Origin of the sequence: Ilumatobacter fluminis, from assembly GCF_004364865.1 — a bacterium.
Classification (GTDB): Bacteria; Actinomycetota; Acidimicrobiia; order Acidimicrobiales; family Ilumatobacteraceae; genus Ilumatobacter; species Ilumatobacter fluminis.
The window spans coordinates 746,634-1,669,379 of record NZ_SOAU01000001.1 but is presented as its reverse complement, the minus strand read 5'-3'; the positions used below and the strand labels follow the sequence as shown (position 1 = coordinate 1,669,379).

Here is a 922,746-nt window from a genome sequence, read left to right as displayed (position 1 = left end):
CGGCCGCCTTCGCCGGCGAGGCCGCAGCTGCGGTGACGCCCTGATACGGCTGCTCACGGAACCACAGGTTGCACGCCCACTTCTCGCCGGCGCTGACCGGCAGGCCGCCGTGCAGTGACTTGCGGTGGCGTGTGCTGTAGCCCTCGTAGAGGTTGTGGAAGATGACCATGCGGCCGGGCTGCGCCTCGACCTCGAGGTCGAGCTTCGGGAAGCCGGTGCCGCCGCCTCCGTCGACCTCGTTGAGGTAGAGCAGGGCGGTGACGGCGCGGTTGCCGCCGCGAGCCGTCTTCTCCTTGCCCTTGTCGGTCTCGATGTCCCAGGCGTCGAAGTGCGACTGATACTCCTCGGTCTCGCCGTAGTGGATGACCTGGAGGTTCTCGGCGTGGTTCGCCGGAACGGCGACCAACTCGCTCACGCGCCCGATCACGCCCCGCACCACGTCGTCCTCGTCGTGTTTGACCCAGGCGACCTGTCCGGTGCGGCGCGTGCTGGCGGTGTTCGTGCCGAGCCGGCTGACGAGCGCATCGTCCATGCGCGGCTCGGCCAGCTCGATGATGTGGAGGCACTCGTCGGGCGTCAGGAAGTTGTCGAACACCCACACCTGGGGGTCGTCGGCGAGTTGCACACCCGTGTCGTAACCGTCCTTCAACGCCAGCGTCATGGCTGCATTGTCGCGCGCCGGACCGGCGGTCGCAGCGTCACCGACTCGACGTCGCGAACCATCGGAGTGCCAAGCTCGGCGGATGGCTCGCGACATCGACACCGGCACCGACGACCTCCTCGCACGCGTCGAGGGCAACGTCGGCATCATCACCTTCAACCGGCCCGAGCGGCGCAACGCGCTCTCCGACGCGGTGTACGACGGGTTCGACGCCGCGCTGCCGACGATGGCGGCCGACCCCGACGTGCGAGTCGTGCTCGTCACCGGCAACGGTGGCGCATTCTGTGCGGGCGGCGACGTCAAGCAGATGAACGACGCCAACCAGGCCGGCGGACAGCGCGCCGGCCGCCCGGCCGGGCTCGACGACGGCATCAACCATCTGCGAGGTCTCCAGCGGAAGGTGTCGCTGGCCCTCCACGAGTTCCCGAAGCCCGTCATCGCAGCCCTTCCCGGTGCGGCGGCCGGCGCCGGCTTGTCGATCGCACTGGCCGCCGACATCCGACTCGCCGCCGAGCGGGCGGTGTTGGTGACGGCGTTCGCGAACGTCGGCGCCTCGGGCGACTTCGGTGGTTCGTGGTTCCTGACCCAGTTGGTGGGCCCGGCCAAGGCCCGCGAGCTGTACTGGACGTCACCGAAGTTGTCGTCGGCCGAGGCGCTCGAACTCGGGCTCGTGAATCAGGTGCTGCCCGACGACGGCTTCGACCAGGCCGCGCTCGACTACTGCCGCGCGTTGGCGACCCGCGCCCCGATCGCGCAGCGGCTGATGAAGGAGAACCTGAACCGGGCGCTCACTTGCGACCTGGCCACGGCCCTCGACGCCGAGGCGACGAACATGGTCCGCACGATGCGGACCGCCGACCACAAAGAAGCAGCACTCGCCTTCGTCGAGAAGCGCCCCCCGAACTTCACCGGCACCTGACCAGGGGTCGGATACGTTTCGTCGGTCCCGACGAAACGTATCCGACCCCCTTCGTCGGTCAGCGGGAGGTGAAGCGGCAGTTGCAGATCGTGGTGTCGACGGGGTCGGCGCTGTCGGCGGCGGCGAGCGTGAAGCCGGCGACACCGTCGCCCCGCTCCCCCGCCTCGACGAAGGTCATGACGCCCTCGTCGAGTTCGATCCGACGATCGACCACCGGGCGACCCAACACCGCCGACCACCGCTCGGCCATGGCGTCGGGGTCGGCAGCCTCGATCTCCACGCCGAGCACGTCGGCCACGGTGCCGGTCCGCACGTGGTCGCGCCACTCGGGCCCGGCCCAGGGCCACTCCCCCCACACGTCGGTGCGGTCGATCGACACGATCGCGCCACCGACGTCGGCGGGGTGCAGGTGCAAGCCGAGCACGCCGTCGTCCTCGGCCTCGAACACGATGCGAACGCCGGCTTGCTCGAAGCGGCGGCGGGCTGCCTCGATGTCGTCGGTCTCGAAGATGACCATGTAGCCGCCGTCGCCGCCGCGCTTGTCGAGGAAGCGACCCGCCGTGGTGCCGTCCTCGATCGGCGACACCACCTCGAGCAACTTGTCGCCGATCGGGAACAGCGCATTGCGCAGTCCGAACACCCCGACGCCAGGGTCGCGGTAGCAGAGCTCGAGGCCGAGCTCGTCGCTGATCCGCTGCTCGGCGGCAGCCAGGTCGGCGGCCACCATCACGATCTGTCGAAGCCTGATCCGCATGCCCGAACCGTACGGTCCGTTACCGTCGACGAGCGTGTCGGACCGTCGTCAATGTGGACGTGTCTGGGTGAGGAACACCCCGGCCGACACGACGACGATGCCCACCAGGCCGAACGCACCGGGGGCCTCGTCGAGGAACAACCAGGCGAGCAGCGCGATCTGCACGAGCATCAGATTGTTGATGCCGGCCGACTCGACGGCGGTGAGCGACCGCAGCGACACGTTCCACAACGTGAACGCCAAGGCCGTGTTCACCACGGCCAGCCAACCGACGATGGCAATCGCCTCCCCGCTCAGTGTCGGCGCACCATCGATCACGAGGCCGACGACGATCAACGAGATGGCACCGACGGTCATCGACACCGTCGTCACGACCAGCGGCGAACTCGTCGAGCGTCGGTTGACGCTCCGGCCGGCGATGCTGCTCGTGGCGTTGGCGGCCAATCCGATGCCGGCCGCGACGAGTCCGACCGTCGTGGCACCCAGATCGCCTGCCAGGTAGAGCGCGGCGCCGCCGACGACCAGCAGCGCACCGACGATCTGGCGTCGGGTCACGGTCTCCCCGAGCGCGACGACGCCGACCCCGGCGACGATCAGCGGGGTGAGCGACAACAGCAGGCTGGTGGTCGCGGCCGGTTGTCGGTCGATCGCGACGAACTGGGCCCCTTGGGTCACGCCGTAGAAGACGAGTCCCAGCGCGGCGTACGCCGCCAGGTCGCGGCGGCTCGGCCTCGGCAGCGCGTCACCCCGCCGGGCGCGCACCGCCAGCGATGCCCACAACACGATCGCTGCGAGGCCGTACCGCAACCCGGCGAACGTGATCGGAGGGAGATCGGCGTCGTCGAGTCCGAAGCGGATCAGCACCCACGACGAACTCCAGAGGACGGTGACGAGGACGGCGAGCGCGATCGCTCGTCGATGGTCGAGATGGGACGGTCGGGACATGGGTTGCTCCTGGAGTCGGCACGCGTTGAACTGGTGCCGGATTCTCCACTCGAGGCTTTTGTCCCATGAGGTGCGAGCCCCGGTCGTGTGGGGCCTTCCGTGGCGCTCGGACCTGGCCCGCTCGGCCGATGACGTCGGAGAGACGATCGACGGAGCGGCGGAACCCTAGCCACCCTTCTTCCGGTGACGCCGAGGCTACTCCAGCGAGATCAGTGGCGCTCGAACATGGCGATTGTCTTGAGGTGGCGCTCGATGTGGTGTTCGAGTGCCTTCGTCGCCAGGCTGCCGACTTCGTGGGTGAAGGGCGACTCCTCCAGCGCCAGCGCCTGGTTGAGTCGCCCACCGAAGATGTCGCGCATGATGGCCAGCGCGCCCGGCGAGATCGCCGAGCCGGTGCGGCACTGGCGACACTGGACGCCGCCCTCGTTCAGGTCGAACGCGACGAGCTCGGTGCCCGGCTCGGTCTCACCGCACCGAACGCACGCGTCGAGCTGGGGTTCGAGCCCCTCGTTGCGGAGCAGCTTCCAGTAGAACGCCGGCACGTTGAGCGGTGCCGGACGGTCTGCGATGGTGCGGAGCACGCCGACGGTCATGCGGTACAGCTGCGGGTTCGGCTCGCGCTCGAGCGACATCTGGTCGACGGCCTCGATCGCCGCCATGGCCTGTGACGCTCGGTCGAGCGACGAGAGCAGCGGGGCGAGCGGCTCCACCGACTCGGCCTGGCTCACGATGTCGAGCTCGCGTCCGCGGTAGAGCAGGAGCCGCACGTGACTCATCGGTTCGAGTCGGGCACCGAACTTCGACTTCGTCTTGCGGACGCCCTTCGCGACGGCACGGACCTTGCCGTTCTCGGCGGTCATGAACACGACGATCCGGTCGGATTCGCGCAGCTTGTAGGTGCGCAGCACCACGCCGGTGTCGCGGTACAGCTCGCTCATCGGGACGACGCCGTCACTCGTCGAGCCCGCCGAAACGACGGCGGCGGTTGGCGAAGTCGTCGATGGCGGCGGCCACGTGATCGGCGGTCAGGTCGGCCCAGGCGACGTCGATGAAGACGAGTTCGGCGTAGGCGAGTTCCCAGACGAGCGACGGCGGCAGTTGTGTGGGCGGGCCGAGCACCACGACCAGGTCGGGTTCGCTGTCGGCCGGTTCGTAGAGCGCCGAGGCGACGGTGGCCTCGTTGACCTCGTCGTCGTCGTCGATGCGTGCCATGGCGTCGGCGAACCGCTGCCGGCCGTCGGGTTGCGGATCGGCGATCACCTCGACGTCACGCAGGCGGTGGCGTCGGTGTTCGGGCGGCGTCGCCGCCGAGCGGTCGCCGTGTTCGTACGCCCGGACGGTGAGCCACGTGACGCCGAGCCGTTCGCACAGCTCACCGAACGTCTCGAGGCGTCGCCGCCACTGCTCGTCGGTCAGGTCGGACCACTCGGCGAGGGTGCCGCCGACGACCAGGACGTGACGCAGCGACGAGGTCGACGGGGTCGAGCTCGCAGCCGGGGTCGCAGCCGAGGGGGACATGTCCCCATTCTCACACGTCGGACGTCGGTAACCTCGGTGGCCGTGGAGGAATCCCAGCGCCTGCACGTCGCCTGCATCATGGACGGCAACGGTCGATGGGCCGCGGCGCGCGACCTGCCACGGACCGAGGGCCACACCGAGGGTGAGGAGAATCTCGCCCGCATCGTCCGGGTGGCCGTCACGCGCGACATCGGCTGGTTGACCGTGTTCGGCTTCTCCACCGAGAACTGGGTTCGTCCCCGCGCCGAGGTCCGCCACATCCTCGGTCTCCACGAGAAGCTCTTCGGTCGCGTGAAGGAGCTGAACGAGTTGAACGTCCGGATCCAGTGGATCGGGCGACCGTTCGATTCGCCGTCGGCACGCACCCCGAAGTACGTCCAGCGAGCGATCCGCAAGGCGATCAACGACACGGCCTCGAACACGGGCATGACCCTCACCGTCGCGTTCGACTACGGCGGTCGGGCCGAGCTGATGAGCGCAGTGCGCCAGGTGCGGGCCCAGGGCCAGCCGGTCACCCCGGAGACCATCGAGAAGCACCTGTACCTGCCCGAGCTGCCGCCGGTCGACGTGATGGTGCGCACCTCCGGTGAGTTGCGGGTGTCGAACTTCCTGCTCTGGCAGGGCGCGGGCGCCAAGATCCACTTCACCGACGCGTCGTGGCCGGAGTTCGACGGCGCCGACCTCGACCGGGCGATCGCACTCGCCCGATGACCGACCCCACGGCGGCCTCGGCCGCGCTCGAGGCCCTCGCGGCCGTCACGGCCGCCCTGCCCGCAGCGGAAGACCGCCCGGGTCAGCGAGAGATGACCGAACTCGTCGCCGCGTCCATCGAACGTGGGCGGCACCTCGTGGTGCAGGCCGGAACCGGCACCGGCAAGACCCTCGCCTACCTGGTGCCGGCCATCACCTCGGGGAAACGGACGGTCGTCGCCACCGCGACCAAGGCGCTGCAGGACCAGTTGGCGACGAAAGACCTCCCGTTCCTCGCCGAGGAACTGTCCGAACTCGGACACGACCTCGACTGGGCCGTGCTCAAGGGCCGCAGCAACTACGTCTGCCTGCAGCGCCTGCGCGAGATGAGCCAGCCCTCGACCGGACAGCTCGAACTCGACGAACTGTCGGCCACCAACAAGCTCGAGATCAAGAAGATCGCCGAGTGGGCCGGCGAGAGCGAGACCGGCGACCAGGCCGAGATGGAGTGGAGCCCGAGCGACCAGGCGTGGCGCGCCGTCAGCGTCGGGAGCGACGAGTGTCCGGGCGGCGACCGCTGCCCGATGGGCCAGGAGTGCTTCGCCGAGTCGGCACGCCGCCGTGCGCAGACCTCCGACGTCATCGTCGTCAACACCTACCTGTACGGGCTGCACGTGGGCAGCGGCGGCGCGATCCTGCCGGAGCACGACGTCGTCGTGTTCGACGAGGCCCACGTGTTGGAGGACACGATGAGCGACACCGTCGGGGTCGACATCTCCCCCGGCCGCTTCGTCACCGTGTCGGCCACGGTGCGCCGCTTCCTCGACGACCCTCAGCTCGTCGGGACGATCGCCGACCTCGCCCCGCTCCTGCGCGACGTGTTCTCGCGGCACCTCAACGAGCGGCTCTCCACACCGCTGCCTTCCGACATCACCGACGCGCTCGAGGACGCCCGGCTCCGACTGACCCGGGTCGGTGAGGCGGTCGAGTCGATCCAGACCGACGTCGAGGACGCGAAACAACGCAAGCTCCGCGCTCAGAAGATGATCGCCCGCTCGATGGAGGCCGTCGAGGCGGCGCTCACCGCCGGCGACGACAAGGTGCCGTTCGTGTCGGGCGCACCCCAGTCGCCCCGGCTCGAGGTCGCTCCGCTCGACGTCGGCCCGGTACTCGGGGCGAACGTCTGGGGCGACCACACCGCCATCCTCACCAGCGCGACGGTGCCGTCGTCGTTGGCGGCGCGCGTCGGCCTCCCCGCCGAACGCACGCACAGCGCCGACGTCGGCAGCCCGTTCGACTACGAGCAGCAGGCGATGCTGTACTGCGCGATGCACATGCCGCAGCCCCGGTCGCCGAAGTTCCGCGATCAGGTCGCCGACGAGTTGATCGCGCTGATCGAGGCAGCAGGCGGCCGCACCCTCGCCCTGTTCACGAGCTGGGCGGCGATGGATCACGCCGTCGAGGCCGTGCGCGACGAGATCTCGGTGCCGATCCTCACCCAGCGCGATCTCCCCAAGCCGGCGCTGGTGAAGGCGTTCGCCGACTCGGAGGAAACCTGCCTGTTCGCGACGACCGGCATGTTCCAGGGTGTCGACGTGCCGGGCCGGACGCTGTCGCTGGTCGTGATCGACAAGCTGCCGTTCCCCCGTCCCGACGATCCGCTGCTGTCGGCACGTCGCGATCAGCTCGGGGCGTCTGCGTTCTCCGAGATCGACGTGCCGCGCGCCTCGACACTGCTGGCACAGGCCTGCGGCCGACTCATCCGCACGATGGACGACCGCGGCGTCGTCGCCGTGCTCGACCCCCGCCTCGGCACCGCCCGCTACCGCTGGGACATCGTCAAGGCGCTCCCTCCGATGAAGCGGACCCGCGAACGCGCCGACGTCGAGGCGTTCCTGCGCGAGCTGACCGCCGACGAGTCGCCCGAAGCCTCCTGACGTCGACCGTCTGAGTACGGTCGGGCGGATGGGAGAACTCGTTCGTCACGAACTCGCCGACGGCGTCGCCACGATCACGCTCGACTCGCAGCACAACCGCAACGCCCTGTCGTCGCACCTGATCCGCGAGCTCGCCGAATGCCTCGACGAGGCCGAAGCCGCCGACGCCCGGGCGATCGTTCTGCGTCACGAAGGCCCGGCGTTCTGTGCCGGTGCCGACCTGAAGGAGCGGTCGTCGGCGAGCGGTCCGCCCGATTCGTCGCCGATGGTCGATGTGATGCGACGGTTGATGGACACGGGCCGACCCACCATCGCCGCCGTCGACGGCGCGGTACGGGCGGGCGGCATCGGACTGATGGCCTCGTGCGACCTCGTCGTGGTCGACCGGTCGGTGACGTTCGCGCTCACCGAGGTGCGCATCGGCGTCGCTGCGGCGATCATCTCGGTGCCGATCCTGCGGCGCGTACCGCCGGGCAAGATCGCTGCAGCGATGCTGACCGGCGAGGTGTTCGACGCCGACGAGGCCCGATCGATCGGGCTGGTGACGCACGTGAGCGACGACGTCGCGGCGACGGTCGCCGAGCTGTGCGACGGCATCCGCGCCGGCGCACCGCGAGCCGTCCGCGAGACCAAGCACCTGTTGCACCGGGTGCCGACCCTCGACCGCGACGCGGCGTTCGACGAGATGCGAGCCCTCAGCGACGAACTGTTCGCCGGCCCCGACGCCCAGGAAGGCATGGCCGCCTTCAAAGAAAAGCGCCGCCCCACCTGGCCCGTCGGATGAGGTCAGACCCCAACCGACCGTCGGATGAGGTCAGACCCCAACCGACCGTCCCCAACCGACCGTCCCACTTCGGTGATCACGGCCACCTCGTCGGTTGGGGTCTGACCTCATCCGACTTGGCCTCATCCGACTCACGTCATGAGGCGATAGCCGATGCCTCGTGCGGTGACGATGAGCTTCGGGTCGTCGGGGTGGTCTTCGATCTTCAGGCGCAGTCGGCGCACGTGGGCATCGACCAGGCGGGAATCGCCGAGGTACTCGTAACCCCACACCCGTTCGAGCAACTGATCGCGCGACAACACGGCGCCGGCATGGTCGGCGAACTCGCACAGCAGTCGGTACTCGGTCTTGGTGAGACTCAGCTCGTCACCACCCTTCAGCACGATCCCCTGCTCACGACGCAGCTCGAGATCACCGAACCGGGTCGACGACGTCGATGACGTCGCCTCGTGCAGATGCACCCGGCGCAGCAACGCCCGGATGCGGGCGGCGAGCTCTTTCGGCACGACCGGCTTCGTGACGTAGTCGTCGGCGCCCGCCTCGAGTCCGGCCACCATGTCGTGGGTGTCGGTCTGTGCGGTGATCATGATGATCGGGGTGATCGACTCGGCGCGGATCGAGCGGCACACGTCGAAGCCCGACATGTCGGGCAGACGCAGGTCGAGCAGCACCAGATCGACGTCGTGCTCGGCGAAGGCGGCGAGCCCCGTCCCGCCGTCGACGGCCTCGTGCACGGTGTAGCCCTCGTCTTCCAGCGCGAGCCGGAGGGCGAGTCGGATGCCGTCGTCGTCTTCGATGAAGAGGAGGGTGTTCACGGTCCGGTCAGTCTGTCATGAATCCCGTTCCGTGGGAGAAACCCCTCTGAACTGGGGTGATGTGAGCGATTTCGTCGATCTTTGTTACAGAAATCGCACAGTTCGAACGCTCCACCGTCACACACGAACTTCACAATGATGACTGTTCACGCTGCCCCGGTGGGGTTCCTTCCTCCCCCTGGAGCCTCACCGGCAGCGAGAAACTCCTCGAGTCGAGTCCATCTCCTCGGGCGCAGGCACCGCACGGAGCACCTCCTCCGGATCCCGATCGCCGCACCATCGTGCCACACTGGTCCGCGCCATGGCTCGCCAGCGATCACTCCGCCTCAGCACGCGGGTCACCCTGTTCTTCGGCGCCATGGCCTTGATCGGCGGCATGGCGCTCGCCGTCGCCACGTTCTTGTTCGCTCGCAACTCGCTGCTCGAACAACGCATCGCCGACGCCCGCAACGACGCCATCTTCCACGCTCAGGACATCCGAGGCGCCTACGACGCCGACGCCGACATCGGCGAGTTCGTGATCGACCTCGACTACGAACCCGACGCGTTCGGGGTGCTCCTCCCCGACCTCGAGACCGAGCCGCTCCGACAGATCTCGTCGCGGTCCGGCTGGTCGATCGAGGATCTTCCGTCCGAGCTGGTCGAGGCGGTCGCGTCCCGCCAGTACGGGCAGCAGCTGTACGAGTACGAGGGCGACACCTGGCTCGCCGTCGGTGTGAACATCCGGGCCTACGACGTCGGCTACATCGAGGCGTTCCCGCTCGACAGCACCGAGAACGCCCTGCGAGTCCTGGCGACCGCACTGATCATCGGCACCGCGCTCGCCGCGATCGTGGCGACGTTCTTCGGCTGGTCGACCAGCCGTCGGCTCCTGCGCCCGGTCTCGCGCGTCGCCGATGCCGCCGGCGACATCGCGTCCGGTTCGCTCGAGGTGCGCATGGACGAGGAGTCCGACCCCGACCTCAACCGCCTCGCCGGCTCGTTCAACGAGATGGCCGACGCCGTTCAGGAACGGATCGAACGCGAGCAACGCTTCGCGTCCGACGTCAGCCACGAGCTCCGCTCCCCCATCACTGCGCTCACCGCCGCCGTCGAGGTGCTCGACGCTCGGCGGGACGATCTGCCCGAACGCACCCAGCAGGCGCTCGACGTGGTCGTCAGCCAGGTCCGCCGGTTCGACGACATGGTCATCGACCTGCTCGAACTGTCCCGTCTCGAAGCCGGTGCACAAGACCTCCACCGCGAACCGATCGACATCGTCGAGCTGTGCGACCGGGTGTCGCAGCGCTACGGGTACGGCGAGCTGCCGATCGAAGTCCACGCCAAGGCGCCCCGCAAGGCCCTCATCGACCGCATCCGATTCGAGCGGGTGCTCGGGAACCTGCTCGACAACGCCGAGAACCACGGCGGCGGACCGACCCGGATCGCCATCGAACCGGCCGACATCAAGCACGCCGTCCTGATCGCGGTCGAGGATGCCGGTCCCGGCGTGGCGGCGAGCGAGAAGACCCGCATCTTCGAGCGGTTCGCCCGCGGCAGCGCCGCCCGCAACCGGATCGGTACCGGTCTGGGCCTGGCGCTGGTGGCCGAGCACGCTGCGGCGCTCGGCGGTGAGGCGTGGGTGGAGGACCGACGAGGTGGGGGTGCACGCTTCGTCGTGCGGATCCCGACGGAGGACGCAGGATGACCGACCCCAACCCCCGAGTCGCCCGACGGACGGCGGCGCTCGTCGCACTCATGGCCTTCGTGTCCGTCGTCGTCGCTGCGTGCGGACTCCCGACCGACGAACGGGTCACCCCGTACAACGTCGACGACATCCCCGATCAGCTGACCGAGCAGACGACCACCACCACGTCGACGACCACCACGACGACCACCACGACCATGCCGCCGCCGACCGTGCCGGGCGAGACGGCGCCCCCGCCGCCCTCGAGCACGACGACCACGCTGCCCGCACAGGTCGAGCCGATCACCGTGTACTACACGATCGGGTCGTCCGATGACCTGAGCCCGCTCGAGGTGAACCGACGGCAGAACCCGTCGACGCAAGAGGTGGTCGCCGCCCTGGAGTCGACCACCGGTCTGTCGGCGCTCGGCCTGCGGACGTCGGTCAGGCCCGGCCTGATCGTCGACGTCGTCCCCGAACGGGGTGTCGCGACGATCATTCTCGACCCGACCGTGCTCGACCGCATGTCGGAGGCACAGCAACGGCGCGCCATCGCCCAGATGGTGCTCACGTTCACCTCGTTCCGTACACCGGATCAGGGGAACATCGCGTTCGTCACGTTCGAGTCCGACGGAGAGCCGTACGTGGTGTTCGTGCCGGCGGTCGACGACATGAGCGGCCCCGACGACCTGTTGGCCTTCGACGACTTCGCCGACCTGATCGTCAGCAGCTCGGCCGCGACCGAGACCACGACGACCACCACCACGACGACGGTCGCGCCGAGCCAGGACGGGTAGGCGTCAGTACCCGAGTCGCTCGACGCGGTCGGCTCGGCGCTGCCAGTCCTTGTCGACCTTCACGCGCAGTTCGAGATAGACGCCCTCCGGCATCTGGGCACGGGCGCGTTTGCCGACCTCTTTGAGCACCGAGCCGCCCTTGCCGATCACCATGCCCTTCTGGCTCTCGCGCTCGACCACGATGTCGACGCGTATGCGAGGCCACTCCCACTCGGTGACGCGGGTGGCGATCGAATAGGGGAGCTCGTCACGGGTGACCGCGAGCAGCTGCTCGCGAACCAGCTCGGCGACGAACTGCTCCTCGGGCATGTCGGACGCTTCGTCGTCACCGAAGAACTTCGGCCCCTCGGGCAGGCGACCCGTCAGGTGGTCGACGAGCGGGCCGATCCCCTTGCCCGACTTGGCCGACACCGGGAAGTACGCCTCGGCATCGAGCTCGGATGCGGCGCCGAGCATGGCGATGACCTGCTGTTCGGACGCCGCGTCGATCTTGTTGACGATCACCACCGCGCGCGGCAGGTGCAGGCGGTCGGCGACCCAGCGGTCGCCCTTGCCGAACGGCTTCGTGGCGTCGAGCACCAGGCACTGCACGTCGACGTCTTCGGTCGACTCGAGGGCCGTGGCGTTCACACGTTCGCCCAGCGCCGAGACCGGCTTGTGCAGTCCGGGCGTGTCGACGAAGACGAGCTGGGCGTCGGGTCGGGTCAGCACGCCCATGATCCGGTGGCGGGTCGTCTGCGGCTTGTCGGACACGATCGAGATCTTGCGGCCGCAGATCGCGTTGACGAGCGACGACTTGCCGACATTGGGCCGACCGACGAACGTGATGAATCCCGAGCGGAACTCCGACATGCCGACAGGCTACGGCGCACCGCCCATTCGTCCGCTCCCCCACACCGGTGGCAAGCTTGGCCGCATGACAGCACGCGTGATCAACGGTGCCGACGAACTCAAGTCGCTCGTCGGCGAACATCTCGGCTACAGCCCCTACGTCGAAGTGACCCAGGAACAGGTCAACCAGTTCGCGGAGGCCACCGGCGACCACCAGTGGATCCACGTCGACGTCGAAAAGGCCAAGGCCGGCCCGTTCGGCGGCCCGATCGCCCACGGCTACCTGACCCTGTCGCTCGGACCGATGCTCTACCCGCAGGTCGTCTCGATCACCGGGTTCTCGATGGGCGTCAACTACGGCGCCAACAAGGTCCGCTTCCCGTCGCCTGTGCCGGTCGGCTCGAAGGTCCGCCTCGGCGTCAAGCTGCTCCAGGTCGACGACATCGCCGGCGGCGTGCAGACCACGCTCGAGTTCACCTTCGAGTGTGAGGGCGCCGCCAAGCCGAGCTGCGTCGCCGAGATCATCTTCCGCTCGTACGAGTGAGGCCGTTGCCGGGCCTCGGCGAGGTCGTCAGACCTCGTCGAGGCGACCGGTGTCGACGTCGTACACGAAGCCGCGGATGTGCTCCTTGAACGGCAGGAACGGCGTCAGCTTCAACCGCTCGATCGACTGACGGGTGTCGGCGTACGGGTCGGTGAACGACTCGACCGACCACCACGGCTTGATGCCGAGCTCGGCTTCGAGCTCGCTCTTCAGCTGGTCCTCGGTCACCCGCTGCAGGCCGCAGTCGGTGTGGTGCATGAGGATGATCTCGCGGGTGCCGAGGTAGCGCTGCGACAGGGTCAACGAGCGGATGACGTCGTCGGTGATGACGCCACCGGCGTTGCGGATGACGTGCGCCTCGCCGTACTCCATGCCGAGGATCTGGAAGATCGGCATCCGCGAGTCCATGCACGCGACGATCGCGACGTGTCGGGCGGGCTGCACCGGCAGTCCGCCATGGGCGAAGTGCTCGGCGTACTCGTTGTTGCGACGCACGAACTCGTCGGCGCTCGGCGTGAACGAGGCGGCGTCGGCAGCGGTGGCGGGGTCGAGGTCCATGACCGGAAAATAGCCGAACCACCCCGGTTCCACACCTGCCCGTCGACCCGTCGCCCGGCGCGCCGGGAACACGATCGACCATGATGGCGGGGTGACCGACCAGGACCCCCTCATCGACGTCGACGAGATCGACCGGCTCGTTGCCGACTTCGCCGCTGGACGCACCTGTTCCTCGATCGCCTGGGGCATCGTCCGCCACGGCGAGCTGACGCTGACCGGATCGACCGGCGAGGTCGGCGAGTCGGCGCCGACCGAGCACACGGTGTACCGGATCGCGTCGATGACCAAGTCGTTCTCGGCGGCCGTCACGTTGCTGCTGCGCGACGACGGCGTCCTGCGGCTCGACGCGCCCCTCGGCGAGTACGCCCCCGAGCTGGCCGACGTCCGGTCGCCGACCTCCGACGCGCCGCCGATCACGGTCCGCGACCTGCTGTGCATGTCGAGCGGACTCGTCACCGACGACCCGTGGGCCGACCGGCACCTCGACCTCACCGACGACGAGTTCGACCGCATCATCGCCGGTGGCCTCGTGTTCGCCCGACCCACCGGATCCTGTCACGAGTACTCGAACTTCGGGTTCGCCCTGCTCGGACGGGTGATCCACCGCGCCACCGGGGTCCGGCTGCGGGAACACGTGTCGACGCGCCTGCTCGACCCGCTCGGGATGACCCGGACGACCTGGGACCAGCCCGACCACGACGATTGGGCGCGGCCGATGCGCTGCGACGACGGCGTGTGGGCGGAGGAGCTGCCGACCCCGCCCGACGGGCTGATCGCCCCGATGGGTGGCATCTGGACGACAGTCGCCGACCTCGCACGATGGGTGTCGTGGCTGGCCGATGCGTTCCCGGCCCGCGACGGCGCCGACGACGGTCCGCTCTCGCGGGCGTCGAGACGCGAGATGCAGACGCCGCAGCGCTACGTGGGGCAGCGCACCCTGCGCGGTGTCCGGTTCCCGTCGAGCTACGGCTACGGCGTGCGGATCCTCGACGAACCCGAACTCGGCACGGTCATCTCCCACAGCGGCGGGTTGCCCGGCTACGGCTCGAACATGCGGTGGACGCCGGGCGGCTCGCTCGGCATCGTGACCCTGTCGAACACCACCTACGCCCCGATGACCGAGCTGGGTGCTCGGATCCACGACCGGCTCCACGAACTCGGAGCCGACAGCGTCCCGACGCCGTCACCGAGCGCCGAACTCGACGACGCAGGCCGCCTGCTCGTCGACGTGCTGTCGAGGTGGGCCTCGGGCAGTGAGGTCGACGCCGACACGCTGACCGATCTGTTCGCCGACAACGTCGACCCCGACGATGCCCATACCCGCCGTGCCGAACGGGCGCGACGGCACGGCGCGTTGTCGATCGACACGATCGAGCCGACCAGCGACGCTGCGGCACGAGTCGTCTGCCACGACGGCGACGATCGACGGTTCGTCGTCACGTTCTCGCTGGCGCCGATGCGGCCGGCACGCGTGCAGCAGTACGAGGTGAAGCCCGCCGACGACTGACGGCGGGTCAGAAGCCGCGTCGACGCCGCTCGCGACGACCGCGGCGATCGGCGAGCCAGAGCCGCACGACCAGACCGGCCGCCTCTCGCACGATGCCGCCGGAGAGCTTCGACTCGCCCGCCGTCCGTTCCCGGAACGTGATCGGGAACTCGACGACCTTCCCCTCGGCGCGGACGAGCCGGTGCGTCATCTCGACCTGGAAGCCGTATCCCTCGGCTCGGACGGCCTCGAACCCCATCCGTTCGAGCGCTTCGCTCGAATAGGCCCGATAGCCGGCCGTTGCGTCGTTGACCGCGAGGCCGAGCACGCCGGCGGCATACCGGTTGCCCCAGCGCGACAGAGCCCGGCGGCTGCCCGGCCAGTCGACCGTGCGACCACCGGGCACGTACCGACTGCCGATCGCCAGGTCGGCACCCAGTTCGACGTTGGCGACGAGCACCGGCAACAGGGTCGGGTCGTGAGACATGTCGGCATCGAGCTGGACGCAGATCTCGGCGCCGTCGTCGATCGCACGACGGAAACCGTCGCGATAGGCGCTCCCGAGACCCGACTTGGCGGGCCGATCGACGACGTCGACCGCCCCGAGTTCGTCCGCCAGTGACCGGGCGATGTCGGCCGTGCCGTCGGGGCTTGCGTCGTCGACGACGAGCACGCGGGCGTCGGGCAACGAGGCTCGCACCCCTCGGAGCACCGCCTCGATGTTGCCCGCCTCCTGATAGGTGGGGATCACCACCGTCACTCGCACGGCCGCGAACACTATCGGCCACCCCCACCGGAAGATGTCGACCGGACCGAGCGGGGCACGCCTCGGACTCCTGCCTGCGGCGTCCAGGCGGCGTCGGTAGCCTCGGAGTCGTGAGCGAATCCCGACCCCTCTCCGCGATTCCGCCCGTTGCCGCCCGAGCGATCGCGTTCGTGACGATCCTCCTCGGCGGCCTGGCCGGCGGCCTCATCGGCTACGCACTCGTCGATCTCCAGACGAGCGGCGACAACACGGTCGCCAAGGGCTTCGGGCTGCTCATCGGTGCCGTCCTGTGCGCCGCCGGTCTCGCCATCGTCGCGGTGCTCGCCCTGCGTGCGATGGGCGAATGGCGCGAGATCAACGACCGCGAACGCGCCGGGCACGCTCCCCGATGAGCGTCTCCGACGACGAGCGCCGCGAACTCCGGGCGCTGGCCGAGCGCCTCGCACGCGAAGCCGGCGCCATCGCGCTCGACGGTCGACGGGCGGCCGGTAGCTCGTTCGGCGGCGACACCAAGTCGACCAGCACCGACCTCGTCACCGAGTTCGACCGCGCCGCAGAGGCCCACATCGTCGGTGAACTCCGCCGTATCCGTCCCGACGATGCGATCGTCGGCGAGGAAGGCACGGACGACACCGGCACGTCGGGCTTCGCCTGGCACGTCGACCCGATCGACGGCACGACGAACTACGTCTACGACCACCAGGCCTGGTCGTGCTCGGTCGCCGTCGCCCACGGTGACGAGATGATCGCCGGTGCGGTCGCCGTGCCACCGGTTGACGAGCTCTTCAGCGCCCACCTCGGCGGCGGCGCCACCCGCAACGGCGTCGCCATCGAGGCGAGCGACCGCAGCGACGTCGCGCTCGCCCTCGTCGGCACCGGGTTCGCCTACGCCGCCGACGTGCGTCGAGTCCAGGCCGGCATCGTCGCCGAGCTGATCGGCGACGTCCGCGACATCCGTCGGCTGGGCTCCGCCGCGTACGACCTGTGCATGGTCGCGTGCGGTCGCCTCGACGTCTACTACGAGCGTCACCTGAACTCGTGGGACGCCGCGGCGGGCGAGCTCATCGCCCGCGAAGCCGGCGCGATCACCAGCGACAGCGTGGGCGGCCGTGCCCGACCCGACGACACGGTGGCCGCCGCGCCGCAGGTCCACGCGGCGTTTCTGGCCGTGCTGCAGCGGGCGATCGACGCCTCACCAGGCACTTCCTGACCTATTGCCCGCCGAACGGCGTCGTTTTGCGGCATCATGGAGGCCGTGGGTACCCGCATCCTCGCCGTGGAAGACGACGAACGCATCCGTTCGGCGGTCAAACTCGCGCTCGAAGACGAGGGCTGGACGGTCGACGAAGCCGAGAGCGGCGAGGTCGCGATCGAGCTGTTCAACCAGGTCGTCCCCGACGTCGTCCTGATCGACATCATGCTGCCCGGCATCGACGGATTCGAGCTGTGTCGCACGATCCGCCGCACGAGCGACGTCCCCGTCGTAATGGTCACGGCGCGCAACGACACCCATGACATCGTCGCCGGTCTCGAAGCCGGCGCCGACGACTACCTCACCAAGCCGTTCCAGGCCAAGGAGCTGTCGGCCCGGATCCGGGCGCTGCTCCGCCGTGTGCGCCCGTCGGGCCCGTCGCACGCTCGCCTGGTGTTCGGCGACCTCGAACTCGTCCCCGAGGAGGGCAAGGTCCTCAAGGACGGCGACGAGGTGCACCTCACCAAGACCGAGTTCCGGTTGCTGTGCGAACTCGCCGAGAACCCGGGCAAGGTGTTCAGCCGTGAGGCCCTGCTCGACAAGGTGTGGGGCTACGACTACTTCGGTGACGGCCGTCTGGTCGACGTGCACGTCCGCCGTCTGCGCACCAAGGTCGAGAACGATCCCGCCAACCCCCGCCACGTCGTGACGGTGCGCGGCCTCGGCTACCGCCTCCAGACCTGAGCGGCGCGGTGGGCGCCTCGTTCGAGTTGACGCCGTGAGCACGATCGCCAGCGCCCCACCGGCCACGATCGGCTCGCTCCAGGACGGTCCCGCACCTCCCGCACGCGGCGGGTGGGGTCTGCGTCGCCGCATCCTGCTGACGTTCTCGTTCGGCGCACTGGGCCTGTCGGTGCTGCTCGCGTTCCTCACCTACGGCTTCGCCCGGACGTCGGTGGTGCAGCAGCACGACACGGCCTCGCGCGACGCCGCCAGGTTGCACGCCATCCAGACCCAGCAGGCGTTGCGAGCGGGTCCGCCGAACTCGGCGCAGGCGCTGGAGGCGCTCGAGAGCATCGGCGTCGACCGCCCCCTGATCTGGTACAACGCCGACTGGCGCGAGGGCGAGACGTTCTACGACGAGACCGAGGTCCCCGACGACCTGAGCGAGCGCGTGATCCTCGAGGGCGTCGCCTCCCGCAAGATCGTCGACGTTCGTGGCGAACCGAACCTGCTCGTCGGATACCCGCTCGACGACGACGAGTCCGCGTACTTCGAGTTCTTCAGCCTCGGCGAGGTCGAGGAGACGCTGCAGTCAGTGCGGCTGTCACTGCTGCTCGGCACCCTGATCACCACGGCGCTCGGCATCGCACTGGGGTCGTTCGCTGCTCGTCGAGCGGTGCGGCCCGTGGGTGTGGCCGCGCAGGCCGCCAAGGCGATCGCGGGCGGCCGGCTCGACACCCGACTCGAACCGACCGAAGATCCCGACCTGAGCGTGCTCGCCAACTCGTTCAACGACATGGCGAACTCGCTCCAGACGCGCATCGAACGCGACGCCCGATTCGCTTCCGACGTCAGCCACGAGCTGCGGTCACCGCTCATGACGCTCTCGGCCTCGGTCGAGGTGATGGACGCCCGGCGCGACGAGATGCCCGAGCGTGCGCAGGCGGCGCTCGATCTGCTCAAGAGCGACGTGATCCGGTTCCAGGGGCTCGTCGAGGACCTGCTCGAGATCAGCCGGTTCGATGCCGGCGCGGTCCGGCTTCACATGGAAGAGCTGCTCGTCGCAGAGTTCGTGCGGGCGGCGGTGTCGGTGAGCAGCCTGCCCGACACGTCGGTCGCAGTGAGCGAACGAGCCGAGATGCTGCTGATCAACGGCGACCGTCGCCGCCTCGCCCGCGTCGTCGCCAACCTGATCGACAACGCACGGGTCCACGGTGGCGGCCGGCCGGAGGTTGCGATCAGCGAGGTCACCCCCGACGGCGATGGGCCGATCACACTCGTCCGGATCGCTGTCGAAGACCACGGTGCCGGCGTCCCGGAGCACGAACGCGACCTCGTGTTCGAACGCTTCGCCCGTGGCGGCGTGGCAGGTCGACGGGCCTCGAACGACGGTGCGGGCCTCGGCCTGTCGCTGGTCGACGAACATGTCCGGATGCACGGTGGCAAGGTGTGGGTGACCGACCGTCTCGACGGCGAACCAGGCGCCCGGTTCGTGATCGAGTTGCCGGCGGAGGAACTCGACGAATGACCCGCATCCGACTCGCCTGCCTGACCATCGGGCTGCTCGCGGCCGCGGCGTGCGGCGTGCAGCCCGACTCGTCGCCGCGCGACCTGCCCGAGGCCGAGCAGGCACTCGAGACGTCCGACGAGTCGTCGGGAGACATCGCGGCGGGCGCCGACCGCATCTACCTGATCGGTCCGGGCGACGACCGCCTGCTCCGCTCGGTGCAGCGTGAAGCCGACTCGGCGACCGATCTGATGGAGACCCTGCTGCGCGGACCGAACGATGACGAGATCGAGGCGCAGTTCACGACGGCCATCCCGTCGACGACCGAACTCAACGACGCGACCATCCAGGGACAGAACCTGACGGTCGACCTGTCGGCCGACATCATCGAGCTCGACACCCAGAGCCTCGTGCGTGCGATCGCACAGATCGTGTACACGGCGACCGAGCTCGACGGCATCGAGACCGTCCAGATCGAGATCGACAACGAGCGCCTCTCCGCACCGACGCCGGGCGGCGACACGACGGCCTCGCCGCTGCGCGTCTACGACTATCCCGGTCTGATCCAGACCAGCCAGCCCGCCTTCCCGGCCGGGCCCGTCAGCAACGCCTGATCAGGCGAAGAAGATCTCGGCGACGTCGGTGTAGAGGGCAGGGTCGACCGGCCGGGTCCGGCCGATCACGTCGACGAGCGGGGTCTCCCCGATCTCGGCACCGTGCAGGGCCACCATCGTGCCGAACGCACCACGGTGGACGGCGTCGATCGCTGCGACGCCGAACCGGGTCGACAGCACGCGGTCGTACGCGGTCGGGGTGCCGCCGCGCTGCACGTGACCGAGCAGCACCGGCCGCGTCTCGAACCCGGTGCGGAGGCCGATCTCGGAGGCGAGCAGGTTGCCGATGCCGCCGAGCCGGACATGACCGAAGCGGTCGATCTCGCGCTCGCCGACGTCGAACGTGCCTTCCTTGGGCGTGGCGCCCTCGGCGACGACGATGATCGAGGCGAACCGGCCACGGTTGTGCCGACGGATGATGCGTTCGCATACCTCGTCGATGTCGAATGGGTGCTCCGGGATCAGGACGGCCGTCGCACCGCCGGCGATGCCGGCCGTCGTCGCGATCCAGCCACTGTGTCGGCCCATCACCTCGACGACCATCACACGGTCGTGACTCTCGGCGGTGGTGTGGAGCCGGTCGATGGCGTCGGTCGCGATCTGGACGGCGGTGTTGAAGCCGAAGGTGACGTCGGTGCCCTCGATGTCGTTGTCGATCGTCTTGGGAACACCGACGACGGGGATGCCGTGCTCGTTGTACAGCTTGCACGCGACCGACAACGAGCCGTTGCCGCCGATCACGATGAGCGCCTCGAGGCCGAGCTCGGCCATCGCGGTCTTGACGCGGTCGACGCCGTCGGGATGATCGAACGGGCTGCCGCGACGGGTGCCGAGCACGGTGCCACCGCGGGGCAGCGAGCCGCGCATCGTCTCGATGGTGAGCGGCGTCGTTCGACGTTCCATCACGCCGTCCCACGCGTCGACGAAACCGACGAGCTCGTCGCCGAAGACGCGTTCGCCCTTGCGGGCGATGGCGCGCAGGACCGCGTTCAGCCCTGGGCAGTCGCCTCCACCGGTGAGCACTCCGACACGCACGGCCGTTGAGCCTACGCGTCCGGGGTGGGGCTGCAACCGCTCCCGACCCGACGGGCGCCGCGTCACGTTCCGCCAGGGGTTTTCTGGCCGGTTTTTCGTCTCAGATGGTAGGAACGAGCCATGGCATGGGATTCCACCCGCCCGGTTCCGTGGCGACGGATGGTCAACGAATGGCTGATCTACGTCGCCATCATGTTCGTGCTGTTCCTGTTCGTGTTCGACAACTCGTCGATCGTCGGCGTGACGGCCGGCCTGCTCGTCAGCGGCCCGCTCTACCTGGGGTTCGGCTACGTGTTGGCGAAGTTCGGATATCGACGCAAGACGCTGAAGGAACTGCGCGCCGAGTCGGCCGCCAAGGCATCGTCGTCGAAGGCCGACGAGGCTGCCCCGGCCGGCCCCAAGCCGAAGGCGGCGCCCACCAGCCGCACCGGTGGCGGCCAGTCCCGCCCCGGCGGCAAGCGCAAGCGCCGCTGACCGGCGAACGGGCGTCTGCGCAGATCGGCGAACTACGGTGATCGGCCGTGAGTGATCGAGATGTGTGCGTCATCGCCATCGACGCCGGCACGACCGGCGTCCGCAGTCGAGCCGTGTTCCCCGATGGGCGGCCGGCGGTCGCGTCGTACCGCGAGTTCACCCAGCACTACCCGCAACCGGGCTGGGTCGAGCACGACGCCACCGAGATCTGGGAGGCGGCTCGCACGACCCTCGACGACGTGATCGCCGAGGTCGGGCTCGACCACGTCGCCGCGATCGGGATCACCAACCAGCGCGAGACGGTCGTCGCCTGGAACCGCACCACCGGCGAGCCGTACGGCACGGCGATCGTGTGGCAAGACCGTCGAACCGCCGGGCGCTGTGACGAGCTCGAAGCGGCGGGCCATCTCGAACTGGTCCGCGACCGGACCGGGCTCGTGCTCGACCCGTACTTCTCCGGCACCAAGTTCGAATGGCTGCTGCGCGAACGAGACATCCCGACCGACGACGATCTCGCACTCGGCACGATCGACTCCTGGCTGATCTGGAACCTGACGGGCGGCGACGTCCACGCGACCGACGTGACCAACGCCAGCCGCACGATGCTGTTCGACATCGGCGAACGCCGTTGGTGCCCCGACCTCTGTGAGCTGCTCCACGTACCGATCGACGCCCTGCCGGAGGTGCGTCCCTCGAGTGGCAGGTTCGGCGTCACCTCCGACCGGTGCGGTGTGCCCGCCGGTATCCCGGTCAGCGGAGTCGCTGGCGACCAGCAAGCCGCACTGTTCGGCCAGGCCTGCTTCGAGCCCGGCATGGCGAAGAACACCTACGGCACCGGCAGTTTCGTCCTGCTCAACGTGGGAGCCGACTACCCCGAACCGACCGAGGGCATGCTGACCACCATCGCCTGGGAGCTCGCCGACGGCACCGTCGCCTACGCCCTCGAGGGTGCCATCTTCGTGACCGGCGCCGCGATCCAGTGGCTGCGCGACGGGCTCGGCATCATCGACGAGGCGGCCGAGATCGGCCCGATGGCGGCGAGTGTCCCCGACTCCGACGGCGTCTTCGTGGTGCCGGCGTTCACCGGGCTCGGCTCACCGTGGTGGGATCCGTACGCCCGTGGCACGATCGTCGGCATCACCCGTGGCACGACCCGAGCTCACATCGCCCGGGCGGTCGTCGAGTCGATGACGTACCAGACCCGCGACGTCGTCGATGCCATGGTCGCCGCCAGCGGCACCCCGATCACCGATCTGCGGGTCGACGGTGGGGCGTCGGTGATGGACGACATGTTGCAGATGCAGGCCGACCAGCTCGGCGTCACCGTCCGCCGTCCGGTCGATCAGGAGACGACGGCGATCGGCGCGGCGTTCCTGGCCGGCCTCGCGGAGGGTGTGTGGCCCGATCTCGACGCCATCCAGGCCGCCTGGCAGCTCGACGCCACGTTCGAACCCGAGCCCGATCGCACCGTCAGCGACACCGCCCACGCCCAGTGGCTACGAGCCGTCGACCGCAGCCGAGCCTGGGCCGACTGACGACCGGTCGGTTGATGTCAGACATCAACCGACCAACCAGGAACTCGGGCTCGAACGACCTGGTCGGTTGATGTCAGACATCAACCGACATCAACCGACGAGGAGGGGGTCGGCGACTCGGGTGAAGAGGTCGAGGCGGACCCGTTCGCGTTCGTGGATCGGGCGGTCGCTCCGGCCGGCTGCGATCCACGCGCCGGCGAGGGGCAGATCGGCCCAGAACAGATCGCCCGTCGCCTGGCTCGGGTCGATGAGGTGGCTCCGCCCGGCCAGGAGCGACGACACGAACTCGGCGTTCGGCGTATCCCCTCGCGATGCGACGATCGCACCGTCGCGCACGACCATCGTCCACTCCGACTCCGTCAGGCGGAGCGCTGCGTCGGCGAACCGGTCGAGTCGCTCACTCGCGGCCGCCTCGGCGACCTCGGCGGCGAGCGACAGCGCCAGCAACCCGCCGTCGACGTAGCCGCCGTCGAGCGGGCGGACGTGCTCGACCGACACCCCGTCGATGGCGTGCACCTCGTTCATCATCAAGTCGACGAGGTCGGCATCGGGCAACGCCACGACGAGTTCGTCGATCACGCGGCCGCCGCCCGACTCGAGGATCTCGATCGCGAGCACGTCGCCCTTCACGGCACCGACGCGGCTGGCCACCTGGCCGAGCGCGCCGGGGCGATCGGGCAGCCAGACGCGGACGACGACAGTGTACACGGGCGGCAGGGTAGACACGGGATGTAACGCCTCTGTGTCGGCGACGTGACAGTCTCGCCCCGCCGCGGACGCGTGTGGAGCGTCGGCCTCAGCCGAGCTTGGTGAGGCCCTTGCGCAGATTGCGGATCGCCTGCTGGATCCGCTTCTCGTTCTCGATCAGTGCGAAGCGGGCGTATCCCTCGCCGCCGGGGCCGAAGCCGACACCGGGCGAGAGTGCGACGTCGCACTCGTTGACGACCATCGAGCAGAACTCCACCGAATCCATCTCGGCGTATGCCTCGGGAATCGGCGCCCACACGAACATGGTGCCGCCGGGCTTGGGGACGTCCCAGCCGATCCGTCCGAGCCCGTCGATCAGGGTGTCGCAGCGGCTCTCGTACGTGGCGCACACCTCCTTCGGGAAGTCGGCGGCCTCGTTGATCGTCACGGTCGACGCGATCTGCACCGGCTGGAACATGCCGTAGTCGAGATAGCTCTTCAGCTTGACGAGCGCCTGGACGACTTCGGCGTTGCCGAGCATGAACGCGCTGCGCCAGCCGGCCATCGAGAAGCTCTTCGTCATCGAGTACTGCTCGACCGCGACTTCCTTGGCGCCCTCGGCCTGGAGGATCGACGGGGGCTGGACCCCGTCGAAGCCGACGTCGGCGTAGGCGAAGTCGTGCACCACGATCATCTCTCGCTCGCGGCAGAAGTCGACGACGCGCTGCATGAAGTCGAGGTCGACACAGGCGCCGGTCGGGTTGTGCGGGAACGAGATGACGAGCACGCGCGGCTTGGGCCAGCCGACGTCGTACGCGGTGTGGAGGCTGTCGAAGAAGTTCTCCGTGAAGTTCTCGCGGGCCTCGGGGTGGCTCAGGCCCTTGATCGGCACCTGGCGCAGGTCGGCGCCGGCGAACAGCGGGCCGTACATGTGGATCGGGTAGCTCGGCGTGGGGACGATCGCGGCGTCGCCCTGTTCGAGCAGTACCCACATGAGGTGGCTGAAGCCTTCCTTCGAGCCGATCGTGTTGGTGATCTCGAGCTCGGGGTCGAGGTCGACGTCCCAGGTGTCCTTGTAGTAGCCGGCGATCGCCTCACGCAGCTTCGGCAGACCACGGCTGAGCGAGTAGCGGTGGTTGCGCGGGTTCTGGGCCGCCTCGGTCAGCTTCTGGACCGCGATCTCGGGCGACGGGATGTCGGGGTTGCCGAAACCCAGGTCGATCACGTCTGCGCCTGCTCGACGTGCTTCGACCTTCAGGTTGTTGATGATCGTGAACACGTACGGCGGCAGATTCGAGATCCGGCGGAATTCCATGTGAGCGACGCTACAGGCTCGGCCCCGCCCGCCCATGGTGCGATTGACGCAAAGTGAAGCAGCCGGGTTCGGCGGTCGTAAGCTCACCGGAATGAGCAAGACGCCTGCTGATGGCTGCATCTTCGTCGTGATCGAGATCCCGCGTGGGAGCCGCAACAAGTACGAGATCGACCACGAAGGCGGCCGGGTCTTCCTCGACCGCCGCCTGTTCACGGCCACCACGTATCCGGCCGACTACGGCTTCGTGCCCGACACGCTGGCCGGCGACGGCGACCCGCTCGACGCCCTCGTCCTGCTCGAAGATCCGGTGTACCCGGGGGTCTGGGTCGAGGCTCGCCCGATCGGTGTGCTGTACATGCGCGACGAGGCGGGCGAGGACGCCAAACTCATCTGCGTGCCGCCGAAGGAACCGCGCTGGGCGAACGTGCACGACATCGACGACCTCACCCCGCAGCTCCGGGCCGAGATCACGCACTTCTTCGAGGTCTACAAGGCCCTCGAGCCCGACAAGTACTCCTCCGCCCAGGGCATGGGCGGCCGCGACGAGGCCTGGGAAGAGATCAGGACCTCCCAGCAGAACTTCGCCGCCAACCCCCACTGACGACGGCGGTTCGCCGGCGTCGCGACGGCTTGCGTCGTCTCACCAGGCGTCGTGGGCCGCCCAGAGGAGGGAGGCGCCGACGGCGCCGGCTCGTTCGCTCCAGCGGGCGAACTCGATGCGCGGCATCGGGCGAAGGTCGGGCTGGTAGATCAGCTCCTGGTACCACGCCTTGATCGGGTCGAGGTACAGGTCGGCGCCCGCCGCCAGTCCCCCACCGAGCACGAACATCTCCGGATCGAGTGCGTTCGACAGTGAGACGAGTCCGATCGCGACCCACCGGCCGAAGTCGTCGATGACGGCGAGCGAGTCGGCGTCGCCTTCTCGGGCTGCCTGCTGCACCATCTCGCCGCGAACCGCTTCGGGGTCGCCGCCGGCGAGTTCGAGCACCCTGCTCACCCGCCGCCCGACCGCCGCTTCGCGAGCGAGCCGGGCGAGGCCGGAACCGGAGGCGTAGCGTTCCCAGCAGCCGCGTCGGCCGCACGGGCAGGGCGGTCCGGCCGGGTCGACCACCATGTGGCCGTACTCCCCCGCGAACCCGTTTCGACCGCGCTGGAGGTGACCGGATTGCACGAGTCCACCGCCGATGCCGGTGCCGAGGGTGACGAGCACCATGTCGGACACGCCCTGCGCGGCGCCGAACATCCACTCGGCCACGGTGGCGCACGTCGCATCGTTGTCGACGCGGACGCGATGACCGACCTCGGCGCCGAGCCGGCCGGCGATGTCGACGTCGGCGACGCCGTCGAGGTTCGGGGCGGCCCGCAGGACACCGGCTCGGGTCACGAGGCCGGGCACACCGACGCCGAGTTCGTCGTACGGTCCGAGCGCGTCGGCGAGTTCGGCGAGGGTGTCGATCAGCAGCGGGATCGAGCCGTCGCCGCGCGGGGTGGGTCGACGCTCTTCGGCGACGATCTCACCGTCGGCGTCGAGCGCGATGCCGAGGCACTTGGTGCCGCCGACGTCGATGCCGACGGACAGACCGGTCGACACGGGAGGCCCCTCAGGCCTCGGCGAACGTCTTCAGTTCCTTGATGGCGTTCAGGATGCGGCGCTCGGCGCGACGCTTCACGAAACCCGGCAGCGGGACGACCAGTTCGATGGCGAGGTCGTACTGCACGTGGGTGTTGCCGTCGTCGGTGGACTGGAACGTGAACGCGCCGTCGATCGATCGCTGGATGTCGCCCTTCACCATGCTCCAGGCGAGCTTCTTCGGTGCGGAGGTGTAGTCGTACTCGAGGGTGTAGTGCGTGCTGCGCCCGAGTGCGGACGTGCGGAACTCGACCTCGTGCGGGCGGCCTTCGTCGTCACGGTTGGTGATGACGACTTCCTTCACGTCGTGGGTCCACGTCGGGTAGTTCTCGAGATCGGTGGCGATCTCCCACACCTTGTCGAGAGGCGCCGCAATGGTGATCGATTCGGTCGCGGTCTCAGCCATGGTCTGCATTCTGCCTGATTTCCTCATCTGATGGGGTGGTTTGTCGGCGCGGCTCGAAGGTGCCGTGGGTCACCGCCCACAGTCCGTTCAGTCCGAACCCGAGCATCGGCACCAGGAAACCGACCGCCAGGGACGAGCCGGGGTTGCCCTCGGGGCCGTTCGGCCGCATGAACGTCGTCACGAGTGCGATGAGGAACTGGGCGAGCAGTGCCAGGTTCATCGTGCGTCGGACCACGCTCGGGATCGCCGCTCCCATCAGCATGTAGAGCTGGGTGACGGCGATCTCCTCGGTGCGGCTGCGCTGCACGGCCGACCAGTACGACCACAAGAACGCGAACACACCGATGGTGAACAGGATCATCGCCGTGATCGCACCGATCCACTGGGCTGTCGTGTCGAACACGACCGCGGCATAGGTGGCGGTGACGGCGAACACGAGCGTCAGCGCGATATCGACCCGGATGATCGCGTCGCGGTGCTCCATACCCCCAGGCTACGGGTGACGAGCCCGGTTGCGGGGGTCGGGCGATCAGACGTCGAGGGCGGCCCCGAGGCGGGCGGCCAAGACGTCGTAGCTGAAGTCGGTCAGCGCCCGTTCGCGTGCCGCCGCGCCCATCCGGGTCCGCAGCGCCTCGTCGTCGAGCAGGGTCGCGAACGCCTCGGCGGCGCGGGCCGGAGCGTCGTCGGCGCCCGGCTCGTCGAGCACCAGACCGGTCTCACCGTCGGCCACCGCTTCGGCAGCTCCGCCGCTCTGGCCGGCGACCTGGGGAACCCCGCAAGCGGCCGCTTCGACGAACACGATGCCGAATCCTTCCTGCTCGAGACCGCCCCACCGGTTGCGGCACAGCATGGTGAACACGTCGGCGCAGCCGTAGATGCGCGGGAGATCGTCGTTCGCCACTCGGCCGAGGAAGCGGACGGGTGCGTCGAGCTCGTCGGCGAGCTTGCGGAGGCGGTCGTCGTCGCGGCCCTTCCCGGCGATCGCCAACACGAGGTCGGGATGCGACTCGCGCATGCGAGCGACCGCCCGGATCGCGGTGTCGAATCCCTTGCGGGGTACGAGGCGCGACACGCCGACGATCACCTGACCGTCGACGGGCAGACCGAAATCGGCGCGGGCGGCGGAGCGCTCGGGGGCGGTCAGGGGGCGGAACCGTTCGGTGTCGACGCCGGGTGGCACGACGGTGGTCGGCAATGCTCGCCCGGCTGCACGATCGGCCTCGGCCGACGAGTACTCACCCGCTGCGATCACGTGCCGGGCGTTGCGGAGCACCCAGGCCAGCGCCTGCTTGCTGCCGGGGAGACGACCGGGCACGGTGACCTCGGCGCCGTGGAGCACGACGTCATACGGGAGGTCGAGGGTGGGCCCGATCAGCCCGAGCGGCACGGCAGGGTCGAGCACGACGAGTTCGGCACCGAACTCCTTCGCCATGTCGTTGACGCGCTTGGTCATGATCGGGTGCGGCAACAGCACCGGCTCGGGCACCCGGTCGACGCGGAACGCCTGCTCGGCATCGAACTCGGCGGCGCCGTCGTACGGGCTGGTGAGCACGGCGAACTGCTCGGGCGGCAGCCGACGCCACCACTCCCACAGGAGGGACTGGATGCCGCCGATCTTGGGTGGGAAGTCGTTGGTGACGAGGAGGTGCTTCACGGTCGTTCGCTGGATTGCAGGCCGAGCCGCCCGGCCGCCCAGTCGGCGTGCTCGCGCAGCAGCTCGCTGTCGTGGGCACGGTAGTGGTCGAGCACGCGGCGGGTGCGTTCATCGGCGGCATCGCCGACGTTGCCGAGTACGACGAGGGCGTTGCGTCGCCACCAGATGGGGTCGCGGCCGGCGAGGTACCAACGACCGAAGTGGGCGACCAGGTCGTCGTCGGACATCTCGAGCACGTCGAGCATGTCGACCCAGGCCTGCACCCCGCCGTCGGGTGGGTGCTGGCCACGGGGGTGCCGCGCCAGTTCGACGATGTCGACCTCGTGGCGGCCTCCCAGGCGCACCGTGGGCGGACACACCTCCTGGCAGTCGTCGCACCCGTAGAAGCGATCGCCGAGCGCTTCGCGATACTCGTGCGGGAACGTGCCCGGCTGTTGCACCAGCCAGGCGAGACACCGATTGGCGTCGACCACCCCGGGGGCGACGATCGCCCCGGTGGGGCACCCGTCGAGGCACCGGCGGCAGCTACCGCAGCCGTCCTTGACCGGCTCGTTCGGCTCGTAGTGGGCAGTGGTGATGATCGAACCGAGCACGAAGAAACTGCCGGCGCCGGGGAGGAGCAGGTTGGCGTTCTTGCCGAACCAGCCGAGACCGCCGCGGTAGGCGACTTCGCGGTCGACGATCGAGTTGTCGTCGGTGAACGCCGTGGCCCGGTGGCCGGAACGGCGGATGCGACGGGCGATCTCCTGCAGGCTCGTGCGCAATGGGCCGTAGTGGTCGACCCAGGCGTAGCGGCCGACTCGCCCCTGGACGCCGGGAGGGCGTTCCGGTTCGTGCTCGGCCAGGTACGGCTTGGCGAACACGAGCACCGAGCGGGCGCCTTCGACCGCTCGGGACGGGTCGGTGGATCGGTCGGGATTGCGGTACGTGAACTCCATGCCGGCGTGGAGACCGGCCTCCTTGCGTTCGACGAGCGCGATGCGGGCACGCTCGAGCACATCGGCCGGTGCGACACCGACGTGGTGGATGTCGTGCTCGGACGCGAGCGCGACCAGTTCGTCCCAGGTCGGGAGCGGCTCGGTGCGTCGCATGCGACCAGCGTACGAGCAGCCTCGCCGGGTCAGCTGGCGACGTCGTACCGCAGGTCGGGCACCAGCCCGGCCTTGCCGAGCAGGCGCACGACTCGCACCTGATCGAGGTCGAGCACGAGCGGCGTCTGCTCGACCTGTTCGTCGTCTCGTAGGAGGAAGCTGACGACGCAGTCGTCGCACGCCGAGGTGCTCTGCATCCGGCAGTCGTCGCAGCTGATGGTGATGCCCCAACCGTTCTTGTTCATGCACCCCATCCTGACGAAGGGCTGTCACACAGTTTCCGAGCCGCCCACCGTTCCCGGGTCAGGTGTCGGAGGTGACGAACGAACTCGGCCCGCCACTCCGGGTCAGGTGTCGGAGGTGACGGCGAACTCGGCCCGCCACTCCGGGTCAGGTGTCGGAGGTGGCGAACGAACTCGGCCCGCCACTCCGGGTCAGGTGTCGGAGGTGACGGCGAGGAACGAGCCGTTACCGGCAGATCACCTGACCCGGGACGGGTGCGCGACCGGACTCATCGTTCAGTGCTTGGTCGCGCGAAGGACGATGTCGTCGTGGTGGTGGGTGTTGTGGCCGGCGGGGCGGTTGCGGACACCGTGTTCGACGATCGTCCAGGTAGCGGTGTCGAGCCGGGCGGCGATGTCGTCGACCTGGACGTACGCCCGCTGGTCGAACGCAGGCGTGTGGCCGTGGTGGACGTGGCCGTCGAAGGAGTGCCCGACCACCAGCAGCGTCCCGCCGGGCGACACGGCGTCGAGCATCGCCTCGATCGCCTCGCCCTCCGGCGTGCGGGGAATGGCCGGGTAGAAGAGCGACACGAGATCGAACGATCCGGGCTCGAACCCGGCCGACGGCAGGTCGGCACACACCGTCTCGACCGACACACCCCGCGAGGCCGCGGCGGCCGACGCCCGCTCCAGGGCCGGCGCTGCGACGTCGAGCGCGACGACCTTCCACCCCTGCTCGGCCAGCCAGACCGAATCGGCGCCCTCACCACACCCGACGTCGAGCACCCGACCGGGCTCCATCGCGTCGACCTCCACGACCAGCGTCCCGTTCGGGTTCCCGCTCCACACCTGGTCGGCGGAGCCGTACCGGAGGTCCCACTCGTTCGGCGACGCCGCAGCGTCGGCCAGGTCGTCGTGCACCAACTCGGCGTTGATGACGGCGCCGGCCATGCTGCCCGCTGCCGCCGCCGGCAGCACCTGCAACATCGGGTTGGCGACGTTGCCGGCGGCGTACACGCCGCGCACCGCGGTCGCGCCCATGTCGCCGACCTCGATCGACGTCGCGATGCCGGACGGGTGGACGACCGGTTCGATGCCGAGCGGGGCGAGCATGTCGGCTCGGGCCCGGATGAAGGTGGCGACGGCAACCGCGTCGGCGTCGACGATCTGGCCGCTGCGGAGCTCCAGGCCCGTCATTCGACCGCCCGATGCCACGACCCGCATCGCCGGCTCGGCGACCACCTCGACACCGTGCTGCGACAGGTCGACCAGGGCTGCGAGCCCCTGCTCCCCCACCGCCTCGGGGTCGTGCACGACGACCGTGACGTCGTCGCTCAGCTGGCGGAACAGGCCGGCCTGGTGTGCCGCCATCGGATTGGAGGCGACGACCACGATCCGCTGGTCGCGCACTTCCCACCCGTGGCAGTACGGGCAGTGGATCACCTGGTCGCCCCAGTGGTCGGCGAGTCCGTCGATGGCGGGCAGCTCGTCGGTCGCTCCGGTGGCCACGAGCACCTTGCGTGCGCGCACGACACCGTCGGCGAGGCGGGCGACGAAGCGGTCGCCGTCGCGCTCGACCGTGTCGACCTGTCCCTCGAGGATTTCGACGCCGTAGCTGCGCACCTCTTCCCGCCCGGCGGCGACGAGTTCACTCGGCGACTTGCCCTCGTAGCCGAGGTAGCCGTGCATGTGGGCCGCCGGCGCATTGCGCGGCTCGCCGCCGTCGACGACGATCACCGACCGTCGTGACCGGGCGAGCATCAACGCTCCGGCCAGACCTGCGGCCGAGCCGCCGATCACCGCCACGTCGCACCAGCGCTGGAATCCGTTCGAATCGCTCATGTCGGAAACGGTAGAGGGCTTTTCAGTTTTCGCCGAACGACTTGCGGAATTCGCAAGGTTCGCCCGCAGACTGGATGCGTGAGCGACCTCGCCGACATCGAACAACTCGTACGCACCCGCGTTCGTAGCCTCCGGTCCACCTTCGGTTGGTCGCTCGACGATCTGGCCGAGCGAAGCAACCTGAGTGCGTCGACCATCAGCCGGATCGAGAACGGCAAGCGCTCGATCAGCCTCGACGTGCTCGTCGCCCTCGCCGGGGCACTGCAGGTCGACATGGACGCGCTGCTCGACGTGCGACGCGACGACGACGTGGTCATCCGACCGGTCCCGACCACGCAGCCGCACCGCACCACCTGGCTGCTGAGCCGACCGACCGGCAACACCTTCGCCATGAAGATGCGCCTCGAACCGGTGGCCCGGCGGAGCGAACCCCGCGTGCATCCCGGCCACGACTGGTTCTTCGTGCTCGAGGGTCGAGTCATGCTCGTGCTCGGTGATCGCGAGATCGTCGTCGAGACCGGCGAAGCAGCCGAGTTCGGCACGATGACACCGCACGCCTTCTGGGCGATCGACGAACCGGCCGAGGTCATCATGGTGTTCGACCGCGACGGGCAGCGCGCCCACGTCCACACCGATCACGACTGATCGACCGTGCGAGACTGGCCCGATGAGCGACCGTGAGTTCGACCTGATCGTGTTCGGTGCGACGAGTTTCGTCGGCCAGATCCTGACGAAGCACCTGGCCGAACGCGGCTCGGCGGTCAGCTGGGCGATCGCCGGTCGCAACGCCGACAAGCTGGCGTCGGTCGCCGACGAGGCCGGTGTCGACGTCCCTCAGATCGTGGCCGACGCCGCGGATGCCGATGCGATGCGGTCCCTCGCCGAGCGGACGAAGGTCGTCGCCTCCACCGTCGGCCCGTACGCCCTGTACGGCTCACCCCTGGTCGAGGCGGTCGCGGCCGTCGGCACCGACTACTGCGACCTCACCGGCGAACCGCAGTGGATGCGCCGCATGATCGACGAGCACCACGACGCCGCCGTCGCATCGGGCGCCCGGGTCGTGCACGCGTGCGGCTTCGATTCCATCCCGAGCGACCTCGGTGTGTGGTTCACCCAGCAACGCGCCCAGGAACAGTTCGGCGAACCGTGCACGTCGATCGCACTACGCGTGAAGGCGATGAAGGGCGGAGCGAGCGGTGGCACGATCGCCAGCGGACTGAACCTGATCGAGGAGGCCCGTGGCGACGCCGAGCTCCGCACCCTGCTCGCCGACCCGTACGCACTCGCACCCGCCGACCTCCGCAACGGCCCTCGTCAGCCGAACGTCGGGCGACCGCAGCGCGACGAGGCTTCCGGCCAGTGGGTCGCACCGTTCATCATGGCGGCCACCAACACCCGAGTCGTGCAGCGCAGCCACGCGCTGCTGGGCCGGCCGTGGGGACCCGACTTCCTCTACGACGAGGCGATGATGGTCGGCGGCGGGGTCGGGGGCGCCGTCAAGGCGTCGATGGTCGCCGGCGGGATGGGCGCGTTCGCCGGGATGGCGGCCTTCGGCCCGACCCGGTCCCTGCTCCGCAAGGTCGTCCCCGAGCCCGGCGAAGGCCCGTCGCCCGAGGCGCAGGAGGCCGGCTTCTTCGATCTGCGCCTCTACGGCCGCACCGCGGGAGGCGACGAGATCGTCACGAAGGTCACGGGCGACCGCGATCCCGGCTACGGCTCGACCGCCAAGATGCTGGCCGAGTCGGCGCTGGCGTTCCTCGACCTGTCGCACACCGACGTCGGCGGCGGCTTCTGGACGCCCGCGACGGCGTTCGGTGACCTCCTCATCGAGCGCCTCGAGGCCGAAGCCGGCCTCACGTTCGACGTCGTCTGACGACGCCGGCCTGCGCCGAGCCCGGGATCAGTGCTCGTCGCGGAGCGCAGCGCGCAGCTGGTCGATCGTGTACGCCGGCAGCGTCGAGTGGACGAGTTCGGCACCGGCGAATCGGTGCAGCTCCTCTTCGAGTGCCCGCACGTCGAGGTCTTCGGCGAGCAGCACCACCGTGGTGGTGCCGTCGGCGACGGCGGCACGGAACCAGTCGACCCATTCGTCGGGCACGCCGAGGTCGACCACCTTGGCGGCGACGGCACCGGCACCCGCACCGACGCCGAGCCCGGCGACCCAACCGACCGGTCCGCCGATCAGCAGACCGAGCAGCCCCGACCAGACGGCGCCGGAGAAGGCGGTGCGACCGGGCTGCAGGTCCATCGTCTCGCGCACCTTCACGTCGCCCCTGTCGTCCTTCGTGACGATCACGGCGTCGCGCAGCTTCAACGACTGCTTGCTCGCGAGCCGCGCCATGGCGGTGAGGAATTCCTGGGCACGGAACGCGTCGCGGAAGGAGATGCCGACCAGCGCCTGATCGGTCTCGATCTCGTCGATCGGGGTCGTGATCGGCGCCGTCTCGGGCGGATCGGAGGGCGGGTCCCAGCCGGAAGAGCTCATCGACGTCATGGTACGACGATTCCCCGCGCCGCCCTCCGTCGAACCCCGATCGACCGCCACCGTCTCAGGGTGGACCCAGTTACACTGCCCGGCGGCGCTGCGAGCGCCGACGGGATGTGGCGCAGCCTGGCTAGCGCACCTGCTTTGGGAGCAGGGGGTCGCGGGTTCGAATCCCGCCATCCCGACCAGCACGACCTGACGGTTCGCGTCGAGCGCTCGTCACGGATCGATGCCGACCGTGACCTGGATCACGGCGTCGACCTCCTCCGGTGCCAGGTCTGTGTCGAGGGTGGGGGTCCCGTCTCTGTCGATCTCGTAGAGAAACCACTGCACTCCCGACTCCGTCGGAGCCCTCAAGATCGGTGCTCCCTCGACCGGCACCGCTCCGCCACCGGGTTCGGCGCGGCGTATGAGTCGGAGCGACTCGCCCTGGGGAACTCGTCCACGAATGCTGGCGAGCCCGTTCCCGGCGGCGAACCAGCCCAGCGTTGTCGACCCCGCCAGGCTGTAGGCCTCTCCGTCGGTCACTCCCGACACCAGCACCGCCACGTCGGCGTACTCGACGCCATCGACTGGGCCGTCCGACGTCGCCGGAACCTGGTCGGCGTCGACGGACGACGCCGACGAATCTGCGCCGAACAACTCCACCATCATCGGCCCGTCGGCGGCACCCTTGCTGGCTGCATTCAGCTCGCTCGCCAGCTGAGCCAGCGCAGGAATCCGACCCGCTGCCGCCACATCGCTGGCACGGGCGAAGGCGTCTTCGGCACCCGGCAGCCCGAGTCCCGGCACCGGCTTGCCATCTTCATCGAACGCCAGATACGTCATGAGACCGCCGTCCGATTCCGGGGCCAACCAGAACTCGTACCGCGTTCCTACGGTGAACACCCCGACCGGAGCGAGGACCTCGAGGCTTCCGTCGCCGGCGGCAGCTTCCTTCGCCATCCGGTCGACCGACTCAGCTCGCTCCGAGCCGCCGACACTCTCGACGTGAGCGACGTCCGCCAGCACGACGACCGGCAAACCGAGCGGGGTCGTCCACTCGTCGGGCGACTCCGAGCGTCCCGCGTACTCCAGGCCGCCGAGCTCGTCCAGTGTGGCGGTCGGTCCTTCCAGAGCCTCGACGGTGGCGTCGACCACCGAGCCCACTCCCAGCAGCGGCTCGAACGGGCCCAAGCCACTGCTGTCGGCAATCCCCTCCTGGGCCGTCGCCGTGGGACCGGTCTCGTCGCTGTCCGAACACGCTGCGCACAGTGCGAATGGAACCGCCATCGCGATCATCGTTGCGACGGCTCGTCGGGAAGCGATATGTACCAAATCCAGCGTGACCACTCGGACGTCAACCTGGCACAGAAGTGAGGCCACGTCAATCTCGACCAGGAGGCCCGAAGTCATCGGCAGCGCTCCGGCTCGTCATCTTCGCTCAGCCGTTGCACCGCCCACCATCGAGTCGGCTCGACGAGATCCGAACCCGGCGACCCGTGAAGCATCCCGCAGTGACGCGATCGCTCGATCCTCAGAGGTTCCTCAGGGGTCCCCCAAGCATTCGTTGCGTCGGCAATCGATGATGAGGGACGAACCCAGCATCCCTCGACTGCCCGGAGCCCATCATGTTCTTCTCTCCAACATCCTTGCGACGCGCCCGGCGGGCGACCTGCTCGCTGATCGGCTCCATTGTCGCCCTCACGGCGGGGTTCGTGCTCGACACGTCGAGCGTCAGTGCCGCCTCGTTCGTCGTCACGAATCTCGACGTCAGCGGTGAGGGCAGCCTTGCCGACCGGATCGCAGACGCGAACACGGCAGCCGGGCCGGACGTCATCACCTTCGCCCCGGGGCTGAACGGCACCATCGACATGGCGGCAACCCCGGTGATCACCGACAACCTCACGATCGTCGGGCCGGGCGTGGCGCAGTTGGCACTGACCCATCCCGACGACGCCGTCGTCCGCGTCGCCGGAGCGGCCGACTTCGAGCTGTCCGGCGTGACCGTTGCGGGCTCGACCAGCCACGGCATCAGGGTCGACGGTGGCGGCGACGTCACGATCAGCCAGGTGACGGTCTCGGGGAGCGGCGACGAGTCCGGCGAGCACGGCGTCAACATCGTGGGGGCCGGCGCCGTCACGCTGACCGACGTCACGGCGCTCGAGTCCGCGAGCGACGGGATCTTCATCCAGAACGTCGGCGAGGTTCGCCTCGAGCGTCTCGCGTCGAACGACAACGGCAGCGACGGTGTCGTGGTCGACGGTGCCGCCGCTGTGACGGTCGCCGACGTCAGTGCGTCATCGAACCGCGATGATCATCTCGACGTCGACGACGTGGACGGCGGACTCACCGTGACGGACCTGGACTTCACCGAAACGGGCGCAGGCAACGGTGTCGACATCAACGAGGTCACCGGCGACGTGACCGTGAGCGGTGTCACCACGACCGCCCAGGACGACGAAGGCATCGAGATCACCATCGTGGGCGGCGACGTGTCCATCAGCGACGTCACAGTCGAGGACACCGACGACGAAGCGATCCGCCTCGGGACGATCAGCGGGAGCGTCGACATCCGCCGCGTCAGCGCGACCCGCAGCCAGGCAGAAGGGATCGAGCTCGACGGGATCGTCGGTGCGGTCACCGTCGCCGAGGTGGACGTCCGAGAGAGCGCCGACAACGGCATCGACATCGCCACGGCCGGTGGGGTCGTCATCGTCGAGTCGTTCGTCGCCGGCAGCGGCGAGGAGGGCGACACGCTCGACCGTGACGGCGTCGGCATCGTCCTGTCCGACTTCGGCGAGGGCCTGATCAACCGGTCGACGGTCATCGGCTCGGAGACGCACGCCGTGTTCGCCGAGACCGCAAGCTCGCTCCGGATCGTGAACTCGACGGCAACGCAGAACGCGTCGACCTCGGGCAGGCCGACATTCGGGGTGTTCGGCATCGAGTCGGTGGAGATCGATCACAGCACCGTGACGCAGAACGGTTCCGACACCGCACCGCTGGCCGAGTTCGTCGACACCAACACGATCGTCAGCGACTCGATCGTCACCGACAATGCATCGGCCGACAACCCGTTCCTGCTCCAGGACTCCTCGATCGCGACCTTCCACTCGGTGTTGCCGGTCGACAACCCCGACGCCGACATCAACGGCAACATCGCCGCCGACGACCCACGACTCTCGCCGCTCGGCGACTTCGGTGGGACGACACCGACGATGCGCCCGCTGGCGGGCTCGCCCGCGATCGATGCGGGTGATCCGGCGTTCGCCGCTCCCCCCGAGGTGGACCAGCGCGGCGTCGCCCGGGTCGCAGGCGGCCGCCTCGATGCCGGTGCCGTGGAGTTCGATGCCGGCGTCGTGTCGATCGCCCCTGCGACGATGACGATCGCCGAGGGCAGCACCGCTGCCGTCGAGGTCACCCGCGTCGGCGTCGCCGACGGCCCGGCCACGGTCGACGTGACCACGACGGCCGGTACGGCGGGTTCGACCGACTTCGTCGCCGTCGACACGACCCTCTCGTGGATCGACGGCGAGACCGGCCCCAAGACGGTCGACATCAGCGCCATCGCGGATGACGTCGTCGAGGCCGACGAGACGTTCACGGTCTCCCTGTCGAACCCGTCCGGTGTGAACGTCGGGACTGCGACGACCACGACCGTCACCATCGCCGACGGCAACGAGGCCGCTGCGATCGTGCCGGTCGTTCCGGCACGGTTCCTCGACACGCGAGATCAACCCACCTTCGACGGACAGTTCTCGGGCGTCGGGTCGCCCGGCGCCGGCAACATCGTCCGGATCGACGTGGCCGGTCGCGGCAGCATCCCCGGTGACGCCGTCGGCGTCGTCGCCAACCTGACGGCGATCCGACCCGCCGCCCCCGGTCACGCCACGATGTTCGGCTGCACCGACGATGTCCCGACGGCGTCGCACGCCAACTACGTACCCGGCGACGTCGTCGCCAACAACGCCATCATCCCGCTGAGCGACGACGGCGAGCTGTGCATCTTCGCCCTCGCCGACGCCCACTTCGCGCTCGACGTCAACGGCTACGTGCCCGCCGGGTCGCCCCTCGGCCTGCTCGATCCCGTGCGCTACCTCGACACCCGTTCGCAGCCCACGTTCGACGGCACGTCGTCCGGGCAGGGCCGGCTCGGCGCCGGCGCCGTCGTCGAGGTCCCGATCGCCGGACGCGGCAACATCCCCACCGACGCAACCGCGGCGATCGTCAACGTCACCCTGATCGGGGCCGACGGCCCCGGGCATGTCACGTTGTTCCCGTGCGGCACGCTCCCCGAGGCGTCGACGCTGAACTACGTCGCCGGGGACGTGATCCCGAACGGTGCACTCGTCGAACTGTCCGACGACGGCTCGCTGTGCGTCTTCACACTCGAGGCCGCCCACCTCGCACTCGACGTCGCCGGGTTCGTCCCCGCCGGTACCACCACCGTCGACACTGCTCGGCCGGCGCGTTTCCTCGAGACCCGGCCGAACCGGCCGACGGTCGACGGCGTCTCGAGCGGCGGTGGACCGATCGGGGCAGGCCAGCTCGTCGAGGTGCAGGTCGCAGGCCGCGGTGGCGTCCCCGCCGACGCAACCGCTGCGATCCTCAACGTCACCATCGTCCGGCCAGACCGAGTCGCCGGGCATGTCACGGTCTACCCCTGCGCCGAGGTGCCCACGACCAGCAACCTGAACCACACCCGAGCCGGCATCGTCCGAGCCAACAACACCATCACCAAGCTGTCCGACGACGGAACCGTCTGCCTGTACACGGTCGCACGAGCCGACTTCGTCATCGATGTGAACGGATGGCTGACCGGGGGTTGAGCGACGAGTGACGAGTGAGGACGGCTGTTCCGTTGACCGGGTCGGTCGTCCTCACTCCCCCTCGGCGAGGAAGTCGTCGATGAAGCGCAGGAACTCCGGCCAGGCCGGCTCGTCGGCACTGAGCAGGTGGTTGCTGCTGTCGAGCAGCGCCAACCGACTGTCCGGGATGAGGGCCGCGAGCTCCTTGGCCTGCGACGCCGGCACGCGGACGTCGTCCCGAGCGTGGAGCACCAGGGTCGGGCACGACACGGATCCGGCGATGTCGGAGACATCGATCCGGGCGAATGCCTCGAGGAAGCGAACCGCGTTCTCCGGCGACGTGGTCCGACGCTGGAAGTCGGTGAAGTCGGCCCAGTCGTCCGACGTGCCGTCCGGCAGGAACTGGGTCGCGAACACGCGGAGAAAGCTCGGATCCTGTCGAGCCCAGCCGACCCGGGCGAGGTCGAGATCGAGGGCAGCCTCGGCGCGCTCGTGGTCGTTCGAGGCACGCACCTGACGTCCACGGGCGTAGGAACCGGCCAAGATCAAGCGGCTCACCCGCTCGGGATGCCGGACGGCGTAGGCGATCGCAACGGCGCCACCCTGGGAAACACCCAGCAGTGGAAACCGGTCGAGGCCGACTGCGTCGACGACGGTTTCGAGATCGTCGACCCAGTCGTCGAACGTGAAGCTCGGAACGTCCCAGTCGGACATCCCGCAGCCCCGTTCGTCGTAGCGGATCAGACGTCGGTCGCGGGCCAGGCCGTGCAGCCAGTGCGACCACACCGGCGACGACCACTCCAGGTCGACGTGCGTCATCCAGTTCGCCGCCTTCAGGAGCGGCGGTCCGTCGCCCACGGTCGCATACGCGATCCGGGCACCGTCGGCAGCGGTGCAGTAGCGGATCGACTGGCTCGCACCTGCGGCGTCGACCCGTTCGACGGTCGTCTGACGGACTCCCCCGTCGACCCGTGCCTCGACCGCCGCGACGAACCGGTACCCACGACGCTGGATCGTCCGGATGACGCGCTGCTCGGCGCCGGAATCACCCACGGCGATCCGTGCCGTCCGCAACGCCGTCGTGAGCGCCGCCTCGCTGACGTAGGTGTCACCCCAGCACTGGTCGAGGATCTCCTCCTTCGACACGACCCGATCGCGGTGCTCGATGAGGTGCCGGAGCACGTCGAGCGCGCGTGGTTCGACGTGTACGGGCTGACCGTCCCGAAGGAGTTGGAACGACGAGGTGTGGAGCTCACAGTCGTCGAACCGATAGACCTCACCGCCCATCCGGCGACCATACCGGCGGCACAGCTCAGCATCCGTGAACGTGCCGTGAACTGTCACAACGGCGGCCACGACCACCGGACGACGGGGTGACGTCGTCGCTCGGTCGCACGATGCGACGAATCTGTCGCAACGACCAATCCGAAACCTGCTGCGCTTCGAAGCCCCGACATCCCGTGATGTTTGAGATCGGTGGTGTCGGGTAGGCCGCGACACACGGTTTCGACCGTTCCGGGGTCGGGGAGCCACTCGGCTTTCTGCCCACGATTCCCTACCACAGAGGAGATTCAGTATGTTGCGACGAGCCTTCGGGTCCGACGAACAACGGCGAGGCGGTGATCACCGAGCCGGTCGGCGAGGAAGACGAAGTCGCTTGGCTGCAGTCGCTGCAGCCGGTCTGGGGTTGGCCGTCGCTGCGCCGGCCGCTGCGTTCCACAACGGGGGCGCTTCACCCGGGAGCCAGCTGAACGAGACCGGCGCGTCGTTCGAGTCGTCGATCACCGTCGACGGCAACGACGTCACCGTCTCGGTCGAGGCCACCGGCGTCTCGCCGGGTCTGGCACATGCCCAGCACATCCACGTCCCTGACACCGGCTCCGCCGTGTGCCCGTCCCCGGCTGACGACGCCGACAACGATGGCGTCGTGACGACGGTCGAGGGCATCCCCTCGTACGGCAGCGTTCGCGTGGCACTGACCACGACCGGCGACGCGACCGCATCGTCGGCCCTGGCGCTCGATCGATTCCCGGTCGCCGACGCCGACGGCGCATACAGCTACACCCGCACGATCACCGTCGATCCCGAGATTGCCGAGCGAGTCGCGGCCGGCGCCATCGTGGTGCACGGAGAGGACTTCGACGACAGCGGGGCCTACGACGGCGACGCCCCGAGCTCGCTCGATCCGAGCGTGCCGCTCGAGGCCACCGTGCCTGTTGCGTGCGGCGAGATCGTCGCCCAGCAGTACGAGGCCGGTCTCGTCACCAGCGAGCTCAACTCCTCGGGCGTGACCCTCGACGGGATGGTGCAGCTCGACGGCAACAACGTGACCGTCACGCTGCAGGTCGACGGCGTCGATGCAGATCTTCCCCACGCTCAACACGTTCACATCCCGCTCGGCACGCAAGGCGTGTGCCCGACCCAGAGCGATGATCCCGACGACACCGATGGCGTGCTGACGACGCTCGAGGGTGCGCCCTTGTACGGCGGGGTTCAGCTCTCGCTCACCACGAGCGGCGACACATCACCCGCCTCGGCGCTGGCGATCGATCGGATGCCGGTGACCGATGACGGTTCGTACACCTACGTGCGCACGATCGAGACCACCGACGAGATCGTCGACCAGATCACCAACGGCGTCGTGGTCGTGCACGGCATCGATCAGGACGACAGCGGTTCGTACGACGGCGTGCCGAGCACGCTCGACGGATCGGTCCCACAGGAGGCGACCCTGCCGGTCGCTTGTGGTGAGATCACCGCGACGTCGTTCATCGCCTCGGCGACGGGCATGTCCCTCAACGACTCCGGCGCCTGGTTCGATGCCGACGTCTATCTGGAGGGCAACGAGGTGACGGTCAACATCAATGCTTATGGCGTGGCCCCGGGCCTTCCCCATGCACAGCACCTCCACATCCCCATCGGTCCACCGGCCATGACGGCGGTGTGCCCGACGATCGACGACGACGACAATTCGGACGGCATCGTCGACACCGTCGAAGGCATCCCGAGCTACGGCTCGGTGCAGGTCTCACTCACGACGACCGGCGACACCACGCCGGCATCGGCATTGGCCGTCGACCGCTTCCCGGTCGGTGGCGATGACGGTGAATACACCTACACCCGCACGTTCACGGTGTCCGACGAGGTCGCCGAGAACATCGTCAACGCCGCCGTCGTCCTGCACGGCGTCGACTTCGACGGGAGCGGAGCGTACGACGGTGACGCCGTCAGTTCGCTCGACCCGGACCTGCCGCTCGAGGCCACCGTGCCCGCCGCGTGTGGACCGGTGTCGCTCGACAACGCCTACACGGCGCTCAACCCGACCCGACTGCTCGACACTCGTGACGGCACCGGTGCCGATCAGGCACCGGTCGGTGCCGAAGAGACGATCGACATCAAGGTCACCGGTGAAGGCGGCGTTCCGTCGGTCGGCGTCGACGCCGTCGTGTTGAACGTCACCGCCACCCAGGCGACCGAGCCCACGTTCGTGACTGCCTGGCCGACCGGTGCGGAGCAGCCCTTCACGAGCAACCTCAACCCGGTTCCGGGCATCGACCTGCCGAATCTCGTGATCGTGCAGGTCGGAAGCAGCGGCGAGGTGTCGCTGTACAACGAGTACGGACAGGTCGAACTGGTCGCCGACGTCATGGGGTACTTCCCGGCCGGCTCCCAGATGACCGCCGTGCAGCCCGCGCGTGTTCTCGACACTCGCGACGGTACCGGTGCGCCGGACGAGGCGATCGGTCCAGGTGAGACCCTGGAGTTCGACGTCACCGGTGTCGGGGGCATCCCCGCCGACGGTGTCGATTCCGTGGTGGTCAATCTGACGCCTGCGACGGCGACCGAGGCGAGCCACATCACTGCGTGGCCCGGCGACGGCGATCGTCCGACGGCCAGCGCCGTGAACGTTCGACCGGACTTCATCCAGTCGAACCTGGCAGTCGTCAAGGTCGGAGACGACGGCAACATCTCCCTGTACAACCTGCAGGGCGAGACCGACATGGTCGCCGACGTGTTCGGCTACTTCCCCGAGGACACCGACTTCACCGGCCTCACCCCCGGCCGCGTCCTCGACACCCGAGAAGGGATCGGTGCCCCCGAGGGCACGGTCGGTCCTGGTGAGGTGCTGACCCTCGACGTCACCGGCGTCGAAGGAGTGCCCGAGGACGGCGTCGGCTCGGTGGTGCTCAACATCACCGGCAACCGGCCGACGATGCCGAGCCACGTCACCGTGTGGCCCGGCGGGTCCGATCGACCGCTGGCGAGCATCCTCAACCTGCTGCCCGGCGCCGACACGCCGAACTTGGCCATCGTCAAGGTCGGTCCTGACGGAACCGTGAACCTCTACAACTTCCAAGGCGACACCCACCTCGTCGCCGACGTCATGGGCTACTTCCCACGCTGACCTCATCGTCGGCGTTCACGGAGCCCCGAAGCGGGGCGGACGTGAACACCGACGCTGGTCGGCCGCGTAAGCCCACGACACACGACGCCCCGCCTGGTTCCAGGCGGGGCGTCGTCGGGTTCAGGCCCCGATGCGGTCGAGTTCCAGGGTGGCGATGAGCGCTTCGACGCAGGTGCGGATGTCGTCCCGGATCTCGCGCACCTCGTCGATCGACTGGCTCGACGGGCTGGGCAGATCCCAGTCCTCGTAGCGCTTGCCCGGGTAGATCGGGCAGGCGTCGCCGCAGCCCATCGACACGATGACATCGGCGGCCCGGGCGATCTCGTCGGTCCAGGGCTGGGGCAGGTACGACCCGATGTCGATCCCGACCTCGGCCATGGCGTCGACGACAGCAGGATTGAGTTCGACACCCGGATCGGTGCCGCCGGAGAACACGTCGACCCGATCGCCGACGAGGTGCCGCAGCCAGCCGGCGCCCATCTGGGATCGGCCGGCGTTGTGCACGCACAGGAACAGCACCGCCGGCTTGCCGAGCGTGCCGACCTCGAGACGAGCCAAGGCTCGCAGCCGGTCGCGCGTGAGCCGCTCGATGAGCAGTGGCAACCACATGGCGAACTTCGCCTTCGACTGCAGGAGCTCCTGCGAGTTCAGCATGTAGCGCTCGATCGTCTCGGCGTTGAAGGTGCCGTCGAACTCGCCGCGCAAGCGCTCGGCGGCTTGTCGGATGAGCATGATCTGTTCGGTCGTCAGCTCGAGGGGCGCCCGCTCGCTGTCGGGTGCTGGGTCATGGGTGGACATCGGTGACTCCTGTTCGTCGATGTTCAGGTGGCGACCGCACCGATGCGGTCGTCGAGTTGGGCGACCACGTCGTCGAACGCGGCGTCGGTGCCGCTGTCGACCGGGTCGGGCAATGACCAGTGCCACCAGTCGGCACCGGGTACGAGTTCTTCGTGGGCTCGGTCGCACACGGTCACGATGCGATCGGCGGTATCGGTCGGGGTGAGGAGGCGAGGCACGGCTGCGCTCAGGTCGAGCCCGACGCGCCGTCCTGCGGCGACGGCGCCCGGGTGCACCCGTTCGGCGGGATGCGTCCCGGCCGACGATGCTGCCTCTCCGGTGCGGGCGGTCCACATCGCCGCAGCGAGCTGCGAGCGAGCCGAGTTGTGGCTGCAGACGAACAAGACGGTTCCGGCCGACCGTGCGGTCGCGATGCCCAGTTCGGCGACCGGTTCGCGCACGAGGCGCACGTAGCGACGTCGCCGGTCACCCGACGACACGAAGCGCTCGATCAACCCGACGTTGGCGAGCACGTCGAGATGGTGCGCCAGCAGGTTGGTCGGGAGCGAGAACTGCTCGGCGAGTTCTTTGGGCGACCGGTCGGTCGTGGCGAGCTCGTCGACGATGGCCAACCGCACCGGTTCACCCAGTGCGGCGTACAACGCCGCCCGCTGTTCGAGAGGCTCCATATCATCATGCAATCACTCAATCTGAATTGAGTCAATATGGATAGAAAAGAATTCATCTTTCCGTGCGCGGGAACGCCTCACTGGGGCCGGGGCGTGGTGCTCGCAGCGGCGTGCCGCGTCAGGACACTTTGCCGGGCTCGGTCGCCGGGCGAGCCTTCGACTGCCACGGCCAGCGGCCTTCGAGTTCGACCACCAGCGACCAAGCAAGGAAGGTTCTCACGAGGACGAGCACGCCGAGCGCGCTCACGTTCTCGAGCGTCGGCTCGAGTGTCACCGTGCGGATGACGTCGGCAGCGATCAGCAGGTCGAGCCCGAGCAGCAATGCCCTGCCGATGTGCTGCTTCACGACCTCGACGGCTGCGGTCGCGCCCGAGCGGAACATCGTCCGGGTGCCTTGCACGAAGGCGACCACCACGGCGACCGCGATGACCGCGATGGCGACCGCTTCGATCCACTCCGAGACGTCTTCGGCGATCGCCCAATCACCGATCGTGAGCGCGAGCAGTGGTGGTCCCGTCATCGATCGGCCATCGTAGATCGTGAGGTGTGGCTCAGCGGACGACGACGAGGCGGTGCGAGTCGCTCCAGTCGACCGAGGCCGACAGTGGCGGGGCGAGCACGAGTTCGCCGGTCGAGCCGTCGCGCCAGCCGATCGCGAGCATGCCGTGTTCGCAGGCCCGATCGACGACGGCTCCCATCGTGACCGTGCCCGCCAAGCCGAGCGCTCCCCCGTCGACGATCACGAGATCGGGACGTGTCCGGTCGTAGAGCGAGAGCAACACGTCACGGCGCAGCGGCTCGATCGCGAGCTGGACGACGAACTTGCTGGCCAGCGCGTCGCTGATGACGAAGTCGTCGGTGCCGGTGAGGCTCGCTAGTTCGGCGCTGTCGGGGTCGAGCAACTCGACGACGAGACGCGGCCGTGCCGGCAGCGCGGCCAGACGGTGCGCAATACCGCCGGCGGTGAGGAGGGTGTCGGTGTCGACGTCGTTGGCCGACGAGCGTGGGGCTGGTCCGGCTCCCGCCCCGGCGAGTAAAACGACGACCCCGAGCGACCCGTCGCCCAGTCGATCGACCGCCTCGTCCGCCGTGGCGACGACTCGGATTCGGTCGTCGGCGCGTCGGTCGGCGAACCGAGCAGCCTCACTGTCGGCCGGAGCGATGAGGGTCAGCGTCGACGTCGGATCGGCGGTGCTGATCCACTCCGTGAGCATCAGAGCGCCGACCCGACTCCATCCGGCCACGACCACGTGGGCGGTGTCGCCGATCGTGTCGACAGCCGGATCGTGCCCGCTCCACGGCGATACCGGTCGGTCGCTCCGTCCGAGGTCGTCGTCCGCGCCGACCGACACGAGGCGGTCGTCGTCGCCCAGCGTCGCGTCGAACGACGGTGTCAGCTCGATCGCCCCGTCGGCGGCGATGCGACCGAGCGGACGTGACGTCTGCAGCCCGGCGACGAGCGACCCGAACGTGAGGCCGGCCGCTGCGCCGGGTGCGCTGATCCGGATCCCGACCTTCGGGGCGTCGATCAACTCGTCGACGACGGCGATCAGCCCGGGTTGACGGAGCGCGAACGCAGCGATGCGGGCGACGGCATCACGGCTCACGACGGGCTGCACCCGATGGCCGAGCGATTCGACGAGGCGGGTCGCCGTCTCGGCGTCGTCGACCTCGACGACCGTTGTCGCCGGGAGCACTCCCCCGCCCGTCGCCGCCACCGCGAGCGCGGTACGCACGGGCCGCACCGGGTCGGCTGCGTCGCCGAGCACGATCACGGAGCGAGCGACGTCGAGCCGGACGAGTTCGAGATCGCTCGGGCGGGTGGGATCACCCGAGCGGACCACGAGGCGGACGCCCTGCAGGTCGTCGACGATGCCGCGGCGTGCCGCATGGATGTCGGCGGGATCGGCGTCCGCCAGCACGACGATCACGGGCGGCCGGTCGGGCGCAGGGGCGTGGACGAGCTCGCGGATGACGAACGGCAGATGGTCGGCCGACCCGAGCACGACGACGTGGTCGCGCTCGATCACCACCGACCGGCCGCGGCGCATCCGGTCGACTCGGTCTTCGACACCGGCGGCGATCACACCGATCAAGGTGCCGGCGACCAGGATGCCGAAGATGGTGACGGCGAGCGCCAGGATGCGCCGCCCCCATCCGACGTCGCCCACCATCGTGCCGGGATCGATGACCCGCATCAGGGTCTGCCACAGGTCTTCGAGCCACGACGAGTCCTCGTCGCTCGTGTACGAGACCCCGAACACGGCGAGGAGCAACCCGCCGAGCAGGACGGTCAGGAACGTGACGACGCCGAGCCAGAGCAGCACGGCCCACGTGCCGCGCGCCAGCAGGTTGTCGAAGCGGTAGCGGAGTCGTTGCCGGAGACCGGGCGAGCCGTCGTCGCTCACCCGGACACCGTCGATGTGTCACGTCGGCCCATGCGGCTCATCATCCCACCCGGCGACCGGGCGGGCGTCCACGGCCGCACGCCGAGTCACTCGTCGCCGGCAGCCGCGGCGAGCTCTTCGAGGGCCTGCTCGACCTCGGCTTCGGCAGCCGTCACCGCGTCGTTCGCCGCTTCGATCGCGGCTTCCTGCACCAGCTCGGCGTCGACGAGCGCTTCGAGCGCTGCCGCGGCTGCCGTGTCGATGATGATGCCTGCGGCGATCAGGGCACGCACGGCTTCGACTGCCGCTGCCTGCTCGATGGCCTCGGCCTCGGCGACGGCGATCGCCGCGTCGAGCATGGCGGCACCGGCAATCGCGTCGGCGAGCTCGATCGCCGCCTCCGCCTCTGCCGCCGCGGTCACCTCGGCGCCGACCATGAAGGCGGCCTCGGGCGTGAGTAGACCCTGGGTGATCAGGGTGCCGCCGGTGGCCCGCAATGCCGCTTTGAGTTCGGTGGCCCAGGCGTGCTCGAACAGCAAGATGCCGATCGACTCGCCGACCGCGAGCTCGTCCGCCACCCGTTCGATCTCGGCACCGCCGATGCCCATCGGCGAACCGGTCGGCTCGCGGTCGGCGAGCTCGCGGAGGCGGTCGATGATGGCGCCGTACTCGGCGGCCTCGTCGTCGCCGAGATCGCTGATCTCGACGTCGGCGACCGTCTCCTCGTCGAGACGGGTCAGGAAGCGGAGGTCGATCACGCGGATCGTGCCGCGAGCGGCGAGCTCGTCGAGCTCGTCGATCACCTCGCCGGAGAAGTCGGCGTCGGGGCCGAAGCCGACCACGAGCAGGTGCAGGGGTCCGATGTCGTCGAAGGTCATGTCGTCGTTCCTCTCATCGGCCCTGGTGGGCCATCATGTCGATCACGACCGTGATCGCCAGCAACAGCGCGTCGTCCTGCCCGGGGGCGATCTCGACGCCGTAGGTGTCGCGCACCCGGAACCAGCGCCGCGACACCGTGGCGACCGTGGCACCGCCCTGCGAGATCGTGTACTCGTGGTTCACGATGTTGCCCTTGGTCGACATGTCGGCACCGCCGGGCACGTCGATCGTCCAGCGGTCGCGCAGCGGGGTGATCAGTGCGTTGTGCACCTTGGCCGCCGCCGACCCGTCGGCGCGCTCGATCGTCATCGAGTCGCGGATCCGGGCGATCTTCTCCTGGATCTTGTAGAGCTCACGCCCGTCGGGCGTCTCGAACTTGAGCGTCGAGCGGACACGGAGCACCTTGCCGTCGACCTTGAAGGCCCGGTTGCCCTGCTCGTCGGTGATGAAGAAGTCGTCGCCGAGCGCGAACATCCGCTGGCGCATCTGGTAGCGGTTCGCGGCCGGGCCGGCTCCGCCGCGGCGGCGGCCACCGCTCGCGGCACCGACCACGGCGCCGGTCGCTGCGGCTGCGGCGAGGGGTCGGCGAGCGACGGGCGCTGCGGCCCGCCGTCCGATTCGTCGTGGCATGTCTGGTCTCCTTCGGAGGTGTGAATCGAGTCGGGTGAGATCACTGACGGGCGACCGCGATGCGGTAGCGCTCCTCGGGATCGATGAAGTGGTCGTGGTCGTCGACGCCGACGTCGAGTTGCACCCAGTGGAGCTTGCCGTTGAGCTTGCTCGTCGCCGCCGTGTACGAGGGGCTGACGGTGGTACCCGACTCGTAGCCGATGTCGGTGGTCTCGTCGGCGGAGAAGATCATGGGCTGCGTCGCGTCGACCCGTCCGGCGCCGATCTGTTCGCCGTCGCAGTACAGCGTCACGTCGCCGCCCTTGGCCAGGCCGCCACCGTCGTAGGCGAACTCCATGCGCACCTGGTGCTTGCCGGTCGGCAGCACCGAGTCGGATCGGGTCGCGAACAGCTGGATGCCGAGCACGTTGTAGTCGAAGGCCAGCTTGCCCTCGTCGGCGAACACCGCCCAGCCGCCGAACTTGCCGCCCTGTGCGATGACGACGCCGCGCAGGCCGTCGTCGGGCACCTCGAGCTCGGCGGTGATCGAGAACGACTTGTTCTTGATGCTGACGACGCTGTTCTCCGACAGCCGACCCATGCCGGGGAAGAACAGCTGGGTGTTGCCGTGCACGAGTGTCGGACGCCCGGCGAGTTCGGGGTTCACGCGCTCGCCGCTGCGGTCGTCCATCGGGAGCACGTTGTACTTGACGGCTTCGATGAGCCAGAGGCGCTGCAGTTTGTGCAGTAGCTCGGGATGTTCGGCCACCAGGTCGTTGGCCTGGCTGAAGTCGCTGTTGCCGTCGTACAGCTCCCACACGTCGTCGTCGAAGTCGGGCAGCTGACCGCCGACGAGGATCCACGGCGTCTTGTGCTTGGTGACCGCGCTCCAGCCCTTGTGGTAGATGCCGCGGTTGCCGAACATCTCGAAGTACTGCAAGTCGTGACGCTCGTCGGCGTCGGCACCCTTGAAGGCGTAGAGCATGCTCGTGCCCTCGATCGGCGACTGCTGCACACCGTTGACGAACGTCGGCTGCGGCAGGCCGGCGGCTTCGAGCACGGTCGGGGCGACGTCGATCACGTGGGTGAACTGCTCGCGGAGGCCGCCCGGATCGTCGATCCCGTCCGGCCAGTGCACGATCGTGCCGTTGCGGGTGCCACCCCAGTGCGAGGCGACCTGCTTGGTCCACTGGAACGGGGTGTTCATCGCCCACGCCCAGCCGACCGAGAAGTGGTTGTACGAGTCGGGCGACCCGAACTCGTCCATCTTCGACAGCATGAACTCGGGCGTCTCGAGCGCCGCCATGCCGTTGAAGTTGGCCATCTCGTTGAAGGCCCCGTTCATGGTGCCCTCGGCGGAGGCGCCGTTGTCGCCGATGATGTAGTAGATCAGCGTGTTGTCGAGGATGCCGAGGTCGTCGATCGCGTCGATGACGCGGCCGACGTGATGGTCGGTGTGTTCGAGGAATCCGGCGTACACCTCCATCTGACGGGCGAGCACCGGCTTGAGCGCGTCGGGCATCTCGTCCCACGACGAGATCTCGTCGTGACGCTCGGTGAGGTCGGCGTCGGCGGGGATAACGCCCATCTCCTTCTGCTTCGCGAACGTGCGCTCGCGCTGCACGTCCCAGCCGTCGTCGAACTGGCCGGCGTACTTGTCGGCCCACTCCTTGGGCACGTGGTGCGGGGCGTGCGTGGCGCCCGGGGCGAAGTAGGTGAAGAACGGCCGGTTCGGCATCAGCGCCTTCTGCTGACGGATCCACGAGATCGCCTTGTCGGCGAGGTCTTCGGTGAGGTGGTAGCCCTCCTCCTCCGTCGCCGGCGGCTCGATCGGGGTGGTGCCCTCGTACAGCGCCGGGTCGTACTGGTTGTTCTCGCCGCCGATGAAGCCGTAGAAGTACTCGAAGCCGCCACCGGCCGACGGCCACGCATCGAACGGTCCCATGGGCGACGACTGCCAGACCGGCACCTCGTGGCACTTCCCGAACTGCGATGTCGAGTAGCCGTTCAGCTTCAGGGTGGTGGCGAGCGGCGCCTTGGTGTTCGGTCGCAGCGAGTTGTTGCCGGGCGCCGACGTCGCCGTCTCGGTGATCGACCCCATGCCGACGGAGTGGTGGTTGCGGCCGGTCAGCAGCGCCTGGCGGGTCGGGGCGCACAGCGCTGTGGTGTGGAAGCGGTTGAAGCGGAGGCCACCCTGGGCGAGGCGCTCGGCCGTCGGGGTGTGGCACGGGCCACCGAAGGCGCTCGACGCCCCGAAGCCGACGTCGTCGAGCAGGACGATGAGGACGTTGGGTGCCTCCGACGGAGGCAGGAGCGGCTCGATCGGCGGGTACGACGTGTCCGGATCCTTCGCGTCGTACGTCGTCAGGCCCGGGCGTGGCACGTCCGGGATCGGCAACGTGGCGCGTGCGTGGCGATCGGGTGCTCCGGTCATGGATGTCCTCCGTCGTCAGGACACAGCGACCCATCCGCCATGTCGTCGATCCCGACCGTACGACCGATCGAGTGGGTGGGTCATCACCCACATGGGACGATCCGCCTCACCCCCACCAGAACGCTGAAGGCGTGAACAAACTGCGGAACTATTCCGCAGTTTGTTCACGCCTTCGTCGGGTTTCGTCAGGTGTGGGAGAAGCCGGCGGGTGCTTCTTCGCGTGGTGGGTGCTGTTCGAGGTAGTCGACGGCTTCGCGGATGTCGTCGATCAGGTTCTCGGCGAGGTCGAGCCCGAAGCCTTCCCGGATGACGATCCGGAGCACGGCGACGTCGGTCGCGTCGGCGGGCATCGTGTACGCCGGCACCTGCCAACCGTTGCGGCGCAGCCGGTCGGAGATGTGGAACACGGTGTACGGGTGCTCGCCCTGCAGCCGGAACGCGAGCACGGGGATCGCGCTGCCGTCGCTGACCACGTCGAACACGTCCATGTCGCGCAGGGCCGCCGAGATGTGCAGTGCGGTCGCCCGCAAGCCCTCCATGATCTTGGTGTAGCCCTCGCGGCCGAGGCGCACGAAGTTGTAGTACTGGCCGACGATCTGGTTGCCGGGTCGCGAGAAGTTGAGCGTGAACGTCGGCATGTCGCCACCGAGGTAGTTCACGTGGAAGACGAGATCCTCGGGGAGGTCGTCGTTCGAGCGCCAGACCACGAACCCGATGCCCGGGTACGTGAGGCCGTACTTGTGGCCCGACACGTTGATCGACTTCACCTGTGGCAGGCGGAAGTCCCACCGGAGATCGGGGTGGAGGAAGGGGGCCACGAAGCCGCCGCTGGCAGCGTCGACGTGGATCGGGATGTCGAGGTCGTGTTCGGCGTTGTACGCCACGACCCGGTCGTGGATCTCCTCGATCGGCTCGAACTCACCGGTGTAGGTGGTGCCGAGGATCGGGATGACGCCGATCGTGTTCTCGTCGACCCGGGCCATCACGTCGTCCGGGTCGACGACGAAGCGGTTCTCGGTGACGGGCACGTAGCGAGCCTCGACGTCCCAGTACTTGCAGAACTTCTCCCACACGACCTGGACGTTGGATCCCAGGACCATGTTGGGTCGTGTGGCGTCGAGCCCGGCGGCCTCGCGACGCTGGCGCCAGCGCCATTTCATCGCGAGACCGCCGAGCATGACGGCTTCACTCGAGCCGATGGTCGAGACACCGACGGCGTCGCCGCCGCTCGGTGCGTTGAACAGATCGGCGACCATGTTCACGCAGCGCCGCTCGATTTCGGCGGTCTGCGGATACTCGTCCTTGTCGATCATGTTCTTGTCGAACGTCTCGGCCATGAGCAGCTCGGCTTGAGGATCCATCCACGTGGTCACGAACGTGGCCATGTTGAGCCGAGAGCTGCCGTCGAGCAGCAACTCGTCGTGGATCATCCGGTAGGTCGCCTCCGGTGACGACGAATCGTCGGGCATCCGGTGTTTCGGCACCGGTGACATGCCCAACCGCCCGGCGTAGGCCGGGGTGGAGACGCTGTCGTCGTCGGACTGGTGGACGTGGACCATCGTGGTGCTCCCGCGGCTGGATGGTGGATGGATCGGTTGTTCGGTTGGTGTCGGAAGTGTGTTCGCCTGCGCCGATCAGGCGAGCAGCTTGGCCTTCTGGGCCTCGAACTCTTCCGGCGACAGCACGCCGCTGTCGCGCAGTTCGGCGAGCTTGGCGAGTTCGGTGGCGGTGCCGCCGCCCGAGCCGGCCGCGTCCTGCACGTAGCTGCGGAACGCCGCTTCGTTCTGCTGCATCGTCTCGATGTCGCGCTTCCGCATGTCGTCACCGTTGGCGATGATGTAGACGAGCACGCCGAGGAACGGCAGGAAGATCACGAACAGCGACCACAGCGCCTTGCTCCAGCCGCCCATGCCGGAGCGGAAGATGTCCGCGAAGATGCGGAACAGCAGGAACAGCCAGGCGACCCACAGGAAGACCATGAGCATGGTCCAGAAGAGGCCGAGCAGCGGGTAGTCGTACGCGAGCATTGATGTCTCCTTGAGTGTTCGGTCGCGGCCATCCGACCGCGCACGGCGCTTACCTTAGGTCGCTCGACCGGGTGACGCCTCGTACACATCGGACGATTCGGTGCGATAACGGACGTGCTCGAAGCGCCTGCACGATCGGGCGAACCGGAAGCGTTCTCGGCGGACGCCGGGCTGACTACAGTGCGGGCGTCGGCCGACGATGCCGACGGCATCGAATGAGAGTGGGAACGTCGACGGCAGGGAGCGCAGTTCGGGACCGCGGACGGTTCGCGCCCCCGCAGCCGCTCGCCGGCGAGATCGAACGCCACCGCCTCGACACCGTCTACGAGGAGGCTCGTGGCCGGGTGCTCGTCCTCGCTGCACCGACCGGCTACGGGAAGAGCACGCTCGCTGCCCGCTGGACCCGTTCCGATCGACGGTCCGTCCGATGGCTCGACCTCGAGCCGGTCGACGACGACCCGGTCGCCTTGATGCGCTCGATCGGCGCCGCCCTCGACGGTCTCGACGGTCTCGGCGAGTCGCCGCTCGACGATGGTCTGCTCCACGAGTCGTTCGACGTCATGCTCGATGCGATCGACGAACCGTTCGTGCTGGTCATCGACGATGTCGACCACCTCCGGAGTCCCGCCGCCGCTGCCGTCGTCCAGCGCGTCGCGCGTGCGATCGGCGGCGAGTCGACGCTGCTGCTCGCCGGTCGCGACCTCGAGGAGGGTCTGGCGACTGCGCTGCGTCTCGCCCCCGGCACCATCGAGCTCGCGTCGGACCGGCTTGCGTTCAGCGACGCCGAGACAACGGCGCTGATGAACGCCCGCCTCCCGGCCACCGACGTCGGGTCGTTCGCCACCACGATCTCGAGGTACGAGGGCTGGCCTGCCGGACTCGCACTCGCGATCGCCAATCGAGGCGGCGCCACCTTCGACTCCCCTGCCGGCTCGGACGAGCCCGTCGTGTCGGTCTGGCTCGAACAGCTCGATCCCGACGATCGGGCTTTGCTGGCGGAACTCGCCTGCCTCGGTCGCTTCCACCCCGACATGTGTGGGGACGTCCTCGGCCGAACCGGCTGCCGATCCGACCTCCGTCGCCTCCGACGCCGCCAGTTCGTGGTCGACGCACTCGACGAACGCGGCGAGTGGTTCCGGCTCCACCACCTCGTCGCGGACTGGCTCTCACGGGAGCTCCGGAGTGAACAGCCGGAGCGGTGGGCCGAGCTCCATCGCCTCGCCGCCGACTGGTGGGAGCGGGAGGGCGACGTCGACCTGGTCTTCGAGTTCGCCCACACGATGGGCGACGTCGACCGCTGCGTCGGCATCATTGCCGAGCACGGCGGCTCGTTCGTCGCCGACGGCCGACACCGCACCGTGCAGCGTTGGTTCGAGACCCTCGGCGACGACGCCGTTCGGGCCAGGCCAGAACTGTGCGCGACGGCGGCCGTCATCGAAACGCAGTTGGGCGACTTCCCGTCGGCGTTGCGCTGGACCCGTGCCCTCGCTCACACCAACGGACGGACCCGCCTTCCCGACGATCTCCGCCTGCAGACCGACGTGCTGTCGGCAGCGTTCGAACTCCAGCCGACCACCGAGCTCAGGCCGCCACTCGAAGCCGCCGTTCGCGAGCTTCCGGGCGGGGCGTGGCGATCGTTTGGTTGTTGGGCGCTCGGCGCCTTCCGATACCTGCACGGCGACACCGCCGAAGCGCTGGCGATCCTCGACGACGGTGCGTTCGAAGCACAGGTCGCCGGTGTCCACCGACTCCAGGCCAACAATGCCGGCATGAAGGCGACGATCGAATTCCTCGAGGGCTCACCGACGGCATCGACGAACGCCGTCGCCGCCTACCGGCGCCTCGAACGGTCGGTACCCGACATCACGCCGCCGTCGGCCAACCTCGTCTCGATGGTGGCGCTCGACGAGGCCCGCTCCGGCCGGCGCGACGGCGCCACGGCCATGATCGACCGGTGCCTCCATCTGCTCGACGGCTTCGGACCGGTGTCGGCGTGGTATCAGGCGTACACCCTCGTCATCCTGGCCACCGCCTCGCTGCACATCGGCGACGCCAAGGCGGCGCGCCGCCACCTCGACCGCGCCGAGACACTGTTGCGACCCGAGGACACACCGCACGGGCTGACGCCACACGTCGACGACCTCCGAACCCGGGTCACCGCTGCCGAACAGCTCGGCCTCGACCCGGCCTGGACCCTCACGACCGCCGAGCTCAACGTGCTCCAGTACTTGCCGACGAACCTCAGCCTCGGCGACATCGCCTCGGAGCTGTTCGTGTCGCGCAACACGGTCAAGTCGCACACGGCGTCGATCTACCGCAAGCTCGGCACAACGTCGCGCGCCGAGACGGTCGACGCTGCCCGAGCAGCCGGCATGTTGTCGCCACTCCCCTGAGCGAGCGACCGAGACGCCGACCGTTCACGGAGCCAGCAGCAGCTCCTCCATCAAACCGAGTTCGTCGTAGTAGCACCGGACCGAACGAACCCGTTCGCCGTCGAACTCACAGACCAGCACACCCGACGACTCGACGGCGCGGTGCGACGGTTCGACGAGCACGTCGTCGTCGACGAACCCGGCGCGGTCGAAGATGCCCTGCAGTCGCCACTCGGTGAACGCGATCCGTTCGGCGGCCATCTGCCGAGTGATCCGCACCTCGATCCGACGCAACGCGTCGTCCCGGTCACGCAACGCACTGATGAGCGCCTCTCGTCCGCAGCGATGGAACGACGGGCTCCACACCTCGACGTCCTCGGTGAACACGGCGACCAGCTCGTGGTGCGACGCGTCGACCGTCTCGACATCGCCGAGCACGGTCCGCGTCACGAAGCGTGCGAGCGCGGCGGTCCGTTCACATCCGACCGGGATGACGTCGTCGGGTGCCGGCGCCGTCGGGACCGGCGACGTCGACGGTCTCGGCTCGGCGGCGCCCGACCGCCCGCTGCGCAACGGCAGTGGCCGGTCGAACGGTCCGAGGAGCGGCATGTCGGCTACGCCTCCGTCGGCTCGTTCTGTCGGCCGCTCGACTCCCAGCTGTTCTTGAGCGGCTTGTAGAGGAGGCCGAGCATGGCCGTCGTGACGATCACGGACACCACGATCGACAGCAACGGCTTGTCCTGGATCACCGAGGCGACCAGGTAGCTGAACACGCAGGTGTACGACGCCCAGAGCGTGCCGCCGATCACGTCCCACAGCAGGAAGCTGCGGTACGGATACCGGGTGAGGCCCATGGTGGCGCCGAGCATGAACCGGAGGCCGGGCACGAAGCGGCCGAACACGATCAGCAATGGCGCCGTCTGGCTCATGACCTCCATCGACCGGGCGATCTTGTCGTTGCGCTGAGCCCGTTCGACCTTGTCCTCCATGAAGCGGCGGAGCACGGTTCGTGAAAGCCAGTAGAGGAGCGAGTCGCCGATCGCGGCGCCGACCGAGCCGGCGAGGACGAGGCGCCACAGTTCGATGTCGGAGCCGTCCTGTGCGGCGAGGTTCGACGCCGTGGTGAGCAGCGATTCGCTCGGGAAGATCGGGATGATCGCGTCGAGCACCACGAAGCCACCGATGATGAGGTAGGGGTACTCGACGTTCTGGAAGTCGATCGCCGACAGCGCCGTGGCGATCGTCGGCGCGACCCAGATGAGGGCGAGGATGCCGAGCGCCCCACCGAGCAGGATCGGATAGCCCGGCAGCTGGAAGCGGCGTTCGCCGGAAGCTGAGTCGTCGGTCGTCGTCATGGCAGCAGTCTCGGCGAGTCGGACCCCCCGATCGCGGATCGTTCCCTCGCCCCGACGCAGACGCTACGGAACCCGCCACCTCCCGTGATCACCCAACCTGGATGATTCCGTCGGTTGATGTCAGACATCATCCGACAGCCCACGACGCGCCAGAGCGCGAACCCGGTCGGATGATGTCTGACATCAACCGACCGATGGGGTCTGACCTCATCCGACATCCGACCATCCGGGGCGTGGTCGGCTCCGAAGTACACACATGTCCCCCGACGCCCCGATCGCACCGAGCGACACCACCGACGACGACCAGGAACACCACGACGAGGCCGCCACGACCGGCGTGCCGTGGGTCATGGGCATCGTCGCCGGTCTGATCGCTGCCCTGGTCGGTCTGGGCGTGGCCGAACTCGTTGCCGGCATGTCGGCATCGCTCCAATCGCCGGTGCTCGACGTCGGCGACCGGGTCGTCGACAGCGTCCCCAACTCGATCAAGGAACTGGCGATCGACTGGTTCGGCACGAACGACAAGATCGCTCTCCTCGTCGGCATTGCCGCCATCCTCGCCGTGTACGCCGCCGTGCTCGGTGTGATCGCCCAGACCCGTCGGTGGCCGTTCGCGATCGTCGGGATCGCCCTGTTCGGCGTCGTCGGTGCGTACGCGTCGCAGTCGACCCGGCGAGACGTGCCCTGGTACGGCATCGTGCCGAGCATCGTCGGCGCCGTCGCTGCCGGCGTCGTGCTGTGGATGCTCCGAGTGCACCGCCACGACGACGAACCGGCGAACGACGACCGCTCCGACGACCGCCGCTCGTTCCTCCTCGCCGCCGGCGGCTTCGGCCTGCTGGCCGTGTTCACGGGCAGCGTCGGCCGCTGGCTGAACGGACGCAACAGCGTGAGTGGCCAGCGCAACGAGCTCGGGGTGCCGATCGCCCGTGACCCGCTCCCCGACGCACCCGACGCCGTCCGCATCGGTGTCGACGGCGTCGAGCCCTTCTACACGCCGAACAGCGACTTCTACCGGATCGACACCGCTCTCACCGTGCCGCAGGTGTCGGTCGACGGCTGGACACTGCGCATCACCGGCATGGTCGACGAGGAGATCGAACTGACCTACGACGAGCTGCTGGAACGCGAGATCGTCGAGGCCGACATCACGCTGTCGTGCGTCTCGAACGAGATCGGCGGCAACCTGCTCGGCAACGCCCGCTGGACCGGCGTCCGTCTCGACGATCTCCTGGCCGAGGCCGGGATCGCTGCCGACGCCGACCAGATCGTCGGCCGCTCGGTCGATGGCTACACGTGCGGCTTCCCCACCGCGGCGCTCGACGGTCGCAACGCTCTCGTCGCCGTCGCCATGAACGGCGAACCGCTCCCCCTCGAGCACGGCTATCCGGCACGCCTGATCGTGCCCGGCCTGTACGGCTACGTCTCCGCCACCAAGTGGCTGGAAGAGATCGAACTCACCCGCTTCGACGCCTTCGACCAGTACTGGGTCGAGCGTGGCTGGGTCGAGGACGCACCCATCAAGACACAGAGTCGCATCGACACGCCTCGCGGTCTCCAGACCGTGCAGGCCGGCACCGTGCCGATCGCCGGCGCCGCCTGGGCACAGACCCGCGGCATCGAGCGTGTCGAGATCCAGATCGACGACGGCGAGTGGGTCGAGGCCCGACTCGCCGACCCGTTGAACGACGTCACCTGGCGTCAGTGGTCGTACGCCTGGGAGGCCACTCCCGGTCGTCACGACATCCGGGTTCGCGCAACCGACGGAACTGGGGCAATCCAGACCGACGAGCGCACCGAACCCTTCCCGAGTGGCGCAACCGGCCGACACCAGATCGTGGTGATGGTCGAGTGAGCCACCGGGAAACAATCCCAACCAACACCGAAAGGACCACCGTGAACACCTCACACACTCCCCGACGCAGCCGTAGCCGGCTCGCCATCGCAACGATTGCCGGGCTCTCGCTCGTCGCCGCTGCGTGTGGTGACGACGGCGACGACGACGCCACTCCCGCCACCGAGGCGCCGAGCGAAGACAGCATGGCTCCGGAGACCACCATGGCTCCCGAGACGACCATGGCCGACGACATGGACGACATGGACGACGGCGACATGGAAGCCGACACGATGGGCGCCTTCGGACCGGCGTGTTCCACGGTTCCCGCCGACGGTGAAGGCAGCTTCGCCGGCATGGCCGACGACCCCGCCGCCACCGCCGCCAGCAACAACCCCGCCCTGTCGACCCTCGTCACCGCCGTCGGCGAAGCCGGCCTCGTCGACACCCTGAACAGCGAGGGTCCGTTCACGATCTTCGCGCCGGTCAACGACGCCTTCGCAGCGATCCCCGCCGACCAGCTCGACGCCGTGCTCGCCGACCAGGAACTCCTGACGAGCATCCTCACCTACCACGTCGTGGCCGGTCAGTCGTTGAAGGCCGCCGACCTCGCCGATGCCGGTGAGCTCGAGACCGTCAACGGTGAGACCATCACCTTCGGCGCCGAGGGCACGACCGTCAACGACGCCAGCGTCGTCTGCTCGGACGTCCCGACCGCCAACGCCACCGTCCACCTCATCGATGCGGTCCTGATGCCGCCGATGGGCGACATGGACGAGGGCGACATGGAGTCGGACGAGATGGACGAGGAGTCCATGGACGACATGGACGACGCCATGATGGGCGCTTCGGGCCCGGCCTGCTCGGCCGTCCCGACCGACGGTGAGGGCAGCTTCGCCGGCATGGCCGACGACCCGGCCGCCACCGCCGCCAGCAACAACCCGGTCCTGTCGACGCTCGTCACCGCCGTGAGCGAAGCCGGTCTCGTCGACACCCTGAACAGCGAAGGTCCGTTCACGATCTTCGCCCCCACCAACGACGCCTTCGCTGCGATCCCCGCCGACCAGCTCGACGCCGTTCTCGCCGATCAGGACCTGCTCACCAGCGTCCTCACCTACCACGTCGTGGCCGGTGAGATGCTGAGCTCGCAGGATCTGCTCGACGCCGGCACCGTCACCACCGTCAACGGTGGCGACCTCACCATCGAGATGGACGGCGACGCCGTGCTCGTGAACGACAGCGCTGCCGTGGTCTGCATGGACGTGCCGACCGCCAACGCCACCGTCCACATCATCGACGGCGTTCTCCTCCCCGGCTGATCTTCTCCCCCTTCCAGCCGTAGGAAACCAGCGGTGCCGACCGGAGCAATCCGGTCGGCACCGCCGCGTCTACGCCAGCACCCGGGTCGGGTGTCGTAGGGAACGACGACGGAGTCGGCGTTTCCGAAGATCACCCGACTCCGGGACCGGTGCGCTCACCCCGCACCCGACCCCGCACTACTCCCGCTCGAGCTTCGCCAACCGCCGCTGCACCGTCACGCACAGCGCCACCACCGGCGTCGACAGCGCGGCCCCGAGCAACCCGAGCGTTGCTCCTCCGGCGATCGTCGACCCGAAGATGACGATCGGGTGCAGTGACAGCCGCCCTTCCGACATCTTCGTCTGCACGATCGTCTGCACGACGTTCTGCGCGACCAGGATCACGAGCAGCATGATCAAGGCGTCTTCGAATCCGCCGGACCCGAGCGCGATCAGCACGGCGAAGGCGCCGGAGAACAGTGCCCCCAGGTACGGGATGTAGGCGGTGAGCATCGTCACCATCGCAATGGTGAACGCCAACGGCACACCGAGGATCGCGGCGGTCAACCCGACCATCACCGCCACGACCACACTCGCGACGGTGAGGGCGGCGAAGTACTGCCGCATCGACCAGGTGGCGTCGTCGACGATGCCTCGCCCGACCTCGGACGACACGCCGAGGTGGTCGCCGACCCAGTTCGCCAGGCGATTCCAGTCGGCGAGGATGAAGTAGAGCATGAACACCCCGACGAACGATCCGGCCAAGAACGCCGTCGCCGTCGAGAAGACGGTGCCGGCAAGACCGACCACGCCGGAGATCGCGAAGTCCCACACGTCTGCCAGTCCGTCGACGAGCTGACCGGATCCACCGACTTCGAGGTCGAGCTCTTCGGCCCACTCGATCAGCTGGTCGGATCCGGCTTCGAGCTGGGCAGCGATCTCGTCCGCCTGCCCGACGACGCCGGCGACCGACACGGCGATCGCGGCGACCGCCACCCCGACGAGTGCGGTCAGTACGATCGCCGCGGCCAACGCACGCGGCATGTACCGATCGAGGAAGTCGACGCTCGGGACGAACAGCATCCCGACCACCACGGCGACCACGAGGGGAACCACCAGCCCGGACACCGCACCGATCGCCCCGGCCAGGATCGCCGCCGCAGCAGCGATGCCGACGAACCACCAGCTCCGCAGCCCCCACGTGCGCAACTTCAGGTCACGGCGCTCGACCCGCAGCCGTTGCCGCTCCACCGAATCGTCCGACACCTCACTCATCGCCCCAGATCCTCGCGCACCGCGCAACGCCCCCAGGCGCTCCGGATCCACCGGGTCGGGTGTCGGAGGGGACGACTCGCCCCCGGGGCAACGCGTTCACGGAGATCACCCGACCCGGGTCGGGTGCGCGAACGACGAACGCCTACCGCAGGTCGATCCCCAAGACCGCCGCCAGATCGTCGATCGCCTGGTCGGCGCCGACGACCTTGATCGTCGTCATTCCCATCGCCTTCGCCGGCTTCAGGTTGATGCCGAGGTCGTCGAGGAACACGACCTCCCCCGGCTCCACACCGGCCATCTCGCACGCCTGCACGTAGAACGACTCCTCCGGCTTGCGCACGCCGACCTTGCTCGACTCGACGACGTGGTCGAAGCGCGCCATCACGTCGGCAACGTCGGGACGCGGTTCGGCCCGGACGTTGTTCGTGAGGCAGGCCGTGATGTAGCCGGCCTCGATCACCCGGTCGAGGGCGGTCACCATCTCGGGTCGGACGTCGCCGCTGAGCAGCGCCAGGATGTCTCGCCCGGGCACTTCGTGTCCGAGCGCCTTCGACTCGGCGGCGAACGCGGCGTCGAACTCGTCGGGCGAGGTCTCCTGCCGTTCGATGCGCGCCCAGGCGTTGGTGTCGGGATCGACGGTGTTGACCGACCGGATGAAGTCGTGCGGGAGCCCGTGCTCGTGTTCGTACCGGTTGAAGGCCTCGAACGGGCTGGTGAGGATCACTCCTCCGAAGTCCCAGAACACGGCGCGGATGGGGGTGGTCTCGGTCACCCGGTCATGTCTAGCCGTCGCGTCGGGCCGTGCCGAAGGCCGGCCTACAGCGCGATCGGTCCGCCGGTGCCGCCGCGGACGGGCGGCGCCGACCAGGTGCGGTCGCCGGGTTCGAGCCCGACGGCGGCGTATGCGTCGAGCAGCCATCCGGCCTCGGCGTCGCCGAACGCGTAGCCGACGAGGTCGACGTGGGCACGCCGGAACTGCTCACCGTGTCCGGCGCCGACTCCGGCGAGGACGTGTGCGAGTTCGTGCAGCAGGGTGGCCGGCGTCATCTGCGGTGCGGCGAGCCGTACGACGGCTGCTGCACTCCCCCGCTGCCGGGTCGACGACGACGAGGCATCGCGGCGGGCCTTGACCACCTCCGTCGCACCGCACGGCCACCACGTCGCCGCGGTGACGAGACGGGCCAGGTCGAGCAAATCGTCGAAGGGCACCACCGTCTCGTACGACGTCCCTTCGAACGCTGCGATCTCGGCCGCGTAGACCGCCTCCCGCCCGACGTCGGCGCCGCTCATGCCCCTCGACCGAGGGCTCGCAGCCCGACGACTCGCGGCCGGCCGAGGTCGGCGCTGCTCGCGGCTTCCATCCCGGCGACGAATCCTTGGGGCGTCGCCGCCTTCGGACGGCGTGCGGCGACGACTCGCCCGAACTGCTGGCGGGCGTACTCCTCGACCCGCCGTTCGCGTGCCCGCAGTGCCGGCAGCGCGGCGGATGCCGGGTGCAGCCGGTCGGTCGCCTCACGCATCGTTGCGTCGAGCATGATGCGGATCTGGTCGGCGTAGCCGAACAGGAACGACCGCCGCCACTGCTGCGTGGCCGCCGCCGTGGCCCGACGTTCACGGCCCATGCGGGAGCTCGCCTGGCTGTGGAGCGAGTGGTAGAGCAGGCCGACGGCCTCGAGGTCGGAGCGGAACCCGGCGACGAACGCCACCGTGCCGGTCTGTCGCGCCTGGAACACCACCTGGCAGGCGTGCGCGTCGGCGACGACCTGCAACAGCGCCAACCGGCCACGCACGTAGGCTCCGCGGCCCAACTCGTACTCGTCGACCCGCATCTCGCCCGACGTCGGCGCACTGAGCTGTTCGGGGCGGATGCGGTGCTCGGCGATGAGCTCGGCGGCTTTGCGACTGAACGCGTCGGCCTCGTTCGGGTTGCTCGTGCCCTCGGCCATGGCGAGGAGCTTGCGGACCTTGTCGATCAAGGCATCGGGACTCGGTGAGGTGGCGGCGCTCATGTGAACCCATCATGCCGCAGGGGTGTCACATCGTTCCGGACCACCCGTTCATGTCGGTCTCCGTCACTCGATGCCGGACTGAGCGCGACATGAACGATGCGGGGCTCGGCTCGCTAGGCTGCCGTGCCACACACGCGGATGTAGTTCAACGGCTAGAACCTCAGCCTTCCAAGCTGATGATGAGGGTTCGATTCCCTTCATCCGCTCCACGCGAAATCCCTGGTCGGGGCGCAAATCCTGACCAGGTGATCGTAACGCCGATGGGTCCGACGGGCCGTCGTGCCTTCACGTGCCTACCGAGTTTGCACCGAGCACGAGGAGCCTTCCATGGCCCGAGCCCGTTCGTTCGGCAGCATCCGCCAGCTGCCCAGCGGCCGCTACCAGCGCGCAGTACGTCCAGGACGTCGAGCCGGGCGCGCTCGTGTTCACGTCACTGCGGGGGGGCGGGCCACTGCCGAACACCTAGTTCGCCCCGCAGTGGTCGAAAACCCGCGATGCGGTCGGTCTCAGTCACGTCCGCTTCCACAACCTCCGCCACCTCGCCGGCACCGAGGCTGCGACGGCAGGAGCGTCGCTCCGAGAGGTGATGTCGATCATGGGCCACGCCTCGAGCGCGGCCAGCCTCCGGTACCTCAAGACCGCCGAACACCGAAGCCGCGAGATCGCCGATGCGATCGGCCGACGGATGGAGAGCTGACTCACTGCTGCGACGCGCGTCGCGCTTGCTCGAGTCGCCGCTCGAACTCCTCCTCATACCGGCGCCGCACGAGTTCCCGGTGCGGATCCTGAAGCCGCCCGATCCGCCTCGCCTCGTTCTCGCGCTCCCACTCGGCGAGATGCTCGACCAGCCACACGATGCCAGCCGGGTCGTGCGAGCGCATCCTGCCCAGTGCGTGCTCGTACTTCCGACTGAGCATCCACCGGCTCAGCACGAGGTCGTCGTAACGCTCCTCGAGATCGACCAGCTCGCGACGCAGTGCACCGATGGTCGCCTCACAGTCCTTGTGGTCCGCGACCGACTCGGGAGCAACGACGGACGCCCGCAGTTGGCTCGCTGAGGCGACCGGCGAGACGACCGCCACGGACGCCTTGCCAGACCGCCGGTCGGCGTCGTGAGTGTCCTTCTCGGCTCGCCGCGAGGCCGCCTCCCGCTCGGCTCGCTGCGCGGCGCGACTCGCCCGCATCCGTTCGGCGTCTGATGCCCACTTCCGCGCACGTCCAGGCTTCCGCTTCTCCTCCCCCATCTGACGCTCTTCTCACTCGGGAACCAATCAGACTCGAGTTCCCGATTCCCGGAAACCCTCCTGAATGCGCTTTCCGAGTTCCCGGAAACACTCGCAGCGACCGCTCCTGGTTCCCGGAGACCCTCCCGGATCGTGATCAGAGGAGGAGTTTCGTCCTACCAGTTCCTTCAGTCCGCTCACGCCCCCTGCCCAGACGCGTCGTCTGCCTCCCGACATTGCGCCCGTTCGCATCGTCCGTCGGAACCGAGGCCGTGCCAACTCCGTTGAGGTCTCGCCCCGTCTGCGATTCCATGCTGGCCATAATCTGACGAGATCACCCCAGTGGCGTGCGCCACAATCAGCGCATGAGGCAAGACCCGATCGATCCCGAGCTGCTCGACCACCTTGCGGTCGAGTTCGGTGGCCACGGGGAGCGCGCGGTCGGATTCCTGCAGACCGCCCACGCCCTTCTGAGCGGCGACTCGACGGAGTCGCTGCCACGTCTGCCCGAAGCGATCACGTACTGCCTACGCGAGGCAATGAAGACCATCCCTGCGTCCCAACCCGTCGGCGGCGGAGGCCTATGGCGATCAGCTTCGCGTGCGGTCACCGATGCCCGCCGCCGCTACGAACTCGTACGTGGCTTGCCCGGTGAGGATGCAGAAGGCGCCCTAGACGACCTCCTCGCGGCGATCGGCGATCTTGACCTCGTTCACTCTCAGGAGGGCATTCACGAACGTCGCCTAATTGCGGTCATGGTGAACCGCACGGGTGCGTTACCGGTTGCGTCGGGCACCGCACCGATCCAGGAGTATCAGGACCTGCTAGGTGAACTCGACGAGGCGCTGCATGGCGATTCGTCGATGGACCGTGCTCGGGAACTCTGGGGTGGTTGCGCAGCAATACTCCGGCAGTTGTTCCTCCCTCCGGAAGTGAGGCACCTTGAGTTGGAGTCGCTCGCCGCGGTCGAGTCACCCTCGGCGGACGACGTCCACCGTCTACTCCCATTGATTGCTGGGCCGAACCACCTACGGCACTTCCTCAGCAGGATCGCGACCCCGCAGTGGCTCTACGCCCTCATCGATACCGGCATCCTCGATCCGCCCGCCGACGGCGAGCCGTGGCCGGTGTTCGCTGCCGTGGACCGAGTGGCGCCCGATCACGGTCCACTCGTTGGGTCATGGCTCGACGCCATGTACGACCGTCATCCCACCGACGCCGGTAGAGCGTGGTTCGTGGCTCGAGCTGCTGCGGACGTGGGTCCCGATGCGGCGGCTGTTCTGCTGCGAGCGCTTGTTGACCACGGGTCGGTGTCGGGGATCGCAACGATCGGACCATTCGCCATCGAGGAGTTCGAGCCAGAGTCGCCACTCGTCGAACAGCTCGCCGATGTGCTTCTGAACGACGCACCCTGGCACGCGGCGTACCACGTCGACCCCGTTGTCGAACGGCTCGTCGACGGCACGGCGAAGTCGAACGCTTCACGCCGTATCCAGCTGCTCTCATGGAAGTTGCGGTCGGCAGCCTCATCCGAAGAAGGCCATGCGAGGTGGTTCAGCTTCGAGCGAGCCGGATCGGTTGCGGACTGGGCGGACGATCATCGGGATGACCGCTTCTCCAGTCTTCTCGAGGCTCTCGTCGACGTCATCCGGCGAGCTCGCGAATGGGTGTCGACCGACGAGATTCTCGCAATCATCGACTCGTTGCCGATCGAGGTCCGTGGTCGCCTTCGGGCGTGGGTGCTCTCCACATCGCCCGACACCACTCTCGACGTTCTGATCGAAGAGCTGTCGGTCGCTATCAGCCACCGGGACCCGACTGGGGATGACCTCCCGATCGTGGATCGGGTCGTCGCCGAAGCGGCGACTCGAGAGTACACGGAACCTTGGCTCGCTGCCCTCGGGCCTGCCCCCACGGTCGTTGAAGTCGCGCAGCGATTGCCCTCGCACGAGCTGACGGAGGAATGGCTTCGCGCCTACCACTGGACTGGACTCCTACCTGAGGAAGCGATCGGTTCTTGGGCACAGCCAGCCGCCGTGATCGCCGGCGCGTTTGGTCGACCCGTACGGGCGACGCTGGAGAAGCGGAGTCGCGTCGTGGGGGGAACCGGGCGAAGCCCGATCTCATTGGAGGAGTTGGCGGCCCTTCCCGTGTCGGAAGCCGTTCGCAGGGTCGCCGAATGGCGTCCGGACGGTTCGGAGTGGCTTGTGAGCGCGCGAGAGCTGGCTCGCACGCTCGAGGCATTGGTCAAGGCCGATTCCACGGCTTGGATCGCTTCCCCGGTTCAGATCGCGACGGAGCTACGCCAGCCCACGTACATCCACCACTACCTCCGCAGCGTTGCACAAGCAATCGAGGACGGCGCGCGCCCCCCGATCGCAGAGATTCTCGACGTCATCGGCCTAGTGCGCGCACACCCCTGGGTAATCGAACCGCTGGGCCGAGACGACTTCGACTACGACCATGACTGGAGCGGCGCCGAACAGGCTGCAGTCGATGTCCTCAAGGGGATGGCCGACAAGGACCTCGGCTTCGGCGGGCGTGACGACGAGGTGTGGCAAGTCCTCGCCGCTGAGGCTCGCAATCGTGGCGCTCCATCGGCGATCGTCAGTGAGGCGCGTGACCCGCTCGACTATGCAATCAACCGTCGCTGCACCCGAGCGCTCGAGGTAGTTCTCTCGTTCATGGCCCACGAGTTCCGGATCACTGGAACAGCGAGACAGGCGGCATTCGACCTGCTCGAGGAGGCGCTGCGTCTCGAGGGATCAGACGGTGCCGAACACCGAGCAATCATCGCAACCCGATTGGGCTTCCTCCGCCACATCGCACCGCAGTGGGTCGATGACGCCGCTGATCTGATGTTCGGCGACGACGCCCCGCCGGACCTTGCCCAGGTCACGGCCGACGTTGCCATCAAATGGGGGCGCCCCAACCGGTGGCTGTTCGAGCGATACCGCCCGCTCCTCCTCGATGCGGTCTCTCGCAACGTTGACAACGCTCTCGACCACCTCATGATCGCCATGCTGTGGACGGTCACCGGATACAGCGTGGAGGAGAACATCGCCTTCCTACGCCAGACGCCAGCGCTGCTATCCGATGCTGGCGAGGGCCTGGGGCGGCTGTTGCGGCATGACGATGCTGAAGAAGCACTGGTCGCAACGGCCGTGAGCTTCTGGGATGCCGCAAACTCAACGGCAGATCCTGATGCCCTCCCCGGCTTCGGGTGGTTCGCTGAGGTCGGCCAACTCGACACTGACTTGTGGGCCAGCCGAACGATGACCACGCTTGATGTAACGAGTGGTCGCATCGACTGGTCGCACAAGGTGGCGGAGCGAGCGGCATCGCTTCAACCTTCCACGACGACGCTCGCGATCATGAACGGCCTTATCCGAGGGCCGTCCGATGAGTGGGACAAGCGCAGGAACGTCGAGCGAGCCGTCGAGCTGATCCGAGCGGCTGACGAGCTCAGTGAGACGCCGGAGTACGCCCGCCTGCGCACGACCCTGCTTGAGCGGGGCGCGCTGTAATCACGACCTCCCGCGATGAACCCGCGAGCGGGACGTCTGCTGCGTGCATCGCCGGTAGCCACCCTCCACCCATCAGACGAGTCGCCCCAACGAGTTTCAGAACGGGTGCAGCACCTGCGGTGCATATGTGTATCGACCGAAGCATTCGTCGGAGTTCTGATACCCCCAGCGTCGGACTCCGGCGACATGAGACGCGCAGGACGAGGCACGGCATGAGGAGCGCGCTTGTGCACCATCGACAACTCCGGACGAACGGGCGACGACGCAGGAGACCGCGGGAGCGGCGGCGTCTCTCCCTACACCTGGACCGCAGCATCGCGACCTAAATGGAGGCCACCAGCGCGTTGGCAATGTCGCCAGCGATCGCGCCCGCGGTTGCTGAGGTCATCCCTTCGCGGGCATCAAGCCGCCATCGAGCGAGTATCCCCTTCGCTGTATCCGTGATCGTGCCAGCCGTCACGAACTGGCATGCGGGAAACGGCCTCGATTGGTGCAGCCGATACTGCGACCCGAGCCGCAACTCCGCAGCGAGGCCAACCAGATCACGAGCGGCGCCGGGCCCCTGGGCATCCTCATTCTTGCATTCGAGCGCGCCGCGCACGCGTGTCCAACGGGGAGTTCCGGACTGCCTCCCACGCTTCAGCACAGCGATGTCCAAGTCGTGTGTCCAGCCGCTCTTGCCTACTACAGTGACCGATGGAACCAGCCACGCCTCCGGCGAACGGACCGTCGAGTAGCGAGCCATTGCGAGATCGAGCGGGCATCCACTTCGGACAGAGAAGCGAAAGCTGTTTCCGGGCGGATGGTGCCATTGCCACCCATGGCCAATCCGCAACCGTTCGCCAACTGCGTGAAGCGTGAACGCCTCGTACGACGCGCCCTTCTTTGTGCTGAGACTTGCTTTGTCGGCTGCGTCCAACGGCCCAACCGCTCGTTCGAGAGAGGCGACAAGCGCCGTGGGGTCAATCACGGCTCGAACTCACGAGCTGCGGCCATTCCTCATGGACCGCTTCGCGCGCCAGCGATGTGAATGCTCGGAGCGTCGTCAACACGTCGCGGAGCGTTGCGCCACGCCCGTCGACGGGTCGAATCGATCGGGCGGTGGTTAACGAGGCTCGGCCATCCTGAAAGAGAGCATCCGGAGCGACCTCTTGAAGGTAAGCAAGTGCGTCGATCTCAGGGACCAGTACCTCGTCGAGCGTGTCGGCCAAGCTGAGTAGTTGCCTTGCTGCCATGGCCGTGTCGTCCTCAGCGATTGTCGCATCAAGATCGGCCAGGATCCAGCGGTTGACGACGGTTGCGATGAGCCAATCCAACTGATTGCGTCGAAGGACGTCGAGGAGGCCATCCAACGATTCAGCTTCGCCTGCCACACGCCAGTTCCTACCATGATGGACAAGCCGCTGCACGCGACGATCGTCCCAAGCCAGGCCGCAGTGCTCAACCTCGAAAAGTTCAATCACAGGTCTCGAACCGTGCCTAGAACGTGCCTGGAACAGCCGACATCAGCCGGACACAGCGGACAACACGGGGTAATCTGAGCGGCGACACATCCGACGTTCCGCCTGCTCAGCGCACGTTTCTGCAGGTCACGGCGCCGCCTGCCGAATCAGCTTCATGCCACTTCCAAGCTGACGATGAGGGTTCGATTCCCTTCATCCGCTCCAATCGCAGCCTGGCCCGAACGTCACGTCGTCGCCGGGCGGCCGACGACGTAGACGAACTGGTTGGGGTCGAAGGTGATCGAGCCGTCGGGTGCGACGAAGGGTTCGACTGCCTGTCGGTTCGCCTCCTCGACGGCGGCCGCTCCCGAATGGCCGATCGCCATCTGCGTCGGGCCGGCGGCGTGTGCGATCTGCCAGAACTCGTCCCAGCTCTCGTACGAGAACGGGCAGTTCACCGCTCCCTGTGCCCCGACGTCGAGCCCGGCGTCGGCGAACGCTGCTGCGAGCACGCCGGGCGACGAGAGCCGGAACGGACCACCGGGCTCGGCACCGGGCGGAGGCGGCGGCATGAACGGTCCGAGCGCTTCGAGCACCGGCCGGTAGGTGACGTCGTCCGGCGGCCCGAACAGACCGGCGACGACCGCACCGTCGGGCTTGCAGACTCGCTTCAGCTCGGCCAGCGCAGCGCCGAGGTCGGCTGCGTACTGCACCGAGTTCGCTGCGAACACGACGTCGAACTCGTCGTCGGCGAACTCCAGCTCCTCGATGCCACCGACGTGGAACTCGGCATCGCCGACCGTCCGGCGAGCGTGATCGATCAGACCCGCAGCCGCGTCGACACCGACGACCGAGGCGCCCGTCGCCGCGATCAGCCCACACGAATGGCCCGCCCCGCAGCCGATGTCGAGCACCCGATGCCCGAGCCCCACGCCGGCTGCGTCGATCATGGCGCCGAACAGCGGCGCGTGGCGACGCTCCTGACCGGCCCAACCCGCCGGCTCCGCGCTCCAGAGTTCGCCCTGCTTCACTTCCGATCCCATCGGCGCATCTCTACCACCACCGGTTCGGACGGACCTCCGCTGGGGTTCGGGTCGCCACCTTCGGCCGGCCGCCACAGCACCGCGCCGCCACGACACCCGGCGCGCGATGCTCGTCGCATGCGGATGACCTCGATCGCCACGGCCACGACCTCGTCGACGCTCGCCGCACTCTCGGCACTCCACGTCGGGTGGGGCCTCGGCGCATCGTTCCCGTTCGCGAGCCGCGAGCAGTTGGCCGACTCGGCCGCCGGTACGAGCGAGGTTCCCGGCCCACCGGAGTGCTTCGCGGTCGCAGCGATCCTCACCGGCGCGGCGGCACTGGTCGCCGACGTCGCCCCGGTCGGGCCGACCACGCGGCGCATCGGACTCGCGGGCGTCGCGCTCGTCCTCGGTGGTCGCGGCGCCGTCGGCGTCGCCGGACGAACGAGCTCGATCGTCCCGTGGACACCGTCGGCCCACTTCGACCGGCTCGATCGGCGGTACTACGGGCCACTGTGTCTGCTGCTCGCCGCCGGCGCACTCGTCTCCGCCCGCTGACCACCCTCCCACGGTCGCCCCTGCCACCCTCGCAGAACCAATTACTTGAACCTTGTTCAGTTAATCGGTACAGTCCTCTCATGACGCTGCTCGACGATCCCCGCCCGATCTCCGCCGACTCGCACGCGCTCGAGACCGCCGACACGTACGCCGGTCTGCCCGAGAAGTTCGGAGACGACGCTCCCCGCGTCGTCAACAAGGGCGACCAGGGCGACTACATCGAGATCCCGAACCAGCCGCACCGCTCCCGCAACGTGGCGATCATGTGCCTCGCCGGCACCCGGCTCGACTACGAGACCCCACTCCCCCGCGAGCACGCCACCAAGCCGAGCGCAGGCTCGATCACCGATCCCGAGATCCAGGCCTACTTCACCGGCGGCTACGCAGCCATGCGACCCGGCCTCCGCGACGGCGCCCGCCGACCCGACGACCAAGACATCGACGGCATCTCCGCCGAGGTGCTCTACCCCGGCTGGTTCCCGATGTTCAGCCTCCCCGACCTCGATCTCCTCGTCGCCACCCAACGCAGCTACAACGACTGGATGGCCGACCAACAGGTCCGCTCCGGCGGCCGCCTCGTCGGGCTCGCCGCGCTCCCGGTGCAAGACCCCGAGATCGCCCTCGCCGAACTCCAGCGGGCGATCGAGCTCGGCTTCAAGGGCATCGTCCTGCCGAGCAACGCACCGAAGGGACGCACGTACAGCGACGAGGCATACGACCCGATGTGGGCCCTCGCGCAGGAGGCGCGCCTGCCGATCGCGTTCCACGTGGCGTGCATGTCACACGTGCCCGACTGGGTGAAGGCGATGGCCGAGCGCGACCCGATCACCCAGTACTCAGGCGCCGCAGCGCTCATCCACGACACGATGGTTGAGCTCATGATCCGCGGCGTGTGCGCCAAGTTCCCCGACCTCAAGTTCGTCCTCGCCGAGTTCAACGCCGGCTGGATCGCCCACTGGCTCGACAAGGCGCAACAGGGCTGGGCTCGCGAGCACGCAAAGGATCCGTCGGCCGGCGCACCCGTCGACCTGCTCGAGATCTGGAAGCGTCAGTTCTACGCCACGATCGAGGACGACACCGCCGCCCTCTCCACCCGACAGTTGATCGGCGAGGAGACCCTGCTCTGGGGATCCGACTACCCGCACACCGACTCGACCTGGCCGTGCTCGGCGCAGGTGCTCGACGAGATGTTCGAGGACTACGCCCCCGAGACCCGCGACAAGGTCACCCGCACCAACGTCGCCACCCTCTACTCCCTCTGAGACCGCGACGGCCGGCGACGGAACGAGCAGGGATCGTCGATCGACAACCGTCGCTCGGTGCTCGGGCAACTTCGTTCAGGACACGATGCCGACGAGTAGATCGGGAGTCAGTTCCGGCACGAACGCCGGCGGGTCGATCGCAAGTGCGGCGTCCGTGGTTCCGTCGCTGACCACAACGCACGACATGCCGGCTCGCAACGCTGCCCGAACGCCGGGCACCGAGTCCTCGAACACCAGCACCTGCTCGGGTTCCACCTCGAGCAGGCCAGCTCCGGTCAGAAAACCTTCGGGGTCCGGCTTCCCGGCCCTCACGTCCTCCTCGGCGACGATGCGTCGGAAGCAGTCGTCGATCCCGCGACTCGACACGACGTTCACGACGTCGACGCGCTGAGCACCGGTCACGATCGCAAGCGGGATCCCCGCCTCGTGCATTCGGCGCACGAGCGCGACCGTCGCATCAGAGATCGGCGAAGCGCCCGCCACGGTGAGCTGGTATTCGGTGCGCCGCCGCTCCAGCAGCGACTCGACCAGGTGCCGGCCGCCGCCGCAACGCTCGACGGCCATCTCGACGATTTCACGGTCGCTGTGTCCGAGGAACTCGGCTCGATACTCGCCCGCGCTCATCTCCCAGCCGAGGCGCTCCGCGAACAGCTCGATGAAGATCCGTTCGAGGATCGGTTCGTCGTTCGACAACGTGCCGTTGAAGTCGAAGATCGCCGCACGGCCAGGTACCGCCGCCCACGCCTTGACGACGTCGGCCGCGTGCTGCCGCCCGGTTGCCACCGTGTGCTCGTGGTTCATCTCGACTCCTCGTCGTCGTGGATCGGCACCGCGCCTCACAGGGCGGCCAGGGCGCGCTCGCAGCGAGGGTCGAACATCATCGACAACGCCCCCAGCAACATGCCGCCACCGTGCTTGTCGTAGTCGTAGTCGGCGTCACGCACCGGGGAGTTCAGCAACGACCAGTGCCCCCACTTCACGAGCGCACCGATCCCCGACAGAAACACCCGCGCCCTCACCCCGTCGTCGACTTCGCCCCCGGTGTACGCCTCGAGTAACGACTCGAGGACGGCGCCGTCGTACCCGTACATCGCCACCAGACCGCCGAGCTCGTAGTACCGGTCGGTGTTGGCCGCGTACTCAAAATCGATCAGCTTCAACGTGCCGTCGGGGGCCTGCATGTAGTTCTGGGGATTCATGTCGTTGTGTCCGGGCACCAGGTCGATACCGGCGTCGACGTAGCGCCGCTGGATGGGGGCCCACCGACGCTGCACCTCGAGCTGGTACGGCAGCGGTGCTCGTCCCGACGCGGCGATCTGTTCGAGATGCTCGTCGATCATGTCGAACAACGTCTTCGTCGACCCGAGTGGCGCACCATCGTGCAACACGCCGTACATCGCGAAGAGCCGCCCCATGAAGTGAGGGTCGTTCATCTCGTCCCGACGCGTCGGTCGGTGGCCGGTCAGCATGTCGGAGATCTCGATGCCCGAGTCCGAATCGAAGAAGCGGACGGCCGGGCCGACGCCGGCCGATGCTGCACTCAGTGCGGCCTGGTTGGCCACCGCCCGGTCGATGAACGCATCGGTACCGGGGCCGGGCACCTTCACGAAGTAGTGGCGCCCCGCGGCCTCCATCTGCCAGTTGATGTTGGTGAAACCGGCGTGGATCCGGGTGAGGGCGACGTCGCTCCCGAACGGCCAACCGGGCAGTCCGGCGAGCGCGGCTCCGAGTTCGGTGGCCGTCATCGAGATCCACGGAGTCACGGGGGCCATGTCAGCGCCACGCTCCCCCGGCGGATCGCAGCAGGTCGGTCATCTCACCGCTCGCGAACGGCACGGTGAGACGCCACGTCTTACGCATCCGGTACCCGCCGAAGCTGACGGGCGAGGTCGGCTCGAGTGCATACGCCCGCTCGGCTCGCAGATAGTCGCGCAGGTCGGCGAGCACGCCCCACACTCGTGCCCGCGCGTACGCGCCAGGATGGAAGCCGCCCCACAGATCGGTGAACACATCCCGAGGGGCACCCGCCAACGGGCTCAGCTCCGTCAGCAGTGCACCCACGTCGGCCAGGGGGTCGGTAGACCCGGCCACGCCGCCGCCGGTGAGGCGAATCGAACCGTCCTCGTGGACGAGCACGTCGGAGATTTCCGCCGAGAGCCATCCGGGGACGGAGGCAGGACCATGGGCGACCGCGCTGCGCATCTGTGGAACGGCGTCGATCACACGCTGGTCGAGGCCGACGGCGGGCCCGACGTCGGGGCGGTCGCCGAGTAGTTCGGCCACCTCCGCACCGATGTCGTGGCCCGGCAGGGCCGCGCCGGAGTCGCGGACCCGGCGTCTGGCATCGCCGATCATGCGGATCGTCCGCCGGTCGCGCACACGCCACAACGTGGCGACACGCCACCCGGCGCCCAGTTCCCGCTCCACGGTCACGCCGGAAGCGGAGTCGGCGAACACGACCTCCGGGCCGACACCCAGTTCGCCGGCGATCGACCGTGCGGTTGCGCCGCGGCCGCTTCGGTCATGTGCACGCGGCGCCTTGGCCAGCAGTGATTCGCCGTCGTTGCCGATCGCCCGCCAGATATCGTGGTCGCCGCCCCACCAGCTCAGGTCGGCGGCAGCGATGCCTGCCGAAGCCCAGTCCAGATCCGCCCACGGAGAAGGCAAGACGTCGGCGAGGGCGTGCACGAGTCCGGTCAGCGGGTAGCGAACGGGTAGGGGACGTCGAAAGGACGAGATCGTTCGAGGAACGCGAGCACGGAGAGCACGCCGCCGTCGTCGAATCGCCGACCGCTGACCTGCACGCCGATCGGCGCGCCCGTCTCGGACATCGTGGTGCACACCACGCCTGCGGGCAGGCTCGTCAGGTTGTGCGGAATGGTGTAGATCAGGTTCTCGATCTCTTCACCATCGCGCGACGGCCGCGGATCCTCCGCCGGGAACGAGACGATCGGGGCCACCGGCTGGACGACGTAGTCGAACGAGTTGAGGACGCCGGCGGCGCGAGCACGCATCGCTTCGACCTTCTTTTCGTTGGTGACGTGCTCGACCGCCGTGAGTTCCTTGCACCTCATCAGTGTCGCGAGCAGCGGCTTCGGCAGGAACGTCCAGGCGTCCTCCGGAGCCGCGATCAGCTCGGGGAGACCCCGGGTCATGAGCACGGTCTCGAGCACCGCGATGTCGTCGTCCGACAGCACCGGGGCGCTGATCTCGGTGACGTTCGCTCCGGCCGCCGCGAGGAGCACGGCCTGTGACATCACGGCGTGTTCGATCTCCGGATCGAGCGGCGCCGCATTGCTCGCGACGAGCACGCCGATGTTCACCCCGTCGAACGACTCCGGTACGGCTCCGTCCCAGCTGAACTGTCCGGGGAGCGAGAGGTGATCGGAGTCGTCGGGCTTGCCGATCACCGACAGCAACGCGGCGACGTCGGCGACGGTCCGTCCCATCGGCCCGGCGTTGCCGATCAGCTTCGGCGGGTCGTAGGCGATGCGACCCTGCGTCGGCTTGAGACCGACCAGGCCGGTCAGTGCCGCCGGGAAGCGAACCGAACCGCCCATGTCGGTGCCGATTGCGACCGGTCCGCCTCCGATGGCGACCAGTGCCGCGGCACCCGAGCTCGAGCCGCCCGGACTCGTCGCCGGGTCCCAGGGGTTGCGGGTCACGCCGAACTGCGAGCTGACACCCGACCCGAGGAGGCCGAAGTCGGGCATCGCCGTCTTAGCGAACACGACTGCGCCGCCCTCACGCAACCGCTTGACGGGAGCGCCGTCGTGCTTCGACGGAGGCGACGCGTCGTTGAGCTTGCTGCCGTGCCAGCGCTTGAGTCCCTCCATGTGGAAACTGTCCTTCACCGAGACCGGGACACCGTCCAACGGTCCGAGGGGTTGGCCGTCGCTCCAGCGCTGCTCGCTCGCCGCGGCCGCTGCCAGGGCGACCTCCTGATCGATCGCCGCGATCGCGCTGAGGTCGCGGCCGGCGTTCTCGGCGAGTTCGATGATCGTTTGCGTTACCGCGACCGGCGACACCTCGCCGTCCGCGTAGGCGGCCGTGAGTGTGCCGACGTCCGCACGGGTCGGGTCGAAGGGCAGGGTGCTCATGCTGCCACCTCCGACGCCGCGAGCGCACTCTGTCGCTTTTTGGCCATGTCGGCCCACGCCGACTTGAGCACCCGCTGCAACGACTTGTCCAGCGAGATGGCGAGGATCAGCGTCAACCCGACGAAGACGGTCTGCAGGAACTGGCTGACACCCAGCAGCACGAGCCCGTTGCGCAGCACGCCCACGAACAGGAGCCCGGCCAGGACGCCGGAGATGCGACCGGAGCCACCGTCGAAGGCGACGCCGCCGAGCAGGACGACGGTCAGCGCACTGAACTCCATGCCGAGCCCGACGTTCGGTGATGCGGCCCCGAGCTTCATCATGAGCAGGACGCCGGCCATCGCCGCGCCGACGCTCGAGAGGACGAACAGGCGGAGTCGGACGGTCCGGACGTTGATGCCCATCAGGTGTGCCGCACGCTCATTGCCCCCGACGGCCAACGTCTGACGCCCGAATGGCCGACGATTCAGGAGCCACCAGGCTGCGACCGATGCGACGATCAGGAGCACGATCGGGAGGTGCAGGCCGAGGATCGAGAACTGGGCGACGGTGCGGGCCTGGGTGGGCAGCCCGGTGATGGTCTTGCCCTCGGACAGGTACAACGCCATGCCGCCCCACACGTTGAGGAACCCCAACGTGACGACAAGCGCATTGAGCTGGAAGTACTCGACGAGGATGCCGTTGATGACACCGCAGACGACGCCGACGAGCAGGCCGACGACGACACCGTCGATCACCCGACCGGTGTCGGTCATCACCTGCGCCGACACGATCGCCGAGAGGCTGGCGACCGATCCGACGGACAGGTCGACCGAGCCGCTCATCACGAGCAACGACAGTGGGATGGCGACGAGGCCGATCTCGACCATCGAGCCGACCACGGTCTCGAGGTTCGGACCGCGAAGGAAGCGATCCGAAGAGAGGCTGAAGAATCCGACCAGGACGATGAGCGCCGCGATCGAACCGTTCTCGGCCAGAACGACCTTGAGCTGGGTGAGCGTCATGCAATTGCTTCTTTCTCGGGGATGAGACCCAGCAACGCGTCGAGCATCGCTGCGTCGAAGTCGTCGGTACGGGCGAGTTCGGCGCTTTGGTGGCCGTAGAGGACGTAGGTGCGATCGCAGAGACCGGCGATCTCGTCGCTCTCGGCGCTCGCGACGACGACGGCCATGCCGTCGGCCGCGGCGCGGCGGACGACGCGGCGGATGTCGGCCTTCGCTCCGACGTCGACGCCCTGGGTGGGTTGAGCGAGCAGGAGCAAGCGAGGGGTGACCGGATAGATCCACATCGCCAGCAGGTGCTTTTGTCGGTTGCCGCCGGAGAACGCCGACATGGGCGATTCGGGGCCCGGGCCCTTGATGTCGAGGGCCTCACAGATCTCCCGGTACTGCTGCTGGCGGGCAGCAAGCGTGGGTGCGACGGGGCGACCTTCGTGGCGTCGCCCGCGCCACGGGGCGAAGACGTTGTCGAGGGCGCCCATTCCGGCGATCAAGCCGTCGGTGTCACGATCGGCGACGACCGTGTGGACCCCGAGACCGATCGCCGCCCTGGGGCTGCGCGGGCGGTACTCGACACCGTCCAGTGTCGCCTCGGCGTGACCGTCGAGCCCCTGGAGGGCGTCGAACAACTCGAACTGTTCACCGCCGGCGACGCCGAACAGTCCGACGACCTCGCCGCGCCGGAACTCGAGCGGGAACGGATGGCGGACCTCCATGATGACGTCGCCGGGGATGCCCGGTTCGAACGCCGACTCCTGCATTCCCGGGGCGAGGTCGTTGGCCAGCTTGGCGCTCGAGAGCCCTGCGACCGGTTGCTCGCCGACGACTCGTCCATCGCGAAGGATCACGACGCGGTCGCACACTTCGACGATGTCGGGAAGCCGGTGCGAGACGTAGATCACCGTGGTGCCACCGGCTGCGAGCCGTCGGATCAAGGCATGCAACGAGTCGGTCTCGCCCTTGCCGAGCGCTGCGGTCGGCTCGTCGAGCAGCAAGACCTTCATGTCACCGTGCAGCAGTCCGCGGGCGAGGTCGACCAGCTGTCGCTGCCCGAGCGGGAGGTTGCCGACGAACTCCCGGAGGTCGATGTCGTCGCCACCCACCTGCGCCAGCGCGTCTCGTGCGGTTCGCCGTTCGGCGGCGGTGCGACCCATGCCGGGTTGGCTCATGAACAGGTTGTCGAGCACGGACAGGTTGCCGGCGAGCGCCGGGGTCTGATGGATGACGGTGATACCGAGCTCGGAACTTCGGCTCGGTGAGGGAATCGACACCTCGTCACCGTCGAGGCGCATCAGCCCTTCCGTCGGGGCGACGGCACCGGTGGCGACGTTGAGCAGGGTCGACTTGCCCGCGCCGTTGTGGCCGAGCAGGCCGACGATCTCGCCGGGGGCAAAAGCGAGATCGACGTGATCAAGTGCACGAGTCACGCCGAAGTCGACGGTCATGCCCTCGAAAACCAGACGTTCAGGGGATATGGACACAGGCTCTCCGTTCGACCGACCGGGTCACCGCGGACCGCACCGGAGCGCGGCCCGCGGCAACTCGCCGGGGGGCTTGTTCGTGGTCGGACTGGCTGTTCGGCGTCGGATCAGTCGACGTAGAACTCGTCGGCGTTCTCTGCCGTGACCACCGTTCCGGGGACCACGATGTCCTGGGTCTCACGGCCTTCGGCGCCGTCGATCAGCAGCTTCGCATTGGCCTCGGCCAACATGCGGGCCGGGATCACGGTCGCGGTGCGGTAGATCGAGTTCGGGATCTTGATCAGGTCCAGCGTCTCGTTGGTGGCGTCGCGGCTCGCCAGGTAGAAGCGCTCGTCGTCCGGGGCGACACCCGAGTCGAGCAACCCCTGGTACACACCGAGGATCGAGTCGTTCGACATGCCGAGCCAGACGTAGATGTCGGGCTCCGCCGTGTACTGGGCCTTCGCGACGTTGTAGCCCTCTTCACGGGTACGCGCCGTCTGCTCGATCAGGGTCGCGTTCGGCATGACCGACAGCAACCCGTCCTTGAGGCCGTCCATCCCTTGGATGTAGATCTCGTTGTCGCGACGACCCGTCGTCACGACTTTCATGTCATCGGGAGCACCGTTCGCCTTCATCTCGGTGGCGGCGGTCGACGCGATGTCGAACGCTTCCTTGTAGGCGTCGACCTTCATCGCTGCCTGCGTTCCTTCCCAGGTGATGAGATAGCCGAAGACCGGAATACCGGCCTCGTTCGCCTCCTGCGTGACCGGCACGATCGAGTCGGCCTGGGCCGGGAAGCCCATGATCGCCTTGACGTCACCACGGTTGATCCAGGTCTGCCAGTTGTTGACCTGACGATTGATGTCGTACTGCGGGTCGTCGGTCAGGAATTCGTAGCCGGCCTCTTCGATGATCGGCTTCATGATTGCGAGCTGGTCGTTCCAGATCGTGATGTCGGCGCCGGGGAAGCCCATGGCGACGGCGCCCTTCGGCTCGTCCTCGTCCGGTGCATCGGTCTGGGCGGGTTCCGACTCGGTCGCCACGGTGTCGGACGACTCGTCGCCGGATGCCGCATCGGTGGATTCGGATGCTGCGCTGTCGGACGCCTCGTCTTCTGACGACTCGTTGTCGGACGAACCGGAACACGCACTCAGTGCGGCGACGGCGACGAGACCGGCGACTGCCTTGAGCATCGAGCGATGCTTCTTCATGGGGACTCCACTTTCATTTCGTTCTCTGAATTTGGGTGTTCTCGACGCCGAACCAGCGATACCTCCGCTGACCGATTCCCGGTGCTCCGGTTCGATTCGTTGGAATGTATTCACGAGAGTATACACTTTCGGCATGGCGCCGACGCAAGAGGTGAATCGAGCACAAGCCGAACATGAGGGCGACGGGCTCCGAGCGGGCCCGCTGGCCGGCATTCGGATCCTCGATCTCACGCGCGTCGTCATGGGCCCACTCGCCACGCAGACGTTGGCCGACCAGGGAGCCGACGTCGTCATCGTCGAGCCCAACACGCGCGACACCAACCGCGTGATGGGTCCGGGCCCGCATCCCGACCTGTCCGGGATCGCCTTGAACCTGCTCCGCAACAAGCGCTCGATCAGCATCGACCTCAAGTCGACCGACGGGCGCGCCGCACTCGAACGCCTCGTCCCCACCTGCGACGTGGTCGTCTCGACGATGCGACCACAGGTCCTCACTGAACTCGCCCTGGACTACGCCTCCCTCTCTGCGCTGAAGCCCGACCTGGTGTACTGCCAAGCGCAAGGGTTCTCGCTGACCGAGTCCCGTGCGGAGGAACCGGCGTACGACGACATCATCCAGGCGGCCAGCGGCGTCGCCGACGTGATGCAACGGGCCACCGGCGACCCGACCCTCATCCCGACGATCCTCGCCGACAAGGTGTGTGGGCTGGTCATCGCCCAGGCCATCACCGCCGGGCTGCTCGAACGGGAGCGAACCGGTCGAGGGCGCCACATCGAAGTCCCGATGCACCAGGCAATGACCGCGTTCATGCTGACCGAGCACGGAGCCGGCGGCATCAGCGAACCGCCGACGGCCCAGACCGGCCTGCCACCGATCGGGTACCCGCGGATCTTGTCGCCGCACCGACGCCCGCACCCGACGAGCGACGGCCTCGTCCACATGCTGCCCTACCTGCCGAAGCACTACGCCGCACTGTTCGCCGACGCCGGCGTCCCGGACGCCGACTCGGATCCCCGATACGCCGACCAACGCTCGGCGATCGCGAACTCCGACTCGCTCTATCAAGACATCCGGGCGATCGCGCCGAGCCGCACGACACAGGAGTGGCTCGACTACAGCCGATCGGTCGGCATCCCCGCCACGGCGGTCGCCACGCTCGACGAACTGGTCGCCGAGCTCCCGATCGTCGACCACCCGGTGGCAGGCCGATATCGCCTGATCCCGACGATGGCCAACTTCCACGGCACGGCGCTCACCGTCACGCACCATGCCCCGTTGTCGGGCCAAGACACCGACGAGGTCCTCGGCGAGTTGCCGGGCGCTTCGACTACACCGACGGAAGAGGTCGATCCATGAAGAGTCTGCGCCCGACGGTCCTGACCGCTGACGAGCGTGCCCTCCAGCGAACCGTCCGGAACTACCTGCAGGAGCGCCTCCCCGAAGGCGGCTACCCGATCGGACTCGGTATCTCCGCCGCCGTCGACCGCGACTTCACACGTGATCTGGCCGCTCGCGGCTGGATCGGCATGGCGTTGCCCCGACAGTACGGCGGAGGCGGCCGCACTGCGGTCGAACGCCAGATCGTGGTCGAGGAGTTGCTCACCCGGGGCGCCCCGGTCGGGTTCCACTGGGTCGCCGACCGCCAGACCGGCCCGAGCATCCTCGCCAACGGCACCGAAGCGCAGCGGTCCCATTACCTCCCCGGTATCGCGAGCGGCCAGTTCTCGTTCGCCATCGGCATGAGCGAGCCCGACTCCGGCTCCGACCTCGCGTCGGTACGTGCACGCGCGGTGCCGGCCGACGACGGGTGGCGGCTGAACGGCACCAAGGTGTGGACGTCCGGCGCCGACACGGCCACTCACATCCTCGGCTTGTTCCGTACGTCCGATGAGCGACACGGGGGCCTGACCCAGTTCATCATCGAACGCGACACGCCCGGCATGATCGTGTCGCCGATCGCCTTCATCGACGGCACCCAACACTTCTGTGAGGTCGTGTTCGACGACGTCCTCCTCCCCGACTCGGCCCGACTCGGCGACGTCGGTGCCGGGTGGGGACAGAACGTCGGAGAACTGGCGCTCGAGCGAGGCGGTGTCGACCGGTGGATCTCACTGATGCCGGTGCTCGAACGATGGGTAGCGACGATCGCCCCCGACGACACGCTCGCACTGACCGACCTCGGACGGATCACGGCCCGTCTTCGCGTCTTCCGAGGGATGTCGCTGTCGATCGCCCGACTCGTCGACGAGGGCGAATCCCCCGTGACCGAAGCGGCGCTCGTCAAGGAGATGGGCACCCGATTCGAACAGGAGTGCATCGAGATCGTTCGGCATCACTTCGGACGAAGTCCCCGCCCGGACAGCTCTGACACGTTCGAGTCGCTGCTCGCACAAGCGATCCTCGCCGGTCCGTCGTGGACGATCCGGGGCGGCACGACCGAGATCCTCCGCTCGGTGATCATGAAAGGGCTGACCGCACGATGAGCACGCACACGAGCGATCCGGGTTCGGAGATCGAGGCCGCACTGAGCGGGTTCTTCCGCGACACCTGGCCCGACGACATGTCGGACGATCCCGACGTGTTCCGCGACGATCAGTGGTCGGCCGTCACCGAGCTCGGCCTGACGACGATCGGTCTCCCCGAGCACCTCGGCGGTGCCGGCGGTTCGCTGTCAGACCTCGTCGCGGTCCTCCAGCTCGCCGGCCGTCATGCCGTCCCGCTCCCCATTGCCGAGGCGAACCTCGCCGCGTGGCTCACGAGCCGGTCCGGCCACACCGCCGGTTCAGGGCCGATGTGGTCGACGATCGCCCGGCCCGAACGCCGCGACCACCTGACCATCCGCGATGGCCTCGCCACCGGTGAGCTGTGCGACGTGCCCTGGGGCAACGAAGCGCCGCAGGTGCTCGCCCTCGGCAGTGCCCACGGCGCCGGTGCGGCGGCGGGCACGATCGTGGTCGATCCCGACCGGTGCACCGTCACCGTGCGCGAAGACCTCGCCGGACAGCCGATCGCCCATCTGACGCTCGACGACACGCCGGTGACCAGGTGGGACACCGATCTCACTGCGGACGAGTTCGCCCTGCGAGGGATGCTCGTGACCGCAGCCCTCATGAGCGGGGCGATGACCGGGGCCGCCGACCTCACCCGTGAGTACGTCGAGGTGCGGGAGCAGTTCGGCCGACCGATCAGCAAGTTCCAGGCCGTCCAACACCACGTGGTCGAACTGGTCCAGATGGCCGTCATGACTCGCTCCATGGTCGAGCGCGTCGCGCTCGTTGCCGATCCGACCGCCCAGCAGATCGACATCCGAGCGCTGAAGCTCACGAGCAACGAGAACGCGGCGCACGTGACTCGCGCCGCCCACCAAGCGCACGGGGCCATCGGCATGACCCGCGAGTACCGACTCCATCGGCTGACACGGCGGCTGCACCTGTGGCGAGACGCGTTCGGTACCGACCTCGAACTCGCCGGTCAGTTCGGCGAGTTGGCCGCCACCGCCCCGAGCCTCGCCGCGCTGCTCCTCGACGACACGCCCGGACCCGCTGGGGAAACGGTATGAGTTCCTCCGACCTCGACGTCCGAACCGACGGCCACGTCGGCGTCCTCGAGATCCAACGCGGACCGGCCAACTACTTCGACCGCGAACTCCTCGTGGCGATCAGTCAGGCCGCTGCAGCGCTCGAAGCGTCCGGCTACCGGGCCCTCGTGCTCTGCTCCGAAGACCGGCACTTCTGTGCCGGAGCGAACTTCTCGGTCACTGCGACCGGTCCGCAACGCGACACCCAAGCCACGGCGCTCTACGCCGAAGCGCTGCGGTTGTTCGAGATCCGCCTCCCGATCGTGGCGGCGGTCCAGGGTTCGGCGATCGGAGGCGGACTCGGGCTCGCATGCGCTGCCGACTTCCGCGTCGCCAGCTCGGCGACGCGGCTCCAGGCGAACTTCGCTCGGCTCGGCTTCCACCACGGGTTCGGACTCACCGCGACGCTGCCCCGGATCGTCGGCCACCAGATGACACAAGATCTGCTGTACTCCGGTCGACGCATCGATGGGCTCGAAGGCGCGTCGATCGGTCTCGTCGATCGGGTTGCCGATCCCGGCGCCGAACGCTCCGTGGCCGAAGCGTGGGCCCACGAGCTGGCCGCCTCGGCTCCGCTGGCCCTCCAGGCCATGCGAGCGACACTCCGAGGCCCGCTCGTCGCCGAGGTCGAGCAAGCCTTGCGCCGAGAGCAGACCGAGCAGGCCCGCCTGTGGCAAACCTCGGACAGCCAGGAGGGCATCGCCGCCAGCCTCGAACGACGACCGCCGGTCTTCACCGGGGAGTGACCGTGGACTCCCGGCCCGTGGCAGCGAACAGCATCCCCGGCACCGCTATGTTGACAGCAGAAGCGGTGACGAAGCCCAGGCTCGGTGGGGTCGCGAGAGCGAGGACGACAGTGTCGAACAGGAAGGGCGACAACGCCGACTCGAGTCTCTCCGAGATCCGCAAGATGATCCTCACCGGCGAACTCCTCCCCGGCGAGAAGGTCAATCAGGGCGAGATCGCCGACCGGCTCGGCGTCAGCCGGATCCCGGTGCGCGAGGCACTCGGCGCGCTCGTCACCGAAGGACTGCTCGATCACTGGCCGAACACCGGCTACACGGTCGTCCGGCCGACCGTGGAAGACCTCAGTGAGATCTACCTGATGCGTCAGGTGCTCGAGGCGGAGTTGTTCCGCTCCGTCGACCTGGCCGCTCTCGACCCAGGCGAACTCGAAGCCGTGAACGACGAACTACGCGAGCTCGGCACCGAAGCAGGCTTCTACGAGTACCGCGAGGCGAACCGACGATTCCACTTCGCCATCTTCGACCGCTCTCCGCTGCGGCTCGTGCTCCGCGAGGTTCGTCGGCTCTGGATCTTGTCCGAGTTCTACCACTCGCTCTACTTCCGTCACGACGGCGCGACCGAGCAGGTGCTCGCCGACCACGATCGGATCATCGAAGCGGTCCGTCAGCGAGACCAGGTTCTGCTCGTCGAAGCCAGCGCCGACCATCGAGAAGGTACCAAGCGCTCGATGACGCCGTCGCTGAGCCGGCGCCCGACTCGCAGCGAGACGCGTGCGTCCACCCCACCGGTCGACGCGCTCGACTAATCACCGGACGAGAGCGAACGGCCGGTCGAGGCAACGAAATGAGTCGGGCATACCGCTCCACGCTGGGCAGACGGAGTCACCACTTCGCATCGCTCGCCGAACTGATGGCCAAAGCGACCCCGGCGCGGTCCGGCGACCGGCTCGCCGGCGTCGCCGCCGACACGGCCGAGGAGCGCGTCGCCGCGCAGCTGTGCCTGGCCGACGTCCCGTTGGCCACCTTCCTCGAAGACATGCTCGTGCCGTACGAGCACGACGAGATCACACGCCTCATCGTCGACGACCACGACCCGATTGCGTTCGAGCCGATCGCCCACTTCTCCGTCGGCGACTTCCGCAACTGGCTGTTGAGCGATCTGGCCACGCCGGACGCGCTAGCCCGGGTCCGTACCGGCGTCACCCCCGAGATGGCTGCCGCCGTCAGCAAGCTGATGCGCAACCAGGATCTGATCCTGGCTGCACACAAATGCGAGGTGGTCACCTCGTTCCGGAACACGATCGGGTTGAACGGCCGCCTCTCCACCCGGCTCCAGCCCAACCACCCGACGGACGACGTGACCGGTGTCGCAGCGAGCATTCTCGACGGCCTGCTGTACGGGAGCGGCGACGCTGTGATCGGCATCAACCCGGCCACCGACAACGTCACCCAGAGCATGAAGTTGCTGCAACTGATGGACGACGTGATCAGTGAGTACGAGATTCCCACGCAGTCATGCGTCCTCGCCCACGTCACCACCACACTCGAGTGCATCGAGCGCGGAGCGCCCGTCGACCTCGTGTTCCAATCGATCGCCGGTACGCAAGCTGCCAACACGGGCTTCGGCGTGTCACTCGACCTGTTGGCCGAGGCACATGATGCAGCGCGGTCGCTGGGGCGAGGCACCGTCGGGAACAACGTCATGTACTTCGAGACCGGACAAGGCAGCGCTCTCTCCGCCGGCGCCCACCACGGTCTCGATCAACAGACCTGCGAGGTGCGTGCCTACGCCGTTGCCCGGAAGTTCGACCCGCTCCTGGTCAACACCGTCGTCGGCTTCATCGGCCCCGAATACCTTTTCGACGGGAAGGAGATCATTCGGGCAGGCCTCGAAGACCACTTCTGCGGCAAGTTGCTCGGCCTGCCGATGGGGTGCGACATCTGCTACACGAATCACGCCGAAGCCGACCAGAACGACATGGACAACCTGCTGACCTTGCTCGGCGTCGCCGGCTGCAACTTCATCATGGGGATCCCAGGATCCGACGACATCATGCTCAACTACCAGACCACGTCGTTCCACGACGCTCTGTACGCCCGGCGCGTGCTGGGGCTCGCACCGGCGCCCGAGTTCGCCGCCTGGCTGGAGGCGATGAACGTCTTCGCCGACGTCGAGCGGCCCGTACTCTCGACGACGATGAGCGACCGGTTCGCCCGCTCACTCCGGCAGGCGACCGGGTCGGACCGATGAGCGCCCCCGACGACGACCGGGACCGGCTCGAACCGGCGGACCGGCCGGCCATCGTCACGAACGACCCGTGGCGACGTCTCGACCGGTTCACGGACGCGCGCATCGGGCTCGGACGGGCCGGTGTGAGCCTGCCCACGAACCGAACGCTCGAATTCCAGCTGGCCCACGCACGAGCAAAGGACGCGGTGCATCTGCCGCTCGACGCCGACGCCCTCGTCGATCGACTCGCCGGCATCGAACCAACGGTGAACCGCCCGATCCGACGCCTACACAGCATGGCCGTCGACCGCACGTCGTATCTCCAGCGTCCCGACCTCGGGCGGCGCCTCGACGCCGCATCACGAGACGCGCTCATGGCGATCGGCGCGCCAGCCGCTTCCCTCGCGATCGTCGTCGTCGACGGCCTGTCGTCGCTCGCCGTTCAGCAGCATGCGGCGCCGATGGTCGACGCGCTCGTCGGGCTGCTCGCCGACGCCGGCTCCGACCCGAACGCTCACGGTTCTTGGACACTGGCGCCGGTCTGCATCGTCGAGCAAGGCCGTGTCGCCATCGGCGACGAGGTCGGAGCGCTGCTCGATGCGCGAGCCGTGGTGGTGCTGATCGGCGAACGCCCCGGATTGAGTTCGCCCGACAGCCTCGGGATCTACCTGACGTGGGGACCGCGCGTCGGTCTCTCCGATGCGAACCGTAACTGCATCTCGAACATCCGTCCCGGCGGGCTCGATTTTGGAACGGCCGCTGAACGACTGCTCCACCTGCTCGTCGGAGCAAGACACCTCGGGCGCACCGGCGTCGACCTCAAGGACCGCAGCGGAGACGAACCGTTGTCGAGTGGACCAGGGATCGGGAACTTCCTCATCTCCTGATCCGCCCGCACGCGGCTCGGCCGGTCGGCACGACTTGCGTGCTCGAACTCGCAGGTGGAACCGGCTTCCATCGACGTTCGACCCCCGACGTCCCCCGACGGGGGCAGCACCGAAGCGAATGTACGCTTCGGCCAACTACGTCACTTGCCGGCGGTGATCGCGAAGCCCTTCAGGAACGTCTTCTGGAGGAGGATGAACACGATCGTCGGCGGGATCGAGGCGAGTACGGCACCGAGCATCAGCGGCCCGTACGACAGGCCGCCACCCACGTTCTGGAGCGCACCGAGACCGATCTGCACCGTCTGCGCGTCGTCGTCGCGGATGATCAGGCTCGGCCACAGATACATGTTCCACGAGTAGAGGAACTGGATCACGGCCAGCGCGCCGAACACGTTCCACGACAGCGGCAGCAGGATCGCCCACAGGAACCGGATCGGCCCGGCACCGTCGATCCGCGCCGCCTCCGACAGTTCGGCCGGGATCGACAGGAAGTGCTGCCGGAACAGGAACGCACCGGTGGCCGACGCCAGGAACGGCACGGTGATCGCCAGCATCGAGTTCGTCCAGCCGAAGCCCGACACGATCTCGAACAGCGCCAGGATCGAGATCTCGGTCGGCATCATCAAGGTGACGAGCACGAACCAGAAGACCGGGCCTTTCAGGTTGAAGTTGAAGTAGACGAAGGCCATGCCGGCGAGCACGGCGGTGATCGACTTGCCGGCGGCGATGATCACCGACTGGATCAGCGAGGTCCGCATGTAGAGCCCGATGTCGCGCTGGTTCCACACGGTGTCGAAGTTGTCGCGCAGCGCGCTGCCCGGCGTGAGCTGGTGGGCGAAGTACTCCTGGTTGGTCTGGGTCGACACCAACATGGCGTACGCCAGCGGGAACCCGACGATCAGCACGATCACGATCAGGATCGCGTGCGTGTACCAGTGCGGTTGCTGCCCCGGGGCACCCTTGCGGCGACGGCGGGGTGACGGCGCGACGAACGCCGAGGCGGTGCCACCGTGCGTCGGGCCGGTCGTCGAGGCGGTGGGGGCGGTCTCAGCCATAGGTGACTCGTCGTCCTGTCGATCGGAACTGCCACATCGTCAACCCGACGACGCCGGCGAAGAGGATCATCGACTGCGCCGACCCGCGACCGAGGTCACCGCCGGTGTTGAACACCTGGATGATCTCGTACATCGCGACATTCGTCGCGCCGGCAGGCCCGCCCTTGGTGAGGTAGTCGATGGTGCCGTACGTCTCGAAGAAGGCGTACGTGAGGTTGGTGACGATCAGGAAGAACGTGATCGGCGACAGCGCCGGGATCACGACATAGCGGAACCGTTGCCAGGCACTCGCCCCGTCGATCATCGCCGCCTCGACCTGGTCGGGCGGGATGGTCTGCAGCCCGGCGACGTAGAACAGCAGGTTGTAGCCGAGCGTCTTCCAGATGCTCGCTATGATCACCACGAGCTGGGCGAGCACCGGCGTCGTGCGGTAGTCGGCGAGTCCCGTGTCGAGCAGGGTCGTCGTCCAGTGGTCGATGATGCCGGTGTTCGCGTCGAAGATGACGAAGAACAACAGACCGGCGATCGGCGGGCTGATCGCGTACGGCCAGATCAGCAGAGTTCGGTACACCGAGGCGCCGCGGATCGGCTGGTAGGCGATGAAGGCGATCCCGAGCGAGATGACCAAGCCGCCGACCACGGTCCCGACCGAGATGATCATCGTCACGACGTACACCTGCCGGTAGTCGTCGGTGAAGATGAACGCCAGGGCGGCGAAGAGCGAGATGGCGCTGACTGCCGACACGATCGTGCGGGCGCTGCGGGCGACCCGCCTGCCCTGCCGGTCGAGGAGCACCCCGGCGGCGATGCCGACCATGCCGAGGCCGGCGAGCACGAGTGCGAGCCACGGCCGGGACGGACCGATCAGCTCGGTGAAGTTGTAGACGCAGCGGTCGACCTGTTTCGGGTTCGACAGACGGGCCAGCTTCGTCGAGTAGCGGATGGTCTCGATCGCCGGCCAGTACAGGAAGACGACGAGGACCGCGAGCGTGGGTGAGAGGAGCAGCCACGGCATCCACCAGTTGCGCCACACGCTGTGGCTCGTCGCATTGGTGTCGGGCTTGCGCTCGGGCGCCATGGCGGCGCGGGCGGCGGCGATGCCGGCCGCAGCACCGGCAGCCATGAGGACGAGACCGAAGACGTAATCCTTCGTCTCGTACTCGTCGGAGAAGGTGCAGAAGTCGATCGGTGCGCTGACGGCCAGCGCTCCGAGCCCGCCGCCGAGTGCGCCCGCCAGTGCTCGGAGTGGCAGCGAGCGGGTGCCGCTGCGCGCGACGACGGCGGCGCCGACGAGCGCAGCGACGAGGATGGCGAAGAGGGCGGGCAGCGGCATGCGAAGGAACTCGGTCGAGGTCGGGTGGGACGAGATCGACCGCTGATCGGGAAGCAGGTCGCTCCCCGATCAGCGGTCGGTCGGACGTGGCTGATCAGCCGTCGGCGAAGAGCAGGTTGTACTCGTCGAGGAGCGCCTGGGCGTCCTCCTGAGCAGCAGCCATCGCCTCGGCCGGGTCGTCACCGTTGACGAGGACCGACTCGATCGACTCGGTGATCACGTCACGGATGGCGACGAAGTTGCCGACCAGGGCGCCGGTGGTGGCCGGCGTGTCGGGCGAGGCGGCGAGCTGCTCGCTGGCGATCCGCTGGTTCGGGTTCTCGTCGAAGTAGCCCTCGGCTTCGAGGTTCGACACGGCGGTCTCGGTGATCGGGATGTAGCCCGTGGTCTGGTGCCACGACGCAGCGTTCTCCGGGTTCGAGAGGAAGTTCACCCATGCGATGGCGCCGTCCTGGGTGGTCTCGTCGAGACCGTTGATGACCCAGTTGGTGGCGCCGCCGATGAGGGCGCCGCCGCCGGTGGCCTCACCGTTGCGGGGCAGGAACGCCGCCTCGACCTCGAAGCCGCCGTTGGCGCCTTCGTCGGTGAGCGCCGTCGTGTCGGACGAGGAGTAGAGCAGGAACGGGACGTTCTGGGCGGCGAACAGGTCGTACGTGCCGCCCCAGTCGCGCTGGGTGCCGGTGTAGGTGTAGTAGCCCTGGTCGGCCATGCCCTTCCACCACGTGACGTAGTCGACCATCGCGTCGGAGTCGATGAAGACCTCGTCGGCGCGACCCGAGCGACCGTTGTCGTTGTTGGCGAGCAGCTCACCCTGGAGGGCGATGTCCTGCTCCACGAACCAGCTGTGGTTCGGCCAGGTGACGCACGAGTCGGTCGCCGCGTCGGACGCCATGAACGCCTCGCACGCCGCCTCGAGCTCCTGCCACGTGGCGGGTGTGCCCTCGACACCGGCGGCGTCGAGCAGGGTGCGGTTCAGGAACATGATCGCCGACGACGTGTTCCACGGCATCGAGGTGTACGAACCGTCGAGCTGGTAGTACGTCGCAGCCGAGGCGACGACATCGTCGAGCACGACGGGAACGCCGGCGACTTCGGTGCGGCCGTCGATGATCGCCTCGAGGTCGGCGAAGACCGGCTCACCGTTCCCGGCGAGGGCGTCGCGGGCTTCCTGGGTCGCCGCTTCGAAGAAGTGGACGACCGCCGGCGGCTCACCCGAGTTGATCGCCTGGATGGCGGCATCGAACGCGTCGTTGTAGCTCGCGAAACCGGTGATCTCGACCGAGTAGCCGTCGACCTGCTCGTTGAACGCTGCAGCGACCTCGTTGGTCCAGTCGAGGCGGTAGTCCTCGAATGCGATCCACACCGGGATCACGGCGTCGTCGCCCGACGCTTCTTCGTCGTCACCAGCGGGCTCCGCGGCCGGCTCGTCGTCGGCGGCAGGCTCGTCGGCCGGCTCGTCGTCGGTGGCGGGCTCGTCGGTCGACTCCTCGGTCGCCGGCTCGTCGTCGGCGTCCGAATCGTCGTCGTCACCACAGGCGGCGAGGACCACGGTTGCGGCGAGTGCAAGCGCCGCGAATCGGCGAGTGCGTCGTTGTTCACGCATGGATTTCACTTTCGATGGGGGGTTGAGAACAGGCCGCAGAGGGCAGCCAGCCGGGGAACCTACGGGTCGCCACGACACCGAGCGGTGCTCGTCGCCAAGAGTTCACCCGTCGTTCCCCGCCCCGTCGGCGACCGATCACCGAGTGGCCAGGCGACGCCGACGGGGCGCCCATTCGATGCTGGTCGGGCCGTCACCTAGCCTTCGGGCATGTCCGACCGCGAGTCCGTCGACCTCTCCGACATCGATCTGCAATCGGTCGCCGAGTCGGAGATCCCGGAGGTTCGTCAGGAGGCGCGCGACTGGCTGCTCACCAACAACACGTCCGACCAGCGGTCGGTCGCACTCATGTCGCTCGGCGTCCTCGTGTTCGCGATCATTCTGCAGTCGTGGTGGGCGGCCGTCCTGGCGGGATGCATCGCACTCGTGCTCCCCTTCCGCTGGGTGGCGGGCCCGTACTTCCGCGGCGGCGACCTGCGGCGCGGCATCCTGTGGGCGAACCTCGGCTCCTGGTACCTGCTCTTCCCGCTGGTCATCATCATTCCCGAGACGCTCCCGATCGCCATCCAGAACGTGATCGGCCCGGTGATCCTCGCGGCGACCTACCTCGAGCGACGGTTCGTGAAGCAGCTGATCCCCGGCACGATCGCGATCGCCGTCGTCATCTCGCTGATCAGCTTCACGACGGACGGCGTCGGCCTCGACGAGGTCGCACCCGACGGTGTGTTCATCGGCGTCTTGGTGGCCTACATCGCCGCCAACCTGCTCATGGTGATGGGTGACATCCAGGAACTGAACCTCGTCCACCTCCGCAGCCTCGACCGGGCGGTGAAACAGAACCGGGAACTCCGTGCGGCGGAGCGGGCGCTGCGCGACTCTCGACGACGACTCGTCGTCGCCGGCGACGAGGAACGGGTGCGGGTCGAGCGAGATCTGCACGACGGGGCGCAGCAGCGTCTCGTGTCGTTGTCGATGCAGCTCCGTCTCGCCGCCGACCTGGCCGCGGACGGCCAACCGCCGTCGAGCGATTCGTTGATGGCGCTGCATCGATCGGCGAACGAAGCCGTCGACGAACTCCGCGATCTGGCACAGGGGCTGTACCCGGCGCGGTTGAAGGAGCTCGGGCTGGTCCGCGCACTGCACTCGCTCGCGCGACGCAGCCCGACGCCCATCGAGATCGACGATCGGACGACCACGCACCTCGACGACTCGACGCAGGTAGCGCTCTACTTCGTCTGCGCCGAAGCGATCCAGAACGCTTCGAAACACGCCGGAGCCGCTGCCCGCGTCACCGTGACGCTGGTGGACGACGATCCCGATCTCGTCGTAACGATCACCGACGACGGTCCGGGCTTCGACGCCGACGACCACGCCTCGTCGCGCGGCCTCCTCAACATGGCCGACCGCGTCGGAGCGCTCGGCGGCACGCTCGACGTCGACTCCGAACGTGGTCGCGGCACCGTTGTGTCGGCACGCATCCCCCACGCCGAACTCGCCGCGACCTCCTGACGACGGCGGCGCGGTCCGCGTTGCGGCCGGTGGCCGGGTGACAAGATGTCGCCGAACGAAGGAGACCACCGATGACCGACGACCAGTTCCCGAACGACCCGACCGAGCCGATTCCGCCGGTCGGTGGACCCACGGAACCCGTACCGCCGGTCGGCGGCCCCACCGACCCGACCGTGGCACAACCCGTCGTCCCCCCGCCCGGCCCGGGCGGCGAACCCGGCGAAGCCGAAGGTCGTCCGGCCTGGCTCGTTCCCGCCGGCGCCGGCCTGGCCATCGGCCTCGTCATCGCATTGATCGCCGTGCTCGTCGTCCGCGATGGCGATGACGACGACGAAGCGGCCACATCCACCACGGTGGAGACGATCGCCACGGTGCCCGAGACCACGACTGCGCCGACCACGGTGCCGGCGACCACGGCACCCGCGACGACCGCTCCGGCGACCACGGCACCCGCCACGACCGCTCCGGCGACGACGACCCCGCCGCCGACCACCGCACCGGCCACCACGACGCCGGCGACGACCGAACCGGCTCCGACCACCACGGCCCCGGGCGGCCTGACGCCCGCATCGCCGGGCTCCGTCCGCATCGCCGACGCCGAGTACCCGATCCAGCGTCTGTGCCAGACGTTGCCGTTCGTCGGGTTCACCGGCGACTACGCCGTCGACAGCTACCTCTACTTCGACGACGTCGGCAACCCGTGGGTGGTCGACCGCTGGTTCGACGAGGGCGGCGCCACCGGCGTCTACTTCGGTGACGAACTCGAGGTCGTCGACCTCGGCGCCGACGGCTTCGGCTTCTTCTTCTTCGAAGGCGACGGCGAGGTGCCGGCTGCGGTCAACCCGACCGGTGTCGCACCCGCCGAGTGCGGCGGCAGCGTCGTCGAGGTGGCGGCCAACGGTGCGCAGCGCACCTACACGATCGTCGACATCTGCCTCGGCAACGACCCGACCGACGGCACGCTCCGCTACGCCGCGAGCCTGTCCGAGCAGGGCTCGATGGAGCTGGCACCGAACGCCGACGCCTCGTACCGGGCGTTCCTGCTCTCGGCGATCGGCGACCCGTTCGCCGGCGTCGACGAGCAGGCGATCGAACCCGCCCCGCCGGCCGATGGCCGGTTCCAGGTCGACATGGTCCTGACCCAAACGGTCAACGGCTCAGAACAGCGCACCGCCCAGGCCGACATCATCGACGCCGCCGTCCGCGACTGCGGCTGACGATCGCGCGGCGTCAGCGGGTGGCCGAGATGGTTCCCGTCAGCGGATAGAGCGGCGGTCGGATCGAGGCCAACCGGCCGGCGTCGGCGACGACCAGCATCGACAGGTGGGTCAGGCCGGCGCGCAAATGGTCGCGGTCGACGAACCCGGCGTCGGCGATCACGTGCCCCGGCACGACGACGAGGTCACCGTCCCCGAGCTGGTCGAACGTCGCGCCGGCACGCAACTCGTAGCTGCCGTAGGTCGCTTCGGCCTCGAGGATCGGCCGCTCGGTGCCCTCGGCGACGAGGACATGGAGCGGCAGTTCCAGACCCGCTGCGGCACGCTGGGCGACCTCGGCGGCCAGGATCGTGTCTTCCGCCGTCATGAACGCTCGTGTGTCTCCGGTGATCACGACGACGCGCTGCCATTCCGGATCACCGATCGCGGCGGCGACGCACGGCACCTTCGCCGTCGCCCCGATACGCGCCAGTTCGTCCCCCAACCCGAGCTCACGCCGCAGCCGCTCGTGCGGCACGGGCAGGAACAGCACGCTGGCGTCCGACTCCTCGGCCAGCTCGGTGACACCTGCTCGCAACGACTCGGCGACACGCAACACGGCTTCGGTGTCGTGGCCCAGGTGGGTGAGCGCGTCCTCGAACCCGACGAGCAACTCCTTCGCCTCGTCGCGCGGCAGCGACCGGGTCGACACCGCGCACGGTGTCACCAGTCCGCCGTCCTCGTTCGCGACCGCTGTCGCCAGGCGAGCGCACCGTTCGGCCGTGCCGGTCTCGACCGGCGTGAGCGCGAGCACGTGGTCGCCGAGCCGAGACACCTGGACGGCCGGCGGCCCCATCTTGGCGGCGGCGAACCGGGTGCCGTAGGTGGTGATCAGCACGGAGATCACCACAGTGACCACGGCGGCATTGAAGATCCGCTCGTCGAACAGCCCGGTCGAGATCCCGACCTGTGCCACGGCCAGTGTGGCTGCTGCCTGACCCATCGTCAGCGCCGCCATCATCGCGGCCTCGGTGCGGTCGAGCTTGAACACCAGCCCGGCGATGAGCGCCGCCCCGCCCTTGCCGACGAGGACGACGACGGTGAACACGATCGCCAGCCAGAGCGTGGATGGGTCGAACGCTGCCGCCGGATCGATCGTCAAGCCGACCGAGACCAGGAACGCCGGCACGAACAGGGCGTTGCCGAAGAACTCGATTCGGTCCATCAACTCGCCGCGTGCGGGCACGTTGCGGTTGATGCCGAGCCCGGCGAGGAACGCACCGACCAGTCCCTCCACGCCGGCGAGCAGGCTGAGCACGCCGCCGGCCGCCATCGCCGTCAGCGCCCACATGAAGCGCTCCGTGCGGGCGTGCAGGAGGTGGGTGAACAGCCAGGTGGTGAGGCGCGGGATCACCACGAAGCAGAAGACCACCAGGATCCCGAGTCCCAGCCACAGCGGCACCGCTCCGTCTTCGCCTGCGCTGGCCTGGACCTCGGCGGTGTCGTCGATCGCGGCCGACGACGCAGCGACCGCCAGCACGACCAGCGCGAGCACGTCGGTGATGACGGTGGCGGCGACGGCGAGCCCGACGGCCGGATTTCGGTCGTGTCCCGATGCCTTGACCTCCGGGTACGCCACGAGCGTGTGCGACGCCCACATCGCACCGACCAACGCGGCACCATTCACGCCGAGATCGAGGTACCAGGCGCCGACGGCGACCGACAGCACGAACGGCACGACAAAGGTGAGCAACCCGAACGCGATCGCCTGGTTGCGGCGCTTGTTGAACTCCTTGAGATCGAGTTCGACACCCGCGATGAACATCAGGTAGAGCAGACCGGCGGCGCCCACCGTGGCGACGAACCCGCCGGGTCGGAGCCAGTGCAGCACGTACGGGCCGAAGATCGTGCCCATCGCGATCAGCCCGATCAGGGCCGGGATCCGCAACTTCAAGGCGACGATCGGCCCGAGGAGGATCGTCATGCCGAGCAACAACAAGCCCAGCTCCACCGAATACTTCAGCTCCGACGCGAGCATCACCGTCCACTCCTCCCGCCGACCCCGCGTCGACCGGACGAAGCGTAGATCGGTGCGCCTTCGCGATCGGTGATCCGCGCACGACCGCGTCCCGACCGACAACGGCGACGGGAAGGGACGCCTGCCCCTTCCCGTGACCGTCCTGGGAGATGTGCTCGGTCAGGCGATGTCGCCCTCGCGCCGGCGTCGGCCGGCGAGCAGCAGGACGCCACCGATCAGTGCGAGCAGCATCGCCACTCGGGCGAGATCACCGGCGCTGCCACCGGTGAAGGGCAGCTCGCGCTCGTTCGAGATCCGGATGACCGTCCGGGTCTCGACGAAGTCGTTGTCCTCCGAGTCCTCGCCGCCGCCGACCGTGATCGACGTGATGACGTCCGTGCCGTCGGCCGTACCGCCGGTCGAACCGGGGATGGCGGTGACGCTGCTGTAGCCGTTGGGCTGGGTCTGGGTGATCGTGTACGAACCGGCGACGATGCCGGGGAACACGTAGCTGCCGTCGCTGCCCGTGGTGGTGCTCTGCGCCACGAGGTCGCCGTTCACGTCGGTGCCGTTCAGGCTCACATCGACACCGGCGATCGGGTTGCCGTCGTCGTCTCGGACGACGCCGGACACCGTGCTGGTCTCCTCGACGAAGTCGTTGTCGACCGAGTCGACGCCGCCGGGCAGCTCGATCCCGACGATGTCGTTGATGCCGTCGTCGCCACCGGTGGAGCCGGCGGCGGATCCACCCGGGCCGTAGCCGTCGGGCTGCGTCTCGGTCACCGTGTAGTCACCAGCGACCAGGTCACCGAAGACGTAGTCACCGGTCGAGTTGGTCGTGGTCACCAGCTCGATGTCGCCGCCGTTCACGTCGGTCCCGGTCAGCGTGATCTCGACGTCGACGAGCGGTCGGCCCTGATCGTCGGTGACAGTGCCGGAGATCGAGCCGGTCGACTCCGAGAAGTCGTTGTCCTTCGACTCGTCGCCTCCCGAGAGTTCGATCGAGATCGAGTTGTCCGGGGTGACGGCGCCGGCGCCGTACCCGTCGGGCTGTGTCTCGGTGACGACGTAGCTGCCGGGGAGCAGATCGACGAAGGAGTAGTCGCCATCGGCATCCGTGGTCGTCACGATCTCCACCGGGTCACCGTTCACGTCGGTGCCCGTCAACGTGATCACGACGCCGGAGATGGGTTCACCGTCGCCGTCCACGAAGACCGATCCCTCGATCGACGCCGGGACGAACTCGTGGAAGTCGTGACCGTACGACGACTCGTTCGCTTGCAGCGGGATGTCGGCGATCACGTCGTTCGTGCTGATGTCGCCACCGGTGGAACCGGCTTCCTCGTGGCCGTCGAGATATCCCGACGGGTGGGTCTCGGTCACCGTGTACGTGCCGGGGAGGAGATCACCGAAGAGGTAGTTGCCGTCGGCGTCGGTCGTGGTCGTCGACGACACCGGGTCACCGTTCACGTCGGTACCGGTGAGCGTCAGGGTGACGTCAGCGATGCCGATGTCGTCCTGATCGACGACCGACCCGGCGATGCCCGACGGCCGGTACTCGGCGAAGTCGTTGTCGACGGAGTCCTGGCCGCCGGCGAGCGGGATGTCGGCGATGAGGTCGTTCGTGCTGATGTCACCACCGGTCGAGCCGACGGTCTCCGGGCCGTCGAGCAACCCGGACGGCTGGGTTTCGGTGACGGTGTAGTCACCGGCCAGCAGGTCGTCGAAGCGGTAGTCACCTTCGGCGTCGGTCGAGGTCGTGAGCGACACCGGTTCACCGTTCACATCGGTGCCGGCCAGTGCCACCTCGACGCCCTCGATGGGGTCACCGTTCTGATCCACGACCGAGCCCGAGATGGAACCGGTGGCCTCCGAGAAGTCGACGACGGCGTCGTCGCCCGCCGGGAGCAGCACGGCCTCGGTGTCGTCGCCGTTGACGGCGCCCTGGCCGTAGCCGTCGGGCTGGGTCTCGGTGACGGTGTAGTCGCCACCGAGCAGATTGTGGAAGGTGTAGTCACCGTTCGCGTCGGTCGTCGTCGTCAGCGACACGGGGTCGCCGTTGGCGTCCGTGCCGGTGAGGCCGATCTCGACGCCGGCGATCGGGTCGCCGTCGCCGTCGACCACGACGGTGCCCGAGATCGAACCGGTCGTCTCGGCGAAATCGTTGTCGACCGAATCATCACCGTCGGCGAGGGGGATGGCCGCGATCACGTCGTTGGTGGAGATGTCACCACCGGTCGAACCAGCCGTCTCGACGCCGTCGCCGTAGCCGGTCGGCTGCGTCTCGGCCACCGCATACGTCCCGGCCAGCAGGTTCTCGAAGACGTAGTCACCGTTCGCGTCGGTCGTCGTCGACGCCGACACCGGATCACCATTCACATCGGTCCCCGACAGGAGGATCTCGACACCGGCAATACCGTTGCCGAAGTCGTCCACGACCGAACCCGAGACCGAACCCGTCGTCTCGGCGAAGTCGTTGTCCGTCGACACCTCACCGTCGAGCAGCGGGATCGCAGCGATCACATCGTTGGTCGAGATGTCACCACCGGTCGAACCAGCAGTTTCGACACCGTCGCCATAGCCCGCAGGCTGCGTCTCGGCCACCTCATACGTACCGGCCAGCAGGCCGTCGAAGACGTAGTCACCGTTCGCGTCCGTCGTCGTCGACACCGACACCGGATCACCGTTCAGATCGGTCCCCGACAGGACGATCTCCACCCCGGCGATGCCATTGCCGAAGTCATCGACGACCGAACCCGAAATCGAACCGGTCGTCTCGGCGAAGTCGTTGTCGACCGAGTCCTGACCACCAGCCAGCGGGATCGCAGCGATCACGTCGTTGGTCGAGATGTCACCACCGGTCGAACCAGCAGTCTCCGCACCGTCGCCGTAACCGGTCGGCTGCGTCTCCACCACCGCATAGGTACCGGCCAGAAGGCCGTCAAAGACGTAGTCTCCATTGGCGTCGGTCGTCGTCGTGAGCGACATCGGGTCGCCGTTGACGTCGGTCCCCGACAGCACGATCTCGACACCCGCGATCGGGTTCCCGAGGTCATCGACCACCGAACCCGAAATCGCTCCCGTCGTCTCGGCGAAGTCGTTGTCGACCGAGACCTCGCCGTCGGCGAGCGGGATGGCTGCAATCACGTCGTTCGTCGAGATGTCACCACCGGTCGAACCAGCCGTCTCGGCACCGTCGCCATAACCCACAGGCTGCGTCTCCGCCACCTCATACGTCCCGGCGAGCAGGTTCTCGAAGATGTAGCCACCGTTCGCGTCGGTCGTCGTCGTCAGCGACACGGGGTCGCCGTTCACATCCGTGCCGGTCAAGACGATCTCGACACCGGCGATGCCGTTGCCGAAGTCGTCCACGACCGAACCCGAAATCGCTCCCGTCAGTTCGGCGAAGTCGTTGTCGACCGAATCCTCACCGTCGGCGAGCGGGATGGCTGCAATCACGTCGTTCGTCGAGATGTCACCACCGGTCGAACCAGCCGTCTCGAGACCGTCGCCATAACCCAAAGGCTGCGTCTCCGCCACCTCATACGTCCCGGCGAGCAGGTTCTCGAAGATGTAGTCACCATTGGCGTCGGTCGTCGTCGTCAGCGATACGGGGTCGCCGTTCGCATCCGTGCCGGTCAGAACGATCTCGACACCGGCAATGCCGTTGCCGAAATCGTCCACGACCGAACCCGAGACCGAACCCGTCGTCTCGGCGAAGTCGTTGTCGACCGAATCCTGACCACCAGCCAGCGGAATCGCAGCGATCACGTCGTTCGTGCTGAGGTCACCACCGGTCGAGCCGGCAGTCTCCGCACCGTCGCCGTAACCGGTCGGCTGCGTCTCCGCAACCTCATAGGTACCGGCCAGCAGGCCGTCGAAGACGTAGTCACCGTTTGCGTCGGTCGTCGTCGACGCCGACACCGGATCACCGTTCGCATCCGTGCCGGTCAGGACGATCTCGACACGCGCGATCGGATTGCCGAAGTCGTCCACGACCGAACCCGAGATCGCTCCCGTCAGTTCGGCGAAGTCGTTGTCGACCGAGTCCTGACCACCAGCCAGCGGGATCGCAGCGATCACGTCGTTGGTCGAGATGTCACCACCGGTCGAACCAGCCGTCTCCGCACCGTCGCCGTAACCGGTCGGCTGCGTCTCCGCAACGTCGTAGGCACCGGGCAGCAGGTTCGTGAACGAGTAGTCGCCGTTCGCGTCGGTCGTGGTCGACGCCGACACCGGACCGCCGTTCACATCGGTCCCCGACAGGACGATCTCCACACCGGCGATGCCGTTGCCGAAATCGTCCACGACCGAACCGGAGATGGAGGCGGGCTGGTACTCGGCGAAGTCGTTCCCGGTCGAGCTCTGATTCGCGCCGAGCACGATGGCGGCGATCACGTCGTTCGTCGAGATGTCACCGCCGAGCGAACCGGCGGTCTCGTCACCGTCCAGGTAACCGGCGGGCTGCGTCTCGGTCACGATGTACGTACCGGGCAGCAAGTCGGTGAACGAGTAGTCGCCGTCGACATCCGTGGTGGTCGTCAGGGTGACGACGTCGCCGCTCACGTTCGTTCCGGACAAGGTGATCCCGACCCCGGCGATGCCGACGCCGTCCTGGTCGACGACCGACCCGGCGATCGTCGACGGCAGGAACTCGGCGAAGTCGTTGTCGATCGAGTCCTGTCCACCGAGCAGCGGGATGGCGGCGATCACGTCGTTCGTCGAGATGTCACCGCCGAGCGAGCCGGCGGTCTCGTCACCGTCGAGGTAACCGGCAGGCTGCGTCTCCGTCACGGTGTACGTGCCCGCGAGCAAGCCGTCGAAGAGGTAGTCGCCGTTTGCATCGGTCGTCGTCGTGACGGCGACGGCGCCATCGACGTCGGTGCCCGACAGTGCGATCGACACGTTGGCGATCGGATCACCGTTCTGATCGACGACGGAGCCGGACACCGACCCAGTGGTCTCGGCGAAGTCGTTGCCGGTCGACGCGTCGCCCTGATCGACGACGATGGCAGCGATGACGTCGTTCGTCGAGATGTCGCCACCGGCCGAACCGACGGTCTCGATCCCGTCGCCGTAGCCGAGCGGTTGCGTTTCGGTGACGACGTAGGTCCCGGGGAGCAGACCGTCGAAGAGATAGTCGCCGTTGGCATCGGTCTGCACGACGATGAGCACCGGACTCCCGTCGTGGTCGATCCCGGTCAGCGTGATGTCGACGCCGGCGATGCCGTTGCCGCTGTCGTCGACGACCGAACCCGAGATCGAGGCCGGGATGATCTCACCGAAGTCATAGCCGGACGCACCCACCAAGGGGTCGTAGACGATCCCGGAGACCTGATTGGTCGTGTCGACGACGCCACCGATGGTGCCGGCGGTCGCCTCACCCTCGAGGTAGTTCGCAGGTTGCGTTTCCGTCAGCGTGTATCCGGTCAGGTCGGAGGCCGGCACCTGGACGAACACGTAGAAGCCGTTCTCGTCGGTCGTCGCCGTCATCGAGACCGGGTCACCCAGGTCGTCGGTACCGGTCAGGGTGACTTCGACGCCCTCGATGGGGGTGTCGACACCCGGCGTGAACACCCCGTCGGCGTCCACGTCGTGGTAGGTGGTGCCGCTCAGGACCGCTTCTTTCGCCGAGAAGACGAACAGTGACGCGGCATAGCGGTCGCCGGCAGTCTGAAAGGTCACGGGAAGGCCGTCGAGCACGGAGTTGAGCGCCGCTGCGGCGACCGGCACGGTCTTGATGTCGATCCCTGCGGCGTCGCGGATCTCGGGGTTCGAGCGGGTGAAGTCTCCGACGGTGGAATCGGTGAACTCACCGATCGTCGAGGCGTAGAAGTTGTCGGTCGCGACACCGCCACTCACTCGGGGCTCCACCACGGGGAGGCCGTTGAGCAGGAGCGAGTCGCCGGCGATCTGCTGGTCACCCTCGTAACCGACGGAGGCGGCACGAGGCTCGACGACCCAACCCGGGGCCGCCAGGAAACCGTTCAGGCTGAATGACTCGGAGGCGCCGTCGGCGACCTCGGCGAAACCGTCCCAGATCTGGACCCGGCGCAGTTCCGGCGCGTAGGTCGGTTCGAGCGTCGGGTACTCCCAGACGATGATCGTGTACCAGCCACCGGTGCAGTTGAATCCTTCGGGCGTGAAGATGTCGCCGACGGTGATCTCGAGCGGACTGCCATCGCCGGGGAGTGCGGCGGCGAGCAGGTCGGTGATGTCGGCGGACTCCTGATAGAGCTGGCCGCTCATGTGCGGCGAACCGATCTGGCCACTCGTCGACGTGACCGTTTGATAGCCGGCGCTGCTCCCCAGCTGCACCTGCACCTGTGTGCGGTCGCGGCCGGTCATCGCTGCCCAGGCGGCGTTCTGACGTGCGGCGACCAGCGGAGCGGTTGCCCAGGCGACCGGAGTGCCGTAGGTGCCCCAGTCGATGACCGTCGAACTCGATTGGCACGACGGCCACGGCGAGGTGCCGGCCGCACCGAACGCTGCCATCTGTTCTCCGGCGTCCATCAGATCGATCTGTGTCTGGTTGAGGCCGACACTGTTCGCTTCACCGTTGTTGCCGTGCCACACCAGCTCGGCCGACGCGATCGTGGCCCCCGGAGGAACGGCGATCGTCGCCGAGGACGAGTTGAACAGCCCGGCGCCCGGGTCGACGTTCTGATGGACCATCCAGCGCTGGTCGTTCGGTGCCTGCGGCGTGCCGAAGGTGTCACGCGTGGCGTCGTTCAGGCATTCGGCGTAGAACGACCAACCCACAGCCGAGCCGACGGGCTCCGTGGTGTTGCCGTCGCCGTCGACGTCGTTCACGTCGAGGTCGCCCGCCGTCACGCAGCGAACCTGCGTGTTGCCGGCCAGGATGAAGTCTCCCCAGACACGATCGTCGTAGGACACGTCGAATCCGGCGGTGGTCGCCGGTTCGGCGCCGGCATCGGACGCCGTGATCAGCGCGACCGACGCAGCGGCGACGGCGGCTGCAACGGCCAGCCGGCCGAGACGGTGCAATGGTGTGGTCATCGGTGTTCTCCCTGGTGTGTGGTGCGTGTGGCTCGCACCCGCTCCGGAGCACGACTGGTGCACTCCGGCAGCACACAAGGAAGCGACCGAACGTCAAGGGAGACTCAGGAACGCTTAGGGAGTTCAGAAAGCTGCAGAACGTGACCAACCCTCGACATCGACTCGAGGTCGAGCGTTGCCCGAGCTGCCGTCAGGGGAACAGATCGGGTCGCATCGACCGCATCTCGGCGGCCACGACGTGCTCGCCGTACTCGACCGCCAACGGGTAGACGGACTGACCGATCCGGATGTCGACGATGTCGCGCACGCGTTTGCCGCCGCACGCCACCATCTCGTCGGTCGGGACCACGTGCAAGACGTCGCCGCCGTGTCGCTCGACCCACCGACGCATCTCGCGCGTCGACTGCCAATCGCCCGCCTTCCCGGCGATGCCCTGCCCGTCGCGGGCGAACGGGGTCACCAGCAGCATGAACCTCGCAGCCGGGGTGAGATCGGCCGACGCCACGCTGATCGCGCCACCGTCGACGTACCACCGACCGTCGATCTTGTGCGGGCGGATCACCGGGAACGCCGCCGAACTCGCCGCGACGATGTCGTCGATGCCGTACGTCGCGCTGTTCAGCACCTCGCGCTTCCAGCCCCGGACGCGAACGGCCACCGCCGACACCTCCGGGTCGTGGAGATCTCGGTACATCCGATCCGCGAACGCATAGCCGTCACTCCACGGACGGCCGGTCTTCTCGCCGACCTGGTCGGCCCACTGCTCAGCGAACGCGTCGAAGTCGAGACCGAGGCGCATCGCAGCGACGGTGTGCGAACCGGCGGAGGTGCCGATCATCGGAAAGGCGGTCACGTCGATGCCGGCGCGTCGCAGCCCGCGAGCGACTCCCATGTTGAACCCGAACCCGAATCCGCCGCCACCGCCGAAGTTGGTCGCCAGGGCGGGAACCGTCTCGTGATGCCGCATGGGGTCACGGTAGCGATCGGCGGCGCCGTCCGACCACGCCCGTAGGCTCGACGTGGACCGATGGACACCGAACCGCTGCGATCCCCCACCCCGCCGTGGCAGCCGCTGCCCTTCATCCGGTGGATGTGGCGACTGGCCCGCGACGTCTTCGACGAGTACAGCGAGGACGGGGTCGGCGATCTCGCGGCTGCCATCACGTTCTGGACGATCTTGTCGATCCCGGCTGCTGCGCTGTCGCTGGTGAGCATCGTCGGATCGCTCGAGGCCATCGTCGGGCAGTCGGTCGCCGACGACGTGCAGCGGCAGATCGAACAGCGCGTCAGCGAGACGTTCACGGCAGAGTCGGCGATCAACGACACGGTCACCGACCTGTTCAGCCGCCCGGGCACCGGCGTCGCCACGTTCGCGACGCTGGTCGCCCTGTTCACCCTGTCGAGGGCGTTCGCCGGACTCATCCGAGCGCTCGACATCGCCTACGAGGTGGAGGACGGCCGCCCGTTCTGGTACGTCCGCATCATCGCGATCGGGCTGGGCTTCGCAACGATCGCCGTGGTCGCAGCAGGCGCCACGGCGTTGGCGCTCCTCCCCGAGTTGCCGTTCTCCGGGTTCCTGCGCTGGTTCGCGGCGCCGGCGGTCTTCGTCGGCTTGGTGCTCTGGGCGGCGACGCTGTTCCACATCGGCCCGTATCACCGGACGCCCTGGCGCTACGACGTCCCGGGTGCGATCGTCACCGCCGTCGGCTGGGTGGCAGCCACACAGGGATTCGCGTTGTACGTGCGACTGTTCCCCGGCGGCAACGACATCCGCACGAGCGTGGGCGCGATCCTGCTCGCCCTGACGCTCATGTACTTCTTGAGCGTGGTGATGCTCGTCGGTGCCGAGGTGAACGACGTGATCTCACGGCGCGCCGGCGTCGTCCACCAGCCGCCGCCGGTCAACGTGCGCGCCCGGCAGGCGCGAGATCGGTTGAAGGTCCGTCTCGACGATGCCCGCAACGGCACCGAAGAATCCTGACGGCCGAGGTCAGTCGCCGTCGGCGACGAGGTCCTTGATCGCTCCGACGATGTAGAGGAGCGACAAGATCAGGAAGACGGCGCCGATGACCGACTTGATCTGATCCTCGTCGAACGACGAGCGTCGCGACACCGGCGTCGCCACCGCCCCGGCGACGGAACTCCGCCACCCTCGCAATCCGGCCAATCCCACGTCCTTGGTACGCATGCTCCAGTCGTACCCGATTCCAGCCCGCTCAACCAGCCCGACCAACCCGGGTCGGGTGTCGTACGGAACGGCGAGGCGCAGCCGAGACGTTTCGGGAGATCACCCGACCCGGTCGCGAACCCACGTCACCGGAGTCGGGTGATCTCCGGAAACGTCGACTCCGTCGCCGTTCCCTGCGACACCCGACCCGGCTCGCTCCTCGCCGGTTCGTCGTCGGGGCCGATCCAGGTCATGGCGGCCCAGATGCCGGCGACGGTGATGAGCGCGCCGAGCGGCACCCACATCAGCACGCCGGCGATGTGTTGGTCGGCCAGCGCGTCGTCGGCGCCGAGCCGGTCGACGTACACGCCGTACCACGGCGACGGGGCGAACGTCAGCAGCGCGGACAGCAGGACCCCTTGGAGCCCCAGCAGGAACGCCACGAGTACCCGGATCGCAGGATCGGCGTTGCCGCCGGCACGTTCCGGACCGAGCACCGCCGACCACACCAACAACGCCGCGACGACGAAGGAGACGTGCTCGATCGTGTGCACCCACTCGTTCTCGACGGCAAGCGAGTACAGCCGCGCCGAGTGCCAGCCCCAGAACACGAACACGAACAGCAACCAGCGAGCGAGCGGACTCCGCAGTCGACGCATCCGCGCGACGTCGAGACCCACCAGTCGCCGTGCGGACGACACGGCGCCGACGCCGCGCACCCCCAGACCACGCGCCAACGCCGGCCACGGTGCCGCCACGGCGAGCAACGGTGCGGTGACGCCGATCAACAGCACGTGCTGGACCATGTGCCATGCCAACGACCGCTCGGCGGCGACGTGCAGTGGCGACACGACGGCGACGAACGAGACGAGGACACCGATCACGACGGCGGCCAGGCGCCAGGGCGCGTCGTGCCCCGGTCGCCGACCGACGACGTAGAGGCCGATGACCCCGACCGTGACGGCGATCGCGACCGGGTCGAGCGCCCAGTCGCCGAGGGTGCCGTGCTCGAGTGTGCCGTGTGAGATCAGCATCCGCCGACCACCAGCGTCGACGACCCGACGGCGATGACGCTGAGCGCCGAGCCGATCCCGAGGGTGATCGACACCCACCACAGCCACTGGCCGGGCTCGCGACGAAGTCGACGCCACGAGAGCGTTGCGACAGCGAGACACAGCGCGACTGCGACGACCGTCGACGCCACGACGAATCGGTCGAGCGTCGCGTCCGACCAGGGCTGGTCGTCGCCGATGAGCTTCGGCGTGCACACCGCTTCGGCTGCGAGGTAGACGATCATGAAGTGGGCGAACCACAGCGACGGCCCGCCGAGCAACAGCACCCACAGACGCCACGACGACGGTGCGGGAACCACCGGTTCGTGCGGCGCCTCCAGCGTGTCGACCGGACGGTGCGCCGTCGTCACGTCGCCCCCGATGTCATCCACGGCGTCCCGTACAACACCGCCAGACCGATGGCGGCGAAGACGGCGGTGGCAACCCAGAACCGCGACACGTTGTCGACCCACGAGAACCGTCGGGCCGAGAACCGTCCACGCAACGCGTCGACGAGGGTGACGACGCCCATCACGAACGAGATGAAGGTCACCACCACGACGAACCCTCCGAGCGTGTGGAAGATCGAGCCGTAGGCGTGATCGGACGCCGCGAACGGCGTCGTCGCCAGGTCGTACACGAGCAACGCGCCGGCAGCGAACAACACGAGCAGACCGCCGGCCAGTCCGGCGATCAGCCCGCGCCGGTCGTCACGCAACAGCGCACGGCGGCCCGCCAGCAGCACGGCCGCAGCAGCAGCGAACAACCCCGCGTCGACGATGGCGAACCAGATCGATGGATCGTCGACGCCGGCCGGCGGCCAGACCGAGTTCTCGATGCGCAGGTAGAAGTAGGCCAGCAGGAAGCTGCTGAACCCGATCGACAGGAACAGCAGGCTGATGCCGGTCCCCCATCGCGACACGATCAGGCTGCCGCCGGCGCGAACGGGCACACCGTGCTCCCGCTCGAAGGCGATCTCCTCGTCCTCGGTCATCGGCGCGGGTGACGGCCGGTTCCACATGATGACCGCGAACACGATCAGGGCTGCCGAGGCCAGCGCACCCCACCGCAGTTTCAGGAGTTCGGCGGCGAAGATGCCGACCGTGCCCATCGCGGTCACCAGCGGCCAGATCGACGTGTCGGAGACGCGGAAGATCTCCTCCGGCTCACCGTCGGTCGTCCGCACCACCAGCACGGCGCGCCAGTTCAGCGGCCACGACGCCAACGCTCGGACCAGCGACTCCTGTTTCTCGGTGCCGGTGTGGAGATCGTCCTGATCCCAGAGCGGATGGCGGCTCTTCACGATCGGAACCGTCGTCCACCCCTGTTGCGGCGGCGGGGAGGGCAGCGCCCACTCGAGGCTGTCGGCACCCCACGGGTTGTGCCCGGCGCGGGCTCCCTTGCGGTACGAGAACACGACGTTCCAACAGAACACGGCCAACCCGGGGATGATCAACAGCAACCCGAGTGACGAGATGAGGTTCCAGATCCCCCATCCGGTCTCTTCGGCGTAGGTGTAGATGCGACGGGGCATCCCGAGCAGCCCGACCACGTGCATCGGCCCGAACGTCATGTGCACACCGAGGAAGAGCAACCAGAAGTTCCAGCGGCCGAGGCGCTCGTTCAGCATCCGCCCGGTGTGCTTCGGGAACCAGTAGTAGACCCCGGCGAAGATCGGGAAGGCGACACCGCCGATCAGGACGTAATGGAGATGGGCGACGACGAAGTACGAGTCGTGCGCCTGCTGGTCGAACGGGACGGCAGCGACCATGACGCCGGTGATGCCGCCGATCACGAAGGTGACGAGGAAGCCGATGACGAACAAGAACGCGCTGTTGAAGCGCGGTCGTCCCTCCCAGATCGTCGCGATCCACGAGAAGATCTGCACGCCGGCAGGGATCGCGATCATCATGCTCGCCGCGGCGAAGAAGGCGAGGATCACCGCGGGCAGCCCCACCGTGAACATGTGGTGCGCCCACAGGCCGAACGACAAGAACGCGATGCCGATCATCGCAGCCAGCATCCAGCGGTAGCCGGCGATCTTCTTGCCGACCATGACCGGTAACACCATCGACACGATGCCGGTCGCCGGCAGGAACTGGATGTACACCTCCGGGTGTCCGAAGATCCAGAACAGGTGCTGCCACAGCAGCGAGCTGCCGCCCAGGTCGGGATCGAAGAACTGCATCCCGAAGCCACGCTCGAGCTCGAGCAGCAGGCTGCCGACGATCAACGGTGTGAAGGCGAACAGGATCATGACGCCGGTGATGAGCATCGCCCACGCGTAGAGCGGCACACGGGTCAACGACATGCCCGGTGCTCGCAGCTTGAGCACGGCGATGATGATCTCGATCGCGCCGGCGATCGCGCCCACCTCGGCAACGCCGAGGCCCAGCACCCAGAAGTCGATGTTGAGGTCGGGCGAGAACTCGGGTCCACTCAAGGGCACGTAGGCGAACCAGCCGGCGTTCGGCACGGCTTGGAAGAGCGTGGAGCTGTAGTACAGCAGGCCGCCCATCAGGAACGTCCAGTAGGCGAACGCCCCGAGCCGCGGGAACGGCATCTCGCGAGCGCCGAGGATCATCGGCAGCGTGAGGATCGCGAAGCCTTCGAAGATCGGCAGGATGACGAGGAACATCGTCACCGACCCGTGATTGGTGAACATCTCGTTGTAGAGCTCGGCACCGATCAGCTCGCTCTCGGGGCGAGCGAGCTGCAGCCGCATCACGAACGAGTCGACGCTGCCTCCGAGCAGGAGGAAGAAGAACCCGGTCAGCATCATGCGGAGGCCGACGGCGTCGTTCTGGACGGCCGTCAGGAACCCCCACACGCCGGGTTTGTCGTCCCACAACCGGTCGAGCGGTTCGACCGTCGACGGGCTCGCCGCGCGCGGCGTCGACAAATCGTCGACCACGTCGTTCGCCGCATCGCCGGTGGCGTCGCTGCGTTCGGGAGCGTCGCTGCTCACTCGAGTCCCTCCAGGTACGCCACGATGTCGGCGATCTCGTCATCGTCCAGGTCGGTGTCGGGCATCAACGCGCCGGGCTTCACCGAGTGTGGGTCGGAGATCCACTCGACGAGGTCGGGTGTGGTGCCGTCGACGGCACCGCCGAGGACCGACAACCGACTCGCGAGGTGCGTGAGATCGGGCGCCGGCGCTCCCCCGGTGCCGTCCGCCTCCGTGCCCGACACGTTGTGACATGCCCCGCAACCGGCGTCGGTGAACAAGGCTGCTCCACGCTCTGCCGCGGGTGACGACGGCGCGGCGGCAGGCCGGGCCTGTTCGTCGAGCCATCGCTGGTAGCCGTCGGCGTCGTGCACGACGAGCCAGAAGTCCATGTTGGCGTGGGAAGTCCCGCAGAACTCCGCGCAACGACCCTGATACTCACCGGGTTCTGCCTCGACGACGAGACGATTGGTCCGCTCAGGGAGCAGGTCCATCTTGCCGGCGACGGCAGGCACCCACCACGAATGGATCACGTCGGCCGACGTGAGGGTGATCTCGACGGGTGTGCCGGCCGGGATGTGGACCTCGTTCGCCGAGACGACGCCCGTCTCGGGGTAGCGAACCTCCCACCAGTACTGGTGACCGATCACGTCGACGGTCATCTCGGCGTCGTCGTCGGTCGCGGCGACCTGACGCATGGCGACGAGCGTTGCCCCGAGGACGACGGCGATCACGATCACCGGCAGCACGACGCCACCGCCCACGATCCATCGCGACGTCCGTCGTGCCGAACCGGCGTCGTCGGACGCCGATCGCCGGAGACCGACGACGAGGACGGCTGCCACGAGGACGAACACGACGATCCCCAGCACCAGCATGAACCACCACAGCGCAGCGATCGTCGATGCGTCGTCCCCGCGCGGCGCGAGAGCACTCCCCGTTCGGCCTCCCATCACGGCACTCGTACCCCACGACCGCGCCGACCAATCATCCCCACCCGAATCGCCACCCCGGGTCCTTCGGGTCAGGTGCCAGAGGTGACGGGTGAGGCGCAGCCGAACCCGTTACCGACGGTCACCTGACCCGGGGTCCTGCGACCTGGCCAAGCGACTCGTTCCCACCGGTTCGCGCACCGATCCCGGGTCAAGTGATCGCCGGTAACGGCTCGTTCCTCGCCGTCACCTTTGACACCTGACCCGAAGACGTCGCCCGGCGTCCGGTTCGGGCGCCCGGCCTCCACAATGGGGCGATGCACGGAGCGGGAGCAGACTGATGGAGCCGCAACCCTTGATCCTCGTCGCCGGCGTCCTGCTCCTGATCGGCGTCCTGGCCAGCAAGCCGTCGTCGCGGTACGGCGTCCCCGGGCTGCTCCTCTTCCTCGGACTCGGCATGCTCGCCGGCTCCGACGGCATCGGCGGCATCGAGTTCGACGACGTCGAACTCGCCCGTTCGTTCGGCATCGTGGCGCTGGCGTTCATCCTGTTCAGCGGCGGCCTCGGCACCAAGTACGTCGACATCAAGCGCGTCCTCGCTCCCGGTCTGACGCTCGCAACCGTGGGCGTCGCGGTCACCGCGCTCGCACTCGGCGGCTTGTCGTCCTGGTTGCTCGACATCAGCCTCCAGGAAGGCTTCCTGCTCGGCGCCGTGGTGGCGTCGACCGACGCCGCAGCGGTGTTCGCCATTCTCCGATCACGTGGGATCGCGATGGAACAACGCCTCGGGTCGATGCTCGAGCTCGAGTCGGGCAGCAACGACCCGGCAGCGGTGTTCCTGACGCTCGCCATGATCGACGTGATCGAGGGCGACGCGAGCGCCGGCAGCATCGTGGCGTCGTTCTTCCTCCAGATGTCGATCGGCCTCGTCGCCGGCTACGTGCTCGCCCGTGCGGCGATCTGGGTCATCAATCGGGTCGCGCTCGACTTCGACGGTCTGTACCCGGTGTTCACCTTCGCCTTCGTACTGATCGTATTGGAAGGCGTGTCGCAGCTCGGCGGCAGCGGGTTCCTCGCCCTGTACGTCGCCGGCGTCACCCTCGGGAGCCGCAACTTCGTCCACAAACGGAGCCTCATCCGCTTCCACGACGCCGTGGCCTGGCTCATGCAGATCGCCATGTTCGTCATGCTCGGTCTGCTCGTGTTCCCGAGCGACTTCCCCGACGTCGTGCTGCCCGCCCTCGCCGTGACGGCGCTGCTGATGTTCGTCGCCCGACCGCTCGCCGCCTTCGCGACCCTGCTGCCCTACCGGCTCCCCGCCCGGCAGGTCGCGTTCGTGTCGTGGGTCGGCCTTCGAGGGGCCACGCCGATCATCCTCGCGACGTTCCCCGTGGCAGCCGGGCTCGACAACTCGTCGGTGCTCTTCAACGTCGTGTTCTTCGTCGTGTTGACCTCGGTCCTGATCCAGGGCACGACGATCGGGACCGCCGCCAAGTGGCTGAAGCTCGGTGGCGACCCGCCTCCCCCGCGCGAGATCAGCTTCGACTCGGTGATCACCGGCGACGACGGGCCGCAGCTGCACGAGGTCACGGTGCCCGCGACGGCAGCGGCGACGGGACGCGCCCTGCTCGACCTCGGCCTACCCGCCGGTGTGCTCGTCGTTCTCGTTCGTCGCGGTGACCACTCGTTCATGCCGCAGGGCAACACGGTGCTCGAGGTCGACGACGACGTCTTGATCGTCGCCGAGCAGGAGCACCGGCCTCGCCTCGCCGAGCTGTTCGATGCGACACTCGTGCCCGCCGAGATCGACGAACTCGACGACCTCGACGACGACCACGACGACGACCAGCGCCCGGAAGGAACCATGTGATGCAGCTGACCCGAGACGGTGACGTCTTCCTCCTCGACCTCGGCGAGGGTGACATCCGATTCTCGCCCGACTTCCTCGACACCTACGAGCGAGCGCTCGACGACGTCGAGCACGCCGACGGGCACCGGGCCCTCGTCACGACCGCGAGCGGCAAGATCTGGCACAACGGGCTCGATCTCGAGTACATGGCGACGCTCGGCGACGATTTCCTCGGCTACCTGGGTCGGGTCCATCGTCTCTTCGCGCGGCTGCTCACGCTCCCGGTTCCGACCGTCGCTGCGGTGCAAGGGCACGCGTTCGCCGGCGGCGCGATGCTCGCGCTGAGTCACGACGTGCGGGTGATGCGGTCCGACCGCGGTTACCTGTGCCTCCCCGAGATCGACCTCGGGATGACGTTCACCGACGGGATGGCGTCGCTGATCGCTGCGAAGCTGCCGCAACCGGCGCTCCACCGCATGGCGGTGCTCGGCGAACGCATCGGCGGTCCCGACGCACTCGCGCTCGGTGCCGCCGACGCCGTCGTGGAGGGCGACCGTGCCGTACTCCCGGCCGCGCTCGATCGTGCCAGGGCGCTCACGGCGAAGGCACGGCCGAACCTGGCCGGCATCCGACGAGACTTCTACGCCGACGTCATCGACACGCTGGAGAGCTAGCGCTCAGGTTCGTCGGGCGAGCAGGACACCGACGTCGCCGGCGGTGTCGGTCCAGAACTCCTCGACGACGAGGCCGGCAGCAGCCAGCTCGGCGCCGATCTGTTCGCGGGTGAACTTGGTCGAGATCTCGACACGGAGCTCCTCGCCCTCGCCGAACTCGACGTCGACCTCGGCCCCGATGATCGCCACCGACTGCTCCCGCAGCGAGCGCAGCCGCAGGTCGACGCGGGTGTGGTTCGGGTCCCACATGCCGACGTGCTCGAAGCCGCTGAGGTCGAAGTCGGCGGCGAGCTCGCGATTGAGCACGTTCAACAGGTTGAGCGTGAACTGCGCCGTGATACCGGCGGGATCGTTGTAGGCCGCCATCAGTCGGTCGATCGGCTTGACGAGGTCGACGCCGAGGAGGAACCAGGCGTCGTCGGTCATCCAGTCGGCGACCTCGCCGAAGAAGCGAGCACGCTCATCGGGGTAGAAGTTGCCGATCGTCGAGCCGAGAAAGGCGAGCACCGGCACACCGTCGTTCGGCACGTCGGCGAGATGCTCGTGGAAGTCGCCGACGACGCCGTGCACGTGCAGCCCGGGGTGGCGCTCGGCGAGGATCGCCGCTGCGTACTTCAGGGTCTGTTCGCTGACGTCGAACGGCACGAACCGGCGAAGGCGGCCGGCCTCGTCGAACGCGTCGAGCAGCGCCCGGGTCTTGTCGGACGTGCCGGACCCGAGCTCGACGAGGGTGTCGGCGCCGGTGCGCTCGGCGATCTCACCGGCGCGGGTGAGGAGGATCTCGCGCTCCGCTTCGGTCGGGTAGTACTCGGGCAGGCGGGTGATCTCGTCGAACAGCTCGCTGCCGCGGTCGTCGTACAACCAGCGCGGCGTGAGCTGCTTCGGCGACGCGGTCAGCCCGCTGCGCACCTCGTCGATGAGGGCACGGACTCGCCAGTCGCCGTGGAGGTGGACGTCGAAGGTCGGGGGGACGGCGTGACGGGTGGGAGGGTTCATGGGTGGCTCCGGAGGGGCGGTTCAGGCGTCGGCGATGTCGGCGGCGAGCCGCACGCCCGACACCATCCAACGATTGCGAGCGGGGAAGAAGTTGCGGTAGGTCGGGCGTGCGTGACCGGTCGGCGTGTACGCACCGCTGCCGCGTAGCACCATCTGGCCCGACATGAACTTGCCGTTGTACTCACCGACGGCGCCGGGCGCGGTGCGGAAGCGTGGGTACGGCAAGTAAGCGGACGATGTCCACTGCCAACACTCGCCGTAGAGCTGCTCGAGCGAATCCGTGCCGGCGGCGGCGCGCGGCTGGAGGCGCTCGACGTCGAAGGGCCGTCCGGCGTCGGCCGCGCGGCCGTGGCGTGTCGCCGCGTACTCCCACTCGAACTCGGTCGGCAGTCGAGCGCCGGCCCACCTGGCGTAGGCGTCGGCCTCGAAATGGCTGACGTGGCACACGGGCTCGCCGTCGATGATCTCACGTGGACCACCCAACGTGTGAACGATCCAACTGTCGCCGTAGGCCTCCCAGTACAGCGGCGCGGTCCAGCCCTGTTCGCCGACGATGTGCCAGCCGTCCGACAGCCAGAGTTCGTGTCGTTCGTAGCCGCCGTCGGCGATGAACGCCGCCCACTCCCCCGCCGTCACGAGCCGGTCGGCGATGCGGAACGGCTCGAGGAACACCGTGTGACGGGGCGACTCGTTGTCGAAGTGGAATCCGTCGCCGTCGTGCCCGACCTCGACCTGGCCACCCGGGTCGCAGTCGGTCCACGTGAGCGGCGAGGTGACGGATCGATCGACTGCGTCGGGCCGGTACACCGCACCCTGCGGGTCGATCGACAGGACGTGCTTGATGTCCATCAGCAGCAACTCCTGGTGCTGCTGTTCGTGATGCACCCCGAGTTCGACGAGGGTGAGCAGGTCGGTGTCGTCGTCGGTCGCTCCGGCGAGCAGGTCGTCCATCGCCGCGTCGACGAACTCGCGGTACTTGCCGACCTCGTTGGCACCCGGCCGGCTCAAGAGGCCTCGGCGAGCTCGACTGAACTTCGGGCCGACCCCTTCGTAGTAGCTGTTGAACAGCATCCGGTACGCCTCGTCGTACGCCTCGTAGCCGTCGGCGAAACGATCGAGCACGAACGTCTCGAAGAACCAGGTGACGTGGGCCCGATGCCATTTCGTCGGGCTGACGTCGGGCATCGACTGGACCGTCTGGTCCTCGGGCGAGAGCGGGGCAGCGAGCAGCTCGGTGAGTCCGCGCGTCGCTGCAAAGCGATCGCGGGCTGCGGCAGCAGTCAGCATGACGTCAGCAACCCCCTCCGGCCGTCGGCTGTTCCCTCGAGACGAGAGTTCACCTCATGGTCGTACCACGGCTACCGCGCCGTCAACCGTCGCGCCGCGTCACCCCGTCGGGTGAACGGCTCGACGAGCGACGATCCGTTCGAAGATCCATTCGAACTCGAGGATGCCGTGCTGGTACTCGTCGCCCGCCGGCCGGTTGACGAGCTGCGATCCCTGGATCAATCGCCATCCGTCGGCGAGCACGTCGACGCCGCGCTGATAGTCGTGTTCGGTGAGATCGGCGGCCGGGTCGTTGCCGTCGAAGAAGCTCCATCCGATGATGCGGCCGTGCAGGCTCGATTCGTCGGTCCAGACGAACAACAGTTGCTGACGTTCGGTGTCGCAGTTCACGACGCCACCTCCCCGAGCGGGGCGCGGCGTGCGAGCCGGGAGTGGTACCAGTCGAGATCGAACTCGTCGTCGCCGGTCAGGTAGCGCCAGAGATCGGCACGTGCGACGAGCTCGAGACGGTGATCTTGCTCGCCCATCCAGTCCTCTCGATGGCGCAGCGCCATCCCGATCTTCGCGAGATCGAACGTCGCGAAGATGTGGTCGTTGGACGCACTCTGGCGTTCGGCCAAGTCGGACGTGTCCCACCGACGCACCTGCGGCTTCGTCGGGTTGAGGCGGATCTTGTACATCAGGCGATCGACCGACCCCGGGTTCTCCATGCCACGGTGCCAGAGACCGTGGTGGAACACGAGGATCGATCCGGCCGGTCCGCTCCAGCGACGCTCACCCCGCAGGTGCCGGTATCGGCCGACCTGGGTCTCGTGCACCCGTCGCAGGTGCGTCCCCGGGACGAAACCGGTGCCGCCGCCGTCGGGGTGCACCTCGTGCGGGAAGTAGAAGATCTGGATGTCGAACGCCGTGTTCGGGTCGATGATGGCGTCGGCGTGGAGCGGCTGGAAGCCGGGATCGCCTGCCGGCTTGAAGTGGACGAAATCGTGATCGAACACGGCTTCGGGTCCGACGAGGCTGTCGACGATGCGGGTGACCGACGGGTGGCGGAGCACGGCACCGACGGCCGACGGGTCGGGATAGACGTCGTGCCACGCGTCGCCCGACGACGGCGCGAACGGACGGTCGGGGCCGCCCCACGTCGCCATGATCGAGTGCAGTTCGTCGGTCGCCGCCGCGTTGAGGTCGTCGGGGATCACCCCCGGGAACTCCAAGAAGCCGCGTGCGACGAACGTCGCCATCTCGTCGGTCGTCAACAACTCGTTCATGTCCGTCCCCCCGAACGTCCCACCGGTTCGGGCCGATGGTAGAGGGTCGGCCGGGACGACGACTCAGCGAGCGGCGTCGAGCACGTCGCGGAGGCGTCGGCCGGGCGCCGGCCGTGCCCCGGTGTGCTGGATGACCCAGGCCGACACCTGGTTCGCGAATCGGGCCGCTTCGATCGGGTCTCCCCCGCCGAGCCAACGGGCGAGGAACGCACCGGCGAACGAGTCACCGGCGCCGGTCGCGTCGACCACGCTCGGCGCCGACGCCGGCGGCACGACGGTCGCCGCGCCGCCTCGGAAGACGAGCGCCCCGTCAGCGTCGAGTTTGAGCACGATCATGGCGCCCGGGTACAGCGCCGCCAGCGCGCGCGCGATCGGCTCGGGTTCGGTCTCGCCGGTGAGCGCCTCGCCCTCCTCCTTGTTCGGGAGGAAGATGTCGACGTCGAGATCGGTCGTGACGGCGAGGAAGTGGTCGACGCCCATCTCACCGATCATCTGGAACGAGCCGGGGTCGAGCGACAGGGTCGCGCCGCCGTCGCGGGCGATCACCGCAGCGGCCCGAGCGGCCGACCGTGGCGGGTCGGTGAAGAACGACCAGGCGGTGAGGTGGAGGTGACGGGCGGCGGCGATGGTGGGGCGTGGCAGCTCGCTCGGGAGCAGGAAGAAGTCGGCGCCGTGCCCGGACACCATCGACCGTTCGCCCGTGTGGTCGACGAACACGGCGACCGACCCGGTGAGGTTGGCGTCGGATTCGACGAGGTCGTGCGACACGCCTTCCTGCTCCAGGTCCTCGACGGCGAGTTGCCCCATCCGGTCGCGGCCGATCTTGCCCACGAAGTGGGTGGGGCGGCCACAGCGGGCGGCCCACACGGCGACGTTGGCGGCGCTGCCACCGGGCAGGAGAGCGACCTCGCCGAACGTGTCGCCCCCACGCATCAACTCGGTGTTGGTGCGGATCAGCACGTCCCACGCGAAGTCGCCCAACACACACAACTCGGCCGTCACGAGCCCGACCGTACCCCCGTCGGATGATGTCAGACATCAACCGACCAACCGACGGCTGCACCACCCGACACCCCGTCGGTTGATGTCTGACATCATCCGACGTGCAGCTGCGGGGGCCGCCGACAGCGACTATTTTCGTGGCCGTGCCAGAACGTCCTGCCGTCCCGTTTCCCGCCGACTTCCTCTGGGGAGCCGCCACCGCCAGCTACCAGATCGAGGGCGCCGCCGCGGAGGGCGGGCGCGGCCCGAGCGTCTGGGACGACTTCTCGCACACGCCCGGCAAGGTGGCGAACGGCCACACCGGCGACGTTGCGTGCGACCACTACCACCGGGTCGAGGACGACGTGAAGATGATGGCCGAAATGGGCCTGCAGGCGTACCGCTTCTCGATCTCGTGGTCGCGTGTCCTCCCGGAGGGTCGGGGCCGGGTGAACGACGAGGGCATCGCCTTCTACTCGAAGCTGGTCGATCTTCTCCTCGACCACGGCATCACACCGAACGCGACCCTGTTCCACTGGGACCTGCCGTCGGGGCTCGAGGCGATCGACGGTTTCCGCAACCGCGACACCGCCAGCTACTTCGCCGACTACGCAGCGCTCATGGTCGACGCCCTCGGCGACCGCGTGAAGATGTGGGCCACGTTCAACGAGCCGTGGTGCCACGCCTACCTCGGGCACGCGGCCGGTGTGCACGCTCCGGGCATGCGCGACCCGAAGGCGGCCGTCACGGTCGCCCACCACGAACAGCTCGCACACGGACTCGGCGTGCAGGCGATGCGTGCCGAGCGCAGCGATCTGCAGCTCGGCACCGTCATCAATCCGTCGAACGTGCGCCGGGAGGGGTCACCCGATGCCGACGAGGACGAGATGCGGACGATCGACGGGATCCACAACCGGTGGTGGTTCGACCCGATCCTGAAGGGCGAGTACCCCGCCGATCTGCTCGACGACCTCGGCCCACTGGCCGATGCGATCCGCCCGGGCGACACCGCCGAGATCCACCAGCCGCTCGACTGGATCGGGATCAACTACTACTACGACATCCTCGTCCGTGGTGTGCGAGCCGACGAGTCGTCGGTGAACCGGATGCTCGCTTACCCGACCGTGCAGAACACCACCGAGAGCGACCGCCGCCCGGTGCACACCGACATGGGGTGGCCGATCACGCCCGAGGGATTCACGAACCTGCTGGTCCGGCTCCACACCGACTACGACAACCTGCCGCCGCTCTACATCACCGAGAACGGGTGCGCCTACGACGACCCGATCGTCGACGGTCGGATCGCCGACCGACGTCGCATCGAGTACCTCGATCTGCATCTGCGTGCGGTACGCGACGCGATCGACCAGGGCGTCGACGTGCGCGGCTACTTCGAGTGGTCGCTGATGGACAACTTCGAATGGGCGCTCGGCTACGACAAGCGGTTCGGGCTCGTCCACATCGACTTCGACACGCTCGAGCGAACCCCGCGAGACAGTGCCGCCTGGTACCGCGACGTGATCAAGGCCAACGAAGTGCCCGCCGTCGAAGGCTGAACGCGACGACGGCGGAACTCGACGACGGTTCGGTCAGCCGACCTCGAGGAGGTCGACGACGAAGATCAGGGTCTCGTTGGGTGCGATGACGCCGCCCGCACCCTGAGCGCCGTAGCCGAGTTCGGGCGGGATGTGCAGGGTGCGGCGACCGCCGACCTTCATGCCCTGCACGCCCTGGTCCCAGCCCTGGATCACGTAGCCCTGGCCGAGCGGGAAGCGGAACGGCTCCATCCGGTTCCACGACGCGTCGAACTCCTCGCCGGTCGACCACGAGACGCCGACGTAGTGGACGGTGACCTGCTGTCCGGCGGCGGCTTCGTCGCCGTCGCCCTCGATGTCGTCGGAGATGACGAGTTCGGTCGGCGGGGCGGTCTCGGGCACGGTCACGTCGGGCTTACGCATGGCCGCCACGGTACCGGCTGGGTGGCGGGTCGCTGTCAAGAACCGGCGTCGCCGTCGACCGCGTCGTCGATGATGCGGCGCAGATCGGGCCACGCTGCGGCGAAGCCGGCGTGCAACGGACGTTGCTCGACCTCGTCGGGTGTGTCCCAGGCAACGGCGTCGGTCTCGAAGTTGATCGATGAGCCGAACTCGCCCGGCACCTCGACGACGTAGGTGGTGTAGGCCCAGTCGACGGCCGGCGCGAACACGGTCTGGCCGAGCACCCGGTAGCCGTCGGGGATCGCACCGACTTCCTCCGACGCCTCTCGCAGCGCCCCGTCGAGCGGTGCCTCGCCCTCGTCGAGAGCACCGCCGGCGCACGACCAGGTGCCGCCTTCGTGGGCAAACTGTGAACGCTTCTGCAGCATCACCCGCGGCCCGTCCGGGAAGCGGACGACGAAGACGACCCCGGCCGCCCCGAACACGCCCCACCGGACGTGACCGTCGGAACACATGAGAAAGCCGTCGCCGGTTCGTCGCACGCGGCCAGCCTAGGTGCCGGCGCGTCGACCGGGTCAGTCCGTCTCGACCGGCCGGCGCGAGCGGAGTGTGCCGATGCCGACCAGCACGAGCGCAACCCCCGAGCAGACGGTCCGGGCGATGTTCCAGATCTGCCAGTCGCCCGAGTAGTCGTTCCAGATCGCCTCGGCGGTGGCCCGGTCGGTGGGGATGACAGTCTCGGCGAGGTCCTCGTTCATCGGCACGTTGATCGCCATCGTGAGCAGGAGACCACCGACGAAGTAGACCGCCGACGCAGCCGCGAACCATGTGGCGGCGCGACGGTCGCCGGCGCGGCGCCAGGCGGCGGCGGTGACGAGCCCGACGAAGGGGGTGGCGAAGAAGGCGGGGGCGAACACGGCGTTGCGCACCGAGCCGTTCATCTCCTGCATCGCCTCGATGGCGACGCGCGGGTCGGCAGCGTCGAGACCCCACATCGTGGAGCAGACCCAGGCGTAGAAGAACCCGAAGATCGCTCCGAAGAAGACGATCGACGTCACCGACGCGGCACGGGCCACGGCGAGGCCTCGATCGGGACGAGGGGCGTCGGTGGCGAGCGGGCGATCGAGGGTGTCGGTCACGGTGGTTCCTCCGGGTTCGAGTGCGGTTCTGAGAACCGTACGATTGAGTACGGATAAATATACGTACGCATGGGTACGATTACAAGCATGAATCGTCCGCCTTCACCGCGTCGTGGTCGCCTTCCCGCCGACGAGCGCTCGCGCCGCGAGGCCGACATCCTCGACGCTGCCCTCGAGTTGCTCGTCGACGACGGCACCGGCCAGTTGACGATGCTCGCCGTGGCCAAGCGGGCAGGCGCCTCGAAAGAGACGCTGTACTCGTGGTTCGGCGACCGGTCCGGCCTGATCCGGGCCCTGATCGAGCGCAACGGCGAGCGAGCCGCCACCGCCGTACGTGCCGCGATGGACGACGACGGCCGAGACCCTCGAGACGTCCTGATCGATCACGCCGCAAGGCTGCTGCGACTCCTGACCAGCCCGGGTTCGGTCGCCCTCAACCGAGCCGCGATGGACGACCCCGAGCTCGCAGCGGCCCTCCTGGCAGGCGGCCGATACCGGGTCGGCCCGATCGTCGAGGAGTACCTCGCACGACTCGACGAGACCGGTCGGCTCCCGATCCCCGACCCGGCCGCTGCCTACCGACTGCTGTACGGGCTCACGGTCCGCGACGTCCAGATCACGGTGCTGCTCGGCGACGAGCCGCCGTCCGACCGGACGATCGCCGACGAGGCCGCACTCGCGGTCGACCGGTTCTTCACGCTGCTCGGAGCCTGAGAGCGGCTCAGATCTCCCAGAGCTGGCGGGCGGCCGTCACCGTGCGTCGGCCGATCTCGCCGTTGGTGACCGGCTCGGGCCGGTACATCTGCCCGGCCAGCGCACTCAGGGTCGCCCCCGTGCTGTAGGTGAGCGCCTCGAGGCTGTAGCCACCCTCCAGCACCACCATCAGTCGACGGGCCGGCACGAGCGATTGGAGTCGCAGCGCCAGGTCGGCGTAGTCGGCCGATGTGAGCGACAGACCCGCCAGCGGGTCGTCGCGGTGGGCGTCGAACCCGGCCGAGATGATCAACCACGTCGGCGCGAACCGCTCGACGAGCGGGATCACGACCTCGTCGAAGGCCGCCCGGAACGTGTCGCCGGCGGTGCCCGCCGGGAAGGGCAGGTTGACGTTCGTGCCGGCACCGGCGTCCTGACCGGTCTCGCGAAGGTGACCGGTGCCCGGGTAGAGCGGCGACTCGTGCGTCGAGACGTACAGCACGTTCGGGTCGTCGTAGAACATGTCCTGCGTGCCGTTGCCGTGGTGGACGTCCCAGTCGACGATCGCCACGCGCTCCCCCTGCGCGGTGAGCTTCGCGGCGCCGACGGCGGCGTTGTTGAACAGGCAGAACCCCATCGCCCGGTCGGGCACGGCGTGGTGACCGGGTGGGCGGCCGGCGGCGAACGCGACATCGCATTCGTCGCGCTGCAGTGCGTCGATCGCACCGAGCACCGCGCCGGCGCTGCGGCGAGCGGTCAGCCACGACCCCGGGGTGGCGGTGGTGTCGGCGTCGAGGTTGCCGCCACCGTTCGCGCAGAACGACTCGATCGACTCGACATAGGTGCGGTCGTGGACTCGGGCCAGGTCGTCGACCGAGGCCAGATCGGGGATCCGCCACTCGACCGCATCGGCCAGGTCGGCCTCGTGGATACCCGCCAGCGACGCGTCGAGGCGGGTCTTGTTCTCCGGATGCCAGGCGGGCGTGTCGTGCCCGTCCTGTTCCGGATCGCTGAACACGGCGATCGGCGCCCTCACGGATACAGCCTGCCACCGATTGGTCCGGACTGCGACATCGAGGCGACTTCGCACGGCGGTTCACCGTTTCGGGTGGACCGGCCGACCGAACTACGGTCTCGGCCGTGACGGCATCGACGATGTCTGCGACCACCGGAATCGGGAGGACCCCATGGGACGACTCGACGAGCTCGACCTGTCGGCGAAGCTGAGCAAGGACGAGTACGAGAAGCGGCTGTACAAGGCGCAGCGCCGGCTCGTCGAACTCCGGCTCGATCTGGCCGGTCTGCTCGAAGACCCCGAGCTCGGCCCGGGCGTCCTCGTCGTGATGGAGGGGTCGGACGCGGGCGGCAAGGGTGGCGCGATCCGTCGCATCGTCCAGCCGCTCGATCCACGCCACTACCGCGTGTCCGCGTTCGCGAAGCCGACCTTCGAGGAGAAGCGCAAGCACTTCCTGTGGCGGTTCTGGAAGGAAGTGCCGGGCCTCGGCGGCATGGCGCTGTTCGACCGGAGCTGGTACGGCCGTGTGCTGGTGGAGCGGGTCGAGAACTACGCCACGAAGGAGCAGTGGACCCGGGCCTATGACGAGATCGTCCAGTTCGAGCGCAACCTGGTGCTCGAGGGTGTCGTGATCGTCAAGTTCTGGCTCCAGGTCAGCCCCGACGAGCAGCTCAAGCGGTTCAAGAGCCGCGAGAACGACCCGATCCGGAAGTGGAAGCTGACCGACGAGGACTGGCGCAACCGCGACAAGATCGACCTCTACACCGACGCGGTCGAGGACATGTTCGAGTACACCGACCACGAGCTCGCGCCGTGGCACATCGTGTCGGGCGAACAGAAGCGCTGGGCGCGCATCGAGGTACTCGAGACCCTGATCCGACGGATCGAAGAGGGCATCGGCTCCTACAAGAAGCCGATCCCCGACGACGACAGCTTCGTCTGACTCCGAGCAACGACGACCGAGAGTCCGTCAGGTGAGCGGGCGCCAGCGCAGGACGGTGCTGGTGGCGCCGACCGCGCCGTACCAGGCGTCGAAGCCGGCCTCGCCCACGACGACGAGCGCCTCGCCCTCGACCTGGGACGCAGTGACGAACTCGATCTCGCCGATGCCCGCTCGCGACAGGCCGTGCTGCTGCACGACGACGTCGGCGAGCGCCCACTGGGCGGCGTTGTTGAGGTGTCCGAACACGTCGAGGTCGGTCGCTCGGAACGGGTTCGGCATCGGCGAAGCGTCGGGTGACGGCGACCGGTCGAGTGAGAACTTGGACGACACGGTGCGACCGGCCGCCGCCTCGCCGTACACCTCGACGAACTCGTCGGTGAGCCGGGCCGGCCGACCCGACTCGACGTCGATCTGCACCCACAGGCTGACGCCGTCGATCTCGGCACCGTTCGCGCCGCGCACCGTCGTTCGACGCTCGGCCCAACTCCGTCCGAAGCCGGTGCAGAACGTGGTCAGTTCGAGCCGCTCGTTGAGCACGGCCGGCGTGGCGACGCGGATCAGTGATCGTCGAACAAGCCACCCCATCGCGTTGGAGAAACCGGCATCGAGCGCATCGTCGGTCGCCACGTCTTGGAGATAGCGGGCGACGGCGTCGAGTCTGACGGCACCGTTCGGATCGACGTCGCCGAGGCGCGCAGTCCGTTCCGCCGTGAATGTGCGGCCGGCCGCAGGGAGCGGCAGCAGCTCGGTTGCGGGCAGCTCACTCATGACCATCTCGCAGCATCACGACCGAGTGTTCCCCGTCCACGCCGACGGTCGCGAATCCGTGCCGTTCGTAGAGCCGCATCGCCGGGTTGCGCCGGTCGCAGCTGAGGCTGCAACGAGGTACCCGTTCGAGCAATGCGACGAGCAGTAGTTCGCCGATGCCTGTGCTGCGCCGCTCGGGCGCGACGGCGATGGTGAGCTCGGGTGTGTCGGCGTCGACGAAGCCGTAGCCCCGGAGGTGGCGGACCCATGCGGCACCGAGTGGCACACCGTCGACTTCGGCGATCAGGCCGACGTCGCCGTCCCGTCGGCCGAACTCGGCGTGGTACGGGGCGATGTCGGGCTCGTCGACCAGGTCGCCCGGGAAGGCGGGCTCGCCCGGAGGCACGAACAGCGCCTCGTACAACATCGCCGTCACGAATCGCTGGTCGTCATGGGTGGCGTCGCGCAGTACCGGTGCCGTCACTCCGACGAATCTACGTCGGTCGACGCGCCGGACGACGGGGACGCCCACGCGACGACCATCGCTCGGGCACCGGCGCGGAGGCGTTCGGTGAAGGCCCCGTGGTCGTCGACGTCGCCGAGATCGAGCCAGTTGCAAATCCCGTCGTGGAGGTAGGCGACGAGGGTGGCCGATCCCCACCGCAGCGTCGCCGGGTCGTCGATGAAGCGCTCGATGATCGATTGTGCGAACTCGGCGGCGACGAGGCGGAACAGCTCGGCGTCGGCGGCGAACTCGGGCTCGTGGCGGGCGTGTCGCCACAGCAGGCGGAACGCATCGGGCTGTTCGGCCGCGATCTCGACCAGCACCGGGATGACCTCCGACTGCTGGTCGGGCTCGATCCGTTCCCGCAACTCGGTCGTCACCGACTGGAGGACCTCGCGGTAGAGGCCGTCCTTGCTCTCGAAGTGTCGATACACGATCAGCCGAGTCACGCCTGCTCGTTCGGCCACCGCCTCCATCGACGTGCCGGCGAAACCGCCCTCGCGGAATGCAGAGGCCGCCGCGAGCAGGAGCTGCGCGTGCCGGTCGGCCCACGGCATGCGGCGTGCGGTCTCGGCTGCCATTGACCAACATGTATACACCAGTGTTTACTTGTTGTCGATGAGCAACGGATTCAGCACCGTCGAACTGGCGGAACGGAAAGCGATCGTCACCGGGGGCGCCAGTGGCATCGGGAAGGCCACGGCGATCGCCATGGCCGAGGCCGGCGCCGACGTCGTGGTGACCGACATCGACGAGGCCGGCGGCGCGAACGTCGCTGCCGAGATCGGCGGCTCGTTCGCCATGCTCGACGTGAGCGATCCGTCGGCCTGGGAACGGGTCGTGGCCACCGCCGGCCCGTTCGACATCGCGTTCCTCAATGCCGGCATCTCCACCAACCAGGGCCTGCCGCCGATCGACGGCGACCCCATCAGCGCCCTCACCGACGAGGCGTACCGCCGCATCATGTCGATCAACCTCGACGGCGTCGTCTTCGGCACCCGGGCGGTCCTCCCCGGCATGACCGAGCGGGGCGGCGGCGACATCATCGCCACCGCATCGATGGCCGGTCTGTTCCCGATCTCGATGGACCCGGTCTACGGGCTCACCAAGCACGGCGTCGTCGGATTCGTCCGCTCGCTCGGCAACTACTTCGAGACGGCCGAGAACGCCGCCGACATCTGCGTCAGCGCGCTCTGCCCGGCCTTCACCGACACGAACATCATCGGCGACGAACTGCGCGAGGTGCTCGACATGTTGGCGGTGCCGGTCATGCCCGTCGACCACGTCTCGGGCGTCGTCATGCGGATGCTCGCCGAACGCAAACAGGGCAGTCAGTGGGCAGTCGAACCCGGAGCCGACCCGTACGTGTACGAGTGGCACGCGCCGAAGACCCTCGGGCAGCAGTCATGAGTGCCGCACCGACCGAACGACTCTGGGACCCGTTCGACCCGGCGTTCCGCGCCGACCCGTATCCGTTCTACGACCGGCTCCGCACCGAGGCGCCTGCATACCGCGACCCGGGCGGTTCGGTGGTCGTCACTCGTTACAGCGACGTGTTCACGACACTGCGGAGCAACCAGGTCAGCCGCGACGTCGAGAAGAACGCTGTGCTCGACACGTCCGACCCGGTCGCGGTCCGGCGACGCGAGCGGCGTCGCGGCAGCGCCAAGACGATCCTCAACCTCGACCCGCCCGACCACACCCGGCTCCGCCGGTTGGTGTCGAAGGCGTTCACACCGAGAGCGATCGAACAGCTCCGGCCTCGCATCGAGACGATGGTCGACGCCCGGCTCGATGACGCCGCCGAGCGCGGCTCGATCGAGCTGATCGACGACCTGGCGTTCCCCGTGCCGTTCCAGGTCATCTCCGAGCTGCTCGACATGCCGACCGACCGCGCCGACGAGCTGCGCGACTGGAGCCAAGTGCTCACCCAGGGCCTCGAGCCGACGTCGACCGTCGCCGACTTCGAGGCGAGCGACGCCGTGATCATGCAGCTCGTGCCATACCTCATCGAGGTCATCGAAGACCGGCGGCGCAATCCCGGTGACGACCTGCTGTCGGCCCTGCTCGCCGTGGAGGACGACGGCGACACCCTCAGCCACGAGGAACTGATCTCGTTCGTGATCCTGCTGTACGTGGCGGGTCACGAGACGACGGTGAACCTGATCGGCAACGGGATGTTGGCGCTGTTGCGCAACCCCGATCAGCTCGACCTGTGGCGCAACGACCCGTCGCTCGACGGTCCGGCCGTCGACGAGCTGCTCCGCTACGACGGACCAGTGCAGCACACGGTGCGGGTGGCCATGGAGCCAGTCGTGTTCGAGGGCGCCCACGGGGAAGACGTCGTCGTCGAGCCGCACTACACGATCCTCACGGTGCTCGGCGCAGCCAACCACGACCCGGCGATGTTCGACGACCCGCACCGACTGTGGCTCGCGCGCCCGAACGCCGGCAAGCACACGGCGTTCTCGGCTGGTGTGCACTACTGCCTCGGCGCCTCGCTCGCGAAACTCGAGGCCTCGGTGGCGATCACCCGGTTCATCCGCCGCTTCGACACGATCGAGTTGGCCGGCGATCCCCACTTCCGCGACCGCATCACCATCCGAGGCGTCGACCACCTCCCCCTCACCGTGAGCTGACCCCGGGTCGGGTGTCGCAGGGAACGGCGACGGAGTCAATCCGGGTCGGGTGTCGCAGGGAACGGCGACGGAGTCAATCCGGGTCGGGTGTCGCAGGGAACGGCGACGGAGTCGACGTTTCCGAAGATCACCCGACTCCGGTGATGTGGGTTCGCGCTAGGGCTGTTGCAGGAGCTGGACCAGCGAGCTGGTGTCCCAGCGGGAGCCGCCACGCTCGATGACGCGCCGGTAGAACTGGTCGACCAAGGCCGTTACCGGCAACTGCGCACCGAGCCGGTCGCCTTCGGCAAGGGCGATCGCCAGGTCCTTCCGCATCCACTCGACGGCGAAGCCGAAGTCGAACTCTCCCGCCGCCATCGTGCGCGCCCGGTTCTCCATCTGCCAGCTGCCGGCAGCACCCTTCGAGATGGTGTCGACCACCTCGTCGATGTCGAGCCCGGCCCGCTGGGCGAAGGCGATGCCCTCGGCCAGCCCCTGGACGAGACCGGCGATGCAGATCTGGTTGACCATCTTGGTGGTCTGGCCCGCGCCGGCACCGCCGAGCAGGCGGCACTCCTTCGAGTAGGCGTCGATGATCGCCTTCGCCGCATCGAACACGCCCTCGTCCTCCGAACCGCACATGACGGTCAGCTGCCCGTTCTCCGCGCCGGCCTGGCCACCGGACACCGGGGCGTCGACGAACCCGACACCACGTTCTTCGCATGCCATCGCAAGCTCGCGGGCGACGTCGGCCGACGCGGTCGTGTGGTCGACCAGCGTCGATCCCGTCTCCATCTGCTCGAGGGCGCCGTGCTCGCCGAGCACCACCTCGCGGACGTCGTCGTCGTTGCCGACGCACATCATCACGAAGTCGGCACCCTCGGCGGCCTCACCGGGGGTCGGTGCCGCCTGGTGCCCGTACTGGGCGACCCACGCCAACGCCTTGGTGGGGGTGCGGTTGTAGACGGTGACGTCGTGTCCGTTGGCGGCGAGATGCCCTGCCATCGGATACCCCATCACGCCGAGACCGAGAAACGCGACCTGTGCCATCCGCCGAGTCTCGCAGGTCGGCCGAGCTCGTCAGAACTGCACTCCCGGATGGGGCAGAATGCGGTCGTGCCCGCCGAGACCGTGCAACGTCGATGGACCGTGGCCACCTGGCTGCTCGCCGGTGTGGACGACTTCGAGACGGTCGCGCACGCGCTCGAACCGCTGTCGGCCGATGCGATCGCGCTCCAGTCGGTGCACGAGCGCGACGCCGACACCGTGGCGGCCGCGCTCGGCATGCAGATGGCGTGGGAGGTCTCGCACTATCCCCGGTCGCGCGTCTTCATCGGTTCGTCGGTCGGGTTGGCGGTGCTGACGCCGCACCGTGTGTCGGCATCGCACGCCACCGTGACGTCGGCGAAGTCGTCGCTGTGGTCGACGAGCCGCCGCATCGCCCAGTTCTGCACCGTCGAACGACACGATCACACGGCCTACACGCTCGTGCACGCCGTCGGCCCGACGCACGGGGCGATGGCCGATGCCGGCGGCTTCCCGCTCGTCCGGATGGTGCCCGAACAGGTCGGCGTCGACGAGACGAGGGCGATCGAGTTGCCGCCGGAGGCGAGTGCGGCGACGTCGACCGTCGCCGAGCCGATCGAGGGCGCGAACGGACTCCAGGCGACGAGTTTCGAGTTGCCGTGGGTGAAGGGCGACTTCCCCGTCATCTGACGGGGAGCCGGCTCACTTCTTGGCTTTCTCGGCCTTCTCCGGCTTGAGCACGCCCTTGGCGAGCGCGTCGTCGAGGTAGGCCTCGGCGTCTTCGGAGCTGACCTTCAGCGCCGGGCTGATCTCGGAGATCAGGTTGACGCGTGCACGCTCGTACATGGTGCGCTCGGCAGCCGACAGGCTGGCGTCGCGGTTGCGAGCGGCCAGGTTCCGGACCACCTCGGCGACCTGATACACGTCGCCGCTCTTCAGCTTCTCCTGGTGGTTCTTGAAGCGGCGGCTCCAGTTCGACGGCACGCGCGGGTCGGGCTTCGCGAGCACGGCCACGAGGTCTTCGAGCTCGTCGGCCGAGACCGGCGGGCGGACACCGACCTCTTCGGCCATGTCGACCGGCACCTTCAAGGTCATCTCGTTGATGACCGTCTCGAGAATCAGGTACTCCTTCTTCTCACCGAAGGCCTCCATCTTCTTCGTCCCCTTGACGACGCATGCGCCGTGCTGGGGGTAGATGACGGTTTCGCCCTTCTTGAAGTTCACTCGGTCCCCTTTTGGTGGAGTGGTCGACGTGCGTTCACCGGCGGAAACTCGGCGAACAGCCGTTTCAGGCTACAGCGCCCCCGACAGGATTCGAACCTGCGCACTTCGGATTAGAAGGCCGATGCTCTATCCAACTGAGCTACGGGGGCGCCGCCAGGCTACTGCCCCTCCCCATGGGGTCGGATACGTTTCGTCGGGACCGACGAAACGTATCCGACCCCATTCGCCGGGCTCACCTCCGTCACGGTTCGGCGACGAGGAGCCAGCCGCTGCCGAGGGGTGAGCGTTCGAGGGTTGCCGTCGAACCGTCGTGGTAGGTGATCACTGCTCGGTGGACGACGTCGGTGTCGTCGAGGTATCCGACACCATCTGTTCGTCAGGTGAGGGTGGTGCGGAGCCAGTTCAAGGAGTTGATGACGCTGAACTGACGCATCTGCTCGCGCAGGCCTGGGAGGCGGAAGTACTGGGTGGCTTCTCCGTCGGGCCACACCAGGCCGCAGAACAGGGTGCCGGCGGGCTGACCGTCCTGCGTGCCGGGTCCGGCGACACCGGTGAGCGACAGCGCCACGTCGCAACCGAGCACCCGGCGGGCGCCGTGCGCCATCGCCAGCGCCGACTCCTCCGACACGACCGGCCCCTCCGGCACGCCGAGCAGGTCGTACTTCACCTCGCTCGCGTACGACACGATCGAGCCACGGAACACGTCGCTGCAGCCCGACACGGCCGTGATGCGCCCGCCGACCAGACCACCGGTGACCGACTCGGCGCACCCGATCGACCACCCCTTCTGCCGCATCAGGTCGAGCACGACCGACTCGATCGTCTCGTCGCCGGTGCCGAACACCAGGTCGCCGAGTTCGGCCCGCAACCGTTCCTCCCACGGGTCGAGGATCCGGGCGGCCTCGACCGCGTCGGCGCCCTTGGCGGTGAGACGGACCTTCAGCCCGTTCCAGCCGCTGGCGAGGAACGCGAGCGTCGGGTTGCCCGCCTCGTCGAGTTCGGCGATCACGTCGTCGAGCCGCTCGTTCAGCCCGCTCTCGCTCTCGCCCCAGGTGAGCAGCACCCGACTGGCGATGGTGAACCGCTCCCCCGAACGTCGCTGCAACTCGGGGATGATGCCCCGGTGGAACATGTCGTGCATCTCGTGCGGCACGCCGGGCACGGCGAACACCACCTTCTCCACGCCGTCGACCGTCACGGGGCAGACGAGACCGGGTGCGGTGCCGCGCGTCTGCGGGATGATCGAGGCGCCGGCCGGCACCATCGCCTGGCGCAGATTGTTCTCGGGCATCCGGCGGCCTCGGCTGGCGAACATGTCGCGGATGACGTCGCCGAGCGCCTCGTCCAGTTCGAGTTCGACGCCCATCACCCGGGCGATCGCCTCACGGGTCAGGTCGTCGTGGGTCGGTCCGAGACCGCCGCACATGATGACGGCGTCGGCCTCGGCCAGGCGCCGCTCGAGCTGGAGCACGATCCGGTCGATGTTGTCGCCGACCTTGACCTGCACGAGCGAGTCGATCCCGTGGGCGGCGAGTTCCCCGCCGATCCACGCCGAGTTCGAGTCGATGATCTGGCCGAGCAGCAGCTCGGTCCCCACGGCCACCACGTCACAACGCATGCGCCAGTTCTACCGCACGCCAGAAGGGGTCAGGCACCTTCTGGCCACTGCAGGTCCTGTCTCCCCGAGGTGCCTCGCCAGAAGGTGCCTGGCTGGGTTCCGAGGGTCGTTGCAACACCTTGATCTTTTGGAGGTGTTCATGCCGAGGCAGCGTGTTGCTGATGAGGTTCGTTGTTGGGTGTGGTTGTTGGTGGCCGATGGTCACACACAAGCTGGGGTGGCTCGACGGTTCGGGTTGTCTTCGACAACGGTGCGTCGGATTGCTCATGATCCCGAGGTGGAGAAACAGGTTCGTGACACATCAGTGAGCCGGTTGACGTTGACCGGCCGGGAAGAGATCTCTCGTGGGATCGTGGAAGGGGTTTCCAACGCTGAGATCGCGCGTCGGATTGATCGGCATCGTTCAACGGTGGGCCGTGAGATCAACAACAACGGTGGCCGCGACGAGTATCGGGCGGTTGCTGCGCATCTGGCCGCTCAGCAGCGTGCGAAGCGACCGAAGTTGTTCAAGTTCGAGCAGTTCCCGTTGCTGGCGATGGTGGTTGCGTGCTGGCTTGATCTCGAGCAGTGGTCGCCGGAACAGATCAGTGCCAGGCTGGTGCTCGAGTTTCCCGACGACGAGACGATGCGAGTGTCCCCCGAAACGATCTATCGAGCGTTGTATGTGCATGGTCGGGGCGGGCTCCGTAAAGAACTCGCTGCGTGTCTACGTACTCAACGTCAGCATCGCCGGGCCCGCCCGGTCACGGCTCGGAACCGGGACCAGTCCTCGATCCCGGACCTGGTGTCGATCGCGGAACGTCCCGACGACATCGAGGACCGTCTGGTGCCTGGCCATTGGGAAGGCGATCTGATCATGGGTCGCAACAACGGCTCCCAGGTCGGCACGCTCGTGGAGCGCACCACCGGACTCGTGATGCTGTCCAAACTTGGCACCAAACAAGCCGATCACGTCGCGGACGCGATCGCAGCACGTGTCCGAACCCTGCCGGCCGTGCTGCAGGGAACACTCACCTGGGATCGCGGCACCGAAATGGCTGCTCACCGCCGGTTCACGATGGCCACCGACATGAAGGTGTACTTCTGCGACCCGCACGCTCCCTGGCAACGAGGCAGCAACGAAAACATCAACGGGCTGCTACGCCAATACCTACCCAGAGACAGTGACCTGTCCCAGTTCAGCCAAGAACAACTCGACGCGATCGCTCACAAACTCAACAACCGGCCACGCAAACGCCACAGCTTCCTGACACCATTAGAAGTCTTCGACCAACTCGTGTTGCACTGACCACTGGAATCCAGCCTGACCCCTTCTGGTCTGACCACGTCCATGCTAGGCGTTGGATTCGGCGAGAGCCTTCTCGGTGACCCTCGAGTACCAGAGGTACTGGATGCCGGACACGACCGACAGGGCGACGGCGATCCAGAGCAGCAGCTGCCAGGTCCACTCGTGGTCGACGGCGAACCACGGCCACAGGGCGAACGCAACCGCCAGCTGTTGGAACAACGTCTTCCACTTGGCGGTCTTGCTGGCCGGCACGGAGATGCCCTTCGACGCGACGAACGTTCGGTAGACGGAGATGACGAACTCTCGTGCGGCGATGATCGCCACCGGCACGATCCAGAACATGTCGGTCGCGACCAGCGTGAACATGGCGCCGAGCACCAGCACCTTGTCGGCCAGCGGATCGAGGAACGCCCCCGACGTCGTCGTACCGTGGCGGCGCGCCAGGTACCCGTCGATGCCGTCGCTCGAACACAGCACGAACCACATCGCGAACGCCACCCACGACCCCTGATTGTCCTTCGGGATCACCAGGAACATGACCGGCGACAGGACGATCCGCCCGACCGTGATCAGATTGGCCCACGTGGCGAGCTTGTCGGGCGGCACCGGCATCAGTCGTCGTCTTCCTCGAACGACGCGCCGGCGGCCACCAGATCGGGGCCGAGTGCATCGACGATCTCGACGTCGTGGAACTCCCGCACCGTCAGATCATGCCCCACATGGACGATGCCGTCGATCTCCGGTGCCTCGCGCACCGACCGGGCGACCCCCGGTTCGTCGACGAGCACCCGCACCGTGCGGCCGATCATCTCGTCGCGTCGGACACTCGTGATCTCGTCCTGCAGCTCGCGCAGCTCGGCCAAACGCTCGTCCATCAGACCCGGGTCGACGGCGCCGTCGAGATCGGCGGCGTAGGTGCCGTCTTCGCGGGAGTAGGCGAAGAATCCGCACCAGTCGAGCTGCGCTTCCTCGACGAAACGGAGCAGCTCGTCGTGATCGCGCTCGGTCTCGCCCGGGTATCCGACGATGAAGTTCGACCGGAACGCGGCGTCGGGCTCGCGTTCGCGGATGGTCGCGATGCTGTCGAGGAACCGTTGGCCGTCGCCCCAGCGGCGCATCCGGCGCAGGAGTGGTTTGCTGACGTGCTGGAGCGACAAGTCGAAGTACGGCACCTCGGTCGCGCAGATCGCGTCGATGAGCGCATCGTTGAGGTCGCTCGGGTACAGGTACAGCAGCCGTACCCAGTCGGTGCGTTCGGCCACGGCGTTGACGAGCGGCACGATCGAGCCGTTGCCCAACTCGTCGGGGCGATCGCGCCCGTAGGCGGCGAGATCTTGTGCCACGAGCACGATCTCGCGTGCGGCGAGTTCGTCGACCTCGCGCAGCACGGCGTCGATGTCGCGGCTGCGCTGCGGACCGCGGAACGACGGGATGGCGCAGAAGCCGCACGAGCGATCGCAGCCCTCGGCGATCTTCACGTACGCCCACGGCGACACCGATGTCGGCCGGGGCAGGTTGAGCAGGTCGAGCTCGGGCAGCGGCGCCGACGAGACCGGGATCAGCTTCTTGCCCACCGTGGACGGCGCCGGCGTGTGGACCGGCACACCGAACCCGGCGACCTGGTCGACCTCGGGCAGTTCGGCAGCCAGTTCGTCGCCGTACCGTTCGGCCATGCAGCCGGTCACGACGAGGCGAGCGCCGTCGCGGCGTTGCTCTTTGAGGGCGAGGATCGTGTCGATCGACTCCTGCCGCGCCTCTCCGATGAACGCGCAGGTGTTGACCACCACCAGATCGGCCTGTCCCGCATCGTCGGTCGCCTCCATGCCGTCGGCGAGCAGTGTGCCGATGAGCTTGTCGGAGTCGACCTGGTTCTTGGGGCAGCCGAGCGTCTCGACATAGAAGCGCTGCGACATGAGGTGCCCAGGCTATCCGTGACGTCTTTCCGGACGGCGGAAGGTGTGACGAGCGCCCGTCCCGGGCAGACTCGCCTCATGCCGTTGAGTGTGCAGTTCTGGGTCGACCCCGTTTGACCGTGGTGTTGGGTGACGGCCCGTTGGGTCGTCGACGAGGTGCAGCCGCACCGTGATCTCGAGATCACCTGGCAGCCGATCAGCCTGCTGAAGAAGAACCAACCCGAACCCGGCAGCCCCTACTACGAGGGCGCCATGCGCGGCCATCGGGCGCTGCGGGTGATGGAGGCGATCCGGGCCGAACTCGGCGACGAGCCGATCCAGGCGTGGTATTGGCAGTGCGCCACCCGCATCCACCACGACCGAGAGGAGGGCCTCGATCTCGAGGACGCCCTCACCAAGATCGGTCTCGACACGAAGTTCGCCGCTGCGGCCGACGACGAGCGCTGGGACGACGAGATCCAGACCCGCATGGACGCCGGTCTCGCCCTCGTCGGCGACGACGTGGGAACGCCGATCATCGCGTTCCCGTGCGACGACGGCACCACCCGTGGGATCTTCGGGCCCGTCATCACCCAGGTGCCCGACACCGAGCAGTCGCTGAAGTTCTGGGACGCCATGGTCGTGTTCACCACGACCGACGGCTTCTGGGAACTCAAGCGCACCCGCACCGAAGCACCCCAGTTCGGCGACCGCCCCGACGTCTGACCGTCAGCCCTGTGCGCGCACGGATGGGGTCAGACCCCATCCGTGCTACGTGAGGTCGGGCCAGGCCGGCTCGGCGCCTTCGGGGAGCGCGACGGCGAACAGGTTGAGCAGCATCGAGATCAGGCAGTAGTAGCCGGCGATCGACACCAACTCGACCAGGCCGGCCTCGCCCAACAGTTCGCGGCCGGCTGCGTACGTGGCGTCGTCGACGCGATGGTTCGTCAGCGACTGGCTCACGATCTCGTACACGACCCGCTCGTCGTCTCGCTCGAAGTCGGGACGCGATCCGGCCCGCAAGGCGTCGATCACGTCCGCAGCGACGCCGTGATCGGTCGCCATCGGCGCGTGCGCCCAGAACTCGAACTCGCTGTGCCAATGGGCGCCGACCGTGCAGATCGCCACCTCGGTGAGCCGTCGTTCGATCGACGTCCCGAAGCGGAGATGCGCCCCGAGTGACGACAACCTCCGACCGATCTCCGGTGCGTGCACGAACGCGTTGAACGGCCCGACCAGTCCCCCGTCTGGCCCGGTCATCCCGAACGCCCCGCTCCGGCTCTCGACCAGCGAGTCCCAGATGGCGGCGCCCGTCTCGTCGAGCTGGTCGCGGGTCAGTGGTGTGAGGCGTGTCATGGGATCACGGTAGACCCACCCCTGCTCGTGGGTATGGTCCGGGCATGTCGACCACGATGATCCCGACCGGCGAGTCGCTCCTCGACGAGGCGCGTGCCCGCGACCTGCGTCGGATGAAGCTGGTGGCGCTGTCGCTCCTGGTCGCCGCTGCGATCGTCTTCGTCTGGGCCTCGCTCGACGGGCGCGACGGCTGGGTCGGGTACGTCAAGGCGTTCGCCGAGGCGGCGATGGTCGGTGCGCTCGCCGACTGGTTCGCCGTCACCGCCCTGTTCCGCCACCCCTTGCGGCTCCCCATCCCGCACACGGCGATCATCCCGCGACGCAAGGATCAGATCGGCCGCAGCCTCGGCACGTTCGTCGAGGAAAACTTCCTCACCGCTGAGGTGCTCGGCGAACGTCTCGAGCAGGCCCAGATCGGCCGTCGGACCGGCGAATGGCTCGCGCGGCCCGAGAACGCCGCCAAGGCCTCCGAAGCGCTGGGCGATGCGCTCAAGGGCACCCTCGAAGTACTCGACGACCGCGAGGTGCAGCACGGCCTCGAGGGCGTGGTCCGCCGCCGCATCGCCGACACGCCCGTCTCCCCCGTCGTCGGCAAGGCGATCGACCTCACCGTCGACGGCGGCCACCATCAACGCCTGCTCGACGCCGTCCTCGTCGGCCTCGGCGGCTTCCTCGACGACAACCGGGCGACGTTCCGCCGTCGCCTCGACGAGGAGTCGCCATGGTGGGTTCCGGAACCGATCGACGACCGGGTCTTCGAGAAGATCTACACCGCCGTCGGCTCGTTCCTCCACGACGTCGGCGCCGACAGCGATCACGAGGTGCGCCACTCCATCGAGGACCGCGTGGTCGCGTTCGCCGAACGTCTGAAGCACGACCCCGAGCTCCTCGCGAAGGGCGAGGAGCTCAAGGCCGAGCTGCTCGACCATCCCGAGTTCCGAGCCTGGATCGAGTCGTTGTGGCTCGGGGCGAAGCGCAGCCTCATCGAGGCTGCCAACGACCCGACCAGTGAGCTCCGCATCCGGGCGACGGCCAGCCTCCAGCAGCTCGGCCAGCGGCTCGAGGCCGATCCCGAGCTGCAGCACAAGGTCGACGATTGGGTCCAGCGTGCGCTCGGTTACCTGGTCGAGCACTACCGGAGCGAGGTGAGCGATCTCATCGCGTCGACCGTCGAGCGGTGGGATGGCGAGTCGACCGCACGCCGGATGGAACTCCAGGTCGGGCGAGACCTGCAGTTCATCCGCATCAACGGCACCATCGTCGGCGGGCTCGCCGGCCTGGTGATCCACGCCGCCGCCGAACTGCTGTAGAACATCGGCCATGTCGACGACGTTGTTCCGCGGCGGGCCGATCATCACGTTCGGCGGGCCGCCCTCCGATGCGGTCGCCGTGTCGAACGGCCGCATCGTCGCTATCGGCGACGAGGCCCGCTCGTGGGCGACCACCTTCGACCGGGTCGTCGACCTCGACGGACGGCCACTGCTCCCTGCCTTCCGCGACGGTCACGCCCACCCGCTCCATGCGGGCACGAACCGGCTCGAACTCGACTTCACCGGCATCCACACGCTCGACGGAACACTCGATGCACTGCGGGCCTGGCGAGAATCGAACCCGGACGACGCCTGGATCGTGGGCCGCTGCTACGACCCCTCGATCCTCCCCAACGCCTTCGGTCGCGCGGAGTGGATCGACGCCGTCTGCCCCGACCGACCGGTCACCCTCTTCCCCACCGACAACCACGCGGTGTGGACCAACACTGCGGCGATGCGAGCGGCCGGCATCGACCGCGACACCGCCGAGCCGCCGCTCGGCGAGATCGTCCGCGACGCCGACGGCGAGCCGATCGGCATGTTCCTCGAGTTCGGTGGGATCGGCTTGTTCGGCGAGGTGATGCCGAAGATCGACCGCGCGATGCAGGACCGCGGACTGGTCGAGGCGATGCGGGCGATGAGCGCCGAGGGCATTGTGTGGGCGCAGGACGCCTCGGTGCGCCTCGACGAACTCGACGTGTACCTCGACGGCGCGAGCTCGGGCATCGCCACCTGCCGCATCAACGCCGCCTTCCGTGCCGACCCCGAGCGGTGGCGGCGTCAGCGCGACGGGTTCGTCGACGGACGGCGTCGAGCCGCCGAGCCCGACTCGAACGGGCTGGTGACGGCGAACACGATCAAGTTCTTCGCCGACGGGGTGATCGAGGCCGGCACCGGCTTCCTGCTCGAACCGTACGAAGACGCGCCGCACTCGTGCGGCCTCCCGAACTGGTCGGCGGACGGCCTGGCCGAAGCGGTTCGGGCGTTCGACGCCGACGGGTTCCAGATCCACATCCACGCCATCGGCGACGCGGGTGTCCGGATGGCGCTCGACGCGATCGAGTACGCCCAACGCGAGAACGGCCGACGCGATCGACGTCCCGTGATCGCACACACCCAACTCGTCCACCCCGCGGACCGGCCGCGATTCGCCGCACTCGGTGTGATCGCCAACTTCGAGCCGCTGTGGGCGTGCTGGGACGACGCGATGCTCGACCTGACGTTCCCTCGACTCGGCCCACAGCGATCGGCGCTGCAGTACCCGATCGCATCGCTGGCGTCGGGCGGCGGCCGGATCAGTTTCGGTTCCGACTGGCCCGTGTCGTCACACCGCCCGCTCGACGGGCTCGCGGTTGCGGTGACCCGTCAGAACGCAGCCGGCGAACCGGTGGGCGGCTGGCTGCCCGAGGAGCGTCTGCCGATCCTGCAAGCCATCCAGGCCTACACCGAGGGCAGCGCCTACCAGGCCTTCGACGACGACGCCGGACGGATCGAGGTCGGTCAGGCAGCCGACCTCGTCGTCCTCGACCGCGACATCACCGCGGTCGCCGGCAACGAGGTCGCCGACGCCCGAGTCGACCAGACCTGGCTCGCCGGCCAACCCGTCTACGAGCGCTGACGCACAGATGGTGTGTGTCAGACGGAACCGTTTTGTTGGAGGAGTTCGAACTCTTCCACGGTCATGAGGACCTCGCGGGCCTTGGAGCCCTCGGAGGGGCCGACGACGCCGCGCTGTTCGAGCAGGTCCATGATGCGGCCGGCACGGGCGAAGCCGACCTTGAGCTTGCGCTGCAGCATCGACGTCGAACCGAGCTGGCTGCGCACGACGAGTTCCATCGCCTGACGCATCATCACGGCGTCCTCGTCTTCCTCGCCGGCGGAAAAGGCGTTGGCATCGGACGTGACGTCGAGGCCACCGCCGGCACCACCGTCGAACGACATCTGCTGCGCGGGCGGTGACGCCGGGGCAGCACCTGCTGCGCCGCCACCTTCCTCGTCGCCTTCGACGTTCTGGGTGTACACCGGCTCGGGCGCCTGGGCACGCCAGTGCTTGACGACCTTGCGGACCTCGTCTTCGCCCACGAACGAACCCTGGATGCGGTTCGGGACCGACGAGTTGCCCGGCAAGAGGAGCATGTCGCCCTTGCCGACCAGCTTCTCGGCACCGGGCTGGTCGAGAATGACGCGCGAGTCGGTGAGCGACGACACGGCGAACGCCATGCGGGCCGGCACGTTGGCCTTGATGACACCGGTGATGACGTTCACCGACGGACGCTGCGTGGCGATGATCAGGTGGATGCCGACGGCACGCGCCTTCTGGGCGATGCGGGTGATCGACTCCTCGACGTCGCGAGCGGCGACCATCATGAGGTCGTTGAGCTCGTCGACGACGACCACGATGTACGGCATGTGCTCGTACGGGGTGTCGTCCGGATCGACGCCGGGCGGCGGATCGATCTCGCCCTTGACGACGGCCTCGTTGTAGCCGGTGATGTCGCGGTAGCCGACGGCCGACAGGATGTCGTACCGCTTCTCCATCTCCTTGACCGCCCACCCGAGCGCGTTGGCCGCCTTCTTCGGGTTGGTGACGGGCTCGGTGAGCAGGTGCGGCAGCCGCTGGTACTGGCCCATCTCGACCTGCTTCGGGTCGATCAGGATGAGGCGCACCTGGTCGGGCGTGGTGCGCATCAGCAGCGAGGTGATGATGCAGTTGATGCCGCTCGACTTGCCGGCGCCGGTGGCACCGGCGATGAGCAGGTGCGGGGTCGTGGAGATGTCGAGGAACACCGCCTTGCCGGCGATGTCCTTGCCGACGGCGACCTCGAGCGGGTGGCTCGCCTCGCCCGCCTCGGGCGACACGAGTAGGTCGCCGAGTGCGACCAGCTGACGCTGGTGGTTCGGCACCTCGACACCGATCGCCGATCGCCCCGGGATCGGGGCGAGGATGCGGACGTCGGTCGCCGCCATCGCGTAGGCGATGTCTTTCTGGAGGCTCGTGATGCGGGCGACCTTGACGCCCGGCCCCAGTTCGAGTTCGTACCGGGTGACCGTCGGGCCGACGGTCATGCCGATCAGCTCGGTGTCGACGTTGTGCTGGGCGAGCGACTCCTGCAGCGTCTGGCCGCGGCGTTCGATCTCGGCCATGTTGATCGCCTGCTGGCCCGCCTGCTTGAGGTGACCGAGCGGTGGCAGCACCCATTCGCCGACGGTCTCACCGTCGATCGGCAGCGCTGCCTGGGTCGAGGCAGCGGCGGCCGCTGCCTTCTTGCGACGCTTCTTCGGGGCCGACTTCGGCGCCGAGAAGATGTCGGCGTCGTCCTCGGCGCCGTCGTACAGCGCTGGCGACAAGGGTTCGCCGTGGACGCCCTGCGGACTCGACGGGCGGTCGTCGTCGGGCCGCTGGCGTCGGCGGCCGGGACGCTCACCGTCTTCGCGTTCGCTGCTGAGCGTCGACAGATCGGACAGCGCCTTCTTGGTCGCTCGCCCGACCGGGCGGGCGACCGCGGCGGCACCACGGCTGGCCGACTCGGCCATCGTGCGCAGCGACGTCTGGGTGATCAGCAGAGCAGCGCCCACCAGCACGGCGACCAGGACGACGATGCCACCGACGGGAGCGAGGAGGGCCTCGAGCGGGCCACCGACCAGCGCGCCGATCCAGCCGGCACCCTCGCCGAGGGTGGTGACGTCGTCGCCGTCCTGGAAGGTGGTCAGTGAGTCGGGTGTGCGGACGATGTGGATGATGCCGAGGACCGACAGCAGGATCAGGCCCCAGCCCAGCGCGATCGTGACCGGACTCGACGAGACGTGCTTGCGGACGAGTGCGCCGCCCGAGACCAGCAGCACGATCGGCAGCAGGTAGCGACCGACGCCGAGGAACCAGCCGATCGAGGTCTCGATCCCGGCGCCCAGCGGGCCGGCCAGGTCGAGATACATGGCGAGACCGAGGACGATGCCGGCGCCGATCAGGACCAGGCCGAGGAACTCGTGCTCGCGGCCGGACACGGCCTGACGGACCTCCGACTGCCCCTTGGGGTTGGGCTTGCCGTTGGTCGAGCCCTTCGCACCACCCGAGCTACCGCTCTTGGCGCGCGAAGAACCACGTGGCGGGGTCGCCGCCTTGCTACGGCCTCCCTTGGAGGAACCGCCCGATGAACGCGAAGAACTGGACATGGCTCGTTTCACGGTACCAACCCGGCGACCGCCGCTGGGGCCAATCCGGCACGAAACGTCCGTTCGATCGAGGCGACCCCATCGGGCACCGGCCGTGCTGTGACGCCGTTATTGCGCCTGGGCGCCGAGCACGGTGCCGTCACCGGCCAGCCGCACGAGCAAGACGCCGCCGACGTCGGACTGCACCGACGCGTCGTACGCCGCTCCTCCGGCACCGTCACCGACGATCGCGAAGTCGCCGATCTCTGGGTCGTCGAGTTCCTCGTCGATCCCGTCGAAGATCGTGTCCACGTCGAAGTCGACCGCACCGGGTGCGAACGTCGACCCCTGAGCCTCGCCGAGCGAGGTCGCGGGCACGTAACCCGCCGCAGCACAGTAGAACAGCTGCTCGGCGACCCCGTCGACCGACACGATCACCGAGACACGCTGACGATCGGCGCTGATCTCGAAGAACTCGGGGTCGCCGTACTCGTCGACGGCGAGATCGATCGCCGGTTCGATCCAGTCGATGACCGGACGATCCGCACGATCGCCATCGAGACAGAGCGCGTCGTTCTCGGGCAGGTCCGCGAGATCGGGAGCGTCGGCGTCATCGCCACCCGAGCAGCCGACGAGAGCGAACGCGAGCGGGATGGCGACGGCCAGCGACCGCCTCACGTCTCCATCACGACGGGCACGATCATCGGCCGCCGCTTGGTGCGCTCGTTCACGAACTTGCCGGCAGCTCGGCGCACGTCGCGCTCGAGGGCCTCGACGTCGCGTTCGCCCTTCTCGAGGGCCGACTCGACCGCCTCCGCGACGCGATCGCACGCCTCGTCGAGCAGGTCTTCGGCCTCGGGTGCGTACACCCAGCCGCGCGTGATGATGTCGGGTCCGGTGAGCACCTTGCCGGTCTGGATGTCGACCGTGACGACCACGACGACCACGCCTTCCTCACCGAGCACCCGACGGTCACGGATCACACCGCGCCCCACGTCGCCGATGATCCCGTCGACGTAGACGTAGCCGGCCGGCACACGGCCGGCGTGGGCCAGCCCCTCGTCGGACAGCTCGATCACGTCGCCGTCCTCGCACATCAGCACGTTCGTGCGAGGCACGCCCATCAACTCGCCGAGACGGGCGTTGGCCATCATGTGACGGAATTCGCCGTGGATCGGCACGTACCACTCGGGCTTCGCGAGCGACAGGTACGTCTTGATCTCGTCGGCTTGGGCGTGGCCGGTGGCGTGCACGTCGTAGATGCCCGAGTGGATGACCTCGGCACCTCGCTTGAGTAAGCCGTCGATCACGCCGTTCACGGCGCTCTCGTTGCCCGGGATGGCATGGCTCGACAGGATCACCGTGTCGAGCTCGCCCAACTTGATGAACTTGTTCTCACCCCGGGCGAGCAGCGACAGCGCCGACATCGGCTCGCCCTGCGAACCCGTGGAGATGACGCAGATCTCGCCGGGTTCGTACCGATCGATGTCCTCGATGTCGATCAGCGACGAGTCGGGGATCGTGATGACGCCGAGGTCGATACCGAGCCGGACGTTCTTCTTCATGCTCAACCCGAGCGTGGCGACCTTGCGGCCGGCGCCGATCGCCGCATCGGCGATCTGCTGGATGCGGTGCAGGTGGCTGGCGAAGCTGGCGGTGATGATGCGGCGGTCGCGGTGTTCGGCGAACAGACCGGCGAGCACGCCGCCGACGCTGGTCTCGCTCGGCGCGTGGCCGGCCTCCTCGGCGTTGGTCGAGTCACTCATCAACAACCGGATGCCGCGGCCCGACGTGAGCTGGCCGATGCGGGCGAGGTCGGTGCGACGACGGTCGACCGGGGTCAGATCGAGTTTCCAGTCGCCGGTGTGCAACACGACACCCTGGTCGGTGTGGACCGCGATCGCGTGCGCGTGCGGCACCGAGTGGGTGACCGGGATGAACTCGATCCCGAACGGGCCGATCTCGATGCGTTCGTTGTCGGTCACGGAACGCATGTCGCAGCGGCCGAGCAACCCGGCCTCCTCGATGCGGTTGCGTGCCAGGCCGAGCGTCAGACGGGCGCCGTAGATCGGCAGCGGCTCGTCGCGCAGACCGCCGATGCCGGCCTCGTCGCGCAGCAGGAACTGGATGCCGCCGACGTGGTCTTCGTGGCCGTGCGTCGCGACCAGACCGACGATCGAGTTCGCGTGCTCGCGCAGGTACGAGAAGTCGGGCAGCACCAGATCGATGCCGTGCATGTCGGGGTCGGGGAACATGAGGCCACAGTCGATGAGCACGATGGCGCGGTCGTCGCCGCTCCCCTGCTCGATCGCCATGCAGTTGCGGCCGATCTCACCGAGACCTCCGAGAAAGACGACGCGTACGGGCTCAGCCACGGGCTGCCTCCAGGTTCGCCCACACTTCGCGGGCTCGTGATTCGACCCAGTCGGGTGCGTCACCGACGGGGAGGCGGCACTGGCCGACCTGCCATCCGAGGGTCCGCATCATCGCCTTGGTCGGGATGGGGTTGGGTGCTTCGTCGCCCGTCTCGAACGCGAAGCTCTCGAGCATGCGGGCGTTCGCCGCCCGAGCGCCGGCGACATCGCCGCGCTCCCAGGCGTCGAACATGTCGACGTGGTCGGGGCCGGTCCAGTGGGTCGCGACGCCGATGGTGCCGACGGCGCCGACCGACAGGAACGGCAAGGTGAGCTTGTCGTCACCCGAGTAGTACTCGAAGTCGTCGGGCGTGGCAGCGATCACGCGGGCGGACTCCGCCGGATCGGCGGCTGCGTCCTTCACGCCGACGATGTTCGGCACCTCGTGCGCGAGACGGATCAGGGTGTCGCTCGAGACCTTGCGGCCGGTGCGGACGGGGATGTCGTAGATGATCTGCGGCAGGTCGGTCGCCTCGGCGATCGCACGGAAATGCGCCTCGATGCCGGCCTGCGACGGGCGGCTGTAGAACGGCGTCAGCGAGAGCACACCGTGCACGCCGAGCTTGGCGGCCTGCTTGGTCAGCTCGACCGAGTGGGCGGTGTTGTACCCGACCGTGCCGGCGATGATCGGCACGTCGACGGCCTCGACGATCGCCGCGAACATGCCGAGCTTCTCCTCGTCGGACAGCGTCGGCGACTCACCGGTCGTGCCGCACACCACGAGCCCCTCGTGTCCCTGGGAGACGAGGTGTTTGGCGAGCTGCTGCGCGACGTCGTAGTCGACGGCCCCGGCCGCATCGAACGGGGTGATGATCGCCGAAAGGATCCGGCCGAAACGTGGCATCAGAAAGTCTCCATCGCAGTTGCTGTGGACATGCGTCGCGCCACAGCTTGCCCGCTTCCATCAGCATCTCACAACGACGAAGTTGTTCCAGCAAACACCGTTCTTGGAACAGATGGTCTCGAAAGGGGTCGGATACGTTTCGTCGGGACCGACGAAACGTATCCGACCCCTTCTGTAGGGTGAGCCGGGTGGTGACGATCGAGGAGCTGGCGGCGGATTCGGCGATCGACACGGTGATGGTCGCCTTCACCGATCACTACGGCCGCCTCGTCGGGAAGCGATTCGACGCCGGGTTCTTCGTCGAGACCGTGCGCGAGGGCACGCACGCCTGCGACTACCTCCTCACCGTCGACATGGAGATGGAGCCGATCCCCGGGTTCGAGTTCGCGAGCTGGGACGAGGGCTACGGCGACGTCCACCTCGTGCCCGACCTCACGACGTTGCGACGTGCCGGATGGACCGACGGCGCAGCGATCGTGCTGTGCGACGTCGTCGACCAGACGACACACGACCTCGTCCCGATGGCGCCGCGAACCGTCCTTCGCCGCCAGGTCGAGCGGCTGGCCGAGCACGGTCTCGTCGCCAAGGCGGCGAGCGAGCTCGAGTTCTACCTCTACGACGACACCTACCGCCAGGCGCACGACAAGGGCTACACCGATCTGCAGCCGGCAGGCTGGTACGTCGATGACTACCACCTGCTCCAGGCCAGCCGTGTCGAGCCGTACGTCGGCGCCGCTCGACAGGCCCTGACGGCCTCCGGCATCCCGGTCGAGAACTCGAAGGGCGAATGCGGTCGCGGCCAGCACGAGCTCAACATCCGTTTCGCCGACGCGCTTACGATGGCCGACCGCCACACCGTCATGAAGCACGGCATGAAGGAACTCGCCGACGCGATGGGTCTGAGCGTGTCGTTCATGGCGAAGCCGACCACCGCCGACACGGGCAACTCGAGCCACCTCCACCTGTCGCTGTGGGCAGGAGACGTCAACGTGTGCGGTGCCGACGACGAGCGGGCCGCCGTGTTCGAGCAGTTCCTCGCCGGGTGGATGGCCTACGTCGACGACGTGATGGTCTGCTACGCCCCCACCGTCAATTCGTACAAGCGGTACGTCGATGGCTCGTGGGCACCGACCCGGGTGGCCTGGTCGTCCGACAACCGAACCGCCAGCTTCCGTGTCGTCGGCACCGGCCAATCACGACGCGTCGAGTGTCGCCTGCCCGGCGCCGACTGCAACCCGTACCTCGCCTACGCCGGAGCGATCGCCGCCGGCATCGCCGGGATCGAGCATCGGCTCACGCTCTCGGACGAGTTCCGTGGCGACGTGTACGCGGCCGCCGACCTACCTCGGGTTCCGCGCACGCTCGAGCACGCGACCGGCTCGTTCGACGCGAGCGCGATGGCACGAGCGGCGTTCGGCGACGACGTCGTCGACCACTACGCACACTTCCACCGCGCCGAGGTGGAGGCGTACCACGCCGCGGTCAGCGACTGGGAACGCCGGCGCTACTTCGAGCGCATCTGAGCCACGTCAACCGGGGCAGCCGGCGAGGCGCAGCGCGCCCGGGACGAGTTCGAGCCGGACCGGGAGCGGCCCGAGACGTTCACCGTCGGCCCACAGGTCGATCCCGGCGCCCTCGACCTCTGCCACGACACCGCTGTCGGCGTGTACCTCGGGACGGTCGACGTGGCGGCCGGAGAACACCGTGGGAAACACGCGGAGGAACCGGAGACGCGAGACCGCCTCGATGTCGATGACCTGGAACGTGCCGTCGCCCGGTTTCGCTGCCGGGCAGATGCGCATCCCACCGCCGAAGTACGCCGTGTTGCCGATCGCGAGCAGCATCGTCGAGCCGGACCCGACGCGCCGACCGTCGACGGTGACCGAAACCGGGTACGGCTGCAACCGAGGGAGCTGCAGCACGGTGGCGAGGGTGTAGCGGTGCTGTCCACGGGGCCACCTCAGTCGGTTGGCGTGCGCAGTGACGTCGCCACTGAAGCCGAGCGTGGCGACCGAGGCGACCCAGCCGTGGGTGCTCTTGATCGCATCGACCGCCGTGGCCTCGCCGAGCGCCCGCCCGACCTGGGCGTCCACGTCGCCGTCGAGCAGTCCGAGCGCACGGGCGAAGTCGTTGCCCGTTCCTGCCGGCACGACGCCGAGCACGACGCTCGACTCGGCCACGGCGTTGACGGCGATGTTGACGACGCCGTCGCCGCCGACGGCGATCAGACGATCGGCTCCGGCAGCGACGCTGCAGCGAGCGGCCTCCTGCGCTGCCTCGAGCGTCGGCGGATGATGCACGTCGGCGTCGACCCCACGACGCTCCAGCGCTGCCGCGACGTTCGCCAGTTGCTCCTGCCCGTGCGGGGCGGACGCATTCCCGATCACGTGGACGCTCGCCATCGGATCGCAGGGTAGGCGGTCGACCCGCGCCCGCGTCGACCCGTCAGGCCTTGCGCGCCCAGATCAGGATGCGTTTGAAGGCGTAGAAGTACGGCCCGTCGGTGCCGATGCGCGACAGCAGCTCCTCGCGGTAGGCGTCGACGAACGGCTCGTGCAGCTCGTGCGGCAACTGCTTGAAGAAGCGGGTCAGCGAGGTGCCGCGCGTCCACTCCACGACGTCGGCGGGCGAATCGAAGACATGGCCGTACACCTGCAACCGGACGTGTGGCTCGGCCAATCCGAGTTCGTAGAGCGTCGTCGCGTAGCTCTCGGGCGTGAGCACATTGGCGGCGACGGGGTCGGCCGGTGGAGCACCGCCGAACGACGAGGCGAACGGCTCCCGGTGCGCGACGTCGACGCTCGCCAGATGCGACGCGTGGTCGTGGTTCGCCGGCACCTGGACGGCGAGCTGACCCTGCGGCGCGAGTGCGGCGACCCACCGCTCGAGGACGCCCCGGTGGTCGGGCACCCATTGCAGGGCCGCGTTCGCGAGGACGAGGTCGTGATCGCAGTCGGAGGTCCAGCGGGCGATGTCACCGTCGACGAAGTCGACCGCCACGCGACCATGGCGGGCGGCACGCTCTAGCATCGCGGGCGAACTGTCGACGCCGGTCATCCGTCCGACACCGAGTTGGTCGGCGGCCGCCACCGTGAGCTCGCCCGTACCGCATCCGAGATCGACCGCGCGGTCGATGCCGCCGCGGTGGACGAGCTCCAACAGATCCCAGAACGGCTCGGCACGCTGTGCCTTGAACCGCTCGTATCGGTCGGGTTCCCAGTCGACCGTCATGCGCACGATCGTAAACGAGTCGATCGTCGTCGTCACGCGGAGATCGCCGCCGGGATCCGACCGTCCGAGCGAGATCCGGACGCGTCGAAGGGCCGGGCGAACCCGACCCTTCGACGTCAGCGCGCCTCGGCCGTGCCGAGCCCGTTCACTCGCCGGCGACCGGCTGCGGCTGCTCTTGCTGCTCGCCTTCGAGCTCGAACTTGATGTACTCGGAGCCGGTGTCCTCCCAGTCCTCGAACTGGATGACGCTCATCTCCTCGAAGCGACGACGGAGCCACTGGTCGTTGCGGTCGAGCAGGCCCAGCTTCTTGCAGTTCGGGACGATCTTGCTGAACAGCATCTGCTGGAACAGGTCGCGGGTCGGGTCCTTGAGCACGAGCGGCACCACGTCCTTCGGGTTCACACCGTGCTTCTCCCAGACCTCCTGCGACAGGAAGCGGTCGCGCATGCGGATGGCAGCCTCGAAGGCGAACTCCTGACGCTCCATCATCTCCTTGTCGGACATGCCGTCGTAGACCTCCTTGAGCGACAGCACGCCGAATGCGACGTGGCGGGCCTCGTCGCTCATGACATAGCGGAGCAGCTTCTTGAGGAGCGGCTCTTCGGTCATCTGGTGCATGAAGCCGAACGCGGCGAGGGCCAGACCCTCGACCATGACCTGCATACCGAGGTAGGTCATGTCCCAGCGGCTGTCCTCGATGATGTCGTCGAGCAGCATGCGCAGGTGGGCGTTGACCTGGAACTCGCCGCCCATCTTCTCGTCGAGGTAACGGTGGAACACCTCGACGTGGCGGGCCTCGTCCATCGTCTGCGTCGCGGCGTAGAGCTTGGCGTCGTACCACGGCACGGTCTCGACGATCTTGGCGGTGCAGAGCAGCGCTCCCTGTTCCCCGTGGAGGAACTGCGAGAGTGTCCAGCGACGCTGGTCGATGCCGAACTCGAGCCACTCCTTGTCGCCCCACTTCTCGACGACGGTGCCCTCGTAGTGGTCGGCGGTGAAGCCGGCCGACGATGCGGCCTGGTCGGCGCTGACGACTTTTTCGACGTCGATGTCGGCGTCCCAGTCGAGATCGGTGCTGCCGTTCCACTGGCCGGTCTTGGCCTTCTCGTACAGCTTGCGGAGCTGCGGCCGGGCGAGCGAATAGTCCCACGTGAAGATCGCGTCGGCGTTGTCCTTCACGATGTGGACGACCTCGTCGACATCGGTGTTCGTGACCTGCAGGATCGCCTCGATGTCGTTGATGTCGGCGCGGCCGATGATCTCTTCGTTGGTGGAGAAGGTGTCGGTCATGTCAGTGTCCTCTCGGAGGGTTGGGGTGTCAGCAAGGCCAGGCCCGGGCGCAGGAACGCACGGGCAGAGTCGGGGTCGCCGAGGTCGACGTGATCGCTCGGCGCCAGGAAGTAGGAGATGACGGTTCGGACGAGGAGCTCGATCAGCTGCTCGGCGAACTCGGGATCGAGATGGGGTGCCAGGAGCGGCATGAGGTAGTCGGTGGCGACCCGGATGATGCGCGGGAAGCCGGCGACGGTGAGCTGCGACAGCACGTCGCCCGGCTCCGACGCCAGCATCAGCGCCAGATGGTCGTCGGCACGCAGCTCTCGGGTGGCGACCACGACCAGCGACACGATCAGGTCGTCGACGTCGTCGTGCCCGTCGGCGCCGGCGGTGAGTACGTCGAAGAACTCGTTGAGCTCACGGACACGCAACGCCTCGAACAACACATCGCGACCGCCCGGGAAGAGCCGGTAGATCGTCGCCCGCGAGACGCCGCTCTCGTCGCAGATGTCGTCGATGGTCACCTTGGCCATGCCGAAGCGCTCGCAGCACGACTTGGTGGCGTCGAGTACACGCGTCTCCGGCTCGGTTGCCCCCATGGCGTGAGACACTAAGACAGATTGTGTCTCACCGTCAAGGGGTTTCGTGACATCCGTCTCAGCCGCTGACGCCGCAGGGGAGGTCGCGGTGGATGCAGTTGACGACCTCGTTGCGGAGCTTGTCCTGGTGCCAGGCGTTCCAGAAGTCGGCGTGACCGGACAAGATGTTTCCCGACGACAGCGCCAACTGGTCGAGGTCGTCGACCGGCGGCACCGGGAAGTCGATCGCCAGCTGGAGCTGCGGGATCGGCACCGGATGCGACTCCGGACACTCCCCCGCCGCCGAGTACGCGACGTGCATCGACGGCTTCGGCACGATCGGGCTGCGCTCGTCGACGCCGTTCCAACAGTCCTGGAACGTGATCCACATGCGCAGGCTCGGAGCGCCGGTGCAATCGAACGGCCGGACCTCGCGTCGACCACCCGACTCGCACGACCACGACACGATCGACAGCGGCTGCGGCTCGATCGCCGTGTGGTCGCCGGCGACCATCATCATCCCGGGCGGATACGGCACGACCGTCGTCGGGTCGATGTCGGGTCCGGCGCGGTAGTAGGCCACGGCACGCAGCGGCTCGACGGGCGCACCGTCGGCGCCGACCAGCGTCGGCGTCCAGTACGACGCGGTGTCGGCGAGCTGGTCGCACGTGGTGGCACCTTCGAGCATCTCGTCGTAGGTCGACTCGACCGACACGTCGACCGCACCGAAGAACTGGTGCAGATGACTCGCGCCCGCCGCACCGGGATGGACGATCGGGTCGTCCGGGAGGAATCGGTCGAAGCCGCACTCGACGACGAATTGCCCACGCGTGCCTTGCGGCCCGGTGAGCACCCGGTCGGGCGCGTCGACGGCGACGGCCGGTTCGTCCGACCCCGCAAGTTCGGGGTCGGACGAACCGCAACCGGCGAGCACCGCCACCGCCGTCACGACGGCGACGGCAGCGACGGCTGGTGCGGGACGATCAGCCGTTCGGGAGATCCGGAACGGTGATCGCATCGAGGTCGACGGTGAAGGGAACGTCGGTGGCCGGAGCGGGCGGAGCCGTCTCGGCGTCGGGCATGTTCTCGTGCTCGCCGAGTTCGGGCAGCGGCGCTTCCTGCCACGGCACCTCGCCCGGCAGGTCGGCCTGCTCGGCGAGCCAGCGGGCGACGGCGAGGTCGCCGGCGGCCCAGTCGCCCGATCCCTCACCGTCGCACGGCGCGAGGGTCTCGAGGTCGGTCGGCGCGGTCAGCGTGTGCTCGTTGCCCGAGAAACAGTTGCGGAACGTCGAGATGTCGCCACCGGCAGACGCGAGCGCCAGGTCCGCCTCGCCGCTGTTGGTCACCACGTTGTCGACGACCACGTTGTCGTAGCTGTCCCACAGCAGATCGCCGTCGGGGATGTTGATCGGCTCGTTCTTCTGCTGCTCACACGGCATGTCCCACTCGTCCTCTGTGGGGAGATCGTCGTTCGGCGTCTCCTCCAGGTACGGCACCAGGCCGATGCCGGTGCGGAAGTGGTCGTCGACGCGGTTGCGCTCGATCACGTTGCCGATGCCGCCGGCGATGAGGATGCCGTTGCCCTGGGCGAGCAGCGCCGTGTCGATCGCCGGGGTGTCGCCCTGGTTGTTGTCGTACACCAGGTTGCCGACGATCGTCGTCTCGCGTTCGGGGTAGCAGAGCTCGTAGCTGCCCGAGTTCGGGACGATGCCCGCACGGTTGTTGTGCCACGTCGAGTTGACGATGAGCAGGTTGCCGCCCGAGTTGGTACCCGAGTAGCCGAGACCGTTGTTCGAGGAGATGACGTCGGTGATGACCGCGTCGCACGGGTAGCACTGGCCGATGTAGATACCGGCGTCTCGGCTGCCGATCGTGTGCGAGTACTCGATCTGGCCCTTCACCGAGTCGAAGGCGTAGATGCCGTAGTCACCGGTGCGGTACGTGGTGATGTACGAGGCGCGGTAGCCCTCGGAGGACACCCAGAACAGGCCGTTGTTCGTGTAGTTGACGGTCGTCAGGTTCTCGACGGCGACGCCGTCGGCACCGAGCACGCGGATGCCGTTGTCGAGCTGGAGCTGGCCGTCGAGCACGACGGTGTCGCGGTCGACACCGCGGATCGTCAGCTCGTCGGTCGCCACGTCGACGGCTTCGACGTAGGTGCCGGGCTCGATCATGACGAGTTCGCCCGGCTGGGCCGCGTCGACGGCCGCCTGGATCGTCTCGTACTCCGTCGGGACCCAGTAGACGCCGTCGTCGTCACCCGCCGCAGCGGTCGTCTCCGGCGCCGACGTAGTGTCGGCGGAACCCTCGGTCGTGTCCGGCGTCGGCTCGGCGACGGTGGTCGCAGGCGCCTCCGTCGTGTCCGCAGGTGCGTCGGTGGTGGGCGCGTCGGTCGTGTCGGCCTCGGTGACAGCGGGCGACTCGTCGGTCGATTCACCGTCGCTGCCGCAACTCGCCATCAGCAAGCCCCCACACACAGCCAGTGTTGCGAGTTTCTTCAAGGGTCCTCCTCGGGTGGATGGATCGTGTTCAGCCCGTCACGACGACGGTGCCGACCATGCCCACGGTCTCGTTGCCGTGGATCGAACAGTAGTAACGGAACTCACCAGGCTCGGTGAACACGTGCGAGTAGAAGTCGCCGGGCTGGAAGTCGGCGACTTCGACGCCGAACGGTGCGGCGCTGTCCTGCACGAAGAGGACGTCGTGTTCGTTGATGCCCCGGTTCTCCCAGACGACCTCGTCGCCGACGTTCACCTCGACGACCTGTGGGCGGAACGAGTTGTCGAGCCCGATGACGGGCACGAGCACGCCGGTCGGCTCGACCGGCGCGAGGGTGGTGGCCGGCGCAGCGGTCTCCTCGACGTCGGCGGCGTCGATCGACTCGGTATCGGTGTCGTTGTTGGTGTCGGTTTCGGTGTCGTCGGCGACTTCCGTCGCAGCATCCGCGGGCTCGTCGGCGGGTTCGGCTTGCGCGGCCGCGAAACGCGCCTCGAGCTGTCGTGCGGCGACCCCGGCGTCGTTCGCGTCGTCACCGCAGGCAGCCAGCACGAGGGGCGCCGCGGCGGCGACGAAGGCGGCCTGTCGGAAAAACGTTGTTCTCACGGCGGCACATACTGGCAACGAGAACGCGTGTGTTGCACGTCACACATGCGTTATTCCGAAAACTTCGTTATTGACCAGGGAGGATGTAGGCGCCGAACTCGTCGCGCAGCGTCTTCTTCGAGAACTTGCCGACGCTGGTCTTGGGCACCTCGTCGATGAAGACGACGTCGTCGGGGAGCTGCCACTTGGCGACCTTGTCGGCGAGGTACTCGATGACCTCGTCCTTGGTCACCTCCTCCCCCGGCGCCACCACGACACAGGCGAGCGGTCGCTCCGACCAGCGGGCGTGTGGCACACCGATCACCGCAGCCTCGGCGATCTTCGGGTGCGCCATCAGCTCGTTCTCGAGTTCGACCGATGAGATCCACTCGCCGCCCGATTTGATGAGGTCCTTCGTCCGGTCGACGAGCCGGATCCGGCCGCGCTGGTCGACGGAGGCGACGTCGCCGGTCCGGAGCCAGCCGTCGGCGGTGAAGCTGTCGCCGGCCCGCTCGTCGTTGTAGTAGGTCGCAGCGATCCAGTTGCCTCGGCACTGGAGCTCGCCCGAACTCTCGGCGTCCCACGGCACCGGCTCCTGGGTGTCGGGGTCGACGACCCGCATCTCGACACCGAAGTTGATTCGTCCGACCATCGTGCGCAGCTCGGCCTGCTCCTCCACCGGCAGCGACAGCTCGTCGGCGTCGAGCTGGCACACCGCGGCGATCGGGCTCGTCTCGGTCATGCCCCACGCCTGCAGGATCGGCTTGCCGAGCTGCTCGCGGTACGCCTCCGACAATGCCTTCGGCACCGCCGAACCGCCACACGGGATCGCGCGCAGCGACGAGGTGTCGCGGCCCTTCAGCTCGGGCAACACCTGCATCCAGATGGTCGGCACGCCGGCGGCGACCGTGACCCGCTCGTCGACGACGAGATCGGCGATGGCCGGACCGGACAGGTCGGGGCCCGGCATGACGAGCGTCGAACCGGCGGCGACACCGGCATGGGCGAGCCCCCAGGCGTTGGCGTGGAACATCGGCACGACCGGCAGGATCACGTCGGACTCACGCGCGCCGAGCGAGTCGGCGGTCATCGCTCCCATCGTGTGGAGATAGGTGCTGCGATGGCTGTAGAGCACGCCCTTCGGGTTGCCGGTGGTGCCGCTCGTGTAGCACATGCTCGCCGCGCGGTGCTCGTCGTCGACCGCGAACTCGACCGGCGACGCCGCGGCCAGCAGCTGCTCGTAATCGAGCAGCTCGTGACCGTTCAGATCGTCGGGGATGTCGCCCACCCCGTCGTCCATCAACACGAGGTGCTTCAACCGCTCGAACGTCGGCAACAGCGGCGCCAGCAGCCCGAGCAGCGACCGGTCCACGAAGATCACCTCGTCGTCGGCGTGGTTGACGATGTAGGTCAGCTGCTCCGGGAACAGCCGGATGTTGAGCGTGTGGAGCACCCGGCCGGTGCACGGCGCAGCGAAGTAGAGCTCGAGGTGGCGTGCCGTGTTCCACGCAAAGGTGGCGACCCGACCGTCGTCGGTGATGCCGAGGTCGTCGAGCACGCCGCCGAGTCGGCGGGTGCGTTCGGCCCAGTCGCCGTAGGTGATGCGTTCTCGACCCGACCCGGTGGCCGTCACGATCTCCTTGTGACGGTGGTACTGCTCGGCACGATCGAACAAGTGCGTGATCGTCAACGGAACGTCTTGCATCAACCCCTGCATGACGGAAACGGTAGTCATGCTCCGAAGCGCCCTGCGTGTCGAACCGCACCGTCGGTGCGAGCGGTAGCGTCGGGTCGATGACCGAGGCCGAGACCGCGCCGCTCGAGGCGCCCGACGAACCCGTTCCCTGGTGGGGGCCGGTCGCCGTCGGTGCCTGGGTCGTCCTCGTGATCCTCGGGTACATCGGCACCGCCGTCGCTCCGAGCTGGGCGAACGACAACCCCGAGGGGTTGTTGATGCTCCACAGTCGGGTGCGCCACCTGTTGCTCGCGCTCGGATCCGACATCTCGTGGGTGTCGTACGGCGTCATCGCCGGGCTCCGACTCGGACTCGCCTACGCCGTCTGTCACCTGATCGGCCGTGCGTACGGCACGAAGGTGCTGGTGTGGATGGGGCGCTTCATGGGCGTGCAACGCGACCAGATGAACCAGATGATCCGCATGTTCCACAAGGCCGAGTGGGTCGTCGTCCCGTTCTTCACCGGATCGAACCTCGTCGCGGCGATCACCGGCATCGTCAAGACGAAGATCCCCCGGCTCGTGTTCCTGGTGACGGTCGGCATCGTCCTGCGGCTCTTGCTCTGGTGGTGGGTCGCCCAGATCGCCGACGACGAGATCGACACGGTGCTCGATTTCCTCAACCGCTACCAGACCCCCGCACTCGTGATCGCCATCGGCCTGACCGCTGCCACGGTCGCGCTCAACCTGTGGCGGGGCCGTCGGTTCGAACTCTGACGAACCGGCGGGGTTTCCTGCGTGCCACAATGCCCGCATGGCACAAGTGACCCTTCGCGGTAACCCCTTCAACACCAGCGGCGACCTGCCGGCAGTCGGTTCGTCGGCGCCGTCGTTCAGCCTGGTCGGCAGCGACCTGTCCGAGATCTCGAGCGGCGACCTGTCCGGCAAGAAGGTCGTCCTCAACATCTTCCCGAGCATCGACACCCCGACGTGCGCGCAGAGCGTGCGCCAGTTCAACGAGAAGGCGGCCGGCCTCGACGACACCGTCGTGCTCTGCGTCTCCGAAGATCTGCCGTTCGCCGCCGGCCGCTTCTGTGGCGCCGAGGGCATCGAGAACGTGAAGACCGGTTCGGGCTTCCGCAGCGACTTCGCCGAGCAGTACGGCGTCCGCCTCACCGAGGGCCCGCTCGCCGGCGTGATGGCTCGTGCGGTCGTGGTGGTGGACGAGAACGGCGACGTCGCCTACACCCAGCTGGTCGGTGAGATCGCCGACGAGCCCGACTACGACGCCGCCCTCGCTGCGCTCGGCTGAGCCGAGCCCGCCCGCTCGGCTCGTCCGAGCCCGCTGCTGGTCGTGTGTTCCCGCCGAATCACCCGACCAGCCCGTCCGCTGGTCGGGGCGCCCCCGCCCGGAGCGCCCCGACCCATAGCGGCCATGGTTCCCGCATGTGCACCCCCACAGAGGCACCCTGGGACCCCCTGATACACGATTCTCGAAATTTCTCCGGGTTTCTTCCCCGGCCCGCTCCACCACGCTCACCACCCACCCCGGAGCCCGGACACCCAGGCGATTAAATCCACCAGGCGTCCACCCGTGGACACCCAGGCGATTAAATCCACCAGGCGTCCGGGGCAGCGCCATGCCTCGCTACCCGACGCCACCACCCCCAAGGCCCGGACACCCAGGCGATTAAATCCACCAGGCGTCCACCCGTGGACACCCAGGCGATTTAATCCACCAGGCGTCCGGGGCAGGGCCGGGTCGGACCTCAGACGCCGAGATAGGTGTCGAGCCCGATGACCACGCCGGGGTGGTCGGCGATCCGGCGGCAGGCGAGCAGCACGCCCGGCATGAAGCTGCTGCGGTCGTAGCTGTCCTGACGGATCGTGAGCGATTGCCCTTCGGCACCGAAGATGACGTCCTGGTGGGCGACCATGCCGTGCATGCGCACGCCGTGCACCCGGATGCCGCCCGGACCCGCTCCCCCGCGCGCCCCCGGGTAGACCTCGTGCTCGGTGGGGTCGGGGTTCCACGGCGCGTCACCGCGTGCGGCGGCGATCCGGTCGGCGGTCACCGTCGCCGTCCCCGACGGGGCGTCGACCTTGCGGTCGTGGTGGTACTCGATGATCTCCGCGGTGTCGAAGTGCGGGGCCGCCAGCTCGGCGAAGCGCATCATCAACACCGCGCTGATCGCGAAGTTCGGTGCGATCAGGCAGTGGGCCGGGCCGTCGCCGAACGCCGAACGCAACTCGTCGAGATCGGCGTCCGACCACCCGGTCGTGCCGGTCACGGCGTGGATGCCGTGCATCGCCAGCCAGGGCAGTGCGACGCGGGCGGCATCGGCGACGGTGAAGTCGACAACGACGTCGCACTCGGCGTCGGCGAACGCCTTCAGTTCACCCGACACCGCGATCCCACCACGCTCCTCGCCCGGCGCCGCTCGATCGACGGCCGCGACGAGTTCGAGGTCGTCCGCCCCGGCCACGGCCTCACACGCCGCCGTCCCCATCCGCCCGACCGCTCCGTGCACACCGACTCGCATCATGGGGTGCACGGTACCCGCCCGGGCGCGACGACGCCCGGACGGCGAACCGTCCGGGCGTCGATCAGGATGTCAGGTCGTCAGTGACGATCAGCGGTGACGGCGACGGCCACGGCCGCCGCGGTCGCCACGGTCGCTGCGGGGCTTCTCGCCCGCCGGACCGAGGTCGCCGAGTTCGTCGGCGAGTTCCGCGTCGAAGCTCTCCTCGAACGAGACGGTCTCGACGTCGTCGGACGAGCCGTTGTCGCTCGAGTCGTCGTCCGAGCCACCGTCGCCGTTGCCGCTCGGGGCCTCGACGGCACCGGCCGGGGTCAGGCTGACCTTGCCGCGGTCGTCGATCTCCTCGACGACGACTTCGATCTCCTGGCCGAGCTCGAGCACGTCCTCGACCGACTTGATGCGCTTGCCGCCACCGAGCTTCGAGATGTGCACGAGGCCGTCACGGCCCGGGAGGATGTTGACGAACGCACCGAACTTGGTGATGTTCACGACGCGACCCATGTAGGTCTTGCCGATCTCGGCCTTCGGCGGGTCGACGATGTTCATGATCTGGGTCATCGCCTCTTCCATCCGCCACGCCTCGACGGCGCCGATGGTCACGAAGCCCTGAGCACCGTCGTCGTCGACGCTGATGTCGGCACCGGTCTCCTGCTGGATCGTGTTGATGACCTTGCCCTTGGGGCCGATGACCTCACCGATCTTGTCCATCGGGATGGTGATCGTCTTGATCTTCGGTGCCGTGTCGGCGACCTCGTCGCGCGGGGCGGCGATGGCGGCGTTCATGACCTCGAGGATCTCGGTGCGGGCGACCTTGGCCTGCTCGAGCGCAGCCTTCAGGACGTCGGCGGGGATGCCGTCGATCTTGGTGTCGAGCTGGAGGGCGGTGATCGCGTCGGAGGTACCGGCGACCTTGAAGTCCATGTCACCGAACGCGTCCTCGGCTCCGAGGATGTCGGTCAGGGTGACGTACTGGTCGCCTTCCTTGATGAGACCCATCGCGATGCCGGCGACGGCGCCACGGGTGGGCACACCGGCGTCCATGAGCGAGAGGCTCGAGGAGCAGACCGACGCCATCGACGTCGAACCGTTCGACGACATCACTTCCGACACGAGACGCAGGGTGTAGGCGAAGTCTTCCTGGGTCGGGACGACCGGCAGGACCGCACGGGCGGCGAGCGCACCGTGACCGATCTCGCGACGCTTCGGCGAACCGACACGGCCGGTCTCACCGTTGGCCCACGGCGGCATGTTGTAGTGGTGCAGGTAGCGCTTCTCGTCGTAGGGCGAGAGCGAGTCGATCATCTGGTTCATGCGGGGCATGGCCATGGTGAGGATGTTCATCACCTGGGTCTCGCCACGCTGGAACAGGCCCGAGCCGTGGGCGGTCGGCAGGACGCCGACCTCGGCCGAGACCGGGCGCAGATCGGCGGTGCCACGACCGTCGATGCGGAGGCCCTCGTCGATGATCCGCTTGCGGACCAGCTTCTTGGTGAGGCTGCGGACCGCTTCCTTGACGGCCTTCTCCTGGCCTTCGAACTCGGCGCCCTCGGCGCAGAGCGCCTCGAGAGCCTTCGCCGACGCGGCGTCGGTGGCGGCGTTGCGCTCGTGCTTGCCGGCGATCTTGACCGCTTCGGCGACTTCGTCGGTGACGAGACCCTCGACCGCAGCGAACACCTCAGGGGTGTAGTCGACGGCGGCGTTGAACGACATCGGCTCGATCGGGCCGTGGGTGGCGATGACGCTGGCGACCAGCTGACGCTGGAGGGCGATCGACTCCTTGATCCAGACCTTGCAGGCCTCGAGGGCGTCGGCGAGGACGGCCTCGTCGACCTTCGGAGCGCCGTCTTCGTAGTAGTAGAAGCTCTTCTCGGTACCACCGGCCTCGACCATCATGACGGCGACGTCGCCGTTGTCGAGTTCACGGCCGGCGACGACGATCTCGAAGGTGCCGTCTTCGACTTCCTGGTACGTCGGGTGCGGGATCCAGGTGCCTTCGGTGGTGTAGGCCATGCGGACCGAGCCGAGCGGGCCGTCGAACGGGATGCCCGAGATCGACAGGGCGGCCGAGGCGGCGTTGATCGACAGCACGTCGTGCTGGTTCTCCTGGTCGGCACCGAGGACCGTCGTGACGATCTGAGTCTCGTTGCGGAAGCCTTCGGGGAACGAGGGGCGCAGCGGGCGGTCGGTGAGACGGCAGGTGAGGATCGCTTCCTCGGTCGGGCGGCCTTCACGACGGAAGAACGAACCGGGGATCTTGCCGGCGGCGTAGGCACGCTCTTCGACGTCGACCGTCAACGGGAAGAAATCCATGCCCGGACGGACGTCCTTGGCCGCGTTGGCGGTGGTGAGGACCTTCGTGCCGCCGATCGACGCCACGACGGCGCCCTGGCTCTGCGGGGCGAACTTGCCCGTCTCGAAGGTGAGCGTCTTGTCGGTACCCGAGATGGGTCCGGAGACGCGGATGGGGTCAGCCACGAATGGCTCCTTTCCGGCGCGAGCGCATCGCTTGCGCCGCTCTGGAGCGATCGAGCCGGTTCCCAGTTGGCAAGCCCGTTCTGGCCCGGCGAGGGCCGACGGAGTCGGCAACCGGCAACCAACCCATTGATCGCTCGGTTTGCAGCCCGTGGACCTTCCACGAACCGGCGGTCATCTTACCTGACCTGCACCCCAATGGTGTCGACATGGTGTCGGCACCTCTCATCGGGTCGTCAGGAGCCCGACACGACACAACGCTCCGACGACTCCAACGGATCATGGGCCGACCGCTACCGGGCCGAGCCCTATCCGCTTGCCGGCGCAGGTGCGACACAGCTCACCCGGTGGCGAGTTGTTGGGCGAGCATCACGATGATGCCGCTGGGGCCGCGCACGTACGTCAGTCGGCAGAGGTCCTGGTAGTCGGCGACGCCTCGAAGCGGGTGGCAGCCGTGTTTCGCAGCGATCTCGAGCGCAGCGTCGAGGTCGTCGACCGAGAAGGCCACCCGATGCATGCCGATCTGGTTCGGCACGGCAGGCTCGGGCTCGATCGCATCGGGGTGGATGTACTCGAACAGCTCGATCACGCCGCCCCCGCCGGGAGTCTGCAGCATGGCGATCTTGGTGTGATTACCGTCGAGCGCGACGGCAGTGTCGACCCAGTCACCGCTCACCTCGTCGCGCCCGAGCACCGTCAGCCCGAGGTCGGTGAAGAACGCGATCGCCTCCTCGATGTCACGGACTGCGATCCCGACGTTCGCCAACTCGATCCCCACGCCCGGCACCGTACCCGTGTTCCGTGGCCGATCTAGGCTCACGAGCATGGCGAACCGACCGCGAGACCGCTGGACGCTGGCGGCGGCACTGCTCGGTCTGGTCGCTGTCGCCGCAGCGACGACGATCGCGGCCCTCGCCAACCTCGAGTCGCCATGGGGCTTCGTGGCTTGGGTCGGCGTCGCCGTCGCCATCCTGATGATCGGAACCGTGCTGCTCGTACCGTCGTCGACCCGGCGGTGAACCGATCGGCGCCGACTCGTTCGACGCCGCCCCTCACCGACACCACGGCCATCACCACCGACAACCCGTCGCTCTGACCGGTGTCGGGTTCGCGCGCTCGATGTTCGAGGCGGTCATGCTGGTCGGCGCAGTTCGACCGAGGAGGACCTCATGACGACCGACCAGCCGGGAGTGTTCGGGACACCGCCACCTCCCCCACCACCGCCGCCTCCCCCACCTCCCCCAACGCCGCCCGCACCGCCGATGGAACCCGGCGCGCCTGCCGGAGGCCCGTATCCGGCGACGCTCGAGGTCGACTACCCGGAGCGACTCGGCCGGGCCTCGACGGCGTTCCGGATCATCCTGGTCATCCCGATCGCGATCCTGTTCGACATCCTGTCCGGCGGCGGGACGCAGTGGACCCAGAGCGAGAGTGGCGAATGGACGACCGTGACGACCGGGGGCATTGCCGGCGGCCTGTTCATGGCCACGCTCCTGATGATCCTGTTCAGGAAGCGATACCCGCGCTGGTGGTTCGACTTCGCGCTCGAGCTGACGCGCTTCGGCTACCGCGTCTGGGCCTACGTGGTCCTGCTCACCGACCGGTACCCGTCGACGGAGGATCGCCAGTCGGTGGCCCTCGAGGTCGACTATCCGGACGCCGAGCGAGACCTGATGCGCGGCATGCCGCTCGTGAAGTGGTTCCTCGCGATCCCGCACTACATCGTGCTGGTGTTCCTGGCGATCGGCGCCTTCTTCGCCGTCGTCATCGCCTGGTTCGCGATCATCTTCACCGGCCGATACCCGCGAGGTCTGTTCGACTACGTCGTCGGTGTCGGTCGGTGGTGGCTCCGTGTCAACGCCTACGCCTTCCTCCTCACCACCGACCGCTATCCGCCCTTCTCACTCCGCTGACCGGCTGCTGTCCGAACCGTCGACCCGATGACGTCGGTCGGGGTCGGCTTGCGTACTGTCGCCGGCATGCGTGAAACCGAGGAGCACCGAGCCTTCCGGGCGATGGTGCGCGACTACGTCGAGCGAGAGATCAATCCCAACATCCCCGACTGGGAGGCGGCCGAGATGATGCCGCTCCACGACATCTTCTCGTCGATGGCGAAGCTCGGCATGCTCGGCCTCGAGTACGAACCCGAGTACGACGGCCAGGGCGCCGACCATTTCTTCACCGTCATCCTCGCCGAGGAGTTCGGGCGCTGCGACCACGGCTCGCTCCCGATGGCGCTCGGCGTGCAGGTCGACATGGCGACACCGTCGCTCGCCAAGTTCGGCACGCCGGAACAGAAGCAACAGTTTCTGGCGCCGGCGCTGCGGGGCGAGGCGGTTGCGTCGATCGCCGTCAGCGAACCCGACCACGGCTCCGACGTCGCCGGCATCCGCACCCGCGCAGTCCGCGACGGCGACGAGTGGGTGATCAACGGCTCGAAGATGTGGATCACCAACTCGCTCCAGGCCGACTGGCTGTGCGTGCTGGCCCGCACCTCCGACGAGGGCGGCTATGCCGGGATGAGCCAGATCATCGTCCCGACCGACACGCCCGGCTTCAGCGTGTCGAAGAGGCTCGACAAGCTCGGCATGCGAGCGTCCGACACGGGCCTGCTCAGCTTCGACGACTGCCGCGTGCCGGTCGCCAACACGATCGGCGAGATCGGTCGCGGTTTCCAGCAGCAGATGGCCCAGTTCGTCGTCGAACGGATGTGGGGCGCCTACTCGGTCGTCGGGGCCGGCGAGATCGCCCTCGCACGTACGGCGGAGTACCTCCGCGAGCGGCACGTGTTCGGCGAACCGCTCCTCGCCAAGCAGTACATCCAGTTCAAGCTGACCGAGCTGTCGGCCGAACTCGATCTGCTCCGCACGTACAACCATTCGATCGCCGAGCGGTACCAGGCCGGCGACGACACCACCCGGCAGGCGACGATCGCGAAACTCACCGCGGGTCGCCTGATCCGCAAGATCGCCGACGAGTGCCTGCAGTTCCACGGCGGTATCGGCTACGTCGAGGAGAACTGGACCGCCCGCTTCCTCCGCGACAACCGACTCACCAGCATCGGCGGCGGGGCCGACGAGGTCATGCTCCAGGTGCTTGCCCGCCTCGACGGCTTCACCGCCTAGCTTCGCGGAGATGAGGATCTTCTCATCTCCGTCTCATTCGGCGCCTGCCGTCGTCGACGACGGTGTGCCCATGCACCAGCCGGAGGCAGTCGACCGCACATGATTCGCGTGCTCGGCTTCGTCGGCGTGTTCGTCGCCGCTGTCCTGATCGGGATGGGCATCATTGCGGTCGTTGCTGGTGCCATCGACGACGACCCGACCGACGTCGCACCGATCGAGCTGAGCACGACCACCACCAGCAGCACCACCTCGACGACGACCACGACCGAGCCGACGAGCTCATCGGCCTCGTCCACCGTCGCTTCATCCACGACGACGACCACCACGACGGTGGCTCCGGACTCGACCCCGTCATCGAATCCGGCCGTCACCACCAGACCGTCGGAACAGCCCGCTCCGACCGCGCCGCCTCGGACCGCCCCGCTCCCCGCCCCGGTACCGGCGACGATCGCCGACGATGACGATGACGATGACGCGTATGAGGAACCGGACGAACCCGACGAACCGGACGAGCCCGACGAACCGGACGAGCCCGACGAACCGGACGAACCGGACGAGCCCGACGAGCCCGACGAACCGGACGAACCGGACGAACCGGACGAGCCCGACGAGCCCGACGATGACTGAGGAGGCCGGAGCGGCCCCGTCCCGGTGGTGGTCGTCGATCCGGATCCGGATCGTGGTCGGCTATGTCGTCCTCCTGGCGGCGGCGCTGGCGATCTCGATCCTGTTGACGCGCCAAGTCCTCATGGGCCGACTGGCGAACGAGGTCGATCAGGCCCTCACCCAGGAGGTCGAGGAACTCCGCAAGCTCGCCGAGGGTGACGACCCCGTGACCGGCGAGCCGTTCGGTACCGACGTCGAGGCGATCTTCGACACGTTCCTGCGTCGCAACGTGCCGGCCACCGACGAGGCGTTCTTCACGCTCGTCGGCGGTCAGGGCTTCCTGTCGAGTTTCGATGCACCACGAGCGGTCTGGAACGATCCGGATCTGGCCGCCGAATGGGCGGCCGTCACGGCGCCGTCTCGCAACACCGTGTCGACCGACGTCGGCGAGATGCGCTATCTCGCCGTGCCACTCGGCTCCGCCGGAGACGTGAGCGGGGTGTTCGTCGTCGCCCACTTCACCGACGACGACCGCGACGAGATTCTGGTCGTGGTTCGCGTGCTCACGGTGGCGGGCCTCGTCGTGCTCGTGGCGTCGGCGCTGCTCGCCTGGACGTTGTCGGGTCGCGTCCTGCGCCCGGTTCGTGAACTGACCGCGACGGCGCGCCGGATCTCCGAGACCGACCTGTCGCAGCGGATCGAGGTCACCGGCCACGACGAGCTCGCCCAACTCGGCACGACGTTCAACGAGATGGTCGACCGACTCGAAGCGGGCTTCGACCAGCAGCGTCAGTTCCTCGACGACGTCGCGCACGAACTCCGCACCCCGATCACGATCGTGCAGGGCAACGTCGATCTCCTCGGCGACGACCCGACGGAACGAGCGGCCGGGATCGAGACGATCAACGACGAACTCGATCGCATGAACCGATACGTCACCGACCTCCTGGTGCTGGCGAAAGCGGAGACGGGCGAGTTCCTCCGGTTCGAACCGGTCGATGTCGGCGAACTGGCGACCACGCTGGACGATCGGGTCCGAACACTCGGCGAGCGCGAGTGGGCACTCGTCGGCAACCCCGCTCCGGGCTCGGTGGCACTGCTGGCCGACCGAGCGCGACTCGTGCAGGCGGTGTTGAACCTCGCGTCGAACGCCGTCCAGCACACACGGGCGGGCGACTCGATCACACTCGGCGTCGACACGACTGCCGACGCGGTTCGCATCTGGGTTCTCGACTCGGGCCCCGGCATCGACCCCGACGTCGTCGATCAGCTCTTCGAACGCCGCTTCCGCGGTGCTGCGAGCCGAGCCCACCGCTCGGAAGGCATGGGGATCGGACTCTCGATCGTGGACGCCATCGCCCGCGGCCACGGTGGACACGCCGAGGCAGCCAACGATCCCGCCGGCGGCGCTCGCTTCACCATCGAACTGCCACTCGACCCGATCGCCGAGGAGTTTCCGTGACCCGCATCTTGATCGCCGAGGACGAGGAGCGCATCGTGTCGTTCCTCGAGAAGGGCCTGCGCGCCAACGGCTACAGCACGGTCGCTGTCGGCGACGGCCAGAGTGCCGCCGCCCTCGCGCGCGACGACTCGTTCGATCTCGTCGTGCTCGACCTGGGCCTGCCCGGACTCGACGGGCGAGACGTCCTGCGTGCGGTGCGAGCGCGAGGCGAGCGGCTGCCGATCCTCGTGCTGACCGCCCGCGACGGCGTCGAAGACACCGTCGGCTCGCTCGAACAGGGCGCGGACGACTACATCACCAAACCGTTCCGATTCGAGGAGCTGCTGGCTCGGATCAGGCTGCGTCTCCGAGCCGACGACGCCTCGACCGAGGCAACGGTGCTCGAGGTCGGCGACGTGCAGCTCGACCTGCGATCCCGCCGAGCGACGCACGGCGATCGCACCGTGGAGCTGACCGCTCGCGAGTTCGCACTGCTCGAGACGTTCATGCGCCATCCGAACCACGTGCTGTCACGCGAGCAGTTGCTGTCGCACGTGTGGGGCTACGACTTCGACCCCGGATCGAACGTCGTCGACGTGTACGTGCGGTACCTACGCCGCAAGCTGGGTGAGGACACGATCGAAACCGTGCGCGGCATGGGGTATCGACTGACGGGTTGATCGAGCAGGCGCGGTCGTCGACGGTTCCGTGAGAGGTTTCTCATCGAGTCGTCATCGAGCTCTTATCCCCGGCTCACACGATCGTCGTGTGTTGATCGCAGACCCACTGCTGCCGGCGGCCGTTCACCTCACCGGTGACGGCGCTCCTGATGTGCTCAGGCCTGCCGTGCACGCATCGGGCGGCCGTCTGGTCGACTGCCACACCAGTCAGGTCCAGTACCGGCCGGCATCCGACCTGGTGGTCCGGTATCGATGCCGGATCGAGCGCAATGGTTCGACGATCGACGACACCGTTCTCGCCGGCACCACGACGAACGGGATCCCGACCGGAACGTTGCCGGTGGAGGCCGTGTCGCCGAGCGGCGAGCACCTGAAGGTCGGCGTGTGGCGATGGCCGTTCGATCCCGTTCTGTCGGCCCTCGAGACGATGGTGACACCACACCTCGCAGTGCAGCACCTCGCCGGGCTGGTCGGCGGTCGGCCATCGCTCGAGGTCGTTGCGTACCGCCCGACCGAGCGAGCAGTCGTTCGCGCCACCGGCGACGGCCGGTCGATCTACCTCAAAGTCGTCGCGCCCGCCGCCGTCGACGGCCTCGTCACCCGACACGAGACTCTGGCGGCCGCCGGGCTTCCGGTCCCGAGGGTCGAGGCCTCCGGAACCGGGTGGATCGCGATGGGAGCACTGGAGGGCACGACACTGCGCGACCGGCTGAAGGCCGGCCGATCGGAGCACCCGCCGGCCAATGCCTACCGCGAGCTCATCGACACGATGTCGACGGTCGACCTCGGCGGGCTCCCACCCGTAAGGTCCCGGCTCGACGACGCACCGCACCACGCTGCGATGCTCGCGGCGGTCGAACCGTCGCTCCGCACACGGCTCGACGACCTGATCGGGCAGTTGACGGCCTCGGCGCCCGCCCCGACAGTCGCCACCGCACACGGCGACCTCCACGAATCGCAGCTGGTCGTCGACGACGAGCGGATCATCGGGTTGCTCGACATCGACGACGCCGGCCCGGGCGACCCGCTCGACGACGCCGGCACGCTCCTCGCTCACCTCCGGTTCCGCGCGCTCGCCGCCGACGATCCGTCGATCGACGCCGTCGCCGACGGGATCCGTTCGGCGATGTGCCGGCGGTTCACGCCAGCCGACCTCGATCATCGGGTCGCCGGTGTGCTGATCGGACTGGCGACCGGACCGTTCCGTCTGCAACACGAGGACTGGCGACGCACGACCGACGCCGTCGTCGATCTGGCCGAACGCCATCTGGAGGCCGCCACATGAGAGATGTCTCAGCGGCGCCTCACCGGCGTCACACGACCGCCCCGCACCATGAGTCTCAGCCCGGGCCAGCCGGGATCAGCCACCGAGAGGAACAGCCATGAACAGCAAGAAGATCGACTGGAAGATCGCAGCGACCGTCGGCACGATCACCGGCGTCGCGATCGGCGGCTTCGCCATCGCCGCACCGTCCGAATCCCCGTCCCTGCCCGACAGTGTCGTGCTCGACGAGCAGGTCGTGTCGGTGCCCCGGCTGTCGGCGCCGGTGATCCCGACGACGTCGACTGACTTCGCGTCGGCGGCAACGGTCGCCCCCACCACGACGGTGGTATCCGACTCCCCGACGACGTCATCGGTCCCGCCCACGACCGTCGCGGACGAGGTATCGGCACCGTCGCCGCTGTCGGCCCCGAGCGTCGCCGCCCCGACCACCACCGGTCAGGCCGACGAGGCCGACTCCCCCATGAGCCCGGTCAGCCCGATGTCGCCCGTGAGCCCGGTGTCCCCGGTCAGCCCCGTGTCACCCGTCAGCCCGGTCAGCCCCGTGTCCCCGGTCAGCCCGGTCAGCCCCGTGTCGCCGGTCAGCCCGGTCAGCCCTGTGTCACCCGTGAGCCCCGCGTCGCCGGTCAGCCCCGTGTCCCCGGTCAGCCCAGCATCGCCGGCGAGCGTCGACTCACCCGACTCGGCCGACTGACCGAACGTCCCGCAGAACCGAACGAGCCCGGGCCGCCCGCGCCCGGGCTCCTTCGCGCCCACGGCCGAGACGCCCGGTGTCTCCCCTGAAGCGGACACCTGGTCGATTGAATCGCCTCGGCGTCCACCCGTGGACACCTGGTGGATTGAATCGCCTGGGCGTCCGAGCCTCGGGGTGCGGCACCGCAGCGGCCGGGCCCCACACGCGGACGAACCCGGGCCCTGCGGGTCCCGGGTTCGTTCAGTTCACAGCGTTCGCTGACTCCGGATCAGATCGTGCGATCTGCCCGGCGTCGGGTCAGCGGCGCAGGCCGAGGTCGGCGATGAGGGCGCGGTAGCGCTCCACGTCGACCTCGTTGAGGTAGTCGAGCAGACGGCGACGACGACCGACCAGCATCAGCAGCCCGCGGCGGCTGTGGTGGTCCTTCGGGTGCGTCTTGAGGTGCTCGGTGAGGTGAGCGATGCGGTCCGAGAGGAGCGCGATCTGGACTTCGGGGGAACCGGTGTCACCGTCGGACTTGCCATACTTCGCGACGATGTCGGCCTTGGGCGTGAGCGCCATGGGGAACTGCCTTCCTGGTTTGGAGGTCGCGCCGCCCCGGTCGGAGCGGTCGCATCACGCCGAAGGTTTGGCCTCGACGGACCCTGCAAGGCTACGGCCGCCGGTGCCGCCAGACAACCGATACCCTCCGCGCCGTGACCACTGTGCCGGGCATCCGTGTCGATAGCGCATCGAAGCGGTTCGGCGACCTCGAGGCGCTGGCCCCCGTCGAACTCTCGATCGACGCCGGCGAGATCGTGACGCTGATCGGCCCCAGCGGATGCGGCAAGACGACGCTGCTCCGCATGATCGCCGGACTCGAACGTCCGACCGGCGGCTCGATCACGATCGACGGGTCGACGCCTGACGCCGCACGGAAGGCGAAGCGGATCGGGTTCATCCCGCAATCCCCGGCGCTCCTGCCCTGGCGCACCGTGGAGGCCAACGCCCGGCTGCTGCTCGATCTCAACTCGTCCGCGAACCCGGCGGCCCCGCCCGATCCGATCGATCTGTTGGAGCGGGTCGGGCTGGGCGAGTTCCGCCAGGCGTACCCACACGAGTTGTCGGGTGGCATGCAGCAGCGGGTGGGTCTGGTCCGGGCCTTCGCGCTCGGCGCGCGCTACCTGCTGATGGACGAGCCGTTCGCCGCGCTCGACGAGATCACACGGGCCGACATGCGACACCTGCTCGCCGAGCTGTGCGAGCCGACCGGTGCCGCCGTCGTGTTCGTGACGCACTCGCTCGCCGAGGCCGTCTTCCTCTCCGATCGCGTCGCCGTGATGCGCCCACGCCCGGGCTCGATCGTCGACACGATCGACGTCGGGCTCCCCCGCCCGCGCCGCCCCGAGCTGGAGGACGACCCGCGCTTCTTCGCGCTCGAGTCGTCGCTGCGCACGACGCTGATGTCCGGAGCCGGCCGTGAGTGAGCGTCGCAGCAACACCGCGCTGTGGACGGTGATCGGCACCGTCGTGCTGATCGGGTTCTGGGAGACGATCGTTCGACTGCTCGACGTGCGGCCCATGGTCTTGCTCGCTCCGAGCAGGATCGTGTCGACGTTCGTCGACGATCCCGGGCCGTACCTCCAGGACGCCTGGATCACCGGGCGCCATCTCGTATACGGGTTGGCGATCTCGCTCGCGATCTCGCTCCTGATCGGAGCGGCGCTGGCGGCGATCCGTCCGCTCGAACACGCCTCGCAACCGATGCTCGTCCTCATCATGGTCACCCCGTGGGTGGCCTACATCACCTCCGTTGTCCTCATCGTCGGGAGCGGCCAGCGCGCGGTCGTGTTCCTCGTGGCGTTCGTGACGATCCCGGCGTTCGTGTACGCCACGGTGGGCGGCATGCGATCGGCCGATCCGGCGGCTCGAGAGTTGTTCGCCTCGATCGACGCCTCGAAGTGGGAGGTACTGTGGCGACTGCGTCTGCCATCGGCACTGCCGTCGTTGTTCACGGCGATGCGCTTCAACATCGGTCTCGGGCTCGGCGCCGCCTATTTCGCCGAGGGGGCCGCCCTCCGACTCGACGGGCTGGGTGACACCGGCCGCCGCGCTGCCTCGTTCAGCGATGGCGAGGGCCTCTGGACGACGATCCTGTGCACCGCCGTGCTCGGGCTGCTCGCCCAGGTCATCGTCGCCGTCGTCGAGCGCTCGACGCTGCGCTGGCACCAGTCACAGCGCTGAGTGCGGCGGAGTGAGTTCGGTTTCCGAACCGAACCCTCCTACACTCCCCCAGACCATTCGCGCGACCTCGCTCGCACCGACCCGACGTCTGGAAGAACCCGATGATGCGTTCCACGATCGCCCTGCTGGCAGCCGCCTCGATCACCCTCGCCGCGTGCGGCGGTGACGACGACGCGTCGGCCGACACGACCGACACCGGCGATACGACCGACACGACCGCAGCGTCCGACACGACCACAGCGTCGGGCGGCGACTCGCTCGAGGTAGTCGCCGGCGAGGCGTTCCCCGAGGAGCGGTGCGAGGCGAACCAGGCTGCCGGCACGATCGGCTACCTGACCGGGTTCGACTACGCAGCGGCGGCATCGATCATCGAGGTCCTCGTCGCCGACCAGGCCGGCTACTACGACGACCTGTGCCTCGACGTCGAGATCACCCCGAGCTTCTCGACCGCGAACTATCCGCTCGTCGCTGCGAACCAGGCCCAGTTCGCGTCGTCGGGGTCGTTCTCCGAGCTCGCCACCCAGGCCGAGTCGAACGAGGCCGACCTCGTGGCGCTGACCGTCGACGGCTACGTGGCGGTCGACGTCCTCATGGTGAAGCCCGATCGGGCCACCTCGCTCGACGAGCTGGCCGGCCAGACGATCGGGATCAAGGGTGCGCTCGCTCCGGCGATCGCCGTCATGCTCCGACAGGAGGCCGACCTGGTCGAGGGTGACGACTTCCAGACCGCGTTGCTCGACGGCTTCGACCCATTCGCCCACTGGGCGATCGAGGAGATCGCGGCGCTGCCCGGTTGGCGCAGCAACGAGCCGGGCGCTCTGGAGCGCGGCGGCGAAGTGTTCGATCTCTACGACCCGGCCGACTTCGACGTGCCGGGCTCGTTCGGCCTCATCTACACGAACGCCGAGTTCCTCGCCGAGCACCCGACCGCCGCCGAGGATTTCATGCGGGCGACCTTGCAGGGTCTCGCCGACACGATCGCCGACCCGGCCGCTGCCGCCGCGGCCGCGTTCGAGCTGGTCGAGGCGAACGGCAACTCGAACTTCCTGACGATCGAGGGCGAGACCTTCCGAGTCGAGACCGACGCAGCGGCGATCGTCGCGTCGACGCCGGACGGGTCGTTCCCGGGCGTCGTCGTCCCCGAGGAGCTCGCCGCACAGATCGCCGCCTACGACGAGGTCGGCTTCTACGGCGACGCCGGCGCTCCGTCGGTCGAAGGCCGCTACGACGCCGACCTGGCTGCCGGCCTCTACGACGCCGACGGCCAGATCATCTGGCCCGGCTGACCCTCCAGCGACGAATGGGGTCGGATACGTCTCGTCGGTCCCGACGAAACGTATCCGACCCCATTCGTCCGGCGGTCAGACGCCGAGGAGTTCTTTGGCGTGGTCGACGTCGGCGTTGAGCTGGGCGACGAGGGCGTCGATGCCGTCGAACTTGCGCTCGGAGCGCAGGAAGTTGGTGAACCGGATCTTGGCCGCCTCGCCGTAGAGGTCGCCCTCGAAGCCGATCAGGTGGGCTTCGAGCAGTGACGAGTCGGCGTGCTCGTAGAACGTGGGACGACGACCGAGGTTGATCGCGCACGGATGCGTCGTACCGTCGGGCCGCTCGTACCATCCGGCATAGACACCGTCGGCAGGCAGGCAGGTGCGGTTCGGCACCTCCACGTTCGCCGTCGGGAAACCCAACAGCCGGCCCCGCTGATCGCCCTGGACGACCTTGCCGCGTGCCTCGAACGGACGGGTGAGCATCGCCGATGCCATCTCGACGTTGCCGCCGGCGAGCGCGCGGCGGATCGCCGTACTGCTGACCGGCTCGTCGACTCCGTCGGCGCGTGGGATCAGCACGACCGGCGCGACCTCGAAGCCGTATGTCTTGCCCACCTCACGGAGAAGCTCGACGTTGCCTTCCCGGTTGCGGCCGAAATGGAAGTCGGCACCGACCACGATCAGCTTGGTCGACAGGCACCGCACGAGCACCCGTTCGATGAACGAGATCGGCGCTTCCTGCGACTGCGCTTCGTCGAAGGGCAGCACGACCGCAGCGTCGATCCCGGTCGCCTCGAGCAGTTCCATGCGCTGCTCGTGGTCGGTCAGGAGCTTCGGCGCCGATTCGGGCCGGACGATGACGGCCGGGTGGCGGTCGAAGGTGACGACGGCGGATCGGCGCCCGGTTCGCTTCGCCTGTTCGACGACCTCGGCGATCACCGTCTGGTGTCCGAGATGGAGTCCGTCGTAGGCGCCGATCGTGATGACGGCGTCCTCGCCCGGAAACGGAATCAGGGAGCAATCGGTGACGACCTGCACGTCGCACGACGCTAGCGGCAGGCCGGCGCCACTGCTGATTCGGGCGATCTCCGGCGGTCAGCGCTGGGCGGTCGGGAGCACGACGGCCGGCTTGGCCTGACCGTCGCCGAACGACTCGTAGACGGCGATCAAGGTGTCGTCGGGTCCGAACACCGCCCACGGTCCGTCGCCCATCTCGATCGGGCGGGGCAGGACCCGGCCGTTGGCGACGAGCGCGGCCAGGTTGTCGTCGGCCGGGACCCGTGCCAGCCCGCGCACGGCGGTCGACACCGGAAGGAGTTCGCAGTCGTCCGGCCCGGCGGCCTCGGCAAGGGTGAACTCGCCGACCGCCGTCCGCCGCAGGTTGCGGAGGTGGGCGCCACCGCCGAGCAGGTGACCGAGGTCGGCGGCGAGCGTGCGGACGTAGGTGCCCGCCGACGAGGTGACGTCGATCGACAACACGCCGGGCTCGGGTCGGCCGGTGACCCGGAACTCGTGGATCGTGACCGGGCGTGGTGGACGCTCGACCTCGATCCCCTCGCGAGCGAGTTCGTGCAGCCGCTTCCCGTCGATCTTGATGGCCGACACCATCGGCGGGACCTGTTCGATCGGACCGGTCAGGTGCTCGTCGACGACGGTCTGGGCCTGCTCGACGCTGATGTCGCCCATGTCGTGCGTCGCCGTGACCTCGCCGGCTGCGTCGAGCGTCGACGTCTCGGTGCCGAGCACGACCTCACCCTCGTAGCGCTTCGTCGTCTTCTCGATGAACCGGAGGAGCTTGGTCGACATGCCGACGGCGACGACGAGCACGCCGGTCGCGTCGGGATCGAGGGTGCCGGCGTGGCCGACCTGGCGCTCACCGAACCGTTTGCGCAGCATGCCGACGACGTCGTGGCTGGTGACGCCGGCGGGTTTGTCGACGACGCACAACCCGTGGGTCGTCGCCGGCTTGCGGCGGGCCATCAGCTCTCGCTGCGACGCTGACGGTCTTCGCGGAGGATGTCGTCGATTCGCTCGGCCGAACGGAGGGCGATGTCGGCCTGGAAGTCGAGGATCGGGGTCTTCTTGGCGCGGATCTGCTTGCCGATCGACGACTGGAGTCGGGTGCGATGGTCGTTCAGCGCCTCGATGATCTCGTCGTCGCCTTCCTCACCGGCGAGCGAGTCGAAGTAGACGTGGGCGCGGTTCAGTTCGTTGTCGACGTCGATGCCGGTGACGGTGACGAACTCGAGACGTTCGTCGTCGATGCGAACCAGTTCCTCGGCGATGATCTCGCGCAGGGTCTCCCCCACCCGAGCCGACCGCGGGTATCGATGCCCACCGGAGTTGCGTCCACGTGCCATACCGAGACCCTACCGACGACAACGGTCGGTTGATGTCAGACATCAACCGACCGTGCTGGAACGTGACGTCCCGCCGCCTGGTCGGTTGATGTCTGACATCAACCGACCGTTCGTGGGATCTGGCCCGACTCAGCTGAGGGTTCGTTCGACCTGGACTTCGTCGAAGGTTTCGATGATGTCGCCGGGCTTGAGATCCTGGAAGTCGCTCAGGCCGATACCGCACTCGAAGCCCGCACGGACTTCCTGTGCATCGTCCTTGAAGCGCTTGAGCGAGGAGATCTCGCCCTTCCAGATGATCGTGCCGTTGCGCAGGAAGCGCACCTTCGAGCCACGGGTGATGACCCCGTTCTGGACCATGCAACCTGCGATCGCACCGATGCGCGGAACCCGGAAGATCTCGCGCACCTCGGCGTCGCCGGTGACGACTTCCTCGAACTCCGGCGCCAACATGCCGACCATCGCCTGCTCGATGTCTTCGAGCAGCTTGTAGATGATCTCGTAGGTACGGATCTCGACGCTCTCGGTGTCGGCGGCGTCGCGAGCCTTGCGGTCGGGACGCACGTTGAAGCCGATGATCGTCGAGTTCGTCGTCGCGGCGAGGGTGATGTCGTTCTCGGTGATGCCACCCACGGCGCGGTGCACGAACGTGACGTCGACCTCGTCGGTCGAGAGCTTACGAAGGCTCTCGGTGACCGCTTCGAGCGAACCCTGCACGTCGGCCTTCAGGATCAGGTTCAGCGTCGCGGACTCGCCCGACTGGATCTGATCGAAGATGTCCTCGAGCTTGACGCCGCTCTTGACACGAGCGTCGCCGCGCTGGTCGCGGACCTTGCGGTGGAACTCGCGAGCTTCACCGACCGTGCGGGCCGTCTTCTCGTCGGGAGCGGCACGGAACTCGTCGCCCGCTTCGGGGACCGACGACAGACCGAGCACCTCGACGGGCGTCGACGGACCGGCGACCTTGATCTGCTCACCGCGATCGTTGATCATCGCTCGCACACGACCCCACGAGGGGCCGGCCACGATCGGATCGCCGACCTTCAGTTCGCCCTTGTCGACCAGGATCGTCGCAACGGGGCCACGACCCTTGTCGAGGTTCGCTTCGAGCACGATGCCCTTGGCGCGACCCGTCGGGTTGGCGTCGAGCTCTTCGAGTTCGGCGACGACGTTGAGCTGATCGAGCAGGTCGTCGATGCCGAGGTTCTCGAGCGCCGACATCTCGACGACGATGGTGTCGCCGCCCCATGCCTCGGGGACCAGCTCGTGCTCGGCGAGTTCGCTGAGCGCACGCTGCGGGTCGGCGTTCTCCTTGTCGATCTTGTTGACCGCGACCACGATCGGCACCTCAGCCGCCTTGGCGTGGTTGATCGCCTCGATCGTCTGGGGCATGACGCCGTCGTCGGCCGCGACGACCAGGACGACGATGTCGGTGACCTGGGCACCACGTGCACGCATCTGGGTGAACGCAGCGTGACCCGGGGTGTCGATGAAGGTCAGCTTCTTGCCGTCCTTCTCCACCTGGTAGGCGCCGATGTGCTGGGTGATGCCACCCGCTTCGCCATCGACGACGTTGGCCGAGCGGATGCGGTCGAGGACCGTCGTCTTGCCGTGATCGACGTGACCCATGACGGTGATGACCGGCGGGCGCGGCGCGAGGAGCGTCTCGTCGTCGTCGTCGCTGTCGTCGAACATCGCCTGGAGTTCGATCTCCTGCTGCTGACCCGGGTCGACGAGGAGCAGGTCGGCGCCGAGTTCGAGCGCGTACAGCTCCATGTGATCGTCGGACAGGGCCATGGTCGACGCGACCATCTCACCGTGGTTGAGCAGGAACTTCACCACGTCGGCAGCGGTGCGGTTCAGCTTCGGGCCGAACTCCTGTGCCGACACACCACGCTCGACGACGATGGTGCCCTCGGGCACCGGCGCGTCGGCGGCGGTGTAGCTCTGCTCCTGCGGCTGCAACTCGTCGCGATCGCGACGACGACGGCGCTTGCTGCGGCGAGGTGGGCGACGCTGGCCGCTCGGGCGACCGCCACCGGGACGGCCGGGGCCGCCTCCACCGGGGCCGCCGAAGGGGCGCGGACCGCCACCACCGGGGCCACCGCCACCAGGGCGGCCGGCGTAACCGCCGGAACGACCGCCGGGGCTCGGACGCGAGCCGGCCGGACGGGCCTGGCCGGGGGGCGGCGGAATAGGCTTGCCCGACGCCGAGACCGGACGACCGGGCGGCGGCGGGATCGGCTTGCCGGACGCCGTACGCGGCGGACCGGCCGGGGCCTTCGGAGGTGCATCGCGCTTGGCCGCGGCGGGCGGCGGGGCGGCGGGCTTGGGCGGCGGACCCGACGGATCGGGGCGGCCACTCGAGATGACTCGTTCACCGGCCGACTCGGGACCCGGGCTCGAGATGACGCGCTGCTCTGCGGCCGGGGCAGGTGCGGGCGCCGGGGCCTCGGCGGCGGGCGCCTCGGCAGCGGCGGGTTCGGGGGCCGGCGCAGGAGCGGGCTCCGGCGCGGGCGAGCTCACGGGCTCGGGTGCCGGCTCGGGAGCGGGCGAGCTGACGGGCTCCGGTGCGGGCGAACTCACCGGCTCCGGTGCGGGCGAGCTCACGGGCTCGGGTGCCGGTTCCGGAGCGGGCTCGGGCGCCGGCGAGCTGGCCGGCTCGGGAGCGGGCTCGTCGGCTGCCGGCTCGTCGGCGGGTGCCGGTGCGGGTGCGGCAGCCTTCTTCTTGGCAGCAGCCTTCTTCTTCGCAGCGGCCTTCTTCTTCCGCGGCTTCTTCTCGGGCTCCGGCTCGGCAGGCTGCTCGTCGCGAGTGAGGCCGTCGCGCTCGGCGCGGCGGCGCACCATGTCGGCGTACGGCTCGTTCATCGACGACGAGTGGCTCTTGACCGGGATGCCCAGCTTGTCGGCGAGGTCGACAGTCTCGGCATTCGTCATGCCGAGCTCCTTCGCCAGTTCATGTACTCGAATCTTCTTCGCCACGCTCTCAGTGCACCCTTTCGTCGTCGTCAGTCTCGCAGGGGCGGCGACGTTCGCCACCCTCTCATTCGGTCAGTTCAGTTCGTCTCGGAGTCGGTCGTAGGCGTCGGCGGCGGACCGTACCCGCCACGCCCGTTCGAACCCGCGTGCCTTGCGGGCTGCGTCGAGGCACTCGACACCGCAGATCCAGCCGCCGCGCCCGGGCGCGGTGCGGCTGACACGAGCGTGTCCGTCGGCGTCGAGGACGCATCGGACCAGCTCGTGCTGCGGACGTCGTCGCCGACAGCCCACGCAGGTTCGGATCGGAGGATCACTCGTCGTCACCGTCTCCGTTGTCATCGTCACCGCTCTCGTCGTCGTCGCTCTCGTCGGTGTCGGCCGACTCGGCCTCGGCCGTCGCCTCGGCGACCGGCTCGTCGTCGCTCGACTCGGCAACGGCATCGTCGCCGGTCTCGTCGTCGCTCGGCTCGGCAACGGCGTCGTCGCCGGTCTCGTCGTCGCTCGACTCGGCAGCAGCATCGTCGCCGGTCTCGTCGTCGCTCGACTCTTCCTGTTCGGCCCACTCCGACTGGCTGATGACCGAACCGTCGGCGGCATGCCACTCCATCTCGCCGGTCTCGGCGTTCTCGCGCCACTCGCCCTCGGCGTACTCGACCTGCTCTTCGAGGTAGCCGCCGGCGGGAACACCCTCGGCGACCTGCGTCTCGGAACGGATGTCGACGCGCACCCCGGTCAGGCGGGCGGCGAGACGAGCGTTCTGGCCCTCACGGCCGATCGCCAGGCTGAGCTGATGGTCGGGCACGATCACGTCGGCGGCGGTGCCGTCCTCGGAGATGTTGACCTGGTTGACCTTGGCCGGCGACAGCGCCTTGGCGACGAAGTCGGCGAGGTCTTCGCTGAAGGGCACGATGTCGATCTTCTCGCCGCGCAGCTCGTTGACGACCATGCGCACGCGGGCACCACGGGCACCGACGCACGCGCCGACCGGGTCGACGTTGTGGTCGTTCGACCAGACGGCGATCTTGGTGCGGTGACCTGGTTCACGGGCACAGGCCTTGATCTCGACGATGCCGTCGGCGATCTCGGGCACTTCGAGCTCGAACAGCCGCTTGATGAGACCGGGGTGGGTCCGCGACACGACGATCTGCGGGCCCTTGGCGGTCTTGCGGACTTCGACGATGTACGCCTTCTGCCGGTCGCCGGGGTTGGGGCGCTCGTAGGGCACCTGCTCGGCCTGCGGGAGCAGGGCCTCGACACGGCCGAGGTCGAGCAGGGTGTAGCGGGTGTCGGTCTGTTGGATGATGCCGGTGACGATGTCGCCCTCGCGGTTCGCGTACTCCTCGAACTTGCGATCGCGCTCCACTTCGCGGATGCGCTGCGACATCACCTGACGGAACGTCTGGGCGGCGATGCGGCCGAGCTCTTCCTTCTTCGGGGTGTCGTCGCGCTCGTTGACCCACTGGCCGTCCTCGTCGAGGTCGTAGGCCGTGAACGAGAACTCCATCGTGGACGGGTTGACCTCGACGACGACTTCGTCGGCGGCGCCGGGGCGACGCTTGTAGGCGCTCGCCAGCGCGTCGACGAGGACGTGCAACAGGTCGTCTTCCGACATGCCTTTCTCGGATGCGAGGAGGCGGATGGCCTCACCCATGTCGAGATTGCTCACGATGACTCCTTCTTCTGAACGGATTGCTGAGCGGACTGCTTCGCCGGCTTCTTCTTCGCCGCCTGCTTCTTCTTCTTGCCCTTGCCGGTGCCCTTGCCGCCGGGCTTGGGCTGCGGGCCCCACTCGAACACGGTGCGGGCACGGTCGATGTCGTCGAGCTGGACGACACGGTCGACGAGTTCGCCGTCGACCTCGACACGCAACGTGGCGGTCGTGTCGTCCGCGGCGACGAGGACGCCCTGGACGCGACGCTGCTCGGCGTCGACGTTGGCGAGGCGGATGTTGAGCTCCTTGCCGATCTCACGCTGGAAATGGGCGGGCGTGCGCAGCGTTCGCTCGACGCCGGGGCTCGTCACCTCGAGGGTGTATTTGCCCGGCATCGGGTCGTCGTGATCGAACTCACGGCCGATGAGGCGCGTCGCGAGGGCGAGCTGGTCGAGGTCGACGCTGCTCTCGGAACCCGGCGGCGTGTCGAGGGTGACACGAAGGGTGCCGCCCCGCTGCTCGAGGTCGTACAGGTCGAGTTGGAGGTCGGAGGCGATCGGTTCGATCAGCGCCCGCACGCGCCGCAGCACCGGAGTGTCGGTCGTGTCTCGTCCCATCGAATTCGCCTCCTTTCACACAACAAGGCGTGGGCAGTGCCCACGCCTTGATCGATCACTCAATCAATTAGCGAGATCCGAGTATAGCCCGAATCCAGTGCTCTCGGCAGGGGGCGACTCCCCGCCGGGCGGGCGTGCGGTAGCGTTCCGACATGGCCGACGTGCTCCCATTCCCCAAGGTTCGACCCGATGCGGACCCGGCGGTCGAGCCGGCCGAACACGACCGCCCGCTGCGCGAGGTGATCGGCGACGTCCTGCGGGAGGAACGTCTCGATCAGGAGCGCACCCTGGCCGACGTCGCCGACGACGCGTCGGTGTCGCTGCCCTATCTCTCCGAGGTCGAGCGGGGCGTGAAAGAGGTCAGTTCCGACGTGCTCGCCGCCATCTGCGACGCCCTCGAACTCCCGCTCGCCGACGTGCTCGAGCGCGCCGCAGAACGCCTCCGCCCGATGGCAGGCGGCGGCTCCGCCATGGTGCTCCTCGCCGCCTGACACTGCGTTCGCTATGCGCCGGGGCGGAGTGCCTCCTGGTGGGCTGCCGGCAGTTCGGCCGGGCCGGGGACGGTGTCGGCGACGCCGTACTCGATGGCCTGAGGGCCCCGGAGCACCAGCGCTCGGTCGGTGTCGTCCCGGACCTGGTCGGGGGTCCGGCCGGTGTGGCGGGCGAGGATCGCTTCGGCCTCGCTGCGGATCCGCTCGAGTTCCGCGGCTTCGAGGGCGAGGTCGCTCATCGAACCACGACTGAGCTCGGTGTGGGGCTGGTGCAGCAGGATCCGGGCGTGTTCGAGCACCGCCCGCTTCCCCGGGGTTCCGGCGGCGAGCAGGATCGCCGCCGACGACGCCGCCTGGCCGACGCACAGGGTGGCGACGTCGGACGGCACGAACTGGATCGTGTCGTAGATCGCCATCATCGCGGTGAACGAGCCGCCCGGGCTGTTGATGTAGAGCTGGATGTCGCGTTCGGGCGCCGCAGCGGCCAGGTGGAGCAGTTGGGCGACGACGACGTTGGCGACGCCGTCGTCGATCGGGGTCCCGATGAAGATGATGCGATCGCCGAGCAGGCGTGAGTAGATGTCGGTGACCCGCTCCCCCTTCGCCGTCGTCTCGATGACCGTCGGGATGGTGTAGCTGCTCACGCCGCACCGCCTGCCGCGAGCCCGATGCGACGGATCTGGCGCTGTGGCAGCACCTGGTCGAGCGAGGCGACCACCTCGTCGACGAACCCGTAGTCGCGAGCCTGTTCGGCGTCGAACCAGCGGTCGCGCCCCACGTCTCGGGTGACCTCGCCGATCGGTCGGCCGGTGTGCCGGGCGATGATCGATCGCATCCGGTCGACGGTGGCGACCAGGTTGTCGGCCTGGATCGCGACGTCGGCGGCCGACCCGCCGATGCCGGCCGAGCCCTCGTGCATGAGGACCTGGGCGTTGGGCAGCGCGAACCGCTTGCCGGACGAGCCGGCGCAGAGGAGCACCTGTCCCATCGATGCGGCGAGGCCCGTGGCGACGGTGACGACATCGTTCGGGATGAGCTGCATCACGTCGTACACGGCGAGGCCGGCCAGCACCGAGCCACCCGGACTGTTGATGAACAGACAGATGTCGGATTGTGGGTCGTCGGCCGAGAGGGCGAGCAACTCGGAGACGAGTCGGTGGGCGGACTCGTCGGACACCTCGTCGGCCAGCATCACGATGCGGGCGTCGAGCAACCGGTCCGAGACCGTTCGGGCAGCGGTGATCGTCATGCCGCCAGCTTCACCCCCGCCTGCGACCGTGCCACCCCCTTCTGCCACAGGCAGAACCGTCGGTTGATGTCAGACATCAACCGACCAGGTCGCGGGCAGCCCGACGATCGGTCGGTCGGTTGATGTCTGACATCAACCGACGGGGGCGAAGGCGGCGTGGACCGGGGCGTAGTGGTCGGGGGTGGTGGCGACGAAGCGGTCGAGCGCGGCGTCGGCGAGGATCGCCCGCACGACCGGATCGTCGTTCAGGGCCAAGACGGCCGCCTGCATCTCCGCGACGGCGGACGGATCGAGGCCGGCACGAGCGACGAGCGGTTGCACGGGCCAGGGGCCGAGCCGATCGATGACACGCAACCCGTCGACGCCGGCGTCGTGACGGGCCCGGCCGGTCCGGACGACCGAATCGACGACGGCGGCATCGAGCTCGCCCTGCACCAGCGCGTCGAGCGACGCGTGATGGCCTCCGGTGAACACGAGCTCGGCGAACGTCGCCGGGTCGTCGCCGCTTTCGGTGATCGCGTGGCGTAGGGCGTAGTAGCCGCTCAGGCTGACGACGTCGTTGCAGCCGATCCGGCAGTGGCGCAGGTCGGCGAGTGCGACGGCCGGATGATCCGGCCGAACGACGACGTCGCCGAAATAGACCGGCCGGCCGCCGGCATCCGGATCGGTGGGCACCCAGCCGACCCCGGCGAGCTGCACCGAGGGCGCCTCGCTGCGCAGCGAGAGATCGACGAACGAGGTCGAGCACACCCACCCGAGGTCGTAGGTGCCATCTCGGAACGGATCGGCGCCGGGCGCCGGCCCGGAGGTGCGGCTGTCGAAGTCGACCGTCGCTCCCACCGCAGCGCCGACGGCCTCGAACAGCGCCTCGGGGAACCCGGGCGACATGTACGAGATCATCCGCATGCCGAGCCACCGTACCGACCCATCCGTACAACTCGCCGGTCGGGTGGGTGCGGGCGTACGGTCCCGCTCGTGGGGGGTACGACGGTTCCTGGGTTCACCAACCGGCAGCTGTGGTTGGTGCTCGGCTCACTGATGCTGTCGGTCCTGCTGGCGTCGATGGAGATCTCGATCATCTCGACCGCACTCCCGACGATCGTCGGCGAGTTCCAGGCGTTCGAGAGCTTCGCCTGGGTCGGCACGTCGTACATCGTGACCGCCGCGATCGGCACGCCGATCCTCGGCAAGATGAGCGACCTGTACGGGCGTCGGACCGTCTTCTTGTCGACGCTCGGCATCTTCATCTTCGGCTCGTTGCTGTGCGGCTTCGCCCAGTCGATGAACCAGCTGATCGCGTTCCGTGCCGTCCAGGGCTTCGGCGGGGGCGCCATCCAGGCGCTGGCGTTCGCGATCCTCGGCGACATCCTCCCGCCGCGCGAGCGCGGACGGTACATCGGCTACTTCACGCTCGCGTTCGTCGGTGCCGCCCTACTCGGCCCGCTGATCGGCGGCTTCATCATCGACCACTTCAGCTGGCCGTGGATCTTCTTCATCAACGTCCCGCTGGGTCTGCTCGCCGGCGCCGTTGCCTGGCGGGCACTCCAGCTGCCGTTCCCTCGCCGGAAGGCGAAGATCGACTGGTCGGGAGCGGCGACCCTGTCGATCGCGATCGGCGCCGTGATGATCGCACTCGAGGTCGGCCAGGACGGCTGGACCGAGACCCCCGTCCTCGTCTTGTTCGGAGTCGGGCTGCTGACCACGCTCGCGTTCGTGCTGATCGAGCAGCGGGCCGAGGAGCCCATCATCCCGCTCCGCCTGTTCTCCGATCGGGCGGTGCTGACCGCGACCCTGATCGGGATGAGCGCCGGCACGATCGCGTTCGGAGCCGGCCAGTTCCTGCCGCTCTACTTCCAGGACTCGCTGTTCGTGTCGCCCACCGAATCGGGGTTGCGCATGCTGCCGCAGATGATCGGCGTCACGCTCGGCACGTTCGGGATCGGCCGACTGATCGCGAAGACCGGCAGGTGCAAGCCGTGGCCGATCGCCGGCACCGCGATCGCCGTCGTGAGCGCGCTCGTGATCGCCGGGATCTCCGGCGACACCGCCTACTCCACACTGTTCTTCCCGATGATCGGGCTCGGGTTCGGCATGGCGTCGGTGTTCACCACGTCGTCGATCGTCGCCCAGAACGCCGTCGAGTTCCGCGACCTCGGCGTGGTCACGTCGACGATCATGTTCTTCCGGTCGCTCGGCGGCTCGCTCGGGTTGGCGGTCTTCGGCACGATCCTCAACGGGGCGATCCGCAGCGAGATCCCGGCTCGGATCGACGTGTCGGCCGAGGAGGCGAGCGATCTGATCCGTTCACCCGAGGAGATCGAGGCGCTCCCGCTCATCGAACGGACCGCCGTGATCGACAGCGTGGCGATCGGCGTCGGTCGGGTGTACCTGGTGTGCGCCGGCGTGATGGCGTTCGGGTTCGTGGTCGCGCTGCTGTTGCCCGAGCGACCGTTGCGCGCACGCGCCGGCATCTCCGACGCGATGGAGCAACAGCAACACCCCTCACCTGCAGCCGGCGAGTGACGCTCAGGTGCGTCAGCGGCGGCGGTAGGCGCCGGGCGACATGCCCACGACCCGTTGGAAGTGGCGGTTGAAGGCGCTCTGGTCGTAGTAGCCGCACCGGTGTGCGATGTCGGCGATCGGGTCGTCGGTGGCGTCGAGTTCGGCGAGCGCCTGTTCGAGCCGCAACCGGAGCACCAGCTGTTTCGGCGACAGCCCGAGTACACGGCTCATCGACCGTTCGAGTTGGGTGACCGTCATCTCGGCTGCGGCGGCGAGATCACCGACGGTCGTCGACGCATCGAGGTGGCGACGTGCGTACTCGACCGCCCGCGACAACCCCTCGTGGGGTGCGGCCGCGTCGGCGGGCGTGCGGAGGTCGACCGAGACGCTGACGATCCCGTCGGGCTCTCCGTCGTCACCCACGAGACGAGACTTCGAGGTGAGGTACCACCCGATGGTGCCGTCGGGCCGGGTGATGAACTCGAGTTCGTTCGTCAGCGAATGGCCGGACGTGAGAACCTCGCGGTCCTGCGCCACATAGCGGTCGGCCAGCTCGGCCGGGAACAGGTCGTGTGCGGTGTGGCCGATCACGTCGCCGGGACCCGCCACACCGGCCCGCTCGGCGAACGCTCGGTTCGCCGCGAGGTAGCGACCTTCGGCGTCTTTCACGCAGAACATCACGTGCGGCGTCGTGGCGAGCACGTCGGTCACGGCACGCAGCGATCGGTCCACGTTCCACATTCTGACCGACGGATGAGGATCTTTCCGACGGCCCGGGCGTCGGATCCGTACAAGACCGTGCTGGTTCGATGGACCCATGGGGAATGCCGTTCGAGCCGACCGCACCGTCTCGCACCGGGAGGTTTCGGTCGACGACGCCGTCGCGCTGGCCCGCCGGCTGATGGTCGCCGGCGAGGCCGAGCTGACGCGAGGTGAGCGCCGACGCCGCGATCGTCTCGGTCGGCTGATCGCCGACCCGGACGGGCGGGAGCTGCTGTTCGCGTTGACCGATCAGGTACTGCGCATCGAGGACGACCGGAGCGCGGCGAGACGATTCTCGTCGATCGTCCGACAACACCCGTCGAACGCGCTCGGCCCGATCGACCGGGTGCTCCTGCGGGTCGGGGCCACGGTGGCGCCGTGGTTGCCTCGGATGGTCATGCCGTTGGTGACCCGTCGGATCGTCGCCGAGACGCGCGGGGTCGTGCTGCCCGCCGACGACCCTGCGTTCGCACGCCACGTCCGGAAGCGGGCCGAGCAAGGTGTTCGGCTGAACGTCAACCCGCTCGGGGAGGCGATCCTGTCCGACGCCGAGGCCGACGCGCGGCTCGCGATGGTGCTGGCGCGGATCGAGCGGGCCGACGTCGACTACGTGTCGCTCAAGATCACGTCGGTGGTCGCCGACCTCGATCCGTTCGCGTTCGAGCAGTCGGTCGGCCGGATCGCCGAACGACTTCGGACCGTGTACCGCACGGCGACGAACGCCGATCCGGTCACGTTCGTGAACCTCGACATGGAGGAGTACCGAGATCTCGAGTTGTCGCTCGCCTCGTTCATGCGGGTGCTCGACGAGGACGAGTTCGTCGGCATCGACGCCGGGATCGTCCTGCAGGCATACATTCCCGACTCGCACGAGGCGTTGGAGCGACTGGGGGAATGGGCGGTTGCACGACAGGCGCGAGGAGGCGGCCACATCAAGGTGCGATTGGTGAAGGGCGCCAACCTGGCGATGGAGCGAGTGGAGTCCGAACTGCACGGGTGGGAGCAGGCCCCGTACACGACGAAGGCCGAGGTCGATGCGAGCTTCAAGGCAATGCTCGAGTCGGCACTCCGACCCGGGTGGGGTGACGCCGTGCGGGTCGGCGTGGCGAGCCACAACGTGTTCGACATCGCGTGGGCACTGGTGGTCGCGGACGCGGCGGGTGCTCGCGGGCGCATCGACCTGGAGATGTTGGAGGGCATGTCGCCGGCCCAGGCCCGGGCCGTGCTCGCCGAGGTCGGCGACCTGCTGCTCTACGCACCGGTGGTCGCCCGGGAGGACATCGACGCCAGCATCGCCTACCTGTCGCGCCGCCTCGACGAGAACACACAGCCCGAGAACTTCCTGCGGGCCTCGTTCGATCTCGTCGTCGACTCGCCGGCGTGGTGCGAGCAGGAGCGCAGGTTCAGGACGGCCGTGGCCGAGCGGTCAATGGTGGGTCGCGCACGACGGCGAGTGCCGCTACCGGGCGCCGATCAGGCGACCTTCCGGAACGAGCCCGACAGTGACGTGACCGACCCGTCGGTGCGCGACGGGATCGGAACGGCCACGGTGCCCGAGCCGGAGATCGTTGCGTTCACCGACACCAAGTCGATCGATCGAGCGGCCGGTCGCGCAGCCGACGGGTTCGACCGGTGGTCCCGACTCGGCGACGACGAACGGCGCCGGGTCGTCCGGGCTGCGGCGGCCGTGATGCGGCGTCGACGGTTCGAGACAGTGCGGGTGATGGCCGACGAGACCGGCAAGACGATGCACGAAGCCGATCCCGAAGTGAGCGAGGCGATCGACTTCGCCGAGTACTACGCCGGTCCGGGCCAGTCGCTGCTGTCATCGCTTCGCACCGACGGTGTGGCCGTGACCGGTCGAGGCGTCGTGGCGGTCGTCGGGCCCTGGAACTTTCCGTACGCGATCCCTGCCGGCGGCGTGTTCGCCGCGCTCGCCGCCGGGAACGCCGTGATCCTCAAGCCGGCGCCCGAGTCCGTGCGGGTTGCCGCCACCCTGGTCGAGCAGCTGCACGAGGCGGGAGTCCCCGACGACGTGGTGCAGCTGGTGGTGTGCGAGGACGGTCCCGTCGGACAGCACCTCGTCACCCACGACGGGATCGACACGATCGTGCTCACCGGCTCGCTGGCAACGGCCGATCTGTTCCGGTCGTGGAAGCCCGACCTGCGGCTCTTCGCCGAGACGAGTGGCAAGAACGCGCTCGTGATCACTGCCGCCGCCGACCTCGACCTCGCGATCGCCGACCTCGTCCAGTCGGCGTTCGGGCACGCCGGTCAGAAGTGTTCGGCGGCGAGTCTCGGGATCGTCGAGGCCTCGGTGTACGACGACCCCGAGTTCCGGCGGCGTCTACGCGATGCGGTGACGAGCTGGCGGGTCGGCTGGCCGTCGGACCGGGCGACGATGATGGGGCCGGTCATTGCTCCCCCGTCCGGGCCCCTGCTGCGCGGACTCACCTCGCTCGAGCCGGGCGAGCAATGGCTCGTCGAGCCGCGTCGACTCGACGACAGCGGTCGGCTGTGGTCGCCGGGTGTCCGTCTCGGCGTCGAGCCGGGGAGCTGGTATCACCGCACGGAGTGCTTCGGTCCGGTACTCGGACTGGTGCGGGCCGACGACCTCGACCATGCGATCGAGGTGCAGAACGATTCACTGTTCGGCCTGACGGGCGGCATCCATTCGCTCGACCCCGCCGAGATCGAGCGGTGGGTCGAACGAGTCGAGGTCGGCAACGCCTACGTGAACCGGGGCACGACCGGCGCCGTGGTTCAGCGGCAGCCGTTCGGCGGGTGGAAGCGATCGTCGGTCGGCCCGGGCACGAAGGCCGGCGGGCCGAACTATCTGCTGCAGTTCGCCCGGATCAACGACGACTGGCCGATCGACCGGGTACGGGCCTCGTACGAGACCGCGTGGGCAACCGAGTTCTCGCAGGAGCACGACCCGAGCGGGCTGCGAGCCGAGTCGAACATCTTGCGCTACCGCCCGGTGCCCCGGGTGATCGCGCGCCACGACGGGACACGGCCCGAGATGCTCGAGCGTTGCCGCGTCGCGTCGGTGGTGACGGGCGTGCCCCTCGTCGAGTCGGACGCTCGTGTCGTCGACGAGGCGAGCTTCGGGTCGGCGCTCCGTCCCGACGACCGGGTCCGGTTGCTGGTGCCGCCCGACGACGGGTTGCTCCGGTCGCTCGTCGACTCGGGCGTGTGGTTCGAGACCACCGCTCCGAGCGGGCACGGCCGGGTCGAACTGGTGAAGTGGGTTCAGGAGCAGGCGGTGTCGCGGACGCTCCACCGCCACGGTCGGCTGCCCGAGGGCGACCTTGGCTGAACGCACCCACCGGCCCGTCACGGGCGACCGGTATCGTCGCAGCGTGCTGCGAATGTCGAATCTGTTCCTGCGGACCCTGCGCGACGACCCCTCCGACGCCGAGGTGCCGTCGCACAAGCTGCTCGTGCGCGCCGGCTACATCCGCCGTGCCGCGCCCGGCGGCTTCACGTGGCTGCCGCTCGGCTTCATCGTGCTGCGCAACGTCGAGCGGATCGTCCGAGAAGAGATGGACGCCGCCGGTTTCCAGGAAGTGCACTTCCCTGCGCTCCTGCCGAAAGAGCCCTACGAGGCGTCGGGACGCTGGGTCGAGTACGGCCCCAACCTGTTCCGGCTCCAGGATCGACACGGCGCCGACCACCTGCTGGCCCCCACCCACGAGGAGATGTTCACCCTGCTGGTGAAGGGTCTGTACGGGTCGTACAAGGATTTGCCGCTGTCGATCTACCAGATCCAGACGAAGTACCGCGACGAGGCGCGTCCCCGCGCCGGACTGCTGCGCGGCCGCGAGTTCGTCATGAAGGATTCGTACAGCTTCGATGTCGACGACGAGGGCCTGCAGCGCTCGTACGATCGCCACCGCGAGGCGTACATCAAGACGTTCGAGCGGCTCGGTCTGCCGTTCGTGATCGTGTCGGCGATGTCGGGCGCCATGGGCGGCTCTGCATCGGAGGAGTTCCTCACTCCGCTCGACGTCGGCGAGGACACGTTCATCCGGTGCACCAAGTGCGACTTCGCGGCCAACACTGAGGCGGTCGAGGTGCCCGCTCCCCCGGCGGTACCGCTCGACGGGCTGGCCGACGCGGTCGTCTGCGACACGCCCGGTACGCCCACGATCCAGACGCTCGTCGACTTCTTCAACGGGAGCGACGAGTTGCGTCGTGCCGACCGGGAGTGGACCGCTGCCGACACACTGAAGAACGTGGTCGTCAAGCTGCGCCACCCCGACGGCAGCAGCGAGGTGCTGGCGATCGGTGTACCCGGCGACCGCGAGGTCGACCAGAAGCGGCTCGAGGCGCAGGTCGCCCCCGCCGAGGTCGAGCCGTTCGACGAGGCCGATTTCGCCGCGAACCCGGCCCTGGTGAAGGGTTACATCGGCCCGGGCGTGCTCGGGAGCGAGAGCGCGTCGGGCATCCGCTACCTCCTCGACCCTCGTGTGGTCGAGGGCACGCAGTGGATCACCGGTGCCGACGTGAACGGCAAGCACGTGATGAACCTGACGGCCGGCCGAGACTTCACCGCCGACGGTGTGATCCAGGCCGCCGAGGTGCTGGACGGCGACGCGTGCCCCAACTGCGGTGGCGACGTCGAGATCGCTCGCGGCATCGAGATGGGCCACATCTTCCAGCTGGGTCGCAAGTACGCCGAGGCGCTCGACCTCAAGGTGCAGGACGAGAGCGGCAAGCAGGTGACCGTGACGATGGGTTCGTACGGCATCGGTGTGTCGCGAGCCGTTGCCGCGCTGGCCGAGACGAACCACGACGACTCGGGCCTCGTCTGGCCGCGCGAGGTCGCGCCGGCCGACGTGCATCTGGTGATCGCCGGCAAGGAAGGCGGCCCGCAGCGTCCGGCCGCCGAGCAGCTCGCTGCCGAGATGGAGGCCGCCGGTGCCCGTGTGCTCTTCGACGACCGTGAGGGCGTGTCGCCCGGCGTGCGGTTCAAGGACGCCGAGCTGATCGGCGTGCCGACGATCGTCGTGTGCGGGCGCGGCATCGACGCCGACGACCCGAGCAAGAGCCTGGTCGAGGTCAAGGACCGCCGCTCCGGCGAACGCGTCGACATGCCCCTCGCCGACGTCGTCCCCCACATCACGACCCTCCTGTAACCCCCGCCGCGGCGCATCACTCAGCCGGGTCGGGTGTCGGACGGAACGCCGAGGCGCAGCCGAGGCGTTTCGGGAGATCACCCGACCCGCGCTCGCACCGTCATCACCGGAGTCGGGTGATCTCCGGAAACGTCGACTCCGTCGCCGTTCCCGACGACACCCGACCCGGTTCTTCTTGATCACGGTCATGATCTGGCCGCAATAGGGTGGACGATGTGGACATGCACACCACCACCCAGCAGTCCCCGTCGGCGGCGCCACCAGGCACTGCCGCCATCACCACCAGCGGGCTCGCTCGACGCTTCGGCGAGTTCGACGCCGTCGCCGGGATCGATCTCGAGATCCGGACCGGCGAGATCTACGGCTTGCTCGGCCCCAACGGTGCCGGCAAGTCGACGACCGTCCGCATGCTCTGCACCCTGCTCGGGCCGACGGGCGGTTCGGCCACCGTGGCCGGCTTCGACGTCACCGAGCAGCCGAACGAGGTCCGCCTCCGCATCGGAGCGGCGCTCCAGGAGGCTGCGCTCGACCCGAAGCAGTCCGGCATCGAGTTGCTCCGACTGCAGGGCCGCCTCTACGGGTTGCACCGCGACGAGGTCGACCGACGCGTCGCCGACCTGACGCAGATGATCGATCTGGGCGAGGCGATCGAGCGTCCGATCGGTACCTACTCGGGCGGGATGCGCCGCCGGCTCGATCTGGCAGCGGCGCTGGTACACAACCCCGACGTGTTGTTCCTCGACGAGCCGACCACCGGCCTCGACCCGGTGAGCCGGGCGAGGGTGTGGGACGAGGTGCGAACGTTGAACGAACAGCTGGGCATGACGATCCTGCTCACCACCCAGTACCTGGAGGAGGCCGACGTGTTGGCCCATCGGGTCGGCATCATCGACGGTGGCCGTCTGGTGGCCGAAGGCACGCCGGCCGAACTGAAGCGACAGGTCGGCGCCGACCTGGTGATCGCCCGCATCGACGGGGCCGCGTCCGATGCGGTGGCAGCGGTCGAGTCGATCGACGATCTCGAGGTAGTCGACGCGACCGACGGCGAGTTGGTGCTCGCCACGACGCACGGTGCCGCCAAGGTCGGTCCGGTCGCCGTGGCGCTGGCCGACGCCGGGGTCGAGTTGCGCGACCTCACGCTGCGCACGCCGACGCTCGACGACGTGTTCCTCGAGATGACCGGCAACCGGATGCAGCACGACGAGTTCGAGCACGCACACGACGAGCAGGAAGGAGCGGCGCGATGACCGCGATCTCGACGACCCCGTCCACCATCCGTGCCCGACCGACCGGATTCGTGCACGACGTGACGACCATCGCGGGCCGCGCTCTGCGGGCCGTGCCACGCGACCTCGAGGCGGTCATCCCGCCGGTGTTCATCGCGATCTTCTTCTTCGTGGTGAACATCGCCACGCTCGAACGACTGACCGAGGGAGCGATCGGCGGGTTCGACTACACGGCGTTCCAGATGCCGACCGCGATCCTGCTCGGAGTGACCGGTGTGTCGCGAGCGCCTGCCCTGGTGCTCGACGTGCAGAACGGCTACTTCGACCGACTGCTGATGACGCCGATGAAGCGGAGCGCGATCCTGCTCGGTCATCTCGTCGCCGACGTGTTCGTCGCCGCGTGCCTGACCGTGCCGATCCTCGTGCTCGGGCTGATCCTCGGTGCCGGCTTCGAGACGGGGGTGATCGGCGTCGTCGTGTTCATCTCGGCGGCGGCGTTCTGGAGCCTGGCGTTCGCCGGGTTCGGCTATGCGGTGGCGCTCAAGACGGGCAATCCGGCGGCGGTGCAGTCGATGTTCCTGCTGTTCTTCCCGTTCCTGTTCCTGACGACGTCGTACGTCCCTCGTGAGCAGTTGTCGGGTTGGCTCGACGTCGTTGCGACGTTCAACCCGGTCACGTACATCCTCGAGGGGATGCGTGCGCTGGCGATCGACGGCTGGACGGTCGACGTGTTGTGGGCCGTGGTGGCGATCGTCGCCGTCGGTGCGCTGAGCATGTCGATGTGCATGGCGGCGTTGCGAGGGAGGGTGCGCCGCGGATGAGCGACCCGACCGCCCGCACGCTCGCCCTGTTGGCCTTGCTCCAGACCCACCGCTTCTGGTCGGGTATCGAGCTCGCCGATCGTCTCGGGGTGAGCGCGCGGACGGTGCGGCGCGATGTCGACCGGTTGCGCGAGTTGGGGTACCGGGTCGATGCGGCGCCGGGCGTCGACGGTGGGTATCAGCTGGCTGCCGGGGCGGCGGTGCCGCCGTTGTTGGTCGACGAGGACGAGGCCGTTGCCTTGTCGGTCGGGCTGCGGGCTGCTGCAGGTGCATCGATCGAGGGCATCGACGAGACGACGGTGCGGTTGCTTGCGAAGCTCGATCAGGTGTTGCCCGATCGGTTGCGCCGGCGGGTGGACGCCCTCCACTCGAACGTGGAGGTGTTGCGGTGGGTGCCGCAGCAGACGGTGCGGGCGGCGTGGTTGACGGTGCTCGCGCAGGGGTGCCGTGACCGCGAGGAGGTGCGGTTCGGGTACACCCGCAAGGACGGTGAGGAGTCGAGCCGTCTCGTCCGTCCGTACCAGCTCGTGTCGGTCGGACATCGCTGGTATCTCGTGGCGTGGGATTGCCGCCGCGAGGACTGGCGGACCTTCCGGGTCGACCGGATGGTCGAGCCGCAGCTGGCCGGGGCTCGCTTCGACGAGCTGGCGCTGCCCGGGGAGAGTGCCGCTGATTTCGTGGCGGCCGGCCTCCGGGCGGTGACCGAACAGCACGAGGCGGTCGTCGTGCTCGGTGGTCAGCCCGACGAGATCGATCGGCTGGCGCACTGGTTCCGAGGCGACCTCACCGCCCAGCCCGACGGGCGGACGAGGATGCGCTTGACGGCAGAATCGCTCGAGTGGCTCGCCGGCATGGTCGCGATCCTCGCGACCAGCTTCACCGTCGACGTGGTCGACGCTCCGCCCGAGGTCAGGACGAGGCTCACCGACGCCGTGCGCAACCTGTCCACCAACACGGGTCGGGTGTCGTAGGGAACGGCGACGGAGTCGACGTTTCCGGAGATCACCCGACCCGGCTCGCAGTGACTACGAGACCCCGAGGGTTTCGGTGGCTTCGGCCTTGAGGCGCTTGTAGTCGACCTTGCCGTTGGGGGCCCGGCCGATCGTGTCGACGACGACGATCCGCTTCGGGCTCTTGTAGGCGGCGAGGGTTTCGCGGACGTGCGCGATCAGCGCCGACTCGTCGATCGACTCGCCCTCGCGGGGTTCGACCACGCCGGTGACGGCCTCACCGAACTTCTCGTCGGGCACGCCGACGACCACGGCGTCGAGCACCGCCGGGTGCCGCTTCAAAGCCTCTTCGACTTCCTCGGGGAAGACCTTCTCGCCACCGGTGTTGATGCACACCGAGCCGCGGCCGAGCAGGGTGATCGTGCCGTCGTCCTCGACGGTGGCGAAGTCGCCCGGGCACGAGTACCGCCCACCGTTGATGTGGAGGAAGGTACGGGCCGACTTCTCCGGGTCCTTGTAGTAGCCGAGTGGCTGACGACCGCCGACGGCCAGGCGGCCGATCTCGCCCGAACCGGCGGCGATCGGTTCGTCGTTCTCGTCGATGACGATCGAGTTCTCGGTGAGTTCGAACTTGGCGGTCTCGGCGGTCTGGCCCATGCCCGAGATCGACGAGCCCATACCGAGCGCCTCGCTCGAGGAGAAGGCGTCGAGCAGGAGCATGTTGGGGTGGTGGTCGAGCAGGCCCTGCTTCACTTCCTTCGACCACATCACGCCGCTCGAGGTGATGCCGACGAGGCTGGCGAGGTTCCAGCGCCCGCGGTTGGCGTCGAGCGCCTTGAGGATCGGCTTACCGAACGCGTCGCCGACGATCGAGATGACGTTGACACCTTCGCGTTCGATCGTGTCGAGCAGTTCGACCGGGTCGAAGTGGCGGTCGGTGAGGGTCACGATGCAGCCGCCATCGGTCAGTGCCGACAGGCCGGGGAAGTTGCCGGTGCCGTGCATCTGCGGGCACGCCGGCAGGAAGCTGCGTCCCGGCTGGTTGTAGGTGCCGCGCCGGTCGGCGGCCGATCCCTCGTCGGAGAGTGGGTTGCCGAGGGTCGCGGTGAGCACGACGGCGAGATCGTCCTGGCGCCACATGACGCCTTTCGGCATGCCGGTCGTGCCGCCGGTGTAGAGCATGTTGAGATCGTCGCCGGTGCGTCCCCAGTCGGGGATCGTGCGCTCGGTGGCCGATGCGGCGGCGTCCTCGTACGGCATGGCCCAGTCGGGGCACGGGCCCGATCCGTCGTCGACCCAGAGCCAGACCTTCACCTTCGGGAGTTGCTCGCGAATCGGGTCGATCGTGTCGACGAAGCAGCCGTGGAACACGACGGCGCCGGCGTCCGCGTTGTCCCACAGGTAGAGCAGCTCGTCGGCGGTGTAGCGGTAGTTCGTGTTGACCGGGACGAACGCTCCCTTGAAGCCGGCGAACATCGACTCCATGTACTCGGGACAGTTGTAGAGGTACTGCGCGAACGCCTGCTGCCGTTCGAGTCCGGCGTCGAGCAGCGTCTTGGCGACGCCGTCGGCACGTCGGTCGAAGTCGGCCCAGGTGATCCGTCGATCACCGTGGATCGCGGCCGGTGCGTCGGGCAGCTCGTCGGCGACGACCTCCCACAGATCAGCGAAATTCCAGTTCCCCACATTCCCCATAGAGGTGCTGTGTAGCACCGTCGCCGGAGCCGGGCCGAGTCAGACTCGTTTCGCGGGCGACCCGGGTCGTGAGGCTTCGGTCCGTAGGCTGGGCGGATGCGCTTGGTTGCCCTCGTCGTTGCTGCGATCGCCGCGGTGTGGGGAGCGGTCACCGATGCGTTCGAGGCGGGCTCCGGTGCCGAGGCGACCGAAGTGGCCGATCGCGGAGTGCAGCACGACCCGGCCGCCGAGTGCGACCTGACGACGGTCGAGGCGCTCTCGGCCGACCATCCCGACGTCGACCAGTTCATCGTCATGGCGACCGACGACTGGGGCGACACGACCGGGACGGTCGAGGTCGCCGCCCGCGGCGAGGGTGGCACCTGGCTCTGCCAGTTGGGCGCGATGGATGCGATGTACGGACGGTCGGGCACCCGGCCGCTGATCGACCGGCGGTCGGGCGACGGGACGACGCCGGCCGGCGTGTTCCCGCTCGGTGAGGTGACGGCGTGGGACGGCGAGGTGTTCTCGATGTTCGGCAACTCGGCCGACCCCGGCGTGCTGGTCCCCTACCGCGACGTGAAGCCGGAGGACTGCTGGGGTGCCACCAAGAACACGGCGAGGTACCAGCACCTGGTGAACGACTACCGCTGCCCCGGTCCCGACGACGAATGGCTGGCCGGCATCACCGAGTCGTACTCGCACGCCGCCGTGATCGGCGCCAACCTCGACCCGATCTCGGGCGACGAGCCCGGTGAGATCCCGTACGCGGCGGCGATCTTCCTGCACCGCTACAGCTACTACTCGAACGGCGTCCCGAAGCCGACGAGCGGCTGCGTGTCGCTCCAGTACGACGACCTCGTGGCCACCCTTCGCCTCATCGACCCGAGGCTGAACCCCCACTTCGCCATCGGCCCCACCGACTCCCTCCGCAGCTAAAGACACCCCCATGGGGTCAGGTGTCGCAGGTGACGGCGAGGAACGAGCCGTTACCGGAGATCACCTGACCCCGGCTCCGCAACGGACTCAGTCGGTCAGGAGCTCGGCCGCCACCGACACCAGCGCCGCCACGGCGACGCCGGCGGCGGCCAGCACGGCGACATGTCGGACGACCTGGGCGGCGGTCATCCGCTCCCCGTTGGCGTGCAGCATCTCGCCGTCGGTGCAGTGGCTCAGGATGCCGCCGGCCGAACCGATCGACAGGATCGAGCCGGCCGAACCGATCGACAGGATCGAGCCGGCCGAACCGATGGAGAGGATCGAACCCGCCGAACCGATCGACAGGATCGACCCTGCAGAGTTCAGCGAACGGATGGATCCGACCGAGGCGACCGAGTCGATCGATCCGACCGACCAGCGGGAGCGGATGGACGCGGTCGACATGGGACGATTCTGCCTCACCCGACGGTGTTGAAGTAGCGCCACCCGTTGACCTCGTCCATCGCGAGCCGGTGGCGAGGCCCGTCGATCGTGTGGTCGTCGAGGCCGTACGCGGCGTCGCCCTCCCAGAGGCAGAGCCGGGTATCACCGTCCATCAGCATGTGGGTGGCGAAGTAGCGAGGATCGGCGGCAGCCAGTGCTGATACCACGTCGCCGTAGCGGGCGAGTTGGGTGAGGGTGACGTAGGTGGGCGGGGCGATGAGGATCTCGCCGCGTTCCTGCATGTGGAGGGCGACGGCCGGTGGAACCCACTGGTGGGCGTGCACCTCGTTGCCGTCGACGTCGATGACGTGGTCGGCGTGGCCGTCGTGCGCTTCCGCGACGAAGAACCAGGTCGAGTACCGCTTCGGCGAGAGGGCGTTCTTGCCCGGCGGGAGCCAGTGGCTCCAGAACACGAGCGAGTCGGGATCGACCGTCAGCGAGATCTCCTCCTGGGTCTCGCGCACCGCCGCACGGCGGGCCGCCGGCAGCGGGTCGGGCTCGGTTCCGGCGGGGATGTCGTCGTCCTCGATGCCGCCGCCGGGGAACGCCCACATCCCACCGAACGCGGTCTCGGCGCCCCGATGGATCATGAGCACCTCGAGTTCGCCGTCGCCGTCCCGCACCAGCACCAACGTCGCCGCCGGACGGGCCGGCACCTCGGCGTCGGGCTGGTCGATCACGTCGATCCGCATGCGACCAACCTAAGCGACGCTCCCGGTCGCGTCAGAGCTTGAAGACGCGGGCGGCGTTGTCGTGGAGGAACAGCCGGCGGGTCTCGTCGTCGAGACCCAGGTCGTCGAGGTGTTCGAGACACTTGGCCGGCGTGATCATCGGGTAGTTCGTGCCGAACAGGACCTTGGTGCGCCCATTGGAGCGCAGGTAGTCGACGAGCTGCGACGGGTACCGCTTCGCTGTGTAGGCAGACGTGTCGATGAAGACGTTCTCGTGCTTGGTCGCGACGGCGATTGCCTCGTCGGTCCAGGGGTAGCCGATGTGGCCGGCGACGATGCGCAGCTCGGGGAAGTCGAGCGCCACCCGGTCGAGGTAGATCGGCCGCCCGACCTCGGACGACATGAGCGGGCCGGTGTGGCCGATCTGGGTGCAGAAGGGCACGTCGAGCTCCACGCACGTGGCGTAGATCGGGTAGAAGCGGGCGTCGGTGGGCGGCACCTCCCACAGCCACGGGAGCACCCGGATGGCCGCGAAGCCGAGCTCGTCGACGCAGCGGCGGATCTCGCGCACGGCGTCCATCGGCTTGGTGATGTCGACCGAGCCGACGCCGACGAGCCGATCGGGTGCCTGCTCGACGAACCCGGCGACGTCGTCGTTGGAGATCATCGTGACGTTCGGCTTGTACCAGGCGCTGATGAGTGCCTGGTCGACCCCGCCCTGGTCCATCACACCGACGGTGAGCGAAACCGGCAGCTCCTCGGTCGGGGCCTCGCTGCGGGTCCACCGGCGGAGCGAGTCGAAGATCGGGTCGGTCGCGTGCCGCAGCGTGGGGTGCTGCGCCCAGGCATCGATCGTCATGCCGGCCACGGTATCGGCGTCGCTACTCCAGGGTGTTTCTGGGGCGGTTCATGGTGACGAGCTTGTCGGGGTTGAGGATGCTGGTGATGCGGACGATCCGGCCGTCGACGACTTCGACGCCGGTTACCGACGAGACCTCGTCGCCGATCTCGATGACGAGCCCGGGAAAGCCACCGACGAGGGCCGGTTCGAACGTCCACGACTCGGGAAACCGTCGCCACAGGTTCATCAGCAGTCGGACGATCCGCGCCGGCTCCCGCACCGGTCTCCGGGCCGCACGATGGTCGGGGCCGCCGTCGCTCAGGTAGACCGCCTCCGGCGCCAGGCAGCGGACCGCCTCGGCTTCGTCGCCGGTGGCCAGCGCGGTGATGAAGCGGCGTGCCAAGTCGTTCGACGCCGCCGTTGCATCCCGCCGACGCTGCTCGGCGGCGCGCACCTTCCGGCGAGCGCGGCTGGCGAGTTGGCGGCACGACTCGGGCGTCCGCCCCATCGACGCTGCGATCGAGTCGTAGCGGTCGCCGAACACGTCGGCGAGGAGGAACGCGGCGCGTTCGTCGGGCGTGAGTTCCTCGAGCATGATCAGGAACGCCGACGTCATCGAATCGGTGAGCTCGGCCAGGTCGGCCGGGTCGGTCGACCGTTCGACGAGCGGTGTCGGCAGCCACGGGCCGGTGTAGCGCTCCTCGTCCCGCTTGCGCTGACGGAGCCGGTCGATAGCAAGGCGGGAGACGACCGTGTTCAGCCAGGCGTCTGCGTTGTCGATCTCGACCTGGTCGGCCGAGTCCCAGCGGAGCCACGCCTCCTGCACGACGTCGTCGGCGTCGGCGAACGAACCGACGATGCGGTAGGCGCGTCCGGTGAGCCGGGCCCGTGCTGCTTCGAAGACGTCGCTCACCCGATCCCCGTTCACACGGTCACCATCGCACGCTTCGCGGCTGCGGCACCAGCGGTCGCACCACTGACGAGCGATGCGTCGGCCAGCAGCGGCTTGCCGATCCAGTCGCCGGCGGCGAACAGGCCCCGATCGGCGAGTTCCATGCCGGTCGGTCTCGCGACGCCGACCTGCGGGCTCCCCCACGTCACCGTGCACGCTGCGAGGAAGCGCTCGAGCGTCCGGTCGTCGCCCGTCGGCAACCCGGCGATCGCTGCGTGACGTTCGAGCGCCGCCCGGTTCTCGTCGGCCGACGAGTCGTCGTCGGGGGCGAGGTACCGCATGACCGAGTAGAGCCACTGACCGTCGGGCGCCGTGTGCGACGTCGGTGCGTGCTGCGACAGGTACATCGGGGTGTCGGTGCCCTGCAAGAAGTCGAGGTCGCCCCGCGTGCCGCCCACGTCGAGGCACGAGGCCCGCAGTGCCGGGCCGGCGCGCTCCACCCAGTCGGCCGGGTCGTCGCCGAGCAGGTTCACCGCCACGTGCGGACCTCCGGAGGCGAGCACGACCGAACCGCCGGCGATCGTGTGATCGGGCGTCGCGACCGTCCAGCCGTCACGGTCGTGGGTCAGCCCGGTCGCCGTGGTGTGATCGAACAGGGCGACGCCGGCGGCTCTGGCACGGTCGGTCAGGTCGTCGACGATCGACTGCCAGCCGCCGTGCAGATACGCCACTCCCCCGCCGAGTGCGAACTGGCCCAGCACGGCCGACGCCGGCATGTCGCCCGGCCGTGCGCCGTACGTCACGAGACGTCCGAGCGCCGTGAGCATGGTGCGCAGGTCGGGGCGGGTGCCCTGGTCGTCCATCCACTGGTCGAGGCTCACGTCGCCCGCCTTGTGGGCGGTGCCGGCCATGTCGTTGAACCAGCCGGCGAACTTCGCCTTCGAGCGAACGCCGAGCAGGCGTGTCGTCAGGATGCCCTTCGCAGTCGTCGGCAGCGGTGCGACCTCGCCGTGCCACAGCACTCGGTAGCTCCCGGCGTTCGGGGTGACGCCGTGCGGCTGAACGCCGAGCGAGGTGAGCACGTCCCAGCCGCCACCACATCGGTAGAGCGCGTGCCCGCCCTCGTTGAGGATGAACCCATCTCGGTTCACCGAGCGGCCACGACCACCGAACGAACGAGCGTCGAGCAGCGCCACCGAACTCCCAGCGTTCACGGCGGTGACCGCCGCCACCAGCCCGGCGAGCCCGCCCCCGACCACCACGACGTCGAATGTGTCCTTCTCACGTTCCATACCCACCCCGACGACCACGACGACCGAAACGTGACAACAGGACCCCGAGGGGTCGGGTGTCGTCGGTGACGGCGAGGACCGCGTGGGGTCAGGTGTCGTCGGTGACGGCGAGGAACGAGCCGTTACCAGAGATCACCTGACCCCGGATCGGCAAACCAAGCCACGACCCATAACGCACCCCGATACCCATCACAAGATCCATCAGTAACCACAATGACCTGCCACCCCACGACGAGCGACTCGACCGCTACGACCCCCGAGCCGCTGAACCACATCTGGACGTGGCATCCCTTCGTCGGCATCATGGTGCGATGGAACAGGCAGAGACCTTCCGGCGGATCGCCGCCGATTTCACCGCCAAGGTCGAGGCCGTCGGACCCGACGGCTGGAACGCCGAGGCGCCGTGCGACGGGTGGGTGGCACGCGACGTCGTCCGTCACCTGGTCGAGTGGGTGCCGTGGTGGCTGAGCGAGGGCACCGATCATTCGATGACGATCACGACCAGCGTCGACGACGACCCGGCTGCTGCCTGGGCCGAGCTCCGAGATCAGCTCCAGGCGATCCTCGACCGGCCCGAGGCCGAGCAGGAGACGTTCGAGAGTCAGATGTTCGGCGGCGCGATGCCGCTCGGCGTGGCCACCGAACGCTTCGTGACCGGCGACGTTCTGGTCCACACGTGGGACCTGGCGAAAGCCACGGGCCAGGACGCGTCGATCGACGCGGACTTCGCCGCCGGGATGTACGACGGCATGCTCCCGATGGACGCCATGCTCCGCCAGAGCGGCCACTTCGGTCCCCGTGTCGACGTCGCCGACGACGCCGACCCCGTCACCAAACTGATCGCGTTCACCGGCCGCACCCCCTGACGGGGTGGTGCGTCAGCGGAGCTTTTCGAGTTCTTCGATCAGTTCGCTGACGGGGCGGTAGGTCAGGCCGGCCATGGCCTTGTGGACGTACCGGATGGTGCCGTCGGCGTCGATGATGAAGATGCTGCGACGGGGGAAGCCGATCGGGCCGAGGGTGCCGTAGGCGCCGGCGACTTCCTTGCCGGTGTCGGCCAGGAGTGGGAACTCGAAGCCGTGCTTGCCACTGAACGCTTCTTTGCTCTCGACCGACTGGGCCGAGATGCCGACGATCTGCGCGTCGAGATCGTCGAACTGGTCGAGGCCGTCGTTGTAGGCGTTGAGCTGCTTCGTGCAGACCGGGGTGTCGTCACCCGGGTAGAACACGAGCACCAGCGGTTTGCCGGCGAAATCGCTCAACGAGTACTCACGATCACCCGTGCCGGGCAGCGTGAAGTCGGGTGCGCGGTCGCCGACGCCGACACTCATCCGGCCGCAGCCTCCATGACATCGTCAGCGATGTCGAAGTTGGAGTAGACGTCCTGGACATCGTCGTTGTCCTCGATCGCTTCCATGATCCGCAGGATCTTCTTGGCGTCCTCGACGGAGGTGACCGGCACCAGGTTGTCGCTCACCATCGGGGTGTCGGCCGACATGATCGTGTAGCCGGCGCCCTCGATGGCGTCCTTGATGTCGTAGGTGTCGCTCGGGCTGCCGACCGTGACCTGCCAGGCGTCGCCGACGTTCTCGACGTCGTCGGCACCGGCCTCGAGGGCCGCCATCATCAGCTCGTCCTCGTCGACGCCCTTGCCTTCGACGAGGATGATGCCCTTGCGGCTGAACTGCCAGCCGACGGCACCCGGCTCGGCCATCGTGCCGCCCATCTTGGTGAGGGCGGAACGGATGTCGGCGCTGGTGCGGTTGCGGTTGTCGGTCAGCACGTCGATCAGGAGTGCGACACCACCCGGGGCGTAGCCCTCATAGGTGATGTCCTCGTACGCATCGGCACCACCTTCGCCGGTGCCACGCTTGATGGCCCGGTCGATGGCGTCGTTCGTCATCTGCGCGGCCTTGGCCTTCTGCACGGCCGTGCGCAGCGACGGGTTCATGTCGGGATCGCCGCCACCACCTCGGGCCGCCACTTCGATCTGGCGTGCCAGCTTGGCGAAGAGCTTGCCGCGCTTGGCGTCGGCCGCGCCCTTCTTGTGCTTGATCGTTGCCCATTTGGAATGGCCGGACATCAGGTGTTCTCCGTCTGTGCGTCGTGTCGCTCCGAGAACGACTCGTGCTGGAAACTGTTGAGGAAGGCGGCGTGCAGTCGGTGATCGCCCGCCAACTCCGGATGAAAGGATGCCACGTACACGGCACCCTGTCGCAAGAGCACTGGCACGCCGTCATGCTCGGCGAGCACCTCGACGTCGTCGCCGAGGCGGGTGACCTTCGGCGCCCGGATGAAAACGCCGTGGAACGGGGCGGCACCGGGCCCGAGCACCGAGACGGTCAGATCGGTCTCGAACGAGTCGAGCTGACGGCCGTAACCGTTGCGCTGCACCGTGATGTCGATGGCGCCGAACGACCGCTGGTCGGGACGTCCGTCGAGCACCTCGGTGGCGAGCAGGATCATGCCGGCGCACGTGCCGAAGACCGGCATGCCATCGGCGATCCGTTGTGCGAGCGGGTCGAACAACTCGCTCGAGAGGAGGAGCCGCGACATCGTCGTCGACTCACCGCCCGGCATCACGAGCGCGTCGACGCCCGCGAGGTCGCGCGGGGTGCGCACCTGGCGCGAGAGCGCGCCGAGTTCAGTGAGTCGCTGCTGGTGCGATTCGAAGGCACCCTGCAGTGCGAGCACGCCGATCATCGGCGCACCCACCTGGGGGCTCCTGACTGTCGTGACCCAAGGGTCACCAACCGCGCTCGGCGTAGCGCTGGTTGATCTCGTCCATGCCGATGCCGGTCATCGGGGCACCGAGGCCACGGCTGACCTTGGCCAGGATCGAGGCGTCGTTGAAGTGCGTCGTCGCCTCGACGATCGCGGCCGCACGGCGAGCCGGCTCGTCGCTCTTGAAGATGCCAGAGCCGACGAACACGGCTTCGGCGCCGAGCTGCATGGCGAGCCCGGCGTCGGCCGGGGTGGCGAGACCACCGGCGCAGAACAGTGGAACGGGCAGCTTGCCGGTCTCGGCGATCTCCTGCACGAGCGGGAGCGGCGCCTGGAGGTGCTTGGCCCAGTCGAACAGCTCGGCCGAGTCGGCTTGGCCGATCCGCTTGATGTCGCCGGTGATCGAGCGCAGGTGGCGCACGGCCTCGATGACGTTGCCGGTGCCGGCCTCGCCCTTCGAGCGGATCATGGCGGCGCCTTCGCTGATACGGCGAAGCGCTTCACCGAGGTTGGTCGCACCGCATACGAACGGCACGGTGAACTTCCACTTGTCGATGTGGTGCGCCTCGTCGGCCGGGGTGAGCACCTCGGACTCGTCGACGAAGTCGACACCGAGCGACTCGAGGATCTGGGCCTCGACGAAGTGGCCGATGCGGGCCTTGGCCATCACCGGGATCGACACGGCCGCCTTGATGCCCTCGATCATGTCGGGGTCGCTCATGCGGGCCACGCCACCGTCGCGGCGGATGTCGGCCGGCACCCGCTCGAGTGCCATCACGGCCGACGCCCCTGCGTCTTCGGCGATCTTGGCCTGCTCCGGCGTGACGACGTCCATGATGACGCCGCCCTTGAGCATCTCGGCGAGGCCGCGCTTGACGGGGAACGATCCGGTGACGTGTTCGGACATGGCGACAATCGTACCGCCTCGCCCCCGTCCTTTCCCTGGTGGGAATGGCACCAGGTCGGAGCGGGTATGCGAGGAGCCGTGCCACATTCCACTCGCACGATCGAGGGCGAAGCGCGTCAGACTGGGCCGATCGCCACCTCCGCCCCCACCGACAACGCCAGCGAACGCACGGCGACCTACGAGTCGTTGCGTATCCCGGCATATCGAACCCTGTTCATCGTCGGTGCGTTCGGGTTCCTCGCCACCCAGTCGCAGGTGGTGGCACGTGGCTGGCTCGCCAACGAACTGTCCGACTCGAACACCGGCCTGGGTGGCGTGTTCATGGCGTTCGGCATCTCGATGCTGGTCGCCACCCCGCTCGGCGGCGTCGCCGCCGACCGGTACTCGAAGCGGACCATCCTGGTCGTCACGTTCGGCATGTTGATGTTCACCTCGCTCTGGGTCGGCCTCGGCGTCAGCTTCGACTTCATCGAGTACTGGATGCTGCTCGCGACGTCGGCGATCCAGGCTGTCGCGTTCTCGTTCCTCGTCCCCGCCCGCATGGCGCTCACCGGCGAGGTCGTCGGCCGTGAGCTGCTCCCGAACGCCATCATCCTCGGCCAGATCACGATCAACGGCTCACGCGTCATCGGCCCGGCGTTCGCCGGTGTCTTCATCGGCGTGGCGTGGATCGGTGTGGCCGGCGTCTACTACGTGTCGGCGGCGCTGTCGGTCCTCGCACTGCTCCGCTGCTTCGCACTCCCGCCCGGCCTGCCCTCCGGCGAGCGCAGCGACCGGGGCGTCCTGCGGGAGTTCGGCGACAGCGTCCGCTACGTCTCGAAGCACCGTCACGTCGGCCTGCTGATCGTGGTGTCGTTCGTCTGCGTGATGGTCGGCTTCCCGTTCGTCGCCTTCCTCCCCCGCCTCGCCACCGAGGTGCTCGACGTCGGCTCCGCCGGCTACGGCATCCTCGCCGCCGCCTCGGCCGTAGGCGCCGTCATCTTGTCGATGGCGATCGCCGGCCGCTCCAAAGGCCGGGCCGCGTGGAAGATCCAGTCGGTCACCGGCTTCGCGTTCGGCGCGACCCTCATCGTGCTGGCGGTCGCCCCGAACTACGCCTTCGCGCTGCTCGCCGTCGCCGCGGTGGGCGCTGCCTCGGCCGGGTTCCAGGCGATGAACAACTCACTCGTGCTCGCTCTCTCCGACGTCGAGTACCACGGACGGGTGCAGAGCCTCATGATGTTGTCGTTCAGCGGCTTCGGCATGGCGGCGCTCCCGCTCGGCGTGCTCGCCGACGAGATCGGCCTCCGCCAGACGTTCGCGATCATGGGTGCGCTCGTGCTGGTCGCGATGAGCGTCTACGTCGTGGCCAGCCGCCGCACCCGCCGGCGCATCGGCGAAGCCGACTTGATCTGACTCGAAGTCGCTTTGATCTGACTCGGAGCCGGGTTAGTCCCAGTCGACGTCGGTCGCGTGGAGCGTCCAGACCTCGACGATGCGGCCGTCCTCGATGCGGTGGATCTGGATGAAGTCGATCCGGCGCGGCTCGCCGGTGATCGAGTGCTGGCCGCGCATCGAGGTGCGACTCCAGACCTTGTCGCCGTCGACCGTGCGCTCGTGGACCCGGATGACCGGTGTGCCGAGGGCCTTGCGATACTCGCGGAGGTCGTGCTTGAGCTCCTTGCGAGTTCGGGTGACGGTGCCTCCGACGCCGTGGCGGATGAACGGCTCGGCGACGAGTTCGTCGGCGGCGTTCAGGTCGCCGTCACCCCACGCCCGCTGCTGCCATTCGGCGACGATCTCGTCGGGTGACCGTGTCGAGGAGGACTCCGGCATCTCGCCCATGTGTCCAGTATCGCAGGTAGCGTTCGCTGACGTCATGGCGTCATTGGTCCTCACGGCTATCGGAGACGATCGGTCCGGCCTGGTCAGTGCGCTCGCCGGTGTCGTCACCGAATACGGCGGCAACTGGGAGCGCAGCCAGATGGCCGAGCTGGCCGGCAAGTTCGCCGGGATCGTGCTCGTGCGCATCCCCGACGACCGCGTCGACGACTTCACCGCCGCCCTCGAACCGCTGTCGGGCGTGCTCGACGTCGAGGTCCACGTCGGCGGCGACCAGATCGACGATGCGCAGCATTTCTCGCTCCACTTGTTGGGCAACGACCGTCCGGGCATCGTCCGGGAACTGTCGTCGGTGCTGGCCGAGCACGGCATCAACATCGACGAGCTCAACACCGAGACGTGGGAAGCGCCGATGGCCGGCGGCGTGCTGTTCGAAGCCGACGCCATGCTCGAGGCGCCCGCCGACCTCGACGAGGCGACCCTGCGAACCGCGCTCGAGCAACTCGCCAACGAGCTGATGGTCGAGATCGAACTCGATCGATGAGCTGCGACGACCAGGACCACGTCGACTTCCTCTGCGCCGCCGCGGACAAGATCGACGGCTGGGCGGAGACCGCCGAACTGATGGGCGACGACCAGCAGGCGGTCAAGCTCCGCGAGAAGGCCCGCCTCGCCCGCGAGCGAGCCATGCAGTTCCTCGACGACTGACGCCCGGTCACGCTGCCGGGCAGCGCGATGATGGCGGTGTGAGTGACGACATGCCGCCGTGGGAGCCGCCCTTCGCCGGGAGCGAGGTGGAGCACCTGCTCGGTGCGATCGACCGCCAGCGCGCCACCTTTCGCTGGAAGGCCGCCGACCTCGACGCCGCAGGCCTGGCATTCCGACTGCCTGCGTCCGACCTGAGCTTGGGTGGACTGCTGAAGCACTTGGCGTGGGCCGAAGACCTGATGTTCACCCGCAAGCTCGACGGCTCGTCGCAACACGAGCCGTGGGCGTCGGCCCCGTTCGCCGACGAGCCGAACTGGGAGTTCGAGTCCGCTCGGAGCGACACGCCGGAGGCGCTGTACCGCCTCTACGACGAACAGGTCGAACGGTCACGGGCGACCGTCGCGGCAGCGCTCGAGGCGGGCGGTCTCGATCAGATCGTGGCGCTGGGGCGCGAACACGGCATCAGCGTCACACTCCGACGACTCCTCTTCGACCTGCTCGAGGAGTACGGCCGCCACACCGGTCACGCCGACCTGTTGCGAGAGGCGATCGACGGCCGCACCGGCGAAGATCCGCCCTGGCCCACCTGACCGACGAAGGCGTGAACTCTTTGCGCATCGGGTGCGCAAACTGATCACGCATTGGCGGGGAGTGGGTGTCAGGCTGGGGTGGTGAGCGACGGGGCGTTCGACGAGACGGTGGCACCGCGGTACGACGACGACTGTGCCGACATGTTCACGCCGGAGGTGCTCGAGCCGACCGTGGCGCTCCTCGCCGAGCTCGCCGGCGGTCGACCGGCACTGGAGTTCGCCGTCGGAACGGGTCGGGTCGCGCTCCCCCTCGCCGACGCCGGTATCGAGGTGCACGGCATCGAACTGTCGCGCGCCATGGTCGCCGAGATGCGGGCCAAGCCCGGCGGTGACGCCATCCCGGTCACCATCGGCGACATGGCCACGACGCGGATCGGCGGCGAGTTCGGCCTCGTCTACCTCGTGTTCAACACGATCACGAACCTGCTCACCCAGAACGAGCAAGTCGACTGCTTCCGCAATGCCGCCGCCCACCTGGTACCGGGCGGGTGCTTCGTGATCGAGACCGGGGTGCCGCGCATCCAGGATCTCCCCCGTGGCGAACGCTTCCTGGCGTTCGACGCCGGAGACGAGCACGGCGGCATCGACGAGTACGACGTCGTCGGGCAGCGCCTCGTCTCGCACCACTACCGCACCGGCGACTGCGCCGGCCGCTTCTCGTCGGAACACCGGTGGGCATGGCCCGCCGAATACGACCTCATGGCACGCATCGCCGGCCTCCGCCTCCGAGACCGATGGGCCGACTGGCACCGCTCCCCCTTCACCGACACCAGCCGCACCCACATCTCCGTCTGGCACTCGACGAATGCGTGAACAAACTGCGGAATAGTTCCGCAGTTTGTTCACGCATTGGCGAGGGTGGCGGGGTGTGGTCAGGTGTGGCGGATGGACATGCCGCCGTCGACGGGGATGATCGCGCCGTTCAGGAAGCTGGCCGCCGGCAGGCACAGACTCACCGTCATCTGCGCGACCTCCTCCGGCACGCCGTAGCGGCGCAGCGGCACCCGCCGACGGGCGTAGGTCTCCTTCGCCTCGTCGGGGATCGCACTGGTCATCGCCGTGTCGATCGGGCCGGGGCAGATGCAGTTGGCGGTGATGCCATGCCGACCGAGTTCGACCGCCATCGACTTCGTCAGCCCGACGACCCCTGCCTTGGTCGCCGCGTAGGCGGCGAGACCCGGTGTCGTGACGATCGCCTCGGTCGACGCGATGTTGACGACCCTCGCTGCGTCCGACTCGAGCAAGTGCGGCATGGCGTACCGGACCAGGCGAGCGTGCGCCGTCAGGTTGATGTCGAGCGTCGTCGCCCAGTTCGACTCGAACTCGTCGTCGGTCTCGCCCTCCTGGGCGAGGAACGAGTTGATGAGCGACACGCCGGCGTTGTTCACGACGATGTCGATGCCGCCGAACCGCTCGACGGCAGCGTCGACCAACCCGCGCAGCGAGTCGGTCGACGCGACATCGCACACCCGTCCGAGCACCCGGTCGGCGCCGTGCACCGCCGTGATCTCGTCGACCACGGCCTGCACCCGGTCGGCGCCGAGGTCGGCAACGACCACCTTCGCCCCTTCGTCGGCGAACACGTGGGCGGTCGCACGCCCCATGCCGCTCGCCGCTCCGGTGACGATGGCGACGCGGTCGGTGAGCGACCGGGAGAGCTCCGAGAGGCGGTCAGGCATCGGCGTGGGCGATGATGCCGCGGATGTTCTCGCCGTCGCGCATGGCCCGGTAGCCCTCGTTGATGTCGGCGAGCGGGTACCGGTTGGTGATCAACTCGTCGAGTTTCAGTGATCCCGACGTGTACATCGACAACAGGTTCGGGATGTCGTGGCGTGGGTTGAGCGAGCCGAAGATCGTCCCCTTGATCTCCTTGTTCCACATCGCCATCTCGAACAGGTTCACCGACGACTCGGTCTGCTCCATCGGCGCAATCGCGGTGACGACGATCGTGCCGCCCTTGCCGGCGAGACCGGTGCCGAGCTGCATCATCTCGCCGTAGAGCACCCCCGGCGTCATGATCACCTTGTCGGCCATCTGCCCCATCGTCATCTCGGTGACGGCGGGGAACGCCTCCTCCATCGAGGCGAACGTGTCGGTGGCACCGAACTCCATCGCCTTCTCGCGCTTGAACTCGACCGGGTCGACGGCGATCACCTTCTTGGCGCCCGCCATCGCGGCTCCCTGGACGGCGTTGATGCCGATGCCGCCGATGCCGACCACGACGACGACGTCGCCCGGCCGCACCTCGGCTCGGCGGGTCGCCGACCCCCAACCGGTGGCGACGCCGCACGACACGAGCGCCACGACGTCGAGCGGCAGGTCGGCGTCGACCTTGATCACCTGCGAGGTCGCCACGCACGAGTACTCGGCGAAGGTGCCGAGCTTGGCGAACAGCATCAGGTCGTCGCTGCCCAACCGGTGACGGCTCGTGCCGTCGGTGATCATGCCCTTCACGAACGCGCCCGCACCCTGGTCGCACAGGTTCTGTCGACCGGTGACGCAGTACCGGCACTGGCCGCACGACGGGATGAACGACGCCGAGACGTGATCACCCGGCGCCACGGAGGTGACGCCCTCGCCGACGGCTTCGACGACGCCGGCGCCCTCGTGACCGCCGACGATCGGGAAGAAGCCGCCCTCGATGCCCATCATCTCGAGTGCCTCGGGTGACGGCACCATGTCGCCGGTGTGGACGTGTTCGTCGCTGTGACACATGCCGGCATGTGTCCATCGGACCAACACCTCCCCCGCTCTCGGGTCGTCGACCTCGATTTCCTCGACGGTCCAGTCCTGTCCGACGCCGTGCATGACGCCTGCGTTGCATTTCATCTCGAGACCCCCTTCTCGTGCCCGAAACGTTTCCACACGGCGGGTCGCGACATCGGGTCGGAGCGCCCTGTTTGCGGGAGCGTCGTTGTGGTTACGTCGATGCCATGGGCTACTCGCTCGAACACGACGAACCGGTGCTCGACGGCATTCGCCGGGTGTGCGGCGAACAGGTCGACGATGCGATCGCTGCACTCGGCGACGGCTTCACGGACGACCCCCATGTCGCCATCCACGAGGTCCGCAAGCACTGCAAGAAGATCCGAGGGGCCGTTCGCCTGGTGCGGCCGGTCGTCCACTCGAAGCGCTACCGGGCAGTGAACGAGTTGGCTCGCGACGCCGCCCGCGAGCTGAGCGACTTCCGCGACGCCCGAGCGCTGAGGGGCACGTTCGAGCGGCTGCGCGAGGTCGTCGAGTTCGATGCCGACCAGATGGCCGCCACACAGGGCGTCCTCGTCGCCGATCAGACCACAGCCGAGGAGGCGATCACCCCCGAGAACCCGGGCGTGGTGCGCTCGCGTGACCTGCTCGCCGAACTGCGGGACGCCGTCGACCGGTTGCGGGCCAAGGACACGGAGTGGGATGCCATTTCGCCGGGCCTCGTGAAGACCTACGAGCGCGGTCGCATCGCGATGGTGACGTGCATCGATCGCCCGACCGGCGAGTCGTTCCACGAGTGGCGCAAGCGAGCGAAGTACACGCGCTACCACCTGGGCCTGATCGCACCATCGGCTCCCGACCTGCTCGACCCCCTCGAGCAGGCGTTCCACCACCTGACCGACGCGCTCGGCGACGCTCACGATCTGTTCGTGCTCGAGCAGCGTCTCGACGACGTCGACGACATCGACGGAACAAGGCTGCTGATCGCCGGCGCCCGAGCCGACCTCGAACGCCGCGCCGTCCACCTCGGCCGACGGCTCTACGCCGAGTCGGGCAAGCGGTTCGAGCAGCGCCTCGGCACCTACTGGGACGCCTGGCGCTCCGAACCCGTCGACGCCGCGGCGGGCGGTCTCGGCAGCGTCTACGGCTGAGCGGTCGGTCGCGTCACGGCGTCAGGCCGAGACGGCCGTCGAGGGCGGCGACCAGTGCATCCGCGCCGGTCAGGACACCCGACGGCTGCTCGCCTCGACCGCAGAAGAGGGCCGTGAGCGTGGCCAGATCGCCGCGAATGGCGACCTCGTCGCCTCCGCCGTCGACCTCGAACTCGGTCGACAGGTCGGGACGTCCGGCGACGTCGATCGACACCGTCGCCGGCTGGTCGAGCAGCTTCGGGAGCACGTGGGTCCAACCGAGCAGACCCCGCTCCATCGAGATCTCTGCGGCGGCACAATCGACACGAGCCGGGAGGCCCACTGCCCGGCGGATGTCCTGTTCGTGCGCCCACAGGTCGAACACCCGGATTGGCATCGCCTTCGACATCGGCTGATCGCGAAACGGGCTCGACACCTCCGGATCGCCCTGCTTCGCCAGCGATTTCAGGGTGGGGATCCGGCGGCTCCGGAGCCCGGCGAGCTCGTCGGCGATCGACGACAGCGGCAGTTGACGGCGGATCTGGACGTGCTGCTCCATGTACTCGTCGAACTCGTTGACGACGTGATCGAGGTCGGGCAGGTCGACCGCCGGCTGCGGGGCACCTTGGAGCACCGCCTCGACGCCGACCATGTGGGCGAGTACGTCGCGCACCGTCCACCCGGGACAGTCGGTGGGGAGATCGGCGTCGGCCTCGGTCAGGTCACGCGCCAGCGACAACGTCTGGAGCATGACGTCGTCGATTGCCTCGACGAGATGGACGTTGCTGTGATCGGCCGCCATGTCGTCATCATCGCGCATCGACCGAGCCGAGCTTCGGGCCGAACATCGGTGCACTCAGTGGGTAGGTCGTGATCATCTCCAGGCGCTTCGCATGGACGGCGACACCGCGGCCCGGCGCCAGCTCGCCGACCACGACGCACTTGCTCCCCTGGTCGACCCCTTCGATCTCCACGTTCGAGTCGACCTGGCACTTCCACGCCGCCCGCGTCCTGCGGTCGCCGTCGGACGGATAGAGCCACACGGTGATCGTCGACTGTCCGAGGTCGCGGCGGTCGATCGAACCGCCCCACTCGCGCCGCCAGCGCAGGCGCATCGGGGTGCGCGGCGAGGTGATGATACGGGCGCGGAGTTCCTCGACGTCGTGGAGGAACCGATCGAGTGACACGCCGACAGTCTGCCTGCCGGAACCCTGGTCAGGCGAAGAACCCGCGTACCGCGTCGGCCATGTCGGCGCGGTGCGGGGTCGGCGAGATGAGCGCGTCGACGGCGTGGAACGCCGTGTGGGTCTGCCCGCGACACTCCTCGTGCGTCACCGGCACGCCGGCGTCCTCGAGCGCCTTCGCGTAGGCGTTGCCCTCGTCGCGCAATGGGTCGAACTCGGCGGTGAACACCGCTGCGGGCGGCAGGTCGGCGAGCGAGTCGGCCAGGAGCGGCGACGCGAGCGGCGACGAGCCGTCGGGTGCGTACTGCTCGATGAACCACTCCATGAGCGACTTCGTGAGCACGTAGCCCTCTGCGTTCTCGTGGATCGAAGGGTGCTGCTTCGACAGGTCGGTCGCCGGGCACACCAACAGCTGCCCGACGAGCGCCGGACCGCCGTTGTCGCGGGCGAGCTGTGACACGACGGCGGCCAGGTTGCCACCGGCGCTCCAGCCGGCCACGGCGATGCGTTCGGGGTCGCCCCCGAGCTCGGCGGCGTGTTCACCGACCCAGCGCAGTGCAGCCCAGGCGTCGTCGGCGGCGGCCGGGTACGGCGCCTCCGGCCCGTGGCGGTAGTCGACCGAGATCACCAGCGCGCCCGACCGATCGCACAGATCGCGGCAGAACGGATCGTCGGAGATCGCATCGCCGATCACCCAACCGCCGCCGTGGTAGTAGACGACGACCGGATGCGGCCCCGGCGTGGCGGGGCGATAGAGCCGGTACGCGAGGTCGCCGTCGGCGCCCGGGTACGTGCCGTCGACGATCTCGCCGACATCGGGACCCGGCGGGCGCATGACATTGGTGGCGGCCATGAACTCGCGTGCGCCGGCGGCACCGAGCGTCTCGATCGGGGGCAGCTCGAGCTCGGCCATCAGCTTCAACATCGTCGCCACGTCGTGTTGCAACCGGTTGACGACGCCGTCGTTGCACTGCTCGCCGTCGTCGCCGACGAGGCGGAACCCGAGGAAGCCCTCGGCGGTCACGCGGTCGCAGGTGTCGCGATAGTTGTCGACGCCGCCGACGTAGGGTAGGAACACACGCGGCTTGCCGGGCACGTTCGCACCCATGTACCACGATGCCGCCTGTGGGAACAGGGTGATGTCGGCGCAGTCGTTGACGTGCTGGCCCCAACCGGCCTCGGCCGTCGGCGTGGGTTCGATCGTGGTGAAGCCGTCCTTGCGCATCCGCTCGATCGTCTCGGTCACCCACTCGACGTGCTGCTCGATCGAGACCACCATGTTCGACAGCACCGAGGGGCTGCCGGGCCCGGTGATCATGAACAGGTTCGGGAATCCGACGCTCGTCAGACCGAGGTACGTGTGCGGGCCGTCGGCCCACTTCTCCTTCAACGAGATCCCGTTGCGGCCCTCGATGTCGACCGACACGATCGGACCGGTCATGGCGTCGAACCCGACCGCGAACACGATGTCGTCGAACTCGAGATGCTCGGTGCCGCCGTTACCCGCGATGTCGATGCCCTGCTCGGTGATCGTCTCGATCGGCGTCTCACGCAGGTCGACCAACCGGACGTTGTCACGGTTGTACGTCGCGTAGTAGTCGGTGTCGACGCACAAGCGCTTCGTCGACAACGGAAACGTGTTGGGGCACAGCGTCTCGGCCGTGACGGGATCGTCGACGATCGAGCGGATCTTGTTGCGGACGAACTCGGCGGCGGTGTCGTTGGCGACCGGATTCACGAGCAGGTCGTTGAACTTGCTCGACAGTCCGAACAGACCGCCTTCTTGCCAGCCGCGCTCGTACGCCGCTTCGCGTTCCTCGTCGCTGACGGCCAGCGCGCTGATCTCCGACGGCTCGATCGGGACGCCGACGGCCGACCAGCGCGCCGCCTCGCGGTAGGCCGCGGGGTCGGCGTCGTACTGTGCCCGTTTGTCGGCGTCGGTCGGACCGTTGTGCGCCGGCACCGAGAAGTTCGCGGTGCGCTGGAACACCGTGAGTTGCTCGGCCTGCGCGGCGATGATCGGGATCGACTGGATCGCCGACGAGCCGGTCCCGATCACGGCGACGCGACGACCGGTGAAGTCGACGCCCTCGTGGGGCCACCGACCGGTGTAGTAGGTGGGGCCGGAGAACCGGTCGGCGCCGGGGATGTCGGCGTCCTTCGGGACCGAGAGGCACCCGGTGGCCATCACGTAGTGCTGGGCGACGAGTTCGTCACCGCCTTCGGTGCCGATACGCCAACGCTGGGCATCCTCGTCCCACGTCGCCGCCGCCACCCGCGTCTCGAAGCGGATGTCGCGCCGCAAGTCGTGCTTGTCGGCGACGTGCTGGAGATAGCGCAGGATCTCGGGCTGGGTCGCGTACTTCTCGGACCACTCCCATTCCTCCTCCAGCTCCGGATCCCAGCTGAACGAGTAGTCGAGACTCGGCACGTCGCAGCGCGCACCCGGGTACCGGTTCCAGTACCAAGTGCCGCCGACATCGTCGGCGGCCTCGAGCGCCACCGCCGACATGCCTTGGTCGCGCAGTCGTTTCAGCAGGTACAGCCCGGCCATGCCGGCTCCCACCACGACGACGTCGAACTCCGAACGTTCCCCCGAATCGCTCATGCGTTGGATTGAAACACACGCCCGGCCTCCGGCTCCCAGCGGAGCGCCCCGGACCGAGCGACCATGGCGTGGCGACGGCGACGCCGCCTAGTGTCCGCGACATGGACGTCGATGCGCTGCTGTCGGAACTGACCCTCCAGGAGAAGGCGGCGCTGATCAGCGGCGCCGACATCTGGCACACCGTCGCCGTCGAACGACTCGACATCCCGGCGATCATGTGCTCCGACGGGCCCCACGGCATGCGCGCCCAGGTCGACGACGTGCAGGACGGCGAGATGCTCAAGGCGGCCCCGGCCACCTGTTTCCCCACCGCGTCGGCGATCGCCTCCTCATGGGACCGCGACCTCATCCACGAGGTCGGGGTCGCGATCGCGAACGAGGCACGACAGTACGGCGTGTCGGTCGTGTTGGGTCCCGGCGTCAACATGAAGCGCTCGCCCCTCTGTGGCCGGAACTTCGAGTACCTCTCCGAAGATCCCTACCTCGCCGGCGAGCTCGGCCTGGCGATCGTCGACGGCATCCAGTCGCGCGACGTCGGGACGTCGGTCAAGCACTACGCCGCGAACAACCAGGAGCACGATCGCCTGCGCGTCAGTGCCGAGATCGACGAACGCACGCTCCGCGAGATCTACCTCCCGGCCTTCGAGCGCATCATCACCGCCGGTCGGCCCTGGACCGTCATGTGCGCCTACAACCGCATCAACGGCACCCATGCATCACAGAACCCCTGGCTCCTCACCGACGTGCTGCGCGACGAGTGGGGGTTCGAGGGCGTCGTCGTCAGCGACTGGGGCGCCGTCCACGACCGGGTCGCCGCAGTACAGGCCGGGCTCGACTGGGAGATGCCACCCGATCTCGAACGCAGCCCTGCCGCCGTCGTCCGTGCCGTCGAGGCAGGCTGGCTCGACGAATCGGTCCTCGACACCAGCGTCCGGCGCATGCTCGACATGGTCGCCAAAGGTCGCCACGTGCTCGACCTCGACGAGACGGTCGACGTCGATGCGCACCACGAACTCGCCCGCCACGCCGCCGCGGAGTCCGCGGTCCTGTTGAAGAACGACGGCGGTCTTCTCCCGCTCATGGACGACGGCACGATCGCGGTGATCGGGGAGTTCGCCCGCACACCGCGGTTCCAGGGGTCGGGCAGCTCGCAGGTGACCACCACCCGGGTCGACGTCGCAGCCGACGAGATCGCCCGGTTGGTGAGCAGCGACCGGGTCCGGTTCGCGCCCGGCTACGGCGTCGACACCACCGAGGACGACGCAGCCCTCGCCGACGAGGCCGTCCGCGTCGCCTCGTCGTCCGACACCGTCGTGATGTTCATGGGTCTGCCCGACTCGTACGAATCGGAGGGGTTCGACCGCGCCCACATGGACCTGCCACCGAACCAACTCGCGCTGCTCGACGCCGTCCTCCAGGTCAACGAACGAGTGGTCGTGGTGCTCGTGAACGGCGCAACCGTCGTGATGGAACCCTGGTGCGAGTCGGTGCCGGCGATCCTCGAGTGCTGGTTGGGTGGTCAGGCGGCAGGTGGGGCGGTCGCCGACCTGTTGACCGGGGCAGCATCCCCGGGCGGTCGGCTCGCCGAGACGATGCCCGTATCGTTGAACGACGTCCCGTCGACACTCAACTTCCCGGGCGACCCCGGCGTCGTCCGGTATGGCGAAGGCATCTTCATCGGATACCGGGCCCACGATCATCTGGGCCAGCGCGTCAGCTTCCCGTTCGGGTTCGGTCTGTCGTACACGTCGTTCGACATCGCCGACCTCGAGGTCACGACGTCCGGGGCCGTGGCCGACGGCACGTTGGCCGCCGCCGTCTCGGCGACCGTGACGAACACGGGCGACCGCGCCGGGTCGCACGTCGTCCAGGTGTATGTCGGCGACGACGACGCCGAGGTCGCACGCCCGCCTCGCGAACTGAAGGGGTTCGCCAAGGTCCGCCTCGATCCCGGTCAGTCGGAGCGGGTCACGATCGATCTCGACCAGCGGGCCTTCTCGTACTGGTCGACGCGGCACCGCCGCTGGGTCGTCGAGGCCGGCACCTTCACGATCGCCGTCGGCGCCCATTCCCGCGACCTGCCGCTCTCGGCCGTCGTCGACGTCGAGGCGCCGTCGATCCGGCCCGCCCTCGACGCGATGTCGACCCTCACCGAGTGGGCCGACGACCCGGCCGGATGGGCGACGCTCGACGAGTTCTTGCCCGAGCGCCACCCCGCCCGGAGCCGCCGCTTCCGGAGCCTGCTCGGCTCGATGCCGATCGACACCCTTGCCGGCTTCGGTTCGATGGGATTCACCCATGCGGACGTCGACACCCTGCTGGAACGCGTTCGCGAGCACCAGGCCACCGCGCCGTAGGCTGGTGCGCCGGTATGAGCGCGCACACAGAATCCCCCGACACCCGAGACGACACTCCACCGTTCCGGTACACCGCCGCGCTCGCGAGCGATCTCGAAGTGCGCTGGCAGGACTGGTGGGACGAGCAGGGCACGTTCGAGACGCCGAACCCCGCCGGCTCGCTGGCCGACGCCGCACTGGCCGACGAGCGCGGCGGCAAGCTGTTCGTGCTCGACATGTTCCCGTATCCCTCGGGTGCCGGACTGCACGTCGGCCACCCGCTGGGCTTCATCGGGACCGACGTGTTCGCCCGCTTCAAGCGGATGACCGGCCACAACGTGCTGCACACGATGGGTTTCGACGCGTTCGGTCTCCCCGCCGAGCAGTACGCCGTCGAGACCGGCCAGCACCCCGCCGTCACGACCGACCAGAACATCGCCACCTATCGCCGCCAGCTGCGCCGCCTGGGTCTGGCCCACGATCCGCGCCGCAGCATCTCCACAACCGACCCCGACTACTACCGGTGGACCCAGTGGATCTTCGGCCAGATCTTCAACGCGTGGTTCGACCCCGATGCCCCACACGACGACGGCGTCGGGCGGGGCAAGGCGCGGCCGATCGCCGAGCTGGTCGCCGAGTTCGAGATCGGCTCACGTCCGACCCCCGACGGCCGCCCCTGGCACGACCTGAGCGCCACCGAACAGCGCGAGATCATCGACGGCCACCGCCTGGCGTACGTCAGCGACGCACCGGTCAACTGGTGCCCCGGCCTGGGCACCGTCGTCGCCAACGAAGAGGTCACCGCCGACGGCCGCTCCGACCGCGGCAACTTCCCCGTCTTCAAGCGCAACATGCGCCAGTGGATGATGCGCATCACCGCCTACGCCGACCGCCTGATCGACGACCTCGAGCTGCTCGACTGGACCGACGCCATCAAGGCGATGCAGCGCAACTGGATCGGCCGCAGCCACGGCGCCAACGTGCATTTCCCGTCTGCAGCGGGCGACATCACCGTCTTCACCACGCGCCCCGACACCCTGTTCGGCGCCACCTTCATGGTGCTGGCACCGGAGCACCCGTACGTCGACGAGCTGACCACGTCGGAGCAAGCCGACGCCGTCGCCGACTACCGCCGCCAAGCCGCCGCGAAGAAAGACGTCGACCGCCAGGACGAGAACCGGGAGAAGACCGGCGTCTGGACCGGTTCGTACGCCACCAACCCTCTGAGCGGAGAGCAGATCCAGGTCTGGATCGCCGACTACGTCCTGATGGGCTACGGCACCGGCGCCATCATGGCCGTGCCGTCGGGCGACCAGCGCGACTTCGAGTTCGCCCGGAAGTTCGACCTGCCCATCCCTGCGATCCAGCAGCCGCCGGCCGCATGGTTCGAGCAGCGCGACATCGAACCGACGATCGACACCACGCTCTGGCCCGAGGCGTTCGTCGGTGACGGCGTCTACGTCAACTCGTCGAACGACACCCTCGACCTGAACGGCATCGACAACAAGGCCGACGGCATCGCGACCGTCAACGCCTGGTTGGAGGAGACCGGCAAGGGCGAGGCCACGATCACCTACAAGCTGCGCGACTGGTTGTTCAGCCGCCAGCGGTACTGGGGCGAGCCGTTCCCCGTCGTCTACGACGCCGACGGTTTCCCGCACACCCTGCCCGACTCGATGCTGCCGGTCGAGCTGCCCGAGACCGATTCGTTCTCGCCGCGCACGTTCGACCCCGACGACGAGTTCTCGAATCCCGAGAGCCCGCTCGACCGTCTCGACGACTGGGTCACGCTGACGCTCGACCTGGGCGACGGTCCGCAGGAGTACCGCCGCGACACCAACGTGATGCCCCAGTGGGCCGGCTCGTGCTGGTACCAGCTGCGCTACTGCGACCCGTCGAACACCGAGGCCTTCATCGACCCCGCCGTCGAGCAGTACTGGGTCGGCCCGAAGCCCGACGCGCGACCCGATCACCCGGGTGGTGTCGACCTGTACGTGGGTGGCGTCGAGCACGCCGTCCTGCACCTGCTGTACGCCCGGTTCTGGCACAAGGTGCTGTTCGACCTGGGCCACCTGTCGTCGAAGGAGCCGTACGCCCGCCTGTTCAACCAGGGCTACGTGCAGGCCTACGCCTACACCGACGAGCGCGGCATCTACGTCGACGCGAAGGAGGTCGTCGAGCGCGACGGCTCGTACTTCCTGGGCGATCAGCCGGTGAACCGCGAGTACGGGAAGATGGGCAAGAGCCTGAAGAACTCGGTCAGCCCCGACGAGATGTACGACGCCTACGGCGCCGACACGTTGCGCCTGTACGAGATGGCGACCGGGCCGCTCGACGCGTCACGTCCGTGGGAGACCCGCGACGTGATCGGCATGTACCGGTTCCTGCAGCGCCTGTGGCGCAACATGATCGACGAGCAGACCGGTGCCTGCACCGTGGTCGACGAGCCGCTCGACGACGAGCTGACCAAGCAACTGCACCGCACGATCGACGTCGTCCGCACCGAGATGGACGCCCTCCGGTTCAACACGGCGATCGCCAAGCTGATCGAGCTGAACAACGCCGTGACGAAACTCGGTCACACGCCGCGGGCGGTCGCCGAGCCGATGGTGCTGATGGCGGCACCGCTGGTACCCCACGTCGCCGAGGAGTTGTGGCGCAAGCTGGGCCACGACGACACCGTCACCTACCTGCCGTTCCCCGAAGCCGACGAGCAGTACCTCGTCGACGACACCATCGAGGTGCCCGTGCAGATCAACGGCAAGGTGCGGAGCCGCATCGTCGTCGCCGCCGACGCCGACAAGGCTACGTTGGAGGCGGCAGCGATGGCCGACGACAAGGTCGTCGCCGCCGTCGACGGCGCCACGCCGAAGAAGATCATCGTGGTGCCGGGCCGCATGGTCAACATCGTCGTGTGACCGACCTCGACACGCGCCCGTCGGCGAGACCCGTCGTCGCCGTCTCGGTCTCCGCAGCGGTCGCCTCGGCGCTGCCCGGCTTCCTCGTCGGCGCACTCGCCGTGCAGATGCGCAGCGAGTTCGACGTCGGCGAGTCGGTCTACGCATGGGCGATGAGCGGCTACTTCCTCGCAGCGAGCTTCGCCTCGATCCCGCTCGGACGAGTCGCACAGCGGGTCGGCCCTCGCCGGCAGATCGTTGCCGCCCTGTCGATCGCAGCGGCAGCCAATGTGGCGATCGCCGCGACGGCGAGGTCGTTCGGGCTGCTCGTCGCCGTCATGGCGCTGATCGGTGTGTGCAACGCCGCGGCCCAGACCGCCGTGAACCTCGCCCTGGCGTCGGCTCGTCTCGAACGGCTCGGGTTCGCGATCAGCATCAAGCAGTCGGGCATGCCGCTGGCCTCGATGCTGAGCGGACTGGCCGTTCCCGTGATCGCGCTCACCGTCGGCTGGCGCTGGGCCTTTGTGACGGTGGCGGCGATCGGGTTCGGCACCGCCGCCGCCGTCATGCGTGTCCTCGGCCCCTACGAGGCACCCGACCGTGAGACGGACGACCATCACCGTCGATCCGGTTCTCCGTCGACGGCCCTGCTCGGGGCCGCCGTCGCGAGCGGTTTCCTGTCGTTCGGTGCCGGTGCGCTCAACGCCTGGGTCGTGGAATCTGGCGTCGACGCCGGTCTCGGTGAGGGCGTTGCAGGGCTCATGTTGGCGGGTGGCGCAGCGCTCGGTGTGGCCATCCGGCTCGTCTGCGGTGTGCGCCTCGACCGATCGCCTTCGCTCCCGTTCCGGCGCGCCGGCGTGATCGCACTGGTCGGTGCCACCGGCGTCGCCCTCCTGGCCGTCCGGTCGGCGCCCGTCCACGTGATCGCGACGCTCGTCGGGTTCGCCGGTGGCTGGATCTGGCCCGTGTTCACGAACTTCGGCATCGTCCGCACGAACGCCGGGCGCGCCGCAGCGGCAACCGGCATCACCCAGACAGGCGTGTACGTCGGCGTGTTCGTCGGCCCGCTGGCATCGGGCGTCCTCATCGAGCGCGCCGGCTACGGACCGATGTGGATCGTGACGGCCGTTGCGATGGCCGTCGGCGCCGTGGTGGCGATCCGGGTCGCCAGGCACTTCTGAGCCAGGGCGACCCGAGCCCGCCAGATCAGGTGGTGCTCGACTGGCGCCGCATGTGGACCAGGCCGGCGATCACCAGGATCAGGCACACCAAGGCCGCACCGAACGCGACCCACGCAGCGATGCCGGCGATCTGACCCACCGTCGCCCAGGCGTACACGTTCAGCAGGGTGCCACGCAGGATCTCACCCTTCAGCACCGTGTCACGGGTGCCGGTGATCTCGTCGGCCGCCGCCTGCAACTCGTCGATCTCGGCCTCGCTCGCTCCCGACGCCACGGCGTCCTGCACCGCAGCATTCGCCTCGGATTGCGGCGCGCCGAGTTCGGCGTACGAGAGCCCGCCGCCGATGCCCTCGATGTGGCCGGCGATGTAGCTCGAGTACGCCTCTGCCTCCTTGCCGGTGTCGACGAGTTCGCCGCCGTACTCGGCGAGGTCGTCGCGACCTTCCTCCGCGAGCGCCTCGGCCGAGGGGAAGGTGATGCCCTGTGCGGTCAGCTCGTCGGACACGTAGTCGGCAGTGAAGTTGCTGGCGTACATCAGGAGCGCTCCGGCCACGACGAGGACGATCGTGACGACGGCGCCGAGAGCGATCAGGAACTTGTCGACCCCGCTGCGCGTGATCGTGATGACGTCGGACGGGCCGTCCGGGCTCGCCGAGGACGGGTCGGTTGCTGGGTTGGTTGCCGTGTCTGACATGTCGCCTCCCGAGGGCGTCGTGGGTTACTCGCCGCGCAACCTAACCCACTTCCAGTCTCCACTGGAGAAACACCCGTTATCACCGCGTCGGGACCTTTTCCCCTTGCCCGATCGGTCCACCGGCGCGATGCTGTCAGCACAAGTCAGATCCACGAGGTGCCCATCGGGGACACAGACCCACGAAGCGATCACTCGGTCGCACAGCGTGGCTCCTGGTCCCGAAACCGATTCCGAGTTGAACGGATCACACCTCGTGGATCTGTCGCGTTCGGGCCCGGGCCCACCTCACACGAGGATGTCGTCGAGGCTCGCCAGCAGCAACTGCACGTTGCGCATGCGGGCGGTGTGGCCCATCAGGCCGATCCGCCAGCCCTTGCCGGCCAGATCGCCGAGTCCGCCACCGATCTCGACGCCGTAGTCGAGAAGCAGCGACCGGCGCACGTCGGCCTCGGTCGCACCGTCGGGCAGACGGTCTTCGGGCACCCAGACCGAGGTCAGTTGCGGCAGCCGATTGCCCTCGGCGGCGAACAGTTCGAAGCCACGATCCACCAGACCGGCCTGGAGTGCGTCGCCGACGGCCTGATGACGGGCGAACGACGCCTCGAGCCCCTCGTCGAGCAGTGCACCGAGCCCGGCGTGGATCCCGTACAGGCTCGAGATCGGAGCGGTGTGGTGATAGGCACGGGCCCCGTCGCCACCGGTGACGTACTTGGCGATCATGTTCAGATCGAGGTACCACGACTGCGGCGTCTCGCGGAGGTGGGTGAGAGCACGATCGGAGACGGTGAGCGGCGCGAGACCGGGCGGCACGCCGAGGCACTTCTGGGTGCCGGAGTAGGCGATGTCGACGCCCCACTCGTCGATCCGGAGGTCGATCCCGCCGAGCGACGTCACACAGTCGGCGAGGAGGAGCGCGTCGCCCTTCTTCGCCCCGAGCGTGGCGAGGTCGTTCCGGACGCCGGTCGACGTCTCGGCGTGCACGACCGCGATCATCTTCGGGCTCGGGTGTGCGTCGATCAGGTCGTTCGGGTCGATCGGCGCGCCCCATGGAGCGTCGACCCGGACGACCTCGGCGCCGCACCGGGCGGCGACGTCGCACATGCGCCCGCCGAACACACCGTTGACACCCACCACGACGGTGTCACCGGGTCCGACGAAGTTCACGAACGCGGCCTCCATGCCCGCCGAGCCGGTGCCCGACACGGCGAACGTGAGCTGGTTGGTCGTCTGGAAGACCTGACGCAACCGGTCGCCGACCTCGTCCATCAAGGCGATGAAGTCGGGGTCGAGGTGGCCGAGTACCGGTCGGGCGTAGGCCTCCATCACCTCGGGGTACGGGTTGCACGGGCCGGGGCCCATCAGCACGGGATCGCGATGCGTCATGGCGCGTCACCGTAGTGGGCGGCGACCGCCCGGGTTCAGGCCTCGGCGGCCGCCGAGACCGGAGCGACCGGTGCCGATGCCGCTGTTCGCATCGGCAACACGAGCAGCGCGGTACCGACACCGCCGATCACGATGACCCACCACACCTGCTCGAATGCGTCGAGCGATGCCTCGAGCGAGTCGGCTCCGGCCACGAGCGCCACCGCGATCGCGACACCGAAGGTGCCGCCGAACTGGCGCGCGGCCTGCAGCGATGCCCCACCGATGCCGGCCCGGTTGGGCGGCAGCGCCTGCGCCACTGCGCTCGACAGCTGCGGCCAGATACAGGCGACACCGAAACCGGTGAGCAGCATCGACGGGAAGTAGTCGACGAGGTAGTCGACGTCGGGTCCGAGCGCGACGACGCGCCAGAGCCCGCCGGCGGCGTAGGCGAGCGCGCCGGCGACGAGGATCGGTCGTTGCCCGATCCGGCCGGCGAGCGAGCCGAGGCGCGGCGCCAAGATGGCGACGAGCGCCGGGCCGGGTGCCACCCCGAAGCCCGCCTCGAGCACCGTCCATCCCCACACCGAGGTGAGGAACAGGATCGACGCCAGGAACATCGCCGAGAAGGCGACGCCGAACACGAGTCCGGCGAGATCCGACCAGGCGACGTTGCGGATGCGGAACAGATCGAGATCGAGCACCGGCGCCGCGGTGCGCCGCTGGTGGGCGACGAACACGGCGACCAGCACGGCACCGAGCACGAACCAGCCGATGGTGGCGCTGCTCCACCAGCCGTTCGTCTCGGTCTCGACCACTGCGTAGGAGATCGCTCCCGCCGCGGCAGCGACGAGCACGACCCCGACGGTGTTCGGGATCGCCGTGTCCGGGTCGCTCGACTCCTGGAGCGTGCGTCGCCCGGCGATGATCGTGTACGCACCGACAGGAAGGTTGATGAAGAACGCCCAACGCCATCCGAGCCCCTCGACCACGGCAGCGCCGAGCGTCGGTCCGAGTGCGCCGGCGACGGCTCCCGCGGCTCCCCAGATCGCAACGGCGCGCGGGAGTTCATGGCGCGGGTAGGCGCGCATCACGAGGGCGAGTGATGCCGGGATCAGGATCGCTCCGCCCACGGCTTGCACGATGCGTCCGGCGATGAGGAGTTCGGCGGTCGGCGCCAGCCCACACACCATGGAGGCGACCGTGAACAGGGCCGACCCGGCGAGGAACGATCGACGGTGCCCCACCCGGTCGGCGATCTTGCCCGCCGGGATCAGGAACGCTGCGAAGACGATGGTGTAGGCGTTCAGGACCCACGACAGCGTCGCCGGGCTCGTGTCGGAGAAGGTGGCGCCGATCTCGGGGAACGCGACGAACAGGATCGTCGTGTCGAGGAAGGTCGCGAGCGTTGCCAGCGAGGCGATGGTGAGGGTGCGTCGCCGTCGCGCCTCGTCGACGACCTCAGCCACGGGCGGCCGTCCATCGGGTCTGGATGGAGTCGGCGACGGCCAGGCCGTCGGGTGTCACGATGCGGCCCCGTTCGGTCGCGAGTCCGTCGTGGCTGGTCTCGATCTCGAACCACCCGCCGAGCCACCCGTCGTCGCCGGTCGGCGGGGTGGGCCGGTGGATGTGGGTCAGCATGTCGACGCTGATGCCACCGGCGGGCGGCATCACGTTCACGAACGCCGGCGGCGGGAACCAGTCGCAGATCATCGCGAGCCAGGCAGCGTCGACGCGCTCACCCGCGAGGGGGCGCACGTAGCCGCGCACCGACGTGTCGGGGCCGTCGCTGAACGGGAGGCTCGACGGATCGAGTCGTCCGTCGGCGCGCAGGAAGTGCGGCACCGGAGTCGGGGGGACGATGTCGACGCACTCGTCGACCGGCGGGATCGGCAGCGGCGTCCGCCGCTCCCACTCGACGCTCCGACCACCGTCGAGGGCGGCGAGCATCGTCACGTGGACGACCATCGCGTCGCGACCGTCCTGGCGGAGCACGACGTCGACGTTCGACGCACTCCTCCCCCGTCGCACCTCGGTCGCGTGCAGGGTCGCCGATCCGAGCGCCACGCTCGACCGGAAGCTCGTCGAGACGGTACGGACGGAACGGTCGGGCACCACCTGCTCCGCGGCTCGCACGGCCAAGCCGACCATGTAGCCGCCGTGGACACCGACGAGCGATGCCCAGCGGTCGGGCAGGTCGACCTCGAAACCGTCGCGGCCGTCGGGCTGCAGCACGGTTCCGGCGAACTCGGGGAGGGTGGGTTGCGTCATACAACTCAGCATGACATGTTGAGTTGCATGACGCAACCCTCGTATGATCGAGGACATGCGCAAGGTCTCCTTCGCCGACATGAACTGCTCGATCGCCCAAGCGCTCGAGATCGTCGGTGAATGGTGGACGTTGCTCATCCTCCGCGACTGCTTCCTCGGCGTCCGGCGCTTCGACGACTTCGTCGAACGGCTCGGCATCTCCCGCAATGTGCTGACCGACCGACTCGACAAGCTCGTCGCCGCGGACGTGCTCGAGCGACGGACGTACGACGAGGGGCGGCTGCGCTACGACTACGTGCTCACCCCCAAAGGCAAGGCCCTGTGGCCCGTCATCACGACGTTGCGGGAGTGGGGCGACGAGTGGATCACCGGCGAGGGAAACGAGCCGATCCTGCTCGAACACCGCACGTGCGGCAACGTCACCCACACCCGCCTCGTGTGCGACTGCTGCGGCGAGACGCTGCACGGCCGAGACGTCCGCGCAATCGAGGGCCCCGGCGCCGACTGAACGCCTGGCGGCCCTTCTCCGGCCGGCCGAACGGTCACTAGTGTCCGGGGCATGATCATCCATCGCAGCCCGGTGCCCGACGTCGAGATCCCCGAGACGACGATCACCGAACACATCCTTCGCCGCGCCGACGAGCTTCCCGACCGCGTCGCGCTGATGGACGGCCCGTCGGGCCGGTCGTACACCTACGCCCAGCTGCGCGAGATGATCCACCGATTCGCCGGCGGCCTCCAGGCACGCGGGTTCGGCAAGGGCGACGTGCTCGGCCTGATGGCGCCGAACATCCCGGAGTACGCGATCGCGTTCCACGGCACGGCCGTCGCCGGGGGCACCGTCACGACGATCAACCCGACGTACGGGGCCGAAGAGGTCCGCTTCCAGCTCAACGACGCCGGCGCAACACTGCTCGTCACGATCGGCATGTTCGCCGAGACCGCCAAGGAAGCGATCGAGGGCACCTCGATCGACGAGGTGATGACCCTCGACGGAGCGGAGGGCACCGCCAACGCACTCGAACTGCTGGCCGCCGATCCGGTCGAGCAGGTACCGGTCGACCTCCACGACCAGGTCGTGGTGCTCCCCTACTCGTCGGGTACGACCGGCCTGCCCAAGGGCGTCATGCTCACCCACCACAACCTCGTCGCGAACTGTGTACAGACCGAACCGTCGGTCAATCTGCGCGAGCACGAGGTGTCGCTCGCGTTTCTGCCGTTCTTCCACATCTACGGCATGCAGGTGTTGATGAACCTGCAGCTGTCGATCGGCGCCACCGTCATCACCCTGCCCCGATTCGATCTGCAGCAGGCGCTCGAACTCACGCAGAACGAGAAGATCACCCGCATCTATGCGGTGCCGCCGGTGATCCTGGCGCTCGCCAAGCACCCGCTCGTCGACGAGTACGACCTGTCGTCGCTCGTGCAGGTGTTCTCCGGTGCCGCCCCGCTCGGCGCCGAACTCGCCGCCGAGGCGGCCAAGCGCATCGAATGCGAGGTCGTCCAGGGCTACGGCATGACCGAACTCAGCCCGGTCAGTCACTGCACGTTCGAGGGCGACTTCCGTCCGGGCACGTCGGGCATCACCGTCCCGAACACCGAAACCCGCATCGTCGACCCGGAGACGGGCGAGGATCAAGACGTCGGCGGCGAAGGCGAACTGTGGGTTCGCGGTCCTCAGGTCATGAAGGGGTATCTCAACAACGAGAGCGCCACCCGGAACACGATCGACGACGACGGGTGGCTGCACACCGGCGACGTCGCCGTGGTCGACGAACACCACCACGTGTCGATCGTCGACCGGGTGAAGGAACTCATCAAGTACAAGGGCTTCCAGGTGCCGCCGGCCGAACTCGAGGCGCTCCTGGTCGCCCACCCGAAGGTGGCCGACGTGGCCGTCATCGGGATCCCCGACGAGGAAGCGGGCGAGATCCCGAAGGCGTTCATCGTCCGCCAGCCCGGCGCCGGCGACCTCTCGATCGACGAGCTGCAGGCGTACGTGGCCGAGCACGTCGCCAGCTACAAGCAGGTCCGCCTCGTCGAGTTCATCGACGAGATCCCCAAGTCGGCGAGCGGCAAGATCCTTCGACGGATGCTCCGCGACGGCTGACGACGCTCATCCACTCGACGATTCAGACACACCGCGTGGTCGAACGACCACGCGGTGTTTCGCGTCCCGGCCTGCCGTTCACGTTGGTTCAAGGAACCGCAAAATCGATGTACGTTCCCCGCACCTGTTCGCTACTGTGCGTCACAGACACCAGGGAGAGGTCACACAATGCAGCAGGCGACACCACAGCGTGGTTCATCCAATTCTCGGCGTACACGCGCGATCATCGGCCTCGTCGCCATGATCGTCGGTGCCCTCACCACCACGGTCGGGGCGACCCACGTCTCGGCCGTCGACACGCCCCCGACCCAGACGGTGCCCCTCAACAACCAGGGCGCCAACGGTGGGTCCGACTGCCCTGATGGCATCAACGACTACTGGCACTTCGTGACCGCTCCGAACAACGACTCGTTCGAGTTCGTCTCGATCACCCTGTCGCTCAGCGGCGACTCGTTCACCTTCTCGGGCGCCCAGATCATCCCCAACGGCTCCCAGCTCGACAACGTCTTCGTCGCAGTCCCGGGCGGCTACGACCTCGACGACATCGAGCAAGCCGGATCGTCGGCCGAGATCACGCCCGCGACCGGCGACGTGAAGTTCGTCCTCTCGCACCTCTGTGACGGCAGCGGCACGACCACCACCACGACGACCACAACCACGACCACCACCACGCTGCCGCCGACCACCACGACCACCACGACGCTGCCGCCGACCACCACCACGACCACCACGACGCTGCCGCCGACCACCACCACGACGACGACGACGACCACGACGCTGCCGCCGACCACCACCACGACCACCACCACGTTGCCGCCGACCACCACGACGACGCTGCCGTGCGAGTGGAACCCGCAGCTGCCCCCGGGCAGCCCGGACTGCGTGCCCGACGTGTCGGTCGAGGCGATCTGCTTCGACCTGTCGGTCGAGGGTGAGATCGAGCGCTACTGGCACCGGGTCACCAACAACGAGTCCGAGACCGTGACCGTGCAGTGGACGGGCGGCGAGGCGACCTTGGCAGCCGGTGAGAGCCTGGTGTTCTCGACCGACGCCGCCACGGTGACGATCACCTTCGACGGCAAGACCGCCGCCACCACACCGTCGGCGAGCGACGAGTTCTGTCAGAACACCGTCGAGGTCACCAAGGTGATCGACGGCCCCGAGACCGGCCCGGCCACCTACACGATCCAGATCTCCCGACTGGTCGGTGACAGCTACGTCCAGGAAGGCGACACCTACCAGCTCACGGGCGGCCAGACGATCTCGGTGCCGCTGCCGTCCACCTTCAACCCCGAAGGCGTCAACTACAAGATCGAAGAGGTCGACCCCGGCGACGCCCACGCCAACTCGGTCACGCCCGACTCGTTCGTCCTGAACGGTCACAAGAACGAGACGATCAGCGTCACGATCGAGAACACCTTCGCCGCCATCTCGCTCGAAAAGACGGTGTCGGCCACGTCGGTGCTGCCCGGCGGCGAGCTCAACTACGGCCTGATCGCCGAGAACACCGGCGCCCTGACACTCGACCCGGTCACGATCTACGACCGCCTGCCGGCCGACGTCACCTACGTCGACTACAGCATCGTCGGCGACGCCGGCACCTGCGCAGTCACCGAGCAGACCAAGCCACAGCTCGTCAAGTGCGACCTCGACGGCAGCATCGCCACCGGCGAGTTCACGCCCGAGATCACCCTGCTGGTGCAGGTCGACAGCGACGTCACGCCCGATGACACGATCGTCAACCAGGCCATGGCGATCGGCAACTACGACGGCGCACTCGCCGCCGAGAGCCAGGCCGACATCGCCGGTGTGTTCGGTGAAGGCCGCTTCTTCCTCGAAGCCGCCTCGACCGACCTGAGCTGCGACCCCGCTCCCGGCGAGGTGTGCGACCTGTCGGCCAAGATCGGCACGACCGTCGACGAGGTCGACTCGGGCGGGCCGACGACCACGACGACCGTCGTCGCCTCCAACAGCGCCACGACGACCCTGGTGCCCGAGCTGCCCAAGACGGGTTCCGACTCGACCCGGACGATGGTCCTGCTCGGCATGGGCCTGATGATGTTCGGCCTGACCCTGCTGCTCGGCAGCCGCCGCCCGCAGAACATCTGATCGAACACACCGCCAGTTGGAGGGGGTCGTGCCGCCGGCACGGCCCCCTTCAGCGCGGAAAGACCGCCTCGCGCACGGCCGGATGCAGACCGATCAAGCGCTTCACCCGCCGCATGTCGACGCTGCCGGTGTCTCCCGACGGTTGACAGTGCTCGCACCAGGTGATCGACCGCCCCCAGGCGGTCTCACGCTCGGGCAGGTAGCGCAACCGCTCGCCGCACATCGGACACGGACGTCGTCCCCGTCCGTGCATCCACGTCGCATCGGTCCGGAGTCGCTTCCCGACGGTGTTCTGGAAGCCGAGTCGGGCGTTCGTGCGGATCAAGGCCGTCCCCACCCCCGCGAGCTGTTCGAGCCCGTCGATCGAGTCGACGGGCTGGTGCGGCGACACGCCACAGATGAACGGGACGTCGTTGGCGTAGACATTGCCCCACCCGGCGACCAGACGCTGGTCGAGCATCGCCCCGGACAGCGGGGTCGCCACCCCGGTGCGGAGCCGCTCGGCCGACAGCGCTGGATCCGGCGGGCCGGCGGTGGCGCAGAGATCGGGGCCGAGCCGGTCGGTGATCTCGTGCTCGGCACCGGTGTCGATCAGCTCGAGGATCGGCACCGCCTCACCGACGAGCGATCCACCGTCGGCGAGGTGCAACTCGACCCGCCGCTTCCACTCGGGGGCCGTCGACCGCCGTGACACCTTGAACTTGCCGTCCATGTTCAGATGCGCGTGGAGGCTGCGACCGTCGTCGAAGCGGACGAAGAGGTGTTTGCCGTAGGCGTCGGCGTCGACCAGCGTCGTGCCTGCCAGCTCGCGTCCGGCGAGCCGTGGATCGCGCATGATCGATCGTTCGACCCGACGGCCCGACAGTCGGTCGTCGATCTTGGTCGCCAGGATCCGCAGGGTGTCACCTTCGGGCACGGAGGTGATCGTACGGGTTCGGTACCGTCCGTCCATGAGCACCGTGCGCACCGACACCGACGGCCCCGTTCGCATCATCACGATCGATCGCCCCGAGGTCCGCAACGCCGTCGACCGGCCCACCGCCGACGCGCTCGCCGAGGCGTTCCGCTCCTTCGAGACCGATGACGACGCGCTCGTCGCCGTGCTCACCGGTGCCGGCGGCACGTTCTGCGCAGGCGCCGACCTCAAGGGCGTGTCCGACGGTCGAGGGAATCGGGTCGTCGACGACATGCGCGTCGACGGTCCGATGGGACCGAGTCGGATGTCGTTCACGAAGCCGGTCATCGCCGCCGTCGAGGGTTTCGCCGTCGCAGGCGGCCTCGAGTTGGCACTCCTGTGCGATCTCCGGGTCGCCGCGACCGACGCGGTGTTCGGTGTCTACTGCCGACGTTGGGGCGTGCCGCTCATCGACGGAGGCACCGTGCGGCTGCCGCGCCTCATCGGCCACAGCCACGCGCTCGACCTGATCCTGACCGGACGCGGCGTCAGCGGCGACGAGGCTCGCTCGATGGGCCTGGCCAATCGGCTGGCCGAACCCGGCGGCGCCCTCACGGAGGCGATCGTGCTGGCCAAGCAGATCGCCGGATTCCCGCAGGGGTGCATGCGTTCCGACCGTCGATCGAGCTACGAGCAGTGGGGCATGTCGATCGACGAGGCCATGGCCAACGAGACGGTGCTGGGTCTGCAGGTCATCGCGTCGGGCGAAACGCTCGAGGGGGCGACCCGCTTCGCCGGGGGCGAGGGCCGCCACGGACAGTTCTGACGGTCGGCGTCACGCGCCGACCGTCGAGGCGCCCGAACCGAAGCACGAGAACGACGATGCGACCGCCCAGCGACTCAGATCGTCGTCGTCCAACCAGCGCGTCCGCACGTTCGCGAGGGCAACCGCCGCCGATTCGCCGCGAGCGAGTTCGTCGTGCACCTCGGCGACGAACTCGCCGCACTCGAGGTCGCGCACGGCGGTCAGCGGGGCGATCACCGACGCCGCGCCACGGGCGAGCAGCACGGCACCGAGCCCGAGCACCTCGGCACCGTCGGACGTGCCCTGTGCCCCGCCCTCGCAACTCGACAAGACGACAAGTCGGCTGGCGACCCGAGCCGGCACGGCGTCGTGCAGCGTGACCTCTCCCCCATCGAGCAACAACGTCGACAGGAGCGGTCGATCGGACCGGAAGCGCCCATGGGCGGCGACGTGTACCAGCCCGTCGCCCGTCAGCATCGACGCGAGTGCGGCCGCAGTGGCGCCCGCCCCGGATGCAATCGCAGCCGACGGGTGGCTCCGCTCGACGGCGGCACGCTCGGTGTCGGCACCGGCGACGTCGGGGCCGACCACGAGCGCCGCCGAACGGGCCGGCGTCCCTGCGCGGCGATCGGCTTCGAGCCAGAGCTGGGCGTTCGGTGCGAGCGCGAACGGTCGCCGCGACAAGGTGGTCATCCCCGACCATGGGACGCCGTGCAGCAGGTCGACGGGCACGACGACGATGCCGCCTTCGTGGGGCAGCTTCAGCGGTTCGAGCAGCAACGCGTCGAGCAACCCGATCGCCCGCTCGGCCCGAACGCTCGAACCGTCGGGGTCGGTGGCGGCGACGTCGAGCTGGACCAACACGCGATCGCGCGCTCGGACGACGTCGCCCACCGAAGCGACGTCGACGAGCCGGAGGCCGCTGGCGTCGACGACGACGGCGTGCACCCGACCGTTGGCCACGACCCACTCGATCAGCGTGCGTCGATCGAGACGGGACATCAGTTCTCGCCGGAGGCGGACGGCGCCGTCCTCGGTGAGCGGCCGATGCCGTTCGCGCTCGCTCAACTCGTCGTGGAGCGCTCGCGCCCGGGTCCCCTCGGCGGCGGCGAGCACGGTGTCGGCGTCACCCAGCTCGACGGCCACGTCGATGATCAGGTTGCTGAGGTCGGCGCCGACACGCATCATCGCCGATCGCTCCTCGAGCGTGGTCGTCTCGGCGACGATGCTGTCGAGGTGGCCGAGTCCGCGCTTCGCCGCCTCCATCGCAGCCGACGGTCGTCCGTCGGCCCGACGGGCGATCGCCTCGGCCAGCAGCCCCGACAGGGCAACGTCGCGCTGCGAACTCGTCGCACCGCTCCGCACGGTCTCGATGTCGTCCCGCACGAGCTCGACGCGATCGGTTCTCGCCGCCAGTCTGATGCGCTCGAGCACGAGATCGTCGGCCTGGCGGTCCCACCCGAGTGACCGGAACCGCTCGACGAACGGAGCGGCCTCGATGAGTGCGTCGTCGGCGCCGATGGCGTCCGCCGACCGCAGCCGTGCGTGCACGGCGACGGACGCAGCGTGGAGCACCATGTCGGGTCGCCGACTGGACTCGAACACCGCAGCGGCACGCTCGGCCGAGATCTCGGCCGACGACAGCCCGGCGGCCAGCTCGGCGCGTGCGGCGAGCAGCTGCGCGTCGCCGAGCATCACCCGGTTGCCCGTCGGCTCGACCAGTTCGACGGCACGTCTCGCTGCCGAGACGGCGTCGAGCACCATCCCGCTGTGCATCAGCACCTCGGCGCGGTCGATCTCGATGAGTGCGACGTGACGTGCCGGGCTGCCGATCGCGGCATACCGCTCGATCGCCTCGTCGAACGCGCGAACCGCGTCGGCGAGCCGACGCGACCGACCGTAGAGAACGGCGCGGTTGCCCACGCCGAGCGCTGCCGCAGCGGACATCCCGCTCTCGTCGGCGTATCGCTGCGCCACGACGAGGTCGGTCTCGGCTTCCTCGAACCTCCCCTGCTGGAGCAGGACGAGGCCGCGATGCCCGTGCAGCCGATTCCGGTCGCGGGCCTCCGCCTCGCCGCCGAACAGCGACTCGCCGCGATCGAGATGGGCGAGGGCATCGACCAGTCGGCCGGCGTGATGCAGGATGTAGGCCCGTTGCAGTTCGATCCTGGCCCGACCGATGTCGTCGTCGACCTGGTCCCACAGCGAGTCGAGCACCTCGAGGCCTCCGTCGACGTCACCCGACTCCGTGAGGAGCGCGGCCGAGCTGAGCACGACCGCATCGCGAACATGCGGGCCGACCGACTCGTCGAGCCCGGCGAGCGCCGCACGGGCCGAGGCCGTCGCCTCCGCCACCCGGCCCAGATCGAGCTGAGCCCGACTCCTCGCCCAGAGGGCGAGGACCAGCGCCTGGGGGTCGTCCGACCGTTCGGCGAGCCGTGACGCCGCGGCGATCGTGCCTAACGGATCGGCCTGGATCATGCGGTCCCAGTCGGCGACACTACGGAATTCGTCCGGGACGGAGGTGGGCACGTGACATGATCGCACGATCAGTGCTTCACCGTCGAAAGGTTCCGAGATGGCCGACATGCCCGTGACACCGTGGGACGACCGGGTTCAGTTCCGCTCGAACGACGCCGAGTCGTTCGCCTATCGCCCGAACCAGGTGATCGTCCGGCGTAGCTCCGTCGACCTGATCGCTCGCCGCCTCGGGCTCACCGCGAAGGACGGCCTGGTGGTCGACGACGTGTTCGGTGGCATCGAAGAACCGTCCGGCGACGATCTGGTGGTCGTGCGTGGCGTACCCGACCCGATTGCCGTGGTCGACGAGCTCCGCCGGGACGACATCGAGGCGCAGCCGAACCACGTCCTGTTCGTCCACCCGCACGCGTCACCATCCCCCGGCGGCACCCCGTACCCGGGCGGCACTCCCTACCCCGGCGGCACCCCGTACCCCGGCGGCACGCCGTACCCGGGCGGCACCCCGTACCCCGGCGGCACGCCGTACCCGGGCGGCACGCCGTACCCGGGCGGCACGCCGTACCCGGGCGGCACCCCGTACCCGGGCGGCACCCCCTACCCCGGCGGCACCCCCTACCCCGGCGGTCACTCGTCGTGCGGCTGTCAACCGCCGTGCGGGTGGTGGACCGGTCAGGTCGAGGGGCCCCGGTTCACCTCGGCGATGCCGTCGGTGGCGCTCTCGCACGACGAGCGGTCGCATCGGAAAGCGATCAAGGGCACGGCATGCAAGGTGCTCGTGCTCGACACCGGCGCCTGGCCCGACATCGTCTGTGCCGGCGCATCGATCAACCCGGCCGCGCAGGCTGCAAAGGATCTGCTGGCGACGTGTCTGATGGCGAGCGACCCGGACGACTGGGACGGCGACGACAACCGGGTACTCGACCCTGCCGCCGGCCACGGCACCTTCATCGCCGGGATCTTCGCCAACCTGGCTCCGGGTGCCAAGGTCGACTGCGAACGCGCGATCAGCTCCTACGGCGACACCGACGACGCCACCATCGCTCGCATCCTCCTCGACAAGTTCGATCTCGACGCCGAGGAGCCCTCGTACGACATCGTGACGATGTCGTTCGGCGGGTTCTGCGACGAGAACGACCCACCCGTGGCGATCGCCCACGCAATCGCCAAGATCCAGGCTCGCTACGCCCGTCCCGAGCCGGGGTCGGACGACCTCATCCAACAACGGGTCGTGTTCGTGGCGTCGGCCGGGAACGACGGTGTGTGCAGACCCACGTGGCCGGCGTCGTTCGAGAACGTGATCGGGGTCGGCGCGCTCGGGCCCGACGGCCCGGCGTGGTTCACGAACTACGGACCGTGGGTGAACGCGTGCGCACCCGGCGTCGACATCGTCAGCACCTTCTTCGACCTCGGTCCGGAGGCCCGTCTCGACGGCGACCACTTCGACGGCTGGGCCAAGTGGAGCGGCACCTCGTTCTCCGGCCCGATCGTCGCGGCGCAGATCGCGTGGGAGTGGATGTGTCGAGGGAACGAGGGACGTCCGGGCGACGCTGCCTCCTGGCTGCTCGACCGGCCCGGTCACTACCGCTTCCCGGGTCTCGGCACCGTCGTCAACTTCGCCTGACGGCCGGTCGACCGGCGCCCGGAGCCGTCAGCCGGTGATCCACGGGGTGGTGTACGTGCCACCCGGCAGGTCGAACTCGACTCGGAGGGGAAACGCCGGCGCATCGACGGCGAGTTCGCCGAGCTCGTCGGTGCGGTGCTCCTTCGTCGAGCCGTCGCCGGCACCGCTTTCCACTCGACAGGTCACCGACAGCGGTGGTTCGACCATCACGATCATCGTCGCGGCCGTCAGGTGCACCCGCACCACGGCATCACCGGCGGCATATCGGAACGAGCGACGCTCGGTGCTGGTACCGCGGATGCCGACCAGGTCTTCCTGCGCCGAGTCGAACAACAACTCGGCCAGCGCCACGTCGGCGCGCCGCCACTGGAACGCCTCGCTGGCGACCGACGACAAGCGACCGGGGACCGGTGGGAGGTCTCGGTCGAACGCGTCGGAGATCCGCAGGAGCAGATCGTCGTCGGGGATCAGCTCGTTCGTCATTCGGCATCTCCTTCGAGTTCGAGCAGCGTCCGGATCTTCTCCAAACACCGCTTACGCGTCGGCCCGAGCGACCCGATGGGCCGGCCGAGCAGCTCGCTCGCCTGGTCGTAGGCCAGCGGCGGGTCGGTGAGGACGAGCACGGTGATCACCTGTCGACACCCGTCGTCGAGGCGACGGAAGGCTGCTCTGACCTGTCGGGCGTCCTCGGCGGCGATCATGTCGCGCTCGTGGTCGCCGTCGTCACCGGGCAACGTGTCGAGGAGCGACCCGAGGCCGCCGCCCTGCTGATCGGGGCCGCTGTCGGGCAACCCGACCGGGAGCCGGCCCCGCTGGCGCAACAGCTGACGCACCTCGTTGGTGGCGGTCGTGGCGAGCCAGCCCGGAAGCTTCTGGGGCTCCCGGATCGTGTCGAGACGTTCCGCCAACCGCAGCCACGTGGCGGCGAAGGCGTCGTCGCGGATGTCGGCGTCGTAGGTCATCATGTTGACGGCCTTCCACACCACCCGTTCGAGACGGACCACGAGCGCATCCCACGCTGCCTGGGTCCCTGCGAGTGCGCCGTCGACCAGCTCGGCGAGATCGTCGCCGGGAGAAAACCGCTGGTCGGGGGACATGCGGTGCACTCTACGACGTCCTCGTCGTTGGGAAGCAGACTGCGGGACACGCCCCCAGAGATGCTCGTCGACGGGCCGTGATACGCGACCCGGGAGAAATTCTCCGTCGGTGCATCCGCATCGGCCGCCCGATTCGTAGGACCCGACATCGCCGACCCTCGGCGACCGCCAACGACGACGAAAGGCACACCCATGAAGAGATTGCTCGCAGGACTCGCCGTCCTCGCCGCTGCGGCCGCCCCGGCAGCCGTGTCGAACGCGCAGGACGCGGCAGACGTCACCTTGCTGCACGGTATCCCCGGCGCAACGGTCGACGTCGCCGTCGACGGTGAAGTCGTGATCCCCGGTTTCGAGCCGGGCGACACCCAAGATCTGTCGGCGTTCGCCGGCCAGACCCTCGCCAACCTCGAGGTCCGCGCCGCCGGCACCGAGGACGTCGTGATCGGCCCCGTCGAGGAGTTCGCCGTGCCCGCATCGGGCAGCTGGACCGTCGTCGCCCACCTCGACGCCGATGGCGCCCCGACGGTGAGCCCGTTCGAGAACAACGCCGCGCCGACCGCCGACGGTGAAGGCCGCCTGACCGTCCGCCACACCGCTGCGGCTCCGGCCGTCGACCTCGTCGTCGGCGACGCCCGCCCGATCGAGGGCGCCGAGAACGGTGCGAGCGCCGATCTCGACCTCCCCGCCGGCGAGATCGCCGGCGCCCAGTTGGCTCCGGCCGGCGGCGACCCGATCGTCGACGTGCCGACCGTCAACCTGACCGCCGGGACCAACCTGATCGTGTACGCCGTCGGCTCGCTCGAGGACGAGACGTTCACCTTCTACACGCAGGAGTACGAGGTCGGCACCGAGGCCGCCGAGGACGGCGGCACGACCGACGCCCCGGCAGCCGAGGACGGTGACGACGACAGTGACGGCGACGACGCCGCTGCAGAAGGCAGCGACGACAGCGACGGCACGCCCGCCCCCACTGCGGTGAACACCGGTTCGCCGCTCGCCGACTCCGGCATGATGTGGGCGTACGCGCTGGCCGCGGCCGCCATGGTCTTCGTCGCCGGTTCGTTCGTGGTGCGTCACCGCACCGCCGACGTTCGCAACGAGCGCTGAGCAACCCGACGAACACCATCCGACGATGAGCACCGACGCCCGACCCACCCGCACCCGTGGTGTGGGTCGGGCGTTGCTCGGTCTCGCCGTGCTGTGCGCCCTCGGCGCCGCATGGGTTGCCTGGCAGGCCCGGGACACCCCCGATCCCGACCAGGTCACCCTCGAGGTCGAGACCGTCGTCGCCACCGTTCCCCCGTCCACCATCGCCCCCCGAGGCAACGCCGCACCGGTCGAGAACAACACCGATACCGACACCGGCAACGACGACAACCCCGATACCGCCGACTCCGGCACCCCTGACACCGACGACGACGAAACCGACAACTCCGACTCCGACACCGCGATGTCCACCGCACCCACCACCACCGTGCCGCTCTCGCCGCTCGCCGAATTCCTCGGCCCGGCCGGATCGGCGATCCCCCCGGTCATCGAGCCACGCGCCCGCCCCACCGCACTCGTCATCCCCACGATCGACGTGTTGCGTCCGGTGCGAGCGGTCGGGCTCGAGGACAACGGTGAGCTCGAGGTGCCCGACGAGACCGAGATCGGGTGGTACCAGTACGGCGCCACGCCCGGCGCCCCCGGCGCCACCGTTCTCGCTGCGCACGTCACGTGGAACCGGAATCTCGGCCCCTTCTACCGACTCGGCGAGATGGAGCCGGGCGAGCGGATCGACGTCGTGCTCGACGACGGCACGACCCGCGTCTACGAGGTCGTCGAACGCACCATCTACGGCAAGGACGACCTGCCCCGCAACCGCATCTGGCGCAACACCGGTCCCGAATCACTGGTGCTGATCACGTGCGGTGGCAGCTACAACCCCGACATCCGCAGATACCGGGAGAACATCGTCGTCTACGCGGTTCCGGTCGACGAGATCCAGGCGGGCGCGACGTGAGCCTGGCTGCGCCGACCCCCGCCGGAACAGGTTGGGCCCGTGCCGCCTCTGGATACCATCGGAGCGTGCCCGCCGATCCGACAACGACGAGCGAGTCGCTCGACGCGGCGTTCGCCGCCGGTCACGCCGACCTGCGAGCGGTGTACGACGCCCACGGCAAGCTCGTGTACAACCTGTGCCGTCGAGCGCTCGACGCCGATACCGCCAACGATGTCACCCAAGAGGTGTTCGTCAGCGCCTGGAAAGGTCGCGAACAGTTCGACCCGGCCAAGGGCAACCTCGGGCAGTGGCTCGTCGGTATCACGAAACGCCGAATCATCGATCATCTCCGTTCGGAGCGTCGACACGCCGACCGTCGTGCCGACGAAGACACCTACATCCAAGCCGACGTTCACTCCGAACCTACGGTCGACCGGCTTGCCGACAAGATGCTCGTGGCGAACGTGCTCGAGCAACTCCCCGACCGCAGCCGGACCGTGATCCACATGGCCTACGTCGACGACCTCACTCATCAACAGATCGCAGAGCAAACCGGGCTCCCGCTCGGCACCGTGAAGAGCGACATCCGTCGTGGGCTCCAGCGACTCCGTCAGCAACTGGAGGTGAACCATGCCTGACGACTCGACCTTCGAACCGGAGTTCGCCGACATCGAAACGATGCTCCGCGACCTCGACCCCACCGATCTGGAGCTCGAGACTCCCCCTGATTCCGTTTGGGAGGGCATTGCCGCACAGCTCGCCCTCGACGAACCGCAGACCGTCGGCGGTGGCGCCACCGTCGTGGCTGCCCCGTTCGGGCGCCGGCGTTCGTGGATGCTGCCCCTCTCTGCCGCAGCCGCCGTCATCCTCGTGGTGGCGGTCGGTGTGTTCGCCGTGACGAACTCCCCGTCATCGACCGAACTCGCCAGCGCCGATCTCGCCTTCGCTCCCGGGTTCGACCCGGCCGGCGAAGACGCCGTGGCGAGCGCCGTGCTCGTCGACGACGACGGCGCAGAGTTCATCCGCATCGATGACGACGCACTCCCCTTCGACGCAGAAAGCGACGCGTCGCTCGAACTGTGGCTCATCGAGGCCGACGCCGACGGCAACGTCGTCGATCTGGTCTCGCTCGGCGACATCGACCCCGACGGCGATCGAACATTCGCCGTGCCGGCGGGCTACGACCCCGCGGTGTTCACGGTGGTCGACATCAGCATCGAGCCGCACGACGGCGACGAGACCCATTCGGGTCGGTCGATCCTGCGCGGCGCCCTCGTCTGATCATTCGCCGGGAAGTTCCGGCGGACGCTCGGGCACCATCGGCTCCGGCTTCGGCGGGAGCGGATCGGGGATGATCGGCGTCGGCGGCTCGGCCGGAGCCGGGCGGTGGGGCGGCGGCACGTCGGGATCGGGCGTCGGAACCGGCGGCACGGTCGGATCGGAGTCGAGCGAGCGCTGCATCGTGCGCCGGTGTACCCGGCGGCACGAACCGCCAAACCCCCTCAGGGTCGGGGTTCTCTCGGGAGCCCGAGCAGGCGTTCGCCGATGATGTTGCGTTGGATCTCGCTCGACCCGCCTGCGATCTTCATGCCCGGCGCATAGAGCATCCGGTCGGTCGACTCACCGGCCAGCATCCCGTCAGCGCCGCGAAGCGTCGCCTCGAGCAGCTCGGCATCGAATTCGAGTTCGGTGCGCAGCAGCTTCGCCGCCGACGCAGCGGCCGGGCCGGCGCCCGAGCGCATCAGCATCGCCTTCAGTGCATGGCCCCGAACGAGCAGCCTCATCAGCTCGTCGCCGAGCACCTGGTCGTCGCCCTTCAGCGAAGCGAGATACGCGAGCCGTCGCTCGAGGCTGATCAACCCCGACGCGCCGCTCGACCCGCGTTCGTCCTGGAGCACCTCCATCGCGACGAGCCAGCCGCCGTGCTCGGGACCGAGCAGGGTGTCGACCGGGGTCTCGGCATCGTCGAGGAACACCTCGCAGAACTCCTGGTCGCCGGTCATCTGGGTGAGCGGGCGCACGTCGACGCCCGGTGTTGCCATGTCGAGCAGGAAGAACGAGATGCCCCGATGGCCGGGTTCGGTCGGATCGGTGCGGGCGAGGAGGATGCCCTGCTCGGCGAACTGCCCGTTCGAGCACCACACCTTCTGCCCGTTCAGGACGTAGTGCTCACCGTCGCGTACCGCCGTCGCCTTCAGCCCGGCCAGGTCGGAGCCCGCGTCGGGCTCGGAGAACAACTGGCACCACAGCGTCTCCCCCGACAGCGTCGAGGGCAGGTAGCGCCGCTTCTGCTCGTCGGTCCCGCTCCGCAGGATCGCCTCCCCCGCGAGGATCAGTCCCTGGAGGTTCAGATACGGCTGCACGCGGGCCTTGGCACACTCCTCCGACCAGATCGCCGTGTAGCTCCGGTCGAGTCCGCGCCCGCCGTATTCCTCCGGCCAGTGGATGCCCGCGAAGCCGGCCTCGTGCACACGGCGCTGCCAGGCACGCGCTCGATCGTGGAGCGCCGGCGGCATGATCGCGCCGAAGCCGGGGCAGTGCTCGTCGGCCTCGACGGCAGCGGCGATGAACGCTGCTGCCGATGCTCGGAACTCGTCGTGAGATGGCGCTGAGGGGTTCGTGTCGATGGCACGACCGTAGGGCGAGCCCCGGGCCGATCCGGTGTCGGAGCGACGCTACGGTGCAGCGCGATGCATCCGTTCCGTTTCGCCGTTCAGGGCGGGCCGTGGCGCGACCCGGCAGCCACCGTTGCCCTCGCCCGCACCGTCGAGTCGCTCGGCTACGACGAGCTCTACTCCTCCGACCACATCGGTGGGGCCGACCCGTACGTGCCGCTCGTGCACGCCGCGGCGGCCACCGAACGGATCGCGTTCGGACCGCTGGTCCTCAACAACGAGTTCCACCACCCGGCGCTGCTCGCCCGCTCCGTCGCCACCGCCGACGTCCTGAGCGGCGGTCGCATGATCCTCGGCCTCGGCACCGGTTATGCCGCGAGCGAGCACGAGGCGATCGGCCTCGAGCTCCGCCCGCCCAAGGAACGGGTCGATCGATTCGACGAGTGCGCGGCGATCCTCCGCGATCTCCTCACCGACGGGTCGTGCCATCGGACGGGCGCCCATCACGACGTCGAGCTCGACGACCTCGGTATCCGCCCGGCTCGCCCGGTCCCGATCCTGATCGGCGGATTCGGACGACGAGTCGTCGCCGTCGCCGGCCGGTACGCCGACATCTTCCAGTTCACCGGACTCGTCCATGCGTCCGACGGGTCGCCGACCGCGGGCGGCTTCGCACTCGCCGCGGTCGAGCGGCGCGCCGAGTGGCTCACCGAAGCGTCCGACGGGCGCCGGATCGAGCGCTCGGCGCTCGTGCAGGCGTGCTTCGTGGGCGACGACGCGCCGAGCGCTGCCGAGCTCGGTGAGCGGTTCGAACTCGACGAGCAGACCGTGAACGACACACCGTTCGCCTTGTCGGGCTCGGTCGATCAGATCGTCGACAAGCTCCAACGTCTCCGTGACCGCACGGGCATCTCCCACTACGTGGTCCGAGAGCCCGAGGCGTTCGCCCCGATCGTCGAGGCGCTGTCCGGTCGCTGAGCCCATTCAGGTCCCGGCGGCGGGGAGGGCGTAGCCGTACGACTGGACCTCGGTGTCGCCGATGTCGCGCCGGGCGTAGAAGTCGCCGACCGCCTTCATGACCGCACGCTGCACCGGGTCGAGATCGTGCCGCCCGTGCAGCGAGCTGACATCGATGTCGATCTCGGGCCCGCGGCGCCGAACCTCGACCTCGATCCGGTCGTCACTCGTTGCATCGGCCAGTGCGGCGGTGAACATCTCACTGACGGCGAGCTCGGCGTCGGCGCTGGCTGTGCCGAGTCGCCGGAGGGACTCGCGAACGAACCGACGGGCGGTCCCGATCGACGACACCTCGGCGGTCAGGTCGATCCGGAATCGATACGGGCGACGCTCGTCGGATCGTTCGCCGTTCCCACTGTCGTCGTCGTTCATCTCGTCACGTTCGTCTCGTCACGTTCATGCGCCACTCGGGCCGAGGGGTGCCCACCACCGCTCTGCCCCAAACGTGCCGCACGACGTTCCCGCCCGCAACCCTCGTTCGGGTGATTCGATCGGTGCGGTCAGGACGCACGTGATCCGATGGCGATGAGGCGGATGACCGGCGAGCCTCGCTCGGCTGACTCGGCGAGATCGACCTCGGCGGTGATCGCCCACTCCCCCGTCTCGTCCGGATCATCGAGTGCCTGGACGACGTGCCCGGTCGAGCGGTCGAAGCGGAACAGCGCGCTGCCGCGTGCCAACGCACCGATGCCGATCTCGTCGAACTCGAGCCAGTAGGGCGCCATCGCCTCGGCGACCGACTCCGGACCGTCCCAGAGTTCCCGGCTCGTCTCGGCGAGCAGGGCGTCGTAGCCCTGGCGCCGGGCGAGTCGCTGCACCCAGTCGAACAGGGTGTTGCGCACCATGACGCGGAAGGCCCGCTCGTCGTCGACGATCGTCCGCTCGGCGGCACCCTCGGGACGCACCTGCTCCTCGGGATCGTCGTCGGGGTGCAGGAGCCGCTCCCACTCGTCGATCAGGCTGGAGTCGACTTGGCGGACCACGGCGCCGAGCCACGCGATCACATCGTCGAGATCGTCGGTGCGGTGCTCGTCGGGCACATTCTGGACGAGCCCCTTGTACACGTCGGACAGGTAGCGCAACACCACGCCCTCCGAACGCTTCAGGCCGTAGTCCTGGACGTATTCGCCGAACGTCATCGCCCGCTCGAACATCTCGCGGGCGATCGATTTCGGTCGCACGTTGTCGCTCCCGACCCATGGGTGCCGTTGCCGGAAGCCGTCGAAGTCGGCGTAGGTCCACTCACGGTTCGGTTTCGGGTTCTCGACCTGCGCGAGCCGTTCCATGCGCTCCTCGTACTCGACGCCCGATGCCTTCATCTCCGACATCAGCTCGTCCTTGGCCCGCTTCACCTGGGCGGCGATGACCACGCCCGGGTTCTCCTGCACCGCCTCGACAATGCTGAGCACGTTGAGCGCATGGGTGACGGGATCGACGTCGCCATCGGTCGCCTCGGCCTCCGCGGCGTCGAGCCGACCGATCGCCTCGAACGCCCACAGCGACAGGGGCTGGTGCAGCGCGAACTCGTCCTGCAGATCGAAGTTGACGCGAACGGAGCGGCCCAGCTCGTCCGGCTCATCGGGGAACTCGAGCAGGTCGGCGGCGACGAGGGACCGGTAGATCGCGATCGCCCGCCGGATGTGCTGCCGCTGACGCTTCCGCGTCTCGTGATTGTCGGTCAACAGCGAACGCAGCGCCCGGCATCCGTCGATCCGCTCACCCTCCGGGTCGTCGTCGTGCTCGACGTACTCGGCCGGACGATCGAGCATCTGCATCACCATCTGGTGGCTGACCTGGAAGTGCGATTGCAACGACTCGGGCTTGCCGTTGACGAGCTTGTCGAAGGTGTCCTCGGTCCAGTGCGCGTAGCCGCGGTCGGGCTGCGACTTCTTGACGACCTTCTTGCGTCCCTTCTCCGCTGCCTTGCGCTCCGCCTCGATGTTGTCGACGACGTGAGCCGGTGCCTGCACCCACACGTCACCGGCGTCGTCGAACCCCTTCCGGCCCGCCCGCCCGGCGATCTGGGCGAACTCGCGGTTCGACAGGATGCGCACCCCGTTGCCGTCGTACTTGCAGAGCTGGGTGAACAGCACCGATCGGATCGGCACGTTGACGCCGACGCCGAGGGTGTCCGTGCCGCAGATGATCTTCAGGAGGCCCTGCTGCGCCAGCTTCTCGACCAGGAGCCGATACTTCGGGAGGAGCCCGGCGTGGTGCACGCCGACGCCGGCGGTGATGAACCGTCGGAGATCGCGCCCGATCGGCGAGTCGAACCGGAACCCGGCGAGCGCGTCACGGACGGCGTCTTTCTCCGCCTTCGTGAGCGGGTCGAGCGACACATAGCTCTGGGCGGCATCGGTGGCGTCCTTCTGCGTGAAGTGGACGAGATAGATCGGGGCCTTGCCCGACTCGAGCAGGTCGCTGACGCTGGCGTGGAGGCTGCTGGTCCGGTACTCGAAGTGGAGCGGGACCGGTCGCTGCACCGATGTCACGAGCGCGGTCTCACGACCGGTTCGTTCGGTGAGGTCGCGACGGAAGAACCCGACGTCGCCGAGCGTCGCCGACATGAGGACGAACTGCGTCTGCGGGAGTTCGAGCAGCGGTACCTGCCAGGCCCACCCCCGCTGCGGGTCGCCGTAGTAGTGGAACTCGTCGACCACGGCGACGTCGACCGGTGCCCGTCGCCCGTCACGCAACGCCCAGTTGGCGAGGATCTCCTGGGTGCAGCAGATGATCGGCGCGTCGGCGTTGACCGAGGCGTCGCCCGTCACCATGCCGACCAGGTCGGGGCCGAACTCGCGCGACAGCGCGAAGAACTTCTCGCTCACGAGCGCCTTGATCGGCGCCGTGTACACGCTTCGCTTCCCCGCCGCCAGCGCTGCGAAGTGCGCCGCCGCTCCGACCATCGACTTGCCGGACCCCGTCGGCGTGTTCATGATCACGTGGTTGCCCAGCGCGACCTCGATGACGGCCTCCTCCTGCGCCGGGTACAGCTCGATGCCGAGCTGCGCCGTGTAGTCGGCGAACCCGGCGACGACGTCGTCGGGTTCGCCGGTTCGTGGGAGGTGTTCGATGACGGGGGCAACGGGCATCACTGCCGAGGGTAGGGGGCGCGGCGGTAGGTTGCCGCCCGTGGACGAGGCGGGGCGCGACGACGAGATGCCGACGGGTGGCATCTGGTCGCCTCGGTACGTCCGGGTGACGGTCGCGAACCTCACGATCGTGGCCATCGCCGCGTTCGACGGTCTCGCCCTCGTGGCTGCACTGCCGGCGATCGCCGACGACCTCGGCGACGTCGCCTTGCTGCCGTGGGTGATCACCGCCTTCCTCGCCACCTCGGCGGTGGCCGGGATCACCGCCGGACCGGTCATCGACGCGATCGGCGTGCGCCGGACTTTCCGGGCCACCGGGCTGTGGTTCCTCGGGTCGAGTGCCCTCGCAGCGATCGCGCCGACCATGCCGCTGCTCGTCACGGCCCGTGCACTCCAGGGCATCGGCGGCGGACTCGTGATCTCGGTGGCGCTGGCGGCGGTGGGTCTCGCCTATCCGGCCCGGCTGCGGGCCCGAGCGTTCGCCGCCAACTCGCTCGTCTGGGGCGTGATGGGGTTCGGCGGCCCGGTCCTCACGGCCGCGCTGTTGGCAATCGCCGACTGGCGCATGATCTTCGTCGTCCAACTCCCGATCACCGCGGTTGCGCTGGCGGCCGGCTGGTCGACGCTGCCGTCGACCCGTGACCGACCCCAGCGGATCGTGATGGACTATCCGGGCATCGCCTTGCTCACGGTGCTCGTCGCCGTGTCGTTGGTGGCAGTGTCCCAGGTCGGCGTTCGATGGTGGGCGTTCGGTGCTGGTGCCGCCGTTGCGCTCGTCTCTGCCCTCGCGTACTGGTCGCACTCGGGTCGGATCGCCGAACCGCTGCTGGCTCGAGAACACCTCACCCGCTTCCCGCTGAAACGGGTGCACATCACCTCGGGTCTCGTGCTCGTGGCCGGATTGGCTGCCGACAACTACCTCCCGCTCTACATGCAGACCACTCGCGGCCGCTCCGAGGTGTTCGCCGCGTTCTCCGTGCTGTTCCTCACGATCGGCTGGTCGGGCGCCGCGTTCGTCGTCAGCCGACTGCTCGACCACTGGCACGAGTCGGACGCCATCCTCACCGGGACGTGTGTCATGCTGCCGGCGACCGCGCTCGCCGGCACGGCGATCGCTCTCGGATGGCCGATCCCGGTCGTGTTCGCCGCCTTCTTCCTGATGGGGTGCGCGATCGGGTTCGTCTCGACGTCGGGCCTCACCCTGCTCCAGTCGGCAGCGAGCGACGACGAGATGGGTCGCGTCAACGCTGCCCACCAGTTCATCCGGACGCTCAGCATCACCTACGGCGTCGCGGTCGGCGGAGCGATCCTGCTCCTCGTCGTCGATCGTGAGGTGGGCGACGTGGAGGTGGTGCGCGACGTGCTCGGCGGCGAGGACGTCGACCCGTCCCCGGCGACGCTCCTTGCGATCCGCGACGGGTTGGCCTGGGTGCACGTGTTCAGCGGCCTCGCCGCAATCGCGGCGATCTGGGCGGCCAGCATCCTCTGGCGCCTGGTCCGCGCCGGTCGCACCGGTCGCGCCGAGGCAACCACGGTCGACGCTCCGTAGCCTCGACGGCGATGTTCGTCGAACCAGCCGGTCTGCCCGAGGTACTCCGTGGGCGCACGCTCGTGATGGGCATCGTCAACGTGACCCCCGACAGCTTCTCCGACGGCGGCCGCTACCTCGAGGTCGACGCCGCCATCGCCCACGCCCACCACCTGATCGACGACGGGGCCGACCTCGTCGACGTGGGCGGTGAGTCGACCCGGCCGGGAGCGACACGACTCGACCCGGCCGACGAGATGAGCCGTGTCGTCCCCGTCGTCCGTGCCCTCGCCGATGCCGGCGTGCCGGTCAGCATCGACACGATGAACGCCGCAACGGCGGCAGCGACCGTCGACGCGGGTGCCCTGATCGTGAACGACGTGAGCGGCGGCCTCGCCGACCCGGCGATGCTCCACACCGTCGCCGAACTCGACGTGCCGTTCGTCTGCATGCACTGGCGGGGGCACGCCGACCGGATGAACGACCTCGCGGTGTACGACGACGTGGTCGAGGAGGTGTACGCCGAGCTGGCGGCCCGGATCGAAGCGTGCGACCGGGCCGGCGTCGCGCTCGAACGTCTCGTGCTCGACCCGGGCATCGGGTTCGCCAAGGACGCCCATCACAACTGGGCGCTCTTACACCACCTCGATCGCCTCACCGCCCTCGGGCAACCGATCCTGATCGGCTCCTCACGGAAACGGTTCCTGGGGAGCGTGCTCGCCGACCCGTCGACCGGCGAACCGCGTCCGACCGACGAGCGGGACGTCGCCACCGCAGCGGTGTCGGCGATCGCCGCTCGCGACGGTGCCTGGGCCGTGCGGGTACACGACGCTGCCATGTCTCGCGACGCGGTCGCCGTCGGTACCGCCTGGCGTCAGGGCTGAGGCAGCGCGACGACCCGCACCCGGGCGATCGCCCGACGGTCGATCGATTCGACCGTCATCTGCACGCCTTCGTGCTCGACGGTCTCGCCCACGACCGGAATCGTGCCGACCAGGGTGAGGACGACACCGGCGACGGTGGTGACCTCGTCCATCGACAGCACGATGCCGTGCTCGTCCTCGAGCTCGTACAGCGTCGTCATCCCGTCGACCGACACGGAGCCGTCGTCGTGGACGACCGATTCGGTGCGGCCGTCGTGGGTGCCCATGAGGAGCGCGATCACGTCGTCGAACGTGACGAGTCCGAGGGTGTTGCCGAAATCGTCGACCACGAGGCAGGCGTGGACCCGCTCGCGCCGGAAGCGCAGGAGGAGCCGATCGGCCGTCGTGGACGCCACGACCGTCGGCAGCGGGCGCCGCAACCCCTTGAGGTCGGTGTCGAGACCGCGCTGCCGGGCACGGATGAAGTCCTTGGCGTGGAGGAGTCCGACGACCTGATCGAGATCGCCCTCGACGATCGGGAAGCGGCTCCAGTCCGAATTCTGGAGCTGGTGCTCGATCTCGTCGGCGGTCGCCGACACCTGGAGCGTCTCGAGCTTGGCGCGTGGCGTCATCAGTTCCTCGGCGTCGCGACGCTCGAGTTCGAACACATTGTGGGCGAGGTCGCGCTGGAGCGCTCCGAGCTGACCGTCGGCGGCGGCCTCGTCGGTGACGATCTCGAGTTCCTCGCTCGTGTGGAGCGACAGTCGGGCGTCGGGCTCGGGGATCCGCAGGAGCCGCATCAGGCCGAGCGCAAGCGTGTTGAGCACCCACACCATCGGCCGGAAGATCCAGCCGAACACCCGCATGACCGGGTTGACGCGGAGCGCCGTACCTTCCGGCGACTGGAGCGCGAGCGCCTTCGGGATCATCTCGCCGAAGACCACGTGCATGTAGGTGATGCCGCTCAGGGCCACGATGAAGCCGACCGTGTGCGACGCGTCGTACGACAGGCCGAGATCCTCGAAGGGGCCGTACAGCCAGTGGGCGACCGCGGGCTCGCCGTACATGCCGAGCCCGATACTGGCGAGGGTGATGCCGAGCTGGGCGATCGCCACGTAGCCGTCCTTGCCGGTCGGCTTCTCGATCACCGATACCAGCCACTTCGCCGCACGGCTGCCGTCGTCTGCCAGCGACTTCAGGCGACCGCTGCGGGAGCCGACGAGGGCGAACTCGGCGGCCACGAACACGCCGTTGACGGCGACGAGCAGGAGGATGATCAGGATCGGGAGGGCGACCCCGGTGAACCAGTCGACGGCGATCACGACGGCTCCTCCGGCAGGTCGAAGCTCACCCAGCGGACCTCGCGGCCCTCCATCTCGTCGACCCGCACGTGGAGGCCGGCCGGCTCGAGGACTGCGACGTCGCCGACCTCGGGCAGGCGGCCGAGCGCGTGCCAGACCAGTCCGCCGACGGTGTCGATGTCGGGGATCGTGACGTCGACGTCGAACCGGTCGGCGATCGTGTCGTCGAGCACGTCGCCACGAACGACGACCCGTCCCTCGTGGACGACGATCGGTTCGCGCTCTTCGTCGAACTCGTCGCGCACCTCGCCGACGATCTCCTCGATCGCATCCTCGAGGGTGACCATGCCGATGATCGACCCGAACTCGTTGACGATGAAGGCGACGTGGCGGTTCTCCTCACCGAGCCGGGTCCACAGCTTGGGGACCGACAGCGTCTCGGCGACGGCGACGACCGGCCGCATGATCTCGTCGACGCCGGCGTCGGGCCGGTCGGCGGCGGTGAGGTAGAGATCGCGCAGGTGGACCACACCGACCACGTCGTCACCCGACTCGACCGGGAACCGTGAGTGCGGCGACTCGACGACGGCCTCGAGCGCCGCTGCCACCGTCAGGTCGTCGCGAACCGTCACGAGGCGTCGGCGTGGCGTCATGATCTCGCGGACCATGCGGTGTTCGACGTTCAGGACCCCGGCGAGCATGTCGCGCTCGCTCATGTCGATCAGGCCGCCGGCGGCGCTCTCGCCGTAGAGATCGACGAGCTCTTCCGGCGAGTGGACGTGTGCATGCCCGTGGTCGGACTTGAGGCCCCACCACTTCATGAGGGTGAAGGCCGACCCGTTGAAGATCGCCACGAGCGGGCGGAACAACAGCTGGCTGACCTTCATCGGACGGAGCGTCGCCATGGCAAGGCGCTCCGGGTAGCGCAGCGCCGCCGTCTTGGGCAACAGCTCGCCGAGCACCACCTGGAGCGACGTGACGAGGATGAGGACGACGATGATGGAGACCACCGGGGCGGCTCCGCCGAACCAGTTCTCGAACACCGGCGTCAGCTGCGCCTGGCCGTACGCACCGGCCACGAGGCTCGACAGGGTGATGCCGATCTGGCACGACGCCACGTAGTTGTCGAGCCGGTGTGGCTCGCGCAAGATCTCGAACAGGGCACGTGCCGACTTGTCACCGCGCTCGGCCTGTTCCTGCACACGGGAACGGCGAGCACCCACCGTGGCGAACTCGGCGGCGACGTAGAGAGCATTGAACGCGACCATCACCAAGATGACCACGAGTGGCAGAACTGCCGACATATCGCCGCAACGCTAGCGAGCCGAGCCGGTCGGTTGCAGCCTCTGCACGAAGAACCCTGGGCTCCGCCGGTCACCTCCCCGCCTCCGATCCCGACCGCTAGGGTTCGGGCGGTGACCCCGGCCAGCGCCATCACCGACCCCGATCGGCTCGCCGCCGTTGACGAGTCCGGATTGCTCGACAGCGAACCGGAAGTCCAGTTCGACGAGCTGACCCAGGCGGCCGCAGCGCTCCTCGGAGCACCGTTCGCGTTCATGACCACCGTCGACGATCGCCGCTCCTACTGGAAATCGACCGTCGGCGTGGACGACGGCACCCGGGAGAACGCCGTCGGCGACTCGTTCTGCCAGTACGTCATCATGCGAGAGGACGATCTGCTCGTCGACGACGCTGCGGCAGATCCGCTCACCCGCGCCAACCCGTCGATCGAGTCGATGGGCGTGCGGGCGTGGGCCGGTTGCCCGGTTCGCTTTCGCGGCCAGGTACTCGGGTCGTTCTGCGTCGTCGACGTCGAGCCGCGGGCCTGGTCGGACGAAGACCGCCGGATCCTGCAACGGCTGACCAGCATCGCGGAACGCGAGATCGAGCTCCGAGCCCAACTGGACCGTGCGAGAACGGAATCGGAACGGAACGCCCGGCTCCTCGCCGAGCACCGAGAGCTGCTGTCGACGCTCCGTGCGAGCATGCTCCCACCGTCGACGCCGAGCGTTCCCGGTGTCACCGTCGCGACGTGGCACCGTGCTGCCGCCGACGGTCACGCTCTGCTCGGCGACTTCTTCGATCTCTTTCCGCTGCCCGACCGGCGTTGGGGCTTCGCGATCGGCGACGTCTGCGGCCATGGTGCCGCAGCGGCACGACTCACCTCGCTCGTGCGCTATTCGCTGCGAGCGGCAGCAGTACACGAGTCCGACCCTGCGACGGCTCTCCAGATCGTCGACACCGCCATCAAAGCCGATCAGACCGAGTCGAACCGGTTCGCCACGGTGTTCTTCGCGACGCTCGACGCCGAGACGCCAAAACGGTTGCGGTATGCCCGAGGTGGCCATCCCGTCCCGCTCGTCCGGCGCGCCGACGGCACGACGTTCCCGATGCAGGGCGGCGACGGACCGCTCGTCGGCATCGTGACCGATCCGACGTTCCGCTCCGACGCGGTCGACCTCGGCGAGGGCGACATCGTGGTGATGTTCACCGACGGCCTGCCCGAGTGCCGACGCCCCGGAGGGCCGCAGATCGGAGTGGACGCCATTCGGATGGCGGTCGAAGATGTGCCAGTGGGCGCCGGCGCCCACCAGGTGCTCGATGTGCTCGTTGGCATGCTCGACGCTCACGCTGAGACACTCGGCGACGACGCAGCGATCGTGGTCGTCGAAGTGCGCGCCGAGGGCTGAGTCAGACGGCGAGCTTCGCCATCAGCTCCTGCTTGCGCTCCTCGAACTCGTCGAAATCGATCTGCTCGTCGTCGAAACGCTTGTGGAGGGCGGCCAGCTGGGCCAGCACCTCGTCCTGGGGCGCCACCGGTTCGTCGGGCTCGGCGGCTGCGGCCTCGGCTTCGGCGGCGCGTTCTTCCTTGCGCTCGCGCTTCGCCTCCTTCTTCTCCTGCCGCTTCTTCTCCCGCATCCGCTTCTGAAAACTCGCCTGGCTCATTCGTGCTCCTCTCGTGCCCGGTGGTCCGGCACGAAGTGGTCGCAGTCGAGGCGTCGTACGCGGGGCTCACCCGGGGCTGTCTTCGACCCTACCGACGTCAGCGCCCGGATCGGCGGCAGGCTGCTCAGGTCCCGTCGGCGAGGAGGCCCTGCGCGGCGGCGTCGATGCCGTCGAGGAGGGCGGCGACCTCGTCGGCCTCCTCCGCAGTGGCACCGTCCACGGCGGCGACGGCGGCGCGGGTTTCGGCCATCAGCGCCGCCAGCGAGGCGATCTCGGCGTCGAGCACCTCGGTGTCGCCGGTTGCCGCTGCGTCCTCGGCTGCCGCTGCCGCCGTTTCGAGGTCGTGGAAGCTGCCGTGCAGCGCCGAGGCGAACGGGCCCGAGTGGGCGGCACCGCTCATCGCGGCGATCGCGTCGCTGATCGGCGTCTCCGCCGCACCAGCCGACTCGTCGCTCGATTCGTCGTCGGCCGACTCGGCGGGCGACAAGAACGCCTGGCCGAAGACCACACCGTCATCGGTCATGCCCGTGACGAACATCGACGTGCCAGCGGGGCCGTCGTAGAGCGTCGGGAGGCTGGCTGCGTCGGCGGCGACGAACACCGATGGCGCCGCGCCGACCGATTCCCAGGCCATGCCGGCGATGCTCCCGTCGGCGGCGACGGCAGTGAGCCCCGTCCCGGTGAAGCCGGGCAGTTCGTAGCGTTCGACGTCGTAGCCGTCGTCCCCCGGTGTCGCGACGAAGGCCGGGTTCTCCTCGCTCAGGTACCACGTGTCCTCGTCGATGCCCCAGAAGCCGACGATCACACCGGTGTCGTTGATCGAGAACGGGAACAGCCGGTAGGCGTCCGGATGGGTGAGATCGGTGAAGGCGCCGCCGTCGTACACGAACCCGAGGGTTCCGAAGTCGTTGAAGCCGGTGATCAGGCCCGAGGCGTTGACATCGGTGAACCCGATGTCGGAGTAGCCGTCGCGCACGACCCGCTGGTCCTCACCGGACTCGCCGAGGACGAAGCCGGCGGTCGAGTCGTCGCTGTCGTCCACCGGTGTGCCGCCGTCGTCGGCGAGCTTGCCGACGAACGACGTCGCCCCCGTCCCGCCCCGGAGCACCGCCCACGATGCGCCGTCCATGTCGATGTCGGTGAACTCGCCCGTGGCCAGATCGAGTTCCCACGACCACTCGGTCGCCGCCGGGTCGTCGACCGGCAGGTCGCGAGACCAGCCCCAGGCCGTTCCGGAGACCGGGTCGATGTGGGAGATCGATGTGTCCTCGGCGTCGGGGTGCGACACGAAGCGGAACTCGCCGTCGACGAGCACGAACGCCGCTGATCCGTGGTCGGTGAGCGAGTCGGCGCCGACGAAGGCGCCGGCCGACCAGTCGATCGTCGGCGCCGAGGCGGCGCTGGTCGGTGGAGCCGAGTCCGCGGTCGTCGTGGCCGGGGCGGCGCTGGTCGGAGCGGGCGAGTCGGCGGTCGTCGTGGCCGAGCCGATGTCGCCGTCGTCGCTGCTACAGGCGCCGGCTACGGCGATCAGCAACAGTGCGGCCGCTCCCGCCCAGGAGCGCGCGATCGGGTTACGGGGGGTCGATGTCATGTCGGTCGACGTCATGGCGGTCGACCATATTGGAACGATTCTCATTCCTGGAAATCGATTCGAGCACATCGGCCCGTGCCAGTGCCTCGACCGAAAACGACGAAACCCCCAGGTCGACGACCTGAGGGTTTCCGGGGTGGAGCTAAAGGGAATTGAACCCTTGACCTCCTCCATGCCATGGAGGCGCTCTGCCAACTGAGCTATAGCCCCGTTTGAAGCGAAGAGCACGATAGCGCCCTCGACAGCGTTGTCACACCCCCGCCGTACGGTTTCGTCATGCGCAGCACCCGACCAGGTGACCAAGGTGTCCGCTCAGAGGCGGCGGTCGCTTCCGCATTCGTCCGAGCTGGAGCGATGGTGTACCTCCCCGCATTCGGAAGCAACGGGAGAGTCGATCTCATCGCCGAACGGTCTGGCGAGCTCGTCCGGGTGCAATGCAAGACGGCTTGCCAAGTCGGCGGCTCGCTCCGCTTCTGGACGACCAGCAACACCGGCAATCAGCCGGTTCCGTACGTGGGTGAGGTCGACGTCTTCGGGGTCTATGCGCCATCGACGGATCTTGTGTACGTCGTTCCCGCGTCGGACGTACCGACCCGCGCGTGCTTCTTGCGGGTCGAGGAGACGACGAACAGGCAGCGGGCGCGCGTCCGCTGGGCCGTGGACTACGAGCTGGGCCCGCCTTAGCCCCTACGCCGATTCAGGGGCGTCGGGTTGCCAGGGGATCGTCGGGACGTCGGTGTAGAGGCGCTCGATCTCGTAGAAGTCGCGGATCTCGGCCAAGAAGACGTGCACCACGACGTCGCCGTAGTCGACCAGCACCCACTGCTGCTCGCGTACGCCCTCCACCCGGACCGGGGCCCGGCCGAGCTCGGCCTTCATGGCCGCCTCCACGTCGTCGACGATGGCGTTGACCAGGCGCCGGTTCGAGGCACCGGCGATCACGAAGTACTCGGTGACGCCGAGCACGTCACCGACGTGGAGCACCACGATGTCGGAGCCGTGGGCGTCGTCGGCGGCACGAGCGGCGGCCAGGGCGAGCGAGCGGGCGTCTTCGTCGATCACGAGTCCGAGCCTGCCACGTCGGTGGTCTCGGGCGTCGTTCCGTTCGACGAATCGTCGTCGTCGGCCGGTGTGTCCGGCTCGGCGAGCAGGCGCAGGTACTCCCGTCCGAGCGTGATCTCGGCGTCGATCCCGGAGATCGCCACCGGCGCAACGCGGACATCGAGCTCGCCGAACACGTCGCCGTAGAGCTCCCACACGCCGTCGATCAGAGCTGCGTCGGATACCAGCACCGTCGTGCGCTCGGGAACGGTGGCGCCGGGCTGGTCGACGACCGACAGGACGTTCGTCTTCGTGAAGAGCAGCACGTCGATCGCTCCGATCAGCAGGTCGGAGCGGTTGAACCCGAGCGGTGCGGCGTCGTCGTCGGTGTAGCCGCTGGCCATCCGGACCGTCGGCCCTTCGAGCGGCGCCGCCATGCGGGACGGGGCGACCGACGCGAACACGAGCACCACCTCGCCGCGGCGGAGCGTGACGACCGACTCCTCCCAACCGAGACCGATCACGTTGGAGTACTCGACCGGCAACTGGTCGGCGACCCGATCGGGGTCGATCTGCACCGTCTCGAGCCCCCGGAACGCCACCGGGGCCGAGAACAGCCCGTCGCTGAACTGGTCGAGCCCACTGGGCGGCGCCGCGCGGGTGAACACGACGCCCTCGGGCAGCGCACCGATGCCGGCGCCGACCCGATCGGCGATCGCGTCCCACACCGCGTTGCGGATGGGGTCGAGCTGCCAGTCGGGCCCGTCACCGTTGACCGACGTGATCACCCGGTAGGCCGCCGAGGTCGACAGCACGGAGGCGCCCGCCTCGAACGTCTCCTCGGTCGCGGCGTCGGTGAAGGCGAACGGGAACAGCGTCGGCAGATCGCCGAGCGGGCCGATCAGCTGGATGAACCGCTCCTCGTCGATCACTTCGGCGACGTCGAACGACAGACCGGTCGCCTGCTCGGCCGCAGCCCGCCACGCTTCCGGCCCGTCGACCTCGAAGACCGCGCCGAGCGGCCGGAGCACGACGTTGGTACCCGACGCCGTGTCGGCACTCGAACTGATCGGGGTCAACGTTCCGCCGCGACCCTCCGGGTCGAGCACGGCGACCGCGGACGACGCCAAGCGCCCGTTGTCGTCCATCACGCCGATCAGCGCCGTCGCCGTCCACGGGAGGCGCTGCGCTTCGACGACCCGGCCGGTGTCGTCGCTGGCATCTCGCCCGGCCCGGGAGTCGGCCATCTCGACCACGGCGAACGCCCCGAGGGCACCGGTCGCGAGCAGGGCGACCAGTCCGGCGACGAGTGCGAGCCACGTGTTGCGGCGTCGCGTGCGTCGGTCGGCGGTCATGCCACACCCTCGCTGGCGTACAGCCCCCGTTCGGCGACCACGGCGAGCACCTCGTCGGTGACGAGGTAGTCGAGCGGGCGCCCGTCGTTCCACCGTGCACGCAGATCGGTGCTCGACACCTCGAGACGCGGCACCTCGACGCGAACCCAGTCGACGTCGGCGTCGAGCTCGGCGTGCTCACCGGGACGATCGACGACGACCATCCGCGAACGCGAGATCACCTCGTCGGCCCGTTCCCAGGTGCGGATGCCGGCCGCTGCGTCGTCGCCGACGACGGTGAACAACTCGGCACCGGGGTACTCGGCGCCGAGCGTCGCGAGCGTGTCGGCGGTGAAGGAGTGCCCACCGGCCTCGATCTCGTGATCGCCGGCCTCCAGACCGTCGACGTCGGCCACCGCCGCGGCGACCATCGCCAGGCGGTCGCGTGCGGGCGTGATCGGCCGCGAACCGACCTTTTGCCACGGCACGTTGTTCACCATCAGCAGCATGAGGTCCAGGTCGAGTGCGTGACGAACGTTGACCGCCGTCACCAGATGCCCGACGTGGGGCGGATCGAACGTTCCGCCGAAGACCCCGATACGCAGGGGTTTCGCGTCTCCGGGCGGCACAACCGGTCAGTCTACGCCCCGATTCTGAGAAACGACTCAGTTCGAGCCGGAGGGGGCTTGACAGGTCTGTTACCGTGGATATCCGGTCAAAGCCTGAACTCCCAGCATGACGTGCAGAAATCCGGCATGAAATCCGGGGAGATCGGGAACAAATCGACGGCAGGTGAACGTTTCACCAACTGTCCGCACCGCCCAATCTCAAACCCCCCATCCACCCTTCCGGAGCCCGCCTCACCCGCGTCGGTTGCCGGTTCGAACACCAGGAATGGTTGCACCACGAATGAACGACTCCATCGGTCTCTACCTCAACGATATCGGCAAGGTCCCCCTCCTCACCGCCGAAGACGAGCGCGAGCTGTCGCGCATCATCGAAGCCGGCCGTGAGGCCCAGGAGCTCCTCGACAACGGCAAGCGCAGCGCCGACCTCAAGGCCAAGGTCGCTGCCGCCGCCGACGCCAAGGACCGCTTCATCCGAGCGAACCTGCGCCTCGTCGTCTCGATCGCCCGCCGTTACCCCCTCCCCCAGGGCATGGACCTGCTCGACCTCATCCAGGAGGGCAACCTCGGCCTCGAGCACGCCGTCGACAAGTTCGACTGGCGCCGCGGCTTCAAGTTCTCGACGTACGCCACGTTCTGGATCCGCCAGGCCATCGGTCGTGCGCTCGACCAGAAGGCCAGCCTCATCCGCATCCCCGGCGACCGCTCGGCGAGCCTGCGTGCCGCCCTGCGTCAGGCGTCGGGCGACGGTGAGACCCTCGACCAGACCAACGCCGAGCTGCACCGCCTCACCACCCCGGTCAGCCTCGACAAGACCGTCGGCGACGACGGCGACGCCACCCTCGGCGACCTGATGGCCAACGGCGACGCCACCCCCGAAGAGAACGTCATGGCGCTGGTCGACAGCGACCTGCTCGACGAACTGCTCGGCACCCTCGACGCCCGTGCCCGCTACGCCGTCGAAGCCCGCTTCGGTCTCCTCGACGGTGAGCGCAAGAGCTTCCGTGAGGTCGGCGAGAGCCTCGGCGTCACCGCCGAAGCCGCCCGCCGTCTCGTGAGCCGGGCCGTGGCCGGCCTGCGCGACGACGCCGAGCGCATCCTGGCCGTCTGAGCCACACCGCAACCGAACACTGACGAGAACCGGCCTGGGCGACCAGGCCGGTTCTTCGCGTCCGGAACCGAATTCATCGGGGTTTTCCTTCGCCGGTAGGCTTGCTCCCATGGCGAAGAGCTGGTCCCCCGACTCGTGGCGGGGTTTCCCGATCAAGCAACAGCCCCAGTGGCCCGACGAGGCAGAGCTCGACCGTGCTCTGAAGCAGATCCACTCGTATCCGCCGCTGGTCTTCGCCGGCGAAGCTCGGTCGCTGCAGGCAGGACTCGGACAGGTCGCCGCCGGCAACGCCTTCCTGCTCCAAGCGGGCGACTGCGCTGAGAGCTTCGAGGAGTTCTCCGCCGACAACATCCGTGAGAAGCTGCGCGTCATCCTGCAGATGGCGATCGTGCTCACCTACTCCATGGGCGTCCCGGTCATGAAGGTCGGCCGCCTCGCCGGCCAGTTCGCGAAGCCCCGCTCGGCCGACTTCGAAAAGATCGGCGACGAGGAGATCCCGTCGTTCCGCGGCCACATCGTGAACGCCGCCGGCGCCACCGCTGCGGCCCGCGTCCCGAGCCCCGAACGGCTCGTGCAGGCCTACCACCAGTCGTCGGCGACGCTCAACCTCGTGCGGGCGTTCACCAAGGGCGGTTTCGCCGCCCTCGATCGGGTGCACGCCTGGAACCAGGAGTTCGTCGCCTCGAGCCCGGCCGGTGAGCGCTACGAGCAGCTCGCCAACGAGATCGACCGAGCGCTCCGGTTCATGCGGGCCACGGGCATGGACACCGAGTCCAACTCGAACCTCAGCACGGTCGACATCTTCACGAGCCACGAGGCGCTCCTGCTCTCCTACGAAGAGGCCCTCACCCGGAAGGACTCGACGACGGGCGGCTGGTACGACTGCTCGGCCCACATGCTCTGGATCGGTGAGCGCACCCGCGAACTCGACGGCGCACACGTCGAGTTCCTGCGTGGCGTCGGCAACCCGATCGGTTGCAAGGTCGGCCCGACAGCGTCGGCCGACGAGGTGCTCGAGCTCTGCGAGGCGATCAACCCGGCCCGCATCCCGGGTCGCCTCACGCTCATCAGCCGCATGGGCGCCGGCAAGGTCGAAGACGGTCTGCGTCCCCTCCTCCGGGCCGTTCGCGACGCCGGCCATCCCGTGGTGTGGGCGTGCGACCCGATGCACGGCAACACCTTCACGAGCGCCGGCGGGCGCAAGACCCGCGACTTCGAGTCGATCATCTCCGAGATCGAGGGCTTCGTCCGTGCCCATCGCGCCGAGAACACCTGGCCGGGCGGCATCCACGTCGAGCTCACCGGTGACGACGTCACCGAGTGCGTCGGCGGAGGCGACGAGCTGCGTGACGCCGACCTCGACACCCGCTACGAGACGGTGTGCGACCCGCGCCTGAACGGGCGGCAGTCGATCGAGCTGGCGTTCCGCACCGCCGACCTCATCCGCAACGGCGACGCCTGATCGTGTCGGCGCTCCACCAGGTCACCTCGTGGCCGGTGGGCCGTGCCGCTGCCGCCATCGTCAGCGGTGATGGTGTCGTCGATACGATCGGCGAGACCGACCGGTCGTTCCGACTGGCCTCGCTGTCGAAGTGCCTCGCCGGCTGGGCGATGGCGATCGCCGTCGAGGAGGGCAGCGTCGAACTCGACGCGCCGATCGACCGAGCCGATGTGCCCGACGGCGCGACGCTCCGGCACCTGCTCGCGCATGCGTCGGGTCTGCCGTTCGACGGCGACGATCCGATCGCACGAGTCGGCCAACGCCGTATCTACTCCAACACTGGGATCGAACGCGCTGCGGCAGTGCTCGAGTCGGCCACCGACATGGCATTCGCCGACTATCTCGCCGAGGCCGTGTTCGCTCCCCTGTCGATGTCGAGCAGCGAACTGCGCGGTTCGGCGGCGCACGCCGTGCACAGCACCGTTGCCGACATGGCGTCGTTCGTCGCCGAGATGCTGTCGCCCCGCCTGATCGCTGCAGAGACGTGGGACGAGGTGGTCCGCATTCAGTTCCCCTCGCTCGCCGGTATCGTTCCGGGCGTGGGGTCGTTCGATCCGTGCCCGTGGGGGCTCGGCGTGGAGATCAAGGGTGACAAGTCGCCGCACTGGATGGGCCGCGCCAACTCGCCGGCCACGTTCGGCCACTTCGGCGGTGCCGGCACCATGATGTGGGCCGACCCGCACGCCGGTCTCGGCGTGGTCGGGCTCACCGACACCGCGTTCGATCAGTGGTCGGTCGAGGCACTCCGTCTGTGGCCGGCATTCTCCGACGCCGCACTGGCAGAGCACCGGGGCGGGGCCTGATGTTCCAGCCCGGCGATCGTGTGCGATGGCTCACCACCGGCGACGACGGGCTCCCCCTCACCCGCTACGGCTTCGTGGGCGGACTCAACGGTGATCATTCTCGGGTCGCCGTCATGCTCGACGGGCACCTCAAGGGTGACACCGTGATCCCGCACAGCGAGCTGGCTCCGGTCGAGGTCGGCACGGTCGAGCTGCGGCTCTACGGTGCCGATCTGCTCGACGACCCGTCGCTCCGGCAGGGGCTCGTGAGTCTGTGGGAGGCCGAGGCCGATCAGGCCGGCCTCGAGATCGCCCACGTCCGCTGTCTCGGCACCGGCGTGCGCGAGCACGAGAGCAGTTTCGCGCTCGCCGAGGTGATGGCGGTCGGCCGAGCGTGGGTGCTGGTCGCAATGCCCGATCACACCGCCCCCGACGTCATCTGCGTCAAAGCCGCCCCCCTCCGCTGAACCCAAAGAGCCGGGCCCCGAAGGACCCGACTCTCCACGAATCGATTCTGATTCTCTCGTGAGATCAGATGTGGGGCTCGCAAGGCGCGACGAACCCGAGCAGCCTTTCGGCTGCGAGCGGTGAGGCGGAACGCCGCGAGGGCGGAAACCGGCTCAGCTCAGACGTTGGATGATCATGGCCATGCCTTGCCCGCCGCCGACGCACATGGTCTCGAGGCCGTACTCCTTGTCAGCGGCCTGGAGACCGTGGATCAGCGTCGTCATGATGCGGGCGCCGGTCATGCCGAAGGGGTGACCGAGGGCGATCGAGCCGCCGTTCGGGTTGAGTTTCTCGAGGTCGATGTTCAGGTGCTTGGCCGAGGGCAGCACCTGGGCGGCGAACGCCTCGTTGATCTCGACGATGTCGATGTCGTCCATCGTCATGCCGGCGCGAGCCATGGCCTGACGGCTGGCCTCGATCGGGCCGAGGCCCATGATCTCCGGGTTGAGCGCCGAGACGCCCGAGGAGACGATGCGAGCGAGCGGGGTGAGGCCGAGTTCCTTGGCCTTGGTGTCGCTCATCACCATCACGGCGGCGGCGCCGTCGTTGAGCGGGCAGGCGTTGCCGGCGGTGACCTTGCCGTCGGGACGGAAGACCGGCTTCAACTCGGCGAGCTTCTCGGCGGTGGTGCCGGCACGGGGGCCGTCGTCCTTCGACACGACGGTGCCGTCGGGCAGGGTGAGCGGCGTGATCTCGTCGGCCCAGAATCCGTTCTCGACGTTGGCGACGGCGCGCTGCTGCGAGCGGGCGCCCCACTCGTCCATCTCTTCACGGCTGACGTTCTCGACCTGGACCACGTTCTCGGCGGTCTGACCCATGGCGATGTACATGTCGGGCAGGCCTTCGGGCGGGGTCCACGTGTCGGCGCCGCCCTGGGCACGCTCGGCGGTGCGGGCGCCGGCTTCCTTGTAGATGGGGTTCGGGGCGGTGTCGGAGGCACCGTTGCCGTAGCGGCTGACGGCTTCGACGCCGGCGGCGATGAAGCAGTCGCCTTCGCCGGCCTTGATGGCGTGGGCGGCCATGCGGATCGTCTGGAGCGACGACGAGCAGTAGCGGTTGACGGTCACGCCGGGCACCTCGCCGAGACCGGCGAGGTCGGCGACGACGCGGCCGATGTTGAAGCCGGCTTCGCCGGCGGGCTGGCCACAGCCCATGATGAGGTCTTCGACCATGGACGACTCGACCTGGGGCACCTTCTCCATGAGGGCCTTGACGATCTGAGCCGCCATGTCGTCGGGACGGAGGTCGACCAGCGACCCCTTTGCGGCGCGCCCGATCGGGCTCCGGGCGGTGGCGACGATCACTGCTTCAGTCATAGGAGTTCCAGCGTAGTTACCGAGCAGTAGACGAGCCCAAGCGAAGCCCTGTGACCCCCGTCGGCTCGGCCGCGGGTCAGCTGGCCCATTCCAGATCACCGCGGTCGAGTTGGTTGTGGAGGCGGAGGCGGATGATGTGGGCGAGTTCGTCTTGGGTGAGGTCGGGTGGGCGTGCGCCGACGGGGAGCATGATGCTGCCGTCGGGTCGGATGGTGAATTGTCGGCCGTGTTCGTCGCGTCGGCTCGACCATCGTTCCCGGTGTTTGTCCCGGTTGTGGGCACGACATCGGATGTCGGCGTTGTTCTGGTTGGTGCGACCTCCGGCCCACCATTCGATGACGTGGTCGACGTCGCATGCCTGCACCTTGACCGAACATCCGGGGTGTGAACACTCCCGATACAACAACCTGGCGGCGGCTCGGGCTTCGCCTTCGAACAGGCGGGCCGCCCGACCCCGGTCGATCACGACACCGGCCGAGTCGACCACGACCCGACGCACCAGCCCCGTCAACGATGCTTGCAGCACGGTGATCGGGTGCAGTGGGGTGCCGTCGGCGGTGTGGCATTGCCGATCGATCCACGCTTCGGGATCGGCAGCAACCGTGTCGATGATGTCGTCGATGGTGTCGTCGTCGAGTTCGACGACCTGTCCGTCACCGGTCGCGATCATCCCGGCCTGTTCGAGCGTTTCACCCCACGTCGAGAGATCAGCGACGATGTTCGTCACGACCTCCGCGGCGCCGGCTGGTTTGCCCTCGGCGAGATGAGCACGAGCGTGGCGGGCCATTGCGATCATCGCGTCGTAGCGACGCTGCCGGTCGGTGCGAGCCAGCGGGTATTCGTCGGCACGATCACCGTGTTCGGCACGGCGAGCGGCGACGTCGGCACGGAACTCTTCGTCGACGAACAGTTCGAAGATCGCCACGAACTCATCGGCCACCAACGGGTCGCCACCACGCACTTTGACGTCGAGAGTGCCGCCGACCACATGGACATGGGCGACGCGTTCGTTGATGTCACAGATCAGGTCGGCGAACGCACCGTCTTGGTCGGCGAGCTGCAGAAAGTCGTCGATCCGGCCTTTCAGTTCGAGATGCGAGTCGTGCTCCGCGAATCCGAGATAGATCGGTGCGACCTTGACGAAGTGGTCACGGGTCCGCGGGTTGGCATGGATCCGGGCGATCTCGACGATCTGGTCGACACCGACCCGACCGGCGAGCAACGCATCACCGAGCGCCGGTACCAGATCGCAGACCTCGGCCACCCGGCGGCGTTGCGACGCTGCGCCTTTCGACAGGTTCTCCGTGGCCCGCAGATACGAGATCACTGTGCGTTGCCCGTCGAGCCGGTAGGCGCCGCGCGCCGAGGACACCGACAGCAGTGCGGCGTGTTCGGCGGCGAGTCGCCGCTGTTCGAGTTCGTTGGCTCGGATGGCGGCGTCGAGCTCGGCATCGGACAACGCGAGGTTGCTCTCGATGAGCTCGGCGAACATGACCCAATGGTACCGAACATGCGTTTTGTGAGCAACCGCTGAGCAGCATATATCACAGTAATGTTTGTGCCCGGACGCTTCGCGCCGAGCGCCTGGCAGCAATCGAGGGTCCGCTCTGACGAGGTGCCCGGAACGTCCCGACGCCAAGGCAGGAGCCCGGTCGGCGCTCCGCAGCGGGACCGGTACCGGGCGCTTCGCCGAGACGTCCGGCCCGACCGTGATCCGGTCGTCGAACGACCTGTCGGATCCTGCCGGCGGGCGGGTGCTGGTCGCTCCGACGGTGGTTCGACTTCTGAGATACTCGGCGCTGTGGAGACTGAACCGACAGATCGGTCGGGCAGGACCTCGTCCCAATGGATCCTGGTCGGGGTCTACGTCGCGGCGCTGGTTTCCGTCTTCGTTCTCGCACTGACAGCTCCGATCACAACGGCTCGCTCGTGTGGGCCGTCACCGGAACACGCTGACATCGAGCTGTGCGTCGAAGCACAGCAGTTCTCGACCGGTCCGGGTTGGACGGTCGCGATGATCGCAACGCTGACCATTGGTGTCGTGGCCGGTGGATTGGCGTGGCGACGCTGGCGATCGATCGTGCACGAAGCTGAACGGAACACGGTCGTGGACACGTTGCCAGTTCGGACGGCGCGGCTGCGGCGACGTTTGCCGCTCGTGTTTCTCGCGGCGTTGCCGTTGTACGCAGGGCTGGGGACCGGTGAGATCTCGTCGTCGTCGTTCGTGCCCGGCGAGCGTGTCTGCGACACGCGCACGGCCGGTCCCGAGCTCGGGGATCTCGCTGGCTCGACGTTCGAGTCCTGTGAGCAGCACTCGGTCGAGTCCCAGCGGATCTCGAGACCAGCGAGTCGCTGGTCGCGTCCGTTGCTGCTTGTCGGTGGAGCGCTGATCGTTGCCACCATCGCTTGGTGGGTGGGGGCATGGAGGGTCGAACGAACAACGCGAATCCGCGAGTACCGCTACCGCGAGATGCCGACGAACGAGGCGTTCGAGTAGGACTCGCACCACCCGGCTGTCAGGGACCGTTCCGCTCGGCAGCTGTCCGTCGGACAGCCCGGGTCAGCGGCTGTCGGCGACGAAGAAGCGTTCGGCGAAGCTGCCGTCGGGCAGGCCGGCTTCGACCGCCATCGACCCCCACCACGTGCGTACCCGCTGCTCGAGACCGTCCGGGTCGCGGTGCTGGCTGACGTGGGCTCGCAGTGCCTGGATCTTGCGGTCGATCTGGCGGGTGATGTCGACGGTCTCCACCGGCTCGTTCGGCTGGCCCGACCCGAACATGATCCAGATCTCGTCGACCGACCACGGCTCGCAGCCCTCGATCAGCAGGTCGGGGAACTGGTACGGGTTGCGGGCGTCGGGGTAGACGGCGGCCCACGCGGCCTGGCCGGTGGCGACGTGGTCGGCATGGCTGCCGTACACCGAGGTCACGTTGATGGTCGGCGACTGGGTGATGACCACCTGAGGACGCACCTCGCGGATCACTCTCGACAGATCGCGTCGCAGGTTGAGGTCGAACTGCACCGAGCCGTCCATGTGACCCAAGAAGACCAGGTCGGTGACACCGACCTCGGCCGCAGCCTTGGTCTGCTCCTCGCGGCGGATGCGCGCCATCTCCTCGCGCGAGATCGAGTCGTCGAAGCCGCCGGCCTGGCCGTCGGTGACCAGGCAGTAGGTGACCTGCGCACCGGCATCGGTCAGATTGGCGACCGTGCCGGCGGCGCCGAAGTCGACGTCGTCGGGGTGGGCGGTGATGACGAGGGCACGTTCGATCTGATCGGGCTGCAGCACACCATCAGGCTACGAGCCGACGGACGTGACCTGCGTCACGTACTGTCGGGTCATGGAGCAGCACGGTTTCAAGAGCACGCCAGGGATCACGGTGCCCGAGGGGCTCCCCGACATCTCCGACTGGACGTTCTGGACGGGCGACCGTGCGGCCCGTGCCGAGGGCTTCCGAGTCCTCCGTGACACACCCGGCCTGGTGAAGTATCCCGAGGTCCTGCTCGCCGAGTCGCCGATGGAGCCCGGCGCCGGCTACTACGCCGTCACGCGCCACGAAGACGTCTGGCACGTCAGTCGCAACCCGCAACTGTTCTGCTCGGGTCGTGGCGGCGTCAACATCGGCGACCTCCCGCCCGAACTCAGCGAGTTCTTCGGCTCGATGATCGCATTGGACGACCCGAAGCACTTCCGGCTCCGCTCGATCGTGTCGAAGGGGTTCACCCCGAAACACATCGGCGAGATCGAAGACCACGTCACCACCGTCGCCGCTCGGCTCGTCGACGAGATGATCGAGCAGCACCCGGACCGCAGGGCCGACTTCGTCGAGTCGTTCGCCGGCCCGTTCCCGCTGGCGATCATCTGCGAGATGATGGGCATCCCACCCGACGACCACAAGAAGGTCTTCGACTGGACGAACAAGATCCTCGGCATCGGCGACCCCGAGTTCGGCGACACCTACGAATCGCTGCTCACCGCCGCCCTCGAGATCAACGCGTACGCCCAGGCGATCGGCGAGGAGCGGCGAGCGAACCCGACCGACGACATCACCTCCGCGCTGATGGCGGCCGACCTCGACGGCGATCAGCTCACCGCCCAGGAGTTCGGCTCGTTCTTCATCCTGCTCGTCGTCGCCGGCAACGAGACGACCAGGAACAGCATCAGTCACGGCCTGAAGGCACTCACCGATCACCCCGACCAGCGAGCGCTGTGGTTCGACGACTACGACGCACATCTCAAGACCGCGGTCGACGAAGTCGTCAGGTGGGCGACGCCGGTGATCCACTTCCGACGCACCGTCACCGAGGACACCGAGGTCGGTGGGCAGGCACTCGTCGAGGGTGACAAGGTCGTCATGTTCTACGAGTCGGCGAACCGCGACGAGCGGGTGTACGAGCGTCCGTACGAGTTCGACATCACCCGTCCGCTCAACCCCGGCCAGGTCGGCTTCGGCGCCGGCGGACCGCACTTCTGTCTCGGGGCGAATCTCGCTCGACGCCAGATCGCCGTCGCGTTCGACGAGATCCGGCGGCGCCTCCCCGACCTCCACGTCACCGCAGAGCCCGACTACCTGCAGAGCAACTTCATCAACGGCATCAAGCGCCTGCCCTGCGCCTGGTGATCCGGCTCGATCGGAGCCTCTGAAGCCGGTTCGGCCAGGCTGACGACCCGGTCCGGGTCAGTGTCGAGCGGCCGGTTTTCTGCAAGCATCGACACCGTGCAACCGCAGGTCGACGCCGATACCTCGCTGGTCGACGGCGTTCGCCTGTTCGACCCGCCACCGGCATTGCGTCGCTTCTCTCCCGGCGACGTCATGCGCATCATCTTCGGCGTCCTCACCCTGCTCGCTGCGCTGATCGCGAGCGCCGCAGCCGACAGCACGATCGACGGTGTCGAAGAAGACGTCATCAACGGGATCGCCCGTCTGCCCGAGTCGATCGAGCAGGTCGGCGTCGCCACCGCACAGCTCTTCGCCACGCTCGTGCCGCTGTTCGCCCTGGTCGTGATCCTCTGGCACCGCCGATGGCGCGTGCTCCTCCACGTGTGGCTCGGCTCGTTCATCGCGGCAATGGTCACCAATCCCGTGATCGCGCTGCTCGGCGAGCGAGGTGTCACGACCCAGGTCAACACCGAGGAACCGAGCTCGTCGCTGATCGACGCCGACTTCCCCACCACGTCGTACCTCGCGTCGGCGGTCGGGGCCGTCACCGTCGGCGCCCCGTACCTCCCCCGCCGCTGGCGTCGGGCCGCCTGGTTCTGGGTGATCGTGCTCGTGGCGCTGCGGTTCCTGGGACGCGGTCAGCCGCCGCTCGACGTCCTCATCGCCGTGTCCGTCGGCACGATCGTCGGCTCGCTCGTGCTGCTCGTCCTCGGTTCACCGAGTGCCGAACCGAGCCCGGTCAACGTGCTCGCCGGTGTGCGCAGCATCGGGCTGAATCCGGTCAGGATCGGTCGACTCGACACCTCGACCGGCGGGTCGGTCCACTACGTCGCGACTGATGACGACGCAGTCAGGACGTTCATCAAGATGCGAACCCCCGACGACCAGGACTCCGACCTCCTGAACCGCGCCTATCGCAGCATCCGTCTCCGATCGTCCGAGGTCCGCCGCCCGTACAGCACGCTCAAACGACGGGTCGAACACGAGGCGCTCGCGCTGCACACGGTCAACGACGGTGGCGTCGCCGCACCCCAGCTGATCGGGCTCGGCGTCACCCCGGACGGGGGTGTCCTGCTCGCCGAAGAGTTGATCCACGGCCGATCGATGTCGGCGCTGTCGTCCGCCGAGCTCACCGACGACCTGATCGCCCAGGTGTTCGAGCAGGTCGGGCTCATCCACGCGACCCGGACCGCGCATCATCACCTGACCCTCGACAATTTCATCGTCGATCCGGCCGGCCGCGTCCGCCCGCTCGACTTCGACGACGCCGAGTTGGCCGCCGACGACCGTGCACTGTCGCGCGACGTCGCCGAACTCCTCGTCGCCGTCGGCGCCGTCGCCGGCCCGCAGCGCACCGTCGCCGCAGCGATCGACGCGTTCGGCGAGGAGCCGGTCAATCGTTCGTTGCCGCTCCTCCAGCCGCTCGCCCTCAGCAGCTCGCTCGGCCGGGAGATCCGACGCCAACGCGGTCTGCTCGACGCGTTGCGGGCCGAAATCCACGATCGCACGGGCGTCGACGACGTCCCGCTCGAGAAGCTCGCCCGGATCCAGCCGAAGACGCTGATCATGATCATGGCCGGTGCGCTCGCCTTCTATTCGCTCCTCCCCCAGTTCGGCAACCTCGACGACACCGTCGACGCGTTCGGCGATGCCCGGTGGCAGTGGATCCCTGCCCTGCTCGGCGCCGCCGCCATCTACTACGTGTTCGCGACCATCTCGTTCATCGGATCGGTCGCACAACGGATGCCGCTCGCGCCGTCCGCGAGGAGCCAGGTGGCGTCGTCGTTCGCCCAGCTGGTCGGCCCGGCCGGTTCGGGCAAGATGGCGCTCGCCGGCCGGTTCCTGCAACGCAACGGGCTCACCGGACCCGAGGCCAGCGCCTCCGTCGCACTCAACACGATGGCCGGCGTCGCCACCCACCTGATCCTGATGGTCGGGTTCTTCGCGTGGGCCGGCGGCGCCGACATCGGCGGGCTGTCGCTCCCGAGCATCGGCACGGTGGTCGGCGTCGCCGTCGGTGCGCTCGTCCTGCTCGGCATCGCGGTCACCATCCCGTACACGCGCCAGCGCCTGATCATGCCGGTCGTGTCGGGGCTGCGAACGGCAGCCGGCTACAGCGGCCAGGTGCTGAAGAGCCCGGCGCGTGTGTCGGGCCTGCTCGGCGGTTCGACGTGCATCACGTTGAGCTATCTGATCGGTGCCGTGTTCGCCGTCGAAGCGTTCGGCGGCGGCCTCTCGTTCGCCCAGATCGGTGCCGCGTACCTCGGCGCGGCGGCGATCGCGAACATCGCCCCCACACCGGGCGGCATCGGCCCGCTCGAGGCGGCGATGATCGCGGCGTTCACCGGGTTCGGTCTCGACGGCGGCGTCGCGATCTCCGCGGTGCTGACGTTCCGACTCGCCACGTTCTGGCTCCCGATCCTGCCCGGCTGGATCACCTTCATGTGGATGGAGCGCCGGGGCGAGATCTGAGGGTTCGGGGTCGGGGCCGTGGTAGAACGCCCTGGTGACCGAACACGAGCGGATCCGGTGGGCGAAGGCCCTGGTCTTCGGCGGATGGATGTTCGTCCTCGCGTTCATCGGCATTCTGGTCATCCAGGTCCGCCGCGCCGCCGCCGTGAGCGACAGCCGGTTCGAGGACGGCGTGTGGGGTCAGCGGGCCGAACTGGTCTCGTTCGCGACGCTGCCCCAGAACGCCGTGGTCGTCGTTCCGGCACTCATCGCCGGGCTGGTCGCTGCCTGGCTGGTGCGGCCATTGGTCGACCCGATCGTGGTCCACACGCAGTGGCTGCTGCGGATCATCGCCGGTCTGGCCTACGTGATCCTGGCGTTGGCCGTGCTCGGCATCCTGGCCGTGTTCTTCCAGGGCAACTTCGACTCGGTCGGCGACGTCGGCTCGATCCTCGGCCGACTCGGCGGTGTCGCCGTCGGGTTGGCGATCGTGCGGCTCTGCACCGAGGCCGAGCACGACACCTGACGGCGCCGGCGGCCCGTCAGACGCCGAGTTCGCCCAGGTTGTAATGGCGGCGGCAGAGCAACTCGTACCGGACGGTGTCGCCGAACATCTTCTGGGCGCCGGGCCCAGCGGTGTCGCCGACGACCACCGTCTCGCCCTCGTACACGACGAAGTCGTTGACGACGCGGGCGTTGTGCGTGGCCCGCGCGCCACACCAGCAGCGAGCCTCGACGTGGAGCGGTTCGCGTTCGTCGGCGATCTCGAGCATCCGCTTCGTGCCCTCGAACAGATGGCCGCGGAAGTCGGTGATGAGACCGAACGCGTACACGTCGACCTCCATGTCGTCGACGATGGTCGCCAGTTGGTCGCACTGCTCGGGCGAGTAGAACTGCACCTCGTCGCACACCATGTAGTGCAGCGGCCAGTGCTGGATGGCGAGCTGATGGATGTCGAGGTCGTCGGTGACCTGGATCGCCGGCGCCGCGACACCCAGCCGGCTCGTCACCTGCTCGCCCTCTCGGTCGAGCTTGGTGAGCAGGAGGCCGTACATGTGTCGGGCCGCGAGGTTGTGGTGGATCTGCAGAGCCAGGGTGCTCTTCCCCGAACCCATCGTGCCGAAACTGAACCGCAAGGTCGCCATGTCGACCTGCGACCCTACCGTCGGGGTGTCACAACGTTCGCGGACGCCTGGCGACCCGGGGCGATCAGCGGAGGAGGGAGCGGACCTGGTCGATGGTGTCGGCGTCGGCCGCCGACTTGTCGTGGCGGTACTGGCGGACCCGGGCGAACCGCAGCGCGACCCCACCCGGGTAGCGGGTGCTGACCTGGACACCGTCGACCGCGATCTCGACCACCTGTTCCGGTCGGACGTGGACGATGTGCCCCTCCCGGCCGAGCTCGAGCCCGAGGAACCGCTCGGTCTGCCATCGCAGCAGCTCGTCGGTCAGACCCTTGAAGGTCTTGCCGACCATCACGAACTCGTTGTCGCTGCCACGAGCCCCGAGATGGAGGTTCGACAGCCACCCCTGCCGTCGGCCGTGACCCCACTCGACGGCGAGCACGACGAGATCGAACGTGTAGACCGGCTTGACCTTCCGCCAGGCGCCGCCTCGGCGGCCGGCGTCGTACGCCGACTCCAGGTCTTTCACCATGACGCCCTCGTGGCCGGCGGCGATCGCCCGGTCGAGGAAGGCCGCTGCGTCGTCGGCGTCGGCGGTGATGATCGACGGCAGTCGGCTCGTCTCCGGCACGGTCTCCGACAACACGTCGCGGCGCGTCGCCAACGGTTCGTCGACCAGTGACCCGCCCGCGTGCAACACATCGAAGAAGAACGCCCGCAGTCCACTCCCCCGCCCCGTCTCGTCGGCACCGAAGTCGCCCATCGTGTCCTGGAACCGGCGTGGCGCTCCGTCGGCGTCGAGGCCGAGCACCTCACCGTCGAGAACGAGGTCGCCGCCGGGCAGTTCGAGCACCGTTCGGGCCACGCCCTCGAGCCGATCGGTCACGTCGTTGAGGTTCCGGGTGAACAGCTTCACCTCGCCTCCCGATCGGTGCGCCTGGATCCGGGCACCGTCGAGCTTCCACTCGACCGAGGCGAGACCGGTGTTCGACAGGGCGTCGCCGACGTCGGTGGCAGGTGAGGCGAGCATCGGTTGGACCGGCTGGGCGGGTGTCAGTTCGATCGCCGCCAGGCCCGGCTGACCGGCGGTGAGCGCGACGCGTGCGGCCGCCGGCAGCGATCCGGCGAACATCGCGCCGCGCTGCACCTGCCCCACGGCCACACCCGCCGCTTTCGCGACACCGGCGGCCACCACGCCGTCGAGGGCGCCCTGGCGCAACTCGCCTCCGATGATGCCGACGATCAACCGCTGCTCCGGTTCGGTCGCTGCGGCGAGCAACTCGTGCAGCACGTCTCGTCGACGGGCCTGCGACCCGGCGCCCGAGATCGACGCCAGCGTGACCACGGCGCGATCGACGTCGCCGATGGTCAGCGACGGCGTGGTGGCCGGTTCGGGACGGACGTCGCGCAGGGTCGCCCAGCCGACACCGAGCCGACCGATCAGCGTCGAACCCGTGGCGAAGGCGACGGCCGGGGCGATCTCGTCCGGAGCCAGGCGGCCGAACACGTCGGCGAACGCCGCGACCTTGTCGGAGCGTTTCGACGTCGACGCCACGGCCGCCGACGTGCGGGCGAGCTCGACGAACAACATGGTCACAGTCTGCACCCGCCAGACTGTCGGCACATGGAAGCGACGCGATGGGCGAGCGAATGGGGTGTCGGCTCCGGCGATCTCGTCGCGGTGGCGATCGCTCCGGGGGTCGGGCTCGGCCTGGCCGCCCACGGCCGCGCGACGTGTCTCCAGACAGCCGACCCGACGTCGCTCGTCGCCGACCTCGAGGCCAACGTGGGACCGCGATGGTGCTGGTGGAGCCGGGCGACCGCCGACCTCCTGGTCGCCGACGGGGTGAGCGTCGCCCGCTGCTGGGACGTGCTGACGGTGCACCGGCTGCTGCACGGCGGGTGGCGGACGTCGATCGCCGAAGCGTGGGCCCGGCTCCACGGCCTGCCGGTCGATCGGCTCCCGGTCGAGGGACAACTCGACCTGCTGAGCGACCACGGCGACGACGGTGACGCCGACGATCCGGTTCGCCCCGACGGCTTCCTCCGCCCCGACTGGGCCGGTGGTGGTTGGATGTCGTTGCCCGACCGCACCGAGCGGTGGGCCGGTCTGGTGGCCGCGGTCGTCGGACTCCAGCAGGCTCGCATCGACGACACCGTCGACCCGGCTCGTACCCGCTCGACGGCCCACGCCGAGTCGGTCGCCGAGTTCTTGTGTGCGGAGCTCACCGCACACGGCCTGCCGTTCGACACCGGCGAGGCGCTCCGGATCATCGGTGACGCCGTCGGACCCAGAGCCGTCGACGAGCGAGCGGAACTCGAGGCGCGCACGGTGCGCGACGCCGAGGTCCTCCGCCACCTCGGCCCGGGCGCCACGTACGACCTGCGCAACCCCGCCGACGTCAAAGCGATGCTGCGACGGGCGTCGATCGACGTGCCCGACACCCGGGCGTGGCGCCTCGAACAGCTCCACGACGCGCACCCGGTCGTGCCGGCGCTGCTGCGCTGGCGCAAGGCCGAACGGATCGCGACGACGTACGGATACCGGTGGCTCGACGAGCACGTGCACGACGGACGGCTCCGAGGCGAGTGGACGTCGAGCGACGGGGCCGCCGGCCGCATGACCGCATCGTCGGGGCTCCACAACCTGCCCTCCGAGATGCGGCCCGCCGTCGCCGCCGACGACGGGTGCGTGTTCGTGCGCGCCGACCTCGGCCAGATCGAGCCTCGGGTGCTCGCCGCGGTGTCGGGCGACCCGGCACTGATCTCGGCCACGCGAGACGCCGATCTGTACGCGCCGGTCGCCGAGCGGTTGCGCGTGACGCGCGACGTCGCGAAGGTGGCGGTACTCGGCGCCATGTACGGCGCCACGACGGGCGAGTCGGCGCACGCCTTGCGCGGCTTGGAGCGGGAATATCCGACCGCGATGGGGTTCCTCGCCGACGCAGCGGCGGCGGGCCAACGAGGTGACGACGTGTTCACGATCGGTGGACGGCGGGTGCGCATGTGGATCGACGACACCGTCGACGACGAAGGTCGCGGCGACATCGACCGCGCCCGCAGGGTGGCGGCCGCCCGCGGCCGCTTCGCCCGCAACGCCGTGATCCAGGGCGCCGCCGCCGAGTTCTTCAAGGTCTGGGCGATCATCGTGCGTGCCCGGGGCGCTGCGCTCGGCGCCGAGGTCGTCCTGTGCCTCCACGACGAACTCCTCGTCCACGTGCCGGCCGACCGGGCCGCCGATGCCGCTGCCTTGGTCGACGACGCACTACAGGAAGCCGCCTACCGTTGGTCGCCCGCCCGCGAGGTCCGCTTCGTCGCCGACACCAGCACCATCGGCCGCTGGAGCGAGGCCAAGTAACCCGCTTCGTCTCGGGACCTTCGGCCTGTTCGGGGCGTTGGACTCGGCGTGCCGAACACGTGTGGCTAGGGTTGGAGACAACGCACCGATCCACCCGGCAACGGGGCCGGGCAAGGGGGAAAAACACATGAGCGACACGATCGACCGGTCGGACAGCACTGTCCTCGACCGACTCGTGGTTCGATTCGCCGGCGACTCCGGCGACGGGATGCAGCTCACCGGCGACCGCTTCACGTCCGTGAGCGCCTCGTTCGGCAACGACCTGTCGACGCTGCCCGACTTCCCGGCCGAGATCCGGGCACCGGCCGGCACCGTCAACGGCGTCTCGAGCTTCCAGGTCCACATCTCCGACCACGACATCACGACGCCGGGTGACGAGCCGAACGTACTCGTCGCGATGAACCCGGCCGCTCTCAAGGCCGATCTGCACCGGCTCGAGACCGGCGGCACCCTGATCATCAACGAGGACGCATTCGACGAACGCAACCTCGAAAAGGCCGAGTACGACTCGAACCCGCTCGACGACGGGTCGCTCTCGGGGTACCGGGTGATCAAGGTCCCGATGACCTCCATCACCAAGGAGGCGTGCGAGCCGCTCGGCGTGAAGCCTCGCGACGCCGAGCGCTCCAAGAACTTCTTCGCGCTCGGCCTGGTGTCGTTCATGTACACCCGTCCGATCGAGCCGACGATCGAGTGGATCTCGAAGAAGTTCGGGAAGAACGAGCAGGTCGTCGGTGCCAACACGGCGGCGTTCAAGGCCGGCTTCCACTTCGGTGAGACCACCGAGCAGGTCGGCCACCGCTACGAGGTGAAGCCGGCCGACTTGCCCGACGGCGAGTACACCAGCATCACCGGCAACACCGCCCTTGCCTGGGGCCTCGTCGCCGCCGGTCAGCTGTCGAAGCTGCCGGTCACGCTCGGTTCGTACCCGATCACCCCGGCGTCCGACATCCTCCACGAACTGTCGAAGCACAAGCACTTCGGTATCCGCACGCTCCAGGCCGAAGACGAGATCGCCGCCGTCGGTATGGCACTCGGCGCCGCCTTCGCCGGCCACCTCGGCGTCACCACCACGTCGGGTCCGGGCGTCGCCCTCAAGAGCGAGACGATCTCGCTCGCGATCGCGATCGAGCTGCCGCTGCTGATCATCGACATCCAGCGTGGCGGTCCGTCCACCGGCCTGCCCACCAAGACCGAGGCTGCCGATCTCAACCTGGCGATGTTCGGCCGCCACGGCGAGGCACCGATCCCCGTGGTGGCGAGCTACAGCCCGGCCCAGTGCTTCCACGCCGCGATCGAGGCGGCACGGATCGCGTTGAAGTACCGCACGCCCGTGATCCTGCTCTCCGACGGCTATCTCGCCAACGGCTCCGAACCGTGGCTGCTCCCCGACGTCGACGGACTGCCCGACATCTCGGTGCCGTTCCAGACCGAGTTCAACGGCACCGACGACGACGGCAACCCGATCTACCTGCCCTACCTGCGCGACGACGACACGCTCGCCCGACCGTGGGCGATCCCGGGCACGCCCGGCCTGATGCACCGGGTCGGCGGCCTCGAGAAGGCCGACAAGACCGGCAACGTCAACTACACGCCGCAGAATCACCAGCTGATGGGCGACCTCCGCCAGGCGAAGGTGGAACGCATCGCCGCCGACTACGACCCGACCGAGGTCCGCGGCGACGCCGACGCCGACATCTGCCTGCTCACGTGGGGCTCCACCTACGCCGCCGTGCACGCCGCCTGGCAGCGGCAGCGGCGAGACGGCCACAAGCTGGCCTGGATCCACCTCGAGCACCTCAACCCGCTCCCGAACGACCTGGGTGATCTGCTCCGCCGGTATCCCACGATCCTGGTCCCCGAGCTCAACAAGGGGCAGCTGTGCAACATCGTGCGCGGCAAGTACCTGGTCGACGCGAGGTCGGTCAGCAAGATGTCGGGGCTGCCGTTCCGCACCAAAGAAATCGAAGACGCGATCGAGGAGGCACGCTCATGAGCGAGACCGCCGTCCCCCTGACCACCAAGAAGGACTGGTCGTCCGATCAGGAGGTGCGCTGGTGCCCCGGTTGTGGCGACTATGGCATCCTCCAGGCCGTGCAGCAGCTCATGCCCGACCTGGGCGTGCGCACCGAGAACACGGTGTTCATCTCCGGCATCGGCTGCTCCAGCCGCTTCCCGTACTACATGAACACGTACGGCATGCACTCGATCCACGGCCGTGCGCCCGCGATCGCCACCGGGCTCGCCGTCGCCCGCCCCGACCTCGACGTGTGGGTGATCACCGGCGACGGTGACGGCCTGTCGATCGGCGGCAACCATCTGATCCATGCGCTGCGCCGCAACGTGAACCTCAAGATCCTGCTGTTCAACAACCGGATCTACGGCCTCACGAAGGGCCAGTACTCGCCGACGTCCGAGGTCGGCAAGGTCACCAAGTCGACGCCGTTCGGCTCGATCGACCCGCCGTTCAACCCGCTGTCGGTCGCGCTCGGCGCCGAGGCCAGCTTCGTGGCTCGCACCCACGACCTCGACCGCAAGCACATGATGGCGACCTTCCAAGCGGCCCACGACCACCGCGGCGCCTCGTTCGTCGAGATCTACCAGAACTGCAACGTCTTCAACGACGGCCAGTTCAACGACATCACGAAGCGCAACGTGCGCGACGAGATGATGATCGAACTGGTCCACGGCGAGCCGATCCTGTTCGGCGCCGACCGTCAGCGCGGCGTGATGATGAACCGCGACGGCTTCCTCGAACTGGTCGAGGTCGCCGAGGTCGGGCTCGACAACATCCTGCGCCACGACACCTCGTCGCCGTACCCGTCGCTGGCCTTCGCGCTGGCGCGGCTGAACCAGGACGACCATTCACCGACCCCGTTCGGCATCTTCCGCGACATCGACCGCCCCGAGTACACGTCGGCGGTCAGCGCCCAGCTCGCGCAGGCGTCCGAGTCGAAGGGCCCGGGCGACCTCGCCGCCCTGCTCCGCAGCAACGGCACCTGGACCGTCGACTGAACAGAAGGGGTCAGGCACACTCTGTTCCATCCGCACCCTGGTGCACCAGCCTCAGAACAGAAGGTGCCTGACCCCTTCTGTTCCGGCACACTCGACGTCGTGAACGAGCAGCACGACACCGACGCCGACCGGTCGTGTCGGTCCTGTGGGATCGACCCGGCCCCGGCGTGGGACACCCCCGACGGGCGGGTCCATCTGTGCCAACCGTGCGCCGCCATGCACGGTGTCGGCTGCCCCTGACTACTCGGCGAAGGCGATCGAGAGTTCGATGCCGGGGTTGGTCTCGGTCGCGGTCGGCTGCCGCTCGGCGAGCTCGACCCACGTGTTGCCGGGACGCAGCCCGATCGGATTGTCGTTCTCGTCGAAGAACTGCCACGGCTGATCGGCCGACTCGCGGATCCAGACCCCGTGGATCACCTCGCCGTCGGCGAACACCCAGAGCGGTCCGAAGCCGATCGTCTGGGCTTCGGGGCTGCGTGCGTCGATCGTGCTCGGCTTGTACTGGACACCGAGGACGACGACGTTGTGCGCCCCGATCCGACCGTGCTGCACGTCGACGTGCGGCGCGCCCTGCTGCGACCGGAGGAAGCGGCCGCTCTCGGGATCCCAGTCCCAGTCGACGTCGATGCCGCGCATCGCCAGGTCGAACCCGTCGACCGGGGTTCCGGCGAACTCGTTGCCCGGCCGCAGGTAGGGGAACTGCTCGGGCGGCGCACCCGGATGGTCGGGCGGCGTCTGAGCCCAGAGCCGCTCGGTCGAGTTGTAGAGGTTGTGGGGGATGCTGCCCGATCCGCGGTAGTAGCCCTGGCCGCCGGCCTGCCAGTTCAGGTCGACGAGCGTCGAGTTGGCGATCAGCGCCTCGACGCCCGGGTTGCCACCGCTCCACGCCAGCAGTGGCTGGTCGAGCGAGGTGAGCATGTCGACGTCCTGCGAGCGGCCCGACCGGATCGGACCCACCACCTCCGAGCCACGGCTGTGGAACACGGCCGCGAATCGGGTGATGCTGCCCTCGACGATCTCTTCGTAGACGATGTCGGCCACGGCGAGCCCGCTGTGGTTGCGGCGAGCCGGCGACGCGTTGTCGATCTTGACCGCGAGCGCCGGTCGGTCGATCGGCTCCTCGCCCTCGGCGAGCGGGATCCCGACCAGGGGTTGGCGCGGGATCGGGGGCAGTGTGGTCGTGGTCGACGTCGAACTGCTGCTCGCCGGTGCCGCGGTGGTGGGCGCCGCCGTGGTGGGGGCGGTCGTCGTTGCGGGGGGCTCGGTCGACTCGGTCTCGGTCGAGTCGGGCCCGAGTGGCAGCCGCGTCGTGCTGGGGGCCGAATCGTCGCCGCCGCCGCAGGCAGCGAGCACGAGGGCCGCGAACGTGACGGCACCGACGAGGCGGCGCCGTGAGGTGGAGGGGTGTCTCTGCATGGTGATGTGTGGCTGGTTCCAGCCGCCCGCTTCCCCGCAGTCTTCCACGCCAGACCCGGCGAAAGGTGTCGCTACGCGTGGCCGGTGACGGCGGGTTCGGTGGGTGCGGCCACGGGGGTCTTCGGGCGCCGGGCCCGATGTTCGCCGGCGAGCAGGTACGCACCGACGGCGAGGGCGATCATGATCACCGAGCACGTGGTGTACGCCAGCGTGCGACCGCCGACGTCGTACAGCACGCCGGCCAGAACGGCTGTCGCTCCCCCGGACAGGGTCTCGGCCGCACCGACCAGCCCCTGTGCCGCCGCCTGTCGCTCACGCGGCGCCGTCATCGCCACCGCCACGCCGGTGCTCGACGCGGTCACACCGTCGAACAGGGCGTGCACGACGCCGACCGCGAGCATGGCGTAGGCGGTCGGCATGACGCCGTACAGGAACATGAACACCGCACCGAGCGCGAGCCCGAGCGGACCGAGCCGGAACGGCCCGACCCGCTGCGCCAGACGTCCGCCGAACGGGCCGAGGAACACCAACGGCAGGGCGAAGATCGTGATACCGACGTTGGCGACGAACTCGGTCGCGTCGAGGTCGTCGAGCACGATCGCCCACAGCGCGTCGAACGTGCCGATCATCAGATACAGCGCAGCGCCCATCATCACGCCGGCGACGATCCCCCTGATGCGCAGCAGGTCGAACGCGAGCTGCGACCGGCGCCCGGTGTCGATCGCCGACTCGTCGATGCGGACACGCAGCGCGATCGGGAAGCACAGGATCGTCAGCCCGGCGATCGTCAGGAACGGGGCGGGGATACCGAACTCGGGGACGAGCAGGGCCGAGATCACGGGGCCGGTCGCGAACCCGGCGACGTCGGCGGCGAGCAGAGTACCCATGTTGTTGCCGACGTTGTCGGGGTCGGCCACCACGACGATCCGGCGCACCGCCGGCACGGTCATCCCGATCCCGATCCCGGAGATCAGACGACCGGCGAGCAGGACGATCAGCACCTCGCCGAACGCCATGATGACCAGCCCCGCCACGTTCATCGCCATGCCGAGCAGCACCAAGCGCCTGGCGTGCCCACGGTCGGCGAACGGGGCGAGGAACACCTGCGCGACGAACGACGCGAGGAAGCCGATCCCGACGATCGTGCCGAGCCAGGACGCCGCGATGCCGTACTCGTCGCGGAAGTCGTCGAGCACGGTGAACATGACGCCGTACCCCGACGCCAGCAAGGCGGTCAGCAGCCCGAACTGGAGCACCCCGAATCTCGACACGCGGTGAGGCTAACGGCGCGCCCACCCCGCCGACGGGTCGGTTGAGCAGCGCTGTCGGGTCAGCGCAATGCACCAGCGCCGCCGGTCAGCGCCGTGTGAACACGAGCGAGAGGTCGCCCTGCGGACCGAAGGCCCACTCGAGCGTCAGCGACGGCGTCACAGCGCGGCCTGTCGCTCCGTCGCCGTGGATCGTGGTGACGGTTTCGGGCGGGAACCCGAACGCATCGAGCAGCCCAGCCGTCGCCGCCATGTCGATCGCCTGGTGCCGCATGAAGACGACGGCACGATCGAACTCGCCGTCGACCGTCGCGTCCGAACCGGCGAACCGTTGGGTCGCAACGGCGCCGATGTCGGCCGACGGGACGGGGTCGACGAGCTCGGCGAGTGTCCCGTAGAGGCCTTCGATCTCCTCGCGCAGTGACGCATTCTGGGATCGCTCCACCCACCAGAGCCAGGCGAGCGTTACGACGGCCATCGCCACCACCGCGCCGACGACGAGGCGCATCCACCTGATCGGCGGCACGGCCGGGCGCTCCGCTGGCCGTTCGGCCGACGCCGGTTCCGCACGATCGCCCGAATGGGCTTCGCCAAGGGATGTCGCCCGATCGAGCGTCGACGAGTGATCGTCCCAGTCGACACCCGGCCGGGGCGCCCGCGACTCCTGCTGCGACGAACGGCCCCCGGGCCCCCAGAGCGCCGCGTCCTGGTCATGGTCCGCCATCGTGCGCGAACGTATCCGGCCGGCGTGGACGATTCCGGCATCCACCGTGCCGACCCGATCCGGAGTGTCAGCCGGCGAGCGAGTCGACGAGTTCTCGGGTGGTGCGGTAGGTCTCGTCGTCGTCGACGAACGCCGGGTCGAAGGCGGCACGGTCGAGTTCGGTCGCCGCGTTACGGGCGCGATCGTCGTCGGCCCAGGCGCGTGCGAGATCGGGGTTCGTGGCACCGGCCGACGCTCCCCGACCGACGGCAGCCGAGGTGAAGCGGTCCTGGAGGAGACCCCAGCGCCCTCGCCGCTGACGACGACGCATCTCCCGCACCACCCACCAGGCGCCGAAGGCGGCGGCGCCGAGGGCGATCACGGCCACGAGTTGGGCACCGTGTTCCTCGACGGTCGCCGACAGTCCCGACACCAGTTCCTCACCGACCGTGCCGGCTTCGGCGTCGGCCGACAGGGGCACGCCGGCGGTCGGGTCGAATGCCTGCCAGCCGGTTTCGGGGAACCAGACCTCGACCCACGCGTGGGCGTCACTGGCCCGCACCTCGAACACGCCGGTGACGCTGTCTCGTTCTCCCGGGATGTAGCCGGTCACCAGCCGGGTCGGGATGCCCTGGGTGCGGAGCATGATCGTGAGCGCCGAGGCGATCTGCTCGCAGAACCCGAGCCGGGTGTCGAACAGGAAGTCGTGGATGGCGTCCTCTCCCGGATCGGGCAGTGGCGCGTTCAGGTCGTACTCGACGTTGGCGTCGAGCCATGCCTCGTATGCCTGCACGACGTCGTACGAGTTCGTGGCGCCGGCGGCCAGTTCGTCGGCGAGCGCGATCGTCTCCGGGGTCGTGCTCTCCGGCACGGCGAGGTAATCGGCCAGCGCCTCTTGGCCGAACGCGGTGAGACGCTCACCGATCGGGCCCTGCTGGCGAAGTCGGTCGGCATCGATGCGCGGACGCGACGACACGACCGTGTACACCGCCTCGTCGGGCAGCGTCGTGGCGGCCCGCAACGCACCGTCCGGCCGCACGAACACGTCGGTCTCGATGAACAACCGCACCGGCCGCTCGGCATGGAACACGACGTTCGGCATGTCGCGTTCGAAGTAGTAGGTCTGCACGAACTCGTCGACCTCGACGTCGGGTGCGACCCGGATGTTGCCCATCGTCGACGGCAGGTCGATCACCGGACCGTCGTAGCGGCGACCGTACTCCTCGTCGGCGTACCAGCGGCGCCCGTCGAACGTGTCGAAGGTCTGGCCGCGCCAGAACGCCGCCTCCGGCGCACGAACCCGCATCACGACCTGGTCGCCCAGGTCGCCGCGCACCGAGGTGTCCATCGTCTCGGAGAACCCGACGTACCCGCCCGGTTGACCGGCCGGGGCGCGGTCGCCGTCGCTGTCGGCCGAGCCGTCGTTGCGGACCTCGCCGTCGGGACCGACGACGGCACCGGGCAGCGGCGTGTCGACCTCACCCTCCAAGAGGCTCGGTAGCGCCAAGACGGCCGGGCCCGACGGCACCGGGATCACGGCCAGGAGCGCCAGTGTGCCGGCGACCGCCGCAGCGAACGCGATCGTCGCGCTCCGAGTCCGTCGCCCGCCGGCAGCAGGCTGATCGGGCCGGGCGGCGAGCGACGACAGCGCGATCGTGGTCACCACGCCCCAGGCTGCGAGCCACCACACGAGTCGGTCGTCGACCCGGAACGCCGCGGCGTACATCACGACGACCGCCGACACCCCGAGCGAGACCCGAACCGAGCGGCGATCGCGACACTCGAAGCCGTGCAGGACCACGAGCACGACCAACACCTGCGGGAGCGGTCCGGACAGGAACTCGAGCAACCCGTCGACCCGACCGCTCGACGCGACCACCACGAGGAGTGCGAGCACGGAACCGACCCCGACGACCGCACGGAGCCAGACCGGTGACGGCCCGTCGTCGGCGAGTGCGCGGCCCGAAACCCAGGCCCCGAGCGCCGTCCCGACGGCAATGAAGGCGTACATGGCCGGTCCGGCCCCGAGCACGCCGGCGAGCAGGATCAACGAGATGCCAGTCGACCCGGCCGCCCACCAGCGGGCACGGAGCGTCGACCGGGTGTCGGGTTCGGGATTGCCGTGTTCGAACCAGGAGCGCGCCGGTCGTTCGATCACCACGTCGCCCAACTCGGCCGACGCCGACCAGCGAGCCGCATCGTCGGCGTCTCGCACCGGTTGTGACTCACCGTCCTCGATCGCCACGGCGACGACTGCGCCGCGCCGGAGCCCGGTCTCGAGCGAGTTCCGGACGGCACCGGCCTCGGCATCGGGATCGGGCATGTTCAGGCGGGCGCGGACGAGCCAGGACTCGTCGGCGTCCTGCCGACGGTCGTGGACCACGAGTTCACCGGCTCGCAGCGTCGACGCCCAGTGGACCCACTTGTCGCTGTCGCCGTCGCGCCACGGCCGGACGCCGTCGATCTCGCCGGCCACGGCGCCGGCACGACCCGCCCGCTCCCCGTCACCGTTCGATGACGTGCGCGCCACGAGTACCCGCCCGTCGTTCGGCGCCTCGGCGACGAGCACGTCGTCGATTGCAACGCATGCCGACCGACGCCACCACAGGAGACCGGTCGGGTCGGCGACACGAACGCGTACCTCGACCTCGTCGACGACACCGCGCCGTCCGGTCGTGGCGGTTCCGACGAAGCGCTCGCCATCGGTCCAACCGGAGGCCATCACCTCGTCACCGCGACGCACCTCCACCCACAGTGGACGCCCGCTGGCGACCGGGAGCTCGAGCGGGAACGGCCGCCCTCGCTCGACGAGCGACGGCACGGACAGTTCACCCACCCGAACCCTGCCGAGCGCAAGCCACCCTGCGACCGCAGCGACGATGCCGGCGACTGCAGACGCTGCGAGCACGATGAGCACGGCGACCGCACCGGTGAGTTGCACGATCGCGACCCCGCCCAGCCAGGCGAGGACCAGACCGGCGACACCGGCCGAGACGCCCAGCGGACGCCGGAGGCTCACGCCGTCGGCGCCGGGACCCGGTTCAGGCATTCGGCAATCACCTCGCGGCCGGCGTCGACCGACCCGGCGGCGTTGGCGACGATGACACGATGAGCGAGCGCCGGTACGGCGAGCGACGCCACGTCGTCGGGAACGACGTAGTGACGACCCGCCATCGCCGCCCGAGCGCGAGCGAGCGCCACGAGGGCGACGCCACCACGGGTCGAGGCACCGAGCCGCACCTGCGGGTGCGTGCGAGTCGCCGCAAGGACGTCGACGATCCACCGGGCGATCGGGTCGGCGACGAACACACCGTCGACCGAACGCTGTGCTCCGACGACGTCGTCGATGTCGACCACCGGCGTGACCGACGAGAGCTGCGAGCGGCCTCGCCGCCCGGTGAGCACGTCGACCTCGTCGTCGGCGCTGGCACGGCCGGGCGTGACCACTGCGGTGAACCGGTCGAGTGCCCCTTCGCCGAGGGGATACGTGCCCGCCATCTCGACCGGGTTCTGGGTCGCGACGAGCACGAACGGGTGCGGCAGTTCACGAGTCGTGCCGTCGACGGTGACCGCTGCCTCCTCGGTCGCCTCGAGTAAGGCCGACTGGGTGCGCGGGTTCGCGCGGTTCAGCTCGTCGAACACGACGATGTTCGAGAAGATCGGACCGGGTCGGAACCGCAGCTCGAACTCGTCACCGTGGGGCACCATCGTGCCGGTCACGTCGCCGGGGAGCAGGTCGGGTGTGCCCTGGATGCGATGGAACGAGCCACCGATCGACGCCGCGAGCGCCTGGGCGAGCAAGGTCTTGCCGACGCCGGGGATGTCTTCGATCAGCAGGTGGCCGCGCGCGAACAGGCACGCCAGCACCGTGTCGATCGTGTCGGTGCGACCGGCGATGACGCGCTCGACCGACGAACGGATGCTGCCCGCCACGTCGGCCACACGTGCGGCGGTGGTCGCGTCGATCGTGGCCGTGTTCGACATCGGTTCCATGCTGTCAGATCATCGGCAGGTTCGGCGCGCGCCTTGATGTGACGCTCACCGGGCGGTGAAGCCGCCGTCGACCAGGAGGGAATGACCGTTGACGTACGAACCGGCGTCGGTCGCGAGCAGGAGCAGTGCACCGTCGAGTTCGTGTTCCTCCCCCATTCGTGGCATCCCGCCGTAGGTGGCGATGTAGCGTTGGCTGCCCTCATCGGACTCCATGCCGGCCGTCATCTCCGACGGGAAATAGCCGGGCGACAACGCATTGACCCGAATCCCCTTCCGACCGAGCTGGAGGGCGAGTTCGCGGGTGAGGTTCACCACTGCTCCCTTGCTCGCGCAGTAGTTCGCCTGCTTGATCGGGGCCGAGCCGACGTGGCCGAGCATCGAAGCGACATTGACGATCGAACCGCTCCCCCGCTCGGCCATGTGGGGAACCACCAGCTTGACCAGATGCCAGACGGCGGTGGTGTTCACCGCCAGCACCTGCTCGAAGGTGTCGAGCGTCTCGTCGTCGATGCCGACCGTCACCCCGATCCCGGCGTTGTTGACGAGGACGTCGATGCGACCGGCACGATCGAGCGCTTCGGCGACGAGTCGCTCCCGATCAGCGGCCTCACCGACGTCGGCGGCGATCGCGATCGCACCGGGCAGCTCGGCGACGAGTGCGTCGAGGCGCTCGGCGCGCCGAGCGGTGACGACCACGGTCGCGCCGACGGCGTGCAGCACTCGGGCGAACCGGGCGCCGAGGCCCGACGAGGCACCCGTGACGACGGCGACCTTGCCGTCGAGTCGGAACTGCTGGAGAGGATCGACCATCTCCCGAGTCTGTCAGTGCCGCCTCGGGCGGGCCCGATCCGGCGGGGTACCGTCGCCCCATGGGGACCGAGTTCGACGACGCCCGAGCCACTGCGTTTCTCGACCAGATGCGCACCATCCTCAACCACGGCATGGCCGCCTCCATGATCGGCATCGGCCATCGGGTCGGCCTGTTCGACACCATGGCCCGACTCGGTGGCCGCGGCGCCCCGTCGACCGAGGTGGCCGATCTCGCCGGTCTGCACGAGCGGTACGTGCGCGAATGGCTCGACGCGATGACGGTCGCACGGATCGTCGAGTACGACTCGAACACCGACGCCTACCGACTGCCTCCGGAGCACGCGGCGTTCACCACCCGCTCGGCGGGCATGGCGAACATGGCGTCGTACGCGCAGTACATCTCGCTGTGCGCCGCCGTCGAGGACGAACTGGTCGAGTGTTTCCGGCACGGCGGTGGCGTCCCGTACGAGTCGTTCGACCGCTTCCATGCGGTGATGGCCGAGACGAGCGGCATGCGGTTCGACGCCCTCCTGGTCGACGTGGTGCTGCCCCTGGTCCCGGGCGTCGTCGAACTGCTCGAACACGGCATCCGCGTCGCCGACGTCGGATGCGGTCGAGGGCACGCCGTCAATCTGATGGCCGAGGCGTTCCCACGGTCCACCTTCGTCGGCATCGACTTCTCGGAGACGGCACTCGAGATCGGACGCGCCGAAGCAGCCGAGCGCGGCCTCACGAACGCGTCGTTCATCGCGGCCGACGCCGCCGAGCTCGGCGACGAGCACCGCTACGACTTCATCACCACGTTCGACGCCGTCCACGACCAGGCCCACCCGAGGGCGATGGTCGACGGCATCTTCCGATCGCTCGCTCCCGGCGGACACTGGCTGTGCGCCGACATCCGCGCCTCCAGCCACGTCGGTGAGAACCTCGATCACCCGATGGGGTCGTTCATGTACGGCGTGTCGTGCCAACACTGCATGACCGTGTCGCTCGCCTACGACGGCGAGGGGCTCGGAGCGATGTGGGGTGTGCACCGTGCCAAGGCGCTGTTCGCCGAGTCGGGGTTCACCGACATCGCCGTGCACAGCCTCCCGTACGACCCGTCGAACAACTATTACGTGTGCCGCAAGCCCTGAGCGACGCGCGGTACGGTGCCTCTGCACCGGACGGAAGGACACGCGCACATGGACGAGATGGCGATCGAGGTCGACGGACTGATCAAGGAGTTCGGGTCGTTCCGAGCACTCGACGGGCTCGACCTGAGCGTGCGGCGAGGCGAGGTGCACGGCTTCCTCGGGCCGAACGGGTCCGGCAAGTCGACGACGATCCGGGTCCTGCTCGGCATGCTGCGCCACGACGGCGGCACGGTCCGACTGCTCGGCGGCGACCCGTGGGACGACGCGGTCGAGCTGCACCGACGCCTCGCCTACGTGCCCGGCGACGTCAACCTGTGGCCCAAACTGACGGGTGGCGAGATCATCGACCTGCTCGGCCGACTCCGCGGTGACCTCGACGAGGACCGTCGACGTGAGCTCGTCGACCGGTTCGAGCTCGACCCGACGAAGAAGGCGCGCACCTACTCGAAGGGCAACCGCCAGAAGGTCGGCCTCGTCGCCGCGCTCGCCTCACGGACCGAGCTCCTGGTACTCGACGAACCGACGTCGGGTCTCGACCCGCTCATGGAGTCCGTCTTCCAGGAATGCATCAAGGAAGCACGTGACGAGGGACGCACCGTGCTGCTGTCGAGCCACATCCTCGCCGAGGTCGAGGCGCTCTGCGAGCGCGTCAGCATCATCCGGTCCGGACGCACCGTCGAGTCCGGCACCCTCGACGACCTCCGCCGGGCGAGCCACACCTCGGTGTCGGTCCGGACCGAGCGCGACGTCGACCTGGGCACGATCAACGGGGTTCGCGACGTGCGGACCGAACACGGCCATCTGCGGTTCGAGGTCGACAACGCTCAGCTCCCGACCGCGCTCGACGTCCTCACAGCCGGCGGCGTGCTGTCGCTCACCTGTAGCCCACCCACGCTCGAGGAGCTGTTCCTCCGCCACTACGACGAGCCCGGCACCGACGACGCGGCTGCGACGTCGTGAGTCGTTCGCGACACGACGAGGGCACGTTCGGCCTGGTCCGCGCCAACCTCCGGCGCGACCGCGTGCGGATCGGTGTGTGGATCGCCGGCATCACCGCGATGGTCGCCGTGTCGGCCCAGAGCGTCAAGGCGCTCTTCCCCACCCAGGCCGACCTCGACGCCGCCGCAGCGAGTTCCGACAACCCGGCCATCGTCGCGTTCCAGGGGCCGCCGTACGGACTCGACACGGTCGGCGGCCAGGTCGCCTTCCAGATCGGTGCGCCGGGTCTGGTCCTCGTCGGTCTGATGGCGCTGCTGCAGACCGGTCGGCTGACCCGGAGCGAAGAAGAAGCGGGGCGCCTGGAACTGGTCCGTTCGCTGCCGGTCGGTCGGCACGCGCCGACCCTGGCCGCCGGCATCGTCGTCGGGGCGATGTGCCTCGCCGTCGGCGTGCTGACGGCGCTCGCACTCGCCCTGCAGGGCCTCCCGCTCGCCGGCTCGGTGTGTTTCGGGGTCGGTTACGCAGCGGTCGGCGCCGTGTTCATGGCGATCACGCTCGTGACGGCCCAGATGAGCGAGAACCCTCGGGTTGCGAACGGGATGGCCGGACTCGCGCTCGGTGCGTCGTTCATCCTCCGAGCGGTGGGCGACGCCGGCGAGAACTTCTTGTCGTGGCTGTCGCCGATCGGATGGAGCCAACAGACCCGTGCCTTCGCCGACGAGCGGTGGTGGCCGTTCCTCCTCTCGTTCGGCGCCACGGCGCTCCTGTTCGTCGTCGCCACCAAGCTCGAGAACCATCGAGACCTCGGAGCGGGTCTCGTCGCTCCGAAGGCCGGGGCCGACCGGGCGACGCCGCGCTTGTCGTCACCGTTCGCGCTCGCCCTCCGTCTTCAACGTGGCTCGGTCGCCACCTGGGCCGGCGGCACCGCTGCGCTGGCGCTCGTGTACGGCGGGCTGACGTCGGCGATCGAGGACTTCATCGACGACAACCCCCAACTCGAGGACTTCTTCGCCCAGACCGGTGGGGACGTCGCCGACATCACGTCGTCGTATCTCGCCACGTCGGCACAGGTGACGGCGTTGATCGGGAGTGGCTACGTGATCCAGTCGGTGCTGCGGCTCCGCTCGGAGGAGACCCGTGAACGCACCGAGCCGGTGCTGGCGACCGCGACCTCACGGTGGCGCTACTGGGTCGGGCACCTCGGGGTCGCCGTCGGCGGAGCCCTCGTCGTCCTGCTCCTCTCGGGTCTCGTGCTCGGCATCAGTTCGGCGGCGGTGATGGGTGACGGGTCGCTGTTCGGCGACGGCGTCGCGGCGGTGCTCGCCTACTTTCCGGCCGTGCTCGTGATGGCCGGCGTTCCGGCGCTCACGGTGGGGCTGTTCCCGAGGTTCTCCGCCGTGGCCTGGGCGATGCTGATGCTGACATTCGTCGTGTCGTTCTTCGGCACGCTCCTCGAACTCCCCGACTGGGTCTTGGCCGTCTCGCCGTTCGACCACATCGCGCTGGTGCCGGTCGAGACGATGTCCGTGGCATCCGTCACCGGATTGTGCCTCGTGGCTGCTGCGCTCCTGGGTGTCGGACTGGCGACGTACCAGCGCCGTGACATCCCGGCCTGAGTCTGCTCGGGGCGCCGGGTTGCGCCGCTAGTCTCACGCGCCGTGAGCGAGGCACCCGTCGTCGAGCAACTGGTCCCGCCTGCGGTCGACCATGCCTCCGTCGACACCGGTGGGCCGGTGCGGGCGTCGCTCGTCTGGGCCACCTGGGCGCTGTTCGTCGGGCTCGGGGTGATGGTGGCCGGCGCCGGCCTGTATGCGACGACGGTCGGGATCCGGGCCGAGGCCGAGAGCTTCCCCACCGTCGCGATCGGCGCCATGAGTGCCGGGTACTACCTCGGTTTCCTCGTCGGGTCGCGGGCGGCGCTGTACGTGCTCACGACGGTAGGTCACATCCGCGTCTACACGGCGCTCGCCGCCCTGCTCACCGTCACGATCCTGGTGACCGGCATGGTCGTGCACCCGGCGGCCTGGATCGCGCTCCGGATGTTGGCCGGAGCGTGTCTCGCCGGCCAGTACGTCGTGGCCGAATCGTGGCTGAACCAGATCGTGACCAACGATCAGCGGGCGAGGGTGCTCGGGTTCTACACGTTGGTGACCGTCGTTCCCTACGGCGTCGGACAGCTCGGTGTCGGTGTGATCGACCCGGCCACGCTCACCATCTTCGCGGTCGCCGCGATCCTCATCTCGCTGGCGGTGACGCCGGTGTCGCTCTCGGCCGCCGCCGCCCCGCCGCTCCACCTCAGCAACGAGAAGATGACGTTGCGCGAGCTGTTCGCGCTGGTCCCGACGGGCGTCGTCACCTCACTGCTCGTCGGTATCGCCCACGGCGCGTTCATCGGCCTCGGTGCCGTGTACGGCGCTCGCGTCGGCCTGAGCGCCGCCGAGGTCGGCATCTTCGTCACCATGCCGACGCTCGGCAGCCTGCTGCTCCAGATCCCCATCGCCGGCGCCTCCGACCGCATCGACCGGCGGGCCGTCGGCGCCGCCAGCGCGTCGGTCGCCGCCGCAGGTGCGCTCGGGTTGTTGGTCTTCGGCGCCGACAACCCCGCCGGGCTGGCCGCGATGGTTCTGATCGGTGGCACCACCTACCCCCTCTACTCGATCGCCGGCGCGTACACGAACGACTGGGTGCCCGCCGAGCGGCTCACCGCCGTCGCCGCGCAACTCGTCGTGGTCTACGGCGCCGGCGCGTTCACGGGCCCGCTGCTCGCATCGGTGATCATGGGCGTCGTCGGCGACGACGGCTATGTGTGGACAGCGCTGATCGCGCACCTGACGATCGCGTGCTACCTGGCGATCCGCATCGCTCAGGCGCCGGCCGGCGTTCGTGCGAAGCCGTGGAACGACGTGGCGCTTACCGAACGGGCGCTCTACGTCCCGGCGACGGTGGCCAGCATGGGCCGCCGTCTCCGCCGCCCCAGCCGCAAACCTCGGCGCCGCCCCCGAGTCGGCACCCGCAAACACTGACAGATGGGGTCAGGCACCTTCTGTCACGACAGGTCGATCGACGCAACAGCAGCAACGACAGAAGGTGCCTGACCCCATCTGTTCCTAGGCGGAGGCAGGGATGGCGCCGAGCATGCGGGCGGCGGCGACGGTGTTCTCGAGCAGGCAGCCGATGGTCATCGGGCCGGTACCGCCGGGCATCGGGGTGATCGCTCCGGCGACGGCTTGGACGGCGTCGAAGTCGACATCGCCGACGATGCCGGCTTCGCTGCGCGAGACGCCGACGTCGAGCACGGCCGCGCCGGGCTTGACGTGGTCGGCGGTGATCATGCGGGCCTGACCCGCCGCCGCGACGAGGATGTCGGCCTCGCGGCACACCTCGATCATGTCGGGCGTGCGGGAGTGCGCCAGGGTGACGGTGGCGTCGACGCCCTTGCGCCCGAGCAGCAGCAGCTGCGGCAACCCGACGAGGGTCGACCGGCCGACCACCACGGCACGCTTGCCGGCCGTCTCGACGCCGTAGCGCTCCATCAGCCGCATCACCCCGAGCGGCGTGCACGGCACGTGACCGGGCAGGCCACGGATGAGGCGGCCCATCGACCGCTCGGTGAGACCGTCGACGTCCTTCTCCGGCGGGATCAGTGCCAACACCGGTTCGGGGTCGAAGCCGTCCGGGAGCGGGAGCTGCACCAGGATGCCGTGGACGTCGGGGTCGTCGACGAGCTCCTGCACCGCCGCTTCGACGTCGGCCTGGGATGCCGTCTCGGGGATCTCGACGTGGCGCGAGCGCATGCCGGCCTCTTCGGCCTTGCGCTGCTTCATCCGCACATAGATACGGCTCGGCTTGTCGCCGCCGACGAGGACCGTGGCAAGGCACACGTTCGGGCTTCCGAGGCCCTCCAGGTCGTCGCGGATCTGGGCGACGATCTCGTCGCGGAGCCGGTTGCCGTCGAGCAGGATCGCCCCACCGGCCGTACGTTCGAAGCTGTCGGTCACGCCCCCGAACCTAGCGTCAGCCGGGGTCAGGAGAGGCCGACGATCCGGCCGTCGTCGTCGAAGCCGATCCGGGTGGCGGCCGGCTGCTTCGAGAGGCCCGGCATCGTACTCATGGTGCCGCAGATCGGGTACACGAAACCGGCGCCGACGGACGCCCGCACCTCGCGTACCTGCAAGGTGTGGCCGGTGGGCGCCCCCTTGAGTGACGGGTCGCCCGAGATCGACAGGTGGGTCTTGGCGATGCACACCGGCAGATCACCGAAGCCGTTCGCCTCGTAGGAGGCGATCTGACGACTCGCCGGACCGGTGTACTCGACCCGTTCTGCGCCGTAGATGCGGGTGGCGACCTTTTCGATCTTGGTCTTCAGGGAGTCGGCGGTGTCGTACAGGAAGCGGAACTCGCTCGGCTCGTCGCACGCCTCGACGACCGCTCCTGCCAGGGCCTTGGCACCGGCGCCACCGTCGACGACGTTGGTGCACACCTCGGCGCGAACGCCCATCGATTCGGCGATCCGGCGGACGACTTCGTGCTCGGAGGGATGATCGGTCGGGAAGGCGTTGATCGCCACGACGGGCGTGATGCCGTGCGCCTGCACGTTCTCGATCTGCTTGCGCAGGTTCGCTGCCCCCGCCTCGACGTCGTCGGGACGTTCGGCGAACAGATCGTCCGGGAGCGGCTTCCCGGCGACGATGCGGTAGTTGCCGGAGTGCGCCTTGAGGGCGCGGATGGTGGCGACCACGACGGCGGCATCGGGCACCAGACCGGAGGTGCGGCACTTGATGTTGAAGAAGCGTTCGGCACCCATGTCGGCGCCGAAGCCGGCCTCGGTGATCAGGTACTCGCCGGTGCGGATGCCGATCAGGTCGCCGATCACCGACGAGTTGCCGGTGGCGATGTTGCCGAACGGGCCGGTGTGCACGATCACGGGCGTGTGCTCGAGCGTCTGAAGGAGGTTCGGTGACAGGGCGTCGCGCAAGATGACCGCCATCGAACCCGCTGCCTGCAACTGGTCGGCCGTGACCGGCTCACCCGACCGGGTATAGCCGACGACGATCCGACCGAGTCGCTCTCGCAGGTCGGCGGCGGAGGTGGTCAGTGCCAGCAGCGCCATCACCTCGGACGCGGCGGTGATGTCGAAGCCGGTCTGGCGCGGCACGCCGTCGATCTTGCCGCCGAGTCCGACCACGATGTTGCGCAGAGCACGGTCGTTCACATCGAGCACGCGTCGCCACGTGATGTCGTCGATCGCGAGATCGAGTTCGTTGCCGTGGTGCAGATGGTTGTCGACCATGGCGGCGAGCAGGTTGTGCGCAGCCGTGACTGCGTGGAAGTCACCGGTGAGGTGGAGGTTGAGGAGCTCCATCGGGATCACCTGGCTGTACCCGCCGCCCGCTGCGCCACCCTTGATCCCGAACGTCGGCCCCATCGAGGGCTGGCGGAGCGACAGGGTCGCCTGCTTCCCGATGTGCGCCATCGCCTGACCGAGACCGACCGCCGTGGTCGTCTTGCCTTCGCCCAACGGTGTGGGCGTGATCGCCGTGACGACGACGTACTTCGCCTTCGGGCGGTCGGCCAACCGATCGATCGCCGCCAGATCGATCTTGGCGACGTCGTCGCCGTACGGGCGCAACAGGTCGGCGTCGAGGCCCATGCCGGCGGCGATGTCGCGCACCGGCTTCGGCGTCACGGACCGGGCGATGTCGAGATCGGGCGGCAGCGTCATGTCGGTTCCCTCCAGGCGTCTCATGAAACGACGATCATGCTCGCACGATCGAGCATCCATTCGGCGCACGTGGCTCCGAAAGGGTCGAACGGCCCTCGGATACAGTCGTTCGTATGGCACGCCACCCGCATCGCCCCCATCGATTCCGTCCCCAGACCCGGTTGACGACGCCGCTCGTCCGCGACGCCGGCGTGCTGCGGCCGGCCACGTGGGACGAGGCGCTCGACCGCGCCGCCGACGGGTTCCGACGGACGCTCGACGAGCACGGCGGCGAGGCGATCGGCATGTTCTCGTGCTCCAAGTCGACCAACGAGATGAACTTCGTCGCCCAGAAGCTCGCCCGCACGGCGCTCGACACGAACAACATCGACTCGTGTAACCGCACTTGACACGCTCCTTCCGTGGTCGGTCTGGCCACTGTGTTCGGAGCAGGCGGCGGCACGTCGTCGTACCAGGAGGCAGAAGACGCCGACCTGATCGTCATGTGGGGATCGAACGCGCGCAACGCGCACCCGATCTTCTTCCACCACGTCCTCACGGCGATCGAGCGCGGGGCGAAGCTCTACTCGGTCGACCCGCGCCGCAGTGAGACCGCACAGTTCGCCGATCGGTGGCTGGGGCTGCACGTGGGCACCGACATCGCGCTCGCCCACACGGTCGCACACGAGATCATCCACGCCGGACTCGCCCACACCGAGTTCATCGAACGGGCGACGAGCGGGTTCGACGAGTACGCGGCGTCGGTCGAGCCGTGGACGCTCGAACGCGGCGAGGCGGTCACCGGGGTCCCGGCCGACGCGATTCGCGAGCTGGCTCACGCCTACGCGACCGCCGAGGCGGCGCAGCTGTGCTGGACGCTCGGCATCACCGAGCACCACAACGGGGTCGACAACGTGCTGGCGTTGTGCAACCTGGCGCTGCTCACCGGACAGGTCGGTCGCTACGGCGCAGGCCTCACTCCGCTGCGCGGCCAGAACAACGTCCAGGGCGGCGGCGACATGGGCGCGCTGCCGAACAAGCTGCCCGGGTTCCAGGACGTCACCGACGACGCTGCACGCGCGAAGTTCGACGCGGCATGGGGCGTGAGCGTCCCGCCGCACGACGGGTTGCACCTGACCGAGATGTTCGAGGCGATGGAACGCGACGAGCTGCGTTCGTTGTTCGTGATCGGCGAGAACCCCGCACAATCCGAGGCCGACGTCAGCAAGGCGATCGAGCTGTTGTCGAGCCGAGACCACCTGGTGGTGCTCGACATCTACCTCACCAAGACGGCCGAGCTCGCCGACGTCGTGCTCCCCGGTTCGGCCTCGTGGTGCGAGTCGGACGGCACGGTCACGAACTCGGAACGGCGGGTCCAGCGCGTGCGCAAGGCGATCTCACCGCCCGGCGAGGCACGCGACGACATCGACATCCTCGTCGAGCTCGCCCGCCGACTCGGGCACGACTGGCAGTACGACGACCACGAACAGATCTGGGACGAGCTCCGCCGACTGTCGCCGATGCACGCCGGCATGTCGTGGGGCCGACTCGAGGCGCTCGGCGGTATCCAGTGGCCGTGCTACACCGACGACACGCTCGAACCGCCGTTCCTCCACGGCCGACTGTGGGCCGACGACCCCGCCGAGCGCGGGCGTCCGGCGCCGTTCAGCGTGGTCGAGCACGATCCGCCGGTCGAGGCGCTCGACGACGAGTACCCGCTGCGGCTCACCACCGGACGACGCCTCGACTCGTACAACACGGGCGTGCAGTCGGGCGGCTACCGCAGTCCCAACCGGCTCGGCGAGACCATCGACGTGTCCCCCGCCGACGCCGAGCGGCTCGGCATCGCCGACGGTGAGGTCGTGCGCGTCACGTCTCGCCGGGGCTCGGTCGACGCGCCCGCCCGAATCGACGCGAACCTTCGTGCCGGGCTCGTCTTCATGACGTTCCACTTCCCCGACGAGGTCGACGTCAACCAGTTGACCATCGACGCCACCGATCCGAAGGCCGGCACCGCCGAGTTCAAGGCCGCGGCGGTGCGTATCGACCGGGTCGATGTGACGTCACCGGTGGCGGGCGAGTAGGAATCGACGGATGGACGTCACGACCCGCGGGATACCGCCGACCCTCGAGGAGCAGCTCGCGATCGAGTCGGTCCTCGGACCGGCGGTCGATCGCGGGGAGCACGACGCCGTCGGTGGACACGCGCTCCGGTCGAAGCGGCACCTGCTGCTGCCGACCCTCCACGCCGTCAACGATCGTGTCGGCTGGTTGAGCCAGGAAGCGATCGACCACATCGCCGAGCGGCTCGATCTCGGGCCCGCCGAGGTGTACGGCGTCGCGACGTTCTACTCGCTGTTCTCGCCGGCCGAGCGGCCGAAACACCAGGTGCACGCCTGTGTCGACCTGGCCTGTCGTTCGGCGGGCGGACTCACCGACGACGACCTGCCCGACGGCGTGCACGCATCGCCGTGTCTCGGCATGTGCGAGCGCGCCCCCAGCGCGTTCGTGATCGAAGCCGGTTCGCCGCTCCGACAGGCTGTCGCGGGTTACGTCACCCCGGTCGACGTGCAGCGGCTCGCCGACGGCGCCTTCCCGGGCCCGGAGGCGCACCCCGCCGCCGCCGTACCGCAGGCAGGCGGCGACGACCTCGTGCTGCTGCACCGCGTCGGACGGATCGATCCACTCGATCTCGATGCGTTCCTCGACGATCGTGGTTTCGAGGCGCTCCGCCTCGCCCGAGGACTCGGGCCCGAGGGTGTGATCGCCGCCGTTGCCGAGTCGGAGCTGGTCGGCCGCGGCGGTGCCGGGTTCCCGACGGCTCGCAAGTGGGAAGCGGTCCGCACCCAGGAGGCGGCGCCGCACTACCTGGTGTGCAACGCCGACGAGTCGGAGCCGGGCACCTTCAAAGATCGGACACTGATCGAGAACGACCCGTTCACCCTGATCGAGTCGCTGTGCATCGCGGCCTACGCCACCGGTTGCGACCACGGCTACATCTACATCCGCGGCGAGTACCCGAGGGCCCGTCTCACACTCGAAGCCGCACTCGACGCCTGTCGGGAGCGTGGCCTGATCGGCGGCGATACCGGGTTCGATCTCACCCTGGTCCGTGGCGCCGGCGCCTACATCTGCGGCGAGGAGACGGCGATCTTCAACTCGATCGAGGGGTACCGCGGTGAGCCGCGCAACAAGCCGCCGTTCCCGTTCCAGGTCGGTCTGTTCGGCAAGCCGACCGTCGTGAACAATGTCGAGACGCTCATGAACATCCCCTACGTGCTGCTCGACGGCCACGCCACCGAGCACCGCCTGTTCTGCCTGTCGGGCGCCGTGCAGCGGCCCGGTGTGTACGAGGTCCCGTACGGCGAGACCCTCGCCGAGCTGATCGAACTCGCAGGTGGGATGCGCGAGGGATCCGAGGTTCGAGCCGTGCTGCTCGGCGGCGCCGCAGGCAACTTCGTCGGCCCCGACGATCTCGATCTGGTGCTCTCGCCCGACGACGTGCGCGCGGCCGGGCTCTCGCTCGGATCCGGTGTCGTGATGGTGATCGACCAGCACGCCGACATCGACGACCTCGTCCGCCGCATCGCCGCGTTCTTCCGGGACGAGTCGTGCGGTCAGTGCGTGCCGTGCCGCGTGGGCACGGTCCGACAGGAGGAAGCCATCGAACGGATCCTTGCCGGCGGCGATCGCGAGCTCGATCGAGAGCTGCTCCACGAGATCGGTGTGGCAATGCGAGACGCCAGCATCTGTGGCCTCGGCCAAACCGCCTACAACGCGATCGAATCGGCCGTCGTCCGGCTGGGAGCGCTGCGATGACGGCAACCCCCGACGCGACTCCGGTGACGCTGACGATCGACGGCCGGGCCGTCACCGTGCCGGCGGGCACGACGATCTTGCAGGCCGCAGGCGGCCGTGACGAGAGCGACATCCCGACGCTCTGCTACGGCGAGACCATCACCCCGAAGAACGCGTGTCGCGTGTGCATGGTCGAGGTCGAGGGATCACGTACGCTCGTGCCGTCGTGCTCCCGGCCGGTCGAGCCCGACATGGTCGTGCGCACCCGCTCCGAACGAGTCGACCACTCGCGCAAGATGGTGCTCGAGTTCCTCGGTTCGTCGGTCGACCTGTCGCTGACCGACGGCGTCGACGAATGGAACGCCGAATACGGTGCCGACCCGACCAGGTACGGCGACGACGCTGCCACCGTCGCCCAACCGGTCAAGGTCGACAACGACCTGTACGTGCGCGACTACTCGAAGTGCATCCTCTGCTACCAGTGCGTCGACGCCTGCGGCGACCAGTGGCAGCACAGCTTCGTGATCGACGTCGCCGGGCGCGGCTTCGCCAGCCACATCTCGACCGAGAACGACGTCTCGCTCCCCGACTCGGCGTGCGTCTACTGCGGCAACTGCATCCAGGTCTGCCCGACCGGTGCCCTGATGTTCTCGACCGAGTTCGACATGCGCGCGGCCGGCACCTGGAGCGAGGACGATCAGACCGTCACCGAGACGATCTGTGCGTTCTGCGGTGTCGGCTGCAATCTCGAGCTGCACGTCCAGGACGACACGATCGTCAAGGTCACCTCACCGCCCGACTCCCCCATCACCCACGGCAACCTCTGCATCAAGGGCCGCTTCGGCTTCCAGCACGCCCAGAACCGATAGCGCTGCCGCTCAGCCGCGGCGCTTGTCGATGCGGTCGCTGCCGGCGTCGAAGCCGGGGAGTTGGGTCTCGAAGCGGCCGGTGTGCTCGGTGACGAGCCCCATCACGATCTCCTCGACGTCGGCCCAGGTCTGGGCCCGCGGCTCGCCCTCGAGGCCGCGGTTGTACGGCTGCTCGAAGGTGATCACCGTGTTGCCGGCGGCCCTGAGCTGCTCGATGTTGTGTGGGGCGTCGTCGATGTAAGCATCGGCTTCGACCTGCGGCTTGGCGCCGAGGAAGCACAGATCGCGGTACGGGATCTTGTTGATGTCGAGCCACGCCGCCGTGTCGGCAATCGCCTTCTCGTGCCCCCAGTGCACGTACAGGCGGTGCGTGATGATGCGGATCCAGACGCCGGCGTCGGACAGACGCCACAGCACGTCGGCGGCACCGTCCATGACCGGCATCGTGCGGAACATGTCGTGTTCCATCACCGCGATGCGGTGGTACACCGCGTACTCGTCCGCCTCGAACCCCCACTCGTGGAAGTCCCACGACCGCTCGAGGGGCAGCGTCTGCGGGTCGATGCCCTTGAGCCCGGCGTAGATCTCGCGAAAGCGCCAGGTGTGGTTCGCCACGACGCCATCCAGGTCGACGCCCAGGATGAAGTCGGGGCGGGCGCTCACGACAGCCCGCCGGTGTCGACGGCGTACTTCTGCGCCTCGCCGATGTCGATCGTGCGGCCGGCGACGATGCGGCGCCGGATCGCACCCGAGATGGTGTCGACGATGATCGTGCCGACGATGACGACGATCAAGGCCAGCCCGGCCACGCCGTACTCCTTGAACCGCACGGTGTCGGCCAGCACGCCGCCGATGCCGCCGGCGCCGACGACGCCGAGCACCGACGACGCACGGATGTTGATCTCGAAGCGGTACAGCAGGAACGAGGTCAGTTCGGGCGCCACCTGGGGCACGACACCCCACCGGAGACGCTGCAGACGGCTGGCGCCGACGGCGTCGGTCGCCTCGATCGGGCCACGCTCGATGTTCTCGATGATCTCGTAGAAGAGCTTGCCGAGCGAACCGATCGAACCGACGCCGATCGCGAGCACACCCGCCATCGGCGACAGGCCGAACATCGGCACGAACAGCAGTGCGAGGATGACTTCCGGCACGGCGCGCAGCACGTTGAACACCTGGCGGGTCACCCAGGCGACGGGCCGACCGACGAGGTTCTCGGCAGCGAGGAACGACAGCGGGATCGCGAACACGGCAGCGATCAACGTGCCGACCCACGCCATCGCGATCGAGTCCCACATCAGGCCGATCAGACGACTGAGCTCGTCCCACGGGATGTCGGAGTACATCGCCTTGAACAGGCGATACATGTCGGCCGGGGCTTCGAGCAGACGCGACCACTTGATGTCGACCGAGATCGCCGACCAGCCGAACAGGACGACGAAGATCGTGCTGACGACGATCTTGAACGTGTCGCGCGGCTTGGAGGGCAGCTCGACCGGCGGCGAAGCGCTCATCGAGCTCATACCAGCCGCCTCCGGATCCGGACCGACAGCCATTCGACGACGACCACCACCAGGAAGAACATCAGCACGAGGCCCCAGAGCTTGCCCCAGTCGCCACGGTTGCGGAAGAAGTCGAGTCGCTGACCGATGCCACCGGCACCGACGAGACCGAGCACGGCGGACGCACGAAGGTTGAGCTCGAAGTCGTACAGCACGTACGAGCTGTACGCCGGGAGGATCTGCGGCACGACAGCGGTGCGCAGCATCTGGGTGTGCGAGGCACCCGACGCCTTGGCCGCCTCGATCGGGCCCATGTCGATGCCGTCGAGGGTGTCGGCGGTGAGCTTGACGATCACGGCCATCGAAAAGAAGAACAGGGCGAGCAGGCCCGGCAGCGCGCCGATGCCGACGCCGAGCACGAACAGGCCGGCCCACAGCAGGTCGGGAATGGCTCGCACCACGTTGTTGAACGAGCGCAGCAGGACCCGTGGGATGAGGTACGGGTTGCCGACCTCGGTCGACCAGAGTGCGATGGGCAGCGACACGATGGCACCCGCCGTCGTGCCGAGCACCGCCATCTGGAGGGTCTCGAGGAACGCCTTGCGGGAGCGTTCGGAGAACATCTCACCCCAGGAGATCTCGAGCAGGCCCTTGGCGACCGGGTTGTTCCGGCCGAAGTCCTCGATGAGACCGGAGAACGAGAACCCGACGGTGCGGGCGCACACGACCGTGAACACGACCATGCCGATCGACAAGCCGACGGCCCACGGGGACGGTTTGGGTTTCGGCGGGAGCCGAAGTGGCGACTCGCTCACAGGGCGGCCTGCTTCGCCATGGTGTCGTCGGCGGTGAGGCTGCGGCCGTAGATGTCGCGGAACGTCTGCTCGTCGGCCTCGGAGCCCGGGCCGTCGAAGACGAGTTCGCCGTTGCGGAGGCCGATGATGCGGTCGGCGTACGCCGTGGCGAGATCGAGGAAGTGCAGGTTGACGATGGTCGTGATGCCGAGGTCGCGGCTGATCTGCTGGAGGTACTTCATCACGACGTGGCTCGTCGGCGGGTCGAGCGAGGCGACCGGCTCGTCGGCCAGGACGATCTTGGGTTCTTGGGCGAGCGCACGAGCGATGCCCACGCGCTGGCGCTGGCCACCCGACAGGTTGGTGGCACGAACGTACGCACGGTCGAGGATCTCGACCCGGTTCAGTGCCTTGGCGGCGATCTGGATGTCCTTCTCGGGGTACTTGCCGATCAGGGTCCGCCACAGCGGCACCTGGTGGAGGCGTCCCATCAGCACATTGTTGAGCACGCTCGTGCGGTCGACGAGGTTGAAGCCCTGGAAGATCATCCCGACCTCGGAACGCAGCTCGCGTCGCTCCTTCGCGCTGAGGTTCGGGACGTCGTGACCGTTGACGTTCAGCCCGCCACTCGTGAGCGGCACGAGACCGTTGATCGCACGGATCAGCGTCGACTTGCCGGCGCCGGACAACCCGACGATGACGACGAACTCGCCGTCACCGATCTCGAGGTCGAGGTCTTTCATGGCGCTGACGCCACCCTTGTAGGTGACGCTCGCCTTGTCGAATCGGATCATCGGGTTTCCTCAGGTGGTCGGTCGACGTCGGGTCGACGGCCCGTCATGGTCCCCTGGACAGTAGCGGTCGGCGCAGCGGGGACCGAATGGTGCGCCGAACGCGGACGGGCCCCGCCCACTGTGTGGACGGGGCCCGAACCGTGACAATGCGTCTCGAGGGCGATCAGCCGAGCAGGTCGCTCAGCTCGGTCTCGAGGTCGCGGATGATGTCGTACGAGCCCTCGGGGACCGGGACGAGACCGTCGATCTCGTACAGCTCGTCCATGACCACGGCGCCGTCCTCGCTCGAGGAGTAGGCGACGAGGGCGTCGGTGATGGCGGTCTTCAGGTCGTCGGGCAGATCGCCGGCGACGGCGAAACCGTCGTTCGGGATCGGAGCCGACCAACCGAAGACGACGACCTTCTCGCCGACGTCGGGCACGGTCTCGACGAGCTGGCCACGGGCATCGTTGAACGACACGCCGACAGCGGCGTCACCGTCGTACACGGCCTGGACCGACGAGTCGTGACCGCCGGCGAACAGCGACGTGATGTCGTCGAGCGGGTCGACACCGGCCTCGATGAGCGCCAGCGACGGGATCAGGTAGCCCGAGGTCGAGCCCTGATCGACGAACGAGATCGTCTGACCGGCGACGTTCGGGAGCTGGTCGCTGCCGATCGGGCCGTCGGACGGGCCCTCGGCCTCGTCGACACCGTTGCAGAACGACATGATCGTGCCGTCTTCTTCGTCGGTGATCTGGACGACGTCGGTCGCGCAGTACGTGTCGGGGTCGTTGGTGAACCACTGGGTGACGTACTGCGAGTCGCCGAAGCGGACGGCCTGCAGGATCAGGTCGGCACCGGCGGTGTCGGCGGCCTGGACCATTTGTGCGGGGCCGAGGCCACCGGCGATCTGAGCCTGACCCGACTGGAGGGCGACGATGACGCCCGCGTAATCGGACGGCACGATCGCCTCGACGTCGATGCCGAGCGCCTCTTCGAGGGCGACGGCGAGCGGCTCAGCGGTCTCGACGAGGCCACCGGCCTCCTGCGACGGCGTGAGCGTCAGGACGATCGACTCGGGCCAGCCCTCGGGCGTCTCCATGTCGTCGCCTTCGGCCATCGTGGTCTCGGTCGACTCGTCCATGTCGTCCTCGGCCATGGTGGTCTCGGTCGGCTCTTCCTCCATGTCGTCCATGTCCTCTTCGGCCATGGTCGTCTCGGTGGTCTCTTCGGCCGGCTCTTCTTCGGCCTCGGTGTCCGCGGTGGTGTCCTCGGACGGCTCGTCGGCGGCATCGTCGTCGTCGCCGCAGGCGGCGAGGACGAGCGAACCGGCAGCGAGCACGGCGACAAGCGAGCGTCGCTTCATAGTGTTCTCCCTTTGGGTTTGTTCAGCTGCGTGTGTCCCGCGTCCGCACGCCCGATATCGGGGGCTCAGGGGACGCGGCACAATCTAGTCGCGCGACGGGGTTTGCCTTGTCACGTCGCCGAATTCACGATGAACGCTCGGTAACGACCTGGTGGAAATCAGCCCATGAGGTGACGTCGGTCGCCCCCTCGACGGGGTGGTTCCAGGGTCGGATGAAGCGGCACACCGTGGCTTCCGGTCGGTGGCGCACCAGGCTCGGGACGACCTCGGGGCTGTCGTCGAGGTAGACGTCGCACGCCACCTCGTGCTTGGTGAACGTCATGTGCACCTCACTCGTCGGCAGCTCGTTGTCGGCGAGCCAGCGCAGGGTGTCCTGTCGGGCCCAGACCGGCTTCGTGGTGACGATCACGATGTCGTGGCCCGCTCGGTCGAGGCGGTGCAGGGTGTCGAGGGCATCGGGATAGACCTCGAGATGGCGGAAGATCGACGGCCGGTCGTCGTTGCCGCGGGCCCACGCCCAGAAGGCGTTCATGTCGGCGAAGCCGCCGAGCTGGTGCAGCCCGTCCCAGGTGGTGACCATCTCCGGATGCAGATCGCTGCCGAACTCGTCGCGGTGCAGCTTGATCCACCCCGCGTTGAAGTCGGCCACCACACCATCCAGATCGATCCCGAGACGCATAGGCGAGACAGGCTACGGGTGGTCGGTTCATGTCAGCCATCAATCGACACCGGCAAGGGGTGTCCAAAACCTGCCCGGTCGGTTGATGTCTGACATGAACCGACTCGTCCGCGGTCGGGAACTCGCTCCGGTCTCGGGACGACCTCCCAGATGTGAACGTGCTGCGACGAGGCCTGTCCGTGTTGGCGATCGCTCCGATCGCCCTGCTGTCGGCGTGCGGGGGCGATGAAGGCCCCGACGTGGAGCGGTCGTACGACGTGGAATTGAAAGTCGACGACTCCGGCGACGAGTACAAGTTCGTCGCAGTCGACGAGGTCCCCGACTTCCGGGTCGGCGACGAGGTCACGTTCATCGTCGAGAACACCGGCAACCTGAACCACGACCTCCAGGTCCAGGCCCCCGACGGCGACGTCGCCGGCGTCGCACCTGCCGTCGCCCCCGGCGACACCCTCGAGGTCACCGCCTTCCTGGGCCAGGTGGGCATCTACCGACTCAACTGCCTGGTCGACGACCACCTGACACAGCACAACATGCAAACCCTGATCGAGGTCGATCCCCTCATCGAGGAGTAGGTCGCGACGAGATCCCACGGCGTCGCCAGGTCACCGACGGTGACCGCCGAGCGTGCGAAACTCGTCGGTGCATGGGACTCGGCATCATCATCCCCGTCGTCATCCTGGCCGTCGTCGTGCCGGTCGGGTTGATGTGGGCGAAGAAGTCATTCAAGGACGCACCGAACGCTCGTGACGAGGTCGCGCCACCGACCGGGCGCCTGACCGGCGCCGCCCTCCGCGACCTCCCGGCGCCACCGTGGCGCGTCGTCTACGAGATCGCCGAGGACAAGCTCGGCAGCGCCGAGCACGTGTTGATCGGGCCGGCGGGCATCTTCGCGGTGCGCACGTCGCTGTCGCCGCTTCCCGAACCGCTCGACGTACCGCCGGAGGCGACCGAGATCGCCCGTGCTGCGATCGTGCGCGGGCCACTCGACGACGCACTCCGTCGTTGTGCGATGGAGAGCGACCGTCTGCTCGAGATCCATTGGGCACCGCCGGTCGACGGCAGCCCGGCCTGGGTCGAGGTGATGCCCGGTGTCACCGCCGTCGACGGCCGCCGCCTCACCGAATGGGCCGGCGGCCAACCCGATCGCCTGACCTCGGCCCAGATCGATCTCGCCTGGCAGACCGTCACCACCTCGATCGGCCGCCCCGACCCCCTCTTCTGAGCGGAGGGTCTCCTCGTCAGACGGCCGGGTCGAACGCTCGCACTCGCTCAACGAACCGCTGCGGCTCGATGAGGTGCGGGTAGTGGCCCTGGTCGGCCCAGACCTCGACAGTCGCGGACGGCAGCTTGCTCGTCAGCCACTCGGCGTACTCGGGGCCGGGGTCGATGCCGTGCAGCGACAGGTACGGCGCCGAGATCGAGCCGACCACGCCGTCGACGACCGCGTCGAGCTCGTCGGCGCTGGCGGTGAACACGAGGTCCCACACGCCGAGCACGACGTCCTGGTCGCCGCCGCGGAGCGTGTCGACCCGCTGGCGTTCATGGCCGGCGAGCGGGCCGGCCATCCCGTCGAAGATCGCGGAGATCGCACCGTCGAACTCCTCCGGTGATCCCTTCAACGCCGGTTCGAGATCGGCGAGCATCGCCTTGAAGCCAGACAGCAGCAGCGGCTGGTCGACGTTGACGACACCCCGACACGGCCCGCCGGCGGCGTAGGCCGACACGACGGCACCGCCGAGCGAGTGCCCGACGAGCAGGGCGTCGTCGAGCCCCTCGGCAGCGAGCACGGCGCCGACGTCGCCGGCCATCGTGGCGAGGTCGTACGGCGCCACCTTCGACGAATCGCCGTGACCCCGGAGGTCGATCAGGATGACCCGGTAGCCGGCCTGGAGGAACATCGGGAACAGCGGATCCCAGGTTCGGCGGCTCTCGGTGATGCCGTGCACCAGCACGACCGCCGGCCCCTCCCCCGCCGCGTAGTAGTCGATCGTGACGTCGTCGGAGGGGTGAACGTGCATGCCATGGGCGCCCATGCGCGCCGACGCTACCTCCTCGTTCATGTCGTGCTCAGTTCCGCAGAGGGAACTGAGCGCGACGTGAAGGTGGCCCGGCCCCCGGTGACCGCGGCGTCAGCGGAAGAGGTCGCGACTGGAGTCACGGATGACGGGGGCCATCGTGGCCTCGTCGTCGAACTCGAACTCGAAGCCGCGGATGACGGCGACGGGCACGCGACTGGTGTTGCCCTTGACCAGTTCGCCGGCGGCCGCCAGCTCGTCGGCGACGCAGATCTCCTGCACGCGGAACTCGTGACCGTGGGGATCGACCTCGCCGATGTACGACCGGAGCGGGTTGATGCCGGCGACGCCGATCGCGATGTCGGTCTGGCCTTCGCGCCACGGTCGGCCGAAGGTGTCGGTGACGACGACGGCGACGCGCACACCAAGTTCGGCGAAGCGGTCGCGAGCCCGGCGCGCCGACGCATCGGGATCGACCGGCAGGGTCAGGATCCGGTCGTGGGCACCGCTCGACGACTGGTCGACACCCGAGTTGGCGCACACGAACCCGTGCTTGGTCTCGGTGATCAGGACCGGTCCGATCTGGCGGACGATGCGGTTCGACTCCCTCAACACGACTTCGACCACCCGGGGGTCCTTCTCCCATCGCTCGCCCCACTCGACGGCGAACGTCGACGGGATGACCCCGTCGAGCTCGGTCGCACACCCCTCCGCCTTCGACACGATCTTGGAGGTGATGACGACCACGTCGCCGTCGGCCAGCGGCTCGAGGGCCGCGATCATCGCCGCCAGGTCGGCGCCGGCTTCGATCTCGGGCAGACCGACGACGGGAAGGATCGACACTCCGGACACGGGCGGCACCGTAGCCGCCGCCGTCGCCGAGCGCCCGTCTCGGTACCCTGACGCCGTGCTGCACGTGTTCGCCACCTGGTCGCCACGCCGCTGGCTGGCCGCGGCGGGCGGCGCAGCGGTCAGCGCACTCCTGATCGGGTTGCCGACCGATCTGATCCCGAATCCGGTGTTCGGTCGACAGATCGAAGCCGAGTGGTGGTCGATGCCGGTGCTCGTCGTGACCTCGGTGCTCGCCGGGCTGTTGTTCGCCACCTACGTCCGCAACGACGCGTCGTTGCCCGAGGCGAACGACGACGAACTCGACCGCCCGGCCAAGACGGGTGGGCTCGGCGGCTTGATCTCGTTCTTCGCAATCGGCTGCCCGACCTGTAACAAGGTCGTCCTCCTCGCCCTCGGCACGACCGGCGCCCTCGACTGGTTCGCTCCCGCCCAACCGATCCTCGCCGCCGTGTCGATCGTGCTGCTCGTCTGGGCGCTTCGTGCCCGACTTCGTGGCGAGGTCGCCTGCCGGATTGCTGCCTGACCACGCCCATCGGGGCAACATGGGGGCATGACGGCACAGGTCTCCGAGATTTTCGACCCGACGGCGTGGACCGAGGTCCCCGGGTTCGACTTCACCGACATCACCTACCACCGGGCGAACGACGTCGGTGCGGTGCGCATCGCGTTCGACCGACCCGAGATCCGCAACGCCTTCCGGCCCCACACCGTCGACGAGCTCTACACCGCGCTGGACCACGCCCGCATGTCACCCGACATCGGCTGCGTCCTGTTCACCGGCAACGGACCGTCACCGCGAGACGGCGGATGGGCCTTCTGCTCCGGCGGCGACCAGCGGATCCGGGGCAAGGACGGCTACAAGTATGCGGAGGGCGAGACGTCGGAGACGATCGACCCTGCCCGTGCCGGTCGCCTGCACATCCTCGAGTGCCAACGCCTCATCCGTTTCATGCCCAAGGTCGTCATCTGTGTCGTGCCGGGATGGGCGGCCGGTGGCGGCCACTCGCTGCACGTCGTCTCCGACCTCACGCTCGCCAGCGAGGAGCACGCCCGCTTCAAGCAGACCGACGCCGACGTGGCCAGCTTCGACGGCGGCTTCGGCTCGGCGTACCTCGCCCGCTTCGTCGGCCAGAAGTTCGCACGGGAGATCTTCTTCCTCGGACGCGAGTACACCGCACAACAGATGCACCAGATGGGCGGTGTCAACGAAGTCGTGCCGCACGCCGAACTCGAGAGCGTCGCGCTCGAGTGGGCCCGGGAGATCTGCTCGAAGAGTCCGACGGCGCAGCGCATGCTGAAGTACGCCTTCAACCTGGTCGACGACGGCCTGGTCGGCCAGCAGATCTTCGCCGGCGAGACCACCCGCCTCGCCTACGGCACCGACGAAGCCGCCGAGGGCCGCGACAGCTTCCTCGAGAAGCGCGCCCCCGACTGGTCCGACTTCCCCTACTACTACTGAGCCCACGAATGGGGTCGGATACGTTTCGTCGCTGACATGGACGACACCGGAGCTCCTCCCGACGAAACGTATCCGACCCCGTTCGTCGTCGTCGAGGAGGCGGACGATCCTCGGTTGGCGCCGTTCCGGCTGAACGAGCGGGGGCTGGCGTCGCGGGCCGACAAGCGTGACGACGCCGGGGCCGGCCTCTTCCTGGCCGAGGGCGATCTCGTGGTCGAGCGTGCGTTCGCCGCCGGATGCCGGCCCTTCGCCGTCCTCGCCGACGCTGCTCGGGTTCCGGACATCACCGACGATCTCGCCGCCGCCGGCGCCGAGGTCTATCTCGGTGGCGCCGCCGTCCAGACGATGGTGACGGGGCTCGGCATCCCGCACCCGATCGTCACCCTGTTCCACCGCCCCGCTCGCCCCTCGCCTGCCGAGCTGGCGGCCCGCTGTGAACGGCTCGTGGTCGTCGAGGGCGTCGACAACCCGGTCAACGTCGGCTCGATCGTGCGGAACGCGGCCGGGCTGGGCTGGGACGGCCTCCTGCTCGACCACACCAGCGCCGATCCGCTCGCCCGTCGGGCGCTCCGGGTCGCGATGGGCACGGCGTTCTCGCTCCCCCACGCCCGCACCAGCGACCTGCTCGGCGCCCTCGATCAGCTCGACGGCTTCGAGCTCTACGCACTGACCCCGGCAGCGGGTGCCATCGATCTGCGTGACGTGCGACCGTCGGGCAAGCGGGCCGTGCTGATCGGTTCGGAGCGGGCCGGTCTGAGCGACGCCGTGTTGGAGGCGACGACCCCGGTGCGCATCGAGATGGCGGCCGAGGTCGATTCGCTCAACGCCGCTGCTGCGACCGCGGTGGCCTGCTTCGCGCTCGGCTGAGTCAGTCGGCGCTGCGGCGACGGCGTCGCGTGGTGGTGCCGCCCGGATTCGGTTCCCAGGTGAAGAACTTCATCGCGAGCGCCAGGCCGACCAGGCCCCAGAGCGCCACGAAGCCCATCCGCGCCCAGTCGATGGCGGGTGCCTCGACGAACGGGTTGAACGAGTCCTGGATCGACACGACGAACGGCCGGAGCGGGAACAGGTTGCCGACCGTGGTCATCCAGCCGGGGGCGTCGTCGCCGGTCACGATGAACACGTTCGAGATGAAGGCCAACGGCAGGATCGTGGCGTTCGCGACGGCGGCGGCGGAGCTCGCCGTCGGCACCATGCCGGCGACCGCCATGCCGAGCGCGGCGAACGCCGACACCCCGACGAAGAACATCAGGATCGCGCCGGGCATCTTGGCGGCCTCGACCTGCAGGTCGTAGAACACGACCCCGACACCGATCATGAGCAGCGCACCGAGGAAGGCCAGCACGAGCGCCGAACCGACGAACCCGCCGATGTACACCGACGTCGGCAGTGGGGTGCTCCGCCAGCGCTTGAGGATGCCTTCCTCACGACGGATCGGGACGATGTTCGCCAGGTTCGTGTACGTGGCCGACACCGCTGTGAACGCGGCGAGGCCGCCCGTGAAGAACTGACGGGCAGGCCATTCGCTCCCCTGCACCGTCACGGTGGCGTCGCCGAACAGCGCGCTGAAGAGCAGCAGGATGAACAGCGGCAGCGCCAGGGTGAAGAACAGGGCGACCGGGGTCCGCCAGAAGATCAGCATCTGGTAGCGGATCTGGCGGACCAGGAGCGAGAACGTCGATGGCCAGCTCACTGCTCGCTCCCCTCACGCTCACCGGCGAGGCCGAGGAACACGTCCTCGAGCGACGGACGTCGGACGGAGATGCCCGCCAGCTCGTGCCCACGCGCCGCTGCAGCGCCCATCACCTCGGCCAACACTCGGGTCGGTTCGGCGGTCTCGATCACACACGTCGTGGCGTTGCCCGACGTGTCGAACGTCGAGTCGGCCGGGACGAGCAGGGCATCGGGATCGACACCCTCCGGGACCTCGAACGAGATCGTGGTGGTCGGCGACGCCGACATGAGTTCGGCCGGCGTTCCTTCGGCGACCATCTTGCCGCGGGCCATGACACCGACCCGGTCGGCGAGCTGTTCGGCTTCGTCGAGGTAGTGCGTCGTGAGCACGACGGTCGTCCCGAGCGAGCACAGTCCCTGGATCATCTCCCACGAGCGGCGGCGCGCGGCCGGGTCGAAACCGGTGGTCGGCTCGTCGAGGAAGAGCAGCTCGGGATAGCCGACGATGCCGAGTCCGAGATCGAGGCGACGCTTCTGGCCACCCGACAGCGATCCGACTCGCGCATCGACCTTCTCCTCGAGACCGACCAGCTCGACGATCTCGTCGACGGTGCGACGACGTCGGTAGGCGGCGCCGTAGAGCTCGATCGATTCCCGCACCGTCAACTCGACATCGGTGCCCGACGTCTGCAGCACGATGCCGATCCGGTCCCGGAGTTCGCGACCGCCCTGCTCGGGGTCGATCCCGAGCACCGTCACGTCGCCGCTGGTGCGCTCGCGGTGGCCCTCCATGATCTCGATCGTCGTGGACTTGCCGGCGCCGTTGTGACCGAGCAGGCCGTACACCTCACCGTCGGCCACCTCGAACGACAGGTCGTCGACGGCGACGTTGTCGCCGTAGGTCTTGCGCAGACCGGAGATCGTGATCGCGCTCATGCGCCTCCTCGGGGGTAGTTGCCGGGCGTGATCGGCAGGCCAGTGTCGTTGCGCATGTGTTCGGCGACGGGCACGAAGTAGCCCATGAGCTCGGCTGCGATGGCGTCGCCGTCGTCGATGCCGTTGCACGTCTCCTCGACGGCGGCGGCCATGTGCACCAGCCACCGGTCGCGTTCGAGCGGCCCGACGTGGAACGGGAAGTGTCGCATCCGCAGCCGCGGGTGCCCGCGCTCCTCGAGATAGGTCATCGGCCCGCCCCAGTACTGCTGCAGGAACAACGACAGCCGCCGTTCGGCGGGGCCGAAGTCGGGGGCTTCGGGGTAGAGCGGGGCCAGTACCTCGTCGTCGGCGACCCCTCGGTAGAAGGCCGCGACGAGCCGGTCGAAGAACTCGGCTCCTCCGGCCCGGGAAAACAAGCTGGGCGCCGTGTCCTCGTCGGTCACGGCGCCCAGCTTAGGGGGAAGGTCTGATTGTCGACCCGGTGTGTCGGGTCGGTCCGGCGTCAGCCGGGTCGGCCGATCAGGCCGGGATGAACTTGCGGTACTCGATCAGCTCGTCGCGCTTGACGACGAACGGGGTCGAGCCGTCGCAGGCGTCGAGAATGACGAATTCGTCAGTGGCGAGCAGCACCAAGGCGCTGGCGACGTCGTCGCCGAGCTTGACCTCGATCACGTCGCCGGTTTCGATCAGTTCGTTCAACAGGGTGGTCATCTTCTTCGTTCTCCGTGTGTGTGGCGACGGAAGTACCTCGTGCGTCGCCGTGTGAAACATTCATCGGAGTCAACCATCAAGTTCTTGAATCATTCCTGAGTGCCGATGTGCCGTTGGACACACGCTGCGTGGCGCCTGAGGAAGTCGTGACGAACTACTCGAACGCGGGGTCTTCCCAGCCCGGGAAGACGTCGGGCAAGCCGTCGCTGACCCGGTCGGGGTACACCGCAGCCCGCTTGTCGAGGAAGCTCTCGACGCCCTCCTTGGCATCGGCGCTGCGGCCCCGTTCGAGGATCGCACGACTGTCGGCACGGTGGGCGTGCATCGGGTGCGGTGCGCCGAGCATCCGCCACATCATCTGCCGGGTGAGCGACACCGACACGGGTGCCGAGTGCTGGGCGATGTCGGCGGCGATCTCGCGTGCGGCGGGCAGCAGCTCGTCGGGAGCATGGAGGCTGCGGACGAGCCCGCCCTGGAGCGCCTCGTCGGCCTCGAACACGCGCCCCGAGTACGACCACTCGAGTGCCTGACTGATCCCGACCAGACGCGGCAGGAACCAGCTGGAGGCCGCTTCGGGCACGATGCCACGTCGGGCGAACACGAATCCGAAGCGGGCGGCGTTGCTGGCGATCCGGATGTCCATCGGCAGCGTCATCGTGACGCCGACGCCGACCGCGGCACCGTTGATGGCGCCGATGACCGGCTTCTTCGAGTCGAACATGCGCAGGGTCGTCATGCCACCGCCGTCGCGCGGCACACCGGCGTCGGTCTGCACGTCGGAGCCGCCCTGGGAGAACGTGTCGCCGCGTGCCGACAGGTCGGCGCCGGCGCAGAAGGCACGACCGGCACCGGTGACGATCACGGCACGGACGTCGTCATCGGCGTCGGTGCGGTCGAACGCATCGATGATCTCGTTCATCATCGTCCCCGTGAACGCGTTCAGCTTGTCGGGACGGTTCAGGGTGATCGTCGCGATGTGATCCTCGACGTCGAAAAGAATCTGCTCGTACTCAGCCACGAAAGCGACCGTAGCCAGCAACCGGTTCGCCAGACGGATCGGGTTGAGATTGAGCGGACGGCCCTACTACTCGCCGTCGGGCACCGATCCATCCACCGGGACGAACCCCGTGCGATTGATCTCGACCACGACCTCCCCGATCGTGGTCGACGCGTCAGCGGAACCCGCCCTCTCCATCAGACCGGCGAGCACCTGCCGAGACCACGGGCTGTCGAAACCCTCGACCGGTCGGCCCGCCGCCAGGTCGTAGCCAAACATGGCCGAGAATCCCTCGCCCCATCCGCCGAGAACGATGACGTAGCGGCGGCCCACGTCGTAGGAACCGTTCGTGTACAGGAGCCTCATCGAGCTGCCGGATGCGATTTCGGTGCGAAGCGCCTGCATCTCGTCGACGAACTGTGCTCCGCGCTCGCCGTCGCGGATGAGCACGGTGTCGTCGACGACCAACACCGGCAAGTCGTCGAGAGCGGCGTCGTTCGGGATGCCGTCGAGGTACTCCTCGATGTCGAGTCCGTCCGTGGCGACGACGGTCGCCTCGATCGTCGCGATGCCGTTGGCCAGTCCGCTGAGGTCGCTCGAGACGTCCCCGTCGACGACGAGCGCGCCCTGCGAGCCGCTCGAGGAGCACGCAGCAACAGCGAGCAGCGCCACGAGGACTGCCCACAGCCCGTCGAGGTAGCGGCGCATGCCGGACGGATCGGGAAGATTCTGCGTCGGTCGGATCGGCACCGACGACCATCGATTCATGCCACCTCCCGGACCTCGGGTCCGAGAGCAGCGGCCCGGCCCTGCTGAGACGGTACTAGACGTCCAAGAACCTGCTGGCGGCGATACCGGAGCCGATCATGCCGACCAGGGCGCCGAAGGCGAGGATGATCAGCGCGACCCACCATTGGTAGCCGTCGACCACGACGAGCGCGGTCATGCCGGAGGAGTCCGGGAAGTCTTTCACGCCCTCGGTCCATCTCCAGTTGATGAACAGCATCGCCCCGATGGCGGCGAACGCTCCGAGGACGCCTTGGATCAGTCCTTCGAGCATGAACGGTATTCGGATGAACCAGTCGGTCGCGCCGACGAGCTTCATCACCTCGATCTCGCGACGTCTGGCGAACATCGCCGTGCGGATCGTGTTCCAGATCAGCAGGCCGGAGGCCGCCATCAGCGCGATCCACAGACCGGTGGTGTAGGTACTCACGAAGCCCTGCAGCTTCGAGATCAGATCGAGCTGGTCTTCGGCGAGGGTGACGGAGTGCACCGACGGCAGCGTCTGGTACGCCTCTTTCAACCCACGCAGGAACGTCACGTCGGTCGACTCGGACGGAACGACCTTGAACAGGGTCGGGATGTTGGTCTCGTCGAGCAGCTCGCGAGTGGTCGGGTCGCCGGCGAGCACGACGTCGGCGTCGGCGAGCGAACAGTCGACGTCGCAGTACTCGAACGACTGCACTGTGCCCGAGTTCACCTGTTCCTGCAGCGCGTCGCTGATGAACTGGAGCCCGTCCGGCTGGGTGCCTGCGTTGACGAAAACGATCATCTCGACGCCGCCTTCCCACCGCTGCAGCAGGTTGTCGAACCCGCGCTGGATGAGGAGGGTGAGGCCGAAGATCAGCAGCGACACCGCTGCCGTGATGATGGCGGCGACGGTGAGGGTGACGTTGCGGCGGAAGCTCGCGTACGTCTCACGGAACGTGTAGCCCAAACGGGAGAACATCTACTGGTACACCCCTCGTGCCTGGTCGCGGACGACGACGCCACGGTCGAGCTGGATGACTCGCTTGCGCATCGTGTTGACGATGCGCTGGTCGTGGGTGGCCATCACGATGGTGGTGCCCGTCTTGTTGATCCGGTCGAGGAGGCGCATGATGCCCTCACCCGTGCCGGGGTCGAGGTTGCCGGTCGGCTCGTCGGCGATGAGGATCAGCGGGCGGTTGACGAACGCCCGGGCGATCGACACGCGCTGCTGCTCACCACCGGAGAGCTGGTGCGGGAAGCGGTCTTCCTTGCCGGCCAAGCCGACGAGGTCGAGCACGGCCGGCACCTGCTGGCGGATGACGTGCTTCGGGCGACCGATCACTTCCTGGGCGAATGCGACGTTTTCGAAGACCGTCTTGTTCGACAGGAGCTTGTAGTCCTGGAAGATGTTGCCGATGTTGCGTCGCAGGTGCGGCACACGCGACGGCGGCATGTCGATGATGTTGCGCCCGGCGACCCAGACCGCGCCACGCTCGGGGCGCTCCTGACGGTTGAGCAGGCGGAGCATCGTGCTCTTGCCCGAGCCGGACGGTCCGACGAGGAAGACGAACTCGCCCTTGGCGACGTCGAAGCTGACATCGCGCAGCGCGACGACCTCGGTCGAGTAGCTCTTGGTGACGTTCTCGAGACGAATCATGAGGGGAACCTGCCCACAGCGGGCTCGTGGGCCGTCACGAGCGTATCGTCACCGAACCGTCATATGGCGGCAGCCGCGATGACTCCCACCACAGCGTGCCCTCAGAAGCCGACGTCGTGCGTCCTTCTCGGATCGGATCAGCGGGCCGATCGTTCACCCGACGGTGGTCGGCCCCGGGATCCGTTCGAAGGTCGGTGTGCCGAGTCGATCGCCGTACTTGGCCATGATGCGACGGTGCAGCTCGGTGCCGACCCAGGCCACGAACGCGTCCTCGTCGGCCCATGTGCTGTCGGTCGTGAACACGTTGCCGAGCAGGTCGGCACCGAGTTCGTACCGGTACAGCTCGCCGCGCTCGACAGCTGCGTCGAGCGACCGCTTTAACCGCAGGGTGTCGATCAGGAACGGCAGCGTCGAGCGACGTGACTCGAGTGGCAGACGACTCCGGAACGTGAACCCAGCTCGGTCGTCGGCGTCGGTGTGACGCAGCGTCGGCATCAGCCCGGCTCCGGAACGCTGCGGTCGCTCACCCAGTTGCCGTGGAATCCGAACGGGACCCGCTGCGGCAGCGGGACGCGTGCGACGTAGCCGCGGTCGAAGTCGGCGGCGTCGAGCACCACGAACTCGGCCGAGTTCCGCCCGAGGTCGTGCACGTACGTGACGAGCCAGCCGTCGTCCTCCTCGGTGCCATCGGGGCGGGCGACGAACGCCGGCTCACCGGCGGCACGGCCGGGGCCGTGATCGAACACCCGGCGGGCGCCGGTCTGCAGATCGTGCTTGATCGTCGGCCATCCGGCTGCCCCGTCGAGCGACGGCGACGCGCAGTAGCCGTAGCGGTACGGCTTGGCGGTGAGCGAGCCGCGATGGCGAGGGAACTCGTTCGACGTCTCATCGATCACCGTGACCGACACGCTTCGGGCGACCGGGTCGATCTCCCAGCGTTCGAGCTTCGCCATCGCCCGGTCGCCGAACGGGCCGAGGATGTCGGCGTCGAACATCTTCGGGTAGTTGCAGATGTCGATCACGACCTTGCCGTCGGGGGTGTCGTATGAGTTGAGCGGGTGGAACGCGTACCCGATGGGGATGTCGATCCAGATGATGTCGTCGGCCTGCCCGTCACGCGGCAGGAGCCCGATGCGGTTGCCGTAGTCGGGCGTCCATCGGAACGGGAAGCGGCCGGCGAACGCCAGGTCGATGTCGACCGTGACCGGCTGGTCGTACACCACGGCGTAGCGGCCGGTGAGCGACATGTCGTGAAGCATCGTCATGCCGAGCGGGATGTCGACCGTCCGGTTCACCCGGCCATCGCGTCCGACGACCACGTACTGGATGTGGTCGAGCCACTGGCCCCAGGCGTAGACCATCGCGTGCATCTCACCGGTGTCGGGGTCGACCTTGGGGTGGGCGGTGAACGCACCGGGCAGGGTGCCGAAAAAGTCGTTGCGGCCGACCGTGTCGAGTTCGTACGTCAACTCGACCGGGCAACCGCCGGCTTCGACCATCGCCCACGTGGTGCCGGCGAAGCCGCCCACGTTGGTGTTCGGGCCGTGCGGGCTGTCGTTCCAGTTCGGACCGGGGATGTCGGGCTGCCCTCGCAGCGTCTGCACACCCGCCGAGCCGACGTAGCGGTTGCGGTACCACTCGGCCTTGCCCTCGCGCAGGCGCATGCCGTGGATCATGCCGTCGCCCATGAACCAGTGATGCGTGGCCGGATCGACATCGCCCATCGGGTTGGGGCCGTTGCGGAGGTAGCGGCCGTTCAGCTCGACCGGCAGCTCACCGATCACGGGCAGATCGAACGCAGTCACCTCCTCGGTGACCGGTGCATAGTTGCCGGAGAGGTACAGGCTCGTGTCGGTGCCTGCGTGGGTGGACGTGTCGTCGGTCGTGCTCATGGTTCGTACTCCGTCTGGGTGGGTGACGTAACTTTGTTACGTGGTCACGACGGATATGGTGCGCAGATGAGCTTGACGGTGTCAAGATCGAATCCATCCATGCGCGACGAGCTGGTGCGTGCCGCGCTGACGGTGCTGCGTCGAGAGGGCGCCGCTGCCCTGACGGTGCGGAACATCACGGCCGAGGCGGGGTGCTCGACGACCGGGATCTACACCTACTTCGGTGGCAAGTCGGGGCTGGTCGAGGCCATCTTCGTCGAGGGGTTCGAGGGGTTCGACGCGGCGGTCGGCCCGTCGTTGATCGCCGGTGATCTCACGGCCGCGGGCCGGGCCTACCGCCGCTGGGCACTCGACCATCCCACCCAGTACATGGTCATGTTCGGCAGGGCGGTGCCCGACTTCGAACCCTCCCCCGCCGCGCTCGAACGGGCCGCAGCCTCGTTCGCCGGACTCACCGAGGGTGTCGCCCGCGCGTTGCAGCGCGACGACGCGGAAGACCACGCCTACCACCTATTCGCCACCGTCCACGGCTACGTCATGCTCGAGATGTCGGGCATGGGCCCCCACGACACCCCCGAGGCCGAAGCCAGGTACGAGCGCGCCCTCGCCACCCTCGCCGTCGGTTGAGGTCGGTTGATGTCGGTTGATGTCAGACATGAACCGACCGACCAGGAACGCAACATCACCTCACCTGGTCGGTTCATGTCTGACATCAACCGACTACGTTCGCCTTCGTGACGGCGATCGAGGCGTTGGTGGCGGAGTTGGGCGACGGCATCGTCGAGCTGCACGACATCAGCGAGCGATACCGGACGGACTGGTCGGGCTCCTCCCCCACCGCTCCGGTCGCGCTCGTCCGGCCGCGCACCACCGAACAGGTCTCGGCGGCGCTGGCGATCTGTGATCGCCACGGTCAGACCGTCGTGACACAAGGAGGCCTCACCGGCCTCGCGGGCGGTGCCGTGCCCCGACCCGGCGACGTTGCGCTCAGCCTGGAACGGATGACCGGCGTCGACGAGATCGACCCCGCAGCTGCGACCATGACCGTGTGGGCGGGCACGACGCTCGAAGCGGCGCAACTGGCCGCACTCGACGCCGGATTCGAACTGACCTACGACCTCGGTGCCCGCGGCACCGCAACGGTCGGCGGCAACGTGGCGACGAACGCCGGCGGCAACCGGGTGATCCGGTACGGCATGACCCGCGAGCACGTCCTCGGTCTCGAGGGCGTGTTGGCCGACGGCACCGTGGTGTCGTCACTCAACAAGCTGCTGAAGAACAACGCCGGATACGACCTGAAGCAACTGTTCATCGGGACCGAAGGCACGCTCGGCGTCGTCACCCGCATCGTCTTCCGGCTCCGCCCCGCACCCGCCTCGCGCACGACGGCCCTCCTCGCCTGCCCCGACTACGACGCCGTGTTGAGCAACCTCGCATCGTTCCGCCGTGTGCCGCACCTGTCGGCGTTCGAAGTGATGTGGCCGACGTACTACGACGTGATCGCCGAACGGCGCGGTGGCGTCACACCCCCGATCGACATCGGGGCCGGCCGTGCCGCCGTCGTCGAACTGTCCGGCGACGACCCCGACGGCGATCTCGGACTCATGGAGTCGATGATCGGCCAGGCCATCGAGCAGGGAACCGTCACCGACGCGTTCCTGGCCCGGTCGGCCGCCGACACGGAGGCGATCTGGGCGATGCGAGAAGCGGGGCCGACGGACGGGATCGTCGGTCTGCTGCACTTCGACGTCGGCTTGCCCACCGGTGACATCGACCGATTCGTCACCACGGTCGAGCAACGGCTCGCGGCACGGTGGCCGGACGTGGTGGTGTACCCGTTCGGCCACATCGCCGACGGCAACGTGCACTGCAACCCGACGGTCGGCAGCGACGATCCGGAAACCGTCGAACAGGTCGACCACGTCGTGTACGACACGGTCGCCGAGTTCGGCGGGTCGGTGTCGGCCGAGCACGGCATCGGCACCGTCAAGAAGCCCTATCTCGACCGGTCACGCTCGGCGACCGAGATCGCCCTGATGCGACGCCTCAAAGACGCCCTCGATCCGAACGGCATCCTCAATCCCGGCAAGGTCGTCTGACGACGTCCGCCGGGCGACGGATCAGTTCGCCTCGGCCTGTTCCTGGGCTCGACGCCACGAGAGGTAGCCCTCCATGAAGACGTCGATGTCACCGTCGAGCACCGAGTCGACGTTGCCGGTCTCGACCTCGGTACGCAGGTCTTTCACCATCTGGTACGGCTGCATGACGTAGGAACGGATCTGGCTCCCCCAGCCGACCTGCGCCTGCTTGCCACCGATCGCGTCGCGTTCGGCCTGGTGCTCTTCTTCGAGCTTGGCGGCCAGCAGACCCTTGAGGCGATTCATCGCTCGCTCACGGTTCTGGAGCTGGCTGCGCTCCTCCTGCGACGAGGCGACGAGACCGGTCGGTTCGTGGATCAGGCGGACGGCCGACGAGGTCTTGTTGATGTGCTGACCACCGGCACCCGACGCCCGGAACACTTCCATCCGGATGTCGGCGTCGTTGATCTCGAGGTCGGGCGCTTCCATCTCGGGCCACACCTGCACCGCAGCGAAGCTGGTCTGGCGACGACCCTGGTTGTCGAACGGGCTGATGCGCACGAGTCGGTGTGTGCCACGCTCCGAGGTCATCAAGCCGTACGCGTAGCGACCGGTGATCGTGAACTCGGCCGAGTTGATACCGGCTTCGGCCCCCTCGGACTCGTAGTTGAGCGTGATGTCGAACCCGCGCCGCTCGGCCCAGCGGGCGTACATGCGCACGAGCATCTCGGCGAAGTCCTGGGCATCGACGCCACCGTCCTTCGCGTTGATCTGCACGATGCACGGGCTGTCGTCGTGCTCGCCGGTGAACAGGCTGCGCAGCTCGAGCTCGTCGAGCTTGCCGCTGATCGCCGAGATCTCGGCCTCGATGTCGCCTTCCTGCGATTCGTCGCCCTCTTCGCGCGCCAGCTCGTGGAGCACCTCGGCGTCGTCGAGGCGGCCGGTGAGCCCGTCATAGAGCTCGATGTCGTCCTTGACGTTGGCGTACTCGGCGTTGACTCGCTTCGCGAGGTCGGCGTCGTCCCACAGGTCGGGGCGCTGCATCTCGGCCTCGAGCTCGACGAGACGGTTTCGTCCCTCGGCGATGTTCAGGTAGCCGGATGCCTCGTCGAGGCGCCGGCGCTGTTCGCGCAGATCGTCGGTGAAGTCACGCATGGCGGCTCAGCTGGCCGCGCCGTGGCACTGCTTGAACTTCTTGCCCGAACCGCACGGGCAGGGAGCGTTGCGGGGCGTCTTGTCGAACGCGTCCTTCGTCACCGTCTGCTGCTTGGTGGGCGCTGCCGCCTGCGCCGGAGCCGGCGCACCGGCGTCCTCGGCAGCGGAGGCAGCAGCGGCGGTGGAGAAGCCGCTCTGGGCCGGAGCGTCGTCGCTCGACGAGGTCTGCATGTTGAGGACCTTCGGCGTGAGCGTCGGCTGGGCGGGCTGCTCGGTGCGCACCTGGACGTGCATCACGTAGCGGACGAAGTCCTGGGCGATCGCCTTCATCATGGCGCCGAACATCTCGAAGCCTTCGCGCTGCCACTCGGTGAGCGGATCCTTCTGGCCCATCGCTCGGAGGTTGATGCCCTCCTTGAGGTAGTCCATCTCCTCGAGGTGCTCACGCCAGCGCTGGTCGATGATGCGCAGCATGACCTGACGCTCGACCTCGCGCATCGCGTCCTCGCCGATCTCGGCCTCGCGCTCCTCGTAGTGGTTCTGCGCCTCGGCCATGACCACCTGGCGGAGCTCGTCGGTGGAGCGGACGTCGGCCAGCGCCTCGGGAGTGAGTGCCGTCGGCCAGAACAGCGCGAGTTCCTTGCTGAGTCCCTCGAGGTCCCACTCGTCGGTGGCGACCGACTGGCAGTGGGTGGCGATGAGCGCCTTGACGGCCTCGTCGAGGTACTCCATGCCGGCCGCACGGAGGTCTTCACCTTCGAGGATCTGGTCGCGGCGCTTGTAGATCACCTTGCGCTGCTCGTTCATGACCTCGTCGTACTTGAGGACGTTCTTGCGGATCTCCGCGTTCTTCGTCTCGACGGTGGTCTGTGCACGCTCGATGGCCTTGGTGACCATCTTGGCCTCGATCGCCTCGTCTTCTTCGAAGCGACCCATCGCCCACTGCAGGGCACCGGTCGCGAACAAACGCATCAGCTCGTCGTCGAGGCTCAGGTAGAAGCGGCTCTCGCCCGGGTCGCCCTGGCGGCCGGAGCGGCCACGGAGCTGGTTGTCGATACGGCGCGAGTCGTGGCGCTCGGAACCGACGACGTACAGACCGCCGGCTTCGCGCACCTTGGCGCCCTCGGCGGCGCACTCTTCCTTGAAGCGAGCGAGATGATCCTCGTAGCGGGCGAGCGCCTTGGTGCGCTCCTCCTGGAACTCCTCGGGCATCTCGTCGATCGGGCGGGGCAGCGCGAAGTCGTCGACCAGCAGCTCCTCGCCGAAGCCCTCCTTGAGGGTTTCGCGGTGGGCCAGGAGGTCGGCGTTACCGCCGAGCTGGATGTCGACGCCTCGGCCGGCCATGTTGGTGGCGACGGTGACGGCACCCAGACGGCCCGCCTGGGAGACGACCTCGGCCTCACGAGTGTGCTGCTTGGCATTGAGCACGTTGTGCGGGATGCCGGCCTGGTTCAGCATGCGCGAGAGCAGCTCGGACTTCTCGACGCTGATCGTGCCGATGAGCACCGGCTGGCCGCGGTGATGCCGCTCCTCGATGTCTTCGATGACGGCGTTGAACTTGCCGATCTCACCCTTGTAGATGAGGTCGGCCTGGTCGACGCGAGCGATCTCACGGTTGGTCGGGATCGGCACGACGCCGAGCCCGTAGGTGTTCATCAGCTCGGCCGACTCGGTGGAGGCCGTGCCGGTCATGCCGGCGAGCTTGTCGTACATGCGGAAGTAGTTCTGGAGCGTGATCGTCGCGAGGGTCTGGTTCTCCTCCTTGATCTTCACGCCCTCCTTGGCCTCGACCGCCTGGTGGATGCCTTCGGACCAGCGTCGTCCGTCGAGGATGCGACCGGTGAACTCGTCGACGATCTTCACTTCGCCACCTTGGACGATGTAGTCCTTATCGCGCTTGTACAGCTCCTTGGCCTTGAGCGCCACCTGGAACTGGTGGACGAGGTTGGCCGAGACGTCGTCGTACAGGTTGTCGACGCCGAGCGCCGACTCGACCTTCTCGATGCCGTCCTCGAGCGGGACGACGACGCGCTTTTCTTCGTCGACCTCGTAGTCGATGTCGCGCTGCAGGGAGCGGACGATCGTCGAGAAGCGGTAGTAGAGCTTCGCGGCGTCACCGACGCGACCGGAGATGATGAGCGGGGTGCGGGCCTCGTCGATGAGGATCGAGTCGACCTCGTCGACGATGCAGAAGTTGTGACCGCGCTGCACCTTGTTGTCGAGCTTCGGCGCCATGTTGTCGCGCAGGTAGTCGAAGCCCATCTCGTTGTTGGTGCCGTAGGTGATGTCGGCGTTGTAGTTGCGCCGCTTCTCCTCCGGACGGGTCTGGAACCCGGGGATGATCAGGCCGACGTTGAGACCCAACCACTTGTGGACGCGACCCATCCACTCGGCGTCGCGTCGCGCGAGGTAGTCGTTCACGGTCACGAGGTGGACGCCGTCGCCCGACAAACCGTTGAGGTAGGCGGGCAGGGTCGAGGTGAGGGTCTTGCCCTCGCCCGTCTTCTGCTCGGCGACCCAGCCGAAGTGCAGCGCAGCGCCGCCCATCAGCTGGACGTCGTAGTGGCGCTGACCGAGTGTGCGGTCGGCGGCCTCGCGCATCGTGGCGAACGCCTCGATGAGGATGTCGTCGAGCGTCGCGCCGTTGGCGAGCTGCTGACGGAACTCGACCGTCTTGCCGCGCAGTTCGTCGTCGGTCAGGCGCTTGTACTCATCGCCGAGGGCATTGATGTCGGGGACGATGCCTTGCAGCGCCTTGAGCTTCTTTCCTTCGCCCGCACGAAGGATTCGATCCAGAATTCCCATGAGGCGGACCATGCTACCGGCGAGGCCCCAGCTCACCGGCTCAGCGGCCTCAACCGACCGCTTCCCGATCGGGCGGGGCCACTTTCACACGGCCTTCACGATCCGGCCCCCTGCCGACCACCCGGTGGCCGCCTGGCGTTCACCTGGGCGTGCTGACCTGGGCGCCCATGATCAACAAACGTGGATATCGCATCGGTGCGGCCCTGCTCCCGGCCGCCATCGTTGCATCGGTGGCGGCGGGCGGATTCGGATCGGCCTCGGCAGCCGACGGTGACGGGCTGACGGCCCTCGGCGTGTACGCCACGCCCGAAGGCGAGGGCGGCTCGGAGATCGTGGCGTTCGATGCCGCGACGACCCAGGTGTACAGCACCAACGGGGCGAGCAACTCGATCGACATCATCTCGATCCTCGACCCGTCGGCACCCACGCTCGTGACGAGCATCGCGCTCGACGCCTACGGCGACGGCGTTCAGAGCGTCGCGGTCGGCGACGGTGTGATCGCCGTCGCCGTGTCGGCCGCCGATCCGACCGACCCCGGTTCGGTCGTCATCTTCACCACCGCCGGCGTCCATCAGGCGACCTACACCGTCGGCTTCCTGCCGGACATGGTCACGTTCACCCCCGACAAATCCAAGGTGATCGTCGCCAACGAGGGTGAGCCCGTCTGCGAGGCCGAGTTCGACCCCGAGGGCTCGATCTCGATCATCGATCTCGGCGCCGGGACGGTCGCCAACGCCGACTTCAACGACTTCGACGACGACGAGGCGGCCTTGAAGGCAGCGGGCGTCCGCATCTTCTTCCCGGGCGCGTCGGTGTCGGAAGACCTCGAACCGGAGTACGTGGCCGTGAACGACGGTGGCACCACCGCCTACGTCACGCTGCAGGAGAACAACGCGCTCGCGGTGGTCGACATCGCGACCGCCACGGTGACCGACATCGTCCCGCTCGGCTACAAGGACCACTCGCAGGCCGGCAACGGCCTCGATCCGTCGAACGAGGACGGCGCCGAAGCGATCACGACCCGCAACGTGCTCGGCATGTACATGCCCGACGCGATCGCAGCCGCCGACATCGACGGTTCGACCTACCTCTTCACCGCCAACGAGGGTGATGCTCGCGACTACGACTGCTATTCCGAGGAAGTCCGCGTGAAGGACTTCGAGGCCGGAGAAGGGACGCTCGTCGACGGCGTCGAGGCGATGGGCCTCGCGGCGCCGTACGTGGCCGGCGACCTCGCCGACGAGGAACTCGGCCGACTGAAGACGACGACGGCGTTCCCGACCGAACTCGACGGCAGCCAGATGGTGCCGCAGATCTACGGCTACGGTGCCCGCTCGTTCTCGATCTGGGACGCGAGCGGCGACCTCGTGTTCGACTCGGGCGACGACTTCTCGCAGCTCCTGCTCGGCTCGCCGTTCTTCAATCTCGACGAGGACGAGACCGACGGCCGCTCCGACGACAAGGGCGCCGAGCCCGAGGCGATCGCCGTCGGCGAGGCCGAGGGCCGGACCTTCGCGTTCATCGGCCTCGAGCGCTCGGGCGGCATCATGATGTACGACGTCAGCGACCCGTCGGCGCCGGAGTTCATCACCTACGTCAACACGGCCACGACGCCGGCCACCGAACTGACCGAGGCCGCATCGGCAGCGGACATCTCGCCCGAGGGGATCGCCTTCGTGCCGGCGGCCGACAGCCCGACCGACAACCCGCTCCTGGCCGTGTCGCACGAGGTGAGCGGCACCGTCCGCCTCTTCGAGGTCGAGGTCGCGCCGGAGCCCGTCGAGTCGACGACCACGACGGCCGCGCCGACGACCACGGTTCCGGCTGCCGCCGTGCCGACCACCGTCGCACCGATCCTGCCGCCCACCGGCAGTGACGGTGAGTCGACGATGGCGTTGATCGCCCTCGCCCTGCTCGCGATGGGCGGCGGCGCGATCGCGATCGCCAAGCGACCCGGCTGATCGCGTTCAGGCGGCCCGCTGCCCGTGCACGAACGTGTGCGTGGCGGCGGGCCGCTTGCGCGCCCGGGGCGCCTCGCGGCGGCGGTCGGTGACGACGGCCGGCGTCGTGGCGACCGCCGACTTGATCACATCGACCGCACCAGCGAGCCGGAGTGCGTGCGTCGCCGAGCGGAGCGTGGCGCCGGTCGTGACGACGTCGTCGATCACCAGGACGCGCTGACCGTGCGCCGCCGGCGAGGCGGTGAAGACCGGGCCGTGGAGTCGCTGGGCGCGATCGAGGCCCGTCTGGGGCGGGGCCACACCGTCTCGGCGCAGCAGCCGGCGGCACGGCACCCCGAGCTGGAGCGCCACACGACGCGCCACGAGTTCGGCCTGATCGAACCCACGCCGGTGACGGCGCTTCGCGCTCGTCGGCGCCCACGTGACGACGTCGACCTCGTCGGGGCCGATGCCGCTCTCGAGCAGGCGGTTGACGACGAGACCGGCCAGGTGGTGACCGAGCTGGCGGCGATTGCCGTACTTGAAGTTGAGGAGCACCTGCCGCGGACGACCGACGAACGGCACGGCGGCGACGACGTCGCCGCTCGCCGGCATGGCGGGCGGCGCTGCGAGCACGAAACGACAGGTCCGGCACAACACCGGACCGGGGCGATGACAGCCGGCGCACGACGAGTTGAAGAACATGACGGCCATCATGATCAGGGGGTGTGACAGGGTTTCCGAGCGACGAGGACGGTTACCGTCGAGAGGTGACGATCTCGACGCCGAGCAGCGACCGCCGGGTGTTCCGCTCCGGGCTGGCGACCGGCGACGTCACCCACGATTCGTTCGTGCTCTGGACGCGCGCGGTACCCCCGGCCGGCGCCGCGGTCTCCGGGCCGGTCCGCTGGTCGGTGTGGGCGGAGGACGGCGCTGCCATCTCGGATGGCGTCGTCGACGTGAGCCCCGACAGCGACTTCACCTGCCATGTCGCCGTCGACGGGTTGCGACCCGCCACGACCTACCATCTCGTCGTCGAAGCGTTCGGTGACCGGGAGGTCGGCCGCACCACGACGCTCCCGCTCGCCGCCGACCGATTCCGGATCGCCGTGGCGTGTTGCTCACGATGGGGTTGGCCGGGCTTCGAGCTGTACGGGCGCATCGCGCGGGACGAACCCGATCTCGTGCTCCACGTCGGTGACTCGATCTACGAGATCGGCGAGACGACCCCGACGGGGCAGATGACCGACCCGCCGCACGAATGCCGCACCCTTGACGACTATCGCCGACGTCACGCGCAGCACCGGACCGACGCCGGGCTGCGAGCGCTGCACGCCGACCGGCCGTTCCTCGCCGTCTGGGACGACCACGAGGTGATCGACAACGCCCCCGACGAGGAGTCGGTCGCACGCCGTGCGGCCGGGATCCAGGCGTGGCACGAGTGGATGCCGATCGACCCGGCGGTCGCCGGCCTCGATCGTGTCCGCCACATCGACGGTCTGCTCGATCTCGTCCTCGTCGACGCCCGGTTCGGCGGACGCACCCCGACCGACACCGACGGGCCGACCACCGACCGGGCCGATGGCCCGATCCTCTCGGAGCGGCAGTGGTCGTTGGTCGAAGAGGCGGTCGAGCGGTCGACGGCCCCCTGGTTCGTGTTCGCCAACCAGGTGCAGGTGTCACCGATGACGCTCGCCTACGCGCCGACGTTCGGGTGGCCGCCCTGGCGCCGGGTCGTCAACCCCGACCAGTGGGACGGGTTCCCCGACGATCGGCGACGCCTGGCCGATCTGTTGCAGCGCGTGCGGGGAACGCCGATCGTCGTGTCGGGCGATCTCCACGCCGGCTGGTCACGCCGTTTCCTCGCCGACGACGGCAGCGCCGTCGCGCACGAGTTCACGTCACCGTCGATCGCCGGCGCCACTTTCGCCGAGGCGGTCCGCGACCGCACCCTGCTCCCGCAGCGGCTCGTGCACACGATCCTGACCCGGCTGAACCCGGGCATCGACCACCTCGACCTCGACCGCCACGGCTACCTCCTCCTCGACGCGACACCGGAAGCGTTGACGACGACGTTCGTCCACGCCGACGGAACCACCGTGGTCCGCACCCTTCGCCCGCGTTAGAGCGAGTCGAGAAACGCGTCGAGGGCGGCGTTGGTCTCGTCGGGGCGTTCCTGCTGCACCCAATGCCCGGCCCCGTCGATGATGGTGGTGCCGCGGAAGTCGGTGCAGGCGCCGGGTGCTGCGTCGTACAGGTCGGCGCCGGGGATGAAGTCGCGGACGGCGTCGAGCGCTCCACCGATGAACACCGCCGGCTGATCGATCTCGCCGCCTCCCAGTTGGCCGACGTCGGCCGCGTCGAGATCCTGCGCTCGATATCGGTTGATCGCACCGTGCCAACCGCTCTGCTCGAACGCCTCGACATACACGGCGAGGTCGTCCTCCGACAGATGCGACAGCGGCATCTCCGGATCGACCATCCCGTCGAGGAACGCTGCGTCGGCAGGCTTGTCGGCGAGGAACGTCCCACGGCCGTCGGCGCTGGCGCCGTGATGGATCATCCGCAACGATCGTGCGCTGTCGGCGCCGAAGTCGGCCTCGGCACGGCCGGGCTCCTGGAAGTAGAGCTGATAGAAGAAGCGGTCGGCGTAGAGCTGTCGGAAGATCTCGAGCGCCGAGGTGGGCCCGAGCGGCAGGTACGGCACGCTCAACCCGGCGACCGCCCGAACCCGATCGGGGTGCAGCCGGGCGGTGTTCCAGGCGATCGGCGCACCCCAGTCGTGTCCGACGACGATCGCCGGCTCGCCGTCGCCGAGGGCGTCGATCACGGCGGCGACGTCGCCGGTGAGCTCGCGGATCGTGTACGCCTCGACGTCGGTCGGGTTGGAGCTGCCGCCGTAGCCGCGCACGTCGATGGCAGCGGCTCGGTAGCCGCGCTCCGCGACGTGGGTCATCTGGTGGCGCCACGAGTACCAGAGCTCGGGCCAGCCGTGGACGAACACGATCAGCGGGCCGGAACCCATGGTCGCCACGCGGATGGTGATGTCGCCGTTGGCGACGTTCGTGAACTCGACGTCGATCATGGGCGTCAGCTTCGCAGGCTCGATCGGCTCGACACGCAGCGAGTCGTTACCGACGGGTACGGTCGCTGGCATGAGCGAGCTGCCGCACGTCGATGTCGTCGTGGTGGGCGCGGGGATCTCCGGGATCGGCGCCGCCTACCACCTCAACCAACAATGCCCCGACCGAAGCTTCGTCGTCCTCGAAGGGCGGGCCGACATCGGGGGCACCTGGGACCTCTTCAAGTACCCGGGCATCCGCTCCGACAGCGACATGCACACCCTCGGCTACAGCTTCAAGCCGTGGAAACACGAGAAGGCGATCGCCGACGGCCCGTCGATCATGGAGTACCTGCGCGAGACGGTCGCCGAGTTCGACCTCGAGCAGTACATCCGCTTCAACACCCACGTCGAGCGGGCCGAATGGTCGAGCGCCGACGCACGCTGGACATTGCACGCTCGCGACACGGCCACCGACGAGCCGGTCAGCTACACGTGCTCGTTCCTGTTCATGTGCTCGGGCTACTACTCGTACAAGGGCGGCTACCGACCCGACTTCCCGGGCGAGGAGCGCTTCGGCGGGACGTTCGTGCACCCGCAGCAGTGGCCCGACGATCTCGACTACCAGGGCAAGAAGGTCGTCGTGATCGGTTCGGGCGCCACGGCGATGACGCTGGTGCCCGCCATGGCTCGCAGCGGCGCCGGGCACGTCACGATGCTGCAGCGCTCCCCCACGTACGTCGTGTCGCGCCCGGCGAAGGATGCGATCGCCAACGGGCTCCGCAAGGTGCTGCCCGACGATCTCGCCTACAAGCTCACCCGGAAGAAGAACATCGCCATGGGGCAGTTCTTCTACAAGCAGACCCGCACCAAGCCCGAGAAGGTGAAGAAGCAGCTGCTCGACATGTCGCGCAAGCAGCTCGGCGACGATGTCGTCGACCAGCACTTCACGCCGAGCTACAACCCGTGGGACCAGCGCCTGTGCCTGATCCCCGACGGCGATCTGTACGAGACCATCAACGACGGCTCGGCGTCGGTGGTGACCGACACGATCGAGACCTTCGACGAGACCGGAATCCAGCTCAGCTCGGGCGAGCACCTCGACGCCGACATCGTCGTCACGGCGACCGGCCTCCAGCTCGTCACGCTCGGCGAGATGGACTTCACCGTCGACGGCGAACCGGTCGACTTCTCACAGACGTTCACCTACAAGGGCGTCGCCTACTCGAACGTCCCGAACCTGGCGTCGACGTTCGGCTACGTCAACGCGTCGTGGACGCTGCGGGCCGACATCGTGTGCGGCTGGGTCTGTCGGGTGCTGAACTACATGCGGGCCACCGACACCGACGTCGTCGTGCCACGGCTCCGCGCCGACGATCAGGAGATGGAGCAGCGTCCGTGGATCGACGACTTCTCGGCCGGCTACATCCAGCGCATGGTGCCGATGCTGCCGAAGCAGGGCGATCGTGAACCGTGGGTCGCCCTCCAGAACTACAAGGGCGACATCGGTCTGATCGTCGACTCCCCGATCGCCGACGACGCCCTCCACTTCGAACAGGCACACGTCCCCGCCTGAACAGAAGGGGTCAGGCACTATCTGTTCAGGGAGTGCGTGAACAGAAGGGGACAGGCACCTTCTGTTACAGGGAGTGCGGGGCCGTCACTCACCTGTGGAACAGAAGGTGCCTGACCCCTTCTGTTACAGGCCGAGCGACTTGGCGATGATGGTCTTCATGACCTCGTTGGTGCCGCCGTAGATGCTGGTCACGCGGGCATCGGCGTAGGCACGGGCGATCGGGTACTCGGTCATGTAGCCGTAGCCACCGAACAGCTGGAGACACCGGTCGGCGGCACGCTTCTGCAGGTCGGTGCACCAGTACTTCGCCTTGGCCGCGTCGGCGGCCGACAGCTGCCCGCGGTTGTGTGAGAGCACACACTGATCGACGTATGCCTGCACGATGTCGACCTCGGTGGCGACCTCGGCGAGCACGAACTTGGTGTTCTGGAAATCGGCGACGCGAGCCCCGAAGGCCTGGCGTTCCTGGACGTACTCGAGCGCCCAGCCGAGCGCGGCACGGGCGGATGCGATGCCGGTGATGGCGATCGACAACCGCTCCTGCGCGAGGTTGTTCGTGAGGGAACGGAAGCCGCTCCCCTCCTCCCCCAGCAGGTTGGCGGCGGGCACCCGGACGTCGGTGAAGAACAGTTCGGCCGTGTCGTTGCTGTGCATCCCGATCTTGTCGAGGTTGCGACCGCGTTCGAAGCCCTCCATGCCGCGCTCGACGACGAGCAACGACATGCCTGCGTGTCGCTCGTTCGGGTCGGTCTTGGCGGCGACGATCACGAGGTCGGCGTTGATGCCGTTCGTGATGAACGTCTTCGAACCGTTCACGACGTACTCGTCCCCGTCGCGGATCGCCGTCGTGGCGACCCCGGCGAGGTCGGAGCCGGTGCCGGGTTCGGTCATGGCGATGGCCGTGATCAGTTCCCCGCTCGCGATGCCCGGTAGCCAGCGCTCCTGTTGCTCGTCGTTGGTGAACTCAAGGAAGTACGGCGTCGTGATGTCGTTGTGGAGCGTGAGCCCGAGCCCGGCGCCGCCGATGCCCTTCGCCGAGAACTCCTCGGCGATCACCTGGTTGAAGCGGAAGTCGTGCGATCCGCCCCCGCCGAACCGCTCGGGGATCTGCATCCCGAGGAAGCCGTACTTGCCGGCGGAGGTGTACATCGACCGGGGCGCGATGCCGTCGTCTTCCCACTCCATGTAATCGGGGACGACCTCGTTGTCGATCCAGGTGGAGAAGCTGTCACGAAAGGCTTCGTGCTCGTCGTCGAACAGTGCGCGCATGCGGGCAACGCTAAGCGAGCGGGCACTGTGCACGGGCATCGGGAAGCGCCCACCCGGCTGCAGGGTTCTCACCTCATGGGACCACACCCGACCGCGACCCGTCGCTCGGCCGCCCTGGTCGCGGCAGCACTCTTCCTCGCCGCCTGCGGATCGTCCGACGACCCCGGCTCGACCGATGGCAGCTCGTCCGACTCGGACGACCCCTCGGGTTCGACGGTCACATCGAACGACACGACACATGACACGACGGACGACCCGCCGCGCTCCACGGACCCCGTCGTCATCGACCGGATCGAGCCATCACCGCCGGACGTGCAGGAGTCCGGGCTCGATCTGCTCCGGCTGGACCGCCAACCAGACGACAGCGCACTGCCGGATCCGATCGTGCCGCTCGCCGAGATCACGAGTGGCGGCCCGCCGCCCGACGGCATCCCGTCGATCGACGACCCGCAGTTCGCGCGACCCGACTCCATCGACTTCCTCGACGACGACGAACCCGTGCTCTCGCTCGACATCGACGGCGACGTGCGCGCCTACCCGGTCCAGATCCTGATCTGGCACGAGATCGTCAACGACACGGTCGGCGGGATCCCCGTCTCGGTGACGTACTGCCCACTGTGCAACTCGGCCGTGGCCTACGACCGTCGCGTCGGCGATCGCATCCTCGAGTTCGGCACGTCGGGAAGTCTCTGGAACTCGGCGCTCGTCATGTACGACCGCCAGACCGAATCGCTCTGGAGCCACTTCACCGGTCAGGCGATCGCCGGTGAACTCACCGGTACCGAACTGGTCGACTTCCCCCTCACCACGATCGGCTGGGCCGAGTGGCGCGAGCAGCATCCGGACGGCATCGTTCTCACTCGTGACACGGGCCGCGAACGCGACTACGGCCGCAACCCGTACCCCGGCTACGACGACATCGACGGCACCCCGTTCCTGTTCGAGGGGGAGGTCGACGGCCGCTTCACGGCGATGACCCGGATCGTCGGCGTCGAACGCGACGGCGTGGCACTCGGTATCCAGCTGGCGCTCCTCGAGGACGAACGCCTCGTCGCCACCGAGTTCGACGACGACGACATCGTCGCGTTCTGGACACCCGGCACGGCGTCAGCCCTGGATGCCAACACGGTGAGCGGAGGCGCCGACGTCGGCACCACCGGGGTGTTCGAGCGCGAGGTCGACGGTGTCGTGCTCGACTTCCGGGCGGAGGGCGACGGGTTCGTCGACGAGCAGACCGGTTCGACGTGGAACGTGTTCGGCCGGGCGACCGATGGCGAACTCACCGGGACCCAGCTCGAACAGCTCCCCCATGTCGACACCTTCTGGTTCGCCTGGTCCACCTTCCGGCCCGACTCGTCGATCGTGAGCTGACACCGGACGGCACGACCGAGCCGACCGCATGCCATAGCGTCACGACCACGCCGTGCGACCGAAGGAGCCGACATGCACCGTGTGACCGTGACACCACCGATCCCGATCGACGTCGAGGCGGTGACCGCCAAGTTCGAGACGAGCACACTGACTGCGACCGACCTTCTGGTCGCCGGCATCGCGATCGTCGCCGGGTTCGTCCTCGGCGCGATCACGAGGAAGGCGGTCGCCCGTCTCATCGCGACCGTTCCCGGCGTCCGTCCGACGACGGGCAGCATCCTCGCCCGACTCGCCGGCTACGTCGTGGTCGTGTTCGGCTTCGTGATCGCGTTCAGCGCGCTCGGGCTCAGCTTCGGCCCGGTGATCACGCTGCTGCTGATGATCGCCTTGATCGCCGTCCTGATCGGCCGGCCGATGCTCGCCGACCTGGGCGCCGGCGTCGTCCTGCAGGCGCGCCAACCGGTACAGATCGGCGATGTGGTGCAGGTCTGCGGCGGCCGTGAAGGCGTCGTGACGGAGATCGACGGTCGTGTCGTGCACGTGCGCACCTTCGACGGCTGGATGGTACGCATGCGCAACAGCCAGTTCATGGACGACCCGATCGTGTCGGCGGCACGTCCCGACCGCATTCGCGTCGAGTTCGTGATCGGCCTCGACTACTCGACCGACCTCGATCGCGCCGTCGCGCTCACGGCCGAGACCCTCGCCGGGGTCGACGGTGTGCTCGCGAGCCCCGGGCCACAGGTGCTGATCGACGAATTCGGCGACTCGACCATCAACGCCAAGGTCTGGATCTGGACCGATCCGATCACCCGCTGGTCGGTCAAGGATCGTGCCATGCGCGCCGTCAAGCGCGATCTCGACGCCAACGGCATCGTCATCGCGTTCCCGCAGCGCGTGCTCCACACCGCTCCGTAACGGGCCGGATCACGACCGACCTCAGCGCGGTGAGATGCTCAGCGTGTCACGGTGTCGATGGATGCTGAGGTAGCGGAGGTCGTCGAGCGCTGCGATCGACCGTTCGGCACCCTTGGGCACGACCGTGGCCACGCCTCGCTCCAGCTCCCGAGCGACTCCGTCGACGGTGAGTCGGCCGCTCCCGCTCCAGACGACGATCAGCACGTCGAGCTCGGCGTTGACGTGTGGGTCGATGACGGCCCCGGGGCGCAGGTGCACCAGGTTGCCGTCCAGGTCGCCGCCGTGCGGCAGGCTCCACACCACGCCGCTGCCGGGTCGGGCATCGTCGGCGTCGACGAGGTGCGCCCAACAGGCCGCCTCGCCGCCCTCGCCGGTCACGAGACCGCCTCGAGCGTGGCGACGACCACCAAGAGAACGACGACGCCGAGCATGAGGAGACCGGCGGCGAGCGCCGGGTGCGATGGCTCGTCGGCCCGATCGGGGCGCTCAGGCATCGACCCGATCCGTTCGTCCGAGCTCACTGAGCAACTCGAGCGCGTCGAGCCCACGGGCGACGGTGCCGGCGTCGGTGACGACGACCGGCACCGTGCCTCGGCCCACCTCACGCCACTCCGCCGTCCAGGTCCGCACGAAGAACTCGGCCACGTCGCTGCGCGACGACGACTCGTCGTCCGACAGCGACGACGGCACGTCGGCGACCAGCGATTCGATCACCGCGTCGTCGGTGACGTCGAGGTCACGGATCCAGTACGCGGCGAACAACGTCTGGCGGAGCCCCGCCCGACGCACCGAGTCGGCGGACGCGTAGGTGTGGTTGATGTCGCGCGTGTTGAGCCGGCGCGAGGGCACCCGAAAGCCATCGGCCTCGCCGTCGGAGGACAGCGCTCGAACGTGCTCGATCTCGGTCGCGTACTGGTCGTGATGCGCACCGGTCATCGGGAACTCGTCCGGGCCGATCGACGGATCGTGCTCGACGCAACGCCATTCGACCCGCGCCGCACCGTGTTGTTCGAGGCGAGCGGCTCGCTCGGAGGCCAGTGCGCTGTACGGACAGTTGAAGTCGCCGTAGACGACGAGTGCGGGGCTCACGACGGACACCATAGAGGTATTTCTGTGCTCTGCTAGAAATAACCGCAGTGCTATGGTCTCCGACCGACCACATATGACCAGTCTGCAAACCCAAGCACGTGCGCTGGGTGACCCGACCCGTCACGCGATCTTCCAGTACCTCGTCGAGCACTCCCGCGCTGTCGACGTGGCCGAGCTGACCGCGCACCTCGGGCTGCACCACAACGCCATCCGACAACACCTCGCCAAGCTCCTCGACGCCGAGTTGATCGTCGAGTCCACCGTTCCGAACGGCGGACCCGGGCGACCGAAGCTCGTCTACCGAGTCGACCCGTCCACCGACAGCAGATGGGGCCCGAACGGGCCGTACGAACGGTTGTCGTGGCTCCTCACCGAACTCGCCACCTCGGACACCACGCCGGTCGAGATCGGCCGGCGAGCGACGGCCGGTGATCCCATCGATCCCGAGACATCGGCCGTCGACGCCTTGACGGCACACCTGACCTCGACGGGATTCGACCCGACCGTCGAGGTCGATGACTCGACGGTGCGCTTTGTGCTCGGGCCGTGCCCGTTCGCGTCGACGGCAGCGCTGGCGCCGAAGGTCGTGTGCGAACTGCACCGCGGTATGGCAATGGGCATCGCGGAACGAGCCGGCTCGATCACCGTCGAGGATCTGGCGGTCGTCGACCCGCATCAGGGCGGCTGCGTCCTGACCTGCCGACTCGGCTGACCGGCCCGTCCGACGTCGGACACCGCATCGCTCGATCCGGTGGGACGGTGGCTCATGCGTGCCGGGCCGATCGATCGCGACCACCTCCCCGCAGAGTTCTCGGCCGGCTCCCTGCCGACTCACAGGTTCGGCGCGTACACCGGAATCACCAGATCGAACACCACAGATCGGACGATTCCATGCATCGCAGCACCCCCGCCCCCACCACCGACACCCGCTCGACGTCGAGCCGCAGGAACACTTGGTATCTGGCACCGCTCGTCGCCACGCTCCTGGTGATCGCCGGCTGTTCGGCCGGCGAATCGTCGCAGTCCGCGGCCGGAAGCGACGGCGCAGCGACGGTCGAGACCACGGGCGACGTCGAGACCGACACCGCTGGAGACACCGACGACGAGGCGACCGCCATCGAGGCGGCGACGACCGAGAACCAGGAGTCGCACTTCGACGAGGCCGACCTCGAGTACGACGACTCGGCGGTCGTGACGATCGCACTCGACGGCACCACGGCGACCGCCGACTCCGGCGATGTGTCGGTCGACGGTTCGACCGTCACGATCTCCGCCGCGGGCACCTACTCGCTGAGCGGAAGCCTGGCCGACGGCCAGGTGGTGGTCGACGTGGCCGACACCGACGACGTGATCCTGATCCTCGACGGTGTCGAGATCACCAACGCCGACGGCGCGGCGATTGCCGTGATGGAGGCCGACAGCGCCGTCGTGATGCTGGCCGACGGCACCACGAACCAACTCACCGACGGAGCCACCTACAGCTTCCCCGACGCCGACACCGACGAACCGAACGCAACCCTGTACTCGGCCGCCGACCTCACGATCGCCGGCACCGGCGAACTGGTCGTCGAGGCCAACTACAACGACGGCATCACGAGCAAGGATGGCCTGGTCATCGAGTCGGGCACCATCTCGGTCGTCGCCGCCGACGACGGCATTCGCGGCAAGGACTACCTCATCGTCGAGGGCGGCACGATCACGGTCGACGCCGCCGGCGACGGCTTCAAGGCCGACAACGAGGAGGATGCCGAGCGCGGCTATGTCCTCGTCGCGGACGGCGTGATCGGCATCACGGCAGGCGACGACGGCATCCAGGCCGCCACCGACGTCGAGGTGACCGGCGGCCAACTGACCATCGACGCCGGGACGGTGTCCGGCACCGGACGAGCCGTCCAAGGCGACGTCCTGGTGACCATCGGTGGTGGCGTGATCGACGCCACCTCGGTCGACGACGCGATCCACTCGAACAACGAGGTCGTGATCGACGGCGGCACCATCGTCCTGGCATCGGGCGACGACGGCATCCACGGTGACCTCGCCGTGACGATCAATGGCGGCACGATCACCGTCACCGACTCGTTCGAGGGCATCGAGTCGGAAGTCATCACCGTCAACGACGGGATCATCGACATCACCTCGAACGACGACGGCCTGAACGTCGCGAGCGCCGAAGCGAGCACGACGACAGAGGCCGGCGACCAAGGCCTCGGACGTGGCGGCGCTCCCGGTGGCGCCCCCGGCGACGAAGCCGTCGGCGACTACTACATCAACATCAACGGCGGGACGATCGCGATCACGGTCACCGGAGCGCTCGCCGAGCAGGGCGACGGCATCGATGCCAACGGCCACATCGTGATGACCGGTGGCGTGGTCGCCGTGAGCGGCCCGACCGACACCCGCAACAGCGCCTTGGACTACAGCGGTGGTTCGTTCAGCATGAGCGGCGGCCTCCTCATCGGCACGAACGTCGACGGTCGCAACTCCGAGGGCGTCGGCACCGGCTCCAGCCAGGCGTCGCTGTATCTGACCTCGGGTTCGACGATCGGCGCCGGCACCGTGGTCCAGATCGAGACCACCGATGGCGAGAGCCTCGTCACCTTCGCACCCGAGAACGACTACAGCGTGATCGTGTTCTCGTCGCCCGATCTCGTCGCCGGCGAGTCCTACGACGTTTATCTCGGCGGCTCGGTCGACGGCGACTCGGCCACCGGCCTCTACGACGAGGTCGCCGTGGCGGGCGAGCTGGCCGGCACCGTGACGGCGACCGTCTGATCGCAGACCGTCGATCTCCTCCTTCGACGGGCGGCGCTTCGGCGCCGTCCGTCGACACGTGCCCGGGGCGGGGCTCGAACCCGCACTCCACCGGAGCGGAAGGGGGGTTTAAGCCCCCCGTGTCTGCCAGTTCCACCACCCGGGCCAGACACGTACGGTACCTGGCGTGCGTGGCCCGACGTCAGGCAGTGCGGGGTTCGATCGACACGGTGACCGCCGACCAGGCGTCGTCGGCGGAGTCGGTCAACCGCAGACCGGCCGAGCCGATCTTGCCGACCATGGCCAGGCCGCGACCCGAACATGCGGTCGCCGTCGGCAGACACCAGGCATCGGGGTGCGGCACGCCGTCGAGCGGTGCGGCCGATGCCACCGTGACCGAGACCTTCTCACCGACGCCGGCGAGACAGAGCCGGACAAGATCGGCGTGCCCGTGTTCGATGCAGTTGGTCACCAATTCCGAGACCACGAGCTGGATGTCGACGACGGTCGATGCGCCGAATCGATGTCCGCACGCCTCATTGACTGCCGCTCGGGCAGCCTTCGGGGCTCGCTCGTCGCCGTCGAGTTCGACGCACGAACGCCAGACGTCGCCAATCGGGAGGCTCAACGAAGACGAGCTCACTGCACCGTTGATCGTGGCCGACGTGGTCATGTGCGGAGCGTCTCCCGCATCGACGCGATCCAAACGCCGGCGAGCCGATCTAGACCGAATCCAGATGTTGACGGCCGTCGACCGAGACTGGCAGCATCGAGTGACCGACCCAGTGAATCGGTCACGCATCGTGTTCGATAATGCACTTATTGCGTAAAGTGCCGAGTTTCCGTGTCAAACGCTGCCAGGATGGAGAGCGATGGACCACCAATCAGACCCGAGTGTGGACGACCTCTCCGTGGAGGCCGACGGCAACCGACTCCTCGTCCGTGGTGAGATCGACGCCCACACCGCCCCCCGACTGGGTCAGGCCCTCGAAGCGATCGACGGCGACGTCGTCCTCGACCTGTCCGAGACCGATTTCGTCGACTCGAGCGGCCTGCGCGTCCTCGTGCAGCACCACCAGGCGTTCGCTGCCCGCAACTCGTCGATGGTGATCGCCGATCCGTCGTCGCCGGTCGAGCGCGTCTTCGAACTGAGCTCGCTCGACGACTTCTTCGACATCCGCCACAGCTGAACTCGGCCCGTCGCCGACTCGTCAGCCCCTCAGCGAGAACACCGACCACGGCTCGATCTCGAACCGCTGCGCCGCACCGTCGACGACGACCTCGACCAGTAGGGGTTCCTCGGTGTCGTTGTGACCGAACACGCCGACGGTTCCGTCGGTGTTGGCGAACGCAGCCAACGGCAGACCGTCGATCGTCGGCGTTTCCACGACGTCCGCATCAGGATCGGCGGCGGCCGACAGGTGCCGCATCACCGCGTACTCGGGCGTCGCCTGCGCGGTGCCGGCGGACGGATCGACCGTCAGCAACCCCCGGCACTCCTCGCACCCGCCCGGCGCCTTCGGGCCGTGTTGCGGGTCGAGCGCCAGGTTCCAGGTCAACAAGCCCGTCGACCCGGCACGGACCGCCTCGCCGACGAGTTGTCGAGCCATCCACCCGACCGATGTCCGCCACCCGCCCGTCGTCGCCGTGCACTCGGTGATGATGGGTCGGTTGACCAGCGCCATCGACGCCGGATCGCCGTCGTAGCAGTGGAAGGCGGCACCGTCGAAGGCCCCTCGTCGGAGCAGACCGGCGGCCCGTTCGGCATCTGACCAGTTGTGGTCGAGGGCGAGGAGGTCGACGCCATGGGCGTCGAGGGCCGGGGCGATCCGTTCGGCGATGGCGAGCATCTGGTCGTCGGTCATGCCGAGCGTCGGGTAGTCGCCCACGTGGCCGGGTTCGTTGCCGACGCTGACCGCCCGCAGGTCGATGCCACGATCGGTCAGCACCGAGACCTGGTCGGCGAGCAGATCGGCGTAGGCGGCCACCGAGTCGTCTCGCAGGACGCCGCCGCGCTGGTCGGGCTGGGTTCGGAACGATGCCGGCGAGGTCCATGCGGCACCGACAACCCCGAGTCCTGGCCGAACGAGTTCGATCGAGTCGAGCACGGCGAGCGACGCTTCTGCTTCCGGAGATGGGATCGCGGTGCCGTCGTCGGTCGGTTGCCACGTCCAGTCCGTGAGCGAGAAGTCGGTCGCCGAGAGAGGCAGGCGAACCAGGTCGAGGCCCGCTCCCCCGTCGGCCGGCTCGGCGAAGAGACGGACAACGGCATCGGGATGCGCAGTGAGCAGCGCAGCGGACGAGTCGGTCAGGGCTGCGCCGACTCCTTCCCAGGTCTGCCTCGTCGCGGCGGTGTCGATCTCGATGCGGTGGTCGACGCCATCGCGGTCGGTGGCAGGTCGAGCGACCAGGAACTCCCACGAGTCGGCGGTCGACGAAGCAGATCCGGCCAGGACCCGCGTCGACACCGACGGCGTCGGCACCGTGGTCGCGGTCGTCGATGTGCTGGTCTCCGGCGTGCTGGTCGGCGTCGGTGCGGGAGGGGCGGACGGCTGCGACGCCGATTCGGCACCCGTCACCGGCACGACCAGGTTCGGGGACCTGTCCCCGGCGGCTACGACGACATCGCCGGCCGACGACGAGCGACTCGCGACCGCCCCGACGGCCACACCCACGACGGCCACGGCGGCGACGGCCGCCAGGCCGATTTCGGCGGGTCGCCGTGTGCGTCGGGGGGACGTGCTCACGTCCCGGGCCATTCCCGAAAATCGGGCGAATCAAACCCCTGACCTGGGGTTTTGTCGTCAAGAGGTCATCAAGGGAGGGTCCGAGATCGGTGGCGATACCCGGGTCAGGGGATCTCCGGAAACGTCGACTCCGTCTCCGTTCCCTCCGACACCGACTCGGATGAAGTCAGGCCGGGGGTGGGAAGGGGGCGCTGCCGTCGGAGGGCACGGCGACGACCGGTTGGCCGCGCCGCAGTTCGACCCGGACGAACGACGCGTCGTCGGAGCCGGCGGTCACCAGACGGTCGACGAGCTGGGTCACCGAGTTGTGCTCGGGTCCGGACACGGCGTCGAACATCCGGGCGAGGCCGGTGTCGATGATCTCACCGGCACGCTCGACGACGCCGTCGGTGTAGACGACGAGCGAGGCATCGCCGTCGACCTCGATCGTCTCCGACACTCGCTGCTTGTTCGACGGAACGCCGATCGGGGTCGATCGCGCCCCGCTGAGCCAGCGCCACGACCCGTCCCCCGAACCGACGAGGCCCGGCGGGTGGCCGGCGGAGGCGTAGTTCAGCTGACCGGTGGCGGGGTCGTAGTAGGCGACCAGACACGTGGCATAGGTGCCGCCCGTGCACGTGTCGGCGTAGTACGCGAGCCATTCGAGCACCTGACCGCTGTCGCGGCTCATCATGACGAACGCCTGAGCGGCGAAGCGCAGCTGCCCCATCTGGATCAGGGCTTCCTCACCGTGGCCGACGACGTCGCCGATGACGATGCCGACACGGTCGTCGTCGGTCTCGATGATGTCGTACCAGTCGCCGCCGACCTCGAGCCGCTGATCGGCCGACCGGGACACGCCCTCGGCGTCGGCGAACCGGCCGTGCATCTCGGTGTCAGGTGCAAGCGCCCGGCGCAGCAGCTGCACCGTCTCGTACTGGACGCCGGCCAGCCGGGACGCGGCCTCGAGTTCGGCCGCTTCGGCGGCGACGAGGAGCGCTGCGGCGGCCATCGTCAGCAGTTGCAGCTTGGTCAGCAGGACGCCGCCTTCGGCGGAGAAACCCGAGACGGATCCGTGTCCACCCACCCATGAGGCGACGACCACGGCTGTGATCAGCATCGAACCGATCGCTGCAGCTCGGGTGCCATTGCGAGCCGAGAGGAACATGAGAGGGATGATGGCGATGAAGCCGGCCGGCTGGGTCGTCCACCAGTGGATGACGAATGCGACGCCACCCGTGAAGGCAACCGTCAGCACCGTCTCCGGGAGCGAGAAGCGCGGCAGGTCGGTTGCGAACATCGAGATGATGAGTGCGCCGACGATCATGGCCCCGAGCGCATCACCGAGCCACCATGCGGCGGCGGTATCGACGAACGGTCGGGGGGTGGTCATCCACACCGTGGTGCCCCCGACCAGCCCGCTCACGAGTGGTCCGAGCAGCACACCGCCACCGATGAACCACATCAGGTCGCTCACGCGCGCCAGGTCGATGCGATGGGAGTGTCGCGTCACTGCGAAGGCGCCGACGAGGGGGCCGAGCACATTGGCGAGCGCGAATCCGGCGAGCGGTAGTCCGATGGCGACGCCGTGCTGGATGTTGACGAACGTCTCGGCGATCGCGACGGCGATCAAGATGGGGGCCCACCGTCGGGTCGGGCTCGCGATCAAGGCGGCGAGCGCAACGCCGGCGGGCGGGAAGAATGCCGCACCGAGGCTCGACAACTCGAGCATCTCGTAGGCAGCGACGGCGCCGACGTAGTACCCGATGAGGACACCGCACACGACGAGGGCGTCGGTGCGCAGTGTCGCGACGTCGGTACTGCCGAGCCGACTCTCGGTCAGGCTCTCAGCCGCGTCGATGGGCGTGGTCGAGGTGGCGATGCTTTTTCATCGGCCCGCAGCGACGTCTCTTGACCGTTTCAAACCCATTTCGAGCCGGTCTTGACCGAACCTTGCACCAACGCTGAGCTGGCATCATGCAGATGCATGAGGTGGCCAGTGCAATCGCGTGACGGCCGTCTCAGCCGATGCTGAGCGAGCGTCCCTGCACGGCGTCGGCGCCGGCGTCGTGGAGCTTCGCGAGGTCGCCGTCGCCGACCCCGACGGCGACGATGAACACACCGTGGCGACGGCAGTAGGAGAAGAAGTTGCGAGCAGCCGCCGTCTGGTGGCCGCCGGCGACGATCGCAGCGCTGAGCGGCGGATCGAGCTTGACCACGTCAGGGTTCGCGAGCATCAGGAGTCGGGTGATCTCCGTGCCGAACGACGAGACGTGCACGGCAACCCGCACACCGGCATCGCGAATGGCATCGAGATGGGGCCGCAGCAACGACAGGCTCGGCACCGACTCGTGGTCGGTCATCTCGACGACGAGTTCGGCGCCGTCGGCGCTCGAGAGCAGCGGCAGACAGCGCGGGTCGAGCAGCGTCTCGGGTGAGACGTTGACGCTGATGAAGCCGCGACCGACGGTTGTATTGCGGACGACCTCTTCGATGATGCGCATCTCGAGTTCGGTCTTCAACCCGAGCGCATCAGCGGTGTTGAACCACTCCTGCGTCGACGCCGAGCCGGGAAAGCGGGCGAGCGCCTCCCCGCCGACGCGGGTGCGCGACTGGATGTGGACGATCGGCTCGACCGCGACGGTCGGGCGGGTATCGCTGACGAGCCGGTACAACTCGTTTCGCAGACGGTCGATCTCGGCTTCCGAGAGCGGCGTGCGTCCCTCGACGATCGGCGAGTCGCTGTCGAGCGCCACGACGGCGCTCGGCGCGTCGCCGTGGTCGGGCTGGGGGGTGGTCGTGTTCATGGCTGCTTCTTTCCGCCTGTGTTCCCTGGTGTCGCGAAGGCGTTGTGGCGTCGCTTTTTCCCACCATGCTCCGGTCCGAAACCGGAATCTGCGGACCTTGCGGATCCCTTGATGACAGTGTTACGAGCCGTGGTGGCCACCATCACAGCGTCTCGCTGTGTGGCGACGTCCATGACCCGAACCGGTCAGCGGGTAAGCCGCACGTAGGTCGAGGTGGTGCCGGCTCGATTCGAGACGAGCCGCTCGCTGACGATCTGATCGACGATGATCAGCCCTCGACCGCCCGGGGTGCCGTCGTCGGCCGGCGGCACCGGCGGCGACGGCGGGAGCACGCGTCCGCGATGGAACGTCGTGATCTCGAGCTGCCGATTGGAGCACGTGACGACTGCCGAGAACTCGGGAGCACCGTCGTGTGTGAACGCGTTGGTCGCCAGCTCGGCCAGCACCAACTGGGCATCGGCGATCTCGCTCCGGAGCCATCTCGCCGACGTCATCGTCCGCTCGAGCTCGTGACGCATCGATCGGAGGCCGGCAACGGATCGAGCGGAGATCTCGACCGGGGCGCCCGACGACGCGGCGGTGCCGTAGCCCGTGGACAGGCTCGCGGCTCCCATCATCGCCGAGTTCGGTTCTGCACTCAATCGCATTGCAAGCGGGTCCTTCCGTCTCGAAAGCCTGCGAGTGGTGCATCGGTCGCTCGGCCGGGTGACTTGAGCCCGGATCACCAGAATCTGGGTCAGGCCACGCGGCGCTCGGGCTCGGACAACCCGGTCGCCGACTCGGCTCGCTCCCACAACTCGGAGCGAAGGCGGTCGGAGCGGGGCGGATCGAGCCGGTTCGCGACCACGACACCTTCGATCATGTCGGCGACGACGGCAGGCCACGGCCGCCCCTTGAGCCGCACCGACACGATCGCGCCCTCGCCCCGCCGTCGAATGGTGCGATCGACCCCCACCAGACGCGGTGGGCACCGGAAACTCGGCCCGACCAAGCCCATCCGGCGGGCCTCGGCCGACAGGAGGCGCGCGGCAGACGCGAAGTCGGCGGACGTGGGACCGGCGGGTCGGGGGGCGGACGGCATGGTTCCCATCATGCCGAAGGGGTGTGACGAGGTTTCTCAGGACTCCACACGAACGAGCACGTCGGCCGCCGGGGTGTTGCGCGGTGATGCCCGGAGCGACCGGGCGGTGCGAACCCCGGATGCGAATCCGCGGAGCCAGGCCCGCCGGTGCGCCACACCGGCGCGATCGCCGCGAAGCCGACTCCGGATCACTCCCCCGACCCGCCGAGTCACACTGCTCATCGCATAGATCGTCGACCACGTCCCCGGAGCGAGCACCATCAACCCGGACGTGCCGGCGCCGTACCGCCGTGCCTTGTCGTCCGGGGTCGACCCCAACTCCGGGTGGACCACGACATCGGCCGGGACGAACGCCTGACGCCCGCCCGGCGTACGCGACAGTCTGGCCAGGAGCCCAGCGCCTTCCTCGGCGCCGAGCCGGTTGGCCGGACCGAGCCGCTCGTCGAAGCCGTCGACGACGTTCATCGAGTCGGTGCGCCACACGGCTGCGGGCTCGACGAACAGACGGAACGCGTTCCACGGCCTGATACGGCGCGGCCGGTCCGTTCCCCGGATCGTCGTGCCCCCGCTCGAGATCATCCGCCCACAGACCACGTCGACCCCCGGCTGACGTGCGGCGTCGAGGAGCTCGGAGACCCCCGGGAGGAGTTCGGCGTCGTCGTCGACGAAGATGACGTAGGGCGTCTCGGCATGGGCCAGGCCCAGGTTTCGGGCGTACGACACGCCCGACCGGTGCGAGTACAACCAGCGACCCGAGAAGTCGAGCGGGATGGAATAGCTCGGTTCGGCGCCCTGTTCGACCACGATCAGGTCGATGTCGACGTCGATCACCTCGGCGACGCGTCGCACCGACGCGATCGACCGCCGGCAGAGGTCGGGCCGCTGATACGTCGGGATGACGACCGTGAGTTCCGCAGTCACGCGCCGAGCGTAGTGTCCGGGGCACATCGCTAGATTCGATCCGGTGCGCGTCGCCGTCACCGTCGGACCCACCGGCTACGGAGGTACAGCGACGTACGCGCGCGAGCTCGTCGCCGCACTCGACCGACGGCGCGACGTCGACGTCGTCGCCCTCGGCTCCGACGACGCGATCGCCGAACTCTCGGTGCAGCCGAGCGAGGTCATCGCTGTCCCGGCTCGTCGCAGCGTCGAACAGCTCGGCGTCGCCGTGGCGGCGCGGCGGCTGCACGACGCAAACGTCGACGTCGTCCATGCGACCCGGCAGCTCGTACCGTTCGGCCTGCGTGTCCCGACCGTTCTCACGTTCCACGACGACTTCGCGTTGACGCGTCCCGACGACTACGACCGACTCAAACGAGTCGTTCTCCCGCCGCTGTTCCGACGTTCGCTCCGGCACGCCGACGCCGTCGTCACGCTCGACGCACGGATGGCGAGCCTCGCGACGGAGTACGTGCCGGCCGAGACGCCGGTCGTCGACGCCGGTGCAGCGGTTCCGGGCGTGCTCGCGTCGGCAACGCCCACGAGTCCGGCGGTACGTCTTCCGGACCGGTTCGCCCTCACGGTCGGCGACGGAAACCCCCGCAAGGGCATCGCCGAACTCCTCGATGTCTGGCCGACGATCGCCGAGACGACCGGGCTCCCTCTGGTCGTGGCCGGAGCCAGAGTCGCGACGCCGGCGCTGCTCGAGCGGATCGAGGAGGAGAAGACGGCCGTCCTCGTCAGCCAGCCCGACTGGGGCGAGCTCGCCCATCTGTACCGCTCCGCGACCCTGGTCGTCGACGGTTCGTACGACGAGGGATTCGGGTTCGCGAGCATCGAGGCGGCCTGGGCAGGAACGCGCTTCGTCGCGGTTCGACGCCATCGGTCGATCGAGCAGGGCATCATCGACGCCCTGGCAAGCCCAGCGCCCGCCGCCTTCGTGTCGTCGTGGGACGAGGTCGCGGACCGTACGGTGGGGGTCTACCGGAGACTGATCACCGGAACCCCATCATGACCGACAAGGCTCCCCCCGAACTCACGCCGCTGCAGAACAAGACGCTCGGGCTGCTCCGGCGAGCGCCCGATCCGCTGGTGTTCGACCAGGCGTTCGTCGCTTCGATCCGCAGCGACGTCGACGACGCCTTCGCCGAGTTCGCCGAGCGACTCGGGACGACGACCCTGTTCCTGAGCAAGCACCGCGTCACGAGCGTGCTCGGATGCGAGGTCCAGCACCTCCTGCCCGACGACTTCTCGTGGTCGCCGGCCGTCGCCGGCGGGCAGGTCGCGCATCGTGCGATCCAGATCGGCATCAACTGGCGCGGCGATCCGGTCCCGGCCGACCTGGTCGACGAGGCGATCGCACGCCTGGCCGACGAGGACACGTCACTCGGCGAGTGGATCGAGCGGCTGAGCGAAGCGGACCGCGCTGACCTCACCGGCTTCGCGGTCGACAAGGTCATCAAGTTCGTCGAGTGCTTCCCGCCGCTCGACCGGCGGGCAGCGCCGACCACCGAATCATCCGTGCGGTGGCCCATCCAGGGCCCGATCGTCCTGTCCGGCAAGGTCGACCTCACGATCGGCCGGCCGGCCGGTGCCGAGAGCCGCAAGGTGATCATCGACCTCAAGACCGGGTGGGTGTCACCGAAGCATCGTGAAGACCTCCGCTTCTACGCCCTCGTCGAGACACTCCGCACCGGCGTTCCACCGCGCAAGTTGGCGTCGTTCTACCTCGATGCCGGCGAGCCGGTCGTCGAAGACGTCGACGAACGGATCCTGCTCACGGCAACACGACGCACCCTCGACGCCATACACGCCGAGATCGAACTCCAGGTCGAGGGGCGGACGCCGGTCAAGCGTCCGGGTGTGTCGTGCAAGTGGTGCCCGATGGCCTCGGAGTGCGACGAGGGCCAGGCCTACTTGGCCGCCGACGACGACCGGTCCTGACTCGCTCGCCGTCGAGCGCGGCGGCGGTACACCTCGAAGATTGCCCGATCGACGGCCTCCTCGTCCATCACGAGGTTGTCGCCATGGATCCGCCGCCTCACCACGACGTCGTCGATCGTCACCATCGACAAGCCCGCATCGGTGAGGCGGACGACGAGATCGATGTCCTCGCCGTAGCGGAGCGACTCGTCGTAGCCACCGATCGACTCGAAGTCGGACCGTCGGAGCAGCACCGACGAGAAGTAGGTACGTTCGCCGCGCTCTGCTCGCGCCGCCTCCTGACGGGGCAACTGGACTCCGTCGGCGACCACGAGTTCCTCCTGTCCGAGGACGAACGACCGGTCGGGTGAGGCGGTCAGCACCTCGATCTGACGGACCAGGCGGTCCGGGACCATGAGATCGTCGCTGTCGAGGAAGGCGACGACCGGGGCGACCGACGACGCCACGCCGGTGTTGCGCGCGGCCGACTGTCCCCGGTTCGGTTGGTGGATCGCCGAGACGGCGGGATGCGCCGCTGCCAGGCGATCGACCAGATCGGATGTCTCAGGCCCGGAACCGTCGTCGACGACGACGATCTCGACGTCGACCCCGATCGCAGCGAGGGCACTGTCGACCGCATCGGTGACCATCGGACGATCGAGGACCGGGACGACGACGGCGACGGACGGCGAGCGGGTCACGCTGCGCCTCGGAACCGTCGTGTTCGATCACGAAGCCGACGTGCGAGTCCGGCCGGCAGTTCGCCGACATGCGACAGGTGCCACCGTTCGGCGAGCAGTTCGGGGCCGGCTGCGACCGCTCGGCGTCGACCGAGTCGGCCCACGGTGGTCGACCACGAACGTCGGGCCGCCTCGAGCCGGCCGATGGGAGCGACGGCGTCGATCCAGCGGTCGTCGGTCGGGTCGAGCACCTGGTCGACGACCGTCGACCATCGGGCGGCCGCGTCGTCGAGACCCCAGCGACCGGCGACGGCCCGGACCATCGAACGGTCGAACGTCGCGCTCTGCCGGACGCGGCACAGGTCGAGCAGAGCGCTCGGCACATCGATGCCCGCTGCGAGATCACCGCACCGGGCGACGAAGGCTGCGTTGGGCTCGAGCGCATGGGCCTGGCGTTCGCCGACCTCGATCTCGACCGTATCCGTCCACCAGTCGGCCGTTCTCCGGACTCCGGAGGTCGGCAGCCACCCCAGCGTCGTCCATCGTTCGTCGACATGCAGCGGTGTCCCGACGTGCAAACGCACGCGTCGAGCGACGCGCTCCTCGGGACGGCCGTGCGCGCCGACGCCGACGAGCGCAGCATGGGCCCGCACCGCATCGTCCGCGCGAACCAGCAGATGGGTGTCGTCCGCCCACCGAACCCCTGGTCGGTCGGCATACCCCCATGCGTTCGCCGACCACGCGAGACCACCGGCGACGGCCACGTCGAGACCGGCCGATGCGAGGACGTCGATCGGCTCGGCGAGCCAGCGCGCCGTCAGCTGTTGCTCGACCCACCACTTGCGCTGGAAGCCTCGCAGTCTCGGCAGTTCGGGAACGTCGGCGCCGGCATCGGAGAGATTGCGGCCGATCGACGGCAGGAGTCGGCCGAGCTCCCGGTCCCAGATCTCGTCGAGGTCGAAGTCGTCGGGCAGCGACTGCCACGCGTCGATGGATGCGACGCCGGTCGAGGTCGCTGCCCGGAGCAACGCGGCGAGCCGCTGCCGCTCGCGCGGCGTCATCGCCGACCCGATTCCCTCGCCCGCTCTGCCCGACGCCGGAGGAGGAGGAACAGAGATCGCCCGACCGCCGGGTCGTAGACAAGGTTGTCGCCCAGGATCCGCCGGGTGATCACGACGTCCCCGAGGTCGACGACCTCGTTCCCCGCCTCTTCGAGCCTGATCAGGAAGTCGACGTCCTCAGCCAGCCGCATGGTGTCGTCGAACCCGCCGACCGCGTCGTACTGCGCCCGCGAGAGCAAGACCGATGTGTGGTACAGCGTCTGCCCGGTCGACATCCGGGTCGCGATGTGGTCGGGCGGCTCCACGCCGGGGGCGATCTCGACCCGCTCGTGGCCGATCACCACGACCTGGCCCGGCGCCTCACGCCACGCGTCGATCTGCCGCTGCAGCCGGCCGGGCTCCATGAGGTCGTCGCTGTCGAGAAAGGTCACGAGTTCGGTCGAGCTCGCCGCGACGCCGGCGTTGCGGGCAGCGGCGGGCCCGGCGTTGTCCTGGGCCACGACGCTCACCCGTCCCCCCGACGTCTCGGCGAGGCTCGTCAGGACGGCGAGCGTGTCGTCGGACGAGCCGTCGTCGACCAGGACGATCCGGGCGGGGACATCTTGTCGCACGATGCTGGCGACGGCGTCGCCGACGACGCTCCCCCGGTTGTAAACGGGCACGACGACCGTGACATCCGGCTGCGTCACTGTTTCCCGTCCTCACGATGTTGGGCTGCCGCCTGGCGTGCTGCGCGGAGCCACGCCTCGATCTGATCGGACGAGCGGGTGACCGCGCTGTGGTTGGTGAGGTGGAGGCGACGCCGCATCAGCACCTCGTCGACGGCGACCGAGGGAACATCGGGAGCGAGGCCCGACACCCACTCGACCCAGCTGCCGCTCTCCTGGAGGGTCGGCGAGGAGGTCGTGCACGTCGACCTCGTGGTGAGCAGCGACGACACGAGCCGTGCCGCGTGGTCGAGGAACGGTTCGCGTCCCTGATATTCGTCGGGGGACAGTTCGGGCGACACGAACTCGTCGAGCTTCGTCCAACAGAGCAGTGGTCCGGCCGGGTCGAAGTCGGCGACGGCATCGAGTTGGCGCTCGAGCTTGTGCGGCAGCCACACATCGTCGGCGTCGCAGAACGCGATCAGCTCGTGCGACGCCGATTGCACGCCGTAGCCGCGCGATCGTTCGGGATGGCCGAAGTCGGCGCGTTCGATCCGGACGCGCGGGAGGACGCGACGGGCGAGGTCGGCGGAGCCGTCGGTGGAACGATCGTCGACGACCAGGACTTCGGATGCCGGGCGGGTCTGGGCCCCGATCGCTTCCAACGTCTCGGCCAGGTACGCCACACTGTTGTGCATCGGGACGACCACCGTCACGGCCAGAGGGTCGGCGGTGTCCGTCATGACCAGTCCTCGATTCGGTCCCGTACCGCCGTGACCACGCCGGCCGTGTCGTGGCCCAGTCGAATGATTCCGGTCGGCACGCTCCGGAGCATCGTTGCGAACGCCCGAAGGCTTCGGGCTCCGACCCCTGGGAGCTGTTCGAACGTGGTCGGTGCCAGGGCCTGCAGGACGGTGCCGGCGTGACCGGCGGAGAACTCGGTCGTCGCTCCGCTGCCGACCTCGACGGAGGCGACGCCGAGGAGTCGGGCTCGGCCGATGACGGCGCCGCCGTGCCGATCGTCGACCGTGAGCACGATCTTGCGGCCCTCCTCGTTTCGCGTCAGCTCCGCCTCGAAACCCGGGCCGTCGACGGGTCGGAGCTTGGCCGTGCGATACAGCGACGCCACCACGTACCCATCATCGTCGCCGAACGTGCCGACGAGGCAATAGTCGTCGCCGAGGTAGTCGAGACCGGCACGTTGACACCGCAATGCCGTGGTCGACTTCCCGGAGCCGCCCGGACCCACCAGCAGCACGGCCCGATCGTCGACGGCGACCGCCGCACCGTGAGCGAAGTACCACCCCTGTGCCGTGAGGAACCAGGCGAGCATCGGGCGCAGCGGGGCTGCTTCCTCCCACCACGCGAGGCGGTCGGGGTCCTCGATCACCCAGTAGCCGGTCGCCTCGTCGGCGTCCCAGACCTGGATCGCCTGCTGAGGCCAGTCGTATCGGACCCGGACCTCGCCACCGGAGCGGGATTCGTCGTGGTCGCCGTCGACGTGGAACACGTCGCCGGCGAGGTGGGGCCGGTGCTCGGTGATCGACAGATCCCAGACGAGCACCGTGAGATCCGGGGCGACGGTCGTGTCCTCGACGGGCGGGTGATGTTCGAACGCCGGCACCAACCGTTCGAGCACCGTGCCCGCACCGTGCAGTCGGATCGTCAGGCCGCCGAGCCGGAACGCAAACGACGTGACCGGGCCGGTGCACGCTGTCCACGACGCACGCAGTTCGGCGATCGCCCGTCGTGGATCGGAGGTCAGCCGTCGGCCGGCTGTGGCCACCCGGCCTCCTGGGAAACGTCGTGCACGGGATCGATCTTGATCATGTCGGCCATGTCGTCGAACCGGTCGAACTGCAGCGGCTCGACGTCGCCGTCAGGACGTTGCGGCATCGGCTCGGGATCGCCGCCGTCGCGAGCGACGAGCAGGCCGGCGCTCGTGAGTTGTTCGACGAACTCGTCGATGCCGCCATGGTCGGCGAACACCGCAGCGATCTCGTCGCTGTCGGCGCCTGCGGTCAACGACTCCCACGCCCACGTGGTCCAGCCGGTGAAGCTGAAGTACGCCCCCGATGCGAGGTCGATCACGATCGCCTCGCCGTCGAGGATCTCGGCGGCGGTGGATGCAGAGGCGCGATAACGAGGCATGGAGGACAACGGTAGTGCGCGACCTCCTGCCGGAGGTCGATCACATCGGCGGCAGCGACGCCGCCGATCGGATCAGGCCTCGGCGTGTCGGCGTCGGAACGACGCCACGGCAAGCAGGCCGGCGCCCGCTGCGAGCAAGCCGACGGCGAGCGGCACCATCTGACCCGATTCGCCACCGGTACTCGGCAGCGTGACGGGCGTGGTCGGCGTCGGCGGCGGGGTGACCCCGGCCTCGACGACGATCTGGAACGGCAACGTCGCTTCGGTGGTGAGCAGTTCGGCGGTGCCCTGGTAGGTGCCCGGGCTGGCGGGTGCCTCGAGGTCGCCGGTGGCGGTTCCGTCGGCGACGGCGACCTGAGCGAACCCGGCGCCGTTGACTTCGACGCACGTGTCGGTGTCGGTGGAGTCGACGAGTTCGAACTCGACCGTCTCGCCGGGCTGGCACCCGGTGACGGTGGCGATCACCGGACCGCTCGGGTCGGGCGTCGGGTCGTCGACCGACACGGCCGGCTCGAGGGGCGGGTATGCCTGCGCCACGGCTCCTGTTGCCAGCAGGCCGCCGCCTGCCAACGCCATGAGGAGGCCGGCCCGCTTGAACACGCTCTTGTCCACCATGTCAGCCACTCTAGTCGTGCGGCATGTCCCCGAGTCCACCCTTTGTTCGTGAACGCTCGATGTCCGATCGCGCTCAGTGCGCATGTCCGACTTCAATCGCCACGGAACGTGTTATTCAGCTGCGCCCAACGTCGCCGGAGGAACGGACCGGCGCCTCCGCTCTCGCGAAACACCGCCCAACGGGCCGCGGCGTAACCGACCGGCGTCGGGCGGCGATCGAGCGCGCGGCTGATGTCGCGGTAGGTCCTGAGCTTGGCGTCCGTGCTGCCACCGCGTCGACGCCACGCCCACTCGGCGGCCAACCACCGATCGTACGGTTGGCGACACATCCGAGCGCACCGCTCGGCCTCCGGCCCGACCCCGGTCTCACGTCGGAGCCAGTCGAGCGACTCGCCGACGGGTCGCCCGACCCCGAGCGACTCGGCTCCCTGCTCGACACGGTCCCACACGTCGCCGCCGGCGTGTCGAGCCAGCACGGCGACATCGATCGGCCATCGCAGCGAACTCGCCTGGCCACCGTCGGGTCCCTGCAGCGCGGCGAGGACGATCGAGTCGGCCCAATCGAGACGGCGGGCACCGAACGGCCCGTCAGGCACGGCACGATCGATCAGTTCGACACCCGGCCGGCGAATCGAACGCGGGAACAGCACCCACCGATGCAGGTCGAGCGAGCGACCGTTCGGGCTCGCGAGCGCCACAGCCCGCGACACGTGCCGGTCGCTGACCCGGTCGACCGCCGTCCATCCCGCCTCGAGCAATCGTTCGATGGCCCCTTCGTAGGCGTCGGGCCCCACGACCAGGTCGGCGTCTCCCATCGCTCTCAGCCCTGGGGGGTACACCGTGTCGATCATCGCAGCGCCCTTGATCACGATCGGCTCGGAGACCAGATCGGCGAGCAGGTCGATCGCCGACCCGAGCGCGGCGAGGTCGAGCTGGTTGTCGGCCCAGATGCGACGTCGCTGCAGCTTGACCCAATCTCGCGTCGGAGCGTCGACCACATCGGGGCCAAGACGCTCGACGACGTAGGCGAGCAGCTGCTGCGATCGCCAGTCGGCGGCTGCGGGCGGCTGCTCGGCAGCCCAGCGGCTCCACGCAGCGCCCGCCTCGGCGGGCGGCGCGACCGCGGCTCGGATCAGGTCGAGCTCGCGCCCGCTCAGCGTGAGCGGCCCTCGTCGGGTCACCGGTCGAGCTCCGGGTACCGATCGAGGAGACGGGTACGGATCTCGTCGTTCGCATCGTCGCGTTGGCGGACCGTCGCGCCGACGACGTCGTCGGGGACCGGTCGACCGAGCGATTCGAAAACTCGTGCAACGGCCGAGCGGAGGTCGCCGACGAGCTGTTCGTACTCGAACTCGAGCGGCGTCACGCCGTGTCGATCGAACCACGCTCGCCACCACGAGTCACTGCGATCGAACCGTTCGACGAGTCGTCGGAGCTCGGCATAGTCGTCATCGACCAGACGGTCGGGATCGAACGTGGGCGTCCGTGTCCCGTCGGTGTCGATCCACGACGCCGTTGCATCCGCCCGGAGGTAGGAGATCGCCTGACCGACGCGATCGCGCCGCCACTGATACACCCAGTGCAGCCGTCCGGGGAGCACGTCGATCGGTGACAACTGGTTCCGACGCTCGAGCTGATCGAGGTGGAGCCGGAACACCTTGATCACGAACACGCCGTCGGGTGTCGAGCGATGCTGCTCGAGGAGACGCTGATAGCGGAGGAACTGGTCCGCGTCGAAGCTCCGGCTCAGCCACCAGCGTTCACGCCGGAGCAACGCCCGCTTCGTCTGGCCCAGTACGCCTCGGGTGTCGATCGTCGGCACCCCCCAGCGGGCTCGGCCCGCCCAGATCATCCGCTCGGTCCAGAACTCTTCACCCGCCCCGACACCGAGCTCCCGGAGGGTGTGGACGAGCAAGTTCGAACCTGTCCGCGGGCTTGCAGCGACGACGACGGTGTCGGTGACGCCATCCGGGCTCGGAGCGATGTCGTCGTGAGCGGCGAGGTCCTCGAACGCCGTGGGGCGCTGCGCTCGAGCGAGACGGCCCACCCACCGCGGAATCGGGTGGACGGCGAGCTCGTGCTCGCGGTCGCTCAATGGGCCTCCTGCGTCCGGGACAGCGCCGCGGGTGTCTTGCACAGGATCGCGAGGTCGTGGCGAATCGACGGCGCCCGAAGGTACTCCCGGTCGAGTTCGATCCGGTTCGCCGGCGTCAGCGACGAACGGCCGGCGATCTGCCACAGCCCCGTGAGCCCGGGACGCAACCGCACGTACAGGGCCCGGTCGGACGGGGCGCGTGCGGCGAACTCGTCGGGAACGAGCGGACGGACCCCGACCACGGACATCTGACCCGCGAGCACGTTCACCAACTGGGGCAGCTCGTCGAGCGATGTCTTGCGCAACCACCGGCCGATCCGCGTGATCCTGGGATCGTCCTCGCCCAGCTTGTATCCGTTCGCGACGTACGCCTCGTACGCCGCCGGATCGGTCAGCACTTCACGGTCGGTCCCCTGCCGCATCGTGCGGAACTTCACGACGAGGAACCGCTTGCCGTCGAGTCCGACCCGTTCCTGGCTGAAGAACACAGGCCCTCGGCTCGACGTGGCGATGATCGCAGCGACGACGAGGAAGAGCGGCAGGCTGCACACCAAACCGACGAAGCTCACCACGACGTCGGTCGTTCGCCTGAACGACCGATACAGCAACCCGACGGGCGGTTGGGAGACCCGTGCCGCAGCATCGACGCGCGTCGCATCGGTTGCTGCGTCGACGGTCGGGTGGGTCGCGGGAGTCATGGGGTCGTCGTTGTCACTCACGGGTCGCCAGTGGCTGGAGCCGCTCCAGTATCGCCGAATCCGTCGAGCGGGCCGGGAACTCGTACACGACCTCGGTCCGCTCCCCCGGCCCGAGCACCACGTAGTGGGCCGACGTCGACCAGCCGAGTTCGTCGCCGCGTTCGATGGCCGCCGGCGCGCCGTCGACCGTCGCCGTGTCGACCTGATCGCTCGTGTACGCCACCAGATACAGGCGGCTGGTGCCGGTCGGGAGCCCGGAGAGGTTGCCGATCACGTAGTCGGTGTACCCGTCGGTCGGCGCTTCGTTGGTGAGTTCGACCGTGGCTCGGACGACGTCGCCCGCACGCTCGAGGGTGACCTCCCGCTCGAGAAAGGCGTCGATCTTGTTGCCACCGCTGTTGTTCAGCGCGAGCGTGAAGGCGTCTCGGCCGGTCGGATCGGGCAGGCCGTCCCCGACACCGACCTCGACGAGCATCGCCTGTTCGGTCTCGTCCGCTGCCCAGACCAGCAACCGCTGCTCGTCGACGAGCGGCTCGAAGTCACGTGCGAGCCGGCGAGGCTTGGGAAGGGAGGAGTCCAAGAAGGCGTCGACGAGCTGGGTCGACAAGGTCTCGAGCTCATCGAGACGCTGCTCGGACGCGTACTGCCCGAGCAGGATGTAGTCGACGAGTTCGTCTCCTTCGAGCCGCTGCCCGTCGTTCGTCTCGACCGGCCCCGTGTACTCCGAGAGCTGTCCGAGCACATATGGATCCATCACGACGACGCCGTGGACGTCGTCGTCGTTGGCATCGTTGTAGAGCTGATGAGCAGCCGACGCGAACGACGGCCAATCGGGCTCGAGCGTGAGGTTCGACCAGCTCCGTGGCCCCACCGGCTCACCGTCACCGCCGAGACCGAACTTTCCGTACGTCGCCAGCAGGCCCGGTGGGCCGTCGATCACGACCTCTGCTTCGACCGCCACTCGCTCGAGTTCGGAGCGCCTGCCCGCCTCGTCGACTCGGAGCCGCCCGTCGTCGATCGACACGATCGCATAGTTGCCGATGAACCCGCCGAGCCCGCGCGCCTCCGACGGCGTGGTGAAGAGCAGCAGGTAGCGGCGAGCTTCGTTCTCCCCCAACATGGCCGGCAACGACTCGAGCGCCAGCTGCGCTCGATCGAGCTGTGGGCCGAGATCGACGAGCTCGTCGTCGACCTCGTCGAGCTTGTCCTTCACCGGCGGGGCGAGCCACACGCTGTCGACCTCGTCGGCGAGCGTGCCGAGGCGGTCGATCCGTTCCGCAAACCGTTCGACCGGCTCGGCGAGCATCCGGAGTGCGTCGATGTCGACCGCGCCATCGACGACCTGCAACCGATCGAGCGACATGTCCTCCAGGTCGTCGGCGGCGGCGTCGAGCTGGTCGGAGACCTCCTCGGTGAGGTCAGCAGCGGCAGTCCGGTGCTGGGCGACGATCGGCACCAGTCGAGCGGGTTGGGTCCACCACGCGTCGATTCGTTCGTTCGCCGCCTCGAGATCGCTCGCCGCGGTCCGCATGTCGTCGGCCGCAGCGTCGGCCTCCAGATCGGCAGCCTGCCTCGCAGCGGCGCGAGCGTTGTCGACACCGGAGCCGAGGTCGTCTCGAGCGCCGTTCGCCGCCACACCGAGCGCGGCGGTTCCGGCCACGGCAACCGCGACTGCCACGCCACCGACGACGAGCAGACGCTTGCGCACGAACGCCGTCAACGAACCCAGGCCTCCGACGATCAGCGCCAACCCGGTCCCGATACCGACCATCGCCGACGCGCCGGTGACGATGTCGAGCTCGCTGAGCGAGAACGAGACCATCGTCAACGAGACACTGAACGCGCCGACATCGGCACGTGCCGCCGCGTCGGCATCGACCGGCGACACCCACGCAGCCAGCGCGAAGGCCATGACGGCCACCAGGATCGGCCACACCGACAAGCCCACAGCACCCGCGATGCCGGCCGCGGCGACGAGCATCCACCACGGTGCTCGTGCCCCCACGACGACCACGACCGCAACAGCGATCACCGTCTCGATCAGATCGATCACCACATTGCCGGTCGGGCGGACGCCGGTCGCGAAGACGACGAGCCCGGCCACCAACCCGAGCGCGACGCGTCCCAGTGGCGCATCGGCCTGCCAGCCGCCCTCGAACTCGCTCGTGCTCACGTGGTGATCTCCCTGTCCCGCCGAGCCGCTGTGACGACGGCGGCCGCCGCGAAGATCATGGCATTCGAGACCAGCCCGAGACCGGTCGCCAGCACGCCACTGCTGACCATGCTCCCGGCGAAGGCCATCACGATCGTCGCCCGCGTGAGCAGTCGAACCTCATCGAGGCCGACGACACCCCCGTCATCGGGACCCTCGTCCCGCCGACGGGTCCGACGCCAAGCCATCATGTACGGAGTGGCGTACAGGGCCACGCCGAGCACACCGACTTCCTGCCCGAGGAAGAGCAGAACGTTGTGGGGTTCGTCGTCGCCGAACCGGTTCTCCCCCGATGTCGCGACGAAGACGACGTGTCGAACACCCTCGAACGCGAGGTCGTCGTCGTTCTGACGAAACACTCCGATACCGACGATCGGGCTGTCGACGAAATCTTCGGCAGCGACTCCCCAGAGAGCGACGCGCAACAAGATGTTCGCCTCGGGCGCAGAGTCGGACATGTCGCGGATGCCCTGCGTCCCACCGTTCGTGAACGAACGCCACACCTCGGACGGGAACTCCGGACGTGTCATCACGTCGACCGTGGTCCGAAAACGTGCGCTGGATGCGACCAGCGCGGCACCGAGGAGAGCGACGATGACGACGGCGATCACGAAGCGGCGACGGTCGAGCCGACGCCATGCGATCACGGCGCCACCGCACAGCAAGGCCAGCAACGAGGTGCGCGAGCCGGCCGCAACGATCGATGCCAACGCCACCAGACCGGCGACGGCCTGCTGCCACGACACGAACCACGACGGACACGACAGCACGATCATCAGCACGCCGACAGCCACGAAGCCGACCACGTGATGCGAGCTCGACAGACCCATGAACAGCCCGTTCAGATCGACGCGAAAGCCCGGGAGCGACGATCCGGCGCCGAACGCGACGAACGCCAGGACGTGGGCGGCGGTCACGGCCAGCACGATCGAACGTCCCGTCCAGCGAAGATCGACGATCGAGGTCACCGCCGACGCGATCGCGATCGTTGCGACCACGACGAGCACTCGCCCCTCGGTGCTCGCCCAGTCGGCGACGTCGCCGGTCGAGTTCGGCGACGGGAGGGACCCCACGATCAGCCCGTAGACGAGCCATGTGGCGACGATCGTCCCAGCGACGATGACGATGCGATCCCGCCGCATCGTCCATGCAGGCCAGGCTCCCACCAGCAGACCGACCGCGACCAGGAAGGCGCTCAACGCGTCCGCGTCCGAGATCGTCGCGGCGACGACGAGCACGACCAAGGCGATCGCCGCGAGCGAACTCGGTGAGCGGGCGAACCGCCCCGCACCAGTGGCAGGTGTGGTCATGGCGCCGTCCATCCGTTCTCGTTCTACCAGCTCGGCCCCGCCGTGCTCCCGAACCCGAACCGTGTCAGCGGTAGATTGCCCAGGCCGACGACGGCAAACGCCGCCGCACCATCTCGATGAGCTTCCTCCCGCCCACCTCCGTTCCGCGCAGGTCGACCCGATCGTGAACCGGGTCCTCGTCACCGGCTGCCCGCGCAGCGGGACGACGTTCGTCGGGAGCGTGCTCGCCTCGGCTCCGAGGGTGGCGTACCTCCACGAGCCGCTGAACCCCGACTGCGGTCTCCCCTCCGCATCGCACCGGTTCGCCGATCTCGCCGACCCGTCATCGGCGGCGGTCGCCGACGAGATGCTCGAGCTGTTCGAGTTGCGCGGCCGCCTGCGAGGCAACGTCTATCCGACCGACACGGCGATCGTTCGCCTCGGAAAGCGACTCGTGGCCGGTCGGGGTCCGCTCCAACTCGCCAAGGCTCGGGCGCTACCGAGACGCGAACACGTCGTGGTCAAGGACCCGTTCGCCATGCGTTCGATCGAGTGGTTCGAGGCTCAGGGTTGCACGGTGATCGTCATGGTTCGTCACCCTGCAGCGGTGGTCGCGTCGATGCGTCGGCTCGGCTGGAAGGCGGGCACCACCATGCGGCGGTTCGCGGCGGAAGGGCTCCTCGACGACGTTGAACTCGACTGGGTCGACCAGCTCGACGCCGATCTCGACGGCGTCGCGCTGTTCTGGCGGATGAACTACCGAGCCGCCCTCGCCGGTCTCGGCGACGGCCGGCTGGTCGTCCACGAACTCATGAGCGCCCGTCCCTCGGAAGCCATCGCCGAACTGCGTGCGGCGACCGGTATTCCGTGGTCGGATCGAAGCGAACGACGTCTCCGGCGCCTGACCTCCGGCGACGTCGCCGCTGCCGATCCGGCCGGGCGAACCCAGCAGTTCCGTCGGGCGAGCGCCGACATCCTCGGTTCGACCATCTCGACCCTGACCGCAGACGAACTCGATCGGATCTGGGCGATCGCCGGCGACATCGCGTCCCGCTGGTACCGTCCGGACGGCCTCACATGAGCATCGACACCGACCCCACGACGAAGCCACCGCCCGGTCAGGTCGTTCGGATCCTCGCCGACCTGCACGGGCACGCCCGTCGCGTCATCGCATCGTTCATCGGTGCGGGAGCCGTCGCCGGCAGCTTCGAAGCGCTCGCCCTCGTGCTGTTCACGGCCGGAGCGCTACGGGCCACCGGCAACGACGCTGCGACCGATCTCGGGCCACTCGATCTCGAGATCTCGACGTCGGCGACGCTGCTCGCGGCCGCGGTCGCGATCCTCTGCGCAGGAGGACTCCATGCCGTGCAGGCACGCATGGCCGCCGACGCATCATTGCGCGTGCTCGAGCAAGCTCGTCGACGTGTGTCGCGGGCCTTCCTTCGGGCGGACTGGTCGACCCAAGCCGAACAGCGCGACGGTGCGCTCTACGACTCGATGTTCCACCTGTCGCAACACGCCTCGATGGCTGCGTCGTTCGGTTCCAGCGTCTTCAACGGTCTTGTCATCATGCTCGCGCTCCTCGTCGCGGCGATCGTCATCTCGCCGGTGTTCACCGGCGTCTTGATCGTCTCGGTGATCCCGATCGTCGTGTTGCTCCGCCCGATCAGCGGTCAAGCTCGCCGACGGGCCAGCGAGAACATCGCGCAGACCGGCCATCTGTCCGAAGACGTCGCCTCGACCGACGCGCTCGCCTTCGAGCTCAGGGCGTTCGGTGTCACCGATCGTCAACTCGAACAGCTCGACGACGTCAACCACTCGACCGTGCACTCGATGCGTCGTGCCCGCTTCGCTTCGCGGCTGGCGGCCTACTGGTTCAAAGATCTTGCGCTGCTCATGTTCATCGTGGTCGTCGGCGTGATCAACCTGATCTGGGACCTCTCACAACCCTCGGCGGCCGCCGCGATCCTGCTCGTCATCCGCATGCTCGGCTATGCCCAGCAGGGTTACAACGCCTACCAGAACGTCGTCGAGGCAGGACCTGCGGTCGTCGAACTCGACCGCCGACTCGACGAGCTCGAGTCGGCGGTGGACGAGCACGGTGGCGACCCGGTCTCGACGATCGGCTCCATCGAGTTCGATCACGTGTCGTATCGGTACCCCAACGGTCGCTTGGCACTCGACGACATCTCGTTCCGCATCGAGCCCGATCGAGTGCTCGGCGTGGTCGGGCGTTCGGGAGCCGGGAAGTCGACGGTCGCCGAACTCCTGCTCCGGATGCGTCAGCCGAGCGCGGGGCGGCTGCTGGTCGATGGTGTCGACGCGAACGTCCTGTCGATCGACGACTGGCATCGGCTCGTGACGATCGTGCCGCAAGACCCACGCATCCGTCGAGCCTCGATCGCTGACAACATCGTCTTCCTGCGCGACGGTTTCAGCCGAGACGACGTCGAGCGAGCGTCGCGGGCGAGTCACCTGCACGCCGACATCGCACAGTTCGAACACGGCTACGACACGGAGCTGGGGTCCCGGAACCGAGGGCTGTCCGGCGGACAGCGCCAGCGCCTCGCCATCGCGCGAGCGCTGATCTCCGAACCGTCGCTCCTCGTGCTCGACGAACCGACGAGTGCCCTCGATCGCCACAGCGAGCGGGGGCTTCAACAGACCCTCGGCGAGCTGCGAGGCCGCGTCACGATGGTCGTCATCGCACACCGGCTGTCGACGCTCGATCTGTGCGACGACCTGCTGGTGCTCGACGAAGGGCGCGTGGTGGCGTTCGGCCCACGATCGGAGATCGTCGACACCGTCGACTTCTTCGCATCACTTCCCGCGAACGAACTCGACGACCGCTGATGCGCTCATCCAGCCGCGGGCCTGACGCCGACGCCGGCGGGCGAGCGCAGTGCGAACGACGCCGCGGGCAACGCTGAACGGACCACACCGCACGGTGGCGGCGAACACGGACGCCGCGCGTCGATACTCGCGATCACCGACCGACAGGTGGGCGAGTCGGATCAGCACGAACGCAAACCGGTCGGAACGCTCGGGCTCGTCACGCCAGGAGATGACCGACGAGCCGAGTTCGCTGATCCGGCGATACGTACAGAGCGTCGGAGCGTGCCGCTGCCGGAAGTCGGTCCGCAGCGATCGTCCGCGATCGACACCGGCTTGACGCCGCCGGTTCGTGACGGTGGTCGGCGAGATCACGTGCACGGCGACGAGGTCGGTGAGACCGACGAAGGTCATCCCGGCATCGAGGAGACGGAGCCACAGGTCGTAGTCCTCGATGATGTCGACACCGTCGACCCGGCGGTACCCGCCGACCTCGAGGACCGCCGACCTGCGGAACGCGCAGGCCGTGTGCTCGATCGGACAGTTCACCATGGCGACCAGCGCCATGTGGTCGGAGGTCGGAACGCTCATGTGGAGGTCGAGTTCGCGGCCGGCTTCGTCGACCGAACGAGCCGAGCCGCCGACCACGGCGACAGCGGGATCGGCCTCGAGGGGCGCGAGCAGTTTCTCGATCGAACCGGGGAGGTGCCAGTCGTCGGCGTCGACCTTCACGATGGAGTCACTGCGAGCCACCGCAAGACCGTGGACGAGTCCGTCGGCCATCCCGACACCCGGATTCTCCTCGACGCGCACACCGGCGAACGATGCAGCCGCTGCGCCGGTGTCGTCGTCGGAGTTGTCGTCGACGACGACGATCTCGATGTCGTCGACGTCCTGGTCGAGCACCGAACGGATCGCCCGCCCGATGTTCGCCTCCTCGTTGCGTGCGACGATCACGACCGAGGCGCGCGGAGACGACGGCATCGGTCGGACCCTAGCCGGTCGTCTCGACCGGACGACCGGCCACGACGGCACCGACCCGGCGGCGGAACACATCGGAACCGAACGACGCTGCGTGTGCCCGGATCCGCTCGGCGTCGAAGCGGTCCGGGTCGAACGCGCGGAGCACCTCGGCCCATCGGAGCGGGTCGTCGCCGTGCACGAGCGTTCCGCTTTCGCCGTCGATCACCGAGTCGAGGGCGCCGCCCTCGTCGCGAGCGACCACCGGCGTGCCGGTGGCTTGCGCCTCGACCGGCAGCATGCCGAAGTCCTCGACGCCGCAGAACAAGAACGCATCGGCAGCGCCGAGCAGTGCCCACAGGGTCGAGTCGTCCGGTTCGTCGACGAAGCGCACAGTCGGCCCGGCAGCGAGGCGGAGGCGGGCGGCGTCGGGACCTCCGCCTGCCACGACCAGTGTCCGTTCGGCGAGCACCGCTGCTTCGATCGCGAGGTCGAAGCGCTTGTAGGGCACCCAACGACCTGCGGTCACGAAGTACCGCACATCGGGCACGACATCGGCGTCAACCACCCGGCCCGGTTCCGGAGCAGCGACGTCGATCGGCGGCGGGATCACGACTGCATCGGCGCGCCCATAGGCCGCAGCGATGCGACCGGCGACGAACGACGAGTTCGCGATGTAGGTGTCGACCCGGCTCGACCATCGACGGTCGAGCCGCCTGAACGCCGCCGCACCGATCGGCATGAGCGGACGGAGTGGCCGCGGCATTCGTTCGCGTTCCAGCCGCCAATCCCAGGCGTATCGCATCGGTGTGTGGCAGTACGACACACGACGGGCGGCAGGTGTGCGGATCGAGTTCACGCACGAGTGTGAGCTCGTCACGACCAGGTCGGCGTGCCCGAGGTCGAGCGCCCACCACACGATCGGCATGATCGGCAGGAGCAGGGTGAAGCGCCTCGACCGGCCGGCCCATCGTCCGAGGCGCCAGGTCACGACCGGCGCGTCGAAGCCGAGCTCGTCCACACAACCCGCGTCGACTGCGAAGGTGTAGACGACGTCCGCCTCCGCGACCCCGGCGAGTTCAGCGGCGACCTTGTCGCTCCCTCCGAGTACTGCGAGCCATTCGTGGCACACCACGGTGCGAGCTCGACGGTGGGGCCGAGCGTCCGGCCAGATCAGTCGAGCGGCGAGGCCCCGGAAGCGATCGATCACCGTTCGGTCATCGTGACGGGGTCATGAACGCGACGGCGGTACCGAGGTCGGCTTCCCGGCGGACGGTGGCGATTCGACGGCCGGGCTGGACTGCGGTCTTCGGCGGGGCGACGAGATCCGGCTGTGCTCCGTGCAGCGCATCGATGTCGTCGACGATGACGACGAGGCCCCAGAACTCGGGGTGTGGCGTGCGCAGGTTCTCGACCAGTTCCAGAATGCAGCCCCGCTCCCCTGCGGCCGCAGCATCGATCGGGTCGGCGAATCGGTGGAAGGCCTGCCGGACGGTGTAGGTCTCACGGAGCCGGCGGCGCTCGAGCCCGAGCGATGCTTCGATCGCCGCCGACGTGCGGTCGAGCGAGTCGGTCATCACCACCACATGATCGATCGATCGGGCACCGTTGGGATGATCGGCGATCGACAGGTCGTCCACCGGCGTGATCGTGAGGCCGTCGGCGCTGGTCGGCGCTTCGATACCGGTCACGCCAATCGCGCCCAGCCCGGCTCGGTCGGTGACGAGTCGGATCGCCCCGTTGCGGAGGCCGATGACCCCGTCGGTGGTCGTGAAGCCGAGCGCCGCCCAGGCGTCGGCCGACGCGCCGACGTCGACGGTTGCGAGGCGTGTCACAGGCCCAGCTGCCATGAGAAGAACGCGAGCACGTCGGCCTGTTCGTCGGCCCGCTTGCCGACCGGCTTTCCGACGCCGTGGCCGGCCCGCCCCTCCTGGTGGAACAGGATCGGTCCGTCAGCCGCGCCGGGAACCTCGGCGGTGGCGTGCTGCAGCGCAGCCGCCATCTTCCGGGCGTGGAGCGGATCGACGCGGGTGTCTCCTTCGGCGGTCGTGAAGAGGACCGCGGGGTACCGCTGCCCTTCCTCGATGCGGTGATACGGCGAGTAGCTCCACAGCCACCCGAACTCCTCGGCGACGTCCGGATCGCCGTACTCGTCGGTCCAGAGCCTGGCGATCAGGAAGTTCGGGAATCGCACCATGTCGAGCAGCGGAACGGCGCACCAGACGGCACGGCACAGGTCGGGGCGTTGGGTGATCGCCGCGCCCATGAGGAGCCCTCCGTTGGAACCGCCGGCGATCGCCAATCGGTCACGGGTCGTGATGCCCTCGCCCACGAGCCAGTCGGCGGCAGCGTGGAAGTCGTCGAACACGTTCTGCTTGTTTGCTCGCTTCCCGGCGCTGTGCCACTCCTCGCCGTGCTCGAAGCCGCCGCGCAGCCCGGCGATCGCGTACAGGCCGCCACGGGCACACCACGCTGCGATCGTCGGCGACCAGATCGGCGACTCGGTGATCGCGAACCCGCCGTAGCCGTTCAAGATGGTGGGCGTGTCGGGTCCGAGATCGACGTCGGCCCGGTGGATGAGGAACAACCCGATCCTCGTGCCGTCGGACGACGGGTACTCGACGTGGCTGACCGATAGCTCCGGCACGATGTCGTCGTCACGGTCGGGATAGATCTCCCGGGCCGTGGTCCCGTCGATGCGGTGGATGGTCGCCGGTGCGTCGAAGCCCGTGACGATCGCCAGCTCGACGCCGTGGTCGAGGTCGGCGGCGAGCTGGACGACGGTCGACACGTCGACGCCTGCGACCGAGACCGAGGCGCCATCACGACCGTGCCGCTCGATCGCTCCGATCCCGGTCGCCGACGTCGAGAGCAGGAAGCCGTCGGCGGTGGGGACGAGTTGGTCGAGCACGACGTCACGCTCCGCGACCAAGGTGGTCCAGTCGCCGACGTCGTCGAGCGGGACTGCGATCACGCGTCCGCGCGGCGCATCGAGCGTCGTCGTGCCGATCAGGCGGTCACCGTCGAACGAGAGGTCGGTCACCGCGTCGATACCGACCTGGATGCCGGTCCATCGACCGGTCACCCGATCGAGCAGGTGCAGATCGGTCCGGCTCCAGCCGACCATGGCCTCGACGAGCAGGTAGTTGCCGTCGCTCGATGCCGAGACGTTGGGCCAGGTCTGCGGGGTCGGGTGGTCGTTCCAGACGACCGGATCGTCGTGCCAGTCGGCGCCGAGCGTGTGATGGTGGACCGTTCGGTGATACTCGTCGCCTTCGGGGTAGCGGGTGTAGTGGAATCCACCAGCGTCCGGATCCCAGGCAACCGAGGCGGCTCGACAGTTCGGGATGCGGTCGTCGAGCGCAGCGCCGTCGTCGGTCCGGGCCACGTGCAGGATCGAGTTCTCGGTGCCGCCCTCGCTGACGCCGTACGCGACGAGGCGACCGTCGTTGCTGGTATCGAACCAGTCGACCGCGGCGGCGGCGTCGCCGGTGCCGGCGGCAGGGTCGGCGATCACGGTGACCTCGCTCGCCGGGTCGGCGAGCGGGCGGACGACCAGGCGGGCCTGCTGGGCCCCGCGCTCGCGTTCGAGGAGGATCAGCCGGTCACCACGGACCTGGACCGCCTGGACGACCGGGAGTTGCATGAAACCGACCAGGTCGGCGTGCCACGCGCTTCTCGCCGGGATCGCGTCGAGGACCTCCCTGGTCGCTCGGTTCTGCGCATCGACCCAACCCTGCGTGTCCGAGGAACTGCCGTCTTCGAGCCAACGGTACGGGTCGGGGACCGACGTGCCGTGGTACTCATCGACGACGTCGTGGCGGGGCGTCGGGATCGATGGTGTGGACATCGGCCGCAACGGTACCCCCGCGGCGCCGGTTCGTCGGCGGTTTTCGCATCCGTGGCCGGACGCGACAATGCCGCCGGCATCTCCGCCGGCGGCACCGAAGGGAATCGTTCGATTCGTGGAGTGGCGCGAGTCAGCCGCGACCCATGTTGGGGCGCTTGCCGTGGTTCGCCTTGCTGCGACGCAGGCGAGCCTTGCGCTTCTTGGTCTTCTTCGACATAGGCAGAACAGTCTATGGAGAAACCGACGGAGTCCCACCCCTGGGCCGACGGGATCACCCATGCCGCTGTGCGAACGACCGGATGGCGTCCTGCTCCGACACCCGAGTGTTGCGGTCCATCAGCCGATCGGCGCACACGGCGGCCACCGTCTCCCTCGTCGGCCGCCCGGCCGACTCCAAGAACGACGTCAGCATCCGCCCACGGACCGCTCCGACGACGGGGCGGAGCCACGGTGCCAGATCGTCCACCTCGGCGATCTCCCCGAGCAGCCACATCTGCGCCGCGTCACGATCCGGCGGGCCGGCCTCCGCGCTCTCCCAGTCGATGACGACGGGCCCGTCGGCGGTGACGACGACGTTGCCCGGGTGCAGGTCGTTGTGCACGAGCACGGGCCCGTCGCCGCGCAGCCCGTCCGGCGCTGCCACCATTCGGAGCGCGAGGTGCAACCGAGCCAACTCGCGCCCGAACCGTCCGGCTGCCCACGGGCGGCGACCCAGCTCGTCGATCATCGTGCGTCCGACCACACGTTCCATCAGCAGGTCGGCCCCATCGACGTCGAAGACCCGAGGGGCCGGGACTCCGGCATCGCGCGCCACTCGCATCGCGATCACCTCATGATCGCCGATCGTGCCCACCCGCCGACGTCGCAAGACACGTCCGCCGCCGACGTCGTAGATGTCGGCGGATCGGCCGCTCGCCAGGAGTGGGCCGGGCGGGTCGTCCACCGCTACGACTCGGTCCAGGCGAGCAGCTCGTCGGCCGACCACGTGTTGACGATGCGGTCGATCGGTACCTCACGCTCGGCCGCCCGGTTGCAGCCGTACGGCTGCCACTCGAGCTGTCCGGTCGCGTGGGCGTCGGAGTCGATCGAGAAGTGGCAGCCGTACCCGATCGCCAGATCGATCAGCGCTCTCGGCGGATCGAGTCGTTCCGGTCGACAGTTGATCTCGACGGCCGTGCCGAACTGGGCACAGGCCGCGAACACGTAGTCGGCGTCGAACTGTGATTCGGGCCGCTTGCCGACCTTGCGGCCGGTGCAGTGACCGAGGATGTCGACGTGTGGGTTCGCGACGGCGGCGACCATGCGCCGGGTCATCTGGTCCGCGTCCATCCGCAACTTCGAGTGCACCGACGCCACGACGACGTCGAGTTCACCGAGGAGCTCGTCCGACAGGTCGAGGCTGCCGTCCTCGAAGATGTCGACCTCCATACCCGTGAGGATGCGGAAGTCGTGGCCGGCAGCGGCGATCTCGTCGTTGATCCGGTCGATCTCGACGAGTTGTTCGCGGAGACGTTCCTCGTTCAGCCCGTGGGCGACGGTCAGGCGAGCCGAGTGGTCGGTGAGCACCATGTACTCGTGGCCGAGGTCGATCGCCGTGGCGGCCATCGCCTCGATCGGCGCTCCGCCGTCGCTCCACGTCGAGTGCAGGTGGCAGTCACCCCGCAGAGCATCGAGGTACGGGCGGCCCGCATCGGTGAGTTCGATCTGCGACTCTGCCTCGACCTTGGCCAGGTAGCTCGGGGTGAGCCCGGCAAGGGCCTCGGTGATCACACCGGCGGTCGCATCGCCGATGCCGTCGAGTTCGATGAGTCGCCCGTCGCGGGCGCGCTCTGCCAGCTCGACCGGGTCGATGGCCCGCACGACGTCGAGGGCGCCGACGAACGCTCGGGTCTTGTACGGCGATGCCAGCGCCCGGTCGAGACAGTGGATCACTCGCAGCAGCGCGGCCTCGGGCGTCATCACCCAGACCGTAGTGGTCGACCGGGGAATAACGAGACCGGCCAGTCCGTTTCATTGCATGTCGGGCCTGACCCTCCGAGGCCCACACGAACGCAACGCTCCCCCAGCGACCCCCCAGCGAAAGGAAACACACATGGCGACGACCACGCTCTCGATGGACACCTTCGAAGAGACGGTGACCGGCGACGGCATCACCTTCGTCGACTTCTGGGCCGAATGGTGCGGCCCCTGCAAGATGTTCGGCCCGATCTTCGAAGAGACGTCGGAGGAGAACCCCGACGTCACGTTCGCCAAGGTCGACACCGAAGCCGAGCAGCAGCTCGCCGGCGCCCTCGGGATCATGTCGATCCCCACGCTGATGATCTTCCGCGACGGCATCCAGCTCTTCAGCCAGGCGGGCGCTCTCCCCAAGAACGCGCTCGACGACCTGCTCCGCCAGGTCCGTGAACTCGACATGGACGAGGTTCGCAAGCAGATGGCCGACGAGGCCGACAGCCCCAGCTGAACGACGCCGCCGGCCGAGCGGCACCAGTCTGCGCCCGGCGGTTCGGGCCCCTCCCCCCACCGAACCGTCGGGCGCTGTCGCGGACTGGCAACAGCACAGCTGTTGCCTCGTTGCGTCAACTTGCGGTGAAGCCCCAGGCAGGGCATGCTGTGCGGCGATGCCACACCACTCGTGGGCGGGAACCCCACGTGACCACTGGCTCGCATCGCCCCGCGTCCGGCGGCGCACCGTCTCGGTGCTGCTCGCCGGATGTCTCGTGGCGACGGCGTGTACCGGCGACGACGATCCGTCCGATGCCGCTGCAGCAGCCGACGAGCCGACCGACCAGAGCGACCCCGCCAGCTCCACCGACGCCCCGTCCGACACCGTCACACCGGCGACGGCCGAGCCGCTGTCGGAGGCGACCGAGCCGCCTCCGACCACCGAAGCGGTCCCACCGAGATGCGGCGACGGCATCGAACCCTCCGGCCCGGTCACGATCACGGTGTGGCACGGCCTCGGCGGTGACGCCGAGTCGAGCTACCTCCCGTCTGCCATCGGCAAGTTCCAGCAGCAGCACCCCGGCATCACCGTCGAGTTCGAGAAGGCCGACGCGCAGTACCCGAGCGGCCTCCTCGAGTTCGCCGACCCCGATGGTGTCCGACCGGACGTCCTGTACGGGTCGAACCTCACGGTCAAGGCCCAGGCCGAGTCCGGCCTGTTCATCCCCGTCGAGGCGTGCACCGGCGGTTCCATCCCGCCGCAGTTCGACGGCCTCCTTCCCGCGGTCGACCTCACCTACCGAGTCGACGGCACGCTGTGGGGCGCGCCGTTCAACGTGTCGACGCCGGTCCTGATGTACGACGGCAACGTGTGGAGCAACGCCGGGGTCGACCCCGACCGCCCACCCGAGACGGTCGATGAGCTGCTTGCGACCGCCGTCGAACTCCAGGAGGCCGGCGCTGCGAAGGCCGGCCTCGTGTTGTACAACAAGTCGGCACTCTGGTTGATCACCGAGACGGCGGCAAAGGAAGCCCGCCTCCTGCTCGAACCGAACAACGGCCACGACGTCGACACCGTCGAGATCGCGAAGATCGTCACCGACGATGCAATCGCCCTGCTCGACGAGCTCCGACGAATGAAGGCCGATGGCATCATCTCGTGGACCAAGGAGAACCAGAGCGACGAGGACCTGATCGCGCTGATCACCCCGCTCGAGGGCAGCGCGATGACGATGCACACCTCGGCAGCACTCGGAGAGATCTTCCGGCTGCAGGATCAAGGCTCGATCGATGTCGACGTGCGAGTCGCACCGATGCCCGGGCCGGCCGCCGGGGCGATCCCGGGCGGGGGCTCGTGGTGGCTCACCGACGGCGCCGACTCCGACAAGGTCGCCGCAGCGTGGCAGTTCATCGACTGGATGACCCAGCCGGAGCAGATCGCCGAACTCGCGGCGTTCACCGGCTACGTCCCGACGACTCCCGCCGCAGTCGCCGATCCCATCACCGTTGCGGCCTGGAACGAGCATCCGCAGTTCGAGGTCGCGTACGAACAAGTAGCGGCAACGCCAGGCACGCCGGCTGCCGTCGGCATCCAGGTCGGGCCGATGGTCGAGTTCCTGCAAGCGATCGAGCTCGGTGCGGCATACACCATCGACGCCGGCAACGACCCACGGACGGAACTGGAGAACGCAGTGTTCAACGCGATGGACATGATTCGCGTCTACAGCGGCGACTGAGCGCGCTCAGCCAGGAACGATGCAGACGGTCGAGAACGCTCCGTCCGCGGTGTTCTCTCGAGGGAGGGCCGAGGTCCCGAACTGCCAGACGCACAGGGCCTCGAAGTCGAGGGCGACCGGACTCCACATGCCGTTGACGAAGCCGCCGCACCGCCACCCCTCGGCGTCGTCGGCCACTCGGAGGGCTCGCCCGCCTTCTCGGATGGTCGCGCAATAGCCGTCGTGATCGAGGTCTTCCTGCACCACGACCCGCAACTCGGCGTCGACGTCGGTGCCGTAGCGATCGACGGCAAGAAAGGTCACGGCGGCGGCGCCGAAGCCCACGGCGAGGCCGACGGCGGCTCGGACCGCCGGGAAGCGCAGCAGGCTGGAACGGATGGTCAACGTCCTTCCAGCGAGGCCTCGACGTACGGCCGCAGGAACGAGCGACAACGCCACGCGAACTCCTGCATCTCGCGCAGGCTCGGGTCGTCGAGACGGTGCACGCGCAGTTCCGGCAGGAGCTGCGAGCGGTAGTTCTTGACCGTGTTGAGCTTGAGACCGGTCGAGTCGGAGACGTTCTTGTACGTCGCTTCGAAGTTGCGGTCCATCAGCACGTTCCACACCTTGGCATGTCCGTTGTGCTGGATCAGATCCGCGAACCGATCGGGCGTCCGCTCCGGATTGCGCCGAGCGGGCAGCAGCGTCTGGACGGCCGGGTCGGGCTCGACGTCACGACCGGCCAGCACCCCATCGATCATCTCGAGCTGATAGTCCAGCGGCGCCGTCTTCGAGATCACCGTCGCCACCGGCAGGAGGTCCCAGGCATCGCGCAGGAGGTCGCTGACCCACGCGTCACCCTGCGTCATGATCGCCAGCCGCGTGTCGCGATTGGCCCGGTAGATCTCGGCCATGGCATCGATGCCGTTGGCGTGTTCCTGCGGGAACGACAGGTCGACCAACGCCAGCTCGTAGGGGGCGCGAGCGAGCATGAGTTCGACGTCGGCCACGGCGACGCAGACGTCGACCTCGGCGTCGAAGCGCGAGGCCACCTCCTTCGAGAAGAGTTCCGCCATCGCGGCGGCGTCGTCGACCAAGAGGATGCGGGTCATGTGTTTTCCTTCGAGACGGCCCGGCGAGCGGGCTCGGGACTGAGCGGCAGCGTGACGGTGACCGCCGAACCGTTCTGGGTGTCACGCCGGCGGACGCGATCGGCGCCGAGGTCGGCGACGAGATTGGACAGTCCGCGACCGGCCGGAACGGCGTCGAGATCGAAGCCGCCGGCGTCGTCGGTCACGGTGAGACTGATCTGGCCCCCGTCGACCTCGAACAAGTCGATGGCGAGCCGCGTCGCGTCGGCATTGATCGCGTTCGACGTGAGCACGGACACGGCGCGGTGGAACAGCTGCGCGGATTCGGAGTCGGTGCGACGGTTGGTGAGCTCGAGTGGCGGCACCCGATACAACTGGATGCCGAGCGACTGGATCCGCCTCAGGTGTGGTTGCAGGATCTCGTAGAGGTGCGGCTCGCCGCCGCGCATCACCTCGTCGAGTTGTCGAAGGCGCAGCCGGTGGTCGAGTTCTTCGAGTTCGGCTCTCGCAGCGTCCAAGTCGCCGACGCTCTTGAGACGGAGCGTCGAGAGGTGTACCTCCGACAGCACGTCGTCGTGCAGCCAGTGAGCACGCATGAGCCGTTCACGCTCCCGGACCTGCTCTTCCTTGCGCGCCCGATCGACGTCGACCAGTGCGCTCAGCTTGTTCATGCCGAGCACGGCGATGCCAGCGACGATCACACCGAGCCACATGGCGACGTAGATGCTGAGCATCGTCGACAGCGTGCTCGGCTCGGCATCGAAGAACAGCGCCGCCAACATCGCACCGAGCACACCGAAGTGGACCGTCGAGAAGAGGAAACGTCGGGCCCACTGGCGCGGCGCCGGTTGGACGCCGATCGCCCAGAGGGTGAGGAGGGCATCGGAGCCGCCGAGTAGGCCCAGCGGGATCGCAGCGAGGAACCGGAACTGGCCGATCAGGGCGACCGTCGTCGCGATCAGGGTGAGGTAGGCGAGGCCGCGCCAGACGAGGCTGAAGAGGAAGCCGGGCGGCTTGGTCTGCCGGCCGAGGAGGAGCCGCACAGGGCGGATGGCGAGCAGGCCTGCGGCGACGACGCTGGCGGCCGACATGATCGCCAGTTGCTCACGGTCGCCGGTCGTGCGGCTGGCCAGGGCGACCCACTGCACGAGCAGCGTGCCGAGCAGCGCGACGAGCATGAACGCACAGACCGCCTGCTCGCGCGTCGAGGGGTCTTCGTCGCCGTCGCCCCAGACCCGATCACCGGCCAGCAACGCAAGCCACAGGTCGAGCCGGGAGGGTTCGTCACCGAGTGCACCCGCTGCACTACTTCCCACGGTCGACAGTCTCCCACCGTCGACGCCTTCCCCACGGCCAATCGACGACATGTACCGAAGTACACCTCGCCGAGTTCGCTGCTGCCTCAGCCGGCGGCGAGGTCGGCGTCGACCATCATCGTGACGAGCTGTTCGAACGAGGTCGTGGGTTTCCACGACAACTCGGTGCGTGCCTTGGTCGGATCACCCAACAGGTAATCGACCTCCGCGGGTCGGAAGAACTCCGGGTCGACCACCACGTACTGCTCCCAGTCCAACCCCGCGTGGCCGAACGCGATCTCACAGAACTCACGCACCGAATGCGCCTCACCGGTGGCGAGGACGTAGTCGTCGGGGGTGCCTTGTTGCAGCATCAACCACATGCCCTCCACGTAGTCGCCCGCGAAACCCCAGTCACGCTTCGCGTCCAGGTTCCCCAACCGCAACTCGGTCGCCTTGCCGTGCACGATGTCGGCCACACCACGCGTGATCTTGCGGGTCACGAAGTTCTCACCACGCCGCGGACTCTCATGATTGAACAAGATCCCGTTCGACGCATGCATCCCATACGACTCCCGATAGTTCACCGTCGCCCAGAACGCATACAACTTCGCGACCGCATACGGGCTGCGCGGATGAAACGGCGTCACCTCGCTCTGCGGCGGCGGCGTCGACCCATACAACTCCGACGACGACGCCTGATAAAACCTCGCCTCACTGCCGGCGACCCGCATCGCCTCCAACAACCGCATCGCACCCACACCGGTCACATCACCGGTGTACTCCGGCTGCTGGAACGAGATCGCCACATGCGACTGCGCCGCCAAGTTGTACACCTCATCAGGCCCGTACCGATCGATGATCCGCACCAACCCCAACGGATCCCCCAGATCCCCGTAATGCAGATGCAGATCCTCCAAATTCTCGGACTGCAAATGATCCAAACGCGAACGCGTCACCGAACTGGACCGGCGCACCACACCATGCACCTCATACCCCTTGTCCAACAGCAACTCGGCCAGATACGAACCATCCTGACCCGACACACCAGTGATCAACGCCGTCTTCGCCATCACGCCACCTCGGCGGCATCGAAACCGCGCAGATCATCGTGCGCCGCGAGCGACGCCAGAAACCAGTCGTACGTCGACCGCACACCCGCATCCAGGTCGTAACTCGGCGACCAACCCAGATCATTCAACTTCGACACGTCCAACACCTTGCGCGGCGTCCCGTCCGGCTTGGTCTTGTCGAACGTCAACCGCGCATCCGGATTCACCACGTCACGGATCTTCTCGGCCAACTCACGAATCGACAGATCCACACCCGTCCCCACATTGATGTGCTCGTCGGCCGAGTAGTGCTCCATCAAGAACAGGCACGCATCCGCCAGATCGTCCACGTGCAAGAACTCACGCAACGGCGACCCCGTCCCCCACACCACGACCTCCGGATCCGGCTCACCGATCGAATCATGGAACTTGCGCATCAACGCCGGCAACACATGCGACGACACCAAATCGAAATTGTCACCCGGACCGTACAAGTTCGTCGGCATCGCCGAAATGAAATCCCGCCCGTACTGACGCCGGTACGCCTGACACAACTTGATCCCCGCGATCTTCGCCACCGCATACCACTCATTCGTCGGCTCCAACGGACCCGTCAACAACTCGTCCTCACTGATCGGCTGCTCCGCCGCCCGCGGATAAATACACGACGACCCCAAATACAACAGCTTCGACGTGTCGTACTCATGCGCCGCATGCACCACCGTTCCGTGGATCATCATGTTGTCGTAGATGAACTCCGCCGGACGCGTTGAGTTCGCCATGATCCCACCAACCGTTCCCGCCACCAGGAACACATACTCCGGACGATTCGCCTTGAACCAATGCGACACCTCCGACTGATCCCGCAAATCCAACTCATCACGAGTCGCCGTCAACACATTCGAAAAACCCTCACCCTCCAACTTCCGCACCAACGCCGACCCGACCAAACCCCGGTGACCGGCCACGTACACCCGCGAATCGCGTGGAATCTCCATCCCGACAACCTACCGAGGCGGCGCAACCCCTCGATGCCGGGGCGCCCGGCCGCACCTGCAGCAACCCGGGTGATCCGAACGCTCAGACGCCCGACGACCCCAGGTAGCCTGGCGCACCTCATGGAACGGTTTGGTCTGGTCGGACTCCCCAACGCGGGGAAGTCGTCGCTCTACAACGCACTCACCGGCGGCGGTGCGCTCGCTGCCCCGTACGCCTTCGCGACGAAGGACCCGAACATCGGTGTCGCACGCGTCCCCGACGAACGGCTCGACCAGCTGTCGGCGATGTCGCAGTCGAAGAAGACCATCCACGCCTCGGTCGAGGTCGTCGACATCGGCGGACTCGTCGAGGGTGCCTCGCAAGGTGAGGGTCTCGGCAACAAGTTCCTCGCCAACATCCGTGAGGTCGACGCGATCGTGTTCGTGCTCCGTGCGTTCGAGGACGACGACGTCCCCGGTCCCTCCGATCCGCTCGAGCACCTTCGGGTCGTCGAACTCGAGCTCGCGCTGGCCGACCTCGAGACGGTCGAGAAGCGCAAGGCCGCCGTCGAGCGTCAGGCCAAGAACGACCGATCGCTCGCCGACGACGTCGAAGCACTCTCGATCGCCGAAGCGGCGCTGTCGGAGGGTCGTCCGCTGTACCGGGCCGGCCTCAAGCCCGACGTGCGCGAGACGCTGGCGCCCTACTTCCTCCTCACGAACCGCCGCGTGCTCGCCGTCGTGAACGTCGGCGAGGACGCCGTCGATCAGGCCGACGAGGCCGCAGCCCGCGTCGAAGCCGAGTTCAACGATGCCGGCGACAATGTCGAGGTCATCGGCATGTGCGTCCAGCTCGAAGCCGAGGCTGCGGCGATCTCCGACCCCGACGAACGAGCCGAGATGCTCGAGGGGTTCGGTCTCGGCGAGGGCGCCCTGTTCCGCATGGTCCGCTCGGCGTACCACCTGCTCGGCCTGCGCACGTACTTCACGACGGGCGACAAGGAGTCCCGAGCCTGGACGTTCTTCGAGGGCTCCACCGCCCCCGAGTGCGCCGGACGAATCCACACCGACTTCCAGCGCGGCTTCATCCGCGCCGAAGTCATCCAGTGGGACGAGCTGCTCGGTCTCGGCTCGTGGAACGCCGCGAAAGACGTCGGCAAGATCCGTCTCGAGGGCAAGGACTACATCGCCCAAGACGGCGACGTCATGGAGTTCCGCTTCAACGTCTGACCGTGCCAGTGCGTCCCCTGCGCCAGCCACGAACGCATCCGAGCGTCTGCGACAGGTCGTCGACCTGATGCGGCACGGGCGGGCATGCGTGTTGGGCGCAGGCGTACAGGGCACCAGCGCGGCACTTGCGCTCGCCCATGCCGGCTGGTCGGTCACCCTGATCGATCGCTCGGACGCGCTGTTCCGCGGCGCGAGCTTGCGGGGCGAAGGCAAGCTGCACCTGGGCTACGTCTATGCGAACGACCCGACCCGCCGAACGGCGGTTTCGATGGTCGACGCAGCCACATCGTTCGCCCCGCTGCTCGACCGGTGGATGTCGAAACCGATCGACTGGGAGGCGGCCCGCTCGTCGTGCTTCAACTACGCGGCGCTGCGCGACTCGATGGTCGCGAGCGAACGCCTCCTCGAGCACTACGCCTGGGTCGACGACCTGATCGCTGAGCGGCTCGACGAGGGAGGGTCGTACGCGGGTCGGCGCTCGCTGCAGCGAGTCCGGGTCCTCGACGACCACCGGCTGCACGGCTATACCGATCTGGTCGAGACGTTGGTCGGCACCGACGAGGTCGCCCTCGATCCCCGTGTGGTCCGTTCCGCGATGCTGGACGGGCTCCAGGCCGGCGGTGTCGAGCTGGTTCGGTCGACCACGGTCACCGGCGTCGATCGCCGAGCGGACTCGTTCCGAGTCTGCGGCCGACGGGCCGAGCGCGACGAATGCTTCGAGGCCGACGTCGTCGTCAACTGTCTGTGGGACGGACGTCTGGAGATCGACCGATCGGTCGGGATCGAACCGACTCGCCCGTGGACCTACCGGCTCAAGTACGGCGTCCATGGTCGAGCCAAGACCGGTGTGACGCCACCGCCCACCACGACGTTCGTCCTGGGCCCGTTCGGCGACATCGTGCGCCGGTCGGACGACCAGATCTACCTCTCCTGGTATCCCGATTGCCTGGCCGGGTTCTCCACCGACGCAACCATCCCCGACGACTGGCGGGTCTCGATGGGCGGCGACGATCCGGCCGACCGCCAGGACGACATCGCGGAGCGAACCATCGAAGCGATCGGCACGCTGGCACCCTCGGTGGGCGACGTCGAGGCGAGCACTGCGGCGGCCGGCGTCATCGTCGCGTGGGGCGAGACCGACATCGATGACCACGACAGCGGACTCCACCGACGCAGCGACATCGGCGTCCACGCACACGACGGCTACTTCTCGATCGACACGGGCAAGTTGACCTCGGCGCCCCGACACGCAGCCGACCTGCTCGAACTCGTGCAGCGATGACCGAACGCTTGACCGAGCAGGCGCCGGGTGTCTCGGTTGCGATCCCGCTCCACGCCTCCGCGCCATGGGTCGACAACATCGTCGGGAACATTCGTCGTCTCCCCGACCTCGTCACCGAGATCGTCGTCTCCGACCGCACCGTCGTCGACGACGCCGCGGACCAGCTTCGGCGGTTGCTCGCCGACGACCACCGGGTGGTCGTCCGGAGCGAAGCGCTCGACCTCGGCTGGCCCGAGCACTTCCAGCTCCTCATGGAGGAGGCGACCGGCGATCGCTTCATGTGGATGCCCCATGACGACATCTTCGAACCGTCGTGGATCCCCGTCCTGGACGCCGCCCTCGACCGCCATCCGGAGGCCTGGATCGCGTTCGGCCGGATCGAGCCCGTCGAGGCCGACGGTGTCTCGCCAGGTCCGCGCCCTCCCTACCACCCCCGTCCCGGGCCGATCTCGCCGGCCCGCGCCGCCCACCTCGGCATCCGGGGCATGGGCGTCGCATTCCGGGGCCTCGTCCGACGACGCGAGGTCATCGCTGCCGGCGTTCGTGTGGACAATCCGGCCGGCGATCTCGACGATCCGGCCGTCGACATCGCCTGGGTACTCGCCGTCGCACTGCGCTCGGGGCTCGTGTTCGACGACCGCACCGCCACTCGGAAGCGGTACTACGGATCGAGCACGAGCGCACAGTGGCGACGCGCCCCGTTCTCCGACGTTCGCCAGACCATTGCGGTCACCGACGCAGCAGTACCGGCCGGCCGTGAGGGTCTCCGGCTCCGCGCGCTGATGTGGCTCGGCATCGCCCGTTGGGGGGTGCGCCGGCCGATCGGGATGGCCATCAATCCGGCGCGCGACCGTCTTCATCGCCGACGATCCGCCGGCGCCCGCTGACCGTCACGACCGGCGACACCGGCGCCGCCCGCGTGTCATGATGACGCGATGAGTGACTGGGTTGCAGGGCTGCTGGCGATCGCGATCGGCGGGGTGTTCTGCTACCAGGGGTACATCGCGATGAGGATCGTGATCGCCATCTGGGGCGCCCTGGTCGGCTTCGCACTCGGGGCGAGCATCGGCGCCGACGACGGCGGCATTCTCGCCAACGCGCTGTCGTGGACGCTCGCTGTACTCCTCGCACTCGTCTTCGCTGCGATCGCTTACCTCTACTACGCGGTCTCGATCGCGCTCGCGATGGGATCGATCGGCTTCACACTCGGAGCCAGCCTCCTCGTTGCGTTCGGCGTCAGCTGGAACTGGCTCATCGTCCTCGCAGGGCTCGCGCTCGGCATCGCACTCGCGATCGTCGCGATCGTCGGCGATCTGCCGTCGATCCTTTTGATCGTGCTGAGTGCCATGGCCGGGGCGTCGGCGATCGTCGCCGGCCTGATGCTGCTCACCGGGCAGCTCGACAGCGAACAGATCACAAGGACCGCTGCGATCACCGACGAACTCAACGACGAGTGGTACTGGTACGTGATCTGGGCGATCGCAGCCGGCACCGGGCTGGTGACCCAGATCGTGTCGGGCGAACGCCGCGCCGCCGACATGCGTGCGGCGTGGGCGCAGGCCTGACCGTCAGCCGGGCGCTCCGGCCGGCCTCTCCGCGTTCGGCACCGAGGCGTCGGTGAACCAGTCGATCGTGCGGCGGAGGCCGTCGCTCAGATCGACGGTCGGGCTCCATCCGAGCCGCTCTGCCGCGAGCGAGATGTCAGGTCGGCGGAACCGCGGGTCGTCTTCAGGAAGCGGTCGGTTGACGACGCTCGACGACGATCCGACCAACTCGACCACGAGCGCCGCGACTTCCTGAACGGTGTACTCGCCCGGGTTCCCGATGTTCACGGGCAGCGACACGTCGGCGTGCACCGGCTCGTCGAGCAACGCGACGAGCCCGTCGACCTCGTCGTCGACGAAACAGAAGCTCCGCGTCTGTTCACCGTCGCCGTAGATCGTGATCGGGTCACCACGGAGCGCCTGATCGATGAAGTTGGTGATCACTCGCCCGTCCGCGGCACGCATGCGAGGGCCGTAGGTGTTGAAGATTCGCGCGGTTCGTGTGTCGACGCCGCGGGCTCGATGGAACGCCACCGTGAGCGACTCCGAAAAGCGCTTCGCCTCGTCGTACACCGACCGCGGACCGATCGGGTTGACGTTGCCCCAGTACTGCTCGGTCTGCGGATGGACCAGCGGGTCACCGTAGACCTCGCTCGTCGATGCGAGCAGGAAACGGGCGTCATGACGCTCGGCGAGCTCGAGGAGATGCCGCGTACCGGTGCTGCCCGCATCGAGGGTCTCGAGCGGGCGACGCAGGTACTCCGGCGGCGAGGCAGGACTGGCGAGATGCAGCACGGCGCTGATCACACCGCCCGCAGCGGCATGCTCGACCGCGGCGATGGCCCCCGGGTCGACCACGTCGCCCGGGACGAAGACGAACGCTTCACTGTCGTCGAGGTGTTCGACGTTGCCGTATCGACCGGTACAGCAATTGTCGAGCACGACCACACGGTCGCCGCGCTCGATCAGCCGGTCACACAGGTGCGACCCGATGAAACCGGCACCACCCGCGACCACCACCGTGCTTGCTTCCGCCATAGCCCGCCGACACTAGTGGTCGGCCCGTTCCCTCCGGAATCGGTCGGCCGGCGAGCGCGGCGGCGTGTGCGCCGAAGCCCCGACGTGGCACACTTCGCGTGTGGCCTGGTTGGTGACCGACGACAAGCGCGTGCTCGCATCCGCTGAGGTCGCCGACTCCCGAACCGCTCGCCGCAAAGGCTTGCTCGGGCGCGAGCACCTCGACGGCGCCATCGTGCTCACACCGTGCCGATGGATCCACACGATCGGGATGCAGTTCCCGATCGACGTCGCGTTCCTCGACGACGACGGCACCGTGGTCAAGACGATGCACATGAAAAGCCACCGGATCGGGGTGCCGGTGTGGTCGGCATCGCTCGTGATCGAAGCCGAAGCCGGTGCATTCGCACGGTGGGGCCTGCGGGTCGGTGACGTGATCGAGATCCGGGGCGACGACTCGTGACCGAGACGCCCGACCCGGCGTCGGGCCCCGGCACGTTGTGGCTCGTCGGCACGCCGATCGGCAATCTCGGCGATCTCACGCCTCGGGCGATCGAGGTGCTCGCCGGCGCCGAGCTCGTCTGCTGCGAAGACACGCGACGCACCGGCAAGCTGCTCCAGCACGCCGGGATTCGAGCGAACCGGTTGGCGGTCGCCAACGACCACACCGAGTACCACCGCATCAGCGACGTGCTCGACGTGCTCGGATCAGGCGGGGACGTCGCCGTCGTCACCGACGCCGGGATGCCGGGTGTGAGCGATCCGGGCGAACGACTCGTACGAGCAGCGATCGATGCGGGCCACTCGGTCTCGGCCGTGCCCGGCCCCGACGCCGTGACGACCGCGTTGGTGATCAGCGGCCTCCCGACCGACCGGTTCGCCTTCGAAGGGTTCCTCCCCCGATCGGGCCGCGATCGCAGCGCCCGGTTGCTCGGCCTCGCCGAGGAGTCCCGCACGGTGGTGCTGTACGAGGCGCCCCACCGCATCGAACGCACCCTCGCCGACCTGGCCGAGACCTGCGGGGGCGACCGCCGGGTCGCCGTGTGTCGGGAGCTGACCAAGCTGTACGAGGAGGTGGTGCGCGGCACGCTCGACACCATCGAGATCGGCGAGCCGCGCGGCGAGTACGTGATCGTCCTCGGTGGAGCCGTCGTGGACGACACTCCCCCGGACGACGACACGATCCGAGCTGCGTTGCGCGACGAGTTGGCGTCCGGCTCGTCGAAGCGGGACGCGATCGCCGCGGTGTCGAAGCGTCTCAACCTCCCGAAGAAGCAGGTCTACGCCCTCGCCATCACCGAGTAGCCCACGCCCGCCCGCTCGCCTGCCCCACGCCGGTTCTCGGCGGCACCCGTCCGGGAACCCGCACCACAGCCACCGAGAAACCACCGCTCCCCACACACCCCACGTTCCCGGCGGCACCCGTCCGGGAACCCGCACCACAGCCACCCAGAAACCACCGCTCCCCACACACCCCACGTTCCCGGCGGCTCTCGTCCGGATTCCCGGACCACAGTCACCGAGAACGGGGCGGGAGTGGCATCACAAAGGTGACGGTGTCGGCGGTGCGAGCGAACTCGGTGAAGCCGACCCGTTCATAGAAAGCTCGAGCGTTCTCGTTCCGCACGGCCACTCCCAGGTGGACACCGGGCGAACCGTCGGCGCTGAGCGACGCAACCAACGTCTCGATCAGGCGCCGACCCGCACCTCGGCCCTGGGCTGCGGGCAGCAGGTCGATGTGGAGGTGCGAGGGATAATCGGCCACGACCTCGTCGCTCGCCGTCGGAGGCGCATGGATGAACCCGATCTCGAGTCGGTCGCGCTCGGTTTCGCCCGACCCGACCGGATAGCGCTCCCGGAGCGAGGGCCACCACGCTCGCTCGCACCGATCCTCGAACGAACGTGAGTCGAGGGCGCCGATCACGTAGCCGATCGGAACGTCGCCGTCATCGACGAGGACGAACGCATGCTCGGGCTCGAGCGTCACATAGGCGCCGGCCCACACGTGCCCGGGCAGATCCGGGTCGCCGTGCAGCGGGCGGGCGTCTCCCCCGGCGTCTGCCGTCCGGACACAGATGTCGTACATCGCCGCCATGTCGTCCGAACGCGCACCCCGAATCCCCACCCACCCAGCCTGCCACCTTCTCGGCGGGTGTCGTCGGGCGCGCCTTGGGGGTGGAGTCGGGGCCGGTACCCTCTGGCGCATGAGCGAGTACGTGTCGGTGGCGTCGACGGGGCCGAGCGCTGCGTTCTTCGATCTCGACCGCACCCTGATCTCCGGATCGTCGGCCTTCGCACTCGCAACCGCGGCGCGGTCGATGAAGATGATGCCGACGCACGAGCTCGTCCGTGATGCGATGACCGCCGCCACCTTCAAGTTCCGGGGCGACCACGACACCGGCGCCAGCGACAACGCCCGCGACCGGATCCTCGGCTTCGTCGAGGGCCAGCGCCAGGACGACCTGCTCGCACTCAACGAACGGGTGCTTCCGACCCTGCTCGGCAAGATCCGTCCCGAGGCCCGGCGCCTCGTCGACATCCACCGCCACGCCGGGCGCGCCACCTACATCGTGTCGGCAGCACCGCACGAGATCGTCGAACCACTCGCCATCTCACTCGGCATGACCCACGGGATCGGCACGAAGGGCAAGGTCGTCGACGGGATCTACACCGGCGAGCTCGACGGGCCGTTCACCTACGGCCAGGGCAAGGTCGACGCGATCGAGGAGATCGCCCGGTTCGAGGGGTACGACCTCCGCCTCTGCTACGCGTATTCCGACTCGTCGAGCGATCTGCCGATGCTCAGCGCCGTGGGTCACCCGGTCGCCGTCAACCCCGACTCGAAGCTCGAACGCCACGCCAAGGATCACGGCTGGCCGATCGTCATCTTCAGCCAGCGCACCAAAACGGTCATCCGCCGAACGGCGACCGGCGTCGCCTCCGCCGGTGTGGCCGCAGCCACCTTCGCCGCCGGCCTCGAACTCGGCACCCGCCGAGCGGGCAAGGCGTTCTGGCGCTGACTCGACCGAGTGCGGCTACATCGGTTTGGGGATGAGGGCGAGCTGACGGGACTGGGCGACCAGAACGCCCCGGCTGTCCCAGACCTCGCCGTCTTCTTCGAACATTCCGTTCTGGATGAAGCGGCTCCGGAACACGCACCGCAGCGGGCCGGGCGACGGCGTCTCGCGGATGTGCGTGGTCAGCTCCAGGGTCGGCGCCCACGACGGGGGGAACTCCTCCCGGTTGAAGCACACGGGGGCGAACGCATCGAGCGCGACCAGCAGCCCGAAGGCGTCGATCGGGGAACCGTCGGCGAATTCGAACCAGCCGCGCATCATCGCCGTGCCGGTCGGGTTGCCCTCGCGAAACCCCATGTCGTCCGGGTGGTAGGCGCAGACGACGCGGTGGCCGAACCCCGAGACGTTCATCGCGACGGGCGGCCCGGCGGGCACGCACTCGTCGAACGGAGGCAGATCGGGCGGCGCTGCGTCGACGACCGATGGGCCGGCGCGTTCGGCGTCGGGCTGGTCGGCGAACGTGCCCAACAGCGCCATCACCGGACCGTGCTCGGGCGACACGACGGTGCCTCGCACCACCGCCATCCGGCGTCCGGCACGGACCACCTCGGTGTCGACGGTGACCGGCCCGACGCGCCCGGGCGACAGATAGTGGGCCGTGAGCGAGAGCGGCGGCCGGTCGACGGCATCGCCCATCGCTCGAGCCGCCAGAGCAATGAGGTAGCCACCGTTGGCGTTCCCCATGATGTCCCAACCCTCGTGGATGGTCGCGTCGTAGCTGCCGTCACCTCTCGGCGTGACCGTCGTCGCCTGCTCGAACTCGCTCATGGCGGGCAAACCTAGGAGTTGAGCCGGCACGGCCCCCGATCAGACGGATGGGAAACCCGTCACAGGCCGACCGCGACGGGCGACCGAGCGAACCGGCCGGAGCCCGGGTTGGTCCGGGCGGTAGCGTCGGTGGGGTGAGCAGGTTCTATGTGACCACCCCGATCTACTACGTGAACGCCGAGCCCCACCTCGGGCACGCGTACACGACGATCGTCGGCGACGCGCTGACGCGGTGGCACCGGCTCATGGGCGACGACGTCAAGTACCTGACCGGCACCGACGAGCACGGCCAGAAGATCCAGCAGGCCGCCGATGCCGCCGGCAAGACGCCCCAGGAGTTCACCGACGAGGTGGCGCCGAAGTTCGCCGATGCGTGGGATCGGCTCAACATCGCGAACGACGACTTCATCCGCACGACCGAGCCGCGTCACCGCACCGCCGTCAACGAGTTGCTCCAGCGCTGCTACGACGCCGGCGACATCGAGCTCGACACGTACTCGGGCTGGTACTGCGTGGGCTGCGAGGCGTACTACACCGAGGACGAACTCGACGAGGGCCACGTCTGCCCGATCCACAAGAAGCCGGTCGAGCACTTCGAGGAGGAGAACTACTTCTTCCGGCTCAGTCGCTTCCAGGATCGCTTGCTCGACTGGTATGCCGAGCACCCGGACGCGATCAAGCCGTCGCACCGAGCCAACGAGGCGATCGGCCTCATCAAGTCGGGCCTTCGTGACTTCTCCGTCAGCCGAACGACCGTCGACTGGGGCATCCCCCTGCCGTGGGACGAGAACCACGTCGCCTACGTCTGGTTCGACGCCCTCACCAACTACCTGTCGGCCGTCGGCTTCGGCGCCGACGACGCCGACTACACCGACTGGTGGCCGGTCGACTACCACCTGATCGGCAAGGACATCATCCGCTTCCACTGCGTCTACTGGCCGGCGATGCTGATGTCGGCCGGCGTCGAGCCGCCCAAGGGGTACGGCGTCGGCGGCTGGCTGTTGGTGGGCGGCGAGAAGATGTCGAAGTCGGGCGGCAACGCCGTCAACCCGCTCGATCTGGTCGACACGACCGGCGTCGACGGGTTCCGCTACTACGTCCTCGCCGAGACCCCGTACGGCTCCGATGGCGACTTCACCTACGACGGGCTCGTCGCCCGCTACAACGCCGACCTCGCGAACAACCTCGGCAACCTGGCGGCACGGGTCGCCACCGTCGTCGGCAAGAAGTGCGACGGCGTCGGACCCGCTCCGGCGGCCGACAGCTCGCTCGCGCAGGCAGCGGCCGACGCCTACGCCAACACCGCCAAGGGGTGGGACGACATCGCGCCCTCGAAGGCGCTCGACGCAACGTGGTCGCTGATCCGCGCCACGAACGCGTTCCTCGAGTCGAACGAGCCGTGGAAGATGGAGCCGGGCGCCGACGTCGAACGGGTGATGGGCGATGCGCTCGAGGCGCTGCGGATCGTCGCGATCCTCGCCTACCCGGCCGTCCCGGAAACCAGTCAGGCGATCTGGGAACGCATCGGCCTCGGCGGCAACGTCGTCGATCAGCGCCTACCCGACGCGGCGGCGTGGGGCGGCTATCCCGGCGGCCTCACGGTCACCAAGGGCGACCCGCTGTTCCCCCGCATCAAGGCCTGAGGGCCGCCCGCCGCAATGGAACTGTTCGATTCGCACTGCCACGTCTACGACGACCGGATGCCCGACGGTCCGCCCGCAGCGCTCGACGCTGCGCGGGCGGCAGGGGTCACCGGCATGGTCGCCGTCGGGTGCGACCGCCCGACCAGTGAGGCCTCGATCGCCGTCGCCCAGGCGAACGACGACGTGTGGGCGACCGTCGGGCTGCACCCGCACGACGCCGACCAGGGCGTCGACACGATCGTCGATCTGATCGGCAACTCGGGCGTCGTCGCGATCGGCGAAGCCGGGCTCGACTACTACTACGACAACTCACCACGCGACGTGCAGCGGACCGCGTTCGCCGCCCAGATCCAGCTGGCCCACGAACACGATCTCCCACTCGTGATCCACACACGCGATGCGTGGGACGACACCTTCGACGTTCTCGACGCCGAGGGAATGCCGAACGGCACCGTCTTCCACTGCTTCACCGGCGGCCCCGACGAGGCACGGCGATGCCTCGACCGAGGCGCCCACGTGAGCTTCTCCGGCATCGTCACGTTCAAGACCGCGACCGATCTGCAGGCCGCCGCGCGGCTCGTCCCGCTCGACCGGATGCTGATCGAGACCGACGCGCCGTACTTGGCACCCGTGCCCCACCGGGGCAAGACCAACCAGCCGGCCTACGTCGCCCACACTGCGCAGTTCATCGCCGACCTGCGCGATGTCCGCGTCTCCGAGGTCGCCGAGGCGACCGCTCGCAACGCCCGCCAGGTGTTCCGGCTCGGCTGAGCCGCCGCTGAGCCACCCCGTCGTCCCCGCGACGGTGCACAGCGAGCGGACCGAACCGTCAGTAGCCTGGAGAGGCCCCGAACGGCACCGACCACGACATGGACTACGAGTACGCACAACGCCGCCGAACCTTCGTCGCGATCGCGATCACGCTCGTCCTCGCGCCTGCTGCCTTCCTGCTGACCCGGGGCGACGACGAGGCCGCCACACCTACTGACGTCACGGTGATCGGGACGACACCACAAGCGGTGACCGATACGACGGTCGGGGCGTCGGCACCGACTGCGACCGATGTCATGGGCACGTCGCCCGTCGAGGTGTTGAGCGGTGATGCGTCGAGCTCGAACGACGATCCCGCCACGATCGCGATCCCGCGTCCACCGCAGGGTGTGGCCGGCACCGCCACGTTCAGCCGAGACATCGGCGACGTCGAGGACTGCCTGGTCGGAGCGCTCGGCGTGCCGTTCGACGCCCGCGTCACGGTGACGAACCTCGACAACAGCATGCGAATCGACTGCATCAACAACGTCGGCGGACCCCGGCCGGAGGAAGCGATCGTGCTCCACGCCGACGCCTTCCTCCAGATCGCCGACCTGACCGACGCACCGGTGCCGGTGCAGATCACCTGGTGACGCACTCCCGTCCGCACATCCACGAGCTGCTCGAACAGGGCGGCCTGGCACCGCGACGCGACCTCGGGCAGAACTTCGTCGCCGATCCGAACACGGTTCGACGCATCGCCTCGCTCGCCGAGGTCGGCACGGGCGACCACGTGGTCGAGATCGGCGCCGGGCTCGGGTCGCTCACGCTCGCGCTCGCCGACACCGGCGCCGACGTGCTCGCCGTCGAAGTCGACAGCGGCATCGTCCCGGTGTTGCGTTCGGTGGTCGCCGATCGCGCGAACGTCACCGTCGTCGAAGTCGACGCCATGAAAGCCGACTGGGACGAGATCCTGTCCGGATCCGACTCGTGGACGCTGGTCGCGAACCTCCCCTACAACGTCGGCACCCCGCTGGTCTGCGACCTCCTCGACGAGGTGCCCTCGATCACGTCGATGCTGGTGATGGTGCAGAAGGAAGTCGCCGAGCGCTTCGCTGCATCGCCGGGTTCGAAGCAGTACGGGGCGGTGAGCGTGAAGACGTCGTTCTGGGCGACGGCGCGCCTCGCCGCCACCGTTCCGGCGTCGGTATTCGTGCCGAAACCGAACGTCGAGTCGGCGCTGGTCCGCATCGATCGCCGGACACCTCCCGAGGTCGACACCGAGACCTTGTTCGGACTGGTCAAGCAGGCCTTCGGACAGCGTCGCAAGATGCTCCGGCGATCGCTGAACGGGGTGGTGACGCCAGGACAGTTCGATGCCGCCGAGGTCTCGCCCGAGGCGCGTCCCGAAACGCTCGACGTCGACGCCTGGGTCCGCCTCGCCCGCGCCGTCTCGGCCTGACACCGCAACCCGACCGGCCCGCTCGCACGGTTCTCGGCGGCACACGTCCGGGATCCCGCACCCAGATCACCGAGAACCCAGACATCCACAAACCCGCCGACATCTCGGCGGCACACGTCCGGAAACCCGCACCCAGATCACCGAGAACCCAGACATCCACAAACCCGCCGACATCTCGGCGGCACACGTCCGGAAACCCGCACCCACATCACCGAGAACCCAGACATCCACAAACCCGCCGACATCTCGGCGGCACACGTCCGGAAACCCGCACTACCGCCACCGAGAACCCAGCCCGAGCCGGCGAGACGATTCACCACAGGTCGCGAACCACCACCGCGAGACGATTCACCACAGGTCGCGAACCACCACCGTGAGACGATTCACCACGCCTCGCGAACCACCACCGCGAGACGATTCACCACGCCTCGCGAACCACCACCGTGAGACGATTCACCACAGGTCGCGAACCACCACCGTGAGACGATTCACCACAGGTCGCGAACCACCACCGTGAGACGATTCACCACAGGTCGCGAACCACCACCGTGAGACGATTCACCACGCCTCGCGAACCACCACCTGACGGCGTCAGCGGGAGCGGCCCCGGAGCCGATCGATCTGGCGACGGTCGCGTTTGGTGGGGCGACCGGCACCACGGTCACGCTGGGCGAACGCGGCTTCGAGCTCGTCGCGCTCGGGCGGCGCCGGGCTCTCGTCCTCGTAACACTCGACGGCGATCGCGGCGCCGACACGCTTCGACAGCACCCGACGCACGACAACGATGCGTTGTCGACGGTTGAGCAGCGCCTCCACCCGGTCGCCGACGACGACCTTGCTCGCCGGCTTCACGTCGGCGCCGTTCACCGTGACATGCCCGCCCTTGACCACTGCGGCCGCGTCGGACCGGGTCTTCGTCAGCCGCACCGCGTGCAGCCACTGGTCGATCCGAACCGCGTCGATCCGTCCAGCGTACGACGACGATGAGGGCCGGGAACCAGCGCATCGACGAAACGTCCTCGACCCCGGGGGATCGTCGTAGGGTGCCGGTCGTGGCGATCGTGCTCCAGGCTCCGGCGAAACTGACCTTGTCGCTCCGCATCACCGGGGTGCGCGACGACGGCTTCCATCTGATCGACGCCGAGATGGTCACCCTCGACCTCCACGACCTCGTCACCGTCGACCCCGACCGCAACGGCACCGTGATCACCGGCCGCTACGCCGACGGCGTCCCGACCGACGACCGCAACCTGGCGGTCCGAGCGCTCGGCGGTCGCAGCGTCGGTCTCACGATCGACAAACGGATCCCGCACGGCGGAGGCCTCGGCGGTGGATCGTCCGATGCGGCCGCCGTGATGCGGTGGACCGGCCACCCGACCGACGACGCCGGACTTGCCGATGCAGCGACACTCGGCGCCGACGTGGCGTTCTCGCTGATCGGCGGCCGGGCCCGTGTGCGAGGCATCGGTGAGATCGTCGAACCGCTCCCCCACCTCGATCGAGTCGTCACCCTCGTGATCCCACCGCTCCAGGTGTCGACACCGGCCGCCTACCGGGCGTGGGACGAGCTCGGTGCGCCGACGGCGCCCGGCCCGAACGATCTCGAACCGGCGGCGCTGCGCGTCGAACCGAACCTGGCGCGATGGCGCGACAAGATCGGCGACGCGACCGGGCGGACGCCGGTGTTGGCGGGGAGTGGCGCGACCTGGTTCGTCCACGGCGAGCACAGCAACGCCCTCGCTGCACTAGGCAACGAGGGCGCCGAGATCATCGCCGCGCGAACCACCCCGGCTTCGTGAATCGAAGGAGGAGCGGGTCGTCGGCAGTCGGACAGATTGCGGAAACTATTTGCGACGCTGGTGGCGCGTGCGGCGAAGCATCTTCTTGTGCTTCTTCTTCCGCATGCGCTTGCGGCGCTTCTTGACGAGCGAACCCATAAGGCTCGACACGCTACCGCTTGCCACGGCCCACCACCACCTCCGATCACGAGCGCGACGCGATCTCTCCGGCCGATCGTCGAGCGGCCCGATGTCATGTTCGCGACCGGGGGTCGGGGCGCTACCGTGGCACACGTCGGCCGGTGGTACGCCGTCGGCAGACCTTCCGGGGTCGTTCAATGGTAGGACAGCGGTTTTTGGTGCCGTTTATAGGGGTTCGAGTCCTCTCCCCGGAACGATGACAGTTTCAGCGATCGTGCTCGCCGCCGGTGCCGGCACCCGCATGCGCTCCGAGCGGCCCAAGCCCCTCCACCGCATCTGTGGACGCCCGATGGTGCTCCACGTCATCCATGCGCTCGAGCTCCTCAAGCCGGCTCACACCGTCGTCGTGGTCGGCCACGCCGCCGACCAGGTGACCGACAAGATCAGCGCCGAGTCGCCCGACTGGGCCAACGTGGCCTTCGCCGAACAGGTCGAACAGAACGGCACCGGCGACGCGACCGCGATCGGCATGGCCGCACTCTCGGGCGACGACTACGACGACGACGCCACCGTCATCGTCGTGCCCGGCGACACTCCCCTGCTGTCGGCCGACACCCTCGACGAACTCGTCGCCAGCCACGTCGCCAACTCGAACGCCGCCACCCTCCTCACGAGCGTCCTCGACGACCCGACCGGCTACGGCCGAGTCATCCGTGGCAAGGACGAACGGGTGCTGCGCATCGTCGAACAGCGTGATGCGGCGCCGGAGGAGCTCGACGTGCGCGAGATCAACACCAGCATCTATGCGTTCCGACGCGACCTCCTCGGCCCGGCGCTCCGCAACCTCACCGCCGACAACGCACAAGGCGAGCTGTACCTCACCGACGTGATCGGCCAACTCGCATCGATGGGCCACCGCGTCGGCGCTCTCCGGGCGTCGGGCGCCGAGACGCAGGGCGTCAACGACCGCTGGCAGCTCGCTCTCGCCGAACGCGAGTTCCGCAACCGCACCAACCGGCACTGGCTGCTCAACGGGGTCACCATGCTCGACCCCCGACAGACCTTCATCGACGTCACCGTCCAACTCGGGCGCGACGTCACGATCTACCCGGGCACCACGCTGCACGGCACGACGACGGTCGGCGACGGCTGCGACATCGGCCCGCACACCCAGCTCACCGACTGCACCGTCGGGGCGAACAGCCGCGTCCGTCAGACCGTCGCCGACGGCGGCGTCATCGGACCAGCCTCAGACGTCGGACCGTTCGCCCACATCACCGCCGACACCAACCTGCTTGCAGGCACCACGACGGGGCCGTTCTACACTGCTCCCGACGCCCGCTAGCGATCGCCCACGACCGCCGACCACACCACCGTTGCCCGGGGAGGGGCTCGCCATGGAGAAGGTCACCACCAAGAAACTCGCCCTCTACACCGGGCGCACCCACCCCGCCTTGGCCGAGGAGGTGGCGACCCATCTGGGACAGGGCCTCGGTGATCCGAACATCGTCGAGTTCTCGAACGGCGAGATCCGTCCGCGGTTCACGCAGAGCGTGCGCGGCGCCGACGTGTTCGTCATGCAGAGCCACTACGGCGTCGACGGCCGGTCGGTGAACGACTCGATCATGGAACAACTGACCATGATCGACGCAGCGTCGCGAGCGTCGGCCAAGCGCATCACGGCCGTGACCCCGTTCTACGGGTACGCACGCCAGGACCGCAAAGCAGAGGGACGCGAGCCGATCACCGCCCGTCTCGTCGCCGACATGTTCAAGGCGGCCGGCGCCAAGCGCATGATCTCGATCGACCTGCACTCGGGCCAGATCCAGGGTTTCTTCGACGGCCCCGTCGATCATCTGACGGCGGCACCGGTGCTCGAGAACTACATCCGCCAGCAGGCGCCCGACTCGCCGGTCATCGTGTCGCCCGACTCCGGCCGCATCAAGGTCGCCGAGCGAATGGCTCAGCACCTGCACGACTGCGACGCCGACATCGCCTTCATCTACAAGCGCCGGCCGAAGGGCCAGGCGAACGTGGTCGAGGCCAAGGAGGTCATCGGCGACGTCGACGGGCGCCTCTGCATCCTCACCGACGACATGATCGACACCGGCGGCACGATCGTGTCGGCCGCCGAGATCCTGCTCGAACGTGGCGCCACCGAGGTGTGGGCGATGGCCACGCACGGCGTGCTGTCGGGCCCGGCGGTCGACCGGCTGAAGAACTCGCCGCTGGCGCGCGTCGTCCTCACGAACACCCTGCCGCTGCCGCCCGAGAAACAGATCCCGCAGATCGAGGTGCTGTCGGTCGCCGAGATCATCGCCGAGGCCCTCTCGGCGGTCTTCGACGACACCAGCGTCAGCGACATCTTCGACGGCGAGAACCTCGCCTGACGACCCCTCCCCGGGGACGATGACCGACCGTCACGATCCTGCGGGCCCGAATCCCGACTCGGTTCGACCGGCGCTCTCCGTCGAACCCGACGACGTCCCGTCGACCGTCCCCGACGGGTACCGGATCGTCCCGCTGACCCGCGAGGTCCTGCTCGACACCACCGTTGTCCGCGCCGCGGCCGGCGTCGTCATCGGGCTGCTCGTGCTCGCGTGGCCCACTCGGACCAACGCCGTCCTGGGCGTGCTCGTCGGCGTCGGGTTCGTGGTCTACTCGACGCTGTCGTTGATCGACGGCATTCGACGGGGCCGACCGCGAGCCGACCTCGTGCTGTCTGGCGCCGGAGCGGCGCTCGGTCTCCTCTTGATGCTCGACATCGGGAACGCCCACTCCAACGTCGGCAGGCTGGCAGGCGTCGGCCTCGTCGGCATGGCCATCCATCAGCTGACACGTCGGCGCGGCGCTCCGAAGCGCGAGACGATCGCCGTGGCCGGAGCGTTCGCAGCCCTCGGGGCCCTGACGTTCGCGTTCCCCTCACAGGTGATCGCGACGTCGACGTCGCTCGTCGCGGCGTTGTGGGTCGTCATCGGCGTCATCGCCATCGTCACCACCCTCGACGCGCGACGACCTGGAACCGTCGGCTACACGGGGGCGGTCGAGGCGATCGGGTCGTGGCTCGAAGCCCAGTCGGCGACGATCGACCATCGCGATGAACTGGCCGACCGCCTGACGTACGCGGGCGTCGGCGCCCAGAGTCGCGTCGTGCGGTACCTGCTGTTGATGACGTTCGCCGCTGCGATCGCGTCCGGCGGGATCATCGCCGACTCGACCGCAGTGGTCATCGGCGCCATGTTGATCGCACCGCTGATGACACCACTCATGGGGATGGCCATGTCACTCGGCATGGGCTGGCCGAACCGGCTGGCTCGTGCGGCGGGCATCGCCGGGGCCGGCATCCTGCTGGCCATCGCGATCGGACTCGTCCTCGGATGGACCGCCCCCGTCGTGATCGACACGGCGGTCAACACCCAGATCACGTCTCGCATCGAACCCAACGTGCTCGACCTGATCATCGCCGTCGCCGCGGGCGGGGCCGGGGCATACGGACTCTCACGCCCCGACGTCTCCGACGCCCTCCCCGGCGTCGCGATCGCGATCTCGCTGGTCCCCCCGCTCGCTGTCTCGGGTATCGGCATCTCCCAGGGCGACGCCACTGCCGCGAGCGGTGCGCTGCTGCTGTTCGGCACCAACGCCGTGGCGATCCTGCTGGTCGGCGGCTTCACCTTCGTCGTGACCGGGGTCGTGCCGACGTACCGGGTGGCCGAGGGCCAGCGCCGGGTCACGACCTCGCTCGCCGCGGTCATCGCCCTGGCAGCGATGGTCGTCGGTGCACTGCTCCTCAACGGCCAGCAGGCCGCCACCGACCTCGTCAACCGCTCGACGCTCGAGACCACCGTCGACGAGTGGCTCGACGACTCCGGCCCGCGTGTCCTGTCGATCACGAACGATCGCAACCACGTCGACGTCGACCTCGTCGGCGAACTCGACGACGTTCCCGACGTCGATGACCTCGCGGCCGACCTGACCGAAGCGCTCGGACGGGACACGACGGTCGACGTGCGGATCCGGCTCGAGACGACGCTCTCGGGCGGCTGATCGGCGTTCTCGCTCGCGCCGCCGGTCGTCTACCGTCGCGACCATGGCCGCGACACCCGAGCACAAGATCCACCTCTCCGAGTCGGAGATGCCGACGACCTGGTACAACATCGTCGCCGATCTCCCCGAGCCGCCTCCCCCGCCGCTGCACCCAGGCACGCTCGAGCCGGCCACCCCGGACGACTTCGCTCCCCTCTTCCCGATGGCGCTGATCGAGCAGGAAGCGACCACGGAACGGTACGTCGAGATCCCGGGTGAGGTGCTCGACATCTACCGCATCTGGCGGCCGAGCCCGCTGTTCCGGGCGACCCGTCTCGAGCAAGCGCTCGGCACGCCGGCGCGGATCTACTACAAGTACGAGGGCGTCAGCCCTGCCGGCTCCCACAAGCCGAACACGTCGGTGCCCCAGGCGTACTACAACCACGCGGAGGGCATCACCCGTCTCACGACCGAGACCGGTGCCGGCCAGTGGGGCAGCTCCCTCGCCTACGCCACCGCCCAGTACGGCATGGAATGCGAGGTCTGGATGGTGGGCGCCTCCTACCGCCAGAAGCCGTATCGCCGGACGATGATGCAGGTCTGGGGCGCCGACGTGCACTCGTCGCCGTCCGACCGCACCGAGTACGGCCGCTCGCTCCTCGCCGAGGATCCCGATCATCCGGGCTCGCTCGGCATCGCGATCTCCGAGGCAGTCGAAGCCTGCGTCGCCGACCCCAACGCCCGTTACGCGCTCGGCTCGGTCCTGAATCACGTTCTCCTGCACCAGACGGTCATCGGCGAGGAGGCCCTGCTCCAGCTCGCCAAGGTCGGCGAGACGCCCGACGTCCTGGTCGGCTGCACCGGGGGCGGTTCGAACTTCGGCGGGCTGGCGTTCCCGTTCCTCCGGGAGAAGATGGCCGGGAAGATGAATCCGACCATCCGCTGTGTCGAACCGGCGGCCTGCCCGACTCTCACGAAGGGCGAGTACCGCTACGACTTCGGCGACACCGCCGGCATGACCCCGCTCATGAAGATGCACACCCTCGGCCACGGCTTCGTTCCCGAACCCATCCACGCCGGCGGCCTCCGCTACCACGGCATGGCCCCGCTCGTGTCGCACATCTACGAACTCGGCCTCGCCGAGGCGATCGCGATCCCGCAACGGGAGTGCTTCGCCGGCGCACTGCAGTTCGCTCGCACCGAGGGCATCGTGCCCGCGCCCGAGCCGACCCACGCCATCGCCGCTGCGATCCGCGAGGCGCTGGCGTGCAAGGAGACCGGCGAGGAGAAGGTCATCCTGACCGCGATGTGCGGCCACGGCCACCTCGACCTGTCGGCGTACGAGAAGTACCTGGGCGGCGAGATGGTCGACTTCGAACTGTCCGACGACGCCATCGCCGCCGCCATGGCGGACGTGCCGGTGATCGCCTGATCGCATCCCCGGGTCGGGTGATCTCCCGAAACGCCGACTCCGTCGTCGTTCCGTCCGACACCCGACCCGGTGGTTTCCCGTCGTCGTTCCGTCCGACACCCGACCCGGTGGGGGTTTGGCAATCCCGCGGTAGCATCGATCGCTGCCGTAATGACCCTTCTTCGAGGCTGACCAATGTCTGAGACCGTTCTTCTTGCCGAAACCGGGCGCGCCACGGGCAGCGCCGACGCTCGCCGCATGCGCCGCGACGACCAGATCCCCGCCGTCGTGTACGGCCAGGGCATGGAGCCGATCAGCGTGTCGGTCGCCCGCCGTGACCTGCGTCTCGCCCTGTCCGGCCCCGCCGGCATGAACACCGTGCTCGACCTCACCGTCGACGGCACCGTGTACCCCGCCATCGTGAAGGACATGCAGCGCCACCCCGTGCGCCGCACCGTCCAGCACGTCGACTTCCTCCAGATCAACCTCGACGCCGAGATCCGGGTCAACATCCCGGTCCGTCTCGAGGGCGAGGCCAAGGACGTCATGAACGAGAACGGTCTCGTCGACCTCACGATGTCGGAGATCGAGGTCGCCACGACCCCGAAGAACATCCCCGACGAGATCGTCATCGACGTCACCGACTTCACGATGGAGACCACGCTCACCCTGGGCGAGGTCGCACTGCCGTCCGGCGTCGAAGCCGTCGGCGACCCCGAGTGGACCGTCGTCACCGTGCTCACGATGCGCACCCCCGTGCTCGACGCCGAGGACGAGGCAGCCGAGGCTGCCGAGGCCGAAGCCGCCGAGGGTGAAGGCGACGCCGCCGAGGGCGACGCCGACGCTGCCGGCGACGACGCCGGCGAGTGATCCGCCCCCGGGCGCTCACACAGCACTGACCCGATGGGCCTGTTCGACCGGTCGTCTCGCAAGGGCACCCCGTTCGACTGGCTCGTCGTCGGTCTGGGCAACCCGGGCGAGAAGTACCGCCGCACGCGCCACAACGTCGGCGCGGAGGCGATCGAGCTGCTCGCCGAGCGCCACGACGCCCCGCTCAAGTCCGGTCGCGACAACTCCCTGATCGGAGAGGCCCGATTCGGCACCGGCGCCGACGCGCCGCGCGTCGTCCTGGCGTTCCCGCTCACGTTCATGAACGAGAGCGGCCGTGCGGTCTCTGCCCTCGTCCGTCGCTACGGCATCGAGACGCCCGACCGGATTATCGTCGTCCAAGACGAACTCGATCTCGATCCCGGCGTCCTGAAGGTGAAGAACGGTGGCGGGCTCGCCGGCCACAATGGCCTGCGCAGCATCACCCAGCACCTGAAGACGCAGGACTACCTGCGGATCCGGATCGGCGTCGGCAAGCCGCCGAACAAGGAGCGCGGCGCCAGCCACGTGCTCACCCGCGTGCCCACGCGACAGCGGGAGATCCTCGACGTCGCGATCGCCGACGCCGCCGACGCCGTCGAGTTGATCGTCGACGACGGTGTCGACACCGCCATGCAGCGGTACAACTCTCGTTGATGCTCCGTACCGCCCCGGATTCGGCATGACGCTCACCGACATCCCCCCGTTGCTCCGGAACGAACCGGGGATCACCCGCGCCCTCGGCGAACCGAGCGCTCGGCTGGCGGTCGTCGAGGTCGCACGACCCGTCTCGATCGCCGCCCTCGCCCACCTGAGCAACAAGCGACCGCTCGTCGTCGCCTGCCCGACCGGGTCGATGGCAGGACAGCTCTACGACGATCTCCAGCAGTTCGTCGGTGCCGACGACGTGGCCCTCTTCCCGGCCTGGGAGACCCTCCCGTTCGAGCGTGTCAGCCCGGCCGTGGAGACGATGGGCCAGCGACTCGAACTGCTCTGGCGTCTCCGGAACGACGAGCGCTGCCCGAAGGTGATCGTCGCCGGCGTCCGTGCCCTGCTCCAGAAACTGGGGCCCGAGGCGATCGACGTCGAACCGATCACCGTTCGTCCGGGCGCCGTCATCGATCCCGACGTGATCGCTGCGCAACTCGTCGAGTACGGCTATCGGCGCGAAGAGGTCGTCGAACACCGGGGCGAGTTCGCACGACGCGGCTCGATCGTCGACGTGTACCCGTCGACCGCCGACGCCCCGATCCGTATCGACTTGTGGGGCGACGAGGTCGACCGCCTGACGGTGTTCGGCGTCAACGATCAGCGCTCGACCGCCGACCTCGACGAGGTCCGCATCTTCCCCGCCCGCGAGCTCATCCCCACCGACGACGTACGCGACCGTGCCGCCGAGCTGGTCGGCACCGAGCCGTGGGGTCGGGAACAGTGGGAACGTCTCGCCGAGGGCGCCCACTTCGACGGCATGGAGTCGTGGCTCCCGTGGCTCGTCGACGACGACGTCATGCTCACCGACGTCCTCCCCGACACCGCCAAAGTCGTGCTGGTCGAACCGCGCCGGATGCGCGACCGTGCCAGCGACCTCCTCGCCGAGGAAGACGATCTCGCCCGTGCGCTCGCGAGCACGTGGGCCCGCGACCCCGACAAGGAGTTCCCGCGCCTCCACGCCGATCCCGATGCGCTGCTCGCCGGAGTCGGCTCGTTCTGGACGATCGACTCGACACCCGAGTCGCCCGACACCCCGATGGTCGAGGCGACCGGCTGGGGCCCGGTCGGCGGCGACGGCAGCGGCCTCACCGACCGGCTGAAGGACCTGCTGGCCAAGGGCCACCGCGTGATCGTCGCTGCCGACGGCACCGGTTCGGCCAACCGGCTGCACGAGATCCTGCTCGACCACGATCTCGACATCCCGGTGTCGGAAACCGCTGCGAATCGGATCGTCGTCGCACCGCTGCATCGCGGCTGCAACCTGCCGAACGCCCAGGTCACGATCGTCGCGGAGAGCGACCTGACCGGACGTCGGCGGGCGCATCGCAAGGCACGCACTCGCAAACGCGAGGGAACGACCACCTTCGAAGACCTCAAGGTCGGCAGCTACGTCGTCCACCACCAGCACGGCGTCGGCCAGTACGACGGGATGGTGAAGCGGACGATCGGCGGCGTCGAACGCGACTACCTGCTCGTCTCGTACAAGGGCGGCGACAAGCTGTACGTCCCCTCCGACCAGATCGACACCTTGCGCCAGTACGTCGGCGGCGAGGCACCGACGCTCAACAAGCTGGGCGGCGCCGACTTCTCGAAGGCCAAGAGCCGGGTCCGCTCCGAGGTCCGCCAGATCGCGCAGGAACTCGTCGTTCTGTACCAGCAGCGGGTGAACGCCGAGGGCTACGCGTTCGGGCAGGACACCCCGTGGCAGCACGAGATGGAGGAGGCGTTCCCGTTCGTCGAGACGCCCGACCAGCGCACGGCGATCGCCGACATCAAGGGCGACATGGAGCGCCCCTACCCGATGGATCGCCTCGTCTGCGGCGACGTCGGGTTCGGCAAGACCGAGGTCTCGATCCGGGCTGCCTTCAAGGCGATTCAGGACGGCAAGCAGGTGGCGGTGCTCGCTCCCACGACCCTGCTCGCGACGCAGCATGGCAACACGTTCGCCGACCGGTTCGCCGGGTACCCGATCCGGGTCGAGGTGTTGTCGCGCTTCCTCACGCCGGGCCAGGCCAAGAAGGTCATGCAAGGCCTCCGCGACGGTGAGATCGACTGTGTGATCGGCACCCACCGCCTCCTCGCGGCCGACATCACGTTCAAGGATCTCGGCCTGCTCATCGTCGACGAGGAGCAGCGATTCGGGGTGCAACACAAGGAGAAGATCAAGAAGCTCAAGACGAACGTCGATGTGCTCACCCTCTCCGCCACACCGATCCCTCGCACCCTGGAGATGAGCCTCGTCGGTATTCGCGACCTGTCGCTGCTGCAGACGCCGCCGGCCGAACGCCAACCGATCCTCACCTACGTCGGCGAGTACGACGAGCGTGTCGCGATCGAGGCGATCCGACGCGAACTGCTCCGCGAGGGCCAGGTCTTCTGGGTCCACAACCGGGTCCGGTCGATCGAGACCGCCGCAGCCCGCCTCCGCCAGCTCGTTCCCGAGGCGCGTATCGCCGTCGCCCACGGGCAGATGGACGAGGGCACGCTCGAACAGGTCGTCGTCGACTTCTGGGAGGGCCAGTACGACGTGCTGGTCTGCACGACCATCATCGAGTCGGGTATCGACATGCCGACCGTCAACACCCTCGTCGTCGAGCGCGCCGACCTGCTCGGCCTCGGCCAGATGCACCAGCTCCGCGGCCGCGTCGGCCGATCGGGTCAGCGTGCGTACGCGTACCTGTTCCACCCGCAGGACAAGGTGCTGAGCGAGGAGGCCTACGAGCGGTTGAAGACGATCGGCGAGGCGACCGACCTCGGTTCGGGCTTCAAGATCGCGATGCGCGACCTCGAAATCCGAGGCGCCGGCAACCTGCTCGGTGAGTCGCAGTCGGGCCACATCGCTGCGGTCGGGTACGACCTCTACACCCAGATGGTGACCGAGGCCGTGGCCGAGATGAAGGGCGAGCCGGTCAAGCAGCCGTCCGAGATCAAGCTGGACGTGCCCACCGATGCGTACCTGCCCGAGGACTACGTCGCCAAGGGCGAGCTGCGACTCGAGGCCTACCGTCGCCTGGCCGACGTCACGACCCAGGAGCAGGTCGACGACATCCGCACCGAGTGGGAAGACCGCTACGGGCCGTTGCCCGAGCCGGCCGAAGCGCTGCTCATGGTCGGTCGACTGCGTGCGGAGTGCCACCGACTCGGCGTGACCGACCTGCAGATCACGTCACAGCAGGCGCGCCTCGCGCCGCTCGACCTGAAGCTGTCGCAGGCGACCCGTCTCAAACGGATCGCCAAGGGTGCCATCCACAAAGAAGACCAGCGCCAGCTCGTCGTCCCGATCCCCCGGGGTCAGGATGCGGCCACCTACCTCACGGGCTTCCTGCGCGAACTGTTCCCTGCCGAGTGACGCGACGCCTCCGATGGGTAGGTTGTCGGGCGTGATCCGTCGCGCTCCCCTCGCCGTGCTCGCTGCTGCCGTCGCCCTCACCGGTTGTGGCACCTTCACCGACAACGACGTCGTCGCCGAGGTCGAAGGCGCCCAACTCGACAACGACCAGGTCAAGGTCCTCGTCGGCGAGGAGGTCGGTCTCGACCCCGACGAGGTCACCGTCGTCGACGGCGAGACCGGCCGGTTGATCGTCGGCTCGTTCGTGGGCACCGAGGTGCTCCGAGCCGACCTCGAGGCGCTCGACCAAGAGGTCCCCGACTTCGACGACGAGGGTCTCGGCGCAATCGAGGCCCTCCAGGGCGAGTTCCAGACGATGATCAACGCCTGGACCCAGCTCCCCGCCGAGGTCATCCTCGACGACGAGGTCGTCGCCTATTACGACCAGGGGCCTGTCGACTCCGGTCTGGTCTGCGCCTCGCACATCCTCGTCGAGACGGAGGCCGAGGCCGACGAGGTCGTCGACGCCCTCGCCGACGGCGCCGACTTCGCCGAACTCGCAGCCGCCACGTCGATCGACACCGGGTCGGCGGCGGCCGGTGGCAGCCTCGGCTGCTACCCCGTCGACCAATTCGAACTGCAGTTCATCCCCGAGTTCGTCGACGCCGCACTCGACGCCGAGATCGGTGTGCCGACCGAGCCGGTCGAATCGGAGTTCGGCTACCACGTGATCTACCTGCCGCCCGCCGACCAGCTCGACCCCAACTCGATCTTCGGTCTCCGACTCGAGACGTTCGACGACCGCTACGACATCACGATCGACGCTCGTTTCGGCGAGTGGGATCCGAACGCGATCGTCGTGCCCGTGACGTGACATGAACGGCGACCGGCCCCGCATCGTCATCGTCGGGCTCGGTCCCGGCGGCGAGCAGCACGTCACGACCGAAACGCTGACGGCGATCGAGCGCGCCGACCACCGCTTCCTGCGCACCGCCGTCCACCCGTCGGCGCACCTCGTGCCCGACCCGATCACCTTCGACGACGTCTACGAATCGGCCGACGCCTTCGACGACGTCTACCACGAGATCGCTCGACGGCTGATCGCCGCCGCCGATGTCGACGGCGAGATCCTCTACGCGGTGCCGGGTTCGCCGCTCGTGCTCGAGCGCACCGTTCGGTATCTACGCGATCAGCACGAGGTCGCGATCGAGATCCTGCCCGCCGTGTCGTTCCTCGACGTGGCGTGGGCCCGGCTCGGCATCGACCCGGTCGAGACAGGCGTCACCCTGATCGACGGGCACGAGTTCGCGACCGCTGCCGCCGACGCGAACGGCGCCGTGCTCGTCGCCCACGCCCACGCCAACTGGGTGCTCTCCGAGATCAAGCTGAGCGTCGACGACCCGTCCGGTGCGCTCGACGACATGCCGGCGGTGCTGCTCCAGTCGCTCGGCACGCCCGACGAACGCATCGTGGCGACCACCTGGTCCGAGATCGACCGCACCGTCGAGGCCGACCACCTGACGTCGCTCTACCTCCCCGAGTTCCGAGCCGGTCCGGGAGCGGGCTACGTGCGGTTCCATCAACTCGCACGGACGCTGCGTGAACAGTGTCCGTGGGACATCGAGCAGACCCACCAGACCCTTGTCCCGTTCCTCATCGAGGAGTCGTACGAGGTCGTCGACGCCATCCAGGCCCTCGACCCGGATGACCCGACCACCGACGAGGAACTGATCGAGGAACTCGGCGATCTGCTGTACCAGATCGAGTTCCACGCCACGATCGCCGAGCAGGAGGGCCGCTTCACGATCGACGACGTCACGACCGGCATCCACGACAAGCTCGTCCGGCGTCACCCGCACGTGTTCGCGACGACCGAGGTCGAGGACAGCGAGGACGTGGCTGCCAACTGGGAGGCGATCAAGCGGGCCGAGAAGGGCCGCACCTCGGTGTTCGACGGTGTGCCGTCGTCGCTGCCGTCGCTGTCGTACGCCCACCAGGTGCAGCGCAAGGCGGCCAAGGTCGGCTTCGACTGGCCGGATGTGCACGGTGCGGTCCCGAAGATCGCCGAGGAGACCGACGAGGTCATGGCGGCGCACGCTGACGACGACGCCGACGCGACCGCCGACGAGATCGGCGACCTGCTGTTCGCCGTCGTCAACGTGGCGCGGCACCTCGGGGTCGAACCGGAGGCGGCGCTGCGGGCGGCGTCGAACAAGTTCCGTCACCGTTTCGAGCAGGTGGAGTCACTCGCCCGGGAGCGAGAGATCGACCTCCGAGACGCCGGCCTCGACACCCTCGACGCCCTCTGGGACGAGATCAAGCAGCGCTGACCGACAGAAGGGGTCAGGCACCTTCTGTCAGGAATCGCGGAGTCCAGTCGATCTGGAACGACAGAAGGTGCCTGACCCCTTCTGTCAGGGGCGACGCTGGAGTTCGGCCTGGGCCAGGAGCGACTCGCTGAAGCGTGACCGCAGCTGGTACCGGTGCTGCGTGGCGTCCTCGATCGACCGGCAGGCCTCGTTCGCCGACAGGGTGCCGATGACCTGGAGCAGGGCACCGATCAACAGGTACGCGCCGAGCGTGCCCCAGTCGCCGTCGGTCGTGTCGCGGTCGATCGTCGACAACCCGCCGAGAAACTCCATGTGGGCCAGATACGCGGCACCGATCAGGTACGTCGCCCGCAGCGGACGGCGGCGTGCGTCGGCGGCGATCGCCACCCGCTCGAGGAACAGCAACGGGATCGTCAGCAGCGTGATCTGCAGGACGTAGCCCGCTGCCTGGGTGATGGCGTCGTCGCTGCCGCCGATCACCTCGCGTCCGATCAGCCAGGCGCCGATCAGGCCGACCGGGAGGCTGAGCGATGCCAGGACAGGGTTGCGGCTGTTGCCCGTGCCGCGGCCGACATTGATCGCAGCGAGGGCGATCCACGCCATCGCGATCGGGATCGCGGCGAAGGCCACGTACCGCTCGATGTCCTGCAACAGATCGAGGAGGTCCCACGTGCGGTCGAGCTGCGACGTGAGTACACCCGTGTCACGGCTCTGCTGCCAGAGCAGCAAGAGCAGCACGGCTCCACCGACCGTGAGCAGGCACAACACCGCCAACACCAACGTGAGCGTGACGCGCAAGGCATTGACGACCGGGAACGGTTCGCGAGCCGGGGGTTTGTCACCGCGCTGTTCGCCTTTGGCTCGGCTCGCGATGCGCGACAACGCCGACTCCGACGCCGGCTCGACCTTCTCGGCGGTGACCGTCGAGCGCGCCGCAGCGACGCGCGCTGTCGCAACGCGGCCGGCCTCGTCGATCGTCGGTTCAGGCTGCGCGCCCGACACCGTCATGGGTCCACCTCCACACAGCATCATCGTCGCACATCCGGCCGACCTTGAGACGGTTTCGGGCACTCGACGACATGTCGGCCCGGTCGGCCCCCTCCCGGTGCGACAATGACGTGATGCGCCTCCAGGTCGCTCATCCGGATCAGCACGAGGCGATCGTCGACCTCCCCTACCTCGAGCCACTCGAGTCGTGGAACATGCCGAACGTGCACCGCGTGCTCGGGCTGCACCGCCACGTCGTGAAACTGCTCGAGTTCGGCTCGGTGTCGTACGTCGTGAAGGAGATCCCCGATCACCTCGCCGAACGCGAGTACCGCCTCCTGCGGTGGGTCGCCGATCAGCGCCTGCCGACGGCCGAAGCGGTCGCGCTGGTGACCGAGCGCGAGATCGGCGACGGGCTCGTCATCACCCGCCACCTCGACTACTCGTTGCCGTACCGCTCGCTGCTCATGGGCCGGGGTCTCGAGATCCCCTACCTCGGCGACCGTCTGCTCGACGCGATGGTCGCCCTGTTGGTCCGCATCCACCTGAACGGCCTGTACTGGGGCGACTGCTCGCTGTCGAACATCCTGTTCCGGCGCGACGCCGGAGCGCTCCAGGCGTACATCATCGACCTCGAGACCGCGGAGCGGTACGACAGCCTCTCGGACGGGCAGCGCTCGATGGACGTCATGATCGCGACCGACAACATGGCTGGAGGACTGCTCGACCTGCAGGCCGGTGGTCGCCTGAAAGACGGCATCGACCCGATCACGGTCGCGCTCGCCGTCGAGGAGCGGTACCACGCCCTGTGGCACGAGATCACGGCACCGGCGAGTGCCCGTATCGGCGATGCACAGCCGATGCGCGACCGGCTCGACCGGCTGCATGCGCTCGGGTTCGCGATCGAGGAGATGGAGGTCGTCACCGGCGCCGACGGCAAGACGCTCAACTTCGTCCCGAAGGTGGTCGAACACGGCTACCACCGTGAACAGCTCCAGAGCCTCACCGGGTTGCGCGCCGGCGACAACCAGGCGCGACGGATGCTGCAGGACATCAAGCAGTACCAGGCGTTCCTCCGGACCGAGAAGGGGGCATCGGTACCCCTGAACGTCGCCGCAGTGCGTTGGCTCGACCGGGTGTTCGAACCCGTGATGGCCGCCATCCCACCCGAGATGTTCGAACGCCTGCAGCCCGCCGAGATCTTCCACCAGCTCCTCGAGCACCGCTGGTACATGGCCGAACAGACCGGTCTCGACCTGCCCCTCATCAATGTGCTCGACGACTACCTCCAGCTACTCGCCGACGCGCCGGAGGAACGGGTCAGCCTCGACGACAAGTTCCTCGCCGAAGGACCCGACGCGACCGGGGAGATCCGGATTCCGGCCCTCGACGACGACCTCCAGGAAATGCCCTCGGAAACAACCCGGGAAACGGACGAAGGACCCGAGACGAACTGACCGAACGGTTGGAATCGCTGCCGGGCCGAAACGGATACGGTGATCGGCATGACTGAGATCGTCCATGTTCTGGGCCGTGAAATCCTCGACTCGCGAGGCAACCCCACCGTCGAGGTCGACATCGTGCTCGACAGCGGTGTCGTCGGCCGGGCCGCCGTGCCGAGTGGCGCCTCGACCGGCGAGCACGAGGCCGTCGAGCTGCGCGACGGCGGCGACCGCTACGGCGGCAAGGGCGTCCAGAACGCCGTGGGATTCGTGAACACCGAGTTCCGCGACCTCCTCCTCGGCGCCGACCCGTTCGACCAGCGCGCCATCGATCTCGCGCTGCTCGATCTCGACGGCACCGACAACAAGGGACGTGTGGGCGCCAATGCGATCCTCGGCACCAGCCTGGCGGTGGCCAAGGCGGCGGCGTCCGACGCCGACATCCCGCTCTACCGCCACGTCGGCGGCGCGAACGCACACGTTCTCCCTGTCCCGATGATGAACGTCCTCAACGGCGGCGTCCACGCCGACAACTCGGTCGACTTCCAGGAGTTCATGATCATGCCCGTCGGCGCGGCCTCGTTCAGCGAGGCGTTGCAGATGGGCACCCAGACGTACCACGTCCTCAAGAAGGTCCTGCACGACAAAGGGCTCAGCACGGCCGTCGGCGACGAGGGCGGCTTCGCCCCCGACCTGGCGACGAACGAGGACGCCATCAAGCTGTTGCTCGAGGCCGTCGAGGCCGCCGGCTATACCCCGGGCGACGACATCGCGATCGCGCTCGACCCCGCCGTGAGCGAGCTGTACCGGGACGGCGCCTATCACCTCGAGGGCGAGGGCAAGGTCTTGTCGTCGAACGAGCTCGCCGAGTATTGGGCGCGCATCGTCGACACCTACCCCGTCGTGTCGATCGAAGACGGTATGCAGGAAGACGACTGGGACGGCTGGGCAGCACTCACCGCAGCCATCGGAGGCCGCTGCCAGCTGGTCGGCGACGACCTGTTCGTGACGAACGTTCGCCGCCTCCAGACCGGCATCGACCAGTCGGTCGCCAACTCGATCCTCGTGAAGGTGAACCAGATCGGTTCGCTCACCGAGACGCTCGACACCGTCGAGCTCGCGACACGCCACTCGTACACGGCCGTGATGTCGCACCGCTCGGGCGAAACCGAGGACTCGACGATCGCCGACCTCGCCGTCGCCACGAACTGCGGGCAGATCAAGACCGGTGCGCCCGCCCGTTCCGACCGCGTGGCGAAGTACAACCAGCTGCTGCGGATCGAGGCCGAACTCGGCGAGACCGCCGAGTTCCGCGGCCGAGCTGCCCTCGCGCCGCGCTGATCACCGGCTGAACGCCGGCCGACCACCGGCTCACCTCGGCCCAGGTGCATCTCGATCGGGAGCCCGGCTCGGCGACGTTCGTCACGGGCCGGTGCCACCGATCGGGCGGCTCCGGCTGACAGACTCTCTGCGTGCCCGATCAACGAACGACGCTCGACAAGCCGGCGCGCCCGGCGGCCGATGCCGGTCGTTCGCGCCTCGGCGACGTCACCCGGCCGGTGGTCCGCGACCGTCGGGTGCTGGTGGGCCCGCGCAGCAGCACGGTGCTCCTCGCCCTCGTGGCACTCGGCATCGCCGGCGCGCTCGCGTACGCCCTGTTCGGCATCCCGTTCCGCACCCTCTTCGAACAGGACGAGCGGATCGCCGAACGGACCGAACAGGTCGACGAACTCGAGGCGGTCGTCGCCGATCTCCGCAGCGAGGTCGACCGCCTCAACACCGAGGACGGCATCCGCGAGGCGGCACGTGAAGAACTCGGCTACGTCGAGACCGGCGAGATCCGCGAGTCGATCCTCGACTACCCCGATCTGCCCACCGACCTGCCGAACGGTTGGCCGTACAGCGTCGTGAACGAGATCACGACCGTCCGCCGAGGCGGGCTCCCGGCGCCGAGCGGCGCCGTCGCACCGGCTCCCACCACCGTCGCCCCCACCGACGACGGCTGACCACCGTGCCCGACACACCGCCCGACGAGGCGGGTCGCTGGATCGACCGTGGCGACACCGAGCTGTACGACTGTCCGTGGCTCCGACTCGTCACGACCGACGTCGAACTGCCGGACGGGACGCGGATCGACCATCACGTCGTGCGCCTGCCGCATCCGGCCGCCGGCACGATCATGGTGCGCGACGGCGCGGTGCTGCTGCTGTGGCGACACCGCTTCATCACCGACACCTGGGGGTACGAGCTTCCGGCCGGCGCGGTCGACCAGGGCGAATCGCCCGACGACGCTGCTCGCCGCGAAGCGGTCGAAGAGTCGGGGTGGCGACCCCGGACGGTCGAGCGGATCTGCTCGTTCCATCCGGCGAACGGCGTGCTCGACCAGGTGTTCCACATCTACGTGAGCCACGACGCCGAACACATCGGTCCGCCGAGCGACGTCAACGAGGCCGCACGCATCGAGTGGGTGCCGGTCGAACAGGTCCGGCACCACATCCTGAGCGGCGGCATCACCGACGGCCTGAGCTTCGGCGGTCTGAGCTTCGCCTTCACGGCCGGCATCCTCTGACCCGATCCGTCAGGATCGATCCCCCGGCGCCGGCGCCGATTAGCGTGACCGATCGATGAAGACCACGATCGGACGGCTGCGCATCGCCATCGCGATGGTCGTGACGATCTTCGTCGTCGGCACGATCGGCTACGTCATCCTCGGGCTCGCCCTGCTCGATGCGATGTACATGACGATCACGACGATCACGACCGTCGGGTATCGCGAGATCACCGGCCCCGACGTCACGGTGCCCGAGAAGATCTTCACGATGATCCTCATCGTGGTCGGGGTGAGCACGGTGCTCTACACCTTCACGCTCACGATCCAGTCGGTCGTCGAGGGTCAGCTGCGCGAGTTCGTCGGGAGGAGACGGATGGACAAGAAGATCTCCCAGATGCACGATCACGTCATCGTGTGCGGCTGGGGACGCGTCGGCAAGGCGGTCGCGACCGACCTCCACCACTCCGGCCGCGAGGTCGTCGTGGTCGACGTCGACGAGAACCGGCTCCGCGGCATCGCGCTGCCGACCGTCGCCGGCGACGCCACGGAGGACAGCGTCCTGCGGGCGGCCGGGATCGAGCGGGCGTTCGGGCTGATCGCCGCACTCGACGGCGACGCAGAGAACCTGTTCGTCACCCTGTCGAGCCGGGCGGCGCGACCCGACCTGTTCATCGTCGCCCGGGCGCGTCAGGACGAGAGCGTCGCCAAGCTGCAGCGCGCCGGCGCCGACCGGGTCGTGAACCCGCAGGAGCTCGGCGCCGCCCGCATGGCCTCGTTCGTCGTCCAGCCGAACGTCGCCGAGTTCATCGACATCACGATGCACGAGCGGTCGATGGACTTCCGGATGCAGGAGCTCGAGATCTCCGAGCACTCTTCGTTGGCCGGCGTCACGCTGCGGGAGGCGAACCTGCGGCAACGGGCTGGTGTCCTGGTCCTCGCTCTCCGCGGCGACGACGGGACGTTCAACACGAACCCGGATCCCGATACGGTGCTGCACGCCCGCAACGTGATCATCGCGGTCGGCACCGTCGACGCCCTCGAGAAGCTCGACGAGGTCAGCACGTGATCCGTCACCACGCGACCTCGGAGAAGCACTGATGTCACGCACCCACGTCCTGCTCGACCTCGACGGCACCCTGTCGCACTCCGAGCCGGGCATCCTCCGTTCGCTCCAGTGGGCCTTCGAACAGGAGGGGTTCCCCGTCCCGACCGAGGCCGAGGTCCGTTCCGTGATCGGTCCGCCGCTCGAGATCGGCCTCCCGTCGATCGGCGTGCCCGACGACGCCCTCGAACGGGTCATCAACACGTACCGAAGCCGCTACGAGACGACCGGCGCCTTCGAGAACACGCTGTACGACGGCATTCTCGAGATGCTCGACTCGATGTCCGCGCAAGGCCTGTCACTGTCGATCGCCACCGCCAAGCCGGAGAAGACCGCCCATCCGATCCTCGACTACTTCGACATCGCGCACCGGTTCGAGGTCAGGGCCGGTGCCACGATGACCTCGGAGCGCCGCACGAAAGCCCAGGTCATCGCGTACGCGCTCGACGGTCTCGGGATCTACGGCCATCCGGATCTGGAAGAGATGGTCATCATGGTCGGCGACCGCGACCACGATGTCGTCGGCGCGATGCACCACGGGATCCCCTGCATCGGCGTCACCTGGGGCTACGGCTCGATCGAGGAACTGCTCGGATCGGGCGCCGTCGCCCTGGCCGACACCCCCGCGGAAGTTGCAGAGCTCGTCGCACAGCCGTACCGTTTGCGGAGCTCATGACGCAACCCCTCGACGCCTCATCCCTCGACCCGGCAGCGCCGGCGCCCACCGCAGCACCGACGTCGCAGTCGGGCGCGGATCGCTTCATGCGGCGCCTGCTCAGGCTGCCGGTCGATGGGCCGAAGGCGACGGCAGCCGAAGCGCAGAAGGCGTTCCAGACGTCGATCCTGGTGGCGGCGTTCCGCTGCATCGTCATGTACATCTTCTTCCCGTTCGTGCTGCCGGCGATCGGCGTGGCGCGCGGGGTCGGGCCGTGGGTCGGTCTGACGATCAGCGTGGTGGCGATCGTGGCGATCGTCATGAGCATGCGCCGCTTCTGGCGCGCCGACCACTCGAAGCGCTGGCACTACACGGTGCTGGGCGGCGCCGTCATGGCGTTCATGGTCTTCGAGATCGTGCGCGACATCGCCGAGATCGCCGGCTGAACCCCTGCTGGTCGGTTGATGTCAGACATCAACCGACCGATCCGAAGCGGCCCCTCCGACGAACTCGTCGGTTGATGTCTGACATCAACCGACGTCGACGGACCGATGGGTCAGTCGTCGAAGGCGAGGAAGCTCGTGCCGGTCGCCTGCTCGCTCTTCGCACCGGCCTGACCCGACGAGCACGCCTTCCAGAACGCCCGGTAGCTCGGGTACTCGAGTTCGGGCGTGATCCAGCCGGTCGCGACCAACTCGTCGTGGAGGCGGGGCAGGTTCGTCCACGGCACGCCCATGTCGGCGTGGTGCGCCAGGTGCCAACCCGTGTGGTACGGCACCATCCAGTACCGGGCGAGGAGCGATTGCCGGATGATGTGGGTCGTCTCCCGACGGTCTCGTGAACGCTTCATGCCGCCGTGTTCGGCGATCGCCCTCAGTCGGTTCGAGAACTTCCACAGCGTCGACCACGACGCCAACCACACCACGTACGCCCACGGGCGCTGGAACGCGATCGCGAGCGCGATGAGGCCGGCGTGGAGACCGACGATCATCAGCGCCTCGGACTTGCCGTGGCGAGCGGCCGAGAACAGCACCTTCAGGTTCTTGTACGCGCTGACGCCGGTGAGGTCGCGGCGCAGCTTGCGGTGCCACGAGTCCTTCGGGATCGGATAGCCCGCGTACAGCGACAGGTCGGGTTCGTCGGGGCCCATCTCGTCGCGGTGGTGGGCGAAGTGGGCTCGGCGGTAGGCCAGCATCGCTGTGTACGACGAGTACGACATGAAGCGTCCGACACCGTCGTTCAGTCGACGGTTGCTGAACAGGAGTCGGTGCGCTGCCTCGTGACCGAGGATGTTGAGGCACACATGGCCGCGTGCCATGAGGAAGAACGCGATCACGTACCCCCACCACGTGTTGATCACCGCAGCGGCGATCACGACGCCGTACGACTGGAGCAGCGTCATCACGACGGCGACGGCGTTGCGTGCGTTCGGGATGCGTCGCAGGTCGTCGCGCAGCTCGCGCACCGGCATCCCTCGGGCGTTGAAGCGGTCGTTCGGCAGCACGTCGGGCAGCGCCTCGGCGGGCGGCACCATCGTGGGCGGAACGGTGCGCGGGACGGCGGTTGCGCTCATGGCCTGATGTTACACGAATTGATCACAGCGAGCAATGTTGTGTGACATCGGCCAGACTGGGCGACGATGCGACCGCTGAACGCACGATCGATCGCCCTGTCGACGCTGCTCGGCACCCACCCGCCGTCGTTGCCGGCGAGCTCCCTCGTCGCATTCGGCGAGCTCTTCGGCATCAACGGGGGAACGATGCGGACGGCGCTGTCGCGGCTCGTCGCGTCCGGCGACGTTGAACTCGACGACGGCCGCTACGCCTTGGCAGCCCGTCTCCGGGCCCGCCAGGCCGCGCAGGACTCGGGGCGCCGTGTCGCCGACACGGCATGGGACGGCCGATGGCACACGGCGATCGCCACGGTCGACCACCGCGACCTGGCCGAGCGACGCCTCGTCCGCGGCGTCATGGACAACCACCGCTTTGCCGAGCTCCGCCCGACGGTCTGGATGCGGCCGGCGAACCTCCCGGCCCCCGAACTGGGTTCGGATTGGATCGTCGTCACGGCCGAGCCGGACGGCACGCCCCCACAGCTGCTCGCGGACCGCCTCTGGGCCCTCGATGAACTCGCCACCCTCGCCGGCGATCTCCTCACACGACTCGCCGAGACCGAACGGGCGCTCCGCACGGACGATCCGAACGAGATCCCGCCGGCGTTCACGTTGGCTGCCGAGGCCCTCCGCTTCCTCAGGAACGAACCGCTGTTGCCGCCGGCGCTGACCCCCGCCGACTGGCCCGTCGACCGCCTACGAGACGACTACGAGCGGTTCGAAACGCGGCTGCAAGCGATGATGGCCCCGTTCCTCCGCGGCCAGACGACCAGCCGGTGAACGGCGGGTGACGAGACGAATCGCCGATATTCCACGTGCACGCCCGGAGTGACCTACAGTGTCCGACAATGTATTCGGGGAGGACCATTCTGAAGGGCCTGCTGGCGATCATGACAGCAGCGCTCACACTCCTCGGCCTCGCATCACCCACACTCGCCCAGGACTCCGGACCTGCGATCTTCGGCTCCCTCGACTACGAGGACCCAGAGCTCGAGGAAGACATCCCGGCAGCCGGGGTCGTGTTGACCGTGAGCGGCGCCGACGGGTTCGAGGCCACGGGGACGACCGACGACGCGGGTGAGTTCCGTGTCGAGGTACCCGCCGACGGCGCTTACAGCGTCGAACTCGACATCGAGACGCTGCCCGACGGGGTGAGCCTCCGCAACCCCGACAACAACCCGCTCGAGACCGAGGTCAACGACGGCCGCGACCGCCGGGTGCTCTTCCCGCTCGTCCTCGGGGAAGGCGGCGACGACGGCGGCAGCTCCACGTTCAGTGGCCGCCGCATCGCCCAGCTCACCGCCGAGGGACTCAAGCAGGGGCTGTACCTGGCGATGGCGGCGATCGGACTCTCGCTCATCTTCGGCACGACCGGCCTCACGAACTTCGCCCACGCCGAGCTCGTCACATGGGGCATGCTGACGACCTACTTCTTCAACTTCTACGGGTTGGCCGGCGTGATCGGCTTCCTCGCCCCACTGCCACCACCGTTCGGTGGCGGCGTCAATCTCGTGTTCGCCGCAGTACTCGGCATGATCTGCGGCGGTGCGCTCGGCTGGTTCATCAACCGCACGATGTTCCGACCCGCCCGCAGGGCCGGAGTCAGCCTCATCGCCCAGATGGTGATGACGATCGGCTTGTCGATCCTCCTGCGCTACTTCATGCTCTACATCTTCCGGGGCGGCCCCCGATCGTTCGGCGACTTCGCCGCCCAGCGTGCGAAGTCGATCGGCCCGATCGAGCTCACCGCGAAGGACATGATCGCCATGGGCTTGTCCGTGGTCATCCTCCTCGGCGTCGGGCTCTACCTGCAGATGACCCGGATGGGCAAGGCGATGCGAGCCGTCGCCGACAACCGCGAACTCGCCGAGTCGACCGGCATCGACGTCGAGAAGGTCATCAGCCAGGTCTGGGTGTGGGGTGCCGCACTCGCTGCCCTGTCGGGTGTGTTCTTCGGCCTCGACCAGGTCAAGTGGGACTTCGGCTTCCGCATCCTGCTGCTCGTCTTCGCCGCCGTCGTACTCGGCGGTCTCGGCTCGGCCTACGGGGCGTTGCTCGGGTCACTCATCGTCGGCCTCGTCATCAACCTGTCGACGCTGTTCATCGACGCGGAGGTGAAGAACATGGTCGCCCTCGTGATCCTCGCCGTGGCGCTCATGGTCCGACCACAAGGTCTGCTCGGTCGAGCGGAGAGGATCGGATAGCCGATGGATTGGGGATTCATTCTCGAACGCACCTTCTCGACGATGTTCGGCGTCGAGGTCATGGTGTTCGCGCTCGCCGCCGTCGGACTCAACGTCCACTTCGGCTACACGGGCCTGCTCAACTTCGGCCAGGTCGGCTTCATGGCCGCCGGCGCCTACGGACTCGGCGTCACCATCCACTACTTCGAGTGGAGCTTCATGGTGGGTGTCGCCTTCGGCATCGTCTACTCGCTGATCCTCGCCGCGATCCTCGGTCTGCCGACGCTGCGCCTCAGAGGCGACTATCTGGCGATCGTGACCATCGCAGCGTCCGAATCGATCCGGCTCTTCGTGCGCTGGCGCCGCATGAAGGAGTTCACCGGGGCCTCCGAGGGACTCGGCGAGTTCGCCGACCCGTTCTACGAGACCTCGCTCAATCCGTTCGACGTCGGCGTCCGATACGACTTCGGGCCGTTCAGCTACCTCGGCCGAGACCTGTGGGTCCTCACGGTCGGCTGGATCGTCCTGATCCTGACCGTGCTGTTCGTGAAGCGCCTGATGTCGTCCCCGTGGGGTCGAGCACTCAAGGCCATCCGTGAAGACGAGGACGCCGCCCGTGCGCTCGGCAAGAACGCCTACTGGTTCAAGCTCCAATCGCTGATGCTCGGCGGCGTCATCGGCGGCATGGCCGGCATGCTGCAGGTCATCCAGAAGGGTTCGATCCAGGCCGACACGTTCAACCCGGTCATCACCTTCACCATCTGGGCGATCCTGATCCTCGGCGGCCCCGGCCGCACCTGGTCGCCCGTCATCGGCTCGATGATCTACTGGACGCTGATCGCCTTCCTCGAGACCACGCTGCGCGAACTGCCCGACGGTGCGTCGAACGCACTCGAGGACACGATCGAGCTCAGCGACTTCAACATCAGCCAGGTGCGCTTCATCATGGTCGGTCTCGGCCTGATCCTGCTGGCCAGGTACCGACCACAAGGCATCTTCGGCTCACGAGAGGAGATGGCGCTCGATGACCGATGAACAGCGCCCCGGGATCGAATTCGGCAAGACCGCCGGTGGCGGCGGTGCCGCTGGAGCGATCCACGATCACGTGAATCCGGTGGCCGGCGTCTTCGACGACGTCGAGCCCGTACCGGGTTCGAAGAAGCCGGACCCGATCCTGATCGCCGACCACGTCACCAAGACGTTCGGCGGCCTGACCGCCGTCGACGTCGAGCACCTCGAGATCCAGCGTGGTGGCATCACCGCGCTGATCGGACCGAACGGTGCCGGCAAGACGACGTTCTTCAACCTGCTCACCGGCTTCGACAAGCCGAACACCGGTCACGTCGTCCTCGACGGTCAGTCGATCGACGGTGTGGCACCGCACAAGCTCGCGAACCGTGGCATGGTGCGCACGTTCCAGCTCACCAAGGCGCTGTCGCGCATGACCGTCATCGACAACATGAAGCTCGGTGCCGTCAACCAGACCGGCGAGCACTTCTGGCGGGCACTGCTGCCGATCTGGAAGCGTCAGGAGCAGGAGATCGAGGGACGTGGCGACGCCCTCCTCGATCGCTTCAACCTCACCCACATGCGCGACGAGTTCGCCGGCACCATGTCGGGCGGCCAACGCAAGCTCGTCGAAATGGCCCGAGCACTGATGACCGACCCGAAGCTGGTGATGCTCGACGAGCCGATGGCAGGCGTCAACCCGGCCCTCACGCAGTCGCTGCTCGGCCACGTCAAGGGGCTCCGCGCCGAGGGGCGCACGGTCATCTTCGTCGAACACGACATGGACGTCGTCCACGACATCTCCGACTGGGTCGTCGTCATGGCCGAGGGAGCGATCATCGCAGAGGGGACGCCGGACGACATCGCTGCGAACCCCGACGTGATCGACGCCTACCTCGGTTCGCACCACGACTCCGACTTCGAGAGCTGGAGCGACGACGAGATCGCTCAGGCCGAGTCGGCCGACGACACGCCCGCCGGCGAGGAGGGTTCCCCATGAGCGACGAATTCCTGATCCACGTCGACAACGTCCGCGCCGGTTACGTGCCGGGTGTCGACATCCTCAACGAGTGCTCGCTCGAACTCCGCCAGGGCGAGCTGATCGGCATCATCGGCCCGAACGGCGCCGGCAAGTCGACCCTCCTCAAGGCACTGTTCGGCCTGCTGTCCGTTCGCGAGGGCCAGGTGCTCTACAAGGGCGAGGACATCTCCGACGCCCCGGCGCACGAACTGGTCGAGAAGGGCATCGGCTACGTACCCCAGCGCGACAACGTGTTCCCGTCGCTGACGGTGCAGGAGAACCTCGAGATGGGTGTCTTCCTGCGACCCTCGATCTTCAAGGAACGGCTCGACTTCGCCACCGAGATCTTCCCGCGCCTCGCCGAACGCCTCGGCCAGCGCGCCGGGTCGCTGTCGGGCGGCGAACGCCAGATGCTGGCGATGGGTCGCGCGCTGATGATGGACCCCGAGGTCATCTTGCTCGACGAACCGTCCGCCGGCCTCTCCCCCGACCTCCAGGACCAGGTGTTCCTCCGGACCCGCGAGATCAACAAGGCCGGCGTGTCGGTCGTCATGGTCGAACAGAACGCACGGCGATGCCTGCAGATCTGCGACCGCGGCTACGTGCTCGACCAGGGCACCAACGCCTACAGCGACACGGGTCGCAACCTCCTGCACGACCCGAAGGTGATCGAGCTCTACCTCGGCACCCTCGCCCGAGTCGACTGACGCAACGCCAGCCCGGCCGGTTGGTCGGTTGATGTCAGACATCAACCGACACTGCGCATGCTGCTTCGCTCACCGGGCCGGTCGGTTGATGTCTGACATCAACCGACCGGCCCCAAAAACGACGAGAGCCCGCTGCTCCGGTCGGAACCGGAGCAGCGGGCTGCTCGATCAGGTGTTACCGATCAGCTGGCGAAGACGTACTCGTCGAGCTCGCTGTTCGGGGTGTCGGCACCGTCGTAGGTGGCGATACGGAAGCTGGCCGCAGCCGGCTCACCGGCGTCGACGAACTCGTACGGGCCACCCAGACCGTCGTAGTCGATGTCGGTACCGGCGTCGACGAGAGCGATGCAGTCCGCGAAGGTCGTGCACTTCTCGCCGTCCTTGGTGACGCCGTTGATCTCGGCAGCGATGGCCGACGGATCATCGGAGCCGGCGACCGCAGCAGCGAGCGCCGTGATGATGATCGAGTCGTAGGTCTCCGCACCGTATGCGTAGACGCCACCCATGTCGCCGGCCGCATCGAGGCGGTCGGTGAACTCGGTGATCGTCGTCAGGTCGACCGACGGCTCCGTGCCACGCATGCCGGCGATGATCGACGGGTCGGCGAGCTCGGCGCCGATACCACCGATGTTGCCGTCCGTGCCGTAGACCGCGACGTCGGCCGGGCCGATGCCACGCTCGTTCATCGTGGTCAGGATGCTCGCCGACTCGGCGAAGCCGATGACGATGATCGCATCACTGCCGGCCTCGACGAGGGCGTCGACTTCGGCGTCGAAGCTCTCGGTGTCGACCGCGTAGGCCAGGAACTCGTCGATGACGCCGCCGTTGGCGGTGAAGTTCTCCTGGAACGCCTCGGCCAGACCGATGCCGTAGCTCTCCTGACGGTAGAGGACCGACGCCGTCTCGGCGCCGTCTTCGAGCACGACGTTGGCGAGGACGCGACCCTGGAGCAGGTCGGACGGAGCCGTACGGAAGTACAGACCGTTGTCGTCGTAGGTCGTGAAGTCAGGCGAGGTGTTCGCCGGGCTGAACTGGATGGTGCAGGAACCGGTGATCTTGTCGATCACGGTCTTCGACACGGCCGAGGAGGCCGCGCCCATGATGGCGTCGGAGCCGGCAGCCAGGAGGCGGTCGACTTCGAGGTTCGCGGTGTCGGTCGTGGTGTCACCGGAGTCACCCTGCTCGAGGATGACGTCGGCACCCAGCACGCCGCCAGCGGCGTTGATGTCCTCGACGGCGAGATCGGCGCCGGCGATCTCGGGGGGTCCGAGGAACGCGAGGTCGCCCGTCACCGGGAGGATCGTGCCGATGGTGAGCACACCGTCGGAGTCACAGCCGGCAGCAGCCTCACCGTCACCCTCCTCGGCCGGCTCTTCGTCCATGGCCTCGGTGGTGTCGGTGGTCTCTTCGTCCATGTCCCCCTCGTCCATGTCTTCGTCCATGGCTTCGGTGGTGTCGGTGGTCTCTTCTTCCGACGGCTCCTCGGCGGGCTCTTCGGCCTCCGGGGTGCTGTCTTCGACCGGCTCGTCGTCGTCGTCATCGCCACACGCTGCTGCGATGAGAGACATGCCGACCAGCAGAGCGCCGACGCGCTTCACGCGTGATTTCTGCATAGGTGTTGTTCTCCCCCTGTTCTGGCACGGGCCGTATGCCCATGCACCGTTGGGTCCGACCACAGTACACCTTTCGACCCCGCGCGTTCAGGAGCACGCCACCAGGTCGCTGCACGGGCGACGTGTGTCGTCCCTGGTCAGCGAGGTGTCCGAGTCGTCGCGCACGACCGATATCGACGGTTCACACAGCCCCGTGTCGAGCAGGGGTCGACAGATGATGCATGATGTTCGGGCGCCGACTACGGTCGGCGGCGAACTGTTCCACGTTCACGACCGAGGGGAGTCCCAGTGGAAATCAGCGTCACCATCAACGGGGTCACGCACACGGGCGACGTCGAGCCGCGCACGCTGCTCGTCCAGTACATCCGCGAGCACGTCGGGCTCACCGGCACCAACATCGGCTGCGACACGTCGTCGTGCGGGGCGTGCAGCGTCCACCTCGACGGCGAAGCCGTCAAGAGCTGCACCGTCCTGGCCGTGCAGGCCGACGGGCACGAGCTCACCACGATCGAAGGGCTCGCGGCCGAGGACGGCACGCTGCATCCGATGCAGCAGGCGTTCATGGACAATCACGCGCTCCAGTGCGGCTACTGCACACCGGGCATGGTCATGGCGGCCACGAGCCTGCTGCAGGAGAACCCGAGCCCGAGCGAGGACGACGTCCGCATCGGGCTCGAGGGCAACCTGTGCCGTTGCACGGGCTACCACAACATCGTCCAAGCGGTCCTCTCGGCCGCCGGCAAGTGACCGCACCGAGCTCGGAGGAGACGCAACCATGATCCCAGCAGCATTCGAGTACGTCCGGGCCGGTTCGGCCGAGGAAGCGATCAGCCTGATCGGAGAGCACGGCGACGAGGCCAAGTTCCTCGCCGGCGGCCACAGCCTCATCCCCCTGATGAAGTTGCGCCTCGCTCAGCCGACGGTGCTCGTCGACATCGGTCGAGTGAACGACCTGTCGTACATCCGCGACGGCGGCGACCATGTCGCCATCGGCGCGCTGACCCGCCACATGGACGTCGAGAACAGCGACCTCGTCCGCAGCGAGGTGCCGCTCCTCGCCCACGCCGCGAGCCACGTCGGCGACCCGCAGGTGCGCCATCGCGGCACGCTCGGCGGCACGATCGCCCACGCCGATCCGGCGTCCGATCTGCCGGCGACGACGCTCGCACTCGGCGCCACCTACGTCGCCCAGGGCCCGAACGGCACCCGCGAGATCGCGGCGTCGGAGTTCTACCAGGGCTTCCTCGAGTCGGCGCTCGCTCCCGACGAGATGCTCACCGAGATCCGCGTCCCGAAGATGCAGGGTGCCGGGTGGAGCTTCCAGAAGTTCAACCGGCGCGCCCAGGACTGGGCGATCGTCGGCGTCGCGGCGTGGCGCCGCAACGGCGACTCCGGTGTCGCGCTCGTCAACATGGGTTCGGTCCCGATCCTGGCGTCGAGCGTCTCGTCGGCCCTGTCGAGCGGCGCGTCGATCGACGATGCCGCCGAGCAGGCGGCCGCCGAGGCCGAACCGCAGGCCGACCTCAACGCCAGCGTCGAGTACCGCACCCACCTGGCCAAGGTGCTGGTGAAGCGGGCCCTGAACGAAGCCACCGGCTGATCGCCGTTCGGGGTCGTGCCAGGCACGACCCCGACGATGCGAGCGGCGTACACTCCCGGTCCGAAGGACCAGGTGAAACCATGTCGCTCCCATCCGACGAGATCGATCAGCGCCACCTCGACGCGATCGCCGACGCCGACCAGTACCCCTACTGGTACGACGGCGCGAACGAACCGGACAGCAACCCGACCCTCGTTCGCACCGAGAACTGCGACCTGTGCGTCGTCGGCGGTGGGTACACCGGGTTGTGGACTGCGATCATCGCCAAGGAGCGCGATCCGTCGCGCGACGTCGTCCTGATCGAAGCCGGCACCGTCGGCGGCGCCGCCAGTGGCCGCAACGGCGGCTTCATGGACGCCTCGCTCACCCACGGTGTCGGCAACGCGATGGCTCGCTGGCCCGACGAGGTCGAGATCCTCGAGGAGCTCGGCTGGCGCAACCTCAACGACATCGAGGCGACGATCCGCAAGTACGGCATCGACTGCGACTACGAGCGCACCGGTGTGATCGAGGTGGCGAACACCACCCACCCCGGCGAGTACCTCGACGAGGTCCGCGCCGAGTACCAGCTGCTCACCGAGTGGGGCTACGACGTCGAGTGGCTCGACGCCGAGGCAATGCAGGCCCAGGTGCATTCTCCGATCTACACCGGCGGGCTGTGGAGCAAGTCGACCAGCGCGATCGTCGACCCCGCCAAGCTCGTGTGGGGCCTCAAGACGACCGCCGAACGGCTCGGGGTCCGTATCTACGAAGACACCAAGGCCACCGACCTCAAACGCGACGGCATCGGGGTCATGGTCACCACACCGCTCGGCGCCATCCGCGCCGGCAAGGTGGCGTTGGCGACCAACGCCTTCAAACCACTCCTGCGGCGTCTCGCCAACTACATCGCGCCGGTGTACGACTACTGCATGGTGACCGAGCCGCTCACCGACGAGCAGCTCGCGTCGATCGGCTGGGAGAACCGCCAGGGACTCTCCGACCTCGCCAACCAGTTCCACTACTACCGACTCACCGCCGACAACCGGATCCTGTGGGGCGGCTACGACGCCATCTACTACTGGGGCGGCAAGGTCTCGACCGAGCTCGAGAGCCGTCCCGAGACCTGGGCCAAGCTCAGCCAGCACTTCTTCGAGACGTTCCCGCAGCTCGCCGGCGTGCGGTTCAGCCACGTGTGGGGCGGCGTCATCGACACCTCGAGCCGGTTCTCGGTCTTCTGGGGGCGGGCGATGGGTGGCCGCGTCTCGTACGCGCTCGGCTACACGGGCCTCGGCGTCGCGGCGTCACGGTTCGGCGCCGCGGTCATGCTCGATCTGCTGCACGGCCGCAACTCGATCGCGACCCGCACCCAGTTCGTCCAGAGCCGCCCGCTTCCCTTCCCGCCCGAGCCGTTCCGGTTCGTCGGCATCCAGGCCACCCGCTGGTCGATGGATCGAGAAGACAAGACGGGCAAGCGCAACCTCTGGCTCAAGGGCCTCGACCGCATGGGCCTCGGCTTCGACTCCTGAACACATGGGGTCAGGCACCTTCTGTTCGGCATGGCTCGAACCACCGCAGCCCGCGGGAACAGAAGGTGCCTGACCCCTTCTGTTCCGACATCACCCGTGCGGTAGCGTCGACTCGATGACTCCGGCCGATGTTTCCGCCGCGCTGACGGCGCACGGGTACCTGCCGAACGACGGGCTCACCACGTCGGTGTTCCTGGCGATGCAGCTCCGGCGCCCCCTGCTGCTCGAGGGCGAAGCCGGCGTCGGCAAGACCGAACTCGCGAAGGTCCTCAGCGCCTGGACCGGCGGCGAGTTGATCCGGCTCCAGTGCTACGAAGGCATCGACGCCGCCCAGGCCGTGTACGACTGGGACTACGCCCGACAGCTGCTCCACCTACGCGCTGCCGAGGCGACCGGCGAGACGGCCGGCCGCTCGTCCGACGCGGTCGAGGCCGAGCTGTACCAGGAGCGCTTCCTGATCAAGCGGGCGTTGCTCCGGGCGATCGGGCACGGTGACGGCCCGCCGCCGGTGCTCCTGATCGACGAGGTCGACCGCGCCGACGACGAGTTCGAGGCATACCTGCTCGAGGTGCTGTCCGACTACCAGATCACGGTGCCCGAACTCGGCGTGTTCCGCGCCGCCACGCCACCGATCGTCATCCTGACGAGCAACCGCACCCGCGACGTCCACGACGCTCTCAAACGGCGGTGCCTGTACCACTGGGTCGAGCATCCCGACTTCGACCGCGAGGTCGCGATCGTGCGCCTGCGCGTGCCCGAATGCTCCGACCAGCTCGCCCGCCAGGTGGCCGCCGCCGTCGAGGCGATGCGCGACCTGAACCTCTACAAGCCGCCCGGGGTCGCGGAGACGATCGACTGGGCGACCGCCCTCGGCAAGCTGGGTGTCAGCACCCTCGACCAACACAGTGTCGAGACGACGCTGGGCACCGTGCTCAAGTACCGCGAGGACCACGATCGCGTGCGAAAGGGCGGCACCCAGCTGCTGCTCGAGCAGGCGATGGGTCACCGCTGACCAGGACGCGATGTCGGCGAACACGCGCGATGCCGGCGAGATCGCCGTGGCGTTCACCCGTGTCCTGCGCGGCGCCGGCGTTCGTGTCCCGACCAGTTCGACGATCGCCTTCGGCGAAGCGCTCGCCGAACTCGGCGTCGACCACCGGGACCACACCTATTGGGCCGGCCGGGCGACCCTCGTCCGCCGCCCCGAGGACATCGAGCTCTACGACCGCGCCTTCGCAGTGTTCTGGGAGCACGCGGCCGCCAACACGATCTTCGAACTGACCGAGGAGGAGGAGATCCAACTCGTCGTCGACAGCGACGACGAGGACGACGACGGCGACACCCCCGACGAGGCCGACCCGAGCGACGAGCCGACGATCGAGCTGCGCTTCTCGGCGACCGAGATCCTCCGCCGGAAGGACTTCGCCGACTACTCCCCCACCGAACTCGAACAGGCCCAGCAGCTGATGTCGCGTCTCCGCCTGGCCGGTTCACCTCGTCGGTCGCTGCGCCTCACGAGTGCCGACAGCCGGACGGCCCGTCCCGATCTCCGTCGCACCGTTCGGGCGGCGATGCGGGCGCACGGCGAACCGATGCGTCGCCACTATCTCCAGCCGAGCACACGGCCACGTCGACTCGTGCTGCTGCTCGACGTGAGCGGCTCCATGGAGCCGTACGCCCGCGCCCTGATCCGATTCGTCCACGCCGCCGTCGCCGGCCGCCAGAAGGTCGAGGCGTTCGCGCTCGGCACGCGGTTGACGCGGATCACGCGCGAACTCGCCTCCCGCGATCCCGACGAGGCGGTGAGCCGTGCTGCGGTCGCCGTGGCCGACTACGGCGGCGGCACCCGCCTCGGCGACGGCCTCCGCATCTTCAACGACGAGTGGGGGCAGCGGGGCATGGCGCGTGGTGCGATCGTCGTCGTGCTGTCCGACGGCTGGGACCGCGGCGACCCCGAGGTGCTCGCCGAACAGATGCAGCGCCTCCAGCGGGTCGCGTACAAGCTGATCTGGGTCAACCCGCTGAAGGTGACGCCGGGCTACGCCCCGCTCGCTCGCGGCATGGCCGCCGCGCTGCCGTTCGTCGACGAGTTCGTCGAGGGCCACTCGATCGATGCGATCGAGCACCTCGCCGACGTGATCGCCACGCCGTGACCCTGCGTCCGACCTGGTGTCGAGCCGCTCGACACGGCACACTGGCCCCATGAAGGACTTGCTGGACGACATCGACCGTTGGCGGGGCGACCGCAAGCGCGTGGCGCTCGCTCGTGTGGTCGACATCGAAGGGTCGGGGCCGCGCGACCCGGGCGCGGCGATGGCGGTCAACGAGGTCGGCGAGGTCGTCGGCAGCGTGAGCGGCGGTTGCGTCGAAGGAGCCGTCGTCACCGAGGCGCTGTCGATCCTCCAGGGCGATCGAGCACCCGGTGTCATCACGTTCGGCTACAGCGACGACGAGGCCTTCGCCGTCGGTCTCACGTGCGGCGGCACGATCCGGTTGTTCATCGAGGAACTCGACTGGTGAGCGTCTACGGCGACCTGTCGGCTGCGATCCGCGCCGAGGAACCGGTCGCGCTCGTCACGGTGATCGACGGCCCGTACACCGGCGCCAAGCTGCTCGTCCGTCCGGGTCACGAGCCGCTGGGCGGACTCGGCCATCCCGAACTCGACCGGGTCGCACATCGCGACGCCCTCGCCGAGTTGGAGGCCGGACGATCGGGCGTCCGCCACTACGGACCGGCCGGCGAGACGACGCCGGAGGATCTGGTCGACACCCCGCTCGTGCGCGTCTTCGTCGAGAGCTGGGCGCCGCCGCCGCAGATGTGGATCTTCGGCGCCGTCGACTTCACGGCGGCGCTGGCGAAGGTGGCCAAGGTGCTCGGCTACCGGGTCACGGTCTGCGATGCGCGCGAGATCTTCGCGACCCGACGCCGGTTCCCCATGGCGGACGAGGTCCGCGTCACGTGGCCCGGGCCGATGTTCGACGAACGAGGCACCGAGCTCGGACCCCGAGACGCCGTGTGCATCCTCACCCACGATCCGAAGTTCGACGTGCCGGCGGTGCAGGGCGCGCTGGCCACCGGCGTCGGCTACATCGGTGTGATGGGCAGCAGGAAGACGCACGACAAACGACTCGAGCGTCTCGCCGAAGCCGGCACCGACGATCCGGCCGATCTCGACCGACTGATGTCGCCGATCGGCCTCGATCTCGGTGCTCGCACGCCCGAGGAAACCGCGATCTCGATCTGCGCCGAGATCATCGCCCGACGCACCGGCCGGGTCACCCCCAGCCTGCGAGACGGCACCGGACCGATCCACCAGTAGCACCGTCGGTCGAGGTCAGACCCCAACCGACGAGCTTGCTCGAAGCACGTCGGTTGATGTCAGACATCAACCGACCGGTCCTGCCGGGTGCCCGACATGCGCACGTCGGTTGATGTCTGACATCAACCGACATCAACCGACCGGCTCTGCTCAGTCTTCGACGGTCATGGAGTCGCCCCAGCGGCTGGTGCGGCTGGCGACTTCGGTGACCTCGACGGTGCTGCCGGTGTACGGGCTGTGCACCATCATCCCCTCACCCACGTAGATCGAGATGTGGCCGGGGTAGTACAGCAGGTCGCCCGGCTCGGCGTCCGCTTCGTCGATGCGCTCGGCGGCCGAGATCTGATCGCCGCTGACACGCGGCAGGTCGATGCCGGCCTGGGCGAACGCCCAGATCGTCAGGCCCGAGCAGTCGAAGCCGACGCCGGGTTCGCTGTGGATCGAACGGTACGGCACGCCGAGCTGTGTCAGCGCGGACAGCATGGCGACCTGCTTCGGTTCGTCGGCGGTCGCCCACTCGTCGGCGAGTTCGTCGCCGGAGATGCCGAGATCGTCGGCGAGGAGGTCGGCGGCGGCTTCACGAGCACGGATGAACCGCACATAGTGAAGGGGCCGATTCGACTCCTGCCAGTGGTCGAGCGCGTCGAGGGCGCGGTCGGCTTGAGCAGCGACGGCGCCCGAGTCGGTGCGCACCGACGCACTGGCGTGGTTTGAACCGACGGCGAGCGTGGTACCGGCGAAGCCGGTGGCCAGAATCAGGGCTGCGGTCGCTCGTGACGCGGCGGAGCGGCGGGGGGTGTCTGATGAAGTCATGAGGAAAGGCGGGAGCTTTCTGTTCCGGACCGGGTCCCAACAACCCAGCCGTCATGTCGACGGACGACGTTATCGTCACGCGTCCGTAACATACAACTCGTTCTGTTCGTGGTCTCGTCATCTCTTCGACATGTTCGGGCCCGGACTGAAACATTTCGGGCCGAACGTCCTGTCGGTTCGCGAGACTGCACGGTGATGCTCTCGCCCACCATCGCCGTCTTGCTGGCCGCCGGAGCCGGGAGCCGCTTCGACGGTGGTGGCCACAAGCTCGACGCCGAACTCGACGGTGCGACGGTCGCCGATCACGCCGTTCGCGCTGCAGTCGCGGCCGGCATCGGCCCGGTGATCGTCGTGACCGGCGCCGTCGAGCCGGCACTGTCCGCCACGCATTTCGACCGTGCGGTCGACGTCACGCTCGTCGCCAACCCCGACTGGGCGGCCGGGCAGAGCACCTCACTTCAGGTCGCCGTCGACGCCGCCCAAACCCGACACGCGCATGCGATCGTCGTCGGCCTCGCCGACCAACCGTTCGTCGACCCCACGGCATGGCGATCGGTCGCCGCGTCGCGGTCGCCGATCGCCGTCGCCGAGTACGACGGGCGGCCACGGAACCCCGTACGGCTCCATCACTCGGTCTGGCCACTCCTCCCGACCGTCGGCGATCACGGCGCCCGCCACCTCATCAGGTTGCGACCCGAACTCGTCGAACGGGTACCCTGCCAGGGGTCGGACGCCGACATCGACACCCTGGAGGACCTCCGCTCATGGCAGAACAGATCGTCAACGAATTCACCGTGAACCGCCCGATCGACGAGGCGTGGCCGATCATCTGCGATCTCGAGCGGATCGCCCCGTGCATGCCGGGCGCCCAACTCGACGAGATCGAAGGCGAGATCCACCGCGGCCGGGTGAAGGTGAAGCTCGGTGCGGTCGCCACGGAGTTCAAGGGTGAGGCCCACTTCGTGGAGCGCGACGACGAAGCGCACACCGCCAAGCTCGTCGGCAAGGGCCGCGACACCAAGGGCCGCGGCAACGCGTCGGCCGACATCTCGGCGACCGCCGAGGCGCTGTCGCCCACGAGCACGAAGTGCACCGTGGTCGCCGACATCCACATCACCGGCAAGATCGCCCAGTTCGGACGCGGCATCCTCGGCGACGTCAGCAAGAAGCTCGTCGACCAGTTCGCCAACAACCTCAACGAGATGCTCGACGACCAGGGCACCGCCCCCGCTGCCGACGACGCATCTGCCGACGAGGCCGGGAGCGCCGAGACGCAGAGCACCGAGGCCGGCACCGCCGATGCAACCGAGACCGCCGCGGCCGGAGCGGCTGCGGCCGAGGAGGCGCCGAAGGTCCGCCGGATCGAGGGGCCCGCCGCCGAGCCGGTCGATCTCGCCGACATGGCCGGCCCCGCCGTCGCCAAGCGCGTCGTCCCGGTCGTCATCGCACTCCTGCTCCTGCTGCTCTTGCTCCGCCGCCGCGGTTCCTGACCCCGAGCGGCCACTCGCGAATGCCGACCGACGACGAACGCGTCCGCGAACTCCTCGGCCGTGAGCCGCGCGGCGACTACGAGATCGTCGTCCGCGACGCGACCGGGGATCCGGTCGTGCTCCGCAACGCTCCCCTGCTCCACGACGGCACTCCGATGCCGACGCGGTACTGGCTGATCGGGCCGGCCGAGATCCGGCGCGTCGGCCGACTCGAGTCGGAGGGCGGCGTCGACCGCGCCGAGGCCGAACTCGATCCCGACGTGGTCCAGGCGGCCCACGACCGGTACGCAGCCGAACGCGACGCCCTGATCCCTGCCGATCACGACGGCCCACGCCCGTACGGCGGTGTCGGCGGCACACGGATCGGTCTCAAGTGCCTCCATGCCCACTGGGCCTGGTACCTGGCCGGCGGCGACGATCCCGTCGGCCGCTGGATCGAGCGCGAGCTCGCGGCCCGCGAACGCTTCACCGTCCGACTCGACGACGCCGTGCTCCGGATCGACTGGGGCGACGACCGTTGGGATCTGCCGGTCGGCCTCGACCATCTCCTCACCACCTGGCTCGGCGACGGCGACCCGCCCCACCCGGCCGCGCTCACCAACGCACTCGGCGACGTGTCCGATCACGTCGACGACATCGTGCGCGATCGTCCCGAGGCAGAGGCGTTGGTGGAAGTCGGCGTCACCGGCCCCGCGGCGCGGGCGATCGCCCGGCTCGAGGTCGGTGTCGACGACCCGGCGATGCCGTGCGAACTCGACCGCGACACCGCGGAAGAGGTCTTCCGGCTGGTCGCCACCGAGTCACGTGCCGATCGGGCTCACAATCCCGGACTACCGTCTGCCGACGTGGACACCGTGCTCGCCGCCCTCTGCACCGTCGTCGCGGTGCTCCGTCGGCTCGGCCTCGACCGGGTCGAGCTCGTCGCGGGCGACGCCGGGTGAGCATCGTGCGACATCCGTCGTCGCTGTTCCGCCGTCAGCCCTCGCCCCGGCTCTACGGCAAGCGGATCATGCTCCGACCGATCGTCGCCGGTGACTTCCCGGAGTGGAACGAGGTGCGGACCCGCAACGAGCACTGGCTCGTGCCGTGGGAACCGAAGCGACCGGCGGCCTCGGCCGACCCGACACGCGACCGGTCGGCGTTCGAACACCGCTGCACGGCGCGAGAGCGCGAGCGCGCCGCCGATCACGCCTACCCGTTCGGCGTCTTCGTCGATCAGCGGCTGGCCGGCGAGGTCAACATCAACAACGTGACCCGTGGGGCGCTCCAGAGCGCCACGATCGGCTACTGGATCGACGAGGCACGCGCCGGGCGCAGCTACATCGCCGAGGCGGTCGTCGTCGTCGCGCGCTACGCGTTCGAGGAACTCCACCTGCACCGGTTGGAGATCTGCATCGTGCCGCGCAACACCAACAGCCGTCGGGTGATGGAGAAGCTCGACATCCGCGAAGAAGGCGTGGCGTTGCGCTTCCTCGAGATCAACGGGGTCTGGGAAGACCACGTCCGCTACGGCATCACCGTCGAAGAGTGGACGGCGCGCCGCGACGAGCTGCTCGCTGCCTGGGTGTCCGGCTGACGCCGGTCACGCAGATCGCTGCGACGCCCTTGGCGACAGTGCGACGGGAAACGACCGGGGGCCGGCCCTGCGGCCGGCCCCCGTTCGGGTCAGATCAGTTTTCTCCCGCCAAGCGGAACGCTTCGGCTTTCTCCTGGCGCATCTTCGTGCGCCGCTTCCACATCTTGGTCTTCCAGTGTCGCCGGTTGCGCTTGCGTTGCTTCGCAACCTTCTCCTTGGCGACATCGGCGTCATGGTGGTGGAGCGGCTTCCACGCCGTGCCGGGCTCGTGCAGATCCTCTGGATCGAGTCCGGCGCTCACCTCCTGCGCTACCTGATTGAGCTCCATCTGGATCCGTTGCCGTTCGCTGTGAGCGTGGGCTTTCAGCTCCTGTTTGGGCGGCATCTGCACCTCGCTGGTGCGGTGACGCTGGCTCATCTGGGCTACCTCCTTGCGGTCCGTAGTAGCCGTGGGAGTGGGTGTCCCTCCCACGTGAACTCACCATAGATCGCGGGTTACGTGCGGGAAAAGGGACTTCGGTAACAGTTCTGCGCGATTTCCGATCCGGGCCGTCTGCGCGCGTTCAGCGCATCGTCGGGCGCGATGAGCGCGCAGCCGCTTCGAGGCTGCCGCATCCGAACGGGAGGCTCGTCCCGCAGTACCGGTCGTGCATCCTGCGATCCCCCAGGCCGCCTCCGGCGTCGTCCTCACGGCGACCGACCATCGTTCTTGCGGCGGACGACCCGCCCTCGACGCATCGGTAGCGTCCCCACGATGACCTCCGACGTCGACGCCTCCCACGACGCTCACGAACGCCCCGAGTCCAATCGGCCCGCTCGTACGGACACCCATCCCGACACCGACGATGCGACCCGTAACCGGTCACCGTTGACCAAGCTCGCCGTCGCCTCGGCCGAGCACTGGAAAGTGACCCTCATCATCTGGGGCGTCGTTGTGGCGATCGGGCTCTTCGCGTACGGCGGTGGCCTGCGTCGTGAAGGGTTCCCACCGGTCAACCTCCCGATCGTCGTCGTCGACGGCAACTACTTCGTCGACGACAACGAGGTCGTCGACTCGGACGTCGCCGTGCCGCTCACCGACGCCTACTCGGCCGTCGACGGTGTCGAGCAGGTCCAGACCTTCTCGACCGCCAACTCGTTCGCCGTCGTCGTCGAGTTCACCGACGACTTCAGTTCGCCGGAAGGCGCCGCCATCCTGACCGACGTCAACGACTCCGTCGACCTCCCGAGCGAGGCCGACGTGGTCGTCCGCGAGATCGATGCCACCAAGTTCATCGAGGTGTACGACCTGCTGGTCACGATCAGCGGCCCCGACGACGCCACACCGGAGCAACTCGAGGCCGAGGCGGCCGAGCTCGAAACGTACCTCGAGACCGGCGACGGCGTCGAACGCGTCGATGTCCGCGAACTGCTGACCGAAGGGGTGAACCCGGCCACCGGCGAGGAGGAGATCCGACGGACCCGCTTCGTCCGCGTCGCGTTCGCCGAGACCGGCCGCTACGACGAGGCCATCGCGCTCGGCGTCGTGCGCGCCGACGACACCGATCTCGACTTGCTCGCATTCAGTGACGAGATCAACGGCCTGCTCGAGGACGAAACCGTCCTGAGCGACGGCTACCGCGCCGCGGTCACCGCCGACTTCGCCGAGGACATCCGCACCCAGATCAGCTCGCTCACCCGCAACCTCCTGCAGGGGCTGATCGCCGTGGCGATCGTCAGCCTGTTGTTGATCGGTTGGCGCGTGTCGGTGGTGACGGCGCTGTTCATGGCCACGGTGATGATGGCGGCCCTCGGCGCACTGTGGCTGATCGGCTACTCGCTCAACACGATCACCCTGTTCGGTCTCATCCTGACCCTCGGTCTGCTGGTCGACGACGCGATCGTGATCAGCGAGGCGATCGACGCCAATCGCGGCGAATCCGACGACCCGATCGGCGTCGTGCGAACCGCCATCAACCGGGTCGGGTCGGCGTCGTTCGCCGGCACCCTCACGACCGTGCTCGTGTTCGCCCCGCTGGCGTTCGTCGGCGGGGTGCTCGGCGAGTTCATCCGGGCCATCCCGATCACCGTCATCGTGACACTGCTGCTCTCGTTCCTGTTCTCGATCGTGTTCATCTCGGCGTTGAGCAAGCCGTTCTTCCTGCGCGGCAAGCACCCCCACAACCCGATCATCCGCGCCGAGGAGGCCGCGGCACGTGGTCTCGGCCGACTCGCCGAGTACCCGTCGAGCCACGGCGCCAAGGGCATCGGCGTCGGGATCGGCATCTTCGTCGGCGCCCTGGCGATGATCGTCGGGTCGTTCCAGGTCGCCGCCACGCTCGGGTTCAACATCTTCCCGCCGACCGACGACGCCAACGCGATGTTCGTCACCGCCGACTACGACGCCGGCACGACGATCGAGGAGGCACAGGAGATCGCCGGCGAGGTCGACGCGATCGTCGTCGACGTGCTCGGTGACGATCTTGTCTCGTCGCAGTACATCAACGCGAACGAACGCCAGCTGCTCTCGATCGTCGAGCTCACCCCGTTCGACGAGCGGGAGACGACGGCGCCGACCTTCGTCGAGGAGATCGAGAGCCGGCTGGAGGCCGTCGAGGGCATCCGCGTGACGGTGACACCGCTCGAGCAAGGCCCACCGGTGGAGGAGTTCCCGTTCGCCGCCCAGATCGACGTCGACGGCTCGACCGTCGACGCCGGCCAGCAACTCGCGAACGACCTACGCGAACAACTCGTCGGCGCCGAACTCGACAAGGCGACGGGCGACGACACCGTCATCGTCGACGCGATCGTGTCGACCGACGGCCAGATCTACCGGGTCGACGGAAACCGACAGATCGAGGTCCGCGCCCAGTTCTCGAACGACGACCTGACGAACAACCTCGATGCCACCGAACAGCTCGTCGGCGACCTGTACGGCGAGGCCGAACTCGCGGCGCTCGGGTTGCCCGCCGACGCCATCCAGTTCGACTACGGGCAGGAGTCGGACAACCAGGACGACTTCGCGTCGCTCGGTCAGGCGATGATCGTCGCGCTGGTACTGATGCTCGTCCTATTGGTGGTGCAGTTCCGCTCGATCGTGCAGCCGCTGCTGATCTTCCTGGCCGTGCCGTTCAGCTTCCTCGGCGTGTTCACGGCGCTGAGTCTGAGCGACAACCCGATCAGCTTCTTCGTCGGCGTCGGCTTCATCGCCCTCATCGGCGTGGTCGTCAACAACACGATCCTCCTCGTCGACGCTGCCAACCAGGCCCGTCGTCGCGGCCTCCGGCCCGGGCTGGCAATCGGTGAAGCCGTCGAGCGCCGGTTCCGCCCCCTGGTCGCCACGACGATCACGACGGTCGTCGGCCTCACCCCGCTCGCGCTGAGCGACCCCTTCTGGGAGTCGCTCGGGTTCACCCTCATCGGTGGCCTCGTCAGCTCGACGATCCTGGTGCTGTTCGCCTTCCCCGTGTTCTATCTCGCGGTCGAGAAAGTCCGGACGCCGGTCCGGAACCTCGCCCGCAAGCGCATGGGCAAGCCGCTGATCTGACGGGTCGACCGGCAGGCGGCCGCACGTCGCGACCGCCTCGCCGTCAGGACGTCTTCTTCGACGAGATCTTCGCCTTCAGCGCGGCGATGCGCTCCTCGAACCACGGCTGCTTGACGGTCCAGAGCTGCGGGTCGAACTCGCGCTGGACGGCGTCGCGGTGAGTGTCGATGTCGGCCATGTCCTGGATCGTGCGCTTGGTGAGGATCGCCAGTTCGCGAGGCGCCGTCGCCGCCCCCCGGGCGAACTCGTGTGCCGCCGTGAGCAACTCGTCGTCGGGGACGCACTTGTAGGCGAGTCCGACGCGCTCGGCCTCGGGCCCGTCGAGGACCTGGCTGAAGACGACAGCCGCCATCGCCGATTGCGGACCGACAATGCGGCGCTGCATCCAGGTGTGTCCCCCGCCCGGGTGGAGACCGATCTGGAGGAATCGCGTGTCGAAGCGGGCGCGCTGGGCAGCGATGCGAACGTCGCAGCCGAGTGCCAGGTTCATACCGGCGCCGACCGCGGGACCGTTCACGGCGGCGAGCGTCGGCAGGGGGCTGCGAGCGATCCGGAGGAAACCCTCGTACACGTTGCCGAGGCTCTCGCGGGTGGCCGTCTGGAGGTTGCCGAGGTTGGCGCCGGCGCAGAACGCCGAGCCGGCCCCGGTGACGACGACCGCACCGACCGACTCGTCGGCCTCGAAGGCGTCCATCGACTCGACGATCGCCGACACCATCTCGGCGGTCATGGTGTTGCGCTCGTCGGGGTTGTTGAGCGTCAGGGTCGCGACACCCTCGTTGATGTTGGTCAGCACGATCGACATGCGTGCAGTCTGACAAACCCGGGGTCCGACCGCTGGATCGGCGGAGCGCACGACGTTCATCTGCGTTCACGAAGGACGGCACGGCGCCGGCGAACCAGCGGGTAACCTTTCGCCGTTCACGTGAACATGTGCTGATACCCAGCACCGAAATATCCCGAGAAGGGGGAGAACATGATCAAGAGCAAGCGCCTGCTTGCCGCCGGTCTCGCTGCCTCGCTCGTCCTCGCCGCCTGCGGCGACGACGACGACACCGCTGACGAGCCCGCGGACGACGCCGAAGAGCCCGCCGAAGAGCCCTCGGACGACGCCGAAGAGCCCGCCGAGGAGCCCTCGGAGGAGCCCGCCGGTGAGTCGTTCAACGTCGGCCTCACCTACGACATCGGTGGCCGCGGCGACCAGTCGTTCAACGACTCGGCCGCCGAAGGCATCGACCGTGCCGAGTCCGAACTGGGCATCACCTTCACCGAGGCCGAGCCCAACGTCGACGGTTCGAACCGCGCCGAGCTGCTCCAGCTCCAGGCCGACCAGAGCGCCCTCGTCATCGGCGTCGGATTCCTCTTCGCCGGCGACGTCGCCACGGTGTCGGCCGAGAACCCCGACACCAACTTCGCCGTCGTCGACGACGCCATGCTCGACTTCGACAACGGTGGCGTGCCGGTGTGCGACAACTGCGCCGGTCTGACCTTCGCCGAAGAGCAGGGGTCGTTCCTCGTGGGTGCCGCTGCGGCACTCAACAGCGAGAGCGGCACCGTCGGCTTCATCGGCGGCGTCGGTGGCTTCGGCCTGATCGAGAAGTTCGAGGCCGGGTTCATCGAGGGCGTCAAGGCCGTCGATCCCGAGATCACGGTCATCTCGCAGTACATCACCCAGGCCCCCGACTTCGACGGCTTCACCGCCCCCGACCGTGCCCGCGAGATCGCTCTCGCCATGTACGACCAGGGCGCTGACGTGATCTACCACGCAGCCGGCGGTTCCGGCGCCGGCCTCTTCGAGGCCGCCGCCGAGCAGTCCGAGTCGTCGGGCTCGAAGGTGTGGGCGATCGGTGTCGACAGCGACCAGTACCTGACCGCTGCCCCCGAGGTCCAGGAGTACATCCTCACCTCGATGCTGAAGCGGGTCGACACGGCCGTCTTCGAGATCACCAAGGCCCAGCAGGACGGCACCTTCGCCGCCGGCAACACGGTCTACGACCTCTCGGTCGACGGCGTCGGCTACTCGACGTCGGGTGACTTCCTCTCCGAGGAGCAGATCACCCAGATCGAGGACTTCAAGGCCCAGATCATCGACGGCACCATCGAGGTCCCCACGACCCCGGCAGGCTGACCCGGCCTGACGCCGGCTGAAGCCGGTCGTCGAAAATCAAGGAACGGAGCGGAGGTCGACTATGTTCGGCCTCCGCTCCGTCGTTTTTCGACCCGATCCGACGACACCCGGATCGGTTGACGAGCGTGTGACAGGAGGAGGCGCCGCATGACGGCAGCGATCGAGCTCATCGGCATCACGAAACGGTTCCCCGGCGTCATCGCCAACGACGACGTCAACCTGCGCGTCGAACCCGGCGAGATCCACGCGATCTGCGGTGAGAACGGCGCCGGCAAATCGACGCTGATGAAGATCCTGTACGGCATGCAGCCCGCCGACGAGGGCGTCATGAAAATCAACGGGCAGGAGGTCCACTTCTCCTCCCCGACCGATGCGATCGAACAAGGCATCGGCATGGTGCACCAGCACTTCATGCTGGCCGATCAGATGACGGTGCTCGAGAACGTGATCCTCGGCTCGGAGCCCGCCAAGTACGGCGTCATCGACCAGGCCGAGGCCGAGCGCCACCTCCGCGAGGTCGGCGAGGCCTACGGGCTCACCGTCGACCCGAACGACCTCGTCGAGACGCTCGAGGTCGGCGAGAAGCAGCGCGTCGAGATCATCAAGGTGCTGTTCCGCGGCGCCAAGATCCTGATCCTCGACGAGCCGACCGCCGTCCTCGTGCCCCAGGAGGTCGAGGAGCTGTTCCGCAACCTGCGCGAGCTCCAGGCCGGCGGCGCGACGATCATCTTCATCGACCACAAGCTGCAGGAGGTCCTCGAGATCTCCGACCGCATCACGGTCATCCGCCGCGGCAAGACCGTCACGACGGTCGACGCCGACTCCGTCACCGCCGCCGACCTGGCCGAGCTGATGGTCGGCTCCGAGCTCCCGTCGCCCGAGACCACCGAGTCGACCGTCACCGACGAGGTCGCACTCGAGGTCACCGGCATCACCGTGCTCGACGACGACGGGCGCCCGGCCGTCAGCGACGTGTCGCTCAAGGTGCATCGCGGCGAGGTCCTCGGCGTCGCCGGCATCGAGGGCAACGGTCAAGCAGAACTGATCGAAGCCCTGATCGGCACCGAGGAGCCGGTCCGTGGCCGCATCCGTCTGATGGGCGACGACATCACGAAGGCATCGGTGCGGCACCGCCGTGAAGCCGGCATCGGGTTCGTCCCCCAGGACCGCCACGCCGAGGGTCTCCTGCTCGACGCCGCACTCTGGGAGAACGCCGCACTCGGGCACCAGACCAAGTCGCCGTTCTCCAAGGGTTTCTGGATCGACCGTGCCGGCAGCCGCGAACGCACCGAGGAGATCCGCCAGGAGTTCGACGTCCGATCACCCGGCGTCGACGTCAGCGCCCGTGCGCTGTCGGGCGGCAACCAGCAGAAACTGATCATCGGGCGCGAGATGACGAGTGACCCGGTCCTGCTCGTCGCCGCGCACCCCACGCGCGGCATCGACGTCGGCGCCCAGGCCGAGGTGTGGAGCGACATCCGCGAAGCACGCGCCAACGGGCTCGCCACCCTGCTGATCTCGGCCGACCTCGACGAGTTGATCGGGCTGTCCGACACGATCGTCGTGATGTTCCACGGCAAGCTCGTCGCCACCCTCGACCCGAGTGAGATCACGCCGCGAACCCTCGGCAGCTACATGACCGGCGCTGCGCTCCAGGACGGCGCCACCACAGGAGGAGACACCGTGACCGGAGGCCACGCATGAACGCCGGCACCCTTCGCCGGATCGGCTTGGCGGCCGCCGCCCCGCTCGTCAGCGCCGTCATCGCCATCCTGATCTCGTCGGTCGTCCTCGAACTGTCGGGATCCGACGCGATCGAGACGTTCAAGACGATGCTCGAGAACGGCACCAAGCTCGAATCGGTCATCGACATGCTGAACCGGGCGACGCCGCTGTACCTCTCGGCGATCGCCGCGGCGATCGGCTTCCGCATGAACCTGTTCAACATCGGTGTCGAGGGTCAGTACATCCTCGCTGCGTTCGTCGCCGCCGTCGTCGGTGCCGAACTGAACCTCTGGGGCCCGCTGCACATCACCGTCATCCTGCTGACCGCCATGCTGGTCGGCGCTGCCTGGTCAGGTCTCGCCGGCCTCCTCAAGGTGACGCGAGGCGTCAACGAGGTCATCTCGACGATCATGTTGAACTTCATCGCGGTCGGTGGCCTGGTCGCCGGCTTGCTGCCGAAGTTCATCGACGATCCGACCGCGACCAACCAGGGCACCACCCCGATCGGCGAGTCGGGCCGCCTGCCCGACCTCAACAGCTGGGTCGAGGTGTTCACCCGGGAGATCACCAAGGGCCGACGACTCACCGGCGTGTTCCTCATCGCCGTGATCGTCGGCGTGATCTACCACATCGTCATCAACCGCAGCCGCCTCGGCTTCGACATCCGGGCCAGTGGCATGAACCCGACCGCCGCCCGCGCCGGTGGTGTGCCTCCGAAGCGGATGGTGATGTTCGCCATGGTCGGTGGCGGTCTCGTCGCCGGCCTGGTCGGCATGCCGGAGATCCTCTCCGACACCCACGCCTACGACCAGGGCTTCATCCAGGGCCTCGGCTTCGCCGGCATCGCCGTCGCCCTGCTCGGACGCAACTCGGCACTCGGCATGGCACTCGCCGCCCTGCTGTTCGGCTTCCTCGACTCGTCGGCCGCCGTGCTCCAGGTGAGCAACCTCGCCTCGAGCGAGATCGTCGTCATCATGCAGGCCACCATCTTGCTCGTAGCGGTGATCGCCTACGAGGTCGTCAACCGGATCCGCCAACGTGACGAAGTCAGACGGGCGGCACAACTCGTGGAGGCAACGGCATGAGCAACGTGGCCGATCTCGACATCGCCGACGTCCACTCCGGTCCGCCCGGACCCGGCGGCCTCGGCGAGACCTACAAGTCGCTGCCCGGCTGGGCCCGGTGGATGATCACGGCGGCGCTCGGCATCCTCGTACTCTCGATCGTGCAGGAGATCGCCGGCACGTCGCTGCTCACCTCGAACGTGACGTCGAGCGCCATGCTGCGCTGGTCGATCCCGATCCTCCTCGCCGGTCTCGGCGGTCTGTTCTCCGAGCGTTCGGGCGTCGTCAACATCGGTCTCGAGGGCATGATGATCCTCGGCACCTGGTGCGGTGCGTGGGGTGCGCTCGAGTTCGGGTCGCCCTGGTGGGGTCTGCTCACCGGCCTGATCGGTGGTGCGCTCGGCGGCCTGCTGCACGCCATCGCCACCGTCCAGTTCGGCGTCGACCAGATCGTGTCCGGCGTCGCGATCAACATCCTCGCCCCGGGGCTCACCCGCTACCTGTCCGAGCGGGTGTTCGGCGAGATGCAGGGCGGCTCGGTGTCGCAGTCGCCCCGTCTCACCGGCGCCGGTTCGTTCACCATCCCCGGCGTCTCGGACGTGTTGGAGACGATCAAGGACTGGGGGATCTTCTTCATCTCCGACGTCGCCGACGTGTTACTCGGGTTCGTGTCGAACATGCGATGGTTCACCTTGTTGTCGTTGCTGATCGTGCCGCTGTCGGCGTTCGTGCTGATGCGCACACGATTCGGGCTCCGGGTCCGGATCTGTGGTGAGAACCCGTCCGCGGGCGAGTCGCTCGGCGTCGGCATCTACCGCCACAAGTACGTCGCCGTGATGATCTCGGGTGCCCTCGCCGGTATGGCCGGTGCCTACATCGCGATCGAGTTGTCGGGTCTCTACCGTGGTGGCCAGACGGTCGGTCGCGGTTTCATCGGCCTCGCCGCGCTGATCTTCGGAAACTGGCGAGCGTTCGGCATCCTCGCCGGTGCGCTCCTGTTCAGCTACCCGTTCGGCCTCCAGCTGATCGACTTCGACGCCAGCGGCAGCGGCGTCGCCACTCGAGCACTCCTGCTGGTCATCGCCATCGCCCTCTACGCCACGGCGATCTACCTCTGGAAGACCGGCGGTGACGAGGCGCCACCACCCGACATCGATGCAGCCGACTACGACACGCCCACGAGCTCGTACATGAAGATGGTCGCCACCCTGGGCGGCAAGGGCGGCGGCCTCACCCTGCTGGCCTTCGCACTGGGCACGATCTCGCTGATCTGGTACCTGCTCACCGAGCGTGCGGCCGCCTGGCTGCCCAACACGATGCCGTACATCGTCGTGCTGCTCGTCCTGATCTTCGCCGCACAGCGCCTCCGTCCGCCGAAGGCGGCCGGTGTGCCGTACCGCCGCGGCGACCACTGACGTGCTCGATTCCGCGACCGCCGTCGCGACACCGAAACCGGTGTTGCACGACCATCTCGACGGCGGCCTGCGGGTCGGCACCATTCTCGAACTCGCCGACGAGATCGGGTGGGCACTCCCCCACACCGATCCCGACGAGTTGCAGGCGTGGTTCACCGCCGGGGCGAACACCCGCGACCTCCTGCAGTATCTCGCCACGTTCGAGCACACCCTGGCGGTCATGCAGACCGCCGATCACATCGAGCGCGTCGCGTACGAGGCGGTGAGCGATCTCGCGGACGACGGCGTCGTCTACGCCGAGATCCGGTTCGCGCCCGAACTCCACCAGGAGCAGGGCCTTCCGCTCGACGTGATCGTCGGCGCCGTGACCGACGGGTTCCGGAGAGCCGAGCACGACGCCGTCCGACGCGGCCACGAGATCCACGCCTTCGCCATCCTGTGTGCGATGCGGACCGAGCACCGGTCGCTCGAGATCGCCCAGCTCGTCGACTCGATGCGGAGCGTCGACGACAAGGTCGTCGCGTTCGACCTCGCCGGCGCCGAGACCGGCTTCCCGCCCTCACTGCACGCCGAGGCACTCGCGTTCGCTCGCGAGCGGCTCCTGAACGTCACGATCCACGCCTCCGAGCCACCCGATCTCGAGCTGATTTCCGATGCGCTGGCCCACGGTGCCCACCGGATCGGGCACGGCGTGCGGTTGCAGGCCGACCTCGACATCCGCGACGGCGAGATCGTCGCGATGGGGCCGCTCGCCGCGTACGTGCTCGACCGCCAGATCCCCCTCGAAGTCGCCCCGACCTGCCACGTACACGTCGGCGCCGTCCCCGATCTGGCCAGCCATCCGATCGGGCCGATGCTGCGAGCCGGGTTCGCCGTGAACGTGAACACCGACAACCGGTTGATGAGCGACGTCATGCCATCGTCCGAGCTCGCGGCGGTCGCCGGCACGTTCGATCTCTCCGACGACGAAGTCGCGCGCCTGCTCCGCAACGGCATCATGGCCGGCTTCGCCCCCCTCGACCTCCGCACCCGCCTCGCCTCCCTGGTCGGTTGAGGTCAGACCCCAACCGACGGGCACGACCTCCGCACCCGCCTCGCCTCCCTGGTCGGTTGAGGTCAGACCCCAACCGACGGGCATGCCTGGACGTCGCAGACCAGCAATGTCGGTTGGGGTCTGACCTCAACCGACATCCACTAGCCTGACGACTTCCCCTGAAAGCCCCCCAGCAACCGGGAGTGTCCCGAATGTCTCTTGCTACCGCCGCGCGTCCGACGCGCGCCCCGTTCACCCGCGCCGAGTGGTTCGCGAACCCGAAGGCGAACCTCCTGTCCGGCCTCGTCGTCGCGCTTGCGCTGATCCCCGAGGCGATCTCGTTCTCGATCATCGCCGGCGTCGACCCCAAGGTCGGCCTCTACGCATCGTTCTCGATCGCGATCATCATCGCCTTCGCCGGCGGACGCCCCGGCATGATCTCGGCCGCCACCGGCGCCATGGCCCTGGTCCTGGTCCCGCTGGTCGAGGAACACGGCATCGAGTACCTCTTCGCGGCAACGATCCTCGCCGGCATCTTCCAGGTCGGGCTCGGCTACCTCGGGGTCGGTGAGCTGATGCGGTTCGTGCCGCGCACTGTGATGGTCGGGTTCGTCAATGCTCTGGCGATCCTCATCTTCATGGCGCAGGTGCCCCACATCCTGCTCAGCGACGAAGCCGACCGCGGCGACCTGATCGTCGCCAACACGATCGCGATCCTGATCGGTCTCGTGATCATCTACGGCCTCCCGCGCATCACCCGCGCCGTGCCGTCGCCCCTGGTGGCGATCGTCGCGATCACCGGAGCAGCGCTGATCTGGAACATCGACATGCCGACGGTCGGCGACATGGGCGACCTGCCGAGCGCGCTGCCCGTCGTGGCCCTGCCCGACCTGCCCTTCGACCTCGAGACGCTCGGCATCATCGCCCCGGTCGCGTTCACCCTCGCGCTCGTCGGCCTCCTCGAGTCGCTGCTGACGGCCCAGCTCCTCGATGACCTGAGCGACACCGACTCCGACAAGAACCGGGAGTCGCGCGGGCAGGGCGTCGCCAACGTGGCGACGGGCTTCCTCGGCGGCATGGCCGGCTGCGCCATGATCGGCCAGTCGATGATCAACTTCCGCTCCGGTGGACGTACCCGCCTGTCGACGCTGTCGGCCGGTGTGTTCCTCCTGGTGCTGATCCTGGCGCTCGGCGACCTCGTCGCACGGATCCCGATGGCGGCGCTCGTCGCCGTGATGATCATGGTGTCGGTCGGCACGTTCGACTGGCGCAGCGTGCGTCCGCACACGATCAAGACCCACCCTGTCGCCGAGACCGTGATCATGGCGACGACCGTGGCGATCGTCGTCATCACCCACAACCTCGCGTACGGCGTCGGCGCCGGCGTCGTGCTGTCGACGATCCTGCTCGCCCGCCACGTCAGCAGCCTCGTGAAGGTCACGAGCGTGCTCGACCCCGATCACACGAGCCGGCTCTACTCGGTCACCGGCGAGCTGTTCTTCGCCTCGACCCACGACATCGTGCACGCCTTCGACTACGACGCCGTCGAGGTGAAGCGGGTCGAGATCGACCTGACCGACGCCCGCATCTGGGACACGTCGGCGGTCGGGGCCCTCGACACGGTGGTCGAGAAGTTCGCCCAGCGCGACATCGAGGCCGTGCTGGTCGGCATGAACCGCCACGCCGAACGCCTCCACGCCAACACCACCGGCAAGGTCAGCGCCCACTAGGCCAGAAGGGGCCAGGCACCTTCTGGCGCTGCAGCTGCACCACGGCCAGAAGGGGTCAGGCACCTTCTGGCGCTGCAGCTGCACCAGGGCAGGACCTGGACGGCCAGAAGGTGCCTGACCCCTTCTGGTTACCGGTTGAGTTCGCTGACGACCTGGATCTCGATGCCGCCACGGGGTCGCTGCGTGAGCGTGACCTTGACCCAGCGAGGTGATGCGGTCGTCATCACCTCGCCGGCGATCTCGGCGGCGAGTGCCTCCGCGAACACGGCCCGGTCACGGAAACCCCACAGGTAGAGCTTGAGGCTCTTCGACTCGATGCACCACGCGTCGGGTTCGTACTCGATCACCACGGTCGACAGATCGGGCTGCTCGGTGACCGGGCACATCGAGTTCAGCTCGTCGTTCGTGAAACGCACGACCGAGACGTTCGGCGGCGCCGGGAACACCTCGACGTGCTCGATCGCGTGCCGCACGGTGTTGCCCAGCACGGTCAACTTCTCGGTCTGCTCACTCATCGGATCAGCCTACGGTCGCGATCATCCGCACCGATCGGAGCGCCCGACGAGGCGCCTACGATGGCCGCCATGTTGAGTGCTGAACAGGTCGAGGGGTTCCGGCGCGACGGGTTTCTCGTGGTTCCCGACTTCGTCGACGCTGCATCGATCGCCGAGCTGCGCACCCGCGCCGTCGAGATCGTGCACGAGTGGGAGCCGACCGGGGAACGCACCGTGTTCACCACCGAGGAACAGGAGCGCACGAGCAATCGTGAGTTCCTCTCGAGCGGCGACACCACCTGGTGCTTCTTCGAGGAGGAGGCGTTCGGCCCCGACGGCGATCTCGTCCAGGCCAAGGAGCTCAGCATCAACAAGCTCGGGCACGCGATGCACGACCTCGACCCCGTGTTCGAGCGTTTCACGTACACGCCCCGACTCGCCGACGTGGCCGCCGACATCGGGCTCGACGACGCCCTCGTCCTCCAGAGCATGTACATCTTCAAGCAGCCGTCGATCGGTGGCGAGGTCACGTGTCATCAGGATGCGACGTTCCTCTACACCAATCCGATCAGCGTGGTCGGGTTCTGGTTCGCGTTGGAGGACGCCACGCTCGACAACGGCTGCCTGTGGGCGGCACCGGGCGGCCACCGAACGGGCCTGCGACAGCTGTTCAAGCGGTCCGGGGCGATGACCGACGACGACGGCACGGTCTTCGAGGTGCTCGACCCGACACCGCTGCCCAGCCCGCCCGACGATCTCGTCCCGCTCGAAGTGCCCGCCGGCACGATGGTCGTGCTCGACGGGTTGCTCCCCCACTGGAGTGACGCGAACCGCTCCGGGCACAGCCGCCACGCCTACACCGTCCACTGCATCTCGGCCGCCGCCGAGTACCCGGACTGGAACTGGTTACGGCGCGACGACGGCCTCCCGCTGCGTCGGCTCGCTAGCGTGGCCGCATGATCGCCACGACGACCGACGACGTTCGCCGAGGTGCCGCATGATCGACCCGATGATCCAGCGTGCGCCGAAGGTGTTGCTCCACGACCACCTCGACGGGGGTGTCCGCCCGGCGACGGTCGTCGATCTCGCCCGGGAGTACGGTTACACGACGCTGCCGACCGACGACGTCGACGACCTCAGCGCCTGGTTCAACCGTGGCGCCAAGCGCAACGACCTGGTGCTCTATCTGGAGACGTTCGCCCACACCGTCGGCGTCATGCAGCACCGGGACGCGATCGAGCGGGTCGCCTACGAGTGCGCCCAAGATCTCGCCGCCGACAACGTCGTGTACGCCGAGGTGCGGTTCGCTCCCGAGCTGCACATCGAGGGCGGGCTCACCCTGCAAGAGGTGCTCGACGCCGTCCTGGCCGGATTCGAGCGGGGATCGGCCGGCACCGACCTGACCATCTACACCATCTGCTCGGCGATGCGCACCGCTGCGCACAGCCGCGACATCGCCGAGCTGGCGGTCGCCAACCGAGACCGTGGCGTGGTCGGCTTCGACATCGCCGGCGCCGAGGCGGGCCACCCGCCGTCGCGCCACCTCGATGCGTTCCAGTACGTGGCACGCGAGAACTTCCACTCGACCATCCACGCCGGCGAGGCGTTCGGCCTGCCGTCGATCTGGGAAGCCCTTCAGTACTGCGGTGCCGCCCGGCTCGGCCACGGCGTGCGCATCGTCGACGACATCACCGGCCCGCCCGGCGAGGAGCAGCTCGGACGGCTGGCGTCGTTCGTCCGCGACCGGCGCGTCTGCCTCGAACTGTGCCCGACGTCCAACGTCAACACCGGCGTCTGTGCCTCGATCGCCGACCACCCGATCGGTCTGCTCCGCCGTCTCCGCTTCCGCGTGACGCTCAACACCGACAACCGGCTGATGAGCGATACCTCGATGAGCAAGGAGATGCAGCAGCTCCACGATGCGTTCGGCTGGGACCTCTACGACTTCGAGTGGCTCACCATCAACGCTATGAAGTCGGCGTTCGCCCCGTTCCCGGAGCGGCTCAAGATCATCAACGGCTACATCAAGCCCCGCTACGCCCTGCTCCGCGCCGAGTCGACGATCGGCGCCAAGTGATGTCCCCGACCCCGAACGAACCTGCTCGAGGAGCTGTCTGATGCCTGTCGAAGTCCACCTGGTCGATCATCCGCTGGTCGCCGATTCGTTGCGACGGATCCGCGACAAGGAGACGCCCGACGCGCTCTTCCGACTCAACCTCGAACGGATCGGCACCCTGCTGATCGCTGCGGCGACGGAGAACCTGCCGACCGAGGACGTCGATGTCGAGACGCCGCTCACGACGGCGCCGGCGAAGCGCCTGTCGGTGCAGCCGGTCCTCGTCCCGATCCTGCGGGCCGGGCTCGGGTTCGTGCACGCAGCGCAGGAGCTGATGCCGGTGGCCGACGTCGGCTTCGTCGGCGTCGCCCGCAACGAGGAGACGTTCGAGCCCCACGCCTATGTCAACAAGTTGCCCGACTCCCTGGCCGGCCGGCCGGTGATCGTGCTCGACCCCATGCTGGCAACGGGTGGGTCACTCGCCTACACGATCCAGCTGCTCCTCGAGCGCGGCGCGCCGGCTCCGATCACGGTCGTCTGTGCGTTGGCTGCCCCCGAGGGCATCCAGCGGCTCGCCGACGACGGCTACGACCTGGAGATCTTCACGGCTGCGATCGACGATCACCTGAACGATCAGGCCTTCATCGTGCCCGGGCTGGGCGACGCCGGCGACCGCCAGTTCGGCACCGGCGGCTGATCGGACCACATGGACGGCCAGGTCGTCGACGACGCGCCTCCGGCGGTGCACGATGACGACCAGACCGTCGACGCGCCCCCACCCGACAGCCCCGAAGAGACGCCGCCCGACTCGGGCGCGACGCCGTGGTGGCGCCAGCCGCACCCGGTGCTCGTCGGTCTCGGCCTCGCCCTGATGGTGGGCGCCATGGCGGCGCTCATGTTCGCGAGCCACCGACCGGGCCACTGGTGGGGTGACGACTGGGCGCTGTACATCCGCCAGGCGAAGAGCCTGGTCGACGGCAACCCGGGTGCAGTGACGGCCGACAACGAGTTCACCGTCACCGAGTCGCTCGGCGCGCCGTTCAGTCCGCCGCTCTATCCGTGGGGCTTCCCACTCATCCTCGCCCCCTTCGTGGCCGTCGTCGGCGTCGACGTGGACGCACTCGCCGTCGTCCCGGTGCTCAGCGCATGTGTGTTCGCCTGCGCCTGGTTCGTCCTGGTGAAGCGCCGGCTCGGTCGTGCGGTCGCCTTTATCAGCACACCGGCGATCACCTTGACCCCGGCGCTGTTCTCGTGGAGCGAGTTGATCCAGTCGGAGTGGCCGTTCTTGGCCGTGACGTTCGCCATGCTCGTGGCGGTCGACTGCGCGGTCGATTCGAAGACGCTCACCGACGTGACCGCCCGATGGTGGCCGCTGGTCCTGCTCGGCGTCGGTGCCGCCGCGGCGTTCAGCGTCCGACGTGAAGGTCTGGCGATGACGGCCGCCATCGGTGGCGCCCAACTCGGACTCCTCACGACCGGCGCCCCACCGATGCGGGAGTGGTTCCGCGATCGTCTCCTCGTGCTGCGGGTGCTGGTACCGCACCTGTCGGCACTCGTCACGGTCTACACACTCCAGTTCGCGCTGCCCAGCACGCTCGTGCCGCAGTACGACGGCACCAGCATTCGCAACACGTACCGCTTCTCCGAGCGCCACTTCCGACACGTCGCCGACATCATCGGCCTCAAGCGGCCGTGGGATCGTTACGTCACCGTGCTCGGCAGCGAGGGGCTCGGGCTCGCGGCGATGTGGTTCGTCCTGATCTCGATGCTCGTCGGTGTCGTGGCGGCCGTGACGATCCATCGCCGACGCGACCTCCACCTCGTCGTGTACGGCCTCGTCGCATTCGCGATCGGTGGCAGCTTCCGGTCGGCGATCAATCGGTACATGACGACGGTCGGGCCGATCGTGCTCCTGCTCGCACTCGTCGGCGTGGCCACCCTGGTCGGCTACCGACGCCGATGGATGGGTCTCGCGGCAGCGTTCGTCGTCTGCCTGGCGATCGTCGCGGGCAACCTGGCGAACGTGAACCTGCGCGTCGAGAGCGCCGACCGAACCGCTGCGGCGGGCGCCGTCGAGTTCGGCCCGACGCACCCGTCGGCGGTCGAGATGTTCGATGCGGTCGTCGCCAACAGCGAACCCGACGACGTGGTGGCGGGTCCGAAGGCTCGAGCGCTCACCTTGATGACCGACCGGCGATCGATCCAGGTCGACCAGTGGCGGCCGCTCCCCGACGAGTGGTCACCGACGCTCGTCGTGGTCGAGGTCAATGCACCGATGGACGACGAGATGCTGACCGAGCACGGCGACCGCTACGAAGCCATCTGGTCCAACTCCCGGTTCCGCATCTACGCCCTCCGCTGACGAAAGGTGTCGTGAACAGATGGGGTCAGGCACCTTCTGTGCACGACCCCTTCGACCAACCCGCCTGCTCCGAACAGAAGGTGCCTGACCCCATCTGTTCGTCAGGTGAGGAGGGCGGCGAGGGCGTCGACGAAGGGGGCGGGGTCTTCGTCGACGGCTTCGCCGTAGAGCTTGACTTTGGGCTCGGTGCCGCTGGGACGGACCTGCACCCTGACGCCTCCGTCGAGATCGAATCGCAGCAGATCGGCCTCGGGATACTCCTCGGTGGCACGGACGGCTCGACCGCCGATCTCGGAGGGCGGGTTGGTGCGCAGCTCGAGGACCTTGGCCTTGGCCTCGGCGGGTGGCATCCGCACCGACGCATCGGCGAGCACGTGTTTGCCGTACCGGTCGGCGATGTCGTCGAGCCAGTCCTGCATCGTCCGGCCGTCGGCCGCGGCGACGGCCGCCATCTCGGCGAACAGCACGGCCGCCGTGATGCCGTCCTTGTCGAGCGGCTGACCGGCGACGAGATAGCCGAGCGCCTGCTCGTAGCCGAACACGAACCGGTGATCGGGATGATCGTGCACGGCGCGGGCGATCCACTTGAACCCGGTGAACGTCTCGACCGACGCGACGCCGTGCCGTTCGGCCATCTTGCCGAGCAGTGACGACGACACGAGGGTCGTCACCGCCAACCGGTCGTCACCCTCGGTCGTCGACAGGATGTAGTCGGCGAACAACCAGCCGATCTCGTCACCACCGAGGCGCCGCCACGAACCGTCCGGTTGGCGGATCGCCGCACCGAGTCGGTCGGCGTCGGGGTCGTTGGCGATCGCCACCTGGGCCTCGGCGGCGGCCGCCGTCTCGAGCAACAGATCCATCGCCCCCGGCTCCTCCGGATTCGGGAACGAGACCGTCGGGAACGTGCCGTCGGGTTCGAACTGGGCCTCGACGACGGCCGGCTTCGGCAGCCCCGCCGCCGCGAACGACCGGAGGATCGTCTCGCCGCCGACGCCGTGCATCGCCGTGTAAGCGACCGTGACGCCGGCGACGTCAGGGCGTCGCCGCACTGCCGGCACCGACGCGATGTAGGCCTCGACGAGCGGATCGCCGACCATCTCGATCAGCGGGTCGTCGGCGCCGGCCAGTTCGACGGTGGTCGGGTCGTAACGGTCGATGCACTCGGCGATCCCGGTGTCGTGGGGCGGCACGATCTGCGCACCGTCGCCGAGGTACACCTTGTAGCCGTTGTCGGCGGGCGGGTTGTGCGACGCCGTGACCACGACGCCGGCCGCCGACCCGGTTTCGGTGATCGACCAGGCCAGCACGGGCGTCGCCACCTGCTGGTCGAACAGCTTGACCCTGATGCCCATCTTCGCCCAGACCCGGGCCGAGTCGAGCGCGAAGACGTCGCTCTTGCGGCGAGCGTCGTAGCCGATGATGATGCCCCGGTCTCGTGCCTCGTCGCCCTGATCGAGCAAGTAGGCGCCGAGGCCGGCCGCGGCCTGTCGGACCACCAACCGGTTCATCCGCTGCGGGCCGGCACCGACGGCGGCGCGCAGCCCGGCCGTGCCGAACTGCAGTCGGCCGGTGAAACGGGCGGTCAGCTCGTCGGCGGCGCCGTCGACGAGCCGAGCGAGTTCGTCACGGATGTCGTCGTCGGGTTCGGCGGCGAGCCAACGCTCGGCGGCGGTGCGTGGAGATTCGGTCACGTCACCAGCGTAGGTCCGAACCGGCGGCGCGTCAGCCCCGGGCGGGGCCCGGTCAGGCCAGGGTGCGGAGTTCGACGAGCGGACGCGGCCCGACGTGGGAGATGACCTCCGACGCCGCGATCGAGCCCAGCTCGCCGCAGCGAGCGAGAGGCTGCCCGGACGTGAGCCCGTGGAGGAATCCGGCGGCGTAGAGGTCACCGGCGCCGGTCGTATCGACGACTTTCGGCACGGAACGGGGAGCCACCTCGATCAGCTCGTCGCCGGTGACGACGATCGATCCCTTGGCGCCGACGGTGATGGCGGCGAACTCACAGTGTTTGCGCAGTTCCGTCACGGCCTCGAAGAACGTCTCGGTCTCGTACAGGGCGATCAGCTCGGCTTCGTTGCCGAAGAGCAGGTCGACCTGGTCACTCACGAGGGCACGGAAGTCGTCGCGGTGCCGATCGACGCAGAACGAGTCGGACAGGGTGAGCGACACCATGCGACCGGCGTCGTGGGCGACGGTCGAGGCGTGCCGGAATGCCTCTTTCGCATCGTCGCGGTCGTAGAGGTAGCCCTCCATGTAGAGCACCCGGCCGTCGGCGATCGCCGTCTCGTCGAGGTCGGTGGTGCCGAGCAGGCTCGACGCGCCGAGGTAGGTGTTCATGGTGCGCTCGGCGTCGGGGGTGACGACGATGATGCAACGACCGGTCGGCGTGTCGGGATCGTGGCTCCCGGCACGGAAGCTCACCCCGACGGCGTGCAGGTCGTGTCCGAACACCCGGCCGAGCTCGTCGTCGGACACCTTGCCGATGTACGCCGCCGTGCCGCCGAAGCTGGCCACGCCGCACATGGTGTTCGCCGCCGAACCGCCCGACATCTCGACCGCCGAGCCGAGCGCCTGGTAGAGCATGACGGCTCGATCGGTGTCGATCAGGTCCATCCACCCCTTGGTGAGGCCGTGTTCGTCGAGGAACGCGTCGGGCGCGTGCGAGATCACGTCGACGAGTGCGTTGCCGATCCCGACCACGTCGAAGCGTGCGTCGTCACCGTCGAAGTCTGCAAGATGCCCGGTCACCGTCGAGACGCTAGCGGTACAGCAGCGATCACGAACAGATAGCGCCCGCTGGTGCCCGAACCCGAGGAAACGGTCGGCCGGTCGACCGATACGCTCGGCGGTGTGACTGCTGTCGATGCTCCGCACGCCGCCGACCCGTACCGCCTCCCTCGCCACACCCGGCCGAGCCGCTACGACGTCACCCTCGAGCCCGATCTGGGCGCCGCCTCGTTCACCGGCCAGGTGACGATCGAGGTGACGACCGACGAGGCGAGCGACGAGTTCGTCCTCAACGCGATCGAGCTCGACATCGCGTCGGTGACGGTCGACGGCACACCGGCGACGTTCGAACTCGACGAGGCGACCGAACGACTGGTCGTCCGTCCGGAGGGCGGCGTCACGACCGGCGATCACTCGCTGCACATCGTCTTCACGGGCATCCTCAACGATCAGCTCCGCGGCTTCTACCGCAGCACGTATCGCGACACCGACGGCAACGAGCAGGTCATCGCGACGACCCAGATGCAGTCGACCGACTGCCGCCGGGCCTTCCCGTGCTGGGACGAACCCGACTTCAAGGCGGTGTTCGGCATCACGTTGGTCGTCGAGCCGCACCTGCTCGCGGTGTCGAACGGTCGCGAGCTCGATCGCACCGAGCGCGACGGCAAGCTCGAGCTCCGGTTCGCCGACACGATGGTGATGAGTTCGTACCTGGTCGCGTTCGTGGTCGGTCCGCTCGAGGCGACCGAGTGGCACGACGCCGACGGCATTCCCGTCCGGCTCGTGCACGTGCCCGGCAAGAGCCACCTGACCGGCTTCGGCCTCGACGTCGCCACGTTCTGCCTGCGTTGGTTCCAGGACTACTACGGCATCGCCTACCCGAGCGACAAGGTCGATCTGCTCGCCCTCCCCGACTTCGCCGCCGGTGCGATGGAGAACCTCGGCTGCATCACGTTCCGCGAGAACCTGCTGCTCGTCGATCCGGCCACCTCGACCCAGAACGAACGCCAGCTCGTCGCCGACGTGGTGGCGCACGAGCTCGCCCACATGTGGTTCGGCGACCTCGTGACGATGCGGTGGTGGAACGGCATCTGGCTGAACGAGGCGTTCGCCACGTTCATGGAGATCGCCGCCTGCGACGCCTACGCCCCACACTGGGAACGCTGGACCAGCTTCGGGCTGGAGCGCAGTGTGGCCTTCGAGACCGACTCGCTCTCGTCGACGCGGTCGGTCGAGTTCGAGGTGCGAAGCCCCGCCGACGCCGAGGGCATGTTCGACGTGCTGACGTATCAGAAGGGCGGCGCGCTGCTCCGCATGCTCGAGCAGTACCTCGGCGAGGAACGCTTCCGCGACGGGGTTCGCCACTACCTCACCAGCCATTCGTACGGGAACACCGAAACCGGCGATCTCTGGGATGCGATCGAGCACACCTCTGGCGAGCCGGTGCGACGGATCATGGACTCGTGGATCTGGCAGCCGGGCTACCCGCTCGTGTCGGCCAAGCTCGACGGCGGCGACCTCGTGCTCTCGCAGCGTCGCTTCTCGTTCGACCGCGACATCGCCGATGCCTCGCTGTGGGCGGTGCCGGTGCGTGTACGCCAGGGCGACGAGTCGACCGACGTCCTCCTCGACGGTGACGAGATCCGTCTGCCCGCCGGCGACGGTCCGATCGTCGTCAATGCCGACGGCCACGGCTTCTTCCGGGTCGAGTACTCCGACGAGTTGCGCGAGCGGTTGACCGCCGAGGTGGTCGCGTCGCTGTCGACCCTCGAGCGCTACAACCTCGTCGACGACGCGTGGAACGCGGTGACGGCGGGCACGATGAGTGCCGCCGACTTCGTCGAGCTGGCTCGACGGTTCGCCGCCGAGCGCGACTACGGCGTCTGGCAGGCACTCGCGATCGGGCTGCGTGGCGTACGACGCCTCCTGCCGGAGGAGGGACCGTCGGTCGACGGGTTCCGTGCCGTCGTGAGCGATCTCGCCGGTCCGGCGCTCGCCGATCTCGGCGATCCTGCCGATGGCGAGTCCGACCTCACCGCCAAGGCCAGAGGCCTCCTGCTGGGCATGATGGCGATCCAGGCCGCCGACGCCGACGCCGTCGACCGAGCGACGGCGATCTACGCCGCCTGGAACGACGATCCGTCCTCGGTCGACGCCGAACTCGCCGCCGCGGCGACCGGCGTGGTCGCCGCGACCGGCGATGCCGACACCTACGAGCGGTTCCTGCACGTCGCGCAGCACGGCGACACACCGCAGGCGCAACTGCGCCACCTCTATCTGCTCGCCGAGTTCGACGACGACGAGCTGGTGCGGCGTACGTGCGAGTACGCCATGAGCCCGGCGGTCAAGACCCAGAACGCCCCGTTCCTGCTCCGGGCCTGCATCGGCAACCGTTCGCACGGCGAGGTCGCGTGGCGATTCGTCCGCGAGCACTGGTCGGAGGCCAACGAGCGCTTCCCGCGCAACACGATCGTCCGCATGGTCGAGACGGTGAAGCTGCTCGACCGTCCGGAGCACGTCCACGAGGCGCAGGCGTTCTTCGACGAGCATCCGATCGAACAGGCGGTCCAGACGCTCGAGCAGTTGCTCGAACGCCAGCGGGTCAACGCTCGCGTTCGAGTCGAGAACGAGGACGCGGTCCGCGACGCCCTGGCCGGCTGACCGGCGTCAGCCGGGCCGGGTGATGGCTCGCCACGTCGCCTCGATCAGTCGATCGAGCTCGGCCGAGGTGAGCGTCGCACCGGCAGCGACGAGACGAACCACGACGCCGAGTGACAGGCCGTAGACGGCCTGCCATGGCAGCTCGACGACAAGCGGCGCCAGGTCGTCCGCTTCGGCGAGTGCAACGAGCGGATCACCGCCCGCGATCAATCGATCGTGGGCCTCGGCGTAGAAGGGCGACTCTTCGAGCTGGGTGAGGAAGCGGGCGCGTTCGGGCTCGGCGGCGAAGAACTCGTATGCCCGTGTCATCACGTGACGCCAACGATCCGCCGGCGGCGCCGTCGGATCGATGCCGTCGAGCGCCGCCGACCCCAACGCGGCCTTGATCTCGAGGTACGTCGCGTACACGAGCTCTTCTTTGGAGGCGTAGTGGACGTAGGCCGTCCCGGCTGCGACGCCGGCTGCCTTGGCGATCGCTCCCATCGAGGCACCGTGGAACCCTCGCTCCGCCACGAGGTCGCGCAACGCCTTCCTGATCGCTGCCGGCCGGTCGACCGGGCTCACCCCGCCGCAGCCTCGACGTCGATCGACACGCCGGTCTCCCGTTCGGAGACGAGCCAGAGCTTCTCGATCGCCGAGTCGATGCCGGGCCGGATGATGGGCTTGCGGATCGGGGCCCCGTTGTTGACCCATCGCGGTCCGTAGAACTCGCCGCCCTTCGCGTTCGGGTCCGTCGCGGCCCGCAGTTGCGATCGGGCGCCGTCGTCGGCTGACATCCCGGTCTTCGAGGCGAGCCACTCGGACGCCGACGCCATCCAGCCGCCGCCACCTTCGGCCACGGTGTGGGTCTGGAGATCGGTGTTCGACAGCCCGGGGTGCGCGGCGAGGCTCTGAGCGGCGAACCCTGCCCGTTCGAACTCGCGCTGGAGTCCGATCGCGAAGTGGAGGTTGGCGAGCTTCGCTCGTCCATAGGCGCCCCAGGGCGAATACTCGCCCTCCATGTTGACGTTGTCGGGGTCGACGGCGCGACCCATGTGGTGGGCGGTGCTCGACACCGTCACCACGCGCGCTGCGTCGGCGGCGAGTATCGACGGCAGGAGCCCTGCCGTGAAGATCCAGTGCCCGAGGTGGTTCACGCCGAACTGCATCTCGTAGCCATCGGCTGTCCGACGTTCGGGCATCGCCATCAACCCGGCGTTGTTGACGACGATGTCGACCGTCGGATGTGCGGCGACGATCGTCGCGGCGGCCGCCGTCGTGCTCTCGAACGAGCCCAGGTCGAGCTCGACGATCTCGAGCGAGGCATCGGGCAGACCGGCGAGGATGTCATCGCGAGCGTTCGCGGCCTTGTCCTGGTTACGTGCCGCCATGACGACGTGTGCGCCAGCTGCAGCGAGCGCTCGGCTCGTCTCGAGCCCCAGCCCGCCGTTGGCACCGGTGACGACGGCGATCTTGCCGCTCAGGTCGGGGATGTCGTTCGTGGTCCAGCTCATCGTTCTCTCCTTACCTCGAACTGAATGAATGATCATTCATCCAATCGGCCGAACGGCTCGCATCCAACCTCCGTGCGCGACCGAGCAGGCAGGATCGAGAATTCGCCCACCGAGCGTGGTCGATGCGATACTGCCGACATGCCGATCGATCCGCCGATCGGACCGAAGCCTCCCATCGGGCGGGGATGGCTCATCGACCAGATCACCACCTTGGTCGACCGGGGCGGCCTCGGTCTCCTCACCCTCACCGGCCTCCCAGGGGTCGGCAAGACAACAGTCGTGCGGGGCGCCCTCGCCGACCGCCCACACCGTTGGATCGCCGCCACGACGCTCCCGCACCACCTCCCGTCCGCCGACGACGTCGGCGCGGGCGACCTCGTCGTCGTCGACGGTGTCACCGACGGCGAACAGCTGGCGGCTGTCGCCCGTCTCGTCGACCGAGGCGTCGATGTCGTCGCGACCGCCCGAGGCCCGCTCCGCCTCCCCCGGGAACGGATCGTGCGTGTCCCCGCCCTGCCGGTCCCCGAACCCGACGCCACGACCGAGACGCTCGCCGCCGAACCGACCATCGAGCTGTTCCGGCACGTGGCAGTGCGGAGCGGGAGCACCGCCGACTGGGACGGCACCGATCTCCGAGCGGTCGCCGACATCGCCCGAGCCGTCGGTGGGCATCCGATGGCGATCGAGCTCCTCGCCGCACGCACCCCGGCGTACTCCCCGACATCACTCGCCGAACAGCTCGCCTCCGATCGGCACTCGGCGGTGGCCGATCTCCTCGACGGCACCGACGACCTGCTCGGGACGATCCAGTGGTCGGCCGCCGACCTCGCCGACCGAGCGGTCTCGGTGCTGACCGCACTCAGCGTGTTCGAGGGCCCGGTCCCGGTCGAGGCGCTCGAGCGGGTCGTCGACGACCGATCCGACGACCTACTCGAGGTCGTGTCGAGCCTCGTCGACGCCCACCTCGTCGACGCCGATCATGCCGCCGACGGCAGCCTCTACTCGCTCCCCCCGCTGGTCGCCGAGGTACTCCGACATCGCGCCACCGACGTCGACGACACACGCCGACGCACGGCACGGCTCGGCTGGGCGACCGAACTCGCCGCCGAGGCGACGTCGACCTCCCGTGGCGAGACCGGACTACCCGATCCACGTCTCACCGCCGCCGAGGACGACCTCAGGGCCGCACTCGTCGACGCCCTCGACAGCGGCGACGCCGACGCAGCGGCGAATCTGACCGTGGCATTGGCCCCGGTCTGGCTCGGACGGGGCGTCCTGGCCGACGAGGTCGCTTTGGCGCGACGCACCGTCGAGCTCGCCGACGGAACCGTATCCGAACCCTCCACGGCGATCGCTCGCGGCTGGCTCGCGAACCTGCTCGCAGAACGGGTCGTCGTCGACGTCGAACTCGACGAGTTCATCGATCAGCGCGCCGGTTCACTCGCCCTGCTCGACCGGGTCGAGCCCGATGTCCGAGTCCGACTCCTGGCGCTCGCAGTCCGGCCCGCACGTGCACTCGCCGATCGCGCCGACGTCATCGACCTCGCCCGACTCGGTCGGTCCACGGCGTCAGAACTCGGCGACCAGGCGAGCGTCGTGCGCTTCGAGGTCTGGCTGGGCATGCTCGCCCATCAGGACGGCGACGTCGCCACGGCGCGGCAGTGGGCCGGCACGGCCCTCGGCCGGGCACGTCAGATCGGCGACGAGCCGGGGATGGTCGCAGCGGCCGGACTGCTCCGAACCCTGCCGCCCGGTCAGGCGACCGACATCGTGGTGCCGACGCTCGTCGACCTCGCCGACATCGCCCGCCGCAACGACGACACTCGCACCCTCACGTGGGTGGTGCCGGCGGCAGCGTCGGAGGCCCTCGCCGCGGGCGACGTCGGCCCGGCGCTCGATCTGACCGACGAGTCACTGTCGATCGCACGTCGTGCCGGCACCTGGACGTGGTACACGTGTCCGCCGTTCACCGCCCTCGCAACGATGGCCTCGATCCGGGAGCAGCACGTCGCCGCCGCGACCCTGCTCGGCGTCCTCGACGCGCAGGTCGACGGATTCGAGAGCAGCCTCCCACTCGACCTCGTCCGACGAGTCCGGTCGGCCATCGCCGACGCTCGCGCATCGGCCGACGCCGGGGTCGTCTCGGCGTTCACCGACGGCACCATGATGACGTTCGATCGGGCGACGGCGTTCGCTGCCCGAGTCGTGAGCGAGTTGCGTCGCGAGCACGAGACGGACCACGACGACATCGCGACCGACGACGGCGCCGACCTCACCGCTCGGGAAGTCGAGGTGCTCCGGGAACTCGCGAACGGTGGGACGAACAAGGACGTCGCCGCCGCGCTCGGCATCCGCCCGAAAACCGTCATGCACCATGCCGCCGCGATCTACCGCAAGCTGCACGTTCGAGGACGCGGCGAGGCGGTCGCATGGTGGTTCCAGCAGCGCCCGTGAACACTGCTCGAATCACGACCCTCGTCAGGGAGCTTCGGCGATACCGCCCGCCGCAGCCCTGAGCTGGCTGGCCGACCAGGCCGCCTTCGGCTCCTTCAGCACTCGGTAGATCTGGCCGCCCGGCAACTGACGCACCTCGAACACCAGGTTCCGGTTGGCGTCGAACTCCTGGATCATCGGCTGGACCGGCCCCCAACCCACGACGAAGGAGCCGTCACCCGCCGGATCGACCGAGCCGAGCCCGAATGCCGTCTGACCGGACGGAGCGCTCACCGACCACAACAACGTCGCCGTCTCGGCCACCGTGTCGATCCGATAGGCGACGGCACGCGACGCCTGCCCCATGTCGGTGCGATTGTCGAACAGCGTCACGACGTCGCCGTTCAGCTGGGCGTGGTGGGGGCGGCGCGGCCCGCCGAGCGGGTCGTTCAGGATCTGGAGGCGAGGCGCACCCGACAACTGCGGCGCGCTGACCGGGAGGGCGCCCAGGATCCAGTCGATCTGATCGGTCACCCGATCGACTCGGAAGGCCGCGTCGAGGTGTCGGGCGGTCACGATGTAGTCGCCGCTGCCGTCGTCGGTTGCGGTCAATGCGTTCATGTGCCACACGTCGACCGGTCCGCCGGCGTCCCACCGAACCGGGTACGGGACCTCGTCGTAGCCGAAGTGGTCGCTCAGCGTCCACGACCAGACGACGTTGCCGTTGGCGTCGAACTCCTGGATCACGTTGTCGGCGATCGTGTCGTTCGCCGTCCACCCGTTGCCCGGCAGCGCCGTGAGGTCGACCCCGGAGACGATCGGGTAGCTGATCAAGGCATAGCGACCGTTCGGCAGTTCGACGAAGTCGTGATGATCGGTCGGGTGTTCGACGCCGCCCTCGTCGTAGGAGATGTACTCGTCGACCAGTGTGCCGTAGAGGCTGATGGCCCGGTAGCCGGCGTCGGGCTCGATGCCGTACCGCGAACCGAGGTTCGGCACCCAGACGATCCGGCCGTCACTGCGTCGTTCGATGTCGGTCCCGCTGCGGTCGAGTCGCTTGTACCAGACGGGCCCGCCGTATTCGTCGAGGATCACGGCGAACGACCCGCCGCCCGTCATGCCGGTGAGCGTCAGGTACCAGCCCGGTGTGGGGGTACCGGGCCGGTTGGCCTCGAGACGGGGGAACCCGTCGGGGACACACCGGAAGTAGTACATCTGCGTCGTCGAGCCGCGTCGGAGCGACACGGTCGTGAGCCGGTCGTCGTCGCCGGGCAGCCGGATGGTGCCGCCGCTGACGGGCACGTTGTTGACTCGCATCGTGGTGCCGACGAGGGGGTCGAGTTCGAGATCGACCGGGGCGTCGTCGCACTCGACTGCGTAGTCGGTCGCCGCCGGCGAGTAGGCCGGCCAGGTGTGGGCATCGAACCGGAGATGCTCCACCAGCGAACCGCTCGGCGCCGCCATCACCCCGAACAGGTCGACGACCAGGTCGACCGGTGTCGAGGCGTAGAAGCAGATCTCACCGTCGGCCGACAGGTCGACCACGGCCAGGTTGGTCGCCTCCTCGCCGGCGGTGAAGTTGAGCACCGACGTCGACGGCACGTCGACGTCGCACGGGAAGATCGAGACGTGGCCCGGCCCCGATGCACCCGTCGCGACCGTGTTGACGACGACGGCAGTGGCCTGGGAATCGTCGGCGCGACCCGCGGTCGGGCGCAACGAGCGCACCGTCCCGGCACCGAACCGTGACGTCCACGGCGCTGCAGCCGTCCGGGAGTCGGCGAGGCGCGTGCCGGCGACCGGCGTCAGCGATGCGGTCGGACCGAACTGCGGAGTCGGCTCGTAGAAGCCCATCAGGTCGACGACGACGTGGTGGGCGACGTTCGATCGGGTGCAGAGCTTGAGGTCGTTGCTGATGCCGACCGTGATCGCCACGGCGCGGGCTTCGCCGGCCAGGAAGTTCAGGTTGGACGACGCCGGTGTGGCGCCGCACGGGAACGCCGTGACGTAGCCGGGTCCGGCGGGCCGGGCGACGGTCAGGTTGGCGACCACGGCCGAGGTTCCGGCGGGGACGATGCCGGACAGGTCGATCTCGTGGTTGGTCTCGGCGGGCACCGCTGCACCGCCGCCGAGGCGGGTGTCCTCGACACGTTCGGGCGAGATCGATCGGAACCGCGTCGCGCCGTCCGCGGTCCACCATCCGGTCATGTCGACCACGAGGTGAGCGGCCTTCTGGCTGAAGATGCACACGGTTCCGTCGTCGTCGAGCAGCGCGATCGCCAGGTTCGGCGTCGGCATCTGGTTGGTGCGGGCGTTGACGTTCGAGGTCTCGGGCCGTCCCGACGCACACGGGAACACGGTGAGGTAGCCCCGCTCGGTCGCCAGCGCCGTCACCGACAGGGCGAGCGCCTCGGCCGCCGTCGGCACGCCGGCCGCAGACGCGTCGATGCGCATGGTGCAGCCGGCACCGACCCGTCCGGTCACGCCGCCCGTGCCGATGCGGGTGTCGACCAGGCGCTGCGGCGGCTCCTGTGCCGTGAAGCTGGCCAACGGCGGCACGTCGGCGTCCGGCCCGGCCGGCGTGGGCGCGCAGCTGACACTGGCCGCCGCAGCGGCCGTTGCAGGGGTCACCGGTTGGACGATCGCCACGATCGAGGTCGCCAGAACCGCCCCGACCACGAACAGCGCCCGCCCACGCATGGAGCGCAGAATCATGGTCGGCAACGTACTCCACCGACGGTCGCTCGGGCACGCACGAACGGGGTTATGTCGAGCGGGTTCGGGCGCCCCGGCTCACCACGGCCCGAGACGACGAGATCCGGCCCCGAGGGGCCGGATCTTCACGGTTCTGGTGGAGCTGAGGGGAATTGAACCCCTGACCTCTTCATTGCGAACGAAGCGCTCTGCCAACTGAGCTACAGCCCCGTAAGTGACGGCCGCAGTGTAGCGGCGCCATGGACGGTTGCACCGCCCGGTTCGGCTCGCACGAGCCGGATCAGTGGCTCAGTGCTGCATCCAGTCGCTCGGCCACGAGCTGGTCTCGCGCTGGCGGGCCTGGGACAGCATGTAGCCGTAGGCACACAGGGCGAGGAACGCTGCGGCGAACACGTACAGCATGACGGCCGACTGAGTGGTCGCAGCGAGGAACAGGGTGGCAGCGACGGTGACGACGAGCATGAACAGCACGTTCGAGCGGCGACGACGGATCATCTCGTTCGAGGCGGCCGCCGGACGGCGCTCGTCGCGGTGCTGCGGACGGCGCTGGCCACCGGTCGGATCGCCGTGGCTCCGCTGACGGGGCTGTTCGTCGCGGTACTGGGGACGACGCTGGCCACCGGTGGGGTCGCCGTGGCTGCGCTGACGGGGAGCCTGCTCCCGCTCGCGAACCTGCGCGCCGGAGCGGGCGCCGTGGGTGCGACCACCGGCACCACGACGGAGCTGCGCCGGCTGCTGGCCGGGGCGTCCACCGGCGGCGGGACGCTGGAGCGGCGACTGGGCGAGCGGGCGGGCCATGCCGCGCATCGGGGCACCCGCCCGACTGGGCACGGTGCTCTGCAGCTTGTTGAGCTGACGACGGAAGTCGGTCACCGACGAGTTGGGTCGGTTCTCGATGCGGTTACGGAGCAGCGGCGGGATCAGCACGGCCGCCCAAGCGGCGGCGATCACCAGGAGGACGAGTTCGCCCATGTGTGTGAGTTCCTTCAGAGTCTTTCGGCGGGAGCGTTCGATCGGTTCCGGTTCGCGAGGCCGCGATCACAAGAACGACGTTTCATTACGATTCTACGACATTTGTAACAGGTACGGCAACGCAGGAGGTGTGATTCGTCATCTGTCGTCCATCTCCCGGACACCGTCGCAGGGTTGGTGCCGTCGGGGACATGTGCGAGAGCTTACGCAGTCTCAGTCCTCGACCCGGCGATAGGTGCCCGAACGGCCGCCCGTCTTCTCCCACAGCGCGAGTTCGCCGATCGTCATCGCACGGTCGGCCGACTTGCACATGTCGTAGATCGTGAGCGCCGCAGTCGCACAGGCGTGCAGCGCTTCCATCTCGACGCCGGTCCGGTCGACGGTGTCGACGAACGTCTCGACCGCCACGTGATCGTCACCGATGTCGAAGCTGATCGAGACCGCACCGACGAGGAGTGGGTGACACAGCGGGATCAGATCGGCCGTCCGCTTGGCGGCCTGGATCCCGGCCACTCTGGCGACGGCCAACACGTCACCCTTCTTGACCTCACGGTTGGCGATCGCCACCGTCGTCTCCGGTTTCATGAACACCTTGCAGCGGGCAACCGCACGGCGGTGCGTCGGCTCCTTCGGTGTCACGTCGACCATCCGGGCGTGCCCGAGCGGGTCGAGGTGGGTGAACTCGAGGTCGTTCGCGGCGTCACTCATGCGGCCACGAGGTTAGTTCGCCGCACCGGCCCCGGGCAGGGTCACCGTTGGATCGAACCCGTGTCGACGACCTCGAAGGCGGTGCCCGGCACCGCCTTCAGCTGGTTCAGGTCGTCGTCGTCCCAGCCCGGGTCGGGCGCTCCCTGGAAGTACCAGTTCGACCCGTTGTCGGCGACGATCAACCCGTACCGCTGCATGGCCACGGCGATCACCTTCGCCTGCCCCGACAGGCTGCTCACGTCGTACGACGCCTTCAGACGAAGGCGCAACCCCATCGGCGGCAGCGTCGGGTCGGTACGCGTGGAGGCGAAGTGGGTGGCGGGAGCGATGTAGCCCCGCTGCGTGCGCGAGAACGTGACCCGGATCGCGTGATGGATGGCGCCCGACGCCACCTCCTCGTAGCGGACCAAGCCGGGCAGGATCGGGAGCCCGGCCGCGTCTGCCGACGTCCAACCGGCGGGCCGGAGCGCGTTGGACGACAGGTCGAACCGGGCGCCGCTGTCGGCGCGCCAGCGGTTGCCGGTCGGGAAGGCCCGGTACAGCTCGAACAGCTCGCACGTGCCGGCTCGCACCGCCAGGACGTGACGGTCACCGGTGGCCGCGCTGCCACCCTCGACCGGCGCGTCGAGCGGGATCGGGAACGGACCCGGGTCGCTCTCGTCGCCGTACGCGACGTAGTCGACCGGCACCAGCGGTTGATCGGGTGGAACGACCACGTACGGGATGCCGTAGTCCGGGTTCTCGCCGAAGTCGGGGTGCAGCCGGGTCCCGCCGTTCGACTGGATCGTGGCGATGATCGCATCGGAGTCGGCACGGAGCGGGTCGGCCGAGACGTCGCGGTTCCAGGCGTTGTCGGCCGGGAACACGTCGCACCCCCCGACGGTCGGCACCGCCGATCGCACCCGCCTTGCGACGGTGTCGACGACCGCCGGTTCGTCGATGACGGAAAGGGCGGCGACGGCCGACGCCGAAACGCCGGCGGCGACCAGCATCCCGATCGCCGCGCCGCGTCGCACTCAGCCGCCGATCTGGCTCATGTTCCGCTTCGGGCGGATGAAGTTGACCTGGTTGATCTGGTGACCCGCCCACTTCGTACCGACGGCAGCCTCGATGCGAGCGGCGATCTGCTCGTCGGTCTCGCCGTCGCGCAGAGCGGCACGGAGATCGAACTCGTCGGTCGAGAACAGGCAGGTTCGGAGCTGACCGTCGGCGGTGAGCCGGACGCGGTCACAGTCGCCACAGAATGGCTTCGTGACCGTCGGGATCACGCCGACCAGTCCCCCGCCGTCGGTGTACCGCCACCGGTCGGCCGGCGCGGCGCCGCGGGCCGGCACCTGTTCGAGTTCCCACACCTCGGAGAGTCGGGCGACGATCTCGTCCTGGCCGACGACCTTCGACCGCTGCCATTCGTCGGTGGCGTCGAGCGGCATGAACTCGATGAACCGGACCTCGACGCCGGTGTCGCGCCCGAAGCGGGCGAGATCGACGAGCTCGTCGTCGTTGACGCCGCGTTCGATCACGGCGTTGATCTTCACCGGCTCGAAACCGGCGTCGATCGCCGCGTCGATGCCGGCGAGGACGTTCTCCAACTCGTCGCGGCGGGTCATCCGCTCGAATTTCTCGCGGTCGAGCGTGTCGAGACTGATGTTGATGCGGTTCAGCCCTGCCGCATGCAGATCGTGGGCCGTGTTGCGGAGCGTCGCAGCGTTGGTGGTCATCGCCACGTCGATGCCGAGCCCGGACAGCTGGCTGACCAGCCGGCTGAAGTGAGCTCGGATCGTGGGCTCACCACCCGTGAGCCTGATGCCGGTGAAGCCGTACTGTTCGACGCAGATGCGGGCGACGCGGGTGATCTCTTCGAACGTGAGGATCTCCGAGCGGGGCATCCACTCCATGCCCTCCTCGGGCATGCAGTACGTGCACCGGAAGTTGCAGCGGTCGGTGACGGCGATGCGCAGGTCGCGCACGACGCGACCGTACGGGTCGACCAGATCACGAGCTTCCCCTGCTCCCATGCGACCAGCCTACGGGCGATTCCCCGTACGGACGGGGTCAGCCCTGGAGCATGACGATGGCGACGTCGGCGCCGTCGGGGATGCCGTCGCCGTCGGGGACGATGGCGATCGCGTTCGAGAGGGCTGTGGCGGCGAGCTGGTGGCTGCCCTGGGCCCGGGCGGAGCGAACATGGCAACGACCGTCGTCGCCGAACTCGGCCAGCACCCGAACCAGGTGGACCTTGCCGTCGGAGCGGCGGGGCAACCCCTCGTCGGCGACGGCGACGAGGCTCGGCCGGGCGAGGCGTCGGTGCCCCATCATCCGGCGCAGAGCAGGACGGGCGAGCATCTCGAAACTGACGATCGAGCTCACCGGGTTGCCCGGCAGTCCGAAGATCGGCGTGCCCTCGATCTTGCCGAACGCGAACGGCTTGGCGGGCTTGATCGCGATCTGCATCCACGTCATGTCGGCGATCTGGCCGAGGACGGCCTTGACCACGTCGTAGTCGCCCATGCTGACGCCGCCGCTCGTGACGATCGCGTCGCACGACGCCGCCGCGTTCAGGAGCACGGTCTCGAGCGCGTCCTCGTCGTCTCGGACGATGCCGACGTCGACCACCTCGCAACCGGTCTCGCGCAGCATGCCGGCGAGCATCCGCCGATTGCTCTCGCGGATCTCGCCCGGCTGCAGCTCGCGCCCGTCCTCGACGAGCTCGTCGCCGGTCGACAACACGGCGACCTTCAGCCGGGGGTGAACGTGTACTCGCCGTGCGTTGATCGAGGCCAGCACGCCGACGATGGCCGGGGTGACCACGGTGCCCGCCTCGAACAGCAGGTCGCCGGGCTGGACGTCGTCACCGGCCCGGCGGACCGCCGCACCCGACTCGACCGACGCCGAGATGCGGACACGGTCGTCGCCGACCCGTTCGGTGTCCTCGACCATGACCACGGCGTCGGCACCGGCGGGCATCGGGGCGCCGGTCATGATCCTGATCGCCTCGCCGCGCTGCAGCACATGCGCGCTGTGGGCACCCGCCGCGATCTCGTCGACGACGGGCAGTTCGACCGGCGAGTCGGCGGCGCCCGCGACGTCGGCGGCGATCACCGCGTAGCCGTCGACCGCCGTGTTGTCGAACGGCGGCACCTGTTCGGTGGCGACCACGTCGTCGGCCAGGACGAGACCTTCGGCGACGACGAAATCGACGGCGACCGGGTCGTGCGGCGGGCACTCGGACAACACGAACGTCTGGGCGTCTTCGAGCGGTTTCACACCCGCACCGTACCGGCCACGCCACGGCACACTGGAACGGTGAATCCGCTCCACGAGCCCATCCCCGCCGACGGCTACGCCACGCGCTGGCAGACGTGGGACGGCAACCACGAGGAATCGTTCACCCTGGTCTGGGACAACGAGGCCTGGACGGCGACCGGCCAGGTCGGCAGCCACGACGTTCAATACGTCGTCCGCCTCTCCCCCATGTGGCAGGTGCGCCAGTTCCTGTTGTTCCGCGACCTCGCCGAGCCCGACCTGTGGCTCGGCACCGACGGACACGGACGATGGGGGGAGATGAACGGCGCCCATCGGGTCGATCTCGACGGCGGCATCGACATCGCCATGGCGGTCACGCCGTTCAGTCACGCCGGGCCGATCCGTCGGCTCGCCCTCGCCGTCGGCCAAGAGGCGCCCACGGTCGTGCTCGACGTCGACGTCGACACACTCGGCATCGTGCCGGCGGCGGCCACGTACCGCCGGACCGACGAACACACCTACGTGGTCGATCGTGCCGACGGCACCGCCACGGTGACCGTCGACGCCCACGGCATCCCCACCGAGGTCACCGACTCGTTCCGAACCCCCTGACCCGAATGGGGTCGGATACGTTTCGTCGGGCCCGACGAAACGTATCCGACCCCATTGTCGCTATCTTTTGTGACGCCATGCCCACCTACGTGTACAAGTTCGTCGAGACCGACGAAACCATCGAAATCCAGCAGTCGTTCGACGAGGACACCCTCACCGAGGCCGTGCACCCCGAGAGCGGGAAGACCATGCCGGTGAAGAAGGTCTTCCAGCCGGTCGGCGTCACGTTCAAGGGCCAGGGGTTCTACAAGACCGACAGCCGTTCCGGATCGAAGAAGAGCTCGTCGAGCAGCTCGTCGTCGACTGCCACCAGCACGTCGAGCGACAGCTCCTCGTCGAGCAGCGGTTCGAGCGACAGCTCGTCGTCGAGCAGCTCCACCGGTAGCTCGTCGAGCGACTGATGCTGATCCCCCTCGACGACCGGGCCAGCGAGTTCGGCATCGAGGTGGGCGTCATCGGCGGATCGGGGTTCTACGAATTCATCGACGACCCGGTCGACCTCGAGTTCGACACGCCGTACGGCGCGCCCTCCGCGGCGATCACGGTCGGCGAGGTCGCCGGACGAACCGTCGCGTTCCTGCCCCGCCACGGCCGCGACCACGACTACGTCGCACATCGTGTGCCGTTCCGGGCGAACATCTGGGCGATGGCGTCGCTCGGCGTCCGCTCCGTGTTCGGTCCGTGTTCCTGCGGCTCGCTGCAACCCGATCTGCACCCGGGAGATTTCGTCGTCGTCGACCAGATCGTCGACCGCACCTGGGGTCGCGACGCCACCTTCTTCGATCGCGGCGCACCCGACGACGCACCGGGATTCGACCAGCCGCTGCACCATCAGGCCTTCGCCGACCCATACGACCCGGGCCTGCGCCGTGCCCTCCTCGACGCCGCACGCCGGGTCGGGGTGACGGCCCACGACGGCGGCGCGATGGTCGTGATCAACGGCCCCCGCTTCTCCACCCGAGCCGAGAGCCGCTGGTTCCGGGAGATGGGATGGTCGGTCGTCAACATGACCGGCATGCCCGAAGCCGTGCTCGCCGCCGAGGCCGGCATGGCCTACGCGTCGGTCGCTCTGGTCACCGACTACGACGCCGGCGTCGACGGTCACGAACCGGTGACCATGGACGGCGTCCTCGCCGTGATGCGCGAGAACATCGCCCGGCTGCGCGACGTGCTGGAGCACGCCATCCCGTCGGTCGGCTGACGGCCCGCACGGGGCCGGGACACGGATAGCCTCGGACGCACCGACTTCCCCTCCCCCGTCTCGAGGAGGGTTGCGATGTCGATCATCGACCGAATGGGGAGCGGCATGGCGCTGCTCCGTCGAGTGCTGGCGCCGCGCCCGTGGGTGCGATGGACCGTCATGGTCGTGTGCAGTGCACTGTTCCTGGCGGCCTTGGCCGATCACCGCCGCCAGGTGACCTCGGCGCGGGACGGATGGGGCGAGACGCGAACGGTCTGGGTGACCGACCGCAGCGTCGCCGCCGGCGAGCCGATCACGGCGACGCCGACCGACCACCCGACGGTGGTCCTCCCCGATGATCCCGTCGGACACGACCCGTCGGGCACGGTGGCGCGACAGGCGATCGGTGCCGGTGAGGTCGTCGTGAACGTCGACGTCGCCCCGAACGGGGCACCCGCCGATCTGATCCCGGCCGGCTGGCTGGCGGTGCCGATCGTCGAGGCTGCGCCGTCGTCGGCCGCCATCGGCGAACGGGTGGTCGTGACCACCGACGGCGTCGTCGTGGCCGACGACGGACTCGTCGTGGCCGATCTCGGCGGAGCGCCGATGGTGGCGGTGCCGGCCGACGTCGCCCCGATCGTGGCACTCGCCAACGAGTCGGGCGTCACCTTGCTGCGGATGCCGTGAGCTCGGTCAGCCGGCGCCGAACGCGACCGCGATCAGGACGGCGACGCCGACCACGATGCGGTACACGACGAACGGCGTGAAGCTGAAGTTGCGCACCAGCGCGAGGGTGCCCCACACCGCGACCCATCCGGAGATGGCACTCGTGATCACGCCGATGACCAGTGCTCCGCCGAGCCCGTCGGGAACGCCGTCGGCGAACAGGCCACCGACCTTGAAGACGACCGCCCCGAGGATCACCGGCAAACTCAGGAGGAAGCTGACCCGTGCGGCGGTGTCGCGGTCGAAACCGATCCATCGGGCGGCCGTCATCGTGATGCCCGACCGCGACGTGCCCGGGTTGAGCGCGAGTGTCTGTGCCGCACCGACGATCAGGGAGTCCTTCAGGTGGAACTCGTCGATCGTGCGCTTGCCGTGCTTCTGGTCGGCCCACCACAGGAGCACACCGAACACGATCAACGACACGCCGATGATCGCCGGCGTGCCGAGGCGTTCGTCGATCCAGTCCTCGAGCACCACCCCGACCAGGGCCGCCGGGATCGTGGCGACGACGAGCAGCCACGCGATCCGTCCGTCCGGATCGATCGGCTTCTCGCGATTCCAGATCAGACGGACCCCTTCACGGATGTACCGCTTCAGGTCGTGACGGAAATACGCGACGACCGCCATGAACGTGCCGAAGTGGAGGGCGACGTCGAACGCCTTCTCGACCGACTCGTCACCGGGCGGGTCCCAGCCGAACACCCAGCGGGTCAGCAGGAGGTGGCCGCTCGACGAGATCGGGAGGAACTCCGAGAACCCTTGGACGAGCCCCAACACGAACGCCTGGTACCACGGCACGTCGGCCGAGCGTAACGGCGCGGGACGCCGTTACGCGGCAGGGCGTTCGCAGCTCAGGAGCCCGACATCGTGACGTCGTGGATCACGAGGCTGACGCCGGCGGCGCGCATCGGGAGCCAGTCGAGGTCGCCACCGATCTCCGCGATGTCGAGCAGCATTCGCTGCAGTGTCGACGCGATCGTGAACTCGCGGACCGGTTCGGCGACCGCACCGTTGCGGATCATCAGGCCGGCGGCACCGGTCGAGAAGTCGCCGCTGATCGGATTGACGCCCGAATGGAGGCCGGAGACGCTCTGCACGAGCAGCCCCTCGTCGATGCCGGCGATCAGTTCGCTCTGCGAACGGGTGCCGGGCACGAGCGACAACGCGAGGGCGCCGACGCCGGGGGTGCCGGCGAACCCGCCGCGAACGGCGTTGCCGGTCGACACCGTGGCGGCGCGACGGGCCGAGTACGAGTTGTGGGTGAACTGACGCAGGACGCCGTCCTCGATGAGGGGGTTGCGACGGGCCGCCAGGCCCTCGCCGTCGACGTCGGTCGCGGTGTAGGCGAGCGGGTTGGTGGGGTCGTCGACCAGGGTCACGTACGACGGGGCGACCTCGTCACCGAGGCGGTCCTTGAACAGGCTGCGCCCCTTGACGACGGCCTCGCCGTTGAGCGTCGACGCGATGATGCCGAGGAACTGTGCGGTCACGAGCGGGTCGAGCACGATCGTGGTGCGCTTCGACGCCGGCTTGGTGGCGCCCAGCAGGCGCGTCGCCCGCTCGGCGCCCTCGCGGGCGGCCCGACCGAGGTCGAGCGAGTCGGGGGTGCGTCCGACGCTGAAGCCGAAACCGGTCTGGGTCTCGTCGCCCTCGTCGGCGAGGGTCGACAGGCTCACGTAGCAGCCGTTCTCACGACCCCACTGCCGGATACCCGTCGTCGTGGCGACGGCGGCTTCACCGTGGGCGTCGGCGTAGTTCGCCTCGTCGATGCGTACGCGAGCGTCCTCACCGGCGGCGAGCCGTTCGAGTTCCATCGCGAGCTCGATCTTGCGATCGGTCGGGTACTCGGCCAGTTCGTCGTTCCACAACGACTGGTCGGTCATCGGCACACCGTCGGGTTCGGCCAGGCCGGCCCACTCGTCGGGGGTGCCGAACTCGACGTTGTCACGGGCCTCGGCGAGCACCTCGGCGATCGCCGACGACTCGAGCGTGCCGGCGTAGGCGAAACCGGTCCGGCCGTCACGGATGACCCGGATCCCGATGCCTTCGGCCTGGGCGGACACGAAGTGCTCGACCTCGCCCTGGTACACGCGGACCTCGGTGTCGCCGCCGCGAGACACGAATGCCTCGATCTGTTCGCCCGGCTTGGCCTGGGCGATCACCCGGTCGGCGAGTTCGAGGAGTTCGGCACCGTCGGCATGGCCGGCCGCGGGCCCGGTCGCGAGGTCGGTCATGACGCCGTCCCGCCGATCGTCAGCGACTTCACTCGCAGCGTCGGCTGGCCGTCGCCCACCGGCACGCCCTGGCCGTCCTTGCCGCACGTGCCCGGGTTGCCCATCGCGAAGTCGTTGCCGAGTAGGTCGATGTCGCGGAGGACCTGCGGGCCGTTGCCGATCAGGTTGCCCTCCCGCAGCGGCTCGGTGATCTCGCCGTTCTCGATCAGGTACGCCTCGTTCATGCCGAACACGAAGTCGCCGGTGGCGGTGTTGACGCTGCCACCGCCGAGGTGCGCGATGTACACGCCGTTCTCGGTGTCGGCGACGATGTCGTCGGGCTCCGACTCGCCGTTCATCACGTAGGTGTTGGTCATGCGGACCATGGGCAGATGCATATAGCTCTGCCGACGCCCGTTGCCCGACGGATCACGGCCGTCTTTGCGGGCACGAATGTGATCCCACATGTAGTCGACCAGCACACCGTCCTCGATCAGGACGTTGCGGCGCGTGCGGTGGCCCTCGTCGTCGATGCCCAGCGTGCCCCACTCGGTGCCCATCGTGCCGTCGTCGACCAGCGTGACGAGCGGCGACGCGACCAGCTCGCCGATCTTGTCGGCGTACACCGAGGCGCCCTTCTGGACGTGGTCGGCCTCGAGACCGTGGCCGCACGCCTCGTGGAAGAGCACGCCACCCGTGCCGTTCTTGATGACGACGGGCATCGCGCCGGACGGGGCGGGGCGTGCCTTGAGCTTGACGATCGCCTGGCGGGCCGCATCACGGGCGAGCGCCTCGACATCGAGCTCGTCGAAGGTCTCCCAGCCGACGGTCCGGCCCATCGACTGGAACCCGGTCTGCATACCGGTGTCGCCGCTCGCGACCGCCGAGATGCGCACGAGCAGCCGGACGACGTCGTCGTCGGCGAGGAGCCCGTCGCTGTTCGCGACCAGGACGCGCTTGCGGCTGTCGCCGTAGCCGGCCGAGACCTGGACGATCTCGCTACCGAACGACCGTGCCGCCTCGTCGACGCGCTGCATCAACGAGACCTTGTCGGCCTTCGCGATGTCTTCCGGATAGGTGACGATCGAGTTCGGCCGATGCGCCGGCGACTGGGAGAGCGCCACGGTGCGGACACCGCCGTCGCCCTGGCTGGCGGCCGCCGCTGCGGCCCGGGCGGCCTCGGCGAGGCCCGACTCGGACAAATCGCTCGTGTGCGCGAAGCCGGTCGTCTCGCCCTTGATGACGCGGATTCCGGCACCGCGATCGCGACCGGACGTCACCTGTTCGACGCGTCCGTCGTCGAGCGCGACCGAGGTGTTGCGTTTGTCTTCCGCGTAGACCTCGGCGAAGTCGGCCCCGGTTCGGAGGGCTTCGGCGATCGTGCGTTCGACGACATCGTGGTCGATCATGGTTCCGAGGATACGGACCACGCCGGGCCGTGCCCACGCGGGCGATCACCGCCATCGTTCCGTGACGAAACCGTCACCTGCCCGGTGCGTGTGTGAGTGCGCCGGAGGCGTTAGCGTGACTCGCCGTGAACGTCGCTGTCGGACTCAAGGGTGAAGCACGACTGGTGGTCGGTGAGGCCGACACCGCCAGCGCGCTCGGCTCCGGTGACGTCAACGTGCTCGGCACGCCCCGCATGGTCGCCCTGTTCGAACAGGCCACGATCGATGCGCTGCGCGGCATGCTCGAAGAGGGTCAGTCCTCGGTCGGCATGCGGGTCCAGATCGACCACCTCCAGCCGACCCCGGTCGGTGCCGAGGTCGTCGTCGAGGCCATGCTCGACAAGGTCGAGGGCCGTCGCATCACCTTCGCCGTCACGGCCAGCGACTCCGGCGGGCTCGTGGCTGCCGGCAAGGTCACCCGAGTCCTCGTCGACGTGCAGAAGTTCATGTCGAAGTGCTGCCGCGCCGACTGACCGCCTCGCTCGTCGCCTGCGGCGTCGCCCTGCTCGCCTCGTGCGGTGGCGGTGACGAGATCGAAGACGCCGTCGTCCGCCCCGGTATCACCGCCATCGAGGAAGCCCGCAGCGAGACCTGTGCGGCGAACGCATCGGTCTTGCGGCAGGCGATCGACACGTACACGATCCTCGAGGGCGAACCGCCCGTCGACGAGGCTGCTCTGGTGCCCGACTACATCCGGGAAGCAACGACCGACTGGGACATCGTCGACGGCGAGATCGTCGCCGAGAACCCGGCCTGTGGCGACGTGCCGGAGGTGGTGCCGCTCGACGACATCATCACGTCGTCGTCCGAGCTCCCGACCGGCGAGCAGATCCTCGCATCGTGGACCGACGACCAGATCGATGGTGTCGGCGGACTCGAGTGCGCGACCGAACTCACCGAGATCCTCGCTGCGGCACCGCGCTTCGCCGAGGAGCAGGGCGTCGACCCAGCCGGACTTCCCGACCTCGTCGACGCCGGCTACCTCGGCGAGCTGCCCGAGCTCTGGACCGTGTCGGACACCGACGAACTCGTCCCCACCGACGACAGCCCCTGCACGCCCCTCGCCGGCTAGGGGTCGGATCAGAAGGGGTCAGGCACCTTCTGGCGTGGCAGCGATCGCCTGCTCGACGTCGGGGGCCAGAGGGTGCCTGACCCCTTCTGGTCGCTCGAGCCCTAGGCGAGGTTGCTGGAGCGGGGGTAGACGTCGCTCGGGTCGGTCATGACGTTCACGAGGTACGGCACGCCGCTCGCGAAGGCTCGGTCCATCGCCGGGCCGATCTCGTCCGGGGAGGTGACCGTCTCGCCGGCACCACCGAGCGCCTTGACGACCTCGTCGTACCGGGTCTCGGGCTGCAGATCGCAGGCCATGTCCCAGCCGTAGATCATCTGCATCGGGTGCTTCTCGAGCCCCCAGATGCCGTTGTTGCCGACCACCATCACCACCGGCAGGTCGTGGCGCACCAGCGAGTCGACGTCCATCAACGAGAACCCGGCCGCACCGTCGCCGAGCATCACGACGATCTGACGGTCGGGGTGCACGGTGCGCGCCGCGATCGCATAGCCCATGCCGTTGCCGAGGCAGCCGTACGGGCCGGTGTCGAGCCAGCAGCCGGGTTGATACGTCTCGACGTACTTGCCGGCGTACGACACGAAGTCGCCGCCGTCGCAGATCACGATCGCATCCCGTTCGAGACGCTTGCGAAGTTCGCCGTAGATGCGGGTGGGCTTGATCGCCGCGTCGTCGGCCTCGAGCAGTGGCGCCTCCTTGGCACGTGCCGCCTCCTCGGCCTCGCGCAACTCGGCCAGCCAGCCGCTGTGATCGACCCGGTCGCCGGTGTGGTTCGCCAGACCGGCGAGGGTGACGGCGATGTCGCCGGCAACCGTCGTGGCGTCGACGTGCCCCGCCGCCTGCGACTCGTCGTCGACGACGTGGGCGACGGTCGCATCACCGAACGTGCCGAAGCCGACACGGAAGTCGAGCGGGGTGCCGATCACGACCACGAGGTCGGCACGCTGCTTCAGCACGCCGCGCGTCCGGAGGAAGGCGTGGGGATGATCGGCGGGCAACATGCCGCGGCCCAGGCCGTTGAAGAAGCAGGGCACGCCGAGCGCCGTCGCTGCGGCCTCGAGCTCGTTCCAGGCTCCGTCCCAGTAGGCGTCGCTCCCGACGAGGAAGGCGGGCCGCTCCGCCTTCGCGATCAGCTCGGCGAGGCGGTCGATCGCGGCGGGATCGGCGGCCGGCGACAGGTCGGCGCCACCGTCGGGCACCTCACCCTCGGTCGGAGCGAACAGGTCGAACGGGAAGTCGAGGAACACCGGGCCGCGGTGCGGCGACGCGGCCAGCGTGACCGCGCCGTGGACGATCTCACCGGCCAGTTCGGCCTGCTTCACCGTCGTGGCGAGCTTGGTGATCGGTTGGAGCACCGGGACGTGATCGAACTCCTGGAGCGACCCGGCTCCCCACCGACCCTCGGGTGCTCGCCCGCCGAGCACGACGAGCGGCGCGCCGTTGAACATCGCCGACGTGACCGCCGAGATGCCGTTGGTCACGCCGGGGCCTGCGGTGAGCGCGGCGAGTCCGGGCTTGCGGGTCAGCTTGGCGTACGCCTCGGCGGCGAACGCAGCGGCCTGCTCGTGGCGGGTGTCGACCACCCGCATCCCCCGATCACGTGCGGCGTCGTAGAACGGCCAGATGTGCGCCCCGTTCAGGGTAAACATCACGTCGGTGCCGAACTGCTGCAGTGCGGCGATCGTCTGCTGTCCGGCGTGTCCCTCGATCCGTGTCATGGCCCGAACCGTACCGATCCGGGCCGTGGCGTGACGGCACCTGCTGGACGTTCCCCGCGGGCGACGAGGTAGCGTTGAAGCCCAGATGTATCTGGAGCGCATCAACGAACCGGCCGACCTACGGGCCCTCGATCACGACGAACTCGACGCACTCGCCGGCGAGATCCGCGACTTCATCGTCGCGGCTGTGAGCGAGACCGGCGGCCACCTCGGCTCGAACCTCGGTGCCGTCGAGCTGTCTTTGGCGCTGCACCGCGTGTTCGACTCCCCGACCGACGCGATCATGTGGGACACGGGCCACCAGGCGTACGTCCACAAACTCGTGACCGGTCGTCGGACCCAGTTCGAACAGCTCCGCCAGGAGGGCGGCCTGTCGGGGTACCCGAGTCGCGAAGAGAGCCGCCACGACCACATCGAGAACAGCCACGCCTCCACCGTGCTCTCGTACGCGTACGGCATGGCGGTCGCGCGTGACACGGGCACCGACGACCATCGCCACATCGTCGCCGTGATCGGCGACGGCGCAATGACGGGTGGCATGGCCTACGAGGCGATCAACAACCTCGGCCACGGCAAACGCCGCGTCATCATCGTGCTGAACGACAACGGACGGAGCTACGCCCCCACCGTGTCGAACCTGGCCGCCAACGTGCAGGGCGCCGACGAACACGAGGCGCACCCGTCGTTCACCGACCGGGTCACCGACAAGCTCTCGCACGCGCTGACCGACATCCGTCTCAACCCGGTGTACGTCCGCCGTCAGCGGCGACTCGAGGACTTCCTCGCGAGCCTGCCGGCCGTCGGCCCGCAGGCCGAGAAGGCGGTCGAGGGCTTCAAGGCCGGCGTGCGCGAGTTTCTGCAGCCGCCGTCGTTCTTCGAGGCGTTGGGCGTCCGCTACACGGGCCCGGTCGACGGACACAACATCGACGAGCTCGAGCAGGCGTTCCACAACGCGATCGAGCTCTCGGCCGAGGGGCCGATCGTCGTCCACGTCCTCACCCAGAAAGGGCGCGGGTACTCACCCGCCGAGGACGACGACGAGAAGCACCTGCACGATGCGCCGGTGTTCGACCCGATGACGGGCCCGCCCAAGGCGGTCCCGACCGGGTACACCCAGGCCTTCGCAGAGGGCGTCATCAAGGCCGCCGAACGCGACGACCGGATCGTCGCGATCACGGCCGCGATGCCCGGCCCGACCGGCCTGCTCCCGTTCCAGGAGCACTTCCCGAAGCGCTTCTTCGACGTCGGCATCGCCGAGCAGCACGCCGTGGCCGGCGCCGCCGGCATGGCGATGGGTGGCCTCCGCCCGTTCGTGGCGATCTACTCGACGTTCCTGTCGCGGGCCTGGGACCAGGTCGTCTACGACGTCGCGCTGCACCGTCTGCCGGTCGTGTTCTGCCTCGACCGCGCCGGCATCACCGGCCCCGACGGTGCCAGCCACCACGGCGTCTACGACATGGCGTTGCTGTCGAAGGTTCCCGGCATGCGGGTCCTGGCGCCGTCGAGCGCGCAAGAACTGCACCAGATGATCGACGACGCCGCGACGCTCTCCGACGACGGTCCGGTCGTCATCCGCTACCCGCGGGGGTCGGCCCGCCAGGTCGCCGACGATCAGGTCGGCAGCGGCCTGTCGGCCCGACAGGTGCAGGCCGGCGACGGCACGCTCTGCATCCTCGCCGTCGGCCGGATGCTCGAGTTCGCCGAGAAGGCAGCCGCCGCACTCGCCGAGTCGGGGATCGACACGACGGTCTGGGACGTGCGCTCGTGCGCCCCGCTCGACCCGGCGATGATCACCGACGCCGCGACGCATCGGGCGATCGTCACCGTCGAGGACGGCGTCCGCGACGGCGGCATCGGCATGATGATCGCCGACCAGGTCGGAGCGATCGCCCCGGCCGTCCCCGTCGCTTCGCTCGGCACCCCGACCCAGTTCATCCCGCACGGCGACCCGAAGACGATCATGGCCCGCCTCGGTCTCGACACCGACGGCATCGTGCTCGCGGCTCGCGCCGTCCTCGATCCGGACGTCTGACGTGCGCATCCTGCGCGCCGCCGAGTACACCGGCGAACGAGCGTGGGACGCCGATCACATCGCGTCGATCGACGGCGCAACGGTCCGGCTGCACTGGACCGACGAGCCGTACGTGTGGCACGTCAACGACGGCGACGAGGTGTTCGCCGTGCTCGACGGCGTCGTCGACATGCACGTGCGCTCCGACGGCGAGGTGAGCGTGCACCGGCTCGAAGTCGGCGACGTCTTCTACGCCGACGCCGGGACCGAACACGTGGCGCACCCCGACGGCCCCGCCCGCGTCCTGGTCGTCGAGCGCGCCGGCTCGGTCTGAGCCTCGTACGCTCGCAGCGTGCACCCCGATCTCGAGTTCGCGCTCTCGCTCGCCGACACCGCCGACGCGTTCACCCTCCCCCGCTTCGAGGCGGCCGACTTCACCCTCGGGTGGAAAGACGACCGGAGCGAGGTCACCGAAGCCGACCGCGGCGCCGAATCACTGCTCGCCGACCGCGTCCTCGCCGAGCGCCCCGACCACGGCTTCTTCGGCGAGGAGCACGGTTTCCAAGGCCCGCCGGACTCACCGTGGCGTTGGATCGTCGATCCGATCGACGGCACGTCGGGGTTCGTCCGCGGGATCCCGGTGTGGGCGACGCTGATCGCGCTGCTGCACGACGAACGCGGACCGGTGGTGGGTGTCGTGTCGGCACCGGCGCTCGGCCGACGATGGTGGGCGGCGAGCGGTGAGGGCGCGTTCGCGAACGGACGGCGGTGCAACGTGTCCGATGTGGCGAGTCTCGACGACGCCCAGGTCAACGTCACCTTCAGCCCGGGTTGGGACGAGATCGGCAAGACGGGCGCGCTGGTGTCGCTCCTCCAGCGGGCACGACGGGCACGTGCGTTCGGCGATTTCTGGCAGCACTGCCTCGTCGCCGAAGGAGCGGTCGACGTGGCGGTCGACGCGATCGGTGTCCAGCCCTACGACCTGGCCGCAGTCCGGCTGATCGTCGACGAGGCGGGGGGTCGCTTCACCGACCGCCACGGCACCCCGACCCACGAACACGACTCCGCCATCAGCAGCAATGGCCACCTCCACGACGACGTCATCCGGCTCCTCACCTGAACAGATGGGGTCAGGCACCTTCTGTTCCGAGAGAGTCCGGCGGACAGTGACGGGATGGACAGAAGGTGCCTGACCCCATCTGTTCAGCCGGTGATGAAGCAGAACTCGTTGCCTTCGGGGTCGGCCATGACCTGGAACGGCCCGTCGTCGGTGTCGACGAGGCCGCCGATCTTGCGTGCACCGAGCTGTTCGGCCTCGTCGATCGCCCGATCGAGATCGTCGACGTCGACATCGAGATGGACGCGATTCTTTCCGGACTTCCGCTCGGAGACCTTCTGGAACCCGATGTAGAAGCCGTCCTCGTCGCCGTCGAGGACGACCCAGTCGTCGGCCTCCTCGATCACCTCGCCCCCGATCAGCGCTTGCCAGAACCGGGCGAGCGCGATCGGGTTGGAGCAGTCGACGACGATCTCATGCAACGAGCCGATGGGCATGAGCGGTACGGTACGCCCTGTGGCCGTGCGGTTCCAGATCACGATCGACTGTCAGGACGCCGATGCGATGTCGGCGTTCTGGTCAGCAGCGCTCGGCTATGTGGTCGAACCGCCGCCGGCGGGATTCCTCTCCTGGGAGGACTTCCTGCGTTCGAACGACATCCCACTGCCTCCGGCGCACTCGATCTCGGCGATCGTCGACCCCGACGAGATCGGTCCCCGCATCCTGTTCCTGCGCGTCCCCGAACCGAAGACGGTGAAGAACCGGGTCCATCTCGACATCCGTTCCGACCGCACCGACGACGGCAAGCGCCAGAAGATCAGCGAGCTCGTCGAGGCGGGGGCGACCGAGGTCCGGCGCGTCGACGAACACGGCGGCTGGTGGATGGTGATGCACGACCCCGAGGGGAACGAGTTCTGTGTCACCTGATCCGTCACTGAAGCCGTCGAGTCGGGCGATCAGGGCCGGCCGCGACGCGAGCGGCCGCTCCATGGCGCCGGCGCTGTGGGCATCGAGTGTCTGGGAGTCCGATGGCTTCGACGATGCCCATCGTCGTGCGACCGCCTTGCGCGCCGACGAGTTCTACGGCCGGTACTCGAACCCGACCGTCCGCAGTTTCGAGGAGGCGATCGCCGACCTCGAGGGCGCCGAGGACGCAATGGCGTTCGCGTCGGGCATGGGCGCGATCGCATCGACGGTGCTGGCGCTGTGCTCCTCGGGCGATCACATCGTGGCCACTCGCCAGCTGTACGCCGGCACGCTGGCGTTCCTGCAGGGTCCGTGCCAGCGCTTCGGGATCGACGTCACGATCGTCGACGGCACCGAACCCGGCGCGGTCGGCGCTGCCGTCGAGCCGGGCCGGACCACGATGGTGCTGATCGAGACCCCGTCCAACCCACGGCTCGAGCTGTGCGACCTCGACGAGATCGGGTCGATCATGAGCCCGTTCACCGTGGTCGACTCCACGTTCGCCACCCCCGTCGGACAGCAACCGCTCGCCCATGGGGTCGACCTCGTCGTGCACTCGGCCACGAAGGGGATCGCCGGGCACAACGACGCCACGATCGGCGTCGTCGCCGGCGAGCGCGAACTCGTCGATGCGATCTGGGGGTACGGCGTGCTGCACGGGGCGATGGCGTCGCCGTTCGACGCGCTCAACGCCCTTCGCGGGGTCCGCACGCTCGCCGTGCGCACCGCTCACCAGGCGGCAACGGCCCAGCATCTCGCCGAGTGGCTCACCGAGCACCCGGCGATCGCCGCGGTGCACTACCCCGGTCTGTCGTCACATCCCCAGCACGACCTCGCCAAACGACAGATGCGCCAGTTCGGCACCGTGCTGGCGTTCGACCTCGTCGAAGGCCACGAAGGAGTCCGGCGCCTGATCGACCGAATCGAGCTCGCTCGGCCCGCGACCTCGCTCGGGGGGCCCGAAACGCTGCTGTGCCACCCGCAGACGACGACCCACGCCAGCCTCACGCCCGACGAGCAGGTGGCGTGCGGCGTCACCGACGGGCTGGTGCGGATGACCATCGGCCTGGAAGACGCCGGCGACCTCGTCGCCGACCTCACCCGCGCCCTCGGCTGACGACGAGCCGAGCCGGCTACTCGACGATGTCGACGGGGTTCGGCCCGAAGCGGAACCAGGCGGCGAACACATCGTCGCCGATCGGCTCGCTCCAGTCCCACGATTCGACCTGACGTCGCGAGCGACGACCGAGCCGCGACCGTGCGACCTCGAACCCCGTCACTCCCGACAGTTGGAGCGGCTCGCCCTCGCCCTCGTTCGTCACCGCCGCCCTGTCGGTGCAGTCGATCGTGAGAGGACGGCCGAAGTCGTGGTGGAGCAGGGCGTCGACGATGACGCTCATCGCCTCGCTGTCGCGGTTGCCGGGGCGACCGACCGCGGTGCGCACGTCGTGTTCGTGACTGTGGCAGTCGAAGATCGGCAGCGGCTGGCCGAACGCCTCGATACCGTCGGCCGCCGGTCCGATGGCGGCGTTCCAGCGTTCGATCAGTTCGTCGACCGGAGTGTCGCGCCATCGGTCGACCTGGGCAGCCGTCCACGGATCGGTGGCCGCTCCCTCGACGTTGCCGTCGACGATGTCGATGCTCACCCCGGCGACGTGGGACAACACGTCGCGAACGGTCCACTCCGGCGTGCAGGGCGACGGGAGCGCCCACTGGTCGGCGTCGAGGTCGGCGACGAGTTCGACGAACGAACGCTGGACGTCACGGTAGAGGCGCGCGATCTCCATGGGTGGAGACTACGACACGGGTCGTCGGGCGAACCCCGACGGTCAGCTGGAGCGGGGGTCGCGGCGCGAACCCCGACGGTCAGCTGTAGAAGGGGTTCTCGCCGGTCGAGTGATCGGTGAGGTCCTTGACCCGCTGCACCTCGGGGAGCTGCTCGGTGAGCATGGTCTGCACACCCTCGAGCATCGTCATCTTGCTCATCGAGCAACCGTGACAGCCGCCGCCCATCGTCATGAAGACGGTGCCTTCACCGTCGTGACCGACGTAGGTGACGAAGCCGCCGTGCGCGGCGAGCGCCGGGTTGACCTCGGCCGACACGATCGTCTCGATCTGGGCCGACAGCTCGTCGTCGCTCGTGAGGCCCTCGACGTCGGGGGCCTGCGGCCGGTTGGGGTTCCGGATGACGAGACCCTGGTTGTCGGTGTAGTCGAGCGTGGCGTCGGTGAGCCGCTCGACGCTGTCGGCGGGGATCACGACCTTGAACGTCCCGGCGTCGCCCTCGTGGGTGCGCACCTCGTCGGTGAACGCCGCCTGGAGGTAGTCGTCGAAGCTCAAGTCGTAGCGGAAGTCCTCGCCCGGGCCGGACACGATCGAGAGACGCAGCCCGAGCTGGTCGGCGTCGGGCTCGTCGGAGCGCAACTCGATCAGCTTGGAGAGGGCGGCGTCGGTGATCGAGATGATCGGCTTGCTCCGACCGTCACCACTGTCCGCTGCGAGTGCTTCGAGGGGGCTCATGAGTTCGAGGCTACCGGCGACCTCCCCCGGGCACAGATGGCGGCCGACGGGTGCTCGCACTACGGTCCACCGATGTGAGTGACGCCCTGGAACCGCTGCACGACTCGAGCTGGTACATCCGGCATCTGACCGAAGAAGGCGCACGGTTCGCAGCGGCGGTCGAACGCGGGCCGCTCGACGCGGGTGTCGCTGCGTGCCCCGGCTGGCAGCTGACGAATCTCGTCGAGCACCTCGGCCTGATCCACCGGTGGGCGACCTACGTCGTCGAGCACGGCGAACCCCCGACCGCCGATGCCGGCCCTCCGCCCAAACCCGGTCGTGACGACCTGGCCGGGTGGTATCGCGAGAGCCTCGCCGGGCTCCTCGCTGCGCTCGATCGGCTCGACCCCGACGGCCCGACGTGGCACCCGTTCCCCGTCGAGCAGGTGGGACGCGTGTGGCCTCGTCGCCAGGCCCACGAGACGGCGATGCACCGATGGGACGCCGAACGCGCCGTCGGCGAGCCGTCGCCGTTCGACCCCGAACTGGCGAGCGACGGGATCGACGAGTACTTCGAGATCACCATCCCCCGCCTCATGGTCCGCGAGGGCATCGAGCTGCCCACCGGGAGTCTGCACGTCCACTGCACCGACGTCGAAGGCGAATGGCTCGTCTGGAACGACGGCGGCGAGTACCGGCTGAAGCGGGCGCACGAGAAAGGCGACGCAGCGCTGCGGGGTCCGGCGGCAGCGATCCTGCTCCGGCTGTGGGGTCGGGACTCGCCGCTCAGCGACGAACTCAGCCCGGTCGGTGACGAGCAGGTGCTCGCCGACTGGCTGTCGATCGCCGGGATGTGACAGCTCAGCTGCGGAACGAGCCGGCACCACCGTCGACGACGATCCGCTGCCCCGTCACGTAACCCGCAGCATCGCTGCAGAGGAACGTGACGACGTTCGCGATGTCGTCGGGCTGGCAGACGCGACCGAACGGAAACTGGCTGTCGAGCTCGCGCAGGTCGTCCATCTCACGCTTGCCGTACACCGCGCGTGCGAGCCGGACACCCATGTCGGTCTCGACCAGGCCCGGCGCCACGATGTTGACGTGGATGCCGTTCGGCAGCTCTTCCTTGGCGAGGGTGTAGGCGAGCGACTCGAGCGCCGCCTTCCCCATGCTGTACGGCGCCCCGTTCGCGCCGTGTGTGTGAGCGGCGACCGACGAGATCATGACGATGTCGCCACGGGCCGCCTGGCGCATCCCCGGCAGCACGAGGCGGGCGGCGTGGTGGGCCCCCACGGCGTGGGTGTTGATCACCCGCACGAGCTCGACCGGGTCGGTGTCGGCGACCGATTGGCCGCGTGATGCGATCCCTGCGTTGCAGACGAGCAGGTCGACGGGGCCGAGGTCGGCGGTGATCGCCTCGACCATCGACGCCATGGCATCGGCGTCGTCGACCGACGCGGCGTACGCAGCGGCTCGCCCGCCGCTCGCCTCGATCGCTGCGACCACCTCGGCGGCCGCGTCGGCGTCGCGTCGATAGTTGACGGCCACGGCTGCCCCGTGCGACGCGAGGTGCTCGCTGATGGACCGCCCGATCCCGCGGCCGCCACCGGTCACGAGTGCGATCCGGCCGGCCAGGTGCTGCGTCGTCGTCATGCCGCCACGATGGCAGGCCGCCGACCCGCACGACGGATCGGCCGACTGGCAAGCTGGCCCCTTCCATGGAAGCCGACCCCACCCGCTCGCAGCGTCTGCTCGGTCTGACCGCTGTCGTCGCCGCGATCATCTGCTTCGGCATGTCGTCCGGCATCATCAAGTGGCCGGGTGCGCCCGGGTCGGTGATCGCGTGGTGGCGGCTGATCGGATCGTCGATCCTGTGGTGGTCGCTGACCCTGACGCTGCGCGTCGCGCGTGACCGCCCGCTGCCGTCGCGTGCGAGCGTCGTGGCGAGTACACCCGCAGCGCTGTGTCTCGGCTTGCAGATCTCGCTCTTCTTCACGGCGGTGACGAAGACCTCCATCGCCCACGCCGAGTTCATCGCCGCGCTGGCGCCACTGCTCATCATCCCGACGGGCTTCCTCGTCTTCCACGAACAACCCAACTGGAAAGCGCTGCGTTGGGGCGTGCTGTCGGTCGCCGGCCTGGTGATCGTGCTGCTCTACGGGCCCGACGCCGGCGTCGCCACCTGGCAGGGCGACCTGCTCATGGGCGGCGTGCTCATCCTGACCGTCGCCTACTACTCGACCTCGAAGTACGCACGCGGCAAGGGGGTGCCGATCATCGACTTCATGTCGACGATCATGCCGATCGGGCTCGTGACCGCGACGCCGATCGCCCTGGTGCTCGCCGGGGACGAACTCTGGCCCCTGACCTGGCAGACGTGGGTGTCGATCGGGCTGCTGTCGGTGCTGACCGGCATGGCCGGGCACGGGTTGCTGTTCTACGCCCACCGGTCGGTGCCGATCGCCACCATCTCGGTCATGCAGGTCGGCCAGCCGGCGCTCGCCGCGTTCTGGGGGTGGCTCATCGTCGGCGAGGCGATCGCCCTCGCCCAGGTGCCGGGCATGATCCTCGTGATGCTCGGCATCGCCCTCGTCGTGTGGTCGAGCCAACGCGCCGTCACCCGCACCGCCACCGCCACCTCGAGCCCCGACCCCGGCTCAGACCCCGAACCCGGACGCCTGGTCGATTAAATCGCCTGGGCGTCCACCGGTGGACACCTGGTGGATTCAATCGCCTGGGCGTCCGGGGCCGGGCACCACACCCACGTCCGGCCGGACGCCTGGTCGATCAAATCGCCTGGGCGTCCACCGTCGGACACCTGGTGGATTCAATCGCCTGGGCGTCCGGGGCCGGGCACCACACCCACGTCCGGCCGGACACCTGGTCGATTCAATCGCCTGGGCGTCCGGGGCGGTTGGTGGTCGGGAGGGGGGCGGCGTTCATCGTGCGATGGCCGGTTGTTCACCGGGGGCTGGTAGGCAGGGAGGGTGCGCATCCTGGTGACGAACGACGACGGCATCGACGCTCCCGGCATCATGCATCTGGCCGAGGCGGTCGCCCCGCTCGGCGAGGTGACCGTGATCGCCCCGGCGAGCGAGTACTCGGGAGCCGGCGCAGCGATCGGCGCGATCTGGGAGAGCCACCCGACGGTGACACGCCGTCCCGACTTCCCCGTCGGCGGCATCGTCGAGGCGTGGGCGATCGACGGCCCGCCGGCACTCTGCACGTTCTACGCCCGCCTGGGAGCGTTCGGCGCCCCGTTCGACCTGGTCGTGTCGGGCATCAACCCGGGCGCCAACGTCGGCCGGTCGGTCTACCACTCGGGCACCGTCGGCGCGTGCCTCACCGGTCGCAACGGCGGCTGGTCGGGCGTGGCGATCAGCCAGCAGTCGACGTGGGCGACCGAGGGCCAGGCCTACCAGGACGCCATCTCCCAGCAGAAGTGGCCGACCGCCGCCGCGGTCGCCGCCCACTTCGTCGAGGGCATGCTCACCGATCTCCCGAGCGAGCCGGTGGTCGCGAACGTCAACGTCCCGAACGTCGAACTCGACGAGTTGCAGGGCTGGTCGATCACCGAAGTCGGACACCAGCCACCGCGTTCGATGACGAAGGCCCAGCTGGTCGAGCGTGACGGTGAACCCGGCGTGTTCGACTTCGACATCCGCTCCGGCGACCTCGTCGACCTGCCCGTCGACACCGACGGTGGCGCGGTCGAGGCCGGCATCGTCTCGGTCAGCTACCTCAGCCGGTTCGTCCACGAACCCCGCACCGACATGGGCTCGGCCGAAGCGTCGCTCGCCTCGATGTTCACCTGACGCACGAATGTGGTCGGAGACGACCCCGTTCGCTGTGTGACCGTTACGTCAGCTGCGGGCGGTGAGGGTGTTCCAGCCGACGGGTTGATCGTCGGTCACGACCGGGAACGTCTCGCCGGTCTCGACGTCGTACGCCGTCGGTGAGCCCATCGGCGTGAGCGAGATCACGAACCGGCTGTCGTCGGTCCACACCAGCGCCGGCGGGCCGGGTCGTCCACCTTCGAGATCGGTCGACGCACCCGTCAACAGGTCGACGAGGACGGCGTCGACGGCGCCGCCGTCGCGTTCGACGGTCGCGGCGAGCCACCGGCCGTCGGGCGAGAGGCCTGCACCGGGGTCGCCGGTCCACCACGCGGCCGGCAGGAGTCGCGTCCCCAACCGTTCGAGATCGATCGGCGCTCGCGTGGTCGTCCCCGTCTCCCGGTCGACCCGCCACAGGCCACAGTCGTCGAGCGTGACGCAGTCGTTCAGGACCAGGGTGTTCGCGTCGAGCGCGATCAGCTCGCCGACGCCGAGTGCGGCCGAATCCACCTCGTCGACGGTGAACCATCGACCGCTCGACTGGACGATCACACCGCCGCGCGGGTCGACGAATGCCGGCCAGACGTTCGACGGCAACAGGATCGTCCGGCCCGTCGGTTCACCGTCGAGGCCCACCTCCTCGAGTTCGAACCCGCCGCTCGGGAAGTACGACGACGGAGGTCGCCAGAACCGATCGGTGCCCTCGACATACAGCGTCTGGTGACCATCGGGAGCCAGACGGGACCGGTCGACCGTGCCGTCGTCGAAGACCACGTAGGCGTCGCGGCCGTCGTACATCGGCAGCACGATCCAGTCGTCGCCGGCGATCAGTGCGGAGCTGAGGTTGCGGGGCAGTCCGTCGAGCACGTAGTCGCTGACCGTGCCGCTCCCGAGATCGAGCTCGGCGACGTCGATGCCGGCCAGGGCGACGAGACGGAGGTCGTATCCGACGAGCCGTTCGTCGATCTCGACGTCGCGGGTCGAGATGGCGGCGCCGTTCTCGACCAGGTCGGTCGCGTTCTGTTGCCGGGACACGGGCGGCCACGACTCGAGCGGCCCGCGTTCGTCGAGCGGCTCGGGTTCGTCGAGTGGTGCGATCGTGTCGATCGGTGTCGCCGCGTCGTCCTGTTCGGTCGTCGGCGGCGAGGTCGCCTCGGCCGTGGTCGCAGGCTCTGTCGCCGTCTCGTCGCTGCCGCCGGCACGGCCGACGACCCATCCGAGCAGCAGCGCCACGAGTCCGACACCGGCTGCGATCGCGACGGTTCGGCTCTGGCCGTCCGAGGGTTCGTCCGGCGACTCGACGTCGGACGTGTCGGCCTCGAGCACGTGGGGCGATCCGGACGACGGGGCAGCCGACGAACTGGGTTGCCGGGTCGGCGGCGACGAGCGATGAGCGCCCCCGTCGGTGGGGACGAGTTCGATCTCGATGCGGTCCCCGTCCACTCGGCCATCCGATCACACCGGTGGTTCGCCGACAAGTCGCGGTAATGTGAACGGCAACCGAACGGGGAGCTCGCGGAACGACGGGCTGAGAGGGTGGACGCCTCCACCGACCCGAGAACCTGATCCGGATAATGCCGGCGGAGGAAGCGCATGAACGAAACCGTGGTCGTCGTCACCGGGGCAGCCCCGCTCGACGCCGACGCCGTTGCGCACATCCCGCCGAACGCGATCGTCATCGCCGCGGACGGAGCGCTCGACCATGCACTCGCCGCCGGCGTGACCCCTGCGGCGTTGGTGGGCGATCTCGACTCGATCTCGGCCGACGGCCTCGCCTGGGCCGAAGCACACACCACCATCGAGCGGCACGACCCGGCGAAAGACCTCACCGACACCGAACTCGCACTCGCGATGGCGCTGTCGTTCGCCCCCGCCCGAGTCGTGTTGATCGCCGGGCCCGGTGATCGGCTCGATCACACGTTCACCGCGATCGGTGCACTCGGGGCACCGGGTCTGACCGGAGTCCCGGTGCTCGAAGGGTGGTGGGGCGCCCAGCGGTTCCACGTGCTGCACGGGCCAGGCCGAATCCATCTCGTCACCGAACCCGGCGCGACGATCTCGCTCGTGGCGACCCACGGACGGTGCACCGGCGTGTCGATCACCGGCGCCGAGTGGCCGCTCCACGACGCCGAACTCGCACCCCTCGTCGGGCACGGCGTCAGCAACGTCACGACCGGCGCCGACACCGAGGTCACCGTCTCGACCGGCGTCCTGACCATCTTCTCCCATCCCCCTGCAACGACCAAGGAGTTGCCATGAGAGCCACCACTCGCCTGACTGCCGCCGTGCTCGCACTCGGCCTCGTCGTCGCCGCCTGCGGCGACGACAGCAATGACACCGAGGGCAGCGCCGACACCCAACCGAACGACGCCGCTGTCGAGGAGTCGGCCGACGAACCCGTTGACGACACCGTCGTGACCGACGAGACGACGTCGGCGACCGACGAAGCCGACGAGGAGAGCGACGACGGGGCCGGCGCCGAGACCGTCACCCTCGTGGCGTACGACTCGTTCCCGGCGGCCGACGACGAGAACCCCGTGCACCAGGCACTCGCCGAGTTCACCGCCGAGACCGGGGTCGAGGTCGAGCTGCTCGTCGCCGGTGACACCGGGACGATGCTCTCGAAGGCCGAGCTGACCGCCGGCAACCCCGAAGGTGACGTGATGTGGGGCATCGACAACACGTTCCTGTCGCGCGCCGTCGACGCCGGCGTGTTCGAACCGTACGTGTCGCCGGCGCTCGCCGACGTCCCCGCCGAGTTCACCGCCCTCGTGCCGAACGGCGAGGCGACCCCGGTCGACTTCGGTGACGTGTGTGTGAACTACGACATCGCCGCGCTCGACGAACTGGGCATCGACCCGCCGACCTCACTCGAAGAACTCGCCGAGGAGCACGCCGACCTGCTCGTCGTGGAGAACCCGGCGACGTCGTCGCCCGGGCTGGCGTTCATGATGGCGACCATCGCCGAGTTCGGCGACGACTGGACCGAGTTCTGGCAGGCGCTCGCCGACGGCGGCGTCGAGGTGGTCGACAGCTGGACGACCGCCTACTACGAGTCGTTCTCGTGGGCCGGCGGCGAGCGGCCGTTCGTCGTCAGCTACGGATCGAGCCCGCCGTTCGAGGTGCTGTACGCCGAGGAGCCGATGGACACCGCCCCGACGGGCGTGATCGCGGAGACGTGCTTCCGTCAGGTCGAGTTCGCCGGTGTGCTCGCCGGCACCGACGCACCCGAGGCGGCGCGTCAGCTCGTCGACTTCCTCGTGTCGGAGCGCTTCCAGCGCGAGGTGCCGCTCAACCTGTTCGTGTGGCCGGTGAACGAGACCGTCGAGCTCGACCCCGTCTTCACCGACTTCGCGACGATCCCCGACTCGCCGCTGTCGCTCGACCCGGCCGAGATCGACGCCAACCGCTCGGCCTGGATCGACGAGTGGACCGAGATCATGTCGTGACCTGACATGGCCCGGCCCGACCCGAACCGTCTGCCGCGCTGGTTCGTGGCGGCGGTCACGCTGCCGCCGTTGCTGTTCCTGGTGCTGTTCTACGCGTGGCCGTTCGTCACCCTGATGTGGCGCGGCCTGAGCGCCGACGCCGTGAGCGAGACGTTCGGTCGGGACTCGACGTGGGAGGTGCTCTGGTTCACGACCTGGCAGGCGGTCGCGAGCACCCTGCTCACGCTCGCCGCCGGGCTCGGGCCGGCCTGGGCCGTCTCCCGGTTCGAATTCCGCGGTCGTCGCGCTCTGCTCGGTCTGCTCACGGCGGTGTTCGTGCTCCCGACGGTCGTCGTCGGCGCCGCGATCATCGCCGTGCTCCCCGACTCGATGGACCGGGGCGTGTGGGCGATCCTCGGGGCCCACGTCGTGTTCAATCTCGCCGTGGTCGTGCGCACCGTCGGTGCAGTGTGGGAGCGACTGCCGCTCGGACTCGAGCAGGCCGCCGCCACGCTCGGCGCGGGTCCGTGGCGGGTGTTCCGCACCGTCACGCTCCCGCTGCTGCGTCCGGCGATCGCTTCGGCCACGGCGATCGTGTTCCTCTTCACGTTCACCTCGTACGGCGTGATCCGGGTACTCGGCACGACGGGGCGGGCGACGATCGAGGTCGAGGTGTGGCGGCGGGCGACCCAGCTCGGCGATCTCGGCGGTGCCGCTGTGCTCGCGGTCCTGCAGCTGATCGTCCTCGCCGCGCTCGTCGTCGTGTCGACCTCGATCCAGCGTCGCACCGCTCGCACCGTCGACCTCGTCGCCACCCCACAACGGCGCCGCCCCCGTGGGCGCGAGCGGTGGTACGTCGGCCTGTCGGTCGGGCTGGCGACCGTCCTCGTCGCGACACCGCTCCTCGCCCTGATCGAGCGCTCGTTGTGGAGTCGCGACGGATACACCCTCCGCGCCTGGCGCAATCTCGGCAACGACGAGATCCGGCCCGGGCTCACGCTCGGCATCGATCCGCTCGGCGCCCTGTGGCGGTCGGTGACGACGGCGATGTGGGCCACGATCTTCTCCGTGCTGTTGGGGGCGATCGCCATCGTGGCGATCAGCGCACTCGGCCGCGCCGGCAAGCTGCTCGACGCCGGGCTGATGCTCCCGCTCGGCACCTCGGCGGTGACGATCGGCTTCGGCATGCTGATCACGTTCGACTCCGACCCGTTCGACTGGCGCGCCTCGTGGTGGCTCGTTCCGATCGGCCATGCCCTCGTCGCGCTGCCGTTCGTCGTCCGGTCGGGGCTCGGGGTGGTGCGGGCGATCGATCCCGATCTGCGCGCCGCCGCCGCCACCCTGGGCGCACCACCGATCCGGGCCTGGGCGACCACCACCCTGCCGATGATGCGCCGCCCGCTCGCGATCGCCGCCGGCTTGGCTGCTGCGATCTCGCTCGGTGAGTTCGGAGCGACGAGCTTCCTGTCACGAACCGGGTCGGACACGCTTCCCATCGCCATCGAGCGGCTGCTCGGCCGCACCGGCGGCTCGTTCCAGGCGCAGGCGTTCGCGTTGTCGGCGATCCTTGCAGCTGCCACGATCACGATCGTGGTCCTGGTCGATCTGGCAGGTGGCGACGTGAGCGGCACGAAGCGAGGTGATCGTGCTCGACGTCGCTGATGTGAGCGTCGTCTTCGGCGACACCACCGTGCTCGACGAGGTGTCGTTGCGCGTCGCCGACGGTGAGATCGTCGCTCTGCTCGGGCCCTCCGGCAGCGGGAAGAGCACACTGCTGCGCGTCGTCGCCGGACTGGTGCCGCCCGACAGCGGAACGGTGCGGATCGGCGACGCCGACGTGACGCACGTGCCGACGCACCGGCGCGCCGTCGGCATGGTGTTCCAGGACGAGCAGCTCTTCCCACACCTCTCGGTCGGCGACAACGTCGGGTACGGCCTGAAGATGCAGCGCATGCCCGGTGGCGAACGCACGCGCCGGGTGTCGGAGTTCCTCGAGGTGGTCGGTCTCCCGGGGTTCGAGGGTCGCGACGTCGGCGACCTGTCGGGCGGTGAGGCGAAACGCGTCGCCGTCGCCCGCTCGTTGGCGCCGCACCCGAAGGTGCTGCTGCTCGACGAGCCGCTGACGGGTCTCGACCGAGAACTCCACGATCGGTTGATGGTGGAGATCGCTGCGATCCTCCGCCGGGTCGGCACGACGGCCGTGTGGGTCACCCACGACGCCGACGAAGCCGCCACCGTCGCCGACCGCACCGTCCACCTCGGCGACCTCTGAAACGACACGACCGTTCAGGGCCGGTGCCAGCGGGCACGGCAAGACGCACGACCACGTCGGGTCGGGTGATCTCCCGAAACGCCTCGGCGTTCCATCCGACACCCGACCCGGATCGCTCCGTCGCCGTTCCGTCCGACACCCGACCCGGATCGAACGGCATACTCCGGTGGTGAGGATCGTCGAGTTGACCGCGGGAGACACCCATCCGCTCCGACGTTCGGTGCTGCGCGACGGCACACGGAGCGATCAGGTGGTGTTCGACGGTGACGACGAGTCGACGACGTTCCACCTCGGTGTCCGCGACGGTGAGGCGCTGATCGCGATTTCGACGTGGATGGCCCGTCGGTACCCCGACCTGCCCGCCATCGCCGGCTATCAACTACGCGGTATGGCGATCGCCCCGTCGCGCCGCGGCAGCGGGGTCGGCGCCGCTCTCCTCGACGGCGGCATCGACCGATGCCGCTCGCAGGCTGCCGAGGTGGTGTGGGCACGGGCGCGCATCGCAGCCCTGGGTTTCTACGAGCGGCACGGGTTCGAGGCGAAGGGCCCGGAGTACACCGACCTCGCGACCGGCCTCCCCCACATCGACATCGTCCGGCACGTGTAGCTGCGCCCGTCGGCGCCACGATGCATCCCCGGAGGGCCGCGCTTTCGTACCATCCGTTCGTGCGCCGTCGTGACCAGGTCTCCATCATCGGCATCGTCGCCAGCATTGCGATCGGTGTGCTGGTCGCCCTCGCCGGCAGTTCGGGCAGCGTCGAGGTCGGCTCGTTCCCGGTCTTCGCGATCTGTGCCGCGCTCGCCTACCTCATCAACTGGATCGTGTTCGTCCCGTCGAACGCCGCCCAGACCGAGGCGTACTACGACCTGACCGGCAGCATCACCTACGTCAGCGTCGTCGCCGCTGCCGTCGTGCTGAGCGACGATCTCGATGCTCGTGCCTGGATCGCAGCGATCCTCGTCGCCGTCTGGGCCGGCCGGCTCGGCAGCTTCCTGTTCCGTCGTGTCAAGCGCGACGGGCGCGACGGCCGGTTCGACGCGATCAAGACGAACCCGCTCCGCTTCTTCATGACCTGGACGCTGCAGGGGCTCTGGGTGCTCTTCACCGCCGCCTGCGCCTTGGCGATCATCACCGCTGCCGACCGCGAGGAGCTCGAGTGGGTCGGCTACGTCGGCATCGCCCTCTGGGCAGTCGGCTTCGTGATCGAGGTCGTGGCCGATCAACAGAAGTCGGCGTTCAAGCGCGACCCTGCGAACGACGGCCGCTTCATCACCTCGGGGCTCTGGTCGTGGTCGAGGCATCCCAACTACTTCGGCGAGATCACCCTCTGGATCGGGATGGCGGTCCTGGCACTCCCGATCCTGTCGGGCTGGCGCTGGGTGATGCTGATCTCACCCGTGTTCGTCATCGTGCTGCTCACCCGCATCAGCGGCATTCCGCTCCTCGAAGCCCGGGGTGCGAAGCGCTGGGGCGACGACCCCGACTACCGGGCCTACGTGGAACGCACATCGGTTCTCGTGCCCCTCCCGCCCCGCTCCTGAACAGAAGGGGTCAGGCACCTTCTGTTCTGCCCGCTTGCCCGCGATTACGTGGTGGGGAACAGAAGGTGCCTGACCCCTTCTGTTCGCGCTGTAGGTTCCCGAACATGACGGAGATCGAGACCGACGTGGCGGATCTGGCGGGGGCACACGCCGGGCTGGTGACCCACCTGCGCACGCTGGAGCCGCTCGACCCGGCGACGGCGTCGGCGCTCCCCGACTGGTCCATCGGGCACGTGCTCACCCACCTCGCCCGCAACGCCGACAGCATCCTGTCGATGCTCGACGGGAACCCGCAGTATCCGCACGGCCGCGACGGGCGCAACGCCGACATCGAGGCGGGCGCCGACCGGAGCTGGGAAGAGCTCGTCGACGACGTCGAACGGAGCGCTGCCGCGGTCGACGAGGCGCTGGCGACGGTCGACGACTGGTCGGGAACGGTCGACACCATCGCAGCGGCACGCCCGAAGGAGATGCTGCCGTTCCTCCGCCAGCGCGAGGTCGAGGTGCACCGTGCCGACCTCGGGCTCGGTTACGGGTTCGACGATTTCCCGAGCCGGTACGTGCGCAAGGAACTCCGAGCGATGGAGATGCTGTGGCGGGCCGGCAAACCAATGGGGCTCACGCCGCTGCCCGAGGCCGCCTTGCGAACCCCACCACCGCGTCGACTGGCGTGGATGATGGGCCGCGCAGAGATCGACGGGCTCGGCCCGGCGAACATCTGGTGACGTCGCGCCGACCCGGTCGGCAACCGCATCGCGACGTGGCAGGCTGAGAGCATGCAACAGACGATGCAGTTGGGAATGGTCGGCCTGGGCCGGATGGGCGCCAACATGGTTCGCCGCCTGATGGCCGCCGGTCACGAGTGCGTGGTGCACGACGTGAGCGACGAGGCCGTCGACCAGATGGCGGCCGAAGGAGCGACACCAGCGCACTCGCTCGAAGAACTGGTCGCCGCACTCGAGCCGCCGCGCAACATCTGGGTGATGATCCCGGCCGCCTACGTCGGGAGCACGGTCGAACAGCTGGCTCCCCTGCTGTCGCCCGACGACACGATCATCGACGGCGGCAACTCGTGGTACCGCCACGACGTCGACCGCAGCGAGGCGCTGCGCGATCGGCAACTGCACTACCTCGACGTCGGCACGAGCGGCGGCATCCACGGTCTCGAACGGGGCTATTGCCTGATGATCGGCGGCGACACCGACGCCGTCGACCGGCTGTCACCGATCTTTTCGACCCTGGCACCCGGTGTCGACGCAGCGGAACGGACGCCCGGTCGCGAGGGCGACCCGACGCCCGCCGAGCAGGGCTGGTTGCACTGCGGCCCCTCGGGAGCCGGCCACTTCGTGAAGATGGTGCACAACGGCATCGAGTACGGCCTCATGCAGGCGTATGCCGAGGGCTTCAACGTGCTCGCCAAGGCGAACATCGGCGCCGTCGACCACGCCGCCGACGCCGAAACGGCACCCCTCGACGACGCGAAGTACTACCAGTACGACATCGACCTGTCGTCGGTGAGCGAGGTCTGGCGGCGCGGGTCGGTGATCACGAGCTGGCTCCTCGACCTCACCGCCGAGGCCTACCTCGCCGATCCACGACTCGAGGAGTACGCCGGCCACGTGAGCGACTCGGGCGAGGGCCGGTGGACGCTGCACGCTGCGATCGACGAGGGGGTCCCGGTCCCCGCGTTGTCGGCGGCGCTGTACGCCCGCTTCGAGTCGCGCGGGCGGGCCGACGACGCCAACAAGGTGCTGTCGGCGATGCGCGCCGGCTTCGGTGGCCACCACGAGCGGAAGGACTCCACCCGATGACGCTGCCGCTCTCGACCCAGCCCGAAGCCGACGCCCTCGTCCTCTTCGGTGCCACCGGCGACCTCGCCAAGCGGAAGCTGTTCCCGGCGCTCTATCACCTCGAGCGGACCGGTGTGCTCAACGTGCCGGTCATCGGTGTCGCTCGCTCCGACTGGACCGACGACGGTTTCCGCGAGCACGCCCGCGACGCGATCGTGGCCGCCGAGGCGCACGCCGACGCGGCGGTCATCGATCCGCTGAAGGACCGGATGGATCTCATCCAGGGCGACTACGCCGACCAGGCCACCTGGAACGAACTGCGCGACACCCTCGACCGACACGGCTCGAAGAACGCCGTGTACTACATGGCGATCCCACCGTCGATGTTCCCCGAGGTCGCCCGACGGCTCGCCTCGGTCGGCCTCAACCAGCGCGGCCGCATCGTGGTCGAGAAACCCTTCGGTCGGGACTTCGCCTCGGCATGCGAACTCAACCAGACGCTCGCCTCGGTCTTCCCCGAAGAGCGCATCTTCCGCATCGATCACTATCTCGGCAAGGAGTCGGTCGAGGACCTCCTGGTCTTCCGGTTCTCGAACACCCTGCTCGAACCGGTCTGGAACCGGCGCTACGTGCGCAGTGTCCAGGTGACGATGTCGGAGACGATCGGCGTCGAAGGGCGAGGGTCGTTCTACGACGGGGTCGGCGCGATCCGAGACGTGCTGCAGAACCACCTCTTGCAGGTCGTCGCCTTGCTGGCCATGGAACCGCCGGCCGGCTCCGACAGCCAGTATCTGCAAGACGAGAAGGCCAAGGTGCTCGCCGCGATGCAGGCGATCGATCCGACCGAGGTCGTCCGCGGCCAGTACGTCGGGTACCGCGACGAGCCGGGGGTCGAGACCGACTCGACGGTGGAGACGTACGTCGCCGCCCGGCTCGAGATCGACTCGTGGCGCTGGGCCGGCGTGCCGTGGTTCGTGCGCGTCGGGAAGGGGCTGACCGAGGCCGCGACCGAAGCGGTGATCGAGTTCCAGCCACCGCCGCGTCTGTTGTTCGACGAGGCCGGTGGTCCGCCGCCCGGACGGAACCTCGTGCGGCTCCGCCTCGGCAGCCAGGACGGCGTGACCTTCACGCTCCAGGCAAAGACGCCCGGTCCGCACCTCGACAGCCAGGACGTCGACATCTCCGTCGACTTCGCGGCCGCGCTCGGCGAACGGTCGTCCGCGTACGAGCGGCTGCTCGGCGACGCGATCCAGGGTTCGAACCGGCGGTTCGCCCGCCAGGACGTGGTCGAAGAGACGTGGCGGGTCGTGCAGCCGCTGCTCGACGAACCGGGCCCGGTGCATCCGTACTTCCGTGGCTCGTGGGGACCGGCCGAAGCCGACCGCCTCCTCGAGGACGGCGACCACTGGTACATGCCGAGCTAGGGGGTCAGCAGGCGGCGCGGACGGCGGGGTACGGGTTGACGGCCGAACCGCCACCCGGGTGGATCTCGAAGTGGAGGTGCGGGACGCCGGCGTTGCCGGTCGCACCGACGTAGCCGATCACCTCGCCCTTGGAGACCGTGCGGCTCGAACCCTCCCACGCACTCAAGTGGGCGTAGTAGTAGCTGTCGCCGTTGTTGCCGTAGAGCCACACGGCGTTCCCGCCGAGTGTGTTCGTCTTGAAGTTCACTCGGCCGGACGTGACGGCGACCAGCGGGGTGCCCGTGGCCGAGATCATGTCGACGCCCTTGTGCGTGCGCCCACCCGAACGGGGTGCACCCCACGTGTCGGCGAAGCCGGTGGCGCCACGCACCGGACAGGCGATGCCCGACGTGACGGGTGCCGGCGCGGGCTCGGGGGCCGGCGCCGGTGCCGGCTCGGGGGCGGGCGCTGGAGCGGGTGCGGGTGCAGGCTCGTCGTTCGAGCCGCCGGCGTCGTTGCTCCCGGCGTCGTCGCTGCTCGAGTCCGACCCACCGCTGTCGTCGCTCGATCCGCCGCTGTCGGCAACGGCCTGGGAGTTGCCGCCGCTCACCGCCTGGGGCTGATCTTGGGGCTGCGCGGCTGCGGCCGCCTCGGCCTGACGCTGCTGTTCGGCCTGTTCGGCGGCGAGCTGTTCCTGACGCTGGCGTTCGAGTTCGCGTTGGACGGCGACGTCCTGGAGCCGCTGCTCCTCGATCTCCTGCAACCGGACGACCTCGGCTTCGGCGTTCAGACGCAGCTGCTCGTACTCCTCGACGGCCGACAGCTGCTGCGCCCGCTGGCGTTCGAGGTCGGAGCGCGCGTCGTTGACCTCGTCGATCGCCGCGTCGAAATCGTCGACGCTCACGAGCACGTCGCCCGTCGCCGTACTGCTGAGCACGGCCGCACGAGACGACGCCTGGACCTCGTCGAGCGGGGTCAGCAGCGGGTTCGAGGTGACGCCACCCGAGACGAATCGTCTGACGGCGACATCGGCGAGGCTGTCGCGCATATCGCCGACCTCGGCCTCGAGATCGTCGAGACGTGCCTCGGCGAGTTCGATCTCACCCGAGAGCACGTCGATCTGCGACTCGGCGTCGAACAGCGCCTGCGCTGCAGCGTTGGCACGGTCGCGAGCTGCCTGGATCTCGCGTGCTGCCTGCACGGCAGCGGGGTCGTCGGCGCCCGCGACGACGACGTGGTGGGGCGCGAACGCCACCAGCAAGCCGACGATCGCGGCCCACGTCCGGGTTGTCGCTGTTCCAGGCACGAGCAACAACGTTACAGAACGATGACGAACAACGGGCAGCACCCCGCGACGTTCACACGAGAGCGGGAACCGGCCGACCGGCGCCGGCGATGCCCGGCGACGCATCGGGCGCCGGGCCGGGCACGACGTCAAGCACGGCGCCGTGAGGGGCGCCGGCCGGGTCCATCGACACGACCGGGGTGACCTCGACCTCAGGTTCACGGTTCGACAGCTCGCCTCGAGCGGCGATGAACCCCGCCAATACCGGCAACCACAGGTCGAGCACGCGGAACAGGGCGACGGCCAGGGCGGCCGGCCCTGCCTCGGCTCCGCCGGCGACGAGCAGGGCGACGAGCGACCCCTCGACCACGCCGACGCCACCCGGCACGATCGCCACCATCGAGGCAGCGAGGGCCGTGGCGTAGATGATCAGGGCATCGGAGAGCCCGACGTCGAGCCCGGTGGCGGCCAGCGCAGCGGTGAGCACGGTGGCTCCGAGCAGCTTGCCGAGCACGGCGTGTCCGACGAGACGCACGAGCCCGGTCGGGCGTCGGCGTCCGACGTCGAGGGCATCGAACCAGCCCGTCGGCATCGGCGTCGGCGGACGGCGTCGCAGCCGCTGCACCCGATCCCACGCCCACGACACCGTCGACCGGCTGCGGATCACGACGACGGCGCCGACGATCACGACGACGGCGTAGAGCGAGAAGCCGACGGCGGCAGCGATCCACCATCCGGTCAGACGATCCGTCGCTGCGAGGACGCCGATGGCGATGGCGAGCAGTCCGCCGAGCGCCAGGAAGGCAGCGACCGCCGTGAGAACGCAGGCGGCGACGACGGCGCCGGGCTGATGCCCGCGTCGACGTCCGTGCCGGACGAAGACGGCGAGCCCGGCGGCGCCGGCCGACTTCACGACCTTCTGGGCGGTGAACCCGACGGCTGCGGTCCGAGTCATCTCGGTCGCCCCGCATCGCACGCCGACCGCCTCGTGCGCGACCTGGTTCATCCATCCCCGGTTCCACATCGCCAGCATCGACACCGCGACGCCGACGACGACCGGAATCGGCCGCAGGTCGCCGATCCGTCCGATCATGAAACGGACCGGTTCGCCGTACCCCGACGCGAACACGGCGAGCAATCCGGCGGCGACGGCGATCATCAGGATGTGGCGCGTGCGGGATCGCATCGTGGGCTCCTCGTCGGTGTGCGGCGGCTGTCGCACTCCTTGGGTACCAGTGCATCGGCAGCCGATCGGGGCAATCCGAGCCCCGGAGCGCACTCGTGACCGAAGCTTGATCTCCCCGACATCCCGTCGTCACCGTCCGGTCACGACCGCCGCATTCCGGTCGATGCCCTGCGGTTCGCGCTCGCCTGGCCGACGCCGCTACAGTTCTTACACGTCGGGACAACCAGTCCCATATTTCGAGACAAGCCATGTGGATCCTCATCACGCTCGCGGCCGCAACGTTCCAGATCCTGAGGACGTCACGTCAGCACCAGCTCCGCTCGGTGCTCTCGACCGCTGCCGCCGGCTTCGTCCGCTACGCCTACGGCGCCCCGTTGGCTCTGCTGCTGAGCCTCGTCCTCTTCGGTGCGCTCGACCGCGACCTGCCCGGCGTCCCTGCCTCGTTCTGGCCGGCGCTCCTGGTCGGGGCCGTCGGACAGATCGCCGGCACCGTTGCACTCCTCCAGTCCTTCAAGGTGCGCGACTTCGCGGTCGGGACCGTCTACTCGAAGTCCGAGGTGCTGTTCGTCGCTGCGCTCGGCGCCATCGGCTTCGAGACCGCACTCCGTCCGGCCGGCTGGTTCGGTGCCGTGCTGGTCACGATCGGCGTCGCGTGGCTCGCGTCGAAGGGCTCGTTGGCCAGCCTGCTGGAACGGGCCGGCGATCCGGCCGCGCTGCTCGGACTCGCAGCGGGCGCCGGGTTCGCTGCTGCGTCGCTCGGCATCGGATCGGCCTCTCGGTCGCTGATCGATGCGCCCTCGTTCGATCGCGCCGTGCTCACCCTCACGGCGTTGCTCGTGGTCCAGACGCTGCTGAATGCCGGGTGGTTCGTGGCCACCGATCCCTCCCAGATCGCCCGGACCATCGGCGCGTGGCGACCGGCGATCCCGGTGGGCGTGTTGAGCCTGCTCGGCTCGATCGGGTGGGCGTGGGCGTTCACGCTCGAGAGCGCCGCGAAGGTGCGGACGCTCGGCCAGGTCGAGCTGATCATCGCGTTCGTCCTCGCCCGTGTGACGCTCGGCGAGCGTCACACCCGGGCCGACCATCTCGCGAGTGGGCTCGTCCTCCTCGGCGTCGTCCTCGTCACCGTGTGGGGTTGATCCGGCGGGGCACCCCGAGCCGGACGAGCGTCAGCACCACGGCGGTTGCCCACCACGTCTGCCGGGCGAGACGCACGGCCCGACCGACATCGAGCGACGTGGGAGGGCCTCCGTCACCGAGCGTGCCGCGGTCGTCGACCTCGGTTCCGTAGCGGTTGACGCCGCCGAGACGAACGCCCAGCGCAGCGGCGAACGCCGCCTCGACCACTCCCCCGTTCGGGGACGGGTGCGCACGGGCGTCGCGCCGAACGATCAGGACGACCTGGCGTGCGCGACGCGGCCGGACCGTCATCACGACCGCTGCGGTCAGCCGCGCGGGGAGCCAGGCCATGGCGTCGTCGATGCGCGCCGCCGACTTGCCGAACCGTTCGTAGCGGTCGGTGCGGTGGCCGACCATCGCGTCGAGGGTGTTCACCGCGCGGTGCGCCAAGACGGCCGGGGCACCACCGACCGCAGCGAAGAACAACGGCGCAGTGACCGCATCGACCGAGTTCTCCGCGAGCGACTCGATCGCTGCCCTCGCCACACCGCCGGCGTCGAGCGAACCCGTCTCGCGACCGACGATGCGGCTCACCCGCTGCCGAGCGAGCGCCAGGTCATCCGCGGCGAGCGCTGATCCGACGGAGGTGACCTCGTCGGCGAGCATGCGGCCGGCGACCGACATCGCACCGGCGACCACGGCAGCAGTGCGACGACCGAGCACGCGGTTCATCACGATCCCGATGCCGGCTGCGCCGCCGACGAGAACGGCGGAGTGGAGCACACCTGCTGCGACACCATCTCGATACAGCCGACGTTCGGCCTCGTGCGCGGCCCGGCCGAACCACACGACGGGATGCCAACGGGCGGGCGGCTCGCCGACCACCCGATCGGCGGCGAGCACGGCGAGCGGGGTCAGCATCCGATGAGACGCTCGAGCAGGTCGGTGTCGAGGTGCTCGTCGACGGCATCGGCGAGCAGGTCGAACGTGTCCGGCAGCGGGTCGACGACCCGCCGGGCGAACCACCGCTCGAGCAGCCGCTCGTCTTCGAACACCCCGTGCACGGTCGTCGCCGTGATGCCGCCCTGCTCGACCAGCGTTCCGATCGGTGCACCGTCGACGCCCACCAGCCGACCGTGGCGGATCTCGTAGCCGTCGACGTCGAGCCCGTCCACGGTCACCGTCGTCGGCGTCACGAGCTTGTCGCCGGCCATGTGGGTGTCGTAGGGCAGCAGACCGATGCCGTCGATCGTGGAACGGTCCGACTCGACACCGTCGGGATCGTGGATGCGACGACCGAGCATCATCGCCCCGCCGCACACGCCCACGACGCGACGTCCGGAGCGGGCGGCCGCTGCGACCGCCGAGTCGAGCCCTCGTCGACGCATCCAGTCGAGGTCGGCGGCGACGTGTTTCGATCCGGGGAGCACGATCCAGTCGGCACGTTCGAGTTCGGCCGGATCATCGGTCCAGATCGTCCGCGCAGCGAGCGGGAGCAGGCGGAACTCGTCGAGGTTCGAACCGTACGGGAACCGGACGATCGCCACCCGGTCACCGTCGACCGGCCCGAGCGAGCGGAGGGTCGCCCCTTCCTCGTCGGGTAGCTCGTGGCGGAGCATCGGTACCGTGCCGGCGTGAGCCATGCCGGTGAGGTCGGTGAGTGTCGTCGGTCCCGGCTCGAGCAGCGCCGGGTCGCCGCGAAACCGGTTGAGGACGAAGCCGTGCAACCTCGTTCGCGTCGCCTCCGGCACCAGCGACCAGGTTCCGAACAGGTGGGCGAACGAACCGCCCCGGTCGATGTCGCTGACCAGCAACGCCGCAGCGTCGGCGTGGACGACCATCCGATTGTTCACCTGATCGCGCAGATTGATCTCCGCCGGGCTCCCTGCCCCCTCGATGACGATCAGGTCGTGCCGGTGCCTCAGTTCGTCGAACGATTCCCGCATCGCCTCCCACATCAGGTCGTGTCGGTCGTCCCATGCGAGCGCGCTGATCGCCGGGTCGCGACGTCCACGGACGACGACCTGGCTCCGGGTGTCCGCCTCCGGTTTGACGAGCACGGGGTTCATCGACACGGTCGGCTCGACACCGGCAGCGCGGGCCTGGAGCCATTGAGCGACGCCGATCTCCCCGCCCGTCACGACCCGCGCGTTGTTCGACATGTTCTGCGCCTTGAACGGGACGACGTCGATGCCACGCCGGGCCGACCACCGGCACAGCGCTGCGGTGAGCAACGACTTCCCGGCCGACGACGTGCACCCGAGCACGATCAGGGGCGTGGTCATCGGAGCACCTCGTCGACGGTCGCGAGGAAGCGATCGGTTCCGGCGTCGTCGGCGACGGCGACGCGTAGCCATCCAGGCAACCCGTAGCTGCCCAGTTCACGCACCAGGACGTGCCGGCGGAACAGCGGCTCGACGAGGTGTCCACCGTCGCGCACGAGCACCCAGTTGGCGTCGGTCTCACGGACGTCGAGGCCGCGCGCCGCGAGCCCGTCGGCCAGATGACGGCGAGCGTCGGCGATACGGCGCGCCCAGCCGACGAGGTCGCTCGTCCCGGCCAGCTGTTCGACGACGGCGCACGCGGCGGCGCCGACCGACCACTCGGGACGCGATTCGCGGAACCGTTCGGCGTCGCCGGCGGTCGGAGCGACGACATACCCGATCCGGACGCCGGGGCACCGCCAGGTCTTGGTGAGCGACGCGAGCCGCCACGACGACGAGTCGCCGCGCGACCAGCGGCCGGCCGCCAACGCGTGGAACGACTCGTCCCACACGAACGCCTCGTCCGTCGTGGCGGCGAGCCGCCCGCACGGCGCCGAGGGGTTGCTCCGCCACCGCGGCGCCCCGACTTCGATCGCTCCCAGATGACGGCGGTACTGCGAGAACTCCGGATCGACGACCTCACCGACCGGGTGCAACGCCGCCAGGACCGCGATCGCCTCGGACGCTCCGTTGGTGAGAACGACGCGTTCAGGGGGTTCCCCGAGTGCAGCGGCCATCGCTGCGGTGGCCGCACGTTCCTCGGGATACCACCTCGACCGGCGAGCAGCCCGCTCCACGATGGGGGCCACGTCAGGGGCGAACGGGTTGAGGCTCGCCGACAGGTCGAGCAGGTCGTCGACGCCGCAACCGAGCTCTCTCGCCGCAGCGACGACCCGGCCGCCGTGGTCGTTCACGTGTCGAGCACGTCGCGACGCGGGATGACCACGACCGTGCCGTCGTCTTCGTGCTGGACGGTGACCCGGACGCCGTAGAACTCGCGCAACGTTTCCGCCGACAGCACGTCGATCGCCGAGCCCGACGCGACGACCCGACCGCCGTGCAACAGCACCAGTCGGTCGGAGTACATGCCGGCGAGCGTGAGGTCGTGCATCGCCGACACCACCGTGAGGCCGTGTTCGTGCCGGAGCCGTTCGACGAGTTCGAGCGCCTGCTGCTGGTGACCGATGTCGAGCGCACTCGTCGGCTCGTCGAGGAGCAGCACCGGCGCCTCCTGCGCGAGGGCACGGGCGATCGCGATCCGCTGGCGCTCCCCGCCGGACAGCTCGCCCAGCCGGCGCTCCGAGAAGTCGCCGAGATCGAGCCGATCGAGCACGTCGTGTGCGAGGGCCCGATCGTGCTTCGACTCGGTGGCGAAGTAGCCGACGTAGGGCGTGCGGCCGAGGAGCACGTACTCGAACGCAGTCATGTCGTCGGGCAGGATCGGCTCCTGCGGCACGTACGCGACGAGCGCCGCGCGGCGCCGGGACGAGTGCAGGTCGACCGACGCCCCGTCGATCACGACCTCACCGCGCCGCTTGACCAAGCCGACGATCGCCCGCAGCAGGGTCGACTTGCCTGCTCCGTTGGGGCCGATCAGCCCGAGCCACTCCCCGGGCGCGATGCGGTCGGAGAACGGGGCGAGGGCGTCGTGATCGCCATAGCTGACGGCGACGTCGCGCAGTTCGAGCGAACTCACGGCCCGATCCTCCGGGTGCGGAGCAGCACGATGAAGAACGGCGCGCCGAGGAAGGCCGTGACGACCCCGATCGGTGTCTCGGCCGGGCTCGTGAGGACCCGACCGGGCACGTCGGCCAGGATGAGGAACGCGCCGCCGATCATCAACGAGAGCGGGATCAGTCGCCGATATCCCACGCCGGCGGCGAGCCGGATCATGTGCGGGATGATCAGACCGACGAAGCCGATCAGCCCGCTCACACTGACCACGGCCGCGGTGCCGAGGGTGGCGGCGACGATGATGATCAGCCGTGTCCGTCGGACGTTCATGCCGAGCGTCGCCGCCTCGTCGTCACCGACTCGCATGACGTCGAGGTGGCGACGATGCAGCATCAGCACGAGCACGCTGATGGCGACGTACGGGAGCACGAGCGTCACGTCGGCCCAGGTGGCGGTGGAGAGGCGACCGAGGATCCACGAGTAGACCTCCTGGACCCGATCGACGTTGCGCTGGAGCAGGAACGTCTGGATCGCCGTCGTGAAGCTGACCACGGCGACGCCGGCCAACACGAGGGTGGCGCCCGACTGGGCTCGGCCGCCGAACGCACCGCCCACCAGGTAGGTGACCAGGACCGTCACGACCGACACGATGAAGGCGACCGCGACCACCGGGTCGAAACTCCACGACTCGGTCGCGCTGCGGCCGACGGTGAGCGCGATCGTGGCACCCAATCCGGCACCGGACGCCGCGCCCAGGAGATACGGGTCGACGAGCGGGTTCCGGAACACGCCCTGATAGCTCGACCCGGCTACAGCGAGCATGCCTCCGACGAGACCGCCGAGGATCACGCGCGGCATCCGGATCTGCCAGATGATCGCCCACTCCGAGTCGCTGACGCCGGAGTCGATGTCGATGAACGGCAGGTGGTCGATGAACGCCAGCGGCACCCGCCACGCGGGCGGGCCGGCGGGGCCGACCATCGCGCCGATCATGATCGCGACGAGGAGCGACGCGGCCGCGGTCAGGTACCACCCGACCGGTCCGAGTCGCTTCGTCGCCATGAGTTCGATCAGGCCGCTGCGAGCTGCGCCTGGACGGCGTCGGCTGCCGCCTGCAGGTACTCGACGATGCGCGGGCCCCAGCGCGAGGCGATGTCGTCGTCCATCTCGATGACGGCACCGTTCTCGACCGCTGCGATGGCGTCCCAGCCCGGGCGCTCGGACACGGTGTCGATCGACTCGCCACAGCACTTCGTGTCGGCGAGGAAGATCAGATCGGGGTTCGCCTCGATCAGGAACTCGGCGTTCAGCTGCGGGTACGAGGTCTCGTCGGCGGCGGCATCGGCGACGTTCTCGAGACCGAGCAAGCCGTAGACGGCACCGATGAACGTGTCGGAGGTCGCCGTGTACAGCTCGGGACCGAGCTCGTGGAAGTACGTGAGCGGTTGCTCGGGTGCCGGCGGCAACGACGCGACGATCTCGTCGATGTCGGCTTGCATGTCGGCGACGACCGCAGCGGCCTCGTCCTCGTTGCCGGTGAGCTCACCGAGCCCCTCGATCTGGGCGTAGGTGTCGTCGAGCGTGGTGGCGGCCGGACCGTCCCACACCTCGATCCCGAGCGGCTCGAGCTGGTCGCCGAGACCGGTGAAGTCGCCCGAGATCAGGACGACGTCGGGCTCGTAGCCGGCGATCGCTTCGACGTTCGGCTCGTACGCCGACAGCTCGTTCGGGAGCTCCATCGCCTCGGGCGGGTAGTTCGAGAACGAGTCGACGGCAACCAGCAGGTCGTCGGCGCCGATCGCGAAGACCATCTCGGTCAGTGCGGGCGACAGCGACAGCAGGCGCAGTTCGTCGTCGGACGGCTCGGTCGTGTCCGGCGTCGGAGCCGTCGTCGCCGGCGTCGTGTCGGGTGTGGTCGTGTCCGGGGTGGTGGTGTCGGGTGTCGTCGGCACCGTCGTGTCGGCCGGTGCCTCGGTCGTCGCGACGGTCGAGTCGGCGACGGTGTCGGTCGTGTCGGCGGTGTCGGTCGACGAGTCGTCGCCGCACGCGGCCACGACGAGGGACAGGCCGACGATGCCGGCCAGCAGTCGATGTTGCATGGAAGTTCCTCCACGTTGGGAGGACAAGTGGGTCAGCGACCGGTGTGACCGGCCTGCGAACCGCCCTTGCCTCGAGGGTCTGGGTTTCGCGCGACGGGAGGGTTCGACCGGGCTCGTTCGATCGACGCCCTCTCGGGCCTCGTCGACATCACCGTTGCGGGACAGCGCCGGACTCCCACCGGACTTCGCACCAACCGTGCAGCCAGCACTGTAGCGGCGACGTGATGCGCGTCGGCAACCGTCTTCGTATGCTCGCAGCCATGTCAGACGCCGAGACGACCGACGCGCTCACCGACGATCCACGGCCCGACGGCCTGCGCAGTGCGCCGTCGCTGGTGCTCGTCAACACCGGCAACGGCAAGGGCAAGAGCTCGGCCGCGTTCGGGGTGATGATGCGGGCGCTCGCCGCCGATTGGCCGGTCGCCGTCTGCCAATTCATCAAGTCCGGCGACTGGAAGGTCGGCGAGGAGAAGATCGGCCGACAGCTCGGTGTCGACTGGCATTCGTTCGGCGACGGCTTCACCTGGGACAGCGACGACCTCGAGGTCGACAAGGCCCACGCCCGCGAGGGGTGGAACACCGCCAAGACGGTGATCGAGTCGGGCGACTACAAGCTGGTGCTCCTCGACGAACTCACCTATCTGTGCTCGTGGGGCTGGATCGATCTCGACGACGTCGTCGCCACGATCCGGAACCGCCCCGATCACGTCAACGTGGTCGTCACCGGACGCGACGCCCCTGCGGAGATCGTCGAGTTGGCCGACACGGTGACCGAGATGCGCGAGGTCAAGCACGCATACCAGGCCGGCATCCGGGCCAAGCGCGGCATCGACTACTGAGCGCACGGTGAGCGGCGCCCGAATCACCGTCCTGCTCGGCGGGGCGCGCGCCGGCAAGACCTCGTTCGCCGAGCGGCTCGCCGGTGTCGGCGGCGAACCGGTGACGTACCTGGCGACGAGTCCGCGCATCGACGGCGACCTCGACCTGGAGGCACGCATCGCCCGACACCGAGCCGACCGACCCGCCACCTGGTCGACCGTCGAGGAGGAGATCGACCTCGCCGGAGCGATCCGAGCGATCGACCGCGGCGTGATCGTGATCGATTGCATCACCACGTGGGTGGGCAACCTCATGCATCACGGTCACGGCGAGGCCGACGTGCTCGCCTGCGCCGATGACGCCGTCGAGGCCTCGCTCGCCCGCGACGGTGCGACGATCGTGGTGACGAACGAAGTCGGGCTCGGCATCGTGCCGCCATCCGAACTCGGCCGCGCCTACCGCGACGCGCTCGGCCGGGTGAACCAGCGCTGGGTGTCGGCGTCGGAGCGAGCGCTGCTGATCGTCGCAGGACGTGCGCTGCCACTCCACGAGCCGGACGAGCTCGCATGAGCGGATTTGTCGGAGCCGTCCAGTTCCTCACCCGGATCCCAGTCCGCACCTCGTCGGCCATCCCCCACGAGCGAGTCCTGCCGTGGTTCCCGGTGGTGGGCGCCCTCATCGGCGTGGTCGTCGGTGGAGTCGCCGCCGGCCTCGGCGAACTCGTGCCGGTCTCCGTCGCTGCCGCACTCGCGGTGGTGACCGGCCTGTCGATCACCGGCGCGTTCCACGAGGACGGGCTGGCCGACATCGCTGATGCCTTCGGGGGCGGCGTCACGGTCGAACGCCGGCTCGAGATCCTCAAGGACTCGCGACACGGCACGTACGGCGTCGCAGCACTCGCGTCGTCGATCGTGGTGCGAGTCGTGGCCGCAGCGTCGATCGTGTCCGCGGCATCGGTGTTCGCCGCCTTCGTCGCTGCACACACACTCGGCCGCACAGCAGCCGTCGTTGCGATGAAGGCAGCACCGCCGGCCAGCGAGAGCGGCCTCGGGGCGTCGGCGGGCCGAGATCTCGCGCCGGTCGCAGCCGTGGTCTGCGGCATCACCGGCGTCGGCATCGCGACGCTCGCGACCGGATGGTGGGTGCTGCCGTTGGTGGGCGGCGCCGTCGTCGGAACGGCTGCGGTCGTCGTGCTCTCGGTTCGCAAGATCGGTGGTCTCGCCGGCGACGTTCTCGGCGCGATCGAACAGGTCGTCGAGTGCACCGTGCTCGTGGTCGCATCGGGCCTCGCGATGCGACACAGCCTCTGGTGGTCGTGAGCCGATCCGATCCGGTCGGCGACATCGACGCTCACCTACCATGCGCCCATGGGGGAACGAGGGACGCAGGTGGTCGTCACGACCGACCGCTTCGAGGACGATCTGGCGGCGCTGCTCGACGACTACGGGTTTCGTGTCGAGCAGATCTTTCCCGCCGACGCGCCCACCACGGCGGTCGTATCGCGTGACGAGGCGACCCTCCGGCTCGAGGCCGGGGTCCCGTCCCGACCGACCGAACTCCTCCTGACCGTCGACGCGCCCCGCGGACCGGTCCGGTTGCCGGGCGGCACGCGCGTGTCGTTCACGACCCCCGACTCGGGCATCGACATGCCGGAATGTCATCCGACGTTGACCATCCGACACCACGAGGATTCCGGACCGGCCGGTCGCGCCGGGATGCGCTACCACGACCTGATCCCCGATCGCTGGGGCGGCCGCTACATCGGGTCGATCATCACCATCCCGGACGGCGGGCCGGTGCCCGACTACGTGCACTACCACCGGGTGCGGTTCCAGATGATCGCCGTGAAGACCGGGTGGGTGAAGGTCGTCTACGAGGGCCAGGGTGAACCATTCGTCATGCACCCCGGCGACGTCGTGACCCAGCCGCCCGGCATCCGTCACCGGGTTCTCGAGGCATCACCCGGGCTCGAGGTGGTCGAGGTCGGCTGTCCCGCCGAACACGAGACGATCGCCGATTGGGAGCATCCGCTCCCCGACGAACTGCTGCCTGCCGAACACCAGTGGGACGGCCAACGATTCGTCCGACACGTCCACGCCGACGCCCGGTGGGAGCCCGGGCGGATCCCCGGCTGGGAGGCATGCGATACCGGCGTGGCGACCGGCACGAACGGCTACGCCGGCGTTCGCCTCGTGCGTCCGTCCGGCACCGGCGACATTCCCGACGAACTCCTCGCGTTCGACACACAGTTCGCGCTGATCGTAGTGCTCGACGGGAGCCTGCGGTTCGCGATCGAGGGACGGCCCGCCGTCCTCCTCACCGCCGGGAGCAGCGTCGCCGTGCCGTCTGGGCTGCCGCACCGCTTCCTCGACCCGTCCGACGACTGCCTGCTGCTCGTGGTGACGATCCCGGCCGGCCCGTCGTAGCGTCGGATAGCCTCACCGATCGTGCCGATCCCGACGCCTCTCGCTCAAGCCGGTCGCGGTTTCGCGATGGGTGCTGCCGACATCGTGCCGGGCGTCTCCGGTGGCACGGTGGCGCTGGTGCTCGGGATCTACGAGCGCCTGATCCGCAACGTCCACGCCGGCGCGCACGTGCTGAAGGAGGTCCTGCGAGGCCGGTTCTCCGAAGTGGTGCCGTCGCTGCGCAAGGTCGAGTGGGTCTGGCTGTTGTCGCTGCTCGCCGGGATCCTGGTGGCGATCGCCGCCCTGTCGTCGATCATCGAGACCCTGCTGCACGAGCAGCCCGTTCGCATGGCCGGGCTGTTCTTCGGCCTCGTCGTCGGCTCGATCACGGTGGCGTGGCGACTGGTCCGCCAGAAGTCGCCTCGCGAGTTCTCCGTGATGCTCGTGGTCGGCCTCGTGCTGTTCCTCGTGCTCGGACTGCGCAACAACACCGAGGTCGCCGACGACGCCGCCGAAGTCGTCACCCGTTCGCCGTGGATCTTCCTCGGCGCCGGAGCGATCGCGATCTGCGCCATGATCCTGCCCGGCATCTCCGGCTCGTTCATCCTCGTCATGCTCGGCATGTACACCGAGGTGCTGGGCGCCGTGAACGATCGCGACTTCACCTCGCTCGCCGCCTTCGGCATCGGCTGCGTGATCGGCTTGGCACTGTTCTCCACCGGGCTCAACTGGGCGCTCGAGCACCATCACGATCTCGTGATGTCGGCGATGATCGGGTTGATGCTCGGGTCGCTGCGCGTGCTGTGGGCATGGCCCGGCGGCACCGCGACGACCGAGCTCGGTTCGCCCTCGGGCGACGTGCTCGTGCCGATCCTGCTCGCCGTCGCCGGCGCCGTCCTCGTGATCGGCGTCGAACTCGTCGCCACCCGCCTCGACAAGGCCGACCCCATCGCCTGAGTCCAGACCCGTCGGTTGAGGTCAGACCCCAACCGACCGCCCAGCAGGGCGTGGTCCGAGTCACCCCGTCGGTTGGGGTCTGACCTCAACCGACTTGAGCGCCTTCGACTCCGACAGCGGGTGCGCGACGGGGACGTTCTAGCCTCGGCGCATGAGTGAGCGCATCGCTGTTCGCACGTGTCCGCTGTGCGAGGCCGGGTGCGGCCTCGAGATCACCCTCACCACCGGCGACGACGGCACCGAGGCGGTAAAGCGCATCCGCGGCGACCGGGACGACGTGTTCTCGGGCGGCTACATCTGCCCGAAGGGTTCGACGCTCGGCCACCTCCACGATGATCCCGACCGCCTGCGGCAGCCGGTCGTGCGGCGTGACGGCGAGTTCGTCGCTGTGTCGTGGGACGAGGCGTTCGCCACGATCGAGGCGGGTCTGATGCCGCTGCTCCAGGAGCACGGCCGGGACTCGTGTGCGATCTACCTCGGCAACCCCGGCGCACACAGCCTCGGCCCGATGCTGTACAACCGCAGCCTCATCACGGCGCTCGGGAGCCGCAATCGATTCTCCGCCTCGACGGTCGACCAACGACCGAAGGAATTGTCCGCCGGCCTGATGTTCGGTTCGGTGAGCGTGCCGGTGCCCGACCTCGACCGGACCGACTTCCTCCTGATGCTCGGCGCCAACCCCCACGCCTCCAACGGTTCGCTGTGCACCGCACCCGACTTCCCGGGGCGCCTCGATCGGATCCAGGAACGCGGCGGCACGATCGTCGTCGTCGACCCGCGACGCAGCGAGACGGCCGAACGGGCCGACCGACACCTCGCGATCCGACCCGGTGGCGATGCACACCTGCTCGCCGCGATCGCCAACGTGCTCGTCACCGACGGGCTCGCCGATGTCGGCCGACTCGCCGAACACACGAACGCGCTCGACGACGTGGTCGACGCGCTCGGTCCGTTCACGCCCGAACGGGTCGAAACGGCGACCGGACTCGACGCCGACACGATTCGCACCCTCGCACACGATGTGGCGGCCGCACCCACTGCCGCGGTGTACGGCCGAATCGGCACGTGCACGCAGGAGTTCGGCACGCTCGCCTCGTGGCTCGTCGACATCGTCAACCTGCTGAGCGGCAACCTCGACCGGGTCGGCGGCGCGATGTTCGCCAAGGGCGCCGTCGGCCAGCCGTCGACGAAGGGCGCTCCGGGCACCGGTCGCGGCATCCGGATCGGTCGCGTGACGAGTCGTGCCGGAGGGAGGCCGGAGTCGCTCGGCGAGTTCCCGGTGACCGCACTCCCGGAGGAGATCGAGACGCCGGGCGACGGCCAGGTGCGGGCGCTCATCACCGTTGCCGGCAACCCGGTGTCGTCGAACCCCAACTCGGAGCGTCTCGACGCAGCGCTCGGATCGCTCGAGTTCATGGTGTCGATCGACCCGTACATCAACGAGACGACCCGCCACGCCGACGTGATCCTGCCGCCGCCGTCCGCGCTCGAGAAGAGCCACTACGACATCGCGCTGCTCAACTTCGCGGTCCACAACGTGGCCAACTACTCCCCCGCCGTCATCGATGCGCCCGACGACCAGCCCGAGGAATGGGAGATCATCCTGCGCCTCGCCGGACTCCTCGGCGGCGGCGGGGCGAACACTGACATCGACGCAGTCGACGATCAGATCGCGGCAGCCGTACTCGGGTCGGCCGTTCGCGACGAGCACTCGTCGATCCACGGGCGCGACCCGGCCGAACTGAACGAGCAACTCGACGGTCGCCGGGGACCGGAGCGACTCCTCGACATCATGCTCCGCACCGGTCCGTACGGCGACGGCTTCGGCACCGATCCCGACGGGCTGTCGCTGGCGGTCCTCGAAGCCAACCCGCACGGGGTCGACCTGGGCGCGCTCGAAGCCGATCGGGTGCCCGACGTGTTGCGCACCCCATCGGGGAAGATCGAGGCGTTCCCCGACGCGATGCGAGCCGACATGGATCGCTTCACCGCGTCGCTCGACCGCGAGGCAGACGACATGGTGCTCGTCGGACGGCGTCACGTCCGGTCGAACAACTCGTGGATGCACAACGTGCGCGTGCTGACCAAAGGTCGCAACCGGTGCACCCTGCAGGTACACCCCGACGACGCCGACCGACTCGGCTTGCGTGACGGTGCTCCCGCCACGGTGCAGTCCCGTGTCGGCGAGGTGTCGATCGACGTCGAGGTCACCGACGGCATCCGTCCGGGTGTCGTCAGCATCCCGCACGGCTTCGGCCAGAACCTGCCCGGCGTCCAGCTGCGGGTCGCGCAGGAGTACCGAGGTGTCAACACGAACGTGCTGACCGACGAGCTGTTCTACGACGAGATCAGCGGCAACATCGCCCTCAACGGGGTCCCGGTGACCGTCTCGCCGAGCTGACCGGGTCGCGCACTCGCTGCCCATGCGACGGCGTACAGTTCGCGTTCGATGCACACTCGACGCCTCTCGACCCTGGCCCTCGCGGCCGCACTCCTGACCCCACTCGTCGCCGCCTGCGGCGGTGACGACGACAGCGGCGTGACGACCGACGACCTCGACGGTCGCACGTTCGTCGCCACCTCGTTCGAGCCCGACGGCATCGTCGAAGGTTCGGAGATCACCATCGACTTCGCCGGGGGTGGTCTGTCGGCCAACGCCGGCTGCAACGTCCAGAACGGCGGCTACTCGGTCGACGACGGCAACCTCCAGGTCGACACCATGACGAGCACGATGATGGCGTGCGACGACGCGCTGATGGCACAGGACGACCGGATCGTCGTGCTGCTGTCGTCGTCACCGTCGGTCACCCTCGACGGCGACACCCTCACCATCCAGGGCGACAGCACCCTCGTCCTCACCGAGCGCTAGCGAGCAATCCGACGCCGCCGGAGCGTCACACCAACACGACCACGAGCACGGCAGCGGCGTAGACCCCGAGCAGGAGGGTCGCAGCGACCGGCGGGTGCCTCACCGTCGCCACCACGAGCGTGGCAGCGGCGCAGCCCACGGCGATGACGATCGTCCCGGCGATCGCCGTGTCGGACACGGAGATCGAACGGATCAGCGGTCCGATGCCGGCCGCGAGCGTGGCGTCGACCAGCGACGAGCCGAACAGGTCGCCGATCGCCAGCATCCCGGCGCCCCGGCGGACCGCGGTCCAGTCGACGACGAGTTCCGGGAGCGAGGTGCCGAGCGAGAGCACGAGTGCGCTGGCGACGAACTCCGGGACCCCGAACCGGTCCGCCAGCTCGACGAACGAGTACACCACCACGGTCGCCGCTCCGGCCACGATCGCCAACCACAGCAGCGTCGTGCCGACCTCGAGGCCCACGCCCGAGCCACCCCGGGGCCGCAGCGGGGTCGGCTCGGACTGGCGGAGCAGGAGGATGCTGGCGAGCCAGAGTGTCACGAGGAGCAGGCCGTCGAGTCGGCTCAACGTGCCGTCGCTCACCAGCACCAGCAGGAGGACCAGGCCGATCACCGTGGCGACCCCGGTCGTCACCACCACGTCGAGACGCTCCCGGAGGTCGAGCCGGAACCCGCTCGCCGCGATCAGCAGCGCGAGGACGAGCGTGATCTGGGTCAGCGCCGATCCGGTCGCGTTGCCGACGTTGAGGTCGCCGTGACCGGTCACCGAGGCACTGATCGAGTTGGCGATCTCGGGAAGGTCGGTGCCGACGGCGAGCACCGTCACCCCGACCAGGCCGGCGCTCACGCCCAATCGGTCCGACACGACGAGCGCCGACGTGACGGCTCGACGGCTGCCGACCGCGGCGAGGACGACACCGCCGATCAGCGCGACGATCCAGACCACGACCACGTTTCGATCCTGACGCTGCGGGACTTCCGGCACAAGGGTCGAACGACCGGCCGAAAAGGTGGGAGCATGAGCCCGCCGTATGAACGCACCTGCATCCGCCCCGTGGACCATCACTGGTGACGAGGTCGTCGCCGCGCTCGACAGCGACATCGTTCGAGGCCTCGACGATGCACAGGCGTCCGGCCGGCTCGAACGCGACGGCCCGAACGAGTTGGTCGAGGCACCGCCCGTGCCGTTCTCGGAACGGGTCGTCGCCCAGTTCAAGGACCCGCTCGTCGCCCTCCTCCTGGCGGCGATCGTGATCTCGCTCATCGCCTGGATCGCGGAAGGGGCCGAGGGCTTCCCGATCGAGCCGGTCGTGATCGCGACGATCGTGATCCTGAACGCCGCGCTCGGCCTGTGGCAGGAGATGCGCACCGAGCAGGCGGTCGCCGCGTTGAAGGACATGACGTCGCCGCACGCGCTCGTGATCCGGAACGGACGCGTCGTCGAGATCCTCTCGTCCGAGCTCGTCGTCGGCGACGTGCTCGCCCTCGAGGAGGGCGACGCCGTGAGCGCCGATTGCCGCATGGTCGACAGTGCCGGCCTCGACGTCGCCGAGGCACCGCTCACCGGCGAGAGCCAACCGGTCACCAAGACCACCGATCCGCTCGCGACCGACACTGCGCTCGCCGACCGCACCAACATGGTCTACAGCGGCACCGCAGTCACGCGCGGCCGCGGACGCGCTGTCGTCGTGGCGACCGGCATGCGCACCGAGATCGGCAAGATCGCCGAACTGCTCGGCGCCGCCGACTCCGGTGAGACACCACTCCAGCGTCAGATCTCGTGGCTCGGCAAGATGCTCGGCATCCTCGTCGTCTGCCTCTCGGTCGTGGTGGTCGGATCGGTCCTGCTGACCTCGGACGACCGCTCGTTCACCGGCGTGATCGACGCCCTCGTCGTCGGCGTCTCGCTGGCGGTCGCAGCAGTGCCGGAAGGGCTCCTGGCGATCATGTCGATCGTCCTGGCGCTCGGGGTGCAGCGGATGGCGGAGCACGGCGCGATCGTCAAACGGCTCTCGTCGGTCGAGACGCTCGGTTCGGCCTCGGTGATCTGCACCGACAAGACGGGCACCCTCACCCGCAACGAGATGACGGTCGTGGCCGCCGTCGTCGGCGACGTCGAAATCGAGATCACGGGTGTCGGCTACCGACCGATCGGCGATGCGGTGCTGAACGGCGAACGGCTCCAGAGCGGGCCCATCGCCGCCGAGCTGCGGTATCTGCTCGCGGCCGGAGCGCTGGCGAGCGACGCCGCGATCGAGTCCGACGGCGACGATCAGTGGGACGTGCGTGGCGACCCGACCGAGATCGCCTTCCTCGTCGCCGAGCACAAGGTCGCAGACGTCGCCGCCCGTGAGGCCCGCTTCGACCGGCTCGACGTCGTGCCGTTCACGTCCGAGCGGAAGATGATGACCACGTTGCAGCGCGATGGCGACGACGAGCGCATGCTGATGATCTCGAAGGGAGCGCCCGACGTCCTCCTCGACCGGTGCACCCGCGAACGACGAGACGGCGACGACCTCCCCCTCGACGACGAGCGCCGAGCGGCGCTCCTCGCCACGGTCGACGGCCTGGCCGACCGGGCGCTGCGGACCTTGGCGGTCGCCTACCGAGAGGTCGAGCGGGGGGCGACCACGATCGGCCCCGACCACGAGGAGGACATGGTCTGGCTGGGCGTGGTCGGCATCGTCGACCCGCCGCGCGACGAGGTCGCCGACTCGATCCGTGAGGCACACGAAGCCGGCATCCAGGTCGTCATGATCACCGGCGATCATCCGCGCACGGCGCAACGGATCGCCGATCAGCTCGACGTCGACGCCGTTCACGCCCGCGTCGAACCCGACGACAAGCTGCGCATCGTCGCGGAGCTGCAGGCCGACGGCAACGTCGTCTCGATGACGGGCGACGGCGTCAACGACGCTCCGGCGTTGCGAACCGCCGACATCGGCGTGGCGATGGGGATCACCGGCACCGAGGTCTCGAAGGAGGCCGCCGACGTGATCCTGACCGACGACAACTTCTCGACCATCCTGCGGGCGGTCCGCGAGGGCCGGGAGATCTTCGCCGACCTGCAGAAGGTCATCCGCTACCTGCTGGCGTCAAACACCGGCGAGGTGCTCGTGATGCTGTTCGGCGTGCTGGGCGCCGGCCTGATCGGGCTCGACGCCGTCGAGGGCGAGCTGGCGGTGCCGCTCCTCGCCACGCAGATCTTGTGGATCAACCTCCTGACCGACAGCGCCCTCGCGATGGCACTCGGCGTCGACCCCGCTGTCGACGAGGTGATGTCTCGCCCACCCCGGGGCATGGAGGACCGGGTGATCGACAAGCCGATGATGGTCACGATCGGGCTGATCGGACTCGTGTCGTCCTTCGTGGCGCTGCTCGCGTTCGACCTCGAGATGCCGGGCGGGTTCATCGAGGGCGATGGCGACATCACCACGGCACGCACGATGGTGTTCACGACGCTCGTGATCGCACAGGTCGGCAACGCCTTCAACTCGCGCAGCGACGTGGTCAGCGCCTTCGTTCGGCCGTTCGAGAACCGCCTGCTCTGGCTCGCCGTGGCCGTCACGGTGCTCTTGCAGGTCGCGGTGGTGCACCTGCCGTTCCTGAACGATGCGTTCGACACGGTGCCGCTCGACGCCGAGCGTTGGGCCGTCTGCTGCGCCCTTGCCGCCGTGGTCCTTGCCGCCGGCGAGATCCGCAAGGTGTTCACCCGAGCGGCGATGCGTCGTCAGCCGGCGCTGAGCTGACGGCCGGTGATGTCGGTCGACTCGGCGTCGATCGCCGAGTACGGCAGGCGAGCGAAGAACTGGTCGGCGTTCCGGGCGAGGGCCCGCACGGCGAGATAGTTCGTCGTTCCCCCGACCGCCGCCCCGATGCCGGCCGGGAGGAGCCGGCCGATCGCTGCCAGACCCCGGCGTGAGCCGTAGGTGCGGAGCAGCGCCTTCGACATGAACCGGTTGGCCATCTGGATCGTGGTGATCGGCACTCGGCCATCGGCGGCGACCGACTTGCCGATCGTCGCCTCGTTCACGGCTCGCGAGAAGCCGTCACGGGCGGAGCTGCCGTAGATGAGGACGGCGAGCACCCAGGCGCGACGCTCGTCGACGCTCGGTTCTTCGCGACCGTGGATGGCCGCGATCGTCAAGACCAGGTCGCCGACTCGGCCGGTGAACCACACGAGCTCGCTCAGGGTGGCGACGAGGGTGGCGGAGGTACCGACGGTTGGCGCCGCCGCGGCGGCACCGGCAGCGGCACCGGTGGCCGCGAGCTCGCGAGCCATGCTGCGGGTGAGCAGGTCGATCTTCTCGGGCCGGAGCAGGCCGTCCATCGATTCGGCGCGCTCCTTGGCGGCTTCCCAGCGGTTGGCCGACACATCGTCGATGGTCGACAACATGTTGGTGGCGATCCGCAGCGACTCGGCGGGCCCGAGCTTGTTGACGAGCCGGTTCACCCACTCGTTCGCCTTCTGCTCAGCCCGGTCACGCACGGCCACACCCCCTGTCTACCCGACAACGACCACCACCCACCGTCGACCCGACGGCGCGAGGGAGTTCCTGCTCGCGCGACGATGGGTCCGGTATGGAGGCTCGCTCACATCATCCGGACCGGACGTACCCACACCTGGCGGCGGGACCGGACCTGACGCTCATCGACGTCGGGCCCGACTTCTGGGCCACGATCGACGACCGACCCGAGCTGCACACCGGCCGACTCGTCACCTCGTTCGAGATGAACGCCGACTGGGACGTGTGGGAGATGCACCCGAAGGGCGACGAGTTGATCCTGGTCACCGAGGGCAAAGTCCGCTTCCGCCTCGACGACGACGCCACCGTCGCAGAACTGGTGGTCGAGGCGCCGGAGTACGTGATCGTCCCGACCGGCGTGTGGCACACCGCCGACGCCATGGGCCCGGCCCGCCTCGTCATCATCACCTGGGGCGACGGCACCACCCACCGCCCTCGCTGAACAGATGGTGTGCGTCAGGCTGGCTCGAAGCGGCGGAGGCGGAGGCTGTTGGTGACGACGAACACGCTGGAGAAGGCCATGGCGGCACCGGCGATGGCGGGCGACAGGCGGCCCGACATGGCGACCGGGATCGCGATGACGTTGTAGGCGAATGCCCAGAACAGGTTGCCCTTGATGGTGGCGAGGGTGCGGCGTGAGAGGCGGATGGCGTCGGCTGCGGCGGTCAGATCGTCGCGGACCAGGGTGAGGTCGCTCGCCTCGATGGCGACGTCGGTGCCACTGCCCATCGAGATGCCGAGATCGGCCTGGGCAAGGGCCGCCGCGTCGTTGACACCGTCACCGACCATGGCGACGGTTCGGCCTGCGCCCTGCAATTCGGACACGACTGCGACCTTGTCGGCGGGGAGGACCTCGGCCCGCACCTCGTCGATGCCGACCTCGTCGGCGACCGACCGGGCCGTCGCCGCGTTGTCGCCCGTGAGCAGCACCGGTTCGAGCCCGAGGTCGCGGAACCGGGCCACAGCGGCCGCCGACGTCGCCTTGGGAGCATCGGCCACGGCGAGGTGGCCGAGTACCTCGGCGCCACGCCGGAGCTCGACGACGGTCTGTCCGGCACCGATCTCGACGTCGACCGACGGACGGCCGATCTCGTACCGGACACCGTCGACCGAGCCGGTCACGCCGGAACCGGGCAGGTTCACGAAGTCGTCGACCGACGCGACGGTCGTGTCGCGCTGGGCGGCCCCGGCGACGATGGCCCGGGCGATCGGGTGCTCGCTGGCCGACTCGAGGGCCGCCGCCACCTCGAGCAGCGCCTGGGGCGACACGTCGGTCGCCGGGCGAACGTCGACGAGGGTCATCTCCCCGGTCGTGACGGTGCCGGTCTTGTCGAGCACGATCGTGTCGACCTGTCGCGTCTGCTCGAGGATCTCCGGTCCCTTGATCAGGATCCCGAGCTGGGCGCCGCGGCCGGTACCCACCAGCAACGCCGTCGGCGTCGCCAACCCGAGCGCACACGGACAGGCGATGATGAGCACCGACACGGCGGCGGCGAACGACCGCTCGGCGTCGCCGGTGGCGATCAGCCAGACGACGAGCGTCGCGATCGCGAGCACGACCACGATCGGCACGAACACGGCCGAGACGCGGTCGGCCAGCCGTTGGACGGGCGCCTTGCCCGATTGAGCGTCTTCGACCAGCTTCGCCATCTGGGCGAGTTGGGTGTCACTGCCGACACGGGTGGCCTCGACGACGAGTCGTCCGTCGGTGTTGACGGTCGCCCCGGTGACGGCGTCGCCGACGACCACGTCGACGGGCAGGCTCTCGCCGGTGACGAGCGATCGGTCGATCGCTGATGCGCCCTCGACGATCACACCGTCGGTCGCCACCTTCTCGCCGGGGCGCACGACGAACCGGTCGCCGACGGCCAGCTGCTCGACCGGGATGCGACGCTCCACACCGTCGTCGAGGACCGCGACATCCTTGGCGCCGAGGTCGAGCAGGGCACGGAGCGCGTCGCCTGAGCGGCGCTTCGCCCTCGCCTCGAAGTAGCGACCCGCCAGGATGAATGCGACGACCGTGGAGGCGACCTCGAGATAGATGTGGGGTTCACCGGTGGCACCGACGTCCATCGACATCGACATCTCCATGCCGATCTCGCCGGCTGAGGTGAAGAGGAGCGCCCAGAGCGACCAGAGGTACGCGGCGATCACGCCGATCGACACCAGCGTGTCCATCGTGGCGCTGCGATGGCGGAGATTGAGCGCCATCGCCCGGTGGAACGGCCACGCCGACCACGTGGCGACCGGCGTCGCGAGCACGAGGGCGACCCACTGCCAGCCGTCGAACTGCAGCGCCGGGATCATCGAGAGCAGCAGCACCGGCAGTCCGAGCACGACCGCGACGACCAGCCGACGGCGGAGTTCGGCCGCGCGGTCGGGTTCGTCGGCCGCCGGGTCGGGTTCGTGGGCACCGTATCCGGTCGCCTCGATGGTGGCGATCAGTTCGGCCACGTCGACCGAGCGATCGGCGAGGGTGATGTGTGCACGCTCGGTCGCGTAGTTGACCGAGGCGCTGACACCGTCGAGCTTGTTGAGCTTGCGCTCGATGCGCGCCGCACAGGCGGCGCACGTCATGCCGGTCACGTCGAGGTCGACGGCGCCGGTATCGGCGGACGTCTCGGCGGCGGGCCGATCAGGCGACGTCGTAGCCGGCTTCATCGATGGCGGCGACGATCGCGTCGCGGTCGAGATCGGTGCCAGTCACGGTGACGTCCTTGGTATCGAGGTCGACGGCGACCGCCGTGACGCCCGGAACGTGTCCGACCTCGTTCTTGACGGCCGTTTCGCAGTGGCCGCAGGTCATGCCGGGGACGTTGAAGGTGAGGGTGGCGCTCATGACTTGACCAGCCTTTCGATGGCGTTGGTTGCTTCGGTGATGATGCGGTCGGCTTCACCGGGATCGTCGGACTGCACGGCATTGCTCACGCAGTGGCGGAGGTGGTCGTCGACGAGTTCGACGGCGACCGACTGCAGGGCGCGTGTGGCCGCGGACACCTGGGTGAGGACGTCGATGCAATACGTGTCGTTCTCGACCATCCGCTGGAGTCCGCGGACTTGTCCTTCGACACGCTTCAGTCGGGCGAGGATCTTCGCCTTGTCGTCGTGGTATCCGGGATTGGCCATACGGGTACCCTACGGGGGTACCCCATCTCGCGCAACCCCCCGCCCACCGGGCGGGATGTGTCAGGCGTCGAGACGGTCGAGGGCGTCGCGTGCCTTCGTCGCCAAGTCCTCGGTGGCCACCTTGAAGAGCTCGAGGGCGGTCTCGTCGGCCTGGTCGCCCATCGCACCGTGCAGGTACCGGGCGTAGACCCCCTCGCTGATCACGGCGAGCCGCCAGTGCGAGAAGGCGACGTAGTAGTCGATTCGGGAGACGTCGCGACCCGTCCGCTCGGCGTAGCGGGCGACGAGGTCTTCGTAGGCGGGGAAGCCGGGAGCACTCGACGGGTCGTTGTGACGACCCTCACCGTCGCCCTTCACCCAGTAGACGCCGAGGTAGCCGACGTCGGCGAGCGGGTCACCGAGGGTGCACAGCTCCCAGTCGAGCACGGCGGCGACGCGACCGGCGGCGGTGTCGACCAGGCAGTTGCCGAACCGGTAGTCGCCGTGGGCGATCGACACGCCCTGCTGTTCGGGCACGTCGGCGGCGAGCCGGGTCGCCACCTCGTCGACCACCGGGAGGTCCCGGGTCTTCGAGTTCGCCCACTGCGTCGACCACCGCTTGAGCTGGCGCTCGATGTACCCCTCGCGGCGGGCCAGATCGCCCAGGCCGATCTCGTCGATGTCGACGGCGTGCAGGTCGGCGAGCACGTCGATGAGATGGTGGCTGGCCGGTTCCCGCAGCTCGACGGGCAGCAGATCGGCCTTTTCGGGCGAGTCGAGCACCTGACCGTCGACATAGTCCATCACGTAGAACGGAGCGTCGTTCACGGACTCGTCGGTGCACAGCCCGAGCGTCGTGGGCACCGGCACGCCGGACTTGCCGACGGCGGAGATGATGCGATGCTCGCGTGCCATGTCGTGGGCGGTGGCGAGCACGTGGCCGGTCGGCGGTCGGCGCAGCACGAGCTTGCGGCCGTTGCCGTCGACCACGGCGAAGGTCAGGTTCGACCGACCACCGGTGATCAGCGAGAACTCGAAGGGAGGCTGGGCGCCGTCGATGTGATCGGCGAGCCAGGCGGAGACGCGGTCGTGGTTGATGCCCTGCACGGCGGCGACGGTAGCGAACCCGGCGCCCGGAGGAGAGATCGTGGCGGCTGCGGTGTGATCAGCCGGGGCGGCCGACGGCGGTGACCTTGTTCCAGCTCACGCTCGCCACCTTGACCACGGTGCCCGAGTTGGGGGCGTGGACGAGCTGACCGCCACCGACGTAGATGCCGACGTGGCTGATCGGCGAGTAGTAGAAGATCAGGTCGCCGGGCTGTGCGGCGGCCGGCGACACGCGGGGCGTGGCGGCAGCCTGGGCACGCGAGTTGCGGGGCAGGTACACACCGGCCTGACCCCAGGCGTAGTGCGTCAGACCGGAGCAGTCGAACGACACGCCCGGCAGGCTCGTCGCGTAGCGGTACGGGACGCCGAGCTGGCCGTAGGCGGCCTGAACGGCGATGCCGGCGAGACCGGACACGGCCGGGGCGCTCGAACCGCCGCCGGAGCTCCCCGAGCTGCCGGAGCTCCCCGAGTTGCTGCTGCCGGAGTTGCCGGAGCTGTTTCCCGAGTTGCTGGTGCCCGAGTCGTTCGAGCCACCGCTGTTCGAGTTCGACGTGCCGCCGGAGTTGCTGGTGTCGCCACCACCGCCGCCGCCACCGCCGTTGGAGCTGGTGTTGGCCGCAGCCTGTTGCTGGGCGGCGAGTTCGGCCTGGAGGGCTGCGTACGCCTCGGCGGCGCGTCGCTCTTCCTCCTTGCGGATCTCCTCACCGAGGCGAGCCTCGGCATCGACGCGAGCCTCGACGTACTGCGCCGTGAGCTGCTCGGTCTGTTCCTGCTTCTCGGAGATCGTCTGGGTGAGCGCTTCGACCTGGGCACGCTTCGACTCGAGGTCGGCCTTCTCCTGATCGAGGTCGGCGATCAGTTCGTCGAGGTCGTCGGTGGTGGTGGTGCCGACCGACAGGGCGACCCGGCTGTACTGATCGCGCTGCAAGCCTTCGCCGTACTGGGTCGGGCTCGAGAACAGCGGGCCGAGCACGTCGGCGCCCGAGCCGGTGAACGAGCGGATGGCCACCTCGGAGAGGTCGCCTCGCAGCTCGTTGAGTTCGGCCTGCTTGGCGGCGACTCGCTGCTCGGCCTCGACCACCTCGACGTCGAGCTGGCCCTTCTGGTCGACGGCCTCGGCGTAGTCCTCGGCGAGGATGTCGGCCTGGGTCTGAAGGCGCTCGAGTTCGTCGACGATGCGCTGCACCTCGGCTTCGGCCTCGCCGACAGCGGCGGAGGCGACTTCGGGGAAGACAGCGGGGGCGGCGAGCAGGATCGTGGCGGCGGCGACGGCGGTGCGGGAGAGGTGACGACGGAGCTTCATACGGGTCAGCGAGAGAGTGTAACGAGTATTACGAACGCGTTGCGAATACGGCGAGTGTATTGCGAGACGCCGTGATCCGGACGTCAGCGGGCGGGATCGGCAGGGGCGACGTGTGTCACGCCGGCCGACGGGACGGAGACGGCGCGGTCACTCCCATTCGATGGTGCCGGGCGGCTTCGACGTGATGTCGTAGACGACCCGGTTGACGCCGGTGACCTCGTTGATGATGCGCTGGGACATCGTCTCGAGCACCTCGTACGGAATCCGCGCCCAGTCGGCGGTCATCGCATCGTCGCTGGTCACGGCACGGACGACGATGGGGTGGCCGTACGTGCGCTCGTCGCCCATCACGCCGACCGAACGAACGTCGGACAGCAGCGCGGCGTACGACTGCCAGATCTCGCGCTCGAGGCCGGCCCGAGCGAGTTCTTCGCGCACGATGGCGTCGGCCTCCTGCAGCAGCGCCACGCGTTCCGGCGTGACCTCGCCGATGATGCGCACGCCGAGCCCCGGTCCGGGGAACGGCTGCCGCCACACCATCTCGTCGGGCAGCCCCAGCTCGGTGCCGAGCGCGCGGACCTCGTCCTTGAACAAGTCGCGCAGCGGCTCGATCAGTTCGAGTTCCATGTCGTCGGGGAGCCCGCCGACGTTGTGGTGGCTCTTGATCACCGATGCGGTGCCGTCGGTGCCGCCACTCTCGATCAGGTCGGGATAGAGCGTGCCCTGCACCAGGAACTCGGCGTCGGACACGCCACCGGTGTGGCGCTCGAACACCCGGATGAACTGTTCGCCGATCGCCTTGCGTTTCGCCTCGGGCTCGGTCACCCCGGCGAGTGCGTCGAAGAATCGCTGCCCTTCGTCGGCATGGATCAGTTCGATACCGAGGTTGCGGCGGAACGTCTCGACGACCTGCTCGCTCTCACCCTTGCGCATGAGGCCGGTGTCGACGTAGATGCAGGTGAGCTGCGCGCCGATCGCCTTGTGGACGAGAGCGGCGGCGACGGAGGAATCGACACCACCCGACAGTCCGCAGATCACCCGGGCGTCGCCGACGCGATGCCGGATCGCCGCCACCTGCTCGTCGATCACCGACGCCATGCTCCAGCTGGTGTTGCAGCCCGCCAGGTCGTGCAGGAACCGCTCCATCACCCGCATGCCGTACGGCGAGTGCACGACCTCGGGGTGGTACTGCACTCCCCAGATGCGGCGGGTGTCGTTCTCGAGCACGGCGACCGGCGCGTCCTTCGTGCTGGCCGTCGGGGTGAACCCGGGCGGCGCCACGGTGATCGCGTCGAAGTGGCTCATCCAGACGTCGTACTCGTCGGGCACCTCGTCGGGGACGAGCGACGACTCCGCCATCCGGGTGACCCGGGCGCGCCCGTACTCCCCCGCCAGGCCCCGCCCGACGGTTCCGCCGAGCTGGGTGGCGATGAGCTGTGCGCCGTAGCAGATGCCGAGGATCGGGATCCCGAGCTCGTAGATGGCCGGATCGAGGCGCGGCGTGCCGTCGATGTTCACGCTCGCCGGGCCACCGGAGAGGATGATGGCCGACGGTGCCTTGTCGGCGACCTCGGCGGCGGAGATGCGATGCGGCACGATCTCGGAGTACACGCTCAGCTCTCGCACCCGGCGGGCGATCAGCTGGGCGTACTGGGCACCGAAGTCGACCACGAGGGCCGTGTCGTGCGTTGCGGCGGGGGTGTCGGGCGCGGCGTCGGTGTTCAAGACTTCGATGGTAGACAGTCCTCGTGCTGGAGCGCGCGTTCTCGATCCTGCTGGTGTCGCTGGCGGTGTTGATCGGAGGCGCCACGGTCGCCGCGCAGGGCGAGCCGACGCCGCCCGAAACGCCGCCGCCGAGCACCTTCAACGTCTTCTACCCGGAAGAGCAGGCGTTGAGCGACTGCCTCTCCTCGCTGCCACGGCCGAACTGCGGCAGCGAGGCGCGAGGCGGGTGGGCCCAGTACTCGATCGCCCTCGCCATCGTGGCCGGGCTCGGCTTCATCGGGTGGCGGATCGTCAGGTCGGCACGGCGGTCGGGCGCTCCCCGAACGCCAGACGCCACCAGCGTTCCAGACGCTCCCGGTGGTGACCCCGCACCATGACGATGTGATTCCCGAGCGGGTCCTCGATCAGGTCGTCGATCCGCTCCACGTTCCGCAGGACCACCTGCGTGCGGCACAGGTCGCGCTCCGCCTCGCCGTGGTCGACCTCGGCCTCCGACAGCCACACCTGGTCGAGTGAGTCGCCGCCGAGTCTGAGCAACGTCACCGGTCCCGGCGGGAACGTCCCGCGGAGGCCGATGCCGAGACCCGACTCGAAGTGGGTGTGGAGCTCGAGGTCGTCGACCATCGACGGAGCAACCGTGCAGTGGGCCAACACAAGCTCGTCGCGCTCGGTGTCGATCCGAGCCGGATTGGCGATCCACGACGGCATCCCGAGCACCTCTCGCACCATCATCATGGCGACCGTGGAGGCGACGTCGCCTTCACAGCCGGCGACGATGCCGTCGTCGTTCAGCTGGGCGAGGGCGATACACCCGGACGTCCGCAGCTCCGTGATGAAGTCGAAGCAGCGCACCGCGACGGCATCGAGCCGGTGGGCGTCGATCAGGCGGGTGAGCGTCGGATGCATGGCCGCCGCGGCCACCGTCTCGGCGGTCGGTGTGGTGCCGCCCGAGAAGCGAACGGCTACGGGTTGGACGTCGACGTCGGGGGCGTCGCCGTGGTGCACGATCGCCTCGGCGACCGGCACGTCGACCAGCTCGAGTCCCCAGCGGGCGTGGAACGTCTCCCGGTCGGGCACGCTCGCGACGAGCCAGTCGGAGGGTTCGCCCACGAGGCCGATCCGGGCGTGCTGGAAGTGGTGGATGGCCTGCAGATCGGTGATCGTCGCCGCCGGTTCACCGCGACCGTCAACCTGGACGACCCGCCCCGGAATGCCCGCTCGACGGACGAAGGCGAGCGTCTCCAACGCTGCGGCGAGGCTGTTGTGGCGGCCGTGGGCCACGAGGACCACGGGTTCCCACGGGGCGTGGGCGTGCCGACGTTCGATCAGGTGGAGCGTCTCGCGTTCGGTGCCGCCCGTGCCGACCACGATGACGTGGGGCGTGTGCAGCTCGAGGTCGACGCTCGTGGCCCGTCGACCGCCGATCTCCTCCAGCGACATCACCACCGGTGCGAGGAGGCGACCGATCGACGCCGGGTCGTGGAGCGCCGACGCCACGACGGAGTAGGTGAAACCGCTCATGTGTCCAGGGTGCGCCGCACGTGGCGGGCGCCACAGGGTCGAAGGTCCGCGCCCCGGAGGCCGGAGGCCGATACTGCGGTGCGCCGAGCGGTACCGTCGGCTCGTGACCCCCGACGAGTTCCGACGTGCCGGCCACGAGTTGATCGACCTGATCGCCGACTATCTCGACCACGGCGTCGAGGCGCACTCGGTCCTCGACCGGGTCGCACCCGGCGATGTCCGGGCGATGCTGCCCGAGCATCCGCCGGCGGAGCCAGAACCATGGGAGGCGGTGCGCAGCGACATCGATCGGGTCGTCCTGCCGACGATCACGCATTGGCAGCACCCGAACTGGTTCGCCTACTTCCCCGCCAACGTCACCTACTCCTCCGTGCTCGGCGAGCTGCTGTCGGCCGGGCTGGGCGTGCAGGGCATGAGCTGGGTCACCTCGCCGGCCTGCACCGAGATCGAGACACTGATGCTCGATTGGATGCACGAGCTGCTCGGTCTCCCCGCCCGGTATCGCTCCACGAGCGAACGGGGTGGCGGTGTCATCCAGGGCTCCGCCAGCGAGGCCGTCCTGGTCGCGATCCTGGCCGCTCGCTGGAAGGCGACCGCCGGCGCGGTGAACGAGATCGGCGACACGACCCGGCTGGTGGCCTACACCACGTCGCAGGCGCATTCGTCGATCGAGAAGGGGCTCCGCATCGCCGGGATCGGCTCGGATCGGATGCGAATCATCGACCACGACGAGCAGTTCGCGATGCGACCTGACGCGCTCGCCGCCGCGATCGAGGCCGACACGCAAGGCGGCCTGATCCCGTTCTTCGTGTGTTCGACGCACGGGTCGACGTCGTCACTCGCATTCGACCCGACCCCCGAGATCGCCGCGGTCTGCGCCGGGTCGGGCGTCTGGCTGCACGTCGACGGTGCGATGGCCGGCATCGCCGCGCTCGAACCCGAGCTGCGGTGGGTCAATCAGGGGCTCGAACGGGCCGACAGCTACTGCACCAACGCGCACAAGTGGATGGGCGTCAACTTCGACTGCTCACTGTTCTGGACCGCCGATCGCACTGCACTGCTCGGCGCGCTCAGCATCCTGCCCGAGTATCTCCGGTCGGCAGCGGCCGAGACCGGTGCGGCGATCGACTACCGAGACTGGCAGATCCCACTCGGTCGGCGCTTCCGGGCGCTCAAGCTGTGGTTCAACCTCCGACTCGACGGGGTCGGCACGGCGCAGGGGCGCATCCGCCGCGACGTCGAACTGGCCCAGGAGTTCGCGGCCTGGGTAGCCGCCGACGACCGGTTCGAGTTGGTCGCGCCGCACCCGCTGAACCTCGTCTGCCTGCGGATCGTCGGCGACGACGATGCACCGACCGACGAGCTGATCGGCCGGATCAACACCGCCGGTGAGTTCCACGTCACCCGCACCGTCCTCGACGGTCGCAGCGCGCTCCGCGTCAGCATCGGAGCCGTCAACACCGACCGCTCCGCGGTTCAGGCCCTTTGGCAGGCACTCACCACCTGAGGAGCGAATGGGGTCGGATACGTTTCGTCGACCCTGGACGTCGAGCACCCAGACCTGGCGACGAAACGTATCCGACCCCCTGATCACATGCCGGGTTGTTTGGCGATCTCGGTGAGGAACTCGTCGTTGGTTCGGAACGTCTTGAGACGGTCGACCAAGAGCTCGAGGCCGGGCGCAGCGTTGCCGTCGGCGGCGAGACCGCTGAGCACACGACGCAGCTTCCACACCATCTGCAGCTGCTTGCGGTCGAACAGCAGCTCCTCGTGTCGGGTCGACGAGGCGTCGACGTCGATCGCCGGGTAGATCCGCCGCTCGGCGAGCTTGCGGTCGAGGCGAAGCTCCATGTTGCCGGTGCCCTTGAATTCCTCGAACACGGCCTCGTCCATGCGGCTGTTCGTCTCGACCAGCGCCGTGGCGAGGATGGTGAGCGAGCCACCCTCCTCGACGTTGCGAGCCGCACCGAAGAAGCGCTTCGGTGGGTAGAGCGCACCGGCGTCGATACCACCGGAGAGAATGCGGCCACTCGCCGGAGCGGCGAGGTTGTACGCACGCGACAGGCGGGTGATGCCGTCGAGGATGATGACGACGTCGTCGCCGTACTCGACCATGCGCTTAGCCTTCTCGATCGCCATCTCGGCGATCTGGGTGTGCTGATCGCTCGGCTTGTCGAACGTCGACGCGATCACCTCGCCACGCACGCTGCGCTTGAACTCGGTGACCTCCTCGGGCCGCTCGTCGATCAGGAGCACGATCGTCTTGCACTCCGGATTGTTCTTCTCGATCGACGCCACGATCGTCTTCATCACGGTCGTCTTGCCGGCCTTCGGCGGCGACACGATGAGGCCACGCTGGCCCTTGCCGATCGGCGACACCAGGTCGATGATGCGCGCCGTCATGTTCGTCGGGTCGGACGGATCTTCGAGGCGGAGCTTCGAATCGGGGAACAGCGCCGTCAGGTCCTCGAAGCGAGCTCGCTTCTTCGCCTGCTCGGGCGGGCGGCCGTTGACCGACTGGATCTCGAGCATCGCCGGGTTCTTCTCGTTGCGACCGGCCGGTCGCGACATGCCGACGACGTGGTCGCCCTTGCGGAGGCCGAACTGGCGGCTGAGCTTGACCGGGATGTACGAGTCGCTCTTGCTGGCGAGGTAGTTGTTGACCCGGAGGAAGCCGTAGCCCTCGTCACGCATGTCGAGGTAGCCCTCGACCTTGACGGGCTCGTTGCTGGTCGGCGTGTTGTCGTCGTCACCGTCGAGCAGGTCGCGGTCTTCGCCCTGCGGGCCGTCTTGGCCGCCGCGGCCCTTGCGACGACGCCGGCGACGCTTGCTGCGACCGCTGCCGTCACCGTCGTTGTTGCCTTGCTGGTTGTTCTGGTTGTTCTGACGGTTCTTGTTGCCGTCGTTCTTGTTCTGGCCGCCCTGACCGTCGCCCCTGGACTGGCCGTCGTTCTTCTGGCCGTCGTCCTTCGGACGGTCGTTCTTCTGGCCGCCGTCGTTCTTCGACTGCTGATCGTTCTGCTGGCCGTCGTTCTTGTTCCGGCCGCCACGGTCGTCGCTCTTGCGCTGATCGTCGCTCTTGGGCTGCTGGTCGGTCGATGCGGACGACGCATCGCCCGAGCGGTCGCTCTGCTTCGACTCGGCGGGCTCGTCGCCGCCGCCGTCGAGGTCGAGCGCCAGTTCCCATTCGGCTTTCGGCTCGTCTGCCGGCTCGGCCGGCGGTGTCGACGCCTTCGGTGCCGGCGCTTTCGGTGCCGACCCGGTGGCGTCGTCACCCGATGCGGGTGCGTCGTTCTTCGGCGCGGCAGCGGGAGCGGCGGCGTCGGCCGACGTGTTGCCGCCGGTCTTGGTGAGGATCTCGTCGATGAGGTCGGCCTTCTTCGTTCGGCTGTTGGCCTTGACGCCGAGTGCTTCGGCGATGGCGATCAGCTGGGCCTTGTCCTTCGACTTGAGGACGGATTGTTCGAGCGCCTGTGCGGTCACGGTGACGACTTTCTCTCGAGGCGGTCCCTGGAGGGGCTGGGAGCAGGGAGCGACCGACGTTGGTGGGACGGCGGCCCGCCCGACGGCGCGGAAGCCGTCGGACGTGTTGAGAACACACGGTGTTGTGATCGAGGAGCATCGCTCGGTGTTCACAGCGACGCACGTCGTTGCAGCACACCTGGTGAGGGAGCCCCGGCCGATCCCAACCGGACCGGGTGCCGCCCGGGGGAAGCCCTGGGCAGGCATCACTCTAACCGGCCGACGTCTCCGGACGCAATCATTCCGGCGAACACGTGTCCGGATACTGGGACGGACGCCGACGTCGCGGGTGTCGTTCAGCCGGCGCGCGACACGGACCGCACGAACTGTTGCACCGTCGCGAGATCGTTCGGCAGCGTCTGGGTGCGCTCGGGGCGATCGAACAGGTCGGCCAGGTGCGGCGGCAGCGTCGGCCGGACACCGGTCGCCCGCTCCACGGCGTCGGGGAACTTGGCCGGATGGGCCGTCGCGAGACTCACGACGGGTCGGTCGCCGGCCAGATCACGGGCGGCAGCGGTGCCCGTCGCCGTGTGCGGATCGACGAGCATGCCGGTCTCGGCGTGGATGCGACCGATCTCGGCGAGTGTCGCCTCGTCGTCGTAGCGGGCCGCACGGAACGTGCCGTCGATGAAGTCGGTCCGCTGGTCGGCCTCGACGTCGAGACGACCGCTGCTGCGGAACCGGCCGAGCTGCTCGGCGGTGATGCCGCCGTCGCGACCGTTCATCTCGAAGAGGAGCCGCTCGAAGTTCGACGACACCTGGATGTCCATGCTCGGGCTGAGCGTGGGAACGACCTCACGGGCCGTCATGTCGGCATCGTTGATGAAGCGGGTGAGGATGTCGTTCGAGTTCGAGGCGACGATGAAGTCGGCGATCGGGGCGCCCATCCGTTGCGCGATCCAGCCGGCGAGCACGTTGCCGAAGTTGCCGGTCGGCACACAGAAGGTCGAGGTGCCGTCGAGCGCCCGCGACGCGGTCACGTAGTAGACGACCTGGGCCATTACCCGAGCCCAGTTGATCGAGTTGACCGCCGACAGCCGCATCTCGTCGCGGAACGCGGCGTCGTTGAACATCGCCTTGACGAGGTCCTGGCAGTCGTCGAAGTTGCCGTCGATGGCGATCGCGTGAGCGTTCGGGCTGTCGACCGTCGTCATCTGACGACGCTGGACGTCGCTGGTGCGACCGGCCGGGTACAGGATCACGATGTCGACGTTGTCGCACCCCTTGACGCCGTCGATCGCCGCCGAACCGGTGTCGCCACTCGTCGCACCGACGATCGTGAGCCGCTCGCCGCGTTGCGCCAGCGCGTGGTCGAACATCCGGCCGACCAGTTGGAGTGCAACGTCTTTGAACGCCAGCGTCGGCCCGTGGAACAGCTCGAGCAGCCACTGCCGGTCGTCGATCTGGACGAGCGGGCAGGTGGCGGCATGCCGGAACGTGCCGTAGGCGTCGCTGCACAGGGTGCGGAGGTCGTCGGGGGCGATGTCGTCACCGACGAAGGTCTCGATCACGGCCACGGCAGTGTCGACGTACGACGTCGCCGACGACAGATCGGGGAGTTCGGGCCAACGCTCGGGCACGTACAGCCCTCCGTCGGCGGCCAGTCCGGCGAGGAGCACGTCGGTGAAGCCGAGCTCCGGGGCGTCGCCGCGGGTCGAGACGAACCGCACCGTCAGCTGCCGATCACCCGGATGAAGCCGCCGACCTTGAGGACGGCGTCGAGATCGCGCAGGCTCCGGACCGTCGCCTGCACGTCGGCCTCGCGGGCGGTGTGGGTGATGAACACGAGGCGGGCATCGGGGCCGATGCCCTCCTGCTCGGCGGCCCGGATGCTGACGCCGTTGTCGGCGAACGCGCCGGTGACGGCGTGTAGCACGCCGGGTTCGTCGGAGACGTCGAGGCTGATCAGGTACTCGGCGCTCGTCTCGTCGATCCCCATGATCGTCGCCCGACCGAACGACCCGAGCGTGGCGTGGGTGCCCTTGCTGAGGTTGACCGCCGCGTCGATGACGTCGCCCAGCACGGCCGACGCCGTGGGGGCACCGCCGGCGCCGCGCCCGTAGAACATGAGCTGGCCGACGGCGTCGCCCTCGACGAAGACAGCGTTGAAGCTCTCCCGCACGCTGGCGAGCGGATGGTGCTTCGGGACCATGGCCGGGTGGACGCGCACCGCGACTGCGCCCGTCTCGGGATCTTGTTCGACGATGCCGAGCAGCTTGACGACGTAGCCGAGTCGGGACGCGACACCGATGTCGGCGGCGGTGATCGCACTGATGCCTTCGTGGTACACGTCGCCGGCGACGACACGCGATCCGTAGGCGATCGAGGCGATGATCGCGGCCTTCGCGCCGGCGTCGTATCCCTCGACGTCGGCCGTCGGGTCACGCTCGGCGTACCCCAGTTCCTGTGCCTCGGCGAGCGCCGTGGCGTACTCGGCGCCTTCTTCGGTCATCTTCGTGAGGATGAAGTTCGTGGTGCCGTTGAGGATGCCCATGACGCGCGTGACGGGTTCGCCACGCAGGCTCTCGCGGAGCGGACGGATGAGCGGGATGCCGCCGGCGACGGCGGCCTCGAAGAGGAGGTCGACGCCCGCCTCGTCGGCGATCGCGAACAGTTCGTGACCGACGTTGGCGAGCAGCTCCTTGTTGCCGGTGACGACCGGCTTGCCGGCCCGGAGGGCGGCGGTGATCAGCTCGCGGGCGGGCTCGATGCCGCCGATCACCTCGATCACCAGATCGATGTCGGGGTCGGTGACGACGGCCATGGCGTCACGGGTGAGCACACCGTCGGCGAGTGTCACGCCCCGGTCGCGGGCTACGTTGCGGACGGCGACCCGGGTCACCTCGAGCCGGATGCCGGTGCGGGCCTCGATGACATCTGACTGCTGTTCGATGAGCGGGATCAGCGCCCCGCCGACGTTTCCGCAGCCGAGCAGGCCGATCCGGACGGTGTTCGTGTCGTTCGCCACGGCGGGAAGGTTAGAGGCCGAGGCGCCGGGCGCGCAGATCCGTTCCGAGTTCGGGGTCGGGAACCGAGCGTCGAACGTCAGTAGTCGTCGACGCTGCCGGTGTCGGGCAGCCGGACGTCGTAGTACTCGTCGACCGCTCGAACCAGCGACTCGAACCGCTGCACGTCGAGGACGGCACCTTCACGACGGCAGCGATCGGGGTCGATGTCGCACATCCGCCAGATTCGTGCGTAGCTGGTGCGCCGCTTCGGATCCCACCCACCGGTGCCCATGTTCAGCTGGGCTTCACGATGGTTGCGCTTCGTCGTGAGCGGCACACCGACCAGCATCGCACCGCGACGGCCGATGATGACGACGGGTCGGTCCTTGCCCTGGCTCGGGTCTTCCTCGAACGGCACCCATCCCCAGACGACCTCACCGGGGTCGGGATCGCCGTCGCGACGGGGGCTGTACTCGATCGAGACGACGCTCTCGCTCGCCAGTTCGGGCTGCTTGCGCCGACGAGCCGTGCTCGACACCTTGTCGGCGGCCCGCTTCGCGCCGGACTTGCTCTTCCCGATCGCGTCCTTGAGGGCGCCGGAGATGCCGCCCGACGAGTCGTCGCCGGCGTCCGACGACGGTTCGGTGTCGTCGGCGGTGTCGTGCCGGCGGCCGCCGCTCCCCCGCTTGGTGAGCTTCTTGAAGTAGCCGCCGATGTCGATCTTGCCGGGCATGGCCGACCATCGTACGTGGCCACGTGCCCACCCGGTCACGCCGTCCGGTGCGGTGACTCGGGGCGGGCTCTGTTTGGCTCTTGTCATGGACACGCCCCCGCTCTCGACGATCGAGCTGCGCCACGAGCCCGGCGCACCGGTCGCCACGCTGCTCCTCGACCGGCCCGACAAGCTGAACGCGCTGACACCGCAGCTCCTGAACGAGGTCATCGCGGCGTGCGACTGGTTGAACGGTGCGGACGACGTCCGGGTCGTCGTCATGCGCGGAGCGGGCCGGGCGTTCTGCGCCGGCTTCGATCTCGGCGCCTTCGGTGAGCCACTCGGCCCGGCCGCACAGCGCGATCAGGCCGACCTCGGTCGGCGGGCGACCAATGCGCTCGCCGACGTCCGACCGCTCACGATCGCCGCCATCCACGGCCACTGCGTCGGTGGCGGCGTCGTGCTGACGTCGGCGTGCGATCTCCGGCTCGCCGGCGACGACGCCCGTTTCCTGATCCCCGAGGTCGATCTCGGCATCCCGCTGGCGTGGGGCGGCATCCCTCGTCTCGTCCGCGAGATCGGCCCGGCGCTGACGAAGGAACTGGTGCTCACGTGTCGGCCGTTCGACGCCGTCGAGGCCCGCGACATCCGGTTCGTGAACCGGGTGGTGCCGACCGACGAACTGGTGGCGACAGCCGACCGGATGGCGGCCGAGTTGGCCGAGAAGCCGTGGTTCTCGATCAGGCAGACCAAACAGCACGTCAACGCCGTCATGGACGAGATCGCCGGTCTGGGGCGCAGCACCTCCGAGGCAGACGTCCTCATCTCGGCCATGGCCGACCCGGAGTCGGTCGAGTTCAGCCGGAGCTATCTCCGCCGTCGCGGCGGATCCTGAGCGCTCGACACTGAATCGACCCGCTCAGACGTCGTTGCCGTCCCACTCGACGACCCGGACGCTCCGCGGTGACGACATCTCGGTGCGGACCTGCACCGAGACCGAGATCTGTCCGGCGATGTGGCCGTCCGTGGTGCGCGCCACGAGTTCGTAGATCGCCGGCGACTCCGTCGTGGTGACCTTGCTGCACGCGACCGACACTGCGACATCGCCGGGGACGACCGAACTCGCCAGCACCTGCTGCGCCGGGCAGCCGGCCGGAGCACTCACCGACAGTTGCTCGACGACGAAGTAGATCCCGGCGGTCGCGGCCGCCGTTCGTTCGGTCCGTTCGGTGCTCACGTCGGACGTGGCGAGCCCGGCCATCGTGTAGCGGGCGAGGCCGACCACGATGAGCGACAGCACCATCGTCAGCACCAGCGTCAGGATCAGGATCGAGCCGCGGTCGGAGGAGCGAGATGTGGGTTGTTCCATCATGAGTCCCAATCGATGGTTCCGGAGAAGACGCGAGGTCCGTTGACTTCGCGGCTGTCGTGCGTCCACGACCGGGCGACGACGCCGCCTTCGATCTTCACCTCGGAGTGGACGTGGGCGAGGGGTGCGAAGATCGTCCCCCAGACGTCGTCGTTGTTCGAGAGCAGGTGGACCTCACTCGCATTCGGGAAGTTCCAGAGCGTCGAGGTGACCCACGAGCCGATTCCGCCCTGGCCCGGATAGTCGTCGAGGGTGACGACACCCGAGTCGGTGATGTTCACGATGAGTGGCTCGTTCGGACCGGGCGACGTCCCGATGAAGCTCATGTTCTTCATTCGTACGAAGTCGGCGGCCGCCACGTTCAAGACGTTGACCTTGCCGGGGACCATCCGGAGCTTCATGTTCGTTCCGGCCGACACGCCCGGGTAGGGGCCGGAGCCGTTCTGGTCGAGGATCTCGAGGTGTACCGCGCAGTTCGAGCAGGACGTGTCGGGGAGGTGGGCCAGGGCGATCGAGCACGACCGCAGCACCTCGAAAGCATTGTCGAAGTCGATCTCGTCGTCGATCGGGAAGATCCTGCTCTGGCCATTGGCACGGATCTCTCCGTTCGAGGGAGACCCGTTGAGCTGGTAGGCCGACTTGGCGCTGCCCGGGATGTAGGTGTTCGAACGATCGTCGATCACCATGTCCTTATTCGAGTGCATGGTGAGCGTGCCGGTCGTCGAGGCCCAGTCGACGCGATGCACGTACAGGGCGGTGCCGAACGGCTCGATCGACGGCAGCTCGTCGTCGCTGTTGATGTTCTGGCCGACGTTCACGCCGCCGGTGAACGAGAGGCTGCCGCCGATCCCCGACGTCCACTTGATCTGGGGGCCGTTCGTGAAGCGCACGTCGCCCTTGATGAAGGTCGAGAAGCCGAGCGTCTCCTCGAGCGGGTCGGCGGTGCAGTCACCCGCCACGACGGCATCGGCGAGCTGGTTCTCGGCCCGAGGGGAACCAGACAGCCGCTGGGGGCCGCCCGACTGCTGCAGCTCGATGACGACACGGTCGACCTCGGGCGCTCCGGCCGGAACCCCCTTCACCAGCAGGTTCGCCGAGGCCGGCGACACCGTTCCGTCGTCCACGAGGTGATCGGCGATGTTGATGACCTCGCGGACCGATCCGTCACTGTTGCATTCGTATCGGTCGAGTCGGGCGTTCGTGTCGGTCGTGTTCTCGACGCGATACGCCACGAACGTGGTTCCGTAGTCGATGCGCAAGATGTTGTCGGTGCCGCTCGCGGAGCAGCCGCTCCCGACGTCGAGGTGGGCGGCGGTGCGATACGCGAGCGGCGAGGCGGGGCCGGACTGGATGTCGCGGGCGACGTAGTTGACCGCCTGTTGCACGTCGTGCGACTCGGTCACCATCGTCGCCACACCGTCCTCCGTGCGGAAGATCACGCCGATGGCCGCGAGCAGGCTCACCGAGAGAATGCCGATCAGGCCGATCGTGACGACGATCTCGATCAGGTTCGATCCGCGGTCACGAACGGGTCGAATGCTCATGAGACCACCTCACAGGGGACCGGGTTCCCCTCGGCGGGGAGGTCCTCGTTCTTCGGCCCCTGGATACCGAACGTCACACTGGCGCCGTTCGACAGGTTGCCGTTGTAGCTCATCGACGAGCCGAAGGCGCTGTTGCCGCTCGTCGACACCGAAACGTTCCACGAATGGTTGACCTTCGCCTTGTTCGGATAGGTGATCTTGACGGTCCAGCCATTGGTCGAGCCGCCGCCGAAGTGGGTCACTGTTCCGTTGATCTGATAACCGCTGTTCCAGTTGCCGGCGACCGTCGCAGTGCAGCGCAACCCGCTCGCGACCGTCGTCGTCGGCACGACCGTCGTCGTCGTGGCAGGAACGGTCGTGGAGCTGGTCGTGGACGTGGAGCTGGTCGTGCTCGTGGAGCTGGACGTGGTCGACGTCGGCCCCGGGCCCACCACGGTGGTCGTCGTGCTCGTGGCGGCCGGGCCGGCAACCGTCGTCGTGGTCGTCGACGACGTCGTTGTCGTCGTTGACGTCGACGTGGTGGGTCCGTGAATCCATGGGTTCTCGTCGACGGCGACGGCATCAGGATGACCGTCGCCGTCGCTGTCGGGTTCGTGAGCGGCGGTCGGCACCTCGTCCTCGGTGAACGGGCGACGGAGGACCACGAACGTCTCGCGGTCGTCGCCGGCCACCGCTGCCGAGAGCACGATCTGCTGGAGTCGATGGTTCTGATTCCAGCGGCATTCGGTACCGAAGCCGGTGCCGTTCCAGTACTGCACGGCGTCGACGTGCACGTTCGGCGCTCCCTCGCTACCGGAGAGCAGCGCATCGACCTGCGTCTGATACTCCGCGATGATCTCCTGGTTCGACGCCTCGGAGCAGGGAACGTACCCCGGCACTTCGGAGTTGGTCGCTGCGTAGACGCTCTCGTCGTTCGCCGATGCCATGAGACGATCGCCGGTCGACGCCAACCACATCTGGACGGTTGCGATCTCGTCGTGGGTCCGGGCACCGATCGTAGTGGTCGCCATTGCCAGCAGGACCGCTACACCGGCCGTGCCGAGCAGCACGACCGCCACCAGGACCTCGATCAGCGAGGCTCCACGATCTCGTCGTCGTCCGCGCGCGGGCCGCTCCCGTCCCCTGCTGATCCTGCTCATTCCCGCCTCCGGTGATGTCTGGCGTCGCCGACTCGTACGGCGACCTGCAGTGATGTACCTGATTGTTTCCTCGTTCGGAAGCGCTTCCAGTGATTCGAAGATCGAGGGAACCGCACACCGTTATTGCACCTATCGGCAGCCGGCTGGCGGAAGGCGAGCGCGCCGAGCAAGTTCGTTACCGGAAAGACGAAGACTTGAGGAAACCGTCACCACCGACCGCGATCGGTGACCGGAACCAGGTCAGTGACCGACGTCAGTGGCGAGGAGGTCGTCGAAGGTCTCGCGGCGGATGACCAGCCGGGCATCGCCGTCGCGCACGAACACGACAGGCGGGCGGGTGATCTGGTTGTAGTTGGACCCCATCGATCGGCCGTAGGCGCCGGTGACCGGGGTGGCGACCAGATCGCCGACGGCTGCATCGGCGGGCAGCCGCGCCTCGCGGAGCAGTACGTCGCCCGACTCGCAGTGCTTGCCGACCAGCCGGCCTTCGGCGGTTCGGTCGGCGAACGGCGCTCGGGGCAGGAACGACTCGTAGCCCGATCCGTACAGGACGGGGCGGGGGTTGTCGCTCATGCCTCCGTCGACGGAGTAGTAGGTGCGAACACCGGGGATCGGCTTGATCGTCCCGAGCGTGTACACCGTGATCGCCGCCACTGCGACGATCGACCGGCCCGGTTCGACACCGACTCGAGACCGCACCCCGAGCGCATCGCACGCGTCGCGCAGCACGTTGCCCCACTGTGTCAACGTCGGCGCTTCCTCACCCTCGACGTAGGGAACGCCGAGACCGCCGCCGAGGACGAGTTCGGGCAGGTCGAACGGTGCGGCGAAGTTGGCCATCACCTCGGCGGCCTTGCCGAAGCTCGACGCCACGAACACGTTGGAGCCGATGTGGCAGTGCAGGCCGACGAGCTCGACACTCGACGAGCGGCGGGCACGCTCGACGGCCCGCAATGCGTCGCCGTTGGCGAGGTTGAACCCGAACTTCGAGTCGTCCTGCCCGGTCGAGATGAACTCGTGGGTGTGCGCCTCGACACCGGGCGTGATGCGGAGGAGGACCTTCGGCGTCGGTCCGACCTCCTCCGCCATCAGGGCATCGATGCGGTCGAGTTCGTCGAAGCTGTCGACGACGATGTGGCCGACGCGGTGTTCGATCGCCATGCGGAGTTCGGCCACGCTCTTGTTGTTGCCGTGCAAGGCGCAGGCCGGGGCGGGCACACCGGCCGAGATCGCGATGTGCAGCTCACCGCCGGTGGCGACATCGAGCTTCATCCCCTCGTCGTACGCGAGCCGGGCCATGGCCTTGCAGAGAAACGCCTTCGAGGCGTAGTAGGCGTTGCCGTGGCCGAACGCCTCGACCGCTTCACGGCAGCGGGCTCTCAGATGCTCCTCGTCGTAGACGAACAGCGGGGTGCCGAACTCGGCGGCGAGGTCACGGACCGAGCAGCCGCCGATCGTGAGCCAGCCGTCGTCGGCGACCGCAGCGTTATCGGGCAACAGATGGCGGGGCAACACGCTCACGCCGAGCCACGGTACCGGCTGGGCGACAAGGGCCCGAACTGGCTACGAGAACGATGTGACCGTGCAGGTCGGCACGGTCCGGTCGTTGCCCTTCCACTTGAACTGGCCCCCAGAGACATCGGCGCGAGTGGTCGATGCCGCAACCGTGCCGTTCCAACCCAGGTCGCTGTTGGTGATCACGCCGTCCTTGTCGGGCGTGGGCGTCCCGCCGTCCCAGTTGTAAGCACTGTCGACGGAGGTGCCAGGCCCCAGTTCGATGCGAACATCCCACGCTGAGATCGCCGTCGAACGACCGTTTACGATGTCGAGCTTGGCCCAGTAGTTCGCCCCGCTCTGGCTCGTGATGCGCAGCTGGCACGTGACTGTGCCGCTCGGCGTGACCGTGGTGGTGGTCGTCGTCGGAGCTGTGGTCGTCGTGGTCGTCGCGACCGGAGCCGTCGTAGTCGTCGTACCGGCTGGAGCCGCGGTCGTCGTGGTCGTGCCGGCTAGAGCCGCGGTCGTCGTGGTCGTGCCGGCTGGAGCCGCGGTCGTCGTGGCCGAGGCTGCCGCCGGGCTCAAGGGAGCGTCGGTGCTCCACTGGGTGACGTTGGCGACGTGGCTCGCTGCGGGGACCTGGACGAGGGCGTCGATCCGTCGGAACGTGCCATCGGGAAGCGTCGCGGTCGCCACGAGGTGAACGGTCGGGTTGCCATTGACCTCGGCCACGTTGGTGCACGCCACCGCGATGGTTCCGGCCTGCGGCAAGACCGCAACGGGAACACCGACGTCAGAACCGTCGCAGTCGGCGGGTGCGAGCTGCTTCTCGGCGAGCCGTTCGATGGTCCAGTCGAGACCCGCTGAGGCGTTCACATTGCTCTCGTTGCGACCATCAGTGACCCTCGACGTCCGCAACGCCGTTGCGGCGTAGGTGGCGAGTGCCAACACGATCACGGCGAGCACGATCGTGAGCAGCAACGTCAGGACGAGGACCATGCCACCGTCGCGGCCGGCGGTGGGTTCAGCTGTCGAAGTCGATGTTTCCATCGAACGGGTCCTTGTCGTTGTGGACGGTGCCGCCGGTGTGCGTCCACGAGCTGGCGATGACGGAACCGGAGAATTCCTGGCCGGTGGTGACATCGGCGAACGGGGCCAGGACGGCGCCGTTGAACCGGTTGGTGAAGTTCACCGTTGTTGCGTTCGGGAAGTTGACGAGCACGTTCTTCTGACTCCCCAGGTTCTGCCACGACGAACTCGGAACCGAAAAGTTGACCACGCCGTCACCGTCATCGATCACGTTCACGATGAGCGGCTTGGACTGGGAGAGTCCACCTTGGTGGCTGAACTCCTGGACGGTGCTGGACGAGATGTAGCTCTCGGGCAGGTTGAGGATGTTGCCCCCTGGCCCCGAGATGTCGAGCTTCATCTTGGAGCTTGAGCCGGGCACGTACTGGTTGTTCGGGGATGGCCGGTCAGGGTCGAGAATCGTCACTTCGTGGGCGCAGTTCGTGCACGACGCAGGCAGCGACGCGATCGCGCCCGAGCATGCGCGAAGCTCGTCGAACGCCGCCGTGAAGTCGAGCGGGTTGGCATATGAGGAAAGCGGCACGAACTTGGCGCCGCCGTTCATCTCGACGTATTGGCCTGCAGTCGAAGCGTCTCGGTAGACCTTCTTGCTCGACTCGTAGGCCGGGCCGCCGATCACGATGTCCCCCTTGAACACTGCGAGCTTCGTCGCCGAGGTGCCCCAGCCGATCGAACCGACATACAGCCCGACGCCGTGGTACTTCGCATTGGCCTTCGCCTGGGCCACGGTCGTATTCGGCGTCCAGGTGAGGGTGCCACCGGTGGCCAGCGGTCCCTCGATCATGCCGCCTGCGATGTGGACGTCGGTCTCGACGAACGCCCCGAAGTCGTATGCCGCGGCGACCGGATTGTCGGTCGCGCACGTCCCGCTGAGCACCTCCGGGTCGAGCAGGACGTCCGCGTTCGGACTCGCGATCACAGCGGGGGTATCGACGTCCTGCGTGAAGCGCATCACGACCTCGTCGACGATCGAGGCGTCAGACGACTCTGGGACGATCGTGACCTCGACCGGCGAGCCGTTCGATGCGTCCAGCGAGTCAGCGATGTTCGCGGACGAGGCGACGGTCCACCCGGAGCCCGACGGCTCGCACTCGAACCGATCGAGTGATGCGACCGTGCCCTCCGTCGTCGAGAGATAGGCAATCCGCCGGTCGCCACTCTCGAACGACACCACATTCGTCGCCGATGCATCTCCACAACCGGCTTCGATGGCGTTCGGTGCCGTCTCGTAGGCAGCGACCTCGATCGGGCCGGACTGCACGTCGAGCGGGAAGTAGTTCACTGCCTGTTGCACGTCGTGGGTCTCGGCGACGGTATTGGCAATGCCGTCCTCGCTGCGAAACACCACGGTGACGGCGCCGACGACGACCGCCGTGATGATGCCGAGCAGGGCAATGACGATCACGACTTCGGGCAACGTCATACCGACGTCACGACGCGAGGCAGAAGAAGTTCGATTCATGATCTCAGAGTCCCGAGTGAGGGGTCGGCGTCACCATGCCGCCATCACCGGCGTTCGGGGCGGCGGGGACGGTATTGAGGGTGGGAGATCCAGCGCGACGCTTGACGACCGCCAGGCTGGCGGTGTGGTCGCCGTCGGTGGCGGTCAGCGTGATCCGTTGGAGCCGGTCGGCTTCGCCCGACACGCACGAGGGCTGATACGTCTGCGTCGTCGAGTTCCAGAACTCCACCCGAGTCACGGACACTGTTGCGTCGGGCGAGGAACCGGCGACGAGCGGATCGTAGGAGTGCGGTGATGCGCACAGCGCGTAGTTGTCGTCGGCAGCGTCGACGTCGATGACCGCATCGGCGGCGCTGGCGAGGGCCGCTTGCGCAGTCGAGACCTCTCGCTGCACGGCGGCGCCGGTCGCCGATGCCGCCAGCGCCGACAGCACAGCGATTCCCGCGGTTCCGAGCAGGACGATCGAGACGAGCACCTCGATGAAGGTCGCGCCGACGTCATGGCCCGTGCCGAGCTGTTGTGGTGGATCGAGTGGAAGCTGCTGCATCTCTGTTCACTGAACTTTGCGTCGAGTTGACACAACGATGTGATCGTACAGAGATTTCTGACAGAGCGGGCTTCAGATTCGCGCAAGCATCAGGAGTATCGACCACACCGCGTGGCAGCAACACCACGCAACGTTCAGATCGGGCTACATCGCCTCAGGCGCCGTGATGCCGAGCAAGCCCAGGCCGTGCTCGAGGGTGCGCGCCGTCAGGTCGCTCAACGCCAAGCGACTGCTCCGAACCGGCTCGTCGGCCTTCATGACGGGGCAGTGTTCGTAGAAGCTCATGAAGTCCTGCGCAAGGTCGAACAGGTACGTGCAGAGCTTGTGGGGCGAGTAGGTCGCCAGCGTGTCGTCGAGCGCCGACGGGTAGGCCAGAAGACGCTTCGCGAGCTCGCGCTCGGGCGGCTCGCCGAGTGCGATCTCGGTCGACCGGACGCTGGTGCGATCGACCTCGGCCCGCCGGAAGATCGAGCAGATGCGGGCGTGCGCGTACTGCAGGTACGGCGCCGTGTTGCCCTCGAACGCGAGCATCCGATCCCAATCGAACACGTAGTCCTTGATGCGGTCGGTCGACAGGTCGGCGTACTTCACCGCACCGATGCCGATCGTGCGAGCGACCTCGTCGCGCTCGGCGTCGTCGAGGTCGGGGTTCTTCTCCGCCACGGCAGCGGCGGCGCGCTCGACCGCCTCGTCCAGCAACTCGACGAGCTTGACGGCGTCGCCCGAGCGACTCCGCAGCATCTTGCGATCCTCGCCGAGCACGGATCCGAACGACACGTGGACCGCCTCGGCCGGGGGTTCGAGCCAGCCGGCCATCTTGGCGACCTCGAAGACCATCTGGAGATGCTGGGCCTGCGGCGCGCCGACCACGTACAGCAGCAGATCGGCTCCGAGCCGTTCGACGCGATCGATCACGCACGTGAGGTCGCTCGTGGCGTAGTTGAAGCCGCCGGTGCGAGCCTGGACGATCAGCGGGAGCGGCTCGTTGTCACGGTTGGTGAACCCGGGCGGGAACACGACGGTCGCGCCGTCGCTCTCCTCGAGCAGTTCTGCGCTGCGGAGCCGGTCGATCGTCTCCTGCATCTTCGGCTGGTAGACGCTCTCCCCCATCAGGTCGTCGTCGGTCAGCAGCACGTCGAGTTTGTCGTAGACCTGGTTGAAGTAGGCCGTCGACATCTCGACGAGCCGTTCCCAGAGCGCAATCGTCTCGGGGTCGTAGCTCTGCAGCTTGACCACCCGGTCGCGTGACCGGGCCTGGAACTCCTCGTCGTCGGCGAACTTGGCGTTGGCGGCCTTGTAGAAGCCGTCGAGATCACCCTGCTGCATCCCTTCGGCAGCGACGTCTTCGCCGATGTCGAGGAGGTGCTCGATGAGCATGCCGAACGGGCGACCCCAGTCGCCGATGTGGTTCTCGCGGATGACGGTGTGACCGGCGAACTCGAGCATCCGGACGAGGGCATCGCCGATGACGGTGGTGCGGAGGTGGCCGGCGTGCATCTCCTTGGCGACGTTGGGCGCCGAGTAGTCGATGACGACGGTGCGCGGGTGTGGGTCGGCGACGATGCCGAGGCGGTCGCCGACGGCGATGGCGCCCAGTTCGGCGGCGAGGAATGCGTCGTCGAACGTCAGGTTGATGAAGCCGGGACCGGCGATCTCGACGTCGGTGCACACCGTCTGCAGCGCCCCGGAGTCGACGACCCGCTGGGCGATCTCACGCGGGTTCGTGCCGAGCTGCTTGGCGAGCGGCAGTGCGCCGTTCACCTGGGCGTCGGCACGGTCGCTCGGTCGCACCACCGGATCGGCGGGCGCGCCGGCGATGTCGGCGAACACGGGTGCGAGCAGGTCGTTGACGAGCGAAAGCGGGTCGGCCACGTCCCACAGTCTGCCGAAGATTGCCGCTCGTCACCGCATGTCTTCCGCCGGCGCGGTCACCGAGGCTCGATCAGGGCTTGGGATTCGAGTCGTTCGAGCGGTCTCGATCTTCGAGGTGGCGATAGGTCGTAGCGCCGGTCCAGTGCCCGGAGGTGTCGCGAATCTCGCGGGCGAGGCGGTCGGCGTTCTGCGCCGGTTGCTCTCGACGACTCGGCCCATCCCGGAACAGTTGGCGGAAGAATCCCCGGATGCTCATCGTCAGTCGTCGTCGGGGCGGTGTGGCTGCTGCTCGTGATCCTCGATGTAGTGGTACACCGACTCACCCGTCATGTGCCCACCGCCGCCACTTCCGGCCAACGGCCCCATCGTCTCGCGCACGTCGTCGGCGATGTGGTCTTCGGGCGACGCAGGGCGGGACTGTCCCTTCGTGGCTCGAAACGAACGCCAGAACTGCCGGAACCCCATGCGACCTTTCTACACCAACCTCGGCGAGGTGGCTATCGGCCGACGATCTCGTCGAAGTGGACGAGCCACTCGACGGCGAGGTCGTCGATCGTCTCGTCGTCGGCCTTGCGGACCAGCACGGACGCTCCGACGTACCTGGCTCCGGCGTCGAGCACGAGCGATCGGACGGCACGGAGAGAACTGCCGGTGGTGACCCAGTCGTCGACGACGAGCACCCGGTCCGCCGGCTCGATGTCCCACGAACGGGTCTGGAACGACTCGCTGGCGCCCCGCCACGTCGGCGACGACACGACCCGCCGGTCGGCGCCGGGGTGATTGCGGTCGTCCTTGCGGACCAGCACGAGCCCGGCGCCGAGCTCGACGGCGACGAGCGCCCCGAGGATCGGGCCGCGGGCTTCGGGGGCACACACGACCGACACATCCGCGTCGGCGTAGGGCGCGGCGAGGGCCGGGCCGAGTTCGGCGAGCAGATCGGGGCGCCGGAGCACACCGGCGACGTCGGGGTGATCGTTCACCAGCGGGAACCCGGCCAGGACAGCGGCGCGGGCGGTTGCGCGGTCGATCACCGGGCGATTCTCGCGCGGACCCGCTAGATTCGCCGTGCTGCGCCTGTTCGCCGGGAGCAGACCCCGCCCTCGTAGCTCAGGGGATAGAGCACTTGCCTCCGGAGCAAGGTGTCGCAGGTTCGAATCCTGCCGAGGGCGCCACGAACGGCCGCCGACGGGGCGGCCCGTTCCGCGTCTGGACGTCCGTTATCCCACCACGGACGGTGACCGGATCGTCAAGTTCTCGTCTGATTCGAACGTCCGGACTCGATCGCTCGGTCCGTCACGTCGATGGAATTTCGAGGCCGAGCATGCGACGAATCACCGAACTCGAGGTCGCCCGAGACCTGTGGGACCACCTGCCACTCGGCGTGTTGGTCATCGACGACCTCGGCGATGTCCGCATGGCGAACGAGCGGGCGCTCCTGATGACCGGTTGGAGTTCGATCGACGAGGTCGCCGGGCGCACGGTGTTCGACTTCATCGTCGACGACGATCTGGCGTTCGTGATGGCCGGCATGGACCGCAACGTCGACTTCTCCGGTGTCGTGCTCGGACCGTTCCGCTTGCGGTACATCGCTCGCGACGGCTCGACCCATTGGTCGGAGTGCTGGGCGTACGAGGCCCCACCATCGGTCGGCTTCGCCGGTCACGTCGTCACCCTGACCGGCGAGTCGGTCAGCGACGGCCTCAACACCGCCATGCGAGGCATTGCCTCCGGTGTCGAGTTGTGCACCTCGCTCGGCGAGATCGCGCAATCGCTCGAGAAGTTCCCGGTCGTCGCGACCTCTGCGATCCTGGCGATGGACGACACGAACGTCCTCGGCGTGGCCGGCACCTGGCCGCTCGACCTCGCACCGGCCGACCGGATGGACGGCACACCGTGGGCGGCGATCGCCACACACGGTGACGGTGGCGAGATCGGCATCGGTGAGCTCCCGCCGCAGTGGCGCGAGGCGGCACGACGCGCCGGTGTCAACGCTGTGTGGACCGCAGGGATCGACGTCGACGGGCGGCGGCGCGGCGTGCTGGTGATGTGGCGACGGATGTGTCCGCCGCCGACCCCGAACCAGCGTCGGCACATCGACGAAGCGCTCGCCGTCGCAGCGCTGGCCTACTCCCAACACGATCACCGAACGCATCTGGCCGAAGCGGCGCAACGCGACCACCTGACCGGCGTCGGGAATCGTGCCCGACTCGCTCAGGCGATCGACGACGGACTGGCACCGTCGGGAGTCCTGTACATCGACATCGACGACTTCAAGGCGATCAACGATCGGCACGGACACGCCGTCGGCGATCAGGTACTGCGCACGATCGCGACGCGACTCGACCACCTGCTCGGACCGCACGATCAGCTCTTCCGGATCGGCGGCGACGAGTTCCTGATCGTGAGCGGTGAGGCCGGCAGGCCCGTCGACGCCGGCCACATGGCGCACCTCGCTGAGCGAATGGTCGAGGAAGCATCGCAGCCGGCCCACGTCGGCGGCACGCACATCGACGTCGGGATCAGCATCGGGGTCGCCCACGACGCCGAGCGTCCGCACCTCGGCACGCTCATGGCGCGAGCCGATCGCGAGCTGTTCGGTGCCAAGCGCTCGGGCAAGCGCCGGTGGCAGGCCGACAGCGACCTGTTGCTCTGCTGACCCGTCAGGAGCGGCGGTAGGCGGCGGTCATCTGTTCGTCGACGAGTCGCTCGTACTCGGGATGCCGCTCGATCCAGCCGGAGACGAACGGACACAGCGGCACGATACGTCCGTTGCGCTCGGCGATGTCGTCGAGCGCCTCGCGGACGAGCACCGAGCCGAGACCTCGTCCTTCGCCGGCCGGAGCGATCTCGGTGTGGACGAAGATCCTGAGGTCGCCGGTCTGGGAGTACACGGAGGTGCCGAGCGGAACGCCGTCGACCGAGATCACGTACCGGTGGCGGTCCGGGTCGTGGGTGACGACCGGCGTCTCGCCCGACTCACTCGTCGAGCGGTCTGATCTTCCAGCGGCCATCGAAGAACCTCCATCGACGAGACGTCGACTGGAGGTTAGCCCGGGGGCGCGAGTGCGAGGGTCGGACGCAGTGCGTCGTTGCGACGGAACGATGGCTGGAAGAGATCCCCCAGCAGGACCGCTGCTGCTCCTCTGGCCCAGTCCTCGTCCTTCCACGGCTGCACGACCGTCTCGAGGTCGTCCGCGAGGCCGTCGAAGACCGCCGCCCGAAGGCTGTCGGCCAGGATGTCGCCGGTGGCGGTCACCAGTTCGACGCCTTCACCCGTCAGCACGATCCTGCCGGGGTTGAGGACGTTGACCAGGTCGGAGATCGCACGCCCGAGCACGGCTGCCGCGTCACGGAAGATCTCGAACTCGGCCTCGGCTGCGTCGGGCGACGATCGAAGCGCCGTGCGCAGATCGAGGTCGGAGCCGACCTCGATCAATCGCCGTTCGAGTGCCGGGTCGGCAACGATCGCCTCCAGACACCCGCGCTTGCCACACGCACAGTCCGGTCCCGCCGGGTCGATCGTGACATGGCCGAACTCACCGGCACCGCCCAGCGCCCCCCGATGGATGCGTCCGTCGAGCACCATGCCGAGGCCGATCCCTCGCCCGAGCGAGATGACGAGCAGGTCGTCGACGTCACGGCCGTGGCGGAACAGGTGCTCGTTGGCGACCAGGGCGTTGATGTCGTTGTCGATCACCGCCGGGAGCCCGGTCCGTTCGGCGACGAGGCCTGCGACGTCGACGTTGCGCCAGTCGAAGTACGTGGCATGGCGCACCGTTCCGGAACGTCGGTCGACGACGCCTGCGAGCCCGACGCCGATGCCGTAGACAGGGCGACCGTCCACCCGTTTCGACAGTCGAGCTGCGAGCCGGGCGATCGCGTCGACGACGTCGTGCTCGGAGCCGCCGGCGAGCTTGGTACGGGCACGTCCGACGATGTCGGCGTCGAGGTCGGTGAGGACGCCGATCGCCTCGCGCTCGGTCACCTTGACGCCGAGCACGAACCCGGCGCCTGCGTTGAGTCGGAGCAGGATCGGTTTGCGACCGCCGGCCGACTCTCCGGTCGCCGCCTCGTACAGCAGGCCGCGTTCGATCAGTTCGTTCGTGATGCCCGAGATCGTGGGCGCGCTGAGTCCGGTCATCGAGGCGATCTCGGTGCGTGACACGGACCGTTCGCGGCGCACCGCGTCGATGACGAGTGCCTGGTTGATCTCGCGGATCAGCTGCTTGCTGCCCGCCCTCACGTCCTGCACGTTCTCACCACCCCATCGCCCCGGCGGGGACGCTATCCCAGCCGGTGTTCGACGTCGTGCGTTGCGAGTCAGCCACGGATCACCCTGGCCAGAGCCTCGTGATCGGAGCGGACGAAGACGGGGATGCGGTGGAGCGGCGTGGCGACCTCGACGACCGCGTGAGCCTCGTGTCGCTCACCGGACGACGGGTCGATCCACGAGCCGGCCGGCAGTCGAACCGTCATCTGCTCGGTCCCCGGTTCGCACACGGGAGCGACGAACAGGCCGCGCCCGAAGAGGTAGTGCAGCGGTTCTGACCACGCCTGCTCGTCGGCCGGATCGTCGAACCACACCGGCCGCATCATGGGCACGCCGCGTTCGACGGCGTGGTCGGCTTCTGCGGCGAGATACGGCAGCAGCCGTTCGCGGAGGTGTGCGTAGTGACGGTAGATCTCGATCGGCGCCGGGTCGTCGTGCCGCTCGGCGAGGTTCCATGGCGTGCGGTCGCGATTCGGCAGCCGCCCGTGGTTGAACTCTGCGTGGTACTGCATGATCGGGCAGAACGCCGCCATGGCAGTCGAGCGGGCGAACAGTTCGACCGATGGGATCTCGCCGGAGAAGCCGGCGAGATCCCACCCCCAGAACGGGACGCCGCTCAGCCCGGCGTTGAGCCCGGCGAGGATCGAGGCGCGGAACGCCTCCCACGTCGAGTCCTCGTCGCCGGCCCAGTGGCACGGCACCGACCCGGCACCGGTGAAGCCGGCCCGGCTGAACGTGGTGCCGTCCACGCCACGATCGGTGAGCAAACGGTGGTAGGCAGCGGCGTACCGATTCGCGAACAGGTTGTTGGCGTCGACGCCGCGGCTGCCGTCGTGGTAGCGAAGCTCGTCGCCCCATGCGTGCTCGCCGCCGTCGGTCTTGAAGCCGTCGATGCCGACCTCGTCGAGCAGGTAGCGCCGTTTCGCGAGCCACCATTCGACCGCGTCCGGGTTCGTCCAGTCGGGCAACAACGCGTCGGTGAACCACCAGCCTCGGTTCCGGTACGGCGAACCGTCGGCTTCCTGGACGCACCAGCCGTTGGCGACCATGGTCTCGGCGTCCGCTGCGACTTGACCGGTGTCGCCGCGATCGGTCGGGACCAGCGGGATCTGCCACAAGAGCACCTTCACGTCGAGTTCGTGGAGTCGGTCGACCATCGCGACCGGGTCGGGCCAGCGACCATCCGCCGGGAAGGTGAAGTCGTCGAGGCGGTGGGGTGCTCCGTCTGGGTGCACGTCGTACTCGGCGTCGTTGAACGCGACGAACGTCGACTCGTCACTCCAGGCTTCGATCACGACCGCTCCGACCGGAATGTCGAGTTCGACGCTGCGTTCGACCTCGGCGAGCACGCGCTCCTGTGTGTTCCACTCGTTGCCGCTCATCCACGGGCGGAACACCCAGTCCGGCGGACGAACCGGCCGTCCGATGCGGTCGAGGTGCCGGTCGAGGAGTTCGGCGGGCGTTCCGTCGGGGATGTGGAGCGCAACGACGGGTCGGTCGTCGTCGATCGTCGTCTCGATCCAGAGGCGGCCGTTGTCGGTGTCGCCGACGTCGAACCAGACGCGGCGGGTGGTCGCCACGTGGAAACCCCACCCGGCGCCACCGATCACCATTGCGAACGGCGACGGGAGGTAGGTGCGGTTGCCCTGCTGCTTGTACTGCTCGAAGACGGTGGTGTCGAGGGTGTTCCCGCGCTGGTCGAGAGCGTCGAACCGTTCACCGAAACCGACGACCCGCTCGGCGGCGTCGAGCGGCAGTGCGAATCGGACACGGCGAGGTCCGTCGGCCGTGGTGAGGACCGAGACCGAGTCGGCCACGACGCGGTCGGTTCCCGTCACTGCAAGCACCTCGTCGGCTGCGGCAGCGACCCACTGCCCGGGCGCGGTCCTGTCGCCGTCGAACGAGATCCCGTCGACGGTGAACCGGTAGAGGAACGGCACGTCGGGCGTCGTCAGAACCGCCCGTCGAACGACCCGGTCGCCGATGTCGGGACGAGCGCCACTGGCGGCGGCGAGGTGCCCGTCGCCGGTCTCGCCGTCGCCGTACAACTCGTCCGGATCGACATCGACGAGGTCGTGAGAACCGAGTTCCGCGCCGGCGAGGTCGACGAGGTGGAGCCGTGCCGACGACGCCGAGGGGTCGGTCGTGACACGGATCTCGAGCGGCTCCCCCGCCACTGGTTGGACGGGGTGCCGCTGGTCGGGATCGATTCGATAGGGGTGACCGGATCCGAGCGGTCGGTGGGTGAGGGTCATGACGGGACTTCCGAGTCGAGTGGGTGGTGGTGGTCGGCGAGGCCGAGTGCGTCGGCGAGCGTGATGTACATGGCGTGTGACCAGAGCAGCGGGGTGGCGACCGGCCCCCACTTGTCGACCCAGACCGAAATGAAGTTCGGGTCGAGGACGTGATCGGTGGTCTGCTCGGGGAGCAAGCCGTCGGCGGTCGCCTGCGCGCACATCCACTCCAGGCGGTCGCGAGCGCGATCGTCGCGGCCGGTCGTCGCCTCGTACCAACCGACGAAGCCGGCGAGGACGACCCAGCGTCCACCGCCGAAGTACGTGTCGCCCAGATAGCGGTGCACGCCGTCGGGCGCGAGGTCGGCGACGATCCGGTCATAGGTCGCCTCGGCGATGTCGTCCTGCCCGTCGAGCGTTCGGAACGGGCCACACGCGGCGATCAGGCTCGCGTCGACGCGAGCGTCGCCGATCATCTTCGCCAGCCTGCCGTCGCCGACACAGCGTTCGAGGATCGTCTCGTCGAGATCGGCGAGCATGGTGGCTGCCGTCGACTCGGTGTCGGATCCGACGCCGAGTTCGGTCGCGGCGCGCACACCGGCGCCGATCGACGCGAGCGTCGACGTGTGCACTCGGTCGGCGTGTTCCTCCCACCAGTCGAAACACGGCTGGGCCCAGAACGCTGCGAGGTACTCGACGCACAGTTCGACGGCTGCGAGGAGATCGCCGTCGAGGCGGCCCCGGCCGTGGCGGCGCCGGTGCTCACCGAGCGCCCACATCCAGGTGCCGTACCCGTCGAGCTGGAAGTCCCACCACTCCTCGCCCGAATCGGCACCGTCGACCGTGAATCGGGTCGGCGGATGGTCGCCCTGCGGCACCGGCTCGCCGCGATCGGCTCGGCGCACGAGGGAACGGATGTGGTCCTGTCGGTCGAGCAGGGTGCGGGCGCACCAGTCGAAGAAGCGTTCTGCCGACCCGGTTTCGCCGACGCGACTCATCGCGTCGGCGATGAACGCACCGTCTCGCAACCACGAGAAGCGGTACACCGGGAACGTCGGCGACGCGAGGTACGCGCCGCCGACGTCCTGGTGTTCGGCGATGACCTGGACGCTTCGCGTCACGAGGTGACGCAGCTGGTCATCGTTGGTCATGAGGTCTCCGTTCAGCCGGCGATGGCGTCGACCTCGGCCGCCGCCTCGTCGAGGACCTCCTGCGGGTCGGCCCCGTCGAGCACGATCCGCTCGAGGGCCTGACCGACGATGTCCTGCATCTCGGCCTGACGTTCGATGACCGGCGGCAGGGCGATGTCGTCGAGCGCGTCGAAGACCGCCTGGCGGTTTTCCGGCGGGGTGATCTCGAGGTAGGTCGCGAAGGCTGCTTCGTCGTCGACGGCCGGCAGCTCCCAGCTCGACGCCAGACGGACGTCGACGGTCGTCGGCGAGCCGGTGAGGAACGCGATCCATGCGGCGGCGGCTTCGGGGTGATCGGTGCCCGCCGAGGCGACGGCTCCGTTCATGAACACCGCGTTGGCCTTCTGGGCCTGTCCGGGTTCGACGACGATGTCGTAGTCGACGCCGGACTCGTTGAGGCCGTTGAACTGCCAGATGCCGTTGTGCCACATGGCGAGCTTCCCGGACTGGAACAGGTTGGTGTCGAAGTCGGGTGTGCCGCCGATGTCGGCGAGCGTCGGCATGACCGTCCCGGGCTTGCCCGTCAGCCACTCCGCCGCGGCGACGCCTTCGGGGCTGTTGAACGTCGCGTTGCCGTCGGCATCGAAGAAGCTCCCACCGGCTTGTCCGAGCGCCTTGTAGAACTCGAAGAAGCTGACCGGCTGGTACGAGCCGTACACGCCGGCGTCGGCGTCGGTGAGCGCCTGCGCGGCGGCCATCTCGTCGTCCCAGGTCCAGTCGGCGGTCGGGTAGTCGAGGCCCGCCTCGTCGAACATCGTCTTGTTGTAGATCAGGACGACGTCGGAGAAGGTGGCGGGCAGGCCGTACTGGGTGCCGCCGTCGGTGAAGCCCTCCAGCGCGAGCGGGTAGTAGCGGGCGGCGTCGATCCCGCCGTCGCCGAGGTACGGACCGAGATCGAGCAGGGCGCCCGAGCGGGCATAGGTCACGAAGTTCTCGTAGTTGAGCTCGAAGGTGTCGGGTGCGGCACCGCCGGCGACCTGGGTCTGCAAGCTGGTGAAGTAGTCGTCGTACGAGGCGGTCTGCACCTCGATCGTGATGTCGGGGTACTCCTCGTTGAACGCAGCGATGATCGCGTCGAGATCCTCGAGGTGGTCGGGCGCCGCCGAGAAGGTGAAGTAGTCGATGGTGGCGGGTTCCATCGCGTCGGCAGGTTCGTCGCCGGACGACTCGTCGCCTGCCGGCTCGTCGCCGTCGTCGGCTGGTTCGTCCGACGTCTCGTCCGATGGTTCCTCGGCGGCGTCGTCGCTCTCGGCCGGTTCGTCGCTCGACTCGTCGTCGCTACCGCAAGCGGCGAGCACGAGCGTCGCAGCGGCGAGCGTCGCCACCACCGATCGGGTCCTACGTGTTGTCATGGTCGGGTCTCCCCCTGTGTCGTGGCGGGCGAACCCGCCGGAACTGAGATCGGGACGCGTCGCATCACTTCATGCCCGTGTAGGCGACGCTGCGGATCACCCATCGCTGGGTGAAGAGATAGAAGACGACGATCGGCGCGACGCTCATGACCGATCCGGCCATGACGACGTTCCAGTCGGTCGAGAACCGCCCGTTGAGCCGCGAGAGCCCGACGGGCAGGGTGACGTGTTGGTCGGAGGCCTGGGTGATGACGAGCGGCCAGAGGAACGAGTTCCACGTCGACATGAATGCGAAGACTGCGAACGTCGCGAGCGCCGGCTTGACGAGCGGCAACAGGATTCGCCAGAAGATCTGCAGGTGATTGGCACCGTCGATGACGGCTGCCTCGTCGAGTTCTTTCGGCAGCGCGAGGAACGCCTGCCGCATCAGGAACACACCGAAGCTCGACACGACGGTCGGGAGGAGCAGACCGGCATAGGTGTCGACGAGCCCCAGGTTGCGCATCTCGATGAAGAGCGGCACGACCACGACCTGGAGCGGGATCATCATGGTGGCGAGATAGAGGCCGAAGAGGAGACCGCGCCCTCGGAACTCGATCCGGGCGAAGGCGTACGCCGCCGTCGACGCCGTGAACAGTTGCAGCAGGGTCGACGCGATCGCGATCCCGATGCTGTTGAGCGTGAAGCGCCAAAAGTCGAACGCCTCGAGCACGCTGGCGTAGTTGTCGCCGGTGACCGGGTCGGGGATCAACGTCGGCGGGACCGCGCGGATGTCGGCGTCGGTCTTCAACGAGGCCAGCACCATCCACACGAATGGGCCGACCATCACGACGGCGCAGGCGACGAGCACGGCGTAGCGGGCGAATGATCGGGCTCGCCGGCGGTTCGGGCGCTGGCGTGCCGGAGGCGTGTCGACGGTCGAGGCGTCGGTGGCGGTCGCTGTGTCGCCGCCCAGGTGCACGGTCTCAGCCATAGAAGACCCACCGCTTCTGGAGCCGCATCTGGATCGCCGTGACCAGCAAGATGATGACGAACAGCACCACGCTCTGGGCTGCGGCGTAGCCGGCGCGACCGTACGAGAACGTGTTCTTCACGATCTGTTCGACCACCACCGTCGACGAGCCGGCGGGTCCGCCCTCGGTCATGACCCACACCTGGTCGAACACCTGGAAGCCGTTGATCAGGGAGATCACGACGACGAAGAACAGCGACGGGGTGAGGAGCGGCAAGGTGATCGAGCGGAGCTGACGCCAGCCGCTGGCGCCGTCGATCCGAGCCGCCTCGTACAGGGTCTCGTCGATGGCCTGGAGACCTGCGAGCAGGATGATCATCACGAAGCCGAGGTCTTTCCACGCCGAGGCGATGATCACCGACGGCATCGCCCACGTTCGCGAGGTCCACCAGCCCGGCCCCTCGATGCCGACCAGCCCGAGCCCCCAGTTGACGAGCCCGTCGCTCGGGTTGAGGAGCCACTTCCAGAGCAGGGCGACGACGACCCAACTGGTCACGACCGGCAGGAAGTAGATCGCTCGGAACACGGCGATGCCCTTCAGCTTGCGGTTGACGAGCACCGCGAGGGCGAGCCCGCCGACGATCACGAGCGGCAGGTAGCCGACGAGGTAGTAGAGCGTGTTCAGCAGCGCCCGGCGGAAATCGTCGTCCGACCACAGTTCGCGGTAGTTGTCGGCGCCGATGAACTCTGCCGGTCGGATGAGATTCCAGTCTTGGACGCTGACCCAGAGGGTGCCGAACATCGGCCCGATCGAGAAGGCGAGCAGAGCGATCAGGCTCGGCGCGAGGAACATCGACACGACCCCGAACTTCTTCCACCCGGTCATTCCGACCATGCCGTCACCCCCTCAGATGCGCTCGCTACTTTATTCACTGACAAAATAATCATGGCGTGCGCTTGCGGTCAACCCCACGGGGCGATCGGGGTCACTCAGTCGGCGACGAGGGCTTGGCAGGCGTCGATCAACGACTGGAGATCAGACTGCAAGCGCGGGTCGATCTCGAGCTGGTATCGGTGCGCCTCGGCATCGTCGACGCTCACGAAAACGGCGAGATCGAACGTGCGTGAGCTCTGACTGACGACATGAGGGTCGCATCGGGTGACCTCGATGCGGATCGGCAGATCAGCGCGGGTCCGGTCAGGATCGATCCGGAGAAGCGGCTCGCTGTCGGCCACCGGGACGAGCGCCAGGATGACGCTGCCGCTGAGCGACGAGACCTCGATGACCGGAACCCCCCGTCGACGGACGATCTCGATCGACGTCTCCATCGTCGGCCCGTCGATCGAACGCTGCGCCGACACGGCGATCGAAGCCGCGTCCTCGACGCGCTGCTCTGCGCATTCCCGATCTCGGATCTCGTCGAGCGGCGCCGGGTCGAGGCGAACCAGGTGCTCGACAGGTGGTCCGTCACCTTTGGTGAATGTCACGGCGACGGCAGCGGCCAGGTCGTCGCTCGAGGAGCATGCAACCAGCGCGCCGAAGTCGACCTGCACGTCGACCCGCTGGCCGGGCGCGATCACCGTGCGCTTCGACTCGGCAGCCAGCGGTTCGAAGTGGTCAGCTCGTACGGCGATCGACGAGATCGTGATCGGCTCGTCACCGAGGTTCGTCGTCGCGACGCTCAGGCGCCGGACGTGCCAGAGATACCTCGGGTAGTCGAAGAACATCTCGACGTCGATCGGCACTCCCCCGCCGATCAACGGGTCGGCGGTCAGCACGCTCGTCGGCGACACCGCCGTCGCCTCCGGCGGCCGCGGGTCGGCAGTGACGACAACGGACGGCATGTCGGTGCGCGCACACGACGCCGACACGGCTGCGCATGCGAGCGCTGACCCCACCGCCAGAACCCACCGCCGGTTCGTCACACTGCGACGGTATCGCAGGAGCGGACGACGAGATCAGCAGTCGGTGTCGACTGCTGAGCGCAGCGTCTCGATCGCCGCGGCCCCGTCGGCGTCGGCGTCGATCTCGGCTGCTGCGGCGAGCGCATCGCCCGGGGCCGTCTCGGCATCGGCCTCGACGGCAGCCGCCATGGAGCGATACCGGTCGGCGAGCAGGGTGGCTGCGCGGGCGGTGTCGGCGTCGGCGACGGCAGCCACGTCGTCGAGGCCGTCCGCGTAGGCACGGAACCCGGTTGCAGGGGTGCCCATGTCGTCGAGCGCATCGGAGACCCGGGGCAGGTCGGTGACGGCATCGCAGAACGCTGCGGCGTCGTACTCCGCCGGGACCGTCGTGACCACCGAGGCGTCGGCGTCGTCGGCCTCGTCTCCCCCGCCGGACCAGGCGACCACACCGCCGACGAGCGCCACCGCCGCGACACCCGCGCCGATCCCGTAGCCGACCCGGCGCCTGGGCGACTGAGCGTCCACGACGGCGTCTCCGTCGGGCTGATCGTCGTGGTTGTCGTTGCTCATGAATGAAGACTCCGGGGTGAGTTCGCTGGTCGTTCGATCATCGTCGCTACCACTTGGCATGGAACGGACCGAGGTGGAGGAAGCCGAAGGCGGTGAACCTGAACTCGAGGTAGACGTGCCCCTCGTACAGGTCGCTGGTGCCGATCTGCTCGAACTGCAGCTTGGCCGTCCCCTCGACCGACGCGAGCGTCGCATGGAGGTGCACCACCACCGCGCTCGCCGAAACGGCCACCTTGGCCTCGAAGCCGATCGTGATGGCGATCGTGTTCGGCCGTTCCGGACCGTGGAAGCCGAGGTCGAGCGCAACGAACACCTCGAAGTCGGCGGAGATCGCCACACCGAACCCGCCGGCGCTGAGACCCTTGTGGAAGCCGACGCCGACCGCACCACGGAGCCCGAGTTCGAAGTCGGTGACTTCCGCCGTGGGTTCCACTCGCACGTCGATCGAGGCCGACACGCCGAGCGTGGCCGACAACGGTCCGGCGATCGGCACGGTCACGGACCCACCGATCTCGATCCTCGCCTGGGAGTCACACGTCCCGCAGTAGGTGAATCCGAGTCGGAAGTAGACCTGCTTGGCCTTCTTGACCTCCTCGGCGGCCGCTTCGTTCTCCTCGGTCTCACGAGCCGCCTGCGTTGCCTCGGCGTCGGCGACCTGGGCCTCCGAGGTGGCGCGGTCGATGGATCGCGTCGCTTCGTCGTGCTCGACGATCGCACGCTGGACGTCGAGTTGGGCTTGGAACTGGTCGTGGAAGGCCTCGGCCGCATCCCGTTCGGCGAGCGCTCGGTCGAAGTCGTCGAAGCTCTCGCGTGCGCGGTCCTCGGCGTCCTGTCGACGGCGGGTCGCGTCGTCGGCTCGCTGCTGGGCGGCGTCGCGACGCTGCTCCGCTTCGTGCGACGCGTGTTCGTAGCGGTGTTCGCGACTGTGGGTCTCGAGGGCATGAGCGACGGCCAACCGCTCCCCCGACGACAACTCGCTGCCGAGGAACGACGTGAGATCGAGTGTGGCGCCGCCTCCTTGAAGGGCTCCGAAGCCGGCGTCGCCACCGCCCTCGCTGCTCACCATCACGAAGCCGTGCGCCGAGAATCCGCAACCAGCCGGGTAGTAGGCGAATCCGATCGATGCGGCGAGGAACTGGAAGTCGATGCCGAGCTCGAGCTCGAGGCCGTGCCCGAGGTGCTCCTCGAACTCGTCCTCGGGCTCTCCGTGCTCGGTCACGATGTTCGTGAGTTCGATCTGTCGAGTGTTGTCGTTGCCCGAGATCGCATCGACGGCGGCCTCGATGCCGTCGGGCAGCATCGGCACGACCTTGCCCTCGAGCTCGTACCACGTGTTGTCGTCGCCGGTTCGGTAGATCTCGCCGTGGAGCGTCGGCGGTTGCTGCCAGAACAGTGCGCACGTCACGGCGGTCGTGGCGAACTCGACCTCGGCACCGAACAGTCGATTCAGCTCGACGAGGTCGGTGCTGCTCGTGTCGCCCTCACCCGAGCTGTGGACCGGGTCGCTGCTCTCGCCGGTTTCGCCCGACTCGCCGGTCAGGGGTTCGAACCTGACCGAGAGCGACCCGCGCAGTCCGCGCATCGCGAACGCCTCGACGGTTGCCCCGAGTTCGGACTCCCTCGCTGCCGGATCGAACTCGCCGGTGAGCTTCACCGCGGCGCTGGAGTCGCCGATGCCGAGCGTGACGTTGCCGTCGACGGTGCCTTCGGGGACGCCGCCGATGCGTTCGATCCCGAGCGACGCCGTGACCGGGAGCCCGGCGAGCGTCGGCTGGAGCGTTGCCGTCGAGCCGTCGCCGGTCGCGAACTCGAGATCGCCGGCGACGTGTTCGCCACCGCCGAGGTGGTACTCGCCCGACAGCGCTGCGCTGGGCTCGCCGTCGAACGGTGTCGAGATCGCGATCGTCGCGACCAGTGCCGACTCCTCGGCGACCGCGCCGGTCATCGCGGCGTCGAGTGGCTCGTCGTCCCAGGTCACGTGCAGCGTGCCCCCGGCGAATCGGATCGAGAACGGCTCCTCGCTCGTCCCGTCGTACCGGACGAACACCAGGGTGTCGTCGAGGCGGTCGTCGCCGTGGAGGGGGAACGAGCGCTCGTCGAGGTCTCCCCAGAGCTGGGTGACCTCGCCGTTCGTGTACCAGCCGGTGAGTTCGACGTCGGTCGGCGTTCCGAGGATGTCGAGTCGCCCCCTCACGGTGAACGTGGTGTCCGTGTCGTCACCGGCGGTCACCGTGATCGTGACCGTCGCATCGTCGACGGTTCGATCGCCGAGCGGGAGCGACGCGACGTCGCCGGTGAACTCGATCGAGTCGCCCGAGTCGGCGCCGACGTGCGCAGCGACCTCGACGGGCTGATCGGCGATGGTGGTCGTTCCGGTGATCGCGGTCGACCAGTCGTCGACGGTCACGTCGAACTCGAACGTCACGTCGTCGAGCCTCACGTCGCCGAACCAGGCGGCGTCGGCCGATGTCGAACCGACGATCTCGAGCGGATCGACGCCCATCGCGGTCACGAGCGGATCGTGATCGGCGTCGGCAGCGACGAACCACGCGCCGCGGGGGCGGTCCCCGTCCGGCGTCGTGCAGTCGTCGGGGGCGATCACGATGGCGGCGTGCTCGAACATGACGAGGCCGCGTCCGCCGATGTCGACGGCCGGTCGGTCGGGGTCGTCGGCGTCGAGGTCGATCGTCGCACAGGGGACGGCGTCGCGCAGGCGCATGGCCAACGGGTAGGTCGTGCCCGCCAGCCCGAGTCCGTCGGCGAGGTGCTGTGGGAGCGTCGCGGTCGCCACGAGTCGTAACTCGTCGTGGTCGGTGGCGACCGTGAGTTCGACGGCGAGGTCATCGGCGTCGACACCCGCCAGACCGAACACGTCGACGAGTGCGCCTGCGTCATCGGTCGGCGTCAGTTCGGCGGAGAGGATGACCGCGTCGTCGTCGATCGTCGCTGCGCCGAGCGAGCCGGACAGGTCGAGTTCGACCGAGCCGGCGGGGCCGCTTCCGACCGACGCCGTCGACAGGACCGCCGTGCCACGCACGTGCGCCGTGACCACCGATCCATCGAGGGTCAGGTCGTACCCGACGTCGACGATCTCGACGCTCACCGCGGCGTCGTCGTCTCCGTGGACGAACCAGCCGTCGGGCGCTGCGACGTCGAGGGTGTACACCGTGTCGTCGAGCGAACCGTCGGCGGCGACGTCGAACGTGGCGAGGCCGCGAGTGACCTCGTCGGGGAGGCGTCCGGAGCGTCGGTACCGCTCCGGCAGCGAGAACTCGGCGATGCCGGTGACCACGTCGGCGGTGAGCGGCACGGTGACGTCGCCGTCGAACGCGAGCGGGTCGTACTCGGTGTCGGCGGTCGCGATGGCCAGAACCGTGTCCTCGAACACCCACCCGGGGCTCGGCTCGCGGTCACCGAGGGGTGTGGTCGCGACGGTCGCCGCGGGGCCGAAGTCGAGGTCGACCTCGTGTCGTTCACCGAGCAGGTCGGCAGATGCGGCTCCGGTTGCCGACACGACCCGGTCGGTGTCGATCGCGATCGAGAGGTCGACGTCGTCGAGGGTGACGGCCGGGGTGAGCGAGAGCGACGGGGCGCCACCGTCGAGTCGCCAGAGCCCGGAGGTCAGGTCGAAGCGTCCGGCGAGGGCGACGTCGGCTGCGTCGAGCACGGTCGCACGTGCGGTGAGGTCGATCGACGAGCCGCATCCGCCGGAGCACCCGACCGTGACGTCGACGTTCAGGTCGTCGACGACGAGGTCGCGAGCGAGCTGCCAACTGTCGAGCGCGCCCGTGGCGGTGAGGGCGAATGCGTCGCCAACCCCGGAGGCAGTTCCCTCGAACGAGACGGCCGGGGCACCATCGGTGAACGTCCACGGTCGGTCCGACGAGACGACGGCCGAGGGCGCCGTGGTCGGCGGGAACACGATGTCGAGCGCGAGGCTCGGACCATCGACCGGCTCACCGGGGGCCGGATCGTCGATGCGGGCCGGCGTCAGGGTCTCGGCGATGACGGTGGCGGTGCCGCTGCCCGTGACGCCGGCGCCGTCCCACGTGACGTCGAGTCGGTCGAGGCGGAGGCCGGGCGCCAGTGATCGGCTCGCTCCGAGTGCGCCGGCGACCTGCCATTGCCCGACCGAGTCGGACGCCGAGCGAACGGTGCCGACGAGCGGGACGTCGACATCGGCGATGCGGGCGACCCCGTCCGCGGCCACGACGAGGTCGGCCGATCCGTCCGGTGCGATCCGACCGTGCAGTTCGATCCGGCCCGTTCGGCCATCGGGAGCGTCGGCCGCCCCGTGCAGGACGACCGACTGTTGCGGGTGCGGCGGGTTGACCGGTTCGGGTTCGGGGTCGAGCGGCTCCAGCGGCTCGACGTCGTCGCCCGATTCCGGCACCGTCGTGTCCGGCGGCACCGTCGTGTCGGGCGGGATGGCCGTGTCGGTCGTGTCCGTCGGCGGCGCCACACGGAGACCGACCGGCTCGGCGGGCTCCAGCGCGCCGTACAGCACGGTCGCGGATCCGGGCCACCCCCCGAGCCCGGCGTAGGGAAGACCACCGACGGCGATGCTGCCGGTGACGGCCCCGAGTGCTGCGTCGGCTGCGAACGACACGCCCAACGGGGAGTCGAGCGGCGTCGGGGCGACACCCCAGGGGCCGGGGAACTCGACCTGTCCGGCGTCGAGGGTGAGACCGACGGCGGTGATGCGGCCCGAGGCGCCCGTCAGCGACGGCCCGCCGGGCAAGCGCGCAGTCGCGTCGGAGAAGGTGATGTCGATGGTCTCGTCGCACGGGCCGACTCCCGAAACGTTCGCGAGCGTCAGCACGAAGGTGGCGTCGGGGTTGGTCAGGGTGGCTTGGCCACCTGCGGCGAGTGCGTCGATCGCGTCACACAGGTCGTCGGGGAGCTGCGACGGGTCGTACGCCGTGAACCGGACGACGACGGACGACGACACCGTGCGACCGAAGTCGTCGGTCACCGTGACCGACACGGTCGCTTCACCGGGCTGCGGCGGCGCATCGAACGTCACGGACCCTTGATCGACGTCCGTCCCGGCCAGCAATCCGGAACCGTCGTCGGACCATGCCCATTGATACGGGGCGCCGGCCGACTCGGCGACCGCGCCGATGGAGACGGGATGGGCGACCTGGGCCAGGAGCACGGGTGCGCCGTCGGCGACGTCGACCGAGAGACCGTCGTCGGGCCACACGATGCGGTACGAGACATCGGCCGTGGCCGTTTGGCCATGGTCGTCCGTCGCAGTCAGCCGGAGTTCGAGGACGTCGGCGTCTTGTCCGGGGGCGAGGTCGGGCACGGTGAAGGTCCGGGTGGCCGAGTCGGGCTCGCCGTCCAGCTCGATCGTCGGCCCGGCGAGTTGCTCCCACTCGTACGTGAGCGGCTGGGTGCTGCTGCCGCCGGCCCAGATCGTGACACGGTCGCGAGAGGCGACGTCGCCGTCGGGGTTGCTGATGTACAGCTGGGGCGGGGCGATGACATCGGCCCAGTCCTGCGTTTCGGGTGTTGTGTCGGGCGTCGTGTCGTCGGGACGGGTGTCGTCTCCATCGGCTCCGCCATCGTCGCTGTCGTCGCTGCGGTCGTCGGACGAGTCGTCCGAGTCGCCGGAGTCGTCGGAGGTTCGATCGTCGTCGTCGGTCGCCGGCGACGACACGAAGACCGTCACGGTGTCGGCCGCCGGGCCGGCGCTCAGTTCGAACACGAACGGCACGGGGGCGTCGAGGTCGACGGGAAGCTCCGGCAGTCGGAACCGGACGGTGGGATCGTCGACCGATCGGACGGGGTCGTCGAGCCACTCGACCGGATCGGTCTCGACATCGCACTCGTCGCCGATGGTGTCGGACAGACCTGCGACGCACCGTTGGCGCCACGTCACGTCCGCCCGGCTCGTGAGGTCGACCTCACCGTGGAGGGTGACGACGGCGGGACCGACGGTGCCGTCGGATCGCCGAACGGGCGAAATGACGGAGACGTCGGGCCCGGCCGACACGGTCGCCTCCGCACCGGGATCCAGCGGGTAGCGGAAGCCGTCGCGCACGCCGCTCGTGTGGCGCTGTCCGGGTGCGTCGGTCCACGCCCACAGTTCGGCGCCCGGTGCCGGGTCGCCGATCAGCTCCAACGCCAGGGTGATCGTCGACGAACTCCCCGGGTCGAGCGTCTCAGTCCGAGCGCACACGGTGGTTCCGTAGGCGACACCGAGATCGGTCATCGTGCAGGTCCAGCCGTCGCCGGAGGCACCGACGAGGTCGGCGCCGGGTGGGGTCTCGACCACGACGAACTGTTCCGATGCGGCGGCGCCGCCCTCGTTGGCGATCGCCATCGAGATCTCGGTGGTCAGGCCCGGACGCGGTCGTTCTGCGGCGTCGAAGGCGACCGTGAGCACCGGGCCGTCGGCCACGGTCACGAGGTGCGCGTCGACGGTGTGGTCGTCGCTGATGTCGTCGTCTCCGGTGGTGGCACTGATCGAGATCGTCGAGGCGCCCGGCCCGGCCGGGGCGAGTGCGAGCGGGAGCCCGAGGGACTCACCGGGTTGGAGGTCGTCGTCCAGCACGTGGAGGCAACGAATCGTGCCACCGGGAGGAACCGATCCGGTGTCGCAGTCCCACGAGGGGCCTGTGGCCGCGACGTCGTCGCCGTCGCGGAACACGATCTCGGCGACGACGACGCTGGCGGCCGGGGCGTAGCGGCTCCCGGCGTTGTCGATCGTGATGACGAGGTCTCGGGGCTCGAACGCGCTGAACTCGATCTGTCCGCTGCGATCGCTCGGTGCGCCGTCGGCGCGAGCGACCGACGGGACGAGTTCCGTCGCCGTCGGGGTGGCGATGACGAACGACGCCGACATCACGCCGGCGTCGGCGTCGGTGGCGCCGTCGACCGAGGCCGCGAACACGACGTCCGCGACGCCCTCTGCTGCGTCGGTCGTGACGTCGATCGGCACGACGAGGTCGATTTCCTCACCGGCGGGGAGCGGCCCGTCGTGATCGAGGCGGCAGCTCGTGTCGTCGCAGTTCCACGACAGATCACCGGTCGCCGCCGGCCAGTCGAGTTCGACGCCGTCGGGTGCGGTCGCGGTGACGGCGAGCTCACCGTCGAGATCGCCGGTTCCGGTCGGTGTGATGGCGACCGTGACCGACTGCGATGCCGGAGCGAGCAGTGTGGACGATCGGAAGCGTGCGGTGACCGCCACCGTGTCGGTGACGTCGTCGACGACGTCGATCTCGTGCCGATGCGACGTGTCAACGTCGCCACCGTCCGACGTCGATGTCGCGTCGATGTCGATCGCGATCTCGGCATCGACGTCGAGGTGGTCGTCGAGGTCGGGTGCGACGTGGCTGATCGTGATCGGCGGGAGGAACTCGTACGGGGCGATCGTTCCGGTCCGGCGACAGAGTCCGTCGGCGCACGACCAGCCGTCGCCCGATGCGGTCGTGGGTTCCGTGAGGTCGAGGCCGGACAGGACGACCTCGGCGCCGTCCATCGGTTCGTCGCCGAGGCTCGTCACGGTCACGATCGTCTCGATCGGCGTTCCTTCGGCGACGAGTTCGACGCCGGTCACGGTCAGACCGAGGGCGGGCGATTCGAGCGGTGATGCGTCGTCCGGCCGATCGAGCGGCACCGAGATCGGCTCGAGGTCGTCGAATGCGGCCGTGACGCTCGAACCGGGTTCAGCGGTCTCGGGTTCCGACAACACCACGAGGACGGGAACGATGTCGGCACCACCCACGGGGGCGACATCGCCGCCGGCGGTCACGTACCGACACGTCGCGTCGTCGCAGCTCCACCCACGCCCGTCGGATGACCGATCGGGCGACGGCTCGGCACCGACCACCGTCGTGCCCGCCGGCAGGTCGGTGATCGAGATGGTGAGGGGTGCGGGAGCCCGACCGCCGGCGAGGAAACCGCCCGACAGCACCGTGGTGGCACCGTCGCGAACGCCCGTCGAGGATGCGAGCAAGCCGACCGGTTCGGTCGCCATTGGTTGGTCTGCGGCGAGGAGCGCCTCGAACTCGTCGAGATCGAGATCGAGGTCGCCGTCGTCACCGACCGGAACCTCGACCGGCGCGTCGGTCGTGGGCGGCGGTTCGTCGGGCGCGGCGTGCGCTGCCGTCGGAGCAACCGTCACCGTCGCGCACATTCCCATCACCACGACGAGCGCCATCCAGGCGCGCGTCGACCACCATCGTTTCACCTGAACCGCCGCGTTCACATCATCCACCGTAGATGGATCGGCACGCACCGAGGCGTCACTTGAGTGGATTTCCCGAAGAATCGCTTCGAGCGAGGGTTCGGGACCCGGCGGGCGGCGCGTCAGCGGATGCCGTCGGGGCGGAACGACGACCGCAGGCCGTCGCGCGAGAAGACGATCTGCCAGAGCTGCAGACCGCCCGAGCGGAAACTCCCGGCCGACGACAACAGATAGAAGCGCCACATCCGACGGAACCGCTCGTCGTAGTCGGGGAGGTCGGGCCAGGCCGCCTCGACGTTGTCGTGCCAGGCCATCAGCGTGCGGTCGTAGTCGGGTCCGAAGTTGTGCCAGTCCTGGAGTTGCAACACTCCCTCGGCGGCCGCGGCGATCTGCTTCGCCGAGGGCAGCATCGAGTTGGGAAAGATGTACTTGGCGACCCACGGGTCGGTCGCTCGTCGCGAGCGACTGCCGCCGATGGTGTGGAGCAGCGCGAGACCGTCGGGTTTGCGGAGGAGGCGTCGGCAGGTCTGCATGTACGCGCCGTAGTTCCGCACCCCGACGTGCTCGAACATGCCGATCGAGTAGATGCGATCGAACGGCTCGTCGACATCGCGATAGTCCTGGAGGTGGATGTCGACGGGCAGACCGGCGCATCGCTCGCGAGCCAGCGTGGCCTGCTGCTCGGAGATGGTCACGCCGACGATCTCGCAGCCTCGGGTCTCCGCGAAGTAGGCGGCGGCACCGCCCCATCCGCAGCCGATGTCGAGCACCCGCATGCCGGCTTCCAGGCCGAGCTTGGCGGCGATCAGATCGAGCTTGTGTTCCTGCGACTCGGCGAGCGTGGTCGCTGTCCGCCAGTAGCCGCAGCTGTAGAGCATCCGGTCGTCGAGCATGCGCCGGTACAGGTCGTTCCCGATGTCGTAGTGCCGGCGGCCGACCTCGCGCGAGCGTCGTTTCGACTGGCGGTTGCCGACGGTCGAGGCGACGGCCTGCGCCGGTGCCAGCCGCGTCGAGAGGCTTCCTGCCAGGCCGGTCCCCTGGGCACGTTCGACCATCTGGTCGATCGCATCACAATCCCACCACCCGTCCATGTACGCCTCACCGAGGCCGAGCGTGCCGGTCGCCAGCACGCGGGCGAAGGTGCGGTCGTCGTGCACCTGCACATCCCACGGACGATCGCCGCCGACCCGGATGTCGGCCGCCTCCGCCCATCGTTCGATCAGCCGAGTGGCGTAGGACGCCATGCCCGAACGCTAGTGCGCCCGGGCGCTCCCCTCGAACGGTGTTCAGCCGCCGAACGCCGATGCGGGCAGGTCGGTCGTCCCGTCGTCGATCGCGTCGCAGATCGTTCGGGCGACGCTGGACGGGTCGAGCCCCGTCGGCATCGACGGCGCCTGGCCGGCGATCGGGCGGGTGGCGAGGCCCGTCTCGGTGTGCGGTGGCCGAGCGTCGAGCACACGGACCTTTCGTCGCCGCGCCTCACGGGCGAGCGCCTCGTCGAACGACCGCACCGCTGCCTTGGAGGCGCCGTAGGCCGCCATGCCCGGCAGGTTCTGTTCGGCGATCACCCCGGACAGGTTGACGATGACGCCCCCGTCGTTCATGCGAGGAAGAGCTGCGCGGGCGAGCATGATCGGCACGAACGTGTTCGTGAGGAACAGCTCCTCCATCGTGTCGATCGAGAGCTCGTCGACCGAGCCGAACGCCACGACACCGACCGCGTTCACGACGACGTCGATCCCGTCGTCGGCCGCCGCCGAATCGACCGCTTCGTCGCACGCCGCCGGGAGTCGGAGGTCGAGCGCCAACCGACGCCCCTCGACCGCAACGGCGTCGAGGCGGTTCTGATCGCGGCCGACCAACGTGATTCGATCGCCTCGCTCGGCCAGGATCGACGCGATCGCCGACCCCAGTCCCCCCGAGGCCCCGGCGATGAGAACCGAACGGCTCACCGCCGTCCCCCACGCACGATCCGGGGTGTGTCGACAGGGAACGAGGCGGTGGTCATACCTGCTGCAGCGTCGACACGGCGCCTCGTATTCCATCGCCACTACCGTCAGGCGCGATGGGGATCTACCGCGACCACGTGCTGCCGAGGCTCGTCGATCGAGCCTGCGGCACACCTAAGCTCCAGCGGTGGCGCCGACGGGTGGCGACCGGGTTGTCGGGCGATGTCGCCGAGATCGGCTTCGGCTCCGGACTCAACATGCCCGCCTATCCGCCCGAGGTGACGACGGTCTACGCCGTCGAGCCGTCGGGCACGGCGCGACGACTGGCGGAGGAACGGGTCGAGCAGTCGACGATCCGGGTCGAGCACGTGGCGCTTCGCGGCGAGTCGATCCCCCTCGACGACGAGTGCTGCGACGGGGCGCTGTCGACGTTCACGCTGTGCACGATCCCCGACGTCGAGATGGCGCTCACGGAGCTGATGCGGGTGTTGAAGCCTGGCGGGCGCTTCCACTTCCTCGAACACGGGCTCGCCCCGGACGACGGTGTCGCCGACTGGCAACGACGGATCGAGCCGTTCCAGAAGCGACTCGCCGACGGTTGCCATCTCACCCGACGACCGGATGCGCTCGTCGAAGCGGCCGGCTTCGTGGTGGAACGGGTCGAGGCTCGCTACGGCGGCGGCCCGAAGCCGTGGACGTGGTTCACCGAGGGCTTCGCCGTCAAGCCGGGCTGACCAGACTCGCAGTGGCTACGGTTCGCCGACATGCCGAACCGGTTTGCTCGAGTGCTGATCGTCGTGGTGTCGGTCGTCGGCCTCGCCACTGCGCTGCCAGCGCGCACCGGCGATGTCGGCGCGATCGCCTCGACCGACCTGCTCGTCGGCGACTCGGTGATGGCCGGGATGAGTTCGGCCAGTCGCGCCTCGCTCCCGAATCACGTGTTCGACGCCAAGGTCTGCCGGCGTCTCGTCTCGACCAGTTGCAGCTACCGGGGAACCCGACCGGTGCCGGCGCTCGACGTGATCCGAGGGTGGAGCGGCGTGACCAACCGGTCGATCGTGGTGGCAGCCGGCTACAACGACGGCGCGATCTCGGGCGCGGTCGACGCCGTCGTCGCGGAGGCTCGGCGACAAGGTGTACCGAATGTGGTGTGGCTCACGTATCGGGTGGCGGGCGGGAACGCCGGGATCTACCGTTCGCACAACTCGGTGTTGTGGCAGAAGGCGGCGCAGTACCCGGAGCTGACGATCGCCGACTGGGCGTCGTACAGCGCAGGACGGAGTAGCTGGGTCGCCGCAGACGGGCTGCACCTCACCGGCTCGGGAGCGCGGGCGATGGCCGACCTGATCGGAGTCGTGTTGGCAGGCCTGCCGCCGCTCGGCCCGCCCCGCATCGACCCGGGTGCCGACGCCTGCTTCGCCGTGTCGGGCGGCGCCGGGTCGGCAGCGTTGGTGAACCTGACACCGGTGGCGGCCGGCGGCGACGGCCACGGCGTGCTCACGTCGAGTTCGGGCGAGGCGACCGCCACGGCGTCGAACGTGAACTACCGGCCGGCCACCGCCGACCCGAACGTGGCGGTCTCGCCGATCGGTGGTGACGGTCGGGTCTGCTACCGGAACGGCGAGCACGCGCCGGTGCACGTGGTCGCCGATCAACTGGCGGCGATCGACGGCGGGGCGTACACGCCGGCGGGCAGTGACGGGCTCCCGAAGCGACGACTCGACACTCGTCGCACCGGCCAGCGGGTCGCGGCGGGTGGATCGGTGTGTTTCGCCGTTGCCGGCGAACCGGGCGACGCGGCGATCGTGAACCTGACCCCGATCGGGCCGAACGGTTCGGGGCACGGCGTCTTGACGAGCGGCGACGCCGAACCTCCGACTGATGCCTCCAACGCCAACTACCGACCGGGCGCGGTCGATCCGAACGTGGCCCTCGCCCCGATCGGCCCGGACGGCACGGTGTGTTTCCATGCGTCGACGCACACCTCCGTCGACCTGGTCGCCGACCACCTCGGGTCGGTCGACGGCGACGCGTTCGAACCGGCGAACGCCGACGGTGTCCCGCTCCGACTGGTCGACACTCGCGACCTCGGCGCGGCGGTCGCACCGTCGGCACGACGCTGCTTCCCGGCCGGCGATGCCGGCGACGTCGCCGTGGTGAACCTGACACCCGTCCGGGCCACGGCCGCCGGTCACGGCCTCCTCGTCGGGAGCGCGACCGAACGTGCGGCCGATGCGTCGCACGTGAACTTCGCGCCGGGTTCGGCCGACCCGAACGTTGCGTTGGCGCCGATCGGGCCCGACGGTCAGGTCTGCTTTGTCAACTCGGAGCACGCCTCGGTCCATCTGGTCGCCGACCTCCTGGGCGTGCTCGACCCGTCGGTCGTCCGTTGGCCGTCGGCCGACGGCACACCGGTCCGACGACTCGACAGTCGCGCCGGCTGATCAGCGGATCCGTTTCCCCGTCACCCACTCGGGGTACGGGTGTCGACATGTCGGATCGAGCGGTGGAGACGCGTCCGGCCCGCGACGCCGGGCCGTGGGCCGTCCCGCACGTGCTGGAACGAGGTGCTGCGTGGTCGTGGCGGATCGTCGTGGTCGCCGGTGCGCTCGCCGTCGTCGCGTGGAGCCTCGCCCGCCTCAGCGTCGTGCTGATCCCCGTGTTCGTCGCCCTCGTCGCGAGCGCACTGTTGAGTCCGGTGGTCGAGCGATTGGCGACGAAGCTGCCGCGGCTGCTGGCGGTGTGGTCGACCCTGCTCACGTGCGCAGCGGCCGTTGCCGGACTCGGGTACCTGCTCTGGGGACCGCTCCGGAGTTCGTTCGACGACCTGAGCAGCCAGTGGGACGACGCGATCGCCGACGTCGAGCAGTGGCTGATCGACGGGCCGTTCGGTCTGTCCGCCGAGCGCGTCGATCGACTGTCGGAGAGCGCACGCGATGCCGCCGAGCGACTCGGCTCCGGCCTGTTGGCCGAGCCCGCCAGCGCGGCGCGGACCCTGACCGAGGTCGTCGGGGGCTTCTTCCTCGCCATCGTCCTCACCTTTTTCTTCCTCAAGGACGGCCCGACGATGTGGCGGTGGCTGGTCGACCGTGTCGCCACCTCGCGACGCCTGCTCCTCGACGATGCGGGATGCGCTGCGTTCTCGGCGATGCAGGGCTGGATCCGAGGTGTCGCGATCACCGGTGTTGCCGATGCGATCCTGATCGGCGCGGCGCTCGTGATCCTCGACGTGCCGGCGGCGATCCCGCTCGCCGTGATCACGTTCTTCGCCGCCTTCCTGCCCGTGGTCGGCGCAACCGTCGCCGGAGGCCTGGCGACGCTGATCGCATTGGTGTCCGACGGCCCCGGTACCGCCATCATCGTGGCGATCGTCGTGCTCGCCGTCCAGCAGATCGAGGGCGACATCCTGATGCCGCTCGTGATGCAGCGCCAGGTCTCGCTCCACCCCGTGGTCGTCCTGGTCGCACTTGCCGCCGGCGCTGCGATCGCCGGGATCGTCGGCGCCATCGTCGCCGTACCGATCACGGCGGCGCTGTCGGCGGCCGTGAGTTCGATCCGGTCCGCCCGCACGCAACACGTACTCATCGACGGCCCGGACACACCGGTCGGCGTCGACGGGTAGCCGGGGCGGGCGACGCCTCGTCGGCGCTACCCTCAGCCGCCTGTGACCTCCCCATCGTCCGCTCCCACCCCGGACGCACGCCCCTGGGTCCTGGACGTCGATCGTCGACGCCGGACCGGTGTGCCCGAGGCCGTCTACTCGCCCGGCAAGACACCAACCCACGTGCGAGAGATCGTGCTCGAACTGATCGAGCGCGGCGTCGAACCGGTGATCGCCACCCGGTGCGACGACGACCATCAGGCCGCCTTGGCCGAGATCGACGGCGCGCACGTGCTCGGTCGTACGTCGGTGTGGAACCCGACCGGGCCGACCGGACGGCGCGCCGGCGTGGTGACCGCAGGTACGGCCGATCACGTCGTCGCCGACGAAGCTGCGATCACCCTCGACGCGCTCGGGCACGACGTGACCCGGATCGACGACGTCGGCGTCGCCGGTGTGCACCGGCTGCTCGACCGGGCGGACGATCTCGCCGCGCTCGACGTCCTGATCGTCGTCGCCGGGATGGAGGGAGCACTGCCGACGGCGGTCGCCGGCCTCGTCGACACGCCACTCGTCGCCGTGCCGACCAGCACCGGCTACGGGTCGTCGTTCGACGGGATGACGGCGCTGGCGGCGATGACGGCGAGTTGTGCACCCGGGGTGTCGGTCGTCGGGATCGACAACGGCTTCGGGGCGGCCTGCGTCGTCGCGCGATGGATGCGGGAGCGTCATGTCGGTTCGTGACGCGCTCCCCCAACGGTTGATCGACGTGTTGACCGACATCGGGCCGATGACGGTCGCCTACTCGGGCGGGGTCGACTCGACGTTGCTCGCCATTGCCGCCACGGCCGTGGTCGGCGCCGAGCAGGCACCGGCGATCACGGCGGTGTCACCGTCGCTGGCGTCGGACGACTTCGATCGATGCGCCGAGCTGGCGCGCGACCACGAGCTGAACTGGCGCACCGTCGACACCGACGAGATGGCCGACGAGCGGTATCAGGTGAACGACACCGACCGCTGCTACTGGTGCAAGACGCACCTCATGGAGGCGCTCGAACCGGTCGCCGTCGGCACCGTCGTGCTGGGCGTGAACGTGGACGATCTCGGCGACCATCGCCCCGGCCAGCGGGCCGCCCGCGAGCGCGGCGCCCGGTTTCCCTTCGTCGAGGCCGACATGACGAAGGACGACGTGCGCGACGTCTCACGAGCGCTCGGGTTGAGCACGGCGGAACAGCCGGCGTCGCCGTGTCTGTCGTCGCGGCTGCCGTACGGCACGCCGGTCACGTTGGGTCGGCTGTCGCAGGTCGAACTCGCCGAGCGGGCGCTACGCCGGCTGGGGTTCGACGAGGTCCGCGTACGTCACCACGACCGGCTCGGCCTGGTCGAGGTGCCGGCCGAGCGGATCGCCGAGGCCGCCGATCTGCACGATCGGATCAGCGACGCGGTGCGTGGCGCCGGCTTCGACTTCGTCGCCCTCGATCTCGAGGGCTTCGCCTCGGGCAAGCTCAACCGCGTCATCACCGACGAGTCCAGTGTCGGAGGGAACGACGACGAATCCGACGGGTCGGGTGTCGCAGGGACCGACGACGGATCGAACGGGTCGGGTGTCGGAGGGAACGACGACGGATCGAACGGGTCGGGTGTCGGAGGGAACGACGACGGAGTCGGCGTTTCCGGAGATCACCCGACCCGGACCACGGTGCGCGGATGACCACCCACCTCCACCTCGACCCGACCACCGGCGTCAGCGGCGACATGCTGCTCGGTGCGCTGTTCGACGCCGGCGCACCGATCGATGCGGTCCGCGCCGACCTGGAGCGGCTCGAGGTCCCGGGCTGGACGCTCGACGTCGAGCCGGTCGTCCGCCACGGCATCAGCGGATCGCTCGCCAAGGTCGCGACGACCGACACGGCGACGCACCGGTCGGCGAGCGAGCTCCGCCGGATCATCACTGCTGCTGACCTGCCGGCGCCGATCACCGATCGGTCGATCGCCGTGATCGACCGGATCGCCGTCGCCGAGGCGGCGATCCACGGCGTCGACATCGAACAGGTGCACTTCCACGAGGTCGGTGCGCTCGACACGATCGTCGACGTGGTCGGCGTGTGCTCCGCCTGGCATCACCTCGGAATCGAGACGGCGACGTGCGCTGCCCTGCCGACCGGGTCGGGCACTGTGATGACCGCGCACGGCGAACTGCCGGTTCCCGCGCCGGCGACACTGCGTCTGGTCGAGGGCACCGGCCACACGTGGCGGTTCACCGACGACCCGATGGAACTCGTCACACCGACCGGCGCGGCACTCGTCGCCGAGCTGACGACACCGTCCGTCGGCGCCGAGATGACCGTGAGCGCAATCGGCTACGGCTTCGGCACGTCGACCAAGCTGCCCCGGGCGAACTGCCTTCGGGCCGTGCTGGGAACGGCGCCCACCACAGCGACACCGGCAACACGACCGGTCGTCCTGCTCTCGGCGACGATCGACGATCAATCGCCGGAACGGGTCGCCGCTGCACTCGATGCGTGCGTCGAGGCGGGCGCCCATGAGGCGTGGAGCGCCGCCGTCGCGATGAAGAAGCGGCGGCTCGGCACCGACGTCACCGTGGTGTGCCCGGTCGACGCCGAGCGGGCGGTGGTCGACGTGCTGTTCGCGTGGACGACCACGCTCGGGGTGCGTCGCCAACCGATCGACCGCTACGAGGCGGACCGATCGGAGACGACCGTCGAGATCGAGGGTCACGCCGTGCGGGTGAAGGTCCGCTCGTGGCGTGGCCGAACGCTCGGCTGGAAGGCCGAACACGACGACGTGGTCGAGGTTGCCCGGTCGCTCGGGGCCACACCGGACGAGATCGCAACAGCGGTCGAGCGGTCAATGCGGGCGTGATGCCGTGCCGGAGGGGGCTCTGACACGGCGGGAGGTACCCGCCCAGGTCCTCCCGCCGCATCGGATCCGCTCCCGCTGCGCAGCGTCATCATGCGACCACTCCCCCGCCGCTGACCAGACCACGCAGCGCATGTACCTCGGTACAGGTCAAGTGCGTCCGTTCAGGACGCACCCAATCGTTCGGCCACCGAGACCCTGAGCACATCGATGCGCTGGGCCAGTTCGGGTCGCATGTCGGCTCGATTCGCCTCGATGAACGCCGAGGTCAGCGTGTCGACCTCGGTGATGGTCTCCCCATTGACGAACTGACGACGGGTGAGATCGAGATCGGCGCCGTCGATCCGGTTCCAATAGTGGTACTCCTGAAAGTCGGTACCTGCGTAGACGTGGCCGAGTACGAGCTCGCCGCCGAGCAGCTCCCACGCCACGAAGGACGACACCTCGCACTGCCCTTTGGCCGGGTTGCCGAGCGACCAGTCGTCGGGTGATGCGCTGGACTCGTTGCTCCAGCTCGCGACGATCGCGGCGACAACCCGGTCGAGGGTCGATTCGCTGACGGAGACGTGTTCGAATGGCATCGATCGCACCCTACGGCGAGGGTGTCACACGGTTTCTGGACGATCAGTGGAACCGAAGTCGGCTGCGAGGAGTTGAGGGGTCGTGAGTGTGGCGGGACGAGCAGCACCCGGCGCACCTCGACTCGAGACGGCACGAACGGTGCCACGACACGGCGGCGTGTCGCGGTCGAATCCCCACCCCGGGCGGTGCGTTACGTCACCGTGAACAGGGGCACGATGCGGGCCGACTGCTTTACGAAACGTCTAGCGTGGGTCGCCACATGAGCGATCTGCATCCCGTCCAGCGGCCGCCCACTCGCGTGCCGTCGTACGTCGCACCCCGCACCCTCGGTGAGGCGCTCGCGCTGAAGGCCGAGCACGGGCCAACGGCACGCGCCGTCGCCGGCGGCACCGACCTCACGGTCGAACTCGACCGAGGCGCGCACACCGGTGTCGAGCTCCTGATCGACACGAGCCGCATTGCCGGGACGAGTGACATCGTCGTCACCGACGACGAGATCCGGCTGGGCGCCACGAGCACCCACCACGACGTGGTCGCGAACGAAACGTGCCGCACCGAAGCGCTCGCGCTCGCGCAGGCATGCCTCGAGGTCGGCTCGCCGCAGCTCCGTAACCGGGCGACCGTGGTCGGCAACATCGTCACCGCCAGCCCGGCCAACGACACCATCTCGGCGCTCACTGCGCTCGGTGCCACGGTGCACGTGGCCTCGGCCGATGCCGTGCGTGTCGAACCGCTCCACGACTTCATCACCGGATTCCGCACGACGACGCTCGCCGACGACGAACTCGTGACCGGCATCTCGATTCCCCGCATCAGCGGGGACGTTCGCTCACTGTTCGTCAAGTCCGGCCTCCGTCGGGCGCAGGCCATCTCCGTCGTCCACGTGGCGATGTCGGTCGCCTTCGACGGCGACACGGTGACCGACGCGACGATCGCTCTCGGCAGCGTCGCAGCGACCATCATCACCGCTCCTGCCGTCACCGAGCTGATCAGCGGCACGACGCTCGACGCCGACACATGCCGCGCCGCCGGACTCGCGGCCGCGGCGGCAGCGACCCCGATCGACGACCTCCGCGCCACCGCCGGATACCGCACCTCCCAGATCGCCACCATGGTCGAGCGGGGGCTGCTCGCGATCGGACGGGGCGAGCAGGCGGCGCGCTGGCCGGAGCGGCCCACCCTGCTGCGCTCCTCCGCACGGCCGGACGAACCGGCCGACGAGGCGCCGTCGACCGTCATCGATCACGACACCCCGATCGAGGTGACCGTCAACGGATCACCCGTCAGCGCGGCCGCCGCCACCGGGGTCACCCTGCTCGACTGGCTCCGCGACGAGGCCCATTGCACCGGCGTGAAGGAAGGCTGCGCCGAAGGCGAGTGCGGCGCTTGCACGGTGTTGATCGACGGCACCGCCGTGATGGGGTGTCTCGTCCCCGCCGCCCGCGCCGCCGGCACCGAGGTCACCACCGTCGAGGGCCTCGCCACCGACGGTGAACTCGCACCGATCCAACAGGCGTTCGTCGAGCACCACGCCGTGCAGTGCGGGTTCTGCACCCCGGGCTTTCTCGTGTCGTGTACGGCGCTGATCGCCGAGACCGGCACGCCGACGCCCGATCAGATCAAGTCCGGTCTGGCCGGCAACCTGTGCCGCTGCACCGGGTACCGGGCGATCGAAGCTGCGGTCGCCACCGCGGCCGCCCGAACCGGTGGCGAGCGAACGACCAGCGTCGACGTGAGGAGCGCGTCATGAGCGCCGACGCGACCACTCCCCCGCCCGTGAGCACGACCAGCGTCGGCGCGACACCGCTGCGGCTCGACGCCCACGACAAGGTCACGGGCGCCGCCACCTATCCCGCCGACCGGTTCCCCGACGACGCGCTCGTCGGCAAGGTCGTCTTCACCGACCAGCCACACGCTCGCCTGACACGCCTCGACGTCCGCGCCGCCGAGGCGGTGCCGGGCGTCGTCGCCGTGTTCACGGGCCGAGACGTGCCGGTCAACGAGTACGGCCTGACGATGTTCGACCAGCCGGTGTTCATCGCAGTCGAGCACACGGGCCGCAGCACGGTGCCGTGCGACGTCAGCCGTTGGGAAGCCGATCACCTGGCGTTCGTCGTCGCCGAAACCAAGGAAGCCGCCGACGCGGCAGCCCGGGCGATCGACGTCGAGTGGGAACAGCTCCCGATCGTCGGCGACATCGACGACGCGCTCGCCGACGATGCGGTGTTGCTCCACCCCGAGAACGGTGAGTCGACCAACAGCTACACCAACTACAAGATCCGCAAGGGTGACATGGACGCCGGCTGGGCGAGGGCCGCCGCGGTCGTCGAGGCCACGTACGAAGTTCCGTACCAGGAGCACGCCTACCTGCAGCCCGAGGCCGGGCTGGCGTACGTCGACGACGACGGCCGCGTCACCGTCGAGGTGGCCGGCCAGTGGACGCACGAGGATCGCGAACAGATCGCCCACGCGCTCGATCTCCCCGACGATCGGGTGCGCGTGATCTACCCGGCGATCGGCGGCGCGTTCGGCGGCCGCGAAGACACGTCGATCCAGATCGTGCTCGCCGTCGCCGCCCAACAACTGCACGCCCGCGGCGAGAACCGTCCGGTGACGGTGCAGTGGTCACGCGAAGAGTCGATCGTCGGCCACCACAAGCGACACCGCGGGCGTATCCACGCCAAGTGGGGCGCCGACGCCGACGGCAAGATCGTCGCCATCGAGAGCGAGGCCTGGCTCGACGCGGGCGCGTACAACTACACCTCGAACAAGGTGCTCGGGAACTGCCACTTGAGCCAAGCCGGACCGTACGAGGTGCCGAACGCCCACATCGACAGCCACGCCGTCTACACCAACGCCGTGCCGGGTGGCGCGTTCCGTGGGTTCGGCGGCCCGCAGGGCAGCTTCGTGTCCGAGATGCAGATGAATCGGCTCGCCGAGGCGCTCGGCATCGACCCGGTCGAGATCCGCCGCCGCAACACGCTGCGCGACGGGTCGATCGGCATCACCCAGGCGCCGCTGCCGCCGGGCGTCACCCTGCCCGAGGTGCTCGAGGCCTGCGCAGAGGCGGCGCAGTTCGATCAGCCGTTGCCCGACGCCGAACCGTTCTCACCGTTCGCGTCACTCGCACCCGCCACCGACGACCTGCTCCGCGGGCGAGGGTTCGCGTGCGCCTACAAGAACGTCGGATTCTCGTTCGGGTTCCCGGAACGGTGCGAGGCCGAGATCATCCTGCACGGCGACGGCGACACGCCCGAGTGGGCCGAGTTCTTCCACGCCGGCGCCGACGTCGGCCAGGGCGCCCACACCGCCTTCGTCCAGATGGCCGCCGAGGCAACGGGGCTCCCGATCGAGTCGGTGAAGGCGACGTTCTCCGACACCTCGACCACCGGCGACTCCGGTTCGGCGTCGGCGTCGCGTCTCACCTTCATGGCCGGCAACTCGATCCTGGGCGCGGCCGAGGAGGCCGAGAAGGCCTGGCGCAACGGCGATCGGCCGGCGGTCGGTTTCTTCCGGTACGTGCCGCCGCCCACCGAGGCGCTCGACCCCGAGACGGGCATCTGCCAGCCGAACTTCAGCTACGGGTACGTCGCCCAGGCGGTCGAGCTCACCGTCGACCGACGCACCGGGCACATCGTGGTCGACCGGGTCGTCAGCACCCACGACGTCGGCAAGGCGATCAACCCCGAACTCGTCATCGGCCAGATCGACGGTGGCCTCGCCCAGGCCCACGGCTACACGATGAGCGAACGGCTCCGGGTCGCCGACGGACGGGTGCTCAACCCGCGCTTGTCGACCTACCTGATCCCCGGCATCGGCGACATGCCGACCCGGATCGACGCGGTCGTGCTCGAACTCGCCGACCCGCGCGGCCCGTGGGGTGCACGCGGGATGGCCGAGATGCCGATGATGGCGTACGCCCCCGCCGTGCTCTCGGCCCTCCACGACGCGACGGGCGTTTGGTTCGACACCTTCCCGCTCACCCCCGACGTCGTCCTCGAACGCCTCGCCTGACCGGCGGCGACGTCGCGTCGCTCCGATTCGTTCCGGGTGGGCGTCAGCGGGGAAGCTGTCCCACATGAGCGAGACGGTTTCGCAGATCCCGTTCGTCGACTACCTCGTACTCGACGACGGCGCCCCCCACCTCCGTGCCCACGAATGCACCAGCTGTGGTGCCCGCTACTTCGATCGCCGCAACGCGTGCGCGGCGTGTTTCGGCACGGAGTTCGCCCCGGTCGACATCGCCACCGAAGGCATCGTGCGGTCGTTCTCGATCGTCACGTTCGCGGCCCCCGGCGTCGACGTGCCCTTCGTGGCGAGCGTGGTCGATCTCGACGGCACGACCGCCAAGGGCAACATCATCAACTGCCCGCCCGACCCCGAGCACGTCAAGCTCGGCATGAAGGTTCGCCTCGCGACGTACTCGATGGGCACCGACGACAACGGCGTCGAAGCCCTCAACTACGGCTTCGAGCCCGCCTGACCGAGCACGACCAGCAGACACCCGTTCGACGAGCACGACACACAGGAGCAGCACCATGAGCGCATCCGACGACATCTTCATCCTCGGCATCTCGATGACCAAGTTCGGCAAGCACCCCGACAAGGACGTCGTCGACCTCGGCTCCGAGGCGATCATGGCGGCACTGGCCGACGCCGGCGTCACCATGAGAGACATCGGCGTCTTCGCCGCCGGCAACCTCATGGGACGCGGCGGCATCGCCCAGCAGCTCCAGAAGCAGATCGGCCAGACCGGCATCCCCGCCTACAACGTGTCGAACGCCTGCGCCACCGGCGCCACGGCGCTCCGCACGGCGATCATGGCCGTGAAGGCCGGCGAGACCGACATGGGCCTGGCCTGCGGCGTCGAGAAGCTCGCCGGCGTCGGCCTGCTCGGCGCAGGGGGCCAGTCGAAGTCCGACGGCAACGAATGGGAGCGCAGCGGCCGCTACGGCGCCGTTGCCCCGGTCGACGGGCGCATCGGGACCGAGGCGATGCCCGGTGTCTTCGCCCAGGTCGGCATGGAGTACCTGCACGAGCACCAGTACGGTGGCACCGCCTTCGAACTGTTCGCCAAGATCAGCGAGAAGAACCACAGTCACTCCACGCTCAACCCGCTCGCGGCCTACTCCAAGGAGATGCCGCTCGAGCAGATCATGAACGACATCATGATCGCCTACCCGAACACTCGGCCGATGTGCTCGGCGAACTGCGACGGCGCCGCAGCCGCCGTGGTCGTCAGCGGCGCCAAGCTCCGAACGATGTCGCTCGAGCAGCAGCGCCGTGCCATCAAGGTGTCGGCGTCGATCCTCACGAGCGACCCGTACCAGGAGGCCTGTCAGGTACTCCCCGACGTGAACACGCTCACCCGGATGGCCGCAACGCAGGCGTACGAGCAGGCCGGCGTCGGCCCCGACGACCTCGACCTCGTCGAGTTGCACGACTGCTTCGCCACCGCCGAACTCGTCCACTACGACAACCTGAAGCTGTGCGAAGAGGGTGGCGCCGTCGACTTCTTCGAGTCGGGCGCTCCGTGGCGTGACGGCAAACTGCCGGTCAACGTGTCGGGTGGCCTGCAGTCGAAGGGGCACCCGATCTCGGCGACCGGCATCGCCAACATCTGGGAGATCTGCCAGCACGTTCGTGGCGAAGGTGGCCCCCGCCAGATCGAGGGCGCCAAGGTCGGCCTCGCCCACGTCATCGGCCTCGGTTCGGCGTGCGGCGTCCACATCCTCGAGAAGTCCGGCCTCGCGGCCTGACCGGACGAGCCCCGTGGCGCGCACGCCGCTGTCGGAGATGATCGCCGAAGCCAAGGCGGCGATCGAAGAGCTGTCCGTCGACCAGCTGCAGGCCGAGATCGACGCCGGCACGTGCACGGTGATCGACATTCGCGACGTTCGCGAGTTGTGGGACAAGGGGGCGATCCCCGGCGCCAAGTCGATGCCGCGCGGCATGCTCGAGTTCTGGTTCGATCCCGAATCGCCCTACTACCGCGGCGACGTCGGCTTCGACGACCGGTACGTCCTCCACTGCGCAGGCGGCCAACGCTCCGCACTGGCCGCCAAGGTGCTCCAAGACCTCGGCTACACCAACGTCGCCCACCTCGAGGTCGGCTTCAACGGGTGGGCGGCCGCCGGCGGCGCCGTCGACGAGGTGCACCCGAACCCCAAGTACTTCCAGCGCTGACCGGCGCACCGCGACCGTCGGCGGGAACGGCGGCACGAACACGACCGGGAGACCCGACATGACCCTGACCGACGCCGCCACGCCCGCGCCCTACCCGCCGGCACCGATCACCGACTTCGCCGGCCTCGTCGCCGTCATCACCGGTGGCGGCACCGGCATGGGTCGCGAACTGACGCGTCAACTGGCCGCGGCCGGCTGCGACGTCGCGATCTGCGACGTCTCCGACGAGGCAATGAGCGAAACGATCGAGCTCGCCTCGGCGGATGCGGAGTCGGCCGGTCGCGCCGGTGTGCGCCTGACCGCCTGCGTCGCCGACGTGTCGGACGCCGAGGCGATGAACGAGTTCGCCGCCCATGTCGCGAGCGAGTTCGAGACCGAGTCGATCAACCTGCTGTTCAACAACGCCGGTATCTCCGGCGCATCGAGCATCGTCACCGCCGATCACGCCGACTGGGATCGCGTCTTCGCCGTCACGTTCGGCGGGGTGCTCAACGGGATGCGCTCGTTCCTGCCGATGCTGATGCAGGCCGATCGAGGTCACGTGATCAACACGAGCAGCGTCAACGGCCTGTGGGCCTGCCTCGGCCCGACGGGCTCGCACAGCGCGTACAGCGCCGCCAAGTTCGCCGTTCGCGGCCTCACCGAGTCGATGCTCGTCGACTTCCGGATGAACGCACCGCACCTCACCGTGTCGGTCGTCATGCCCGGCCACATCGGCACGCAGATCGCACGCAACTCGATGATCGCCGCCGGCTACGACCCGAAGAACATGTCCGACGACGCCGTCGCACAACTCCGCCAGCAGATCGAGGACTCGGGCATCGATCTTGCCGGAGCCTCCGACGAGGACATCCGCAACCTGATGCAGATGCGGGCCGAACTGTTCGAGAACGCGGCACCGACGACCGCCGGCGAGGCCGCCACCGTGATGCTCGACGCGGTGAAAGCAAACACGTGGCGCGTCCTGATCGGTGACGACGCCGCAGCGCTCGACACCGCGCTGCGCGCCCAGCCGACCGAGGTCTACACCGAGTCGTTCATGGCCGGCCTGCAGGCCGACGGGCACTTCACCGGTGGCGGATTGATCGACGGCTGACCCGTTCGGGTGACACGGGCTTTCCCTGGGACACCGATGTCGGCAACAATGGTGTAAACGCTTTCAGTCGCGCCCCTGCCAATGACCCAGCAACGCAGCAGTCCGCCCGCCTCGCGGGCAACGATCGAAGACGTCGCCGCTGCGGCGAACGTCTCGGTCGCCACGGTGTCGCGCGCCCTGCGCGGCCTGCCGAACGTCGCAGCGTCGACCCGCAGCCGCGTCGTCGAGGTGGCCGGCCAGTTGAACTACCAGGCCGACCCGGCCGCTCGTCGGCTGGCCACCGGTCGCTCACATGCGATCGCGGTGCTCGTACCGTTCGTCAACACCTGGTACTGCGCCGAGGTGATGGCAGGTGTCGAGGCCGTCTGTGCCGAGGCCGGCTACGACATGGTCGTCATCGCGCTCCGCGCCGAGAACGGTGACCGACGCCCGATCGACGGCACCGAGGCGCTGCACCGACGGGTGGACGGGATCGTCGTCGTCGACGTCGCGCTCGAACCCGCCGAACTCGACGAGATGATCAGCCGCGGACTCTCCGTCGTGTCGATCGGGCCCCCACTGCCCGGCTGTGCCTCGACGGGCATCGACGACGTCGCCGTGGGCCGCATGGCGACCGAGCATCTGCTCGGCCTCGGACACCACCGCATCGCATTGATCGGCGACACCACCGACACCGTGTTCGGTTTCATGGTGCCGACGATGCGCCAGCAGGGCTACGAGGCGGCGCTGAACGCGGCCGGCGTCGAACTCGACGACGAACTGATCGTCGACGGTAGCTTCACGGTGCAGGGCGGCGCCGAGGCCTTCGACCAGTTGATGGCGCTCGACGATCCGCCGACGGCGATCTTCGCGATCGGCGACATCATGGCCCTCGGCGCGATGCAGCGGGCACGTGAGCTCGGCATCGACATCCCCGGCGACCTCTCGATCGTCGGCGTCGACGATCAGCCCGTTGCCGAAGTGTTGGGCCTGACCACGGTGCACCAGGACGTCGCCGAGCACGGGGCCCGTGTCGCTCGCTGGCTCGTCGATCTGTTGCGCGACGACGACCACTCGGTCGAACGCTTCATCGCGCCGATCACCTTGGTCGAACGCACGACGACCGCAGCACCAGCGACCGTCGTCGTCGGCTGACGAACCGGAGTCAGACGAGCGGGAGGAGTGCGCCGAGGAGGCTGCTCGCGCCGAAGCGGAACGTGGCGGGGGCGAGATAGTCGGCGCCCATCACCGACTCGGCCTGCACGAGGTAGGCGTCGGCCGCCTCAGCCGTGGAGATGCCGCCCGACGGCTTGAGACCGACGGTGCGACCGGCGTCGGCGATCGCGACGAGCATCGCGGCGACCGCCTCGGGCGAGGCCGATGTCGGCGACTTGCCGGTGGACGTCTTCACGAAGTCGGCGCCGTGTTCGATGGCGAACCGCGCCGCACGTTCGATCACGTCGACGTCGACGAGTTCACCGGTCTCGAGGATCACCTTGAGGTGTGCGTGGTCGCCCGTCGCCGCCTTCGTCTCGTCGAGCACGGCCGCACACCACTCGAGGTCGCCGGCAGCGAAGGCGCGATACGGCAGGACGAGGTCGACGTCGTCGGCCCCGGCGGCGACGACACGCTCGGTCAGGGTCCGAACCGCGAAGGGCCGCTCGTCGCCGGTCGGGAAGTTGACGACCGTCGCGACGTCGACGGTCGTGTCGGACAAGGCGGCAACCGCTCGCTCCACGAAGTCGGGCCACACGCACACCGCGGCGGTGCCGTGCTCGGCGGCGCGGGCGCACAACGCGTCGACGTCCGCGGCGGTGCACCGGTCGTCGAGGTTGGTCAGATCGACGAGGCCGATGGCGAGACGAGCACGAGCAGCATCCATGCCCGCGAGCCTACGCACTCGCCGCAGCCAACTCCGCCGGGCCGGGTCACCGGGTCAGGTGCCAGAGGTGACGGGTGAGGCACAGCCGAACCCGTTACCGGCGGTCACCTGACTCCGGGGTCCTGTGGTCTGGCCAAGAAGCTCGAGTGCTCCGGTTTCGCACCGGTCCCGGGTCAGGTGATCGACGGTAACGGCTCGTTCCTCGCCGTCACCTCTGACACCTGACCCGAAGCTCGTTCCTCGCCGTTCCCTTCGACACCCGACCCGGTGTTTCCTCAGGTGGCGCACTCGCTCTCACCGATTTCGGCGACGTAGGGACCCGTCTCGCCGAAGTCGATGTAGAAGTCCGGGTTGTCCTCGAACTCGGGGAAGGCGTCGAGTTCCTTCAGATCGGTACCGAGCGCCTTCGCCCCGCCGACCCGGTCGAGCCAGGTGCGGAACGTCTCCCCCGCTTCGCGCTCACCGGCGAAGCGTCGGATCACCCGCACCGCGGCCTCGGCCGCGTTCTTGGCCGGCAGGCGAGTCGCCTTGTCACCGAAGTGGATCTGCTCGTCGCCGACGTAGCCACCGAGCAACATCTGGTACCCGGGTGCCGACCGCCCGTTCGCACGACGCTCGGCACCGAAGAAGCCGATGTCGGCGACGTGGTGCTGACCGCACGAGTTCGTGCAGCCCGAGATGTTGATGCGGAGCCCGCCGACCTCGGCGAGCCCTTCCTCCTCGAGCCGGTCACCGATCGCCTTGGCGAGGCCACGGCTCTGGGTGACGGCCAGGTTGCAGGTGTCGGCGCCGGGGCAGGCGACGACGTCGCGCACCAGCTCGGCACCGGGCTGCGCCATATCGATCGCATCGAGTCGCTCGTACAGCGTCGGGAGTTGCTCGTCGGTGAGGTCGCGGAACACGACGTTCTGCCGGTTGCTGAGCCGGACGCCGGCGCCGAACTCGCGCTGGATCGCGGCGAGGGCACGGAACTGGTCGGCGGTGATGTCGCCGAGCTGGGCGTACGCGTAGGCGCTCACCGAGCCGTTCGCAGCGCCGCGGACGACGTTGGCATGGTGCCACCGAACGTACGGCGACAGGCCGCCGATCGAGACCGGGCGGGTGTCGATTCCCTGGCCGATCTTGGTGATCTCGCCGTCGGTCGTCGACCCGGCGGGATCGTCGCCGTGTTGCTCGACCTCGTCGGGGATGCCGCCGGGCCACGACGACGACGCCACGAGGAACTTGCGGCTGGCGAACACCCGCCGCTGCACCTCCTCGAAGCCGAGCGTGTCGACGAGCCACTTCATGCGGGCGCGCAACTTGTTGTCGCGGTTGCCGGCCTCGTTGAACACCCGCAGGATCGCCTCGATGGTCGGCATCAGCTGATCACGCGGCGTGAACTCTTCGAGCGCGAGCGCCGGATGCGGGGTCGCCCCGAGCCCACCGGCGACGTACACACGGAAGCCACGTTCCACGGTGCCGTCGTCGAGGGTGCGGGTCACCGCGATCACCCCGGCGTCGTTGAACATCGCCTGGCCGCAGTCGGTCGCGCAGCCCGAGAAGTTGATCTTGAACTTGCGGGGCAGGCGCTGACCGAGCGGGTTCCGCACGAAGTGCTGGTACGCCGCTTCGGCCCACTGGGTGATGTCGAGCACTTCCTGCGGGCAGGCACCGGCGAGGTGGCAGCCCTGGATGTTGCGCACGGTGTCACCGCAGGCCTCTCGGCTCGTGAGACCGACCGACGCCATGAGCTCCATCACGTCGGGGATGTCAGTGAGCTGCACGAAGTGGAACTGCAGGTTCTGGCGCGTCGTGATGTGCCCCCAGCCACGGCTGTAGCGCTCGGCGATGTGGGCCATCATCTCGAGCTGTTCCGGCGTCATCGATCCGTACGGCACCTTGACGCGCACCATCTGGTTCGTGCCACCCTGACGCTGGCCGTAGATGCCGTTCGTCAGTCGGAAGACGCGGAACACGTCCTCGGGCACATCACCCGACAAGTAGCCGGCGAGTTGGTCGCGAAACTTCTCGATGTCGGCCACCTGGCCGGCATCCCACTCCTCGACGGGGAGGACGTCGATGCCGTGTTCGTCACGGCGGTCGGTGTCGGGGCGGTCGAGAATCGTCATGAGGTTGCTCCTTCGACGAGCGAGGCGAGGACGGGCACGTCGCGGAGCACGTCGCGGGCGGCGACCTCTCCGACGACGATCACGGACGGGTTGGCGACGGGCTCGCTGCCGAGCCGGTCGAGGGTCAGGCGGTCGATGCACTGGTCGGGGCACGTGGCGTTCGTGACGACGGCGACGGGCATGTCGGGCCGCATGCCGCCGGCCACGAGCCGCTCGGCGATCGACCGGGCACGAGCGGCGCCCATCAGGATGACGAGGGTCGTACCGGCGTTGGCGAGCGCCGTCCAGTCGAGCTGGCGGTCGTTGTTCGGGTCCTGGTGGGCGGTCACGATGCTGACGCCGCTGGCGACACCGCGCATGGTGACCGGGATCCCGGCCGCCGCCGGACCGGCGACCGACGACGAGATCCCGGGGACGACTTCGACGTCGATGCCGGCGGCACGCAATGCTTCGGCTTCTTCGCCGCCTCGTCCGAACACGAACGGGTCGCCGCCCTTGAGCCGGACGACGGTCTCGTAGCGACGTCCACGGTCGACGAGGATGTCGTTGATCTCGTCCTGGCTGTTGCGGCGCGAACCCGGGGTCTTGCCGACGTCGACCAGTTCGGCCCACGACGACGCCGACGCCAGCAGGCGCGGGTCGACGAGCCGGTCGTGGACGATGACCTCGGCTCGGGCGAGCAGCGATGCCGCACGCAGGGTGAGCAGATCGGGATCGCCCGGTCCGGCGCCCACGAGATGGACGGTCATGACGGCACCTCCTGGTGCGTTGGGTCGTGCTCACCGTCGACGCCGAGCGCCCGGCGGAGCTGGTCGCGCGCGGCGTCGAGTTCGCCGGCGGCGACGAGATCGAAGAAGTGGTCGTCGAGTGCGTCGGTCCAGCCGTCGACCTCGGACGTGCCCCGTGCCTGCTGCACTTCGGCCCGCACCTCGGCGAGGACGTCGAGCGCCGCCCCGTGTGCGTCGGTGAAGAGCTGCTCGAGCCGGCGGCGCGCCCATTGGGCCATCGCCGGGCTCCGACCGTTCGTCGACACCGAGACCTGGAGCTGACCGCGCTGGACCACCGACGGCAGGATGAAGGCGCAGTTGGCCGGGTCGTCGGCCGAGTTCACCCACACGTTGGCGGCGTTGCCGTCGCGGGCGACCTGCCGGTTGACGGCGGGGTCGCTGGTCGCCGTGATCGCGATCGCGTACGAGGCGACCTCGCCGCGGCGGTACGGCCGCTCGTGCCAGCGAACGTCGGGATCCTCGGCGATCTCCGAGACGGCGTCGGGGGCGACGACGGTGACGTGCGCCCCGGCACGCAGCAGGCCGGCGACCTTGCGCGCCGCGACGGGTCCGGCTCCGACGACGAGCGCCCGCTTGCCGACCAGATCGAGGACGACCGGGTACGGCGCCTCGAAGACGCCGCTCACAGGTGGAGCCCGCATTCGGTCTTGGTGCCACCCCAGCGACCCGCACGACCGTCGGTGGACGGCTCGGTGCACGGCCAGCAGCCGATCGACGCGTAGCCGTCGTACTGGAGCGTGTTGACGATGACGTCGCGCTCGGCGATGTAGCGCTCGTACTCGTCGTCGGTCATGTTGGCCATCGGGTTGACCTTGACGAGGCCGCGGCGATCGATGGACACGATCGCTGCGTCGGCGCGCTCGGGGCTGTCGGCACGACGGACACCACTGAGCCAGGCGTCGACACGACCGGTCAGGTGCTGGTCGAGCAGGTCGACCTTGCGCGCTGCGCAGCAGGCGTCGGAGCCGTGTTCCCAGACGTCGGCAGCGTCCGCCGGCGGCCGCAGCACGGTCAGGTTCAGCGCATAGCGTTCCATCGCCCGCCGGACGGCGTTCAGGGTCTCGGCGAAGTGGAATCCCGTGTCGAGGAAGATCACCTCGACGTCGGGGGCGACCGACGTCGCGATGTCGATCAGGGTGGTGTCGGCGAAGGAGGCCGTCATCGCGAGGCGGGCGCCGAAGCGGTCGTGTGCCCAGGCGACGATCTCGCTCGGCGACGCCGTCTCGAGGCGGGCGTTGACGAGCGCGAGTTCGTGTTCGTCGAGCGACGGGCGGGATCGGAGGGTGACGGGGGTGAGGGTCTGCATCTGGGAGTTTGTCCGGATCATTCCCGACTAGGTTGGTCGGGATTTGCGACGACACTACGCTCGGGCCCGGTTCGATACAACATAATTCCGATCAATTTTGTCGGGTTTAAGTCCGGACAACCCGCTGACCAGGAGGAACAGGTGCGCCGATCGATCGACGACTACCCGGCGACGCCGGACGACATCCCACCGGGCTGGGAGGACGACCTCGCGCCGGTGTCGTGGGCGGTCGCCATCAGCGACGACTACGACGACGCCGAACCGCGCGTCGTGCTCACCGTCGAGGAGGTCGGCCAGGCCGGGGCCGGGCTCGTGACCCACCTCTCCCCCGACGTCGCCCGCCGCCTCCGGGTCGCCATCGCCGACGCCCTCAAAGAAATCGGCGAACCCGCCTGACCCACCCCCGCCGAACCCCGCAAGGCGTGAACAGTTTGCGCACCGGGTGCGCAAACTGTTCACGCTTCGGTCGGGTCGGGGTGGGGGTACGGTCGGGTTGTGGAGATCTCGGTCGAGGAGCGACGGCGGCGGCTGGCGGTGCGGCACCTGCTCACGCCGAACGCTCGGGTCGACACCGTCGACCAGGTCGCCGAGGCACTGGTGGCCCTCCACTCCTCCGACCCGGTGACGGTGTACCTGTCGGCGGCGCTCCGTCTCCGTCAGCCCTCGATCGACACAGTCGACCGAGCGCTCTACGACGACCGGCGACTGCTGCGCCACCACGCGATGCGCCGCACCCTCTGGGCGATGACTCCGGCGACGACGGTCGCCGCCCACGCCGGATTCACCCGCAAGATCGCCGCCGCCGAACGACGACGGACCGGCAAGCTGTTCGGCCTCGACGAGACCGGCATCGACGACGCCATCGAGCGGGTGACGACCGCCGTGCATGAACACGGCGGGCCGATCAGCACCCGTGCGGTCGGAGAGATCCTTCCCGACCTGGCCGAACCGCGGCCCGTCAACCAGGGCACCAACTACGGCGGCACGATGGCCGTCCACACCCGAGCACTGCTCGTCGCCGCGTTCGAGGGGCACATCGCGCGAGGACGGCCCGCCGGCACCTGGATCGCATCGCAGTACGACTGGTGGCCGGTCGAATCGTGGGTCGGACGACGCCTCGACGACCAGGACGACCACGACGAGCTCGCCGGAGCAGCCGCGGTGATCGGAGCGTGGCTCGCCACGTCCGGACCTGCCACGCTCGACGATCTCGTGTGGTGGACCGGGTCGACCAAGACGCTCGTCCGCCGTTCACTCGAGCAGATCGAGGCCGTCGAGGTCGTGACGAACGACGGACGGACCGACGTCACCGGCTACGTCCTCCCGGACGACGCGCTCGACGGGATCACCGGCGCCGACCCCGGACCGTGGGTCGCTCTCCTCCCGGGGCTCGATCCGACGGCCATGGGGTGGAAGCAGCGGGCGTGGTACCTCGACGACGAGACCAACGCCCGCGTGACCGACCGGAACGGCAACATCGGCCCGACCGTGTGGGTCGACGGCAGCGTCGTCGGCGGCTGGGCGCAGCGACCCGACGGCACGATCGTCCACGACGTCGAGCTGGCAACGCTCGGTGGCGTCCACCACGACCTCCTCGACGCCGAGATCGATCGACTCCGAGCCCTGGTCGGCGACACGCGGTTCACGCCACGTTTCCCGAGCCCCAACCAGAAGCAACTGCTCGCCTGACCCTCCGGTGCCGAGCGCTCAGCCACGGGGGCGGCGAGGCATGAACACGCTGTCGAGCCTCGCCGACCCGATGTCGAGGTCGGCCCAGTCGCCGTCGAACGACATCGAGACGATCGCGCCGGTGGGGAGCTTGCGCGTTAGCTGGTCGCGGTCGGCGGGGTCCCCGTCGCGGACGAGCCCGCACGCCAGGTCCTGCAGCGTCGGGTTGTGGCCGACGACGATCAACGAGGCGTGGTGGGCACCACGCCGACGGATCCGCTCCAGGAGTGACCGGGCGTCGTCGTCGTAGACGCCACGGTCGTGTTCGACCGCTGCGTCGTCCGGCAGCGACGAGCGGAAGCCGGCGAACGTCGACTCGGCCCGTCGGGCCGTCGAACACAGCACGACGAGGGTGGGCAGATCGAGGGCGGCGACGTGGGTCCGCATCGGTTCGAGGGCGCGCTGGCCCCGAGGAGCGAGCGGGCGGTCGTGGTCGTCGAGCGACTCGTCGTCCCACGCCGACTTCGCGTGCCGGACGAGCACGAGCCGACGCACGGCGTCAGACCGCCGGGATCTGTTGGGTGATGCAGTGGATGCCGCCACCGCCGAGCGCCAGGATCTCACCGATGTCGAGCCCGAACGTCTCACGGCCGGGGTACTGCTCGGCGATGATCGCGATCATGTCGTCGTCGGCCGCGTGGCCACACACGGGCACAGCGACGAAACCGTTGCCGACGTAGTAGTTCAGATACGGGACCGGGACGCGCTCGCCGTCACGCTCCCGGAACGGCAGCACCGGCACCTCCACGACCTCGACGGTACGGCCGCGGGCGTCGACCCAACCGTCGGCGATGCGGCGGTTGACGTCCATCAAGAGGTGGTCGGGCTCGGCCGGGTCGTCGCATCCCTGCACGACGAGCACGCCGGGGCGGGCGAACGCTGCGACATTGTCGACGTGGCCGTCGGTGTCGTCGTCGAGCGCCAGACCGTGCGGCAGCCACAAGACCGACTCGGCGCCGAGTGCTTCCGCCATCACGGCCTCGATCTCGCGCTGGGTCTTCGACGGGTTGCGGTTCGGGTGCATCAGGCACTGGATCGTCGTGACGAACGATCCCTCACCGTCGGTCGAGATGGACCCGCCCTCGAACACGAGGTCGACGCTCCGCACGTCGTGCCCGGCGTGCTCCGCCCAGCGCCGAGCGACGGCGGCGTCGTCGTCCCACGGCGGGAACTTCTCGCCCCACGCGTTGAACGCGAAGTCGACCGCGGTGCGCGAACCGTCGTCGTCGGCGACGTAGATCGGACCGCTGTCGCGGAACCACGAATCGTCGATCGGGATCTCGACCACCTCGACGTTGCCCCCGCACCGTTCGGTCGCGTCGTCGCCGGCGCCGGGTGGGGCGATCATCGTGACCGGTTCGAACGCGGCGATCGCCCGCGCGAGCTCGGCGTGTGCGTCACGGGCCTCGTCGAGACGCTCGCCCGGATACAACTCGGTGCGGGTCGGCCAACAGATGACCGTCCGTTCGTGAGGACCGAACTCCCCCGGCATGCGCGCCGTCACAGCGAACCGCTCCGTCGGCCGGAGCTCCCGTCGAGGGTGAGCAGCGGGCCGTAGAGGTCGGGGCGGCGGTCGCGGAACAGGCCCCACGAGTGCCGCATCTCCTTGAGTTCGTCGCGGTCGAACGTCGCGGTGAGCACCGCCTCGCTCGTGCGGTCGGCCTCGGCGACCTTGGCACCGGTCGGATCGGCGATGAACGACGAGCCGTTGAACGTGATCTCGCGTCGGCCGAGCGTGTCGTCGCCGCGTCCGACCTCGTGGCCGATGCGGTTGGCCGCGACGAGCGGGGTCAGGTTGGCACCGGCATGTCCCTGCATGACCCGCTGCCAGTGACCGGCCGAGTCCCAGGTCGGGTCGGGCGGTTCGGTGCCGATCGCCGTCGGATAGAAGAGGAACTCGGCGCCCTGCAGCGCCATGGCCCGAGCGGCTTCGGGGAACCACTGATCCCAGCAGATGGCGACGCCGATCGTGCCGAAGCGGGTCGGCCACACCCGGAAGCCCGTGTCGCCAGGGTTGAAGTAGTACTTCTCGGTGTATCCGGGACCATCGGGAATGTGGCTCTTGCGGTAGGTGCCGAGTACCGAACCGTCGGCGTCGACGATCACCACCGTGTTGAACGTCGCCTGGCCGGCGAGTTCGTACACACTGATCGGCAGGACCACTTCGAGGTCGCGTGCGACGGCCCGGAAGTGTTCCACCGTCGGGTGTCCCTCGATCGGCAGGGCTCGCCCGAAGTGCTCGGGGAGCTGGTCGATGCAGAAGTAGGGTCCCTCGAACAGCTCGGGGATGAGCACGATGTTCGCGCCCTGACGGGCGGCATCGCGCACGAGGCGTTCGGCGGTCGCCACGTTGTCGTCGACCGAGTCGGTCATCGCCATCTGGATCGCTGCGAGGGTCGTCACATCCGTGAGACTACGCCCGCAGGACGAGGGGTAGCGTCGGCCTCATGGCGACGATCGCGGAGCCCCCGTACCGGCCGTGGCTCCAACGCGGGTTCGTGGTCGACGGCGAGTTCCGCTGGCGGCTCGGCACCCGCCCACTCGACCTCGACGACTGGATCGAGTTCGACGTCGACGGTGCCGACTGGGTGGCCGAGAAGGCCGACGTGATGCGACACCACGCCGACACCGCGTTCGCTGCGATCGACGGGATCGAACCCGACTGCCAGGAGATCGCCGACGCCCTCGTCGACCACCTCGTCCGAACCGCACCCGAACGGACCGATTCGACGCAGCTCGACCCATCGCTGCACCCGCTCGATGCAGCGGCTCGGCTGGTGCCCGACGATCTCGTCGTGATGGTCGAGCGCGACGGCGAGCTGGTGTTCGGCGGCGGTTCGGTGTGCTTCCCGAACCGGTGGGATCTCCGATCGAAACTGGGCCGATCGATGGCCGCCGTCCACGCACCGGTCGCACAGCTCAACGAGCAACTCGAGCAGGCGGTCGACTCCTTCTTCGATCGGCTCGAACCCGACCGATCGTTCTGGCGTCTCGGCTGGGGCATCCTCGATACGGCCGACGGCTACGCGCCCATCGACGGCACGGCTGCGCCACGTCCGGCCCATCCGACGATCGACGACCTGCACGTACGGGTCGAACGCGAGACGCTCCGGCGGTTCCCCGTCCACCGGTCGGTCCTGTTCACGATCCGCACCTACGTCACCCCGCTGGCGACCGTGCTCGACGACGCCGACGACCGCCACGCGATCGCCCGCATCGTCGACGCCATGCCCGACGACGTCCGCGACTACAAAGACCTCTCCGCCACCATCCGCACCCACCTGGTCGGTTGATGTCAGACATCAACCGACCGTCCTACACACTCGCCCCCGCAACGCTGGTCGGTTGATGTCTGACATCAACCGACCGCCGTCACTCAGCGGTTCTTCCAGGCGACGGGGCGTTTGGCGAGGAAGCTCTGCATCGCTTCCTTCGAGTCGTCGGTGAGACTGGTCATGATCTGGTTGCGGTTCTCGATGTCCATGCCGGCAGTGAGGCTGGGGATCTCGAGGTTGGCCCAGAGCACCTCCTTCGTCATCCACGTGCCGAACGGACTGTTGCCCCGGATCTCCTCGGCGACGCCCATGCAACGATCGACGAGCTCGTCGGCCGGCACCGACCGGCTGACGATGCCGAGCCGATCGGCCTCCTCTGCGTCGAACACCCGGCCGGTCAGGATGAGCTCCCATGCCCGTGAGGCACCGATCAGGCGGGGCAGCAGCCAGCTCACGCCCATGTCGCAGCCGGAGATGCCGAGCCGGATGAAGGCGGTGCCGAACTTGGCGGTGTCGGCGCAGTAGCGGATGTCGCAGGCCAGCGCCCACGCCAGTCCCCCGCCGGCGGCTGCGCCGTTGATCGCGGCGATCACCGGCTGACGAACACCACGGATGCGATGCACCACCTCGGCGATGTGCTGCTGGACGGCGAAGCCGCGCTGGGCGTGTCCGAACTCCTCGGTTCCCGGCACCACGCCATAGCCCTTCAAGTCGAGTCCGGCGCAGAACGCACGCCCGGCACCGGTGAGGATCACCGCTCGGCAGTCGTGATCGGCATCGACAGCGTCGAGTGCCTCGTGCATATCGGTGACCAACTCGAGGTTGATCGTGTTCATGTCGTCGGGCCGGTTCAGCGTCAACCGCGTGACGCCATCGGCCGGGTGGTCGATCAGGACGGTGTCTCCCATCCGCTCATCGTCGCCGACCGGCCAGCCAGTATCCGACTCGGAGGGCCGCGTGTACGTCTCGATACGAGCGACCTCACATCGTGAGGACGAATCTCACGCCGTTCCAGATGTCCGGATCGCACGATCACACCGGGATCGAACGACCGGAACGAGTCAATCCGATACAGGAGGAACACCATGACCACGACGACCGAATACGACACCCTCGTCGAACAGACCGGCACCATCGTCGAACGATCCCCCGGGTCCAGTCGGCTGCGAGTGCGTGCCGCCACGCCCGAGGATGCGCCCGCGATGTGCACCATCCTCGAGGGCGACCAGGTCCTCGACGGAACCCTGCGCATCCCGCACACGACCGAGGCCTCGACGACCGAGTCGCTCCGGCAACACGCCAACCAGCAGGTGCTCGTCGCCGTCGACGGCGACGAGGTCGTCGGCATGCTGGTGCTGGTCACCCACCTCGAGGCCCCGCGCTTCCACCACGTGGCCCACATCGATCTGGTCGCCACCCACGAGGACCACCGGCATCGAGGTGTCGCATCGCTCCTCATCCGCTCGGTGATCGACATGGCCGAGCAGTGGATGGCGATCGAGCGACTGGAACTGATCGTGTTCGCCGGAAACGAGGGGGCGATCCGTCTGTACCGCCGGCTCGGCTTCGAACACGAGGGAACGATGCGGTCGTACGCCTTTGCGCGCGGCCGCTACACCGACGCACACATCATGGCCCGACTGACGTCGACGAACCGGCCATCGACCACATCGTGAGCCGCCGAGGCAACCGAGGACGCCCACGGCTCGGTGCCGCACCCTCGACCGTCGAATCCGTCCGACTCGATCCCGACCTCAAGGAGCGACTCGTGCAGCGCGCCGAAGACGAAGGTGTCGCCGTCTCGAAGTCATCCGACAGGCACTCCGCCATCACCTCGAAGCCAGCTGACAACCGCCGATCGCCGGCCCGAGAAGCGCATATCGACATCTCCCGTAACCGCCAGCGCCAACTCAGGAACCGGCACGGCGAGCGGCACGACGACGGCGACTGTCGGTCACGTTCGGTGAGCACGCTATGAGCGCTGCCGGTGACACGTTCCGCTCCGCCGTCGTGCCGTTACCGGATGAGTCGAGAAGTCGGATTCAGCGACGTTCTGGGCGGTTCAGAGGAGCGTGATCGCGAAGTCGAGTCTGAGCTTGCGCGCCGTGGGCCACTTGCGATCGGTCGTGATCAGTTCGTCGACTGACCGTCGTGCTGCGGTCGCGAGGACCAGCGCATCGGGGAGTCGCAGCGACCGGTGTCGTGCACACAGGTCGGCCGCGGCGAGCGCCGTGTCGGCGTCGAGGTCGACAACGTCGATCGGGAGGCGGTCGAACAGGTCCTGTACAACAGCGACGGCTCGGGTTCCACGTCGTGACGGTCCGACGAGACATTCGGCGAACGCTGACGCAGCCATCGCCAGCCGGTCCCCGGCGCGCTGAGCGGCAGTGAGCGCGGTAGTCGCTGCGCTGTGGTGGGCGTCGTTCGAATCGAGGAGCCCGATCACGACGCCGGCGTCGAGATGGATCAGTCCCATTCGTCGCGCAGGGAATCGAGCTCACGATCGGCGTACACGCCACTCAGTGCGCCAGCGAACTCAGAGACGACGTCTTCTTCGCGCTCGAGGACGACGCGTCCCGGACCATCGGCGCGGGCGACGAGGCGCTCGCCGGCTTCCAGTCCGGCGGCGCGAAGCTCCGCAGCGGGGATGGTGATCTGGTTCTTGGAGCTGATGGTCGTGGCGCCCCGACGTCGTTCCTTTACATTCCCCACAAATGTAAAGCTAACGCTGCGCCGTGCGTGTCGCAACGGCGATCTTGCATTCGCGAGGCTCAGCCTGCTCGACCGATCAACATCGACCCGCTCCTGAACGACCGAGCTGGGCCTGCGTGCGTCGGGGACACCCGACCGGCACGACGATCGCTGTGACTGGACGACCGCAGACGACCGTCGGTGGTCGCGTTACCGAGTGGGTCGTGACGCCGTAGCGCTCCGCCGAGGTGCCGAACCGTGCGTTGATTCGTGCCCGGGACGGGGCGTGTTATGTGCGGGCGAGGATGAGCATGCGTTCTTCGATGGTGGCGGGTGCGGGTTCGATGTGGTGGTGGATGCCGGCGGTGTCGAGGATGTGTTCGACGTCGGCGGGGGTGGTGTCGGCGACGCGGACGGTGCGTCCGTCGAGGATGACGGCGGTGCCGGCGGCGTTGAGTGCGGCGAAGGCGTCGGCCCAGTTGTCGGTGTGAACGACGGCCGCTGTGGTGTTGCCGATGATGTCGGTTTCGGTGCCCTGTGCGACGAGCTCACCGTGGGACATGAGCAGGAGCCGGTCGCATTCTTGGGCTTCTTGCATGTAGTGGGTGGAGACGAGGACGCCGACGCCGTTGTCGGATTGGGCGCGGATGGTGTCCCACAGGCGGGCTCGGGCGAGGGCGTCGACGCCGGAGGTGGGTTCGTCGAGGAGGAGGAGTTCGGGGTGGTGGGCGAGGGCGGCGGCGAACGCGGCTTGGCGTTGGGCGCCGAGTGGCATCGCGCCCACGAGGGTGTCGCGGTAGTCGGCGAGTTCGTCGGGGACGGGTGGTGGGGTCACGCCATAGGAGCCGGCGATGAAGTCGAAGTTCTCGGTGACGGTGAGGTCGCGGTAGAGGCCGAGGTTCTGGGGGACGTAGCCGAGTCGGCTGCGTCGTTGTCGGTTGGGGTGTCCGCCGAGGAGGGTGACGTGGCCGTCGCTGGTGGCGAGGACGCCGAGGAGCATGCGGATGAGGGTGGTCTTGCCGGCGCCGTTGGCGCCGAGCAGTCCGACGACTTCGCCGGGGGCGACGTGCATCGTCACTTGGTCGACGGCGGTGAAGTTGCCGAATCGTCGGGTGACGGCGTCGGCCTGCACGAGTGAAGTTCCACTCATGTCGGGGTGCCGGCTGGTGTGGTGCGGGCGAGGGACAGGGCGATGACGATGTCTTCGAGGTCGGGGTCGACGACTTCTGCTGTCGGGGGTGGGTCGTTGTCGGGCCAGTATTCGTGGCGGTGGTGGCCTCGGCGCCATGACCATTCGGGTCGGCTGGGCGTACCGCGGGTGACGGTGCCGTCGAAGTGATCGCGGACCTGTTGGTAGGTGCCTTCGGTGAGGATGTGGCCGGCGTCGAGGACGTGGAGTTGGCCGGCGCGTTCGGCTTCGTCGAGGTAGGTAGTGGACATGATCACGGCGGTGCCGCCGGCAGCGGCGGAGGCGATGAGCCGCCACAGGTCGATGCGGCTGACGGGATCGACGCCGGTGCTCGGTTCGTCGAGCACGAGCAGGTCGGGCTGGTGGACGATGGCCATGCAGAACCCGAGTTTGCGGCGCATCCCCCCGGAGAGCTGTGAGGCGAGACGGTCGGCAGCATCGGTGAGATCGGCCGCGCCCAGCAGCTCGCTGCGGCGGGTGTCGAGAGCGTCGCCGGTGAGTCCGTAGACGCCGCCGGCGAAGTCGATGTTCTGGGCGACGGTGAGCGACGCCCAACTGCCCGACGACGCCGGGAGGAACCCGAGGCAAGGCTTGTCCGGGGCGCGCACCTCACCGGAGTCGAGCGCAACCTCGCGGACGAGGGCGCGCAGCAGGGTCGTCTTGCCGGCGCCGTCGCCACCGACCAATGCGACAACGGTCCTGGCGGGGACGTCGACGGTGACGTCGTCGAGCGCGGTCACACCACCGAAGGTGACGGTGGCGTTATTGACCCCGAACGTCACGACGCCACCGCCGACGCGTCGGTCGACGGTGCCGGCGCACCATCGTCGTCGTTGTCGTGGTGTCCGCCGGGGGCGAGGTCGCGACGGAAGCGCAGGGTGGCGGCGGTGAACACGACGACGGCCATCACGGTGAGGATCAGGAACGACGACCACAGCGAGTCGATCGAGGCGCCGCGCAACATGATCCCTTGGGAGATGATCGTGAAGTAGGTAAGGGGCAGCAGGTAGCCGATCCAACGGACCCCGGCCGCCATCGCGTCGAGCGGGAAGATCATCCCCGACAAGAGGATCTGGGGCATCAGGATCATGAACGCCGCCTGAATCGCCTGCCCGGTCGTCTGGGAGATCGTGGAGATCAGCACCCCGAGTCCGAGGACCACGAACAAGAAGATCGCCGCACCGATCGCGAACAGGGCGACGTTGCCGACGAAGGGGACGTCGAACAACAGCACACCGAGCACCGTCACGACGATCATGTCCAGACCGGCGAGCAAGAAGTACGGGCTGATCTTGCCGAAGATCACCGTCGAGGGCCGGATCGGCATCACCGCCAACTGCTCCAACGTGCCGGCCTCGCGTTCGCGCACGAGGCCGATCGAGGTGATGATCGTGCCGATGAAGGTGAGGATCAACCCGATGATCGCCGGGACCATCACCCACGACGTCGTCAGGTCCGGGTTGAACAAGATGTCGATGGTGACGTTGTCGCCGGCCTGGCTCAACACCGCCACGCTCGACTGGGCGGCGAACAGGTTCGACCCGTCCACCAGCGCGGTTGCCGGCATCTCACCGGTCACGATCGCCACGTCGACGTCGTTGTCGACCAGCATCTCCTCCGCGTCTGACTCAGTGTCGTCGACCTCGACGGTCGTGACGTCGAAGTAGTCCGGCAACTGGCCCGCGACCTGTTCGGCCTGCGGGCCGACCACGGCGGTGTCGACGGAGGAGACGGTGAAGTTGGCGGCGTAGCCGAAGATCACCAGCAACAGCAGCGGCAACACCACCAGCATCGCCAACGTCCGCCGATCACGGACGAGCTCGCGGAACTCCTTGATGATCATCGCCTTCATCGGCCGGCATCCTTCCTCGTCGAACGCCGGAACTCTACGCAGGTTGAGTTTCTCGGGCAAGCACTAGCGTTGCCGCCGATGGGCGACGCGACCACCCCGACATCGCCACAGCAACCCAAACCCATCGGACGCCGACCCGGCTCGGTCGACACCCGCGGCCACATCGCCACCATCGCCCGACGCCACTTCGGAGAACGCGGCTACGACAACGCCACCCTGCGAGCGATCGCCGCCGACGCCGACGTCGACCCCGCCCTCATCACCCACTACTTCGGCACCAAACGCCAACTCTTCGCCGAAGTCGTCGAGCCGCCCGTCGACCCCGACACCATCATCACGGCGCTCGCCGAGGTGCCACCGGATGAGCTCGGTGAACGCCTCGCCGAACTCGTCGTCGGACTCCTCGACGACCCCACCTACGGGGCCACCTTCACCGCGCTGCTCCGCACCGCCGCCAACAACCCAGACATCGCCGTCATGCTCGGCGACCGCATCAAACACAGCATCCTGCTCCCACTCGCCGAACAACTCGACACCGACCGCCCCCAGCTCCGAGCCACCCTCACCGCCACCCAAACCCTCGGCCTCGTCGTCGCCCACCAGATCATCCAACTCGACACCCTCACCCACATCGACCGCCGAGAACTGATCGCCCTCGTCGCCCCCACCCTCCAGCGCTACCTCACCGGACCGCTCTGACCTGCCCCCGGTACGTGAGCGCGATATCGGGCGGCTTCGGCCCCGACAACGCTCCGCGGTCGTGCCGTTCTACTCGCGGCAACCGTCAGCGTCCTGTGCACGATATGGGCGCCCGTCGTTGCGCAACCGACACCCGATCAGATCCCGAGATCAGTCCCCGCCGTACATCGGAGGCGCCGCCGAGTCCGCAGCCCGAACCGCCTCACGAAGCCACTCCGCGATGCCTGCGGCCTCATCTGGGTTGAGAAGCACCGTTGCAGCCACGCCTCCGTCGACAACGTTGAAGTGACCATCGGACACGACCACGGTGAGCATGACGGCCGACCGCTGCTCGCCGCCGACGCCGAATGTCGCCGCTCGGACCCCGACGCGCATCCCGCTCATCGTGTCGTCGGTCTTGTCCATCAACGTTGTCGGCTCCACGTGCTCAGGTTGCCCGATGCAAGCCGCAGTGACAACGGTCCTCGTGTCATCGGTCGCCGCATCAGGTGCGCATATCGCCAGCGAATGGCGAGGCTCGGAGCAGCGCGCGATCCGGCACACCGAGCGCTATCCCGGTGGCCGCCGTCAGTGATCGCGTTGCGGGCGTCGCCGGTGACACGTACCGCTCCGCGGACGTGCCGTTGAAGGCGGCTGCCGTCAGCCGGCAGCGCCGCGATTGCGAGCGGTCAAGAGCGCAATGACGACGATGGCCAGCAAGGCAACCACCACATAGGTCGTGACAGCCCACGCCGGGCTGACGGTTGCAGCAAGAACGAGGACTGACGTGATCAGACTGGATGCCGCTCCTGCTCCGAACGCAGTGCGGCGGACCGCAGATCCGTTGTGCCGAGTCACCAGCCAGACGGAACTCCAGACGGCAAGCTGGAAGAGCGTGGCGGACAACCCGATCAGGATCACCGTCCCACCGTGCTCGCCGGAGTCCCAGCCCACGACGGTCAGGTAGACCACCGGGAGCAGTATCGCTCCCCAGCCGAGCACCAGCCAGACGCGACCGGCGGTCGCTATCGGAGTGGCGATCGTCTGGCTGTTCACAGGCACATCGTCCCAGATCTCGCAGACGGAAGCACCTGCTCAGTATCGGCACCCTTGTCCGCGCTGCTCCGCCCGCTCAGGAACCGGCAGGTGGGGCGTTTCGTCGTGCGCTCATCGACCGCGAAGAGCGGTCGCTGGACGGGGGATTTCGTAGTACAGTATTCATGTGTGGACATCCACTCCTCGGCCCGACGCCATGGCATCGCCGACGCCGACATGCTCCACGCCGTCGATCACTCGCTCGTGGTCGACGATCTCGGTGACGATCCCGACCGTTGGCTCGTCATGGGACCGGACCGAGCCGCCAACCTGCTCGAGCTCGTGGTGCTCATCACGACCGAGGGCGACGAGCTGATCATCCACGCCATGCCGCTGCGACCCGTCTACCGAAAGCTCCTCGAGCCATGACCAAGCGAACCTACGGACACACCAAGTCGGGCCGCCCCGTCGACGACGAAGTCATCGAGCAACTCGCACGCGAGGCCGAGGACGGCTACGACGTCAACGAGATCGTCAGCCGTCGAGGCAAGCGAGGCCGACCGCGACTCGGCGCCGCGCCGTCAACCGTCGAGTCCGTCCGTCTCGACCCCGAACTCAAAGAGCGGCTCGCACGCCGCGCAGAAGCAGACGGCGTTGCGGTGTCCGAAGTGATCCGAGAGGCGCTTCGACACCACCTCGAAGCCAGCTGAGCATGGCCCCACCATCAGGCCGACGAGCGCATATCAACACGGCGCGTAACCGCTGGCGCCAGCGCGCTATCCGGCACTATGAGCACACGTCGGCTGTCAGCGATCCGCCCATATCGCTCACACCGACCTGCTGCTGCTCGACGAGCTCGGCTCGACCGGCAAACGGTCCGCCTTGCACGACGTGACTCGGTCTGATGGTGGCGGTTGTCACGTTCGGGCGGGAACCGATCGGGGAACTGGTGCGTCCAATGCACATGAGCCCGACCGACGGGCTCCGAGCAACAGGACACCATCCCGATGAGCGCCACCCCAGCACCATCCCCGTTCGACACCGACCAACCGTTGACCTATTCCCTCGATCGACGTGGGCCGAACGACCCACGGATCGGCTCGATCCACGTGCTCCTCGCCGTCTTGACGTCGGCCCTCCTCGCGGCCGCCTACGTCGTCCTCTGACCGGCCCGTTCGGCCGGGACACGTCCTCAGCCGACGTCGATGACGGCGGGCTTGTCGCCGCTCGTGACGAAAGCCAATTCCTGCACGGCTCGCGTCATCGCCACGTACAGCAGGCGTGCCCCTCTCGTCGCCGGCGTGGCGTCGAGGATCGTGTGCGGTTCCGCCACGACCACTCCGTCGAACTCGAGCCCCTTGACCGCTTCGGCCGTGAAGATCGGGACGTCGTCGTGACCCAATTCGTGCACATGATCGACGGCCACCAAGCCGACCTCCGCGAGCGCCGCACCGATCGAGTCGTGGAGCTCGACGGGCGCCACCAGACCGGTGAGACGGTGCCTGTGCTTCACATCGCGCACCGTGGCGGCAACTGCTGACGGCAACTCATCCGGCGACGTATGACGCCAGGACGGCGCCTCGCCGTCGACGCGCACCGATCGACTCGGCGTCGCATCGACGCCGGTCAGCGGCAACAGCCGATTCGCCACCGTCAGGATCGGCTCGGGAACGCGATACCCGATCGTGAGATCGGCGATCGTGCCGTCGACCCCGGCACCCGAGCGACCCGAACCGAGATGGGCGAACACGTCGGCCCACCGTTCCTGACCGGCGGGCGTGGTCGACTGGGCGACGTCACCGACGAGCGTCAGCGACCCGGCGGGCGACCGTCGCCCGATCACCCGCAGCGCAACGGCCGACTGATCCTGCGCCTCGTCGACCACGACGTGTGCGTACGTGAACGGGGTGCCGTTGAGCAGGGTGTTCGCCTCGTCGACCAGGAACTGATCAGCCGGCGTCCACGCCCGCTTCTTTCCACGAGGGCCGTCGAGGTACTGGTCGACGAGCTTGACCGGTTTCTGGGTCGGCCAGCACTTGTTCAGCGCCGTCTTCAGCGGACCCGCCTCACGCCAGCGATCGTCGCCGTTGCAGCGCCGCCGCAGCTCCTGCTGTGCGAGCACCCGCAGGCGTTCGCGACGCTGGTTGATCGGCACGATGCCGTCCTTGGCGGTCTCGATCCACTCGGCGATCAGCGACGCCTCGAAGGTGAACTTGCGGGCACCCAGCGGCACGACCACATCGTCGTCGGGCGGCTGGATCGCTGCGAGGGCTCGCTCCTCGATCTCGGCGAGGCGTTCGGCCGACCCCTTCCACCGAGCCGCCTCGGGCTCGTCGATGCCGGTCACCTCGACCTTCGGGATGCAGAGGTCGAGCGCCGTGCACTGCCGCACCGCCTTCTCACCGAGTGACGGCAACACGTTGGAGATGTAGTCGAGGAACGCCTGGTTCGGCCCCACGACCAACACACCGTCGCGGGCGAGTCGGGCGCGGTGCTCGAACAGCAGGAACGCGGCGCGGTGCAGCGCCACAGCGGTCTTGCCCGTGCCGGGACCACCCTGCACGATCAGCGCTTGATCGATGTCGGCACGGATCACGATGTCCTGCTCGCCCTGGATCGTGGCGACGATCTCGCGCATCGCACCGGACCGTTCGGCTCCGATCTCCGCGAGGACCGGGTCGGGGATGCCGGCGGCGACCGAGCCGTCGGCGTCGGGGTCGTCGAGATGCTCGTCGAGGTAGGCGGTCATCTCGCCCTCGGACAGCGTGAAGCGGCGTCGGAACGTGACGCCCAACGGATCGATGGCGGTCGCGCGGTAGAAGGGCGCCGAGATCGGAGCCCGCCAGTCGACGACCACCGGGTCGCCGCGTTCGTCCTCGATGTGGCGACGGCCGATGTACCACTCCTCCGACTCACCGGTCGTGGGCGACGGCTCGTCGATCCGGCCGAAGAAGTCGCCGGCGCCCGGCGAACGCAGCGAGTCGAGCGCCTCCCACACCGTCATCTCGATGTACTCCGACGTGATCTCGTCGGCCGCGCTCGATGGATCGACGGTTCCGAGACGGTCGATCATGGAGTCGCGGCAGGCGCGCGCACGGGTCAGCCGGGCGCGCTCGAACTCGAGTTCGGGGAAGGATTCCGTCGACACAGGGCATGCCACGCTAGCGGAGCCCGACGCTCGTCCCGAGTCCGTTTCGTCGGCGCCGAGCGTCAGCGGGCAGGATGCTGGGCGTGAAGATCGACGATTTGTTCTCCGTGTCCGGCAAGATCGTCCTCGTGACCGGTGGGTCGCGCGGCATCGGCGAGATGATCGCCGCGGGCTTCCTCGCCAACGGCGCCAAGGTGTACATCAGCTCACGCAAGGCAGACGCCTGCGACGCCACGGCGAAGCGACTCATGGAGACGTACGGCGGCGAGTGCGTTCCGATCGCAGCCGACCTGTCCGGGCTCGAGGGGGCGACGGCGCTCGCCGACGAGCTGAAGCAGCGCGAGACCAAGCTCGATGTGCTGATCAACAACGCCGGTCAGGCCTGGGGCGCGCCGTTCGAGGAGTTCCCCGAGAAGGGCTGGGACCGAGTCCTCAACGTGAACGTCAAGGGCCCGTTCTTCGTCATCCAGCAGCTGATGCCGCTCCTCGAAGCCGCAGCGTCGGCCGACGACCCGGCCCGCATCATCAACATCGGTTCGATCGACGGGCTTCGTCCGCCCAAGCTGCAGACCTACTCGTACAGCCCGTCGAAGGCGGCGATTCACGCCATGACTCGTCAGCTCGCCGCCGAGTTCGCACCCCGCAACGTCATCGTCAACGCGATCGCTCCCGGCCCGTTCCCGACGTGGATGCTCTCCACCGGCGTCGGTGGCGGTGGCGACGTCGACAACACCGACTGGGACTCGCTGGCGCTGACGAACCCTCGTGGTCGCGTCGGCACCCCCGAAGACATCGCGGGCCTGTCGATCTTCCTCGCCAGCCGCGCCGGGGCATACACGGTCGGCGAGATCATCACCTGCGACGGCGGCGTCGTCGTCGGCTGATCGGCCGACCCGCCGGCGCACGATCGCACCGGCGGGCAGGCAGACTGTCGTGCCATGTGGGCACCACCCCTCGCCGATGCGCCGCTGCGCATCCGCGGGCTGACCAAGTGGTTCGGTGACAAACAGGCGCTCGACGAGTTGTCGCTCGACGTGCCCGCCGGGAGCTGCTTCGGCCTCGTCGGTCCGAACGGCAGCGGCAAGTCGACGACCGTCCGGTCGATCGTCGGCCTGGTCCGCCCCGACGGCGGTTCGATCGAGGTGTGTGGACACGACGTCGGCACCGACACACAGGGGGCTCGCGCCGCGACCGGCGTCGTGCTCGACCCGCTCCAACTCTTCGAGCGACTGACGGCCCGCGAGTTCGTCCGCACGATGGGTGATCTCCGCGGCCTCGACGACGAGGTGTCGTCCGGGCGCGCCGACCAGTTGTTCGTCGCGCTCCAGCTGATCGACGACGCCGATCGACCGATCTCGGGCTACAGCCACGGCATGCGCAAGAAGACGGCGTTGGCGGCAGCCCTGCTCCACCGCCCTCGCCTGCTGTTGCTGGACGAACCGTTCGAAGGTGTCGACCCCGTCTCGGCTCGCACGATGCGTTCGATGCTCGACCGGTTCCGGTCGGGCGGCGGCACGGTCGTGCTGTCGAGCCATGTCATGGACCTGGTCGAGCGGCTGTGCGACCACATCGGCGTGATCCACCAGGGCAGGGTCGTCGCTACCGGAACGACCGAGGAGCTGCGACGGGGCCGGCGCCTCGAGGACGTCTTCATCGACGTGGTCGGCGCCACCGACTCCGACACCACGTCGCTCGACTGGCTCGGCTGATGCGGTCGACCGCCCGCTCGTTCGCACGGTTGCGGTGGCGGCTGTTCGGCGGCGCGATCCGCCATGGCGGCGCCGAACAGCTCGGTGCGGTGCTGTCGGTCGTCGCGTCGGCGATCGTCGCGCTCGGTGGCGGTCTGGCGCTGCTCGCCGCCGGACGCAGCGACGAGTGGCAGACGCTGGCCGTCCTGATCTGCTTCACCGCGGTGCTGGCGATCCTCGCCATGGGCATCGTCGCCGGGGTGTCGCAGCCGATCGATCCGCGTGTGGTCGCAACCGAGCCGCTCTCCGACCGCAACCGCGCGATCGGCCTGTTGACCGCGGCCGCCGTCGGTCCGCCCGGCCTGGCCGGTGCTGTGCTCGGCCTCGCGCTGGCGGCGGGGATGACGCACCGACCCGAAGCGTTGCCGGCGGTGGCCCTGGCGACACTGTCCTGGCTCGCATCGCTCCTCCTCGTCGCCCGCACCGCGACGAACGGGTTGTCGCTGCTGCTCGTCCGTGCGCCACGGCTCGGCCAGTTCATCGTCGGTTTCGGCGGCCTCGCCTTCTACGGCCTGTTCCAGTTCGTCCCGGCGACGTTCGCCCGCATCGATGCCGACGAGCGCGCCGATCTGGCCGCTGCGCTGCAGTGGACCCCACCCGGCCAGATCGGCGAGGCGATCGCCGTGGCGCAGGAGTCGATCGCCGAGTCGCTCGCGCGCACCGTCGTCGGTTCGCTCTGGTTGATCCTGCTCTGGTGGGGCTTCGTGGTCTCCACCGACCGGCTCGCCGTGGCGATGCGGTCGGGCGGTCAGGCCGTCAGTGCCGACCGCAACGTCATCGCCCGCTGGGCTCATCGCGCGTGCGGGTCCGGTGCCGTCGGCACAGTGGCCTGGCGCAGCCTCCTCACCCGCTTCCGTACACCGCGGACCGCCATCGAGACGATCACCGGCGCGGGAGTCGGGCTCGCCGCCGCACTGTCGCCGGCACTGTTCCGGGACGACCCCGGTGCCGAGGCCGTGCTCGTCGGCGGCGCCGTGCAGCTCGGCGTGCTGTTCATGGCGGGCAACAGTTTCGGCAACGACGGCCCGGCAGTCGCCTACGAGATGCTCGCCGGTGCCGAACCGTCGGTCGCCGCGGCCGGCAAGGCGCGCAGCATCCTGATCGTCGCCGCGCCGCTGGCGGTCATCGGGCCGGTCGCCGCGGCCGCGATCACGGACACCTGGCGATTCCTGCCCGCCGGGCTCGGCGTCGGGGTCGGCGGGCTGCTGGCCGGGGTCGGCGCAGCCGTCGTGCAGTCGTGCCTCGTGCCGATCGCCGTCCCCGAGTCGGACAACCCGTTCGCGAGTGGCGAATCCGGACAGGGAATCCTGGCGGCTGCGCTGCTGGTGCTGGTGCTCGTCGGCTTGACGATCGTGACGGTCCCGATCGGACTGGCCCTCCTCTGGGCGGCCGATCGCGGTCATGCGTACGCCGTCGCCGGTTTGGTCGTGGCGGCGATCGTGCTCGGTGCGGCGGTGTATCGGGGTGGCGTCTGGTTCGCGACCCGCCGGCTGTCCGGACGCGACGAATCGTTCCTCGCGTCCGTCACCCCTGCACGCTGACGGCGGGCACTACGCTGCGGTCCGTGGGCACCGTCATCGCCATCATCGCCGTGGTCGTCGTCGTGGCGATCGTCGTCGGCGTCATGGTGATGCGTCGGCGGACCGCCTCGGCGCCCGCGCCGACACCTGACCCGCCGACGGCGCCGCGCACGCCCCGGCCCGATCCCGCTCCGATGACCGGGCTCGAGGATGCGCTGAACAAGGCGACCGACCGCACCGGCAGCACGATGGCCGATCGGCTCGACGCCGAACAGGACCACGTCGATCAGTTGCGCCAGACCGACGACACCGGCCCCCTCCTCCGTCGAGCCCTCGACAGCGTCGACCGCGGCCAGGACACCCCGGCCGAGGGAGACACGGCACCGGCCGCCGGAGGCGCAGCCGACAGCACCCCGGGCACCGACGAGCCCGACACTCGGCAGCCCTGACACCACACGCCGGGCCGCCGCCCATCGGGCCTGCGGGTTTCTCGGCGGCACCCGTCCGGAAACCCGCACCACCGCCACCGAGAACCCACGCAACGCCAGGCACCCCAAGTTCTCGGCGGCACCCGTCCGGAAACCCGCACCACAGCCACCGAGAACCCACGCAACGCCAGGCACCCCAAGTTCTCGGCGGCTCCCGTCCGGAAACCCGCACCCACCGCCACCGAGAACCCACGCCGCCACCCTCCCCGTCCAGCGCGAACACCGACACCACCTACCAACCGAAGCCCCCACGATCTCGGCGGCACCCGTCCTGAAACCCGCACCACAACCACCGAGAAACCAAGCCGCCACCCTCCCGACCAGCGCGAACACCGACACCACCCACCAACCGAAGCCCCCAACGATCTCGGCGGCTCACGTCCGGAAACCCGCACCACAGCCACCGAGAACCCACGCCGCCACCTGTCGACCAGGCTCGTGACCAGGGGGCCGAGTAGTGTCGGCGGGATGGAGAACGAGTCGACCATCGCCGACGTCACCACCACGAGCACCGAGACCGCCGCCGTTCAGGCGACCGCCGATGAGCAGGTCGTCGAGGAGCAGTTGATCGAGGAGATCTCGATCGACGGCATGTGCGGGGTGTACTGAGCCCGCCGTGCCCACTGTCGCCGCCCACCCGGTCTTGGGGCGTTCGCTCGGCCTGCATCCGCAGGTCGCGTTGCGCCCGGAGCCGTTCGGCGCGCTCGCCTATCACTACGACACGCGTCGCCTGGTGTTCCTGAAGCATCTCGACGTCGTGCGTGTGGTCGAGGCGCTCGACGACCACGACACGGTCGCCGACGCACTGGTGGCGTGCGACATCGATCCTGCCCGTCACGACGCGTTCGCGAAGGCGATTGCGTCCCTGCTCGATTCGGAGATGCTCCGTGACCGCACTGGTTGAGCAACTCAAAGGTGGCCTCGACGCCCCGATCTGTCTCACGTGGGAACTCACGTACGCGTGCAACCTGGAGTGTGTGCACTGCCTGTCGTCGTCGGGTCGTCGTGATCCGCGCGAACTGACCACCGCCGAGGCCAAGGCCGTGCTCGACGAGTTGCACGATCTGCAGGTGTTCTACATCAACATCGGTGGTGGCGAGCCGATGATCCGCCGTGATTTCTTCGAGCTGGTCGAGTACTCGATCGGCAAGGGCATCGGCGTGAAGTTCTCGACCAACGGCGCGTTCATCGACGCTGCCAAGGCGAAGCGACTCACCGAGCTCGATTACCTCGACATCCAGATCAGCCTCGACGGCACCGATGCCGTCACGAACGATGCCGTCCGCGGTGCGGGGTCGTACGCGACGGCGATCGCGGCGATGGACCACCTGCGCGACGCCGGATTCGTCGAACGCAACGGCCCGTTCAAGATCTCGGTCGTGGTGACGCGACACAACGTCGACCAGCTCGACGAGTTCAAAGCACTGGCGGACTCCTACGGCGCCCAGCTGCGCATCACCCGGCTCCGCCCGTCGGGGCGCGGCGCGGATGCGTGGCACGACCTGCATCCCACGAACGCACAGCAGCGTCAGATCTACGAGTGGCTGCTCGCCCACGGCGACAACGTCCTCACCGGCGACTCGTTCTTCCACCTGAACGCGCTCGGCGACGAGAACCTGCCCGGTCTCAACCTCTGCGGTGCGGGTCGTGTGGTGTGTCTGATCGACCCGATCGGTGACGTGTACGCGTGCCCGTTCGTGATCCACGACGAGTTCAAGGCCGGCAACGTCCGCGACACCGGTGGCTTCTCGCAGATCTGGAAGCAGAGCGAGTTGTTCACCGAACTCCGTCAGCCGCAGTCGGCGGGAGCGTGCGCGTCGTGCGGCTCGTACGACGCGTGCCAGGGCGGGTGTATGGCCGCCAAGTTCTTCACCGGGCTCCCGCTCGACGGTCCCGACCCCGAATGCGTCGGCGGCGACGGCGAACTCGCCCTCGCCGGCGTCGGGGCCGGCACCGCACCGCGCCCGATGGCCGACCACTCCAAGCCACCACGACCCGTCCCGGTCGCACTCGGCCGCCGGTAGGCCACCATGTGGTGGCTGTTGATCCCGATCGCCTATCTGGTCGGGACGTTCCCCAGCGCGATGTGGGTCGCGCGAGCGAACGGCGTCGACATCCGACAGGTCGGGTCGGGCAACCCGGGTGCGTCGAACGTGACGCGAGTCCTCGGGTGGAAGCGGGGCATCTGGGTCTTCGTGCTCGACGCCGCCAAGGGCGCCGTCGCGGCTGGTGCCGGTCTGCTGATCGACGGTCGCGTTGCGGGCTACGTCCTCGGCGCCGCGGCGATCGTCGGGCACGTTTTCCCGATCTGGACGAGGTTCCGGGGCGGCAAGGGCGTCGCCACCGGCGCCGGCGTCTTCATCGTGATCTCGCCACTCGTCATCCTTGCGCTCGCCGTGATCTGGCTGGCGGTGTCGAGGTTGACGAAGAAGGCATCACTCGCCTCGATCATCGGGATCGTGCTGCTGCCGGTCGGGGTCGGCGTGGTCCGCCAGGAGTGGTGGGAGGTGTTCGCCACGATCGGGCTGTGCCTGCTCGTGATGGCGCGCCACCTCGGCAACATCCGCCGCCTGATCGGCCGCCGAGAACACGCCCTGACCTGACGAGAGGGGGTCAGTCGAGGATGCCCAGGAGCGGCGTGAGGTCGAGGTCGTCGATCGCCGGGAGTTGCACGTCGACGGCGTCGTGCATCAGGTGCTGCCAGAACTCGTAGCGGAAGAAGTGGCGACCTTCGCGCACCACGTAGTTCAGCAGGAAGAACCGGTACGCCTCCTTGAGGAAGAGCACCTCGGCCTCGGTCAACGGTGCGACCTGGTGGTAGGCGTGCAGGAAGCGCCGGAAGCGGGGTTCGAGCAGGGTGTGCGAGCCATAGGTCCACACCGAGCGATCGCCCGTCGTCGACGAGACGCGCGACAGGAAGTAGAAGTCGAGCAGACGTGACTCGAGACGGAACCAGTCGTAGTCCCACCGGCTGAACATGTGGAAGTCGTCGGTCGATTCACCGAAGCGCACGGAGAAGTTGCCGAGGTTCCAGTCGATCAGGACCGGGATCTTCGGCCACTGGTCGTACCCAGCCTCCAGGATCGCCATGAGGAACCGGTGGGTGTGTCGACGCACCAGATCGATCCGGCTCTGGTCGAGGCCGAACACCTCGCCGGCGTTGCGGGCACCGAGACGCTCGTACAGGTTGACGGCGTCCGACTTGGCGGTCTTCGACGGCGCCGGCAACTGGGGCGCGATCTCGGCGCACGCGTTGTGGAATCGTCCGATCTCCCGGGCGAGCTGCTCGACCTGGCCGTCGGCCAGCTGGCGCGGCAGCGGATCGGCGAGTTCGATCGAGGCGTAGAACGCCACCCACATCTCGCCGTCGTACCAGATGTACGGCCGACCGTCGCGGGTCAGGACGTCGGCCATGAAGTGCTCGAACGGGCCGCCGACGAGCAGCTTGTTGACCTCGTGGAGCCGCTCGTGGTCTTCGGCGAACATGAAGAACGAGCCGTAGTTCGACGACTTCGCGATCACCTGCTCGCCGTCGGTCAGCACGAGCCGGTACACGCGGTTCGTCGACACCATGGCACTGAGCTCTTGGAGTTCGGCGACCTGTCGTCCGTCGTAGTCGTCCCAGGCAGCCTGCACCACGTGGCGGTGGCGGGCATCGATCGCATCCACGCCCCGAGCATCGCACACGGACCAATCCGGTCCGGCACGCGCTCCGAACTCTCCCTGTCAACAACATCAGGGAGGACCTCTCACATGGCACGCTCACGAACCGGACGGGCGCTCACCACAGCGTCCGGACTGCTCCTCGCCGGAGCAGTTGCGATCGGCGCCGACTCGGCGTCGGCCGCCGTCGAACATCAGCTGACCGTCGATACGACCGACGACACCGTCGACGCCGACCCAGGCGACGGAGCGTGCGCCGACGCCAGCGGCTCGTGCAGCTTGCGCGCCGCCGTCCAAGAAGCCGAGGCCTCGAGCGGCGCCGCACACATCTCACTGCCGGCGGGTGAGTACCGGTTCACGCTGGCGAACACCGGCGGCGACGAGGACGCAGGCGCGACCGGCGACCTCGACGTGTCGACCGACATCCGGATCTCGGGCTTCGGCGCGACGATCGACACCGACTGGCTCGATCGTGGCTTCGACGTCGCGGAGTCGGGCAACTTGGTCCTGAGCGGACTCAGCATCATCAACGGCTACGCGCCCGGCGGTGCAGATCCGGTCGTCGGGAGCGGTGGCGCCATCGCCAACGCCGGCTCGACCACCCTGCAGATCGTGTCGTTCGTCGGCAACCGCGCCGAGGGTCCGGCGGCGTCCGGCGGCGCGATTCTCAACACTGGCGAGCTGTCCGTCTGGTTCAGCACCTTCGACGGCAACCGTGCCACGCGTGCCGGCGGCGCAATCGAGGCGAACGGCGGCACCACGAACATCGTGGGCTCGACCTTCGTCGAGAACACGACCGGCCCCGAGCCGGGCAACGGCGGCGCCTTCCACCTGACCGGCGAAGGACAGGTCACGGTCAGCGGTTCGACGTTCCGGGGCAATACTGCGACCGCCGAGGGCGGCGCACTGTGGAACTCTGCGAGCGGCACCATGGTCGTCGCCAACTCGTCGATCGATGGGAACACCGCCAGTGGCGCCGAGGCCGACCAGGGTGGTGGCGGCGTCTTCAACGACGGCGGCACCATGACGATCTCCGGCTCGACCATCTTCGGCAACATCGCCGACGGTGAAGCAGGCTCCGGCGGCGGTGTGCTCAACAACGATGGCACCGTCGATATCGAGTCGACCGACATCGTCGGCAACACCTCGAATCGTGCCGGCGGTGGCATCGAGGCCAACGTCGGAACGACCGACCTCGACTTCGTTCGCCTGGAAGCCAACCGCACGGGTTCCGCTCCCGGCAACGGCGGCGGCTTCCACATCACCGGCGCCGGCAACTCCGACATCAGGAACAGCACCGTCATCCGCAACGAGGCTGCAGCCGAGGGCGGCGGTCTCTGGAACGGCGTCGGCACGATGACCGTCGTGGACACCCAGGTGTCGTTCAACACCGCGGCGGGTCCAGCGGCCGATCAGGGCGGCGGCGGACTGTTCAACGCCGGCGGCACCCTCGTCGTCGACGGAGGCAGCATCGATGAGAACACCGCAACCGGCGAGGCCGGTTCGGGCGGCGGCATCCTCAACGACCAAGGCACGCTCGAAGTGACCGGCACCGAGATCGCCGACAACAGCTCCGTGCGGGCCGGTGGCGGCATCGAAGCCAACGTCGGCACCACGACGATCGACGACGTGAACCTGTTCCGCAACACCACGGGCGGCTCGCCCGGCAACGGTGGCGGCCTGCACATCACCGGCGCCGGTGATGCGACCGTGAGCAACAGCAACATCTCGTTCAACACGGCAGCGGCCGAGGGCGGCGGCCTCTGGAACGGCACGGGCACCATGGTCGTGACCGACTCGTTCCTCAACACCAACACGGCGAGCGGCGACGAAGCCGATCAGGGCGGTGGCGGTCTGTTCAACGCCGGCGGCACCCTCGAGGTGAGGAGCACGAAGCTTTTCAAGAACGTCGCGGATGGAGCGTCGGGTTCGGGCGGTGGCATCCTCAACGATCAGGGTGACCTGACCGTCGAGGACTCGAACATCAGTCGCAACGAGTCGATGCGTGCGGGCGGCGGCATCGAAGCCAACATCGGCACGACGACCCTCGTCGAGGTCCGACTCGAGGCCAACTCGACCGGCGCTGCGCCAGGCAACGGCGGCGGCCTCCACATCAGCGGCGCCGGCACGGCCGACATCACCGATGGTCGGGTGTTCCGCAACAGCGCCGCCAAGGAGGGCGGCGGCCTCTGGAACTCGGCGACGGGCACCCTCACGGTCTCCGGCACCGACATCCGCAAGAACACGGCTCCGGCCGGCCCGGATGTCTTCACCGTCCCCGGTGGTGACACCACGATCGGCTGACCACACGGTCGGCGATCGTCAGCCGACGCCAGTCGCGAAGCGGCCCGCACCTCCTCGGAGGTGCGGGCCGTTCTCGCGTTCGAGGTGGGTTCGGGTCAGCCGACGAGTTCGGCGAAGCGACGGATGCCTTCGGCCATGTCGTCGTCGCCGAGGGCGAAGCTGAAGCGTGCGTATCCGGGCGCGCCGAACGCCTCACCCGGCACGAAGGCGACCTTGGCCTGCTCGAGCACCAGGTCGGCGAGCTCGAGCGTCGACGAGGCCGACTGTCCGTTGATGTCTCGACCGAGCAGGCCCGTCAGGTTGGGGAAGCAGTAGAACGCTCCCTGCGGCTCGATGCAGGTCACGCCGTCGATGTCGTTGAGCATGCCGTGCATCGTCGTGCCGCGGCGGGTGAAGGCCTCGCGCATCATCACGACGTCGTCGAGCGGACCCGACACGGCGGCGAGCGCGGCGCGCTGTGCCACGTTGGCGACGTTCGACGTGGCGTGGCTCTGGAAGTTGGTGCACGCCTTGGCGACGTCGGCGGGGCCGATCAGCCAGCCGACGCGCCAGCCGGTCATCGCGTACGTCTTGGCGACGCCGTTCAGGATCAGGCAGGTGTCGGCGAGTTCGGGGACGAGGGTCGGCATCGAGGCGAACTCGTTGTCGCCGTACACCAGGTGCTCGTAGATCTCGTCGGTGACGACCCAGATGCCGTTCTCGACGGCCCACTCGCCGATCGCCTTCACCTCGGCGGGATCGTAGATGGCGCCCGACGGGTTGTCGGGGCTGACGAACAAGAGCACCTTGGTGCGGTCGGTCTTGGCGGCGTCGAGCTGCTCGACCGTGACCTTGAAGCCGGTGTCGTCGGTGGTGTCGATCACGACCGGCACGCCGCCGGCGAGGGTGATCGACTCGGGGTACGTCGTCCAGTACGGCGCCGGGAGCAGCACCTCGTCGCCCGGATCGCACAGCGCGGCGAAGGCGGAGAACACGGCGTGCTTGCCGCCGTTGGTCACCACGACCTGACTCGGTTCGCACTCGAAGCCGGAATCGCGCTTCGTCTTGGCGGCGATCGCCTCCTTGAGCTCGGGCAGGCCACCTGCCGGCGTGTAGCGGTGGTTCTTCGGATCGCGACACGCCTCGACCGCCGCCTCGACGATGTGCGCCGGGGTCGGGAAGTCGGGCTCACCGGCGCCGAAGCCGATGACGTTCTCGCCGGCGGCCTTGAGGGCCTTGGCCTTGGCGTCGACAGCGAGCGTGGCGGAGGGGGCGATGGACGCGAGACGTTCCGAGACTCTGTTCACGGCATCACATCGTGCCAGCTTTCGGCGTCGTTTCCCCGCCCGGTTGCGAAGTGGTCGAACCGTTCCGGATCGTGACGGCGTGCGGACCGGAAGTGTCGTACGAAACATGAAGCAACTCGTTGTGCGACCGGGCCGGTGCGGTGCCATCCTGGCGTGCGTGAACCCGCAGGACATCACCCTCCCCGACTCGATGTTGCCCGCCGACGGACGCTTCGGTTGCGGCCCGTCCAAGGTCCGCCCCGAGCAGATCGACGCCATCGTCGCCGGCGCCTCCACGATCATGGGGACGTCCCACCGCAAGCCGCAGGTCAAGAACCTCGTCGGTTCGGTCCGGGCGGGGCTCACCGACCTGTTCTCGCTCCCCGACGGGTGGGAGATCGTGCTCGGCAACGGTGGCACCACCGTGTTCTGGGACGCCGCCACGTTCGGCCTGGTCGACCAGCGCAGCCAGCACCTCGTGTTCGGCGAGTTCTCCTCGAAGTTCGCGAAGGCGTGCGCCGAGGCGCCACACATCGGCGACCCGACGGTGATCGAGAGCGACACGGGCACCCACCCGCTCCCCACCGCCGAGGCGGGTGTCGACCTGTACGCCCTGACCCACAACGAGACCTCGACCGGCGTCGCCATGACCCCGACCCGCCCCGACGGCGCCGACGCCGGCTCGCTCGTCGCCGTCGACGCCACCTCGGCCGCCGGTGGCCTCCGCTGGAACACCGACGACGTCGACGTCTACTACTTCGCCCCGCAGAAGTGCTTCGCCGCCGACGGTGGCCTCTGGCTCGCGGCCTGCTCCCCCGCCGCCATCGACCGGATCGAGCGGATCGCATCGAGCGACCGCTGGGTGCCGGCGTCGATCGACCTCGGCATCGCGCTGAGCAACAGCACCTCGAACCAGACGTACAACACGCCGGCCGTCGCGACCCTGATCATGCTCGACGCCCAGCTCCGGTGGATGAACGCCAACGGTGGGCTCGAGTGGTGTGCGGGCCGCTCCGACCAGTCGGCGGCGACGATGTACGGCTGGGCCGAGGCGTCGTCGTACGCCACCCCGTTCGTCGCCGACCCGGCGCAGCGATCGTCCGTCGTCGCGACGATCGATCTCGACGACTCGGTCTCGGCCGACGACGTCAATGCGGCCCTCCGGGCGAACGGAATCCTCGACACCGACAGCTACCGCAAGCTCGGCCGCAACCAGCTCCGTGTCGGCATGTTCCCGGCGATCGACCCCACCGACATCGAGGCGCTCACCGCCTGCATCGACGGCGTCGTCGAACAACTCGCCTGACGCCGCGCCTGGCGGCATCGGGCGTGGATGCGTTGCACGGTCGGTCCGGGTGACGTTCGCGGCAGACTGTGGGCGTGAACGTCGACGACGTGCTCGAACTGGAGACCACCGGGCTGACCGAGCTGCGGTCGCCCGTGATGCTGATCGGCCTCACCGGGCTGTTCGACATCGGCGGCGCCGCCACGACGGCGCTCGACCGCTTCGCTCCCGCCGACACGGCGATCACGGTCGGCGAGATCGACCCCGATCCGTTCTACGACTTCACCCAGGAACGACCGCTCGTCGAGTTCGACGAGCGGGACATCCGGGTGATCCGCTGGCCCGAGAACCGCTTCGACGTCGTATCGGGCCGCGGCGGCCGCGATCTCGTCGTGCTGCTCGGCGTCGAGCCGCATCTGTACTGGCGCACGTACGCCGACTGCATCGTCCGCGTCGCCCGACAGCTCGGATGCGAGGCGGTCGTCACCGTCGGGTCGTCGGCCGAGGCCGTCCCCCACTCCCGCACCCCGCTCGTCACCGGCAGCACCACCGATGCCGATCTGGCCCGGTCGCTCGGCATCGGCCAGCCGTCGTACCAGGGCGTCACCGGCGTCGTCGGCGTCGTCCAGACCGCTCTGGCCGAGGCCGGCCTGCCGTCGGTGTCGTTGCGTGTCGGCATCCCGCACTATCTGATGAACGCCGAGCATCCCCAAGCCGTCGCGGCACTCCAGACGCACCTGTCGCACGTGCTCGGCGTGCCCGTCCCCGACGACGACGGTGAGCTGGTCGCCGACATCGGGCGGTGGCGCACGTTGCACGACGAGGTCGTCGAGAACGACCCGCAACTCCAGATGTACGTCCGGATGCTCGAGGCCGACCACGACCGCAAGGCCGAGGCGGCGATCCCGAGCGCCGACGATCTCGGCGCCGAGTTCGAACGATTCCTCGACGAACAACGCGGCGACGAGTAGCCGAACGTTCGGCGCTCGCTGCCTACTCCGACAGCCCCGTCTCGATCCGGCTCGTGCGTTCGAGCGTTCGGTGGACGGGGCACTTGTCGGCGATCCGGAGCACGTTCGCCCGGAGCTGCTCGTCGAGATCGCCGTCGACGGTGATCGACCGCCGGAACCGGTCGATCTTGCCGTCTCGGCCCTCGACCACGTTCCCGGCATCGTCGACGTGGACCTTGTCGTGCGACACGTCGACGGTCACCCGGCCGAGCGGGTAGCCCTTGTGGTCGGCGTACATCCGGATGGTCATCGACGTGCAGGCGCCGAGCGCCGCACCGAGCAGGTCGTACGGGCTCGGTCCGGCGTCGAACCCACCCATCGACTCGGGTTCGTCGGCCAGGAACCGGTGTTCACCCACGACGACGTGGTTGAGGAATTTGCCCTGGCCGGTCTCGCTGACCATCACCGGCGCAGACGCCGGCGGTGGCGGCTTCACGCCACTCTCGTCGACGAGATAGCGCTCGGCCCAGGTGCCGATGGTCTTCGCGGCGTAGACCGCATCGGCGACGTCACCGAGCAGGTGATCGGCTCCGTCCAACGAGACGAAGCTGCGTGGGTGCCGTGCGGCCCGGAACAGGGCGGCGGCGTGGTCGACGCCGACGACGTTGTCGATCGGTGAGTGGAGCACCATGAGCGGTCGGTGCAGCTCACCGGCCGCCTCGACGACCCGGCCCGAACGGAGATCGTCGACCAACTGCTTGGTGATGGTGAAGCGTCGCCCCGCCAACTCGACGTCGGCACTCCCGCGTTGCTCGATCTCGTCGGCGGAGTCGACGAACAGCTGATTGACGTGCCCCGACTCGGACGGTGCCCCGATGGTGGCGACGGCGCGCACCTCGGGAATCCGGTCGGCGGCGACCACGACGGCCGCCCCACCGAGCGAGTGACCGACGAGCAACTGCGGAGCCCGGTACTCCACACGGAGCCAGGCCGCTGCGGCGACGAGATCGTCGACGTTCGACGTGAAGTTCGTGTTCTCGAACTCGCCCTCGCTCCCACCGAGCCCGGTGAAGTCGAACCGGAGCACGGCGAAGCCCGCGTCGGTCAGGCCCGCCGCGATCGACGTGGCGGCGCGCAGGTCCTTGCCACACGTGAAGCAGTGCGCGAAGAGCGCGTACGCCTTCGGTGGGCCCGCCGGCAGATCGAGACGTGCGGCGAGTTCGTGCCCGAGCGCACCCGGGAACGTGACGCGTTGACGAGGGGTCGGCATGCCGCCGACGGTACCAAGCCCGTCGGCGGCGGTAACCGGTCAGCCGGCGGCGGCGAAGCCCTGCTCGAGGTCGGCCAGGATGTCGTCGATGCTCTCGAGGCCGACGCTGAGTCGGACGAGGCCCGGCGTGACGTCGCTGGCGGCCTGCTCCTCGGGCGTGAGCTGGCTGTGCGTCGTGCTCGCCGGGTGGATCACCAGGCTGCGGGCGTCACCGATGTTGGCGACGTGGCTGTGCAGCGTGAGCCCCTCGACGAACTTCTTGCCCGCCTCGAGGCCGCCGTCGATCTCGAACGCGATGACCGAGCCGTACCCCTTGCCACCGCCGAGCTTCTTGGCGCGCTCGTGCCACGGGCTCGACTCGATGCCGGCGTAGTTGATGCTCTTCACCTCGGAGCGACCCTGCAAGAACTCGACGACCTTGGCGGTGTTCGACCAGTGCCGCTCCATGCGCAGGCTCAGCGTCTCGAGGCCCTGCAGGAAGGCAAAGGCGTTGAACGGGGAGATCGCCATGCCGATGTCGCGGAGCAACTGGACGCGGGCCTTGAGGATGAAGGCGCCGTGACCGAGCGCCGGCCAGTACGCGAGCCCGTGGTAGCTCGGGTCGGGCTCGTTGAAGTTCTGGAAGCGGCCGGACTCGCCGTAGTCGAAGGTGCCGCCGTCGATGATCGCGCCGCCGATCGAGGTGCCGTGGCCGCCGATGAACTTGGTGAGCGAATGGACGACGATGTCGGCGCCCCACTCGAGCGGGCGGATCAGGTACGGCGTCGGCACGGTGTTGTCGACGATCAGCGGGATGCCGTTGTCGTGGGCGACACCGGAGACACCCTCGATGTCGAACACGTCGTTCTTCGGGTTCGGGAGCACCTCGCCGAAGAACGCCTTCGTGTTGTCCTGGATGGCGTTGCGCCAGGCGTCGAGGTCGTGAGGATCGTCGAGGAAGGTGACCTCGATGCCCATCTTCGGCATCGTGTAGTGCAGCAGGTTGTACGTGCCGCCGTAGAGCGATGCCGATGCCACGATGTGGTCGCCCGACTCGCAGAGCGTGAGGAACGCGAGCGTCGCTGCGGCCTGGCCGGAGGCGACGGCCAGCGCGCCGGGGATCCCGATCGCCGTGGTGCAGCCGCCCTCGAGCGCCGACAGGCGCGCTTCGAGCGCTCCCTGGGTCGGGTTCATGATGCGGGTGTAGATGTTGCCGACCTCGCTGAGTGCGAACAGGTTCGCGGCGTGGTCGGTGTCGCGGAACTCGAACGACGTCGTCTGGTAGATCGGCACGGCACGCGCACCGGTGGCCGGATCGGGATCGCCCCCGACGTGGATCTGCTTGGTCTCGAAGCCCCAGTTGTCGCTCATATCGGCGCACACTACGCGCCAGAATCCCGACCTGCCAAGTCACATTTCGAGATCGCCCCGCCCCGAAAAGCGTTCATGTCGCGCCGAGTTCCGTCATCGGAACTCAGCGCGACCTGGACGAGGTGCGGTCGGGCGGTGCCGACCGGGGTCAGATCAGGCCGAGTTCGCTGACCGCGTCGCGCTCACCGACGAGTTCGGCCGCCGAGGCGTCGATCTTGCCGCGGCTGTAGTCGTCGATGTCGAGGCCCTGCACGATCTCGTACTTGCCATCGGTGCAGGTGCACGGGAACGACGAGATGATGCCCTCGGGCACGCCGTAGCTGCCGTCGGACGGGATCGCCATCGACACCCAGTCACCCTCGGGCGTGCCGAGCGTCCAGGAGCGGATGTGGTCGACCGCAGCGCTGGCGGCCGACGCAGCCGACGAGGCGCCACGGGCGTCGATGATGGCGGCGCCGCGCTTCTGCACGGTCGGGATGAACGTGCCGTCGACCCACTCGTGGTCGTTGACGGCCTCGTAGGCGTTCTTGCCGCCGACCTCGCAGTGGAACAGGTCGGGGTACTGGGTCGCCGAGTGGTTGCCCCAGATCGTCATCTTCTTCACGTCGGTGACCGGCGTGCCGAGCTTCTGGGCGACCTGGGTCATCGCGCGGTTGTGGTCGAGACGCGTCATGGCGGTGAACCGGCCGGGATCGAGATCCTTGGCGTTCTGCTGTGCGATCAGGGCGTTGGTGTTGGCCGGGTTGCCGACCACGAGCACCTTGACGTCACGCTTGGCCGAGCGGGACAGCGCCTCACCCTGCGGCTTGAAGATGCCACCGTTGGCGGAGAGGAGGTCGGCGCGCTCCATGCCGGCCTTGCGCGGCATGGCGCCGACGAGCAGTGCCACGTCGGCGTCGCCGAATGCCACGTCGGCGTCGTCGGTGCAGACGATCTCGGTGAGGAGCGGGAACGCCGAGTCGTCGAGCTCCATCTTCACGCCCTCGAGCGCGCCGAGCGCCGGCGTGATCTCGAGGAGCTGGAGGGCGACCGGCGTGTCGGGGCCGAGCATCGACCCGGAGGCGATCCGGAACAGGAGGGAGTAACCGATCTGACCGGCGGCGCCGGTCACAGCAACACGAACTGGTGACGTCATAGCGCCGAGCGTACGCGCATTCCCGCCGGAACCCCAAGGGCAAGAAGACCCACGGAAGCAGTCATGTCGAACAGAAGGGGTCAGGCACCTTCTGTTCGCATAGCGACGACACGACGCCGGTACCTACCTGAACAGAAGGTGCCTGACCCCTTCTGTTCAGCGGCCGGTGTAGGAGCGGATGAGGTTGGCGTAGAAGGTGACGCCGTCGGACGACAGGTGGATGCCGTCGGCGGCGAAGCAGTTGCCGGTGCACTCGTACGACCGATTGGCCCAGTCGACCACGATGACGTTGGGCCGGCTGTCGGCAGCAGCGATGAGCGCATTGTTGCGAGCCGTCCACGACCGGTCGGCGCGCACGTTGAGCAACAGCACGTTCTTGTACTTGGGCGGGCTCAACGCGTCGAGGAGCGCGTTCAGATCCTCTTCCTCGATCGGGCCGTTGGTACCGAGGTGGATCGTGACCGGGCTGTCGCCGATCAGGTCCTTCTCGACGAGCTGTTGCACCGCCGGGACGATCTCACCGAACTGACGGCTCTTCTGGGCGTCGACGACGTAGCCACGCTCCGACAACTCGTTCGCCGCGCCGAGCATCACCGAGTCGCCGATCGCCAGATAGTCGACCGGCTCGGCCGGCAGCGTCGTCGTGGTCGTGGTCGTGGTGGACGACGTGGTCGTGGTCGTCTCGCCCGGCACCGTGTCGGGGACCGTCGTGGGCCCGGTCGCGACCGGCGGCGCCGTGGTGCCGGTGGCGGTGTCGCCGCCGAGCAGATCGTTGAGATCGGTGGTTGCGCCCTCGTTCTCCTCGAACGACTGCTCGTTGGCCGACTTCTCGACGTCGGCGAGCGACATGAACAGCGAACCGGCGACCAGCAAGCCGACGCAGCCGAACATGGTGCCGGTGGCCAGCATGCGAGGAACCGGATCTCGGCGTCGACGCAACCCGCGCCACCAGACACCGAACTGGCGCTTGCGGATCGGGGTCTCGATGAACCGGTACGACAGCTCGGCCAGGACGAAGGTCGCCACGATGCCGATCAGGAACTGCCATCCGGTGAGGCCGGCACGAGTCGGGTCCTTCAGGACCTGATAGATCGGCCAGGAGTAGAGATAGAGGCCGTACGAACGGGTGCCGATGTAGACCATCGGCCGGGCGCCGAGCCAGCGCGCCGACAGCGTGTACGGGTGCGTGACCGCGGCGATCATGAAGAGGGTCGCGATCGAGGTGAGCAGGAAGCCGCCTCGGAACAGGAACGAGTTCGTGCCGAGGCCGGGCTTGAAGCTCAACCACCAGCACGACACGGCGATGATCACCAGGCCGACGAGCGACACGAGGTCGAGCAGTCGGTCGGCCTTGCGGAGCGGTCCGCGCATGATGGCCACCGGACGCCACACCATGGCGAACGCGGCACCGAGGAGGATGCCGCTCGAGCGGGTGATGGTCGACAGGTACAGGAAGTTCTGTTTGGAGATGCAGCGGTCGCCGACCGTCCAGTAGGCGTCCGGGGTCGTCTCGCAGGTGCCGACGCTGCCGCCGTAGTTGATGAACGCCGTCGCGACCGTGATGAGGAGCGCCGCGAGTACCAGCCAGCGGGCCGTCATGCCGAGCTTGCGGGTGCCGGACCGCTTCAGGAACAGCACCATCACGAGCGGCCAGATCAGGTAGAACTGCTCCTCGACCGCGAGGCTCCAGAGGTGCCGCAGCGGTTCGAACTCGGCCGCCGAACCGTATTGCTGGCCGACCCAGATCTGGTACCAGTTCGAGACGTAGAAGATGGCGGCCAGGAAGTCGCCGCGAAGTCGACCGAGCGCCTCCCACTCGAAGATCCAGGTGTACGTGAGCACCAGGAACAGCATCGTGAACAGCGCCGGCAGCAACCGCCGGGCGCGACGCCCCCAGAAGGCCATCATGTCGATGCGGCCGTGCTCTTCCCATTCCGACATCAGCAGCAGCGTGATGAGGTAGCCGCTGATCACGAAGAAGACCTCGACGCCCAGGAAGCCGCCCGCCAGCCACTCGGCGTTGGCGTGGTACACGAGGACCGCGAGCACGGCGAGCGCGCGCATGCCGTCGAGGCCCGGCAGGTAGGGCACGTGGCTCAGATTCTCGGTGCGGCGGCCCCGCGGACGCTCGTACGTCAGGTCGGACATGACGGTCCTAGTATCGCTGGTGATCGGCGGATTCCGTGGGCATCCCACGGGAACGACCTGATCTACGGTGCGGGGCATGGCTCCCGATGCATCCGATCCGACCGACCCGGTCCTCGCGGCGGCCGCCGCGACCGGTCACCCGTTCGAGATCGTGCCGTGTGACCCCGATCTCGCCGACACCGCAGCGTTCTGCGAGGCGTACGGGTACGGGCTCGACCAGTCGGCGAACGCGATCGTCGTCGTCGGCAAGAGCGACCCGCGCGTCTACGTGGCGTGCCTGGTGCTCGCGACCACACGACTCGACGTGAACGGGGTCGTCCGCAAGCGACTCGGGGTGAAGAAGGCGTCGTTCGCCTCGGCCGATGAGACCAGCGAGCTGACCGGCATGCAGATCGGCGGCGTGACGCCCTACGGACTCGCCGGCACGCTGCCGCTGTGGATCGACGCTCGGGTCGTGCAGGTCGACCAGGTGATCGTCGGCGGGGGTTCGCGCGACCGAAAGCTGCTCGTCCCCCCGGCCTCGCTCGCCGCGCTCCCGGGCGCCGAGGTGATCGACGGCCTCGCCAAAGACGCTGCCGCCTGAGTCGATGGTCACACAGCCGTGACGGCGGTCACTAGTCTCGGATCGTCCGTTCGACCAGGAGGAACGCCATGGACCAGTTCATCGACGCCTACAAGCTCGTCGTCCTCAAGAACTACGCCAACTTCGAGGGACGGCTGGGTCGCGGCGCGTTCTGGCGGTTCGTCCTCGTCAACCTGGTGATCTCGATCGTGCTGAGCATCCTCGCCCAGACGTTCGGCGTCGTCTTCTGGCTCGCGTACGTGTTGTATGCCGTCGGCGTGGTGATCCCGGGCATCGCAGCCGGTGCTCGTCGCCTGCACGACACGAACAAGACGGCCTGGCTCCTCTTGATCGGCCTGATCCCGTTCGTCGGATTCATCGTCTTGATCGTGCTGTTCGCGATGGAAGGCGACAAGCAGGCCAACGACCACGGGCCGGTCCCGATCGACGTCTACGACGAGTACGCCTGAACCGAACGAGCGGCTTCCGTCAGTGGCGGAAGTGGCGCTCGCCGGTGAACACCATGGCGATGCCGTGTTCGTTCGCGGCGGCGATCACCTCGTCGTCACGGACCGAACCACCGGGTTGGATGACGGCCCGGATGCCGGCACCTGCGGCGGCGTCGAGTCCGTCGCGGAACGGGAAGAATGCGTCGCTCGCACACACGCCGCCCTCCGCTCGACCGTCCGAACGATCGGCGGCGATGCGCGCCGAGTCGAGCCGGTTCTGCTGACCGGCGCCGATGCCGAACGCCTGACGGTCCTTCGCGTAGACGATCGCATTGCTCGTCACCGCCGCACACACGCCCCAGGCGAACACGAGGTCGTCCCACTGCTCGTCGGTCGGCTGCGTCTCGGTGACGACCTGCCAGGTCGACCGGTCGAGTGACACCGGATCGGGCTGCTGCACGATGAAGCCCCCGTCGAGCGGCTTCAGGTCGAACGGCCACTCGTCCGGTGCCTCGGCCGTGATGACGCGCATGTTCTTCTTGGCGAGCAGCGTCTCGAGTGCGTCGCCGTCGAAGCCGGGAGCGACGACGACTTCGGTGAAGACCGAGGAGAGCGGTTCGGCCATGGCTTGGGTGACCGTGCGGTTGACGGCGACGATGCCACCGAACGCGCTCACCGGGTCGCAGGCGTTCGCCTTGACGTAGGCGTCGGCGATGAGGTCGTCGCCGGTTGTGCCGATGGCGACGCCGCACGGGTTGGCGTGCTTCACGACCACACACGCGGGGTCGTCGTAGCGATGGACGAGTCGCCACGCCGCCTCGGTGTCGTACAGGTTCAGATAGCTGAGCGCCTTGCCGCCGTGCTGCGTCATCGTGTCCCACCAACTGGTGGCACCGCTGAAGCGGTAGCGGGCTCCCTGCTGGTGCGGGTTCTCTCCGTAGCGCAAGACCTCGGCACGCTCGAGCGCCAGATGGATCGTCGACGGGAGCGGCTCGGGGTCGGTCGCTCCGTCGCCGCCGTCGCTGTCGAACCAGGTGACGATCGCCGCGTCGTACGCGGCGGTGTGGGCGAACGCATCGCGGGCGAGGCGGCGCCGGGTCGCGAGGGTGATCTCACCGTGTTCTCGGACGTCGGCGACGACCGTGTCGTAGTCGGACGGGTCGACGACGATCGCGACGTGGGCGTGGTTCTTGGCGGCCGCCCGCACCATCGCCGGTCCGCCGATGTCGATCATCTCGACCGCGCTCCCCGAGCCGTGTTCGAAGGCGGTGTCGCTCCCGAACGGATAGAGGTTGGCGACGACGAGGGAGATCGGCTCGATGCCGTACTCGGCCATGTCGGCGCGGTGCGACTCGCTCGTCGGGTCGGCGAGGATGCCGCCGTGCACCTTCGGGTGCAGGGTGACGACCCGGTGGTCGAGGATGGCCGGCACACCGGTCAGGTCGGCGACGTCGGTGACGGGCACGCCCTGTTCGGCGATCGCCCTGGCCGTGCCGCCGCTCGAGACCAGGCTCCAGCCCAGGTCGTGGAGTGAGGCGGCGAGCTCGGCGACGCCGGTCTTGTCGTACACGGAGAGCAATGCGGTTGGCACGTCCGCCGACCGTAGCGAGTCAGCCCGGGAGCCCCGTCGCCGCCGAACGAAATGTCAGCCACACACACCCACGGTGTAATTCGCCGACCCGGTCGGCCACGGTGAGTAGTGTCGATCACTGGGAAGTCACGACCGACATTGGAGGGTCCCATGGATTTCAGCAAGTTCAAGACGAACGATTGGCTCATCATCGGCGGCGGAGCGGGGATGATCGTCTTCGGCCTGTTCTTCGACTGGGCGAAGATCGAGAGCTTCGGGTTCTCGGCGAGCGACGGCAACGCATTCGACTGGTTCCGCGGCTGGTTCTCCCTGATCCTGGTGGTCGGTGCCGCGGTGGTGACGGTGTTGCGTGTGATGGAGAAGCTCGACGACAAGCTCCCCTGGCCGATCATCCTGATCGCAGCCACCGGACTGGCGAGCCTCCTCATGCTGTTCCTCATCGTCACCGGCCCCGACAAGGAAGGTGTCGATCTCGGCCGAGCGATCGGACTGTGGCTGTCGGCGATCTCGACGTTCGTCGCCACCGCGGGTGCCGTGATGAGCTTCACCGCTGCCGGCGGTGACCTCAAGGACCTGACCGACCCGAACAAGCTGAAGTCGGCGTTCGACAACGACGGCGACGCGGCCGGCGAGATGCCGCCGCCCCCGCCGCCCGCCGGCAGCTGACGACCACGGATCGAAAACGTCGAAGGCGGCTCCACCCTCGGGTGGAGCCGCCTTCTCGCGTTCGGGAACGGATCGGTTACAGACCGGCCACGATCTCGGCCATCAGCTCGCCGGCCTCGGTCGGGTTCTGACCGACCTTGACACCGGCGGCCGACAAGGCCTCCATCTTGCCCTGGGCCGTGCCCTTGCCGCCGGAGACGATGGCGCCGGCGTGGCCCATCTTCTTGCCCGGAGGCGCTGTGACGCCGGCGATGTACGCCGACATCGGCTTGCTGACGTTGGCCTGGATGAACTCGGCCGCCTCTTCTTCGGCGGAGCCACCGATCTCACCGATCATCATGATCGCGTGGGTCTCGGGATCGGCCTCGAACTCACGGAGGCAGTCGATGAAGTTGGTGCCCGGAACCGGGTCGCCACCGATGCCGACACACGTCGACACGCCGATGCCCTTCTGCTTCAGCTCGTAGAGCGCCTGGTAGGTGAGCGTGCCGGAGCGGCTCACGATGCCGACGTTCGGACCATCGGCCGAGGGCAGCTCGGCGATCTCACCGGCGGTGATGCCGATGTTGCACTTGCCGGGGCTGATGATGCCGGGGCAGTTCGGGCCGAGCAGCCGCGTGTTCGGGTAGTCACGGACGAGGGTGTTGTAGACCTTCGCCTCGTCCTGGGCCGGGATGCCCTCGGTGATGCACACGATGAACTCGATGCCCGCCTTCGCGGCGTCGAGGATGGCGCCGGCCGCGAACTTCGGCGGCACCACCACGAACGACGCCGTGGCGCCGGTGGCGGCGATCGCGTCTTCGACCGTGTCGTAGACGGGGATGCCGTCGACGTCCTGGCCGGCCTTGCCCGGGGTGACGCCGGCGACGATCTGGGTGCCGTAGTCGCGGTTGCGGAGGCCGTGGTACTTGCCCTGACCACCGGTCAGGCCCTGGACGACGACCTTGGTGTTCTCGTTGACGAAAATGGCCATGGGGGATCAGGCTCCTGCGGCCAGCGCGACCGCGGCTCGGGCGGCGTCGAGCATGGTGGGCTCGCTCCGCAGCTTGTCTTCCGGAATACCGGCGTCGGCCAGGATCTGTCGGCCTTCCTCGGCGTTCGTGCCGTCGAGGCGGATCACGATCGGGGCCTTCAGGTCGACACGACCGAGCGCCTCGACGATGCCCTTGGCGACTTCTTCGCCACGGGTGATGCCACCGAAGATGTTGATGAAGATCGACTTCACGTTCTCGTCGAAGTTGATGACCTCGAGTGCACCGGCCATCACGTCGGCGTTGGCGCCGCCGCCGATGTCGAGGAAGTTCGCCGCTGCGCCACCGACCTGGTTGACGACGTCGAGCGTCGACATCGCGAGGCCGGCGCCGTTGGCGATGATGCCGACGGTGCCGTCGAGACCGATGTACTGCAGGTCTTTCTCGGCCGCCATCTTCTCGCGGTCGTCCATCTCGGTGAGGCCCTTGAAGTCTTCCCACTCCGGATGGCGGAACTCGGCGTTGCCGTCGAGGGTGACCTTGGCGTCGAGAGCGTGCACCTCGCCGGTCGGCTTCAGGATCAGCGGGTTGATCTCGGCCAGGTCGCAGTCGCCCTCGGTGAAGCAGGTGTAGAGCTTGACGAGGATGTCGGCGGCTCCGTCGAGCGCACGCTCGGGCAGCTTGGCGTCGACCGCCGCCTGGCGGGCCGTCGCGAGGTCGAGCCCGTCGACGGGGTCGATGTGCAGCTTGACGATCGCGTCGGGGTTCGACTCGGCGACCGCCTCGATCTCGACGCCACCTTCGGCCGACAGCATCAGCAGGTGCTTCTTCGCCGCACGGTCGAGCGTGAAGCTGGCGTAGTACTCCTCCTCGATGTCGGAGGCGTGCTCGACCCAGAGACGACGGACCACGTGGCCCTTGATGTCCATCCCGAGGATGTTGCCGGCGTGCTCGCGCACCTCGTCGGCGTTGTCGGCCAGCTTGATGCCGCCCGCCTTACCGCGACCGCCGACCTGCACCTGTGCCTTGACGACGACCGGGTACCCGGCGTCCTCGGCGGCGGTGACGGCTTCGTCGACGGTGTCGGCCGGTGCACCCGGGCTCACCGGGATGCCGTAGCGGGCGAAGTACTGCTTGCCCTGGTACTCGAACAAATCCACGTGGGTGGTTCCCTTCTGGTCGGTTGAAGTCTCGGTCGGGGTCAGCCGGCGGGAGCATGCGCGACGGACGCAGATCCATCGACGCGAGACGAACGCTCCACGAGTCCAGCACCCTATTCGTTCCAGCCAGACGGTGCCCAACCGACCCCGTCCCCGGGTTCCGGTTCGGTCGCGGCGACGGCAGACTGGCACGGTGCCCCTCCCACGATTGCGTTCGCCATTCGCCCGGGCGGTCGTCCCGGTGCTCGGCGGCGTCGTCGTGCTCGGCCTGATCGCCCTGTTCCTCTGGGGAATGGCGGCGTGGATCTCGCGTGGTGGTGCCGAGGCCACCGAGCGCATCGCCCCGTCCGAGCTCACCGTCGGTCCCGTCGAGTCGTTGGCCGAGGAAGTCGCCGAGAGCGGTCCCCTGTTCTTCCCCGAGCTCGGCACGGCGATCGGGACTCGGTCGATCGTGGTCGATCACACCGGCGCCGTCGCCGCCGACGGCTGGCGGGTGTACTGGGCGTATCCGGCCGATCGCGAACCGACGTGCGTGGTCGAGCAGGTCGTGGGCACCCGGCTGTTCGTCGACTGCGACGGCCGCGAGGTCGACGTCAGCGAACTGTCCCCGCCCGACGAGGGCGTGTTCCCGCGGGTCGACGGTCGCGAGACACTCGTGATCGACCTGCGCGCCGCCGAGGCGAACTGACCCGACGGTCCGCTCGACGCGGGCCGTTCGGCCCTGCACAGCCATCCGCTCGTCGGCGCACGATCGCACACGCAACGGGTCGGGCCGCCCGTCACGGCACTCACATCGCATCACTCGCCGGGTGACGACGTCGCCCGCAGAACGACGAGAACCGAACCGTGTCGTCCACCTAAGCTCGCCGACGGCGGGCGTGCTCCCGCCGTCGACCACCGATGAGCACCGCAGACCGAACACCACTCCCCTTCCGTTTCGAACCCCCACGCTCCCCGGCGTGGACGCTGGTGCGTCCACGTCTCGTCACGGCGCTCGCCGAGCGGTTCGAGGTGCGGGTCGTCACGGTGACCGGCGGTGGCGGCTACGGCAAGTCGACCCTGCTCGCCCACGCGATCGACGAGAACCGGTTGAGTCCGGCCGGGCGCGACGCCTGGCTGCGTGTGATCGAGCACGACCGCGACCCGGACCATCTGCTGTCGGGCGTGTTCCGTTCGCTCACCGACCCCGCCGCCGAGCCGCCGTCCGCCGTCACGATCGACGACGTCCTCGACGCTGCGTGGGCGCTGGCACCCGAACGCGTCGCGATCCTGCTCGACGACGTCCACCGCATCGAACCGGGCGCACCATCGTGGTCGACGATCGAGATGCTCATCGAACGGCTGCCCACGAACGCGTCGCTGGTCCTCGCCGGACGCACCCGGCCGGCGATCCCGCTCACCCACCTGAAGAGCGCCGACCGACTGATCACCATCGACGAGTCCGACCTCGCGTACACGCCTGCCGAGGCACAGCACATCGCCGAACGACTCGGCGCCAACCCCGCCGCACGCGTGGCGACGTGGCCGGCGCTGGTCACCCTCCAATGCCGGGAGGACGCACGCTCGGGCCTCGACTACCTGTGGGAGCAGGTCATCGATTCGCTGCCGACCGACCGACGCGAACTGCTCGCCATCGCCGCGCAGTTCTCCAACATCAACGACAAGCTGCTCGCCGCGGTCGCGCCGTCGTCGGGGACGACCGCCGGCGAACTCGTCGCCGGGTTACCCCTCGTCGAGCCGGTCGACGACTCGACGTTCCGGCTCCACGATCTGTGGGCCGAGGCCTTGGTCGACGCGGTCGACGACGACCGTCGGCGCGACGCAGCGTGCCGCGCCGGCGAGCACCTGCTCGATGTCGGCGACCTCGTCGCCGCCGCCGAAGCGTTCGCCTTGGCAGGCGACCGCGAGCAACTCGCCGAGGTGGTCCGTCGGGCGTCGATCCGACCACTCGGCAGCGCCCTCGACACCGCCGAGATCATGGCCCTGCTCGACCTCCTCCCCGACGAACTCGCCGAGGGCGCCTCCGGCGAGCTGTTGCGAGCCGCTCGCCTGTTCGCGACCCAGCCGGAACTGTGCATCGACGCCTACCGCCGGGCCCTGACGCTCGCCGAGCAGGCGGGCAACGACGAGGACGCAGTCATTGCGCACTGGCGCATCACCCAGCTCGCCCCCGCCGAGAACCCACACGAGCTCTCGATCTCGCCCGGTCTGCAACGGCTCGCCGACGACGGTCACCGGATGGCCAAGTCGGCGTGTGCGATGCTCCGCTCCAACGCCGCTGCGGTTCGGGGCGACACCGCGACGGCGCTCGCCGAGATCGACGGCTACGAGATCGACGATCCCGATGCAGCGCGCGGCTCCGTGTCGAGCCGACTGCTGTCGCTCGGACGTCCCGAACTCGTCAACTCCCATCTCGACCAGGTGCTCGCCGACGGCGTCAGCGACCCGTTCGCCGGGCAGGCCGTGTGGTGGCGTGGGGAGATCAGCCCCGACCTGGCCTGGCCCATCGCCCGCGAGCTCCCGCAACGGTACGCCCGGCGGAACATGCGGGTCGTCCAGCTCGCCCTGTGCAGCATCGTCGCCCAGATCGGCGTGTCGGCCGGCGACCTCGACGGCGCGCGCCCGTTGATCGACCAAGCGCTCGACCTGGGCGCGACTGCGCAGCCCGGCGACCGACTCTTCGCCGAAGCGGCCGACGTCATGTGGCTCGCTGCCGCCGGACACCACGAACGAGCTGTTGCCGCGATCGCACGGATGGAGTCGGCGATCCCCGTACTCCCGTTCCCGGCCTGGCCGTACATGACGATCCTCGCCCCGATCCGCGCGCTGTGCGATCATCTCGACGACCTCGACCACATCCAGCTCGGCCCCTCGATGCAGCAGGCGGTCGCCGCCGGCGCCGCATGGCGGGCCGCGATGGTCGACGGCGACGTCGGTCCGGCCCGATCACTGTCGTGGTCGCAGCTCGACCTCCTGCGAGTCCACGTTCCGCCCGACATGCTGGTCGACCTGGCGATCGCCGCCTCCGACCCGCCGGTGGCACATCCGGCCCTCGCCTCGCTCCCCGACGCGGCCCGCGAGGTCCAGCGACTCGCGGCCGACGCGCCGGAGCCGGTGCGATCGCTCGCCAGAGCGCTCGGTGACACGTACCGCCCCCGCCCCTCGCGCCCGCTCCACGTCACCACGTTCGGCCGGTTCGCGATCTCCACCGTCGGCGGCGACGTCCTGATCGGCGACCGGTCGCGCGGCAAGGTACGCGAACTCGCCAGCCTCCTCGTGCTCGGTGGCACCGTCGATCGGGCACGACTGGCCGAGCAGATGTGGCCCGATCTCGAGCCGACCCGAGCCCGCGAGAACCTCCGGGCCAACCTCTCCCACCTGCAGAAGGCACTCTCCGTTCCTGGCGAGCCGCCCTACCTGGAGGTCACCGATCAGTTGCTCCATCTCGACCCGACCCTCCTCGTCGTCGACCGGGACCGATTCGAAGCCGAGTACGAAGCGGGGGCGCTGGCCGACCGCCAGTCGAACCCGTCGACGGCGCTGGCGGCGTACGAACGAGCCGTGGCGATCGTCGGCGGCGACTACGTCCCGCACCTCGACGTCGACGAGGTCCGGTTCGACCGGATCCGGCTGCACTCCCTCGAGCTGTCGGCGGCGTGCCGCGCTGCGGAGCTGCTGCTCGCCAAGGGCGAACCCGAGCGATCGCTCGAGCTGGCAACGTCGGTCCTCGCGCGCGATTCGATCTCCGAGCGAGCCGGGCGAACGGCGATCGGTGCTTATCGGGCGATCGGCGCGGCAGCGGGCGCCCGGCAGGTGGCCGAGCAGCTCGTCGCCGACCTGGCCGAGGCCGGCCTCGATGCGGAACCCGAGACGATCGCGGCGGCGGCGCGAGTCGGCGTGCGGGTCTGACCGACCGTCAGGCGGGGTGCAGCACGTCGAGCAGTCGCTCGACGAAGAGATCGGTGTGCTCGTCGAGGTGACTGCGCTTGATCTCGAGCCCGCCGGCGACATCGGCGCCCGTCTTGTGGAGGGCACCCGTGAGCTTGTCGATGCTCTTGCCGGCGTCGAGCGCGAACGTGAGGAAGCAGGCCGCCTTCTTGCCACGCATCGGCGGCAGGTTGGCGATCTTCGGGGCACCGAACGGCGCCTGACCGACGACGAACAGCCCATGGGTCCACGTGCCGACGAGCACGAGGTCGGCTTCCTGGATCGCCCGCAGGTCGGGCTGGCCGACCGACGACATGCCGCTGATCGACCAACGCTCCTGCTGGAGCTTGTCGGCGATCAGGTCGGCCGCCTTCCAGGTGTTGCCGGTGAGACTCTCGACGAGCAGTGCTGCCTTCATCGGTGGAAGAGTCTGCCAGATCGGAGCACCGCGCGGCGAGGGCCGAACGTCATGACCGTCGCGGATGTGACGATCAGAGCTTCTTGAGCGGTGCCCACGCCAGGGCGAGGTGCTTCTGCCCGACGCCCGGGAAGTTGATGACCGCTTCGGCCTTGTCGCCTGCGCCGGAGATGTCGATGATGACGCCCTCGCCGAAGGCCGGGTGGGCGACGTCGTCGCCGACCTTCAGCCCCAACTCCTGCGAGTTGGACGGTTCGGGGGTGTTGCGCGAGCGCATCGCCGACTCGACGATGCGGTCTCGGTGGGCGTCCTGGGCGGCGCTGTCGGTGCCGCGTCCGCGGCGACGGTACGCAGGCGGGTCGTCGTACGGGCGCTCGTCACGATTGCGATAGCTCTGGCGACCGTACGAGGATCGCCCGCTGACGTTGCCCTGCTGGTCGACGAGGGCCTCGGGGATCTCGTCGAGGAACCGCGACGGCGGGTTGTACTGCGTGTTGCCGAACAGCATCCGACTCCAAGCGTGGGAGATGAACAGCCGCTGCATCGCCCGGGTGATACCGACGTACGCGAGTCGACGCTCCTCCTCCATCTCGTCGGGTTCGGTGAGCGCACGGTTGTGGGGGAACACGCCCTCCTCGACGCCGACGATGAAGACGGCCGGGAACTCGAGCCCCTTCGCGGAGTGGAGCGTCATCAGCACGACCTGATCGTCGTCGTCGAGGTCGTCGGTGTCGGCGACGAGGCTCACCTGCTCGAGGAACTCGTCCATGACGGTGAACTCGCGGGCGGAGCCGACGAGCTCGCCGAGGTTCTCGATGCGGCCGTGCGACTCGACGGTGTCCTCGGCCTCGAACTCGGCGAGGTAACCGGAATCGTCGAGGCAGGCCTGCAACAGGTCGCCGGGTCCGACGCCCTCGGTGCCGGCCATGTCGCCGAGCCGATCGAGCATCTCTGTGAGGTGGGCCAGACCGCGTCGGGCCGGGCCGGTGACGCCCGCTTCGTCGGGGTGACGCATCGCCTCGGCGAACGTGATGCCCATCTCGGCGGCGTACGCGTCGAGACGGTCGACGCTGGCGTCACCGATGCCGCGCTTGGGCACGTTGACGATCCGTTTGACGCTGACCTCGTCGGCGGGGTTGATGACGGCGCGCAGGTACGCCATCGCGTCCTTGATCTCGCGCCGGTCGTAGAAGCGCGTACCGCCCACGACCTTGTACGGGATACCCGACCGCATGAACGCCTCTTCGACCACACGGGCCTGGGCATTCGTGCGATACAGCACCGCCATCTCTCGCCAGTTGTAGGCGTCGTCACGATGCAGTTGCTGGCAGGTGCCGGCCACCCACATCGCCTCGTCCCCCTCGTCTTCGGCGTGGTAGCGGACGATCCGGTCGCCACCACCGACGTCGGTCCAGAGGTTCTTCGGCTTGCGTTCGACGTTGTGGTCGATCACGGCGTTCGCCGCGTCGAGGATCGTCTGCGTCGACCGGTAGTTCTGATCGAGCACGATCGTCGTGACCTCGGGAAACGCATCTTCGAACTGCAGGATGTTCCGGAAGTCGGCCCCGCGGAATTTGTACACGCTGTTGTGGACGAGGAATCCGCCGGCGACATACGTGTGGACCCGATCGATCTCGAGGTCGAACACCGGTCCCGAGTAGCGCTCGTGCGCCACTTCGTCGACGGTCCGCACCTCGAAGCGGTCGCCGTCCAACACGAGCACCTCCATACCCGGATGGGCGTTCGCGATCGGCATGAGGTCGTACACGACCCCGCCGTGCGACAACCGGCGTCGGATGTCGAGCCCGCCCGCAGCGGCGAGTGCATGCGCCGATTCGAGCGCCTGGTCGTAGTCCTTGAAGACGGTTTCGTACCGCAGACTCTTCGACGTCTTTCCTTCGCGGAGCCGGAAACCGGCGGCCCGGAGTCGGTCGGCGACGTCGGTGCGGTTCGACGACCACTGGACCCGGTGGTAGCCGACCTCGGCCCGGAGGTCGGAGAACATGGTCAGGTTGACGGTGGCCCGGCGCGCTCCGTTCTGAGGGCGATGGTGCGGAGCGTCGGCCGTCAGCGCATGCTCGTGGAGCAGGTTCTTCGCGCGCGTCTCGGTGTCGATGCTGTCGTACAACCGCTGCAGCCACACCTCGTCCATGGCGAGCCCGCGACCCGTGTCGTGGAAGCACGCCGTCGGCAGGCCGAACTCCGCGGCGAGACGGGCTTCGTGATACGCCGCTTCGGAGAGTGAGTCGCAGATGCGAAGCACCCAGGCGGCGTCCGCGTGCTCCTGATTGGTTCGCACGAGGAGTCCGTGCTTCGCCAGGCCGGCACGTGCAGGACGCGATGCGACGGTGCGCCCGATACGCCACCCTCGGTCGGCTCGGTACATCAGGTAGACGAGCCATCGGTCGGCCTGTGGCACGAGGCGCATCGGGACGAGGTGGCCGGGCGTCGCGACGACCTCGTGCTCGCCGGCACGCAACCGCACGACCGTGCCTTCGTAGTGACCTGGCTCGACGTGTGTCACCACTTCGGACCGCGGCGTCGGGTGCTGCGCGGCACCGACGACTGCGTCGCCGACGGCGAGGGCCTCGATGGGCACGCGTCCGCTCGGAGTCGTCACGAGCGTGCCGGCCGGGAAGCACTGGTCGGTGTCGCCGACGACGGTGACGTTGTGGTGGTCGCCGGCCAGGAGGAGGACGATCTCGTTCTGGGCCTGGTTCGTGTCCTGGTACTCGTCGACCAGGATGTGGCGGAATCGTCGGCGATAGTGGTCGAGGATGTCGGGGTGCTCACGGAACAGCTCGACGACCTTCGCGAGTAGATCGTCGAAGTCCATCGCGCCGGCCTTCAGCAGGCGGGCCTGATACTCGGCGTAGACGTCGGCGTGCTTTCGGTCGAAGATGTTCTCCGCGTCGGCCGCGACCTGTTCGGGCGACTTCAGCTCGTTCTTCCAGAGGGAGATCAGACCGTGGACGCCGCGTGGGGTGAACCGCTTCGCGTCGAGCCCGAGGTCGCGAATGATGTAGCCGGTGAGGCGCACCGCGTCGGCCTGGTCGTAGATCGAGAAGGTTCGCGGGTAGCCGATCGCCTCGCCGTCGCGCCGAAGGATGCGGACGCACGCCGAGTGGAAGGTCGACACCCACATCGTGCGAACGACCGGGCCGACCAGTTCGGCGACGCGCTCGCGCATCTCGGCCGCGGCCTTGTTCGTGAACGTGATGGCGAGGATCTCGGACGGTCGGGCCCCCTGATCGATCAGGTGGGCGATCCGGTGCGTGAGCACTCGCGTCTTGCCCGACCCGGCACCCGCCACGACCAGCAACGGGCCCTCGGTGTGCACGACGGCGTCGAGCTGGTCGGGGTTGAGACCCTGGGTGAACGGCGATGGCCCGTCGCGGCGGGGCGCCGCCCGTTCGGCGAACGACTCGGCCGGATGAGGCATGTCGGCGTTCGGGTCGACCGGCGCTACAGGCTCGGATGCGGCGGGCGGCGCCGACGGTTCGTCGTCGGCAGGATCGGAGAAGAGCGTGGGCGGTTCCGACATCGTGCACCCATCCTAGGGAGGGGGTGTGACGCGCCCGGCGGTCAGCGTCGGGCGAGGGCTGCGACGCCGTCGATCTGGCCGAGCGCCACACCCAGATCGTCGCCCGGGAACACGTTGACGCTGGAGACGCCGGCCGCTTCGAGCGACTCCAGGTGGGCGTGGGCGTCGTCGAGCGTGCCGATCGCTCCGATCTCGCGCCAGTGGTCGGCGGGCATGTCGAGCAGTGCGTCGGCGCCGCCTCGCTCGACCCGCTCGAACATCTCGTCGAAGAACGGCAGCACGGTGAACGCCGGGCGCCGCTCGGTGATCAGACCGGCGACGAACGGCGCGACCCAGCCGTACGCCTCCCGCCGGTCGTCCGACACGGCCATCATCGTGAACGTCACCACCCGGAACGGGTCGGGACCGCCCGCCTGTTCGAGTGCCCAACGGACGTACGTCGGGCCGGCGCCCTCGACGAGGATCACCCCGTCGGCCACCCGGCCGGCGACCGCGAGCGACTTGGTCTGTTGCACCCCGGCGACGACGGGTGGCACCACCGCCGGCGGCTGGTCGAGCCGCACGCTGTCGAGGCGAACCTCCCGACCGTCGAGGGTCACCTCCTCACCGGCGAGGAGCCGCCGCACCGACGAGATGGTCTCGTCGAGCGCAGCGAGCGGCGATGCCGGACGGACACCCATCTGACCCATCCAGTCCTGAACACCGTGTCCGATGCCGGGGAAGAAGCGTCCCGGGGCGATGTTCGCCAGCGTCGCGATCTCCATCGCCGTGATCGGCACGGCTCGGGCAACGGCCGGCATGATGCCCAAGCCGACGCCGATCCGCTCGGTGCTCGCCAGCGCCGTCGCGGCGAGCGAGATCCCGGCGGTGTAGAAGCAGTCCTCGATCAGCCACAGCTGATCGAGCTCGGCCGCCTCGACACGTCGCGCGTAGTCGCCGACCGCGGCCGCGGGGAACGCCCGGTCGAACACCATCCCGATCTCGGCACGTGCCATGGCCGAACCGTAGACGCGATCAGAGTTCGACGAGCACGGTGACGGGGCCGTCGTTGACGAGCTCGACGCGCATCTCGGTGCGGAATCGCCCGGTGGCGACGACGGCGCCGAGTGCTCGGAGCCGCTCGACGAACCGGTCGACGAGCGGTTCGGCGTGCTCGGGGCGCGCCGCCTCGTTCCAGCTCGGCCGTCGCCCCTTGTCGGTGTTGGCGTACAGCGTGAACTGACTCACGACGAGCACCTCGGCGTGCAGCCCGGCCTCGTGGCGGGCGGCGAGCGACTCGTTCATCACCCCGGCGGCGTCGTCGAGGATCCGCAGGTGCCACACCTTCTCGGCGAGCTTGTCGGCGAGCTCCGCATCGTCCGAGTGGGTCGCACCGACGAGCACACACAGACCCGGACCGATCTCACCGGACCGCTCCGAGGCATCGCCGGTGACGACGTCGACACTCGCCCGGGTCACCCGTTGCACCAGCGCTCGCACGATCGAAGGATGCCACGACTCGCCCGGTGGGCGACAATGGCGGGGTGACGACCGCCCCCATCCAGCTGACGACCGAACGCATCAGCGCGACCATCGACCCACGTCGGGGCGGACGCCTCACACAGTTGACGGTCGACGGTGCGCCGCTGCTCGTGGGCTACGACGACGCGGCCGAGGTGCTCGCCGGCGGAGTTGCCGGGGAAGTCGGCGCCGACGATGCCGGCGAGGTGCCGGCCACGGGGTGGGGCTCGTTCCCGATGGTGCCGTGGGCCGGCCGTATCCGCCACGGCCGCTTCTCGTTCGGCGGCAGTGAGTACCACCTGCCGATCAACCACGAAGACCATGCGATCCACGGCGTCGGCTTCATCGCAGCGTGGGACACCGCTGCGGTCGACCCACGCTCGGCCCGGCTGCATTTCTCGATGCCGGCCGACCACACCTGGCCGTTCGGTGGCGAAGTCGCACAGCGATTCGAGGTGGACGCCACCGGCATCACGACGACCATGACCGTCACGGCCACCGACCGACCGTTCCCGGTCTCGTTCGGCTGGCACCCCTGGTTCCGAAAGCCGTCGGCGGTCGTGTTCTCCCCCACGTCGATGTACCGGCGCGACGACGACCACGTCGCCGTCGACGAGCTGATTCCGGTCCCCGACGGGCCGTGGGACGACTGCTTCGTCAATACCGAGCCGGTGACGCTGTCGGTCGGCGACATCGCCGTCCGCATCACCTCCGACTGCGATCACTGGGTCGTCTACGACGAGCGCTCGTACGCGACGTGCGTCGAGCCACAGACGGGTCCGCCCGACGCGTTCAACATCGCTCCTCGTCGGCTCGAGCCGGGCGAGTCGGTCTCCGCCTGGTATCGCATCGCCGTCGAATGACCGACCACCGACCGTCGCATCGCGCCTAGGGTCGTCGACCGAGGATTTCTCGAACGTCGTCCGCGAAAATCGCGAGATCCCCGCCTCCGACACCTCTGGACACACAGAGGAGGAGGCTCATGCATCATGTCGACCATCACGGATTCCCAGCTCGTCAGCGCGTATCTCTCCGGCGATCGGAGCGCGCTCGCCGGGATGTACGACCTGTACGGCGCAACGCTCTACGACACCGCGGCGGCGATGACCGGCAATCGGCACGACGCTGCCGACGTGGTGCAGGACGTGTTCGTGGTGGCGGCCGAACGGCTCGGCCAGCTGCGCGACCCCTCGCGTCTCAAGCCGTGGTTGTTCGCGATCTTGCGCAACGAGGTGTACCGACGCACCAAGAAGGGTCGACGGGCAGTCCCCACCGACTTCACCGAGGCGGCGGCTGAGATGCAGCTCCCGCCCGACGAGCACGACGCGACCGCCGGCGTCGAGTACGACGAGCTCGCCGCCCTCGTGCGCGGAGCGGCAGCCGGCCTCGACGAACGCGACCAACTCGTGCTCGAACTCAGCGTGCGCCAGGGTCTCGACGGCGCCGACCTCGCGGACGCACTCGGCGTCTCCGCCCAACAGAGCTACGGCCTGGTGCACCGGATGCGTCAGCGCACCGAGCGGAGCCTCGCAGCGTTCTGTGTAGCTCGGCGCGGCCGCAAGGAGTGCGACGAGCTGGCGAAGATCCTGCAGGGCTGGGACGAGCAGTTCTCGGTCCTGATCCGCAAGCGCGTCGCCCGCCACATCGACCAGTGCGACATCTGCGAGCGCACTCGGAGCAAGGTCGTTCCGCTCGCCCTGTTCGCCGGCGCTCCGGCGTTCGCCGCTCCCCCGGCCCTCCGCGACCGGGTGCTCGCAGCGACCACGAACATCACACCGGCCGGAGGCAGCGGCGCCGGCGGTGCCGCCTCGTACGGGTTCGGTCGCCCGGGTGGGTTCCCGTCCGCGCTGCGGCACCTCCACAAGCTGGCGCTCCTGGTCGTCGGCATCGCAGCGTTGGTCGTGCTGACGGCGGGCACCGCGGTCTACGTCCTGGCAGACGGATCGACCGAACAGGTGGCAACCGCACCGATCGGGTCCACGTCGACGACCACCACGTCGCCGGACCCGACCTCGCCCGCACCCGCCACGACGGTCGCCGCCGCTCCCCCGGTCGCACCGAGCACGACGACGACACCGAGCACCTCCACCTCGACCAGCACCTCGACCAGCACTTCGACCAGCACGACATCCACCACGTCGACCACGACCACGACGCTCCCGGTCACGACGTCGACCACACCGACGCTGAGCGCCAACCCGATCGCCCCGACGACCACCACCACGACCACCACCGCGCCACCCGCACCGCCGCCTCCACCACCCACCACGGTGCCCGCGACGACGAGGCCCACGACCACGACGACCACGCCCGGGTCGTTGCAGCTGTCGGCCGGCAGCGTCGACCTCGGTCGGACGAGCCCGTCGGCGACGGTCACGGTGTCCAACCCGGGCGGGGCGCCGATGACCTGGTACACGTTCAGCGGGCCGCTCGGCTTCCGAGGAGCATCGTCACCGTTCTCGATCTCACCGACGCAGGGCGAGCTCGCACCGGGCGCGTCGGCGACCATCACGATCTCGGTCGACCGGACATGGTCGACCGAAGGCCCGGTCGCTCAGTCGTTCACGTTCTACGGCGACGGAGCGGAGGCGACCGTCGACGTCACCGCTGCGATCGCCCGTCCCCCGGCCATGAAGCTCATCCCGCCGCCGACCCACGTGTGCCAAGCCTCACAGCTCAGCTGGATCTCGTGGCAGGCGGGCATCTCGGACGAGTCGCCACCGATCACCGCAGGCATCACGATCGTCACGCCCGGTGGCCAGACGGCGTTCGAGCCGCTCCTCCCCGATGGCAACACGTACTACGGGTCGTTCAACCTCGACCGCGACGGGGACACGGTGCCCGATCCCGGCATCCATTCGTGGACGGCGTCGGCGGTCGATCGTCACGGCTACCGCACCACCGAGAGCGGCACGGTCTCGGTCGGCACCGACGGCACCCACTGCTGACGGAATGCCACGCTGCGTGACCGACGTTCGGTTACCTCCAGGTAACTCAGGCCGGTAGTCTGTCCTGATGCCCCCGGCCGGACATGATCCCCACGCGCCCCTGTCGCTCGCGTATCTCACGTATCGCGGCAAGCCGCACGTCGGCGGCCAGGGCATCTACACCCGGCACCTGACCAAGGCGCTGGTCGATCTCGGCCATCATGTCGAGGTCTTCGCCGGCCAGCCGTACCCGGTGCTCGACGAACGGGTCCCGCTCACCAAGCTCCCCTCGCTCGACATCTTCAACGACCAGTACCCCGGTCGTTTCCCGGCGTACTGGGAGTTCAAGAGCCGCTACGACCTGCTCGAGGCGGCCGTGTTCTGCACGGGGCAGTTCCCCGAGCCGCTCGCCTTCAGCGCTCGGGTCGATGCCCACCTCTCGAAGCGACTCGGCGAGTTCGACCTCGTCCACGACAACCAGTCGCTCGGCTACGGCATCGCAAAGCTCGAAGAGAAGATCCCGCTCATCGTCACCCTGCACCATCCGATCACCCGCGATCGTGCGCTCGAGATCGAAGCGGCGCCGAACTGGTTCAAGAAGCGCGCCGTCGGCCGGTGGTACAGCTTCGTGCGGATGCAGGGCAAGGTCGCGTCGCGCGTCCCCCGAGTCGTGGTCGTGAGCGAGAACTCGATCAACGACATCCACACCGACATGGGCGTCCCGATGGAGAACATGCGGCTCGTACCGGTCGGTGTCGACCCCGAGCTGTTCCGTCCCCTCGACGGCGTCGAGCACATCCCCGGCCGTCTGATCACGACCGCGTCGGCCGACGTGGCCATCAAGGGGCTCGCCTATCTGATCGAGGCCATGGCCAAGTTGCGCGCCGACGGCGCCGACATCACGCTCACCGTCATCGGTCGCGCCAAGCCGGGCAAGTCGATGGATCTGATCGAGCAGTACGGGCTCGCCGATCACATCGAGTTCGTCTCGGGTGTGCCCGACGAACGCATCGTCGAGCTGTACTCGCAGGCCGAGCTCGCCGTCGTGCCGAGCCTCTACGAGGGGTTCTCGCTGCCGGCGATCGAGGCGATGTGCTCCGGCACGCCGCTCGTCGCCACCGACGGCGGCGCCCTCCCCGAAGTGACCGGACAGGACGGCGAGACCGTCTTCCGGTGCCGGAAGGGCGATGCCGACGATCTGGCCGCCACGATCCGCCGGGCACTCGACAACCCCGACGCACGTGCACGGGTCGGCGAGGCCGGTCGCCAGCGCGTGCTCGAACGCTGGACCTGGCGTCGTTGCGCGGAGCTGACCGTCGAGCAGTACCGCGAGGTGCTCGCCATGCCGCAGAACATCCAGAAGCTCGCCGCCAACGGCCGGATCTGACCATGCTCACCATCCGCTTCGACGAACTGGGCCTGCGGCCCGACGACCGAGTCCTCGACGTGGGGTCCGGGTTCGGTCGCCACGTCTACGAGTGCGCCCGCCGCGGCGCCCGCGTGGTCGCACTCGACTACGCCGCCGACGAGGTGGTCGAGACGCGAGACACCCTCGCCGCAATGGTCGAGCAGGGCGAGATCACACCCGACCGATTGATCGGTGTGCTGCAGGGCGACGCGACACGGCTTCCGTTCCCCGACGACACGTTCGACGTCGTGATCACGTCGGAAGTGCTGGAACACATCCAAGACGACGTCGCCGCGATCTCCGAGATGGTCAGAGTGCTGAAGCCGGGCGGCCGATTCGCCGCCACCGTGCCGGCCTGGTCGCCCGAAGTCGTCAACTGGAAGCTGAGCGACGAGTACCACGCGCCGAAGTCGGTCGGTGGGCACGTCCGCATCTACACCAAGACCGAGCTGCGGGCGAAGCTGCGTACCGCAGGCCTCGACGTCGACGGCTACCACCGGGCACACGCTCTGCACTCGCCGTACTGGTGGCTCAAGTGCGCCGTCGGCCCCACCAACGACGACCACCCGATCGTGGTCAAGTACCGCAGTTTCCTCGAATGGGACATCATCGAGCAGCCGGCCAGCACGAAGGTCGCCGAACGTGTGCTGTCACCCGTGTTGGGCAAGAGCTCGGTGCACTACGCGACGAAGCGAGATGACGGATGAGTCGCATCCCCGACCTGCCCGGCGTCATCTCGAGCGACGAGATCGTCGCATCGGCGGAGCACCTGGCAGGTCTGCAGACCGACAGCGGCATGATCCCGTGGTGGCCGGGCGGTCACTGCGACGCGTGGAACCACGTCGAGTCGGCGATGGCACTCGACGTGGCCGGCCTGCATCGTGAAGCGGAGCGGGCGTACGAGTGGCTCGCCGACATCCAGCGCCCCGACGGCAGCTGGCACAACTACTACCTGCCCGACGGCGACCGCGACATGGCGGTCGAGGACGACAAGGTCGACACGAACGTCGTCGCGTACATCGCAACCGGCGTGTGGCACCACTGGAAGTGCACCAGCGACCGCAGCTTCGTCGACAATCTGTGGCCGACCGTCGAGCGGGCGCTCGACCACGTCCTGTCCCTCCGCAAGGACGACGGACTCGTCCTCTGGGCGGTCGAGGCGGACGGCACCCGCCGCTGGGACTACGCACTGCTCACCGGCTCGTCGTCGATCCAGCACGCGCTCCGCTGTGGCGCCGCCGTCGGTCTGGCGACCGGCTCGCCCCGACCCGACTGGGTCGACGCCGCCGACCGCATGTGCTCACTGATCGCGAACGAACCGCTGGCCTTCCAGCCGAAGACCCGTTGGGCGATGGACTGGTACTACCCCGTCCTCACCGGTGCGATCGAGGGTGAGGCGGCCAAGATCCGCCTCGCCGACGGCTGGCCGACGTTCTCGATGGAAGGACTGGGCATCCGGTGCGTCAGCGACGAGCCGTGGATCACGGCGTCGGAGACCGCCGAGGCATCGCTCGCCTACGCGTCGATCGGTGAGTTCGCGACGGCGACCGATCTGCTCCGCTGGACCCGGTCACATCGCTGCCCCGACGGCAGCTACCTCACCGGTCTCGTCTACCCCGACAAGGTCGTGTTCCCCGAGGGCGAGACCAGTTCGTACACGGCGGCCGCCGTCGTCCTCGCTGCCGACGCGATCGCCGGCGCGAGTCCGGGCAGCGACCTGTTCGTCCGGTCGTCGCTGCGCCCGTCCTGACCGTCTGACCCGACGACCCGACCCCGAGGGGGCAGGCACCGGCCCCGTATGCTCGACGACGATGCTCTCGAGAACACTGTGGTCGGTTTGGACGTGGTTCGTACTCGTGGTCGCGATCATCGTGATCACGCCGCTGGTCGCGATCATCCGTCTGGTCACGATGCCGTTCGACCCCGGCGCCTACCGCGCCGGCCGGATGTTCCGCCAGATCGGCGTCGTCATGGAGAAGCTGAGCCCGCTGTGGACGTTCACGGTGTCGGGCACGGTCCCCGACGACCCGCGTCGCCCCTACGTCGTCGTGGCGAACCACGAGAGCTTCGTCGACATCCTGCTGCTGTGTCACGTGCCGATGGAGACCAAGTGGATGTCGAAGAGCGACTTCTTCAAGTTCCCGCTCGTCGGCTGGTGCATGCGGATGGTGGGAGACATCCGGCTCGACCGCGACGACAAGAAGTCGGGCATCGCCGCGCTCAAGCAGAGCCGGGACCGTCTCGACAAGAAGGTCTCGGTGATGATCTTCCCCGAGGGCACCCGGTCGAAGTCCGGCGAGCTGCAGGAGTTCAAGACGGGCGCCGCCCGCCTGGCGGTGCAGGCCGGCGTCCCGATCCTGCCGATCGCCGTCATCGGTACCCGCGACGCCCTCATCAAGCACGACTGGCGATTCGGCCGCAGCCACGCCGAGGCACGGGTGCTGCCTCCCATCGAGACCGACGGGATGACCAAGCACGACGTCGACGAACTCACCCGTCGAACGCGCGACGCGATCGCTGCAGCCCTCGACGACATGCGTGACGAGCGCGGGCTCCCGCCGCTCGACGCCGCCGCGAGCTGACGCTCGATGCCGTTCGCACCGGTTCGCGTCGTCCAGACGCTGCGTCCCGACATTCCCGCCGGCGTCTTCGCGGCCACGGCGGTCAGCACGGTCGTGTTCGCCGCCACGCCGTTCCTGATCCCGGCCATCGCCGGCGATCGCGATTTGAGCGTCGGCCTCGTCGGCATCGTGTCGACCGCGCAGCTGGCCGGGTTCATGCTCGCGTCGTCGCTCGCTCCACGTTTCCTCCGACCACGACGTCGTGTCATGACCATCGCGATCGTGCTCGGTGTGCTCGCCAACCTCTTGTCGGCCGTGGCACCGGTGTTCGCCTTCCTGGTCGGCACGCGGTTCGTGAGCGGCGTCTCGCTGGGGCTGATCGCCTGGATCGCCTGGGCCGAGGTGTTCGGCGACAATGAGCGCGTCGGCGACGTCGCGGTGATCGGCCCGCTGGTCGGCACGATCGCGTCCCCGATCATCGCGATCGTCGTCGACGAGGCAGGGCCCGACTGGATGTTCGTGGTGCTCGCCGGGCTCTACCTCGTACCGGCGGTCTTCGTGCGGTCGATGCATCTCGAGGCGTCGAAGCGCGAACGGGGCGAACGGCACCGACCGACCCGGGCGGCGTTCGCCATCCTCGTCGCCCTCGGCACGCTGACCCTCGGTGGTTCGGCCACGTTCGTCTTCGCCGGCGCGATCGGAACCGAGATCGTCGGGTTGCCGGCATTCACGGTGTCGCTCGTCTTCGCCGCGAACGCGCTCGCCGGGCTCCCGTCCGCACGGTTCCGCGGCGACCGACGGCTGGCCGGCCTCTGGCTCACCCTCACCGGGCTCGCCGCCGTGACGATCGGCGCTGTGCACGTGCCGGTGGCGTTCTGGTCGGCGATGATCGTCTGGGGATTCGCCTTCTGGATGGGCGTGCCCGGTGCGTTCTCGCTCCTCGCCGAGCGGTCGAGGTTCCCCGACGAACGCGCCGGCGACGCGCAAGCCGTCATGGCGCTCGGCCGGGTCGTCGGCCCGTTGATCGGCGGCGTGCTGTACGAGATCTCACCGACGATGCTGGGGTTCGGGGCCGGCGGCGTCATCATCGCCGCCGCCGTGCTGCTCGTCTATGTCGAGTGGAGGATCCACCCCGAGGTGTTGGGCGAGACGCTCGGCCGCCGGTCGGCCTGATCGGTCAGCGACGTCGCAGCACGCGAAGCGAGCCCGTCACCGACATCTCGTCGAAGCGGCCACTCGCCATGGCCGGGAGGTAGATCTGCTCGTACGGCGGTCGACCACCGTCGGCAGGGTCGGGGAACACATCGTGGATGGCGAGCGTGCCACCGGGCGCGACGAGGTGCGCCCAGCCCTCGTAGTCGAGACGGGCCGGCTCGTCGCCGTGGCCGCCGTCGATGAACAGGAAACCGATCGGCGTCGTCCAATGCCGGGCGACGCTCGGCGAGGCCCCGACGACGCCGATCACGGCGTCTTCGAGGCCGGCGTCGTGGATCGCCCGACGGAAGAACGGCAGCGTGTCCATCTTGCCGACGCCCGCGTCGACGACCTCGGTGTCGTGGTGTTCCCAGCCGGCCTGGTTCTCCTCGGAGCCGCGATGGTGGTCGACGGCGAACAGGTGCGTCCCCGCCGTCCGGGCAGCGGCGCCGAGCCAGATCGTCGAGCGGCCACAGTACGAACCCACCTCGACCCACGGAGCACCGTGCACGGCGGCGCCGGCAGCGAGCGCCGCTTCGAAGAGGGCGTCGCCCTCGTCGGGCGGCATGAAGCCCTTGGTCGCGAGCGCGAGCTGTCGGAGTTGCGGATCGAGGGGCACGCAGGGATCGTACCGACGTGCGGCGGTGGGCCGACCGGCCGCCCACGTGCCACGATAGGCCCGATGTCCCAGGCCCTCGACGAACTGATCGAACTGCTCGACCTCGAAGCGATCGAGGTCAACATCTTCCGCGGGACGCAGCCCGACGAGGATCGCCAGCGGGTCTTCGGCGGCCAGGTCGCCGGCCAGGCGCTCGTCGCGGCGTCCCGCACGGTCGAGGCCGACCGTCACGTCCACTCGCTGCACGCCTACTTCCTCCGGCCGGGCGACCCGACCGTGCCGATCCTGTACGAGGTCGATCGGCTGCGTGACGGTCGGAGCTTCACCACACGACGCGTCGTGGCGATCCAGCACGGACGACCGATCTTCAACCTGCAGGCGAGCTTCCACACGGTCGAGGACGGGCTCGACTACCACCTGCCGATGCCGAGCGGTGTCACCGCACCCGAGGAGCTCCCCACCTATCAGGAGCGACTCGAGCCGTATCGCGAGCGGGTCGGAGCGTGGCTCGACCGGCCCCGGCCGATCGACACGCGGTACGCCCCGCCCGATCACGCATTCGAGCCCGGCCTACAGACCGATGGTCAGTTGGTGTGGATGCGTGCCGACGGCAGCCTGCCCGACGACCCGGTGCTGCACGCCTGCATCGTCACCTACGCGAGCGACATGACGCTGCTCGACACGGCGTTGCGCCCGTCGGGCAAGTCGTCGTTCACCGACGACCTGATGATGGCGAGCCTCGACCATGCCATGTGGTTCCACCGCCCGTTCCGAGCCGATGACTGGCTGCTCTACCAGCAGCGAGCAATCTCGGCCTCGTCGGCGCGCGGCCTGGCGGATGGGTCGATCTACACCGCAGACGGCACTCTCGTCGTGTCGGTCGTGCAAGAGGGTCTGATCCGGGTGATCGACTGATGCGACGTCGATTCGCTGCACTCACCGGATTCGCACTGCTCGCCACGGCCTGCGGTGGCGACGACGACAACTCGACCGCCGTGATCGTCACGACGACCACGTCGGCCGAGGCGACGACATCACCCTCGTCATCGGTGACGGTGTCGACCGATCCGCCGACGTCCGCCGAGACGACCGACGTCACGGCGCCGACGTCGACCTCGCCCACGAGTTCCGAGACGACGGCGCCGCCGACCACTCAGGCGCCGGAGCCCGATCCGCCGGCGGCCGAACCCGAGGTCGGCGACCCGGATGTCGCGACCGAGCTGGTCGTCTCGCTCGATCGGCCGGTCGACCTCGCCGTCCGGCCCGGCGACGGCGCGCTCCACCTCGTCAACCAATCCGGAACGGTCGTACGCGTCGACCCGGAGACCGGAGCATCGACCACGACCCTCGACGTCACCGACCGCATCACGTACGGCGGCGAACAGGGCCTGCTCGGCCTCGAGTTCTCCCCCGACGGTTCGAAGGCCTACACGAACCACAATGCGCCCGACGGGTCCACCGTCATCACCGAGTACACCGTCGGTAACGACGGTGTCCTCGATCCGGCGTCGGCCCGCGAGCTGCTGACCGTCGCTCAGCCCTACCGAAACCACAACGCCGGCGACCTCGCGTTCGGCACCGACGGCATGCTGTACGTCCCGCTCGGCGACGGCGGCGCAGGCGGCGACCCCGAACGACGCGCGAGCGATCCGACGAGCCTCCTCGGTTCGCTGCTCCGCATCGATCCCACTCCCGATGGGACGTCGCCGTACTCCATCCCCGCCGACAACCCGTTCGCCGAAGGCCGTCGCGATGGGGTCGACGGCGCTCCCGAGGTGTGGGCCTGGGGGCTCCGCAACCCCTGGAAGGTCGCGTTCGACCCGACGACCGGTGCGCTGTGGATCGCCGATGTCGGCCAGAACCAGTACGAGGAGGTCAATCGCGTGATGGCGGGCGACCTCCCTGCGGGCTATGCGGTCGACTTCGGGTGGAGCGGCCTCGAGGGCACCGAGGTGTTCAACGAGGACGACCTTCGCGACGGCACGACGCCGCCGGTGTTGACCTACGAGCACGGTGCGGACGGCTGCTCGATCTCGGGCGGTGCTCCCTATCGAGGCAGCGCGATCGACGAACTCGAACCCGCTTACGTCTACAGCGACTACTGCTCCGGCATCGTGTGGGCGCTCGATCTCGCCGGAGGGCGCAACCTTCGGCTGCTCGACGGCCTGACCGAGGTGACCGCCGTCCGACCTGGACCCGACGGCGAACTGTACGTCTTGCAGGGCGACGGCGACGTGCTGCGCCTGGTCGCCGGCTAATCGGCGTTCGGGGACGCGGTCGAGTCGCCGACGACCAGCTCGACCGGGAGGACGACCCGCTTCGCTCGCCGGGTCGAGCCGGCCATCCGCTCGCCCAACAGGGTGGCGGCAGCGCGGCCCTTTGCGGCGACGTCCTGGCGGATCGTCGTGATACTCGGCTGGGCATAGGCGGCGAGCTGGGTTCCGTCGAATCCGACGACCGACAGATCGCCCGGCACGTCGAGTCCGGCCTCCAGGGCTCCTCGGATGACCGCTGCGGCGGCGACATCGGAGAAACACACGATCCCGGTCGGGCGCGGATCGAGCGCCAGGATGGCGCCGATCGCAGCGCTGTGCTCGCCGTGCTTCGGAGCCTGCACGACCGGCGCCTCGAGCCCGGCACCGTGAATGGCGTCGAACCACCCGAGGAGCCGCTGTTCGCTGACGACGTGGGTGGCGCCGAACGGGTCGTCGACCACCCCCACCTCGTCGCCGTACGACGTGGTGAACACGGCGAGGCGTTCGTGCCCCAGATCGATGAGATGCTGCGCAGCGAGGCGGGCCCCCTCGCGGTCGTCGATGTTCACACTGTCGTAGCCCGAACGGGGTCGGTGGTCGACGAAGACGATCGGCAACTGTCGGCGGATCAACCAATCGATGGCTTCGCTGTCGTCGACGCAGGCATACAGCACGGCGCCGTCGAGCGCGAGGTCTCTGGCCGGAACGAACGCCGCGGTCGTGTCGGACGTGAGCAAGGTGATCGCCGACCCCGTCGGCGCCAACTCGGCTGCGATCGCACCGACGAAGCCCGCGGCGACTTCGTCCTCGAACGCGTACGAGAAGGTGTCGGTGAACAACACGCCCACCGTGCCCGCCTTGCCCCGCGCCAGCGACCGTGCGGTCGGGTCGGGTCCGGCGTAGCCGAGCTCGGCGGCCTTCGAGAGGATCGTCTCGCGCAGCTCGGTCGACAACTGGTCGGGACGCGAGAACGCGTTCGACACCGTCATCCGGCTGACGCCCACCTGATCGGCGATCGTCTGGAGCGTCACGCGGCCCATGCCCCCATCATCGCGGCTGCGGGCCGGGTTTCCACGCCCCGGCCCGCACCCGTCGAGGTGTCACGCAGGAACGTGACGGAGCGTCGCTCGCCGCCGGGGGAGGAGGCGGCGGACGCGACCCAGGTCGGACCGCGCGACGCGGCGTCGTTCGACGACCGGTTGCACCGGGCTGTCCGGTCGGGCACTGAAGGCGATCATCTGCTGCATGTTCTGCTCGATCACGAGGCGAGCGGCGAGGTGCATCGATTCCATGGCTGAGTTCCTTTCACGACGTTGCTATACCGGTACAGTACCGCTTCGCGAGCCGAACGCCTATACCGGTACAGTGAGACATCCGGCACACGCGCTTCCGATGAACACGGCGATCTCGGCGGAACCAGTTGCGGAAACCGCAACCCCGGCCACCGGGAACGTCAGCCGACGCGTCGGAACGTCAGCCGGCGCGTTGAACGTCAGCCGACGCGTTGGAACGCCACGGAGCGTCGCTCGACGTCGACCGACTCGAGCCGAACCCGCACCTCGTCACCAGGATCGACACGGTGCGCCGACAGCCGCACCAGGATCGCGGGCTCGACGATCTGGACCTCGACCCCACGATCGGACTCGTCGATCACGACGGCGTCGAAGATCTCGCCTTCTCGGCCCGACAGCACCACGGCCTCGGCGAGGTCGAGCGCCATCCGTTCGGCCCGGTTCGCTCGCTGGTCGCCCTGCGACATCGCCGCCGGGAGTTCCTGGAACGCCTGCGAGATCTCGTCGGGAACCGGGTCACCGTTCGCCACGGCCAACGCGGCCTCGACGACGTACCGGTCCTGGAGCCGGCGGAGGGGTGCGGTGGCCTGGGCGTAGGTGGCGGCGACGGCGGAGTGCCACGGCCGGACACCGGGTTCGAACGGGGCGTACGAGGCACCACCGGCCGCCCGCCGGACGGCGATGAGGAACGCCGACGTGCGCGGATCGTCACGCGGCAGCGACCGCTCGAACGCGTCGAGCGGCGTCGACGCCGGCCAGTCGAGTCCGAACGCTCGCGCCGAGTTGCGGAGCTGGCGGTGCCGCCGTTCGTCGACATCGGGCATGACGCGGAACAGCCCGGTGCCTGCCGCGAACAACGCTTCGCCGACGGCCATGTTGGTCGCGAGCGAGAGCGCTGCGTTCTGCTCCTCCGACTCGAGCCGGGGGCGGAAATGCAATCGGAGCCGGCTGTCGGCCCGAGCGATCTCCTGCTCGGGGAACTCGACACGCGGTGCGCCGCGAGCCGCCTCGGCGATCTGGATCCGCCGATGGAGCTCGGCGAATCCGTCGGGGAGGTCGGCCGGGGTGACGGTGTCGTAGGCGAGCTTGGCCTGGTTGCGGATGAGGGCTCGTTCGACGCCATCGAGGCGGGGCGTGCCGTCGGGCGCGACCCGGACGGCGAAGACGACGGCGGGTCGATCGACGTCGGGCAAGAGGCTCGCCGCCCCCTCGGAGAGCACCGTCGGGTACAGCGTGGCCCGCTCGTCGGGGAGGTACACGGTGACCGCTCGCTCGAACGCCTCGCGATCGAGGGCGTCGCCGGAGCGGACGAACCATCCGACGTCGGCGATTGCGTAGTGCAGGATGACATCGTCGCCGGCCTGCTCGATCGCGAAGGCTTGGTCGAGATCGGTCGACGAGGCCGGATCGAGCGTGACGAACCGCTCCCCCGTCCGGTCGCGATGTTCGGCACCGGGCGTTCGGGCAGCAGCGGCGGCAGCGGCGTCGAGCACCTCGGGCGGGAACGACGTCGGGATGCCGCACTCCTGACGGATCCGGTCGAGCCCGTCGATCATCATCTCCCGAGCCCCATCCACCAACCGCATGACGCTCACCCTACAGATGGTGTCTCATACCTCCCGTGCAGCCAGGTCGAGCGCTGCAACGGTGAGCGGCTGGCCCGGTCGGGCGATCTGCCGGAACGTCCGCACGGCAAGTCCGAGAGATCAGACGTTGCGTATCAGCGACGGGCGCCCATGAACATGCCTTTGAGGGCGTCATAGTGCTCGATCACGTGACCGGCTCCCAGGACGACCGCCTCGAGGGGCACGTTCGACATCCGCACCGGCACCTCGGTCTCGCGTTCGATGCGAGCAGCGAGGCCGCGCAGCAGGCCGCCACCGCCGACCAGGTACATGCCGCGAACCAGGAAGTCCTGCGACAGTTCGGGCGGCGCCTTCGACAGGCAGCGCACCACCGAGGCGACGATCGACGACACGACGTCCTCGATCGCGTAGCGGATCTCCTCCGGCGTCAGGATGACGGTCTTCGGGAGACCGGTCATGAGGTCGCGTCCGCGCACCTCGGCCTGTGACTCCTGCGGCGTCGGGTCGGCGGAACCGATCGCCATCTTGATCTCTTCCGCCGTGCGTTCGCCGACGGCGATGCCGTGCTCGCGACGGATGTAGTTCTGGATGGCGGCGTCGATGTCGAACGAGCCGACCCGAACCGCTTCGAGCGCCACGATGCCGCCGAGGCTGATGACCGCGGTCTCGCTCGTGCCGCCACCGATGTCGATCACCATGTTGCCGACCGGTTCGTCGATGGGCAGATCGGCACCGATCGCGGCGGCCATGGGCTGCTCGATGAGGTTGGCGTCGGCGGCGCCGGCACGACGGGCGGCGTCGGTGACGGCGCGGCGTTCGACCTCGGTGATCGCCGACGGCACGCAGATGACGACTTTCGGGCGCGTGAAGCGGCTCACACCAACTCGTTGCAACAGCAACCGGATCATCCGCTCGGTGATCTCGAAGTCGGTGATTGCGCCACCGCGAAGCGGCCGAACGGCCACGATGTAGCCGGGCGTCCGACCGATCATCTGCCAGGCCTCTCGCCCGGTGGCCAGGACCTCTCCGGTCTGGCGGTTGAGCGCGATGACCGACGGCTCGTTCAGGACGATGCCGCGACCTTTCATGTACACCAGGGTGTTGGCGGTTCCCAGGTCGATCGCGAGGTCACGTGCCATCGTCGTCGTCTTCCTCGTCGGTGGCCGGCGGCTCGTTGGCTTCGGCGGCACTCTGCACCTGGTCGACCACGGGCCGGCGAGCTTCCGGCGAGAGTGCGTCGATCTGGCGGCGGAACGAATCGACCCCGTCACGGGATCGGCGATAGCGCGTCACGCTGACGATGATGGCGGCGACAACCGCAACGGCGAGCACGATGACGACGAGCTGCGTCATGTATCGACCTCCGACGACGCCGAAACGGATACATCGGCGACGTCGACGAGATCAGCAGCGTTGGTGCCCCAGTCGGAGCCGTCCGGCCACACTTCGCGCTTCCACACCGGGACCGCCACCTTGAGGGCGTCGATCGTGAACCGCGCTGCCTCGAAAGACTGCGGTCGGTGTGGGGCGGACACAGCGCAGACCACCGAGCTCTCTCCGAGCTCGAGGCGGCCCACACGGTGAATCATCGCGATGCGGCCGACCTCGGGCCAGCGGGCGCGCGTTTCCGCAGCGATCTCCGCGAGCTTCGGGACGACCATCTCGTCGTAAGCCTCGTATTCGAGGTATTGAACGTCTTGTCGCTCCACACCATCCGCATCGGCCGCGTGATCACGGACGGTGCCACTGAAGAGCACCACGGCACCGCAATCCGGCCTGACACACCAGTCGTAGATGGCGCCGATCGGCAGGGCGGCGTCGGTGAGTCCGAGCCATTCGTCGCCGCTGTCCGGTGGGAGCACAGAGGCATCGTAGCCGTGCCACCGGGCCTCGCGACGTCCACTGCCGTTCCACGTTCACTACGATCGTCTTCTCGTGGAGCACGGTCCGGTTCCCCCTCATGAACGCAGCTGGCGGCACCCGTCCGAAGTCGCTGCCGACGAGACCGCCGAACTGCGCGCCGTCGAGGTGCCCCGCTCCACTCGTGCGTTCGCCCTGGCCACGGGCTCACTCGGCTTGGTCGCACTCGGCGTCTTCGTGCTCGTCATGACGCCGTCGCGCGACGGCACCCCCATCGCGGTCAGCGCGACGACGACCGCCGTCGTGTCCGACATCGATGACGGATCCGCCGCCCCGACGGTCGCCGCGGTGCGCCGCCCGGTGGCCGATGTCACGACCGCAGCGCTCGCCACGCCGATCGGCGACGGCGACTACGCCGTGGTGGTCCGGACGACCCTCGACCGGTCGTCCGCCGACCGGGTCGACGTCGTGCTGCCGTCGGGCCGAACGGTGTCCGGGGCGATCGTCGACGAGAACGCCGATACCGCACTCGTCCACCTCTCGATCAACGAGCCCGGCCACCGGATCGCCGAGCGACGGCCCCACGATCACGACGTCGTGACCGTGCTCGCGACCCCGCCGGTCGAGGTCGCCTTCGCCGACGTCGACCAACTCGACGTCGCAGACGGGACCGCCGTCGTCGACGCCGACGGCGACCTCGTCGGCCTCTGCAGTCGCGGGACCGACGGGACGAAGGTGTTGATGGTCGACGACGACATGGCCGCGATGGACGACGACGCCGGCGACGAGCAGGCCGAGACGACCGCCGACGGTGACGGCGAGGACGGTGACACCGAGACCGGAGACGAGCAGGCCGGCCTCGATGACGTCGACGACGACGTGCTCGACGAAGTGACCGACGAGTTCGACGTCACGGTGCCGCCGACGACCTCGGCCGCCGACGACTGATCGTCGTCAGCGAGGGCGACGCCGCCACCAGCGGCGGGCGAACCACCCGGTCGTCGCGAGTGCGGCGACGATCGCCCCGACCATGGCGGCGAGCGCCAGCTCCTGGCGACGCTTCGGGGTGATCATGGTCCACCACTTGGCCTCGGTGCCCTCGACGTAAGCCTGCTCGTTCGTGACGGTCGGCTCCCAGCCCTCCGCACGCAGCTTGTCGTTCGCGACGATCCACGGCGCTCGGGTGTACGAACGAAGGCCTGGTGGGATCGGGCCGCGCTGGAACCGCCACCGCAGCGCCCCCACCACGTCGGCGAGTCTCCCCGGCAACGGCACGCGCAACCTGCGACCGGACAGGGCCCGGACCCGATCGCCTGGGATGCTGCCGTCGGGTGCGACGTTGTACACCCCGTCGAGCTCGCGTTCGACGGCCAACGCGACCGCACTCGCGACATCGTCGTGATGGACGAACTGGGTCGGCGCAGAGGCCTCGCCGAACACCTGACCGGACCCGGCCGTCAGCGCCCGCGCGAGCGAGGACGTCCCCTCCTCGGCGATCGGGATCGCAGGACGGAGCATGGCGACACGGCGGCCCGTTCGCTCGGCCCGCCACGCCTCGACCTCGGCCTCCGCCCCCGCGAGCTGCCGGGCGTAGACGAACGTCGGATCGGGTCGCAGCACGGCTTCCTCGGTGAGCGGAATCGGGTTGTTCGCGAGCGCCCCGTACACCATGGCGGACGACACGACGACGAGGTGGTCCGCGCCGACATACCGGGCGTCGCCCAACAGGCCTTCGGTACCGACCGTCACGCTCTCGCCTCGCTGGCCGAGCACGTCGTGGTCCGCGATCCCGACCTCGACGACCACGTCGAAGCGTCCGGCGACCGGCTCGTCGCCGGACGCGACCGTCAGGTCGATGCCGGGGACGTCGGCGAGTCGGTCGGCCACCCGCCAGCCGAGTGCTCCGCGGACGCCGCGCAGGTAGACGCGCCTCGCCGGCGCGGTCGTCGTCATGAACGCGACACTACCGGCCGGGCGTGTGGCGACCGCCGTGCCCGGACGGACGTCGAGTTGCCGTAGCCTCGACATATGGCAGACGACGACCAAGGCCAGGGCGACGAGCCGTTCAATCCGTTCGGGGCGTTCCCCATGTTCGGCGACATCGCCAAGGCGCTCCAGGGGCAGGGCCCGCTCAACTGGGACGCAGCTCGCCAGTTCGCGATGCTCGGCGCGACCGAGGGCCAACCGGAGCACAACGTCGACCCCGGCGACCGGATCGCCTACGGCGAACTCGCCCGGATCGCAGCGATGCACGTCAACGACGTGACCGGCAGCGACGACGACCCGCCCGAGCCGCGCATCGTCACCCGCGGCCAGTGGGCCGCCGAGACCCTCGAGGCGTACCGGCCGCTGTTCACCGATCTGGCCACGTCACTCGGTCAGCAACCCGGCACCGACGTCGAAGCCCCATCCGACCCGATGATGCAGATGATGGCCGGCCTCAGTCAGATGATGGGACCGGCGATGATGGGCATGTCGGTCGGATCGATGGTCGGGGCATTGTCGCAGCGGGTGTTCGGTCTCCACGACCTGCCGATCCCCCGCGCCAAGCAGGAGATCGTGCTCGTCGCCCGAAACATCGCCGAGTTCGCCGAGACCTGGGAGATCCCGACCGACCAGATGCGGCTCTGGGTGCTCGCCCACGAACTGTCGGGACATCGGGTGCTGTCGATCGAACACGTGCGTACGGCGCTCGCCGACCTCGTGCGGCAGCACGTCAGCGGGTTCCGCCCCGACCCGTCCGCCATGGCCGACTCGCTCGGCGGCATCGACCCGATGAGCAGCGACAGCGACCCGATGGAGGCGATCCAGCAGGCGTTCTCCGATCCGGAGGTGCTGTTGGGCGCCGTGCAGTCCGACGAGCAGCGGGCGCTCCAGCCCCGACTCGACGCTGCCGTGGCTGCCGTGGTCGGGTACACCGACTGGGTCGTCGATGCCGTGTCGGTTCGCCTGATCGGCGGCGAGTCGTTGCGCATCGCCGAGGCGGTTCGTCGCCAACGCGCGGAGCCAACGCCCGACGACGTGTTCGTCGAGAAGCTGCTCGGCATCCGTGTCGGCGAGGAGCAGGTGCGGCGAGGGAAGGCGTTCATCCAGGGTGCCGTCGACCGGGTCGGTGAGGACGGTCTCACCACCCTGATCGAAACCCCCGACTCACTCCCCACCCCCGCCGAGATCGACGCCCCCGGCCTCTGGATCGCCCGAGTGAGCGGCGACTGAGCGACACGTCTCTCCCGGGTCGGGTGATCTCCGGAAACGCCGACTCCGTCGTCGTCCCCTCCGACACCCGACCCGATTGGTTCCCACCGGTCCCGGACCCTTTCGAACGTGGGCCTCGACCACCCGCGCGATCGGACATGTCCACGGCCAGGGCCATGAGGGTCCGCGAAATTGCGACGTTAACGTCGGGCTTCGACGGCGTCGGTGAGCCGCTGGAAGACGTGTTCGGGTTGGCCGACACCGTTGACGACCGTCAGGGCGCCACGGCTCGAGTAGTACTCGATCAGCGGTGACGTCTGGCTCTCGTACAGATCGAGACGACGGTTGACGGCGTCGGGCGTGTCGTCGGCGCGTTGCTGGACGTCGCCGCCGCACACGTCGCAGATCCACGGCGACGGCTCGTTGCCGGTGGCGGTGTAGTTCGTGCCACAGTCGCGGCAGACACGGCGCGACGAGAGCCGTTCGAGGACGATCTCGCGCGGCACGTCGAGATCGATCGCGACGTGGATCGGCTTGGCGGCCGTGATCATGTCGAGCGCCTCGGCTTGGGCCACCGTTCGGGGGAACCCGTCGAGGATGTAGCCGCGCGTGTCGGCGTCGGGCTTGGCGAGCCGCTCGCGGACGATGCCGATCATGATGTCGTCACCGACGAGACCGCCGGCGTCCATGACCTCTTTGGCCATCTTGCCGAGCTCGGTTCCTTCGCGAACCGCGGCTCGCAACACGTCTCCGGTGGAGATGTGCGGCACGACGTAGTGGCGCGACAAGCGCACGCACTGCGTGCCCTTGCCGGCCCCCTGACGGCCGAGGATGACGATTCGAGCTCCGGGGATCAAGGCGCCTCAGACCTCCACGGCTGCCGGACGCGGCAACGCGACGAGGAAAGCGCCGACGACGAGTCTCACGGAGGGAGCGGGCGAAGCGCAGCGGAGCCCAGTCCCGGCCATTACTTCAGGAAGCCCTCGTAGTTGCGCAGCATGAGCTGGCTGTCGATCTGGCGCATCAGCTCGAGCGACACACCGACGGAGATCAGGATGCTCGTACCGGCGAAGGCGAAGCCGTTCACGTCGGCCGCCCACAGGATCAGGTACGGGGTGATCGCGATGAGTGCGATGAACACGGCGCCGGGCAGGGTGATGCGGTTGACGGCCTTGGCCAGGTAGGCCTCGGTCTGCGGGCCGGGGCGCACGCCCGGGATGAAGCCACCCTGGCGACGGATCTGGTCGGCCTGACGGACCGGGTCGAAGGCGATCGAGTTGTAGAAGTAGGCGAAGGCGATGATCAGCAGCGCGAACAGGCTGACGTAGACGATGTTCTGGCTGTTCAGGATGTACTGGTCGACGCCCTCTTGGATCTGGCCGCGGATCCACGCCCACGACCACTCGTCGGCGTTCGGGTCGCCGCTGCCGAAGAAGCTGGCCAGGATGGCCGGGAGCAGCAGGATCGAGCTGGCGAAGATGATCGGGATGACGCCCGACTGGTTGACCTTGAGCGGGATGTACGTGTTCTGGCCGCCCATCATGCGACGACCGACGACGCGCTTCGCGAACTGGACCGGGATCCGTCGTTGACCGAGTTCGACGAACACGACCGCCACGATGATCGCCAAGGAGACGATGATCATGACGACGAACCAGAACTCCTTGTTGACCTGCAGGATCGAGTAGAAGCCGCCCGGAACACTGGCGACGACGGAGGCGAAGATGATCATCGACATGCCGTTGCCGATGCCTCGCTGGCTGATCATCTCGCCCATCCACATCAGCACCGCGGTGCCGGCGACGAGCGTCGGGATGATCAGGTAGCCCCGTGGCCAGATGCCGTCGGGGAGCAGCGGCACCGAGGGTGCCTGCACGGCCGAGAAGAAGGCGCCGCCGCCACCGGTGCCGAACAGGAACACGAGCACCGTGGCCTGGAGCGTCGCGAGCGCGATGGTCACGTAGCGGGTGTACTGCGTGATCTTGCGCTGGCCGACCGCGCCCTGCTGCTGGAGTTCTTCGAGCTTGGGAATGACGACGCCGAGCACCTGCATGATGATGCTGGCGGTGATGTACGGCATGATGCCGAGCGCGAACACCGAGAACGACTCGAAGGCACCGCCGGAGAACAGGTTGAACAGGCCGAGCGCGCCGTCCTGGGAGCCCTCGCGGAGCTGGTCGATGGCCAGCGGGTCGACGCCCGGCACCCGGATCGCTGCGCCCACTCGATAGAGGGCCACGATCATGAAGGTGAAGAGCAGCTTGTTCCGGAGATCCGGGACCTTGAAGATGTTCAGGATGTTCGACAGCACTGGCGAAGAAGTCTTTCTGTCTCGTCAGACCCCGGAGAGACTACCGGCCGAGACCGCTTCGGGACGAAGCACCGGATTGCAGCTGGGCCGGGTCGGGGTTGTGCAGAGGGGGACGGGCGTCCCGTCCCCCTGCAGCACAGATTTCGTGGGCGTGTGCCCGATGGTCACCGGTTGGTGAACTGGTTGCCCTTGGCGGCCGGGCGACCGGCCTTGCCCTCGGCCTTGAACGGGAGCTCGATCAGGGTGAGCGAGCCGCCGGCGGCCTCGATGGCAGCCTGGGCGGCCTTCGACGCACCGTGGGCGTGCACCTCGATCTTGGCCGACAGCTCACCGCGGGCGAGCACCTTCACGAACGCGTCCTTGCGGACGATGCCGTGGGCGTGCAGCACCTCGGGGGTGATGGTCGACTCGCCGTCCTCGGCCAGTGCGGCCAGGGTGTCGAGGTTGACCGCGCTGTACTCGACGCGGAACGGGTTCGTGAACCCCTTCAGCTTCGGGACCCGCTGCTTGAGGGGGTTCTGACCACCCTCGAAGCCGCGACGGACGGTGTTGCGGGCACGCTGGCCCTTGGTGCCGCGGCCGGCGGTCTTGCCGCCCTTGCCGCCGGTACCACGGCCGACACGCTTGCCGCTCTTGCTGGCGCCGGGAGCCGGCGCGAGATCGTGAACGCGCATGATCAGTTACTTCCTTGTTCGTCGGCGGCCTGCTCGACGACGTCGGCGACAGCCTCACTGACGGCTTCGCCCGACTCGTTGGCCTTGTCGCTGCCCTGCGGACCGTCGGCGCCGATGGCGATGAGGTGCGGGACGCGGGCGATCATGCCGCGGATCTCGGGACGGTCGGGCAGGGTGTTCGTCTGGCCGATGCGGCCGAGGCCGAGCGCACGGAGCGTGCCGCGCGTCTTGGGCTTCGCGCCGATGGCCGAGCGAGTCTGGGTGACGGTGATGGTGTTCTCACTCATGGGTGGCTCCTGCGGCCATCTGCTTCTGACGCTCGTTGTAGGCGTTGAGCAGACCCTTGGGCACGAACGACTCGGCGGGGATGCCGCGACGCTTCGCGATCTCGTCCGGACGCTCGAGCTGCTTCAGCCCCTCGATCGTGGCGCGGGCCACGTTGATGTGGTTGGCCGAACCGAGCGACTTGCAGAGGATGTCGTGGATGCCGGCCTCTTCGAGGATGATGCGGGCGGCACCACCGGCGATGACGCCGGTACCGGCAGCGGCGGGCTTCATGAGCACGCGTCCGCCACCGGTCTCACCGATGACCGGGTGGATGATGGTCGAACCGGCGAGCGGAACCTCGAACAGGTTGCGCTTGGCCTCTTCGGTGCCCTTCTGGATGGCGAGGGGCACTTCCTTGGCCTTGCCGTAGCCGAGACCGACACGGCCGTTGCCGTCACCGACGACCACGAGCGCCGTGAAGGCGAAGCGACGGCCGCCCTTGACGACCTTGGCGACACGGTTGATCGTGATGACCCGCGACTCGCGCAGACCGCCCTCGTTCTCGTTGTCGTTGTTGCGATCGTTGCGATTGTTGTTGCGATCGTTGTTGTAGGCCATCAGAACTCCAGACCTGCCTTGCGGGCGGCATCGGCGATTGCGGCGATCCGGCCGTGGTAGGCGAACCCACCCCGGTCGAACACGACGGTGGTGACACCAGCGGCCTTGGCGCGCTCGGCGACGAGCTCGCCGACACGCTCGGCAGCGGCGACGGTTGCACCGCTCCCCTGCTCACGCTGGCCGGCTTCGGTGGTCGACGCGGCGGCGAGGGTGAGACCCTCGTCGTCGTCGATCACCTGGACCGAAATGTGCTTGTTCGAACGGAACACGGCGAGACGCGGCCGGGCGGCCGTGCCGTGCACCTTCTTGCGGACCCGACGGTGGCGGCGGATCCGACCTTGGCGACGTGCCTTCGCGATGTCACTCATCACTTCTTACCTGCCTTGCCGGCCTTGCGAATGATTCGCTCGCCGGCGTACCGGACGCCCTTGCCCTTGTACGGCTCGGGCTTGCGGATGCTGCGGATGTTGGCAGCCACCTGGCCGACGACTTCCTTGTCGATGCCGGTCACGATGACCTGCGTCGGCTGGGGCACCTCGAAGGTGATCCCCTCGGGAGCCGAAACGGCGACGGGGTGGCTGAAGCCGAGGTTCAGTCGGAGGGCGTTGGGGCCCTGCGCTTCGGCGCGGTAGCCGACGCCGACGATCTCGAGCTCTTTCTTGAAGCCATCGGTGACACCGATGACCATGTTGTTGACGAGGCTGCGGACCAGGCCGTGGAGGGCCTTGTTCTTGCGCTCGTCGTTGGGACGGGTGAAGGTGAGTGCACCGTCGTCCTGGGTGACTTCGATGCCACCGGGGATCTCACGGCTCAGCGACCCCTTCGGGCCCTTCACGGTGATGTTGGCGCCCGAGATGGTGACGTCGACTCCCGAGGGAACCGTCACCGGGGCGTTACCGATACGCGACATGTCGGCTCCTTACCAGACGTAGCAGAGGACCTCGCCGCCGACGTTGCGCTGACGCGCTTCGCGGTCGGACATGAGGCCGTGGCTGGTGGACAGGACAGCGACGCCGAGGCCGCCGAGCACGCGGGGCACGGCGGAGGCCTTGCGGTAGACCCGCAGACCCGGCGTCGAGATGCGACGGAGACCCGAGATCGTACGATCGCGGTCGTCGCTGTACTTCATCTGGATGGTGAGCACGTCACCGGGGCCCTTGGTGTTGGGGCTCACCTCGAAACTCGAGATGTAGCCCTCGTCCTGCAGGACCTTGGCGAGTGCCACCTTCTGCTTCGACGAGGGCATGCGCACCTCGTCGTGGAGAGCCGTGTTCGCGTTGCGAATACGGGTCAGCATGTCGGCGATGGGATCAGTCAGCATCGGGGTTCCTCCTCACCAGCTCGACTTGGTCAGACCGGGGACTTCGCCGGCGTGTGCCAGCTCGCGCAGGCAGATGCGGCAGAGACCGAACTTGCGATAGACGGAACGAGTGCGCCCACAGCGGCGGCAACGGGTGTACCCGCGCACCTTGAACTTGGGCGTCTGGTTCGCCTTGTTGACGAGTGCTTTCTTGGCCATGTCTTCTTCTTCTCTCGCCTACTCGGTCACTTCTTCTTCTTGCCGCCGTACTGGGGGCCACGGCGCTTCTTCTTGCGGGGGGCGGCGTCGGCGTCCGCACCCTTCTTGAACGGGAAGCCGAACGCATCGAGCAGGGCCTTGCCACTGTCGTTGTCGGTCGCCGTCGTGACGATGGTGATGTCCATGCCCCGCTGGTGGTCGATCTTGTCGACGTCGATCTCGGGGAACACCGACTGGTCGTTCAGACCGAAGGTGTAGTTGCCGCGTCCGTCCCACGAGTGGGCCGGCAGACCGCGGAAGTCACGGATACGGGGGATGGCGACGGCCAGGAGGCGGTCGAAGAACTCCCACATGCGGTCGCCGCGGAGCGTGACCTTGGTGCCGATGGCCTGGCCCTCACGGAGCTTGAAGCCGGCGATCGAGGTCTGCGCCTTGGTGACGACCGGCTTCTGGCCGGAGATCAGGGTCAGTTCCTCGACGGCCTTCTCGAGCAGCGACGGCTGCTGGGTCGCACGGCCGACACCCATGTTGATGACGATCTTCTCGAGCTTCGGGATCTGCATCTCGTTGTTGATGCCGAGATCCTGGGCGAGCTGCGCCTTGATCGTGTTGTTGTAGCGCGCCTTGAGGCGCGGCTGCGTTGCGGTTGCGGTCGCCATGATCAGACCTCGTCTCCACTCGGGCGAGCGATACGAACCTTCTCACCCTGCTTGTTGGTCGAGTAGCCGAGCCGAACCGTCTCTCCCTTGTGGAGGAACATGACGTTCGAGGCGTCGATGGGCATGTCCTTGTCGATGATGCCCGACTGCTCGTTGGCACGACGTGCCACCTGGTGCTTGGCTGCGGTGTTGACGCCGCTCACGAGCACCTTGTTGGTCTTGGGATAGACCCGTTCGACGACGCCTTCGGCGCCCTTGTCCTTGCCCGTGATGACACGCACATGGTCACCCTTGCGCAGTTTCATCTCAGATCACCTCCGGTGCGAGCGACACGATTCGCATGAACTTGCGGTCACGCAGCTCACGGCCGACGGGGCCGAAGATGCGGGTGCCGCGAGGGGTCAGGTCGTCCTTGATCAGCACGGCCGCGTTCTCGTCGAAGCGGATGTAGCTGCCGTCGGGACGACGCTTTTCTTTCTTGGTGCGCACGACGACGCACTTGACGACGTCGCCCTTCTTCACACCGGCGCCGGGGATGGCGTCCTTCACGGTGGCCACGAAGACGTCACCGATCGAGGCGTACCGGCGGCGCGTGCCACCGAGCACCTTGATGCAGAGCACTTCGCGCGCACCACTGTTGTCGGCGACGCGGAGTCGCGATTCCTGCTGGATCATCGGGCACGCTCCACGATCTCGACCAAGCGCCAGCGCTTGTTCTTGCTCATCGGGCGGGTCTCCATGACGCGCACGCGGTCGCCCACGCCGGCGTCGTTGGCCTCGTCGTGGGTGTACAGCTTCTTCGACCGGAGGACGAACTTGTTGTACTTGGCGTGACGGACGCGGTCGGTCACGGTGACGACGATCGTCTTGTCCATGTTCGTCGAGGTGACCATGCCCTCACGCACCTTGCGTGCGGCGCGGGTCTCGGCCGAATCGTCGGACAGCGTTGTGGTGTCTTCGCTCATCTTCTTCTCAGCTCTCTGCCTCGGCCGCAGCGATCTCGCGCTCGCGGATGAGGGTGTTGATGCGGGCGATCTGGCGCCGGACCTTGGTGATCTCGGCGGTGTTCTCGAGCTGGCCCGTCGCGTTGCGGAAGCGCAGGTTGAGCGCTTCGTGCTTCGTCTCGCGGAGCTCGTCGACGAGCTCGTTCAGGTCCATCTCGCGGAGCTTGTCCTTCTTCGCCATCTCAGATCGTCTCCTCACGGGTGATGACACGGGCCTTGATCGGCAACTTCTGGATCGCCTTGTTCATGGCTTCCTTCGCCTGCTCTTCGTCGGGGAACGACAGCTCGAACAGGACGCGACCCGGACGGACGACGGCGACCCAGAACTCGGGGTTGCCCTTGCCCGAACCCATGCGGGTCTCGGCCGGCTTCTTGGTGACCGGCTTGTCCGGGAAGATGTTGATCCAGACCTTGCCGCCACGGCGGATCGATCGGGTCATGGCGATACGGGCGGCCTCGATCTGGCGGGCAGTCAGCCAGCCGGGCTCGAGTGCCTGAATGCCGTATTCGCCGAAGTGCAGCTCCGTGCCGGCCTTGGCCTTACCACGGGTGCGGCCGCGGTGGTGCTTGCGGTGTGCGACCTTGCGAGGCATCAACATGATGGTCTCCTACCTTTCGCCCGGCTCAGTCGTCGCCGCGAAAGTGCGGCGTCTCGTGACCCTCGCGGGTCTGGCGGGCAATCGTCTCTTCTTCGTCGAGCAGCTTCTCGAGCTCGGGATCGGCGTCCTTGAGCAGGGGCTGGGTCTCGGTCTCGGGGGCCTCGGTGCGGTCACGCTGGGGGCGGTTGCCCGACGACACGACCTTGCGCGGCGAGTCGGCGGTCTGGCCCGAGGTCTCGCCGACGGCCATGGCGGCCTCGCGGGCGATCTTGTCCTCGTTCTGGCTCTTGTACGGCAGGATGTCGCCCTTGTAGAGCCACACCTTCACGCCGACCCGGCCGTTGGCGGTCTTGGCCTCACGGAAGCCGTAGTCGATATCGGCACGCAGGGTGTGCAACGGCACGCGGCCCTCGCGGTACCACTCGGTGCGGCTCATCTCGGCGCCGCCGAGGCGTCCACCGCACTGCACGCGGATGCCGAGGGCACCGGCGCGCTGAGCGTTCTGGACCGCACGCTTCATCGCACGGCGGAACGCGATGCGGTTGGCGAGCTGGTCGGCGACACCCTGGGCGATCAGTGCGGCGTCAAGTTCGGGGGTCTTGATCTCGACGATGTTGAGCTGGATCTTCGGGTTGCCGGTGATCTTGGTGATCATCGCCCGGAGCTCGTCGGCCTGGGCGCCACGACGACCGATCACGATGCCCGGACGGGCCGTGTGGACGTCGACGCGCAGCTTGTCGCGGGTGCGCTCGATCTCGATACGGCTGATCGCCGCCGACTCGAGGCGCTCCATGATCGCGTCACGGATCTTCCAGTCCTCGGTGAGGTATTCCTTGTAGTCCCGGTCGGAGAACCAGCGGCTCTTCCAGTCGGTGCTCACGCCGAGGCGGAAGCCGTACGGGTTGATCTTCTGGCCCATGGGTCAGTCCTCGTCCTTCTTCGAGCCGGGCTTGCTGAAGCCGGCGGCTTCGGCGTTCTCTTCGGTGTCGAACCACACCTCGGCCTTGGTCACCTTGTAGTACCGGCTGTCGGGGGTGTGGTACAGCATCGAGTCGGCGTTGCCCTTGATCGGGTGCGTGTCGGGGCCGTTGCCGTCGACGTCGGGCTTGATGCTGCCCGCCCACTCGGCGGCCTCGAAGTCGCCCGACGCGGCGGGTGCCTCGTCGGCGTCGTCGGCGGCGTCCACCTCGGCGGCGTCGACCTCGACGGTCTCGACTTCGGTCTCTTCGACACCGGCGAAGCCCTCGACCTCGTCGGTGGCGATGTCGTCGGCGTTCTCGTCCTCGATGGCGTCGGTCTCGGCCTCGTCGGCGTCGATCTGGTCGACGCCGGCCTTGGCCTGCTCGGCACGCTGGCGGCTGCGCTCGACGCGAGCACGGCGGTTCGCCGACTGGCTGGAGCTGCGGCCTTCGGCGCGAGCCTGCACGACCTCGAGACGATCCTCGCTCATGCGAGCGACGACGATCGTGATGTGGCAGGTGCGCTTTCGGATGCGGGTCGCACGACCGCGAGCACGCGGACGGAAGCGACGCAAGGTCGGGCCTTCGTCGGCGAAGCAGGCGAGCACGAAGAGCTCGTCGGCATCGGCGATGTAGGCGCCCGAGTCGGTGTCGGTCGCGTTGGCGACGGCCGAGGCCAGCACCTTGCGGATGTCGTGGGCGATCGCCCGGTCGGTGAACTGCAGCACCTCGTCGGCCTGGTGGACCGGGAGACCGCGGATCAGGTCGAGCACCACGCGGGCCTTGTAGGCCGAGGACCGCACGTACTTGGCGGTCGCCTTGGTGCCGTGACGCTCACCGATCGCGGTGGCGCCTTCGTTGAGCTTCGGACCACGCATCAGCGACGTGCCCCCTTCTCCTGCCCGGCGTGGAACTTGAACGTCCGGGTGGGGCTGAACTCACCGAGCTTGTGGCCGACCATCGACTCGGTGATGTACACCGGGACGTGCTTGCGGCCGTCGTGGACGGCGATGGTGTGCCCGACCATGTCGGGGATGATGGTGCTGCGACGCGACCAGGTCTTGATGACCTTGCGTTCGCCGGCCTCGTTCTGCTCGTCGACCTTCTTGAGCAGATGGTCGTCGACGAACGGGCCCTTCTTGAGACTGCGAGTCATGTTCTTCGGATCTCCTTCTCGGGCCTCAGCGGCGTCCCTTGCCGGTGCGGCGACGACGGACGATGAGCTTCTGGCTGGGCTTGTTCTTGTCGCGGGTGCGACGCTCGGGCTTGCCCCACGGCGAGCTGGCGGGACGGCCACCGGAGGTGCGGCCTTCGCCACCACCCATCGGGTGGTCGACGGGGTTCATGGCGACACCGCGGGTCTGGGGCTTGATGCCCTTCCAGCGGTTGCGACCGGCCTTGCCGATCTTGACGAGCTCGTGCTCGCTGTTGCCGACCTCGCCGACGGTGGCGCGGCAGTCGATCGGCACGCGGCGCATCTCGGTCGAGGGCATACGCACGGTGGCGTAGTCGCCTTCCTTGGCGACCAGCTGGACGGCGATGCCGGCCGAACGACCGATCTTGCCGCCCTGGCCGGGACGCAACTCGACGTTGTGGATCGTCGTACCGACCGGGATGTAGCGCAGCGGCATGGCGTTGCCGGGCTTGATGTCGGCGCCCTGGCCGGACTCGACCTGATCGCCGACGTTGAGGCCCTTGGGAGCCAGGATGTAGGCCTTCTCGCCGTCCGCGTAGTGCAGGAGGGCGAGGCGGCAGGTGCGGTTCGGGTCGTACTCGATGCCGGCGACCTTGGCGGTCACGCCGTCCTTGGTACGACGGAAGTCGACGACGCGGTAGCGCTGCTTGTGACCGCCGCCGCGGTGACGCGACGTCTTGCGGCCGTAGGCGTTGCGGCCACCGGTCTTGGACTTCTTTGCCAGCAGCGACTTCTCGGGCGTCGACTTCGTCACATCGGAGAAGTCGGACGACGTCTGGAAGCGACGGCCGGCGCTGGTGGGCTTACGGGAACGAATTGCCATGACGATGACCTCAGTTCTCGAACAGCGGGATCTCACCCGCTGCCAGCGTGACGATGGCGCGCTTGGTGTCGGGCTTGGAACCGCGGCGGTTCGAACCACGCACTCGCGTGGCCTTGCCCTTGCGGTTGAGGGTGTTCACCTTGAGCACTTCGACGCCCCAGATCGCCTCGACCGCATCGCGGATCTCGGGCTTGCTGGCGCTCGGAGCGACCTTGAACACGTACACGCCGGTCTCCATGAGGTCGTAGCTCTTCTCGGAGACGACCGGCGCCAGGATGATGTCGCGAGGATCCTTCATCACTTCTCGTCCTTCTCAGCGGCGGCGCCCGTCGGGAGCACGGCCTGGGTGAACACGACGTAGTCGTTGCAGAGGACGTCGTAGGCGTTGAGCTCGCCGGGGGCGATCAGCTGCACCTCGGTGAGGTTGCGGAAGCTGAGCGCTGCCGTGGCGTCGTCACGGCCGACGACGACGAGGACCTTGCCCTCGAGGCCGAGACCGGCGAGCGCCGACTTGGCGGCCTTGGTGCTGGGGGCGTCGAAGCCCCACTCGTCGACGACGACGACCTTGCCCTCGGCGGCGCGGTCGGACAGAGCCGAGCGGAGCGCGAGGTTGATCATCTTCTTCGGGGTCTTCTGGCCGTAGCCACGCGGCTTCGGGCCGAGGGCGACACCACCACCGCTGAACTGCGGTGCGCGGATCGAGCCCTGGCGGGCGTTGCCGGTGCCCTTCTGGCGGTACGGCTTGGCGCCACCACCGGCGACCTCGGAGCGGGTCTTGGTGCTCTGGGTGCCCGAGCGACGGGCGGCGAGCTGGGCGGTGACGACCTGGTGCATGACCGGGACGTTCGGCTGGATGCCGAACGTGTTGTCGTCGAGATCGACGGTGCCGGCGTCCTTGCCGGCGGCGTTCTTGAGGGTGATCTGCGCCATGGTGATCAGGCTCCCTTCACAGCAGCCTTGACGGCATTGCGGACGGACACGAGCCCACCGTTGGGGCCGGGGACCGAACCCTTGATGAGCAGCACGTTGCGCTCGGCGTCGGACTCGACGACCTCGAGGTTGAGGGTCGTGACCTGCTCGTGGCCCATGTGGCCCGACATCCGGAGGCCCTTGAAGACCCGGCCCGGGAACGAGCACGAGCCGACGGCGCCGGGGGTGCGGTGGTTCTTGTGGTTACCGTGGCTGGCGCCCTGGCCCTTGAAGTTGTGACGCTTCATGGTGCCGGCGAAGCCCTTACCACGGCTGGTGCCGGTCACGTCGACCTTGGCGCCGGCCTCGAGGGCCTCCACCGTGATCTCCTGACCGACTTCGAAACCGTCGACCGAGTCGAGGCGGAGCTCGACGAGCCGCTTGCCCGGCTGGACACCCGCCTTGGCGTAGTGGCCGGCGGCCGGCTGATTGAGCTTCTTCGCGTCGCGATGCCCGTAGGTGACCTGCAGAGCGCTGTAACCATCACGTTCGGCGGTCTTGATCTGGACGACGCGCATGGGCTCGACACGGACGACCGTGACGGGGACGACCTGGTCGTCCACCCACTTCTGCGTCATCCCGACCTTCTCGCCGAGAATCACTGTTTGTGCCATTGCGGCATTCCTTCGTTGATCGAGCCCTTCGGGGGCTATCCACTTGCATGGAGACCGTGCGTTCGGACGAACCGGCAGTTCGTCCGGTTCTCACGCAAATGCTCCGCCGCCCGTGCAGGGCGTGCGGAGCACTCGGTCAGGTTGTCGCCGTGGGGTATCCGGTCGATAGTGCTCGATCGGACCGTCACGGACATCGATTGCGAACTTGCGTGCCAGGGAGTCCCTGGACACGGCTATGAAATGCTATCGGAGCGGTTCCAGGTCCACAACCGGCCCGGAACGTCCGCACCAGATGTGACCGGAATCACGCCCCAGCCACCCAGTGTCGGATGATGTCAGACATCAACCGACACCGAAACTGGCAGGTGTCGGAGCGACCGGTCGGTTGATGTCTGACATCATCCGACCGGCTGCGGTGCTCAGCTGTCGGCGCGGCTGGCGAGGGTGACGGTGAAGTCCATCAGCTCGCCCTCGCGCAGCACGACGATCGTGGTCTGGTCGCCCGGTTCGAGGTCGCGGATGGCGGCCACCAGGCCGGCGAGGCCCTCGATCGGCGCGTCGTCGACCTCGATGACGATGTCGCCTTCGAGCAGCCCGGCGTCCGCAGCGGGCGTGTCCTCCTCGACCGTGGCGACGATGGCGCCCTGGCCGCCGTCGGTCCGGTCGGCGAGGCTGACACCCAGGAAGCCCTCTTCCCGAGGCTCTCCATCGGCCTGATCGCGGAGCGATTCGACGATGGGCAACGCCTCGGCGGTGGAGATCGCGAAGCCGATGTTGGTCGCCGCCGTGAACGTGTCACCGCGGGCGACGGCGGTGTTGATGCCGACAACCTGGCCGAGCGAGTTCACGAGCGGACCACCGGAGTTGCCCGACGAGATCGCGGCGTCGGTCTGGATGAGGCCGTCGAGCACGGCGTCGGAGCTCGTGACGATCGTGCGGTTCAGAGCCGACACGATCCCCTTGGTGACCGAGGGGTCGCCGTCGAGGTCGAGAGCGAAACCGATCGCCATCACCTCGTCGCCGATGTCGATCGCGTCCGGGTCGGCGAACTCGGCGGCGGCGAACTCGTCGCCCTCGATTCGGAGCAACGCCAGGTCGTTGCCGGGGTCGGCGGCGAGGAGGACCGCCTCGCGAGGCTCGCTCTCGCCGGCGAGACGGACCCGGATCTCGGTCGCGTCCTCGACCACGTGGGAGTTCGTCAGGATCTCGCCGTCGGTCGTGGTGATGACGCCGGTGCCCACCGACGTGCCGGCACCACCGACACCGCCTTCGACGTCGGCGCTGATCGTGACGACCGACGGGGCCACGTGCGCAGCGACGGCGGCGACATCGAGCGCCGGCAACTCGCGATCGCCGTCGGCGATCTCGAGCAATGCGCTGGAAGCGCGCTGCGGCGGCGTGGGGTCGCCGTCGTCGTCGAGCGAGACGGCGATCAGACCGCCGGCCACGCCGGAACCGATCATCGCGACGGCGAGCAGTCCGGCCATTGCGGCGCGACGGGGCCCTTGGCGAGGGGTCTTCTCCGGGGTCGGCGTCGGATCGGCCGTCGGTCCGCTCATCGGCGGGTTCCCGGGCGGGACCGCGACGTGTTCGATCGGGTCGTTCGGCGTGAGCTCGACCATCGTCGGCGACGTCGAGGTGGACACGGACGACGGGTCCGGCTGCGACCCGGGATGCACGGGCGGCTCCCAGGAGCCGGCTGACGGTGTGGCGCCGTCGTTCTCGCGGGGAGGGGGCAGTGCGGTCATGTCACTGGTCTACCAACGACAGCGCCGGCCCGCCATGGAGGCGGGCCGGCGCTTCTCAGTTGCGATTCAACCAGAAGGGGTCAGGCACCTTCTGGCCGGCCGATCGGAGTAACCGGTGCCTGCAGCGCCAGAAGGTGCCTGACCCCTTCTGGCGCTGGTCGCCTCAGCCCTTGGCTTCGATGAAGGCGTCCGAGAAGTTGATCTCGTAGTCGCCCGTGTCGCTGATGAACTCCAGCTTCTCGAGGTCGTCGGGGTAGATCGCCGGATCCTCGAGGATCTCGGGCAGGATCGACGCCTCGGCGGCCTCGTTCGGGCTGGCGTAGTAGTTCCAATTCGTCAGCGCGGCGCCATTCTCGGCATCGAGGATGAAGTTGATGAACGTGTGCGCCGTGCACGGGTGCGGCGCGTCGTGGACGACGGCCATGTTGTCCACCCAGCGGGTGCCGCCCTCGTCGGGCACGAAGTACTCGTACTGCGCGGGGTCGTCCGCCTCGTCGAACTGGACGAAGAAGTTGCCCGAGTAGCCGTGGGCCACGACCGTCTGGCCGGTGGCGAGGTTCTCGTCGTAGCCGTCGGAGTCGAACGCCTGGATCGGGGCATTCGCCACGAGTTCCTTCGCCTCGTTCAGCTCCTCTTCCGAGGTCGAGTTGAGCGAGTAGCCGAGGTACTTCAGAGCGGCACCGAGCGTTTCGCGCGGATCGTTCAGCAGCGAGATCGAACCGGCGGTGCCGTACTCGTCGGCGGTCGCCTGGTCGAACACGAGCGCCCAGGAGCGGGGGAAGTCCTCGCCCGTCACGGCCTTGTCGACACCCAACCCGGTCGTGCCCCACTGGTACGGGGCGGCGTATGCGCCCTCGGGGTCGTACGGCAGGCCGCTCTCGAAGTCGTCGGCGAGGTTCGAGTAGTTCGGGATGGCAGCCTTGTTGAGCGCCATCACGTCACCGTTCGAGATCATGATCGAGACCATGTAGTCGGACGGGACGATCACGTCGTAGCCCGAGTTGCCGGCCGAGATGATCGGCTGCATGGCTTCGTTCGAGTCGTAGGTGTCCTGGGTCACCGACACGCCGTACTGCTCTTCGAACGCCGTGAGCAGCTCGGGGTCGATGTACTCGGCCCAGTTGTAGAGGAACAGGTCGCCGTCGACCTCGTCGACGGCACAGTCCGGCCCGTCGCCCGCCGGCTCGGCGGCATCGTCGCCCGAGTCGGCATCGTCGCCCGAGTCGGCATCATCGCCGTCGCCCGAGTCGTCTGCTGCATCATCGGTGTCGTCGGCAGCCGGTTCGTCGTCGTCGCCACCGCACGCGGCGAGGGCGAGCGAGGCGACGACCGCTGCGGCGATCGTCCTGCGCTTGGTGATCATTGGTTCTCCCCTTGGGTTTGCGGGCCGCTCACGCGGCCGGTTCACGCCGGCGTCGGCCCTGGTTCGCGCGCTGCGCGAACAAGCTGCCGATCACCAACACCAGGGACGCGGACAGCATCACCACCGACACGGCGTTGATGAGCGGTGTCACGCCCTTACGAATGAGACTGAACACGTACACCGGCAGGGTGGTGCTGCCCGGGCCGGCGACGAACTGGGTGACGACGACGTCGTCGAGCGACAGGGTCAGAGCGAGCAGCGCGCCGCCCATCACGCCGGGCATGATCTGGGGCAGGGTGACGTGCACGAACGCCCGCCACCGGGTCGCGTAGAGATCGGCGGCGGCCTGTTCGAGCGTGGCGTCCATGCCGGCGATGCGGGCTCGCACGACGACCGACACGAAGGCGATGTTGAACGCGATGTGGCTGACGACGATCGTCGCGAACCCCTTGGCGATGCGCAGACCGAACCATGCGTCGAGCAGGTCGAAGGCCTGCGTGAAGAACAGCAGCATCATCACGGCCATCGTGACGTCGGGGATGATGATGGGCAGGTAGAGCAGCGCGTCGAACACCTTCTTGCCCCGGAACGTGAACCGTTCGAGTGCCAATGCCGCCATCGTGCCGAGCACGACCGAGACAACCGTCGACACCAGCGCGACCTTGATCGACACCCAGATCGCGTCCTGGACGCGGGTGTCGTCGCCGAGCGCTCGATACCAGTCGAGGGTGAAACCGCCCCACTGGCCGGGGTTGCGGGCGCCGCTGAAGCTGTAGATCGTGAGCAACACGATGGGCGCGTAGAGGAAGATCAGGACGACGACGACGTTCAGGCTGAGCCCGAACCTGGCGATGCCCCTGGCCTGGGCCGACGACGACCCGCTCACAGGTTCTTCCCCCCGGATCGGAAGTAGACGATCGTCGCGGACAGCATCACGGCCATCAGGACGAACGACACCGAGGCACCGACCGGCCAGTTCCGGGCGGTCAGGAACTGGGTGACGATGTAGCTGCCGAGCATCGTCTCGCGGCCACCGCCGAGGATCTCGGGTGTGACGTAGGCACCGAGGCTCGGCACGAACACCAGGATCGACCCGGCGATGACGCCGGGCAGCGAGAGCGGCAGCACGATCTTGAGGAACGACTGGACGCCGTTGGAGTAGAGGTCACGGCTCGCCTCGACGAGGCGCCAGTCGATGCGTTCGATCGACGCGTACAGCGGCAGGATCATGAACGGCAGGAAGGAGTACGTCAGCCCGAGGACGACGGCGGTGCGTGTGAACAACAGGTCGGTCTCGCCGAGCCCGACCGCCTCGGTCGCCGACGAGATCGGGCCGCCGGTCGACAGCAGCAGCCGCCACGAGTAGTTGCGGACCAGGAAGTTGGTCCAGAACGGGATCATCACCGCGACCAGCAGCAGGTTGCGCACGAGCGGGCGTCGAGTCGCCGCGTAGTACGCGTAGGGATACCCGATCACGAGACACACGAACGTGGTGATCGCTGCGAGCCAGGCCGAGCGGAACACGACGTTGCGCACGATCGGCTCCCCGAGCTTGCGGTACGAGTCGAGGTTCCAGCCCGACAGTGCGACGCTGCCCGAACTCGTGCGGGTCGCGAAGCTGTAGACGAGCACGATGACCAACGGCACCGCGAAGAACAGCACCATGTAGAGGTAGGCCGGGAGCGCCAGCAACAGGCCGCGTCGCCGGTCGGCCTTGCGCAGCCGCCGTTCGACCTCCTCGCCGACGTGATGATGTTCGTGATCCGGGTCGACGATGTCGAGCGGGTCGAGCGAACTCGAACTCACGCCGGCACCACCGCGACGGCATCGTCGCGCCACCACAAGCTGACGTCGTCACCGACCTCACGACGAGCGACACTCGGCCGGTTCTCGGCCCGGACCTCGATCGTCATCCAGTCGAGCGTGACGTGGTACACGACGCCACTGCCGAGGAACGTGACGGCGCCGATCGTGCCGTCGAGCGAGGCGTGGCCGTCGGGCACCGCGCCGCGGTCGACGAGTTGCACCCGCTCGGGCCGCAGACTGAGGGCGATCGCCTCACCAGTGGTTCCGGCGTGGTCGACCACGACTCGTGTCCCGTTCGTCAGGCACACGGTCGACGAGTCCTCGACCGTGCCCGGCAAGAAGTTGGAGCGGCCGATGAAGTCGGCGACGAACCGGTTCACCGGCTGGTCGTAGATCTCCTCGGGCGTGCCGACCTGGAGCAGTTCGCCGTCGCCCATGACGCCGATGCGGTCGGCCATCGACAACGCTTCTTCCTGGTCGTGGGTCACGAACACGAACGTGATACCGACTTCGCGCTGGAGCTGCTTCAGCTCGAACTGCATGCCCTGTCGCAACTTCAGATCGAGTGCGGCGAGGGGCTCGTCGAGCAGCAGCACCTTCGGCCGGTTGACGAGTGCCCGCGCGAGCGCGACACGCTGCTGCTGACCACCCGACAGCTGATTGGGGCGACGATGCTCCATGCCGGTGAGGCGGACCAGCTCGATCGCCTCACCCACGCGCCGGGCGACATCGGCCTTCGGCGTCTTCTGCATCCGCAATCCGAACCCGACGTTGTCCGCAATCGACATGTGCGGGAACAGGGCGTAGTTCTGGAAGACGGTGTTGACGGGCCGCTTGTTGGGCGGCAGCGTGCCGACCTCGTCCCCATGGATCTTGAGGCTTCCCGCGGACGGGATCTCGAGCCCGGCGATCATGCGGAGCGTCGTCGTCTTGCCGCAACCCGACGGGCCGAGCAACGCGAAGAACTCGCCGTCAGCGATGTCGAGGTCGAGCGCGTCGACAGCAACCACATCGTCGAAGCGCTTGGTCAGCGCTCTCATGGAGACGGCGGGAACCATCGACGGGAGATTACTCACCCAGAACATGTTTGTGACGCGAACGCGTCACGATCACACGCCGTTCACACAACCTCGGTCGACCGGCGCCGAGGAGCTCATCGCTTGATGTGAACGCACCGGTTCACATCGTCTACGGTCCCGTCGTGCGGCAGCAGCGAACCAGGTCAGGAGGTCACCAGCGAACGGGCCTCCGGCGGCAAGGGTTGCCGGAACCGCCCGGACGGCACCGGCGCGCCCGATCGAACGAGCGCGATGTGCCATGACGGCGACGAGCCGAGTGCCCACCGCAACGCGTCGACCGCCACGGCGCCGATGCGGTGGGCACCCGGACGTGGAGACAGACCCGTGATCTCGGCGATCCGCGGCGGCAGCGTCGCCACGGCCGCCTGCTGGAGCAGGGTGTAGCCGACCTTGACGGGCGGTGACAGCGGCGGCGACGCCAGGAAATCGATCGCCTCCCGCTGGGCTTCCGTGGGCTGGAGGTCGGGATGTTCGGTGATCCAAGCCGACAACTCGTCGGCGGTTTCGGGCATGGGGTCGGCACCGAGCAGCGCACCGATCTTCGTCTGTTCGAGCACGAACCGGTCGGCCTCGTCGTCGGTCAGCGGTTGCGGCCCGTAGTGCTGATACGCCGTGAGGAACGAGTCGGTGAGTGCGTTGTGGACCCACGCCGCGTGGGCCGGGTTGTCGGCCGAGTACGGGACGCCCCGTTCGGAGACGCCGCGCACCGAGCGGTGGACGCGTTGCACGATCTCGGCCGACCGCTCGACCTCGGGCATCGCTCCGTACGTCGTCTCGGTGACGTAGAAGGAGGTGCGGGTGAGGCGGCCGAGCGGGTCGTCGCGGTACGACGAGTGGTCGCCGACACCCGCGACCACTTCGGGGTGAGCGGTCTGCACGAGCAGGGCGCGGACGCCGCCGACGAACGCGGTGGCGTCGCCGATGACCCGCCACGACACGGAGTCGGGGCCGAGCAGGCCGGGGTCGCCGACGTGGTCGAGGGTGTGTTCGAGCGGTTGCGGCCCGTGCGAGAAGAGCGAGGTGGTCGCACCGACCACACGGTCACGGAGATCGTCGACGACCGACATGGCGCAGTCGTACCCGTTTCGCCACAGTTGCACGCCTCCCCCTACGTCCGAACACGGGCGACCGGATGCACCGTCGGTTGAGGTCAGACCCCAACCGACTGACCTCAACCGACAACCGACTAGTCCTCGATCACGTCGAGGCCTTGTTCGCGGAGCCTGGCCAGGTTGTCGAGCATGCCCTGGAGTACCTCGGGTGGGTGGCCGTCCCAGTCGTCGACCTCGCGGACGACGCGCATCGGCTGTCTCGTCCGGTACGACTGCGTGATGTTGCCGGGGAATCGCTTGTTGGTGACGTTGGGGTCGTCCTCGAACGGACCGGTCGGCTCGACGACGTACACGTGCCCCCGTTCGGCCGAGCCGGTGAGCGACGTGGCGAGTTCCGCACCCCAGACCGCCGTCTCGACGAGTGCCGAAAAGTAGACGTGGTTCGAGATCCGCCCGTCTTGGTAGTTCGACCGCTGTCCGACGAGGACGTCGTCGCCGGCGGCGAACGACCGAGCGGTGCCGTGGAAGAACGGTCCGGTGACATGGTCGCAGTCGTCGAACGTGACCGGAATCCAGTCGTCGGCAGCACCCGTCGGATCGTTCGTCATCGCAGTGACAGAACCAGAAAACCCGGCTTGCAACAAGCGCACCCTCCCGACCTACGGTGAGTGGTGGCGGGACCGTTCGTGCACGTAGGGGATGCCACGGAAAACGCAAACGGCCCGGCCCTCAAGAGAGGCACCGGACCGTTTGGTCAGAATTTTTCTGCGAAGCAGAGCTCGAGATTTCGTTCGCTCGCCAGGCAGACGAGCCCCGAGCAGCCTCTCGGCTGCGAGCGGGCGATGTCAACGCCGCGAGCGGGCGAGAGATCAGCTCTGCTGGATTTTGATTTCGATGTCGACACCGGCGGGCAGCTCGATGCGCTGCAGGGAGTCGATGGTCTTCGCGTTGGGGTTCACGATGTCGATGAGCCGCTTGTGGATGCGCATCTCGAAGTGCTCACGCGAGTCCTTGTCGACGTGCGGGCCACGGATGACCGTGTAGCGGTGCTTGTCGGTCGGCAGCGGGATCGGGCCACGGATGGTGGCGTCGGTCCGGTTGACCGTCTCGACGATCTTCTTCGTCGACTGATCGATGATCTCGTGATCGAACGCCTTGAGGCGGATGCGGATGTTCTGTGCCATGTCGGTTCTTCTCTCTCAGCTGGCGTCGGTCACTTGAGGATCTTCGTGACGCGGCCCGCACCCACGGTGCGGCCACCCTCACGAATCGCGAAACGCAAACCCTCATCCATCGCGATCGGCTTACCCAGCTCGACCGTCATCTCAACATTGTCACCAGGCATCACCATCTCGGTACCCGACGGCAACTCGATCGTCCCGGTCACATCCGTGGTCCGGAAAAAGAACTGCGGACGATAGTTGTTGAAGAACGGCTTGTGACGACCGCCCTCCTCCTTCGTCAACACATACACCTGACCCTCGAAATTCGTATGCGGCGTGATCGAACCCGGCGCACACAACACCTGACCACGCTCCACATCTTCCTTGTTCGTGCCACGAAGAAGCGCACCGATGTTGTCACCGGCCTGACCCTCATCGAGCAACTTGCGGAACATCTCCACACCCGTACACGTCGTCTTCTGCGTATCACGCAACCCGACGATCTCGATCTCGTCACCGGTGTGAATCACACCCTGCTCGACCTTGCCCGTCACCACCGTGCCACGACCCGTGATCGTGAACACATCCTCGATCGGCATCAAGAACGGCTTGTCCAGATCACGCTCCGGCTCCGGAATATACGTATCAGCAGCAGCCATGAGCTCCATGACCTTCTCCTGCCACTCCGCCTCACCCTCGAGCGCCTTCAACGCCGACACCGGCACGATCGGAGCATCATCACCGGGGAACTCGTACTCGTTCAACAACTCACGAATCTCCAACTCGACCAGCTCGAGCAGTTCCTCATCATCGACCATGTCCGCCTTGTTCAACGCGACCACGATGTACGGAACACCCACCTGACGAGCCAACAACACATGCTCACGCGTCTGCGGCATCGGACCATCAGTCGCCGCGACCACCAAGATCGCACCATCGACCTGCGCCGCACCCGTGATCATGTTCTTGATGTAGTCAGCATGACCCGGCATATCGACATGCGCATAGTGACGATTCTCGGTCTCGTACTCGATATGAGCAATCGAAATCGTGATACCACGCGCCTTCTCCTCCGGCGCCTTGTCAATCGTGTCGAACGCCGCAAAATCAGCCAAACCACGATCCGACAACGTCTTCGAAATCGCCGCCGTCAACGTCGTCTTCCCATGGTCGATGTGACCCATCGTGCCAATGTTCACGTGCGGCTTGTTGCGCTCGAACTTCGCCTTGCTCATCTTCGTTCTTCCTCTGTGACTTTCTTCGGGATCTAGTGGATTCGGGGGACGATCACTCGCCGCGCACGCGCTTGACGATCTCGTCCTGGACGTTCGTGGGGACCTGCTCGTACTGGCCGAACAGCATCGTGTAGTTGGCACGGCCCTGGGTCGCCGAGCGGAGGTCGGTCGAGTAACCGAACATCTCCGACAGCGGCACCTTGGCGCGCACCGTCTGGGTGTTGCCGGAGGCTTCCATGCCCTCGACCTGACCGCGGCGGCGGTTGAGGTCGCCGACGACGTCGCCGAGGTACTCCTCGGGGGTGACGACCTCGACCTGCATGATCGGCTCCATGAGGACGGCGCCGGCCTTGGCCGCCGCTTCCTTGATGCCGGCCTGGCCGGCGATCTTGAAGGCCATCTCCGACGAGTCGACGTCGTGGTACTGACCGTCGACCAGGGTCACCTTGACGTCGACCATCGGGAAGCCGGCGAGGACGCCGGACTCGAGGCCGGCTTCGACGCCCTGACCCGTCGGGTTGATGTACTCGCGGGGCACGCGGCCACCGGTGATCTCGTCGGCGAACTCGAAGCCCTCACCCGGGTTCGGCTCGACGCGGAGCTTGATGACGGCGAACTGGCCCGAGCCACCCGACTGCTTGACGTGGCGGTACTCGTAGCTGTCGACGGTCTTGGTGACGGTCTCGCGGTAGGCCACCTGCGGCTTACCGATCGTGGCCTCGACGTTGTACTCGCGCTGCATACGGTCGACGAGCACCTCGAGGTGCAGCTCACCCATGCCGGAGATGACGGTCTGGCCGGTGTCGTGGTCGGTGCGGATGCGGAAGGTCGGGTCCTCGTCGGACAGCGCCTTCATCGCCTTGCCGAGCTTGTCCTGGTCGGACTTGGTCTTCGGCTCGATGGCGACGTGGATGACCGGCTCGGGGAACTCCATCCGCTCGAGGATCACGGCGTTGTCGCGGTCGCACAGGGTGTCACCGGTGGTGGTGTCCTTGAAGCCGAGACCGGCGACGATGTCGCCGGCCATGGCGACGTCGAGGTCTTCACGGTTGTTGGCGTGCATCAGCAGGATGCGACCGAGACGCTCGCGCTTCTCCTTGGTCGAGTTGTAGACCTCTTCGCCCTTGTTGATCTCGCCCGAGTACACCCGGAAGTAGGTCAACTTGCCGAACGGGTCGGCGACGATCTTGAACGCCAGCGCCGAGAAGGAGGAGTCGTTGGCGTCGCGGGTGATCTCCTCGTCGCCACGCATGTTCGTGCCCTTGATCGGCGGCACGTCGAGCGGGCCGGGCAGGTAGTCGATGACGGCGTCGAGCATCGGCTGGACGCCCTTGTTCTTGAACGCCGAGCCGCACAGGATCGGCACGAACGAGTGCTCGAGCGTGCCCTTGCGGATGGCCGCCTTGATCTCGTCCTCGGTGATCTCTTCGCCGCCGAGGTACTTCTCCATGAGTTCCTCGTCCTCGGTGGCGAGGGTCTCCATCATCTCTTCGCGGTACTGGTTGGCCTGGTCGACCATGTCGTCGGGGATGTCTTCGATCTCGTACTTCGCGCCGAGGTCGCTCTCGTCGGTGTCACGCCACACGAGCGCCTTCATGCGCACGAGGTCGACCATGCCGATGAACGGGGTGTCGACTTCCTGTCCACCGGCGCCGACGGGCAGCTGGACGACGAGCGGGTTCGCCTCGAGGCGGTCGCGCACCATGTCGACCGTGCGGTAGAAGTTGGCGCCGATGCGGTCCATCTTGTTGACGAAGCAGAACCGGGGCACCTTGTACTTGTTGGCCTGACGCCAGACCTGCTCGGTCTGGGGCTCGACGCCAGCGACCGAGTCGAACACGGTCACGGCACCGTCGAGCACGCGAAGCGAGCGCTCCACTTCGATGGTGAAGTCGACGTGGCCGGGCGTGTCGATGATGTTGATGCGGTGGTTGTCCCACACGCAGGTCGTCGCGGCCGAGGTGATGGTGATACCACGCTCCTGCTCCTGCGCCATGTGGTCCATGGTCGCGGCGCCGTCGTGCACCTCACCGATCTTGTAGCTCTTCCCCGTGTAGTAGAGGATGCGCTCCGTGGTGGTCGTCTTGCCGGCATCGATGTGCGCCATGATGCCGATGTTGCGGGTGCGCTCGAGGGGGAACTCACGCTTGGCCATCGTCAGATCACTTCCGTCTTTCGGGGTTAGAACTCTCAAGGAACAGGTACCGACCGAACCGCAGTCCGGCCGGAAACACGATGTTCGAGTGTAGCGCCCACGATCCGGGAACCACCTGGGTGCATCCGGAATTCAATCCCCGTTCAGCACGGGCCCTCCGGCGGTCGGTCGATGTCAGGTGAACCCTGGGTGAATATCGTTCAATGACGGTTGAACGATTCGAAGGCGGGGCGTAGCGTCGGCGACGTGACCGGGATCTCTGCAGACGCCGAGCGACGCGCCGCCGTGCATGCGGCGCTCGGCGAACCCGTCCGCGTCGCGGTCGTCGACGAGCTGCAACGCAGTGACCGCTCCCCCAAGGAGCTGAGCGCCCTGCTGGGCGTCGCGCCGAGCCTGTTGGCGTTCCACCTCGACGCGCTCGAGCACGCCGGGCTGATCGAACGCATCGCGTCGAGCGGTGATCGACGCCGCCGGTACGTCCGGTTGCGCCCGGACCGGCTCGACCTTCGCCTCGGTGCCGCCCCCGTCGACCCGGCGACACCGATGTTGTTCGTCTGCACCCAGAACTCGGCCCGCTCACAACTCGCCGCGGCAGCGTGGCGGGCCGACCGGGGCGGACCTGCCGCCTCCGCCGGCACCGAACCCGCCGATGCCGTCCACCCCGGGGCCGTCGCCGCCGCCGCGCGTGCCGGCCTCGATCTCGGCCACGCCCGCCCGCAGCGGCTCGAGACGGTGCCGGAGGGCACGACGGTCGTCACGGTGTGCGATCTCGCCCACGAGCAACTGCCGTCGGTGCCGGCGTGGCACTGGTCGATCCCCGACCCTGCCGTCGACGGCACCGACGCCGCGTTCGATGAAGCCCTCGACCTCATTCGTCGCCGGATCACCACCCTCACCACCACCACCGGCACCACACCCACCAACGATCCCCAGGAGCAACGATGACCCGCATCGGCATCAACGGTTTCGGCCGCATCGGACGACTCGTCGTCCGCGGCCTCGCCACCCATCCCGAACTCGAACTCGTCCACGTCAACGACCCGAAGGCCGACGCTCCGACGGCAGCGCACCTGCTCGAGTTCGACACCGTGCACGGCCGCTACGCCGGCACCGTCGACCACGACGACAACTCGATCACCGTCGACGGCACCCGAGCGACGGTCTCGATGCACAGCACCCCCACCGACGTGCCGTGGGCCGACCTCGGGGTCGACATCGTGCTGGAGGCGAGCGGCAAGTTCAAGACGACCGAGGTGCTCCAGCCGTACCTGGAGAACGGTGTGCAGAAGGTGATCGTCGCCGCGCCGGTCAAGAGTGACGGTGTGCTGAACATCGTCATGGGGTGCAACGACGATCTGTACGACCCGTCGACGAATCACATCGTCACGGCTGCGTCGTGCACCACGAACTGCCTCGCTCCGGTCGTCAAGGTGCTCCACGAGCAGATCGGCATCGAGCGCGGTGCGATCACCACCATCCACGACGTCACCAACACCCAGGTCATCGTCGACGCGCCACACAAGGACCTGCGTCGCGCCCGATCGGCGCTCAACTCGTTGATCCCGACCTCCACCGGTTCGGCGACCGCGATCACGATGATCTATCCCGACCTCGTCGGCAAGCTGAACGGCATGGCGGTTCGCGTGCCCCTGCTGAACGCGTCGATCACCGACGCCGTGTTCACGATGAGCCGGGACGTCACCGTCGACGAGGTCAACGGCTTGTTCCGCACTGCTGCCCAGGGCGAGCTCGAGGGCATCCTCGGCTACGAGGAGCGACCGCTCGTGTCGGCCGACTACACGAACGACACCCGGTCATCGATCGTCGACGCCCCGTCGACGATGGTGGTCGACGATCGGATGGTGAAGGTCATCGCCTGGTACGACAACGAGTACGGCTACGCGTTCCGCATGGCCGATCTCGCGGCGAAGGTCGCCGGTTCGCTGTGACACCGCAGCACACCCCGGGATCGGACGCTGTGCGATGAACCTCCGCGACTACGTGCTGGTCACGGCCGGCTACTGGGCCTTCACCATCACCGACGGAGCGCTCCGGATGTTGGTGCTGCTCCACTTCCACGAACTCGGCTACTCCCCCGTCCAGCTGGCGTTTCTGTTCCTCCTCTACGAGGTCATGGGCATCGTCACGAACCTGGTCGGCGGCTGGGTCGGTTCGCGGACCGGCCTGAACAAGACGCTGATGGCCGGATTGGCGCTCCAGATCGTGGCGCTGACCGCGCTGACGATCCAGGATGCGAGCTGGGCCGAGTGGGCCTCGGTCGCCTACGTCATGGGTCTGCAGGCGCTGTCCGGCGTGGCGAAGGACCTCACCAAGATGAGCTCCAAGAGCGCCGTCAAGTTCGTGGCCGGCGAGGGCGGGCTGTTCAAGTGGGTTGCGATCCTCACCGGTTCGAAGAACGCGCTCAAGGGCGTCGGCTTCTTCGTCGGCGCTGCGCTGCTGTCTGCCATCGGCTACGACGAGGCGCTACTCGCGATGGCGGCTGCGTTGGTGGTCGTGCTCGCGGCGATCATGCTGCTGCTCAAGTCGGAGATCGGCAAGGCGAAGGTCAAGCAGCCGCTCCGGTCGATCCTGTCGAAGTCGACCGCGATCAACCGCTTGTCGATCGCCCGCCTGTTCCTGTTCGGTTCGCGCGACATCTGGTTCGTGGTCGCGCTCCCGGTCTTCCTCGACGATCAGCTCGGCTGGACGTTCGAGGGGGTCGGCGCGTTCCTGGCGATCTGGACCATCGGCTACGGCGCCGTGCAGTCGATCGCTCCACGTGTGCTCGGTCGGGACCATCTCCTCGGCGCCAAGGTCTGGTCGTTCGCGCTGCTGGTCGTGACGGCGGCGATCGCCGTCGGCGTCACGTTCGACATTGCGATCACGGCGACCGTCGTCGGCGGGCTGATCGTCTACGGCCTCGTGTTCGCCGTCAACTCGTCGTTGCACTCGTATCTGATCCTGGCCTACTCGAAGCACGACGACGACGTGTCGCTCGACGTCGGCTTCTACTACTCGGCGAACGCGACCGGCCGCCTCGTGGGCACCCTCCTCTCGGGTGTGCTCTATCTGTGGGGCGGCTTCGAGGGAGCGATGTGGGGATCGGCGACCTTCGTGCTGATCACCTGGCTCCTCACCCTCCGGTTCGAGCCGTTGCCGTCGACGCCGGCCCGCACCCCGACCCCCGTCCCCGCCTGACACAGATGGTGTCGGATACCTCCCGTGTGTCACCCTGGGCTGGCGAGCGGCCTTGCCGCACGGGAAGTATCCGACACCATCTGTGGTCCGGACTGGCGGGTCAGTGGCCGGAGATGTACTGGGTGAGTGCTTCGTTCTCGTGTTCGAGTTCGGCGAGGCGGGCCTTCACGACGTCACCGATCGAGATGATGCCGGCGAGGTGGCCGCGATCGTCGACGACAGGCAGGTGACGGATCCGACGGTCGGTCATCAACGACATCAGCTGGTCGACCCCGTCGCCACACGAACACGTGATGACGTCGGTCGACATCACCGAACCGACCGAGTTGTCGAGTGCCTCGGCGCCGCCCCCCGACGTGGCGCGGACGATGTCGCGCTCGGAGACGATTCCTTCGATGGCACGGCCGTCGCCCGACACGACGAGCGCGCCGATCTTGCGTTCACCGAGTTGTCGGGCCGCGTCGAACAGTGTCGCCGTCTGCGCGATCGTCTCGACCGCATTGCCCTTCGATCCGAGAATCGACTGCACGTTCATCGTGACCCCCTTCGATGTCGATATCGGCGTCGTCACCGACGACGCCCGTCGACGAAACCCCCATCTCGTCGACGCCTCCGAACGTAGTGCGTGAATCGGCGGGGTTCAATCCGCCACGGATGTCAGTTCGGGAACAGATCGGGTCGACCGACGATGATGCCGTCGGCACCGTCGGCCACGAGTTCTTCGTAGAACTCGGCGTTCTCCTGGGTTCGCCAGTCGTTCGGCCACACCCACACCTCGACCCCGGCTGCGTCGACGGCCGTCCAGAACTCGGGGCTGATGACCGGGACGTCACCGAACATCGGCGGCACCTGGACGATGCGGGTCCCCGGTGACAGATCGGCACCTTGGAGTAGCCACGCCGACATCTCCCCCACACCCGGCGACACGTCGACGTCCGGTGCGATCGAACGGAAGTATTCGACCGTCGGATCGTCGAACGACACCACGACGACGTTGTCGGTGAGGTCGTACTCGACGATCGCCGCGGCGAGCGCATCGGCGGTGGCTGCCGCCGATGCATCCGTGCCCTTGATCTCGACGTCGAGCGGCATGTCGGGGTAGCGCTCGACCAGCTCGGCGAACGAGACGATCCGCAGCGTGTCCGGGTCGACGCCGTCGGGCGCCGGGACCGCGCCCGTGCGAACGCCGCGCAGGACATACGCCTCGTCGTCCTGCTCACGGCAGGGCCAGCAGCCCGGCGAATACCAGTACGCAGCGTCGAGTTGGGTGATCTCGTCGAAGGTGAACGAGTCGACGCGTCCGGTGCCGTCGGTGGTGCCGTCGACCGTGTCGTCGTGCTGGACGATCAGCACACCGTCAGCGGTGAGTTGGACATCCATCTCCAAGACGTCGGCACCCGCCTCGACCGCCCGATCGAAGGCATAGAACGTGGAGTGCGGCCACGCCTGATCGCCGCCCGCGTGGGCGATGTTGAGCACCTCGCCCGACGCGATCAGCTCGTCGATCGTCGGACGGCTGACCGACGGCATGGTCGTCGCAGGCGCGTCGGTCGTGGCGGGCGCGTCGGTCGTTGTCGGCGTGTCGGTCGACGCCGGCGCGGTGACCGCCGACGCGGTCGTGTCCGGCACCGTCGCTGCCGACGCGGTCGTTTCCGGCACCGTGATCTCGGACGGTGTGGTGTCGGGCACGGTCACTGCGACCTCGGACTCGCCGTCGCAGGCGGCGAGCAGGAGCAACGACGAGGCCACGACGACGAGGCCGGCACGGGGGGACGAGCGCATCCGCTCAGTCTGACAGCGGCGACCGGTTCCGGACATGCACGTCGGGTGAAGAAACGACGAACGCCCCGGGCCGGAGCCCGGGGCGTTCGTTCGATGTCGGGGCGGCGACCGTCGGGTCGCCGTTCGCTCACCAGCGGTAGTGGGCGAAGGCCTTGTTCGAGTCGGCCATCTTCTGCATGTCGTCGCGACGCTTCATCGAAGCGCCGAGACCGTTGGCAGCGTCCATCAGCTCGTTGGCGAGGCACTGGGCCATCGACTTCTCGCGACGGTTGCGGCTGAACTCGACGATCCAGCGGATCGCGAGGGTGGTCGCACGACGGGGACGAACCTCGACCGGCACCTGGTACGTGGCACCACCGACGCGGCGGCTGCGCACCTCGAGCGGCGGCTTGACGTTGTCGACGGCGCGCTTGACGGTGTCGAGCGCGTCCTCGTTCGTCTTGGCGGCGATGATGTCCATCGCGTCGTAGACGATCTTCTCGGCGATGCTGCGCTTGCCGTGCAGCATGACCTTGTTGATCAGCTGGGTGACGAGCACCGAGCGGTAGATCGGGTCCGCGACGAGTTCGCGGCGGGGAGCGGGTCCTTTACGCGGCATGGGTCACTTCTCCGTCTTCGCGCCGTAGCGGCTGCGGGCCTGCTTGCGTCCCTTGACGCCAGCGGCGTCGAGCGCACCACGGATGATCTTGTAGCGGACACCGGGGAGGTCGCGGACACGACCACCACGGACGAGCACGATCGAGTGCTCCTGCAGGTTGTGGCCCTCGCCGGGGATGTAGGCGGTGACCTCGATGCCGCTCGACAAGCGGACACGGGCGACCTTGCGAAGGGCCGAGTTCGGCTTCTTCGGCGTGGTGGTGTACACACGGGTGCACACACCGCGACGCTGCGGCGAGCCCTTGAGCGCCGGCGTCTTGCTCTTCGTGAACTTCGAGCTGCGTCCCTGGCGGACGAGCTGCTGAATGGTTGGCATGTACTACCTCTCGTGAATCCCACCCGAGGAGAGCCGCACTCCGGCGGGTCGACGGGCATGTGGTGAGTTGTCCGACCGGCGAAGCCGCCGACCGGGCGCCGTACGCCGAGCCGCGAGGCCCGACGAGAGGACAGAGCAATGCTACGAGCGTGCGGGGCACTCGCCAACCCCGGTCACGCGCCGGGCCAACCGGTGGCGCCGACGCCGGCGCCGACCCCGACCGGCAGACCGATCGGCTGCGACCGGATCGGCGACCGGGCCGGAGCGGCGGCGACCGCTCCACCGGTGATCGCGCCGAGGCCGACGTCGTCTCCAGTGGCGTCGAACACACCGATCGGAGCGAGCTGGTCGACGAGTTCGCCCTTGTCGTTCCGCTTGCCATTGCCGCGCTGGCCGTCGTCGGGGTCGGAGACCGACGGGACGGCGGCCGGCACCGTGGTACTCGTCGCGGCGGGCTGACCGTTCTTGCCCTTGTCGACCTGCTTGTCGGTGTGGACGGTGTGGGCCGCTTCCTTGCCGCGGCCCGACTGGTTCCACGGGACGACCTCGAACCAGAACCGGCCACCGATCGGCAGATCGGGGATCCACACCTCGGTCTCCTCGGTGACCAGAACCAGCTCGGCGTCGCCCGAGATCGAGACCTCGTAGAAGACGGCCTCGCCGTGTCGCTCGGAGACCGTCGGGGCGTCCCAGGTGGCGTGCAGGGTCGTGGTGGTGCTGTCGACCTTCAGGTGCTTCGGCTTGTCGGGGATCAGCGGCAGACCGGTCGCGTCGCGTCGCCAACCGCCCTCGCCGGCTCGAGTGGGCGTGAGCACCTCGGCGGGCACGACCTCGATGTCGCCGTCGGGCACGCTCCAACCGACCTCGAGGTGGTCGAGGTCGAGACCGTGCACGCCGATGGCCTCGATGTAGTACGAGCGTCCGGCGTGCAGTCGGAAGGTCGCGCTCGACTGGCTGTCGTAGCGATCCCACTGGTACTGCTCGGTCCATCCGGCAACGGAGGCGATCGCCACGGCACCGTCGGCGTTCACCCCGTCGGGGTTGAACAGGAGCCGGGCGTCGTCGTCGCCCGACAGGTGGAACGTGTAGTCGTCGGTCTCGGTCGGCGTGAGCAGGGCACGAAGGCGGGCCGCGTGGTTCTCGCCCTGCATCGGGGGCGTCTCGAGCCCCCAGGCCAGTGTGGCCGTCGACACCGGAGCCAGGCCGTCGGGGATCGAGGTGAGAGTCCACCAGCCGGTGTCCCAGCGGTCCCACGCAACCGTCGGCCTCGCGTCGGGAGACGGCGCGTCGGGCGACACCGGCGTCGGGTACGGGCCCGGCTTCGTCACCAGGACGGTCGCGGTCGACGCCTGTCGGCCGCCGGCGTTCATCGGGGCCACTTCGAGGAGGTAGCGAGTGTCGGGCACGAGGCCGACGAACGACGCCTCGGGGACGTCGCTCTCGAACTGCCGCACCTGGCCGCCACCTTCGAGTCGGACGTGGTAGCCCTCGGCCTCGGCGACGGGGTTCCAGGCCACGAACGCCGCCTCGACCCCGATCTCGGTCGACCAGCCGGGTGCGTGCAAGGGGCCGGGCACCTCGGGAAGTCCTTGTGGCGTGGCGAGACGCCACCCACCCTCGCCGAGCGACGTCGCCTCGATCAGATCCGCCGGAAGCAGTTCGACCGGACCGCCGACCGTGCGCTGCATCCCGACGGCGACGCTGTCGTCGCCGGACCCTTCCTTGCCGATCGCCTCCAGGTAGTAGGAGGTTCCGGCTTCGAGTTCGTACCAGGCGGTTCGCTGGCTCGCGTATCGGTCCCACTGCTGGTAGGTGGTCCATCCGGCGATGTACGCAGCCATCGCGGCGCCCACCGGGTCGGGACCGTTCGGGTTGACGAACAGCCGTGCGTCGTCGTCGCCCGAGACGAAGAAGCGGTAGCTCCCGCTCTCGGCGGGCGTGAACAGGGTGCGAATCCGTGCTGCGTACTGGTCGCCCTGGTTGCGAGGCGTCTCGAAACCACCGGACAGATCGACGGTGCGGTCGGGCGCAGCGCCCGCCGGCATGTCACCGAGCGACTGTCCCCACCGGTCGAGCCAGACGTCGTACGCCAGGTCGAGCGGTGCGGGCTGGTCGCCACCGCCGACGACGGTCGTCGTCGACATCGCCTCGACCCCGCCGGGCTCGACGGTGCCGTCGGCCGAGGTCGACGATGGAACGAATACTGCACCAGAGATCATGCACCCCACCACGAGTGCACGTCCCGCCAGACGTGTACGCATGACTCTGTTATCGGCGCGGCTCGGGGTGGGACTGGAGTGGTGCATCGTTCAGATTCCGTCAAGGTCGTGCCGGTCGAGGTCGTGCCGGTCGAGGTCGTTGTTCCACGCCGCCCGGAGGTCGGCGAACCGCCGCGGCAGTCCGAAGGCGTCGGTCGGGTCGGGATCGGTCACCGGGTCGTCGAGGAGCGGGTCGAAGGTCGGTGCCGGTTCGTCGGCGACGACGCGGCAGTCGTTGCCGCCGTCGGCGATCACCGACTGGCCCGTGCGGGCTCGGCGCGGGAGCAGCGGTGCCGGGTCATCCCCTCGGGTGGTGTCCGGCTGGACACCTCGGGAGCGACGGGGCAGCCCGAAGGCGTCGGTCGCGTCGACGACGTAGTCGATCCGCCCGAGCAGCGGGTCGCCGTGGACGTGCGGATCCCGGAGTCCGGCGATCGATCCGTCGAGGTCGTCCGACTCCGATCGGATCACGGTGGCCGTCGCCCGCCGGGCGGCGATGCCTGGCCGTGCCGTCTCCGCTGGCTCCCCCATCTCCTGCGACTCGTCGAGGGCGGCCACGGCGATGCCGGCTGCGGCCAGCGGTCCGCGAACTCGCCGGGGCGACACCTCGTCGTCGCTGCCTCCGGCCTCGTCGTCGCTGTCGTCGCCCAGGTCGATGTCGTCGTCGAACTCGACCGGATCGTCGCTGCGGGGGGTGACCTTCCATGCCCGCTCACCGACGAACTCCTTGATGTGCGCGACGCGCGCGATGACGTTCTTGTACTCGGTGTAGAAGAAGGTCGAAAAGAGCAGGTAGCCCCAGAACCATGACTTGTGTTGTTTGATCTCGGGGTCGGCGAGCTTGTAGGCGTACCAGGTCTGGTGCGGACCGACGTGGAGCACGAACACCGTCGTGAAGAACAGGATCGGCCAGCCCGCCGAGATCATCTGCCCGCGACTCATGTACCAGTAGGCGACGAGCGGGAAGACCTGGAGCGACAGCCAGGGGTAGACCTCGCGCCAGCCGAGCAGGTAGGTCGCGCCGACCTTCTGCCGCACGTTGAGCCCCGCCGACCGCCAGACCCGGGCCGTGTGCATCATCGTGACCTGGAACCAGCCCTGTGCCCAGCGCAACCGCTGGTTCCACACCTGCTTCATCGTCGTCGTGGCGAGTTCGCGCGACACGACGTCGCGGTCGGACCTGATCTTGAGGCCGCGCTCGACCGTTCGCATCGACGAGTCGATGTCTTCGGTCAGCATCGAGCCCCGCATGCGCGTCTCGTGCAGGAGGTCGGTGCGCCAGTATCCGTTCGACCCGCCGAAGACGCCGAATCGGTGCAGCTTGGCGCGCCCCGGGTGAGCGACGGCGTAGATCGACTCGAATTCGACGGCGATCATCTTGGCGAGCCACGTCTCGTCGCCGTTGCGTGTCATACAGTGTCCCTGCACGACGTCGTAGCCGTTTGCGAGCCACCGCCACGACCGTTCGAAGCTGCCGGGACGCGGCATGTGGTCGGCGTCGAACATCCCGGTGAACTCGCCGGTCGCCATGTGCAGCACGGCGTTCACGTTCTGGGCCTTCGAGGTGCTGCCCTCGATCTTGACGACCTCGAGGTCGTCGTGTCGGTCGGCGAGCGCGTGCAACTCCCGCTCCACGGCCATCGGATTCGGGGTGTTGTACGCCAGGATGACCTGGAGGCCGCCCGGGTAGCCCTGGTTCAGGAACGCGTCGAGGGTGTCCATGATCGTCGCGGCCTCGTTGGGCAGGTAGGCGCAGATGATCGCGGACGCCGGCGGATACGACTCGACCTCCGGCGGCTCCTTCTGACGAATGGCGAGGCGCGCCTCGACCAGGATCATCACGCCGGTCGAGACGAGCGTGAGCACACAGAACAGATAGACCGCCCAGGTGATGTCGAACCCCACGACCCGGTCGAAGAACCAGTAGAGGCAGAACGGGACGAACAGGCCGAGCACGTAGGTGGCCAAGATCTGACTCGGAGCCCGCAGGCGTTCCTTGACCGTCTGCCAACCGAAGCGCTCGAAGGGCCGCCGTTCCGGTGGGGCCGTGTCGACCGACATCGCCGGCTCCCATCGGTGCACGCGAAGGTCGAGGTGGCCGCTCGCGACTTCACGTGCGTCGACGGCCCGCCTCACGATGGTTGCGGCGTCGGGTCCGTCGTCGAGCGTGGCGATGCCGGCGGACGGCGTCAGGAGCAGGTCGGCACTGCCGCCCCACCGCCGGCCGGCGATCTCGAGGCAGAGTTGTTGCACGCGCTCCACCGTCGAGGACACCGTCGAGTCACGGCCGAGCACCAGCACCTCGCCCGACTCGGCGACGTGATAGACGTCGGTCGGGGCCAGGTGGTATCGCAACACGTCGACGAGCTCGCTCACGAGATCGAACACGAACAGCGCCCCGTGACGATGCTGCAGGCCGGCGATCTCGAACACGGAGACCGACGCCACCCCGCAGTTCCGGCCACCGCGCTCGCGGCGGGCGAACTCGACGGCGAGCTCGGACGCGAACTGATCGGGGTCGACGATGCCGACGGAGTATCGGCGGCGATCGGACTCGAGTCGCCGCTGCACGTCGGATGGTTCCGGGGCGCGGTTGATCACCAACCGACGCGATCGCTGGCGCGGTGCCAACGATCCGGGAGTCATCGAGATGTCCGTCATAACGCGTGCGTGGTGCAGATGCACCACTGTTATCGACGCGTTCGTACGGCTTCTTGAGTCTGTCTTGACAGGTCGTGGACGGTTTCGTGACGGTCGAAAACGGCGACGGCCCGCCACCCCGGAGGGTGGCGGGCCGTCGTTCGGACGTGAACGTCGAGGTGGTGCCGGTCAGCCGACCGTCGTGCCACCTTCGTAGGAACCGTGCAGGCTGGCCAGGAACTCGGCCGGGTTCTGCTCGTCGTCCTCGCTCGAGTAGTACGTCATCGGCTCGTACTCGGGGGCCTCGATGCCGAACTCCCGGTACTTCATCATGCCGGTGCCGGCGGGGATGAGCTTGCCGATGATGATGTTCTCCTTGAGGCCGATCAGCGAGTCGGACTTGCCGTCGATCGCCGCCTCGGTGAGGACACGGGTCGTCTCCTGGAACGACGCCGCGGACAGCCACGACTCGGTGGCGAGCGACGCCTTGGTGATGCCCATGATCTCGGGGCGACCCTCGGCGGGACGCTTGCCCTCCTCGACCATGCGACGGTTCGTGTCGCGGAAGGTCTTGGAGTCGACACGCTCGCCCGGCAGGAACTCGGTGCCACCGGTCTCCTGCACGCCGACCCGGCGGGTCATCTGGCGCACGATGAGCTCGATGTGCTTGTCGTGGATCGACACACCCTGGTCGCGGTAGACCTTCTGGACCTCGTCGACCAGGTACACCTGCGTCTCGCGGATGCCCTTGATCTCCATCAGTTCCTTCGGATCGGACGGACCCTCGGTGATCTTGTCGCCGGCCTTGACGTCCTGGCCGTCGGTGACGATCGGACGGGCACCGAGCGGGAGCACGATCTCGTGCTCGTCACCCTGATCGTCGACGACGGTGACCGGGATGCCCTTGCCTTCGTCCTCGCCGAGACGCAGCACGCCGGTGGCCTTGGCCAGGCGGGCGACGCCCTTCGGGGTGCGAGCCTCGAACAGCTCGACGACGCGGGGCAGACCACCGGCGATGTCCTTGCCGGCCACACCACCGGTGTGGAAGGTACGCATCGTCAGCTGGGTACCGGGCTCACCGATCGACTGGGCGGCGATGACGCCCACGGCCTCGCCGAGTTCGATCGCCTTGCCGGTCGCCAGCGAACGGCCGTAGCACATGGCGCACACACCGAGTTCGGCGTCGCAGGTGAGGACCGAACGCACACGCACCCGGTCGATCGCCTCGTCGTCACGGAGACGGACCATCTCGTCCTCGCCGATGATCGTGTTGCGCTCGTAGATCGTGCCGTCGGAGAGGGTCACGTCGTTGAGCAGGGCACGGCCGAACAGCTTGGTCTCGAGGTACGCACGCTGGTTGGCGGTGTCCTCCTGGACGTGGTTGACCCAGATACCGAGGTTGGTACCGCAGTCTTCCTCGCGGATGATCAGCTCCTGGGCGACGTCGACGAGACGACGGGTCAGGTAGCCCGAGTCGGCGGTACGCAGCGCCGTGTCGACCAGACCCTTACGGGCGCCGGGCGTGGCGATGAAGTACTCGAGCGTCTCGAGACCCTCACGGAAGTTCGACTTGATCGGACGCGGGATCATGTCACCACGGGGGTTGGCCACGAGGCCACGCATGGCGGCGATCTGACGCATCTGCGTCATGTTGCCTCGTGCACCCGAGCCGACCATCATGTCGATCGGGTTGAACCGCTGAGCGCGGAACTCCTCCTCCATGATGTCCTGGAGCTTGGCGGTCGCCTCGGTCCAGATGCGGACCTCCTGCTGGCGGCGCTCGCCGTCGGTGATGATGCCTCGACGGAACTGGGTCTCGACCTTGTCGGCCTTGCCCTCGTAGTCGTCGAGCAGCTCCCGCTTGATCTGCGGGGTCTTCACGTCGTCGATCGAGACCGTCAGGCCCGACTGCGACGCGTAGCGGTAGCAGAGGTTCTTGATCGCGTCGAGCGAGCCGGCCACTTCGACGGCGTCGTAGTGGTCGGAGAGACGCTCCACGATCTCGCCCATGTGGCGCTTCTTGATCGTCTCGGTGATCGGACCGAAGCGCTCGGCGTAGTCGGCCGGAAGCGTGGCCTGGAACAGGGCACGACCCAGCGTCGTCTCGTACGGCTCGACACCGTTGCCGGGGCGGAACGTGATCGTGGCGTGGAGGGCGAGTGCGCCTTCCTCGTACGCACGCTGCGCCTCCCACAGGTGGCGGAAGACGCGACCTTCACCGGCGGCGCCTTCGACGTGCTCGGTCAGGTAGAAGCCACCGATGACCATGTCCTGGGTCGGGGTCACGATCGGACGACCCGACGCCGGCGACAAGATGTTGTTCGCCGACAGCATGAGGACGCGGGCCTCGGCCTGCGCCTCGGCGCTGAGGGGCACGTGGATGGCCATCTGGTCGCCGTCGAAGTCGGCGTTGAACGCGGTGCAGACCAGCGGGTGGATCTGGAGCGCCTTGCCCTCGACCAGCACCGGCTCGAACGCCTGGATGCCCAGACGGTGCAGCGTCGGCGCACGGTTGAGGAGCACCGGGTGCTCCTTGATGACGTCGTCGAGGACGTCCCACACCTGCGGGCGACGGCGCTCGACCATCCGCTTGGCGGTCTTGATGTTCTGGGCCAGTTCGAGGTCGACCAGACGCTTCATGACGAACGGCTTGAACAGCTCGAGCGCCATCAGCTTCGGCAGACCGCACTGGTGCAGCTTGAGGGTCGGGCCGGCCACGATGACCGAACGACCCGAGTAGTCGACGCGCTTGCCGAGCAGGTTCTGACGGAAGCGACCCTGCTTGCCCTTGAGCATGTCGGACAGCGACTTCAGCGGACGGTTGCCCGGTCCGGTGACCGGACGGCCGCGGCGGCCGTTGTCGAACAGGGCGTCGACGGCCTCCTGCAGCATGCGCTTCTCGTTGTTCACGATGATCTCGGGCGCACCGAGATCGAGCAGACGCTTCAGGCGGTTGTTGCGGTTGATGACCCGGCGGTACAGGTCGTTGAGGTCGGAGGTCGCGAAGCGGCCACCGTCGAGCTGCACCATCGGGCGCAGCTCGGGCGGGATCACCGGCACGACGTCGAGGATCATCGCCTTCGGGTCGTTGATGCGGCGCTCGTGCTCGTCGCGGCGGTTGAACGACGCGACGATCTTGAGGCGCTTGATCGCCTTCTGCTTGCGCTGGGCGCTGAGCGGCTTCTGACCCTCCTGCGGGTCGATCGCCGCACGCAGCTTCACTTCTTCTTCGTCGAAGTCGATGCGGTCGATGAGCTGCTTGATGGCATCGGCGCCGGTGCCACCCTCGAAGTAGTCGCCGTACTTGTCGCGCAGTTCGCGCCACAGCATCTCGTCTTCGAGGATCTTGCGGCTGTGCAGGCCCTTGAACTCGTCCCAGGCACGCTCGACCAGGTCGAGCTCCATCTCGTAGCGCTCGCGGATCGACTCGACTTCCTTCTCGGCCTCGCGCTTGAGCTTCTTGGTGTCGTTGCCCTCGGCCTCGGCGGCCTCGGCCTCGTCCTCGAGCTCCTTGTAGCGGCGGTCGATGGCGAGTTCGAGTTCCTTGCGGATCTCGTCGCGCTCTTCGAGGTACTCGGCCTCGAGGCTCTCGAGGTCTTCGTGGCGCTTGTCCTCGTCGACCCAGGTGACCAGGTTGGCGGCGAAGTAGATGACCTTCTCGAGCTGCTTGGCCTTGAGCTCTTCCTTCGGCTCGATGCCGGCGAGGAGGTAGGCCAGCCACGAGCGGGTGCCGCGGAGGTACCAGATGTGGACCACGGGAGCCGACAGCTCGATGTGGCCCATGCGGTCGCGACGGACCTTGGAACGGGTCACCTCGACGCCGCAGCGCTCGCAGATGATGCCCTTGAACCGGACGCGCTTGTACTTACCGCAGTAGCACTCCCAGTCGCGGGTGGGGCCGAAGATCTTCTCGCAGAACAGGCCGTCCTTCTCGGGACGGAGCGTGCGGTAGTTGATCGTCTCCGGCTTCTTGACTTCGCCGTGGCTCCAGAGTCGGATCTGGTCGGCGGTGGCCAGCCCGATCTTGAGCTGGTCGAACATGTTGACGTCGAGCATGTGCGTTGTGTCCTTGTCTCTCTCGTCAGTCCTGATCAGCGTGCGGCGCGCTCGGCGGCGCGACGCGCGTCGTCTTCGTCGGTCCCTCGTTCGGGCCGGGAGATGTCGATGCCGAGCTCTTCGGCGGCACGGAAGACCTCGTCGTCGAGATCACGCATCTCGATTTCGCGGCCGTCGTCGCCGAGCACCTCGACGTTGATGCAGAGTGCCTGCATCTCCTTCATGAGGACCTTGAAGCTCTCGGGCACACCCGGTTCGGGGATGTTGTCGCCCTTGACGATCGCTTCGTAGACCTTCACACGGCCGAGCACGTCGTCGGACTTGATCGTGAGCAGCTCCTGCAGGCAGTAGGCCGAGCCGTACGCCTCGAGTGCCCACACCTCCATCTCACCGAAGCGCTGGCCACCGAACTGGGCCTTACCGCCGAGCGGCTGCTGGGTGATCATGGAGTACGGGCCGGTGGAGCGGGCGTGGATCTTGTCGTCGACCAGGTGCGCCAGCTTCAGGATGTACATGTAGCCGGTGGTGATCGGCTGGTCGTACTTCTCGCCGGTGCGGCCGTTGTACAGGTACTGCTTGCCGTTGGTGCCGATCAGTCGCTGACCGGCGGCGCCTTCGGCGTTGAGGTTCTCGAAGATGGTCTGGATGGTCGGGTGCTTGCCCGACTTCTCCTCTTCGTCCCAGTTGGCGCCGTCGAACACCGGGGTGGCGATGAACGTGGCCGGCTGGGTGGTCGGGCGGGTCTTGCGCTCGGTGCCACGGATCGGGTTGTCACCGACCTGGTTGCCGTCCGGGTTGGTCCAGCCCCAACGTGCGCAGTAGCCGAGGTGCGACTCGAGCACCTGTCCGACGTTCATGCGGCTCGGCACGCCGAGCGGGTTGAGGATGATGTCGACCGGGCTGCCGTCGGCGGTGTAGGGCATGTCCTCGACCGGGAGGATCTTGGAGATGACGCCCTTGTTGCCGTGGCGACCGGCGAGCTTGTCGCCCACCGAGATCTTGCGCTTCTGGGCCACGTACACGCGGACCAGCTGGTTGACGCCCGGGGGCAGCTCGTCGCCGTCGTCACGGTTGAACACCTTGACGTCGATGACCTTGCCCTGCTCACCGTGGGGCACCTTGAGGCTGGTGTCGCGGACTTCGCGGGCCTTCTCACCGAAGATCGCGCGGAGCAGACGCTCTTCGGGCGTCAGCTCGGTCTCGCCCTTCGGGGTGACCTTGCCGACGAGGACGTCGCCCGGTCCGACTTCGGCGCCGACACGGATGATGCCGCGGTCGTCGAGGTCGGCGAGGATGTCGTCGCTCAGGTTCGGGATGTCACGGCTGATCTCTTCGGGGCCGAGCTTGGTGTCGCGGGCGTCGACCTCGTGCTCGTGGATGTGGATCGACGTCAGCACGTCGTCGCGCACGAGGCGCTCCGACAAGATGATCGCGTCCTCGAAGTTGTAGCCCTCCCACGGCATGAACGCCACGAGGAGGTTCTTGCCGAGTGCCAGCTCACCGTGGTCGGTCGAGGGGCCGTCGGCGAGGACGGTGCCCATCTTGACCTTGTCGCCCTCGGTCACCCGGGGACGGTGGTTGATGCAGGTGTCCTGGTTGGAGCGACGGAACTTCGACAGGCCGTAGACCTTCTTGCCGAGCGTCTTGTACTGCACGGTGATGGTGGCGCCGGTGACCTCGACGACCTCACCGTCGTCGGCGGCCTGGATCAGGTCGGCGGCGTCGCGGGCGGCGCGGTCTTCGATGCCGGTGCCGATGTACGGCGCCTCGGCCCGCAGGAGCGGGACGGCCTGGCGCTGCATGTTGGCGCCCATCAGGGCACGGTTGGCGTCGTCGTGCTCGAGGAACGGGATCAGCGCCGTCGCGACCGAGACGATCTGCTTCGGGCTGACGTCCATGTAGTCGACCTCGGTCGGCGGGACGTAGCCGATGTCGGTGGTCGCACCGAAGAAGCTCTCCTGTTCGAGCATCTTGCGGAGGTCGTCGAGGCTGGCGGCCTGCGGCGAACGACGAACGAGCACTCGGTCGTCGCGGAAGGTGCCGTCGGGGTTGATCGGCGTGTTCGCCTGGGCGACGACGTACTTCTCTTCCTCGTCGGCGGCCATGTAGACGATCTCGCCGGAGACCTTGCCGTTCTCGATCTTGCGGTACGGCGTCTCGATGAAGCCGAACTCGTTGACGCGGGCGAAGGTCGACAGACCGCCGATCAGACCGATGTTCGGGCCTTCCGGCGTCTCGATCGGGCACATGCGGCCGTAGTGCGAGAAGTGGACGTCTCGCACCTCGAAGCCGGCACGCTCACGCGACAGACCACCGGGGCCGAGCGCCGACAGGCGACGGCGGTGGGTCAGACCCGACAGCGGGTTGACCTGGTCCATGAACTGCGACAGCTGCGACGTGCCGAAGAACTCCTTGATCGCCGCCACGACGGGGCGGATGTTGATCAGGGTCTGCGGGGTGATCGCTTCGACGTCCTGGGTCGTCATGCGCTCACGCACGACGCGCTCCATGCGGCTCAGGCCGATGCGGACCTGGTTCTGGATCAGCTCGCCGACCGAGCGGATGCGACGGTTCGCGAAGTGGTCCTGGTCGTCGAGGCGGTAGCCGGGCTCCTGCTTGACGAGGTTCAGCATGTAGGTGACCGCTGCGAGGACCTCGATCTTGGTCAGCACGTGCTGGCCCTCTTCGGGCAGGTCGACGAGGGGCTCGCCCTCGCTGTTGGTGTGACCGAGCAGACCGAACTGCTCGGCGACCTTCTCGACCTCGTCACCGAGCTTGCGGTTCAGCTTGTAGCGGCCGACGCGGCTCAGGTCGTAGCGACGGTTCTCGAAGAACGCGTTGCGGAAGTAGGCCTTGGCCGACTCGACGGTGGGCGGCTCGCCGGGGCGGGCACGCTTGTAGATCTCGACGAGTGCTTCGTCCTGGGTCGGCGCGATGTCGCGCTCCTTGTCCCACTGGCCCTCGAGGAAGTCGAACTCGGCGACGAACCGCTCGAGGAATCCGGGGGCGTTCTCCTCGTCGTAGCCGAGGGCACGCAGGAGGGTGAAGATGCCGAGGCGACGCTTGCGGGCCACGCGGGTGCCGCAGGTGACGTCCTTGCCGGGGCGGTGCTCGACGTCGAACTCCATCCACTCACCGCGGTACGGGTGGATGGTGCCCTTGACGAGCTGGTGCTTGGTGAGGTTACGCAGGCGGTAGCGCTCACCCGGCTCGAAGATGACGCCGGGGCTGCGGACGAGCTGCGACACGACGACGCGCTCGGTGCCGTTGATGATGAAGGTGCCCTTGTCGGTCATCGCGGGCAGGTCGCCCATGAAGACCGTCTGTTCCTTGATCTCACCGGTGTTGCGGTTCATGAACCGGGCGCGCACGAAGATCGGCGCGCTGTAGGTCATGTCCTTCTCTTTGCACTCCTCGACCGTGAACTTCGGCGGGGGGCGCAGGTCTTCGTCGAAGGGGTCGAACTCGAGCTCGAGCTGGAGCGCCTCGGAGAAGTCCTTGATGGGGCTGATGTCGCGGAAGGTATTCGCGAGCCCTTCTTCCATGAACCACGTGAAGCTCTCTCGCTGGATCGCGATCAAGTCAGGCAGTTCGAGGGGTTCGTCCAGGTTCGCGAACGAGTAACGCTCACGAGAGGTCGAGCGAGTAGCCACAGATCACCTCGATGTTGTCGGCGTGGATGAGGGCGCGCGCGAAGTCCCCGGCCTGGAAAGGAAAAGAGGCACAACGACGCACGGCAACAGGCGATCCTATCCTGATCGTCACAGGATCGTCAACCGCTGCAGTGCGGGCGTCTCTGCATCGAACCGGCCCTGGCCTCCCGGCTGGGCGTCGAATTGCGGCACACGGTAAGGAAATCGGAGCCGGATGTCAAGCGTTCTCGACCGTTTCGGGACGAAGGTCCAGGTCAGGAGGGTGATCAACCCGCTTCGAGGGCGAGGATCCGCCCCGACTCGTGATCGGTGACGAGCACCCGGTCGCCGTCGACCAGCAGGTGCTGGGGCCGCTCGATCGTGTCGACGACCACGGCGGGGTCGTGCGGTTCGTCGCCGGGTTCGACCGGAACGGCGACGATCTCGCCCCGCACCCACAACGCGACCAGGGCCGTTTCGTCGTCCCACGGTGCGACGACCACGCCGGTCGGCGTCGCCTGGGCCTCGAACAGAGCCAGTGACGGCGGGCCGGTCACGCACTCGGCGGCCGTGCCGCCGGTCTCGGCCACGGGGACCCGGTCGCCGATGCAGCGCGGGTAGCCGAAGTCGTCGCCCCGCTCGACGATCGTCAACTCGTCGGGCGGACGCACGTCGTCGAGCCGACCGTCGGAGACCTCGGTGACGAGCCAGCGTACGTCGCCGAGCGGCGCATGGGCGTAGGCGTGCTTGAAGCCGACGGCGAACTCCTCGGGGTCGGCGTCGGGGCCGGCGAGGAAGAACAACCGGCCCGAGCCGTCGGCCAGGTCGCCGCCGTCACGGCGGCCCGAGGTGTCGAACAGGATGCCGCCGCCGTCGACCGCGCTGATCGTCCCCTCCGATCGGCCGTTGAAGGCCAGGTCGTCGAGCACGATGCGCCGGTCGGACGGGTCGTCGAGGGAGGCGACGCTCAGCGTGCGTCGCTCCATGATCCACAGCAGATCACCGTCGACGGCCACACCGGTCGGGGTCAGGAGCCCGTCGACGAGCACCGACGGCTCGGCATCGATCGACTCGAGGTGCAGCACCCGTCCCGTGCCGTCGCCCTCTCCCCCGTTCAGTTCTGCCAGCACGTAGCCGCCACGCCCGTCGTGGCCGATCTGGGTCGGCCCGTCGAACCCCTCGGCGACGACGGTCACCGAGAGTGCCGTCGGGTCACCGCCGGCAGCATCGTCACCGCAGCCCACGAGGATGACGGCCAGGGCGACGACGACGAGACGCATGGCGCCAGTCTCGCGACGATCGGGCCGAAAGCGCGGGCGAGCCCCGGGTTCGCACCCGGGGCTCGCTCCAGAAGATGCGTCGTACGACGCGTCAGCTCACTTGAGCTCGACGGTGGCGCCGGCCTCTTCGAGCTTGGCCTTGGCGGCCTCGGCGTCGTCCTTCGACGCCTTCTCGAGGATCGGCTTCGGAGCGCCGTCGACGAGGTCCTTGGCCTCCTTGAGGCCGAGGCTCGTGAGCTCACGCACGGCCTTGATCACCTGGATCTTCTGGCCGCCGGCCTCGGCGAGGATGACGTCGAACTCGTCCTGCTCGGCGGCGCCGGCATCGTCACCACCGGCAGCCGGAGCACCGGCAGCGGCGACGGCAACCGGGGCGGCTGCGGTGACTTCGAACTTCTCTTCGAACGCGTCGAGGAGCTCCTTGAGCTCGATGACGGTCATGTTGCTGATGGCGTCGAGGATCTCTTCCTTGGTGGCCATGATGGTTCTCCTTGTGGAATGGGGTGGCGCCGTCGTGGCGCCTCGAATGAATGAATCGCTTGGATGAAGGATGGGATGGGAAGCGGGCCGCTCAGGCGGCCTGCTTCTCGATGAGGGCGTTGAGGCCGTAGGCGAAGTTGCGCGGGAGCGCCTGGAGCAGACCGGCGGTCTTGACCAGCGGCGCCTGTAGCGCACCGGCGAACTTGGCCAGCAGCTCTTCGCGCGACGGCAGATCGGCGAGCGCCATGACGTCCTTGTCGGACAACGCGGCTTCTCCGAGCACGCCGCCCTTGACGACCAGGCTCGGCATCGCCTTCGACGACTCGCGGAGTGCCTTGGCGGCACCGGCGACGTCGCCCTTGACGAACGTGAGCGCGGTCGGACCGACGAGCAGGTCGTCGAGCCCGTCGAGTCCGGCCTCACGGACGGCCAGCTTGGCGAGCGTGTTCTTGTACACGGCCATCTGGGCGTCGGCGGGACGGAGCGCGTTGCGGACGTCGGCGATCTGGGCGACGGACAGGCCACGGTATTCGGTCACGAACACGGCCTGGCAGCCTTCCAGCTTCTCCCCGATCTCCTTCACCACCGCGACCTTGTCGGCACGGGGTTCACGGGTTGCAGTATCACTCATGTGTGTGTGCACCTCCTTTCGCTTCTACTCATGGCTCGCGAGTGCGAACGCCATGAGGAGCGAAACGTCGAAACGTGTCGTGTCTCGTGGAGCGTGCACCTCGGCTGGCGGGGAACCCATTCTCATCTCGGGAGATGACCAGCGGTCTTCGGCGAGCTGACCGGATATGTCAGCCCGCCACGATATCGGCGCCGACCGGCGATGCAACGGCCGGGCGCCGAGCGGCGGGTGTACCGGTGGGGCCCGGCGTGCCGGGACCGGGCCCCACCCGTCACCGTCGGTTCACGGCACGTAGCCGTTCACGTCGACGACCAGATGAACACCCGCATGGGAGTAGAAACACACCTTCCCACCAGCACCCACCTTCGCCAACACCGCATTCGGCACCACCTGACCCGCCACATAGTTCAGATTCGACGCCGTCGGCATCGACGAACCACACGGGAACACCGTCACATGACCCGCACCATCGGGCAGCACCGCCGTCACGTTCAACATCACCGCCGCCGCATCACCAGGCACACCACCACGACCCGTCACCGTCACCTCGGTCACCGACTTCGCAGCCACCGCACCACCAGCAGCGAACTTCCCATCCACCGTCGTCGACCCCACCGAAGCAGGCCGCGTCTCCAACAACCGAGCCGGCGACACCGACGCCACCGAACTCCCCGCCGGCACGTAGCCGTTCACGTCGACGACCAGATGAACACCCGCATGGGAGTAGAAACACACCTTCCCACCAGCACCCACCTTCGCCAACACCGCATTCGGCACCACCTGACCCGCCACATAGTTCAGATTCGACGCCGTCGGCATCGACGAACCACACGGGAACACCGTCACATGACCCGCACCATCGGGCAGCACCGCCGTCACGTTCAACATCACCGCCGCCGCATCACCAGGCACACCACCACGACCCGTCACCGTCACCTCGGTCACCGACTTCGCAGCCACCGCACCACCAGCAGCGAACTTCCCATCCACCGTCGTCGACCCCACCGAAGCAGGCCGCGTCTCCAACAACCGAGCCGGCGACACCGACGCCACCGAACTCCCCGCCGGCACGTAGCCGTTCACGTCGACGACCAGATGAACACCCGCATGGGAGTAGAAACACACCTTCCCACCAGCACCCACCTTCGCCAACACCGCATTCGGCACCACCTGACCCGCCACATAGTTCAGATTCGACGCCGTCGGCATCGACGAACCACACGGGAACACCGTCACATGACCCGCACCATCGGGCAGCACCGCCGTCACGTTCAACATCACCGCCGCCGCATCACCAGGCACACCACCACGACCCGTCACCGTCACCTCGGTCACCGACTTCGCAGCCACCGCACCACCAGCAGCGAACTTCCCATCCACCGTCGTCGACCCCACCGAAGCAGGCCGCGTCTCCAACAACCGAGCCGGCGACACCGACACGATCGCGTCGGAACCCGGACCCGGCCCAGGACCACCGGTGCTGGGCACACCCGCCGGGATGGCGATCATCTCGGCGACGTAGTGCGGATGCTGCAACGGCGCGGCGAACGTGAGCGGTGAGACGCTCGCGATCGTCGCGAACTCCTCGCCGGGGCCACCCGGGTCGACGACGACTCGATCTCCCGGTCGGAACCAGTGGGACCCGGTCGCGTTCATCTCGGCGAGCGAGAGCACGTCGACGTTGGTCGCCCCGGCCTCGGTGGGGCTGCCGAGGTAGGTGAACGGGACGAACTCGAGCGTGCCGTCGTCACCGAGCGCGTCGCCGACCGAGACCTCGACCCATCGTCCGCCGGAGCGCCCGACGACGTCGGGCTCGACGTACCCGGCTCCGACGACTTCGGCGAGTTCGGCGTCGATGTCGTCGCCGACGTCAGCAGCTGCGACGCGTTCGGTCAGCGCACCGGCCGACGTCGCCGTGTCCGGTGCAGATCCAGGGCTACCGGGCTGCCGGTACTGCTCGAGGGTGCCGTCGTCCGACGACCGGAACAATTGGCCGTCTTCGAAGAAGTCGCTCTTGACGGCATTCGACGTGAGTCCGTTCACCAGCTTCGCGATCGTCTCGGGCGATGCGATCGCCGCATCGGGTGAGACCTCCTTGCTCGGGAACAGCGCGAGCAGGTCGTCGAGCGAGAAGCCCTTCGACGGGCGCGGCGGCGACAGCGTCTCCGACAGCGCTCCCTCGAGCATCGTCTGCTTCGCTGCGACCTGTCCGACGTTCTCCAGCCGTGACAACGCGGCGTTGAAGTAGGTCGTGACCAGTCGCCCTGTCGGCGTGGTCGCGAGCAGCGTTTCTCCACCCGGCCCGTTCAGGCCCGCGGCCAAGTGGCTCTCCCGAGATGCGTGGTCGAACGTGAACGACTCGCCGTGCTGCATGCCGAGGAGCGAGCGGAGCTTCTCGTAGATCCGCTCCCGCTTGACGAGGTCGGTGATGATCGTGCCGTCGGCATTGAAGATCGCGAGGAAGTCGATGTCGCCCGTGATGTCGAGGATGCCGTACGGTCCGTTCATCTGGAGCCGGAAGCCCCGCCGAGCGAACGGGCGACTGGGATCACCGGCTCGCCCGGGCACGTCGATTCGGCTGATGTGGGCCGAACGACGTTGGTCGACGTCGTTCATCGCCGGATGCATGCCCTGCTTCTCCTGATAGAAGCCCACGTCGATGCCGGTCTCCTGGTACGCCTTGAACTTCTTGAGGTTCTTCGGCCATTCGTCGAGGCGGGTTTCGAGACGAGACCGGACGGCGGCCCGCATGTCGCGCGAGTAGGCCGACCCACCGGTCAGGTCGGGGAACGTGTCGAGGTATGCCTCGATGGCCGACGCTCGTTCGGCCGACTTCGCCGGGTGCCACGGAACCGGGGGCTCGAGGAGGTACACCTTGCCGTTCCATCCGCTCGGATAGCCGAGGTACTTCACGTCGAGGTCACTGACACCCTTCAGCGGCACGCTGCCCGGCTTGGCATACGCCAATCGTTTGGCGATCAGCTCGGCAGCGATCGGGGCACGCGAGCGAAACGCCGCGATGATGCCTTCGTCCTTGGCGATCTGGAGGAGCTTGTCGAGTTCCTGCTTGGCGATGCCGTACGAGTCACGCCAGACGATCGGGGCGTCGGTCACGTCGAGCCCGGACGGCAGGACGCGCTCCTCCGGAACGGCGCGTGCGCCCTTGGTCGTGATGACGTCCTCGACGTCCACCAGCGACTTCTGCAGCTGATGGTCGAGGGCATTACGGGCGGTCACCTCGAGCGACTGCTCGGCACCGGCGGCGACCAGCATCGACTTCTTCAGCGTCCGGGCTGCGACGAGCGCCTCCAGCGCCATGTCGCCGTTCTCGCCGACCGTCTCCGCCATCTCACCGAGGATCTGCTCGGTCGTACCGGTGGTCCACAGCACCTCCTGGCGCTGGAAGAAGCGGTCCATCGCAGGCGCGACGGACTCGGCCGTGATCGTGAAGCCCTCCAAGGCGACATAGCCCGTGTCTCGCAGGGCCGCGAGGTCGATGGCGATCTCCTGCGCCAAGCGGTTCCATGCGGCGTCGTCGCCGGCGAGTGCGCGAAGGGTCTGCTGAGCCCCCCACATGCCGGCGACGAGCGTGCCCCACGTCGCCTGGTTGATGTAGTAGATGCCCTGGGCGATCATCACGCCCATCTGGCAGAAGCCGGTGACCATCGACACCAGACCTGCCGCGAGCTTGCAGCCGATGAAGGCGAACATGATCACGTCATCGCTGCAGGCCCAGTTCGACACGGCCTCCGGCTCGGGTTGCTTGGCGGGCAGGCCGGCGAACAGCGAGGCCGAGTAGCCGTCCTCCTCGAGCACGTGGACGGTGGCGGGATCGACCTCGACCCACCGGTTCGAGTCGTTGCGCGTCGAGACGACGACGTCGTATTCCACGCGCGCCACCGAGTAGCGCTCGATCGCCGTCGTCTGGAGGATGGCGTCGAGGTCGATCGACTCGCCGGGAGCGAGTTGGTACATGATCGCTCCGGACGGGGTCGCGCCGCCCGGCGTCGTGAAGTAGCCACCTCCGGCATTGGCGTCCACCTTCGGGAAGACGGCGAACGACACATCGATCGGGTCCGGGGTCGTGTCCGACACGTTGCGGAAGTTGCCGTTGACGCGAACGACCTTGCCGGCCTCGTACGCCTGCGGCTCCAAATCGAACCGGGCTTCGAGGACGACGGAGGTGAACACCTTGACCTCGTCGTCGCCCGATCCGGTCACGAGCGCGTCGTTCAGCGAGCCGGTGGCGAACGCTTCGACGGTCGCGTCGACCTCGTCGTCGGCCCGGTACGTCCACTCACGGGTGGCGGTGGCCGCGGCGGCGAGGCTGGTCGGCCAGGCCTCGGGAGGCGGGTCCTGGGCGAACAGACGCACCTCGGGGTGCTCGGGGTCGTTCGATTCGAGGTCGAGCGGGTCGACGATCAGATCGGTCACCGGGTGGTCCGTGCTGACGTTCTCGATCTCGACGGTGACGGTGAGGTCGTTGTCCTCGGGCGTGATCTCACCGTCGTCGTTGTTGTCCTGGTCGAGCTGGAACGAGGGAGGGTCGAGCGTGACGGTGATCGCGAGACCGGACACGGACCCCTCGAACTCGCCCGTCTCCTCCACCGGACCCTCGGCGTTCGTGCCCGCCCAAGTACTGCGCACGGTGAAACGGCCACCCTCGATCGCACGAACCGGGATGTCGTAGGTGGTGATCATGCCTGGCGTGTAGGTGGTCGGAGCGACGACGAGTGGGTCGTCGACGAGTTCGAGTTGCGAGGGGAGGTCGAGGACGTCACCGACCGGCGCCACACCGGCGACATCGCCGACGCCGTCGGTCGCTTCGACGCGGAGCTGGACGGTGAACTCATCCCCTTTCGAGAACCGGTTGCCGCTGCCCTCACCGGTGAAGATCGCGTCGGGATTGATGAGCGACACGGCCAGTGTCGTGGCTTCGACCGAGACGTCGCGCGAGGTCGAGTCGGTTCGGCCGTCGGCGCCGCGCATCGTGAGTGTCACCGTGTAGTCGCCGGGCTGGGCGTACTCGTGGGAAGGGCTGACGGCCTCCGATGTCAAACCATCGCCGAAGTCCCACTCGTAACCGACCGTCGTGTCGGCGAACTCGACCGAGTTGTTCGTGAAGCTGTAGATGCCGTGTTCGACGTGGGTGACGTCGAACTCGGCGTGGGCGGCCATCGTTCCACTGACCGGCAGCCAGCCGTACTCGGTCCTGGTCTCGAGGGTGGCCCACGACTCGTCGCAGCCGTACCCGCCACCCGGCTCGATGCACTCTCGCACGGAGGTCCTGACCAGGAAGAAGGTGGGACCGTACAGGTTGTCGATCGTGACGGTGTCGGGCACCTCGTACGTGCACATCGAGAGGACGGCCGCCCTCACCACCCAGAACGTCTCCTGCGTGCCTCCGCCCGCGGCGTACGTGCTGCCGAGGCTGCCGCTGCAGCTCCCCTGGCGCTGCGCCGTCCATCCGGACACCGATCCGCTCGAACTGAGCGACGGACACGACCGAACCGCCGTGGGGTCACCGTTCTCGAGGTACACGCACCGCGAAATGCTCGGTGCGCTGAGGCTGTAGTAGCACCCCGTCGAGACGTAGGTGAAGCACGGCGCCAGGCCGTTGGGAGCACTCCGGACGACGAAGGTGCTGCCCGACGCGAAGTCGCCACTGATCATCGCACCGAACGCGTCGGGCGCGCAGCCGAGACCCTCGCTCCCCCCGTCCTCGACGACACATTGCGGCAACGGAGTGTTGGGAGCCGGCTCGGCAACCGATCGAGGCGCCGCCTCGACCGGCGACGCGGTGGAAAAGGTGAACCACATGGCCACGCCGAGGACCATGAGGACGGTGGCGAGCAGCAGGGAGACGCGACTGGTCACAGGGGTTGTCCGCATGCGGCCACCCTGCACGAGGGTGGTAACAGCGGGGTAACAGCACGTGCCAGACGGTGCGCCCGGAACGCGAACGAGCCCGGGCGCTCGGCCCGGGCTCGTTCGATTCGATCAGGTGATCGGGGCGATCAGTCGATCACTCCTCGACCTTGAGGCGGCCGGTGTCGACGCGGACGCCGGGGCCCATCGTGGTCGACAGCGAGATCTTCTTGATGTAGCGGCCCTTCGCCGACGCGGGCTTGGCGCGCTGGATCTCGTCGAGCACGGCACGGAAGTTGGCCTCGAGGGCGGCTTCGTCGAAGCTGGCCTTGCCGAGACGGACGTGCACGTTGCCGTAGCGGTCGGTGCGGTACTCGACCTTGCCGCCCTTGAACTCCTCGACCGCCTTGGCGACGTCGGTGGTGACGGTGCCGGTCTTGGGGTTCGGCATCAGGCCACGCGGGCCGAGCGTGCGACCGAGACGGCCGACGAGCGGCATCATGTCGGGGCTCGCGATGGCGAGATCGAAGTCCATTTGGCCGGCCTCGACCTCGGCAGCGAGGTCGTCGGCGCCGACCTTGTCGGCACCGGCCTCACGGGCGGCGTCGGCGGCCTCACCGGCGGCGAACACGGCGACCCGGAGGGTCTTGCCGGTGCCGGACGGCAGGGCGACGGTGCCGCGCACCATCTGGTCGGCCTTGCGGGGGTCGACGCCGAGTCGGAACACGACGTCGATGTTCTCGTCGAACTTGGCCTTGGCCGAGTTCTTCGCGAGCTTCAGCGCCTCGGTGGGGCCGTAGAAGGCGTCACGGTCGTAGGCCTTCAGGGAATCGGTGTACTTCTTGCCGGACATTGGTTGTCTCCCTCAGTGGGTTCAGGACTCCCCCGGCGAGGTACTCCGGGGCCGAGTCGGGTGTGTGGTGTGGGGGCCGTCAGCTGACGGCGATCCCCATGCTGCGGGCGGTGCCGCGGATCTGCTGCTTGGCGGCCTCGATGTCGTTCGCATTGAGGTCGGGCATCTTGACGTTGGCGATCTCTTCGACCTGGGCCTCGGTGATCGTGCCGGCGGTCTCGGAGCCGGGGTTGTTCGCAGCCTTGTCGAGGCCGGCAGCCTTGCGGATGAGCACCGCGGCCGGGGGCGTCTTCAGGATGAAGTCGAACGTGCGGTCTTCGTAGATCGTGATCTCGGTCGGGACGACCTGACCGGCCTGGGCCTCGGTCTTGGCGTTGTACGCCTTGACGAAGTCCATGATCGCGATGCCGTGCGGACCGAGCGCGGTACCGACCGGCGGCGCCGGGCTGGCCTTGCCGGCCTCGATCTGGATCTTGACGACCGCAGCAACCTTCTTCTTTGCCATCTTCGTGTCTCTCTATCTCAGGCGTTCGTGAGGGGTTTCGTGGGGATCACAGCTTGCTGACCTGGCTGAAGTCCATCTCCACCAGGGTCTCGCGGCCGAAGATGTTCACGAGCACCTTCAGCTTCATGTGATCGGCGTTGATCTCGGCGATCGTGCCGAGGAAGTCGGCGAACGGGCCTTCCTTGACACGCACGCTCTCGCCCTCTTCGTAATCGAGCTTGGGCTTGGGACGTGCGGCCTCGGCTTCGGCACCGGGGGCCTTGGTCGACAGGAACGTGCGAACCTCGCGACGACGCAGGGGCGTCGGCTTCTGGCCACGGTCGCTCTGACCGACGAACCCGGTCACACCCGGCGTGTTGCGGATGCAGTACCACGACTCGTCGTCCATCTTGCAACGAACGAGGAGGTAGCCGGGGAAGACCTTGCGCTGGACGGTCTGCTTCTTGCCGTTCTTGAACTCGACGACTTCCTCCATGGGGATCACGACCTCGTAGATCGTGTCCTCCATGTTCATCGACTGGATACGAGCGTTCAGGTTCGCCGTGACCTTCTTCTCGTACCCCGACTGGGTGTGGACGACGTACCACGAACCCGGGCGGGTCCAGGGGTCGTCCTCGTCGACGGCCGGTTCGGCGCTCTCGGCGAGGGCCTCTTCCTCGGTGACGACCTCGTCGTCGCTGCCCGACTCGTCGGCGGACGCGGTGTCGGCCTCGGCGTCGTCGGCAGTGGCGTCGGCATCGTCGTCGGCGTCGCCGGTCGGCAGCAGTGCCTCGGCTTCGTCGGTGTCGATCTGCTCGATCGCCTCGGGCTGATCGTCGTCGGCGATGACGGCGTCGCCCTTCGGCAACAAGTCGGCGGGCTGCGCCTCGACGGAGTCGTCGGCGGCCGCGTCGGTCGTCTCGTCGACCGTCTCGGTGTCGTGCTCGCTCATAGGTAGAACCAATCTGTGACGTACTGGAGCCCGAAGTCGAGGCCGCCGACGAAGGCGGTGAACACGAGCACGGTGGCCGTCACGATGATCGAGTACCGCACCACTTCGGGGCGGGTGGGCCACGCCACCTTGCGCATCTCTTCGCGAACTTCGCGGAGATACTGGACAGGACCGACCCGCTGCGTGGGCGCGGACTGACGCGGCGCCTTGGTGGGTGCACCCTGCTCGTCGAGGGCTCCCTGGCGCTTCAGCATGCGCTTCTGTTGGCGGTTCAGGTCGTCTAGTGACATGTGTCTTCTCTGGCGTGTGTCGTCTGGGCAGGGCAGGAGGGACTCGAACCCCCGACCGTCGGTTTTGGAGACCGATGCTCTACCAACTGAGCTACTGCCCTCGGTTTTCGGGAGGTGCCAGCGTACCAGCCTCTCCCCCGGGGGCGTCCCGGACGTCTGATCGTGTGATCAGCGCGTTTCTTTGTGCAGCGTGTGCTTGCGCTCGTTGCTGCAGTACTTGTTCATCTCGAGGCGCTCGCGGTCGTTGACCTTCGACTTCATCGTGATGTAGTTGCGCCGCTTGCATTCGGTGCACTCGAGGGTGATTCGCACCCGCTTGTCACTCTTTGCCATGTTTCTCTCGCTTCGTTCACCGGGCCGGCTCGTTCACCGCACCCGCTGGTTGTTCGTCGTTCGTGCGTTCCCTGCTCGAAACGGCAGTGCGCCCGGGCCGGAGAGCCGGCCCGGGCGACACCACCTCGTTCGAACGTCGGTTGAACGCGTCGACTGGTTGTCAGTCGGTCACTTGAGGATCTTCGTGACGCGGCCCGCACCCACGGTGCGGCCACCCTCACGAATCGCGAAACGCAAACCCTCATCCATCGCGATCGGCTTACCCAGCTCGACCGTCATCTCAACATTGTCACCAGGCATCACCATCTCGGTACCCGACGGCAACTCGATCGTCCCGGTCACATCCGTGGTCCGGAAAAAGAACTGCGGACGATAGTTGTTGAAGAACGGCTTGTGACGACCGCCCTCCTCCTTCGTCAACACATACACCTGACCCTCGAAATTCGTATGCGGCGTGATCGAACCCGGCGCACACAACACCTGACCACGCTCCACATCTTCCTTGTTCGTGCCACGAAGAAGCGCACCGATGTTGTCACCGGCCTGACCCTCATCGAGCAACTTGCGGAACATCTCCACACCCGTACACGTCGTCTTCTGCGTATCACGCAACCCGACGATCTCGATCTCGTCACCGGTGTGAATCACACCCTGCTCGACCTTGCCCGTCACCACCGTGCCACGACCCGTGATCGTGAACACATCCTCGATCGGCATCAAGAACGGCTTGTCCAGATCACGCTCCGGCTCCGGAATATACGTATCAGCAGCAGCCATGAGCTCCATGACCTTCTCCTGCCACTCCGCCTCACCCTCGAGCGCCTTCAACGCCGACACCGGCACGATCGGAGCATCATCACCGGGGAACTCGTACTCGTTCAACAACTCACGAATCTCCAACTCGACCAGCTCGAGCAGTTCCTCATCATCGACCATGTCCGCCTTGTTCAACGCGACCACGATGTACGGAACACCGACCTGACGAGCCAACAACACATGCTCACGCGTCTGCGGCATCGGACCATCAGTCGCCGCGACCACCAAGATCGCACCATCGACCTGCGCCGCACCCGTGATCATGTTCTTGATGTAGTCAGCATGACCCGGCATATCGACATGCGCATAGTGACGATTCTCGGTCTCGTACTCGATATGAGCAATCGAAATCGTGATACCACGCGCCTTCTCCTCCGGCGCCTTGTCAATCGTGTCGAACGCCGCAAAATCAGCCAAACCACGATCCGACAACGTCTTCGAAATCGCCGCCGTCAACGTCGTCTTCCCATGGTCGATGTGACCCATCGTGCCAATGTTCACGTGCGGCTTGTTGCGCTCGAACTTCGCCTTGCTCATGCTGGTTTTCCCTCTGTCTCTGATGTGTGTGGGATCGTGTGTGGCGGGACGGATGTCCAACCTCTGGTAGCGCCGATCGGGATCGAACCGATGACCTTCCGATTATGAGCCGGATGCTCTGACCGACTGAGCTACGGCGCCAGGCCTTGGCCCCCGCCCGGGCGAACCCGAACGGTTGGTCGAGCCCTCTGTGGGAATCGAACCCACGACACCAGCCTTACCATGGCTGTGCTCTGCCGACTGAGCTAAGAGGGCCTACGCATCGTCGGGCGGCGAACCGCTCGACGAAGCTATGTTCCGGTGCGCGGCAGCGCCACGGACCGGCGTGCAAGTGTAGCGGCCGCGTCGGCGATCACACCGCGCGATCGACGGGTTTTCTCGGCGTCCACCGGCGCTGAACCCCCAGGTCACCGGGCCGATCGGGGCGACGTCGCTACGCTGACGGCCGTGCCCACCCCCGACCGACCCATCGTCGTGCGTGCCGCGACCCTCGCCGACGCCGGGGCGATCGTCGAGATCTACAACGCGGAAGTGACGGGGTCGACCGCCACGTTCGACCTGGTCGAGCGAACCCTCGACGATCAGCGCCGGTGGCTCGCAGAACGGTCGGGTGCGTTCGCCGCCGTCGTGGCGGTCGACACCGCCACGAAACAGGTCGTCGGCTTCGCCTCGTTGTCGCCGTACAAGGAACGCGCGGCATACCGCACCACCGTCGAGAACTCGGTCTACGTGCACCGCGACCAGCATCGACGCGGCATCGCGCGGCTCCTCATGGAGTACCTGATCGAGCGGGCCCGCGAATCGGGGTTCCACTCGATCATCGCCCGCATCGAGGCCTCGGGCGAGGCGTCGCGAGCGCTCCACGAGTCGGTCGGGTTCGAACTGGTCGGTGTCGAGCGTGAGGTCGGCCGCAAGTTCAACCGCTGGCTGAGCGTCGCCGTCATGCAGCTCATGCTCTGACCACCGGAGCGGTCAGAAGCCCACGTCGATCGGGTCGCAGTCGGCGATCACGTAGTCGTCGATCTCGGTGACGCCGCCGTCGACGACGGTGCCGAACGCAAAGGCGTACCCGAAGTTGGCGTCGGCGACCGTGTCGTCGAAGTAGTACGGCCACGTGGCGATGTCGAAGACGACATCGAGCGTGCCGGGCGGCAACGCCACGACGGCGTCGATCTGCGAGTCGTCCCAGTACCAGTCACCGGCCGGGATCACCGGCATCGACAGCACCTCGGTCGCCGTGACGCCGGGCGAACCGACCTCGCCGTCGTAGGCGAAGACGGTGAGATCGAAGATGAACGGCTCGTAGCCGTAGGCGCATTCGTCGGTCCGGTCCTCGTCCTCGTCGTAGATCTCGACGAAGGCCGAGTACTCCAGCCGGTTCGCACTGTGGTCGATGTCGACCGACACCGACCACGGATCGGCCAGGCCACGAACGTCGAAGTTGCGGATGTACGGCACGTCGGGCGCGTCGGGGAAGATCACGGCGACCTGGATGAAGTCGGCGGTCGTGCCGACGTCGAACAGTTCGGAGAACGAGCCGTCGCCGGCGTCGGTCGAGACCGTGATCGATTCCGAGTCCTCCTCGCCGGCGTAGAACGGCCCGTCGCCGTCGTCCTCGGCGGTGATCGCCGTGACCGTGACCGAAGGCTGGGTGCCGACGATCGGGGCGCCGTCCTGGGTCAAGGTGCCGCTGACGGTCACCGAGCCGATCCCCGACGAGGAGAAGTCGACCGTGCGAGCGACGTGACCGGGCGACGGAAAGCCCGTCACCTCGACCGGCGCCACTCCCCCGAGCGACGTCGTGAGCACCAACCGGTCGGTCCCGGCCGGCAGGAACACCGTGGTGGAGTAGTCGCCGGACCCGTCGGTCGTGAGGTTCGCCATGCCGTCGCGGACGTCGGGGTCGAGCTCGACGGCGCCGTCGTACGCAGCGATCGCGAGCGCGAACGAGCCGTTGGTGAACGGGACACCGCTCTCGTCGACCGAGCCGCTCAGGTCGATCGACGTCGTGGCGGCGTCGAAGGTGAACGCGTGCGACGTGCCGGGGGTGAGCGGCGAGAACGACGACACGAAGCGTTCGTACGTCTCGAAGAACGTGCCGTACTCCAGCTGCACCGTGGCCTGCACGGATGCCGAGGGGATCTGGACCGTCGTGCTGTACGCACCGGTGACGTCGTCGGGGTCGATCGTCGCGTAGACGGTGCCGAGCTGCTGGCCGGGGAACCCGTCGTACGTGTAGATCCGGAGCGTCTCGGTGCCGCTCGGTGGGGTCCCGAGGTAACCGAGCACGCCTGACAGCTCGAGCGTCGTCGTCAGGTAGTCGACGTCGAACTCGAGCAGGTCGACGCCTGGAGCGATCGGATCGAGGACGACACTCGGATGATCCTCGGCGGTCACACCGATCTGCACGTCGACCCCGACCGCATTCGCGAGGCGGGCACCGTACAGATCGATCGAGTAGTCACCCTGGGCGTCCGGCGTCACCGTGTAGGTCTGGGTCTGCGGATACACACCGGAGCCCGGGAAGTACTGGCGCCACGTCACCGACAGCGTCACCTCGTCGGTGATCGGGTTGCCGTCCCGTTCGAACGTTCCGCTCATCCGGACGATGTTCGGGACGTAGTCCTCCGAGAAATCGATCTCGTTGTAGCCCGGAACCGCAAGATCGGTGGTCTGGTAGACGGCGTTGTTCCCCGACGTCCACGTCCCGCCGTTGCGCGGCAGCGGATAGTTGATCCCGACCTCGACTCGGGTGGTGTCGGCGGGGAGCACGACGACGTCGCCGACGTAGCCGCCGGACCCGTCGAGCGGCCCGGTCGCCGCGACCCTCGTCGTCGCAATGTTCGAGGAGCCCTCCGTATAGGTCCGGATCTGGAACGACTGTTGGGCCGACTGGGGAGCGCCGTCCTGGAGCAATGTGCCGCTGAGTCGGATCGCCCGGAGGTCGAACGTCGGATCGAACGCGATCGCGTTCAGGCCGCCGTCGAGCGGTCCGAACGTCTGGAGGACGATCGCGTCCGATCCACCACCGATGGGAAACACGCTGGCTCGCAGGTCGACCTCGGCAGCCTCCGCGGGGGTCTCGTACCGGTAGCTGTACGCGCCGTTCTCGTCGGGCTCGACGAGGAACTGCGGCGAGTCGATGTGCAGACCGTCGGTATCTCGGGTGAAGATGCGGAGATAGAAGGGCTGGTCGTACGCCGCCTCACCGAGTTCGATCGTGCCGCTGATATCGAGCAGCTGCACATCGGCGATGGCGTCGAACGTCACCAGGTTGGGCCCGGGCGTCAGCGCCGGGATCTCCTGCGTCGGCCAGTCGTCGGGGTCGAAGCCGATTCGTGCGGTGACGGTCGCCGACTCGACCCAGTGCGGGAGGAGTCCGGCGTCGAGCGCGTAGTCACCGTTGGCATCCGGATCGACGTCGAACGAGCGCTGTTCGTCGGGCTCGCCGCCCCGCAGCACCAGATCGAACTGCACGTCGCCGCTCGGCGGGGCATCGCCGAGCAGGGCGACGCCGGCGAGCTCGAGCTGCGGCCGCGCCGACACGAGGTCGAGGGAAGCGGTCTGGGATCCGTCGGAGAGCGCAACGGTCGCCTGGGCGACCGGGTCGCCCGAGTCGGGTGAGGTGATCGTCACGTCGGTCGTGGTCGTGCCGCGGGCGAAGATCCGCTCGACCGAGAAAGTGCCGTCGGGTCCGGGCGTGACCGTGGTCGCGAACGACGTCGCCCCGAGGGCACCGTCACCGACGGCGAACTCGAGCTCGAGGTCGTCGACGATCGGCTCGCCGTTGCGCGTGGCCGTTCCGGACAGCGTCAGCACGGGCGGGTCGTAGACGTCGACGAAGGTCACCTCGTTCGTACCCGGCCGAAGACCGGTGAAGGTCGTCGTCGGCGGCGGCTCCCCGGGGAGCCCGACGACGCGGGAGACCTCGATCGACCGGACCACGTTCAAGGTCTCGATGTCGACGACGGCGATGCCCTCACTGGAGGGAACGATGTCGATCGTCTCGTCGCCGATGACGATGTTCGAGCCATCGCGAGTGATGTATCGCAGTGATGTCGGCTCGGTCACGGGGCCGTCGGCGTCGGCGAGCACCGCCGTGAGCTCGATCTCGACCGACAGCGGAACGTCGCCGGTCAGTTCGGCGGGGTTGGTGCCCGGCGACAGCGGGTCGATCGTCAGTGTCGGGTAGTCGACGGGGTCAGGACCCACCTCGGCGACGATCGTCGCCGAGGAAGCGACTTCGGGGACCAACACGTCGACGGCGAACGTGCCGTCGGTGTAGCTCGCTGTCACCCGGCGCCGGTCGACGCGCTCGTCGGTACCACCATCGGGCAGGGGGATCTGCGACGTCACCACGAGATCGAGCGGTCCGGCGACGAAGCCCGAACCCGATGTGATCGAGCCCGTGATCGCGATCGACCTGGTCACCGCATGGTCGTCCATCTCGAGGTCGTTGCGTCCGGTGACGAGATCGTCGAACTGCTGCCAAGGACGCTGGTACGGGAACCATCCCACGGCCGCCCAGGCCTGCACCGATGCGACGTTCGGCGGGAACACGGTGGTTCCCTCGTAGTCGCCGTCGGTCGGCGTGACGACCGGGGTGCGGTAGGCGACGACGTCGCCGCCCGCATCGAGCCCGCGTAGGTACAACGACACCGGCGACGCGGCCGGGATGCCGTCGAGAGAAAGCGCTCCGGAGAGCGCGATACCGGTGGCGACGACCGCAGGGTCGAGGTCGCGGTCGTTCACGCCGGAGCCGAGACCGCTGAAGGTCGTGGCCACCCAGTCGTCGGCCGAGTAGCCGATCCGAGCGACGACGTCGACGTCGGTCGTGCCGAGCGGCAGGTCGACGTCGAGGCCGTAGGAGCCGTCGGCGGCCGGCGAGGCGTACGACGTCGTCGAGAAGCCGTCGGCCTCGACGACGACCGCGAAACCACTGGTCCACGGGACGCCGCCGCCGGTCGCGACACCGGACAGCCGGAGCGTCGGCGTTCCGAGATCGACGACGAACGCGACAGGATTGGCGCCGTCGACGAGGGACTCCACGGTCGTCTCGGGATGGTCCGACGCTGCGACCCCGATCAGCGCTCGCACCGTTGCAGCGGTGGCGGAACTCGGCAGGTCGACGTCGAACGAGTACGACCCGTCGACCGGGTCGGGATACGTGGTCCGGCGGTCGGTGAACTCTCCCGCACCGGTCGATGCAACGATCTCGAAGACGGTCGGGCGGACCACTGCCCCGTTGCGGTGCACGGTGCCCGACACGACGAGCACCGGAGCGTCGACGATCGCATCGAACGTCGTGGAGGCCGAGCCCGTCGCTGGTGGCGTCCAGGTGGCCGTAACCGGCGGGTCGACGGAGGATCCGAACACCCCGGAGAACTCGACCTCGGCCGCTGCGACCGGGAGGACGATGTCGACCGAGTACGCACCGGCGCCGTCGGCGGTCACCGGGTAACCAAGCGTTCGCGTCGATCCGTCCGATCGGGTGCTGCGCACGTCGATCCGGGCAGCGGGGTCGGGCTGACCGTTGTACAGCATCGTGCCGGAGAGTTCGACGGTCACCGGCTCGTACGCCGCGTCGAACCGTCGGCTGTTGGTGCCGGGAACGAGACCGTCGAACGACGCCGAGGGGAACGGGTCGCCCGGCATCCCGTACTTCCAGACGACCTCGACGTCGGTGACGTCGAGCGGGAGCGCGACCGCCGTGTCGTAGGCGCCGGTGCCGTCGGGAGTGACGTTCAGTCGGCGCGTCAGGACGGCCGTCCCGGCGTCGTCTCGGGCGACGACGTCGACACCGGTCGACTGGGTGACCGGTTCGCCGAGCGCTGTCAGGTCACCGGCGAGCAACAGCGTCTTGGTCGTACCGACCGGCACGACGATGTCGCCGGTGTCGACCGCCCGATAGCCGTTGAACGGCGCCGGCTCGTCGAGCGCGACGGCGACCGTGGCGGCCGGCGCGGCTGCGCCTCGAGGTGTGACGACAGCCGTCAGATCGACCGGCAACGTCAGTTCGCCGGCAGCGATCTCGGCCGAGTCGAGCCCGAGCCGACACCGGAATCCGCCGTCGGAGGCCGTGGTGACGACGCACGGGGCGAGTCCGGGGGCATCGATCTGCACCTCTGCCCTCGTGACGGGCAGCTGCGGCACATCGGTGACGACGCGACCGTTGACCTCGAACGTGCAGCCGAGCAGGGCCGGATCGTTGCCGATCGCGAGTTCGATGGCGAACACGTCGACGGCGTACGCCCCGGCTCCGGTGTCACCGGTGCAGAAGGCGTCGACCGCCGCGAGCATCTCGCGTGCTTGCACGCGATACGGCTCGAGCAACTCCGAACCGGGGCGCGGCGGGCTGATGTCGTCGAACGCGTCGGACGGGATCGAGAACGGGGACTCATCGGGTTCGGTGATCCGCCACGACTCGGCGATGGCGATGACGAGATCGCCGTCGGCGCGGGCGTCCGCAACGGCGTACGACGTCCACGACTCGACCGGGAGGTCGGGATCGCGTTCGATGATGTCGTTGGCCGGATCGCCGTCGGCGATACCGATGAGTCCGCCGAACGTGCCGTCGTCGTACACGGTGATCTCGACGTCGATGTGAGCCCCCGGTTGGATCTGGACGGTCATCAGCGGATGGTCGACCACGTAGTCGGTGCCGCTGCGGCGGAGCGTCGCCGTGTCGGACAACTCGACCGACTCACCGGAGGCGATCACGGTGGGCACCCCGTCGATCCGGAGTTCGTCCGCCTCGCGTCCGTACACCTCGACGACGTGGTCGTCGACGGCGACGGCAACGGCCGTGATCGACGTCGGGAGCAGCGCCGACGCCGCGGATGTGAACTCGTGGCGGGCGTAGACGCGGGGCGCGGCGGGGTCATCGTCGAGCGGGCCGGCGTACAAGTACTCGCCGAGGGTCTGGCTGTCGTAGGTGAGTCCGTCGAACGTGATCATGTGCGGGTCGCCCCAACCGCCGCCGGTGCTCGTGCCGGAACCACCGGATCCGCCGGATCCGCCCGGACCGCCGGTTCCACCCGTGCCGCCGGTGCCACCGGGACCTCCCGGCGGACCGGGCGGGGGCGGCGGGCACGGCTGCCCGGGCTCCGGCGGGAAGCCCGGACGCTCTTCCCAGATCACCGTGACCGTGTCGAATCCTCGGTGACTCGTCGTTGCCGAGACCGGGAACCGGAGTTCGGGTAGGTCGGCCTGCCCCGGGACGCCGGCGGCACACCCGGGCGGTGGGATCGGATCGGGGACGCGGTTGTCGGGCGGCGTCGTCGCCGACAGGACCGAGTCCTCGTCGGACGTGCTCGACTGCCCGCGCAAAAAGCCACTCGACGGATCGAGTTCGGAACTCGTCCACTCGTCGTCGAGGTAGCCGTCGGTGGCGAAGTTCACCGGCGAACCGCCGATCACCTCGTCTTCGACGATTCGGAAGAAGTCGCAGGTGACCGAGATCGGCAGCGTGTCGACGAGCGGTTCCTCGATGGCGTCGTCGTCCGTGGTCGCCGTCAGGGTGTACAACTGCGAGGAGGACCCGGAGTCGAGAATCGTCGCGCAGTCGACCGAGACGGTGATCGGCGTCGGCGTGTCCTGATCGTCGAACGTCCCCGTCGTCGGGTTGACGGTCAACCAGTCGGGGATCGGATCGGTGTCATCGATCTTCCAGAGCGTGTCGGCGAGGGCACCGGGAACGAGGTCGACGCTGGACGATGTAGCTCCCTCCGGCGTCGGGATCTGGAGTTGGTCCGCCTCGAACTCGAGCGAGGAGCCGCAGCGGAGCGCAAACTCCTCGAGGTATCCGAAGATGCCGAGCGGGCCCATCTTCTGCTCGGCGAGCACCATGGCGTCGCGAGCGCTGTCGCCCAGTTCCTCACAGAGGTCTTCGGTGATCGTCAGCGTGCCCGTCAGTTCCTCCACGTCCGGGTCGAATCCGGAAGGTGAGGTCGTGAACGACATCCCGCCCCGTTTGATCCACTCGCCGTCCGAGTCCTTGATGAAGAGAGCGCCATCGACGATCTCGGTCGGCAACAGAGGTCCTGGCAACAGGAACGCCCCGATCGCCGGCGCCTGGGCGAGGAATCCACCGACCTCGAGCTCGTCGTCGGGTTCGACCTGGACGACGAGGGCGCCCCCGGACTGAATCTCACCGTTGAGTGAGATCGTCGGCGATCCCGTCTTGTTGTACGTCGAGTAGAGCTGAGCGATCGGTTGTGTGTACACGAGGGCCGGGAACGACACCGTCACGGGGATACCGAGTGCCTCGAGCGCATTGTTGACGGACGTGAACAGGATCGATGCACCGACGTTGAGATGCACACCGACCTCGGAGGCGCCGGCCTTCGCCACGCGCACCTGATCCTCGTTCTCCCACTTTGCGCGCAGCTCGGTCGCCGCGCTCAGCCCGATCAGCTTGAGTCGGCCGAGGTCATCGACGTCGAACTGTCGACCGAGCCAGGTGAGCACGCTGCCACCGACGTCAATGCCGATCTCGCCGTTCAGGCTCGGCGTGATAGACACCTGGATCGTCGACGGTCCGGTTTCCCATTGGGCTGCGAGCTTGGGCGTGCAGGTCGGCTCCGGATGCTCGACGGTCTCGCGCGGGTCGAACCCGTCGCCCGGCACATAGGTGAAGCCGTAGGAGTACTCGAAGCTGACGCCGCATGTCACGGAGGCTTCGAGGCTGGGACCTCCAGACACCGAAGCGTTGAGTCCGAGCTTGACGGTCGGCTCCATCGTGGCAACGAAGACCGCTGCCAACGCCGGAATCACCGGGAACCTGGCGCTGGGCAGCGTCGTCACCGTGCAGGTGAAGTCGAAGGAGATGCTCCCCTGTGCCTTGACGCCCATGCCGAGGGTGAGCGACCCACCGATGCCGTACTGCATCTCGAATCGGTACAGCTCGTTGCCGGACACCGTGGCCCTCATGCCGCCGACCGGGGCGATGCCGTTGGTGATCGTGGGCGGAGTCAGCGATGTGATGCCGGCACCGAGACCCGCCACGCACCGAGGTTCGTCGTTCCCGTCGGCCTCCGGGAGCGCTTCGATCACTCGCAGTGCGCTCGCCGAGGGTGCGGCAGGCGGGCAGTCCGGCCCCGTGCAGACGAGTTCGCCACCACCGATCTCGCCGAGCAGTCCGGCTTCGAACATCTCTGCGGCATCGACGGCCCCGTCGAGTTCGGTGTACACGTCGGTGAGCTCGGCCAGCTCGACGGTAATGAGCGAGCGCCCGCCGCGTTCCAGCGTCGGCGCACCGGGACGTTCGATGACCCTTCCGAACATCGTGGACCCGTCGGAGGCCACGAAGACCGTGCCCGTGACAGGCGCCGCGCCCTCCAGGACGACGGGCGCGTATCCACCGGCCACGGCCCACGAGATGACATCGCCGGAACCGTCGAAGCTCGTTCGCGCCCCGATCTCAGCGGTCGTGAAGGGAGCGAAGCCATCCGTACCCGGGAGATCGTTCGGCGTGACGAAGTCGTCCGCAGGAATCAGCTCGACGCCCGAACGCAGGCGAGCCGACGTCGCCCAGAGCAAGAGCGGTTCGTCGACACCGGGAATGGCAACCGCAAACGGGGTCGCTCCGATCCCGCCCTCGGTGATTTCGATGTCGGCCCCTGCTCGCTCGACGTCGAACGGGTTCGCTCCGACCGGGGTGACCGTCGTACCGCTCGGGACCAACCTCCCGGACGGCTGCCCGTCAGCGCCGATGTGGACCATTCGGGCCGTGTCGGATTGACCGGGAGCGGTGAGGAACACGCTGTCGGGCATGATGTGCCACCCGGGCTCGAGTTCCTCGGTCGGGTATGGGTCCGGGTCGGGGTCGGGATCGTCGGGCACGGTGACGTAGCCGGTGATGTCGGCGATCAGGTGGGTGTCGGCATGGGTCCGCACACACACCGTCCCATCCGCAGACACCTTCGCCACGACCTCGTTCGCGACCACCGAACCCGCCACATAGTTCAACGACGACGCATTCGGCACCCCACCACACGGAAACACCGTCACATGACCCGCCCCCAACGGCGCTACCGCCGTCACATTCAACACCACCGCCGACACACCATCAGCCGGCACACCACCACGACCCAACACATCGAACTCCACACGACCACCAGCCTGAACACGACCACCACCCACGAACTCCCCATCCACCGTCGCAAACCCCGAACCCGACCGCGTCTCCAACAACCGGCCCGGCACCAACGACACCACCGACGCACCCTCCACCACGAACCCCGTCACATCCGCCACCACATGCGCCTCGGCATGACTGTGGATGCAGACGGTCCCGTCGGGTGACACCTTCGCCACGACCTCGTTCGCAACCACCGAACCCGCCACATAGTTCAACGACGACGCATTCGGCACCCCACCACACGGAAACACCGTCACATGACCCGCCCCCAACGGACCAACCGCCGTCACATTCAACACCACCGCCGACACACCATCAGCCGGCACACCACCACGACCCAACACACCGAACTCCACACGACCACCAGCCTGAACACGACCACCACCCACGAACTCCCCATCCACCGTCGCAAACCCCGAACCCGACCGCGTCTCCAACAACCGGCCCGGCACCAACGACACCACCGACGCACCCTCCACCACGAACCCCGTCACATCCGCCACCACATGCGCTTCGGCATGACTGTGGATGCAGACGGTCCCGTCGGGTGACACCTTCGCCACGACCTCGTTCGCGACCACCGAACCCGCCACATAGTTCAACGACGACGCATTCGGCACCCCACCACACGGAAACACCGTCACATGACCCGCCCCCAACGGCGCTACCGCCGTCACATTCAACACCACCGCCGACACACCATCAGCCGGCACACCACCACGACCCAACACACCGAACTCCACACGACCACCAGCCTGAACACGACCACCACCCACGAACTCCCCATCAACCGTCGAAAACCCCGAACCCGACCGCGTCTCCAACAACCGAGCAGGCACCAACGACACCACATCACCCACCGACGACCCACCAACCGCCTCCACCACACGCCCTGAACCGACCGACTCGCCACCGGACGCCGCGTCCGCCGACGTCGCCTCAAGGTCTGGCCCGTCCGACCCGACCGCGTCCACGACCGAAACAGCAGGAGCAGCCGCCGCGGTCGACGGTGAGCCGATCGACGGGACTGCGCACACAGCAGCGATCACGATTGCGCTCCGACGAATCCACTGCCCAGCCATGTTTCCCTTTGCTCCGTCCGATGCGGTCCGGCTGGAGGGACGCGACACCTGTCCGCCCGGGTCATGAACCCCGGCGGCCGGAGACGCGTCGCGATCCCGCCGGATCCGACGGCGAGTGCCCACCGAGCCGATCGGCCCGAGCGCACCCGCGATCTCGCTGTTACCTGTGACGCGCACCATACGAGTGCCGGGTAACAGCGGGGTAACAGCGAGCTGACGCGACGCTTCCCCGAGCTGGCTACGATCGTTTGCGTGCGGGATTCTGGCGGATCGCCCTCGGGTCGGTGGCGCGTGGTTCTGCGCGGGCGCACCCGGGTTTTCGCCGGCAGCGATGCGATCGAGTTACGGCCGAAGGAACGCGCCGTGGTCGCAGCACTCGCGGCGGCGCATCCGACTCCGCTGCCGTCGTCGCGCCTCGCCGAGCTGATCTGGGGTGATGCCCAGCCTGCGTCGGCGGTCAAGTCGATCCACAACCACGTCTCGCGGCTCAAGCGATCGGCCGACGGGCTCGTCGACAGCCACCCCGACGGCTATCGACTCGGTCCCGACGTCGTCGTCGACCTGGCGTCGGGCGACCCGACGGATCAGCTGCTCGCCGACCTCCCCGATACACCAGAGGTGCTCGAACTCCGAGCGCAGCTCCGCGTCGCCGCCACCGACGCCGACGAGGTGGCCCTGGCCGCGTCGGCCGACGTCGAACCGACACCGGAACTCGTCGAGCGACTGCGGCGAGCGGTCGAGGACGAACCGTTCCGCGAACACCGCTGGTCGCTGCTCGCGTCGGCCCAGATGCGACTCGGGCGGCGACGAGAAGCCCTCCTGACCCTGGCCGACGCCCGCCGTCAGCTCGCCGAGGTGGGCCTCACGCCCGGACCCGATCTGGTCGACCTCGAGAGCACGATCCTCGCCGCCGATCCCACGCCGGCCGCCGGCACCCCGCGCCCCGCCCCGCCGATCCATCCGCATCGCGACGACCCGTTCGTGGGTCGCGAGACCGAGCTCGATCGACTCGGTACGGTCTGGGACGAGACGTGCACGCTCGGCGGTCCACGGATGGTCGTGGTCCGCGGCCAGGCAGGGATCGGCAAGACCCGACTGGTCGACGAGTTCTGTCGCCGAGCGGGCGTCGACGATCCCGACGTGCGTGTGTTGTGGGGACGCCACCGACCCGACACCGGCCGAGCGTTGGGGGCGATCACCGAGGCCGTCGAACGCGCGGTCGCCCACGACCCGACCCTCGTGCCTGCCGACGATCCGCTCCGCATCCTCCTGGGTGACCATGCCCCCGAACCGGGACTCGCCGCCGATCTCGTGCGCACGCGTGTCGGCCGCTCACTGTCGCAACTCGTCGAGCGCTTGTCCGACCGGCCGACGATCTGGCTGTTCGACGATCTGCAATGGGCGTCGGCCGACTCCGTGGTCCTGCTCCAGGAGGCGATCGACGGGGCGTCGGCACCACTGCTGATCGTCGGCACGAGCCGCCCCGACGACGGCGACGGGGCCGGGCGATGGGGCGAAGTCGCCCGGTCGATCGGCATCGTCGACATCGCCCTCGAGCCACTCGAACGAGGCGACGTCGCTCGACTCGTGACCGAACGCACCGACCTGCCGGTCGACGAACGGGGCGCCGAGGCGCTGCACCTCCGCACAGGTGGTCTGCCGCTGTACGCGAGCGAACTCGCCCGAGCCGCATCGGCGACCGGGCGTCTCGACATCGACGAGGTCCCCGCCCCGATCAGGGAGTGGCTCCACCACCGCATCGCGACGCTCGACGACGACGCCGTCGCGGTGCTGCGTTCGGCAGCGGTCAGTGGTCAGTCGGTCGAACTGCCGGTGGTGGCGACGGTGTGCGATCTGACGGTCGACGACGCCGCCACCCGACTCGACCAGCTGGCACAGCGAGGCTTTCTCGACGTCGACACCGCAGCGAACGTCTCGTTCTCGCACGCCTTGACACGCGACATCGTCGAGGAGTCGATCGGACCCCTCGTGCGCATCCGGCTCCACGTCGCGACCGCGGAAGCACTCGGCGTCAGCCGACCGGACGAGCACGCCCGGATCGCCCGGCATTTCGATGCCGCCGGTGACGCCCGAGCCCACGGCCACGCATCGCTCGCCGGCGAACGCAGTCTGCCCGTCGGCGCCTGGTCGCACGCCACCGAGTGTTTCACCATCGCCGCCCGGCACGCCGTCGCACCGGCAGAGACGATCCGGGCGAACGTGGGGCTCGGACGAGCGTTGCTCGGGGCCGGTCGCGCCGACGACGCCTCGGCAGCATTGCTCGGGGCCGCAGCGTTGGCCGACGAACACGACGACGTCGTCATGCACGCGCGTGCCGCGTTGACCCTCGTCGGGCGCGCCGGTCGAGGAGCGCTCGCCCATGACGAAGCCGCCCAGTTCGACGTGCTCCGCCGCGCCCTCGACCACATCGAACGCACTGCGTCCCGGGATGACCGCGTCCTCGAGCCGTTGCGGAGCGACCTCGAACGCGAACTCGCGTTCCTGATGCTGCTCACCGGCCCGAAGGTCGAGCGAGACCGCCTCTTGCGGTCCGCACTCGACCGGGCGGAGCGGTTGACACCGCCCGACCCGAACACCCACGCCCGTGCCCTGCTCGGCTACCGATACGCGCAGCTCGGACCGAACGATCTGCCCGGACGGCTCGCCGATCTCGACCGGGTCGCGGCGCTCCCGGCGAAGGCCGTCACCCCCGAGGTCCGCATCACCACCGAGCTCTACCGGTGCGACGATCTCGTGCGCGCCAACCGTCACGTCGAGGCCGCCGAGGCGCTCGACCGAGCGACTGCGCTGCTCGCCGACTACCCCGACCCCTACTGGGCGTGGACCGTCGAGACCTGGCGCGGCCTCCTCCATCTCGTCGCCGGCGATCTGGAGCAGGCCGACGCCGTGAGCGCCCACGCCGTCGGTCTCCGCGAGGCGTTCGTCGAGGCGCACGTGTGTCGCGCCGTCAACCAGGTCGCAATCGCGCTCTACGCCGGCACGGTCGTTGGCATGATCGACCTACTCACCGCTGCCGTCGACGCCAGCCCGAACATCCCGACGTTCCGAGCCGTGCTGTCGCTGTGTGCCGCCGAAGCCGGCGACGACCGGCTGGCGGCACGTCACCTCCGCTGGTTCGTCGACGAACGGGTCGAGAACCTCCCGGACGACCCGAACCGGTTCCTCGGTCTCGGCGTGCTCGCACACACGGCGTCGATGCTGGGCGACGTCGAGGCCGCCGAAGCCCTGTTCCCCCTCCTCCGGCCGTACGACGGACAGTGGGTGTCGCTCAGTTGCTACGGCGGAGGAGGAGCGAGCTGGGGTCCGGTGTCGCACGGCCTCGGGGCGCTGGCCACGACGCTCGAACGCGACGACGCAGCCGAGTATCTGCAGCGTGCAGCGCTCGAAGCAGCTCACGCCCCGCTCGCTCGGGACAGGGTCGACCGGAACCGCAGCCGTCTCGACGCGGCCTAGCGCGGAACGCGCAACGGCGCCGCCCCACCGAGGTGGAGCGACGCCGTTGTCGAGTTCGATCGCTCGTGCGATCTGGTGGGCCGGGAAGGATTCGAACCTTCGAAGGCAATGCCGACGGGTTTACAGCCCGTTCCCTTTGGCCACTCGGGCACCGACCCAAATTGTCGAACGGGCAGCGTAGCGCCCTCGACCCGGATTGACGCAGAGGTAGCCTCGATTCCATGCCCAGTTTCGATGTCGTGTCCGAAGTCGATCGCCAGGAAGTCCGCAATGCCGTCGATCAGGCCCAGCGCGAGATCGCCAACCGCTTCGACTTCAAGAACACGAACTCGACGATCGAGCTGAACGAACTCGTCATCACGATGCACACCGCCAGCGAAGACCGCCTCGATGCGTTGCGCACGGTCGTCGAGGAGAAGCTCGTCAAGCGTGGTGTGTCGTTGCGCGGCCTCGAGTACGACGACGTCCAGGAGGCGACGCAGAACACGGTGCGTCAGGTCGCGACGATCAAGGTCGGCATCTCGTCCGACAAGGCCAAGGAGATCAACAAGATCATCAAGGCCGAGGCCCCCAAGGGCACGCAGAGCCAAACCCAGGGCGACACCGTCCGTGTGACGAGCAAGAAGCGCGATGCGTTGCAGCAGACGATCCAGATCCTCAAGGAGAAGGATCTCGGGATCTCGCTGCAGTTCCAGAACTTCCGCGACTGAATCGCCGGTGCACCGGCGCCGCCGGTGGCGATCAGCCGAGGGCGGCGAGCTGACGTTCGATCAGGCTCGTGATGGTGGCCGGGTCGACCGACTGCTCGGCGGTAGCGCCGGGGTCGCACGTCACGAACTCGACACGAGCCGGATCGGCGGGCGAGATCGAGATCGACGGTGACGCCTCGAGCGGGGCCGCCGTGGCCCAGGCAGTGAGCGCCGTGACGACTTCGCCGGCATTGATGTCGGCCTCGGTCTGGAACGCTGCGGCGACGCATCCCTTTCCACCCTGGACGAACGGCTGGTAGGCGTCGGCGCCGATCAGCGAGCGCAAGCGCACGGTGGTGGGGTCGGGCAGACGGTTTTGCCAGACGAGCTGCCAGGCGTCGGGCCCGAGCGCCGTCGGTTCTCCGATCGGCTCCGCACCGTCGGGGAGCGGGCCGAGCGTCGCGAGCTCATGGTCATCGACGAGGGCGTCGAGCACCGCGTCGGGATAATCGTCGCCGTACTGCGGCGCCGGGTCGAGGTCGGCGGCCTCGATGATCGGCTCGCCGAAAACGTCGACGGCGATCATCTCGTACAGGAGCGGCAGGGCGATCTGGGCGTCGGATGCGACATCGGGGACGTCGGTCGAACCGATGAGCAGTGCTCGGTCGACCGCCGCTGCCGCGACAGCCTGCGGCGACGAGACCCCGATGATGCCGGACGCTCCGTCGACCTCGGTCGGGTCGATACCCCGCTGGTCGTCGAAAGCCTGCAGCAGGGCGAGGCGCAGTGCGTCGTCCATCGAGGTCGTCGTGTCGGCGCTCGCCCCGTCCGTCGTCGCCTCGTCGTTCGTCGCCTCGTCCGTCGGGGCGGCAGCGGCTGCGCCGGACCGGTAGATCACGCCGGCGTCGGCGTCGTAGACAGCGGGACGCCAAGCGACCACGGTGTCGACGATGGTCGGGGCATCGACCGATCCACTCGCGAGGCCGAGGGCACGCCATTGCGGGAACGCCGCAGCCCAGTCGTCGCCGAACGTCGCCTCGAGTGCCTTCGCCGCGTAGTCGCCGCCCGACAGGTCTTCGACCGGCACCGGCTCGGCGAACTCGGCCTCGTTCTCCAGCTGGATCTCGTCGACGAGCGGAATGAGCTCCTCGTTCCACTGCGTCGGGAACAGCCAATCGCGTCCGAACAGCAGTCCGACCGCCACGACACCGGCCACCACGACGAACGCGAGGAAGGTGAAGCCGAACAGACGGCTCTTGCGCTTCTCACGCTGTTGCTTCAACTCGAACGAGCGGACCGCACTGACGTCCGGACCTTTCGGCGTCGCCGGGTTGTCCGCGACCGGCGGCGGCGCGGCCGGATTCGACGCCGGGAGGGTCGGCAACGCAGCGGTCGTTGCAGCAGGGAGGACCGGCGCGGCCGGCTCGTCGATCGGCGCCCGTTGCGGATTGCGGGGCAGGGCCGGCGCGGGATTGGTGGTGTCGAACACCGAGCGGTCGGGCGTCGACGGTGCCGGAGTGGCACGGGCGGCCGGGGCCGCCGGCGTCGGATCGATCGGGTCGTCGTCTCGTCGACGCGGCAGGCCTTCGACCGGGGCCGGGGAGCGCCGCTGTGGCAACTCGTCGGCCGGCGGCGCCGTCGGGGTGCGGCGCCGCGGCAACTGGTCGGCCGGCATCGGTTCGGGTGCACCGCGCTTGGGCAGATCGTCGGAGGTCGTCCGCTGCGGCAGCGGAGCGGACTCGGGTGCCGGCGCGGCTCGCTGTGGCAGCGGCGATTCCGCGGCCGGTGTCGCCGGCGCAGGTGCCGGTGCAGCCGGCGGTTCGGGAGCCGGCGGCGCCGCCGGCATGTCGGCGGCCGGAGCCGGTGCCGGTGCCGGTGTGGTGGGCATCGCAGGAGCGGGCGCCGGCGCGGCGGGGGCTTCAGGAGCCGGAGCGGCGGCGGGGGATTCAGGAGCCGGAGCCGGAGCGGCAGGGGCTTCAGGAGCCGATGCCGGAGGTGCTCCAGCGGCGTCGGGTGGCGCGGCGGGGTCGCCGAACTTGGCGAGCGCACCGCCCAGGTCGAACTGGAACGACGACTCCGAACGCGGCGTCGGGGCCGCCGGTGGTGCCTCGGTCGGCGGCTGGGGTTCGGCGTCGGCGTCGGTGACCGAACTCCAGCTCATCCGCGACGGTGCATCATTGCTCACAGAGGCATCATCGGCATCCGTGCCGTCCCGCTTGAGCCGGCCCAGCGCTCTCCCGAGCTCGGACGAGTCGTCGTCGGCGTCGTCGGGTCGAGGAGTCGGTGGGCCGGGTTCGGTCATGCGTGGTTCATTCGTCCGAGGGCGCTTCGTTGGCCCTGCGCTGCAGCTCGTCGACGACGGAAGCGTCGGCCAAGGTCGTCGTGTCGCCCAGATTACGGCCTTCGGCCACGTCGCGAAGCAGGCGTCGCATGATCTTGCCCGACCGGGTCTTCGGCAGATCCGGGGTGATGAAGATCGCCTTCGGCTTCGCGATCGCGCCGATCTCGCCGGCGACGTGGGTCCGGAGTTCTTCCGGGGTCACGTCGGCGGCGCCGCTCCGCAGGATCACGTAGGCCATGACCGCCTGTCCGGTGGTCGCGTCGGTGGCCCCGACGACGGCGGCCTCGGCGACCGACGGGTGCGAGACGAGCGCCGACTCGACCTCGGCGGTGGAGATGCGGTGGCCGGACACGTTCATGACGTCGTCGACGCGGCCCAACACCCACAGGTACCCGTCGTCGTCGATCTTCGCGCCGTCGCCGGCGAAGTAGCGATCGTCGAAGCGACCCCAGTACGTGTCGATGTACCGCTGTGGGTCACCCCAGATGCCGCGCAACATGCCGGGCCACGGCTTGGTGAGGGTCAGGTAGCCGCCGCCGGTCTCGACGTGGTTGGCGTCGTCGTCGACGAGTTCGGCCACGACACCGGGCAGCGGGTGCGTCGCCGAACCCGGCTTGGTGGTCGTGACGCCGGGCAGCGGGCTGATCATGATGCCGCCCGTCTCGGTCTGCCACCAGGTGTCGACGATCGGACAACGGCCGCCACCGATGTGTTCGTGGTACCACATCCACGCCTCGGGGTTGATCGGCTCGCCGACCGTGCCGAGCAGCTGCAGCGACGACAGATCGTGCTTGGCCGGCTCCTCCGCTCCCCACTTCATGAAGGTTCGGATGGCGGTCGGGGCGGTGTAGAACTTCGTGACGCCGTACTTGGCGACGATCTCCCAGAAGCGGTCGTTCTCGGGATAGTTCGGGACGCCCTCGTACATCACCTGGGTGCAGCCGTTCGACATCGGGCCGTAGACGATGTAGCTGTGGCCGGTGATCCAGCCGACGTCGGCGGTGCACCAGAAGACGTCGGTCTCGGGGTGCAGGTCGAACACGTACTTGTGGGTGTACGTGGTGTGGGTGAGGTAACCACCCATCGTGTGCATGATGCCCTTCGGCTTGCCGGTGGTACCGGAGGTGTAGAGCAGGAACAGCAGGTCTTCGCTGTCGTGCGGCACGGGCGGGCAGTCGGCCGACGCACCGTTCATCAACTCGTGGTACCAGTGGTCGCGTCCGTCGACCATGTCGACCTCGTTGCCGCCCCGCTTGACGACCACGACGTGCTCGATGGTCGACGTCTTCTCGACCGCCTCGTCGGCGGCAGGCTTGAGCGGGAAGACCGACCCGCGCCGATGACCGCCGTCGGCGGTGATGACGACCTTGGCGTCGGCGTCGTCGATCCGGTCGGCGAGCGACTGGGCGGAGAACCCGCCGAACACCACCGAGTGTGGGGCGCCGATCCGGGCGCACGCCAGCATCGCAACGGCGGCTTCGGGGATCATCGGCATGTAGACCATGACCCGGTCACCCTTCTCGACGCCGAGACCGGTGAGCACATTGGCGAACTTCGACACCTCGTCGAGCATCTCGGCGTAGGTGATGTCGCGCGAATCGCCCGGCTCACCCTCCCAGTGGATGGCGATCTTGTCGCCGTTGCCGGCGGCGACGTGGCGGTCGAGGCAGTTGGCCGACACGTTGAGCTGCCCACCGAGGAACCACTTCGAATACGGCAGATCCCATTCGAGCACCGTGTCCCAGGGCCGGGACCACTCGACGAGCTCCGACGCCTGCCGCGCCCAGAACCCCTCGTGATCGGCGGCGGCCTCGTCGAACAACGTCCGATCGTTCGTCAGCGCATTCGCCGCGAACTCGGCCGGCGGCGGGAACATCCGGTGCTCCGCTGACAACGCTTCGATCGACTGCTGGTTCCCCTCGCTCATGGGCGCCATCGTAGAACAGCTCCGCACGCGGTCATCTCAATCCGCCCGGCGTCCGGGCCATCTCGGTCGCCCTTCGCACCGGCTTGCTAGGGTGCCGAGACGGCGGCAGCGGGCTGCGTGGCGGAGGTTGAATCATGAAGAGCGTTTGTCGACCATGGGGTTGGGCGGCGACTGCGGGCGCAGCGCTACTCGCCACGACCGTTTTCGTCGCGGTGCCCGACACAGTGGCGCAGGCCGCGGGCACGACGATCGTCGTCGACACGACTGCCGACGACGTGGTCGTTGACGGCTCGTGCTCGCTACGCGAAGCAATCCTGGCAGCGAACACCAACTCGCCGGCAGGCGACTGCCCCGGTGGCTCCGACACCGATGAGGACACGATCGTCCTCGGCTCGGCCACCTACATCGGGTTGACCTCCGATCTTCCGGCACTGACCGGAGCTACCCACATCTCCGGCGAGTACGCGACCATCGACGGCCAGGACGCTGCACGAGGATTGTCGATCGCGTCCACTGCGGTCGTATCGATCGAGAACCTGTACATCGCAAACGGTGCCGGGACCGACGGCGGCGGCATCCACAACAGCGGCACTCTGACCATCGTCAACACCGACATCAGAGACAGCCAGGCAACTGATAGCGGCGGAGGGATCTACTCCGCCGGGCCGCTGACCATCATCGACTCCGACATCGGCAACAACACGGCCGCAGCGGATGGTGGCGGGATACGTTCGGACGCAGCGCTGACCGTGTCGGCAACCACCATCCGTTCGAACAGTGCCGGGGTCAAGGGCGGTGGCGTTGCGACCGTCACCCAGGAGCTGGTTGCCATCGAGAACAGCGATCTCTCCGCCAACAGCGCGACAGTCGGTGGCGGGTTCGCTCAGCTCAGCGCGGGCTCGACGTCGATGATCGTCAACTCGTCGATCACCGGGAACACCGCTTCGCAGCGCGGCGGCGGCGTGTTCAACGACTGGGGGACGATGCAGGTCGCGTGGTCGACCCTCGTGTGGAACAGCGCCCCGCTCGGGGCGAACATCTCCAACTACGGGGCGAGCGATACACAACTCACGCTGACCGCGTCGATCGTCGCCAACGGCTACGACGGCGGCTTCGACGTCGAGCTCCACACCGGGGGTGAACCTGCGGTCGCGTCCTTCGTGTCCGGCGGGTACAACGTGATCGAGAACCCCGGCCCGGACACACCTTTCTCCACCGATGGCACCTCGGTGATCGCCGATCCGATGCTCGACGGGATGTCCGACCACGGTGGCGGCACCTGGTCGATCCCGCTGCTACCGGGTTCGCCGGCGATCGACCTGGTGAGCGGTGCCGTCGTTCCGGTCGTGACCACCGACCAACGCGGCGCCACCCGACCGAGCGGTGTCGCCGCCGACGCCGGATCGTTCGAGAACGTGTGCTCCGGCACGTCCTGGACGGTCGCCACAGGCGGCGATCTCGGTGCGGCGATCGCCTGCTACAACCGTCTCGACGGCCCGGGGATCGCGACGATCGACATCGACGCCGACCTCGACCTCACCCGGCGCCTCCCGACCATCGTTAACACGACCCCCGATCTCGCACTCGTCGTCGACGGCGGCGGCCATACGATCGACGGCAACGGGAACGCACGCCAGCTGGTCATCCAGTCAGCAACGACGGTGCGTGACGTCACCATCACCGGATCGTACGCGCTCCAAGGTGGAGCGATCCTCGTGGCCGGCCCGACGACACTCGACGGTGTCACCGTGACGGGGAACCGCTCCGGGACCGGTGGAGGTCTGTACGTCTCGTACTCGACATTGTCGATCGTCGACAGCCTGATCTCCGACAATCTCGCCGGGTGGGCCGGTGGACTGTCGATGTACGACAGCACCGTCGAGATCGTCGACTCGACCTTCGCCGACAACGTCGCAACCGACGGCAGCGGCGGTGGTATCAACGTCACGTCGGGCACCCTCGACGTCAGCGGCACCACGATGACCGGCAACCGAGCAGAGTCCGGCGGAGCGATCGGGTCGGGCGGCGACCTCACCATCGTCAACAGCACACTGACCGACAACACCGCTACCGACAACGGTGGAGCGATCAGCATCGTCGGCGATGCCAGCATTCTGTTCTCCACGATCACCGACAACTCCAGCTCCGTCGGAGCCGGCATCGCAACTTTCGAGACCTCTTCGTCACTGGAGGTCGGCGGATCGATCCTCACGACGAACGTCGGTTCTTCCGACGTCCAGATCGGTAGTGGTGATCCGTCGTTCACCTCCCTCGGCTACAACCTGCTGGGCACCGTCGACTCCGGAATCACAGCGTTCGGGGGCACGGACCAGCTCGGGGTGTCCGATCCGGGGTTGGAGGCGCTCGGCGACGTCGGCGGACCGACATCGACCCGAGCACTCCGGCCTGGTTCCCCGGCTCTCGATTTCGTGACCGGAGCGGTGCCCGGGTCGCCGGCGACCGACCAGCGTGGCGTCTCCCGCCCCCAAGGGGCCGCTCACGACGCCGGAGCGGTGGAGGCCCAGGACGCCGACGGCGACGGCATCTTCGACCCGAGCGACAATTGCGTGAACGACGCCAACCCGGGTCAGACCGACGGCGACGGCGACGGGATCGGCGACGCCTGCGACCCGATCGACGACGACGACATCGACGGTGACGGCATCGACAACCCCGACGACAACTGTCCGGCAGTGTTGAACCCGGGCCAGTCCGACGTCGATGGTGACGGCGCCGGTGATGCCTGCGACGAGCGCAACGACAACAACGCCTACACCTCGGTCGACCCGGCCCGCTTCGTCGACACCCGCCCCATCGGCGACACCCTCGACGACCGCTACGAACGAACGGGCGCCAACCCCGCCGGCACGTTCATGGAGGTCGACATCGCCGGCCGCGGCGACGTCCCCGACGACGTCAATGCCGTCATCGTCAACCTCACCACGGTCGGCGCAACCGCCCCCGGCCACGCCACCGTCTACCCGTGCACGACCGACATCCCGACCGCCTCCACCGTCAACTACACCCCCGGCTCCGTCACCCCGAACGAAGTCATCGCCAAGGTCTCCGCGACCGGATCGATCTGCATCTACACCCACGCCGACGTCCACGTGATCGCCGACGTCGTCGGCTACGTCGCCCTCGGGTCACCCCACACCCCCATCGACCCCGCCCGCTACGCCGACAGCCGTGACCAACCCACCTTCGACAACCGGTCCCGCAACACCGGACCACGCCAAGCGGGCACCACCTGGAAGATCCAGATCGCCGGTCGGGGCGAGATCCCCGTCACTGCGACCACCGCCGTGCTGAACGTCACCGCCGTCAACCCACAGGCCGCGGGCCACTTCACCATCTATCCCTGCACCGACGAGGTCCCGACCGCGTCATCGCTCAACTACTTCCCCGGCCAGGTCCGACCCAACGAAGTCGTCGCCAAACTCTCCGACACCGGCCACGTCTGCATCCACACCCACGCCACCAGCCACGTGATCGTCGACGCCGTCGGCTACCTCACCCCCACCGACGGCCACACCCCACTCGAGCCGACCCGATACGGCGACACCCGCAACCAACCCACCTTCGACGACCAACACCGAAATACCGGCCCCATCCCCGCCGGCACCTCCTGGAAGGTACCCATCGCCGGACGCGGCGCCATCCCGGCCTCGGCAACGACCGCCGTGCTGAACGTCACCGCCGTCAACCCCCAGGCCGCAGGACACCTCACCGTCTACCCCTGCACCGACGAGGTCCCCAACGCCTCCCACGTCAACTACACCGCCGGCGACGTCCGAGCCAACGAGGTCATCGCCAAGCTCGATCCCGCCGGCCACGTCTGCATCTACACCCACGCCACCACCCACATCCTCATCGACGCCACCAGCCACAACGGGTGAGCCGCGAGCAAGCCGGTTGGTGACCGTGTCACCCGGGTATTGCACGTGTCATGTGGTTGCGTGCGACGGATGACCCGGCTGCGGAGATCGAGGAGTCGGCGTCGTCGCTGTGGGAATCGACGCTCGACTTCGTGCCGCGCATCGGCGTGGCGGCGGTGATCGTGGCGGCTGGGTGGGCCGCGAGCCGAGGACTGCGATGGCTGCTCCACCGGTACCTCCGACGACGCCAGACTCCGAGCTTTGCGACCGTGATGAGCAAGATCGGCGGTTGGATCTTCCTGACCGTGGTCGTGCTGATCGCGATGGCGATCACGTTCCCGTCGGTGCGTCCGGTCGACCTGCTGGCTGGTCTCGGCTTCTTCTCGATCGCCGTCGGCTTCGCATTCCAGGACATCCTCGAGAACACCCTCTCCGGGATGCTGTTGTTGTTCCGCCAGCCGTTCCGGTCCGGTGACCAGATCGAGGTGATGGGCCAGTCGGGCACCGTCGAGGGCATCACCATCCGCGAGACCCGCATCATCCGGTACGACGGCGAGCTGGTGGTCATCCCGAATCGCGACGTCTACAAGAACGAGATCGTGGTCCACACCTATCGCGACGACCATCGTCAGGAGTTCGTGGTGGGCATCGCCTACGAGAACGACGCCGAGGAAGCGACTACCGCGATCATCGCTGCCTTGCGTTCCGTCGACGGTGTCCGACTCGATCCGCCGCCGATGGCGCTGGTCGAAAATCTGAATGTGTCGACCGTCGACATCGTCGCCATGTTCTGGACCTCGGCCCGCCGGTTCGACTCACTCCTCGTCAAGGACGCCGCCATCAAGGCGGTCAAGCGCCGCCTCGACGACGCCGGCATCGAGATGCCCGCCGACATCGTCGCCTTGCAGGCCACCCCCAGCTTCAAGGCCGCCCTCCAGAACGAAGCCGACGTCACCCCCGCCGGCAGCATCCGGACCTGACCAATGGCCTGATGCAGCTCGAGGCTCGCCGGCTGTCAACCCGGATCGGGGTGGTGTGCGTGTTGGTGGTGTGAGAACGACGCATGATGGGGAGATCGGCGAACAACCCGATCTCCTTCGGACGACCACGCGGTCGTTCACCGACTGTTACCGGTCGGAATACCACCAAGTGGTGGCGCTCGTGTATGTGCTCTCCGGGAGCCGGTGGGCTGCCGAGGAGCTCGCACAGGACGCATTCATCGAAGCCCACCGAAAGTGGGGTGTGATCGCCGACTACGACGATCCAGGAGCGTGGGTACGTCGAGTTGCCGTCAACAAGGCTCGTTCGTGGGGACGGCGCCGCAGCGCTGAGGCGCGGGCCTACGCCAAGCATGCCGTCCGCAATCGTGATCTTCCGGGCGAACTACCCGAGTCGGCCGATCAGTTCTGGTCGGCCGTACGAGGCTTACCCGAACGGCAGGCACAGATCGTTGCCCTCCACTACCTCGACGATCGCCCCGTAGACGACATCGCCGCCGTCCTCGGCATCTCCGCAGGCACGGTCAAGACCCAACTGCACCGGGCTCGCGCCACCCTGGCCGCACGGCTCGGTGCCGACGACGCATCCCGGGAAGGCACCGAATCATGAAACTCGAGGAGATCGCTCGTAGTTCGTCGACCGCTGTACGAACAGCAGTCGCACCGCTCGAACGGCCACCGATCGGCGAGGCCGCGTCTCGATCAGCCCTCTGGCGACCGGTCTTCGCCGGCGCAGCCGTCATCATCGTGATCGTCGGCGGCCTCCTGGTCGTCAACCGAGGTCGCGACGACGTCGAACCCGTGACCGCACCCATCTCGCTGCCCGTCGACGTCGAGGTGCCGAAACTCGGCATTGAGTCACCGGCGTGGATCCCGGTGTTCGCAACCGATGGAACGCAGGCTTCGGAGGCAGAGCAGTTCCGGTTCGACTACTACGGCGACGACTCGGACGACACCGCCTTCGAGTCGGACGACCTCCTCGTCGCGTGGGGCGACTTCGGCGAGACCGGAAATGGCGACCCGGTCGACGTCCGAGGCGTCAGCGGCGTCATCGCGTCCGGCGAGGATGCCGGACTCGACGCGGGCGGCACGTCGCTCACATGGCGGGAGACCGATGGACCGTGGATCCTGCTCGCCAGCCATCACGCCGACGCCGACCGACTCCTCGAGATCGCCGAACAGCTGGTCGTCGATCCCGACGCCGGCCCGCTCCCGTCCTCAGTCGCCCTCGACCTCGTGGCATCCGATGCCGGGGCGCCGTTCTCGACGATGCGCGGCATGGAGCCCGACAGCTCGACGGTGGTCTACGAGCCGGCCGACGGCAGCGACCGTTCGCTCGTTCTGACGACGATGCGTGGATCGCTCGCAGCATCGGTGACGGCTGCCGAGTGGTGGCTCGACGAGCCGGTCGAGATCGAACTGGCCGGTGGCACGGGCTACGAGTTCGACTGGGGTCCGTTGTACGGCGGCGACGAACAGCAGGGCGGCCGACTCCTGATGTGGGCTCCATCGCAGGGAGTCGTTGCACAGTTGCTCTCCGCTGGGGCCGATCCGTCCGTCGAGCGCCTGGATTCGCTCGCCACGACCGTTGTGACGGTCGACGAACGGACCTGGGCGGAACTGCTGCGATCCGAATCGCCTCCCGACGCAGATGCGGCGTCGTTCGACGTGCTGTTCGGCGAAGGCGGCGGTGAGATCGACGACGTCACGTACGGGTGGGCCTTCGGCGAGATCGACGGACAACTGTGCGTCAACGTCGCAACGGGCAGCGGCTCGTCGGGAAGCTGCCAGGGGATGCCCGAGACGTTGCCCGACGGCGTGGCCGCCGCGACGGTCGACCAGGGCACCAGCGATCGCGTCGCCAACTGGCTCATCATGGCCGACCCGTCGGTGGCGACGCTCTCGGTGGATGACAGCTCCCGCATGACGATCGAACGGATCGAGGCGAGCGGATGGGTGTGGTTCATCGCGGTGACCGTCGACGTAGCCATGCCGACGTTCACTGCCATGTCGACCGACGGCGAGCCGCTCGGCGTCGTCGAACCGGGCGTCGTCGCTCACGACGAGTCGGCGGCACCGACTCCCGACCCAGCCCTGGCTGACAACCCGTCGGCCACCGAGCTCGGAGTGGACGACATGGTCGTCCTGACCTCGGGCGAGGACGGCGGCCTCGCGTACTGGTTCGGCATCGACGACGGCCAGTTGTGTGTCGTCACCGACGGCAACGCCGTGTCGGCCGGCTGTCAGCAGCCCGGTGACATCGTCGTGTTCCCGACGCGGCAGCTGGCGGACGGCACTCGCACCTTCGCGGTTCTGACCGATCTACCCGGCTGTGTAGCCGGGACCACCGTTCGAGGCGACATCAGCAGCATGGGATCGGTAACCGACGGTGCGGGTCCGATGTACGAGTTCATCGTCGGAACCGGTGCGACGGCCGACTGGGAGTTCGGTCTCATGATCGGTCCCGACACGGTCGTGCTTGACCTGCCGCCCGAGGGCGCAACGAGTTATCCGGCCGACCTCTGCCCCTGACCGGGCTGGGGACCGACGAGGTCAGGCCGGGGTGTCGTGGGGGAGGTTGGTTCGGGCGGCTCGGAGGTAGGCGTAGGGGGTGCGGGCGCCGAAGTTGGCGACCCGGCTGGTGTAGACGTCGGCGTACTTCTCGACCTGGCGGGCGAACAGGCTCTTGTCGTTGCCCGCCCGCATCAACGGACCCCACACATCGTTGCCGAGCGATCCGGAACGGATCGCCAACGGTGTGATCTTCTCGTCGAGTCGGGCGATCTCGCCGTACAACCGGTCGATGTCGTCGGAACGGCGGGATCCGGCACGGGCCGCGTCGAGCCGAGCCTGTGACAGCCGGGTCTCGAGGTCGACCTTGTCGAGCATCATCGATCGCAACACCGCCTCGTCGTCGGCGAACCCGACGGCGTCGACGATCTCGCCCTCGATCTCGCGCAGGATGAGCGCCGTCCGCCAGCGGACGAGGGTCTTGGTCACGTGGACGTCGCCGAACAGGTGGTCGCCGACGTACAGGATCTGATCGCCGGCGAGGTCGAGGCTCTGCTCGACCACCGAGGCGCAGCCGCCGTGGTACACCTCGCCTTCTGCGTACCGCCCGTGGTGCGGGATGAACAGGCCGCGATCGGGATCGACCATCCGGAACGACGACACGTTCGCCTCGAAGAACAGCGGCTTGGCCGCCGCGACCACGACGATGTCGAACAGGTCGCGCCACGTGCCCCCGGCGATCTCGTCGGCGACGGCACGATCGAACGCGTAGCGCATCATCGGCTGGGTGTAGGTCCACTCGCTGTTCGTGATGAGCAGGAGCCGCTTGCCGGCAAGGCGTTGATCGAGCAGGGTGCGGGCCGTCTCGTCGTCGAGCGAGCAGAACCGGTCGGGGTTGCTGATGATCTCCGACTTCAGCGCGCCGGTCTGGTGCACCTTGTCGATCGACCCCGACACGAGCCGGTACAGCTCGTCGTACCCCATCGGCGCCGCCCGCTCGCTCGTCATCAGCTCGCCGGCGTCGAGGCGGTCGACGAGCTGGGCGTAGAGCGACGCCTCCGAGATGGAGAACAGGGTGTTGAGGAACCGGAACCTCGGCTCGGCCAGGTCGACCACGACGTCGGAGTAGGCACGCCGGAGTTCGTCGAACGACAGCCGGGTGGTGCCGTGTGTGCCCTGGATGACGTAGCCGAATCGGGTGGCCTTGAGCAGGTTGCCGAGATCGAGGTCGATCACGAGCCCTTGGATGTAGGCGTCGGGCTCGAAGTGCAGGCCCTCCACGTTCACGCCGTGCCGCCCGAGCTCGATGCCGGCGTGGGCGAACGCGGCCGCCTCCCACTCGTCGGTGCGATACGGGATCAGCGTGTAGTCCATGTCGTACCCGATCGCCTCCACCGAACGCAGGTTGAGCGTGCGGTTGGCGAACATGCCCCGTTCGGGCGGCAGCGCGGGCAGATCATGGGTCACGACGACGAGTGTGCCACGCCCACGACCCGCTCCCCCACCGACCCGTTCACGGCCGGTTCACGGCCGCATGGTCGGCTCGTCGCATGGAAACGAGCGGAGCGAGTCGGCGGGGCCGGTTCATGGCCCTGATGATGGTGTTGGGAACGATCGCCGCCACGGTGGTCGTCCAGTTCTCGGGCCCCGAACCGGTGGCCCGAGCCGAGTCGGCGGTCTCGATCAGCGCCGGCGACGAACACACCTGCGCCGTTCTGAACGACGCAACGATCGAGTGCTGGGGCGACAACGGCCGGGGTGCGCTCGGCGATCCGATCGCCCCGGGTGGTGCCACGCCCGTGGCCGTGCCGGGACTCACCGACATCGTCGAGGTATCCGCCGGCTTCGGCATCACCTGTGCGCGTGACGACAGCGGCGACATCTGGTGCTGGGGAGCCAACAACCAGGGAGCCGCCACCGGTACCCCGGGGAGTGACGCCACGTCACCCGTCCAGATCCCGTTGTCCGACGTGATCGACGTGTCGGCCGGCTACACCCACAGTTGTGCGGTCGTCGCGACCGGCGAGGCCTACTGCTGGGGCAACGACAGCAGCGGTCAGCTCGGCGACGGTCCGGGCGGCGGATCGGGCATCGTCCAGGTGTCGGGCGTGACCGACGCGGTCGAGATCTCGGCGGCCCAGTTCTTCACCTGTCTGCGACACGCCGGCGGCACGGTGTCGTGCTGGGGCAACAATTCGTTCGGCAAGGCCGGCATCGATCCGGCCGGTGGCTTCGTACACGCCCCGAACCCGATCGCCGGCCTCACCGACGTGGTCCAGGTCGCGACTGAGCAGAGCCACGTCTGTGCACTGACCGGGTCGGGGACGGTGTGGTGCTGGGGCGCCGGCGACTTCGGGCAGCTCGGCACCGGCGCCAGCGGTGGCGGTTCTGCCAGTTCGGCCCCGCTCCAGGTGCCGGGCCTGCCCGAGATCGCTCAGATCGAAGTCATGTCCGTCTCCACGTGCGCGCTCGACGTCGACGGCGACCTGTGGTGCTGGGGATCGAACTATCGAGGGGCCATCATGCAGAGCGCCGGCGTGCCGTTCCTGGTCTCCCCCGTCGAGATCGAGCCGCCGTTCGACGTCGTCGACATCAGCAGCGGGGCCGGCCATTCGTGCGTCGCCTCGGGCACTGGTTCGGCGTGGTGCTGGGGATCGAACACCGGCGGCCAGCTCGGCGATCCGTCGCTGGCGACCGACACGGCGGCGACGCCGGTCGTGGTGCCCGGCGTCAGCGCGGACAGCGTCGCCGTCGGACAGGGCTTCGCGTGTTCGGTCGACGACGGCGATGTCACCTGCTGGGGCCAGCTGTACAGCACTCAGACCGGCCCGACGACGGTGGCCGGTCTGTCGGGGATCGAGGTCCTCGACGGCGGCGGCGGCGGCCAGCAGGTCGACCCGGCCTGCGCGATCGACGGCGACGGCACGTTCTCGTGCTTCCCGCCGGTCGCCACCGTCGACCTGTCGACGAAGGCTGCCGATGTCAGCATCGGCAACGACTTCTACTGCGCTGCGCTCACCGACGGAACCGTCGAGTGCGCCGGCCGCAACGACCACGGCCAGCTCGGGCGTGGGACGACGAGCTTCACCGAGACGACGCCGGCGGCGATGACCGGGATCAGCACCGCGACGCACGTCACCGCCGGCCAGAACCACACCTGCGTGCTGCTCGCCGACGACACGGTCCGCTGCGTCGGACGCAACTGGAACGGCAAGCTCGGCAACGGAGACGACACCGATTCCCCGACCAGCGTCGCCGTCACCGGCTTGACCGGCGTCGAGACGATCGCCGCCGGGAGCAACCACAACTGCGCCCAGAAGAGCGACGGCACCGTGTGGTGCTGGGGCTACAACTACGCCGGCGCAGTCGGCGGATCGAGTTCGGATGTCCCCGTCCAGATCACGGGCATCAGCGATGCCACCGAAGTGGCGTCCGGAGTCGACTTCTCGTGCGCACTCCGGTCGACCGGGGCGGTGGTGTGTTGGGGGCTCGGCGCCGACGGCCGACTGGGCGACGGGACTGGGCAGTCGACGTCGACCCCGGTCGTCGTGTCGCGCATCTCGACGGCGACCGACATCGACGCCCACGCGGGCACGGTGTGTGTCCGCCTCGCCGACAGCTCCGTCGAGTGTTGGGGCGCGAACGGACTCGGCAACCTCGGGCAGATTCCGGCGGCGTCGACGCCGGTCGAGGTCGCCACGGCGGCCCCGCTGGCGACGACCACCACGAGCTCGTCGTCCAGCTCGTCCAGCTCATCCAGCTCCAGCTCGTCCAGCTCGTCGTCATCCAGCTCCAGCTCGTCCAGCTCGTCGTCGTCCAGCAGCTCGTCCAGCTCCAGCTCGTCCAGCTCCAGCTCGTCGTCCAGCAGCTCGTCCAGCTCCAGCTCGTCCAGCTCCAGCTCGTCGTCATCCAGCTCCAGCTCGTCGTCCAGCAGCTCGACCAGTTCGGTGCCGGACTCCAGTTCGTCGACGTCGAGTTCGACGAGCTCGGTGCCGGGGTCGTCGACCTCGTCGAGTTCGAGTTCGAGTTCGACGTCGTCGACCACCTCGACGGTGCCGACCGAACCCGCCGCCTTCACGACGCTCGAACCGGGCCGCTTCGCCGACACCCGGCCGATCGGCGAGACCACGGACGGACGCTTCCGACGAGACGGCCGTATCGCCGCCGGATCGACCTACGAGGTCGACATCGCCGGCCGGGGTGACGTGCCGCACGACGCCGCAGCGGTCGTGATCAACGTGACGACGGTTCGTTCGTCGGCTCCCGGTCACGTCACGGTGTACCCCTGCACGGCCACGGTGCCGAGTGCGTCGTCGGTCAACTATCTCGCAGGTGCCGTCGACCCGAACGAGGTGATCGCCAAGCTCTCACCCACCGGCGCCCTGTGCTTCTTCTCGTTCGCCGAGACCGACCTGATCGTCGACGTCGTCGGCTTCGTGCCCGGCGACTCGGCATTCGTCCCGCTCGAGCCTGCCCGCTTCGCCGACTCTCGCACACAGGACACGATCGACGGTGCATTCCGCGACACCGGCCCGGTCGCGGCCGGCAGCTCGTGGAAGGTCGACATCGCCGGCCGAGGGAACGTGCCCGACGACGCCGTGACCGCGGTGCTCAACGTGACCGTCGCCGGAGCGGCCGCGTCGGGCCACATCACTGCATACCCGTGCACCGGCACGCCTCCGACCGCCAGCCACCTCAACTACTTCGCCGGCACCACTCGCCCGAACGAGCTCGTCGTCCGGTTGTCGGACGACGGCGAGATCTGCCTGTACTCACATGCGAGTACGCATCTGATCGTCGACGTCGTGGGCTACCTCGAGCAGACTCCGCGGTTCACGTCGATCGCCCCCGTCCGGTACGGCGACACACGCGACGAGGACACCTTCGACGGGCAGTTCCGCGACACCGGCCCGATTGCCGGCGGCACCTCGTGGGAGGTCCCGATCGCCGGACGCGGCGACGTGCCGGACGACGCGACGCTCGCCGTGCTGAACGTGACGGCGGTTCGTCCCGCCGGGGCCGGGCACCTGACGGTGTACCCGTGCACTCCCGAGGTGCCCAACGCCAGCCATGTCAACTATGTGCCCGGCGGGGTCCGACCGAACGAGGTCATCGCCAAGCTCGACGACGACGGCAACGTCTGCGTGTACACCCACGCCACGACTCATCTTCTGATCGACGTCACCGGCCACGACGGCTGACGCGCTATAGCGCCCCCTGACCGCGTCCGCCGTCAGGGGGTGAGCTCGGCGATGACGTGGCCGTCTTGGAGTTCGACGCGGTGATCGGCGTCGTCGATGATCGACAGGTCGTGGGTGGCGACGACCACGGCGATGTCGCGCTCTGCCGCCACGGCGACGATCAGCTTCATGATCTCGGCGCCGGTCCGAGAGTCGAGCTGGCCGGTCGGCTCGTCGGCGACGAGCAGCTGCGGATCGGCAGCGAGGGCACGCGCGATCGCGACTCGCTGCTGCTCGCCACCCGACAACTCGTTCGGACGGTGATCGGCCCGACCGCCGAGGCCGACGACGTCGAGCAGTTCCTCGACCCGCTCGCGGCGCTCGGTGATGCCCTGGAGCCGGAGCGGCACCTCGACATTCTCGGCGGCGCTGAGCATCGGCAGGAGACCGAAACCCTGGAACACGAACGCGACGCTGCGCCGTCGCAACTCGGTCAGTTCGGCGTCGGACGCCGACACGAGATCGAGGCCGCACACCTCGACCCGTCCGGCGTCGGGCCGGTCGAGTCCGCCGATCACATTCAGCAGGGTCGTCTTGCCCGACCCGGACCGTCCGTGCACCGCGAGCAGGGTGCCGGAACGAACCGACAGATCGACCGACTGCAGCGCATGGACGACCGAACGCCCGCCCGTGTACGTCTTGTCGACCCCGTCGAGCACGACGATGTCGGTGGGCTCCGCCGGCTCCGACGAAACGGTCTCGAACATGCTCACGACAGCCCGCCTTGGTCGTGCTCTTCCGGTTTCGCCCAGGCTGCCTCGTCGGTCTCGACGTCTCGCCACACGCCGACGTGGTCGGGTTCCAGCTCGAGCCGCACCCGTCGCTGCAGATCGAGGGCTGCCAGGTAGTGCTCGGGCAGTTGGAGACGGCCGGCCGAATCGAGCACCGAGAACTCGCGGGCAATCACCCGTGACGCGTCGAGCCCGGCTCCTTCCCGGACGATCTCGGAGCTGATGCGACCGTCTCTGATCGACACGGTCCGGTCGACCTGCTGGGACACGAGCGGATCGTGGGTGACGATCACCGCCGTCACTCCGAGTTCCTCGTTGACGCGACGGAGCACTCCGAAGACCTCGATCGCTGTGGCGACGTCGAGCTCGCCGGTGGGCTCGTCGGCGAGAAGGAGCTGCGGGTCGTTCGCCAGCGCGACGGCGATCGCCACGCGCTGCTGCTCGCCACCCGACAGTTCACTCGGTCGATGGTCGGCTCGGTCGATCAGACCCACGAGCTCGAGCAGCTGCTCGGCCCTGATGCGTCGCGTCCGCCGCGACACGCCGGCGATCGCGAGCGGGAACTCGACGTTGCGTCGGGCGTCGAGGTACGGCTGGAGGTTGCGCGACGTCTGCTGCCAGACGAACCCGACGACGTCCCGACGGAACTCGTTGCGTTCGGCGCCCGACATCCGCATCAGGTCGTGCGACCCGACGACGGCGGTCCCGGCGGTCGGCTCGTCGAGCCCGCCCAACACGTTGAGCAGTGTCGACTTGCCCGAACCGGACGCACCGACGACGGTGATGATCTCGCCGGGATCGACGTGCAGGTCGAGCCCCTGGAGCGCGACGACCTCGATCTCGGCCGTCTTGAAGATGCGCACCAGCCCCTCGCAGCGAACGCCGCTGCGGGTGCGGGTGCGTTCGTGCGTCACGAACTGGACCATGGGAACCTCCCCTTCGGAGTGTGGCACCGGATCGAGGGCGCGCTCATGCTGCACCGTCGATCCGGAGGATGTCGGCCGCGTTCGCCACGACGATGCGACGAGCGAGCACCGCCGCCACCATCACCGAGGCGAGCGCGACGGCTGCACCGGCGAGCGCGAGTGCGATCGGGACGGCCTCGATCGAGACCGGCGTGCCACCGGCGAACGCGGACAGGTCGTAGCGGCCCGCGTACGACCGGGCGACGAGCCAGCCGACGAACGTGCCGACGATCGACCCGATGACGGCGGCGGGAACCAGTTCGGCGACGACCGCTGCGACCGTTTCTCGACGACCGGCGCCGAGCACACCGAGGATCGCGACCTCGCGCTGGCGTCGTCGCGCGGTGGCGACGGCCACGGCGGCGAGCGCGACGAGTGACAGCAGCAGCGAGAACGCCGCCGCGACGGCGTAGCCGCGACGAACCATCCGACTCAGCGGGTCGTCGAGCTGTTGCTGCAGGACGTCGGCTCGCACCCGCAGCCGCTCGTCGGCCTCATTCGCAATCGTCTCGATCTCGCCCCGTATCGCCTCGGAGCCACCGACCAGCACCGTGTCGAACCCCGGCTCGACACCGCTGATCTCGGCCATGACCCCGCGGTCGGCGATGAGGAAGTCGATCGTGCGGCCGTAGGCAGCGCCGCGGACCTCGATCACCTCGTACACCTGCCCCGCGCGGGTGCCGACGCCGGCGAAGCGATCGCCGACCCGGACGAGTCGGCCGTTGACCCGATCGGCGGCTACGACGGGGATGGAGCCGTCGAGGCCCGGTTCGGCGAGTTCGAGCGGGAGCGACTGGTCCGCGGCGGTGCCCTCGGTGATCGACTGGACCGCCGCCACGTCGACGGCGTTGAAGGTGGCGCCGAACGCCTCGTCGTCGCGCTCGATGGTGATGCGGGTGTCACCGACGACACCGACGACCGTGTCGGAAACCGCATTCGCGGCCTCGCGGACGCCCGGCTGCCGGGTGTCGATCCGGTAGTCGGCCTCGACCTCGACCCAACTGGCGTCGACGGCGCCGTCGGCGAGCGCTCGATCGACCCCCACACCGAGGGCAGCGACCGTGAGGGCCAACACGATCACGGCGACCACGCCGATGGTCGACTGCGGGTCGGTCGCCACACGACGCAGCCCGACGAGGCGACCGGGACCGAGCGCCAGACCCCGGCGGGCCGCCCTCCCCACGAACGTCGGCACCGCGAAGCGCAGCAGGTAGACGACGCTGAGGGGGACGAGCACCGGGACGAGCACGACCAACAGGTCGGCGCCGTCGGTCGCTGCGGTCACGCCCCGACGCCGGAAGGTGATCACGGCGGCGAAGGTCACGGCGACCAGCACGGTGCCGCCGATCCTCCCCCACCGCCCGAGACCCGGATGTGCGGAAGGCCGGCCCGACACCGTGACCCGGCGGAGCCCTTCCGAGAAGGCGACCAAGCCGGAACACAGCACCGCACCGACCCAGGTCGCGACGACCAGCGGCGCCTCGAGATCGGAGGCATTCGACGAGAAGGCCATGAGGGCCAGACCTCCCCCGACCACGACGGCGATCGTCGCGAGCACCGCCATCTCGACCATCGACCCCCCGACGACCTGCGGCCGCGACGCACCACGAGCACGGGCCACGGTGAGCCAGCCACGACGACGGCCGGCCGCCGCAAGCAAGATCTGGGCGAGGGTGGCCAACACGACACCCAGCACCCCGGCCGCCGCCAGGACGATGGTGGAGCGTCCGGCGTCACGCTGGGCGATCTCGGTCTCGATCACGGGGCGCAACGAGTTGGCGACGCCGGGACGGGTCAGGGTCGGCTGGGTCGAGAACGACGCCTCGAGGGCGAGCACGCCGGCCAGGGTTCCGTCGACGCTGTCGAGCGTGACCGACTCGACGTCGAGATCGCGCCGCTGTTCGAGCGCGAACGGACTCCGCCCGGCTGCGACGAACGGACGCGACGGCAGCTGCTCCGGGTGCACGAGGCCGAAGGCGAAGACGTTGGCACCGATGCCGGTGTCGGCCACGGTCGGGCGATGCGCTCGTGCGTCGCCGAACCAGTACGACTCCAACGGATCGCTGAGTTCGCGGAGCCCGACCAGCTCACCGACGAAGTCGGCCGGCAGCCCGGCATTGAACGAACGGGTCACGACATCGCTCGGATCGACCGTGAGGAGCAGTTGATCGCCGATCTCCCAGCCGAGTTCGGCAGCGGTCTCCGGTGTCACTTCGAACTCGAACACGGCGGCACCGTCGACCACCCGATCGGACGGGGCGGCGCGGCGACCGGCGACGAGTTCGGAGTGGTCATCGATTTCCGGATGCACCCGGAACGTGAGGAACGTCGGGAGCGCCGGCACCTCGGCCGCGTCGGGCTCGGTGCCGGCACGGGCGGCGACGGTGAACCTGCTCGTGTCGGCGACGAACCGCTCGTCGACGAACCGCTCGAGCAGCTCGGGCGAGAGCTGGTCGTCGATCTCGGCGAGACGCTCCCGCTGCAGCTCGAGCGGATCGCCGGTGTCGCCGAGCGGATAGTCGGAGATCACCCGAACCGCGAGCTGGCGTGCCCCGAGCGGTGCGTCCTCGAGCGCTTGCTCGAGGCTGGCTTCCTCGGCGCCGCGCAGCAGGCGCGGCGCCGCCACGGCGCCGAACGCGACGATCGTCAGCAGGGTGAGCATCATGGCCCACACGGCCACCTCGGTACGCCGCCCCATGCCGACGAGGACACTCCAGCCGATCACGTCGTATCCCCGATCCGGAGTTCGTCGGCGGTGCGGTGGCGGCGCAGGAGTCGCGCCGTGACGACCGGCAGGGCCATGCCGGCGGCGACGGCGATCGCCACGATGATCGCCAAGGTCCCCCACGGCACGACCAACTGCGGCGACGGGATCGCCGACGAGCCATCCCGCCCGACCCCGAGGCTCGGCAGCGCGAGTCGGGCGAGCGCGATCCCCGAGACCAGGCCGGCCAGGGCGGAGAAGCCGACCAGCGGCACCGTCTCGAGGAGGAGCCAGCGTCGCAGCTCCGAGGCACGTGTGCCCATCGCTCGCAGGACGGCGAACGCCGGTCGTCGTTCTCGACCTCCGACGACGGCGGTCAGGACGAGGCCGATGGCTGCGACGACGAGTGATGCGGCGAGGGCGAGCGCGAGGCTGCCCGAGAGCCCGACCGTGACCGGTTCTCGGCTCAGCGTTCGTGCGGTCTGGCGGCGCTCGACCGCCGAGACGACATCGTAGGGAGGGCCGGCCAGTTGGCGCTGGATCTCGAGGGCCGTCTCCTCGTCGGCGGCGACCGCCCACGAGTCGGGCGTCTCCACACGACGGGACCGGTCGTACAGATCGAGGGCGACCGTCTCCCAGTCGGCGACGAACGCGATCGGTTCGTCGATCAGGAACGGCACGACCGGCACCACACCGACGATCCGCAGGTCGACCGCTGCCCCGTTCAGACGGGCGACCAGACGGTCGTCGACACCGAGCGATGTGGCATCGAGGAGGCCCGGCGTCACCACGATGGGGATCTCGCTCCCCGCTCCCCCGCCGAACGGACCCGTGTCGATGGTGAGGGTGTAGGCAGCGTTCACGCGCTGGGTCGAACCCGAGTCGGCGACGATGCGCATGCCGGCGTCGGTGCCGGTCACGTCGTTCGACGGTGGGCTCAACACGTCGCCGAGCGTCGCACTACTCACCGTCCACGAAGCCTCGAGCGAGAACGATCGGTCACCCACCCCGGCCGGGCCGAGCTCGAGGGTGTACTCGGCCGGATCGAGCGGTTCGTCGGTGAACGGGACGTCGCGGACCGACGGAAAGGCCACGTCGAGCGAGACGAGGCGGAGCGGGCCGTCGAGGCCGAGCGACACACCGGGCACCTCCTCGTTCCGGAGGGGGAAGGTGACCGATCCGCTGGTGGTGTCGAGCGGGATCCGATCACCGTCGATGTACACCGGCGTTCCCGTCCGGTCGAGCACGGTCGCGGACAACCGGATGTCGCCACGCGCCGTGGCGGGACGGGCCTCCAACTCGTAGTCGACGACCAGATCGGCGGTCGCGTCGCCCAGATGGATTCCTCCGATGTCGACCGGATCGTGGAGTCGCGCGAACGAGCCGGCGCTGCCGAGGTCGCCGTAGAGGTCACTCCGGAGGCGGAGCGTTCCCTCGAGCGCGGCGGCGTCGGTGAGGACGACCGGCACCGCGCTGAGTTCGGCCGACACGGCGGCGGTCGGACGGTCGACGGGGACGACCTGTTCGACGCCGTCGAGCTGCAGGTACGCGTCGGCCACGTAACGCTGGGGCAGCGTCGCGGCCGGTCGCGGGTCGGGGGTGATCACCAGGTCGGCCGAGACCTCGGCGTCGGCCTGATCGGCGAGCGATCGTTGCCACGACGCACCGTGCACGGCAGCGAACGTACCGACGGTGACGGCGAGCACGATCAGCACCGACGTCCGAGCCGTCCGTGCCGGTCGGCGGGCGATCTCCCACCCGGCGAGCGCGAGCGACAAGCCGCCCTGGCGGGCGGTCACCCGTTGGGCCAGGTCAGCGACGACGGCGATGAGACGCAGGGTGATCAGTGACGCAGCGATCACGCCGAGGGTCGGAGCGAGCACCAGGACCGGGTCGGTGCCGAGGCGACCGCTCAGATCGCTCGTGGCCGCCGACGAACCGCCGAGACGCCACAGACCGAGGATGGCGAGCGCCGCGATGACCAGATCGAGGCCCGAGCGTTGCAACGGCAAGGAGCGGTCGGGGCGGGCACGGGCCGCTTGTGATCGAGCGAACCCGCGCGCCGACCGCACCGCCGGCCACGTGACGATGGCGACGACGAGCACGCCGACGATTCCTGCGCCGACCCACGCCGTCACCGAACGCTCGGGGCGCAGATCGAGCGCCGTCTGGGCGACGGGCCCCCACCGTTCGATGAGTTCGACGACGCGGCCGCCGAGGATCGGGCCGAGGATGACCGCGGGCACGGCGATCACGAGCGACTCGACCGCCGCCATCGCGCCGAGCTGCTCCGCCGTCGCACCTCGCGACCTCAGCATCGACGTCTCGACGGCTCGCGACGAGACGAGCACGGCCGCAGACAGACCGACGCCGTAGAGGGCGATGCCGACGAGCTGGAGGAGGATGGCGGCGATCACGGCACCGGTGGCGCCGATCGCCGTGTCGGTCGTGGTGAGCAGATCGGGTAACTCGGTGTCGACGACGAGTGTCGTCGCGTCGATGCGGTCGCCGATCGCAGTCCCCATGCCGGCGACGCCCCGTCGAAGTCGCTGGATGTCGTCGGTGGTGATCGAGACCGGTTCGGGGACGACCCGCCACCGGATGTTCGCCGTGCCGCCGAGTTCGGCCAACGCCTCCGGTTCGACGAAGAACGGACCGATCTCGGTGAACGACCCGTTGGGGCTGACGCCGTCGCGGAACAGTGGCTGGTCCCACCACACCTTGTCGAGTCGATCGGCGGGCTCGACGAGTGCAACGACCTCGACGGCGACGGGTTCGTCCGAGCCACGGGCCAGCACGATCACGTCGCCCGGAGCGAGCCCGAGCAACTCGGCTGCTTCGACGTGGATGCGTGCGGGGATGGCGTCGGGGTCCTGCGGCGGCGTCGAGGCGGTTTCGACGAACACGTCCCCGTCGGCGACGCCGAGGGTGGTGATCCAGCCGTCCGCGGTCCGGTTTGCGGGCAGCTGGTACGTGTCGGAGCGGACGAGCAGAAGGTCGTCGCGCTCGCCGGGGAGGCGGGCATCGGCGAGCCGTGTCAGCGACCGGTCGACTGCGACCACGTCGGCGGCCGGGGTCCGGAACGACGCCTCGAAACCGCTGGCGGCCGGACGGGCGTCGAGCAGGGTGCTGCGGAGCCCTGCTTCGACGATCGCGGAGGAGTACATCGGTACGGCGGCGACGAGTGTGGTGGCGACGGTCGCCATCACGAGCGCGGCGACGAGGAGCATCACCGATGCCCTGCTGCGCGGCAGGACCGAGAACATGGGTTGGGTCAGGTTCACGCTGAGAACGGGGCCTCCCCCAGCCCCGTGCGCATCGTACGCGATCGTGACGACGTCGGCGGCGCACGCTCGACCGGCCCGACGGGAGCGCTGGCTATCGTGCAGCGGCATGCGTGATCAGCTCGCCGCCGCGCTCGGATCGCCCGTCGTGGCCATGGCGAGGCTCGGCGGGGGCGACGTCGCCGAGTCGTACCGGGTCGACCTCGAAGACCGTCGCAGGGTGTTCGCCAAGACGCACCGGGATCCTCCGGCACACTTCTTCTCGACCGAAGCCGAGGGATTGCGGTGGCTCCGGGAGCCCGGCGTGCTGCCGGTGCCCGACGTGCTCGCGGTCTCGGACGGCGACGACGGTGCAGCGTTCCTGGCGCTCGAATGGATCGACGAAGGCGGCCGGGCGGAGGACGAGGCGGCGTTCGGCCGATCACTCGCCCGACTGCACCGGTTCGGCCTCCCCACCTTCGGCCGCACCGACCGACGGACCACCGGCAGTCGGGCACTGCCGAACGACCCCTGCGACACGTGGGTCGAGTTCTTCCGCGAGCGCCGGCTGGTGCCGCTGCGGCGGCTGGCCGGCGACAGTGGGGCGCTCCCTGTCCGGACCCTGGAGAAGCTCGACGCGGTGATCGAGCGACTCGACGAGGTGGGCGGTCCGCCCGAACCTCCGGCTCGGTTGCACGGCGACCTGTGGGCAGGCAACCGCATCGTCGATCGAGCGGGTCGATCGTGGCTGATCGACCCGGCTGCGCACGGCGGGCACCGTGAGTTCGACCTGGCCATGATGCGGCTGTTCGGCGGGTACGGCGTTGACGCATTCGCCGCCTACGACGACGAGTTCCCGCTCGCCGACGGCTGGGAGCAACGCATCCCGCTGCACCAGTTGGCCCCGCTGACGGTGCACGCCGTCAAGTTCGGCGGCGGCTACGCCGGCGCGACCGAACGCGCCCTCGACGCCGTGCTGGCATCGTGACCGCGGCTATTCGCTGGTCAGGGCCCGCATCGCGAGCCAGAATGTCGGCATGCGTTGGATGGCGGTCCCGGTTCTTGTTCTCACACTCGCGGCATGCGGCGGAGGTGACGACGACGCCAGCAGTTCGATCGACGCTGTGACGACGTCCGCTCCCGAGACCACGGCGCCCGAGACCACCGCACCCGCTCCGACGACGACGGACGCCCCGAGCGGTGGCGGCGGCGGTGGGGGCGCAGCGACGACAGCCCCGGCGGAGACCACGACCGTCCCGACGACCGCACCGCCGACGACCGCCCCGGCACCGACGACCGTGCCCCCGACGACGGCCGCTCCCACACCCGGCGAGTGCCTGGTCGGCAACTGGGTGATCACCCAGGACGAGATGAACGCCTTCTACGACACCCTCGAAGCGACGGTCGGCGCCCCGCTCGACATCACGGTGTCGGGCCAGACGCTGCTCGACCTCACCGCCGACACCTACCTGTACACCGCGGACTTCGATCTCGTGGTCAGCGCGGTCGGCACCAGTGGTGAAGGGCAGTCGAGCGGCACCGTCAGTGGCACCTACACCGCTGATGACGGTGTCATCGTCACGACCCTCGGTTCGAGCAACCTGAGCGTGATCGTGACCGTCGGTGGCCAGACGCTCGACGAGAGCGCCTTCGCGAACGGCCTCCTCGGAAGCGTGCCGATCAACGATGCGCCGTACGACTGTTCCGGACCGACGCCGGTCATCATGTTCGAGACGGCGGATCCCGGGGTTCGTCACCCGGTGACGTTGACGCCGGCGTGATCAGCTGCGCCACTCGAGCACGCTGAACGAGCCGAGGCCTGCCAGGTCGAGGAGCGCCTCGGCCTCGCTCACGCGGCTGCGCATGCGCATCGCCGCGAGGTCGGGTCGGGCGGCGTGTTCGGCCCAGTACTGCTTGCCCTCGTCGACGAGGTCGGCGATGCCGTGGAGCTGCAGCCACTGGGCTTGCGAACGAACGGCGTCGGGGGTGGGCAGCTGGTCGATCGCGACCTCGGTCGTGATGTCCTGCTGGCCGGGATCGGCGAGGTAGTGGCCGCCGCGCTCATGGCCGCGGTAGGTGCGGAGCCACTCACGCCACGGCCGGGCGGCAAGTTCGGCCGTCGTTGCCGAGCAGTAGTCGATCGCGACGACCGAGCCGTTCCGCACGAGTGATCGCGCATGATCGACCCAGTCGCGTGCCCGCTGGTGGAGTGGGGCTCGCGCTCCGTGCGGTGCGGGCACGGGCAGGGTGGCCGGGGCCGGGTCGAACGGGGCGCTCAGCTGTTCGACGAGCTGGCCGTCGGGCAGTCGGACGACGAATGCTTCACGCCAGCCACCGTCGAACACGGCGAGACGGAACGGCAGGTTGTCGAGCAGTTCGTTCGCGACGACGACACCGTCGAACGGCGCGGTCGGCAGGTCGGCGACCGACTCGACCTCGTCGGGGTGCTGTTCGCGCTGATGATCGGCGATCTCGACGGCGACGTATCGCAGGGCCGATCGGCAGGCCGGTTCGGCGGCGAGCACCGACCGGGCGAGCGCACCGGGTCCGGCACCGGCGTCGACGACGGTGAAGGTGTCGGGACGTCCGATGCGTTCCCACTCGCTGTCGAGGTAGCGGGCGACCACGGCGCCGAAGAGGGGGCCGACCTCGGGCGAGGTGATGAAGTCGCCACGACGCCCGGCCTTGCCGCCTTGTGTGTAGAACCCGCCGGCCCCATAGAGCGCCACCTCCATGAACCCGTCGAACCCCAGCGCCTGCTCCGCCATCCCACAAACCCTACGACGAATGGTGTCGCTCACCCTGCAACGGGTACGGGATCAGATCCCTTTCTTCGCACCCCTTCTGAGGCCGAGTCGGTTTCGTCGAGTGCAAGGCGCGACGAACCCGGACCCTGCAGTTGGTGTGAACGCAGGCCCATTGTGCGTAGCTAGGCGGATCAGATCGTTCGAGTGCAAGGCGCGACGAGCCCCGTCGGCCTTTCGGCCGACGGCGGCGAGGCGGAACGCAGCAATCGGACGATCTGGCCGCTCAGCCGCCGAAGGCGCCGGTGAGATCGGGGAGATCGGCGAACCGCATGACGAGGCCCGGGAACAGTCCCAGCACGACGGTGCCGATGGTGCAGATACCCAGCGCAGCCCAGATCGGCTGCGGTACCGAGATCTTGCTCGTGTCGCCGTCGGGGACGGGCTTCATCCAGATCTCTCGCAGCACCCGCATGTAGTACGCCGCCGAGATGACGGTGTTGACGGCCGCGATGATGGCGAGGGTGTAACCCATGCCGGTCGCCGCGTCGACGACGGCCTTGAAGGCGGCGAGCTTGGCGATCCAGATACCGAGCGGCGGGATGCCGGTGAGCGACGCCAGGAAGATCGTCATCAGGGCGCCGAGGCCGGGTGCGTACGACATGAGGCCACCGAACGAGGAGATCTCGCCGCTCTTGGTCTTGCGGCTGACGGCCATCACCACGGCGAACGCACCGAGGTTCGACAGGGCGTAGATCAGGAGGTAGATCACGACCGCCTTGAGCGCCGACTCGGTGGCGTCGCCGGACGCCATGACGGCGAGCGGCATGAGGATGAAGCCACCCTGGCTGACCGACGAGTAGGCCAACATGCGGACGATGTTGGTCTGGCGGAGTGCGAGCACGTTGCCGACCGTCATCGTGAGTGCGGCGAGCACGAAGATGAACGGTTCGTAGACGCCATCGGCCGAGTAGAGCGCGATGAACAGCAGCGAGAGCAGACCGACGAAACCGGCGGCCTTCGAGGCGACCGACAAGAAGGCGGTCACCGGGAGCGGCGCACCCTGGTAGGTGTCGGGTGCCCAGGTGTGGAACGGCACGGCCGAGACCTTGAAGCCGAACCCGACGATCACGAACGCCACGGCGATGACCTGCATCGCGAGGAGGCCGCCGTCGGCGTCGGCGAGTGCCGAGCCGATCTCGGTGAGCTTGGTGGAGCCGGTCGTGCCGTACAGGTAGCTCATGCCATAGAGCAGGACGCCGGAGGCGAACACGCCGAGCAGGTAGTACTTGACGCCGGCCTCGTTGGAGCGGACGTCGCGCTTGCGCCACGCGGCCATCATGTAGGCCGGGATCGAGAGCAGTTCGAGTGACACGAAGATCGACACGAGGTCGCGGCTCGATGCCATGGCGACCATGCCGAGCACGCTGACGAGCATCAGCACGTAGAACTCGCCGATGTAGTAGCCGCCCTCTTCGAGTTCGGTCTGGCTCATCAGCACGATGAGGTAACCGATCACGAGGAACAGCGCCTTCAGGATGAGGGCGTACTCGTCGACCACGTAGCGGTCGAAGAACATCGATCGGGTGTCGTCGCCGACGACGGCGAGGGTCACGACCGGCACGAGGGCGCCGAGCATGACGAAGCCGGTCAGCGACGCGATCATCCACTTCTTGCTCTCGTCGATCCAGAGATCGACGAGGAGGATGAGGTTGATGCCCACGACGAGGATCAGCTCGGGCGCGATGCCGTGCCAATCGATGTCGGGCCGAGTCCACTCGGCCGCTTGGGCGAGGAGCGTGGCGATCATCAGCCGACGCCCGCCTCGATGACGTTGACGAGTTCGACGACGGCCGGGTCCATGATCTCGAACATGAGCTGCGGGTAGACACCGAAGACGACGATGGCGATCAGGAACGGCGTCCAGGCGATCCACTCGAGGGTGGTCACGTCGTGGATGTCGGCACCGTGATGGTCATCGTTGGCGGCGGCGCTGAGCGAGTGGGCGTGCTGGTTCGGCACGAACTCGGGGTTCGGGTTGCCGAAGGCGGTGCGCTGGTACAGCCAGAGCAGGTACGCAGCGGCGAGCACCGTGCCGAGGGCGGCGATGACGGTGAGCACCCGGTACAGGTCGAGCTGGTCGGCGAGGATCGCCTCGTTCGGGTTCCACGAGGCGAGCAGGGCCGGGAACTCGCCCCAGAACCCGGCCAGGCCGGGAAGGCCGAGCGAGGCCATTGCCGAGAAGCCGAGCAGCCAGCCGAGCTTCGGCATCTGGACGAGCATGCCGGACAGGCGGCTGATCTCGAGGGTGTGGTAGCGGTGCTTGACCGATCCGGCGATGAAGAAGAGCATGCCGGTGATCAGGCCGTGGGCGACCATGCCGAACAGGGCGGCGTTGATGCCGGTGACCGTGAGGGTCGAGATGCCGAGCATGACGAAGCCCATGTGGGCGACCGACGAGAAGGCGATCAGTCGCTTCATGTCGGTCTGGGCCAGACAGCCGAGGGCACCGTAGATGATGCCGATCACGGCGAGGATGGCGATGACCGGGGCCCACGCCTCGGCGCCCTGGGGCAGCATCGGCAGGGCGATGCGGACGAAGCCGTACGTACCGAGCTTCAGCAGGATGGCGGCCAGGATGACCGAACCTTGCGTGGGCGCCTGGGTGTGGGCGTCGGGCAGCCAGGTGTGGAACGGGAACATCGGCACCTTGACGGCGAAGCCGATGAACATGCCGGTGAAGATCCAGATCTGGGTGTTGCGACCGATGCCGGCGCCCGCTTCGTACAGGTGCTGGAAGGCGAAGCTCTCGGCGCCGGTCTTGTAGTAGATGGCGAGGAACGCGACGAGCATCAGCGCCGAGCCGAACATCGTGTAGAGGAAGAACTTCAGCGAGGCGTACTGGCGGTCTTCGCCACCCCACACACCGATCATGAAGTACATCGGCAGCAGGACGATCTCGAAGAAGACGAAGAACAGGATCAGGTCTTGTGCGATGAACGAGCCCGCCATGCCGACCTGCAGGACCAGCATGAGCATCAGGAACATCTTCGGGTTCCCGGCATCGGGCATGTTGCCGTAGGTGTAGATCGCGACGAGGAACGTCACGACCATCGACAGGAAGTACAGCGGCAGGCTGATGCCGTCGAGGCCGATGTTGTAGTTGGAGTTGATCACCGAGATCCACTCCTCGTTGACCACGAACTGGAGCTGCCCGCTCGCGTCGTAGTCGTACTGGATCAGCGTGATGAGGCCGACCACCAACGTGGCACCGGCGGTGACGATGGCGATCATCTTGTGCAGCTGCTCTTCGGCTGCGGAGATGAACATCATGATCACCACGCCCACCAACGGCAGGAAGGTGCCGATGGTGAGGAGTTCGTTGTTCTTGAAAGGATCCATCTGTCGAAACTGCCTTAGCCGTTGAGGATGATCAGGAGGATGGCACCGATGCCGGCGGCGCCGAACAGCAGCGCGCCGTACTGGTTGACCTTGCCGGACTGGACGGGTTGGAGGGCGTGGCCGCCTTCGGAGGCGGCCTTCCCCGATGCGTTGACCGCGCCGTCGACCACTCGCTGGTCGACGTTGCGGTAGACCCAGCCGCCGAGGCGGCGGGTGACGATACCGACGGTGTTGACGATGCCGTCGATGACGTTCTGGTTGAACCAGTAGGCCGCCTTCGCGATCGGGTGGGCGATCGCGTGCACGATGACCTTCTCGTAGAGGTGGTCGAGGTACAGCTTGTTGACCAGGAACGAGTGGATCGCGCCGATCGGCTTGACCCGCTCGGTGAGTCCGACCGTCGGTGACAGGAAGTTCTTGCGTCGACCGAACACGGCCAGGCTCATGAACCAGCTCACGAGAATGCCGAGCGCGACCAGGATCAGACCCGGTGCAGCGTTGGCCCACGTGAACACCGGCGGTGCCGGGACCTTGAACGGGCCGGGCGCCTCGTACGAGTGGTCGCCGCCACCGGACTCGGCGGCGACGAAGCCGCCTCCGGCACCGAGGGCGAGCTCGTCGACGGAGCCGAGCAGCGCTTCTTCGTGCTCCTCGTCGTCGCCGTGCTCTTCTTCGTCGCTGTGGTCGCCGTGGTCGATCGGCAGTCCGATCGACGACTCGGTCTGGTGTTCGAACCAGTAGATCTTGAGCGCCGGTGCGTTGAGATAGCCGGCACCGATCGCCAGCGCCGCGAGGATGATGAGCGGGGCGGTGATCTTCCACGGCGAGTCGAACGGCGCGAACGGCAGCGGACGTCCGTGCGTGGCGTGGTCGTCGTGGTGGTCGTCGTGACCGTGATCGTCGTGCGCGTCGTGGGCGCCGTGCGTGTCGGCGGTGTGGAGCGGGGCGTCGACCGTCTCGTCGGGCAGGTGGCCGTCGGCGTGCTCGGCCTCGTCGGGGTGGGCCGAGTGCTCGTGCACCTCGCCGGTGGTGTCGTGCTCGACACCCATGAAGTGGGCGGCGGCGCCGCGCGGCTTGCCGAAGAAGGTGAGATAGGTCGCCCGCGTCATGTAGGCGGCCGTCATGAACGCACCGATGATGCCGGCGTAGTAGAACCACGTGTACTCGTAGTGCTTCGCCGAGTCGATGATCTCGTCCTTCGAGAAGAAACCGGCGGTGAAGGGGATGCCCATCAGCGCAGCGGTCGAGACCATCCAGGCACCGAACGTGACCGGCATCTTCTTCCAGATGCCGCCCATGTCTTTCTTCATGTCGAAGCTGTGGTGCGCCGCGGTGTGGCTGATCGAGCCGGCGGCGAGGAACAGGCAGCACTTGAAGAAGGCGTGCGTGAAGATGTGGAACACGGCACCGGTCCAGGCGCCGATACCCAGGCCCATCATCATGTAGCCGAGCTGCGACACCGTCGAGTAGGCGAGCACCTTCTTGATGTCGTTCTGGACGAAGGCGAGCGCGGCGGCGATCAGCAGGGTGATGCCACCGATGGCGGCGATCAGGTTGACCGACTGTCCGGCGGCGTTGATGTCGAGACCGACGTGGAACACCGGGTAGATGCGGGCGACGAGGAACACGCCGGCAACGACCATGGTCGAGCTGTGGAGCAGCGACGAGACAGGCGTCGGGCCGGCCATGGCGTCGGGGAGCCAGGTGTGGAGCGGGAACTGGCCCGACTTGCCGATGCAGGCGATGAACAACGCCACTGCGGTCCACATGAGCATGTTCTTGCTGTCGAACTCACCGGCAGCGGCGAGTTCGTTGATCTCGGAGATCTGGAGCGTGCCGAAGATCGCGAGCAGCATCGCCGTGCCGACCAGCAGGCCCATGTCGCCGACACGGACGGTGAAGAACGCCTTGAGCGCCGCACGGCTGTTGGCCTGTTCTTCCCACCAGTGTCCGATGAGCATGAACGAGCAGAGACCCATGATCTCCCAGCCGAGGATCAGCTGGACCATGTCGGGAGCCAGGACCATGGCGAGCATGCCCGACGAGAAGAGGGTGAGCGCGGCGAAGAAGTGGGTGTAGCGACGGTCGCCGTTGACGTACTCGGTGGAGTACAGCTGCACGAGCGTCGAGATGAACGCCACGAGCAGCAGGGCCATGATGGCGAGACCGTCGATGTGCTGGCCGAGGCCGAACTCGTACGGGCCCGACTGCCACCACACGATCTCGCGGATGACGGGTTCGACCTCGTAGTTGCCGGCTTCGTCGTAGTGGCTGGTGGTGGACGAGATCCACTGCCAGGTGGCGCCGGCGGCGACGAACAGCGAACCGAGCATCGCGACGATGCCGAACTCGCTGCCGCCACGGGGCAGCTTCTTGCCGAAGAACAGGATGAGGAAGAACGCGACGGCCGGGATGACCGGGATCAGCCAGGCGTTCTCGAGGAACCACCCGCTGGCTTCGCCGACGGCGTGGCCGGATTCTTCTGCGGCGAGCAACATGGAGGGTCGGCTCATCCCTTCATCTCCGAGAGTTCATCGAGCGCGATCGAACGCCGGTTGCGGTAGATCATCAGCACCATGGCGAGACCGACACCGACTTCGGCGGCGGCGATCGCGATCACGAACAGGGCGAACACGTGCCCGTCGATCGAGTTGTTCATCAGCGCGAAGGCGACGAGGTTCAGGTTGACCGAGTTGAGGATCAGCTCGATCGACATGAGCACCATGACCGCGTTCTTGCGGGCGAGGACGCCGTAGACACCGAACGAGAAGAGCGCGGCGCTGAGGAGGAGGAAGTTGAACGCGTACATCGGTCAGTCCTTCCGGGCCAGCACGATGGCGCCGATGGCGGCGGCGAGCAGGACGAACGAGACGGCGATCAGGGGTACGAGGTAGGCGCCGAGGTAGGCGTCGGAGATCGCCGTCGTCGCCGATGCGATCTGTTCCTCGGTCGGGTCGGTGAGGGTCGCGTCCTCGGTGAAGTCGAGGGTGACGTAGGCGAGCACGCCGAACATCAGGAGGGCGACGGGGATGCCGACGGCCCAGTTCTTGTTGTTGACGTCGGTCTCTTCACCGATCGTGGCCCGGGTGAGCATGATGCCGAACAGGAACAGCACCATGACGGCACCGATGTAGACGAGCACCTGCGAGATCGCCACGAACTCGGCGGCGGCGAGAATGTACTGCGCGGCGATGCCGCCGAGCACGACCACCAGCCACAGGGCGGCGTGGACGACGTTGCGGGTCGTGACGACCCGGAATGCGCCCCACAGCATCAGCGCTGCGATGATCCAGAAGCCGACGTTCTGGGCGACGTTGACCCCGTCGTTGGCTTGGGCGAGGAGGCTCATTTCTTGGCCGCCCCCGCTTCGAGCTCGGGCGCCTCGGGCACGGTCTCCATCCACTCACCGAGCTTCTCCTTGTCGTGGAGCAGGTCGGCGATGCGGGGCTCGGAGTACTCGTACTCGGGGCTCCAGAAGAGGGCGTCGAACGGACACACCTCGACGCAGATACCGCAGTACATGCAGAGCGCGTAGTCGATGTCGAACCGGTCGAGGTGGTTGACCTGGCGGGGCTTGCCGCCGGCGCGACGAGGCGGGGCGAGCTGCTTGTGGGCCTCGATGTAGATGCACCAGTCGGGGCACGAGCGGGCACACAGCATGCAGGCCGTGCAGTTGTCCTCGCGAAGCGCGATGACGCCGCGGGCGCGGACGGGCGGGGTCTCCTTGGCATGCGGATACTGGACCGTGGCCGCACCGTCTTTCGCGGTGCGGAACATGGTTCCCATCGTGATGCCGAGGCCCTTGATCAGGCCCGGGACTTTCGGCTTCGAAGGCATTAGACGGCGACCTTGAGGATTGCGGTGACGGCGATGTTCAGGATCGACACCGGGATGAGGACCTTCCAGGCGAACTGCTGGAGCTGGTCTTCACGGAAACGTGGGTAGGTGAAGCGGACCCACATGATGATCCCGACCAGCAGCATCATCTTGGTGAGCATGATGATCGGCCCGACGACGTTCATCCAGTTGTCGACCGAGTCGACCGTGTCCCAGCCGAACCAGCTGAACGGCACGCCCCAACCGCCGAGGAACAGCACGGCAGCGATGAAGGCGAACACGCCGGCGGTGGCGAACTCGGCGATGAAGAACGTCAGGAATCGGAAGCCCGAGTACTCGGTCATGTAGCCGGACACGAGCTCGGATTCGGCGATCGGCATGTCGAACGGCGGCTGGGTGAGCTCGGCCTGCACGGCGATCATGAAGATCACGAAGCCGACGCACTGGGTGATGACGAACGGCATGCCGATCCAGTCGAGCCCGAAGATCTCGTAGGTGTTCTGCGCCACCACGATCTGCTGCAGGTTCATCGAACCGGCCTGGATGACGACGCCGACGACGGCGAGCACCATCGGGAGTTCGTAGGCGATGAGCTGGCCGGCGGCACGCAGGCCACCGAGCAGCGAGTACTTGTTCGCACTCGACCAGCCTGCGACGAGGATGCCGATGACCGAGACCGAGCCGATTGCCAGGGCGTAGTAGATGCCCGCCTGGAAGTCGGTCATCAGGGCGTCGGGGCCGAACGGCACGACGACGACGAGCAGGAAGGTGGACGCGAGCACGATGAGCGGTGCGATCTTGAAGATCGTCCGGTCGGCGTTCTCGGGGATGATGTCTTCCTTCTGCAGCCACTTGCCGACCTCGGCGAGGAGCTGCATCGAGCCGTACGGGCCGGCCTCCATCGGGCCGAGGCGGCTCTGCATGAACGACATCATCTTGAACAGGAACAGGTAGACGATCGTGCCGGCGGGCAGGAGCACCGCGACGATGCCGCCCAAGACGCGCAACAGCGACTGTCCCCAGTACGGGACCTCAACAGCAAGCAGGGATGTCACCGGTCGATGTCTCCGAGGATGAAGTAGAGGCTGGCCAGGATCGTGATGATGTCGGGCACGTAGACGCCCTTGAGCACCCAGGGGGTGATCGAGATGTTGTTGAAGCTGGCCGAGCGGATCTTGACCCGGAACGGGCCGAGGTCGCCCTTGCTGATCACGTAGTAGCCCATCTCACCGAGCGGGTTCTCGGTCGAGATCCAGGCTTCACCCTCGGGCACCTTGATGATGCGGGGCACCTTGGCCATGACCGGGCCGGCGGGCAGGTCGTCGATCAGCTGGTCGACGATCTTGGTGGCCTCGCGAGTCTCCTGCAGACGGACCCAGCAGCGGGCCCACGAGTCGCCGTCGGGATGGGTCCAGACCTTGAAGTCGGCCTTGTCCCAGGCCATCGGCAGCGACTGGTCGCGGCGGAGGTCCCAGTCGACGCCCGACGCACGCAGGTTGGCGCCCGACAGGCCGAACGACTTGGCGACGTCGGCGGGGATGACGCCGATGCCACGGGTACGGCTCTGGAAGATCTCGTTGCCGAAGAGGAGGTCTTCGATCTCGTCGCAGAAGCCGCGCAGGCGCTTCATGACCTGCTTCGTCTCGTTGATCCAGCCCTTCGGCAAATCGTCCTTCAGGCCGCCGATGCGGTCGAAGTTCGGGTGGAAGCGGCCACCGGTGGCGCCCTCGATCAGGTTGAGCACGTACTCACGGTCGCGGAACCCGAAGAAGGCGGGGGTGACGGCGCCCATCTGGACGCCGAGGTCGCCGAGGAACAGGCCGATGTTGGCGATGCGCGAGAGCTCGAACAGGATCGTGCGGATGTACTGGGCGCGCGGCGGCGCCTCGATCTCCATGAGCTGTTCGGCGGCGAGGATGAACGGCACCTCGTTCGCGAAGCTGCCGAGCCAGTCGATCCGGTTGATCAGCGTGGTGACCTGCGGGAACGTGCGGACCTCGGTGAGCTTCTCGTAGCCGCGGTGCATGTAGCCGGGCACGGGCTCGGCCCACACGACCTGCTCGCCGTCGAGGCGGGCGATGATGCGGAGCGTGCCGTGCGTCGCCGGGTGCTGCGGACCGATGTTGAGGGTCATGCCCTCGGTCTCGAGCTCGACGTTGAGGCGGGCGTCGGCGGCCTGGGCCGCGATGTACGACAGCTGCTGGCGTTCGTTGAGCATGGTCATTCGCCGTCACCGCCTTCTTCGTCGTCGAATTCGGGCATCGGCTCGACGTCGACGATGCCGGGCCACGGCTTGATCATCCGGGAGAGGAGTGGGAAGTCCTTGCGGAGCGGGAACCCCTCGAACTCGCCGGGAAGGTAGAGGTTGCGCATGTCGGGGTGACCGTCGAAGGTGATCCCGAACATCTCGTGCGTTTCGCGCTCGTGCCAGTTGGCACCGGCGAAGCTGCCGATCCACGTGTCGATCGTCATCGACTCGGGAACGTCGGCCTTGATCGTGACGCCGACGTGGCGACGGATGTCGGTGAGGCGTGCGAACACCTGGAAGCGGGTGTCGCCGCCGGTGTAGCCCGACTTCATCTCTTCGGCTTCGGCCTCGTCGTCGTCGGCCGAGGGGTCGTCTTCGCCCTTGCCGTACGGCGACGGCATCCAGTCGATCGCCGACAGGAAGCAGAAGTAGTCGAAGCCCTGGTCTTTCAGCACGGCACCGGTCTGCTGCCATGCCTCGGGCGAGACACGGACCCAGAGGTCGGTCTGCGGAACCAGGTGGGTATCGAGTAGCTGGTCGCCGATCGCCGCACGCAGCGCGTCGACGATGCCGTCGCGCAAGCCGTCGCCGGGGAGCTCCGCCGGCGCTTCGTCGGTGGAGGTGTCACTCAATCGGGCCACCCCCGACCACGATCGGCTCGCGAGCGGCGTCGGACGCCTGCTGGTCGGCGGCCGGCGGGTTCTTCTTGGCGTTGCTGGCTTGCAGCGAGGTGTACTCCTCGTGACGCCACTTGGCGCCCATGTCCTCGTTGCGGATGCGCTGCTGGAGCAGGACGATGCCCTCGAGCAGGGCCTCCGGACGCGGCGGGCAGCCGGGCACGTACACGTCGACCGGCAGGATCTGGTCGACGCCCTTGGTGACCGAGTAGCTGTCCCAGTACGGGCCGCCGCAGTTGGCGCACGATCCCATCGAGATCACGTACTTCGGCTCGGGCATCTGCTCGTACAGACGACGCACGGCCGGCGCCATCTTGTCGGTGACCGTGCCGGACACGACGACGAAGTCGGCCTGGCGCGGGCTCGCAGGCAACGGGATGACGCCGAGGCGCATCACGTCGTAGCGGGGCGACGCGAACGCTGCGCCCATCTCGATCGCGCAGCAGGCGAGACCCCACTGGTACACCCACATCGAGTACGAACGCCCGATGTTGAACAGCTTGGTGAGTGGGGCGGGCATGCGCCCGCGGTCGACTAGACCCATCGGAGGAGTCCTCGCTTCCAGGCGTAGACGAGACCGTCGAGCAACAGCACGATGAAGATCAGCATCGTGATGAGGCCGAACCAGCCGTACCGCTCCATGGAGGTCGCCCAGGGGAAGATGAACACGGCCTCGACGTCGAAGATGACGAAGAGGAGGGCGAACACGTAATAACGAACTTGGCTCTGCGACCACCCCATGCCGACCGGGTCGACACCGGATTCGTATGCGATCAGCTTCTCGGCGTTGGGACGCGACGGCCTGACTGCGGCGGCAATACCGAGCAGCAGACTGCCGAGGACCAGCGCGGCGAGGCCGAACCAGACGACGGTGAGGTAATCGCGCAGAAACAGCGACATCGGGCAGCGAGGCTACCAGGGGTCGTGAATCGATTCCCAAACCCTCCTCCACCGTTTTCGACGTGAAACAGGGCTCATGCGGTCGCCCCGCACGACATCTCGTGCCGGGGAATGACGGTGCGACCGTTAGCGTCGGCCCGATGCGCGAGCAGGTGGGGGCGACGCGCCCGATCCTTCCCCTCGTGTTCGTCACGACGCTGACGAGCATCATGGGCAACTCCCTGCTCGCGCCGCTGATCCCCGACATCCTCGAGACGTTCGACCGACCCGACGGTTCGGCGGGTCTGCTCGTGGCGGCGGCGTCGCTGCCGGGCATCGCGATGGCGCCGATCATCGGCCTGCTCGCCGATCGTTTCGGACGGCGGCCGGTCTTGACCCCGTGCCTGTTCGTGTTCGGTCTCGCCGGCGTCTTCGTCGCGACCGCTCCCACGTTCGAGATCATGCTGATCGCGCGGTTCTGCCTGGGCCTCGGCGCCGCCGGACTCGTGAACCTCGCGATCGTGCTGATCTCCGACCACTTCGACGGCGACGAGCGGACGCGATGGATCGGCGCCAACTCGGGCGTGCTCACCGTGGCGCTGGCGGCTTTTCCGGTTGTGTCGGGCGCGATCGCATCGGCGTTCGGGTGGCGATGGGCGCTCGCTCCCCTGTCGCTCGGCGTGTTCTCGGCGCTGTTCGCGTGGCGCACCCTGCCACCCGGACGTCCCGAGGTGCAGGTGTCGTTGCGCGATCAGTTGGCCGGCGCCCGGATCGCCTTCACCGACCGAACGATCCTGACGAGCGTCATCGCAGCGGCGGTCAGTTTCGCGGTGATCTTCGGCGTGTTCCTGGCTGCGCTCCCGACCCACCTCGACGACGAGTTCGGACTCGACGCCTGGGGGCGCGGGATCGTGTTCGGGCTCCCGGCGATCACCTCGTCGATCGCCGCGTTCAACCTGGGCCGGATCCGTCGCCGGGTCGGCGCGTCCACCGTGGCGATCGTGTCGGCGGCGGCGTGGACCGGCTCGTTCCTCCTGCTCGGCCTGGCAGGTTCGCTCGTCGTGCTCTGCGTCGGAGCCCTCGCCTATGGCATCGCCGAGGGGGCGCTCCTGCCGACCCTGCAGGACGCCGCCATGTCCCGCGCTCCCGCCGACCAACGGGCGGCGGTGATGGCGGGCTGGACGGCCATGGCCCGGGCCGGACAGACCACCGGACCGCTCGTCGCGGGAGCGCTCCTCGCCGGGCCCGGATCGGGCGCTGCCCTCCTCTCCGGAGCGGTCGGCGCCGCCGCACTCGTGGCCCTGTTCGCGCTCCGTCCGTTCAGCGACGGAGCCACGCCGACACCGACGACGGACGAGACGACGAAAAAGGCGGCGCCGTGATGCTACCTACTGGTCGGTAGGGCGGTAGGGTGCACCTCGTGCGCCCGGATCAAGCAGTTCTCGACGATCTCGACACCACGGTCGAGCGGTTGCTCGAACGCCATCTGTCGACCACGAAGGAATGGTTCCCCCACGAGCACGTCCCGTACGGCCGTGGGCGCGACCCGATCCCCGGCGAAGAATGGTCGGCCGACGACGCCGACCTGGCCGGCGCCGAGATCGACGACGCCGTTCGCTCGTCACTGCTCGTCAACCTCCTCACCGAGGACAACCTGCCGTATTACTTCCGCACCGTCGAGAGCAAGTTCGGTTCGGAGAAGGCGTGGGGCGAGTGGGTCCGCCGCTGGACCGCCGAAGAGGGCCGCCACTCGATGGCGATCTACGGCTACCTCATGGTGACCCGGGCGATCGACCCGCACCACCTCGAGCGCTGCCGCATGGCACAGGTGTCGGGCGGCATCACCCCGAACCCGCCGACCGTCCAGAACGGGTTCGTCTACCTCTCGCTGCAGGAGCTCGCCACCCGCATCGCCCACCGCTCCACGGGGCAGATGATCGGTGATCCGGCCGGCTACGACGTCATGATGCGCGTCGCCTCCGACGAGAACCTCCACCAGCTCTTCTACCGCGATCTCGCCAAGGCGGCGATCGAGGTCGACCCGAGCGGCATGGTCATGGCGATGGAAGAAGAGGTCACCAAGTTCGCGATGCCCGGTGTCGGCATTCCCGGCTTCGCCGAGCACGCCAAGCGGATCGCCAACGCCGGCATCTACGACCTCGCCATCCACCACGAGCAGATCCTCGTGCCGATGGTGCTGCGCACCTGGGAGCTCGAGTCGATCGAGGGTCTCGACGCCGAGGCCGAACAGGCCCGCGAGCGGATCGTGAAGTACCTCGAGAAGAGCGGCCGCGTCGCCAAGCGCCTCAGCGACCGCAAGGCGAAGGCCAAGGCCGACGCAGAACTCGCCTCCGTCTGACATCAACCGGTCGGTTGATGTCAGACATCATCCGACCATCCGGAACGTTCGACCTCGCAGACCTGGTCGGTTGATGTCTGACATCAACCGACATTCACGACGGACCCCCTCCCGAGGCTGCGACGTCCCCGAACCCCGAACAGCGACGCACGGCTCGCGCATGCCACGCGTTCCCGCCGATCCTCGGAATGCCGCTGATCAGCCGGCCGATCACAGCGGCCGACCATCCGCTCGAAGGTCACCCGAAGGGGTGTTGGTACAACTCGAGGCGGGGAATCAACTACAGGAGGCGAACCCATGCGCTTACGTTCGATCATTGCGGCGGCCGGACTCGTCGCAGCAACCGTCACCGGGGCTCTCGCTCCGGCCAGTTCGGCATCGGCGGGAGACGGCTGGACCGTCCTCGTCGACGTGCAGGTCTACGCGCCCGATGCCGACACCGTCCTCGAAGGACTCACTCTCGAGCTCTGGGACATCGATGGCGCCGAGCCGGTCGCCGTCGCCGACCCGCAGTGCTCGACACTCGCGGCCTCGGGGGGTGGGCTCTTCGCCTACGACCTCGCCCCGACCTGCACCGCCCCACAGACGGGCGACTACGCGCTCGGGGTAGCGGGCCTTCCGGCCGGAGCGACACCGACGGCGTTCTGCAACGAGACGTCCGTGCCGAACGAACTGATCCCCGGCACCGACGCCGAGTTCACCGTCGACTTCGGCGTTGCCTACGTCGAGTGCGACCTCATCGTGGTTCAGCCTGCCGTGTTGATCGACAAGGAAGTCGTCGACGGGCCGTCGGCCGACGCTCCGGAGGACTTCACGCTCGAGGTGTACGACGATGGAGGCAGCGAGGTGGCGACCGGCACCGACACCTCGACGTTGTCGTGCGGGCAGGGCCAGCCACTCACCAACTGTGCGGTGATCCCGCTTGCTGCAGGCAGCTACCAGATCGGCGAGACCGGTCCTGACGGGTACGTGCCCAGCAACGTGTGGTGCACCACCTTCGTTCCGGACGACACGATCCTCATCGAAGCCTTTCCGACCGGTGTGGGCGAGTTCACCGTGGGCGACGTGCCCGAGGAGGGCGCCTATCCGTTCGCCCAGTGTGAAGTCACAAACCAGTACTACGAGGGCGACCTCGTGGTGACCAAGTCGGTCACCAACGACGACGGCGGTCTCCTCGGCCCGGCCGACTTCACCGCAGAGATCTACACCGAACCCGACGGTTCGCTCGTCACGAGCGCACCGTGTATGGCGGACGGCAGCTGCCTCGACGTCACCCTCCCCATCGGCGACTACCGCATCGGTGAAGCGGACCCGCAGGGCTACACCCCGAGTGTCACCTGCACCGTCACCCGAGAGCCAGACGGCCCGGGGCCGATCACGACGAACCCACCGGCCACGAGCAGCAGCATCCCGAACTTCGAGGCGATCGCCGGTGACGACGCAGTGGCGACGGTCGAGCCGTTCGGTGAGGTGACGTGCGAGATCGTCAACGACGACCCCACCACCACCACCACCACGATGGCACCCACCACCACCGACCAGGACGGTGGCGCCAACGTTCCCACCACCGTGGCACCGATCCTGCCGCCCACCGGCGACGACAACGGCACCATGGCCATCATCGCCACCCTGCTCATCGCCATCGGCGGCGCACTCCTCGTCGCCCGCCGACGCATCGCCTGACACACACCGGTCGGTTGATGTCAGACATCAACCGACATCGAGGACCCGAGCACGGCGACGGCCTGTCGGTTGATGTCTGACATCATCCGACAGGCCGTCTGACCGAGCCGGTCAGCAGTCGGCCGGCTTATTCACCGAGCCGCTGAGAGCCTTGTGCTAGACCGGATCGCTCAACAGCGGAAACCTTGTACAAGGAGGCGGGCATGCGGAAGCGGTCCATCTTCGTCGCGGCCGGCATGGCAGCGGCGACCATCATCGGGGCAATGTCCCCGGCAGCCCCGGCGTCGGCCGGAGTCGACCAAGACGTCGACGTCGACGTCCGTATCATCAGTCCCGACCCGGTCGGGACGCTCGAGGGCCTGACCCTCGAGCTGTGGGACGTCAGCTCGACGCCGATGCTGGTGCCTGGGAGTCCGTGCGGTTCCGGTTCCACACTCACCGGCTTCGCCGCACCCGGCGGGTTCAGCGCGTACGCCGGCGGCGATTGCGAAATCCTGTCGAACGGCACCTACGCGATCGGGCTCGACGGGGTCCCCGAGGGGATGACCGTCACCGGCTCGTGCTTCGTCGAAGACAACAACTACGAGGTCCTCGACGGTGACCAGTTCCAGTTCGAGATCGACGACCCGTTCCAACTCGTCCAGTGTGATCTCGACCTGATCCAACCCATGTTGCTCGTCGACAAGGTGGTCGCCAGCGGCACCGCCGACACCTCCGACTTCACGATCGAGGTCTACGGCGAGGGCGGCGTCAGCGTTGCGACCGGTCAGGATCTCTCCACCGACCAGTGCAACGACTTCGGTGAGCTCGAGAACTGCCTCGTCGTCCCGCTCCCGGCGGGCACGTACCAGCTCGGCGAGTCGGGACCGGACGGCTACGTCGCATCCAACGTGGGTTGTCGCGGACTTCAGGAGTTCCTGCTGGCCGAATCGTTCCCGGCCGGGATCGGCGAGTTCACGATCAGCGATGACCCGACGACCGAGATCGAGTCGGTCGCGCTGTGCGAGATCACGAACGACTACTACGAGGGCAGCCTCGTGGTGACGAAGTCGGTCACCAACGACGACGGCGGATTGCTCGGACCCGACGACTTCGTGGCCGAGATCTTCACCGAACCCGAGGGCACCCCCGTCACGAGCGCAACCTGCATGGCCGACGGCACCTGCCTCGACGTCACCCTCCCGATCGGCGACTACCGCATCGGCGAAGCAGACCCGCAGGGCTACACCCCCAGCGTCACCTGCACCGTCACCGTCGAACCCGACGGCCCCGGCGACATCACCACCACGCCACCCGACACGGTCGAGCCCAGGCAGAACGAAGCCATTCCCGGTGACGATGCAGTGGCGACGGTCGAGCCGTTCGGTGAGGTGACGTGCAAGATCGTCAACGACGACCCCACCACCACCACGACGATGGCACCCACCACCACCGACCAAGACGGCGGCGCCAACGTCCCCACCACCGTGGCACCCATCCTGCCTCCCACCGGCGACGACAACGGCACAATGGCCATCATCGCCACCCTGCTCATCGCCATCGGCGGCGCACTCCTCGTCGCCCGCCGACGCATCGCCTGACACACACCTGTCGGTTGATGTCAGACATCAACCGACATCGAGGACCCGAGCACGGCGACGGCCTGTCGGTTGATGTCTGACATCAACCGACAGGCCGTCTGACCGGACCGGTCAGGAGTCGCCGCGTAGCTCGGCGATGCGCTGCATCAGGAACTCGTAGGCGGTGCGATCCTCGGCCAACACCACGTCGTCGGCCGGGTGGAGGAAGAGCGGGAGCGACATGCGCGATACCTGCGCCGCCTCGCCGATCGGGTTGACCACCCGGTGCTTGGTCGCCGGGTAATACCCCTCGGTCGCCAGGTCGAGCATCTCCCCGCCGTTGATGGCGAGTGAGCCGGGATCGGTCGGCACCGGGAACCACTCGCCGTTCGCGCCGAGCAGCTCGAGGCCGGGCTGGTCCGACGCCGGGAGCACCGTGAGCAGGTTGATGTCCTCGTGGGCGGCGGCCCGGACGGCGCCTTCGGGCACCTCAGGCGGCAGCGGCGGATACCGGAGCACTCGCAACAGGGTGCGGGTGCTGTTGTCCATCATCTGCGACAGCGGCATCGAGAGGCGGCCGGCGATCTCGGGCGGCAGCTGGTCTTCGACCCAGTCGAGCAAGGTGAGGGCGACGTCCATTGCCTGGTCGCGGTAGCGCATGGCCACGTCGGTGACCTGGGTCGGATAGATCGACCACGGGTACACGTGGAAGAACTCCTTGAGGTCGCGGACCTCGAACCCCTTGGCGGTCTCGCTGACCTCGGGCGGGAAGTAGCCGGTGAGCGAGTCGGTGGTCGTGTAGTCGGCGACCGCCGGGTCGTCGAACAGGGCCGACCATTCGGCGTAGATCTGCTCGACCAGCGACCAGTCGAGTGGATGGTTGGTGATCACGCCGAAGCCCGTGTCGCGGAGGCTCGTGGCGAACTCCTCCGGAGCGGTGGGCGACGTGTAATCGACGACAGCGACGTCCATAACACCAGGCTACGGACCGGACGGGGTCGTGGCGACGCCGCGGCTTTGCAGAGCGGCGCGAGACTGCACTCGTGTCTCAGCGCCGCCTCATCTCGACGCTCGCCATCACCACCGCGATGACGCTCTGCGCCTGCGGCAGCGACGACGACTCCCCCACCGCCGACAGCGCTGCGACGCCGCCGAGCCCGACGATCGCCGAGACGACCGCCCCCACCGAGCCGACGACCACGACCGCTCCGGAAGCGTCATCCCCGTCCACGTCGCCGTCGAAGACGGCGCCCGCCGTGGCGACGACCACTCCCCCGCCGACGTCCACCCAGTCCACCGAGGAGACCACCGTGCCGACCGATGCCGAACCCGTCGAGATCGCGATCGCCGACCTCGCCGGCCGACTCGACGTCACCGCTGACGACATCGAGATCGTCAGCGTCGTGGAGGTCACCTGGCCCGACGGCGGCCTCGGCTGCCCCGAGCCCGGCATGGCGTACACCCAGGCCCTGGTCAACGGCAGCCGGATCGTCCTCTCGGTCGACGCCATCGAGTACGAGTACCACTCGGGCCAGAGCGGCGTCCCCTTCTACTGCCCCGCCGACCGGGTCACCCCGCCCGCAGCCGGCGGCTACGGCGACATCTGACCGGGTCGCTCCGCCGACCAGTCGATCGATGTGTCATCGGACGCGGCGAGGGGGCGCCCGATCGGGCGCCCCCTCGTTCCGATGTCGATCGGCTACCGCCGGTGGATCACCGGTTGTCCACCTCGACGAGCGTCAGGCCGATCAGACCCGAGCCGTCGGCGTGCGACACGGCACCGAGCGATCGCTCACCGGCGGCGGCGCCGGTCCAGCTCACGTCGATGGTCTCCGTTGCGCCGATCGTCGCTGCCGTGGGCGCACTGTCGATCGCCAGGCTGCCACCCGAGGCGAGCGGCACGACCCACGTCGACACGTCGAACGGCAACGGCTCGTTCGGCACCGACCAGCCGTGAACGATCAGCGTGTAGGTGTCGTCGGCCGGCAGCGTCAGCTCGATCAACTCGTCCGTGCCACCGTTCGTGCTCGATCCCACCGCGTTGCCACTCGAGTCCTCGAGGAACAGGTCGATGTCGTCGTCGCCCGGGATGACGAGCTCGAGCCGAGCGAACGCCGCCCCGGCGATCGGGAACGGGATCTCGACCACACCGGGATCGGCGTCGTCGAGCGACGGGTACGTCTGGTCGGGGTCTTGACCCACCGAGCCGCTGAGCAGCACCTCGGGCGCGAGGCCGTGCGGAGCGGCGCTGTAGGCACCGGTGTACCCGAACGTCACGTCGAACGACGTGCTGCCCGCTTCACCGGCGCCGGCGACGGCGTCGGGGGCGGCGAGCAGGGCGCCGTTGACCGAGATCGGGCTGTACACCTGGTAGTGGCCCGTCGTGTCGCTCCAGGTGAGCGAGCCGTGGCGCCATTCACCGGCCGGGGCCGACACGTTGGTGACGGTCACGTCATAGCTGACGCTCTGTCCCGGCTTGATCCGGAAGCTGCTCGGGTTCACCGTGACCTCGAAGCCTGCGGGGGCATCGACCGACACGTTGTAGGTGCGCCAGCCGTTGTCCTTGGCGACACTCGTGACGGTGCGGGTCACGGTCTCGCTCGCGGGGATCGAGTCGATGCCGATCGACGGCAGGTTCAACTGCGCCGGGTCGCTCGGGATGCCGAGCGAGTCGGTGTACGCGCAGGTCCCGGGTGTGAACACACCCAGCTCGGCGCCGCAGGTGAACGCCGCGTACTCCAGCAAGCCGGCGTCGTAGGCGAGTCCGGGTTCGAAGATCGAGCCCTTGCCGCTGGTCGACGGATCGACGTGTCCGGCGCCCATGTCGAACGGGTCGGCGGGCGTGGCGGCGTCTTCCTTCGTCACGTCCTGCCGCGACGTCGTCATGAGTGCCGACTTCGCGACCGCAGGGGTCCAGTCCGGATTCGCCTGCTTGATCAGTGCGAACAGACCGGCGACGTGCGGGCTCGACATCGAGGTACCGGAGATCGACTGGAACAGCTCACCACTGACGGCACCGGGTGCCGGGAACGGCGTGTTGCCGGCCAGGATGTTCACACCGGGGGCCGTCACGTCGGGCTTGACGATGTCGGGCGCCAGCGAGTTCGGACCACGCGACGAGAACGCCGCCATGACCGACCCCTGCGACGGCGTGAGCGCACCACCGTTGATCTGGGCGACGGCGCCGGCGCCGGCGCTGTCGATGTAGCCCTTGATGATCAGCCCGTTGGTGTTGTTGATGTGCACCGACGGCACGAAGTGCGTGTCGGTCACGAGTTCCTGGGTGTCGGTCTGGTTGAACAGGATCATGCCGGCGCCACCAGCGATGGCGACTGCCTCGCTCTTGGCGACACGAGCGATCGCACCGCGTTCGCAGAGCACGATCTTGCCGGCGACCACTGCCGGATCGAGTGCGCCCGGGTTGCACAGGTTGTCCCCGGCGTCCTCGGCGTCGACGAGCGGCAGCTCATCGGTACCGGCGGTGACCGATGCACCGAAGAACTCCCAGCCGTCACTCGACGACGCGGAACCCTGGAACGTGCGGTCCTGGGTGCTGGCACCGACGCTGGTCAACCACGGCACCGAGGCCGGGCTGCCGGTCGTGGCCGGGTTCGGGCCGCTGTTGCCGTTCGATGTCGCGACGAACACACCGGCGTCGGCGGCGAAGAGGAACGCCACGTCGTCGGGACCGATCGCGAACGAGCTGGAACCGATCGAGTAGTTGATGACGTCGACGCCGTCGGCGACCGCCTGATCGATCGAGGCGGCGAGGTCGGAGCCGAAGCCGCCGAGCGTGCCGAGTCCCTTGTAGGCGATGATCCGCGCGCGAGGAGCGACGCCGGTCACGACGCCGCGATCGACACCGAGGATCGACGCCGACACACCGGCGTTGCCGGCAGCGGTCGAGGCGGTGTGCGTGCCGTGGCCGTCGTCGTCACGAGCCGAGTCGAACTCGAACGGCTCGGCACCGATCAGGGATCGGTACGTCGGGATCGTCTGGCGAGCACCGATCAGCTTGTTGTTGCACTCGAACGGAGCGTCGTTGGCGTTGTGGGCGGTGTTGCCGAAGTCGCAGGCCGGGTACACCGTCTCGTCGAGCGTGATCCCGAGGTCGGCGTAGCTGCCGTCGTCGGCGAAGCTCGCATGCTCGGGCCAGATGCCGGAGTCGATGACGCCGATCACCACGCCCTCACCGTCGTAGCCCTTGGCGTACAGGCCACCGGGGCTCGTGAGACCGAGGAAGTCGCCGGAGTTGTCGGTCTGGGCGGTGCGCCACACGTCGGGGATGACGGCGGTGACACCGTCGACCGATTTCATCTTGGCGAGCTCGACGTCGGACAGCTCGGCTGCGAAGCCGTTCAGCGCGACCGTGTACTCCGCGGTGACCTGGCTGGCGTCGGCACCGGCGGCGGCCAGCGCCTTCTGGTGGCCCTTCTTCAGCCCGTTCTGGGCCTTCTTGGCGGCCTTGCTGTCGAGCTGGTCCTGACCGAACTGGGCGACCAACGGATCTTCGTCCATGATCACCACGTAGCGGCCGGGAATCACCTCGCCGTCGGTCAGTTGACTCACGTCGATCGTGTCCGGTGGCTCGGCGTTCACCCCGCCGGCGCTTCCGAATGCCGCCACCGTCGTGACGGCGAGCGCACCTGCGACGAGCGCAGCTGGCAGACGTCTCCTCATCATTTCTCCCTTGGTTGTTGTGCGGTCAACACCGCTCCGACAACGGGATCAACGACTCGGTCGTCTGGGCTCCCCGCCTCCGGAACGGATGTTTCACCGCCCGCTGGCGTGCGAACCTAGACGTTCCAACGGCTTGTGACCAAGGGCACAGCGTCAAGGGCGTGTGAGTTCTCGTGAACGCTCGGTTACAGGGTCACCGACCGTGAGAACGCCCGGTGAACGGTCACGCGCGGAGAAAGGTCAGCACCGCCAGCACACGACGATGCGCGCCGTCCTCGATGTCGAGGCCGAGCTTCATGAACACGTTCGAGATGTGCTTCTCGACGGCTCCGTGCGACACGACCAGCCGCTCGGCGATACCTCCGTTCGACAGACCCTCGGCCATCAGCTGGAGCACCTCACGTTCACGCGGCGTCAATCGCTCGAGTTCGTTGCTCCGTCGTGAACGCCCGAGGATCTGGCTCACGACCTCGGCGTCGACGGCGCTCCCGCCGCCCGCCACCCGCCGCAGCGAGGCGATGAAGTCGTCGACGTCGATCACGCGGTCCTTCAACAGGTAGCCGACACCGGAGACGTCGCCTTCGAGGAGCTCGCCGGCGTAGCGCTCCTCGACGTACTGCGACAGTACGAGGACCGCCGTGTCGGGCGACCTCCGTCGGATCTCGAGCGCCGCCTTCAGCCCCTCGTCGGTGTGCGTCGGCGGCATGCGCACGTCGACGATGCACAGATCGGGGTCGTGTTCGGTCACGGCGTCGAGCAAGGCGTCGCCATCGCCGACGGCGGCGAGCACCTCGAACCCGGAGTCGGTGAGGAGGCGCACCACGCCGTCGCGCAGCAGGACGCTGTCGTCGGCGACGACGACTCGGATGGGGGTCGATTCATCGGACATCGCTGGTCTCCGATCGTTCGTGGTCCGGTGGTTCGTCGGCGCGCACGATGTGGCGTGGCAGCTCGACGGTGATGGTGGTGGGGCCGCCGCCGGGCGACGAGACCTGCAGGGAGCCGTCGACGGCGTTGGCCCTGGCACGGATGCCGGCGAGGCCGGTACCGTGCGTGGGGTCGGCGCCGCCGACGCCGTCGTCGTGGACGATGACGCGGACGTTGGCCGCGACGCGGTGGACGTGCACGGATGCCGCACGCGCCGACGAGTGCTTGAGGACGTTGGCGAGCGCCTCGTTGGCGCAGAAGTAGACGGTCTCCGACACATCGGTGTCGAGGTCGAGGTCGGGATCGACGTGTACCGTGATCGGGATCGGCGCACCGCTGACGACAGCCGACAGCGCGGCATCGATGCCGCGATCTTCGAGGATCGCCGGGTGCAGACCGCGTCCGAGCTGGCGCAACTCACCGATCGAACCCTGCACCTTCTGGCGGGCGTTCACGACGAGCTCACGGGCACGCTCCGGGTCTCGATCGAGTTGCTGCTCGGCCATGCCGAGATCGAGCCCGATCGCGACGAGCTGTTGCTGCACCCCGTCGTGCAGGTTGCGCTCGATCCGACGGCGCTCTGCGGCGACGGCATCGAGGATCTCCTGGCGGTGACTCGACAGCTCCGTCACCCGCCGCTCGGCCTGCGCGAGCCGGTCGGGACCGAGGAACCACGACGTGATCTGTGCCTTGAGCATGCCGACCCAGACGGCGACACGGGGGGCTCCGCCGAGTGCGGCTGCGCAGACGGCGAGCGCGACGATGCCGGCGACTGCGTTGAACGGGAAGGTGTCGAACACCGAACCGGCGAGTCCGCCGAAGATCACGTTGATCGCGACCGTGTAGAGGAAGCTGCCGATGGCGAACAGGCCGGATGCCAGCACGGAGTTGATCGCGAGATACCCGACGATCCGCCACCGCTCCGGGTCGAGGATCGACCTGATCCCGAAGCGGCCGGCCGGCGCGAGCCGGCGCGGTGCGACGTCGACGCCGACCCAGCCGGCCATCGCCCGCTCGGCCCGGGCGAACACACTCGTGAGGGCGAAGAACGGGCCGATCAGGAGCAGCCCGACACCGACGAACGACAAGCCGAACACGACGCCTGCGGCGACGAACGAGACAGCGAAGAAGACCGCTCCCGACAGCATGCCGACGAAGAGGTATCCGAGGGCCCGCCAGCCCTCCGGCTGGATCAACGGACGGAACCATCGTTCGGCGAGGTCGCGGATTCGGTCCCAGTCCCAGTCGGACGGGTCCGAGGATCGCCGGCCGTCGTGCTCACCGGTCGGCGGTGCCGGGGGCGGCATCTGCGGCGGCGGGAGCTGGCTCACGTCGCCAGTCTCGCGCCCATCGGTCCGGTCGCGGTCGACCAGATCGGAGTCGAGCGAGTTCATGCTGCACCTCGCAGGGTCACGGCGATCGGCTTCTTCGCCGTCGTTCGCACCACGGCTGCCGACAGCAGCCACAGGGTCGCAACCGTGCCGACGACGATGAACGGGATCGCTCCGACGGCGTCGGTGACACCGATGTCGATGGCGTCGCCGGCTTCGAACGAGCCGATGATGGCGCGAGCGCCCACGGCACCGAGACCGAGCCCGATCGCAAGGCCGACGGCGCCGACGGGCAGCAACTCGCGGGTGAGGAGCCCTCGGAGACGACGACGCCTGGCTCCCACGGCCTGGAGCGCCGCGAGTTCGTGTCGACGTTCGAACAGGTTCACCGTCATCGTCGACAACACGGCGAGAGCGGCGACGCCGACGACGATCGCACCGATGGCGCCGAAGATCAGCACCACGGCGTCGCGACCGGCCTCGTCGTCCGCGGCCAGATCGGCAGCCGTGTTGACCCGCACGGCGGCGTCGATGTCGATCACCGGCGCCTCCGACGCCGACCACACGACGTTCGCCATCCCGGGTGCTCCGAGATCGGCGGCGACGTCGGCACGATCGACGTAGACCGCGACGTACGAGTCGTCGAGGGTGCCGACGATCTCGTACTCCGCGACGCCGTTCGCGAGTTCCAAGGGGATGGTGTCGCCGACCGAGACGTCGCGCCTGCTGGCGAAGCCGTCACTGATCATCGCCTCCCGCCGACCCTCACCGATCCATCGACCCGAGCGCAGTTCGGCCGAGAAGAACCGACTGTCCGGGCGCATGCCGTAGACGTCGACGCCCCAGTCGTCGATCGCACCGTCGACCCAGACGCCCGCCTCGGACGCGGCGCTCTCGTCATGGTCGTCCGTCGCCGTGATGGGGAGGCCGGGGTCGCGGGCGACCGACACCGACTCCCACGACCACGGCGCAAGGGTCGCGGTGTTGAAGTCGTTGACGGAGGTCACGAGGGTCGGGATGAGGAACGCCGCGGCAACTGCGGCGGAGATCTGGGTCGTCACGGCGATCGTCCGAGCCGGACGACGGACGGTCGAACGGACGGCGATCCGTTCGAGGAGTCCGCCGGTCGGCAGCTTGGCCAGGACGCGGTGCGTCCAGCGACCACCGAACGGCGCACCGTCGCGATCACGCAGGGCTTCGGGCAACGACAGCTTCGTCACCCGACGGGCGGCCCGGGCCGACACCAGACGTGCGGCGAGCAGCGCCCCGACGGCGCTGGCGACGACGACGGTCCAGTCGACGGCGAAGGAGGGCGTCACACCGACGAACTCCTCCAGCACCATCCGGGCCACGAGGTTGCTGATCGCGATGCCGAGTGGCAACCCGACGAGGAGCGACACGCCGGTGATGCCGAGCGCGATCCGACGGAGGCGTCGGCGGAGTCGACGCGACCGACCGCCGAGGGCACGCATGACGGCGACCTCGCGGGTGCGTTCGGTGATGAGCGTGTTGGTCGTGCCGGCGAGCAGGACGAGCGCGACGAGCCCGGCGAACACGCCGAGCATGCCGATCAGCGTGCTGACCTGGGCGATGTCGTCGTCGATCGGGGTCGAACCGTCGGGGAGCAACTCGGGGAAGGTCGTGAACTGCGCGCCGCTCGCGTCGAGCAGGGTGCGGATGTCGTCCGAGAGCGCCCGGAGCGCTTCCTCGCCGTCGTCGACGGCGGTGACGACCAGGTGGTTGGCGCCACCGGTTTCGGCGACGACGGCGTCGAAGGGCGCATACAGCACGTCGTTGCCCGACCACCACAGGGTCGACCCGTGGCCGACGATCTCGAACGGTTCGCCGTCGGCGACGACCGTGGAACCGATCGATCCGATCGCCGGCGTCGTGACCACCTCGTCGGTGTCGGCGGGCAGCCGGCCGGCGTCGAGCTGCACCAGGTCCATCGTCTGGCCATCGAAGTCGAGTCCGATGATCCGGGTCTGGAAGCCGTCGTCGAGTTCGACGGCGACGATCGCCTGTCCCTCGGCGGCGGCGACGTCGGGCAGGGCCACGATGTCGTCGAGTCGGTCTGCGTCGAGTGGTGTGGTGTCGACGATGATGTCGGCCAGCCCGTCACGGCCGACGGCGTCGTGGAGCGTTCCCTCGGAGACGGCCGGCACGGCGAGGACGCCGATGGCACCGATCGCCAGGGCGAGCGCCACGATACTCGCGAGGATGCGGCCCGGCGCTCGGCGGAACTGTCGCAGGATCGAGCGCATCAGGCACCGCCTCGCACGTCGTCGATGCGGCCGTCGATCATCGACACGACACGATCGCCGGCCTCGGCGAGGTGGAGGTCGTGGGTGATGAACACGACGGTCGTCCCGACGCTCGCCAGACCCTGCAACAGCTCGAACACGGCGTGACCATTGCGCTGGTCGAGCGCCCCCGTCGGTTCGTCGGCGACGATCATCGGCGGCCGGGTCACCATCGCACGGGCGATGCCGATCCGCTGCTGCTCGCCACCACTCATCTGGGCGGGGAGCTTCTTGGCATGTGCGGCGAGTCCGACCCACTCGAGCGCCTCGAGCGAACGTCGACGACGTTCGCGTCGTCCGACGTCGGTGCGTCCGAGCTCGAGCGCGAGTTCGACGTTCTCGACCGCCGTCAAGGTCGGGAGGAGGTGGAACTGCTGAAAGACGATGCCGACGTGGTCGCCGCGCCAGTCGGCGAGGCGATCGGCCTTCATCTGGTCGATCCGCGTCCCGTCGACGACGAGCGAGCCGGAGGTCGGCACGTCGATGCCGGCGATCAGCGAACCGAGGGTGCTCTTCCCGGAGCCGGACGGCCCGATGATCGCGAGCAGCTCGCCACGGTGGATGTCGAGCGACACGTTGTCGACGCCGATCTGTGCGGCGTGGCCCTTCCCCCAGACACGGGTGAGATCGCGCGCCTGGACGAGCGCCGGTGAGGCCGTCGAAGCCGCAGGGGGATCGAGGAGAGGCGTGGTGGTGTGCATGCCTCCATCGTGAAGATCACCGGGCAGTGGCGACATGGAGACCGCTGGCGAACGTGGGGTGGGGTTGCCCCCACCCCCGGTTCGAGCGTCAGAGCGCAGGCGCTGCCTGCGCGAGGTCAGCGGGCGTAGATGGCGACCGACTCGGCCGCCTCGAGCAGCCACTCGGGGTAGATGCCGACGACGACCGTGAACACCGCCGCGACGCCCACGGCGAGCGCCGTGGCGAACGGGACCTGCTCCTTCGGAGCGTCGGTGTCGTCGGTGGTGAGCCAGGCGCTGACCATGATGCGCAGGTACATGAACGCCGCGATCACGGCCGACAGCATGGCGATGATGCCGATCGCGTAGCTGTTGACGTCGACGGCGGCTTGGATCACGCCGAACTTCGCGACGAACCCGGTCGTGAACGGAACGCCGGCCTGGGCCAGCAGGAACACGGTCAGGGCCAGCGTGACGGCCGGACGGCGACGAGCGAGGCCGTTGAAGGCCGAGATCGACGTGTCGCCACCGTTGGAGTGGGCGACCACGGCGACGACGGCGAACGAGCCGATCGTGAGCACCGAGTAGAAGAGCAGGTACTCGACGACGCTCTCCATGCCGCTGTTCGGCCCGGCGTGCCCGGCGGCTTCGACGCCGACGAGGATGAACCCGGCGTGGCTGACCGACGAGTAGGCCAGCATGCGCTTCACGTCGGTCTGAACGGCGGCGAGCAGCGACCCGATCACCAGCGACAACACGGCCAGCACCCAGATGACCGGGCGCCAGTCGTCGCGCTGGAACGGCAGGGCGACGAGGAGCACTCGCAGCATCGCCGCGAAGGCGGCCGCCTTGCCGACCGACGCCATGAACGCCGTGACCTGGTTCGGGGCGCCCTGGTAGACGTCGGGTGACCACACGTGGAACGGCACCGCAGCCACCTTGAAGCCGAGGCCGACGATCAGCAGTGCCAGGCCGGCCAACACCAGCGTGGAGTCGCCGTCGAGCGAGACGTTCGTCGTGAACGATGCGGCGATCTCCGAGATGTTGGTCGACTGGGTGCCGCCGTAGACGAGTGCGATGCCGTAGAGGAACACCGCCGAGGCGAAGCCACCCAGCACGAAGTACTTGAGGCCCGACTCCTGGCTCTCCGGAGTGCGATACGACGCAGCGAGGACGTAGAGCGCCAGCGACAGCGTCTCGAGGCCGAGGAACAACACGATCATGTCGTTCGCCGACGCCATGACGATGCCGCCCGTCGCGGCGACGAGGAACATCGCGTACATCTCGGGCGCGTCCTTGCCGGCGATCGCGAGCTCGTCGATCGTCACGAGCGCGACCAGCACCAGCGCAGCGCAGATCGTCATCGTCAGGAACAGGGTCAGATGGTCGTAGGCCAGCGCACCGTCGACGATCGTGGCCGGGCCGTTGTCATCGATGTCACCCCACTGGAGGAACGCGAATACGCCGGCGACGGCGGCGGTCAGGATCGTCACGATCCCGTAGAGACCCTTCGGCCAGCGCAGAGTCAGCGCGCCGACGAGCAGGAGCAGCAGCGCACCCCCGACGAGTGTCAGGATCGGGCTGAGATGCCACCACTCGATCTCGGGGGCGACGAAGTTGGGGTCTTGGGCCAGCATCAGTGATCGCCCTCCTCGGTCTCCTCGGTGTCGTCGTGCTCGACGATCACCGGTTCATCGGGCGTCGGCGCCTCGAAGTCGGCGACCGACTCCATGTGGCCGATCAAGCGGTCGACGGCGGGCTCTATGCGGTCGAGCATCGGCTTGGGGTACACACCGGTGAAGACGATGATGCCGATGAACGGCAGCAGCGTCGCGGCTTCCTTGAGCTTGAGTTCGGCGAAGCCTTCGTTCGCTTCGCCGGGCTCGCCGTGGAACACCCGCTGGTAGGCCCAGAGCAGGTAGAGCGCTGCCAGGATCACGCCGGTGGCGGCGATCGCCGCGTACCACGGCTCGGCGAGGAAGGTGCCGATCAGGATCAGATACTCGCCGACGAACCCGTTCAGGCCGGGGACGCCGATCGAGCTGAGCATGACCACCATGAAGCCGGCAGCGAAGATCGGAGCCACCTTCTGGAGGCCCGACAGCTCGGCGATCTGGCGGGTGTGACGCCGCTCGTAGATCCAACCGACCATCAAGAACAGGGCACCGGTCGACACGCCGTGGTTGACCATCTGCATCACCGAACCGGTGACGGCCTGGCTCGTGAATGCGAACGTGCCGAGCACGATGAAACCCAGGTGGGCGACCGACGAGTAGGCGACGAGTCGTTTGAGGTCGGTCTGCATCGTCGCCGCGATGGCGCCGTAGATGATGCCGATGACCGCGAGACCGAGCCAGAGGTAACGGCTCCAGTACGACGCCTCGGGGAACAGGTAGAGCCCGAACCTCATCAGGCCGTACGTGCCGAGCTTCAGCATGACACCGGCCAGCACCACCGAACCGGCGGTCGGTGCCTGGGTGTGGGCGTCGGGCAGCCAGGTGTGCAGCGGGAAGACCGGCACCTTGACGGCGAACGCCACGGCGAAGCCGAAGAACAACCACCGCCCGGTCGACGCCGCGAACTCGGCGTTCTCGGCGATCTCGACGAGATCGAAGGTGACGCCCGAGACGCCGTTGCGGCTCGCGATGTAGGCGGTCGCCATGATCGACACGAGCATGAACGCCGAACCGGTCATCGTGTAGAGGAAGAACTTCGTGGCCGCGTAGACGCGCCCCTCGTAGCCCCAGCCACCGATCAGGAAGTACATCGGGACGAGGACGATCTCGAAGAAGACGAAGAACAGGAACAGGTCGAGGCTCAGGAACGAGCCCATGACGCCGGCCTCGAGCAGCAACAGCCATGCGAAGTACGGCTTGTCACGTCCCGGTTCGTCGTTGTGCGGATCGATGCCCAAGATGGCCAGCGGGAACAGCACGCCGGTGAGCAGGACGAGGAACAGGGAGATGCCGTCGACACCGAGGTGCCACGAGATGCCCCACTCCTCGATCCAGGGCTGCTTGGACACGAACTGGAAACCGTCGTCGTGCTGGTCGAACTCGGCGGTGAGCCAGATGGCCATGGCGCCGGTGGCGACCGAGGTGACGGCGGCGACGAACTTGGCGTACTGGGCCTGCCGCGAGCTGATGAGCCCGATGAGCGCGGCGCCGATCGCCGGCATGAGCACAAGCGCGGTGAGGATGGGGAAGGAGAGTTCGCTGTGGTGCATCACAGAACCCCCCGACCGATCACGAACCAGGCCAAGAGCAACACGACTCCGATGCCGACGATGCCGGCGTAGTTACGAATATTGCCGGTCTGGAGCTTGCGAACCCCCGCACCGGTGCCGCCGACGAGCTTCGCCGTGCCGTTGACGGCGCCGTCGACGATGTGTTGGTCGAACCAAGCGATCGCCTCGAACGCCTTGCGACCGGGGCCGCCCATGAAGGCGCTGATTGCGGCGTCGTAGCGCCAGCCGTCGGCGAGGATCTTCGGTTCGATCGGCTTGATCGCCTTCTTGCCGTAGACGGCCACCGCCAGGGCGATGCCTGCCAGCGCCACGGCGATGGCGAGCAGGGCGAGCAGCCCCTTTGCGTCGTACGCCGACGTGTCGGTGATGTGGTTTTCTCCCACCTCGACGACGGGGTGCAGCCAGTGCTCGAGCTTGTGCTGCCAGTCCTTCGGGATGAACGAGAACGACGGCAGGTTGAGTGCTCCGCCGACGGTCGAGAGGAACGCCAGCACGACGAGCGGGAAGAGCATGATCCACGGCGACTCGTGCGGCTTGAACTCGCCGTGGGCGCCGTGCGTCTCGGGCTGGTGGTCGTCGAGCGCCTCGGCCTCGGCATCGGCGGTGTCGGCTGCGGTGTCGGCCGAACCGTCGTCGGCGTCGACCAGATGCGCCGCTTCGGCCTCGTTGGCGTGGCTGCCCCAGCGGGCCTTGCCGAAGAAGACGAGGATGACCTGACGGGTCATGTAGAACGCGGTCAGCAGGGCGGTGACCAGACCGATGACGTAGAGCACCGTGGCGCTCGCCCCGCCCTTGGCCAGGGTGAACAACAGGATCTCGTCCTTCGACCAGAAGCCGGCGAACGGCGGCACACCGGCGATCGCCAACCAGCCGATGATGAACGTGGCGGCGGTGACGGGCATCAGCTTGCGCAAGGCGCCCATGTGGCGCATGTCCTGCTCGTGGTGCATGCCGTGGATCACCGAACCCGAGCCGAGGAACAGCAGCGCCTTGAAGAAGGCGTGGGTGACCATGTGGAAGATCGCAGCGACGAACGCACCCGACCCGACTGCGAGGAACATGTAGCCGAGCTGGGACACCGTCGAGTACGCGAGCACCTTCTTGATGTCCTGCTGGGCGACGGCGATCGTCGCGGCGAACAGGGCGGTGATGCCACCGACCCACGCGATGAGTGTCGACACCTCGGGTGCGGCGGCCGCCAGCATCGGGTTCATGCGGGTCATCAGGAACACGCCCGCGGTCACCATCGTGGCGGCGTGGATGAGCGCCGACACCGGCGTCGGGCCGGCCATGGCGTCGGGCAGCCAGACGTAGAGCGGCAGTTGGGCCGACTTGCCGACCGCGCCGATGAAGAGGAACAGTGCGATGCCGGTCGCCGTCGTCTCGCTGAGGGCGCCGAACTCGGCGGCCTCGTTGAGACCGAAGTAGCTGACCGTTCCGACGGCCTTGAAGCCGAGGAACATGGCGAGCATGAAGCCCCAGTCACCGATGCGGTTGGTGACGAAGGCCTTCTTGCCGGCGGTGGCGTTCGCGTCCTTGGTGTGCCAGAACGAGATCAGGAAGTACGAGCAGGTGCCGACGCCTTCCCAGCCGAGGAAGGTGACGAGGAGGTTCTCACCGAGCACCAGCAGCGTCATCGACAGCACGAACAGGTTCAGGTACAGGAAGAACTTCGAGAACTTCTCGTCGCCCTGCATGTACCCGATCGCGAACAGGTGGATCAGGAACGCGATGCCCGTGACGAACAGGCACATGACGATGCTGAGCGGGTCGGCCAGGAAGGCCATGTCGATCTGCAACGAGTCGACGGGCACCCACGAGAACAGCGTCTCGACATGGCTGCGATCGTGCTCGTCCATCGAGAGCAGGTCGAAATAGGCCCCGACCGAAACGACGAACGAGGCGAGGACCATGGCGGCGGCGAAGTAGCCGGCCTTCGGGTCGCCGAGCTTGCGCCCGAACAGCAGCAGGGTGAAGAACCCGAACAGCGGGAAGGCAGGGATCAACCAGATGACGTCGAGCACGGCTTATCCCTTCAGCTCTGCGAGATCGTCGGCGGTCGCACCGGGGCGACGCCGCAGGACCGAGATGATGATGCCCAGGCCGACCACGACCTCGGCGGCCGCGACGACCATCACGAAGAACACGGCGGTCTGCCCGTCGATGTTCCCGAAGCGTGTGGCGAGTGCGACGAAGGTGAGGTTCACGGCGTTGAGCATCAGCTCGATGCACATGAACATCACGAGCGGGTTGCGGCGGACCATGAGTCCGACCGAACCAATGGCGAACACGAGCGCGGCCAGGATCAGGTACCAGGTCGCGGTGGGCTCAGCGGCGGCGAGCAGCATCAGGACTCACCACCCTTCTTCTCCTTGCGGGTGAGCATGACGGTGCCGGCGACGGCGACGATCAGCAGCACCGAGGTGAACTCGAACGCGAACACGTAGTCGCTGAACAGGTTCTGGGCGAGCTGTCGGATGTTGCTGTCGCCGTCGGCCTCGAGCGGTGTGCCTTCGGGCAGGGTGTCGCTGGCGCGGAGAGCGGCGGCGCTGACGAGCGCAGCGAGCGACACGCCGATCACGATCGCGAGTGGGCGCTGGATCGGGAACGGTTCGACCGACAGGTCTTCGCTCTTGTCGACGCCCAGCAACATGATGACGAACAGGAACAGCACGACGATCGCGCCGGCGTACACGATCACCTGCACCGCCGCGAGGAAGTGGGCCTCCATCGCGACGAAGTGCACGGCGATGCCGAACAGTGTCAGGACGAGCGAGAGCGCGGCGTGGACCGGATTGCTCCGCAACACCACACCCAACGCCCCGGCGAGGACCATCGCCGAGGCGATGACGAACACGACGAGTTCCATCACTGGTCCGCCCCCGCGTCGATGGTCGGGACTGGCCTCCGCTGCGCTTCGGCCGCTCCCTCCGTGCAACTCGTCGCTGGCGCTTCCCTCGTTGCGTCGCTGTGAGAGGTCGTCATCATCGGTCGGACTCCTCTTGGGGCGGTTCGGGGGCACGCTCGCCGTGGCCGAGCTCGTTGCTCCAGCCGACGACGCCGCGGAACGTCGCGTCACCCGACGGCGACGTGGCACGCATCCAGCCGGACGTCAGCTCGTCCTCGCCGTCGCGCCAGTCTTCCCACGGCTGAGCGCGCGGCTTGCCCTCGTCGTCGACGAGCAGCTCGTTCTTGGTGTAGATCGCGTCCTGACGATTGGTGAAGCTGAACTCGAACAGCTTCGTCTCGGTGATCGCCTCGGTCGGGCACGCCTCGACACACAGGTCGCAGTGGATACACCGGAGGTAGTTGATCTCGTAGACGAACCCGAACCGCTCGCCGGGCGAGGTCGGGTTGAGCGGATCGTTGTCGGCGCCGCGCACATAGATGCACTTGGCCGGGCACACGCCCGCGCACAGCTCGCAGCCGATGCACTTCTCCATCCCGTCCTCGTACTTGTTGAGGACGTGACGGCCGTGCAGACGCTCCGGCTTGTCGATCTTCTCGTCGTGGTCGACGTCGGGGTCGGTCGCCTTGCCGCGCTTCTTCGCGGTGCGGCCGCCCGAGTACTCGGTCGTGACCTGCTTGCCGCCGAAGAGGCGGTGCTGGCGGATGGTGACGGCGAATCCGTCGAGGTATCCCATCAGATCCCTCCTTGTGCGGTTTCGAGCGCAGACATCGGTACGCCGATCTGAGCGGTATCGAGCGCAGACATCAGTACGCCGGCCCTTCCTGCTCTCGATTGCGTTTCGCCACGCCCATCGCGAGGCTGAAGAGTCCGTAGGCGATGCCGAGCACGACGAGGCTGATCACCACGGTGATCGCCAACGGCTCCCAGCCGTCGTAGCGATCGCGGACCATCTCGAGCGCCGCGAGCACGAGGAACCAGCCGAGCGCGATCGGGATCAGCAGCTTCCAGCCGAAGTCCATCAGCTGGTCGTACCGCAATCGGGGCAGGGTCGCACGGAACCAGACGTAGGCGTAGAGGAATGCGAGCGTCTTGAGGACGACCCAGATGGTGCCCGACAGCGGACCAGCCCAGGCGAAAATGTTGCCGTCCTCGATGATGCCGCCGAGCTGCAGATCGCCGAGCTTGAGCGGCTGCGGGCCACCGAAGAACAGGGTCACCATGATGGCGCTCATCGTGATGACGTTCATGAACTCGGCGAGGAAGAACAGGGCGAAGCGGATCGAGGAGTACTCGGTGTTGAAGCCACCGACGAGTTCCTGCTCGGCCTCGACGAGGTCGAAGGGGGGACGGTTGAGTTCGGCCGTCATCGCGATCAGGAAGACGACGAAGGGGATGAAGCCGGTGGCGACGACGTTCCAGTCGAGCAGGCTGTCCTGGCCCTGCACGATGCCGGCCGTCGACAAGGTGCCCGACATCAACAGCACGGCGGCGAGGCTCAGCCCGAGCGCGGCTTCGTACGAGATCATCTGGGCCGTGGCACGAACCGAGCCGAGCAGCGGGTACTTCGAACCCGACGCCCAGCCGGCCAGCATGATGCCGTAGACGCCGATGGAGCTGAGCGCCAGCACGAGCAGGATGCCGATCGGCACGTCGACGAGCTGGACACGCGTCTCGTAGCCGAACATCGTGACGGTGCCGTCGTTGCCGTTCGTGAAGTCGCCGCCGAGCGGGATGACCGCCCACAGCAGGAACGCCGGCACGAACGCCAGGAACGGCGAGAGGCGGAACACCCACTTGTCGGCCTTGTCGGGCAGCAGGTCTTCTTTGAAGAACAGCTTGGTGCCGTCGGCGAGCGTCTGGAGCAGACCGAACGGGCCGGCCTTGTTGGGGCCGACACGGTTCTGCATGCCCGAGACGATCTTGCGCTCGAACCACACCATGAACATGGTGCCGACGAGACCGATGACGAAGATCGCCAGGACCTTGCCGGCGACGATGGCGAGGACCTGCCACCACCAGTCGTCGGTGTCGAGGAGCGGATCGGCGGCGAGCAGTGATGCAGGCATCAGGTCAACCTCTCGATGCGGACGTCGGTGACGGGCGCGGTGGCGTCGACCAGATCGGTGACGTCGGCGCCGGCCATGTTGAACGGCGCCCAGATCGTGCCGCGCTGGACCGAGTCGTCGGCGATCAGCGGCAGGACGACCGAACCGGTCGCACTGATCAACTTCACGTCGGTGCCGTCGTCGACGCCTACCCGGGGCAGGTCGAGGGAGTGCACGCGGGCACCGGCGCCGATGTTGAGCTTGGCGATCGACGGTGCCATGACCGTGTTGACCGCCCGGTCGTACAGCTTGCGACTCACGACGAGTCGGAAGTCGTAGCCGCTCGGCACCTGGTCGTTCGTCGAGGCGTCGGGCAGCGCCGGCAGCGAGCCGGTGGCGAACCCGCCGTCGAAGGCCGGGGCGAAGCCCGGCAGTGCGGCGATCGCGGCAGTGATCTGCTCGATCGTCTCGAACCCGAGGTCGTGGCCCATGCGGAGAGCCAGTTCCGAGGCGATCATCCAGTCGGGACGGGCGGTTCCGTTGGCGGTGATCTTCTGGGCGACGTCGGTGACGCGACCCTCGAGGTTGGTCGTGGTGCCCGACTGTTCGGCGAACGCCGCAGCCGGCAGGACGATGTCGGCCTGCTGCGTCGACTCCGACGGGTGCGTGTCGATCGAGATGACCCGGCGGGCGCCTGCCAGACCACGGCGGGCGAGATCGGCGTCGGGGCAGTCGTTGAGCGGGTCGGCGCCGAGCAGGACGAGCACGTCGACCTTGCCGTCGGCGCAGGCTCGCAGGGTGGCGAGCGCGTCGTGGTCGGCATCGCTCGGCGCGAGGCCGAGCTGCAGCGCACCGACCACGTTCCCGCGTCGCAGCGCCGGGAGCACCTTCGCATCGGGGGCGGCGGCGCGGGCTGCGTGGATCGCGGCGACGGCGGTCGCCTCGCTTGCGGCGAGGTTGCCACGACCGGCGACGATCACGACCTCACCCGACGCGAGCTGGTCGGCCATCGCGGCGTCGGCGAGGGCACGGCTGATCTCGGTCGCTCCCATGCCCGGGGCATGGCGGACGCTCTTCCAGGCGTAGCGGGTGAGCCCGGTCTCCTGCGTCGAGAACTCGACGAGCTTGGTGGTACCGCTGACCGCAGCATCGCGGAGGCGCAGGTACAGCACCGGGAGCTCTTCTTTGAGGTCGGGGCCGAGCAGGATGACGGTCTTCGCGTTGACGGCGTCGTCGATCGTGGCGCGCGGCAGGTCGAGCACGCCCGCCGGGAGGCCGTCGCCGAGCTGGGCGTCGCGGAACGAGATCCCCATCGCGTCGGCGAGCTTGGCCCAGGCGAATGCTCCCTCGTTGGTGGAGCGGGCACCGCCGAGCAGCGCAACGCTCGACGCGTGGCGCAGGAGCTGCTCGATGATCGACATCGCCGACGCCCACGACGACTTGGCGAGGCCGGCTTCACCGCGGACCTGCGGGTCGGCGAGGCGGAGTTCGGACTCGACCGCTTCGAAGTTGAACCGACCGCGGTCGCACATCCAGCCGAGGTTGACCGAGTCGGTGTCGAGCCCGGTGTCGACGCCCTGGTAGCGGAGCAGCTGGTCGCGGCTCGAATGCACCGAGATCCGGCAACCGACCGAGCAGGTCGTGCACGTGGAGTCGGCCTGTTCGAGATCCCAGGGGCGGGCCTTGAAGCGGTACGGCTTGGCGGTGAGGGCGCCCACCGGGCAGATCTGGGCGACGTTGCCGGAGAAGTACGACGCGAACGGCTCGTCGGGGAACGTGGCGACCTGGGTGTAGTTGCCACGGTCGATGAAGTGGATCAGCTTGTCGCCGGCCACCTCGTCCGCGAAGCGGGTGCAGCGGTCGCACAGGATGCAGCGCTCACGGTCGAGCAGGATGTGATCGCTGATCGGGATCGGCTTCTCGTAGTGGCGCTTCTGCTCCACGTAGCGGCTCTCGCCGGGACCGTGGCTGAACGCCTGGTCCTGGAGGGGGCATTCGCCGCCCTTGTCGCAGACCGGACAGTCGAGCGGGTGGTTGGCGAGCAGGAGTTCGAGGATGCCTTCTTGGGCACGCTTGGCCGTGTCGCTCTCGGTCTCGACCTTCATGTCGGGGGCGACGCTCACCATGCAGGAGGGCTGCAGCATCGGGCCGCGACCCGTGTCGATCTCGACCATGCACTGGCGGCACATGCCCACCGACGACATGCGCGGGTGGTAGCAGAACCGGGGCACGTAGTGGCCGGCACGCTCGGCTGCGTTGATGACGAGTTCGCCCTGGTGGGCGTCGAAGGCGCGGCCGTTGATGGTGACCTGGACGAGGTTCGGGTCGGGTTCGGCCGGTGCCTCGTCGTCGGCGCCGTCGCCGCCCTGCGTCTCGTCGGCGATCGCGTCGGCGTCGTCCGCGGTGGCGGATGCTTCGGCGGGCTGATCGTCGTCGGCGGGGACGTCGGCTTCGGCGTCGGTGGCCTGGGTCTCGGGATGGGCTTCACCGCGCTCGGCGGCATCGGCGTCGGCAGCCCCGGTGTCGGGTTCTTGCGTGTCGGGCTGCTGTTCGTCTGCGTCGCTCATCTCACTCACCTCCCACGGGGACGGCCGTGACCGGGATCGTGGTGCGCACTTCGCGTTTCGTCACGATCGCTTCGAACTCTTCGGGGAACAGGGTCATCGCCGAGTGGATCGGCACGTACGCCGATGGTCCGACGAAGCAGATCGTCGTCATCTTGTACGGGAACGGCACGGCCTCGAGGCCGAGCCGTTCGCTCGACGCATGCGGCATCTCACCGGGGCAGATCGACTGCCCGACCTCGCGGATGGTCTCGAGGTCGGCGTCGGTGCCGTCGCCGGCGACGATGCGCTCGACGATGCGGTACAGCCAGGTGCCGCCCTCACGACAGGGGACGCACTTGCCGCACGACTCGTGGGCGTAGAACTTGACGAGTGTGAGCGCCGCAGCCGGGATGTCGGTCGTGTCGTCCATCACCATCACGGCGCCCGAGCCGAGCATCGAACCGGCCGAGCCCGCCTCGCGACCTTCGAACGAGATGTCGAGCTGGTCGGGCAGGAACCACGGCGCGGAACCGCCGCCGGGCACGAACGCCTTGAGCTCGCGGCCGTCGCGCATGCCCTGGCTGAACTCGTCGCCGTAGAGCAGGTCGCGGAAGGTGGTGGAGCCGTTCACGATCTCGAACACACCGGGTCGCTTGACGTGGCCGGACACGGCGATCATGCGCGTGCCGGGCGACGTCTCGGTGCCGATCGCCGTGTAGGCGGCCGAGCCGTTGAGTGCGATGAACGGCAGGTTCGAGAGCGTCTCGACGTTGTTGACGATCGTCGGCTTGCCGTACAGGCCGATCGCCGCCGGGAAGTACGGCGGCTTGAGGCGAGGCATGCCGCGCTCGCCTTCGAGCGACTCGATGAGTGCGGTCTCCTCGCCGACGACGTAGGCACCCGCACCCCAGTGCAGGACGATGTCGACGGAGAAGTCGGTGCCGAGGATGTTCGTGCCGATGTAGCCGTGCGCGTAGGCATCGTCGAGCGCCTTGGCGACCCGCTCGTGCGCGAGCGCCATCTCACCACGGATGTAGAGGAAGCAGCGGCTGAGTCCGGCGGCGTAGCAGGCGATCAGGCAGCCCTCGATCAGCTGGTGCGGATCGAGCTCCATCAGGAGGCGGTCCTTGTAGGTGCCCGGTTCCGACTCGTCGCCGTTGACGACGAGGTAGCGCGGCCACACGCCCTGGGGCGTGAAGCCCCATTTGACGCCGGCGGGGAAGCCGGCGCCGCCACGGCCGAGGAGGGTCGACTTGCGAACCTCGTCGTGCACCTCCTCGGGCGGCATCGACAGGGCCTTCTTCAGCCCCTCGTACCCGCCGGTGGCGTGGTAGCGGTCGATGGTGTGCGAGTCCTCGTACTTGAAGCGCGAGGTGACGATCTGCGGACGATCGCCGTCGTCGTAGTAGCCGGCGGCCCAGGGGTACGAACCGTGCGCGCTCATGAAGCGCCTTCTTCCTTTATCGTGACCCAGGCGGGTGCGCCGTCGACCTCGTCGGGCGGCACCGCGCCGACGGCCTTGTCGGCGGGGATGTGCTGGCGGTTGCGGCCGAGCGTGCCGTGCGGCGGGATCTCGTCGTCGAGCTTGCCCGCGCGCAGATCGTCGACCAGTTCGTCGAACTCCGCGGGCGTGACCCGGAACCGGTGGCGGTAGTTGACCTGGAGCGTCGGCGCCTCGGTGCAGGCGGCCTGGCACTCGGCGTGCTGCAAGGTGATGAGACCGTCGTCGGTGGTCGAACCGGCCTTCACGCCGAGCGTGTGCTCGGCGTGGTGCATGAGGTCGTGGCCGCCCATCAGCGCACAGCTCATGGTGCCGCAGATGTTGATGAGGTACTTGCCGGTCGGCTCGAACCGGAACATCTCGTAGAACGAAGCGGTGCCGTACACCTCGGCGGGGGTCACGTCGACGAGTTCGGCGACGTGCTTCATCGCCTCCTCGGTGACGTATCCGTTCTGTTCCTGGCTCAGGTGCACGAGCGGGATCAGCGCCGACTTCTTCTTCGGGTAGCGGGCGACGATCTCCTTCGCCAGCGCCACGTTCTGGTCATTCAAACGACTCATCGTTCCTACCTGTCGACGTCGCCGAGGACGGGGTCGGTGCTCGAGATGATCGCGACCGCGTCGGCCACCAGTCCGCCACGCAGCATGTGCGGCAGACACTGGATGTTGGCGAACGACGGGGCGCGCATGTGCATGCGGTACGGGGTGGGTGAACCGTCGGAGGCGATGTAGCAACCGATCTCGCCGCGCGGCGACTCGATGCCGACGTACACCTCGCCCTCGGGCACCTTGAAGCCCTCGGTGAAGATCTTGAAGTGGTGGATCAGCGCCTCCATCGACTCGTCGATGCGGGCACGCGGCGGCGGGGTGACCTTCTTGTCCTGGATGCGGTAATCGCCCTGGGGCATCCGGTCGAGGATCTGGCGGACGATCTTCATCGACTCGCGCACCTCGTTGAGGCGGATCGCGTACCGGTCGTACGCGTCACCGTAGGTGCCGACGATGACGTCGAAGTCGACCTCGTCGTACTTCAGGTACGGCATGTCGCGTCGGAGGTCCCAGGGGACGCCGGTCGAGCGAAGGATCGGTCCGTTCGCGCCGAGGGCGATCGCCTCGTCGGGCGTGATCACGCCGACGCCCTGCAGACGCTCGCGCCAGATCGGCTGGCCCGTCATGAGGATGTCGTACTCCTCGAGCCGCTCGGGGATGAGGTCGAGCAGACGGAGGACGTCGTCGCGCCAGCCGGGCGGCAGGTCGGCGGCGAGGCCGCCCGGTCGGATGAAGTTGTGGTTCATCCGCAGACCGGTGACCTTCTGGAAGAAGCGCAGGACCTCTTCTCGTTCGCGCCAGCCGTAGATCATCATCGAAACGGCGCCGAGGTCCATGCCGTTGGTGGCGAGGAACAGCAGGTGCGACGACATGCGGTTGAGCTCGGAGAGCAGCATCCGCATCCAGACGGCGCGTTCGGGGATGTCGCCGTCGATGCCGAGCAGCTTCTCGGTCGCCATCGAGAACGCGAGCTCGTTGTTGAACGGCGACAGATAGTCCATGCGGGTGACGTTCGTGCCGCCCTGCATGAACGTGAGCTGCTCACCGGTCTTCTCCATGCCGGTGTGCAGGTAGCCGATGATCGGCTTGCACCGCAGGACGGTCTCGCCCTGCAGCTCGAGCATGAGTCGGAGCACGCCGTGCGTCGACGGGTGCTGCGGCCCCATGTTGATGATCATCGTCTGATCGTCGTCGGGGTCGTCGGGCAGGTCGCCGAGCTGGGCGGCCTCGGCCTCGCTCATGCGCAGGACCGAGCCGATCTCGCGCATCAGCTCCTCGGCGGTCGTCTCCGACCGCGGCTTCATCTCCTGCTCGCCGGCCGTCGTCTGACCGACATTCGCATGCGACCACGGCTGCTGGGCCGTCACGGCCGGTTGTTCCGTCGTGCTCACGAGTGTGCTCCCTTGAACTGGACGGGGATCTTGCCGACGGCGTAGTCCTTGCGGAGGGGGTGGCCGACCCAGTCTTCGGGCATCAGGATGCGGGTCATGTCGGGGTGCTCGGTGAACACGACGCCGAACATGTCGTACGTCTCGCGCTCGTAGGCCTCGGCGCCCGGGTGGACGTCGAACAGCGTCGGGATCGTCGGCTCGGCTTCGGGCACCTGCACCCGCAGTCGGATGCGGCGACGGTGCGTGATGTCGAGGAGGTTGACGACCACCTCGAAGCGCTCGGCGACGATGTCGTCGGGCAACGGACGATCCATGTACTCGAGGTAGTCGACGCCGCAGAGATCGATGATCATCGAGTAGCCGTCGTCGGCCAGCTTCTTGACCAGGTCGACGTACTGCTCCCGCGTCGGGAACACGACGGTCTGGCCACAGCTCTCGCCGGCGATGCAGTCGTGCACCGTCGGGATCTCGGCTGAGATCTCGGGCGCGTCGGTGTCGTTGTCGATGTCGCTCATGGGTTGCTCACTTGGTCCCGAGCAGGACCGGCGTGGTGGTGGGCGCGATCTCTTCGATGTGCAGGTTCGCGCCGGCACCGGTCTCGGCACGACGCTTGAGGATCTCGCCGTCCTCGATCTTCTGGTGCAGGGTCTCGATCGCGTGGATCAGCGTCTCCGGCGTCGGAGGACACCCCGGGGCGTACACGTCGACCGGCACGATCTGATCGACACCCTGGACGACCGCGTAGTTGTTGAACATGCCGCCGGAGCTGGCGCAGACGCCCATCGAGATGACCCACTTGGGTTCCATCATCTGGTCGTAGACCTGGCGGAGCACCGGGGCCATCTTCTGGCTGACGCGCCCGGCGACGATCATGATGTCGGCCTGGCGCGGCGACGCACGGAAGACCTCCATGCCGAAGCGGGAGATGTCGTAGTGGGCACCGCCGGTGCCCATCATCTCGATCGCGCAGCAGGCGAGACCGAACGAGGCCGGCCACGACGAACGCGACCGGGCCCAGTTGATCAGATCTTCGAGCCTGCCCGTGATCGCGTTGTGTCCCAGCCCGCCGATGCCATCAGCGAGTACGTCGTCGACGAGCCCCATGTGGGTGTCCTCCTAGGCAGCTTCGTGTTCCGATGGCGTGTCGTCCGCTCCCCCAGCGGTGGCACGGTCGGTACGGCCTTCGAGGCCGACCCGACGGATGGTCGTGGTGGTGGTGCGCTCGGCCGACACCATCGCGGCGTCGGCTCGGAGATCTCGGTAGCGATGGATCGGGCCCCATTCGAGCCCACCGCGTGCGACCTCGTACACGAACGTCAGGAAGAAGATCACCGAGAACAGCGCGATCGCCCAGAAACCGAACTGGCCGAGCGCGCCGGCCTCGATCGCGTACGGGTACAAGAAGATGATCTCGATGTCGAACATGATGAACAACATCGCGACGATGTAGAAGCTCACGGGGAAGCGATCGGGCGGCTCGCGCGATGGCACGATGCCGCACTCGTACGGTGCTTCCTTGGCCATCGACGGACGGCGCGGAGCGAGCAGGCGCGACGCCAGGAAGCTGAGACCACCGAAGGCGATGGCCAGCACCATCAAGGCGACGAGCGGAAGGTACTGACCCATGGTGTCAGGCGGTGGCGTCCGCGCTCTTCCGGGCGAGGTTCTGGGCGACGAAGCGGTCGCGGCGGTGCAGCAGCCAGCACAGCATCAGGAACACGATGGTGGAACCGATCGTGATGTAGCCGGCCGGCTCGCGGAGCGAACCGAGGTCGCGGATCATGTACACGTACTGACGCTGACGCTCTTCGTCGATCTCCGGGGCGATCGGCGCACGGCCCGGCTCGGTGAGCACCTCGGCGTACGGGGCGACCTCGACGAGGGTGTAGTACGGCTTGTGGAAGAAGGCGAGCTGGTCGAACTCACCGTTCTCGCCGAACTTCGGGTACGCCGACTCGGCGGGCGGGTCGACCTCGTAGACGGCGGTGACCTGGTAGCTGCCCGCCTCGAGGGCGTCTTCTTCTTCGAGGAAGATCTCGGCCGACGCCTGCGCCTGACCGAACTCGGGTGCGGACGCGTCGACTTCGGTCCAGCCCTGCGACAGCATCTGTGCCTCGACGGCCTCGGCCGCTTCGGCCGACGGCGTCTCGACGGTGACCTCGATCGGCTCCTCGAGCACGCCCGCCTGGTAGAGCAGGTCGACTTCCTGGATCACGGTGCTGCCGGTGACGCCTTCCCACGAGGGAACGTCACCGGTGAGACCGATGCCGTAGATCCACCACACGGCGCCCATCAGCGCCATCCAGCCGAACAGGCCGGCCAGCGACACGAGGAAGCCGAGTCGGGCACCGAGGTTGGTGCCGAGGATCAGGTAGATCGAGCCCATCCAGACGGCGGCGCCGATCATCACGGTGAGCAGGCCGCGGAGCTCGGGCTCCCAGCCGATGGCCAACAACGTCGCCAACATCACAAACTCCGTACGTACTCGACGATGGCCTGGATCTGTTCATCGGTCAGCATGGCACCGAAGCCGGGCATGCGTCCGCTGCCCTGGCCCTGCACGCCGTAGCGGGCGCCGTTCTCCGAACCGTTCGCGATGAAGTCGATCATGTCGGCTTCGACCGGGAACTGGGTGTTGGCGCGGCCGCCGGTGAGGTTCCAGCCGAAGCCGCCCTGACCGGTGACGCCGGGCTCGTCCCAGCTCCAGCCGGGGGTGTGGCACCGGGCGCAGCTGTAGGCACCGCTGCTGAACTCGAGGTTGTAGAGCGCTTCGCCGTACGAGCCGTACGTGCCGTCTTCGACGGAGGCCATGGCGAGCTGTTCGATGTTGTCCTGGATCTCGACCGGGAGATGACCGGACGGGCATGTGCCGGCGTCTTCCTCGCCCTCACCACAGTCTTCGCGCTCGATCTGGATGCTGCGCATGTAGGCGATGAGCGTGTCGATCTGCTGATCGTTCATCGGGCCGCCGCCGTCGACGCCCCACGGCGACATCGGGCTGAACGGGCGACCGTAGACGAGGATGAACTTCACTTCTTCCTCGCTGAAGCGGTACAGCACCGAGTTGACCGCCGGCGCCTTCCAGTTGACCACTCGGACCTCACCGGTGGTGGGGTCGGTCAGGTTGTACTCGGCGACACCGCCGGCTCCGTCCATGCCACCGTGGCAGCCTGCGCAGTTGAAGCCGCCGTCAGCGGTGGGTGCGAACAGGTCGGCGCCCCATTCGATGAACTTCTCTTCCTTCTCGGCCTGCGCTCCGGCCTGCCGTGAGGGTTCGAGGATCCAGTAGAGCGGCAGCGCGATCGAGATCACGACCAGCAAGATGACGCCCATGCCGAGGACGCGCGTCAGGCGCGAGCCTTCGAGCGTCTCGTCGTCGTAGTACGGCTTGCGGTTGGCCGCGAGCTCGATCTCGGAACCGAGTTCGTCGCGCGACTGCCGGATGTTGAGGAACGCGTAGACGACCCAGCCGCCGAGGACAACGGCGAAGATGAGCCACGCGATCGATGTGGTGGTCAGGGCAATCATCAGTGATCAGCGGCTCCGACGCAGTGCGGACCCTCAGCCTCCTGGCCGGTCGTGTTCGTTCCGATTGGGGGACCCTGCCACACGGTGCCGGTGTCGATGATGACGTCGCCGGCGCCGGTGATCTCGGCGGCGAAGTGGTCCATGCCCCGCGGGGCGGGACCGGCCTTCTTCTCGCCGACACGGTTGTACTGCGAACCGTGGCAGCCGCACTCGAACCACTGGCTCGAGACGCACTGGGGCACGCGGCAACCGAGGTGCGGGCACTTCTGGTACGAGATGATGATGCCCTCTTGCATGTTCGCGAGCAGCGGGCCCTGATAGATGCCATCGGCCTTCGAGATCGCGTCGACCGGGTACTCGGTGATCCAGGCGCGGGCCTCGGGTGCGTAGAAGAAGCCGTCGCCGGACGCGATGCCGGTCTTGACGTCGGACAGCTTGCCGACGCTGACCTTGCCGCCGAAGCCGCCGGTCTTGGTCGGCCACAGGAAGGCGACGAACGCCGCTGCGGAGAACGCGCCGAGGCTGGCGGCCATCAGGCCGATCGTCGCACGGTTGAAGAACTGGCGGCGGCTGACGCCGATCTCTTCGGGGTCGGGCGGGGTGAACGGGGCCAGCCCGGTGTCGTCGGACGCCGGCACGACGGCGGTGCCGGTTCGGGCGACGACGCCTTCGGCCTCGGCGTCGGCGCCGGTGCGGGCCGCGGCGGCCTCGCCCTCGACGGCGGCGCGCTGCTTGCGGGCGGTCGAATCGCGTTTCACCGTCTCGGCACTGAGCGCGCCGGCCCCGCGCACGTCGCTGCGACGAGCCAGGGTGACGAACGCCAGTGCGGCGAGGACGACGACGGCGACGACGCCGATGATGATTGCTGCGGTGGTGCTCATGGTGGTGTTACTCCTTCCCGCTGCTCACAGTTCGAAGAACAGGCCGTCTTCCCACGGGAAGACGAAGTTGAAGCCAGGCCCACGGAAGAACGAACCGATCATCGTGAGGACTGCCCAGAACATGAGGTGGACGGTCATCAGCGAGATCGCGAACTTGCGATCTTCGGGCTTGTTGGACGGATTGCGATCGATGTACGGGGCGAAGATCAGCACGATCAGGCCCACACCGGGGATGGTCACGCCGGCGATCATCGGGTGGAACATCGTGAGCAGTTCCTGGAGGCCCAGGAAGTACCACGGCGCCTTCGACGGGTTCGGCGTCTGGTTGGGGTTCTGCGCCTGGAGCAACGGAGCGTTGACCCAGATCGAGAACAAGAAGGTGAAGGTGAGACAAGCGAGCGCCGCCACGAACTCCGCGGCGAGCAGGTGCGGCCAGGTGTGGACCTTGTCGACCGGCTGCGCCTTGACGTCCTGGATCGATCCGGACTTGACGACGGTCAGCAGTCGCTGGGTGTGGCCACCGGGGCCGGCACCGACGGGCACACCGCCGGCGGCGGGGCCGGCCTGGACGACCGAGGCGACCTTGTCCTGGACGGCAACGCCGCCGCCGGACTCGGCTGCACCGGCGTCGCCGCCACCCTTGTTGGCCTTCGCGGCCTTGCTGCGCTCGAGCAGGTGCGCCGGGATGCGCGAGTCTGCGGGCGACTCGGCGGCCGGTTCGGACGCGGCGGGCTCAGCCGCCGGTTCGCTGGTCGCAGCCTTTTCACGGGCGGCCTGCGCCCGCTTGAGCAAGTGTTCTGGGATCTCAGTCATGGATCAGCACACCTCCCGGATCAGAGCGGCCCCGAGATGCCGCCATCTTTTCGGACTCTCCAGAAGTGGATGGCCATGAAGATGACGGTGACGAACGGGAAGAACAACACGTGCAACACGTACCATCGGAGCAGGGTTTCCGATCCGATTTCCGCGCCGCCGAGCAACACGAATCTGACGTCTCGGCCGAAGACCGGTGTGTACCCCATCATGTTGGTACCCACGGCGACGGCCCACACCGCCAACTGGTCCCACGGGAGCAGGTAGCCGGTGAACGACAGCAGCAGGGTGAGCTTGAGCAGCATCACGCCGATGACCCAGTTGAACTCACGGGGCGGCTTGTACGCGCCGTGGTAGAACACGCGGGCCATGTGGAGGAACACCGAGATCACCATCAGGTGCGCGCCCCATCGGTGCATGTTTCTGACGAGCAGACCGAACGTGACCGAGGTCTGCAGGTTCGAGATGTCGTTCCAGGCCGCGGTCGATTCGGGCCGGTAGAAGAACATCAGGAAGATGCCGGTGACGGTCAGCAGGATGAACAGGAAGAAGCTCAGGCCGCCGAGGCAGAGCGTGTAGCTCACCTTGACCGCGTGGCGCTTCACCTTGACCGGGTGCAAGTGGTACAGCACCGAGTTCATGACCACGTAACTGCGGTTACGCGGGCTGTCGGAGTAGCCCTTGCGGAAGATGGAGCCGGGTCGGAAGATGCTGCTCCAGACCTGTCCGCCCTGCACACTGTCGACCGTCGATTGGAGTCGTTCCTTCGCGGTCGGCTTCGGGGTGTCGTCGATGATCTTGGCCATGTCGTTTTCGGGGTCGCTCTCAGAGCCTCATGCCATAGCCGTAGCCATGGTTGTTGGTTCGGGCATGGGAGTCGCCGGCAGCTGTGGGCTGGCCGGCCTTACCGAGGATGATGACCCCGGTCGGGCAGCGGTCGACGCACAGGGCGCACCGCGTACAGATGTCGTCGTCGATGACGAACATGAAGGCGTCGGAGGGATCGATGCCGGGCTGTTCGGTTCCGTCGGCCTCGACGACCGCCGACGTGTTCACCATGTGGATGCACTTCCACGGGCAGATGTCGACGCAGCCCTCGCACGCGATGCACTCGGACTGATCGATGTGGATGAACTGCTTCGGCTTGACCGCACGGCCGAGGTAGTCGGCGTCGACCTCGACGAGGGTGTACTCGTCGGTGTACGGCATCATCGGCGGATTGGCGTCGGTGGTTGCCATCTCAGCGCCTCCCTTCCTGGGCGCGCGTCGCGACGACGCCGGTGTCCGGCGTGGCGGTGAGACGCATCGAGGGGCGGGAACGGATCATGATGTGACGGTCAGGCCTTCTTGACGAGCGGTCGGCCGTACGAGCTGGTCGGCAGTTCCTTGGTGACGTTGTCGCCACGCTTCTGCCACCAGTTCCAGATGAAGATCAGGAGGCCGAAGAAGTACACGTGGATGAGGACGACCACGATGTCGCGGACGGCCTCGTACTGGAGGGTGATCGGGTTCCATCCACCGAGGCTGTCGGGCTTCAGGATGTCGAACGGCCCGTAGATGATGTTGGCACGGTCCCAGCCGAGTTCCTTGTCGGCGTGGTCGACGAACTGGTGCGGCACGATGCCGAAGGCGAGGAACATGACACCGAAGGCGTAGGTGGACCCGAGCATCGCCTCGCCCCACGAGAACGGGGTGCCCTTGGGCCGGCGCTTGCCGTAAGGAATCGCGATGAGCGTGAGCACCGTCGCTGCGACGAACGACGTGATGAACGCGACGTTGACGAAGGGGACGGCATATCCCTCCAGCGGATTCGCCCAGTTGATGGCGATCATCTCGGTCGTCGTGCCTTTCGATCTTGCGGATGTGTCGGTTCGGCCCGTCGTGGAGCCGTCGGTTGTGGGCGCTGCCGGGGCGTCGCCCGCGTTCGTGAACGGTCGCACGAACCAGTGGTTCGCACTGTAGTCGGCCGAGTCCGCCGCGCGGCATTCCCGGCCGGGTCGTCACCGAACCGTCAGCGGACGGATGGCAGCGACGCCGTACACGACTGTCTGTATCGACTCGTCGATCGGTTTGGCGAGTCGTCCGGACAGTGTGCAATGGAGTCTGCCCGTCCGACACCGCATGTGCATAAGTGCATTCGGAGCGACCGGCCGGCCTGGATGCATCGACCGGGGTGTCGGGCGACACGAACCGTCGCGAAACCCGACCGAACTCGGCTCAGGAATTCGGTTTACGGGACGCAGGCGTCTATCGTTGTGCCCGATCTCACCGGTCGCGCCGCACTCGCCCGCGCGCCGGAACCGAGCCGAGCCATCCGAACACCGTGAGAGGACGAGCGTGACCGAAATCCCCGAGCATCTGCTGAAGCGAAGCCGCGACCGCCGCTCCGCGCTCGGTCTCGGCGGCGACGACGCCGGCGACGGTGGCGACGCCACCGACAACAAGCCGGCTCCGACCAAGGCTGCTGCGCCGGCCGCTGCTGCGCCGGCCGCCCCGGCCGGTCGTGCCGCCGCTCCTGCTCCGGCCGCTCCCCCGCCGCCCAAGCCCGACACGCCCGTCGTCGCTGCCTACAAGAAGCGTCGCCGGGTCCCGTTCTGGGCAATGGCCGCGCTCGGCGTGCTCCCGGTGTGGGCGTTCCTCTACGCCCGTGCCCTCACCGAGGCGCCCGAAGAGGCCACGGGCCCGATCGGCCTCGGCGCCGAGGTCTACTCCAACTGCCAGTCGTGCCACCCGGGCGGCAACGAGGGCGCCGGCTACGCGTTCGTCGGTGGCGAGGTGCTCGACACCTTCCCGAACATCGAAGACCAGCTCCGCTACGTCTACTACGGCACCGAGCAGTACAACCTCGCCGGCGTCGAGATCTACGGCAACCCCGACCGTGAGGGCGGGGTGCACATCACCGGCGCCAAGGGCGTGATGCCGGGCTTCGGTGGCCAGCTGACCGAGTACGAACTCTTGTCGGTCGTCTGCCACGAGCGCTACACGCTCGGCGGGGCCGACCCGGCCGGCGAATACGCCGAGGAGTACGAGACCTGGTGCTCCGAGGAGTCGCCCGCGTTCGCCGATCTCGAAGCCGGCGGTCTGCTCGCCGACCTCGATCAGCGGATCGAGGGCATCATGCCCATCGGTTCGGAGCCGGCTCCCGGCTCGCCCGCCACCGAGTGACCGACCGTTCGGCCGGCGCAGTGTGACCGTCTCGGCCGACACGACCGCTCACGGGTCGGTCGACGTCCTCGTCGTCGGCGGCGGACCGGCCGGTTTCGCTACCGCGACCGAACTCGCACGTCGTGACCGCCGGGTCGTCCTCGTCGATCGCGGCGACACGCCCGACGACGTCACGACCGTCTTCACCCCTCGCGCCGTCGCGGCGGCGCGCCGGGTGGGTGTCGATCTGCTCGAGCACTTCCATCCGATCGAGCGTGTCCGGCTGACCGCCTCGGTCGCCGATCCCGCCCATCCGGGTGGCGCCGTCGGGCCGTCGACCTCGAGCGGCTGGCCACGCGTCCGTGTGGCTCCGGACGACGGCTGCGTCGGGACCCGCGGGGCGTTCGTCGGCCACCTCCGGTCGCTCGCCGACGAACTCGGCGTCGAGGTGCTCGACGGCCACGACGCCGTCGAGCCGATCGTCGAGCGCGGATTCGTACGCGGTGCGAGCGTTCGCTGCCCGAGTGGTGAACTGGCCGAGGTGCGTGCGGCGATCACGGTCGTCGCCGACGGCGCCAACAGCAACTTCGGTCGCATGCTCGGCACCTACCGCGAGCCCGACTGGCCACTGGCGGTCGCGCACGCCGCCGACTACCGATCGCCGCTCCATCTCGCGAACGAGGTCGAGATCGTCGTCGGCGTGACCGATCGCGTCGGCACGCCGATCGCCGGCTACGGCTGGATGTACCCGACCGGCAACGGCACGGTCGGGGTCGGCGTGATGTTGCTCTCGACCTCGCCGTCGTTCGCCGTCATCAATCCCGCCCACCTGCTCGAGCGCTTCGCCGAGCAGCACGCCGACCGGTGGCAGCTCGGCGACGAGCCGACCGCCCCGGCGGCCGGCGGCCGGATCCCGCTCGGTATGTCGGTCGGCCCCCTCGCCGGACCGACCTATCTCATCGTGGGCGACGCGGGCGGCGTCGCGAACCCCCTCAGCGGGCTCGGCATCGACACGGCGCTCGAGACCGGCATCATCGCCGGCGACGTCGTCGGCGAGGCGCTCGACCAGAACAGCGCGGCCGAACTCCAGCAGTACCCGAAGCTCGTCGACGACCGCTACGGCTCGTACTACAAGATCGGCCGACTCGCCGACCGCCTGGTCGGCCAGCCACCGGTCGCCCGCCGCCTGCACGGCGCGCTCGGCGCGCGGCCGACCTTCGCCGAGGGCGCGCTCCGGGTCGCGCTCCAGCATCTGCGCAGCGGACGCGGCGGCATGCCCGAGCTGGTCTACGGTGCCGCCCGCGCCGTCGCCTCCTTCGGCCCCGACGCCTGACGGCCCGCCCGCACCGCGTCAGTCGTCACGCCGGTCGACACATCGGTCGAGGCGTCAGTCGAGGCGCAGCTTGGAGTGGCGGCGGCGAAGCGTGACGACCGACAGCGCCAGGATGACCGGGTAGATCTCGAGACGACCCAGCAGCATCTGTCCCATCGTCACCCAGCGGGCGAAACGAGGCAGCTCGAGGAAGTCGTTCGTCGGCCCGACGTCGCCGAGGCCGGGACCGACGTTGCCGAACGCGGTCGCGGCCGCCGAGAACGACGTGATCAGGTCGGGCCCGGACAGGGCGATCAACAGCGCGCCACCGCCGAACGTGGCGAGCGCCAGCACCAGGAAGCCGACGATCTTGTTGGCCACGGCGTCGGGCATGATGCCGCCGCCGACGCGGACGGGACGGACCAGGCGCGGGTGGAGGTGTCGGAGTGCCTCGCGGTGGGTGTAGCTGGCGATCGCCAGGATGCGGATCATCTTCACACCGCCGGCGGTCGAGCCGGCCATGGCGCCGATCGGCAAGAGGATGATGATGAGGGCCTGCGCCGCCTGCGACCAGGCACCGAAGTCGTCGGTGGCGTAGCCGGTCGTCGACACGATGGTCAGCGTCGTGAACAGCGCTCCCCTGATGCGATCGGCGATCGAGCCGACGGCGTCGTTGACGATGAAGAGCAGGGTGGCGACGCCGAGCACGACCGCCGTGTAGAGCTGGAACTCCTTCGACTTGAACAGTGGCCCCGGTCGGCCGCGCAGGAGGCGATAGAGCAGCGTGAAGCTCGAACCGGCGATGAACATGGCAACGATGCAGATCCACTCGATCAGCGCCGAGTCGAAGTGGCCGAGCGACGAGTTGTAGGGCGAGAACCCGCCGGTCGACACCGTCGTGAAGCTGTGGGCGACGCCGTCGTACAGCGACATGCCTGCGGCGATGTAGGCGATCGCCAGGACGATCGTGAAGCCGACGTAGACCGCCCACAGCCGACGGGCGGTGTGGCGGACGCGAGGCGTCAGCCGCTCACCGGTCGGCCCCGGCGCCTCGGCCTCGAGCAGGCTCATCCCGCCCGATCCGACGGTCGGGAGCACGGCGACCACGAGCACGATGACGCCCATGCCACCCATCCACTGGGTGATCGAGCGCCAGAACAGCACGCCGGGACCGGTGCCCTCGATCGGGCGCAGCACGGTCGCCCCAGTGGTCGTGAACCCCGAGATCGACTCGAACAGGGCGTTGTCGATCGCCGGGATCCAGCCGGTGACGTAGTACGGGAGCGCGCCGACGACGGCGAGCACCGACCAGGCCAACGTCACGGTGACGAACACGTCGAGGATGCGGATCTGGCGCGGCAGCGTCGTGAACCGCCAACCGAACAAACCCACCACCGAGGTGCAGAGGCCGACGATCGTGAGCGGCACGACGTCGGGACCGCTCCGCAGCGCGTCGACGACCGCGGAGGCGAGGATGCCGAGTCCGGCGACGGCGACGGTCAGGCCGACGATGTGACCGATCAGGGTCTCGTACGACCGCCCCCACTTCTCGCCGAGATCGCCGGTGAGCGATCCCATCATCCGGTCGCTCATCGGCGCTCCCGATCGGCACGGTGCCGCGTGGCCGGCGAGACACGTCGACGGGTCGACGGTCGACGGGTCACGAACCGAAGACCTTGCGGACGTCGGAGAGCGCCGACGGGCGGGCGAACAGCACGATGCTGTCGCCCGCCTGGAGACGCGTGCTGCCGCGCACGATCTCGTTCGATCCGTCGGAGCGCACGATCGCGCCGAGGAGCACCGATCGCGGGAGGTGGAGGTCGCTCACGATCGCGCCGTCGCCGGGGCTGCCGGGTTCGATGACGAACTCGTCGACCTCGACGTCGGAGTCGAGGAAGGTCGCCACCGACGCGGTGCCGCCGCGCATCTCCTGGAGTACTGCGTTGGCCGAGGCGGTTCGCGGACTGAGCGCGGCGTCGATGCCGAACTGGCGCACCAGCGGCAGCAGGGCGAGGCGATGGAGCACCGCAACGGTGAAGGCGTCGGGGTTCTCGGCGACGGCGAATGCGCAGGCGAGGACGTTCGCCGTGTCCTCGCCGGTCGCGGCGATCACGACGTCGGTCGTGCCGACCGACTCCTCGGTGAGCAGGTTCGTGTCGGTGATGTCGCCGTGGACGATGGTGACGCGGCGCAGGCGCTCGGCGAGGTCCATCGCCCGTTCGCTGTCACGTTCGACCAACACCACGTCGGCGCTGTGCGACAGGTGCTCGGCCACCCGACCACCGACCGAGCCGCCGCCGAGCACCATGACCCGACGGACGCGCTTGCCCATCGCATCGAGGGTCTGCAGCACCTCCCGCTGGCGACTGGCCGCGCACAGGACACGCACGTGATCGCCTTCGGCCACCTCGAGGTCGCCGCGCGGGATGATCGTGGCGCCGTCGCGGGTGACCGACCCGAACAGGAACGTCCACTCGGCGGACTGCCCGACGTCGGCGAGAGTGCGTCCGACGAACCGCGAGTCGGGGCCGACCACGGCACCGAGCACCACGAGGCTGCCACCCGCCATCGGGTACACCTCGTCGGCGCCCGACACGCTGACCAGCCGGAGGATCTCCTCGGCGGTGTCGGCGTCGGGGTCGATGATCAGGTCGGCGTCGACCAGCTTGCGGAGTTCGGCACCTTCGGGCCCACGCAGCTCGTCGGTCTGGAGCCGCACCACGGTCTTCTTGGCGCCCATCTGCTTCGAGAGCGCCGAACAGATCATGTTGACCTCGTCGTCCTGGGTCACGCCGGCGACGAGATCGGCCCGTTCGACACGGGCGGCCCGCAACGTCGAGGGGTGGGTGCCGCTGCCGACGACGGTCTGCACGTCGAGTTCGTCGCCGAGCGCACGGGCGATGACCTCGTCCTGCTCGATGACGACGACGTCGTGGTTCTCGGCTCCGAGGCGTTGGGCGAGGTACCAACCGACCTCTCCGGCGCCGACGATGATCACGTGCACGTCGGTGCAACCTACCGAACGGGGACCGAACCCGATGTCACCGACTCGACGGCCGCGTCAGCGACGTCGCCTCGACCGGGACGAGTCGGGAGACGCGACGACGGTCGAGTCAGGAGACGCGACGACCCGTCGAGTCAGGAGACGCGACGACCCGTCGAGTCAGGAGACGCGTCGACCCGTCGAGTCAGGAGACCGAGGCCAGGAGCGCGGCGGGGGCTTCGCGGAGGGCGGGGATCACGTCGGCGTCGCCGAGGCGATCGCACGCTGCACCGGCCTCGTCGACGAATCGCTGCGCCGTCTGCAGCGCGCTGCCGATGCCCGAACCGTCGCGGACGATCGCCAACGCCTTGTCGCGCTCGGCGGCGTCGAGCGGCGAGCCGAGCAGATCGCGCAGCTCGTCGGCGGCGGCGCCGCCCGAGTCGAGCGTGCGGATCACCGGCAGGGTGTAGACGCCCTCTTCCATGTCGTGACCGGCCGGCTTGCCGAGCTGTTCGGCGGTGGCCGTGAGGTCGAGCACGTCGTCGACGATCTGGAACACCATGCCGTACGCATTGCCGAAGTCGGTGAGGGCGTCGATCCGGTCGCGGTCGAGGTCGGCGACGATGCCACCGATCCGGGCGGCCGTGCCGTAGAGGGACGCCGTCTTGCCGTGGATCGACCGGAGGTAGCTCGGTTCGTCGCGGCCCACGTCGTAGGTGTGGCGGAGCTCCTCGATCTGGCCCTCGCACAGCCAGCCGATGGTGCGGGCGAGGAGCCCGGCGACCTCGGTGCCGAGCGAGGCGGCGATCTCCGACGCTCGCGACAACAGGAAGTCGCCGGCGAGGATCGCCTGGAGATTGCCCCAGCGGGCGTTGACCGTCTCGACGCTGCGTCGAACCTCGGCCTCGTCCATGACGTCGTCGTGGTAGAGCGACCCGAGGTGCACCAGCTCGCAGGCGACGCCGCCCTGGACGACGTCGTCGCTCGCCGGTGCTCCTGCGATCTGCCCGGCGACGACGGCGAGGACCGGACGCAGGCGCTTGCCGCCGGCCACGATGAGGTGCGAGGCGATCTCGGTCAGGTAGTCGTCGGAGGTGACGACGGCCGCTCGCATCGCGGCTTCGATGCGCGCACGATCCTCGTCCATCCCCGTGATCTGCAGCAAGGGTGAGGTCACCGTGGCACCTGACACGGTGTTGAGGCTAGGCGCAAAGCAGCGAACCCGGAAACCTCGATCGGCGTCACCTGGTTCCGTCACGTCGCACGAGCAGCGCGCGAACCACGTGGGCACCCGATCCGGAACCTCCCGGTAGAGTGGGTACACGTATTCGCCAACTCCACGAAAGGCGACAGATGTTCGAACGCTTCACCGACCGGGCTCGCCGGGTCGTCGTCCTCGCTCAGGAAGAAGCGCGGCTGCTCAACCACAGCTACATCGGCACCGAGCACATCCTGCTCGGCCTCATCCACGAGGGCGAAGGAGTTGCCGCCAAGGCACTCGAGTCGCTGTCGATCTCGCTCGAAGCGGTCCGCAACCAGGTCGAGGAGATCATCGGGCAAGGGGGCTCGTCGCCCTCGGGCCACATCCCGTTCACGCCCCGCGCCAAGAAGGTGCTCGAGCTGTCGCTCCGTGAGGCGCTGCAGCTCGGCCACAACTACATCGGCACCGAGCACATCCTGCTCGGCCTGATCCGTGAAGGTGAGGGCGTTGCCGCACAGGTGCTCGTCAAGCTGGGGGCCGACCTGAGCCGTGTGCGCCAGCAGGTCATCCAGCTGCTGTCGGGCTACCAGGGCCCCTCGGGCAGCACCGGCCAGGGAGGCCAGGGCGGCAGCCGTGGCAGCTCGGGCGAGTCCGGCCAGGGTGCCGGCGTCGGTGCCGGTGCCAAGGGCGGCGGCGACGACGACAAGAACAGCCAGATTCTCGACCAGTTCGGTCGCAACCTGACGCAGATGGCCCACGAGAGCCAGCTCGACCCGGTCATCGGCCGCAGTCGTGAACTCGAGCGGGTCATGCAGATCCTCTCCCGCCGCACCAAGAACAACCCGGTGCTCGTCGGTGAGCCGGGCGTCGGCAAGACGGCGATCGTCGAGGGCCTCGCCCAGAAGATCGTCAACAACGACGTGCCCGACACGCTCCGCGACAAGCAGCTGTACACCCTCGACCTCGGGTCGCTCGTGGCCGGCTCCCGCTACCGCGGCGACTTCGAGGAGCGCCTCAAGAAGGTGCTCAAGGAGATCAAGACTCGCGGCGACATCATCTTGTTCATCGACGAGATCCACACCCTCGTCGGTGCCGGTGCCGCCGAAGGCGCGATCGACGCCGCCTCGATCCTGAAGCCGATGCTGGCCCGCGGCGAACTGCAGACCGTCGGCGCCACCACGCTCGACGAGTACCGCAAGTACGTCGAGAAGGACGCTGCGCTCGAGCGCCGCTTCCAGCCGGTCAAGGTCGACGAGCCGACGCTCGCCCACACGATCGAGATCCTCAAGGGTGTCCGCGACCAGTACGAGTCGCACCACCGGGTCACGATCACCGACCAGGCGATCGTCGCCGCGGCCAACCTGGCCGACCGCTACATCTCCGACCGGCACCTCCCCGACAAGGCGATCGACCTGATCGACGAGGCCGGGTCGCGTCTGCGCATCAAGCGCATGCAGACCCCGCCCGACCTGCGCGAGATCGAGCGCAAGCTCGAAGAGGTGCAGGAGTCGAAGAAGCGGGCCGTCGAGGAGCAGCAGTTCGAAGAGGCCGGCCGTCTCCGCGACGAGGAGAAGAAGCTCCTCGAGGAAAAGACCGAGAAGGAATCCGAGGTCCGCGCCGAGGGCGTCGACCTGTTCGACGAGGTCGACGAGGAAGCCGTCGCCGAGGTGCTGTCGATCTGGACGGGCATCCCGGTGTACAAGCTCACCGAGGAGGAGACCGAGAAGCTCCTCAACATGGAAGCCGAGCTGCACAAGCGGATCATCGGCCAGGAGAACGCCGTCGCGGCGGTCTCGCAGTCGATCCGTCGCACCCGGGCGGGCCTCAAGGACCCGCGCCGCCCGAGCGGCTCGTTCATCTTCCTCGGCCCCACCGGTGTCGGCAAGACCGAGCTCGCCAAGACGCTCGCCGAGTTCCTCTTCGGCGACGACTCGGCACTGATCACGCTCGACATGTCCGAGTACATGGAGAAGCACACGGTCAGCCGTCTCGTCGGTTCGCCTCCGGGCTACGTCGGTTACGAAGAGGGCGGTCAGCTCACCGAGGCCGTGCGGCGCAAGCCGTTCTCGGTCGTGCTGTTCGACGAGATCGAGAAGGCGCACGCCGACGTGTTCAACACGTTGCTGCAGATCCTCGAAGAGGGTCGCCTCACCGACAGCCAGGGTCGTTCGGTCGATTTCCGCAACACGGTGCTGATCATGACGTCGAACCTCGGCACGCAGGATCTGCGCAAGGCCAACGTCGGCTTCACCACCGGCGACTCGGCGATGTCGTACGAGCGGATGAAGGAGAAGGTCAACGATGCGTTGAAGACGCACTTCCGGCCCGAGTTCCTGAACCGCATCGACGAGACGATCGTGTTCCACGAGCTGTCGCAGCAGGAGGTCGTCGAGATGGTCGACCTGATGCTGAAGCGTCTCGTGGGTCAGCTCGAGGGCCAGGGTCTCGGGATCGAGGTCACCCAGGCGGCGAAGGAAGAACTCGCCAAGGTGGGCTACGACCCGCAGCTCGGTGCCCGTCCGTTGCGTCGTGCGATCCAGCGCAAGATCGAGGACATCTTGTCGGAGAAGATCCTGTACAAGTCGTTCTCGGCCGGCGAGATCATCGTCGTCGACGTCGAGGACGATCCGGAGAACCCGGGTCGCCAGCGGTTCACGTTCAACGCCGTCGAAGGCTTCGTGCCCCCGGCGTCGGTCGAGTTGGCCACCACGGCCACCGACGAACCGCAGCCCGACCCCGACAACTGAGTTCCGAGCCGACGCGGCCGCTCGCTCCCCCACCCGGGGTTGCGGCGGCCGCGTCGCCGCGTCCGACCCCAGGTCTCGACCAGGCCGCGGCTCCGCACCCACCCGTCACCCCGGACGCCCAGGCGATTGAATCCACCAGGAGTCCGCCACCACCCGACCTCGACCACCCACCACCCCGGACGCCAAAGCGATTAAATCCACCAGGCGTCCACCGGTGGACGCACAGGCGATTAAATCCACCAGGAGTCCGCCACCACCCCGACCTCGACCACCCACCTCCCCGGACGCCAAAGCGATTGAATCCACCAGGCGTCCGGCGCCGATTCGGGTCGGGTCAGCGGAGGAACGACCAGGTGAAGACGACGGTCGCGGCGAGGAGGAGCACGATGCCGACGGCCTGCTGAAGCCGTCGCGGCGTGCCCTCGAGCAGGCGGTAGAAGCCGTACACCCCGGCGACGAGCAGCATGGCGTGGAACAGCACGGCGATCGACACCCCGGCGATCACCCCGGCCGTTCGGACCGGCGCCCACAGCAGCACCCCGAGCACGACCGGGATCACGATCGCCCCGGCGAGCCCGAAGGCCGTCTCGACAAAGAAGCCGCTCACTCCCTCCTCGGTCCCCATCCACGGCAGGATCGTGACGTCGGTCGCCAGGTTCACGGTCGCCGCCGCACCGAGGAGGACGATCAGCAGCAGCGACCCGAACGTGCGCACCTTGGTCAACACGTCGGCACGTCGGCGGATGGTCTCGAGCGTGACCGCGGTCCACATCAACCAGCGCCGGATGAAACCGACCTCGAGATCGCCCATCCCGTCACGGAACAGTTCGTCGGCGTGGTATCGGTCGATGGCCGGGTCGTCGACCAGTGCGTCGTGCACGAGGGCGGCGGGCAGGTGCTTGCCCGACGTCGGCACCAGCCAGGTGAGCAACTGGGGCACGGAGGCGAGGTCGGTCACCCAGTCGGGCTCGTTCGCGGGCGGCACGGTGTAGACGAACGGCGACCCGTCGGCGAGCGTCGTCGCGTACGTGACGGTGCGGTGCAGCCGGAACTCCTCGCAGTCACCCTCCTGGATCGGGAGCCGTTCCAGGACGATGTTGCCGGTGTCGCCGATCGTGATCGTGTCGGTCCCGTACGTGAAGACCCCCATCCCCCGAGTGTCCCACGCCGGCCCCGGACACCCAGGCGATTTAATCCACCAGGTGTCCACCGGTGGACACCCAGGCGATCGAATCCACCAGGCGTCCGGTCGTCCCACGCCACCCCGGACACCCAGGCGATCGAATCGACCAGGCGTCCACGACACCCACCGCCCCGGACGCCGAGGCGATTGAATCCACCAGGCGTCCGGGTGGGGCGGCAGCTTTTTCGTGGGGTGGCGTCGGATCGGGGGGACGGGCTGCGAAGATTGGCCGTCGTGGTCCGCCGTCTGATGTTGCTCGTCGCCTGTGTGCTCGCGCTCAGCGCGTGCCGTCTCGACGTGACGGTCGACGTGGCGATCGAACCCGATGGCACCGGTACGGTCACCATGACCGCCGTGGCCGACGCAGAACTGGTCGAACAGGTCCCCGACCTGGTCGACGATCTCCGACTCGACGACGCGATCGCGAACGGCTGGTCGGTCGACGGTCCGACCGCCACCGACGACGGTGGACTCGAGTTGGTTCTCACCCACGACGTCAGTTCGGCCGAGGAGTTGGCGAATGTCCTCAACAGCATCGGACCGCCCCTCACCCGGATGGCAGCCGCCCGCACGACCGACCCCGACACCGAGCAGACCACGAATGCGATCAACGGCGTCATGCAGCTCACCGACGGCTACGCCGGGTTCGCCGATGCCGACCTGATCGACACCGTCGGTGGTCTGCCGTTCGAGGAACAGATCGCTGCCAGCGGGCTCGCGCCGTCCGACGCCATGTCGTTCACCTATCGGGTGTCGCTTCCCGGCGAGTTGGTGTCGGCCGAGGAGGGCACCGAGGTCGACGGTGTGATCGAGTGGCAGGCGCCGCTCGACGGGTCGAGCACGAACCTCTATGTGCAGACGGTGCAGATCCCGGCGAGCGGTGGCACGGCGTGGGCCGGTCCGCTCGCGACGATCTCGCTCGTGCTGCTCGTCGTCTGGGTGGTGATGGCGACCGGCTTCATCGTGTTCGTGGCACTGGCCCGACGCAAGAAGGCGCGCCGCCGCGAAGAGCGCCTCCGTCGACTCGACCGCGACCGCGTCACCTGACCCGAACCCGGCCGAGCGGTTCGATGCAGCGAGGTGATCGGTCGGCGTGTGTCGTCGCGGCCACCACGAACGCGTCGTCCACCGCACCTGACCGGAGCGGGTGAGCCGCCACCGGTGCTGCTCCGAACCTCCGCAGCGAACGCTGCCCATCGCACGGCCTCACCGAGCGCGTGGGTTCCGCCGGCGCCGAGCACGGAGCCATGGCAAGGCGTCGCGAACCGTCCCGGCACCGCCGACGCGACCGCGGTCGCGTCACGTGACACGACCGCGGCCGGCCGGGCGGCCACGAGGAGCACTGCTCCTCCACTCGAATCAGTTCAGCACCATGTTGGGCTCGCCGAGCGCATTGACACCACCGGTGCTCGTGCACTGGCCACCCTGCACTGCGCCGCCGTTGTAGGCCTGCCGCAGGCAGTTCCGCATCGCGAGCTGACCCCAGTAGTTGGCGTGGAGGTCTTCCTGGAGCTGGTACGGACCGAAGATCGTCGTCAGGGTCCGGATCTGGCTGACCCACTCCGCGGCGTCGGCGGCGCCGGCCTGCTGATAGTTCGCGATGCCGGTTTCCTCGAGCAACCCGACCCCTTGTTCGCACAGCCGATGGCCGTCGAGCGAGCGAGACATGTCGAGCACCACGTAGTTGGGCACGCCGGACCGTACGGCGCCCTCGGTCAGTGCCTGGTTCATCTTGACGACCGCCGTGTCGTTCGCCCAGTTGGCGTCGCGGTTCCAGACGCCACAGCCGCCGACGCTCTGCCGGGTCCAGCCGTTCTGCGAGTAGCGGAACTGGTTGCCTCGTGGGATCGGCGACCAGTAGGTCTGGACGATGATCGTGTAGTCGGACGGCTGGTATCCGGCCGACGACATCGCTTGCGCGACGTTCGAGATCGCGCCGGCGACCTCGTTCGTGCGTGCGTCGACCGCGTTCGACGTGAAACGGTTCCGGACGTACGAGTCGTCGGAGCAGTAGTTCTTCCACCACGACGGCGACGTCAGCCAGTTGCTGACGCAGCGTGTCACGATGTCGGCGAAGCCGAAGTTGTTCGCGCCGACGAGGACGACCACCGCGTCGACATCGTTCGACGCGGCGAACGACTGGAGCTGGACGACCTGGCTCTGGCGGCCGGCGCCGTCGTCGTACCAGTCGAGCCCGGGCTTGAAGTCGCCGCCCGTCTGGGTGTACGTGCGGGCGCCCGAGCAGGCGAGGTTGAGCGAGTTGATGCCCTCGCCGATGTGGGCCTCGGCCGACTTCGACCGGTGACAGTTCGGCGTCGTCTCGGCGGTGTTCGTCGCATTGTCGAAGTAGGCGTCGGCGCCGGTGTCGACCTTGCCCGACCACTGGTTGGTGTTGCCGGCCCATCGGCCGGCCTCACCGGAGATCGCCGAGTCGCCGAGTGTGACGACCCATCGTGCGTCGTCGGCTGATGCGCCGGTACCACCGACCGCCGCCGCCCCGACGAAGGCCACCACTGCAGCCAGCACCGTGATGGCACCGCGACGCCATCCGCTTCGTTCCAACATGTCGACCCCCGTCGATCGTTGCCCGCTGCGTCGCAGTTTCCCCCATCCGATCCGGTGCCGCAAGCGGATTCGCGACCTGTGTTCCGATGCACCTGTGTTGTGTCGTAGCATGAGAACAGGAGGACGGGCACGCCCGTCCGCTACGGTCCACACTCGTCAGCACTCGTCATCGACGATCAACCCAGATCGCGAGAGCAGCGTCCCATGGTTCCCGCATGTGGTCGATGCGCTCTCGTGCCGTCCGCCCGGCCTCGGCTCGGTGGACGACGGCGGTCTCGACGCCATCCCGCCCGGCGTCGAGACCGCCACCTTCGCCCCGCTACCACTCGGCGGCGACGTCCGTGGCAACGTGGTGAGATGACCGCTCCCGCCGCCCCGACCGAGGTCGATTTCCACTTCGACTTGATGTGTCCGTTCGCGTACCAGACGTCGGTGTGGATCCGGCGGGTCCGCGAGCAGACCGATCTGACGATCAACTGGCGGTTCTTCTCCCTCGAGGAGGTCAACCGTCAACCCGGCAAGAAGCATCCGTGGGAACGTGAGTGGTCGTACGGCTGGTCGATGATGCGCATCGGAGCTCGCCTGCGCCGCGACGGCATGGAGCACCTCGATCGGTACTACGAACGAGCCGGGCGAGCGCTCCACGAGGAGGGGCTGCGCGCTCACGACCCCGACGTCGCGCGTGCGCTGCTCGCCGAACTCGACCTCGATCCGGGACTGGTCGACGAGGCGATCGCCGATCCGACCACCCACGACGACATCCACCGCGAGCATGCACGCGTCGTCGACGCCGGCGGCTACGGCGTGCCGACGTTGTTCTTCGGCGATCACTGCCTGTTCGGGCCCGTGTTGATCGACCCGCCCGACGGCGACGCGGCGATGCGGCTCTGGAACGCGACCACCACGTGGCTCGAATTTCCGCACCTGTTCGAACTGCAGCAGCCGAAGACCCGGGAGCACAACGACGCGATCACGCGGACGTTCCGCCCGTACCTCGAGGCGCGCGACTGGGTGAGCATCAACCGTGGCGAAGTCGTCGAGTTCCCCGCCGCCGACCGGTCCTGAGCCACTCGACGTCGGCGACCGCGACGACGGCGCTACGTTGGGCCGGGTGAACCCCCACGACGGCGCACCCGCTCCCTCCGCCGACCCGGCAGCCGCACCGACCAGCCCGGGCGCCGAGCCCGTCGCCGAGACGGCCGATGGCCCACAGACGCCCGCTCCCGTCGGCCCCGACGAGGCACCCGACCCGCTCGATCTCGAACGGATCGGGCGAGACCTCGACGGCGTCGAGGCCGCCCTGCGCCGACTCGACGACGGCACCTACTGGAGCGACGAGGTGACCGGCGAGGCCTTGCCCGACGAGTTGCTCGCCGCCGACCCGGTTGCCCGGCGCGTCGAAGGCTGACATGTCGCGCAAGGCGTTGCCGATCGCAGGGCTGGTCGCCGCCGGTGCGGCGATCGCTGCGGCCGTCGCCGCGACACGGCTCGACGATCCGCCGCCGGCGGTCGGTCGCGCCGGGCGAACGCTGCGGGTCTGGCGGCTGTCGGCCCGCAACTCGGCACGGTTCGCGATCGCGAAGGCACGGGGCCTCGGGAGCGCCGACGAGCGACGAGCGCAGCTCGATCAGGAGTTCGCGATCCGCACGGCCGAGGACGTCGCTCGCGAGCTCGGGCAGATGAAGGGGGTGCTGATGAAGGCCGGTCAGATGATCAGCTTCATCCTCGAGTCGCTCCCCGAGGAGGCCCAATCGGCCCTGGCGACCCTCCAGTCCGACGGCGAGCCGATGTCGCCGACGCTCGCGGCTGCCGTGGTGGAAGCCGATCTCGGCGGTCCACCCGAACAGGTCTTCCTCGACTGGACCGATCGTCCCGTCGCCGCCGCCAGCATCGGCCAGGTGCACCGCGCCGTCACCCACGACGGCCGCGACGTCGCGGTCAAGGTGCAGTATCCCGGCGTTCACGACGCGATCGAACACGACCTCGACGCGGCCGAGGTGATGTACGGCATGTTCTCGTCGATGATGCTGAAGGGCCTCGACGCCAAGGGCTTGGTCGACGAGCTCCGCATGCGGATGCGCGAAGAACTCGACTACCGACTCGAGGCGCAGAACGTGCTGACGTTCGCCGAGGTGTTCGCCAACCATCCGTGGGCACGCATCCCGACGCTCGTGCCGTCGTGCTCGACCGACCGCATCCTGACGACCGAGTGGGTCGACGGCATGTCGTTCGATCAGTTCATGCGTGAGGCGTCGCAGGACACCAAGCAACGTGCCGGCGAGGTGCTGTGGCGGTTCGCCCAGCACGCGGTGAACCGGCACGGGATCTTCAACGGCGACCCGCACCCCGGCAACTACAAGTTCCACCACGACGGCAGTGTCACCTTTCTCGACTTCGGTCTCGTCAAGCGATGGGAACCGGGCGAATGGGAGTCGCTGCAGCCGACGCTCGACGCGGTGGTGATCGACCGCGATCCGGAGCTGGTGTGTGCGGCGATGGAGGGCAGCGGGTTCCTCCGGGAGGGGCACGGCCTCGATCCGCAGCTGATCTTCGACTACGTGAGCAGCCCCTATCGCCCCTACCTCGTCGACGAGTTCCGGTTCTCGCGGGAATGGATGATCGAGACGCTCGGACGGGTCATGGACGTGAAGGGCCCGAACGCCGCGGTGATCGAGGTGCTCAACATGCCGCCGAGCTTCGTCATCCTCGACCGGGTGGTGTGGGGCGTCAACGCGATCCTGGGCAAGCTCGAGGTCGAGGGGCCGTTCCGGGCGATGCTCCTCGAGTACGTCGCCGACGGTCCGCCCGCCACCGAGATCGGCGCCGCCGAGGCAGCGTGGATGAAGGCAGGGGCGAACTCATGAGCGCCGGCACCGAGTCGACCGGGACGCTCGGCATCGTCGACCTCGTCGACGTGTGCCGCGACATGAGGAGCCGCAACCAGGCGCTCTTCGAACAGGTCGGTGAGTGGGTCGCCGACGAGTCCGACCCGGCGCTGCAACGCTGGTTCGCGGTGGGTTCGCACCGTCATGCGTGGCACGCCGACCTGTGGGATGAGCGGCTCCCGAAGATCCCGATGGAGGGCGGGCGCGGCGATGTGCTGATCACGACCGGTCGGGCCGACGCCTACCGGCAACACCTCGAGCAGATGGTCGCCGACCTGGACGAGTTGTCGCCCCGCATCGACGCCACGCTCGACCCGAGCACCGCCAGGGTGATCACCCTCGTGCGAGCCGACCTCGTCGACCTCCTCGACCGCGCCCCCACCTGACCGCCGGACGCCCGGGTTCTCGGCGGCTCCCGTCCGAGATCCCGCACCACAACCGCCGAGAACACCAGCGCCCCAACCCCGGTCCACGTTCTCGGTGAACCTGGTCCGGAATCCCGCACCACAACCGCCGAGAAACGACAGCGCCCCGAATCCACCCACGATCTCGGCGGCGTTCGACGCACTTGCCGCAACCACCGCCGCCGAGAACCCCGGCGACGGCCACCGCCCGCCATCTCGGCGGCTCCCGTCCGAGATCCCGCACCACAACCGCCGAGAACACCAGCGGCCCGGAAACACCCACGATCTCGGTGAACCCCGGTCACCACCCCGAACCAGGACCACCGACAAGCCCCACCCCACGATCTCGGCGGCCTCGACGCACGCACCGCAACCACCGCCGCCGAGAAGCGTCCACCGACCCACAACACACACGTTCTCGGCGGCCCCGGTCCGAATCCCGCACCACAACCGCCGAGAAACGACAGCGCCCCCGGAACCACCCACGATCTCGGTGAACCCCGGTCACCACCCCGAACCAGGACCACCGACAAGCCCCACCCCACGATCTCGGCGGCCCTCGACGCACGCACCGCAACCACAGCCACCGAGAAACCCGACGACGAGCCCCACACCACGATCTCGGCGGCCCTCGACGCACATACCGCAACCACCGCCGCCGAGAACCCCGGCGACGGCCAACACCACGATCTCGGCGGCTCTTGTCCGAGATACCGCACCACCGCCACCGAGAAGGCGGCTGTGGTCGGGTGAGTGCCCGGGTCAGACGGGGCGGGATCGGCGGCTAGCGAGACTCTGGACGATGGGGCGCTGCCAGCCGACGTCGGCGAGCTTGCCCGATGGGGGCCAGTGGTCGTCTCGGCTGTACGCCCACCACTCGAACGGGTTCAGGTAGTAGCTGTAGGTCTCGACCAGACGGAACCACGAACGCCCGCGCCCGACGATCGGCCACGTCAGCGTGGCGACGAGGGCGGCACCGGCCATCCAGCCGCCGTACAGGAACGGATACAGCGGGCCGAACCAGCGGGCCTGCCAGACGTGGACGTCCTCGTGGTCGGTGACGAGCTTCGCCTTGCGCGGCCGGGTGACGTCGCCGGCGCCGTTCACGACGTTGCCGAGCGTGATCGCGAATCCCTTCCGCATCCGGAATCCGCGCCCGTACACGTGGCGGTTCTGCCGCCGGCTCAACGCCTTCTGGTAGGCGGCGTCGGGCTGGGTCGCCGCCACTGCGTGGGCGACGAGCCCGGCCGTGGTCGTGGCGAGCGCCCAGGTGGAGTCGAGCGCGAACGCCAGGCGGCCCTTCCCCGTCGACCAGTCGTAGACCTGGCGCGCTCCGGAGACGGCACCGTTCGCTCCGCCGGCGAGCGCGCCGATCACCGGCAGTCCGACGAGTGCGCCGGTGGCCGCGCCGAGCGCGGCACCGGCGACCGTCGTGAGCGTCGTCTCCGACGCCGACACGTCAGCGCTCGCGGAGCTTGGCGAGCAGGCGGAGCAGCTCGAGGTACAGCCAGATCAGCGTGACCAGCAGGCCGAAGGCGGCGTACCACTCGAAGTTCTTGTCGAGGCCCTGCTGCGCGCCACGCTCGATGAAGTCGAAGTCGAGCGCCAGGTTCATCGCCGCGAGACCGGCGACGAACACGCTGAAGGCGATGCCGAGCAGGCTCGGGCTGCTGAGGAAGCTGATCGAGTCGGCCCCGGCGAAGAGGCTGATGATGAAGGTCACGCCATAGAAGAGCATCACGCCGATCGTGGCCGTGACGACGATCTTGCGGAATCGGTTCGTGACCTTGATGATGTTCGTCCGGTACAGCACCAGCATCACCATGAACACGGCGACGGTCGCACCGATCGCCTGGACGACGATGCCGTCGTACCACGATTCGTACGCCTTGGAGATCGCACCGATGAAGAAGCCCTCGGCGATCGCGTAGACCGGTGCCACGAACTTGGCCAGGTGCGGCTTGAACATGAGGAGGAACGTCAGGCCGACGCCGACGATCATGCCGACCCAGGCGAGGGCCGGGATGCCCGACACGAACTCCTGGCCGTCGACCTCGACGGTCTCGGTCTGCATCCAGCCGACCGTCGCCGACACGAGCAGCAGCACGAACAGGACGGCGGTGGCCGAGATCGTGCCGTTGACCGTCATCACCTTCGGCGATCCGCTCAACGGCGTGATCGGCCCGTCGGTGACCGGCGGGAAGTGCTGGTTGGTCGGTTCGGGCGGCGCCCACGTGGTGGGTGCGTCCTTCATGACCCGCTCGTTCAGCACGGGATTCGACATGTGATGTCCTCCTGAGACGTTGAACGAAAATGCTATCGACGACGGCAGGAACCTGCTGGTCATCCGACCCGGGAACCGGTCGTGCGCCATCTGTGTCGGCGGCACCGAACCGGCACCTATCTGGAACAGTGATGGGACCGATCTGCGTATGCGGAACACAGCTACCGGTGCCCCGAGCGGCACCCGGACGTTGCTGTGGACAACGGGATCGGTATCGTTAGCACAACCTCGTCAACGGGTGGTGGATTGGCGATCGCTCCGCGACACCCACGCTGACCACGACCTTTGTCGAGGACAACCGACATCGCCATGGGTGCGAGCGCACCCTCCGAGCCTGAGGAGCCAACGTGGCCAAAGATCGCGTCGAACGAGACGACGAAGACCTCGTCCGGCTGTATCTGACCGACATCGGTCAGTACACGCTGCTGACGAAAGAGGACGAGGTACGTCTCGCGAAAGCGATCGAAGCAGGCAAGGAAGCGATCGAGGCACTCGACGCCGGCGGCAAGGAACTCACTGCTGCCAAGAAGCGTGAGCTGCGCCGCACCGCCCGCCAGGGCGAGGAGGCCGAGCGCCAGTTCGTCCAGTCGAACCTCCGACTCGTCGTGTCGATCGCCAAGAAGTACCAGGCGTCCGGCCTGCCGCTCCTCGACCTGATCCAGGAAGGCAACCTCGGCCTGATGCACGCCGTCGAGAAGTTCGACTGGCGCAAGGGCTTCAAGTTCTCTACATACGCCACGTGGTGGATCCGCCAGGCGATCACCCGCGGCATCGCCAACACCGGTCGCACCATCCGTCTCCCCGTGCACGCCGGCGACACCCTCGCCCGGCTGCAGAAGGCGCGGTCGCGCCTCGAGCTCAAGTACGGCCGTCCCGCCACCCTCGCCGAGCTGGCGAAGGAAGTCGAGATGCCCGAGGACAAGGTGACCGAGGCGCTGCGCTTCGCCGCCGAGCCGCTGTCGCTCTCCGAGCCGCTCCGCGAAGACGGCGACGCCGAACTCGGCGATGTCGTCGAGGACCGTTCGGCCGAGTCGCCGTTCGAGGTGGCCGCCACGGCGCTGCTGCCCGAGGAGATCGCACGCCTGCTCGCACCGCTCGACGAGCGCGAGCGCGAGATCCTGAAGCTCCGCTTCGGCCTCGACCGTGGCGAGCCCCGCACCCTCGAAGAGGTCGGCGAACACTTCAACCTCACCCGCGAGCGCATCCGCCAGATCGAGGCGCGAGCGATGAGCAAGCTGCGCCACCCCTCGAGCGACACCGGCGCCCGCGACCTCCTCGCCGTATAAAGAGGATTTCTCGGACTCGGTCCGACGGCGTCAGCGCGGACCAGCGATCCGTCGCTCCAGTTCCACCGTTGCGCGACGCCACAGCCTCTCCGCTGCGTCGAGTCCGACGCCGGGCGGTCCGACGAGTCCCGTTGGTACGACCACCTCGACGCGCCCGACCTCGGCGACAGCATCGCCGCCGCCGTTGCGATCATCGCCGTGCTGGTGTTGATCGTGCTCACGGTGCTGTTCGGATGGACGATCCTGCTGCTCGGCATCGACCTGTTGTGGTTGCTGCTGGTCGGCGCCGCCGGACTGGTCGGCCGCGTGGTCCTGGGGCGCCCGTGACGGGTCGAGGCCGCGACCGACGGGGAACGGCGCGACTGGTTCGTCCAAGGTTTCCGGAGTGCCGGCCGCGCACGAGACGAGATCGCCCGCCGCGTCCAGCACGGTCTCGACCCGACCCAGACGCCGCTCGTCTGAGCCTCACCCGCTGCACGCTCGCGACGAGTCGTACCACCCGAAACCCGGCGCTGCGGGATCGGCGGCGAGTGGCAGAATCTCGCGCATGGGATGGACCATTCGTGCTGCGGTTCGTGACGACGCCGACGCGATCGCCGACGTGCACATCGCGTCGTGGCGGGCCGGATACGGCCATGTCATCCCCGAGTCGGTGCTCTTCGCCGACGACTTCGAGCCGCGCCGACGGGCGATCTGGACCGAGTGGCGGTTCGGCCCGGCCCAGCGCATCATCGTCAGCGTCGACGAGACCGATCGCGTCGTCGGCTTCGCCACGTATGGCCCCGAACGCGAACGAGCCCGCGGGAACACCGGTCGCGGCGAGTTGTACGCGTTCTACTTCCATCCCGACACCTGGGGAAGCGGCGCGGCCGCCGACCTCATGAGCCGCGTCTACGAACGCCTCGGCGCCGAAGGCTTCGGCGAAGCAGTCCTCTGGGTGCTCGACGACAACCCGCGGGCGCGGGCGTTCTACGAGCGGCACGGCTGGTCGCCGACCGGCATCGACGCCGACTACGACGTGCACTGCGAACTCAGCGTGCCCGAAGTCGAGTACCGCACCATCCTCACCTGACCTTTCGGTCCGAACCTCGAAGGAACCTCATGACCATCGTCTTCCGGGCGACGCAGCCCGACGAACTGCGGCGTGCCGCCGTCGTCGTCACCACCGCGCTGATGGGGTCACCGCCGAGCGACGACGACTGGAACGAGCGCGGCCAGGCCTCATGGGAGGAGATGCCCTCGTACACGGCATGGGACGACGACCGCTGCGTCGGCCACGTCGGCCACTTCCTCGTCGAGACCGTGGTGCCGGGTGGCACCCGGCTGGGTACCGGGGCCGTCTCCCGCGTCGGGGTGCTCCCGACTTACCGACGTCGCGGCATTGCCAAGGGGTTGATGCACGAGCTGGTCGCCGACGCCGATCGTCGCGGTCTCCCGCTGATGAGCCTGCGTGCCAGCGAGGCGACGATCTACGAGCGGTTCGGATTCGGGCTCGCCGGCGAGTTCTGTGGGATCGAACTGATCCCGAGGCAGGCGGCGCCCATTCGCGGCGCTGCCACCGACGGCTCGATGCGTTTGCTCCGGCCGGACGAGATCGTCGACGTGCTCCCCGACCTGTACGACCGCGTCGCCTTCGGACGTCCGGGGGTGATCACCCGTCCGGCGAGCTGGTACCGGCGGCTGTTCAAGGACGCGATCGAAGGCAGCAAGGCGTCGTTCGTGGCGGTGCACACGAATGCCGACGGGATCGACGACGGGTACATCCACTACGAGAACGAGTGGGACGACGGTCACGCAGACGGCCCGACCGGCAAGGGCGAGGTCTACGACGCATACGGCGCCACGCCCGCGACCGAACTCGCACTCTGGCAGTACCTGTGCGACGTCGACCTCGTCACCCGGTGGAAGGCGACCGAGCGCCCGATCGACGACCTCGTGCGGACGGCGTGCCACGACACTCGTGCGTACCGGGTCCGCAGCGTCGACGACGAGCAGTGGCTGCGATTGGTCGACGTCGACATCGCACTGGCGGCCCGCACCTACTCCCCCGCCGACGGCGAGGTCGCGATCCGGGTCACCGACCCGCTCTTGCCTCGCAACGACGGCACGTTCGTGGTCTCGGCCGGCGGCGTGCGGCGCGACGATACGGCCGAGGCCGACATCGTGACCGACATCGTCGGTCTGTCGGCCGCGTACCTCGGCGGTACCAGCTGGTTCGCGGTCACGGCGACCGGTCGGGCGTCGACGGGCGACCCGGCGTCGGTCGCCCTCGCCGACACCCTGTTCCGCACCACCCCCGGCCCGTTCTGCGGCACCTTCTTCTGAGCCGGCCAGAACGGGTCGGGTGATCTCCCGAAACGCTTCGGCTGCGCCTCAGCGTTCCGTGCGACACCCGACCCGTTCTGACCCGACCCGGGGTTCGGTGAGTCGGCAGCGGGTTACGAACGGGAGCGGGCGGTGACCTGGACGGCTTCGATGATGCGGGCGTAGCCGGTGCAGCGGCAAAGGTTGCCGGACAGGCCGATGCGGATGTCGTCGTGCGACGGCTCGGGGTTGTCGGCCAGCAACGCCGTTGCCGACATGAGCATGCCGGGCGTGCAGAAGCCGCACTGGACCCCGCCCACCTCGAGCAGGTTGCGCTGCAGGTCGGCCAGCTCGTCGCCGTCGGCCAAACCTTCCACCGTCGTGACGGCGCGTCCTTGCGCCTGGACCGCCAGGTACGAGCACGAGTTGACGGGCTGACCGTCGAGCAACACCATGCAGGCGCCACACTCACAGTCGTCGCACCCCTCCTTGGTGCCGGTGAGACCGACCTCGTTGCGGATCACGCTCAAGAGGTTGCGCGAGACGTCGGCGGCGACCGGGTAGTCGACGCCGTTGACGGTGAGGACGTATTGCTCGCTCATGCGGTGGCTCCGATTCCGAAAGCGCGATTGACGGGGACGGTGATGTGTTCGCCTCGGGCGCGTCGAGCGGCGGCCTCGACCGCACGGCGGGCCATCACACCGACGGTGTGGCGGCGGTATCGGTCGCTCGCACGCAGGTCGCTGATCGGGGTCGCCCGTTCGGAGGCGAGGTCGGCGACCTCCGACAGCAGCGCATCGTCGACGACTCGCCCCGTGAGCGACGACACGTCGACCGACACGATCGTCGGCGCGACGGCGGACAGGGCGACGACGAGCGAGCCGATCGACCCGTCGTCGTCGAGCACGACCGACGCCGCTGCACCGACGACGGCGATCTCCATCGCACGGCGGTACTCGAGCCGCACGTAGGCACTCCCCGACCGGTCGGGCCGTGTCGGAATCACGAGTGCGGTGCACAGCTCGTCGGCGGTCGCCACGGTGCGTCCGGGTCCGGTCCAGAGCTCACCGACGGGCACCTCGCGGGTACCGTCGACCGACCGCAGTTCGGCCGTCGCCTCGAGCACCAGCAGCGGAGCACCGGTGTCCATGGCGGGCGACGCGTTCATCACGTTGCCGCCGAGCGTGCCGACGTGGCGTGTGGCCGGCGAGCCGACCAGAGCCGCGGCGTCGGCCAGGCCGGTGTACCCACCGACGACGGCGGCGTCGGTCATGAGCGTGGCGTGGGAGACGAGTGCGCCCACTCGCAGCCCGGCGTCGGTCTGTTCGATCGTTCGGAGGCCGTCGATCCGGTCGATGGCGACCAGGTCGGTCGGCAGCGGCGACTTGCCGTGTCGGGCTCCGACCACGAGGTCGGAACCGCCGGCGACCGGACGGGCGCCGGCCGCCAGTGCAGCGAGCGCCTCGTCGACCGTGGCGGCGATCGTGAACGTCATGGCGCCACCTCCGTCGACGTCGACCCCGACGCGGCATGGTCGTGCATCGTCTCCCACACCCGCTCGGCGGTCATCGGCAGTTGCCGCACCGGACCGCCGACCAGCTTCGCGATCGCATTCGAGATCGCCGCCGCCGTCGCGACGTTCGGCGCCTCGGCCAGCCCCTTCGCGCCCTTCGGGCCGGCGTTCGGCGTCGGGATCTGCACGAACTCGGTGGTGATGGTCGGTGCGTCGGCGCAGGTCTGGAGCTTGTACTCGAGCAGGCCGGCGTTGCGTTGGCGGCCCTCGTCGTCGTACTGGGTGCCTTCGGTGAGGGCCTGGCCGACGCCCATCATCACGCCACCTTCGACCTGACCGAGTGCGCCCTGCATGTTGAGGATCGTGCCCGAGTCGTGCGCCGCGCCGACGTGGAGGACCCGGACGACGCCGGTGTCGCGGTCGAGCCGGACCCGAGCGGCGTGGCACGAGAACTGGGGTGCGACCCATGCGGCCATACCGTTGTCGCCGAGACACGTGGAGCCGCGCAACTCCGGGAAGGTCGGCTTCGGACCCGACCCGTGGCCGATCAGCAACTCTCCGCCGGCGGCGATGCCGGCCAGCTCGTCGATCGACACCGCCCGGTCGGGGGTGCCGGCGACGTGTGCGGACCCGTCGGCCAGCACGATGTCGGCGGGCGCTGCCTCGAGCCGATCGGCCGCCAACTCACGGAGCTGCTCGGCGATCTGCCCGGCTGCCGCCAGCGCGGCGCGGCCGTTGTTGAACAGCGTCTGCGAGCCGGTGGCGCCCATGTCGTACGGGGCGACGGACGTGTCCTGGTAGACGAGCCGGAACCGTTCGGGGTCCATTCCCAACTCGTCGGCGACCAGCTGTCGCAGCGTCATGACCGCCCCGGTGCCGCACTCCTGCGCACCGGTAATTATCTGGCCGTAGCCGTCGTCGTCGATCTTCACGATCGCACCCGATGCAGCCGGGAAGCTCGGCCACCAGCCGACGGCGACGCCGATCGCCTCGTCGTCGGGCAGGTCGTGGCCGTAGCCGACGAGCCCCGGTGCGATGTCGAGACACTGCTGCAGCCCGATCTCGTCGTAGGTCTGACCGCTCGGGCCCACCTTGCCGGTGTCGACACCGTTGATCCTGCGGAGTTCGACCGGGTCGATGCCGAGTCGGGCGGCGATCTCGTCGGTGTGCGATTCGGCGGCCCAGCAGGCCTGCGGCGCCGTTGGCGCACGGATCGAACCGGACGGCTGATGGTTCGTGTAGAGCAGGTGCGCGTCGATCGCGACGTTCGGGATCGCGTACGGGCCGGCGACGTGCATGGCCGCGGTCTGTGGGAAGAAGGTGGCGTCGGCGCTGTACGCCCCGTTGTCGAGCAGGAGCGTGGCTCGGCGGGCGACGATCGTCCCGTCGCGCATCACGCCCGACTCGATCTCGATCACCATGCCCTCCCGACGACGATCGGGCGCGAGGAACTCCTCCATCCGGGTGAAGGTCAGCTTGACCGGCCGCTTGGCGGCGCGCGCGAGTGCCGCGACGTGCGCTTCATAGTGGAAGCCGCACTTGCCACCGAACCCGCCGCCGAGGTGCGGCACGATGATGCGCACCCGGTTGGTCGGCAGCTGCAGGGTCTCGCACACGCCGGCGCGGGCGTCGTACGGCACCTGGGTCGACGTCCAGATCGTGACGTGATCGCCTTCCCACTGCGCGACGACGGCGCGGGGCTCGATCGGGGCGCCGTGCGACGGGTCGGCGACGTAGCGGCTCGTCACGATCTCGTCGGCTTCGGCCATACCGGCGTCGACGTCACCTTTGACGATCGACGAGAACGATGCGTCGTTGCCGTCGCGAACCAGGTAGTCGTCGGCGCCGTAGTGCTCCCAGTCGGGATGCACGAGCGGGCTGTCGGGAGCGAACGCGGCTTCCAAGTCGTGGACGATCGGGAGCGGCTCGTAGTCGACCTCGATCGCCGCCGCAGCGTCACGGGCGATCTCGGGTGTGAGCGCGGCGACGGCGGCGACGACGTCGGCTTCGTACCGGACCACGTCGTTCGCGAACAGGTAGCGGTCCTGGATGAACGGTCCGTAGCGAGCGTCAGGCACGTCGTCCTGGGTCAGCACGGCGAACACGCCCGGCATCGCCTTCGCCGCCGTCGTGTCGAGCCGGGTGATCCGTGCGTGCGGATGATCGGCGTACCGAAAAGCGGCGTGCAGCATGCCCGTGAGCGTGATGTCGGCGGTGTAGCGCCCCGATCCCGTCACCTTGTCGGGCCCATCGGCCCGCACCAGCGTCGTCATGCGACACAGATTGGCACACGGGCCGCGCCCCGAGGCAAGGACGGCTCCGAAGGTGACGGACGACCGTCTACGGAGCCAAGAAATCGACGATGGCGGGCCAGGCGCTGCGGTCCTGGAGCAGGAACATGTGGCCACCTTCGAAGAACCGGAGCGTGGCATCGGGCAGTGCGGCGGCGAGCCGTTCCACGTTCTCGGGTGGGGCCTGCCCGTCGTGCAGCCCGCCGGCGACGAGCGTCGGCATCGTGATCTCACCGAGCCGGTCGTAGACGTCGTGATCAGCCCGCGCTTCGAGCTGGCGGCGTGCACCGAGCTCCGACGCCGGGTCGTCGGCGTTGAGCGGCGGAGCGGCCATGAACGGTGCGAGCCGGTCGAACAAGGGTGCCAGCGTCGGCGGATCGGTCGACAGGTCGTTGCGGGTGTCCATCACGGGCAGGAGCAGCTCGGCCCGCTCCGCACGCGGCCGATCGGCGAGCGACAGCAGGTCGAACGAGGAGCCGCCGGCACCACCGGACGACGTGCAACAGAGAACCAGCCGATCGACGAGCCCCGGATGGCGAAGCGCCAGGTGCTGGGCGACCATGCCACCGAAGCTGATGCCGACCACGTGGGCCCGGGCCCATCCGAGCTCGCGCATCAGGCCGGCGGCGTCGTCCGCATACTGCTCCATCGTGTACGGCTCGTCGGGTTTCGACGTCCGGCCGAGACCGCGCTGGTCGTACATCAGGACCTCGTGGCCGTCCGTGAGCGGGTGCGCCGACCGGTTCGCGTCGACGCGGAGGTCGCCACCGGTGCCGCTGATGAGCAGCACATGCGGTCCGGAGCCATGGACCTCGAAGCACACGTCGATGTCACCGACGCGAACTGCCTCCATCCGCGATGCCCGTCAGGCCGAGGCGTCGGCGATGCCGCCGGCCACCAGGAGTTCGGCGGTCATGTCGTCACGGCACGGCGCACAGATGCTCCACGTGATCGCCGGCAGCGCAGTGCGTTCGAGGAGCCGCTGGGACCGCAACAACTCGTCGATCTCCAACCAGTCGCCACCGTTGTCACCCCGACCACACCATGTGCACACCGTGACCGGATCGACATCAGCGGCTCGTTCGACGGTTGCGTCGAGCAGAGCGATCGGCGACCGTTCCTCCTCGAACACCAGCTCGGAACGGAAGTGAATCTGGCCCGCGGCCGCCGGCGCGACCGTCATCTCGAACCAGCGGCGAGCCTGAGGCGCGTCGCATCGGAACGGCAATCTCGCCGACGCCGCGTGCGCACGCACGTGGCTCACGACCATCTGCCAGAGCTCTCTGACCTCTGGCTGGTCGAAGTACGACCAGAGCGTCCGGTCGACCGGCGGCGCGACGAGCTCGGCGGCACCGTTGTCGGCCGCGAACTCGGCCCAGTGGCCGCCGACGCCGACGACGGCGTCGTGCTCGTCGATGGTGTACTCGACGACGGTCGACGGCACGGCCATCCGCCCGGGCGCACGGCGCGCCGCTTCCGAAGCAGCGGACGCATCGATGGCATTCCAGATCGACGGCGGCGGAATGTGCATCTCGACGTCGGACGCATCGAGATCGTCGAGCGCGGCACGGAGCGCGTCGAACTCGACACCGTCGAGTTCGTCAGCGTGCTCCGGTCGCATGGGATCCAGGCTAGCCAAGCGAACCGGCCGTCATCCGGCGCGAGCATCCACCCCGGCGATCGCCCTCACGAACGAGCGACGCCCTGCCCCCGATAAACGGGGGCAGGGCTCGCGTGGCGGAGGTGGACGGGAATCGAACCCGCCGGACGGGGATCGCCCGTCCCAACCGCTTTGAAGGCGGCGGAGCCCACCAGGTACCCAGACACCTCCGTCGACCACGGTAGCGGCGTCGTCGGCGAGTCGGTCGGTCGCAGCCGGCGTCACGTAGGGTCGACGGCGATGGGAGACGTGCTGCTGTGTTCGGACGAATTCTGGGACGCCCAGGGCGACGAGATCGTCGCGATCGACCCCACGATCGAGGTGGTACGACTCGTCGGTGACGAGCACGTCACGCCGGGCGATCTCGACCGGGTGACGATCGCGATCTTCAGCCCCGACCTCTATCCGCTCCGGTCGCGGCAGTTCATGGCGGCGGTCGTGCGGTGCCCGAACCTGCAGTGGTTCCAGGGTGCATTCGCCGGCACCGATCACCCGGTCTTCCAATCGCTCCTCGAACGGGGCGTGCAGTTCAACACCGGTTCGGGCGCAACTGCACCTGCCATCGCCGAGACGGTGATCATGTACCTCCTCGCCCTCAGTCGCGACCTGCCTGCGATGCTGCGCGATCAGGCGCAGCGGCACTGGAACCAGCGACGTGTCGTCGAGCTCGCCGGCCTCAACGTCGGCATCGTCGGCTTCGGAGCGATCGGGCACGAGGTCGCCACCCGAGCCGAGGCGTTGGGGATGCACGTGGTCGGGCTGCGGCGCACGCCCGACCCGACCGATCGGTTCGAGACGTGGAGCAACGACCGCCTCGACGAGCTACTCGGCTGGGCCGACGCGATCGTCGTCGCCGCTCCCCTGACCGACGCGACCCGCGGCATGTTCGGCGCCGCCGAGTTCGCCCGCATGAAGCCGGGCGCGTGGTTCGTCAACGTCGGGCGCGGCCCGATCGTCGACGAAACGGCGCTCGTGACCGCGCTCACCGACGGCCATCTCGGCGGAGCGGGGCTCGACGTGTTCGACGTGGAGCCGCTCCCCGTCGAGAGCCCGCTGTGGGAACTCGACAACGTGATCATCACCGCGCACTGCTCGGGCGACAGCGACACCGCCGACGTCCGAGCAGTCGACATCATCATGGAGAACGTCCGACGTCGGGCGGCCGGCGAACCGCTGCTCAACCCGGTCGGCTGACCGACGGCAACGCCTGACCGGTCGCCGTGCTCCGGCGCCGCTCGATCACCCAGGCGATCAGCTCGGGCGCCGACAACGGCCGGGCGATCCAGTACCCCTGCGCCACGTCGCAGCCCATCGACGCGAGCGCGTGCAGTGTCGCTTCGTCCTCGACGCCTTCCGCGACGACCGACAACCGCAGGTTGTGCCCGAGGTCGATGGTCGACCGCACGATCACCTCGTCCTGAGGGTCGAGCAGCATGCCGCTCACGAAGCTCTGATCGATCTTCAGCTCCTGCACGGGCAGGCGCCGAAGGTAGCTGAGCGACGAATAGCCGGTCCCGAAGTCGTCGATCGCCAGACGGAAACCGGCATCGTGGAGGTCGTCGATCGTGGCACGGGTACGCGGAGCATCGACGAGCAACGACGACTCGGTGATCTCGAGAGTGAGTTCGGACGGCTGCACCTGGTTGTACTCGAGCTGGGTGAGGACGCGCGCCGGCAACTTCGTGTCGAACAGATCGTGGGTCGACAGGTTGATCGCGAGACGCAGTCCCAGCCCGGCATCGTCGAACATGCGCAGCGCGGCGATGCCGCGCTTCAGCACGAGGTCGGTCAGATCCTTGATGAGGCCGGTGTCCTCGGCGACGCGCACGAACTCGGCCGGTGACACGCGGCCCCGGGTCGGTGACTCCCACCGCACGAGCGCTTCGGCGCCGACGACTCGGCCGGTGCCGAGCTCGAGCTTCGGCTGGAAGACGACGTCGATCTCGTCGCCCTCGATCGCTGCGCGAAGGTCGCCGAGCATCGACAGACGAGCCGGCGTCCGCCGATCGATCTCGTCGCGATACAGCTCGACGCCACTGCGCTGCCACTTGGCGTTGTACATCGCGATGTCGGCCCGTCGGATGGGCTGCATCGGATCGGTCTCGTCGTCGTCGATGACGGCGACGCCGACGCTGACGGTCACGACGATCTCGAGACCGTCCAGCACAACCGGGCTGCCACCGATATCGACACACCGGCGCGCCGCCTCGACGAGGCCGTCGGTGTCGTCGCGGTAGCAGAGCAGGGCGAACTCGTCACCGGCGAGGCGCGCCAACATGTCGCCCTCGCGCAGGATCGCCGAGATGCGCCTGCTGAACTCGACCAGCAGTGCGTCGCCGGCGTGGTGACCGAGGGTGTCGTTGACCTCTTTGAACCGGTCGAGGTCGAGCATCATCACGGCGGCCAACCGCCGGGAGTCGTCGGCCAGCGCCGAGCTCACCGCCCACTCGAACAGTGTGCGGCCCGGCAGATCGGTCAACGCGTCGTGGCGTGCCTCGTACTCGAGCTGCTTGTGCAGCAGACCACGGCGGAGGCTGACCGCGACCTGGTCGGCCATGTTGCGCAGCCGGGGCAGATCGGACTCGGCGAAACGGAACCGTTGCACGTTGCGCTCGGCGACCACCAACACGGCGAAGACGCGGCCCTCGTCGAGGATGGGAGCGACGGCGATCGTCCGGAGCCGTTGATCGGTGACGACACCGAGCGGTCGGAGGTCGTCGGACGACACCAGCCGCTCGTCGGCGAACGCCGTGAGGAGCCGCCAGAAGTCGTCGTCGACCGACTGGGGCAGACGCAGCGGGAGACGTCCGGCGATGTGGGTGTCGAGCTCGGACCCGTCGACCCGCAACAGGGCGGCACCGTCGGCGCGCATCAGCTCGACGATGTCGGCGACCGCGTGGGTGGCGATCGCGTCGGTGTCGAGCGAGCTCCCGACGCGACCGGCGAAGCCGTGGACGTCGTCGAGATCGCGCAGATCCTGGACGAGCGAACCGAACCGCCGCAGCACCGACCAGATACCGAACGACGCCGGCACCACGACGAGCACCAGCCACGGCTGCACCAGGGCGAGCGCAACGGCCATCGTGGCGTACACGTTGTTGAATGCGTAGTACCACCACATCGACAGGACCTCGACGCGGAGACCGGCGAGCAGGGTGCCCTCGAACCGGGAGACGACGAGGGCCACGGCGAAACCGACGGTCGCGCCGCTCACGACCATTGCGATCGCCAGAGCGCCGAGCAGGATGCCGTCGCTGTCGCCCCACCAACGGATGAGGAAGCGCGACACCAGCAGCGCGACCACCATCTCCATGCTGAACAGGGCGAGGTTGAACGCCAGCTTGACGCCGCGATTGCGGCGGGAGCGGTACATGTTCGGGATCGCGCCGACCAATCGGGCCGCAAGGGCGAGCGGCGGCGACAAGAAGACGACGGCGAACGCGGTCGGGATCTCCGACAGCGAGTACGAGTGGCCTTCCTCACCGACCTCGATGTCGAACGCCGCCCGTTCGGCGAGGGCGTGCGCGATGGCGATCGGGATGAGGATCCATGCCGGTGCGGACCGAAGCGGATCGGACGGCCACGGCATCACCAGCCCGCCGATGACGACGATCGCCGTCATCCCGACGACGATCATCCATGCCTGGGTGTTCGGTGACAGTCGACCGGCATCACGCTCTGGTCCGGCCACCTGCCGGACAGAGGCGGTGATGGGTTCGCTCACACAACAGCCCTCCTGGTCGCGATGCGACCCAAGCTAGCCGTCAGTGGCACACGCTGGGGGAACGGCGCCGTTCTGCCGGCGCCGTTCGGCATCGACGAGGTTCAGCTCCAGGCCTGGCCCGACCACGCCTGACCCGACCACGCCTGGCCCGACCATGCCTGACCGCTCCAGGCCTGACCCGACCATGCCTGACCACTCCAGGCCTGACCCGACCACGCCTGACCCGACCACGCCTGACCCGACCACGCCTGACCCGACCATGCCTGACCGCTCCACGCCTGACCCGACCACGCCTGACCCGACCACGCCTGACCCGACCACGCCTGACCCGACCACGCCTGACCCGACCACGCCTGACCCGACCACGCCTGACCCGACCATGCCTGACCGCTCCATGCCTGACCGCTCCATGCCTGACCGCTCCACGCCTGACCGCTCCACGCCTGACCGCTCCACGCCTGACCGCTCCACGCCTGGCCGGTCCAGGAGACACCGTCGCTGACGAGGTCGATGGCGACGAGGGCCGACGGGACGCCGGCACCGGTCTGTTCAGGAGTGCCGACCGGGGTCGACGCCGAGATGAGTGCGTCACGGACCTGATCGTTCGTCAGGTCGGGATTCGCCTCGAGCATGAGCGCCGAGAGGGCAGCGACCGCCGCAGCCGACTGCGACGTGCCGGTGCCCTTGAAGCGCACCTCGTCGACATAGCCCTCGGGGTGCTCCGTGTCGGCGTACGAGCCGGGCACACGGAGGCTCTGGATGCTCTTGCCGGGAACGGCGACATCCGGGTTGCGGAGGCCGTCACCCATCGAGCTGAAGTCGGTGATCTCGAAGCCGTACTCGGTGGCCTCGACCGAGGCAACGGCGATCGACGAACGGCTCGACGCCGGCGCCGTGAGGCCGACACCACCGTCGTTGCCGGCGGCCGTGATGACCACGATGCCGGCGTCCCACGCCCGCTCGACGGCGTCGAGCAGCATCTGCTCGGTGGCCGGATCGGTCGTCGGTGCGTTGAATGCGAGCGACAGGACGCTGATGTCGTAGCGGTCGGCGTTGGCGACCACCCAGTCGATGCCGTTGATCAGATCGAGCGGCATCACCGAGCCGTCACGACCGGCGACCTTGACCGACACGATGCCGGCCTCGGGGGCGAGACCGCTGATGCCGTTGGCCGGGTCGTCGGCAGCCACGATCCCGGCGAGGTGCGTGCCGTGACCGTAGGTGTCGATGCCGGCCGTCGTGGCGTCGGCCGCCTCGTCGGTGAAGTCGACCGCGACGACGACCTGGTCGGCGAGTGCGTCGACCGGTGCGACCCCGGTGTCGACCATCGCGATGTTGACACCGGCGCCCGTGAAGCCGTTGCCCCAGGCGGCCGGAACGTCGAGCTGCGCAGCGAGCGCCGACAGCGAACCCGGCGAGTCGGACGCGACCACCGGGGTGGCCGGGCCGTCGTCGAGGCGATCCATCGCCACGGCGCCGCCGGCGATCATCGCCACGGCGGCGACCAGACCGGCCCACGCACCGCGAGGCGTGCGACGACGCTCCTCATGCCGAGGCAGATCGCCACCTCGGGCGTCGAACTCGAGGAGTTCGGGGTGAGTGTCGGGGCGGTCGAGCGTCGAATTCATGGGTTGCACCTCTCCAGCGGGAAGCCGTCGTTGTGCGCGAGGTATCGGTCCGATTCATCGAGATCTCGACCCTCCGTGGCCCCATTTATCGATCTCTTGAGGTTTGAACGCGTCACGTCGGCGTTATCGACCTGTGATCCCACCGTGCGCGGTCAGGTCGCCCGTCGACCGTCGGTGCGAAGGAGGTTCCGGCTCGCTAGCGTGACCGCACCGACTTCCCCTCCCACGACTCTCGTGACTCTCGTGAGGAGGAATCATGATCACCCTCTGCTGGGGAGCAAAGGGTGGGAGCGGCGTCACCACCGTCGCTGCCGCACTCGCGCTCTCGCGCCGTCGTCCGACGGTGCTCCTCGACCTCGACGGCGACGCCGCACTCGCCATCGGCCTCGGTGACGACGGCGGCCCGACGCTCGACGACTGGTTGGAGTCCGATGCATCGGCCGACCGCGTCATGCGGCTGGCTCGACACGTCCGCGACGACGTTCAGCTCGTCCCATCTCGGCGACGGATCGACCGCGCACACGGCCGTTGGGGCGATCTCGCACGCGCCGCTGCGGCGATCGGGCACGACGTCGTCGTCGATGCCGGGACGGGTCCGCCGCCCGCCACTTTCCAGGCGATCGCCGACGTCTCCCTCCTCGTGATCCGGCCGTGCTACCTCGCACTGACACGAGCGCAGCGATCGTCGGCGCGCCCCCATGGCGTGGTCCTGGTCGACGAGCCCGGGCGAGCGCTCCGGCCCGACGACATCAGCGCAGCACTCGGCGCTCCCGTCGTCGCCGTCGTCTCGTACGACCCGAAGATCGCTCGAGCCGTCGACTCCGGACTCGCGGTCTCGCGGCTGCCCGCCACCTGCATCCGGCAGCTCCGGAACGCCGCATGAGCGCGCTCGACGACGACATCCTCGAGCGCGTCTGCGTCGCGGCGATCGAACACGAAGGCGACGTCCGCGACGTCGTGCGAGCACTCGCCGAACGCATGGCGCCACTCGCCGACGACCGGGCCCGCACCGACCTCGTCGACCGCGCCGTCGCGCGACTCGACGGTCTCGACGTGCTCGAGACCTACCTGGCCGACCCCGACGTCGACGAGGTAATCGTCCACCGCGGTGTCGAGGTCTGGGTCGAGCGGTCGGGTCGCCTGCGGCGGGTCGACCGCCTCCCGACCGGGTCGATCGACGTGATCGTCCAGCGGGCGATCGCCCCACTCGGACGCCGACTCGACCGGACCGAGCCGATCATCGACGCCCGACTGCCCGACGGCTCCCGGTTGTGCGCCGTCATCGAGCCCGTCGCCGTCGACGGATCGATCGTGGCCATCCGCCGACACCGACTCCGCAACGTCCCGGCGGCAGCGTTTGCCCCGCCACCGGTCCTCGACGTGATCGAGCAGCTGATCGGGCGTCGCTCCAACGTGCTCGTCACCGGCGCGACGTCGACCGGCAAGACGACCCTGCTCGCCGCCATGCTCCGCCGGTGTCGTCGCGACGAGCGGATCGTGGTGGTCGAGGACACTGCCGAGCTGGCGGTGCCCGACCGGCACGTCGTCCGGCTCGAGACCCGGCGAGCGACCGCCGACGGCTTACGGGCGATCGGTGCCGACGAGCTGGTCAGAACGGCACTCCGGCTCCGTCCCGACCGGCTCGTGATCGGCGAGTTCCGTGGCGACGAGGCCCTGGCGGCGATCCAGGCGCTCAACACCGGGCACGACGGGTCGTTCGCCACGTGTCATGCCAACTCGGCGATCGACGGGCTGCGGCGACTCGAAGGGCTGGTGTTGCAGGCCGCGCCGGCGTGGCCGATGACCGCGATCAGACGACAGGTGTCACGCACGATCGACGCCGTCGTCCACGTCGAACGAACCGCCGCCGGACGATCGATCGCCGAGGTGATCGAGCCGATCGAATCGGATGACGAACCGGCCGCACACGTGATCGTCGATCGCACAGGCGTCGTCGGTGCGCCGACACGGAGTCGGCGATGAACGAGATCGTCGCAGCCCTCCCGCTGGTCGGCTCGGTCATGTGGACGTGCCGCCCCAGACCTCCAGTCCGCCGCCTCACGCCGGGCGAGCCCACCGTCTCGACGACATCGACGACTCGACGCCGACCATGGCCACGACGACGTCCCCCGACGCCCGACCCGATCGCCCTCGCCCACTGGTGCGAAGGGATCGCTCGTTGCGTTCGAGGCGGCGACGCACTGCGAACGGCCGTCGACCGGCCACCCGACGACGCATCGATCACCGCGATCGTCGAGGCGATCAGGCGGCACATCGCCGACCCCCACCGCACCCAGCTGACGCCCGACGCCGCACTCGTCGCCGCCGTGGTGTCGGCGTGCCTCGACCAGGGCGGCCCCTCGGCCGAGCCGCTCGACCGGGCCGCTGGTGTCTTGCGAGCGCGGGCCGCCGAACGGGACGAGCGTCGGGTGCAGAGCGCCCAGGCCCGGCTCTCCGCGGTCGTGCTCACCTGGCTCCCCGTCGTCGTCCTGGTCCTGCTGGTCGTCACGTCCGACGAGGTTCGCCGCGTCGTGACGACACCCATCGGAGTCATGCTGGTGGCCGCCGGATCGCTGCTCAACCTCGCCGGCTGGTGGTGGATGCGCCGGATCGTCGAACGGGCATCACGATGACTCGGCAACAGACCGATCGGCGGCGACGGCGGGCCGCGCTCCCCGACGCGATCGAACTGATCGTGGTCGCGGTGCGAGCGGGCCGCACACCGACCGACGCCGTGCTCACGGCGTCGGTCGCGGCCGATGCCGTGCTCGCACCTGCCTTCGACGCGTTCGAACACCGTCTCCGACGAGGCGCTGCGTTCGCCGACGCCCTCACGGCGTTCGCCGACCAGGTCGGTGGCCCTGCCGTGCCGATGGCCGACGCCATGGCGACCGCCGATCGCTACGGGCTCCCCCTGGCACCCGTCCTCGACCGGCTCGTCGACGAGGCGCGTGCCGAGCGACGGCGTCAGGCGGCCGAGGCGGCCCGTCGGCTGCCGGTCGCGCTGTCGTTCCCACTGGTCGCGTGTTCGCTCCCCGCCTTCGTCCTCCTCGCCATCGTGCCGGCCGTGCTCGGCGCCGTGGCCAGCCTCGGCGACTCGTTGCCCTGATCGAGCTGACGCTCCCCACCGTCACACACCAGCAGGAGACACCATGTATCCGACCAGAACCACGTCCCGGACCACGCTGCGTCCCGGCAGTCGCCAGGCCCGCCGCAACACCGACCACGGCCGCGATGCCGTCGGGCGTCCACCGGTCCGAGACCGAGGCCAGGCCACGACCGAGTACGCGCTGATCCTGCTCGCCGCTGCGCTGGTGGCGGTGCTCGTCATCGGCTGGGCGACCGCCGGCGGCGGGGCGGCCGCCATCGGCCGCCTGTTCGACAGCGCCATCAACGCGGCGATCGACCAGCTCGGATGACGCGCCGACGCGATCGCGGCCAGGCGGCGGTCGAGTTCGCGATCGTCTGCCCGGCCGTGATCGTGCTCGCGCTCGGCATCGTCCAGGTGTCGATCATCGCGACCCGTCAGCTGGCGCTCGAACACGTCGCACGGTCGGCGGCACGAGCAGCGAGCGTGGCTGCCGATCCCGCTTCGGCGGCGTCGGCCCACGCATCGTCGGCGACCGGCCTGGCGCCGCTGGCCGTGACCACGACGGTGGCCGACTCCACGGTCACCGTCGAGGTCGAGTTCGTCGACCCGACGAGCGTCCCGATCGTCGGCGCGGCGATCGGCGATGTCAGGCTCACCGGGCGCGCCACGATGCCGCGCGAACCCCCATGATCACGGGCTCACGAGCCCGGCCACATGAGCCCGGCCACATGGTCACGGCCTGATGGGCCCGGCCACATGGTCGCGGTCGGTCGGCGGGGACGCCCGGTACATTCCGGAGCGTGTCACCCTTGGGCCGAATCCGAGAACGCGGCGACGGGACGACCGTCGTCGACCTCGACGGCGACGCCGACCTCGGCGCGCTCCCGACGCTCCACCAGCTGCTGACGCGCGCGGTCGATCGGGCGACGAACGTCGTGCTGGTCGATCTCGACGGCCTGACGGTGCTCGACGACGCGGCGCTCGGCCTGGTCATCGGCGCCGCAGCGGCGGCTCGACGTCGCGGGGTCGAGCTGCGGTTGGTGTGCACCGAACCCCGACGTCGTGAGCGTCTGGCCGACACCCGGCTCGACCAGATAGTTCCCGTCGACGACCGCACGACGCACTGAGCGGCCGAACCGCCCAGGCCGCGCGAGTGTCCACCGGGCACACTGGACCGGTGACCCCGTACACCGCCGTCATCTTCACGAACCACCGGACCGACCACGACGAGACCGGCTATACCGCGATGGCGGACGACATGGAACGCCTGGCCGGCGAGCAGCCCGGCTACCTCGGGATCGAGTCGGTGCGCGCTACCGACGGGGCCGGCATCACGGTGTCGTACTGGGTCGACCACGAGTCGGCTGCAGCGTGGAAGCTCGAGGCCGAGCATCTCGTGGCCCAGCGCGTCGGCCGGGAACGCTGGTACGACGAGTACCGGGTCCGTATCGCCACGGTCGAGCGCGAGTACGCCTTCGTCCGGCCGATCTTCCACCTCGCGTTGCCCACCGACTGGGCGGCCGCCGAACAGTCGGGCACGTACCCGCTGAGCACACGCGGGCTGACGTTCGAGCAGCAGGGGTTCGTGCACTGCTCGTTCGTCGACCAGATGGAGGGCGTCGCCAACCGCTTCTACGCCGACCTCGACGAGCTCGTCGTCCTCCACCTCGACCGAGGTTCGATCGCCGACACCCTTCGGATCGAACCGGCCTCCGACCTCGTCGACGAGCAGTTCCCGCACCTGTACGCCCCCATCACGACGAACGCCGTCACCTCGACCACGATGTGGCGACGTGACGGCGAGGTCTGGGTCGATCCGCCGGTGACGACGGACCGACCCCTCGGCTGAACCCGACGGGTCGGGCGATGCGGATCAGGGACCGCTGAAGATCCCGTCGGCGGACGAGTTCTCGAGGTTCTCGTAGTAGGTGACCTTCGGGTCGTAATCGCGCGAGGCCTCTTCGTGGCTGGCCGTCTCGGCGCGGCCGACGACGAACCAGTGCACCTCGTCGGGGCCGTCGGCCAGTCGGAGCGTGCGCTGGCTGGCGTACATCCGGGCGAGCGGCGTCCACTGCGACACGCCGGTGGCGCCGTGGATCTGGATCGCCTCGTCGACGATCGCACAGGTGCGGATCGGCACCATGGCCTTGACGGCGGACACCCACACGCGAGCCTCGGCATTGCCGAGTTCGTCCATGGCCTTGGCGGCGGTGAGCACCATGCGTCGGCAGGCCTCGATCTCGATACGAGCCTTGGCGATCACCTCGGGGTTCTTGCCCAGACGCGAGAGCGGCTTGCCGAACGCCTCGCGAGTGAGACCCCGCTTGACCATCAGCTCGAGCGCCCGTTCGGCCGCACCGACCGAGCGCATGCAGTGGTGGATACGGCCAGGGCCGAGGCGGAGCTGGCTGATCTCGAAGCCGCGCCCCTCACCGAGCAGCATGTTGCTCGCCGGCACGCGCACGTTGTCGAACCGGATGTGCATGTGGCCGTGCGGCGCGTCGTCCTCACCGAACACGTGCATGGGGCCGAGGATCTGGACGCCCGGGGTGTCGGCCGGGACCAGGATCTGCGACTGACGCTTGTGGGGCGGACCGTCGGGGTCGGTCTGCAACATGACGATGTAGATCTTGCAGCGCGGATCGCCGGCGCCCGATGCGTAGTACTTCTCACCGTTGATGACGTACTCGTCGCCGTCGCGCTCCGCGCGGCACGAGATCTGCTTGGCGTCGGACGAGGCCACGTCGGGCTCGGTCATCACGTAGGCCGACCGAATCTCGCCGTTCAGGAGCGGCTTCAGCCACTGCTCCTTCTGCTCGGGCGTGCCGACACGCTCGAGCACTTCCATGTTGCCCGTGTCGGGCGCCGAACAGTTGAGGCACTCGGACGCGATCGGGTTCTTGCCGAGCTCGATCGCGATGTACGCGTAGTCGAGGTTCGACAGGCCCTCACCGGTTTCGGCGTCGGGGAGGAAGAAGTTCCACAGGCCCTGCTCCTTGGCCTTCGACTTGATCGACTCGAGCAGTTCGAGCTGGCCCTCGCCGTAGCCCCACCGCTCGGCGCGTCCTTCGCCGAGCTTGAAGTACTCCTCGGTCTTCGGCTCCACCTCGTCGGCGATGAACTTCTTCACGGCTTCGTACAGGGGCTTGGCCTTGTCGGACATGCGGAGGTCGAACATGTCGACGGTCGATGGCAACGCTGTCATGCGGGGCTCCTCGTTTGGTCGGGATGAGAACGGGCGTCTGCGGCGAACTTAGCCACGCGGTTCGTTCGATCTCCCATCGGGCGACGGGACGCTCCGACGGCTCGAATGGCCGGGTCGATGGTCGGCCGGGCCGGCCGGGGCACCGCAAAGCAGACCAGGGGCCCGCCGGACAGCAGCGCTCCCGATGGGAACGATGTCAGTCGGTGGGGCGGGGCTTGCGGCGCCGGTCGGCTCGCCGCATGAACCGCTCCTGTTCCTCCTCGAGGGCGTGCTCCTCCGCGACCAGCCGCTCGAGGCTCGCCAGCCGTCGGGGGTCGAGGTCGCCGGCGTCGACCGCCGCTCGCACCGCACAGCCCGGCTCTCGATCGTGCTTGCAGTCGCGGAACCGACAGTGATCCATCAGGTCGAACACGTCGGCGAATGCCCGCTCGATGCCGTCGCCCGACAGCCACAGGCTCACGGCTCGCACGCCGGGCGTGTCGATGAGCCAGCCCTCACCCGGTAGCCGGAGGAGCTGCGCGGCGACGGTCGTGTGCCGGCCGCGCTGGTCGCCTTCGCGCACGTGTCCGGTGTCCATCACCTCACTGTCGAGGAGGGCGTTCACCAGGGTCGACTTGCCGACACCCGACGCGCCGAGGAAGGCCAGGGTCTTGTTGCCACGCGCGTGGTCGAGGACCGGGTCGATCCCGATGCTCTCGAGCCCGCTGACGATGAGCACCGGCGCACCGAGAGCGACCTCGGCCAGCTCGCGACGCGTCGGCTCGGGATCGGCGACGAGATCGACCTTGGTGAGGACGACGACGGGCTCGGCACCGGAGTCGTAGGCGAGGACGAGTTCGCGTTCGAGCCGGCGCTGGTTCGGCGGTGATCCGAACGCGTGCACGAGGAAGACGACGTCGATGTTCGCCGCGAGGACGTCGGCCTCGAACCGATCACCTTCGTGGGAGGCGCGGCGGGTGAACGCCGAGGTGCGCTCGATGATGTGGTCGACTCGTTCGCCGTCGTCGGACGGGACCACCCAGTCACCGACCGCGACGTCGACGAACAGGTTGCGCACCCGCAGCGGGTCGGTGTCGTCGGCGTGACGCATCACGCTGCTCCAGCCGCGGTCGATGCGCGACACGCGTCCGGGCGCGCCGAGCGCGCCGATCGACTGCCACGACGCGTCGAGCGCGTCGTTCCAGCCGAGCGAACGATCCGGTTCCACCGACGAGACGGTACCCAGTCGAGTCGGTTCGGAGCTCACGAGAACGCCGAGATCGATCCCGACGGTTCGAGCACGAGCAGGGTGCCCGGTGCAACCTCGAACGAGGCAGCAGGTGGGAGCGAGACGTGCCAGCGCTCGTCGCCGTCGAACCCGAACGCAGAGACGGAGCGACCGTGCTCGCCGAACGCCGTGGCGACGACGAAGCCGTCGGCGCCGATCACCGGGGTGCCCGCTCGGACGATGCCGGTGTCGGTCATGGCGATCGTCGAGCCGTTGCGTGCGTCGATCAGGGAATGGCCGACGTGTCCGGTCTCGGCGTCGACGATGCGGGTCGCGGCGACCGGGCCGATCTCGGTCTCGACCGGCGGGCGCACCCGGCCGTCGACTTCCCACACGGGCTCGATCCGGCCGCTGCTCACGTCGAAGCCGACCGAGGTGCCACCGGCGACGATCCCGAGCGATGTCCCCGGCACTTCGCCGACGAGTTCGGGGACGACGTCGACGGTCGTGCCCCGGCTGTCGCCGTCTTCGTCGTCTGGGCCGTCGCGGAGCGCGGCGGTGAGGTCGGCGAACGGTCGGCGATCGGCGACCTCACCGTCGGCGTCGAACAACACCAACTCGTTCACGTCACTCACCCCGACGATGTGCTGGCCGATCGGGGCGATCGCCTCCAGCCCATCGGCCGGCACGGCGGGGCCGACCCGAGTGCCGTTCCGGAGATCGAGCACGGCGAACAGGTCACCGACCAGGGCGACGACGTACGGCGTGGCCGTCGACATCGTCACCGCCTCCGCCGGATGACCGACTTCGTCACCGGTCAGCGGATCGAGGACCCGCATCACGACGGCGTCGCGCCGTCCGTCGAAGACCACGGGGGCGCCGGGCCCCGGCACGGCGATGGCGTGATCGTTACGCCGGCGCCAGAGCAGCGTGCCGTCGGCGGGATCGAAGCCGACGATGGTCACGTCGGTGCCGCCCGTCGTCGTCACGACCACCGCCGCCTCGTCGGAGAACGCGATCGCCGGGTCGGAGCCGACGAACGGAGCGCGCCACTTCAGGTCGCCGTCGGCGAGGTCGTAGACGATGATCTCGGCCGCCACCACCCGCGCCATGGCGGTGCGGCCCCACGCGATCGGCGCATCCCGGTCGGCGGTCGGATCGAGGGTCCATCGGGGCTCTGCGCCGGGCGGGATCTCGGGTGCTCCGGGTCCGGTATCGATCGACGGTGCCAGCGTCCAGTACCCGCCGGCATCGTCGGCGGCGCGCTCGTCGGCAGCCACGTCCCGGTCGGCGGATGGTTTCGTCGCCCAGACCGTCGTGGCCGCGACGGTTGCGACCACGACGGCTGCGGCGACGAGGAGCTGCCGACCAGACGGCCTCCACCCGCCGGGCGGATCGGTCGGCATACCGGGAGGCGGCGAACTCGGCGACAGGCTCCGCGACGACACGGCGATGTCGATGGGGATCTCGTCGCCGTGGCCGGACCACGACCGGGCGACCGGTGGAGCGACACGCGCCGGCGACGAAGTCGACACGTCCGAGGGCGACGGTCCAGCGGCGATCGCCCGCCACCGCGAAGGCCACGACACCCCGATGCGGCGGCGGCGAGCCGCTGAGGACGCCGGACGAGAACCCGGCCCGAGCGCATCGGTGTCCGTGTCTCCAGGCGCATCCGACGGCGCTGTCGGCGGTGCCGACGCTCCATCCGGCGGCCCGCACGACGGATGTGCCGCCTCGGACGACACACCGGATGACGACACACCAGACCACGACACACCGGATGACGACGCACCGGATGACGACGGACCGAACGTCGCGTCGTGGGCTGGTGCCGCAGTGTCGGGCGGGGCTCGGCGCGACCGGGCGGTGTCGGGTCGGTCGCCGATTGGTGGGTCGTGCCCCGACGAGGAACCCGTGCGCTGCGCCGACGAATCGACGGTGCTCGAACCCGGGTCGGAACCGTCGGGCTCACGACCGGTGTTGCGGGGCGACCAGGGGCCGGCATCGTTGCAGCCGATCGGTAGCCGGCGGCGAGCCGACGAGCGTGGCGAACGAGATGGTGTCGACGTTCCGGCGTCACGGACTCGAGCAGGACGAGTGGGCCGTGACGCGGTGGCCGACGTCGGATCCGCGCTCGGTCGCCACATCGCATCGGGATCGACCGGGGCCCCGGACCCGGCCGGTCCGGCGGCGTGCCCCGGATCGCCCACGACTCCATCGTAGGCGACCGTCGGACGGCAGTTATCCACAGGCCCGGCACGAGGTGACGCCGACCGGCGTCCCACCGTTCCGTGAGGTCCGGGGTGTCGTTCGGCCCTGGTTCGGGGCACACTCGCAGACGGACCATGACCACCGGTGTTCTTGACAAGGCGCCCGATATCCCCTACGCAAAGGCAGTTATGGCGAAGCCACTCGTCGTCGTCGAATCTCCGGCGAAGGCCAAGACGATCTCCAAATTCCTCGGCGACCAGTTCGACGTGCGCGCCTCCGTGGGCCACGTCGCCGACCTGCCGAGCAAGGGCCTCAACATCGACGTCGACAACGGCTTCAAGCCCACGTACGAGTTGACCGAGCGCGGCAAACAGGTCGTGAAAGACCTGCGTGCGGCCCTGAAAGATGCCTCCGAGCTCTATCTCGCGACCGATGAAGACCGCGAGGGCGAAGCCATCTCGTGGCACCTGGTCGAGTACCTGAAGCCCAAGGTGCCGGTGAAGCGGATGGTGTTCCACGAGATCACCAAGTCGGCCATCGATCAGGCGATCGCGAACCCGCGCGGCATCGACTACGGACTCGTCGACGCCGCCGAGACGCGCCGCCTCCTCGACCGTCTGTACGGCTACGAGGTGTCACCGGTGCTGTGGCGCCGCGTGAACCGCGGCCTGTCGGCCGGTCGCGTCCAGAGCCCGGCGATCCGCCTCATCGTCGAGCGCGAACGGGAGCGGATCGCGTTCGTCTCGGCCGACTACTGGGACATCGATCTGCTGACCGCCACCGGTCCCGCCTTCGAGGCCAAGCTGGTGTCGGTCGGCGGCACGAAGGTCGCCACCGGCAAGGACTTCGACGACCGTGGCCAGGTGAGCGCCAAGGCAGTCGCCGTCGACGAGGCCCGGGCCCGCGCCCTAGCCGACGGTCTCGACGGGCAGACCTTCACCGTCCGTTCGGTCGAGGAGAAGCCCTACCGCTCGTCGCCGCGTGCACCGTTCATGACCTCGACGCTCCAGCAGGAGGGCGGCCGCAAGCTGCGCCTGTCGTCGTCGCAGGTGATGCGTGTGGCGCAGGGCCTCTACGAGCGTGGCTTCATCACCTACATGCGTACCGACTCGGTCACGCTGTCCGACGAGGCGATGAAGGCCACCCGTGCGGCGATCGAGTCGGAGTACGGCTCGAATCATCTCTCGCCGCAGCCGAAGACCTACACCTCCAAGTCGAAGAACGCCCAGGAGGCGCATGAGGCGATCCGCCCGACGACGCCGTACCGATCGCCCAAGCAGGTCGAGGGCGAGCTGAACAGCCAGGAGCTGGCGCTCTACCGGCTGATCTGGCAGCGGACCCTCGCCTCGCAGATGGCCGACGCCACCGGCGTCACCGTCAGCGTGCGCATCGGCGCCGTGTCGCAGCACGAGAACACCGACTGCGAGTTCTCGGCCGCCGGCACCACCATCACCTTCCCCGGCTACCGGGCCGTCTACGTCGCGGCCGACGACGACGGTGACGGCACCAAGGAAGCACTGCTCCCGCCGTTGGCGCAGGGCGACACCGTGCCGGTCGACACCCTGACCCCGAACGGTCACACCACCTCACCGCCCGCCCGCTACACCGAGGCCTCACTCGTGAAGCGGCTGGAGGAGCTCGAGATCGGTCGCCCATCCACCTGGGCGTCGATCATCCAGACCATCCAGGACCGCGGCTACGTGTGGAAGAAGGGTCAGGCGCTCGTGCCGACCTGGACCGCGTTCGCCGTCGTCGGTCTGCTCGAGCAGCACTTCGGCAACCTGGTCGACTACGAGCTCACCGCGAAGATGGACGCCGATCTCGACGAGATCGCCAGCGGCGAGCAGCAGAAGGACGAATGGCTGCGACGGTTCTACTTCGGCGAGGACTCGCTCGGTGGTTCCGACAACGGCGACGGCGGTGACGCCGATCACGACGGTGACGCACTGATCGGGCTGAAGCGGCTGGTCGAGGAGAATCTCGACAAGATCGACGCTGCCGAGATCAACACGTTCCGGCTGGGCGCCGACGAGAACGGTGAGATCATCGTGGTCAAGCCCGGCCGCTACGGCCCCTACGTGAAGCGTGGCGACGACACGGCGTCGGTCCCCGACGACCTCCCGCCCGACGAGCTCGACGTCGCCAAGGCGATCGAACTGCTCTCGCTCCCGAAGAGCGACGAGCCGATCGGCGAGCTCGACGGCTACCCCGTGTTCGCCAAGAACGGTCGCTTCGGCCCCTACGTCCAGTGGGGTGCTCCCGACAATCTGCCGCCAGGACTCGAGAAGCCGAAGATGTCGAGCCTGTTCGCCTCGATGTCGCTCGACTCGATCACGATGGACGACGCCGAGAAGCTGCTCCAGCTCCCGCGCTCGCTCGGTGACGACCCCGCCGACGGCAAGGAGATCGTCGCCAACAACGGCCGCTACGGGCCGTACGTGGTGAAGGAGAAGGACTTCCGCTCGATCGACTCCGAGAACCAACTGCTCGAGATCACGCTGGAGCAGGCCGCCAAGATCTTCTCCGAGCCGAAGGTGTTCAAGCGGGGCGGTCGCAACATGGCCGCCAAAGGGCCGCTGCGCGAGTTCGGAACCGACCCGGTGTCGGAGCGTCCGGTGGTGGCCAAGGACGGCCGTTTCGGCGTCTACGTGACCGACGGCGAGACCAACGCGTCGATCGGCAAGGGCGACCGCATCGAGGAGATGACGCCCGAGCGTGCGTACGAGCTGATCGCGATCCGTCGCGAGGCCGTGGCCGCCAAGGGTGGGCCGACCAAGAAGAAGGCGGCGAAGAAGAAGGCCGCCGCCAAGAAGAAGGCGACCAAGAAGAAGGCTGCTGCGAAGAAGAAGGCGGCGGCCAAGAAGCCCGCCGCCGAGCAGGACGACTGACCCCGCCGCCCGAGCAACGGCGTCGCGGGCCAGGTGTCAAACGCGACGACACGCCCCACCGACCCGACCCAGGCGCCAAACGCGACGACACGCCCCACCACCCCGGGTCAGGTGCCAGAGGTGACGACTCGCCCCCAGGGCGAGGCGTGACCGGCGGTCACCTGACTCCGGAATCCTGTGACCCGGTCGACGCCTCGTTCCCCGAGCGCGCCACCCGGGCGCTGCCGCGATCGAACCAGTCGGGTGGCGTCGGACCGGATGAGTCGATCCGAGTGATCCTCGACATCGGGCCGCGGTGAACACGGTCCGGGGCACGCCGCTGTCCCAGCGGGCAGGGCTGGGTCGACTGTTCCGTTCGAGTCGGCGGACTCGGGTCGGGCGGCGCGCGTCACGCTGCGGGTTGTCGCTCCCGCACCCGTTCCGGTGCCGGTTCCTGTTCGGCGACGGTTCGCCGTCGGCGCCGCTGTGGCGGCACATCGGGCTCACTGACGGTGAACACCTGGCCGTCCGGTTGACGAACCGTGAGCGTGCGATCGTCGGCGAGTTCGAGCTGCCAGCCACCTTCGTGGACCACATGGTGATGCCGCGAGCAGAGCGGGATGAGGTTGTCGAGATCGGTGCTGCCACCGTGTTCCCAGGGGACGATGTGGTGCATCTCGCACCGGTCGAACGCCACATCACAGTCCCCGAACCCACACGTCCGATACATCGCCCTGAGGGCTCGCCGTTGGGCTCGGTTGGCGTGACGCACCGTCCGCCCAGCCGCGAGTGGGACACGGTCGGCATCGACGAGGATCGGGGTGACCTGTCCGTTGCAGATCATTCGTGACACCGCAGCCGGTGGGAGGGCGTTGCCGTCACCGGTTTCGCAGACGGTGTCATCGTCGATCTCGCCGGTCACGAGCGCCGTGGCGTCGATGATCGCGGTCGCATCGGCGGTGCCGGGATGCAGCTCATGGTTCCCGGAGGCGACGAGTTCGCCGAGTGCTTCGGCCGCCAACCGGTTGCGGTCGACGCTGCGATCGACACACTCCGGGTCACCCGCGGCCGCGCCCTCTGCAATGAGGGTGCCGACGTGTCGGTCGACCGGGCCGAACACCTTCGACGCGAGTTCCGGATGGAAAGCGAATCGTCCTTCGACCAGGCCGGTGGCGGTGTTCGTCTTGCGGGACAAGAACGTGCTCTTCCGCTGCCGCGTCGCACGCTCGATCCCATTGTCACGTTCGATCACCCGAGCCAGATCACGCACCGACCGACCGAACTCCTCCGGCGACAGACGCCTCGCATCATCCAACAGATCGGCTTCACGATCGAACAACTGACCCTTCACATCGTCGTCGAGCTTCGCTGTGGCATTCGCCAACGCATCGACATGCTCAGCACCGATCTCACCCGAGCCGAGAGCGTCTTCGAACGACGGCGCCTCGTCCAACGTCTTCGAGCGACGCTCCTTGCGCTTGCCCTCCGCCGACGACACACCACCGGTCTGCGCGTGCACATCCGCAGCCGGAGCCGCACCCTGCTGTTCGTGCAACTCGATCATCCGACGCGTCACACCCGCCTCGACCTGATCGATGAACCCCCGCAGGCGACGCGTCGCACCCAACACCGCGGCGCACCCGGTCGGGTCAGCAACCCTGACATCGACCGCGAAGATCGCCGCCAACTCGGCTGCGGGGTCGGGAGAATTCATACACCCCATCATGACGAAGGGGTGTGACAGAGTTTCCCGATTCCGGACCCTCCCGACGAAGAAATCTCGAAGTATTCGACGTACCGGTCCGACGGGGTTGGGCCGATGACCATCGGGCCGGTCCTTTCAGCCGACGAGCTACGGCGCTCCCGATACCCGCGGCGTCGCGCTCATCGACCGCCTGGCGGCTCCGGTTCACGATGCGACCAGCGACGCCTGACGCAAGACACGTCATCCTTTCCGCGGGCCTTTCGACGCACCGGCCGCCGAGCGTCACCCGCATCCCCGGGCGCGGCGCAGCCGCGCCCCGGCAGCTGCGGTGAGTACCGATGTGTGCGAATGAGACTGCACTCACCGGTCGACTCAACGACTGTCGCCCGTCACCGACGATCCCCCCGGGCGCGGCGCAGCCGCCGGGTGAACCCGGCGGCTGCGTGGGTACGGACGCTCCCTACTGGGTTACCCAGTTGAGGATGCCGTAGCTGGTGTCGGAGTTGATCTTCACCCTCGCCGTCGACGTGATGTTGCCGGACGTGGCCGTCAGGTCGACGGTGCGCTGCATGATCACCGAGGGGACGTACCCCATCGGCAGCGGGTCACGAGAGTCGCTGATGGCGATCCGGCCGGCGACGACGCCCCCGGTGAAGCTGATGGGATCGCCGCTCGGGTTGTTGATCGTCAGTCGCCCCATCGGGACCGAGATGTAGCCGGGGATCTCGATGTGCGTCGACCCACCGCCACTCGCGTCGATGTTGATGATCGACTGCTCGTAGTAGGGGAACCACACTCGGTCGAACGGCTCGTCGAGGGTGCCCGGTCCGCTGATCGAGCTGACGGTCACGCTCGAGTCGGACGTACCGACCGAGTTGATGGCGGTCACCTCGACCCGATACTCGCTGCCTACCGGCAACGGCGGGAGATCCTCGATGACGCACTGCGTCCGAGCCATCCACTCTTTGTCCTCGTATCCGACCCCGCCCATGATCGGCGTCGCCGTACACGAACCCACTGCCTCTTCCACAGTGGCGATGGGGGGTGGTGTTTGTTCGATGAGATGGCTGGCGAACGCACTCAGTCCGGTCGGTTGGCCCGACCCGGCGAAGCCGCCGGGTCGGTAACACCACGCCCGTCCGAAGGCGTAGACACCGGTCCGCCCACCGTTGCAGTCGATCTCGTCGCAACGCCAACCCCGGTCCCAGTACGGCTCTTCCCCGGCGGGACAACCCGTGGCGCAATACCAGTTGCCGTAGGTGTAGATCTGCTGCTCGCCGTTGTAGCAAGCAGGAGCGTCACAGCTCCACGAGTAGCGACGATTACCGCGCGGGCCGGTCCGGATGATGACCGGCGCTGCGCACGCCTGGAAACCCTCGTCGTCGCACACGCTGTTCGGTGCGACGTCACCGCAGGCGACCGGTGGCGGCGTCGGAACGTTGGCTGAATAGGTGAACGACGCTGCGTTGCTCGTTCCACCCGGCGTCTCGACCACCACGCCGACCGAACCGGCGCTGTGCGACGGCGTGGTGACCGTGATCTGCGTATCGCTGTCGACGGCGAGATACGGCGCCGCGACACCTTCGAAGCGGACGGTCGTCGCGTCGGTGAAGTGCTCGCCACTGATCACGACGGTCGTCCCACCGGAGGTCGTGCCGACGTCGGGGCCGATCGAGTCGATCACCGGTGCGGGGATCGGCTTCGGGTCGTACGTGTAGTCGACCGGGCCACTCGTGTCGACCGGAGTCGTGACGACGACCTCGACCGTGACGTCACCCGACGGGTGCTCGGGCACCGTGACGGTGATCTCCGAGTCGCTGACGACGGTCAGGTCGGTCGCCGGCACACCGCCGAACGTCACGAGACTCGTCTCACCCAGTGCGGTGCCGGTGATGGTCGCGGTGTTGCCACCCGCCTGCGGCCCTGAGGACGGGCCGATCCCCCCGACCGACGGCGGGACCGGCGGCGGCGTGTCGTACGTGTAGCCGGTCGGCGTGCTCGAACCGATCAGGTTGCTCACACTCACCGCGACCGTGCCCGAACCGGCGGGAACCGTGACCACGACCTCGGTCGGCGAAGTCGAGACGATCGACGCTGCGTTCGGCCCGAACGAGACCGACGTGACGAGGTCGAGATCAGTACCCGTGATCGTGACGGTGTCACCCCCAGCCTCGGGGCCGTTCGTCTGACTGAGGCCGGTGATCGCCGGCAGCCCCGGTAGCGGTGAGGTGACCGGCTGATAGTTGAAGTTCGCCGAACCCGACACGGTCGACCCGAAGTCGACGACGACGTCGACACCGCCGGGAGCGTGCGGCGGGGTGACCGCCGCGATCTCCGTGTCGCTCACCACGGTGAACGACGTCGCCGACAAGCCGCCGAAGGTGACATCATCGACCGGCGCTGACGTGAAGCCCGAGCCGGTGATCACCACCGGCAAACCGCCGGTCTCGAGCCCGAGGTCGGGCACGATGCTGTCGATCCTGACGTCGCCGACGCGATACACGGTGACCTCGTACGCCTGGACCGGCGCAAGGTTTGCGTCGATGGCTGCGTCCCAGCTGATCAACGCGTCGTCGGTGTCGTACGTCTCGATCGTGATGTTCGAGGCCGAGCCCGGTGGGAGGGCAGCCGGGGCGCCGAGAGCCACCGTGACCTCCGCCCGCGTGGCCCAATCGCTCCAGCCGACTTCGGAGTGGGCGCGTGCCGTGACCCAGTACGTCGCGTCCTCCGGCAACTCCGTGATCATGCACGAGTAGCCGTCGGGTGATCCAGCGTTCTCGCCGGACGGGTTGCCCCAGGGCGTCGTGCCGTCGGATCCTTCGTAGGTCGGCCACACCGTGCTCGTGGAGGCCGAGCAGGCGACCGTCGGATCACCGCCGGCGCTGGTCGCGATCCCGACCTCGTAGTCGTCGATGATCGCGCCGTTCGTGTTGGCACCTTCGACGCCCTCGAACGTGACGATGACGGCACCATCGTCGGGGCCCGACACCTCACGGATGGCAGCGACGGCGTTGACGTTGATCGGCGCGTCGGGGATGCGGGCCTCGTCGGTGAGCGACGGATGGCTCGGGACGTACGGTGCACCGGACAGGTACAGCGGTACGACGGTCTCACCGGAGATCACCTGGCTGCGCGGCACGAAGTTGACGTTCGTGACCGAGTGGTCGCCGTCGGCGTCCTCGAATCCGTCGTCGTTGTCCGGATCGGCATCGCCGTACGACCAGTCGCCGTTGACGGAGATGATGTTCGTCCAGGCGCCACTCTGGTTCTCGGCGTAGCGCTGGTTGAAGCGGACCGACGGTGCGCCCCCGGATTCCGACACGGAGAGACGGGCGTTGTCGCCGAGCACCCACGTCGCACCACCGGTGTTGCCGTCGATGCCGTAGGTCGTGCCGAGCGGGACGTCGACGTGGGCGCCGACCTGGATGTCATCGGCGCAGTCGTTCGTCACGCCGAAGTCGGCGAGACCCTGACCGACGACGATGTCGACGTTGCCGGAGATCGAGATCGGCTCCTCGAAGTAATAGACGCCGCTGGCGAAGTAGAAGTTGTTCGATCCGAAGCTGCCGTCCACGACGACCGGATCGGTGTAGTGACCCGGCAGGAAGACCTTGCAGTCGAAGCCGGGCATGTCGAGCGGACCCGAGTCACGCAGGACGCCGGAGAACGAAGGGAGCTCCGGCAGCGGCGCGACGCTGCGCGCCTCGCCGGTGGCCCCCGGGTCGAAGCCGAGCCACCATGCCCACGACGGCTCGAAACCGCTGTCGGTGTACGGCGGAGCCTCGCCCGAGGTCGCAACCACACCGCTGTAGCGATCGAGACCGGCCGGATCGGGAGCGATCTGCAACTGGGCCAGCCCGACGGGCACTTCGAGGCCGAATACCTCGTCGGCGCTGAGCTCGTCGACGTGGTTGCACGTCAGCGACACACCCGTCTCGGTCATGACACCGTCGGGGATGAGATCGGCGACGTTGTCGGGGCAGCCGTCGTCGGCGCGGTCGTCGTCACCGAACACCAGCGACGGCGAGTGCAGCGCGACACGAATGGCGCCCTTCGCCGACTCCGAGTTGCGTGTCTTCTCTTCCTCGACCTTGTTCGCACGAAGCACCGACGTGGTGTAGTGCGTCACCGGGATCACGATGAGCGCCCCGACGATGATCATGACGAGCACCAAGGGGAGCACGGCACCGCGGTCGCGCTGGTTGGCGACCCACTCGGTGGTGTACTGGCGCTCGAGCCGCTCGGCTCGGTAGCGGCGGAATCGACGGAACGTGTTCATGAGGGCACCACCCAGAGGACGCAGGCGACTGCTTCGTTGGCCGCAACGGTCAGGTCGATGCCGCCGGCCGGGCCTTCGCCGGCGTCGTGGAGCGACATCTTCGACGAGTCGGTGATCTCGACGTTCTTCGTACGGCAGGTCCAGCCGTCGGCTCGGTAGCCCGTTCCGTCGAGGCTGCGGGGCTTGAGCAGGATGTCAACCGAGGCACCGCCGTCGGTCGAGATGTCGAACGCTGCCGACTTGTTCACCGCCGAGGTCGACGCCTCGGTGACGGGCATGTCTTCGGCCGACACCTCGTAGCCGACGGTCTCGCGCAGCGGCGACGTGTTCGAACGGAGACGGGTCTGCACGGTCAACGTGCCGCCACACTCGCTCAAGGCGATCGAGTCGAGGGCACCGCCGAACTCGTTGAAGTTCGTCGTCGTCAACAGGTCGGCCTCGGCGACGGCCTCGGCGTTCCATCCACCGTCGTACGACACCTTGACGTACCGATCGGCAGTGTTGCCGTCGTAGTTCGAGATGTCGTTGCCGGCGATCAGGTCGCCGAGCGCGACCTCCGCGGGGAGCGCACGCGGGTGCGAGTAGCCATCACTCGGGCCGTTCGGCGCCGACCAGTCGGACGCGATGACCGAGTCGGGGATGGTCGTGTCGCGGTCGAGGTTGGCCGACATACCGAACGCCGTGCCGACGCCGACCCCGATGACCCGGGTCTGTGTCTGGCCGAGCAGCCACGCTGCCCGGTACCAGGCCAGCGGGTCGAACTGGGTGTAGGTCGCCTCGGTGGTGTTGTTGTAGTTGAAGTGCGACGGGACGTTGCCGCTCGGGATCTCGGGTGACTCGGGACCGGTCTGGTCCTCGTCCCGGTGATAGGTCGGCATGCCGTCGGTGAAGAACACGATCATCTCGGGTGCCGGGTTGGCCGGGTTGCCGAGCGCCTGATACGTCTGGCCCGACTCGGTGTAAAGGGCGCGGTAGATGGCGTCCTCCCAGTTGGTCGCACCGCCGTGTCCGAGTGAGTTGATCGGCGAAGAGCCGCCCAGCAACGAGTCGACCACCGACTGCTCGCTCAGGTCGTACCAGTTGTTCCATCCGGAGCTGCCGAGGACTCGTGCGTCGGAGTTGAAGCCGATGATCTGGAGCTGGGTCGGGGTGCCGGAGAAGGTGGAGACGAACGAACGGACGCCGTTCTGCACCTTGCCGGCATCGCTCGCCGTCAGCGAACCCGACTCGTCGACGATGAGGGTGATCGGGCCGCCGCAACCGCTGCGGGCCTGGAGGAACTCGGGAGGCTGGATCGCCGCCGGTTCGAGATCGACCCGCTCGGTACCGCCACCGGTGAACGAGAGCAGCTCGGTGCCGTCCATCGACTTGATGGTGACGCTCACCCGGCGACCGCTCGTGTTCACGATCGGGCTGCCGTTGGGGTCGGTGTCGAGCACGTCGGGCGGGAAGGACACCGAGATCGGCGGTTCGCCGCCACTCGACGGTTCTGGCATGTCACGAACGAGCGTCTGGGTCGAGCAGTCGCCGTTTCGGCACGCGACCCGGCGGAACTCGTACGTGCCGTCGTCGGCCTGGCCGTACCGATACGACACGTCGATGGCGACGCCGCCTTCTTCCCACGCGAGGTGGACGACGTTCTCGCCCCAGGTGCACTGCGCTTCCGCACAGGGCGAGTACAGGTCGTAGTCGACCGCTTGGGTCGGGTCGTCCGGGAGGCCGTCGCCGTCGTCGTCCGTCGGCCACTGGGCCGAGGCCAGGTCGGCCGGGAGCCAGGTGCCCAGGTTCTGTTCCCAGCGCGCCGTGTCGACCCGAGCCGTCGTCTCGGGCGACTGCCGGAGTACGACGGTGATCGTGGCGGCGAGCACCGTGGCGATGAGTCCGATCACCGTGATCGACACGAGCAGTTCGATCAGGGTCATACCCCGATCGCTGCGGGTTCGTGGTGTGGTCTCAGATGTCACCCTTGATCACCTCCAGTGATCGGGTCAGGCCGGTGTCGGGGCTGACCATCGTGATCGTGATTCGCTGCACCAAGTTCGGCTGATACACGCCACCGGGGCAGGCGCCGGGAGCCCACTGGCCCGAGCCGTCGAGGTGCTCGGTCGTGATCCAGGCGTGGTGCTCCACGTCGGTTTCGCTGACGCCGAGCTTGAGCTGCGCGGCAGCCTCGACCGGCGCCGGCAAGGTGTCGTCGCAGGGGAACTGCAGGCGGTCGGCTCGTTCGACGCGTTCGGCCGCAGTGAGGAGCGCCGACTCGACTCGTGCCGCTTCCTCGCTCGTCTTCGATGCGATGATCGACGTCTGCGTCAGCGTCAAGATGCCGGCGACGAGGGTCCCCAGCAGGACGATGGTGATCAAGACCTCGACGAGGGTCGCGCCGGCGTCGCGCGCTGTGGACGCGTCGGCCAGGGCGTCTGGCGTTCTGTCTGTTGCTCGTGCGCGTACCCGCATGGGCACTCCGATCCGTCAGGTCGAACCCCGCCGACGCCGTCCCTACCCAGCGCCCTGATCCGATCGGTTGTTCAGTTGTCGTGACCTCGCGCCGACACTGAAGTCTTCGCAAAGTCATCCGCTCGCTGTAACGAATCGGCACCGTCCGGAGAATCTTGAGTCAGTTTTCGCGATCAGGTGCCCCAGCGGACGAGTGCAATAGCGCCGCGATAGCCGCGAGTTGCGGTGCGTCCGGTCTCGGCAGGTGTGCGTCGGCAGTGCTCGCCGCCTGCTCGACGGCCAGCTCGGGACGACGCATCGCTCGGTTCCGGCGGGAGCGATGATCGAACCCGACGCCAGCCGACCGCTGTGCAGGTGTGGTCGGGCGCCCTCGATCGGCCGGGGCACGCCGCTGCCCCAGCGGGGGCTGGGTCGACTGTTCCGTTCAGGGTGTCGGGGTCGGGCGGCGTGCGTCACGCTGCGGGTTGTCGCTCCCGCACCCGTTCCGGTGCCGGTGCCGGTTCCTGTTCGTCGACGGTTCGCCGTCGGCGCCGTTGTGGTGGCACATCGGGCTCACTGACCGTGAACACTCGGCCGTCGGGTTGCCGGGTCGTGAGTGTCCGGTCCGGTGCGAGTTCGAGGGCCCAGTCGCCTTCGTGGACCACATGGTGATGCCGCGAGCAGAGCGGGATGAGGTTGTCGAGATCGGTGCTGCCACCGTGTTCCCAGGGGACGATGTGGTGCATCTCGCACCGGTCGAACGCCACATCACAGTCCCCGAACCCGCAGGTGCGATACATCGCCCTGAGGGCTCGCCGTTGGGCTCGGTTGGCGTGACGCACCGTCCGCCCAGCCGCGAGTGGGACACGGTCGGCATCGACGAGGATCGGGGTGACCTGTCCGTTGCAGATCATTCGTGACACCGCAGCCGGTGGGAGGGCGTTGCCGTCCCCGGTTTCGCAGACGGTGTCATCGTCGATCTCACCGGTGACGAGTGCGGTCGCGTCGACGATCGCGGTCGCATCGGCGGTGCCGGGATGCAGGTTCTGGTTCCCGGAGGCGACGAGTTCGCCGAGCGCTTCGGCTGCCAATCGGTTGCGGTCGACGCTGCGATCGACACACTCCGGATCACCGGCCTGGGCACCCTCCTTGATCAACGTCGAGACGTGTCGGTCGACCGGACCGAACACCTTGCTGGCGAGTTCCGGGTGGAACGCGAACCGTCCCTCCACCAACCCGGTGGCGGTGTTCGTCTTGCGGGACAAGAACGTGCTTTTGCGCTGTCGGGTCGCACGTTCGATGCCGTTGTCGCGTTCGATCGCCCGAGCGAGATCACGCACCGACCGACCGAACTCCTCCGGCGACAGACGCCTCGCATCATCCAACAAATCGGATTCACGGTCGAACAACTGATCCTTCACGTCATCGTCGAGCTTCGCCGTCGCATTCGCCAACGCATCGACATGCTCAGCACCGATCTCACCCGCACCCAACGCATCTTCGAACGACGGCGCCTCATCCAACGTCTTCGACCGACGCTCCTTGCGCTTCCCCTCCGCCGACGACACACCACCTGTCCGAGCATGAACATCCGCAGCCGGAGCCGCACCCTGCTCTTCGTGCAACTCGATCATCCGACGCGTCACACCCGCCTCCACCTGATCGATGAACCCCCGCAACCGACGCGTCGCACCCAACACCGTCGCGCACCCAGTCGGGTCAGCAACCGTGACATCAACGGCGAAGATCGCCGCCAACTCGGCTGCGGGGTCGGGAGAACTCATACACCCCATCATGACCAAGGGGTGTCACACACTTTCCGAACTATTCAGCTTCCCAGGAGTTCAGAGCCCAGCCACCGTTCGCGTTCACCTGGACGACCGCCTCGGCACGGGCGTCGTAGTCGCCGTTCACTGTCGTGACGATGAGAATTGTCTTCTGCGTCGACGGGTTCTCGAACTCGATGCGCGAGTTCGTGCCCAGATTTGCAACATCGATGCGAGCCGTCACGGCGCCGCCCGTGAGTCGCATCGCATGCTGCTCGGCCGACGAACCACCGTCGAGTTCGATCCGGCCTTGCGGCATTGACACGTAGCCGGCGATGTCGAGCTGTATCGGCGAGGCCGACGACGCCACGACCTCGATGATGGCAGGCGGTGTGCGATAGATCGCCGGAGTCGGCGGCGGTGGTGGCGGCGTGTACGGCGGAAGAGCGTCGACCTCCGAGTCCGAGAGACCGTCGAGGAAGACCAGCGTCGGCGGCGGCGACGGCGGCAACGACGACTCACCGAGTTCATTGATCGCATGCATCGTGATGCGGTACGGCGCACCCCTCACCAGACCCTCGAACGCCGGAGCGGGCGTGTCGGGATCATCGGCCGGAAGCAGACAGCTGGTCTGATCCCAGTTGGCACTGCACTCGACCAATGGATGGCCACCGGGGTTCGGACCGACGGGCGTCGCCACAACCCGGTACCCATCGATCGGCAAACCGCCGGAGTCACTCGGCTCGCCGACCGGATTCCAGGAGATCAGCTTGCCGTCGGCGAAGTTCGTCGTCGGCGACCCGAGATCGTTGATCGGCTGCACCGGATCCGCGACGGACAAGAGAGGGTCGACAGCAATCCCGCCGGAGTACGGGCGGGCATAGATACGCGTGTCGCCCGGCGACTCGGGCCCGGGGTCAGAGGAGCCGCCGTAGCTCACCGCAGTCACTCGGAACTGGTAATCGCTCTCGTTGGAGCTGAGCCCTGGATTCGAGTAGCCATTCAGCCCTTGGACCGTGCAGGACACTCTCGCCGCCGCTCCTGTCGCCCACGGCGCGTCCAGCGGGCACGGAGTTGGAGACCAGCTTCCGTACGAGCTCTGGTTCCGCCTCTTACTCCGGACTTCGACGACGTAGTCGGTGATGACGAAGCCATTGTCGTCAGGAGTTGCCCAAGAGAGAAACGCAGCCGCCTTGTCAGCGCAGTTCGTGGGGTTGCTGCACGTAGCGGAGATGTACTCGGCCACGCTCGGCGCCGCTGGCGCTTCAGGAGGGATCGGCTCGGGGGTGTGGACCGACGGCACGTAGCCGTCGTCGGCGACATTGACGATCTCGCCGTTCACCGTGACGTTGGCCGGCAGCGTCGCAAGGACGTCATCGACGAAGAGCGGCAGCACGTCTCCGGTCGGGTCACCGTCGTCGAGATCGCCGTTCACCGTCATGATCGAGACGCCGTCGCTCGGCAGCGCGCCCTCCTCGCTGTCGTCGGCATAGCGCTGGTTCATCACGACGTCGACGGCGCCGCCGGAGTTGTCGACGATGAACTGCCCTTCGTGCCCGAACACGAACGTGGCCCCGACCCCGCTGATCAGTGTCGACTCGGGCGGGTTGGACACGTAGTTGAGCGCATCGATGTCACCCGTGCAGCCTTCGGTTTCACCCGCACCGACGACGACGTCGGCGCCTCCCTCGAAGGTGATGGTCGACTCGAAGTAGTAGACGCCGGACACGAAGTAGGTCGGACGCGGACCGCGGACCGCAACGGGTTCGGTGTAGGTGCCAGGGAAGTAGACGTCGCACGTGCCGAACGACATCGCGCGGCTGTAGTCGCCGTCGCCACGAGCCGGCGTCGTCCGATCGATCTCCGGACGAACCGGAAGGTTCGGGACCCAAACCGTCCCGACCGCTGGATTTGGCGACCGGTCGGGCTGCCAGAGATCTTCGTCGTCGGGAGCCGCAGATGGGTTCGTGTAGTTCCGTGGATCCTCGAGCTCCGGAGGGATCGGCTGATCGATCTGCAACGTCGCCAGATGAAACGGCACTTGATCGTTGCTGAGATAGTTCGTCGTGCCGACGACCTGGCACGTCGACGACACGCCCGCCAGGTCGATACTCGCCAGGTTGCGAGGGACATCGCCCGCGAACCCGCCGCAGTTGTCGTAGAGCGAAGCCGTACTCGTGAGCGCCGTTCGGAGTCCCGCTCGTGCGTACTCGAGCGAGCGGGTCTTGTCCGACTCGACCTCGCCCGCCCGCATCACCGTGATCGCATAGTTCATCAGCGGCAGCACGACGAGCGCGCCGATCACCATGAGCACGAGCACCAACGGCAGCACCGAACCGGTGTCACGCCCGTTGGCCGCGACCCGCCTCCGTTGCGGCGCACCGACGCGCGTCACTTCGGGACGACCCACATCGTGCAGGAGGCGGCCTGGTTGGCGCCGAGCGTCACCTCGACGCCCTTGAAGTCAGCGACACCCTCGATGTCGGTCTCCGACGCGGCCAGCGTGGTCGGTCCAGCACGGCACTCCCAGCGGGACAACCGATAGCCGGCGAGGGCACTCGAGATCTGCGGCACGACTTCGGTGGTCACTGATGAACTGGCGAGCTCGAAGTCGAACGTCCCGGTCGGGAAGCTGCCGCTCGTCGCAACGGTGCGGGTGGCTCCGCCCTCGCTCGTCTCGCCGACGTTCTCGTACACGACCTCGGGTTGGAACTTCTGTCCATCGCCGCCGGAATCGATACGGGTCCGGATGGTGAGCGTTCCGCCGCAGTCCTTCAACGCAACGGTCTTGAGCGCCTCGGTGAGGCCGCCGAAGCCGTCCAAAAGATAGAGATTGGCCTGCTCAGCGTTGCTGCCGTTGTATTGAACACCCGAGTCGGTGCCATCGACCAACTGCGCCAGGATTTGACGACCGGTCTTGTAGGTGGCGTTGTAATTGCCGGGCGGATCGAAGTACTGAGTGTTGTTGAGACCGTTGTCGGGACCGTTGACCCCCACGCCGATGATCGACGGCGGGGTGGCCCGACGGAACGGAGCCGCCACAGCTTCGGCTTCCGCCCAGTTCGTGTACGTGAACGAGCTACCCGAGCCGCCGAGGTTGCCGGACGAGTTGACGTAGTACGTCGGGACACCGTCGGTGAAGAAGACCACAGTGTCCGGGGTCACCTGGTCGCCGGGCTTGCCGTCATTGACCAGCGCCCGGTACCAGGCGTGCTCCCAGTTCGTACCGCCGGCGCTTCCGCTGTTGCCGCTCAGGTTGGTCGAGTTGATCTGCGCCTTCACGGCGTCGACTTCGCTCGACTCGCTCATGTCGTAGTAGCCGTTGCCGGTCGTGCCGTTGCCCAGCACCTGCGCCCACGTGCCGAACTCGACCACCTGCAGCTGCACCGGAGTACCTCGAAACTCTTCGATGAACGCGCGGACGCTCGTACGCACCGTGCCCATCGCCGCCGTTCCGATCGAGTTGGAGTCGTCGACCATGATCACGATCGGGCCACCGCACCGAGACGGCTCGCGGACGAACGACGGCGAGCCGGTCGGCGCCGACGAGGAGATGGCGCCCATCGAGACGCCGCCGGCCGTCAGCGTGACGGTGTCCTGCCCACCCTCGGCCGCCGACAGCTCCTCGGACGCACCCAAGCCCCCGTTGATGGTCACCGACACTTGCTGGCCGGCAACGTTCTCGTACTCGACGCCCTCGCCCTCGAAGTCAGGTGACGACGTGGTCATGCTCCAGTCGGTGCCGAGATTCCTCAGCACGACGATCGACGAGCAGGTGGCCTGCGAACCGAGAGCACCCGAGCACTCGTAGCGAACGAGTTCGGAGCCGTCGGCGCCCGGCACCAGACGGTACGACACCGCAGTCTCCATGGTGGTGGGGCCGGCCGCCACCGTCCTCCAGCGAAGCACCACTTGGTTGTCCCCCTCGAACGAGAAACCCGGGGGGCAGCTGATGCCGGTCCCGCACGGTTGCGCCGTGGCAGAGGTATCGACCGGCACGAAACCCGAGACCAATCCGTACGGGTCTGTGCCGTCGTCCACTGGGGTGGTGCTCACTTCGAGATTGACCGAGGCCAGGTCAGCAGGCATCCACGTCGTGAACGATTGCTCGCTGCGCGCCAGCGTGAGGCGTCCCTCGGTCGAGTCGGTCGTCCGGAACGTCACGACGAGAGCGGCACTGATCACCGTTGCGACGAGCCCGAGCAAGGTGACGGTCACCAACAGCTCGACCAGTGTCATACCCCGATCCCTGCCGGTTCTTGGGTCAGACATTCGTTCCTCCGATTTTCGACTTGATGACCTCGATCGAACGGGTCACCCGGCCGTCAGGCCCGGTGATCGTGATCTCGACCCTTTGGACGCGCTGAGCAGTGGGATCGGTGGGGCACGCACCTGCGATCCACGACGAGGGGGCGAAGGCGCCGCCGTCGGCGTCGTAGCTGAGATGCGTCACGGTCGCGACGGCCGACCCTTCGCCCTCCCAGGTGGCGATTGCGGCCTGCACGAACGGGTCGTAGCCGCCGGCGGCGCACTTGAGTGGGGCGCGCGAAACCCGATCGCTTGCGTTGAGCAGTGCCGTTTCGACCTTGGCTGCCTCTTGCGCATTGGCGGACACGACGATGCTCGTTCGCATCGCGGCCAGGATCCCGACGATCACCGTGCCGATCAAGACGATCGCAACCAAGATCTCGATGAAGGTCACTCCCGGGTCGCGCGCGTGCACGGGTGATTCCTCATCCAAGTTGCCCGCCAAGTTGTGCACGTCGTCCTCCGTGGATCGATCTCGGTGCCCGCCGAAACGCCCGCCCGGCGCTCCATCGATCGGCAGGGACCTTTTTACTACAGGTCCACCCACACGAACGACAAATTTATGTGAAGTGGCTCGCCGACGAGTAACGAACACCGGAATTCCGACGAACGCCGATCCGAAACCTCACCATGCGCGGAACCGCACGCGCGCTCCGTCAAAACGTGGAACACTTCGCGCGTGCACGATGACGCCGCTCAGCGGTACCGATCCGTCAGCCGACAGCTCCACGACATCGCCAAGCCGATGCGGGTCCTGTCCCGACTCAACTGGCCCGGCCACATCCGCGAGGACTTCCTCGCCGGGGGCGCCACCGCCCTGCCGGCTCCTTCCTACGAGCCGTTCGACGCGACCGACACCGTGGCCGCCGTCGAGGCGGCCCGTTCAGAGCTCGAACCCGGCTTCGTGGTCGACGACTGGCTCGTCCGCGAGTGCGACGCCATCGAGGCGACGGCCTGCATGCTCGCCTCGGTCGGCACCGCCGACTTCCACGAGTACAGCGCCCGCCTGTACGGCTCGCCGACCCGACCACTCCCCTACGACCCGGCGACACCGCTCGACCTGGCCAACCGGATCCACACCGCACTCGACGAACTCGCCACCTCGAAGCTCCTGCCTCAACCGATCCGCGACCAGACGGCGCTCGACGTGGTCAGCACCCTCGAACCTGCGGTGCGCGACCACTTCGGTGAGCAGGCGCCCGAGATCCTGATCGTCGACGAACTGTCGGCCAACGCCGTGGCGTCGACCAGCCGGATCAAGGTCCGTCGCGATGCGCGGTTCACTCGCAAGGACGCCCTCCAACTCCTCAACCACGAAGCCCACATCCACGTGGCGACGGGGCTCAACGGCCGTGCGCAGACAGAGATCCCGATCCTCGCGATCGGCCACCCCGGCACGACCCGCACCCAGGAAGGCCTCGCCGTCTACGCCGAGTACCTGTCGGGGACCCTCGGTCTCGACCGACTCCGCCGCCTCGCCGATCGCATCGTGGCCGTCCAACTCGCCGCCGACGGCGCCGACTTCATCGAGGTGTTCCGTTGGTTCCGGGAACGGTCGGCCGACGACGAGCAGGCCTTCGAGTCGACCCGCCGCATCTTCCGCGGCGCTCCGATCGACGGCGGCGCGCCCTTCACCAAGGACTGTGCGTACCTGTCTGGATTCTTGTCGGTCGCGACCTTCGTCCGAGCCGCGTTCAACGCCGGCCGCGCCGACACGGTGGCACTCCTCTTCTCCGGCAAGCTCGACCTCTGGTCGGTCGCCGCCCTTGCGGAGCTACGCGCCGCCGGATTGGTCAACCCGGCCCGGTTCCTGCCGCCGTGGGCGAGCGACCCGTCGTGGGTACTGACCCACCTCACGCTGAGTACGTTCCAGGCCGGCATCGACCTCGACGTCGTGACGGAACACATCGCCGAGCTCCTCGCACAGGTCCCCGCAGTCGACATCGTCGCCGGCGCCCGGTTCCGCGCCGAAGCCCCCTGACCCGACCGAGGCCCGCCAGCTTCTCGGCGGCTCACGTCCGGCGAACCGCACCGCAGACACCGAGCAACGACCGGCCACCCCACCCCCGGAACGCGATCGAGCCCGGACGGGTCACCGTCCGGGCTCGATCGTGGTTGCACTCGCCGGCCACCCACCGGCGAGTACATCAGGGGAGAACTACGCCTCCTCGACGACGAAGGCGGTCACCATGCCGAACATGCCGTCGTCACGCTCGGCGTGGGTGAGGATGTGGCAGTGCCACGCCCACACACCGGGGTCGGTCAGCTTGTAGAGCACCGTGTACCGCTCACCCGGCGCCACGTTGATCGTGTCGCTCGGCACCGGCACGAGCAGCTCCTTGCCGTCCTTGGCGATGATCCAACCGAGCGGCTGGTGGAGGTGCATCGGGTGCGCCTGCAGGCCCTCGTTCTGGTAGTGCACCATGATCGTGTCGCCAACCGTGCCCGAGTAGATCTCGGTGGCCGGGAAGCTCTTGCCGTTGAGGGTCAAGCCGATCACGCCGGCGTCGTTGAGCACCATCTGGATCTCCTGATCCGGCTCGGCGGCGAAGCCCTGGTCGATGAGCACGTCGGGGGTCTGCATCTGACCGACGGTGAACGCTCCGAACAAGCCGTCGAGCACCTGACTGGCTCCGTTGTGGCTGTGGTAGATGCCGACGGCCGGCTCGAGCGCCTCGAACTCGTACACGAACTCCTCGCCCGGCGGCACGGCGTCCTGCGTAAAGGGCGGCACGCCGTCCATCGCGTTCGGCACCTTGATGCCGTGCCAGTGGATCACGGTCGGCGCGGGCAGCTCGTTCTTCAGGATGACCCTGACCATGTCGCCGACCTCGACGTGGATCTCGGGTGCCGGCACCACGCCGTTGTAGGTGTACGCCTCGACGATCTTGCCCGGCTCGATCTCCCAGTCGGCGAGCATCGCCGTGACCTCGAACTCCTTGTAGCCGTCGTCCGACATCGTGTACTCCATCAGCTGGCCGCCGAACTCGGACTTGGCCTCCTCGACGAAGCGCAGTGCACGGCTGTCCATCGCTTCCTGCATCTCCTGCCAGGTGTCGTAGCCGTGGAAGTGGTCGATCTCACCGTCGGACGAACCGGCACCGGTGTACGCACCCGGCTCGGCGTTCATGATGATGTGCAGGTTGCCGTTCATGCCGGCTTCGTTATGTCCGGGGATCTCGCAGATCATCGGGTACACCCCGACGCCCATCTCACCGAGCTCGAGATCTTGGGTCTCGCCCGGCTGGAGGTCGCGCGTCTTCGATCCCAGGACCTGCAGGTTGTGCACCTGCGAATCGGTGTTGGTGATGCGCAAGGTGACCTGGCCTGGGGGCGCCATGATGTGCTGCGGGCTGAACTTGAGCGCACCGAGTTCCATCTCGATGATCGAGGCAGCACCGGTTCCGCCGCCACCTTCACCGGCGGCCGACTCGGTCGAGCCGGAGCGGCCCAACGCGAAGAAGCCGAGGAACAAGGCGGCGAGTGCGACGAAAATCGCTGTCCAGTTCAGAAACGAACGGTCGTCAGAGGTCATAGCGGACAATCCTGGTGGCCCGCTGAGAATCGGACGTAGGGACCCCTGATCCGTGGCGATGGGACCAAAGTCCCGAAAATCGCCGGAAGTCGGGAACTCACGGCCGGCTCGAACCGACCGTTCCCGAGCCGTCAGGTGCGCCGGATCAGAACGGGACGGTCCAGCGCAGTTCGGCGCCGGGGGTGCCGTTGCGCCGCTGGAGGGTGCACGTCCCCCCGAAACCGGCCGCACGGGAGTGCAGGTTCTTCAGGCCGTGACCTGCCTGCACCGACGCCTGGTCGGCCGGCGGGCCGACCCCGTCGTCGACCACCGTCATCACCACGCTGCCGGCGTCGACGGTCACCAGGACCGCCGCCTCCGACGCCTTGGCGTGCCGTGCCACGTTGCCGAGCGCTTCGCGCATCGAGGCGATCATCTCGGTGCGAACCTCGTTCGTCAGCACCGAGTCGACCGGTCCCTCGAGCCGCAGAGCCGGCGTGAAACCGAGCACCCGGCTCGCCTGGGCGACCACGTCGGCGAGCTCCTGCCCGAGCGCGCCACGGGCCCCGGCCGTGCCGAGGGTGAACACGATCGTGCGCACCTCGGAGATGATCCGGTCGACGTCTTCGACGACGGCCTGGAGCTTGTCGGCCACCGCGTCGGGCGCCCCCACCCCGATCGCCTGAACCGTCAGGCCCATCCCGTACAGATGCTGCAGCACCACGTCGTGCAGGTCACGGCCGATCCGCTCACGCTCTTCGACCAGCGCCAGCTGCTCGTGCGCCACCGACAACCGTCGCTGCGCCTCCTGGCGATCGGACACGTCACGAACCGCCGTGATCACGAATCGGCCGTTGTGCTCGAACGGGCTTAGCGAGATCTCGACGGGCACCTCGCGCCCGTCGGCGTGCTGCAACGCCAGTTCGAGGCCGGCGCCCATCGGCCGCTGCGTCGGCTCGCTCATGTACCGCGCTCGCAGCGCGTCGTGCTGGCCTCGCAACGCCGAGGGCACGAGTTCGTCGACCGAGCGTCCCTCGAGGTCGGGATACCCCGACATGCCGAGCATCGCACGGTTCGCATAGACGACGGTGCCTGCCTCATCGACGATCAGCACCCCGTCGGGGGCGCGCTCGACGGCGTGGAGCAACATCGCAGTATCAGGTGCGGCAGACACGCCGCACACTGTACGTGGCGGGCCCGTTCCGCACCGAGGAACCCCCGGGTCCCGGCCCGATCCCGGCGTCGGGGGCCGAAGGTCCCTTGTGATCGCGCCGATCGCGTGATCGACTGTGGCGCATGGGAACGGAGATTCGCGCATTCCTCATGGACGACCATGAAGTGGTTCGTCAGGGCGTTCGCGCCCTGCTCGAGTCGAGTGGTGAGATCGAGGTCGTCGGTGAGGCGTCCAACGCCGCCGAGGCGTTGGCACGCATCCCGGCCCTGCAACCCGACGTCGCCGTGCTCGACGTCCGGGTGCCCGACGGCAACGGCATCGAGGTGTGCCGCGAGATCCGCAGCTCGGTCGGTACCAACTGCCTCATGCTCACCTCGTACAGCGACGACGAAGCCCTGTTCGAGGCGATCATGGCCGGCGCATCCGGCTACATGCTCAAGCAGATCCGCGGCAAGGAGCTGCTCGACGCCGTCAAGCGGGTCGCCGCCGGCGAGTCGCTGCTCGACCCGGCCATCACCGGTCGCGTGCTCCAGCGCCTCCGCACCCCCTCCGAGGAGGACGAGCGCCTCTCCCGCCTCACCCCGCAGGAGCGCCGCATCCTCCACTACATCGCCGACGGCATGACGAACCGCCAGATCGCCTCCGAGATGTACCTCGCCGAGAAGACGATCAAGAACTACGTCTCGAACATGCTCGGCAAGCTCGGTATGGAGCGCCGCACCGAGGCCGCCGTCTTCGCCACCAAGCTCGAGCTCACCGGCCACCCCATCGAGGGCTGACCGTTCGAGCCGGTTCGACACGTCCGTCTACCCGGGTCGCCGTTCCCGCCGGACCGTTCCCCGGTGGGTAGGGTGACCGGCCGATGGATCGACCGGTGTACATCGCCCTCGAGGGCTCCGAGGGCTGCGGCAAGAGCACGCAGTCGCGTCGCCTCGCCGACGCGCTCGGCGCCACACTCACCCGCGAAACCGGCGGCACCGCGGTCGGCCAGCGCCTCCGCGCCATCCTGCACGACACCGACGTCACCGACCTCGACGACCGCGCCGAAGCACTGATCGTCGCTGCCGATCGTGCTCAGCACATCGCCCAGGTCGTGCGTCCGTCGCTCGAGTCGGGCACGCCCGTCGTCAGCGACCGCAGCGTGTACTCGACCCTCGCCTACCAGGGCTACGGCCGTGGCCTCGACGTCGACGAGTTGCGCACCCTCAACGAGTGGGCGATCGGCGACACGACCCCCGACCTCGTGATCCTGCTGCGCGTGCCCGACGACGTCGCCCGCCGACGCATGGAGCGCCGCGAGCTCGACCGGTTCGAACGGGCGGGCGACGACTTCCACGCCCGCGTCGACGCCGGCTTCGCCGAGATGTCGGCCGCCGACCCCGAACGCTGGGCGATCGTCGATGCGTCGGCCCCGCTCGACGAGGTCGCGACGACGATCCGCTCGATCGTGCAGGACCGGTTGGGCGTATGAGCACCGTCTGGGATGGCGTCGTCGGCCAGCCGACCGCGGTCGACCTCCTCCGCCGAGCGGCCGCCAACCCGGTCCACGCCTACCTGTTCGTCGGCCCGGCGGGCTCGACGAAGAAGGAAGCGGCCCGGGCCTTCACCGCTCGCCTGCTGACCGGTGGCGACGATCCGACCACCCGCGACGCCGAACTCGTCCTCCGCGGCGAGCACCCCGACGTTCGCGAGGTGGAGCGCGAGGGCGCCCGTATCTCGTTCGATCAGGCTCGAGAGATCTCCCGCATCGCATCGCTCGCCCCGACCGAGAGCGATCGCAAGGTGATGATCCTCGACGAGTTCCACCTGCTCTCGCCCGAAGGCGCAGCCCTGCTCCTGAAGACCATCGAGGAACCGCCCCCGTCGACGACGTTCCTGATCCTGGCCGACACGATCCCGCACGACCTGATCACGATCTCGTCCCGGTGCGCCCGGATCGACTTCCGGGTCATCACCGATGGTGACATCGCCGCCCGACTCGTCGCCGACGGCCACGACGCCGAGGCCGCCCAGGTGGCCGCACGAGCGGCTGCCGGCAACCTCGACCGGGCACGGGTCCTCGCGTCCGATCCGGCCCTCGTCGAACGGCGCAACGCCTTCGCATCGGCGCCCCGAGAACTCGACGGCAACGGCACGACGGTCATGCGTCTGGTCGACCAGCTGCTCGCCCTGATCGAGTCGGCCGCCGGTCCGCTGTCGGAACGGCAGGCGACCGAGATCGCCGAGTTGGACGAGCGGATCGAGCGGTACGGCGAGCGGGGCTCGGGCAAGAAGGCGCTCGAGACACGCCACAAACGCGAGCAGCGACGCCACCGAACCGACGAGATCCGCTCCGGTCTGACGGTGATGGCCGGCGTCTACCGTGACGCGCTGGTGGGCGGCAGCGCCCGGCGACCCGACGAGATCGCGGACGCCGTCGACCGGCTCCACCAGGCGATGGAAGCGCTCGAACGGAACCCGAACGAGCCGCTCCTGCTCCAGAACCTGCTCTGGTCGCTCCCGTCGATCTGACGGCGAGCGCTGACCGGCGGAGCCGGCAACCTCAGGGGGCCGGCGTGAAGATCGCGGTGATCGTGCGGCCGAGCACGCTGCCGCTCGTCGACAGGTCCTTGTCGGAACAGGCGACGCTGTACGACACGGTCTGACCGGCGTCGATGTCGAAGGTCCGAGTTCCCGACAGCGTCCCCTCCGCCCGTGGCTGTTCGTGGCCGTAGTCGGACACAGTGGACGATCCGATGTCGCTGAGGTTCACGGATCCGGGGATCGAGGTCGTCTCGAACGGCGCGCACGTCGCGTACGTGAACGAACCGCTCGTCGAGACGGTCGCGTTGGTCGAGTAGTTGATCGTCACCTGACCGTCGACGGGCGCCGTGACGCTGACGTCGATGACCGACGCCGCCGTCGACGACAACGGCGTTCCTGCGGCGATCTCGTTCGAGACGGCGAACGAACGGCCTTCGGCGAGATCGGTCACCTCGGCCTCCAGTGATGCGACGTCGGACTCGACGGCGGCGAGGTCGGACTTCACCGCACCGAGCTCGTCCGCGAGCTCCTGCAACGACGACCCCGAGTAGTACCCGACCACGTCGATGATGATGTTGACCGAACCCGCGAAGTTGTACACCTTGATCTTGCCGTCGGGCGACAACTTCACATCGACCTTGTTCGGCGTCGCCGGCGCACCCGCAGTCACGTTCAGATTCGACAACGTCGGCGCCGACGACAGATTCGCCGGATACAACCGCACATTCGACGGCGCCGTCGCGTTCACCGCCGTCACGTTCAACGCCACACCGACCGCATCGGACGGAATCGCCAACGCACCCGTGCACTGACCATTCGAACCACGCACCGTCACCGTGACCGCCTCATCGGCACCGATCGGCGCACTACGCGGCCCGACCGTGTTCGGCGCCGGCCGCGTATCGGTCAAACGACAACCCGCCGTCGGCACGAACGTCGCATCGTCATCACCCGGCGCAGCATCGACCGACCACGCCTGCAACACCACCACGAAGGCCAACAGCGCAACCACCGCCGCACCAGCAACCCACACACCACGAAACCGCCACGTACTCATTCTCAACACTCCCGCCGAGCTATCAGGGCGCCCGGCTCCGCTGCCGAACGCGTTCCGCCCGAGGATGGCACACGCCGCCACGCGCACCGCGTCTTTGCGCCGGTGATGTTGATCCCCTGGTCGCTCCTGTCTATCGAGCGGCCGGTGCCGACCGTCGATCTCAGGGCGCCGGCGTGAACGTCGCCGTCAGGCTCGGGCTGAAGGCCCAACCCGAAGTCGACGACTGACTACGGCTGCAGGCGACGATGTACGTGACGGTCTGACCCGCAGCGATCTCGAACACCCGCTCACCGGTCGCGTTGCCTTCAGCGTTGTTGACCTCATGGCCGTAGGCCGAGACGAACCCGACCCCGACGTCGTCGATAGCGACTCGTCCGGTCGGCAAGGTCCCATCGACGAACGGTGCGCACGTCACGTAAACGGCGCCCGGACTTCCGGTCACGGTCACGATCGTCGAGTGGTGCACCGTCACGTGGCCATCGGCCGGCGCCGTCACCGACAGCTCCGTCACTGCTGCGGCACTCGATCCGATCGCCTGTTGAGGGCGGTCGCCGGCCGATACCGTGAAGGGCATGCGCGCGGCGAGCGACGCGACCTCGGACTCGACGGCGGCGAGATCGGACTTCACCGCACCGAGCTCGTCCGCGAGCTCCTGCAACGACGACCCGGAGTAGTACCCGACCACGTCGATGATGATGTTGACCGAACCCGCGAAGTTGTACACCTTGATCTTGCCGTCGGGCGACAACTTCACATCGACCTTGTTCGGCGTCGCCGGCGCACCCGCAGTCACGTTCAGATTCGACAACGTCGGCGCCGACGACAGATTCGCCGGATACAACCGCACATTCGACGGCGCCGTCGCGTTCACCGCCGTCACGTTCAACGCCACACCGACCGCATCGGACGGAATCGCCAACGCACCCGTGCACTGACCGTTCGAACCACGCACCGTCACCGTGACCGCCTCATCGGCACCGATCGGCGCACTACGCGGCCCGACCGTGTTCGGCGCCGGCCGCGTATCGGTCAAACGACAACCCGCCGTCGGCACGAACGTCGCATCATCGTCACCCGGCGCAGCATCGACCGACCACGCCTGCAACACCACCACGAAGGCCAACAGCGCAACCACCGCCGCACCAGCAACCCACACACCACGAAACCGCCACGTCGTCATGCTCAACACTCCCGCCGAGTAGATGGGGCGCTCAGCTCCACTGCCGAACGCATCGTCCACCGAGCATGGCACACGCCGCCGACCCCGTCGAGCGGCGTGCTGCGACGTTGGCGTGCCGAACCAAACGGGTACGGGCCCCGACATGACACTCGCCTCGATCCGACTCGTCTCCGATGCGCTCGATCTGTGGTTCGTTCCGATCGCCGCGCTGACCATGCTGCTCACCGTCACGCTGGCCGTGCGCATCGCCGACGTCCGCTCGTTGTCGAAAATGATGAGCTTTGACTTCGCCGTCACCGTCTCGTTGGGTTCGGTGCTCGCATCGATCGTGACGCTCTCGACGCCGCTGCTGGACGGCGTCGCCGCCGTCGCGGCCCTCCTCGGTGTGCAGGCGGCGCTCACCGCCATCCGCCGACGATCCAACGCCGCCCGGCGGGCTTCCGACAACGCACCGATTCTCCTCATGGACCGCGGAACGCCCATCGAAGAGAACCTGCGCGAGGTCCGCATGACCCTCGGCGACCTCTACTCGAAGCTCCGCATCGCCGGCGTGACCTCGATGGACGAGGTCGGTGCGGTCGTCCTCGAAACCACCGGCGACGTCGCCGTTCTCGCCGCGAACGACATCGACGACGAACTCCTCACCGACGTCCGCCGAGGCGCTGCGACCTGAATCGTCACGAGGCACACGAGGCAACCAGGTCGTGCACCACGTTTGCCTCTCCCCGGCGTATGTGGGACGGCGAATCCAGCGCTAACCTGTCGGACCGCTGCCCAGATAGCTCAGTCGGTAGAGCAACGCACTCGTAATGCGTAGGTCAGGGGTTCAATTCCCCTTCTGGGCTCTGCAGAACGGCCGGACCCTCGGGTCCGGCCGTTCGTCGTTCATCCCTGCTCGGGCGGAGCGATGATCGGATCGTCGCGGCGGGTCGGGGTCCGGAGGATCACGACGGTGCCGATGACGCCGGCGGCGATGATGACGCCACGGACCACCCAACTGTCGAGCAGGAAGGCGCTGATCGCGATGGCGATCGTCATCATCGCGATGGCCGTCACCTTGGCCTTCATCGGCATGCCCAGCCCGGCACGGTAAGCCTGCACCGCCGGCCCGACCTTCGGCAGACCCAAGACCCACTGTTCGAGGCGCGGGCTCGATCGGGAGAACGCCGCAGCGGCGAGGATCATGAAGCCGGTCGTCGGCAGGCCCGGCACGACGACACCGATCAAGCCCAAACCGACGCACACCAGACCCGCCACGGCCCAGAGTGCCCGAGCCAACCGTGACCGCACGACCGGCGTCGCGGCCAGTGCCAGCTCGTCTCGTTCGAGCGAGCCCTGGGGCGATCCGGGCGACATCGCCGTCATCGTACGGGCGGCCCGGCGAGGTGTCGACCGGACCTTGGTCCCCTCTCGGAGATCACCGCTCGGCGACGTAGGTTTCGGGTGCGCGACGGACGGGCACCGCGCCGTCGACGCCACCGATCGGAGATCCAACCATGACGACACGCATCGAAACCGACACCCTCGGCGAGGTCGAGGTGCCCGACGTGCGCTACTGGGGCGCCCAGACCCAACGCAGCCTCGAGAACTTCGACATCGGTGGGCAGACGATGCCGCGCGAGATCGTCATGGCCTTCGCGCAGCTCAAGAAGGCAGCGGCGCTCGTCAACGCCGACCTGACGGAGTTCCCGGCCGAGACCGCGAACGCGATCGCCGCTGCGTGCGACGAGATCCTGGCCGGCGACCACGACGACGAGTTCCCGCTCGTCGTCTGGCAGACCGGTTCGGGCACCCAGAGCAACATGAACGTCAACGAGGTCGTCGCCAACCGCGCCACCGAACTGCTCGGCGGCGACTTCCGGGCCGAGAAGCTCGTGAAGGCCAACGACGACGTCAACAAGAGTCAGAGCTCGAACGACACCTTCCCGACGGCGATGCACATCGCCGTGTACGACGCGATCGTCACTCGGATGCTGCCGAACGTGCGGCTCCTCCACGACACGCTCGCTGCCAAGTCGACGGAGTTCATGGATGTCGTGAAGACGGGACGAACCCACCTCATGGACGCCACCCCCGTCACGCTCGGCCAGGAGTTCAGCGGGTACGCGATGCAGCTGCAACGAGGCATGGAGGCGGTCGACGACAGCCTCGTGCGGGTGCGCGAGCTGGCCCTCGGCGGCACCGCCGTCGGCACCGGCCTCAACACCCCAGAGGGCTACGACGTCGCGGTCGCCGCCAAGATCGCCGAGCTGACCGGCCACCCGTTCGTCACCGCCGAGAACAAGTTCGAGAGCCTCAGCGCCCACGATGCAATGGTCGAGATCAGCGGCGCGCTGAAGCGGTTGGCCGTGAGCCTGATGCACATCGCCAACAACATCCGGATGCTGGCGAGCGGTCCTCGCACGGCGATCGGCGAGATCGTGCTCCCGGCCAACGAACCGGGCAGCTCGATCATGCCGGGCAAGGTCAACCCGACCCAGTGTGAGGCGCTCACGATGGTGAGTGCTCAGGTGATCGGCAACGACACGGCGGTCAGCGTCGCCGGCACGCACGGCCACTTCCAACTCAACGTCTTCAAGCCGGTGATGGCCGCCAACGTGCTCCACAGCATCCGACTGATCGGCGACGCCTGCAAAAGCTTCAACGACCACTGCGCCGTCGGCATCGAGCCGAACCGAGCGCGCATCGAGGAGCTGCTGGGTCAGAGCCTCATGCTCGTCACGGCCTTGAACACCAAGATCGGCTACTACGCGGCGGCCGAGATCGCGCAGGCGGCGCACGCCAACGGCACCACCCTGCGCGACGAGGCCGTGAACCTCGGGCACCTCACCGCCGAGGAGTTCGATGAGATCGTCGTCCCCGACAAGATGGTCGGTCGCACCGGCTGACGACGCCGAAGCGCGGGTCAGCGCTCGATGCCGAGTTGGGCGTAGAGGCTGTCGACGTTCCAGTACTGACGCAGCGCCGCGATCGTGTCGCCGTCGAAGTCGGCGACCGCGACGCCGTTCAGAAAGATCTTGCTCCCGTTCGGTTCGAGCACATCACCACTGGCGAGTTCGATCGAGCCGACGAGCTGGGTCGACATCGTCCACTCGGCGCAGGCCTGCAGTCCGCCGACGTCGAGCGGGCGCACCTCGACCGACACGTCACCGAACGCCTCGTCGCGCTGGTCGATGGCTGCGAGCAGTTCGTCACGCGTCGCCGTCGCCAGCTCGGGCGTCCACACCCGCACATCGGGTGCGAGCGTGCGTGTGAGCACGTCACGGTCGTACGTCGCGAGCGCCCGCAGTGTCGCCGCCAGCACGTCGGCGCGTCGTGCGGCCGTCACGATGACTCGAGCCGATCGATGGCCGCCCGATGTTCGTCGGGTGTGAGGGCACCGGCATCCAAGAGCCCGTCGAGATCGGCCCGGATCTGTTCGGGAGCCGGCCCGACCGCGTTCGGCGACTCGGGGGCGGCGGGCTGGTGCCGAGCCGACTCGAACTCCCGCTGCAGGCTCCGGTTGTACGCAGCCTGATCGGTGCGGTTCCGCGGCAGCGAGAACGGCATCCACGTCTCGCGTGGGCGATAGAGGAAGAGCATCGACGACCCGTCAGAGGCCGAGCAGCTTCGCCTTCTCGGCGGCGAACTCGGCCTCGGTGAGGATGCCCTGCTCCTTGAGCTCGGCGAGTTGCTTGAGCTGCTCGATCGGCACGGACGACGCCGGCGCCGCGGCGGGCGCAGCGGCGGGCGGCGCCTCGTAGACGGGAGCGGGTGCGGGCGCCGGGGCGGGCTCGTAGTACTGCGGTTGCTGTTGTTGCGACCAGCGATTCGCCTGGCGACGCGAGACACGGTTGGAAACGGCGGTCGCGGTCCCCGCCACCACGGCGGTTCGGGCGACGCCTCGGAGCAGTCCTGGCATGATCGGTCCTTCTTTCTGTCGTTCGCTCGTGGGTCAGTCGGTCTCGGTTGCGTCGAGCGCAGCGGCGATGTCGGCGAGGGGGATGTATCCGGCGGCGACCAGTTCGGCTCCGCCGTTGCGCAGCCCGGCGACGAACCGTGTGGCCCAGCAGTTCTCGAACAGCAGGATGCCCGCCGACGATCCGGGCTCGATCGCCGCGGCCGCGTCGTCGAAGTCGGACTGATCGAGCAGCCCGGCGGACACGCCATGGAAGACGGTCATGTCGAAGTCTCCGCTGTCGATCTCCTGGAGTTCGGCCGCGGTCACCGAGCCGTCGTCATGACGGGTGACGAAGGCCAGATCGAGCACGCGGATGATGCCCCGATCCGAGAGCTCGATGAGCTCGGCGAGCCCCTCGCCCGTCATCCGGTTCCCGGGGAACTCGACGATCAGGTAGCTGATCGGTCCCATGGTCGGTTCGGCGTCGGTCACGGCATGCTCCTCGCGGTCGGGTCGGATGTTCGACGTTCGAACCTTACGACGGGTCGCCGGTGCGGCGCCCCACCCGATGTGGGCGACTTTCGGCGTCGCAATCCCCCCGCTCCGACGGTCAGCCGGCCGCTTCCGAACGCTCGGCCCGCCGCATCTGGAGCTGCTTGTCGGCCCACACGATCAGCGGGGCGATGGCGGACAGGCCGATGCAGACGGCCCACTGGCCGCCGGTGAGCGGCGTGCTGAGCAGCAGACGCTGCAACATACCGAGTTCGACCGCGGCCCAGGTCAGCGTCCAGCCGAACAGGATCCAACCGAGATACGGGAACACCGGCGACGACCACACCGGCTCGCGTTCGCGTCGCATGACCAGCCCCATGTTCACCGAGCTGAGCGCCACGACGGCGAAGGCCATCGTCATCGATGCGCTGGGCAACTCGGTGCTGGGTTCGTCGGGCCCGAACGACAGCACGCACAGCGCTGCGACGGCGACGACGAAGCCGCTGACGACCCATCGGATGACCTGGTCGCGGTTGACGATGCGGGTGCCCGGCGCTCGCGGCGGCCGTTGCATCACCCCCGGGTCGGGCACGTCGACGACGATGCCGATCACGACCGTCACGACCACGAACAGCTTGCAGAACAGCAGCATCATCGGGAACAGCGCGACGCCCTCGTTGATGTCGAGGATCGTGGCGATCAGCATCAGCTGCAGCACCGACGACAAGATCGTGAGCTGGAGCTTCACGTACGTCGTGATGCGACGGTAGATGTCGCGCCCGAGGTCGACGGCGTGGACGAGCGTGGCGAAGTTGTCGTCGGTCAGCACCATCTTGGCCGCCTGCTTCGACACCTCCGAGCCGCTGCCCATCGCCACCCCGACATCGGCCTGTTTGAGCGCTGCTGCGTCGTTGACGGCGTCACCGGTCATCGCCACGACCTCGCCGGCGTCCTGCATCAGCCGGGCGAGACGAACCTTGTCCTCCGGCGCGACCCGCCCGAACACGTGCAGTTCGGGCAGCCGGTCGAGCACCTCCTGGTCGGTCATCGCTCCCAGCTCGGCCCCGGTGGCGACGCCGGGCCCGAGACCGAGTTCGTCGGCGATGGCTCGGGCCGTGATCGTGTGGTCGCCGGTGATCATCCGCACGTCGATGCCGGCGGCGAGTGCTTTGGTGACGGCGGCCTTCGCTTCGGTGCGAAGCGGATCGATGATGCCGACGATCGAGACGAACACGAGATCGTGCACCTCGCTCATTGCGTCGGTGTCGGCGGCAGCCATCACGTCGGCCGACACATCGCGCACGGCGAACGCCAGCACCCGGAGACCGTGCTCGGACAGGCGCCGGTTCGCGGCGAGGATGTCGTCACGCACCTGCTCGATCGGCACCTGCTCGCCGTGCCACAGCGCAGACGAGCAACGACCGAGCACCACGTCGGGTGCCCCCTTGACGGTCATGAAGTGCGGTTCGACGAACCGGCCACCGGAGATCCACGACGGCCGGTCGTGATAGGTCGCCATGAACTTGTAGTCGGAGTCGAACGGCACCTCCGTACGACGCGGCATGGCCCGTCGGGTCTCCTCGGCGTCGACACCGACCTTGGCGGCGAGCACCACCAGCGCCGCCTCGGTCGGGTCTCCGATGACGGTGCCGTCGTCGCCGACCGTGGCATCGCTACAGAGCACCAACCCGAGCGCCAACCGCTCGAAGTCGGGCGTCTCGACGCCGGCGACGCTCAGCACGGCGCCCGTCTTGTCGTAGCCGCCTCCCTCGATCTTGTACCAGTCCCCGGCGGCGAACATGCTCGTCGCCGTCATCGCGTTCATCGTCAGCGTGCCGGTCTTGTCGCTGTTGATGACCGTGGTGCCTCCGAGCGTCTCGACGTCGGTGAGCGTCCGCACGACGGCCTTGTCCTCGGCGAGCCGTCGCGCACCCGAACCGAGGATCGACTGGACGAACGTCGGGAGACCGGTCGGAATCGCCGAGATAGCCGTCGTCACGCACAGCAGCGCCAGCGTCTCGAGGTCCTGATCGCGGATCACCCCGGCGATGGCGATGATGCCGACGGTGATCGTGGCGAGCAGGCCGAACACCTTCGTCATCCCGTCGAGTTCCTGCTGGAGCGGCGACCGTGTGCGCGTGGTCGACGACACCATGCCGGCGATGCGTCCCATCTGTGTCGATGCGCCGGTCGAGGTCACGACGAACGTCGCCGAACCCCGCGTGATCTGGGTGTTCTGGAACACCATGTTCGTGCGGTCACCGAGCGCCGTCTCGGGATCGGGGATGGCGCCCGGCGATTTGGGGACCGGGGCGCTCTCACCCGTCAGGGCCGCCTCCTGCGCTTCGAGCGTCGCCGACGACAGGAGCCTGCCGTCGGCCGGGACGAGATCGCCCGCCTCGATCAGCGTGATGTCGCCGGGCACGAGACCGCTGGCCTCGACCAACGTCACCTCACCGCCTCGACGCACCCGCGCCTGGGGCACCTGCAAGCTCGCGAGCGCATCGACGCTCGCCAGTGCCTTCTTCTCCTGGCTGGCGCCCATCACCACGTTGAAGGTCACGAGCAGGGTGACGATCACACCGGTCGGGAACTGCTCGATGACGAAACTGACTACGGCGACGATCAGCAGCATGATGTTCATCGGGTTCGTGAGCTGACCGCGGGCGATCTCCCACGTGGTCGGAGGTGGCTCCTTCGCCAGCTCGTTCGGGCCGTAGCGGGCGAGCCGTTCGGCGACCTCGGTGTCGGACAGGCCCTCCACGGGGTCGACACCGAACTCCTCGGTCGCGGCGGTGCCGTCGACGGTCCACCACGACGTGGGTCCCGTTTCGACGCGCTCCACCGCGCTCACCTTCTCGCTCCGATCGACGCACACACCATCTCGGTTCCTCCTGGTCGCGAACGCCACGCTCGGTGTTCGACTGTCCACGCCGAACAGTAGGTCGATCGGACGACACGTGTCGTCACCTCATGTCATGATGAGCGCGAACGCCGGGCACCGACCGGCCGAGCGAGGAGACGGGCGTGAGTCGACCGGTGACGGCACCGCTGAAGGCGAATTGGTCGATCGTCGACGGGCTGCCGCTCTTCCACCGATCCGGCCCGGTCGAATCCGGTCGACCGCTCGTCCACGTCCACGGGTTCGGTGTGTCGGGCAGCTACCTCGAGCCGACCGCCGCCCGCCTGGCGAGCCGGTACCCCACGTTCGTCCCCGACCTGCCCGGCAGTGGACGAAGTCATCGGCCGGCCCGGCCGCTCGACATCCCCGGCCTCGCCCGGACGGTGATCGCCTATCTCGACGCGGTGGGCATCGAGCGCGCCAGCTTCGTCGGCAACTCGCTCGGCTGCGTCGTGCTGGTCGAAGTCGCCGCGGCGTGGCCCGATCGTGTCGATCGCATCGTGCTCGTCTCGCCTGCCGGCGGTGTGAACAACCAACCGCTGCCGCGAGCCCTGCGGCAGATGGTCACCGATTCGGTTCGAGAGCCACCGTCGCTGTGGCCGGTCGCCGCCGCCGACTACCTCCGGTTCGGCGTCACACGCAGCTGGCGGCTGTTCGCCGACATGGTCGCCTACCCGACCCTCGACCGACTCGAGTTACTGAACGCGCCCACGTTGGTCATCGGCGGCGATCGCGACCCGCTCGTCGACTTCGGGCGGGCGAGCGTGTTCTCAGGGCTTCCGCACGTCGACGTCGTCCGGGTGCACGGTGCGCACGCGCTCAATTACTCCCGCCCCGACGTCGTGTCGGCGCTGATCGACGCTCACCTCACCGGCAGTTCACTGGCCGACCCGGACGTCGACGTGATCGACGTCCCGGGCCGGTGACGCCCGGCAGGGTGGTCAGCACTCGACCTCGCCGTCGGGGTACTCGAGCACGAGGGTCTCGCCGGGCTCGACGAACGAGCCGGCGATGATGCACGACATCATCGAATCGTCGGTCGTGCCGCCGGGGAACACGAACCGGATCGTCGTACCGTCGACGACGATCTCGGGCTCGGGCTCGAGCTGGCTCGCCACGGCACCGAAACGGGTCTCGGGCGACAGCGACGAGATCGCATCGCTCAGCGTCCCGTCCTCGTCGACGGCGCCGAGGATGTCGTCGGCCACCTCCTGGCCCAGTTCGGCAGCGCCCTCCACCGACGCGTCGCCTCCGGATGTCGTGTCGTCGCCCGCCTCACCGGCGTCACCATCGCCCGAGTCGCTCGACGAGTCGTCACCCGAGTCGCTGTTCGAGTCGCTCGCCGAGTCGTCCGCCGGCTCCTCCGCTGCGGGCTCGGCGGCAGGTTCGTCGTCGTCGGAGCCGCACGCGCCGAGCAGGACGGCGCCGGCGAGGGCGACACTCGTGACGAGGCGGGCGGTTCGGTTGGTTCGGGTGGTGTGGTGACGCTGCATGATGGCTTCCTCGATCGTGTTGGGGGTCGGTCGGAGACTGTGCCAGATCGCGCATTGCGCGATCAGGGATTTCAGCGGGCGTCGAACACCACGTCGTCGGGCGGTGTCCCCGTCGCCTCGAGGACGGACGGCCCGTCGGCGAGCACCTCGTCGAGGAACGCCAGCACGTACGTGTCGAGCAGTTCGGCGACGCGGGCCGGGTCCATGTCGTCGTCGGAGCACCCCTCGGCACCCATCGTCTCGATCGTGTCGATCACGATCTCGGGGATGTCGGGCAGGTTCGGCACCTCGTCCTGATAGGCGCACAGATCGGTGAACGACTGGTGCTCGCCGGCGACCAGCTCGACGCGGTACGACGGCGAGCTGAGGGTCGCGTTGTCCCAGAGGCGGGTCACGTTGGGATCGACCGGCGTCGTGATGTCGTCAGAGCCGACCACGACCATCATCGGGACGTCGATCGTGGCGAGGGCCTCGTCGGAGAAGGCGTTCGAGCTCACGGCCGGGGCGAGCGGGATGATCGCGTCGACCCGCTCGTCGACGGGGAACTCACCCAACTCGTTCGAGAAACCGGTCGCCATGGCGATCGTCGTGAAGCCACCGAAGGAGTGTCCGGTGACGACCACCTGCTCGGCGTCGACGCCGGCGGCGGCAGGTCCGGCCGACGGATCGGCCGGGTCGGTCATCGCGTCGATCACCCGACGCACGTCGTTCGGACGGTTGAACGAGATGACGGCCGGGTCGGCACCGCCGCCGGCGATCCGTTCGATCGCCGTGTTGCCGGTGTGATCAGGTGCTGCGACGACGTATCCGTGGCTGGCGAGCGCCTCGGTGTATGCGCTGTGGATGTACCGCAGCCCACCGCTGCCGTGCGAGTACACGACCAACGGGAACGGTCCGTCGGCCGACAGGGCGTCGGGTGTGGCCGTGAAGGCGACCGGCGACTCGTAGTACACGCCGGGGATCATCGTGTACTGGACGGGGGCGAGCGTCGACACGTCGGTGGCGGCGTCGAGCGGGAACCACACGTCGACCGTCAGCGGCCGCTCGGGGTCGTCGTCGAGGGTGATGGTCTGCACGCCGACCTCGTACTCGCCCTCGCCCACCGGTGTGAACGGCTGCTCGGCGACGGTCGTCGCCGGTGCCGTCGTCTCGGGAGCGGCTGTCGTCTCCGGAGCGGTCGTGGTCTCGGGCGCCGTTGTCGTCTCGGGCGCCGTTGTCGTCGCCGGCACGGTCGTGTCGGTCGCCTCGGTGGTGTCGGTGACGTCGGTCGGTTCGGTGGTCGCGGGAGCGGTGGTGGTGTCGGCCGACTCGTCGTCCGATCCGCCGCAGGCGGATGCGGCGAGAGCGAGGGCGACGAGCGAGACGAGCGATCGGCGTGACATGACCAGATCATGGCCGAGGCCCGGCACCCGTGTCCCATCGCGCTCACGACGGTTCCGACCTAGCCTGCCTGGATGACCGACGACGTCCCGGGCCCCGACGTCCAGAGCGGCGGCGTCCACAGCGGCGACGTCCGGAGCGGCGACGGGTCGACCGGCTCCCCTGGGTCGCACGCCCTCCCGAACGGGCTCGCCGTCGCCCTCGTGACCGTCACCTCCGGGTCGGTCCTGGTGCTCGAGATCCTCGCCGGCCGCCTGCTCGCACCGTACGTCGGCGTCAACCTGGAGACCTACACGGCGATCATCGGCACGATCCTCGCCGGCATCGCGATCGGTGCCTGGGCCGGCGGTGTCGCCGCCGATCGATACGACCCGAACCGCCTCATCCCCCTGTTCCTCACCTTCGGCGGGGCCCTTGCGATCGCGTCGATCCCGATCGTCCGGTTCCTCGGCGGCGACCCCGGCCCCGATGGCGACAGCCGGTCGAGCATCATCCTGGCGCTGTGGGCATTCGGGCCCTCGGCCGCCGTGCTCAGCGCGGTTCCGCCGGCCGTCGTCAAGCTCCAGTTGCGTGATCTCGCCCGGACGGGCGCCGTCGTCGGCCGACTCTCCGCGTGGGGCACGGCCGGTGCCATCGCCGGCACCTTTCTCGCCGGCTACGTGCTCGTCGCGTTCGCCGCGGTCACGACCCTGATCGTCGCCGTCGGCGGCCTCCTGGCGCTCACCGGCGTGGCGATGTGGCTCGCCAACCGGTTGGTCGACGCCACCCTGATGCTCTCGGCGAGCGGCGTGGCGCTCCTCGGCCTGGCCGGCGTCGCCGTCACCGACACCCCGTGCGACGTCCAGACGGCCTACTACTGCCTCTCGATCGTCGACGATCCCGATGATGAGTCGGGCCGGATCCTCGTGCTCGACGATCTCCGCCACAGCTACGTCGACCCCGATGACCCGACCCGCCTCGAGTTCTGGTACACCCGCCGCATCGCCGACGCGATCGACACCCAGAACCCCGCCCCCGACATCGACGTCGTGGCGATCGGCGGCGGTGCACTGACGCTCCCACGGTGGCTGGCGACGACCCGTCCCGACACCGACCAGACCGTGCTCGAGATCGACCCCGAACTGATCGACGTCGTCGACGACGAGTTCGGTCTGCCACCGGTCGAGATCATCACCGGCGACGGCCGCCAGGCGGTCCGCCGCATGGCCGACGACTCGGCCGACGTCGTCGTCGGCGACGCATTCGGCAGCCGCTCCGTACCGTGGCACCTGACGACGGAGGAATTCCTCGCCGACGTCGACCGGGTACTCCGCGACGACGGCATCTACGTCGTGAACGTGATCGACGGCGGCGACCAGTCGTTCCTCCGTGCCGAGGCGGCCACCCTCCTCACCACGTTCGACCGGGTGGCGGTGATCCGCAGCGCCGGCGTGGTGGACGGTGCGATCGCGAACTCGGTGATCCTGGCCGGCGACGCGACGCTCGACATCGACGCGTGGGACGAGGCCCGACGTGCCGCCGGCGACGACGGCGAACTCGTCGACGATCTCGACACCTGGATCGGCGACGCCATGACGCTCACCGACGACTTCGCCCCCGTCGACCAGCTCATCGTCGGCACCGGCTGACCCGGCTTCGCCCTCGTCCGCCGATCGTCCTACGCTCCCGGGCCATGTCGAGCCACCGGGGCGCAGCGTGAGTCGCCCGCCGACCACCTCCGATCGGATCGCCCTCGCCTGGCGCGAGCTGCGACGAAACGCGACCGGCACAGCGATGCGGGCCCACCTGCTCGGCCCCGACGGGCCGAAGCTCGAACAGGCCCAGACCGACGCGCTCGAGATCATCGCCGCCCACCGCGGCGGCATCCGGATGAGCGACTTCGCCGACGCCATGCACGTCGACCCGAGCACGGCCACCCGCGCCGTCGACCGGCTCGTCAAGCTCGGGCTAGCGGAGCGACGCCAGATCGACGACGACCGACGCTACGTCCAGGCGATCGCGACCCAGCAGGGCGTCGACACCGTGCGCCGCATCCGCAAGCTCCGGACGATGGCGATGCGACGCATCCTCGAACCGTTCGACGACCACGAACTCGAGGAGTTCGCCTCCTATCTCGAGCGTTTCGTCGCGACGATCGACGAACTGCTCGACGACCTGAACAACGACCGTCTCGACGACTGACCTGCCGGCCCGATCGCCCTGAGCGGTCGAGGAACGGACGCGTTAGGGTCGCTGCCGTGGCCGATCAGAGCACGTTCGCCGACCAGGCGATGGAGTACGCACCGCAGCTCTACTCGGCGGCGTTGCGCATGACACGCAATCAGGCCGACGCGGAAGACCTCGTGCAGGAGGCGTACCTCCGCGGCTTCCGCAGCTTCCACACGTTCCAGGAGGGCACCAACCTGCGGGCGTGGCTGTTCCGGATCCTCACGAACGCCTACATCAACCGGTACCGGGCGAAGCAGCGCCGCCCACAGGAGAGCGACCTCGCCGACGTCGAAGACCTCTACCTGTACCGTCGACTCGGTTCGATGGAGACCGCTGCGGCGTCGATGTCGGCCGAGGAGCAGTTCCTCGACATCTTCACCGACGACGAGGTGAAACAGGCCCTCGAAGACCTGCCGGAGAACTTCCGACTCCCCGTCCTGCTCGCCGACGTGGAGGGGTTCGCCTACAAAGAGATCGCCGAGATGCTCGACATCCCGATCGGCACCGTGATGAGTCGCCTCCATCGGGGAAGAAAAGCGATGCAGCGCGCGTTGTACGACTACGCAGAGGCACGGGGCCTCACCGGCGCACCGAGTGGCGCCGACACCTGACCCAGCACGACACATGGCCGATTGCAACGAAACCATCCGCGAACTCGACGCCTATCTCGACGGCGAACTGAGCGAAGAACTGCGCGGGCACATCCACCTCCACCTCGACGGCTGCATGGACTGCCTGCAGGCGTTCGACTTCCACGCCGAGCTCAAGTCGGCGATCCGTCGGAAGTGCTCGAACGACGAGGTGCCGCCGGGCCTGCTCGCCAAGATCGAATCGTGTTTCGACACCGACTTCGACGGCGACGGCATCATCGGCGCCCCCGACCAGGCCTGAACCCGCTCCCATTCCGGTCCTGAACCGGCCGTCGATCGCGAGCGGATGCCGCGACCGGCGCCTCCGCTCGCTACGCTGACACCCATGCTTGCCGCCTACATCTGGCACTGGTGGATCGGTCTGGTCCTGCTCATCGCAGGAATCGCGGGCGCCGTCGCGCTCATCGGCGGCTACCTCAAGCAGGTGTCGTCGCAGCGCTACCCCGGCGGGAAGCGCGGCCGCGAGCAAGAGCTCTGAACGAGCTCGACCGGCTCCTCCCCCGCTGCACCTTCCCTGACGCGCCACGCCCCGTCGCTGCCGCCTTCTCCGGTGGCCCCGACTCGTCCGCGTTGCTGGCCCTGGCCCTCCACGCCGGCCTCGACGTCGTCGCGCACCACGTCGATCACGGCATCCGACCCGAATCCGCCGACGACGCCGCCCGAGCGTGCGCGATCGGTGACCGGCTCGGCGTCGAGGTCGTCGTCCACCGGGTCGAGGTGACACCGGGTCCGAATCTCGAAGCACGTGCCCGAGATGCACGCCGGGCGGTGCTCCCGACCGGGGCGATGACCGGCCACACCCTCGACGACCAGGCCGAGACGCTGCTGCTCCGCCTGCTCCGTGGCAGCGGTACGACCGGCCTGTCGTCGATCACGCCCGGACCGGACCACCCGCTCCTCGCGCTGCGGCGGGACGACACCGAGGCGGTGTGCCGCGAGGCCGGCATCGACCCCGTGGTCGACCCGTCGAACGCCAGCGACAGCATCTGGCGCAACCGCGTCCGTCACGAGTTACTCCCGCTGATGGGCGACATCGCCCGTCGCGACGTCGCCCCGATCGTCGCCCGCACCGCCGACCTGCTCCGCGACGACGACCGGGTACTCGATGCCCTCGCTGCCGAGATCGACCCCACCGACGCACGGGCCGTTGCCGCCGCCGACCCGGCGATCGCACGACGTGCACTGCGGCGGTGGCTGACCGAGTCCGGCTATCCGCCCGACGCTGCGGCGATCGACCGGGTGCTCGACGTCGCCCACGGGCGGGCGGTGGCGTGCGAGCTCCCTGGCGGACGACGTGTCGAACGTTCCCAGCAGGCTTTCCACATCGTTCCGCCGGCGCGGTAGCATCGACACCCGCATGTCGACGCGATCGAACACCGCCACCCGCCCCACGGAGACCGCCTGATGCCCCCGAAGCTGCGCGGCAAGTGGGCGCTCGGCATCCAGCCGCGCCATCTCACCTGGATCCTCCAGGACAAGCTGGCGATCTGCGAGCGCCCGGGTGGTTACGGCGAGAACCATCGTCGCGTCCGCCGCCAGGAGGAGATCATCTGGCTCCGTGAGAACGGGTTCAACTACGTGATCTCGATCATCCAGGCGTCGAGCAACCTGCACAACTACGAAGAACTCAACATGCCGTACCGGCACCGCCCGTTCCGCAACGACGAGCGCGATGCCTGGCTGCGGGCCTTCTACAGCGAGCTCGACGACCTGCTCAAGAACGGCAACAAGGTCATGGTGCACGGCGAGGAGCTGGGCGACCGCATCGTCGGCATCATGGGTGGCTACATCCGCTGGGCCGGCCTGATCGACGACCCGACCAAGGCGATCGAGATGACGGAGCGCCTCACCCACCGCAAGCTCGACCCCTGGGCGAGAGACGTCGTCAAAGACGCCGCCGGCCTCCGCTGACACCAGAAGGGGTCAGGCACCTTCTGGCGCTGACCTCGCGACGTCCTCGACCTGGAACGCCAGAAGGGGTCAGGCACCTTCTGGCACTGACCTCGCTACGTCCTCGACCTGGAACGCCAGAAGGTGCCTGACCCCTTCTGGTCAGTAGACGTTGCAGATGGTGGGGATGTCGAGCAGGGGTACGGGATCGACCGGTTCGGGCGACCCGTATCGCTGCTTCGGGCCCGGACGGACCTCGAAGTGCAGGTGCCAGCCGCCCGGTGATGCGTTGCCGGTGTCACCGACGTAGCCGATGACCTGCCCCTTGGTGACGACGCTGCCCTCTTCGAGCCCGTCGGCGAATCCGGCGAGGTGGTAGTAGCGGTACTGGACCGGGCCGTCGATCGGGTTGTCGACCCACAGACGCCATCCGAGTCCGGCGCTCGTGTCCGGGTCGGTGTGCTGGATCTCGAGCACACCGTCTGCCACGGCATAGACCTCCTGGCCTTCCATCGCCCCGATGTCGACCCCGTCGTGCTGACCCGCGCCTTGGGCCTTGCTGTGGCCGCCGAAGTTGTTCAGCACTTCGCACATGGGCGACGGCTCGATCGGGAACAGGAGCCCCTCGCCCGTGGTGATGACCCGTTCGGCGGCAGAATCGACCTCACCGGCGTCGGTGATGCCGCCCAATGCGGCAGCCGACCCGACCGACGCCGTGGCCAGGAACGTGACGGCCGCCACACCCGATCGGACGCGGCGACGGCGCGCTCGGATAGCGTGGTTCTCGATGGCAGGCGTACGGGTACTCGTCAGCGGCATGGGTGGGGAGCTGGGTTCGCGGGTTGCCAGTCTGCTCGAAGACGAGCCGTGGGTGGGATCGCTCGAGGGCATCGACGTCGATCCGCCCCGCAGGCGCCTTCGGCGGGCGGTCTTCCATCGTATCGTGCCCGGCCAGCACGACCGCACCGTCGACACCGTCACGGCGTTCAACCCCCACGTCGTGATCCACATCGCGGTGTGGGAGCCGAACGCCCGTGCCAGCACCGCGACGGCCCGATCGCTGACCGACGACGCCGCGACATCGATCCTCGGAGCCGCCGCCGAATGCCGGGCGCTCGAGTCGATCGTCGTCCGCAGCGGTATCGAGATCTACGGCCGCAACCGCAACTCGCTCACCCGCCCGACCGAGCGCGAACCGCGTGACCCCACCAGCGACTACGGCCACATGGTCGCCGACATCGAACGCACCGCTCGAGCGATCGGCCGCCGGGTCGGCGTCTCGGTCGGCACGCTCCGCCTGGCCACCGTGCTCGGGCCGCACGTCCCGAGCGCGCTCGGCCGCGTGCTGCGCATGCCGGCCGTGCCCTTCAGCGCCCTCGCCGATCCGCCGTTCGCGGTCATCCACCAGCACGACGCCGCCGAGGCGTTCGTGCTCGCCGCCAAGGCACGACTCGACGAACCGCTCAACGTCGTCGCTCCCGGCGCGATCACGGCGTACCAGGCGATCCGCCGCGGCCGTCGTCTTCCCGTCCCGCTCATCGGTCCCGAGTGGCGGGTCGCACGAGCGGTCAACCATCTCGCCGGCGCACCGATCCCCGATCACGTCCAGGAGATGTTCCATCGCGGACGCCTGGCAGACGGCCAGCGAGCCCGCGACGTGCTCGGCTTCGCCCCCACCACGTCGACCAGCGATGTCATCGACCAGCTCTACGGCTGGCCGAGCGTCGTCCACACCCCACCCACCGTCGCCTGGGAGTCAGCGTCATGAGCAATCCGGCACGCCAACTCGCCGACGTGATCACGATGCCCGCCCGCAACCTGGGCGGCCAGGCGGTCGACGCCGTCGGCACCGCAGCGGGCTCGGTTCGTGTCTGGACGGCCAACGAGGTCGACGACTGGGGCCGCGACAACGGCATCGTCAACCGGGCGTGGGCAGCCAGCCGTCTCCGCTGGAACATCTCCGTCGGCGGTGCCGAACACATCCCCAAGCGCAAGGGCGCGCTGATCGTCGTCAATGCCCGCCGGTTCGCGCTGGCACCCGTGTTCGCCGCACTGGCGATCGGCGCCGAGGTCGACCGGCCGGTGCGGTTCGTCGGCCGCCCCGACGTGGCACCGCTCGGTCCCGCCATGCAGCGACTCGGTGGACTCCTGCCGATCCCGCGCGAGATCGAGAGCGCCCTGCGGGCGAACGAGCTCGTCGTGCTCGGCGCCGCCACCGAGAACACGAACCGCAGCGCCGGTGTGGTCGACCACCGCATCGTCGGCTCCGCGGTGATGGCGAAGGTGCCCTCGATCCCGGCGGCGACGGTCTCCGTTCCGTTCCGTCGCGCGGCGCGAGTCGAGATCGGCGCCCCGATCCGGCTCTCCCGCAAGCGCCGCGGCCCGCTCGACGAACTCGAGACGGCCGACGCGCTCCAAGCACACCTCGACGCCCTCCTCGACGAGTTCGGCGGCGCCCTCACCGGCACCCCGCTCGACTGGATGCCGTTCAACGGGATCGGAGGCGTCTGATGCCGTACATCCGGTCGAGCGACGGCATCCGCCTCCACTACCGCGAGTCCGGCCGTCGCAGCGGCCCGCCGGTCTTGATGATCCAGGGGCTCGGCGCCGACAAGCACGGGTGGGATCTCCAGCGACTCGCGCTGGCCCCGAACTACCACACGATCGCGCTCGACAATCGGGGCGCCGGCCGCAGCGACAAGCCGTACGGCGCGTACTCGCTCGAACAGATGGCCGACGATGCGATCGCGGTGCTCGACGCCGTCGGGGTCGAGCGGGCGCACGTGATCGGCGCCTCGATGGGCGGCGCGATCACCCAGATCATCGGCATCCGCCACCCCGAGCGGGTGCGCTCGCTGACCCTGGCCTGCACTGCCTGTCAGCACCACCCGTGGCGGCGCGAGCTGCTCGCCGAGTGGGCCGAGATCGCCCAGACCCGAGGCGTCGGTGCCATGACGGCACAGGCCGCCCGCTGGGTCATCGGGCCGCGCTCGTTCCGCCGGCTCACCCCGGCGATCGGCTGGATGGGCCCGCTGGCGTTGGCCCGTCCGCCGCACGCGTTCGCCAGCCAGGTTGCCGGCATCTTGTCGATCGACGACGAGCTCAAGTCGCTCCTGCCCTCGATTGACGTGCCGACGCTGGTCATCGTCGGCAACCAGGACATCCTGACGCCGCGCGGTGACTCCGAGCAGCTCGCCGACCTCATCCCGACCGCCGAACTCGTCGTGGTGAGCGGTGCTGCGCACGGCTTCATGATCGAACACGCCACCACGTTCAACCGGGTGATGCTCGACTTCCTCGGGCGCGCCGAGCAGGCGTTCGTCGACCGCACCGCCGAGTCGGACGACGGCGTCGCCGCCCGGTCCGTCGGCTGATGCGCGTCGCGGTCGTCGGCGCCGGTATCGCCGGGCTGAGCGCGGCTGCTCGACTCGCAACGGATCATGACGTCGTCGTCCTCGAACGCAACGACACGATCGGCGGCCGACTCGGCACGATCGCGATCGGGGACGCCACGTTCGACGCCGGCGCCCAGTTCTTCACCGTCCGCGGCGACGACCTGCGGGCCCGAACCGACGACTGGCTCGAGCGGGGCATCGCCTTCGAGTGGTGTCGGGGATTCGGCGCTGCCGACGGCTACCCGCGATACGCCGGCACCGGCGGGATGTCGACGCTCGCCGTCGATCTGGCCGACGGGCTCGACGTTCGGACCCGCCACATGGTGTTCTCGTTGGAGCGCCTCGAGGACGGCTGGTCGGTGATGCTCGACGATGCGAGCCGACTCGAGGTCGACGCCGTTGTCATCACCTGCCCCGTCGCCCAGGCATGGGCGCTCCTGGCCCAATCCGACGTCGAACTCCCGGACGAGTTGGCGCGCAGCGACTTCCGGCGGATCATCGCTGCGCTCCTGACGCTCGACGGGCCGAGCACGGTGCCCGAACCGGGTGGGGTGCAACTCGATCCGGCCGACCCGGACGCCGTGTTCGGGTTCGTCGCCGACAATCAGCGCAAGGGCATCAGCGACGTCTCCGCCGTCACCGTGCACGCCTCGTGGGCGTGGAGCAGCGACCATTGGGACGACAGTGACGCCGACGTCACGGAGCAGCTGGTGGCCGGGTTGTCGGAGTGGGTCGACCCGGCCTCCATCGTGGCGACGACGATCCGCCGGTGGCGGTTCGCAGCGCCGGCCGACCCGTGGCCCGACCCCTGTTGGATCGACGAGGAGCACCGGGTCGTGGTCGCCGGCGACCTGTTCGCCGGCCCGAAGATCGAGGGCGCCTTCGATTCCGGCGTCGCCGCCGCTGCAGCCGTGGCCGGGTTCGTCGAGCCCTGATCGGCTACGAGCCCGAGTTCGTCGTCGGTGCCGCCGGTGTCGACGTCGACGACGGCACCGTGGTCGAAACCACGGGCGCGTACGGCACCCGTTCGCCGCACACGACGGCCTCGAGACGCCGACTCGTGATCGAGTAGATACTGGTGAAGTCGTCACCGAGCACCTCTCGGAACTCGCGATACGAATCGAACTCGACCTCGTCGCCGTCGGCGTCACGGCACCGGCGGTCGAGGACCGGCGCGTAGGGCAGTTCCCAGCCGTTCACGAGACGAGCTCGGCCGTCGTCGAGCACGTCGATCGCCGGGAACTCGACCGTGTCCCCGGCACCCATCGGCACGAGCGCGAACCACACCACGGCCTCCCCGAGGAGGTCGGCGACGACGGCGCAGACCCCGAGCTCGCCGAACTCGGGACACAGGTTCTCCCCCGGCGTGCCGGTGACGACGCGCAAGGAACGACTGCCGTCGATGATGAGCTCGGTGTCGCTCGCGGCGAGCCCGTCGTCGTCGAACCGGAATTCGGCGTTCCGCGACGAGAACACCCGGTCGACGAAATCGATCCGGTGCGGTTCGGAAGCACCGGAGCCGGCGTCATCGCCACCTTCGATCACCTCACGCGCAGCGAAGATCGTCGTGAGGAGGAAGAACAACCCCACGACGGCACCGACGGCCATGAAGAACCTGATGCTGAAGATCTGACGCATCCGTCAGCGACGTTAGCGACGCCGCACGCCCGCAGGGCGGCGCGATGCTCAGGCCACCGCCGCGGCGGCCGCGGCGTGGGCGCGTTCGGTGATGGCGTCGATCACCGAGTCGTCGTGCGCGAGGCCGACGAAGATCGCTTCGTACGCTCCGGGCGCCATCGCCACGCCCTGGTCGAGCATGGCGTGGAAGAAGCGGCCGTAGGCGGCCTCGTCGGTGCGCTTCGCCGACTCGAAGTCGGTCGGCGTGTCGACGTCGCCGCACACCATCCCGACGAGTGTGCCGACGACCGGGAACTGCGCGGCGAAGCCGGCTGCGGCGCAGGCGGCGGTGAGTCCGTCGGCCAGCCGACGGGCTCGGCGGCGGAGTTCGTCGTAGGTGCCGTCGTCGAGATGATCGAGCGCAGCGAGACCGGCCGCGGTGGCGAGCGGGTTGCCCGACAGGGTGCCCGCGTGGAAGACGGGGCCGAGCGGCGAGAGGGTCTCCATCAGTTCACGTCGACCGCCCACGGCGCCGACGGGCAGTCCCCCGCCGATCACCTTGCCGTACGTCGTGAGGTCGGGGGTGACGCCGTACGCACCTTGGGCACCGTCGGTGCCCAGACGGAACCCGGTGATGACCTCGTCGAACACCAGCACGGCGCCGACACGGTCGCATTCAGCCCGCAGCCCGGCCAGGAAGGCCGGGTCGGGGGCGACGACGCCCATGTTCGCGGCGACCGCTTCGACGATCACGCACGCCACGCTCTCGTCGAGCGTCGGCACCTCGTTGTACGGCACGACCATCGTCTCGGCGACGGCGCCGTCGGGGACGCCGGCGGTCCCGGGCAGGCCAAGGGTGGCCACGCCGCTGCCTCCGGCTGCGAGTAGTGCGTCGGTGGCGCCGTGGAAGTTGCCGTGGAAGATCACGACACGGTCGCGACCCGTGTAGCCGCGGGCCAGACGAACGGCGGTGCTGGTCGCCTCGGTGCCGGAGTTCATGAAGCGGACCTGTTCGCACGACGGCACCCGAGACGAGATCGCCTCGGCCAGCTTCATCTCGCGTGGCGTCGGCGCCCCGTACGACGTGCCATCGGCGACGGCGGCGGTCACGGCGGCGGTGATCGCCGGGTGAGCGTGACCGAGGATCACCGCGCCATAGCTCTGGACCAGGTCGAGGTACTCGGTGCCTTCGACGTCGTAGACGCGAGCGCCATCGGCCCGGGCGACGATGTACGGGCGCCCGCCGACCGATCGGAACGCTCGGATCGACGAGTTCACACCACCCGGAATCACGGCGGTGGAACGATCGAAGAACTCGTCGTTCGAGCGCAAACCGGCGCCGGTGCACACGGTCGGGACACACCCCGCCGCCTCGCAGGCGCCCGGGACGCAGACGTCGATCGTCATGATGTCGCCTTTCCGGCGGCCCGCTCGGCGAACCACCCGGTCAGATAGGTGAGGACGAGATCGGCACCCGCCCGCTTGATCGACGTCAGGTGCTCGAGGGCGACGACGTCGTGATCGATCCAGCCGTTGGCGGCCGCCGCCTTGATCATCGAGTACTCGCCGCTCACGTGGTACGCCGCGAGCGGCACGTCGACGTGGCGTCGGACCTCGTGGATGATGTCGAGGTAGGCCAGCGCGGGCTTGACCATCACCATGTCGGCGCCCTGTTCGAGGTCGGCCAGCACCTCGACGAGCGCCTCGCGGGCGTTGCGCGGATCTTGCTGGTATCCCTTGCGGTCGCCGCCGCCGGCGATCTCGACGTCGACGGCATCGCGGAACGGGCCGTACAACCCACTGGCGTACTTGGCCGAATAGGCGAGGATCGGGACGTCGGGGTGTCCGTGCTGGTCGAGTGCGCTGCGGATGGCGGCGACCTGACCGTCCATCATCCCGCTCGGTGCGACGACATGCGCCCCGGCGTCGGCCTGAGCAACGGCAGCCTTCGCGTACACCTCGAGCGTCGCATCGTTGTCGACGCTGCCGTCGCGCACGATGCCACAGTGACCGTGATCGGTGTATTCGTCGACGCACAGGTCGGCCATCAGCACGAGGTCGTCGCCGAGATCGGCGCGCAGCTGCCGGAGCGCGACCTGCACGATGCCGTCGGGATCGAACGCCCCGCTGCCGATCGCGTCCTTCTCCGCCGGGATGCCGAACAGCATCACCGACTTCACGCCGAGTTCGGCCAGACGGGCGACCCGGCGACGGAGGCTGTCGAGCGTGTCCTGATACACGTCGGGCAACGAGCGGATCTCGATCGGTTCGTCGATCGCCTCCCGAACGAACAGCGGCGCGATCAGGTCGGCGACGTCGACGCGGGTCTCGGCGACCAGCTCGCGCATCGCCGGCGTCGTACGGAGGCGGCGCGGTCGATGGGTCGGGAAACCGGCGGTCGCAGCGTCGACGGGCATGGCAGCAGGTTAGGTCCACGACGCCGGGCGCACACAGCCCCACCGGGCCCGACGGTACGCCGCCGGAGCGTGCGAGGCCTGTAGCGTCAGCGACGTGTCGGCACAGGCCTGGTTCTCACTCGACGAGGTGGCGGTCGTCCCCGGCGCGCCCACGTCGGTGCTGCTGACGGTCGAGAACGTCGGCGACACCACCGAGAGCTACAGCGTCATCCCGGCCGGGCTGACGGCACCGTGGACCACGATCACCCGACCCAACGTCACCCTGTTCGGTGGCTCGCAGGACGTCATCGAGGTCGTGATCCGGCCGCCTGCGATCTACACGACGACGGCCGGCCCGACCACGGTCGCCGTGCGCGTCGTCTCGCAGACCGACCCCGACGACGAGGTCATCGCCGAGACGATCGCCGAGGTCGCCTCGTTCGACGACCGGCGCATCACGACCCTGCAGCCGGTCCGACGTGCTCGACGCCGGGCGACGTTCGAGTTCATGGTCGAGAACCACGGCAACAACCTGGCGAACTGCCGGTTGCACCTGGTCGACCGCACCAACCGGATCGACGGCACCTTCGACCCGCCCGCCGTCGGCGTCGCACCCGGCTCGACCAGCCTCGTCCGACTCAACGCGAAGGTCGGAGGCAGCCGACTCCGCCGGTCCGAACGCCAGCTCGACTTCGAGATCGAGGCGACCGAACCCGACCACGAGCCGGCGAACGGTCTGGCGACGCTGATACAGCCGCCGACCCTGTCGGCACGCCTGATCGGGCGCGCCCTGGCGACGGCGGCGGTACTCGCCGCCGTCGTGCTCGCCTGGTTCGCCGTCGTCCGACCCGAGATCCGCGACGCCGCCGAGCGGGCGGTCGACGATCAGCTCGACGAGCTGACGATCGCACCCGCCACGACCGCACCCGAACCATCCGTCACCGTGCCGGTCGACGAGCCGGTCGTGGTGGCCGACGAACCGACCGGGACCCCGGTCTCGTACCGGATCGCCGTCGATGTCGGCGTCAACCAGGAACGCAGCGAGTCGGTCACCGTGCCGCCCGACAGCGAGTTCCGGATGACCGACCTGGTGCTGCAGAACCCGAACGGCGACCTCGGCACCGCCCAACTCCTGCGCAACGGCGACATCCTCTACGAGTTCGATCTCGGTTCGATGAGCTCGGCGAACGAGTTCCAGCCCCGCATCAGCCCGATCCCGTTCGCACCGTCGGACAACATCGTGCTGGCGGTCGAGTGCACCGTGGTCGGTCAGCCGTCGGGCACCGGATGCGACGTCGCCGTCCTGCTCGGTGGCGAACTCGTCGTCGCGAGCTCGACCGACTCCTGACCGCCCATCACACTCGTCCGTGGCGCGACCCGCTCGTGCCCCGACCAGGGCCCTGCGAGTTCGCTGCCGCGAAGGCGCCGTCCTAGCCCATGCCGAAGCCGGGGAGGCCCGGGGTCGGACGCTTCGGCGCCGCGACGAACTCGACCTCGACGGTTGCGATCGACGACTCACCAGCCGAGGCGACGAGCCGGTGGACCCCCGCCCGGATACGGGTCGGCGTCTGGAGCAGCGCCAGGGCCGCCCCAGCGTCGCTCGTGGTGACCTCCGCCCACGGCGCCGAACCGTCGTCGAACCCGATCGACACGGTCGTGTCGGCCGGGAACCCCTCGAGGCCGATGCCCAGCTGTGCGCCGACGGCGACCGAGTCGGTCGTGACCTCGAACGTCGGCTCGTAGCCGGCGTACCCGCCCACGAACGCTGCGGTGTACTCGCCGCCGGCTGTCGCCTGTGACGCTCCCGTCACAGCGACCAGCAGCGCGTTGCGATACCCGACGTCGGTCGGCTGGAACTCGATCTCGACCGCGCAGCTCGCGCCCGGATTGAGCGCCCGCCCGAGACAGCTCTGCTCCGTGATCACGAAGTCGTCCGGGTGGGCACCGGCCATGAACACGCGGCCTACCTCGGTCGGGAAGAACGCGATGTTCGAGATGTCGATCGCGACCCGCCCACCGGTCCCGCCGATGATGCCGGCATCCAGATCGACGCCGCCGGGCTCGGCCAGCAGGATCGGCTCACCCGCTGCGCCCCGAACGGTCGACGACACCGTCGGTGCGTTCCCGCCGTTGCCGCTGACGGTGAGTGTGCCCTCGTACCCTCTGACGGCCGTCGGCCGGAACGTCACGTGCACCGAACAGGTGGTGCCGGCGGCGACCAGAATGCCCTTCGCACACGTACCGCCGGTGACGCGGAACGGAGCATCGACGATGACCAACGTCGGTTCGAACGATGCCGGTCCGGCGTTCTGGACGCGCACATAGAGCTCGCTGCTCTCGAGATTGAGGATGGTCGAGCCGAAGTCGAGTTCGGCCAACGACAAACGCGGCGTCACCTCGACCGCGGCGATACCCCGGGCGCCGAGTTCGGTCGTGGGTTGACCGGAGAGCGGCCCGACGGCGGCGGTCTCGAACACGACCACCTGGCCGGTGCGCGACATCGCCGGGTTGCCGTGTGCCCCGGGCACGTCGGTGAGATCAGCGCCGTCGAGCACCCGCCGAACCGTGCCGAGCTCCATCTCGCTCACGAGCAGATCGCCGTCGGAGACGCGCCCGCCGCCGCCGCGACGGCTCGGCAGCAGGTTGGTGGCGTCGGTGACGAAGGCGACCTGGCTCCCGTCGGCGCTGACCGTCGGCGCCCACGACGACCCGTCGCCGGCGATCGGCACGCCGATCGCGATGTCGCCCGCATCGACGGCGGACACGATCGAGAGCGGTTCACCACGCGGCGCCTCGTCGAACACGCCGTTCGCGTCGGTGTCGCGATCGAAGCGGTACACCTGGGTCGGGCAGTCGGGCGTGCAGGGTGGCAGATCGGCAGGCACGAGCGTCCGGTCGTCGGACACGAAGGCGATGAACCGCCCGGCCTCCGACATCGACGGTGACGATGCACCGGTGGCGCTCGGCACGCCGCCACGCCCCGACACGAGGTGGACGGCGTTGCGCCGATCGAGGGTCGAGCGATCCCAGACGAACACCTGGGAGGTCGCCGCTTCGCCCGGCACCGGTCCGGCTGCCCAACCCGGCAGGGGCGCCGACGCCGTGGTGTCCGCGACGAACGCGAGGTGTCGCCCGTTCTCGGACAGCACTGGCTGGCGGGCCCCCTGGTACAGATACGCCCGATTGGGGGTCTCGACCGGCATGCCGGCGACCTCTTCTTCTCGCCCCACCTCGTTCACCGGCACGGTGATGTCGACGACCATGATCGTGCCGACGCCTTCGGGCGCGCCGGTGAGCTGGCGGACGTACGCCACGATCGCCCCTGAGCCGGAGAGCGCCGGCGGGGCGTCAGTGAAGACGCCGTCGATCGCCGTGCCGCTGCTGTTGGCCGACACCAGTTCCCAGCCGGCCGGCTGGCCGCCACACTCGGGGACGACGAGGCGATACACGTCCCATCGTTCGAGCTGATCGTCGTCGCGGAACAGGTCGTACGGGATCTCGGTGATCGCGACGACCACGCATCCGTCGGACGACAGGCGCGGCATCACCGTGTCGCCCGCCCGGACCGACGACGGGACCGGTGACAGCTCGACCGTCTCGCCGCTGTTCCGATCGGTCCGGAACACGCTTCGACGTCCGTCGACCGCACCCTCGAAGACGACCCAGCGTCCGTCCTGTGACACCGACGGCCGTGTTGCGTCGTCGACGTCGGCGACGAGCATGGAGACGCCGTCCTGAGCGCTCACCTCGGCGGGAGCGACGAGGGACACGCCCATGGTGGCGGTGACGAGGAGCGCCGCAGCGATCGACGACGCGCGCCACCGCGACCGTGCCGTTCGTGGTCGTCGCACCCTCGTGAATCCCTGCATCGTCGTATCCGTCCGAACGCCGCCCCGCTCGGCGGCCATGTTACGGGCCGCCGCCGAGCGTTCGTATGACCGTCTCGACGAGGCCGTCGATGGAGTGATCGGTCGCGGTCGCCGTCACCTGAAGGCCGTGTTCGGTCGCCGCCTTCGTCGTCGACGGGCCGATCGAGATCACGGCGGTCGGCGCCTCGGCACCGATGGCCTCCGACCACGAGATCGCGGCCGACCCGCTGGCGAACACCGCCGCATCGGCCGCCAGGGCCGCTCGGCGCTCTCGCCACGTCGGGACGCGCAGCATCGTCCGATACGCCGTGATCAGGGTGACGTCGTAGCCGCGCGCACGGAGGGCGTCGGCCGTGACGGGGTCGGCACGGTCGGCAACGGCGAGGAGCAGACGGGGTGACGGACCTGCGGCGTCGACGGCGGGCATCGCGGCGACGAGTTCGACGGCGAGCTGACGGTCGGGAACGACGTCGACGGGGCGACCACCGAGCCGTTCGGCGACCTGTGCCGTCTTGGTGCCGACGGTCGCGACCCGCAGATCGTGCCCGCGAGCTGCCGGCATCACCCGCTCGGCTCCGACCGGCGAGGTGACGACGACCCAGTCGTACGACTCGAGGCGGCCGAGTTCGGTTCGGAGCGTCTCGCCACCGTCGTCGGGGTCGGTCGTCTCGATGAGGGGAACGTGGACGACGTCGGCTCCGGCCCGGGCGAGCTCCGAGTCGAGCACACCGGGACGTTCGCGGGTGGTGACGACCGAGCGTCCGGCCAGCGGTCGGCGGGCGTCAGTTCGCATCGACACGCTCGCGTGCCGTATGAGCCACTGCTCGCGCCGTGCCGAGATCGCGTCCGTGGTCGCCCGACATCACGGTCGTCTCGGTGTGGACCCGTGCGACGTCGTCGGCGGCAAGGAACGTCGTGAGTCGGCCGTCGACCACGTGAGCTCCCACCGGGAGTGAGCAACCCGAGCCGAGTTCGCCGAGGAACGCCCGCTCGATCTCGACCGCGGTGCGCGTCGGCTCGTGGTCGATCGCAGCGAGCGAGGCCGTCGTCGCCGGGTCGTCGAGACGGCACTCGAGCGCCACACAACCCTGACCGATCGCCGGCACGAAACGGCCGGGGTCGAGCCGTTCGTCCAATCGCTCGGTCATACCGAGCACCTGCAGCGCGGCGACGGCCATGACGATCGCGCCGCCGTCGGGGATGCGCTCGAGGCGGGTGTGGATGTTGCCGCGCAGTTCGACGAACTGCAGATCGGGGCGGGCGAGCGCCAACTGCGCACGTCGGCGCACCGAGCCGGTCGCCACCGTGGCCCCCTCGGGCAGGTCGTCGAGCGTCGCCCCGATCAGGGCGTCGGCGGCGTCGCGGCGCTCGGTGTACGCACCGATCGTCAACCGTGGATCGGTCTCGGTCGGGAGATCTTTCGCGGAGTGCACGGCGACGTCGGCCCGTCCGTCGAGCACGGCGGCCTGGACCTCTTTCACGAACACGCCCTGCCCGCCGATCGTGTGCAGCGGGACGTTGGTCGCCTGCGTGCGGTCGCCGTGGGTCTCGATGATGACCAGCTCGGCGTCGACGCCGCGTTCGGCGAGTCGGGCAGCCACGAACTCGGCCTGTGTCCGGGCCTGAGCGCTCCCGCGGGTGGCGAGACGGAGCGTCGTCACGTCAACCGAGGTCGAACAGGTCGGCGACCGCTGCGGCGTTGCGTTCGCCCTGCGGGGTGCCGGCCTGCTGACGCAGGCGGACGGAGGGCTCGTGCAACAGCTTGGCGACGACGCCGCGGCTGATCTGTTCGACGAGTTCGCGGGTCTCGTCGTCGAGGCGATCGAGTCGTGCGGCGTGACGATCGAGTTCGGCGGCGCGCACCTCGTCGGCCCGGCGGCGCATCGACGAGATGAGCGGCGCGGCCTGCAGCGACGCTGCCTCGAGCGAGAACCGCTCGACCTCACCCTCGATGATCCGTTCAACGGCGGCGACTTCGGCGATCCGCTGCTGACGGCCCTTCTCCGCCCATGCGGTGAGGTCGTCGAGGTCGAGCACGCTGACGCCGTCGAGGTCGGCGACGTCGGGAGCGACGTCGCGCGGGACGGCGATGTCGACGACGAGCACGGGGCGCTCGGCTCGATCGCGGAGTCCGGCGTTGTCGGCCGTGATGATGTGGCCGCCGGCTCCGGTGGACGTCAGGACGACGTCGGCGGAGGCGAGCGTTTCGGCGAGCCGCTCGAAGCCGAAGGCGACGCCGTTGATCCGCTCGGCCAGCGCCTGGCCGCGCTCGGGGCTGCGGTTGATGACGACGACCTCGCCGACGCCTGCCGCGTGGAGGGCGACGGCGATGCCTTCGCCCATGGCCCCGGCACCGACGACGGCGACGTTGCGACCGTGCAGGTCGCCGAGGCGGTCGACGGCCATCTCGACGGCGGCGTGGCTCACCGATGCGGTGCCACGGCCGATCGCCGTGTCGGTGCGCACCCGCTTGCCGACCTCGATCGCATGCCGGAACAGCAGGTTGAGAGTCGTGCGCGAGCCGCCGTTGTGCTGAGCGACGTCCCAGGCGCCGCGCAGCTGGCCGAGGATCTCCGATTCGCCGATGACGGCGCTGTCGAGCCCGGATGCGACCTCGAAGAGGTGCCGGACGGCCTGGTCGTCGTGGTGCGAGTAGAGGTGCTCGTGCAGATCGTCGGCTGCGACGTGGGCCTGATCGCAGAAGAAGTCGCGGATGTCGGCGTAGGCCCCGTGGAATCGTTCGGTGACGGCGTAGACCTCGGTGCGGTTGCAGGTGCTGATGACGACGGCCTCGCGGACGTTGTCGCGTTGCACGAGCGCCTCGACGCTCTTGGGCACCTCGGTATCGGCGAGCGACACACGCTCGAGCAGGCTCAGCGGGCCGCTGCGATGGTTGATACCGAGGACGAGGATCGACATGTCGTGACCAGCCTAGGCCGTGACCCCGCGTCCGGGCTCGTTCGGAACGGCGTGAAGTTGGCCACCCTGGGCCGACGCCCGCCGCTGCTCGTGGTAACTCAGGATCTGGAGTTCGACGGCCAGGTCGACCTTGCGGATCGTGATACCGACCGGCACCGAGAGCACGACCGGGGCGAAGTTCAAGATGCTCGTGACGCCGGCCTTCACGAGGAGATCGGCTGCGTCCTGGGCGGCGACCGGTGGCGTCGCGATCACGCCGATCGAGACGTTCCGGGCGGCCACGATCTGGGGCAGTTCGTCGAGCGGGCGGACCCGCGCCCCGCCGACCACGGTGTCGACCTTGTCGTCGTCGATGTCGACGATGCCGGCGACGGGGAAGCCGCGCTCGGTGAAGCCGCCGTAGCCGGCGAGCGCCTGACCCAGGTTGCCGGCGCCGACGATGACGACCGGCCAGTCGTGGTCGAGGCCGAGTTCACGTCGGATCTGGTATACGAGGTAGTCGACCTCGTACCCCACGCCTCGCGTGCCGTAGCTCCCGAGGTAGGACAGGTCTTTGCGCACCTTGGCGGCGTTGACGCCGGCCAGCTCGGCGAGGCCCTCCGACGAGATGTTGGCCACGCCGGCTTCGGCCTGGTCGACGAGGATCTGGAGGTACACCGGGAGACGGGCGACCGTCGCTTCGGGAATTCGGCGTCGTGAACGATGTGGGGGCATCGTCCGTACAGCCTACGAACAATGTGCACAGATTCACAAGCTGACACGGCATGGGAGCACGGACGCCCCCGTCACCGCTGCCGGGACCGCGCTGCCGTCAGGCGAGGATCGTGCCCTCGAGCTCTCGGCGCATCAGCTTGCCGGCGGGGTTCCGCGGCAACTCGTCGACGAACACGATCTTGCTCGGGCACTTGTAGCGCGCCATGTAGTCGAGGCAGTGCTCGACCAGCTGGTCCTCGTCGGCGCTCGCCCCGTCCGCCAGCACCACGTACGCCTTGACCGCCTCGCCGTCGTGCGGGTGCGGCACCCCGAGCACACCGGCCTCGGCCACCGCCGGATGGCTCGCGAGCACCTCTTCGACCTCGGCCGGGAACACGTTGAACCCTGAGACGATGATGAGATCCTTGGCCCGGTCGACGAGGTACAGGAAGCCCTCGTCGTCGACGACGCCGACGTCGCCCGTGTGCAACCAGCCGTCGACGAGGACACGGTCGGTCGCCTCCTGATCGTTCCAGTAGCCCAGGAACACGTTCGGGCCCTTGATCCGGATCTCGCCGGCGTCACCGACCGGTACGTCGTTGCCGTCGTCGTCGACGAGTCGGACCTCTTGCGTGCCGAGCACGCGGCCCACCGACCCGGCTCGCCGACCCGACTCGATCGAGTTGGTCACGACGGGCGACGCCTCGGTGAGGCCGTAGCCCTCGAGGATCGTCAAGCCGAACTTCTCCTCCATCCGGTCGGCGACCGCCGGCGCCAGACGCGACGCACCCGACAGCGGCAACCGGACCGACGCGAACGCGTCGGGCGGCAACTCGTCGAAATGGCTGAACGCGATCCACATCGGCGGAGCGCCGGGCACGACGGTCACCTGACGCTGCACGATCGACTGCACGGCCGTGGCCGGATCGAAGCGCTGGACGAGCAGCACGGTCGCCCCGACCGACAGCGACACACCGAGCGCCACGTTGAGCCCGAAGATGTGGAACATCGGCAGCACCGAGTAGACGACGTCGCCCGCCCGCGTCCGGTCGGTGACGGTGCTCCCCTGCTCGATGTTCGACGCCAGGTTGCCGTGGCTGAGCATGGCCGCTTTCGAACGACCGGCGGTGCCGCTGGTGAAGATCAGGACGGCGAGATGATCGGGCTCGACGTCGACCAGCGGCGCCGGGTCGGATCGGAGCAGATCGGCGATCGTCAGGACGTCACCGTCGGGCTCGCCTTCGGCGATCACGACCCGCTCGACGCACGGGATCATCGAGCGATCGACGCGCGCCCAGGAGTTCATCGCGGTCGGACCGACGACGACGGTGGTCGGTTCGACCGTCGCCAACTGGTCTTCCAGCTCGTGAGCGGGACTCGCCGGGTTGAGCGGCACCGCCACGGCGCCGATGCCGATCGTGGCGAGATAGGTGATCACGAAATAGCGGTTGTTGCCGCACATGATCGCGACCCGGTCGCCCTGGCCGACGCCCGCCGACGACAAACCACCACGCAGCCGCGCCACCTGGTCGCGCAACTCGCCGTACGTCGTCTCACGGTTCCGGGAGATCAACGCGACGCGGTCGTCGACGTGTCCCTCGATCATGTCAGCCAGGTTCATCCGAGCCCCCTCTTCGGCGGTTCAGAATAGCCCGGTCGGGTCGCCGGCCGACGGTGCGGATGCGTCGGTCGCGCTACAGACGGACGAGCGAGATCACGCCTGCGATCAGGATCGCCGCGAGCAGCAGGCCGAGGGTGAGCGTGGTCGCAGGGCGCATGGCGTCACCCTACTGGGGGCGTCGTCCGAACTCGACGGCCGTCACCGACGGCTCCGGCTCACCCAGATCACGCAGCACGACCTGATCGCCGGGTCCGACGCCGAGTTCGTCGGCGGCCGACCGCTGGTCCATCGCGACCGCGAGCATGCCGTACGAATCGAGCACGAGGCCGATGGCGCCGCCCGCCAGCTCGGCGAAGCTCGTCGCCCTCGTCGCGGTCCGGGTCGCCGCGTCGGACGGGTCGGTCGGGTTCGGGATCGAGACCTCGAGCATCGATCCCCAGGCGGCCGGGAGGTCGTCGGGGCCGACGTTGAGCTGGGCGTTGCCGAACCGGTCGACCCACAACACCTCGGTGATCAACTCGTCGCCCTCGTCGCGCGGCAGCGGGATCGTGCCGGGCAGCAGCAGCGACGGGTCGATCGGCGTGCCGAGTTCGTACAGATCGACGCCGTTGCAGAGGTACGCCGCGGCCGGAGCGAAAACGTCGCGACCGGCGAAGGTCGCCCCCGCTGCGTCGAGCTGGTACTCGGGGTTGGTGAGTTCGACCGCCCGATCGGCACCACCCGCCATCGCCACGGCGGGTGCGAGCAGACCGTTGTCGGGGCCGACGATCACACCGGCACCGCCGGCGACCTCGATCGCGACAGCTCGACGGTTGGTCGCCACCCCGGGGTCGACGACCGCCAGCACGACGCCTCCCGGCACGTAGCCGATGCATCGCGCCAGGGCGAGCGCGCCGGCGCGGATGTCGAACGGGGCGATCTCGTGCGTCAGGTCGAGCACCGTCGAGTGCGGAGCCAGGTCGCGGATGACGGCCTTCACGACGCCCACGAACTCGTCGGCGGTGCCGTAGTCGGTGAGGAACGAGACGGTGTCGTAGCGAGGCTCGGTCACCTGTACGACGCTAACGGTTCGGGTCGTGGGTGCAGCTTCTCGACGTGACTGCTCGATCGTCCGCCCGGTCGGCGGGAGGCAGCCGACCGTGACGTGGAGGACGACGGAGGGCCGACGAGCCCGGAAAAAGGTCAAGGGCCGGTGCCAACCCCCCGATGGCACCGGCCCTTCGGCGCTGCCGGTCTTGCGACCGGTGCGCTCACCGAGGATCACTGTAGGGGAGAACCTGCGCTGAGAAAAGCGTCACACCCAAATTTGTTCGCGAAGTCAGTTTCAGTTCGATGACGACCCGAGCGCTCGACTACGGTCCGCCGCCGCCTGAACGGCATCGATCAGCGCCGCCCGGATGGCGCGTTCTTCGAGCACCCGGAGGCCGGCCGCGGTGGTCCCGCCGGGCGAGGTGACCTTGGCTCGCAGGCCGGCCGCATCACCGTCGCGTTGCAGCAGCGCCGCCGCGCCGACGAGCAGTTGGGCCACCATCGGCTCGACGTCGGTGCGGGGCAGACCCGCCAGCACGCCGGCGTCGACGAGTGCCTCCGCGATGAGGAACACGTAGGCCGGACCGGAACCGGTGAGTCCGGTGACCGCGTCGAGACGATCTTCGGCAACACGCACGACGAGTCCGACCGCACCGAGGATCTGCTCGGCCCAGTCGAGGTCGGCGTCACCGGCTCCGTCGGCCGGTGCGATCGCCGACACGCCTTCACCGACGAGCGCCGGTGTGTTGGGCATCGCCCTGACCACGGCGACTCCCTCCCCCGCCGCTGCGGCGATCACCGACGTGGTGACGCCCGCAGCGACCGAGAGCAGTCGGGTCGCTCCGGCCTGGGCGGCCGTGGCAGCAACGGCGCCGATCGTCTGCGGCTTGACGGCCAACACCGCCGCCCGGCACGGCGGGACGTCGGCCACGATCGCCACGTCGGGGAACAGATCGGTCAGTACGTCGCGTCGCGTCTCGGCAGGTTCGACCACGGCGACCTGGTCGCGCTCCACGACACCGCCGTCGAGCAGGCCACCGACGAGCGCAGCGCCCATGTTGCCGCCACCGATCACCACAAGTTCGAACGTCATGTCGGCCGAACCTACTTCGGCCGACGCCCACGGCAGCGGGTGACGAGACGTCGGGCGAGGTTCTGACCGATCCCCGCCCGACGGCTCGTGCGTCCGAGCGGTGCGAGGTACCGACTTCCCCGATCTGCCTTCGGACACCACACAGGAAGGTGGTGAGGAAGCCGTTTCGGAAAGGGTCAGGCGAATTTGCTGGCGAACGCCCGGTGCACCAGGTGCCGGAAGTCGGCCTCGACCGCCGTGTACAGCGTGCCGACGACACGGTCGAGCTCGTCGGCCGTCACGGCCGAATCGGGGATCTGCCCGCGCAGGTAGATCGCGTCCTCGTCGCCGACCGAGAAGTGCGCACCGACCAGCGCGTCGTTTCGGCGCAGCAGGTGATCGAGGATCTCGTCCCGGTTCTCGGGCGGGTCGGGCAACACGTACGTCTCGTACCGGAGCGTGCGTTGGCCGAGCGTGAGCCAGACCGTGATGAACTCCTTCTCCTCGCCGAGGAGTCGGACGTACCACCGGGGTTCGGCGAGCATCGTGCCGTCGCTCGTGCCTCGATCGACCGCCGCGACCAGCGGGTTGTCGGTCGCGAAATCGTCGAGCCAGGCATCGATCAGGCCGCGCAGATCGGCGAGGCGGGGTTCGTCGTGGAGGTCACTCATCTCGAACCCTCAGTGCCCGAGCACCAGACGACGGGCCGTGAGGTCGGCGTACAGGCGCCGGAGTCGGGCCGCGGCGAACGCCCACGTATACCGCGACGCCCGGACCGACGCCGCGGCGCCCATCGTGTCGGCGAGCAGCGGCTCGTCGAGGATGCGTGCGATCGCCTTGGCGAAGTGGGCCGGATCACGGTCGGTGATCAGAAAGCCGGTGTCACCGTGGTCGACGAGCGACTGCAACCCACCGACGGCGCTGGCGACCACCGGCGTGCCGCAGGCGGCCGCCTCGAGCGCGACCAGCCCGAAGCTCTCGCTCCGGCTCGGCACGACGACGACGTCGGCGGCGCGGTAGTAGGTCGACAGGATGTGGTGCGGCTGCGGCTCGACGAAGTCGACCTGGTCGTGCAAGCCCAACTCGTCGACCAGCTCGTGTGCCCGTTCGACCTCGCCGTCGCCGGTGGTGCCGGACGCACCGCCCACGATCACGAGTCGTGCATCGGGCCGGCCGAGCGCATGGAGCGCACGGATGGCGACGTCGGGGCCCTTGAGCGGCTGGATCCGCCCGACGAACAGCAGCATCGGCACGGCCGGATCGACGTCGATCGCACGACGCGCACCGGCGCGGTCTCCCGGACCGAACAGCGCGTGTTCGACGCCGGGGGCGATGATCTCGATCTGACCCTGCGGATCGCCGTACAGGCGACGGAATTGTGCCTCTTCCTCCGGGCACGACACACAGATCGCGTCGGCGCAGTTGATCAGTTCGGCTTCGGCACGATCGCGCCACGCCGGCTCCGGATCGCCACCCTCGGCCTTGACGCGAGCCAGGGTGTGGAAGGTGGACACGAACGGGATGTCGAGTTCGTGCTTGATGCGGTGGGCGGCCACGCCGCTCAACCAGTAGTTGGCGTGCACCACGTCGACCCCGCCGATGATGTCGAGGTGTTCGAGCACCCGGTCGGTGAACTCGTCGACGACGTCGCCGAGCGCCTCCTTGGGGAGGTGGTGGGGGCCTGCTTCGATGTGCACGACCGTGTGGTTCGGCTCGACCGTGACCTCGCACGGGAGCCCCTCGCGGTCGGCGCGCGTGTACGTGTAGCACTCGACGCCGGCCTGGGCCAGCGACGAGACGAGCTCTCGCACGTACACGTTCATCCCGCCACTGTCGCCGGAGCCCGGCTGCAGGAGCGGCGACGTGTGCAGGGAAATAACAGCCACGCGGCGCATCAGGACCTCAAACACTACCGATGGGGTCGGCATTCCCCGAGATCGGAGTCGCCAAACCCTCAGAAGGGGTCAGGCACCTTCTGGTCGGTCAACGGGAACGTCAGGCCGCTCAGGAACCAGAAGGTGCCTGACCCCTTCTGGTCACGCCTGTGGTTCAGCCGGACGCGAGGAAGCTCTCGTAGACGTTGAGCAGTGCCCGCTTCTGATCGTCGGTCAGGTACTCGTCGGCATCGATCGCCTCTCGCACCGAACTGGTCCGGTACTCGTCGTCGGGCAGGATGCCCGCTTTGACGTACAGGGTCTCGACGCTGATCTTGAGGGCGTGGGCCACCTGTTGGAGGATCTCGGCAGATGGCTTCCGGAGGCCCCGTTCGACCTGCGACAGATACGGGTTGGAGACGTCGGCGAGCTCGGCCAGCCGCCGCACCGACATCTCGGCTTGTTCGCGTTGGCGTCGGATGAAGGCCCCGACATCGAACGGATCGTCCTGATCGCCGCCGGTCTGCGCGTCGCTCGTCGCGCCACCGTCGGCGTCAGCCATCCGCGTCAGCTCCCGAGCAGGCCGTCGACCGACGCCTCACCGTCGCGGTAGCGACGGACGAGTTCGGCGCTGAGCGCGTCGAGCCGGTCGAACCGTTCGCGGCGGTCGTCGGACACGCGACGCTCGTACGCGGTCAGTTCGCGCTCGAGCGTGTTCAGCTCGTCGGGCGTCAGATCGTCGAGTCGGCTGAAGCCGTTCTCGGCGCAGATGCGGTCGAGTTCGTTCGACAGCTCATTGTCGCCGAGGTCTTCGACCGGTCGAGGCGGACGCGGTGCACCGCTGGTGAGGTGCGACGAGAGCACCACGCGCAGCTCGCTCGAGAGGTCTTCGGACCGCTCGCCCCGCTCGCGCCGATGCTGTTCGGCACGAACCAGGTCGACACGTGCCTGCGCGACGCGTCGAACGTAGGACACGACGTCGTCTTCGGCCTGGAGCTTGTTCCGCAAGGAACGCAGCTCATCGAGCGACAGCGACCGGGGATCGATCGTGTTCGTCATTGTTCATCCTCCTGATACCGGCGGCAGTACCGCCAGTTCGTCGGCCGTTCCGATGGAATCGGTCGGGCCGGCCGGCTCTCCGTTGACCCAGATCTTGCAGGTGCCCAGCACGGCCTCGAAGGCCGGGCCGTAGCGCTCGCGCGCCGCTGACAGAACGTCGCCGACGGTGTCACCCGGGAGTTCGTCCCGCCCGGTTCCGGCAGCGTCGCGTGCTGCTGCGAACAGGCGAACGGTAGCCACGACGACGATGGTAGTTCGCCGGTCGAGCCGTTCAGGGTTCTGCCGTGTCGGCGGTCGACCACGGCGGGCAGGTCAGCCATCGGCGGCCTCCCCTGCCGGGACCGACACCGTCGGTGCCGGTTCGGCGACCTGCTCCGTCGGGAGCAGACCGGCGACCAGGCCGACCATGCCGAGCACGACGGCGACGACAAGGACGGCCTGTCGTGCGGTGCGTTCTTCGAGATGTCGTGCCACGAGATGCGCGTCGACCTGCGTCGGCCGCGGCGATGTGGCGAGCGTGTAGAGGGCGCCGAGGATCAGCCCGGCGGCGATGGCGAGCAGCACGACGCGCTCGTCGTCGTCCATCGCCGGGAGCCCGTGCGTCCAGCGATCACTCATCCCGCGGAGGCCGACGGCGACGCTCACCGCGACGGCCGAGGCGATCGCCCCGACCCAACGGCGCGGCGCGAGCCCGTCGACATCGGCGCGTCCGACGACTTCGCCGATCGCCCCGTACGTCCATCGCGTTCGGTCGCCGTACCGGATCCTGCCGCGCCCCAACACGACGTGTGCGGTCGCGATGCCGAGGCAACCGGCGCCGAGCGCCACGAGCGCCCACCACGGCGGGGCACCGAACGGCGAGACGCCGAACAGGAGCCCGAGCGTGACCGCGACCACCATCAGCAGTCGACGAGGACCGTCGAGCAGGATCGCCACGACGGCGGCGTCCGCGCTGTCGCGCCACCGCCACCGCGGGGCGCCACGGACGGTCGACCGGACGTCGTGGTGCAGGTCGTCGGCGCGGGTGCGGCCGACGAGATCGGCGACCGAGTGGGCGAACCAATGGCTGTCACGCGGCTCGTCGACGAAGACCGAACGAGCGGTCCAGCGCTCGGCGAGACCGCTGGCGACGGCGAGGCCGCCGAGCAGCCCGGCGACCTCGGCGAGCAAGAACGCGACGCTGACCGGATCGAGCGTGAGACGGGTGACCCGCCACGCTAGCCAGACGAGCGTGCCGATGGTGCCGACCGTTGCCATCGCCACACCGGCACCGACCGCGAGGCTGCGCTCCTGCTCGTCGACGGCGTCGACACGGGCACGGCAACGGGCGCGCCGGTCACGGCGTTCGTCGGTCGCTTCGTGTTCGATGGTGGCCGTCGGCGGCATGAGTTCCGGTCGTGCAACAGCGACGCCGATCGTCGCTCCTGTCCGGATATCGGCGATACGCAGGCGCGACTTGAGTGCCGCCTGAGACACGTCCCCCACGACCGACCTCCCTGCCCACTCGTCCGGGCGGGGCGCCGATAGCCTCGCGCCCTCGTGGGCACAGAGAAACGTGAACGTCAAAAGGCCAACCGCCAGCAGCGCCTGATCGAAGAGGCGAAGGCCGAGCGCAGCGCCGCCGTCAAGCGCAACGTGTTGCGCTGGAGCCTCGCCGCGGTCCTCGCGATCGCTGCGGTCGTCCTGATCGCCTGGATCGGCGGCGCCTTCACCGGCGACGACGAGACCGAGACGACGATCCCCGAGATCACCGTGCCCGTCGAGACGGTGCCGGTCGACACGACGCCCGAGGTCACGACGGCGCCCGGCGACACCACGCCCGCCGACGAGGCGAGCGGCAAGCCGTCGGTGCTGGTGCCCGAGGAGACGCCCACGGAGCTGGTCGTCACGGTCATCGAGGAAGGCACGGGCGACCCGGCCGAGGCCGGCGACACCGTCGAGGTGAACTACGTCGGCGTCCGTTCCGAGGACGGTGTCGAGTTCGACAACAGCTACGACCGGGGCAGCCCGTTCTCGTTCACGATCGGTGCCGGCCAGGTCATCGACGGCTGGGACCAGGGCGTCGAAGGCGCCACCGAGGGCAGCATCATCCAGCTCGACATCCCGGCCGACCTCGCCTATGGCGACGCCGACCGTGGCGTGATCCGACCGGGCGACTCGCTGTCGTTCGTCATCGAGGTCGTCTCGATCACCCCGGGCGACGCCGAATGACCCGCCGCCTCGCCGCCGTCGGCATCGCCGCTGCGCTCGTCGTGAGCGCCTGCGGCAGCGACGACGAACCCGCCGCCGAGCAACCGGCTGCGAACGACACGACCGGCGACACCGCCGCAGACGACGGGGCCACTGGCGACAATTCGGCCACCGACTCGGACGACGAGGAGAGCGCGACCACCGCGGCCGGCGACGGCATCCTGGTGCCCGGCGACCCCGCCACCGGCAAGCCCGAGATCCAGCTGCCGGCCGAGGAGCCGGATTCGCTCGTCGTGACGGTCCTCGAGGAGGGCTCCGGCGACGTCGTCGAGGCCGGCGACTCGATCACGGTCGACTACGTCGGGGTGCTCACCGCCGACGGCACCGAGTTCGACGCCAGCTACAACTACGGCCAGGCGGCCACCTTCGCGATCGGTGTCGGCCAGGTCATCGCCGGTTGGGACGAAGGTCTCGTCGGCCTCACCGAGGGCTCGACGGTCCAGCTCGACATCCCCTCCGACCTCGCCTACGGCGACGAGGGCTACGCCGGCGTGATCCCCGGCGGCGCGGCACTCACCTTCGTGATCGAGATCCAGGAGCCCGCACCGCCGCCCACGCTGGCGCCGCAGGCCGACGCCATCGACTGCCCGGCCGTCGACGGATCGAGCGAGCAGCAGCAGAGCTTCGACGAGTACCCGCCGACGTGCATCGACACCTCGAAGACGTACACCGCCGAGATCGTCACCAACAAGGGCACGCTCGTCGTCGAGCTCGACGACGAAGCGGCGCCGCTGACGGTCAACAACTTCGTGACCCTGGCTCGTTACCACTACTTCGACGACACGAACTGCCACCGGATCATCCCGGGCTTCATGGCGCAGTGCGGCGACCCGACGGCGACGGGCACCGGCGATCCGGGTTACTCGTTCCCCGACGAACTGCCGGCGAGCAGCGATGTGTACGTGCCCGGCACGGTTGCGATGGCGAACTCGGGCCCGAATACCAACGGCAGCCAGTTCTTCATCATCACCGGCGACGCGACGTTCCTGCCGCCGAGCTACTCGGTGTTCGGCACCGTCGTCGAGGGGATGGACGACACCGTCCCCGCGCTCGATGCCGCCGGCAACCCGAACGACAACGGCGTCCCCCCGCTCGAAGAGGTCGTCATCGAGTCGGTCACCATCACCGAGTCCTGACAAACCGGTCGGTCGATGTCAGACATCAACCGACCGACAGGTCGTCGGTGGCCGTCACACCACCTGTCGGATGAGGTCAGACCCCAACCGACAGGTCATCGGTGGCCGTCACACCACCTGTCGGATGAGGTCAGACCCCAACCGACAGGTCGTCGGTGGCCGTCACACCACCTGTCGGATGAGGTCAGACCCCAACCGACAGGTCGTCGGTGGGCGTCAACCCCACCTGTAGTCGGTTGGGGTCTGACCTCAACCGACCTGACATCAACCGACACTTCAGGTCACTAGCGGCCGGAGTGGCCGAAGCCGCCACCTCGGTCGACACCGTCGAGTGACTCGACGACGTTCCAGGCAACCTGTTCGACCCGCTGGATGACCAACTGGGCGACACGGTCACCACGATGGATCTCGTAGTCGTGGTCCGGGTCGGTGTTGACCAGCACCGCCTTGATCTCGCCCCGGTAGGCGGCGTCGATCAGGCCCGGCGCGTTGACGATGCTGATGCCGTGCTTCAGCGCCAGACCCGATCGCGGCATCACCAGGCCGCAGTAGCCGACAGGGATCGCGATCGAGATGCCGGTCGGCATGAGCAGCCGGTGCCCGCCCGCTCGGATCACCGCCGACTCTCGTGCGTACAAGTCGAGCCCGGCATCGCCCTCGTGCGCGTAGGCCGGGAGCGGGAGTTCGGGGTCGAGCGGGACGATGTCGATCGGGAGGCTCACCGCAGCGACACTACGGCCTCGACCGGGCCGACCCGAAGGGCGCTCCCCGACCGCGAACTCCTAGGCTGCCCGACGTGACCACGCCCGCCGATCGTCCACCCTCGGTCGACACGCTGGCGCGCCGACTCGCCGAACATTCGTCGCTCCCCCACCCGATGCTCGTCGACGCTGCTCGGACGGCGATCGCCGACGGCGGCCGGTTCGACGAGGCGTTCGAACTCGCCCGCAACCTCGAGCGATCGCTGCTCACACCGGTGGTGAACGCCACCGGTGTACTGCTGCACACCAACCTCGGCCGGGCGCCGCTCGCCCACTCGCAGGCCGCACGCGCCCAGACCGTCGAGTTCGACCTGGCCACCGGCGAGCGAGGTTCGCGCCAGCGGGCCGTCGGCCAGTTGTTCGCCCGCCTCTGCGGCGCCGAGGACGCGATCGTCGTCAACAACAACGCGTCGGCCGTGCTCTTGGTGCTCGCCGCACTGGCCGAGGGCCAAGACGTCGCCGTCTCGCGCGGCGAGTCGGTCGAGATCGGTGGCGCCTTCCGCGTGCCCGAAGTGATGGAGCAGTCGGGCGCCCGACTGGTCGACGTCGGCACGACCAACCGCACCCGGTTGTCCGACTACGAACGAGCCATCGAGCGGCCCGACACCGACGTGGCGCTGGTGCTCAAGGTGCACCCGAGCAACTACCGCGTCGAGGGGTTCGTGGAGGACACCCCGGTCGCCCAGCTCGCGACGCTCGACGTACCCGTCGTCGCCGACATCGGCAGCGGCCTGATCGACGCAACGGTCCCGTGGATGAAGGGTGCGCCACCGGCGTGGCTGAACGGTGAACCGGCCGCGGTCCAGACCATCGCCGACGGCGCCGACCTGATCACCTTCAGCGGCGACAAGCTGCTCGGTGGTCCGCAGGCCGGCATCATCGCCGGCCGTCGAGACCTGGTGCAGCGCTGCGCTCGGCATCCGCTCGCCCGGGCGTTGCGCTGCGGCGGCTTGGTGCTCGCCGCGCTCCAAGACGTCGCCCTGTCGTACCTCCACAAGACGGTCTGTGACGATCTGGCCTTCTGGCGGATGGTCGCCCAGTCACCCGACGCCCTGCGAGCCCGCGCCGACGCCATCGTCGGGGCCGCCGGTGTCGGGGGCGTCGTCGACACCGAGGCCCTGCCGGGCGCCGGCTCGGCCCCCGGCATCACCATGCCCTCGATCGGTGTCGCCGTCGACGGCGACCGCCTCGCCGAACTCCGCTCGTTCGACCCGCCGATCATCGCCCGCACCCGCGACGGCCGCACCACGCTCGACCTCCGCTCCGTCGACCCCGCCGACGACCCCCACCTCATCGACGCGTTGGGTCAGCTGTGACCAGAAGGGGTCAGGCACCTTCTGGCACACGAGCGCCGATTTCCGACCGCCGGACTGCCAGAAGGTGCCTGACCCCTTCTGGTCGGGGTGCGCGATGAGGGTGGTGGCGACGGCGGGGCACGTCGATCACGGGAAGTCGTCGCTGGTGTTGGCGCTCACGGGCACCGACCCCGACCGGTTCGAGGAGGAGAAGCGGCGCGGGCTGACGATCGATCTCGGTTTCGCCCACACCGAACTGCCGTCGGGCGCCGGCGTCAGCTTCGTCGACGTCCCCGGCCACGTCCGTTTCCTGCGCAACATGCTCGCCGGGGTCGGCGGCGTCGACGCCTGCCTGTTCGTCGTCGCGGCGACCGAGGGCTGGAAGCCCCAGTCGGAGGAGCATCTCCGCATCCTCGAACTGCTCGGGCTGCGGCACGGCGTGATCGCCCTCACGAAGAAGGGCCTCGTCGACGACGAATGGCTCGAGATCGCCACCCTCGAGGTCGCCGATCACGTCGGCGGCACCTTCCTCGACGGCGCCCCGATCGTCGCCGTCGACTCGCTCGGTGGTGACGGCCTCGACGAGCTCCGAGCCGAACTCGACACGCTGGTGGCGGCCACCCCGGAGTCGGAGGACCGTGACCGACCGCGGCTCTGGATCGACCGGGTGTTCGCCGCCAAGGGCGCCGGCACCGTCGTCACCGGCACGCTCACCGGCGGACGGCTGCACCAGGACGACATCGTGGCGATCGAACCGGGTGGTCACGAGGCCCGCATCCGTTCGATCCAGACGCTGGGCACGAACGTCGAGCGGATCGGCGCCGGCAACCGGGTGGCGCTCAACCTGAACGGGGTCGGCCACGACGAGATCGGCCGTGGCGACGCCGTCATCACCCCGGGCCGGTGGCGCACGACCGACCGCTTCGACGCGTCGCTCGACGTGTTGGCGGCTCTCGACCACGAGGTGTCGCGGCGCGGCGCCTACGCCGCCTACATCGGTTCGCGCGAGCTGCCGGTGAAGGTGCGGGTGCTCGGGTCCGAGGCGCTCTCGCCCGGCACCACCGGCGCCGTTCGGCTGTTCCTGCCGGTCGAGCTGCCGCTCCTGCCCGGTGATCGTTTCGTGCTCCGCGAGTCGGGGCGCGACGAGACGGTCGGTGGTGGCGAAGTGCTCGACATCGATCCGCAGTTGCGGGCGTCGAAGGCGGCTCCCGACCGCTCGATCGACCGGGTGGTGGGCGAGCGTGGTTGGGTCGACGTCGACGAGCTGGAGCTGCTCACGGGCGAGCGGGTCGAGCCGACCGTCGGTCGCTGGGTCACCACGCCCGACGAGTTGGCAGCGACCGGCGACCGACTGCTCGCACTCGTCGACGACGCCGGTGAGGTCGGACTCGACCTGTCGACACTGTCGGAACCCGAACGCGCCGTGCTGGAGTGCCACGACGAGATCGAGGTCGACGGGGCATTGGCTCGACGAGCGGGGCAGATCGACCCGTTCGCCGATCATCCGCTGGCGGCCGACGTGCTCGCCGGTGGTTTCACGCCCGACGTGCCGGCCGACGCCGACCGCAACGTCATTCGCGAGCTGACGCGGCGCGGCATCCTCGTCGAGCGCGAGAAGGTCGTGTTCCACTCCGACACGATCGACGCCGCCGCACTGGTCGCCGCCGAGCTGTTGGCGGCCGACCCCGACGGCTTCACGGTCGCCCAGTTCCGCGACCGCACCGGCGCCAGCCGAAAGTTCGCCCTCCCCCTCGTCGCCGAGCTCGACGCCCGCGGCATCACGAGGCGCCGCGACGACCTCCGAATCGCCGGCCCGAGACTCCCACCCGTCGGTTGAGGTCAGACCCCATCCGACATCGCGTTCGGCCAGAGCCTCCAACACGTCGGTTGAGGTCAGACCCCATCCGACATCGCGTTCGGCCAGAGCCTCCAACACGTCGGTTGAGGTCAGACCCCATCCGACATCGCGTTCGGCCAGAGCCTCCAACATTCCGGTCGGATGGGGTCTGACCTCAACCGACCGCGCCCGTGGTTCAGCTGCGCAGGATGGCGCCGGCGAGTTCTTTCACTGTTTTGGCGGCGACCATGGCGGTCATGCCGACCAGGTCTCGTGAGGGGTTGAGTTCCACGACGTCGGCGCCGACGATCGGGCCGGGCAGGTCGTCGATGACGTCGAGCAGCTCCCGGTAGGTCATCCCACCCGGCTCGTGGTGCGACACACCGGGGGCGACCGACGGATCGAGCCCGTCGAGGTCGACCGACACGTAGATCGGGCCGCTCAACGACGAAGGATCGAACCGGCCGAGTTCGCGTGCGCCGTACATCTCGACGCCCCAACGGGCCGCCTGCTCGCGCTGGTGCGCCGTGGCGGTGCGGATGCCGAGCTGCACCAGGCGGGCCATGCAGCCGTCCTCGAGCGCACGGGCGAACGGCGAGGCGTGACTCAGCGGATTGCCGTCGAGATCGTCGTACAGGTCGGGGTGGGCGTCGATGTGCACCACCGTCAGCGGCGCATCAACCCGGTCACGGAACGCCCGCAGGATCGGGTACGTGACCGAGTGATCGCCGCCGACGGACAGCACCTGTCGACCGCGTCGGAGTTCGTGCGCGACCGCTTCGGTGATCGCATCGGCGTCGGCGGTGGAGCCGACCTCGTTCGAGAGGTCGACGTCGCCCAGATCGTCGAGCTTCGCGACGACGTCGACCGTCGCCTCGGTCACGTGGTTCCCGGAGCCGGAGTGCAGCGCCTCGCGCATCGCGGCCGGTGCTGCGGCGCAGCCGCGCAGGTGCGACGAGTTGGCGTCGAGCGGGATCCCGAGCAGCGAGATCATGGCGTTGCGGCCGTCCGGTCAGGACTCGGCGTCCTGCGGCTCCTTCTTGCGCATCTCGCGGTAGTCCTTGGCCGCGCCTTCGAGCGGCTCGACCTCGAGCGTGACCCCGTCGATCGCGACGACCTTCAGGGCTTCGCCGGCCTCGATCGGGGTCGCACGGTTGGTGCGGGCACGCCACTGGGCGTCGCCGACCTGCACGGTCCCCTCGGGGTCGATCGCCTGGATCGCGACGCCGTCGGCACCGACCATCCACTCTCGGCCGATGGTCGGCGTGGCGAAGCGGGTACGCACCATCGACGGCATGCCGACGATGAAGGCGAGCATCGTGCCGCCGAGCCCGGCGATCACGGCGAGCCACGACGGCCAGATCGAGGTGCCGGTGATCGGCTCGTACAACCAGAACGTGCCGACGATCGTGAGCACGATGCCGACGCCCGTCCAGAACCGGGGGATGCCGACCTGCACGTCGACGGCGAAGGCGATCATGGCGACGACGATCAGTCCGACCGCCCACCCACGGGCGGGGAGCGCTGCGAGGCCGTAGCAGGCGAGGATCGCCGACCCGGCGCCGACCACGCCGGCGATGCCGACACCGGCGGTGTAGAACTCGAAGATCAGCAGGGCGAGGCCGATCAGGAACAGCAGGTAGGCCACCGGCGGGCTGGCCACGGTGTGGAACAGCTGGTCGACGAGGTCGAGCTTGATGAAGCGGGCGACGGCGATCGTCTCGCGCTGCACCACGCCCGACTCGGTGACGACCTCGGTCGTCGTGTCGAGTTCGATGTCGCCTTCGACGTATCCGTCGAGTGCGTCGATCATGTTGGCGACGGTGGCGATGCCCTCGTCGGAGATGCGTTGCTTGAAGATGGCCAGATCGCGGGCGTCGGACAGGCCGACGGTGCGCTCGCGCAGCTGGTTCAGGCCGGGGCCGAGCGGGAACTCGTCGGTCAGCTGCGGGCCGACGTTGCCGATGCTGGCACCGGGTGCCATGCCGGTCACGTCGGCGACCAGGAGGAGCTGGGCAGGAGCGCCGTACAGGTGGGCGCCGGACTGGCCGACCCAGATGCCGACCGGGACGGGCGCTTCGTCGATGGCGTGCATCAGCTCGACCATCCGCTCGTCGGACACCACGGCACCCTTCGAGTCGGTCTGGAGCACGAGGGCCTGGCTGCCGTCGTCGACGGCACGGTCGATCGACCGGATGATCTCGTCGACGACGATCTCGTCGAACAGGCCGTTGACCTGGAGGATGTCGACCGGTGCGGCGACGATCTCGCGATCGGCCTCGGACGTCGGCTCGCCCTCGTCGGTCTGCGCGGCAGCGGGCGCGGCGAGCACGATCGAGACGGCCATGGCGCCGAGCAGGGCGATCAGTAGTCTGCGCAACGAGGTGCCTTTCGGATGTCGGACGATGTGGAGACGAAGTCGAACCCGCTCGGCGCGCTGATCACCTCGAGACTCGTCGTGGTGGCCGGCAAGGGCGGGGTCGGCAAGACCACGGTAACGGCAGTTCTGGCGCGTGCGGCAGCCGATGCCGGTCAGCGCGTGCTCGTGATCGAGCTCGACGGCAAGCCGACGCTCGACGGCTGGCTGCCCGATCTCGACGTGCGTCACATCTCGGCGTCCACCTCGCTCGAGGAGTACCTGCTCGAACACGGTTTCGGGCGGATCGCGAAGCGCCTGACGAAGACCGGGGTGATCGAGGTGATCGGTACTGCCGCTCCCGGCATCGACGACCTCGTCGTGCTCGGCAAGATCAAGCAACTCGAGCGATCAGGCGAGTGGGATCTGATCCTGGTCGACGGACCGGCCGCCGGACACGCCGTCACCTTCCTGACCACGCCGGCGGGTCTGCGCGACGCGGTCAGCAGCGGTCCGGTCGCCGATCAGGCCGACGAGGTGCTGGCGATGCTGGCCGATCCCGCGCGCTGTTCGATCGTGCTCGTGACCCTGCCCGAGTCGACACCGGTCAACGAGCTGATGGAGACCGCCGCTGCGATCCGTTCTCGCGTCGGTTCCGATCTCGGACCGGTGGTCGTCAACCGGCTCGACACCGGCGACGAGGTGCCCGATCCCGACGAGGTCGATTTCGGGCGCGCCACCGTGCAGGTCGACGACGCCCGAGCCGCCGCCGCGTTCCGGCGCGAGCGCCGCGACGTGCAGGTGCACGAACTCGAACGGGTCACCGACGAGTTCGACGCGGTGGTGCGACTCCCGTGGCAGCCCGTCGCCGACCTCGGCCCGACCGACATCGCCGAACTCGCCGCCGCGATCGACCCGTCGGACTCGTCTGGGCCAGCGGAGCCGACGTCGTGAGCGCGCTCGTCGAGGTGGTCGGTCGGTCGTCGGTCGTGGTGTGCTGCGGGTCGGGCGGCGTCGGCAAGACGACGTCGGCCGCCGCCATCGGCCTCGAGGCCGCCAAGGCCGGCCGCCGGGCGGTCGTCGTGACGATCGACCCCGCCCGCCGCCTGGCCGACGCGCTCGGCCTGCCCGACGGGCTCACGGGTGAGCCGCAGCGACTCCCGGTCGACACCGGCGAGGGCGAGCTATGGGCGATGATGCTCGACGCCCCGGCGATGTTCGAACGGGTCGTACGAGCCAACGCGACCGACCCCGAGCAGGCCGATCGGATCGTCGCCAACGCCTTCTATCGCAACATGGCCACCGCCCTCAGCGGGACGCAGGAGTACATGGCGTCCGAGGCGCTCTACGAGTTGCACACCGACGACCGGTTCGACCTCGTCGTGGTCGACACGCCGCCGAGCCGAAACGCGATCGAGTTCCTCGAGGCACCAGGCGTGCTGACCCGCTTCCTCGACCACAAGGCGTTCAAGCTGATGATGATGCCGACGCGCACCGGGTTGAAGGTCTTCAGCGCCGCTACCCAGCCGCTGCTGCGCTTGATCGGCAAGGTGGTCGGCTCCGACGTGTTGAGCGACGCCGTCGCCTTCTTCCAGACGTTCGCCGGCATGGAGGTCGGGTTCCGAGAGCGGGCCGACGCCGTCGCCAACCTCCTCCGAGCCGCCGGTACCGAGTTCGTCCTCGTGACATCGCCCCAGCACGACGCGCTGGCGGAGGCGGCGTGGTTCGCCGATCAGCTCGCCGAGCGCGGCTACGGCGTCGCCACCACGATCGTGAACCGGATGCACCCCCGCTTCGGCGACGGCTCGGTCAGCGACGCCCGGACACGCGCCGCCAAGGCCGCCGACACCGACCGGCCCGAGCTGGCCGCGATCTGGTCGAACCTCGCCGAGCTGCGCGCCGTCGCGGACGACGAGCGCGCCGAGGTCGACGCCCTGCTCGGCCACACCGGCGCCCCCGTCGTCGAGGTGCCACTGCTCCCGACCGACGTCCACGACCTCGAGTCGCTCGACCACCTCGGCCGGTACCTGTTCCCCTGATGGGCTTTGCCCCGCCGTCGACGGCGCCGGGTAACGTCTCTGCCGTGCACATCTTGCTCGCCACCGATGCCGACTGGATCGTCGCCGAGGTCACCGCCGCCCTCGGCGGCCCCGACACCTCGTTCACCGTTGTCCGGAGCGGCCAGCTGGTCGCCAAGGTCGCCGCCGAGCGCGAGCCCGACCTCGTCATCACCGACCTCCAGGTCGGCACGATGGGCGGCTTCGCCATCACTCTGGCGCTCCGCAACGACGAGTCGGTCGATGCACTCCCGCACCTGCCGGTCGTGATGCTGCTCGACCGCGAGGCCGACGTGTACATCGCCCAGCGCTCCGACGCCGAGGCGTGGGTCATCAAGCCGCTCGACGCCCTGCGTCTGCGCCGCGCGATGAACGCTGCCCTGGCCGGCGAGACGTACCACGAGGGCGTCCCGGTGGCGCCGGCCCCCGAGCCGGAGGCGACCGACGGCGAAGAAGATCCCGCCGCGGCCGAGGAAGAAACCGCCAACGCCGGATAGGATCGTGCACCGCCACGGGGTGTGGCGCAGCTTGGTTAGCGCGCGTCGTTCGGGACGACGAGGCCGGAGGTTCAAATCCTCTCACCCCGACCAGATAGATGACGACGGCCGGCCCACCGGGGCCGGCCTTCGTCGTTCACCGGGCCGGCAGCGAACCCAGGATCATATTGACGGTGGTCGAAGCGTTCGGGTAACGTATCGACCGACATCGAAACGATGTCGGCCGTCCGCGGCGCACCCTCTTCGCTCCCCCACCGAGGCATCGAGATGACCGACACCAGCATCGAACCGTCCGCCGACGCCCCCGCCCAGCTCTCCACCCTCGACCGATTCCTGCCGGTCTGGATCGGCGCCGCGATGCTGATCGGAATCGTGCTCGGCAAGGCGATCCCCGACCTCGACGAGACCCTCGATGCGATCAAGATCGACACCGTCTCGCTCCCGATCGCGATCGGGCTGCTGGCGATGATGTACCCGGTCCTCGCCAAGGTGAAGTACACCCGGATCGGCGAGTCGCTCGACCGCCGGTCGCTCGTCATGTCGCTCGTGTTGAACTGGCTGATCGGGCCGGCGCTCATGTTCGCACTCGCCTGGATCCTGCTCCCCGACCTGCCCGAGTACCGGACCGGGCTGATCATCGTCGGTCTCGCCCGCTGCATCGCCATGGTCCTGATCTGGAACGATCTCGCCTGCGGCAGCCGTGAACTGGCCGCCGTGCTGGTCGCGATCAACTCGTTGTTCCAGATCGTCGCCTACTCGATCCTCGGCTACTTCTACCTCGAGCTCCTCCCCGAATGGCTCGGGCTCGACTCCGACGGCATCGACGTCACGATGTGGGAGATCGCCAAGTCGGTGCTGATCTTCCTCGGGATCCCGCTGCTCGCCGGCTTCCTCACGCGCACGATCGGCGAGCGCGCCAAGGGCGTCGAGTGGTACGAGGAACGGTTCCTGCCGCGCATCGGCCCGGTCGCCCTCTACGGCCTGCTGTTCACGATCGTGATCCTCTTCGCGCTGCAGGGGGAGCAGATCACCGAGCAGCCGTGGGACGTCGCTCGCATCGCCGTGCCCCTGCTCATCTACTTCGCACTCATGTGGTTCGGGTCGTACTTCGCCGGTCTCAAGATGGGCTTCCCCTACGAGCGCAACACGTCGATCGCGTTCACGGCGGCGGGCAACAACTTCGAGCTCGCGATCGCCGTGTCGATCGGTGTGTTCGGGGTGACCTCGGGCCAGGCGCTCGCCGGCGTCGTCGGCCCGCTCATCGAGGTGCCGGTGCTCGTCGCACTCGTCTACGTCAGCCTCTGGGCCAAGCGCCGCTACTACGACACCGATGGGGTCCGACCACGTTCGTGACACGACCTCGACATCCGCGACCCTGACTCGGACCCGGTCTGACCCATCCGGTCTGACCCCATCCGTGCGGTTGGTCGGCATGATGGGGGAATGGAACGTGACGACGAGTGGAGCGACGAGACGTGGTTGGTGAGCGGCGGACGTCCGCACGCGCCCGGTGAGCCACTCAATGCGCCGATCGTGCCGGCGTCGAACTTCGAACTCGACGGCGACGTGCTCTACGCCCGCACCGACACCACGCCGACCTGGCATGCGCTCGAGACCGTCGTCGGCGGGCTCGAACAGGCCCAGTGCGTCTCGTTCGCATCGGGCATGGCGGCGGTCAGCTCGGTCTTCGCCCTGCTCCCGACCGGCGCCCACATCGCCGTCCCGTCCGACTGCTACCAGGCGACCGAAGGCATCGCCGCCGAGGGTGAGGCGCAGGGTCGCTGGACCGTCGACCGGATCGCCACCGCCGACACCGACGGCTGGCTCGCCGCACTCGCCACGGCCGATCTGGTCTGGGTCGAGTCGCCGTCGAACCCGCTCCTCGAGGTCGCCGAGCTCGCCACGATCGCAGCTGCCGACCGCAAGACCGGTTCGCTGTTCGCGGTCGACAACACCTTCGCCACGGCGCTCCTCCAGCGACCGCTCGACCTCGGCGCGGATCTGTCGGTGCAGTCGGCGACCAAGTTCATCGGTGGCCACTCCGATCTACTGAGCGGCGTCGTCACCACCCGCTCCCTCGAACTGGTCGAGCGCCTCCGGCGCAGCCGCACGCTGCACGGCGGCACGCCGGGCGCACTCGAGTCGTACCTCGCCGTTCGCGGCGCACGGACGATGGCGCTCCGCGTCCGCCACGCCCAGGACACGGCGCTCGAACTCGCCCGACGGCTCGACGACCACGATGCCGTCGCCAAGGTCCGGTATCCCGGCCTGCCGACCGACCCGAACCACGCACGGGCGAAGGAGCAGATGACCGGATTCGGGTCGATCGTCAGCTTCGAGGTGGCGAGTTTCCAGGCGGCCCACGACACGGTCCGTCGAACCCGCCTGATCCGGCACGCCACGAGCCTCGGCAGCGTCGAGTCGACGATGGAGCAGCGGGCGGCGTTGGAGGGACAGGAAGAGGTCCCTCCCGGCCTGATCCGCCTCAGTGTCGGCCTCGAACACGTCGACGACCTCTGGGCCGACCTCCAGCACGCTCTGTCCTGAGCACGAACCGACGAAGGGGGTCGGATACGTCTCGTCGGTCCCGACGAGACGTATCCGACCCCGTTCGCCGGTTGGGCGGTTGTACGGTCGCGCCATGCGCTGGGGTCGACTGTTCGTTGCCGGATCGATGCTGCTCGGGGCGATGGCGACCGGGTCGCCGAACGTCGTCGAGGCGGCCACCGTGCCCGCCGGGTTCACCGATGTCGCCGTCGGCGGGTTCGACTCACCGACGGCAGTGGAGTGGATGCCGGGCGACCGGATCGTGGTGCTCGAGAAGGCCGGCCGGGTGCGCGTCGGCCGGCCCGGATCGGCGACGTTCTCGACCGCCCTCACGCTGAGCGTCTGCACCTCCAGCGAACAGGGCCTGCTCGGCTTCACCCACGACCCGGGCTTCACGAGCAACGGAGCCGTGTACGTCTACTACAGCGCCGCCACCGCTGCGGGCTGCGTGAATCGGGTCAGTCGCTTCACCATGAGCCCGGACAGCAGCATCGACCCGGCGAGCGAGGTCGTCCTGCTCGACAAGATCTCGGCCCGGGGCGGCAACCACAACGGCGGCGACCTCGACATCGGCAGCGACGGCTACCTCTACGTCGCCGTCGGTGACGCCGGACGAGACCCGCGCGGCGACTCCGGGTCGGCCGGCAGCAACGACGCCGCCCAAGACTTGTCACTGCTGAACGGCAAGATCCTGCGGATCACGACCGACGGCTTCCCGGCGCCCGGCAACCCCTTCTCGGGCGCCGGCACCGCCCGGTGCGCCACGCGGGGCAACACCTCGCTGACACCGACCACGACCTGTCAGGAGATCTATGCGGTCGGCCTGCGTAACCCGTACCGCTTCGCGTTCGACCGCAACGACGGCAGCGGCCGCTTCTACATCAACGACGTCGGTCAAGGCACCTTGGAAGAAGTCGACGACGGCAAGCTCGGCGCGAACTACGGCTGGCCGTCGCGCGAGGGCAACTGCCCGCAGGGACAGACCGCGCCGTGCGCCGGACCGGCGGTCGGCCTGACCGACCCGATCACCGTGTACGGCCGCACGACCGGCCGGTCGATCACCGGCGGCGCGTTCGTACCCGACGGCCTGTGGCCGAGCCGGTACGACGGCACCTATCTGTTCGGCGACTACCTGTCGGGCGAGATCTGGCTGATGGAGGCGAACGGTTCGGTCGACTACGGCTCACCGTTCGTCTCGGGCGCCAACGGCATGACCGACATGACGTTCGGCTTCGACGCCGAGGGCCGTTCCGTCCTCTACTACACGACCCTCGGGTCGGTGCGGGCCGTCGTGCCACCGGCGCCGAACGACGCGTCGACCGGGCCGATGAAGATCGTGCCGACGTCGCCGGTACGCATCTACGACACCGGCAACACGGTCGGTGGTCCGGCGGGGCGGATGACGGCGATGTCGACGCGCGTCGTCGACGCCGAGCCGCCCGCCGACTACGAGGCGGCGCTGGTCAACCTCACGTTCGCGGCCACCGACGGTGCCGGTTTCCTCCGGGCGTGGCCGGCTCGCACGGCCCGTCCGGAAACGTCGTCGCTCAACGTCGACCGGTCGTTCGGGCTCGCTGCCAACGCAGCGATCGTGCCGTTGGCCGACGACGGCACCTTCGTGATCGAGACGACGGTCGGCGCTCGGGTCGTCATCGACGTGCTCGCGTGGTTCGACGAGTCGGGCCCGACCGACGACGGCCGGTTCGTCGCGCTCGAACCGACCCGGGTCGCCGACACCCGCGAAACCGCTGGGCAGCCCCTCGATTCGGGCAGCCCGAATCCGTGGACCGACACCGCGGCCGGGTGGGACGTCGACATCGCCGGACACGTCGGCATCCCCGACGACGGCACAGTCGAGGCCGTGGTGCTGTCGATGGTGGCGATCGCCGGCTCGGCCGACGGCGGCCATCTGAGCGTGTACCCGGGTGGCGGCGACGTGATCGAGACGTCGAACGTCAACGTGCGCGCCGGTGAGGTGCGAGCCAACCTGGTCGTGGTGCCGCTCGGCCCCGACGGTGGGATCACGATCGGCTCGGTGAACGTCGCGAACACGGTGATCGACGTCGCCGGCTATGTGACGTCGGACGCTGCGCCGAGCTCGGTCGAGGGCAGGTATCAGGCCGTCTCGGCCAACCGGATCGTCGACACCCGCGACTCGACTCCGTTCGGCACCATGCAGCCGGAGGCCGCGCAGGGGCTCACCGTGCCGGGCGCCGGGTCGGCGAGCGCCGTGGTGCACAACCTGACGATGGTGAACCCCGCCGAGGCGGGCCACCTGTCGGCGCACCCGACGCCGACCACGCCGGTCGTCTCGAACCTGAACGTCGACGGGGCCGGCCAGATCCGCGCGGTGCTCGCCGTGACCAAGCTCGGTGACGGCGGACGGATGAACTACACCGCGTTCCGCCGCACCGATCTCGTCGTCGACGTGCTCGGCTTCTTCACCTGATCGTCGGACCGCCGGCTCAGTCGAAGGCCCCGTTGACGTCGACGATCAGATCCGTCTCCGCCAACGAGAACACACACACCTTTCCACCGGCACCCACCCGACTCAACACCGCATTCGGCACCACCACACCAGCCGAATAATTCACATTCGACGCCGTCGGCACCGCACCACCACACGGAAACACCGTCAGATGCCCAGCCGCCGACGGACGAACCGCCGTCACGTTCAACGACACCGCCGACGCACCCACCGGCACACCACCACGACCAGCAACCACCAACTCCGTCACCGAACCAGCACCAACACGACCGATCCCCTCGAACCGACCATCCACCGTCACATTCCCCACACCCGACCGCGACTCCAACAACCGAGCCGGCGACAACGACGCGAACCCCGACTCGAAGGCCCCGTTGACGTCGACGATCAGATCCGTCTCCGCCAACGAGAACACACACACCTTTCCACCGGCACCCACCCGACTCAACACCGCATTCGGCACCACCACACCAGCCGAATAATTCACATTCGACGCCGTCGGCACCGCACCACCACACGGAAACACCGTCAGATGCCCAGCCGCCGACGGACGAACCGCCGTCACGTTCAACGACACCGCCGACGCACCCACCGGCACACCACCACGACCAGCAACCACCAACTCCGTCACCGAACCAGCACCAACACGACCGATCCCCTCGAACCGACCATCCACCGTCACATTCCCCACACCCGACCGCGACTCCAACAACCGAGCCGGCGACAACGACGCGAACCCCGACTCGAAGGCCCCGTTGACGTCGACGATCAGATCCGTCTCCGCCAACGAGAACACACACACCTTTCCACCGGCACCCACCCGACTCAACACCGCATTCGGCACCACCACACCAGCCGAATAATTCACATTCGACGCCGTCGGCACCGCACCACCACACGGAAACACCGTCAGATGCCCAGCCGCCGACGGACGAACCGCCGTCACGTTCAACGACACCGCCGACGCACCCACCGGCACACCACCACGACCAGCAACCACCAACTCCGTCACCGAACCAGCACCAACACGACCGATCCCCTCGAACCGACCATCCACCGTCACATTCCCCACACCCGACCGCGACTCCAACAACCGAGCCGGCGACAACGGGGTGAAGCCGGGGACCTCGGGCTGCTCGGGGGCGGTCGGAACGACGGCGTTCGACGCCGCCGACGACGGCGAGACGGAGCGCCCGTTGTCGGCGCGGACGGTGAAGGTGTACGACGTCCCTCCGGTCAGGCCGCTGACCGTGCACACCGTCGACGACGTCGTGCACGTCGCTCCACCCGGTGATGCGGTCACCGTGTACGACACGATCGGCTGCCCACCGTCGTCGACCGGCGCCGTCCACGACACCGTCGCAGCGCGTTGGCCGGCGACCGCCGAGACCGAACGAGGCGCGCTCGGCACGCCGGCGCCGACGTCGATCCGGAACGGTTCGTAGCCGAAGTCACCGGTGCTCTTCCTGTAGTACGCATGGTTCCCGGCGATGCGCAGCTCGGCGATCTCGTTGGAGTAGTTGAAGTCCTCGCTGACATCGACGACGTACGTGCCCCCGACGGAACCGTCGGTCCGGATCAGACGGCTCCGGTAGTGGTCGCCGTCGTCCACGGTCACGAAGTAGACGGAGTCGGCATGGAGGAGGTACTCGCGCTCTTCGATGTACGCGTCGGCGTCGACGCTGAACACGACCGTCGACGACACACCGGCGACCCGGATCAGCGCGGAGATGTGTCGGTCACCGTCGAGTGCCACCGGTACCACGGTTCCGCCGGCGACGGGCTCGGCCAGCGACAGCCGGGCCGAATCGACCGGCACGTCGCCGAGATCGACGACCGCGAAGTCCGGCATCGGTTCGTCGCTGGCGAGCAACCTCGACGGCGTTGCGTCGTCGAAGCTCTGCCACAGCAGCAGCTCGTTCCCGGCGCCGAGCGCATCGATCTCTGCGTCGGTGCCACCCGGTACCGGCACCTCGATCAGGTCGCCCGCAACGTTGGCGGTCCGCCACAAGCGACCGTCTGCGAGGAAGAACACGAAGTCGCCGTATTCGACGAAGTCGGAGGGGTTCGACGACGACGCTCCGGCTGCGAGATCCGCCAGCCGACGGGTACCCGCTCGCGTGCCGTCGCTGACATACGGCTCGTCGCCGTGCTCGGGTGTCCGACCCCCGAAGACGAGGCCGTAGCGAGTGGTCGTCCACCTTCCGACCTGTCCCGAGAACACACGTCGCAGGTCGCCAGGCGTTCCACCGGTGACCCACACGCCCGCGTCCGGGACGATCAGGAACGCAAGGCCTCGGGCCACGACGATCTCTTCGATATCGGCGTGAGCCGCGCCTGGTCCGATGTTGCCGATGAGAACGGTCCCCGATGCGGTGCCGTCCGTCACCCAGGGCTCCGAACCGTTGATGTCGTCGTAGGACCGGAACACGACCCGATCCCCGAGCGAGACGGCGTGATCGTAGGCCTGATCACCGGTGCCCTCGATTCGTTCCGGGGCGGACGCATGCGTGGGAGCGGTCCAGATGAAGGACGAAGACCCATCATCGGCCTCGAAGACGACACCGTTGCCGAGGCGAGCGAAGCCGCGCGGGTTGGAGCTTTCCGTCGCAGTGACGACATCGCCCATCGGCCCCGTCGAGGTTTTCGTGCTACGGGTGATCCATGGCTCGAGCCCGCGTTCGACGTCTGTGCCGGCGAAGGCCCAGGTCTTCGACGCCACCAGCGTGATGCCGAACGGGCTCGCCCCACCGCTCGAGATCGTCTCGGTACCGTCCGCCGTGCCGTCGGTCCGCCAGAGCTCGCGCACACCGTCGTCGGTCGTGGCCGTGAACACGGCGATCCCCGAATCGGGGTCGGCAACGAACTCGGAGGGATGGGAACTCGCGGGGCCGGGCAGCAGATCGGCGATCTGGGAGGTCCCCTCGCTCGTGCCGGTCGAACGCCACGGCTCGTTGCCGTCGCCGTCGTCGAGCGTGAAGACGAGCTGCGAGCCGAGCGACGTGAGGTGAGCGATGAAGGCGTTCTCGATCAAGGTGGTCGGTGATCCGGTCGGTTCGTCGAACACGAGCAGGTCGCTGGCCGGGGAGTCGAACGTCCGCACGAAGAGCCGGTCCCCGGCCGATGCGATCTCCATCACCCGGTCGGCGAGCCCCATGTCGACCGGCGCGAGCACCGTCGCATCGGCACCCGTGAGTCGCCAGAGTCGCTCGTCCGCGGCGACGAAGAAGGAGTCGTCCAGCACGGCGTGTCGCTCCGGCCAGCTGTCGGCCGATCCAGGCACCAGGTCGAATTCGGTCACGCCGTACTTGGTGTCGTATCGGATCAGTTCGACGCCGCGCGACGCTGTCCGGGCACGCAGATAGAGGGCCTCCAGGCCGTCCCCGACATCCAGAACGGCGAGCGGCACCGGGCTGCTCAGCGCCGATCCCGGATTCAGGTCCGCAGCCAACTCGAACGTCGAACCGTCGGTGCGCCAGAGCTCCTCTCCCGTCGCCGCCTCGTATGCGGCGAAGTAGAGATCTCCGTCGTACTCCATGAAGTTGCGCGGGTCCGAACCGCTCGCACCCGGTCCGACGTCACCGACCAACTCGGTACCCGCTCGCGTGCCATCGGTTCGCCACAGCTCGTTGCCGTGAACCCCGTCGTCGGCGCTGAAGTACACGAAGCCCTCGAACTCCGTGAGGTCACGCGGGGTCGACCCGATTCGCCCAGGTCGGATGTCCCGCACCAGCGTCACCTCGCCGGTCGAGATGTCGTGCGACCACAACTCTGCGCCGTGCGCCTCCGTGCGCGCCATGAAGACGACCCGGTCGCCGAGGCCGACGAAGTGCTCGGGCCTGCTCCCGACGCCGCTCTGGTCGAGATCGCCGACGAGTTGGGGCACCGCCGATTCGTCGAGCGCTGCTGCCCGACCCGGGATCGGGCCGGCGACTCCGAGGAGCGCCACGAGGAGTCCGGCGACGACTGCCCCGACGCCACGTCGAATGCATGACCCCCGGTGCGGGTGAAGATGAGAGATTCGATCGAAGTTCGTCACCCTCGTACGGTGCGCATCCGCTCTTCCGAAACCCTTTCGGAGCGGGATCGACCGTCGGGCACCGCAGTACCCTGGCCACATGACGGTGTTGCGTGTCGCGCTCGCTCAGCTCAACCCGACGGTCGGTGATCTCGACGGCAACCTGAAGAAGCTGATGGAGGCCTACGACCAGGCGGACGAGGCCGGGTGTGACCTCGTCGCCTCCCCCGAGCTGTCGATCACCGGGTACCCGCCCGAAGACCTCGTGCTGAAGCCGGGCTTCGTGGCCGACAACCGGGCGGCGCTCGAGTCGTTCGCCGCCCACACGAAGGAGTGCACGGCGATCGTCGGCTTCGTCGACAGCGACCGCGATCTCTACAACGCCATCGCCGTGTGCGTTCGAGGGGAGATCGTCGGCACGTACCGCAAGCGGATGCTGCCGAACTATTCGGTCTTCGACGAGCAGCGCTACTTCACCCCCGGCACCGAGAACGATCCACTGGAGTTGTACGAGATCGGCGGGGTCAAGGTCGGCGTCACCGTGTGTGAGGACATCTGGTCGCCGTTCGGGCCACTCGCCACGCAGGCCGCCGGCGGCGCCGAGCTGAGCGTCAACATCAACGGCTCGCCCTACCACTGGGAGAAGGACACCGGCCGCGAGCGGATGGTGGCGACACGGGCCCAGGACGCGCACACCCCGATCGTCTACGTGAACCAGGTCGGGGGGCAGGACGAGTTGGTGTTCGACGGTGGCTCGTTCGTCGTCGACGGTGAGGGTCAGTTGATCGCCCGTGCGCCACAGTTCGTCGAGGACGTGATGATCGTCGACGTCTCGATCCCACCCGTCTACCGGTCTCGGCTGCTCGACCCGCGTGGCAAGGCGACCGACACCCCCCTTCCCGTTGTTCACGTGTCTGCGGAGCCGCGTACGCGCGACCTCGTCGTCGAATCGCCGATCGCCGACGAACTCGACCCGCATCGCGAGCTGTACGACGCGCTCGTGCTCGGCACGCGCGACTACCTCCGCAAGAACGGCTTCACCGACGTCGTGATCGGCCTCTCGGGCGGCATCGACTCGACGATCGTGGCGTGCGTCGCCGCCGACGCACTCGGCCCCGAACACGTCCACGGCGTGTCGATGCCGTCGCGCTACTCGTCCGATCACTCCAAGAGCGACGCCGAACTGCTCGCCGAGAACCTCGGCATCGACTACCGGACGATCTCGATCGAGCCGGCGTTCCAGGCGTACCTCGACATGCTCGCCCCGTCGTTCGAAGGCCGCGAACCGGGCCTCACCTACGAGAACATCCAGTCGCGCTGTCGCGGGCAGATCCTGATGGCACTGTCGAACGAGATGGGTTGGATGGTGCTCACGACCGGCAACAAGAGCGAGCTCGCCGTCGGCTACTTCACGATCTACGGCGACTCGGTGGGCGGCTACGCCGTCATCAAGGACGTCCTCAAGCTCGACGTGTACGAGTTGTGTCGCTACGTGAACCGTGCGGCTGGCCGAGACGTGATCCCGCCCGACGTCATCACCAAACCGCCGTCGGCCGAACTACGACCCGACCAGCGCGACGACCAGTCACTGCCCCCGTACGAGGTGCTCGACCCGATCCTCGAGCTGTACGTCGAACACGACCGAACTGCCCAGGAGATCATCGAGCTCGGTCACGACGAAGCGCTCGTGCGCCGAATCACGCGGCTGGTCGACATCGCCGAGTACAAGCGACGCCAGTCGCCCCCAGGCGTGCGCGTGAGCCCGAAGGCGTTCGGCAAGGACCGCCGCATGCCCATCACGCACGGCTACCGCGGCTGAACCAATCGATCCCGCCGAGCCCCGGCCGACGTCCATGTCGCGCTCAGTTCCCTCTACGGAACTGAGCGCGACGTCAACGAGAAAATTGTTCCCGCAGGCGACATCCGGATCGGGACTCGCACCGAAGACTCGATGACCGGTGAGATCCGCCGGTCTCCTCCACATCGGGACAGCACGAAGGGACGGCCCTCAAGCCGTCCCTTCGTCGTGCGCCAGATGCGACGGTGCGTCGTCAGGCGGCGCGGTCGCGCAGCTCCTTGACCTCGTCGTGGACGAGCTCGACCTGGGTGGCCTGGCGCTCGACCACGGTGCGGAGATGGGCGGAGATGTCGGCCTTCAGCGCGTCGCGGTACTCGGCCTTGGCGTGATCATCGCCCTGCTCGGCGGCGTCGAGCACGCCTTGCGGGTCGTTGCCGGAGACGGCGTCCTTGATCGACATCCAGCCACGGTGCAACGCACCCAACAACGAGCTGTCCTCGTCGATCTGATCGCCGTACTGGGCCGCGAGGTCACGCAGCTCCTGGGCGAACGACGCCCGCTGGTCGGCGTAGCCGCGGAACTGCTGGGCGATGTCGGTGCGTCCGTCGGTTTCGAGCTTGTCGGCGGCCTTGCCGAACCCGACCTTGCCGTCCTCGAGGGTCTCGATGAGGTCCTTGGTGACCTTCTCGTCGGTGCTTGCCATGGATGGCTCCTTTCGATCTGACACCGGCGGCGGCATTGCCGTCCGGATGCAGGAGCCGTACCCGACGCGGCACGGGTGGAACCGGCGCTCGGCCGATTCCACCCGTTCGAGTGACGACGTGGGCCGTTCAGGCGCAACAGCCGCTGACGTCGCTGCTCGAACCACCACCCGAACCGCCACTCGATCCGGGGGTGTCCGCGTGGGCGACGACGAGGTTCTCGAGCTGATCGTCGTGGTCGGCCTGCTTGACGTACCACTCCCAACGACCACCCCACGGGTCGGTGACCCAGGTCTCCACCTTCTCGGCGAAGCAGCAGATCGTGTCGTCGATGCCGGTCGTGGCGAGTCCGGCCTCCGCGAGGCGGGCCTCGGCGGCGACCACCTCGTCGGACGAGGCGGTCTCGACACCGAGGTGGTTGATCGACCCGGGCGCCTCGTCGGGGCGCTCGAACACGACGAGCTTGAGCGGCGGCTCGGCGACCTCCCAGTTGGCGTAGCCCGGCTTCACCTTGGCAGGCCGGGCGGAGAACATGGCCGAGTAGAACTCGATCGCCTGATCGAGATCGGGGACGTTCAGGGCGAGCTGGAGACGCATGGTGGAGATCCTTTCGAGGTCGACCGCACCGGGCGTTTCGGGCGGCGCGACGTCACATTGATGATGATCGATACGATAGCAATACGCATCGAGATCTGTCAATATGTTTCTCGTGGACGAGATCGAAGCCTGCTGTGTCCTGACGACACCACTCGACGAGGACGAGGCCGATCGACTGGCGCATCAGCTCAAGGCCCTCGCCGACCCGGTCCGCCTGCGCATCGTGTCGATGGTCGCCACCTCGAACACCGGCGATGTGTGCGCCTGCGACTTCCCCTCGATCCTCGACCGTTCACAACCGACGATCAGTCACCACCTCCGCCAGCTCGTGACGGCCGGGATTCTCGAACGCGAGCAGCGCGGCAAGTGGGCGTGGTTCTCCCTCGTCCCGGGCGCCCTCGACGGCATCCGGGCTGCGCTCGGCGAAGGCGCCGACCGCTCCCCCGCCGACGCCTGACCCGGCCGAGCCCGATCCGAGGTGCCACAGTGGGCGGGTGAGTGAATCCGGGCCGATCGAGTACGGAGACGAATTGCGCGCCACATGGGCGTCACGACTCGACTCCCACGAACGCACCACGGTCGAGCTCGACGGTCGCAAGCACGCCGCCGTCGCGATCGTGCTCGTCGACTCCGACGCCGAACTCCACGACGGCGACCCCGTGTTCGCCGAGGGCCCCGATCCCGACTGGGATCCGACCGGCACCGTCCCCGGCGACACGACCGGGCTCGACGGACGGATGGAGGGCGTCGCCGGCGGTGCCGCCTTTCTCCTGTGCCGGCGGACGTCACGCCTGAACAAGCACGCCGGCCAGTGGGCGCTACCCGGCGGCCGCCTCGACCCGGGCGAGACCGCTCTCGACGCGGCGTTGCGCGAGGTCGACGAGGAGATCGGGCTGCGACTCGGCTCTGACAGCGTCGTCGGCTGGCTCGACGACTACCCGACCCGGTCGGGCTACGTCATCAGTCCGGTCGTCCTGTGGGGCGGAGCCGACCCCGACCTGCGGCCATCCCCCGACGAGGTGCTCGCCCTGTATCGGATCGGCGTCCACGCCCTCCGAGACGGCGAACCCCGGCAGGTCGCCATCCCCGAGAGCGACCGCCCGGTCATCCAGCTCCCGCTCGGCAGCGATCTGATTCATGCCCCCACGGGTGCCGTGCTCTACCAGTTCCGCCAGGTCGCCGTGCTCGACCGACCCAACACCCGGGTCGACCACCTCGAACAACCCGTCTTCGCCTGGGGCTGATCGCCCCGA

The 922,746-nt window shown here is 68.4% G+C and carries 825 protein-coding genes, 15 tRNA genes and 4 pseudogenes (1 of these 844 cut by a window edge); 355 read left to right on the top strand and 489 right to left on the bottom strand.

Translation table 11 applies throughout. From position 1 onward, the window contains the following. Positions 1-661, bottom strand: partial view of a prolyl hydroxylase family protein gene (locus tag BDK89_RS07525; RefSeq protein WP_166657441.1) — the 5' portion only. Its footprint begins 80 nt before the window's first position; the window shows 661 of its 741 coding nt (coding positions 1-661); the start codon lies at positions 659-661; its stop codon lies off the left edge, out of view. Positions 662-743: 82 nt separating this feature from the next. Here BDK89_RS07525 and BDK89_RS07520 point away from each other — a divergent pair, with 82 nt between their 5' ends. Beyond that, complete coding sequence (locus BDK89_RS07520) at positions 744-1,580, top strand: enoyl-CoA hydratase-related protein (protein WP_133868354.1); 837 nt, start codon at positions 744-746, stop codon at positions 1,578-1,580. Between the two features lie 58 nt (positions 1,581-1,638). On the opposite strand, the gene BDK89_RS07515 is transcribed toward BDK89_RS07520, so the two are convergent. The 4 genes from BDK89_RS07515 to BDK89_RS07500 form a co-directional block, all read right to left on the bottom strand. Further along, positions 1,639-2,334, bottom strand: a complete 696-nt coding sequence (locus tag BDK89_RS07515; protein WP_133868353.1) for a VOC family protein — start codon at positions 2,332-2,334, stop codon at positions 1,639-1,641. Positions 2,335-2,382: 48 nt separating this feature from the next. Further along, positions 2,383-3,279, bottom strand: a complete 897-nt coding sequence (locus tag BDK89_RS07510; RefSeq protein ID WP_133868352.1) for a DMT family transporter — start codon at positions 3,277-3,279, stop codon at positions 2,383-2,385. Positions 3,280-3,488: 209 nt separating this feature from the next. Next, positions 3,489-4,217: a DNA repair protein RecO gene (gene recO / locus BDK89_RS07505; protein WP_133868351.1), complete on the bottom strand. Its 729-nt coding sequence runs from the start codon at positions 4,215-4,217 to the stop codon at positions 3,489-3,491. A gap of 13 nt (positions 4,218-4,230) precedes the next feature. After that, positions 4,231-4,797, bottom strand: a complete 567-nt coding sequence (locus BDK89_RS07500) for an undecaprenyl diphosphate synthase family protein (protein ID WP_133868350.1) — start codon at positions 4,795-4,797, stop codon at positions 4,231-4,233. 42 nt (positions 4,798-4,839) lie between these two features. Between BDK89_RS07500 and uppS the strand changes: the two genes are divergently transcribed. From uppS to BDK89_RS07485, 3 genes are read left to right on the top strand one after another with little or no spacing between them, the layout of a single operon-like run. Next, on the top strand, positions 4,840-5,508 hold the full coding sequence (gene uppS / locus BDK89_RS07495) for a polyprenyl diphosphate synthase (RefSeq protein WP_133868349.1): 669 nt from the start codon (positions 4,840-4,842) through the stop codon (positions 5,506-5,508). After that, a complete protein-coding gene (locus BDK89_RS07490; RefSeq protein ID WP_133868348.1) occupies positions 5,505-7,424 on the top strand; it encodes an ATP-dependent DNA helicase in 1,920 nt (639 codons plus the stop codon). The genes uppS and BDK89_RS07490 overlap by 4 nt, the downstream gene beginning before the upstream one ends. A 28-nt stretch (positions 7,425-7,452) precedes the next feature. Further along, positions 7,453-8,208 (top strand): enoyl-CoA hydratase-related protein, encoded by a 756-nt coding sequence (locus BDK89_RS07485; protein ID WP_133868347.1) that lies wholly within the window; start codon positions 7,453-7,455, stop codon positions 8,206-8,208. A gap of 131 nt (positions 8,209-8,339) precedes the next feature. Here BDK89_RS07485 and BDK89_RS07480 read toward each other — a convergent pair whose 3' ends face one another. Beyond that, complete coding sequence (locus BDK89_RS07480; RefSeq protein ID WP_133868346.1) at positions 8,340-9,023, bottom strand: response regulator transcription factor; 684 nt, start codon at positions 9,021-9,023, stop codon at positions 8,340-8,342. 301 nt (positions 9,024-9,324) lie between these two features. Between BDK89_RS07480 and BDK89_RS07475 the strand changes: the two genes are divergently transcribed. Together BDK89_RS07475 and BDK89_RS07470 are read left to right on the top strand one after the other, a co-directional pair. After that, on the top strand, positions 9,325-10,710 hold the full coding sequence (locus tag BDK89_RS07475; RefSeq protein WP_133868345.1) for a HAMP domain-containing sensor histidine kinase: 1,386 nt from the start codon (positions 9,325-9,327) through the stop codon (positions 10,708-10,710). Then, a complete protein-coding gene (locus BDK89_RS07470) occupies positions 10,707-11,486 on the top strand; it encodes a GerMN domain-containing protein (protein WP_133868344.1) in 780 nt (259 codons plus the stop codon). The genes BDK89_RS07475 and BDK89_RS07470 overlap by 4 nt, the downstream gene beginning before the upstream one ends. Before the next feature lie 3 nt (positions 11,487-11,489). On the opposite strand, the gene era is transcribed toward BDK89_RS07470, so the two are convergent. Then, positions 11,490-12,338 carry a GTPase Era gene (gene era / locus BDK89_RS07465; protein WP_133868343.1) on the bottom strand — a complete coding sequence of 283 codons (849 nt, stop codon included), beginning with the start codon at positions 12,336-12,338 and terminating at the stop codon, positions 11,490-11,492. 64 nt (positions 12,339-12,402) lie between these two features. Between era and BDK89_RS07460 the strand changes: the two genes are divergently transcribed. Then, positions 12,403-12,861, top strand: coding sequence for a MaoC family dehydratase (locus tag BDK89_RS07460; RefSeq protein ID WP_133868342.1), 459 nt, complete (start codon positions 12,403-12,405; stop codon positions 12,859-12,861). A 27-nt stretch (positions 12,862-12,888) separates the two neighbouring features. Here BDK89_RS07460 and BDK89_RS07455 read toward each other — a convergent pair whose 3' ends face one another. Then, positions 12,889-13,419: a beta-class carbonic anhydrase gene (locus BDK89_RS07455; RefSeq protein ID WP_133868341.1), complete on the bottom strand. Its 531-nt coding sequence runs from the start codon at positions 13,417-13,419 to the stop codon at positions 12,889-12,891. A 91-nt stretch (positions 13,420-13,510) separates the two neighbouring features. Between BDK89_RS07455 and BDK89_RS07450 the strand changes: the two genes are divergently transcribed. Further along, positions 13,511-14,926: a serine hydrolase domain-containing protein gene (locus BDK89_RS07450; protein WP_133868340.1), complete on the top strand. Its 1,416-nt coding sequence runs from the start codon at positions 13,511-13,513 to the stop codon at positions 14,924-14,926. Positions 14,927-14,933: 7 nt separating this feature from the next. Here BDK89_RS07450 and BDK89_RS07445 read toward each other — a convergent pair whose 3' ends face one another. Beyond that, positions 14,934-15,671: a polyprenol monophosphomannose synthase gene (locus tag BDK89_RS07445; protein WP_208294001.1), complete on the bottom strand. Its 738-nt coding sequence runs from the start codon at positions 15,669-15,671 to the stop codon at positions 14,934-14,936. A 110-nt stretch (positions 15,672-15,781) separates the two neighbouring features. Between BDK89_RS07445 and BDK89_RS07440 the strand changes: the two genes are divergently transcribed. The 5 genes from BDK89_RS07440 to BDK89_RS07420 are packed head-to-tail and all read left to right on the top strand — an operon-like array spanning position 15,782 to position 19,707. After that, a complete protein-coding gene (locus tag BDK89_RS07440; RefSeq protein WP_133868338.1) occupies positions 15,782-16,063 on the top strand; it encodes a hypothetical protein in 282 nt (93 codons plus the stop codon). After that, positions 16,060-16,881 carry an inositol monophosphatase family protein gene (locus BDK89_RS07435; RefSeq protein ID WP_133868337.1) on the top strand — a complete coding sequence of 274 codons (822 nt, stop codon included), beginning with the start codon at positions 16,060-16,062 and terminating at the stop codon, positions 16,879-16,881. Before BDK89_RS07440 ends, BDK89_RS07435 begins: the two co-directional genes overlap by 4 nt. A gap of 45 nt (positions 16,882-16,926) precedes the next feature. Beyond that, the gene (locus BDK89_RS07430) at positions 16,927-17,607 is read left to right on the top strand and encodes a response regulator (RefSeq protein ID WP_133868336.1); all 681 of its coding nucleotides are present in this window, start codon (positions 16,927-16,929) and stop codon (positions 17,605-17,607) included. Positions 17,608-17,641: 34 nt separating this feature from the next. Then, positions 17,642-19,114 carry a HAMP domain-containing sensor histidine kinase gene (locus BDK89_RS07425; RefSeq protein ID WP_133868335.1) on the top strand — a complete coding sequence of 491 codons (1,473 nt, stop codon included), beginning with the start codon at positions 17,642-17,644 and terminating at the stop codon, positions 19,112-19,114. Further along, complete coding sequence (locus BDK89_RS07420) at positions 19,111-19,707, top strand: GerMN domain-containing protein (protein ID WP_133868334.1); 597 nt, start codon at positions 19,111-19,113, stop codon at positions 19,705-19,707. Before BDK89_RS07425 ends, BDK89_RS07420 begins: the two co-directional genes overlap by 4 nt. Here BDK89_RS07420 and BDK89_RS07415 read toward each other — a convergent pair whose 3' ends face one another. Beyond that, positions 19,708-20,742, bottom strand: a complete 1,035-nt coding sequence (locus tag BDK89_RS07415) for an ATP-dependent 6-phosphofructokinase (RefSeq protein ID WP_133868333.1) — start codon at positions 20,740-20,742, stop codon at positions 19,708-19,710. 120 nt (positions 20,743-20,862) lie between these two features. Here BDK89_RS07415 and BDK89_RS07410 point away from each other — a divergent pair, with 120 nt between their 5' ends. Next, positions 20,863-21,216 carry a hypothetical protein gene (locus BDK89_RS07410; protein WP_133868332.1) on the top strand — a complete coding sequence of 118 codons (354 nt, stop codon included), beginning with the start codon at positions 20,863-20,865 and terminating at the stop codon, positions 21,214-21,216. 47 nt (positions 21,217-21,263) lie between these two features. After that, the gene (gene glpK / locus BDK89_RS07405; RefSeq protein ID WP_208294000.1) at positions 21,264-22,751 is read left to right on the top strand and encodes a glycerol kinase GlpK; all 1,488 of its coding nucleotides are present in this window, start codon (positions 21,264-21,266) and stop codon (positions 22,749-22,751) included. A gap of 90 nt (positions 22,752-22,841) precedes the next feature. Here the strand turns inward: glpK and BDK89_RS07400 are convergent, their stop codons facing one another. Next, positions 22,842-23,459, bottom strand: a complete 618-nt coding sequence (locus tag BDK89_RS07400) for an ACT domain-containing protein (RefSeq protein ID WP_133868331.1) — start codon at positions 23,457-23,459, stop codon at positions 22,842-22,844. An 88-nt stretch (positions 23,460-23,547) separates the two neighbouring features. Next, positions 23,548-24,753 carry an aminotransferase class I/II-fold pyridoxal phosphate-dependent enzyme gene (locus BDK89_RS07395; RefSeq protein WP_133868330.1) on the bottom strand — a complete coding sequence of 402 codons (1,206 nt, stop codon included), beginning with the start codon at positions 24,751-24,753 and terminating at the stop codon, positions 23,548-23,550. 91 nt (positions 24,754-24,844) lie between these two features. Between BDK89_RS07395 and BDK89_RS07390 the strand changes: the two genes are divergently transcribed. Beyond that, a complete protein-coding gene (locus tag BDK89_RS07390; RefSeq protein WP_133868329.1) occupies positions 24,845-25,354 on the top strand; it encodes an inorganic diphosphatase in 510 nt (169 codons plus the stop codon). Between the two features lie 39 nt (positions 25,355-25,393). Here the strand turns inward: BDK89_RS07390 and BDK89_RS07385 are convergent, their stop codons facing one another. The 7 genes from BDK89_RS07385 to BDK89_RS07355 all read right to left on the bottom strand — a co-directional run bounded on the left by BDK89_RS07385 (position 25,394) and on the right by BDK89_RS07355 (position 31,600). Next, positions 25,394-26,344 carry an ROK family protein gene (locus BDK89_RS07385; RefSeq protein WP_133868328.1) on the bottom strand — a complete coding sequence of 317 codons (951 nt, stop codon included), beginning with the start codon at positions 26,342-26,344 and terminating at the stop codon, positions 25,394-25,396. Between the two features lie 10 nt (positions 26,345-26,354). Next, positions 26,355-26,789 (bottom strand): SRPBCC family protein, encoded by a 435-nt coding sequence (locus BDK89_RS07380; RefSeq protein WP_166657439.1) that lies wholly within the window; start codon positions 26,787-26,789, stop codon positions 26,355-26,357. After that, positions 26,782-27,273 carry a hypothetical protein gene (locus BDK89_RS07375; protein ID WP_133868326.1) on the bottom strand — a complete coding sequence of 164 codons (492 nt, stop codon included), beginning with the start codon at positions 27,271-27,273 and terminating at the stop codon, positions 26,782-26,784. Before BDK89_RS07375 ends, BDK89_RS07380 begins: the two co-directional genes overlap by 8 nt. 45 nt (positions 27,274-27,318) lie before the next feature. Continuing rightward, complete coding sequence (locus BDK89_RS07370; RefSeq protein WP_133868325.1) at positions 27,319-28,443, bottom strand: glycosyltransferase family 4 protein; 1,125 nt, start codon at positions 28,441-28,443, stop codon at positions 27,319-27,321. Further along, positions 28,440-29,534, bottom strand: coding sequence for a tRNA epoxyqueuosine(34) reductase QueG (gene queG, locus BDK89_RS07365; RefSeq protein ID WP_133868324.1), 1,095 nt, complete (start codon positions 29,532-29,534; stop codon positions 28,440-28,442). The genes BDK89_RS07370 and queG overlap by 4 nt, the downstream gene beginning before the upstream one ends. 29 nt (positions 29,535-29,563) lie before the next feature. Then, positions 29,564-29,779: a hypothetical protein gene (locus tag BDK89_RS07360; protein ID WP_133868323.1), complete on the bottom strand. Its 216-nt coding sequence runs from the start codon at positions 29,777-29,779 to the stop codon at positions 29,564-29,566. A gap of 273 nt (positions 29,780-30,052) precedes the next feature. Further along, positions 30,053-31,600, bottom strand: a complete 1,548-nt coding sequence (locus BDK89_RS07355; protein ID WP_133868322.1) for a bifunctional NAD(P)/FAD-dependent oxidoreductase/class I SAM-dependent methyltransferase — start codon at positions 31,598-31,600, stop codon at positions 30,053-30,055. A gap of 78 nt (positions 31,601-31,678) precedes the next feature. Between BDK89_RS07355 and BDK89_RS07350 the strand changes: the two genes are divergently transcribed. Together BDK89_RS07350 and BDK89_RS07345 are read left to right on the top strand one after the other, a co-directional pair. Beyond that, complete coding sequence (locus BDK89_RS07350) at positions 31,679-32,245, top strand: helix-turn-helix domain-containing protein (RefSeq protein ID WP_133868321.1); 567 nt, start codon at positions 31,679-31,681, stop codon at positions 32,243-32,245. 22 nt (positions 32,246-32,267) lie between these two features. Continuing rightward, positions 32,268-33,473, top strand: coding sequence for a saccharopine dehydrogenase family protein (locus tag BDK89_RS07345; protein ID WP_133868320.1), 1,206 nt, complete (start codon positions 32,268-32,270; stop codon positions 33,471-33,473). A gap of 27 nt (positions 33,474-33,500) precedes the next feature. Here the strand turns inward: BDK89_RS07345 and BDK89_RS07340 are convergent, their stop codons facing one another. Beyond that, a complete protein-coding gene (locus BDK89_RS07340; RefSeq protein WP_166657438.1) occupies positions 33,501-34,085 on the bottom strand; it encodes a DUF1269 domain-containing protein in 585 nt (194 codons plus the stop codon). A 110-nt stretch (positions 34,086-34,195) separates the two neighbouring features. On the opposite strand from BDK89_RS07340, the gene BDK89_RS07335 reads away from it, so the two are divergent. After that, positions 34,196-34,273: transfer RNA gene (locus BDK89_RS07335), tRNA-Pro, on the top strand. Positions 34,274-34,304: 31 nt separating this feature from the next. Here BDK89_RS07335 and BDK89_RS07330 read toward each other — a convergent pair. Next, positions 34,305-35,357: a hypothetical protein gene (locus BDK89_RS07330; protein WP_133868318.1), complete on the bottom strand. Its 1,053-nt coding sequence runs from the start codon at positions 35,355-35,357 to the stop codon at positions 34,305-34,307. Between the two features lie 338 nt (positions 35,358-35,695). On the opposite strand from BDK89_RS07330, the gene BDK89_RS07325 reads away from it, so the two are divergent. Next, positions 35,696-38,896, top strand: a complete 3,201-nt coding sequence (locus tag BDK89_RS07325; protein ID WP_133868317.1) for a right-handed parallel beta-helix repeat-containing protein — start codon at positions 35,696-35,698, stop codon at positions 38,894-38,896. Between the two features lie 51 nt (positions 38,897-38,947). Here the strand turns inward: BDK89_RS07325 and BDK89_RS07320 are convergent, their stop codons facing one another. Continuing rightward, positions 38,948-40,162 carry an alpha/beta hydrolase gene (locus BDK89_RS07320; RefSeq protein ID WP_133868316.1) on the bottom strand — a complete coding sequence of 405 codons (1,215 nt, stop codon included), beginning with the start codon at positions 40,160-40,162 and terminating at the stop codon, positions 38,948-38,950. Between the two features lie 370 nt (positions 40,163-40,532). On the opposite strand from BDK89_RS07320, the gene BDK89_RS07315 reads away from it, so the two are divergent. After that, positions 40,533-43,280 carry a hypothetical protein gene (locus tag BDK89_RS07315; RefSeq protein WP_133868315.1) on the top strand — a complete coding sequence of 916 codons (2,748 nt, stop codon included), beginning with the start codon at positions 40,533-40,535 and terminating at the stop codon, positions 43,278-43,280. Positions 43,281-43,400: 120 nt separating this feature from the next. Here BDK89_RS07315 and BDK89_RS07310 read toward each other — a convergent pair whose 3' ends face one another. From BDK89_RS07310 to BDK89_RS07270, 9 genes are all read right to left on the bottom strand, one after another. Continuing rightward, positions 43,401-44,078, bottom strand: a complete 678-nt coding sequence (locus BDK89_RS07310; protein ID WP_133868314.1) for an arsenate reductase ArsC — start codon at positions 44,076-44,078, stop codon at positions 43,401-43,403. Between the two features lie 23 nt (positions 44,079-44,101). Beyond that, positions 44,102-44,746, bottom strand: a complete 645-nt coding sequence (locus BDK89_RS07305; protein ID WP_133868313.1) for an arsenate reductase/protein-tyrosine-phosphatase family protein — start codon at positions 44,744-44,746, stop codon at positions 44,102-44,104. 118 nt (positions 44,747-44,864) lie between these two features. After that, positions 44,865-45,266, bottom strand: a complete 402-nt coding sequence (locus BDK89_RS07300) for a DUF1622 domain-containing protein (protein ID WP_133868312.1) — start codon at positions 45,264-45,266, stop codon at positions 44,865-44,867. Between the two features lie 31 nt (positions 45,267-45,297). Then, positions 45,298-47,154 (bottom strand): CASTOR/POLLUX-related putative ion channel, encoded by a 1,857-nt coding sequence (locus BDK89_RS07295; RefSeq protein WP_133868311.1) that lies wholly within the window; start codon positions 47,152-47,154, stop codon positions 45,298-45,300. A gap of 86 nt (positions 47,155-47,240) precedes the next feature. Then, positions 47,241-48,011: a hypothetical protein gene (locus tag BDK89_RS07290; RefSeq protein ID WP_133868310.1), complete on the bottom strand. Its 771-nt coding sequence runs from the start codon at positions 48,009-48,011 to the stop codon at positions 47,241-47,243. A gap of 13 nt (positions 48,012-48,024) precedes the next feature. Continuing rightward, positions 48,025-48,642 carry an LURP-one-related/scramblase family protein gene (locus BDK89_RS07285; protein WP_208293999.1) on the bottom strand — a complete coding sequence of 206 codons (618 nt, stop codon included), beginning with the start codon at positions 48,640-48,642 and terminating at the stop codon, positions 48,025-48,027. 40 nt (positions 48,643-48,682) lie between these two features. Next, on the bottom strand, positions 48,683-51,055 hold the full coding sequence (locus BDK89_RS07280) for an arylsulfatase (protein ID WP_133868309.1): 2,373 nt from the start codon (positions 51,053-51,055) through the stop codon (positions 48,683-48,685). Positions 51,056-51,240: 185 nt separating this feature from the next. Next, positions 51,241-52,614, bottom strand: a complete 1,374-nt coding sequence (gad, locus tag BDK89_RS07275) for a glutamate decarboxylase (protein ID WP_133868308.1) — start codon at positions 52,612-52,614, stop codon at positions 51,241-51,243. A gap of 75 nt (positions 52,615-52,689) precedes the next feature. Then, a complete protein-coding gene (locus BDK89_RS07270; protein WP_133868307.1) occupies positions 52,690-53,082 on the bottom strand; it encodes an SHOCT domain-containing protein in 393 nt (130 codons plus the stop codon). Between the two features lie 215 nt (positions 53,083-53,297). Between BDK89_RS07270 and BDK89_RS07265 the strand changes: the two genes are divergently transcribed. Continuing rightward, entirely contained in the window at positions 53,298-55,475 is a 2,178-nt protein-coding gene (locus BDK89_RS07265) for a LuxR family transcriptional regulator (RefSeq protein ID WP_133868306.1), read from the top strand. A 24-nt stretch (positions 55,476-55,499) separates the two neighbouring features. On the opposite strand, the gene BDK89_RS07260 is transcribed toward BDK89_RS07265, so the two are convergent. After that, a complete protein-coding gene (locus BDK89_RS07260; protein ID WP_133868305.1) occupies positions 55,500-56,063 on the bottom strand; it encodes a nuclear transport factor 2 family protein in 564 nt (187 codons plus the stop codon). A 5-nt stretch (positions 56,064-56,068) separates the two neighbouring features. Beyond that, positions 56,069-56,809 carry a DedA family protein gene (locus BDK89_RS07255; RefSeq protein ID WP_133868304.1) on the bottom strand — a complete coding sequence of 247 codons (741 nt, stop codon included), beginning with the start codon at positions 56,807-56,809 and terminating at the stop codon, positions 56,069-56,071. Positions 56,810-57,065: 256 nt separating this feature from the next. On the opposite strand from BDK89_RS07255, the gene BDK89_RS07250 reads away from it, so the two are divergent. The 3 genes and pseudogenes from BDK89_RS07250 to BDK89_RS22765 all read left to right on the top strand — a co-directional run. Further along, positions 57,066-58,664, top strand: a complete 1,599-nt coding sequence (locus BDK89_RS07250; RefSeq protein WP_208293998.1) for a molybdopterin-dependent oxidoreductase — start codon at positions 57,066-57,068, stop codon at positions 58,662-58,664. Positions 58,665-58,705: 41 nt separating this feature from the next. After that, positions 58,706-59,401 (top strand): annotated as a pseudogene (locus BDK89_RS22770) (fasciclin domain-containing protein); the annotation flags it as partial. Between the two features lie 93 nt (positions 59,402-59,494). Next, positions 59,495-59,962 (top strand): annotated as a pseudogene (locus BDK89_RS22765) (fasciclin domain-containing protein); the annotation flags it as partial. Positions 59,963-60,139: 177 nt separating this feature from the next. On the opposite strand, the gene BDK89_RS07240 reads toward BDK89_RS22765, so the two are convergent. From BDK89_RS07240 to BDK89_RS07225, 4 genes are all read right to left on the bottom strand, one after another. After that, positions 60,140-61,216 (bottom strand): AI-2E family transporter, encoded by a 1,077-nt coding sequence (locus BDK89_RS07240; protein ID WP_133868303.1) that lies wholly within the window; start codon positions 61,214-61,216, stop codon positions 60,140-60,142. A 142-nt stretch (positions 61,217-61,358) separates the two neighbouring features. Further along, positions 61,359-61,988, bottom strand: a complete 630-nt coding sequence (locus tag BDK89_RS07235) for an HAD-IA family hydrolase (protein WP_243839118.1) — start codon at positions 61,986-61,988, stop codon at positions 61,359-61,361. Between the two features lie 44 nt (positions 61,989-62,032). Then, a complete protein-coding gene (locus BDK89_RS07230) occupies positions 62,033-62,506 on the bottom strand; it encodes a hypothetical protein (RefSeq protein ID WP_133868301.1) in 474 nt (157 codons plus the stop codon). Next, a complete protein-coding gene (locus tag BDK89_RS07225; RefSeq protein ID WP_133868300.1) occupies positions 62,503-63,225 on the bottom strand; it encodes a DUF2786 domain-containing protein in 723 nt (240 codons plus the stop codon). The genes BDK89_RS07230 and BDK89_RS07225 overlap by 4 nt, the downstream gene beginning before the upstream one ends. Before the next feature lie 134 nt (positions 63,226-63,359). Between BDK89_RS07225 and BDK89_RS07220 the strand changes: the two genes are divergently transcribed. Together BDK89_RS07220 and BDK89_RS22560 are read left to right on the top strand one after the other, a co-directional pair. Next, a tRNA-Gly gene (locus BDK89_RS07220) sits at positions 63,360-63,434 on the top strand. A 281-nt stretch (positions 63,435-63,715) separates the two neighbouring features. Then, positions 63,716-63,922: pseudogene (locus BDK89_RS22560) on the top strand (tyrosine-type recombinase/integrase); the annotation flags it as partial. A 1-nt stretch (position 63,923) separates the two neighbouring features. On the opposite strand, the gene BDK89_RS07210 reads toward BDK89_RS22560, so the two are convergent. Next, on the bottom strand, positions 63,924-64,409 hold the full coding sequence (locus tag BDK89_RS07210) for a hypothetical protein (protein WP_133868298.1): 486 nt from the start codon (positions 64,407-64,409) through the stop codon (positions 63,924-63,926). 404 nt (positions 64,410-64,813) lie between these two features. Between BDK89_RS07210 and BDK89_RS07205 the strand changes: the two genes are divergently transcribed. Next, positions 64,814-67,975 carry a DEAD/DEAH box helicase gene (locus BDK89_RS07205; RefSeq protein ID WP_133868297.1) on the top strand — a complete coding sequence of 1,054 codons (3,162 nt, stop codon included), beginning with the start codon at positions 64,814-64,816 and terminating at the stop codon, positions 67,973-67,975. 962 nt (positions 67,976-68,937) lie between these two features. Here the strand turns inward: BDK89_RS07205 and BDK89_RS07200 are convergent. After that, positions 68,938-69,438, bottom strand: coding sequence for a hypothetical protein (locus tag BDK89_RS07200; RefSeq protein ID WP_133868296.1), 501 nt, complete (start codon positions 69,436-69,438; stop codon positions 68,938-68,940). 224 nt (positions 69,439-69,662) lie between these two features. Next, positions 69,663-70,460: a class I SAM-dependent methyltransferase gene (locus tag BDK89_RS22085; protein ID WP_133868295.1), complete on the bottom strand. Its 798-nt coding sequence runs from the start codon at positions 70,458-70,460 to the stop codon at positions 69,663-69,665. A 117-nt stretch (positions 70,461-70,577) separates the two neighbouring features. Between BDK89_RS22085 and BDK89_RS07190 the strand changes: the two genes are divergently transcribed. Next, positions 70,578-70,997, top strand: coding sequence for a DUF3995 domain-containing protein (locus tag BDK89_RS07190; RefSeq protein WP_208293996.1), 420 nt, complete (start codon positions 70,578-70,580; stop codon positions 70,995-70,997). Positions 70,998-71,077: 80 nt separating this feature from the next. Continuing rightward, positions 71,078-72,259: an amidohydrolase family protein gene (locus BDK89_RS07185; protein ID WP_133868294.1), complete on the top strand. Its 1,182-nt coding sequence runs from the start codon at positions 71,078-71,080 to the stop codon at positions 72,257-72,259. Between the two features lie 75 nt (positions 72,260-72,334). Here BDK89_RS07185 and BDK89_RS07180 read toward each other — a convergent pair whose 3' ends face one another. From BDK89_RS07180 to BDK89_RS07150, 7 genes are all read right to left on the bottom strand, one after another. Continuing rightward, positions 72,335-73,060, bottom strand: a complete 726-nt coding sequence (locus tag BDK89_RS07180) for an HAD family hydrolase (RefSeq protein ID WP_133868293.1) — start codon at positions 73,058-73,060, stop codon at positions 72,335-72,337. A gap of 35 nt (positions 73,061-73,095) precedes the next feature. Next, positions 73,096-74,031 (bottom strand): choline/ethanolamine kinase family protein, encoded by a 936-nt coding sequence (locus BDK89_RS07175; RefSeq protein ID WP_133868292.1) that lies wholly within the window; start codon positions 74,029-74,031, stop codon positions 73,096-73,098. A gap of 1 nt (position 74,032) precedes the next feature. Continuing rightward, positions 74,033-74,947, bottom strand: a complete 915-nt coding sequence (locus BDK89_RS07170; protein ID WP_133868291.1) for a hypothetical protein — start codon at positions 74,945-74,947, stop codon at positions 74,033-74,035. A gap of 8 nt (positions 74,948-74,955) precedes the next feature. After that, on the bottom strand, positions 74,956-76,359 hold the full coding sequence (locus tag BDK89_RS07165) for an amidase (protein WP_133868290.1): 1,404 nt from the start codon (positions 76,357-76,359) through the stop codon (positions 74,956-74,958). After that, complete coding sequence (locus tag BDK89_RS07160; protein ID WP_133868289.1) at positions 76,356-77,363, bottom strand: ABC transporter permease; 1,008 nt, start codon at positions 77,361-77,363, stop codon at positions 76,356-76,358. The genes BDK89_RS07165 and BDK89_RS07160 overlap by 4 nt, the downstream gene beginning before the upstream one ends. Beyond that, a complete protein-coding gene (locus BDK89_RS07155; protein WP_208293995.1) occupies positions 77,360-78,784 on the bottom strand; it encodes a sugar ABC transporter ATP-binding protein in 1,425 nt (474 codons plus the stop codon). The genes BDK89_RS07160 and BDK89_RS07155 overlap by 4 nt, the downstream gene beginning before the upstream one ends. A 161-nt stretch (positions 78,785-78,945) precedes the next feature. Further along, positions 78,946-80,031, bottom strand: coding sequence for a sugar ABC transporter substrate-binding protein (locus tag BDK89_RS07150; protein ID WP_166657437.1), 1,086 nt, complete (start codon positions 80,029-80,031; stop codon positions 78,946-78,948). Positions 80,032-80,164: 133 nt separating this feature from the next. Here BDK89_RS07150 and BDK89_RS07145 point away from each other — a divergent pair, with 133 nt between their 5' ends. The 7 genes from BDK89_RS07145 to eutC all read left to right on the top strand — a co-directional run bounded on the left by BDK89_RS07145 (position 80,165) and on the right by eutC (position 87,472). Continuing rightward, positions 80,165-81,388, top strand: a complete 1,224-nt coding sequence (locus tag BDK89_RS07145) for a CaiB/BaiF CoA transferase family protein (RefSeq protein WP_166657436.1) — start codon at positions 80,165-80,167, stop codon at positions 81,386-81,388. After that, positions 81,385-82,515, top strand: a complete 1,131-nt coding sequence (locus BDK89_RS07140) for an acyl-CoA dehydrogenase family protein (protein WP_133868286.1) — start codon at positions 81,385-81,387, stop codon at positions 82,513-82,515. The genes BDK89_RS07145 and BDK89_RS07140 overlap by 4 nt, the downstream gene beginning before the upstream one ends. Then, positions 82,512-83,591, top strand: coding sequence for an acyl-CoA dehydrogenase family protein (locus tag BDK89_RS07135; protein WP_133868285.1), 1,080 nt, complete (start codon positions 82,512-82,514; stop codon positions 83,589-83,591). The genes BDK89_RS07140 and BDK89_RS07135 overlap by 4 nt, the downstream gene beginning before the upstream one ends. Beyond that, on the top strand, positions 83,588-84,355 hold the full coding sequence (locus tag BDK89_RS07130) for an enoyl-CoA hydratase/isomerase family protein (protein ID WP_133868284.1): 768 nt from the start codon (positions 83,588-83,590) through the stop codon (positions 84,353-84,355). Before BDK89_RS07135 ends, BDK89_RS07130 begins: the two co-directional genes overlap by 4 nt. A gap of 110 nt (positions 84,356-84,465) precedes the next feature. Beyond that, positions 84,466-85,161, top strand: coding sequence for a GntR family transcriptional regulator (locus tag BDK89_RS07125; protein WP_208293994.1), 696 nt, complete (start codon positions 84,466-84,468; stop codon positions 85,159-85,161). A 38-nt stretch (positions 85,162-85,199) separates the two neighbouring features. Continuing rightward, positions 85,200-86,606, top strand: a complete 1,407-nt coding sequence (locus BDK89_RS07120; RefSeq protein WP_133868282.1) for an ethanolamine ammonia-lyase subunit EutB — start codon at positions 85,200-85,202, stop codon at positions 86,604-86,606. After that, positions 86,603-87,472, top strand: a complete 870-nt coding sequence (eutC, locus tag BDK89_RS07115; protein WP_133868281.1) for an ethanolamine ammonia-lyase subunit EutC — start codon at positions 86,603-86,605, stop codon at positions 87,470-87,472. The genes BDK89_RS07120 and eutC overlap by 4 nt, the downstream gene beginning before the upstream one ends. A gap of 140 nt (positions 87,473-87,612) precedes the next feature. Here the strand turns inward: eutC and BDK89_RS07110 are convergent, their stop codons facing one another. The 3 genes from BDK89_RS07110 to BDK89_RS07100 all read right to left on the bottom strand — a co-directional run bounded on the left by BDK89_RS07110 (position 87,613) and on the right by BDK89_RS07100 (position 91,463). After that, positions 87,613-88,527 (bottom strand): carbohydrate ABC transporter permease, encoded by a 915-nt coding sequence (locus BDK89_RS07110; protein ID WP_133868280.1) that lies wholly within the window; start codon positions 88,525-88,527, stop codon positions 87,613-87,615. Continuing rightward, positions 88,520-89,860: a carbohydrate ABC transporter permease gene (locus tag BDK89_RS07105; protein WP_133868279.1), complete on the bottom strand. Its 1,341-nt coding sequence runs from the start codon at positions 89,858-89,860 to the stop codon at positions 88,520-88,522. Before BDK89_RS07105 ends, BDK89_RS07110 begins: the two co-directional genes overlap by 8 nt. A 94-nt stretch (positions 89,861-89,954) precedes the next feature. After that, on the bottom strand, positions 89,955-91,463 hold the full coding sequence (locus tag BDK89_RS07100) for an extracellular solute-binding protein (protein ID WP_133868278.1): 1,509 nt from the start codon (positions 91,461-91,463) through the stop codon (positions 89,955-89,957). A 207-nt stretch (positions 91,464-91,670) separates the two neighbouring features. Between BDK89_RS07100 and BDK89_RS07095 the strand changes: the two genes are divergently transcribed. Both BDK89_RS07095 and BDK89_RS22080 read left to right on the top strand, forming a co-directional pair. After that, a complete protein-coding gene (locus tag BDK89_RS07095; protein WP_133868277.1) occupies positions 91,671-92,969 on the top strand; it encodes a sensor histidine kinase in 1,299 nt (432 codons plus the stop codon). Positions 92,970-93,040: 71 nt separating this feature from the next. After that, a complete protein-coding gene (locus BDK89_RS22080) occupies positions 93,041-94,186 on the top strand; it encodes a hypothetical protein (protein WP_133868276.1) in 1,146 nt (381 codons plus the stop codon). Positions 94,187-94,199: 13 nt separating this feature from the next. On the opposite strand, the gene BDK89_RS07085 is transcribed toward BDK89_RS22080, so the two are convergent. The 3 genes from BDK89_RS07085 to BDK89_RS07075 form a co-directional block, all read right to left on the bottom strand. Then, on the bottom strand, positions 94,200-96,203 hold the full coding sequence (locus tag BDK89_RS07085; protein ID WP_243839242.1) for a cation:proton antiporter: 2,004 nt from the start codon (positions 96,201-96,203) through the stop codon (positions 94,200-94,202). Between the two features lie 159 nt (positions 96,204-96,362). Further along, the gene (locus BDK89_RS07080; protein ID WP_133868274.1) at positions 96,363-103,202 is read right to left on the bottom strand and encodes a beta strand repeat-containing protein; all 6,840 of its coding nucleotides are present in this window, start codon (positions 103,200-103,202) and stop codon (positions 96,363-96,365) included. A 190-nt stretch (positions 103,203-103,392) separates the two neighbouring features. After that, the gene (locus tag BDK89_RS07075) at positions 103,393-104,169 is read right to left on the bottom strand and encodes a patatin-like phospholipase family protein (protein ID WP_133868273.1); all 777 of its coding nucleotides are present in this window, start codon (positions 104,167-104,169) and stop codon (positions 103,393-103,395) included. Between the two features lie 60 nt (positions 104,170-104,229). Between BDK89_RS07075 and BDK89_RS07070 the strand changes: the two genes are divergently transcribed. After that, positions 104,230-105,183 (top strand): YihY/virulence factor BrkB family protein, encoded by a 954-nt coding sequence (locus tag BDK89_RS07070; RefSeq protein WP_133868272.1) that lies wholly within the window; start codon positions 104,230-104,232, stop codon positions 105,181-105,183. A gap of 9 nt (positions 105,184-105,192) precedes the next feature. On the opposite strand, the gene BDK89_RS07065 is transcribed toward BDK89_RS07070, so the two are convergent. The 5 genes from BDK89_RS07065 to coxB form a co-directional block, all read right to left on the bottom strand. Further along, positions 105,193-105,390, bottom strand: coding sequence for a hypothetical protein (locus BDK89_RS07065; RefSeq protein ID WP_133868271.1), 198 nt, complete (start codon positions 105,388-105,390; stop codon positions 105,193-105,195). Positions 105,391-105,515: 125 nt separating this feature from the next. Then, positions 105,516-106,403 carry a cytochrome c oxidase assembly protein gene (locus tag BDK89_RS07060; RefSeq protein WP_133868270.1) on the bottom strand — a complete coding sequence of 296 codons (888 nt, stop codon included), beginning with the start codon at positions 106,401-106,403 and terminating at the stop codon, positions 105,516-105,518. Further along, positions 106,397-106,813, bottom strand: a complete 417-nt coding sequence (locus BDK89_RS07055; protein ID WP_133868269.1) for a hypothetical protein — start codon at positions 106,811-106,813, stop codon at positions 106,397-106,399. Before BDK89_RS07055 ends, BDK89_RS07060 begins: the two co-directional genes overlap by 7 nt. Further along, positions 106,789-109,389, bottom strand: coding sequence for a cbb3-type cytochrome c oxidase subunit I (locus tag BDK89_RS07050; RefSeq protein WP_133868268.1), 2,601 nt, complete (start codon positions 109,387-109,389; stop codon positions 106,789-106,791). Before BDK89_RS07050 ends, BDK89_RS07055 begins: the two co-directional genes overlap by 25 nt. Further along, positions 109,386-110,321, bottom strand: coding sequence for a cytochrome c oxidase subunit II (gene coxB, locus BDK89_RS07045; protein WP_133868267.1), 936 nt, complete (start codon positions 110,319-110,321; stop codon positions 109,386-109,388). The genes BDK89_RS07050 and coxB overlap by 4 nt, the downstream gene beginning before the upstream one ends. Before the next feature lie 319 nt (positions 110,322-110,640). On the opposite strand from coxB, the gene BDK89_RS07040 reads away from it, so the two are divergent. Both BDK89_RS07040 and BDK89_RS07035 read left to right on the top strand, forming a co-directional pair. Continuing rightward, positions 110,641-112,170: a potassium/proton antiporter gene (locus tag BDK89_RS07040; RefSeq protein ID WP_133868266.1), complete on the top strand. Its 1,530-nt coding sequence runs from the start codon at positions 110,641-110,643 to the stop codon at positions 112,168-112,170. Beyond that, positions 112,167-112,823: an enoyl-CoA hydratase-related protein gene (locus tag BDK89_RS07035; RefSeq protein ID WP_133868265.1), complete on the top strand. Its 657-nt coding sequence runs from the start codon at positions 112,167-112,169 to the stop codon at positions 112,821-112,823. Before BDK89_RS07040 ends, BDK89_RS07035 begins: the two co-directional genes overlap by 4 nt. A 3-nt stretch (positions 112,824-112,826) precedes the next feature. On the opposite strand, the gene egtD is transcribed toward BDK89_RS07035, so the two are convergent. The 5 genes from egtD to BDK89_RS07010 form a co-directional block, all read right to left on the bottom strand. Beyond that, on the bottom strand, positions 112,827-113,819 hold the full coding sequence (gene egtD / locus BDK89_RS07030; RefSeq protein WP_133868264.1) for an L-histidine N(alpha)-methyltransferase: 993 nt from the start codon (positions 113,817-113,819) through the stop codon (positions 112,827-112,829). A 21-nt stretch (positions 113,820-113,840) separates the two neighbouring features. After that, on the bottom strand, positions 113,841-115,106 hold the full coding sequence (gene egtB, locus BDK89_RS07025; RefSeq protein ID WP_133868263.1) for an ergothioneine biosynthesis protein EgtB: 1,266 nt from the start codon (positions 115,104-115,106) through the stop codon (positions 113,841-113,843). 99 nt (positions 115,107-115,205) lie between these two features. After that, positions 115,206-115,496 carry a hypothetical protein gene (locus BDK89_RS07020; RefSeq protein ID WP_133868262.1) on the bottom strand — a complete coding sequence of 97 codons (291 nt, stop codon included), beginning with the start codon at positions 115,494-115,496 and terminating at the stop codon, positions 115,206-115,208. Continuing rightward, entirely contained in the window at positions 115,493-116,374 is an 882-nt protein-coding gene (locus tag BDK89_RS07015; protein WP_133868261.1) for a phytanoyl-CoA dioxygenase family protein, read from the bottom strand. Before BDK89_RS07015 ends, BDK89_RS07020 begins: the two co-directional genes overlap by 4 nt. Before the next feature lie 63 nt (positions 116,375-116,437). Further along, a complete protein-coding gene (locus BDK89_RS07010) occupies positions 116,438-117,376 on the bottom strand; it encodes a carbohydrate kinase family protein (RefSeq protein ID WP_133868260.1) in 939 nt (312 codons plus the stop codon). Positions 117,377-117,483: 107 nt separating this feature from the next. On the opposite strand from BDK89_RS07010, the gene BDK89_RS07005 reads away from it, so the two are divergent. Then, positions 117,484-118,911: a GH1 family beta-glucosidase gene (locus BDK89_RS07005; RefSeq protein ID WP_133871011.1), complete on the top strand. Its 1,428-nt coding sequence runs from the start codon at positions 117,484-117,486 to the stop codon at positions 118,909-118,911. A 33-nt stretch (positions 118,912-118,944) separates the two neighbouring features. Here BDK89_RS07005 and BDK89_RS07000 read toward each other — a convergent pair whose 3' ends face one another. The 3 genes from BDK89_RS07000 to BDK89_RS06990 are packed head-to-tail and all read right to left on the bottom strand — an operon-like array spanning position 118,945 to position 120,431. Further along, a complete protein-coding gene (locus tag BDK89_RS07000) occupies positions 118,945-119,313 on the bottom strand; it encodes an FKBP-type peptidyl-prolyl cis-trans isomerase (RefSeq protein ID WP_133868259.1) in 369 nt (122 codons plus the stop codon). A 35-nt stretch (positions 119,314-119,348) separates the two neighbouring features. Further along, a complete protein-coding gene (locus tag BDK89_RS06995; protein WP_133868258.1) occupies positions 119,349-119,834 on the bottom strand; it encodes an NUDIX domain-containing protein in 486 nt (161 codons plus the stop codon). A gap of 33 nt (positions 119,835-119,867) precedes the next feature. Next, a complete protein-coding gene (locus BDK89_RS06990; RefSeq protein WP_208293992.1) occupies positions 119,868-120,431 on the bottom strand; it encodes an anthrone oxygenase family protein in 564 nt (187 codons plus the stop codon). 87 nt (positions 120,432-120,518) lie between these two features. Here BDK89_RS06990 and BDK89_RS06985 point away from each other — a divergent pair, with 87 nt between their 5' ends. Next, positions 120,519-121,145, top strand: coding sequence for a TetR/AcrR family transcriptional regulator (locus BDK89_RS06985; RefSeq protein WP_133868257.1), 627 nt, complete (start codon positions 120,519-120,521; stop codon positions 121,143-121,145). Between the two features lie 7 nt (positions 121,146-121,152). Here the strand turns inward: BDK89_RS06985 and BDK89_RS06980 are convergent, their stop codons facing one another. Then, positions 121,153-122,160 carry a histone deacetylase family protein gene (locus BDK89_RS06980; protein WP_208293991.1) on the bottom strand — a complete coding sequence of 336 codons (1,008 nt, stop codon included), beginning with the start codon at positions 122,158-122,160 and terminating at the stop codon, positions 121,153-121,155. A 151-nt stretch (positions 122,161-122,311) separates the two neighbouring features. Here BDK89_RS06980 and BDK89_RS06975 point away from each other — a divergent pair, with 151 nt between their 5' ends. Beyond that, positions 122,312-123,082, top strand: a complete 771-nt coding sequence (locus BDK89_RS06975; protein ID WP_133868256.1) for a polyphosphate kinase 2 family protein — start codon at positions 122,312-122,314, stop codon at positions 123,080-123,082. Between the two features lie 27 nt (positions 123,083-123,109). Here BDK89_RS06975 and BDK89_RS06970 read toward each other — a convergent pair whose 3' ends face one another. From BDK89_RS06970 to BDK89_RS06960, 3 genes are read right to left on the bottom strand one after another with little or no spacing between them, the layout of a single operon-like run. Next, a complete protein-coding gene (locus BDK89_RS06970; protein ID WP_166657435.1) occupies positions 123,110-123,850 on the bottom strand; it encodes an acyl-[acyl-carrier-protein] thioesterase in 741 nt (246 codons plus the stop codon). Continuing rightward, positions 123,843-124,313, bottom strand: a complete 471-nt coding sequence (locus BDK89_RS06965; RefSeq protein ID WP_133868254.1) for a GNAT family N-acetyltransferase — start codon at positions 124,311-124,313, stop codon at positions 123,843-123,845. Before BDK89_RS06965 ends, BDK89_RS06970 begins: the two co-directional genes overlap by 8 nt. Further along, positions 124,310-124,915: a TetR/AcrR family transcriptional regulator gene (locus tag BDK89_RS06960; protein ID WP_133868253.1), complete on the bottom strand. Its 606-nt coding sequence runs from the start codon at positions 124,913-124,915 to the stop codon at positions 124,310-124,312. Before BDK89_RS06960 ends, BDK89_RS06965 begins: the two co-directional genes overlap by 4 nt. A 37-nt stretch (positions 124,916-124,952) precedes the next feature. Between BDK89_RS06960 and BDK89_RS06955 the strand changes: the two genes are divergently transcribed. Then, positions 124,953-125,744, top strand: a complete 792-nt coding sequence (locus BDK89_RS06955; RefSeq protein WP_166657434.1) for an SDR family oxidoreductase — start codon at positions 124,953-124,955, stop codon at positions 125,742-125,744. Then, a complete protein-coding gene (locus BDK89_RS06950) occupies positions 125,741-126,973 on the top strand; it encodes a cytochrome P450 (RefSeq protein WP_133868251.1) in 1,233 nt (410 codons plus the stop codon). The genes BDK89_RS06955 and BDK89_RS06950 overlap by 4 nt, the downstream gene beginning before the upstream one ends. A gap of 156 nt (positions 126,974-127,129) precedes the next feature. On the opposite strand, the gene BDK89_RS06945 is transcribed toward BDK89_RS06950, so the two are convergent. Continuing rightward, positions 127,130-128,002 (bottom strand): NAD(P)-dependent oxidoreductase, encoded by an 873-nt coding sequence (locus BDK89_RS06945; RefSeq protein WP_133868250.1) that lies wholly within the window; start codon positions 128,000-128,002, stop codon positions 127,130-127,132. Positions 128,003-128,068: 66 nt separating this feature from the next. On the opposite strand from BDK89_RS06945, the gene BDK89_RS06940 reads away from it, so the two are divergent. After that, a complete protein-coding gene (locus tag BDK89_RS06940; RefSeq protein ID WP_133868249.1) occupies positions 128,069-128,668 on the top strand; it encodes a hypothetical protein in 600 nt (199 codons plus the stop codon). A gap of 12 nt (positions 128,669-128,680) precedes the next feature. Here BDK89_RS06940 and BDK89_RS06935 read toward each other — a convergent pair whose 3' ends face one another. The 3 genes from BDK89_RS06935 to BDK89_RS06925 all read right to left on the bottom strand — a co-directional run bounded on the left by BDK89_RS06935 (position 128,681) and on the right by BDK89_RS06925 (position 130,820). After that, positions 128,681-129,202, bottom strand: a complete 522-nt coding sequence (locus tag BDK89_RS06935; RefSeq protein ID WP_133868248.1) for a CarD family transcriptional regulator — start codon at positions 129,200-129,202, stop codon at positions 128,681-128,683. Positions 129,203-129,277: 75 nt separating this feature from the next. After that, positions 129,278-129,351, bottom strand: a tRNA-Arg gene (locus BDK89_RS06930). A 227-nt stretch (positions 129,352-129,578) separates the two neighbouring features. Then, positions 129,579-130,820 carry a competence/damage-inducible protein A gene (locus BDK89_RS06925; protein ID WP_133868247.1) on the bottom strand — a complete coding sequence of 414 codons (1,242 nt, stop codon included), beginning with the start codon at positions 130,818-130,820 and terminating at the stop codon, positions 129,579-129,581. Between the two features lie 139 nt (positions 130,821-130,959). On the opposite strand from BDK89_RS06925, the gene BDK89_RS06920 reads away from it, so the two are divergent. Then, positions 130,960-132,108: an IS30 family transposase gene (locus BDK89_RS06920; protein ID WP_279586797.1), complete on the top strand. Its 1,149-nt coding sequence runs from the start codon at positions 130,960-130,962 to the stop codon at positions 132,106-132,108. Between the two features lie 45 nt (positions 132,109-132,153). Here BDK89_RS06920 and pgsA read toward each other — a convergent pair whose 3' ends face one another. Both pgsA and rimO read right to left on the bottom strand, forming a co-directional pair. After that, positions 132,154-132,720 carry a CDP-diacylglycerol--glycerol-3-phosphate 3-phosphatidyltransferase gene (gene pgsA / locus BDK89_RS06915; protein ID WP_133868246.1) on the bottom strand — a complete coding sequence of 189 codons (567 nt, stop codon included), beginning with the start codon at positions 132,718-132,720 and terminating at the stop codon, positions 132,154-132,156. Next, entirely contained in the window at positions 132,720-134,021 is a 1,302-nt protein-coding gene (gene rimO, locus BDK89_RS06910) for a 30S ribosomal protein S12 methylthiotransferase RimO (protein ID WP_133868245.1), read from the bottom strand. The genes pgsA and rimO overlap by 1 nt, the downstream gene beginning before the upstream one ends. 129 nt (positions 134,022-134,150) lie before the next feature. Here rimO and BDK89_RS06905 point away from each other — a divergent pair, with 129 nt between their 5' ends. After that, a complete protein-coding gene (locus BDK89_RS06905; RefSeq protein WP_133868244.1) occupies positions 134,151-134,726 on the top strand; it encodes a mycothiol-dependent nitroreductase Rv2466c family protein in 576 nt (191 codons plus the stop codon). A gap of 45 nt (positions 134,727-134,771) precedes the next feature. On the opposite strand, the gene BDK89_RS06900 is transcribed toward BDK89_RS06905, so the two are convergent. Further along, positions 134,772-135,356: a carboxymuconolactone decarboxylase family protein gene (locus tag BDK89_RS06900; protein ID WP_133868243.1), complete on the bottom strand. Its 585-nt coding sequence runs from the start codon at positions 135,354-135,356 to the stop codon at positions 134,772-134,774. A 44-nt stretch (positions 135,357-135,400) separates the two neighbouring features. On the opposite strand from BDK89_RS06900, the gene BDK89_RS06895 reads away from it, so the two are divergent. Both BDK89_RS06895 and BDK89_RS06890 read left to right on the top strand, forming a co-directional pair. Continuing rightward, positions 135,401-136,666, top strand: a complete 1,266-nt coding sequence (locus tag BDK89_RS06895) for a DUF445 domain-containing protein (protein ID WP_133868242.1) — start codon at positions 135,401-135,403, stop codon at positions 136,664-136,666. A 10-nt stretch (positions 136,667-136,676) separates the two neighbouring features. Then, complete coding sequence (locus BDK89_RS06890) at positions 136,677-138,284, top strand: amidohydrolase (RefSeq protein ID WP_133868241.1); 1,608 nt, start codon at positions 136,677-136,679, stop codon at positions 138,282-138,284. 17 nt (positions 138,285-138,301) lie between these two features. Here the strand turns inward: BDK89_RS06890 and BDK89_RS06885 are convergent, their stop codons facing one another. The 4 genes from BDK89_RS06885 to dapA all read right to left on the bottom strand — a co-directional run bounded on the left by BDK89_RS06885 (position 138,302) and on the right by dapA (position 144,073). Then, positions 138,302-140,836: an FtsK/SpoIIIE family DNA translocase gene (locus BDK89_RS06885; RefSeq protein WP_133868240.1), complete on the bottom strand. Its 2,535-nt coding sequence runs from the start codon at positions 140,834-140,836 to the stop codon at positions 138,302-138,304. Between the two features lie 108 nt (positions 140,837-140,944). Next, entirely contained in the window at positions 140,945-141,493 is a 549-nt protein-coding gene (locus BDK89_RS06880) for a hypothetical protein (RefSeq protein ID WP_133868239.1), read from the bottom strand. Continuing rightward, positions 141,490-143,190 carry a ribonuclease J gene (locus BDK89_RS06875; protein WP_133868238.1) on the bottom strand — a complete coding sequence of 567 codons (1,701 nt, stop codon included), beginning with the start codon at positions 143,188-143,190 and terminating at the stop codon, positions 141,490-141,492. The genes BDK89_RS06880 and BDK89_RS06875 overlap by 4 nt, the downstream gene beginning before the upstream one ends. Continuing rightward, on the bottom strand, positions 143,183-144,073 hold the full coding sequence (dapA, locus tag BDK89_RS06870) for a 4-hydroxy-tetrahydrodipicolinate synthase (protein ID WP_133868237.1): 891 nt from the start codon (positions 144,071-144,073) through the stop codon (positions 143,183-143,185). The genes BDK89_RS06875 and dapA overlap by 8 nt, the downstream gene beginning before the upstream one ends. A gap of 188 nt (positions 144,074-144,261) precedes the next feature. Here dapA and BDK89_RS06865 point away from each other — a divergent pair, with 188 nt between their 5' ends. Next, complete coding sequence (locus tag BDK89_RS06865) at positions 144,262-145,596, top strand: glutamine synthetase family protein (protein ID WP_243839116.1); 1,335 nt, start codon at positions 144,262-144,264, stop codon at positions 145,594-145,596. A gap of 6 nt (positions 145,597-145,602) precedes the next feature. Here the strand turns inward: BDK89_RS06865 and BDK89_RS06860 are convergent, their stop codons facing one another. The 8 genes from BDK89_RS06860 to BDK89_RS06825 all read right to left on the bottom strand — a co-directional run bounded on the left by BDK89_RS06860 (position 145,603) and on the right by BDK89_RS06825 (position 153,956). Then, positions 145,603-146,475: a diacylglycerol/lipid kinase family protein gene (locus BDK89_RS06860; RefSeq protein ID WP_133868236.1), complete on the bottom strand. Its 873-nt coding sequence runs from the start codon at positions 146,473-146,475 to the stop codon at positions 145,603-145,605. Between the two features lie 43 nt (positions 146,476-146,518). Next, on the bottom strand, positions 146,519-147,304 hold the full coding sequence (locus BDK89_RS06855) for a methyltransferase domain-containing protein (protein WP_133868235.1): 786 nt from the start codon (positions 147,302-147,304) through the stop codon (positions 146,519-146,521). Positions 147,305-147,449: 145 nt separating this feature from the next. Then, positions 147,450-148,595: a ferritin-like domain-containing protein gene (locus BDK89_RS06850; protein ID WP_133868234.1), complete on the bottom strand. Its 1,146-nt coding sequence runs from the start codon at positions 148,593-148,595 to the stop codon at positions 147,450-147,452. Further along, positions 148,592-149,179, bottom strand: coding sequence for a TetR/AcrR family transcriptional regulator (locus BDK89_RS06845; RefSeq protein ID WP_133868233.1), 588 nt, complete (start codon positions 149,177-149,179; stop codon positions 148,592-148,594). Before BDK89_RS06845 ends, BDK89_RS06850 begins: the two co-directional genes overlap by 4 nt. A gap of 58 nt (positions 149,180-149,237) precedes the next feature. Then, the gene (locus BDK89_RS06840; protein ID WP_133868232.1) at positions 149,238-150,176 is read right to left on the bottom strand and encodes a DUF1996 domain-containing protein; all 939 of its coding nucleotides are present in this window, start codon (positions 150,174-150,176) and stop codon (positions 149,238-149,240) included. Further along, a complete protein-coding gene (locus BDK89_RS06835) occupies positions 150,142-151,617 on the bottom strand; it encodes a right-handed parallel beta-helix repeat-containing protein (protein ID WP_133868231.1) in 1,476 nt (491 codons plus the stop codon). Before BDK89_RS06835 ends, BDK89_RS06840 begins: the two co-directional genes overlap by 35 nt. Before the next feature lie 70 nt (positions 151,618-151,687). Further along, positions 151,688-152,260 carry a cupredoxin domain-containing protein gene (locus tag BDK89_RS06830; protein WP_166657433.1) on the bottom strand — a complete coding sequence of 191 codons (573 nt, stop codon included), beginning with the start codon at positions 152,258-152,260 and terminating at the stop codon, positions 151,688-151,690. A 67-nt stretch (positions 152,261-152,327) separates the two neighbouring features. Further along, positions 152,328-153,956: a long-chain fatty acid--CoA ligase gene (locus BDK89_RS06825; RefSeq protein WP_133868229.1), complete on the bottom strand. Its 1,629-nt coding sequence runs from the start codon at positions 153,954-153,956 to the stop codon at positions 152,328-152,330. A 77-nt stretch (positions 153,957-154,033) separates the two neighbouring features. Between BDK89_RS06825 and BDK89_RS06820 the strand changes: the two genes are divergently transcribed. Further along, positions 154,034-154,690 carry a hypothetical protein gene (locus BDK89_RS06820; protein ID WP_133868228.1) on the top strand — a complete coding sequence of 219 codons (657 nt, stop codon included), beginning with the start codon at positions 154,034-154,036 and terminating at the stop codon, positions 154,688-154,690. A gap of 37 nt (positions 154,691-154,727) precedes the next feature. Continuing rightward, positions 154,728-155,225, top strand: a complete 498-nt coding sequence (tpx, locus tag BDK89_RS06815) for a thiol peroxidase (protein ID WP_133868227.1) — start codon at positions 154,728-154,730, stop codon at positions 155,223-155,225. Between the two features lie 457 nt (positions 155,226-155,682). On the opposite strand, the gene dapB is transcribed toward tpx, so the two are convergent. From dapB to BDK89_RS06800, 3 genes are all read right to left on the bottom strand, one after another. Then, positions 155,683-156,456, bottom strand: coding sequence for a 4-hydroxy-tetrahydrodipicolinate reductase (dapB, locus tag BDK89_RS06810; protein WP_133871007.1), 774 nt, complete (start codon positions 156,454-156,456; stop codon positions 155,683-155,685). A gap of 90 nt (positions 156,457-156,546) precedes the next feature. Next, positions 156,547-158,931, bottom strand: a complete 2,385-nt coding sequence (locus tag BDK89_RS06805) for a polyribonucleotide nucleotidyltransferase (protein ID WP_133868226.1) — start codon at positions 158,929-158,931, stop codon at positions 156,547-156,549. Between the two features lie 337 nt (positions 158,932-159,268). Then, positions 159,269-159,706 carry a VOC family protein gene (locus BDK89_RS06800; protein ID WP_133868225.1) on the bottom strand — a complete coding sequence of 146 codons (438 nt, stop codon included), beginning with the start codon at positions 159,704-159,706 and terminating at the stop codon, positions 159,269-159,271. A gap of 46 nt (positions 159,707-159,752) precedes the next feature. Between BDK89_RS06800 and BDK89_RS06795 the strand changes: the two genes are divergently transcribed. The 7 genes from BDK89_RS06795 (at position 159,753) to BDK89_RS06765 (ending at position 166,065) form a co-directional block, all read left to right on the top strand. Then, a complete protein-coding gene (locus tag BDK89_RS06795) occupies positions 159,753-159,947 on the top strand; it encodes a hypothetical protein (protein WP_133868224.1) in 195 nt (64 codons plus the stop codon). A gap of 243 nt (positions 159,948-160,190) precedes the next feature. Beyond that, entirely contained in the window at positions 160,191-160,841 is a 651-nt protein-coding gene (locus tag BDK89_RS06790) for a DUF4389 domain-containing protein (RefSeq protein ID WP_133871006.1), read from the top strand. A gap of 66 nt (positions 160,842-160,907) precedes the next feature. Beyond that, positions 160,908-162,053 carry an acyl-CoA dehydrogenase family protein gene (locus BDK89_RS06785; RefSeq protein WP_133868223.1) on the top strand — a complete coding sequence of 382 codons (1,146 nt, stop codon included), beginning with the start codon at positions 160,908-160,910 and terminating at the stop codon, positions 162,051-162,053. Positions 162,054-162,152: 99 nt separating this feature from the next. Beyond that, positions 162,153-162,680 (top strand): hypothetical protein, encoded by a 528-nt coding sequence (locus tag BDK89_RS22380; protein WP_133868222.1) that lies wholly within the window; start codon positions 162,153-162,155, stop codon positions 162,678-162,680. After that, entirely contained in the window at positions 162,673-164,121 is a 1,449-nt protein-coding gene (locus BDK89_RS06775; RefSeq protein ID WP_133868221.1) for a sensor histidine kinase, read from the top strand. Before BDK89_RS22380 ends, BDK89_RS06775 begins: the two co-directional genes overlap by 8 nt. Then, positions 164,118-164,780 (top strand): response regulator transcription factor, encoded by a 663-nt coding sequence (locus BDK89_RS06770; RefSeq protein ID WP_133868220.1) that lies wholly within the window; start codon positions 164,118-164,120, stop codon positions 164,778-164,780. The genes BDK89_RS06775 and BDK89_RS06770 overlap by 4 nt, the downstream gene beginning before the upstream one ends. Before the next feature lie 88 nt (positions 164,781-164,868). Next, positions 164,869-166,065, top strand: coding sequence for a phosphotransferase family protein (locus BDK89_RS06765; protein ID WP_133868219.1), 1,197 nt, complete (start codon positions 164,869-164,871; stop codon positions 166,063-166,065). A 75-nt stretch (positions 166,066-166,140) separates the two neighbouring features. Here BDK89_RS06765 and BDK89_RS06760 read toward each other — a convergent pair whose 3' ends face one another. The 3 genes from BDK89_RS06760 to rpsO form a co-directional block, all read right to left on the bottom strand. Next, complete coding sequence (locus BDK89_RS06760) at positions 166,141-166,380, bottom strand: hypothetical protein (RefSeq protein ID WP_133868218.1); 240 nt, start codon at positions 166,378-166,380, stop codon at positions 166,141-166,143. A gap of 120 nt (positions 166,381-166,500) precedes the next feature. Next, a complete protein-coding gene (locus tag BDK89_RS06755; RefSeq protein ID WP_208293989.1) occupies positions 166,501-166,854 on the bottom strand; it encodes a hypothetical protein in 354 nt (117 codons plus the stop codon). Between the two features lie 199 nt (positions 166,855-167,053). Continuing rightward, on the bottom strand, positions 167,054-167,317 hold the full coding sequence (rpsO, locus tag BDK89_RS06750) for a 30S ribosomal protein S15 (protein WP_133868216.1): 264 nt from the start codon (positions 167,315-167,317) through the stop codon (positions 167,054-167,056). A gap of 134 nt (positions 167,318-167,451) precedes the next feature. Between rpsO and BDK89_RS06745 the strand changes: the two genes are divergently transcribed. From BDK89_RS06745 to BDK89_RS06735, 3 genes are all read left to right on the top strand, one after another. After that, complete coding sequence (locus tag BDK89_RS06745; RefSeq protein ID WP_208293988.1) at positions 167,452-168,222, top strand: ABC transporter ATP-binding protein; 771 nt, start codon at positions 167,452-167,454, stop codon at positions 168,220-168,222. Next, positions 168,215-168,979 carry an ABC transporter permease gene (locus tag BDK89_RS06740; RefSeq protein ID WP_133868215.1) on the top strand — a complete coding sequence of 255 codons (765 nt, stop codon included), beginning with the start codon at positions 168,215-168,217 and terminating at the stop codon, positions 168,977-168,979. The genes BDK89_RS06745 and BDK89_RS06740 overlap by 8 nt, the downstream gene beginning before the upstream one ends. A 101-nt stretch (positions 168,980-169,080) precedes the next feature. Beyond that, positions 169,081-170,265 (top strand): ABC transporter substrate-binding protein, encoded by a 1,185-nt coding sequence (locus BDK89_RS06735; protein WP_133868214.1) that lies wholly within the window; start codon positions 169,081-169,083, stop codon positions 170,263-170,265. A gap of 75 nt (positions 170,266-170,340) precedes the next feature. On the opposite strand, the gene BDK89_RS06730 is transcribed toward BDK89_RS06735, so the two are convergent. From BDK89_RS06730 to BDK89_RS06700, 7 genes are all read right to left on the bottom strand, one after another. Then, complete coding sequence (locus BDK89_RS06730; RefSeq protein WP_166657432.1) at positions 170,341-171,285, bottom strand: bifunctional riboflavin kinase/FAD synthetase; 945 nt, start codon at positions 171,283-171,285, stop codon at positions 170,341-170,343. A 57-nt stretch (positions 171,286-171,342) separates the two neighbouring features. Further along, entirely contained in the window at positions 171,343-172,227 is an 885-nt protein-coding gene (gene truB / locus BDK89_RS06725) for a tRNA pseudouridine(55) synthase TruB (RefSeq protein ID WP_133868212.1), read from the bottom strand. Beyond that, positions 172,227-172,607: a 30S ribosome-binding factor RbfA gene (gene rbfA, locus BDK89_RS06720; RefSeq protein WP_133868211.1), complete on the bottom strand. Its 381-nt coding sequence runs from the start codon at positions 172,605-172,607 to the stop codon at positions 172,227-172,229. Before rbfA ends, truB begins: the two co-directional genes overlap by 1 nt. Positions 172,608-172,736: 129 nt before the next feature. Then, complete coding sequence (infB, locus tag BDK89_RS06715; RefSeq protein ID WP_133868210.1) at positions 172,737-175,586, bottom strand: translation initiation factor IF-2; 2,850 nt, start codon at positions 175,584-175,586, stop codon at positions 172,737-172,739. A 69-nt stretch (positions 175,587-175,655) separates the two neighbouring features. Further along, complete coding sequence (locus BDK89_RS06710; RefSeq protein ID WP_166657431.1) at positions 175,656-175,874, bottom strand: YlxR family protein; 219 nt, start codon at positions 175,872-175,874, stop codon at positions 175,656-175,658. Between the two features lie 19 nt (positions 175,875-175,893). Continuing rightward, positions 175,894-177,249 carry a transcription termination factor NusA gene (nusA, locus tag BDK89_RS06705; RefSeq protein ID WP_243839114.1) on the bottom strand — a complete coding sequence of 452 codons (1,356 nt, stop codon included), beginning with the start codon at positions 177,247-177,249 and terminating at the stop codon, positions 175,894-175,896. Next, complete coding sequence (locus tag BDK89_RS06700; RefSeq protein WP_133868208.1) at positions 177,246-177,851, bottom strand: ribosome maturation factor RimP; 606 nt, start codon at positions 177,849-177,851, stop codon at positions 177,246-177,248. Before BDK89_RS06700 ends, nusA begins: the two co-directional genes overlap by 4 nt. A gap of 152 nt (positions 177,852-178,003) precedes the next feature. Between BDK89_RS06700 and BDK89_RS06695 the strand changes: the two genes are divergently transcribed. Continuing rightward, on the top strand, positions 178,004-178,342 hold the full coding sequence (locus BDK89_RS06695) for a helix-turn-helix domain-containing protein (protein ID WP_133868207.1): 339 nt from the start codon (positions 178,004-178,006) through the stop codon (positions 178,340-178,342). An 11-nt stretch (positions 178,343-178,353) separates the two neighbouring features. Here the strand turns inward: BDK89_RS06695 and BDK89_RS06690 are convergent, their stop codons facing one another. The 3 genes from BDK89_RS06690 to BDK89_RS06680 form a co-directional block, all read right to left on the bottom strand. Further along, positions 178,354-178,986, bottom strand: coding sequence for a ClpP family protease (locus tag BDK89_RS06690; RefSeq protein WP_133868206.1), 633 nt, complete (start codon positions 178,984-178,986; stop codon positions 178,354-178,356). Continuing rightward, the gene (locus tag BDK89_RS06685) at positions 178,983-179,591 is read right to left on the bottom strand and encodes a ClpP family protease (RefSeq protein WP_133868205.1); all 609 of its coding nucleotides are present in this window, start codon (positions 179,589-179,591) and stop codon (positions 178,983-178,985) included. Before BDK89_RS06685 ends, BDK89_RS06690 begins: the two co-directional genes overlap by 4 nt. 132 nt (positions 179,592-179,723) lie before the next feature. Then, positions 179,724-180,497, bottom strand: a complete 774-nt coding sequence (locus tag BDK89_RS06680; RefSeq protein WP_133868204.1) for a phosphate/phosphite/phosphonate ABC transporter substrate-binding protein — start codon at positions 180,495-180,497, stop codon at positions 179,724-179,726. A gap of 69 nt (positions 180,498-180,566) precedes the next feature. Between BDK89_RS06680 and BDK89_RS06675 the strand changes: the two genes are divergently transcribed. Further along, on the top strand, positions 180,567-182,114 hold the full coding sequence (locus BDK89_RS06675; RefSeq protein WP_133868203.1) for an MDR family MFS transporter: 1,548 nt from the start codon (positions 180,567-180,569) through the stop codon (positions 182,112-182,114). 12 nt (positions 182,115-182,126) lie between these two features. Here BDK89_RS06675 and BDK89_RS06670 read toward each other — a convergent pair whose 3' ends face one another. Continuing rightward, a complete protein-coding gene (locus tag BDK89_RS06670) occupies positions 182,127-182,825 on the bottom strand; it encodes an AraC family transcriptional regulator (protein WP_166657430.1) in 699 nt (232 codons plus the stop codon). Between the two features lie 85 nt (positions 182,826-182,910). Here BDK89_RS06670 and BDK89_RS06665 point away from each other — a divergent pair, with 85 nt between their 5' ends. From BDK89_RS06665 to BDK89_RS06645, 5 genes are all read left to right on the top strand, one after another. Next, complete coding sequence (locus tag BDK89_RS06665) at positions 182,911-186,174, top strand: bifunctional proline dehydrogenase/L-glutamate gamma-semialdehyde dehydrogenase (RefSeq protein WP_133868201.1); 3,264 nt, start codon at positions 182,911-182,913, stop codon at positions 186,172-186,174. A 52-nt stretch (positions 186,175-186,226) separates the two neighbouring features. Continuing rightward, the gene (locus tag BDK89_RS06660; protein ID WP_133871003.1) at positions 186,227-187,996 is read left to right on the top strand and encodes a proline--tRNA ligase; all 1,770 of its coding nucleotides are present in this window, start codon (positions 186,227-186,229) and stop codon (positions 187,994-187,996) included. A 221-nt stretch (positions 187,997-188,217) separates the two neighbouring features. After that, entirely contained in the window at positions 188,218-189,243 is a 1,026-nt protein-coding gene (locus BDK89_RS06655; RefSeq protein WP_133868200.1) for an ATP-binding cassette domain-containing protein, read from the top strand. Beyond that, complete coding sequence (locus BDK89_RS06650; protein WP_133868199.1) at positions 189,240-190,043, top strand: ABC transporter permease; 804 nt, start codon at positions 189,240-189,242, stop codon at positions 190,041-190,043. The genes BDK89_RS06655 and BDK89_RS06650 overlap by 4 nt, the downstream gene beginning before the upstream one ends. Next, complete coding sequence (locus BDK89_RS06645) at positions 190,040-191,014, top strand: helix-turn-helix transcriptional regulator (RefSeq protein WP_133868198.1); 975 nt, start codon at positions 190,040-190,042, stop codon at positions 191,012-191,014. The genes BDK89_RS06650 and BDK89_RS06645 overlap by 4 nt, the downstream gene beginning before the upstream one ends. A 54-nt stretch (positions 191,015-191,068) precedes the next feature. Here BDK89_RS06645 and BDK89_RS06640 read toward each other — a convergent pair whose 3' ends face one another. Then, positions 191,069-192,688: an acyl-CoA synthetase gene (locus BDK89_RS06640; RefSeq protein WP_166657429.1), complete on the bottom strand. Its 1,620-nt coding sequence runs from the start codon at positions 192,686-192,688 to the stop codon at positions 191,069-191,071. A gap of 96 nt (positions 192,689-192,784) precedes the next feature. Here BDK89_RS06640 and BDK89_RS06635 point away from each other — a divergent pair, with 96 nt between their 5' ends. Beyond that, complete coding sequence (locus BDK89_RS06635; protein WP_133868197.1) at positions 192,785-193,606, top strand: hypothetical protein; 822 nt, start codon at positions 192,785-192,787, stop codon at positions 193,604-193,606. Between the two features lie 87 nt (positions 193,607-193,693). Here the strand turns inward: BDK89_RS06635 and BDK89_RS22370 are convergent, their stop codons facing one another. From BDK89_RS22370 to BDK89_RS06610, 5 genes are read right to left on the bottom strand one after another with little or no spacing between them, the layout of a single operon-like run. Beyond that, complete coding sequence (locus BDK89_RS22370) at positions 193,694-194,050, bottom strand: hypothetical protein (RefSeq protein WP_243839113.1); 357 nt, start codon at positions 194,048-194,050, stop codon at positions 193,694-193,696. Positions 194,051-194,064: 14 nt separating this feature from the next. Next, a complete protein-coding gene (locus tag BDK89_RS06625) occupies positions 194,065-194,781 on the bottom strand; it encodes an NUDIX hydrolase (protein ID WP_133868196.1) in 717 nt (238 codons plus the stop codon). 31 nt (positions 194,782-194,812) lie between these two features. Then, the gene (locus BDK89_RS06620; protein WP_133868195.1) at positions 194,813-195,619 is read right to left on the bottom strand and encodes an amidohydrolase family protein; all 807 of its coding nucleotides are present in this window, start codon (positions 195,617-195,619) and stop codon (positions 194,813-194,815) included. Positions 195,620-195,641: 22 nt separating this feature from the next. Next, the gene (gene sigJ / locus BDK89_RS21685) at positions 195,642-196,514 is read right to left on the bottom strand and encodes an RNA polymerase sigma factor SigJ (RefSeq protein ID WP_166657427.1); all 873 of its coding nucleotides are present in this window, start codon (positions 196,512-196,514) and stop codon (positions 195,642-195,644) included. Between the two features lie 11 nt (positions 196,515-196,525). Then, a complete protein-coding gene (locus BDK89_RS06610) occupies positions 196,526-197,785 on the bottom strand; it encodes an FAD-dependent oxidoreductase (RefSeq protein ID WP_133868193.1) in 1,260 nt (419 codons plus the stop codon). Positions 197,786-198,096: 311 nt separating this feature from the next. Here BDK89_RS06610 and BDK89_RS06605 point away from each other — a divergent pair, with 311 nt between their 5' ends. After that, positions 198,097-198,651 carry a TIGR03086 family metal-binding protein gene (locus BDK89_RS06605; RefSeq protein ID WP_133868192.1) on the top strand — a complete coding sequence of 185 codons (555 nt, stop codon included), beginning with the start codon at positions 198,097-198,099 and terminating at the stop codon, positions 198,649-198,651. A 12-nt stretch (positions 198,652-198,663) separates the two neighbouring features. Here BDK89_RS06605 and BDK89_RS06600 read toward each other — a convergent pair whose 3' ends face one another. Genes BDK89_RS06600 through pdxS form a run of 4 tightly spaced genes read right to left on the bottom strand, consistent with a single transcriptional unit; the run spans position 198,664 to position 201,416 of the window. Beyond that, positions 198,664-199,116 carry a peroxiredoxin gene (locus tag BDK89_RS06600; RefSeq protein WP_133868191.1) on the bottom strand — a complete coding sequence of 151 codons (453 nt, stop codon included), beginning with the start codon at positions 199,114-199,116 and terminating at the stop codon, positions 198,664-198,666. Then, positions 199,113-199,868, bottom strand: a complete 756-nt coding sequence (locus BDK89_RS06595) for a YebC/PmpR family DNA-binding transcriptional regulator (RefSeq protein ID WP_133868190.1) — start codon at positions 199,866-199,868, stop codon at positions 199,113-199,115. The genes BDK89_RS06600 and BDK89_RS06595 overlap by 4 nt, the downstream gene beginning before the upstream one ends. Further along, the gene (gene pdxT / locus BDK89_RS06590) at positions 199,868-200,488 is read right to left on the bottom strand and encodes a pyridoxal 5'-phosphate synthase glutaminase subunit PdxT (protein WP_133871001.1); all 621 of its coding nucleotides are present in this window, start codon (positions 200,486-200,488) and stop codon (positions 199,868-199,870) included. Before pdxT ends, BDK89_RS06595 begins: the two co-directional genes overlap by 1 nt. 43 nt (positions 200,489-200,531) lie before the next feature. Continuing rightward, positions 200,532-201,416 (bottom strand): pyridoxal 5'-phosphate synthase lyase subunit PdxS, encoded by an 885-nt coding sequence (gene pdxS / locus BDK89_RS06585; protein ID WP_133868189.1) that lies wholly within the window; start codon positions 201,414-201,416, stop codon positions 200,532-200,534. A 78-nt stretch (positions 201,417-201,494) separates the two neighbouring features. Here pdxS and BDK89_RS06580 point away from each other — a divergent pair, with 78 nt between their 5' ends. Beyond that, positions 201,495-202,811, top strand: coding sequence for an MFS transporter (locus BDK89_RS06580; protein ID WP_166657426.1), 1,317 nt, complete (start codon positions 201,495-201,497; stop codon positions 202,809-202,811). 33 nt (positions 202,812-202,844) lie between these two features. Here BDK89_RS06580 and BDK89_RS06575 read toward each other — a convergent pair whose 3' ends face one another. Next, on the bottom strand, positions 202,845-203,240 hold the full coding sequence (locus tag BDK89_RS06575) for an ester cyclase (protein ID WP_166657425.1): 396 nt from the start codon (positions 203,238-203,240) through the stop codon (positions 202,845-202,847). A 34-nt stretch (positions 203,241-203,274) separates the two neighbouring features. On the opposite strand from BDK89_RS06575, the gene BDK89_RS06570 reads away from it, so the two are divergent. From BDK89_RS06570 to BDK89_RS06560, 4 genes are all read left to right on the top strand, one after another. Beyond that, positions 203,275-203,781 carry a glycine cleavage system transcriptional repressor gene (locus BDK89_RS06570; protein WP_133868186.1) on the top strand — a complete coding sequence of 169 codons (507 nt, stop codon included), beginning with the start codon at positions 203,275-203,277 and terminating at the stop codon, positions 203,779-203,781. Continuing rightward, positions 203,778-203,945: a hypothetical protein gene (locus tag BDK89_RS21680; RefSeq protein WP_166657424.1), complete on the top strand. Its 168-nt coding sequence runs from the start codon at positions 203,778-203,780 to the stop codon at positions 203,943-203,945. The genes BDK89_RS06570 and BDK89_RS21680 overlap by 4 nt, the downstream gene beginning before the upstream one ends. Positions 203,946-203,983: 38 nt before the next feature. Next, positions 203,984-204,535, top strand: a complete 552-nt coding sequence (locus BDK89_RS06565) for a mycothiol transferase (protein WP_133868185.1) — start codon at positions 203,984-203,986, stop codon at positions 204,533-204,535. Between the two features lie 78 nt (positions 204,536-204,613). Then, positions 204,614-205,348, top strand: a complete 735-nt coding sequence (locus BDK89_RS06560) for a class I SAM-dependent DNA methyltransferase (RefSeq protein WP_424955281.1) — start codon at positions 204,614-204,616, stop codon at positions 205,346-205,348. 59 nt (positions 205,349-205,407) lie between these two features. On the opposite strand, the gene BDK89_RS06555 is transcribed toward BDK89_RS06560, so the two are convergent. Both BDK89_RS06555 and BDK89_RS06550 read right to left on the bottom strand, forming a co-directional pair. After that, positions 205,408-206,214: an SDR family NAD(P)-dependent oxidoreductase gene (locus BDK89_RS06555; protein ID WP_133868184.1), complete on the bottom strand. Its 807-nt coding sequence runs from the start codon at positions 206,212-206,214 to the stop codon at positions 205,408-205,410. Next, positions 206,207-207,364, bottom strand: a complete 1,158-nt coding sequence (locus tag BDK89_RS06550) for an NDMA-dependent alcohol dehydrogenase (protein WP_133868183.1) — start codon at positions 207,362-207,364, stop codon at positions 206,207-206,209. The genes BDK89_RS06555 and BDK89_RS06550 overlap by 8 nt, the downstream gene beginning before the upstream one ends. 104 nt (positions 207,365-207,468) lie before the next feature. Here BDK89_RS06550 and BDK89_RS06545 point away from each other — a divergent pair, with 104 nt between their 5' ends. Next, positions 207,469-208,392: a CHAD domain-containing protein gene (locus BDK89_RS06545; protein WP_133868182.1), complete on the top strand. Its 924-nt coding sequence runs from the start codon at positions 207,469-207,471 to the stop codon at positions 208,390-208,392. Positions 208,393-208,405: 13 nt separating this feature from the next. Here BDK89_RS06545 and BDK89_RS06540 read toward each other — a convergent pair whose 3' ends face one another. From BDK89_RS06540 to BDK89_RS06530, 3 genes are read right to left on the bottom strand one after another with little or no spacing between them, the layout of a single operon-like run. Beyond that, the gene (locus BDK89_RS06540) at positions 208,406-209,191 is read right to left on the bottom strand and encodes a maleylpyruvate isomerase family mycothiol-dependent enzyme (protein ID WP_133868181.1); all 786 of its coding nucleotides are present in this window, start codon (positions 209,189-209,191) and stop codon (positions 208,406-208,408) included. Further along, positions 209,181-209,558, bottom strand: a complete 378-nt coding sequence (locus BDK89_RS06535; protein ID WP_133868180.1) for a hypothetical protein — start codon at positions 209,556-209,558, stop codon at positions 209,181-209,183. Before BDK89_RS06535 ends, BDK89_RS06540 begins: the two co-directional genes overlap by 11 nt. 28 nt (positions 209,559-209,586) lie before the next feature. Continuing rightward, positions 209,587-212,163 carry a flavin-containing monooxygenase gene (locus tag BDK89_RS06530; RefSeq protein WP_133868179.1) on the bottom strand — a complete coding sequence of 859 codons (2,577 nt, stop codon included), beginning with the start codon at positions 212,161-212,163 and terminating at the stop codon, positions 209,587-209,589. Between the two features lie 101 nt (positions 212,164-212,264). Here BDK89_RS06530 and BDK89_RS06525 point away from each other — a divergent pair, with 101 nt between their 5' ends. The 3 genes from BDK89_RS06525 to BDK89_RS06515 are packed head-to-tail and all read left to right on the top strand — an operon-like array spanning position 212,265 to position 218,577. Then, the gene (locus tag BDK89_RS06525; protein ID WP_133868178.1) at positions 212,265-214,520 is read left to right on the top strand and encodes a glycoside hydrolase family 3 C-terminal domain-containing protein; all 2,256 of its coding nucleotides are present in this window, start codon (positions 212,265-212,267) and stop codon (positions 214,518-214,520) included. Between the two features lie 14 nt (positions 214,521-214,534). Continuing rightward, positions 214,535-217,417 carry a leucine--tRNA ligase gene (leuS, locus tag BDK89_RS06520; protein WP_133868177.1) on the top strand — a complete coding sequence of 961 codons (2,883 nt, stop codon included), beginning with the start codon at positions 214,535-214,537 and terminating at the stop codon, positions 217,415-217,417. Further along, positions 217,414-218,577 carry an MFS transporter gene (locus tag BDK89_RS06515; protein WP_133868176.1) on the top strand — a complete coding sequence of 388 codons (1,164 nt, stop codon included), beginning with the start codon at positions 217,414-217,416 and terminating at the stop codon, positions 218,575-218,577. Before leuS ends, BDK89_RS06515 begins: the two co-directional genes overlap by 4 nt. 25 nt (positions 218,578-218,602) lie before the next feature. Here BDK89_RS06515 and BDK89_RS06510 read toward each other — a convergent pair whose 3' ends face one another. The 4 genes from BDK89_RS06510 to BDK89_RS06495 form a co-directional block, all read right to left on the bottom strand. Next, positions 218,603-219,271 (bottom strand): hypothetical protein, encoded by a 669-nt coding sequence (locus BDK89_RS06510; protein ID WP_133868175.1) that lies wholly within the window; start codon positions 219,269-219,271, stop codon positions 218,603-218,605. A 285-nt stretch (positions 219,272-219,556) separates the two neighbouring features. Next, the gene (locus BDK89_RS06505) at positions 219,557-220,654 is read right to left on the bottom strand and encodes a pyridoxal-phosphate-dependent aminotransferase family protein (protein ID WP_133868174.1); all 1,098 of its coding nucleotides are present in this window, start codon (positions 220,652-220,654) and stop codon (positions 219,557-219,559) included. Positions 220,655-220,689: 35 nt separating this feature from the next. Next, positions 220,690-222,102 (bottom strand): DHA2 family efflux MFS transporter permease subunit, encoded by a 1,413-nt coding sequence (locus tag BDK89_RS06500; protein WP_133868173.1) that lies wholly within the window; start codon positions 222,100-222,102, stop codon positions 220,690-220,692. Further along, the gene (locus BDK89_RS06495) at positions 222,095-222,904 is read right to left on the bottom strand and encodes a thioesterase family protein (protein ID WP_166657423.1); all 810 of its coding nucleotides are present in this window, start codon (positions 222,902-222,904) and stop codon (positions 222,095-222,097) included. The genes BDK89_RS06500 and BDK89_RS06495 overlap by 8 nt, the downstream gene beginning before the upstream one ends. A gap of 55 nt (positions 222,905-222,959) precedes the next feature. On the opposite strand from BDK89_RS06495, the gene BDK89_RS06490 reads away from it, so the two are divergent. The 3 genes from BDK89_RS06490 to BDK89_RS06480 all read left to right on the top strand — a co-directional run bounded on the left by BDK89_RS06490 (position 222,960) and on the right by BDK89_RS06480 (position 227,123). After that, positions 222,960-223,412, top strand: a complete 453-nt coding sequence (locus BDK89_RS06490; protein ID WP_133868171.1) for a winged helix-turn-helix transcriptional regulator — start codon at positions 222,960-222,962, stop codon at positions 223,410-223,412. Positions 223,413-223,463: 51 nt separating this feature from the next. Next, on the top strand, positions 223,464-225,014 hold the full coding sequence (locus tag BDK89_RS06485) for an AMP-binding protein (RefSeq protein ID WP_133868170.1): 1,551 nt from the start codon (positions 223,464-223,466) through the stop codon (positions 225,012-225,014). A gap of 240 nt (positions 225,015-225,254) precedes the next feature. Next, positions 225,255-227,123 (top strand): LPXTG cell wall anchor domain-containing protein, encoded by a 1,869-nt coding sequence (locus tag BDK89_RS06480; RefSeq protein WP_133868169.1) that lies wholly within the window; start codon positions 225,255-225,257, stop codon positions 227,121-227,123. A 49-nt stretch (positions 227,124-227,172) separates the two neighbouring features. On the opposite strand, the gene BDK89_RS06475 is transcribed toward BDK89_RS06480, so the two are convergent. Beyond that, on the bottom strand, positions 227,173-228,039 hold the full coding sequence (locus BDK89_RS06475; protein WP_166657422.1) for a DNA-formamidopyrimidine glycosylase family protein: 867 nt from the start codon (positions 228,037-228,039) through the stop codon (positions 227,173-227,175). 34 nt (positions 228,040-228,073) lie between these two features. On the opposite strand from BDK89_RS06475, the gene BDK89_RS06470 reads away from it, so the two are divergent. After that, positions 228,074-228,844 carry a crotonase/enoyl-CoA hydratase family protein gene (locus BDK89_RS06470; RefSeq protein WP_133868167.1) on the top strand — a complete coding sequence of 257 codons (771 nt, stop codon included), beginning with the start codon at positions 228,074-228,076 and terminating at the stop codon, positions 228,842-228,844. A 9-nt stretch (positions 228,845-228,853) separates the two neighbouring features. On the opposite strand, the gene BDK89_RS06465 is transcribed toward BDK89_RS06470, so the two are convergent. Then, complete coding sequence (locus BDK89_RS06465; RefSeq protein ID WP_133868166.1) at positions 228,854-231,355, bottom strand: CHAT domain-containing protein; 2,502 nt, start codon at positions 231,353-231,355, stop codon at positions 228,854-228,856. A gap of 46 nt (positions 231,356-231,401) precedes the next feature. Between BDK89_RS06465 and BDK89_RS22075 the strand changes: the two genes are divergently transcribed. Beyond that, positions 231,402-232,925: a S8 family serine peptidase gene (locus tag BDK89_RS22075; protein ID WP_208293986.1), complete on the top strand. Its 1,524-nt coding sequence runs from the start codon at positions 231,402-231,404 to the stop codon at positions 232,923-232,925. Positions 232,926-232,952: 27 nt separating this feature from the next. On the opposite strand, the gene BDK89_RS06455 is transcribed toward BDK89_RS22075, so the two are convergent. Continuing rightward, the gene (locus tag BDK89_RS06455) at positions 232,953-233,408 is read right to left on the bottom strand and encodes a hypothetical protein (RefSeq protein WP_133868164.1); all 456 of its coding nucleotides are present in this window, start codon (positions 233,406-233,408) and stop codon (positions 232,953-232,955) included. Continuing rightward, positions 233,405-234,022 carry an RNA polymerase sigma factor gene (locus BDK89_RS06450; protein WP_133868163.1) on the bottom strand — a complete coding sequence of 206 codons (618 nt, stop codon included), beginning with the start codon at positions 234,020-234,022 and terminating at the stop codon, positions 233,405-233,407. Before BDK89_RS06450 ends, BDK89_RS06455 begins: the two co-directional genes overlap by 4 nt. 192 nt (positions 234,023-234,214) lie before the next feature. Here BDK89_RS06450 and BDK89_RS06445 point away from each other — a divergent pair, with 192 nt between their 5' ends. The 4 genes from BDK89_RS06445 (at position 234,215) to BDK89_RS06425 (ending at position 237,287) form a co-directional block, all read left to right on the top strand. Further along, a complete protein-coding gene (locus BDK89_RS06445; RefSeq protein ID WP_133868162.1) occupies positions 234,215-235,129 on the top strand; it encodes a DUF4397 domain-containing protein in 915 nt (304 codons plus the stop codon). A 25-nt stretch (positions 235,130-235,154) separates the two neighbouring features. Further along, positions 235,155-236,027, top strand: a complete 873-nt coding sequence (locus BDK89_RS21670) for a class F sortase (RefSeq protein WP_166657419.1) — start codon at positions 235,155-235,157, stop codon at positions 236,025-236,027. Positions 236,028-236,092: 65 nt separating this feature from the next. Next, the gene (locus BDK89_RS06430; RefSeq protein WP_133868159.1) at positions 236,093-236,644 is read left to right on the top strand and encodes an RNA polymerase sigma factor; all 552 of its coding nucleotides are present in this window, start codon (positions 236,093-236,095) and stop codon (positions 236,642-236,644) included. Next, on the top strand, positions 236,637-237,287 hold the full coding sequence (locus tag BDK89_RS06425) for an anti-sigma factor (RefSeq protein ID WP_133868158.1): 651 nt from the start codon (positions 236,637-236,639) through the stop codon (positions 237,285-237,287). The genes BDK89_RS06430 and BDK89_RS06425 overlap by 8 nt, the downstream gene beginning before the upstream one ends. Here BDK89_RS06425 and BDK89_RS06420 read toward each other — a convergent pair whose 3' ends face one another. Both BDK89_RS06420 and BDK89_RS06415 read right to left on the bottom strand, forming a co-directional pair. Then, positions 237,288-237,467, bottom strand: coding sequence for a hypothetical protein (locus BDK89_RS06420; protein WP_133868157.1), 180 nt, complete (start codon positions 237,465-237,467; stop codon positions 237,288-237,290). Positions 237,468-237,508: 41 nt separating this feature from the next. Then, positions 237,509-238,633: an acyl-CoA dehydrogenase family protein gene (locus BDK89_RS06415; RefSeq protein ID WP_279586813.1), complete on the bottom strand. Its 1,125-nt coding sequence runs from the start codon at positions 238,631-238,633 to the stop codon at positions 237,509-237,511. Positions 238,634-238,696: 63 nt separating this feature from the next. Between BDK89_RS06415 and BDK89_RS06410 the strand changes: the two genes are divergently transcribed. Beyond that, positions 238,697-239,599, top strand: a complete 903-nt coding sequence (locus BDK89_RS06410; protein WP_133868155.1) for a TIGR03621 family F420-dependent LLM class oxidoreductase — start codon at positions 238,697-238,699, stop codon at positions 239,597-239,599. A 6-nt stretch (positions 239,600-239,605) separates the two neighbouring features. On the opposite strand, the gene BDK89_RS06405 is transcribed toward BDK89_RS06410, so the two are convergent. Together BDK89_RS06405 and BDK89_RS06400 are read right to left on the bottom strand one after the other, a co-directional pair. Beyond that, entirely contained in the window at positions 239,606-240,010 is a 405-nt protein-coding gene (locus BDK89_RS06405; protein WP_133868154.1) for an ATP-binding protein, read from the bottom strand. 128 nt (positions 240,011-240,138) lie between these two features. Continuing rightward, complete coding sequence (locus BDK89_RS06400) at positions 240,139-242,730, bottom strand: DEAD/DEAH box helicase (protein WP_133868153.1); 2,592 nt, start codon at positions 242,728-242,730, stop codon at positions 240,139-240,141. A 40-nt stretch (positions 242,731-242,770) separates the two neighbouring features. On the opposite strand from BDK89_RS06400, the gene BDK89_RS06395 reads away from it, so the two are divergent. Both BDK89_RS06395 and folP read left to right on the top strand, forming a co-directional pair. Continuing rightward, on the top strand, positions 242,771-244,279 hold the full coding sequence (locus BDK89_RS06395; protein ID WP_166657418.1) for an MFS transporter: 1,509 nt from the start codon (positions 242,771-242,773) through the stop codon (positions 244,277-244,279). An 11-nt stretch (positions 244,280-244,290) separates the two neighbouring features. Continuing rightward, complete coding sequence (gene folP, locus BDK89_RS06390) at positions 244,291-245,142, top strand: dihydropteroate synthase (RefSeq protein WP_208293985.1); 852 nt, start codon at positions 244,291-244,293, stop codon at positions 245,140-245,142. Here folP and BDK89_RS06385 read toward each other — a convergent pair. Further along, on the bottom strand, positions 245,133-246,443 hold the full coding sequence (locus tag BDK89_RS06385) for a hemolysin family protein (RefSeq protein ID WP_208293984.1): 1,311 nt from the start codon (positions 246,441-246,443) through the stop codon (positions 245,133-245,135). The genes folP and BDK89_RS06385 overlap by 10 nt on opposite strands. Next, on the bottom strand, positions 246,440-247,726 hold the full coding sequence (locus tag BDK89_RS06380) for a hemolysin family protein (protein WP_133868151.1): 1,287 nt from the start codon (positions 247,724-247,726) through the stop codon (positions 246,440-246,442). The genes BDK89_RS06385 and BDK89_RS06380 overlap by 4 nt, the downstream gene beginning before the upstream one ends. A gap of 111 nt (positions 247,727-247,837) precedes the next feature. Between BDK89_RS06380 and BDK89_RS06375 the strand changes: the two genes are divergently transcribed. Then, positions 247,838-249,112: a PP2C family protein-serine/threonine phosphatase gene (locus BDK89_RS06375; protein ID WP_166657417.1), complete on the top strand. Its 1,275-nt coding sequence runs from the start codon at positions 247,838-247,840 to the stop codon at positions 249,110-249,112. A 1-nt stretch (position 249,113) separates the two neighbouring features. On the opposite strand, the gene BDK89_RS06370 is transcribed toward BDK89_RS06375, so the two are convergent. From BDK89_RS06370 to BDK89_RS06360, 3 genes are all read right to left on the bottom strand, one after another. Continuing rightward, positions 249,114-249,368 carry a hypothetical protein gene (locus BDK89_RS06370; RefSeq protein ID WP_133868149.1) on the bottom strand — a complete coding sequence of 85 codons (255 nt, stop codon included), beginning with the start codon at positions 249,366-249,368 and terminating at the stop codon, positions 249,114-249,116. Positions 249,369-249,492: 124 nt separating this feature from the next. Continuing rightward, on the bottom strand, positions 249,493-250,974 hold the full coding sequence (locus tag BDK89_RS06365) for a hypothetical protein (protein WP_133868148.1): 1,482 nt from the start codon (positions 250,972-250,974) through the stop codon (positions 249,493-249,495). A 122-nt stretch (positions 250,975-251,096) separates the two neighbouring features. Continuing rightward, a tRNA-Ala gene (locus BDK89_RS06360) sits at positions 251,097-251,169 on the bottom strand. Positions 251,170-251,235: 66 nt separating this feature from the next. Between BDK89_RS06360 and BDK89_RS22655 the strand changes: the two genes are divergently transcribed. Next, positions 251,236-251,643: a group I intron-associated PD-(D/E)XK endonuclease gene (locus BDK89_RS22655; RefSeq protein ID WP_166657416.1), complete on the top strand. Its 408-nt coding sequence runs from the start codon at positions 251,236-251,238 to the stop codon at positions 251,641-251,643. A 3-nt stretch (positions 251,644-251,646) separates the two neighbouring features. Here BDK89_RS22655 and rsfS read toward each other — a convergent pair whose 3' ends face one another. The 3 genes from rsfS to nadD are packed head-to-tail and all read right to left on the bottom strand — an operon-like array spanning position 251,647 to position 253,963. Continuing rightward, positions 251,647-252,021 carry a ribosome silencing factor gene (gene rsfS / locus BDK89_RS06355; RefSeq protein WP_133868147.1) on the bottom strand — a complete coding sequence of 125 codons (375 nt, stop codon included), beginning with the start codon at positions 252,019-252,021 and terminating at the stop codon, positions 251,647-251,649. Beyond that, a complete protein-coding gene (locus tag BDK89_RS06350) occupies positions 252,018-253,355 on the bottom strand; it encodes a hypothetical protein (protein WP_133868146.1) in 1,338 nt (445 codons plus the stop codon). Before BDK89_RS06350 ends, rsfS begins: the two co-directional genes overlap by 4 nt. Continuing rightward, positions 253,352-253,963, bottom strand: a complete 612-nt coding sequence (gene nadD, locus BDK89_RS06345; protein ID WP_133868145.1) for a nicotinate-nucleotide adenylyltransferase — start codon at positions 253,961-253,963, stop codon at positions 253,352-253,354. The genes BDK89_RS06350 and nadD overlap by 4 nt, the downstream gene beginning before the upstream one ends. A 280-nt stretch (positions 253,964-254,243) precedes the next feature. On the opposite strand from nadD, the gene BDK89_RS06340 reads away from it, so the two are divergent. The 4 genes from BDK89_RS06340 (at position 254,244) to BDK89_RS06325 (ending at position 257,821) form a co-directional block, all read left to right on the top strand. Beyond that, the gene (locus BDK89_RS06340) at positions 254,244-255,071 is read left to right on the top strand and encodes a sigma-70 family RNA polymerase sigma factor (protein ID WP_133868144.1); all 828 of its coding nucleotides are present in this window, start codon (positions 254,244-254,246) and stop codon (positions 255,069-255,071) included. A gap of 109 nt (positions 255,072-255,180) precedes the next feature. Next, complete coding sequence (locus BDK89_RS06335; RefSeq protein WP_133868143.1) at positions 255,181-256,533, top strand: class II 3-deoxy-7-phosphoheptulonate synthase; 1,353 nt, start codon at positions 255,181-255,183, stop codon at positions 256,531-256,533. A 2-nt stretch (positions 256,534-256,535) separates the two neighbouring features. After that, positions 256,536-257,375: a serine hydrolase domain-containing protein gene (locus BDK89_RS06330; RefSeq protein ID WP_133868142.1), complete on the top strand. Its 840-nt coding sequence runs from the start codon at positions 256,536-256,538 to the stop codon at positions 257,373-257,375. Next, complete coding sequence (locus BDK89_RS06325; protein WP_133868141.1) at positions 257,375-257,821, top strand: hypothetical protein; 447 nt, start codon at positions 257,375-257,377, stop codon at positions 257,819-257,821. The genes BDK89_RS06330 and BDK89_RS06325 overlap by 1 nt, the downstream gene beginning before the upstream one ends. Positions 257,822-257,974: 153 nt before the next feature. Here BDK89_RS06325 and BDK89_RS06320 read toward each other — a convergent pair whose 3' ends face one another. After that, positions 257,975-259,177, bottom strand: a complete 1,203-nt coding sequence (locus tag BDK89_RS06320) for an acetyl-CoA C-acetyltransferase (RefSeq protein ID WP_133868140.1) — start codon at positions 259,175-259,177, stop codon at positions 257,975-257,977. 76 nt (positions 259,178-259,253) lie between these two features. Continuing rightward, positions 259,254-260,669, bottom strand: a complete 1,416-nt coding sequence (locus BDK89_RS06315) for an HNH endonuclease signature motif containing protein (RefSeq protein ID WP_133868139.1) — start codon at positions 260,667-260,669, stop codon at positions 259,254-259,256. Positions 260,670-260,735: 66 nt separating this feature from the next. Between BDK89_RS06315 and BDK89_RS06310 the strand changes: the two genes are divergently transcribed. Further along, complete coding sequence (locus BDK89_RS06310) at positions 260,736-261,674, top strand: hypothetical protein (protein WP_133868138.1); 939 nt, start codon at positions 260,736-260,738, stop codon at positions 261,672-261,674. A gap of 63 nt (positions 261,675-261,737) precedes the next feature. Here BDK89_RS06310 and BDK89_RS06305 read toward each other — a convergent pair whose 3' ends face one another. Next, on the bottom strand, positions 261,738-262,466 hold the full coding sequence (locus tag BDK89_RS06305) for a PIG-L deacetylase family protein (protein ID WP_133868137.1): 729 nt from the start codon (positions 262,464-262,466) through the stop codon (positions 261,738-261,740). A gap of 52 nt (positions 262,467-262,518) precedes the next feature. On the opposite strand from BDK89_RS06305, the gene BDK89_RS06300 reads away from it, so the two are divergent. The 3 genes from BDK89_RS06300 to BDK89_RS06290 all read left to right on the top strand — a co-directional run bounded on the left by BDK89_RS06300 (position 262,519) and on the right by BDK89_RS06290 (position 266,815). Then, entirely contained in the window at positions 262,519-263,799 is a 1,281-nt protein-coding gene (locus tag BDK89_RS06300) for a cytochrome P450 (protein ID WP_133868136.1), read from the top strand. Positions 263,800-263,895: 96 nt separating this feature from the next. After that, positions 263,896-266,310 carry a lysylphosphatidylglycerol synthase transmembrane domain-containing protein gene (locus BDK89_RS06295; RefSeq protein WP_133868135.1) on the top strand — a complete coding sequence of 805 codons (2,415 nt, stop codon included), beginning with the start codon at positions 263,896-263,898 and terminating at the stop codon, positions 266,308-266,310. A 34-nt stretch (positions 266,311-266,344) separates the two neighbouring features. Next, positions 266,345-266,815: a hypothetical protein gene (locus BDK89_RS06290; RefSeq protein ID WP_133868134.1), complete on the top strand. Its 471-nt coding sequence runs from the start codon at positions 266,345-266,347 to the stop codon at positions 266,813-266,815. A 16-nt stretch (positions 266,816-266,831) separates the two neighbouring features. Here the strand turns inward: BDK89_RS06290 and BDK89_RS06285 are convergent, their stop codons facing one another. Both BDK89_RS06285 and BDK89_RS06280 read right to left on the bottom strand, forming a co-directional pair. Next, the gene (locus BDK89_RS06285; protein WP_133868133.1) at positions 266,832-267,434 is read right to left on the bottom strand and encodes a thymidine kinase; all 603 of its coding nucleotides are present in this window, start codon (positions 267,432-267,434) and stop codon (positions 266,832-266,834) included. A 64-nt stretch (positions 267,435-267,498) separates the two neighbouring features. Next, a complete protein-coding gene (locus BDK89_RS06280) occupies positions 267,499-269,004 on the bottom strand; it encodes an ATP-dependent DNA ligase (protein WP_133870997.1) in 1,506 nt (501 codons plus the stop codon). A 33-nt stretch (positions 269,005-269,037) separates the two neighbouring features. Here BDK89_RS06280 and BDK89_RS06275 point away from each other — a divergent pair, with 33 nt between their 5' ends. From BDK89_RS06275 to BDK89_RS06265, 3 genes are all read left to right on the top strand, one after another. Continuing rightward, entirely contained in the window at positions 269,038-270,771 is a 1,734-nt protein-coding gene (locus tag BDK89_RS06275; protein ID WP_133868132.1) for a DNA polymerase, read from the top strand. 127 nt (positions 270,772-270,898) lie between these two features. Then, a complete protein-coding gene (locus tag BDK89_RS06270) occupies positions 270,899-272,767 on the top strand; it encodes a 2-oxoacid:acceptor oxidoreductase subunit alpha (protein WP_133868131.1) in 1,869 nt (622 codons plus the stop codon). After that, positions 272,764-273,786: a 2-oxoacid:ferredoxin oxidoreductase subunit beta gene (locus BDK89_RS06265; protein ID WP_133868130.1), complete on the top strand. Its 1,023-nt coding sequence runs from the start codon at positions 272,764-272,766 to the stop codon at positions 273,784-273,786. Before BDK89_RS06270 ends, BDK89_RS06265 begins: the two co-directional genes overlap by 4 nt. 240 nt (positions 273,787-274,026) lie before the next feature. Here the strand turns inward: BDK89_RS06265 and BDK89_RS06260 are convergent, their stop codons facing one another. The 6 genes from BDK89_RS06260 to BDK89_RS06235 all read right to left on the bottom strand — a co-directional run bounded on the left by BDK89_RS06260 (position 274,027) and on the right by BDK89_RS06235 (position 281,976). Further along, positions 274,027-275,202: a DUF3048 domain-containing protein gene (locus BDK89_RS06260; RefSeq protein WP_133868129.1), complete on the bottom strand. Its 1,176-nt coding sequence runs from the start codon at positions 275,200-275,202 to the stop codon at positions 274,027-274,029. A 71-nt stretch (positions 275,203-275,273) separates the two neighbouring features. Further along, positions 275,274-276,473: an MFS transporter gene (locus tag BDK89_RS06255; protein WP_133868128.1), complete on the bottom strand. Its 1,200-nt coding sequence runs from the start codon at positions 276,471-276,473 to the stop codon at positions 275,274-275,276. 85 nt (positions 276,474-276,558) lie between these two features. Beyond that, positions 276,559-277,194: a hypothetical protein gene (locus BDK89_RS06250; RefSeq protein ID WP_133868127.1), complete on the bottom strand. Its 636-nt coding sequence runs from the start codon at positions 277,192-277,194 to the stop codon at positions 276,559-276,561. A gap of 67 nt (positions 277,195-277,261) precedes the next feature. Further along, positions 277,262-280,222 (bottom strand): transglutaminaseTgpA domain-containing protein, encoded by a 2,961-nt coding sequence (locus BDK89_RS06245; RefSeq protein ID WP_133868126.1) that lies wholly within the window; start codon positions 280,220-280,222, stop codon positions 277,262-277,264. Continuing rightward, complete coding sequence (locus BDK89_RS06240) at positions 280,189-281,166, bottom strand: AAA family ATPase (RefSeq protein WP_208293982.1); 978 nt, start codon at positions 281,164-281,166, stop codon at positions 280,189-280,191. Before BDK89_RS06240 ends, BDK89_RS06245 begins: the two co-directional genes overlap by 34 nt. A 45-nt stretch (positions 281,167-281,211) precedes the next feature. Continuing rightward, positions 281,212-281,976, bottom strand: a complete 765-nt coding sequence (locus BDK89_RS06235; RefSeq protein ID WP_133868125.1) for an SDR family NAD(P)-dependent oxidoreductase — start codon at positions 281,974-281,976, stop codon at positions 281,212-281,214. Positions 281,977-282,035: 59 nt separating this feature from the next. On the opposite strand from BDK89_RS06235, the gene BDK89_RS06230 reads away from it, so the two are divergent. Genes BDK89_RS06230 through BDK89_RS06215 form a run of 4 tightly spaced genes read left to right on the top strand, consistent with a single transcriptional unit; the run spans position 282,036 to position 287,074 of the window. Continuing rightward, complete coding sequence (locus BDK89_RS06230; RefSeq protein WP_133868124.1) at positions 282,036-283,112, top strand: class I SAM-dependent methyltransferase; 1,077 nt, start codon at positions 282,036-282,038, stop codon at positions 283,110-283,112. 48 nt (positions 283,113-283,160) lie between these two features. Beyond that, complete coding sequence (locus tag BDK89_RS06225; RefSeq protein WP_133868123.1) at positions 283,161-284,072, top strand: ABC transporter ATP-binding protein; 912 nt, start codon at positions 283,161-283,163, stop codon at positions 284,070-284,072. After that, positions 284,069-285,667 (top strand): ABC transporter permease, encoded by a 1,599-nt coding sequence (locus BDK89_RS06220; RefSeq protein WP_133868122.1) that lies wholly within the window; start codon positions 284,069-284,071, stop codon positions 285,665-285,667. Before BDK89_RS06225 ends, BDK89_RS06220 begins: the two co-directional genes overlap by 4 nt. 42 nt (positions 285,668-285,709) lie before the next feature. After that, positions 285,710-287,074, top strand: coding sequence for an MFS transporter (locus BDK89_RS06215; RefSeq protein ID WP_133868121.1), 1,365 nt, complete (start codon positions 285,710-285,712; stop codon positions 287,072-287,074). 84 nt (positions 287,075-287,158) lie between these two features. Here BDK89_RS06215 and BDK89_RS06210 read toward each other — a convergent pair whose 3' ends face one another. After that, positions 287,159-288,049 carry a bifunctional 5,10-methylenetetrahydrofolate dehydrogenase/5,10-methenyltetrahydrofolate cyclohydrolase gene (locus BDK89_RS06210; protein WP_133868120.1) on the bottom strand — a complete coding sequence of 297 codons (891 nt, stop codon included), beginning with the start codon at positions 288,047-288,049 and terminating at the stop codon, positions 287,159-287,161. A gap of 26 nt (positions 288,050-288,075) precedes the next feature. Then, on the bottom strand, positions 288,076-289,773 hold the full coding sequence (locus BDK89_RS06205; RefSeq protein ID WP_133870995.1) for a formate--tetrahydrofolate ligase: 1,698 nt from the start codon (positions 289,771-289,773) through the stop codon (positions 288,076-288,078). A gap of 113 nt (positions 289,774-289,886) precedes the next feature. On the opposite strand from BDK89_RS06205, the gene BDK89_RS06200 reads away from it, so the two are divergent. The 3 genes from BDK89_RS06200 to BDK89_RS06190 are packed head-to-tail and all read left to right on the top strand — an operon-like array spanning position 289,887 to position 294,419. Next, on the top strand, positions 289,887-291,836 hold the full coding sequence (locus BDK89_RS06200) for a molybdopterin oxidoreductase family protein (RefSeq protein WP_133868119.1): 1,950 nt from the start codon (positions 289,887-289,889) through the stop codon (positions 291,834-291,836). Between the two features lie 10 nt (positions 291,837-291,846). Continuing rightward, positions 291,847-293,571, top strand: a complete 1,725-nt coding sequence (locus tag BDK89_RS06195) for an NADH-ubiquinone oxidoreductase-F iron-sulfur binding region domain-containing protein (protein WP_133868118.1) — start codon at positions 291,847-291,849, stop codon at positions 293,569-293,571. After that, positions 293,568-294,419, top strand: coding sequence for a 2Fe-2S iron-sulfur cluster-binding protein (locus tag BDK89_RS06190; RefSeq protein ID WP_133868117.1), 852 nt, complete (start codon positions 293,568-293,570; stop codon positions 294,417-294,419). The genes BDK89_RS06195 and BDK89_RS06190 overlap by 4 nt, the downstream gene beginning before the upstream one ends. Positions 294,420-294,428: 9 nt before the next feature. On the opposite strand, the gene BDK89_RS06185 is transcribed toward BDK89_RS06190, so the two are convergent. The 6 genes from BDK89_RS06185 to BDK89_RS06160 all read right to left on the bottom strand — a co-directional run bounded on the left by BDK89_RS06185 (position 294,429) and on the right by BDK89_RS06160 (position 299,536). Next, positions 294,429-295,082, bottom strand: a complete 654-nt coding sequence (locus BDK89_RS06185) for a 5' nucleotidase, NT5C type (protein WP_133868116.1) — start codon at positions 295,080-295,082, stop codon at positions 294,429-294,431. Continuing rightward, on the bottom strand, positions 295,079-295,942 hold the full coding sequence (gene phnE, locus BDK89_RS06180; protein WP_166657415.1) for a phosphonate ABC transporter, permease protein PhnE: 864 nt from the start codon (positions 295,940-295,942) through the stop codon (positions 295,079-295,081). Before phnE (BDK89_RS06180) ends, BDK89_RS06185 begins: the two co-directional genes overlap by 4 nt. Continuing rightward, complete coding sequence (gene phnE, locus BDK89_RS06175) at positions 295,939-296,736, bottom strand: phosphonate ABC transporter, permease protein PhnE (protein WP_133868114.1); 798 nt, start codon at positions 296,734-296,736, stop codon at positions 295,939-295,941. Before phnE (BDK89_RS06175) ends, phnE (BDK89_RS06180) begins: the two co-directional genes overlap by 4 nt. Beyond that, complete coding sequence (gene phnC, locus BDK89_RS06170; protein ID WP_133868113.1) at positions 296,733-297,509, bottom strand: phosphonate ABC transporter ATP-binding protein; 777 nt, start codon at positions 297,507-297,509, stop codon at positions 296,733-296,735. The genes phnE (BDK89_RS06175) and phnC overlap by 4 nt, the downstream gene beginning before the upstream one ends. 163 nt (positions 297,510-297,672) lie before the next feature. Further along, positions 297,673-298,857, bottom strand: coding sequence for a phosphate/phosphite/phosphonate ABC transporter substrate-binding protein (locus tag BDK89_RS06165; RefSeq protein WP_133868112.1), 1,185 nt, complete (start codon positions 298,855-298,857; stop codon positions 297,673-297,675). 124 nt (positions 298,858-298,981) lie between these two features. Next, the gene (locus BDK89_RS06160) at positions 298,982-299,536 is read right to left on the bottom strand and encodes a 5' nucleotidase, NT5C type (protein ID WP_133868111.1); all 555 of its coding nucleotides are present in this window, start codon (positions 299,534-299,536) and stop codon (positions 298,982-298,984) included. Positions 299,537-299,715: 179 nt separating this feature from the next. Between BDK89_RS06160 and BDK89_RS06155 the strand changes: the two genes are divergently transcribed. Together BDK89_RS06155 and BDK89_RS06150 are read left to right on the top strand one after the other, a co-directional pair. After that, positions 299,716-300,108, top strand: coding sequence for a hypothetical protein (locus BDK89_RS06155; RefSeq protein ID WP_133868110.1), 393 nt, complete (start codon positions 299,716-299,718; stop codon positions 300,106-300,108). A 71-nt stretch (positions 300,109-300,179) separates the two neighbouring features. After that, the gene (locus BDK89_RS06150) at positions 300,180-300,758 is read left to right on the top strand and encodes a hypothetical protein (protein ID WP_133868109.1); all 579 of its coding nucleotides are present in this window, start codon (positions 300,180-300,182) and stop codon (positions 300,756-300,758) included. A 16-nt stretch (positions 300,759-300,774) separates the two neighbouring features. Here the strand turns inward: BDK89_RS06150 and BDK89_RS06145 are convergent, their stop codons facing one another. Together BDK89_RS06145 and cofE are read right to left on the bottom strand one after the other, a co-directional pair. After that, complete coding sequence (locus BDK89_RS06145; protein ID WP_243839109.1) at positions 300,775-301,569, bottom strand: alpha/beta fold hydrolase; 795 nt, start codon at positions 301,567-301,569, stop codon at positions 300,775-300,777. A gap of 96 nt (positions 301,570-301,665) precedes the next feature. Continuing rightward, positions 301,666-302,403 (bottom strand): coenzyme F420-0:L-glutamate ligase, encoded by a 738-nt coding sequence (gene cofE / locus BDK89_RS06140; RefSeq protein ID WP_133868108.1) that lies wholly within the window; start codon positions 302,401-302,403, stop codon positions 301,666-301,668. 55 nt (positions 302,404-302,458) lie between these two features. On the opposite strand from cofE, the gene BDK89_RS06135 reads away from it, so the two are divergent. Genes BDK89_RS06135 through BDK89_RS06125 form a run of 3 tightly spaced genes read left to right on the top strand, consistent with a single transcriptional unit; the run spans position 302,459 to position 304,729 of the window. Then, complete coding sequence (locus BDK89_RS06135; protein WP_208293979.1) at positions 302,459-302,926, top strand: hypothetical protein; 468 nt, start codon at positions 302,459-302,461, stop codon at positions 302,924-302,926. Between the two features lie 27 nt (positions 302,927-302,953). After that, the gene (locus BDK89_RS06130) at positions 302,954-303,862 is read left to right on the top strand and encodes a 1,4-dihydroxy-2-naphthoyl-CoA synthase (protein ID WP_133868107.1); all 909 of its coding nucleotides are present in this window, start codon (positions 302,954-302,956) and stop codon (positions 303,860-303,862) included. Positions 303,863-303,898: 36 nt separating this feature from the next. Continuing rightward, complete coding sequence (locus tag BDK89_RS06125; protein WP_133868106.1) at positions 303,899-304,729, top strand: TrmH family RNA methyltransferase; 831 nt, start codon at positions 303,899-303,901, stop codon at positions 304,727-304,729. Between the two features lies 1 nt (position 304,730). On the opposite strand, the gene BDK89_RS06120 is transcribed toward BDK89_RS06125, so the two are convergent. From BDK89_RS06120 to BDK89_RS06075, 10 genes are all read right to left on the bottom strand, one after another. Beyond that, the gene (locus BDK89_RS06120) at positions 304,731-305,555 is read right to left on the bottom strand and encodes an ABC transporter permease (protein WP_133868105.1); all 825 of its coding nucleotides are present in this window, start codon (positions 305,553-305,555) and stop codon (positions 304,731-304,733) included. Next, a complete protein-coding gene (locus tag BDK89_RS06115) occupies positions 305,552-306,472 on the bottom strand; it encodes an ABC transporter ATP-binding protein (RefSeq protein ID WP_133868104.1) in 921 nt (306 codons plus the stop codon). The genes BDK89_RS06120 and BDK89_RS06115 overlap by 4 nt, the downstream gene beginning before the upstream one ends. Then, complete coding sequence (locus BDK89_RS22555; RefSeq protein WP_279586783.1) at positions 306,469-306,915, bottom strand: globin domain-containing protein; 447 nt, start codon at positions 306,913-306,915, stop codon at positions 306,469-306,471. The genes BDK89_RS06115 and BDK89_RS22555 overlap by 4 nt, the downstream gene beginning before the upstream one ends. 76 nt (positions 306,916-306,991) lie before the next feature. Then, complete coding sequence (locus BDK89_RS06105; protein WP_133868102.1) at positions 306,992-307,183, bottom strand: hypothetical protein; 192 nt, start codon at positions 307,181-307,183, stop codon at positions 306,992-306,994. 154 nt (positions 307,184-307,337) lie between these two features. Further along, positions 307,338-308,201, bottom strand: a complete 864-nt coding sequence (locus tag BDK89_RS06100) for a crotonase/enoyl-CoA hydratase family protein (protein ID WP_133868101.1) — start codon at positions 308,199-308,201, stop codon at positions 307,338-307,340. A gap of 66 nt (positions 308,202-308,267) precedes the next feature. Next, positions 308,268-308,948: a hypothetical protein gene (locus tag BDK89_RS06095; protein WP_133868100.1), complete on the bottom strand. Its 681-nt coding sequence runs from the start codon at positions 308,946-308,948 to the stop codon at positions 308,268-308,270. A gap of 55 nt (positions 308,949-309,003) precedes the next feature. Next, positions 309,004-309,912, bottom strand: coding sequence for a cell division protein FtsX (locus BDK89_RS06090; protein ID WP_133868099.1), 909 nt, complete (start codon positions 309,910-309,912; stop codon positions 309,004-309,006). Next, complete coding sequence (gene ftsE / locus BDK89_RS06085; protein ID WP_133868098.1) at positions 309,913-310,590, bottom strand: cell division ATP-binding protein FtsE; 678 nt, start codon at positions 310,588-310,590, stop codon at positions 309,913-309,915. 153 nt (positions 310,591-310,743) lie between these two features. After that, entirely contained in the window at positions 310,744-311,085 is a 342-nt protein-coding gene (locus tag BDK89_RS06080) for a hypothetical protein (RefSeq protein WP_133868097.1), read from the bottom strand. Then, positions 311,085-312,482: a carotenoid oxygenase family protein gene (locus BDK89_RS06075; protein ID WP_133868096.1), complete on the bottom strand. Its 1,398-nt coding sequence runs from the start codon at positions 312,480-312,482 to the stop codon at positions 311,085-311,087. Before BDK89_RS06075 ends, BDK89_RS06080 begins: the two co-directional genes overlap by 1 nt. A gap of 99 nt (positions 312,483-312,581) precedes the next feature. Between BDK89_RS06075 and BDK89_RS06070 the strand changes: the two genes are divergently transcribed. Both BDK89_RS06070 and BDK89_RS06065 read left to right on the top strand, forming a co-directional pair. Beyond that, positions 312,582-313,109: a TetR/AcrR family transcriptional regulator gene (locus BDK89_RS06070; protein WP_166657414.1), complete on the top strand. Its 528-nt coding sequence runs from the start codon at positions 312,582-312,584 to the stop codon at positions 313,107-313,109. A gap of 107 nt (positions 313,110-313,216) precedes the next feature. Beyond that, positions 313,217-314,581 (top strand): FAD-binding oxidoreductase, encoded by a 1,365-nt coding sequence (locus tag BDK89_RS06065; protein ID WP_133868094.1) that lies wholly within the window; start codon positions 313,217-313,219, stop codon positions 314,579-314,581. A gap of 21 nt (positions 314,582-314,602) precedes the next feature. Here the strand turns inward: BDK89_RS06065 and prfB are convergent, their stop codons facing one another. Next, complete coding sequence (gene prfB, locus BDK89_RS06060) at positions 314,603-315,715, bottom strand: peptide chain release factor 2 (RefSeq protein WP_133868093.1); 1,113 nt, start codon at positions 315,713-315,715, stop codon at positions 314,603-314,605. A gap of 6 nt (positions 315,716-315,721) precedes the next feature. Next, positions 315,722-318,520: a preprotein translocase subunit SecA gene (secA, locus tag BDK89_RS06055; RefSeq protein WP_133868092.1), complete on the bottom strand. Its 2,799-nt coding sequence runs from the start codon at positions 318,518-318,520 to the stop codon at positions 315,722-315,724. 167 nt (positions 318,521-318,687) lie between these two features. On the opposite strand from secA, the gene BDK89_RS06050 reads away from it, so the two are divergent. Next, a complete protein-coding gene (locus tag BDK89_RS06050) occupies positions 318,688-320,481 on the top strand; it encodes a choice-of-anchor I family protein (protein WP_133868091.1) in 1,794 nt (597 codons plus the stop codon). Positions 320,482-320,487: 6 nt separating this feature from the next. Here the strand turns inward: BDK89_RS06050 and BDK89_RS06045 are convergent, their stop codons facing one another. Further along, positions 320,488-321,177 carry a ComF family protein gene (locus tag BDK89_RS06045; RefSeq protein WP_133868090.1) on the bottom strand — a complete coding sequence of 230 codons (690 nt, stop codon included), beginning with the start codon at positions 321,175-321,177 and terminating at the stop codon, positions 320,488-320,490. Between the two features lie 53 nt (positions 321,178-321,230). On the opposite strand from BDK89_RS06045, the gene BDK89_RS06040 reads away from it, so the two are divergent. Further along, complete coding sequence (locus BDK89_RS06040; RefSeq protein WP_166657413.1) at positions 321,231-322,586, top strand: alkaline phosphatase D family protein; 1,356 nt, start codon at positions 321,231-321,233, stop codon at positions 322,584-322,586. Here BDK89_RS06040 and BDK89_RS06035 read toward each other — a convergent pair. Further along, positions 322,583-323,545 (bottom strand): alpha/beta fold hydrolase, encoded by a 963-nt coding sequence (locus BDK89_RS06035; protein WP_133868088.1) that lies wholly within the window; start codon positions 323,543-323,545, stop codon positions 322,583-322,585. The genes BDK89_RS06040 and BDK89_RS06035 overlap by 4 nt on opposite strands. Positions 323,546-323,615: 70 nt before the next feature. Between BDK89_RS06035 and BDK89_RS06030 the strand changes: the two genes are divergently transcribed. After that, positions 323,616-325,097 (top strand): flavin-containing monooxygenase, encoded by a 1,482-nt coding sequence (locus BDK89_RS06030; protein ID WP_133868087.1) that lies wholly within the window; start codon positions 323,616-323,618, stop codon positions 325,095-325,097. Positions 325,098-325,220: 123 nt separating this feature from the next. Here BDK89_RS06030 and BDK89_RS06025 read toward each other — a convergent pair whose 3' ends face one another. Further along, positions 325,221-326,366 carry an acyl-CoA dehydrogenase family protein gene (locus BDK89_RS06025; RefSeq protein ID WP_133868086.1) on the bottom strand — a complete coding sequence of 382 codons (1,146 nt, stop codon included), beginning with the start codon at positions 326,364-326,366 and terminating at the stop codon, positions 325,221-325,223. Positions 326,367-326,441: 75 nt separating this feature from the next. Between BDK89_RS06025 and BDK89_RS06020 the strand changes: the two genes are divergently transcribed. Both BDK89_RS06020 and BDK89_RS06015 read left to right on the top strand, forming a co-directional pair. Further along, positions 326,442-327,737, top strand: coding sequence for a DUF3179 domain-containing protein (locus BDK89_RS06020; protein ID WP_133868085.1), 1,296 nt, complete (start codon positions 326,442-326,444; stop codon positions 327,735-327,737). 72 nt (positions 327,738-327,809) lie between these two features. Continuing rightward, entirely contained in the window at positions 327,810-328,655 is an 846-nt protein-coding gene (locus tag BDK89_RS06015) for a mechanosensitive ion channel family protein (RefSeq protein WP_133868084.1), read from the top strand. Positions 328,656-328,676: 21 nt separating this feature from the next. On the opposite strand, the gene BDK89_RS06010 is transcribed toward BDK89_RS06015, so the two are convergent. Together BDK89_RS06010 and BDK89_RS06005 are read right to left on the bottom strand one after the other, a co-directional pair. Further along, the gene (locus tag BDK89_RS06010) at positions 328,677-329,033 is read right to left on the bottom strand and encodes a cupin domain-containing protein (protein ID WP_166657412.1); all 357 of its coding nucleotides are present in this window, start codon (positions 329,031-329,033) and stop codon (positions 328,677-328,679) included. Positions 329,034-329,141: 108 nt separating this feature from the next. Next, complete coding sequence (locus BDK89_RS06005; protein WP_166657411.1) at positions 329,142-329,744, bottom strand: DsbA family protein; 603 nt, start codon at positions 329,742-329,744, stop codon at positions 329,142-329,144. Positions 329,745-329,817: 73 nt separating this feature from the next. Between BDK89_RS06005 and BDK89_RS06000 the strand changes: the two genes are divergently transcribed. Further along, positions 329,818-330,456 (top strand): helix-turn-helix transcriptional regulator, encoded by a 639-nt coding sequence (locus tag BDK89_RS06000; RefSeq protein WP_166657410.1) that lies wholly within the window; start codon positions 329,818-329,820, stop codon positions 330,454-330,456. Between the two features lie 179 nt (positions 330,457-330,635). Then, positions 330,636-332,516, top strand: coding sequence for a carbohydrate-binding domain-containing protein (locus tag BDK89_RS05995; RefSeq protein ID WP_133868080.1), 1,881 nt, complete (start codon positions 330,636-330,638; stop codon positions 332,514-332,516). A 59-nt stretch (positions 332,517-332,575) separates the two neighbouring features. Here the strand turns inward: BDK89_RS05995 and BDK89_RS05990 are convergent. Together BDK89_RS05990 and BDK89_RS05985 are read right to left on the bottom strand one after the other, a co-directional pair. Continuing rightward, positions 332,576-332,661: transfer RNA gene (locus tag BDK89_RS05990), tRNA-Leu, on the bottom strand. Positions 332,662-332,697: 36 nt separating this feature from the next. Continuing rightward, entirely contained in the window at positions 332,698-333,168 is a 471-nt protein-coding gene (locus BDK89_RS05985) for an ATP-binding protein (RefSeq protein ID WP_166657409.1), read from the bottom strand. 199 nt (positions 333,169-333,367) lie between these two features. Between BDK89_RS05985 and BDK89_RS05980 the strand changes: the two genes are divergently transcribed. Continuing rightward, a complete protein-coding gene (locus BDK89_RS05980) occupies positions 333,368-333,685 on the top strand; it encodes an STAS domain-containing protein (RefSeq protein ID WP_133868078.1) in 318 nt (105 codons plus the stop codon). Between the two features lie 21 nt (positions 333,686-333,706). Here BDK89_RS05980 and BDK89_RS05975 read toward each other — a convergent pair whose 3' ends face one another. The 6 genes from BDK89_RS05975 to BDK89_RS05950 all read right to left on the bottom strand — a co-directional run bounded on the left by BDK89_RS05975 (position 333,707) and on the right by BDK89_RS05950 (position 340,030). Next, positions 333,707-335,242, bottom strand: a complete 1,536-nt coding sequence (locus BDK89_RS05975; RefSeq protein WP_133868077.1) for a glycoside hydrolase — start codon at positions 335,240-335,242, stop codon at positions 333,707-333,709. 166 nt (positions 335,243-335,408) lie between these two features. Next, on the bottom strand, positions 335,409-337,004 hold the full coding sequence (locus tag BDK89_RS05970; RefSeq protein WP_133868076.1) for a PP2C family protein-serine/threonine phosphatase: 1,596 nt from the start codon (positions 337,002-337,004) through the stop codon (positions 335,409-335,411). Positions 337,005-337,242: 238 nt separating this feature from the next. Further along, complete coding sequence (locus BDK89_RS05965; protein WP_133868075.1) at positions 337,243-338,028, bottom strand: EAL domain-containing protein; 786 nt, start codon at positions 338,026-338,028, stop codon at positions 337,243-337,245. 185 nt (positions 338,029-338,213) lie between these two features. Next, a complete protein-coding gene (locus BDK89_RS05960; RefSeq protein WP_133868074.1) occupies positions 338,214-338,675 on the bottom strand; it encodes an ATP-binding protein in 462 nt (153 codons plus the stop codon). An 89-nt stretch (positions 338,676-338,764) separates the two neighbouring features. After that, complete coding sequence (locus tag BDK89_RS05955) at positions 338,765-339,109, bottom strand: hypothetical protein (protein WP_133868073.1); 345 nt, start codon at positions 339,107-339,109, stop codon at positions 338,765-338,767. A 36-nt stretch (positions 339,110-339,145) separates the two neighbouring features. Continuing rightward, on the bottom strand, positions 339,146-340,030 hold the full coding sequence (locus tag BDK89_RS05950) for a glycosyltransferase family 2 protein (RefSeq protein WP_166657408.1): 885 nt from the start codon (positions 340,028-340,030) through the stop codon (positions 339,146-339,148). Between the two features lie 43 nt (positions 340,031-340,073). Here BDK89_RS05950 and BDK89_RS05945 point away from each other — a divergent pair, with 43 nt between their 5' ends. Next, a complete protein-coding gene (locus BDK89_RS05945; protein WP_133868071.1) occupies positions 340,074-341,063 on the top strand; it encodes a glycosyltransferase in 990 nt (329 codons plus the stop codon). Continuing rightward, positions 341,060-341,992, top strand: coding sequence for a PD-(D/E)XK nuclease family protein (locus BDK89_RS05940; RefSeq protein WP_133868070.1), 933 nt, complete (start codon positions 341,060-341,062; stop codon positions 341,990-341,992). The genes BDK89_RS05945 and BDK89_RS05940 overlap by 4 nt, the downstream gene beginning before the upstream one ends. Here BDK89_RS05940 and BDK89_RS05935 read toward each other — a convergent pair. From BDK89_RS05935 to BDK89_RS05880, 12 genes are all read right to left on the bottom strand, one after another. Beyond that, entirely contained in the window at positions 341,962-342,672 is a 711-nt protein-coding gene (locus tag BDK89_RS05935) for a glycosyltransferase family 2 protein (RefSeq protein WP_133868069.1), read from the bottom strand. The two genes, BDK89_RS05940 and BDK89_RS05935, sit on opposite strands and share 31 nt — an antisense overlap. Next, positions 342,669-343,712 (bottom strand): nucleotidyltransferase family protein, encoded by a 1,044-nt coding sequence (locus BDK89_RS05930; protein ID WP_133868068.1) that lies wholly within the window; start codon positions 343,710-343,712, stop codon positions 342,669-342,671. The genes BDK89_RS05935 and BDK89_RS05930 overlap by 4 nt, the downstream gene beginning before the upstream one ends. Continuing rightward, positions 343,709-344,401, bottom strand: a complete 693-nt coding sequence (locus tag BDK89_RS05925; RefSeq protein ID WP_133868067.1) for a glycosyltransferase family A protein — start codon at positions 344,399-344,401, stop codon at positions 343,709-343,711. The genes BDK89_RS05930 and BDK89_RS05925 overlap by 4 nt, the downstream gene beginning before the upstream one ends. Next, entirely contained in the window at positions 344,398-345,075 is a 678-nt protein-coding gene (locus BDK89_RS05920) for a glycosyltransferase family 2 protein (protein WP_166657407.1), read from the bottom strand. Before BDK89_RS05920 ends, BDK89_RS05925 begins: the two co-directional genes overlap by 4 nt. Positions 345,076-345,098: 23 nt before the next feature. Further along, on the bottom strand, positions 345,099-346,145 hold the full coding sequence (locus BDK89_RS05915; RefSeq protein WP_133868065.1) for a phosphoenolpyruvate carboxykinase (ATP): 1,047 nt from the start codon (positions 346,143-346,145) through the stop codon (positions 345,099-345,101). Then, positions 346,121-346,510: a hypothetical protein gene (locus BDK89_RS05910; protein WP_133868064.1), complete on the bottom strand. Its 390-nt coding sequence runs from the start codon at positions 346,508-346,510 to the stop codon at positions 346,121-346,123. The genes BDK89_RS05915 and BDK89_RS05910 overlap by 25 nt, the downstream gene beginning before the upstream one ends. Before the next feature lie 72 nt (positions 346,511-346,582). Then, positions 346,583-347,125, bottom strand: coding sequence for an LPXTG cell wall anchor domain-containing protein (locus BDK89_RS05905; RefSeq protein ID WP_133868063.1), 543 nt, complete (start codon positions 347,123-347,125; stop codon positions 346,583-346,585). Between the two features lie 92 nt (positions 347,126-347,217). Beyond that, on the bottom strand, positions 347,218-348,306 hold the full coding sequence (locus tag BDK89_RS05900) for a nucleotidyltransferase family protein (RefSeq protein ID WP_133868062.1): 1,089 nt from the start codon (positions 348,304-348,306) through the stop codon (positions 347,218-347,220). Continuing rightward, complete coding sequence (locus tag BDK89_RS05895) at positions 348,303-349,220, bottom strand: Stf0 family sulfotransferase (protein ID WP_166657406.1); 918 nt, start codon at positions 349,218-349,220, stop codon at positions 348,303-348,305. The genes BDK89_RS05900 and BDK89_RS05895 overlap by 4 nt, the downstream gene beginning before the upstream one ends. Further along, entirely contained in the window at positions 349,217-349,918 is a 702-nt protein-coding gene (locus BDK89_RS05890; protein WP_133868060.1) for a sugar transferase, read from the bottom strand. The genes BDK89_RS05895 and BDK89_RS05890 overlap by 4 nt, the downstream gene beginning before the upstream one ends. Positions 349,919-349,931: 13 nt before the next feature. Beyond that, positions 349,932-352,091, bottom strand: a complete 2,160-nt coding sequence (locus BDK89_RS05885; RefSeq protein ID WP_133868059.1) for a DUF4012 domain-containing protein — start codon at positions 352,089-352,091, stop codon at positions 349,932-349,934. Beyond that, positions 352,088-353,440, bottom strand: coding sequence for an O-antigen ligase family protein (locus tag BDK89_RS05880; protein WP_166657405.1), 1,353 nt, complete (start codon positions 353,438-353,440; stop codon positions 352,088-352,090). The genes BDK89_RS05885 and BDK89_RS05880 overlap by 4 nt, the downstream gene beginning before the upstream one ends. 163 nt (positions 353,441-353,603) lie before the next feature. On the opposite strand from BDK89_RS05880, the gene BDK89_RS05875 reads away from it, so the two are divergent. Further along, complete coding sequence (locus BDK89_RS05875; protein ID WP_166657404.1) at positions 353,604-354,500, top strand: sulfotransferase; 897 nt, start codon at positions 353,604-353,606, stop codon at positions 354,498-354,500. Further along, complete coding sequence (locus BDK89_RS05870) at positions 354,497-356,272, top strand: ABC transporter ATP-binding protein (RefSeq protein WP_133868056.1); 1,776 nt, start codon at positions 354,497-354,499, stop codon at positions 356,270-356,272. Before BDK89_RS05875 ends, BDK89_RS05870 begins: the two co-directional genes overlap by 4 nt. Here BDK89_RS05870 and BDK89_RS05865 read toward each other — a convergent pair. The 7 genes from BDK89_RS05865 to BDK89_RS05840 form a co-directional block, all read right to left on the bottom strand. Then, on the bottom strand, positions 356,240-357,235 hold the full coding sequence (locus BDK89_RS05865) for a glycosyltransferase family 2 protein (RefSeq protein ID WP_166657403.1): 996 nt from the start codon (positions 357,233-357,235) through the stop codon (positions 356,240-356,242). The two genes, BDK89_RS05870 and BDK89_RS05865, sit on opposite strands and share 33 nt — an antisense overlap. Positions 357,236-357,245: 10 nt before the next feature. After that, complete coding sequence (locus BDK89_RS05860; protein ID WP_133868054.1) at positions 357,246-358,421, bottom strand: glycosyltransferase; 1,176 nt, start codon at positions 358,419-358,421, stop codon at positions 357,246-357,248. 7 nt (positions 358,422-358,428) lie between these two features. Continuing rightward, positions 358,429-359,061 carry a hypothetical protein gene (locus BDK89_RS05855; protein WP_133868053.1) on the bottom strand — a complete coding sequence of 211 codons (633 nt, stop codon included), beginning with the start codon at positions 359,059-359,061 and terminating at the stop codon, positions 358,429-358,431. Further along, positions 359,043-361,061, bottom strand: a complete 2,019-nt coding sequence (locus BDK89_RS05850) for a prolyl oligopeptidase family serine peptidase (protein ID WP_133868052.1) — start codon at positions 361,059-361,061, stop codon at positions 359,043-359,045. The genes BDK89_RS05855 and BDK89_RS05850 overlap by 19 nt, the downstream gene beginning before the upstream one ends. Positions 361,062-361,191: 130 nt before the next feature. Further along, entirely contained in the window at positions 361,192-361,278 is an 87-nt protein-coding gene (locus tag BDK89_RS22760) for a 50S ribosomal protein bL37 (protein ID WP_481808379.1), read from the bottom strand. Positions 361,279-361,332: 54 nt separating this feature from the next. Then, entirely contained in the window at positions 361,333-362,004 is a 672-nt protein-coding gene (locus BDK89_RS05845) for a phosphotransferase (protein ID WP_133868051.1), read from the bottom strand. A gap of 2 nt (positions 362,005-362,006) precedes the next feature. Next, a complete protein-coding gene (locus tag BDK89_RS05840; protein WP_133868050.1) occupies positions 362,007-363,020 on the bottom strand; it encodes a PHP domain-containing protein in 1,014 nt (337 codons plus the stop codon). Positions 363,021-363,153: 133 nt separating this feature from the next. Between BDK89_RS05840 and trxA the strand changes: the two genes are divergently transcribed. Further along, the gene (gene trxA, locus BDK89_RS05835) at positions 363,154-363,525 is read left to right on the top strand and encodes a thioredoxin (protein WP_133868049.1); all 372 of its coding nucleotides are present in this window, start codon (positions 363,154-363,156) and stop codon (positions 363,523-363,525) included. A gap of 157 nt (positions 363,526-363,682) precedes the next feature. Further along, positions 363,683-365,242: an extracellular solute-binding protein gene (locus BDK89_RS05830; protein WP_133868048.1), complete on the top strand. Its 1,560-nt coding sequence runs from the start codon at positions 363,683-363,685 to the stop codon at positions 365,240-365,242. A 6-nt stretch (positions 365,243-365,248) separates the two neighbouring features. Here BDK89_RS05830 and BDK89_RS05825 read toward each other — a convergent pair whose 3' ends face one another. The 5 genes from BDK89_RS05825 to BDK89_RS05805 form a co-directional block, all read right to left on the bottom strand. Further along, positions 365,249-365,626 (bottom strand): hypothetical protein, encoded by a 378-nt coding sequence (locus BDK89_RS05825; RefSeq protein ID WP_133868047.1) that lies wholly within the window; start codon positions 365,624-365,626, stop codon positions 365,249-365,251. Then, positions 365,623-366,333 carry a response regulator transcription factor gene (locus tag BDK89_RS05820; protein ID WP_133868046.1) on the bottom strand — a complete coding sequence of 237 codons (711 nt, stop codon included), beginning with the start codon at positions 366,331-366,333 and terminating at the stop codon, positions 365,623-365,625. Before BDK89_RS05820 ends, BDK89_RS05825 begins: the two co-directional genes overlap by 4 nt. After that, entirely contained in the window at positions 366,330-367,628 is a 1,299-nt protein-coding gene (locus tag BDK89_RS05815) for a sensor histidine kinase (RefSeq protein ID WP_133868045.1), read from the bottom strand. The genes BDK89_RS05820 and BDK89_RS05815 overlap by 4 nt, the downstream gene beginning before the upstream one ends. Before the next feature lie 86 nt (positions 367,629-367,714). Then, a complete protein-coding gene (gene gmd / locus BDK89_RS05810; protein WP_133868044.1) occupies positions 367,715-368,680 on the bottom strand; it encodes a GDP-mannose 4,6-dehydratase in 966 nt (321 codons plus the stop codon). Continuing rightward, a complete protein-coding gene (locus tag BDK89_RS05805; protein WP_133868043.1) occupies positions 368,680-369,657 on the bottom strand; it encodes a GDP-L-fucose synthase family protein in 978 nt (325 codons plus the stop codon). Before BDK89_RS05805 ends, gmd begins: the two co-directional genes overlap by 1 nt. Positions 369,658-369,777: 120 nt before the next feature. On the opposite strand from BDK89_RS05805, the gene ychF reads away from it, so the two are divergent. The 4 genes from ychF to BDK89_RS05785 all read left to right on the top strand — a co-directional run bounded on the left by ychF (position 369,778) and on the right by BDK89_RS05785 (position 373,713). Beyond that, positions 369,778-370,866, top strand: a complete 1,089-nt coding sequence (gene ychF, locus BDK89_RS05800; protein ID WP_133868042.1) for a redox-regulated ATPase YchF — start codon at positions 369,778-369,780, stop codon at positions 370,864-370,866. Positions 370,867-370,954: 88 nt separating this feature from the next. After that, complete coding sequence (locus BDK89_RS05795) at positions 370,955-372,148, top strand: FAD-dependent oxidoreductase (protein WP_166657402.1); 1,194 nt, start codon at positions 370,955-370,957, stop codon at positions 372,146-372,148. After that, positions 372,145-373,035 (top strand): glycosyltransferase family A protein, encoded by an 891-nt coding sequence (locus tag BDK89_RS05790; protein ID WP_133868040.1) that lies wholly within the window; start codon positions 372,145-372,147, stop codon positions 373,033-373,035. The genes BDK89_RS05795 and BDK89_RS05790 overlap by 4 nt, the downstream gene beginning before the upstream one ends. A gap of 48 nt (positions 373,036-373,083) precedes the next feature. Next, positions 373,084-373,713, top strand: coding sequence for a DUF4203 domain-containing protein (locus BDK89_RS05785; RefSeq protein WP_133868039.1), 630 nt, complete (start codon positions 373,084-373,086; stop codon positions 373,711-373,713). A gap of 3 nt (positions 373,714-373,716) precedes the next feature. On the opposite strand, the gene BDK89_RS05780 is transcribed toward BDK89_RS05785, so the two are convergent. Continuing rightward, complete coding sequence (locus BDK89_RS05780) at positions 373,717-374,730, bottom strand: UDP-glucuronic acid decarboxylase family protein (protein WP_133868038.1); 1,014 nt, start codon at positions 374,728-374,730, stop codon at positions 373,717-373,719. A gap of 100 nt (positions 374,731-374,830) precedes the next feature. On the opposite strand from BDK89_RS05780, the gene BDK89_RS05775 reads away from it, so the two are divergent. Both BDK89_RS05775 and rsmI read left to right on the top strand, forming a co-directional pair. After that, positions 374,831-375,172, top strand: coding sequence for a DUF192 domain-containing protein (locus BDK89_RS05775; protein ID WP_133868037.1), 342 nt, complete (start codon positions 374,831-374,833; stop codon positions 375,170-375,172). Next, the gene (gene rsmI / locus BDK89_RS05770) at positions 375,169-376,014 is read left to right on the top strand and encodes a 16S rRNA (cytidine(1402)-2'-O)-methyltransferase (RefSeq protein ID WP_133868036.1); all 846 of its coding nucleotides are present in this window, start codon (positions 375,169-375,171) and stop codon (positions 376,012-376,014) included. The genes BDK89_RS05775 and rsmI overlap by 4 nt, the downstream gene beginning before the upstream one ends. 211 nt (positions 376,015-376,225) lie before the next feature. Here the strand turns inward: rsmI and BDK89_RS05765 are convergent, their stop codons facing one another. Next, on the bottom strand, positions 376,226-376,834 hold the full coding sequence (locus tag BDK89_RS05765; RefSeq protein ID WP_208293977.1) for a GNAT family N-acetyltransferase: 609 nt from the start codon (positions 376,832-376,834) through the stop codon (positions 376,226-376,228). A 79-nt stretch (positions 376,835-376,913) separates the two neighbouring features. On the opposite strand from BDK89_RS05765, the gene BDK89_RS05760 reads away from it, so the two are divergent. Next, positions 376,914-377,729 (top strand): HAD family hydrolase, encoded by an 816-nt coding sequence (locus tag BDK89_RS05760; protein WP_166657401.1) that lies wholly within the window; start codon positions 376,914-376,916, stop codon positions 377,727-377,729. Positions 377,730-377,744: 15 nt separating this feature from the next. Here BDK89_RS05760 and BDK89_RS05755 read toward each other — a convergent pair whose 3' ends face one another. After that, positions 377,745-378,554: a thioesterase family protein gene (locus BDK89_RS05755; protein ID WP_133868033.1), complete on the bottom strand. Its 810-nt coding sequence runs from the start codon at positions 378,552-378,554 to the stop codon at positions 377,745-377,747. Between the two features lie 134 nt (positions 378,555-378,688). Between BDK89_RS05755 and metG the strand changes: the two genes are divergently transcribed. The 4 genes from metG (at position 378,689) to rsmA (ending at position 382,409) form a co-directional block, all read left to right on the top strand. Further along, complete coding sequence (gene metG, locus BDK89_RS05750) at positions 378,689-380,197, top strand: methionine--tRNA ligase (RefSeq protein ID WP_243839108.1); 1,509 nt, start codon at positions 378,689-378,691, stop codon at positions 380,195-380,197. A gap of 15 nt (positions 380,198-380,212) precedes the next feature. Then, positions 380,213-380,968, top strand: a complete 756-nt coding sequence (locus tag BDK89_RS05745) for a TatD family hydrolase (protein ID WP_133868031.1) — start codon at positions 380,213-380,215, stop codon at positions 380,966-380,968. A gap of 98 nt (positions 380,969-381,066) precedes the next feature. Continuing rightward, the gene (locus BDK89_RS05740; RefSeq protein ID WP_133868030.1) at positions 381,067-381,600 is read left to right on the top strand and encodes a hypothetical protein; all 534 of its coding nucleotides are present in this window, start codon (positions 381,067-381,069) and stop codon (positions 381,598-381,600) included. Then, entirely contained in the window at positions 381,597-382,409 is an 813-nt protein-coding gene (gene rsmA, locus BDK89_RS05735) for a 16S rRNA (adenine(1518)-N(6)/adenine(1519)-N(6))-dimethyltransferase RsmA (RefSeq protein WP_208293976.1), read from the top strand. The genes BDK89_RS05740 and rsmA overlap by 4 nt, the downstream gene beginning before the upstream one ends. A gap of 591 nt (positions 382,410-383,000) precedes the next feature. Here the strand turns inward: rsmA and BDK89_RS05730 are convergent. Further along, positions 383,001-383,336, bottom strand: a complete 336-nt coding sequence (locus BDK89_RS05730) for an RNA-binding S4 domain-containing protein (protein ID WP_243839107.1) — start codon at positions 383,334-383,336, stop codon at positions 383,001-383,003. A 125-nt stretch (positions 383,337-383,461) separates the two neighbouring features. On the opposite strand from BDK89_RS05730, the gene BDK89_RS05725 reads away from it, so the two are divergent. Next, positions 383,462-384,208, top strand: a complete 747-nt coding sequence (locus BDK89_RS05725; protein ID WP_243839106.1) for a 4-(cytidine 5'-diphospho)-2-C-methyl-D-erythritol kinase — start codon at positions 383,462-383,464, stop codon at positions 384,206-384,208. 45 nt (positions 384,209-384,253) lie between these two features. On the opposite strand, the gene BDK89_RS05720 is transcribed toward BDK89_RS05725, so the two are convergent. Next, positions 384,254-384,346, bottom strand: a complete 93-nt coding sequence (locus tag BDK89_RS05720) for a 30S ribosomal protein bS22 (protein WP_133870992.1) — start codon at positions 384,344-384,346, stop codon at positions 384,254-384,256. A 165-nt stretch (positions 384,347-384,511) separates the two neighbouring features. Here BDK89_RS05720 and BDK89_RS05715 point away from each other — a divergent pair. The 10 genes from BDK89_RS05715 (at position 384,512) to mazG (ending at position 396,998) form a co-directional block, all read left to right on the top strand. Continuing rightward, positions 384,512-384,582 (top strand) — tRNA-Gln (locus tag BDK89_RS05715). A 2-nt stretch (positions 384,583-384,584) separates the two neighbouring features. Then, complete coding sequence (locus BDK89_RS05710) at positions 384,585-385,673, top strand: bifunctional UDP-N-acetylglucosamine diphosphorylase/glucosamine-1-phosphate N-acetyltransferase GlmU (protein WP_133868027.1); 1,089 nt, start codon at positions 384,585-384,587, stop codon at positions 385,671-385,673. A 52-nt stretch (positions 385,674-385,725) separates the two neighbouring features. Continuing rightward, positions 385,726-386,718 (top strand): ribose-phosphate diphosphokinase, encoded by a 993-nt coding sequence (locus BDK89_RS05705; protein WP_133868026.1) that lies wholly within the window; start codon positions 385,726-385,728, stop codon positions 386,716-386,718. Positions 386,719-386,737: 19 nt separating this feature from the next. Beyond that, the gene (locus BDK89_RS05700; RefSeq protein ID WP_133868025.1) at positions 386,738-388,372 is read left to right on the top strand and encodes a DUF389 domain-containing protein; all 1,635 of its coding nucleotides are present in this window, start codon (positions 386,738-386,740) and stop codon (positions 388,370-388,372) included. A gap of 43 nt (positions 388,373-388,415) precedes the next feature. Next, positions 388,416-389,783, top strand: a complete 1,368-nt coding sequence (locus BDK89_RS05695) for a TrpB-like pyridoxal phosphate-dependent enzyme (protein WP_133868024.1) — start codon at positions 388,416-388,418, stop codon at positions 389,781-389,783. 174 nt (positions 389,784-389,957) lie between these two features. Next, positions 389,958-390,632, top strand: coding sequence for a 50S ribosomal protein L25 (locus tag BDK89_RS05690; RefSeq protein ID WP_133868023.1), 675 nt, complete (start codon positions 389,958-389,960; stop codon positions 390,630-390,632). Positions 390,633-390,665: 33 nt separating this feature from the next. Then, a complete protein-coding gene (pth, locus tag BDK89_RS05685; RefSeq protein WP_133868022.1) occupies positions 390,666-391,286 on the top strand; it encodes an aminoacyl-tRNA hydrolase in 621 nt (206 codons plus the stop codon). Positions 391,287-391,311: 25 nt separating this feature from the next. Beyond that, the gene (mfd, locus tag BDK89_RS05680) at positions 391,312-394,689 is read left to right on the top strand and encodes a transcription-repair coupling factor (protein WP_133868021.1); all 3,378 of its coding nucleotides are present in this window, start codon (positions 391,312-391,314) and stop codon (positions 394,687-394,689) included. Between the two features lie 31 nt (positions 394,690-394,720). Continuing rightward, positions 394,721-395,542 carry a peptidylprolyl isomerase gene (locus BDK89_RS05675; RefSeq protein ID WP_133868020.1) on the top strand — a complete coding sequence of 274 codons (822 nt, stop codon included), beginning with the start codon at positions 394,721-394,723 and terminating at the stop codon, positions 395,540-395,542. A gap of 1 nt (position 395,543) precedes the next feature. Next, a complete protein-coding gene (mazG, locus tag BDK89_RS05670; RefSeq protein ID WP_133868019.1) occupies positions 395,544-396,998 on the top strand; it encodes a nucleoside triphosphate pyrophosphohydrolase in 1,455 nt (484 codons plus the stop codon). An 84-nt stretch (positions 396,999-397,082) separates the two neighbouring features. Here mazG and BDK89_RS05665 read toward each other — a convergent pair whose 3' ends face one another. Then, positions 397,083-398,006 (bottom strand): hypothetical protein, encoded by a 924-nt coding sequence (locus BDK89_RS05665; RefSeq protein ID WP_133868018.1) that lies wholly within the window; start codon positions 398,004-398,006, stop codon positions 397,083-397,085. 113 nt (positions 398,007-398,119) lie between these two features. On the opposite strand from BDK89_RS05665, the gene BDK89_RS05660 reads away from it, so the two are divergent. The 7 genes from BDK89_RS05660 to BDK89_RS05630 all read left to right on the top strand — a co-directional run bounded on the left by BDK89_RS05660 (position 398,120) and on the right by BDK89_RS05630 (position 404,181). Beyond that, a complete protein-coding gene (locus BDK89_RS05660; protein ID WP_166657400.1) occupies positions 398,120-399,442 on the top strand; it encodes a DUF4032 domain-containing protein in 1,323 nt (440 codons plus the stop codon). A gap of 48 nt (positions 399,443-399,490) precedes the next feature. Further along, positions 399,491-400,768: a phosphopyruvate hydratase gene (gene eno / locus BDK89_RS05655; protein WP_133868016.1), complete on the top strand. Its 1,278-nt coding sequence runs from the start codon at positions 399,491-399,493 to the stop codon at positions 400,766-400,768. A 131-nt stretch (positions 400,769-400,899) separates the two neighbouring features. Continuing rightward, complete coding sequence (locus BDK89_RS05650) at positions 400,900-401,433, top strand: septum formation initiator family protein (protein WP_133868015.1); 534 nt, start codon at positions 400,900-400,902, stop codon at positions 401,431-401,433. Positions 401,434-401,438: 5 nt separating this feature from the next. Beyond that, on the top strand, positions 401,439-401,996 hold the full coding sequence (locus tag BDK89_RS05645; RefSeq protein ID WP_208293975.1) for an NUDIX hydrolase: 558 nt from the start codon (positions 401,439-401,441) through the stop codon (positions 401,994-401,996). Positions 401,997-402,051: 55 nt separating this feature from the next. Beyond that, complete coding sequence (locus BDK89_RS05640) at positions 402,052-403,044, top strand: potassium channel family protein (protein ID WP_133868014.1); 993 nt, start codon at positions 402,052-402,054, stop codon at positions 403,042-403,044. Between the two features lie 31 nt (positions 403,045-403,075). Continuing rightward, positions 403,076-403,756 carry an HAD hydrolase-like protein gene (locus BDK89_RS05635; protein ID WP_133868013.1) on the top strand — a complete coding sequence of 227 codons (681 nt, stop codon included), beginning with the start codon at positions 403,076-403,078 and terminating at the stop codon, positions 403,754-403,756. Next, the gene (locus tag BDK89_RS05630; RefSeq protein WP_133868012.1) at positions 403,753-404,181 is read left to right on the top strand and encodes a hypothetical protein; all 429 of its coding nucleotides are present in this window, start codon (positions 403,753-403,755) and stop codon (positions 404,179-404,181) included. The genes BDK89_RS05635 and BDK89_RS05630 overlap by 4 nt, the downstream gene beginning before the upstream one ends. Before the next feature lie 110 nt (positions 404,182-404,291). Here the strand turns inward: BDK89_RS05630 and BDK89_RS05625 are convergent, their stop codons facing one another. Next, positions 404,292-405,308 (bottom strand): fatty acid desaturase family protein, encoded by a 1,017-nt coding sequence (locus tag BDK89_RS05625; RefSeq protein ID WP_133868011.1) that lies wholly within the window; start codon positions 405,306-405,308, stop codon positions 404,292-404,294. 66 nt (positions 405,309-405,374) lie between these two features. Between BDK89_RS05625 and BDK89_RS05620 the strand changes: the two genes are divergently transcribed. From BDK89_RS05620 to BDK89_RS05600, 5 genes are all read left to right on the top strand, one after another. Then, entirely contained in the window at positions 405,375-406,127 is a 753-nt protein-coding gene (locus tag BDK89_RS05620; RefSeq protein WP_133868010.1) for a PaaX family transcriptional regulator C-terminal domain-containing protein, read from the top strand. 68 nt (positions 406,128-406,195) lie between these two features. Then, on the top strand, positions 406,196-407,551 hold the full coding sequence (locus BDK89_RS05615; protein ID WP_133868009.1) for a branched-chain amino acid ABC transporter permease: 1,356 nt from the start codon (positions 406,196-406,198) through the stop codon (positions 407,549-407,551). A 3-nt stretch (positions 407,552-407,554) separates the two neighbouring features. Beyond that, the gene (locus BDK89_RS05610; protein ID WP_133868008.1) at positions 407,555-408,565 is read left to right on the top strand and encodes a branched-chain amino acid ABC transporter permease; all 1,011 of its coding nucleotides are present in this window, start codon (positions 407,555-407,557) and stop codon (positions 408,563-408,565) included. Then, positions 408,555-409,538, top strand: coding sequence for an ABC transporter ATP-binding protein (locus BDK89_RS05605; protein WP_133868007.1), 984 nt, complete (start codon positions 408,555-408,557; stop codon positions 409,536-409,538). The genes BDK89_RS05610 and BDK89_RS05605 overlap by 11 nt, the downstream gene beginning before the upstream one ends. Continuing rightward, positions 409,535-410,266, top strand: a complete 732-nt coding sequence (locus BDK89_RS05600; protein WP_133868006.1) for an ABC transporter ATP-binding protein — start codon at positions 409,535-409,537, stop codon at positions 410,264-410,266. The genes BDK89_RS05605 and BDK89_RS05600 overlap by 4 nt, the downstream gene beginning before the upstream one ends. A 182-nt stretch (positions 410,267-410,448) precedes the next feature. Here BDK89_RS05600 and BDK89_RS05595 read toward each other — a convergent pair whose 3' ends face one another. After that, a complete protein-coding gene (locus tag BDK89_RS05595) occupies positions 410,449-411,834 on the bottom strand; it encodes an ABC transporter substrate-binding protein (RefSeq protein WP_166657399.1) in 1,386 nt (461 codons plus the stop codon). Positions 411,835-412,167: 333 nt separating this feature from the next. Between BDK89_RS05595 and BDK89_RS05590 the strand changes: the two genes are divergently transcribed. The 7 genes from BDK89_RS05590 (at position 412,168) to BDK89_RS05560 (ending at position 418,307) form a co-directional block, all read left to right on the top strand. Continuing rightward, positions 412,168-412,626, top strand: a complete 459-nt coding sequence (locus BDK89_RS05590; RefSeq protein WP_133868004.1) for a (2Fe-2S)-binding protein — start codon at positions 412,168-412,170, stop codon at positions 412,624-412,626. A gap of 28 nt (positions 412,627-412,654) precedes the next feature. After that, on the top strand, positions 412,655-413,479 hold the full coding sequence (locus tag BDK89_RS05585) for an FAD binding domain-containing protein (protein ID WP_133868003.1): 825 nt from the start codon (positions 412,655-412,657) through the stop codon (positions 413,477-413,479). Between the two features lie 80 nt (positions 413,480-413,559). Continuing rightward, positions 413,560-414,987, top strand: a complete 1,428-nt coding sequence (locus BDK89_RS05580) for an NAD(P)/FAD-dependent oxidoreductase (RefSeq protein ID WP_133868002.1) — start codon at positions 413,560-413,562, stop codon at positions 414,985-414,987. Positions 414,988-415,102: 115 nt separating this feature from the next. After that, positions 415,103-415,999: an AAA family ATPase gene (locus BDK89_RS05575; RefSeq protein ID WP_133868001.1), complete on the top strand. Its 897-nt coding sequence runs from the start codon at positions 415,103-415,105 to the stop codon at positions 415,997-415,999. 10 nt (positions 416,000-416,009) lie between these two features. Further along, on the top strand, positions 416,010-417,140 hold the full coding sequence (locus tag BDK89_RS05570) for a vWA domain-containing protein (RefSeq protein ID WP_133868000.1): 1,131 nt from the start codon (positions 416,010-416,012) through the stop codon (positions 417,138-417,140). A 49-nt stretch (positions 417,141-417,189) separates the two neighbouring features. Then, positions 417,190-417,507 carry an XdhC family protein gene (locus tag BDK89_RS05565; RefSeq protein WP_133867999.1) on the top strand — a complete coding sequence of 106 codons (318 nt, stop codon included), beginning with the start codon at positions 417,190-417,192 and terminating at the stop codon, positions 417,505-417,507. Beyond that, a complete protein-coding gene (locus BDK89_RS05560; protein WP_243839105.1) occupies positions 417,504-418,307 on the top strand; it encodes an XdhC family protein in 804 nt (267 codons plus the stop codon). The genes BDK89_RS05565 and BDK89_RS05560 overlap by 4 nt, the downstream gene beginning before the upstream one ends. 150 nt (positions 418,308-418,457) lie before the next feature. On the opposite strand, the gene BDK89_RS05555 is transcribed toward BDK89_RS05560, so the two are convergent. Next, positions 418,458-419,120, bottom strand: coding sequence for a C40 family peptidase (locus BDK89_RS05555; protein WP_133867998.1), 663 nt, complete (start codon positions 419,118-419,120; stop codon positions 418,458-418,460). A gap of 195 nt (positions 419,121-419,315) precedes the next feature. On the opposite strand from BDK89_RS05555, the gene BDK89_RS05550 reads away from it, so the two are divergent. Genes BDK89_RS05550 through BDK89_RS05535 form a run of 4 tightly spaced genes read left to right on the top strand, consistent with a single transcriptional unit; the run spans position 419,316 to position 422,186 of the window. Next, positions 419,316-419,918 (top strand): nucleotidyltransferase family protein, encoded by a 603-nt coding sequence (locus BDK89_RS05550; protein ID WP_133867997.1) that lies wholly within the window; start codon positions 419,316-419,318, stop codon positions 419,916-419,918. After that, positions 419,885-420,610, top strand: a complete 726-nt coding sequence (locus BDK89_RS05545) for an SRPBCC family protein (RefSeq protein ID WP_133867996.1) — start codon at positions 419,885-419,887, stop codon at positions 420,608-420,610. Before BDK89_RS05550 ends, BDK89_RS05545 begins: the two co-directional genes overlap by 34 nt. Positions 420,611-420,630: 20 nt before the next feature. Beyond that, entirely contained in the window at positions 420,631-421,551 is a 921-nt protein-coding gene (locus BDK89_RS05540) for a DUF501 domain-containing protein (RefSeq protein WP_133867995.1), read from the top strand. Further along, the gene (locus tag BDK89_RS05535; RefSeq protein WP_133867994.1) at positions 421,548-422,186 is read left to right on the top strand and encodes a GNAT family N-acetyltransferase; all 639 of its coding nucleotides are present in this window, start codon (positions 421,548-421,550) and stop codon (positions 422,184-422,186) included. The genes BDK89_RS05540 and BDK89_RS05535 overlap by 4 nt, the downstream gene beginning before the upstream one ends. Before the next feature lie 94 nt (positions 422,187-422,280). Here BDK89_RS05535 and BDK89_RS05530 read toward each other — a convergent pair whose 3' ends face one another. Next, on the bottom strand, positions 422,281-422,604 hold the full coding sequence (locus tag BDK89_RS05530; protein ID WP_133867993.1) for a hypothetical protein: 324 nt from the start codon (positions 422,602-422,604) through the stop codon (positions 422,281-422,283). A 336-nt stretch (positions 422,605-422,940) separates the two neighbouring features. Here BDK89_RS05530 and BDK89_RS05525 point away from each other — a divergent pair, with 336 nt between their 5' ends. After that, on the top strand, positions 422,941-425,712 hold the full coding sequence (locus BDK89_RS05525; RefSeq protein WP_166657398.1) for an efflux RND transporter permease subunit: 2,772 nt from the start codon (positions 422,941-422,943) through the stop codon (positions 425,710-425,712). 43 nt (positions 425,713-425,755) lie between these two features. Here BDK89_RS05525 and BDK89_RS05520 read toward each other — a convergent pair whose 3' ends face one another. Next, the gene (locus tag BDK89_RS05520; RefSeq protein WP_133867991.1) at positions 425,756-426,517 is read right to left on the bottom strand and encodes an enoyl-CoA hydratase; all 762 of its coding nucleotides are present in this window, start codon (positions 426,515-426,517) and stop codon (positions 425,756-425,758) included. Positions 426,518-426,688: 171 nt separating this feature from the next. On the opposite strand from BDK89_RS05520, the gene BDK89_RS05515 reads away from it, so the two are divergent. The 6 genes from BDK89_RS05515 to BDK89_RS05490 all read left to right on the top strand — a co-directional run bounded on the left by BDK89_RS05515 (position 426,689) and on the right by BDK89_RS05490 (position 434,807). After that, positions 426,689-427,840, top strand: coding sequence for a BMP family lipoprotein (locus BDK89_RS05515; protein WP_133867990.1), 1,152 nt, complete (start codon positions 426,689-426,691; stop codon positions 427,838-427,840). A gap of 147 nt (positions 427,841-427,987) precedes the next feature. Beyond that, entirely contained in the window at positions 427,988-429,544 is a 1,557-nt protein-coding gene (locus BDK89_RS05510) for an ABC transporter ATP-binding protein (protein ID WP_133867989.1), read from the top strand. After that, positions 429,541-430,650: an ABC transporter permease gene (locus BDK89_RS05505; protein ID WP_133867988.1), complete on the top strand. Its 1,110-nt coding sequence runs from the start codon at positions 429,541-429,543 to the stop codon at positions 430,648-430,650. The genes BDK89_RS05510 and BDK89_RS05505 overlap by 4 nt, the downstream gene beginning before the upstream one ends. Beyond that, positions 430,647-432,044 carry an ABC transporter permease gene (locus BDK89_RS05500; RefSeq protein WP_133870989.1) on the top strand — a complete coding sequence of 466 codons (1,398 nt, stop codon included), beginning with the start codon at positions 430,647-430,649 and terminating at the stop codon, positions 432,042-432,044. The genes BDK89_RS05505 and BDK89_RS05500 overlap by 4 nt, the downstream gene beginning before the upstream one ends. Beyond that, positions 432,016-433,098: an adenosine deaminase gene (locus tag BDK89_RS05495; protein WP_133867987.1), complete on the top strand. Its 1,083-nt coding sequence runs from the start codon at positions 432,016-432,018 to the stop codon at positions 433,096-433,098. The genes BDK89_RS05500 and BDK89_RS05495 overlap by 29 nt, the downstream gene beginning before the upstream one ends. Positions 433,099-433,289: 191 nt before the next feature. Further along, positions 433,290-434,807, top strand: coding sequence for a SulP family inorganic anion transporter (locus tag BDK89_RS05490; protein WP_133867986.1), 1,518 nt, complete (start codon positions 433,290-433,292; stop codon positions 434,805-434,807). A gap of 128 nt (positions 434,808-434,935) precedes the next feature. Here BDK89_RS05490 and queF read toward each other — a convergent pair whose 3' ends face one another. Then, positions 434,936-435,322 (bottom strand): preQ(1) synthase, encoded by a 387-nt coding sequence (gene queF / locus BDK89_RS05485; protein WP_133867985.1) that lies wholly within the window; start codon positions 435,320-435,322, stop codon positions 434,936-434,938. 69 nt (positions 435,323-435,391) lie between these two features. Between queF and BDK89_RS05480 the strand changes: the two genes are divergently transcribed. From BDK89_RS05480 to BDK89_RS05465, 4 genes are read left to right on the top strand one after another with little or no spacing between them, the layout of a single operon-like run. Next, complete coding sequence (locus BDK89_RS05480) at positions 435,392-436,261, top strand: phytanoyl-CoA dioxygenase family protein (RefSeq protein WP_133867984.1); 870 nt, start codon at positions 435,392-435,394, stop codon at positions 436,259-436,261. A gap of 49 nt (positions 436,262-436,310) precedes the next feature. After that, positions 436,311-437,378, top strand: a complete 1,068-nt coding sequence (locus tag BDK89_RS05475) for an adenosine deaminase (protein WP_243839104.1) — start codon at positions 436,311-436,313, stop codon at positions 437,376-437,378. A gap of 40 nt (positions 437,379-437,418) precedes the next feature. Next, entirely contained in the window at positions 437,419-438,054 is a 636-nt protein-coding gene (gene upp / locus BDK89_RS05470; protein WP_133867982.1) for a uracil phosphoribosyltransferase, read from the top strand. A gap of 9 nt (positions 438,055-438,063) precedes the next feature. Continuing rightward, entirely contained in the window at positions 438,064-439,719 is a 1,656-nt protein-coding gene (locus BDK89_RS05465; RefSeq protein ID WP_133867981.1) for a glycosyltransferase family 39 protein, read from the top strand. A gap of 101 nt (positions 439,720-439,820) precedes the next feature. Here the strand turns inward: BDK89_RS05465 and BDK89_RS05460 are convergent, their stop codons facing one another. Both BDK89_RS05460 and BDK89_RS05455 read right to left on the bottom strand, forming a co-directional pair. Continuing rightward, positions 439,821-441,413: a phospho-sugar mutase gene (locus BDK89_RS05460; RefSeq protein ID WP_133867980.1), complete on the bottom strand. Its 1,593-nt coding sequence runs from the start codon at positions 441,411-441,413 to the stop codon at positions 439,821-439,823. A gap of 52 nt (positions 441,414-441,465) precedes the next feature. After that, on the bottom strand, positions 441,466-442,470 hold the full coding sequence (locus BDK89_RS05455; RefSeq protein WP_243839103.1) for an adenosine kinase: 1,005 nt from the start codon (positions 442,468-442,470) through the stop codon (positions 441,466-441,468). A 102-nt stretch (positions 442,471-442,572) separates the two neighbouring features. On the opposite strand from BDK89_RS05455, the gene BDK89_RS05450 reads away from it, so the two are divergent. Continuing rightward, positions 442,573-445,110: a M1 family metallopeptidase gene (locus BDK89_RS05450; RefSeq protein WP_133867979.1), complete on the top strand. Its 2,538-nt coding sequence runs from the start codon at positions 442,573-442,575 to the stop codon at positions 445,108-445,110. Between the two features lie 6 nt (positions 445,111-445,116). On the opposite strand, the gene BDK89_RS05445 is transcribed toward BDK89_RS05450, so the two are convergent. Beyond that, positions 445,117-445,674, bottom strand: coding sequence for a TetR/AcrR family transcriptional regulator (locus BDK89_RS05445; RefSeq protein WP_166657396.1), 558 nt, complete (start codon positions 445,672-445,674; stop codon positions 445,117-445,119). Further along, entirely contained in the window at positions 445,671-446,603 is a 933-nt protein-coding gene (locus tag BDK89_RS05440; RefSeq protein ID WP_133867977.1) for an oxidoreductase, read from the bottom strand. Before BDK89_RS05440 ends, BDK89_RS05445 begins: the two co-directional genes overlap by 4 nt. 138 nt (positions 446,604-446,741) lie before the next feature. On the opposite strand from BDK89_RS05440, the gene BDK89_RS22550 reads away from it, so the two are divergent. Continuing rightward, the gene (locus BDK89_RS22550; RefSeq protein ID WP_133867976.1) at positions 446,742-449,057 is read left to right on the top strand and encodes a LuxR C-terminal-related transcriptional regulator; all 2,316 of its coding nucleotides are present in this window, start codon (positions 446,742-446,744) and stop codon (positions 449,055-449,057) included. Positions 449,058-449,081: 24 nt separating this feature from the next. Here BDK89_RS22550 and BDK89_RS05430 read toward each other — a convergent pair whose 3' ends face one another. The 7 genes from BDK89_RS05430 to BDK89_RS05400 form a co-directional block, all read right to left on the bottom strand. Next, complete coding sequence (locus BDK89_RS05430; RefSeq protein ID WP_133867975.1) at positions 449,082-451,751, bottom strand: aryl-sulfate sulfotransferase; 2,670 nt, start codon at positions 451,749-451,751, stop codon at positions 449,082-449,084. 134 nt (positions 451,752-451,885) lie between these two features. Then, a tRNA-Ala gene (locus BDK89_RS05425) sits at positions 451,886-451,961 on the bottom strand. Between the two features lie 78 nt (positions 451,962-452,039). After that, a complete protein-coding gene (locus tag BDK89_RS05420; RefSeq protein ID WP_133867974.1) occupies positions 452,040-452,723 on the bottom strand; it encodes a hypothetical protein in 684 nt (227 codons plus the stop codon). 213 nt (positions 452,724-452,936) lie between these two features. After that, complete coding sequence (gene moaC, locus BDK89_RS05415; RefSeq protein ID WP_133867973.1) at positions 452,937-453,431, bottom strand: cyclic pyranopterin monophosphate synthase MoaC; 495 nt, start codon at positions 453,429-453,431, stop codon at positions 452,937-452,939. A gap of 41 nt (positions 453,432-453,472) precedes the next feature. Continuing rightward, entirely contained in the window at positions 453,473-454,447 is a 975-nt protein-coding gene (locus BDK89_RS05410) for a hypothetical protein (RefSeq protein WP_208293974.1), read from the bottom strand. Then, entirely contained in the window at positions 454,448-455,446 is a 999-nt protein-coding gene (gene moaA, locus BDK89_RS05405; RefSeq protein WP_133867972.1) for a GTP 3',8-cyclase MoaA, read from the bottom strand. It lies immediately after the preceding gene. A 37-nt stretch (positions 455,447-455,483) separates the two neighbouring features. Continuing rightward, positions 455,484-456,695: a molybdopterin molybdotransferase MoeA gene (locus BDK89_RS05400; protein WP_166657395.1), complete on the bottom strand. Its 1,212-nt coding sequence runs from the start codon at positions 456,693-456,695 to the stop codon at positions 455,484-455,486. A gap of 39 nt (positions 456,696-456,734) precedes the next feature. Here BDK89_RS05400 and BDK89_RS05395 point away from each other — a divergent pair, with 39 nt between their 5' ends. The 4 genes from BDK89_RS05395 (at position 456,735) to BDK89_RS05380 (ending at position 459,153) form a co-directional block, all read left to right on the top strand. Further along, complete coding sequence (locus tag BDK89_RS05395; protein ID WP_166657394.1) at positions 456,735-457,286, top strand: putative glycolipid-binding domain-containing protein; 552 nt, start codon at positions 456,735-456,737, stop codon at positions 457,284-457,286. 77 nt (positions 457,287-457,363) lie between these two features. Further along, complete coding sequence (locus tag BDK89_RS05390; protein WP_133867970.1) at positions 457,364-457,687, top strand: FmdB family zinc ribbon protein; 324 nt, start codon at positions 457,364-457,366, stop codon at positions 457,685-457,687. After that, positions 457,687-458,487, top strand: coding sequence for an S-methyl-5'-thioadenosine phosphorylase (locus BDK89_RS05385; RefSeq protein WP_133867969.1), 801 nt, complete (start codon positions 457,687-457,689; stop codon positions 458,485-458,487). The genes BDK89_RS05390 and BDK89_RS05385 overlap by 1 nt, the downstream gene beginning before the upstream one ends. A gap of 75 nt (positions 458,488-458,562) precedes the next feature. After that, entirely contained in the window at positions 458,563-459,153 is a 591-nt protein-coding gene (locus tag BDK89_RS05380; RefSeq protein WP_133867968.1) for a hypothetical protein, read from the top strand. Between the two features lie 6 nt (positions 459,154-459,159). Here BDK89_RS05380 and BDK89_RS05375 read toward each other — a convergent pair whose 3' ends face one another. Genes BDK89_RS05375 through BDK89_RS05365 form a run of 3 tightly spaced genes read right to left on the bottom strand, consistent with a single transcriptional unit; the run spans position 459,160 to position 462,814 of the window. Further along, positions 459,160-459,990 (bottom strand): undecaprenyl-diphosphate phosphatase, encoded by an 831-nt coding sequence (locus BDK89_RS05375; RefSeq protein ID WP_133867967.1) that lies wholly within the window; start codon positions 459,988-459,990, stop codon positions 459,160-459,162. A gap of 53 nt (positions 459,991-460,043) precedes the next feature. Continuing rightward, the gene (locus tag BDK89_RS05370; protein WP_133867966.1) at positions 460,044-461,426 is read right to left on the bottom strand and encodes a TldD/PmbA family protein; all 1,383 of its coding nucleotides are present in this window, start codon (positions 461,424-461,426) and stop codon (positions 460,044-460,046) included. After that, positions 461,423-462,814 (bottom strand): TldD/PmbA family protein, encoded by a 1,392-nt coding sequence (locus BDK89_RS05365; protein ID WP_133867965.1) that lies wholly within the window; start codon positions 462,812-462,814, stop codon positions 461,423-461,425. Before BDK89_RS05365 ends, BDK89_RS05370 begins: the two co-directional genes overlap by 4 nt. A gap of 125 nt (positions 462,815-462,939) precedes the next feature. Between BDK89_RS05365 and BDK89_RS05360 the strand changes: the two genes are divergently transcribed. Both BDK89_RS05360 and BDK89_RS05355 read left to right on the top strand, forming a co-directional pair. After that, the gene (locus tag BDK89_RS05360) at positions 462,940-463,326 is read left to right on the top strand and encodes a thioesterase family protein (protein ID WP_133867964.1); all 387 of its coding nucleotides are present in this window, start codon (positions 462,940-462,942) and stop codon (positions 463,324-463,326) included. Next, the gene (locus BDK89_RS05355) at positions 463,308-463,925 is read left to right on the top strand and encodes a hypothetical protein (protein ID WP_133867963.1); all 618 of its coding nucleotides are present in this window, start codon (positions 463,308-463,310) and stop codon (positions 463,923-463,925) included. Before BDK89_RS05360 ends, BDK89_RS05355 begins: the two co-directional genes overlap by 19 nt. Positions 463,926-464,026: 101 nt before the next feature. Here BDK89_RS05355 and BDK89_RS05350 read toward each other — a convergent pair whose 3' ends face one another. Next, a complete protein-coding gene (locus BDK89_RS05350; RefSeq protein WP_133867962.1) occupies positions 464,027-465,640 on the bottom strand; it encodes an acetolactate synthase in 1,614 nt (537 codons plus the stop codon). An 85-nt stretch (positions 465,641-465,725) separates the two neighbouring features. Between BDK89_RS05350 and dxs the strand changes: the two genes are divergently transcribed. The 3 genes from dxs to BDK89_RS05335 are packed head-to-tail and all read left to right on the top strand — an operon-like array spanning position 465,726 to position 468,771. Then, on the top strand, positions 465,726-467,672 hold the full coding sequence (dxs, locus tag BDK89_RS05345) for a 1-deoxy-D-xylulose-5-phosphate synthase (protein ID WP_133867961.1): 1,947 nt from the start codon (positions 465,726-465,728) through the stop codon (positions 467,670-467,672). 1 nt (position 467,673) lies between these two features. Then, a complete protein-coding gene (locus BDK89_RS05340; RefSeq protein ID WP_133867960.1) occupies positions 467,674-467,985 on the top strand; it encodes a cupin domain-containing protein in 312 nt (103 codons plus the stop codon). Positions 467,986-468,003: 18 nt separating this feature from the next. Next, complete coding sequence (locus BDK89_RS05335; RefSeq protein ID WP_133867959.1) at positions 468,004-468,771, top strand: inositol monophosphatase family protein; 768 nt, start codon at positions 468,004-468,006, stop codon at positions 468,769-468,771. An 83-nt stretch (positions 468,772-468,854) separates the two neighbouring features. Here the strand turns inward: BDK89_RS05335 and BDK89_RS05330 are convergent, their stop codons facing one another. Further along, the gene (locus tag BDK89_RS05330; RefSeq protein ID WP_133867958.1) at positions 468,855-469,205 is read right to left on the bottom strand and encodes a VOC family protein; all 351 of its coding nucleotides are present in this window, start codon (positions 469,203-469,205) and stop codon (positions 468,855-468,857) included. Positions 469,206-469,224: 19 nt separating this feature from the next. Here BDK89_RS05330 and BDK89_RS05325 point away from each other — a divergent pair, with 19 nt between their 5' ends. After that, the gene (locus BDK89_RS05325) at positions 469,225-469,635 is read left to right on the top strand and encodes a VOC family protein (protein WP_133867957.1); all 411 of its coding nucleotides are present in this window, start codon (positions 469,225-469,227) and stop codon (positions 469,633-469,635) included. Then, the gene (locus BDK89_RS05320) at positions 469,625-470,791 is read left to right on the top strand and encodes a trans-sulfuration enzyme family protein (protein WP_279586777.1); all 1,167 of its coding nucleotides are present in this window, start codon (positions 469,625-469,627) and stop codon (positions 470,789-470,791) included. The genes BDK89_RS05325 and BDK89_RS05320 overlap by 11 nt, the downstream gene beginning before the upstream one ends. Positions 470,792-470,807: 16 nt before the next feature. On the opposite strand, the gene BDK89_RS05315 is transcribed toward BDK89_RS05320, so the two are convergent. Then, positions 470,808-471,461 carry a maleylpyruvate isomerase family mycothiol-dependent enzyme gene (locus BDK89_RS05315; RefSeq protein WP_133867955.1) on the bottom strand — a complete coding sequence of 218 codons (654 nt, stop codon included), beginning with the start codon at positions 471,459-471,461 and terminating at the stop codon, positions 470,808-470,810. A 79-nt stretch (positions 471,462-471,540) separates the two neighbouring features. Further along, complete coding sequence (locus BDK89_RS05310) at positions 471,541-472,194, bottom strand: NifU family protein (protein ID WP_133867954.1); 654 nt, start codon at positions 472,192-472,194, stop codon at positions 471,541-471,543. 74 nt (positions 472,195-472,268) lie between these two features. Here BDK89_RS05310 and BDK89_RS05305 point away from each other — a divergent pair, with 74 nt between their 5' ends. After that, positions 472,269-473,030 carry a maleylpyruvate isomerase family mycothiol-dependent enzyme gene (locus BDK89_RS05305; RefSeq protein ID WP_166657393.1) on the top strand — a complete coding sequence of 254 codons (762 nt, stop codon included), beginning with the start codon at positions 472,269-472,271 and terminating at the stop codon, positions 473,028-473,030. Between the two features lie 4 nt (positions 473,031-473,034). On the opposite strand, the gene BDK89_RS05300 is transcribed toward BDK89_RS05305, so the two are convergent. Continuing rightward, complete coding sequence (locus BDK89_RS05300) at positions 473,035-473,826, bottom strand: SDR family NAD(P)-dependent oxidoreductase (protein ID WP_133867952.1); 792 nt, start codon at positions 473,824-473,826, stop codon at positions 473,035-473,037. 65 nt (positions 473,827-473,891) lie between these two features. On the opposite strand from BDK89_RS05300, the gene BDK89_RS05295 reads away from it, so the two are divergent. Both BDK89_RS05295 and surE read left to right on the top strand, forming a co-directional pair. After that, positions 473,892-474,863, top strand: a complete 972-nt coding sequence (locus BDK89_RS05295; RefSeq protein ID WP_133867951.1) for a DMT family transporter — start codon at positions 473,892-473,894, stop codon at positions 474,861-474,863. Positions 474,864-475,160: 297 nt separating this feature from the next. Then, positions 475,161-475,988 (top strand): 5'/3'-nucleotidase SurE, encoded by an 828-nt coding sequence (gene surE / locus BDK89_RS05290; RefSeq protein WP_133867950.1) that lies wholly within the window; start codon positions 475,161-475,163, stop codon positions 475,986-475,988. A 48-nt stretch (positions 475,989-476,036) separates the two neighbouring features. Here surE and BDK89_RS05285 read toward each other — a convergent pair whose 3' ends face one another. Beyond that, entirely contained in the window at positions 476,037-477,452 is a 1,416-nt protein-coding gene (locus tag BDK89_RS05285) for a TolB-like translocation protein (protein ID WP_133867949.1), read from the bottom strand. 150 nt (positions 477,453-477,602) lie between these two features. Between BDK89_RS05285 and BDK89_RS05280 the strand changes: the two genes are divergently transcribed. The 9 genes from BDK89_RS05280 to zwf all read left to right on the top strand — a co-directional run bounded on the left by BDK89_RS05280 (position 477,603) and on the right by zwf (position 486,465). Next, positions 477,603-478,268 carry a thiamine diphosphokinase gene (locus BDK89_RS05280; protein WP_133867948.1) on the top strand — a complete coding sequence of 222 codons (666 nt, stop codon included), beginning with the start codon at positions 477,603-477,605 and terminating at the stop codon, positions 478,266-478,268. Then, positions 478,265-479,458 (top strand): thiamine ABC transporter substrate-binding protein, encoded by a 1,194-nt coding sequence (locus tag BDK89_RS05275; protein ID WP_133867947.1) that lies wholly within the window; start codon positions 478,265-478,267, stop codon positions 479,456-479,458. The genes BDK89_RS05280 and BDK89_RS05275 overlap by 4 nt, the downstream gene beginning before the upstream one ends. A gap of 6 nt (positions 479,459-479,464) precedes the next feature. Next, entirely contained in the window at positions 479,465-481,099 is a 1,635-nt protein-coding gene (locus tag BDK89_RS05270) for an ABC transporter permease (RefSeq protein WP_133867946.1), read from the top strand. Then, positions 481,083-481,709 carry an ABC transporter ATP-binding protein gene (locus BDK89_RS05265; protein WP_133867945.1) on the top strand — a complete coding sequence of 209 codons (627 nt, stop codon included), beginning with the start codon at positions 481,083-481,085 and terminating at the stop codon, positions 481,707-481,709. The genes BDK89_RS05270 and BDK89_RS05265 overlap by 17 nt, the downstream gene beginning before the upstream one ends. A gap of 184 nt (positions 481,710-481,893) precedes the next feature. Then, complete coding sequence (locus BDK89_RS21655; RefSeq protein ID WP_166657392.1) at positions 481,894-482,316, top strand: GNAT family N-acetyltransferase; 423 nt, start codon at positions 481,894-481,896, stop codon at positions 482,314-482,316. Between the two features lie 59 nt (positions 482,317-482,375). Then, entirely contained in the window at positions 482,376-483,251 is an 876-nt protein-coding gene (locus BDK89_RS05255; protein WP_243839102.1) for a DUF1295 domain-containing protein, read from the top strand. A gap of 104 nt (positions 483,252-483,355) precedes the next feature. Beyond that, the gene (locus tag BDK89_RS05250) at positions 483,356-483,976 is read left to right on the top strand and encodes a maleylpyruvate isomerase family mycothiol-dependent enzyme (RefSeq protein WP_133867942.1); all 621 of its coding nucleotides are present in this window, start codon (positions 483,356-483,358) and stop codon (positions 483,974-483,976) included. 63 nt (positions 483,977-484,039) lie between these two features. Continuing rightward, the gene (gene gnd / locus BDK89_RS05245) at positions 484,040-485,062 is read left to right on the top strand and encodes a phosphogluconate dehydrogenase (NAD(+)-dependent, decarboxylating) (RefSeq protein ID WP_133870985.1); all 1,023 of its coding nucleotides are present in this window, start codon (positions 484,040-484,042) and stop codon (positions 485,060-485,062) included. Further along, positions 485,059-486,465, top strand: coding sequence for a glucose-6-phosphate dehydrogenase (gene zwf, locus BDK89_RS05240; protein ID WP_133867941.1), 1,407 nt, complete (start codon positions 485,059-485,061; stop codon positions 486,463-486,465). The genes gnd and zwf overlap by 4 nt, the downstream gene beginning before the upstream one ends. A 4-nt stretch (positions 486,466-486,469) precedes the next feature. Here the strand turns inward: zwf and BDK89_RS21650 are convergent, their stop codons facing one another. Both BDK89_RS21650 and BDK89_RS05225 read right to left on the bottom strand, forming a co-directional pair. Beyond that, a complete protein-coding gene (locus BDK89_RS21650; protein WP_166657391.1) occupies positions 486,470-487,750 on the bottom strand; it encodes a M23 family metallopeptidase in 1,281 nt (426 codons plus the stop codon). A 52-nt stretch (positions 487,751-487,802) separates the two neighbouring features. Then, a complete protein-coding gene (locus BDK89_RS05225; protein ID WP_133867939.1) occupies positions 487,803-488,915 on the bottom strand; it encodes a lysylphosphatidylglycerol synthase domain-containing protein in 1,113 nt (370 codons plus the stop codon). 248 nt (positions 488,916-489,163) lie between these two features. Here BDK89_RS05225 and BDK89_RS05220 point away from each other — a divergent pair, with 248 nt between their 5' ends. Then, entirely contained in the window at positions 489,164-490,054 is an 891-nt protein-coding gene (locus BDK89_RS05220; protein WP_133867938.1) for an EamA family transporter, read from the top strand. Here the strand turns inward: BDK89_RS05220 and cbiB are convergent. From cbiB to BDK89_RS05190, 6 genes are read right to left on the bottom strand one after another with little or no spacing between them, the layout of a single operon-like run. Further along, positions 490,038-490,955: an adenosylcobinamide-phosphate synthase CbiB gene (gene cbiB, locus BDK89_RS05215; RefSeq protein ID WP_133867937.1), complete on the bottom strand. Its 918-nt coding sequence runs from the start codon at positions 490,953-490,955 to the stop codon at positions 490,038-490,040. The two genes, BDK89_RS05220 and cbiB, sit on opposite strands and share 17 nt — an antisense overlap. Continuing rightward, positions 490,949-492,319 carry a cobyric acid synthase gene (locus BDK89_RS05210; RefSeq protein ID WP_133867936.1) on the bottom strand — a complete coding sequence of 457 codons (1,371 nt, stop codon included), beginning with the start codon at positions 492,317-492,319 and terminating at the stop codon, positions 490,949-490,951. The genes cbiB and BDK89_RS05210 overlap by 7 nt, the downstream gene beginning before the upstream one ends. Next, the gene (locus tag BDK89_RS05205; protein WP_133867935.1) at positions 492,316-493,212 is read right to left on the bottom strand and encodes an aminotransferase class I/II-fold pyridoxal phosphate-dependent enzyme; all 897 of its coding nucleotides are present in this window, start codon (positions 493,210-493,212) and stop codon (positions 492,316-492,318) included. Before BDK89_RS05205 ends, BDK89_RS05210 begins: the two co-directional genes overlap by 4 nt. Beyond that, on the bottom strand, positions 493,209-493,994 hold the full coding sequence (locus tag BDK89_RS05200; protein ID WP_133867934.1) for an ABC transporter ATP-binding protein: 786 nt from the start codon (positions 493,992-493,994) through the stop codon (positions 493,209-493,211). The genes BDK89_RS05205 and BDK89_RS05200 overlap by 4 nt, the downstream gene beginning before the upstream one ends. Further along, positions 493,991-495,034 (bottom strand): FecCD family ABC transporter permease, encoded by a 1,044-nt coding sequence (locus BDK89_RS05195; protein ID WP_133867933.1) that lies wholly within the window; start codon positions 495,032-495,034, stop codon positions 493,991-493,993. The genes BDK89_RS05200 and BDK89_RS05195 overlap by 4 nt, the downstream gene beginning before the upstream one ends. Positions 495,035-495,042: 8 nt before the next feature. After that, the gene (locus tag BDK89_RS05190; protein ID WP_133867932.1) at positions 495,043-496,071 is read right to left on the bottom strand and encodes an ABC transporter substrate-binding protein; all 1,029 of its coding nucleotides are present in this window, start codon (positions 496,069-496,071) and stop codon (positions 495,043-495,045) included. Positions 496,072-496,331: 260 nt separating this feature from the next. Here BDK89_RS05190 and cobO point away from each other — a divergent pair, with 260 nt between their 5' ends. The 7 genes from cobO (at position 496,332) to BDK89_RS05155 (ending at position 503,121) form a co-directional block, all read left to right on the top strand. Then, a complete protein-coding gene (gene cobO, locus BDK89_RS05185) occupies positions 496,332-496,910 on the top strand; it encodes a cob(I)yrinic acid a,c-diamide adenosyltransferase (protein ID WP_133867931.1) in 579 nt (192 codons plus the stop codon). A gap of 7 nt (positions 496,911-496,917) precedes the next feature. Further along, positions 496,918-497,460, top strand: a complete 543-nt coding sequence (locus tag BDK89_RS05180) for a bifunctional adenosylcobinamide kinase/adenosylcobinamide-phosphate guanylyltransferase (RefSeq protein ID WP_208293973.1) — start codon at positions 496,918-496,920, stop codon at positions 497,458-497,460. Then, positions 497,457-498,209, top strand: coding sequence for an adenosylcobinamide-GDP ribazoletransferase (locus BDK89_RS05175; RefSeq protein WP_133867930.1), 753 nt, complete (start codon positions 497,457-497,459; stop codon positions 498,207-498,209). Before BDK89_RS05180 ends, BDK89_RS05175 begins: the two co-directional genes overlap by 4 nt. A gap of 48 nt (positions 498,210-498,257) precedes the next feature. Continuing rightward, positions 498,258-499,316 (top strand): cupin domain-containing protein, encoded by a 1,059-nt coding sequence (locus tag BDK89_RS05170; protein ID WP_133867929.1) that lies wholly within the window; start codon positions 498,258-498,260, stop codon positions 499,314-499,316. A 21-nt stretch (positions 499,317-499,337) separates the two neighbouring features. Next, positions 499,338-500,252, top strand: a complete 915-nt coding sequence (locus BDK89_RS05165) for a DUF368 domain-containing protein (RefSeq protein ID WP_133867928.1) — start codon at positions 499,338-499,340, stop codon at positions 500,250-500,252. A gap of 151 nt (positions 500,253-500,403) precedes the next feature. Further along, positions 500,404-502,653 (top strand): molybdopterin-dependent oxidoreductase, encoded by a 2,250-nt coding sequence (locus BDK89_RS05160; protein WP_133867927.1) that lies wholly within the window; start codon positions 500,404-500,406, stop codon positions 502,651-502,653. Between the two features lie 48 nt (positions 502,654-502,701). Further along, positions 502,702-503,121 (top strand): META domain-containing protein, encoded by a 420-nt coding sequence (locus tag BDK89_RS05155; protein WP_133867926.1) that lies wholly within the window; start codon positions 502,702-502,704, stop codon positions 503,119-503,121. A gap of 25 nt (positions 503,122-503,146) precedes the next feature. Here BDK89_RS05155 and BDK89_RS05150 read toward each other — a convergent pair whose 3' ends face one another. Continuing rightward, the gene (locus BDK89_RS05150) at positions 503,147-504,073 is read right to left on the bottom strand and encodes a sodium:calcium antiporter (RefSeq protein WP_166657390.1); all 927 of its coding nucleotides are present in this window, start codon (positions 504,071-504,073) and stop codon (positions 503,147-503,149) included. 79 nt (positions 504,074-504,152) lie between these two features. Here BDK89_RS05150 and BDK89_RS05145 point away from each other — a divergent pair, with 79 nt between their 5' ends. Then, positions 504,153-506,870: a cation-translocating P-type ATPase gene (locus BDK89_RS05145; protein ID WP_133867924.1), complete on the top strand. Its 2,718-nt coding sequence runs from the start codon at positions 504,153-504,155 to the stop codon at positions 506,868-506,870. On the opposite strand, the gene BDK89_RS05140 is transcribed toward BDK89_RS05145, so the two are convergent. Next, positions 506,852-507,610 (bottom strand): hypothetical protein, encoded by a 759-nt coding sequence (locus BDK89_RS05140; protein ID WP_166657389.1) that lies wholly within the window; start codon positions 507,608-507,610, stop codon positions 506,852-506,854. The genes BDK89_RS05145 and BDK89_RS05140 overlap by 19 nt on opposite strands. A 92-nt stretch (positions 507,611-507,702) precedes the next feature. Here BDK89_RS05140 and BDK89_RS05135 point away from each other — a divergent pair, with 92 nt between their 5' ends. After that, positions 507,703-508,089 carry a cupin domain-containing protein gene (locus BDK89_RS05135; protein ID WP_133867922.1) on the top strand — a complete coding sequence of 129 codons (387 nt, stop codon included), beginning with the start codon at positions 507,703-507,705 and terminating at the stop codon, positions 508,087-508,089. 14 nt (positions 508,090-508,103) lie between these two features. On the opposite strand, the gene BDK89_RS05130 is transcribed toward BDK89_RS05135, so the two are convergent. The 6 genes from BDK89_RS05130 to guaA all read right to left on the bottom strand — a co-directional run bounded on the left by BDK89_RS05130 (position 508,104) and on the right by guaA (position 514,887). Further along, positions 508,104-510,308, bottom strand: coding sequence for a heavy metal translocating P-type ATPase (locus BDK89_RS05130; protein ID WP_133867921.1), 2,205 nt, complete (start codon positions 510,306-510,308; stop codon positions 508,104-508,106). Next, positions 510,283-510,486, bottom strand: a complete 204-nt coding sequence (locus BDK89_RS05125) for a heavy-metal-associated domain-containing protein (protein WP_133867920.1) — start codon at positions 510,484-510,486, stop codon at positions 510,283-510,285. Before BDK89_RS05125 ends, BDK89_RS05130 begins: the two co-directional genes overlap by 26 nt. Next, entirely contained in the window at positions 510,483-510,773 is a 291-nt protein-coding gene (locus tag BDK89_RS05120) for a metal-sensitive transcriptional regulator (protein ID WP_133867919.1), read from the bottom strand. The genes BDK89_RS05125 and BDK89_RS05120 overlap by 4 nt, the downstream gene beginning before the upstream one ends. Positions 510,774-510,833: 60 nt before the next feature. Further along, entirely contained in the window at positions 510,834-511,859 is a 1,026-nt protein-coding gene (locus BDK89_RS05115) for a phosphotransferase family protein (RefSeq protein WP_243839100.1), read from the bottom strand. Between the two features lie 58 nt (positions 511,860-511,917). Further along, on the bottom strand, positions 511,918-513,162 hold the full coding sequence (locus BDK89_RS05110) for a C40 family peptidase (RefSeq protein ID WP_133867917.1): 1,245 nt from the start codon (positions 513,160-513,162) through the stop codon (positions 511,918-511,920). A gap of 147 nt (positions 513,163-513,309) precedes the next feature. Then, complete coding sequence (gene guaA / locus BDK89_RS05105) at positions 513,310-514,887, bottom strand: glutamine-hydrolyzing GMP synthase (RefSeq protein WP_133867916.1); 1,578 nt, start codon at positions 514,885-514,887, stop codon at positions 513,310-513,312. A gap of 23 nt (positions 514,888-514,910) precedes the next feature. Here guaA and BDK89_RS05100 point away from each other — a divergent pair, with 23 nt between their 5' ends. Beyond that, the gene (locus tag BDK89_RS05100) at positions 514,911-515,264 is read left to right on the top strand and encodes a hypothetical protein (RefSeq protein WP_133867915.1); all 354 of its coding nucleotides are present in this window, start codon (positions 514,911-514,913) and stop codon (positions 515,262-515,264) included. On the opposite strand, the gene BDK89_RS05095 is transcribed toward BDK89_RS05100, so the two are convergent. Continuing rightward, positions 515,179-516,408: a hypothetical protein gene (locus tag BDK89_RS05095; protein ID WP_133867914.1), complete on the bottom strand. Its 1,230-nt coding sequence runs from the start codon at positions 516,406-516,408 to the stop codon at positions 515,179-515,181. The two genes, BDK89_RS05100 and BDK89_RS05095, sit on opposite strands and share 86 nt — an antisense overlap. Before the next feature lie 103 nt (positions 516,409-516,511). Here BDK89_RS05095 and BDK89_RS05090 point away from each other — a divergent pair, with 103 nt between their 5' ends. Then, on the top strand, positions 516,512-517,915 hold the full coding sequence (locus BDK89_RS05090) for a pyridoxal-dependent decarboxylase (protein WP_133867913.1): 1,404 nt from the start codon (positions 516,512-516,514) through the stop codon (positions 517,913-517,915). 83 nt (positions 517,916-517,998) lie between these two features. Here BDK89_RS05090 and rho read toward each other — a convergent pair whose 3' ends face one another. The 4 genes from rho to BDK89_RS05070 all read right to left on the bottom strand — a co-directional run bounded on the left by rho (position 517,999) and on the right by BDK89_RS05070 (position 523,611). Next, positions 517,999-519,891 carry a transcription termination factor Rho gene (rho, locus tag BDK89_RS05085; RefSeq protein ID WP_243839099.1) on the bottom strand — a complete coding sequence of 631 codons (1,893 nt, stop codon included), beginning with the start codon at positions 519,889-519,891 and terminating at the stop codon, positions 517,999-518,001. Positions 519,892-520,226: 335 nt separating this feature from the next. After that, entirely contained in the window at positions 520,227-521,600 is a 1,374-nt protein-coding gene (gene thrC / locus BDK89_RS05080; RefSeq protein WP_133867911.1) for a threonine synthase, read from the bottom strand. Between the two features lie 2 nt (positions 521,601-521,602). Next, complete coding sequence (locus tag BDK89_RS05075; RefSeq protein WP_133867910.1) at positions 521,603-522,898, bottom strand: homoserine dehydrogenase; 1,296 nt, start codon at positions 522,896-522,898, stop codon at positions 521,603-521,605. A gap of 77 nt (positions 522,899-522,975) precedes the next feature. After that, positions 522,976-523,611, bottom strand: a complete 636-nt coding sequence (locus BDK89_RS05070; RefSeq protein ID WP_133867909.1) for a type II toxin-antitoxin system PemK/MazF family toxin — start codon at positions 523,609-523,611, stop codon at positions 522,976-522,978. Between the two features lie 85 nt (positions 523,612-523,696). Between BDK89_RS05070 and BDK89_RS05065 the strand changes: the two genes are divergently transcribed. After that, positions 523,697-524,485, top strand: coding sequence for an enoyl-CoA hydratase/isomerase family protein (locus tag BDK89_RS05065; protein WP_133867908.1), 789 nt, complete (start codon positions 523,697-523,699; stop codon positions 524,483-524,485). A gap of 24 nt (positions 524,486-524,509) precedes the next feature. Here the strand turns inward: BDK89_RS05065 and BDK89_RS05060 are convergent, their stop codons facing one another. The 10 genes from BDK89_RS05060 to BDK89_RS05015 all read right to left on the bottom strand — a co-directional run bounded on the left by BDK89_RS05060 (position 524,510) and on the right by BDK89_RS05015 (position 535,137). Further along, positions 524,510-524,962: a hypothetical protein gene (locus BDK89_RS05060; protein ID WP_133867907.1), complete on the bottom strand. Its 453-nt coding sequence runs from the start codon at positions 524,960-524,962 to the stop codon at positions 524,510-524,512. Further along, the gene (locus tag BDK89_RS05055; RefSeq protein WP_133867906.1) at positions 524,959-526,503 is read right to left on the bottom strand and encodes a collagen-binding domain-containing protein; all 1,545 of its coding nucleotides are present in this window, start codon (positions 526,501-526,503) and stop codon (positions 524,959-524,961) included. The genes BDK89_RS05060 and BDK89_RS05055 overlap by 4 nt, the downstream gene beginning before the upstream one ends. Continuing rightward, positions 526,500-527,561 carry a cellulose binding domain-containing protein gene (locus BDK89_RS05050; protein ID WP_133867905.1) on the bottom strand — a complete coding sequence of 354 codons (1,062 nt, stop codon included), beginning with the start codon at positions 527,559-527,561 and terminating at the stop codon, positions 526,500-526,502. Before BDK89_RS05050 ends, BDK89_RS05055 begins: the two co-directional genes overlap by 4 nt. 321 nt (positions 527,562-527,882) lie before the next feature. Beyond that, on the bottom strand, positions 527,883-529,163 hold the full coding sequence (lysA, locus tag BDK89_RS05045; protein ID WP_133867904.1) for a diaminopimelate decarboxylase: 1,281 nt from the start codon (positions 529,161-529,163) through the stop codon (positions 527,883-527,885). A gap of 42 nt (positions 529,164-529,205) precedes the next feature. Next, the gene (locus BDK89_RS22065) at positions 529,206-530,186 is read right to left on the bottom strand and encodes a hypothetical protein (RefSeq protein WP_208293972.1); all 981 of its coding nucleotides are present in this window, start codon (positions 530,184-530,186) and stop codon (positions 529,206-529,208) included. Then, positions 530,161-531,648 carry a collagen-binding domain-containing protein gene (locus BDK89_RS05035; protein ID WP_166657387.1) on the bottom strand — a complete coding sequence of 496 codons (1,488 nt, stop codon included), beginning with the start codon at positions 531,646-531,648 and terminating at the stop codon, positions 530,161-530,163. The genes BDK89_RS22065 and BDK89_RS05035 overlap by 26 nt, the downstream gene beginning before the upstream one ends. Before the next feature lie 43 nt (positions 531,649-531,691). Beyond that, positions 531,692-532,234, bottom strand: coding sequence for a hypothetical protein (locus BDK89_RS05030; protein ID WP_133867903.1), 543 nt, complete (start codon positions 532,232-532,234; stop codon positions 531,692-531,694). Between the two features lie 144 nt (positions 532,235-532,378). Beyond that, a complete protein-coding gene (gene argS / locus BDK89_RS05025; RefSeq protein WP_133867902.1) occupies positions 532,379-534,106 on the bottom strand; it encodes an arginine--tRNA ligase in 1,728 nt (575 codons plus the stop codon). A 258-nt stretch (positions 534,107-534,364) separates the two neighbouring features. After that, positions 534,365-534,571: a hypothetical protein gene (locus tag BDK89_RS05020; protein WP_133867901.1), complete on the bottom strand. Its 207-nt coding sequence runs from the start codon at positions 534,569-534,571 to the stop codon at positions 534,365-534,367. A gap of 32 nt (positions 534,572-534,603) precedes the next feature. After that, a complete protein-coding gene (locus BDK89_RS05015) occupies positions 534,604-535,137 on the bottom strand; it encodes a phosphoribosyltransferase family protein (protein WP_166657386.1) in 534 nt (177 codons plus the stop codon). A gap of 65 nt (positions 535,138-535,202) precedes the next feature. On the opposite strand from BDK89_RS05015, the gene BDK89_RS05010 reads away from it, so the two are divergent. Both BDK89_RS05010 and BDK89_RS05005 read left to right on the top strand, forming a co-directional pair. Then, positions 535,203-535,278 (top strand) — tRNA-Arg (locus BDK89_RS05010). A gap of 149 nt (positions 535,279-535,427) precedes the next feature. After that, positions 535,428-536,762: a GGDEF domain-containing protein gene (locus BDK89_RS05005; protein ID WP_133867899.1), complete on the top strand. Its 1,335-nt coding sequence runs from the start codon at positions 535,428-535,430 to the stop codon at positions 536,760-536,762. A 4-nt stretch (positions 536,763-536,766) separates the two neighbouring features. Here BDK89_RS05005 and BDK89_RS05000 read toward each other — a convergent pair whose 3' ends face one another. From BDK89_RS05000 to BDK89_RS04945, 12 genes are all read right to left on the bottom strand, one after another. Further along, on the bottom strand, positions 536,767-537,117 hold the full coding sequence (locus BDK89_RS05000) for a GNAT family N-acetyltransferase (RefSeq protein ID WP_133867898.1): 351 nt from the start codon (positions 537,115-537,117) through the stop codon (positions 536,767-536,769). Between the two features lie 35 nt (positions 537,118-537,152). Beyond that, entirely contained in the window at positions 537,153-538,349 is a 1,197-nt protein-coding gene (locus BDK89_RS04995) for an ROK family transcriptional regulator (RefSeq protein ID WP_243839098.1), read from the bottom strand. Positions 538,350-538,426: 77 nt separating this feature from the next. Then, on the bottom strand, positions 538,427-540,631 hold the full coding sequence (locus BDK89_RS04990) for a glycoside hydrolase family 31 protein (protein WP_133867896.1): 2,205 nt from the start codon (positions 540,629-540,631) through the stop codon (positions 538,427-538,429). Further along, the gene (locus BDK89_RS04985) at positions 540,628-541,761 is read right to left on the bottom strand and encodes a glycoside hydrolase family 15 protein (protein WP_133867895.1); all 1,134 of its coding nucleotides are present in this window, start codon (positions 541,759-541,761) and stop codon (positions 540,628-540,630) included. The genes BDK89_RS04990 and BDK89_RS04985 overlap by 4 nt, the downstream gene beginning before the upstream one ends. Positions 541,762-541,772: 11 nt before the next feature. Further along, entirely contained in the window at positions 541,773-543,128 is a 1,356-nt protein-coding gene (locus tag BDK89_RS04980) for an ABC transporter substrate-binding protein (protein ID WP_243839096.1), read from the bottom strand. An 88-nt stretch (positions 543,129-543,216) separates the two neighbouring features. Next, positions 543,217-544,125, bottom strand: a complete 909-nt coding sequence (locus BDK89_RS04975) for a carbohydrate ABC transporter permease (protein ID WP_133867893.1) — start codon at positions 544,123-544,125, stop codon at positions 543,217-543,219. Next, positions 544,118-544,999 carry a carbohydrate ABC transporter permease gene (locus tag BDK89_RS04970; protein ID WP_133867892.1) on the bottom strand — a complete coding sequence of 294 codons (882 nt, stop codon included), beginning with the start codon at positions 544,997-544,999 and terminating at the stop codon, positions 544,118-544,120. The genes BDK89_RS04975 and BDK89_RS04970 overlap by 8 nt, the downstream gene beginning before the upstream one ends. Positions 545,000-545,094: 95 nt before the next feature. Then, positions 545,095-546,030 (bottom strand): hypothetical protein, encoded by a 936-nt coding sequence (locus BDK89_RS04965; protein ID WP_133867891.1) that lies wholly within the window; start codon positions 546,028-546,030, stop codon positions 545,095-545,097. Between the two features lie 33 nt (positions 546,031-546,063). After that, positions 546,064-546,579 carry a hypothetical protein gene (locus tag BDK89_RS04960; RefSeq protein WP_133867890.1) on the bottom strand — a complete coding sequence of 172 codons (516 nt, stop codon included), beginning with the start codon at positions 546,577-546,579 and terminating at the stop codon, positions 546,064-546,066. Between the two features lie 46 nt (positions 546,580-546,625). Further along, positions 546,626-554,797 (bottom strand): hypothetical protein, encoded by an 8,172-nt coding sequence (locus tag BDK89_RS04955; RefSeq protein ID WP_133867889.1) that lies wholly within the window; start codon positions 554,795-554,797, stop codon positions 546,626-546,628. A 101-nt stretch (positions 554,798-554,898) separates the two neighbouring features. Continuing rightward, a complete protein-coding gene (cfa, locus tag BDK89_RS04950) occupies positions 554,899-556,020 on the bottom strand; it encodes a cyclopropane fatty acyl phospholipid synthase (protein ID WP_133867888.1) in 1,122 nt (373 codons plus the stop codon). Between the two features lie 42 nt (positions 556,021-556,062). After that, complete coding sequence (locus BDK89_RS04945; protein ID WP_208293971.1) at positions 556,063-556,728, bottom strand: SDR family NAD(P)-dependent oxidoreductase; 666 nt, start codon at positions 556,726-556,728, stop codon at positions 556,063-556,065. 113 nt (positions 556,729-556,841) lie between these two features. On the opposite strand from BDK89_RS04945, the gene BDK89_RS04940 reads away from it, so the two are divergent. From BDK89_RS04940 to larC, 6 genes are read left to right on the top strand one after another with little or no spacing between them, the layout of a single operon-like run. Then, entirely contained in the window at positions 556,842-557,459 is a 618-nt protein-coding gene (locus tag BDK89_RS04940) for a class I SAM-dependent methyltransferase (protein WP_133867886.1), read from the top strand. Positions 557,460-557,489: 30 nt separating this feature from the next. Further along, a complete protein-coding gene (locus tag BDK89_RS04935; protein ID WP_133867885.1) occupies positions 557,490-559,169 on the top strand; it encodes an SGNH/GDSL hydrolase family protein in 1,680 nt (559 codons plus the stop codon). A gap of 47 nt (positions 559,170-559,216) precedes the next feature. Further along, entirely contained in the window at positions 559,217-560,347 is a 1,131-nt protein-coding gene (locus BDK89_RS04930) for an AI-2E family transporter (protein ID WP_133867884.1), read from the top strand. A 42-nt stretch (positions 560,348-560,389) separates the two neighbouring features. Continuing rightward, a complete protein-coding gene (larB, locus tag BDK89_RS04925; RefSeq protein ID WP_133867883.1) occupies positions 560,390-561,070 on the top strand; it encodes a nickel pincer cofactor biosynthesis protein LarB in 681 nt (226 codons plus the stop codon). After that, positions 561,057-562,037 carry an ATP-dependent sacrificial sulfur transferase LarE gene (gene larE / locus BDK89_RS04920; RefSeq protein ID WP_133867882.1) on the top strand — a complete coding sequence of 327 codons (981 nt, stop codon included), beginning with the start codon at positions 561,057-561,059 and terminating at the stop codon, positions 562,035-562,037. The genes larB and larE overlap by 14 nt, the downstream gene beginning before the upstream one ends. Further along, positions 562,034-563,209, top strand: coding sequence for a nickel pincer cofactor biosynthesis protein LarC (larC, locus tag BDK89_RS04915; protein ID WP_133867881.1), 1,176 nt, complete (start codon positions 562,034-562,036; stop codon positions 563,207-563,209). Before larE ends, larC begins: the two co-directional genes overlap by 4 nt. Before the next feature lie 161 nt (positions 563,210-563,370). Here the strand turns inward: larC and BDK89_RS04910 are convergent, their stop codons facing one another. After that, the gene (locus tag BDK89_RS04910) at positions 563,371-563,787 is read right to left on the bottom strand and encodes a YunG family protein (protein WP_208293970.1); all 417 of its coding nucleotides are present in this window, start codon (positions 563,785-563,787) and stop codon (positions 563,371-563,373) included. 260 nt (positions 563,788-564,047) lie between these two features. On the opposite strand from BDK89_RS04910, the gene BDK89_RS04905 reads away from it, so the two are divergent. From BDK89_RS04905 to BDK89_RS04875, 7 genes are all read left to right on the top strand, one after another. Then, on the top strand, positions 564,048-565,538 hold the full coding sequence (locus tag BDK89_RS04905) for an FAD binding domain-containing protein (protein ID WP_133867880.1): 1,491 nt from the start codon (positions 564,048-564,050) through the stop codon (positions 565,536-565,538). Then, a complete protein-coding gene (locus tag BDK89_RS04900) occupies positions 565,535-567,802 on the top strand; it encodes a xanthine dehydrogenase family protein molybdopterin-binding subunit (RefSeq protein WP_133867879.1) in 2,268 nt (755 codons plus the stop codon). The genes BDK89_RS04905 and BDK89_RS04900 overlap by 4 nt, the downstream gene beginning before the upstream one ends. 64 nt (positions 567,803-567,866) lie before the next feature. Beyond that, complete coding sequence (locus BDK89_RS04895) at positions 567,867-568,271, top strand: Zn-ribbon domain-containing OB-fold protein (protein ID WP_133867878.1); 405 nt, start codon at positions 567,867-567,869, stop codon at positions 568,269-568,271. 55 nt (positions 568,272-568,326) lie between these two features. Continuing rightward, positions 568,327-569,547 (top strand): thiolase family protein, encoded by a 1,221-nt coding sequence (locus BDK89_RS04890; RefSeq protein ID WP_133867877.1) that lies wholly within the window; start codon positions 568,327-568,329, stop codon positions 569,545-569,547. 13 nt (positions 569,548-569,560) lie between these two features. After that, positions 569,561-569,974 (top strand): rhodanese-like domain-containing protein, encoded by a 414-nt coding sequence (locus tag BDK89_RS04885; protein ID WP_133867876.1) that lies wholly within the window; start codon positions 569,561-569,563, stop codon positions 569,972-569,974. Between the two features lie 58 nt (positions 569,975-570,032). Beyond that, positions 570,033-571,070, top strand: coding sequence for an SDR family oxidoreductase (locus BDK89_RS04880; RefSeq protein WP_208293969.1), 1,038 nt, complete (start codon positions 570,033-570,035; stop codon positions 571,068-571,070). Positions 571,071-571,151: 81 nt separating this feature from the next. Beyond that, entirely contained in the window at positions 571,152-572,204 is a 1,053-nt protein-coding gene (locus BDK89_RS04875) for a LacI family DNA-binding transcriptional regulator (RefSeq protein ID WP_133867875.1), read from the top strand. A 10-nt stretch (positions 572,205-572,214) separates the two neighbouring features. On the opposite strand, the gene deoC is transcribed toward BDK89_RS04875, so the two are convergent. The 5 genes from deoC to BDK89_RS04850 form a co-directional block, all read right to left on the bottom strand. Beyond that, a complete protein-coding gene (gene deoC, locus BDK89_RS04870) occupies positions 572,215-572,931 on the bottom strand; it encodes a deoxyribose-phosphate aldolase (RefSeq protein WP_133867874.1) in 717 nt (238 codons plus the stop codon). A 275-nt stretch (positions 572,932-573,206) separates the two neighbouring features. Further along, positions 573,207-575,042: a nitrite/sulfite reductase gene (locus tag BDK89_RS04865; RefSeq protein WP_133867873.1), complete on the bottom strand. Its 1,836-nt coding sequence runs from the start codon at positions 575,040-575,042 to the stop codon at positions 573,207-573,209. Then, positions 575,039-575,791 carry a uroporphyrinogen-III C-methyltransferase gene (cobA, locus tag BDK89_RS04860; protein WP_133867872.1) on the bottom strand — a complete coding sequence of 251 codons (753 nt, stop codon included), beginning with the start codon at positions 575,789-575,791 and terminating at the stop codon, positions 575,039-575,041. The genes BDK89_RS04865 and cobA overlap by 4 nt, the downstream gene beginning before the upstream one ends. Further along, on the bottom strand, positions 575,788-576,471 hold the full coding sequence (locus BDK89_RS04855) for a precorrin-2 dehydrogenase/sirohydrochlorin ferrochelatase family protein (RefSeq protein ID WP_133867871.1): 684 nt from the start codon (positions 576,469-576,471) through the stop codon (positions 575,788-575,790). Before BDK89_RS04855 ends, cobA begins: the two co-directional genes overlap by 4 nt. Then, entirely contained in the window at positions 576,453-577,136 is a 684-nt protein-coding gene (locus BDK89_RS04850) for a phosphoadenylyl-sulfate reductase (protein WP_133867870.1), read from the bottom strand. The genes BDK89_RS04855 and BDK89_RS04850 overlap by 19 nt, the downstream gene beginning before the upstream one ends. A 141-nt stretch (positions 577,137-577,277) precedes the next feature. Here BDK89_RS04850 and BDK89_RS04845 point away from each other — a divergent pair, with 141 nt between their 5' ends. Beyond that, entirely contained in the window at positions 577,278-577,532 is a 255-nt protein-coding gene (locus BDK89_RS04845) for a hypothetical protein (RefSeq protein ID WP_133867869.1), read from the top strand. 99 nt (positions 577,533-577,631) lie between these two features. Continuing rightward, positions 577,632-578,825: a winged helix DNA-binding domain-containing protein gene (locus tag BDK89_RS04840; protein ID WP_133867868.1), complete on the top strand. Its 1,194-nt coding sequence runs from the start codon at positions 577,632-577,634 to the stop codon at positions 578,823-578,825. Between the two features lie 18 nt (positions 578,826-578,843). On the opposite strand, the gene BDK89_RS04835 is transcribed toward BDK89_RS04840, so the two are convergent. The 3 genes from BDK89_RS04835 to aguB are packed head-to-tail and all read right to left on the bottom strand — an operon-like array spanning position 578,844 to position 581,267. Continuing rightward, positions 578,844-579,359, bottom strand: a complete 516-nt coding sequence (locus BDK89_RS04835) for a SixA phosphatase family protein (protein ID WP_166657385.1) — start codon at positions 579,357-579,359, stop codon at positions 578,844-578,846. Between the two features lie 4 nt (positions 579,360-579,363). After that, positions 579,364-580,368, bottom strand: coding sequence for an agmatine deiminase family protein (locus tag BDK89_RS04830; protein WP_208293968.1), 1,005 nt, complete (start codon positions 580,366-580,368; stop codon positions 579,364-579,366). After that, positions 580,365-581,267 (bottom strand): N-carbamoylputrescine amidase, encoded by a 903-nt coding sequence (aguB, locus tag BDK89_RS04825; RefSeq protein WP_243839095.1) that lies wholly within the window; start codon positions 581,265-581,267, stop codon positions 580,365-580,367. The genes BDK89_RS04830 and aguB overlap by 4 nt, the downstream gene beginning before the upstream one ends. A 44-nt stretch (positions 581,268-581,311) precedes the next feature. Here aguB and BDK89_RS04820 point away from each other — a divergent pair, with 44 nt between their 5' ends. Continuing rightward, positions 581,312-582,157 (top strand): heme-dependent oxidative N-demethylase family protein, encoded by an 846-nt coding sequence (locus BDK89_RS04820; RefSeq protein ID WP_133867866.1) that lies wholly within the window; start codon positions 581,312-581,314, stop codon positions 582,155-582,157. A gap of 83 nt (positions 582,158-582,240) precedes the next feature. On the opposite strand, the gene BDK89_RS04815 is transcribed toward BDK89_RS04820, so the two are convergent. Next, the gene (locus BDK89_RS04815) at positions 582,241-583,047 is read right to left on the bottom strand and encodes an enoyl-CoA hydratase/isomerase family protein (protein WP_133867865.1); all 807 of its coding nucleotides are present in this window, start codon (positions 583,045-583,047) and stop codon (positions 582,241-582,243) included. 177 nt (positions 583,048-583,224) lie between these two features. Between BDK89_RS04815 and BDK89_RS04810 the strand changes: the two genes are divergently transcribed. Next, positions 583,225-583,815 carry a GNAT family N-acetyltransferase gene (locus tag BDK89_RS04810; protein ID WP_133867864.1) on the top strand — a complete coding sequence of 197 codons (591 nt, stop codon included), beginning with the start codon at positions 583,225-583,227 and terminating at the stop codon, positions 583,813-583,815. Between the two features lie 386 nt (positions 583,816-584,201). Here BDK89_RS04810 and BDK89_RS04805 read toward each other — a convergent pair whose 3' ends face one another. The 5 genes from BDK89_RS04805 to BDK89_RS04785 form a co-directional block, all read right to left on the bottom strand. Next, positions 584,202-584,615, bottom strand: a complete 414-nt coding sequence (locus BDK89_RS04805; RefSeq protein WP_133867863.1) for a type II toxin-antitoxin system VapC family toxin — start codon at positions 584,613-584,615, stop codon at positions 584,202-584,204. Further along, positions 584,606-584,851: an AbrB/MazE/SpoVT family DNA-binding domain-containing protein gene (locus BDK89_RS04800; protein WP_133867862.1), complete on the bottom strand. Its 246-nt coding sequence runs from the start codon at positions 584,849-584,851 to the stop codon at positions 584,606-584,608. The genes BDK89_RS04805 and BDK89_RS04800 overlap by 10 nt, the downstream gene beginning before the upstream one ends. 268 nt (positions 584,852-585,119) lie before the next feature. Beyond that, on the bottom strand, positions 585,120-585,980 hold the full coding sequence (locus tag BDK89_RS04795) for an ABC transporter ATP-binding protein (RefSeq protein WP_133867861.1): 861 nt from the start codon (positions 585,978-585,980) through the stop codon (positions 585,120-585,122). Continuing rightward, a complete protein-coding gene (locus BDK89_RS04790) occupies positions 585,977-586,801 on the bottom strand; it encodes an ABC transporter ATP-binding protein (protein ID WP_133867860.1) in 825 nt (274 codons plus the stop codon). The genes BDK89_RS04795 and BDK89_RS04790 overlap by 4 nt, the downstream gene beginning before the upstream one ends. Further along, positions 586,798-587,871: an ABC transporter permease gene (locus tag BDK89_RS04785; protein WP_133867859.1), complete on the bottom strand. Its 1,074-nt coding sequence runs from the start codon at positions 587,869-587,871 to the stop codon at positions 586,798-586,800. The genes BDK89_RS04790 and BDK89_RS04785 overlap by 4 nt, the downstream gene beginning before the upstream one ends. Before the next feature lie 78 nt (positions 587,872-587,949). On the opposite strand from BDK89_RS04785, the gene BDK89_RS04780 reads away from it, so the two are divergent. Further along, positions 587,950-588,570 (top strand): TetR/AcrR family transcriptional regulator, encoded by a 621-nt coding sequence (locus tag BDK89_RS04780; protein WP_133867858.1) that lies wholly within the window; start codon positions 587,950-587,952, stop codon positions 588,568-588,570. 150 nt (positions 588,571-588,720) lie between these two features. Here BDK89_RS04780 and BDK89_RS04775 read toward each other — a convergent pair whose 3' ends face one another. Both BDK89_RS04775 and BDK89_RS04770 read right to left on the bottom strand, forming a co-directional pair. Then, positions 588,721-588,993: a hypothetical protein gene (locus tag BDK89_RS04775; RefSeq protein ID WP_133867857.1), complete on the bottom strand. Its 273-nt coding sequence runs from the start codon at positions 588,991-588,993 to the stop codon at positions 588,721-588,723. 216 nt (positions 588,994-589,209) lie between these two features. Further along, positions 589,210-589,605 carry a hypothetical protein gene (locus BDK89_RS04770; protein ID WP_133867856.1) on the bottom strand — a complete coding sequence of 132 codons (396 nt, stop codon included), beginning with the start codon at positions 589,603-589,605 and terminating at the stop codon, positions 589,210-589,212. 168 nt (positions 589,606-589,773) lie between these two features. Here BDK89_RS04770 and BDK89_RS04765 point away from each other — a divergent pair, with 168 nt between their 5' ends. The 3 genes from BDK89_RS04765 to BDK89_RS21645 all read left to right on the top strand — a co-directional run bounded on the left by BDK89_RS04765 (position 589,774) and on the right by BDK89_RS21645 (position 590,750). Continuing rightward, positions 589,774-590,013 (top strand): hypothetical protein, encoded by a 240-nt coding sequence (locus BDK89_RS04765; RefSeq protein WP_243839094.1) that lies wholly within the window; start codon positions 589,774-589,776, stop codon positions 590,011-590,013. Beyond that, positions 590,010-590,294 (top strand): ribbon-helix-helix domain-containing protein, encoded by a 285-nt coding sequence (locus tag BDK89_RS04760; RefSeq protein WP_133867855.1) that lies wholly within the window; start codon positions 590,010-590,012, stop codon positions 590,292-590,294. The genes BDK89_RS04765 and BDK89_RS04760 overlap by 4 nt, the downstream gene beginning before the upstream one ends. A 297-nt stretch (positions 590,295-590,591) precedes the next feature. Beyond that, positions 590,592-590,750: a hypothetical protein gene (locus BDK89_RS21645; RefSeq protein ID WP_166657384.1), complete on the top strand. Its 159-nt coding sequence runs from the start codon at positions 590,592-590,594 to the stop codon at positions 590,748-590,750. 26 nt (positions 590,751-590,776) lie between these two features. Here the strand turns inward: BDK89_RS21645 and BDK89_RS04755 are convergent, their stop codons facing one another. Then, on the bottom strand, positions 590,777-592,732 hold the full coding sequence (locus BDK89_RS04755) for a HelD family protein (protein ID WP_133867854.1): 1,956 nt from the start codon (positions 592,730-592,732) through the stop codon (positions 590,777-590,779). A gap of 83 nt (positions 592,733-592,815) precedes the next feature. On the opposite strand from BDK89_RS04755, the gene BDK89_RS04750 reads away from it, so the two are divergent. The 8 genes from BDK89_RS04750 (at position 592,816) to plsY (ending at position 599,091) form a co-directional block, all read left to right on the top strand. Next, positions 592,816-593,616 (top strand): SDR family oxidoreductase, encoded by an 801-nt coding sequence (locus BDK89_RS04750; RefSeq protein WP_133867853.1) that lies wholly within the window; start codon positions 592,816-592,818, stop codon positions 593,614-593,616. 54 nt (positions 593,617-593,670) lie between these two features. Then, positions 593,671-594,441, top strand: coding sequence for an ABC transporter ATP-binding protein (locus BDK89_RS04745; RefSeq protein WP_133867852.1), 771 nt, complete (start codon positions 593,671-593,673; stop codon positions 594,439-594,441). Further along, the gene (locus BDK89_RS04740) at positions 594,441-596,021 is read left to right on the top strand and encodes a hypothetical protein (RefSeq protein ID WP_133867851.1); all 1,581 of its coding nucleotides are present in this window, start codon (positions 594,441-594,443) and stop codon (positions 596,019-596,021) included. Before BDK89_RS04745 ends, BDK89_RS04740 begins: the two co-directional genes overlap by 1 nt. Positions 596,022-596,044: 23 nt before the next feature. Further along, entirely contained in the window at positions 596,045-596,449 is a 405-nt protein-coding gene (locus tag BDK89_RS04735) for a hypothetical protein (RefSeq protein ID WP_133867850.1), read from the top strand. A gap of 507 nt (positions 596,450-596,956) precedes the next feature. After that, a complete protein-coding gene (gene mftA, locus BDK89_RS04730; RefSeq protein ID WP_208293966.1) occupies positions 596,957-597,097 on the top strand; it encodes a mycofactocin precursor MftA in 141 nt (46 codons plus the stop codon). Between the two features lie 7 nt (positions 597,098-597,104). Further along, positions 597,105-597,392, top strand: a complete 288-nt coding sequence (mftB, locus tag BDK89_RS04725) for a mycofactocin biosynthesis chaperone MftB (protein WP_133867849.1) — start codon at positions 597,105-597,107, stop codon at positions 597,390-597,392. Next, positions 597,376-598,512, top strand: coding sequence for a mycofactocin radical SAM maturase (gene mftC, locus BDK89_RS04720; RefSeq protein ID WP_166657383.1), 1,137 nt, complete (start codon positions 597,376-597,378; stop codon positions 598,510-598,512). The genes mftB and mftC overlap by 17 nt, the downstream gene beginning before the upstream one ends. Before the next feature lie 6 nt (positions 598,513-598,518). After that, positions 598,519-599,091 (top strand): glycerol-3-phosphate 1-O-acyltransferase PlsY, encoded by a 573-nt coding sequence (gene plsY / locus BDK89_RS04715; protein ID WP_133867848.1) that lies wholly within the window; start codon positions 598,519-598,521, stop codon positions 599,089-599,091. A gap of 10 nt (positions 599,092-599,101) precedes the next feature. Here plsY and BDK89_RS04710 read toward each other — a convergent pair whose 3' ends face one another. Next, positions 599,102-600,157, bottom strand: a complete 1,056-nt coding sequence (locus BDK89_RS04710) for an aminoglycoside phosphotransferase/kinase family protein (RefSeq protein WP_133867847.1) — start codon at positions 600,155-600,157, stop codon at positions 599,102-599,104. An 84-nt stretch (positions 600,158-600,241) separates the two neighbouring features. On the opposite strand from BDK89_RS04710, the gene BDK89_RS04705 reads away from it, so the two are divergent. Continuing rightward, positions 600,242-602,455, top strand: a complete 2,214-nt coding sequence (locus BDK89_RS04705; RefSeq protein WP_133867846.1) for a beta strand repeat-containing protein — start codon at positions 600,242-600,244, stop codon at positions 602,453-602,455. Positions 602,456-602,550: 95 nt separating this feature from the next. Here BDK89_RS04705 and BDK89_RS04700 read toward each other — a convergent pair whose 3' ends face one another. Beyond that, positions 602,551-603,741, bottom strand: a complete 1,191-nt coding sequence (locus tag BDK89_RS04700) for a pyridoxal phosphate-dependent aminotransferase (protein ID WP_243839092.1) — start codon at positions 603,739-603,741, stop codon at positions 602,551-602,553. Positions 603,742-603,931: 190 nt separating this feature from the next. On the opposite strand from BDK89_RS04700, the gene serC reads away from it, so the two are divergent. Continuing rightward, positions 603,932-605,026: a phosphoserine transaminase gene (gene serC, locus BDK89_RS04695; protein ID WP_424955295.1), complete on the top strand. Its 1,095-nt coding sequence runs from the start codon at positions 603,932-603,934 to the stop codon at positions 605,024-605,026. A gap of 74 nt (positions 605,027-605,100) precedes the next feature. Beyond that, positions 605,101-605,976 carry a PAC2 family protein gene (locus BDK89_RS04690; RefSeq protein ID WP_133867843.1) on the top strand — a complete coding sequence of 292 codons (876 nt, stop codon included), beginning with the start codon at positions 605,101-605,103 and terminating at the stop codon, positions 605,974-605,976. 22 nt (positions 605,977-605,998) lie between these two features. Here BDK89_RS04690 and BDK89_RS04685 read toward each other — a convergent pair whose 3' ends face one another. From BDK89_RS04685 to BDK89_RS04670, 4 genes are all read right to left on the bottom strand, one after another. Then, positions 605,999-607,225: a bifunctional alpha/beta hydrolase/OsmC family protein gene (locus BDK89_RS04685; protein WP_133867842.1), complete on the bottom strand. Its 1,227-nt coding sequence runs from the start codon at positions 607,223-607,225 to the stop codon at positions 605,999-606,001. Positions 607,226-607,264: 39 nt separating this feature from the next. Continuing rightward, the gene (locus BDK89_RS04680) at positions 607,265-608,575 is read right to left on the bottom strand and encodes a bifunctional o-acetylhomoserine/o-acetylserine sulfhydrylase (protein ID WP_133867841.1); all 1,311 of its coding nucleotides are present in this window, start codon (positions 608,573-608,575) and stop codon (positions 607,265-607,267) included. A gap of 148 nt (positions 608,576-608,723) precedes the next feature. Beyond that, positions 608,724-609,710: a malate dehydrogenase gene (locus tag BDK89_RS04675; protein WP_133867840.1), complete on the bottom strand. Its 987-nt coding sequence runs from the start codon at positions 609,708-609,710 to the stop codon at positions 608,724-608,726. A 156-nt stretch (positions 609,711-609,866) separates the two neighbouring features. Continuing rightward, complete coding sequence (locus BDK89_RS04670) at positions 609,867-611,858, bottom strand: acyltransferase family protein (protein WP_166657382.1); 1,992 nt, start codon at positions 611,856-611,858, stop codon at positions 609,867-609,869. 76 nt (positions 611,859-611,934) lie between these two features. Here BDK89_RS04670 and BDK89_RS04665 point away from each other — a divergent pair, with 76 nt between their 5' ends. Further along, positions 611,935-612,441, top strand: a complete 507-nt coding sequence (locus BDK89_RS04665; protein ID WP_133867838.1) for a YbaK/EbsC family protein — start codon at positions 611,935-611,937, stop codon at positions 612,439-612,441. Positions 612,442-612,509: 68 nt separating this feature from the next. Beyond that, the gene (locus BDK89_RS04660) at positions 612,510-612,890 is read left to right on the top strand and encodes a DUF805 domain-containing protein (RefSeq protein ID WP_208293964.1); all 381 of its coding nucleotides are present in this window, start codon (positions 612,510-612,512) and stop codon (positions 612,888-612,890) included. A 19-nt stretch (positions 612,891-612,909) separates the two neighbouring features. Here the strand turns inward: BDK89_RS04660 and purH are convergent, their stop codons facing one another. Further along, the gene (gene purH / locus BDK89_RS04655; RefSeq protein ID WP_133867837.1) at positions 612,910-614,460 is read right to left on the bottom strand and encodes a bifunctional phosphoribosylaminoimidazolecarboxamide formyltransferase/IMP cyclohydrolase; all 1,551 of its coding nucleotides are present in this window, start codon (positions 614,458-614,460) and stop codon (positions 612,910-612,912) included. Between the two features lie 150 nt (positions 614,461-614,610). Here purH and BDK89_RS04650 point away from each other — a divergent pair, with 150 nt between their 5' ends. Next, entirely contained in the window at positions 614,611-615,126 is a 516-nt protein-coding gene (locus BDK89_RS04650) for a hypothetical protein (RefSeq protein ID WP_133867836.1), read from the top strand. Between the two features lie 76 nt (positions 615,127-615,202). On the opposite strand, the gene sucD is transcribed toward BDK89_RS04650, so the two are convergent. Next, entirely contained in the window at positions 615,203-616,099 is an 897-nt protein-coding gene (sucD, locus tag BDK89_RS04645) for a succinate--CoA ligase subunit alpha (protein WP_133867835.1), read from the bottom strand. Between the two features lie 6 nt (positions 616,100-616,105). Then, positions 616,106-617,257, bottom strand: a complete 1,152-nt coding sequence (sucC, locus tag BDK89_RS04640) for an ADP-forming succinate--CoA ligase subunit beta (RefSeq protein ID WP_133867834.1) — start codon at positions 617,255-617,257, stop codon at positions 616,106-616,108. A 193-nt stretch (positions 617,258-617,450) separates the two neighbouring features. On the opposite strand from sucC, the gene BDK89_RS04635 reads away from it, so the two are divergent. Further along, a complete protein-coding gene (locus BDK89_RS04635; RefSeq protein ID WP_133867833.1) occupies positions 617,451-617,945 on the top strand; it encodes a hypothetical protein in 495 nt (164 codons plus the stop codon). A 212-nt stretch (positions 617,946-618,157) separates the two neighbouring features. Beyond that, positions 618,158-621,166, top strand: coding sequence for an AfsR/SARP family transcriptional regulator (locus BDK89_RS04630; RefSeq protein ID WP_133867832.1), 3,009 nt, complete (start codon positions 618,158-618,160; stop codon positions 621,164-621,166). A 7-nt stretch (positions 621,167-621,173) separates the two neighbouring features. Here the strand turns inward: BDK89_RS04630 and BDK89_RS04625 are convergent, their stop codons facing one another. The 4 genes from BDK89_RS04625 to dtd all read right to left on the bottom strand — a co-directional run bounded on the left by BDK89_RS04625 (position 621,174) and on the right by dtd (position 626,625). Beyond that, on the bottom strand, positions 621,174-621,602 hold the full coding sequence (locus BDK89_RS04625) for a flavodoxin family protein (protein ID WP_133867831.1): 429 nt from the start codon (positions 621,600-621,602) through the stop codon (positions 621,174-621,176). Between the two features lie 73 nt (positions 621,603-621,675). Then, a complete protein-coding gene (locus BDK89_RS04620) occupies positions 621,676-625,146 on the bottom strand; it encodes a UvrD-helicase domain-containing protein (RefSeq protein WP_133867830.1) in 3,471 nt (1,156 codons plus the stop codon). 41 nt (positions 625,147-625,187) lie between these two features. After that, entirely contained in the window at positions 625,188-626,141 is a 954-nt protein-coding gene (locus tag BDK89_RS04615) for an LLM class flavin-dependent oxidoreductase (protein WP_208293963.1), read from the bottom strand. A 19-nt stretch (positions 626,142-626,160) separates the two neighbouring features. Further along, complete coding sequence (dtd, locus tag BDK89_RS04610) at positions 626,161-626,625, bottom strand: D-aminoacyl-tRNA deacylase (protein WP_133867829.1); 465 nt, start codon at positions 626,623-626,625, stop codon at positions 626,161-626,163. 44 nt (positions 626,626-626,669) lie between these two features. Here dtd and BDK89_RS04605 point away from each other — a divergent pair, with 44 nt between their 5' ends. The 7 genes from BDK89_RS04605 (at position 626,670) to BDK89_RS04575 (ending at position 634,715) form a co-directional block, all read left to right on the top strand. Further along, a complete protein-coding gene (locus BDK89_RS04605) occupies positions 626,670-627,509 on the top strand; it encodes an aldose 1-epimerase (RefSeq protein ID WP_133867828.1) in 840 nt (279 codons plus the stop codon). Positions 627,510-627,635: 126 nt separating this feature from the next. Continuing rightward, positions 627,636-629,594 (top strand): sigma-70 family RNA polymerase sigma factor, encoded by a 1,959-nt coding sequence (locus tag BDK89_RS22055; RefSeq protein WP_133867827.1) that lies wholly within the window; start codon positions 627,636-627,638, stop codon positions 629,592-629,594. 67 nt (positions 629,595-629,661) lie between these two features. Further along, positions 629,662-630,960, top strand: coding sequence for a glycosyltransferase family 4 protein (locus BDK89_RS04595; protein WP_133867826.1), 1,299 nt, complete (start codon positions 629,662-629,664; stop codon positions 630,958-630,960). 2 nt (positions 630,961-630,962) lie between these two features. Continuing rightward, positions 630,963-631,688: a class I SAM-dependent methyltransferase gene (locus tag BDK89_RS04590; RefSeq protein ID WP_133867825.1), complete on the top strand. Its 726-nt coding sequence runs from the start codon at positions 630,963-630,965 to the stop codon at positions 631,686-631,688. Continuing rightward, positions 631,685-632,731 carry a prenyltransferase/squalene oxidase repeat-containing protein gene (locus BDK89_RS04585; protein ID WP_133867824.1) on the top strand — a complete coding sequence of 349 codons (1,047 nt, stop codon included), beginning with the start codon at positions 631,685-631,687 and terminating at the stop codon, positions 632,729-632,731. Before BDK89_RS04590 ends, BDK89_RS04585 begins: the two co-directional genes overlap by 4 nt. Before the next feature lie 61 nt (positions 632,732-632,792). Then, positions 632,793-633,563: a lysophospholipid acyltransferase family protein gene (locus tag BDK89_RS04580; protein ID WP_133867823.1), complete on the top strand. Its 771-nt coding sequence runs from the start codon at positions 632,793-632,795 to the stop codon at positions 633,561-633,563. A gap of 6 nt (positions 633,564-633,569) precedes the next feature. Then, the gene (locus BDK89_RS04575) at positions 633,570-634,715 is read left to right on the top strand and encodes an MFS transporter (protein ID WP_133867822.1); all 1,146 of its coding nucleotides are present in this window, start codon (positions 633,570-633,572) and stop codon (positions 634,713-634,715) included. 4 nt (positions 634,716-634,719) lie between these two features. Here BDK89_RS04575 and BDK89_RS04570 read toward each other — a convergent pair whose 3' ends face one another. Continuing rightward, positions 634,720-635,304: a class I SAM-dependent methyltransferase gene (locus BDK89_RS04570; protein WP_133870974.1), complete on the bottom strand. Its 585-nt coding sequence runs from the start codon at positions 635,302-635,304 to the stop codon at positions 634,720-634,722. 114 nt (positions 635,305-635,418) lie between these two features. Between BDK89_RS04570 and BDK89_RS04565 the strand changes: the two genes are divergently transcribed. Together BDK89_RS04565 and BDK89_RS04560 are read left to right on the top strand one after the other, a co-directional pair. After that, positions 635,419-636,270, top strand: coding sequence for an acyl-CoA thioesterase (locus BDK89_RS04565; RefSeq protein WP_133867821.1), 852 nt, complete (start codon positions 635,419-635,421; stop codon positions 636,268-636,270). Next, positions 636,270-637,613, top strand: a complete 1,344-nt coding sequence (locus tag BDK89_RS04560) for a PQQ-dependent sugar dehydrogenase (protein ID WP_133867820.1) — start codon at positions 636,270-636,272, stop codon at positions 637,611-637,613. Before BDK89_RS04565 ends, BDK89_RS04560 begins: the two co-directional genes overlap by 1 nt. Here BDK89_RS04560 and BDK89_RS04555 read toward each other — a convergent pair. From BDK89_RS04555 to BDK89_RS04530, 6 genes are all read right to left on the bottom strand, one after another. Next, positions 637,610-638,650 (bottom strand): LacI family DNA-binding transcriptional regulator, encoded by a 1,041-nt coding sequence (locus tag BDK89_RS04555; protein WP_133867819.1) that lies wholly within the window; start codon positions 638,648-638,650, stop codon positions 637,610-637,612. The genes BDK89_RS04560 and BDK89_RS04555 overlap by 4 nt on opposite strands. A gap of 60 nt (positions 638,651-638,710) precedes the next feature. Beyond that, positions 638,711-638,902, bottom strand: a complete 192-nt coding sequence (locus BDK89_RS04550) for a hypothetical protein (RefSeq protein WP_133867818.1) — start codon at positions 638,900-638,902, stop codon at positions 638,711-638,713. A 200-nt stretch (positions 638,903-639,102) separates the two neighbouring features. Then, the gene (locus BDK89_RS04545; RefSeq protein ID WP_133867817.1) at positions 639,103-640,488 is read right to left on the bottom strand and encodes an RNB domain-containing ribonuclease; all 1,386 of its coding nucleotides are present in this window, start codon (positions 640,486-640,488) and stop codon (positions 639,103-639,105) included. Between the two features lie 134 nt (positions 640,489-640,622). Further along, positions 640,623-641,627: a rod shape-determining protein gene (mreB, locus tag BDK89_RS04540; RefSeq protein WP_133867816.1), complete on the bottom strand. Its 1,005-nt coding sequence runs from the start codon at positions 641,625-641,627 to the stop codon at positions 640,623-640,625. Continuing rightward, positions 641,617-641,841 carry a hypothetical protein gene (locus BDK89_RS04535; protein WP_133867815.1) on the bottom strand — a complete coding sequence of 75 codons (225 nt, stop codon included), beginning with the start codon at positions 641,839-641,841 and terminating at the stop codon, positions 641,617-641,619. Before BDK89_RS04535 ends, mreB begins: the two co-directional genes overlap by 11 nt. Next, complete coding sequence (locus tag BDK89_RS04530) at positions 641,838-642,350, bottom strand: molybdenum cofactor biosynthesis protein MoaE (protein ID WP_133867814.1); 513 nt, start codon at positions 642,348-642,350, stop codon at positions 641,838-641,840. The genes BDK89_RS04535 and BDK89_RS04530 overlap by 4 nt, the downstream gene beginning before the upstream one ends. Positions 642,351-642,423: 73 nt before the next feature. Here BDK89_RS04530 and BDK89_RS04525 point away from each other — a divergent pair, with 73 nt between their 5' ends. Continuing rightward, complete coding sequence (locus tag BDK89_RS04525) at positions 642,424-643,296, top strand: hypothetical protein (protein WP_133867813.1); 873 nt, start codon at positions 642,424-642,426, stop codon at positions 643,294-643,296. Positions 643,297-643,302: 6 nt separating this feature from the next. Here the strand turns inward: BDK89_RS04525 and BDK89_RS04520 are convergent, their stop codons facing one another. Beyond that, complete coding sequence (locus BDK89_RS04520) at positions 643,303-644,301, bottom strand: NAD-dependent epimerase/dehydratase family protein (protein WP_166657381.1); 999 nt, start codon at positions 644,299-644,301, stop codon at positions 643,303-643,305. 75 nt (positions 644,302-644,376) lie between these two features. On the opposite strand from BDK89_RS04520, the gene BDK89_RS04515 reads away from it, so the two are divergent. Beyond that, positions 644,377-645,564, top strand: coding sequence for a zinc-dependent metalloprotease (locus BDK89_RS04515; protein WP_133867811.1), 1,188 nt, complete (start codon positions 644,377-644,379; stop codon positions 645,562-645,564). Between the two features lie 179 nt (positions 645,565-645,743). Here the strand turns inward: BDK89_RS04515 and BDK89_RS04510 are convergent, their stop codons facing one another. The 32 genes from BDK89_RS04510 to fusA form a co-directional block, all read right to left on the bottom strand. Beyond that, entirely contained in the window at positions 645,744-646,400 is a 657-nt protein-coding gene (locus BDK89_RS04510; protein WP_133867810.1) for an adenylate kinase, read from the bottom strand. 110 nt (positions 646,401-646,510) lie between these two features. Then, positions 646,511-647,854, bottom strand: coding sequence for a preprotein translocase subunit SecY (secY, locus tag BDK89_RS04505; protein WP_133867809.1), 1,344 nt, complete (start codon positions 647,852-647,854; stop codon positions 646,511-646,513). A gap of 164 nt (positions 647,855-648,018) precedes the next feature. Then, complete coding sequence (gene rplO, locus BDK89_RS04500; protein ID WP_133867808.1) at positions 648,019-648,528, bottom strand: 50S ribosomal protein L15; 510 nt, start codon at positions 648,526-648,528, stop codon at positions 648,019-648,021. Positions 648,529-648,530: 2 nt separating this feature from the next. Continuing rightward, entirely contained in the window at positions 648,531-648,815 is a 285-nt protein-coding gene (gene rpmD, locus BDK89_RS22650) for a 50S ribosomal protein L30 (RefSeq protein ID WP_133867807.1), read from the bottom strand. After that, positions 648,808-649,413 (bottom strand): 30S ribosomal protein S5, encoded by a 606-nt coding sequence (rpsE, locus tag BDK89_RS04490; RefSeq protein WP_133867806.1) that lies wholly within the window; start codon positions 649,411-649,413, stop codon positions 648,808-648,810. The genes rpmD and rpsE overlap by 8 nt, the downstream gene beginning before the upstream one ends. Next, positions 649,413-649,781 (bottom strand): 50S ribosomal protein L18, encoded by a 369-nt coding sequence (rplR, locus tag BDK89_RS04485; RefSeq protein ID WP_133867805.1) that lies wholly within the window; start codon positions 649,779-649,781, stop codon positions 649,413-649,415. The genes rpsE and rplR overlap by 1 nt, the downstream gene beginning before the upstream one ends. After that, positions 649,781-650,323, bottom strand: coding sequence for a 50S ribosomal protein L6 (gene rplF / locus BDK89_RS04480; protein WP_133867804.1), 543 nt, complete (start codon positions 650,321-650,323; stop codon positions 649,781-649,783). The genes rplR and rplF overlap by 1 nt, the downstream gene beginning before the upstream one ends. Before the next feature lie 9 nt (positions 650,324-650,332). After that, entirely contained in the window at positions 650,333-650,734 is a 402-nt protein-coding gene (gene rpsH, locus BDK89_RS04475; RefSeq protein WP_133867803.1) for a 30S ribosomal protein S8, read from the bottom strand. 12 nt (positions 650,735-650,746) lie between these two features. After that, positions 650,747-650,932, bottom strand: coding sequence for a type Z 30S ribosomal protein S14 (locus BDK89_RS04470; RefSeq protein WP_133867802.1), 186 nt, complete (start codon positions 650,930-650,932; stop codon positions 650,747-650,749). Positions 650,933-650,958: 26 nt separating this feature from the next. Next, complete coding sequence (rplE, locus tag BDK89_RS04465; RefSeq protein ID WP_133867801.1) at positions 650,959-651,591, bottom strand: 50S ribosomal protein L5; 633 nt, start codon at positions 651,589-651,591, stop codon at positions 650,959-650,961. A gap of 2 nt (positions 651,592-651,593) precedes the next feature. Beyond that, entirely contained in the window at positions 651,594-651,896 is a 303-nt protein-coding gene (gene rplX, locus BDK89_RS04460; RefSeq protein ID WP_133867800.1) for a 50S ribosomal protein L24, read from the bottom strand. 1 nt (position 651,897) lies between these two features. Next, positions 651,898-652,266, bottom strand: a complete 369-nt coding sequence (rplN, locus tag BDK89_RS04455) for a 50S ribosomal protein L14 (protein WP_133867799.1) — start codon at positions 652,264-652,266, stop codon at positions 651,898-651,900. After that, positions 652,263-652,556 carry a 30S ribosomal protein S17 gene (gene rpsQ / locus BDK89_RS04450; RefSeq protein ID WP_133867798.1) on the bottom strand — a complete coding sequence of 98 codons (294 nt, stop codon included), beginning with the start codon at positions 652,554-652,556 and terminating at the stop codon, positions 652,263-652,265. The genes rplN and rpsQ overlap by 4 nt, the downstream gene beginning before the upstream one ends. Positions 652,557-652,563: 7 nt before the next feature. Then, on the bottom strand, positions 652,564-652,776 hold the full coding sequence (rpmC, locus tag BDK89_RS04445; protein WP_133867797.1) for a 50S ribosomal protein L29: 213 nt from the start codon (positions 652,774-652,776) through the stop codon (positions 652,564-652,566). Between the two features lies 1 nt (position 652,777). Then, positions 652,778-653,194 carry a 50S ribosomal protein L16 gene (gene rplP / locus BDK89_RS04440; protein ID WP_133867796.1) on the bottom strand — a complete coding sequence of 139 codons (417 nt, stop codon included), beginning with the start codon at positions 653,192-653,194 and terminating at the stop codon, positions 652,778-652,780. 25 nt (positions 653,195-653,219) lie between these two features. Further along, entirely contained in the window at positions 653,220-654,113 is an 894-nt protein-coding gene (gene rpsC, locus BDK89_RS04435; RefSeq protein ID WP_133867795.1) for a 30S ribosomal protein S3, read from the bottom strand. A 3-nt stretch (positions 654,114-654,116) separates the two neighbouring features. Beyond that, positions 654,117-655,031, bottom strand: a complete 915-nt coding sequence (rplV, locus tag BDK89_RS22645) for a 50S ribosomal protein L22 (protein WP_133867794.1) — start codon at positions 655,029-655,031, stop codon at positions 654,117-654,119. Then, complete coding sequence (gene rpsS / locus BDK89_RS04425; RefSeq protein ID WP_133867793.1) at positions 655,031-655,309, bottom strand: 30S ribosomal protein S19; 279 nt, start codon at positions 655,307-655,309, stop codon at positions 655,031-655,033. The genes rplV and rpsS overlap by 1 nt, the downstream gene beginning before the upstream one ends. Before the next feature lie 25 nt (positions 655,310-655,334). Then, entirely contained in the window at positions 655,335-656,171 is an 837-nt protein-coding gene (gene rplB / locus BDK89_RS04420) for a 50S ribosomal protein L2 (protein ID WP_133867792.1), read from the bottom strand. Positions 656,172-656,181: 10 nt separating this feature from the next. Beyond that, entirely contained in the window at positions 656,182-656,469 is a 288-nt protein-coding gene (gene rplW / locus BDK89_RS04415) for a 50S ribosomal protein L23 (protein WP_133867791.1), read from the bottom strand. Continuing rightward, a complete protein-coding gene (gene rplD / locus BDK89_RS04410) occupies positions 656,469-657,101 on the bottom strand; it encodes a 50S ribosomal protein L4 (RefSeq protein WP_133867790.1) in 633 nt (210 codons plus the stop codon). Before rplD ends, rplW begins: the two co-directional genes overlap by 1 nt. 5 nt (positions 657,102-657,106) lie before the next feature. Next, positions 657,107-657,754, bottom strand: a complete 648-nt coding sequence (rplC, locus tag BDK89_RS04405) for a 50S ribosomal protein L3 (RefSeq protein WP_133867789.1) — start codon at positions 657,752-657,754, stop codon at positions 657,107-657,109. 419 nt (positions 657,755-658,173) lie between these two features. Next, positions 658,174-659,502: a S1C family serine protease gene (locus tag BDK89_RS04400; protein ID WP_133867788.1), complete on the bottom strand. Its 1,329-nt coding sequence runs from the start codon at positions 659,500-659,502 to the stop codon at positions 658,174-658,176. A 163-nt stretch (positions 659,503-659,665) separates the two neighbouring features. Then, complete coding sequence (locus BDK89_RS04395) at positions 659,666-660,865, bottom strand: polyamine ABC transporter substrate-binding protein (RefSeq protein ID WP_133867787.1); 1,200 nt, start codon at positions 660,863-660,865, stop codon at positions 659,666-659,668. 28 nt (positions 660,866-660,893) lie between these two features. Then, on the bottom strand, positions 660,894-661,751 hold the full coding sequence (locus BDK89_RS04390) for an ABC transporter permease (protein WP_133867786.1): 858 nt from the start codon (positions 661,749-661,751) through the stop codon (positions 660,894-660,896). After that, entirely contained in the window at positions 661,748-662,671 is a 924-nt protein-coding gene (locus BDK89_RS04385; RefSeq protein WP_133867785.1) for an ABC transporter permease, read from the bottom strand. The genes BDK89_RS04390 and BDK89_RS04385 overlap by 4 nt, the downstream gene beginning before the upstream one ends. After that, a complete protein-coding gene (locus BDK89_RS04380) occupies positions 662,668-663,747 on the bottom strand; it encodes an ABC transporter ATP-binding protein (protein ID WP_208293962.1) in 1,080 nt (359 codons plus the stop codon). The genes BDK89_RS04385 and BDK89_RS04380 overlap by 4 nt, the downstream gene beginning before the upstream one ends. 146 nt (positions 663,748-663,893) lie before the next feature. Then, complete coding sequence (locus BDK89_RS04375) at positions 663,894-664,850, bottom strand: oxygenase MpaB family protein (protein WP_133867784.1); 957 nt, start codon at positions 664,848-664,850, stop codon at positions 663,894-663,896. Positions 664,851-664,936: 86 nt separating this feature from the next. Beyond that, a complete protein-coding gene (arr, locus tag BDK89_RS04370) occupies positions 664,937-665,410 on the bottom strand; it encodes an NAD(+)--rifampin ADP-ribosyltransferase (protein WP_133867783.1) in 474 nt (157 codons plus the stop codon). A 261-nt stretch (positions 665,411-665,671) separates the two neighbouring features. Beyond that, positions 665,672-665,986 (bottom strand): 30S ribosomal protein S10, encoded by a 315-nt coding sequence (gene rpsJ, locus BDK89_RS04365; protein ID WP_133867782.1) that lies wholly within the window; start codon positions 665,984-665,986, stop codon positions 665,672-665,674. 29 nt (positions 665,987-666,015) lie between these two features. Continuing rightward, complete coding sequence (gene tuf / locus BDK89_RS04360; RefSeq protein ID WP_133867762.1) at positions 666,016-667,200, bottom strand: elongation factor Tu; 1,185 nt, start codon at positions 667,198-667,200, stop codon at positions 666,016-666,018. A 52-nt stretch (positions 667,201-667,252) separates the two neighbouring features. Then, positions 667,253-669,355 (bottom strand): elongation factor G, encoded by a 2,103-nt coding sequence (gene fusA, locus BDK89_RS04355; protein WP_133867781.1) that lies wholly within the window; start codon positions 669,353-669,355, stop codon positions 667,253-667,255. Between the two features lie 246 nt (positions 669,356-669,601). Here fusA and BDK89_RS04350 point away from each other — a divergent pair, with 246 nt between their 5' ends. The 3 genes from BDK89_RS04350 to arsJ are packed head-to-tail and all read left to right on the top strand — an operon-like array spanning position 669,602 to position 672,553. Next, positions 669,602-670,300, top strand: coding sequence for an arsenate reductase/protein-tyrosine-phosphatase family protein (locus BDK89_RS04350; protein WP_133867780.1), 699 nt, complete (start codon positions 669,602-669,604; stop codon positions 670,298-670,300). Further along, positions 670,297-671,304, top strand: a complete 1,008-nt coding sequence (locus BDK89_RS04345; protein WP_133867779.1) for an ArsJ-associated glyceraldehyde-3-phosphate dehydrogenase — start codon at positions 670,297-670,299, stop codon at positions 671,302-671,304. The genes BDK89_RS04350 and BDK89_RS04345 overlap by 4 nt, the downstream gene beginning before the upstream one ends. Positions 671,305-671,338: 34 nt before the next feature. Next, positions 671,339-672,553, top strand: a complete 1,215-nt coding sequence (arsJ, locus tag BDK89_RS04340; protein ID WP_133867778.1) for an organoarsenical effux MFS transporter ArsJ — start codon at positions 671,339-671,341, stop codon at positions 672,551-672,553. Positions 672,554-672,653: 100 nt separating this feature from the next. On the opposite strand, the gene BDK89_RS04335 is transcribed toward arsJ, so the two are convergent. From BDK89_RS04335 to BDK89_RS04235, 21 genes are all read right to left on the bottom strand, one after another. Continuing rightward, complete coding sequence (locus tag BDK89_RS04335) at positions 672,654-673,088, bottom strand: CBS domain-containing protein (protein WP_133867777.1); 435 nt, start codon at positions 673,086-673,088, stop codon at positions 672,654-672,656. A 122-nt stretch (positions 673,089-673,210) separates the two neighbouring features. Beyond that, on the bottom strand, positions 673,211-674,335 hold the full coding sequence (locus BDK89_RS04330) for a glycerophosphodiester phosphodiesterase family protein (protein ID WP_166657380.1): 1,125 nt from the start codon (positions 674,333-674,335) through the stop codon (positions 673,211-673,213). Positions 674,336-674,462: 127 nt separating this feature from the next. Beyond that, positions 674,463-674,933: a 30S ribosomal protein S7 gene (rpsG, locus tag BDK89_RS04325; RefSeq protein WP_133867775.1), complete on the bottom strand. Its 471-nt coding sequence runs from the start codon at positions 674,931-674,933 to the stop codon at positions 674,463-674,465. Positions 674,934-674,936: 3 nt separating this feature from the next. Next, on the bottom strand, positions 674,937-675,308 hold the full coding sequence (rpsL, locus tag BDK89_RS04320) for a 30S ribosomal protein S12 (RefSeq protein ID WP_133867774.1): 372 nt from the start codon (positions 675,306-675,308) through the stop codon (positions 674,937-674,939). 173 nt (positions 675,309-675,481) lie between these two features. Continuing rightward, positions 675,482-677,452, bottom strand: coding sequence for a PA14 domain-containing protein (locus tag BDK89_RS04315; protein ID WP_166657379.1), 1,971 nt, complete (start codon positions 677,450-677,452; stop codon positions 675,482-675,484). 165 nt (positions 677,453-677,617) lie between these two features. Then, on the bottom strand, positions 677,618-680,137 hold the full coding sequence (locus BDK89_RS04310) for a glycosyltransferase family 2 protein (protein WP_133867772.1): 2,520 nt from the start codon (positions 680,135-680,137) through the stop codon (positions 677,618-677,620). Positions 680,138-680,395: 258 nt separating this feature from the next. Then, entirely contained in the window at positions 680,396-684,262 is a 3,867-nt protein-coding gene (locus BDK89_RS04305) for a DNA-directed RNA polymerase subunit beta' (RefSeq protein ID WP_133867771.1), read from the bottom strand. Positions 684,263-684,297: 35 nt separating this feature from the next. Continuing rightward, positions 684,298-687,915, bottom strand: coding sequence for a DNA-directed RNA polymerase subunit beta (gene rpoB / locus BDK89_RS04300; RefSeq protein ID WP_133867770.1), 3,618 nt, complete (start codon positions 687,913-687,915; stop codon positions 684,298-684,300). Between the two features lie 266 nt (positions 687,916-688,181). Then, positions 688,182-689,174 (bottom strand): PQQ-dependent sugar dehydrogenase family protein, encoded by a 993-nt coding sequence (locus BDK89_RS04295; protein ID WP_133867769.1) that lies wholly within the window; start codon positions 689,172-689,174, stop codon positions 688,182-688,184. A gap of 96 nt (positions 689,175-689,270) precedes the next feature. Further along, a complete protein-coding gene (gene rplL / locus BDK89_RS04290; RefSeq protein ID WP_133867768.1) occupies positions 689,271-689,654 on the bottom strand; it encodes a 50S ribosomal protein L7/L12 in 384 nt (127 codons plus the stop codon). A gap of 91 nt (positions 689,655-689,745) precedes the next feature. Beyond that, complete coding sequence (gene rplJ, locus BDK89_RS04285; RefSeq protein ID WP_133867767.1) at positions 689,746-690,285, bottom strand: 50S ribosomal protein L10; 540 nt, start codon at positions 690,283-690,285, stop codon at positions 689,746-689,748. Between the two features lie 282 nt (positions 690,286-690,567). After that, entirely contained in the window at positions 690,568-696,177 is a 5,610-nt protein-coding gene (locus BDK89_RS22045) for a PKD domain-containing protein (RefSeq protein ID WP_208293961.1), read from the bottom strand. 133 nt (positions 696,178-696,310) lie between these two features. Further along, a complete protein-coding gene (gene rplA, locus BDK89_RS04275) occupies positions 696,311-697,006 on the bottom strand; it encodes a 50S ribosomal protein L1 (protein WP_133867766.1) in 696 nt (231 codons plus the stop codon). Between the two features lie 79 nt (positions 697,007-697,085). Continuing rightward, positions 697,086-697,511: a 50S ribosomal protein L11 gene (rplK, locus tag BDK89_RS04270; protein ID WP_133867765.1), complete on the bottom strand. Its 426-nt coding sequence runs from the start codon at positions 697,509-697,511 to the stop codon at positions 697,086-697,088. Positions 697,512-697,557: 46 nt separating this feature from the next. Then, positions 697,558-698,442 (bottom strand): transcription termination/antitermination protein NusG, encoded by an 885-nt coding sequence (nusG, locus tag BDK89_RS04265; protein ID WP_208293960.1) that lies wholly within the window; start codon positions 698,440-698,442, stop codon positions 697,558-697,560. Next, positions 698,439-698,732, bottom strand: a complete 294-nt coding sequence (gene secE, locus BDK89_RS04260; protein ID WP_133867764.1) for a preprotein translocase subunit SecE — start codon at positions 698,730-698,732, stop codon at positions 698,439-698,441. Before secE ends, nusG begins: the two co-directional genes overlap by 4 nt. 28 nt (positions 698,733-698,760) lie before the next feature. Beyond that, positions 698,761-698,833, bottom strand: a tRNA-Trp gene (locus BDK89_RS04255). A gap of 67 nt (positions 698,834-698,900) precedes the next feature. Next, positions 698,901-699,065 carry a 50S ribosomal protein L33 gene (gene rpmG, locus BDK89_RS04250; RefSeq protein ID WP_133867763.1) on the bottom strand — a complete coding sequence of 55 codons (165 nt, stop codon included), beginning with the start codon at positions 699,063-699,065 and terminating at the stop codon, positions 698,901-698,903. Between the two features lie 168 nt (positions 699,066-699,233). Further along, complete coding sequence (gene tuf, locus BDK89_RS04245) at positions 699,234-700,418, bottom strand: elongation factor Tu (RefSeq protein ID WP_133867762.1); 1,185 nt, start codon at positions 700,416-700,418, stop codon at positions 699,234-699,236. A 64-nt stretch (positions 700,419-700,482) separates the two neighbouring features. Beyond that, positions 700,483-700,559, bottom strand: a tRNA-Met gene (locus BDK89_RS04240). Between the two features lie 41 nt (positions 700,560-700,600). Beyond that, positions 700,601-700,673, bottom strand: a tRNA-Thr gene (locus BDK89_RS04235). A gap of 192 nt (positions 700,674-700,865) precedes the next feature. Here BDK89_RS04235 and BDK89_RS04230 point away from each other — a divergent pair. Next, positions 700,866-701,378 carry a GNAT family N-acetyltransferase gene (locus BDK89_RS04230; protein WP_208293959.1) on the top strand — a complete coding sequence of 171 codons (513 nt, stop codon included), beginning with the start codon at positions 700,866-700,868 and terminating at the stop codon, positions 701,376-701,378. Positions 701,379-701,390: 12 nt separating this feature from the next. Here BDK89_RS04230 and BDK89_RS04225 read toward each other — a convergent pair whose 3' ends face one another. Further along, a complete protein-coding gene (locus BDK89_RS04225; protein WP_208293958.1) occupies positions 701,391-710,405 on the bottom strand; it encodes a VWD domain-containing protein in 9,015 nt (3,004 codons plus the stop codon). A gap of 1,599 nt (positions 710,406-712,004) precedes the next feature. On the opposite strand from BDK89_RS04225, the gene BDK89_RS04220 reads away from it, so the two are divergent. Then, positions 712,005-715,115 (top strand): ATP-binding protein, encoded by a 3,111-nt coding sequence (locus BDK89_RS04220; protein ID WP_133867760.1) that lies wholly within the window; start codon positions 712,005-712,007, stop codon positions 715,113-715,115. Between the two features lie 73 nt (positions 715,116-715,188). On the opposite strand, the gene BDK89_RS04215 is transcribed toward BDK89_RS04220, so the two are convergent. Beyond that, positions 715,189-715,273, bottom strand: a tRNA-Tyr gene (locus BDK89_RS04215). Positions 715,274-715,336: 63 nt separating this feature from the next. Here BDK89_RS04215 and BDK89_RS04210 point away from each other — a divergent pair. Continuing rightward, positions 715,337-715,825 (top strand): YajQ family cyclic di-GMP-binding protein, encoded by a 489-nt coding sequence (locus BDK89_RS04210; protein WP_133867759.1) that lies wholly within the window; start codon positions 715,337-715,339, stop codon positions 715,823-715,825. A 31-nt stretch (positions 715,826-715,856) separates the two neighbouring features. On the opposite strand, the gene BDK89_RS04205 is transcribed toward BDK89_RS04210, so the two are convergent. Both BDK89_RS04205 and acs read right to left on the bottom strand, forming a co-directional pair. Further along, positions 715,857-717,989 (bottom strand): hypothetical protein, encoded by a 2,133-nt coding sequence (locus BDK89_RS04205; RefSeq protein ID WP_133867758.1) that lies wholly within the window; start codon positions 717,987-717,989, stop codon positions 715,857-715,859. Positions 717,990-718,113: 124 nt separating this feature from the next. Continuing rightward, positions 718,114-720,072 (bottom strand): acetate--CoA ligase, encoded by a 1,959-nt coding sequence (gene acs / locus BDK89_RS04200; protein WP_133867757.1) that lies wholly within the window; start codon positions 720,070-720,072, stop codon positions 718,114-718,116. Between the two features lie 134 nt (positions 720,073-720,206). On the opposite strand from acs, the gene BDK89_RS22640 reads away from it, so the two are divergent. From BDK89_RS22640 to BDK89_RS04180, 4 genes are read left to right on the top strand one after another with little or no spacing between them, the layout of a single operon-like run. Then, positions 720,207-723,971, top strand: a complete 3,765-nt coding sequence (locus BDK89_RS22640) for a choice-of-anchor Q domain-containing protein (RefSeq protein ID WP_133867756.1) — start codon at positions 720,207-720,209, stop codon at positions 723,969-723,971. Positions 723,972-724,021: 50 nt separating this feature from the next. After that, positions 724,022-724,930 carry a mechanosensitive ion channel family protein gene (locus BDK89_RS04190; RefSeq protein WP_133867755.1) on the top strand — a complete coding sequence of 303 codons (909 nt, stop codon included), beginning with the start codon at positions 724,022-724,024 and terminating at the stop codon, positions 724,928-724,930. 55 nt (positions 724,931-724,985) lie between these two features. Continuing rightward, a complete protein-coding gene (locus BDK89_RS04185) occupies positions 724,986-725,558 on the top strand; it encodes a SigE family RNA polymerase sigma factor (protein ID WP_133867754.1) in 573 nt (190 codons plus the stop codon). Further along, entirely contained in the window at positions 725,555-727,480 is a 1,926-nt protein-coding gene (locus BDK89_RS04180; RefSeq protein ID WP_133867753.1) for a hypothetical protein, read from the top strand. Before BDK89_RS04185 ends, BDK89_RS04180 begins: the two co-directional genes overlap by 4 nt. 21 nt (positions 727,481-727,501) lie before the next feature. Here BDK89_RS04180 and BDK89_RS04175 read toward each other — a convergent pair whose 3' ends face one another. Then, positions 727,502-728,926, bottom strand: coding sequence for an HAD-IG family 5'-nucleotidase (locus BDK89_RS04175; RefSeq protein ID WP_133867752.1), 1,425 nt, complete (start codon positions 728,924-728,926; stop codon positions 727,502-727,504). 83 nt (positions 728,927-729,009) lie between these two features. Between BDK89_RS04175 and BDK89_RS21635 the strand changes: the two genes are divergently transcribed. Continuing rightward, positions 729,010-732,660 (top strand): RCC1 domain-containing protein, encoded by a 3,651-nt coding sequence (locus BDK89_RS21635; protein WP_166657377.1) that lies wholly within the window; start codon positions 729,010-729,012, stop codon positions 732,658-732,660. A gap of 32 nt (positions 732,661-732,692) precedes the next feature. Here the strand turns inward: BDK89_RS21635 and BDK89_RS04150 are convergent, their stop codons facing one another. From BDK89_RS04150 to BDK89_RS04135, 4 genes are read right to left on the bottom strand one after another with little or no spacing between them, the layout of a single operon-like run. Then, positions 732,693-733,406: an ABC transporter ATP-binding protein gene (locus tag BDK89_RS04150; RefSeq protein ID WP_133870970.1), complete on the bottom strand. Its 714-nt coding sequence runs from the start codon at positions 733,404-733,406 to the stop codon at positions 732,693-732,695. Between the two features lie 2 nt (positions 733,407-733,408). Continuing rightward, positions 733,409-734,356 (bottom strand): ABC transporter ATP-binding protein, encoded by a 948-nt coding sequence (locus tag BDK89_RS04145; protein ID WP_133867751.1) that lies wholly within the window; start codon positions 734,354-734,356, stop codon positions 733,409-733,411. A 43-nt stretch (positions 734,357-734,399) separates the two neighbouring features. Continuing rightward, entirely contained in the window at positions 734,400-737,120 is a 2,721-nt protein-coding gene (locus tag BDK89_RS04140) for an ABC transporter permease (RefSeq protein ID WP_133867750.1), read from the bottom strand. Continuing rightward, a complete protein-coding gene (locus tag BDK89_RS04135; RefSeq protein WP_133867749.1) occupies positions 737,117-740,383 on the bottom strand; it encodes an ABC transporter permease in 3,267 nt (1,088 codons plus the stop codon). Before BDK89_RS04135 ends, BDK89_RS04140 begins: the two co-directional genes overlap by 4 nt. A gap of 109 nt (positions 740,384-740,492) precedes the next feature. Here BDK89_RS04135 and BDK89_RS04130 point away from each other — a divergent pair, with 109 nt between their 5' ends. Both BDK89_RS04130 and BDK89_RS04125 read left to right on the top strand, forming a co-directional pair. Further along, complete coding sequence (locus tag BDK89_RS04130) at positions 740,493-741,350, top strand: fructosamine kinase family protein (RefSeq protein ID WP_133867748.1); 858 nt, start codon at positions 740,493-740,495, stop codon at positions 741,348-741,350. Positions 741,351-741,486: 136 nt separating this feature from the next. Continuing rightward, the gene (locus tag BDK89_RS04125; protein WP_133867747.1) at positions 741,487-742,143 is read left to right on the top strand and encodes a hypothetical protein; all 657 of its coding nucleotides are present in this window, start codon (positions 741,487-741,489) and stop codon (positions 742,141-742,143) included. On the opposite strand, the gene BDK89_RS04120 is transcribed toward BDK89_RS04125, so the two are convergent. The 12 genes from BDK89_RS04120 to BDK89_RS04065 form a co-directional block, all read right to left on the bottom strand. Further along, positions 742,144-743,130, bottom strand: coding sequence for an SAM-dependent methyltransferase (locus BDK89_RS04120; protein ID WP_133867746.1), 987 nt, complete (start codon positions 743,128-743,130; stop codon positions 742,144-742,146). A gap of 262 nt (positions 743,131-743,392) precedes the next feature. Next, the gene (locus BDK89_RS04115; RefSeq protein ID WP_133867745.1) at positions 743,393-744,916 is read right to left on the bottom strand and encodes an NADH-quinone oxidoreductase subunit N; all 1,524 of its coding nucleotides are present in this window, start codon (positions 744,914-744,916) and stop codon (positions 743,393-743,395) included. Then, positions 744,916-746,508, bottom strand: coding sequence for a complex I subunit 4 family protein (locus BDK89_RS04110; RefSeq protein WP_133867744.1), 1,593 nt, complete (start codon positions 746,506-746,508; stop codon positions 744,916-744,918). Before BDK89_RS04110 ends, BDK89_RS04115 begins: the two co-directional genes overlap by 1 nt. Positions 746,509-746,522: 14 nt before the next feature. Then, on the bottom strand, positions 746,523-749,021 hold the full coding sequence (locus tag BDK89_RS04105; protein WP_133867743.1) for an NADH-quinone oxidoreductase subunit 5 family protein: 2,499 nt from the start codon (positions 749,019-749,021) through the stop codon (positions 746,523-746,525). Continuing rightward, on the bottom strand, positions 749,018-749,317 hold the full coding sequence (nuoK, locus tag BDK89_RS04100) for an NADH-quinone oxidoreductase subunit NuoK (RefSeq protein ID WP_133867742.1): 300 nt from the start codon (positions 749,315-749,317) through the stop codon (positions 749,018-749,020). The genes BDK89_RS04105 and nuoK (BDK89_RS04100) overlap by 4 nt, the downstream gene beginning before the upstream one ends. Positions 749,318-749,320: 3 nt before the next feature. Continuing rightward, entirely contained in the window at positions 749,321-749,857 is a 537-nt protein-coding gene (locus BDK89_RS04095; RefSeq protein ID WP_133867741.1) for an NADH-quinone oxidoreductase subunit J family protein, read from the bottom strand. Then, entirely contained in the window at positions 749,854-750,285 is a 432-nt protein-coding gene (locus tag BDK89_RS04090; protein WP_243839088.1) for a 4Fe-4S binding protein, read from the bottom strand. The genes BDK89_RS04095 and BDK89_RS04090 overlap by 4 nt, the downstream gene beginning before the upstream one ends. Before the next feature lie 59 nt (positions 750,286-750,344). Continuing rightward, entirely contained in the window at positions 750,345-751,400 is a 1,056-nt protein-coding gene (locus tag BDK89_RS04085) for a complex I subunit 1/NuoH family protein (RefSeq protein ID WP_133867739.1), read from the bottom strand. Beyond that, entirely contained in the window at positions 751,397-752,569 is a 1,173-nt protein-coding gene (locus BDK89_RS04080) for an NADH-quinone oxidoreductase subunit D (RefSeq protein ID WP_133867738.1), read from the bottom strand. The genes BDK89_RS04085 and BDK89_RS04080 overlap by 4 nt, the downstream gene beginning before the upstream one ends. Beyond that, entirely contained in the window at positions 752,566-753,234 is a 669-nt protein-coding gene (locus BDK89_RS04075) for an NADH-quinone oxidoreductase subunit C (RefSeq protein ID WP_133867737.1), read from the bottom strand. Before BDK89_RS04075 ends, BDK89_RS04080 begins: the two co-directional genes overlap by 4 nt. Beyond that, a complete protein-coding gene (locus BDK89_RS04070; protein WP_341785676.1) occupies positions 753,218-753,790 on the bottom strand; it encodes an NADH-quinone oxidoreductase subunit B in 573 nt (190 codons plus the stop codon). The genes BDK89_RS04075 and BDK89_RS04070 overlap by 17 nt, the downstream gene beginning before the upstream one ends. Positions 753,791-753,804: 14 nt before the next feature. Next, positions 753,805-754,170: an NADH-quinone oxidoreductase subunit A gene (locus BDK89_RS04065; protein WP_133867735.1), complete on the bottom strand. Its 366-nt coding sequence runs from the start codon at positions 754,168-754,170 to the stop codon at positions 753,805-753,807. Between the two features lie 140 nt (positions 754,171-754,310). Here BDK89_RS04065 and BDK89_RS04060 point away from each other — a divergent pair, with 140 nt between their 5' ends. The 4 genes from BDK89_RS04060 (at position 754,311) to BDK89_RS04045 (ending at position 759,771) form a co-directional block, all read left to right on the top strand. Next, positions 754,311-755,531 (top strand): MFS transporter, encoded by a 1,221-nt coding sequence (locus BDK89_RS04060; protein WP_133867734.1) that lies wholly within the window; start codon positions 754,311-754,313, stop codon positions 755,529-755,531. A gap of 38 nt (positions 755,532-755,569) precedes the next feature. Next, positions 755,570-756,508: an acyl-ACP desaturase gene (locus BDK89_RS04055; protein ID WP_166657376.1), complete on the top strand. Its 939-nt coding sequence runs from the start codon at positions 755,570-755,572 to the stop codon at positions 756,506-756,508. Positions 756,509-756,805: 297 nt separating this feature from the next. Then, entirely contained in the window at positions 756,806-758,191 is a 1,386-nt protein-coding gene (locus BDK89_RS04050) for an LPXTG cell wall anchor domain-containing protein (RefSeq protein WP_133867732.1), read from the top strand. Between the two features lie 203 nt (positions 758,192-758,394). Then, positions 758,395-759,771 carry an LPXTG cell wall anchor domain-containing protein gene (locus BDK89_RS04045; protein ID WP_133867731.1) on the top strand — a complete coding sequence of 459 codons (1,377 nt, stop codon included), beginning with the start codon at positions 758,395-758,397 and terminating at the stop codon, positions 759,769-759,771. 111 nt (positions 759,772-759,882) lie between these two features. Here the strand turns inward: BDK89_RS04045 and BDK89_RS04040 are convergent, their stop codons facing one another. Next, positions 759,883-760,722, bottom strand: a complete 840-nt coding sequence (locus BDK89_RS04040; RefSeq protein WP_133867730.1) for a 2OG-Fe(II) oxygenase family protein — start codon at positions 760,720-760,722, stop codon at positions 759,883-759,885. A gap of 71 nt (positions 760,723-760,793) precedes the next feature. Between BDK89_RS04040 and BDK89_RS04035 the strand changes: the two genes are divergently transcribed. Next, positions 760,794-761,357 (top strand): hypothetical protein, encoded by a 564-nt coding sequence (locus tag BDK89_RS04035; protein ID WP_133867729.1) that lies wholly within the window; start codon positions 760,794-760,796, stop codon positions 761,355-761,357. A gap of 106 nt (positions 761,358-761,463) precedes the next feature. Here the strand turns inward: BDK89_RS04035 and BDK89_RS04030 are convergent, their stop codons facing one another. The 26 genes and pseudogenes from BDK89_RS04030 to BDK89_RS03905 form a co-directional block, all read right to left on the bottom strand. Then, the gene (locus tag BDK89_RS04030; protein ID WP_166657375.1) at positions 761,464-764,430 is read right to left on the bottom strand and encodes a S8 family serine peptidase; all 2,967 of its coding nucleotides are present in this window, start codon (positions 764,428-764,430) and stop codon (positions 761,464-761,466) included. Positions 764,431-764,653: 223 nt separating this feature from the next. Beyond that, positions 764,654-765,319, bottom strand: coding sequence for a response regulator (locus tag BDK89_RS04025; protein ID WP_133867727.1), 666 nt, complete (start codon positions 765,317-765,319; stop codon positions 764,654-764,656). After that, positions 765,309-766,751: a sensor histidine kinase gene (locus tag BDK89_RS04020; RefSeq protein ID WP_133867726.1), complete on the bottom strand. Its 1,443-nt coding sequence runs from the start codon at positions 766,749-766,751 to the stop codon at positions 765,309-765,311. The genes BDK89_RS04025 and BDK89_RS04020 overlap by 11 nt, the downstream gene beginning before the upstream one ends. After that, positions 766,748-768,952: an ABC transporter permease gene (locus BDK89_RS04015; RefSeq protein ID WP_133867725.1), complete on the bottom strand. Its 2,205-nt coding sequence runs from the start codon at positions 768,950-768,952 to the stop codon at positions 766,748-766,750. The genes BDK89_RS04020 and BDK89_RS04015 overlap by 4 nt, the downstream gene beginning before the upstream one ends. Then, positions 768,952-769,692: an ABC transporter ATP-binding protein gene (locus BDK89_RS04010; RefSeq protein ID WP_133867724.1), complete on the bottom strand. Its 741-nt coding sequence runs from the start codon at positions 769,690-769,692 to the stop codon at positions 768,952-768,954. The genes BDK89_RS04015 and BDK89_RS04010 overlap by 1 nt, the downstream gene beginning before the upstream one ends. Positions 769,693-769,808: 116 nt before the next feature. After that, entirely contained in the window at positions 769,809-771,308 is a 1,500-nt protein-coding gene (locus BDK89_RS04005; protein WP_133867723.1) for an NADH-quinone oxidoreductase subunit N, read from the bottom strand. After that, positions 771,308-772,897 carry an NADH-quinone oxidoreductase subunit M gene (locus BDK89_RS04000; protein WP_133867722.1) on the bottom strand — a complete coding sequence of 530 codons (1,590 nt, stop codon included), beginning with the start codon at positions 772,895-772,897 and terminating at the stop codon, positions 771,308-771,310. The genes BDK89_RS04005 and BDK89_RS04000 overlap by 1 nt, the downstream gene beginning before the upstream one ends. Beyond that, positions 772,897-774,942: an NADH-quinone oxidoreductase subunit L gene (gene nuoL / locus BDK89_RS03995; RefSeq protein WP_133867721.1), complete on the bottom strand. Its 2,046-nt coding sequence runs from the start codon at positions 774,940-774,942 to the stop codon at positions 772,897-772,899. Before nuoL ends, BDK89_RS04000 begins: the two co-directional genes overlap by 1 nt. A gap of 3 nt (positions 774,943-774,945) precedes the next feature. After that, entirely contained in the window at positions 774,946-775,266 is a 321-nt protein-coding gene (gene nuoK, locus BDK89_RS03990) for an NADH-quinone oxidoreductase subunit NuoK (RefSeq protein ID WP_133867720.1), read from the bottom strand. Then, positions 775,266-775,787 carry an NADH-quinone oxidoreductase subunit J family protein gene (locus BDK89_RS03985; protein WP_133867719.1) on the bottom strand — a complete coding sequence of 174 codons (522 nt, stop codon included), beginning with the start codon at positions 775,785-775,787 and terminating at the stop codon, positions 775,266-775,268. The genes nuoK (BDK89_RS03990) and BDK89_RS03985 overlap by 1 nt, the downstream gene beginning before the upstream one ends. A 115-nt stretch (positions 775,788-775,902) precedes the next feature. Then, positions 775,903-776,562 (bottom strand): NuoI/complex I 23 kDa subunit family protein, encoded by a 660-nt coding sequence (locus BDK89_RS03980; protein ID WP_133867718.1) that lies wholly within the window; start codon positions 776,560-776,562, stop codon positions 775,903-775,905. Between the two features lie 70 nt (positions 776,563-776,632). Then, positions 776,633-777,895, bottom strand: coding sequence for an NADH-quinone oxidoreductase subunit NuoH (gene nuoH / locus BDK89_RS03975; RefSeq protein ID WP_243839087.1), 1,263 nt, complete (start codon positions 777,893-777,895; stop codon positions 776,633-776,635). Beyond that, positions 777,895-780,441, bottom strand: a complete 2,547-nt coding sequence (gene nuoG / locus BDK89_RS03970; RefSeq protein ID WP_133867717.1) for an NADH-quinone oxidoreductase subunit NuoG — start codon at positions 780,439-780,441, stop codon at positions 777,895-777,897. The genes nuoH and nuoG overlap by 1 nt, the downstream gene beginning before the upstream one ends. A 1-nt stretch (position 780,442) precedes the next feature. Further along, a complete protein-coding gene (locus tag BDK89_RS03965) occupies positions 780,443-781,864 on the bottom strand; it encodes a complex I 51 kDa subunit family protein (protein ID WP_133867716.1) in 1,422 nt (473 codons plus the stop codon). Beyond that, a complete protein-coding gene (locus BDK89_RS03960; protein ID WP_133867715.1) occupies positions 781,861-782,481 on the bottom strand; it encodes an NADH-quinone oxidoreductase subunit NuoE family protein in 621 nt (206 codons plus the stop codon). Before BDK89_RS03960 ends, BDK89_RS03965 begins: the two co-directional genes overlap by 4 nt. Positions 782,482-782,486: 5 nt before the next feature. Continuing rightward, a complete protein-coding gene (nuoD, locus tag BDK89_RS03955; protein WP_243839085.1) occupies positions 782,487-783,860 on the bottom strand; it encodes an NADH dehydrogenase (quinone) subunit D in 1,374 nt (457 codons plus the stop codon). Next, positions 783,857-784,375 (bottom strand): NADH-quinone oxidoreductase subunit C, encoded by a 519-nt coding sequence (locus BDK89_RS03950; RefSeq protein WP_133867714.1) that lies wholly within the window; start codon positions 784,373-784,375, stop codon positions 783,857-783,859. The genes nuoD and BDK89_RS03950 overlap by 4 nt, the downstream gene beginning before the upstream one ends. A gap of 105 nt (positions 784,376-784,480) precedes the next feature. Further along, positions 784,481-784,964, bottom strand: a pseudogene (locus BDK89_RS03945) (NADH-quinone oxidoreductase subunit B); the annotation flags it as partial. Between the two features lie 12 nt (positions 784,965-784,976). After that, entirely contained in the window at positions 784,977-785,486 is a 510-nt protein-coding gene (locus BDK89_RS03940) for an NADH-quinone oxidoreductase subunit A (protein ID WP_133867712.1), read from the bottom strand. A 4-nt stretch (positions 785,487-785,490) separates the two neighbouring features. Beyond that, a complete protein-coding gene (locus tag BDK89_RS03935; RefSeq protein ID WP_133867711.1) occupies positions 785,491-786,327 on the bottom strand; it encodes a hypothetical protein in 837 nt (278 codons plus the stop codon). Continuing rightward, positions 786,327-787,388, bottom strand: coding sequence for a c-type cytochrome (locus BDK89_RS03930; protein WP_133867710.1), 1,062 nt, complete (start codon positions 787,386-787,388; stop codon positions 786,327-786,329). Before BDK89_RS03930 ends, BDK89_RS03935 begins: the two co-directional genes overlap by 1 nt. After that, positions 787,388-788,269 carry a QcrA and Rieske domain-containing protein gene (locus BDK89_RS03925; protein ID WP_133867709.1) on the bottom strand — a complete coding sequence of 294 codons (882 nt, stop codon included), beginning with the start codon at positions 788,267-788,269 and terminating at the stop codon, positions 787,388-787,390. Before BDK89_RS03925 ends, BDK89_RS03930 begins: the two co-directional genes overlap by 1 nt. 24 nt (positions 788,270-788,293) lie before the next feature. After that, the gene (locus tag BDK89_RS03920) at positions 788,294-789,082 is read right to left on the bottom strand and encodes a cytochrome b family protein (RefSeq protein ID WP_133867708.1); all 789 of its coding nucleotides are present in this window, start codon (positions 789,080-789,082) and stop codon (positions 788,294-788,296) included. 20 nt (positions 789,083-789,102) lie between these two features. Next, entirely contained in the window at positions 789,103-789,888 is a 786-nt protein-coding gene (extP, locus tag BDK89_RS03915; protein ID WP_208293956.1) for a selenite/tellurite reduction operon b-type cytochrome ExtP, read from the bottom strand. A 19-nt stretch (positions 789,889-789,907) separates the two neighbouring features. Next, a complete protein-coding gene (locus tag BDK89_RS03910; RefSeq protein ID WP_133867707.1) occupies positions 789,908-790,321 on the bottom strand; it encodes a DUF362 domain-containing protein in 414 nt (137 codons plus the stop codon). Between the two features lie 98 nt (positions 790,322-790,419). Next, positions 790,420-790,914 carry a hypothetical protein gene (locus BDK89_RS03905; protein ID WP_133867706.1) on the bottom strand — a complete coding sequence of 165 codons (495 nt, stop codon included), beginning with the start codon at positions 790,912-790,914 and terminating at the stop codon, positions 790,420-790,422. A 505-nt stretch (positions 790,915-791,419) separates the two neighbouring features. Between BDK89_RS03905 and BDK89_RS22040 the strand changes: the two genes are divergently transcribed. Then, positions 791,420-792,247, top strand: coding sequence for a c-type cytochrome (locus tag BDK89_RS22040; RefSeq protein ID WP_208293955.1), 828 nt, complete (start codon positions 791,420-791,422; stop codon positions 792,245-792,247). Between the two features lie 22 nt (positions 792,248-792,269). After that, positions 792,270-793,559: an NAD(P)/FAD-dependent oxidoreductase gene (locus BDK89_RS03895; protein ID WP_133867705.1), complete on the top strand. Its 1,290-nt coding sequence runs from the start codon at positions 792,270-792,272 to the stop codon at positions 793,557-793,559. 54 nt (positions 793,560-793,613) lie between these two features. Here BDK89_RS03895 and BDK89_RS03890 read toward each other — a convergent pair whose 3' ends face one another. The 3 genes from BDK89_RS03890 to BDK89_RS03880 all read right to left on the bottom strand — a co-directional run bounded on the left by BDK89_RS03890 (position 793,614) and on the right by BDK89_RS03880 (position 797,713). Further along, positions 793,614-795,131, bottom strand: a complete 1,518-nt coding sequence (locus tag BDK89_RS03890; protein WP_133867704.1) for a TrkH family potassium uptake protein — start codon at positions 795,129-795,131, stop codon at positions 793,614-793,616. Between the two features lie 67 nt (positions 795,132-795,198). Beyond that, positions 795,199-796,542: a Trk system potassium transporter TrkA gene (gene trkA, locus BDK89_RS03885; RefSeq protein ID WP_166657374.1), complete on the bottom strand. Its 1,344-nt coding sequence runs from the start codon at positions 796,540-796,542 to the stop codon at positions 795,199-795,201. A gap of 184 nt (positions 796,543-796,726) precedes the next feature. Beyond that, positions 796,727-797,713: a polyprenyl synthetase family protein gene (locus BDK89_RS03880; protein ID WP_133867702.1), complete on the bottom strand. Its 987-nt coding sequence runs from the start codon at positions 797,711-797,713 to the stop codon at positions 796,727-796,729. 161 nt (positions 797,714-797,874) lie between these two features. Between BDK89_RS03880 and BDK89_RS03875 the strand changes: the two genes are divergently transcribed. Continuing rightward, positions 797,875-800,469 carry an ATP-dependent Clp protease ATP-binding subunit gene (locus BDK89_RS03875; RefSeq protein WP_133867701.1) on the top strand — a complete coding sequence of 865 codons (2,595 nt, stop codon included), beginning with the start codon at positions 797,875-797,877 and terminating at the stop codon, positions 800,467-800,469. 334 nt (positions 800,470-800,803) lie between these two features. On the opposite strand, the gene BDK89_RS21630 is transcribed toward BDK89_RS03875, so the two are convergent. Beyond that, a complete protein-coding gene (locus BDK89_RS21630; protein ID WP_166657373.1) occupies positions 800,804-801,619 on the bottom strand; it encodes a DUF1353 domain-containing protein in 816 nt (271 codons plus the stop codon). Between the two features lie 267 nt (positions 801,620-801,886). On the opposite strand from BDK89_RS21630, the gene BDK89_RS21625 reads away from it, so the two are divergent. Further along, entirely contained in the window at positions 801,887-802,699 is an 813-nt protein-coding gene (locus BDK89_RS21625) for a hypothetical protein (RefSeq protein WP_166657372.1), read from the top strand. A gap of 312 nt (positions 802,700-803,011) precedes the next feature. On the opposite strand, the gene BDK89_RS03865 is transcribed toward BDK89_RS21625, so the two are convergent. After that, the gene (locus tag BDK89_RS03865) at positions 803,012-804,217 is read right to left on the bottom strand and encodes an SGNH/GDSL hydrolase family protein (RefSeq protein WP_133867699.1); all 1,206 of its coding nucleotides are present in this window, start codon (positions 804,215-804,217) and stop codon (positions 803,012-803,014) included. 217 nt (positions 804,218-804,434) lie between these two features. Here BDK89_RS03865 and BDK89_RS21620 point away from each other — a divergent pair, with 217 nt between their 5' ends. Genes BDK89_RS21620 through BDK89_RS03845 form a run of 5 tightly spaced genes read left to right on the top strand, consistent with a single transcriptional unit; the run spans position 804,435 to position 807,488 of the window. Then, positions 804,435-804,578, top strand: a complete 144-nt coding sequence (locus tag BDK89_RS21620) for a hypothetical protein (RefSeq protein ID WP_166657371.1) — start codon at positions 804,435-804,437, stop codon at positions 804,576-804,578. Then, positions 804,575-805,282: a mycothiol-dependent nitroreductase Rv2466c family protein gene (locus BDK89_RS03860; RefSeq protein WP_133867698.1), complete on the top strand. Its 708-nt coding sequence runs from the start codon at positions 804,575-804,577 to the stop codon at positions 805,280-805,282. The genes BDK89_RS21620 and BDK89_RS03860 overlap by 4 nt, the downstream gene beginning before the upstream one ends. 46 nt (positions 805,283-805,328) lie before the next feature. After that, on the top strand, positions 805,329-805,625 hold the full coding sequence (locus BDK89_RS03855) for a hypothetical protein (RefSeq protein WP_133867697.1): 297 nt from the start codon (positions 805,329-805,331) through the stop codon (positions 805,623-805,625). Between the two features lies 1 nt (position 805,626). Next, positions 805,627-807,081 carry an ABC1 kinase family protein gene (locus BDK89_RS03850; RefSeq protein WP_133867696.1) on the top strand — a complete coding sequence of 485 codons (1,455 nt, stop codon included), beginning with the start codon at positions 805,627-805,629 and terminating at the stop codon, positions 807,079-807,081. Further along, on the top strand, positions 807,078-807,488 hold the full coding sequence (locus tag BDK89_RS03845; RefSeq protein WP_133867695.1) for a hypothetical protein: 411 nt from the start codon (positions 807,078-807,080) through the stop codon (positions 807,486-807,488). The genes BDK89_RS03850 and BDK89_RS03845 overlap by 4 nt, the downstream gene beginning before the upstream one ends. A gap of 780 nt (positions 807,489-808,268) precedes the next feature. On the opposite strand, the gene BDK89_RS03840 is transcribed toward BDK89_RS03845, so the two are convergent. Both BDK89_RS03840 and BDK89_RS03835 read right to left on the bottom strand, forming a co-directional pair. Continuing rightward, positions 808,269-808,964 carry a hypothetical protein gene (locus BDK89_RS03840; protein ID WP_133867694.1) on the bottom strand — a complete coding sequence of 232 codons (696 nt, stop codon included), beginning with the start codon at positions 808,962-808,964 and terminating at the stop codon, positions 808,269-808,271. A gap of 1 nt (position 808,965) precedes the next feature. Further along, positions 808,966-809,790, bottom strand: coding sequence for a Bax inhibitor-1/YccA family protein (locus BDK89_RS03835; protein WP_166657370.1), 825 nt, complete (start codon positions 809,788-809,790; stop codon positions 808,966-808,968). 347 nt (positions 809,791-810,137) lie between these two features. Between BDK89_RS03835 and BDK89_RS03830 the strand changes: the two genes are divergently transcribed. The 4 genes from BDK89_RS03830 to BDK89_RS03820 all read left to right on the top strand — a co-directional run bounded on the left by BDK89_RS03830 (position 810,138) and on the right by BDK89_RS03820 (position 813,401). Beyond that, complete coding sequence (locus tag BDK89_RS03830; RefSeq protein WP_133867692.1) at positions 810,138-811,076, top strand: sigma-70 family RNA polymerase sigma factor; 939 nt, start codon at positions 810,138-810,140, stop codon at positions 811,074-811,076. Between the two features lie 198 nt (positions 811,077-811,274). Then, positions 811,275-811,403 carry a hypothetical protein gene (locus tag BDK89_RS22535; protein WP_279586775.1) on the top strand — a complete coding sequence of 43 codons (129 nt, stop codon included), beginning with the start codon at positions 811,275-811,277 and terminating at the stop codon, positions 811,401-811,403. Between the two features lie 220 nt (positions 811,404-811,623). After that, complete coding sequence (locus tag BDK89_RS03825) at positions 811,624-812,148, top strand: GNAT family N-acetyltransferase (RefSeq protein ID WP_133867691.1); 525 nt, start codon at positions 811,624-811,626, stop codon at positions 812,146-812,148. Between the two features lie 29 nt (positions 812,149-812,177). Continuing rightward, positions 812,178-813,401 carry a GNAT family N-acetyltransferase gene (locus BDK89_RS03820; protein WP_133867690.1) on the top strand — a complete coding sequence of 408 codons (1,224 nt, stop codon included), beginning with the start codon at positions 812,178-812,180 and terminating at the stop codon, positions 813,399-813,401. 113 nt (positions 813,402-813,514) lie between these two features. Here BDK89_RS03820 and BDK89_RS03815 read toward each other — a convergent pair whose 3' ends face one another. From BDK89_RS03815 to BDK89_RS03790, 6 genes are all read right to left on the bottom strand, one after another. Further along, positions 813,515-813,982 (bottom strand): (2Fe-2S)-binding protein, encoded by a 468-nt coding sequence (locus BDK89_RS03815; protein WP_133867689.1) that lies wholly within the window; start codon positions 813,980-813,982, stop codon positions 813,515-813,517. Continuing rightward, positions 813,979-814,875, bottom strand: coding sequence for an FAD binding domain-containing protein (locus BDK89_RS03810; protein ID WP_133867688.1), 897 nt, complete (start codon positions 814,873-814,875; stop codon positions 813,979-813,981). Before BDK89_RS03810 ends, BDK89_RS03815 begins: the two co-directional genes overlap by 4 nt. Then, positions 814,872-817,166, bottom strand: a complete 2,295-nt coding sequence (locus tag BDK89_RS03805) for a xanthine dehydrogenase family protein molybdopterin-binding subunit (RefSeq protein ID WP_166657369.1) — start codon at positions 817,164-817,166, stop codon at positions 814,872-814,874. The genes BDK89_RS03810 and BDK89_RS03805 overlap by 4 nt, the downstream gene beginning before the upstream one ends. Before the next feature lie 67 nt (positions 817,167-817,233). After that, positions 817,234-818,037: an alpha/beta fold hydrolase gene (locus BDK89_RS03800; RefSeq protein WP_133867686.1), complete on the bottom strand. Its 804-nt coding sequence runs from the start codon at positions 818,035-818,037 to the stop codon at positions 817,234-817,236. 12 nt (positions 818,038-818,049) lie between these two features. Then, positions 818,050-818,805 carry a hypothetical protein gene (locus tag BDK89_RS03795; RefSeq protein WP_133867685.1) on the bottom strand — a complete coding sequence of 252 codons (756 nt, stop codon included), beginning with the start codon at positions 818,803-818,805 and terminating at the stop codon, positions 818,050-818,052. Positions 818,806-818,919: 114 nt separating this feature from the next. After that, a tRNA-Sec gene (locus tag BDK89_RS03790) sits at positions 818,920-819,015 on the bottom strand. A gap of 69 nt (positions 819,016-819,084) precedes the next feature. On the opposite strand from BDK89_RS03790, the gene BDK89_RS03785 reads away from it, so the two are divergent. Beyond that, complete coding sequence (locus BDK89_RS03785; RefSeq protein ID WP_133867684.1) at positions 819,085-820,038, top strand: D-2-hydroxyacid dehydrogenase; 954 nt, start codon at positions 819,085-819,087, stop codon at positions 820,036-820,038. Here the strand turns inward: BDK89_RS03785 and BDK89_RS03780 are convergent. Then, complete coding sequence (locus BDK89_RS03780; protein WP_133867683.1) at positions 820,022-822,568, bottom strand: putative bifunctional diguanylate cyclase/phosphodiesterase; 2,547 nt, start codon at positions 822,566-822,568, stop codon at positions 820,022-820,024. The genes BDK89_RS03785 and BDK89_RS03780 overlap by 17 nt on opposite strands. A 101-nt stretch (positions 822,569-822,669) precedes the next feature. Next, entirely contained in the window at positions 822,670-824,196 is a 1,527-nt protein-coding gene (locus tag BDK89_RS22530) for a S8 family serine peptidase (protein ID WP_133867682.1), read from the bottom strand. A 256-nt stretch (positions 824,197-824,452) separates the two neighbouring features. Between BDK89_RS22530 and BDK89_RS03770 the strand changes: the two genes are divergently transcribed. The 8 genes from BDK89_RS03770 to BDK89_RS22035 all read left to right on the top strand — a co-directional run bounded on the left by BDK89_RS03770 (position 824,453) and on the right by BDK89_RS22035 (position 829,136). After that, a complete protein-coding gene (locus tag BDK89_RS03770) occupies positions 824,453-825,079 on the top strand; it encodes a CpaE/TadZ family protein (protein WP_133867681.1) in 627 nt (208 codons plus the stop codon). Then, positions 825,076-826,179 (top strand): TadA family conjugal transfer-associated ATPase, encoded by a 1,104-nt coding sequence (locus tag BDK89_RS03765; RefSeq protein ID WP_133867680.1) that lies wholly within the window; start codon positions 825,076-825,078, stop codon positions 826,177-826,179. Before BDK89_RS03770 ends, BDK89_RS03765 begins: the two co-directional genes overlap by 4 nt. Then, positions 826,176-826,829: a type II secretion system F family protein gene (locus BDK89_RS03760; protein ID WP_133867679.1), complete on the top strand. Its 654-nt coding sequence runs from the start codon at positions 826,176-826,178 to the stop codon at positions 826,827-826,829. Before BDK89_RS03765 ends, BDK89_RS03760 begins: the two co-directional genes overlap by 4 nt. Next, positions 826,826-827,305: a type II secretion system F family protein gene (locus BDK89_RS03755; RefSeq protein ID WP_133867678.1), complete on the top strand. Its 480-nt coding sequence runs from the start codon at positions 826,826-826,828 to the stop codon at positions 827,303-827,305. Before BDK89_RS03760 ends, BDK89_RS03755 begins: the two co-directional genes overlap by 4 nt. Before the next feature lie 43 nt (positions 827,306-827,348). Next, positions 827,349-827,615 carry a hypothetical protein gene (locus BDK89_RS03750; protein ID WP_133867677.1) on the top strand — a complete coding sequence of 89 codons (267 nt, stop codon included), beginning with the start codon at positions 827,349-827,351 and terminating at the stop codon, positions 827,613-827,615. Further along, positions 827,612-827,977: a TadE/TadG family type IV pilus assembly protein gene (locus tag BDK89_RS03745; protein ID WP_133867676.1), complete on the top strand. Its 366-nt coding sequence runs from the start codon at positions 827,612-827,614 to the stop codon at positions 827,975-827,977. Before BDK89_RS03750 ends, BDK89_RS03745 begins: the two co-directional genes overlap by 4 nt. Before the next feature lie 110 nt (positions 827,978-828,087). Then, positions 828,088-828,414, top strand: coding sequence for an STAS domain-containing protein (locus BDK89_RS03740; protein WP_133867675.1), 327 nt, complete (start codon positions 828,088-828,090; stop codon positions 828,412-828,414). Between the two features lie 50 nt (positions 828,415-828,464). Continuing rightward, positions 828,465-829,136, top strand: a complete 672-nt coding sequence (locus BDK89_RS22035; protein ID WP_133867674.1) for a DUF952 domain-containing protein — start codon at positions 828,465-828,467, stop codon at positions 829,134-829,136. Between the two features lie 24 nt (positions 829,137-829,160). Here BDK89_RS22035 and BDK89_RS03730 read toward each other — a convergent pair whose 3' ends face one another. From BDK89_RS03730 to BDK89_RS03720, 3 genes are all read right to left on the bottom strand, one after another. Next, a complete protein-coding gene (locus BDK89_RS03730; RefSeq protein ID WP_133867673.1) occupies positions 829,161-830,492 on the bottom strand; it encodes an acyl-CoA dehydrogenase family protein in 1,332 nt (443 codons plus the stop codon). 196 nt (positions 830,493-830,688) lie between these two features. After that, a complete protein-coding gene (rsgA, locus tag BDK89_RS03725) occupies positions 830,689-831,699 on the bottom strand; it encodes a ribosome small subunit-dependent GTPase A (RefSeq protein WP_133867672.1) in 1,011 nt (336 codons plus the stop codon). Between the two features lie 35 nt (positions 831,700-831,734). Further along, complete coding sequence (locus tag BDK89_RS03720; protein ID WP_166657368.1) at positions 831,735-833,234, bottom strand: outer membrane protein assembly factor BamB family protein; 1,500 nt, start codon at positions 833,232-833,234, stop codon at positions 831,735-831,737. Between the two features lie 864 nt (positions 833,235-834,098). Between BDK89_RS03720 and topA the strand changes: the two genes are divergently transcribed. Then, on the top strand, positions 834,099-836,798 hold the full coding sequence (gene topA / locus BDK89_RS03715) for a type I DNA topoisomerase (protein ID WP_133867670.1): 2,700 nt from the start codon (positions 834,099-834,101) through the stop codon (positions 836,796-836,798). Between the two features lie 388 nt (positions 836,799-837,186). On the opposite strand, the gene BDK89_RS03710 is transcribed toward topA, so the two are convergent. The 8 genes from BDK89_RS03710 to BDK89_RS03675 all read right to left on the bottom strand — a co-directional run bounded on the left by BDK89_RS03710 (position 837,187) and on the right by BDK89_RS03675 (position 851,683). Then, positions 837,187-838,491 (bottom strand): HNH endonuclease signature motif containing protein, encoded by a 1,305-nt coding sequence (locus BDK89_RS03710; RefSeq protein ID WP_166657367.1) that lies wholly within the window; start codon positions 838,489-838,491, stop codon positions 837,187-837,189. A gap of 451 nt (positions 838,492-838,942) precedes the next feature. Continuing rightward, positions 838,943-842,761, bottom strand: coding sequence for an IPT/TIG domain-containing protein (locus tag BDK89_RS03705; protein ID WP_133867668.1), 3,819 nt, complete (start codon positions 842,759-842,761; stop codon positions 838,943-838,945). Beyond that, entirely contained in the window at positions 842,758-844,725 is a 1,968-nt protein-coding gene (locus BDK89_RS03700; RefSeq protein WP_279586772.1) for a prepilin-type N-terminal cleavage/methylation domain-containing protein, read from the bottom strand. Before BDK89_RS03700 ends, BDK89_RS03705 begins: the two co-directional genes overlap by 4 nt. Continuing rightward, the gene (locus BDK89_RS03695) at positions 844,715-845,122 is read right to left on the bottom strand and encodes a hypothetical protein (RefSeq protein WP_133867666.1); all 408 of its coding nucleotides are present in this window, start codon (positions 845,120-845,122) and stop codon (positions 844,715-844,717) included. Before BDK89_RS03695 ends, BDK89_RS03700 begins: the two co-directional genes overlap by 11 nt. Before the next feature lie 545 nt (positions 845,123-845,667). After that, entirely contained in the window at positions 845,668-846,978 is a 1,311-nt protein-coding gene (locus BDK89_RS03690) for an HNH endonuclease signature motif containing protein (protein ID WP_166657366.1), read from the bottom strand. Between the two features lie 40 nt (positions 846,979-847,018). Continuing rightward, positions 847,019-849,292, bottom strand: a complete 2,274-nt coding sequence (locus BDK89_RS03685; RefSeq protein ID WP_133867664.1) for a fibronectin type III domain-containing protein — start codon at positions 849,290-849,292, stop codon at positions 847,019-847,021. A gap of 59 nt (positions 849,293-849,351) precedes the next feature. Further along, the gene (locus BDK89_RS03680) at positions 849,352-851,232 is read right to left on the bottom strand and encodes a vWA domain-containing protein (protein ID WP_133867663.1); all 1,881 of its coding nucleotides are present in this window, start codon (positions 851,230-851,232) and stop codon (positions 849,352-849,354) included. Next, positions 851,225-851,683, bottom strand: a complete 459-nt coding sequence (locus BDK89_RS03675; protein WP_133867662.1) for a type IV pilus modification PilV family protein — start codon at positions 851,681-851,683, stop codon at positions 851,225-851,227. Before BDK89_RS03675 ends, BDK89_RS03680 begins: the two co-directional genes overlap by 8 nt. Before the next feature lie 264 nt (positions 851,684-851,947). On the opposite strand from BDK89_RS03675, the gene BDK89_RS03670 reads away from it, so the two are divergent. Then, positions 851,948-853,249 carry a peptidase MATCAP family protein gene (locus tag BDK89_RS03670; RefSeq protein WP_208293954.1) on the top strand — a complete coding sequence of 434 codons (1,302 nt, stop codon included), beginning with the start codon at positions 851,948-851,950 and terminating at the stop codon, positions 853,247-853,249. Between the two features lie 177 nt (positions 853,250-853,426). On the opposite strand, the gene BDK89_RS03665 is transcribed toward BDK89_RS03670, so the two are convergent. Next, on the bottom strand, positions 853,427-854,803 hold the full coding sequence (locus BDK89_RS03665; RefSeq protein ID WP_133867661.1) for a multicopper oxidase domain-containing protein: 1,377 nt from the start codon (positions 854,801-854,803) through the stop codon (positions 853,427-853,429). Positions 854,804-854,948: 145 nt separating this feature from the next. Then, positions 854,949-855,956 (bottom strand): sensor histidine kinase, encoded by a 1,008-nt coding sequence (locus BDK89_RS03660; protein ID WP_166657364.1) that lies wholly within the window; start codon positions 855,954-855,956, stop codon positions 854,949-854,951. 122 nt (positions 855,957-856,078) lie between these two features. Here BDK89_RS03660 and BDK89_RS03655 point away from each other — a divergent pair, with 122 nt between their 5' ends. The 3 genes from BDK89_RS03655 to BDK89_RS03645 all read left to right on the top strand — a co-directional run bounded on the left by BDK89_RS03655 (position 856,079) and on the right by BDK89_RS03645 (position 858,467). Beyond that, positions 856,079-856,735, top strand: coding sequence for a response regulator (locus BDK89_RS03655; RefSeq protein WP_133867659.1), 657 nt, complete (start codon positions 856,079-856,081; stop codon positions 856,733-856,735). A gap of 83 nt (positions 856,736-856,818) precedes the next feature. Further along, positions 856,819-857,427, top strand: coding sequence for a dTMP kinase (gene tmk, locus BDK89_RS03650; RefSeq protein ID WP_133867658.1), 609 nt, complete (start codon positions 856,819-856,821; stop codon positions 857,425-857,427). Continuing rightward, positions 857,424-858,467 (top strand): DNA polymerase III subunit, encoded by a 1,044-nt coding sequence (locus BDK89_RS03645; protein WP_133867657.1) that lies wholly within the window; start codon positions 857,424-857,426, stop codon positions 858,465-858,467. Before tmk ends, BDK89_RS03645 begins: the two co-directional genes overlap by 4 nt. Before the next feature lie 31 nt (positions 858,468-858,498). Here the strand turns inward: BDK89_RS03645 and BDK89_RS03640 are convergent, their stop codons facing one another. Beyond that, positions 858,499-859,491: a hypothetical protein gene (locus BDK89_RS03640; RefSeq protein WP_133867656.1), complete on the bottom strand. Its 993-nt coding sequence runs from the start codon at positions 859,489-859,491 to the stop codon at positions 858,499-858,501. Positions 859,492-859,696: 205 nt separating this feature from the next. Further along, on the bottom strand, positions 859,697-860,716 hold the full coding sequence (locus tag BDK89_RS03635) for a hypothetical protein (RefSeq protein ID WP_133867655.1): 1,020 nt from the start codon (positions 860,714-860,716) through the stop codon (positions 859,697-859,699). 142 nt (positions 860,717-860,858) lie between these two features. Between BDK89_RS03635 and BDK89_RS03630 the strand changes: the two genes are divergently transcribed. Then, on the top strand, positions 860,859-861,389 hold the full coding sequence (locus BDK89_RS03630; RefSeq protein ID WP_166657363.1) for a DUF421 domain-containing protein: 531 nt from the start codon (positions 860,859-860,861) through the stop codon (positions 861,387-861,389). A gap of 99 nt (positions 861,390-861,488) precedes the next feature. Then, positions 861,489-861,561: transfer RNA gene (locus BDK89_RS03625), tRNA-Thr, on the top strand. Between the two features lie 40 nt (positions 861,562-861,601). Here BDK89_RS03625 and BDK89_RS03620 read toward each other — a convergent pair. Beyond that, positions 861,602-862,072, bottom strand: coding sequence for a YbaN family protein (locus tag BDK89_RS03620; protein WP_133867653.1), 471 nt, complete (start codon positions 862,070-862,072; stop codon positions 861,602-861,604). 140 nt (positions 862,073-862,212) lie between these two features. Between BDK89_RS03620 and fumC the strand changes: the two genes are divergently transcribed. Beyond that, the gene (gene fumC, locus BDK89_RS03615; protein ID WP_133867652.1) at positions 862,213-863,604 is read left to right on the top strand and encodes a class II fumarate hydratase; all 1,392 of its coding nucleotides are present in this window, start codon (positions 862,213-862,215) and stop codon (positions 863,602-863,604) included. A 17-nt stretch (positions 863,605-863,621) separates the two neighbouring features. Here fumC and BDK89_RS03610 read toward each other — a convergent pair whose 3' ends face one another. The 5 genes from BDK89_RS03610 to BDK89_RS03595 all read right to left on the bottom strand — a co-directional run bounded on the left by BDK89_RS03610 (position 863,622) and on the right by BDK89_RS03595 (position 867,942). Next, a complete protein-coding gene (locus tag BDK89_RS03610) occupies positions 863,622-864,044 on the bottom strand; it encodes a nuclear transport factor 2 family protein (protein WP_166657362.1) in 423 nt (140 codons plus the stop codon). After that, positions 864,041-864,298, bottom strand: a complete 258-nt coding sequence (locus BDK89_RS21605; RefSeq protein WP_166657361.1) for a hypothetical protein — start codon at positions 864,296-864,298, stop codon at positions 864,041-864,043. Before BDK89_RS21605 ends, BDK89_RS03610 begins: the two co-directional genes overlap by 4 nt. Before the next feature lie 10 nt (positions 864,299-864,308). Beyond that, positions 864,309-864,617 (bottom strand): SHOCT domain-containing protein, encoded by a 309-nt coding sequence (locus BDK89_RS03605; RefSeq protein ID WP_133867650.1) that lies wholly within the window; start codon positions 864,615-864,617, stop codon positions 864,309-864,311. Between the two features lie 33 nt (positions 864,618-864,650). Next, positions 864,651-865,088: a DUF6325 family protein gene (locus tag BDK89_RS03600; protein WP_208293953.1), complete on the bottom strand. Its 438-nt coding sequence runs from the start codon at positions 865,086-865,088 to the stop codon at positions 864,651-864,653. Positions 865,089-865,206: 118 nt separating this feature from the next. Then, positions 865,207-867,942 (bottom strand): cation-translocating P-type ATPase, encoded by a 2,736-nt coding sequence (locus BDK89_RS03595; RefSeq protein ID WP_424955275.1) that lies wholly within the window; start codon positions 867,940-867,942, stop codon positions 865,207-865,209. 173 nt (positions 867,943-868,115) lie between these two features. Here BDK89_RS03595 and BDK89_RS03590 point away from each other — a divergent pair, with 173 nt between their 5' ends. Beyond that, on the top strand, positions 868,116-868,916 hold the full coding sequence (locus BDK89_RS03590) for an alpha/beta fold hydrolase (RefSeq protein ID WP_208293952.1): 801 nt from the start codon (positions 868,116-868,118) through the stop codon (positions 868,914-868,916). A gap of 15 nt (positions 868,917-868,931) precedes the next feature. On the opposite strand, the gene BDK89_RS03585 is transcribed toward BDK89_RS03590, so the two are convergent. After that, the gene (locus BDK89_RS03585; protein ID WP_133867648.1) at positions 868,932-869,483 is read right to left on the bottom strand and encodes a hypothetical protein; all 552 of its coding nucleotides are present in this window, start codon (positions 869,481-869,483) and stop codon (positions 868,932-868,934) included. A gap of 71 nt (positions 869,484-869,554) precedes the next feature. Next, the gene (locus BDK89_RS03580) at positions 869,555-870,865 is read right to left on the bottom strand and encodes an alpha/beta hydrolase family protein (RefSeq protein ID WP_133867647.1); all 1,311 of its coding nucleotides are present in this window, start codon (positions 870,863-870,865) and stop codon (positions 869,555-869,557) included. Positions 870,866-870,937: 72 nt separating this feature from the next. On the opposite strand from BDK89_RS03580, the gene BDK89_RS03575 reads away from it, so the two are divergent. From BDK89_RS03575 to BDK89_RS03550, 7 genes are all read left to right on the top strand, one after another. Further along, on the top strand, positions 870,938-872,491 hold the full coding sequence (locus BDK89_RS03575) for a fused MFS/spermidine synthase (RefSeq protein ID WP_133867646.1): 1,554 nt from the start codon (positions 870,938-870,940) through the stop codon (positions 872,489-872,491). A 67-nt stretch (positions 872,492-872,558) separates the two neighbouring features. Next, positions 872,559-873,044, top strand: coding sequence for a MarR family winged helix-turn-helix transcriptional regulator (locus tag BDK89_RS03570; protein WP_133867645.1), 486 nt, complete (start codon positions 872,559-872,561; stop codon positions 873,042-873,044). A gap of 56 nt (positions 873,045-873,100) precedes the next feature. Then, positions 873,101-873,682, top strand: a complete 582-nt coding sequence (locus tag BDK89_RS03565) for a sigma-70 family RNA polymerase sigma factor (protein ID WP_279586771.1) — start codon at positions 873,101-873,103, stop codon at positions 873,680-873,682. Positions 873,683-873,695: 13 nt separating this feature from the next. Then, positions 873,696-873,962, top strand: coding sequence for a zf-HC2 domain-containing protein (locus tag BDK89_RS03560; protein WP_133867644.1), 267 nt, complete (start codon positions 873,696-873,698; stop codon positions 873,960-873,962). 84 nt (positions 873,963-874,046) lie between these two features. Further along, a complete protein-coding gene (locus BDK89_RS21600) occupies positions 874,047-874,199 on the top strand; it encodes a hypothetical protein (protein WP_166657360.1) in 153 nt (50 codons plus the stop codon). Next, on the top strand, positions 874,196-875,065 hold the full coding sequence (tilS, locus tag BDK89_RS03555) for a tRNA lysidine(34) synthetase TilS (RefSeq protein ID WP_279586810.1): 870 nt from the start codon (positions 874,196-874,198) through the stop codon (positions 875,063-875,065). Before BDK89_RS21600 ends, tilS begins: the two co-directional genes overlap by 4 nt. A gap of 60 nt (positions 875,066-875,125) precedes the next feature. Then, positions 875,126-875,632, top strand: coding sequence for a protein-tyrosine phosphatase family protein (locus BDK89_RS03550; protein ID WP_133867642.1), 507 nt, complete (start codon positions 875,126-875,128; stop codon positions 875,630-875,632). Positions 875,633-875,773: 141 nt separating this feature from the next. Here the strand turns inward: BDK89_RS03550 and BDK89_RS03545 are convergent, their stop codons facing one another. Then, a complete protein-coding gene (locus tag BDK89_RS03545) occupies positions 875,774-876,352 on the bottom strand; it encodes a M23 family metallopeptidase (RefSeq protein ID WP_166657359.1) in 579 nt (192 codons plus the stop codon). Positions 876,353-876,398: 46 nt separating this feature from the next. Here BDK89_RS03545 and BDK89_RS03540 point away from each other — a divergent pair, with 46 nt between their 5' ends. From BDK89_RS03540 to BDK89_RS03530, 4 genes are read left to right on the top strand one after another with little or no spacing between them, the layout of a single operon-like run. Then, complete coding sequence (locus BDK89_RS03540; RefSeq protein ID WP_166657358.1) at positions 876,399-877,379, top strand: NAD-dependent epimerase/dehydratase family protein; 981 nt, start codon at positions 876,399-876,401, stop codon at positions 877,377-877,379. Beyond that, on the top strand, positions 877,376-878,122 hold the full coding sequence (locus tag BDK89_RS21595) for a hypothetical protein (protein ID WP_166657357.1): 747 nt from the start codon (positions 877,376-877,378) through the stop codon (positions 878,120-878,122). Before BDK89_RS03540 ends, BDK89_RS21595 begins: the two co-directional genes overlap by 4 nt. Next, positions 878,122-878,985, top strand: coding sequence for an alpha/beta fold hydrolase (locus BDK89_RS21590; protein WP_166657356.1), 864 nt, complete (start codon positions 878,122-878,124; stop codon positions 878,983-878,985). Before BDK89_RS21595 ends, BDK89_RS21590 begins: the two co-directional genes overlap by 1 nt. Beyond that, positions 878,985-879,941, top strand: a complete 957-nt coding sequence (locus BDK89_RS03530) for an NAD(P)/FAD-dependent oxidoreductase (protein WP_133867640.1) — start codon at positions 878,985-878,987, stop codon at positions 879,939-879,941. Before BDK89_RS21590 ends, BDK89_RS03530 begins: the two co-directional genes overlap by 1 nt. A gap of 4 nt (positions 879,942-879,945) precedes the next feature. Here BDK89_RS03530 and BDK89_RS03525 read toward each other — a convergent pair whose 3' ends face one another. Genes BDK89_RS03525 through hemB form a run of 3 tightly spaced genes read right to left on the bottom strand, consistent with a single transcriptional unit; the run spans position 879,946 to position 883,040 of the window. Further along, on the bottom strand, positions 879,946-880,644 hold the full coding sequence (locus BDK89_RS03525; protein ID WP_133867639.1) for a hypothetical protein: 699 nt from the start codon (positions 880,642-880,644) through the stop codon (positions 879,946-879,948). A gap of 48 nt (positions 880,645-880,692) precedes the next feature. After that, a complete protein-coding gene (locus BDK89_RS03520; protein ID WP_133867638.1) occupies positions 880,693-882,030 on the bottom strand; it encodes a glutamate-1-semialdehyde 2,1-aminomutase in 1,338 nt (445 codons plus the stop codon). Beyond that, complete coding sequence (gene hemB, locus BDK89_RS03515; RefSeq protein ID WP_133867637.1) at positions 882,027-883,040, bottom strand: porphobilinogen synthase; 1,014 nt, start codon at positions 883,038-883,040, stop codon at positions 882,027-882,029. The genes BDK89_RS03520 and hemB overlap by 4 nt, the downstream gene beginning before the upstream one ends. Before the next feature lie 94 nt (positions 883,041-883,134). Between hemB and BDK89_RS03510 the strand changes: the two genes are divergently transcribed. Further along, positions 883,135-884,367 carry a COG1470 family protein gene (locus tag BDK89_RS03510; protein ID WP_133867636.1) on the top strand — a complete coding sequence of 411 codons (1,233 nt, stop codon included), beginning with the start codon at positions 883,135-883,137 and terminating at the stop codon, positions 884,365-884,367. A gap of 82 nt (positions 884,368-884,449) precedes the next feature. On the opposite strand, the gene BDK89_RS03505 is transcribed toward BDK89_RS03510, so the two are convergent. The 14 genes from BDK89_RS03505 to BDK89_RS03440 all read right to left on the bottom strand — a co-directional run bounded on the left by BDK89_RS03505 (position 884,450) and on the right by BDK89_RS03440 (position 898,640). After that, positions 884,450-886,870 carry a choice-of-anchor D domain-containing protein gene (locus BDK89_RS03505; protein WP_133867635.1) on the bottom strand — a complete coding sequence of 807 codons (2,421 nt, stop codon included), beginning with the start codon at positions 886,868-886,870 and terminating at the stop codon, positions 884,450-884,452. Between the two features lie 58 nt (positions 886,871-886,928). Then, entirely contained in the window at positions 886,929-887,681 is a 753-nt protein-coding gene (locus BDK89_RS03500) for a uroporphyrinogen-III synthase (RefSeq protein WP_243839238.1), read from the bottom strand. Further along, positions 887,671-888,549 carry a hydroxymethylbilane synthase gene (gene hemC, locus BDK89_RS03495; protein WP_133867633.1) on the bottom strand — a complete coding sequence of 293 codons (879 nt, stop codon included), beginning with the start codon at positions 888,547-888,549 and terminating at the stop codon, positions 887,671-887,673. Before hemC ends, BDK89_RS03500 begins: the two co-directional genes overlap by 11 nt. A 1-nt stretch (position 888,550) precedes the next feature. Beyond that, positions 888,551-889,807, bottom strand: a complete 1,257-nt coding sequence (locus BDK89_RS03490; protein WP_133867632.1) for a glutamyl-tRNA reductase — start codon at positions 889,805-889,807, stop codon at positions 888,551-888,553. Between the two features lie 12 nt (positions 889,808-889,819). Continuing rightward, complete coding sequence (locus BDK89_RS03485) at positions 889,820-890,521, bottom strand: redox-sensing transcriptional repressor Rex (protein ID WP_133867631.1); 702 nt, start codon at positions 890,519-890,521, stop codon at positions 889,820-889,822. A gap of 97 nt (positions 890,522-890,618) precedes the next feature. Next, complete coding sequence (locus BDK89_RS03480; protein WP_133867630.1) at positions 890,619-892,121, bottom strand: AMP-binding protein; 1,503 nt, start codon at positions 892,119-892,121, stop codon at positions 890,619-890,621. Positions 892,122-892,287: 166 nt separating this feature from the next. Continuing rightward, positions 892,288-893,172: an SAM hydrolase/SAM-dependent halogenase family protein gene (locus BDK89_RS03475; protein ID WP_166657355.1), complete on the bottom strand. Its 885-nt coding sequence runs from the start codon at positions 893,170-893,172 to the stop codon at positions 892,288-892,290. Between the two features lie 273 nt (positions 893,173-893,445). After that, on the bottom strand, positions 893,446-894,243 hold the full coding sequence (gene proC, locus BDK89_RS03470; RefSeq protein ID WP_133867628.1) for a pyrroline-5-carboxylate reductase: 798 nt from the start codon (positions 894,241-894,243) through the stop codon (positions 893,446-893,448). Positions 894,244-894,419: 176 nt separating this feature from the next. Beyond that, entirely contained in the window at positions 894,420-894,893 is a 474-nt protein-coding gene (locus tag BDK89_RS03465; RefSeq protein WP_133867627.1) for a YbjN domain-containing protein, read from the bottom strand. A gap of 9 nt (positions 894,894-894,902) precedes the next feature. Further along, positions 894,903-896,117: a glycosyltransferase gene (locus BDK89_RS03460; RefSeq protein WP_166657354.1), complete on the bottom strand. Its 1,215-nt coding sequence runs from the start codon at positions 896,115-896,117 to the stop codon at positions 894,903-894,905. Between the two features lie 154 nt (positions 896,118-896,271). Continuing rightward, the gene (locus tag BDK89_RS03455) at positions 896,272-896,658 is read right to left on the bottom strand and encodes a helix-turn-helix domain-containing protein (protein WP_133867625.1); all 387 of its coding nucleotides are present in this window, start codon (positions 896,656-896,658) and stop codon (positions 896,272-896,274) included. A 5-nt stretch (positions 896,659-896,663) separates the two neighbouring features. Beyond that, positions 896,664-897,155 (bottom strand): RsiG family protein, encoded by a 492-nt coding sequence (locus BDK89_RS03450; RefSeq protein WP_133867624.1) that lies wholly within the window; start codon positions 897,153-897,155, stop codon positions 896,664-896,666. 3 nt (positions 897,156-897,158) lie between these two features. After that, a complete protein-coding gene (locus tag BDK89_RS03445; protein WP_166657353.1) occupies positions 897,159-897,395 on the bottom strand; it encodes a MoaD/ThiS family protein in 237 nt (78 codons plus the stop codon). 72 nt (positions 897,396-897,467) lie between these two features. Continuing rightward, entirely contained in the window at positions 897,468-898,640 is a 1,173-nt protein-coding gene (locus tag BDK89_RS03440; protein WP_133867622.1) for a hypothetical protein, read from the bottom strand. Between the two features lie 54 nt (positions 898,641-898,694). Here BDK89_RS03440 and BDK89_RS22340 point away from each other — a divergent pair, with 54 nt between their 5' ends. Beyond that, positions 898,695-899,366 (top strand): FKBP-type peptidyl-prolyl cis-trans isomerase, encoded by a 672-nt coding sequence (locus BDK89_RS22340; protein ID WP_133867621.1) that lies wholly within the window; start codon positions 898,695-898,697, stop codon positions 899,364-899,366. Then, positions 899,363-900,541: a peptidylprolyl isomerase gene (locus BDK89_RS22025; RefSeq protein ID WP_208293951.1), complete on the top strand. Its 1,179-nt coding sequence runs from the start codon at positions 899,363-899,365 to the stop codon at positions 900,539-900,541. The genes BDK89_RS22340 and BDK89_RS22025 overlap by 4 nt, the downstream gene beginning before the upstream one ends. Positions 900,542-900,825: 284 nt before the next feature. Here the strand turns inward: BDK89_RS22025 and dut are convergent, their stop codons facing one another. Continuing rightward, positions 900,826-901,263: a dUTP diphosphatase gene (gene dut / locus BDK89_RS03425; protein WP_133867620.1), complete on the bottom strand. Its 438-nt coding sequence runs from the start codon at positions 901,261-901,263 to the stop codon at positions 900,826-900,828. Between the two features lie 74 nt (positions 901,264-901,337). On the opposite strand from dut, the gene selA reads away from it, so the two are divergent. Continuing rightward, positions 901,338-902,618 carry an L-seryl-tRNA(Sec) selenium transferase gene (gene selA, locus BDK89_RS03420; protein WP_133867619.1) on the top strand — a complete coding sequence of 427 codons (1,281 nt, stop codon included), beginning with the start codon at positions 901,338-901,340 and terminating at the stop codon, positions 902,616-902,618. Positions 902,619-902,712: 94 nt separating this feature from the next. Beyond that, complete coding sequence (gene selB / locus BDK89_RS03415) at positions 902,713-904,434, top strand: selenocysteine-specific translation elongation factor (RefSeq protein WP_133867618.1); 1,722 nt, start codon at positions 902,713-902,715, stop codon at positions 904,432-904,434. 196 nt (positions 904,435-904,630) lie between these two features. Here selB and BDK89_RS03410 read toward each other — a convergent pair whose 3' ends face one another. Then, positions 904,631-905,428 (bottom strand): agmatinase family protein, encoded by a 798-nt coding sequence (locus tag BDK89_RS03410; RefSeq protein WP_133867617.1) that lies wholly within the window; start codon positions 905,426-905,428, stop codon positions 904,631-904,633. Positions 905,429-905,446: 18 nt separating this feature from the next. Next, positions 905,447-906,814, bottom strand: a complete 1,368-nt coding sequence (locus BDK89_RS03405) for an NfeD family protein (protein ID WP_133867616.1) — start codon at positions 906,812-906,814, stop codon at positions 905,447-905,449. Between the two features lie 15 nt (positions 906,815-906,829). Between BDK89_RS03405 and BDK89_RS03400 the strand changes: the two genes are divergently transcribed. From BDK89_RS03400 to BDK89_RS03370, 7 genes are all read left to right on the top strand, one after another. Continuing rightward, positions 906,830-907,744 carry an ArsA-related P-loop ATPase gene (locus BDK89_RS03400; RefSeq protein ID WP_133867615.1) on the top strand — a complete coding sequence of 305 codons (915 nt, stop codon included), beginning with the start codon at positions 906,830-906,832 and terminating at the stop codon, positions 907,742-907,744. After that, positions 907,741-908,829, top strand: a complete 1,089-nt coding sequence (locus tag BDK89_RS03395; protein WP_166657352.1) for an ArsA family ATPase — start codon at positions 907,741-907,743, stop codon at positions 908,827-908,829. Before BDK89_RS03400 ends, BDK89_RS03395 begins: the two co-directional genes overlap by 4 nt. Before the next feature lie 44 nt (positions 908,830-908,873). Then, positions 908,874-909,344 carry a response regulator gene (locus BDK89_RS03390; RefSeq protein WP_166657351.1) on the top strand — a complete coding sequence of 157 codons (471 nt, stop codon included), beginning with the start codon at positions 908,874-908,876 and terminating at the stop codon, positions 909,342-909,344. 15 nt (positions 909,345-909,359) lie between these two features. Then, positions 909,360-909,437, top strand: a tRNA-Pro gene (locus BDK89_RS03385). 174 nt (positions 909,438-909,611) lie between these two features. Then, positions 909,612-910,697 carry an ACR3 family arsenite efflux transporter gene (gene arsB, locus BDK89_RS03380; RefSeq protein WP_133867613.1) on the top strand — a complete coding sequence of 362 codons (1,086 nt, stop codon included), beginning with the start codon at positions 909,612-909,614 and terminating at the stop codon, positions 910,695-910,697. A 90-nt stretch (positions 910,698-910,787) separates the two neighbouring features. Further along, positions 910,788-911,891 (top strand): trans-sulfuration enzyme family protein, encoded by a 1,104-nt coding sequence (locus tag BDK89_RS03375; protein WP_133867612.1) that lies wholly within the window; start codon positions 910,788-910,790, stop codon positions 911,889-911,891. A gap of 94 nt (positions 911,892-911,985) precedes the next feature. Further along, entirely contained in the window at positions 911,986-914,340 is a 2,355-nt protein-coding gene (locus tag BDK89_RS03370) for a PQQ-dependent sugar dehydrogenase (RefSeq protein WP_133867611.1), read from the top strand. 16 nt (positions 914,341-914,356) lie between these two features. Here BDK89_RS03370 and BDK89_RS03365 read toward each other — a convergent pair whose 3' ends face one another. Beyond that, a complete protein-coding gene (locus BDK89_RS03365) occupies positions 914,357-918,328 on the bottom strand; it encodes an ELWxxDGT repeat protein (protein ID WP_166657350.1) in 3,972 nt (1,323 codons plus the stop codon). 169 nt (positions 918,329-918,497) lie between these two features. On the opposite strand from BDK89_RS03365, the gene BDK89_RS03360 reads away from it, so the two are divergent. Next, a complete protein-coding gene (locus BDK89_RS03360; RefSeq protein WP_133867609.1) occupies positions 918,498-920,216 on the top strand; it encodes an NAD+ synthase in 1,719 nt (572 codons plus the stop codon). Between the two features lie 232 nt (positions 920,217-920,448). Here the strand turns inward: BDK89_RS03360 and BDK89_RS03355 are convergent, their stop codons facing one another. Together BDK89_RS03355 and BDK89_RS03350 are read right to left on the bottom strand one after the other, a co-directional pair. Further along, positions 920,449-920,898 carry a ferritin-like domain-containing protein gene (locus BDK89_RS03355; protein WP_133867608.1) on the bottom strand — a complete coding sequence of 150 codons (450 nt, stop codon included), beginning with the start codon at positions 920,896-920,898 and terminating at the stop codon, positions 920,449-920,451. 127 nt (positions 920,899-921,025) lie between these two features. Further along, on the bottom strand, positions 921,026-921,493 hold the full coding sequence (locus BDK89_RS03350; RefSeq protein WP_133867607.1) for an ArsI/CadI family heavy metal resistance metalloenzyme: 468 nt from the start codon (positions 921,491-921,493) through the stop codon (positions 921,026-921,028). Between the two features lie 103 nt (positions 921,494-921,596). Between BDK89_RS03350 and BDK89_RS03345 the strand changes: the two genes are divergently transcribed. Beyond that, positions 921,597-921,950 carry an ArsR/SmtB family transcription factor gene (locus BDK89_RS03345; RefSeq protein ID WP_133867606.1) on the top strand — a complete coding sequence of 118 codons (354 nt, stop codon included), beginning with the start codon at positions 921,597-921,599 and terminating at the stop codon, positions 921,948-921,950. A 37-nt stretch (positions 921,951-921,987) separates the two neighbouring features. Then, positions 921,988-922,737 (top strand): NUDIX hydrolase, encoded by a 750-nt coding sequence (locus tag BDK89_RS03340; RefSeq protein WP_208293950.1) that lies wholly within the window; start codon positions 921,988-921,990, stop codon positions 922,735-922,737. Positions 922,738-922,746: the final 9 nt, after the last annotated feature.

Excerpts from the sequence above, each read along its gene's own strand:
- BDK89_RS03795 (WP_133867685.1), bottom strand. The coding sequence starts at position 818,805 with ATGCGACCGGAGCACGCTGACGAACTCGACGGTGTCGAGTTCGACGCG.
- BDK89_RS21670 (WP_166657419.1), top strand. The coding sequence starts at position 235,155 with ATGAGCACCGACGCCCGACCCACCCGCACCCGTGGTGTGGGTCGGGCG.
- BDK89_RS07085 (WP_243839242.1), bottom strand. The coding sequence starts at position 96,203 with ATGCTCGCGTCGGAGCTGAAGTATTCGGTGGAGCTGGGCTTGTTGTTG.
- BDK89_RS03845 (WP_133867695.1), top strand. The coding sequence starts at position 807,078 with ATGAGCGCCGGCACCGAGTCGACCGGGACGCTCGGCATCGTCGACCTC.
- era (WP_133868343.1), bottom strand. The coding sequence starts at position 12,338 with ATGTCGGAGTTCCGCTCGGGATTCATCACGTTCGTCGGTCGGCCCAAT.
- recO (WP_133868351.1), bottom strand. The coding sequence starts at position 4,217 with ATGAGCGAGCTGTACCGCGACACCGGCGTGGTGCTGCGCACCTACAAG.
- BDK89_RS04535 (WP_133867815.1), bottom strand. The coding sequence starts at position 641,841 with ATGACGCAGCTCGTCGTCATCGTGCTCGCCGTTGCGGTTGTCGCCGCC.
- BDK89_RS06195 (WP_133868118.1), top strand. The coding sequence starts at position 291,847 with ATGGACGTCACGACCCGCGGGATACCGCCGACCCTCGAGGAGCAGCTC.
- rpmG (WP_133867763.1), bottom strand. The coding sequence starts at position 699,065 with ATGGCAAAGAGTGACAAGCGGGTGCGAATCACCCTCGAGTGCACCGAA.
- BDK89_RS05700 (WP_133868025.1), top strand. The coding sequence starts at position 386,738 with ATGACCGACCGTCACGATCCTGCGGGCCCGAATCCCGACTCGGTTCGA.
- BDK89_RS05520 (WP_133867991.1), bottom strand. The coding sequence starts at position 426,517 with ATGTCGATCGTGCTGACCAACATCAACGAGGGTGTCGCGACCCTGACG.
- BDK89_RS04095 (WP_133867741.1), bottom strand. The coding sequence starts at position 749,857 with ATGAGCCTCCTCGCCCAAGCCAACGACGGGGTCAACGTCGCCCAGAAC.
- BDK89_RS03875 (WP_133867701.1), top strand. The coding sequence starts at position 797,875 with ATGTTCGAACGCTTCACCGACCGGGCTCGCCGGGTCGTCGTCCTCGCT.
- BDK89_RS07410 (WP_133868332.1), top strand. The coding sequence starts at position 20,863 with ATGGCATGGGATTCCACCCGCCCGGTTCCGTGGCGACGGATGGTCAAC.
- rpmC (WP_133867797.1), bottom strand. The coding sequence starts at position 652,776 with ATGGCGAAGAAGGACAAGCTCCGCGAGATGGACCTGAACGAGCTCGTC.
- rpsL (WP_133867774.1), bottom strand. The coding sequence starts at position 675,308 with ATGCCAACCATTCAGCAGCTCGTCCGCCAGGGACGCAGCTCGAAGTTC.
- BDK89_RS06955 (WP_166657434.1), top strand. The coding sequence starts at position 124,953 with ATGAGCAACGGATTCAGCACCGTCGAACTGGCGGAACGGAAAGCGATC.
- BDK89_RS04570 (WP_133870974.1), bottom strand. The coding sequence starts at position 635,304 with ATGCCGCCCGACGAGGGCGACGCCCTCTTCGAAGCGGCGCTCGCTGCC.
- BDK89_RS05315 (WP_133867955.1), bottom strand. The coding sequence starts at position 471,461 with ATGGAGATCGCGCGCCTCTACCGTGACGTCCAGCGTTCGTTCGTCGAA.
- BDK89_RS05785 (WP_133868039.1), top strand. The coding sequence starts at position 373,084 with ATGAGTGACTGGGTTGCAGGGCTGCTGGCGATCGCGATCGGCGGGGTG.
- pdxS (WP_133868189.1), bottom strand. The coding sequence starts at position 201,416 with ATGTCCGAACACGTCACCGGATCGTTCCCCGTCAAGCGCGGCCTCGCC.
- BDK89_RS03910 (WP_133867707.1), bottom strand. The coding sequence starts at position 790,321 with ATGGCAACCACCGACGCCAATCCGCCGATGATGCCGTACACCGACGAG.
- BDK89_RS03785 (WP_133867684.1), top strand. The coding sequence starts at position 819,085 with ATGGGAGACGTGCTGCTGTGTTCGGACGAATTCTGGGACGCCCAGGGC.
- BDK89_RS06225 (WP_133868123.1), top strand. The coding sequence starts at position 283,161 with ATGGACGAGATGGCGATCGAGGTCGACGGACTGATCAAGGAGTTCGGG.
- BDK89_RS04560 (WP_133867820.1), top strand. The coding sequence starts at position 636,270 with ATGCGACGTCGATTCGCTGCACTCACCGGATTCGCACTGCTCGCCACG.
- BDK89_RS03530 (WP_133867640.1), top strand. The coding sequence starts at position 878,985 with ATGCGCGTCGCGGTCGTCGGCGCCGGTATCGCCGGGCTGAGCGCGGCT.
- BDK89_RS04305 (WP_133867771.1), bottom strand. The coding sequence starts at position 684,262 with ATGCTCGACGTCAACATGTTCGACCAGCTCAAGATCGGGCTGGCCACC.
- BDK89_RS03815 (WP_133867689.1), bottom strand. The coding sequence starts at position 813,982 with ATGAGCGAGCAATACGTCCTCACCGTCAACGGCGTCGACTACCCGGTC.
- rpsC (WP_133867795.1), bottom strand. The coding sequence starts at position 654,113 with ATGGGCCAGAAGATCAACCCGTACGGCTTCCGCCTCGGCGTGAGCACC.
- BDK89_RS06985 (WP_133868257.1), top strand. The coding sequence starts at position 120,519 with ATGAATCGTCCGCCTTCACCGCGTCGTGGTCGCCTTCCCGCCGACGAG.
- BDK89_RS05480 (WP_133867984.1), top strand. The coding sequence starts at position 435,392 with ATGTTGAGTGCTGAACAGGTCGAGGGGTTCCGGCGCGACGGGTTTCTC.
- prfB (WP_133868093.1), bottom strand. The coding sequence starts at position 315,715 with ATGCGTGACTTCACCGACGATCTGCGCGAACAGCGCCGGCGCCTCGAC.
- BDK89_RS07260 (WP_133868305.1), bottom strand. The coding sequence starts at position 56,063 with ATGCCGCTCCTCGGACCGTTCGACCGGCCACTGCCGTTGCGCAGCGGG.
- BDK89_RS05610 (WP_133868008.1), top strand. The coding sequence starts at position 407,555 with ATGGATTGGGGATTCATTCTCGAACGCACCTTCTCGACGATGTTCGGC.
- BDK89_RS06545 (WP_133868182.1), top strand. The coding sequence starts at position 207,469 with ATGGGCTACTCGCTCGAACACGACGAACCGGTGCTCGACGGCATTCGC.
- BDK89_RS05490 (WP_133867986.1), top strand. The coding sequence starts at position 433,290 with ATGTCTCTTGCTACCGCCGCGCGTCCGACGCGCGCCCCGTTCACCCGC.
- BDK89_RS04625 (WP_133867831.1), bottom strand. The coding sequence starts at position 621,602 with ATGAAGGCAGCACTGCTCGTCGAGAGTCTCACCGGCAACACCTGGAAG.
- BDK89_RS03360 (WP_133867609.1), top strand. The coding sequence starts at position 918,498 with ATGACGGTGTTGCGTGTCGCGCTCGCTCAGCTCAACCCGACGGTCGGT.
- BDK89_RS04890 (WP_133867877.1), top strand. The coding sequence starts at position 568,327 with ATGAGCGCATCCGACGACATCTTCATCCTCGGCATCTCGATGACCAAG.
- BDK89_RS05465 (WP_133867981.1), top strand. The coding sequence starts at position 438,064 with ATGGACGGCCAGGTCGTCGACGACGCGCCTCCGGCGGTGCACGATGAC.
- BDK89_RS03480 (WP_133867630.1), bottom strand. The coding sequence starts at position 892,121 with ATGAACCTGGCTGACATGATCGAGGGACACGTCGACGACCGCGTCGCG.
- BDK89_RS05575 (WP_133868001.1), top strand. The coding sequence starts at position 415,103 with ATGACTCCGGCCGATGTTTCCGCCGCGCTGACGGCGCACGGGTACCTG.
- BDK89_RS05960 (WP_133868074.1), bottom strand. The coding sequence starts at position 338,675 with ATGCGATTGAGTGCAGAACCGAACTCGGCGATGATGGGAGCCGCGAGC.
- BDK89_RS04810 (WP_133867864.1), top strand. The coding sequence starts at position 583,225 with ATGACCACGACGACCGAATACGACACCCTCGTCGAACAGACCGGCACC.
- phnE (WP_166657415.1), bottom strand. The coding sequence starts at position 295,942 with ATGAGCTCGATGAGCGCTTCGCCGCCGGTCGAGCTGCCCTCCAAGCCG.
- BDK89_RS07265 (WP_133868306.1), top strand. The coding sequence starts at position 53,298 with ATGAGAGTGGGAACGTCGACGGCAGGGAGCGCAGTTCGGGACCGCGGA.
- BDK89_RS06035 (WP_133868088.1), bottom strand. The coding sequence starts at position 323,545 with ATGATCGACGTCGAGTTCACGAACGTCGCCAACGGCGACATCACCATC.
- BDK89_RS05110 (WP_133867917.1), bottom strand. The coding sequence starts at position 513,162 with ATGAAGCTCCGTCGTCACCTCTCCCGCACCGCCGTCGCCGCCGCCACG.
- BDK89_RS05070 (WP_133867909.1), bottom strand. The coding sequence starts at position 523,611 with ATGCCCGGCAAGATCGACATCGGCGGCTACTTCAAGAAGCTCACCAAG.
- BDK89_RS04045 (WP_133867731.1), top strand. The coding sequence starts at position 758,395 with ATGCGGAAGCGGTCCATCTTCGTCGCGGCCGGCATGGCAGCGGCGACC.
- BDK89_RS05125 (WP_133867920.1), bottom strand. The coding sequence starts at position 510,486 with ATGAGCGCCACCCTCACCTTCAACGTCCCCGGCATGACCTGCGGCCAC.
- BDK89_RS22075 (WP_208293986.1), top strand. The coding sequence starts at position 231,402 with ATGGCCGACATGCCCGTGACACCGTGGGACGACCGGGTTCAGTTCCGC.
- BDK89_RS06240 (WP_208293982.1), bottom strand. The coding sequence starts at position 281,166 with ATGGAACCGATGTCGAACACGGCCACGATCGACGCGACCACCGCCGCA.
- BDK89_RS03345 (WP_133867606.1), top strand. The coding sequence starts at position 921,597 with ATGTTTCTCGTGGACGAGATCGAAGCCTGCTGTGTCCTGACGACACCA.
- BDK89_RS04105 (WP_133867743.1), bottom strand. The coding sequence starts at position 749,021 with ATGAGCCGACCCTCCATGTTGCTCGCCGCAGAAGAATCCGGCCACGCC.
- BDK89_RS05660 (WP_166657400.1), top strand. The coding sequence starts at position 398,120 with ATGCGCCTCCAGGTCGCTCATCCGGATCAGCACGAGGCGATCGTCGAC.
- BDK89_RS03905 (WP_133867706.1), bottom strand. The coding sequence starts at position 790,914 with ATGATCGCCATCAACTGGGCGAATCCGCTGGAGGGATATGCCGTCCCC.
- BDK89_RS05910 (WP_133868064.1), bottom strand. The coding sequence starts at position 346,510 with ATGCCTCGTTATCGCGCCTCTGCATCCACCGCCGCCGAGATCCTCGAC.
- BDK89_RS04010 (WP_133867724.1), bottom strand. The coding sequence starts at position 769,692 with ATGCACACCACCACGCCTCTCCTCGATCCCCCTGCGGCTTCGACGGCC.
- BDK89_RS07110 (WP_133868280.1), bottom strand. The coding sequence starts at position 88,527 with ATGGCTGAGACCGCCCCCACCGCCTCGACGACCGGCCCGACGCACGGT.
- arr (WP_133867783.1), bottom strand. The coding sequence starts at position 665,410 with ATGACGAACGATCCGACGGGTGCTGCCGACGACTGGATTCCGGTCACG.
- BDK89_RS04065 (WP_133867735.1), bottom strand. The coding sequence starts at position 754,170 with ATGTCGCTGTTTCTGCGCGATTACCTCACCGTCGTCTGGTTCGGCCTC.
- BDK89_RS05500 (WP_133870989.1), top strand. The coding sequence starts at position 430,647 with ATGAGCAACGTGGCCGATCTCGACATCGCCGACGTCCACTCCGGTCCG.
- BDK89_RS06925 (WP_133868247.1), bottom strand. The coding sequence starts at position 130,820 with ATGCGTTGTGACGTGGTGGCCGTGGGGACCGAGCTGCTGCTCGGCCAG.
- BDK89_RS03620 (WP_133867653.1), bottom strand. The coding sequence starts at position 862,072 with ATGTCGCCCGGATCGCCCCAGGGCTCGCTCGAACGAGACGAGCTGGCA.
- larC (WP_133867881.1), top strand. The coding sequence starts at position 562,034 with ATGACCACCCACCTCCACCTCGACCCGACCACCGGCGTCAGCGGCGAC.
- BDK89_RS05365 (WP_133867965.1), bottom strand. The coding sequence starts at position 462,814 with ATGATCGACCACGATGTCGTCGAACGCACGATCGCCGAAGCCCTCCGA.
- nuoH (WP_243839087.1), bottom strand. The coding sequence starts at position 777,895 with ATGCCTGCATCACTGCTCGCCGCCGATCCGCTCCTCGACACCGACGAC.
- BDK89_RS07330 (WP_133868318.1), bottom strand. The coding sequence starts at position 35,357 with ATGGCGGTTCCATTCGCACTGTGCGCAGCGTGTTCGGACAGCGACGAG.
- BDK89_RS07105 (WP_133868279.1), bottom strand. The coding sequence starts at position 89,860 with ATGCCGCTGCCCGCCCTCTTCGCCATCCTCGTCGCTGCGCTCGTCGGC.
- BDK89_RS05155 (WP_133867926.1), top strand. The coding sequence starts at position 502,702 with ATGCACACTCGACGCCTCTCGACCCTGGCCCTCGCGGCCGCACTCCTG.
- BDK89_RS04520 (WP_166657381.1), bottom strand. The coding sequence starts at position 644,301 with ATGACGACGACCGCGCCGGCGAGGCGCGTCTACCTGCGCGGCGTCCGC.
- BDK89_RS06960 (WP_133868253.1), bottom strand. The coding sequence starts at position 124,915 with ATGGCAGCCGAGACCGCACGCCGCATGCCGTGGGCCGACCGGCACGCG.
- BDK89_RS05370 (WP_133867966.1), bottom strand. The coding sequence starts at position 461,426 with ATGACCGACCTCGCGACCGGGCCCGCGGCCGGCCATGCCGACGGTGCC.
- BDK89_RS06025 (WP_133868086.1), bottom strand. The coding sequence starts at position 326,366 with ATGCGCGCACTGTTCGACGACGAGCACGAAGCCTTTCGTGACAGCTTC.
- BDK89_RS04575 (WP_133867822.1), top strand. The coding sequence starts at position 633,570 with ATGCCGTTCGCACCGGTTCGCGTCGTCCAGACGCTGCGTCCCGACATT.
- BDK89_RS06245 (WP_133868126.1), bottom strand. The coding sequence starts at position 280,222 with ATGCCTGAACCGGGTCCCGGCGCCGACGGCGTGAGCCTCCGGCGTCCG.
- eno (WP_133868016.1), top strand. The coding sequence starts at position 399,491 with ATGACTGAGATCGTCCATGTTCTGGGCCGTGAAATCCTCGACTCGCGA.
- BDK89_RS05545 (WP_133867996.1), top strand. The coding sequence starts at position 419,885 with ATGGCAGAACAGATCGTCAACGAATTCACCGTGAACCGCCCGATCGAC.
- BDK89_RS05515 (WP_133867990.1), top strand. The coding sequence starts at position 426,689 with ATGATCAAGAGCAAGCGCCTGCTTGCCGCCGGTCTCGCTGCCTCGCTC.
- BDK89_RS21590 (WP_166657356.1), top strand. The coding sequence starts at position 878,122 with ATGCCGTACATCCGGTCGAGCGACGGCATCCGCCTCCACTACCGCGAG.
- BDK89_RS06655 (WP_133868200.1), top strand. The coding sequence starts at position 188,218 with ATGCACACCACCACCCAGCAGTCCCCGTCGGCGGCGCCACCAGGCACT.
- BDK89_RS06510 (WP_133868175.1), bottom strand. The coding sequence starts at position 219,271 with ATGTCAGACACGGCAACCAACCCAGCAACCGACCCGTCCTCGGCGAGC.
- BDK89_RS04395 (WP_133867787.1), bottom strand. The coding sequence starts at position 660,865 with ATGATCACCAAGCGCAGGACGATCGCCGCAGCGGTCGTCGCCTCGCTC.
- BDK89_RS05865 (WP_166657403.1), bottom strand. The coding sequence starts at position 357,235 with ATGCCGTCGTCTCCGCGCGCCTCGGTCGTGATCGTCGCACGCAACGAG.
- BDK89_RS03965 (WP_133867716.1), bottom strand. The coding sequence starts at position 781,864 with ATGAGCGCGCACGGTTCGTACCCCTGGGCCGCCGGCTACTACGACGAC.
- BDK89_RS05625 (WP_133868011.1), bottom strand. The coding sequence starts at position 405,308 with ATGAGCGCAACCGCCGTCCCGCGCACCGTTCCGCCCACGATGGTGCCG.
- BDK89_RS03375 (WP_133867612.1), top strand. The coding sequence starts at position 910,788 with ATGGAACGTGACGACGAGTGGAGCGACGAGACGTGGTTGGTGAGCGGC.
- BDK89_RS04865 (WP_133867873.1), bottom strand. The coding sequence starts at position 575,042 with ATGACGATTCTCGACCGCCCCGACACCGACCGCCGTGACGAACACGGC.
- BDK89_RS03745 (WP_133867676.1), top strand. The coding sequence starts at position 827,612 with ATGACGCGCCGACGCGATCGCGGCCAGGCGGCGGTCGAGTTCGCGATC.
- BDK89_RS03985 (WP_133867719.1), bottom strand. The coding sequence starts at position 775,787 with ATGGAACTCGTCGTGTTCGTCATCGCCTCGGCGATGGTCCTCGCCGGG.
- BDK89_RS04005 (WP_133867723.1), bottom strand. The coding sequence starts at position 771,308 with ATGCTGGCCCAAGACCCCAACTTCGTCGCCCCCGAGATCGAGTGGTGG.
- BDK89_RS06480 (WP_133868169.1), top strand. The coding sequence starts at position 225,255 with ATGATCGTCGGTGCCCTCACCACCACGGTCGGGGCGACCCACGTCTCG.
- BDK89_RS05310 (WP_133867954.1), bottom strand. The coding sequence starts at position 472,194 with ATGAGCCCCCTCGAAGCACTCGCAGCGGACAGTGGTGACGGTCGGAGC.
- rpmD (WP_133867807.1), bottom strand. The coding sequence starts at position 648,815 with ATGAGTGAGAACACCATCACCGTCACCCAGACTCGCTCGGCCATCGGC.
- BDK89_RS07320 (WP_133868316.1), bottom strand. The coding sequence starts at position 40,162 with ATGGGCGGTGAGGTCTATCGGTTCGACGACTGTGAGCTCCACACCTCG.
- BDK89_RS06190 (WP_133868117.1), top strand. The coding sequence starts at position 293,568 with ATGACGGCAACCCCCGACGCGACTCCGGTGACGCTGACGATCGACGGC.
- BDK89_RS06490 (WP_133868171.1), top strand. The coding sequence starts at position 222,960 with ATGCGCAAGGTCTCCTTCGCCGACATGAACTGCTCGATCGCCCAAGCG.
- BDK89_RS22055 (WP_133867827.1), top strand. The coding sequence starts at position 627,636 with ATGTCGACCATCACGGATTCCCAGCTCGTCAGCGCGTATCTCTCCGGC.
- BDK89_RS07420 (WP_133868334.1), top strand. The coding sequence starts at position 19,111 with ATGACCCGCATCCGACTCGCCTGCCTGACCATCGGGCTGCTCGCGGCC.
- BDK89_RS06300 (WP_133868136.1), top strand. The coding sequence starts at position 262,519 with ATGGAGCAGCACGGTTTCAAGAGCACGCCAGGGATCACGGTGCCCGAG.
- BDK89_RS05440 (WP_133867977.1), bottom strand. The coding sequence starts at position 446,603 with ATGAGCTGGACCACGAACGACATCCCCGACCTGAGCGGCAAGATCGCC.
- BDK89_RS05870 (WP_133868056.1), top strand. The coding sequence starts at position 354,497 with ATGAGCATCGACACCGACCCCACGACGAAGCCACCGCCCGGTCAGGTC.
- BDK89_RS04090 (WP_243839088.1), bottom strand. The coding sequence starts at position 750,285 with ATGTTCCGCACCGCGAAAGACGGTGCGGCCACGGTCCAGTATCCGCAT.
- cbiB (WP_133867937.1), bottom strand. The coding sequence starts at position 490,955 with ATGCTGACCCCGCTCGCCGTGCTCGCCGCCGATCGGGTGGTCGGCGAG.
- cobO (WP_133867931.1), top strand. The coding sequence starts at position 496,332 with ATGTCAGACGCCGAGACGACCGACGCGCTCACCGACGATCCACGGCCC.
- BDK89_RS03520 (WP_133867638.1), bottom strand. The coding sequence starts at position 882,030 with ATGACGATCGACGTCTGCGTCCCGGGCGCCTGCGAGGCGGCGGGGTGT.
- BDK89_RS05635 (WP_133868013.1), top strand. The coding sequence starts at position 403,076 with ATGTCACGCACCCACGTCCTGCTCGACCTCGACGGCACCCTGTCGCAC.
- rplR (WP_133867805.1), bottom strand. The coding sequence starts at position 649,781 with ATGAGTGACATCGCGAAGGCACGTCGCCAAGGTCGGATCCGCCGCCAC.
- moaA (WP_133867972.1), bottom strand. The coding sequence starts at position 455,446 with ATGGGAGCAGGGGAAGCTCGTGATCTGGTCGACCCGTACGGTCGCGTC.
- BDK89_RS04040 (WP_133867730.1), bottom strand. The coding sequence starts at position 760,722 with ATGGACGTCGCTGTCGTCGATTACACGTCGCCCACCGCTCCGGAGGAG.
- BDK89_RS04615 (WP_208293963.1), bottom strand. The coding sequence starts at position 626,141 with ATGGCACGTGCCGAGATCGGGATGGTGTTCGACCGGGCGTTCCCCGCG.
- BDK89_RS22080 (WP_133868276.1), top strand. The coding sequence starts at position 93,041 with ATGACCGACGACCAGTTCCCGAACGACCCGACCGAGCCGATTCCGCCG.
- BDK89_RS04345 (WP_133867779.1), top strand. The coding sequence starts at position 670,297 with ATGACCCGCATCGGCATCAACGGTTTCGGCCGCATCGGACGACTCGTC.
- dapA (WP_133868237.1), bottom strand. The coding sequence starts at position 144,073 with ATGCCACGTTTCGGCCGGATCCTTTCGGCGATCATCACCCCGTTCGAT.
- BDK89_RS05855 (WP_133868053.1), bottom strand. The coding sequence starts at position 359,061 with ATGGCAGCTGGGCCTGTGACACGCCTCGCAACCGTCGACGTCGGCGCG.
- BDK89_RS22370 (WP_243839113.1), bottom strand. The coding sequence starts at position 194,050 with ATGTCGACCGCGTCCATCCGCTCCCGCTGGTCGGTCGGATCGATCGAC.
- BDK89_RS06130 (WP_133868107.1), top strand. The coding sequence starts at position 302,954 with ATGACGGCACAGGTCTCCGAGATTTTCGACCCGACGGCGTGGACCGAG.
- BDK89_RS06050 (WP_133868091.1), top strand. The coding sequence starts at position 318,688 with ATGATCAACAAACGTGGATATCGCATCGGTGCGGCCCTGCTCCCGGCC.
- BDK89_RS05550 (WP_133867997.1), top strand. The coding sequence starts at position 419,316 with ATGCTCTCGCCCACCATCGCCGTCTTGCTGGCCGCCGGAGCCGGGAGC.
- BDK89_RS06315 (WP_133868139.1), bottom strand. The coding sequence starts at position 260,669 with ATGTTCGCCGAGCTCATCGAGAGCAACCTCGCGTTGTCCGATGCCGAG.
- BDK89_RS05130 (WP_133867921.1), bottom strand. The coding sequence starts at position 510,308 with ATGAAGCCGGCTACGACGTCGCCTGATCGGCCCGCCGCCGAGACGTCC.
- BDK89_RS06680 (WP_133868204.1), bottom strand. The coding sequence starts at position 180,497 with ATGCGGATGATCTCGTACATGTCGCCCGGGTTCCCCGAGGCGCTGTTC.
- BDK89_RS05330 (WP_133867958.1), bottom strand. The coding sequence starts at position 469,205 with ATGCCCATCGGCTCGTTGCATGAGATCGTCGTCGACTGCTCCAACCCG.
- BDK89_RS06595 (WP_133868190.1), bottom strand. The coding sequence starts at position 199,868 with ATGTCCGGCCATTCCAAATGGGCAACGATCAAGCACAAGAAGGGCGCG.
- BDK89_RS05930 (WP_133868068.1), bottom strand. The coding sequence starts at position 343,712 with ATGACGCCGCGCGAGCGGCAGCGGCTCGCCGCGTTGCTCCGGGCAGCG.
- BDK89_RS03460 (WP_166657354.1), bottom strand. The coding sequence starts at position 896,117 with ATGCGCCGCGTGGCTGTTATTTCCCTGCACACGTCGCCGCTCCTGCAG.
- BDK89_RS03655 (WP_133867659.1), top strand. The coding sequence starts at position 856,079 with ATGGGAACGGAGATTCGCGCATTCCTCATGGACGACCATGAAGTGGTT.
- BDK89_RS06970 (WP_166657435.1), bottom strand. The coding sequence starts at position 123,850 with ATGAGTGAGCTGCCCGCAACCGAGCTGCTGCCGCTCCCTGCGGCCGGC.
- BDK89_RS04650 (WP_133867836.1), top strand. The coding sequence starts at position 614,611 with ATGGATTTCAGCAAGTTCAAGACGAACGATTGGCTCATCATCGGCGGC.
- acs (WP_133867757.1), bottom strand. The coding sequence starts at position 720,072 with ATGAGCGAGGGGAACCAGCAGTCGATCGAAGCGTTGTCAGCGGAGCAC.
- BDK89_RS04805 (WP_133867863.1), bottom strand. The coding sequence starts at position 584,615 with ATGGGACTGATCCATCTCGACGCCGGCGTCGTGATCGGGCTCCTCGAT.
- BDK89_RS04150 (WP_133870970.1), bottom strand. The coding sequence starts at position 733,406 with ATGTTCGAGACCGTTTCGTCGGAGCCGGCGGAGCCCACCGACATCGTC.
- BDK89_RS05790 (WP_133868040.1), top strand. The coding sequence starts at position 372,145 with ATGACCGAACGCTTGACCGAGCAGGCGCCGGGTGTCTCGGTTGCGATC.
- BDK89_RS05640 (WP_133868014.1), top strand. The coding sequence starts at position 402,052 with ATGAAGACCACGATCGGACGGCTGCGCATCGCCATCGCGATGGTCGTG.
- BDK89_RS06125 (WP_133868106.1), top strand. The coding sequence starts at position 303,899 with ATGGACGACACCGGAGCTCCTCCCGACGAAACGTATCCGACCCCGTTC.
- BDK89_RS07190 (WP_208293996.1), top strand. The coding sequence starts at position 70,578 with ATGCGGATGACCTCGATCGCCACGGCCACGACCTCGTCGACGCTCGCC.
- BDK89_RS07510 (WP_133868352.1), bottom strand. The coding sequence starts at position 3,279 with ATGTCCCGACCGTCCCATCTCGACCATCGACGAGCGATCGCGCTCGCC.
- BDK89_RS04895 (WP_133867878.1), top strand. The coding sequence starts at position 567,867 with ATGAGCGAGACGGTTTCGCAGATCCCGTTCGTCGACTACCTCGTACTC.
- BDK89_RS04620 (WP_133867830.1), bottom strand. The coding sequence starts at position 625,146 with ATGTCGGAACCGCCCACGCTCTTCTCCGATCCTGCCGACGACGAACCG.
- BDK89_RS04565 (WP_133867821.1), top strand. The coding sequence starts at position 635,419 with ATGTCCCAGGCCCTCGACGAACTGATCGAACTGCTCGACCTCGAAGCG.
- BDK89_RS04880 (WP_208293969.1), top strand. The coding sequence starts at position 570,033 with ATGACCCTGACCGACGCCGCCACGCCCGCGCCCTACCCGCCGGCACCG.
- BDK89_RS04190 (WP_133867755.1), top strand. The coding sequence starts at position 724,022 with ATGTGGTTGCGTGCGACGGATGACCCGGCTGCGGAGATCGAGGAGTCG.
- BDK89_RS04795 (WP_133867861.1), bottom strand. The coding sequence starts at position 585,980 with ATGAGTGGAACTTCACTCGTGCAGGCCGACGCCGTCACCCGACGATTC.
- BDK89_RS03585 (WP_133867648.1), bottom strand. The coding sequence starts at position 869,483 with ATGCAGCGTCACCACACCACCCGAACCAACCGAACCGCCCGCCTCGTC.
- gnd (WP_133870985.1), top strand. The coding sequence starts at position 484,040 with ATGCAGTTGGGAATGGTCGGCCTGGGCCGGATGGGCGCCAACATGGTT.
- BDK89_RS22045 (WP_208293961.1), bottom strand. The coding sequence starts at position 696,177 with ATGCGGACAACCCCTGTGACCAGTCGCGTCTCCCTGCTGCTCGCCACC.
- BDK89_RS06695 (WP_133868207.1), top strand. The coding sequence starts at position 178,004 with ATGGCCGACGTGCTCCCATTCCCCAAGGTTCGACCCGATGCGGACCCG.
- BDK89_RS06860 (WP_133868236.1), bottom strand. The coding sequence starts at position 146,475 with ATGGCGAGCGTCCACGTGATCGGGAATGCGTCCGCCCCGCACGGGCAG.
- BDK89_RS05690 (WP_133868023.1), top strand. The coding sequence starts at position 389,958 with ATGTCTGAGACCGTTCTTCTTGCCGAAACCGGGCGCGCCACGGGCAGC.
- rpsQ (WP_133867798.1), bottom strand. The coding sequence starts at position 652,556 with ATGAGCGAAGACACCACAACGCTGTCCGACGATTCGGCCGAGACCCGC.
- BDK89_RS06845 (WP_133868233.1), bottom strand. The coding sequence starts at position 149,179 with ATGGGGGCAACCGAGCCGGAGACGCGTGTACTCGACGCCACCAAGTCG.
- BDK89_RS05595 (WP_166657399.1), bottom strand. The coding sequence starts at position 411,834 with ATGTCTCTCATCGCAGCAGCGTGTGGCGATGACGACGACGACGAGCCG.
- BDK89_RS06610 (WP_133868193.1), bottom strand. The coding sequence starts at position 197,785 with ATGGAACGTGAGAAGGACACATTCGACGTCGTGGTGGTCGGGGGCGGG.
- BDK89_RS06895 (WP_133868242.1), top strand. The coding sequence starts at position 135,401 with ATGTCGACCACGATGATCCCGACCGGCGAGTCGCTCCTCGACGAGGCG.
- BDK89_RS06340 (WP_133868144.1), top strand. The coding sequence starts at position 254,244 with ATGAACGACTCCATCGGTCTCTACCTCAACGATATCGGCAAGGTCCCC.
- BDK89_RS06020 (WP_133868085.1), top strand. The coding sequence starts at position 326,442 with ATGGGACCACACCCGACCGCGACCCGTCGCTCGGCCGCCCTGGTCGCG.
- BDK89_RS03490 (WP_133867632.1), bottom strand. The coding sequence starts at position 889,807 with ATGTCGATCCTCGTCCTCGGTATCAACCATCGCAGCGGCCCGCTGAGC.
- BDK89_RS03865 (WP_133867699.1), bottom strand. The coding sequence starts at position 804,217 with ATGTTGGAACGAAGCGGATGGCGTCGCGGTGCCATCACGGTGCTGGCT.
- BDK89_RS03455 (WP_133867625.1), bottom strand. The coding sequence starts at position 896,658 with ATGGCTGACGCCGACGGTGGCGCGACGAGCGACGCGCAGACCGGCGGC.
- BDK89_RS07475 (WP_133868345.1), top strand. The coding sequence starts at position 9,325 with ATGGCTCGCCAGCGATCACTCCGCCTCAGCACGCGGGTCACCCTGTTC.
- secA (WP_133868092.1), bottom strand. The coding sequence starts at position 318,520 with ATGGGAATTCTGGATCGAATCCTTCGTGCGGGCGAAGGAAAGAAGCTC.
- nuoG (WP_133867717.1), bottom strand. The coding sequence starts at position 780,441 with ATGAGCGACGCAGACGAACAGCAGCCCGACACGCAAGAACCCGACACC.
- BDK89_RS05905 (WP_133868063.1), bottom strand. The coding sequence starts at position 347,125 with ATGGTGGACAAGAGCGTGTTCAAGCGGGCCGGCCTCCTCATGGCGTTG.
- gad (WP_133868308.1), bottom strand. The coding sequence starts at position 52,614 with ATGGTCCACGTCCACCAGTCCGACGACGACAGCGTCTCCACCCCGGCC.
- BDK89_RS04210 (WP_133867759.1), top strand. The coding sequence starts at position 715,337 with ATGCCCAGTTTCGATGTCGTGTCCGAAGTCGATCGCCAGGAAGTCCGC.
- rplC (WP_133867789.1), bottom strand. The coding sequence starts at position 657,754 with ATGGCACAAACAGTGATTCTCGGCGAGAAGGTCGGGATGACGCAGAAG.
- BDK89_RS06485 (WP_133868170.1), top strand. The coding sequence starts at position 223,464 with ATGATCATCCATCGCAGCCCGGTGCCCGACGTCGAGATCCCCGAGACG.
- rpsG (WP_133867775.1), bottom strand. The coding sequence starts at position 674,933 with ATGCCGCGTAAAGGACCCGCTCCCCGCCGCGAACTCGTCGCGGACCCG.
- BDK89_RS06785 (WP_133868223.1), top strand. The coding sequence starts at position 160,908 with ATGCGTGAAACCGAGGAGCACCGAGCCTTCCGGGCGATGGTGCGCGAC.
- BDK89_RS06635 (WP_133868197.1), top strand. The coding sequence starts at position 192,785 with ATGCGCTTGGTTGCCCTCGTCGTTGCTGCGATCGCCGCGGTGTGGGGA.
- BDK89_RS03760 (WP_133867679.1), top strand. The coding sequence starts at position 826,176 with ATGAACGAGATCGTCGCAGCCCTCCCGCTGGTCGGCTCGGTCATGTGG.
- BDK89_RS06000 (WP_166657410.1), top strand. The coding sequence starts at position 329,818 with ATGACCAGTCTGCAAACCCAAGCACGTGCGCTGGGTGACCCGACCCGT.
- BDK89_RS05160 (WP_133867927.1), top strand. The coding sequence starts at position 500,404 with ATGAGTGAGCGCATCGCTGTTCGCACGTGTCCGCTGTGCGAGGCCGGG.
- BDK89_RS06165 (WP_133868112.1), bottom strand. The coding sequence starts at position 298,857 with ATGAAGCGACGCTCGCTTGTCGCCGTGCTCGCTGCCGGTTCGCTCGTC.
- BDK89_RS05065 (WP_133867908.1), top strand. The coding sequence starts at position 523,697 with ATGGACACGCCCCCGCTCTCGACGATCGAGCTGCGCCACGAGCCCGGC.
- BDK89_RS07165 (WP_133868290.1), bottom strand. The coding sequence starts at position 76,359 with ATGAGCACCCTGCCCTTCGACCCGACCCGTGCGGACGTCGGCACACTC.
- BDK89_RS05135 (WP_133867922.1), top strand. The coding sequence starts at position 507,703 with ATGGAGGCTCGCTCACATCATCCGGACCGGACGTACCCACACCTGGCG.
- plsY (WP_133867848.1), top strand. The coding sequence starts at position 598,519 with ATGTGGTGGCTGTTGATCCCGATCGCCTATCTGGTCGGGACGTTCCCC.
- BDK89_RS07120 (WP_133868282.1), top strand. The coding sequence starts at position 85,200 with ATGAGTCGGGCATACCGCTCCACGCTGGGCAGACGGAGTCACCACTTC.
- BDK89_RS06470 (WP_133868167.1), top strand. The coding sequence starts at position 228,074 with ATGAGCACCGTGCGCACCGACACCGACGGCCCCGTTCGCATCATCACG.
- BDK89_RS03465 (WP_133867627.1), bottom strand. The coding sequence starts at position 894,893 with ATGAGTGACCTCCACGACGAACCCCGCCTCGCCGATCTGCGCGGCCTG.
- BDK89_RS05540 (WP_133867995.1), top strand. The coding sequence starts at position 420,631 with ATGCCGACCGACGACGAACGCGTCCGCGAACTCCTCGGCCGTGAGCCG.
- BDK89_RS07270 (WP_133868307.1), bottom strand. The coding sequence starts at position 53,082 with ATGCTCGCGTACGACTACCCGCTGCTCGGCCTCTTCTGGACCATGCTC.
- BDK89_RS05745 (WP_133868031.1), top strand. The coding sequence starts at position 380,213 with ATGGAACTGTTCGATTCGCACTGCCACGTCTACGACGACCGGATGCCC.
- BDK89_RS06900 (WP_133868243.1), bottom strand. The coding sequence starts at position 135,356 with ATGACACGCCTCACACCACTGACCCGCGACCAGCTCGACGAGACGGGC.
- BDK89_RS07390 (WP_133868329.1), top strand. The coding sequence starts at position 24,845 with ATGAGCAAGACGCCTGCTGATGGCTGCATCTTCGTCGTGATCGAGATC.
- BDK89_RS06365 (WP_133868148.1), bottom strand. The coding sequence starts at position 250,974 with ATGACGTCGACCGACATGACATCGACCCCCCGTAACCCGATCGCGCGC.
- BDK89_RS04630 (WP_133867832.1), top strand. The coding sequence starts at position 618,158 with ATGAGCACCGCAGACCGAACACCACTCCCCTTCCGTTTCGAACCCCCA.
- rpsJ (WP_133867782.1), bottom strand. The coding sequence starts at position 665,986 with ATGGCACAGAACATCCGCATCCGCCTCAAGGCGTTCGATCACGAGATC.
- BDK89_RS05710 (WP_133868027.1), top strand. The coding sequence starts at position 384,585 with ATGACAGTTTCAGCGATCGTGCTCGCCGCCGGTGCCGGCACCCGCATG.
- BDK89_RS04665 (WP_133867838.1), top strand. The coding sequence starts at position 611,935 with ATGGCTCCCGATGCATCCGATCCGACCGACCCGGTCCTCGCGGCGGCC.
- BDK89_RS03575 (WP_133867646.1), top strand. The coding sequence starts at position 870,938 with ATGACCGACGACGTCCCGGGCCCCGACGTCCAGAGCGGCGGCGTCCAC.
- BDK89_RS06145 (WP_243839109.1), bottom strand. The coding sequence starts at position 301,569 with ATGGGCGCCCATGGCATGCACGTTCACCCCTCCGACGACGTCACGATC.
- BDK89_RS04400 (WP_133867788.1), bottom strand. The coding sequence starts at position 659,502 with ATGACCGCACTGCCCCCTCCCCGCGAGAACGACGGCGCCACACCGTCA.
- arsB (WP_133867613.1), top strand. The coding sequence starts at position 909,612 with ATGACCGACACCAGCATCGAACCGTCCGCCGACGCCCCCGCCCAGCTC.
- BDK89_RS04935 (WP_133867885.1), top strand. The coding sequence starts at position 557,490 with ATGCCGAACCGGTTTGCTCGAGTGCTGATCGTCGTGGTGTCGGTCGTC.
- BDK89_RS07300 (WP_133868312.1), bottom strand. The coding sequence starts at position 45,266 with ATGACGGGACCACCACTGCTCGCGCTCACGATCGGTGATTGGGCGATC.
- BDK89_RS07175 (WP_133868292.1), bottom strand. The coding sequence starts at position 74,031 with ATGGCCCCCGTGACTCCGTGGATCTCGATGACGGCCACCGAACTCGGA.
- BDK89_RS04020 (WP_133867726.1), bottom strand. The coding sequence starts at position 766,751 with ATGAACTCGCTCGACTCCGATCTGGTCGACCGCGACCGGACCGATGGG.
- BDK89_RS05055 (WP_133867906.1), bottom strand. The coding sequence starts at position 526,503 with ATGAGCATTCGACCCGTTCGTGACCGCGGATCGAACCTGATCGAGATC.
- BDK89_RS03890 (WP_133867704.1), bottom strand. The coding sequence starts at position 795,131 with ATGAGCGACCGGATGATGGGATCGCTCACCGGCGATCTCGGCGAGAAG.
- BDK89_RS03805 (WP_166657369.1), bottom strand. The coding sequence starts at position 817,166 with ATGACGACGCTGGTGCGGGCCGATGGGCCCGACAAGGTGACGGGATCG.
- rplN (WP_133867799.1), bottom strand. The coding sequence starts at position 652,266 with ATGATCCAGCAGGAATCGCGACTCCGCGTCGCCGACAACAGTGGTGCG.
- BDK89_RS03400 (WP_133867615.1), top strand. The coding sequence starts at position 906,830 with ATGTCGGACGATGTGGAGACGAAGTCGAACCCGCTCGGCGCGCTGATC.
- BDK89_RS05095 (WP_133867914.1), bottom strand. The coding sequence starts at position 516,408 with ATGAGCGGTTTCACCTACTCCGTCGTGGCGTCGGCGCTCCACGACCCG.
- BDK89_RS05270 (WP_133867946.1), top strand. The coding sequence starts at position 479,465 with ATGGCCCGGCCCGACCCGAACCGTCTGCCGCGCTGGTTCGTGGCGGCG.
- BDK89_RS06080 (WP_133868097.1), bottom strand. The coding sequence starts at position 311,085 with ATGCCGACGCTGCGTCACACCGACGCCGACGACCGAGCTGGGTTCACG.
- BDK89_RS06735 (WP_133868214.1), top strand. The coding sequence starts at position 169,081 with ATGATGCGTTCCACGATCGCCCTGCTGGCAGCCGCCTCGATCACCCTC.
- BDK89_RS06570 (WP_133868186.1), top strand. The coding sequence starts at position 203,275 with ATGGCGTCATTGGTCCTCACGGCTATCGGAGACGATCGGTCCGGCCTG.
- BDK89_RS06270 (WP_133868131.1), top strand. The coding sequence starts at position 270,899 with ATGAGCGACACGATCGACCGGTCGGACAGCACTGTCCTCGACCGACTC.
- BDK89_RS06370 (WP_133868149.1), bottom strand. The coding sequence starts at position 249,368 with ATGAGCCAGGCGAGTTTTCAGAAGCGGATGCGGGAGAAGAAGCGGCAG.
- BDK89_RS05250 (WP_133867942.1), top strand. The coding sequence starts at position 483,356 with ATGACGGAGATCGAGACCGACGTGGCGGATCTGGCGGGGGCACACGCC.
- BDK89_RS07490 (WP_133868348.1), top strand. The coding sequence starts at position 5,505 with ATGACCGACCCCACGGCGGCCTCGGCCGCGCTCGAGGCCCTCGCGGCC.
- BDK89_RS05430 (WP_133867975.1), bottom strand. The coding sequence starts at position 451,751 with ATGATTCTGCGCTCCATGCGTGGGCGGGCGCTGTTCGTGGTCGGGGCG.
- BDK89_RS06625 (WP_133868196.1), bottom strand. The coding sequence starts at position 194,781 with ATGCGGATCGACGTGATCGACCAGCCCGACGCCGAGGTGCCGGCCCGT.
- BDK89_RS03810 (WP_133867688.1), bottom strand. The coding sequence starts at position 814,875 with ATGACGTTCACGATCGCCGCCACGGTCGACGAGGCGCTCGCTGCACTG.
- BDK89_RS07380 (WP_166657439.1), bottom strand. The coding sequence starts at position 26,789 with ATGGCTGAGACCGCGACCGAATCGATCACCATTGCGGCGCCTCTCGAC.
- BDK89_RS04050 (WP_133867732.1), top strand. The coding sequence starts at position 756,806 with ATGCGCTTACGTTCGATCATTGCGGCGGCCGGACTCGTCGCAGCAACC.
- rplP (WP_133867796.1), bottom strand. The coding sequence starts at position 653,194 with ATGTTGATGCCTCGCAAGGTCGCACACCGCAAGCACCACCGCGGCCGC.
- BDK89_RS05820 (WP_133868046.1), bottom strand. The coding sequence starts at position 366,333 with ATGACCCGCATCCTCTTGGTCGACGACGCCGCCGCGATGGCGGAACTC.
- BDK89_RS03560 (WP_133867644.1), top strand. The coding sequence starts at position 873,696 with ATGGCCGATTGCAACGAAACCATCCGCGAACTCGACGCCTATCTCGAC.
- BDK89_RS07180 (WP_133868293.1), bottom strand. The coding sequence starts at position 73,060 with ATGAACCACGAGCACACGGTGGCAACCGGGCGGCAGCACGCGGCCGAC.
- BDK89_RS05780 (WP_133868038.1), bottom strand. The coding sequence starts at position 374,730 with ATGGCGGAAGCAAGCACGGTGGTGGTCGCGGGTGGTGCCGGTTTCATC.
- BDK89_RS05620 (WP_133868010.1), top strand. The coding sequence starts at position 405,375 with ATGCGACCGCTGAACGCACGATCGATCGCCCTGTCGACGCTGCTCGGC.
- folP (WP_208293985.1), top strand. The coding sequence starts at position 244,291 with ATGTTCGTCGAACCAGCCGGTCTGCCCGAGGTACTCCGTGGGCGCACG.
- BDK89_RS06425 (WP_133868158.1), top strand. The coding sequence starts at position 236,637 with ATGCCTGACGACTCGACCTTCGAACCGGAGTTCGCCGACATCGAAACG.
- hemB (WP_133867637.1), bottom strand. The coding sequence starts at position 883,040 with ATGCCCGTCGACGCTGCGACCGCCGGTTTCCCGACCCATCGACCGCGC.
- BDK89_RS03800 (WP_133867686.1), bottom strand. The coding sequence starts at position 818,037 with ATGGAGGCAGTTCGCGTCGGTGACATCGACGTGTGCTTCGAGGTCCAT.
- rplK (WP_133867765.1), bottom strand. The coding sequence starts at position 697,511 with ATGGCAAAGAAGAAGGTTGCTGCGGTCGTCAAGATCCAGATCGAGGCC.
- BDK89_RS05175 (WP_133867930.1), top strand. The coding sequence starts at position 497,457 with ATGAGCGGATTTGTCGGAGCCGTCCAGTTCCTCACCCGGATCCCAGTC.
- BDK89_RS04705 (WP_133867846.1), top strand. The coding sequence starts at position 600,242 with ATGGCACGCTCACGAACCGGACGGGCGCTCACCACAGCGTCCGGACTG.
- BDK89_RS04580 (WP_133867823.1), top strand. The coding sequence starts at position 632,793 with ATGCTCTCGAGAACACTGTGGTCGGTTTGGACGTGGTTCGTACTCGTG.
- BDK89_RS04905 (WP_133867880.1), top strand. The coding sequence starts at position 564,048 with ATGAGCGATCTGCATCCCGTCCAGCGGCCGCCCACTCGCGTGCCGTCG.
- BDK89_RS03825 (WP_133867691.1), top strand. The coding sequence starts at position 811,624 with ATGGGATGGACCATTCGTGCTGCGGTTCGTGACGACGCCGACGCGATC.
- BDK89_RS06405 (WP_133868154.1), bottom strand. The coding sequence starts at position 240,010 with ATGAACGACGACGACAGTGGGAACGGCGAACGATCCGACGAGCGTCGC.
- extP (WP_208293956.1), bottom strand. The coding sequence starts at position 789,888 with ATGGCCAAGATCATCGACGACACCCCGAAGCCGACCGCGAAGGAACGA.
- BDK89_RS06605 (WP_133868192.1), top strand. The coding sequence starts at position 198,097 with ATGGAACAGGCAGAGACCTTCCGGCGGATCGCCGCCGATTTCACCGCC.
- queG (WP_133868324.1), bottom strand. The coding sequence starts at position 29,534 with ATGCGACGCACCGAGCCGCTCCCGACCTGGGACGAACTGGTCGCGCTC.
- BDK89_RS07240 (WP_133868303.1), bottom strand. The coding sequence starts at position 61,216 with ATGAGTGAGGTGTCGGACGATTCGGTGGAGCGGCAACGGCTGCGGGTC.
- BDK89_RS07515 (WP_133868353.1), bottom strand. The coding sequence starts at position 2,334 with ATGCGGATCAGGCTTCGACAGATCGTGATGGTGGCCGCCGACCTGGCT.
- BDK89_RS06550 (WP_133868183.1), bottom strand. The coding sequence starts at position 207,364 with ATGAAATGCAACGCAGGCGTCATGCACGGCGTCGGACAGGACTGGACC.
- BDK89_RS05755 (WP_133868033.1), bottom strand. The coding sequence starts at position 378,554 with ATGAGCGAGTTCGAGCAGGCGACGACGGTCACGCCGAGAGGTGACGGC.
- rplX (WP_133867800.1), bottom strand. The coding sequence starts at position 651,896 with ATGAAACTGCGCAAGGGTGACCATGTGCGTGTCATCACGGGCAAGGAC.
- BDK89_RS07070 (WP_133868272.1), top strand. The coding sequence starts at position 104,230 with ATGGACACCGAACCGCTGCGATCCCCCACCCCGCCGTGGCAGCCGCTG.
- BDK89_RS04675 (WP_133867840.1), bottom strand. The coding sequence starts at position 609,710 with ATGACGTCACCAGTTCGTGTTGCTGTGACCGGCGCCGCCGGTCAGATC.
- BDK89_RS07130 (WP_133868284.1), top strand. The coding sequence starts at position 83,588 with ATGAGTTCCTCCGACCTCGACGTCCGAACCGACGGCCACGTCGGCGTC.
- BDK89_RS03750 (WP_133867677.1), top strand. The coding sequence starts at position 827,349 with ATGTATCCGACCAGAACCACGTCCCGGACCACGCTGCGTCCCGGCAGT.
- BDK89_RS06325 (WP_133868141.1), top strand. The coding sequence starts at position 257,375 with ATGTTCCAGCCCGGCGATCGTGTGCGATGGCTCACCACCGGCGACGAC.
- mazG (WP_133868019.1), top strand. The coding sequence starts at position 395,544 with ATGAACGGCGACCGGCCCCGCATCGTCATCGTCGGGCTCGGTCCCGGC.
- BDK89_RS05380 (WP_133867968.1), top strand. The coding sequence starts at position 458,563 with ATGTCGATCATCGACCGAATGGGGAGCGGCATGGCGCTGCTCCGTCGA.
- nusG (WP_208293960.1), bottom strand. The coding sequence starts at position 698,442 with ATGAGCGAGCACGACACCGAGACGGTCGACGAGACGACCGACGCGGCC.
- BDK89_RS06620 (WP_133868195.1), bottom strand. The coding sequence starts at position 195,619 with ATGACGATCGATGCCTGGGCGCAGCACCCCACGCTGCGGCACGCGACC.
- BDK89_RS04130 (WP_133867748.1), top strand. The coding sequence starts at position 740,493 with ATGCGTGATCAGCTCGCCGCCGCGCTCGGATCGCCCGTCGTGGCCATG.
- queF (WP_133867985.1), bottom strand. The coding sequence starts at position 435,322 with ATGAGTGAGCAGACCGAGAAGTTGACCGTGCTGGGCAACACCGTGCGG.
- BDK89_RS21680 (WP_166657424.1), top strand. The coding sequence starts at position 203,778 with ATGAGCTGCGACGACCAGGACCACGTCGACTTCCTCTGCGCCGCCGCG.
- rplO (WP_133867808.1), bottom strand. The coding sequence starts at position 648,528 with ATGCGCGTTCACGATCTCGCGCCGGCTCCCGGCGCCAGCAAGAGCGGC.
- BDK89_RS04660 (WP_208293964.1), top strand. The coding sequence starts at position 612,510 with ATGGACCAGTTCATCGACGCCTACAAGCTCGTCGTCCTCAAGAACTAC.
- BDK89_RS03705 (WP_133867668.1), bottom strand. The coding sequence starts at position 842,761 with ATGAACACGTTCCGTCGATTCCGCCGCTACCGAGCCGAGCGGCTCGAG.
- sucD (WP_133867835.1), bottom strand. The coding sequence starts at position 616,099 with ATGGCCATTTTCGTCAACGAGAACACCAAGGTCGTCGTCCAGGGCCTG.
- BDK89_RS04585 (WP_133867824.1), top strand. The coding sequence starts at position 631,685 with ATGAGTCGCATCCCCGACCTGCCCGGCGTCATCTCGAGCGACGAGATC.
- BDK89_RS05695 (WP_133868024.1), top strand. The coding sequence starts at position 388,416 with ATGGCCGCGACACCCGAGCACAAGATCCACCTCTCCGAGTCGGAGATG.
- BDK89_RS07225 (WP_133868300.1), bottom strand. The coding sequence starts at position 63,225 with ATGAGCGCCGCCACCTCACCGAGTCCCGATGCCTTGATCGACAAGGTC.
- egtD (WP_133868264.1), bottom strand. The coding sequence starts at position 113,819 with ATGAACCCTCCCACCCGTCACGCCGTCCCCCCGACCTTCGACGTCCAC.
- BDK89_RS05740 (WP_133868030.1), top strand. The coding sequence starts at position 381,067 with ATGGACTACGAGTACGCACAACGCCGCCGAACCTTCGTCGCGATCGCG.
- BDK89_RS21600 (WP_166657360.1), top strand. The coding sequence starts at position 874,047 with ATGCTTGCCGCCTACATCTGGCACTGGTGGATCGGTCTGGTCCTGCTC.
- BDK89_RS06790 (WP_133871006.1), top strand. The coding sequence starts at position 160,191 with ATGGAACCCGGCGCGCCTGCCGGAGGCCCGTATCCGGCGACGCTCGAG.
- BDK89_RS06280 (WP_133870997.1), bottom strand. The coding sequence starts at position 269,004 with ATGTTGTTCGTCGAGCTCGCCCGCACGTCGGCGGCCGTGGCGTCGACG.
- BDK89_RS04875 (WP_133867875.1), top strand. The coding sequence starts at position 571,152 with ATGACCCAGCAACGCAGCAGTCCGCCCGCCTCGCGGGCAACGATCGAA.
- BDK89_RS06700 (WP_133868208.1), bottom strand. The coding sequence starts at position 177,851 with ATGGGACGAGACACGACCGACACTCCGGTGCTGCGGCGCGTGCGGGCG.
- BDK89_RS04760 (WP_133867855.1), top strand. The coding sequence starts at position 590,010 with ATGACCAAGCGAACCTACGGACACACCAAGTCGGGCCGCCCCGTCGAC.
- BDK89_RS03950 (WP_133867714.1), bottom strand. The coding sequence starts at position 784,375 with ATGAGCGACATCGACAACGACACCGACGCGCCCGAGATCTCAGCCGAG.
- BDK89_RS07460 (WP_133868342.1), top strand. The coding sequence starts at position 12,403 with ATGACAGCACGCGTGATCAACGGTGCCGACGAACTCAAGTCGCTCGTC.
- BDK89_RS22065 (WP_208293972.1), bottom strand. The coding sequence starts at position 530,186 with ATGGAAACATCGACTTCGACAGCTGAACCCACCGCCGGCCGCGACGGT.
- BDK89_RS07500 (WP_133868350.1), bottom strand. The coding sequence starts at position 4,797 with ATGTCCCCCTCGGCTGCGACCCCGGCTGCGAGCTCGACCCCGTCGACC.
- BDK89_RS04025 (WP_133867727.1), bottom strand. The coding sequence starts at position 765,319 with ATGTCCGATGAATCGACCCCCATCCGAGTCGTCGTCGCCGACGACAGC.
- BDK89_RS07455 (WP_133868341.1), bottom strand. The coding sequence starts at position 13,419 with ATGGACCTCGACCCCGCCACCGCTGCCGACGCCGCCTCGTTCACGCCG.
- BDK89_RS06505 (WP_133868174.1), bottom strand. The coding sequence starts at position 220,654 with ATGACGCATCGCGATCCCGTGCTGATGGGCCCCGGCCCGTGCAACCCG.
- BDK89_RS05300 (WP_133867952.1), bottom strand. The coding sequence starts at position 473,826 with ATGACGACGACGCAGCACCTGGCCGGCCGGATCGCACTCGTGACCGGT.
- pth (WP_133868022.1), top strand. The coding sequence starts at position 390,666 with ATGGGCCTGTTCGACCGGTCGTCTCGCAAGGGCACCCCGTTCGACTGG.
- BDK89_RS05565 (WP_133867999.1), top strand. The coding sequence starts at position 417,190 with ATGAAGGACTTGCTGGACGACATCGACCGTTGGCGGGGCGACCGCAAG.
- BDK89_RS04335 (WP_133867777.1), bottom strand. The coding sequence starts at position 673,088 with ATGAACGTGCAGTCGATTCTCGGATCGAAGGGCAATGCGGTCGAGACG.
- pgsA (WP_133868246.1), bottom strand. The coding sequence starts at position 132,720 with ATGCCGGTGCCGCCCGACAAGCTCGCCACGTGGGCCAATCTGATCACG.
- BDK89_RS06350 (WP_133868146.1), bottom strand. The coding sequence starts at position 253,355 with ATGACCGCCGACCGACGCACGCGACGCCGCAACACGTGGCTCGCACTC.
- BDK89_RS06445 (WP_133868162.1), top strand. The coding sequence starts at position 234,215 with ATGAAGAGATTGCTCGCAGGACTCGCCGTCCTCGCCGCTGCGGCCGCC.
- BDK89_RS03645 (WP_133867657.1), top strand. The coding sequence starts at position 857,424 with ATGAGCACCGTCTGGGATGGCGTCGTCGGCCAGCCGACCGCGGTCGAC.
- BDK89_RS04855 (WP_133867871.1), bottom strand. The coding sequence starts at position 576,471 with ATGCGGGCTCCACCTGTGAGCGGCGTCTTCGAGGCGCCGTACCCGGTC.
- BDK89_RS03920 (WP_133867708.1), bottom strand. The coding sequence starts at position 789,082 with ATGACTGAGATCCCAGAACACTTGCTCAAGCGGGCGCAGGCCGCCCGT.
- BDK89_RS05145 (WP_133867924.1), top strand. The coding sequence starts at position 504,153 with ATGAACGCACCTGCATCCGCCCCGTGGACCATCACTGGTGACGAGGTC.
- BDK89_RS06105 (WP_133868102.1), bottom strand. The coding sequence starts at position 307,183 with ATGACCACCCTGTTGAACGAACTGATCGAAACCGGCGACGTGATCGAG.
- BDK89_RS05615 (WP_133868009.1), top strand. The coding sequence starts at position 406,196 with ATGTATTCGGGGAGGACCATTCTGAAGGGCCTGCTGGCGATCATGACA.
- BDK89_RS05555 (WP_133867998.1), bottom strand. The coding sequence starts at position 419,120 with ATGACTTCATCAGACACCCCCCGCCGCTCCGCCGCGTCACGAGCGACC.
- BDK89_RS04295 (WP_133867769.1), bottom strand. The coding sequence starts at position 689,174 with ATGCGTCTCGTCGTCGTCGCCCTGGCCGTCATCCTCGTGGGCTGCGGT.
- BDK89_RS07100 (WP_133868278.1), bottom strand. The coding sequence starts at position 91,463 with ATGCGTGAACAACGACGCACTCGCCGATTCGCGGCGCTTGCACTCGCC.
- fumC (WP_133867652.1), top strand. The coding sequence starts at position 862,213 with ATGACGACACGCATCGAAACCGACACCCTCGGCGAGGTCGAGGTGCCC.
- BDK89_RS05030 (WP_133867903.1), bottom strand. The coding sequence starts at position 532,234 with ATGCAGCAGCTTCCACTCGATCCACCACAACAGCTCGGCACGGGCCAT.
- nuoK (WP_133867742.1), bottom strand. The coding sequence starts at position 749,317 with ATGTACGCGTTCAACTTCCTCCTCCTCAGCGCCGCGCTCTTCTCGTTC.
- BDK89_RS22760 (WP_481808379.1), bottom strand. The coding sequence starts at position 361,278 with ATGTCGAAGAAGACCAAGAAGCGCAAGGCTCGCCTGCGTCGCAGCAAG.
- BDK89_RS06335 (WP_133868143.1), top strand. The coding sequence starts at position 255,181 with ATGGCGAAGAGCTGGTCCCCCGACTCGTGGCGGGGTTTCCCGATCAAG.
- BDK89_RS05475 (WP_243839104.1), top strand. The coding sequence starts at position 436,311 with ATGATCCAGCGTGCGCCGAAGGTGTTGCTCCACGACCACCTCGACGGG.
- BDK89_RS06835 (WP_133868231.1), bottom strand. The coding sequence starts at position 151,617 with ATGGCGAGTTGCGGCAGCGACGGTGAATCGACCGACGAGTCGCCCGCT.
- BDK89_RS22025 (WP_208293951.1), top strand. The coding sequence starts at position 899,363 with ATGACCCGCCGCCTCGCCGCCGTCGGCATCGCCGCTGCGCTCGTCGTG.
- BDK89_RS04740 (WP_133867851.1), top strand. The coding sequence starts at position 594,441 with ATGCGGTCGACCGCCCGCTCGTTCGCACGGTTGCGGTGGCGGCTGTTC.
- BDK89_RS05980 (WP_133868078.1), top strand. The coding sequence starts at position 333,368 with ATGGACCACCAATCAGACCCGAGTGTGGACGACCTCTCCGTGGAGGCC.
- BDK89_RS06380 (WP_133868151.1), bottom strand. The coding sequence starts at position 247,726 with ATGTCGGCAGTTCTGCCACTCGTGGTCATCTTGGTGATGGTCGCGTTC.
- BDK89_RS07290 (WP_133868310.1), bottom strand. The coding sequence starts at position 48,011 with ATGACCTTCGACGACATCGGACCCCTGCACCTGCTCGTGGTCGGCTTC.
- BDK89_RS03940 (WP_133867712.1), bottom strand. The coding sequence starts at position 785,486 with ATGGGTCAGTACCTTCCGCTCGTCGCCTTGATGGTGCTGGCCATCGCC.
- BDK89_RS06285 (WP_133868133.1), bottom strand. The coding sequence starts at position 267,434 with ATGGCGACCTTGCGGTTCAGTTTCGGCACGATGGGTTCGGGGAAGAGC.
- rpsO (WP_133868216.1), bottom strand. The coding sequence starts at position 167,317 with ATGGCGCTCACGCCCAAGGCCGACATCGTCGCGAAGTATGGCAAGTCC.
- BDK89_RS07075 (WP_133868273.1), bottom strand. The coding sequence starts at position 104,169 with ATGCGGCATCACGAGACGGTTCCCGCCCTGGCGACCAACTTCGGCGGT.
- BDK89_RS05295 (WP_133867951.1), top strand. The coding sequence starts at position 473,892 with ATGGAAGCCGACCCCACCCGCTCGCAGCGTCTGCTCGGTCTGACCGCT.
- BDK89_RS03860 (WP_133867698.1), top strand. The coding sequence starts at position 804,575 with ATGACCGCTCCCGCCGCCCCGACCGAGGTCGATTTCCACTTCGACTTG.
- BDK89_RS03820 (WP_133867690.1), top strand. The coding sequence starts at position 812,178 with ATGACCATCGTCTTCCGGGCGACGCAGCCCGACGAACTGCGGCGTGCC.
- BDK89_RS07340 (WP_166657438.1), bottom strand. The coding sequence starts at position 34,085 with ATGAGCTCTTCCGGCTGGGACCCGCCCTCCGATCCGCCCGAGACGGCG.
- BDK89_RS03630 (WP_166657363.1), top strand. The coding sequence starts at position 860,859 with ATGACACTCGCCTCGATCCGACTCGTCTCCGATGCGCTCGATCTGTGG.
- rplJ (WP_133867767.1), bottom strand. The coding sequence starts at position 690,285 with ATGAGTGATACTGCAACCCGTGAACCCCGTGCCGACAAGGTCGCGGTG.
- BDK89_RS06030 (WP_133868087.1), top strand. The coding sequence starts at position 323,616 with ATGAGCGAGCTGCCGCACGTCGATGTCGTCGTGGTGGGCGCGGGGATC.
- BDK89_RS03925 (WP_133867709.1), bottom strand. The coding sequence starts at position 788,269 with ATGAGCACCACCGCAGCAATCATCATCGGCGTCGTCGCCGTCGTCGTC.
- BDK89_RS04180 (WP_133867753.1), top strand. The coding sequence starts at position 725,555 with ATGAAACTCGAGGAGATCGCTCGTAGTTCGTCGACCGCTGTACGAACA.
- rplA (WP_133867766.1), bottom strand. The coding sequence starts at position 697,006 with ATGTCCGGCAAGAAGTACACCGATTCCCTGAAGGCCTACGACCGTGAC.
- BDK89_RS04120 (WP_133867746.1), bottom strand. The coding sequence starts at position 743,130 with ATGGCGGAGCAGGCGCTGGGGTTCGACGGGTTCATGGAGGTGGCGCTC.
- BDK89_RS04820 (WP_133867866.1), top strand. The coding sequence starts at position 581,312 with ATGGCGACGATCGCGGAGCCCCCGTACCGGCCGTGGCTCCAACGCGGG.
- BDK89_RS07065 (WP_133868271.1), bottom strand. The coding sequence starts at position 105,390 with ATGCGTACCAAGGACGTGGGATTGGCCGGATTGCGAGGGTGGCGGAGT.
- BDK89_RS22655 (WP_166657416.1), top strand. The coding sequence starts at position 251,236 with ATGCGCAGCACCCGACCAGGTGACCAAGGTGTCCGCTCAGAGGCGGCG.
- BDK89_RS03835 (WP_166657370.1), bottom strand. The coding sequence starts at position 809,790 with ATGTCGAATCCCGTGCTGAACGAGCGGGTCATGAAGGACGCACCCACC.
- BDK89_RS03935 (WP_133867711.1), bottom strand. The coding sequence starts at position 786,327 with ATGTTGGCGACGTTGTTGGCCATCGGCTGGGAGCCCGAGCTCCGCGGC.
- BDK89_RS07080 (WP_133868274.1), bottom strand. The coding sequence starts at position 103,202 with ATGACCACACCATTGCACCGTCTCGGCCGGCTGGCCGTTGCAGCCGCC.
- rplD (WP_133867790.1), bottom strand. The coding sequence starts at position 657,101 with ATGGCGCAGATCACCCTCAAGAACGCCGCCGGCAAGGACGCCGGCACC.
- BDK89_RS03930 (WP_133867710.1), bottom strand. The coding sequence starts at position 787,388 with ATGATTGCCCTGACCACCACATCGATCGCGTGGCTCATCTTCGCCGTT.
- BDK89_RS04115 (WP_133867745.1), bottom strand. The coding sequence starts at position 744,916 with ATGATCGCCACGCTCCTCGCCCAAGCGGCCGAGTGGACTCGGCCCGAC.
- BDK89_RS07360 (WP_133868323.1), bottom strand. The coding sequence starts at position 29,779 with ATGAACAAGAACGGTTGGGGCATCACCATCAGCTGCGACGACTGCCGG.
- BDK89_RS04330 (WP_166657380.1), bottom strand. The coding sequence starts at position 674,335 with ATGCGCTCGTCCCCCCGTGCCGGCCTCGTCGTCGTGGCCTCGTCGTTG.
- BDK89_RS03605 (WP_133867650.1), bottom strand. The coding sequence starts at position 864,617 with ATGCCAGGACTGCTCCGAGGCGTCGCCCGAACCGCCGTGGTGGCGGGG.
- secE (WP_133867764.1), bottom strand. The coding sequence starts at position 698,732 with ATGTCACTAGACGACCTGAACCGCCAACAGAAGCGCATGCTGAAGCGC.
- BDK89_RS07255 (WP_133868304.1), bottom strand. The coding sequence starts at position 56,809 with ATGACGACGACCGACGACTCAGCTTCCGGCGAACGCCGCTTCCAGCTG.
- BDK89_RS22640 (WP_133867756.1), top strand. The coding sequence starts at position 720,207 with ATGAAGAGCGTTTGTCGACCATGGGGTTGGGCGGCGACTGCGGGCGCA.
- BDK89_RS04545 (WP_133867817.1), bottom strand. The coding sequence starts at position 640,488 with ATGCGGTTGGTGGATGGGGCTCGGGAGATGATGATCGACGGGCTCGAC.
- BDK89_RS05000 (WP_133867898.1), bottom strand. The coding sequence starts at position 537,117 with ATGGCCGCTGGAAGATCAGACCGCTCGACGAGTGAGTCGGGCGAGACG.
- BDK89_RS06495 (WP_166657423.1), bottom strand. The coding sequence starts at position 222,904 with ATGACGCAACCCACCCTCCCCGAGTTCGCCGGAACCGTGCTGCAGCCC.
- BDK89_RS04930 (WP_133867884.1), top strand. The coding sequence starts at position 559,217 with ATGTCGGATCGAGCGGTGGAGACGCGTCCGGCCCGCGACGCCGGGCCG.
- BDK89_RS05190 (WP_133867932.1), bottom strand. The coding sequence starts at position 496,071 with ATGCAACATCGACTGCTGGCCGGCATCGTCGGCCTGTCCCTCGTCGTG.
- ftsE (WP_133868098.1), bottom strand. The coding sequence starts at position 310,590 with ATGATTCGTCTCGAGAACGTCACCAAGAGCTACTCGACCGAGGTCGTC.
- BDK89_RS07000 (WP_133868259.1), bottom strand. The coding sequence starts at position 119,313 with ATGCGTAAGCCCGACGTGACCGTGCCCGAGACCGCCCCGCCGACCGAA.
- BDK89_RS06820 (WP_133868228.1), top strand. The coding sequence starts at position 154,034 with ATGACCGAGGCCGAGACCGCGCCGCTCGAGGCGCCCGACGAACCCGTT.
- BDK89_RS05630 (WP_133868012.1), top strand. The coding sequence starts at position 403,753 with ATGACGCAACCCCTCGACGCCTCATCCCTCGACCCGGCAGCGCCGGCG.
- rplB (WP_133867792.1), bottom strand. The coding sequence starts at position 656,171 with ATGGCAATTCGTTCCCGTAAGCCCACCAGCGCCGGCCGTCGCTTCCAG.
- BDK89_RS05530 (WP_133867993.1), bottom strand. The coding sequence starts at position 422,604 with ATGAGCCAGCGTCACCGCACCAGCGAGGTGCAGATGCCGCCCAAACAG.
- BDK89_RS04060 (WP_133867734.1), top strand. The coding sequence starts at position 754,311 with ATGCGCGAGCAGGTGGGGGCGACGCGCCCGATCCTTCCCCTCGTGTTC.
- BDK89_RS06045 (WP_133868090.1), bottom strand. The coding sequence starts at position 321,177 with ATGATGGCCGTCATGTTCTTCAACTCGTCGTGCGCCGGCTGTCATCGC.
- BDK89_RS05385 (WP_133867969.1), top strand. The coding sequence starts at position 457,687 with ATGCTGATCCCCCTCGACGACCGGGCCAGCGAGTTCGGCATCGAGGTG.
- BDK89_RS04785 (WP_133867859.1), bottom strand. The coding sequence starts at position 587,871 with ATGAAGGCGATGATCATCAAGGAGTTCCGCGAGCTCGTCCGTGATCGG.
- BDK89_RS06250 (WP_133868127.1), bottom strand. The coding sequence starts at position 277,194 with ATGGCGGACCATGACCAGGACGCGGCGCTCTGGGGGCCCGGGGGCCGT.
- BDK89_RS06230 (WP_133868124.1), top strand. The coding sequence starts at position 282,036 with ATGGGGACCGAGTTCGACGACGCCCGAGCCACTGCGTTTCTCGACCAG.
- BDK89_RS03485 (WP_133867631.1), bottom strand. The coding sequence starts at position 890,521 with ATGCCCCCACATCGTTCACGACGCCGAATTCCCGAAGCGACGGTCGCC.
- BDK89_RS04080 (WP_133867738.1), bottom strand. The coding sequence starts at position 752,569 with ATGACCATGCTCAACGAACGCCAGCAGCTGTCGTACATCGCGGCCCAG.
- BDK89_RS07485 (WP_133868347.1), top strand. The coding sequence starts at position 7,453 with ATGGGAGAACTCGTTCGTCACGAACTCGCCGACGGCGTCGCCACGATC.
- rpsH (WP_133867803.1), bottom strand. The coding sequence starts at position 650,734 with ATGCTGACTGATCCCATCGCCGACATGCTGACCCGTATTCGCAACGCG.
- BDK89_RS07280 (WP_133868309.1), bottom strand. The coding sequence starts at position 51,055 with ATGACCGGAGCACCCGATCGCCACGCACGCGCCACGTTGCCGATCCCG.
- arsJ (WP_133867778.1), top strand. The coding sequence starts at position 671,339 with ATGAACCTCCGCGACTACGTGCTGGTCACGGCCGGCTACTGGGCCTTC.
- truB (WP_133868212.1), bottom strand. The coding sequence starts at position 172,227 with ATGGCCCGCCGCAAGCCGGCGACGACCCACGGGTTGTGCGTCGTCGAC.
- BDK89_RS03960 (WP_133867715.1), bottom strand. The coding sequence starts at position 782,481 with ATGAGTCGTTTGAATGACCAGAACGTGGCGCTGGCGAAGGAGATCGTC.
- BDK89_RS03540 (WP_166657358.1), top strand. The coding sequence starts at position 876,399 with ATGGCAGGCGTACGGGTACTCGTCAGCGGCATGGGTGGGGAGCTGGGT.
- BDK89_RS06115 (WP_133868104.1), bottom strand. The coding sequence starts at position 306,472 with ATGAGCGCGATCACGATCTCCGGTCTGCGCAAGACCTACGGCGACAAC.
- BDK89_RS07230 (WP_133868301.1), bottom strand. The coding sequence starts at position 62,506 with ATGAGCGGCGCCGACGTCGGGCGGGAGGCGGTCTACGCGGCCGAGATC.
- BDK89_RS04470 (WP_133867802.1), bottom strand. The coding sequence starts at position 650,932 with ATGGCCAAGAAAGCACTCGTCAACAAGGCGAACCAGACGCCCAAGTTC.
- BDK89_RS06640 (WP_166657429.1), bottom strand. The coding sequence starts at position 192,688 with ATGGGGAATGTGGGGAACTGGAATTTCGCTGATCTGTGGGAGGTCGTC.
- cfa (WP_133867888.1), bottom strand. The coding sequence starts at position 556,020 with ATGGCGTCCTACGCCACTCGGCTGATCGAACGATGGGCGGAGGCGGCC.
- BDK89_RS03410 (WP_133867617.1), bottom strand. The coding sequence starts at position 905,428 with ATGATCTCGCTGCTCGGGATCCCGCTCGACGCCAACTCGTCGCACCTG.
- BDK89_RS06410 (WP_133868155.1), top strand. The coding sequence starts at position 238,697 with ATGCATCCGTTCCGTTTCGCCGTTCAGGGCGGGCCGTGGCGCGACCCG.
- BDK89_RS06525 (WP_133868178.1), top strand. The coding sequence starts at position 212,265 with ATGGACGTCGATGCGCTGCTGTCGGAACTGACCCTCCAGGAGAAGGCG.
- nuoK (WP_133867720.1), bottom strand. The coding sequence starts at position 775,266 with ATGCTGCTCGCCGCCGCTGAGCCCACCGCGACCTGGTACCTGATCCTG.
- BDK89_RS04900 (WP_133867879.1), top strand. The coding sequence starts at position 565,535 with ATGAGCGCCGACGCGACCACTCCCCCGCCCGTGAGCACGACCAGCGTC.
- BDK89_RS04595 (WP_133867826.1), top strand. The coding sequence starts at position 629,662 with ATGCCCCCGGCCGGACATGATCCCCACGCGCCCCTGTCGCTCGCGTAT.
- BDK89_RS06400 (WP_133868153.1), bottom strand. The coding sequence starts at position 242,730 with ATGCCCGTTGCCCCCGTCATCGAACACCTCCCACGAACCGGCGAACCC.
- tmk (WP_133867658.1), top strand. The coding sequence starts at position 856,819 with ATGGATCGACCGGTGTACATCGCCCTCGAGGGCTCCGAGGGCTGCGGC.
- BDK89_RS06015 (WP_133868084.1), top strand. The coding sequence starts at position 327,810 with ATGCACCGTGTGACCGTGACACCACCGATCCCGATCGACGTCGAGGCG.
- BDK89_RS07135 (WP_133868285.1), top strand. The coding sequence starts at position 82,512 with ATGAGCACGCACACGAGCGATCCGGGTTCGGAGATCGAGGCCGCACTG.
- dapB (WP_133871007.1), bottom strand. The coding sequence starts at position 156,456 with ATGCGAGTCGGTGTGCACGGAGCGGTCGGGCGGATGGGGACGGCGGCG.
- BDK89_RS06075 (WP_133868096.1), bottom strand. The coding sequence starts at position 312,482 with ATGAGCACGACCGACGACACGTCCACCCACGCAGGCACCGACACGAGC.
- BDK89_RS04590 (WP_133867825.1), top strand. The coding sequence starts at position 630,963 with ATGCTCACCATCCGCTTCGACGAACTGGGCCTGCGGCCCGACGACCGA.
- BDK89_RS06660 (WP_133871003.1), top strand. The coding sequence starts at position 186,227 with ATGTCGAATCTGTTCCTGCGGACCCTGCGCGACGACCCCTCCGACGCC.
- BDK89_RS05220 (WP_133867938.1), top strand. The coding sequence starts at position 489,164 with ATGTGGATCCTCATCACGCTCGCGGCCGCAACGTTCCAGATCCTGAGG.
- deoC (WP_133867874.1), bottom strand. The coding sequence starts at position 572,931 with ATGGATGCTGCTCGTGCTCGTCTCGCCATCGGCCTCGTCGATCTGACC.
- BDK89_RS04680 (WP_133867841.1), bottom strand. The coding sequence starts at position 608,575 with ATGAGCGACAACTGGGGCTTCGAGACCAAGCAGATCCACGTCGGGGGC.
- BDK89_RS06840 (WP_133868232.1), bottom strand. The coding sequence starts at position 150,176 with ATGCGATCACCGTTCCGGATCTCCCGAACGGCTGATCGTCCCGCACCA.
- BDK89_RS05505 (WP_133867988.1), top strand. The coding sequence starts at position 429,541 with ATGAACGCCGGCACCCTTCGCCGGATCGGCTTGGCGGCCGCCGCCCCG.
- BDK89_RS04780 (WP_133867858.1), top strand. The coding sequence starts at position 587,950 with ATGGGCGACGCGACCACCCCGACATCGCCACAGCAACCCAAACCCATC.
- BDK89_RS03690 (WP_166657366.1), bottom strand. The coding sequence starts at position 846,978 with ATGAGTTCTCCCGACCCCGCAGCCGAGTTGGCGGCGATCTTCGCCGTT.
- BDK89_RS07310 (WP_133868314.1), bottom strand. The coding sequence starts at position 44,078 with ATGTCCACCCATGACCCAGCACCCGACAGCGAGCGGGCGCCCCTCGAG.
- BDK89_RS03550 (WP_133867642.1), top strand. The coding sequence starts at position 875,126 with ATGCCCCCGAAGCTGCGCGGCAAGTGGGCGCTCGGCATCCAGCCGCGC.
- BDK89_RS06575 (WP_166657425.1), bottom strand. The coding sequence starts at position 203,240 with ATGGGCGAGATGCCGGAGTCCTCCTCGACACGGTCACCCGACGAGATC.
- BDK89_RS03350 (WP_133867607.1), bottom strand. The coding sequence starts at position 921,493 with ATGCGTCTCCAGCTCGCCCTGAACGTCCCCGATCTCGATCAGGCGATC.
- BDK89_RS07040 (WP_133868266.1), top strand. The coding sequence starts at position 110,641 with ATGGAGCCGCAACCCTTGATCCTCGTCGCCGGCGTCCTGCTCCTGATC.
- BDK89_RS05195 (WP_133867933.1), bottom strand. The coding sequence starts at position 495,034 with ATGGCGACGAAGCGACTCGGACCGGTCGGGTGGTACCTGACCGCGGCC.
- BDK89_RS06685 (WP_133868205.1), bottom strand. The coding sequence starts at position 179,591 with ATGACGATCACCGCTGCCCGAACGGTCTCGGACCGGTTGCTCGACGCC.
- BDK89_RS07150 (WP_166657437.1), bottom strand. The coding sequence starts at position 80,031 with ATGAAGAAGCATCGCTCGATGCTCAAGGCAGTCGCCGGTCTCGTCGCC.
- BDK89_RS06885 (WP_133868240.1), bottom strand. The coding sequence starts at position 140,836 with ATGTCCAGTTCTTCGCGTTCATCGGGCGGTTCCTCCAAGGGAGGCCGT.
- BDK89_RS06260 (WP_133868129.1), bottom strand. The coding sequence starts at position 275,202 with ATGCAGAGACACCCCTCCACCTCACGGCGCCGCCTCGTCGGTGCCGTC.
- BDK89_RS06665 (WP_133868201.1), top strand. The coding sequence starts at position 182,911 with ATGGGGAATGCCGTTCGAGCCGACCGCACCGTCTCGCACCGGGAGGTT.
- BDK89_RS04990 (WP_133867896.1), bottom strand. The coding sequence starts at position 540,631 with ATGACCCTCACCCACCGACCGCTCGGATCCGGTCACCCCTATCGAATC.
- BDK89_RS03500 (WP_243839238.1), bottom strand. The coding sequence starts at position 887,681 with ATGCGAACTGACGCCCGCCGACCGCTGGCCGGACGCTCGGTCGTCACC.
- BDK89_RS04145 (WP_133867751.1), bottom strand. The coding sequence starts at position 734,356 with ATGGTCCAGTTCGTGACGCACGAACGCACCCGCACCCGCAGCGGCGTT.
- BDK89_RS21635 (WP_166657377.1), top strand. The coding sequence starts at position 729,010 with ATGGAAACGAGCGGAGCGAGTCGGCGGGGCCGGTTCATGGCCCTGATG.
- BDK89_RS04110 (WP_133867744.1), bottom strand. The coding sequence starts at position 746,508 with ATGGATCCTTTCAAGAACAACGAACTCCTCACCATCGGCACCTTCCTG.
- mftA (WP_208293966.1), top strand. The coding sequence starts at position 596,957 with ATGGAGAACGAGTCGACCATCGCCGACGTCACCACCACGAGCACCGAG.
- rpsS (WP_133867793.1), bottom strand. The coding sequence starts at position 655,309 with ATGACTCGCAGTCTCAAGAAGGGCCCGTTCGTCGACGACCATCTGCTC.
- BDK89_RS07140 (WP_133868286.1), top strand. The coding sequence starts at position 81,385 with ATGAAGAGTCTGCGCCCGACGGTCCTGACCGCTGACGAGCGTGCCCTC.
- rimO (WP_133868245.1), bottom strand. The coding sequence starts at position 134,021 with ATGTCGCAGCGCTTCTATGTCGAGACGCTCGGCTGCCCCAAGAACCAG.
- BDK89_RS07250 (WP_208293998.1), top strand. The coding sequence starts at position 57,066 with ATGTCCCCCGACGCCCCGATCGCACCGAGCGACACCACCGACGACGAC.
- BDK89_RS05390 (WP_133867970.1), top strand. The coding sequence starts at position 457,364 with ATGCCCACCTACGTGTACAAGTTCGTCGAGACCGACGAAACCATCGAA.
- BDK89_RS04745 (WP_133867852.1), top strand. The coding sequence starts at position 593,671 with ATGTGGGCACCACCCCTCGCCGATGCGCCGCTGCGCATCCGCGGGCTG.
- BDK89_RS05210 (WP_133867936.1), bottom strand. The coding sequence starts at position 492,319 with ATGACCACGCCCCTGATCGTGCTCGGGTGCACGTCGTCGGCCGGGAAG.
- BDK89_RS05605 (WP_133868007.1), top strand. The coding sequence starts at position 408,555 with ATGACCGATGAACAGCGCCCCGGGATCGAATTCGGCAAGACCGCCGGT.
- eutC (WP_133868281.1), top strand. The coding sequence starts at position 86,603 with ATGAGCGCCCCCGACGACGACCGGGACCGGCTCGAACCGGCGGACCGG.
- BDK89_RS06450 (WP_133868163.1), bottom strand. The coding sequence starts at position 234,022 with ATGTCCCCCGACCAGCGGTTTTCTCCCGGCGACGATCTCGCCGAGCTG.
- rbfA (WP_133868211.1), bottom strand. The coding sequence starts at position 172,607 with ATGGCACGTGGACGCAACTCCGGTGGGCATCGATACCCGCGGTCGGCT.
- BDK89_RS22550 (WP_133867976.1), top strand. The coding sequence starts at position 446,742 with ATGCCGATCGATCCGCCGATCGGACCGAAGCCTCCCATCGGGCGGGGA.
- BDK89_RS06235 (WP_133868125.1), bottom strand. The coding sequence starts at position 281,976 with ATGGTCGATCCTCTCCAGCAGTTCCGACTCGACGGCAAGGTCGCCGTC.
- trxA (WP_133868049.1), top strand. The coding sequence starts at position 363,154 with ATGGCGACGACCACGCTCTCGATGGACACCTTCGAAGAGACGGTGACC.
- BDK89_RS07095 (WP_133868277.1), top strand. The coding sequence starts at position 91,671 with ATGTCCGACCGCGAGTCCGTCGACCTCTCCGACATCGATCTGCAATCG.
- BDK89_RS03765 (WP_133867680.1), top strand. The coding sequence starts at position 825,076 with ATGAGCGCGCTCGACGACGACATCCTCGAGCGCGTCTGCGTCGCGGCG.
- BDK89_RS04070 (WP_341785676.1), bottom strand. The coding sequence starts at position 753,790 with ATGCCCGCCCCACTCACCAAGCTGTTCAACATCGGGCGTTCGTACTCG.
- BDK89_RS07355 (WP_133868322.1), bottom strand. The coding sequence starts at position 31,600 with ATGAGCGATTCGAACGGATTCCAGCGCTGGTGCGACGTGGCGGTGATC.
- BDK89_RS05570 (WP_133868000.1), top strand. The coding sequence starts at position 416,010 with ATGTCGGCGAACACGCGCGATGCCGGCGAGATCGCCGTGGCGTTCACC.
- BDK89_RS04670 (WP_166657382.1), bottom strand. The coding sequence starts at position 611,858 with ATGTCCGACCTGACGTACGAGCGTCCGCGGGGCCGCCGCACCGAGAAT.
- BDK89_RS06645 (WP_133868198.1), top strand. The coding sequence starts at position 190,040 with ATGAGCGACCCGACCGCCCGCACGCTCGCCCTGTTGGCCTTGCTCCAG.
- BDK89_RS06150 (WP_133868109.1), top strand. The coding sequence starts at position 300,180 with ATGGGACTCGGCATCATCATCCCCGTCGTCATCCTGGCCGTCGTCGTG.
- BDK89_RS05060 (WP_133867907.1), bottom strand. The coding sequence starts at position 524,962 with ATGATGGAACAACCCACATCTCGCTCCTCCGACCGCGGCTCGATCCTG.
- mfd (WP_133868021.1), top strand. The coding sequence starts at position 391,312 with ATGACGCTCACCGACATCCCCCCGTTGCTCCGGAACGAACCGGGGATC.
- BDK89_RS03370 (WP_133867611.1), top strand. The coding sequence starts at position 911,986 with ATGCGCTGGGGTCGACTGTTCGTTGCCGGATCGATGCTGCTCGGGGCG.
- BDK89_RS07160 (WP_133868289.1), bottom strand. The coding sequence starts at position 77,363 with ATGACGCTCACCCAGCTCAAGGTCGTTCTGGCCGAGAACGGTTCGATC.
- pdxT (WP_133871001.1), bottom strand. The coding sequence starts at position 200,488 with ATGATCGGCGTGCTCGCACTGCAGGGTGCCTTCGAATCGCACCAGCAG.
- BDK89_RS03980 (WP_133867718.1), bottom strand. The coding sequence starts at position 776,562 with ATGGGATACCTCGACGGATTCGCCGTCACCATCCGCCAGCACCGCCTC.
- ychF (WP_133868042.1), top strand. The coding sequence starts at position 369,778 with ATGGAACGGTTTGGTCTGGTCGGACTCCCCAACGCGGGGAAGTCGTCG.
- BDK89_RS07325 (WP_133868317.1), top strand. The coding sequence starts at position 35,696 with ATGTTCTTCTCTCCAACATCCTTGCGACGCGCCCGGCGGGCGACCTGC.
- dxs (WP_133867961.1), top strand. The coding sequence starts at position 465,726 with ATGTATCTGGAGCGCATCAACGAACCGGCCGACCTACGGGCCCTCGAT.
- BDK89_RS05170 (WP_133867929.1), top strand. The coding sequence starts at position 498,258 with ATGGGGGAACGAGGGACGCAGGTGGTCGTCACGACCGACCGCTTCGAG.
- BDK89_RS05120 (WP_133867919.1), bottom strand. The coding sequence starts at position 510,773 with ATGGCCAATCCCGGATACCACGACGACAAGGCGAAGATCCTCGCCCGA.
- BDK89_RS04555 (WP_133867819.1), bottom strand. The coding sequence starts at position 638,650 with ATGGGCCGCGTGACGCTCCAGACGATCGCCGATCAGGTGGGCGTCAGC.
- tuf (WP_133867762.1), bottom strand. The coding sequence starts at position 700,418 with ATGAGCAAGGCGAAGTTCGAGCGCAACAAGCCGCACGTGAACATTGGC.
- rplF (WP_133867804.1), bottom strand. The coding sequence starts at position 650,323 with ATGTCGCGTATCGGTAACGCCCCGGTGACGGTTCCCTCGGGAGTCGAC.
- BDK89_RS06555 (WP_133868184.1), bottom strand. The coding sequence starts at position 206,214 with ATGCCTGACCGCCTCTCGGAGCTCTCCCGGTCGCTCACCGACCGCGTC.
- topA (WP_133867670.1), top strand. The coding sequence starts at position 834,099 with ATGGCGAAGCCACTCGTCGTCGTCGAATCTCCGGCGAAGGCCAAGACG.
- BDK89_RS03355 (WP_133867608.1), bottom strand. The coding sequence starts at position 920,898 with ATGGCAAGCACCGACGAGAAGGTCACCAAGGACCTCATCGAGACCCTC.
- BDK89_RS06090 (WP_133868099.1), bottom strand. The coding sequence starts at position 309,912 with ATGTTCTCCCGTTTGGGCTACACGTTCCGTGAGACGTACGCGAGCTTC.
- BDK89_RS03450 (WP_133867624.1), bottom strand. The coding sequence starts at position 897,155 with ATGACGAACACGATCGATCCCCGGTCGCTGTCGCTCGATGAGCTGCGT.
- BDK89_RS03770 (WP_133867681.1), top strand. The coding sequence starts at position 824,453 with ATGATCACCCTCTGCTGGGGAGCAAAGGGTGGGAGCGGCGTCACCACC.
- BDK89_RS04000 (WP_133867722.1), bottom strand. The coding sequence starts at position 772,897 with ATGCACCACAGCGAACTCTCCTTCCCCATCCTCACCGCGCTTGTGCTC.
- BDK89_RS07345 (WP_133868320.1), top strand. The coding sequence starts at position 32,268 with ATGAGCGACCGTGAGTTCGACCTGATCGTGTTCGGTGCGACGAGTTTC.
- BDK89_RS07060 (WP_133868270.1), bottom strand. The coding sequence starts at position 106,403 with ATGCTGATCTCACACGGCACACTCGAGCACGGCACCCTCGGCGACTGG.
- BDK89_RS05580 (WP_133868002.1), top strand. The coding sequence starts at position 413,560 with ATGTCGCTCCCATCCGACGAGATCGATCAGCGCCACCTCGACGCGATC.
- BDK89_RS04910 (WP_208293970.1), bottom strand. The coding sequence starts at position 563,787 with ATGCCATTCGAACACGTCTCCGTCAGCGAATCGACCCTCGACCGGGTT.
- fusA (WP_133867781.1), bottom strand. The coding sequence starts at position 669,355 with ATGGCCAAGCGTGAGTTCCCCCTCGAGCGCACCCGCAACATCGGCATC.
- BDK89_RS05840 (WP_133868050.1), bottom strand. The coding sequence starts at position 363,020 with ATGACGCCCGAGGCCGCGCTGCTGCGAGTGATCCACTGTCTCGACCGG.
- BDK89_RS03525 (WP_133867639.1), bottom strand. The coding sequence starts at position 880,644 with ATGCGTCAGATCTTCAGCATCAGGTTCTTCATGGCCGTCGGTGCCGTC.
- BDK89_RS07210 (WP_133868298.1), bottom strand. The coding sequence starts at position 64,409 with ATGCGGGCGAGTCGCGCCGCGCAGCGAGCCGAGCGGGAGGCGGCCTCG.
- BDK89_RS03580 (WP_133867647.1), bottom strand. The coding sequence starts at position 870,865 with ATGTCACGCCGATCGCTCGTCTCGCTCGTCGCCCTCGCTCTCGCCGCA.
- gmd (WP_133868044.1), bottom strand. The coding sequence starts at position 368,680 with ATGGCGAAGACGGCGTTGATCACTGGTGTGTCGGGTCAGGATGGTTCG.
- BDK89_RS03710 (WP_166657367.1), bottom strand. The coding sequence starts at position 838,491 with ATGAATTCTCCCGACCCCGCAGCCGAGTTGGCGGCGATCTTCGCGGTC.
- BDK89_RS07205 (WP_133868297.1), top strand. The coding sequence starts at position 64,814 with ATGAGGCAAGACCCGATCGATCCCGAGCTGCTCGACCACCTTGCGGTC.
- BDK89_RS03850 (WP_133867696.1), top strand. The coding sequence starts at position 805,627 with ATGTCGCGCAAGGCGTTGCCGATCGCAGGGCTGGTCGCCGCCGGTGCG.
- BDK89_RS05705 (WP_133868026.1), top strand. The coding sequence starts at position 385,726 with ATGGAGAAGGTCACCACCAAGAAACTCGCCCTCTACACCGGGCGCACC.
- BDK89_RS04960 (WP_133867890.1), bottom strand. The coding sequence starts at position 546,579 with ATGAGCAACGACAACCACGACGATCAGCCCGACGGAGACGCCGTCGTG.
- coxB (WP_133868267.1), bottom strand. The coding sequence starts at position 110,321 with ATGGGAGGCCGAACGGGGAGTGCTCTCGCGCCGCGCGGGGACGACGCA.
- BDK89_RS05965 (WP_133868075.1), bottom strand. The coding sequence starts at position 338,028 with ATGAACACGACCACCCCCCAGCCCGACCACGGCGACGCGCCGAGCGCC.
- BDK89_RS06795 (WP_133868224.1), top strand. The coding sequence starts at position 159,753 with ATGGCGAACCGACCGCGAGACCGCTGGACGCTGGCGGCGGCACTGCTC.
- BDK89_RS05995 (WP_133868080.1), top strand. The coding sequence starts at position 330,636 with ATGCATCGCAGCACCCCCGCCCCCACCACCGACACCCGCTCGACGTCG.
- BDK89_RS06975 (WP_133868256.1), top strand. The coding sequence starts at position 122,312 with ATGGGACGACTCGACGAGCTCGACCTGTCGGCGAAGCTGAGCAAGGAC.
- BDK89_RS07520 (WP_133868354.1), top strand. The coding sequence starts at position 744 with ATGGCTCGCGACATCGACACCGGCACCGACGACCTCCTCGCACGCGTC.
- rpsE (WP_133867806.1), bottom strand. The coding sequence starts at position 649,413 with ATGGCCTACAACAACGATCGCAACAACAATCGCAACGATCGCAACAAC.
- upp (WP_133867982.1), top strand. The coding sequence starts at position 437,419 with ATGCCTGTCGAAGTCCACCTGGTCGATCATCCGCTGGTCGCCGATTCG.
- BDK89_RS06855 (WP_133868235.1), bottom strand. The coding sequence starts at position 147,304 with ATGACGGTCGACTGGGAACCCGACCGATACGAGCGGTTCAAGGCACAG.
- mreB (WP_133867816.1), bottom strand. The coding sequence starts at position 641,627 with ATGGCACGTGACCTCGCGATCGACCTGGGAACCGCCAACACCCTGGTG.
- BDK89_RS05880 (WP_166657405.1), bottom strand. The coding sequence starts at position 353,440 with ATGACCACACCTGCCACTGGTGCGGGGCGGTTCGCCCGCTCACCGAGT.
- BDK89_RS06095 (WP_133868100.1), bottom strand. The coding sequence starts at position 308,948 with ATGAATCGATGGTCGTCGGTGCCGATCCGACCGACGCAGAATCTTCCC.
- BDK89_RS06320 (WP_133868140.1), bottom strand. The coding sequence starts at position 259,177 with ATGACTGAAGCAGTGATCGTCGCCACCGCCCGGAGCCCGATCGGGCGC.
- serC (WP_424955295.1), top strand. The coding sequence starts at position 603,932 with ATGTTGCCCGCCGACGGACGCTTCGGTTGCGGCCCGTCCAAGGTCCGC.
- BDK89_RS04315 (WP_166657379.1), bottom strand. The coding sequence starts at position 677,452 with ATGTCGACGACGACCGTCGTCGGCGGTGGCGACCAGCCCGCACCGCTC.
- BDK89_RS04030 (WP_166657375.1), bottom strand. The coding sequence starts at position 764,430 with ATGAGGAGACGTCTGCCAGCTGCGCTCGTCGCAGGTGCGCTCGCCGTC.
- BDK89_RS06275 (WP_133868132.1), top strand. The coding sequence starts at position 269,038 with ATGGAAGCGACGCGATGGGCGAGCGAATGGGGTGTCGGCTCCGGCGAT.
- BDK89_RS06775 (WP_133868221.1), top strand. The coding sequence starts at position 162,673 with ATGACTGAGGAGGCCGGAGCGGCCCCGTCCCGGTGGTGGTCGTCGATC.
- BDK89_RS04515 (WP_133867811.1), top strand. The coding sequence starts at position 644,377 with ATGGCAGACGACGACCAAGGCCAGGGCGACGAGCCGTTCAATCCGTTC.
- BDK89_RS04985 (WP_133867895.1), bottom strand. The coding sequence starts at position 541,761 with ATGACCAACGATGACCAGCTGCGTCACCTCGTGACGCGAAGCGTCCAG.
- BDK89_RS05850 (WP_133868052.1), bottom strand. The coding sequence starts at position 361,061 with ATGTCCACACCATCGATCCCGACGCCCCGCCACGACGTCGTCGATGAG.
- BDK89_RS05035 (WP_166657387.1), bottom strand. The coding sequence starts at position 531,648 with ATGACGTTGCCCGAAGTCGTGATCGTCATTGCCCTGCTCGGCATCATC.
- BDK89_RS04850 (WP_133867870.1), bottom strand. The coding sequence starts at position 577,136 with ATGCAGACCCTCACCCCCGTCACCCTCCGATCCCGCCCGTCGCTCGAC.
- BDK89_RS07375 (WP_133868326.1), bottom strand. The coding sequence starts at position 27,273 with ATGGAGCACCGCGACGCGATCATCCGGGTCGATATCGCGCTGACGCTC.
- BDK89_RS04970 (WP_133867892.1), bottom strand. The coding sequence starts at position 544,999 with ATGGTCGGAATGACCGGGTGGAAGAAGTTCGGGGTCGTGTCGATGTTC.
- moaC (WP_133867973.1), bottom strand. The coding sequence starts at position 453,431 with ATGAGTGACGCCGCGAACGACCTCGAGTTCACCCACCTCGACCCGCTC.
- BDK89_RS21595 (WP_166657357.1), top strand. The coding sequence starts at position 877,376 with ATGAGCAATCCGGCACGCCAACTCGCCGACGTGATCACGATGCCCGCC.
- BDK89_RS22085 (WP_133868295.1), bottom strand. The coding sequence starts at position 70,460 with ATGGGATCGGAAGTGAAGCAGGGCGAACTCTGGAGCGCGGAGCCGGCG.
- BDK89_RS22380 (WP_133868222.1), top strand. The coding sequence starts at position 162,153 with ATGATTCGCGTGCTCGGCTTCGTCGGCGTGTTCGTCGCCGCTGTCCTG.
- BDK89_RS05830 (WP_133868048.1), top strand. The coding sequence starts at position 363,683 with ATGCCACACCACTCGTGGGCGGGAACCCCACGTGACCACTGGCTCGCA.
- selB (WP_133867618.1), top strand. The coding sequence starts at position 902,713 with ATGAGGGTGGTGGCGACGGCGGGGCACGTCGATCACGGGAAGTCGTCG.
- BDK89_RS06950 (WP_133868251.1), top strand. The coding sequence starts at position 125,741 with ATGAGTGCCGCACCGACCGAACGACTCTGGGACCCGTTCGACCCGGCG.
- BDK89_RS03755 (WP_133867678.1), top strand. The coding sequence starts at position 826,826 with ATGACTCGGCAACAGACCGATCGGCGGCGACGGCGGGCCGCGCTCCCC.
- egtB (WP_133868263.1), bottom strand. The coding sequence starts at position 115,106 with ATGCTGACTGCTGCCGCAGCCCGCGATCGCTTTGCAGCGACGCGCGGA.
- BDK89_RS05420 (WP_133867974.1), bottom strand. The coding sequence starts at position 452,723 with ATGGGCGAACTCGTCCTCCTGGTGATCGCCGCCGCTTGGGCGGCCGTG.
- BDK89_RS04815 (WP_133867865.1), bottom strand. The coding sequence starts at position 583,047 with ATGGGAGACACCGTCCTGATCGACCACCCGGCCGATGGCGTCACGCGG.
- BDK89_RS06205 (WP_133870995.1), bottom strand. The coding sequence starts at position 289,773 with ATGACGCTGCCGCCCGATCTCGACATCGCCCGGTCCGTGACGCCGAAG.
- BDK89_RS03680 (WP_133867663.1), bottom strand. The coding sequence starts at position 851,232 with ATGTCTGACCCAAGAACCGGCAGGGATCGGGGTATGACACTGGTCGAG.
- BDK89_RS07185 (WP_133868294.1), top strand. The coding sequence starts at position 71,078 with ATGACGCTGCTCGACGATCCCCGCCCGATCTCCGCCGACTCGCACGCG.
- BDK89_RS21630 (WP_166657373.1), bottom strand. The coding sequence starts at position 801,619 with ATGGGGGTCTTCACGTACGGGACCGACACGATCACGATCGGCGACACC.
- BDK89_RS03635 (WP_133867655.1), bottom strand. The coding sequence starts at position 860,716 with ATGACGACGTGGCGGTTTCGTGGTGTGTGGGTTGCTGGTGCGGCGGTG.
- BDK89_RS05985 (WP_166657409.1), bottom strand. The coding sequence starts at position 333,168 with ATGACCACGTCGGCCACGATCAACGGTGCAGTGAGCTCGTCTTCGTTG.
- BDK89_RS05940 (WP_133868070.1), top strand. The coding sequence starts at position 341,060 with ATGACCGACAAGGCTCCCCCCGAACTCACGCCGCTGCAGAACAAGACG.
- tpx (WP_133868227.1), top strand. The coding sequence starts at position 154,728 with ATGGCACAAGTGACCCTTCGCGGTAACCCCTTCAACACCAGCGGCGAC.
- BDK89_RS04685 (WP_133867842.1), bottom strand. The coding sequence starts at position 607,225 with ATGCCGACCCCTCGTCAACGCGTCACGTTCCCGGGTGCGCTCGGGCAC.
- BDK89_RS22530 (WP_133867682.1), bottom strand. The coding sequence starts at position 824,196 with ATGAATTCGACGCTCGACCGCCCCGACACTCACCCCGAACTCCTCGAG.
- BDK89_RS05890 (WP_133868060.1), bottom strand. The coding sequence starts at position 349,918 with ATGACTCCCGCGACCCACCCGACCGTCGACGCAGCAACCGATGCGACG.
- larE (WP_133867882.1), top strand. The coding sequence starts at position 561,057 with ATGTCGGTTCGTGACGCGCTCCCCCAACGGTTGATCGACGTGTTGACC.
- BDK89_RS06265 (WP_133868130.1), top strand. The coding sequence starts at position 272,764 with ATGAGCGAGACCGCCGTCCCCCTGACCACCAAGAAGGACTGGTCGTCC.
- BDK89_RS06920 (WP_279586797.1), top strand. The coding sequence starts at position 130,960 with ATGCCGAGGCAGCGTGTTGCTGATGAGGTTCGTTGTTGGGTGTGGTTG.
- BDK89_RS07145 (WP_166657436.1), top strand. The coding sequence starts at position 80,165 with ATGGCGCCGACGCAAGAGGTGAATCGAGCACAAGCCGAACATGAGGGC.
- BDK89_RS07305 (WP_133868313.1), bottom strand. The coding sequence starts at position 44,746 with ATGGAGCCTCTCGAACAGCGGGCGGCGTTGTACGCCGCACTGGGTGAA.
- BDK89_RS06070 (WP_166657414.1), top strand. The coding sequence starts at position 312,582 with ATGCGCGACGAGCTGGTGCGTGCCGCGCTGACGGTGCTGCGTCGAGAG.
- BDK89_RS05525 (WP_166657398.1), top strand. The coding sequence starts at position 422,941 with ATGACCTCCGACGTCGACGCCTCCCACGACGCTCACGAACGCCCCGAG.
- BDK89_RS05020 (WP_133867901.1), bottom strand. The coding sequence starts at position 534,571 with ATGGGGTTCCGGCAGTTCTGGCGTTCGTTTCGAGCCACGAAGGGACAG.
- BDK89_RS05510 (WP_133867989.1), top strand. The coding sequence starts at position 427,988 with ATGACGGCAGCGATCGAGCTCATCGGCATCACGAAACGGTTCCCCGGC.
- BDK89_RS21605 (WP_166657361.1), bottom strand. The coding sequence starts at position 864,298 with ATGCTCTTCCTCTATCGCCCACGCGAGACGTGGATGCCGTTCTCGCTG.
- BDK89_RS05665 (WP_133868018.1), bottom strand. The coding sequence starts at position 398,006 with ATGACGGTGTCGGGCGCGCAGCCTGAACCGACGATCGACGAGGCCGGC.
- phnC (WP_133868113.1), bottom strand. The coding sequence starts at position 297,509 with ATGATCCGATTCGACAAGGCGAGCGTCACCTACAAGGGTGGCGTCAGC.
- BDK89_RS06530 (WP_133868179.1), bottom strand. The coding sequence starts at position 212,163 with ATGAGCGATTCGGGGGAACGTTCGGAGTTCGACGTCGTCGTGGTGGGA.
- rplW (WP_133867791.1), bottom strand. The coding sequence starts at position 656,469 with ATGAAGGATCCTCGCGACATCATCCTGGCGCCGGTCGTCTCCGAGAAG.
- BDK89_RS05350 (WP_133867962.1), bottom strand. The coding sequence starts at position 465,640 with ATGACACGGATCGAGGGACACGCCGGACAGCAGACGATCGCCGCACTG.
- rplE (WP_133867801.1), bottom strand. The coding sequence starts at position 651,591 with ATGGCGACCGCAACCGCAACGCAGCCGCGCCTCAAGGCGCGCTACAAC.
- rplV (WP_133867794.1), bottom strand. The coding sequence starts at position 655,031 with ATGCGTGGTCCGAAGCTCAACGAAGGCGCCACCGCGATCGGTGAGCGT.
- BDK89_RS05805 (WP_133868043.1), bottom strand. The coding sequence starts at position 369,657 with ATGGAGATTCCACGCGATTCGCGGGTGTACGTGGCCGGTCACCGGGGT.
- BDK89_RS06945 (WP_133868250.1), bottom strand. The coding sequence starts at position 128,002 with ATGGCACAGGTCGCGTTTCTCGGTCTCGGCGTGATGGGGTATCCGATG.
- tuf (WP_133867762.1), bottom strand. The coding sequence starts at position 667,200 with ATGAGCAAGGCGAAGTTCGAGCGCAACAAGCCGCACGTGAACATTGGC.
- BDK89_RS05005 (WP_133867899.1), top strand. The coding sequence starts at position 535,428 with ATGCGACGAATCACCGAACTCGAGGTCGCCCGAGACCTGTGGGACCAC.
- BDK89_RS06650 (WP_133868199.1), top strand. The coding sequence starts at position 189,240 with ATGACCGCGATCTCGACGACCCCGTCCACCATCCGTGCCCGACCGACC.
- BDK89_RS07435 (WP_133868337.1), top strand. The coding sequence starts at position 16,060 with ATGAGCGTCTCCGACGACGAGCGCCGCGAACTCCGGGCGCTGGCCGAG.
- BDK89_RS03665 (WP_133867661.1), bottom strand. The coding sequence starts at position 854,803 with ATGACCTCTGACGACCGTTCGTTTCTGAACTGGACAGCGATTTTCGTC.
- leuS (WP_133868177.1), top strand. The coding sequence starts at position 214,535 with ATGAGCGCGCACACAGAATCCCCCGACACCCGAGACGACACTCCACCG.
- BDK89_RS05280 (WP_133867948.1), top strand. The coding sequence starts at position 477,603 with ATGAACGAAACCGTGGTCGTCGTCACCGGGGCAGCCCCGCTCGACGCC.
- BDK89_RS03730 (WP_133867673.1), bottom strand. The coding sequence starts at position 830,492 with ATGACAGCGTTGCCATCGACCGTCGACATGTTCGACCTCCGCATGTCC.
- BDK89_RS05720 (WP_133870992.1), bottom strand. The coding sequence starts at position 384,346 with ATGGGTTCGCTCGTCAAGAAGCGCCGCAAGCGCATGCGGAAGAAGAAG.
- BDK89_RS06455 (WP_133868164.1), bottom strand. The coding sequence starts at position 233,408 with ATGACGAACGAGCTGATCCCCGACGACGATCTGCTCCTGCGGATCTCC.
- BDK89_RS07395 (WP_133868330.1), bottom strand. The coding sequence starts at position 24,753 with ATGGAATTCCGCCGGATCTCGAATCTGCCGCCGTACGTGTTCACGATC.
- BDK89_RS07470 (WP_133868344.1), top strand. The coding sequence starts at position 10,707 with ATGACCGACCCCAACCCCCGAGTCGCCCGACGGACGGCGGCGCTCGTC.
- BDK89_RS06850 (WP_133868234.1), bottom strand. The coding sequence starts at position 148,595 with ATGACCGACACCTTCTCCACCAACGAAGAGATCATCGGCCGCGCCGAC.
- BDK89_RS05955 (WP_133868073.1), bottom strand. The coding sequence starts at position 339,109 with ATGCCGTCCGCCCCCCGACCCGCCGGTCCCACGTCCGCCGACTTCGCG.
- zwf (WP_133867941.1), top strand. The coding sequence starts at position 485,059 with ATGACGCTGCCGCTCTCGACCCAGCCCGAAGCCGACGCCCTCGTCCTC.
- BDK89_RS07015 (WP_133868261.1), bottom strand. The coding sequence starts at position 116,374 with ATGAACGAGTTGTTGACGACCGACGAGATGGCGACGTTCGTCGCACGC.
- BDK89_RS06160 (WP_133868111.1), bottom strand. The coding sequence starts at position 299,536 with ATGCGTCTCGGGATCGATCTGGATGGTGTGGTGGCCGACTTCAACGCG.
- BDK89_RS05585 (WP_133868003.1), top strand. The coding sequence starts at position 412,655 with ATGATCCCAGCAGCATTCGAGTACGTCCGGGCCGGTTCGGCCGAGGAA.
- BDK89_RS06420 (WP_133868157.1), bottom strand. The coding sequence starts at position 237,467 with ATGCAGCGCTCGCTCGACTCCGATCCGACCGTGCCGCCGGTTCCGACG.
- BDK89_RS04550 (WP_133867818.1), bottom strand. The coding sequence starts at position 638,902 with ATGGAATCGATGCACCTCGCCGCTCGCCTCGTGATCGAGCAGAACATG.
- BDK89_RS06540 (WP_133868181.1), bottom strand. The coding sequence starts at position 209,191 with ATGCGCGATGATGACGACATGGCGGCCGATCACAGCAACGTCCATCTC.
- proC (WP_133867628.1), bottom strand. The coding sequence starts at position 894,243 with ATGACGTTCGAACTTGTGGTGATCGGTGGCGGCAACATGGGCGCTGCG.
- BDK89_RS06825 (WP_133868229.1), bottom strand. The coding sequence starts at position 153,956 with ATGCAGGGGTTGATGCAAGACGTTCCGTTGACGATCACGCACTTGTTC.
- BDK89_RS06890 (WP_133868241.1), top strand. The coding sequence starts at position 136,677 with ATGTCGACGACGTTGTTCCGCGGCGGGCCGATCATCACGTTCGGCGGG.
- rplL (WP_133867768.1), bottom strand. The coding sequence starts at position 689,654 with ATGGCCACCAAGGAAGAGATCCTCGACGCCATCAGCAACATGACCGTC.
- BDK89_RS05275 (WP_133867947.1), top strand. The coding sequence starts at position 478,265 with ATGAGAGCCACCACTCGCCTGACTGCCGCCGTGCTCGCACTCGGCCTC.
- BDK89_RS04975 (WP_133867893.1), bottom strand. The coding sequence starts at position 544,125 with ATGGCTGAGACCGTGCACCTGGGCGGCGACACAGCGACCGCCACCGAC.
- BDK89_RS07285 (WP_208293999.1), bottom strand. The coding sequence starts at position 48,642 with ATGCCACGACGAATCGGACGGCGGGCCGCAGCGCCCGTCGCTCGCCGA.
- BDK89_RS04015 (WP_133867725.1), bottom strand. The coding sequence starts at position 768,952 with ATGCGCTCGATCCTGCGACAGTTCCGCCGAGCGCCGGGCCGCATCCTC.
- BDK89_RS05225 (WP_133867939.1), bottom strand. The coding sequence starts at position 488,915 with ATGCGATCCCGCACGCGCCACATCCTGATGATCGCCGTCGCCGCCGGA.
- BDK89_RS04940 (WP_133867886.1), top strand. The coding sequence starts at position 556,842 with ATGGGGATCTACCGCGACCACGTGCTGCCGAGGCTCGTCGATCGAGCC.
- BDK89_RS21645 (WP_166657384.1), top strand. The coding sequence starts at position 590,592 with ATGAGCGCCACCCCAGCACCATCCCCGTTCGACACCGACCAACCGTTG.
- BDK89_RS05760 (WP_166657401.1), top strand. The coding sequence starts at position 376,914 with ATGAGCGAGTACGTGTCGGTGGCGTCGACGGGGCCGAGCGCTGCGTTC.
- BDK89_RS06600 (WP_133868191.1), bottom strand. The coding sequence starts at position 199,116 with ATGAGTGTCGGCGTCGGCGACCGCGCACCCGACTTCACGCTGCCCGGC.
- BDK89_RS05600 (WP_133868006.1), top strand. The coding sequence starts at position 409,535 with ATGAGCGACGAATTCCTGATCCACGTCGACAACGTCCGCGCCGGTTAC.
- cobA (WP_133867872.1), bottom strand. The coding sequence starts at position 575,791 with ATGACCGTCCATCTCGTGGGCGCCGGACCGGGCGATCCCGATCTGCTC.